The organism is Actinoplanes octamycinicus (assembly GCF_014205225.1).
In the GTDB taxonomy this organism is placed as follows: Bacteria; Actinomycetota; Actinomycetes; order Mycobacteriales; family Micromonosporaceae; genus Actinoplanes; species Actinoplanes octamycinicus.
The window spans coordinates 7,739,025-8,646,971 of the sequence record NZ_JACHNB010000001.1; the positions used below are offsets into that span (position 1 = coordinate 7,739,025).

834 protein-coding genes, 1 tRNA gene, 13 pseudogenes and 2 riboswitches (2 of these 850 running past the window's edge) are annotated in these 907,947 nt (G+C 71.5%); of the genes and pseudogenes, 359 read left to right on the plus strand and 489 right to left on the minus strand.

Annotated features, from left to right (window positions below):
- Window positions 1-318, plus strand: the 3' portion of a protein-coding gene (locus tag BJY16_RS34975; protein ID WP_239177921.1) for a BlaI/MecI/CopY family transcriptional regulator. The gene continues 48 nt to the left of window position 1, outside the view; the window shows 318 of its 366 coding nt (coding positions 49-366); its start codon lies off the left edge, out of view; its stop codon occupies window positions 316-318.
- On the opposite strand, the gene BJY16_RS34980 is transcribed toward BJY16_RS34975, so the two are convergent.
- Window positions 308-868, minus strand: a complete 561-nt coding sequence (locus BJY16_RS34980; RefSeq protein WP_239177920.1) for a DUF1707 SHOCT-like domain-containing protein — start codon at window positions 866-868, stop codon at window positions 308-310. The genes BJY16_RS34975 and BJY16_RS34980 overlap by 11 nt on opposite strands.
- A 64-nt stretch (window positions 869-932) precedes the next feature.
- Between BJY16_RS34980 and BJY16_RS34985 the strand changes: the two genes are divergently transcribed.
- Together BJY16_RS34985 and BJY16_RS34990 are read left to right on the plus strand one after the other, a co-directional pair.
- Entirely contained in the window at window positions 933-3,419 is a 2,487-nt protein-coding gene (locus tag BJY16_RS34985; protein WP_185043826.1) for a DEAD/DEAH box helicase, read from the plus strand.
- A gap of 79 nt (window positions 3,420-3,498) precedes the next feature.
- Window positions 3,499-4,743: a helix-turn-helix domain-containing protein gene (locus BJY16_RS34990; RefSeq protein WP_185043827.1), complete on the plus strand. Its 1,245-nt coding sequence runs from the start codon at window positions 3,499-3,501 to the stop codon at window positions 4,741-4,743.
- A gap of 376 nt (window positions 4,744-5,119) precedes the next feature.
- Here BJY16_RS34990 and BJY16_RS34995 read toward each other — a convergent pair whose 3' ends face one another.
- From BJY16_RS34995 to BJY16_RS35010, 4 genes are all read right to left on the minus strand, one after another.
- Window positions 5,120-6,076, minus strand: a complete 957-nt coding sequence (locus BJY16_RS34995; RefSeq protein WP_185043828.1) for an S-4TM family putative pore-forming effector — start codon at window positions 6,074-6,076, stop codon at window positions 5,120-5,122.
- Between the two features lie 121 nt (window positions 6,077-6,197).
- Window positions 6,198-7,808 carry a TM0106 family RecB-like putative nuclease gene (locus BJY16_RS35000; RefSeq protein WP_185043829.1) on the minus strand — a complete coding sequence of 537 codons (1,611 nt, stop codon included), beginning with the start codon at window positions 7,806-7,808 and terminating at the stop codon, window positions 6,198-6,200.
- A 13-nt stretch (window positions 7,809-7,821) separates the two neighbouring features.
- Window positions 7,822-8,385, minus strand: a complete 564-nt coding sequence (locus BJY16_RS35005; RefSeq protein WP_185043830.1) for a hypothetical protein — start codon at window positions 8,383-8,385, stop codon at window positions 7,822-7,824.
- Window positions 8,386-8,422: 37 nt separating this feature from the next.
- Entirely contained in the window at window positions 8,423-9,331 is a 909-nt protein-coding gene (locus BJY16_RS35010; protein ID WP_185043831.1) for an AEC family transporter, read from the minus strand.
- A gap of 73 nt (window positions 9,332-9,404) precedes the next feature.
- Here BJY16_RS35010 and BJY16_RS35015 point away from each other — a divergent pair, with 73 nt between their 5' ends.
- Window positions 9,405-11,126 (plus strand): DUF6461 domain-containing protein, encoded by a 1,722-nt coding sequence (locus tag BJY16_RS35015; RefSeq protein ID WP_185043832.1) that lies wholly within the window; start codon window positions 9,405-9,407, stop codon window positions 11,124-11,126.
- A gap of 160 nt (window positions 11,127-11,286) precedes the next feature.
- Window positions 11,287-12,096, plus strand: coding sequence for an SAM-dependent methyltransferase (locus BJY16_RS35020; protein WP_185043833.1), 810 nt, complete (start codon window positions 11,287-11,289; stop codon window positions 12,094-12,096).
- Between the two features lie 124 nt (window positions 12,097-12,220).
- Here the strand turns inward: BJY16_RS35020 and BJY16_RS35025 are convergent, their stop codons facing one another.
- Complete coding sequence (locus BJY16_RS35025; RefSeq protein ID WP_185043834.1) at window positions 12,221-13,045, minus strand: phosphotransferase family protein; 825 nt, start codon at window positions 13,043-13,045, stop codon at window positions 12,221-12,223.
- A 274-nt stretch (window positions 13,046-13,319) separates the two neighbouring features.
- Between BJY16_RS35025 and BJY16_RS35030 the strand changes: the two genes are divergently transcribed.
- Entirely contained in the window at window positions 13,320-14,084 is a 765-nt protein-coding gene (locus tag BJY16_RS35030; protein WP_185043835.1) for a methyltransferase domain-containing protein, read from the plus strand.
- 284 nt (window positions 14,085-14,368) lie between these two features.
- Here the strand turns inward: BJY16_RS35030 and BJY16_RS35035 are convergent, their stop codons facing one another.
- A complete protein-coding gene (locus BJY16_RS35035; RefSeq protein WP_185046819.1) occupies window positions 14,369-15,529 on the minus strand; it encodes an FAD-dependent oxidoreductase in 1,161 nt (386 codons plus the stop codon).
- Between the two features lie 82 nt (window positions 15,530-15,611).
- Here BJY16_RS35035 and BJY16_RS35040 point away from each other — a divergent pair, with 82 nt between their 5' ends.
- Window positions 15,612-16,253 (plus strand): TetR/AcrR family transcriptional regulator, encoded by a 642-nt coding sequence (locus BJY16_RS35040; protein ID WP_185043836.1) that lies wholly within the window; start codon window positions 15,612-15,614, stop codon window positions 16,251-16,253.
- Window positions 16,254-16,448: 195 nt separating this feature from the next.
- Window positions 16,449-18,725 (plus strand): bifunctional diguanylate cyclase/phosphodiesterase, encoded by a 2,277-nt coding sequence (locus BJY16_RS35045; protein ID WP_185043837.1) that lies wholly within the window; start codon window positions 16,449-16,451, stop codon window positions 18,723-18,725.
- A gap of 24 nt (window positions 18,726-18,749) precedes the next feature.
- On the opposite strand, the gene BJY16_RS35050 is transcribed toward BJY16_RS35045, so the two are convergent.
- Window positions 18,750-21,926, minus strand: coding sequence for a chemotaxis protein CheB (locus BJY16_RS35050; protein WP_185043838.1), 3,177 nt, complete (start codon window positions 21,924-21,926; stop codon window positions 18,750-18,752).
- A 226-nt stretch (window positions 21,927-22,152) separates the two neighbouring features.
- On the opposite strand from BJY16_RS35050, the gene rox reads away from it, so the two are divergent.
- Entirely contained in the window at window positions 22,153-23,565 is a 1,413-nt protein-coding gene (rox, locus tag BJY16_RS35055) for a rifampin monooxygenase (protein ID WP_185043839.1), read from the plus strand.
- Here the strand turns inward: rox and BJY16_RS35060 are convergent.
- From BJY16_RS35060 to BJY16_RS35075, 4 genes are all read right to left on the minus strand, one after another.
- Window positions 23,523-24,686, minus strand: a complete 1,164-nt coding sequence (locus BJY16_RS35060; RefSeq protein WP_185043840.1) for an FAD-dependent oxidoreductase — start codon at window positions 24,684-24,686, stop codon at window positions 23,523-23,525. The genes rox and BJY16_RS35060 overlap by 43 nt on opposite strands.
- A gap of 91 nt (window positions 24,687-24,777) precedes the next feature.
- On the minus strand, window positions 24,778-25,455 hold the full coding sequence (locus BJY16_RS35065; RefSeq protein ID WP_185043841.1) for a TetR/AcrR family transcriptional regulator: 678 nt from the start codon (window positions 25,453-25,455) through the stop codon (window positions 24,778-24,780).
- Between the two features lie 381 nt (window positions 25,456-25,836).
- On the minus strand, window positions 25,837-26,658 hold the full coding sequence (locus BJY16_RS35070; RefSeq protein WP_185043842.1) for an aldo/keto reductase: 822 nt from the start codon (window positions 26,656-26,658) through the stop codon (window positions 25,837-25,839).
- A 20-nt stretch (window positions 26,659-26,678) separates the two neighbouring features.
- Window positions 26,679-27,863, minus strand: coding sequence for an MFS transporter (locus BJY16_RS35075; RefSeq protein ID WP_185043843.1), 1,185 nt, complete (start codon window positions 27,861-27,863; stop codon window positions 26,679-26,681).
- Window positions 27,864-28,001: 138 nt separating this feature from the next.
- On the opposite strand from BJY16_RS35075, the gene BJY16_RS35080 reads away from it, so the two are divergent.
- Window positions 28,002-28,439: a MarR family winged helix-turn-helix transcriptional regulator gene (locus BJY16_RS35080; RefSeq protein WP_185043844.1), complete on the plus strand. Its 438-nt coding sequence runs from the start codon at window positions 28,002-28,004 to the stop codon at window positions 28,437-28,439.
- Here the strand turns inward: BJY16_RS35080 and BJY16_RS35085 are convergent.
- From BJY16_RS35085 to BJY16_RS35095, 3 genes and pseudogenes are all read right to left on the minus strand, one after another.
- Window positions 28,417-28,587: a hypothetical protein gene (locus BJY16_RS35085; RefSeq protein ID WP_185043845.1), complete on the minus strand. Its 171-nt coding sequence runs from the start codon at window positions 28,585-28,587 to the stop codon at window positions 28,417-28,419. The genes BJY16_RS35080 and BJY16_RS35085 overlap by 23 nt on opposite strands.
- Window positions 28,588-28,659: 72 nt before the next feature.
- A pseudogene (locus tag BJY16_RS35090) lies at window positions 28,660-29,235 on the minus strand (cyclase family protein); the annotation flags it as partial.
- A gap of 17 nt (window positions 29,236-29,252) precedes the next feature.
- On the minus strand, window positions 29,253-30,491 hold the full coding sequence (locus tag BJY16_RS35095; protein WP_260419078.1) for an RNA-guided endonuclease InsQ/TnpB family protein: 1,239 nt from the start codon (window positions 30,489-30,491) through the stop codon (window positions 29,253-29,255).
- A gap of 19 nt (window positions 30,492-30,510) precedes the next feature.
- Between BJY16_RS35095 and tnpA (BJY16_RS35100) the strand changes: the two genes are divergently transcribed.
- Complete coding sequence (gene tnpA / locus BJY16_RS35100) at window positions 30,511-30,927, plus strand: IS200/IS605 family transposase (protein WP_185043847.1); 417 nt, start codon at window positions 30,511-30,513, stop codon at window positions 30,925-30,927.
- On the opposite strand, the gene BJY16_RS35105 is transcribed toward tnpA (BJY16_RS35100), so the two are convergent.
- From BJY16_RS35105 to BJY16_RS35125, 5 genes are all read right to left on the minus strand, one after another.
- Complete coding sequence (locus tag BJY16_RS35105) at window positions 30,890-31,228, minus strand: hypothetical protein (RefSeq protein WP_185043848.1); 339 nt, start codon at window positions 31,226-31,228, stop codon at window positions 30,890-30,892. The genes tnpA (BJY16_RS35100) and BJY16_RS35105 overlap by 38 nt on opposite strands.
- Window positions 31,229-31,313: 85 nt before the next feature.
- Window positions 31,314-31,631 (minus strand): hypothetical protein, encoded by a 318-nt coding sequence (locus BJY16_RS35110; RefSeq protein ID WP_185043849.1) that lies wholly within the window; start codon window positions 31,629-31,631, stop codon window positions 31,314-31,316.
- Window positions 31,589-31,942, minus strand: a complete 354-nt coding sequence (locus BJY16_RS35115; protein WP_185043850.1) for a hypothetical protein — start codon at window positions 31,940-31,942, stop codon at window positions 31,589-31,591. Before BJY16_RS35115 ends, BJY16_RS35110 begins: the two co-directional genes overlap by 43 nt.
- Entirely contained in the window at window positions 31,939-32,304 is a 366-nt protein-coding gene (locus tag BJY16_RS35120; protein WP_185043851.1) for a hypothetical protein, read from the minus strand. Before BJY16_RS35120 ends, BJY16_RS35115 begins: the two co-directional genes overlap by 4 nt.
- 22 nt (window positions 32,305-32,326) lie before the next feature.
- Window positions 32,327-33,046: an SDR family NAD(P)-dependent oxidoreductase gene (locus tag BJY16_RS35125; RefSeq protein ID WP_239177761.1), complete on the minus strand. Its 720-nt coding sequence runs from the start codon at window positions 33,044-33,046 to the stop codon at window positions 32,327-32,329.
- A 159-nt stretch (window positions 33,047-33,205) separates the two neighbouring features.
- Here BJY16_RS35125 and BJY16_RS35130 point away from each other — a divergent pair, with 159 nt between their 5' ends.
- The 6 genes from BJY16_RS35130 (at window position 33,206) to BJY16_RS35155 (ending at window position 40,909) form a co-directional block, all read left to right on the plus strand.
- Entirely contained in the window at window positions 33,206-35,158 is a 1,953-nt protein-coding gene (locus BJY16_RS35130) for an ABC1 kinase family protein (RefSeq protein ID WP_239177763.1), read from the plus strand.
- A 20-nt stretch (window positions 35,159-35,178) separates the two neighbouring features.
- On the plus strand, window positions 35,179-35,928 hold the full coding sequence (locus BJY16_RS35135) for an SDR family oxidoreductase (protein WP_185043854.1): 750 nt from the start codon (window positions 35,179-35,181) through the stop codon (window positions 35,926-35,928).
- A 1-nt stretch (window position 35,929) separates the two neighbouring features.
- Window positions 35,930-36,640 carry a histidine phosphatase family protein gene (locus BJY16_RS35140; RefSeq protein ID WP_185043855.1) on the plus strand — a complete coding sequence of 237 codons (711 nt, stop codon included), beginning with the start codon at window positions 35,930-35,932 and terminating at the stop codon, window positions 36,638-36,640.
- A 218-nt stretch (window positions 36,641-36,858) separates the two neighbouring features.
- Window positions 36,859-38,031, plus strand: coding sequence for an LLM class flavin-dependent oxidoreductase (locus tag BJY16_RS35145; protein ID WP_260418347.1), 1,173 nt, complete (start codon window positions 36,859-36,861; stop codon window positions 38,029-38,031).
- Complete coding sequence (locus tag BJY16_RS35150; protein WP_185043857.1) at window positions 38,028-39,293, plus strand: cation:proton antiporter domain-containing protein; 1,266 nt, start codon at window positions 38,028-38,030, stop codon at window positions 39,291-39,293. The genes BJY16_RS35145 and BJY16_RS35150 overlap by 4 nt, the downstream gene beginning before the upstream one ends.
- On the plus strand, window positions 39,272-40,909 hold the full coding sequence (locus tag BJY16_RS35155; protein ID WP_185043858.1) for an NAD(P)/FAD-dependent oxidoreductase: 1,638 nt from the start codon (window positions 39,272-39,274) through the stop codon (window positions 40,907-40,909). The genes BJY16_RS35150 and BJY16_RS35155 overlap by 22 nt, the downstream gene beginning before the upstream one ends.
- Before the next feature lie 658 nt (window positions 40,910-41,567).
- Here the strand turns inward: BJY16_RS35155 and BJY16_RS35160 are convergent.
- On the minus strand, window positions 41,568-41,897 hold the full coding sequence (locus BJY16_RS35160; RefSeq protein WP_345492072.1) for a DUF6881 domain-containing protein: 330 nt from the start codon (window positions 41,895-41,897) through the stop codon (window positions 41,568-41,570).
- Between the two features lie 318 nt (window positions 41,898-42,215).
- Here BJY16_RS35160 and BJY16_RS35165 point away from each other — a divergent pair, with 318 nt between their 5' ends.
- Window positions 42,216-42,500 (plus strand): hypothetical protein, encoded by a 285-nt coding sequence (locus BJY16_RS35165; protein WP_239177765.1) that lies wholly within the window; start codon window positions 42,216-42,218, stop codon window positions 42,498-42,500.
- A gap of 722 nt (window positions 42,501-43,222) precedes the next feature.
- Here BJY16_RS35165 and BJY16_RS35170 read toward each other — a convergent pair.
- A complete protein-coding gene (locus BJY16_RS35170) occupies window positions 43,223-44,224 on the minus strand; it encodes a hypothetical protein (protein ID WP_185043860.1) in 1,002 nt (333 codons plus the stop codon).
- Between the two features lie 329 nt (window positions 44,225-44,553).
- Window positions 44,554-46,530: a hypothetical protein gene (locus BJY16_RS35175; protein WP_185043861.1), complete on the minus strand. Its 1,977-nt coding sequence runs from the start codon at window positions 46,528-46,530 to the stop codon at window positions 44,554-44,556.
- Window positions 46,531-47,555: 1,025 nt separating this feature from the next.
- Here BJY16_RS35175 and BJY16_RS35180 point away from each other — a divergent pair.
- On the plus strand, window positions 47,556-48,089 hold the full coding sequence (locus BJY16_RS35180; protein ID WP_185043862.1) for a hypothetical protein: 534 nt from the start codon (window positions 47,556-47,558) through the stop codon (window positions 48,087-48,089).
- Window positions 48,090-48,168: 79 nt separating this feature from the next.
- Here the strand turns inward: BJY16_RS35180 and BJY16_RS48725 are convergent, their stop codons facing one another.
- The 6 genes from BJY16_RS48725 to BJY16_RS35210 form a co-directional block, all read right to left on the minus strand.
- The gene (locus BJY16_RS48725; protein ID WP_185043863.1) at window positions 48,169-48,861 is read right to left on the minus strand and encodes a transposase; all 693 of its coding nucleotides are present in this window, start codon (window positions 48,859-48,861) and stop codon (window positions 48,169-48,171) included.
- 63 nt (window positions 48,862-48,924) lie between these two features.
- Window positions 48,925-49,209, minus strand: a complete 285-nt coding sequence (locus BJY16_RS35190; protein ID WP_185043864.1) for a transposase — start codon at window positions 49,207-49,209, stop codon at window positions 48,925-48,927.
- A 318-nt stretch (window positions 49,210-49,527) separates the two neighbouring features.
- Window positions 49,528-50,070 (minus strand): Imm1 family immunity protein, encoded by a 543-nt coding sequence (locus tag BJY16_RS35195; RefSeq protein WP_185043865.1) that lies wholly within the window; start codon window positions 50,068-50,070, stop codon window positions 49,528-49,530.
- Window positions 50,071-50,378: 308 nt separating this feature from the next.
- Window positions 50,379-51,104, minus strand: a complete 726-nt coding sequence (locus BJY16_RS35200) for a hypothetical protein (RefSeq protein WP_185043866.1) — start codon at window positions 51,102-51,104, stop codon at window positions 50,379-50,381.
- 197 nt (window positions 51,105-51,301) lie between these two features.
- Complete coding sequence (locus tag BJY16_RS35205; protein ID WP_260419082.1) at window positions 51,302-52,945, minus strand: LamG-like jellyroll fold domain-containing protein; 1,644 nt, start codon at window positions 52,943-52,945, stop codon at window positions 51,302-51,304.
- A gap of 53 nt (window positions 52,946-52,998) precedes the next feature.
- Window positions 52,999-53,475 carry a hypothetical protein gene (locus tag BJY16_RS35210; RefSeq protein ID WP_185043868.1) on the minus strand — a complete coding sequence of 159 codons (477 nt, stop codon included), beginning with the start codon at window positions 53,473-53,475 and terminating at the stop codon, window positions 52,999-53,001.
- 507 nt (window positions 53,476-53,982) lie between these two features.
- Here BJY16_RS35210 and BJY16_RS35215 point away from each other — a divergent pair.
- Entirely contained in the window at window positions 53,983-54,825 is an 843-nt protein-coding gene (locus tag BJY16_RS35215) for a hypothetical protein (RefSeq protein WP_185043869.1), read from the plus strand.
- 172 nt (window positions 54,826-54,997) lie between these two features.
- Here the strand turns inward: BJY16_RS35215 and BJY16_RS49035 are convergent, their stop codons facing one another.
- A complete protein-coding gene (locus tag BJY16_RS49035) occupies window positions 54,998-55,249 on the minus strand; it encodes a YrhB domain-containing protein (RefSeq protein WP_373873471.1) in 252 nt (83 codons plus the stop codon).
- Window positions 55,250-55,305: 56 nt separating this feature from the next.
- Entirely contained in the window at window positions 55,306-56,481 is a 1,176-nt protein-coding gene (locus tag BJY16_RS35225; RefSeq protein WP_185043871.1) for a hypothetical protein, read from the minus strand.
- Between the two features lie 173 nt (window positions 56,482-56,654).
- Between BJY16_RS35225 and BJY16_RS35230 the strand changes: the two genes are divergently transcribed.
- On the plus strand, window positions 56,655-56,798 hold the full coding sequence (locus tag BJY16_RS35230; RefSeq protein ID WP_185043872.1) for a hypothetical protein: 144 nt from the start codon (window positions 56,655-56,657) through the stop codon (window positions 56,796-56,798).
- 232 nt (window positions 56,799-57,030) lie between these two features.
- Here the strand turns inward: BJY16_RS35230 and BJY16_RS35235 are convergent, their stop codons facing one another.
- Window positions 57,031-57,327 (minus strand): hypothetical protein, encoded by a 297-nt coding sequence (locus BJY16_RS35235; RefSeq protein ID WP_185043873.1) that lies wholly within the window; start codon window positions 57,325-57,327, stop codon window positions 57,031-57,033.
- Window positions 57,328-57,520: 193 nt separating this feature from the next.
- On the opposite strand from BJY16_RS35235, the gene BJY16_RS47810 reads away from it, so the two are divergent.
- Window positions 57,521-57,649: a hypothetical protein gene (locus tag BJY16_RS47810; protein ID WP_260418349.1), complete on the plus strand. Its 129-nt coding sequence runs from the start codon at window positions 57,521-57,523 to the stop codon at window positions 57,647-57,649.
- A 136-nt stretch (window positions 57,650-57,785) separates the two neighbouring features.
- On the opposite strand, the gene BJY16_RS35240 is transcribed toward BJY16_RS47810, so the two are convergent.
- Window positions 57,786-58,595, minus strand: coding sequence for a hypothetical protein (locus BJY16_RS35240; RefSeq protein WP_185043874.1), 810 nt, complete (start codon window positions 58,593-58,595; stop codon window positions 57,786-57,788).
- A gap of 103 nt (window positions 58,596-58,698) precedes the next feature.
- Here BJY16_RS35240 and BJY16_RS35245 point away from each other — a divergent pair, with 103 nt between their 5' ends.
- Entirely contained in the window at window positions 58,699-59,049 is a 351-nt protein-coding gene (locus tag BJY16_RS35245; RefSeq protein ID WP_185043875.1) for a hypothetical protein, read from the plus strand.
- 260 nt (window positions 59,050-59,309) lie between these two features.
- On the opposite strand, the gene BJY16_RS35250 is transcribed toward BJY16_RS35245, so the two are convergent.
- Window positions 59,310-60,215 carry a LysR family transcriptional regulator gene (locus BJY16_RS35250; protein ID WP_185043876.1) on the minus strand — a complete coding sequence of 302 codons (906 nt, stop codon included), beginning with the start codon at window positions 60,213-60,215 and terminating at the stop codon, window positions 59,310-59,312.
- A gap of 79 nt (window positions 60,216-60,294) precedes the next feature.
- Here BJY16_RS35250 and BJY16_RS35255 point away from each other — a divergent pair, with 79 nt between their 5' ends.
- A complete protein-coding gene (locus BJY16_RS35255; protein ID WP_185043877.1) occupies window positions 60,295-61,107 on the plus strand; it encodes an NAD(P)-dependent oxidoreductase in 813 nt (270 codons plus the stop codon).
- A complete protein-coding gene (locus tag BJY16_RS35260) occupies window positions 61,107-61,508 on the plus strand; it encodes a RidA family protein (RefSeq protein WP_185043878.1) in 402 nt (133 codons plus the stop codon). The genes BJY16_RS35255 and BJY16_RS35260 overlap by 1 nt, the downstream gene beginning before the upstream one ends.
- Before the next feature lie 50 nt (window positions 61,509-61,558).
- Here the strand turns inward: BJY16_RS35260 and BJY16_RS35265 are convergent, their stop codons facing one another.
- The 3 genes from BJY16_RS35265 to BJY16_RS35275 form a co-directional block, all read right to left on the minus strand.
- Window positions 61,559-63,142, minus strand: coding sequence for a cellulase family glycosylhydrolase (locus BJY16_RS35265; RefSeq protein ID WP_185043879.1), 1,584 nt, complete (start codon window positions 63,140-63,142; stop codon window positions 61,559-61,561).
- Between the two features lie 213 nt (window positions 63,143-63,355).
- Window positions 63,356-64,114 (minus strand): arginase family protein, encoded by a 759-nt coding sequence (locus BJY16_RS35270; RefSeq protein WP_185043880.1) that lies wholly within the window; start codon window positions 64,112-64,114, stop codon window positions 63,356-63,358.
- A 236-nt stretch (window positions 64,115-64,350) separates the two neighbouring features.
- Window positions 64,351-65,688, minus strand: a complete 1,338-nt coding sequence (locus tag BJY16_RS35275; protein ID WP_185043881.1) for an AI-2E family transporter — start codon at window positions 65,686-65,688, stop codon at window positions 64,351-64,353.
- 80 nt (window positions 65,689-65,768) lie between these two features.
- Here BJY16_RS35275 and BJY16_RS35280 point away from each other — a divergent pair, with 80 nt between their 5' ends.
- Window positions 65,769-66,434: a hypothetical protein gene (locus BJY16_RS35280; RefSeq protein ID WP_185043882.1), complete on the plus strand. Its 666-nt coding sequence runs from the start codon at window positions 65,769-65,771 to the stop codon at window positions 66,432-66,434.
- A 3-nt stretch (window positions 66,435-66,437) separates the two neighbouring features.
- Here the strand turns inward: BJY16_RS35280 and BJY16_RS35285 are convergent, their stop codons facing one another.
- Window positions 66,438-67,109 (minus strand): alpha/beta fold hydrolase, encoded by a 672-nt coding sequence (locus BJY16_RS35285; protein ID WP_185043883.1) that lies wholly within the window; start codon window positions 67,107-67,109, stop codon window positions 66,438-66,440.
- Window positions 67,110-67,162: 53 nt separating this feature from the next.
- Here BJY16_RS35285 and BJY16_RS35290 point away from each other — a divergent pair, with 53 nt between their 5' ends.
- The 4 genes from BJY16_RS35290 to BJY16_RS35305 all read left to right on the plus strand — a co-directional run bounded on the left by BJY16_RS35290 (window position 67,163) and on the right by BJY16_RS35305 (window position 70,506).
- A complete protein-coding gene (locus tag BJY16_RS35290) occupies window positions 67,163-68,128 on the plus strand; it encodes a helix-turn-helix transcriptional regulator (protein WP_185043884.1) in 966 nt (321 codons plus the stop codon).
- A gap of 11 nt (window positions 68,129-68,139) precedes the next feature.
- Window positions 68,140-68,862, plus strand: coding sequence for a histidine phosphatase family protein (locus BJY16_RS35295; RefSeq protein ID WP_185043885.1), 723 nt, complete (start codon window positions 68,140-68,142; stop codon window positions 68,860-68,862).
- Window positions 68,846-69,688 (plus strand): NAD(P)H-hydrate dehydratase, encoded by an 843-nt coding sequence (locus BJY16_RS35300; RefSeq protein ID WP_185043886.1) that lies wholly within the window; start codon window positions 68,846-68,848, stop codon window positions 69,686-69,688. Before BJY16_RS35295 ends, BJY16_RS35300 begins: the two co-directional genes overlap by 17 nt.
- A 128-nt stretch (window positions 69,689-69,816) precedes the next feature.
- On the plus strand, window positions 69,817-70,506 hold the full coding sequence (locus BJY16_RS35305; RefSeq protein WP_185043887.1) for an L-type lectin-domain containing protein: 690 nt from the start codon (window positions 69,817-69,819) through the stop codon (window positions 70,504-70,506).
- A gap of 27 nt (window positions 70,507-70,533) precedes the next feature.
- Here the strand turns inward: BJY16_RS35305 and BJY16_RS35310 are convergent, their stop codons facing one another.
- From BJY16_RS35310 to BJY16_RS35320, 3 genes are read right to left on the minus strand one after another with little or no spacing between them, the layout of a single operon-like run.
- Window positions 70,534-70,827: a hypothetical protein gene (locus BJY16_RS35310; RefSeq protein WP_185043888.1), complete on the minus strand. Its 294-nt coding sequence runs from the start codon at window positions 70,825-70,827 to the stop codon at window positions 70,534-70,536.
- 38 nt (window positions 70,828-70,865) lie between these two features.
- Window positions 70,866-72,035, minus strand: a complete 1,170-nt coding sequence (locus tag BJY16_RS35315; RefSeq protein WP_185043889.1) for a zinc-dependent alcohol dehydrogenase — start codon at window positions 72,033-72,035, stop codon at window positions 70,866-70,868.
- Window positions 72,032-72,436, minus strand: coding sequence for a hypothetical protein (locus BJY16_RS35320; protein ID WP_239177767.1), 405 nt, complete (start codon window positions 72,434-72,436; stop codon window positions 72,032-72,034). The genes BJY16_RS35315 and BJY16_RS35320 overlap by 4 nt, the downstream gene beginning before the upstream one ends.
- Before the next feature lie 105 nt (window positions 72,437-72,541).
- Here BJY16_RS35320 and BJY16_RS35325 point away from each other — a divergent pair, with 105 nt between their 5' ends.
- The 3 genes from BJY16_RS35325 to BJY16_RS35335 all read left to right on the plus strand — a co-directional run bounded on the left by BJY16_RS35325 (window position 72,542) and on the right by BJY16_RS35335 (window position 75,033).
- Window positions 72,542-72,949: a hypothetical protein gene (locus tag BJY16_RS35325; protein ID WP_185043891.1), complete on the plus strand. Its 408-nt coding sequence runs from the start codon at window positions 72,542-72,544 to the stop codon at window positions 72,947-72,949.
- Between the two features lie 4 nt (window positions 72,950-72,953).
- Complete coding sequence (locus BJY16_RS35330) at window positions 72,954-73,979, plus strand: NAD-dependent epimerase/dehydratase family protein (RefSeq protein ID WP_185043892.1); 1,026 nt, start codon at window positions 72,954-72,956, stop codon at window positions 73,977-73,979.
- 214 nt (window positions 73,980-74,193) lie between these two features.
- On the plus strand, window positions 74,194-75,033 hold the full coding sequence (locus BJY16_RS35335) for a hypothetical protein (RefSeq protein ID WP_185043893.1): 840 nt from the start codon (window positions 74,194-74,196) through the stop codon (window positions 75,031-75,033).
- Here BJY16_RS35335 and BJY16_RS35340 read toward each other — a convergent pair.
- Genes BJY16_RS35340 through BJY16_RS35360 form a run of 5 tightly spaced genes read right to left on the minus strand, consistent with a single transcriptional unit; the run spans window position 75,002 to window position 78,153 of the window.
- Entirely contained in the window at window positions 75,002-76,213 is a 1,212-nt protein-coding gene (locus BJY16_RS35340; RefSeq protein ID WP_185043894.1) for a cupin domain-containing protein, read from the minus strand. The genes BJY16_RS35335 and BJY16_RS35340 overlap by 32 nt on opposite strands.
- Entirely contained in the window at window positions 76,213-76,473 is a 261-nt protein-coding gene (locus BJY16_RS35345) for a BatC protein (protein WP_185043895.1), read from the minus strand. The genes BJY16_RS35340 and BJY16_RS35345 overlap by 1 nt, the downstream gene beginning before the upstream one ends.
- 11 nt (window positions 76,474-76,484) lie before the next feature.
- Complete coding sequence (locus tag BJY16_RS35350; RefSeq protein ID WP_185043896.1) at window positions 76,485-76,853, minus strand: STAS domain-containing protein; 369 nt, start codon at window positions 76,851-76,853, stop codon at window positions 76,485-76,487.
- A 38-nt stretch (window positions 76,854-76,891) separates the two neighbouring features.
- Window positions 76,892-77,122 (minus strand): hypothetical protein, encoded by a 231-nt coding sequence (locus BJY16_RS35355; protein WP_185043897.1) that lies wholly within the window; start codon window positions 77,120-77,122, stop codon window positions 76,892-76,894.
- Between the two features lie 32 nt (window positions 77,123-77,154).
- Complete coding sequence (locus tag BJY16_RS35360; RefSeq protein WP_185043898.1) at window positions 77,155-78,153, minus strand: LacI family DNA-binding transcriptional regulator; 999 nt, start codon at window positions 78,151-78,153, stop codon at window positions 77,155-77,157.
- Between the two features lie 113 nt (window positions 78,154-78,266).
- Here BJY16_RS35360 and BJY16_RS35365 point away from each other — a divergent pair, with 113 nt between their 5' ends.
- From BJY16_RS35365 to surE, 3 genes are read left to right on the plus strand one after another with little or no spacing between them, the layout of a single operon-like run.
- Window positions 78,267-79,475: an MFS transporter gene (locus BJY16_RS35365; RefSeq protein WP_185043899.1), complete on the plus strand. Its 1,209-nt coding sequence runs from the start codon at window positions 78,267-78,269 to the stop codon at window positions 79,473-79,475.
- A gap of 10 nt (window positions 79,476-79,485) precedes the next feature.
- On the plus strand, window positions 79,486-80,169 hold the full coding sequence (locus BJY16_RS35370) for an alpha/beta fold hydrolase (protein ID WP_185043900.1): 684 nt from the start codon (window positions 79,486-79,488) through the stop codon (window positions 80,167-80,169).
- Window positions 80,169-81,116 carry a 5'/3'-nucleotidase SurE gene (gene surE, locus BJY16_RS35375; protein ID WP_185043901.1) on the plus strand — a complete coding sequence of 316 codons (948 nt, stop codon included), beginning with the start codon at window positions 80,169-80,171 and terminating at the stop codon, window positions 81,114-81,116. Before BJY16_RS35370 ends, surE begins: the two co-directional genes overlap by 1 nt.
- Window positions 81,117-81,251: 135 nt before the next feature.
- Here the strand turns inward: surE and BJY16_RS35380 are convergent, their stop codons facing one another.
- The gene (locus BJY16_RS35380; RefSeq protein WP_185043902.1) at window positions 81,252-81,560 is read right to left on the minus strand and encodes a DUF3817 domain-containing protein; all 309 of its coding nucleotides are present in this window, start codon (window positions 81,558-81,560) and stop codon (window positions 81,252-81,254) included.
- Window positions 81,561-81,562: 2 nt separating this feature from the next.
- Window positions 81,563-81,982 carry a hypothetical protein gene (locus BJY16_RS35385; protein WP_185043903.1) on the minus strand — a complete coding sequence of 140 codons (420 nt, stop codon included), beginning with the start codon at window positions 81,980-81,982 and terminating at the stop codon, window positions 81,563-81,565.
- A 94-nt stretch (window positions 81,983-82,076) separates the two neighbouring features.
- On the opposite strand from BJY16_RS35385, the gene BJY16_RS35390 reads away from it, so the two are divergent.
- Window positions 82,077-83,033 carry a GlxA family transcriptional regulator gene (locus BJY16_RS35390; protein WP_185043904.1) on the plus strand — a complete coding sequence of 319 codons (957 nt, stop codon included), beginning with the start codon at window positions 82,077-82,079 and terminating at the stop codon, window positions 83,031-83,033.
- 42 nt (window positions 83,034-83,075) lie between these two features.
- On the opposite strand, the gene BJY16_RS35395 is transcribed toward BJY16_RS35390, so the two are convergent.
- From BJY16_RS35395 to BJY16_RS35405, 3 genes are read right to left on the minus strand one after another with little or no spacing between them, the layout of a single operon-like run.
- Window positions 83,076-83,753, minus strand: coding sequence for an SDR family oxidoreductase (locus BJY16_RS35395; protein WP_203759143.1), 678 nt, complete (start codon window positions 83,751-83,753; stop codon window positions 83,076-83,078).
- A complete protein-coding gene (locus BJY16_RS35400) occupies window positions 83,743-84,705 on the minus strand; it encodes an RNA polymerase subunit sigma-70 (RefSeq protein WP_185043906.1) in 963 nt (320 codons plus the stop codon). The genes BJY16_RS35395 and BJY16_RS35400 overlap by 11 nt, the downstream gene beginning before the upstream one ends.
- A 45-nt stretch (window positions 84,706-84,750) precedes the next feature.
- The gene (locus tag BJY16_RS35405) at window positions 84,751-86,112 is read right to left on the minus strand and encodes a nitrilase-related carbon-nitrogen hydrolase (protein WP_185043907.1); all 1,362 of its coding nucleotides are present in this window, start codon (window positions 86,110-86,112) and stop codon (window positions 84,751-84,753) included.
- Window positions 86,113-86,222: 110 nt separating this feature from the next.
- Here BJY16_RS35405 and BJY16_RS35410 point away from each other — a divergent pair, with 110 nt between their 5' ends.
- Genes BJY16_RS35410 through BJY16_RS35425 form a run of 4 tightly spaced genes read left to right on the plus strand, consistent with a single transcriptional unit; the run spans window position 86,223 to window position 89,551 of the window.
- Complete coding sequence (locus BJY16_RS35410) at window positions 86,223-87,335, plus strand: sensor histidine kinase (RefSeq protein WP_239177769.1); 1,113 nt, start codon at window positions 86,223-86,225, stop codon at window positions 87,333-87,335.
- Complete coding sequence (locus BJY16_RS35415) at window positions 87,335-87,991, plus strand: response regulator (RefSeq protein WP_185043909.1); 657 nt, start codon at window positions 87,335-87,337, stop codon at window positions 87,989-87,991. Before BJY16_RS35410 ends, BJY16_RS35415 begins: the two co-directional genes overlap by 1 nt.
- Before the next feature lie 19 nt (window positions 87,992-88,010).
- Window positions 88,011-88,580, plus strand: a complete 570-nt coding sequence (locus BJY16_RS35420; RefSeq protein ID WP_185043910.1) for a DUF1349 domain-containing protein — start codon at window positions 88,011-88,013, stop codon at window positions 88,578-88,580.
- 41 nt (window positions 88,581-88,621) lie between these two features.
- On the plus strand, window positions 88,622-89,551 hold the full coding sequence (locus BJY16_RS35425; RefSeq protein WP_239177771.1) for a S1 family peptidase: 930 nt from the start codon (window positions 88,622-88,624) through the stop codon (window positions 89,549-89,551).
- Window positions 89,552-89,588: 37 nt separating this feature from the next.
- On the opposite strand, the gene BJY16_RS35430 is transcribed toward BJY16_RS35425, so the two are convergent.
- Both BJY16_RS35430 and BJY16_RS35435 read right to left on the minus strand, forming a co-directional pair.
- Window positions 89,589-90,188, minus strand: a complete 600-nt coding sequence (locus tag BJY16_RS35430; RefSeq protein WP_185043912.1) for a DivIVA domain-containing protein — start codon at window positions 90,186-90,188, stop codon at window positions 89,589-89,591.
- Window positions 90,185-90,487: a hypothetical protein gene (locus tag BJY16_RS35435; RefSeq protein WP_185043913.1), complete on the minus strand. Its 303-nt coding sequence runs from the start codon at window positions 90,485-90,487 to the stop codon at window positions 90,185-90,187. The genes BJY16_RS35430 and BJY16_RS35435 overlap by 4 nt, the downstream gene beginning before the upstream one ends.
- Window positions 90,488-90,648: 161 nt before the next feature.
- On the opposite strand from BJY16_RS35435, the gene BJY16_RS35440 reads away from it, so the two are divergent.
- The gene (locus BJY16_RS35440) at window positions 90,649-91,344 is read left to right on the plus strand and encodes a TetR/AcrR family transcriptional regulator C-terminal domain-containing protein (RefSeq protein ID WP_203759144.1); all 696 of its coding nucleotides are present in this window, start codon (window positions 90,649-90,651) and stop codon (window positions 91,342-91,344) included.
- A 776-nt stretch (window positions 91,345-92,120) separates the two neighbouring features.
- Window positions 92,121-92,669: an SMI1/KNR4 family protein gene (locus tag BJY16_RS35445; RefSeq protein ID WP_185043915.1), complete on the plus strand. Its 549-nt coding sequence runs from the start codon at window positions 92,121-92,123 to the stop codon at window positions 92,667-92,669.
- Here the strand turns inward: BJY16_RS35445 and BJY16_RS35450 are convergent.
- Window positions 92,666-93,343, minus strand: coding sequence for a hypothetical protein (locus BJY16_RS35450; RefSeq protein WP_185043916.1), 678 nt, complete (start codon window positions 93,341-93,343; stop codon window positions 92,666-92,668). The two genes, BJY16_RS35445 and BJY16_RS35450, sit on opposite strands and share 4 nt — an antisense overlap.
- 402 nt (window positions 93,344-93,745) lie before the next feature.
- Here BJY16_RS35450 and BJY16_RS48730 point away from each other — a divergent pair, with 402 nt between their 5' ends.
- The gene (locus BJY16_RS48730; protein ID WP_185043917.1) at window positions 93,746-102,379 is read left to right on the plus strand and encodes a putative Ig domain-containing protein; all 8,634 of its coding nucleotides are present in this window, start codon (window positions 93,746-93,748) and stop codon (window positions 102,377-102,379) included.
- A gap of 97 nt (window positions 102,380-102,476) precedes the next feature.
- On the opposite strand, the gene BJY16_RS35460 is transcribed toward BJY16_RS48730, so the two are convergent.
- Both BJY16_RS35460 and BJY16_RS47835 read right to left on the minus strand, forming a co-directional pair.
- A complete protein-coding gene (locus BJY16_RS35460) occupies window positions 102,477-102,707 on the minus strand; it encodes a hypothetical protein (RefSeq protein ID WP_185043918.1) in 231 nt (76 codons plus the stop codon).
- Window positions 102,684-103,018, minus strand: a pseudogene (locus BJY16_RS47835) (IS701 family transposase); the annotation flags it as partial. The gene BJY16_RS35460 and the pseudogene BJY16_RS47835, both read right to left, overlap by 24 nt.
- Before the next feature lie 69 nt (window positions 103,019-103,087).
- On the opposite strand from BJY16_RS47835, the gene BJY16_RS35465 reads away from it, so the two are divergent.
- On the plus strand, window positions 103,088-103,825 hold the full coding sequence (locus tag BJY16_RS35465) for a maleylpyruvate isomerase family mycothiol-dependent enzyme (RefSeq protein ID WP_185043919.1): 738 nt from the start codon (window positions 103,088-103,090) through the stop codon (window positions 103,823-103,825).
- 167 nt (window positions 103,826-103,992) lie between these two features.
- Here the strand turns inward: BJY16_RS35465 and BJY16_RS35470 are convergent, their stop codons facing one another.
- The gene (locus tag BJY16_RS35470; protein WP_185043920.1) at window positions 103,993-104,400 is read right to left on the minus strand and encodes a DUF6069 family protein; all 408 of its coding nucleotides are present in this window, start codon (window positions 104,398-104,400) and stop codon (window positions 103,993-103,995) included.
- 132 nt (window positions 104,401-104,532) lie between these two features.
- Between BJY16_RS35470 and BJY16_RS35475 the strand changes: the two genes are divergently transcribed.
- On the plus strand, window positions 104,533-105,690 hold the full coding sequence (locus BJY16_RS35475) for a sensor histidine kinase (protein ID WP_239177776.1): 1,158 nt from the start codon (window positions 104,533-104,535) through the stop codon (window positions 105,688-105,690).
- Between the two features lie 759 nt (window positions 105,691-106,449).
- Entirely contained in the window at window positions 106,450-107,112 is a 663-nt protein-coding gene (locus BJY16_RS35480) for a response regulator (RefSeq protein WP_185043921.1), read from the plus strand.
- 752 nt (window positions 107,113-107,864) lie between these two features.
- Here BJY16_RS35480 and BJY16_RS35485 read toward each other — a convergent pair.
- The 10 genes from BJY16_RS35485 to BJY16_RS35525 are packed head-to-tail and all read right to left on the minus strand — an operon-like array spanning window position 107,865 to window position 120,466.
- Complete coding sequence (locus tag BJY16_RS35485; RefSeq protein ID WP_185043922.1) at window positions 107,865-109,580, minus strand: CHAT domain-containing protein; 1,716 nt, start codon at window positions 109,578-109,580, stop codon at window positions 107,865-107,867.
- A 10-nt stretch (window positions 109,581-109,590) separates the two neighbouring features.
- Entirely contained in the window at window positions 109,591-110,790 is a 1,200-nt protein-coding gene (locus BJY16_RS35490) for a CHAT domain-containing protein (RefSeq protein WP_185043923.1), read from the minus strand.
- On the minus strand, window positions 110,774-111,034 hold the full coding sequence (locus tag BJY16_RS35495; RefSeq protein ID WP_185043924.1) for a hypothetical protein: 261 nt from the start codon (window positions 111,032-111,034) through the stop codon (window positions 110,774-110,776). The genes BJY16_RS35490 and BJY16_RS35495 overlap by 17 nt, the downstream gene beginning before the upstream one ends.
- Window positions 111,031-111,732 carry a PP2C family protein-serine/threonine phosphatase gene (locus BJY16_RS35500; RefSeq protein WP_185043925.1) on the minus strand — a complete coding sequence of 234 codons (702 nt, stop codon included), beginning with the start codon at window positions 111,730-111,732 and terminating at the stop codon, window positions 111,031-111,033. Before BJY16_RS35500 ends, BJY16_RS35495 begins: the two co-directional genes overlap by 4 nt.
- Window positions 111,729-112,247 (minus strand): FHA domain-containing protein, encoded by a 519-nt coding sequence (locus tag BJY16_RS35505; protein ID WP_185043926.1) that lies wholly within the window; start codon window positions 112,245-112,247, stop codon window positions 111,729-111,731. The genes BJY16_RS35500 and BJY16_RS35505 overlap by 4 nt, the downstream gene beginning before the upstream one ends.
- Window positions 112,235-112,870: a 4Fe-4S single cluster domain-containing protein gene (locus tag BJY16_RS35510; RefSeq protein WP_185043927.1), complete on the minus strand. Its 636-nt coding sequence runs from the start codon at window positions 112,868-112,870 to the stop codon at window positions 112,235-112,237. Before BJY16_RS35510 ends, BJY16_RS35505 begins: the two co-directional genes overlap by 13 nt.
- Before the next feature lie 43 nt (window positions 112,871-112,913).
- Window positions 112,914-114,749, minus strand: a complete 1,836-nt coding sequence (locus tag BJY16_RS48735; protein WP_203759147.1) for an AAA family ATPase — start codon at window positions 114,747-114,749, stop codon at window positions 112,914-112,916.
- Complete coding sequence (locus BJY16_RS46720; RefSeq protein ID WP_203759148.1) at window positions 114,746-115,978, minus strand: hypothetical protein; 1,233 nt, start codon at window positions 115,976-115,978, stop codon at window positions 114,746-114,748. Before BJY16_RS46720 ends, BJY16_RS48735 begins: the two co-directional genes overlap by 4 nt.
- 13 nt (window positions 115,979-115,991) lie before the next feature.
- Window positions 115,992-118,586, minus strand: coding sequence for a serine/threonine-protein kinase (locus tag BJY16_RS35520; RefSeq protein WP_185043929.1), 2,595 nt, complete (start codon window positions 118,584-118,586; stop codon window positions 115,992-115,994).
- A complete protein-coding gene (locus tag BJY16_RS35525) occupies window positions 118,583-120,466 on the minus strand; it encodes a hypothetical protein (protein WP_185043930.1) in 1,884 nt (627 codons plus the stop codon). The genes BJY16_RS35520 and BJY16_RS35525 overlap by 4 nt, the downstream gene beginning before the upstream one ends.
- A gap of 561 nt (window positions 120,467-121,027) precedes the next feature.
- Between BJY16_RS35525 and BJY16_RS35530 the strand changes: the two genes are divergently transcribed.
- From BJY16_RS35530 to BJY16_RS35550, 5 genes are read left to right on the plus strand one after another with little or no spacing between them, the layout of a single operon-like run.
- Window positions 121,028-123,043 carry a hypothetical protein gene (locus BJY16_RS35530; RefSeq protein WP_185043931.1) on the plus strand — a complete coding sequence of 672 codons (2,016 nt, stop codon included), beginning with the start codon at window positions 121,028-121,030 and terminating at the stop codon, window positions 123,041-123,043.
- Entirely contained in the window at window positions 123,040-125,952 is a 2,913-nt protein-coding gene (locus BJY16_RS35535) for a hypothetical protein (protein ID WP_185043932.1), read from the plus strand. Before BJY16_RS35530 ends, BJY16_RS35535 begins: the two co-directional genes overlap by 4 nt.
- A complete protein-coding gene (locus BJY16_RS35540; protein ID WP_185043933.1) occupies window positions 125,952-127,241 on the plus strand; it encodes a hypothetical protein in 1,290 nt (429 codons plus the stop codon). Before BJY16_RS35535 ends, BJY16_RS35540 begins: the two co-directional genes overlap by 1 nt.
- A complete protein-coding gene (locus BJY16_RS35545; RefSeq protein ID WP_185043934.1) occupies window positions 127,238-128,743 on the plus strand; it encodes a vWA domain-containing protein in 1,506 nt (501 codons plus the stop codon). Before BJY16_RS35540 ends, BJY16_RS35545 begins: the two co-directional genes overlap by 4 nt.
- Window positions 128,744-128,759: 16 nt before the next feature.
- On the plus strand, window positions 128,760-131,825 hold the full coding sequence (locus BJY16_RS35550; RefSeq protein ID WP_185043935.1) for a tubulin-like doman-containing protein: 3,066 nt from the start codon (window positions 128,760-128,762) through the stop codon (window positions 131,823-131,825).
- A gap of 18 nt (window positions 131,826-131,843) precedes the next feature.
- On the opposite strand, the gene BJY16_RS35555 is transcribed toward BJY16_RS35550, so the two are convergent.
- Genes BJY16_RS35555 through BJY16_RS35565 form a run of 3 tightly spaced genes read right to left on the minus strand, consistent with a single transcriptional unit; the run spans window position 131,844 to window position 133,917 of the window.
- The gene (locus BJY16_RS35555; RefSeq protein WP_185043936.1) at window positions 131,844-132,497 is read right to left on the minus strand and encodes a DUF2238 domain-containing protein; all 654 of its coding nucleotides are present in this window, start codon (window positions 132,495-132,497) and stop codon (window positions 131,844-131,846) included.
- 41 nt (window positions 132,498-132,538) lie between these two features.
- Window positions 132,539-133,330 carry a PaaX family transcriptional regulator gene (locus BJY16_RS35560; RefSeq protein ID WP_185043937.1) on the minus strand — a complete coding sequence of 264 codons (792 nt, stop codon included), beginning with the start codon at window positions 133,328-133,330 and terminating at the stop codon, window positions 132,539-132,541.
- Window positions 133,327-133,917 (minus strand): GNAT family N-acetyltransferase, encoded by a 591-nt coding sequence (locus BJY16_RS35565; protein ID WP_185043938.1) that lies wholly within the window; start codon window positions 133,915-133,917, stop codon window positions 133,327-133,329. The genes BJY16_RS35560 and BJY16_RS35565 overlap by 4 nt, the downstream gene beginning before the upstream one ends.
- A gap of 30 nt (window positions 133,918-133,947) precedes the next feature.
- On the opposite strand from BJY16_RS35565, the gene BJY16_RS35570 reads away from it, so the two are divergent.
- Window positions 133,948-134,958: an alpha/beta hydrolase family protein gene (locus BJY16_RS35570; RefSeq protein ID WP_185043939.1), complete on the plus strand. Its 1,011-nt coding sequence runs from the start codon at window positions 133,948-133,950 to the stop codon at window positions 134,956-134,958.
- Here the strand turns inward: BJY16_RS35570 and BJY16_RS35575 are convergent.
- Window positions 134,937-136,511, minus strand: coding sequence for an ankyrin repeat domain-containing protein (locus BJY16_RS35575; RefSeq protein WP_185043940.1), 1,575 nt, complete (start codon window positions 136,509-136,511; stop codon window positions 134,937-134,939). The two genes, BJY16_RS35570 and BJY16_RS35575, sit on opposite strands and share 22 nt — an antisense overlap.
- 33 nt (window positions 136,512-136,544) lie before the next feature.
- Window positions 136,545-136,616: transfer RNA gene (locus BJY16_RS35580), tRNA-OTHER, on the minus strand.
- 202 nt (window positions 136,617-136,818) lie between these two features.
- On the opposite strand from BJY16_RS35580, the gene BJY16_RS35585 reads away from it, so the two are divergent.
- Together BJY16_RS35585 and BJY16_RS35590 are read left to right on the plus strand one after the other, a co-directional pair.
- On the plus strand, window positions 136,819-137,481 hold the full coding sequence (locus BJY16_RS35585) for an HAD family hydrolase (protein ID WP_185043941.1): 663 nt from the start codon (window positions 136,819-136,821) through the stop codon (window positions 137,479-137,481).
- Between the two features lie 64 nt (window positions 137,482-137,545).
- A complete protein-coding gene (locus tag BJY16_RS35590; RefSeq protein ID WP_185043942.1) occupies window positions 137,546-138,562 on the plus strand; it encodes an enoyl-CoA hydratase/isomerase family protein in 1,017 nt (338 codons plus the stop codon).
- On the opposite strand, the gene BJY16_RS35595 is transcribed toward BJY16_RS35590, so the two are convergent.
- Entirely contained in the window at window positions 138,546-139,010 is a 465-nt protein-coding gene (locus BJY16_RS35595; protein ID WP_239177778.1) for a nitroreductase family deazaflavin-dependent oxidoreductase, read from the minus strand. The two genes, BJY16_RS35590 and BJY16_RS35595, sit on opposite strands and share 17 nt — an antisense overlap.
- Before the next feature lie 87 nt (window positions 139,011-139,097).
- Here BJY16_RS35595 and BJY16_RS35600 point away from each other — a divergent pair, with 87 nt between their 5' ends.
- From BJY16_RS35600 to BJY16_RS35610, 3 genes are all read left to right on the plus strand, one after another.
- On the plus strand, window positions 139,098-140,609 hold the full coding sequence (locus BJY16_RS35600) for an IPT/TIG domain-containing protein (RefSeq protein ID WP_185043944.1): 1,512 nt from the start codon (window positions 139,098-139,100) through the stop codon (window positions 140,607-140,609).
- Between the two features lie 296 nt (window positions 140,610-140,905).
- Window positions 140,906-142,033, plus strand: coding sequence for a glycoside hydrolase family 12 protein (locus BJY16_RS35605; protein ID WP_185043945.1), 1,128 nt, complete (start codon window positions 140,906-140,908; stop codon window positions 142,031-142,033).
- Between the two features lie 65 nt (window positions 142,034-142,098).
- The gene (locus BJY16_RS35610) at window positions 142,099-142,311 is read left to right on the plus strand and encodes a hypothetical protein (RefSeq protein ID WP_185043946.1); all 213 of its coding nucleotides are present in this window, start codon (window positions 142,099-142,101) and stop codon (window positions 142,309-142,311) included.
- Here BJY16_RS35610 and BJY16_RS35615 read toward each other — a convergent pair.
- The 4 genes from BJY16_RS35615 to BJY16_RS35630 form a co-directional block, all read right to left on the minus strand.
- Entirely contained in the window at window positions 142,298-143,587 is a 1,290-nt protein-coding gene (locus BJY16_RS35615) for an L-serine ammonia-lyase (RefSeq protein ID WP_185043947.1), read from the minus strand. The two genes, BJY16_RS35610 and BJY16_RS35615, sit on opposite strands and share 14 nt — an antisense overlap.
- Window positions 143,588-143,626: 39 nt before the next feature.
- Entirely contained in the window at window positions 143,627-143,986 is a 360-nt protein-coding gene (gene gcvH / locus BJY16_RS35620; RefSeq protein ID WP_185043948.1) for a glycine cleavage system protein GcvH, read from the minus strand.
- Window positions 143,987-143,998: 12 nt separating this feature from the next.
- Window positions 143,999-145,039, minus strand: a complete 1,041-nt coding sequence (gene gcvT, locus BJY16_RS35625) for a glycine cleavage system aminomethyltransferase GcvT (protein WP_185043949.1) — start codon at window positions 145,037-145,039, stop codon at window positions 143,999-144,001.
- Between the two features lie 32 nt (window positions 145,040-145,071).
- Window positions 145,072-145,151: riboswitch (glycine riboswitch) on the minus strand.
- 4 nt (window positions 145,152-145,155) lie between these two features.
- Window positions 145,156-145,260, minus strand: a riboswitch (glycine riboswitch).
- Window positions 145,261-145,293: 33 nt separating this feature from the next.
- A complete protein-coding gene (locus BJY16_RS35630; RefSeq protein ID WP_185043950.1) occupies window positions 145,294-145,761 on the minus strand; it encodes a MarR family winged helix-turn-helix transcriptional regulator in 468 nt (155 codons plus the stop codon).
- A 174-nt stretch (window positions 145,762-145,935) separates the two neighbouring features.
- Between BJY16_RS35630 and BJY16_RS35635 the strand changes: the two genes are divergently transcribed.
- The 3 genes from BJY16_RS35635 (at window position 145,936) to BJY16_RS35645 (ending at window position 150,633) form a co-directional block, all read left to right on the plus strand.
- Window positions 145,936-146,481: a MarR family winged helix-turn-helix transcriptional regulator gene (locus tag BJY16_RS35635; RefSeq protein ID WP_185043951.1), complete on the plus strand. Its 546-nt coding sequence runs from the start codon at window positions 145,936-145,938 to the stop codon at window positions 146,479-146,481.
- Window positions 146,478-148,196: an MDR family MFS transporter gene (locus tag BJY16_RS35640; RefSeq protein ID WP_185043952.1), complete on the plus strand. Its 1,719-nt coding sequence runs from the start codon at window positions 146,478-146,480 to the stop codon at window positions 148,194-148,196. The genes BJY16_RS35635 and BJY16_RS35640 overlap by 4 nt, the downstream gene beginning before the upstream one ends.
- A gap of 850 nt (window positions 148,197-149,046) precedes the next feature.
- On the plus strand, window positions 149,047-150,633 hold the full coding sequence (locus BJY16_RS35645) for a methyl-accepting chemotaxis protein (protein ID WP_239177780.1): 1,587 nt from the start codon (window positions 149,047-149,049) through the stop codon (window positions 150,631-150,633).
- 50 nt (window positions 150,634-150,683) lie between these two features.
- Here BJY16_RS35645 and BJY16_RS35650 read toward each other — a convergent pair whose 3' ends face one another.
- The 3 genes from BJY16_RS35650 to BJY16_RS35660 all read right to left on the minus strand — a co-directional run bounded on the left by BJY16_RS35650 (window position 150,684) and on the right by BJY16_RS35660 (window position 152,839).
- Window positions 150,684-151,208 carry an RICIN domain-containing protein gene (locus tag BJY16_RS35650; protein WP_185043954.1) on the minus strand — a complete coding sequence of 175 codons (525 nt, stop codon included), beginning with the start codon at window positions 151,206-151,208 and terminating at the stop codon, window positions 150,684-150,686.
- A gap of 321 nt (window positions 151,209-151,529) precedes the next feature.
- On the minus strand, window positions 151,530-152,345 hold the full coding sequence (locus BJY16_RS35655) for a hypothetical protein (protein ID WP_185043955.1): 816 nt from the start codon (window positions 152,343-152,345) through the stop codon (window positions 151,530-151,532).
- On the minus strand, window positions 152,342-152,839 hold the full coding sequence (locus BJY16_RS35660; protein WP_185043956.1) for a SigE family RNA polymerase sigma factor: 498 nt from the start codon (window positions 152,837-152,839) through the stop codon (window positions 152,342-152,344). Before BJY16_RS35660 ends, BJY16_RS35655 begins: the two co-directional genes overlap by 4 nt.
- 143 nt (window positions 152,840-152,982) lie before the next feature.
- Between BJY16_RS35660 and BJY16_RS35665 the strand changes: the two genes are divergently transcribed.
- On the plus strand, window positions 152,983-153,624 hold the full coding sequence (locus BJY16_RS35665) for a maleylpyruvate isomerase family mycothiol-dependent enzyme (protein ID WP_185043957.1): 642 nt from the start codon (window positions 152,983-152,985) through the stop codon (window positions 153,622-153,624).
- Between the two features lie 183 nt (window positions 153,625-153,807).
- On the opposite strand, the gene BJY16_RS35670 is transcribed toward BJY16_RS35665, so the two are convergent.
- Together BJY16_RS35670 and BJY16_RS35675 are read right to left on the minus strand one after the other, a co-directional pair.
- Window positions 153,808-154,476 (minus strand): nitroreductase, encoded by a 669-nt coding sequence (locus tag BJY16_RS35670; RefSeq protein WP_185043958.1) that lies wholly within the window; start codon window positions 154,474-154,476, stop codon window positions 153,808-153,810.
- A 1-nt stretch (window position 154,477) separates the two neighbouring features.
- Window positions 154,478-154,846 (minus strand): winged helix-turn-helix transcriptional regulator, encoded by a 369-nt coding sequence (locus BJY16_RS35675; RefSeq protein ID WP_185043959.1) that lies wholly within the window; start codon window positions 154,844-154,846, stop codon window positions 154,478-154,480.
- Window positions 154,847-154,907: 61 nt separating this feature from the next.
- Here BJY16_RS35675 and BJY16_RS35680 point away from each other — a divergent pair, with 61 nt between their 5' ends.
- On the plus strand, window positions 154,908-155,519 hold the full coding sequence (locus BJY16_RS35680) for an NAD(P)-dependent oxidoreductase (RefSeq protein WP_185043960.1): 612 nt from the start codon (window positions 154,908-154,910) through the stop codon (window positions 155,517-155,519).
- Here BJY16_RS35680 and BJY16_RS35685 read toward each other — a convergent pair.
- Both BJY16_RS35685 and BJY16_RS35690 read right to left on the minus strand, forming a co-directional pair.
- Window positions 155,506-156,000: a hypothetical protein gene (locus BJY16_RS35685; RefSeq protein ID WP_185043961.1), complete on the minus strand. Its 495-nt coding sequence runs from the start codon at window positions 155,998-156,000 to the stop codon at window positions 155,506-155,508. The two genes, BJY16_RS35680 and BJY16_RS35685, sit on opposite strands and share 14 nt — an antisense overlap.
- A 24-nt stretch (window positions 156,001-156,024) precedes the next feature.
- Window positions 156,025-157,026 (minus strand): zinc-binding dehydrogenase, encoded by a 1,002-nt coding sequence (locus BJY16_RS35690; RefSeq protein ID WP_185043962.1) that lies wholly within the window; start codon window positions 157,024-157,026, stop codon window positions 156,025-156,027.
- A 101-nt stretch (window positions 157,027-157,127) separates the two neighbouring features.
- On the opposite strand from BJY16_RS35690, the gene BJY16_RS35695 reads away from it, so the two are divergent.
- Window positions 157,128-158,216, plus strand: a complete 1,089-nt coding sequence (locus BJY16_RS35695; protein WP_185043963.1) for a HEAT repeat domain-containing protein — start codon at window positions 157,128-157,130, stop codon at window positions 158,214-158,216.
- 30 nt (window positions 158,217-158,246) lie between these two features.
- Here BJY16_RS35695 and BJY16_RS35700 read toward each other — a convergent pair whose 3' ends face one another.
- Window positions 158,247-158,930 carry a hypothetical protein gene (locus BJY16_RS35700; protein WP_185043964.1) on the minus strand — a complete coding sequence of 228 codons (684 nt, stop codon included), beginning with the start codon at window positions 158,928-158,930 and terminating at the stop codon, window positions 158,247-158,249.
- Between the two features lie 94 nt (window positions 158,931-159,024).
- Here BJY16_RS35700 and glsA point away from each other — a divergent pair, with 94 nt between their 5' ends.
- The 8 genes from glsA to BJY16_RS35740 all read left to right on the plus strand — a co-directional run bounded on the left by glsA (window position 159,025) and on the right by BJY16_RS35740 (window position 166,950).
- Window positions 159,025-160,020, plus strand: a complete 996-nt coding sequence (gene glsA, locus BJY16_RS35705; RefSeq protein ID WP_185043965.1) for a glutaminase A — start codon at window positions 159,025-159,027, stop codon at window positions 160,018-160,020.
- 113 nt (window positions 160,021-160,133) lie between these two features.
- A complete protein-coding gene (locus BJY16_RS35710) occupies window positions 160,134-161,735 on the plus strand; it encodes a methyl-accepting chemotaxis protein (RefSeq protein WP_185046822.1) in 1,602 nt (533 codons plus the stop codon).
- 72 nt (window positions 161,736-161,807) lie between these two features.
- Window positions 161,808-162,590, plus strand: a complete 783-nt coding sequence (locus BJY16_RS35715) for an alpha/beta fold hydrolase (RefSeq protein WP_185043966.1) — start codon at window positions 161,808-161,810, stop codon at window positions 162,588-162,590.
- A 25-nt stretch (window positions 162,591-162,615) separates the two neighbouring features.
- Window positions 162,616-163,701: an alpha/beta fold hydrolase gene (locus BJY16_RS35720; protein WP_185043967.1), complete on the plus strand. Its 1,086-nt coding sequence runs from the start codon at window positions 162,616-162,618 to the stop codon at window positions 163,699-163,701.
- 47 nt (window positions 163,702-163,748) lie between these two features.
- Window positions 163,749-164,471, plus strand: coding sequence for a hypothetical protein (locus BJY16_RS35725; RefSeq protein ID WP_185043968.1), 723 nt, complete (start codon window positions 163,749-163,751; stop codon window positions 164,469-164,471).
- A complete protein-coding gene (locus BJY16_RS35730; protein WP_239177782.1) occupies window positions 164,468-165,391 on the plus strand; it encodes an LLM class flavin-dependent oxidoreductase in 924 nt (307 codons plus the stop codon). Before BJY16_RS35725 ends, BJY16_RS35730 begins: the two co-directional genes overlap by 4 nt.
- A gap of 95 nt (window positions 165,392-165,486) precedes the next feature.
- Entirely contained in the window at window positions 165,487-166,062 is a 576-nt protein-coding gene (locus BJY16_RS35735; protein ID WP_185043969.1) for a Clp protease N-terminal domain-containing protein, read from the plus strand.
- Between the two features lie 156 nt (window positions 166,063-166,218).
- On the plus strand, window positions 166,219-166,950 hold the full coding sequence (locus BJY16_RS35740) for a DUF7873 family protein (RefSeq protein ID WP_185043970.1): 732 nt from the start codon (window positions 166,219-166,221) through the stop codon (window positions 166,948-166,950).
- A 394-nt stretch (window positions 166,951-167,344) separates the two neighbouring features.
- On the opposite strand, the gene BJY16_RS35745 is transcribed toward BJY16_RS35740, so the two are convergent.
- Window positions 167,345-167,704, minus strand: a complete 360-nt coding sequence (locus tag BJY16_RS35745; RefSeq protein ID WP_185043971.1) for a VOC family protein — start codon at window positions 167,702-167,704, stop codon at window positions 167,345-167,347.
- A gap of 53 nt (window positions 167,705-167,757) precedes the next feature.
- On the opposite strand from BJY16_RS35745, the gene BJY16_RS35750 reads away from it, so the two are divergent.
- Window positions 167,758-168,837, plus strand: a complete 1,080-nt coding sequence (locus BJY16_RS35750) for a WYL domain-containing protein (protein WP_185043972.1) — start codon at window positions 167,758-167,760, stop codon at window positions 168,835-168,837.
- 227 nt (window positions 168,838-169,064) lie between these two features.
- Here the strand turns inward: BJY16_RS35750 and BJY16_RS35755 are convergent, their stop codons facing one another.
- Complete coding sequence (locus tag BJY16_RS35755; protein ID WP_185043973.1) at window positions 169,065-170,138, minus strand: lysylphosphatidylglycerol synthase transmembrane domain-containing protein; 1,074 nt, start codon at window positions 170,136-170,138, stop codon at window positions 169,065-169,067.
- Between the two features lie 78 nt (window positions 170,139-170,216).
- Between BJY16_RS35755 and BJY16_RS35760 the strand changes: the two genes are divergently transcribed.
- A complete protein-coding gene (locus BJY16_RS35760) occupies window positions 170,217-170,795 on the plus strand; it encodes a TetR/AcrR family transcriptional regulator (RefSeq protein WP_185043974.1) in 579 nt (192 codons plus the stop codon).
- A gap of 59 nt (window positions 170,796-170,854) precedes the next feature.
- Window positions 170,855-171,901 (plus strand): ATP-grasp domain-containing protein, encoded by a 1,047-nt coding sequence (locus tag BJY16_RS35765; protein WP_185043975.1) that lies wholly within the window; start codon window positions 170,855-170,857, stop codon window positions 171,899-171,901.
- On the opposite strand, the gene BJY16_RS35770 is transcribed toward BJY16_RS35765, so the two are convergent.
- On the minus strand, window positions 171,885-172,481 hold the full coding sequence (locus BJY16_RS35770) for a YbhB/YbcL family Raf kinase inhibitor-like protein (RefSeq protein WP_185043976.1): 597 nt from the start codon (window positions 172,479-172,481) through the stop codon (window positions 171,885-171,887). The two genes, BJY16_RS35765 and BJY16_RS35770, sit on opposite strands and share 17 nt — an antisense overlap.
- A gap of 113 nt (window positions 172,482-172,594) precedes the next feature.
- Between BJY16_RS35770 and BJY16_RS35775 the strand changes: the two genes are divergently transcribed.
- The 6 genes from BJY16_RS35775 (at window position 172,595) to BJY16_RS35800 (ending at window position 179,252) form a co-directional block, all read left to right on the plus strand.
- The gene (locus BJY16_RS35775) at window positions 172,595-173,443 is read left to right on the plus strand and encodes a helix-turn-helix transcriptional regulator (RefSeq protein ID WP_185043977.1); all 849 of its coding nucleotides are present in this window, start codon (window positions 172,595-172,597) and stop codon (window positions 173,441-173,443) included.
- Window positions 173,444-173,570: 127 nt separating this feature from the next.
- On the plus strand, window positions 173,571-174,632 hold the full coding sequence (locus BJY16_RS35780) for a hypothetical protein (protein WP_185043978.1): 1,062 nt from the start codon (window positions 173,571-173,573) through the stop codon (window positions 174,630-174,632).
- Window positions 174,633-174,778: 146 nt separating this feature from the next.
- Window positions 174,779-175,261 (plus strand): hypothetical protein, encoded by a 483-nt coding sequence (locus BJY16_RS35785; RefSeq protein WP_185043979.1) that lies wholly within the window; start codon window positions 174,779-174,781, stop codon window positions 175,259-175,261.
- 101 nt (window positions 175,262-175,362) lie between these two features.
- Complete coding sequence (locus BJY16_RS35790; protein ID WP_185043980.1) at window positions 175,363-175,740, plus strand: hypothetical protein; 378 nt, start codon at window positions 175,363-175,365, stop codon at window positions 175,738-175,740.
- A gap of 8 nt (window positions 175,741-175,748) precedes the next feature.
- Entirely contained in the window at window positions 175,749-178,385 is a 2,637-nt protein-coding gene (locus BJY16_RS35795) for a DUF4132 domain-containing protein (protein WP_239177800.1), read from the plus strand.
- A 450-nt stretch (window positions 178,386-178,835) separates the two neighbouring features.
- Window positions 178,836-179,252, plus strand: a complete 417-nt coding sequence (locus tag BJY16_RS35800) for a hypothetical protein (RefSeq protein ID WP_185043982.1) — start codon at window positions 178,836-178,838, stop codon at window positions 179,250-179,252.
- Window positions 179,253-179,310: 58 nt separating this feature from the next.
- Here BJY16_RS35800 and BJY16_RS35805 read toward each other — a convergent pair whose 3' ends face one another.
- The 4 genes from BJY16_RS35805 to BJY16_RS35820 form a co-directional block, all read right to left on the minus strand.
- Entirely contained in the window at window positions 179,311-179,592 is a 282-nt protein-coding gene (locus BJY16_RS35805; RefSeq protein ID WP_203759150.1) for a sulfurtransferase TusA family protein, read from the minus strand.
- A 177-nt stretch (window positions 179,593-179,769) separates the two neighbouring features.
- Entirely contained in the window at window positions 179,770-180,210 is a 441-nt protein-coding gene (locus BJY16_RS47845; protein WP_239177784.1) for a hypothetical protein, read from the minus strand.
- A 55-nt stretch (window positions 180,211-180,265) separates the two neighbouring features.
- Window positions 180,266-181,609: an SMI1/KNR4 family protein gene (locus BJY16_RS35815; RefSeq protein WP_185043983.1), complete on the minus strand. Its 1,344-nt coding sequence runs from the start codon at window positions 181,607-181,609 to the stop codon at window positions 180,266-180,268.
- Window positions 181,610-181,638: 29 nt separating this feature from the next.
- Complete coding sequence (locus BJY16_RS35820; RefSeq protein ID WP_185043984.1) at window positions 181,639-182,121, minus strand: carboxymuconolactone decarboxylase family protein; 483 nt, start codon at window positions 182,119-182,121, stop codon at window positions 181,639-181,641.
- Between the two features lie 72 nt (window positions 182,122-182,193).
- On the opposite strand from BJY16_RS35820, the gene sigJ reads away from it, so the two are divergent.
- On the plus strand, window positions 182,194-183,069 hold the full coding sequence (sigJ, locus tag BJY16_RS35825) for an RNA polymerase sigma factor SigJ (RefSeq protein ID WP_185043985.1): 876 nt from the start codon (window positions 182,194-182,196) through the stop codon (window positions 183,067-183,069).
- 73 nt (window positions 183,070-183,142) lie between these two features.
- Here sigJ and BJY16_RS35830 read toward each other — a convergent pair whose 3' ends face one another.
- On the minus strand, window positions 183,143-185,935 hold the full coding sequence (locus BJY16_RS35830) for an ATP-binding protein (protein ID WP_185043986.1): 2,793 nt from the start codon (window positions 185,933-185,935) through the stop codon (window positions 183,143-183,145).
- 89 nt (window positions 185,936-186,024) lie between these two features.
- Here BJY16_RS35830 and BJY16_RS35835 point away from each other — a divergent pair, with 89 nt between their 5' ends.
- Window positions 186,025-186,819 carry a class I SAM-dependent methyltransferase gene (locus BJY16_RS35835; RefSeq protein WP_185043987.1) on the plus strand — a complete coding sequence of 265 codons (795 nt, stop codon included), beginning with the start codon at window positions 186,025-186,027 and terminating at the stop codon, window positions 186,817-186,819.
- A gap of 86 nt (window positions 186,820-186,905) precedes the next feature.
- Here the strand turns inward: BJY16_RS35835 and BJY16_RS35840 are convergent, their stop codons facing one another.
- Window positions 186,906-187,634: an MBL fold metallo-hydrolase gene (locus tag BJY16_RS35840; RefSeq protein WP_203759152.1), complete on the minus strand. Its 729-nt coding sequence runs from the start codon at window positions 187,632-187,634 to the stop codon at window positions 186,906-186,908.
- A 46-nt stretch (window positions 187,635-187,680) separates the two neighbouring features.
- On the opposite strand from BJY16_RS35840, the gene BJY16_RS35845 reads away from it, so the two are divergent.
- A complete protein-coding gene (locus BJY16_RS35845) occupies window positions 187,681-188,277 on the plus strand; it encodes a CGNR zinc finger domain-containing protein (protein ID WP_221502073.1) in 597 nt (198 codons plus the stop codon).
- A gap of 34 nt (window positions 188,278-188,311) precedes the next feature.
- Here the strand turns inward: BJY16_RS35845 and nadE are convergent, their stop codons facing one another.
- Both nadE and BJY16_RS35855 read right to left on the minus strand, forming a co-directional pair.
- Window positions 188,312-189,100: an NAD(+) synthase gene (nadE, locus tag BJY16_RS35850; RefSeq protein WP_185043990.1), complete on the minus strand. Its 789-nt coding sequence runs from the start codon at window positions 189,098-189,100 to the stop codon at window positions 188,312-188,314.
- Complete coding sequence (locus BJY16_RS35855) at window positions 189,100-189,993, minus strand: SMP-30/gluconolactonase/LRE family protein (protein ID WP_239177786.1); 894 nt, start codon at window positions 189,991-189,993, stop codon at window positions 189,100-189,102. Before BJY16_RS35855 ends, nadE begins: the two co-directional genes overlap by 1 nt.
- Window positions 189,994-190,064: 71 nt before the next feature.
- Here BJY16_RS35855 and BJY16_RS35860 point away from each other — a divergent pair, with 71 nt between their 5' ends.
- Complete coding sequence (locus tag BJY16_RS35860; RefSeq protein WP_185043991.1) at window positions 190,065-190,508, plus strand: Lrp/AsnC family transcriptional regulator; 444 nt, start codon at window positions 190,065-190,067, stop codon at window positions 190,506-190,508.
- Between the two features lie 294 nt (window positions 190,509-190,802).
- Here BJY16_RS35860 and BJY16_RS35865 read toward each other — a convergent pair whose 3' ends face one another.
- Genes BJY16_RS35865 through BJY16_RS35875 form a run of 3 tightly spaced genes read right to left on the minus strand, consistent with a single transcriptional unit; the run spans window position 190,803 to window position 192,342 of the window.
- The gene (locus tag BJY16_RS35865; RefSeq protein WP_185043992.1) at window positions 190,803-190,976 is read right to left on the minus strand and encodes a hypothetical protein; all 174 of its coding nucleotides are present in this window, start codon (window positions 190,974-190,976) and stop codon (window positions 190,803-190,805) included.
- Window positions 190,976-191,587 carry a class IV adenylate cyclase gene (locus BJY16_RS35870; protein ID WP_185043993.1) on the minus strand — a complete coding sequence of 204 codons (612 nt, stop codon included), beginning with the start codon at window positions 191,585-191,587 and terminating at the stop codon, window positions 190,976-190,978. Before BJY16_RS35870 ends, BJY16_RS35865 begins: the two co-directional genes overlap by 1 nt.
- Window positions 191,584-192,342, minus strand: a complete 759-nt coding sequence (locus BJY16_RS35875; RefSeq protein ID WP_203759153.1) for a hypothetical protein — start codon at window positions 192,340-192,342, stop codon at window positions 191,584-191,586. The genes BJY16_RS35870 and BJY16_RS35875 overlap by 4 nt, the downstream gene beginning before the upstream one ends.
- Before the next feature lie 539 nt (window positions 192,343-192,881).
- Between BJY16_RS35875 and BJY16_RS35880 the strand changes: the two genes are divergently transcribed.
- The gene (locus tag BJY16_RS35880) at window positions 192,882-196,712 is read left to right on the plus strand and encodes a PAS domain S-box protein (RefSeq protein ID WP_185043994.1); all 3,831 of its coding nucleotides are present in this window, start codon (window positions 192,882-192,884) and stop codon (window positions 196,710-196,712) included.
- On the opposite strand, the gene BJY16_RS35885 is transcribed toward BJY16_RS35880, so the two are convergent.
- Entirely contained in the window at window positions 196,672-198,612 is a 1,941-nt protein-coding gene (locus tag BJY16_RS35885) for a LysM peptidoglycan-binding domain-containing protein (RefSeq protein WP_185043995.1), read from the minus strand. The genes BJY16_RS35880 and BJY16_RS35885 overlap by 41 nt on opposite strands.
- 304 nt (window positions 198,613-198,916) lie before the next feature.
- Here BJY16_RS35885 and BJY16_RS35890 point away from each other — a divergent pair, with 304 nt between their 5' ends.
- Entirely contained in the window at window positions 198,917-200,710 is a 1,794-nt protein-coding gene (locus tag BJY16_RS35890) for a right-handed parallel beta-helix repeat-containing protein (RefSeq protein WP_185043996.1), read from the plus strand.
- Window positions 200,711-200,756: 46 nt separating this feature from the next.
- Here BJY16_RS35890 and BJY16_RS35895 read toward each other — a convergent pair whose 3' ends face one another.
- Window positions 200,757-201,491 carry a hypothetical protein gene (locus BJY16_RS35895; protein WP_185043997.1) on the minus strand — a complete coding sequence of 245 codons (735 nt, stop codon included), beginning with the start codon at window positions 201,489-201,491 and terminating at the stop codon, window positions 200,757-200,759.
- 86 nt (window positions 201,492-201,577) lie between these two features.
- Window positions 201,578-202,273: a hypothetical protein gene (locus tag BJY16_RS35900; protein WP_185043998.1), complete on the minus strand. Its 696-nt coding sequence runs from the start codon at window positions 202,271-202,273 to the stop codon at window positions 201,578-201,580.
- A 112-nt stretch (window positions 202,274-202,385) separates the two neighbouring features.
- On the opposite strand from BJY16_RS35900, the gene BJY16_RS35905 reads away from it, so the two are divergent.
- Window positions 202,386-203,183, plus strand: coding sequence for an SDR family oxidoreductase (locus tag BJY16_RS35905; RefSeq protein ID WP_185043999.1), 798 nt, complete (start codon window positions 202,386-202,388; stop codon window positions 203,181-203,183).
- A 9-nt stretch (window positions 203,184-203,192) separates the two neighbouring features.
- Entirely contained in the window at window positions 203,193-204,209 is a 1,017-nt protein-coding gene (locus BJY16_RS35910; protein WP_239177788.1) for a 5'-3' exonuclease, read from the plus strand.
- Between the two features lie 4 nt (window positions 204,210-204,213).
- Here the strand turns inward: BJY16_RS35910 and BJY16_RS35915 are convergent, their stop codons facing one another.
- Complete coding sequence (locus BJY16_RS35915) at window positions 204,214-204,594, minus strand: SRPBCC family protein (protein WP_185044000.1); 381 nt, start codon at window positions 204,592-204,594, stop codon at window positions 204,214-204,216.
- Between the two features lie 13 nt (window positions 204,595-204,607).
- Entirely contained in the window at window positions 204,608-205,711 is a 1,104-nt protein-coding gene (locus BJY16_RS35920; protein WP_239177790.1) for a carboxylate-amine ligase, read from the minus strand.
- A 102-nt stretch (window positions 205,712-205,813) separates the two neighbouring features.
- Between BJY16_RS35920 and BJY16_RS35925 the strand changes: the two genes are divergently transcribed.
- The 4 genes from BJY16_RS35925 to BJY16_RS47850 all read left to right on the plus strand — a co-directional run bounded on the left by BJY16_RS35925 (window position 205,814) and on the right by BJY16_RS47850 (window position 209,054).
- Window positions 205,814-206,017 carry a hypothetical protein gene (locus tag BJY16_RS35925; protein WP_185044002.1) on the plus strand — a complete coding sequence of 68 codons (204 nt, stop codon included), beginning with the start codon at window positions 205,814-205,816 and terminating at the stop codon, window positions 206,015-206,017.
- Window positions 206,018-206,084: 67 nt separating this feature from the next.
- Window positions 206,085-206,942: a DUF7710 domain-containing protein gene (locus tag BJY16_RS35930; protein WP_185044003.1), complete on the plus strand. Its 858-nt coding sequence runs from the start codon at window positions 206,085-206,087 to the stop codon at window positions 206,940-206,942.
- Between the two features lie 28 nt (window positions 206,943-206,970).
- On the plus strand, window positions 206,971-207,804 hold the full coding sequence (locus BJY16_RS35935) for an alpha/beta fold hydrolase (protein ID WP_185044004.1): 834 nt from the start codon (window positions 206,971-206,973) through the stop codon (window positions 207,802-207,804).
- A 233-nt stretch (window positions 207,805-208,037) separates the two neighbouring features.
- A complete protein-coding gene (locus BJY16_RS47850) occupies window positions 208,038-209,054 on the plus strand; it encodes a phosphotransferase (protein WP_307835917.1) in 1,017 nt (338 codons plus the stop codon).
- Window positions 209,055-209,253: 199 nt separating this feature from the next.
- Here the strand turns inward: BJY16_RS47850 and BJY16_RS35945 are convergent, their stop codons facing one another.
- Window positions 209,254-210,237 carry an ArsR/SmtB family transcription factor gene (locus tag BJY16_RS35945; protein WP_185044005.1) on the minus strand — a complete coding sequence of 328 codons (984 nt, stop codon included), beginning with the start codon at window positions 210,235-210,237 and terminating at the stop codon, window positions 209,254-209,256.
- A gap of 56 nt (window positions 210,238-210,293) precedes the next feature.
- Here BJY16_RS35945 and BJY16_RS35950 point away from each other — a divergent pair, with 56 nt between their 5' ends.
- Window positions 210,294-211,577: an MFS transporter gene (locus BJY16_RS35950; protein ID WP_185044006.1), complete on the plus strand. Its 1,284-nt coding sequence runs from the start codon at window positions 210,294-210,296 to the stop codon at window positions 211,575-211,577.
- Window positions 211,578-211,646: 69 nt separating this feature from the next.
- Here BJY16_RS35950 and BJY16_RS35955 read toward each other — a convergent pair whose 3' ends face one another.
- From BJY16_RS35955 to BJY16_RS35965, 3 genes are all read right to left on the minus strand, one after another.
- Entirely contained in the window at window positions 211,647-212,504 is an 858-nt protein-coding gene (locus BJY16_RS35955; protein WP_239177794.1) for an SIMPL domain-containing protein, read from the minus strand.
- 51 nt (window positions 212,505-212,555) lie between these two features.
- Window positions 212,556-212,921, minus strand: coding sequence for a DUF3253 domain-containing protein (locus BJY16_RS35960; protein ID WP_185044008.1), 366 nt, complete (start codon window positions 212,919-212,921; stop codon window positions 212,556-212,558).
- A gap of 68 nt (window positions 212,922-212,989) precedes the next feature.
- Window positions 212,990-214,228 carry an RNA-guided endonuclease InsQ/TnpB family protein gene (locus tag BJY16_RS35965; protein ID WP_260419099.1) on the minus strand — a complete coding sequence of 413 codons (1,239 nt, stop codon included), beginning with the start codon at window positions 214,226-214,228 and terminating at the stop codon, window positions 212,990-212,992.
- 19 nt (window positions 214,229-214,247) lie between these two features.
- On the opposite strand from BJY16_RS35965, the gene tnpA (BJY16_RS35970) reads away from it, so the two are divergent.
- Entirely contained in the window at window positions 214,248-214,682 is a 435-nt protein-coding gene (tnpA, locus tag BJY16_RS35970) for an IS200/IS605 family transposase (protein WP_185044009.1), read from the plus strand.
- A gap of 156 nt (window positions 214,683-214,838) precedes the next feature.
- On the opposite strand, the gene BJY16_RS35975 is transcribed toward tnpA (BJY16_RS35970), so the two are convergent.
- The 5 genes from BJY16_RS35975 to tsaA are packed head-to-tail and all read right to left on the minus strand — an operon-like array spanning window position 214,839 to window position 218,445.
- Window positions 214,839-215,369 carry an SMI1/KNR4 family protein gene (locus tag BJY16_RS35975; protein WP_185044010.1) on the minus strand — a complete coding sequence of 177 codons (531 nt, stop codon included), beginning with the start codon at window positions 215,367-215,369 and terminating at the stop codon, window positions 214,839-214,841.
- The gene (locus BJY16_RS35980; RefSeq protein WP_185044011.1) at window positions 215,366-216,265 is read right to left on the minus strand and encodes a MerR family transcriptional regulator; all 900 of its coding nucleotides are present in this window, start codon (window positions 216,263-216,265) and stop codon (window positions 215,366-215,368) included. Before BJY16_RS35980 ends, BJY16_RS35975 begins: the two co-directional genes overlap by 4 nt.
- A gap of 10 nt (window positions 216,266-216,275) precedes the next feature.
- Window positions 216,276-217,535 carry a phosphopyruvate hydratase gene (gene eno, locus BJY16_RS35985; protein WP_185044012.1) on the minus strand — a complete coding sequence of 420 codons (1,260 nt, stop codon included), beginning with the start codon at window positions 217,533-217,535 and terminating at the stop codon, window positions 216,276-216,278.
- Window positions 217,536-217,570: 35 nt separating this feature from the next.
- Window positions 217,571-218,002, minus strand: a complete 432-nt coding sequence (locus BJY16_RS35990) for a PPOX class F420-dependent oxidoreductase (protein WP_185044013.1) — start codon at window positions 218,000-218,002, stop codon at window positions 217,571-217,573.
- A 41-nt stretch (window positions 218,003-218,043) separates the two neighbouring features.
- Window positions 218,044-218,445: a tRNA (N6-threonylcarbamoyladenosine(37)-N6)-methyltransferase TrmO gene (gene tsaA, locus BJY16_RS35995; RefSeq protein WP_185044014.1), complete on the minus strand. Its 402-nt coding sequence runs from the start codon at window positions 218,443-218,445 to the stop codon at window positions 218,044-218,046.
- A 104-nt stretch (window positions 218,446-218,549) separates the two neighbouring features.
- Between tsaA and BJY16_RS36000 the strand changes: the two genes are divergently transcribed.
- The gene (locus BJY16_RS36000; RefSeq protein ID WP_185044015.1) at window positions 218,550-219,497 is read left to right on the plus strand and encodes a hypothetical protein; all 948 of its coding nucleotides are present in this window, start codon (window positions 218,550-218,552) and stop codon (window positions 219,495-219,497) included.
- 56 nt (window positions 219,498-219,553) lie between these two features.
- On the opposite strand, the gene BJY16_RS36005 is transcribed toward BJY16_RS36000, so the two are convergent.
- Entirely contained in the window at window positions 219,554-220,360 is an 807-nt protein-coding gene (locus BJY16_RS36005; RefSeq protein ID WP_185044016.1) for an SDR family NAD(P)-dependent oxidoreductase, read from the minus strand.
- 188 nt (window positions 220,361-220,548) lie between these two features.
- On the opposite strand from BJY16_RS36005, the gene BJY16_RS36010 reads away from it, so the two are divergent.
- Entirely contained in the window at window positions 220,549-220,884 is a 336-nt protein-coding gene (locus BJY16_RS36010; RefSeq protein ID WP_185044017.1) for a cyclic-phosphate processing receiver domain-containing protein, read from the plus strand.
- A gap of 170 nt (window positions 220,885-221,054) precedes the next feature.
- Here BJY16_RS36010 and BJY16_RS36015 read toward each other — a convergent pair whose 3' ends face one another.
- The gene (locus BJY16_RS36015) at window positions 221,055-222,995 is read right to left on the minus strand and encodes a glycogen debranching N-terminal domain-containing protein (protein WP_185044018.1); all 1,941 of its coding nucleotides are present in this window, start codon (window positions 222,993-222,995) and stop codon (window positions 221,055-221,057) included.
- 132 nt (window positions 222,996-223,127) lie between these two features.
- Between BJY16_RS36015 and BJY16_RS36020 the strand changes: the two genes are divergently transcribed.
- Genes BJY16_RS36020 through BJY16_RS36035 form a run of 4 tightly spaced genes read left to right on the plus strand, consistent with a single transcriptional unit; the run spans window position 223,128 to window position 227,404 of the window.
- A complete protein-coding gene (locus tag BJY16_RS36020) occupies window positions 223,128-224,132 on the plus strand; it encodes a LacI family DNA-binding transcriptional regulator (protein ID WP_185044019.1) in 1,005 nt (334 codons plus the stop codon).
- A 33-nt stretch (window positions 224,133-224,165) separates the two neighbouring features.
- Window positions 224,166-225,416: a sugar ABC transporter substrate-binding protein gene (locus BJY16_RS36025; protein WP_185044020.1), complete on the plus strand. Its 1,251-nt coding sequence runs from the start codon at window positions 224,166-224,168 to the stop codon at window positions 225,414-225,416.
- A 6-nt stretch (window positions 225,417-225,422) separates the two neighbouring features.
- Window positions 225,423-226,499, plus strand: a complete 1,077-nt coding sequence (locus BJY16_RS36030; RefSeq protein ID WP_185044021.1) for a carbohydrate ABC transporter permease — start codon at window positions 225,423-225,425, stop codon at window positions 226,497-226,499.
- A complete protein-coding gene (locus BJY16_RS36035; protein WP_185044022.1) occupies window positions 226,499-227,404 on the plus strand; it encodes a carbohydrate ABC transporter permease in 906 nt (301 codons plus the stop codon). Before BJY16_RS36030 ends, BJY16_RS36035 begins: the two co-directional genes overlap by 1 nt.
- A 291-nt stretch (window positions 227,405-227,695) precedes the next feature.
- Here BJY16_RS36035 and BJY16_RS47860 read toward each other — a convergent pair.
- Together BJY16_RS47860 and BJY16_RS47865 are read right to left on the minus strand one after the other, a co-directional pair.
- Window positions 227,696-227,872, minus strand: a pseudogene (locus tag BJY16_RS47860) (IS630 family transposase); the annotation flags it as partial.
- 82 nt (window positions 227,873-227,954) lie between these two features.
- Complete coding sequence (locus tag BJY16_RS47865; protein ID WP_260418352.1) at window positions 227,955-228,083, minus strand: hypothetical protein; 129 nt, start codon at window positions 228,081-228,083, stop codon at window positions 227,955-227,957.
- Window positions 228,084-228,479: 396 nt separating this feature from the next.
- On the opposite strand from BJY16_RS47865, the gene BJY16_RS36040 reads away from it, so the two are divergent.
- Complete coding sequence (locus BJY16_RS36040; protein WP_185044023.1) at window positions 228,480-229,403, plus strand: ADP-ribosylation family protein; 924 nt, start codon at window positions 228,480-228,482, stop codon at window positions 229,401-229,403.
- Between the two features lie 101 nt (window positions 229,404-229,504).
- Here BJY16_RS36040 and BJY16_RS36045 read toward each other — a convergent pair whose 3' ends face one another.
- The 3 genes from BJY16_RS36045 to BJY16_RS36055 form a co-directional block, all read right to left on the minus strand.
- On the minus strand, window positions 229,505-229,846 hold the full coding sequence (locus tag BJY16_RS36045) for a hypothetical protein (RefSeq protein ID WP_185044024.1): 342 nt from the start codon (window positions 229,844-229,846) through the stop codon (window positions 229,505-229,507).
- 135 nt (window positions 229,847-229,981) lie between these two features.
- Window positions 229,982-230,734: a DUF6928 family protein gene (locus tag BJY16_RS36050; RefSeq protein WP_185044025.1), complete on the minus strand. Its 753-nt coding sequence runs from the start codon at window positions 230,732-230,734 to the stop codon at window positions 229,982-229,984.
- A gap of 153 nt (window positions 230,735-230,887) precedes the next feature.
- Window positions 230,888-231,190, minus strand: a complete 303-nt coding sequence (locus BJY16_RS36055) for a hypothetical protein (RefSeq protein WP_185044026.1) — start codon at window positions 231,188-231,190, stop codon at window positions 230,888-230,890.
- Between the two features lie 226 nt (window positions 231,191-231,416).
- Between BJY16_RS36055 and BJY16_RS36060 the strand changes: the two genes are divergently transcribed.
- Together BJY16_RS36060 and BJY16_RS36065 are read left to right on the plus strand one after the other, a co-directional pair.
- Window positions 231,417-233,276, plus strand: a complete 1,860-nt coding sequence (locus tag BJY16_RS36060; protein ID WP_185044027.1) for a hypothetical protein — start codon at window positions 231,417-231,419, stop codon at window positions 233,274-233,276.
- A 100-nt stretch (window positions 233,277-233,376) separates the two neighbouring features.
- Complete coding sequence (locus BJY16_RS36065) at window positions 233,377-233,649, plus strand: hypothetical protein (protein WP_239177285.1); 273 nt, start codon at window positions 233,377-233,379, stop codon at window positions 233,647-233,649.
- Between the two features lie 62 nt (window positions 233,650-233,711).
- Here the strand turns inward: BJY16_RS36065 and BJY16_RS36070 are convergent, their stop codons facing one another.
- Complete coding sequence (locus BJY16_RS36070) at window positions 233,712-233,993, minus strand: hypothetical protein (RefSeq protein WP_185044029.1); 282 nt, start codon at window positions 233,991-233,993, stop codon at window positions 233,712-233,714.
- Between the two features lie 176 nt (window positions 233,994-234,169).
- Between BJY16_RS36070 and BJY16_RS36075 the strand changes: the two genes are divergently transcribed.
- Window positions 234,170-234,772 carry an SMI1/KNR4 family protein gene (locus BJY16_RS36075; protein ID WP_185044030.1) on the plus strand — a complete coding sequence of 201 codons (603 nt, stop codon included), beginning with the start codon at window positions 234,170-234,172 and terminating at the stop codon, window positions 234,770-234,772.
- Between the two features lie 156 nt (window positions 234,773-234,928).
- Here BJY16_RS36075 and BJY16_RS36080 read toward each other — a convergent pair whose 3' ends face one another.
- From BJY16_RS36080 to BJY16_RS36115, 8 genes are all read right to left on the minus strand, one after another.
- Window positions 234,929-235,735: a hypothetical protein gene (locus BJY16_RS36080; protein WP_185044031.1), complete on the minus strand. Its 807-nt coding sequence runs from the start codon at window positions 235,733-235,735 to the stop codon at window positions 234,929-234,931.
- 216 nt (window positions 235,736-235,951) lie between these two features.
- Window positions 235,952-236,203, minus strand: coding sequence for a hypothetical protein (locus tag BJY16_RS36085; protein ID WP_185044032.1), 252 nt, complete (start codon window positions 236,201-236,203; stop codon window positions 235,952-235,954).
- A 153-nt stretch (window positions 236,204-236,356) separates the two neighbouring features.
- Complete coding sequence (locus BJY16_RS36090) at window positions 236,357-236,548, minus strand: DNA-binding protein (RefSeq protein ID WP_185044033.1); 192 nt, start codon at window positions 236,546-236,548, stop codon at window positions 236,357-236,359.
- A 167-nt stretch (window positions 236,549-236,715) separates the two neighbouring features.
- Window positions 236,716-236,973, minus strand: a complete 258-nt coding sequence (locus BJY16_RS36095) for a hypothetical protein (RefSeq protein ID WP_185044034.1) — start codon at window positions 236,971-236,973, stop codon at window positions 236,716-236,718.
- Entirely contained in the window at window positions 236,970-237,146 is a 177-nt protein-coding gene (locus tag BJY16_RS36100; protein WP_239177287.1) for a hypothetical protein, read from the minus strand. The genes BJY16_RS36095 and BJY16_RS36100 overlap by 4 nt, the downstream gene beginning before the upstream one ends.
- Window positions 237,147-237,716: 570 nt before the next feature.
- Entirely contained in the window at window positions 237,717-238,592 is an 876-nt protein-coding gene (locus tag BJY16_RS36105; protein ID WP_185044036.1) for a phosphotransferase enzyme family protein, read from the minus strand.
- 38 nt (window positions 238,593-238,630) lie between these two features.
- Entirely contained in the window at window positions 238,631-239,917 is a 1,287-nt protein-coding gene (locus BJY16_RS36110) for an NsdA family TPR-like regulatory protein (RefSeq protein WP_221502075.1), read from the minus strand.
- 323 nt (window positions 239,918-240,240) lie between these two features.
- Window positions 240,241-240,549, minus strand: a complete 309-nt coding sequence (locus BJY16_RS36115; protein WP_185044038.1) for a MazG-like family protein — start codon at window positions 240,547-240,549, stop codon at window positions 240,241-240,243.
- Window positions 240,550-240,876: 327 nt separating this feature from the next.
- On the opposite strand from BJY16_RS36115, the gene BJY16_RS36120 reads away from it, so the two are divergent.
- Window positions 240,877-243,276, plus strand: coding sequence for a glycoside hydrolase family 3 N-terminal domain-containing protein (locus tag BJY16_RS36120; protein WP_239177289.1), 2,400 nt, complete (start codon window positions 240,877-240,879; stop codon window positions 243,274-243,276).
- A gap of 163 nt (window positions 243,277-243,439) precedes the next feature.
- Here BJY16_RS36120 and BJY16_RS36125 read toward each other — a convergent pair whose 3' ends face one another.
- The 3 genes from BJY16_RS36125 to BJY16_RS36135 all read right to left on the minus strand — a co-directional run bounded on the left by BJY16_RS36125 (window position 243,440) and on the right by BJY16_RS36135 (window position 247,389).
- Entirely contained in the window at window positions 243,440-244,033 is a 594-nt protein-coding gene (locus BJY16_RS36125) for a hypothetical protein (RefSeq protein WP_185044040.1), read from the minus strand.
- Window positions 244,034-244,859: 826 nt separating this feature from the next.
- The gene (locus BJY16_RS36130; protein ID WP_185044041.1) at window positions 244,860-245,324 is read right to left on the minus strand and encodes a DIP1984 family protein; all 465 of its coding nucleotides are present in this window, start codon (window positions 245,322-245,324) and stop codon (window positions 244,860-244,862) included.
- Window positions 245,325-246,681: 1,357 nt separating this feature from the next.
- Window positions 246,682-247,389, minus strand: coding sequence for a DUF2238 domain-containing protein (locus BJY16_RS36135; protein ID WP_239177291.1), 708 nt, complete (start codon window positions 247,387-247,389; stop codon window positions 246,682-246,684).
- A 135-nt stretch (window positions 247,390-247,524) separates the two neighbouring features.
- Here BJY16_RS36135 and BJY16_RS36140 point away from each other — a divergent pair, with 135 nt between their 5' ends.
- Both BJY16_RS36140 and BJY16_RS36145 read left to right on the plus strand, forming a co-directional pair.
- Window positions 247,525-247,776, plus strand: a complete 252-nt coding sequence (locus tag BJY16_RS36140) for a hypothetical protein (RefSeq protein WP_185044042.1) — start codon at window positions 247,525-247,527, stop codon at window positions 247,774-247,776.
- Window positions 247,773-248,393 carry a LysE family translocator gene (locus tag BJY16_RS36145; RefSeq protein ID WP_185044043.1) on the plus strand — a complete coding sequence of 207 codons (621 nt, stop codon included), beginning with the start codon at window positions 247,773-247,775 and terminating at the stop codon, window positions 248,391-248,393. The genes BJY16_RS36140 and BJY16_RS36145 overlap by 4 nt, the downstream gene beginning before the upstream one ends.
- A 391-nt stretch (window positions 248,394-248,784) precedes the next feature.
- Here BJY16_RS36145 and BJY16_RS36150 read toward each other — a convergent pair whose 3' ends face one another.
- Window positions 248,785-249,711: a hypothetical protein gene (locus BJY16_RS36150; protein WP_260418353.1), complete on the minus strand. Its 927-nt coding sequence runs from the start codon at window positions 249,709-249,711 to the stop codon at window positions 248,785-248,787.
- 376 nt (window positions 249,712-250,087) lie between these two features.
- Window positions 250,088-250,744 (minus strand): VOC family protein, encoded by a 657-nt coding sequence (locus BJY16_RS36155; protein WP_185044045.1) that lies wholly within the window; start codon window positions 250,742-250,744, stop codon window positions 250,088-250,090.
- 90 nt (window positions 250,745-250,834) lie between these two features.
- Here BJY16_RS36155 and BJY16_RS36160 point away from each other — a divergent pair, with 90 nt between their 5' ends.
- Window positions 250,835-251,539, plus strand: a complete 705-nt coding sequence (locus tag BJY16_RS36160) for a hypothetical protein (RefSeq protein WP_185044046.1) — start codon at window positions 250,835-250,837, stop codon at window positions 251,537-251,539.
- A gap of 83 nt (window positions 251,540-251,622) precedes the next feature.
- Window positions 251,623-253,116, plus strand: a complete 1,494-nt coding sequence (locus BJY16_RS48740) for a DUF6345 domain-containing protein (RefSeq protein WP_185044047.1) — start codon at window positions 251,623-251,625, stop codon at window positions 253,114-253,116.
- 56 nt (window positions 253,117-253,172) lie between these two features.
- Here the strand turns inward: BJY16_RS48740 and BJY16_RS36170 are convergent, their stop codons facing one another.
- The gene (locus BJY16_RS36170) at window positions 253,173-253,868 is read right to left on the minus strand and encodes a M23 family metallopeptidase (protein ID WP_185044048.1); all 696 of its coding nucleotides are present in this window, start codon (window positions 253,866-253,868) and stop codon (window positions 253,173-253,175) included.
- A gap of 221 nt (window positions 253,869-254,089) precedes the next feature.
- On the opposite strand from BJY16_RS36170, the gene BJY16_RS36175 reads away from it, so the two are divergent.
- Window positions 254,090-254,542: an SRPBCC family protein gene (locus BJY16_RS36175; RefSeq protein WP_185044049.1), complete on the plus strand. Its 453-nt coding sequence runs from the start codon at window positions 254,090-254,092 to the stop codon at window positions 254,540-254,542.
- On the opposite strand, the gene BJY16_RS36180 is transcribed toward BJY16_RS36175, so the two are convergent.
- From BJY16_RS36180 to BJY16_RS36195, 4 genes are all read right to left on the minus strand, one after another.
- The gene (locus tag BJY16_RS36180) at window positions 254,539-255,312 is read right to left on the minus strand and encodes a DUF6807 domain-containing protein (RefSeq protein ID WP_185044050.1); all 774 of its coding nucleotides are present in this window, start codon (window positions 255,310-255,312) and stop codon (window positions 254,539-254,541) included. The two genes, BJY16_RS36175 and BJY16_RS36180, sit on opposite strands and share 4 nt — an antisense overlap.
- A 161-nt stretch (window positions 255,313-255,473) precedes the next feature.
- A complete protein-coding gene (locus BJY16_RS36185; RefSeq protein ID WP_185044051.1) occupies window positions 255,474-255,773 on the minus strand; it encodes an STAS domain-containing protein in 300 nt (99 codons plus the stop codon).
- Window positions 255,773-259,798, minus strand: a complete 4,026-nt coding sequence (locus BJY16_RS36190; protein ID WP_185044052.1) for a SpoIIE family protein phosphatase — start codon at window positions 259,796-259,798, stop codon at window positions 255,773-255,775. The genes BJY16_RS36185 and BJY16_RS36190 overlap by 1 nt, the downstream gene beginning before the upstream one ends.
- Entirely contained in the window at window positions 259,795-260,790 is a 996-nt protein-coding gene (locus tag BJY16_RS36195; RefSeq protein ID WP_185044053.1) for a LacI family DNA-binding transcriptional regulator, read from the minus strand. Before BJY16_RS36195 ends, BJY16_RS36190 begins: the two co-directional genes overlap by 4 nt.
- Window positions 260,791-260,866: 76 nt before the next feature.
- Between BJY16_RS36195 and BJY16_RS36200 the strand changes: the two genes are divergently transcribed.
- Entirely contained in the window at window positions 260,867-262,090 is a 1,224-nt protein-coding gene (locus tag BJY16_RS36200) for an MFS transporter (protein WP_185044054.1), read from the plus strand.
- Between the two features lie 277 nt (window positions 262,091-262,367).
- Here the strand turns inward: BJY16_RS36200 and BJY16_RS36205 are convergent, their stop codons facing one another.
- Window positions 262,368-262,976, minus strand: a complete 609-nt coding sequence (locus BJY16_RS36205; protein WP_185044055.1) for a hypothetical protein — start codon at window positions 262,974-262,976, stop codon at window positions 262,368-262,370.
- A 259-nt stretch (window positions 262,977-263,235) separates the two neighbouring features.
- Entirely contained in the window at window positions 263,236-263,928 is a 693-nt protein-coding gene (locus tag BJY16_RS36210) for a hypothetical protein (protein WP_185044056.1), read from the minus strand.
- 189 nt (window positions 263,929-264,117) lie between these two features.
- Between BJY16_RS36210 and BJY16_RS36215 the strand changes: the two genes are divergently transcribed.
- Window positions 264,118-264,297 carry an antitoxin gene (locus BJY16_RS36215; RefSeq protein ID WP_185044057.1) on the plus strand — a complete coding sequence of 60 codons (180 nt, stop codon included), beginning with the start codon at window positions 264,118-264,120 and terminating at the stop codon, window positions 264,295-264,297.
- A 12-nt stretch (window positions 264,298-264,309) separates the two neighbouring features.
- On the opposite strand, the gene BJY16_RS36220 is transcribed toward BJY16_RS36215, so the two are convergent.
- Together BJY16_RS36220 and BJY16_RS36225 are read right to left on the minus strand one after the other, a co-directional pair.
- On the minus strand, window positions 264,310-264,843 hold the full coding sequence (locus tag BJY16_RS36220; protein WP_185044058.1) for a hypothetical protein: 534 nt from the start codon (window positions 264,841-264,843) through the stop codon (window positions 264,310-264,312).
- A 422-nt stretch (window positions 264,844-265,265) separates the two neighbouring features.
- Window positions 265,266-265,499 carry a hypothetical protein gene (locus BJY16_RS36225; protein ID WP_185044059.1) on the minus strand — a complete coding sequence of 78 codons (234 nt, stop codon included), beginning with the start codon at window positions 265,497-265,499 and terminating at the stop codon, window positions 265,266-265,268.
- Window positions 265,500-265,595: 96 nt separating this feature from the next.
- Between BJY16_RS36225 and BJY16_RS36230 the strand changes: the two genes are divergently transcribed.
- From BJY16_RS36230 to BJY16_RS36240, 3 genes are read left to right on the plus strand one after another with little or no spacing between them, the layout of a single operon-like run.
- The gene (locus tag BJY16_RS36230) at window positions 265,596-267,143 is read left to right on the plus strand and encodes a D-arabinonate dehydratase (protein ID WP_185044060.1); all 1,548 of its coding nucleotides are present in this window, start codon (window positions 265,596-265,598) and stop codon (window positions 267,141-267,143) included.
- Between the two features lie 56 nt (window positions 267,144-267,199).
- A complete protein-coding gene (locus tag BJY16_RS36235) occupies window positions 267,200-270,241 on the plus strand; it encodes an NACHT domain-containing protein (RefSeq protein ID WP_185044061.1) in 3,042 nt (1,013 codons plus the stop codon).
- A 36-nt stretch (window positions 270,242-270,277) separates the two neighbouring features.
- Window positions 270,278-271,720: a dolichyl-phosphate-mannose--protein mannosyltransferase gene (locus tag BJY16_RS36240; protein WP_185044062.1), complete on the plus strand. Its 1,443-nt coding sequence runs from the start codon at window positions 270,278-270,280 to the stop codon at window positions 271,718-271,720.
- Window positions 271,721-271,750: 30 nt separating this feature from the next.
- Here the strand turns inward: BJY16_RS36240 and BJY16_RS36245 are convergent, their stop codons facing one another.
- Window positions 271,751-273,010: an FAD-binding oxidoreductase gene (locus BJY16_RS36245; protein ID WP_185044063.1), complete on the minus strand. Its 1,260-nt coding sequence runs from the start codon at window positions 273,008-273,010 to the stop codon at window positions 271,751-271,753.
- Between the two features lie 165 nt (window positions 273,011-273,175).
- Between BJY16_RS36245 and BJY16_RS36250 the strand changes: the two genes are divergently transcribed.
- Window positions 273,176-274,621 (plus strand): MFS transporter, encoded by a 1,446-nt coding sequence (locus tag BJY16_RS36250; protein WP_185044064.1) that lies wholly within the window; start codon window positions 273,176-273,178, stop codon window positions 274,619-274,621.
- 763 nt (window positions 274,622-275,384) lie between these two features.
- On the opposite strand, the gene BJY16_RS36255 is transcribed toward BJY16_RS36250, so the two are convergent.
- Together BJY16_RS36255 and BJY16_RS36260 are read right to left on the minus strand one after the other, a co-directional pair.
- Complete coding sequence (locus BJY16_RS36255; protein WP_373873444.1) at window positions 275,385-276,590, minus strand: hypothetical protein; 1,206 nt, start codon at window positions 276,588-276,590, stop codon at window positions 275,385-275,387.
- Between the two features lie 32 nt (window positions 276,591-276,622).
- Window positions 276,623-277,582 carry a LacI family DNA-binding transcriptional regulator gene (locus BJY16_RS36260; protein ID WP_239177293.1) on the minus strand — a complete coding sequence of 320 codons (960 nt, stop codon included), beginning with the start codon at window positions 277,580-277,582 and terminating at the stop codon, window positions 276,623-276,625.
- A 68-nt stretch (window positions 277,583-277,650) separates the two neighbouring features.
- Here BJY16_RS36260 and BJY16_RS36265 point away from each other — a divergent pair, with 68 nt between their 5' ends.
- Window positions 277,651-278,079, plus strand: coding sequence for a response regulator (locus BJY16_RS36265; protein ID WP_185044066.1), 429 nt, complete (start codon window positions 277,651-277,653; stop codon window positions 278,077-278,079).
- Window positions 278,080-278,287: 208 nt separating this feature from the next.
- Window positions 278,288-279,634, plus strand: coding sequence for an FAD-dependent oxidoreductase (locus BJY16_RS36270; protein ID WP_185044067.1), 1,347 nt, complete (start codon window positions 278,288-278,290; stop codon window positions 279,632-279,634).
- 39 nt (window positions 279,635-279,673) lie between these two features.
- On the opposite strand, the gene BJY16_RS36275 is transcribed toward BJY16_RS36270, so the two are convergent.
- From BJY16_RS36275 to BJY16_RS36305, 7 genes are all read right to left on the minus strand, one after another.
- Window positions 279,674-280,402: a glycoside hydrolase family 25 protein gene (locus BJY16_RS36275; RefSeq protein WP_185044068.1), complete on the minus strand. Its 729-nt coding sequence runs from the start codon at window positions 280,400-280,402 to the stop codon at window positions 279,674-279,676.
- A gap of 43 nt (window positions 280,403-280,445) precedes the next feature.
- Window positions 280,446-281,387 carry a GNAT family N-acetyltransferase gene (locus BJY16_RS36280; RefSeq protein ID WP_185044069.1) on the minus strand — a complete coding sequence of 314 codons (942 nt, stop codon included), beginning with the start codon at window positions 281,385-281,387 and terminating at the stop codon, window positions 280,446-280,448.
- A 92-nt stretch (window positions 281,388-281,479) separates the two neighbouring features.
- Window positions 281,480-282,778 carry a serine/threonine-protein kinase gene (locus BJY16_RS36285; RefSeq protein WP_185044070.1) on the minus strand — a complete coding sequence of 433 codons (1,299 nt, stop codon included), beginning with the start codon at window positions 282,776-282,778 and terminating at the stop codon, window positions 281,480-281,482.
- 248 nt (window positions 282,779-283,026) lie between these two features.
- Window positions 283,027-283,230 (minus strand): cold-shock protein, encoded by a 204-nt coding sequence (locus BJY16_RS36290; protein WP_185044071.1) that lies wholly within the window; start codon window positions 283,228-283,230, stop codon window positions 283,027-283,029.
- 141 nt (window positions 283,231-283,371) lie between these two features.
- Window positions 283,372-284,046, minus strand: a complete 675-nt coding sequence (locus BJY16_RS36295) for a class I SAM-dependent methyltransferase (protein WP_185044072.1) — start codon at window positions 284,044-284,046, stop codon at window positions 283,372-283,374.
- A gap of 109 nt (window positions 284,047-284,155) precedes the next feature.
- A complete protein-coding gene (locus BJY16_RS36300) occupies window positions 284,156-285,319 on the minus strand; it encodes a class I SAM-dependent methyltransferase (RefSeq protein WP_185044073.1) in 1,164 nt (387 codons plus the stop codon).
- 48 nt (window positions 285,320-285,367) lie between these two features.
- Window positions 285,368-286,606, minus strand: coding sequence for a saccharopine dehydrogenase family protein (locus BJY16_RS36305; RefSeq protein WP_185044074.1), 1,239 nt, complete (start codon window positions 286,604-286,606; stop codon window positions 285,368-285,370).
- 116 nt (window positions 286,607-286,722) lie between these two features.
- Here BJY16_RS36305 and BJY16_RS36310 point away from each other — a divergent pair, with 116 nt between their 5' ends.
- On the plus strand, window positions 286,723-287,481 hold the full coding sequence (locus BJY16_RS36310) for a TetR/AcrR family transcriptional regulator (RefSeq protein WP_185044075.1): 759 nt from the start codon (window positions 286,723-286,725) through the stop codon (window positions 287,479-287,481).
- Here BJY16_RS36310 and BJY16_RS36315 read toward each other — a convergent pair.
- Both BJY16_RS36315 and BJY16_RS36320 read right to left on the minus strand, forming a co-directional pair.
- The gene (locus BJY16_RS36315) at window positions 287,423-288,364 is read right to left on the minus strand and encodes an NAD(P)/FAD-dependent oxidoreductase (RefSeq protein WP_203759022.1); all 942 of its coding nucleotides are present in this window, start codon (window positions 288,362-288,364) and stop codon (window positions 287,423-287,425) included. The two genes, BJY16_RS36310 and BJY16_RS36315, sit on opposite strands and share 59 nt — an antisense overlap.
- 11 nt (window positions 288,365-288,375) lie before the next feature.
- Window positions 288,376-289,317, minus strand: a complete 942-nt coding sequence (locus tag BJY16_RS36320) for an inositol-3-phosphate synthase (RefSeq protein WP_185044076.1) — start codon at window positions 289,315-289,317, stop codon at window positions 288,376-288,378.
- A gap of 54 nt (window positions 289,318-289,371) precedes the next feature.
- Between BJY16_RS36320 and BJY16_RS36325 the strand changes: the two genes are divergently transcribed.
- The 4 genes from BJY16_RS36325 (at window position 289,372) to BJY16_RS36340 (ending at window position 294,862) form a co-directional block, all read left to right on the plus strand.
- Entirely contained in the window at window positions 289,372-290,355 is a 984-nt protein-coding gene (locus BJY16_RS36325) for a hypothetical protein (protein ID WP_185044077.1), read from the plus strand.
- Between the two features lie 56 nt (window positions 290,356-290,411).
- On the plus strand, window positions 290,412-292,310 hold the full coding sequence (locus BJY16_RS36330; protein ID WP_185044078.1) for an acyl-CoA dehydrogenase family protein: 1,899 nt from the start codon (window positions 290,412-290,414) through the stop codon (window positions 292,308-292,310).
- A gap of 65 nt (window positions 292,311-292,375) precedes the next feature.
- Window positions 292,376-293,233, plus strand: a complete 858-nt coding sequence (locus tag BJY16_RS36335; protein WP_185044079.1) for a CYTH domain-containing protein — start codon at window positions 292,376-292,378, stop codon at window positions 293,231-293,233.
- Between the two features lie 96 nt (window positions 293,234-293,329).
- Window positions 293,330-294,862, plus strand: coding sequence for an alpha/beta-hydrolase family protein (locus tag BJY16_RS36340; protein ID WP_185044080.1), 1,533 nt, complete (start codon window positions 293,330-293,332; stop codon window positions 294,860-294,862).
- Between the two features lie 189 nt (window positions 294,863-295,051).
- Here BJY16_RS36340 and BJY16_RS36345 read toward each other — a convergent pair whose 3' ends face one another.
- A complete protein-coding gene (locus BJY16_RS36345) occupies window positions 295,052-295,441 on the minus strand; it encodes a peptidase inhibitor family I36 protein (RefSeq protein ID WP_185044081.1) in 390 nt (129 codons plus the stop codon).
- Between the two features lie 172 nt (window positions 295,442-295,613).
- On the opposite strand from BJY16_RS36345, the gene BJY16_RS36350 reads away from it, so the two are divergent.
- Window positions 295,614-296,738 carry a hypothetical protein gene (locus tag BJY16_RS36350; protein WP_185044082.1) on the plus strand — a complete coding sequence of 375 codons (1,125 nt, stop codon included), beginning with the start codon at window positions 295,614-295,616 and terminating at the stop codon, window positions 296,736-296,738.
- A 7-nt stretch (window positions 296,739-296,745) separates the two neighbouring features.
- Here BJY16_RS36350 and BJY16_RS36355 read toward each other — a convergent pair whose 3' ends face one another.
- Window positions 296,746-297,492, minus strand: a complete 747-nt coding sequence (locus tag BJY16_RS36355) for a hypothetical protein (RefSeq protein ID WP_185044083.1) — start codon at window positions 297,490-297,492, stop codon at window positions 296,746-296,748.
- Between the two features lie 65 nt (window positions 297,493-297,557).
- On the opposite strand from BJY16_RS36355, the gene BJY16_RS36360 reads away from it, so the two are divergent.
- The 5 genes from BJY16_RS36360 (at window position 297,558) to BJY16_RS47875 (ending at window position 302,645) form a co-directional block, all read left to right on the plus strand.
- Window positions 297,558-297,845: a YciI family protein gene (locus BJY16_RS36360; protein ID WP_185044084.1), complete on the plus strand. Its 288-nt coding sequence runs from the start codon at window positions 297,558-297,560 to the stop codon at window positions 297,843-297,845.
- An 85-nt stretch (window positions 297,846-297,930) separates the two neighbouring features.
- A complete protein-coding gene (locus BJY16_RS36365; protein WP_185044085.1) occupies window positions 297,931-300,642 on the plus strand; it encodes an ATP-binding protein in 2,712 nt (903 codons plus the stop codon).
- Window positions 300,643-300,763: 121 nt separating this feature from the next.
- Window positions 300,764-301,390 (plus strand): hemerythrin domain-containing protein, encoded by a 627-nt coding sequence (locus BJY16_RS36370; RefSeq protein ID WP_185044086.1) that lies wholly within the window; start codon window positions 300,764-300,766, stop codon window positions 301,388-301,390.
- A complete protein-coding gene (locus tag BJY16_RS36375; protein ID WP_185044087.1) occupies window positions 301,387-302,319 on the plus strand; it encodes a pyridoxamine 5'-phosphate oxidase family protein in 933 nt (310 codons plus the stop codon). The genes BJY16_RS36370 and BJY16_RS36375 overlap by 4 nt, the downstream gene beginning before the upstream one ends.
- Window positions 302,217-302,645, plus strand: coding sequence for an Lrp/AsnC ligand binding domain-containing protein (locus tag BJY16_RS47875; RefSeq protein ID WP_185044088.1), 429 nt, complete (start codon window positions 302,217-302,219; stop codon window positions 302,643-302,645). The genes BJY16_RS36375 and BJY16_RS47875 overlap by 103 nt, the downstream gene beginning before the upstream one ends.
- On the opposite strand, the gene BJY16_RS36385 is transcribed toward BJY16_RS47875, so the two are convergent.
- From BJY16_RS36385 to BJY16_RS36395, 3 genes are all read right to left on the minus strand, one after another.
- The gene (locus BJY16_RS36385) at window positions 302,626-303,987 is read right to left on the minus strand and encodes an MFS transporter (protein WP_185044089.1); all 1,362 of its coding nucleotides are present in this window, start codon (window positions 303,985-303,987) and stop codon (window positions 302,626-302,628) included. The genes BJY16_RS47875 and BJY16_RS36385 overlap by 20 nt on opposite strands.
- A gap of 95 nt (window positions 303,988-304,082) precedes the next feature.
- Window positions 304,083-306,008, minus strand: a complete 1,926-nt coding sequence (locus BJY16_RS36390) for a helix-turn-helix domain-containing protein (protein WP_185044090.1) — start codon at window positions 306,006-306,008, stop codon at window positions 304,083-304,085.
- Window positions 306,009-306,074: 66 nt separating this feature from the next.
- Window positions 306,075-306,923, minus strand: a complete 849-nt coding sequence (locus BJY16_RS36395) for an alpha/beta fold hydrolase (protein WP_373873441.1) — start codon at window positions 306,921-306,923, stop codon at window positions 306,075-306,077.
- A 112-nt stretch (window positions 306,924-307,035) separates the two neighbouring features.
- On the opposite strand from BJY16_RS36395, the gene BJY16_RS36400 reads away from it, so the two are divergent.
- The 7 genes from BJY16_RS36400 (at window position 307,036) to BJY16_RS36430 (ending at window position 314,420) form a co-directional block, all read left to right on the plus strand.
- Entirely contained in the window at window positions 307,036-309,312 is a 2,277-nt protein-coding gene (locus BJY16_RS36400) for a putative bifunctional diguanylate cyclase/phosphodiesterase (protein ID WP_185044092.1), read from the plus strand.
- Window positions 309,313-309,363: 51 nt separating this feature from the next.
- A complete protein-coding gene (locus BJY16_RS36405; RefSeq protein ID WP_185044093.1) occupies window positions 309,364-309,603 on the plus strand; it encodes a hypothetical protein in 240 nt (79 codons plus the stop codon).
- Window positions 309,600-310,022 (plus strand): retropepsin-like aspartic protease, encoded by a 423-nt coding sequence (locus BJY16_RS36410; protein ID WP_185044094.1) that lies wholly within the window; start codon window positions 309,600-309,602, stop codon window positions 310,020-310,022. Before BJY16_RS36405 ends, BJY16_RS36410 begins: the two co-directional genes overlap by 4 nt.
- Window positions 310,019-311,374, plus strand: a complete 1,356-nt coding sequence (locus tag BJY16_RS36415) for a hypothetical protein (RefSeq protein WP_185044095.1) — start codon at window positions 310,019-310,021, stop codon at window positions 311,372-311,374. Before BJY16_RS36410 ends, BJY16_RS36415 begins: the two co-directional genes overlap by 4 nt.
- A gap of 9 nt (window positions 311,375-311,383) precedes the next feature.
- Window positions 311,384-312,025: a ThuA domain-containing protein gene (locus BJY16_RS36420; RefSeq protein WP_185044096.1), complete on the plus strand. Its 642-nt coding sequence runs from the start codon at window positions 311,384-311,386 to the stop codon at window positions 312,023-312,025.
- Window positions 312,026-312,041: 16 nt separating this feature from the next.
- A complete protein-coding gene (locus BJY16_RS36425) occupies window positions 312,042-313,274 on the plus strand; it encodes a hypothetical protein (protein ID WP_185044097.1) in 1,233 nt (410 codons plus the stop codon).
- 348 nt (window positions 313,275-313,622) lie between these two features.
- Window positions 313,623-314,420, plus strand: coding sequence for a hypothetical protein (locus tag BJY16_RS36430; RefSeq protein WP_185044098.1), 798 nt, complete (start codon window positions 313,623-313,625; stop codon window positions 314,418-314,420).
- A gap of 346 nt (window positions 314,421-314,766) precedes the next feature.
- Here BJY16_RS36430 and BJY16_RS36435 read toward each other — a convergent pair whose 3' ends face one another.
- Window positions 314,767-315,468 carry a TetR/AcrR family transcriptional regulator gene (locus BJY16_RS36435; RefSeq protein WP_185044099.1) on the minus strand — a complete coding sequence of 234 codons (702 nt, stop codon included), beginning with the start codon at window positions 315,466-315,468 and terminating at the stop codon, window positions 314,767-314,769.
- An 80-nt stretch (window positions 315,469-315,548) separates the two neighbouring features.
- Between BJY16_RS36435 and BJY16_RS36440 the strand changes: the two genes are divergently transcribed.
- Window positions 315,549-316,964, plus strand: coding sequence for an NAD(P)/FAD-dependent oxidoreductase (locus BJY16_RS36440; RefSeq protein ID WP_185044100.1), 1,416 nt, complete (start codon window positions 315,549-315,551; stop codon window positions 316,962-316,964).
- 51 nt (window positions 316,965-317,015) lie between these two features.
- On the opposite strand, the gene BJY16_RS36445 is transcribed toward BJY16_RS36440, so the two are convergent.
- Window positions 317,016-317,978, minus strand: coding sequence for a glycoside hydrolase family 113 protein (locus BJY16_RS36445; protein ID WP_185044101.1), 963 nt, complete (start codon window positions 317,976-317,978; stop codon window positions 317,016-317,018).
- A gap of 99 nt (window positions 317,979-318,077) precedes the next feature.
- Here BJY16_RS36445 and BJY16_RS36450 point away from each other — a divergent pair, with 99 nt between their 5' ends.
- Window positions 318,078-318,659: a TetR/AcrR family transcriptional regulator gene (locus BJY16_RS36450; RefSeq protein ID WP_239177330.1), complete on the plus strand. Its 582-nt coding sequence runs from the start codon at window positions 318,078-318,080 to the stop codon at window positions 318,657-318,659.
- 229 nt (window positions 318,660-318,888) lie between these two features.
- On the opposite strand, the gene BJY16_RS36455 is transcribed toward BJY16_RS36450, so the two are convergent.
- The 4 genes from BJY16_RS36455 to BJY16_RS36470 all read right to left on the minus strand — a co-directional run bounded on the left by BJY16_RS36455 (window position 318,889) and on the right by BJY16_RS36470 (window position 321,654).
- Complete coding sequence (locus tag BJY16_RS36455) at window positions 318,889-319,566, minus strand: DUF998 domain-containing protein (protein WP_185044102.1); 678 nt, start codon at window positions 319,564-319,566, stop codon at window positions 318,889-318,891.
- A gap of 72 nt (window positions 319,567-319,638) precedes the next feature.
- The gene (locus BJY16_RS36460) at window positions 319,639-320,028 is read right to left on the minus strand and encodes a TIGR03668 family PPOX class F420-dependent oxidoreductase (RefSeq protein ID WP_185044103.1); all 390 of its coding nucleotides are present in this window, start codon (window positions 320,026-320,028) and stop codon (window positions 319,639-319,641) included.
- Window positions 320,025-320,855, minus strand: coding sequence for an LLM class F420-dependent oxidoreductase (locus BJY16_RS36465; protein WP_185044104.1), 831 nt, complete (start codon window positions 320,853-320,855; stop codon window positions 320,025-320,027). Before BJY16_RS36465 ends, BJY16_RS36460 begins: the two co-directional genes overlap by 4 nt.
- Window positions 320,856-320,880: 25 nt before the next feature.
- Window positions 320,881-321,654, minus strand: coding sequence for a class I SAM-dependent methyltransferase (locus BJY16_RS36470; RefSeq protein ID WP_185044105.1), 774 nt, complete (start codon window positions 321,652-321,654; stop codon window positions 320,881-320,883).
- A 114-nt stretch (window positions 321,655-321,768) separates the two neighbouring features.
- On the opposite strand from BJY16_RS36470, the gene BJY16_RS36475 reads away from it, so the two are divergent.
- Entirely contained in the window at window positions 321,769-322,158 is a 390-nt protein-coding gene (locus tag BJY16_RS36475; protein WP_185044106.1) for a hypothetical protein, read from the plus strand.
- Between the two features lie 145 nt (window positions 322,159-322,303).
- Window positions 322,304-324,163: a CheR family methyltransferase gene (locus BJY16_RS36480; protein ID WP_185044107.1), complete on the plus strand. Its 1,860-nt coding sequence runs from the start codon at window positions 322,304-322,306 to the stop codon at window positions 324,161-324,163.
- A gap of 27 nt (window positions 324,164-324,190) precedes the next feature.
- On the opposite strand, the gene BJY16_RS36485 is transcribed toward BJY16_RS36480, so the two are convergent.
- The 4 genes from BJY16_RS36485 to BJY16_RS36500 all read right to left on the minus strand — a co-directional run bounded on the left by BJY16_RS36485 (window position 324,191) and on the right by BJY16_RS36500 (window position 333,084).
- Window positions 324,191-326,056, minus strand: coding sequence for a CheR family methyltransferase (locus BJY16_RS36485; protein WP_185044108.1), 1,866 nt, complete (start codon window positions 326,054-326,056; stop codon window positions 324,191-324,193).
- 73 nt (window positions 326,057-326,129) lie between these two features.
- Window positions 326,130-327,119 (minus strand): chemotaxis protein CheB, encoded by a 990-nt coding sequence (locus BJY16_RS36490; RefSeq protein WP_185044109.1) that lies wholly within the window; start codon window positions 327,117-327,119, stop codon window positions 326,130-326,132.
- 236 nt (window positions 327,120-327,355) lie between these two features.
- Window positions 327,356-331,867, minus strand: coding sequence for a HAMP domain-containing hybrid sensor histidine kinase/response regulator (locus BJY16_RS36495; protein ID WP_185046834.1), 4,512 nt, complete (start codon window positions 331,865-331,867; stop codon window positions 327,356-327,358).
- 176 nt (window positions 331,868-332,043) lie between these two features.
- Entirely contained in the window at window positions 332,044-333,084 is a 1,041-nt protein-coding gene (locus tag BJY16_RS36500) for an aldose epimerase family protein (RefSeq protein WP_185044110.1), read from the minus strand.
- A 48-nt stretch (window positions 333,085-333,132) separates the two neighbouring features.
- Between BJY16_RS36500 and BJY16_RS36505 the strand changes: the two genes are divergently transcribed.
- A complete protein-coding gene (locus tag BJY16_RS36505) occupies window positions 333,133-334,128 on the plus strand; it encodes a zinc-dependent alcohol dehydrogenase (protein WP_185044111.1) in 996 nt (331 codons plus the stop codon).
- On the opposite strand, the gene BJY16_RS36510 is transcribed toward BJY16_RS36505, so the two are convergent.
- The 3 genes from BJY16_RS36510 to BJY16_RS36520 all read right to left on the minus strand — a co-directional run bounded on the left by BJY16_RS36510 (window position 334,116) and on the right by BJY16_RS36520 (window position 336,379).
- Window positions 334,116-334,673 (minus strand): hypothetical protein, encoded by a 558-nt coding sequence (locus tag BJY16_RS36510; RefSeq protein ID WP_185044112.1) that lies wholly within the window; start codon window positions 334,671-334,673, stop codon window positions 334,116-334,118. The two genes, BJY16_RS36505 and BJY16_RS36510, sit on opposite strands and share 13 nt — an antisense overlap.
- Window positions 334,674-334,851: 178 nt before the next feature.
- Window positions 334,852-335,940, minus strand: coding sequence for an MEDS domain-containing protein (locus BJY16_RS36515; protein ID WP_185044113.1), 1,089 nt, complete (start codon window positions 335,938-335,940; stop codon window positions 334,852-334,854).
- Window positions 335,941-336,028: 88 nt separating this feature from the next.
- On the minus strand, window positions 336,029-336,379 hold the full coding sequence (locus BJY16_RS36520; protein ID WP_185044114.1) for an STAS domain-containing protein: 351 nt from the start codon (window positions 336,377-336,379) through the stop codon (window positions 336,029-336,031).
- 450 nt (window positions 336,380-336,829) lie between these two features.
- Here BJY16_RS36520 and BJY16_RS36525 point away from each other — a divergent pair, with 450 nt between their 5' ends.
- Both BJY16_RS36525 and BJY16_RS36530 read left to right on the plus strand, forming a co-directional pair.
- Complete coding sequence (locus tag BJY16_RS36525; protein ID WP_185044115.1) at window positions 336,830-337,168, plus strand: ArsR/SmtB family transcription factor; 339 nt, start codon at window positions 336,830-336,832, stop codon at window positions 337,166-337,168.
- Window positions 337,169-337,806: 638 nt separating this feature from the next.
- Window positions 337,807-340,266, plus strand: a complete 2,460-nt coding sequence (locus BJY16_RS36530; protein ID WP_185044116.1) for an ATP-binding protein — start codon at window positions 337,807-337,809, stop codon at window positions 340,264-340,266.
- 97 nt (window positions 340,267-340,363) lie between these two features.
- Here BJY16_RS36530 and BJY16_RS36535 read toward each other — a convergent pair whose 3' ends face one another.
- Both BJY16_RS36535 and BJY16_RS36540 read right to left on the minus strand, forming a co-directional pair.
- Window positions 340,364-343,183 (minus strand): hybrid sensor histidine kinase/response regulator, encoded by a 2,820-nt coding sequence (locus BJY16_RS36535; protein WP_185044117.1) that lies wholly within the window; start codon window positions 343,181-343,183, stop codon window positions 340,364-340,366.
- Window positions 343,184-343,290: 107 nt separating this feature from the next.
- Window positions 343,291-344,547, minus strand: a complete 1,257-nt coding sequence (locus BJY16_RS36540; RefSeq protein WP_203759024.1) for an MFS transporter — start codon at window positions 344,545-344,547, stop codon at window positions 343,291-343,293.
- 88 nt (window positions 344,548-344,635) lie between these two features.
- Here BJY16_RS36540 and BJY16_RS36545 point away from each other — a divergent pair, with 88 nt between their 5' ends.
- Together BJY16_RS36545 and BJY16_RS36550 are read left to right on the plus strand one after the other, a co-directional pair.
- On the plus strand, window positions 344,636-345,052 hold the full coding sequence (locus BJY16_RS36545; RefSeq protein ID WP_185044119.1) for a MarR family winged helix-turn-helix transcriptional regulator: 417 nt from the start codon (window positions 344,636-344,638) through the stop codon (window positions 345,050-345,052).
- A 172-nt stretch (window positions 345,053-345,224) separates the two neighbouring features.
- Complete coding sequence (locus BJY16_RS36550) at window positions 345,225-345,869, plus strand: hypothetical protein (RefSeq protein ID WP_185044120.1); 645 nt, start codon at window positions 345,225-345,227, stop codon at window positions 345,867-345,869.
- 151 nt (window positions 345,870-346,020) lie between these two features.
- On the opposite strand, the gene BJY16_RS36555 is transcribed toward BJY16_RS36550, so the two are convergent.
- A complete protein-coding gene (locus BJY16_RS36555; protein WP_239177295.1) occupies window positions 346,021-346,632 on the minus strand; it encodes a DUF4360 domain-containing protein in 612 nt (203 codons plus the stop codon).
- 393 nt (window positions 346,633-347,025) lie between these two features.
- Between BJY16_RS36555 and BJY16_RS36560 the strand changes: the two genes are divergently transcribed.
- Window positions 347,026-347,637, plus strand: a complete 612-nt coding sequence (locus tag BJY16_RS36560) for a DUF4360 domain-containing protein (protein ID WP_221502078.1) — start codon at window positions 347,026-347,028, stop codon at window positions 347,635-347,637.
- A 54-nt stretch (window positions 347,638-347,691) separates the two neighbouring features.
- On the opposite strand, the gene BJY16_RS36565 is transcribed toward BJY16_RS36560, so the two are convergent.
- Window positions 347,692-349,818: a cellulase family glycosylhydrolase gene (locus BJY16_RS36565; protein WP_185044122.1), complete on the minus strand. Its 2,127-nt coding sequence runs from the start codon at window positions 349,816-349,818 to the stop codon at window positions 347,692-347,694.
- Window positions 349,819-350,025: 207 nt separating this feature from the next.
- Here BJY16_RS36565 and BJY16_RS48745 point away from each other — a divergent pair, with 207 nt between their 5' ends.
- A complete protein-coding gene (locus BJY16_RS48745) occupies window positions 350,026-351,441 on the plus strand; it encodes a GGDEF domain-containing protein (protein WP_185044123.1) in 1,416 nt (471 codons plus the stop codon).
- Window positions 351,442-351,654: 213 nt separating this feature from the next.
- Complete coding sequence (locus BJY16_RS36575) at window positions 351,655-353,985, plus strand: ATP-binding protein (protein WP_185044124.1); 2,331 nt, start codon at window positions 351,655-351,657, stop codon at window positions 353,983-353,985.
- 40 nt (window positions 353,986-354,025) lie between these two features.
- Here the strand turns inward: BJY16_RS36575 and BJY16_RS36580 are convergent, their stop codons facing one another.
- Genes BJY16_RS36580 through BJY16_RS36600 form a run of 5 tightly spaced genes read right to left on the minus strand, consistent with a single transcriptional unit; the run spans window position 354,026 to window position 361,118 of the window.
- The gene (locus BJY16_RS36580; protein WP_185044125.1) at window positions 354,026-356,056 is read right to left on the minus strand and encodes an alpha-galactosidase; all 2,031 of its coding nucleotides are present in this window, start codon (window positions 356,054-356,056) and stop codon (window positions 354,026-354,028) included.
- A 58-nt stretch (window positions 356,057-356,114) separates the two neighbouring features.
- The gene (locus BJY16_RS36585; RefSeq protein ID WP_260418354.1) at window positions 356,115-357,410 is read right to left on the minus strand and encodes an ABC transporter substrate-binding protein; all 1,296 of its coding nucleotides are present in this window, start codon (window positions 357,408-357,410) and stop codon (window positions 356,115-356,117) included.
- Between the two features lie 53 nt (window positions 357,411-357,463).
- The gene (locus BJY16_RS36590) at window positions 357,464-358,306 is read right to left on the minus strand and encodes a carbohydrate ABC transporter permease (protein ID WP_239177299.1); all 843 of its coding nucleotides are present in this window, start codon (window positions 358,304-358,306) and stop codon (window positions 357,464-357,466) included.
- Window positions 358,303-359,169 carry a carbohydrate ABC transporter permease gene (locus BJY16_RS36595; protein ID WP_185044127.1) on the minus strand — a complete coding sequence of 289 codons (867 nt, stop codon included), beginning with the start codon at window positions 359,167-359,169 and terminating at the stop codon, window positions 358,303-358,305. The genes BJY16_RS36590 and BJY16_RS36595 overlap by 4 nt, the downstream gene beginning before the upstream one ends.
- Complete coding sequence (locus tag BJY16_RS36600; RefSeq protein WP_185044128.1) at window positions 359,166-361,118, minus strand: beta-galactosidase; 1,953 nt, start codon at window positions 361,116-361,118, stop codon at window positions 359,166-359,168. Before BJY16_RS36600 ends, BJY16_RS36595 begins: the two co-directional genes overlap by 4 nt.
- A 128-nt stretch (window positions 361,119-361,246) precedes the next feature.
- Here BJY16_RS36600 and BJY16_RS36605 point away from each other — a divergent pair, with 128 nt between their 5' ends.
- A complete protein-coding gene (locus BJY16_RS36605; protein ID WP_185044129.1) occupies window positions 361,247-362,278 on the plus strand; it encodes a LacI family DNA-binding transcriptional regulator in 1,032 nt (343 codons plus the stop codon).
- A 21-nt stretch (window positions 362,279-362,299) separates the two neighbouring features.
- Here BJY16_RS36605 and BJY16_RS36610 read toward each other — a convergent pair.
- Window positions 362,300-363,632 (minus strand): annotated as a pseudogene (locus BJY16_RS36610) (transposase).
- Between the two features lie 517 nt (window positions 363,633-364,149).
- Here BJY16_RS36610 and BJY16_RS36615 point away from each other — a divergent pair.
- The gene (locus BJY16_RS36615) at window positions 364,150-364,806 is read left to right on the plus strand and encodes a hypothetical protein (RefSeq protein ID WP_185044130.1); all 657 of its coding nucleotides are present in this window, start codon (window positions 364,150-364,152) and stop codon (window positions 364,804-364,806) included.
- Window positions 364,807-365,590: 784 nt separating this feature from the next.
- Here BJY16_RS36615 and BJY16_RS36620 read toward each other — a convergent pair.
- Entirely contained in the window at window positions 365,591-367,285 is a 1,695-nt protein-coding gene (locus BJY16_RS36620; RefSeq protein WP_185044131.1) for a glycerol-3-phosphate dehydrogenase/oxidase, read from the minus strand.
- Window positions 367,286-367,300: 15 nt separating this feature from the next.
- Window positions 367,301-368,779, minus strand: coding sequence for a glycerol kinase GlpK (gene glpK, locus BJY16_RS36625; protein WP_185044132.1), 1,479 nt, complete (start codon window positions 368,777-368,779; stop codon window positions 367,301-367,303).
- 120 nt (window positions 368,780-368,899) lie between these two features.
- On the opposite strand from glpK (BJY16_RS36625), the gene BJY16_RS36630 reads away from it, so the two are divergent.
- Together BJY16_RS36630 and glpK (BJY16_RS36635) are read left to right on the plus strand one after the other, a co-directional pair.
- Window positions 368,900-369,667 carry an IclR family transcriptional regulator gene (locus BJY16_RS36630; protein WP_185044133.1) on the plus strand — a complete coding sequence of 256 codons (768 nt, stop codon included), beginning with the start codon at window positions 368,900-368,902 and terminating at the stop codon, window positions 369,665-369,667.
- On the plus strand, window positions 369,664-371,160 hold the full coding sequence (gene glpK / locus BJY16_RS36635) for a glycerol kinase GlpK (RefSeq protein WP_185044134.1): 1,497 nt from the start codon (window positions 369,664-369,666) through the stop codon (window positions 371,158-371,160). The genes BJY16_RS36630 and glpK (BJY16_RS36635) overlap by 4 nt, the downstream gene beginning before the upstream one ends.
- Window positions 371,161-371,320: 160 nt before the next feature.
- On the opposite strand, the pseudogene BJY16_RS36640 reads toward glpK (BJY16_RS36635), so the two are convergent.
- Together BJY16_RS36640 and BJY16_RS36645 are read right to left on the minus strand one after the other, a co-directional pair.
- Window positions 371,321-372,002: pseudogene (locus BJY16_RS36640) on the minus strand (response regulator).
- The gene (locus tag BJY16_RS36645; protein WP_185044135.1) at window positions 371,999-373,177 is read right to left on the minus strand and encodes a sensor histidine kinase; all 1,179 of its coding nucleotides are present in this window, start codon (window positions 373,175-373,177) and stop codon (window positions 371,999-372,001) included. Before BJY16_RS36645 ends, BJY16_RS36640 begins: the two are co-directional and overlap by 4 nt.
- Window positions 373,178-373,558: 381 nt before the next feature.
- Here BJY16_RS36645 and BJY16_RS36650 point away from each other — a divergent pair, with 381 nt between their 5' ends.
- From BJY16_RS36650 to BJY16_RS36660, 3 genes are read left to right on the plus strand one after another with little or no spacing between them, the layout of a single operon-like run.
- Window positions 373,559-374,344, plus strand: coding sequence for a polyphosphate polymerase domain-containing protein (locus BJY16_RS36650; RefSeq protein ID WP_239177301.1), 786 nt, complete (start codon window positions 373,559-373,561; stop codon window positions 374,342-374,344).
- A 5-nt stretch (window positions 374,345-374,349) separates the two neighbouring features.
- A complete protein-coding gene (locus BJY16_RS36655; RefSeq protein ID WP_185044137.1) occupies window positions 374,350-375,027 on the plus strand; it encodes a DUF4956 domain-containing protein in 678 nt (225 codons plus the stop codon).
- Window positions 375,027-376,598, plus strand: coding sequence for a CotH kinase family protein (locus BJY16_RS36660; protein ID WP_185044138.1), 1,572 nt, complete (start codon window positions 375,027-375,029; stop codon window positions 376,596-376,598). Before BJY16_RS36655 ends, BJY16_RS36660 begins: the two co-directional genes overlap by 1 nt.
- A gap of 554 nt (window positions 376,599-377,152) precedes the next feature.
- On the opposite strand, the gene BJY16_RS36665 is transcribed toward BJY16_RS36660, so the two are convergent.
- Entirely contained in the window at window positions 377,153-377,695 is a 543-nt protein-coding gene (locus tag BJY16_RS36665) for a hypothetical protein (protein ID WP_185044139.1), read from the minus strand.
- Between the two features lie 32 nt (window positions 377,696-377,727).
- Here BJY16_RS36665 and BJY16_RS36670 point away from each other — a divergent pair, with 32 nt between their 5' ends.
- Window positions 377,728-377,919: a hypothetical protein gene (locus tag BJY16_RS36670; protein WP_185044140.1), complete on the plus strand. Its 192-nt coding sequence runs from the start codon at window positions 377,728-377,730 to the stop codon at window positions 377,917-377,919.
- A gap of 118 nt (window positions 377,920-378,037) precedes the next feature.
- Here BJY16_RS36670 and BJY16_RS36675 read toward each other — a convergent pair whose 3' ends face one another.
- The 8 genes from BJY16_RS36675 to BJY16_RS36710 form a co-directional block, all read right to left on the minus strand.
- A complete protein-coding gene (locus BJY16_RS36675; protein ID WP_185044141.1) occupies window positions 378,038-379,198 on the minus strand; it encodes a hypothetical protein in 1,161 nt (386 codons plus the stop codon).
- A 679-nt stretch (window positions 379,199-379,877) separates the two neighbouring features.
- Complete coding sequence (locus BJY16_RS36680) at window positions 379,878-380,390, minus strand: GAF domain-containing protein (protein WP_185044142.1); 513 nt, start codon at window positions 380,388-380,390, stop codon at window positions 379,878-379,880.
- Window positions 380,391-380,453: 63 nt separating this feature from the next.
- Window positions 380,454-380,837: a hypothetical protein gene (locus BJY16_RS36685; RefSeq protein WP_239177303.1), complete on the minus strand. Its 384-nt coding sequence runs from the start codon at window positions 380,835-380,837 to the stop codon at window positions 380,454-380,456.
- A 79-nt stretch (window positions 380,838-380,916) separates the two neighbouring features.
- Window positions 380,917-381,348 carry a MarR family winged helix-turn-helix transcriptional regulator gene (locus BJY16_RS36690; RefSeq protein ID WP_185044143.1) on the minus strand — a complete coding sequence of 144 codons (432 nt, stop codon included), beginning with the start codon at window positions 381,346-381,348 and terminating at the stop codon, window positions 380,917-380,919.
- 319 nt (window positions 381,349-381,667) lie between these two features.
- Window positions 381,668-382,174: a GAF domain-containing protein gene (locus tag BJY16_RS36695; protein ID WP_185044144.1), complete on the minus strand. Its 507-nt coding sequence runs from the start codon at window positions 382,172-382,174 to the stop codon at window positions 381,668-381,670.
- Window positions 382,171-382,482: a hypothetical protein gene (locus BJY16_RS36700; protein WP_185044145.1), complete on the minus strand. Its 312-nt coding sequence runs from the start codon at window positions 382,480-382,482 to the stop codon at window positions 382,171-382,173. The genes BJY16_RS36695 and BJY16_RS36700 overlap by 4 nt, the downstream gene beginning before the upstream one ends.
- Window positions 382,483-382,524: 42 nt before the next feature.
- Window positions 382,525-384,081, minus strand: a complete 1,557-nt coding sequence (locus BJY16_RS36705) for a methyl-accepting chemotaxis protein (protein ID WP_185044146.1) — start codon at window positions 384,079-384,081, stop codon at window positions 382,525-382,527.
- Between the two features lie 308 nt (window positions 384,082-384,389).
- Complete coding sequence (locus BJY16_RS36710; protein ID WP_185044147.1) at window positions 384,390-384,956, minus strand: histidine kinase dimerization/phospho-acceptor domain-containing protein; 567 nt, start codon at window positions 384,954-384,956, stop codon at window positions 384,390-384,392.
- 93 nt (window positions 384,957-385,049) lie between these two features.
- Between BJY16_RS36710 and BJY16_RS36715 the strand changes: the two genes are divergently transcribed.
- Complete coding sequence (locus BJY16_RS36715) at window positions 385,050-387,320, plus strand: hybrid sensor histidine kinase/response regulator (protein ID WP_239177305.1); 2,271 nt, start codon at window positions 385,050-385,052, stop codon at window positions 387,318-387,320.
- 467 nt (window positions 387,321-387,787) lie between these two features.
- Here BJY16_RS36715 and BJY16_RS36720 read toward each other — a convergent pair whose 3' ends face one another.
- The 4 genes from BJY16_RS36720 to BJY16_RS36740 form a co-directional block, all read right to left on the minus strand.
- The gene (locus BJY16_RS36720) at window positions 387,788-388,354 is read right to left on the minus strand and encodes a hypothetical protein (protein WP_185044148.1); all 567 of its coding nucleotides are present in this window, start codon (window positions 388,352-388,354) and stop codon (window positions 387,788-387,790) included.
- Window positions 388,355-388,709: 355 nt separating this feature from the next.
- Window positions 388,710-389,675 (minus strand): RHS repeat-associated core domain-containing protein, encoded by a 966-nt coding sequence (locus BJY16_RS49140; protein WP_486303884.1) that lies wholly within the window; start codon window positions 389,673-389,675, stop codon window positions 388,710-388,712.
- An 18-nt stretch (window positions 389,676-389,693) separates the two neighbouring features.
- Window positions 389,694-390,380, minus strand: coding sequence for a response regulator (locus tag BJY16_RS36735; RefSeq protein ID WP_185044150.1), 687 nt, complete (start codon window positions 390,378-390,380; stop codon window positions 389,694-389,696).
- Window positions 390,377-391,942, minus strand: a complete 1,566-nt coding sequence (locus tag BJY16_RS36740; protein WP_185044151.1) for a sensor histidine kinase — start codon at window positions 391,940-391,942, stop codon at window positions 390,377-390,379. The genes BJY16_RS36735 and BJY16_RS36740 overlap by 4 nt, the downstream gene beginning before the upstream one ends.
- Before the next feature lie 93 nt (window positions 391,943-392,035).
- On the opposite strand from BJY16_RS36740, the gene BJY16_RS36745 reads away from it, so the two are divergent.
- The 4 genes from BJY16_RS36745 to BJY16_RS36760 are packed head-to-tail and all read left to right on the plus strand — an operon-like array spanning window position 392,036 to window position 397,272.
- Window positions 392,036-393,388 (plus strand): cation:dicarboxylate symporter family transporter, encoded by a 1,353-nt coding sequence (locus tag BJY16_RS36745; protein ID WP_185044152.1) that lies wholly within the window; start codon window positions 392,036-392,038, stop codon window positions 393,386-393,388.
- Entirely contained in the window at window positions 393,385-395,793 is a 2,409-nt protein-coding gene (locus BJY16_RS36750; RefSeq protein WP_185044153.1) for a carboxylesterase family protein, read from the plus strand. Before BJY16_RS36745 ends, BJY16_RS36750 begins: the two co-directional genes overlap by 4 nt.
- Complete coding sequence (locus BJY16_RS36755) at window positions 395,793-396,965, plus strand: hypothetical protein (RefSeq protein ID WP_185044154.1); 1,173 nt, start codon at window positions 395,793-395,795, stop codon at window positions 396,963-396,965. The genes BJY16_RS36750 and BJY16_RS36755 overlap by 1 nt, the downstream gene beginning before the upstream one ends.
- A 25-nt stretch (window positions 396,966-396,990) precedes the next feature.
- Window positions 396,991-397,272, plus strand: a complete 282-nt coding sequence (locus BJY16_RS36760; protein ID WP_185044155.1) for a hypothetical protein — start codon at window positions 396,991-396,993, stop codon at window positions 397,270-397,272.
- 116 nt (window positions 397,273-397,388) lie between these two features.
- Here BJY16_RS36760 and BJY16_RS36765 read toward each other — a convergent pair whose 3' ends face one another.
- The 21 genes from BJY16_RS36765 to BJY16_RS36865 form a co-directional block, all read right to left on the minus strand.
- Complete coding sequence (locus BJY16_RS36765) at window positions 397,389-398,057, minus strand: hypothetical protein (RefSeq protein ID WP_185044156.1); 669 nt, start codon at window positions 398,055-398,057, stop codon at window positions 397,389-397,391.
- Window positions 398,058-398,381: 324 nt separating this feature from the next.
- Window positions 398,382-398,972, minus strand: coding sequence for a helix-turn-helix domain-containing protein (locus BJY16_RS36770; RefSeq protein WP_185044157.1), 591 nt, complete (start codon window positions 398,970-398,972; stop codon window positions 398,382-398,384).
- 80 nt (window positions 398,973-399,052) lie between these two features.
- A complete protein-coding gene (locus tag BJY16_RS36775) occupies window positions 399,053-400,072 on the minus strand; it encodes a M23 family metallopeptidase (RefSeq protein WP_185044158.1) in 1,020 nt (339 codons plus the stop codon).
- 75 nt (window positions 400,073-400,147) lie between these two features.
- Entirely contained in the window at window positions 400,148-401,011 is an 864-nt protein-coding gene (locus tag BJY16_RS36780) for a DNA-processing protein DprA (protein ID WP_185044159.1), read from the minus strand.
- A gap of 70 nt (window positions 401,012-401,081) precedes the next feature.
- On the minus strand, window positions 401,082-401,585 hold the full coding sequence (locus BJY16_RS36785; RefSeq protein ID WP_185044160.1) for a hypothetical protein: 504 nt from the start codon (window positions 401,583-401,585) through the stop codon (window positions 401,082-401,084).
- A gap of 4 nt (window positions 401,586-401,589) precedes the next feature.
- Window positions 401,590-402,111 carry a hypothetical protein gene (locus tag BJY16_RS36790; RefSeq protein WP_185044161.1) on the minus strand — a complete coding sequence of 174 codons (522 nt, stop codon included), beginning with the start codon at window positions 402,109-402,111 and terminating at the stop codon, window positions 401,590-401,592.
- Between the two features lie 99 nt (window positions 402,112-402,210).
- Window positions 402,211-403,170 (minus strand): DUF4192 domain-containing protein, encoded by a 960-nt coding sequence (locus BJY16_RS36795; protein WP_185044162.1) that lies wholly within the window; start codon window positions 403,168-403,170, stop codon window positions 402,211-402,213.
- A gap of 96 nt (window positions 403,171-403,266) precedes the next feature.
- Window positions 403,267-403,974 (minus strand): class II glutamine amidotransferase domain-containing protein, encoded by a 708-nt coding sequence (locus BJY16_RS36800; RefSeq protein ID WP_185044163.1) that lies wholly within the window; start codon window positions 403,972-403,974, stop codon window positions 403,267-403,269.
- Complete coding sequence (locus BJY16_RS36805) at window positions 403,962-404,918, minus strand: hypothetical protein (protein WP_203759026.1); 957 nt, start codon at window positions 404,916-404,918, stop codon at window positions 403,962-403,964. Before BJY16_RS36805 ends, BJY16_RS36800 begins: the two co-directional genes overlap by 13 nt.
- A 116-nt stretch (window positions 404,919-405,034) precedes the next feature.
- Window positions 405,035-405,679, minus strand: coding sequence for a GGDEF domain-containing protein (locus tag BJY16_RS36810; protein ID WP_185044164.1), 645 nt, complete (start codon window positions 405,677-405,679; stop codon window positions 405,035-405,037).
- A complete protein-coding gene (locus tag BJY16_RS36815; RefSeq protein ID WP_185044165.1) occupies window positions 405,676-406,350 on the minus strand; it encodes a hypothetical protein in 675 nt (224 codons plus the stop codon). Before BJY16_RS36815 ends, BJY16_RS36810 begins: the two co-directional genes overlap by 4 nt.
- 456 nt (window positions 406,351-406,806) lie before the next feature.
- Window positions 406,807-406,950 (minus strand): hypothetical protein, encoded by a 144-nt coding sequence (locus BJY16_RS36820; RefSeq protein ID WP_185044166.1) that lies wholly within the window; start codon window positions 406,948-406,950, stop codon window positions 406,807-406,809.
- 27 nt (window positions 406,951-406,977) lie between these two features.
- Window positions 406,978-408,582 (minus strand): AfsR/SARP family transcriptional regulator, encoded by a 1,605-nt coding sequence (locus BJY16_RS36825; protein ID WP_185044167.1) that lies wholly within the window; start codon window positions 408,580-408,582, stop codon window positions 406,978-406,980.
- Window positions 408,579-410,324, minus strand: coding sequence for an Hsp70 family protein (locus BJY16_RS36830; RefSeq protein ID WP_185044168.1), 1,746 nt, complete (start codon window positions 410,322-410,324; stop codon window positions 408,579-408,581). Before BJY16_RS36830 ends, BJY16_RS36825 begins: the two co-directional genes overlap by 4 nt.
- A 1,078-nt stretch (window positions 410,325-411,402) precedes the next feature.
- Entirely contained in the window at window positions 411,403-412,005 is a 603-nt protein-coding gene (locus BJY16_RS36835) for a GNAT family N-acetyltransferase (protein WP_185044169.1), read from the minus strand.
- Window positions 412,005-413,525 (minus strand): APC family permease, encoded by a 1,521-nt coding sequence (locus BJY16_RS36840; RefSeq protein WP_373873442.1) that lies wholly within the window; start codon window positions 413,523-413,525, stop codon window positions 412,005-412,007. Before BJY16_RS36840 ends, BJY16_RS36835 begins: the two co-directional genes overlap by 1 nt.
- 64 nt (window positions 413,526-413,589) lie before the next feature.
- Complete coding sequence (locus BJY16_RS36845) at window positions 413,590-414,468, minus strand: GOLPH3/VPS74 family protein (protein WP_185044170.1); 879 nt, start codon at window positions 414,466-414,468, stop codon at window positions 413,590-413,592.
- 274 nt (window positions 414,469-414,742) lie between these two features.
- Complete coding sequence (locus BJY16_RS36850; protein WP_185044171.1) at window positions 414,743-415,075, minus strand: hypothetical protein; 333 nt, start codon at window positions 415,073-415,075, stop codon at window positions 414,743-414,745.
- On the minus strand, window positions 415,072-415,242 hold the full coding sequence (locus BJY16_RS36855) for a zinc finger domain-containing protein (RefSeq protein ID WP_185044172.1): 171 nt from the start codon (window positions 415,240-415,242) through the stop codon (window positions 415,072-415,074). Before BJY16_RS36855 ends, BJY16_RS36850 begins: the two co-directional genes overlap by 4 nt.
- Window positions 415,242-415,397 (minus strand): hypothetical protein, encoded by a 156-nt coding sequence (locus tag BJY16_RS36860; RefSeq protein WP_185044173.1) that lies wholly within the window; start codon window positions 415,395-415,397, stop codon window positions 415,242-415,244. Before BJY16_RS36860 ends, BJY16_RS36855 begins: the two co-directional genes overlap by 1 nt.
- Before the next feature lie 439 nt (window positions 415,398-415,836).
- Entirely contained in the window at window positions 415,837-417,057 is a 1,221-nt protein-coding gene (locus BJY16_RS36865; RefSeq protein WP_185044174.1) for a helix-turn-helix domain-containing protein, read from the minus strand.
- Between the two features lie 755 nt (window positions 417,058-417,812).
- Between BJY16_RS36865 and BJY16_RS36870 the strand changes: the two genes are divergently transcribed.
- Window positions 417,813-418,448: an HNH endonuclease family protein gene (locus BJY16_RS36870; RefSeq protein WP_185044175.1), complete on the plus strand. Its 636-nt coding sequence runs from the start codon at window positions 417,813-417,815 to the stop codon at window positions 418,446-418,448.
- A gap of 214 nt (window positions 418,449-418,662) precedes the next feature.
- Here BJY16_RS36870 and BJY16_RS36875 read toward each other — a convergent pair whose 3' ends face one another.
- Together BJY16_RS36875 and BJY16_RS36880 are read right to left on the minus strand one after the other, a co-directional pair.
- The gene (locus tag BJY16_RS36875; RefSeq protein WP_185044176.1) at window positions 418,663-419,028 is read right to left on the minus strand and encodes a hypothetical protein; all 366 of its coding nucleotides are present in this window, start codon (window positions 419,026-419,028) and stop codon (window positions 418,663-418,665) included.
- Between the two features lie 829 nt (window positions 419,029-419,857).
- Window positions 419,858-420,805 (minus strand): alpha/beta fold hydrolase, encoded by a 948-nt coding sequence (locus BJY16_RS36880; RefSeq protein WP_239177309.1) that lies wholly within the window; start codon window positions 420,803-420,805, stop codon window positions 419,858-419,860.
- A 50-nt stretch (window positions 420,806-420,855) separates the two neighbouring features.
- Between BJY16_RS36880 and BJY16_RS36885 the strand changes: the two genes are divergently transcribed.
- Window positions 420,856-421,539: a TetR/AcrR family transcriptional regulator gene (locus BJY16_RS36885; protein WP_203759028.1), complete on the plus strand. Its 684-nt coding sequence runs from the start codon at window positions 420,856-420,858 to the stop codon at window positions 421,537-421,539.
- Between the two features lie 298 nt (window positions 421,540-421,837).
- Here BJY16_RS36885 and BJY16_RS36890 read toward each other — a convergent pair whose 3' ends face one another.
- From BJY16_RS36890 to BJY16_RS36980, 19 genes are all read right to left on the minus strand, one after another.
- The gene (locus BJY16_RS36890) at window positions 421,838-422,317 is read right to left on the minus strand and encodes an alpha/beta hydrolase family protein (RefSeq protein ID WP_239177311.1); all 480 of its coding nucleotides are present in this window, start codon (window positions 422,315-422,317) and stop codon (window positions 421,838-421,840) included.
- A gap of 601 nt (window positions 422,318-422,918) precedes the next feature.
- Entirely contained in the window at window positions 422,919-424,109 is a 1,191-nt protein-coding gene (locus BJY16_RS36895; protein WP_185044179.1) for an MFS transporter, read from the minus strand.
- Window positions 424,110-424,115: 6 nt separating this feature from the next.
- A complete protein-coding gene (locus tag BJY16_RS36900) occupies window positions 424,116-424,616 on the minus strand; it encodes a GNAT family N-acetyltransferase (protein WP_185044180.1) in 501 nt (166 codons plus the stop codon).
- Window positions 424,613-425,797: a type III PLP-dependent enzyme gene (locus BJY16_RS36905; RefSeq protein WP_221502079.1), complete on the minus strand. Its 1,185-nt coding sequence runs from the start codon at window positions 425,795-425,797 to the stop codon at window positions 424,613-424,615. The genes BJY16_RS36900 and BJY16_RS36905 overlap by 4 nt, the downstream gene beginning before the upstream one ends.
- Before the next feature lie 11 nt (window positions 425,798-425,808).
- Window positions 425,809-427,122, minus strand: coding sequence for a DUF6271 family protein (locus BJY16_RS36910; RefSeq protein ID WP_185044182.1), 1,314 nt, complete (start codon window positions 427,120-427,122; stop codon window positions 425,809-425,811).
- A 5-nt stretch (window positions 427,123-427,127) separates the two neighbouring features.
- Complete coding sequence (locus BJY16_RS36915; RefSeq protein ID WP_185044183.1) at window positions 427,128-428,171, minus strand: phytanoyl-CoA dioxygenase family protein; 1,044 nt, start codon at window positions 428,169-428,171, stop codon at window positions 427,128-427,130.
- Window positions 428,158-429,417: an MFS transporter gene (locus BJY16_RS36920; protein WP_203759030.1), complete on the minus strand. Its 1,260-nt coding sequence runs from the start codon at window positions 429,415-429,417 to the stop codon at window positions 428,158-428,160. Before BJY16_RS36920 ends, BJY16_RS36915 begins: the two co-directional genes overlap by 14 nt.
- 21 nt (window positions 429,418-429,438) lie before the next feature.
- A complete protein-coding gene (locus BJY16_RS36925) occupies window positions 429,439-429,924 on the minus strand; it encodes an NUDIX hydrolase (RefSeq protein ID WP_185044184.1) in 486 nt (161 codons plus the stop codon).
- Between the two features lie 3 nt (window positions 429,925-429,927).
- Window positions 429,928-430,884: a GHMP family kinase ATP-binding protein gene (locus BJY16_RS36930; RefSeq protein WP_185044185.1), complete on the minus strand. Its 957-nt coding sequence runs from the start codon at window positions 430,882-430,884 to the stop codon at window positions 429,928-429,930.
- A gap of 39 nt (window positions 430,885-430,923) precedes the next feature.
- A complete protein-coding gene (locus BJY16_RS36935; RefSeq protein ID WP_185044186.1) occupies window positions 430,924-432,135 on the minus strand; it encodes a GNAT family N-acetyltransferase in 1,212 nt (403 codons plus the stop codon).
- Window positions 432,119-432,796 (minus strand): HAD-IA family hydrolase, encoded by a 678-nt coding sequence (locus BJY16_RS36940; RefSeq protein WP_185044187.1) that lies wholly within the window; start codon window positions 432,794-432,796, stop codon window positions 432,119-432,121. The genes BJY16_RS36935 and BJY16_RS36940 overlap by 17 nt, the downstream gene beginning before the upstream one ends.
- Window positions 432,793-433,449: a ribulose-phosphate 3-epimerase gene (locus BJY16_RS36945; protein ID WP_185044188.1), complete on the minus strand. Its 657-nt coding sequence runs from the start codon at window positions 433,447-433,449 to the stop codon at window positions 432,793-432,795. The genes BJY16_RS36940 and BJY16_RS36945 overlap by 4 nt, the downstream gene beginning before the upstream one ends.
- Window positions 433,446-434,555 carry a DegT/DnrJ/EryC1/StrS family aminotransferase gene (locus BJY16_RS36950; protein WP_185044189.1) on the minus strand — a complete coding sequence of 370 codons (1,110 nt, stop codon included), beginning with the start codon at window positions 434,553-434,555 and terminating at the stop codon, window positions 433,446-433,448. The genes BJY16_RS36945 and BJY16_RS36950 overlap by 4 nt, the downstream gene beginning before the upstream one ends.
- Window positions 434,552-435,610: an MDR/zinc-dependent alcohol dehydrogenase-like family protein gene (locus BJY16_RS36955; RefSeq protein ID WP_185044190.1), complete on the minus strand. Its 1,059-nt coding sequence runs from the start codon at window positions 435,608-435,610 to the stop codon at window positions 434,552-434,554. Before BJY16_RS36955 ends, BJY16_RS36950 begins: the two co-directional genes overlap by 4 nt.
- Window positions 435,607-436,668, minus strand: coding sequence for an MDR/zinc-dependent alcohol dehydrogenase-like family protein (locus BJY16_RS36960; protein ID WP_185044191.1), 1,062 nt, complete (start codon window positions 436,666-436,668; stop codon window positions 435,607-435,609). Before BJY16_RS36960 ends, BJY16_RS36955 begins: the two co-directional genes overlap by 4 nt.
- The gene (locus BJY16_RS36965) at window positions 436,668-437,795 is read right to left on the minus strand and encodes a sedoheptulose 7-phosphate cyclase (protein WP_185044192.1); all 1,128 of its coding nucleotides are present in this window, start codon (window positions 437,793-437,795) and stop codon (window positions 436,668-436,670) included. Before BJY16_RS36965 ends, BJY16_RS36960 begins: the two co-directional genes overlap by 1 nt.
- Window positions 437,796-437,804: 9 nt before the next feature.
- Window positions 437,805-438,857 (minus strand): ROK family protein, encoded by a 1,053-nt coding sequence (locus tag BJY16_RS36970; RefSeq protein WP_307835721.1) that lies wholly within the window; start codon window positions 438,855-438,857, stop codon window positions 437,805-437,807.
- Complete coding sequence (gene pgl, locus BJY16_RS36975; protein ID WP_203759031.1) at window positions 438,832-439,521, minus strand: 6-phosphogluconolactonase; 690 nt, start codon at window positions 439,519-439,521, stop codon at window positions 438,832-438,834. The genes BJY16_RS36970 and pgl overlap by 26 nt, the downstream gene beginning before the upstream one ends.
- Window positions 439,522-439,556: 35 nt before the next feature.
- Window positions 439,557-440,630 (minus strand): glycosyltransferase family 2 protein, encoded by a 1,074-nt coding sequence (locus tag BJY16_RS36980; protein WP_185044194.1) that lies wholly within the window; start codon window positions 440,628-440,630, stop codon window positions 439,557-439,559.
- 134 nt (window positions 440,631-440,764) lie between these two features.
- Between BJY16_RS36980 and BJY16_RS36985 the strand changes: the two genes are divergently transcribed.
- Entirely contained in the window at window positions 440,765-440,908 is a 144-nt protein-coding gene (locus BJY16_RS36985; RefSeq protein ID WP_185044195.1) for a hypothetical protein, read from the plus strand.
- Between the two features lie 63 nt (window positions 440,909-440,971).
- Here the strand turns inward: BJY16_RS36985 and BJY16_RS36990 are convergent, their stop codons facing one another.
- The 4 genes from BJY16_RS36990 to BJY16_RS37005 all read right to left on the minus strand — a co-directional run bounded on the left by BJY16_RS36990 (window position 440,972) and on the right by BJY16_RS37005 (window position 443,487).
- Window positions 440,972-441,916, minus strand: coding sequence for a ParB/RepB/Spo0J family partition protein (locus BJY16_RS36990; RefSeq protein ID WP_185044196.1), 945 nt, complete (start codon window positions 441,914-441,916; stop codon window positions 440,972-440,974).
- A 131-nt stretch (window positions 441,917-442,047) separates the two neighbouring features.
- A complete protein-coding gene (locus BJY16_RS36995) occupies window positions 442,048-442,668 on the minus strand; it encodes an HAD family hydrolase (RefSeq protein ID WP_239177313.1) in 621 nt (206 codons plus the stop codon).
- A gap of 55 nt (window positions 442,669-442,723) precedes the next feature.
- Window positions 442,724-443,017 carry a hypothetical protein gene (locus BJY16_RS37000; protein WP_185044198.1) on the minus strand — a complete coding sequence of 98 codons (294 nt, stop codon included), beginning with the start codon at window positions 443,015-443,017 and terminating at the stop codon, window positions 442,724-442,726.
- Window positions 443,018-443,115: 98 nt separating this feature from the next.
- Window positions 443,116-443,487, minus strand: a complete 372-nt coding sequence (locus BJY16_RS37005; RefSeq protein WP_185044199.1) for a winged helix-turn-helix transcriptional regulator — start codon at window positions 443,485-443,487, stop codon at window positions 443,116-443,118.
- A gap of 136 nt (window positions 443,488-443,623) precedes the next feature.
- On the opposite strand from BJY16_RS37005, the gene BJY16_RS37010 reads away from it, so the two are divergent.
- From BJY16_RS37010 to BJY16_RS37025, 4 genes are all read left to right on the plus strand, one after another.
- Window positions 443,624-444,481, plus strand: coding sequence for an NAD(P)-dependent oxidoreductase (locus tag BJY16_RS37010; protein ID WP_185044200.1), 858 nt, complete (start codon window positions 443,624-443,626; stop codon window positions 444,479-444,481).
- Window positions 444,478-445,350 (plus strand): NAD(P)-dependent oxidoreductase, encoded by an 873-nt coding sequence (locus BJY16_RS37015; protein ID WP_185044201.1) that lies wholly within the window; start codon window positions 444,478-444,480, stop codon window positions 445,348-445,350. Before BJY16_RS37010 ends, BJY16_RS37015 begins: the two co-directional genes overlap by 4 nt.
- An 85-nt stretch (window positions 445,351-445,435) precedes the next feature.
- Complete coding sequence (locus tag BJY16_RS49145; RefSeq protein WP_507762600.1) at window positions 445,436-445,708, plus strand: UCP032817 domain-containing protein; 273 nt, start codon at window positions 445,436-445,438, stop codon at window positions 445,706-445,708.
- A 15-nt stretch (window positions 445,709-445,723) separates the two neighbouring features.
- Complete coding sequence (locus tag BJY16_RS37025) at window positions 445,724-446,509, plus strand: phosphotransferase (RefSeq protein WP_185044203.1); 786 nt, start codon at window positions 445,724-445,726, stop codon at window positions 446,507-446,509.
- 61 nt (window positions 446,510-446,570) lie between these two features.
- Here BJY16_RS37025 and BJY16_RS37030 read toward each other — a convergent pair whose 3' ends face one another.
- The gene (locus tag BJY16_RS37030; protein ID WP_239177317.1) at window positions 446,571-447,707 is read right to left on the minus strand and encodes a calcium-binding protein; all 1,137 of its coding nucleotides are present in this window, start codon (window positions 447,705-447,707) and stop codon (window positions 446,571-446,573) included.
- Window positions 447,708-447,928: 221 nt separating this feature from the next.
- On the opposite strand from BJY16_RS37030, the gene BJY16_RS37035 reads away from it, so the two are divergent.
- The 3 genes from BJY16_RS37035 to BJY16_RS37040 all read left to right on the plus strand — a co-directional run bounded on the left by BJY16_RS37035 (window position 447,929) and on the right by BJY16_RS37040 (window position 449,892).
- Window positions 447,929-448,675 (plus strand): hypothetical protein, encoded by a 747-nt coding sequence (locus BJY16_RS37035; RefSeq protein ID WP_239177319.1) that lies wholly within the window; start codon window positions 447,929-447,931, stop codon window positions 448,673-448,675.
- Window positions 448,676-448,868: 193 nt separating this feature from the next.
- Window positions 448,869-448,994 carry a hypothetical protein gene (locus tag BJY16_RS47890; RefSeq protein ID WP_260418357.1) on the plus strand — a complete coding sequence of 42 codons (126 nt, stop codon included), beginning with the start codon at window positions 448,869-448,871 and terminating at the stop codon, window positions 448,992-448,994.
- 100 nt (window positions 448,995-449,094) lie between these two features.
- Window positions 449,095-449,892, plus strand: coding sequence for a hypothetical protein (locus tag BJY16_RS37040; RefSeq protein WP_185044204.1), 798 nt, complete (start codon window positions 449,095-449,097; stop codon window positions 449,890-449,892).
- Window positions 449,893-449,964: 72 nt separating this feature from the next.
- Here the strand turns inward: BJY16_RS37040 and BJY16_RS37045 are convergent, their stop codons facing one another.
- The 4 genes from BJY16_RS37045 to BJY16_RS37060 all read right to left on the minus strand — a co-directional run bounded on the left by BJY16_RS37045 (window position 449,965) and on the right by BJY16_RS37060 (window position 452,224).
- Window positions 449,965-450,477 carry a GAF domain-containing protein gene (locus tag BJY16_RS37045; protein ID WP_185044205.1) on the minus strand — a complete coding sequence of 171 codons (513 nt, stop codon included), beginning with the start codon at window positions 450,475-450,477 and terminating at the stop codon, window positions 449,965-449,967.
- A gap of 66 nt (window positions 450,478-450,543) precedes the next feature.
- Window positions 450,544-450,807: a hypothetical protein gene (locus BJY16_RS37050; protein WP_185044206.1), complete on the minus strand. Its 264-nt coding sequence runs from the start codon at window positions 450,805-450,807 to the stop codon at window positions 450,544-450,546.
- Between the two features lie 66 nt (window positions 450,808-450,873).
- The gene (locus BJY16_RS37055) at window positions 450,874-451,746 is read right to left on the minus strand and encodes a methyl-accepting chemotaxis protein (protein WP_185044207.1); all 873 of its coding nucleotides are present in this window, start codon (window positions 451,744-451,746) and stop codon (window positions 450,874-450,876) included.
- Between the two features lie 19 nt (window positions 451,747-451,765).
- Window positions 451,766-452,224: a MarR family winged helix-turn-helix transcriptional regulator gene (locus tag BJY16_RS37060; protein ID WP_185044208.1), complete on the minus strand. Its 459-nt coding sequence runs from the start codon at window positions 452,222-452,224 to the stop codon at window positions 451,766-451,768.
- 291 nt (window positions 452,225-452,515) lie between these two features.
- Here BJY16_RS37060 and BJY16_RS37065 point away from each other — a divergent pair, with 291 nt between their 5' ends.
- From BJY16_RS37065 to BJY16_RS37085, 5 genes are all read left to right on the plus strand, one after another.
- Window positions 452,516-454,135, plus strand: coding sequence for a methyl-accepting chemotaxis protein (locus tag BJY16_RS37065; protein ID WP_185044209.1), 1,620 nt, complete (start codon window positions 452,516-452,518; stop codon window positions 454,133-454,135).
- Window positions 454,136-454,187: 52 nt separating this feature from the next.
- Window positions 454,188-454,415, plus strand: coding sequence for a hypothetical protein (locus BJY16_RS37070; RefSeq protein WP_185044210.1), 228 nt, complete (start codon window positions 454,188-454,190; stop codon window positions 454,413-454,415).
- A 218-nt stretch (window positions 454,416-454,633) separates the two neighbouring features.
- Complete coding sequence (locus BJY16_RS37075; RefSeq protein WP_185044211.1) at window positions 454,634-455,032, plus strand: response regulator; 399 nt, start codon at window positions 454,634-454,636, stop codon at window positions 455,030-455,032.
- A gap of 73 nt (window positions 455,033-455,105) precedes the next feature.
- On the plus strand, window positions 455,106-455,486 hold the full coding sequence (locus BJY16_RS37080) for an STAS domain-containing protein (RefSeq protein WP_185044212.1): 381 nt from the start codon (window positions 455,106-455,108) through the stop codon (window positions 455,484-455,486).
- A gap of 49 nt (window positions 455,487-455,535) precedes the next feature.
- Window positions 455,536-455,715 (plus strand): Rv3202a family protein, encoded by a 180-nt coding sequence (locus BJY16_RS37085; protein WP_185044213.1) that lies wholly within the window; start codon window positions 455,536-455,538, stop codon window positions 455,713-455,715.
- Window positions 455,716-455,732: 17 nt separating this feature from the next.
- Here BJY16_RS37085 and BJY16_RS37090 read toward each other — a convergent pair whose 3' ends face one another.
- The 4 genes from BJY16_RS37090 to BJY16_RS49045 all read right to left on the minus strand — a co-directional run bounded on the left by BJY16_RS37090 (window position 455,733) and on the right by BJY16_RS49045 (window position 458,081).
- On the minus strand, window positions 455,733-456,113 hold the full coding sequence (locus BJY16_RS37090; RefSeq protein ID WP_275408064.1) for an STAS domain-containing protein: 381 nt from the start codon (window positions 456,111-456,113) through the stop codon (window positions 455,733-455,735).
- A 112-nt stretch (window positions 456,114-456,225) separates the two neighbouring features.
- On the minus strand, window positions 456,226-456,642 hold the full coding sequence (locus BJY16_RS37095; protein WP_185044215.1) for an ATP-binding protein: 417 nt from the start codon (window positions 456,640-456,642) through the stop codon (window positions 456,226-456,228).
- Window positions 456,643-456,686: 44 nt separating this feature from the next.
- Window positions 456,687-457,061: a response regulator gene (locus BJY16_RS37100; RefSeq protein ID WP_203759032.1), complete on the minus strand. Its 375-nt coding sequence runs from the start codon at window positions 457,059-457,061 to the stop codon at window positions 456,687-456,689.
- Window positions 457,062-457,082: 21 nt separating this feature from the next.
- Window positions 457,083-458,081 carry a recombinase family protein gene (locus BJY16_RS49045; protein ID WP_239177321.1) on the minus strand — a complete coding sequence of 333 codons (999 nt, stop codon included), beginning with the start codon at window positions 458,079-458,081 and terminating at the stop codon, window positions 457,083-457,085.
- A gap of 395 nt (window positions 458,082-458,476) precedes the next feature.
- On the opposite strand from BJY16_RS49045, the gene BJY16_RS37110 reads away from it, so the two are divergent.
- Window positions 458,477-459,133: a hypothetical protein gene (locus tag BJY16_RS37110; protein WP_185044216.1), complete on the plus strand. Its 657-nt coding sequence runs from the start codon at window positions 458,477-458,479 to the stop codon at window positions 459,131-459,133.
- Between the two features lie 7 nt (window positions 459,134-459,140).
- Here BJY16_RS37110 and BJY16_RS37115 read toward each other — a convergent pair whose 3' ends face one another.
- From BJY16_RS37115 to BJY16_RS37130, 4 genes are all read right to left on the minus strand, one after another.
- Entirely contained in the window at window positions 459,141-460,019 is an 879-nt protein-coding gene (locus tag BJY16_RS37115; protein WP_185044217.1) for a hypothetical protein, read from the minus strand.
- Between the two features lie 121 nt (window positions 460,020-460,140).
- Window positions 460,141-461,355, minus strand: a complete 1,215-nt coding sequence (locus BJY16_RS37120; protein WP_185044218.1) for a TniQ family protein — start codon at window positions 461,353-461,355, stop codon at window positions 460,141-460,143.
- Window positions 461,352-462,257, minus strand: coding sequence for a TniB family NTP-binding protein (locus tag BJY16_RS37125; RefSeq protein ID WP_185044219.1), 906 nt, complete (start codon window positions 462,255-462,257; stop codon window positions 461,352-461,354). Before BJY16_RS37125 ends, BJY16_RS37120 begins: the two co-directional genes overlap by 4 nt.
- 1 nt (window position 462,258) lies before the next feature.
- Complete coding sequence (locus BJY16_RS37130) at window positions 462,259-463,833, minus strand: TnsB C-terminal domain-containing protein (RefSeq protein WP_239177323.1); 1,575 nt, start codon at window positions 463,831-463,833, stop codon at window positions 462,259-462,261.
- Between the two features lie 578 nt (window positions 463,834-464,411).
- On the opposite strand from BJY16_RS37130, the gene BJY16_RS37135 reads away from it, so the two are divergent.
- The 11 genes and pseudogenes from BJY16_RS37135 to BJY16_RS37185 all read left to right on the plus strand — a co-directional run.
- Window positions 464,412-464,723 carry an STAS domain-containing protein gene (locus BJY16_RS37135; RefSeq protein ID WP_185044221.1) on the plus strand — a complete coding sequence of 104 codons (312 nt, stop codon included), beginning with the start codon at window positions 464,412-464,414 and terminating at the stop codon, window positions 464,721-464,723.
- 133 nt (window positions 464,724-464,856) lie between these two features.
- Window positions 464,857-466,446 (plus strand): Mu transposase C-terminal domain-containing protein, encoded by a 1,590-nt coding sequence (locus tag BJY16_RS37140; protein ID WP_185044222.1) that lies wholly within the window; start codon window positions 464,857-464,859, stop codon window positions 466,444-466,446.
- On the plus strand, window positions 466,446-467,210 hold the full coding sequence (locus tag BJY16_RS37145) for an AAA family ATPase (RefSeq protein WP_185044223.1): 765 nt from the start codon (window positions 466,446-466,448) through the stop codon (window positions 467,208-467,210). The genes BJY16_RS37140 and BJY16_RS37145 overlap by 1 nt, the downstream gene beginning before the upstream one ends.
- Window positions 467,210-468,610 (plus strand): hypothetical protein, encoded by a 1,401-nt coding sequence (locus BJY16_RS37150; RefSeq protein ID WP_185044224.1) that lies wholly within the window; start codon window positions 467,210-467,212, stop codon window positions 468,608-468,610. Before BJY16_RS37145 ends, BJY16_RS37150 begins: the two co-directional genes overlap by 1 nt.
- Window positions 468,600-469,382 (plus strand): hypothetical protein, encoded by a 783-nt coding sequence (locus BJY16_RS37155; protein WP_185044225.1) that lies wholly within the window; start codon window positions 468,600-468,602, stop codon window positions 469,380-469,382. The genes BJY16_RS37150 and BJY16_RS37155 overlap by 11 nt, the downstream gene beginning before the upstream one ends.
- Before the next feature lie 190 nt (window positions 469,383-469,572).
- The gene (locus BJY16_RS49050) at window positions 469,573-469,866 is read left to right on the plus strand and encodes a hypothetical protein (protein WP_185044226.1); all 294 of its coding nucleotides are present in this window, start codon (window positions 469,573-469,575) and stop codon (window positions 469,864-469,866) included.
- The gene (imuA', locus tag BJY16_RS37165; RefSeq protein WP_185044227.1) at window positions 469,859-470,302 is read left to right on the plus strand and encodes a DnaE2-dependent mutagenesis accessory factor ImuA'; all 444 of its coding nucleotides are present in this window, start codon (window positions 469,859-469,861) and stop codon (window positions 470,300-470,302) included. Before BJY16_RS49050 ends, imuA' begins: the two co-directional genes overlap by 8 nt.
- Before the next feature lie 540 nt (window positions 470,303-470,842).
- Entirely contained in the window at window positions 470,843-472,477 is a 1,635-nt protein-coding gene (locus BJY16_RS37170; RefSeq protein ID WP_185044228.1) for a methyl-accepting chemotaxis protein, read from the plus strand.
- 80 nt (window positions 472,478-472,557) lie between these two features.
- The gene (locus BJY16_RS37175; protein ID WP_185044229.1) at window positions 472,558-472,860 is read left to right on the plus strand and encodes a hypothetical protein; all 303 of its coding nucleotides are present in this window, start codon (window positions 472,558-472,560) and stop codon (window positions 472,858-472,860) included.
- Complete coding sequence (locus BJY16_RS37180; protein WP_185044230.1) at window positions 472,857-473,393, plus strand: GAF domain-containing protein; 537 nt, start codon at window positions 472,857-472,859, stop codon at window positions 473,391-473,393. The genes BJY16_RS37175 and BJY16_RS37180 overlap by 4 nt, the downstream gene beginning before the upstream one ends.
- A 122-nt stretch (window positions 473,394-473,515) precedes the next feature.
- Window positions 473,516-473,857: pseudogene (locus BJY16_RS37185) on the plus strand (transposase); the annotation flags it as partial.
- Window positions 473,858-474,207: 350 nt separating this feature from the next.
- Here BJY16_RS37185 and BJY16_RS37190 read toward each other — a convergent pair.
- Window positions 474,208-474,690: a hypothetical protein gene (locus BJY16_RS37190; protein ID WP_185044231.1), complete on the minus strand. Its 483-nt coding sequence runs from the start codon at window positions 474,688-474,690 to the stop codon at window positions 474,208-474,210.
- Window positions 474,691-475,308: 618 nt separating this feature from the next.
- Entirely contained in the window at window positions 475,309-475,665 is a 357-nt protein-coding gene (locus BJY16_RS37195) for an ArsR/SmtB family transcription factor (RefSeq protein ID WP_185044232.1), read from the minus strand.
- A gap of 61 nt (window positions 475,666-475,726) precedes the next feature.
- On the opposite strand from BJY16_RS37195, the gene BJY16_RS37200 reads away from it, so the two are divergent.
- Both BJY16_RS37200 and BJY16_RS37205 read left to right on the plus strand, forming a co-directional pair.
- Window positions 475,727-476,797 (plus strand): flavin-containing monooxygenase, encoded by a 1,071-nt coding sequence (locus BJY16_RS37200; protein WP_185044233.1) that lies wholly within the window; start codon window positions 475,727-475,729, stop codon window positions 476,795-476,797.
- Complete coding sequence (locus BJY16_RS37205) at window positions 476,794-477,624, plus strand: bile acid:sodium symporter family protein (RefSeq protein ID WP_185044234.1); 831 nt, start codon at window positions 476,794-476,796, stop codon at window positions 477,622-477,624. Before BJY16_RS37200 ends, BJY16_RS37205 begins: the two co-directional genes overlap by 4 nt.
- A gap of 9 nt (window positions 477,625-477,633) precedes the next feature.
- On the opposite strand, the gene BJY16_RS37210 is transcribed toward BJY16_RS37205, so the two are convergent.
- Complete coding sequence (locus BJY16_RS37210; protein WP_239177325.1) at window positions 477,634-478,758, minus strand: MFS transporter; 1,125 nt, start codon at window positions 478,756-478,758, stop codon at window positions 477,634-477,636.
- Between the two features lie 190 nt (window positions 478,759-478,948).
- Here BJY16_RS37210 and BJY16_RS48755 point away from each other — a divergent pair, with 190 nt between their 5' ends.
- Window positions 478,949-480,442 carry a GGDEF domain-containing protein gene (locus BJY16_RS48755; protein WP_185044236.1) on the plus strand — a complete coding sequence of 498 codons (1,494 nt, stop codon included), beginning with the start codon at window positions 478,949-478,951 and terminating at the stop codon, window positions 480,440-480,442.
- Between the two features lie 252 nt (window positions 480,443-480,694).
- Here the strand turns inward: BJY16_RS48755 and BJY16_RS37220 are convergent, their stop codons facing one another.
- The 10 genes from BJY16_RS37220 to sigK form a co-directional block, all read right to left on the minus strand.
- Window positions 480,695-481,006: an STAS domain-containing protein gene (locus BJY16_RS37220; protein ID WP_185044237.1), complete on the minus strand. Its 312-nt coding sequence runs from the start codon at window positions 481,004-481,006 to the stop codon at window positions 480,695-480,697.
- A complete protein-coding gene (locus BJY16_RS37225; protein ID WP_185044238.1) occupies window positions 481,003-481,422 on the minus strand; it encodes an ATP-binding protein in 420 nt (139 codons plus the stop codon). Before BJY16_RS37225 ends, BJY16_RS37220 begins: the two co-directional genes overlap by 4 nt.
- Before the next feature lie 116 nt (window positions 481,423-481,538).
- Window positions 481,539-481,781, minus strand: coding sequence for a recombinase family protein (locus BJY16_RS37230; protein ID WP_185046848.1), 243 nt, complete (start codon window positions 481,779-481,781; stop codon window positions 481,539-481,541).
- 176 nt (window positions 481,782-481,957) lie between these two features.
- Window positions 481,958-482,674 (minus strand): class F sortase, encoded by a 717-nt coding sequence (locus tag BJY16_RS37235; RefSeq protein WP_185044239.1) that lies wholly within the window; start codon window positions 482,672-482,674, stop codon window positions 481,958-481,960.
- A 2-nt stretch (window positions 482,675-482,676) separates the two neighbouring features.
- Window positions 482,677-483,456: a GVDTG sorting domain-containing protein gene (locus BJY16_RS37240; protein ID WP_185044240.1), complete on the minus strand. Its 780-nt coding sequence runs from the start codon at window positions 483,454-483,456 to the stop codon at window positions 482,677-482,679.
- A gap of 94 nt (window positions 483,457-483,550) precedes the next feature.
- Entirely contained in the window at window positions 483,551-485,191 is a 1,641-nt protein-coding gene (locus tag BJY16_RS37245; RefSeq protein ID WP_185044241.1) for a serine/threonine-protein kinase, read from the minus strand.
- A gap of 120 nt (window positions 485,192-485,311) precedes the next feature.
- Window positions 485,312-486,811, minus strand: coding sequence for a molybdopterin-dependent oxidoreductase (locus tag BJY16_RS37250; protein WP_185044242.1), 1,500 nt, complete (start codon window positions 486,809-486,811; stop codon window positions 485,312-485,314).
- Complete coding sequence (locus tag BJY16_RS37255) at window positions 486,811-487,458, minus strand: fasciclin domain-containing protein (protein ID WP_185044243.1); 648 nt, start codon at window positions 487,456-487,458, stop codon at window positions 486,811-486,813. The genes BJY16_RS37250 and BJY16_RS37255 overlap by 1 nt, the downstream gene beginning before the upstream one ends.
- A gap of 70 nt (window positions 487,459-487,528) precedes the next feature.
- On the minus strand, window positions 487,529-488,254 hold the full coding sequence (locus tag BJY16_RS37260) for an anti-sigma factor (RefSeq protein WP_185044244.1): 726 nt from the start codon (window positions 488,252-488,254) through the stop codon (window positions 487,529-487,531).
- Window positions 488,251-488,856: an ECF RNA polymerase sigma factor SigK gene (gene sigK / locus BJY16_RS37265; protein ID WP_239177328.1), complete on the minus strand. Its 606-nt coding sequence runs from the start codon at window positions 488,854-488,856 to the stop codon at window positions 488,251-488,253. The genes BJY16_RS37260 and sigK overlap by 4 nt, the downstream gene beginning before the upstream one ends.
- Before the next feature lie 316 nt (window positions 488,857-489,172).
- Between sigK and BJY16_RS37270 the strand changes: the two genes are divergently transcribed.
- Window positions 489,173-490,651 carry a methyl-accepting chemotaxis protein gene (locus BJY16_RS37270; protein WP_185044246.1) on the plus strand — a complete coding sequence of 493 codons (1,479 nt, stop codon included), beginning with the start codon at window positions 489,173-489,175 and terminating at the stop codon, window positions 490,649-490,651.
- Between the two features lie 130 nt (window positions 490,652-490,781).
- Here the strand turns inward: BJY16_RS37270 and BJY16_RS37275 are convergent, their stop codons facing one another.
- Together BJY16_RS37275 and BJY16_RS37280 are read right to left on the minus strand one after the other, a co-directional pair.
- A complete protein-coding gene (locus BJY16_RS37275; RefSeq protein WP_185044247.1) occupies window positions 490,782-491,081 on the minus strand; it encodes a hypothetical protein in 300 nt (99 codons plus the stop codon).
- A 74-nt stretch (window positions 491,082-491,155) separates the two neighbouring features.
- Window positions 491,156-491,767, minus strand: coding sequence for a hypothetical protein (locus tag BJY16_RS37280; protein WP_185044248.1), 612 nt, complete (start codon window positions 491,765-491,767; stop codon window positions 491,156-491,158).
- A 423-nt stretch (window positions 491,768-492,190) separates the two neighbouring features.
- On the opposite strand from BJY16_RS37280, the gene BJY16_RS49055 reads away from it, so the two are divergent.
- The 3 genes and pseudogenes from BJY16_RS49055 to BJY16_RS37295 all read left to right on the plus strand — a co-directional run.
- On the plus strand, window positions 492,191-492,529 hold the full coding sequence (locus BJY16_RS49055; protein ID WP_185044249.1) for a DUF2321 domain-containing protein: 339 nt from the start codon (window positions 492,191-492,193) through the stop codon (window positions 492,527-492,529).
- Window positions 492,451-493,206, plus strand: a pseudogene (locus BJY16_RS37290) (YihY/virulence factor BrkB family protein); the annotation flags it as partial. The gene BJY16_RS49055 and the pseudogene BJY16_RS37290, both read left to right, overlap by 79 nt.
- A 90-nt stretch (window positions 493,207-493,296) precedes the next feature.
- Window positions 493,297-494,094 (plus strand): annotated as a pseudogene (locus BJY16_RS37295) (aldo/keto reductase); the annotation flags it as partial.
- Window positions 494,095-495,083: 989 nt separating this feature from the next.
- Here BJY16_RS37295 and BJY16_RS37300 read toward each other — a convergent pair.
- Genes BJY16_RS37300 through BJY16_RS49125 form a run of 3 tightly spaced genes read right to left on the minus strand, consistent with a single transcriptional unit; the run spans window position 495,084 to window position 495,793 of the window.
- Window positions 495,084-495,278, minus strand: a complete 195-nt coding sequence (locus BJY16_RS37300) for a hypothetical protein (RefSeq protein ID WP_185044250.1) — start codon at window positions 495,276-495,278, stop codon at window positions 495,084-495,086.
- A gap of 15 nt (window positions 495,279-495,293) precedes the next feature.
- Window positions 495,294-495,626, minus strand: a complete 333-nt coding sequence (locus BJY16_RS37305) for a hypothetical protein (protein ID WP_185044251.1) — start codon at window positions 495,624-495,626, stop codon at window positions 495,294-495,296.
- Window positions 495,623-495,793 (minus strand): zinc finger domain-containing protein, encoded by a 171-nt coding sequence (locus BJY16_RS49125; protein WP_425551358.1) that lies wholly within the window; start codon window positions 495,791-495,793, stop codon window positions 495,623-495,625. Before BJY16_RS49125 ends, BJY16_RS37305 begins: the two co-directional genes overlap by 4 nt.
- A gap of 642 nt (window positions 495,794-496,435) precedes the next feature.
- On the opposite strand from BJY16_RS49125, the gene BJY16_RS37310 reads away from it, so the two are divergent.
- Window positions 496,436-497,179 (plus strand): helix-turn-helix domain-containing protein, encoded by a 744-nt coding sequence (locus BJY16_RS37310; RefSeq protein ID WP_185044252.1) that lies wholly within the window; start codon window positions 496,436-496,438, stop codon window positions 497,177-497,179.
- Window positions 497,180-497,418: 239 nt separating this feature from the next.
- Here the strand turns inward: BJY16_RS37310 and BJY16_RS37315 are convergent, their stop codons facing one another.
- The 4 genes from BJY16_RS37315 to BJY16_RS37330 form a co-directional block, all read right to left on the minus strand.
- A complete protein-coding gene (locus BJY16_RS37315) occupies window positions 497,419-498,537 on the minus strand; it encodes an IS630 family transposase (protein ID WP_239178069.1) in 1,119 nt (372 codons plus the stop codon).
- 77 nt (window positions 498,538-498,614) lie between these two features.
- Window positions 498,615-498,929: a transposase gene (locus tag BJY16_RS49060; protein WP_376698058.1), complete on the minus strand. Its 315-nt coding sequence runs from the start codon at window positions 498,927-498,929 to the stop codon at window positions 498,615-498,617.
- A gap of 73 nt (window positions 498,930-499,002) precedes the next feature.
- Window positions 499,003-499,368 carry a peptidase inhibitor family I36 protein gene (locus BJY16_RS37325; RefSeq protein WP_185044254.1) on the minus strand — a complete coding sequence of 122 codons (366 nt, stop codon included), beginning with the start codon at window positions 499,366-499,368 and terminating at the stop codon, window positions 499,003-499,005.
- 956 nt (window positions 499,369-500,324) lie between these two features.
- Window positions 500,325-500,759 (minus strand): hypothetical protein, encoded by a 435-nt coding sequence (locus BJY16_RS37330; RefSeq protein WP_185044255.1) that lies wholly within the window; start codon window positions 500,757-500,759, stop codon window positions 500,325-500,327.
- Between the two features lie 346 nt (window positions 500,760-501,105).
- Between BJY16_RS37330 and BJY16_RS37335 the strand changes: the two genes are divergently transcribed.
- Window positions 501,106-502,197, plus strand: coding sequence for a LacI family DNA-binding transcriptional regulator (locus BJY16_RS37335; RefSeq protein ID WP_239176997.1), 1,092 nt, complete (start codon window positions 501,106-501,108; stop codon window positions 502,195-502,197).
- A gap of 132 nt (window positions 502,198-502,329) precedes the next feature.
- Here the strand turns inward: BJY16_RS37335 and BJY16_RS48760 are convergent.
- Window positions 502,330-502,869, minus strand: a pseudogene (locus BJY16_RS48760) (aldo/keto reductase); the annotation flags it as partial.
- On the opposite strand from BJY16_RS48760, the gene BJY16_RS37345 reads away from it, so the two are divergent.
- The 3 genes from BJY16_RS37345 to BJY16_RS37355 all read left to right on the plus strand — a co-directional run bounded on the left by BJY16_RS37345 (window position 502,844) and on the right by BJY16_RS37355 (window position 505,436).
- Window positions 502,844-503,893 carry an alpha/beta fold hydrolase gene (locus BJY16_RS37345; RefSeq protein WP_221502081.1) on the plus strand — a complete coding sequence of 350 codons (1,050 nt, stop codon included), beginning with the start codon at window positions 502,844-502,846 and terminating at the stop codon, window positions 503,891-503,893. The pseudogene BJY16_RS48760 and the gene BJY16_RS37345 overlap by 26 nt on opposite strands.
- Before the next feature lie 367 nt (window positions 503,894-504,260).
- Complete coding sequence (locus BJY16_RS37350; RefSeq protein WP_185044257.1) at window positions 504,261-504,569, plus strand: recombinase family protein; 309 nt, start codon at window positions 504,261-504,263, stop codon at window positions 504,567-504,569.
- Between the two features lie 60 nt (window positions 504,570-504,629).
- Window positions 504,630-505,436: a GAF domain-containing protein gene (locus tag BJY16_RS37355; RefSeq protein WP_239176995.1), complete on the plus strand. Its 807-nt coding sequence runs from the start codon at window positions 504,630-504,632 to the stop codon at window positions 505,434-505,436.
- A gap of 223 nt (window positions 505,437-505,659) precedes the next feature.
- On the opposite strand, the gene BJY16_RS49065 is transcribed toward BJY16_RS37355, so the two are convergent.
- Window positions 505,660-505,923, minus strand: a complete 264-nt coding sequence (locus tag BJY16_RS49065) for a helix-turn-helix transcriptional regulator (RefSeq protein ID WP_185044259.1) — start codon at window positions 505,921-505,923, stop codon at window positions 505,660-505,662.
- Window positions 505,924-506,223: 300 nt separating this feature from the next.
- Between BJY16_RS49065 and BJY16_RS37365 the strand changes: the two genes are divergently transcribed.
- The 4 genes from BJY16_RS37365 to BJY16_RS37380 all read left to right on the plus strand — a co-directional run bounded on the left by BJY16_RS37365 (window position 506,224) and on the right by BJY16_RS37380 (window position 511,014).
- Entirely contained in the window at window positions 506,224-507,060 is an 837-nt protein-coding gene (locus BJY16_RS37365; protein WP_185044260.1) for an alpha/beta hydrolase, read from the plus strand.
- 280 nt (window positions 507,061-507,340) lie between these two features.
- Window positions 507,341-508,312, plus strand: coding sequence for a quinone oxidoreductase family protein (locus BJY16_RS37370; RefSeq protein WP_185044261.1), 972 nt, complete (start codon window positions 507,341-507,343; stop codon window positions 508,310-508,312).
- 610 nt (window positions 508,313-508,922) lie between these two features.
- Entirely contained in the window at window positions 508,923-509,750 is an 828-nt protein-coding gene (locus BJY16_RS37375; protein ID WP_185044262.1) for an alpha/beta hydrolase, read from the plus strand.
- A 61-nt stretch (window positions 509,751-509,811) separates the two neighbouring features.
- A complete protein-coding gene (locus BJY16_RS37380) occupies window positions 509,812-511,014 on the plus strand; it encodes an epoxide hydrolase family protein (RefSeq protein ID WP_185044263.1) in 1,203 nt (400 codons plus the stop codon).
- Window positions 511,015-511,260: 246 nt separating this feature from the next.
- On the opposite strand, the gene BJY16_RS37385 is transcribed toward BJY16_RS37380, so the two are convergent.
- Complete coding sequence (locus BJY16_RS37385; RefSeq protein WP_185044264.1) at window positions 511,261-511,713, minus strand: DUF417 family protein; 453 nt, start codon at window positions 511,711-511,713, stop codon at window positions 511,261-511,263.
- Between the two features lie 47 nt (window positions 511,714-511,760).
- Entirely contained in the window at window positions 511,761-512,978 is a 1,218-nt protein-coding gene (locus BJY16_RS37390; RefSeq protein WP_185044265.1) for an NAD(P)/FAD-dependent oxidoreductase, read from the minus strand.
- A 572-nt stretch (window positions 512,979-513,550) separates the two neighbouring features.
- Between BJY16_RS37390 and BJY16_RS37395 the strand changes: the two genes are divergently transcribed.
- Window positions 513,551-515,863: an AfsR/SARP family transcriptional regulator gene (locus tag BJY16_RS37395; protein ID WP_185044266.1), complete on the plus strand. Its 2,313-nt coding sequence runs from the start codon at window positions 513,551-513,553 to the stop codon at window positions 515,861-515,863.
- Between the two features lie 11 nt (window positions 515,864-515,874).
- A complete protein-coding gene (locus tag BJY16_RS37400; RefSeq protein ID WP_185044267.1) occupies window positions 515,875-516,693 on the plus strand; it encodes a nuclease-related domain-containing protein in 819 nt (272 codons plus the stop codon).
- Window positions 516,694-516,867: 174 nt separating this feature from the next.
- Here the strand turns inward: BJY16_RS37400 and BJY16_RS37405 are convergent.
- The 13 genes and pseudogenes from BJY16_RS37405 to BJY16_RS37460 form a co-directional block, all read right to left on the minus strand.
- Window positions 516,868-517,410, minus strand: a pseudogene (locus BJY16_RS37405) (transposase); the annotation flags it as partial.
- Between the two features lie 493 nt (window positions 517,411-517,903).
- The gene (locus BJY16_RS37410) at window positions 517,904-518,797 is read right to left on the minus strand and encodes an IS3 family transposase (protein WP_239176993.1); all 894 of its coding nucleotides are present in this window, start codon (window positions 518,795-518,797) and stop codon (window positions 517,904-517,906) included.
- Entirely contained in the window at window positions 518,794-519,105 is a 312-nt protein-coding gene (locus BJY16_RS47905; protein ID WP_373873426.1) for a transposase, read from the minus strand. Before BJY16_RS47905 ends, BJY16_RS37410 begins: the two co-directional genes overlap by 4 nt.
- Before the next feature lie 183 nt (window positions 519,106-519,288).
- Window positions 519,289-520,230: a helix-turn-helix domain-containing protein gene (locus tag BJY16_RS37415; RefSeq protein ID WP_185044268.1), complete on the minus strand. Its 942-nt coding sequence runs from the start codon at window positions 520,228-520,230 to the stop codon at window positions 519,289-519,291.
- Between the two features lie 1,243 nt (window positions 520,231-521,473).
- A complete protein-coding gene (locus BJY16_RS37420) occupies window positions 521,474-522,409 on the minus strand; it encodes a replication-relaxation family protein (RefSeq protein WP_185044269.1) in 936 nt (311 codons plus the stop codon).
- Window positions 522,410-522,499: 90 nt separating this feature from the next.
- Window positions 522,500-524,749 carry a helicase HerA domain-containing protein gene (locus BJY16_RS37425; RefSeq protein ID WP_185044270.1) on the minus strand — a complete coding sequence of 750 codons (2,250 nt, stop codon included), beginning with the start codon at window positions 524,747-524,749 and terminating at the stop codon, window positions 522,500-522,502.
- Between the two features lie 23 nt (window positions 524,750-524,772).
- A complete protein-coding gene (locus BJY16_RS37430) occupies window positions 524,773-526,524 on the minus strand; it encodes a VirB4 family type IV secretion system protein (RefSeq protein WP_185044271.1) in 1,752 nt (583 codons plus the stop codon).
- The gene (locus BJY16_RS37435; protein WP_185044272.1) at window positions 526,521-527,354 is read right to left on the minus strand and encodes a PrgI family protein; all 834 of its coding nucleotides are present in this window, start codon (window positions 527,352-527,354) and stop codon (window positions 526,521-526,523) included. Before BJY16_RS37435 ends, BJY16_RS37430 begins: the two co-directional genes overlap by 4 nt.
- Entirely contained in the window at window positions 527,351-528,430 is a 1,080-nt protein-coding gene (locus tag BJY16_RS37440; protein WP_185044273.1) for a conjugal transfer protein TrbL family protein, read from the minus strand. Before BJY16_RS37440 ends, BJY16_RS37435 begins: the two co-directional genes overlap by 4 nt.
- 4 nt (window positions 528,431-528,434) lie before the next feature.
- Complete coding sequence (locus tag BJY16_RS37445) at window positions 528,435-528,731, minus strand: pilin (protein ID WP_185044274.1); 297 nt, start codon at window positions 528,729-528,731, stop codon at window positions 528,435-528,437.
- Between the two features lie 135 nt (window positions 528,732-528,866).
- Window positions 528,867-529,556, minus strand: coding sequence for a hypothetical protein (locus BJY16_RS37450; protein WP_185044275.1), 690 nt, complete (start codon window positions 529,554-529,556; stop codon window positions 528,867-528,869).
- 374 nt (window positions 529,557-529,930) lie between these two features.
- A complete protein-coding gene (locus BJY16_RS37455; protein WP_185044276.1) occupies window positions 529,931-530,551 on the minus strand; it encodes an NAD(P)-dependent oxidoreductase in 621 nt (206 codons plus the stop codon).
- Between the two features lie 5 nt (window positions 530,552-530,556).
- On the minus strand, window positions 530,557-531,339 hold the full coding sequence (locus BJY16_RS37460; RefSeq protein WP_185044277.1) for an inositol monophosphatase family protein: 783 nt from the start codon (window positions 531,337-531,339) through the stop codon (window positions 530,557-530,559).
- A gap of 66 nt (window positions 531,340-531,405) precedes the next feature.
- Between BJY16_RS37460 and BJY16_RS37465 the strand changes: the two genes are divergently transcribed.
- Complete coding sequence (locus tag BJY16_RS37465; RefSeq protein ID WP_185044278.1) at window positions 531,406-532,305, plus strand: LysR family transcriptional regulator; 900 nt, start codon at window positions 531,406-531,408, stop codon at window positions 532,303-532,305.
- A gap of 88 nt (window positions 532,306-532,393) precedes the next feature.
- Window positions 532,394-532,552 (plus strand): hypothetical protein, encoded by a 159-nt coding sequence (locus BJY16_RS37470; RefSeq protein WP_185044279.1) that lies wholly within the window; start codon window positions 532,394-532,396, stop codon window positions 532,550-532,552.
- Window positions 532,553-532,651: 99 nt separating this feature from the next.
- Here the strand turns inward: BJY16_RS37470 and BJY16_RS37475 are convergent, their stop codons facing one another.
- The 26 genes from BJY16_RS37475 to BJY16_RS37600 all read right to left on the minus strand — a co-directional run bounded on the left by BJY16_RS37475 (window position 532,652) and on the right by BJY16_RS37600 (window position 558,677).
- The gene (locus tag BJY16_RS37475; protein ID WP_185044280.1) at window positions 532,652-533,695 is read right to left on the minus strand and encodes an OmpA family protein; all 1,044 of its coding nucleotides are present in this window, start codon (window positions 533,693-533,695) and stop codon (window positions 532,652-532,654) included.
- A 3-nt stretch (window positions 533,696-533,698) separates the two neighbouring features.
- Window positions 533,699-534,040, minus strand: coding sequence for a hypothetical protein (locus BJY16_RS37480; RefSeq protein ID WP_185044281.1), 342 nt, complete (start codon window positions 534,038-534,040; stop codon window positions 533,699-533,701).
- Between the two features lie 12 nt (window positions 534,041-534,052).
- Entirely contained in the window at window positions 534,053-535,750 is a 1,698-nt protein-coding gene (locus tag BJY16_RS37485) for an autotransporter outer membrane beta-barrel domain-containing protein (RefSeq protein WP_185044282.1), read from the minus strand.
- A gap of 17 nt (window positions 535,751-535,767) precedes the next feature.
- Window positions 535,768-536,448 (minus strand): phage tail protein, encoded by a 681-nt coding sequence (locus tag BJY16_RS37490; protein ID WP_185044283.1) that lies wholly within the window; start codon window positions 536,446-536,448, stop codon window positions 535,768-535,770.
- Entirely contained in the window at window positions 536,445-537,533 is a 1,089-nt protein-coding gene (locus BJY16_RS37495) for a baseplate J/gp47 family protein (RefSeq protein WP_185044284.1), read from the minus strand. Before BJY16_RS37495 ends, BJY16_RS37490 begins: the two co-directional genes overlap by 4 nt.
- Window positions 537,514-541,047, minus strand: a complete 3,534-nt coding sequence (locus BJY16_RS48765; RefSeq protein WP_185044285.1) for a putative baseplate assembly protein — start codon at window positions 541,045-541,047, stop codon at window positions 537,514-537,516. Before BJY16_RS48765 ends, BJY16_RS37495 begins: the two co-directional genes overlap by 20 nt.
- A complete protein-coding gene (locus BJY16_RS37505) occupies window positions 541,044-541,445 on the minus strand; it encodes a gp25 family contractile injection system sheath assembly initiator (RefSeq protein WP_185044286.1) in 402 nt (133 codons plus the stop codon). The genes BJY16_RS48765 and BJY16_RS37505 overlap by 4 nt, the downstream gene beginning before the upstream one ends.
- A 12-nt stretch (window positions 541,446-541,457) precedes the next feature.
- Complete coding sequence (locus BJY16_RS37510; protein ID WP_185044287.1) at window positions 541,458-541,856, minus strand: PAAR domain-containing protein; 399 nt, start codon at window positions 541,854-541,856, stop codon at window positions 541,458-541,460.
- Between the two features lie 9 nt (window positions 541,857-541,865).
- Window positions 541,866-542,522 carry a phage baseplate assembly protein V gene (locus tag BJY16_RS37515; protein WP_185044288.1) on the minus strand — a complete coding sequence of 219 codons (657 nt, stop codon included), beginning with the start codon at window positions 542,520-542,522 and terminating at the stop codon, window positions 541,866-541,868.
- Window positions 542,519-543,574 (minus strand): phage late control D family protein, encoded by a 1,056-nt coding sequence (locus BJY16_RS37520; RefSeq protein WP_185044289.1) that lies wholly within the window; start codon window positions 543,572-543,574, stop codon window positions 542,519-542,521. Before BJY16_RS37520 ends, BJY16_RS37515 begins: the two co-directional genes overlap by 4 nt.
- A complete protein-coding gene (locus BJY16_RS37525) occupies window positions 543,571-544,203 on the minus strand; it encodes a CIS tube protein (protein ID WP_185044290.1) in 633 nt (210 codons plus the stop codon). Before BJY16_RS37525 ends, BJY16_RS37520 begins: the two co-directional genes overlap by 4 nt.
- A gap of 4 nt (window positions 544,204-544,207) precedes the next feature.
- The gene (locus BJY16_RS37530) at window positions 544,208-544,597 is read right to left on the minus strand and encodes a hypothetical protein (RefSeq protein ID WP_185044291.1); all 390 of its coding nucleotides are present in this window, start codon (window positions 544,595-544,597) and stop codon (window positions 544,208-544,210) included.
- A gap of 779 nt (window positions 544,598-545,376) precedes the next feature.
- Window positions 545,377-545,835 (minus strand): phage tail protein, encoded by a 459-nt coding sequence (locus BJY16_RS37535; protein ID WP_185044292.1) that lies wholly within the window; start codon window positions 545,833-545,835, stop codon window positions 545,377-545,379.
- A gap of 27 nt (window positions 545,836-545,862) precedes the next feature.
- Entirely contained in the window at window positions 545,863-546,012 is a 150-nt protein-coding gene (locus BJY16_RS37540) for a DUF6760 family protein (RefSeq protein ID WP_185044293.1), read from the minus strand.
- A complete protein-coding gene (locus tag BJY16_RS37545) occupies window positions 546,009-546,374 on the minus strand; it encodes a phage tail assembly protein (protein ID WP_185044294.1) in 366 nt (121 codons plus the stop codon). Before BJY16_RS37545 ends, BJY16_RS37540 begins: the two co-directional genes overlap by 4 nt.
- Window positions 546,371-546,805, minus strand: a complete 435-nt coding sequence (locus tag BJY16_RS37550) for a phage tail protein (RefSeq protein WP_185044295.1) — start codon at window positions 546,803-546,805, stop codon at window positions 546,371-546,373. Before BJY16_RS37550 ends, BJY16_RS37545 begins: the two co-directional genes overlap by 4 nt.
- A 21-nt stretch (window positions 546,806-546,826) precedes the next feature.
- A complete protein-coding gene (locus BJY16_RS37555; protein ID WP_185044296.1) occupies window positions 546,827-547,981 on the minus strand; it encodes a phage tail sheath family protein in 1,155 nt (384 codons plus the stop codon).
- A 2-nt stretch (window positions 547,982-547,983) separates the two neighbouring features.
- Window positions 547,984-549,153: a phage tail sheath family protein gene (locus BJY16_RS37560; RefSeq protein ID WP_185044297.1), complete on the minus strand. Its 1,170-nt coding sequence runs from the start codon at window positions 549,151-549,153 to the stop codon at window positions 547,984-547,986.
- Between the two features lie 31 nt (window positions 549,154-549,184).
- Window positions 549,185-549,733 (minus strand): carboxypeptidase-like regulatory domain-containing protein, encoded by a 549-nt coding sequence (locus BJY16_RS48770; protein WP_185044298.1) that lies wholly within the window; start codon window positions 549,731-549,733, stop codon window positions 549,185-549,187.
- Complete coding sequence (locus BJY16_RS37570; RefSeq protein WP_185046851.1) at window positions 549,730-550,287, minus strand: Pvc16 family protein; 558 nt, start codon at window positions 550,285-550,287, stop codon at window positions 549,730-549,732. Before BJY16_RS37570 ends, BJY16_RS48770 begins: the two co-directional genes overlap by 4 nt.
- Entirely contained in the window at window positions 550,277-550,786 is a 510-nt protein-coding gene (locus BJY16_RS37575; RefSeq protein WP_185044299.1) for an eCIS core domain-containing protein, read from the minus strand. The genes BJY16_RS37570 and BJY16_RS37575 overlap by 11 nt, the downstream gene beginning before the upstream one ends.
- Window positions 550,783-552,900, minus strand: coding sequence for an ATP-binding protein (locus BJY16_RS37580; RefSeq protein ID WP_185044300.1), 2,118 nt, complete (start codon window positions 552,898-552,900; stop codon window positions 550,783-550,785). The genes BJY16_RS37575 and BJY16_RS37580 overlap by 4 nt, the downstream gene beginning before the upstream one ends.
- Before the next feature lie 179 nt (window positions 552,901-553,079).
- A complete protein-coding gene (locus tag BJY16_RS37585) occupies window positions 553,080-554,552 on the minus strand; it encodes a hypothetical protein (protein ID WP_185044301.1) in 1,473 nt (490 codons plus the stop codon).
- A gap of 141 nt (window positions 554,553-554,693) precedes the next feature.
- A complete protein-coding gene (locus BJY16_RS37590; protein WP_185044302.1) occupies window positions 554,694-554,927 on the minus strand; it encodes a hypothetical protein in 234 nt (77 codons plus the stop codon).
- A 47-nt stretch (window positions 554,928-554,974) separates the two neighbouring features.
- Window positions 554,975-557,209, minus strand: a complete 2,235-nt coding sequence (locus BJY16_RS37595; RefSeq protein ID WP_239176991.1) for a putative bifunctional diguanylate cyclase/phosphodiesterase — start codon at window positions 557,207-557,209, stop codon at window positions 554,975-554,977.
- Between the two features lies 1 nt (window position 557,210).
- Window positions 557,211-558,677, minus strand: coding sequence for a GGDEF domain-containing protein (locus BJY16_RS37600; RefSeq protein WP_185044304.1), 1,467 nt, complete (start codon window positions 558,675-558,677; stop codon window positions 557,211-557,213).
- Between the two features lie 252 nt (window positions 558,678-558,929).
- Here BJY16_RS37600 and BJY16_RS37605 point away from each other — a divergent pair, with 252 nt between their 5' ends.
- Window positions 558,930-560,054 (plus strand): baeRF2 domain-containing protein, encoded by a 1,125-nt coding sequence (locus BJY16_RS37605; protein WP_185044305.1) that lies wholly within the window; start codon window positions 558,930-558,932, stop codon window positions 560,052-560,054.
- An 88-nt stretch (window positions 560,055-560,142) separates the two neighbouring features.
- Here the strand turns inward: BJY16_RS37605 and BJY16_RS37610 are convergent, their stop codons facing one another.
- Window positions 560,143-561,309 (minus strand): ROK family transcriptional regulator, encoded by a 1,167-nt coding sequence (locus tag BJY16_RS37610; RefSeq protein WP_185044306.1) that lies wholly within the window; start codon window positions 561,307-561,309, stop codon window positions 560,143-560,145.
- 92 nt (window positions 561,310-561,401) lie between these two features.
- On the opposite strand from BJY16_RS37610, the gene BJY16_RS37615 reads away from it, so the two are divergent.
- Complete coding sequence (locus BJY16_RS37615) at window positions 561,402-562,670, plus strand: DUF1479 domain-containing protein (protein WP_185044307.1); 1,269 nt, start codon at window positions 561,402-561,404, stop codon at window positions 562,668-562,670.
- A 42-nt stretch (window positions 562,671-562,712) separates the two neighbouring features.
- On the opposite strand, the gene BJY16_RS37620 is transcribed toward BJY16_RS37615, so the two are convergent.
- Window positions 562,713-563,441 carry an anti-sigma factor gene (locus tag BJY16_RS37620; protein WP_185044308.1) on the minus strand — a complete coding sequence of 243 codons (729 nt, stop codon included), beginning with the start codon at window positions 563,439-563,441 and terminating at the stop codon, window positions 562,713-562,715.
- On the minus strand, window positions 563,395-563,973 hold the full coding sequence (locus BJY16_RS37625) for an RNA polymerase sigma factor (protein ID WP_185044309.1): 579 nt from the start codon (window positions 563,971-563,973) through the stop codon (window positions 563,395-563,397). Before BJY16_RS37625 ends, BJY16_RS37620 begins: the two co-directional genes overlap by 47 nt.
- Window positions 563,974-564,126: 153 nt before the next feature.
- Between BJY16_RS37625 and BJY16_RS37630 the strand changes: the two genes are divergently transcribed.
- Together BJY16_RS37630 and BJY16_RS37635 are read left to right on the plus strand one after the other, a co-directional pair.
- On the plus strand, window positions 564,127-564,951 hold the full coding sequence (locus BJY16_RS37630) for a DUF4397 domain-containing protein (RefSeq protein WP_185044310.1): 825 nt from the start codon (window positions 564,127-564,129) through the stop codon (window positions 564,949-564,951).
- Window positions 564,948-565,637, plus strand: a complete 690-nt coding sequence (locus BJY16_RS37635; protein WP_185044311.1) for a class F sortase — start codon at window positions 564,948-564,950, stop codon at window positions 565,635-565,637. The genes BJY16_RS37630 and BJY16_RS37635 overlap by 4 nt, the downstream gene beginning before the upstream one ends.
- Window positions 565,638-565,911: 274 nt before the next feature.
- On the opposite strand, the gene BJY16_RS37640 is transcribed toward BJY16_RS37635, so the two are convergent.
- Window positions 565,912-566,799 carry a LysR family transcriptional regulator gene (locus BJY16_RS37640; RefSeq protein WP_185044312.1) on the minus strand — a complete coding sequence of 296 codons (888 nt, stop codon included), beginning with the start codon at window positions 566,797-566,799 and terminating at the stop codon, window positions 565,912-565,914.
- A 115-nt stretch (window positions 566,800-566,914) separates the two neighbouring features.
- On the opposite strand from BJY16_RS37640, the gene BJY16_RS37645 reads away from it, so the two are divergent.
- Window positions 566,915-567,307: a VOC family protein gene (locus tag BJY16_RS37645; protein WP_185044313.1), complete on the plus strand. Its 393-nt coding sequence runs from the start codon at window positions 566,915-566,917 to the stop codon at window positions 567,305-567,307.
- Here the strand turns inward: BJY16_RS37645 and BJY16_RS37650 are convergent.
- The 3 genes from BJY16_RS37650 to BJY16_RS37660 form a co-directional block, all read right to left on the minus strand.
- Complete coding sequence (locus tag BJY16_RS37650; RefSeq protein WP_185044314.1) at window positions 567,304-567,885, minus strand: DUF305 domain-containing protein; 582 nt, start codon at window positions 567,883-567,885, stop codon at window positions 567,304-567,306. The genes BJY16_RS37645 and BJY16_RS37650 overlap by 4 nt on opposite strands.
- Before the next feature lie 62 nt (window positions 567,886-567,947).
- On the minus strand, window positions 567,948-569,234 hold the full coding sequence (locus tag BJY16_RS37655) for a copper amine oxidase (protein ID WP_185044315.1): 1,287 nt from the start codon (window positions 569,232-569,234) through the stop codon (window positions 567,948-567,950).
- Between the two features lie 28 nt (window positions 569,235-569,262).
- Entirely contained in the window at window positions 569,263-569,991 is a 729-nt protein-coding gene (locus tag BJY16_RS37660; protein ID WP_185044316.1) for a hypothetical protein, read from the minus strand.
- Window positions 569,992-570,153: 162 nt separating this feature from the next.
- On the opposite strand from BJY16_RS37660, the gene BJY16_RS37665 reads away from it, so the two are divergent.
- On the plus strand, window positions 570,154-571,581 hold the full coding sequence (locus tag BJY16_RS37665; RefSeq protein ID WP_239176989.1) for a GGDEF domain-containing protein: 1,428 nt from the start codon (window positions 570,154-570,156) through the stop codon (window positions 571,579-571,581).
- 181 nt (window positions 571,582-571,762) lie between these two features.
- Window positions 571,763-572,407 carry a hypothetical protein gene (locus BJY16_RS37670; protein WP_185044317.1) on the plus strand — a complete coding sequence of 215 codons (645 nt, stop codon included), beginning with the start codon at window positions 571,763-571,765 and terminating at the stop codon, window positions 572,405-572,407.
- A 3-nt stretch (window positions 572,408-572,410) separates the two neighbouring features.
- Here BJY16_RS37670 and BJY16_RS37675 read toward each other — a convergent pair whose 3' ends face one another.
- Window positions 572,411-573,424 carry a peptidoglycan-binding domain-containing protein gene (locus tag BJY16_RS37675; protein ID WP_185044318.1) on the minus strand — a complete coding sequence of 338 codons (1,014 nt, stop codon included), beginning with the start codon at window positions 573,422-573,424 and terminating at the stop codon, window positions 572,411-572,413.
- Between the two features lie 193 nt (window positions 573,425-573,617).
- On the opposite strand from BJY16_RS37675, the gene BJY16_RS37680 reads away from it, so the two are divergent.
- Window positions 573,618-573,779: a hypothetical protein gene (locus tag BJY16_RS37680; RefSeq protein WP_185044319.1), complete on the plus strand. Its 162-nt coding sequence runs from the start codon at window positions 573,618-573,620 to the stop codon at window positions 573,777-573,779.
- Window positions 573,780-573,804: 25 nt separating this feature from the next.
- Here BJY16_RS37680 and BJY16_RS37685 read toward each other — a convergent pair whose 3' ends face one another.
- Window positions 573,805-574,131, minus strand: coding sequence for a TraR/DksA family transcriptional regulator (locus BJY16_RS37685; protein ID WP_185044320.1), 327 nt, complete (start codon window positions 574,129-574,131; stop codon window positions 573,805-573,807).
- Between the two features lie 184 nt (window positions 574,132-574,315).
- Here BJY16_RS37685 and BJY16_RS37690 point away from each other — a divergent pair, with 184 nt between their 5' ends.
- The 4 genes from BJY16_RS37690 to BJY16_RS48775 all read left to right on the plus strand — a co-directional run bounded on the left by BJY16_RS37690 (window position 574,316) and on the right by BJY16_RS48775 (window position 579,940).
- A complete protein-coding gene (locus BJY16_RS37690) occupies window positions 574,316-575,803 on the plus strand; it encodes a sialidase family protein (RefSeq protein ID WP_203758903.1) in 1,488 nt (495 codons plus the stop codon).
- 267 nt (window positions 575,804-576,070) lie between these two features.
- Window positions 576,071-576,517 (plus strand): SRPBCC family protein, encoded by a 447-nt coding sequence (locus tag BJY16_RS37695; RefSeq protein WP_185044322.1) that lies wholly within the window; start codon window positions 576,071-576,073, stop codon window positions 576,515-576,517.
- A gap of 47 nt (window positions 576,518-576,564) precedes the next feature.
- Window positions 576,565-577,071 carry a nitroreductase/quinone reductase family protein gene (locus tag BJY16_RS37700; RefSeq protein ID WP_239176971.1) on the plus strand — a complete coding sequence of 169 codons (507 nt, stop codon included), beginning with the start codon at window positions 576,565-576,567 and terminating at the stop codon, window positions 577,069-577,071.
- Complete coding sequence (locus tag BJY16_RS48775) at window positions 577,058-579,940, plus strand: CHAT domain-containing protein (protein WP_185044323.1); 2,883 nt, start codon at window positions 577,058-577,060, stop codon at window positions 579,938-579,940. The genes BJY16_RS37700 and BJY16_RS48775 overlap by 14 nt, the downstream gene beginning before the upstream one ends.
- Here BJY16_RS48775 and BJY16_RS37710 read toward each other — a convergent pair.
- A complete protein-coding gene (locus BJY16_RS37710) occupies window positions 579,909-581,135 on the minus strand; it encodes a flavin monoamine oxidase family protein (protein WP_185044324.1) in 1,227 nt (408 codons plus the stop codon). The genes BJY16_RS48775 and BJY16_RS37710 overlap by 32 nt on opposite strands.
- A gap of 244 nt (window positions 581,136-581,379) precedes the next feature.
- Between BJY16_RS37710 and BJY16_RS37715 the strand changes: the two genes are divergently transcribed.
- From BJY16_RS37715 to BJY16_RS47935, 6 genes are all read left to right on the plus strand, one after another.
- Complete coding sequence (locus BJY16_RS37715) at window positions 581,380-581,853, plus strand: hypothetical protein (protein WP_185044325.1); 474 nt, start codon at window positions 581,380-581,382, stop codon at window positions 581,851-581,853.
- Between the two features lie 57 nt (window positions 581,854-581,910).
- Entirely contained in the window at window positions 581,911-582,294 is a 384-nt protein-coding gene (locus BJY16_RS37720; RefSeq protein WP_185044326.1) for an alpha/beta hydrolase, read from the plus strand.
- Window positions 582,295-582,374: 80 nt separating this feature from the next.
- The gene (locus BJY16_RS37725) at window positions 582,375-582,764 is read left to right on the plus strand and encodes a hypothetical protein (protein ID WP_239176970.1); all 390 of its coding nucleotides are present in this window, start codon (window positions 582,375-582,377) and stop codon (window positions 582,762-582,764) included.
- Between the two features lie 535 nt (window positions 582,765-583,299).
- Complete coding sequence (locus BJY16_RS37730; RefSeq protein ID WP_185044328.1) at window positions 583,300-583,962, plus strand: hypothetical protein; 663 nt, start codon at window positions 583,300-583,302, stop codon at window positions 583,960-583,962.
- A gap of 476 nt (window positions 583,963-584,438) precedes the next feature.
- Entirely contained in the window at window positions 584,439-584,981 is a 543-nt protein-coding gene (locus tag BJY16_RS37735; RefSeq protein WP_185044329.1) for a hypothetical protein, read from the plus strand.
- Between the two features lie 144 nt (window positions 584,982-585,125).
- Complete coding sequence (locus BJY16_RS47935; protein WP_239176969.1) at window positions 585,126-586,007, plus strand: hypothetical protein; 882 nt, start codon at window positions 585,126-585,128, stop codon at window positions 586,005-586,007.
- 112 nt (window positions 586,008-586,119) lie between these two features.
- On the opposite strand, the gene BJY16_RS37745 is transcribed toward BJY16_RS47935, so the two are convergent.
- A complete protein-coding gene (locus BJY16_RS37745) occupies window positions 586,120-586,551 on the minus strand; it encodes a hypothetical protein (RefSeq protein WP_185044330.1) in 432 nt (143 codons plus the stop codon).
- 99 nt (window positions 586,552-586,650) lie between these two features.
- Window positions 586,651-586,959: pseudogene (locus BJY16_RS37750) on the minus strand (transposase); the annotation flags it as partial.
- A gap of 501 nt (window positions 586,960-587,460) precedes the next feature.
- Between BJY16_RS37750 and BJY16_RS37755 the strand changes: the two are divergent.
- From BJY16_RS37755 to BJY16_RS37765, 3 genes are all read left to right on the plus strand, one after another.
- Window positions 587,461-589,260 (plus strand): serine/threonine protein kinase, encoded by a 1,800-nt coding sequence (locus BJY16_RS37755; RefSeq protein ID WP_260418359.1) that lies wholly within the window; start codon window positions 587,461-587,463, stop codon window positions 589,258-589,260.
- 121 nt (window positions 589,261-589,381) lie between these two features.
- Window positions 589,382-590,086 (plus strand): hypothetical protein, encoded by a 705-nt coding sequence (locus tag BJY16_RS37760; protein WP_185044332.1) that lies wholly within the window; start codon window positions 589,382-589,384, stop codon window positions 590,084-590,086.
- Window positions 590,067-590,261 carry a hypothetical protein gene (locus BJY16_RS37765; RefSeq protein WP_185044333.1) on the plus strand — a complete coding sequence of 65 codons (195 nt, stop codon included), beginning with the start codon at window positions 590,067-590,069 and terminating at the stop codon, window positions 590,259-590,261. The genes BJY16_RS37760 and BJY16_RS37765 overlap by 20 nt, the downstream gene beginning before the upstream one ends.
- A gap of 166 nt (window positions 590,262-590,427) precedes the next feature.
- Here BJY16_RS37765 and BJY16_RS37770 read toward each other — a convergent pair whose 3' ends face one another.
- A complete protein-coding gene (locus BJY16_RS37770) occupies window positions 590,428-593,670 on the minus strand; it encodes a TIM-barrel domain-containing protein (protein ID WP_239176967.1) in 3,243 nt (1,080 codons plus the stop codon).
- A 140-nt stretch (window positions 593,671-593,810) separates the two neighbouring features.
- On the opposite strand from BJY16_RS37770, the gene BJY16_RS37775 reads away from it, so the two are divergent.
- The gene (locus tag BJY16_RS37775; RefSeq protein WP_185044334.1) at window positions 593,811-594,254 is read left to right on the plus strand and encodes a hypothetical protein; all 444 of its coding nucleotides are present in this window, start codon (window positions 593,811-593,813) and stop codon (window positions 594,252-594,254) included.
- Entirely contained in the window at window positions 594,251-594,583 is a 333-nt protein-coding gene (locus BJY16_RS37780) for a transcriptional regulator (protein ID WP_185044335.1), read from the plus strand. Before BJY16_RS37775 ends, BJY16_RS37780 begins: the two co-directional genes overlap by 4 nt.
- On the opposite strand, the gene BJY16_RS37785 is transcribed toward BJY16_RS37780, so the two are convergent.
- Window positions 594,547-595,170, minus strand: coding sequence for a TetR/AcrR family transcriptional regulator (locus BJY16_RS37785; RefSeq protein ID WP_260418360.1), 624 nt, complete (start codon window positions 595,168-595,170; stop codon window positions 594,547-594,549). The genes BJY16_RS37780 and BJY16_RS37785 overlap by 37 nt on opposite strands.
- Window positions 595,171-595,244: 74 nt before the next feature.
- Here BJY16_RS37785 and BJY16_RS37790 point away from each other — a divergent pair, with 74 nt between their 5' ends.
- Both BJY16_RS37790 and BJY16_RS37795 read left to right on the plus strand, forming a co-directional pair.
- Window positions 595,245-596,777, plus strand: a complete 1,533-nt coding sequence (locus BJY16_RS37790; RefSeq protein WP_239176966.1) for an MDR family MFS transporter — start codon at window positions 595,245-595,247, stop codon at window positions 596,775-596,777.
- 127 nt (window positions 596,778-596,904) lie between these two features.
- Complete coding sequence (locus tag BJY16_RS37795) at window positions 596,905-598,059, plus strand: low temperature requirement protein A (protein ID WP_185044336.1); 1,155 nt, start codon at window positions 596,905-596,907, stop codon at window positions 598,057-598,059.
- Here BJY16_RS37795 and BJY16_RS37800 read toward each other — a convergent pair.
- The gene (locus BJY16_RS37800) at window positions 598,047-599,108 is read right to left on the minus strand and encodes a spore photoproduct lyase family protein (RefSeq protein WP_185044337.1); all 1,062 of its coding nucleotides are present in this window, start codon (window positions 599,106-599,108) and stop codon (window positions 598,047-598,049) included. The two genes, BJY16_RS37795 and BJY16_RS37800, sit on opposite strands and share 13 nt — an antisense overlap.
- Before the next feature lie 84 nt (window positions 599,109-599,192).
- On the opposite strand from BJY16_RS37800, the gene BJY16_RS37805 reads away from it, so the two are divergent.
- The 4 genes from BJY16_RS37805 (at window position 599,193) to BJY16_RS37820 (ending at window position 602,131) form a co-directional block, all read left to right on the plus strand.
- Window positions 599,193-599,672 carry a GNAT family N-acetyltransferase gene (locus BJY16_RS37805; RefSeq protein ID WP_185044338.1) on the plus strand — a complete coding sequence of 160 codons (480 nt, stop codon included), beginning with the start codon at window positions 599,193-599,195 and terminating at the stop codon, window positions 599,670-599,672.
- Between the two features lie 26 nt (window positions 599,673-599,698).
- Window positions 599,699-601,192: an ATP-binding protein gene (locus BJY16_RS37810; RefSeq protein ID WP_239176965.1), complete on the plus strand. Its 1,494-nt coding sequence runs from the start codon at window positions 599,699-599,701 to the stop codon at window positions 601,190-601,192.
- A 15-nt stretch (window positions 601,193-601,207) separates the two neighbouring features.
- Complete coding sequence (locus BJY16_RS37815; RefSeq protein ID WP_185044339.1) at window positions 601,208-601,723, plus strand: hypothetical protein; 516 nt, start codon at window positions 601,208-601,210, stop codon at window positions 601,721-601,723.
- A 78-nt stretch (window positions 601,724-601,801) separates the two neighbouring features.
- Entirely contained in the window at window positions 601,802-602,131 is a 330-nt protein-coding gene (locus tag BJY16_RS37820; protein ID WP_185044340.1) for a hypothetical protein, read from the plus strand.
- Between the two features lie 45 nt (window positions 602,132-602,176).
- Here BJY16_RS37820 and BJY16_RS37825 read toward each other — a convergent pair whose 3' ends face one another.
- Complete coding sequence (locus BJY16_RS37825; protein ID WP_185044341.1) at window positions 602,177-605,584, minus strand: discoidin domain-containing protein; 3,408 nt, start codon at window positions 605,582-605,584, stop codon at window positions 602,177-602,179.
- Between the two features lie 136 nt (window positions 605,585-605,720).
- Between BJY16_RS37825 and BJY16_RS37830 the strand changes: the two genes are divergently transcribed.
- A complete protein-coding gene (locus BJY16_RS37830) occupies window positions 605,721-606,275 on the plus strand; it encodes a DUF305 domain-containing protein (protein ID WP_185044342.1) in 555 nt (184 codons plus the stop codon).
- Window positions 606,276-606,624: 349 nt separating this feature from the next.
- On the opposite strand, the gene BJY16_RS37835 is transcribed toward BJY16_RS37830, so the two are convergent.
- Complete coding sequence (locus BJY16_RS37835) at window positions 606,625-608,013, minus strand: DUF1996 domain-containing protein (protein WP_185044343.1); 1,389 nt, start codon at window positions 608,011-608,013, stop codon at window positions 606,625-606,627.
- Window positions 608,014-608,179: 166 nt separating this feature from the next.
- Between BJY16_RS37835 and BJY16_RS37840 the strand changes: the two genes are divergently transcribed.
- From BJY16_RS37840 to BJY16_RS37850, 3 genes are all read left to right on the plus strand, one after another.
- A complete protein-coding gene (locus BJY16_RS37840) occupies window positions 608,180-609,211 on the plus strand; it encodes a LacI family DNA-binding transcriptional regulator (RefSeq protein WP_185044344.1) in 1,032 nt (343 codons plus the stop codon).
- Window positions 609,212-609,666: 455 nt separating this feature from the next.
- Window positions 609,667-610,197: a flavin reductase family protein gene (locus BJY16_RS37845; RefSeq protein ID WP_185044345.1), complete on the plus strand. Its 531-nt coding sequence runs from the start codon at window positions 609,667-609,669 to the stop codon at window positions 610,195-610,197.
- On the plus strand, window positions 610,194-611,390 hold the full coding sequence (locus BJY16_RS37850) for an MFS transporter (RefSeq protein ID WP_185044346.1): 1,197 nt from the start codon (window positions 610,194-610,196) through the stop codon (window positions 611,388-611,390). The genes BJY16_RS37845 and BJY16_RS37850 overlap by 4 nt, the downstream gene beginning before the upstream one ends.
- Window positions 611,391-611,527: 137 nt before the next feature.
- On the opposite strand, the gene BJY16_RS37855 is transcribed toward BJY16_RS37850, so the two are convergent.
- The 8 genes from BJY16_RS37855 to BJY16_RS37890 form a co-directional block, all read right to left on the minus strand.
- Complete coding sequence (locus tag BJY16_RS37855) at window positions 611,528-612,022, minus strand: DUF2267 domain-containing protein (RefSeq protein ID WP_185044347.1); 495 nt, start codon at window positions 612,020-612,022, stop codon at window positions 611,528-611,530.
- Window positions 612,023-612,172: 150 nt separating this feature from the next.
- Window positions 612,173-612,847 carry a DUF6766 family protein gene (locus BJY16_RS37860; protein WP_185044348.1) on the minus strand — a complete coding sequence of 225 codons (675 nt, stop codon included), beginning with the start codon at window positions 612,845-612,847 and terminating at the stop codon, window positions 612,173-612,175.
- Window positions 612,848-612,928: 81 nt separating this feature from the next.
- Window positions 612,929-613,327, minus strand: a complete 399-nt coding sequence (locus tag BJY16_RS37865; RefSeq protein ID WP_185044349.1) for a hypothetical protein — start codon at window positions 613,325-613,327, stop codon at window positions 612,929-612,931.
- A 94-nt stretch (window positions 613,328-613,421) separates the two neighbouring features.
- Window positions 613,422-613,889: a CBS domain-containing protein gene (locus BJY16_RS37870; protein ID WP_311775364.1), complete on the minus strand. Its 468-nt coding sequence runs from the start codon at window positions 613,887-613,889 to the stop codon at window positions 613,422-613,424.
- 26 nt (window positions 613,890-613,915) lie between these two features.
- Window positions 613,916-614,545 carry a DUF3618 domain-containing protein gene (locus BJY16_RS37875; protein WP_185044350.1) on the minus strand — a complete coding sequence of 210 codons (630 nt, stop codon included), beginning with the start codon at window positions 614,543-614,545 and terminating at the stop codon, window positions 613,916-613,918.
- On the minus strand, window positions 614,521-614,937 hold the full coding sequence (locus BJY16_RS37880; RefSeq protein ID WP_185044351.1) for a phage holin family protein: 417 nt from the start codon (window positions 614,935-614,937) through the stop codon (window positions 614,521-614,523). Before BJY16_RS37880 ends, BJY16_RS37875 begins: the two co-directional genes overlap by 25 nt.
- Window positions 614,934-615,713 (minus strand): hypothetical protein, encoded by a 780-nt coding sequence (locus tag BJY16_RS37885; protein ID WP_185044352.1) that lies wholly within the window; start codon window positions 615,711-615,713, stop codon window positions 614,934-614,936. The genes BJY16_RS37880 and BJY16_RS37885 overlap by 4 nt, the downstream gene beginning before the upstream one ends.
- A 136-nt stretch (window positions 615,714-615,849) precedes the next feature.
- Window positions 615,850-616,008: a hypothetical protein gene (locus BJY16_RS37890; protein WP_185044353.1), complete on the minus strand. Its 159-nt coding sequence runs from the start codon at window positions 616,006-616,008 to the stop codon at window positions 615,850-615,852.
- A gap of 138 nt (window positions 616,009-616,146) precedes the next feature.
- On the opposite strand from BJY16_RS37890, the gene BJY16_RS37895 reads away from it, so the two are divergent.
- The 5 genes from BJY16_RS37895 to BJY16_RS37915 are packed head-to-tail and all read left to right on the plus strand — an operon-like array spanning window position 616,147 to window position 620,192.
- Window positions 616,147-617,535, plus strand: coding sequence for an MFS transporter (locus BJY16_RS37895; protein ID WP_185046860.1), 1,389 nt, complete (start codon window positions 616,147-616,149; stop codon window positions 617,533-617,535).
- 38 nt (window positions 617,536-617,573) lie between these two features.
- Entirely contained in the window at window positions 617,574-618,374 is an 801-nt protein-coding gene (locus tag BJY16_RS37900; protein ID WP_185044354.1) for an NmrA family NAD(P)-binding protein, read from the plus strand.
- A complete protein-coding gene (locus tag BJY16_RS37905) occupies window positions 618,371-618,883 on the plus strand; it encodes an anthrone oxygenase family protein (protein WP_239176964.1) in 513 nt (170 codons plus the stop codon). The genes BJY16_RS37900 and BJY16_RS37905 overlap by 4 nt, the downstream gene beginning before the upstream one ends.
- Before the next feature lie 5 nt (window positions 618,884-618,888).
- Window positions 618,889-619,866: an AraC family transcriptional regulator gene (locus BJY16_RS37910; protein WP_185044355.1), complete on the plus strand. Its 978-nt coding sequence runs from the start codon at window positions 618,889-618,891 to the stop codon at window positions 619,864-619,866.
- 29 nt (window positions 619,867-619,895) lie between these two features.
- Complete coding sequence (locus tag BJY16_RS37915) at window positions 619,896-620,192, plus strand: chorismate mutase (RefSeq protein ID WP_185044356.1); 297 nt, start codon at window positions 619,896-619,898, stop codon at window positions 620,190-620,192.
- On the opposite strand, the gene BJY16_RS37920 is transcribed toward BJY16_RS37915, so the two are convergent.
- Window positions 620,146-620,481: a MazG-like family protein gene (locus BJY16_RS37920; RefSeq protein WP_185044357.1), complete on the minus strand. Its 336-nt coding sequence runs from the start codon at window positions 620,479-620,481 to the stop codon at window positions 620,146-620,148. The genes BJY16_RS37915 and BJY16_RS37920 overlap by 47 nt on opposite strands.
- A gap of 121 nt (window positions 620,482-620,602) precedes the next feature.
- Here BJY16_RS37920 and BJY16_RS37925 point away from each other — a divergent pair, with 121 nt between their 5' ends.
- The 3 genes from BJY16_RS37925 (at window position 620,603) to BJY16_RS37935 (ending at window position 624,397) form a co-directional block, all read left to right on the plus strand.
- Window positions 620,603-621,910, plus strand: coding sequence for a radical SAM protein (locus BJY16_RS37925; RefSeq protein ID WP_185044358.1), 1,308 nt, complete (start codon window positions 620,603-620,605; stop codon window positions 621,908-621,910).
- Between the two features lie 151 nt (window positions 621,911-622,061).
- Window positions 622,062-623,561, plus strand: a complete 1,500-nt coding sequence (locus BJY16_RS37930; RefSeq protein WP_185044359.1) for a glycoside hydrolase 5 family protein — start codon at window positions 622,062-622,064, stop codon at window positions 623,559-623,561.
- 203 nt (window positions 623,562-623,764) lie between these two features.
- The gene (locus BJY16_RS37935; RefSeq protein WP_185044360.1) at window positions 623,765-624,397 is read left to right on the plus strand and encodes a class I SAM-dependent DNA methyltransferase; all 633 of its coding nucleotides are present in this window, start codon (window positions 623,765-623,767) and stop codon (window positions 624,395-624,397) included.
- Window positions 624,398-624,401: 4 nt separating this feature from the next.
- Here the strand turns inward: BJY16_RS37935 and BJY16_RS37940 are convergent, their stop codons facing one another.
- Window positions 624,402-625,709, minus strand: a complete 1,308-nt coding sequence (locus BJY16_RS37940; protein ID WP_203758893.1) for a PQQ-dependent sugar dehydrogenase — start codon at window positions 625,707-625,709, stop codon at window positions 624,402-624,404.
- Window positions 625,710-625,887: 178 nt separating this feature from the next.
- Between BJY16_RS37940 and BJY16_RS37945 the strand changes: the two genes are divergently transcribed.
- Window positions 625,888-626,544: an AbfB domain-containing protein gene (locus BJY16_RS37945; RefSeq protein WP_185044361.1), complete on the plus strand. Its 657-nt coding sequence runs from the start codon at window positions 625,888-625,890 to the stop codon at window positions 626,542-626,544.
- Window positions 626,545-626,563: 19 nt separating this feature from the next.
- Here the strand turns inward: BJY16_RS37945 and BJY16_RS37950 are convergent, their stop codons facing one another.
- From BJY16_RS37950 to BJY16_RS37960, 3 genes are all read right to left on the minus strand, one after another.
- On the minus strand, window positions 626,564-626,974 hold the full coding sequence (locus BJY16_RS37950) for a nitroreductase/quinone reductase family protein (RefSeq protein ID WP_239176963.1): 411 nt from the start codon (window positions 626,972-626,974) through the stop codon (window positions 626,564-626,566).
- A 154-nt stretch (window positions 626,975-627,128) separates the two neighbouring features.
- A complete protein-coding gene (locus tag BJY16_RS37955) occupies window positions 627,129-628,553 on the minus strand; it encodes a WGR domain-containing protein (RefSeq protein WP_185044362.1) in 1,425 nt (474 codons plus the stop codon).
- A gap of 82 nt (window positions 628,554-628,635) precedes the next feature.
- On the minus strand, window positions 628,636-629,247 hold the full coding sequence (locus BJY16_RS37960; protein WP_185044363.1) for a hypothetical protein: 612 nt from the start codon (window positions 629,245-629,247) through the stop codon (window positions 628,636-628,638).
- Between the two features lie 117 nt (window positions 629,248-629,364).
- Between BJY16_RS37960 and BJY16_RS37965 the strand changes: the two genes are divergently transcribed.
- Window positions 629,365-630,936, plus strand: coding sequence for a sulfatase family protein (locus tag BJY16_RS37965; protein ID WP_185044364.1), 1,572 nt, complete (start codon window positions 629,365-629,367; stop codon window positions 630,934-630,936).
- Window positions 630,937-631,062: 126 nt separating this feature from the next.
- On the plus strand, window positions 631,063-632,043 hold the full coding sequence (locus tag BJY16_RS37970; RefSeq protein ID WP_185044365.1) for a phosphotransferase: 981 nt from the start codon (window positions 631,063-631,065) through the stop codon (window positions 632,041-632,043).
- Between the two features lie 38 nt (window positions 632,044-632,081).
- Here the strand turns inward: BJY16_RS37970 and BJY16_RS37975 are convergent, their stop codons facing one another.
- Both BJY16_RS37975 and BJY16_RS37980 read right to left on the minus strand, forming a co-directional pair.
- Complete coding sequence (locus BJY16_RS37975) at window positions 632,082-632,456, minus strand: hypothetical protein (RefSeq protein WP_185044366.1); 375 nt, start codon at window positions 632,454-632,456, stop codon at window positions 632,082-632,084.
- A complete protein-coding gene (locus BJY16_RS37980) occupies window positions 632,413-633,804 on the minus strand; it encodes a serine hydrolase domain-containing protein (RefSeq protein WP_185044367.1) in 1,392 nt (463 codons plus the stop codon). Before BJY16_RS37980 ends, BJY16_RS37975 begins: the two co-directional genes overlap by 44 nt.
- A 66-nt stretch (window positions 633,805-633,870) precedes the next feature.
- On the opposite strand from BJY16_RS37980, the gene BJY16_RS37985 reads away from it, so the two are divergent.
- Window positions 633,871-634,485 carry a TetR/AcrR family transcriptional regulator gene (locus BJY16_RS37985; RefSeq protein WP_185044368.1) on the plus strand — a complete coding sequence of 205 codons (615 nt, stop codon included), beginning with the start codon at window positions 633,871-633,873 and terminating at the stop codon, window positions 634,483-634,485.
- Here the strand turns inward: BJY16_RS37985 and BJY16_RS37990 are convergent.
- The gene (locus tag BJY16_RS37990) at window positions 634,475-635,350 is read right to left on the minus strand and encodes a nucleoside hydrolase (protein WP_185044369.1); all 876 of its coding nucleotides are present in this window, start codon (window positions 635,348-635,350) and stop codon (window positions 634,475-634,477) included. The two genes, BJY16_RS37985 and BJY16_RS37990, sit on opposite strands and share 11 nt — an antisense overlap.
- 147 nt (window positions 635,351-635,497) lie before the next feature.
- Between BJY16_RS37990 and BJY16_RS37995 the strand changes: the two genes are divergently transcribed.
- The 4 genes from BJY16_RS37995 to BJY16_RS38010 all read left to right on the plus strand — a co-directional run bounded on the left by BJY16_RS37995 (window position 635,498) and on the right by BJY16_RS38010 (window position 639,369).
- On the plus strand, window positions 635,498-636,457 hold the full coding sequence (locus BJY16_RS37995) for a pectate lyase family protein (RefSeq protein WP_185044370.1): 960 nt from the start codon (window positions 635,498-635,500) through the stop codon (window positions 636,455-636,457).
- A 104-nt stretch (window positions 636,458-636,561) separates the two neighbouring features.
- Window positions 636,562-637,581, plus strand: a complete 1,020-nt coding sequence (locus BJY16_RS38000; RefSeq protein WP_185044371.1) for a pectinesterase family protein — start codon at window positions 636,562-636,564, stop codon at window positions 637,579-637,581.
- A gap of 81 nt (window positions 637,582-637,662) precedes the next feature.
- Entirely contained in the window at window positions 637,663-638,277 is a 615-nt protein-coding gene (locus tag BJY16_RS38005; RefSeq protein ID WP_185044372.1) for a hypothetical protein, read from the plus strand.
- Between the two features lie 60 nt (window positions 638,278-638,337).
- Window positions 638,338-639,369, plus strand: a complete 1,032-nt coding sequence (locus tag BJY16_RS38010; RefSeq protein ID WP_185044373.1) for a PDDEXK family nuclease — start codon at window positions 638,338-638,340, stop codon at window positions 639,367-639,369.
- Between the two features lies 1 nt (window position 639,370).
- Here the strand turns inward: BJY16_RS38010 and BJY16_RS38015 are convergent, their stop codons facing one another.
- The 3 genes from BJY16_RS38015 to BJY16_RS38025 form a co-directional block, all read right to left on the minus strand.
- On the minus strand, window positions 639,371-640,753 hold the full coding sequence (locus BJY16_RS38015; protein WP_185044374.1) for a serine/threonine-protein kinase: 1,383 nt from the start codon (window positions 640,751-640,753) through the stop codon (window positions 639,371-639,373).
- Window positions 640,754-641,154: 401 nt separating this feature from the next.
- Complete coding sequence (gad, locus tag BJY16_RS38020) at window positions 641,155-642,543, minus strand: glutamate decarboxylase (RefSeq protein WP_185044375.1); 1,389 nt, start codon at window positions 642,541-642,543, stop codon at window positions 641,155-641,157.
- Between the two features lie 7 nt (window positions 642,544-642,550).
- Window positions 642,551-643,633: a S1C family serine protease gene (locus BJY16_RS38025; protein ID WP_185044376.1), complete on the minus strand. Its 1,083-nt coding sequence runs from the start codon at window positions 643,631-643,633 to the stop codon at window positions 642,551-642,553.
- A gap of 87 nt (window positions 643,634-643,720) precedes the next feature.
- Between BJY16_RS38025 and BJY16_RS38030 the strand changes: the two genes are divergently transcribed.
- Both BJY16_RS38030 and BJY16_RS38035 read left to right on the plus strand, forming a co-directional pair.
- The gene (locus BJY16_RS38030) at window positions 643,721-645,283 is read left to right on the plus strand and encodes an MFS transporter (RefSeq protein WP_185044377.1); all 1,563 of its coding nucleotides are present in this window, start codon (window positions 643,721-643,723) and stop codon (window positions 645,281-645,283) included.
- Window positions 645,283-646,860 (plus strand): GMC oxidoreductase, encoded by a 1,578-nt coding sequence (locus BJY16_RS38035; RefSeq protein ID WP_185044378.1) that lies wholly within the window; start codon window positions 645,283-645,285, stop codon window positions 646,858-646,860. The genes BJY16_RS38030 and BJY16_RS38035 overlap by 1 nt, the downstream gene beginning before the upstream one ends.
- On the opposite strand, the gene BJY16_RS38040 is transcribed toward BJY16_RS38035, so the two are convergent.
- Window positions 646,798-647,862, minus strand: a complete 1,065-nt coding sequence (locus tag BJY16_RS38040; RefSeq protein WP_185044379.1) for a cytochrome d ubiquinol oxidase subunit II — start codon at window positions 647,860-647,862, stop codon at window positions 646,798-646,800. The two genes, BJY16_RS38035 and BJY16_RS38040, sit on opposite strands and share 63 nt — an antisense overlap.
- The gene (locus BJY16_RS38045) at window positions 647,859-649,244 is read right to left on the minus strand and encodes a cytochrome ubiquinol oxidase subunit I (protein ID WP_239176961.1); all 1,386 of its coding nucleotides are present in this window, start codon (window positions 649,242-649,244) and stop codon (window positions 647,859-647,861) included. Before BJY16_RS38045 ends, BJY16_RS38040 begins: the two co-directional genes overlap by 4 nt.
- Before the next feature lie 154 nt (window positions 649,245-649,398).
- On the opposite strand from BJY16_RS38045, the gene BJY16_RS38050 reads away from it, so the two are divergent.
- Both BJY16_RS38050 and zwf (BJY16_RS38055) read left to right on the plus strand, forming a co-directional pair.
- Window positions 649,399-650,709 (plus strand): NAD(P)/FAD-dependent oxidoreductase, encoded by a 1,311-nt coding sequence (locus BJY16_RS38050; RefSeq protein ID WP_185044381.1) that lies wholly within the window; start codon window positions 649,399-649,401, stop codon window positions 650,707-650,709.
- Window positions 650,684-652,084 carry a glucose-6-phosphate dehydrogenase gene (gene zwf / locus BJY16_RS38055; protein WP_185044382.1) on the plus strand — a complete coding sequence of 467 codons (1,401 nt, stop codon included), beginning with the start codon at window positions 650,684-650,686 and terminating at the stop codon, window positions 652,082-652,084. Before BJY16_RS38050 ends, zwf (BJY16_RS38055) begins: the two co-directional genes overlap by 26 nt.
- Window positions 652,085-652,139: 55 nt before the next feature.
- Here the strand turns inward: zwf (BJY16_RS38055) and BJY16_RS38060 are convergent, their stop codons facing one another.
- Window positions 652,140-653,528, minus strand: a complete 1,389-nt coding sequence (locus BJY16_RS38060; RefSeq protein ID WP_185044383.1) for an aminotransferase-like domain-containing protein — start codon at window positions 653,526-653,528, stop codon at window positions 652,140-652,142.
- On the opposite strand from BJY16_RS38060, the gene BJY16_RS38065 reads away from it, so the two are divergent.
- On the plus strand, window positions 653,527-654,495 hold the full coding sequence (locus BJY16_RS38065; protein ID WP_185044384.1) for a DMT family transporter: 969 nt from the start codon (window positions 653,527-653,529) through the stop codon (window positions 654,493-654,495). The genes BJY16_RS38060 and BJY16_RS38065 overlap by 2 nt on opposite strands.
- Here the strand turns inward: BJY16_RS38065 and BJY16_RS47940 are convergent.
- Window positions 654,408-655,853: a D-alanyl-D-alanine carboxypeptidase family protein gene (locus BJY16_RS47940; protein ID WP_239176960.1), complete on the minus strand. Its 1,446-nt coding sequence runs from the start codon at window positions 655,851-655,853 to the stop codon at window positions 654,408-654,410. The two genes, BJY16_RS38065 and BJY16_RS47940, sit on opposite strands and share 88 nt — an antisense overlap.
- A gap of 980 nt (window positions 655,854-656,833) precedes the next feature.
- Between BJY16_RS47940 and BJY16_RS38075 the strand changes: the two genes are divergently transcribed.
- The gene (locus BJY16_RS38075) at window positions 656,834-657,301 is read left to right on the plus strand and encodes a hypothetical protein (protein ID WP_185044385.1); all 468 of its coding nucleotides are present in this window, start codon (window positions 656,834-656,836) and stop codon (window positions 657,299-657,301) included.
- A gap of 253 nt (window positions 657,302-657,554) precedes the next feature.
- Complete coding sequence (locus tag BJY16_RS38080; RefSeq protein WP_185044386.1) at window positions 657,555-658,907, plus strand: FAD/NAD(P)-binding protein; 1,353 nt, start codon at window positions 657,555-657,557, stop codon at window positions 658,905-658,907.
- Here BJY16_RS38080 and BJY16_RS48780 read toward each other — a convergent pair.
- Together BJY16_RS48780 and BJY16_RS38090 are read right to left on the minus strand one after the other, a co-directional pair.
- Window positions 658,898-659,662 (minus strand): SMI1/KNR4 family protein, encoded by a 765-nt coding sequence (locus BJY16_RS48780; protein WP_239176950.1) that lies wholly within the window; start codon window positions 659,660-659,662, stop codon window positions 658,898-658,900. The genes BJY16_RS38080 and BJY16_RS48780 overlap by 10 nt on opposite strands.
- Window positions 659,596-660,615, minus strand: coding sequence for a helix-turn-helix transcriptional regulator (locus BJY16_RS38090; RefSeq protein WP_185044387.1), 1,020 nt, complete (start codon window positions 660,613-660,615; stop codon window positions 659,596-659,598). Before BJY16_RS38090 ends, BJY16_RS48780 begins: the two co-directional genes overlap by 67 nt.
- A 91-nt stretch (window positions 660,616-660,706) precedes the next feature.
- Between BJY16_RS38090 and BJY16_RS38095 the strand changes: the two genes are divergently transcribed.
- The gene (locus tag BJY16_RS38095) at window positions 660,707-661,108 is read left to right on the plus strand and encodes a RidA family protein (protein WP_203758887.1); all 402 of its coding nucleotides are present in this window, start codon (window positions 660,707-660,709) and stop codon (window positions 661,106-661,108) included.
- Between the two features lie 93 nt (window positions 661,109-661,201).
- Entirely contained in the window at window positions 661,202-662,593 is a 1,392-nt protein-coding gene (locus BJY16_RS38100; RefSeq protein WP_185044388.1) for an RNA-guided endonuclease InsQ/TnpB family protein, read from the plus strand.
- On the opposite strand, the gene BJY16_RS38105 is transcribed toward BJY16_RS38100, so the two are convergent.
- From BJY16_RS38105 to BJY16_RS38125, 5 genes are all read right to left on the minus strand, one after another.
- Window positions 662,480-663,763, minus strand: a complete 1,284-nt coding sequence (locus BJY16_RS38105; RefSeq protein ID WP_185044389.1) for an ROK family transcriptional regulator — start codon at window positions 663,761-663,763, stop codon at window positions 662,480-662,482. The genes BJY16_RS38100 and BJY16_RS38105 overlap by 114 nt on opposite strands.
- A gap of 791 nt (window positions 663,764-664,554) precedes the next feature.
- Complete coding sequence (locus tag BJY16_RS38110) at window positions 664,555-665,052, minus strand: hypothetical protein (protein WP_185044390.1); 498 nt, start codon at window positions 665,050-665,052, stop codon at window positions 664,555-664,557.
- A gap of 285 nt (window positions 665,053-665,337) precedes the next feature.
- Entirely contained in the window at window positions 665,338-667,800 is a 2,463-nt protein-coding gene (locus tag BJY16_RS38115) for a phospholipase D-like domain-containing protein (protein WP_185044391.1), read from the minus strand.
- Window positions 667,797-669,320 carry a hypothetical protein gene (locus BJY16_RS38120; RefSeq protein WP_185044392.1) on the minus strand — a complete coding sequence of 508 codons (1,524 nt, stop codon included), beginning with the start codon at window positions 669,318-669,320 and terminating at the stop codon, window positions 667,797-667,799. Before BJY16_RS38120 ends, BJY16_RS38115 begins: the two co-directional genes overlap by 4 nt.
- A gap of 927 nt (window positions 669,321-670,247) precedes the next feature.
- On the minus strand, window positions 670,248-670,781 hold the full coding sequence (locus BJY16_RS38125; RefSeq protein ID WP_185044393.1) for a hypothetical protein: 534 nt from the start codon (window positions 670,779-670,781) through the stop codon (window positions 670,248-670,250).
- Window positions 670,782-671,304: 523 nt separating this feature from the next.
- On the opposite strand from BJY16_RS38125, the gene BJY16_RS38130 reads away from it, so the two are divergent.
- Together BJY16_RS38130 and BJY16_RS38135 are read left to right on the plus strand one after the other, a co-directional pair.
- The gene (locus BJY16_RS38130) at window positions 671,305-671,613 is read left to right on the plus strand and encodes a hypothetical protein (protein ID WP_185044394.1); all 309 of its coding nucleotides are present in this window, start codon (window positions 671,305-671,307) and stop codon (window positions 671,611-671,613) included.
- Window positions 671,614-672,081: 468 nt separating this feature from the next.
- Window positions 672,082-672,696: a hypothetical protein gene (locus BJY16_RS38135; protein ID WP_185044395.1), complete on the plus strand. Its 615-nt coding sequence runs from the start codon at window positions 672,082-672,084 to the stop codon at window positions 672,694-672,696.
- 852 nt (window positions 672,697-673,548) lie between these two features.
- On the opposite strand, the gene BJY16_RS38140 is transcribed toward BJY16_RS38135, so the two are convergent.
- From BJY16_RS38140 to BJY16_RS38155, 4 genes are read right to left on the minus strand one after another with little or no spacing between them, the layout of a single operon-like run.
- Window positions 673,549-674,394 carry an ABC transporter permease subunit gene (locus tag BJY16_RS38140; RefSeq protein ID WP_185044396.1) on the minus strand — a complete coding sequence of 282 codons (846 nt, stop codon included), beginning with the start codon at window positions 674,392-674,394 and terminating at the stop codon, window positions 673,549-673,551.
- Window positions 674,391-675,326 (minus strand): ABC transporter ATP-binding protein, encoded by a 936-nt coding sequence (locus BJY16_RS38145; RefSeq protein ID WP_239176948.1) that lies wholly within the window; start codon window positions 675,324-675,326, stop codon window positions 674,391-674,393. Before BJY16_RS38145 ends, BJY16_RS38140 begins: the two co-directional genes overlap by 4 nt.
- Window positions 675,323-676,396: a hypothetical protein gene (locus BJY16_RS38150; protein WP_185044398.1), complete on the minus strand. Its 1,074-nt coding sequence runs from the start codon at window positions 676,394-676,396 to the stop codon at window positions 675,323-675,325. Before BJY16_RS38150 ends, BJY16_RS38145 begins: the two co-directional genes overlap by 4 nt.
- The gene (locus BJY16_RS38155) at window positions 676,380-676,889 is read right to left on the minus strand and encodes a sigma-70 family RNA polymerase sigma factor (RefSeq protein WP_239176946.1); all 510 of its coding nucleotides are present in this window, start codon (window positions 676,887-676,889) and stop codon (window positions 676,380-676,382) included. Before BJY16_RS38155 ends, BJY16_RS38150 begins: the two co-directional genes overlap by 17 nt.
- A 103-nt stretch (window positions 676,890-676,992) precedes the next feature.
- Between BJY16_RS38155 and BJY16_RS38160 the strand changes: the two genes are divergently transcribed.
- Both BJY16_RS38160 and BJY16_RS38165 read left to right on the plus strand, forming a co-directional pair.
- Window positions 676,993-677,511 carry an isochorismatase family protein gene (locus BJY16_RS38160; RefSeq protein ID WP_203758885.1) on the plus strand — a complete coding sequence of 173 codons (519 nt, stop codon included), beginning with the start codon at window positions 676,993-676,995 and terminating at the stop codon, window positions 677,509-677,511.
- Window positions 677,512-677,525: 14 nt separating this feature from the next.
- Window positions 677,526-677,939: a VOC family protein gene (locus BJY16_RS38165; protein ID WP_185044400.1), complete on the plus strand. Its 414-nt coding sequence runs from the start codon at window positions 677,526-677,528 to the stop codon at window positions 677,937-677,939.
- Window positions 677,940-677,973: 34 nt separating this feature from the next.
- Here BJY16_RS38165 and BJY16_RS38170 read toward each other — a convergent pair whose 3' ends face one another.
- The 5 genes and pseudogenes from BJY16_RS38170 to BJY16_RS47945 form a co-directional block, all read right to left on the minus strand.
- On the minus strand, window positions 677,974-684,009 hold the full coding sequence (locus tag BJY16_RS38170; RefSeq protein WP_185044401.1) for a CLIPPER-2 domain-containing protein: 6,036 nt from the start codon (window positions 684,007-684,009) through the stop codon (window positions 677,974-677,976).
- Between the two features lie 51 nt (window positions 684,010-684,060).
- Window positions 684,061-685,314: a vWA domain-containing protein gene (locus BJY16_RS38175; protein ID WP_221502084.1), complete on the minus strand. Its 1,254-nt coding sequence runs from the start codon at window positions 685,312-685,314 to the stop codon at window positions 684,061-684,063.
- Window positions 685,311-686,480, minus strand: coding sequence for an AAA family ATPase (locus BJY16_RS38180; protein WP_185044402.1), 1,170 nt, complete (start codon window positions 686,478-686,480; stop codon window positions 685,311-685,313). Before BJY16_RS38180 ends, BJY16_RS38175 begins: the two co-directional genes overlap by 4 nt.
- Complete coding sequence (locus BJY16_RS46740; protein ID WP_203758883.1) at window positions 686,481-686,912, minus strand: hypothetical protein; 432 nt, start codon at window positions 686,910-686,912, stop codon at window positions 686,481-686,483.
- A gap of 715 nt (window positions 686,913-687,627) precedes the next feature.
- A pseudogene (locus BJY16_RS47945) lies at window positions 687,628-688,179 on the minus strand (hypothetical protein); the annotation flags it as partial.
- A gap of 119 nt (window positions 688,180-688,298) precedes the next feature.
- On the opposite strand from BJY16_RS47945, the gene BJY16_RS38190 reads away from it, so the two are divergent.
- The 3 genes from BJY16_RS38190 to BJY16_RS38205 all read left to right on the plus strand — a co-directional run bounded on the left by BJY16_RS38190 (window position 688,299) and on the right by BJY16_RS38205 (window position 691,735).
- Complete coding sequence (locus BJY16_RS38190) at window positions 688,299-690,782, plus strand: FtsK/SpoIIIE domain-containing protein (RefSeq protein ID WP_185044403.1); 2,484 nt, start codon at window positions 688,299-688,301, stop codon at window positions 690,780-690,782.
- An 83-nt stretch (window positions 690,783-690,865) separates the two neighbouring features.
- On the plus strand, window positions 690,866-691,450 hold the full coding sequence (locus tag BJY16_RS47950; RefSeq protein ID WP_239176937.1) for a DUF1203 domain-containing protein: 585 nt from the start codon (window positions 690,866-690,868) through the stop codon (window positions 691,448-691,450).
- A 60-nt stretch (window positions 691,451-691,510) separates the two neighbouring features.
- Window positions 691,511-691,735 (plus strand): DNA-binding protein, encoded by a 225-nt coding sequence (locus BJY16_RS38205; protein WP_307835711.1) that lies wholly within the window; start codon window positions 691,511-691,513, stop codon window positions 691,733-691,735.
- Here BJY16_RS38205 and BJY16_RS38210 read toward each other — a convergent pair.
- The gene (locus tag BJY16_RS38210; protein ID WP_185044404.1) at window positions 691,710-692,549 is read right to left on the minus strand and encodes an oxidoreductase; all 840 of its coding nucleotides are present in this window, start codon (window positions 692,547-692,549) and stop codon (window positions 691,710-691,712) included. The genes BJY16_RS38205 and BJY16_RS38210 overlap by 26 nt on opposite strands.
- 71 nt (window positions 692,550-692,620) lie before the next feature.
- On the opposite strand from BJY16_RS38210, the gene BJY16_RS38215 reads away from it, so the two are divergent.
- Window positions 692,621-693,511: a LysR family transcriptional regulator gene (locus tag BJY16_RS38215; RefSeq protein ID WP_203758881.1), complete on the plus strand. Its 891-nt coding sequence runs from the start codon at window positions 692,621-692,623 to the stop codon at window positions 693,509-693,511.
- Window positions 693,512-693,526: 15 nt separating this feature from the next.
- Window positions 693,527-693,898, plus strand: a complete 372-nt coding sequence (locus BJY16_RS38220) for a DUF2203 domain-containing protein (RefSeq protein ID WP_185044405.1) — start codon at window positions 693,527-693,529, stop codon at window positions 693,896-693,898.
- Window positions 693,899-693,946: 48 nt separating this feature from the next.
- On the opposite strand, the gene BJY16_RS38225 is transcribed toward BJY16_RS38220, so the two are convergent.
- The 6 genes from BJY16_RS38225 to BJY16_RS38250 form a co-directional block, all read right to left on the minus strand.
- Window positions 693,947-695,938 carry a sensor domain-containing diguanylate cyclase gene (locus BJY16_RS38225; protein WP_275408053.1) on the minus strand — a complete coding sequence of 664 codons (1,992 nt, stop codon included), beginning with the start codon at window positions 695,936-695,938 and terminating at the stop codon, window positions 693,947-693,949.
- A gap of 81 nt (window positions 695,939-696,019) precedes the next feature.
- On the minus strand, window positions 696,020-698,767 hold the full coding sequence (locus tag BJY16_RS38230; protein ID WP_185044406.1) for a DUF5682 family protein: 2,748 nt from the start codon (window positions 698,765-698,767) through the stop codon (window positions 696,020-696,022).
- Window positions 698,764-699,876, minus strand: coding sequence for an ATP-binding protein (locus BJY16_RS38235; protein WP_185044407.1), 1,113 nt, complete (start codon window positions 699,874-699,876; stop codon window positions 698,764-698,766). The genes BJY16_RS38230 and BJY16_RS38235 overlap by 4 nt, the downstream gene beginning before the upstream one ends.
- A 20-nt stretch (window positions 699,877-699,896) precedes the next feature.
- A complete protein-coding gene (locus tag BJY16_RS38240) occupies window positions 699,897-701,204 on the minus strand; it encodes a vWA domain-containing protein (RefSeq protein ID WP_185044408.1) in 1,308 nt (435 codons plus the stop codon).
- Window positions 701,201-702,556, minus strand: a complete 1,356-nt coding sequence (locus BJY16_RS38245; protein ID WP_185044409.1) for a hypothetical protein — start codon at window positions 702,554-702,556, stop codon at window positions 701,201-701,203. The genes BJY16_RS38240 and BJY16_RS38245 overlap by 4 nt, the downstream gene beginning before the upstream one ends.
- Window positions 702,556-703,056: a hypothetical protein gene (locus BJY16_RS38250; RefSeq protein ID WP_185044410.1), complete on the minus strand. Its 501-nt coding sequence runs from the start codon at window positions 703,054-703,056 to the stop codon at window positions 702,556-702,558. The genes BJY16_RS38245 and BJY16_RS38250 overlap by 1 nt, the downstream gene beginning before the upstream one ends.
- A gap of 79 nt (window positions 703,057-703,135) precedes the next feature.
- Here BJY16_RS38250 and BJY16_RS38255 point away from each other — a divergent pair, with 79 nt between their 5' ends.
- Window positions 703,136-703,576, plus strand: coding sequence for a hypothetical protein (locus BJY16_RS38255; protein ID WP_185044411.1), 441 nt, complete (start codon window positions 703,136-703,138; stop codon window positions 703,574-703,576).
- Window positions 703,577-703,603: 27 nt separating this feature from the next.
- Here the strand turns inward: BJY16_RS38255 and BJY16_RS38260 are convergent, their stop codons facing one another.
- The 5 genes from BJY16_RS38260 to BJY16_RS38280 are packed head-to-tail and all read right to left on the minus strand — an operon-like array spanning window position 703,604 to window position 707,236.
- Window positions 703,604-704,965: a bifunctional 3-(3-hydroxy-phenyl)propionate/3-hydroxycinnamic acid hydroxylase gene (locus BJY16_RS38260; protein ID WP_185044412.1), complete on the minus strand. Its 1,362-nt coding sequence runs from the start codon at window positions 704,963-704,965 to the stop codon at window positions 703,604-703,606.
- On the minus strand, window positions 704,965-705,690 hold the full coding sequence (locus tag BJY16_RS38265) for a hypothetical protein (protein ID WP_185044413.1): 726 nt from the start codon (window positions 705,688-705,690) through the stop codon (window positions 704,965-704,967). The genes BJY16_RS38260 and BJY16_RS38265 overlap by 1 nt, the downstream gene beginning before the upstream one ends.
- Before the next feature lie 31 nt (window positions 705,691-705,721).
- Complete coding sequence (locus BJY16_RS38270; RefSeq protein ID WP_185044414.1) at window positions 705,722-706,204, minus strand: VOC family protein; 483 nt, start codon at window positions 706,202-706,204, stop codon at window positions 705,722-705,724.
- A 25-nt stretch (window positions 706,205-706,229) separates the two neighbouring features.
- Window positions 706,230-706,562 (minus strand): winged helix-turn-helix domain-containing protein, encoded by a 333-nt coding sequence (locus BJY16_RS38275; protein WP_185044415.1) that lies wholly within the window; start codon window positions 706,560-706,562, stop codon window positions 706,230-706,232.
- Complete coding sequence (locus tag BJY16_RS38280; RefSeq protein ID WP_185044416.1) at window positions 706,559-707,236, minus strand: hypothetical protein; 678 nt, start codon at window positions 707,234-707,236, stop codon at window positions 706,559-706,561. The genes BJY16_RS38275 and BJY16_RS38280 overlap by 4 nt, the downstream gene beginning before the upstream one ends.
- Window positions 707,237-707,674: 438 nt before the next feature.
- Here BJY16_RS38280 and BJY16_RS38285 point away from each other — a divergent pair, with 438 nt between their 5' ends.
- Entirely contained in the window at window positions 707,675-708,073 is a 399-nt protein-coding gene (locus BJY16_RS38285) for a hypothetical protein (RefSeq protein ID WP_185044417.1), read from the plus strand.
- A 300-nt stretch (window positions 708,074-708,373) separates the two neighbouring features.
- On the opposite strand, the gene BJY16_RS38290 is transcribed toward BJY16_RS38285, so the two are convergent.
- A complete protein-coding gene (locus tag BJY16_RS38290; RefSeq protein WP_185044418.1) occupies window positions 708,374-710,410 on the minus strand; it encodes a cellulose binding domain-containing protein in 2,037 nt (678 codons plus the stop codon).
- Window positions 710,411-710,669: 259 nt separating this feature from the next.
- On the opposite strand from BJY16_RS38290, the gene BJY16_RS38295 reads away from it, so the two are divergent.
- Both BJY16_RS38295 and BJY16_RS38300 read left to right on the plus strand, forming a co-directional pair.
- Window positions 710,670-712,631, plus strand: a complete 1,962-nt coding sequence (locus BJY16_RS38295) for a fibronectin type III domain-containing protein (protein ID WP_185044419.1) — start codon at window positions 710,670-710,672, stop codon at window positions 712,629-712,631.
- Window positions 712,631-714,745 carry a calcium-binding protein gene (locus BJY16_RS38300; protein ID WP_185044420.1) on the plus strand — a complete coding sequence of 705 codons (2,115 nt, stop codon included), beginning with the start codon at window positions 712,631-712,633 and terminating at the stop codon, window positions 714,743-714,745. Before BJY16_RS38295 ends, BJY16_RS38300 begins: the two co-directional genes overlap by 1 nt.
- A gap of 17 nt (window positions 714,746-714,762) precedes the next feature.
- On the opposite strand, the gene BJY16_RS38305 is transcribed toward BJY16_RS38300, so the two are convergent.
- Window positions 714,763-715,497, minus strand: coding sequence for an arylamine N-acetyltransferase family protein (locus tag BJY16_RS38305; protein ID WP_185044421.1), 735 nt, complete (start codon window positions 715,495-715,497; stop codon window positions 714,763-714,765).
- 50 nt (window positions 715,498-715,547) lie between these two features.
- Between BJY16_RS38305 and BJY16_RS38310 the strand changes: the two genes are divergently transcribed.
- Complete coding sequence (locus BJY16_RS38310; protein WP_185044422.1) at window positions 715,548-716,459, plus strand: DUF6282 family protein; 912 nt, start codon at window positions 715,548-715,550, stop codon at window positions 716,457-716,459.
- Between the two features lie 5 nt (window positions 716,460-716,464).
- Here the strand turns inward: BJY16_RS38310 and BJY16_RS38315 are convergent, their stop codons facing one another.
- The 5 genes from BJY16_RS38315 to BJY16_RS38335 form a co-directional block, all read right to left on the minus strand.
- Window positions 716,465-717,217, minus strand: a complete 753-nt coding sequence (locus BJY16_RS38315; RefSeq protein WP_185044423.1) for an ABC transporter ATP-binding protein — start codon at window positions 717,215-717,217, stop codon at window positions 716,465-716,467.
- Entirely contained in the window at window positions 717,214-717,963 is a 750-nt protein-coding gene (locus BJY16_RS38320) for an ABC transporter permease (protein WP_185044424.1), read from the minus strand. Before BJY16_RS38320 ends, BJY16_RS38315 begins: the two co-directional genes overlap by 4 nt.
- Window positions 717,960-718,748, minus strand: coding sequence for a class I SAM-dependent methyltransferase (locus BJY16_RS38325; protein WP_185044425.1), 789 nt, complete (start codon window positions 718,746-718,748; stop codon window positions 717,960-717,962). The genes BJY16_RS38320 and BJY16_RS38325 overlap by 4 nt, the downstream gene beginning before the upstream one ends.
- Window positions 718,749-718,751: 3 nt before the next feature.
- Window positions 718,752-719,741 (minus strand): ABC transporter substrate-binding protein, encoded by a 990-nt coding sequence (locus tag BJY16_RS38330; RefSeq protein ID WP_185044426.1) that lies wholly within the window; start codon window positions 719,739-719,741, stop codon window positions 718,752-718,754.
- Between the two features lie 211 nt (window positions 719,742-719,952).
- A complete protein-coding gene (locus tag BJY16_RS38335) occupies window positions 719,953-720,150 on the minus strand; it encodes a hypothetical protein (protein ID WP_185046872.1) in 198 nt (65 codons plus the stop codon).
- 85 nt (window positions 720,151-720,235) lie between these two features.
- Here BJY16_RS38335 and BJY16_RS38340 point away from each other — a divergent pair, with 85 nt between their 5' ends.
- Entirely contained in the window at window positions 720,236-721,051 is an 816-nt protein-coding gene (locus tag BJY16_RS38340) for an aminotransferase class IV (protein ID WP_185044427.1), read from the plus strand.
- On the opposite strand, the gene BJY16_RS38345 is transcribed toward BJY16_RS38340, so the two are convergent.
- Window positions 721,030-722,031, minus strand: coding sequence for an NAD(P)H-dependent glycerol-3-phosphate dehydrogenase (locus BJY16_RS38345; RefSeq protein WP_185044428.1), 1,002 nt, complete (start codon window positions 722,029-722,031; stop codon window positions 721,030-721,032). The genes BJY16_RS38340 and BJY16_RS38345 overlap by 22 nt on opposite strands.
- 120 nt (window positions 722,032-722,151) lie before the next feature.
- Here BJY16_RS38345 and BJY16_RS38350 point away from each other — a divergent pair, with 120 nt between their 5' ends.
- Window positions 722,152-723,300: a hypothetical protein gene (locus tag BJY16_RS38350; RefSeq protein WP_185044429.1), complete on the plus strand. Its 1,149-nt coding sequence runs from the start codon at window positions 722,152-722,154 to the stop codon at window positions 723,298-723,300.
- 192 nt (window positions 723,301-723,492) lie between these two features.
- A complete protein-coding gene (locus tag BJY16_RS38355; protein WP_185044430.1) occupies window positions 723,493-723,894 on the plus strand; it encodes an SgcJ/EcaC family oxidoreductase in 402 nt (133 codons plus the stop codon).
- Window positions 723,895-724,163: 269 nt separating this feature from the next.
- On the opposite strand, the gene BJY16_RS38360 is transcribed toward BJY16_RS38355, so the two are convergent.
- Window positions 724,164-724,553 (minus strand): PPOX class F420-dependent oxidoreductase, encoded by a 390-nt coding sequence (locus BJY16_RS38360; RefSeq protein WP_185044431.1) that lies wholly within the window; start codon window positions 724,551-724,553, stop codon window positions 724,164-724,166.
- 48 nt (window positions 724,554-724,601) lie between these two features.
- On the opposite strand from BJY16_RS38360, the gene BJY16_RS38365 reads away from it, so the two are divergent.
- On the plus strand, window positions 724,602-725,054 hold the full coding sequence (locus BJY16_RS38365) for a MarR family winged helix-turn-helix transcriptional regulator (protein WP_185044432.1): 453 nt from the start codon (window positions 724,602-724,604) through the stop codon (window positions 725,052-725,054).
- 206 nt (window positions 725,055-725,260) lie between these two features.
- Here the strand turns inward: BJY16_RS38365 and ileS are convergent, their stop codons facing one another.
- On the minus strand, window positions 725,261-728,356 hold the full coding sequence (gene ileS / locus BJY16_RS38370) for an isoleucine--tRNA ligase (protein WP_185044433.1): 3,096 nt from the start codon (window positions 728,354-728,356) through the stop codon (window positions 725,261-725,263).
- A 78-nt stretch (window positions 728,357-728,434) separates the two neighbouring features.
- Window positions 728,435-728,791: a group I truncated hemoglobin gene (locus BJY16_RS38375; protein WP_239176935.1), complete on the minus strand. Its 357-nt coding sequence runs from the start codon at window positions 728,789-728,791 to the stop codon at window positions 728,435-728,437.
- A 104-nt stretch (window positions 728,792-728,895) separates the two neighbouring features.
- On the opposite strand from BJY16_RS38375, the gene BJY16_RS38380 reads away from it, so the two are divergent.
- The 3 genes from BJY16_RS38380 (at window position 728,896) to BJY16_RS38390 (ending at window position 733,085) form a co-directional block, all read left to right on the plus strand.
- A complete protein-coding gene (locus tag BJY16_RS38380; protein ID WP_185044435.1) occupies window positions 728,896-729,042 on the plus strand; it encodes a hypothetical protein in 147 nt (48 codons plus the stop codon).
- Window positions 729,039-731,840 carry a DUF6493 family protein gene (locus BJY16_RS38385; protein WP_185044436.1) on the plus strand — a complete coding sequence of 934 codons (2,802 nt, stop codon included), beginning with the start codon at window positions 729,039-729,041 and terminating at the stop codon, window positions 731,838-731,840. The genes BJY16_RS38380 and BJY16_RS38385 overlap by 4 nt, the downstream gene beginning before the upstream one ends.
- Window positions 731,841-732,299: 459 nt before the next feature.
- Window positions 732,300-733,085, plus strand: a complete 786-nt coding sequence (locus BJY16_RS38390) for a carbon-nitrogen hydrolase family protein (RefSeq protein WP_185044437.1) — start codon at window positions 732,300-732,302, stop codon at window positions 733,083-733,085.
- A 203-nt stretch (window positions 733,086-733,288) separates the two neighbouring features.
- On the opposite strand, the gene BJY16_RS38395 is transcribed toward BJY16_RS38390, so the two are convergent.
- From BJY16_RS38395 to BJY16_RS38410, 4 genes are all read right to left on the minus strand, one after another.
- Window positions 733,289-734,296 (minus strand): hypothetical protein, encoded by a 1,008-nt coding sequence (locus BJY16_RS38395; RefSeq protein WP_185044438.1) that lies wholly within the window; start codon window positions 734,294-734,296, stop codon window positions 733,289-733,291.
- 341 nt (window positions 734,297-734,637) lie between these two features.
- Entirely contained in the window at window positions 734,638-735,327 is a 690-nt protein-coding gene (locus BJY16_RS38400) for a uridine kinase family protein (RefSeq protein WP_185044439.1), read from the minus strand.
- Between the two features lie 190 nt (window positions 735,328-735,517).
- Window positions 735,518-736,030, minus strand: coding sequence for a GNAT family N-acetyltransferase (locus tag BJY16_RS38405; protein WP_185044440.1), 513 nt, complete (start codon window positions 736,028-736,030; stop codon window positions 735,518-735,520).
- Window positions 736,027-736,401, minus strand: coding sequence for a hypothetical protein (locus BJY16_RS38410; RefSeq protein ID WP_185044441.1), 375 nt, complete (start codon window positions 736,399-736,401; stop codon window positions 736,027-736,029). Before BJY16_RS38410 ends, BJY16_RS38405 begins: the two co-directional genes overlap by 4 nt.
- 66 nt (window positions 736,402-736,467) lie before the next feature.
- On the opposite strand from BJY16_RS38410, the gene BJY16_RS38415 reads away from it, so the two are divergent.
- From BJY16_RS38415 to BJY16_RS38425, 3 genes are read left to right on the plus strand one after another with little or no spacing between them, the layout of a single operon-like run.
- Window positions 736,468-737,244, plus strand: coding sequence for a hypothetical protein (locus BJY16_RS38415; RefSeq protein ID WP_185044442.1), 777 nt, complete (start codon window positions 736,468-736,470; stop codon window positions 737,242-737,244).
- 41 nt (window positions 737,245-737,285) lie between these two features.
- Window positions 737,286-737,990 (plus strand): response regulator transcription factor, encoded by a 705-nt coding sequence (locus tag BJY16_RS38420; RefSeq protein ID WP_203758889.1) that lies wholly within the window; start codon window positions 737,286-737,288, stop codon window positions 737,988-737,990.
- The gene (locus BJY16_RS38425; RefSeq protein ID WP_185044444.1) at window positions 737,987-739,726 is read left to right on the plus strand and encodes a sensor histidine kinase; all 1,740 of its coding nucleotides are present in this window, start codon (window positions 737,987-737,989) and stop codon (window positions 739,724-739,726) included. The genes BJY16_RS38420 and BJY16_RS38425 overlap by 4 nt, the downstream gene beginning before the upstream one ends.
- Here BJY16_RS38425 and BJY16_RS38430 read toward each other — a convergent pair.
- Window positions 739,695-740,594: an alpha/beta hydrolase gene (locus tag BJY16_RS38430; protein ID WP_185044445.1), complete on the minus strand. Its 900-nt coding sequence runs from the start codon at window positions 740,592-740,594 to the stop codon at window positions 739,695-739,697. The two genes, BJY16_RS38425 and BJY16_RS38430, sit on opposite strands and share 32 nt — an antisense overlap.
- 80 nt (window positions 740,595-740,674) lie before the next feature.
- Here BJY16_RS38430 and BJY16_RS38435 point away from each other — a divergent pair, with 80 nt between their 5' ends.
- The 5 genes from BJY16_RS38435 (at window position 740,675) to BJY16_RS38455 (ending at window position 749,063) form a co-directional block, all read left to right on the plus strand.
- Window positions 740,675-741,322 carry a GtrA family protein gene (locus tag BJY16_RS38435; RefSeq protein WP_185044446.1) on the plus strand — a complete coding sequence of 216 codons (648 nt, stop codon included), beginning with the start codon at window positions 740,675-740,677 and terminating at the stop codon, window positions 741,320-741,322.
- 796 nt (window positions 741,323-742,118) lie between these two features.
- Window positions 742,119-745,103 carry a tetratricopeptide repeat protein gene (locus tag BJY16_RS48785; protein WP_185044447.1) on the plus strand — a complete coding sequence of 995 codons (2,985 nt, stop codon included), beginning with the start codon at window positions 742,119-742,121 and terminating at the stop codon, window positions 745,101-745,103.
- A gap of 156 nt (window positions 745,104-745,259) precedes the next feature.
- Window positions 745,260-747,161, plus strand: a complete 1,902-nt coding sequence (gene asnB, locus BJY16_RS38445) for an asparagine synthase (glutamine-hydrolyzing) (RefSeq protein WP_185044448.1) — start codon at window positions 745,260-745,262, stop codon at window positions 747,159-747,161.
- Window positions 747,162-747,270: 109 nt separating this feature from the next.
- Entirely contained in the window at window positions 747,271-747,834 is a 564-nt protein-coding gene (locus BJY16_RS38450; RefSeq protein ID WP_185044449.1) for an ArsR/SmtB family transcription factor, read from the plus strand.
- The gene (locus tag BJY16_RS38455; protein WP_185044450.1) at window positions 747,831-749,063 is read left to right on the plus strand and encodes an MFS transporter; all 1,233 of its coding nucleotides are present in this window, start codon (window positions 747,831-747,833) and stop codon (window positions 749,061-749,063) included. The genes BJY16_RS38450 and BJY16_RS38455 overlap by 4 nt, the downstream gene beginning before the upstream one ends.
- Window positions 749,064-749,072: 9 nt before the next feature.
- Here the strand turns inward: BJY16_RS38455 and BJY16_RS38460 are convergent, their stop codons facing one another.
- From BJY16_RS38460 to BJY16_RS38505, 10 genes are all read right to left on the minus strand, one after another.
- Window positions 749,073-749,621, minus strand: a complete 549-nt coding sequence (locus BJY16_RS38460; RefSeq protein ID WP_185044451.1) for a MerR family transcriptional regulator — start codon at window positions 749,619-749,621, stop codon at window positions 749,073-749,075.
- Window positions 749,622-749,851: 230 nt separating this feature from the next.
- Window positions 749,852-750,316: a bifunctional nuclease family protein gene (locus BJY16_RS38465; RefSeq protein WP_014692029.1), complete on the minus strand. Its 465-nt coding sequence runs from the start codon at window positions 750,314-750,316 to the stop codon at window positions 749,852-749,854.
- Window positions 750,317-750,441: 125 nt separating this feature from the next.
- Window positions 750,442-751,110: a transcriptional regulator FtsR gene (gene ftsR / locus BJY16_RS38470; RefSeq protein ID WP_185044452.1), complete on the minus strand. Its 669-nt coding sequence runs from the start codon at window positions 751,108-751,110 to the stop codon at window positions 750,442-750,444.
- A gap of 68 nt (window positions 751,111-751,178) precedes the next feature.
- Window positions 751,179-751,631 carry an oxoglutarate dehydrogenase inhibitor Odhl gene (gene odhI, locus BJY16_RS38475; protein WP_014692031.1) on the minus strand — a complete coding sequence of 151 codons (453 nt, stop codon included), beginning with the start codon at window positions 751,629-751,631 and terminating at the stop codon, window positions 751,179-751,181.
- A 204-nt stretch (window positions 751,632-751,835) separates the two neighbouring features.
- A complete protein-coding gene (gene gcvH / locus BJY16_RS38480) occupies window positions 751,836-752,216 on the minus strand; it encodes a glycine cleavage system protein GcvH (RefSeq protein WP_185044453.1) in 381 nt (126 codons plus the stop codon).
- 14 nt (window positions 752,217-752,230) lie between these two features.
- Window positions 752,231-753,022, minus strand: a complete 792-nt coding sequence (locus BJY16_RS38485; RefSeq protein ID WP_185046873.1) for a DUF881 domain-containing protein — start codon at window positions 753,020-753,022, stop codon at window positions 752,231-752,233.
- A 323-nt stretch (window positions 753,023-753,345) separates the two neighbouring features.
- On the minus strand, window positions 753,346-753,678 hold the full coding sequence (locus BJY16_RS38490) for a small basic family protein (protein WP_185044454.1): 333 nt from the start codon (window positions 753,676-753,678) through the stop codon (window positions 753,346-753,348).
- Complete coding sequence (locus BJY16_RS38495) at window positions 753,675-754,628, minus strand: DUF881 domain-containing protein (RefSeq protein WP_185046874.1); 954 nt, start codon at window positions 754,626-754,628, stop codon at window positions 753,675-753,677. The genes BJY16_RS38490 and BJY16_RS38495 overlap by 4 nt, the downstream gene beginning before the upstream one ends.
- A 2-nt stretch (window positions 754,629-754,630) precedes the next feature.
- Window positions 754,631-755,251 carry a cardiolipin synthase ClsA gene (clsA, locus tag BJY16_RS38500; RefSeq protein WP_185044455.1) on the minus strand — a complete coding sequence of 207 codons (621 nt, stop codon included), beginning with the start codon at window positions 755,249-755,251 and terminating at the stop codon, window positions 754,631-754,633.
- A 218-nt stretch (window positions 755,252-755,469) separates the two neighbouring features.
- Window positions 755,470-756,435: an RNA polymerase subunit sigma-70 gene (locus BJY16_RS38505; RefSeq protein WP_185044456.1), complete on the minus strand. Its 966-nt coding sequence runs from the start codon at window positions 756,433-756,435 to the stop codon at window positions 755,470-755,472.
- A gap of 855 nt (window positions 756,436-757,290) precedes the next feature.
- On the opposite strand from BJY16_RS38505, the gene BJY16_RS38510 reads away from it, so the two are divergent.
- Both BJY16_RS38510 and BJY16_RS38515 read left to right on the plus strand, forming a co-directional pair.
- Window positions 757,291-757,911, plus strand: a complete 621-nt coding sequence (locus BJY16_RS38510; protein WP_185044457.1) for a maleylpyruvate isomerase family mycothiol-dependent enzyme — start codon at window positions 757,291-757,293, stop codon at window positions 757,909-757,911.
- 497 nt (window positions 757,912-758,408) lie between these two features.
- Entirely contained in the window at window positions 758,409-759,374 is a 966-nt protein-coding gene (locus BJY16_RS38515) for an AraC family transcriptional regulator (protein WP_239176931.1), read from the plus strand.
- Window positions 759,375-759,600: 226 nt separating this feature from the next.
- On the opposite strand, the gene BJY16_RS38520 is transcribed toward BJY16_RS38515, so the two are convergent.
- Both BJY16_RS38520 and BJY16_RS38525 read right to left on the minus strand, forming a co-directional pair.
- Window positions 759,601-761,553: a vWA domain-containing protein gene (locus BJY16_RS38520; protein WP_185044458.1), complete on the minus strand. Its 1,953-nt coding sequence runs from the start codon at window positions 761,551-761,553 to the stop codon at window positions 759,601-759,603.
- A gap of 2 nt (window positions 761,554-761,555) precedes the next feature.
- Window positions 761,556-762,980, minus strand: a complete 1,425-nt coding sequence (locus BJY16_RS38525) for a sigma 54-interacting transcriptional regulator (protein WP_185044459.1) — start codon at window positions 762,978-762,980, stop codon at window positions 761,556-761,558.
- Between the two features lie 112 nt (window positions 762,981-763,092).
- Between BJY16_RS38525 and BJY16_RS38530 the strand changes: the two genes are divergently transcribed.
- Window positions 763,093-763,902, plus strand: coding sequence for a PhzF family protein (locus BJY16_RS38530; protein WP_185044460.1), 810 nt, complete (start codon window positions 763,093-763,095; stop codon window positions 763,900-763,902).
- On the opposite strand, the gene BJY16_RS38535 is transcribed toward BJY16_RS38530, so the two are convergent.
- Window positions 763,899-765,455 carry a GGDEF domain-containing protein gene (locus BJY16_RS38535; RefSeq protein ID WP_239176930.1) on the minus strand — a complete coding sequence of 519 codons (1,557 nt, stop codon included), beginning with the start codon at window positions 765,453-765,455 and terminating at the stop codon, window positions 763,899-763,901. The genes BJY16_RS38530 and BJY16_RS38535 overlap by 4 nt on opposite strands.
- A gap of 72 nt (window positions 765,456-765,527) precedes the next feature.
- Here BJY16_RS38535 and BJY16_RS38540 point away from each other — a divergent pair, with 72 nt between their 5' ends.
- Together BJY16_RS38540 and BJY16_RS38545 are read left to right on the plus strand one after the other, a co-directional pair.
- Entirely contained in the window at window positions 765,528-767,159 is a 1,632-nt protein-coding gene (locus tag BJY16_RS38540) for an ABC-F family ATP-binding cassette domain-containing protein (protein ID WP_185044461.1), read from the plus strand.
- 5 nt (window positions 767,160-767,164) lie between these two features.
- Window positions 767,165-767,554, plus strand: coding sequence for a hypothetical protein (locus BJY16_RS38545; protein ID WP_185044462.1), 390 nt, complete (start codon window positions 767,165-767,167; stop codon window positions 767,552-767,554).
- 46 nt (window positions 767,555-767,600) lie between these two features.
- Here the strand turns inward: BJY16_RS38545 and BJY16_RS38550 are convergent, their stop codons facing one another.
- Genes BJY16_RS38550 through glgA form a run of 4 tightly spaced genes read right to left on the minus strand, consistent with a single transcriptional unit; the run spans window position 767,601 to window position 771,055 of the window.
- Window positions 767,601-767,939 carry a hypothetical protein gene (locus BJY16_RS38550; protein WP_185044463.1) on the minus strand — a complete coding sequence of 113 codons (339 nt, stop codon included), beginning with the start codon at window positions 767,937-767,939 and terminating at the stop codon, window positions 767,601-767,603.
- A complete protein-coding gene (locus tag BJY16_RS38555; protein ID WP_185044464.1) occupies window positions 767,936-768,211 on the minus strand; it encodes a hypothetical protein in 276 nt (91 codons plus the stop codon). Before BJY16_RS38555 ends, BJY16_RS38550 begins: the two co-directional genes overlap by 4 nt.
- Before the next feature lie 34 nt (window positions 768,212-768,245).
- The gene (locus tag BJY16_RS38560) at window positions 768,246-769,865 is read right to left on the minus strand and encodes a glycoside hydrolase family 10-like protein (RefSeq protein WP_185044465.1); all 1,620 of its coding nucleotides are present in this window, start codon (window positions 769,863-769,865) and stop codon (window positions 768,246-768,248) included.
- The gene (glgA, locus tag BJY16_RS38565; RefSeq protein ID WP_239176928.1) at window positions 769,862-771,055 is read right to left on the minus strand and encodes a glycogen synthase; all 1,194 of its coding nucleotides are present in this window, start codon (window positions 771,053-771,055) and stop codon (window positions 769,862-769,864) included. Before glgA ends, BJY16_RS38560 begins: the two co-directional genes overlap by 4 nt.
- 81 nt (window positions 771,056-771,136) lie before the next feature.
- Between glgA and BJY16_RS38570 the strand changes: the two genes are divergently transcribed.
- The 6 genes and pseudogenes from BJY16_RS38570 (at window position 771,137) to BJY16_RS47980 (ending at window position 778,860) form a co-directional block, all read left to right on the plus strand.
- Window positions 771,137-773,341 (plus strand): putative bifunctional diguanylate cyclase/phosphodiesterase, encoded by a 2,205-nt coding sequence (locus BJY16_RS38570; RefSeq protein WP_185044466.1) that lies wholly within the window; start codon window positions 771,137-771,139, stop codon window positions 773,339-773,341.
- A 58-nt stretch (window positions 773,342-773,399) separates the two neighbouring features.
- On the plus strand, window positions 773,400-774,632 hold the full coding sequence (gene glgC, locus BJY16_RS38575) for a glucose-1-phosphate adenylyltransferase (protein WP_185044467.1): 1,233 nt from the start codon (window positions 773,400-773,402) through the stop codon (window positions 774,630-774,632).
- Between the two features lie 29 nt (window positions 774,633-774,661).
- Entirely contained in the window at window positions 774,662-776,869 is a 2,208-nt protein-coding gene (locus BJY16_RS38580; protein WP_185044468.1) for a putative bifunctional diguanylate cyclase/phosphodiesterase, read from the plus strand.
- Between the two features lie 744 nt (window positions 776,870-777,613).
- Window positions 777,614-778,442, plus strand: a pseudogene (locus tag BJY16_RS48790) (IS5 family transposase).
- Window positions 778,443-778,452: 10 nt separating this feature from the next.
- Window positions 778,453-778,668, plus strand: coding sequence for a hypothetical protein (locus BJY16_RS47975; RefSeq protein WP_239176922.1), 216 nt, complete (start codon window positions 778,453-778,455; stop codon window positions 778,666-778,668).
- An 18-nt stretch (window positions 778,669-778,686) separates the two neighbouring features.
- Window positions 778,687-778,860, plus strand: coding sequence for a hypothetical protein (locus tag BJY16_RS47980; protein WP_239176920.1), 174 nt, complete (start codon window positions 778,687-778,689; stop codon window positions 778,858-778,860).
- Between the two features lie 165 nt (window positions 778,861-779,025).
- On the opposite strand, the gene BJY16_RS38595 is transcribed toward BJY16_RS47980, so the two are convergent.
- A complete protein-coding gene (locus BJY16_RS38595) occupies window positions 779,026-779,568 on the minus strand; it encodes an RICIN domain-containing protein (RefSeq protein ID WP_185044469.1) in 543 nt (180 codons plus the stop codon).
- A gap of 202 nt (window positions 779,569-779,770) precedes the next feature.
- On the opposite strand from BJY16_RS38595, the gene BJY16_RS38600 reads away from it, so the two are divergent.
- Window positions 779,771-780,163: a trypsin-like peptidase domain-containing protein gene (locus tag BJY16_RS38600; protein ID WP_185044470.1), complete on the plus strand. Its 393-nt coding sequence runs from the start codon at window positions 779,771-779,773 to the stop codon at window positions 780,161-780,163.
- On the opposite strand, the gene BJY16_RS38605 is transcribed toward BJY16_RS38600, so the two are convergent.
- The 3 genes from BJY16_RS38605 to BJY16_RS38615 form a co-directional block, all read right to left on the minus strand.
- On the minus strand, window positions 780,123-780,764 hold the full coding sequence (locus BJY16_RS38605; protein ID WP_185044471.1) for a hypothetical protein: 642 nt from the start codon (window positions 780,762-780,764) through the stop codon (window positions 780,123-780,125). The genes BJY16_RS38600 and BJY16_RS38605 overlap by 41 nt on opposite strands.
- A 65-nt stretch (window positions 780,765-780,829) precedes the next feature.
- Window positions 780,830-781,237 (minus strand): hypothetical protein, encoded by a 408-nt coding sequence (locus BJY16_RS38610; RefSeq protein WP_185044472.1) that lies wholly within the window; start codon window positions 781,235-781,237, stop codon window positions 780,830-780,832.
- 9 nt (window positions 781,238-781,246) lie between these two features.
- Entirely contained in the window at window positions 781,247-782,077 is an 831-nt protein-coding gene (locus BJY16_RS38615; protein WP_185044473.1) for an IS5 family transposase, read from the minus strand.
- Window positions 782,078-782,622: 545 nt separating this feature from the next.
- Between BJY16_RS38615 and BJY16_RS38620 the strand changes: the two genes are divergently transcribed.
- Window positions 782,623-783,039, plus strand: a complete 417-nt coding sequence (locus BJY16_RS38620; protein WP_239176918.1) for a YunG family protein — start codon at window positions 782,623-782,625, stop codon at window positions 783,037-783,039.
- Between the two features lie 309 nt (window positions 783,040-783,348).
- Here the strand turns inward: BJY16_RS38620 and BJY16_RS38625 are convergent, their stop codons facing one another.
- The 5 genes from BJY16_RS38625 to BJY16_RS38645 all read right to left on the minus strand — a co-directional run bounded on the left by BJY16_RS38625 (window position 783,349) and on the right by BJY16_RS38645 (window position 787,654).
- Window positions 783,349-784,332, minus strand: coding sequence for an AraC family transcriptional regulator (locus BJY16_RS38625; protein ID WP_185044474.1), 984 nt, complete (start codon window positions 784,330-784,332; stop codon window positions 783,349-783,351).
- A 9-nt stretch (window positions 784,333-784,341) separates the two neighbouring features.
- Window positions 784,342-784,719: a phospholipase gene (locus tag BJY16_RS38630; protein ID WP_185044475.1), complete on the minus strand. Its 378-nt coding sequence runs from the start codon at window positions 784,717-784,719 to the stop codon at window positions 784,342-784,344.
- 151 nt (window positions 784,720-784,870) lie between these two features.
- Window positions 784,871-786,262 carry a DUF4331 domain-containing protein gene (locus tag BJY16_RS38635; RefSeq protein WP_185044476.1) on the minus strand — a complete coding sequence of 464 codons (1,392 nt, stop codon included), beginning with the start codon at window positions 786,260-786,262 and terminating at the stop codon, window positions 784,871-784,873.
- Window positions 786,263-786,282: 20 nt separating this feature from the next.
- Complete coding sequence (locus BJY16_RS38640; protein WP_185044477.1) at window positions 786,283-786,561, minus strand: hypothetical protein; 279 nt, start codon at window positions 786,559-786,561, stop codon at window positions 786,283-786,285.
- A 187-nt stretch (window positions 786,562-786,748) separates the two neighbouring features.
- Window positions 786,749-787,654 carry a lytic polysaccharide monooxygenase gene (locus tag BJY16_RS38645; protein ID WP_185044478.1) on the minus strand — a complete coding sequence of 302 codons (906 nt, stop codon included), beginning with the start codon at window positions 787,652-787,654 and terminating at the stop codon, window positions 786,749-786,751.
- 136 nt (window positions 787,655-787,790) lie between these two features.
- On the opposite strand from BJY16_RS38645, the gene BJY16_RS38650 reads away from it, so the two are divergent.
- Window positions 787,791-788,159 (plus strand): FKBP-type peptidyl-prolyl cis-trans isomerase, encoded by a 369-nt coding sequence (locus BJY16_RS38650; RefSeq protein ID WP_185044479.1) that lies wholly within the window; start codon window positions 787,791-787,793, stop codon window positions 788,157-788,159.
- Here BJY16_RS38650 and BJY16_RS38655 read toward each other — a convergent pair.
- From BJY16_RS38655 to BJY16_RS38665, 3 genes are all read right to left on the minus strand, one after another.
- The gene (locus BJY16_RS38655; protein WP_185044480.1) at window positions 788,107-788,784 is read right to left on the minus strand and encodes a hypothetical protein; all 678 of its coding nucleotides are present in this window, start codon (window positions 788,782-788,784) and stop codon (window positions 788,107-788,109) included. The two genes, BJY16_RS38650 and BJY16_RS38655, sit on opposite strands and share 53 nt — an antisense overlap.
- Before the next feature lie 116 nt (window positions 788,785-788,900).
- Complete coding sequence (locus BJY16_RS38660; protein WP_185044481.1) at window positions 788,901-789,785, minus strand: hypothetical protein; 885 nt, start codon at window positions 789,783-789,785, stop codon at window positions 788,901-788,903.
- A gap of 76 nt (window positions 789,786-789,861) precedes the next feature.
- Window positions 789,862-790,071 carry an RNA-binding S4 domain-containing protein gene (locus BJY16_RS38665; RefSeq protein ID WP_185044482.1) on the minus strand — a complete coding sequence of 70 codons (210 nt, stop codon included), beginning with the start codon at window positions 790,069-790,071 and terminating at the stop codon, window positions 789,862-789,864.
- 154 nt (window positions 790,072-790,225) lie between these two features.
- Between BJY16_RS38665 and BJY16_RS38670 the strand changes: the two genes are divergently transcribed.
- The gene (locus BJY16_RS38670) at window positions 790,226-791,038 is read left to right on the plus strand and encodes a DUF1775 domain-containing protein (protein ID WP_185044483.1); all 813 of its coding nucleotides are present in this window, start codon (window positions 790,226-790,228) and stop codon (window positions 791,036-791,038) included.
- A 247-nt stretch (window positions 791,039-791,285) separates the two neighbouring features.
- Here BJY16_RS38670 and BJY16_RS38675 read toward each other — a convergent pair whose 3' ends face one another.
- Entirely contained in the window at window positions 791,286-792,224 is a 939-nt protein-coding gene (locus BJY16_RS38675; protein WP_185044484.1) for an exopolyphosphatase, read from the minus strand.
- Window positions 792,225-792,398: 174 nt separating this feature from the next.
- On the opposite strand from BJY16_RS38675, the gene zwf (BJY16_RS38680) reads away from it, so the two are divergent.
- Window positions 792,399-793,889, plus strand: coding sequence for a glucose-6-phosphate dehydrogenase (gene zwf, locus BJY16_RS38680; protein WP_185044485.1), 1,491 nt, complete (start codon window positions 792,399-792,401; stop codon window positions 793,887-793,889).
- Window positions 793,890-793,959: 70 nt separating this feature from the next.
- Complete coding sequence (locus tag BJY16_RS38685; RefSeq protein ID WP_185044486.1) at window positions 793,960-794,295, plus strand: STAS domain-containing protein; 336 nt, start codon at window positions 793,960-793,962, stop codon at window positions 794,293-794,295.
- Window positions 794,296-794,326: 31 nt separating this feature from the next.
- Here BJY16_RS38685 and BJY16_RS38690 read toward each other — a convergent pair whose 3' ends face one another.
- The gene (locus tag BJY16_RS38690) at window positions 794,327-795,376 is read right to left on the minus strand and encodes an ROK family protein (RefSeq protein WP_185044487.1); all 1,050 of its coding nucleotides are present in this window, start codon (window positions 795,374-795,376) and stop codon (window positions 794,327-794,329) included.
- 115 nt (window positions 795,377-795,491) lie between these two features.
- On the opposite strand from BJY16_RS38690, the gene BJY16_RS38695 reads away from it, so the two are divergent.
- Complete coding sequence (locus tag BJY16_RS38695) at window positions 795,492-796,991, plus strand: DUF1800 domain-containing protein (RefSeq protein ID WP_185044488.1); 1,500 nt, start codon at window positions 795,492-795,494, stop codon at window positions 796,989-796,991.
- Window positions 796,992-796,993: 2 nt separating this feature from the next.
- Entirely contained in the window at window positions 796,994-798,223 is a 1,230-nt protein-coding gene (locus tag BJY16_RS38700; protein WP_185044489.1) for a DUF1501 domain-containing protein, read from the plus strand.
- A gap of 46 nt (window positions 798,224-798,269) precedes the next feature.
- Here BJY16_RS38700 and mmsB read toward each other — a convergent pair whose 3' ends face one another.
- The 5 genes from mmsB to BJY16_RS38725 all read right to left on the minus strand — a co-directional run bounded on the left by mmsB (window position 798,270) and on the right by BJY16_RS38725 (window position 805,111).
- Window positions 798,270-799,517 carry a multiple monosaccharide ABC transporter permease gene (gene mmsB, locus BJY16_RS38705; RefSeq protein ID WP_185044490.1) on the minus strand — a complete coding sequence of 416 codons (1,248 nt, stop codon included), beginning with the start codon at window positions 799,515-799,517 and terminating at the stop codon, window positions 798,270-798,272.
- The gene (mmsA, locus tag BJY16_RS38710) at window positions 799,514-801,049 is read right to left on the minus strand and encodes a multiple monosaccharide ABC transporter ATP-binding protein (protein ID WP_185044491.1); all 1,536 of its coding nucleotides are present in this window, start codon (window positions 801,047-801,049) and stop codon (window positions 799,514-799,516) included. The genes mmsB and mmsA overlap by 4 nt, the downstream gene beginning before the upstream one ends.
- 72 nt (window positions 801,050-801,121) lie before the next feature.
- The gene (gene chvE / locus BJY16_RS38715) at window positions 801,122-802,249 is read right to left on the minus strand and encodes a multiple monosaccharide ABC transporter substrate-binding protein (RefSeq protein WP_185044492.1); all 1,128 of its coding nucleotides are present in this window, start codon (window positions 802,247-802,249) and stop codon (window positions 801,122-801,124) included.
- 26 nt (window positions 802,250-802,275) lie between these two features.
- Window positions 802,276-803,763 (minus strand): L-arabinose isomerase, encoded by a 1,488-nt coding sequence (gene araA / locus BJY16_RS38720; RefSeq protein WP_185044493.1) that lies wholly within the window; start codon window positions 803,761-803,763, stop codon window positions 802,276-802,278.
- 364 nt (window positions 803,764-804,127) lie between these two features.
- On the minus strand, window positions 804,128-805,111 hold the full coding sequence (locus BJY16_RS38725; RefSeq protein WP_185046879.1) for a LacI family DNA-binding transcriptional regulator: 984 nt from the start codon (window positions 805,109-805,111) through the stop codon (window positions 804,128-804,130).
- Window positions 805,112-805,280: 169 nt separating this feature from the next.
- Here BJY16_RS38725 and BJY16_RS38730 point away from each other — a divergent pair, with 169 nt between their 5' ends.
- Window positions 805,281-806,702, plus strand: coding sequence for a DUF2252 domain-containing protein (locus tag BJY16_RS38730; RefSeq protein ID WP_185044494.1), 1,422 nt, complete (start codon window positions 805,281-805,283; stop codon window positions 806,700-806,702).
- Window positions 806,699-807,103, plus strand: a complete 405-nt coding sequence (locus BJY16_RS38735) for a PPOX class F420-dependent oxidoreductase (protein WP_185044495.1) — start codon at window positions 806,699-806,701, stop codon at window positions 807,101-807,103. The genes BJY16_RS38730 and BJY16_RS38735 overlap by 4 nt, the downstream gene beginning before the upstream one ends.
- Here the strand turns inward: BJY16_RS38735 and mptB are convergent.
- A complete protein-coding gene (mptB, locus tag BJY16_RS38740) occupies window positions 807,016-808,542 on the minus strand; it encodes a polyprenol phosphomannose-dependent alpha 1,6 mannosyltransferase MptB (protein WP_239176916.1) in 1,527 nt (508 codons plus the stop codon). The two genes, BJY16_RS38735 and mptB, sit on opposite strands and share 88 nt — an antisense overlap.
- A gap of 264 nt (window positions 808,543-808,806) precedes the next feature.
- Between mptB and BJY16_RS38745 the strand changes: the two genes are divergently transcribed.
- The 3 genes from BJY16_RS38745 to BJY16_RS38755 all read left to right on the plus strand — a co-directional run bounded on the left by BJY16_RS38745 (window position 808,807) and on the right by BJY16_RS38755 (window position 817,973).
- Window positions 808,807-809,730: a pirin family protein gene (locus tag BJY16_RS38745; RefSeq protein WP_185044497.1), complete on the plus strand. Its 924-nt coding sequence runs from the start codon at window positions 808,807-808,809 to the stop codon at window positions 809,728-809,730.
- A 191-nt stretch (window positions 809,731-809,921) separates the two neighbouring features.
- Window positions 809,922-810,326, plus strand: a complete 405-nt coding sequence (locus BJY16_RS38750; RefSeq protein WP_239176914.1) for a hypothetical protein — start codon at window positions 809,922-809,924, stop codon at window positions 810,324-810,326.
- Between the two features lie 1,053 nt (window positions 810,327-811,379).
- Complete coding sequence (locus tag BJY16_RS38755; protein WP_185044498.1) at window positions 811,380-817,973, plus strand: hypothetical protein; 6,594 nt, start codon at window positions 811,380-811,382, stop codon at window positions 817,971-817,973.
- 130 nt (window positions 817,974-818,103) lie between these two features.
- Here BJY16_RS38755 and BJY16_RS38760 read toward each other — a convergent pair whose 3' ends face one another.
- The 7 genes from BJY16_RS38760 to BJY16_RS38790 form a co-directional block, all read right to left on the minus strand.
- Window positions 818,104-819,177 (minus strand): GGDEF domain-containing protein, encoded by a 1,074-nt coding sequence (locus tag BJY16_RS38760; protein WP_185044499.1) that lies wholly within the window; start codon window positions 819,175-819,177, stop codon window positions 818,104-818,106.
- A gap of 53 nt (window positions 819,178-819,230) precedes the next feature.
- A complete protein-coding gene (locus BJY16_RS38765; RefSeq protein WP_185044500.1) occupies window positions 819,231-820,100 on the minus strand; it encodes an EamA family transporter in 870 nt (289 codons plus the stop codon).
- Between the two features lie 3 nt (window positions 820,101-820,103).
- Window positions 820,104-821,288, minus strand: a complete 1,185-nt coding sequence (locus tag BJY16_RS38770) for an ABC transporter permease (protein WP_185044501.1) — start codon at window positions 821,286-821,288, stop codon at window positions 820,104-820,106.
- Window positions 821,285-821,974 (minus strand): ABC transporter ATP-binding protein, encoded by a 690-nt coding sequence (locus BJY16_RS38775; RefSeq protein ID WP_185044502.1) that lies wholly within the window; start codon window positions 821,972-821,974, stop codon window positions 821,285-821,287. Before BJY16_RS38775 ends, BJY16_RS38770 begins: the two co-directional genes overlap by 4 nt.
- Window positions 821,971-823,251 (minus strand): efflux RND transporter periplasmic adaptor subunit, encoded by a 1,281-nt coding sequence (locus BJY16_RS38780; RefSeq protein WP_185046881.1) that lies wholly within the window; start codon window positions 823,249-823,251, stop codon window positions 821,971-821,973. Before BJY16_RS38780 ends, BJY16_RS38775 begins: the two co-directional genes overlap by 4 nt.
- Window positions 823,252-823,338: 87 nt before the next feature.
- Window positions 823,339-824,061, minus strand: coding sequence for a L,D-transpeptidase family protein (locus BJY16_RS38785; RefSeq protein WP_185046882.1), 723 nt, complete (start codon window positions 824,059-824,061; stop codon window positions 823,339-823,341).
- A 176-nt stretch (window positions 824,062-824,237) separates the two neighbouring features.
- Window positions 824,238-825,071: a CAP domain-containing protein gene (locus BJY16_RS38790; protein ID WP_185044503.1), complete on the minus strand. Its 834-nt coding sequence runs from the start codon at window positions 825,069-825,071 to the stop codon at window positions 824,238-824,240.
- 301 nt (window positions 825,072-825,372) lie between these two features.
- Here BJY16_RS38790 and BJY16_RS38795 point away from each other — a divergent pair, with 301 nt between their 5' ends.
- The 8 genes from BJY16_RS38795 (at window position 825,373) to BJY16_RS38830 (ending at window position 835,865) form a co-directional block, all read left to right on the plus strand.
- A complete protein-coding gene (locus BJY16_RS38795; RefSeq protein WP_185044504.1) occupies window positions 825,373-826,716 on the plus strand; it encodes an acyltransferase family protein in 1,344 nt (447 codons plus the stop codon).
- Between the two features lie 138 nt (window positions 826,717-826,854).
- Entirely contained in the window at window positions 826,855-827,343 is a 489-nt protein-coding gene (locus BJY16_RS38800; protein WP_185044505.1) for a chemotaxis protein CheW, read from the plus strand.
- Window positions 827,340-828,728: a CheR family methyltransferase gene (locus BJY16_RS38805; protein ID WP_185044506.1), complete on the plus strand. Its 1,389-nt coding sequence runs from the start codon at window positions 827,340-827,342 to the stop codon at window positions 828,726-828,728. Before BJY16_RS38800 ends, BJY16_RS38805 begins: the two co-directional genes overlap by 4 nt.
- Entirely contained in the window at window positions 828,725-829,255 is a 531-nt protein-coding gene (locus tag BJY16_RS38810) for a chemotaxis protein CheW (protein ID WP_185044507.1), read from the plus strand. Before BJY16_RS38805 ends, BJY16_RS38810 begins: the two co-directional genes overlap by 4 nt.
- Complete coding sequence (locus BJY16_RS38815; protein WP_185044508.1) at window positions 829,252-830,718, plus strand: HAMP domain-containing methyl-accepting chemotaxis protein; 1,467 nt, start codon at window positions 829,252-829,254, stop codon at window positions 830,716-830,718. The genes BJY16_RS38810 and BJY16_RS38815 overlap by 4 nt, the downstream gene beginning before the upstream one ends.
- 1 nt (window position 830,719) lies before the next feature.
- The gene (locus tag BJY16_RS38820; RefSeq protein WP_185044509.1) at window positions 830,720-832,807 is read left to right on the plus strand and encodes a hybrid sensor histidine kinase/response regulator; all 2,088 of its coding nucleotides are present in this window, start codon (window positions 830,720-830,722) and stop codon (window positions 832,805-832,807) included.
- A complete protein-coding gene (gene cheB / locus BJY16_RS38825; protein ID WP_185044510.1) occupies window positions 832,804-833,871 on the plus strand; it encodes a chemotaxis-specific protein-glutamate methyltransferase CheB in 1,068 nt (355 codons plus the stop codon). Before BJY16_RS38820 ends, cheB begins: the two co-directional genes overlap by 4 nt.
- Window positions 833,868-835,865 carry a response regulator gene (locus tag BJY16_RS38830; RefSeq protein WP_185044511.1) on the plus strand — a complete coding sequence of 666 codons (1,998 nt, stop codon included), beginning with the start codon at window positions 833,868-833,870 and terminating at the stop codon, window positions 835,863-835,865. Before cheB ends, BJY16_RS38830 begins: the two co-directional genes overlap by 4 nt.
- A 4-nt stretch (window positions 835,866-835,869) precedes the next feature.
- Here the strand turns inward: BJY16_RS38830 and BJY16_RS38835 are convergent, their stop codons facing one another.
- The 9 genes from BJY16_RS38835 to BJY16_RS38875 all read right to left on the minus strand — a co-directional run bounded on the left by BJY16_RS38835 (window position 835,870) and on the right by BJY16_RS38875 (window position 848,553).
- Entirely contained in the window at window positions 835,870-837,303 is a 1,434-nt protein-coding gene (locus BJY16_RS38835) for a lipopolysaccharide biosynthesis protein (RefSeq protein WP_185044512.1), read from the minus strand.
- A complete protein-coding gene (locus BJY16_RS38840; protein ID WP_185044513.1) occupies window positions 837,300-839,135 on the minus strand; it encodes a hypothetical protein in 1,836 nt (611 codons plus the stop codon). The genes BJY16_RS38835 and BJY16_RS38840 overlap by 4 nt, the downstream gene beginning before the upstream one ends.
- Window positions 839,132-839,476 carry a hypothetical protein gene (locus BJY16_RS38845; RefSeq protein ID WP_185044514.1) on the minus strand — a complete coding sequence of 115 codons (345 nt, stop codon included), beginning with the start codon at window positions 839,474-839,476 and terminating at the stop codon, window positions 839,132-839,134. The genes BJY16_RS38840 and BJY16_RS38845 overlap by 4 nt, the downstream gene beginning before the upstream one ends.
- Window positions 839,473-840,654, minus strand: coding sequence for a glycosyltransferase family 2 protein (locus BJY16_RS38850; RefSeq protein WP_185044515.1), 1,182 nt, complete (start codon window positions 840,652-840,654; stop codon window positions 839,473-839,475). The genes BJY16_RS38845 and BJY16_RS38850 overlap by 4 nt, the downstream gene beginning before the upstream one ends.
- A gap of 68 nt (window positions 840,655-840,722) precedes the next feature.
- Window positions 840,723-841,706: a glycosyltransferase family 2 protein gene (locus BJY16_RS38855; protein ID WP_185044516.1), complete on the minus strand. Its 984-nt coding sequence runs from the start codon at window positions 841,704-841,706 to the stop codon at window positions 840,723-840,725.
- Between the two features lie 398 nt (window positions 841,707-842,104).
- Entirely contained in the window at window positions 842,105-842,902 is a 798-nt protein-coding gene (locus BJY16_RS38860) for a polysaccharide deacetylase family protein (RefSeq protein WP_185044517.1), read from the minus strand.
- Between the two features lie 73 nt (window positions 842,903-842,975).
- Window positions 842,976-845,213 carry an N-acetylmuramoyl-L-alanine amidase gene (locus BJY16_RS38865; protein ID WP_185044518.1) on the minus strand — a complete coding sequence of 746 codons (2,238 nt, stop codon included), beginning with the start codon at window positions 845,211-845,213 and terminating at the stop codon, window positions 842,976-842,978.
- A 68-nt stretch (window positions 845,214-845,281) separates the two neighbouring features.
- Window positions 845,282-847,789, minus strand: a complete 2,508-nt coding sequence (locus BJY16_RS38870) for an FtsX-like permease family protein (RefSeq protein WP_185044519.1) — start codon at window positions 847,787-847,789, stop codon at window positions 845,282-845,284.
- Window positions 847,786-848,553, minus strand: a complete 768-nt coding sequence (locus BJY16_RS38875; protein ID WP_185044520.1) for an ABC transporter ATP-binding protein — start codon at window positions 848,551-848,553, stop codon at window positions 847,786-847,788. Before BJY16_RS38875 ends, BJY16_RS38870 begins: the two co-directional genes overlap by 4 nt.
- Before the next feature lie 160 nt (window positions 848,554-848,713).
- Between BJY16_RS38875 and BJY16_RS38880 the strand changes: the two genes are divergently transcribed.
- A complete protein-coding gene (locus BJY16_RS38880; protein WP_185044521.1) occupies window positions 848,714-849,847 on the plus strand; it encodes a sensor histidine kinase in 1,134 nt (377 codons plus the stop codon).
- Window positions 849,848-849,860: 13 nt separating this feature from the next.
- Entirely contained in the window at window positions 849,861-850,499 is a 639-nt protein-coding gene (locus BJY16_RS38885) for a response regulator (RefSeq protein WP_185044522.1), read from the plus strand.
- A gap of 79 nt (window positions 850,500-850,578) precedes the next feature.
- Here the strand turns inward: BJY16_RS38885 and BJY16_RS38890 are convergent, their stop codons facing one another.
- On the minus strand, window positions 850,579-851,583 hold the full coding sequence (locus BJY16_RS38890; RefSeq protein WP_185044523.1) for a sulfotransferase family protein: 1,005 nt from the start codon (window positions 851,581-851,583) through the stop codon (window positions 850,579-850,581).
- 249 nt (window positions 851,584-851,832) lie between these two features.
- The gene (locus BJY16_RS38895; RefSeq protein ID WP_185044524.1) at window positions 851,833-852,720 is read right to left on the minus strand and encodes a DMT family transporter; all 888 of its coding nucleotides are present in this window, start codon (window positions 852,718-852,720) and stop codon (window positions 851,833-851,835) included.
- Window positions 852,721-852,790: 70 nt separating this feature from the next.
- On the opposite strand from BJY16_RS38895, the gene BJY16_RS38900 reads away from it, so the two are divergent.
- On the plus strand, window positions 852,791-853,726 hold the full coding sequence (locus BJY16_RS38900; protein ID WP_185044525.1) for a LysR family transcriptional regulator: 936 nt from the start codon (window positions 852,791-852,793) through the stop codon (window positions 853,724-853,726).
- Here the strand turns inward: BJY16_RS38900 and BJY16_RS38905 are convergent.
- Window positions 853,716-854,240 (minus strand): GNAT family N-acetyltransferase, encoded by a 525-nt coding sequence (locus BJY16_RS38905; RefSeq protein ID WP_185044526.1) that lies wholly within the window; start codon window positions 854,238-854,240, stop codon window positions 853,716-853,718. The genes BJY16_RS38900 and BJY16_RS38905 overlap by 11 nt on opposite strands.
- A gap of 347 nt (window positions 854,241-854,587) precedes the next feature.
- Between BJY16_RS38905 and BJY16_RS38910 the strand changes: the two genes are divergently transcribed.
- On the plus strand, window positions 854,588-856,207 hold the full coding sequence (locus tag BJY16_RS38910) for a hypothetical protein (RefSeq protein WP_185044527.1): 1,620 nt from the start codon (window positions 854,588-854,590) through the stop codon (window positions 856,205-856,207).
- A 181-nt stretch (window positions 856,208-856,388) separates the two neighbouring features.
- Here the strand turns inward: BJY16_RS38910 and BJY16_RS38915 are convergent, their stop codons facing one another.
- On the minus strand, window positions 856,389-857,132 hold the full coding sequence (locus BJY16_RS38915; RefSeq protein WP_185044528.1) for a DUF305 domain-containing protein: 744 nt from the start codon (window positions 857,130-857,132) through the stop codon (window positions 856,389-856,391).
- Window positions 857,133-857,147: 15 nt separating this feature from the next.
- Window positions 857,148-857,906 carry a lytic polysaccharide monooxygenase gene (locus BJY16_RS38920; RefSeq protein ID WP_185044529.1) on the minus strand — a complete coding sequence of 253 codons (759 nt, stop codon included), beginning with the start codon at window positions 857,904-857,906 and terminating at the stop codon, window positions 857,148-857,150.
- A 206-nt stretch (window positions 857,907-858,112) separates the two neighbouring features.
- Between BJY16_RS38920 and BJY16_RS38925 the strand changes: the two genes are divergently transcribed.
- Window positions 858,113-859,372, plus strand: a complete 1,260-nt coding sequence (locus BJY16_RS38925) for a vanadium-dependent haloperoxidase (protein ID WP_185044530.1) — start codon at window positions 858,113-858,115, stop codon at window positions 859,370-859,372.
- Between the two features lie 134 nt (window positions 859,373-859,506).
- On the opposite strand, the gene BJY16_RS38930 is transcribed toward BJY16_RS38925, so the two are convergent.
- The 4 genes from BJY16_RS38930 to BJY16_RS38945 are packed head-to-tail and all read right to left on the minus strand — an operon-like array spanning window position 859,507 to window position 861,252.
- Window positions 859,507-859,839 (minus strand): hypothetical protein, encoded by a 333-nt coding sequence (locus BJY16_RS38930; protein WP_185044531.1) that lies wholly within the window; start codon window positions 859,837-859,839, stop codon window positions 859,507-859,509.
- Between the two features lie 5 nt (window positions 859,840-859,844).
- Window positions 859,845-860,612, minus strand: coding sequence for a hypothetical protein (locus BJY16_RS38935; RefSeq protein WP_185044532.1), 768 nt, complete (start codon window positions 860,610-860,612; stop codon window positions 859,845-859,847).
- Between the two features lie 23 nt (window positions 860,613-860,635).
- Complete coding sequence (locus BJY16_RS38940) at window positions 860,636-860,968, minus strand: hypothetical protein (protein WP_185044533.1); 333 nt, start codon at window positions 860,966-860,968, stop codon at window positions 860,636-860,638.
- Window positions 860,965-861,252, minus strand: a complete 288-nt coding sequence (locus tag BJY16_RS38945) for a hypothetical protein (protein WP_185044534.1) — start codon at window positions 861,250-861,252, stop codon at window positions 860,965-860,967. Before BJY16_RS38945 ends, BJY16_RS38940 begins: the two co-directional genes overlap by 4 nt.
- Window positions 861,253-861,544: 292 nt before the next feature.
- Between BJY16_RS38945 and BJY16_RS38950 the strand changes: the two genes are divergently transcribed.
- Entirely contained in the window at window positions 861,545-862,222 is a 678-nt protein-coding gene (locus BJY16_RS38950) for a 4a-hydroxytetrahydrobiopterin dehydratase (RefSeq protein ID WP_185044535.1), read from the plus strand.
- 188 nt (window positions 862,223-862,410) lie between these two features.
- Here the strand turns inward: BJY16_RS38950 and aceB are convergent, their stop codons facing one another.
- Both aceB and aceA read right to left on the minus strand, forming a co-directional pair.
- Window positions 862,411-864,036 (minus strand): malate synthase A, encoded by a 1,626-nt coding sequence (gene aceB, locus BJY16_RS38955; protein ID WP_185044536.1) that lies wholly within the window; start codon window positions 864,034-864,036, stop codon window positions 862,411-862,413.
- Window positions 864,037-864,068: 32 nt separating this feature from the next.
- Window positions 864,069-865,355, minus strand: a complete 1,287-nt coding sequence (gene aceA / locus BJY16_RS38960) for an isocitrate lyase (protein WP_185044537.1) — start codon at window positions 865,353-865,355, stop codon at window positions 864,069-864,071.
- Window positions 865,356-865,516: 161 nt separating this feature from the next.
- On the opposite strand from aceA, the gene BJY16_RS38965 reads away from it, so the two are divergent.
- From BJY16_RS38965 to BJY16_RS38975, 3 genes are all read left to right on the plus strand, one after another.
- Complete coding sequence (locus tag BJY16_RS38965) at window positions 865,517-866,941, plus strand: helix-turn-helix domain-containing protein (RefSeq protein WP_311775341.1); 1,425 nt, start codon at window positions 865,517-865,519, stop codon at window positions 866,939-866,941.
- A gap of 150 nt (window positions 866,942-867,091) precedes the next feature.
- Window positions 867,092-868,207, plus strand: coding sequence for a hypothetical protein (locus BJY16_RS38970; protein WP_185044539.1), 1,116 nt, complete (start codon window positions 867,092-867,094; stop codon window positions 868,205-868,207).
- A 57-nt stretch (window positions 868,208-868,264) separates the two neighbouring features.
- Complete coding sequence (locus BJY16_RS38975) at window positions 868,265-869,662, plus strand: sulfatase-like hydrolase/transferase (RefSeq protein WP_185044540.1); 1,398 nt, start codon at window positions 868,265-868,267, stop codon at window positions 869,660-869,662.
- Between the two features lie 51 nt (window positions 869,663-869,713).
- On the opposite strand, the gene BJY16_RS38980 is transcribed toward BJY16_RS38975, so the two are convergent.
- From BJY16_RS38980 to BJY16_RS38995, 4 genes are read right to left on the minus strand one after another with little or no spacing between them, the layout of a single operon-like run.
- Entirely contained in the window at window positions 869,714-870,094 is a 381-nt protein-coding gene (locus BJY16_RS38980) for a RidA family protein (protein WP_185044541.1), read from the minus strand.
- The gene (locus tag BJY16_RS38985; RefSeq protein WP_185044542.1) at window positions 870,037-870,765 is read right to left on the minus strand and encodes a phosphatase PAP2 family protein; all 729 of its coding nucleotides are present in this window, start codon (window positions 870,763-870,765) and stop codon (window positions 870,037-870,039) included. Before BJY16_RS38985 ends, BJY16_RS38980 begins: the two co-directional genes overlap by 58 nt.
- Window positions 870,766-870,774: 9 nt before the next feature.
- Entirely contained in the window at window positions 870,775-871,461 is a 687-nt protein-coding gene (locus BJY16_RS38990) for a phosphatase PAP2 family protein (RefSeq protein ID WP_185044543.1), read from the minus strand.
- 51 nt (window positions 871,462-871,512) lie between these two features.
- A complete protein-coding gene (locus BJY16_RS38995; RefSeq protein ID WP_185044544.1) occupies window positions 871,513-872,145 on the minus strand; it encodes an NAD(P)H-dependent oxidoreductase in 633 nt (210 codons plus the stop codon).
- A gap of 142 nt (window positions 872,146-872,287) precedes the next feature.
- Between BJY16_RS38995 and BJY16_RS39000 the strand changes: the two genes are divergently transcribed.
- Window positions 872,288-872,800, plus strand: a complete 513-nt coding sequence (locus BJY16_RS39000; RefSeq protein ID WP_185044545.1) for a MarR family winged helix-turn-helix transcriptional regulator — start codon at window positions 872,288-872,290, stop codon at window positions 872,798-872,800.
- A 60-nt stretch (window positions 872,801-872,860) separates the two neighbouring features.
- On the opposite strand, the gene BJY16_RS39005 is transcribed toward BJY16_RS39000, so the two are convergent.
- On the minus strand, window positions 872,861-874,603 hold the full coding sequence (locus BJY16_RS39005) for a methyl-accepting chemotaxis protein (RefSeq protein WP_185044546.1): 1,743 nt from the start codon (window positions 874,601-874,603) through the stop codon (window positions 872,861-872,863).
- 62 nt (window positions 874,604-874,665) lie between these two features.
- Between BJY16_RS39005 and BJY16_RS39010 the strand changes: the two genes are divergently transcribed.
- Window positions 874,666-876,291, plus strand: coding sequence for an isovaleryl-CoA dehydrogenase (locus BJY16_RS39010; protein ID WP_185044547.1), 1,626 nt, complete (start codon window positions 874,666-874,668; stop codon window positions 876,289-876,291).
- Here the strand turns inward: BJY16_RS39010 and BJY16_RS39015 are convergent.
- Window positions 876,266-877,432 carry an MFS transporter gene (locus BJY16_RS39015; protein WP_239176907.1) on the minus strand — a complete coding sequence of 389 codons (1,167 nt, stop codon included), beginning with the start codon at window positions 877,430-877,432 and terminating at the stop codon, window positions 876,266-876,268. The two genes, BJY16_RS39010 and BJY16_RS39015, sit on opposite strands and share 26 nt — an antisense overlap.
- Window positions 877,433-877,523: 91 nt before the next feature.
- Between BJY16_RS39015 and BJY16_RS39020 the strand changes: the two genes are divergently transcribed.
- The gene (locus tag BJY16_RS39020) at window positions 877,524-878,468 is read left to right on the plus strand and encodes a LysR family transcriptional regulator (protein ID WP_185044548.1); all 945 of its coding nucleotides are present in this window, start codon (window positions 877,524-877,526) and stop codon (window positions 878,466-878,468) included.
- Between the two features lie 8 nt (window positions 878,469-878,476).
- On the opposite strand, the gene BJY16_RS39025 is transcribed toward BJY16_RS39020, so the two are convergent.
- Window positions 878,477-879,925 carry an AAA family ATPase gene (locus BJY16_RS39025; protein ID WP_185044549.1) on the minus strand — a complete coding sequence of 483 codons (1,449 nt, stop codon included), beginning with the start codon at window positions 879,923-879,925 and terminating at the stop codon, window positions 878,477-878,479.
- 185 nt (window positions 879,926-880,110) lie between these two features.
- On the opposite strand from BJY16_RS39025, the gene BJY16_RS39030 reads away from it, so the two are divergent.
- The 5 genes from BJY16_RS39030 to BJY16_RS39050 all read left to right on the plus strand — a co-directional run bounded on the left by BJY16_RS39030 (window position 880,111) and on the right by BJY16_RS39050 (window position 885,168).
- The gene (locus BJY16_RS39030; protein ID WP_203758873.1) at window positions 880,111-881,643 is read left to right on the plus strand and encodes a M28 family metallopeptidase; all 1,533 of its coding nucleotides are present in this window, start codon (window positions 880,111-880,113) and stop codon (window positions 881,641-881,643) included.
- A 73-nt stretch (window positions 881,644-881,716) separates the two neighbouring features.
- The gene (locus tag BJY16_RS39035; RefSeq protein WP_185044551.1) at window positions 881,717-882,166 is read left to right on the plus strand and encodes a hypothetical protein; all 450 of its coding nucleotides are present in this window, start codon (window positions 881,717-881,719) and stop codon (window positions 882,164-882,166) included.
- Between the two features lie 68 nt (window positions 882,167-882,234).
- Window positions 882,235-883,038, plus strand: a complete 804-nt coding sequence (locus BJY16_RS39040) for a class I SAM-dependent methyltransferase (protein WP_185044552.1) — start codon at window positions 882,235-882,237, stop codon at window positions 883,036-883,038.
- Between the two features lie 911 nt (window positions 883,039-883,949).
- Window positions 883,950-884,507, plus strand: coding sequence for a hypothetical protein (locus BJY16_RS39045; RefSeq protein ID WP_185044553.1), 558 nt, complete (start codon window positions 883,950-883,952; stop codon window positions 884,505-884,507).
- 259 nt (window positions 884,508-884,766) lie between these two features.
- Entirely contained in the window at window positions 884,767-885,168 is a 402-nt protein-coding gene (locus BJY16_RS39050; protein ID WP_185044554.1) for an SRPBCC family protein, read from the plus strand.
- Between the two features lie 42 nt (window positions 885,169-885,210).
- Here BJY16_RS39050 and BJY16_RS39055 read toward each other — a convergent pair whose 3' ends face one another.
- Window positions 885,211-885,747, minus strand: coding sequence for a GNAT family N-acetyltransferase (locus BJY16_RS39055; RefSeq protein WP_185044555.1), 537 nt, complete (start codon window positions 885,745-885,747; stop codon window positions 885,211-885,213).
- Between the two features lie 60 nt (window positions 885,748-885,807).
- Complete coding sequence (locus BJY16_RS39060) at window positions 885,808-886,734, minus strand: hypothetical protein (protein WP_185044556.1); 927 nt, start codon at window positions 886,732-886,734, stop codon at window positions 885,808-885,810.
- A 286-nt stretch (window positions 886,735-887,020) separates the two neighbouring features.
- On the opposite strand from BJY16_RS39060, the gene BJY16_RS39065 reads away from it, so the two are divergent.
- The 4 genes from BJY16_RS39065 (at window position 887,021) to BJY16_RS39080 (ending at window position 890,217) form a co-directional block, all read left to right on the plus strand.
- Window positions 887,021-887,467 carry a hypothetical protein gene (locus BJY16_RS39065; protein WP_185044557.1) on the plus strand — a complete coding sequence of 149 codons (447 nt, stop codon included), beginning with the start codon at window positions 887,021-887,023 and terminating at the stop codon, window positions 887,465-887,467.
- A gap of 100 nt (window positions 887,468-887,567) precedes the next feature.
- A complete protein-coding gene (locus BJY16_RS39070) occupies window positions 887,568-889,043 on the plus strand; it encodes a cellulase family glycosylhydrolase (RefSeq protein ID WP_185044558.1) in 1,476 nt (491 codons plus the stop codon).
- A 185-nt stretch (window positions 889,044-889,228) separates the two neighbouring features.
- A complete protein-coding gene (locus BJY16_RS39075) occupies window positions 889,229-889,588 on the plus strand; it encodes an ArsR/SmtB family transcription factor (protein WP_185044559.1) in 360 nt (119 codons plus the stop codon).
- Entirely contained in the window at window positions 889,585-890,217 is a 633-nt protein-coding gene (locus BJY16_RS39080) for an SRPBCC family protein (RefSeq protein ID WP_185044560.1), read from the plus strand. The genes BJY16_RS39075 and BJY16_RS39080 overlap by 4 nt, the downstream gene beginning before the upstream one ends.
- 178 nt (window positions 890,218-890,395) lie before the next feature.
- Here the strand turns inward: BJY16_RS39080 and BJY16_RS39085 are convergent, their stop codons facing one another.
- Window positions 890,396-891,262: an aminoglycoside phosphotransferase family protein gene (locus BJY16_RS39085; RefSeq protein ID WP_185044561.1), complete on the minus strand. Its 867-nt coding sequence runs from the start codon at window positions 891,260-891,262 to the stop codon at window positions 890,396-890,398.
- A 95-nt stretch (window positions 891,263-891,357) separates the two neighbouring features.
- Between BJY16_RS39085 and BJY16_RS39090 the strand changes: the two genes are divergently transcribed.
- Together BJY16_RS39090 and BJY16_RS39095 are read left to right on the plus strand one after the other, a co-directional pair.
- Window positions 891,358-891,708: an MmcQ/YjbR family DNA-binding protein gene (locus BJY16_RS39090; protein WP_185044562.1), complete on the plus strand. Its 351-nt coding sequence runs from the start codon at window positions 891,358-891,360 to the stop codon at window positions 891,706-891,708.
- Between the two features lie 270 nt (window positions 891,709-891,978).
- Window positions 891,979-893,196 (plus strand): IS110 family RNA-guided transposase, encoded by a 1,218-nt coding sequence (locus BJY16_RS39095; protein ID WP_311775284.1) that lies wholly within the window; start codon window positions 891,979-891,981, stop codon window positions 893,194-893,196.
- Window positions 893,197-893,264: 68 nt separating this feature from the next.
- Here the strand turns inward: BJY16_RS39095 and BJY16_RS39100 are convergent, their stop codons facing one another.
- Window positions 893,265-893,861 carry a TetR/AcrR family transcriptional regulator gene (locus tag BJY16_RS39100; protein ID WP_185044563.1) on the minus strand — a complete coding sequence of 199 codons (597 nt, stop codon included), beginning with the start codon at window positions 893,859-893,861 and terminating at the stop codon, window positions 893,265-893,267.
- 84 nt (window positions 893,862-893,945) lie between these two features.
- On the opposite strand from BJY16_RS39100, the gene BJY16_RS39105 reads away from it, so the two are divergent.
- Window positions 893,946-894,983, plus strand: coding sequence for an MBL fold metallo-hydrolase (locus BJY16_RS39105; RefSeq protein ID WP_185044564.1), 1,038 nt, complete (start codon window positions 893,946-893,948; stop codon window positions 894,981-894,983).
- A gap of 17 nt (window positions 894,984-895,000) precedes the next feature.
- On the opposite strand, the gene BJY16_RS39110 is transcribed toward BJY16_RS39105, so the two are convergent.
- Window positions 895,001-896,044 carry an ABC transporter substrate-binding protein gene (locus BJY16_RS39110; RefSeq protein WP_373873424.1) on the minus strand — a complete coding sequence of 348 codons (1,044 nt, stop codon included), beginning with the start codon at window positions 896,042-896,044 and terminating at the stop codon, window positions 895,001-895,003.
- A 62-nt stretch (window positions 896,045-896,106) separates the two neighbouring features.
- On the opposite strand from BJY16_RS39110, the gene BJY16_RS39115 reads away from it, so the two are divergent.
- From BJY16_RS39115 to BJY16_RS39125, 3 genes are read left to right on the plus strand one after another with little or no spacing between them, the layout of a single operon-like run.
- On the plus strand, window positions 896,107-897,153 hold the full coding sequence (locus BJY16_RS39115) for a FecCD family ABC transporter permease (RefSeq protein WP_185044566.1): 1,047 nt from the start codon (window positions 896,107-896,109) through the stop codon (window positions 897,151-897,153).
- A complete protein-coding gene (locus BJY16_RS39120) occupies window positions 897,150-898,142 on the plus strand; it encodes a FecCD family ABC transporter permease (RefSeq protein WP_185044567.1) in 993 nt (330 codons plus the stop codon). Before BJY16_RS39115 ends, BJY16_RS39120 begins: the two co-directional genes overlap by 4 nt.
- 28 nt (window positions 898,143-898,170) lie before the next feature.
- Entirely contained in the window at window positions 898,171-898,977 is an 807-nt protein-coding gene (locus BJY16_RS39125; protein WP_185044568.1) for an ABC transporter ATP-binding protein, read from the plus strand.
- Here the strand turns inward: BJY16_RS39125 and lhgD are convergent, their stop codons facing one another.
- Window positions 898,978-900,171 (minus strand): L-2-hydroxyglutarate dehydrogenase, encoded by a 1,194-nt coding sequence (lhgD, locus tag BJY16_RS39130; protein WP_185044569.1) that lies wholly within the window; start codon window positions 900,169-900,171, stop codon window positions 898,978-898,980.
- A gap of 395 nt (window positions 900,172-900,566) precedes the next feature.
- On the opposite strand from lhgD, the gene BJY16_RS39135 reads away from it, so the two are divergent.
- Window positions 900,567-901,256, plus strand: coding sequence for a GntR family transcriptional regulator (locus BJY16_RS39135; protein WP_185044570.1), 690 nt, complete (start codon window positions 900,567-900,569; stop codon window positions 901,254-901,256).
- A 39-nt stretch (window positions 901,257-901,295) separates the two neighbouring features.
- Here BJY16_RS39135 and BJY16_RS39140 read toward each other — a convergent pair whose 3' ends face one another.
- The 4 genes from BJY16_RS39140 to BJY16_RS39155 form a co-directional block, all read right to left on the minus strand.
- Window positions 901,296-902,747 (minus strand): HAMP domain-containing sensor histidine kinase, encoded by a 1,452-nt coding sequence (locus BJY16_RS39140; protein ID WP_239176905.1) that lies wholly within the window; start codon window positions 902,745-902,747, stop codon window positions 901,296-901,298.
- Window positions 902,744-903,454, minus strand: coding sequence for a response regulator transcription factor (locus BJY16_RS39145; RefSeq protein ID WP_185044571.1), 711 nt, complete (start codon window positions 903,452-903,454; stop codon window positions 902,744-902,746). The genes BJY16_RS39140 and BJY16_RS39145 overlap by 4 nt, the downstream gene beginning before the upstream one ends.
- A gap of 132 nt (window positions 903,455-903,586) precedes the next feature.
- Window positions 903,587-904,066 carry an FMN-binding protein gene (locus BJY16_RS39150; protein ID WP_185044572.1) on the minus strand — a complete coding sequence of 160 codons (480 nt, stop codon included), beginning with the start codon at window positions 904,064-904,066 and terminating at the stop codon, window positions 903,587-903,589.
- A gap of 8 nt (window positions 904,067-904,074) precedes the next feature.
- A complete protein-coding gene (locus BJY16_RS39155) occupies window positions 904,075-905,376 on the minus strand; it encodes a ferredoxin reductase family protein (RefSeq protein WP_185044573.1) in 1,302 nt (433 codons plus the stop codon).
- Window positions 905,377-905,539: 163 nt separating this feature from the next.
- Between BJY16_RS39155 and BJY16_RS39160 the strand changes: the two genes are divergently transcribed.
- The 3 genes in view from BJY16_RS39160 to BJY16_RS39170 are tightly spaced (each overlapping or abutting the next) and all read left to right on the plus strand, a layout consistent with a single transcriptional unit that may run on beyond the window.
- A complete protein-coding gene (locus tag BJY16_RS39160; RefSeq protein WP_185044574.1) occupies window positions 905,540-906,109 on the plus strand; it encodes a DUF4956 domain-containing protein in 570 nt (189 codons plus the stop codon).
- Window positions 906,106-906,867 (plus strand): VTC domain-containing protein, encoded by a 762-nt coding sequence (locus BJY16_RS39165; protein WP_185044575.1) that lies wholly within the window; start codon window positions 906,106-906,108, stop codon window positions 906,865-906,867. The genes BJY16_RS39160 and BJY16_RS39165 overlap by 4 nt, the downstream gene beginning before the upstream one ends.
- On the plus strand, window positions 906,854-907,947 hold the 5' portion of the coding sequence (locus BJY16_RS39170) for a carbohydrate-binding domain-containing protein (protein ID WP_185044576.1). It continues 730 nt past the right edge of the window; only the first 1,094 of its 1,824 coding nucleotides appear in the window; the start codon lies at window positions 906,854-906,856; its stop codon lies beyond the right edge, outside the window. The genes BJY16_RS39165 and BJY16_RS39170 overlap by 14 nt, the downstream gene beginning before the upstream one ends.

Below are 907,947 nucleotides of genomic sequence, written 5' to 3' on the forward strand. Positions count from 1 at the left end.
ATCATGACCGTGCTCGGCGCGGCGGAGCGTCCCCTCACTCCGGGCGAGGTGCGTGACCTGCTCGACCCGACCGGCGAGCTGTCCTACAGCACCGTGGTGACCACGCTGACCCGGCTCTACGAGAAGGGTTCGGCGTCCCGGCACCGCGACGGCCGCGCCTTCCGCTACGGCGCGCCGGACGGCCCGGCCGGCCTGGTCGCCGACCGGATGACCCGGCTGCTCGCCGTCGAAGCGGATCGGGCCTCGGTGCTGCGCCGCTTCGTCGGCAATCTGGACGCCCACGACGAGCAGCTGCTGCGGGACCTGCTCAGCGAGTGATCGACGGCGGCTTCGACCGCACCGTGATCGAGGAGAACCAGGCGTCGACCGCGACGCGCACCTCCGGTGTGCCGGGCAGCCGCGGCACCGGCGCCAGCCGCAGGTCGTGCGAGCTGAACGCGTTGGTGCCGGTCAGGTCCACCTCGACGCCCTCCGGCACGATCACGGTCAGCTCGCCGAACCAGCTCCGGCCGATGATCTCGATGACCGGCGCGTCGGTCAGCACCTCACGCAGATCCAGCTCGGTGGAGCCGAACACGGTGAGCAACCGGACCACCCGGTCACGCAGCCGCCAGCGGCCGCCCCGCTTCGCCGAGCTGAAGACGGTCACCACCTTGTCGACCGTGCGGGCCGACCCGACGATCGGCTGCGGCGCCAGGCCCTCGGACGCCTTGGCCAGCTCGGCGTCGGTCTCGGCGGCCCAGACCGCGCCGACCCGGACGCTGAACTCCTCCAGGGTGAGCCGGCCCTCCCCGCACGCCCGCTGCAGCATCTCGGCCACTCGTTCACGGTCGCCGTCGGAGGCCGGCGCCGGCACAGGAAGTCCCACGGCCGAGACCCTACCGGCTCCCCTTGACGCGAGGTTGCCCGCGAAATGACAGACTTGCAGGATCATGACGCTGACCGATCGCCTTCCCGGCACCGCTGAACCCGACGCCGTCTTCGAAGCCTTCCAGGCCTGGGTGGAGGAGCAGGGCCTGACCCTGTACCCGCACCAGGAGGAGTCGCTGATCGAGATCGCGACCGGCGCCAACGTCATCCTGAACACCCCGACCGGCTCCGGGAAGAGCCTGGTCGCCGCCGGCGCCCACTTCGCCGCCCTGGCCGACGGCCGCACCACCTTCTACACCGCGCCGATCAAGGCGCTGGTCAGCGAGAAGTTCTTCGCGCTCTGCGAGATCTTCGGCGCGCACAACGTCGGCATGCTGACCGGCGACGCCAGCGTGAACGCGGACGCCCCGATCATCTGCTGCACCGCCGAGATCCTGGCGAACCTGGCGCTGCGCGAGGGCGCCGACGCCGACGTCGGCCAGGTGGTGATGGACGAGTTCCACTTCTACGCCGAGCCGGATCGCGGCTGGGCCTGGCAGGTGCCGCTGATCGAGCTGCCGCAGGCCCAGTTCGTGCTGATGTCGGCGACGCTCGGCGACGTCACCCGGTTCGTCGACGACCTGACCCGGCGCACCGGCCGGAGCACCGCCGTGGTCAGCAACGCGGAGCGCCCGGTCCCGCTGATCTTCAGCTACGCGATGACGCCGCTGCACGAGACGATCGAGGAGCTGCTCGCCACCAAGCAGGCGCCGGTCTACATCGTGCACTTCACCCAGGTGGCCGCGCTGGAACGGGCCCAGTCGCTGATGAGCATCAACATGAGCACCCGCGAGGAGAAGGACAAGATCGCGGCGGCGATCGGCAGTTTCCGGTTCACCGCCGGTTTCGGGCGCACGCTGTCGCGCCTGGTCCGGCACGGGATCGGCGTGCACCACGCGGGCATGCTGCCGAAATACCGCCGGCTCGTGGAGACGCTCGCCCAGGCCGGCCTGCTCAAGGTGATCTGCGGGACGGACACCCTCGGCGTCGGCATCAACGTGCCGATCCGGACCGTGCTGTTCACCGGCCTGTCGAAGTACGACGGGGTGAAGACCCGGCTGCTCAAGGCCCGCGAGTTCCACCAGATCGCCGGCCGGGCCGGCCGCGCCGGCTTCGACACGCTGGGCACCGTGATCGTCCAGGCGCCGGATCACGTGATCGACAACGAGCGCGCCCTGGCGAAAGCCGGCGACGACCCGAAGAAGCGGCGCAAGGTGGTCCGGAAGAAGCCGCCGGAGGGTCAGGTCGGCTACGGCCGGCCGACCTTCGACCGGCTGATCGAGGCCGAGCCGGAGCCGCTCACCTCGTCGTTCCAGGTGTCGCACGCGATGCTGCTGAACGTGCTGGCCCGCGGCGGTGACCCGTTCGCGGCGATGAAGCACCTGCTCACCGACAACCACGAGGACCCGGCCCAGCAGCGCAAGCACATCCGCCGGGCGATCGCGATCGCCCGCGCGCTGATCGCCGGCGGGGTCATCGAGCGCACCGACGCCGGGGTCTACAAGCTGGTCGACGACCTACAGCTGGACTTCGCGCTGAACCAGGCGCTGTCCCCGTTCGCGCTGGCCTGCCTGGAGCTGCTGGACAAGGAGGCGCCGGAGTACCCGCTGGACGTCGTCTCGGTGATCGAGTCGACCCTGGAGGATCCGCGCCAGGTGGTCTCGGCGCAGCGGCAGAAGGCGCGCGGCGAGGCGGTCAACGCCATGAAGGCCGAGGGGATCGAGTACGAGCAGCGGATGGAGCTGCTCGAGGAGGTCACCTGGCCGCAGCCGCTGCGGGAGCTGCTGGAGGCGGCGTACGAGACGTACCGCCGCGGCCACCCGTGGGTCGGTGACTACGAGATCAAGCCGAAGTCCGTGGTCCGCGACATGTACGAGCGGGCGATGACGTTCACCGAGTACATCTCGTTCTACGGCCTGTCCCGCTCCGAGGGCCTGGTCCTGCGCTACCTCGCCGACGCGTACCGGGCGTTGCGCCAGACCGTCCCGGAGGACGCCCGCACCGAGGAGCTCGGCGACCTGATCGAGTGGCTCGGCGAGCTGGTCCGCCAGGTCGACTCCAGCCTGCTCGACGAGTGGGAGCGGCTGCGGAACCCGGGCGCGGTCGTCGAGGAGGTCCGGATCGACGACAAGCCGCCCGCGGTCACCCGCAACGTGCGCGCGTTCAAGGTGCTGGTCCGCAACGCGATGTTCCGCCGGGTCGAGCTGGCCGCGCTGGGCCGCTACGACGAGTTGGGCGAGCTGGACGGCGAGTCGGGCTGGACCGCGGAGCGCTGGCGCAAGGCCATCGACGAGTACTTCGACGAGTACGACGAGCTGGGCACCGGCCCGGCGGCGCGCGGCCCGGCGTTCCTGCACATCGACGCGGGTCCGGCGGTGTGGACGGTCCGCCAGGTCTTCGAGGACCCGGAGGGCGACCACGACTGGGGCATCGACGCGACGGTCGACCTGGCCGCCTCCGACGAGGCGGGCAGCGCGGCGATCACCATTCTCGCGGTCGGCCCGCACTAGAACCCCTTTTCAGTACGGCCGCAGCGCCGTGGTACCGGCATGTACCACCGGGAGTCCGTGCCGGTTCTACCGTCGGGGCATGACGCCACGACCGACGCCGGACCCGACCATCGGGGACCGCATCCGGGACCGCCGCCTGCGCCGCGGCTGGAGCATCCGGTACTCCGCCAGCCGCGCCGGCGTCTCGCACGCCACCTGGAGCCGGATCGAACGGGGGCTGCAGGCGGCGGACAACCGGTTCGTGCTGGCCGAGATGGCCGCGGCCCTGGAGTGCTCGCCCGCCGAGCTCGCCGGGACCGCGGTGCCGGCCGGTGACCGCGCCGCGGTGGCCGCGCACGCCGCCGTCCACGGCATCCGCCAGGCCCTCGTCGACCTGGACCTCTCCGCTCCGCCCCCGCCCTCGGCGGACCCATCGCCCGCGGGACCGCCTCTCGCGGATCTGGCGCGGACCGTGGCGCTGGTCGACGACCTGCGCCGGTCGTGCGACTACGCGGGAGCCGGCCGGCTGATCCCGGAGCTGCTGCGCGGCCTGCACCCGGCGACCGCCCGGCCGTCGCGGGCCGCCACCGGCGAGGACCGGGCCCGCGCGCTGCGGCTGCTCTGCGACGTCACCTTCATCGCCTCCTCGGTGCTGCGCAATCTGGGCCACCCGGCCGACGCCTGGCTGGGCGCGGAACGCTGCCGGGACGCCGCCGACGCGACCGAGGACCCGGTCATGCGGGGGTACGCCGCGTACGCCCGGGCCAGCGCGGCCGGCGCCTGCGGCTCCTACGACCGTGGCTACGCCCTGGCGGAACGGGCCGTCGACGCGCTGAGCCCGCACGCCGCCCGCCCGGGCGCCGCCGAGATGCTCGGTTCGCTGCAGCTGATCTGCGCCTACACCAGCCGGGGCCGGCGCCGGCCGGACGACAGCCGGGCCTGGTGCGCCGAGGCCGCCGAGCTGGCCCGGCAGACCGGGGAGACCACGACGCTGGGCCTGTACTTCGGCCCGACCAACATCGACTTCTGGCGGATCGGCATCGAGACCGACGGCGACGACCCGGGCCGGGCCGCCCGGATCGCCCAGGACACCGACCCGGCGGCGCTGCCGGTCGGTTTCCGCCAGGTGTTCTATTACGCCGACACCGCGCGGGCCCTGGCCCGGCTGCGCGGCCGTGACCGGGAGGCGATCCGCTTCCTGCTCACCGCCGAACGGGTGGCCCCCCAGCACGTCCACACGTCGTCGCTGGTCCAGGAAACCGCCCGGGCCCTCCTCGACCGCTCCCGCCGCCAGGCCGGCGGCACCGAGCTACGAGCCCTCTGCGAACGCCTCCACCTCACCTGACCTCCCCGCCCTCGCCAACCTCCCGAACCACCCCGAGCGCCACACCGCCACCCACCACGGTCCGCGGCGCGGGTCCCGGCTCACCGGCTGGGCCTCATGGGTGTCTCACGGTCCGTGAGACACCCATGAGGCCCAGCCGGGACCCGCGCCGCGGGGGGGCAGGGCGGGCGTCGCGGCTGTGGGGTTTCGGTGACCAGCCGCGGACCGTGAAGGGCGCGGCGATTGTTTTGGACGCGCCAGCGGCCAGATCGCCGCGCCCGGCCCGCGCGGCAGCATGCGATCCGCACCCCAGCGGACCTGCGTAAATGAAGATCTTGAAGTTGATCTTGGGCGCGGCCGCGAGCCGGAAGCGGGTCGACGAGGGGGCCGGGAGCGGTCACGGTCTGTCGGGGGGTCGGGGGCGGGCTCGGGTGTGGAGGCCGGCGGCCAGCAACGTGGACCTGGCTTCGGCGAGGCCGGCGGTGAAGTCGCTGCTGTCCTGGGTGTAGTAGCGCCGGAAGAACCACCTCGGCACCCGCGGGGCGCGGCGGCGCGAGAGGAAGAGCTGGTCCTGGACCTGGCGGGCCATCCGGCAGAGGTCGCGGTTGACTTCCGGGTCGAGGTTGGCGGGGGCGAGCATGGCGCAGCGGGCGCGGGAGTAGCCGCAGACGCGGCGGCGGTCGGTGGCGACCCGGCGCTGTTCGCGGAAGGTGTCCCAGCCGAGCATGAACATGCCCAGCGACGGTACGCACCACTGCACGAACAGGTCGGTGATCGTGGAGTTGCGCAGCATCGCGGTGATCAGCCCGAGCATCGCCCAGCCGGTCATCGCCAGCATCACCACCTGGGCGTAGCGGCGGCGGACCCGGCTGCCCCAGGAGAGGTTCTGCTGCTGGCGGGCGAGCACGTCGAACGGGCGGGGCAGGTTCGGCATCTCGTGGTGGTCGCGGGGCGGGTCGCCGCGGTAGCGGCTGCTCAGGTGCCGGACGTCCTCCGGGGAGATCTCGTCGCCGCACAGGATGCAGTTCCACGGCAGCTGGAAGAGGCGCACCTCGAAGGACTCCTGCAGCAGCGCGGCGCGGTGCAGTTCGCGGTCGGACCAGGAGGCCAGGCCGAGCGAGTAGGCGAGGGCCCAGAGCACCCCGATCACCGACAGGGTGACGCTGAACGGCTTCCCGGTGACGGCGCCGAAGAAGACGGCGATCAGTCCGGCGCCGGCGAGCGCGGCGGAGATCGCCAGGCGGAGTGCGGCGAGACGTCTGACCCGGGCGTGGGAGACGGCGGTCGCCCGCAGAAGATGACTCAGCGTGGGGTCGATCGGGCGTTGGCGGACGGCAGGTCGGCGATCGGTCATGGCTGTCACCGCCTCGGACAGTGACATCGGGCACGAAGCCACGAAGGGGCGATACCCAACATTATCGCGAAATCGACCGACGGCCATCTATTTCAGCAGCTCACGTGCGGTTGACGAATTATTAGCGTACGGTCGTCAACCAATTACGCACAGTAAGTGTCGCGCGCACGTCGTCCTCGTTGTACCGGAGCAACCGGACGGCCGCCGCGCGGTCCCCCTCGCGGGCCCGCCGATGCCATTCCTGGGACTGCCGGCCGCCCGGATCCTCGTCCCGCCAGCGGAACCCGGCGCCGTGCACGGCGACCGTCTTGAGCCCCAGCCCGGCCCGCGACTCGACCGCCGCGCGGACCACCGAGTGCAGGTCGATCCACCGGTCCGGGTGCGCCGCGCCGCGCGGCAGCGGCGGGAACCGGCGGGCCCGGGTGCGTTCCGGCGAGGTGTAGTGGAAGACCAGCAGGCTGCGGCCGGCCGCCTCGGCCTGCGCGGCCAGCGTGTCGAGCCGGTCCAGGCAGCGGCGCGCCGGGTGGGCCTCGTCCGGCAGCACCGGGTCGAAGAACGACTCGTAGCGGCTCACCCCGTCCGCCGTGATCAGCAGGCCCCACAGGTAGACCCGGTCGTCGACACCCCATTCGGCGTCGATGTCGATCTCCACGTCGGCGCGCGGCACCGCGGGCAGCGGCCCGTCCTTGATCCGCAGCACCAGGCCGTCCCGGGCGAGCCGCGCCGCGACGGTCGCCTTGTGCAGCCGATGGCGGTGCTGGCGCAGATGACCGACCTCGGCGCCATAGGCGCCGGCGAGGAGGGCGGCGGGTTCGCTGTCCGCCAGCTCCTGGACGGTACGGACACCCGCGCCCCGCAGCGCCAGGTACTCCCGGACGCTCAGGGTGCCGCGCAGTTCCCGGCTCAGGTCGGTGGCCGGCAGCGACTCCACGCACACCGGAGCCCACGGGCACGTCTCGCACTCGGCCTGCCCGACCGGCGCGACCAGCGGCTCCGGGTCGGTGGGCCGCCCCTCGCGCTGCCCGGCCACCTCGGCGACCCGGACCCGGAAGGCGTGCTCGTGGTCGTAGCGGTGCAGGGCGCTGCGTTCCGCCCGGCCCCGGCTGCGGGAGAAGGTGACGAAGCGGGGCAGGCTCAGGTCGTACCAGACGAGCTGCAACCCGTCGGTGCCGAGCACCGCGCCCCACGGCGAATCCGCCTGGTGCCCGCAGGCCTGCAGCATCCGCCAGTAGTGGGCGAGCTGGATCAGGTCGTTCTCGTGCGCCTTGGCCCGGGCGTCGGTGAGCCGGGACGCGTCCGCCAGCGCGGGTGCGTCGAGGGTGCTGACCAGGGCGTCAGTTCCGGTGCCGAGCACCTGGTGGGCCTTGATGTCGGCCGGGTGGTAACCGCCGCCGGGGGCGCGCAGCAGCAGGTCCGGCTTGCCGGTGCGGTGGCCCGCCTCGTCGTCCGGCAGCCGCCCGCCGACGATCACCGACGCCCCGGCGCGCATGGCGCCGATCGTGGCGCCGATGTGGATGCGCTTGTCGCCGTCCAGGTCCCGCAGGTCGGTGTAGCCGGGCAGGCCGAGCGCCGCCCACTTGCCGAGCACCTCGTCCTCGAAGGCGACGCCGGTGTCGAAGAGCTGCTGCAGCTCGGCGGCGACCGGCAGCTCCGGGCGCGGGACGGTCCGGTCGTACCGGTTGTGCACCGCGCGCGGGCAGGACTTCGCCGCATAGCCGCCCAGCAAGATCATGCGCGATGGTAGATCACTCGGGCTCGTCCGGCTCGTCCACCCCGGTGATCGATATCAGACTGACCGGTACGCCGGCCCGGGTCGCCCGGACGACCAGCTCCGCGCCGAGCGTGGTGTCCTGGCCGGGCGGGCAGCGCCACCAGCCGCTCACCTGGTCGTCGCCCGGGAAGAGCATGCCGCACGTGGTCCAGCCGCCGGCGAGCGGGAACGAGCGCAGCGCCCGGGCCAGCCGGTCGACCGCCCCGGAACTCATCGCGGCGACCCCCAGCGTGGCCAGGACCAGACGTTTCTCCGGCAGGTCGGCCTCGGTGTCGGTGAGGTCGAGGGCGTCGTGCTCGGTCAGCACGGCGGCCGCGATCCGGTGCATGCCGTCCAGGATCTCCCGCGCGCCCGGGTCGACCAGGATCGGCTCGGCGAACCCGCCGTGCAGCACCAGCTCGGCCCGCAGCAGCTCGACGACCTGGGCGCTGTCCGGGTCTGCCAGGATGCCGGGGATCGCCCGTTTCCAGGTCACGCCACCGAAGGCGGGCCGGAAGGCGGCCAGGACCTCGGTGAGCGGCATCCGGCGTACGGTCACTGGCGAAATGGTGCCACGCCCGGGTTGACCTGGCCATTCACCGAAGGGTGAACAACAGTGTCGCCAATAGGACGACCGGGACACAGGCGATCGTGGTGAGGAAAATGGTGTCCCGGGCCAGCACCAGGCCGACGCCGAACCGCTGGCCGTACAGGTAGACGTTCTGCGCCGTCGGGAGACAGGCGAGAACGGTCACGGCGTAGGTCTCGTCGGCGGACAACCGTAGGCCGGTCGCGAGCAGGACGGCGAGCAGCGGCATCGCCACGGTCTTCAGCAGGACCGCGACGACGGTCGCGGCCCGGTCCGGGCCGGGCGCCAGGACGCGGCGGCCGGAGAGCGACATGCCGAAGGCGATCAGGACCAGCGGTACGGCGGCGTGCCCGACCGTGATCAGCGGGTCGAGCACCATCGCGGGCAGCCGCACGCCGGTCAGCGAGACGGCCGCGCCGAGCAGCACCGCCACGATCATCGGGTTGCGCAGCGGGGTGGTCAGGGTGGCGCGGACCGAGGTGCGGCCGGTGGCGGCCAGTTCCAACAGGGTGAGCGCGATCGGCGTGACGACCAGCAGTTGCAGCATGATGATCGGGACGACCAGGGCGGCGTCACCGAGGATGTAGGTGGCGATCGGGATGCCGATGTAGTTCGCGTTGACGTAACCGCCGGACAGCGCGCCGATGATCCGGTTCTGCCGGTTTCTGACGATCACCGGATAGGCGGCGAAGCAGAGCAGCGCCGCGCCGGCCGAGGCCAGCAGCGGCTCGCTGAACAGCGCGGTCAGGTCGGCGCCGGCCACCCCGGTGAACAGCAGGCACGGGTTCAGCACCAGCCAGACCACCCGGGCCAGCACGGTCTCGGCGTTCGCCGGCAGGTCGGCCCAGCGGCGCAGCCCCCAGCCGGCCGCCACGATCACACCGATCAGCAGGAACCCGGAGAGCGCCGCCACCATGATCAGCGACGCTATCGGGCGACCGGGCGGCGAATCGACTCCGGGGCGCGGCGGCCGGCCGTACGGTGACCGGGTGGGGGACGAGGCGGCGGAGTACTACGACCGGATGCTGGTGGACGCGGAATGGGGCGAGGCGTTCTGCCTCACCTTCGTCCGGGGGCTCGACGACGCCGCGCTGATCAGCGCCTTCGGCGGCGACCCGGCCGCGATCATGTCGCAGGCCGCGCTGGCCCAGGTTCTGGACGGTTTTCCGTACGGGCAGGAGCCGGCCACCCTGGTCGTCGCCGCGCTGGGCGACTGGCGGATCGGCATCGAGATCAACGGCTGTCAGGGGAACCGCTCCGAGGTGCTGCGCCGGGCGGCGGCGGCCGGGGACGGGGTCGCGCTCAGCGTCTACCGCAACGTCAACGGGCGGTCCGAGTTCAGCTACGTGCGGGACGACCGCATCCAGGTGGTGATCGACCACCTGCGGCCGGAACGGCGGACCGGCGAGAACCCGGAACTGCTCGACGAGCACCTGGACGGGCTGCCGTTCGGCTACGAGGACGATGTGATCCCGGAGGCGGCCGGGCTCGCCCTGGCCGAACGGATCACCGGGGTCCGGCTGCCCTTCGACCTGATGGAACGGGACCTGCCCGGCGCGGTGCTGACCCTGGTCCCGGACGACCTGGTGCCGGAGGGCGGGCGGGGGCTGGCGGCGCTCGACCATCCGTTCGTGCAGCGGATGCTGGCCGCGCCGACCGCTGCGAACGTGCCGGCGATGGTCGCGTTCCGGGCCCGGCTGATCGCCGAGGACTCCGGGTTGATCGGTGAGCCGGTGATCCAGGAAGTTCTGGACGCCCTGGACGCCGGGCGGGCGATCGGGCCGGAGGTCCGGTCGCGGCTGCGGGAGCTGCACGAACGGGTCGCCGACGACCTGCCGGCGATGAACGCGGTGCAGGACCTCGCGGCCGCGGCGGTGCCGTCGGGGGATGCCCGCGAGCGTTTCGGTACGGCCTACGCCCTGCACGACAGCGACCGCAGCCTGCAGGCGGTGGTGGTCCGGCGCTGCGCCCTGCGCGCGTTGCAGGACACCCCGGCCACTCCCCCGGCCCCGACGGTCCTGGCCACCGCCGGCCCCACCCCATCCGCGTCCGCCTCTCCCTCCGCCCTGAGCGGCCTCGCCTCGTCCGGCCCTGCGTCGTCCGGCCCTGCCTCTTCCGGCCCCGGCTCGGGCAGCTCCGGCCGTGACGAGTCCGGCGCCGGCCTTCGCGCGGCCGACTTGGACGTGGCCAGCCTGGACGCGGCAGGCCTGGACGCGGCCGGTTCTGGTCGCGGCGCGCCGGCACTGGGCTCCACCGCGGCGTACGCGGTGATGGCCAAGGAGTTCGCCTCGTGGGACGCGACGAAGCAGCGGGCCGCGGCGCGGTGGCTGGCTCGGCGGGCTTTCGAGGTCGCCGGGCTGGACCGGTTGGCTTGGGCCCGGCCGGCCCTGGAGGCTCTGGACCGCGGGGAGCCGCTGCCGTTCCCGGATCGGAAGGCAGTGTTCCGGCTGATCTCCGCGGCCGCGCTGGTCACCGCCACCACCGGGCTCCCGCTGGATCAGCTCGGCGACCGGTTGACCGAGTCCCAGCGCGCCGAACTCCGCGAACGCATCGACCGCGCACCGATGGCCGTCATCACCATCTTCAACACCGCGAACCCCGATCCCGCCAAGGCCCTGATCGACACCTTCGCCACCGCCCTGGAAACCTTCGACGGCCGGGACGAAGACCTGACCACCGAACTACGCGCCCGCTTCAGCACCGCCATCTGATATCGCCCCGCCCGGGCGCCTGTCGGTCGGCTGGGTGTTTGGCCGTTGTGACCTATCTGTCCACTCCGGATGGAACATCGAGTACTACGATGCGCTCAGATCTTGGGCCGGGTGCGGTTCTCGATCGACAGGGGTTCGCGCGGCACGAAGGAGGGCGTCGGTGGCTGACCGGCGGCACGCACTGGATCGGATCGACACGACCGTGGCGCATCCGGCCCGGCGCTACAACTATCTGCTGGGCGGCAAGGACAACTTCGCCGCCGACCGCGCTTCGGCCGAGGCCATCGAGGCCGCGATGCCGACGATCCGCCTGGCCGCCCTGGAGAACCGGGCCTTCCTGCAGCGAGCCGTGCGCTTCCTGGCCGAACGCGGCATCCGCCAGTTCCTCGACATCGGCACCGGGATCCCGTCCGCGGACAATACCCACGAGGTGGCCCAGCGGATCGACCCGGCGTCCCGGATCGTCTACGTCGACAACGACCCGATCGTCCTCACCCACGCCCGGGCCCTGCTGACCAGCACCCCGGAGGGCACCACCGCCTACATCGACGCCGACCTGCGCGAGCCGCAGGGCATCCTCGACGACCACGAGGTCCGGTCCACCCTCGATTTCACCCAGCCGATCGCCCTGATGCTGGTGGCCGTCCTCCACTTCGTCCGCGACGACGAGGACCCCCAGGGCATCGTGGACACCCTGATCGACGCCCTCCCGCCCGGCAGTTACGTGGTCGCCTCCCACTCCACCTGGGAGTACCTCCCCTCCGAGGCGATCGAGAAGCTGGAAGCCGCCAACCCGGACGGCCGCTTCCGTGCCCGCACCGCGGAACAGCTGGAAAAACTCTTCACCCGCCTGGACCTGCTCCCACCCGGCGTCCAGTCCGTCTCCGAGTGGTGGCCGGAAGACGCCCCCAACCCCCGCCCCCGCATCGAGGACGTAGCCTTCAACGCCCTGATCGGCCAGGTCCGATAGCTCCCGGGCACTGCGCGACGTGCCGCTCCGGCGGCGCATCGCCCGGACAGCGGCGCATCACCCGGACAGCGGCGCATCGCTCGGGCAGCGACGCGGACCGAGGACGGTCTCGGGCGGGACTGCGTCACGCTGGGAAGAGCCACTCCAGCGCGGTGAGCGACTTCTCGGCATAGCGGGACCGGCCGGTCTCCAGGCCATAGGCGAGGTCTTCGACGACAGCGCACCTGGCGTAGAAGACGGCGCGATCGATCAAGGCCGGATCGGTGACGGCGAGTGCGGGCGGCCCGAGGTCGCGGTAGAGCCGGCCGTAGTCACAAGCCGGGTCCACCAAAGCAGCGTCGCTCCAGTCGATGACGCCGGTGACCGTGCCGGACTCGTCCACCAGGACGTGTTCGATGCCCAGGTCGTTGTGGGAGAAGACGAGTTCGTAGTCGGCGGCCGGCGGACCGGTACACAGGAACGACTCGATCCGGCCCCGGAAGAACGGCGGAACGTGGGCGGCGACGGTCGCGTACAAATCGGCGGTCTCCTGAATCGACCCCTCCCCTGACTCGTCGTCGATCTCGGCATCGGCGGGCCGGATGGTGTGCAGGGCCGTGAGCAGGTCGCCCAGCGCGGCGACGACCCGCTCGGCGTGCGCGTCGCGGAACCGCTGCGACCGGTCCAGCAGCGGGACACCGGCAAGCTTGTAGTAGGCAAGACAGCCACGCTCCGGGATCACGAAGGCCGGCGAGGGCACCGGAACCGGCGCGACCGCCGCGACCGCGTCCAGGAGGCGACCCTCGTGCGCGGTCCGCTCCGGATCAGGGTCTTTGCTGATGCGGACGATCAGGTCACGGTTGACCTCGTACGCGAAGTTGTCGAGACCGTCTCCGATGGGCGCCACCGACTCGATCTCGTAGCCCGGCAGGCCCACCGCCACGGCATCGCGAACCTCTGCCACGGTCATGAACCCATCGTCGCAGCATCGACCCCTCCGCCGCGCGCTCCGCCTCGCCCGAACCGATCGTCAGCCGAGCTTCCGACTCGGGCCGGGCGCATCTGGCTGCAGGACATCGCCGGCCAGAGTCCGGACGAGGCCGCCGAGACCGTGCGTCACACCGCCCTGGCACTGCTCGATGCCGCGCTGCGCGAAGGAGCCGGAGAGATGGAGGTTCGGCGTTGACCCGGCCCCGAGGTGCGGGTTTAGCGTCGGGACGGTCGGCTCAGCGAAGGGACGTCTGATGGGCAGCACACTCGCCGGGGATTTCGACTACGACCTGCACGGTTCGGGATATGCGGTCCAGCGGCGGGCGGATCCGCGGATCGCCGGCATGATCCAGGCCGCACTCGGGGACGCTCGCACGGTGGTCAATGTGGGTGCGGGCGCCGGGTCCTACGAGCCGGCCGACCGGTATGTGACCGCCGTCGAGCCGTCCGCCGGGATGCGGGCTCAGCGCCCGCGGACGGCGGTGCCCGCGGTCGACGCCTGGGCGGAGGCGCTGCCGTTCGACGATGACGCGTTCGACGCGGCGATGGCCACGATCACCGTGCATCAGTGGTCGGACCTCGGCAGAGGGCTGTCCGAGCTGCGCCGCGTCGCCCGCGGCCCGGTGGCGCTGCTGGTGTTCGACCCGGCGGCGGCCGGCCGGTTCTGGCTGGCCGAGTACTGTCCGGAGCTGATCGCCACCGAGCAGCGCCGCGATCCGGCGATCTCCGACCTGACCGGCGCGATCGGCGCGAGCTGCGACGTCGTCGAGGTGCCGATCCCGATCGATTGCGTGGACGGTTTCACCGAGGCGTTCTATGCCCGCCCGGAGCGCTTCCTCGACGCCCGGGTGCGCGCCGCCCAGTCGGCTTGGGGATTCGTCGACGAGGCCGCGACCGCCCGGTGCCTCCGCAGTCTCCGCGACGACCTGGACTCCGGCACTTGGGACGCCCGCTTCGGCCACTTGCGCACCCAGCCGGAATGGACCGGTTCCCTTCGGCTCCTGGTCGGCCACCCCTGACCGACCCAACTCCATGACCAGCCCAAAGAGCGGAGACAGCCACAGGAAGGCAGGAGACGTAACGGATCGCCGGCCTCGCGCGAGGCTCACTTCCGGTACGCAGTAAGCACCCGACTCGCCCAAGGAGGGAGGACCTCCGACGAGGCCGCGAAGCGCGCCAAGCGGGCGCGGGCGTTGCGATGTCTGAGCCGGACGGGCGCACGGATCTGGAGGCGCGGGCCGGGCGGGCGCAAGCGTCCGGAGGCGGGCCGGGCGGGCACGGGCGCGGGAGGTGCTCGACAGCACTAGCGGCTGGTCATTTGTTCGATCATTCGCACTGAGCGTTCCACCGTGTCGAAGCCGCGGGGCAGCATCTGGCGCTCGTAGGAGGCGACCGCGTCCAGCAGCGGAGCGCCGGAGAGCAGCTCGCCGGCGAGGGTGGCGGCGTCCTGCAGGGCGGTGTTCGCACCTACGCCGCCGGCCGGCGGCATCGTGTGGACGGCGTCGCCGAGCAGGGTCACCGGGCCGGTCGGCCAGGCGTCGACACGGTCGCTGGCTCGGATGGTGATCGGGAAGAACGAGGCGCTGTCGGCGTACGCGAGGATTTTCTGGATCTCCGGATGCCAATCGGCGGTCGCCTCCGTCACGGTCTGCCAGAGATCCGCAGGATCTCGCTGTGCCGGGTCGAACCGGTCGGCGGCCCCGACCAGCGCGATCATCAGGTATCCGGGCTGCCCGTCGCGGTAGTGGACCGGCGCGAAACCGGCGCCGAACCCGTTGTCGCCGGCGACCCAGCAGAAGCCGCGCTGAAAATCCGCTGGGATCCACGGCGCTCGGCTGGAATCGGAGGGCGGCATTGAGGCCAGGCCGGGGGCCGGCGTGGGGTGGGCGGCCGGAGGTGGCGTGGGGGATGCGGCGGGAAGGGGCAGGCGGCCGTAGACGCAGCGGAGGCCGAGGTCGCGGAGTGTGGCATGAGGGAGCAGCTGGCGGCGCACCGCGGAACCGACGCCGTCCGCGCCGACCAGCAGGTCGCCCTCGTCGAAGCCGATGCTGACCCGGCCGCTCCGGGTGATCTCGTAGCCGGTCACCGGGCGGCCGAACGTGACCACCTCCGCCAGGCCGCTCAGCAGACCGCGGCGGAATCTGTCCCGGTCGATGGTGGTGAGCTCGCTGTCCGGGATGCCGGGGAACTCCTGGGCATGCACCCGCCGCAGATCCTGGGTGAAAGACGCGACCAGGTCCCCGTTGACCCCGCTGGTGTCGCGGACCCGGTCGAGCACCGCGGGCGGCAGGCAGGCCCGCAGGGCGGCGTTCCCATCCGGGTCGAGGTGCAGGCGATAGCCCTGGTTGCGGCTCTGCGGGCTGGGTTCCCGCTCGTAGACGGCGACGTCGAGGCCGCCCCGGCGGAGGGCGTGGGCGAGCGCGAGACCACCGATCCCGGCGCCGCTGATGAGGATGCGTGTCATGCCCCGGACGGTATCAACCAGATGCATGCACTTGTCAATCAGATGATTACTTGACTGTGTCAAGCGGCGGTATGATCGGCCTGTGCCGTCAACGAGTCCGCGCAGGTCACCCACCCCGCAGGAGCGTCAGCGCGATCCGGAGCGCACCCGGCAGCGGATCCTGGACGCCGCGGCCACCGAGTTCGCCGAGCACGGGTTCGCCGGCGCGCGGACCCGGGCGATCGCCGCCCGTGCCGGGGTCAACCAGCAGCTGGTGTCCTACTACTTCGGCGGCAAGGAGGGCCTCTACCAGGCGATGTCCGAGCGCTGGCAGCAGCGGCAGAGCGAGCTGTCCGCGGCCGGGGACTCGCTGCCCGAGCAGCTGCGCGGCTTCGCCCTGGAGGCGGTGCGCAGCCCGGAGGGTGTCCGGATGTTCGCCTGGAGCGGCTTGCAGTATTCCGGGCCGGATCAGGACCCGGACCGGGAGTCGCGGACCCGGATGCTGCAGGGCGGCGTCGACCGGCTGCGCGCGATGCAGGCCGCCGGGCGGCTGCCGGCCGAGGTGGATCCGGCCTGCCTGCAGGTGATCCTGATGGCCGCGTGCATGGCGACCACCACCCTGCCGCACGTGATCGAGGGGCTGTGCGGGACCGATCCGCGCGCACCGGAGTTCGTCGAGCACTTCGCCGGCCAGGTCGCGATCATGGCCCGGCTGCTCGGCCTGGACGACACCCCGGAGCAGTGAGCGGCGACCGAAAGGCCGCGCCGGCAGCGCGCGCCCTAACGAATCTTCACCAAGGCGTCCAAACCCGGGCACTTCCGCCATAATTGAACACGAGAATGGTTTCCGGAGCGGTGCGGAGGTGGGCGAGTCCTCAGCACGGTCGGCGGCTGACCGATCACCCGGCATGGTGGCGCAGGTGTCGGAGCGAGGAGGACGATGATCAGCCGCTCGGCGATTGCTCGTCTGGCCCGCACGGCCGGCTTCCTGATCGGGCTGCTGGTGCTGGTGACCAGCGTGGTGACCAGCGTGCTCGCGGCCCGTGACAAGCAGTCCACCGCGCAGGACCACACCCTCGACCTGACCCTGGAGCAGCAGACCGCGGCGGTCCGCAACTATTTCGAGCAGTCCCGGGCGATCGCCCAGGTGCTCGCGAACAGCCCGGTCTTCATCGACTTCTATCAGGCCCCCGGCACCAACCAGGAGAAGATCGCGGCCGGCGGGCTGCTGCTGGAGCGGGTCAACGACACGCTCGCCTACCTGGAGCAGCTGTATCCGGGGCGGGTCGGCGAGGCGTGCTTCGTCGACCGGGACGGCACCCAGATCGCCCGGGTCGTCGGCGGCTACCCGACCGCGGCCAAGGACCTGCGCACCCACGAGAACCAGGCGTCGTACTTCGCGCCGACGCTGGCGATGGGGCCGGCCCGGGTCTACCAGACCAAGGCGTACCAGTCACCGGACACCGGGCACGCGGTGATCTCCAATTCGATACTGGTCACCGCGTACGGGCACACCGGCATCGTGCACTTCGAGAGCAACCTGGACAGCTTCCGGATGCCGGCCACCACCGGCGACCGGGCCGCGTCGATCCTGGACGCCACGACCGGGCGGGTGTTCGTCGACTCCCGGACGGCCACCACGATGACCGGGAACGCCGACCGGACCTTCGAGCCGCTCGCCCGGGCGGGCCGGCTCAAGGGCATCACCACGCTGGACGGGCGCCGGGTGGCGTACCAGCGGATGCCGGCCCAGCTGAACAACGCGAACGACTGGTACGTGGCGGTCTCCGCGCCGGCCTCGGCGGGCGGCTGGACCCACGGCTTCAGCGTGTGGTCGCTGTCGCTGCTGCTCGGCGCGCTGCTGACGATCCTGGTGTCCGGGCTGAGCTGGCGCAGCCACTCGCGGTCGGTGCGCCGGGCCGCCTCGCACGACGCGCTGACCGGCCTGGCCAACCGGGAGAAGTTCAACGAACGTACCCGGAACGCCCTGCGCGGCGGCCGGCCTGCCGCCGCCCTGGTCATCAACCTGCAGGACTTCCGGACGGTCAACGACGTGCTCGGCCACCGGCACGGCGACCTGCTGCTGGTCCAGGTGGCGCAGCGGCTGACCGAGGCCGCGCCGGCCGGGGCCACGGTCGCCCGGATCGGCGCCGACGACTTCGCCGTGCTGCTGCCCGGCGACGACCTGGTCGCCGCCCGGGTCACCGCGGAGCGGCTGCTGGCCGCGCTGCATCACACGTTCCTGATCGACGACTTCCACCTGGACGTGGAGGCGAACGCCGGGCTGGCCGCCGCCCCGGAGCACGGCACGGATGCGGAGACGCTGCTGCGGCACGCCGACGCGGCCCTGCACCTGGCCCGCGAGCAGGCGTCGACCGTGCAGCAGTACGACGCCGCGCACGACACCGGCGCGGAGAACCGCCTGGAGCTGCTCGGCGACCTGCGCCGGGCGATCGGCGCCGACGACCAGCTCTCGCTGCACTACCAGCCGAAGGTGTGCCTGGCCACCGGCCGGGTCACCGGGGTCGAGGCGCTGATCCGCTGGCAGCACCCGCGGCTGGGCCGGATGGCGCCGGACCGGTTCATCCCGATGGCCGAGTCGACCAGCCTGATCCGCCCGCTCACCGCGCACGTCCTGGACATCGCGGTCCGCCAGGCGAAACTCTGGGCGGAGCGGGGCACGCCGATCCCGATCGCGGTCAACCTGTCCACCCGCTGCCTGCTCGACCCGGGGTTCGCCGGCCAGGTGTTCGGCCTGCTCTACCGGACCGGGCTGCCCGCCGCGCTGCTCAAGCTGGAGATCACCGAGAGCGTGGCGATGGCTGATCCGGATCGGGCACTGACCGTGCTGCGCGCCCTGCACGACGCGGGCATCAGCCTGTCCCTGGACGACTTCGGCACCGGCCACTCGTCGATGGCCTATCTGCAGCGCCTGCCGGTCGACGAGCTGAAGATCGACAAGTCGTTCGTGCAGGCCATGGCGGACAGCCGGGCCGACGAGGTGCTGGTCCGGACCGCGATCACCCTCGGCCACAACCTCGGGCTGTCGGTGGTCGCCGAAGGTGTCGAGGACGAGGCCGCCGTGGGCGCGCTGCGGGCGCTCGGGTGCGACATCGCGCAGGGCTACCACTACGCCAGGCCGATGCCGCCCGAGGAGTTCGACCGCTGGCTCGCCGGTTACACCGAGTCGCTCACGGCACTGGCGACCCGCAACTGAAGCCAGCCGGAATAGGTCACCCGGCTAGGAGACGGCGGGCGGTTCGATCTCGGTGGCCGCGCCGACCCACTCGATGATCTCGCCGTCGTCGCCGAGCAGCGGGATGGCCCGCGACTCGGTCCAGCCCAGCGACCCGTCCGGCCGGCGCACCCGGTGCCGCAGGTGGAAGACCTTCTTGCCGGCGACCGCGGTGGCGATCGCGGCCAGCACCTCCGGCTGGTCCGCCGGGTCGATGTAGGTGTCCAGCCAGTGCGCCGACGGCTCGGCGGTGTCGGCGAGGAAGCCGCGGCCGTCCAGGGCGCGCATCCGCGACCAGTCCGGGTCCATCCGATAGACCACGTCGAAGCTCGCGTTGACCAGAGCCCGGAACCGCCCCTCGGTCTCTTCGCGGACCCGGGCCAGCTCCAGCTGCGCGCCGATCCGGGCGATCAGCTCCCGGGCGGCGAACGGTTTGACCAGGTAGTCGTTCGCCCCGGCGGCCAGCCCCTCGATCGCTGCCTGCTCGCCGGCCCGAGCGCTCAACATGATCATCGGCAAGCCGCGCAGCGTGCTCTCCGCGCGCAGCTGGCGCAGCAGCCGCAGACCGTCGACGTTCGGCATCATCACGTCGGTGAGGATGAGATCCGGCCGGGTGCGGCGGGCCGCGTCCATCGCCTGCTCGCCGGTGCCGACCGCTTCCACGTCCCAGGAGACCGACAGCAGGCGGGTCAGGTAGTCCCGCATGTCCTGGTTGTCGTCCACGACGAGGATCCGGGCGTTGTCGTACGGCCGGAGCGCCTCGGCCGGCGCCGCGTCCACCGGGGCGTTCCAGAAACTCGCCACCTCGGCCAGCGCCCCGGCCACCGGGTACCGGCGCTCGGCGGGCTCCGCGACCGGTTCCGCCCCGGCGCCCCGCGGCTGGCTTTTCGGCAGCCAGACGGTGAACCGGCTGCCCTCCCCCACCGTGCTCTGCGCCCGGACCCGCCCGTGGTGCCGCCGGGTCAGCTGGTTGACCAGCGCCAGCCCGATCCCGGCGCCGTCGTGGGTGCGGGCCTCGGTCTCGGCCACCCGGTGGAAGCGTTTGAAGATGTGCGGCAGCTCGACCGCCGGGATCCCGACGCCGGTGTCGCTGACCGTGAGCTGGGCGTGCTCCGGCAGCTCCCGCAACTCCACGGTGACCGCTCCGGAGAAGGTGAACTTCAGCGCGTTGACCAGCAGATTGGCGACGATCTTCTCCCACATGCCGGGGTCGACCTCGACCGGCGTGCTCATCGGCGGGCAGCTCACCCGCAGCTCGACGCCGGCCCGCTCGGCCGCGCTGCGGAACGCGGCCGCGATGTCCGCGGTCAGCGCCGCCAGGTCGGCCCGCTCCAGGCGGGTCCGCAGCCGGCCCGCCTCGAGCTGCGAGAAGTCGAGCAAGGCCTCCACCATCACCAGCAGCCGGCGGGCGTTGCGGGCGGCCACCTCCACCTCGGCGCGCAGCGGCGCGGGCAGCCCGGCGGCATCCGTGCCCAGCGTCTCCAGCGGCGCCAGCAGCAGGGTCAGCGGGGTGCGCAGTTCGTGGCTGATGTTGGAGAGGAACTCGGTCTTGGCCCGGTCCAGCTCGGCCAGCCGGTCGATCCGGTCGCTCTGCCGCTGCCGCCCGCTCGCCTCGGTGAGTGAGGCCGCCACCTGCACCGCGACCAGGGTGAGGAACTCCCGGTACGTGTCGTCGAGGCGCAGCCGCGCGTTGACGCCGAGGACCAGCACCCCGACCACCACGACGTCGCCGTCACGGTGCCCGCGCAGCGGGAAGACGATGGCGCTGTCGGGTTCCCGGCCACCGTTGAGCGTCACCCCGCGGAAGGTCTCAGCGAGCTGGTCGACCACCACCAGGTCGTCGGTGCGGACCACCCGCCCGACCGGCCACGCGGCGGCGTCGTCGAGCAGCGGGACGGTGTGCGGCGCCATCGGACCGCCGGGCGTCACCCCGGCCGCCCCGGCCAGGTCGGCGTGGGGCCGCCCGAGGTCCACCGTGTACGCCACCGCGAACTGCACGTCCGCGTCGCCGACGGTCAGCGCGGTGAGCGAGCGTTCCAGCGACGCCCGCCGCGTGGGAGCCCCGGCCGGGCCGGTCGCCAGCCGGTTCAGCAGCTGCAACCGGCGCCGGTTCAGCACCTCGGCGGTCTTCTCGATCACCGTGGCGAGGATGCCGGCGACCTCGCCGTCCCGGTCCCGGATCGGGCTGAAGGTCAGGTCGAACCAGGCGTCCTCGACCTCGCCCCGCCGGGCGACCGGGTAGGGCGAGTCGGTGAGGGACACCGACTCACCGGCCATCACCTGGGCGTACCGCGACTCGTTCAGGTGCCACACCTCCGGCCAGCACTCCCGGTTCGGCTGGCCCAGACCGGCCGGGTGCTTGTCGCCCATCATCCGGCGGTAGGCGTCGTTGTAGAGCTGCAGGTACTCCGGCCCCCACAGCACACTCATGCTCAGCGGACTGGCCAGCGCCACCTGCACCACGGTGACCAGCTCGTCCGGCCAGCCCTGCACCGGGCCCAGCCGGGTGCGCCGCCAGTCCAGCCGGCGGAACAGCGCCGCGACCTCGCCCGGGCCGGGGAACAGCGTCCCGGCCAGCGAGCGCTCCGCGCGGACGCGGGGCAGTTCGCCGCCGCGGATCAGATCGGCCAGCACCGGGCCGATGTCGCGCACGTCCAGGACCAGGTCGGCCGCGCCGGCCTCGACCACCGAGCGGGGCATCCCGGTGTGCTCGGCCGAGTCCTCGCTCTGCGCCACCACCGTGCCCCCGGAGACCCGCAGGGCCCGGGCGCCGAGCGTGCCGTCCCGGCCCATGCCGGAGAGCACGACCGCGACCGCGCGCGGCCCGAACGAGTCGGCGAGCGAGATGAGCAGCGTGTCCAGGGGGCCGCTGGCAGCCGAATTCGGCGCCGGCGACACCGACAGTGTGCTGTCCGGCAGCACCTCGACCGCTGTCTGCGGCGGGGCGACCGTCACCCGGCCACCCTTGAGCGTGGCGCCGTCCTGCGCCCAGGAGACCGGCAGCCCGATCCGGCGCTGCATGATGTCGACCAGGGCGCTGCCCTGCCCACCCAGATGCTGGGCGACCAGCACGGCCGCCGGGAAGCCGGGCGGGAGGCGCTTGAGCACCGCGGTGATGGCGCCGAGGCCGCCCGCGGACGCGATCAGGGCGACGACGTCAGGAACCGCCCGTTTCTCGTCCATCCTCACAGTCTGCTCCACCACCGAGGGGATGGACCCGATCGGCGCGGCGGGACCGGCTGCGCGCGACGGATCGGCGGGCACCGCGGCGTACCGTAAAGAATTGGTTTCCTTTTCCTCCGCCATCTCCACCATAGCGTGGGAATGGGGGCTTGCGGCAAGGCCCCCGGCATGCCGGAGAATCGCCCGCTGGACGGCAATTACGGTGAAACAAAGATGGGGGTTCTTCGTGATTGACGTGATCATCGCCGGTGGCGGCCCGACCGGCATGATGCTCGCCAGTGAGCTGCGGCTGCACGGCGTGCGGGTGGTCGTGGTGGAGCGGGAGACCGAGCGGCCGCCGCATGTGCGCTCGCTCGGCCTGCACATCCGCAGCATCGAGATAATGGATCAGCGCGGCCTGCTGGAACGATTTCTGGAAGCCGGCCGGAAATACCCGCTGGGCAGCGGATTCGGCGGCGTGCACAAACCGGCGCCGGAGCGGCTGGACACCGCGCACGGGTTCACCCTCGGCGTTGCGCAGCCGGTCACCGACCGGCTGCTGGCCGAGCACGCCGCCGAGTCCGGGGCGGAGATCCGGACCGGCGTCGCGGTGACCGGGCTGAGCCAGGACGACTACGGGGTGACCGCCGAGCTCTCCGACGGCACCGAGCTGCGCGGCGCCTTCCTGGTCGGCTGCGACGGCGGTCGCAGCACGGTGCGCAAGCTGCTCGGGGTGGACTTCCCGGGCGAGCCGTCGCAGAACGACGCGCTGCTCGGCGAGATGGAGCTGACCGCGCCGGCCGACGAGATCCTGGCGGTGATGACCGAGGTCCGCAAGACGCAGCTGCGGTTCGGCGCCGGGCCCAGCCAGGACGGGTTGTACCGGGTGGTGGTGCCGGCCGCTGAGGTCGGCACCGCGCAGCCGACCATGGAGGAGTTCCGGCAGCAGTTGCGGCTGCACGCCGGGACCGATTTCGGGGCGCACTCGCCGCGCTGGCTGTCCCGGTTCGGCGACGCGACCCGGCTGGCCGCGGCGTACCGGACCGGGCGGGTGCTGCTGGCCGGGGACGCCGCGCACGTGCACCCGCCGCTCGGCGGCCAGGGGCTGAACCTGGGCGTGCAGGACGCGGTCAACCTGGGCTGGAAACTGGCCGCCGAGGTGAACGGCTGGGCGCCGGCCGGGCTGCTGGACACCTACCACGCCGAGCGGCATCCGGTGGCGGCCCAGGTGCTGGACAACACCCGGGCCCAGTCCGAGATGCTGACCAGCGCGCCGGTGCGCCGGCTGATCGAGCGGCTGATGGACTTCGAGGACGTCCGGCGGTACCTGATCGGCCAGGTGACCGCGATCGACATCCGCTACGACTTCGGGTCCGGTCAGGACCTGGTCGGACGCCGGCTCAAGGACGTCCGGCTCGGGCGCGGGCGGCTGTTCGAACTGCAGCGGACCGGGCGCGGGCTGCTGCTGGACCAGACCGGCCGGCTGTCGGTGACCGGCTGGGCCGACCGGGTCGACCACGTCGTCGACCAGAGCGAGGAGCTGGACGTCCCGGCCGTCCTGCTGCGCCCGGACGGGCACGTCGCCTGGGCCGGCGCCGGCCCGGAGGGGCTGGCGGATCAGCTGGCCCGCTGGTTCGGGGCCGCCGACCCGGCCTCGTAGGCGGCGAACTGGTCGAGGAGGCTGTGCGGGGCCCGGTCGTCGAAGCACAGGACCAGGTTGCGGGCGGCCTCCCCGGCGGCTGCGGCGCTGCGGGTGAAGAGCGCTTCCTCGTACGCGAGAAGGGCCCGCTCCTGATCCTCCGGATGGGCCGCGAGCGCCTCGCCCAGCTCGGCGCCGTCCAGCATCGCGAGGTTGGCGCCCTCACCGGCGAACGGGGACATCACGTGCGCCGCGTCGCCGAGCAGCGTCACGCCCGGCACCCGCTCCCACCGGTGCTCGACCGGCAGCGCGTTGATGGTCCGCGGGATGAGCGCGCCGTCCGCCTCGGTGATCAGCGCGTGGAACTCCGGCGCCCAGTCGCGGAACTCCTCGACCAGCAGGGCCTTCGCCTGGTCCGTCGCGGACCAGTCGATGCCGGCCACCCAGCCGGCCGGTTTCCGCAGGGCGATGTAGATGTGCAGGCTGCCGTCGGTCTCCCGGTGGGCGAGGAAGCCGCGGCCGGAGCCGAGCGCGAAGAGCATGCCGCCGCCGACCGTGCGGGCCGGGCCGGGGTGACGCCGGTCGGCGTCCCGCAGGTCCACCTCGATGAATGACATGCCGGTGTAGGCCGGCTGGGCGTCGGAGAGCAGCGGCCGGATCCGGGACCAGGCGCCGTCCGCGCCGACCAGCAGCCCGGTGCGGACCGTGCGGCCGCCGGCGAAGGCCAGCTCGTGCCGCCCGCCGCCGAGCGTCCGGACCCCGGTGACCTTGCTGCCCCATGCGATGGTGCCGGCCGGCAGCGAGTCGAGCAGCATCCGGCGCAGGTCGCCGCGGTCCACCTCGGGCCGGGTGCCGTCGCCGGCGTCCTGCTCGTCGGTGTGCACGGTCCCGTGCTGGTCGAGGATCCGGGTCGCCTCGCCGCCCGGGTGGATGAGCTTCCGGAACTCGTCGGTCAGGCCGGCCGCGTGGATCGCCACCTGGCCGTTGTAGTCGTGGATGTCGAGCATGCCGCCCTGGGTCCGGGCCTCCGGGGAGGCGTCCAGCTCGTAGACGGTGGCCGGGATGCCGTGCACGTGGAGCACGCGGGCGAGGGTCAGGCCGCCGAGTCCGGCGCCCACGATCGTGACGGGTGTGGTGGTCATCTTGCTCTCCGATCATCAGTTTCGTTCACTGAACGCGTTCTTGACGAACATGTTCGGCATGGGCACGGCAAAGCTGCGAGCTTTCCCCGAACTATTTCGGTACGGCCTGAATGCCGGCTGTCAGCACCGTGAAAGCCCAGGCCAACCGCTCCTCGCCGGTGCCGGAGAAGAGCTCGTCACGAACCCGGGCGACGTGCGGGAACTCCGGCTCGGGCGCCTCGCGCAGCGCCATCACCAGCATCTCCTGCTCGCGGTCGGCATCCTTCGCCTCGCCGCGGGTGCCCTGCTCGGCGGCCGTGGCGGTGCCCAGCTGCAGCAGCAGGTCGAGACCCCAGGCGGCCTGGGTGGCCGGCACCCCGCCCGCCCGCAGCAGGCCGAGCACGGTGTCGATCAACCGGACGTAGTGCGGGCCGGACGGGCGCAGGGTCAGCACCGAGCGGGCCAGACTCGGCCACGCCATCAGCAGGCGGGTGTAGTCGCACATCAGCGCGACCAGCCGGTCCCGCCACCGGTCCGCGTCCACCGGCGGCAGCGTGAGCTCGGCCAGCAGCTCGTCGAGGATGGCGCCGTGCAGCTCGGCCATGTTTTGCACGTAGACGTAGAGGGAGGCAGGGCCGGTGTCCAGCTCGGCGGCGAGGCGGCGCATGGTGAGGCGCTCCAGGCCCTCCTCGCGCATGATCCGCAGCGCCACGGCGACCGCGCCGGCCCGGCTGAGGGCGGGTTTCGCCGGCCGGTCCCGCCGGCTGACGGGTTCACGTCGAGGACTCATAACGCGATCGTAGCGAACATGTTCGTCACCGTCGACCGCTTCCGCTCGTCCCCGCGCTCATAGCGTCCGCGCCGGCCCGGCGCCCGTCGAAGACCATCTTCGCTGCCGCGATGCCGCCCTCACCGCCACGGATCCCTTTCCGGTACGACCCGCAGCCCCGTGGCAACCGGCCCGCGATGCCCGCTCCCCTCACGACCGCCACGCGTGTCGTGCGGGCCCGCGCGCCGAACGCAAGGCCCGCCGTGCCCCGGCCGCGACGCGACTCACGGTTCACCGGCTGGCTCTCACGGGTGTCTCGAAGGCTTCGAGACACCCGTGAGAGCCAGCCGGACCGGCCGCGACGCGCGGGGCGGTTCGGGGCACGGGCGGGCGGTGCGGGCGTCAGCCGTTGAAGCGGGCCGGGTGCGGGCCGGTACGGCCGTCGCGGTCCAGGGCGTCGATGGCGGCGACCTCGGCGTCGGTCAGCGTGAAGCCGAAGACGTCGAAGTTGGCGGCGATCCGGGACGGGGTGACCGACTTCGGGATGACGACGTTGCCGTGCTGCAGGTGCCAGCGGAGCACGACCTGGGCCGGGGTGACGCCGTGCGCCTCGGCGGCGGTCGTCACGGCCGGCTCGTCGAGGACGGCGCCCTGGGCGAGCGGGCTCCACGCCTCGGTGGCGATGCCGTGCCGGGCGTTCGCCTCGGCGCTGGCGCGGTTGAGCAGGGCCGGGTGAAGTTCGATCTGGTTGACGGCGGGGACCGTGCCGCCGAGCGCGACCACCCGGTCCAGGTGCTCGGGCAGGAAGTTGGAGACGCCGATCGCCCGGGTGAGACCCTCGGACTGGAGTTCCTCGAGGGTCTGCCAGGCGTCCAGGTAGGCGTCGGTGGCCGGGGCCGGCCAGTGGATCAGGTAGAGGTCGACCTGGTCCAGGGCGAGCCGGTCGAGGCTGGCGCGGAGCGCGTCGCGAGCGCGGCCCAGGTCGCTGATCCAGAGCTTGGTGGTGATGAAGAGGTCGTCGCGCCGCAGGCCGGAGGCGGCGACCGCGCGGCCCACGCCGGTCTCGTTGCCGTAGACCGCGGCGGTGTCGATGCTGCGGTAGCCGGTCTCCAGCGCGGTGGTGACCGCGGCCTGGGTGTCGGCGTCCGGGATCTGGAAGACGCCGTAGCCGAGCTGCGGGATCTCGACGCCGTTGTTGAGCTTGACGGTGGGGATGGTGGTCATGGTCTTCCTTCGTTGCTGGTTCAGTGGGTTACCGGAACGAGTTCCCCGGCGGCGCGGTTGAATTCACCGTTGCGGAGACGAGTCGCCAGGGCGTAGACGAGCAGGGCGGCCAGAGTCACCGCGGCGCCGGCCCAGAGCGGCGCGCGGTAGCCGAGCCCGGCCGTGATGGTGAGGCCGCCGAGCCAGGCGCCGAAGGCGTTGCCGATGTTGAAGGCGGCGATGTTCGCGCCGGAGGCCAGGGTCGGCGCCTGGGTGGCCTGGCCGAGGATGCGCATCTGCAGACCGGGCACGGTGGCGAAGCCGAACCCGCCCATCAGCAGCAGCCCGGCCACCGCGGCGGCCTGGTGGCCGGCGGTCAGCGCGAACAGGGCCAGCACCACGGCCAGGCCGGCGAGCAGACTCAGCAGGGTGACCGGCAGGTTCCGGTCGGCGGCCCGGCCACCGAGGATGTTGCCGGCGAAGAGGCCCACACCAAAGACGATCAACAGCCACGGTACGGCGCCGGCACCGAACCCGCTGACGCCGGTGAGCGTGTAGGCCAGGTAGCTGAAGGCGCCGAACATGCCGCCGAACCCGAGCACGGTGACCAGGATGGACAGCCAGACCTGGACGCTGGCGAAGGCTCGGAACTCGCCGAGCAGGCCGCCGCCGCGCGGGGCCGGGGTGGCCGGGGTGAGGACGGCGATGCCGATCAGCGCGAGCACCCCGATCGCGGCGATCGCCCAGAAGGTGGCCCGCCAGCCGGCGGCCTGGCCGAGAAAGGTGCCGAGCGGCACGCCGAGCACGTTGGCGACGGTCAGGCCGGTGAACATGGTCGAGATGGCGGCGGCCTTGCGCTCGGCCGGGACCAGGTCGGCGGCGACCACCGCGCCGATGCCGAAGAACGCGCCGTGGCAGAGCGCGGCGAGGATCCGGCCGAGCAGCATCAGGCCGTAGGTCGGGGCGATCGCGGAGAGCAGGTTCCCGGCGATGAAGAGCACCATCAGCGCGAGCAGGGCCCGGCGGCGGTCGACCCGGCCGAGGGCGGCGGTGAGCAGGATCGCGCCGACCGCGACCGCGAGGGCGTACCCGGAGATGAGGCCGCCGGCGGCCGCCTCGGTCACCTGGAACTCGGCGGCCACCTCGGGGAGCAGGCCGGCGATGACGAACTCGGTCAGGCCGATGCCGAACCCGCCGATGGCGAGGGCATACAGGGCGATGGGCACGAGGAACTCCTCCATGCAACAACCGGCGCGTGCATTAGTTGCACGCGCAACGGCTAAATAGTTGCAGGCGCGGTATATCCGCGCAAGGCGGTGTAGGGTGAGGAGCGTCTCGGCGGCACAGCGGAGGGAACGGCGGCGATGGGAATCAGCAACGACGCGGTGGAGATCCGCGCGCAGGGCTGGCGCCGGCTCGCCGCCCTGCACGGCCTGATCGAGACCGCGCTGGAGCGGGAGCTGCAGGCCGGCCACCGGCTGTCGGTGGTGGAGTTCACCGTGCTCGACGCGCTCAGCCGGCAGGACGGCTGGCACATGCGGATGCAGCAGCTGGCCCGGGCCGCCGCGCTGTCCAGCAGCGCGACCACCCGGCTGGTCACCCGGCTGGAGGACCGCGGGCTGCTCACCCGGATCCTGTGCGCCGACGACCGGCGCGGCATCTACACCGAGCTGACCGCGGCCGGCCGGGAGCTGCTGGAGCAGGCACGGCCCACCCACGACCGGGCGCTCGAGGAGTCACTCGCCCAGGCGGAGCAGCTCCCCGAGCTGGAAACCCTGGTCACCGCCCTGCATCAGGCGTGACCGGCGGGGTCGCGGTGCTGGGCTGTTCCTCGTCCGGCCGGTGTCCCGGGGCCGGGACGGTGGCCGGCTTGGCATGGTCGGGCAGATCTTGCAGGTCGATCGGGCGTTCGATGTCCGGCCCACTCGCCGGCTCCGGAGCAGTGATCATGACGGCCTCCTGATCGTTACCGGCCGCATACCCCCTCCCCCGCTGCGCATGCCGGCTTCGGCGCCGGACTTCCTACCAGGTGGCGAGCACGCGGGCCTGACCGCCGGAGCCACCCTCGTAGGGGATCAGGCCGACGAAGATGGTCGCCCCGTGCCGCGGGATCTGCTGCAGGTTGGCCAGGTTCTCCAGGCCGTAACGGTCGGCGCCGGTCAGCGCCAGGTGGGCGTCGAAGGTGGTGGAGACGCCCGGGTCGATGCTCAGCGTGTCGACGCCGAGCGAGCGGATCCGGCGGTGCCGCAGCAGCCACTCGCAGGCGTCCACCCCGAACCCCGGGAAGTGCAGGGTGCCGGCCGCGTCGGTGCCGCGGTAGGCGTCCGGGTCACCGACCTTGGCGCCCCAGCCCGAGTACATCAGCACGGCGGCGCCGTCCGGGATGCGGCCGTGCCGGCGCTCGAAGGCGCGCAGGTCGTCGATGGTGATCGCGGTGTCCGGATCACGCTGGGCGCGGGCCGCGATGTCGATCACCACGGCCGGCAGGAGCAGCTCGGCCGGCCGCAGCTCGGTCGAGGTGCGCCCGCCGGCGGTGAAGTGCGCGGGCGCGTCGACGTGGGTGCCGATGTGCTCGATGATCCGCCACTCCTGCATGTATTGACATCCTCGCCGTACTAAAGGACGGCGATTCCAGCCACGCTGCGCGTGGCACGCGCGGCGTTCTGGCGGGTTACCGCTTCACTGCGCGGTGCCGGGACGAGTCCTGGTCTTACCTGCGCTCGACGGTCGTTGAAGTCCGCCTGCCCGGCGGCCTTGATGTTGATGGCGGCGTTGACGTCCCGGTCGTGGTGACTGCCGCAGGGGCAGTCCCACGCCCGGACATTCAGCGCCAACTTCTCGGTGATCCGTCCGCAGTCCGAGCACATCCGGGTGGACGGGAAGAACCGGTCCACCCGGGCGAACGTGCGCCCGTACCGGGCCGCCTTGTACTCCAGCATGGTGGTGAAGCTGGCCCAGCCCGCGTCGTGCACGCTCTTGGCGAGCCGGGTCCGGCCGAGACCGGTCACGCACAGGTCCTCGACGTACACCGCTTGGTTGTCGCGGATGATCGCCGTGGACAGTTTGTGCTGCCAGTCGCGCCGGGTGTCAGCCACCCGGGCGTGCGCCCTGGCGACCTTGATGACAGCCTTCTTGCGGCGGTTGCTGCCCTTGGTCTTGCGGGACAGAGCTTGCTGCAACCGTTTGAGTTTGCGGGCCGCACGCCGCAGGAACTTCGGCGCGGTCACCTTCGTGCCGTCGGACATGACCGCGAAGTGGGTCAGACCGAGGTCGATGCCGATCTCCGGCTCGACCGGCGGCAGCATCTCATCCTCGCCGACGGTCACGACGAAGGAGGCGAAGTACCGGTTTGCCGCGTCTTTGATGATCGTGACGCTGGACGCGTCCGACGGCAGGGTCCGCGACCAGCGGACCGGTAGGTCGCCGATCTTCGGCAGCCGCAGGCGGCCGTTGTCCAGGACCTTGAACCTGCTGTTCTTGGTGAACCGGATCGCCTGCCGGCTGTCCTTGCGCGACCGGAACCGGGGCGGGGCGACCTTGCGGCCCTTGCGCTTTCCGGTGACCGAGGCGAAGAAGTTGCGGTACGCGATGTTCAGGTCCGCGAGGGCTTGCTGCAACACCACGGCCGACACCTCGCCCAGCCACGCCCGGTCCTCGGTGGCCTTGGCCTGGGTGATGACCAGCTTCGACAGGTCTCCATCGGAGAGGTACTTCTCGCCTGCCTCGCGGGCCTGTTGACGCAGCCTGAGTCCGTCGTTGAAAACCACGCGGGCACACCCGAACGCCTGCGCCAGCGCGGTGCGCTGGGCGGCGTCCGGGGTGACCCGGAAGTTGTAACGGAGCTGCACGACCATCACTGTCCCATGCTGGCTTATGGCCGAGCCTCAAGGTATCCGCACTGGCAGGCACTGTGTCTTTGCGATGCACGTTCACTTGGTTTTCGTGACGAAGTTCCGGCACAAGGTGTTCACCGACCAGCACCTGGTCCGGAGGCAGGCGATCATGCGCGACATCTGCGCCGACTTCGAGGCAGAGCTGGTCGAGTTCAACGGCGAGAACAATCACGTGCACCTGCTGGTCAACTTCCCACCCAAGGTCGCTGTCGCTCGGCTGGTCAACTCGCTCAAGGGCGTCTCCTCCCGCCGCCTGCGCCAAGAGTTCCCCGACCTGGTACCCCACTACTACCAGGCCAACAAACTCTGCTCCGGCTCGTACTTCGCAGGCTCCGCCGGCGGCGCACCGCTGAACCTCGTCAAGCAGTACATCGAGCAGCAGAACCGGCCCGGTTAAGGCACTGCTCCGGCCTAGCGGCCCTCCCAGCGCGGGCCTTCACCCCGGCCTGAAGCCCGGAGCACTGGCCCGCATTCCGGTAGCCGTCGGCCGGGATCGTGGTGACGGTCCGCCGGACCGCCTCCTCCCCCGGGCTGAACGCCGGCGTGTCCGGCCCGAGCGGATAGGTCAGGTCGCGCAGGCCGCGGCCACCCGCGGCGGCCTGGGCGGGCGCGCCGACGGCGACCGCCGCCGCGACCCCCGCGCCGCCGAACAGCGCCGCGCGGCGGGTCAGTCCATGGGTGCCCGGCTCAGTGCACATGTGGTCAGCTCCTCGGTTCGGTGTCGGGTCCGCCACTCATCGTGCACATCGGACGGCCGCGGCGGCAGTCCGGCGCCGAAAGAGGTCACCAGAGAGCGATCGCGGTGACCGTGTGGATGACGGTGAGCGACGAGGCGCCGATGGTCATCCCGGCCTCTCGCCGCCAGACACCGATCGCCACATCGAACGCCTGGATCACGGCGGCGACCGCGAGCAGCCAGCCCACCCCGGTGCCCGGACCGGCCCCCGGCAGCACCGCCGCGACCAGGCCGACCGGGACGGCCCGAGCCGCGTACGCATAGGCGCCGAGCCGGACGTTGTTCCGGGCGCGCTGAGGTCGTACCGGAAAAGGGTCTTCGGTCAGCCGCCCGGGCAGGAGTGGCCGCCGCTGAACTGGACACATCGGGAGACCCTGGGGGACGGCTCCGGGTCCGGTTCGGGCTCGGCGCCGGTGCCGGCGATCACCGCCAAGACCATGAGGAACGCCACCACGCCGACCAGCGCGCCCTTGAACTGCCCCGACCAGAAGCGGTCATTCAGCAGGCGGGCCACGAGCAGACCGGTGATCGGTACGACCAGGTTCAGCAGCAGCGCAGCCGTCAGATATCCGCCCGCCGGAACGTCCGCGTCGCGCCGGATCAGCCCGACGATCAGCAGGAACGGCACGCCCCACAGCCACCCGCAGAACAGCGCGCCGAGCCCGAGCCGCTTCACCGGAGCACCAGCCAGGCGCCGCCCAGACAGGCCACCACCGCACCGGAGGCGGCCGCGGCGAGGGTGCCGGCCAGCGGCGGCGCGGGGACGTTCCGGCTGATCGGCCGCGCGATCAGCAGCATCACCACGACCATGACCAGCAGCACCGGGCTGGCCACCGAGAGCCAGAAGATCCCGGCGTGCGCGCTGGTCATGCACCAGGTCCCGAACTGCCCGTCGCAGGCGTGCGGATCGTCCACCTGGAACCGCCCGACGAGCCAGGCGCTGATCACCGTGGCATACCAGCCGAGGCCGACCGCGACGGTCCACCCGTACGAGGTCCCGATCCGCTCGTCGTCCGCCATCCGCTCCCCCGTGATCACCAGGCAGTGATCGTAATCAACCTCACGGGACCGCGTCGCTGATGGATTTGACGCCGCCGTGGGCGGTCATCCCGCCGTCGACCGGGATCTCCGCGCCGGTGATGAACGACGCCTCGTCGCTGAGCAGGAAGAGCACCAGCGGGGCCACCTCGTCGACGGTGCCGGTGCGGCCGAGCGGGGTCTCCGCGACGTTGGCGGCGCGGAACGCCGGCGCGGCCGAGGCGGTCATCGGGGTCTCGATGTAGCCGGGATGAATCGTGTTCACCCGGATGCCGCGCGGGCCCAGCTCCAGGCAGGCGGCCTTGGCCAGTCCGCGCAGCGCCCACTTCGAGGCGGTGTAGGCCACCGGGTAGTGGCCGGTCAGCGCGGCCACCGAGCCGACCAGCACGATCGAGGCGCCGGCCGGCATCAGCGGCAGTACCGCCTGGACGCCGAGCAGCGCCCCGGTCACGTTGACCTCGGACACCCGCCGCAGGTCGGCCGGGTCCAGCTCGGCGAGCCGGGCCCGCCAGGTCACTCCGGCGTTCGCCACCAGGCCGTCGACCCGCCCGTACCGGTCGCGCACTTCGGCGGTCAGCGTCGCCCACCCGGCCGGGTCGCTGACGTCCAGCTGCCGGTACTCGGCGCCGCCCAGGTCCTCGACCGGCGTCGCCCGCACGTCGCAGCCGAGCACGGTCGCGCCCTCCGCGGCGAGCAGCCGCGCCTCGGCCGCGCCCTGGCCCTGCCCGGCGCCGGTGACCACGACGACCCTTTCCGGCGGCCCGGCCGGATCGCTTTTCCCGCATCCGACCACGATCGGGCAGCCCGGCCCGGCTCGGGAAGACGAATCTCGCGATACCCGTCATCAGCGCCACTGATGACGGGACGGACATCGACGATCCCCTCCCCTAGGGTCGGGCGGGTGCAGGTGCTCTTGTTCATCCCGTTCCTGATCCTGACCGTCCTGCTGTTCGCCGCCGTGATCCGGCGCCTGCTCGGCGTGCCGGTCGGGCCGGGCCGGACCCTGCTGGCCGCGATCCTGGCCACGGTGGTGATCTCGCCGATCCTGGCGGCGCTGGCCCCGCCGGATCCCACCGACGTGTCCACCGGCCAGGCGATCCTGCTGATGCTGGCGGCCGTCTGTGTGTCCGCGCTGCTCGCGATGGCCGCGCTGGTGGTGCTCGAGGTGCTGCTGCCGACCGGCACGCTGCCCGGGCCGGCCGAGGCGTGGCGCGGCACCCGGCGGCGGATCGCGCGGACCCGGCGGTATTCGACGATCGTCCGGATCGCGCTGCGGCACGGGCTGGGCAGGTTTTTGCGCGGGCGGCCGCCGGCCGGGCCGGACTCGGCGGCGGCCCGGCGGCGGCTGGCCCGGTCGCTGCGCGCCGCGCTGGACGAGGGCGGGGTCACCTTCGTCAAGGTCGGGCAGCTGCTCTCCACCCGGCGGGACCTGCTGCCGGCCGAGTTCATCGAGGAGCTGACCGCGCTGCAGGACCGGGCCGCGCCGGTGCCCTGGCCGCAGATCGCCGCGGTGCTCGACGCCGAGCTCGGCGACCGGGTGTTCGCCGAGATCGACCCGGAGCCGCTGGCCGCGGCGTCGGTGGCGCAGGTGCACGCGGCCCGGCTGCCGGACGGCACCCCGGTGGTGGTGAAGGTGCGACGGCCGGGCATCGCCACCGTCGTCGAGCGGGACCTGGACATCCTGCTGCGGCTGGCCACGACGCTGGAGGCCCGCACGGCGTGGGGCCGGTCGTTCGGCGCGCGGCGGCTGGCGCTCGGCTTCGCCGAGGCGCTGCGCGAGGAGCTCGACTTCACCGTCGAGCGGGACAACCTGCAGACCATGGCCGCGGCGCTGGCCACCTCCCCGGAGCGCGGGGTCCGGGTCCCTTTCGCGTACGGCGAGTTGAGCTCGGAACGTGTCCTGGTGATGGGCCGGCTCCCCGGCACGCCGCTGGGCGCTGCCGAGCCGGTCCTGGCCGGGCTGGCCGACGACCGGCGGCACGCGGTCGCCGCGGCGCTGCTGGACAGCCTGCTCGACCAGGTGCTGGTGCACGGGGTCTTCCACGCCGACCTGCACCCCGGCAACCTGCTGGTCGACACGGACGGCTCGCTCGGCATGCTCGACCTCGGCTCGGTCGGCCGGCTCGACGGGGTCACCCGGGCCGCGGTCGGCCGGCTGCTGGCCGCCGTCGGCCGCGGCGACGCGGTCGGCGCCAGCGACGCGCTGCTCGACCTGGCCGACCACGGCGGCGACGTGGACGAGCGGGACCTGCAGCGGGAGCTCGGCGTGCTGCTGGTCCGCTACGCCGCGCCGGGCAGCTCGGCCGGGGTCGCGGCGGTGACCGCGCTGCTGCGTACGGTCGCCGCCTATGGTCTGGGCGTGCCCGCCGCGGTCGCCGCGGTGTTCCGGGCGTTCGCCACCCTGGAGGGGACGCTTGGGCTGCTCCGGCCGGGGTTCGACCTGCTCGGCGCGGCCCGGGAGGCCGGCGGCCGGCGGCTGGCCGAGACCTTCGGCCCCCGGCAGCTGCCCCGCACGCTGGAGCAGGAACTGGTCACGCTGCTGCCGATGCTGCGCAACCTGCCCCGGCGGATCGACCGGATCGGCGACGCGGTGGAGAATGGCCGGCTGCGGCTGAACATCCGGTTGTTCTCCGACGAGCAGGACCGGCGGGTGGTGACCGGGCTGGTCCACCAGGTGCTGCTCACCGTGATCGGCGCGACCGCCGGTGTGATGGGCATCCTGCTGCTCGGCACCGCCGACGGGCCGCGGGTCAGCGCCGGCGTCGGCCTGTTCCCGCTGCTCGGCTACGGCCTGCTGATCGTGTCGGTGGTGCTGGTCCTCCGGGTCCTGGTAGTGATCTTGAAAAGGGACTGAGGCGGACCTACCGTGTCCGCATGCCACAAGGAGTTGTGCTGATCACCGGTGCCAGCGCCGGCCTCGGCGAAGAGATGGCCCGGCAGTTCGCCGCGCTCGGCTACGACCTCGCGCTCTGCGCCCGCCGCACCGACCGCCTCGACCAGCTCCGCGACGAGATCACCGCGGCGCACCCCGATCGGCGGGTCAGCGTCCGGGCCCTGGACGTCACCGACGACGACGCGGTGTTCACCGTGTTCCAGCAGTTCGCCGACGAGTTCGGGGCGATCGACCGGGTGATCGTCAACGCCGGGCTGGGCAAGGGCGCGCCGCTGGGCACCGGCCGGTTCGACGCGAACCGGGCGACCGCGATGGTCAACTTCGTGGGGGCGCTCGCCCAGACCGAGGCGGCGCTGCAGATCTTCCGTACCCAGAAACGGGGTCATCTGGTGTTGATCTCGTCGATGTCGGCGCTGCGCGGCATGCGGAAGTCGATGACCACCTATGCCGCGACCAAGGCCGGGGTGGCCGCGATCGCCGAGGGTGTCCGGTCCGAGCGGGTGCCCGGGGTGGATGTGTCGGTGATCTACCCGGGCTACATCCGCTCGGAGATGAACGAGCACGTCACGCAGCGGGCCAGGTTCATGGTGGACACCGTCACGGGCGTCCGGGCGATGGTCGCGGCGATCGAGAAACGCAAAGTCAAGGCGTATGTGCCGGCCTGGCCCTGGGTGCCGATCGGGGTGGCGCTGCGGGTGCTGCCGCTGTCCGTCGTCCGGAAGCTGGTCTGAGATGGCCCGTCTGCTGCTGGTCCGGCACGGTCAGGCGTCGTTCGGCGCGGACGACTACGACGCGCTCTCCGAGCTCGGGCACGAGCAGGCGCGGACGCTGGGGCGGGCGCTCGCGGCCCGGGGCGCCAAGCCCGGCCTGGTGCTGCACGGCACGATGCGGCGGCACGCGGAGACCGCCGCCGGGCTGCTCGACGGGCTCGGCACGGCGGTGCCGATAAGCACCGACCCGGGGTGGAACGAGTTCGACTTCCAGCACGTCGTGGAGATCCACCGGCCGCTCTACCGGGACCGGGCCGCGATGATGGCCGAGCTGAACCTCGCCGACCGGCCGGACCGGGCGTTCCAGGAGGTGTTCGACGCGGCCACGGCCCGCTGGTCGTCGGGCCAGTTCGACATCGAGTACGCGGAGTCGTTCGCCGGCTTCCGGCGGCGGGTCGCGGCGGCGCTCACCTCGGCCGCCGAGCTGCTGCGGCAGCACCGGGAGATCGTGGTGGTCAGCTCGGGCGGGCCGATCGCGATGGTGTCGGCGCTGCTGACGGCGGGCGCGGAGGCGCCGGCCGGGACGCTGGCGACGGTGTGGGCGGCGCTCAACCGGGTGTCGGTGAACACCGGGCTGACCAAGGTGATCTCGGGGCGGAGCGGGTTGTCGCTGTCCACCTTCAACGAGCACACCCATGTGGAGAGCGAGCGGCGCCTGCTCACCTACCGCTGACGGTCGCTCTGCCAGCCGGATCGACGCCTGGTCCTGGCCACCGACGGGCTCGGCGTGCCGATGCGGGCTCGGGGATGGCCACGCACCCAGTCGGCCGCTGGGAGGTCTCGCTCAACTAGCAGTGACTCGGGTCACATCATCACCGATGAATTCCGGGTCTGCTCGATCGACGGGTTCGCGTCTACAGTGGGCGTACTCGCGGGCAGGGGGCCGGGGCCATGAAATTCGGGGCGTTGCTTTTTCCATTCCACCACCCGATGGAGGACCCCACCCTGCAGCTGGAGGGCGACCTGGAGCTCGCCGAGCACTGCGACCGGCTGGGGTTCGACGAGTTCTGGTTCGGTGAGCACCACTCCGGCGGCTGGCAGATCATCGCCTCGCCGGAGCTGATGGTGGCCGCGGCGGCGCAGCGGACCCGGCGGATCCGGCTCGGGACCGGCGTCGCGACGCTCTCCTACCATCAGCCGTTCCTGCTGCTCGACCGAATCGTGCAGCTGGATCACCTGACCCGGGGACGGCTGATCTTCGGGGTCGGCTCGGGCGCGCTGCCGCTGGACGCCAAGATGATCGGGCACGATCCGATGCAGGCGCGGCGGATGATGGCCGAGTCGCTCGAGGCGATCACCGCGCTGCTGCGCTACGACGGGCCGGTCACCCGCAAGACCGACTGGTTCGAGCTGGACCAGGCCACCCTGCACCTACGCCCCTATCAGTGGCCGCTGGACATCCGGGTCGCCGCGTTCAAGTCGCCGTCCGGTCCCCAGCTGGCCGGCCGGTTCGGCGCCGGCCTGGTGTCGTTCGGCGCGTCCGCCGCGATCGGCACCGGCTCGGAGAACCCGCTGCGCACCGCCGCCGAGATCGCCGACACCGAGGCGCAGCAGGCCGGGCTGCGGTTCGACCGGAGCCGCTGGTCGGTGATGAGCCTGCTGCACGTCGCCGAGACCGAGGCGCAGGCCCGCGCCGAGGTGCGCTACGGCCTGACCGAGTACATCAAGTACATCCGGCAGATCCTCCCGGTGAACGTGCCGGTCGACCTGGACGACCCGGACGCGGTCGCCGACGTGCTGATGACCACCGGCACCGCGGTGATCGGCACGCCGGAGCAGGCGATCCGGCACATCGAGAAGATGTGGGAGCTCAGCGGCGGCTTCGGCACCTTCCTGATCGAGCAGTCGGACATCGCCGACCCGCACGCCACCCGCCGCTCCTACGAGCTGTTCGCCCGCCGGGTGATCCCCTACTTCACCGCCTCGACCTGGCCGCGCCTGCAGGCGTACCAGTCCGAGCTGCAGTCCGGCGGGCTGACCCGGCGGACCATGGCCGCCGCCCAGGCCAAGGCCGGTGTGGAGTATTACCACGAGGTCGCCGACCGGCGGGAGAGCCCGGCATGACGAGCCAGGTCCTCTGCCAGGTGCTGCTCAGCCTGGCCTTCATCGTGGTGCTGGCCCGGCTCGGCGGGTTCCTCTTCGAGCGGGCCGGGCAGCCGCCGGTGGTCGGCGAGATCGTGGCCGGGATCCTGGCCGGGCCGTCGCTGCTCGGCACGGTCGCCCCGCGGGTCAGCGAGGTGCTGCTGCCGGCGCAGGCGACCCCGTACCTCACCATGATCGCCCAGCTGGGCCTGGTCATCTTCATGCTGGTGGTCGGCCTGGAGGTGGAGACGGTCACGCTGGGGCGGCGGGCCCGCACGATCGGGGCGGTGGCGGCCGGCTCCACGGTGCTGCCGCTGCTGCTCGGCGTCGGCTTCGCGCTGCTCATCTGGCCGTGGTACCAAGCCTCCGGCGGCCGGTTGCCGTTCCTGCTGCTGATCGGCGTGGCGATGGCGGTGACCGCCTTCCCGGTGCTGGCCCGGATCCTGCGCGACCGTGGCCTGGCCGGCACCCGGGTCGGCGGGATCGCGCTCGCCTGCGCCGCGGTCACCGACGTGGTGGCCTGGCTCCTGCTGGCCACCGTGGTGGCGCTGACCGGGCACGGCAAGCACCCGACGTGGGTGCTGCTGGCCGCGATCGCCGGCTTCCTGCTGCTGATGGTCCTGGTGGTCCGGCCGGCGCTGGCCGCCCTGGCCCGGCGCGGCGTGCTGGACCGGCTCGCACCCCGGACCCTGCTCGTCGGGGTGCTGGTCGCCGCGGTGCTGGCCGCCTGGTTCACCGAGACCATCGGCCTGCACACCATCTTCGGTCCGTTCCTCGTCGGCCTGAGCCTGCCGCGCGGGCACGGCGTCGCCGAGCTGGTGGCCACCCGGACCGCCGACCTGAGCAGCGGGCTGCTGCTGCCGGCGTTCTTCGTGATCGCCGGCATGCAGGTCGACGTGACCGCACTGACCGGCCGGGACGCCGGCGTCCTAATCGCGGCGGTGGCGCTGGCGATGCTCGGCAAGATCGTCGGCGGCGCCGGGGCGGCCCGGGTCGCCGGCCTGGAGCGCCGCGACGCGCTGACCCTCGGCGTGCTACTCAGCACCCGGGGGCTGAGCGAGCTGGTGGTGCTCGCCGTGGGCGCGGCCGCCGGCCTGCTCACCACCCCGCTCTTCACGATTCTGGTGATCATGGCGGTGATCACCACCCTGGCGACCGGCCCGCTGCTCTCGCTGATCGAGCGACGGGACCCCTCAGCAGTCAACCGGAAGGTGGATCAGGCATGGACAGGCGCGTCGACGTAACGGTCCTCGGCAGCGGCATCGGCGGCAGCACGGTGGCCGCCATCCTGGCCCGGCTCGGCGTCTCGGTGGCGATCGTGGACGCGGCCCGGCACCCGCGGTTCGCGCTCGGCGAGTCGACCATCGGCGAGACCTCCTTCCTGCTGCGGCTGCTCGCCGCCCGCTACGACGTGCCCGAGCTGGCGCACGTGTCGACCAGCGGCGGGATCGCCGACCACGCGAGCCGGCGCTGCGGGATCAAGACCAACTTCGGCTTCGTCTACCACCGTGAGGGGCGCCTGCAGGAGCCGTTCGAGGTGACCCAGTGCAGCGTGTCCGAGGGCCCGTTCGGGCCGGAGTCGCACCTGATGCGCGCGGACATCGACCAATACCTGTTCGAGGCGTCGAAGAAGTACGGCGCGCTGGCCTGGGAGGGTGTCCGGGTGCAGTCCGTCGACATCCGGCCGGACGAGGCCGTGGTGGCGCTGGACAACGGCGAGACGCTGCACAGCGACTACGTGATCGACGCGACCGGGCGGACGTCGGTGCTGGCCGACGCGTTCGGGCTGCGTGAGGAGCCGTGCCGGTTCCGGACCAACTCGCGGACCATCTTCACCCACCTGCGCGGCGTGCGGCCCTACGACGCGGTCACCGAGTCCAGCGGCCAGCCGAACCGGTGGCACGAGGGCACCCTGCACCACCTGTTCGACGGCGGCTGGATGTGGGTGATCCCCTTCGACAACCGCGAGGGCAGCGAGTCCGACCTGGTCAGCGTCGGGCTCAACCTGGACGTCGAGCGCTGGCCGCAGCGCGAGGGGGTGACCGCCGAGCAGGAGTGGGCAGAGTTCCTGGAGCGGTTCCCGTCGATCGGCCGCCAGTTCGCCGGCGCCACGTCGGCGTTCCGCTGGATCTCCACCGGGCGCACTCAGTTCTCCTCGTCCCGGACGGTCGGCGACCGCTGGGTGCTGATGAGCCACGCGGCCGGGGCGATCGACGCGCTGTTCAGCCGGGGCATGGGCAACACGATGGCGGTGATCGAGGCGTTCGTGCCGCGCTTCCTGGAAGCGCGCGCGGCCGGGGACTACTCGGCGACCCGGTTCGCCTATCTGGAGACGCTCAACCAGAGCATCCTGGACAACAACGACAAACTGATCGCCGGGTCGTACATCGCCTTCCGCGACTTCGACCTGTGGCGGGCCTGGTCCAAGATGTGGTACCTCGCGTGGAACCTCGGGGTGCTGCGGGTCGCCGGCACCTACTACCAGTTCCTGGAGACCGCCGACCCGGCCCTGCTGGAGCGGCTGCACCAGGGCCCGGTGCCCGGCTCGTTCTGCCCGGACCTGCCCAGCGCGCAGGAGCAGTTCGACGCCTGCTTCGACGTGATGCGCCGCGTCCAGGAGGGCACGCTCACCCCGGTCGACGCGGTCCCGGAGCTGGCCTTCATCCTCGGCGACGGCGAGGCGTCCCCGTCCCCGCTCAACCTGCACGACGTCCTGCGCCGCTGGCACGACGGCTCGATGGAGACCCAGCGCCTGATCTACCAGTGGGGCCGGACGGCGGCGCCGCTGGCCCTGCGCCCCTATTTCGACTATGACCGAGCCACCATCGCCAAGGCCGCCGACCTGGTTCGCACCATCTGACGCCAGGGTCCGCCGACCGGCTGCTGCCCCCAGCCCGCGACTTGCTTCCGGTCCGCGGCCTCTCGCTGTCAACAGCGGGACGCAGCCTCCAGTTCGCGGCCTCACGCGGTCCACAGCGGGACGCCGCCTCCGGTCGCGGGCCTGTTGCGGTCCGCACCGGGGGCACCGCCTCGGGTTTCCCGCCTCGCGCCCAGCGATGTGAGCCAGGCTCACCGCGAAACACCACCGCCGGCGGGGCCCCACACGGCCCAGTGCCTGCTCCACCGGTAAGGCTGTGGCTCAAAGCCAGCTGGATTGCGCAAGCAGCAGCGGCGGCCGGTAGCCCGCGCAGAGTTCACGCTGCCGCGGGCGGCTTCCCCGCTGGCCCCCTAGCCAGCTCGGCGCATCGCCGACCCGATCAGCCGAGTGCTCACCACCTCACGACGCAACCGCGGCCGACGCCGAAACCACTGCCGGGTCCCGGCGACGACGCGGCCCGACAACTCCGCTCCGCGGCAACCGCCACCCACCTCACCCTGCGCCGCGGACGGCAAACCGCCCCGCGCGAACATCGCTCACCGATGGCCCGCGATGTGATTTGAAGCGCCGAGTCTTCAACGACAGTGTCACCCCAGCCGCACATCTGCGAACGACTAACAGCAGGCAAAACTCGCTTGAATCAGAATGCGACATCGGAATCATCGTCAATGAAGCTCACAGCGCCAGTGCCTGCCTCCTCCCAAAGTTCTTCAAACCACTCCCCACTAATCTCCTCCAGGAAAACCTTCCCCGTCGAAAGCTCCCCGACGAACTCGATCACAGGCTCAGAGCTGAGCGAAAATTCGGCGTTTGGATGACCAACGCCGACTCTCTCACTGCGACCCCCGGCAAACAGTCCAACTTTTCTTATCTCGCGACGCCGCGAGTCGATCTCAGTGTACAACTGGTACGGCTCGCCATCCTCCCGAACGTGTCTGTATGTCGAAATAAATCGCCCACTCAAAGCCAACCACCCCTATTCAGAGCCATCTTCATTCAGAACCGTCCCAGTAATCTTTATTGATCATCGTCCGCCATGGTGAATGCGTTTCTTCCCTCCCAGGCAGAACCGCCTTGCCAACTCTCGTAGGACTCAAACCTCCCCTCGTCTTCAAAGGCCCGTAGCAGCTGTGACAAATCCGAGTGCTGGATGCTATACCGAGAAGAATATCCCCATCTCCCATGTTATCGAGTACAGCCTTCTCGCCATGCCGGAATCGACCCTTGCCAGGCTTCCAAATACCACTACCGAGCCGCCCGGCCAAGCTCGCCGGCACAGATCCACTCATTGAAGACGCTGACCCAGGTCTCATATCCCCGGTCCTTGTTCCATACGAGCGCCACAGCAACCGTTGATTGCTTATCGGGATATGCGTCGAAACTGGACGTCCTCGCCCTGGTCCGCGTCGACTGGAAGACCAAGGGCTACACGATCACCGACGACCGCACCCTCGACACCGACCGCGGTGTCTTGGCCGGCGAGACAACCGACGGCTACAAGCTAGACATCGAAACGGGAACCCCCGACGGATTCGCCGTAATCATCAACTCGCCCTGCTTCGAGCGCCCCTGACCGGAACGCTCGAGCGAGCTACAAGCGCATCAATGCAAAGCCCCGGAGCGAGCCCGGCTTCGCACCCATCCCGCCGGTCTGAGGCGGCAACACCGATCGCGACTCCCCACTCCTGCGGGCGGCGGCGAAGGATAATGGGCGACCAGGCCGCCCGGGCAGGCCACCCAACTCACCACTGCACTGCTGCGGGCGCCGCGCGGCACCGGTGCACGGCGGGACATCGCTGGCCACGATCACTGGGAGGGCCTTACTTCCGCTGGCGGTCCCGACCACAGCCAGGCAGGTGATCATCCCTGTAACGCGGCGCCCCCGCTCGGACGCTGGGCAGTATGGTGCACAGCGGGTCCGGGGCTTCCTAACACCACGCAATGGCGCCCCTGACCCTTTAGAGCTGTCCCACAATCGGGCAGGCCGAGTCGGCAGCGCCGGGTCGGGGGGCACCACCAAGTGTCGTTGCGCAAATTCGGCCGCCATGGAGCCGCGCATCCTGGTCCGCCTTTGCCTGTTGCCACCTGGAGGCGTCCTGCGTGGGGTAGTGCCCGCTTTCGCTCGATGGCACGGAAGGTAGGCAGGTAGTAAGCGCAGGTGTCGTTGCGGTACGCGTCGTGTGACGCGCAGTTCCCGGCTTGCCCGCGTGTGCCTCGGTACCTGAGCTGACTCGATAACTCACCTGTAGCCGAGTTGAGTGCGTTCGAGATGGCAGGCTCTGGCGCGAGTAAACGCTATTGCATCGCGGTGGCCGGGGGATGATCGAAAGATTCGGGGCAGCGGAAGGTATACAGTGAGTAGCCGCGCCCGATTTGCACGCCGACGGTGTCCGGAGACGAGTCTGAGTCGTCTTCCAGCGGGCGCCAGCTGCAATGCATACCGTTCCAATCGGCCGAGGCCGCTGTGAAGGTCAAAATCATCCCGGTGCCGCAAACGGCACAATCCATGGGGTGCGGGTCGGTCAGTGACCAGTTCGCGTACCCGCCGACCTTCCAGCCTGGTGCAAGCGACAGGTCGCTCTGATAGTCGGGACGGTCGTCCTGATCCTCGTCCTCGTCGTTCGGGTCCCACGCATCAAGCCGCTCACGGAGGTCGTCTGGGAGCAGATCGGCGTACTGGTACTCGCGTACCTGTTCGGGCTGCACCGTGCACGGAACTGGCAGGTACATGTCGCTGATCACCGGCGGCTCGGGCGGCATTGCGAGCATCGGGCCGATGGCGGAGCTGTCGCGCCAGTAGAGGAAGACGCGAGGGCTGTAGTGGCGGTCCGAGTGGTCCACCGGGCACCACAGCACCTGGAGCAGGTCGGTGCCGTCCGGGCCGGCGTAGTCCGGGATGTCGTGGCGGTACAGCTGCGCGATCGGGACCAGCGGGATCGGATCTTCGATCAGTTCGTCGAGATCCATGGCGTCGGCCGCGTCGAGTTCGGCCCGTTCCTCGGCGGTCAGGAATTCGCCGTCCGGCAGCGGCGCCCTGGCGTTCGCGGTCGCGAGGATCTCGCGTCGGCGGCGCTCGGCGGCCGGGGTGGTCAAGTTGTACGGCTCGTGTGCCCCGGCGTCGTCGCAGACCGGCCACACCTCGTCTGCCGGCCACAGCAGTGGGCCGCCGACCGAGCTGTCCGTGACGGTCGGCTTGCCGGGCCGCGGGTGCAGGCGGGTGGCAGTGGTCGAGTGTTCCCGCAGCTCAGGGAAGAGCTCGGCGATGTCGAGGGGACGCGGGGGTGTGGTGCTAGCCATAGCCGTGGATCTTAGAGTCCCAGGTTCAGAGGAAAGTTGTGCCGCAGCAGAGGCAGCGGAACGCGCGGCACGGCGTGACGACAGCGGGTGTGCGCACGAGTTGGCCGACCGTGTCGCAGCGGTTGCAGCCGCTGCCCGACGCGACCCAGCTCAGGTCGTCGCAGTGCTGAGTAAGCAAGCTGCCTGGCGTCGCACCAAACTTCAGCTGCCGGCTGGCGGATGACCGAAGAGAGCGTCCGACGTACTGATCCGCGATCCGGCGCTCGGCAGGCTGCTGCCGTCGCGGGCGGTGCGCCGGTCTGTCCGGCTACCTGGCCGGGCCTTCGGGGCTATCGGGTGAGTAGCGGTGTGATGAGGGCGGCGAGGCGGGTGCGGGGTGCGGTCGGGGGCAGGCGCACCATCGTGCCGGTGGTGGTGTGGATTCGGATGCCGGAGGATGGTTCGTTCGGCTGGTGTCCCCGGCCGTGACCGATCAGGACGTTGTCCGCGTCCTCCCAGATCGGGTCGAGCCAGTGCGGTGAGCCGGAGGCGTACTGTGCTGCCGGGAGTTTCCAGACCCGGGCCGGCCCATCTATCGGGAGCAGGCGGAACTCTGGTGGGCCGGGGTCGGGGCGCTGACACAGCCGTTCGCCGCCGGGCGCGAGCCAGACCCGCGACCACGGGTCGAGCAGGACAGGCACGGTGGTGCCGTCCGGGTAGTCGATGCGGGTGCCATCGGCGGTGGGTGCGCAGGTAGCGCCGGAGACCGGGTCTACATGCATAACCGGGCAGCCGTGGGGCTGCGGGTCGCTGCCGGGTGTCCAGCGCATGGCCATGCCGGGATCACCGGGGCGCGGGTGGTACTTGAAGTAGATGGTGTCGCGGTGCACGCCGAGCAGGTTGATCTCCTGGTCCTCCGGCCAGGGCATGGATTCGAGGGAGCCGTCGGCCAAGTCGAGGATCCTCAGTAGGTAGCGCGATTTACGGCGATGGTGGTGCGAGTCGAGCAGCGCCACCCGGCGACCATCCCCGAGAACCCTCAACCGGGTCACGGGCTCGTCGAACTCGGTCACGGCACCGTCGGGGGCGACCAGCCGGGCGGGTTGTCCCCAGCGCGCGACGAGCACACCGAGGGCGGTCTCCCAGCCTTGGACCTGCTCGACGCGCCCGATGTTCGCGAGTTCGGCGCGGGTGCCGTCGCGCCAGACGACGACGGTACCGTCGGTCTCGATGATGCCGGCCCGCGGCGGTGACCCGAACGGTGGTTCCGGCGGCGGCTCGGGAGGTTGGGGCCGGCTGCTGGTGAACAGGACGCCGAACTCGGCGCCGGTTGCGAGGTCGGCATCCGTTGGGTGTTCGTGGCCCACTGCGTCCTCGGCGGCTTTCAAAGCTGCCAGCATCTGCTCCGCCGTCGGTGGCGAGCCTTGGGCGAGGCCGGACGCCATTGCAGGGTGGCCCTCCGCGGCCAGCACCGCTTGCAGCGCGGCCATCAGCTCCGCCGGGGTCGGCCGGCGGCCCACCGCGGGACCGGCCGTCGCCGGCACGGCATCGGGTGTCCGTTTCTCGTTCGGTGACGAGCTCGACGATGGCGTAGAGGCCGGCGGCGATGACCGTGCGGACTGGTCGGAGCCGGGCCGGCGGCCTGGCGTCAGCCGCAGCGTTTCCCCGTTCTCATCGGCGTGGAACAACTCCGCCTTCTCGGCGGCGACGAGCACGTCCGACAGCGTCGCCTCGTCGATCAGCAGCCGCCCGGCCAGCTCCTTAGCAGTGATCTCCAACGGCGGGCCCGGCCTCCATCGCAGCACCGCCTCCACATCCTGGGCAAGGTCGTGGGTGCTGGGGCGGCTGTGGCGTGCCAGCCAGATCGGTGGTTCGAGCCCCGGCTCAGGCCAGAAGCGCAGCAGCCACCGGTCCAGCGGGAACTCCTCGGTGTCGTCGCGACGGCGAGCGATCCGCACCCGGAACCACTCCGGCTCGCCGAGATGGAAGACGGGCGCGCCGGCACCTCCGGTCAACGTGGTCAAGGTCAAACCACCAGAGCTGCTCCGGTACGGCGTCTCCAGCACGTCATCGAACAGCGCGCGATCGTCCGGCGGGCGAGCGTCGTGCAGCTCGAGCCGGACTTCGTGGTCAGCTTCTCCGCTGGCCTGACAGGTGATCCATCCGGCGCCCGACGCGGCGAACGAGCCGGCCGGCATGTCGCCGCGATCGCGGTAGCGCGGAACCACCGGATCCTCCTCCGGCCATCCGCCGTTCGGGTCGACGATCACCAGCAGGCTGTAGTCCGGCCGGTAATCATCGTCCTCGTAGACGCGCACCACTGCCACGAAGCTCAAAACTAGCGAAGCCACGCGCCGCCGGAACACTTCTCCATGATTTCGCTGCCCGGGAACACCTTGGTGTCCCTGACGCGCCCTGATCCTGGCGGCGGGCGCTGACCCGCTGCGTAAGGTCGGCGTGAAGGGGCAAAGCGCCTTGGAGATGGCCGAACAGGATAGGCATTGGCTCGCCGTCGATCGGTTGTGCGCGTGGCAACGCTGGACGTCATGAGTTCTCGGCGGGTCGTGTAGCGGCCACCCCGCTCAGCGGGATGCCGGCGCGCCGCCCGGTGTGGTCGCCGAGAACGGGGCATCGCGCCAGACCGGCGGCCCTGCGGTCGTGCCGGCCCTTGCATCGCCGGGCGGGACCAAGTCTCCGGGGCCGGCACCCATGTGCCAGTGCGTTCGTCGCCAACGGCTAGACCAGGCGTGCCGGGTCTCGGGTCTTACTACGGTCCAGCGCCGCAGTGGGACGCGCCATCGTCATGCCACCAGGGATTCGAACCCCTAGCCTAAGGATTAAAAGTCCCTAGATCGGCGCACTCTTGAGCCAATTCCGAAAATCGGACTAATTACTCGCAAAATCCGGCCCCGTCCGGCAGCCCTTTAAGGCCGTCCGGGTGACTGAAGATGAGCCCACAGCCATCGCCCAGGACAAAATCCAGTCCCGTCCGGGTACGTCCAGCTAGGTATAGGCCATCCGAGCAACCGCGGAGCGACCGCAACCCGACCCGGCAGCGCGGCCGCGAAGGAGCACCCCACGTACGTTGAGAGCACCCGGCCAAGGTGATTCAGGACACGAACTGGCCGAAGTACTCACTCCGCCGCTGCCGTGGGGCGCTGCCATCCCCACCTGGTTCTCCCTACGCACGTGGAGGGCTCTCCGGCCCGCTACTGCATGACCATCCCCGGGTGACGGACCTGCAGAATAGGCGCTTCGTCGCCAAGACATAGAGGGAATTAAGGCCACCGAGATCGCCGCGAATCTCGTGAAGTGCTAAATCACCGATAGGATCAGACCGATAATCAGAGGCATGCACATACTCCTCGACGACAATGTTCCTGTCTCGTTCCATATCTTCCGGATCCGAAGCTATTTCACTGACATCGACACCAGCCTTGAGGACACCTTGTCGAGCACGTGGGACGACTTCGGCCACGATGGCCAGTCAAATGGTCTCTGCGGTGCAGCGGTCGCCGGCATGCTCTCCTTCACCACCGCCAAACACACCGGCAGCGTTCCTGTTCGAGTGGAACTGCACGATGCTGAGCCAACGGTTGACTCTGCCTGGGACGAGGTGGTCGAAGTTTCATTCATCCCACGTGGCGCTGATGTACAAGTGCAGTGGGACGACAGCGACGGCATGCCACTCGCGGTTGAGTCTCGCCCGTACCGAGTTCGCTACTGCGCTTTAAATTTCGTTCACGACGATGAGGTCGAGGATGCGGGAGACCGCTACCTCATCCAGTTCTGGCCGGCCAGTCCTAAACCTGACCACATAGTGCGCCAAACTAGCGACGCCGCCGCCTACTGGCATCAAGTTGCCCGACGCCGCCCCTCCGAGTGACTCACCCCTGGAGTCTCATACTCGATGGGAGTGTCAAGAAAACGGCTCTGGCGCAGAAACGGTGGTCGAGGTGATCGGCCTATGCGAGCAGGATCTGTTGGCGTAGGAGGGCGGAGCCGGCGCGGCCGTACATCTGCCGTTTCAGGTACTTGACCTTGGTGTTGGCACCCTCGATCGGTCCGTTGCTGTAGGGCAGGGTCAGTCCGGCGACGACCGCGGGCAGGTCTCGGCGCAGGCCATGGACGAATCCGTGCAGGGCAGGCAGATCGTCGGCGTCGACGCAGGTCATCCAAGTATCGAGGTCCTCGCCGCGGCGGCCGGTGAGCAGGTCGGCGAACTGCTGCACGCGCTCGGCGAGGACGCTCAGATGCGCGCAAGACGCGAGGAGATCGGCCAGTTGATGCTGGTAGTGGGCAGGTAGGTCGGCGGGTTTGGTCATCAGCCACGAGACCAGCCGGCGTGGCGGGGGCGGTTTGCGCAGCGCGTCCGCGCGGCCCTGGTTGAGGTAGCGGACCAGCAGGTTCGCGCTGCCGGTGCAGCCGAGCTCGCGGATCTCGGCCAGCAGCCTGGTCACCGCCACGCCGGGTTCCTCAGCACGGCGGCGGCGCAGGTGGTCCCGGAACGGATCGACCAGCGTCTCGCGGTAGCGCGGCGGGCGTTTCAACTCCTCAGCTGATGCCGCGCGGGCATAACGCTTCACGGTATTCAGCGCCCAGCCCAACCGACGGGCGCATTCCAGCAAACCATGGCCTTGATCGAGGAGCGCGTGCACGGCTCGATGGCGGTCGCGGATGCGCTCGTCCAGGGGCTGGTCCGGCCCGACCGGGCCGTCACGCTAGCAGCCGGAATGGGCGATCGCGGTCTTCTCGACGGCCTTGGCCAGGTTCGCCCAAAGGTGCCAGCGGTCGGTGACCTGCACTGCCTGGGGTGCCCCTGTGCGGATCGCCTCGGCATAGGCTGCCGACCCGTCGCGGCATACGGCCTGCGCGCCAGGATGGTCGCCCAGCCACGCGGCCAGGGTGTCCGCTTTGCGGTCGGGCAGCACATCGACGCGGCGATGGGTGACCGCGTCGATCAGCAACGTCGCGTAGCGGCGGCCCCGGCGCTCGAAATGAGCCACTGACCGCCGGCGGCGTTGGCGCGACACCATAAGTGCCATTCCGGGCGCAGACGATCAGGCCCTGGGGATCCGGCCGAGGCGTCGATCTCCCGTGCGGGCGCCGCGGTCCGGCCGCCGGTACCGGCTCGGTCCGCGGGTGCCGTCGCGGCCGGCCAGCGATCCGGTCGACCGTGCCCACCGCGGCCCGCAGTGCCCTGACCGCAGGCCGGACAGGGAGCGGCTCGGACAGAAAGAGGCCTGAGCGCGCTTCCGCAGCTCAGGCCCCTCCTAGACGTCCGTACCCGGCACGGCCCCGGCACTCAGCCGGCGAGCCGGCGGTCATCCCGTCGGTGTCCGCCAGCCGGTGAACGTGTACGCCGGCACCCAGTTGACCGACCGGGGACGGTCCCCGGTGCCGGTCCGGCAGAACTCCTCGAGGGCCGCGCGCACCTGATCCAGCGGCAGCGTGCTGCGGGGGTCGTGCCACCGGCCCTCGGCGACGTCCGGGTCGGCCAGCACGCGGGTGTCGAACGCCGGCGGCTCCGGGTTGTCGCTGACCCAGATGTCGTCGTAGATGCCGCCCCTGCCGGGGAACAGGTCTGCGTCCACCGACCAGATGAGGGCGCCGTAACCGGTGGCCCGGTTCACGGCGACGCTCAGTTGGTTGCTTGCGAACTCGGTGCCGCCGCCTGCGTGACACCGGTCCGCCCAGGAGAGGTGGGCGACGGCGAAGGCCGGCCGTACGCTCTGCGCGCCGAGGACCATCGGACGGCCTGTCTCTTCCGACGTCAGACCCTCCAGCAGGTCGGACACCAGCGACAACACCGCTGACGGTGTTTCCCCACACCAGTGCTCATGGCCGATCACCACCTCGAGGACCATCGCCTAGTCTCCCCCTCCTGCAGGCCGGGATGCCCACCAGCGGACGGCACGTACCCGCCCGGAGCGGCGCCGACCGTCCGGTTCTGTGTCACCTGTCTCTCCAGGTGCTGCGCCTCGGCCGGCCTCGTTCCTCGACAGGCGCCTCTCCGCGCGTACGCCCGGGCCGAAACCGTCATCTCGACAGCTGCTCGATCGATCCGGCCGCCGCTCGTGCCGGTACGGAGGTCTGGCAACGCCGGCGCCCTTCCTTACCTTGGCTGCTTGGTTCGAAGGCTGCCTCAGCGTCTGGCTCCGGATGCCGACGACATCTACTTGGCGCTGCCCAGAACGGTTGATATGTCGACGACGTCCGTGGGTGCGGGCTCTTCGATCGTGTCGGCGGGTGCGCCGAAGTCGGTGAAGGTCGCAACGGCGCCCAGGCCGAAGTCCCACCGGACCGGATAGGGCTCGCCGGTCGTCGCCACCGAGATCTGGGTCCGGTCGTTGCGGCTGTCGAGGACCGTGATGGTGGGGACGCCGCCGACGTCCTTGCGCTCGCCGAGGGATGCCTGCTGCGGAACCGCGCTGTCCAGGGCGTTGCGTGCGGCGAAGGTGAAGGCGCCTTCGAGCCCACCTGTTTCCAGCAGGTCATCGTCGGCGCGGACTTTGATCCAGCGGCCGTGGGCGGCCACCGTGTACGCGTGCGCTTGCTTTGGCTTGTCGAGCATGGTGGACCAGAACGCCTCGTCGGGGCGGATATAGCGATTCGTTCCGACTTTGAGGACCTCGGAGGTCGCTCCGGCGCGGGTGACGCTGCCGCGCAGGTCGGTGCCGACGACGGCAAGCGTGGTCGAGGCCTGCCCGCTCGTGCTGTTGGTGTGGATCTCGACTTTGTAGGACGGCACGGCCTTCAACGCGGCCAGTGACTTCTCCAGCACCGTCGCGGCAGGCAGGCTCGCGATGTCGCCGTCGGTGTGCGCGCTGTCGTCGCTGGCGCATCCGACCAGCAGGAGTATCGAGGTCGTGATGGCGACCGCTGGCATCGGGGTCTTCATTCCATGTCCTGCCTGTGTCGTTCTGGCGGCTCTTATATGGGCCGCCGTCACTGTAGATGGCGCCCTAAGGGGATCGGCTCGTGGCTGCCCGATCCCCGCGGGGTCTCGGTCGAGGGCCCCGGCCGAGCACTGGGATACCGATGGTCGCCAGGTAGACCGGTGCCGCCCGGTTTCTGGGGCGGCACCGGTCTACCTCCCTACAGGCCCTTGAGTTCGACGACCTGGTCGGCCGTCAAGACTCCCTGGTAGGCGCGGATGGCGTCGATGTCCCCGGTGAGGTGACCCGTCTTCTGACCGTTCCAGAAGCCGCGGCCCACGGCGAACTGCCCGGTGGCGTTCCAGGAGTGTCGTGCCGGCTGGGTGTCGGCCGGTTCACCGTTGACGTACAGCGACAAGGTTCCCGCCGTGGCGTCATAGACGCCGACCAGATGAGTCCACTGGTGCGGGTCGCTTGCCCCTGCCTGCGCGTTGACCTCTGCCGTGGCGGGGTTGTCGGTGTCGGCGCCGGCGGTGAGGAATCGCCAGCTGTTGTTGTGGCTGTTCCACTGCAGCAGGAATCCTGCGACGTGGTTGCCGTCCTGGCTGACGACCGTGTAGTCCTCGTCCGTGTTCTCCAGCCGCGCCCATGCCGAGATGGAGAACGACTGGTCGGTGTTGAGGACTGCGTTCCGGGTGATCGCGCCGTCAACGCCGCCGAAATGCGTGGCACATTCGTCTTCCTCGGTGTGGCCGTTGCAGGAGTAGCTGGCGTCGCCGGTCAGCGTTCCTGGGTGGTCGTACGGCGAGTTGTCTTCTGCCTGGGCGGGGGGACCGGTCCAGTTCAGTTCCCAGTCGAGGACGTTGATCGGTGCGGCCCATAGCTCCATCTCGGCTTCGCCGAGTTTCCGAGCCCAGACCCGGACTGCGGCGATGTCGCCGGCGAAGTAGCTGTCCTTGGTGCGTCCGATCCAGGTGGCTCCGTTCGGGTCGTTGAACGGCCGGACCGAGGGCGGGTTCGTGTCCTGGTGGCCGTTGACGAACAGGCTCAGCTCCTGGTCTTCAGCGTCGTAGCTGACCGCCAGGTGGGTCCAGACACCGATCTGCGCCTCGTTGTCGGACAGCGCGGTGGTCGACCCGATCCCCTCCCCGGTCGCGGCCGTCTGTACCTGCGCCGCCCAGTGCTTGTCGCTGGCCTGGTAGGTCAGGGTGAGCGAGGGGGCACCGGCGACCGAGCCGCGGGCGAAGACCGGCCGATCGGTGGAGCCGTCGGTCAGTTTGACCCAGGCCGAGACGGTCAGGCTCGCGGTGGTGTTCGGCTTCAGGTCGGTCGTGCCATAGCTGCTGGTGCCGTTGAAGGTGCCGGCGCTGGCGCCGACTCGACGGCTCTTGCCCCACGCGACGTTGGTGAGGGTCGTGGGGTGTTTGGTCTTGGTGCTGCCGGTACCGTCGCCGGTGTCGCGTGCGGTGCTGCCGGTGTTGTCGTCGAAGTCCCAGACGGCGATGCTTCGTGAGCCGTCTTCGGTGCCGCCGCTCTGATCGTCGAGCTTCCAGTCTGTGTCCTCGGCATCGGTGACGTACTGCCAGGCGAGTGCCTCGTAGTAGGCCTCGTTGGGGCTCAGGGCGGTCCCGTCGGAGGTGAGGTAGTCGCTCATCACCGTGTCGTAGGCGGCACTCGAACCGTCTTCGATACCGGCCCCGACCGCGTCGGAGAAGTTGATGACGCCGTCGGCCTGACCGTCCATACGGCCCAGGATGAACTTGTTGACCAGTGTCCTGGCGTTCTCCTGCAGGGCTGTCGGAGCGACGGTGAACGGCGGGATGGTCGCGGCGTAGACCTTCATCCTCCCGCTCGGGTTCGGCATGGCCACCGAGCCGTTGGCGTTTGGCCTGCGTGCAGGAAAGCAAAAATTTCCGCTTACGCTCTCGTTCGACGTTCTATCAACTCAATCTCGATAGGTTCACCACTATTCAGATTTATGCCGAATCCAGCTTCTACGTCGCCCCAAAATTCTACTGGGCGAACAGCCAGAACCAGTTCAGGCCTCGGCAAGAACCCGAAGTCAGCCGGCGGGTCATACTCGATTATCTCTACGATTCGCACATCCGTCGGCGGAATTCCCACGAAACACGAATCGCCTTTCTCGAGCTCTTCTGGGTCCGGCTCGAGACGCCAGGGCGTGTTGCACCAATCATAGGATTGGGACTTCCTCGAGAACCCCATGGTGCCATCCCAGCTATTATTAGAGGCGCTGTCGACCTCCAACCAGGGCCATTCAACGGAAACCCGGCTCACACCCACGTGGACTAGCTGCACCTCGAACGTCTCCGAGGTGAGTCTGAGCAGATCTCCCACGAAGTAGCCACCCGCCTCCTGAAGCCTCACTTCGTTCATGGCTTATCGGCCTTCCTGCCAAAAGTAGGAGAAGGGGGTCTTGTCAGGGCACCGTCCGAAATACCCAGCACCACCAAATCTCATCCCGTCGCTATCAAAGGGCGGGTAACACCACGTCTTGCATATATTTCGGGAGGTTCCACCGTAGCCGACCACTTCGTCGCGGCCAACGCTCTGAAGAATCGTATGCTCGGCATGACCCCCTCCTCGGACGCACTCCCCCGATCATGTGCCTGGTCCAGGATCAAGCACATTTCCGGCGAGGATCAACGTCAACGGCTCAGCGCGCCATTCCCACCGCGGCCGCCAGCGCCTCGAACCCCGCGCGATCCATACGCGCGGATTCTACGCATCGTGTTGCCCACCACCGGCTTACTCAACCGCTCAGCGCTCGGTCCCTAGCCGGCCGTGGTTGCCGCCTTCGGCTGACCTTCCATCGCACCGATACGATCATGGTCGACTGGGGAGCGATGGAAGACGTTGGCACGTACGCTGCAATGCCGCCGGATGGCGAGACTTCCGGCGCTGAACGACTCGGAAGACCTCGTTGCACTGAATGCCACCGTCGACGGCCGACTGGTCGCTGTCTCGGCGTCAGGTAGCCGCCGGACCCCGCTATCCAGCCTACGGGTCCGGGCTCACCTGCACGACGGCGACGACTGGCGTCCCGTGGAACTCGACGGTCCGACGGTAGTGCCGAACAAGGTGGACCTGCTGCCTGACGGGAGTCTCCTGCTGGTCCAGTCCCGATGCGTCCGTCGGCCATTCGAGCCGGTGCCGGACAACGCACAGATTTTCAGCGCGTCCGGGAAGGCGTTGCGGTCATTTCGGATCGGTGATGGCGTCGAACACCTCGCCGTCGACGAGCCGGGCACCATCTGGGTCGGTTACTTTGACGAGGGCATCTACAGCGGGGATCCGCTCAGCGCAGGCGGTCTCACACGGTTTGACGAGTACGGTCGGCAGCTGTGGACCTACTGGCCTCAATCTGGATTCGACCACATCGCTACCTGCTACGCATTGAACGTGAGCGCTCGTACGACCTGGGCCTACTACTACACCGGCTTCCCACTAGTCCGGATCACTGATACGAAGGTCAGTCCCTTCTCGTCGAGCCCGGTCCGCGGGGCGCGGGGGGTATTGATCCACGACGACGTGGTGGTCTTCATCGGTAGGTACGGCGAGCCGCACCAGCTGACCGAGTGTCGGCTGCGTGACGGAAGCATTGTTGAACACGGACCGGTCGCCCTTGCCCCGTTGATGGAGTTTGGCCTTGTGAGCACCCGAGGAGGCCGTCTCTACGTGCAAACCGCCGATTCGGTCTTCGAAGCCGACCTAGCCCAGTTCTAATCGCTAAGCGTGCAACTTGGCAGCGGCGGACGCCCTCTCTTGCCTCCGAGCGTCCGTTGAACGCTCTTGGTGGCCAGCCGGCCGACCGGCGTGGTGCTCCAGTCAAGCGGCTCTGGCCCGCAACAGTAGGCGGAGCGCCCGAGCCTCAGCAAGGGGAATTCGCCGTAGCCTATTAGTATCTTACCGGGGCTTCGTTGAGTTGTTCCGCAATCGGAGTTGGGGAGCCACCAAAATACGGCGGCTCCCCCGACTTCGGCACGACCACCGGGCCGTTACCGACAAGCGATGCCATGAAATCGCCCTGAAGGAAACGGCGTGTCTGGTAGCCAAAAACCCACGAGCTCGGGAATTCTTGACATGAACATATCACCACATCACTAGTAAACTTCCTTATAGCCCCGTCCAACATTTTCTGAGCTTGCACATAAGCGTCTTCAAGAACGAGTATCTTGTCAGTTGGTTTCAACGTATGTCAGCTCCTCAGGCGCCGGCTGGCGTCGGCGTCGGTTTCCATGCGTCGCCAGACGATAGTCGAGCCGCTCCGTCGAACCTCATCCCGAGGAGGGTTCGACTCACTGATCTGCCGCCGTCCGCACGGTTACCGCCGTCAGCTCGCCACTCTTCGTGCTGACTGCTGGCTGCTGACTGTGAGGGGCAGCGTCCGAAGTACCCGATTGAGGGCGTCGGCCGATAGATTTGCTGTGAACCTTTTCTCACCTTTCGATTAGATTTCATATATGCCGGGCGGCAACGTAACAGGCCCGGCGCCTGGCACGGCAGCCAGCACAGGGCTGCCATGGATGAGCGAGTCATGAGGATGCTTCCACCCGACGTCGACGCTGACCGCAGCGGCGACATCATTGGCCTCGTAGAAATCCACATCGTGTCCGAGAATTCGTCGTCGTACACGAGGACCCCGTGCTCGTTGTATCTGCAATGGTCCTCCGGGCGGCCTGGAACACCATGTGCAGCCATCCAGTCCTGTTCGATCGGCAGCGGGTCACCGGTCGTATCCTGGAGGTCGAAAGTACTGTAGCGACGTACCGTGACGCCGTTCCTTGCGACCAGCCACGCGGTTCCGTTGTTGTGCGCACTGAACGAGAACGCGTGCACCTCGCCGCAATCCGCGCTCAACCGCTCGATGGTCGTTCGGACTTCATCAGCACGATCGCCGAACGCGTCGCACCACGGACCGACGACGGGCGTCCATCCGTTGATCTTCGGACCGACATAGACAAGGCCAGACTCGTCGTCCGAGTCGATTATCTCCATGGCGCTGTTGGCCAGCTTGTACGTCACCGGCCTGGGTGAGGTCAGTCCGAGCGAAGCCATAACCCTCGTCTGGTCGAAATCGCGAACACACCACCAAGTCGTCTCGATCGACATGACAGGCGTGAGGAGATCGGTGCGCTGGCGAATCCGGATGAGACGCTCGACAGCAGCCACGTCCGTCGAATCCAGGCCCGATTCCCCTTCGAGGTGCATGAGAGCATCGAGGGCGGCGGCGCGCAACCGGCCCGGGCCGTGTCGACGTATGTCCCGCAACAGCGTCGCAGCATTCGGTGCCTTCTCGATTTTGCAGCGGATCTCCCAACGCCGGTGGAAATCATGTTCCACCGACAAAAGCGCTAGCAGCCCGTGCACTTCCCATGCCATCCGCGCACCTTACGGCACGAGGGACCGCGCACCGTTCGAACGTCTCCTTCCGCCGCGATCAGGGCGCGCCGTCGCGCAGGCGCTCGGGGTCGCCGGCGACCGGTTAGCTCACTCGCCGAACGCGTCGATCCGAGTGGCCCCGGCCGCCGTGGTTGCTGGTGGACACTCAGGTCATGATGACTAGTGCTGACGAGGTTGGTGACCTGCTGACCGGGACGATGCTGGCGGACCGGCCGCTGGGGTACGGGCCTCGCGGCACGATCATGGTGCAGGAGATACCGCCGGAGCGGGTGCTGGAGGGTTGGCAGGCGGCGTAGGAGCTCGTTGCGGAAACTGGTCGATGGCCCGTCATGGTCACCGTCGCCGCCTCGCCGAAGCCCCGAACGGATACGAGCACAACTCCTTGGACGACGCGGTATACGCCTGCAACTCGTCGCCTGGAACGCCAGCCAAGGGGACCCCGAACTACAAGCCGAAATCGAACACCGACGCCGCTACGACATCGGAAATCCCAGCCATAACGACCGGGGGCACGGCAGTCCAGAACGGCTACTCCTCGGTCGATATGCCGAGGGCGTCGTTCAACTGGGCTCGCCAGTCGTCATCGGCAAGTTGTGCCGCAACCAGGACGTCACGCCAGTCCGCCACAGCCAGAGCCGCTGCCTGGAGAAATCGCTGACTGTTCCCGCCGGAGAGCAGGACCACCGCAGCTTGGACGCGCTCGATGCCGTCGGGCGTATCGCCCTCTTCTCCGGGCACTGCGTGAGTCAGCAGAGCCAGGACCGACTCTACTTCCGCAGGCCCGAAATGTTGACGGATCCAAGCCTGGAGGCGGTTGCTAACCATAGGCGTCAGTGTGTCGTCGCTACGCCAACGCGAGCTGTCGCTCCATCGACCCGTCAGCGGTATCAGCAGTACTCTGCTGCCGCGATCCGGGTCGCGGGCTTCACGGTGGGTAACGATAGCCAGCCGCACCGAACAGCTTAAGAGTCACGAGATCCGACCACCTCAGCAGTCGGTACCTTCTAGCTTGACAGGCATGGACGCCGCCGCGCTCTCGTTTCTCATGCTCGTCGCCGGTCTGGTCATCAGCTATTGGGTGATCCGCCTCGCGGTACGACACGCCATCCAGGATGCCGATCGCCGCAGATTTCGTAACCGTTCGTAAGTGCCTTCCGGCTGGGCGCAGGGAACAGATCACGCCGGTGCACCTTCGTGCGGTTCTCTCCCCGCGATGACCGCTGTACGGCACCTGAACTTCTCTTGAGGCGTCACGCTCGTGGCGGCAGTTGTGTGCGGCTGAGTCATGGCACTGGCAGGACGGGGCGCACCGGCGTTTCACCGACAAGATAGGGATAGATCGCTTCAACCAGGACCGGGTCGCGGTAGGCGGTGGCCAGGGTGATCCAGGACAGGAAGCCGCCATAGCCGCCGCACAGTGCGCCGCCGCCGTCACCGCCGCACAGCACTGCCGGGTCGGTGGTGAATTCCGCCCGGTACGGGTCGTCGCCGATGACGAGGCCGAAGAAGTTGGGATTCTGGATCAGCGGGACATCGCCGTAGGGCTCACCCTCAGGGTATTCGTCGCCCCAGCGGAACAACGTGGTCGCTCCGGCACCGCAGTCGTATTCCCACTCGTCCGGCGTGGGCGGCCGCAGACCTCGCCACTCCAGCCGGGCCATGACAGATTCGTGGTCGTCGGTGCCGTCATGCTCGGCTGTCAGCAGCGAGTCGGCGTCAACCGAACGCACAGCGACCAGCCGAGCCGGCAGGGCCACCCGGCGCGCGGGAGACAGTTGCCCGGCCAGGAAGTGGTGGATCGGCTCGGGCACCGAATACTCGGCTACCGCCTCGGCGAAGTCTTGCCGTTGGCGAGAGGTGGGGACGAACCGTGCAGGATCGAAACCGAGCTCTACCGTGCCGCCGGGCACCAGCGCGTACCGAATACCGTCACGCTCGAACAGCGCCACCCGTCCGCTACGGCCGGCGTAGGCGTGGGTGTTGACCGACAGCAGCGCAGCCCCTACGTCGTGAGCGATCGCGGCAGCGACGCCGAGGGCACCAGCATCAGAGAGGGTCAGCCACTCATCCACAGTAAGATCGGCATGCGACATGCAGGCATTATGCAGATGCAGTCCTCGCTGATCTCGCGCGGTTGATAGCAGCGCGGCAATTTTTCAGTGCTGCGGCCGAACGCAGGCCGGATAGGTTTCGGGTATGTCGACAGCGTCGGGCGGCACGCCTGGTCCGCGTCTGGATGACCAGCTTGTCGCGGTGGACAACAACGTGTACGGCTTCATGCACAACGTCTCGGACTTGGAGTCGCTTGCTCGTGCGTTCGCACGGTCGAGATGGAGGGTCCGCAGATCGGCGCTGGACGAGTACGAGGTTGAGTGTTCGTGGTGTCAGGTGAACCTCTTCGATTCTGGCGGGATGCCGAAGTTCGCCGGCGTGGTGGAGCCGGCCAGCGCCGACAAGCTGGCGGACACCTTCCGCTCACTCGACGTCGACTATGAAATTGAGCTGTATGACGTCGACGGGGAGCTGGTCCGAACAATTCTGCCTTGAGCCCGGCGAACCCCATCACCGAAGAAGTGGCACGCACTCTCAACGGCATGACAGCGCACCAGCCGCTACAGCCGGCCTTGGGGCGTAACAGCGGCGGCTGGGCCGAGCTGAGACCAGCTCGGCAGCCAGCCTTCGGCGTTACCTGCCAGGAGGCGCAAGGGGGGTGAAAGCGAGAAAGGGGTGGGTCACTGGCGATGAGTCGCGAGGGGTGGCCGCGGCGAGGAAGTGGCCACCGGGGGTGATTGGTCAGGGAGGGGTGGTCACTGGGGCTGGGTGGCGAGGGTGGTGGCGGCGTCCAGGTGGGTCAGGAAGTTGGTTACGGCGGGCAGGCGGGTTCGGCCGGCGAGGGTGGCGGCGTAGATGCGGCGAGCGGACGCGTCCTGGGGATGCAGGCGGAGCAGGACCAGGTCGGCGGGGGCCATCCGGGCGGCCAGGGCGGGCACCAGGGTGACGCCGAGGCCGGCCGCCACGCAGCCGAACTTGCCGGTCCACTCGCCCACCACGATGTCGATGCGGGGCTGGAAGCCGGCCGCGGCGCTGCCGCCGAGCAGCGTCTCGGCGGCCCGGGGCGAGCTGGCCACGAAGGACTCGTCGGCCAGCTCGGCGAGCCGGACCGTGCGGCGGCCGGCCAGCCGGTGCTCCCGGGAGACGGCGACCAGCATCGGCTCGTCGAGCAGGTGGTGCAGGTCGAAACGGCCCGGGTCGGGGAGCCCGGCCGGGGCGGTGCTGACGACCGCCACGTCCGCGTCGCCGGCGGCGAGCCGCTCCAGCAGGGCCGGCGAGAAGCCTTCCACCAGGGACACCTCGACCGCCGGGAAGGCGGCCCGGAACGACGTGACGGCTCGCGGCACCAGCGCGGCGACCGCGGTGGCGAACGCGCCGACCCGCACCCGCCCGGCGGCCAGGCGGTCCAGGTCACCGACGGCCTGGCGGGCGGCGGCGAGCCGGTCGAGGACCGCCTCGGCGTGCGGCAGCAGCGCCCGGCCCGGCTCGGTGAGCGCGATGCCGCGCGGTAAACGGTCCAGCAGCCGGGCGCCGACCTCGGCCTCCAGCGCCGCGATCTGCCGGGACACCGCCGACTGGGTGAATCGCAGCCGCCGGGCGGCCGCGGTGATCGAGCCGAGGTGGGCGACGGTCCGGAACACCTCGAGCAACTGCGTCTCCACCGATCCATGCTAGCCGGGCATGGCAGCCATGCGAGACAGTCGTTTGTCGCATGGCTTGGCTGCTTCTAGCGTCGTGGTCATGACGAACATCGCGGTGCTGGGCACCGGGAGGATGGGCAGTGCGGTCGTGCGCCGGCTCAGCGCGGCGGGTTATCCGGTGACCGCGTGGAACCGGGATCCGGCGCGCGCCGCCGCGACCGGGGCGAAGGTGGCCGACACGGTGGCCGACGCAGTTGCCGGGGCCGATCTGGTGATCACCATGCTGACCGACGGGGCGGCGGTCGAGGCGGTGCTGTTCGGCTCCGGGGTGGCCTGGCGGCCCGGGACCGTGCTGGTGCAGATGTCCACGATCGGGCGGGACGCCACGGGGACGATCGTGGATCGGCTGCCGGCGGGCGTGTCGTTCGTGGACGCGCCGGTGATGGGCAGCGTCGACGCGGTGGCGGCCGGGACGCTGACCATCCTGGCCGGCGGCGCGGTCGAGGCGGCCGAGCCGGTGCTGCGGCACCTCGGCACGGTTCAGCGGTGCGGCGCGGCGGGTGCGGCCAGCGCCGTCAAGGTGCTGCAGATGACCGCGGCGCTGACCGCGATCGGCGCGCTGCGCGACACCCTCGCGGTGGGCGGCGCGCTCGGGTTCGACCGGGCGGCGGCGGTCGAGCTGCTGGCCGCCGGGCCGCTGGGAGCCGCGTTGCGCCGGGCGACCAGCACCACCGCCGACTTCCCGGTCGCGCTGGCCGCCAAAGATCTTCGTTTTGGGTACGCGGAGGTGCGGGGCGACGCAAACGCGTACCGGAAAGCGTCCTTGCCTGTCGTGGAAGCCACGCTCGGCCTGCTCGCGGCGGTGCCGGAACAGCAGGCCGACATCTCCGCACTGATCACCCCGGAGGCCTGATGAAGCTCACTCTGGACAACCCGGCGAGCGTCGCCGCGCCGTACGCGAACAGGTTCTCCCATGTCGCCCGCCTGGACCTGCCCGGCGGCGCCCTGCTGACGCTCTCCGGGCAGGTGGCGGTCGACGACGCCGGCGCGGTCCTCGCGCCGGGCGAGGCCGGGCCGCAAGCCGAGCGCGTCTTCGAGATCATCGGCGGTCTGCTGGCCGCGCACGGCGCCGGCTTCGGCGACGTGCTGCACATCCGGACCTACCTGCTGGATCTGGCCGACCTGCCGGCCTACGCGGCGGTCCGCCGGGAGGTGTTCCCCGGCCCCCCGCCGGCCAGCACGACGGTGCAGGTCAGCGGGCTGTTCCTGCCCGGCCTGGTGCTGGAGGTCGAGGTGACCGCGGCGGTCCACTGAGACGCGAGCCGTGGGCCGGGGCTGCTGACGCGGCCCCGGCCCGTGGTGGGTCAGTTGCAGGTGGCGCCGTTGAGCCGGAACCCGGTCGGGGCGGCCGCGTTGCCGGTGTGGGTGGCCTGGTAGCCGATGGTGGTCGAGGCGCCGGCCGCGAGGGTGCCGTTGTAGCCGGCGTTGGTCGCGGTGACGGTGCCGGTGGACGGGCTGTAGGTGGCGCTCCAGCCCGCGGTGATGGTCTGCCCGCCGGCCAGGGTGAAGGCGAGCTTCCAGCCGTTGACCGCGGTGGTGCCGGTGTTGGTGATGGTGATGCTGTTGGTCAGGCCGTTGTTCCAGGCGTTGACCGCGCTGGTGACCCGGCACGCGCCGGCCGGGCTGCTCGACGGCGGGGTCGAGGGCGGCGTCGCCGACGGGCTGCTGGGCTGCGGGCTGGTGGTGCCGCCGCCGGCGGCGCCGATGATGGCGTCGATGATGCCCTGCTGGGTGACCGTGGCCGAGCTGCGGTTGAACAGCCCGAACCCGTACGCCCCGTTGTAGCCGTTGTCCCAGTACGCGGTGGCCGCGCCGTACTTCTTGGCGGCGGCGACCAGGGTGCGCGCGTAGTCGGCGCGGTACCGGTTGTTCGCCGGGTCGGCGGCGGTCTTGTCGATCGAGCCGTATTCGCCGACGAGGACCGGGTAGCCGCGCGCGACGAACGTGTCGTGCACCTTCTTCAGCTGCCCGTCCAGGTAGTCGGCCTGGCCCCAGGTCGAGGTCTTCGCCGGGTTGGTGGCGTTCGGACCCCACTGGGTGACGTTGCCGTCCTCCTGGCCGGTGAAGTCCCAGGGGTCGTAGTAGTGCACGGAGATCATCAGTCGCTGTTCGGCGCTGGGGACGGACGCCGACCGGTACTGGTCGGTGGGCAGGGTGAACCCGTAGTTGCCGACGGTGTAGTCGATGTTGGTGTTCCAGCCGGGGACGAGCAGCCAGCGGGAGGCGTTGGTGCCGCCGGTTTTGCGCACGGTGTCGACGAAGATCTGGTTGTAGGCGTTGATGTTCGAGTAGCACGGCTGGGTGGGATTGCCGTACTGGCCGTCGAACTCCTCGTTCATCGACTCCAGGATCAGGTGGTCGTTGTAGTTCGCGAACTTCGTCGCGACCTGCTGCCACACCTTCTGGTACTTGGCCTTGACCGTTGTCTGGTCGGCCGCGTCGCAGATCAGCCAGGAGCCGGCGACCGACTTGTAGCCGTCGCCGTGCATGTTGACGACCACGTACAGGCCCTGGTTGTAGGCGTAGTTGACCACCTCCTGGATCCGGGTCAGCCAGGCGGCGTCGACCGTGTAGTCCGGGCCGGCCCCGATTTTGCCCAGATAGGAGACCGGGATGCGGATCGTCTTGAAGCCCGCCGCCTTCACCCGGTTGATCAGGGTCTGGGTGATGACCGGGTTGCCCCACGCCGTCTCGCTGGGGATGCCGTTGTTGCTCGCCTCCAACTGGTTGCCGAGGTTCCATCCGGCGCCCATGTCGGCGACCAGCTGAGGAGCGGTCAGCTGTGCGGTGACGTCGGCCGATGCCGAGGTCACGCCGTACACGGCGCCAGCCAGGGCCAGACCGGCGGCGGCGCACGCCAGCCCGGCCCTCCTTGCCATCGAACTCATAACGGGGTTCCTCTCGTGCGGTCCGCGGCGCGGGACCGGCGGTGAACTCCGGTTCGCGCCCGCCGAGAAGTGTCGGATGGGAACGCTCCCACGTCAATCGAATCGCTTCGATAATTCTGGGGCCGCGCATTGGGGAGCGGTCGGCGCCTCGCGGAGGCGGGCTGGTGCTTCGCGCAGGCGGGCCGGTGCTTTGAGGGCGGCCGGCGCGGTTGGTCAGAGGCCGGCGGCGAACCGGGACACCAGCCGGTCGCGGATCTCCCGCTCGGCCCTGTCACCGGTCGGCAGCCACGGGCAGGCCACGTGGATCGCCACGACCCGCCCGGTCGCCACCAGCCGGGCGCACGCGTCCAGGACGGCCTCCGTGGACGGCCCGCCCGGGACCGGGTAGCGCAGGCCGGGCAGCTCCCCCGCGTCGATCACGTCGGCGTCGACATGGATGACCAGGTCACCCGCCGGGACCGTGTCCGTGTCCACTTCGGCCACCGGGATCCGGCGGGTGGCGCTGCCGGCCAGATACTCCGCCTCGGCCGGGTCCAGGTCGCGGGCGTCGGCCAGGACGGCCCGCTCCGGAGCGACCGGCCGCAGCCCGAACGCGTCGGCGTAGCGCTCCGGGTGGGCGCCGGTCAGCACCCGCAGCGACATCCCGCCCAGGTAGCCGGAGGTGCTGGTCTCCAGGGTGTGGACGTCGCCGTGCGCGTCGAACCAGACGACGCCCGGGTCCCGGCCGGCCCGCTGCGCGCCGGCGACGGTTCCGCCCGCGAGCAGGCAGTCCCCGGAGAACACCACCGGAACCCGGCCGCCGCGGACCGCCGCCGCCACCGGCTCGGCGATCGCGGCGCAGGTGACGGCAGCCTGCTGCCAGAGGTCCGCGCCGGCGGGGAACTCCGCGGTGACGGTGACGTCGGCGTGCACCGGGATCTCGGCGTCGGCCAGCCGCTCGCCTTGGTGGTAGGGCGCGAGGATCGTCGTCATGCGACCCAGCTAAGCAGAGGACGCCACGGCCGGCTGCCCCGTCGGCGCCGGCAACCGGCCTTTGTGTACGACGGCCTCGCGGCCGCGGCCGCGGTCCCGGATTCCCCGGCTGGGCGTCAGGGGTGTCTCGACGTCGTCGAGACACCCCTGACGCCCAGCCGATCACCGTGGGTCGCGGCTGGACCTCGGCCCCAGCGGCGCTCGCGCCGGCGCCGCTGGGGGCTTCGGCGATCCGGTCAGCCTCGGGCGGGGGCGACGGACGTGTCGGCCGGGGGCGGGGTGGCCGGGTCCCGGCTGCGGTCGAGGGCCTCGGCGGCGTCCTCGGCCTCGGCCGCGTCGTCGTCGGTGGGTTCGGTGCCGGGCGGCTCGCGGTCCGGGGTGGGTTCGCCGGAGGGGTGGCTGACCAGGTAGCGGATCGCCGTGTTCAGGACCGCGAGCAGCGGCACCGCGATCAGGCCGCCGACGATGCCGGCCACCACCACGCCGGCCGCGATCGCCAGGATCACCGCGAGCGGGTGCAGGGCCACCGCCCGGCCCATGATCAGCGGCTGCAGCACGTGGCCCTCCAGCTGCTGCACCGCGATCACCACGGCGAGGATGCTGATCGCGGTGACCGGGCCGTTCGCGACCAGCGCGACCAGCACGGCGATCGCGCCGGTGACGGTCGCGCCGACCACCGGGATGAACGCGCCCAGGAAGATCAGCGCGGCCAGCGGCAGGGCCAGCGGCACCCGGAAGACGAGCAGGCCGATGCCGATCCCGACGGCGTCGATGAAGGCGACCAGCACGGTGCCGCGGGCGTACGAGATCAGGGTGTGCCAGGCGTAGTGCCCGGCCCGGGCGGTCGGGACCCGGGCGTCGCGGGGCAGCAGCCGGCACAGGAACGACCAGATCTGGCCGCCGTCGCGCAGGAAGAAGAAGAGCGTGAACAGCACCAGGAAGAACCCGGTGAGCACCTCCCCGACGGTGGTCGCGGTGCTCAGCGCCCCGGTGGTGAAGGAGCCCTGGTTCGCGCTGATCTGATCGCGCGCCTTGTCCAGGTATTGGTCCAGCTGGGCGTCGGTGAGGTGCAGCGGGCCGCGCTGCAGCCAGCTCTGCACCTCGGCGAGGCCGGCCTCGACCCGGGTGGTGAGGTCGTCGAGCTGGGTGATGAAGGTCCGCACGATCAGGCCCAGACCGCCGAAGACCAGGACCAGCGCGGCGACCAGCACCAGCCCGGCGGCCAGGGACTTCTTCATGCCGTTGCGGACCAGGGTGGCGCTCAGCGGCTGGAACAGCGCGGCCAGCAGCACGGCGACGACGACCGGGATGAGCATCACGTGCAGCAGCGCGATGACGCGCAGGAACAGGTAGGCGGCGACCACGAAGAGGATGAATCGCCAGGACCAGGCGCCGGCCGTACGCACCCCGCGGGGCAGGACGTCGGCGCTGCTCGACTGTTGGTTGACCACCACCACGGGCGGGGTGGTGTCCTGCAGGTCGGGGCCGACCGTGAACGGTGGTGGAACGTTGCGGTTGGCCGCCGCGGCCAGCGTCGCCCGGGCGCGTTCCCGGACTGTGTGTGTCCAACTCATCGACTTTCCCCCTCGGTTGCAGCTCGGATGCCCGGGGAAGCCTCGTTTCATGCTTGATCAACCGGTTTAGGGTTCAGCTCATGTGGCGTTTCGGACGGATGGTGCTGGTGGCGTTGTGGCTGTTCGCGGCGGTCACCGCGTGGTGGAGCGCGCCCCGGCACGCGGACAGCGAGCACGCCCGCGTCGATCTCACCAGCGGCTATGTCACCGCCTACGAGTGGGGCCAGCGGTGGACCGACGTGGCGCCGGACCGCTGGTTCGCGTCACCGGACGTGGCCCCGCCGACCACCGAGCCGGCCCCGATCTTCGCCTGGCGCACCCCGGACGGCCGGGTGCACTGGACCGAGAACGACGGCACGTTCGGCGTCGGCGGTCTGGAGTACAAGCAGGCCGACGTGATGGTGCTGAGCACCCTGATCAACGGCATCGGCCTGCTCTTCACCGTGGTCTTCCTGGTCGTGCTGCTGACCGCCCGGCCACCGCTGACCGGCACCCGGTGGTACTGGTTCTGGCTGTTCGCCCTGGTCCCCTTCGGACTCGGGGTTCTCTACTGGACGTTCCGCGAGGTCCCGTGGACCCAGCCGCGCACCCTGCCCGAGCCGCACCCGGAGGGTGCTGAGCACCGGCGCCGCGGCCTGCGCGGCCTGATCACCGGCATCGTCGTCTCGGTCGTCGCGTCCGCGCTCCTGCTCGCCCTCACCCACCTGCTCGGCGAGCGCTGGGTCCCGGACCTGCTGAACCCCTGACCGTCAGAGCGTGGCGAGCAGGGTGGCCAGCTCGGCGGGGCGGGTGAGCATGGGCCAGTGGCCGGAGTCCAGGTCGAGCATGTCGAGGTGCTTGACCTTCGGCAGCTCCGGCAAGTCGCCGGCGTCGAGCCACTCGCGGGCCTGGGCCGGGGTGTACTCCGGGCAGATCAGGGTGACCGGGACGTCGAAGCGGCGGTCGCTGGTGTAGCGGACCGCGCCGCGGGCGACCGCCTCCGGGACCGGGACGGAGGCGGCGACGAACGCCTGGCGCCGGGGTTCGTCCAGGTCGGCGGCGTCGGCACCCTCGAACGGGGTCCAGCCGGGGAACGGCATGACGCCGTCGGCGATCGGGAACCAGTCGGCGTAGCCGGCGCCGTCCGGGCGGGGCCAGCCGCCGATCAGGGCGACCCGGGCGACGCGGTCGGGGCGGGCGTCGGCGGCCAGCCAGGCCAGGGCGCAGGCGGCGGAATGGCCGGCCACCACCACCCGGCCCGGGGCGTCGTCGATCGCGGCCAGGACCGCGGCCAGCTGGTCGGCCAGGGTGGTGTCGCGGTCGGCGGGCAGGTGCACCGGCACCGCGTCGCGGCCGCGCTCGGCCAGCTGGACGACCACCTCGGTCCAGACCGAGGAGTCCAGCCACAGGCCACCGACGAGAACGATTCGTTCAGCACTCATGGGAAGCAACCTAGAGCGTATTCCGGACGATCGGCTTCCGGTATCTTGGGCGGGTGCCGACCGGTTCCAGTCCCACCGCGCGGGCGCTGCGCACCCTGGAGATCCTGCAGGCGCGGCCCGGGACGACGGCCGAGCAGCTGGCCGCCGCCCTCGACGTGACCGAGCGGGCCGCCCGGCGCTATGTGGAGATCCTGCGCGAGGCCGGGATCCCGGTCGAGTCGGTGCGCGGGCCGTACGGCGGGTATCGGCTGGGCCGCGGCACCCGGCTGCCGCCGGTCGTGTTCACCGAGGAGCAGGCGCTCGGCCTGGTGATGGCGGTGCTCGACGCCAGCACCGCCGACGAGCTGGTCGGCGAGGCGCTCGGGAAGGTGATCCGGGCGCTGCCGGAGGGGGTGGGACGGCAGGCGGCGGCACTTCGGGCGTACGCCGCCATCGCTCCGGACCCCCGGGCGGCCCGGACCGATCCGGCGACCGCGAGTGCTCTGGTCGCGGCCGTCGCCGAACGGCGGCGGGTGATCGTCGCCTATCGCCGGGCGAGCGGCGAGGAACTCGACGCCGAGGTCGACCCGTGGGCGGTCGTGGTCCGCTACGGCCGGTGGTACCTGCTGTGTCACTCGCACCGGGCGGACGCGATCCGCACCTACCGCATCGACCGGATCCGCGCGGTCCACCGGACGCCGCACCGGTTCGTCCCGCCGGACGGCCTGGACCCGGTCGCCGCCCTGGAGCAGAACCTGGGGAAGGGCTGGCGGTTCACCACCCGGGTCCGGTTCCACGCGCCGATCGAGCAGGTGGCGCCGTGGATCCGGCCGCCGATGGGCACGCTGGCCGCGGACCGGGACCGGTGTGTGCTGACCGGCAGCACCCGCAACCCGGCGATGTACGCCCAGGAGTGGCTGGCCGCCGTCCCGATCGACTTCACCGTCGAGGAGGGCCCGGAGCTGCGCGCCGCCGTCGCCGTCGTGGCCGAGCGGTTCCGCCGCGCGATCGGCGAGGTTGCCGGGCCCGCGGGTGGGTAAAGGCGGGTGCCATGGGGCAGTTCGCGTGGCTGGGCATCGTGCGGCATGGGCAGAGCATCGGCAACATCGCGGCGGCGAAGGCGGAACGCGCCGCCGCCGAGGTGATCGATCTGGCCGAGCGGGACGCGGACGTGCCGCTCTCGCCGACCGGGCGGCACCAGGCGCAGGCGGTCGCCGCGTTCCTGGCCAAGCAGGACGCGCCACCGGACCTGGCGCTGGTGTCGCCCTATCTGCGCGCCCGGCAGACCGCCGAGCTGGCGCTGGCCGGCACCCGGATCCCGATGCTCGTCGACGAACGGCTGCGGGACCGTGAGCTGGGTATCCTCGACCTGCTGACCAACGCCGGCGTGCAGGCCCGGTTCCCGGACGAGGCGGTGCGCCGGGCGCACCTGGGCAAGTACTACTACCGGCCGCCCGGCGGGGAGAACTGGGCCGACGTGCAGCTGCGCCTGCGGTCCCTGCTGCGGGAGCTGCGCGAGGACCACCCGGGCGAGCGCATCCTGCTCTTCGCGCACGAGGCCACCGTCTGGCTGATCCGGGCGCTCGCCGAGGACCTGGCCGAGCCGGAGCTGATGGCGCTGACCCGCAGCGAGGCGATCGCCAACTGCTCGGTCAGCTCCTGGTGCGGCGACGGGGTCGCGCTGGCGCCGGAACGCTTCAACGACGTCGCGCACCTGGAGGAGCACGGCGCGCCGCCGACCGAACAGGAGGAAGTCCGTGCCGAACCGGCCTGAGATCATCACCCCACGGTTGCTGCGCGAGTGGCCGCTGCCCGATCCGCAGGGCGGCAAGGAGGCCCGCGGCACGGTGCTGGTGGTCGGCGGGTCCCGGTTCAACCCGGGCGCGGTGCTGCTGGCCGGTGAGGCGGCGCTGCGGGCCGGGGCCGGGCGGCTGCAGCTCGCGGTCGCCGACGAGACCGCGATCCCGCTGAGCATCGCGGTCCCGGAGGCCAAGGTGGTCGGTTTCCCGTCCGGTGGCGAGCCGCTGCCGGAGCAGGTGACCGAGCTGGCCGCGAAGGCCGACGTGATCCTGATCGGGCCCGGCCTGGACGACATCGAGCAGACCGACGCGCTGCTGCGGCAGGTGCTCGGCGCGGCCGGCCCGGAGACCGGGGTGGCCCTGGACGCCTACGCGCTGGGCGCGCTGAGCAAGGATCCGTCGCTGCTGCGTCAGCAGCGTGCGGTGCTCACCCCGAACCTGACCGAGGCCGAGCACCTGCTGGGCCGGGCGCCGGGCGACGACCTGGGCGCGGCCAGCCTGGCGCTGGCCGAGAAGTATCGGGCGGTGGTCTCGCTCTTCGGCCACATCGCCGACCCGGCCGGCGGCCTGTGGCGGGAGGAGAGCGCCGACGTCGGGCTGGGCACCTCGGGCAGCGGCGACGTCCGCGCCGGGATCGTCGCCGGGCTGCTGGGCCGCGGCGCCGAGCCGGCCCAGGCGGCATGCTGGGCGGCCTTCGCCCACGCGGTCAGCGGGCAGCGCCTCGCGCCGCGCCACGGCCGCACCGGCTTCCTGGCCCGGGAGCTGGTCGGCGAGGTCGCTTTCACCCTTGCCACCGTCTGAGAAAAACAAACACCCGCATTTTTTCGTACGTTTTCCGCGTCGCGATTATCCGCGGTGTTCTACTCGACCCCATGCGACGACGATGGAAGGCTTGTGGCGGCGGAGCGTTGTCCGCCGTTTTCCTGTTGATGACCGCGAGTCCGGCGGTGGCCGATGTCGAATACCCGGACTTCGGCGCCGCCGGGACGCTGAGCCTGAACGGTTCGGCGGCGGTGGTCCGCACCGGTCCCGGCCGGGTGCCGGTGCTGCGCCTGACCGGTGGCGGCTACCAGCAGATGGGCTCGGCCTGGGCGGCCGAGCGGGTGGACCTCACCAAGTCCTTCGACACGACGTTCGAGGTGTTGCTGGACGGCCGGGCGCGGGGTGCCGACGGCATCGCGTTCGTGCTGCAGGCGTCCGGGCCGCGGGCGCTCGGCGGCTGGGGCGGCGGGCTCGGATATCGCGGCCTGAAACGGAGTGTCGCGGTCGAATTCGACGATTACCGGAATGCGCCGGATCCGAATGACAATCACATCGGGCTGGTGGTGAACAACAATCCTGATCATCACCTGGTCACCGCCGAGTCGCCGGTTCCGCTGTTCGGCGCGCCGTTCCGGGCCCGGGTCGTCTACGACGGGGTGAGCCACCGTCTGCGGGCCTATCTGGGCGGGCCCGGCGGCGAGGCGGAACCGCACCTGGTCCTGGACCGGACCGTCGACCTGAGCCGCCAGATCGGCGCGGCGGCGGCCTGGGCCGGCTTCACCGGCTCGACCGGGTACGTCCGCTCGACCCAGGACATCCTGTCGTGGTCACTGACCACGTCCGGGAACGGCCGATAGGCCGGCCGCACGTGCCCCGGCCGCTGGTCACGGCCGGGGCGACGTGCGGGTCCAGGAGCGTTCCCCGCGCCGGCTGGTCGCCGCCACGCAGCGCGGGCAGACGTAGCCGACCTGGTCCTCCGCGGTGATCACGTCGGTGGCCCGGAAGTCGAACTTGACGTGCGGGAACCGCCGCAGGTGCGTCCGGCTCAGCGCCAGCCCGCACAGCGTCTGGTTCATCCCCGGCGTCCAGGCGTGCACCTCGCCGCCGGGCTGCCGGATGCCGTCCTCGCCGACCCATTCACTGGAGGCCGCCACCGAGGCGGCGCGTGCTCTGGCCATGGTCGCCGATTTCCCGGTCCGGCCCCGGCTACACGCCGCTACGGCAGGAAGACGGCGCGGACGCAGTCGTCCTCCTTCTCCTTGAACAGGCGGTAGCCCTCCGGCGCCCGGTCCAGCGGCAGCACGTGCGTGGCCAGGTGCTCGGTCACCAGCTCGCCCTTGGCCATCCGGTCCAGCAGCATCGGGATGTAGCGCTGCCCGTGCATCTGCGCGCCGCGTACCGTCAAGCCCTTGTTCATCAGGGCGCCGAGCGGGAACTTGTCGACGAAGCCGGCGTAGACGCCGAGGACGAACACCGAGCCGCCCTTGCGGCAGGCGTGGATCGCCTCGCGGACCGCGATCGGCCGGTCGGTCTGCAGCCGCAGCTGCATCTTGATCTGGTCGTAGGCGAACTGTGGGCCGGGCGCGTGCGCCTCCATGCCGACCGCCTCGATGCAGACGTCCGGTCCCCGCCCGCCGCTGCGTTCCCGCAGCTCGCCGGCCACGTCGGTCTTCTCGTAGTTCAGTGTCTCCGCGCCGACGTGCTGCTCCACCTGCCGCAGCCGGTTGTCCAGCCGGTCGATGACGATCACCCGCTCGGCGCCGAGCAGCACCGCGGCCCGGGCGGCCATCTGCCCGACCGCGCCGGCGCCCCAGACCGCGACCACGTCACCGGGCTTGACCCCGGACAGGTCGGCGCCCATCCAGCCGGTCGACGCCGAGTCGGAGGCGAACAGCGCCCGCTCGTCGCTGACCCCGTCCGGCACGGTGAACGCGCCGACGTCGGCGAACGGCACCCGGATGTACTCGGCGTGGCTGCCGGCGTTGCCGCCCATCGCGTGCGAGTATCCGAAGCAGCCGCTGGGCGCGTGCCCCCACAGCGTCTCGGTGATCGCCGGGTTGGTGTTGCCGTTGTCGCACAGCGAGTAGAGCTTCTGGTCGCAGTACCAGCAGTTGCCGCAGGAGATGAACGAGGAGACCACCACCCGGTCGCCGACCCGGTGGTTGCGCACGTCCGGCCCGACCTCGATCACCTCGCCGAGGAACTCGTGCCCGATCACGTCGCCCTTCTCCATGAACGGGATGTAGCCGCCGAGCAGGTGCAGGTCGGAACCGCAGGTCACGGTCCGGGCCACCTTGACGATGATGTCGCCCGGGTTGCGCAGCTGCGGGTCCGGGACCGTGCCGACGGCGAGCTTGTTGACGCCCTGCCACTGCAACGCCTTCACAGCAGTCCCCCCTCACGGCCGTGCTGGGTGGCCGCCTGCAGCGGCCGGTTCAGCAGCGTCGGCTCGGTGGTGGCCGGTCCGGACAGCAGCAGCACGTCGCCGGCCTCGATCAGCGAGCGGGTCTCGCGCAGCGCGCGGCGCACCTCGCCGTCGCTGACCGGCGAGCCGTCCGGCACCCGCACCGAGATCTCGGTGCCCCGGCCCCCGGGCGCGGCGGCCAGGCCGATCTCCACCCGGTCCGCGATCTCCCGCAGCGAGCCGGGCAGCTGCGTCGCCTCCAACTCGGCCAGTGGCTTGTAGACGGTCACCACGTGCCGGCGGCGCGGCACGGGCGTGGACGCGCCTCGCCGGCGGGCCACGGCCACCGCCGCGGCGCCGGCCGCGAGCGGCCCAACGATCAAAAGAGTTTTCTGTGTACGACCCATGGGTCCCCGCATACCTCAGGAGGCCCGGGCTAAACGGAGGAGCGGTTTGCGCTTGCCGAGGCGTGGTAAACGGGAAGAACCATGCCGAACTCGTCATACGTCGCCACCGCGGCCCGCGCCGGATGGGGCTGCGTCCTGCTGCTCGCCCCGGAGTTCGTGCTGCGGATCGGTGGGCGGCCGGCGCCCGGTCCGCTGCTGACCGGGCTCGCGCGGGCGCTCGGCGCCCGGCACCTCGTCCAGGCGGCCGTCCTCACCGCCTGGCCGAGCCGGGCCGTCGCCGGGGGCGGCGCGGCCGTGGACGTCCTGCACGCGACGACCGACCTCTGGTACGCCGCGACGTCCCCGCGCCATCGGCCCGCCGCCCTGCTCGACGCGGCGATCGGCGCCGCTCTGGCCACCGCCGGTGCGGCCGAGGCCCGGCGGCGGCTCCCGGACCGCGTCGCTCCCCGTCCGCCGCACGTCGGCGCGCGAACCGCGCCCGGTAGGTGACGGCATGCGGATCGTGGTGACCGGGGCGAGCGGCAACATCGGCACCGCCCTGCTGGACCGGCTCGCCGCCCACGACGAGGTCAGCGAGATCGCCGGGATCGCCCGCCGGGTGCCGCCGGTCGACGCCGGGCCGCCCTACGACCGGGTCGCCTGGCACCGGCTGGACGTGGCCGGTTCGGGCGCCGCCGCTCAGCTGGCCGCGATCTTCCGGGGCGCCGCCGCCGTGGTGCACCTGGCCTGGCACATCGTCGGCGGCCACGACCGGCGGGCGCAGGCGCGCACCAACCGGGTGGGCTCCACGGCCGTGCTGGCCGCCGCGATCCAGGCCGGGGTGCCGCAACTGGTCCACCTCTCCTCGGCGGCGGTCTACTCGCCGCGGACCGGGGACGTCGTGGTCCCGGAGAGCTGGCCGCGGCGGGGCTGCGAACGGTCCGCCTACAGCCGGGACAAGGTGGCCGTGGAGGACCTGCTGGACCGGGTCGAGGCGGAGCGGCCGGGCCTGCGGATCGCCCGGATCCGGCCGCCCGCGGTGCTGCAGCCGGCGGCCGCCGGTGACCTGGCCCGGCTGGCGCTGGGCCGGGTGGCGCCGCTGGCCCGGCCGGTCGGCGCGCGGGCGCTGGTGCTGCCGCTGCCGGCCGGGGCGACCATGCAGGTCGCGGCGGCCCCGGACGTCGCCGACCTGGTGACGCGGGCGGTGCTGGCCCGGGCGGCGGGTCCGTTCAACGTGGCGGACCCGCCGGTGCTGACCGCCCGGGTGCTGGCCCGGCTGCTCGGTGGGCGGCACCTGCCGGCGCCGCGCCCGGTGGTGCGTGGGCTGCTCGGCGCCGCGTGGGCGCTGGGGCTGCAACCGCTCGACGCGTCCTGGGCCGACCTGCTGCTGGACACTCCCCTGCTGGACTGTTCCCGGGCCGAGGCCGTGCTGGGCTGGCGGCCACGGCACGACGCGCGGCTCACGGTGCTGGCGACCCGGCGGGCGATCGCCGGGGGCGTGGGCACGGCGAGCCCGCGGCTGCGCCCGGCCGGCCGCTGAGCCGGGGTACCGGAGCGGCACACCCGTGACCGGGCCAACGGCGGTGTCGCGAAGCGGCCAGGCGAGGACGGCGTCGCACAGCACGTGTCAGAAGCGGCACGCCCCGACCGCGCGAGAAGCCTGCGCACCGACGCCGGCGTGTACCACCGGGTTGAACAGCCCGCTTCCGGCGTACCGAAATCGGATCTTGATCGTGGTGGTCGCAGAATGAGGCATGGACAGCGCCGAGTGGGACGACTTCGGGCCGTGGATCCGGGAGGTGCGCGGGCCGGATGAGGTGCCGCGGCTGTTCCGCGGCGCGGGGATCGAGCCGGCGGGCTGCCGGCTGGTGCTGAAGGTGCCGCGGAGCATCGACCGGCGCAACGCCCGGCCGGAGATGGATCTCTACGACCATCTGATCGCGGTCGAGGAGGAGACCCTCGCGGTGCTCGGCCGGCGGGACGGCGGTTACGACGCGGTGCGGCTGCCGTTCGATCACATCGTGGCGATCGAGGACAGCGTCTGCCTGCTCGACGGCCGGCTCGGCCTGCACACCGCGGACGGCGCCGCGGTCGTCATCCCGTACAACGGAGCGTCACGGGCGCCGATCCAGCGGCTGGCCGGTCTGCTGCGCGGCAGCTATCTGCCGTTCGCCCCGGAGCCGCTGCCACCGGCCGGCCAGCCGGTGCCCTACCTGGGCGGGGTGGAGACCGGGCTGGTCACCGCCTACCACCGGGTGCTGGCCCGGGAGCCGGAGATGCGGCTGGTCAGCGCGACCGCGCGGCGTCCCGGGCTCCGATCGTCGATCACGCTGAGCGACGGCCGGGAGATCCTGATCCTGCATCGGCGGGACTGGTTCGGGCGGGGCGGCGACGACTACTCGGTGGTGGTGACGGTGCTGCCCCGGCCGCGGATCAGCGGGGCCGAGGTGCGCCCGTTCCCGCGCCGCCGGGGCATCTGCCTGGTGACCGTGCAGGTGGCGGCGGCGCGGCTGCGGTTCCCGGTGCCGGACGGGCCGGAGCTGGACGCGTTCCTGGCCGCCCTCAGTCACCTGGGACGGCCACCCCTTCCTTGAGCAGGCGGCGGGCCAGCACCAGGCGGTCCGCGTCGTCCGGCAGCGGCAGCTCGCCGACCCGGTGCACCCGCCCGTCGAGGGCCAGGCGCAGCGCCGCCTCGCAGGAGTCCGGAAGCCGCAGACTCCGCCCGTTGAGCCGCAGGACCACCTGGTCGCCGGAGCGTTCCAGGGTCCAGCGCAGCCCGGGCCGCAGCCTGATCTCGTGGTGCGGGGTGAGGGCCGCGGCGAAGTCGAGCTGGGCGAGCGGGCTGAGCGGCGCCGGGCGCGCCTGTGGCCAGGTCCGTTCGCGGAGACGTCCGGCGATCGCCGCCGGGTCCGCGGTGGTCAGCCAGGAGCGGAGCGCGTCGATGGTCGCGGTGAGCTCGGCGGCGACGGTCTCCGGGTCGGTGAGATCTTTTCCGTACGGCAGGCTCGCCCGCAGCCGGGCGTCGCCGGCCGCCGCCGTGAGCAGCTCCTCGACCAGGGCGTACCGGGTCAGCCCGCGGATCCCGACGGTCAGGTGCAGCGAGCGGGAGCCCTGCGCGCGGGCCGAGTGCAGCCACCCGCGTGGCAGGTAGAGCGCGTCGCCGGGGCGCAGCACCACGTCCAGGGCCGGTTCGCCCTCGGCGGTGGCGGCCACCTCGTCGGCGCGCCCGCCCCACGGCTGCTCCTCCAGCGGATCGGGGAGCACCGGCGGGTGCACGCACCAGCGCTTCTCCCCCTCGGCCTGCAGCACGAAGACGTCGTGGGTGTCGTAGTGGGTGGCGAAGCCCTGGCTGTCCGGGGGTGTCAGATACGCGTTGACCTGCAGCGGGCGGCACAGTTCGGCGCCCAGCCGGTCGGCCAGGCCGACGATCGGCGGCCAGAGCCGGTGCAACCCTTGCAGGACCAGGGTGGCGCCGTCCGCGAAGAGGCGCATCACCTGCTCGTCGTGGACCTGGTCGGCGATCTCGGCGCCGGCCCCGCCACCTCCGGTGTAGCGCTGGTGGGGCAGCACCTTGCCCTGCTTGGCGACCCGCAGGAACGGGGTGCGCAGCCCGCGCCGGCTCAGCAGCTCGTCGACCGCGGCCGAGGAGAGCAGACCGGTGAAGCCGGCCGGGCCGCCGAGGTCGGCGGCCCGGGACAGCAGGGGCGCCCGCCCCCAGTAGGTGGCCGCGAACTCATCCCGGCCGACCGCGACCACCTGGGCGAGCGCGGTCATCAGGCCGCCGGGCCGTCGGCGCCGCCGTCGTGGCCGCCCGGGTTCGCCCCGCCGTCGGCCGGTCCCTCACCGGAGGCGCCACCGTCGGCGCCGCCGTCCACCGCGTTCGGGTTCGCGCCGCCGTCGGCCGGACCCTCGTTACCCGCGCCGCCGTCCGCGCCGCCGTCGTGGCCGGTCGGGTTGGCGCCGCCGTCAGCCGGACCTTCGCCGTTCAGGCCGTCCGGGTCGGAGCTGATGATTTCCTGATCACTGAGTCCCATGCCCGGAGGAATTACCCAAGAAGATCATCACTAATCCGCGGATCGCCGAAGGTCTCCAGCAGCCGGGTGATCCATAGCAGATCGTGCACGATCCGGCTGGCGTGGCTGATCGTCAGCGGGCAGCCGGCCCGGGCGGCCCGCTCGTGACAGGTGAGCAGCGTCCGGATCCCGGCCGCGTCGAGGAACCGCAGGCCGCGCGCGTCGATCGCGATCGGCCGGCCCGGGTGCTCGGCCAGGATGGTGGCGATCGCGTCGTGGAACCGGCCGGTCTCCTCCCGGTCGAGCTCGCCGGTCACGGCCAGCCGCACCGGCCCGGCCGTCTCGGCGGCCACCCGCCAGGCCAGGTCGTGCGCCGGCGCGGTGGCATCGGATCGGTTCACCGTCGCTCCTGATCTTCCGTGTCGTGTGCCCGAATTATTCACCTCGCCAGGCATTTCGGCAGGTCACCCGCCGGATCGGCGTCCGGATCACTCGTGGTGTGCGGCAGACCCACCAGGCCGAGCACGTGCTGGGCGACGCTGCCGGGTGGCGCGTCGAGCCGCAGCGGGTGGCGCCGGCCGCCGCGCGGCTCGTCGCTGGGGTTGGCCTCCAGCGGGCCGTGCACCGCGATCCGGCGCGGCCGGCCGCGCCGGGCTGGCCCAGGAACCATGGTCAGCCCGAGCCGGTGACCCCGCTGGACCGTCAGGTGGAGTCGCGGACGATCAGCTGCATCCGGACGGTGTCCACCACGCCGGCCTCGGCCGGCTCCTCGATCAGCCGGTGCACCAGCGCGGCCAGCTCGCCGGCGCCGCTCAGATCGATCCGCACCGAGGTGAGGGCGGGCCGCGCGATCCGGCCCGGCAGCAGGTCGTCGGCGCCGGCCACGGCCACCGCGCCGGGCACCTCGAGGCCGACCTCCTGCAGGGCCCGGACCAGCAGCAGCGCGTAGTCGTCGTTGTAGCCGAAGACGCCGTCGAAGCCGGGCCAGGAGCGGGCCAGGGCGAGCGCGTCGTCCCAGTCGTAGCGCAGCGGCACCGGGGTGACCTCGACGCCCTGCCCCTCGGCGGCGAGCCGCACCCCGGCCAGCCGCTCGGCGGCGAACGCGTCCAGGCCGCGCTCGCCGGGCATCAGGACGGCCAGCCGGCGCCGGCCGCGCTCGATCAGGTGCGCGGCGGCCAGCCGGCCCAGCTCCTCCTGCCGGAAGATCAGCGTGTGCGCGCCGGGGACCGGCTCGCCGCCGGTCGCGATCACCGCCCGCACCCCGGCCGTGTGCAGCAGCTCGACGGCGGCCGGGGTGAGGCCGGGGACCGGCGCCAGCACCGCGGCCGGCCGCATCTCCGCCCAGGCCCGGGCCACCTCGACCGGGCCGGCGCCCCGGCCGCCGTGCAGGACCAGCGTGTAGCCGTACTCGTGCAGGGCTTGCTGCAGGTCGTCGAGCCAGTCGCTGACCAGCCGGCCGATCGCCGCCTGGGTGGCCGGCATCAGCACCAGGTTGCTGCGGCCGGCGCGCAGGGCGCGGGCCGCGGCGTTGCTGACATAGCCCAGCTGCTCGGCGGCGGCGCGGACCCGGGCCCGGGTGGCGTCGCTGACCCGGCCGGGCTCGGTGTCGTTGAGGACGAACGACACGGTGGCGCGCGAGACCCCGGCCAGGCGCGCGACGTCGGCGCTGGTGGCGCGGGCGGGATCGGGGCGTCCGGACATCGTCCGACATCGTGTCACGCCGAATCACCTCTGGCGCTCGCGGGTGCCGTCATGCGACCATCGCCGTTACACGAGTAACGTTACACGTGTAACCACGATGGGTGGTCTTTTCCATGAATCTCACCGCAACCGTCACCGGGCGCGGCCTGCTTCCGCTGCTGCTGCTCGGCAACGTCGCCATGTACACCGTCTACCTGGGCATCGGCGGCGTGCTGGTGCCCGCTCAGGTGGCGGCCATCGACCCGGCGCACAAGGTGACCAGCCTCGGCCTGGTCGCCGGGGTCAGCGCCGTCTTCGCCACACTCGTCAACCCGATCGCCGGGGCGCTCTCCGACCGCACCGGCCGGCGCAACCCCTGGATCCTCGGCGGCGGCCTGGCCGCGCTGGGCGTCTTCGCCCTGCTCGGGCACGCCGGCACCGTGCTGCTGGTCGCCGTCGGCTGGTGCCTGGGCCAGGCCGCGATGAACGTCTACCAGGCCGCGCTCACCGCGGTGGTCCCGGACCGGGTGCCGGCCAGCCGCCGCGGCGCCGCCTCCGCCGTGGTCGGGCTCGGCGTGCCGATCGGCGGCACGCTCGGGGTCGCCGTCGCCTCGGCCACGGTCGGCACGCCGAGCACCGGATACTTGATCCTCGGTGTGATCGTCGCGGGCGCGGCACTGGTCTTCACCCGGCTGGCCCCGGAGCGGCCCGCCCCGGTCGAGGGCCGTCACCCCGGCCTCGGCGAGCAGGTCCGGGTCTTCCTGTCCTGCCTGGCCCACCACGACTTCCGGTGGGCGTTCATCGGGCGGGCGCTGCTGGTGCTCGGCTACTTCACGGTGAGCGCGTACCAGCTCTACCTGCTCACCGACCACATCCGGCTGCCGGCCGGCCTCAGCCCGGCCGCCGCGGTCGCGGTGCTCACCCCGATCTCGATGGGCGCCATGGCACTCGCCACGGTGGCCGGCGGGGTGCTCTCCGACCGGCTCGGCCGTCGCAAGATCTTCATCGGGATCTCCGCCGGGCTGGCCGGCCTGGTCATGCTGATCCCGCTGGTCAGCCCCACCTGGACCGGCATGCTGCTGTTCGGCGGGCTGAACGGGCTCGCCTTCGGCTGCTTCATGGCGGTCGACACGGCGCTGGTCACCCTGGTCCTGCCCCGCGCCGAGGACGCCGCCCGCGACCTCGGCGTGCTGAACGTCGCCAACGCCGGCCCGCAGATCATCGCGCCCTTCGTCGCCTCGGTGATCGTCACGACGGCCGGTTACGGCTCGCTCTTCCTGATCGGCGGTGCACTCTCGGTGCTGGGCGCGCTCGCCGTCATCCCCGTCCGCAGCGTCCGATAGGAGAACCTTCATGCAGCTCAACACACGTACCTGGGGGGACGGCGGGAAGACCGCGCTCCTGGTGCACGGCATCATGTCCGACTCGCGCACCTGGCACCGGGCCGGGCCGCGGCTCGCCCGGCTCGGCTACACGGTGACCGCGGTCGACCTGCGCGGGCACGGGAGCAGCGGGCGCGGGTCGTACAGCCCGCGGGAGTGGGCCGACGACCTGGTCACGACCGTCCCCGGTCACCTCGACCTGGCCGTCGGGCACTCGCTGGGTGCGGTGGCGCTCAGCCTCGCGGCCGACCGGCTGGACTGCGACCGGATCGTCTACAGCGATCCGGCGTGGCTGGCCGGGGCGGAGGTCGACGCCGCGATGTTCAAGCAGTTCAAGACGGCGACCCGGGACCAGGTCGCGGCGCTGAACCCGAAGTGGGACGAGGCCGACATCGACGTCGAGCTGGCCACCCTGGCCGACTGGGACGAGACGACGGTGGACGCGGTCGGGGCGGTCACCGCGCTGCGGGCGCCGGTGTCGCCGCGGGTGCCGTCGCTGGTGCAGGTGGCCGAGCTGAGCTTCGGCAACGTGCCGGAGAAGATCGAGGAGATGCGGCGGGACGGGCTGGTCGTGCGGGTGGTGCCGGGGGCCGGGCACACCATCCACCGGGACGATCTGGACGGGTTCTTCGACTCGATGCGGGGGTGGCTGTGATGCGGACCCTCGCGCTCGCCATAGCCGTCGCGCTGACCGCGGTCGGTGGCACGCCCGCTCGGGCCGCCGGGCCGGCTCCGGCCCCGCTTCCGCCGGCCGGATCGGTGGCTCAGCTTTCTCCGGCCTCGCCTCCTTCCGCCCGGCCCGCCCCGCTACGGATCTTGGTCACCGACGACGACGGGTACACCGCCCCGGGCATCCGGGCGGTGGCCGCCGCCCTCACCGAAGCCGGACATGACGTCACCATCGTCGCCCCGGCGGTGAACAACAGCGGCGTCGGCACCAAGCAGGGCTACGGCCCGGAGGTCCGCGCCCGGCAGGCCGAACCGAAGGTCTGGGCCGTCGACGGCACCCCGGGCGAGGCGGTCCTCTTCGGCCTGCACCAGGTCTTCGCCGCCAGCCCGCCGGACCTGGTCGTCTCCGGCGCCAACTTCGGCCCGAACGTCGCCGCCGTGGCCAACCACTCCGGCACCGTCGGCGCCGCGATCACCGCGCTCGACTACGGCATCCCGGCCATCGCCGTCTCCACCGACCTGGACCTGACCGGCGACCCGCAGCCGACCCTGCGCGCCATGCCGCTGGCCGCCGCCTTCACCGTCCGGCTCGTCACCCAGCTGCGCGCCCGGGCCGGCCGCGGCCCGCTGCTCCCCACCGGCCTCGGCCTCAACGTCAACTATCCGCTGGTCGGCGACGGCTCCCGCCCGGCCCGAGGCGTCGAACTGACCCGCCAGAGCCACCAGCCGATCTTCCGCCCGGCCTACACCCCGGACGGCGCCGGCCAGTGGAAGGTGACGGTCGGCATCGACGCCGCCTCCGCCCCACCGGGCACCGACCTGCACGCCCTGCTCGCCGACCGGGTCTCCATCACCCCGATCACCGCGGACTGGAACGCGGTGTCCTTGGGGTCCGCTCTCCGTCCGGGTTCGCTCGCCGGCCTGACACCCTGACGCACGGCCGGCCCTCCGGCCTCCCGGAGGGCCGGCCCTCTCACTCACGGTCCGTCCCAGCGCCGGGCCGCCGCTTTCCGGTACGCACACAACCGCCCGCCCACTCAGTCCGCGCCCGCCCGGTCCCCCGCATGCTCAATTTCCGCCTGCCCGGTCCGCGCCCGCCCGGCCCCTGTCCACGCTGTCGTGCCGGAGGGCCAGCAGGCCGCCGATGCCCGGCACCAGAGCCAGGAGTCGGGCGGTCCGAGCAGCGGTGTTGGTGGCGGTCAGGATCACCACGAACAGGTAGGCGCAGCCGTGGATCGGGCCGCCCAGTGAGGTGATCGGCTTCAGATGCGCGGTGACCAGGTTGAGCAGCAGGACCGCCAGGGAGGCCAGCTCGATCAGGGCCGCGATCTCCAGCGGCCGCCGGGACGGGCGGACGGCGGGGTCCGGTAGGGGCATGGTCAGGCGCCCGTCGTGGAGCCGGGGCGGACGATCATCAGGACCACCACCGCTGCCCAGAGCAGGTTGAAGACGCCGGTGAGCATGCCGAGCCGGGCCGGGTTCGGGGAGTCACCGGCGAGGAAGCGCCGCTGTCCGGGAAGGATCAGCAGGGCGAGCAGCGCGGCGGCGAGCGCGGTCAGGGCGATCGAGGTGAGCAGCCACGGGTCGCCGAGGACGCCGAGGCTGCTGGCGGTGGCCAGGCCGAAGACCGGGACGGTCACCCCGAGCAGGGCGTAGACGCGGCAGATCCGGTGCAGCAGCGGGAGGGCGGCGTGGTCGGGGCGCCGGGCGGCGGCGGGGAACATGCTGGCGGCCACGGCGACCGGGCCGATGGCCAGAATCGCGGCCACGACGTGCAGGCTGAGCAGGAGCTTTGTCACGACCATGGACGGTAGTGAGCGTGGCGCACGCGGGGAACTGGCTGGATTGCCACCCTCCGACAGGTTCTGGCCAGCCGGGACGTAGGGTGGCGGCATGCACATCGTTGCGGTGCTCGCGCTCGACGGGGTGATTCCGTTCGACCTGGCCACGCCGCTGGAGGTGTTCGGCCGGGTGCGGCTGGCGGACGGCAGCACGCCGTACGAGGTACGGGTCTACTCGGCGGCCGGGACGGTGCGGGCCGGCGCGTTCACCCTCGACGCGCCCTGGGGTCTGGAGACCCTGCTCGACGCGGACACCATCATGCTGCCGGGGTGTGCGGACGGGGCGGTGGTCGTACCGGAAGGGGTGTTGACCCTCCTCCGCAAGGCGGCGGCGGACGGGACTCGGCTCGCGTCGATCTGCGTCGGCGCGTTCATCCTGGCCGAGACGGGTCTGCTCGACGGGCTGCGCGCTACGACCCACTGGTTGGCGGCATCGGCGCTGGCGGCGAGGTATCCGCGGGTCGAGGTGGATCCCGGAGTGCTCTACGTGGACAACGGGCAGTTCCTGACGTCGGCGGGCGCCGCGGCCGGGCTGGATCTGTGTCTGCATCTGATCAGGCGGGACCATGGTTCGGCGGTGGCGGCGGACGCGGCCCGGCTGTCGGTGATGCCGCTCGAGCGGGAGGGCGGCCAGGCGCAGTTCATCGTGCCGGAGCAGCCGCCCACGCCGCGCGGGTCGACGCTGGAACCCCTGCTCCGGTGGATGCAGGAGAACACCGACGTCGACCTCACGCTCGGTGACATCGCGGCCCGGGGCGGGATGAGCATCCGGACGCTGAACCGGCGGTTCCGCGAGCAGACCGGCACCACGCCGCTGCAGTGGCTGCTCCGGGCCCGGATCCGCCGTGCCCAGCACCTCCTCGAAGCGTCCGACGAGCCGGTCGAGCAGATCGCCGGTCGTGTCGGTTTCGGATCACCCACCGCCTTCCGCGACCGCTTCAAACGCGTCGTCGGCGCCAGCCCGCAGACCTACCGCGCCGCCTTCCGCCGCAGCGCCTCCCCACGATGAAGGCCCGCCGCAGCACGACCCCCAGCCCACCTTGAGACCAGCTCATCCCGAGAGAGGCCGCAACCCGTCGGCCCCGATCAGATAGGCGTCCGCCAACCCGCTGGCCGGCAACCCGAGCACCGCCGCGCCCACCGAATCCGCGGTCGCGGTCAGCCGCCCGGCGAACTCGTCCCGGGAGACACCCGACGCCTCCGCATAGGCCCTGATCGCCGTCTCCCCCACCCCGGTCCCCGGCGTCAGCCCCGGCAGCACCGCGGTCATCCCGATACCGAGGTCCCGCCCCTCCGCCGCCGCATAGCCGGTGATCATCCGCACGGTCGCCTTGGCCCCGGCATATCCCCCGCTCAGCGGCGACCCCCGCAGTTCCGCCGCGCTGCCGAACACCACCACCCGCGCCCCCGCCGGCAGCGGCAACCGCAACGCCGCCCGCAACCAACCGAACGCGATCCGCACGTCCTGGTGCCAGCCGACCGAGAACGACTCCCACGTGTGCCCGCTCAGCGGCCGCATCTCCGGAACCGCCCCGGCCGTCACCACCAGAAGCTCCGGCCGGGTCCCGGCGAGCACCTGGTCGGCGAACGCCTCGTCGGTCGCGTCCCCGGCCAGCCCGCTGGTCCGGGCGACCGTGGTGACCCGCGCCCCGGCCGCGCGGGCCGCCCGCACGACGCCGAGCCCGAAACCGCGACTGCCACCGACCACCACCACCGACTTACCTGTCATCGCTGTCATACCCGGGTAGATCCCGGGCGGCCGCCGCGTTCACCGGCTGTCCGAAGATCGGGAACAATTCCGGTTGCAGGAAGATGTGGACGTGCCGGATCCCGCTCGGGTCCACGTCGAGCACGTGCAGCGCGTGCGCCTCCGCGCCGGCGTACATGGCGATCGTCGGCTGGCCGTTCGCCGGCGGGGACACCGGCAGCATGGTGAACCGGCCGGGCTCGCGCAGCACCCGGGTCCCGAGGAAACCGACGACCGGCTCGCGGCCGGCGAACCACGTGCGGTGCGGCGGCATCTCCAGGGTGACGTCCTCGCGGAGCACCGCGGCGAGCGCGCCGACGTCGGCACGGGCGAACGCGTCGACGTACCGGAGCAGTTGTTGGCGCAGTTGCGGGCTGTCCGGCTCGCTCATCGACTCGGGGTCGGGGGCGTGCCGCCGCATCCGGTCGCGGGCGCGCAGCAGGGCGCTGTTGACCGCGGTGGGGCTGGTGCCGAGGGCGGCGGCGACCTCGTCGGCGGACAGCTCGGCGACATCGCGCAGGATCAGGACGGCCCGCTGCCGGGCCGGCAGGTGCTGGAGCGCGGCGACGAACGCCAGCCGGATCCGCTGCCGGGCGCCGGCTTCCTCGGCCGGGTCCACCGGCAGCGGTCCCAGCCAGCGCGTTCCCGGGGGCGCCGGCCGGGCGGGCGCCTGCCAGTCGGTCTCCGGACCGCCGAGGCCGGCCGGCAGCGCGCGACGGCCGCGCTGGTCGAGCAGGCGCAGGCAGACGTTCGTGGCGATCTGGTGGAGCCAGGTGCGCGGCGACGACCGTCCCTCGAACCGGTCGAAGCCGCGCCAGGCCCGCAGGAACGCGTCCTGCACGGCGTCCTCGGCGTCGGCCGCCGACCCCAGCATCCGGTAGCAGTGCGCGAGGATCTCCGGCCGCAACGGCGCGGCCACCTCAGCGAATCCCATCGGCACATCACCTCCCGGGATACAGACCCACGGGCCGCCCGGAACTCACCGGTCCGCGGTGGCCGCGATCGCCGGTTTCCGGTACGCCGCCCGCACCACCGCCGTCACGAGCAGCAGCACGGACAGGAGCACGAACCAGTTCCCGGTACGGCCATAGACCGTCCCCCGAGCCGACGGCGTCACCGTGACCAGCAGGTCCGCGTCGCCGGCCGTGGCCTCGCCGAGCACCCGGCCGGTCGGGTCGCTGACCGTCAGCCGCCCGAAGCCCGCGGCCCGCACCACGGTCGTCCCGCTCTCCACGCCGCGCACCACCGCCATCCGGCTGTGCAGCCACCCGTCCCCGGTGAAGTCGAGCGCCGGCACCAGCATCATCGTGGCGCCCCGCGCGCGGTAGCCCCGGACCAGCTCGGGGAAGTCGAGGTCCTTGCAGATCGCCACCCCGTACCGCCCGTCGACGATCAGGTCCCGGTCACCCGGCGTGATCCAGTCCTCCAGGCCCTTGATCACATGCTGTTTGGTGTACGTCCGGACCGTCCCGCCCAGCACGAACGCCACGTTCCGCTGCCCCTGCACCGCCCCGGCCACCACCTGGACGCCCCGCGCGGTGACCGGCCGGAACGCCTCGGCCAGCGCCGCCGGCGAGTCCACCCCGAACACCTTCTCCGGCAGCACGACGATCCTGGCGCCGCGCTCGGCCAGCGACTCCACCCGCGCGACGTAGCGGGCCAGCAGCTCCCGCCCGGCCGCCTCGCCGAGCGGCATCCCGTCCTCCGGCTGTTCCAGCGCGACCAGCCCGACCCGCAGCTCCGCGGCCGCGTCCGGCACCCGGGTCAGCGACCAGGTGGCCCAGCCGCCGGCCGTGACGGCCAGCGCCAGCAGGCAGGCGAGCGCCGGCTTCGGCCGGGTGCGCAGGGCGGCCAGCCCGATCGGGACGGCGACCAGCAGGTAACTGACGCCCCACACGCCGGTGAGCGCGGTCAGCTGGACGACCGGGCGGACGTCGGCCTGGGTGTAGGCGAGACTCCACCACGCCCCGTTCGGCAGCGCCAGCGTCACGAGGTATTCGCCGAGGACCCACAGGGCCGGGGCGGCGAGGACGGCGGTCCCGGTCCGGCCGCGCCGCAGCAGCGTGACGGCGAGGACGACGGTCCCGGCGGCCAGCGCGGTGCCGTAGAGCACGAACGCGATCACCACCGGCAGCGGGATCTGGAGTGTGCGGATGAAGTATCCGGCCAGCCCCAGCTGCCCGATCGGCCAGGCGACCAGGGTCGCGGTCAGAGCCTTTCTCGGTACGGCGAGCAGCAGGAGTGGCAGCGGGGCGAGCCAGGTCAGCGCGGGGACCGGGTGCAGGCCGGACCCGGCGAGCCAGAGCAGGCCGCTGAGTGCGGCGGCAACGATCGTCGACATGGGACCGAGCCTGCGGGGCGGGGCGGGACGGCGGATCGCCGTACCGAAGGAATCCGATCTGGTCCCGTGGAGGGAGGCGGCGGACCCGGACCACGGTCGATACTGCCCGCGTGAAGCGGTCCGTCAATCTCGCCGTCACCCTGGCCGCGGTCGTCGCGACCGTGCTGCCCGCCCTGGCCGGCGGGCCGGACGCGGGGTGGGTGCTGCCGCTCGCGCTGGCCTCGTCGGTGCCGGTGCTCTGGCGGGAGCGGGCCCTGGTCCCGGTCAGCCTGACCGTCGGAGTGGCGACCACGCTCTCGGCCTCGCTCGGCGCGCCGCCGCTGCTGCCGGTCGGGCCGCTGGTCTGCCTCTACACCTTCGCGGCGCGCGCCTCGCTGCGGCTGCGCCTGCTCGGCATCGCGGTCACCGCGGCCGGGCTGCTGGTGTCGGTGCTCTTCCCCAAGCCCGACGTCGAGGTGCTGCGCTATCTCGCGGTCGCTTTCATCTTCGCGTACGCACTGGGCACCAGCGTCCGGGCCCGCCGGGACCGGGAGTCGGCGCTGGCCGAACGGGAGCTGCGGCTGGCCGGGGAACGGGCGGCGGCCGTGCTGCGCGAACGGACCCGGATCGCGCGGGACCTGCACGACATCGTGACGCACGCGCTGGGGGTGATCGTGGTGCAGGCCGAGGCGGGGCCGTTGGTCGTCCGCACGGACCCGGATCGGGCCGACGCGGCCTTCGCGGCGATCGCGGCCACCGGCCGCGACGCGGTCGGGCAGCTCCGGCGGGCGGTCGCCGGCCTGCGCGAACCCGCCGACCGGCCGCTCGACCAGCCCGGCCTGGCGCAGCTGCCGGCCCTGCTGGACCGGGTGCGCGCCACCGGCCTGGCGGCCGAGCTGACCGTGGCCGGCACGCCGTTCACGCCGCCCGCCGACGTCGGGGTGGCCGCCTACCGGATCGTCCAGGAGGCGCTGACCAACGTGCTGCGGCACGCCCGGGCCGGCACCGTCCGGGTCGCGCTGGACTATCTCGCCTCGTCGCTGACCGTGTCGATCACCGACGACGGGTGCGGGCCGGCTGCGGTCGGCCCGCCCGGCTACGGGATCGTCGGGATGCGGGAGCGCGCCCAGGCGTGCGGCGGCTCGCTGCGCGCCGGGGCGGTCGACGGCGGCTTCGCGGTGTCGGCGACCCTGCCGGCCGGGCCTCTCCCGGTCGCCGCGACCCTCCCGGCGGCGGGGGCGTGATGCTGCGCGTGGTGCTCGCCGACGACCAGGACCTGTTCCGGGCCGGGTTCGCCACCATCCTGGGCGCCGAGCCGGACATCGAGGTGGTGGCCGAGGCCGCGGACGGGGCGGCGGCGGTCCGGGCCGCGGTCGAGCACGCGCCGGACGTGGTGCTGATGGACATGCGGATGCCGATCCTGGACGGCGTCGCGGCGACCCGCCAGGTGTGCGAGCGGACCGTCAGCCGGGTGCTGGCGCTGACCATGTTCGACACCGACGAGTACCTGTACGCGGTGCTGCGCGCCGGGGCCAGCGGCTTCCTGCTCAAGGACGTGCCGCGGGCCGAGCTGGTCCGGGCCGTCCGGGTGGTGGCCGGCGGCGAGGCGCTGCTCGCTCCGGCGGTGACCGCCCGGGTGCTCGGCGAGCTGCACCGGCGGGGCCGCCCCGATCCGGCCCTGGCCGCGGCGGTGACCGGGCTGACCGCGCGGGAGACCGACGTGCTGCGGCTGATCGCCGGCGGACTGTCCAACGCGGAGATCGCCGCGCACCACCACCTGAGCGAGCACACGGTGAAGACCCATGTCGGCAATCTCTTCGCCAAGCTGGGCCTGCGTGACCGCGCCCAGGCGGTGATGGTCGCCTATGAGTCAGGGCTGGTGACCCCCGGCTCGCCATGATCACGCATAGAGTGGCGTCATGCCGACGGGGATGTCCTGGCTCAACGAGCCGCCGCAGTGGTCCGATCAGGACGGCGAGGTCCGGGTGGTGACCGGGCTCGAAACGGACTTCTGGCGGAAGACGTTCTACGGCTATGTGACCGACAACGGTCACTTCTACCACCGGCCGGTCAGCGGCGACTTCACCGCCGAGGTGACCGTGGCGGCCGGCCACTCGGCGCGCTTCGACCAGGCCGGGCTGATGCTCCGCGCCGACGCGCGGACCTGGCTCAAGACCGGGCTCGAGGTGACCTCCGGGGCGGTGCAGCTGAGCACCGTGCTGACCCGTGACGAGTCCGACCTGTCGGTGCTGCCGCTGCCCGGCCACGACGGGACCATGACACTGCGGCTCACCCGGTTCGGCGACGCGGTCTGCGTGCACCGCGGCGACGGCGCCGGCGGCTGGGAGCTGGTCCGGCTCGGGCGCCTGGACCTGCCGGAGACCGTCCAGGTCGGGCTGATGTGCTGCTCGCCGGAGCGGGCCGGGCTGGAGGTGGCGTTCCGCGGCTTCCGGGTCGGCGAGCCGATCCCCCGCGACGGGCTCGAATAGGGCGCGCCGGCATGCGGGGGTGTCTCGGCGTTCTCCTCTCGGTGGTCACGTGGCTGCTGCTGAGCTGCTCGGCGCCGCCGGCACAGGCGATCGCGAACGGCGCGACGGTGCCCGACGGCCGGTACGGCTTCGCGGTGAAGCTGACCGATTACGACATCCCGGTGAAGGGCGGCGGGACCCGGGACAGCTCGTGCTCCGGCGGCCTGGTCGCGCCACGCTGGGTGCTGACCGCCGCGCACTGCTTCCGGGACGTCGACGGCAGGCGGGTCGCCCGGCCGGTGGCCCGCAAGACGGTGGCGACCGTGGCCGGGAGCAAGCGGACCGCCCGGGTGATCGCGGTGCGGCAGAGCGGGACCGCGGACGTGGCGCTGGCCAAGCTCGACGTGCCGATCACCGACGTGACGCCGCTGCGGCTAAGCCGGGACGCGCCGCAGGTCGGGACGAGCGTGCGGCTGGTCGGGTACGGGTTGCTCCGGGCCGGGACCACCGAGACGCCGGACCGCCCGCGCACCGGGGTGTTCCAGGTGACCTCGGTCAGCAAGCTGGAGATCGGGATGTCCGGGGTGCAGCCGCAACGGACCACCAGCCCGTGCGAGCACGACTCCGGAGGGCCGTACTTCACCGTCGCCGACGACGGCACGGCCACCGTGGTCGGCGTGGTCAGCCACGGGCCGGACTGCCCGCACACCGGGGCCGACCAGGCCGGGCGGGTGGACGCGGTGGCCGGCTGGGTCCGCTCGGTGATCGGCAAGGAGGCCTCCCCCGCCGCCAAGCCGAAGCCGAAACCCAAGCCGGGCGCACGGTCGGCGACGCCGGTGGCCACCCCGCCCGGGCCGACCGGCATCCCGGCGTCCTGGAAATACGTCGGGGCGGGCGCGGTGACGCTGCTGATCGCGGCCGGCTTCGGGCGGCTGGCGGCCTCCGGCGGCGGCAGTCATCGCCGTGGCGGGACCCGGCGCCGCCGCCGGTAGCGCCGGGCGCCGCGCCGCGCTCCGACCTCGTCACTCCCTACGGTTCGAGCAGTTCGGTCAGCCGGGCGGTCATCAGCTGAGAGAGGCGGTCGCGGTAGGCGCGGGCATACTCGTCGAGTTCGTTGATCTCGCGGATCGCGGCGGCACGCTGCCCGGTCAGGCTGTTGATCTCCCGGGCGTGACGGTGGCGCGCATCGCTGTCGATCGTGGAGGCTCGCAGGCTCGCCTCGCTGAGCAGCCGCTCGGCGCGTTCCACGGTATTGGTCAGCAGTTTCTCCGCCTCTTCCCGGGCGTCGCGGACGTACTCGTCGCCGGTGCGCCGGGCCATCGCGACGAACCGGTCGTTGATGAGCGCCGGTTCCTGTGCGGTCTCGCCGCGCAGCCGGTCGAGTTCGGCGCGGATCCCGGCGGCGCGTTGTTCGGCGGTTGCCTGCTCGGCGCTGAGCCGGTCGATTTCGGCGGTGAGGTCATCCCGGTAGAGCCGTTGCCGCATCTCCCGGTTCTCCTCGATCAGCCGGACGAACTCCTCGTGCGCCCGCAGCAGGAAGGCGTTCACCTCGTCCTCGGCGTAGCCGCGTTTGCCCAGCGGGGGCCGGCGGAATTCGATCTCGCGCATCTCGGACGGGTCGAAGGTCACGGGGCGTCCATTCCACGGGCGGAGCGAGCGGGGGCGGGTGTCCGCTCGGCGTCGGTGCGGAGCACGAGCAGGACGGCGGCGGCGTAGGCCAGCAGGACGAGCACGCAGGCCGAGGCGTACGCCAGCAGCCCGACGTGCGGCAGGCGGTGGCGCTCTGCGGCGCGTTCCCGGCCGCGGCGAGCCAGGCGGGTCTCGGACGGCTCGGGGGTGGGCAGTGCGGCGCGTGCGGGCTCGCGCGGAACGTACGGCGGGATCCACCCGCCGATGCGCAATGTCGGTGGGTCCTCGATGTCGGACATGACCTTCTCAGCTCCGGAACTATTTCGAACCGGCGTTGTCACCAGTGGTTCGTAATGGCGGGGAAATAGTAACGGCCACGCCCGTATCTGAGAAGTACTCATGTTCACGCCGCTGACGAGGGGAAACCTGGGAGCGCTTCCGCTTCCGTAAGATGTCCGACATGACGGAACCCGCGGCGGAAGCCCCTGCCAAGGCCCGGCGCGGCCGCCCGCCGTCCACGTCGCTCAACCAGGCGCTGATCCTCGACACCGCGCTCGCCATCGTCGAGGAACACGGGCCGGACGCTCTCACCCTGCGTCGCCTCGGCACCGAACTCGGTGCCAACCACACCGCGGTGCTCCGTCACTTCTCCAGCAAGGACGAGATCCTGCTCGGCCTCGCCGAACGGCTGATCGAACGCGCCATGGACGGTTTCGTCCCGGACGCGCACTGGCGGCCCACCCTGGAGGCCCTGGCTCGCCGGATCCGATCCGTCTGCCTCGCCCATCCGGCGCTCGCCGCGCTCACCGCCACCCGCGTCTCCCGGCGGGCCGCCGCCTTCCAGGGCGCGGACACCGTCATCCGGGCCCTGCGCGTCGCCGGCTTCGACGACCGGGACGCGGCCCGCTACTACCGGGCCCTGGTCGACGCGGCACTCGCCGTCTCCTCCTACGAGGCGGCCACCGCCGCGCTGGAGAACACCTCCCGCGAAGGTGACCGACTGGCCTGGGGCCGGGAATACCTGGCCGCCTCCCCCACTCGCTATCCGGACCTGGCCGCCGTGGCCCCGTACCTGGCCCAGGCCGACGACGACGACCAGTTCGAGACCATCCTGGGCTTGATCCTCGACGCCGTCGAAGCCCGCGCGAAAGCCTGACCTGCCGCAGGGAGGCCCCGGACCGGGGGCAATCGGCCCCTGCGCGGCGGCCAGACCGTCAATCCGGCACCGCGAAGCGGACCTGCGTGACGCTCGCGTGAAGGACGCCGGCCTAGATCAGATGGTCTCGTCCGGTGTTGCTCTGGAGCCATCAAATTCACGGTGTGCCGATTGGTCGGTGCTCACCGAAGAGACCGGCGAGGTCGCCACCATTGACGTCAGCGACCAAAGCGCTCACGATCGGGGACGAAGGTGCTCACCAATGGATCGCTGCTGTGCGAGCGCCTGCCGCGGCACCGGCGACGCCTGCCCTTGCGGAACACAGGCGCCGCCGTCGCGACTCAGATCTTGGTCTGGTTGATCTGCCAGTTGCCTCCGAGCCTCCACGGGTCGACGATCCATACCGGCCCGATGTACGCAAAGGTGGCGTACCCGGGAGGGTCGCTGTGGCCCGATACTCGGGGGCGATGTATGCGCCCGCCGCCTCGGCCCGGAGTTGACCTGGCAGCCGCTGATCCGGGCGTTTGGCCTGGTCGCCGTGCCGCTGCCGGTCAAGCTGCCGGCTCCGCCGATCGTCTGCTGTTGGCACCAGCGCTACGACACCGACCCGGCACACATCTGGTTGCGCGACCGCGTCCGGGCCGCGTTCACCACGGTCCTCACCCGGGGACCGGCGGGAACGACATGTGAGGGGAGAGTGAGGGCCTTATTCTCACGTGCGTAGGGACCGTTTCGCCATGATCTGGGTCCTCGCGGACGGTTTGAGGAGGTAGGTCATGTCGGTGGTGGCGGTGCTTTCGGACCTCGAGGGCTGGCTGGCGCGCCATGCTCCGCGTACGCATGCGATGGTGAATCCGCCGGCCACGCCGGACCAGCTCGGTGCGCTCGAAGCAGCCCTCGGATTTCCGCTGGTGCCCGAGGTCGGCGCCGCCCTGCGCTGGCACAACGGCACGGAGGAGGACTCCGGAGGCTTCGAGCTGGTGCCGACGTTCTGGATGCTCAGTGCCGAGTCCATCGCGGCTGATGCCCGGCGGCTCAACGCGAGCGCCGCGGCATACGCTCGCGACGAGTGGAGCGACCGGTGGGTTCCCGTCGCCGCCGACCGTGGTGGCGCCTACGTGCTGGTCGACCATGGCGACAGCCCGGACCGGGGACGGGTCTTCACCTGGGACCCGGAGAGCGGCGAGGGCGATTCCTGGTCGAGCCTGGCGGACTTGTACTCCGAGCTGCGTGCCGCGCTGGCGGACCGTACGCCGTTGCTGGGGTGCACCTACGAGCTGGTCGACGGTGGCGTGGAGTGGGAAGACGCCGACCTGGCGGATTAGGGCCGGTGTGGCTTTTCCCGGCCGGCCGAGCGGCGCCGCAGCACCCAGCGGACGACCAGGACACCGGTCAGCACGGTCAGTACGGCCGCCACGGCGAAGGCCACCCTGCCGACGACACCGGCAACCCTGAGATCGGTGTTCAGCGCGGCGTTACGAGCCTCGAGCGAGACCAGTAGCCGATCAGACAGCTCGCGAACCTGTTCACCGTGGTCCCGGCGAATGCTTTGCCAAGGGTTACGCGCCGTCAGGCCGCCGGTACCGGTGTTCTGGCGGTCGAACTCGGCCGCCTTGCTGCTGGCGGCGTAGTAGTCGTCGACGGCCAGTCGCAGCGGTTTCCGGAGCGCGCGTTCCTCGAAGGTCAATTCGGCGGCGTCCAGCGCCTCGAAGGCCTGATAGACCGATGCCCTGTTCTCGAATTCCGCAAGGCGCTGGTCGGCAGCTGCTCGGGCGGCGGGATCCAGCCCCCGCATGTCGGGGAGGAGGAAGAGGTCGTGGGGGACGGTCATGATGTTCTGGACGGCGGGGATGGTCTCGGCCAGACCGGTAACCTCGCGGCGGATCTGCTCTCGGGTGCTTGTCATCCACCAGCCGACACCGGCAGCGCCGGCCAGCAGAACTACGAGCAGACCAAGCGACATGCCACGGCGGATCGCGTCCCGTCTGCGGCTCGGCATGAGCAGCGCCCCTTTCCCACATCTCCCCGCCGGCTGACCGTCCCCTATCGGACGCCGGCAAGGCCGGCTTCAGGTTTGTCGAGCCGCTTTCCATCTTGCAGAACGCCGGTCTTCCAGACCCGGCACCGCTACGACCGTACGGTTGAGCCTTTCGCTCTGCGGTATTGCCCACTGGTTGCCGGTGGGCAATAACGGGAGGGACCGGTGAGTCTCGACGAGGATCCTGTGGCGCACGAGGCGATTCCTTCAGATCCTGACCCCCCGAACGGCGGACAGACATCGGTCGCCTTTGCCGGCGCGCGTGGACCAGTTCGAGGGCAGCGACCGTCCGTTTCCCGGTAGCTGGGCGAATCTGGCATAGCGGACTCTTTGCGGGTTCATAACCTGCAGGAGGACCATTTCATGGCGGCTCACGTCGGGCATCGGGCCCGCGGTTCGGCACAGCCGATGGCGTCCACCATCGGTCGTCGTTCGACGACATGGGTGGCGTGGTGTGTCGCCACGCTACTGACGACGTTCGTGGCGGTGCCCGCGGCGCACGCGGCAACCGCCCCGGTGATCACCAGCCCTGGTGCCCAGTCCAGCCCGTCAAAGGTGGCGCTGTCGCTGGCGATGAAGTTGACCGGAGGCACCACGCCGTTCGCGTGGTCGGCAACGGGCCTGCCCGTCGGCCTGACCATCAACGCCACCACCGGTGTCATCTCCGGTACCCCGACGAGCGCGGGCACGGTCACCTCCACGGTGAAGGTGACCGACGGGGCGAAACTCAGCCACAGCGTGTCGTTCCCCTGGGCGACCGGCGTACTCGTGACCAATCCCGGAATGCAGGGCGTCGCCACCGGGACGGCCGCCAGTCTGCCGATGAAAGCTGCCGGCGGCACCACGCCGTACACGTGGAGCGCGACCGGCCTGCCCGCCGGCCTGACCATCAACGCCACCACCGGTGTCATCGCCGGCACTGCCACGACCGCGGGCAGTTACACCGTGACGGTCAATGCCACCGATACCGCGAAAGTCGCCGGCAGCGCCCCCTTCACCCTCAACGTGGGGCCGGCCCCGGTGGTGACCAGTCCGGGTAACCAGAGCAGCCCCACCCTGATCGCGACGACCGTGCCCGTCACCGCGACCGGCGGCACCGCCCCCTACAAGTGGAGCGCGACCGGTCTGCCCGCGGGACTGAGCATCGACATCGGCACAGGGACCATCAGCGGGACTCCCGCCACTGCCGGAACGACCACGGCGACGGTGACCGCGACCGACGCGAAGGCGATTCCGCAGAGCGTCTCATTCACCTGGGCCACCGGTGTGTTCGTCGACAGCGTCCCCAGCCGGGGCAGTGCCACCGGCACCGCCGTCTCCCTGGCGCACGCCGCCCGGGGCGGTACCGCTCCCTACAAGTGGAGCGCGACCGGCCTGCCCGCCGGCCTGACCATCAACGCCACCACCGGAGCGATCACCGGTACTCCCACCGCCACCGCGACGTACACCACCAAGATCACCGCGACGGATGCCGCCGCCGTGGCCGGTAGTGTCACCTTCACCTGGAACACCGGACCCGGTGCGACGGTCACCACGCCGGGCGCACAGGCCGGCACGACCGGAACCGCGGTCTCCAAGACAATCTCCGCAACGGCCGGCACCACTCCGTATCAGTGGACGGCGACCGGTCTGCCGGCCGGTCTGATGATCAACGCGCAGACCGGTGTCGTCACCGGCACGCCGACCGCCGCGGGTAGCAGCAATGTCACCGTGACCGTCACGGACGCCAAACTGATCGCCAAGAGCGTCGCCTTCACCTGGGCGGTCACCGCTCCGTTGCAGGCCACGAACCCGGGCGCGCAGTACTCCACCACGGGTGCAGCGGTGTCCAAGACGCTGACCGCTGCCGGCGGCACGGGTTCATACAGCTGGACCGCGACCGGTCTGCCGGCCGGTCTGATGATCAACGCGCAGACCGGTGCCGTCACCGGCACCCCGACCACCGCCGGCTCCACCAGCGCCTCGGTCACCGTCACCGACACGGCCGGGCGCACCCACAACGTCGCCTTCGCCTGGACGGTCAGCGCGCCCCTCGCCGTCGACAACCCAGGCGCCCAGACCGGGACCACCGGTACCGCTGTCGCCAAGACGGTCACCGCCAAGGGTGGTGCCGGCCCGTACACCTGGGCGGCAACCGGCCTGCCGGCCGGTCTGATGATCAACGTGCAGACCGGTGTGGTCAGCGGCACCCCGACCACCGCGGGCTCCACCAGCGCCTCGGTCACCGTCACCGACGCCGCCGGCCGGACCAGCAGCACCACCTTCACCTGGGCTGTGGTGGCCCGGTTGCAGGCCACCAACCCCGGTACGCAGAACGCCACCACCGGTGAGGCGGTGTCCAAGACGCTGGCCGCCACCGGCGGTACCGGCTCCTACACCTGGGCGGCGACCGGTCTGCCGGCCGGTCTGATGATCAACGCGCAGACCGGTGCCGTCACCGGTACGCCGACCACCGCCGGCAGCAACAGCGTCACCGTGACCGTTGCCGACACCGGCAGCCGTACCGACAGCGTCACCTTCACCTGGGCCGTCGGCGCCCCGCTCATCCTCGACAACCCCGGCGCCCAGGACAGCAGCACCGGCACCGCGGTCTCGAAGACGATCGTCGCCAGGGGTGGTACCAGCCCGTACGCTTGGACCGCGACCGGCCTGCCGACCGGTCTGATGATCAACGCGCAGACCGGTGTCGTCACCGGCACGCCGACCACCGCGGACGCTCCTCGTACGGTGGTCGTCAAGAGCACCGACGCCGTCGGCCGGATGAGCGCCGTCACCTTCGCCTGGACCGTCAGCGGGCCGGTCATCGTGACCGATCCGGGCCCTCAGCAGGCCGTGACAGGCGGAACCGTCTCCCTGACCGTCGGCGCCACCGGCGGCGCCAGCCCGTACACGTGGTCGGCTTCCGGTCTGCCCGCCGGATTGGCCATCGACGCGCAGACTGGCGTTGTGACCGGCACCCCGATGGCCGCGGGATCCACCAGTGCCACGGTCACCGCCACCGACACCGTCGGCCGCACCAACAGCGTCACCTTCACCTACCAGGTCGTCCTCGGCGTGCCGGCGCAGATGTCGGCCCGGGCGGAGGGTGCGCAGACGGTGCACTTGGCGTGGGTGGCGGTGCCCGGTGCGACCGGTTACCAGCTCTACCGCAACGACGAGCTGGTGGCCGTCACCGGCTGGTACCCGGGTTTCATCGACCGGCAGCTCGAGGGTGCCACCACCTATCGTTACCAGGTCAAGGCGGTTGACGCCGACGGACGCGACTCCGGGCTGAGCATGCCGGCGAGCGTCACCACCGACGCGCTGCCGTTAGCACCAGTCAACTTCGCCCGCTGCGAGGCGGCGGAGGGTGCGCCCGGCTGTCCTTACGCGGCCAGTGTCGCCGCGAGCGCGACCTACCCGGACACCGGTCACGTCTCGCTGACCGATGGCGTGCACGGCACCGCGCTCTACGGTCCGGCCTGGCAAGGTCGCGACAACGTCAGCGTTTACTCCTTCACCGTCGATCTCGGCACGGCCCGGCCAATTACCGAGATCAACAGCAGCTGGTTCCAGGTGACCAGCGACTTCACCATGCTGCCGCCGAGCGTCACCTACCTGACCTCCGCCGATGGCGTTACCTTTGCCAAGGCCGCTTACCTCGACCGGCCCAACGTCAGCAGCGCCACCCAGATCGTCACCTACCGGGCCGTCGGCCTGGACCTCACCGCCCGTTACGTCAAGGTGGAACTCGACGGGGGTAGCGCGTGGACCATGACCGACGAGGTCGAGATCCGCGGAGCGGACGCACAGTTGCCGCCGGTCGGGGATGAATCCACCCTGGACTTCCAGCCCGGCCCGGCGCGCAATGAGGGGGAAAGCCTTGAAGACTACCTCCAGCGCATCGCGGTACCGGTCGAGTCCCTTGCTGAGGTGATTTCCCAGGTTAAGAGCAACGCGAAATTGCCGGGGGCGGTGAAGCCCGCCGGGGCACCGGAATCCGAGGTGGCCGCCGAGGGGCGGGTTGGGATCGCCGCTACGCCCAGCGCCGGTGACAGAAGGTTCCAAAGGTGCCAGGACCGGCACGAAGAAGCGAAGAAGAACAACTCAGACGGGCCCAACTGGTACTACGACGGTCGCTTTTACGCCTGCCAGGTGAATGATGATGCCGTATACGAACAGAAGGAGTGCGACCTCCGGACCGGCCGCTGCAAGCGGATCGGCATTACCGAGTACCGATTGACTGTGGTCGGGGAGGCCGCGACCTCAGGCCGTTACATCGACTGGTACACGCGCATCGACAAAATGAAACAAATCGAAGGAGCGGAAGCGCTGCAGGCCATCTCGCCCCTCAACGTGCAGATGGTCTGCGAGGCTCAAACGTCGGACGGCGGCTCGTGTGCCGGGAGCCCCGGTCGCACTGTGCCGCTGTCCATCTGGAAGATCGACAGCGATTACCATCAGCGCACCGAAGGCTTGACGACCGGATCCACGGGCTGGTCGGACAACAAGTTCTCCAAGCTGAGGAAGAAGACACTGAGCACGGACCCCAAGGTGTCGACCTTCAGCGCGTACGTCCAGGTTACCAATCCGCTGCCCTCGCTCGAGGACGCGATTCCTCTTCTCGGCAAGGGCCAGCCCACCATCTTCCGCTGTGACACCGCCCAGTACATCGCCCAGAACAACACTGGCGGCTGTGTCTTCAGCGCGGTTCCCGGCTACATGGAGTACGACTACGCCGGCCCGACGCAGCAGGAGTCGGTGCACTTCTTCTACCTGGCCTACTACTACCTGGACAAGGTGAAGAAGAACCCGGTGCCGGGTGTCTACATTCCCGGCAGCGCTCAGCACCGGCCGATCGAGCCGATGACGCGAAACGTCTACGAGCAGCGCTCGCGGAGCAAGGTCCGGGCGGAATGCCGGCGGCAGAACGGCAACAAGCCGTACTCGACCGGCCCGAACGGCACCGAGTACGACTGCGACGAGATCCCGTTCAACTCCACCTATCAGGCCGCGCCCTTCGTCGACGACAAGAAGGTGAACACCCCGGTTCCCGGAACGGGCCCCGGCACCATCGACGACATCACGTACGCGACCTGGGCCGCACGGCCGGTCAAGCGGGACCACAACAGCGCCACCGGCAACGCGCTCGGCGTCTTCTATCAGAAGAACCGCATCCTCAGCCAGGACGAGTTCTACGTCAGCATCAAGAACGCGCCCGAGACCTGTGCCCCGTGCGCCGACATGCCACCGATGGCGGGCCCCGACCTCGACCCCCTCGCGCCCCTGCCGATCGTCGACCCGGACACCGACGAGTCGTTCACCGACGGCGAGACCCTTCCCGAGATTCCTCTGCCCCCGATCAACATCTACGGCGACCCGCACCTCACCACGCTCGACGGCCTGCACTACGACCTGCAGTCGGTCGGTGAGTTCGACTTCGCGTCCTCCGCGAAGTACGGCCTGCGGATCCAGACCCGGTTCACGCCGATGGGCGAGACCTGGTCCGGCCTGGAATCGATGGCCACGATGGTCAACGGTCACCGAGTCGAGTTCACCGCTGCCGGCGGCATGCGCCTGGACGGCAAGGACTTCACGCTGCCCGGCGAGCACCTGGTCGACCTGGGCGGGGACGCCACCGTGCGGCGTACCGGCGGTCGCTATGTAATCGCCTGGGGCTCCACCGGCGACGGCCCGGTCCTGGCCTGGTCGCCGGGGATGACGGCCGGCATCGGCTTGTCCGTTCCCGCCGATGCGGACCTGCGAGGTCTGTTGGGCAACGGGGACAAGGATCCGCAGAACGATCTCAAGCTCCGCGACGGCACCCAGCTGCGGGCCGACACGCCGGCCTCCGTTCTGCACGGCACCTACGCCGACTCGTGGCGGATCGCCGCCGAGTCGTCCCTGTTCACCTACAAGGCTGGGCAGAGCACCGCGACCTTCACCGACAAGACGTACCCCAAGAATGTCGTCACGATCAATTCGCTGACGGCGTCCGAGGTGGCGGCCGGCACCGAGACCTGCACGGCTCACGGTGTCACGCCGGGCCCGCAGTTCGAGGCCTGTGTGGTGGATGTTGTGCTCACCGGCAACGCCGAGTTCGCCGCCATGGCCGCCCAGCGTAAGGAGGTCGCCATCGATCCGCGGGCCGCGAACGTAAACGCGGCGGGTGACCTCGGCTTCGACTTCGAGGCCGCCACCCTGCCCTCGAACCTGGCGCCGACGACCCTGACCACCGATGCGGCCACGACGTCCTTCGCCGGTCCGTTCAGCGGCCGCAACGCGTCGTACCGCTTCTTTGCCCAACAGCTCCCGGCTCACCTGCAGGGCAGCCTCTCGTTCGACGTGATCACCATCGGTGACTGGTACCACGACGCGGACACCGAGAAGGTCGCCCTCCAGATCGACCGCAAGGAGGTGTGGACCAAGGCGTTCGACGCCACCGTCGCGCCGCAACGCACCGGCACCCTCGGCAACGGTCAACCGTTCGCGGTGCACCGCGTCACGGTGCCGCTGAGCCACATGCTCAGCCAGCTTGAGGCGGTCTTCACGGCCACCGGCGTCGATGGACTGGCGAACCAGGGCTTCGGCATCGACAACGTCGCTCTGCACGTCACCGCCATCCCGCCGCAGGTCTTCGAGACACGCCTCCCGCTCACGGCTCCCGGAAGCGTCGGCGTCTCGGGTGCCGGCTACCTGGAGGCATCGGGCGTGCGTGACGAGTATCGGTTCACCGTCCAGCAGGGCGAGGAGCTCTACATCGACCCGCTCTACTGTGTGGACCAGACGTACCTGGAATGGCAGCTCCTCGCCGAGGCGACCGGGACGGCCGTCGCGCACGGTGGGTGCGGAGACGCGCGGACGCAGCCGCTCGCCGCGGGCACCTACCGCTTGATCGTCGGTGCGCCCGGCGACCACAGCGGCCCCTACGTGATCTCCGCCTTCGTCGCCCCGGCGGCGCAACAGTTCGACGTGACCCTGCCGCTGCTGGTGAAAGCCGGCCAGCAGACCGGCAACGGCGCCGGCAACCTCGAGACCAAGGCGTCGGTGGATCAATACCGTTTCACGCTGCAGGAAACGAGCGCGCTCGTGGTCACCATGCAGTGCGCCGACTCCTACTGCCCCAAGCGGGAGATCGTCAACACGACCACCGGTGAGGTCACCGCCCTCGCAAGCTCCGCGACGGATCGCACGAAGCGACTCCCCGCCGGCACCTACCGCCTGGTGGTGAGCTCGGTACTCGACACCAACCGGACCGGCCCGTACGGCGTGGAGATCTACGTGGTGCCGCCCGCCCAACTCTTCGACGTGTCGTTGCCGATCTCGGTGGCCGACGGCGCTCCCGCTGCCGGAGCCGGCAACCTCGAGGCGCGATCGTCGTCCGACGAGTACCGGTTCACCCTCAGTGAGGCACAGGAGGTGTACATCGACGTGACGACCGCCAACCGCGGGTGCCTCGACCAGGTGGTCTGGACGCTCGTCGACGACGCCACCGGTGCCATGGTGGAGACGCCGAGCACCTGCAGCAAGCTGACCAAGGCGCTGTTCGCGGGCCGCTACCGGCTGGTCGTTGACTCTCCCACCAACAAGGTCACGACCTATCAGGTACGAATCAAGCAGAGCCCGCCGCAGGTGTTCCACGTGACACTGCCGCTGGGTGTCACCGGACCGGAGCCGGGGTGGGCCGCTCCGCCGCGGAGTGTGGGTGCCGGCTCGGGTGTGATCGAGGACGCGGTCTCGCGCGACCAGTACCGGTTCACGCTCGCCGAGGAGCAGACCCTGCGATTCGTCAGCCAGGGATGTGCCGCCTGGGGACCGGACGTCCGCCTGACCAACACCGCCACCGGTGCTGTGCTCGGTGGGGGCCGGTGCTATGAGGACCAGACCTTCACCCGGGTCCAGCCAGGCTCCTACCAACTGCAGTTCACCGCGAACAACCAGGCGGACATCTACGCGTTCGACCTGTTCGTGATTCCGCCGAAGCAGACGTTCGAGGTGGCGTTCCCCGTGCACATCTCCGACGATGTGCCCGCCCTCGGTGCCGGCAACATGGAGACGCTGGCCTCGGTCGACGAGTACCAGTTCGTGCTCCCGGCCGCGCAGGCGCTCTACTTCGACGTGGACTGTCCCACCACCATTCCCCAGTTCTTCCTGCTGGACGAGGCGGGCGACGAGGCCGCGCCGCCGATGGGCTGCCGCGACGAGCGCACCCCCGTGTTGCCGGCCGGCAAGTACCGCCTGCGGGCGGAGTCCTGGTCCGGAACCGGCGCCTACACGGCGGCCCTCGTGCCGATTCCCGCCGCGCAGAAGTTCGACATCTCGCTGCCCACGGAGATCAGCAGCGGTGTGCCCGGTGCGGGCGCCGGCGTCCTCGAGGACAAGAGGGCCGTCGACGAGTACCACTTCACGCTGGACAGTCCGCAGTACCTGTACGTCGACGCCGGACAATGCACCGACGACCCCGCCTTCGAGTACCGGGTCGCTGACGCGGTCGGCGGCAGCCTGCTGGGCTCGTGCGGCCACGGACAGTCGCTCAACATCGACGGCATGTGGATGGAAGCCGGCGAGTACACGATCACTGTCAGATCGTACGAGGAGCGGGCGGGCACCTACCGGCTGAAGATCAAGACGCTGCCGGAGCAGAAGTTCGCGGTGTCACTGCCGGTGGCCATCAGCGCCGGTGTGCCCCGGGCGGGTGCCGGCACCATCGAGCCGGGAACCGGGAACGACCTGTACGAGTTCGACGTGGCCGCGGGGCAGCGTCTGTACGTGACGGTGCCGGAGTGCCCGGCGGCCTCCGACCCGGCCTGGGCAGACCACGGGCTCACCTGGAACCTCGGACGATTCGCGACGCACAGCGTGTGGGGTTACGAGTACTTCGACGAGGTGGCCTCCGGTAAGTGCTCCGACGGGCAGACGGAGCCGCTTCCCGCCGGTCGGTACGCGTTGTATATCAGCACTTACGACAGTCCGATGAACTATCGGCTGAAGGTCGGCGTCCTGCCGCCACCGGCCTGACCTCGCACCACCTGAAATGAGGTGCCCCGGGGCCACCGACATCGGTGACCCCGGGGCACGCTCGCGTCCGGGGACGGGCTTAGTACTGCAACGGCACCTATTTTGATCTTCTTCGCCAGTGGCATTGCTGGGCCTGCCATTGCCGGCGGCGGAAGCGTGACCAGGCGATGGTGTGGTCGTTGTCCGGTTGGTGGTCATGTAGCAGCGCGGCTATCAACCGGCGGGCTTCAGGCACGCTGATCGGAATGAGCTGCTCGCGGTCGCCGCAGGTTCCCCTTTTTTGCTGCTCAGCGGCGCGGACGACGGCCAGCCATGCCAGGGCGAGCATCGACAGGGTGATGTGGGCATACCAGCCGCGCCAGGTGCGGACCTGTAGTCGTCCAGACCGGTCTCTTGCTTGGCCTGTTTGAAGCATTCCTCGACCGGCCAGCGCCGCCCGGCGACCCAGACCAGCACGTTCAGGCTGGTCTGCCGGTGGGCGTAACAGATGTAGTAGGCAATCTCGCTGGGGTCGCTGATGCTGCGCCGCGAGAGCAGCCAGTGACCGGGCCCGGTGGCCCATTCCGCACCGTTCGGCACCCGGCCCCAGTCGTAGAGCCGCGGCCCATGAGCGCCGTCACCGCAGGACAACCGCCGCCAGGCCAAGTCCGCCCTCGCCCCGATGCGCAGACCGGGGCACCCGCCCGCACTCCGGTAGCGTGAGCTGTCATGGCGGATGTCATTGACGACCTCGAGGCGGAGCAGGAGGCGTTGGCCGCGGTGCTGACCGGCCTGGCGGCCGCGGACTGGGACCGGGCGTCGGCGGCTTCCGGCTGGACCGTGGCCGACGTGGTGCTGCATCTCGCGCAGACCGAGGAGGCGGTGGCGGCCACCGCCGGCGGTGACTCGCGGGCGGTCGACTGGCGGCGGTTCGGGACGACCGTGGACGCGGCGATGGGCGCGATGGTCCGGGCCCAGGCCGATTCCGGGCCGGAGGTCCTGGCGCGCTGGCAGGCCGCGCGGCGCGAGTCGGTGCGGGCGCTGCGGGCGGCGGATCCGCGACGGCCGCTGCGGTGGGTGTCCGCGTCGCTGAAACCGCGGACACTGGCCACCACCCGGCTGGCCGAGCACTGGGCGCACGCGCTGGACGTCACCGGGCCGCTGCGGATCGACTATCCGGACACCGGCCGGTTGCGGCACGTCGCCTGGCTCGGGTTCAGCACTTTGCCGTACGCGTTCCACCTCGCCGGACGCCCCGCGGTGCCGGTCTACTGCGACCTGCGCGGTCCGGACGGGACCCGGTGGACCTTCGGGGATCCGTCCGCGGAATCGGCGATCGCCGGGCCGGCGGGCGCGTTCTGCCGGGTCGGGGCGCAACGGCTGGCGCCGGCCGGCTCCGGGCTGCAGACCCGGGGACCGCACGGCGCCGAGGCGCTCCGGCTGCTGCGCAACTACGCGGTGGTGTGAGCCGCCTCCCCCCGGGCGGCTACCCGGCCTTGCGCATCGTTTCTGCGCGGCGGCCTCGGTCGACTCCTCGTTTCTGCGCGGCGGCCTCGGTCGACTCCTCGTTTCTGCGCGGCGGCCTCGCTCGACTCCTCGTTTCTGCGCGGCGGCCTCGCTCGTCTTGGCGCCGATCAGCAGGACCGGCGGCCCGGCAGGCCGATGATCAGCGCCAGGCCGACGGTGAGGTGCATGCCGAGCAGGGTCAGCCGGGTGCCGGCGCCGACGCCGGCCAGCGGGCCGGCCAGCGACAGGACCAGCAGGATCGAGGTGATGATCCGGTAGGTCCGGACGGGGTGCCGGACCGTGCGCTCCAGGACGGCCAGCAGGGCCCAGGCGGCCAGGCCGGCGACCAGCGCGGTGCCGGCCACCGCCGCCGGGCCGACCGGCTGCAGCGTGCCGCCCTGCCGGACGGTCAGGTCGAGGCCGCCCCAGAGGTCGCTGACCGTCCAGAGCAGCAGGGCGCCGGCGATGGCCGCGGCGATCGTGATCAGCCGGCCGGTGCGGCGGCGGGAGCGGGTGTGCTGCGAATTCGTCGTCATGGCACCGAGACTGGCGGACCGGGGCGGGTGGCCACATCGGACCGCGGATGGCCCGGCGACCTCCCTTGGAGAGGGCCGGCCACCAACTTTCGATGGTGTCGACGGGCCTCCCGGGACCGATAGCCTCGCCCGGTGACCAGCCTTCCCGATGCCGAGCGCCCGCCCCGGATCGCGGCCGCCGCCACCCTCTTCGCCGCGTCCGGGGTGCTCATCGCGATGTCGCTGCTGGCCTGGTGGGGCGGGCGGCCGCTGGGGCCGCTGTTCGCGCTGGACCTGACCGCCGGCGTGCTGAGCTGGCTGCTCACGCCGCTGGTGCTGTGGCGGCCGGTCGGCGCCACCGCGGTGCTCACCGCGCTGGCCACGGTGTCCCCGATGGCGACGCCGCCGGCCACCATCGGCATGCTGCAGGTGGCCCGGCGGCGGCGATTCCCGGTGGCGGTGGCGATGGCGGCGGCCGGGGTCGCGGCGCACGCGATCCAGGGGCTGTGGCGGTCCAACGGCGGGATGGCTTACGGCTGGTGGCTGGCACTGATCACCTTCGCGTACGGGGCGCTGCTCGGCTGGGGTGCCTGGGCGCAGGCCCGGGCCGCGCTGATCGCCTCGCTGCGGGAGCGGGCCGACCGGGCCGAGGCGGAACAGGGCCGCCGGGTCGCCGAGGCCCGGATGCTGGAACGCCGCAAGATCGCCCGGGAGATGCACGACGTGCTCGCGCACCGGTTGTCGCTGCTGGCCACGTTCGCCGGGGCGATGGAGTACCGGCCGGACTCGTCGCCGGAGCAGATGTCCCGGGCCGCCGGGGTGGTGCGGGACGGGGTGCACCAGGCCCTGGAGGAGCTACGCGAGGTGATCTCGCTGCTCCGGGACGACGCACCGGCGAACGACGACGGGACCCGACCGCAGCCGGTCCTCACCGACGTGCCCCGGCTGGTCGCCGAGTCCCGGGAGGCGGGCACCGAGGTGCTGCTGGAGGAGACGGTGACCTCGCCCGCGGCGGCGCCGGCGGCGGTGGCCCGGACGGCGTACCGGGTGATCCAGGAAGGCCTGACCAACGCCCGGAAGCACGCTGCCGGGCAGCCGGTCCACGTGCACCTGCGGGGTGGGCCGGGCACAGGTCTGCAGGTCGAGATCCGCAACGCCCTGACACCGGACAACCCGGCGCCTCCGGGCTGGTCGGGCGGAGCCGGGTTGGTCGGGCTCACCGAGCGGGTGCAGCTGGCCGGCGGGCGGCTGGACCACCGGTCAGGTGACGGCGAGTTTCACCTGCACGCCACCCTCCCCTGGCCGTCCTGACCCATCCCAGCCACCCCGCCTCCCGCCTCCCGCCGGGACCCCTCGCCGCTTCGCCCCGTTCCATCTCGCCCCACCTGACCTCGCCCCACCTCACCTCGCCCCGCCCCGCCCCATCTCGCCCCGCCCCATCTCGCCCCGCCTGACCTCGCCTTGCTTCGCCCTGCCCCACCTCGCTTTGCCCGCCCCGCCTCGCCTTGCCTTGCCCCGCCTCGCCTCGCCCGCCTCGCCCCGCCTCGCCTCGCCTCGCTGATGCTGTGTGGTTGGCTCCGCGACGTGGTCCGGCAGCCCGTCGCCGTTTCTCGACACCCGCGGATCCGGTGGTCCGGCAGCCCGTCGCCGCTTCCTCGCCACCCGCAGATCCGGTGGTCCGGCAGCCCGTCGCCGCTTCCTCGCCACCCGCAGATCCGGTGGTCCGGCAGCCCGTCGCCGCTTCCTCGCCACCCGCAGATCCGGTGGTCCGGCAGCCCGTCGCCGCTTCCTCGCCACCCGCAGATCCGGTGGTCCGGCAGCCCGTCGCCGCTTCCTCGCCACCCGCAGATCCGGTGGTCCGGCAGCCCGTCGCCGCTTCCTCGCCACCCGCAGATCCGGTGGTCCGGCAGCCCGTCGCCGCTTCCTCGCCACCCGCAGATCCGGTGGGGTGGCGGGCATTCGTCGCCTCCTCAAGACCCGCGGATCCGGTGGGGCGGCCGATGGGCGGTCGTTGCGCCTCCGGGTACTCCGGTTCGGGCGGGGCGGTCGGCGGGTGGTGGGGTGGATAGCATGACGGGCGTGGATCGGCCGGTTCGGGTGTTGGTGGTGGACGACGACGCGCTGGTGCGGGCCGGACTGACCATGATGCTCGACGGGGCGCCGGGGATCTCGGTGGTCGGCGAGGCGGACGACGGCGACCGGGTGCAGGCGGCGGCTGACGCGCACGCGCCCGACGTGGTGCTGATGGACCTGCGGATGCCGCGCGTGGACGGGATCACCGCGACCCGGCGGTTGCGGGCCCGGCAGCGGCCGCCGGAAGTCATCGTGCTGACCACCTTCGACACCGACGAGAACATTTTGCACGCGCTCCGGGCCGGGGCCAGCGGCTTCCTGCTCAAGGACACCCCACCGGCCCGGATCGCGGAGGCGGTCCGTCAGGTGGCGGCCGGCGAACCGATCCTCTCCCCGCGGATCACCCTGCGCCTGATGGACCGGGTCGCGGTGCAGGCCGGCGCCTACGCCCGGGCGCGAGCCACGCTGGCGGCGCTCAGCCCCCGGGAGCACGACGTGGTGGTGGCCGTCGGGCAGGGGTACAACAACGCGGAGATCGCCACCGAACTCGACATGACCCTGGCCACGGTGAAGACCCACGTCTCGCACATCCTCACCAAGCTGAACCTGGACAATCGAACCCAGCTCGCCCTGCTGGTCCACGACGCCGGCCTCGCCTGACCCGGACGCCAGGCTGACCTGACCCGGGTGCCGGGCTGACCTGTCCAGGACGGCGGTGTCGCCTTCCCGCGACGCCGGCCTCACCTGTCCAGACTGCGGTCTCGCCTTCCCGGGACGCCGGTTCCGCCTTCCCACGAGATCGAGCCAAATCTTCAGCTCGGCCGGGCTTTCACCCGTCCAGCAGCGAATCGCGTGCGCCTGAGGTTGCACGCCGACGGATATATCCTGATTTGGGGGCGAGCCGAGTCCGGACGCGTCCGCTGAGGCCGGCGGGTGGAGGCCGTTCGCCGGGAGGCTCGTGAGACTGGGGCGGAAGTTGCGTGGCGCGTATTGGTTGATCACGTTGGCGGGGCTGCACGCCGTCATTTATCGGGAACGGTCGGTCTGGGTGACGGTTCTCCTGGTGGTCATGATCGCGTCGGGGACGCTGTCCTGCTTTTTCGCGGACCGGCGGAATTCCGCCAAGCGCCGGACCAGACCATCGGGTAGCTGACGCCGGGACGCAACCGGCCGATGATGCAAACGGCCGGCAATGCGAACGGCCGATGATGCGAACGGCCGATGATGCGAACGGCCGATGATGCGACCGGGCGGCGATGCCCTCGTCGGCCGTGACGACTGGAATCTTCGGCAGGGGCAGGAACCGGGAGCGGACCGTTTCGGGAAGCGATCGTGGGCCGCGTGGCGGGCCTGGGGTTCGCGGTGTCGCGGCCACGGCGGCACAGAGCCGCAAGTCGTACCGAAAAATGGTTTCAGGGTCGGGAAGCGACCGCTACCGGATCGCCATAGATGGCGTAGGCGAGTCTGGTCGGATCGGCGTTGTTGCTGCTCAGGGCGCCTCGGGCGGTCATTGACGCCGTGCCGAGCGGGACGCCGGCGGCGAATTCGCGGTAGAAGGCGAGGGCGAAGCGTCTGGCGGCCGGCGATTTGACCGCCCAGGAGGAGCCGATGAAGGCACCGGCCCCGGCTCGGAGGAATTGTTCGGCCCAGCCGCCCATCAACGTGTCGTAGGAACCGCCGTCCACGCTGCCACAGGCATTGAAGAAGACCAATGGACAACGGCGGGCCAGGGAACCGGTCGCCGCCGCGCGGGCCAGGGAGACCGGTTCGAAGCGGCCATCGGTCATCAGCACTCCGCCGGGCTGGCCGCCCTCCGGATTCGCCTGATGGCAGGCGAGATGCAGCAGATTGAAATCGCCGGCGTCGATCCGGGAGATGAGGCTTCGCTGATCGGCGATCCCTTCCGGAACGCCGACGGGCGCGGCAAGGGTGGCGGCGGAATCGGTGGTGGGGAGTGCGGAGGGCGAGTCGAAGAGGAGTTCATGGAGCCGGCTGATCTCGCGGTCGGCGCCGATCGGTGGGTTGCTGCCCAGCACGAACACCGGGTCGATCAGGGCGAGCGAGCGGCTCAGCGGCCTGGTCCCGGTCTGCCGGACCAGCGGCACCCGGTCGACCAGGAAGCCGTCGCCGGCCGGGTCGGTGAGCAGCTCCCAGGGCAGCGTGCTGACGTCCGTGCACAGCGTCAGCGCGCTGACCGTGGTGGCTTTGAGGCGGGCCGTGACCTCCGAGCGGACCGGGGGCGGCAGCAGTCCCCACAGCGTGGTCCCCCAGTCCGCCAGCCTGCGGCGCGCGTTCGGCGGCGTGAAGGCGGACTCCCCGGACGCCATCTGGTGCGCGTCCCGCAGGATGTCGCGGATCAGGGCCCGCGGGATCGGCTCGGCGAGCGCGGCCGGCCCGTCCGTGCCGATCAGGCGGCAGACCAGGCCGCTCACGGTGCGGTCGATCTGCACGGTCACCATGTCCGGGCCGGCGGCGAGGTGGTCCAGGCGGGCGGTGACGGTGCGCGGCCGGTCGGTGGTTCCGGCCGGATCGATCTCCACGGTACGCACGACCGCGCTCAGCTCGCCGCCGCCACCGGCGAGGAAGGCCCGGACCCGGACCTCGTGCCGGCCGGGCGTCGGCGCGCTCAGCTCGAACAGCACGGTGTCCGAGTCCGCGTCGGGCAGGACGCGCACCCGCTGCACCGCGTCCGACTCGATCTCCAGGGTTTCCGAGGCGACCGAGAGCAGCACGTCCACCCCGGGCGGCGGGATCGGGAACGGCCGGGTCGGCACGCTGCCCGGCCCGCCGTCCAGGGTGATCGCGGCGTGCAGGGCGAGCCGCCGGCCGCCGCGGGCCCGGGCCGGCAGCGAGGTGGTCAGGTAGCGGGCCGGTGGCGCGGCGCCCGGTTCGGCGCGCAGCCGGCTCTCGGCGGTGCGGATCGCCGAGCGGGCCCAGCGTTCCAGGCCGGGGTCGGCGCGCAGCGCCCGCTGCAGGGCGAGCTGGGCGAGCGGCCCGGACGGGCGGGCCAGCGCGGCGTCCAGGGCGGCCGCGACCCGGTCGGCCGCGCCGGGCTGGTCGAGCAGCTCGGCCAGCCGCTCCCGGGCCTGGCCGGCGATCCGGCGGAGGGCTTCCTCATCCACGTTCATCGGTGGCAGCCTAGGCGCCGGTGAAGGTGAACGCGGCCCAGCTGGCCGGCTCGGACCAGGGCCGGCTGCCCGACTCGCCGGCCGCGAAGACGCCCGGGAGCAACGCCGCCGCCACCTCCTCCGGCAGCCACGACTCCCCCGCCTCCAGCGCCGCCGCCCAGTGGTCCTCGACCTCGGCCGGGGTGGCGTCGCGCAGCCACCGCTGGGCGCCGATCAGCGCGGCGGCCGGATCCCCGGCCGGCTCCCAGCGACGGTAGAACTCGGTCATCAGCAGCGCGGTGGCGTGGTCGTCGACCGCCCACATCGAGGCCACCACGCCGGCCACCCCGGCCTGCAGCAGCCCGGTGGGCAGGTTGATCACCTCGTCCGGCAGGGTCCGGCCGGGCACGAACGTGTCGCAGGCGGACAGCACGGCGAGCCGCAGACGCAACCGCATCGGCAGGATGTCGGCGAGCCGCAACGAGGTGGTGGCGGTCAGCCGGATGGCGTTCTGCAGCGGTTCGGTGGCGACCGCGCCGTGGCAGCCGAAGTGCGCCACGTCGGCGGCCGGCAGCAGCGCGCTGTCGAAGTCACTGCCGTCCCGGACCTCGCTCTCCGGGAACGCAGCGGCCGCGGCCAGCCCCTCCCACCGGGCGTGCGGCAGCCGCGCGTCGGTGACCACCAGCAGCCGCCGCGCGTCGACCCGGGCGGCCAGGTCGCGGGCGGCCGCGAGGGCCCGGGCGTTCGGGGTGTAGCCGGGCACCAGGTCGTCGATCAGGTAGCGGTAGCCGGTCGGCCGGGACGCGTCCGGGCAGCGGGCCGCGTGCAGCGGCAGCAGCCCGGTCAGCCCGGCCGGGACCAGCGTGATCCGGGTGGTGCCGGGCAGCGCGTCGAGCAGCGGCCCGGCGACCGCGTCCCAGAGCCAGCCGGTCAGCCCGGGCAGGTGCTGCCGCCAGCCGTCCCGGGCGGCGTGCCGTTCCGCCCAGTCGTGCACCTCGCGGTCGGTGAGGCCGGGCAGCCGTACGTCGGTGACCATCTCCCCGTGCACGATCAGGGCCAGCCCGGCCTGCTCGGACGGCACCAGGTAGACCAGCGGGTGCCCGGCGGTCGCGGCGACGTCGGCGAACCGGGCCGGCGCGAGGAAACCCTCGAACCCGGGCACCTGCTGGATCGCGGTGATCGCCGCGGCCAGCTCGGCGTGCGCCACTTGCAGCTCATCGGGCGGACTCATCGGCCTTCTTTCGTCTCGTCCGGTCCCGGCCGGAGCAGCAGCGTGTGCGGCACAGCGGCGCCGGCAGCGCGGCGTCCGGCGCCCGCAGCGAGTTCCGCGGGGCGACGACGGCGCCGCCGTTGCCGGACCGGCGAATCGCCGGACAGCCGGCGTGCCGCAGTTCCGGCGGCAGGTCCCGGCCCGGCGTGCCGGGGACGGACCGGCGGGCGGGCAGCGAGAACTGGGCGAAGCGCGCCGATCTCATGGCCGGATGTCGACCACGAGGATGCTCAGGTTGTCCGGGGCGCCCTCGGCGTACGCCTCGTCGCGTAGTGCCTCGACCAGCTTGGCGGCGTCGTCGAGGCGGCAGGAGCGGCGCAGCACCCGGTCGTCGAGCACGCCGTGCACCCCGTCGGTGCAGAGCAGGTAGCGACCCTCCGCCGGGGTGTCCCGGACGTACGGGTCGAGCCCGCCGGGCGTGTCGCCGAGCGCCTGGGTGAGCGTGGACCGGCCGGACGCGTGGTCGACGCTGACCTGCTCCAAATACCCGTCGGTGATCCGGTAGACCCGGCTGTCCCCGACGTTGAAGATCCGGGCGCCGCCGGCGTGCAGCAGCAGCCCGGCCACCGTGGTGCGCATCCCGGCGGTGGCCGGCGCCCGGGCCGCGGTGTGGTGCAGCTTCTCGCTGACCGCGATCAGCCCGGCGTGCACCGCCTCCGCGGTGTCCCAGCCCGGGTGGCGGGCCACCAGGTCGCCGACCGCGAGCCGGCTGGCCAGGTCGCCGGCGTTGTGCCCGCCGAGCCCGTCGGCGACCGCGAACAGCAGCGGCGGCCCGTCGGTGGTCAGTTCGACGATCCGCGGCTCGGCGGCCTGGCTGGTCCAGCCGGCGACCAGCACGGCGTCCTGGTTGCCGGCGCGCACGCTGCCGCGGGCGGTCAGCGCGGTGACCCGGGCCCCGGTCATGCCCCGGCCCGCCGGACCCGGACCCGGACCGTGCTGGAGAACCGCAGCTCGTCGCCGTCGTGCAACTGGCGCCGGTCGCCGTGCTCCACCTTGCGGTCGTTGACGAAGGTGCCGTTGGTCGAGCCGAGATCGCGGACGTAGAGGTCGCCGCTCTCCACCCAGACGATCGCGTGCTGGCGGGACACCTTGTCGTAGTCCTTCAGCGCGTCGGCGATCCGGCCCAGTTCCTCGGCCCGGCCGATGCGCAGCTCGTCGCCGCCGACCGCCACCGGGCCGAACGGGAACTCGAGCTGGAAGAGGATGCTCTCCCGGGTGGTCGCCGGCGCGTAGACGTCGGCCTCGGCCGCCATCGTCAGGCTGTGCAGCGGGCAGGTGCCGTCCGGGTTGAGCGGGTTCCCGCAGCCGGGCTCCGGGCAGGTCGGCTCCGGCTGCAGGAACTCCATGCAGCCGGGTTGCGAGCAGAGCGAGCCGCCGCCGCTCTGCGGGCCGTGGATCGGGCAGATCAGGGTCGCCATGACACGCCTTCCAGTTCGATGCCCTGGTCACGCAGGACGCGCTGCAGCCGGGCCAGGTCACCGCGGCCGGGGATGCCGATCAGCCAGACCCGCTCGTCGTCGACCTGCAGCTGCAGCTCGGGGTGCTCGCGGACGGCGCCGGCCCAGCGGGCGTAGCGCTGTTCGCCGCGCGGGGTGCACGGGATCAGCCGCTGGTTGGCCGAGCCGCGCCAGAGCAGGTCGGTCGGCTCGGTGATCCGGAACGGTCCGGTGATCAGGGCGTCGATCTCCGCGACGGCGTCCGGGCAGCGCCGCCGGAACTCGTCCAGCTCGACCCCGGTGTAGCAGAGCAGGTCCCAGTCCGGGTCGATCCGGCGCAGCCCGCGCAGCAGCTCGGCGAGCGCCTCCGGCTGCTCGGACGGCTCGCCGCCGCTGATCGTCACCCCGTCGGTCCCGGCGGCCCGTTCGGCGCACCAGGCGAGCACGTCGGCCACCTCGATGTCGTGCTCCGGCCCGGCGGTCCAGGTGTCCCGGGCGACGCAGCCGGGGCAGCCGATCCCGCAGCCCTGCACCCAGATCCCGATCCGCCGGCCCGGACCGAGGGCGGTCACCGGGTGATGCATCCGAGCCAGCCGCAGCCTCATCCGGCCACCTCAGTGACGCTCCGGCGGCCGTACCGGCGGGGCCTCACTCCATCACCAGCACATAGTTCTGCCCCTGCGGCTCGATCGCCGCCACCCGCAGCGCCTGGCCGGGCACCGGCGGCCGGGCGAACAGCTCCCGGGCCAGCGGGTTGAGCAGGATGCTCTCGATGGTCGCGACGATCCCGCGCCCGCCGTTGCGCAGGTTGTAGGTGGCCTGCTGGAGCAGTTCCTCCCGGGCGCTGTCGCTGAACTCCAGGGTGGCGCCGAAGTTGCGCCGGACCGCGTCGGCGACCCGCCCGATGGTCCGGTCGGCGATCTCCAGCGCGGCCTCCGGGCGCAGGAAGTCGAAGACCACGATGCTCTGCTCGACCCGGTTGTAGAGCTCGGGCCGGCCGATCAGGTGCCGGAAGAAGACCTCGATGTACTGCCGGACCCGTTCCTCGATCTCCGGCAGCTCCATCTCGTCGGTGACGTTCTCCACCGGCTTGTTGTCCTCGCCGGGCACCACGATGCCGAGGTTGGTGGTGAAGACGATGAGCGCCTCGGTGAAGTAGACGGTGCCGCCGCGCCCGTCGGTGAGCCGCCCGTCGTCGAGGATTTGCAGGAACTTGTCCAGCAGGCGCTGGTGGGCCTTCTCGATCTCGTCGAAGAGCACCACCCGGAACGGTTGCTGGCGGATCCCGTTGGTCAGCTCGCCGCCGGCGTCGTGGCCGATGAAGCCGGGCGGCGCGCCGATCAGCCGGGCCTCGGAGTGCTCGGCGGAGAACTCCGACATGTCGAAGCGCAGGTACGCGTTCTCGTCGCCGAAGAGCAGCTCCGCGAGGGCCTTGGCCAGCTCGGTCTTGCCGACGCCGGTGGGTCCGGCGAAGAACAGCACGCCGCGGGGCTTGCTGGTGTTGCCGGTGTGCGCGCCGGACAGGCCGGTGGCCGAGCGGGCCAGGATGTCCAGCACCCGGCGGACCGCGTCGGGCTGGCCGAGCACCCGGGTGCCGAGTTCCTTCTCCGCGGTGCGCAGCCGGTCGCGCAGCCCGGCGCTCTGCCACGGGTTGTCCGGCACGCCGACCCGGAAGGCGCGGACCGCGTCGTCGATCCGGGCGCCCGGGATGCCGGCCGCCGCGGCCAGCCGCACCACGTCCTGCATGCTGCGCAGCCGCATCCCGTGGCTGGCCTCGGCGAACCGGCGGGCGACGGCCTGCCGTTCGCTCTCCTCCTCGGGCATCTCGGGCAGCTTGACCGCCATGTCCCGGGCGGTGGCCAGCCGGGCGCTCAGGTCGGGTTCCGGGATGCCGGTGATCCGCAGGGTGTGGTTGCCGGTGGCGAACCAGGCCGGCAGGTCGTGCTCCCGGTCGAGCACCCAGAACACGGTGTTGTAGCCGTTGCCGACCGGCAGCGCCCGGTAGGCGAGCCGGTCGGCGGTGGCCAGGAAGAGCCGTTCCTCCGGGGAGAGCAGCTCGCCGGTGAACAGCCGGGCCGCGTCGCTGAGCACCAGGGCGACCGGCGGCCCGGCGGCGCGCCGGCGGTCCAGGTCGGTCACCGCGGTGATCAGGTCGCGGACCTGGGCCATGTGCAGCGGGCGGCGCTGCTCCACGTCGGCCTCGCGGAGCACCTGCTCGGCCGCGGTCCGGCCCTCCGGGGTGGCGCTGATCAGCTCGACGCCGACGCCGGTCGAGTAGGCGAGCAGGGCGCCGTAGCCGCGCGGCTGGGCGACGCTCCACAGCGCCTCGACCAGCCCCATGAACCGGACCCGGCCGGCGAATCCGGGGTCGGGCAGCCGGTAGAGGTCGCGGACGTTGCCGGTGAGCAGGATCTGCGGGTGGGCGCAGAGCGCCAGGTCGATCTCCCGCAGCCAGGCCGGGTTGGTGGGGTGCTCCGGGTTCACAGTGTCCGCTCCCTCTGCTGCTGCGTGCTGCGCTGCGCGGTGCCGGCCGGGATGACCTCGTCGGCGACCGCCTGCACCGGGCGGGTGCCGGGCGCCTGCCGGGCCACCTCGGCGACCTGCACGCCCTCCTTGCGCATGGCGCGCAGCAGGACGTCGTAGTCGTCGCAGAACTTGCGCTCGGCGCCGGCGTCGTCGGCGGCCCCGGCGTGGTTGCTCCGGGCCCGGACCACCTGGGTGCGGACCACCGGGTTGTCCCGGTCGAGCAGCACCTTGACGCCGTAGCCGCGGCCGTCGCTCATCCCCGCGTAGGCCACGCCGTCGCCGGCCAGCCGGGTCTCGAAGCCCTCGGCCACCTGGTAGCCGAGGTCGGCGAGTTTGGTGCGCAGCGCGTTCGCGACGGCTTTGCGGCGGCGGGCCCGGTCGGCCCGGTCGACCACCTCGTCCGCCTCGGCGCGCATGCCGTCCGGCACCTCGCGGACCCGCTCGGCGATCAGCCGGCCGATCCGCGCGCGCAGCCGCTCCGCCTCCTCCCCCGGGACGGTCTCCAGCGGGGCGGCGATGGCCAGCAGCTCGCGGCGGGCCCGGTCGACCTCCTCCTCGGCGCGCTGCGTGTCGCGGACCCGTTTCTCCAGGTCGGTCAGGAGCAGCCGGGTCCGGATCGGGGAGGCGCCGCCGGCGATCTCGGCGGCGGCCGCGGCGCAGGCCGCGCGGGTCTCGGCGGGCGCGCCGGCCGGCAGCCGGGAGACCAGGTCCGCGGCCCGCTCGGCGTCCGCTTCCCGGCGGGCCGCCAGTTTTTCGGTACGCCGTTCCGCGCTCCCGTCGCTGGTCCGCACCGGTTCCGGTGTCCTCTCGACGACCGAGTCGTCCCAGGTGCGCGTGGTGCCGGCCGCCTCGGCCGCGGGTCCGGCGGCGAGCAGTCCGCTGACGTCGCTGCGGGAGGCGGCGCTGACCGCGGCGCGCAGCGCGTCCCGTTCCTTGCGGGCGAGTTCGCGCAGCTCGCCGGTGGTCGCGGCGATCTTGGCCGGGGAGTGCTTGGGGCGGGCCTGGCGGCCGGCCGGCACCTTGGCGATCCGGTCGCCGTAGACCGAACGGTAGGCGTCCGCCTCGGCCCGGATCGCCTCCAGTTCGCCGCGCGCCTGCACGTACCGTTCCCATTCGGCGCGTTGCTCGCGGGCCAGCCGCTCGGCGGCGGTCTCCACCACGTAACGCGCGCCGGTCATCGAGCTCATGCGTCGTCTCCTCTCACCACTGCCACCACACCTCGGTCGGGGACGGCAGGAACGGCACCGCGACCTGCTGCCACACCCAGAGCGGCTGGACCAGGTAGAGCGCCACGACCGCGAGGATCAGCACGGTCCGGATCCGGCGGGCCACGGCGCCGCCGTCGCCGGCCTCGGTCTGCCAGCCGCGGTTCACCATCCGCCGGCCGATCCAGAGCGCGAGGATCCCGGCGCCGAGCATGGCGTACGGGAAGATCGCCGCGAAGTTGCCGTTCACCGCCTGCAGCGGGTCGTGGAAGGCGCTGCGCAGCACGATCGGGAACCGGACCAGGATCCGGTACTCGCCGTCCGCGACGGTCAGCACGATGGCCAGCGCGATCGCGAACAGCCAGCAGAACCAGCGGGCCCGGCGCAGCGCGGCCGGCGGGTCGGCCGGCCGGATCAGCAGGCAGCCGAGCACGACCAGCACCGGCAGCGCCACCATGGTCTGCACGTCGGTGATGTTGAGCAGGTAGAGCGGGGCCTTGCCGGGGACCAGGTCGTACGCCTCCAGCTTGCTGACCGCGGCGCCGAGGAAGGTGGTCAGGTAGGCGAGCAGCACGGCGAGCAGCAGGTTGACCACGTCCCGCCAGCCGTTGCGCAGCGCGGTCCCGCCGCCGCCCGGCGCCATCCCGGCGCGGGCCGCCCGCTCGTTGCGTTCCTCCTGCTTGGCCTGGGCGCGCTGGGCCTTGGCGGCGGCCGACTCGGCGGTGGCCACCGGGATCAGCGCGGTCGCCACCGCGCCGGCGGCCAGCTGCCGGTGGTCCGGGCCGCGGGCCTCGTCGCGCAGCTCGGCCCACCAGCCGACCTTGCCGGGCGTCTTCTGCCGGCGCAGCTCGGCGGGCAGGCGCTCGCGGTGGTCCGGGTCGACCAGCAGGCGGAACGCGATCGCGGTGGCGGCCGGCAGCGCCTGGTCCACCTCGGGCCGGCGGGCCGGGCCGTACCCGCCGGTGGACGGGTCGGTGAGCGCGAGCCGGACCGCCAGGTCGTTGATCCGTTCCTGGACCGCGGCGGTGACCTGGTCGAGCCGGTCGGCGGCCGCGGTGAGCACCGCGCAGCCGGGCTGGTCGCCGGCGCACTGCGGGTGGGTGCGGCAGCGGTGCCGGGCCAGCGCCCGCAGCAGGCCGACGTTCAGCGCCTGGAGCAGGCCGGTCGCGGTCGGGTCGCCGGCCGCCGCGGACTGGGCCAGCAGGGCCAGGCCGGGCGCGTCGGCGCGGCGCTGCTCGTAGACCGGCGGCATCTCCGGGGCGACCCAGGAGATCAGCCGGGTGAGCCGGGCGGCCGCGTCGGTGCGGTGGGTGACCTTGGTGCGCATCAGGTTCTCCGGCAGGTTGGTCGCCGGGAAGTTCTCCCGCATCCAGTCGGAGAGGTCGAGCTGCTGGGCCCGGTTCTGGAAGAGGGCGAGGCCGGCCGCCCAGTTCTCGGAGAGCGCGGCGCCGACCTCCTCCGGGGTGCGGCAGAGCCGGCCGGCCACCTCGAACGGCGCGACCGGCGGGGCGGCCACCGGCGCCGGCTCGGTGATCGGCGCGTCGTGCACCGCCGGGCGTTCGCCGGCCAGCCAGGCGCGCACCTCGGTGGCACCCCAGCGTTCCTCCGGCGCCCGGGTGAGCAGGCCCTGGCAGAGCAGCCGCCAGTCCGGGTCGGTGATCCCGTCCAGGTCGACGCCGTAGGTGGCGATGTGCTCGAAGACCGCCCGCTCGTTGACCGCGTGCCCGCCGACGCCGCTGTTCGGGTTGCGCCCGGTGAGCAGCTCGACGATCACCACGCCGAGCGACCACCAGTCCTGTTCCGGCTTCTGGCTCTTCTGCCACCAGGTCTCCGGGGCCTGGTAGGCCGGGGTGCCGGCCCGGCCGGTGGTGCGCCGGGTGGCGCGCAGCTCGGCGACCAGGCCGAAGTCGCAGAGCACCAGGTCGACCGGGTGACGGCTGCGGAGCAGGATGTTCTCCGGCTTGATGTCGCGGTGCGCGATCCCGGCGGCGGCGCCGTGCCGCAGCTCGCCGTGCAGGTAGGCGAGCGCGTCGGTGACCTGGCGGAGCACCTCCCGGACCTGGTCCGGCGGGAGCGCGCCGCCGTGGTCGCGGGCCAGCGCGGCGAGCGAGCCGGCCGGGGCGTACTCGAGCACCTCCCAGCTCATCTCGCGGCCGAAGGCGCCGGTCTCCTCGCCCCAGTCGATCACCCGGACCACGTGCCGGGCGTCGGCGGTGCGCAGCGCGTCGAGCAGGGCGGTGTCCGGCCGGACCGCGGTCGGGTAGACCTTGGCGACCCGCTGCTCGCCGGTCTCCCGGTCGCGGACCAGCATCACCAGGTGCGCCTCCCCGCCGGTGGCCAGGTCGGCCTCCGGGCGGTAGCGGGCGAAGATCGCGGCGGGCAGCCCACCGGAGTCCTCGGTCGGCGGGCGGCCCTCCGGACTCTCCCGGGTCGTCGGCGCGGGCCCCGCCGCCCCCTCCCGGGTGGTCTGTGCCGCGCCCTCCCGGGTGGTCCGCGCGGCCCCCTCCCGGGTGGTCCGCGCCGCGCCCTCCCGCGTGGTGGCGGCCGGTCCCGGCGTGGTGTCCTCACGCCGGGTGGTGTAGTCGCTCATGCCCCCTCCGTGCCCAGCTGGTCCTGGATGGCGCGGTCCTGCAGCTCGCGCAGTCGCTCGACGGCCCGCAGATATCGCTGACGGACAGGCTCGTGCTCCGGCGCGGTGAGGCCGACCAGGTCGCGTTCGAGCGCGGCGGAGAGCAGCACCGCGCGGCCGCCCTCCAGGGCCTCGACCGCCTCGGTGAGCCGGCCGCGGCGGGTCAGCGCGCAGGCCGCCCGGGCCGGCATGCCGCGCGCGCCCCGGCCCAGCACCAGCTCGCTCATCGACCGGGTGAGCTGGGCGCGGACCAACTGGTTGAGCAGGTCCACGGCGATCAGGTAGGCGTCGCCGGCGTCGGCCATCCGCTCGTGCCGCCAGGACCAGTCGGCCCACCGGACGGCGGTGTCGTACGCCCAGAGCAGGCTCTTGCCGGTCAGCTCGGCGACGGCGCGCCGGGACTCGTCGGCGGCGGCCAGCCGGTCCTCGGTGAATCCGGTGGCCTCGGCGCGCAGGTGCAGCCCGGCGGCGAGCCGGGAGCAGGCGACCGCGTGCGGCAGGCTGCCCTTGACGTAGCCGTCGCGCAGCCGCCGGAACAGCGCGACACCCTCGTCGACGGTTTCCAGGTCGCCGTCCCGGAAGCCCTTGGCGATCAGCGCCTCGGCCAGCGAGCTGCGGACGGCCCGGCGCAGCCGCGGGGCCATCTCCTGCCCGGAGGTGGCCCGGCGCAGCAGGGTGACCGCCTCGTCCAGGGCGTTCTGGTCCGGGCCTGCCCAGCGGTAGCCGTCGAGTTTGCAGTTGGCCAGCACCACCCGGGCCTCGTCCTGGCTGTCCCGGCCCAGGCCGAGCACCTCCCCGGCCAGCTGCTCGGCCTGCCGGCGGTCGGCGCCCGCGGTCGGGTCGCCGGACAGGCCCTTGGTCCGCGAGCGGAGGTGGTAGAGGTTGGCCAGGGTGGCCAGCTGGGACGGGCGGTCGGCCTCGTACCGGGTGGGGTCGTCCAGCTCGGCCTCCATGTCCCGGATGCCGTCGTCGAGAGCGCGCAGGTCGCTGCCGGTGCCGTACCGGCCGGAGATCTGGATGCCGCGGCCGGCGCTGCCCGTCCCGGCGCCCGGCCCGAGATACCGGTCGCCGTCACCGAACTCGAACCCGGACAGCATCTCGGCGGCCTCGGCGGCCGGGCGCTGGTCGAAGGATTGCAGCTCGTGCGTGCGGGTCAGGGTGTCACCGACCGCGCCGACCACCGGGGAGAGCCGGGTCGCCTGCTCGAGCAGCCGCCGGATCCGCTGCTCGTCGGCGGGGTCGGCGTCCGGATCGCCGGAGCGGGCGACCAGCAGGGTGGCCAGGGTTGCCCGGGCGGTGGCCGCGGCGTTCGTGAAGACCTCCGCGGTGCTCGCGTTGAACCGGGTCACCGTGGTGGCCCGGTCCAGCACCGGCAGGGCGCGCTCCACCCGGTCGAGCGCCTCGGCCAGGTCCTCCGGGCGGCGGTAGCGCAGGTACTGCGGGGCCAGCACGGTGGCGTACATGGTGTCCAGGGCGGCGTGCTCGGGGTTGCCCGGGCGGAGCCCGGCCTGTTCACGGCGCAGCGTGTCGAGGGCGAAGGTGACGTCCTCCGGCTCGTTGCGCACGGCGAGCACACTGGCCAGCCGCACGGTCACGCCGCGCCGCTCGGGCCGGCCGCGGGGCACCAGCCGCTCGGCCTCGCGGGCAGCCTCGATCGAAGCGTTCAGGTCGGCTGCGGCGCGCCGGCACACGAACCGGCTCAGCAGCGCGTGTGAGACGTTGAGCAGGGCCAGCACGCGCTGTGCCGGCGCGCGCCGGCCGGCCGCCGCCAGCTGCTGCTGCGCGGCCTCGACCGCCGCGTCGACTCGGTCGCACGGAATGGTTCCGACTATTAGCGTCATGCTGTCATCCGAACGGCGGACTTGTCGCAGTCCACAGTGGCAATGGGGTCATAATGTGATCCACGGGCCCCGACAGCCTTGCAGTCCGGCATTGCCCCCGTCAATGCGAAACGCCGGGAAATCCGGCGCGCCGAAGTTGATGTTGGAACGGCGTCGGCCGATACGCCGACTGACACCGGCGCGCCGGCATGCCATTGTCAGGTGGCGGGAAAGAGCCGCCGGCCCGGACCCAGCCTATTGATCGAAGTGAGCGCCGGACACGGCGGACCGCTGGGAACGCCGGGCGGGACGACCGGATCCGGCTCGTTCCGCATGCCGTCCCGCATCGGCTTTGCCGCTGGTCCCGGGCACTTTCCAGGACCACATGAATACGAACAGGTAAAAGCGATCAACCGAAGGGACGACCCCGTTCGTTGACGTCACGATTGCCCGATCGGATTAGTCTTCCGCTCGGCCCGTCGACGTTTTCTTTTCGCAATGGCCCGGCTACAGTTCCACCCCTATCCCGGCCAAATCGCGCCAACTGTTGCGGATGGCGCACACCCAAAAACGGAGGGACGCGTGTCCTTGCAGAGCGCAGATCCGGCACGGCGTACCCGTGCCCGGGTCGACCGGTTGCTTCCCGGCATCACCGCGCTCCTCACCGACGGCGCGCAGCGGCAGCAGATCGACGAGGCCGCCGGCCGGGTGCTGCGCGCCGCCGGGGAACGGCCCGCGGTGGCGCTGCTCGCCGAGGCCGGCCTGGACCATCAGGTGGTCAGCCACCGGATGTGGGCGCCGCTGCTCGGCGACGGCATGGCGGCGCTCACCCCGGCCCGGACCACCATCGGGTACGTCACCGCGGTCCGGCTGCGCCCGGTCGCCGGCGAGCGGGCCACCGTCCGCAAGGCCACCGCCGCGTTCCTCACCCGGCCGGAGATCCTGCGCTGCCGGGCCCGGCTGCTCGCCCAGATCGGCGACCTGCCGGCCGGCGCCGCCGACGCGGACTGGACCACCGTGCTGCAGCTGGCCCGGCACGTCTGGGACGGCGCGGACAGCGCCCGGCAGGCCGCCATCGACGAGCTGGCCAGCCTGTACCGGGCGCAGATCTTCGCCGAGCGGTTCCTCGGCCGGGACGCGGTCCCGGTCCGGCTCGAGGCGGTGCACCAGGCCACCATGCCGGTGCGCTGGAACGAGGCGGCCGCCGGGCGGCGCCCGTTCCCGGAGGTCGGCGCGGCCGGCCCGTACGACGCCGACCAGGACCTCAGCCAGAACGTGCTGCACCGGGTCTTCCCGGCGATCCGCCGGATCGTGCTGGACGTGGACGTGCCGGACGAGCGCTGGCCGATCGGCGAGGACGGCCTCGACCTGGTCGACCTGCCCACCCTGGACGGCCGGTTGCGCACCGGGCGGGCCGAGTGGCTGATCGAGAGCGAGCTGGCCGCGGCCGGCGCCGTGGTCACCGTGGACGGCCCGCAGCGCGAGGCGGAGCGGCTGCTCGACCGGTTGCCCGGCACGCTCCCGGTGGTGCTCCGCGGCCCGGACAACTACCTGGTGCTGCGGGACGGCGGCGCGCTCGCCGACCTGCGCGGCGAGATCTGCAAGCAGGGCCAGGCCGCCTGCCTGACCGCCCGGGCACAGCGCACCGAGGCCGCCTACGAGCGGTTCCGGCAGACCGTCCGCCGGGTGGTCGCGGCGCTCGACGAGACCCCGCTGGCCGCCCCGCCGATGGCCTCGCCGCGCGAGATGGCGGTGCGCGACCTGCTCGGCCGGATCGGCGCGGAGCTGTCCGCGATGACCGACGACGTGGAGCGCGGCATCGCCGGCCCGCAGGCCACCCTCGCCGACGGGATCACCCCGTACGCGGCGCTGCGCCAGTGGATCACCGCACAGGTGTACGCCTGGCCGCAGTGGCCGGCGCTGCTGTCCGCCCTGCGCAACCACGTGCTGGCCCCCGGCGCCCGGTACGCCGACGAGCTGCCGAGCACCCCGAAGCCGTTCGAGAGCCGGTTCCGGGCGGTCGTGCACGAGCTGCCGGAGGCCTGCGCCCGGGTGGTCGACGCCGCCGTGGAGAGCTGGCTGCGCCGCTGGTCGGTCCGCGCCGGCCCGCTCAAGACCGAGTTCTTCGAGGTGATCGCCCCGCTCCGGGACGGCCCCGACGAGACGGTCAGCCAGCTGCGCCGCGGCGTGCAGTTCGGCTGGCTGGCCGAGGTCCGCCCGGAGTTGCCGGCCGCGCCGGACCGGGCCGCGATCCTGGCCGCCTTCCCGCTCGACCCGGACCGCGACCTGCCCTGGCACGAGGGCGCCGACGACACCGGCGGGCACGGCCGGCACCTGATGACGATCATGCGGATCCGCCGGGAGTTGGTGGTGGCCGCGCAGCGGCTCGGCGAGGAGCAGCTCGCCGGCGCGCTGACCGGCCGGGTCGAGGCGGTCCGCCGCAAGCTGCGCCTGCAGCAGCAGACCCAGCAGCACGCCGACGCGCACGTCCGGGCGCTGCTCGGCGGCGGACCGGCCACCCCGGGCGTGGCGCCGCAGGCCGCCGCCCGCCGGATCGAGGACCTGCTGGACCGGGCCGACGCGGAGGACGAGCGATGACCGAGACCTACACCGTCCCCGACCCGCACCGGCGGATCCAGCCGCCCCGCCGCCGGGTCCGGGACCGCCGGCACAACGGGCTGGCCGCGGTCGACTTCGGCACCTCCAACTCGACGGTCACCCTGTACGACCCGAACCTGCCCCCGCCGGTGCTGCCGCTCCCCGCCGACCAGCGGGCGGTGCTGAGCCGGGCGGTGGTCCGGCTGCTGCGCTCCGAGCCGCAGACCGACGAGATCAGCGACCTGAGCGCCGGCCAGTGCCGGGCCGAGTGGGACACGCTGCGCGCCCGGCTGGGCCGCGAGCTGGCCGGCGGGTCGCCGGAGGGCCTGGCCGACGCGCTGGAGGCCGAGGAGGGCACCCACCAGGCGCTGCTCTACGACGTGCTGCTGGCCCTGGAGGCGGCGCAGGCCGGCGGCACCGCGCCGTTCGCCGCCTGGCTGGCCGACCGGCTGCACCGCTGCTACGACGAGGCGTTCGGCACCCCGGCGCTGGAGCACTACTCGCTGTTCCCGGTCCGGCTGGACAACGCCACCCTGCGCGACGAGGTGCCGAGCCGGCTGGACATCACCGCGGTCGACCCGGACCTGGTGGTCCGGCTGGGCCGGCCGCTCGGCGGCGGAGCCGCCCTGGCCAGCCCGCTGCGCGGCCTCAAGCACCAGCTGGACAAGCCGGAGTTCCGGCACCCGCTGCACGGCGGCGCCCGCTCGGTGGAGCTGGAGCCGCTGCTCGGCGGCGCGTTCGCGTTCCTGCTGGACCGCACCGACGAGTTCACCGGCGCGCACCCGGACCGGCTGGACGACGCCCCGATCGACCACGTGGTGGCCACCTACCCGACGATGGCGCCGCCCGCGGTCCGCCGCCGCCTGGAGTCGGTGATCGGCGGGCTGCTCGGGGTCGGCGAGGTGGACCTGCGCTACGACGAGGCGATCGCGGCCGCGCTCTTCTTCCTGATGCGCGACCTGGGCGCCAACCACACCATCGGGGTGGAGGCGCTGCGCGCCCGGTTCCGGGCGGTGCCCGGCGCCGAGCGGCACTGGATCGAGAACACCCTGGTCGTCGACGTGGGTGGCGGCACCACCGACATCGCGCTGATCACCACCCACCTGCACGACGAGACCCCGCCGATGCCGGACGCCCCGGCCGGCAGCACCGGCCGGCACTACCGGGTGGTGCCCCGGCTGCGTGGCACCAGCGGCCGCAGCCGGCGCGGCGGCGACTTCCTCACCCTGCAGGTGTTCCACCTGATCAAGGCGATGATCGCGGACCACCTGCTGACCCTGCCGCACCCGGGCGGGGACAGCTTCCCGGACGAGCCGGAGACCTGGGCCGACTGGCAGCGCGACACCACCGCCGCGCTGGACCCGATCCACCAGACCGAGGACGGCCGCTACCGGCCGGGCAGCCTGGTCGCCCAGGCCCAGCTGGCCCTGCAGCGCGACACCTCGGTGGCCGAGCCGCCGACCGGGCAGCGCTCCCGGGACAACGTCGAGCTGGTGCTCGGCACCCGGACCGCCGGGCGGCCGGACGACCCGGAGACCGCCGCCCGCGAGCGGGCCTTCTCCGACCTCTGGGACCTGGCCGACGACGCCAAGATCGGGGTGGCCCCGGACCGGGCGTACGGGCTGCCGGCCGACATCGTCGAGGACATCGTCCGCAAGGTGATCCCGGTGCCCGGCAGCCTGCCGCCCGGCCTGGGCACCGAGCTGGACCCGCTGACCTACGAGGACTTCGAGGCGGTCTGCCGGCCGATGCTTGTGGAGATCAGCCGGCTGGCCGCGGCGCTGGCCCGGACCCGGCTCACCGGCGGCGAGCGGCTGGACCGGGTGATCCTGACCGGCAAGGCCAGCCGGCTCGGGCTGGCCGCCCAGGTGGTGGCCCGCGAGGTGCAGGCCGGGCAGGGCCCGCAGGGCCGCCCGGTGCAGGTGGTGGTGGAGCGCAAGTACGCCAAGAACGCCGCCTCGATGGGCGCCGCCTGGGCCGCGTCGATGAGCTCGTTCGACACCGCCGAGCCGGACGAGGAGCTGCTCCGGCAGGGCGCCACCTCGGTCTCCATCGAGGTGGACAACCTGCTGCTGGACCTGCCGTGCACGCTGAGCATGCGCACCCCGAGCAACCAGAACCGGGCCCTGCTCAAGGTCGGCACCCCCTTCCAGGAGCTGCCCGGCGGCCGGCTGCGCGCCTTCGCCACCATCGGCCTGCTGCCGAAACTGCTGGTCATCCTCCGCGAGGTGGACGGCGGGCAGCCGCTGCCGTGGGGCACGTTCCGCTGGTCCGACCTGAGCCTGCGGCACACCGAGGAGACCGGCGTCCGGCTGGACCCGCAGGTCTGGCCCCGGCAGATCCGCTGCGGGATCGAGGCCGACGGCGGGCTCGACGTGCACCTGCTGCTCTGGCGCGGGGACCGGCCGGTCCACCGGGTGGACCGCACCTCGGCGGCGCTGCGGACGCCCACCCCGGAGGGCGGCTTCCTGGACCTGGACCGGCTGGCCGACCGGATCCTGGTGGCCGGGTCCCCGTCCGCGCCGGCCCGGCCGGCGCTGCGCGGTGAGCCGGCCCCGACCCGGGAGCGGTTCGCCGGCGAGGACGGCATGCTGCGCTCGGCGCTGCTCGGCCGGATCCCGCTGCCGCCACCGGACGAGGACGGCCGCTGGGCCTTCCTGCTGCACGACGAGCAGGGCCACCAGCAGCTGCTCGGCCGGCTGGAGGCGGCGCCCGGGCCGCTGGTCCCGCACCTGGCCAGCGTCGACGAGGACGGCGTGATCCGGGTGCACGCCGGCGACCCGCCGCTGTGGACCGCGGAGTCGCCGATCGACGTCGAGCACCACCCCGGGATGGTCTACCGCCATCCGCTCGGCACCCCGAAGTCCGAGACCGACGACCACGACAACCCCTTCGACGGGACGCACTGATGACCCTCTCCGACTCCCCCGCCTCGCTCGAGGACCTGCTGCGGGACGCGGTGCTCAGCGACGGTCCGCTGGCCGAGGTGCTGACCGCGCAGCTGACCCGGCTCCTCGGAGCGATCGAGGAGATCACCTACGGCACCAGCATCGATGTGGCCCGCGCGCGCGGCGACGTCCGGCCCGACCAGGAGGCGACGATGGCCCGCGGCAACGCGCTGTCCCAGCGGTTGAAGGGAATCTTCCACGGCCGGCGCGGCGCCGGGAAGCCGGCCGGGGCGGACCCGGCGACGCAGCCGGTCCCTCAGGTGCACTCGGCGCAGCCGCCGGAGGAGAAGCCGCGGCCGTCGCCGGAGGAGAAGCCGCGGCCGTCGCCGGTCGCCCGCACCGGCGCGCTGGACCGGCGGCAGATGGACGTCCGGGTCGAGCGGATGCTGCAGTCCTTCGCCGACAGCTCGCCGGTGCACGCCGCGCTCGGCGCCGAGCCGCTGCACGGCCGGACCATCGCCCAGCAGTGGACGTCGTTCCACCTGGGCCTGCTGCGCCTGCCCCGGGCGCAGGCCGACGACTGGCGCGAGCAGGTCCGCGACTGCATCCCGGAGGAGTACCTGAAACCCACCGCGGGCTGGTGGGAGCTGTGCGCCGACATCCCGGCGCCGACCGTCCTGGTGCCCGCCTACCACGACCAGCCGGGCGTGGTGGCCTGGCAGGAGGCGCTGCCCGACAAGATCGTGGAGAGCGCGCTCGGCGACCGGGTGCACACCTACCACCGGCTCGCCGCGATCGCCTCGCAGGTGCTCTGGGTCGCCGCGCAGGACAAGTCGGCGCTCTACGCGACCAAGGCGGGCCTGGTCCCGGCGCAGGCCGCGCTCACCGACTTCCAGCAGACCCTGCGCGAGCGGCTGACGACCTACCGCAGCGCGGAGAGCGGGCCGGCCGGCAAGACCGTGGTGGTCCGGGCCGCGCAGCTGGCCGAGGTGCTGCGCTCGGTGGTGCATCAGCCGTCGCCCGCGCCGGAGAGCTGGTGGGCCGGGGTGCGCACGGAGATGATGACCTTCGTCCGGCAGACCGCCATCCGGCACGCCCCGAACCTGCGGGTGAAGGAGATCAGCGTCCGGGAGGTCTACGCCGACCTGGCCAACAACAAGGAGGTCGACCCGGACGACGACATCGCGCTGCACGCCACCGACCGGGCCGACGTCGGCCGGATCTTCGACTGTCTGAAGCCGAGCCTGCTCGAGGACCACAACCGCGTCTACCGGCCCGGCCGGGTGATCTACGGCGGGGAGGGGCGATGACCGTGCTGGCCGCCACGCGACGGCTGATCGCGTACGCCGGAATCCTGATCCTGATCCTGATGACGCCCGCGCCGGCCGCCGCCGAACCGGCGCCCACGCCGCTCCCCGAGGTGCTGCGCGCGCTGCGCACCGACAACCTGCCGGCCGACTACGTGGTGCTGCTGGACGTCTCCTCGTCCATGCAGCCGACCGGCGGCCCGGATCTCTACACCCGCGCCCAGCGGGCACTCCGCCCGCTGCTCGACGCCCTGGACCCGGTCGACCGGCTACACCTGTTCGCCTTCGCCGACCGGCCGGACCCGAAGTTCACCGCCGCGATCGGCGACGCCGGCGCCGGTGTGCTGGGCCGGCTGCCGGCCCGGGCCGAGGGCGGGCGGACCGACATCGGCGCGGCGATCGAGGCGGCCCTGGACACCATCGACCTGCCGGACGCGACCGACCCGGCGACCGTCGTGCTGCTGACCGACGGCAAGCAGGACGCGCCGGCCACCTCGAAGTACGCCGGCGACCTGGACGCCGCGATCACCCGGCTGCGCGCTCAGGCCGCCGGGGTGGAGCGGCGCCGCCCGGTCCGCGCGCTGGGCATCCCGCTGACCGGGCAGACCGACGTGGCGCTGCTGGACCGGGTCTTCGACGACACCGTGCTGATGGATCTGCCGCCCGAGCAGGTCGGCGACTACCTGGGCAAGGTCGGCGCCCGGGTGGCGGTGGCCAAGGCCGCCGCGCTGGTCGCCCGGGACAAACCGGCGATCACCCTGACCCCGGATCAAACCCGCCTTTCGGTACGCGACGAGCCCGTCACGGTCACCGTCCAGGTCCGCAACCAGGCCGCCAAGGTCCCGCTGACGGTGACCCTGCGGGCGGCCGCCGACGGCGTGTCCCTGCCGGTCGAGGTGCTCACCGGGGAGACCACCATCGCGCCCGGCGCCGAACAGGCCATGCGGGTGCGCGTCGGCCCGGCGAGCGAGACCGGCTTCTGGATCGGCGGCGAGCGCTCCACCTCGGGCACCCTGGGCATCGAGGCCACGGTCGGCTCACCCTGGCGCGACGTGATCGTGCAGGACCTGGGCGGGAGGTTCGCCCCGCCGCCGGCCCGGGCGGCGCTCCCGGTCCAGGCCGTCGCGACCGGCTTCTCGCCGTGGTACCTCGTCTTCCTGGTCCTCGCCGTGGCGGTGGTGGCCGGGCTGGCCTGGCGGGCCCGCCGCAACCACTGGCGGCCGATGGGCGGGGGCTACCTGACCGTCACCGAGCAGGGTTCCGGCTCCTACCGGCAGTTGCTCTCCGGCCGCAAGGTCGCCATCCCGTCGTCGCACGGCTCCGGGACGGCGCCGAAGGGCACCGGCACGGTCCGCGCCTTCCGGCAGAAGAAGCAGGTCGGCGCCGGCACCGAGCTGGTCTTGCGGATCGACTGGAAGCGGGCCGGCCGGCGCCACAAGGTCATCTGCCGGCCGCGGCAGACCAAGCCGCTCACCGACGGCACCACCTTCACCTACCAACCCTGACCTCGGAGGTTCCCTCGTGCTTCCCGCACTGGTGATCGGGCTCGGCGGCACCGGGAGCGCCGCCGCGGCCCACTTGAAGGCCCGGCTCGCGACCGAGCAGCGCTGGCAGGACCTGGACCGGGACGCGTCCGCCCCGGCCCGCGGCGACAGCCGTCCCTACGACTGGCCGATCCTGCTGCGCGCGCTGGACGTGGACCGGCGCAACCGGCCCCGGGTGGACGGCCTGAGCCTCGACGCGGACGTGGAGGACCTCTATCTGAACGGCTCGATCGGCGGCATGATCGACAAGATCCGGCAGGGCCGGGAGACCGCCGAGGCGTTCTACCCGACCGTGGTGCCGTGGTTCGGCCCGGAGGACGCCCGCCGGATCCGCGACGACGAGGCGCTCGACTTCCTCAGCGAGGGGGCCGGGCAGATCCGCTCGTTCGGCCGGCTGTCGTTCTTCGCCGACGTGCTCGGCTCGGCCCCGGTCACCAAGCGCCTGGAGGACGCGCTCGACCAGCTCACCCGGGTGCACGCGGACGTCACGCCGAACATCTACATCATCACCTCGACGGCCGGCGGCACCGGCGCCGGCATCCTGCTCGACGTGCTGGCCACCCTGCAGCGGATGCGCCAGGCGCACGGCGCGGACTTCTCGGTCACCCTGTTCTGCGTGCTCTCCGGCGCGTTCCGCAAGCGGCTGGACGGGCCGCAGCGGCAGCGCAGCGAGGCCAACGGCTACGCCCTGCTGCGCGAGCTGGACCGGCTGATGCACGTGGGCCGGGAGCATCCGGCCGACTTCCGCTGGGCGCCGCGCGACGCGCACCAGATGACCGCCGCGCCGGTGCAGTACACCTACTTCATCGACGGCCGGCGGTCCCGCTCGGCGGCCCGGCGGCTGGAGGGCTTCGGCCCGGAGACGGTCTCCCCGGTCGCCGTCGCCGACGCCGTCTACGCCCACCTGCTGCCCACCGTCGGCGCCGCGTTCAGCAGCTACCGGGTCAACGCCCGGCAGTACCGGCAGGGCGCCACCGACCTGTACTCGACGTTCGGCGTCTACATGATCGAGTACGCCTGGGAGCCGGTGATCCGCGGCCTGGTCAGCCGGGCCGCGCTGGAGGTGCTGCAGCAGCTGCCGGCCAAGGCGGCCCGCTCGCTCGGCGACGACGTCAGCCAGTTCCTGCTCGGCTCGATGGACATCCCGGACGCCGACGGGGCGCTGCCGCCGCCGGTGCTGCAGGAGCTGGACAGCGAGCCGGCCCGGGAGGGGCTGCTCGGGCCGACGGTCAGCTGGCTGCAGTCGCGCGACGGCGGCGTGCCGTACCCGGAGGCGCCGAACCTGCTGCTGCCGTTCGAGGACATCACCTCGTTCCGCACCGACCACCGCGGGCAGGTGGTGATCGACCGGACCCAGGAGACGGTGCGGGCGTTCTGGGGCGACCGGGACGTGCCGCTGGCCCTGAAGACCCGGCAGCAGTGGCACCCGGTCGCCGGGCACCACGAGAAGCTGATCGACCAGGACTGGGCGGTGGCGCTGCGCGGCGCGGTGGCCCGGGTGATGTCCCGGCGCGACGGCGGCCCGCGGACCGGCCTGGCCTTCCTCGACCTGATCCGGGACCGGCTGGAGATGTACCGGGCCCGGGTGGAGAACGCGCCCCGGCAGGACCCGGCGCACCTCAAGGCGGCCCGCGACTACGCCGAGGAGAAGGCCCGCGAGGACCGCGGCTTCCGGCGCGGCCGGCACCAGCTCGACTACCTGGGCGCCGAGTACGCCCTGCTGCTCGCCCACATCCAGGCCGACTGCCACGAGCGCACGCTGCGGATGCTGGACCGGATGGCGCAGGAGGTGAACGCGGTCCGGGGCGAGACCGACCGGTGGCGGGCGACCGTGGACGACGCGGCGCAGGCCCTGGCCCAGCAGATCGAGGACGTCCGCAAGGAGCGCCGGGACGCCGAGAAGTTCCCGCTGCGCCATGTGGTCCCGCAGGTCGACGACCGGGACACCGAGCAGTGGCTCTACGAGCGGTCGGTCAGCTCGCTGGACACCGTCGCCGAGGCGATGGCCTGGCGGGTGACGACCGGCCCCGGCGGCCGGCCCGGCCTGGTCCTGGCCGGCGCGCGGCCGGCGCCGCCGGTCGACCAGGTGATCGACGCGCTGGCCGCGCGGGCCCGGCCGATCTTCGCGCCGCTGCGCCGGCTGTCCGTCTTCGAGCTGCTGGAACGCGGCGGGCGGACCGCCGACGACATCGGCAAGGAACTCAAGGACGGCGCCGACTGGCTGGTCGACTACGACACCGACGAGCACCTGCGGCTGGTCAACCAGTCGCCGGACGACGACGACCCGCACCAGAAGATGCACTACGCGTTCGCCGCGCTGCCCGCGGCCGCGATGCCCGGCGCGCGACTGAGCCGGGAACTCTGGGAGTACCTGGGCCAGCAGCAGGTCGACCTGAACAACATCGTGCCGTCCGCGGAGTCCGCGGACCGGCCGGTCACCGACAAGATCATGCTGTTCGCGTCCTGGCACTCGCTGCGGCTGGCCGCCTTCGACGGCTTCAACGACCTGCGCCGCTCCTACGAGGACCGGCGCGCGGTCCCGCCGTCGCCGCACGTGATCGCCGAGGAGAAGAACGCCGCCCTGCTCGAAGCCAAGTCCGAGGACCTGGTCGGGGTCGGCGTGCTGGCCCGGCCGCTGCCCCGACTGACCGGCGACAACCTGCTGCTGTGCCGCGACTTCGACCTGCTCACCGCGGCCGCGGTGGCGCTGGCCAACGAACGGCTCGCCCCGATGTTCCCGCCCGGCGACTCGGAACAGGTGCTCGGCTGGCAGACCCGCTCGCACCGCGGCGAGCCGGGCCAGGAACTGGGCGACGAGGCCCGGCTCGGCCGGCTGCTGAAGCACCTGATGACCGCCGGCACCAAGCTCGCCGAGATCCGCCGGGCCGCGGTCCTCGCCGCCGCCGAGGAGGCGGTCCGCGACCTGGACTGGGAGTACGGGACGCAGCGCTTCTACGGCCTGCCGCCGGCGTACCGGATCGATCCGGCGCTGTGGCAGCTGCTGACCGTGGCCGCCTACGTGTTCATCGACAAGCAGAAGTGACCGGGGCGATCCGGGCGGTCAGACCGGCGCCGCCCGGGTCGCCGCGGGACGCAGCTCGCGCAGCTGCCGGTCGTGCACCCGGCTGAGCAGCAGCAGGCTGACGCTCGCGCCGACGCCGGCCATGAACATGTCCCACTGGGTGTCCCAGACGTCGCCCTGGGTGCCCAGGAAGTCGTCCGCCGAGGAGCCACCGACCACCGCGGCCAGCCACTCGAACAGCTCCCAGGTGGCGCTGACCGCCATCACCACGCAGATCACCAGCGCGCTGAGCCAGCGGCCGGGCCGCAACGGCGTCCGGCGCAGCAGGATCTCCCGGGCCACGACGGCCGGCACGAAGCCCTGCATGAAGTGGCCGAACCGGTCGTACGGGTTGCGGGCCAGGCCGAGCACGTCGCGCACCCAGTCACCGGCCGGCACCTCGGCGTAGGTCCAGTGGCCGCCGATCATCAGGACCAGCGCGTGGGCCAGGATCAACCGATAGGCCAGCGGGGTGAGCGGAAACCTGCGGTAGGTGAGCACCAGGACCACCGCCCCGACCAGCGCCGCGAACACCTCCAGGAACCAGGTGCCCAGCGACGTGGCGCCGATCGCCGAGACCACCAGGGCGACCAGGCCCACGGCCAGCAGGACGGCGGGCTCACGGCGTCGCGGCGCCGCGGAGGGTGTGATCACCGCGCCATTCTGCCGGACCACCGCCACCGGGGGAACGCCGGTCAGGCCAGCCAGCCGCGGTAGAGCAGCTCCTCCGGGAGCCGGGCGGCGAGCGCCGCCCAGGTCTCCCGCCAGGCTCGGCGGATCAGGCTCGGTGGCCAGTCGGCGCGCAGCTCCGGCGGCACGAGCGGGTCCGGGCGCATCGCCCGTTCCAGGGCGTCGGCCAGCCGCAGCTGGTGCGCCAGCACGGCGGGCACCCCCGAGTCGGTGGCGGTGCGCGCCCGCGCCACCGCCCGCTCCACCACGGTGTAACCGGCGATGATCGGCGCGGCCGGCCAGAGCAGCTCGGCGATCGCGGTGGGCTCGGTGACGCCCCGGACGTCGAGCGTGCTCGCGGCGGCCCGGACCAGGTGCCCGGCGTGCGCGGCGCCGAGCAGCGGACCCAGGTCGTGCGGGCTGAGGTAGAGGCCGGTGGAGACCGGTGCGGCGCCGGCCTCGGTGAGCTCGCGCCGCAGCGCGTCCCGCACCGTACGGTCGGACTCCGGCACGCTGACCGCGAGCAGGTGCCACCGGCCGTCCCACCGGGTCTGCCCGTGGTCCTGGCCGAGCGCGAGGCGCAGCGCCAGCCGGTCGCGGCCGAGACGGGCCCGGCCGGCGTCGGTGAGGGCGATGGCGCCGCGCCGGCCCCGCCCGGTCTGGACGATCTCGCCGGTGGCGGTCATCCGCCGGATGGTCAGCCGGACCGGCTGGTCGTCCAGGCCGGCGGCGTTCGCGGTGTCGTAGAGCAGGTCCAGCGGGGCCGCGCCGTCGGTGGGCAGGAACGCCTCGACGACCGTCCGGGGCGTGGGGGTCACTCGGCGGCCCGCTTGCGCATCGTGGTGAAGCGCTGGAAGCCGTAAACGTGCCCGAGGGCGCCGAGCGAGCCCTCGCTGACGGTGCGGAACCCGAGCCGCCGGTACAACGCCTCGGCGCGCGGGTTGGTGTCGACCACGGAGAGCTGCACCCACTCATCATGGTGCCGGCGGGCCCAGCCACCGGCGGCGGACAGCAGCGCGGAGCCGACCCCGCGCCCGCGCTGGGCAGCGGCCACGCAGATCCCGTCGAGGACCAGCACCCCGGGCCGCTCCGGCCGGTCCAGCGGGGCGAGGACCAGCAGCGCGCGCAGCGCGGCCGGGGCGCCGAGCCGCTGCCGCAGGCGCGACCAGGAGAGGTCGGCCGCGCCCCGGCCGTCGTGGTGGTAGCCGCACACGCCGACCACCTCGCCGCCGCTGCGGGCCACCAGCATCCGGTCGGCGCGCAGCGCGGCGGTCACCTGCGCGGCCCCGGCGGCGCTGTCGCCGAAGGCGGGGCGCAGCTTGCGGCCGAACGCCTCCCAGTAGAGCGCGCCGGCCCGCTCGCGCTCCGCCTCGGTGAATCCCTGCCCGATCGCCAGTGTTGTCATGCGCTTGATTCTATCGCATACGCTACGACCGTGCGAAAGACGATAGTTATTCGAGTGTTGTGCGCGGTGGTCCTGCTGCTCGGCGCGGCCGTCGCCGTGACCCTGGCCGGCAACGATTTCCGGATGCGCGAGCGGCGGCTGAGCGTGCCGGTGGCCGGCGGCCGCCTGGACGCCGTGCTGACGCTGCCGCCGCACGACCCGGCCCGCGGGCTGGTCGTGATGATCCACGGGGACGGGCCGGTCGAGGCGACCCACGACGGGCTGTACCGGCCGTGGTTCGAGGCGGCCGCCGACGCCGGCTTCGCCACGCTGTCCTGGAGCAAGCCGGGGGTCGGCGGCTCCACCGGTGACTGGCTGGCGCAGAGCATGGCCGACCGGGCTGCCGAGGCCGGCGCCGTCCTCGACCAGGTGCGCGGGCAGCCGGACGTCCCGCGCGGCCCGGTGGTGCTCTGGGGCGCCAGCCAGGCCGGCTGGGTGCTCCCCAAGATCGCCGCGGAGCGGGCCGACGTCACCGCCGTGGTGGCGGCCGGGCCCGCGATCAACTGGCTGCGCCAGGGCCGCTACCACCTGCTCGCCGAGCTGGACCACGACGGCGCGGACGCCGCCGAGCGGGAGCGGGCCATCGCGGTCAGCGACCGCACCCGGCAGTTGCTGAGCGAGCACGCCGGCTACGACGCCTACCGGATCGGCAGCGGCGACCCGGAGCCGATGAGCGCGGCCCGGTGGGGCTTCGTGAGCCGCAACTACACCGCGGACGCCACGGCCGACCTGCGCGCCATGGCCGGCCGGCGGCTGCCGGTGCTGCTCCTGCTGGGCCGGCACGACCGCAACGTGGACACCGAGGAGACCGCGACCACGTACCGGCGGATTCTCGGCGACCGGGTGACCGTCACCCGCGTCGACGGCATGCACTCGCTGGCCCGGCCGGTGATGGAGGACTCCGACGCGGTCGGCCTGGCCACCGCGGTCGTGTGGCCGCGAGCCCTGCTCGCGCCCGAGGTGCTCGGCACCTACCGCGACTACCTGCGAGCGTTGCGGTGAGCCTCGGCCGCGGCATGGCCGGACAGCACATCGCTCGCGGTCAGCCCGTCCGGATCGCGTGCCTCCGGATCGGCGCCCGCGGCGATCAGCGCCGCCATCGCGCCCTCGGCCCCGGCCAGCGCCGCCACGTGCAGCGGCGTGCGCCCCTCCGCGTCCCGCTCGTCCAGCGACAACCCGGCCGTCAGCAGCGCCGGCAGCACCCGCTCATGATCGAGATAGCCGACCAGGTGCAGCAGCGACCGCCCGCGACCGTCCCGCAGCGCCGGGTCCAGACCGGCGGCCAGATCGGTCAGCACCGCGTCGGTGTCGCCATGGAAGGCACGGGCGAAGATCCGCTGCCGCAGCTTGCGGATCTCCTTCGGCACCGGCTTCTTCCCGGTACGGAACGCCGCCCGCGCCGCCGCACACCCGATCGCCGTCCCGTCCGCCGCCTCGCCGTGCCGCGGGGTCGACAGGCGGGCACCGGCCACCTCGACCAGATGCCACTCCCCGCCGCACCGGACCCGGAGGATCGTGAACGGGTCGTGCAGGACCGGCCGCCAGTCCTGCGCACGCCCCGGAAACAGCGCCTCGTGCGCCAGCGGATGCAATTCGTCCGGGCCGAGCAGCCCCCAGCGCAGCAGCGCCGCGTCGAGCGGCGCGGCCACCCCGAACGCCACCGGCCCGCCCCGCGTCGCCGGCGTGCTCCACACCCCGCCGGCGACGGCCACCGAACCGTCCGCCCGCACCACCAGTCCCGGGCTGTACCACCCGGCCGCCGGCAGGGCCACCTCCCCGGTGGCCCGGTCCCGCACCAGCTCGCCGTACCGGTACTCGAGCCGCCGGGCCTCGGCGACCAGCAGCGGCAGTCGATCGTGCATCCGGAGCAGCGCATGCGGGATCCAGTCCTGCCGATCCCGCTGCTCGACCACCACTCCCGCCGACCGGTACCGATCGGCGACGCCCGCCAGGTCAGTCGCGGCAAGCAACTGCTCGAACTCGGACGCTCGATCCGGGTCCGGCGAAGGCCGCGTGGGGTCCGCCGGATGCCACGGCAGCCGGGACGCCGACGCCCCGTAGGCCCACCGCCGCTCCGCGACCGCTCCGGCATGCCACGCCCAGTCCGGCAGGTCCAGCCATCGTTCCGGCAGCGACCCGCTCCCGATCACCCGCAGGTGCAGCCGCTGCCGCCGGTCCGGGCCGGCCGGCAGGCTCACCGCCAGAATCGGGGTCCCGGCCCGCCGCCCGGGGTCCCGCAGCGGCAGCGGCCACCGGGACAGCACCGCCAGCACCCCCGGCTCGAAGGCCAGTCCCTCCAGCCGCGGCAGATGCCGCCGCAGATAGTCCGGCGCCAGCCCGGCCAGGTCGGCCTCGATCATCGCGGCCGCGTCCACCCCGAAGGTGCCGGCGACCTCCCGCAGGTCGAGGTGCACGTCCACCCCGGCGGCCGCGCACGCCGCACGCCAGTCGCCGGCCAGCCGCGCCGCGGTCGCGTCCCGGATCATGCCGGCCGGGGTCGCACGATCGAGCAGCCGCGCGTACCGGTCCCGGTCCCGCTCCCGTTCCGGATCCATCCGCACCTGCCGTCCACGCCGTGACCCGGGGTGGCGGGCCGACCGGATTCGAACCGGCGTCTTCCCCTCTGACAAAAGGCGCGACGACCTCTGCGCTACGGCCCGCCGCCGCGCAGTATAGGTGTTCGCGGCCCGCTGCCGGCCATGGCACGGTACGGCGTCAGCACCGCCCGGCCGCTGGCCAGGCCTGGGTCCGTGCGACGCGGGCCGAGCTTCCGAGGGAGTGCTTCCGGCTGCGCCGCCGGACCGGCACACGCCGCTCTGCCGGGGCGGAAATCTGTCGTACCCGGCTGGCAGGCTTCGGGGCATGCACGACATCGACCACATCGTCTGGGACTGGAACGGGACGCTGCTCGGCGACAGTCGCGCGCTGATCGCGGCGACCGTCGACGCGTTCGCCGAGTGCGGCCTGCCGCCCGTCACGCTCGCCGACTACCAGCGACATCACGTCCAGCCGATCCCGTTGTTCTACGAGCGGCTGGCCGGCCGCTCGCTGACCGGCGACGAGCAGGCCCGGCTGGCCGAGTGTTTCCTGGTGGCCTATGCCCGGCATCGCCGGGCGGTGACGCTGACCGCCGACGCCACCGTGGCGCTGCGGCGGTGGGCCGCCGCCGGGCGCGGCCAGTCGCTGCTGTCGATGTACCCGCATGCCGACCTGGTCCCGCTGGTCACCACGCTCGGCGTCGCGCCGTTCTTCGCGCGGATCGACGGCAGCGTCGGCGCGGACGTGGCGCACAAGGCGCCGCATCTGGCCCGCCACCTGGAGCTGCTCGACCTGAAACCGGACCGGGTGCTGCTGGTCGGCGACAGCGTCGACGACGCCCGGGCAGCGGCCGCCTGCGGGGTCCGCTGCCTGCTCTACCACGCCGGTGACGACGCGCTGCACGCCCGCGACCACTTCGCCGGGCTGGGCGTGCCGGTGATCGGGTCGCTGCGCGAGGCCGTGGAGGTGGCCTTGGCCTCCGAGTGATCGGTCGCTGCCGGGCGGCGACGCAGGTGGCGCCGGCCGATTGCCGATTTGCGATGATCACCGGATGAGCGCTGCACCGGTGATCGCCGAGGTCCACGGCCACCTGGGTCACCTGATCCTGAACCGGCCCCGGGCGATCAACGCCCTCACCCCCGAGATGGTCGCGATCCTGCGGCGGTCGCTGGCCGGGTGGGCCGCCGACGACCGGGTGCGGACCGTGCTGATCAGCGGCGCCGGCGAGCGCGGGCTGTGCGCCGGCGGCGACATCCGGGCGATCCACGCCGACGCGGTCTCCGGCGGCACCGGCTCGCTGGAGTTCTGGGCCGAGGAGTACCGGCTGAACGCGACCGTCGCGGCGTACCCGAAACCGCTGGTTGCCTGGATGGACGGCCTGGTCATGGGCGGCGGCGTCGGGGTGTCCGCGCACGCCTCGATCCGGCTGGTCACCGAGCGGTCCCGGCTGGCGATGCCGGAGGTCGGGATCGGCATGCACCCGGACGTCGGCGGCTCGTGGCTGCTCTCGCACGCCCCCGGCGAGCTGGGCACGCACCTGGCGCTGACCGGCTCCCCGGTCGGGGCGGCGGACGGGATCGCGGCCGGTCTCGCCGACCATTTCGTGCCGGCCGAGCGCTTCGCCGAGCTGGCCGAGGCGCTCGCCGGGCAGCCCGCCGCGGAGGTGGTCGCGGCGTTCGCCACCGCTCCCCCGCCGGGCGAGTTCGCCACGTCCCGGGCCTGGATCGACGCCTGCTACGCCGGGGACTCGGTGCCGGCGATCGTCGAGCGGCTGGCCCGGCACCCGGAGCCGGGCGCGCAGGCGGCGGCCAAGGAGATCGCCACCCGCTCGCCGACCGCGCTGACCATCACGCTGCGGTCGCTGCGCAACGCGGCCGGCCTGCCGGATCTGCGGGCCGCGCTGGATCAGGAGCTGCGGCTGTCGGCGGCGATGCTGCGGCTGCCCGACCTGGCCGAGGGGATCCGGGCGCAGATCATCGACAAGGACCGCCGCCCGCGCTGGCAGCCGGCCACCCTGGCCGAGGTGTCGCCGGAGCTGATCGACGCGATCTTCAGCGGGAGGGGATGAGGCGGAAGATCCGGATCGTCCGGTGTGCCGCGGTCTCCCGGTACCGCCGGTAGCCCGGCCACTGGTCGACGAAGGCCTGCCAGAGCCGCTCCCGGTCGTCGCCGGTCGCCTCGCGCGCCTCGACCGGGATGTCCCGCCCGCCCACGGTCACCGTCGCGTGCGGCTGCGCGCTCAGGTTGTGCACCCAGGCCGGCGCCTTCTCGCCGCCCCAGTTGGAGCCGACCACGACGTAGGCCTCGCCGTCGGCGACGAACTGCAACGGGCTCTGCCGCGGCTGCCCGCTGCGCCGACCGACCGTGGTGAGCAGCAGCCCGGGCGCCATCCCGAGGGCCACCACCCGGCCCTTGGTCACCCGGCTCAGCCACCGGTCGAGGGCCACCACCCGGCGCGCGACCGGCGTGAACACCGGCGCGTCGCCGACCGCCCGCCAGAACTTTCTCCAGATCACGCCGCTGAGCTTAGGGCAGGCCGGAGGCAACCGGACCACACCCGGGCACCACCGGGGCCCGCATCCGGCGGGCCGCATCGTCGTCGCATGCCCACCCCGAAGCAGGCTCTCGGCGCCGCCGCCGCCATCACCGTGGCCAGCACCGCGGCCGCCACCGTCGCCCTGACCGGTCCGCCGGTGAACGCGGCGCAGCGCACGCCGCTCGCCGCCAGCCCGTCGGCGTCCGCCTCGGTCGCGCCGAAGGTGCCCACCACGACCGCGGTCACCCCGGCCTCCGGGCCGCTCAAGGGCGGCGCCGTCATGGTCACCGGCACCGGGTTCAGCACGGTGAACCCGGCCAACCCGGCCGCGGTGAAGTTCGGCACGGTCAACGCCACCTCGTTCATCGTGGTGTCCGACACGGTGCTGACCGCGATCGCGCCGGCCGGCGCCAACGGCCCGGTCCGGATCACCGTGACGAACGCCGCCGGGGCCAGCCTCGGCACGGTCTCCTTCACCTACCGGGCCCCGCTGCGCGCCACCTTCGAGACGGTCACCGGGGCGAGGATGACCGGTGGCACGGTGGTCCCGGTGTCGGTGACCGGTGGAACCGTCGGCGCCTCGGCCAAGGAGTTCGCCGCCGAGAAGATCACCGCGAAGGTCGGTTCGGCGGCCGCCGCGGTCGCCTGGGTCGACGCCACCCATCTCACGGTGACCACCCCGGCCAGCACCAAGGCGAGCGGGCTGCCGATCACCCTGCTGCACGACGGGGTGGCCGGCGAGCCGTCGGTGGCCACGGTCGGCTACGCGCCCGGGGTCACCACGGTGGCTCCGGCGAGCATCTCCACCGCCGGCGGCACCACGGTGACCATCTCCGGCACCGGGTTCACCGAGGTGACCGCGACCGACCCGACGGCGGTCCGGTTCGGCGACGTGAACGCGACCAGCTTCAAGGTCGTCTCGGCCACCCAGATCGTCGCGGTCGCCCCGGCCGGCAAGAACGGGCCGGCCACGGTCACCGTGAAGACCGCCGGGGGCGCCGGCCGGACGGCGGTCACCTACCGGGTGCCGCTCGGCCTGGAGGTCCCGGCCGGCACGGTCGCCAAGGCCACCGGCGGCACGGTCACCCTCAAGGTCACCGGCGGCACGGCCGGGGCCACCCTGAAGGACTTCACCGCGGAGCGGATCACCGTCCGGGCCGGGACCGCCAAGCTCGCCACGACCTGGGTGGACGCCAGCCACGTGCGGGTGACGATGCCGCCGTCGAACGCCGCGACCGGCAGCGTGACCCTGCTGCACGACGAGGTGCCCGGCGCCGCGGCGGCGGTCGGCTACGTGCCGGTGGTGCAGAGCCTCTCGGCGAGCAGCGACCGGCTGGCCGGCGGCGCGAAGGTCATCGTGAAGGTGGCCGGCGGCGACGTCGCGGCGGCGAAGAACTTCAAGTTCGGCGACAAGGCGGCCACCTGCACGGCGCAGGGCAAGGGCACCGCGACCTCGTACGAATGCGTGGTCCCGGCCGCGGCCCAGGCCGGCGCGACCTGGGTGTCGTTCACCTCGAGTGCCGGCGTGGCCAGCCGGTTCACGGTTGCCGCCGGGTTCTTCTACACCGACCTGGACTGAACGGCACGCGGCGCGTCGCCGGGCCCGCCCCCGTGCCATCACCACCGGCGGGGCGCGCGGTCCCGCGCGCCCTGGCGGCTGCCCGACGTGGACGTGGAGGGCGAAAGTCTCGCCGCGCACCTGGCCGCCGCCGCACCCGCCGAGCCGCAGCTCACCACCATGAGGACCGGATCCGACCCGGTCCGCGGCGCCCGGAGCGCCGCGGACCGGAAACCTCAACTTTCGAAGTCTGTCAATGTGTTGTAACGTCCGCCGGGAGCGCTCCCACCTTCGCTCGCTCACGAAGGAGTTCCCCCATGTCCCGTTCCCTGCGCGGCCTGATCGCGGCCGCCCTGCTGGCCACCGCCGCGACCGTCGGAGTCATCGCCGCCGGTCCGGCCCAGGCCGACACCCAGATCTGCGAGCAGTACGGCTCGACCACCATCGGCGGCCGCTACGTGGTGATGAACAACCGCTGGGGCACCAGCGCCCAGCAGTGCATCAACGTCACCAGCACCGGCTTCGCCATCACCAGCCAGCAGGGCGTCGGCAGCACCAGCGGCGCCCCGGTGTCCTACCCTGCGGTCTACTACGGCTGCCACTACACCAACTGCTCGCCGGGCACCAACCTGCCGATCCAGGTCAGCCAGATCAGCAGCGCGACCAGCAGCATCAGCTACAACTACGTCTCCGGCGCCACCTACGACGCGGCCTACGACATCTGGCTCGACCCGTCGCCGAAGAAGGACGGGGTGAACGCCCAGGAGATCATGATCTGGTTCAACCGGCAGGGCTCGATCCAGCCGATCGGCTCGCGGACCGCCACCGCCACCATCGGCGGCCGCACCTGGGAAGTGTGGACCGGCAGCAACGGCTCCAACGCCGTCGTCTCGTACGTCGCGCCGTCCCCGATCACCAGCTGGAGCTTCAGCGTCCTGGACTTCATCAACGACACCAAGACGCGCAGCTCGGTCACCAACTCGTGGTACCTGACCAGCATCCAGGCCGGGTTCGAGCCGTGGATCGGCGGCACCGGCCTGGCCGTCACCAGCTTCTCCGCGTCGGTCAACGGCGGCGGCACCCCGTCCAACCCGTCCAACCCGTCGTCCCCGACGCCCGGCACCGGCACCGCGTGCCGGGTCACCTACGCCACCAACGTCTGGAACACCGGCTTCACCGCCGACGTCAAGGTGGCCAACACCGGCGGCAGCGCGATCAACGGCTGGACCCTGGGCTTCACGCTGCCCGGCGGCCAGTCGATCACCGGCTCCTGGAACGCCACGCTGAGCGGCACCTCCGGCGCGATCACCGCCCGCAACGTCAGCCACAACGGCAGCCTCCCGGCCGGCGGCAGCACGTCGTTCGGCTTCCAGGGCACCTACAGCGGCTCGTTCGCCGCCCCGTCCGCGTTCACCCTCAACGGCACCGCCTGCACCCGGGCCTGACCGCACCATGCCCCGGTCCGGCACGCTGCCGGACCGGGGTCGGCCGGGTCGCCTACAGTGGACGCATGCGCCAGGAGCTGAAGAACCTGACCTTCTCCGAGCACTCCGAGTGGTTCGGCCTGGGCCCGCTGGCGCTCGCCGTCCTGGCCGGCGTCCGCGCCTTCGCCGCCGACGAGTCGTTCGCCCGGTGGGCGTGGGGCATCATCGCCGCCGGCCTGCTGGTCGCCTGCGCCGTCTTCGTGGTCTGGGCGAGGAGGCAGCGCGTCAGCACTCGATGACGTTGACCGCGAGGCCCCCGCGCGACGTCTCCTTGTACTTGATCTTCATGTCGGCGCCGGTCTCCTTCATCGTCTTGATCACCTTGTCCAGCGAGACGTGGTGCTTCCCGTCGCCGCGCAGCGCCATCCGGGCCGCGGTGACCGCCTTGACCGCCGCCATCCCGTTCCGCTCGATGCACGGGATCTGCACCAGCCCGCCGACCGGATCGCAGGTCAGCCCGAGGTTGTGCTCCATGCCGATCTCGGCGGCGTTCTCCACCTGCTCCGGCGTCCCGCCGAGCACCTCGGCCAGGCCGGCCGCCGCCATCGCGCACGCCGAGCCGACCTCGCCCTGACAACCGACCTCGGCACCGGAGATCGACCCGTTCTCCTTGAACAGCAGCCCGATCGCGCCGGCCGTGAGCAGGAACCGGACCACGCCCTCCGGCGAGGCGCCGGGCACGAAGGCCAGGTAGTAGCTGAGCACCGCCGGGATGATCCCCGCGGCGCCGTTGGTGGGCGCGGTCACCACGCGCCCGCCGGCCGCGTTCTCCTCGTTGACCGCCATCGCGTACGCGGTGAGCCACTCCATCGCGTGCACCTCGGGGTTCCCGGCGGCGCGCAGCTGGCGCGCGGTCGCCGCGGCCCGGCGCCGCACCTTGAGGCCGCCGGGCAGCACCCCCTCGGCGTCCAGGCCCGCGGTGACGCACTCGTGCATCACCTTCCAGATGCCGAGCAGCCCGTCGTGCACCTCGTCGGGGGAGCGCCAGGCGCCCTCGTTGGCCAGCATGATCCGCGAGATCGAGAGTCCGGTGGTGCGGGTCAGGTCGAGCAGCTCCGCTCCGGAGGCGAACGGATACCGCACCTCGGTCTTGACCGGGTTCATCATCGAGGACACGACGAATCCGCCGCCGACCGAAAAGTACTTCTTGCTGAACAGCTCGGTGCCGCCGGCGTCGAGCGCCGTGAAGATCATCCCGTTGGGGTGCTCCGGCAGCGCCCGCCGCCGGTGCAGCACCAGGTCGACCTCGAGCGACCCGATCCGGCCGTCCGACGGCGGCTCCAGAGCGGTGTCCACCGTCTCCGGGTCATGCCCCATCAGCCCGAGCAGCACCGCCCGCGGCGTCCCGTGCCCGTGCCCGGTGGCGCCCAGCGACCCGAACAGCTCGGCCCGCACCCCCGCCACCCGGGCGTCGAGGTGCTCGGTGAACATCCGGGCGGCCCGCATCGGGCCGACCGTGTGCGAGCTGGACGGCCCGATCCCGATCGAGAACAGGTCAAAGACGGAGACGGCCATGACCCCGCCCATCGGCGCGCAACCCGGCGAACTGAGGCATCACGACGCCTCCCCGGCCACCAGCGCCTCGTACTCGGCGTCGGAGAGCGTCACCGGCGTCCCGCTGACCCGCAGGCGATAGAGCCACCCCTTGCCGTACGGATCGGAGTTGATCAGCGCCGGGTCGTCCACGACCGCCTGGTTGACCTCGACGATCTCGCCGTCGGCGGGCGCGTACACCTCGCTCACCGACTTGGTCGACTCGATCTCGCCGGCCGGGTCGCCGGCGCTGACCACCGTGCCGACCTCGGGCAGCTCGACGAAGACGACGTCGCCGAGCGCGTCCGCGGCGAACGAGGTGATCCCGACCGTGGCGACCTCGTCCTCGGTCAGCCATTCGTGGTCCTTGGTGAAACGCATGGTCCGGCCTCGCTATCGCTTGTAGAAGGGCAGCTTGACGACCTCGGCCGGCTCGTGCGTGCCGCGCACGTCGACGACCAGGGCGGCCCGGTCGGCGTCCTTCGCGACGTAGGCCAGCGCGATCGGGTGGCCGAGCGTCGGCGACGGCACGCCGCTGGTCACCTCGCCCACCTGGGCCCCGGTGGTCGCGTCCAGCACGGCGTGCCCGGCCCGCGGCGAGCGGCGGCCCTTGGTGACCAGCCCGACCAGCTCGGTTTCGGGTGCGACCGTGCGCAACGCCGCGGCACCCACGAAGTCCGACTTGTCCAGCGCGACCACCCGGCCCAGCCCGGCGTGGAAGGGCGTGGTGCGTACCGTCAGCTCGTGCCCGTAAAGCGGCATGCCGGCCTCCAGCCGCAGCGTGTCCCGGCAGGCCAGCCCGGCGGGCTGGGCCCCGGCGGCCGCGGCCCACTCCCAGATCGCCTCGGCGTCCGCGTTGTCGCAGTAGATCTCGAAGCCGTCCTCGCCGGTGTACCCGGTCCGGGCCAGCAGCACGTCCCGGCCGGCCAGTCGCTCCGGCTTGATCCCGTAGTACTTCAGGTCCGGGTGCTCGCCGACGATCGTGACCGCCGCAGGCCCCTGCACCGCGATCAGCGCCCGGTCGGTCTCGGTGATGGTCACCGCGAAGCCGCCGGAGTACTCGCCGAGCATGGCGAGCACGATCGGCGCGTTGGCGGCGTTCGCCACCACCAGGAAGCGCCGCTCGGCCAGCCGGTAGACGACCAGGTCGTCGAGCACGCCGCCGTTGGTGTGGCAGAGCATCGTGTACTTGGCCCGCCCCACCGCGACCGCGGACAGCCGCCCGACCAGCGCGTAATCCAGGAAGGCAGCCGCTTCCGGCCCGCTCACCTCGAGCTGTCCCATGTGGCCCAGATCGAAGAGACCAGCCGATTTCCGTACGCTGTGGTGCTCGGCGACGTCACTGCCGTACCGGAGTGGCATCTCCCATCCGGCGAACCCGGTGAACGAGGCGCCGAGGCGCTGATGAACGTGGTGAAGCGCGGTGCGTCGCAACAGGGAGGCTCCTCGGCAGTCGGCCTCCCTCGCTCTGTCATGGGGCCTGAGAGGTTCACCGCCGGGGCGGCTTGCACCTTGGGCGCAGCTCACGGGAGCTGACTTTCCAGAGTCGCCTGACCGTTGCGGTACGTGGGCCTGAGAGATTCTTGAGGGAGATTTGCTCCTTCGGCGACCCGCCCGCCGGTGACGGCAGGTGGGTGCTCTCCCGCAGCGGTGTCGCGGCGAAGTCTTCTTTTGTGCTTCGGAAGCTATCAGGCCCCGCCGGCACCATCAAGATCCACTGTCGTGTCGCCCTTCTCCCCCGCCGCGGCCAACCGGCCCAGGGCCGGCAGCGCCCGCAGGATCGTCTCGCTGTCGCCCGGGTCCAGCCGGTCGAAGAGCCGGTCCAGGGTCGCCGCGTAGTTCGCGTAGGTCCGGGCCAGCAGCTCCCGCCCCGCCGAGGTCACCTCGACCAGCACGCCGCGCCCGTCGTTCGGGTCCGGCACCCGCTGGACCAGCCCGGACTTCTCCATCCGGCCGACCAGCTGGGTCATCCCCGGCTGCGAGGCCCGGGTCAGCCGGGCCAGGTCGGTGACCCGCCCCGGCCCGGCGTCGGCGAGCCGGCGCAGCACCGAGAGCGCGATCGAGCTGGGGTTGTCCGGCCCCTCCAGCTGACGCAGGAACCGGACCAGCTGGGCCAGCACCGGCAACAGCTGTGACCCAGGACTCTCGTCGTCCATTACGTGACCTCATCATGCCGCCGGAGTGGAACCTTTCCGATCCTTTCCTACGCGCCTCCCGGATCCGCGCCCGCCTCCGCTTTAAAGATTCCCTCTGCGCAAACTTGCCGAATGGGCAAGCTTTGTCGATACTTGGCTGTAGCAAGCACTGAACCGCCCCGAGAGGTCTCTGCCATGTACGGCGCCCCGCCCGAGATCGGCCTGCGCCTGCACGATCTGCTGAAGGTCATCCGCCTGATCAAGCAGCACCGGTCAGCGGCCCAGCCGGCCATACCCATCGGCCTGCTCGGACTGCTCGCCGAGATCGACCGGCTGCCCACCGGCTGCCGGTCGCGCGACCTGGCAGCCCAGGCCGGCCTCGACCCGTCCACCGTCAGCCGGGCGGTCGCCGCCCTGGTCACCCAGGGCCTGCTGGCCCGGGAGGCCGACCCGCACGACGGGCGCGCGACGTTCCTGGTGGTCACGGCGGCCGGGCGGGCCGCGCTCGACGAGGCGTTTCAGTGGTACGGCCAGTTGCTGGCCCAGGCGATGGACGGCTGGAGCCCCGACGAGATCAGCACCCTCGACCAGGGGCTCGGCCGGTTCATCGCCGCTCTCGCCACCACCCTCGGAACCCACGAAACCACGGAGGTCGCGCCAGTGAGCGAACTCGCGAGCGCATCGGTCAGCTCAGTACAGAACTCATGGCGACGCCGGAGCGAAGCGGAGGGGGCGGCATGAGCGCACCGAGCACACCGGCGGCTGCCGCGGACAGCGAGGCGAAGTCCCATCGGCAGACCCTGGAGGCACTCTCCGGCCTGCTGCTGGTGCTCTTCGTCGCGATGCTCAGCAGCACGGTGGTCTCCACCGCCCTGCCGAAGATCATCGGCGCGCTGGACGGGTCGCAGACCCAGTACACCTGGGTGGTCACCGCCACCCTGCTGACCGCGACGGCCACCACCCCGATCTGGGGCAAGCTCGCCGACCTGTTCAACAAGAAGCTGCTGATCCAGATCTCCATCGTGATCTTCGTGATCGGCTCGATGGTGGCCGGCGCCGCGCAGAACGCCGGTGAGCTGATCGCCGCCCGGGCCTTCCAGGGCATCGGCGTCGGCGGCCTGCAGGCGCTGGTCCAGGTGGCCATCGCGGCGATGATCCCGCCCCGCGAGCGTGGCCGCTACAACGGCTACCTCGGCGGCGTGATGGCCCTGGCCACCGTCGGCGGCCCGCTGCTCGGCGGCCTGATCGTGGACACCTCGTGGCTCGGCTGGCGCTGGTGCTTCTTCGTCGGCGTCCCGGTCGCCGTGATCGCCCTAGTCCTGCTGCAGGTCACGCTCAAGCTGCCGACCGCCCGCCGGGCCAACGTGAAGATCGACTACCTGGGTGCGACGCTGATCGCGGCCGGGGTCAGCCTGCTGCTGATCTGGATCTCGTTCGTCGACGACACGTTCGCCTGGCTCTCCTGGCAGACGTACGCCATGGTCGGCGGCACGATCCTGCTGCTCGGCCTCGCCGTGCTGGTCGAGGCGAAGGCGGCCGAGCCGATCGTCCCGCTGCCGATCGTCCGGGAGCGCAACACCGCCCTCGCCATCCTGGCCAGCCTCGCGGTCGGCATGGCGATGTTCGGCGGCGCGGTCTTCCTCGGGCAGTACTTCCAGATCGGCCGCGGCTACAGCCCGACCGAGGCCGGCCTGCTCACCATCCCGATGATGGCCGGCGTGCTGCTCACCTCGGTGATCAGCGGCCGCATGATCACCAGGACCGGCCGGATCAAGCCGTACATCATCGCCGGCGCGGTCGTGCTGGTCGCCGGGTTCGCGCTGCTCAGCACCATCGACCACGCGACCGCCCTGTGGTTCGTCGGCGTCGGCATGTTCCTGGTCGGCGCGGGCGTCGGCATGTCGATGCAGAACCTGGTCCTGGCCGTGCAGAACACCGTGGCACTCAAGGACATCGGCGCGGCCAGCTCCACGGTCGCGTTCTTCCGCTCGCTCGGCGGCACCATCGGCGTCTCGGTCCTCGGCGCCGTCCTGGCCCGGCGGGTCACCGACCAGATCACCCACGACCTGGCCGCGGCCGGCGTCCCCGCCTCCGGCAGCAGCGGCGGCAGCACGCTCAACCTGAGCGCCCTGCCCGAGCCGATCGTGCACATCATCCGAGCCGCCTACGGCGACGCCACCGGCCACATCTTCCTGCTCTCCGCCATCATCGGCGTGGCCGGCATCCTGGCCGCGATCGCCATGCGCCCGGTCATGCTCCGCGACAGCCTCGACCTCCCCGCCGAGGTGAAAGCCGCCGCGGTAGCCGCCGACGCCATCGACGGCGCCCCGCCGATCGACCAGGTGGCGCTCCCGCGCGAGCCCCGCCAGCCCGGAGAGGGTCACCAGGTCCGGCCCGGGGAGGGTCACCAGGTCACCAGCCCGCGCGAGGAAGACGGCACCACCACCCGCCGGTGACCCGCCCAGGTCATGGGCTGCCGCCCACCCCGCCCAGCCCCAGCACGCTGACCTCCCACCCCGCCCAGCCCCGGCCAGCCGCCCACCTCAGCACGCTGGCCTCCCGTCCCGCCCAGCCCGAGGTCAGCCGCAAACCCAGCCCGCTGACCTCCCTCGACGCTCAGCCCGAGGCCAGCCGCCAACCCCGGCCCGCTGACCTCCCCCGACGCTCAGCCCGAGGCCAGCCGCCAACCCCGGCCCGCTGACCTCCCTCGACGCCCGTTCCGGCGCGCCACACACCCGGCCGACACAGCCGGCGCGCTGGAACGGGCCTCCCTGTCATTTCCGACCAGCCTTCGCGTTCCCGGTCTATTCGCCCAGCCATTACGTTTCCGGTCCATTCCGCCCATCCACCACGTTTCCGGTTCATTCCGCTCAGCCCGCGCTTCGCCCGGCAGCGCGCACGCCGACCGACGACCCCGCCCGCTCCTGCAAGCCGGCTTACCGCGCGACCGCGCTCGCAGCGGGAGGTCCGCAGCCCAGGAGCGCGTCATCCACATCAGCGCGTTGTCCACAGCCCAACCCCGCGAGATGCCACTTCCGCGCCACACTGTCTTCGGGGAGGCCCCCTGGGAGGGCGGGGACTGGACGGGGACCCGACGGTGGGTGGGCCGGACTGCACACAACCAGGCCAGATCGACGAAAGCTCGCCGCTACCACGGCCGGTCGCCACCCGAAATATCCATCTTTACGCAGATGGAGCGGTGAGGATCAGGGTCGCCGCGAAGCTGCCGATAGGGGCAGTGGATCCCGGATGCGGGCGGTTACGACGGTGTTGCCGCCGCCGGCCGGGAGCGTGGGGGTGAGCCTGGTGGGCTGGTTGAACGACCTGTCGGTGCGGGTAAAGCTGTATACCGCGGTGGCGGCCGCCGCCCTGGCCGCGGTGGCGGTCGGCGTGCTCGGCCTGGTCCGGTTGAACGCGACCGCGGACGCCGCCGAATACCTGTACAGCCAGAACCTGGTCCCGATCGCGCAGCTCAGCGCGACCGGCCAGGGCGTGCAGCGGTCCTGGGCCGCCCTGATCAATATCCTGGTCAGCCAGGACCCGTCCGCGGTGGCCAAGGACAAGCAGACGATCGCGAACGCGGACGCGGAGGCCGACCGGGCCTTCGGGGACTACACGGCCACCGACATGACCGGGCGGGAGGCGGCCGTCGAGCGGTTCCGCACCGCGCTCGCCGACCTGCGCAAGACCCGCGACGAGCAGCTGGTGCCGCTGGCCGCGGCCGGCAACCTGCGCGGGTTCGAGAAGGTCCGGGACGCGACCGCGGGACCGGCGCTGACAGCCGCCGAGACCGCGCTCAACGAGCTGGTCACGATCGAGACCCGGGTGGCCGAGGAGAAACGGGCGGAGACGGCCGCCGCGTACCGCGACGCCCGTACCCAAATGATCGTGGTCTTGGTGGTCGGGGTGGCGGTCGCGCTGGCTCTCGCGACGCTGGTGATCCGCGGGATCATGGGCACGCTGAGCGCGGTGGGACGGGTCAGCCGAGCCCTCGCGGCCGGGGACCTGACCGTCGCCGCGGCGGTCACCGGCCGGGACGAGCTGGGCCGGATGGCCACCGAGCTGGACACCGGGATCGCGTCGGTCCGGCAGAGCGTGGACCGGATGGGGCAGGTCGCGGTCACCCTGTCGTCGGCGTCCGACGAGCTGTCCACGATCAGCCTGCAGTTGCAGTCCGGCGCGGCCGAGGCCGCCGAGCGCGCGAACACCGCGATGGCCGCCTCCGAGGAGATCAACACTGGGGTGCAGACGATCGCGGCCGGGGCCGAGGAGATGAGCGCGTCGATCGCCGAGATCGCGTCCAGCGCGGCGCAGGCCGCCGAGGTGTCGCAGCAGGGCACCTCGGTCGCCCAGCGGACCACCGCCCAGGTGGCCGAGCTGGGCCTGGCCAGCGCCGAGATCGGTGACGTGGTCCGGCTGATCACCACGATCGCGGAGCAGACCAACCTGCTGGCGCTGAACGCGACCATCGAGGCGGCCCGGGCCGGTGAGCTGGGCAAGGGCTTCGCGGTGGTGGCCGGCGAGGTGAAGGACCTGGCCCAGCAGACCGCCAAGGCGACCGACGAGATCACCGCCCGGATCGCCGCGATCCAGGCTTCCAGCAGCACCGCGGGCCAGGCGATCGGCGAGATCAGCGAGGTGATCGGGCGGGTCGGCGACTACACCACCACGATCGCCTCGGCGGTGGAGGAGCAGACCGCCACCACCGCCGAGATGAGCCGTTCGGTCGCCGAGGCCGCGACCAGCAGCGCCGACGTCGCCCGGACGGTGTCCGGCGTCGCCGAGGTGGCCTCGTCCACCGCGGAGGCGGCCAAGTCCACCCAGGAGGCCGCCACCGGCCTGACCGCGATGGCCACCGACCTCACCGGCCTGGTCGGCGCCTTCCGCTACTGAGACCGACCGCAGCGAAGAGCACCGAAGCGACCGCTACCGGAAGGTGACGGTCAGCCGGCGCCGACCGTCCATCGCTGCGCCGGCGTCCCGTTGCAGGTGTAGAGCTGCACCGCCGTGCCGGGCGCCCCGGACCCGCCGGGCACGTCGAGGCAGAAGGCCGTGGTGGTCCGCCCCACCCAGCTCCGCAGCGCGACGCTGCCGGGCAGGCTGCCGGACGGCACCCACTGGGCGTTGCTGGGTGTGCGCCCGCTGCCGTCGCTGAGCGAGCAGTTGCCGGCGACCACGATCCCGTGGTTGATCGGGATGTCGCCCACCGAGACGCACCGGCCTCCGGCGGCGTTGACGAACCAGTACCGGCCGGTGCCGCTGCCGAGCGTCGTCCACGCCTGGTTCGGCTTGCCGGTGCAGGTCATCTGGAGGATCCGGGGGTCGGCGTCGGGCCCGTCCTCCGGTTGCAGGCACAGTCCGTTGCCGACATTCTTGATCGGGTGCAGTTCGCCGGTGAGCGTGGCCGGCCCGGTGCCGGGCTGCGCGCGGACGCCGCCGGCGGCCACGAGCAGCCCGAAGGATGCCAACAGCAGCACCATCACCAGGCGAAATGCGTTCCGTCCAGGTACCACCACAGATCTCACAACCTCTCCGAGAGTCTTGAACGCCCTCGACCGTAGGTGCGGACCGGCGGTGTCCGGATCGGTAGAGTCACCGACTTAGCGAGCGGCCGTCACCTATCTTCCGGTCCGGCTGCCCGGGCGGGACAGCACGCCGGTGACGCCGGGTGGCAGGGTCGCCGCCACCACGCCCCGGTCCGCGGTTCGAGCCGGTTCCCGACGAGCACCCGGCCACCCACCAAGATCAAGACCGGTTCACGGTACGCCCGGAGCCCCGCCCCGCGATGCCTACCCGGTGAACTCCCCGGCGACGTCGACGGCGATCGCGTCGAGCTGGTCGCGGCTGAGCACCGGCATCGTGGCGCTCGGCGGGCTCCCGTCGCCGCCGAAGTAGTTGACCGCGGTCATCCGCAACGCGTGGTCACCGCCCGGCAGCAGCACGTCGACCCCGTAGAAGAGCCAGCCGTTCCCCGGCTCGTCGACGTAGTGGACCAGGGTCAGCCCGCCGCTGGTCGTCGTCTTCTCGCAGGCCGGCACGGTCCCGTCGCACTCGTACAGCGGCGAGCAGGACTGCCCGCCCGCACACCCGGCCGGGCGCAGCGACACGTAGAACCCGCCCTTGCGCCCGCCGCCGGTGATCCCGGAGCGCCCCTCGAAGGACCACGGATCCTTGGTCGTCCACATCCGCAGATGCCCGTCCGGGGTCCGCTTCTCCCCCCGCGCGTCGGGCATGTAGATCCACGCCGTCCCGGGGGCGTGCGCCGCGGTCGCCCGCTCCACCGCGGTGCGCAGCCGGTCGAGGGTGCGCTGCCGGCCGCCCGCCGTGTCGTTCTCGACGTTGTCGGCCGGGACGCCGGCCGAGGGGGTGGACGCGGGGCTGGAGGCGGCGGGCGGCACCGGCTGCTGGGCGACCGGGACCGGCTCCCGCCGCCCGGCGAGGCCCACCCCGACCAGCGTCGCGACGAGCACCGCCACGGCGACCGATCCGCTCGCCGCCGCCCGGAGCACCCGCTGCCGGCGGCGGGTCCGGGTGATCACCGCCTCGACGTCGACGGTGGACGGCGGGGCGGCGCCGATCAGCCGGTCGAGCAGTTCCTGACTCATCGTGGGGCCTCCACCTCGTACGAGAGCGCGCGCAGCATCTCCAGCGCCCGCGCCGACTGACTCTTGACCGTGCCGGTGGAGATGCCGAGCAGCTCCGCCGTCTCCTCGACCGACCGGTCGAAGTAGAACCGCAGCACCACCACGGCACGCTGCCGCCGGCCGAGCTGCGCGAGCAGCCGCACCAGCTGCTCCTGATCGCCCACCCGGTCCGGCGGTGTCCAGCCGCGCTCGGGCAGCGCCTCGGCCGGGTGCTCGCGCCGCCACGGCCGGCGACGCTCGTCGATCCAGGCCGTGGTGAGCACGCGCTGGGCGTACGCATCCGGGTTGTCCGCCGCGGCGACCCGCCGCCAGTGCCGGTACAGCCTGCCCACCACCGTCGACACCAGGTCGTCGGCCAGGTGCCAGTCGTGGCACATCAGGTAGGCCGCCCGGCGCCAGCGCTCCATCCGCGCCACCACGAACGCCCGGAACTCGTCCTCCTCGGACCTGTCCACACCATCTCCCCTCCTGACCCTCTCCCCGCACGACGGAGACTCCCCTGTCCGAGGTTGCTACAACACTTGTAGTTGATTTCACTACGGACGTAGTCTGAGGCGACTGCTCGACAGCACCACCGGCATCCCCGGGGAGGCACAGCATGGACGAGCAAGCCGTCTGGCAGGTGATCGACGAGCAGCGCCGGTCGCTCGCCCTGCTGCTGGACAAGCTCACCGACGAGCAGTGGCGGCACCCGTCGCTCTGCGCCGGCTGGACGGTCCGCGACGTCGCCGCCCATCTCACCCTGCAGCAGCTCGGCCTCGCCGACCTGCTGTCCACGATGGCCCACTGGCGCGGCAGCATGGACCGCACGATCGCGCACATGGCCCGCCGCCGCGCCGCGGCCCGCAGCACCGGCCAGCTGATCGCCGAGATCCGCGACCTGGCCGGATCGCACCGCCCCACCCTCGGGGTGACCCACGTGGAGACGCTCAGCGACATCCTGATCCACGCCCAGGACATCGCCGTCCCGCTCGGCCTGCCGCACGACCTGCCCGCCGAGGCGGCCGCCGTCTCCGCCACCCGCCTGTTCACGATGCGCTGGCCACCCCCGCTGCCGTCGAAGCGCCGGGTGACCGGCTTCCACCTGTCCGCCACCGACATCGCCTGGTCGCACGGCACCGGCCCGCAGGTCCACGGCCCGATGCGCGCCCTGCTGCTGACCTGCGCGGGCCGCCCGGTCGCCCTCGGCGAGCTGTCCGGCCCCGGCGTGCCCGCCCTCACGGCGGCCCTGCGCCGCTGACCGGCCGGTCGGCGGCCCTGCGCCGCTGACCGGCCGGTGAGCGGCAGCCCTGCACCGCTGACCGGCCGGTGAGCGGCAGCCCTGCGCCGCTGACCGGCCGGTGACCGCGTCATCCGAGGCCGGCTGTCGCCGGCGTACCCGAAGCAGCACCGGGCGGGCCGCGACCGGCCGCCTCCCGTGGGTCTAGGCCGGACCGATGAAGTGCACCGTTTCGGTCATCGGCGCCCGGGCGGTGTGCACCTGCGGGGCGCCCTCCGCCTCGAAGCCCACCGAGACGCCGCACACCAGAGACAGACTGTCACCCGCACCCGTCACCTCGCGGACCGTCTCGCGGTACATCGTCCACATCACCTGCGGGCAGCTGTGCAACCCTTCGGCGCGGAGCAGCAGCATCACCGTCTGCAGGTACATGCCCGCGTCGGCCCACTGGCCGGGACCCATCGAGCGGTCGACGTAGCAGAACAGGACGACGGGCGCCCCGAAGGCGGCCGTGTTCAGGGCGGCTATCCGCGCCGGGCGGTCCGGATCGTCGCGGTCGATGCCCAGCGCCGCGTACCGCTGGACGGCGGCGGCGGTGAACCGGTCCCGGTAGGGCGGAACCAGCTCGTCCGGGTACATCGGATAGTCCCGCTCGTCGCCCGGGTCGCCGGCCACGGCCCGGGCCGTCGCCCGCCGTTTCAGCCCGGCCAGCGGGTCGCCGGACACCACGAAGACGTGCCACGGCTGGAGGTTGCCGCTCGACGGCGCCCGGGCCGCCGCGGTCAGCACCCGGTCCAGCACCGCCCGGGGCACCGGCTCGTCGCGGAACGCCCGCACCGCGCGCCGGGTCCGCACCGCCTCGTAGACGTCCACGTCACGGGCGGGCGGCGAACGCGGCGCGGGCCTCGAGCAACTCGTCGAGATGCTCGCTGCACCAGGTGCGGGCGGCCGCGACCAGGGTGAGCAGGCTGCGGCCGAGCGGGGTCAGGGAGTACTCGACGCGGGGCGGGTTCTCGTCGTACGCGAACCGGACGATCAATCCGTCCCGCTCCATCGACCGCAACGTCTCGGCGAGCACCTTCGGGGTGACCCGGCGGAGCGGGACGCGCAGCTCGGTGAAGCGGCGCGGACCGCCCTCCAGGCAGAGCACCACCATCGCGGTCCACTTGTCACCGATCTGGAACGGCATCACGGTCGTCGGGCAGGCGGCATCGAACATGTCCGGGCTGAGGCTGGCCGTCATCGTGCGAGCGTAACGCCGGTTTCGTTGCGGTAACCGGCGGTGTCGCCCCTACGCTGCCGCCATGACCAGCATCGTTGTCTTCGGCGCGGGTGGCCGGGCCGGCCGCGCCATCGTCGCGGAGGCGCAGAGCCGCGGCCTCACCGTCGTCCCCGTCGTCCGGGATCCCGCCCGCCACCCCGACCTGCCCGGCGCGGTGCCCGGCGACGTGACCGACCCGGCCGCGGTCGCCGCGATCGTTTCCGGCCACCACGCCGCGGTGAACGCCGTCAGCCCGTTCTCCGGCCCGGACCAGCTCGCCCGCGGCGGGCTCGACCCGGACCACTTCGTCAAGGCGGCCGACGCGCTCACCGGCTCGGGCGTGCCGCGGGTGGTCGCGATCGGACTCTTCAGCAACTTGGACGGCGCCGGCCCGTTGCCCGAGCAGTTCCGCGCCTTCGGCGACGCGCACACCGCCGGGCTGCACCGGCTCCGCGCGTCCGGCGCGGACTGGGTCATGCTCACCCCGCCGGCCTCACTGTCCCTGGACAACCCCAGCACCGGCCGCTATCGGCTGGGCGGCGAGGCCGCCGAGGAGGGCAGTCTCTCGTACGCCGACCTGGCGCTCGCCGTGATCGACGAGATCGAGAAGCCGACGCTGCACCGCACGCGGGCGGCCATCGTCAGCGAGGGCTGATCGTCGTCCGTCCGCCCGGCGCCCCGTACAGCCACAGGGTGCCGGGCGGCGGCTCCGGCAGCCGGCCCCGGAGCAGCGTGGCGAGCGCCTGGCCCAGCTCGGCGACCGGCCCGACGTCGTACGCGTGATCGCCCCGGAAGACCAGGTGCCAGTCGTCAGCCTGGCCCGGGGTGCGCGGCGCCCGCTCCAGCAGCCGGGCGGCGGTGTCGTCGAGCAGCTCGGCGAACTCCTCCCGCTGCGCCTGCTCCAGCCCGAGCGCGACGTCGAAGAAGAGATCGCTGACCATCGCCTGGGTGCGCACCTCCTCCACGTGGGCGTCCCACCAGCCGGGGCGATGCTCGGGCGGGATGCCCTCGACGTCGCGCAGGAGCTGACCGAGCAGGATCGCGAGGGCGCCGTCGTACGCCCAGATCTCCCGCCCCGGATCGGGTTGATCCGGCGGCGGCGCACCGTAGCAGCCGATCGACCTGGTTTTGCTCACCGATTCATGGTCGCTTATTCCCGGTCACGGCACGAGGATCAACCGGATCGGATTCCCCTGCTTCTCGTCCAGTTGGCGCACCGCGTCGGCGGCCTGGGCCAGCGGCACGGTCCCGCTCACCGACCGGGAGAACTCCACCCGGTTCAGCGCGACCAGCGACAGCAGCTCCAGCACGTGCTCCGGCCCGGAGCCGTAGTGGCCGCGGATCTCCTGCTCCAGATAGCTGAACCGGGTGCCGTCCGGAATGGTCAGCGGCTGGTCGGTGAGCCCGACCAGGGTGAGCCGGCCGCCCTTGGACAGGGTCCGGGCGGCCTGCGAGCGGACCGCGCCGACCCCGGCGAAGTCGAACGCGTGAGCCAGCCCCACCCCGCCGGTGGCCTCGGCGACCAGCGAGCCGAACTCCGGGTCGCCCGGGTCCAGGGCCAGGTCGGCGCCGAACTGCAGGGCCCGCTCCCGGGCGCCGGGCAGCGGGTCGACCGCGATGATCGGCGCCGCCCCGATCACCCGGAGCAGCTGCACGGCGTGCGCGCCGAGCCCGCCGACACCCCACACCCCGACCGCCCGGGCCGGTTGCACCGCGGCGGTGGTGGTGATCGCCGCCCACGGGGTGGAGACCGCGTCCGGGATGAAGCAGGCCTGCTCGAACGAGAGGGTGTCCGGGATCGGCACCACGGTCCCGGCGGTGGCGACCGCGAACTGCGCCCAGCCGCCGTCGTAGTCGACTCCCCGGGTCAGCACGGTCGGGCCGGCCAGCTCCCCGGCCTGCAGCAGCACCCGCTCCCCCACGGTCAGCCCGGTCACGCCCGGGCCGACCTCGTCGATCACCCCGGCGGTCTCGTGCCCGAGGGTGACGCTGTCCCCGTCGAGGTGCAGCGGCTTCAGCATGCCCTGGATCAGGTGCACGTCGGAGAGGCACACCCCGGCCGCCCGCACCGCGATCCGGACCTGCCCGGGCCCGGCGTGCGGCTCGTCCACCTCCTCGACGGCGAACTTCCCGGTCGACACGTTCAGACGGCCAGCGAGCATTTCCGTTTCCTCCACCTTTCGGCACCCGGTCCCCACAGGCCTACCACGAGAAGCGTGGATCGCGCGTTGTATCGACCGCGCGCGCCGTGGATCATCCGGGGATGCGGTCGCCACGGGAGATCATCGAAGAGACCGACTGGGACGCTCGGGAGCACGCGTACGCCGCCGCCTCGGACACGCCGGGCCGGCTGCTGCACCTGCTCAGCGAGGACCCGGAGCGGTGTGGCGACGCGCTGGCGTACCTCCACTCGGCGGTGCTGCATCAGGGTTCGGTCTACTCGGCGACGGCGCCGGCCGCCGAGTTCGTGGCGGCCATCCTGGCCGATCCGCGGACCTCGGTGCGCTGCGCGAGTGCCCTGCCGTGGGACTCGCGGTCGCGCCCGGTGCGGGCCGCGTTGCTGGAGTGGCTCGGCGCGGTGGCCGACTCGGCGGCCTGGGACGGCGAGCTGGACGACGATGAGCTGGCGGCCTTCGCGGCATGCCGCGCCATCCGGACGGACGTCTTCGCCGCGGTCGAGCCGTTCCTCGACGACACCGATGCCTCGGTACGCCAGGCCGCGGTCGGTGCGGTCACCCCGCTGCTCGCGGCACCGGAGCTGGCGGACCGTCGCGGCCCGACGGCCGGCCGCTTGATGCGGTCGGTGGGGCTGCTGGACCCGGCCGGCCGCGCGGCCGTGGCGCTGAACCTCGGCAGCTGGGGGATCCCGCCGATGGCGCTGCTCGCCGACGAGCACCCCGCGGTCCGGGGCTGCGCCGCGATGACCCCGGCGCTCGACGACTCGCCGGCCGCACTCGCCGAGATCCAGGCGGCGCTGCGCGACCCGCGCGCCGCCGACGCGTGGTTCGGCTCCGGCGAGAACCGGCCGGCGCAGCTCGACGGGCAGGTCCGGTTCTTCCTGCTCCAAGCGTTGCTGCGGCGTACCACGACCTTCGACGAGGTGGCCGACGCCGCGGTCGCGGTCGCCCGGATGACCAACGCCTACACGGTCGACTCGGACTGGGGGCCGCTGCTGGCCCGAGCGTTCGCCGGCGCCCGGGGCGGCCCGTTCTCGCCGGCCCAGCGACGTTTCCTCGCCGCGCTCGTGGACAACGACGAGTGCTGGGGCGCCATCGCCAACCCGATCATCTGGCTGGACGCCGCGGGACTGCCCGCCGAACGCGAGCAGTTGCGCGCCCTGGTCGCGGTGTAGGCGGAGCGGGCGCAGCAGCAGACGCCACCGTCAGCGCCGGCGGCGGTTCGCGGCGGTGGCCGCAGCGGTCAGCGCCGCGGTCCAGAGCAGCAGGATCGCCGGCATCGCCAGGGCGGCCCGGCCGTCGGAGGCGATCAGCGACACCGCCAGCGGGTGGCTGGACGGCGGGGCGGCCAGCCCCACCGTGAGCAGGACCGTGGCCGGCTGGCAGAGGACGGTGGCGACGACCACCAGCAGCGGGCGCCGGCGGGTCAGGCCGGCGATCGCCGCGCCGAGCAGCGCCCACAGCGGGAAGCACACCAGGCTCGCCACCAGGCACCCGAGCACCGCAGGCTCGGTGAGCATGGTCGGATCCGGGGCCACGCTCGGGTACCCGTGCTCGAGCATCCGGCCCGCCCCGGCGGCCACCGCGACCGTGCCGGTGACCAGCGCGAGCAGCCCGCCGGTCAGGGCCGCGTGGAGCACCACGGCCCGGTGGTACCCGCCCGCGCGGACCACCAGCCAGGCCCCGGCGAGCGCCGCGACCAGCTGCCCGGCCCAGTGCCCGGCGGTGTAGACGTGCGCCGCCAGGTCGCGGTGGTACTGCAGCCGTTCCGGGTCGGACTGCGGGTCGTAGTAGGCGAAGTACTCCCCGATCGCGATACTCAGCGGCGTCACCAGCACGGTCCACGCCACCACGCCACCGACGGCAGCCGGTAGAAACCATCGACGCATGTCGACCATGCTGCCCCGGCGGCACAACCGGCCCCGGCCGATCATCCGCGGCGGACGAGGCCCGCGGGACCGGCGGCGTCCTAGCCTGGCCGCGATGACCCTCCAGGAGTACGTCTCGACAGGCTCGCTGCCCTCCCCGGCGCAGGTCCGGCTCGCGCTCGACGAAGCGTTCCGGCTGTTCCGGGACGAGGCCGGCGGGGAACCCTCGCACGTGTACCCGGCACTGGCCCGGGTGCCACCGGACCTGTTCGGGCTCTGCGCGGCCGGCACCCGGGGCGGGGTGCACCCGGTCGGCGACGCCGATCACGGGTTCACCATCATGAGCGTGGCGAAACCGTTCGTGTTCGCGCTGGTCTGCCAGACGCTCGGGCCGCAGGCGCTGCGCCGCCGGCTCGGGGTGAACGCCACCGGGCTGCCGTTCAACTCGCTCGCCGCGGTGGAGCGCGGACCGGACGGCCGGACCAACCCGATGGTCAATCCGGGCGCGATCGCCACCGCCAGCCTGGCGCCCGGCGCGACGGCCGCGGCGAAGTGGGCGTTCCTGCACGCGGGCCTGTCCCGGTTCGCCGGGCACGACCTGGCGGTCGACGACGACGTCTTCGCCTCCGCCTCGGCCACCAACCACCGCAACCGGGCCCTCGCCGACCTGCTGCAGACCTACCACATCCTGGGCTGCGACCCGGTCGACGCGGTCGACCTCTACACCCGGCAGAGCTGTCTGCGGGTCACCGCGACCGAGCTGGCCACGATGGGCGCCACGCTGGCCAACGGCGGCGTCCACCCGGCCACCGGCGAGCAGGTGGTGGACCGGGAGATCTGCCACTTCACCCTCGCCGTGATGGCCACCGCCGGGCTGTACGAGACGTCCGGCGACTGGCTCTACGACGTCGGGGTGCCCGGCAAGAGCGGGATCGGCGGCGGGATCGTGGTGGTCTCGCCGGGCAAGGGCGCGCTGGCCGCCTTCGCCCCGCGGCTCGACGGGTTCGGCAACAGCGTCCGCGGGCAGCTGGCCGCCCGGTTCCTGTCCCGGCGGCTCGGCCTGACCCTGTTCGCCTCGGAACCGGACAAAGGTCGCGCGCCCGCCGCCTGACCGTCCTGAGCAGCTCGAATTCTCCTCCGGCCGGCCTGCCGGGTGCGATACTCGACCCCCGACCGTCGGCCGCTCGGAGGATCGCGATGACCACGCTTCCGGTTTCCGCTGCCATGCCGTCCCGGAGCCGTCGCGGCTTCGCCGACCTCAGTGTCAAGATCAAAGTGCTCGTCGCCGTGAGCATCGGGATCCTCGCCGCGGTCGCGGTCGGCATCGCCGGGTTGCGCGCCCTGGGCAGCGCCAACGATTCCGCGCAGCTGATCTACCGCAGCAACGTGGCCAGCCTGAACGCCGTCGCGCAGCTGGACGCGGCGGTCCGGCAGGCCCGGATCGACGTCGCCAACCAGGCGATCTCGCAGGACCCGCAGAACATCGCCAAGTTCGGCGACGCCTTCACCGCCGACCTGAAGGCTTTCAGCACCGCGATGACCGCCTACCGCGCCAGCAACCCGGCCACCGATCCGGAGACGATCGATGCCCTGCAGACCAGCTGGGACGGCTATGTGCAGGTCGCTCAGGACAAGCTGCTGGTGCTCGGCAAGGCCAACGACATCGCTGGATGGCAGCGGGTGCGGGACACCGAGGCGACCCCCTTGGTCACCGCGATCAGGAAACAGGTCGACACCATGACCGCCACCGAGACGGCGGACGCCGCCAAGAACGCGGCCTCGGCGACCTCGGTCTACCACACCGGCCGGACCACGGCCCTGCTCGCGATGGCGGTCGGCGGGCTGCTCGCCTTCCTGGTCGGCTACTGGGTGGCGCAGCGGATCGTCCAGTCGCTGATCAAGGTCAAGGAGGTCTGCTCCGGCCTGGCGAAAGGCGACCTGACCCGGACCACCGGACTGCGCACCCGCGACGAGCCCGGCGAGATGGGCCAGTCGCTGGACGAGGCGATGAGCCGCCTCCGGCAGACGGTCGCCACCATCGACGACTCGGCGAGCTCGCTGGCCGCCGCGTCCGAGCAGCTGTCCGGCACCGCCCAGCAGATCGCCGAGTCGGCCGAGCGGACCTCAGCGCAGGCGCAGACGGTGGCCGGCGCCACCGAGGAGATCTCCCGCAGCGTCGACAGCGTCTCGGCCGGCAGTGAGGAGATGGGGGCGGCGATCCGCGAGATCTCGATCAACGCGAGTGAGGCGGCCCAGGTCGCCGGACAGGCGGTCACCATCACGGCCGCGACCGCCGAGACGATGGCGAAGCTCGGCCAGTCCTCCGCCGAGATCGGCAACGTGGTCAAGACGATCACCGCGATCGCCGAGCAGACCAACCTGCTCGCCCTGAACGCCACCATCGAGGCGGCCCGCGCGGGCGAGCTCGGCAAGGGCTTCGCGGTGGTCGCTTCCGAGGTCAAGGATCTGGCCCAGGAGACCGCCCGGGCCACCGAGGACATCTCCCGCCGGGTGGAGTCCATCCAGACCGACACCACCGGCGCGGTCGCCGCGATCGAGGAGATCACCCACGTGATCGCCCGGATCAGCGACTTCCAGACCACCATCGCCTCGGCGGTCGAGGAGCAGACCGCGACCACCGGGGAGATGAGCCGCAGCGTCACCGACGCCGCCGCCGGCACCGGGGAGATCGCCCGGAACATCACCGGGGTGGCCGAAGCCGCCCGGCTCACCAGCGAGGGCGTGACGCAGGCCCAGCAGGCCACCGGCGACCTGGCCCGGATGTCCAATGAGCTCAGCGCCCTGGTGACCAGCTTCCGGTACTGACCGTCCGCCGGCGCGCCCCGGATGCCAGCGGCGCGCCAGCCGCGTGACAGGGCGCCGGGGCAGGCTGCGGGCATGGACTCAGCAGTCGACGTGCTCCGCTTCGGCGACGGACCCGGCCTGGTGGTGGTGCCGGGCAACAACCGGCGGGCACACCACTACACGAAACTCGCCGAGCTGCTGCAGGACGACTACCGGGTGACCGTGATCGACCGGCGCGGCCGCGGCGCGAGCGCCCCGCAGGGCGCGGACTACAGCATCGACCGGGAGGCCGACGACGTCCTGGCGGTGCTGGCGGCGACCGGCTCCCGGTGGCTGTTCGGGCACAGTTACGGCGGGCTGATCGCGCTGCACGCGGCGCTGCGGCAGCCGCCGGCCGGGCTGGTCGTCTTCGACCCGGGCGTCAGCATCGGCGGCTCGTTCCCGGCCGGCTGGCTGCCCGCCTTCACCCGGCTGGTGGAGCAGGGCCGGCACACCGCCGCGATGACCGTGTTTCTCAAGGAGACCGGGCTGACCCCGCTCGGCAACGCGCCGGCGTTCGTCTTCCGCGCGCTCGCCTACATGCTGCTGCACGGCTCGGACAGCGCCGACACCAGGGCGATGATGGCGACCACGCCCCGCGAGGTCGGCGAGGTGGTCCGGCTCGACTCGGACGGCAGCCGCTACGCCGCCATCGCCTGCCCGACCCTGCTGCTCGGCGCCGGCCAGTCCCCGGCCTACCTGACCGGCGTGCTGCCCCGCCTGGCCGGGCTGATCCCGGGGGCCCGCTACGAGATCATCCCGGAACTCGACCACAACGCCCCGGACCTGAACGCCCCGGACACGGTCGCCGCCCACCTCGCCGCCTTCCTCCGCTGACCGTTCCTTGTGCCATGCTGGGCGGGTGAGGCAGGTGGTCCGGTTCGCCGCCACGCCCGCCGGCCGGGTCGCCTACGCGGTGACCGGCAGCGGGCCGCCCCTGCTGTGCCTACCCGGCTGGGTCTCGCACCTGGGCCTGATGGGCGAGTCCGCCGAGCACTGCCGGTTCGTCGAGGCGCTCGCCCGGCACCGTACGGTGATCCGCTTCGACCGGATCGGCTGCGGGCTGTCCGACCGGGAGCGCACCGACTTCAGCCTGGAGTTCGAGCTGGCCACGCTGAAGGCGCTGACCGCGCACCTCGGGCTGGACCGGTTCGCGCTCTTCGGCACGTGCGAGAGCGGGCAGGTCGCGGCGGCCTTCGCGGCCACCCATCCGGGCACGCTGACCTCGCTGATCCTTTACGGCACCTGCGCCCGCGGCAGTGACCTGGCCCCGGAGGACGTCCGGCGGTCGGTCCTCGGCATGGTCCGGGCGCACTGGGGGCTCGGTTCCCGGGTGCTCGCCGACATCTGGCTGCCGGACGCGTCCGCCGAGCTCAGCGCGATGTTCGCCCGGATGCAGCGGGCCGCCGCGACGGCGGAGACGGCGGCGGCGCTGCTGGAGATGTTCTACCGGTTCGACGTGACCGAGGTGCTGCCCGAGGTGCGGGTGCCGACGCTGGTCGCGCACCGCCGGGGCAGCCGGGCGGTGCGCTTCGAGCTGGGCCGCGAGCTGGCCGCGCTGATCCCGGGCGCCGAGCTGGCCGCCCTGGACGGGCGGATGCAGCCGATCTACGCGGAGCATCCGGAGGCCGGCGCCGCGGCGATCGCCGAGTTCCTGGGCGTGCCCGCCACGCCGATCCCGCCGCCGAGTCCATCGCCGCCGGTCCCGCCGCCGGTCGCGGAGAGGCCGGTCTCGCCGCCGGTCGGGCAGCGGCCGGCCCGGGTGCCGCTGACCGCGCGCGAGTTCCAGGTGGCCGATCTGATCGCGGACGGGCTCACCAACGCGGAGATCGGCCGCCGGCTGGGCGTCTCGGCGCGGACCGTGGACGCGCACGTCGAGCACGTCCGCACCAAGCTCGGCGTCCGCGCCCGCGCGCAGATCGCCGTCTGGGCCCGGGAAAACGCCTAGGTAAGACAGCCGATTCGGCCTCCGCCGGGCGCGCCTAGCGTCGGCGCATGCCTGATTACGACATCGTCATCGACCCCGCTTTCGAGGGGCCGCCCGGGTCCGCGCACGGCGGTTACGCCTGCGGCATCCTCGCCGCCCACCTGCCGTCCGACGTGGAGATCACGCTGCGCCGCCCGGTTCCGCTGGGCACCCGGTTGCGGCTGACCCCGCAGGATCAGACCCTTTCCCTGTACGACGGCAGCGAGCTGCTCGCGGAGGGCGTCACGACCCGGATCGATTTCGGTACGCCGGAGCCGCCCACGTACGCCGAGGCGCTCGGCGCGGGCGTGGCGTTCCCGGGGTTCCGGGCTCACCCGTACCCCGGCTGTGTCGGGTGTGGGACGGCCCGCACCGATGCCGCGGCCTTGCGGATCTTCCCCGGTCCGGTCCCGGGGCGTGACCTGGTCGCCGCGGTCTGGCATCCGGAGCAGGTCCGGCCGCCGCTGCTGTGGGCCGCGCTGGACTGTCCGGGCGGCTGGGCGGCGGCGCACTTCGGGCGGGTCACCGGGCCGGCGGTGCTCGGCCGGATGGCCGCCCGGCTGGCCGCCCCGCTGGTCCCGCAGTCCGCCTACATCGTGGTCGGCTGGCTGGAGGCGGCCGAGGGACGCAAGCTGATCGCCGGCTCCGCCCTGTTCTCCCGGGACGGCGTGCTGCGGGGCGCCGCCCGGCAGACCTGGATCCGGCTCTCCGGCGCGGCCGTCCCGGCCGAGGCCGCCGGGGTGGCGGCGTGAGGCGGGGGATCGGGTTCACCCCGATGGAGATCCGGCGCGACGTGATCGTGCGGGCCGCGGCACTCGCCGACGAGCTGGGTTTCGAGCTGTTCTCGGTGGCCGAGGGCTGGGGGCTGGACGCGTCGGTGCTGCTGGCCGAGCTGGCCACCCGGACTCGGCGGATCACCCTGGTCGCCGGCGTGCTGTCGGTGTGGAGCCGCACCCCGGCCTCGCTCGCGATGACCGCCGCGACCCTGCACCAGCTGTCCGGCGGCCGGTTCGTGCTCGGGCTGGGCGCGAGCAGCCCGCAACTGGTCGAGGGCTGGCACGACGTGCGCTACGCGGGGCCGGCCGCCCGGCTGCGCGAGGTCACCACCCGGGTCCGCGCCCTGCTGAACGGCGAGCGCGCCGCCCTTTCCGCCTCGGCCGGGGCGCGCCCGTTGCGGCTCGGCCAGCCGCCGGCGCCGGAGCTGCCGATCTGGCTCGCCGCCAGCGGGCCGCGGACGATCCGGATCGCCGAGGAGCTGGCCGACGGATGGTTCCCGCTCTACCTGCGGCGCGACCGGATCCGCTCGTTCGCGCCGGACCGGCCGGTGACCGTGGCGGCCGGGCCGTTCGCGGTGGCCGACCCGGATGTCGCCACGGCCCGCGCGGCGGTCGCGGCGTGCACCGCGACCTACCTGTCGGCGATGGGTGACATCTATCCGCGGCTGGTCGCCTCGCAGGGTCTGGCCGGCGAGGTGGACACCGTGCGGGCGACGCGGCAAGTACCGGCGGCGCTGCTCGACGAGTTCACCGCGTACGGCCCGGAGAAGGAGGTGCGGGAGCGGCTCGCCGACTGGGACGCCTTGGCCGACGTCACCGTGGTCGTGGTGCCACCGGGCCTGCCCTGGCCGCGGATCGAGGCCACCATCCGGGCCGCGGCGCCGGGCGCGCGCTGACGGTGCCTGGGCGGCGGGGCGCCGGAACGTGCCGAACCGTCCGCACCGGGCTCGCCGCCGTGCCTGCCGGCCGGTCTTGTGCTAGACCGGGTGCTATGCCGCATCCAGAGTGGACTGGCCTAGCCCGCCGAGTCGCGGACCGCGCCGGGCAGGAGGCGGCCTCACGCGGCCATCCGGAGGCGCGGTCCGAGCACTACCTGTTCGCGCTGCTCGACGTCGACCGCACCGCCGGGATCATGCCGGTGCTGATCCTGGAGGCGCTCGACGTGCCGGTCGACCGGGTGCGCCGCCGGCTCGACGAGGTGCTGCGCGGCCGGCTGCCGGCCGGGTCGGACCTGTCCGGGGTGCTGCTCGCCGCCACCGCCGAGGCCGATCTGCTGGACAGCGACTACCTGGGCGCTGAGCATCTGCTGCTGGGCGTGGCGGTGGTCGGCAACACCGTGCTCGCCGAGTTCGGCGGCACGCCGGAGCGGATCCGGGACGCGCTCGACCGGGTGCTGCGGTCCTACGGCGGCGGGCCGCGGATGGTGGTCACCCCACCTCCGGAGATCCGGGATCTGGCCGAGCTGCGGCCGCGCCGGACCGAGACCGCGGCCGCCGAGCTGGAACGGTTGCGGGGCGAGGTGCGGCGGCTGACCGCGCTGCTCCGGGCGCACGGGATCGATCCGTGAGGGCGGCGCTCCGGGCGTACCGGAAAGGGGGCCGGCCTCTGGCGCGGCGATCTCGCGCCGGCCGGAGGGTTGTCGGCGGAGCGCGGAAAGGCGACGGAAAACGGGTCGGGAGATTGACGTCCGGCTGTTAGGGTTCCCGGCGGAAAGGGGAACACCGTGCCCAAACTCAATCAGATCATCGCCGTGGAGAAGGGCGTCAAGAGCAAGGCGTTCGCCGATCTGAGCGACGCACACCACGCGGTGCAGAAAACCGCCCCGCTCGCCGGCATCTCGCGGACCTATCAGCCGAAGGACGAGGAGGGCGAGCAGCTGCCCGCCGAGTCGACCCGGGTGCAGATCAAGGCCGAGGAGATCCTGCGGGACGTGGCGGCCACGCTGACCCGGCTCTTCGACGTGACCGCGACGAAGGACTGGACGAACTGCGTGGCCCGCGCCGACGTGATCGTCGACGGGCGGACCATCGCCGCTCAGGTGCCGGTGACCTATCTGCTGTTCCTCGAGAAGCAGCTCGTCGACCTGCACACCTTCGTGAAGAAGCTGCCGGTGCTGGACGCCGCCGAGAGCTGGGTGCGCGACGATTCCACGGACAGCTGGCGGACCGAGCCGGTGCGCACCAACCGCACCAAGAAGGTGCCGCGCAACCACGTGAAGGCCGAGGCCACCGAGAAGCACCCGGCGCAGGTCGAGGTGTACTACGAGGACGTGACGGTCGGTTACTGGACGACCGTGAAGTTCTCCGGGGCGCTGCCGGCCAAACGGGTCAACGAGATCCTGGACCGGGTGATCGCGCTGCAGACCGCGGTCAAGTTCGCGCGTGAGGAGGCGAACAACACCGAGGCGACCGACCAGCGGGTGGGTGCGGCCGTCTTCGGTTATCTCTTCGGATGACACGGACTCCCCCGTGGGAGCGCGGGGGTGCGCCACAGAAAAGGCGCGAAAGCTGACAGCTGAAGCTGAAGCTGATGACGCCGGTGACAGTGCGGGTTCGAATCCCGCCCTCCGCACTCCGCGCGGAGGTAGCCCAATCGGCAGAGGCAGCCGGCCTGAAACTCAGATTCTCGCTCCAATGTCAGCATTCTCCACTGATCACCAGATCGACCGGGCGGGGACGACGACACCGGATGCCGGTTCAACTCCGGCCCGCCACGCTCCGAGTGGCGGTAGTTTAAAGGCAAAACCCGGTGTCCTGACGAATGATCCACGCCCTTAAACGTGCTGGTGTGCGCAATTCAGTGGTACCTGGAGTCCCGGCGGATGGCCATTCCGCCGGGACTCGCCACGTCTACCGGAACCGCGCCCGGGCGGCCTCGGTGACCGGGGTGAAGACGTTGATCAGGGTGCCGTCCGGGTCGCGCAGCAGCATCGACCGGTTGCCCCACGGCATGGTGGTGGGCGGCATCAGCATGCCGTCCCGCTGCTCGACGGCGTCGACGTCGGCCACCAGGAACTCCAGGATCTTCTCGTCCGGCGCGACGAAGGGCGGGACGGTGCCGGCGCCGGCGATCGCGAGCCGGGCCGCGCCGGTGCCGATCTCGGCGAACTCCGGGGTGTACCGGGTCGCGGACAGGCCGGTGAGGCCCTCGTAGAAGCCGATCAGCCGGGCGACGTCGGTGGTGATGACTCGGGTGGAGATGAGGTTCATGCGGGCAGGCTAGGCGGGATACCGGACAGGATCCGCCCGGTATTTTGAGCGGTGTGACCCGGCCGACCGCTCGCGTGCTGACCCTGCTGGAACTGCTGCAGTCCGGCGGCATCCGGACCGTGGCCGAGCTGGCGTCCCGGCTCGGCGTCGACGAGCGGACCGTCCGGCGCTATGCGGCGCACCTGATCGACCTGGACATCCCGGTGGAGTCGGTGCGCGGGCGGCACGGCGGCTACCGGCTGGCGCGCGGTCATCGGCTGCCGCCGCTGATGTTCACCGACGACGAGGCCCTCGCCGTCCTGCTCGGGCTGACCAGCCAGGCAGGCGCGGTGGCGAGCGAGACCGCGGCGGCCAAGCTGCGGCGGGTGCTGCCGGCGCGGCTGGCGCAGCGCCTCGACGCCGTGTTCTCGTCCCTGACCACCACCGAGCCGGACGCACCGCGCGGAGCCGAGCCGGACGCACCGCGCGGAGCCGAGCCGGACGCACCGCGCGGAGCCGAGCCGGACGCACCGCGCGGAGCCGAGCCGGTCGCACCCCACGGAGCCGAGCCGGACGCACCGCGCGGAACGGGGGCGCGGGCGGCCGCGCCGGACGGGTCGGTCCTGCTGCCGTTGGCCGCCGCGGTCCGTGATCACCAGCCGGTCCGCCTCGCCTACGCGGGTCGCGGCGAGCGGATCCTGCACCCTTACGGCCTGGTCGTCCACTCCGGCCGGTGGTATGTGATCGGCCTCGACACGGCCGCCGGCGAGGAACGTACGCTGCGCCTGGACCGGATCTCCGAGGCGCGCGGCCTGCCCGGCACCTTCGTGCCGCCGGCCGATTTCGATCCCGCCGCTCGGCTGCTGACGGGTTTCGCCACCGCCGCCTACCGCCACACGGTCCGGATCCGCGCCCAGGCCACCGCCGACCAGGTCCGCGCGGTCTTCCCGGCCAGCGTCGCGGTCCTCCACGAGGACGGCACCGGCTGGCTCCGAATCGAGATCCGAGCCGAGCGCCTCGACTGGATCCCCGCCCGGCTGGCCGCCCTCGGCCACCCTTTCGTCATCGAGCACCCGCCGGAACTGCGCGACCTGGTCGCCGCCCTCGCCGACCGCCTCGCGACCGGTGCCCGCCGCCCCGACCCACCGGTGTGAACCGCGTGCCGCCACCTGGCCGGGCGCCGATGGACAGGTTCCCGGACGCCGGCCGCCCGCCCACTCCCCCTCGACGGCTTCGGCGTGGCTCCCACCGACCAGGGCCCGGCGCACCCGCACGACCACGACCTCCCGGACCGCGCGCACGCCACCGAGGTCGCGGCCCTGCTCTCGATCGATCCGGCCGCCCTCGCCGGGTGCTCTGAAGATCTGATCCCGCTGCTCGCTCAGCCGGCGACGATCGCGCCCGGCCGGGCGACCCCGTCGCTCGGCGACGCCGCACGCCGGTGCGCCTCGGGCGGGTCCGCCGGGGTGTGGCGCAGGCCCAGGTAGGTGAGCAGCCCGACCGGGAGGATCAGCCAGCAGGAGAAGAGGCGGTAGGTGAGCACGGTGGCGGCCGCCACGGCCGGGGCGGCGCCCAGGCTCAGCGCGGTGACCAGGCTGGCCTCGACGAAACCCAGGCCGCCGGGGCTGAGCGGGATCTGCCCGACCACCTGGGCGATCAGGTAGGCGCCGCCGACTGTGCGCCAGCCGACCGGCAGCCCGCAGGCCTGGGCGGCGGCGATCAGGCAGAACGCGTCGGCGGCCCAGTTCAGCGCGGACCAGAGCAGGGCCGCGAGGCCGTCGCCGGGCCGGATCGAGCGGACCGCGACCACGGCCGCCGCCGCTTCCCGCCGGAGACGGGTGAGGAGAGGCCGGCCGGGGACCGGCCGCGAGTGGTCCGGGTTGGCTGACTTCGGCGTACGCGGCCGCGCACGCACCGCCGTGACCAGGGCGGACAGCACCACCACGGCGGCGGCCACGGCCTCGTAGGACGCCGCGTGCCACCAGCCGGCGACGGCGGCCGGGCCGAACGCGCAGGCGCAGACCACGAGCAGCCCGGCGATCGAGGCGAGCAGCGACAGTGCGGTGACGGTGGCCGCGGTGGTGCCGGTGGCGCCGCGGCGGCGGTACTGCTGGACGGCGTAGGCGGCGGACATCGCGGAGCCGGCCGGCAGCACCAGGCTGATCGCCGAGCGGCTGCAGGTGATCGCCAGGGCGGCGCCCGGGCCGACGGTGACGCCGGCCGAGCGGAGCAGGCGGCGCTGCTGCATCGCGAAGGCCGCCTGGGAGACCGTCTGGGCGGTCAGCGCGGCGGCGATCCAGCGCCAGTCCGCCGTACCGAAAATGGCTCCGATGGCGTCCGGCGCCGGGAGGTGCCCGCGGACCGTGAGCACGACGGCGGCCGCGGCGGCCAGCACCACAGCGGACCGTGACAGCCACCGCCATCGCCGGCCCACGCCCTCCCCGGTCTTCCGCACCTCATCAGGGTGCCGCGAAATTGCACATCGGGCAAGTTTGCACTTTGAGAATTGGATCACGCGGATTAGGGTTGCGGTGTGGAGGAGAACCTCGGGCTGCGTGAACGCAAGAAGATGGCCACCCGGATGGCGCTGCACGAGGCGGCGGTCCGGCTGGCCGCCGAGCGCGGCGCGGACAACGTCACGATCGACGCCATCGCCGAGGCGGCCGGGGTCTCCCGGCGCACGTTCACGAACTACTTCGCGAACAAGGAAGAGGTCTTCTACTACCGCGACGCCTACCGGATGAAGCGGCTCTGCGAGTCGATCCGCAAACAGCCGGCCGGCGATCCGTGGACGGTGCTCACCGGCGCGGCCCTGGAGCTGCTGAGCGAGGCATCCGCGGAGACCGACATGTCCTGGGTGTCCGAGCGGCGCCGGCTCTACCAGGACCCGAACCATCTGGCGCACCAGATCGCGGCCTACACGGCGATCGAGCGGGAGCTGGCCGCGGAGATCGCCGAGCGGGTCGGCGGGGCGGACGCGGAGCTGCGCGGGCGGGTCTTCGCGGCGAGCTTCATGACGGCGCTGCGGACCAGCGTGCAGTACTGGACCGAGCACCCGGAGACCTCGCTGCCGGAGACCTTCGGCAAGGTCGCCGCCCTGGTCCGGGCCTGATCGGGCGGACCTCCGCCGAAGCGGCCCGGGACCGATTCCGAGCGCGGTAGAACCGGCTGGTGCGGGTCGCCGTAGTGGGCATGCCGGACTCGGCGGAGCGCGACAAACTGGTCCTGCTGCTGCACGGCATCCGCCGCGCCGGGCACACGCCGCTGCTGGTCGACGCCGACCTGTTCGCCTCCGGGGCGGTCCGCCTGGACGGGCCGGCGATCCGGGACGCCGCACCGGTGCGCCTGCCCCCGCTGACCGGCCGGCACCGGACCGTCGCCGGGCTGGTCGAGCGACTCAGCGTCGACGGGATCACCGGCGCGGCGCGGTCCCCGGGCGAGGCGATCGGGGTGGACGCGGTCTGGCCGGAGGCGCTGGACATCGGACGGCGGCTGGCGTTCGAGGGACTCTACCGGCAGATCGCCGCGGCACCGGTGCGGTCGCCGGCCGGCTCGTGGGAGTCGGTGCTGGCCACGATGTTCAAGCACCGGATGCGGCGGCTGGTCGGACCGGGCGTCCGGCACGCGGTCGTCACCGCCCGCGACGACGCGGAGGCGGCGCGGCAGGCGGTGAGCCGCGGGGACGTGTGGGTGAAGGCGCCGGACGACACCCACGGGCACGGCGTCCACCACCTGTCCCCGGGCGAACCCGCCGTGCCCGCGGTCCGCAAGGCGCTGCGGCGCACCCCGGACGGCGAACTGTGCCTGATCGAGGAGGACATCCGCGGGCTGCTCGCCGACCCGGGCGGGCGCCCGCACCGGGCCGACCTGGCGGTGACCGTGCTGGACGGACGGATCCTGCAGGCCACCCTGCGGGTGCAGCCGGACCTGGCCGCGCCGACCAACAGCCGGCACGGCGGCGACTCCCTCCCGGTCGCGGTCGGATCGCTGCCGGTCGCGGTCCGCGAGATGGCGATCGGCGCGCTGGCCGCGACCCATTGCCGGTACGGCAGCGCGGACATCCTGGGCAGCGTCCCCGGTGACTCCGGGTTCACCGTCGTCGACCCGGTCCCGCCCGCCGTCGGCGAGGTGAACAAGATGCCCGGCGGGCGGAGCCCGGGTTTCCTCGACCAGGTGGTGATGCCCCTGGTCGAGGCGGTGGTCAGCGCTTCGCGGTGACGGTCATCCGGCCGTACGCCAGGATGTGCTCCCGCATCGTGAACATGGTCGCCGCCGGCGGGGTGGCGGCCGGCAGACCCAAGGTCGGCACGTCCAGGGCGTACACGGTGATCTCATAGTGGTGGGCGACGTCGCCGACGGGTGGGCACGGGCCCACGTACCCGAGCTGACCGGCGTCGTTGGTCCCCGCCACCGCACCCGCCGGGACCGCGCGGTCCAGGCTCCGGCTGGTGGCCGGCAGGTCCCACGCCAGCCAGTGCCAGAAGCCGCTGCCGGTGGGGGCGTCCGGGTCGTACATGGTGACCGCGAGGCTCCGCGTGCCGGCCGGCGCGCCGGACCAGGTCAGCCGGGGCTGCTCGTTGCTGCCGGTACAACCGAAGCCATTGGCGAGGTCGTCCGCCGGGAACCGGGTGCGCACGTCGGGACTGCTGACCCGGAAGTGTCCCGCGCTCTGCGGGATGCCGTCCCGGACCTGGTGGTAGCCGAAGCCGCCATCATTTCCCCGGGGGGTGTGGTGGTAGCCGAAGGTGCCGGCGGCCAGGGCCGCGGCGCTGACGATTGCTGCTGCCGTTCGCATCATGGCGACGACGATCGTCGCGCCGGCCGGGCGCGGGGAGGCCGTCCCGATCCTGGTGTTCCGAGTACCAGGATCAGCCGTCGACATCAGCGGCCCACCGGCCGAGGATGGACGCCATGACGGTGGGTGAACGACGGGTCGAGCTGGCCGGGTTCCTGCGAGCCCGGCGCGAGCAGCTGACCCCGGCGGACGTCGGGCTGCCGGCCGGACCACGGCGGCGGACCCCGGGACTGCGCCGGCAGGAGGTCGCCCAGCTCGCCGCGGTCAGTGTCGAGTGGTACACCCGGCTGGAGCAGGGCCGGGTCGGGGTGGCCGGGGCGACCGTGCTGGACTCGCTGGCGGCGGCGCTGCGACTGTCCGAGGCGCAGCGCCGGCACCTGCACCTGATCGCCCGGGGCGAGGCGCCGGCCATGCGGCACGAGCCGGCGCCGGTCCGGGCGTCGCTGCGGGCGGTGCTGGACGGGATGCCGCTGCTGCCGGCGTACGTGGTGGACTTCCGGTTCGACGTGCTGGCCGCGAACCCGGCCGCGGCCGCCCTGTTCGGGCCGGGGTTCGGCACCGGGCTCACGGCGAACACCGCCCGCGCGCTGTTCCTCGACGACCGGATGCGCGACAGCCAGCTGGACTGGCCGCGGATCGCCCGGGAGATGGTCGGCAACCTGCGCGCCAACCTGGCCCGGCACCCCGGCGACGGCCGCCTGCGGGAGGTGATCGACGAGCTGCGCCGGTCCAGCGCCGACTTCGCCGACTGGTGGCGCGACCAGACGGTCGCCGAGCGCACCCACGGCCGCAAGCGGATCCAGCACCCGGAGGCCGGGCCGCTGACCGTCTGCTACGACGTGCTGGGCAGCCGGGACGGCGCCGACCAGTACCTGTTCACGATCACCCCGGCCGGTCCGGCCGACGAGCGGAAACTGCGCGAGCTGATCACCCGGCACAGCCGTTTCCGGCTGGCCGCGATCTGAATTCCGGAAAGCGCCCGGGTTAACGGCAGGAACCGTCTCGGAAAAAAGGATCATGAATGCGGTACGGCCGTTTGCGCCGGACCATTCCTGTGCCACCCTGATGGGCCGGATCGGGGGCAGGAGAACCATGAGCAGACGCGTCTTCGTTCACGTCGGGGCGCCGAAGACCGGCAGCACCTTCGTGCAGAACGTGCTGTGGCGCAACCGGGAGAGGCTCCGGCGCGCCGGCATCCTGCTGCCGGCCACCCGCGCCGATCAGGACCAGGCGATGACCGACCTGCGCCAGGTGCCCTGGCGGGACCCGGACGCCACCTGGACCTGGGACATGCTGGTCGAGCAGGCCGCCAAGTGGCCCGGTGACGTGATCATCACGAACGAGGGGCTGGGCGGGGCGACCGCCGCGCAGGCCGCCCGGGCGGTGCACAGCCTGGCGCCGGCCGAGGTGCACGTGATCGTGGTCGGCCGGGACCTGTGGCGGACGCTGCCGTCGATGTGGCAGGAGAACGTCAAGTCGCGCAGCGTCGGCAGTTTCGAGACCTTCCTCAGCGCCATCGAGCGGGGCAAGAACGACGCCTTCTGGAACCACACCGCGAACCGGATGCTGCGGCACTGGGGCGATCAGGTGCCGGCCGAGCGCCGCCATCTGATCACGGTGCCGCCGCCCGGCGCGCCGCACCTGCTGCTGTGGGAACGGTTCGCCGGGGTGACCGGCATTCCGGAGGGGCTCTGCGAGATCGTCGAGGAGCCGGCCAACCGGTCGCTCGGGGCGGTCGAGATCGAGCTGCTGCGGCGGCTCAACCGGCAACTCGGGGACCGTTTTCCGTACCGCACGCCGTACCGGAGGAATGTCTTGCAGCATCTCGTCGGTCCGGTGCTCAAGCAGGGGAGCAACGAGCTGCGATTCGGCATCGGGATGGAGCGGGCCGGCTGGATCCTGGATCTGACCGAGCAGCGCATCAAGGAACTCGAGGAATATCCCTGCCACGTGGTCGGGGATCTCGACGAATTGCGCCCGGCGGGGATGACGGAAACGGTTTCCCCGGATGTGGTGACCGACTCGCAGATGCTCGAGGCGGCGATCGAGGCGCTGATCGGGATGATCGGGTACGCCGACGGGTTGCACGAGCGCGCCCACCGGAACCTGGTCACCCGGATCAAAGGCCGGTTGACCCGCCGTTTCGTAGGGTAGTCGCATTGCAACCACGGAGTGTGATCGCGATCGGCGCATAACTATGCGGTGCGCCGTTTCAGCCAGGGCAGATCGGACGTACGGTGCATCACACTGCGCTACCCCACACCGGAAACCGCAACCGTCGGCCGGTAGCCTCCCGCACCATGCGTGGATCCACCATCGCAGCTGTCGCCACGTGCACCCTCCTGGCGATCACCGGCTGCGCTAAGACCGATGACAACGCTCCTGTCGCCACCGCGGGCGGAGCGGCCAACGTGGCCGGCCTCGACAAGGGCACCGCCGCCGCCTGCACCCTCGCGGAGCAGGCCACCAAGGGCGAGGACGGCCGCGACCTGGACCTGGCCACCGCCAAGGACATCGTCGCCGTGGGCAGCACCTCGAAGAGCACCATCATCACGGCCGCCACCGACGTGCTCGCCGCCAGCCTGGCCAAGGCGCAGGCCGCGGCCGGCAACCCGGACGAGGCGGTGCTGGTCGCCGAGGTCAGCTCGTCGATCCTGAAGGTGCGGACGGCCTGCCAGGACACCGACGCGGTCAAGGCGAGCATCACCAAGGCCAGCAAGGACACCGGCGAGACCGGCGCGACCAGCGACAGCACCTCGGCCACCGACGGCAAGGTCAACTGAGCGGGTCCGCAGTCCGAGCATTCCCCTGACGGGCCGGGGGCCGTCCTCAGCGATCCCCGGCCTGCCTGATTTCTGTCGTACCGCTCCCCTAGTGTCGCCGCATGGTCGACATCGAGGTGCGTGCCCGGATCACCGGTCGGTCCGGCGAGCTGCCCGCCGTGCTGGTCCGGCTGGCCGCGGAGCGGACGACGGCGGGTGAGCTGATCCGGCGCGCGGTCGAGGAGCAGGTCCGTCTCCTGCGCGCCGACGCGGCACACTGCCTGCGGGTGCTCGACCAGCACTATCCCTGCGACGTCGCCGATCCGGCGCGCGCCTTGGACGTCGAGGCCGAGGTGCTGCGGGCGCAGCGGGCCTTCGAGCACGGCCAGTTCACCCTCTTCGCGGGCGGCCGCCAGATCACCGGGCTCGACGCGGAGGTCGTCGTGCGGATCGGTGAGCCGGTCACGTTCCTGCGGCTGGTCGCCCTGGCCGGTGGCTGACCGTGGAGATGCGACCGCTGATCGGGCCCGAGCACCACGGGGTCGTCGAGGAGGCCCGCGAGGACCTGCGCCGCCTGGCCGATCGGGCGCGAGCCGCCGGCCGGGCCGGTGACCCGAGCGCGCTGTGGGCCGTCGCCGACGAGATCCGGATCCGTGTCGAGCAGGTCGACCGCCTGTGGATCGGCGACCTCGAGTGGAGCATCGGCACCGTCCTCGCCGAGCTGGACACGATCTACGACGCCGCGTTCCCGATCGGCGACCCGGGCGACGTCGCCGGGCTGCTCACCGCGCCGTGGCCGTCGGCCCGGCGCAAGGAGCTGCTCGCCGCGGTGCTGGGCCGCGACCACTACGGCCGGGTGGACCTGGACCAGGTGGCCGAGCAGGCGCTCGCGGTCGTCGACCTGCGCCTGCTGCGCGCGCTGGTGCTCGACCGGTTCGGCGCCCCGCGTTCGCGCGACCTGCTGGTCCGGATCCTGGCGACCCTGCACGACCACGGGCGGTTGGACAGCCGCCTGGTCGACCGCGCGCACGTCATCGACGAGTATTTCGGGTACGGGCTGGTCACCGACCCGCCGACACCGTTCACCGCGGCGATCCGCGACCACCTCGACGAGCTGACCTGGCGGCTGGTCACCGGCCCGATCCCGGTCGATCGGTACAAGGTGCCGGACCGGCCGGGCCCGCGCGGGCTGCGCTTCGTCGAGCTGGCGATGACCTGGTCCGGCGATCCGGCGATCGCCCGCGTCCTCGGCGCCGCCGAGCTCACCGAGGCCGAGCGAGCCCGCCTGCTCGACCTGCTCCGTGACCGGCCGCTCGCGGACCGGCAGCGGGTCTACCAGTGGCGGCTGGCCGCCGGGGACGCCGACGCGCTGGCTCCGCTGACCGGGCTGGACCGGTCCGCGCGGCTGGTCCGGCTGATCCGGGCGATGCCGGAGGGCCACGAGGCGGTCCGCCACGACCGTGCCGCGATCCTGGCCGCGGTCGACCAGTCCGGCCCGGACGCCACCCGCCGGTTCCTGGAGCTGGAGCCGAACGAGGTGGTCTCCGCCGCCCTCGGCGACAATCGGGCCGCCGTGCTGAAACGCGTCAAGAACAACGCGTTGCGGGGCATCGCCGCCTTCGGCATGCTCCCGCTGGCCGAGGGCGAGACGGTGCTCGACCGCTACCTGGCGTTGCGCGAGTCGGCGAAAAAGGGGGCCAAGCTCGGGCCGAACCGGAAGCATTCGCACGCCGCCGCGATCGACGTCGCGCTGGATCACCTGGCCCAGGTGGCCGGCTTCCCGGACCCGAGCCGCCTGGAGTGGGACTGCGAGGCCCGCCTGGTCAGCGAGACGCCGACGGCGGCGCGGGCCGGGGATTACCGGCTGGAGCTGCGGTTCGACGGCGCCGACCCGGTGCTGGCGGTCAGCCGGTCCGGCAAGGAGCTGAGGTCGGTGCCCGCGGCGGTCCGCGCCGAGCCGTCCTATCAGGAGTTGCGCGCGCATCAGGAGCGGCTGCGGGACCAGGCCCGGCGGATGCGGACCGGCCTGCTGGAGCGCCTGGTCGCCACCGGCGGCACGCTGCAGCCGGAGGAGCTGGGCCGTCTCCGCTCACTCCCGGCAGGCGCGGCGATGCTGCCGGGCCTGCTCTGGCGCGACCGGTCCGGCACGATCGGCCTGCTCGATCAGCTCGACCCGACGGGCCCGATCACCGCGGTCCACCCGGTCGAGCTGCTCGCCCCGACCGCCGGCGCCGCGCCTCCTCCGCCCGGCCGCCAGCTTCCGAACACCCCGCAATCCCACACCGGCTGGGCACCGACCGCCTCACCACCCGCACCCACTCTCCGGCCCCACGACGACCGCAGATCGGGCGACGTCGACCGTGGGCTTGCCTGGTGGCAGGCGGAGGTTGTCCGGCGGCGGCTGCGGCAGCCGGTGAAGCAGCTTTTTCGCGAGGTCTATGTGCTGACCCCGGCGGAGCGGGAGTCGGTCGACTTGTCGTACCGGTTCGCCGGGCACGTGGTGGCCGGGAAGGTCGCCGGGCAGCTTCTCTCCGCGCGCGGGTGGACGCTGAACGGCGAGTATGACGACTACGGCGCGGTCCGCCCGGCCGGCGACGGGTTGACCGCGGCGCTGCGATGCGACATGCACGGGTATTTCGGGTTGGCCGAGGTCGAGTTCGGGGCGCTCTGCTTCCTGCGGGACAACTGGCCGATGGCGCTGGAAGATGTTCCACCGGTGGTGTTCTCCGAGGTGATGCGCGATCTCGATCTGGCGGTCTCGGTCGCCGGGACCGGCGTGCGAGCCCACGAATCGCCCGCGCAGGCAGCGTCCCGGGCGCAGCTGCTCGCCGCGCTGATCTCCGACCTGGGCCTGACCCGGGTGACGATCGACGGCGGCTCAGCGGTGGTCCGGGGCAGCCGCGCCACCTACCGAGTGCATCTGACCAGCGGCAGCATCCACGTGGAGCCGGCCGGTTACCTGTGTGTGGTGCCGGCCGGGTTCGGGGCGAGTGCGCACCGCCGGCTGTTCCTGCCGTTCGCCGACGAGGACCGGATGACCAGCGTCATCCTCAGCAAGATCCTGCTGCTGAACGAGGACGAGAAGATCACCGACAAGTCGATCCTGACCCAGCTGCAGCACCTCGCCCCTGCCAGCCCCAGCTGAAGCGTCTCGCCTCGGAGGCGCCGTCTCGCCGCGAACGAGCCTGATTGAAGCGCCCCGCTCGGACATCCCGCCTCGCTCCGGGCAGCCCTGGCTGGAGTGCCTGGCCCGGACACAGCATCCGGAATGATTAGTCCGGCCCGGCATCGACGCTCGCCGATCGTGGCGGAAGTCGGCACGGTTCGATGCGACGTCCCGCCCCGAGGGCGATCTCCGGCGGCGCGGCGCGGCCTATGGTCGGCCCAGCGGATCGTGGCGGCTCCGCACTCGCGCCGGAGAGGCCGCGACGACCGAAGCAGGTCGTGGCGGCTCGGCACCCGCGCCGCAGGCGCCATCACGGTCGCAGCGAATCGTGGCGGCTCGGCACCGCGCCGGAGGCGCCACCACAGTCGGAACGGATCGTGGCGGCTCGGCACCGCGCCTGGGCCGCCGCGACGGGCGAAAGGGTGGAGCATGCCTCTCTTCGTTAAGCGCAAGTCAGCGCAGGTGCCGCAACAGCAGCAAGTGGTCGACCAGCGGGCTCTTGAGGAGGCGCAGAACGACTTCTCCAGCCGATTCAAGGCATGGCTGGAATCGCTCGGCGAGGCCCAGGCGCATAGCGGGGCGGACGCGCCGACCGACGCCGTCGTGGAACGGGTGGGCGGTGTCCCCCAGCCGCAGGCGACCGAGACACTCAACCGCACGCAGATCATCTTCCTGCGGTCGTACGCCCGCAGCTACGGCGTCCGCCTGGTGGAGAACCGCAAGATGCAGGCCGTGGTCGCCACAGCCCGCCCGGACAGCAGCAACCCGGAGCGCAGCCGGCAACTCCAGGCCGCGGCCGACTTCTGGCAGGCCGTCGAGCTGTGGGTGGACCAAAGCCTCAGGTGACGGATCAACGCTGGTCCCCGAGACCGCTTCACCACTGCGGGGCGCCAGACGTGGCGGGTCAGGGCGTGGGGCGCCAGGGGTGCTTGGCGTCCGTGGGGGTGGCGTCCGGGGTGACCTCGACGGCGTAGGTGGGGCGGTCGCCGGGGACCGGACCGAGGTAGCTGTGGCCGGTGAGGTGGCACCAGGCGGGCAGGTCCAGGGGCGCGGCCGGGTCGGTGGCGATCAGGTGGACCAGGGCGCCGGGCGGCAGGGTGGCGATCAGCTTCCGCAGCTCGATCAGCAACACCACGCAACGCCGGTCGCCGCCGTCCAGCACGACCGGGCTCACCTGGGCATCCACCTGACCACTCCCTCCGATTCCGTTAGATCATCCCGAACGCGCAACCGACCCATGCCGGCTCCCCCGCCCGTACGCACCCGAGCCGGGCCGGCGGCGCTGAAAGGAAATAGCGGTGGAAGCGTCGGCGCAGAAGATGCGGCGCGAGCGGATCGGCGGCGTGGGCGGGTGGAGCGGGCGTCACGACGCGCGGAGGCGGCGGGCGGCGGTGCGGACGCGGCGGGAGGCGCCGGGCATCTCGATCAGGGCGCGGATCTCGGCGTCGGTCAGCTCCGGGCGGGCGGCCAGTTCCAGGACCGCGGCGTACGGGCGGCTGTCGAGGTCTTCGAGCAGGGCCCTGGTCCGCCCCAGCACGGTCAGCAGGAGCGGGCGGTCGGCGTTCGGGTGCCGGGCCAGGTCGCGCAGCACGCTGTTGCGCGTCCACCGGTCCAGGTCGTCGACGGGCACCGCGGCCAGCGTCGCCGCGTCGGCCCGCGGGCAGGTGACCACCGCGGACCGCACGAACGGGTACGGGCTGCGAGCCAACTCCCGCAACCCTTCCCGGTCGAGCCGCGGATCCGCGACCACGTCCCGATAGTGGACCGGCGTCCGCTCCCGGGGCAGCAGCTCGTCGAGGTTCACCGCGGCACCGGACCTGGCCCGGCGGAGGTGCGCCGCCCCGGCAGCCGAGGGGCGGTCATTCCAGCGTCACCCGGGTGATCAGCGGGCGGTCCCGGAGGGCGAGCAGCTCGTTCGCCAGGTCCATCGTGGTGAACGGATGGCGCTCGCCGTGCACCACGATCTCGGCCGCGGCCAGGCCACCCGGAACGGCCCCGGCGTCCAGCAGCGTGCGCCACTCCGCGGGCCCGAGTTCGAGATACTCCAGGTCGGTCAGCGACCCGATCTCGCGCGGGTCGGCGAGCGTCCCCGGGTAGGCGCTCAGCGTCCGCAGCCGCGGCAGCCCCAGCACCGGCGCCAGGCTGACCGGCGCCTCCTCCCAGACACCGATGCTCAGCACTTCCAGGTCGGGGTGGGCCGCCGCCTCGACGCTGCGCACGCTCCGCGCGTTGACGTAGGCCACCAGCGGCGCCTCGTCCGCCCGGCCGAACGCGTCCGGGCGCTTCCGGCCGTGCACGATCAGGTCGGTGAGGCTGTCGGCGACCAGGCCGGCCCCGGCGTACTGCTCGTGGTCCAGCATGATCACCTGGCCGAGGTGGCCGCCCGGCCCGGGTGTCAGGTCGATGGTGAACTCGTCGCCGCCGCCGTTGCCGGCGAAGGCGATCCAGCCGGGCGACCCGGCCAGCCCCTGCACCGCGGCGCCGGGCGGCGTGCGCACCGCGGTCATCGCGGCCGCGCTCCACGGCGCCGGCCGGGCCGCCGCGGACATCACCCGCAGCCCGTCGAGCGGGTACAGCTCGACGCCGAGCGCCTCGCCGGCGGCTGCCATCGCCTCGTAGTCGCCGTCGAAGTCCGCCCAGCGCCCCCGGATCACCCGGTAGATCGCCTTGAGTTCGGCCGGCAGCGCGACGCCGAGACGGGCCTCGGCCTCGGCGATCTCCTCCTCGGTGGCGCCGACCGCCTCCGGCAGCCGCTCCCGCAGGGTGTGCTCCAGCAGTGCCGGGTCCGCGGACGGCGCCGCCGTCACCCCGGGGACCGGCTCCGGCAGCCGCCGCCACGGTGCCGGAACGGCGTCCTCGTCCAGGATCAGCGCGCCCGGGTGCGCGCCCAGGCCGTGCTCGACGGCCGGACCGAAGGTGATCAGGTGCAGCGCCGTCCGCTCCACGACGAAGGCGATCCGGTCCAGGCCCTCGGCGGCGAGCACGTCGCGGACCCGCTGCACCGCGTCCCACTCGTCCTGCATGTCCTCGACCTGCATGGCCTGTCCGGGTGGCGGCGTCCGCCGCGGCACCGGCACACTCCACGAGCCCTGCCCGATGGCGCCGGCCAGGTAGCCGCCCGGCGCGGCGAGGGCCTCCACGTTGGCCGCCCGCACCACCCGCAGCAACGGTTCCCACGTCGTCAAGTCAGCGATCGAAGACACCGACGCAGTATCCCCGACGTGGTCCCGGCCTACTCGGTCCGGTAGTTCTTGCCGAGCGGCGCTCCCGGGATCGGCTTGGCGATCAGCGCCACCGGCACGAAGAACATCATCTGGGCGATGACCAGGGTCAGCGTCCACAGTGCCTGGTCGTCGTAGTGCCGGGTGGCCCGCAGGTACAGCTCGTCCGGCACCCGTTCCCCGGACGGATTCGGCGTGAGCACCGCCTCGGCCAGCTCCAACGCGATCCGCTCGGCGTCGGTGAAGTACGGCGCGTCCCGCCACGACGCCACCGCGGTGATCCGGTCCGGGCTCTCCCCGGCCTTGCGCAGCATCCCGGTCTGACGCACGGTGTGATACGTGTTGCCGACGAGCTGCCCCACCCGCAGGTGCACGAGCCCGATGGTGGCCGGCGGGATCGTCCCGTTGAGCGTGGCCTTGGTCAGACTGGCCGCCCACCCGCCCAGCTCCGGGAAGAAGGCGGCGGGGTCGGGCAGGCGCGATGTGGTCTCCATGCTGTCCCCGACGACGCAGCACGCGAGAATGTCAGGCCCTCACGTTCCGCCCCGCTGCCTCGTCGGGTTGTCATGAACCCGGAGAACGAACGCGGCCAGCTGATCAACGTCGCCTACCGCCTGCTCGGTTCCCTGGCCGACGCCGAGGACGTGGTGCAGGAGACGTACGCGCGCTGGTTTGCCATGTCCGCAGCGGATCAGGCGGCGATCGACGTGCCCGGCGCCTGGCTGACCAAGGTGGCCAGCCGGATCTGCCTGGACCAGCTGCGCTCGGCCCGGGTCCGCCGGGAGCGCTATGTCGGCGAGTGGATCCCGGAGCCGGTGCCGGAGCCGGACGGCGCCGACCCGGCCGACCGGATCACCCTGGACGAGTCGGTCAGCATGGCGTTCCTGGTGGTGCTGGACGCGATGACCCCGGCCGAGCGGGTGGCGTTCGTCCTGCACGACGTGTTCCGCTTCGCGTTCGCCGAGGTGGCCGAGGTGACCGGCCGCAGTGCGGCGGCCTGCCGCCAGCTGGCGTCGTCGGCCCGCCGCCGGGTCGCCGCCGCCCGTCCGGCCGCCGCACCGGCCGCTGGGATCGCCGCCGGGAAGGCCGCCGAGCAGGCCCGGGTGGTCCGCGACTTCAAGCTGGCCTGGGAGGCCAAGAACATCGAGGCGCTGGTCGGCCTGCTCGACCCGGACGCCACGGTGGTCGCGGACGGCGGCGGCCTGGTCACCGCGGCGCTGCACCCGATCGAGGGCCGCGAGCAGGTGGCCCGCTTCGCGGTGGCGCTAGCCGAGCGCGTGCCGGGCCTGCGCCTGGTGGAGGGCGCCGTCAACGGCGAGCCCGGCCTGATCACCCAGCACGACGGCGTCACCACCGGCGTGATCGCCTTCGAGGTCGACGGCCCGCGCATCACCCGCATCTGGGCGGTCCGCAACCCGGAGAAGCTGCGCCCCTGGATCTGATCGGCACCAGGTTGGCCGGCACCACGCCGGACAGGTGGCCGGCGAAGCGGCACACCTTGGCGCCGACCGCGGCTCAGCCGATCGGTTCGGGCAGGGGCAGCGACGTGGCCAGCTGGGCGCGGTTGCTCACCGACAGCTTCTGGAAGATGTGGGTCAGGTGGGTCTCCACCGTGCGGCGGGTTACATAGAGCTGGTCGGCGATCTCCCGGTTGCTGTGCCCGAGCGCGGCCAGCACCGCCACCCGGTGTTCGGCCGGGGTGAGCGCACCCGGACCGGTCGACACGCTGCGCCGCGGCCGCCCGCCGGCCGCCAGCAGCTCCTGCCGGGCGCGGGACGCGATCAGCCGCATGCCGCCGCGGTCGGCCAGGTCCAGCGCCCGGACCAGCGGGTCGCGGGCGGCCGCGCGCTGGTTGGCGCGGCGCAGCGCGGCGCCGAGTTCGACCAGGACCCGGGCGTGTTCCAGCCGGGCCGGGGAGCCGGCCAGCAGGTGCGCGGCCTGGGTGAGCAGCGGGACCGCGTCGGCCGGGGACACCGTGTGGGCCAGCGCGCGCAGGCCGGCGCCCCGCGCGCCGGGCAGGCCGACCCGGGCGGCCAGGTCCAGGTGTTCCTCGGCGAGGCGGCGGGCCGCGGTCAGGTCGCCCAGCGCGGCCAGGGCCGTGCTGTCATCGACCCGCCAGCAGGCGAAGGCCGGGTTGTGGACGTCCAGCGCCCGCCACGTCTCGGCCGCCGCGAGCAGATCCCGGTGCGCGTCGGCCGCCCGGTGCCGGGCCAGCCACAGCCGGGCCCGGCGCTCCAGCAGCATGGCGGTGCGCAGCTTGCCGGGCACCGCCTCGCCCGCCCCGAACCGGCCGGCCGACGCCAGCGCCGCCTCGGCCGCGTCCAGCTCGTCCGCCTCGACCAGCGCCTCCAGCAGCGGGAACAGCGTCCACACCAGGCCCGGCGCGGGCGGGTTCGCCAGTTTGAACTCGAAGGCGAACCGGGCGTCGGTGACCGCCTCCCGGACCCGGCCGAGCTGCACCAGCGCGTGCGCCCGGATGAAACTGCCGTGCGCGAGAGCGGTCATCCAGCCGCGCGGCCGGGCCACGTCGATCAGCGCGTCGCAGAGCGCCCGGACGGTGTCCAGTTCCTCCACCACCACCAGGTCGAACTTGAGGAACGTGGCGAGCAGCGAGTCGGTGTCCGCGTCCAGCACGGCGCGCAGGGCCGCGGTCGCCTCGGCGGCCGGGCGGCCGTCGCAGATCGCCCGGTGGGCGCGGTGCACCTGCCACAGCGGCAACCGGCCGGCCCGCTCGGTCCGGTCCCGGGCGTCGGCCACCTCGTCGGCGTCCAGCCAGGCGTTGCAGACCAGCTCGCCCTCCAGCCGTTCGAGCAGCTCCGGGTCGGCGCCGGCGCCGCGGTCCAGCACCGCGCGGGACAGCTTCAACGCCTCCTCGGGATATCCGGCCATGCCGAGAGCGCGGGTGCCGGCCAGCCCGAGCCGGGCCCGCTGATCCGGGTCGGTGGCCAGCCCGACCGCGTCGGCGAGCAGGTCGTACGCGTGCGGTTTCTCCTGCTCGGCGGTGACCAGGCCGAGCCGGCCGAGCAGCTCCGCCTCGTCGTGGGTGGCGATCGGCGGCTCGGCCAGCGCCCGCCGCAGGAAGGTGGCGGCGCTCTGCGGGGCGCCGCGCCGCCAGGCCCGGTCGGCGGCGGTGCGCAGCGCGGTGATCGTCGCCGGCTCGCCGGCCGGTTCGGTCCGCAGCAGGTGCAGCGCCACCGTCTCCGGGTCGGCCCGTTCCCGCTCCAGCATCCGCGCCGCCCGGGCGTGCCACAGCGCCCGCTCGCCGGCCGGCAGCCCGGTGTAGAGGGCCGCCTCGACCAGCGGGTGCACCAACGCGTAGCCGTCCGCGCCGCCCTGGATCAGCCCGGCGTCGCGCAGCCGGTCGGCCAGCCGGCAGGCCCGCGGGTGGTCCAGGTCGGCCAGGTCGCGGGCGTGCCGCAGCGGTGTCCCGCGGCCGAGCACGGCGAACGCCCGGGCCAGCTCGGCGGTCCCGGCCGGCAGCCGGGCCAGCTGCCGGTCGACCGCCCGGGCCACCTGCTCCGGGCCGAAGCCGCTGAGCCCGGCCGCGACGTCGTCGGTCGGCGTCACCCGTTCCGCGACCAGGTGGTCGAGCAGCGCGCCGAGCAGGAACGGGTTGCCGGCGGTGGCGGCGTGGCAGGCTCCGGCGAACGCCGGGCCGGCGGCCGGCAGCCGGTCCTGGACGATGGCCCGCACGGTGTCCGGTTCCAGCGGGCTGGGCCGCACCGGCGCCCCGGCCGCGGCGAGTAGCTCGGCGAGCAGGTCGGGTTCGGCGGGCGGCTCGCCGGAGCGGACCGCGCACAGGATGCCGAGCGGCAGCCCGGCCAGCCGCCGGGTGAGCTGGCCGAGCCAGCGCAGCGACGGCGCGTCCGCCCAGTGCACGTCGTCGACCAGCAGCAGGGTGGCGGCCCGGGCGGCGAGTCCGCAGGTCAGCCAGGTGAGCCCGTGCGCGGCGGCGTGCATGGCGTCGCCGGTCGGCGCGTGGGTGGCGGCGTCGCCGTCGAGCGCCCGGCGGGCCGGGGCGGCCGCGCCGACCGCGAGGGTGTCCCACTCCGGGCTCTGCCGCAGCGGGGCGAACAGCTGCCGGGCGATCCCCCAGCCGGCGTCGCGGTCCAGCGGGCCGCCCCACGCGGACAGCACCCGCAGGCCGGCGGCGGACGCGTCGGTGCCGGCCGCGGCCAGCAGGCTGGACTTGCCGATCCCGGCCGGGCCTTCCACGACGATCACGGCGCCGGTGCCGGAGCGCACCTGGGCGAGCCGGTGGTCGAGCATCGCCAGCTCCGCATCGCGTTGCAGTAACACGCGCGGCATCCGCCGACCGTACGTCGTGGTGCCGACACAGGAAACCTCGTGGTCGGATCCACGATTCAACGCATCGTGGAAATCCGCAGGATCAGGACATGGAAACCACCGAGTACGCCTTGGGCCGCACGCCCGAGGAATATGAACGGGTCCGGGCGCAGGCCCGGCTCTGGGAGCCGGACACCGCCCGGCTGCTCGACCGCCTCGGCGTCGGCGCCGGGGCCCGCTGCCTGGACGCCGGGTGCGGGCCGGGCGAGACGATGCGCGGGCTCAAGGATCGGGTCGGCCCGCACGGCACGGTGACCGGGCTCGACCTGGACACCGGGATGGCGGCGGCTGCCGAGTCGTACACCGGCTGCCGGGTGCTGATCCACGACGTCACCAAGGACGAGCCGATCCCGGGCGGTCCCTACGACCTGGTCTACGCCCGGTTGCTGCTGTTCCACACGCCGGATCAGGTGGCCGCGCTGCGCCGGCTGTGGCAGGCGGTCGCGCCCGGCGGGCACCTGCTGGTGCAGGACTACGACCTGCGTACGGTCGGGGTGATGCCGCCGCTGGAGATCGGCGAGCGGATGACCGCCGTGGTGCTCCAGGCGTTCGGCGCGGCCGGATGTGACGTGCGGGCCGGCACCCGGCTGCCGCATATCATGGCGCGGGCCGGGATCGGCGCGCCGGACGGCACCGACGTGGCCGGCCGGCTGATCCCGGTGGCGGCCGGGACCCCGATCCTGGAGAGCGTCTACCGCAGCCTGCTGCCGGTCGCCTACGCCAACGACCTGGTCACCCCGGCGGAGGCGGAGCGGTCGATCGAGATCCTGCACGCCGAGACCGCCGCGCACCCGGACCGGTCGGTGCTGCTGCCGCTGCTCAACGGCGCCTGGAAGAAGAAATGAGCGTGGCACGGGTCCGCGCACTTCGACTTCGCGCGGACCGGGCGGGTGGTCACCAACAACGCGGCCAGCACCCAGCCGCCGCGGGGTCAGTCGAGCTGGACGCGGTCCGCCAGCCCGGCCGCGGTGAACGCCTCGACTAGCGCGTCGTGCCCCTCGGTGAAGTGCGCCCAGCTGTTGAAGTGCACCAGCACGATCTGCTGGGCGCCGAGGATCCGGGCCGCCTCGGCGGCCTGCGCGCTGTCCAGGGTGAGCAGCGCGCCGTCGAACAGGCCGGTGCGCACCGCGCCCGCGAAGATCAGCGCGGTGCCGACCGGGCCGAACTTGGCGGCGATCTCCTCGACCCGCTCCAGCGACGCGTTGTCGCCGCTGACGTAGACCGGCGGCTGGTCGTCGCTGGTGAGAACAAAACCGGTCACCTCGCCGGTGATCGGCTCGCAGCCCTCCGGGCCGTGCCGGGCCGGGACGGCGGTCACCGTCACCGCGCCCAGCGTGATCGACTCCCACGGGGCCAGGCCGCGGGCGGTGCCGCCGAGCCGCTGCGCGCCGTCCGGGGTGGTCAGGGTCAGCGGCACCTCGGCGAGCAGGGCACGGCCGGAGTCGTCCAGGTTGTCGGCGTGCTGGTCGTGGGAGAGCAGGACCGCGTCGATCGGGCCCAGTTCGTCCGGCTTCCCCGCTGACGGGGCGAGCTTGGTCAGTGTGGTGCCGCTCGGGGAGACGTAGTCGCCCGGCTCGTCGAACGTGGGGTCGGTGAGAAAGCGCAGGCCACCGTACTCGAAGAGGGCGGTCGGTCCACCGAACGTCTGCACAGAGATCATCGTCAACCTCACGGATAGATGTGCTGTCATCCGTGAGGCTAGACGTTTGTCACGGATAAAAGCAAGCAGTACCGTGAGGATCGTGATCGACGCGGCACCCGGAGCGGACCTGCATCCCGGCCTCGACCTGGCCAACAGCCGGCTCGCCGTGCCCGGGCAGCCGCCACTCGACTTGCTGGACAGTCCGGCGGCGGCCGGCCGGTGGCTGATCGATCGCGGACTCGCGCCGGCCGACGCGGTGCTGCACGAGGTCTGCGCGGGGCGGCTGCGCGCACTGCGGTCGCAGATCCGGGAGCTGTTCACGGCGTACGTCGGTGAGGTCGCGCCGCCGCCGGAGGCGCTCGCGGCGGTCAACGCGGCGATGACCCGGGTGCCGACCGCCGCCGAGCTGCGCTGGGACGCCTCGCGCGGCCTGCACCGGGCGACGCCGCACCCCACCGACCAGGTCGTCGACCGGGCGCTCGGGGTGCTCGCCGCCGACGTCGCCGACCTGCTGACCAGCGCGGACGCCTCGCGGCTCGCAGCCTGCGACTCGCATCCGTGCGTGCGCTTCCTGCTGCGCAGCGGCCGCCGCCAGTGGTGCTCGATCCGCTGCGGCGACCGCGCCCGAGCCGCCCGCGCCTACGCCCGGAGAACCCAATAAATCAAATTTGTACGACTAAAGGCTCCGTGCCTGGTCAGTGCGGGCCGCGCGGAAGGTGGCGCTTGTGGGCGGTCTGCTGGAAGCGCTGCTCGATGGCCGCGGCGACCTCCGGCGGGACGCCCTTGCCCTCCAGGTAGTCGTCGATCTGGTCGTAGGAGAAGCCGAGGACCTCCTCATCCGCGATCCCCGGCCGCAACGTCTCCAGGTCCGCCGTCGGCATCTTCTTCACCAGCGAATCCGGCGCACCCAGAGCCGCCGCCACCGCCCGGACCCGCCGCTTCGTCAGGCCCTCCAGCGGGACCAGGTCCGCCGCCCCGTCGCCGTGCTTGGTGAAGAAACCGGTCAGCGCCTCCGCCGCGTGATCCGTGCCGATCACCAGGCCGCGGACGGCGGAGGCGACCGCGTACTGCGCGATCATCCGCTCGCGAGCCTTGATGTTGCCCAGGATGAAGTCCTGCTCGGCCTCGTCCCGGGTGGTCAGCCCGCCGGCGAGCAGCGACTGCAGCGCGGCGTCGGCGGCCGGCTTGACGTCCACGGTCAGCACTCGGTCCGGCTGGATGAAGGCGAGCGCCGCCTGCGCGTCGTGCTCGTCGTGCTGCACCCCATAAGGGAGACGCATCGCGATGAACTCGGCACCCGGCACGCGGCCGACAGCCAGTTGGCAGAGCCGGCCGGCGGTGGACGAGTCGACGCCGCCGCTGATCCCGAGAACCAGCGCCCGGGTGCCGGTGCTGGTCAGCGCGTCGGCGAGGAACGCGACCCGGCGTTCGATCTCGCGCTCGGCGTCGAAGTCGGCGGCGACGTGCAATTCCTGAGCGATCATCAGCGGGCTCCGTTGAAGGTCACCCGCAGGGCGTATATCGAGGTCCCCGCGGTGATGTACAGGTGGTTCAGAGCCGGGCCGCCGAACGTGAGGTTGGCGACCGACTCCGGTAACAGCAGCTTCCCGATCAGCGTGCCATCGGTGGCGAAGCAGTGCACGCCGTCCCACGCCGCCGCCCAGATCCGGCCCTCCGAGTCGGCGCGCAGCCCGTCGAACCGGCCGTGGTCACAGGTCGCGAAGATCTCCCCGCCGGCCAGCGTGCCGTCCCCGAGGACGTCGAAGACGCGCAGGTGGCTGGGCTCCTGCCGGGTGTCGGCGATGTAGAGACGCTGCTCGTCGGGAGAGAAGGCCAGCCCGTTCGGCCGGCTGAAGTCGTCGGCGACGATCCGCAGGTCGCCGGTGGCCGGGTCGAGCCGGAAGACGTGGCAGGCCCCGCCGAACTCGTTGACGCCGCGATGCCCCTCGTAGTCGCTGTCGATCCCGTAGGACGGGTCGGTGAACCAGACGGTGCCGTCCGAGCGGACCACCACGTCGTTCGGACTGTTCAGTCGTTTGCCCTGGTAGGAGTCGGCGAGCACGGTGATCGTCCCGTGGTGCTCGGTGCGGGTGACCCGGCGGTTGCCCTGCTCGCAGGTGATCAGGCGGCCCTGCCGGTCGACGGTGTTGCCGTTGGCGTGACCGGAGTCGGCGCGGAAGACCCCGACCGCGCCGGTGGTCTCGTCCCAGCGCATCAGCCGGTTGTTGGGGATGTCGCTCCAGACCAGGTAGCGCCCGGCTGGGAACCATGCGGGACCCTCGGTCTTGCGGTCGCCGGTGTGCAGCCGCTCGACGAAGAAGTCGCCGTCGAGGTAGCGGAAGCGGTCGTCGAGCATCCGGAAATCCGTAGGGATCATGGCATCACCCTAGTACTGCCTAACTTGGTAAGGTCAAGCGCAAGAAACGCCGAATTTCATCAGGAGCGCGGATGGACGACATCGATCGGCAGCTGCTCGGGCAGTTGCAGGAGGACGCCACCCGGTCGTATGCGGAGCTCGGCCGCGCCGTCGGCCTGTCCGCGGCGTCGGCGCACGACCGGGTGCGCAAGCTGCGGGACCGCGGCGTGATCCGCCGGACCACGGTGGAGATCGATCCGGCCGCCGTCGACCGGGGCGTCTCGGCCTACGTGATGATCGACGCGAACGCCTGGATGGGCGACGCGCCGACCCGGGAGGCACTGCTCGCCATCCCGGCGATCCAGGAGGCACACGTGGTCGCCGGCACGTCGTCACTGCTCGTCAAGATCCGCACCGCCACGACGGAGCAGCTCCAGGCCGCGCTCCGCGAGATCTACGCCGTCGACGGCGTCACCGGCACCCAGACCGTGGTCGTCCTGGAGACCTTCTTCGAGCGCCCGATCAACATCATTTAAACCATTTTCCTGTACGACTTGCCTCCCCGTGCGTGGTCAGTGCGCCAGGCCGCCCCGCCACCGGACCGTGGCGCGGCCCACGGCGCGCTGACCCTTGCGGCCGTCTCGAACGCCCCGAGACACCCGTCAAGACCAGCTGGCGGCCCGATCCGCCACTTTCCTCCCCGCATTCCCGGGGCCAGCGGCACTTTCCTCGCGGCATTGCCGAGGCCAGCACCACTCCCCTCGCGGCGAGGAACCGACGTTCGTTGCGGGCTCGCAAGATCCCGCACACGATCCCGGAACGCGATGACGTCATCGCGGGCCTGGCGGCGACTTGGCCTCGACGAGATACCGGGCGCCGGCCAGGGTGAAGGCCACATCGAGCTCGCCCTTGCCGCACACGTTCGACGTCGCGGTGAGGAAGGCATGCGAGATGTGCAGGTATCCGGAGGCGTCGTATGAACGTTGCGCCGGTATGGGACGCATTACCGAAATTTCAGCACCCGGGTACGGTCTGGTGCTGCGCACGCGGCACGTTCATGCTCAAGCACCAGATCACGGTAGGGCAGATCAACCATCGTGTGGTCGATGAGTCCCAGGTGTCGTTCTACTTGACTGAGCAGCGTCGCGGCGGCGTCCTTGTCGATGGCCATGACCTCGGTCTCCGCGAATGCTCCCACGCCGGCGAGGCGATCGATGGAAACCGTCACACTGTCACGGCCGGGATGGCGGAACGTCGTGCGGGTCTTCTCCACCCTGCACAGCCGGACCATGCCGAGAGCAGCCATCAGTTCTTCGGCCGCGATGGCCTGTTCCTGCCCCGCGAGGACGACGTTGGTTTCGCGTTTGGCGATCACGCCCGACGTTGAGCGCGTGCTGCTGGTGGAGGCGGGCTTGTAGGTGATCTCAGCGAATCCGTCTCGTTGCCGGACTCGCAGGCATTCGACGGTGACCATGAAGTCGATGTCGGGCCGGCTGTAGTAGGTGTCGACCTCGACGCTGGTACCCGTCTGCTGGTAGCCCTGCGCTGTCATACGCTTCGTCAGGGCAGCGACATCGGTCAGTGCTCGTTTGCGTTCGACCTCGATCAGGCTCATAGCGCAGCGTTGTCTCCCTTGGTGATGGCCGTGTACGTGCGGGCCAGGTTCGGTTTGCTGCACCGCTCGGCCAGCACACCGAGGCCGTTGCGCAGGGTGTCCGTGTCGCTGCGCGGCACGTTACAGAACAACACCAGCTGTTTCGCGTCTCGCAGCGGATTGGCGAGTTGCTTGGCCAAGAACCGGTTGTAGTAGTGCCGGTCGACCCGGCCGACGTCGCCGGCCATGACGGGCATCAAAACGGTATCGCAGTCGGCTCCCGCTGAATGCACGACGAACGCCGTGAGCAACTGGTCGGCAGTCATGTACGCGTAGGTCTCACGGCCTTCCCGGAGCAGCCACGCCTCCCACGCCGTCCGGCAGGCGGCATCCCCGACGGTGACGGCGTTCAAAAATGCCAGCAGCGCCACTTCGGTGGTGGAGTCGAAGATGTCGCTGTCGATGGTGCGGTGGTCGCGATAGGGCTCGCTCATCGCGGCCAGCATCATCGTCTGCGGTTGGGGAAGCCAGTCCACCTCGCCGCCGATCTGAAAGTGCACCCGTTTGTGGCCGGCGTGCAGGTCGACCCAGTCGTCTGCCTGGTCGCCGTCGAGCACGGGGGTGAAGCCGAGCAAGCCGGAACGCCACACGTGGTCGCGGAAGGTGAGGTAGTGGCGTTGGACTTCGCGGAACAGTCCGATGGGTGCGCTGATCACCGCGCAGATCCGCGGGTCAAGGTCGGTCAGCGGCACGATCCGCGAGTTCTGGCGAGCCACCACCTCGTCGGTGCAGCCTGAAACTGCCGGGTGGATGAATATCCCTGACGGGTGGCTGAGGTTACAACATCTAATTCACGAATTTCTTGCAGCTTGCGACGTGGAAATCAGGAAGGCCGGGTCGACTTAGTTAAATGCGTTCTTGTGCCCGCAGCCGCTCAGGAGCGCACGATCAGGAGGTGGCCTGGAGTCGGGACACAACCGCGACCGACCGACGCGGCCCCTGGACCAAGGCGGGTCCGTGGAAGGGAGACGCAACCAGAGACGCCTCCTGGAGCGGAGACGCGAACTAGAGGCGACCGCAACGTGGCCGGACCGGGATCGGAACTCGACCGGACCGGGCGCGCGGCGAAACGCGACCGGACAGCGGCGCGCGGCGGGACGTGGGCTGATCGGGGCGCGCGGCGAAACGTGGGCGGACCGCACGGTGCGGCGGGACCTGGGTGGCTCGGGCGCGGGCGGGGCCTGGGCGGCTCCGGCGCGGGGCGGGAAATGTGGGAGGCGCTCACGGTTTCCGGGGAGGTGCCGATGGGTTCGATATGAGTGTCGGGTTCCGGGAGCGGCTGGATGGGCAGTCGCTGGAGCTGCTCGCGCACGCGTTTGGGCGTAGTCCGGTGCCCAAGCTTGTGCTCAGCCTGGAACCGGAGGAGTACGGGCGGTTCATCACCGTCAACGACGCTTTCTGTGAGTTGGTGGGGTATGCAGCGGAGGAGTTGATCGGGGAGTCCTGCCTGGTTCTGCTGGACGAGGACGGGCTTGGGCCGGTGATGGCGGCCTTCGAGGCGATGGTTCGTGGGGAGCGGACCGTGGTCGCGATGGAGCGCGTGCTGGTCCGGCGGGACGGGTCACGGGTCTGGGTGGTCAGCCAGAACGTGATGGTGCGGGATCAGGCCGGGCGGCCGTTCCTGGTGGCTGAGGTGGTGGAGAGCAGCAGCCAACTGGCGCTCGCGGAGAGTGAGGCGCGGTTCCGGACGCTGGTGGACTCCTCCCCGATCGGGATGGCGGTGCTGAACACCGACGGGGCCTGGCTGCGGGTGAATCCGGCGGTTGCGGCGTTGCTCGGGTACACCGGGGCGGAGTTGACCGGGCTCAGCCTCAGCGCGGTCACCCATCCGGATGACCGGGCCGCCTGCGTGGCGATGCTGCGGGACCTGGCGAGCGGGGCGGCCGCCGGGTTCGACGGGCATGTGCGGTACCTGTGCAAGGACGGGCAGGTCATCTGGTGCCGGTTGACCGTCACCCCGCTCAGGTCGGAGGTCGGCGCGCCGCTGCAGCTGCTCGCCCAGCTTGCCGACGTGACCGCGGAGCGCCGCAGTCAGGAGATGATCGCGGCCGCCCAGCAGCGTCTGGAACGCAGTGAGCGGCAGTTCGCCGAGGTGGCGGACAACAGCCCGATCGCTCGGATCGTGCTCGGGCTGCGGGATGAGAAGCGCGGGCGGATCGTGCTGGCCAATCCGGCGTTCTGCCGGCTGTTCGGCTTCACCGACGCGGAGGTGCTCGGCATGCACTTCGCCGAACTGCAGCGCGGACTCGCGGCACAAAAGCATGGATCAGCCGAGGGACAAGCACACGGGCACGCGGCGACACGAGAGAGCGGACAGGCTGCGGGACAGGAGAGCGGGCACGCGGCCGAACAAGACAGCGGACATGCGGCCGAACAAGACAGCGGGCACGCGACGGAACAAGACACCGGGCACGCGGCGGAACAGGACAGCGGGCACGCGGCGGCCCAGAGGCGGGAGTGGGAGCAGGCCGCGGAGCTGGAGCGGGGGCTGGGCCTCATGGCTTCCGGGGAACGGACCCGGGGGCAGCGGGAGCTGACGCTGCGGCGGAAGGACGGGACGGCGATCACCGTGGTCGCGCACACGTCGGTGATCACTGATGAGCAGGGGCCGGCGACCGCGGTGGTGCAACTGCTCGACGTCACCGCCGAGCGGGCCGCGGGGCGGGCTGCCGAGGAGGCCGCCGACCGGGAGGTGCGCCGGCTGCGCGGGACGCTCGCCGTGCAGCGGGCGGTCACCGCCGCCGCCACCGACCGCGAGTCGGCGGTGCGGGCGGTCGCGGACCGGGCCGTCGAGCTCTTCCCGGCCGCCGACGGGGCCGCCGTCGAGCTGGTCGAGGGCGACCAGCTGGCCTATGTGGCGACCGCCGGGACACTGTCCGCCTTCACCGGCACCCGGATCCCGCGGACCGGGTCACTGAGCGGGATCGCGCTGGCCACCGACGCCCCGGCGCACTGCCCGGACACCGGCCACGACCCTCGGGTCAACCAGAGCATGTGCGAGCGGCTGGGGATCGGCGCCATGCTGATCGCGCCGCTGCACGCGGAGAACGACGTGATCGGCGTGCTGAAGGTGTCGGCCGGCGCCGCGAACGTCTTCGACGACACCGATGAGCAGCAGCTCGCCCTGCTCGCCGACAGTCTGAGCGCGGCCCTGCAGCACGCCGACGACGCCACCCGCAACGCCGAGCTGCTCGCGGAGCGGACCCGGGCACTGGCCGAGCTGTCGATCAGCGAGCAGCGGTTCCGGCTGACCTTCGACAACTCGCCGCTCGGGCTCACCCTGTGCAGTCTGCGACCGGCGGACTTCGGGCGTTATCTGCAGGCCAGCCCGGCGATGACCACGATCACCGGGTACACCCCGCAGGAGCTGGCCGGGATGACCTTCGCCGACCTGACGTACCCGGACGACTTGGCGAGCACCCACGATTACGCCCGCCGGTTCGTCGCCGGTGAGCTGGACGCGGTCAGCCTGGAGCGGCGCTACCTGCACAAGGACGGCCACCTGATCTGGGTCACGCTGCGCGTCGCGGTGGTCCGCGACGAGCACGGCCGGGCACAGTACGCGGTGGTCCAGGTCGAGGATGTCACCGCGGCCCGCGAGGCGGACGCCCAGCTGCGCCGTTCGGCCCGGCTCTTCGAGCTGATCCCGGCCGCCGTGATCGTCCGGGATCTGGACGGCACGATCCGCTGGTGGAACGACGGCGCCACGCGCCTGTACGGCTGGCCGCTGGCAGCCGCCGCCGGCAAGTCCGCGCACCGGTTGCTGCACACCACTTTCCCGTACGAGGGAGGCGCCGCCGAGCAGGAGGAGTCGCTGCGCCGCGACGGCTACTGGAACGGTCACCTGGATCACATCACCGCGGACGGCCGTACCGTCAATGTCCTGAGCCGTCAGGTGCTGCACCACCCGGATCCGGACAACGCGCAGGTCCTCGAGGTGAACTCGGACGTGACCGCGGCCCGGGCCGCGGAGCAGGCCCTGGCGGAGAGCGAGGAGCGGTTGCGCGCCCAGTTCGCCAACACCGGCGTCGGCCAGGTGATCTCGACGCTGGACGGCATGGTGATCAGCGTGAACCGGGCCTACGCCGCGATGATCGGCCGGTCGCCCGAGGAGCTGCCCGGGCTGCACGACCACGACCTGGTGCACCCGGATGATCTGGTGGCGCACCGGCGGCTGCTGGCCGGCCTGTTCGCCGGGGAGAGCGAGTCGTACACCACGGAGGCGCGGATCGCGCACGCCGACGGCCACTGGGTGCCGGTCGAGTCGACGATCTCGCTGGTCCGCGACCCGGCCGGGCACCCGAAGCTGCTGATCGGGGTGCTCACCGACATCACCGCGCGGCGCGGCGCCGAGCAGGCCCGGGATGCCGCCGCGGCCGCGCTGGCCGAGCGCAACGTCCAGCTGGAGGCCGCCAACCAGCTCAAGCTCGACATCATCGGGATGCTCGGGCACGAGATCGGCAACCCGCTGACCTCGATCCGCGGCAACGCGGAGATCCTCACCGACGACTGGCCGGCGCTCTCCGACGAGCGCCGGGGGCGGGCCATCGACGCGATCGCCCGGCAGGCCGGCACGCTGGACGAGATCGTCCAGGAGGTGCTGGCCATGGTCACCATCGAGACCGGCACGATCCGCGCGGATCGGCGGCTGCTGCACGCGCGCGAGGAGATCGGCCGGGCGCTGTGGGCGGTCGACGGCGCCGAGTCGATCCCGGTCGAGGGCCCGGACGCCGCGCTGCTCTGCCACCCCGGGCACCTGCAGCAGATCCTGGTGAACCTGCTGTCCAACGCCCGCAAGTACGGTGGCGGCGCGACCGCGGTCCGGGTGTCTGCGGCGGCCGGGCTCGTGGAGATCACCGTGGAGGACGACGGTCCCGGTGTCCCGGAGGAGTTCCGGGACCGTCTCTTCGAGCGGCTGGCCCGCGCCGACCGGGACGCCGCCGCGGTCAAGGGCACCGGCCTGGGCCTTTACATCGTGCGCGGCCTAGCCCAGGCCAACCACGGCGACATCCGGCACGAGCCGAACCCGGCCGGCGGCTCCCGGTTCATCCTTTCGCTGGAAGCACCAGGATCTGGCCCGGGATGATCCGGTCCGGGTCGGCGATCACGTCCCGGTTCAGCTTGAAGATCTCCGGCCACCGGTTCGCGTTGCCGAGCTGGGCCTTCGCGATGCTGGTCAGGCTGTCGCCCTTCTTGACCGTGTAGAGCTTCGGGATCGTCCCGACCGGCGTCTTCGGCGGCAGGTGCAGCACCTGGCCGGGGAAGATCTGGTTCGGGTTGCGGATTGTCGCCCGGTTCAGCAGGTAGATCTGCGGCCACCGGTCGGCGTTGCCGAGCTGCGACTTGGCGATCCCGGCGAGCGTGTCGCCCTTCTTCACCTTGTAGGTCCGCGGCGGTGTCACCGTGCCGCCCAGCACCCCGGCGAAGCGCAGCAGGTCGGCCAGTTCGAAGGTGCCGGCCTTGGCGGACGGCAGATGCGGTTTCCACCCGGCCTGCCGCAGGATCGAGTCCTGGCTGCGCCGGACCAGGCCGATCAGCACCTCGGCGACCAGGGTGCTGCCGACCGGGCCGAGCCGCTGCCCGTTGTGGAAGTGCGCGGCTTCGGCCAGCACGTAGTACCAGAGCGGGGTGCGCGACTCGAAGCCGCCGGCGGTCACCGCGGCGGCCTGGGCGGGTCCGACCGCGGCGATGATCTCGTCCTTGCTGAGCACCGGCAGGTCGAGCAGTTGGGCCACGGCCTGGCCGGTGGGCAGCCGCATCAGGTAGCCGCGCAGCAGGTTGCGCACCGGCAGCCGGGCCGCGTCCGGCGGGGTCTCGGTGTCCCCGGTCAGCGTGCGCAGCCCGAACAGCGCCTCGTCGTCCTTGGTGGCGATGTTGGTGTCCAGCCGGCGGGCGTTCGACACGTTCGGCCCGGTGCCGATCACGTTCTCCCACTCGATGATCCAGTTCTCCGGGACCGACTTGTTGCCCGGTCCGCCCACCTCGCCGCTGAGCGCGGTGAAGGTGAACAGCAGCCCCAGCGTGGCCGGCACGCCGCCGTGCAGGTTGAAGTTGAGGTTGAAGTTGTAGGCGGCGCGGACCATCGTGTGCCCGATCCGGTAGCCGGCGAAGGAGAACTCCAGCGGCATCCGGAACGGCTCGGCCGCCGGGTTGAACCACCGGTTGCCGTGGCTGACGATGTCGTCGACGACGGCCGGTTCGGCGATCCGTTTGAGGAAGTCGTGCACCACGATGTGCTGGTAGTGCTGGCGCAGGGTCCGGCTCGCGTCGTTGAACGACAGACCCTGGCTGACCAGGGCGTTGTGTGCCTTGAGGAAGGCGACGTGCAGCTGGGCGACGATCAGGTTCTCGTCGTTGCGCGGGTCGCCGATCAGCGCCGCCCGGTCGTGCTCGATGTTGCCGGGGGCGGGCGCCTCGCGCGGCAGGTCGTTGTCGTCGCCCTTGCCCGGCGGCCGCTTGAACGGCGGCTGCGTGTTGTTGGCCAGCGTGGTGACGGTGCCCAGCTTCATCTTCGCCGGGTTCTTCGGGTCGCGCGGCGCCGGCGAGCCGTAGACGCTGTCCAGGTCGAGGTTGCCGGTCCGGATGTTGCGGACCGCGCCGCGGATGTCGGCGAGCGACAGCGGGGTCAGCGTGTCGGCGAGCAGCTGGGCGATCGTCGCGGAGCCGGACTCCAGCGTGATGTCGTGGTCGATGAACTGGCCGAGATAGGTGTATGCCGCCGGGATCGGGCTGTCCTGCCCGGCCACGTCGGCGTCGACCATGCTGGCCCCAAGCTTCTTCAGCAGCTCGGGCATGGTCGCGGTCTGCGGCAACAGGTTCGCGTCGTCGTCCTGCAGCGTCGGGAACAGGAAGTCGAAGCTGTGTTTGTCGGTCTGCTTGGTGAGTGCGAATCGGGCTGGTGACTGTGCGGCGAACTCGGCGAGATCCCCGGTGGCCTGGTTCAGTTCCTCTTCGGTGACCATCCGTCCGTGCAGGAGACGTGGCATGGCCGTTCCCCTTCCCCGTTGATGTCATCGCATTGATCTGCGGCGATCCTGGCCACGATAGGCCGGTCGTCCGAACGGGTGAGTCAGAAACCAGACAAAAACCATGATCAGGAGATTCGCGACGATCCGCCTGCCCGGCGATTCTGCAACAAACCTGCAAATGAGAATCGTTGACGCGCCTCTCACAGCGGTGAGAGATTCGAATGCGTCCCCGAAACCGCCGGCACGCCATCCCCATTTGTCGCCGCGAACAATGCGGCCCGCGAATTGCCGGCGGGATCTCTTTCTGCAAGGAGAGAATCGCATGGCACCATCCGTACGCGCGCGCCGCCTGGCCGGGGCGGGCGCGCTGGTCACGCTGGTCACCGCGGGTCTCGCCGTGGCCGTGGGCACCGCCGAGGCGGCCACCCTGTTCAGCGCCGATTTCGAGTCCGGATCGACCGGTGGCTGGTCGAAATCGGGTGGCACCTGGTCGGTCGTCACCGACGGCAGCAAGGTGCTGCAACAATCCGACACCGCAACTGAGCGGGCCCGCGAATTCGGCGGCAGCACCGCCTGGACGAACTACTCGGTGCAGGCCCGGGTCAAGGCGACCGCTTTCGGCTCCAGCACCGGGGTGGTGGCGCTGACCGCCCGGGCCGCCGGGGCCACCAAGATGTACCGGCTGTCGCTGACCGGCGCCGGCCGGGTGCAGCTGGAGATGATGAACGGCAGCAGCGTGACGGTCCTGGCCGGCCGCGGCCAGACCGTCTCCACCAGCACGTTCTACACGCTCCGGCTGACCGTGAGCGGCAGCACGATCAGCGGCTCGGTCGACGGGACCAGCGTCGGCTCGGCCACCGACGCGACGATCGGCTCCGGGCGGATCGGGCTGCTCACCGAGCGCGCCGCCGGCCGCTTCGACGACATCGTGGTGGACGACGGCGGCGGCACGACGCCGACCAGCTCGCCGACCGCCGGCCCGAGCTCGACCAGCCCGTCCCCGTCCGCCTCGACCAGCACGCCGCCGGTCACCGGGGCGCTCTACGTGGCGCCGGGCGGCACCGACGGCGCGGCCGGCACCCCGTCGGCGCCGACCACGCTCCCCTCGGCGATCACCCGGATCGGTGCGGGCGGCACCATCTACCTGCGGGGCGGGACCTACGCGTACGCGCAGACGGTCACCATCGCGGCGGGCAACAACGGTGCCGCGGGTGCGGCGAAGACCATCACGGCGTACCCCGGAGAAGTCCCGGTCTTGAACTTCTCGGCGCAGAGCGAGGACCCGGCGGCCCGCGGGCTGGCGGTGAACGGCAACTACTGGCGCCTGTCCGGGCTGGTGGTGGAACGCGCCGGCGACAACGGCATCTTCGTCGGTGGCAGCAACAACGTCATCGAGCGCACGGTGACCCGGTTCAACCGGGACAGCGGCCTGCAGATCTCCCGGATCGCCTCGGACACGCCGAAGGCGCAGTGGCCGTCGAACAACCTGATCCTCAGCTCGGAGTCGCACGACAACGCGGACTCCGACGGGGAGAACGCCGACGGTTTCGCGGCGAAACTGACCGTGGGCACCGGCAACGTGTTCCGCTACACGGTCTCGCACCACAACATCGACGACGGCTGGGACCTCTACACCAAGACCGACACCGGGGCGATCGGGCCGGTGACGATCGAGGACTCGCTCGCCTACGACAACGGCACGCTGACCGACGGCTCGCAGGCCGGCGCCGGCGACCGCAACGGGTACAAGCTCGGCGGCGAGGACATCGCGGTCAACCACATCGTGCGGCGCAGCATCGCCTACCGCAACGGCAAGCACGGGTTCACCTACAACAGCAACCCGGGCTCGCTGACCGTGTCGAACAACCTGAGCATCGACAACGGCCAGCGCAACGTCAACTTCGACGCGGGCACGTCGGTGTTCCGCGGCAACACGTCCTGCCGGTTCAGCAGCGGCACCAATGACCGGATCATCGGCGACGCGGACAGCTCCAACCAGTTCTGGTCGGGCACGAACGGCTCCCGCTGCGCGACCTACAGCGGCGCGCTGGCCTGGTCGTTCTCCGCCACCGGCACGCTGGTGGTGACGATCGGCGGCAGGACCGTGTCGCTCTGACACCGCGACGGGCCGGTGCGGAGCTCCGCGCCGGCCCGTCCGCCGGTCAGGCCTTCCTGGTCTTCTCCGGAACGGCGACCACGTCCGCGGGCGCCGGTTCCTTGATCTCCGGGAAGGCCTCGCCGAACTTGGCGAACGTGATCGAGCTGCCGCTCGCGTCACCGATCTTCAGCGGATAGGGCTCCCCGGTCGTCGCCACGTAGACCGAGGCGCCCTCGAACCGGTTGGTCACCAGCAGCGCCTCGCCGTCCCCGAACTTGATGACGGTGCCGTTCTCCGCGCCGAGTCCCTGGCTCAGCACCCGGTCGATGTCGCGGTCGATGGCGTCGAACCATTTGGACAGCTGCGGATTGTCCTTGGTGGCCTTGGTCCAGCGGCCGCGCATCACGGCGGCCATCTGCTTGGCGCCCTTCGGCCCGAGGAATGCGGCCCAGAACGCCTGGTCGGCCCGGACGTACTGGTTGCCGCCGGCGGCGAGCAGCTCGATGGTGCCGTCGCCGACCCGGATGGTGCCGGTCCGGTTCGCGTCGACCACGGTCATGTCGAACCGGATGGTCATGCCGTCCTCGGACATGCTCCCGGCCATGGAGTACGACGCGGCGGCGTGCAACGCGCCGGAGCTCCGCTTGAGCACCTCCCGCGCGGGGAGCCGGGTGATCCCGTTGCCGGGCGGCGCCCAGGCACGGACCTGCGCCACCGGCGCCGGCCGGTCGGGCGCGCATCCGCCGAGCAGCAGCGTGCCGGCGGCCGCCGCGACGGCGACCGATTTCTTCATCTTCACGTGTGCTTCTTCCCCCGCGAGCAGCGATCCAGCGACGGCACTCTATCGACCTGTTGATCTTGTCGCATCCGGGATACGCGGGCGGTTCAGCCCTTCTTCGCCGGCAGGTCGACGACCTCGGTGGCCGGCGGCGCCTGAATCTCCGGGAAGCTCGCGCCGAACTGGGTGAACAGCACGGTGTCGATGCCCTTGCCGCCCACCTTCAGCGGCAACGGCTGACCGGTCGTCGCGATGAAGAGGGCGCCGTCGGACTTCGAGTCGATCAGCTGGATCACCGGGCGGCCGTTGGAGACTGAGGTGGCACCCTTGGTCAGCTTGCCGGTCGGGGTGAGGAAACCCGCGCCGTTCATGCCCTCGAACAGATCAGCGGTGGACTTGTCGCCAGGCGCGGACTTGAGCCACTTCGACGCGGTCAGTTTCGCACCGAGCTTCTCCACCGCCGAGTCACCGAGGACCAGGCCCATCAGGCTCTCGTCCATCCGCAGGTACTTCGCGCCGTCGACGGCGAGCAGCTCCATCGTGCCGCCGGCCACGCTCATGCTGCCCAGCAGGTTGTCGCCGGAGATCTTGAAGTCGATCTTGGTGGCCTCGTCGTCCGCCACGAACGCCCCGGCCATCCGGTACGACTTCACGTCGACCAGCGCCTGCTTGGCCCGGGCGAGGATCTCCTCGGCGGAGAGCGCGGCGACCCCGTTGTCGGCCGGGGCGGACGAGGCGGCCGGCTCCGGCATTCGCGGCGCCTCCTCGGCGCATCCGGCGAGCAGCAGGACAGAAGCGGTCATCGCGACAGCGATGGCTTTCATATGGGTTGTTCCCCCGGATATCGAGATCGAAGGGTGCCACTGTATCGCCTGTTGATCTTGACGGGCGACCGGGACCGGATATCTTGCTCGGATGGAGCGCACCGCCCTCGTCACCGGAGCATCGTCGGGCATCGGCCTGGCCACCGCCCGGGCCCTGGCCGCCCGGGGCTACCGGGTCCTCGGCACCAGCCGGCACCCGGCGTCCGTCGCGCAGCCGCTGCCGGGCGTCGAGTACCTCGCCCTGGACCTCACCGACGACCAGTCGATCGAGGCCCTGGCCCCGGTGCTGCAGACCGTCGACGTGCTGGTCAACAACGCCGGGGAGAGCCAGTCCGGGCCGTTCGAGGAGCTGCCGATGGACGCGCTGCGCCGGCTCTTCCAGGTGAACGTGCTCGGCCCGGTGCGGCTCGCCCAGCTGGCGCTGCCCGGGATGCGCGAGCGCCGGTACGGCCGGGTGGTGATGGTCGGCTCGATGCTGGCGTCGTTCCCGCTCGCCTACCGCTCGTCCTACGTCGCCACCAAGGCCGCGATCAAGGGCTTCGCGAACGGCGCCCGGCACGAGTACTCGCCGTACGGCGTGTGGCTGACCACCGTCGAACCCGGCTCGATCAACACCGGGATCAGCGAGCGCCGCACCACGTACGTCGCCGACGACTCGCCGCACCGGGCCGAGTTCGACCGGATGCTGACCGCGCTCAACCGCAACGAGAAGGCGGGCGTCTCCGCCGACCGGGTCGCGGCCACCGTCGTCACCGCGATCGAGGCGGACCGGCCCCGGCAGCGGTACGCGGTGGGCAGCAACGCCCCGTTCGTCTTCGCGCTGCGCCGGGTGGTGCCGGCCGGACTGGTGGAGAAGATCACTCACCGTAAGCACGACCTGAACCGCTAAGCTTCTCGGGTGCTGCGTACGGGTGGGTTGTTGCTGGTCCTCGACGGGAACAGCCTGCTGCACCGGGCGTACCACGCCAGCGACGGCTCGCTCGAGCCGTCGCCCGCGCTGCGCGGCCTCTTCGGTTACCTGGCCCGCGCCGCCGCCCACCTGCGACCGGACGCCGTGCTGGTCGGCTTCGACTGCCCGCGGGACTCGGCCCGGCGCACCGACCACCCGGACTACAAGGCCCACCGCCCGGCGAAACCGGCCGAGCTGACCCGCCAGCTGGCGCTCGCCCCGGACCTGCTGCGCGCCGCCGGGATCGGCACCGTCGTCCCGCCCGCCTACGAGGCGGACGACGTGCTGGCCAGCAGCGCCGCGCTGGCCCGCCGCTCGGGCTGGCGGTCGGTGCTGATGACCAGCGACCGGGACGCGTTCGCGCTGATCGACGACTGCACCTCGGTGCTGCGGGTGCGCAACGGCGGCTTCGACCGGTCGATGCTGATCGACCACGAGTCGCTGCCGTCGCTCTACGGGGTGCGCCCCGAGCAGTACACCGACTTCGCCGCGCTGCGCGGGGACCCGTCGGACAACCTGCCCGGGGTGCGGCGCTTCGGGGCACGGACGGCGGCGCGCTTGCTGGCGGCGTTCGGGACGGTGGACGCGGCGTTCGAGGCGGGTGCGGAGGCCGTACGCGACGTGGTGGGTGATCTTGCCGCGGCGGCCCTGGCCGAGCCCGCGGCCCGCACCACCGTCGAGCGCAACCGCAGCCTGATGCGGATGCGGCGGGACCTGCCGGTGCCCAGCCCGGACTCGGCCCGGCTGCCGCTGGACTACCTGGTGATCCGCCGCGCCCTGCGCGAGCACGGGATCAACCTGGGCCCGTCGCTGTGGGCGCTGACCGGCGGCGACGCGCCGATCATCCCGGCCCAGGCGGAACCGGAGCCGGAACCGGCCTGGGCCGCCGTCCTGCAGCCGCGCGTGCTGCGCGGCGGGATGTCCGGGCGCCGCGACCCCACGCCCGGCCAGACCGCCCTCTTCTGAGCCCTCAGCCGGCGTTGAAGTTGTCGCTGACGTCGCTGCGCAGGTTCCGCACAGTCTCGTCGAGCAGCTCCCGGGCCGCCTGCTCGCCGACCGGCGCGGTCACCTCGGCGTGCAGGACGCTGCCGCCGGCCGGCGCGTCCTCGACCCGGGCCTGGCCGTGCGTGCCGCCCTCGCCCCAGCTGACCCGCAGCCGGTCCGGCTCGATGGTCACCGGATAGTCCCGGCCGCCCGCCACGGTGACCCGCGACGTGCTGACCGACTCGGTCCCCAGCGCGGCCGGCAGCCAGCGCGCCGCCCGATCGGGATCGGTCAGCACGCCGAACACCACCTCGGCCGGTCCGGTGAACTCGTAGGTGCCGCTGACCCGGCTCGTCTGATCGGTCACTCCGTGGTCCTTCCTAGTCGGTGGCCTCGGCTGCCAGCCGGGCCAGTGTTCCGGGCAGGCCGGTGGCGGCCAGCAGGCGGCGCTGCCGGGCGGCGCCGGTGCCCTCCCGGCGGACCCGGTCCAGCCCGGCGGTGACCAGGTCGAGGTCACCGTGCCGGCGCAGCGCCGGGCCGATCCGGTCGACCAGTTCGGCGACCGCGTCCCAGGCGGGCCGGGCCCGGCCGGTGACCGGGTCCAGCAGGGTGCCGTCCAGTCCGGTCCGGGCGGCGTTCCAGTGCGCCGCGCCGACCAGCGCGTCGGGCAGCTCCGGCGCGGACCGGCCGTCGGCCGCCGCCCGCGCCGCCGTGTCGACCAGGCCCCGGATCAGCGCCGCGACCAGCACGGTGTCGGCCGCCCGCGGGCAGACGTCGGCGATCCGCACCTCCACGGTCGGGAACGACGCCGACGGGCGGGCCCACCAGAGCACCATGGTGTCGTCCATCATCGCGCCGGAGGCGATCAGAGCGTCGACGGTACGGCGGTAGTCGCTCGCCGACTCCAGGTGCGGCCACGCGCCCAGGCTCGGCCAGCGGTCCAGCTGGACGCACCGCCAGCTGGCACAGCCGGTGTCGGCGCCCTCGAAGACCGGCGAGTTCGCGGCGAGCGCCTGGATGACCGGCAGGTCGCCGCGCAGCCGGGTGCAGACCCGCACGGCGAGTTCCTCGTCCGGCACGCCGACGTGCACGTGGCAGCCGCACACCGAGGGGTCGCCGGCGATCGGTCCGTAGTGCCCGGTGATCGCCCGGAACCGCGGGTCGTCGGCCGGCTCCGGGAACCGCTCGGCGACCGGGGTGGCGCCGGCCGGGGTCAGCGCCGCGCCGGCCGCGGACGCCGTCTCGGCCCCGGCGCGCCGGTTCGCCAGCAGCTGCCCGGTGAGTTCGCCGGCCTCGGTGCAGACGTCGGTGACCAGCTCGACCATGCTCGGCCGGAACTCGCGCCGGCTGCGCCGACGGATCGGCTCGGGCAGCCCGGCGAGTACCTTCTCGGCGACCGGGATGTTCTCCCCGGTGCCTGGATCGAGCAGCAGGAACTCCTCCTCGACGCCGACGGTCAGCCGGTCGGGCAGGGCCGCGGTCACCGGGTGCGGATGGCGGTCGGCTCGGTCATGGGACCCCGGGTTCCCCGCCCGGCCCGGAATATTCCGACGTTTGCCCGGCCGCCCACCGGGAAGCCGCCACCCATGAGCGATGCTCGAGAGCCGGTCGACCGGCATCCCACCGACGAACCTGACGGCACCCCGGCGTACGCCGCCTCGCTGCGCCGCCCCGGCGAGTCGGTGACCGGCGCGCCGGCCGACGAGGACGAGGCCGGGGAGGCGCCGATGGGCGCCGGCTACGACGAGAACGCGGTCTCCGGCGACACGGACGCCTATCGACCGGACTGAGCCGCGACGCCGGCCACGACTGAATACGGTCGATTCTCGAAACCGGCGGCTGGCAGGATCAGCCCCGATGACAACCGTGGACGAGGTGCGCGCGCACCACCGGAAGTACCTCAATCTGCTGTTCCGGCGCCCGGGCATGTACGGCCGGGCCGAGACGGCCGAACACATCGTGCTGGAGTTGATGGCCGCCGCCGACGGGCGCCTCGACCAGTGGCGTGCCGAGCTCGAGCGGCTGCGCAACTCCAGCGCCTTCAACTCGATGGGAGTCAGCGGCGTCTACCGCACCGTCTTCCCCGATCACCTGCTGCGCGACGCGGTCGCCTCGCAGTACGCCACGATCGCCCACCGGCTCGGCTGGCTCGACCTCGATCGCGCTCTGCCGCCGGCCGAGTTCCAGCGGCTGTGTGCCGGGATCACCGCGGACGACCGCACCCAGGACGAGATCCTGGCGGCCTGGGGCGAGCCGTCGATCCGGATCGGCGGCCGAGGGTCCGGGACGCTCGGCTACGCGACCGGTGATCCGGCCGACGACCCGGTCTGGTTCCACCTCGACGGCGACGACCCGGCCCGGCTGCTGGTCGTCCGGTATCGGCCCGGAGACTTCGGGCGCTACGCCGACTACACCCCGACCGGCCTGCGCCGCCGGCCCATCCGCGAGGAGCGGGACACCGTCTGGCTGTTCCACGGCGACGGGGCGCGGTTCGCCTCCGGCGTGTTCGCGAACGCCGAGGACGGCCGGGACTGGGCGCGGCGGCACCGGGTGAGTGGCACTTTGGCCGAATACGCGATGGGTGGCGCTTACGACGTCGCGGTCGCCGAGGGCCGGTTCACCCGGACCCGCGACCATCACGGCACGCCAGGGCACGTCGCCGGGTTCAGCGCCGGCCTCGATCACCTGCACATCGTGGACGGTGCGATCGACTAACTTGGTCGATGACGAACGGGGGTTCCGGATGCGCCATGTCACGCTCTCCGCCGGCACCGTCGACTTTGACGACACCGGCGGCGACGGGCCGACCCTGGTCTTCCTCACCGGCATCTTCGTCGGGGTGACCCTGTGGCGGCACGTGATCGCCGACCTGCGCGCCGATCATCGCTGTGTCGCGCTGGAGCTGCCGCTCGGCGCGCACCGCCGCCCGATGAACCCGGACGCCGACCTCAGCTCCCCCGGCCTGACCCGGCTGGTCGCCGAGTTCCTCGACCGGCTCGACCTGCGCGACGTGACACTGATCGGCTGCGACTGGGGTGGCGCGCAGCTGGTCGCCGCGCACGGCCTCGGCCACCGGCTGGCCCGGCTGGTGCTGCTGCCGCAGGAGTCGTTCGAGAACTTCCCGCCCGGCCTGCCCGGCCGCGCGCTGTACCTGTCGTCCAAGGTGCCCGGCGCGACCTTCCTGGCGCTGCAGCCGCTGCGGATTCGCGGCTTGCGCCGCGCTCCGCTCAATTTCGGGCTGATGGCGAAGCGCCCGGTGCCGGACGACATCATGGACGCCTGGTTGCGGCCGTCCCTCACCTCCGGCGCGATCCGGCGGGACCTGAAGAAATATTTGCGTACGACCAGACGCGCCGAATACACGGAGGCTGCCGCCCGCCTGTCCGGCTTCGACCGCCCGGCCCTGGTCCTGTGGGCTCCGGAAGCCACGATGATGGTCCCGGCCAACGGCGCCCGGCTGGCGCAGGCGCTGCCGCGAGGGCGGCTGGTCGAGGTGCCGGACAGCTACACGCTGATCCCGGAGGACCAGCCGGGGGCGTGCGCGACCCACCTGCGGGAGTTCGTCGCGAGCAGCTGAGCAAGTGCTTCGGCGACGCCACCGGTGCGCCAGGATCGCTCGTCGAGGCCAGCACGTGTCCACTGCCCGGCGCTGGACTCCGGCGAGGTCCGCCTCGACCCGCCCGCTATTCAGGATGACCACGGCGGCGAGGCTGCGGCAGAATGCTCGCCGTGCGGGAGAAACCGGCCGGACTGGCCGAAAGCGACCTGGTCACGGCGCTGCGCTCCGGGTGGGGCATCGAGACGGTCACCATCGACTACCTGCCGGTCGGGGCGGGCAGCTACCACTGGTCGGTGACCGAGCCCAGCGGCCGGTCCTGGTTCGTGAAGGTCGACCGGGACGATCCGGATCTGCGCCGGTCACTCGCGACCGCGCTGGCGTTGCATCGGGCCGGCCTCGACTTCGTCGTCGCCCCGGTGCCGGCCCTCGACGGCGAGGTGTCGCACACCCTGCCGCACGACTCCACTTCTGCGGCGCCGCAGTCCTTGCCGCGCGACTCGACCGACGCGGCGTCGCAGTCCCTCCCGCACGACTCGACCGGCACGGCGTCGCGGTCCCTGCCGCACGACTCCACCGGCGCGGCGACGCAGTCCTTGCCGCGCGACTCGACAGGCGCGCCCTCCCACTCACTGCGCCACGACTACACCGTCGCGGTCTTTCCGTTGCTCGACGGCGCTGCGGGCCACTTCGGACCACACCCACTCGCTGACATTTCGGAAATGTCGGAGATGCTTGGGGCGCTGCACCGAACCACCCCGGCTGTCGCGACCCTCGCCCCCCGCACCGACCTGCGCCTCATCGGCCGCACCGACCTGGAGACCGCCCTGGGCGACCTCGACCACCCATGGACCAGTGGCCCGCACGCCGAACCCGCCCGCGCCCTCCTCCGCCACCACGCCACCCGCGTCCACGACTGGTTGACCGAATTCGACCACCTCGCCGGCGTCGTCCGCGACACCGCCGCCGACTGGGTCGTCACGCACGGCGAGCCCCACCCGGGCAACGTCCTGCGCACCCCGTCCGGCCTGCGCCTGATCGACTGGACCACGGTTCAGATCGCCCCGCCCGAGCGCGACTTCTGGATGCTCACCGACATGTTCGGCACCACCCCGACCGGTGCCGGCCGGTCGCCCGCCACCGCTTTCTACCGCCTCGGGTGGATCCTCGCCGACGTGGCCGCGTACACCACCGACCTGCGCACCCCGCACCAGGACGACGCCGACAGCGCCGCAGCCCTGACCTACCTGGCCGCCAACCTCGACTCCTGAATCGCGGCGTCCGGAGGCACGGTCTCCTGGAGGCCGGCCGCGTGACGCCGTGAAGCGAGACCACCCATGAATCGCGGGCCCGGAGGCGCGATCTCATCCAGGCCGACCGCGTAGCGCCGTGAACATGAATCGCGGCGTCCGGAGGAGCGATCTCATCGAGCCCGGCCGCGTGGCGCCGTGAAGCGGAACCACGGTGGCGTCACCGCGACGCCGGGGTGTCCGGCGCGCTGGACCGGTCCAGCAGTTGGTCGGCCAGGTCCGAGCGCCGGTAGAGCACCGACCGCCCGTGCCGCGCGCTGACCAGCAGCCCGGCCGCCCGGAGCGCCCGCAGGTGCTGGTTGACCGCGGTGGTGGTGACGCCGAGCCGGGCGGCCAGCTCGGTCGACGACGCCGGGGTGGCCAGCTGCACGAGCAGGCCGGCCCGGTGGGCGCCGAGCAGCCCGGCGAGCGCGCCCGGGGCGGGCAGTGGCTGCGGCTCCCAGAGCGTGCCCAGCCCGCGCGCCCGGTAGATGATCATCGGCGGTTCGTCGGGCAGGATCGGCGCGGAGGCGCTGCTCGTCCACATCGACGGGACCAGGGTGAGTCCGCCGGTCGCCGGTCGCGTGTAGTGGACCTGCGACCGTACGGAAACCTCCACCGTGTCCCCCGCCATCCGCACCCGGCCGGCGAGCCCGGCGAACATCGCGGCCAGCCCGTGCTGCGCGATCTCCCGCCCGCGATGGGTGACGTCGCCCTCCAGCAGCGCCCGCATCCGGGGCCAGTGCGGCGCGAAGCAGACCTCCCAGTATCCGGTCAACGCGTCCAGGATGCGGTCGAGCACGTCCGGGCCGCGCAGCGGTGTCGGCACTCGCCCGGGTCCGTGCAGCAGCCGCAGGTCACGATCGACAACAGCACTTCCGGTACGCCGCACCGCCGCCATCTCGTCCTCCAGCCGGGTCAGCGGGGACCACGGCCGTGGCGTGAGGAAGTCCGGCGTCCACAGATCGTCGTTGACCAGCGCGTCCAGCACCCCGGCCGCGAGCCGCCCCTGGGCCTGCCGCATCTGCTGGATCCACGGCAGGTGCAGCGGATAGCGCCCCGGATCCCGCCACGCGTGCAGCGACAGCACCAGCTCGTTGAGCGGCGAGATGGCGAACCGCACCCCGCCCAGGTCCTGTCCGACGAGCTGATACCGCACGACCATGAAGCAGGACGCTACATCGTTCGCCCGGCTCCGGGGCCGGCTGGCAGAACCGACGCGTGACCCTCACTGATCGACGGCTCACCGGCCGCAGCCCGGTCGAGCGTGCCCTGACCCTGTCCATCGCCGCGGCCTCACTGGCCAAGGGGGTGTTGTTCGGGGTCAGCGCGCTCTTCTTCACCACCGTGATCGGCCTGTCCCCGGCCACCGTCGGCGCTGGGCTGACCGTGGCCGGCGCGGCCGGGATGGCCGCCGCCTTCGGGTGCGGCTACCTGTCCGACCGGATCGGCGCGCAACGGGTGCTGGCCGGCGCGACGCTCACCCAGGCGGCGGCGCTGGCCGCGTACTGCGCGGCCGGTTCGGCGCTCACCTTCACGCTGATCGCCTGCGCCGCGGTCGGCGCGCAGGGCGGCCAGCGGACGGCCCAGGCGACCTTGCTGGCCCTGCACTTCACCGGTCCGGACCGGGTCACCGTGCGGGCCCGCCTCCGGGTGGTCACCAACGTGTTCGTGGGGCTCGGCTCGGCGCTCGCCACCGCGGCCCTGGCCACCGGCACTCCGGCCGCCTACGTGATCGCGATGCTGGCCGCGTCCGCCCTGGTCCTGGCCTCGGCCCTGCCGCTGCGCGCCCTCCCGACGGCCGCTTCCCCCGCGCGGCCCGGCGCTCCCGCACGGTCCGCTGCGGCCTCCCCGGCCGCTTCCCCCGCGCGGCCCGGCCCTCCCGCACGGTCCGCTGCCGCGCCGGTGGGCCGCTCTCCGTTGCGCGATTTCCGGTACGTCGGGATCGCCGCCCTCTACGGCCTGCTCACCATCCAGTTCGGTCTGCTCACCGTCGGGATGCCACTCTGGGTCACGCTGCACACCCGGGCGCCGGCGACCACCGTCGCGCTGCTGCTCGTGCTGAACACGGTGCTGGTCGCGGTCTTCCAACTGCCCGCGGCGCGACTGGTCACCGACGTGCGCGCGGCCGGCCGTACGGTAGCCGTGTCCTCGGTCTTCCTGGTGTTGACCTGCCTTCTCTATGCGGCCGCGGCACCCCTGCCGGCGCTCGCCGCGATCGGCGTCCTGCTGCTCGCGGTGGTGGCGGCGAGCGCGGCCGAGGTGCTCTCCGAAGCCGGCGCCTGGTCGCTCGCCTTCGAACTGGCCGACCCCGGCAACCCTGGCGCCTACCAGGGCGTCAGCCAGACCGGTTTCGCGGCCGGCACGATGCTCGCCCCGGTGGTGGTCACCTCCACCGCGGTCGCCCACGGCACGCCCGGCTGGCTGCTGCTCGGCGCGATGTTCCTGGCCGCCGGAGTCACGACTCAGCGGCTGTCCCGATCACCTCGTGGAAGCGCCCGATGAGTGCGGCGCCCGGACGCCGGACGAGCACCATGCGGTTCACGAGGTCCGCCTCACCACGACCTGCGGTCATTACGCTTCGTGGCCGGGAGAGTCTGCGCGACCCGCGGACGGCTCCAGGGCCCATTCCACCGTCACGGTCACCGTGAGCTGCTGCAGACCGGGTTCGATCGGCGCGGCCGCGCCGGACATGGCCACGCTGTCCGACGAGTAGGAGTCCCGGTAGTAGCTCGGCGTCTCCTCGGTGATCTTGAGGACGCGGCCGAGCGGGCGGCCGGCCTCGCGGGCGTACAGCGCGGCCTTCGCGCGGGCGTCGGCGAAGGCTCGCTTGCGGGCCTCGGCCAGCAGGGCGGCGTCGTCCTCGATGGCGAACGAGACGCCGTTGAGCCGGGCCGCGTCACCGCCGGCCGCGATCGCCGCGGTCAGGGTCGCGCCGGCCTTCGGAAGGTTCCGGAGCTTCGCGGTGAGGCCCTGGTTCACGGTGTAGCCGGTGATCTTGTTGGCGTTGTTCCGCTGGGCGTTGACGCTGACGTCCGCGGTCTGCAGGTCGGCCTTGACCACCCCGGCGCGGAGCAGGGCGTCCCGCACCCGGGTCGCGGCCGCGCTCGCCCGGTCCAGGGCTTCGCTGACCGTGGCGCCGGTGACCTCCACCGCGAAGGAAGCGGTCAGGACGTCCGGCTCGCCGGACGCCTTGCCGGTGCCGGTGACCAGGACGCTCTCCCGGTTCTGGTCGTCGGAGGAGGCGGTCGCGGCGGCCCCGGATGCGGTCGTCCGCGCAGGTGCCGCCGCGCCGGTTCCGCCTGCCGCACCGGTTGCGGACGCCGGACTGGGGGTGGCCGCCGCCGGGCCGGCGAGCAGCAGCGAGGACGAGGGCACAGCCAGGGTCATCAGGGCGACGAGGGCCGGCACGGTGACGCGTGGTTTGCTCATTCCTCCCATTAGAGACACTTTTCCTGGGATTTTTGCTATCTTCCCGGAATCTCACCAGGCCGGGCCGCGAGCCAGACGCACCGGGCCGGTAGCGGTGGTCACGTCGACCTCGGCGCCCTTCTGCCGCACGACGACGGTGCCCTCCCCCGAGAGCTCGGCGGCCACCTCCCGGACCACGTCCATCAGGTCCCGCCACGACTCCCCGCCGGCCACCCGGGCCGCTTCACTCGGGCAGATGCTGCTGTCCGCCGCCCGGTGCCGCAGCAGCACCCGGATCGCCGCGGCCACCCGCTCGCGCCGCCCCGCGGCCGTCGGCTCCCACCACGGGTCGCCCCGCTCCCCCAGCGCCACCTTGGCGTCCTGCACCCGCGGCCGGGCCGTGCCCGGGTCAGTGCGCACCAGCCGGCGGGCCGCCATCAGCTCGTCGACGAGCTCCTGCCGCAGCCCCCGTCCGGGATGTTCGGATCGTTGACATCCTCGCCGTCCTAAAGGACGGCGATTCCAGCCACGCTGCGCGTGGCACGCGCGGCGTTCTGGCGGGTTACCGCTTCACTGCGCGGTGCCGGGACAAGTCCCGGTCTTACCTGCGCTCGACGGTCGTTGAAGTCCGCCTGCCCGGCGGCCTTGATGTTGATGGCGGCGTTGACGTCCCGGTCATAGTGACTGCCGCACGCGCAGTCCCACGCCCGAACGTTCAGCGTCATCTTGTCGTTGATCCGGCCACAGTCGCAGCACATCCGGGTGGATGGGAAGAACCGGTCCACCCGGGCGAATGTGCGCCCGTATCGGGCCGCTTTGTACTCCAGCATGGTGGTGAAGCTGGCCCAGCCCGCGTCGTGCACGCTCTTGGCGAGCCGGGTCCGGCCGAGACCGGTCACGCACAGGTCCTCGACGTACACCGCTTGGTTGTCGCGGATGATCGCCGTGGACAGTTTGTGCTGCCAGTCGCGCCGGGTGTCAGCCACCCGGGCGTGCGCCCTGGCGACCTTGATGACAGCCTTCTTGCGGCGGTTGCTGCCCTTGCGCTTACGCGAGAGGGCTTGCTGCAACCGTTTGAGTTTGCGGGCCGCACGCCGCAGGAACTTCGGCGCGGTCACCTTCGTGCCGTCGGACATGACCGCGAAGTGGGTCAGCCCGAGGTCGATGCCGATCTCCGGCTCGACCGGCGGCAGCATCTCGTCCTCGCCGACGGTCACGACGAAGGAGGCGAAGTACCGGTTTGCCGCGTCTTTGATGATCGTGACGCTGGACGGGTCCGATGGCAGGGTCCGCGACCAGCGGACCGGTAGGTCGCCGATCTTCGGCAGCCGCAGGCGGCCGTTGTCCAGGACCTTGAACCTGCTGTTCTTGGTGAACCGGATCGCCTGCCGGTTGTCCTTGCGCGACCGGAACCGGGGCGGGGCGACCTTGCGGCCCTTGCGCTTTCCGGTGACCGAGGCGAAGAAGTTGCGGTACGCGGTGTTCAGGTCCGCGAGGGCTTGCTGCAACACCACCGCCGATACCTCGCCCAGCCACGCCCGGTCCTCGGTGGCCTTGGCCTGGGTGATGACCAGCTTCGACAGGTCGCCGTCGGAGAGGTACTTCTCGCCTGCCTCGCGGGCCTGTTGACGCAGCCTGAGTCCGTCGTTGAAAACCACGCGGGCACACCCGAACGCCTGCGCCAGCGCGGTGCGCTGGGCGGCGTCCGGGGTGACCCGGAAGTTGTAACGGAGCTGCACGACCATCACTGTCCCATGCTGGCTTATGGCCGAGCCTCAAGGTATCCGCACTGGCAGGCACTGTGTCTTTGCGATGCACGTTCACTTGGTTTTCGTGACGAAGTTCCGGCACAAGGTGTTCACCGACCAGCACCTGGTCCGGAGGCAGGCGATCATGCGCGACATCTGCGCCGACTTCGAGGCAGAGCTGGTCGAGTTCAACGGCGAGAACAATCACGTGCACCTGCTGGTCAACTTCCCACCCAAGGTCGCTGTCGCTCGGCTGGTCAACTCGCTCAAGGGCGTCTCCTCCCGTCGCCTGCGCCAAGAGTTCCCCGACCTGGTACCCCACTACTACCAGGCCAACAAACTCTGCTCCGGCTCGTACTTCGCAGGCTCCGCCGGCGGCGCACCGCTGAACGTCATCAAGCAGTACATCGAGCAGCAGAACCGCCCCGGTCAAGGTACTGCTCGGGCCTAGCGGCCCTCCCAGCGCGGGCCTTCACCCCCGGGCTGAAGCCCGGAGCACTGGCCCGCATTCCGGTAGCCCGCCACCGCCGGCCGGAAACGATCAGGTACCGCCCGTCCGCCGTCAGCGTGGCGTCATCCCGTGAGCCCATGGGCCTATGGTCCCCGTTCATCCGCTCCAGGGAAACAACTCCTCGTCGCGCAGGAGCAGCACCTCCGGGTCCTCGGCGCTGACATGCCCGGCCCGGAACGGCCACCGCCGCTCGCCGAGCTCGCCCTCCAGCAGAAACCTGAGGAAGCGCAGGAAGCTGCTCGCCACGAGGTAGGTCAACCCTTCGCCGGCCATCGTGTCGACGAAGTAAACGGCGTCCCGGTCGATGTGCTCGCGCGACAGGTCCAGCACGTAGTAGTTGCCACACCCGTCACCCGCGACCGGGAGCCAGCCCCGGCCGGCCCAGTCGGGGTGGAAGCCGAGGACGTCGAGCGCGTCGCGCACGCCGAAGATCCCGCCCGGCCCGGCATACGAGCCGTCGCAGACGCGCAACCAGCGGACGTACTCCTCGGGAAGCTGCCGGTCGTATCTCGCCGCGATCGCCGCCACCCGGGAGTCGTCAGCGCCGGTGAGGTCGCGGAGTTCCGGAGGGAGCGGGATCTGCCGCACCAGCCGCAGCAGGCCGGCGACGTCCGGCCCGGAGGTCACCGCAGGCTTCCGGTCTTGGTCCTGGTCAGCCAGGACATCACGTCCATGGCGTGCGAGGCCGGGTCCGGGATCGGGTGGAAGACGTGCTCCACCACGTCGTCGCAGACGATCAGGGTGAGGCGCTGGTAGAGGGCCAGGTCGCCGGAGGCCAGGGTGGGCAGGCCGGTGGCGGCGGCCAGGGTCAGCTTCGGGTCCGGGATCAACGGGTACGGCAGCCGGAGCCGATGTGCCAGCTCCCGCTGGTACCCGGTCGACTGGGCGGACAGCCCGTAGACCCGGGACGCCCCCGCGGCGAGCAGCTCGGCGTGGTGGTCGCGCACCCAGATCGCCTGGTCGGTGCTGCCCCGCGCGCCGTGCACCTCGAGCAGCCCGCGCGGCAGGTCGACGCCGGGCCGCCCGGTCAGTGGGTAGACGAAGATCACCGTCCGGCCCGGCCCGAGGGCGGCCAGGTCGACCGGCCGCCCGTCGCTGGCGTAGAACTGCAGCGCCGGCAGCCGGGTGCCGACCAGCTCGGCCGGGCTGCTGTCACCGGCCGGAACGCCGGTGACCACCGACCGGGCCGCCTCGTCGATCCGGGCGTTGAGCGCGTCCCGCTGGGCGGTCAGCTCCCCGATCCGCCGCTGCAGCCCGGTCACCGTGCTGCGGAAGGTGGCCAGCGCCGCGGCGCACACGTCCTCGGTGCCGTCCGCGATCGACTCGACGAACGGGCGGGTCTCCTCGACCGCCAGCCCGAGCGTCATCAGCTCGCGGATCTGGGCGACCTGGCGCTCGGCGATCGGGTCGTACTCCCGGTAGCCGTTGCTCAGCCGCCGGGGCACGACCAGGCCGACCGACTCGTAGTACCGCAGCGCCCGGATCGTCGTCCCGGTCCGGCGCGCCAGCTCACCCACCCGCATGCGACAGACCCTAAACCCGGACCCTGAGGTACGGGTCAAGCGTCGCCCGCGAGCCCAGTTCCTCCTCGATCCGGATCAGCTGGTTGTACTTGGCGGTCCGGTCGCTGCGGGACAGCGAGCCGGTCTTGATCTGCCCGCACCCGGTGGCCACCGCCAGGTCGGCGATCGTGGTGTCCTCGGTCTCCCCGGAGCGGTGCGACATCACCACCCGGTACCCGGCGTCCCGCGCGGTCCGGACCGTGGCGAGCGTCTCGGTCAGCGTGCCGATCTGGTTGACCTTGACCAGGATGGCGTTCCCGATCCCGTCCGCGATGCCCTGCCGCAGCAGCGCCTCGTTCGTACAGAAGACGTCGTCCCCGACCAGCTGGCACCGCTCGCCGAGGGCCTCGGTGAGCGCCACCCACCCGGCGTGGTCGTCCTGCGCGACGCCGTCCTCGATCGAGACGATCGGGAACGCGTCGACCAGCCCGGCCAGGTAGGCGACGTGCTCGGCCGGGTCCCGGTGCAGGTAGCGGCCGTCCTTGAAGAACTCCGACGCGGCCGGGTCGAGGGCGATCGCCACGTCGGCGCCGGGCCGGTACCCGGTCGCCTCGATCGCCTCGGTCACGAAGGTCAGCGCCTCCTCGGCGGTCCGCAGGTCCGGCGCGAACCCGCCCTCGTCGCCGACGTTGGTGTTCTGCCCGGCCCGCCGCAGCGCGCCGCGCAGCGTGTGGAAGACCTCCGACCCCATCCGGACGGCCTCGGCGAACGTCTCGGCGCCGACCGGGGCGATCATGAACTCCTGGAAGTCCAGCGGATTGTCGGCGTGCGCCCCGCCGTTCACGATGTTCATCAGCGGCAGCGGCAGTAGCGCCGCGTCCGGCCCGCCGAGGTAGCGGTAGAGCGGCTGCCGCGCGCTGTCCGCCGCCGCCCGGACCAGCGCGAGCGAGACGCCGAGCGTGGCGTTCGCGCCGAGGCGCGACTTGTCCGGGGTGCCGTCCAGCTCGATCAGGACCCGGTCGGCCCCGGCCTGGTCGGCGGCGTCCCGCCCGTGCAGCGCGGCGGCGATCTCGGTGTTCACCGCCGTGACCGCCCGCCGCACCCCCTTGCCGTGGTAGCGCCGCGGATCTCCGTCGCGCAGCTCGACCGCCTCCCGGGTGCCGGTCGACGCCCCGGACGGCACGGCCGCCCGCCCCCGAGCTCCGTCGGCCAGTACCACGTCGACCTCGACCGTCGGGTTCCCGCGGCTGTCGATGATTTCCCGGGCATGCACACTGGTGATCGCGTTCATGCCCGGAACGCTAAACCCGCACCTCGGGGTACAGGTCAATCGAAAGAGAGCGACTGCCCGTAGACGTGCGTCACCTTGAGGGCCAGCAGCACCCGGCGGTCGGCGACCATCACGGCGCGGTACTCGTCCCAGTCCGGGTGTTCGCCGGAGGCGCGGCGGTAGTAGTCGACCAGCGCCTCCACCTCCGGGCCGTGCGGGTCGGTGCCCGGGCCGGTCAGCACGGCGTCGCCGTCGGCGGTCGCCCAGGCGCGGCCGTCGGCGCTGGTCACCTCGATCGCGGCGCGCGGGTCGCGGCGCAGGTTCGCGGTCTTGGCCCGGCCCTCGGTCATCGAGACGTAGATCGTGCCGGCGGCGCGGTCGTAGAACGGCAGGATTGGGGAGAGCTGCGGGCGCCCGTCCTTGCGGATCGTGGCGAGAATTCCGAGCCGGCTCTCCGCGATCAGGGCGTGCGGATCGAAGTCAGTCATATCTGTCGCCAAGTCCCTTCCCTCGACCGGTATTCCAGAGTTCACCGCTCGCCGCGCGGTTCCAGCACCGGCTTGACGTCCAGGACCGGCGTCCCGTCGAGCGCCTCCAGGTCGGCGACCCGGACGCGGAGCCCGTCGACGGCGAGCACCCGGACCCGGTGCAGCCCGATCGGGTTCGGCCGGTCCGGCGACCGGGTGCTGAACACCCCGGTGAGCGGACGGCTCGCGTCACCCCGCGGCCGCACCCGCAGCACGCTCCGGTCGGCCCGGTCCAGCCAGGTGAGGACCAGCAGCTCAACACCGGCCTCCAGGTCCCCGAGCGCGTCCGCGTAAGCGCCGTCGAAGACCAGCCAGGCCGGCGGCGCCCCCTCGTCACCCTGCTTGGGCGCGGCCGCCGCGTCGGTCAGCGGCGACTCGACCCATCCGACCGGCACCAGCTCCATGCCGACCGACCCTACGGCATGAAGGCAGTGACGACGGGGAATGTGCCGTGGCCGAACCGCGATTCCGGCGGCGCGGCGGACCGGGCGCCGATAGCCTCGGGCGGGTGTACTTCGTCTATCGGTCGCACTACGCGGGTCCGCTGAGCAAGCTGGTGCGGCGGCTGCCCGACGCGACTGTGCTCGACTGGTTCCGCCGGCACTGGACCCGCCCCGATCCGCACGCCTGGATCGAGGCCGAGCTGGGCGCCGACGTCTACGGGTTGCACACGATCTTCGACGCGGCCCGCGAGCACCGGCTGCCGGCGCCGGAGACCACTGATCAGCTGCGGACCCTGCTGCACCGGCACCTGTATGTCGAGGGCGACGCCGACTTCATCCGGCTGGACGAGCACAGCCTGCGGGTGCGGACCGACGACGACGAGGTAGAGCTGGCCTACTTCTTCCTCGACGACCGGGCGGTGGCCGCGGCCCCGGACCGGCTCGCCTACCTGCTGCACGAGTCGTGGCCGCTGCCGGACGACGCGGAGCGGGAGCCGCCCGGCCCGCCCACCACCTACGCGACCTTCCTGACCTACTACGACGGCGCCAGCCTGGAGTGCCCCGACCAGGTGGTCTTCCCCGGCATCGAGCTGGCCGAGCTGGCCGCCCACCTGCCCGGCGCGGACCGCACCGGCTGGCCGCCGGAGCTGAAGGTGCTCGCCGGGCTGCTCGCGCCGGGCGAGAGATCCCTGGTCCCGGCGCTGCGCCGGGCCAACCTGTGGCCGGGCTTCGGCCTGGACGCCGACGAGCCGTGGCCGGACGCCTTGGACGCCCTCGACAACCCGTACCACGCGGCGATGTCGCTGATCGACGAGCACGTGTTCGACAACGGCCGCCGCCCGGACACCTCGCTGATCGAGGTCAGCGGCCACCTGGCCCAGATGGCGATGCACTGCAGCGGCGCCTTCGGCTTCCAGCAGTGGTACCTGTTCGACAGCCTCTGGGTCGCCTCCCACCCCGACCTCGCCGCCTCCCTCACCCACTACGCCACCGACTGGGATCCGCTTTCCTAGACCTTTTCCGGTACGCGACGCGAGACCGCTTCCGGCCGGGGCGCGCCGGCGCGGGTTCAGTAGTGGATGGGGCCGACCAGTCCGCCGCCGACCGTGACCGCGTCGCCGGTGATGGCCACGCTGCGCGGCGACGCGAGGAAGGCCACCACGTCGGCGACCTCCTCGGCGGTCACCTCGCGGCCGATCGCGGTCCGCTCGGCCCGGCGCCGCTCGGCCTCCTCCAGGGTGACACCCCACTGTTCGGCGGCGGCCGCGATCAGCGCGGGGGTGCGCTCGGTGACCGTGGCGCCCGGGTGCACGACGGTGACGTTGACGCCGTGCCGGCCGAGCTCGTCGGCGAGGTTCTTGGTGAGCGCGACCACGCCGATGTTGCGGGCGGTCGCCACGAAGTCGCCGCTGAGCCGGGCGGCCAGGCCGGAGATGTTGATGATCCGGCCCCAGCCCTGGGCGATCAGGTCGGGCGCCACCGCCCGGGAGGTGCGCAGGTAGCCCAGCACCTTGACGTTGACCGCGTCGACGAACTGCTGGTCGGTGGTCTGCGAGGGCGTGATCGGGCCGCCCTGGCCACCGCCCGGCACCGCCGCGTTGTTCACCAGGATGTCGATACCGCCGAGCTGCTCGCGGACCCGCTGCACGCCGGCCCGCACCGACGCGTCGTCGCCGGTGTCGAGCTGCGCGCTGACGATCCGCCCCGGATGGCCTGCCGCCGCCAGCTCGGCGGCGGCCTTGGCCAGCCGTTCACCGTCCCGCGCGGCGATCGCCACGTGGGCGCCCTCGGCGAGCAGCGACCGCGCGATGCGCAGTCCGATCCCGCGGCTGCCCCCGGTCACCAGGGCCCTCTTACCGACGAGTTGCAGATCCATCGACACCCTCCTCAGGTCGGCTGAACCATATCGCCCATAGGTAAAGTGGGTTTACGAGGGCGTCAACGATCAGTGCTCGCCCACCGCCGTCGCCGCGGCGCGCGGATGACGCGGGCGACTGAGTCCCCGGTGCTTCGGCCCAGCCCCGGAGGCACGGGCGGAGGCCGTACCGAAAGAATCGTGGGGTGATGGTGTTGATCGATGATCTGCGGTCGTTCGTGGACGGGCGGGCGGCGGAGGTGGCGCGGACCAGCGCGGCCGGGGTGGCGCTGCTCGACCGGCTCCGGGAGCGGCGGATCGACGAGCTGTGGCTGGACCACGACCTCGGGGACGACGACACGATCTGGCCGGTGGTGGAGGTGCTGGAGCGGGCCGCCTTCGAGGAGCGGCCGTTCGACGTCGGCCTGATCCTGATCCACTCGGCGAACCCGAGCGGGGCGGCGAAGATGAGCCAGGCGCTGCGCCGGTGGGGCTACCCGGTCCGGGCGGCGACCGGCTCGGCGGCGGTCGGCTATCTGGGCTGAGCGCATGCGGATCGCAGCGTGCGGCCCCGGCTGGTTGGCGGGGTCGCGGGGTTGGGCACGTCCACGACCCGGCGGTCACCGTGCGGACTGGGGCGGCTGGCGGGTCGCGGAGAGCTTGCCAACCTGCATGGCCCAGCGGGCGCCGGGTGGAAGGCCCGGCGCCCGCGTTGTCAGCTAATGGTCAGGCCGTCGGGCAGGCCGTGCAGTGTCGTCCCGTCGAAGTCGACGGGGTGTCCGGCGATCCGCAGCCCGGTGACCGCGGGGGCGTCCGGCATGGGGCGCAGCAGCACCCGCCCGCCTGGCACGTCCGGCTCCAGGCCCATCCACGCCTGCAGGATCAGCACGGCTGCGGCCGCCGACCACGCCTGCGGGTGGCACGACGCGGGGTAGGGCACCGGCCGGCTCATCTCGGTGCGGGCGTCGCCGCCGTACAGCTCGGGGATCCGGAAGCCGAACGCCTCGCCGGCGGTGAGCAGGCCGTCGATGAGCTTCGCCGCCTCGGCGGCGAAGCCGGCGCGGGCGAGACCCGCGGCGACGATCGCGGTGTCGTGTGCCCAGATCGAGCCGCAGTGGTACGACAGGGGCGCGAAGCCCCGGTCGCCGGCGGACATCGTGCGCAGCCCGTAGCCGCCGGACATCGCCTCGGACGCCAGCGCGGCGGCGACCCGGCGTTCCTCGTCGGCGTTCAGCAGACCGGTGCCGAGCAGGTGGCCGATGTTGCTGGTCAGCGCGTCGACCGGCCGCTTGTCGCGGTCCAGGGCAAGCGCCGGGTACGCGCCGTCGCGCACCCAGAAGGAGGCTCGGAAGCGGTCGGCGAGCCGGGCCGCGTACGTCCGCCAGCGGTCGCCGCCCGGGCGCCCGAACGCGTCGAGCAGGGCGGCGCCGTCCAGGGCCGCACGGTACGCGTACCCCTGCACCTCGGCCAGCGCGATCGGCGCCTGCGCGATGCGCCCGTCGTGGAAGCGCACGGCGTCACCGGAGTCCTTCCAGCCCTGGTTGGCCAGCCCGCGCCCGGTGGTGTCCAGGTATTCCAGGAAGCCGTCGCCGTCGGGGTCGGCGTGCTCGGCCAGCCAGTCGAGAGCCGCCTCCAGGTGCGGCAGCAGCGCCACGATGTCGGCCGGGGCGTGGCCCCAGCGCCACGCGTCGTGCAGCAGGCTGATCCAGAGCGGGGTGGCGTCGATCGTGCCGTAGTAGACGGCCGGCAGCCGCAGTCCCTGCTCGGGGAGCGCGAAGTCGGCTCGGCGCAGTTCGTGCATGATCTTGCCAGGGGCCTCGCCGGTCTCCGGGTCGGCCTTGGCGCCCTGCCGGCGGGCGAGCGCCCGCAGCGTGCCGATCGCCAGCTCGGTGCCGAGCGGCAGCAGCATGCGCGCCGCCCACAGGCTGTCGCGGCCGAACAGCGTGAGGTACCACGGCACACCGGCGCCGAGGAACGTGTCGCCCTCGTCGGTCGTGGTGGTCAGCTTCAGCGCCGTCAGGTCGTCGAGCGACTGGGTGACCAGCCGCTGGAGCCGGTGGTCGCGCGCCCGCACCACGGGCCTGGAGAACGCGCCGCCGGTGCCGGGCCGCATCACCGCCGCGGGGTCGTCCACCGTCAGCCGCCAGCGCAGCACTGTGCTCTCGCCGGGTGCGATCGTGATCGTGCGGCGCAGGTCGCCATCGATGCGCACCGCGATGCCTTCGCGCTCCCACGTCGCGCCCCCGGCCCGGCCCGACTTGACCACCTCGATCGGCGCCAGGTCACTCGCCGTCTCCACGGTGACCTCGGTGGTGACCGGCTCGCTCGCGGTCGAGCTGATGATGATCTCCTCGTCCAGGCCGCCGGGCCGGACCCGGCGGATGCGGTCGACCCGCACGGTGGGGTCGGGGGTGCGGTCGCCGAGCCAGCGGGCCAGTCCGACGAATCGGGTCGCGCCCGGGCCGGCGGGGGCGTGCCCGATCGGCTCGGGTTCGCGGCCGTCGAGCCGCAGCACACCGGTCGAGAGCACCCGCGCGTCGGCGTGGAACAGGCCCTGCACGCCGCTCGCCCGGATCTGGCCGTCGGTGCCGGACAGGGCCGCGGTCGGCGCCGCCAGCGTCGGGACCAGGTCGTGCAACAGCGGTTGCAGAGTCATGGGGACACCTCTCGTATTGCCGTCTTGACAGCTTGTCGCCGGGCGGGCAAAGTGCGAAACACTCCCGCAACTTGAACGATCCAATCCTGCCGCATCGGAATTTGATCGTTCAAGACCTAGGAAGGCAATCCGGTGGAAAAGGTTACGATCGACACGGTCGCCCGGCGAGCCGGCGTGTCCCGCCAAACAGTGTCCAATGTGATCAATACGCCCGACATCGTGCGCGCCGAGACCCGTGCGCGGGTGCGCGAGGCGATCACCGCCCTCGGCTACCGGGTCAACCGGGCGGCCCGGCAGATGCGTACCGGCCGTTCCCGGCTGATCGCAGTCCGCATCGAGCCGGCCCGCGACGGCATCAACGGCTCCGTGCTCGACCGCTTCCTGCACGGCCTCACCGATGCCGCGGCACCCGCCGGTTACCGGGTCATGCTTTACACCGCGGCGGACGACGCCGAGGAGATCGCCACCTACGACGACCTCCTCACGGCGCACGACCTGGACGGATTCGTGCTGACCAGCACCCACCACGGCGACCCGCGCACGTCCTGGCTCGCGGCGCGTGACGTGCCGTTCGTGACGTTCGGCCGCCCCTGGGGCGCCCCCGAGACGCACGCCTGGGTCGACGTGGACAACGCGGCCGGCACCGAAGCCGCCACCAGCCGGCTGCTCGCCACCGGGCACCGGCGCATCGGTTTCGTGGGCTGGCCCGCCGGCTCCGGCGTCGGCGACGCCCGCCGCGAGGGCTGGGCCCGCACCCTGGCGTCGTCCGGGCCGGACGCGCCGGCTTGCCTCGACGACCTCGCGGTCGCCACCGTGGACGGCATCGACACCGGCGCGGCAGCCGCTCGTGACCTGCTCACCCGTCCCGTCCCGCCGACGGCCCTGGTCTGCGCCAGCGACTCGCTCGCCCTCGGCGCCCTCGCCGCCGCGCGCGAGCTCGGCCGCTACTGCGCGGTGGTTGGCTTCGACGACACCGCCGTTGCGCAGGCCGTCGGCCTGACCAGCGTCAGTCAGCCGCTCGCCGCCGCCGCCGCCCGCTGTATGGATCTGCTGGCCGAGATCCTCGACGGCGGCGGCCCGGCAACACCGGCACGCGCCCTACTCCAGCCGTCTTTGGTGCTTCGTCAGACGGCCTGAACCGCTCCCTTCACCGCTTCCCAGGAGACAACCATGACCAGAGACAGACTGCGCGCCGTCGCCTTGGCCGCGTTCACGGCCGGTTCGCTCGTCGCCGCGTCGGCGTGCGGCAGCGGCTTCGACGACCAGAGCGCTGACACCACCCAGCAGAAGAGCGGGCCCGCCGATCTCCAGATCATGATCGGCTCGTCCGGCGACGCGGAGACCAAGGCAGTGCGGGACGCCGCCGCGAAGTGGGCCACCGCCAGCGGCAACAAGGCCACCGTGACCCCGGCGCAGGACATCGTCCAGCAGCTCGGCCAGGCGCTCGCCGGCAGCACCCCGCCGGACGTCTTCTACGTGGACGCCGCCCGGTTCGCCGACTACGCCAGCGTCGGCGCGCTCGAGCCGTACGCGCAGGACATGGCCGGCGCCGACGCCTTCCTGCCCAACCTGCGTCAGTCGTTCACCCGCGACGGCAAGCTGTACTGCCTGCCCAAGGACACCTCGACCCTGGCGCTGCAGATCAACACCGACCTGTGGAACAAGGCCGGCCTGACCGACGCCGACATCCCCACCACCTGGGCCCAGCTCACCGCCGCGGCGCAGAAGCTGAAGGCGTCCGGCGTCACCCCGCTGGCCATCGGTGACACCCGCGACCGGATCGGCGCGTTCCTGGTGCAGAGCGGCGGCTGGTGGGTCAGCGCGGACGGCAAGCAGCCCACCGCCGACACGCCGCAGAACGAGCAGGCGCTGGCGTACGTGCAGAAGCTGCTCAAGGACGGCCTCGCCGCGTACCCCAAGGCGCTTGACGCCGGCTGGGCCGGCGAGGCCTTCGGCAAGGGCAAGGCGGCCATGACCATCGAGGGCAACTGGATCAAAGGCGCACTGAAGAGCGACTTCCCGAACATCAAGTACACGGTCCGGGAGCTGCCGGCCGGCCCGAAAGGCCAGGGCACCCTGTCGTTCACCCAGTGCTGGGGCATCGCGGCGAAGAGCAAGTTCAAGGACCAGGCGGTCAAGTTCGTCGAGGCGATGACCACCACCGATCAGCAGATGGCTTTCGCCACCGCCTTCGGCGTGATGCCGTCGCGGCAGGACGCCCAGACCACCTACCAGCAGCAGTACGCAGAGGATGCCGCCTACATCGCCGGCGCGAAATACGCGCAGGGCCCGGTCAACGCGCCGAAGATGGACAGTGTATTGGCCGATCTCGACGCGGGTCTGCAGGGCCTTGCCGCCGGCGACCCGAAGGCGGTCCTGCAGCGCTTCGACAAGAACGCCAAGACCGCCCTCGGCGGCTGAGCACTCGTGACGACCACCGCGAACCGCGGGGCGCGGGGTGACGAACGCCGGGCAGGCTGGTTCTTCGTCACCCCGATCGTCCTCATCCTCGGCCTCTTCATGCTGCTGCCCATCCTCATGGCGCTGTGGACGAGCCTGACCGACTGGAACGGCCAGGGCAGCCCGTTCGCCGGCGACGTGCCGTTCGTCGGCCTGGACAACTACACGCAGCTGTTCGCCACCGACGACCTGGCCCGGCTCGACTTCATGACCAGTCTGCGCAACAACGCCTACTACGTGCTGTTCGTGGTGCCGATCCAGACCGCGCTGGCTCTCGGCCTGGCCCTGGTCGTCAACAACCGGCTGCTGCGCGGCAAGGGCTTCTTCCGTACGGCCTTCTACTTCCCCTCGGTGACCAGCTCGGTCGCGATCAGCGTGGTGTTCCTGTTCATGTTCGCCAACGGCGGCGCGATCAACGCGGTGCTCTCCGCCTTCGGCGTCAGCGGCCCGCAGTGGTTCTCCGACTCGCGCGGCGTGCTGCACCTGCTCCTCGGCCGGATCGGCGTGGTCGATCCGACGGCGCCGCCATCGGTTCTGACCGAGCACGGCATCCTCGGCCTGAGCTGGTGGGACTGGGCCTCCGGCCCGAGCGTGGCGATGTGCGCGATCATCGCGCTCGTCGTCTGGACCACCTCGGGAACCTTCATGCTGATGTTCCTCGCGGCGCTGCAGAACGTCCCGGTTCAGCTCGACGAGGCCGGGATGATCGACGGAGCCAGCCGCTGGCAGCGCTTCATCTACATCACCCTGCCGCAGTTGCGGCCGACCACCTTCCTGGTGATGACGCTCGGCCTGATCGGAACGTGGCAGGTCTTCGACCAGATCTACGTGATGAGCCAGGGCAACCCGGCGAAGACCACGCTCACGCCCGCGTTCCTGTCCTACCGGACCGCGTTCCGCGATTTCGACTACGGCTCCGGCGCGGCGATCTCATTCGTCCTGTTCCTCATCATCGTGCTGCTGACCCTGCTGCAGCGCCGGGTGATGCGCGAGCGCAACGAACCGGGCGGCCGCGGGGCCGGCCCGGCCCGAAGGAGGGTTTGATGGCAGTCTCCACCGCCACCCGCACGGCGCCGGCCCCGCCGGCGGGCCCGACCCGGCGGGCCGGCGAGGGCTCCGGGCGCGTGCTGGCCTCGCGGTTCGCGGGGTACACGATCCTCGTCTTCTTCTCGCTGGTCTTCCTCTACCCGTTCGTCATCCAGATCGCGAACTCGTTCAAGACCGAGGCCGACGCGGCCGCGCACCCGCTATCGCCGGTGCCGGAGCCGTTCACCGCCGAGTCGATGACCCGGATCTTCGAGGGCACCGCGTTCCCCACCTGGCTGGGCAACTCGGTGCTGGTCACCGTGGTCGTCACGCTGTCGCGGGTGCTGCTCGACTCGATGGCCGGCTACGCGCTGTCGCGGCTGCGGTTCCGCGGCCGCGGTCCGCTCTTCGCCGCCGTCATCGCGCTCATGGCCGTGCCGCCGGTCGTGCTGCTCATCCCGAAGTTCCTGGTCCTCAACCAGCTCGGCATCTACAACAGCTACGCCGCGCTGATCGTGCCGCTCATGGCGGACGCGGCCGGTGTGTTCATCATGAAGCAGTTCTTCGACTCGGTGCCGGCCGGCGTGGAGGAGGCGGCCCGCATCGACGGCGCGGGCCCGTTCCGGACCTACTGGTCAGTGGTGCTGCCGATGGCCAGACCGGCCCTCATCACGCTGACCATCCTGTCCTTCCAAGGCTCGTGGAACGAGTTCCCGCACACCCTCGTGGCCGTGCAGAACCCCGGGCTGTTCACCCTGCCGCGCGGACTCGCCGACCTGGTCAGCGGCTCGCTCGGGGCCGGCACCCAGTACCCGCTCAAACTCGGCGCGGCACTGCTGGCCACGATCCCCGTCGCGATCATCTTCGTGGCCTTCCAGCGGTACTTCGTCCGGGACGCCAACGAGGGAGCCGACAAGGGTTGAGGCATGGCCCGGCGGTCGTCGTCGCCGCCGTCTCCATCGGGATTCGTCAGGTCTGTAGGTGGCGGAGCCCCGGACGATCCGACCTTTCGGAGCCGTCTCGGCCGCGCCTGTTCCGCACACTTTCCACCATCGACCGCCACCTTGGATCAGAAGCAAAGGCTCGAAGGCGTCAATCAGACGGCAGGGATTGTCACCTCGATCCATGCCGTGCGCTGCGGGTATGCCCGGTTGCCCGGGGAAGCGGCGACTCAGCTAGTGCGTTGGCCACGAACGTTCACCGGGTCTGATCCGTCAGGCGGCCTTCGTTCGGGGCCGGCCCCAGCGTTGTTGTCGTTCGCTGCGGACCCGGGCTCGTTCGCGGCGTTGCGCGGCGAGGACGTCGGGGTGTCGGGCGTTGGCGTTGCGCCATCGCAGGTATTTCTGCAGTGCGCGGGCCAGGACGGTGTGGTTCGGGTGGTTGGTCCTCGCCCTGCCCAGACGAACCAATGCCGGGGCAGATTGCGTTGTTCTGACCCAGTCCGATCGGATCGCGGCATGAGAGTGAAGCTGCCTATTGGACCTGACCGGCCACGGCCAGCGGCGATAGCCGGTACAGCGCCTTGCCGGCCGCGACATCCTCGGCCGTGAGGTCCAGCAAACCCGGCTGCCCGTCGACGTAGTCGACGGCGGTCGCTGTCACACCGTCAGAGACAGCGGCGAAGTAGTCGGTCAGTACAGACCTCGGAGCACTGCACGCGAGCGAACATCGCCTCGTCGGCACGACCGCCCACTAACCGCCATCCCCAGACGTCACGGACGCGTAGCGAGCACCGGCCGGCAAGAGGATGCCTCTGAGATGGGCTCGCCTCTCCAATGACCGTGCGCTAACGTCCTTCCGCGCGCCGGGCAAAGGCACATGGGAAGGGTGCGTCATATTCAATTATGTTGCCCAAGATGCAGGCTGTCGCCTGCGGAGGCATGAGCCGGTTCGAGTCCGGTAGCCCGGCGCGCCTGCTCAGCGGCAAAACAATGCGTTGCCGGAATCTGCGCGGAGGCACCACGGCAGCTCGTCGTGGCGGGGTCATACGATTTCGCCATGACATCGCGCGATGATGCCCTGGGCATCATGACAGAGCGGTTCCCGCTGGTCGCGGAGAGGATTCAGCGGCTCTGGGGACTGCGACTGCCACGTCATGTCGCGGTATTCGCGGCTCTCGCGGCCAGCGACGGCGGTGCCCTTAACGAGATGGGCATCTCGCCCTGGGGAGTCACCGACTATTTCCGTGACGACGGCCTCGACCGGCGCGGCCGTGACGGGCTCGACCCGCGGTTGCACGCCCGCTTTCGCTGCGACCCGGCCGAATTCGTGACGGTAATGAGCGGTGGCTCCGACGGGCTGCACTATGGGCTCTGGTTCGACGACCCAGCCGAGTTACCCACGGTTATCGCCCGCAACTACGCCCGCGACTCGGCCGAGACCTGGGCGTCTACCGCGCCGACGCTGCTCCGCGTAGTGCGCGAGGAGGTGGACAGGTTCCTGAGCGACTACGGCGATGAGCGGGAGGAAGCCGAGCGCGTCACTCCGCTGATCGATGCCCTCGGGTGGTATGCGGCTGCCGACGAAGCGGCACTACGGCAAGACGGACCGCCCCGCTTGGTGTCGGCGCCACGGTCCTACCTCGCCGTATCTCTGATGCCCCTGTTACCGCAGGGCAGCGGGGACCCGCAGGTAGCCGCATCTGGTTCCCGCCTCGACGCCTTTCAGAAAGATCCGGCCCAGGCCGCTGAGTGGATCGCCCAGGCCCGCCGCCAGCTCGCCGCGGGGCAGCCCGCGCTTGCGCTCGCTGTCGGCAGTGAACTGCACTGGCTTGACCTCGACGTGCACCGGCAGGCCGGCCTGGACCTGCTCCTCGGCGCCTACCATGCGCTCGGCCGTGACGCCTTAGCCGAGATCGCCACGGTCCACGCCGCTCACCGCGACCTCCGCTCGGTCGAGGTGCTGATCACCGATGGATTCTGAGAAAGCCGCACGAGACTGGACAGACACAGCCTCTCACCCGCCGCGCACTATCAGCGGCAGTTGAGTGCACGTGATCAGGTCAGTCCGGCCGTCTCAAAGGCTCAGTCGCCAACCAGCCGCAGCGCCAGGTTCTGGTCATTGCTGCACCGTTCCGCAAGGTTACGTACTGCCTCGATCACCTTGCGTTCCCCTTGGTCCACGGCCGCAGTAAGCATCTGGTCGAGCTCACTCAGGAACTGCGGCATCTCACCCGACGACAGCTCCATGGCTCCGTAAGGGTCGATACGGTCAAGCATCGGCGTCGACCTGCGGCGCTGCGCACGTTCGACAGCCTGGGCGAATCGGAAGCCCGTGTCGCCGACGGTCGCCAGCTCGACGGACCGGCGTCGCTGAAAGCTCGTGCCCTCCTGCTCGAACATGAAAAGCTCAACATCAAGGCCCACGCGGGCGAGAGTACCGCTGCGCGCCATCGCCGCCTTGTCCCCATCGGCATGAGTTCGAGACCGTACTTACCGGTCCAAGCCGTCGTGCTGTCAGCGGCAGATCCGTAAGTTGGCCCCGGGCATGTCGAGGCGGGGTCACGCCTCAGCGTTGCGGATCTCCTCGAACGTGCCGTCGGACTTCATGCGGTAACGGCGTGGCGGTCCCATCTGTCGCAGTAGCTGCTTCACCTTGGCCTCGCGCTCCGCCTGTTCCTGGCCTGTCGGGTCAGCGACGCGGAATCCCCGCAACGGAACTTCGTACGGATCGACATCGCTCGGGTCGGGACGACCTTCCAAGATGAAGCCGAACAACGCGCGCAAGGCCCCCTCACCCAGCTCCAACGGATGAAACGGCAGCGGGTACGGATCTCCTGACAACGTCGCCCCGACCGGCCGCTCGCCCGCCCAATACGGCTGCTCGAAGTCATACGGCTCGCCGATGTTCTCCACGATGCCGCCATCGGGAGAAAGGCTCAGCGAGCGGACCAGCGAACCGTTCTCCCACACCGCGAAGCACAGCCAATCAGAGACCGAGTGCATCCCGTGCATGATGATCCGACGGCCATTTCCAGCCTGAAGCAGGCGGGCCGGCAGCTGCGACGGGCGGTCGCAGATGAGGCGGCGATCGCAGAACAACTCCGCCCCGGCCAGCACCGTCGCGTAGCTGGTGTCATCCGGCGGATAGGTGTCGTCCCCCAGCACGCCGTCGGCGATCGGTGTCACGTCGTAGCCGGGGTGTATTTCGTGCACCAGCGCAAGGACTTCGACGAGGTCGGCTTCAACGGCCTCCCGCAGAGCGGAGCGTAGATCGCCCTTGGTGAAAGCAAGCAGTGCGGTCTTCGCGCCCATCGAACCCTTCGCCTCCCACCGAGATGATCAAGCAGACTACGGCCAGCCTGCTTTCTCAGGCATGGGGGCTGAACGCACTCTCCTCGACATGACAAGACCCAGAACGGTGACATGTCGCTGACAGCAAATCTGTGTCGGTCCCGGGGCAAGAACTCAGTCCTCGTCGTCGCCTTGGACTCGTCCACCCAGTGATGCGGCAAGTTGGTTGGCGACTCGTTCAGCGCGATCAGAGAAGTAACCCTCGATCATCACCTCTCCTCGACGCCAGGAGAAGTTGGCCGACTCGCCCGGTACCGCATATACGCGCTGCGAGCCAATGTCGGTCCACTCCACGTGCCCCGCGAGCACTAGATCCGACGTGCTGTCGGCGAGTTGTTCCCACTCTTCTTTGCCAATGGGCACCTCCTCGCTCTCCCAGAAGTTCGGCGCTCTCGTTATATGGAAGTTGTAGCCCATCTCATCTTCTTTGTCCGACCATCAGCAGATACGCGAGTATCGCAAGACCCGGTCCGCCGCGAGACGCCCTCTCATCAGCAAAGTCGCGCGTCGGCTCCTGACTCGGCGACCCTCGTGGTGGTGAAGATCCGACCGTGTGCCGGTCAAGGTTCCGGCGGGCGTTCTGGTCGATGGGCTACCCGTTCCGTCAGACGGCCCTTTCGGGTCAGGAGGATAGGGTGCGTCGGTGATCGACGACATCGACTGGGCGGCGTTGGAGCACGCCGAAGGCCGCGCCGACGACCTGCCGGGCCTGCTGCGGGACGCCGAATTCGACGCGATCGCCGATCTGATTTTTCCGCAGGGCACGCTCTACTCCGCTACGGTCGCGGCCGTTCCGTTCCTTGCCGGCCTGGCTCACCACGCACCTGCCCGGCGCGACGAATTCACATGGCTTCTCGGCATGCTCGCCGACCGCAGCCACGCCTACGGGGAGCTGTCCGACGAGGTCCGAGCCGCGGTCGCCGCCCAATCGCTGCCGCCGCTCGACGACCCTGATCCTCGAGTTCGAGCCGCAGCGGCGTACGTCGTGGCCCGAGCCGACGGCCCGGTCACGCTGTTGCACGAGCGCTTCGCGATCGAGACCGACCCGACGGTACGGAGTTCGCTGCTGCTCGCACTCGGCGAACTGGACCCGGCCGGTGCTGCCGCCCGGTTCCCGTCCAACGGGACCGCTGACGAACGCTACGCCGCCGGTCTCGCCGCAGTCCGTGCCGGGGTGCCGCTACCCGCCGGCGTCCCAGCCGCGGTCACCGCCGCGCTGGACGACGGTGTCGATCTGCATTACGCCTGGATACGACGCGAGCCGGTGGAGGAACTCCTGCTGTCCGCCACCGACGAGGGCGCCGCCGAACTGATCGATACGCTCATCCTCAGCGCCGAGCCGGCCACCCGACGGGCTGCTGTCTTCGCCGTGGCGGAACGCTCGAGGTACCACCGGTCAGCGCCCGCGGACCTGGTCCCGAAGATCGCCCGGCTGCTGGCGGACCCGGACGCAGGCGTTCGCGACGAAGTGATCAGCACGTTGCGCAGCACCGGTTCGATCGCCGGACGCTATCGCGATCAACTCGCTGCAATAGCCATCGACCACGCCGCCACCCCGAGACGTCCGGGGATCACACCAGCGCGACCGGCATGGGAAACCCTCCAGCGGCTCGGCGACCCGCGCTGGGTCGAGTCGGCTCCGACGCTGCGCATCCGGGAACCGCGCTGGGTGCCGTACACCTGCGAGGTCCTCGACGTAGTCCGCCGCCACTTGCCGAACTGCCACCACCTCGTTGACCTGCTCGGTCTCTGGGGACCACAGGCGGCGGCCGCGGTACCCGACCTGATCGCCCTGCTCCCGCAGACCGGAGCCCTCGCCGCCAGAGCGCTCGCCCGCATCGGCTACACCAGTCCCGAGGCCCTACCTCACCTCGGGCCGCTCGCCGCCGACGGCGACCTGGACGCAGCCGCCGCGATCCGTCGACTCACCGGCGATCCCCAGCCCCTACTCACGGCCCTGACCGCATGGTTCGACCCGCCGCCCCCACCCGCCGTCGGCTTCGGGCTGACCGCACTGCTGCAAGCCCGTCACGCACCGCGCCACGACCCTTGGATGAGCACCCGGTTGCCGCTGCTCCACCCCGGCTCCGACCTGATGCCTGTGGTCCCGGCCGCCCGCACCTATCTCACCGGTGTATGCCATCCCACCTATGCCGAGCGGGTCCGGCAGATGGTCGCGGCGCTCGTGGTCGTGGCCGCCACCGGTGAAACCGCCGAAGTCCTGCCTACCTTGCGGTCGCTGATCGTCCGCGACTTCTACGGCGTCGCAGACACCGCGGAACTGCTCGCGGACCTCGCCGGCCCCGACGACGAACTCCTGCACCGCATCGACCTGTTACTCACCGGCGAGCGCATCATCCGCACCGGCCCGGCCGTTGACATCATCTGGATCGACGAGGCAATCAGCGCCCGCCTGCAAGCGGTACATGACCGACTCCGGCCCGCGGTTCCCGCGGCAGCTCAGTGCGTCAACCGATCAGGAACTCACATGCGACGAGGCTGACGCTGTCGCTATCTTCCGTCGACGCGCGGGATAACTGGTTCCGGCGACTACCGGGCCCTGAGGAGCTGAAGTGGAAGCCTCATTAGTGCGAGAGAACCGCGTGGTTCTCGATCTCGTCCAAGCCGCTCTCGGCCTTATCTCGCCTGAAATGTGGGCCATCTCGGTTCACGCGGAGCCTGACCGGATCCTCCTGTACGTCGCCGTGCATGAGCACACCGCGCAGGTAGCAGAAGACGTTGACGATCTGGTATTCGAGCTGGAAGCACTACAAGACAGGGCGATTGCGATCGAGGCAGCCGTTCATGTGGGTGATCCCGGTGCGGCCTGGCCGGGAGACCTCGGACGCCGTGTCTACCTGGCGAAGCCGACATGATCTGCCGCCGAGACTTCGCCGTCACGGATCGCGGCTAGATGAGGACGTTCTGAAGTCAGCCGCTACTGGATCCGGCTGGCCGTTACTCCGACCGGATCCTGCTCGGGGCGCAGCACTATCCAGCCGAGGTCATGGTCTACGAGGACGGCAGCGAGTCGCCGGAGAACCGTCTGAAGTTCCTCGACTCCGGTCGACACTTCGACATCCAGATGCCAACGCCCAGATCCGGAGCCCGCGCCCGTAACCTCGCCGTCTTTGCCCAATGCGACTACGAGGAGGTCCTCGACGTCGTCCCGATCGACGTCGTCCGGCAACGGCCGTGGGCCCATGACCTCTACAAACACGAGCGTGATCGTAACGGCTACCGAGGATGGCCATCTTACACTCTCGACCGCCCACTGACAGAGAGCGCACGATACGCGGCAAATGAGTAAGCACGCTGGCGGGCTGGCAGCGTGCTTACCGATGTAATACCGCGATCTTCGAGATCAACTCCTCCGGCTTCGGAGATGCTAGCCACATGGGGCAATTACCGGATGTGGAACGCTCATGGAGCAAGATCGTCAAATGGCTCGCAGACAACTGCCCAGATGATCTTGTGAGCCTTCAGGGTCCCGCTTCCGCTGAGCAGCTCGACGTTATCGAGCATGTCTTGGGAAGGCCGCTGCCGGCTGATCAGCGGGCGTGGTGGCAGCTCGCAGATGGAACTGACGAAGGCGGCACCGCTGTCTGGCTCATACCCGTCGTTTGGACACCGCTCTCCACGAGAGACGCCCTGGCCCGCTACCAAGTTATGTTGAAGTTCGTCGCCGACGAGCCCGAACTCGCTCAACGGCGCGCCGAGCCAGCCGGTTCTCCGCTCTCCTGGACTTGGCTGCCGGAGTGGTTTCCGATAGCCCACAATCTCGGAGGGGACTACCTCTTCCTCGATCTACGTCCCGGACCAAAATCCGGATGCGTGGGAAGGCACCGTAAAGATGAATGGAACTATAGCGGACCGGTCTGGCTGAACGTGAAAGCAATGTTGTCGGACGTTGCTGATGCAATGATAGATGGCACCGAAATTGAGAGAAGGCGCCCCATCGTCGAAGACGGTCGGCTCAACTGGTCGCTGACTGGTTGAGGTCCCACCTCGACGCCGCCGAGGCAGCATTTTACCTGATGTTCTTTCACCGGAATCGAACAAGCGCGCACTCACATCGGCAGTTGATAGTGCCGAGGATAGGAACGGTGGGCAGGGAACAGGCGGCGCCGTCTGCCGATGCGCCGGCGAGGCGATTCAGTAGGAAGGGTCCTCCGCCTGCGAGCGGACTGAGGCGTCAGGGTCCTGTCTGAGGATGTCGCGGATGTGTCGTGGGGTAATGAGCGCGGTGGCCATCCACCACCGGACCTCTACTGATCGATCTCGGGCGAGCCGCTGGAGGTCTTCCTCCTCCAGGGTGACGGCGCGAACGAGTGCGGACCGGACCAGCGCTGAGCGATCCCTGGCGAGGACGCGGCGTTGCTCGGCCGTCGTGCGGGTGTTTATTGCCGCGCCGGCTCGGACTTTGGCGACGGAGTCGGCGCTCAAGGTGGCCAAGGCGACCGAATCAGCCGTTTCGAAGGCAAGTTCACTGCGGAGGTTGACGGAGCTGTCGGCAACGAGCGCCGCTACTACGTCGGGGGCGAGGTCTTTGCGGTAGACGAGCTTGAAGCGAAGATCCTCGTCGGGTGACGCACAGATGGCGCGCTGCACGTGTTCGTCGCACCCGGGATTGTCTGCTACCTTCCAGCGGACGTGGGGGTGCGGATCGCCGACGAGCCGGATCAGGTCTTCTCGGGATGTTGCCGGGTGGGCTGCCACCGCTTCCCGCACGTTCCTGTCATCGTCCGATGCGAGCGTGTTGAGCACCGTTCGTGTCAGATCCGAGCGAACGGCAACGGCCCGGCGAATTCTCGTCGATGGGTCGACGGCCAGACGAGCGATGATCTCGGGTGGCGTCTTCCGATCCTCCGCCAGGGCAAGCCGCGTCGCGACACGCTTACTCGTGGCATCCCTGAGCAGGTTTTCTTGGTGCACAACCGCTTCGTTATCCGTGTTCCTCACCCCGTCACGTCTACCATTTGGGTCCACCTGGCCGCGGGTGGGTCAGCGGTTCTCTTGAAGCGGCCAACGCGAAACAGGTAGTGGCCCACTCGGCGGTCAGACGCACTCAACTCGGCATGTGAGCTCGGCGTCGAGAGGGTGCGTCGACCCGACCTCAGATGAACCAGGTCGGCGTGGCTTCACCGCTGGTCCCTGCGGCTTCACGCACGAGTGGCTTCACTTTCCAAAGCAGGCCGGTGTCACGGGCAGCATGCGTGTGATGAGCAGCCTCCTGAGCGCGGCGACCTCGATCTGGCCGAAGGCTTCCGCGAGCCGTCGGTAGGTGACGAAGTCGATGCCTCGGCGCCGGGCCGCCTGTTCCCATTTCGGCAGGGCTACGAGGGTGTCGGTGGAGGGAGGCTGATGCCGTCGGGATTTGGCTGCCTTGGTGCGTTCGGCTTTGAGTTCGGTGGCTCCCATGGTTTGCATCGCGAGTTCCTCCCCCCTCAGCCATGGATGTGGTGCCGGCCAGAGCGGGAAGGAGCGGGTTGATATCTGCGATGGCAGCCAGGTCGACGTCAAGGGCGGTACGGCCGGTCGACGGACACGATCGTGCAGCTCCCACCGGCAAGCCCCGTCGCCTCACGGTTTCGGCACCGAACACCTGGCTCGTGGTCTCCAATGGTGCAGGATCCACAGCTCCACCTCTGGGGCCAGCCAGATCCGGCCGAGGCTCAACTGCGCGTACGGCTGCGGGAAGTCTTCGCGGCATGCCAGCTGCTGCACCCGCTGCCGGCTGACTCCGAGCCGCTTGGTGATCTCCGCTGCGGCCATCAGCCGGGGCCCCTCACCCTGAGCCCAGCAACGCGCACAACCCGACTCGCCGTCGGTGGCTTCTCGGCTGGTCATCGCGCCGCCTCCGCTGGAGCTTTGTGGTCGTCATAGTCCCGGCTCTCGTGGCCGGTACGCCTGGGCAGCAGTGATAGGGCTGCGAAGCCGAATCAGGTCCGAGGTGGCGGATCTTCTGCCGGTTGAGCGACCCGGACCTTCGCGGCGGTGATCGTGTCGAGGACGAGATCCTCGACAGCGACCTCCAACTCTGCGGAGTCCAGTTCCAGGACCGCGTGAGTTTCGTTCACGCTGATCCGGCTGATCCTGACCAACGTGGTACCGACCCTGACCACGACCGGCATGCCGAAGACGTCTAGGAGCAGGTTGAGCAAGCCGCTCCCCTGCTCCAGCGGGCCGTGCGGCGTCATGCCGCGAGCCCCGGCTCCTCGCACCAACCGAGAAACCGCTCGTAGAGGTCAGGCGGTGACCCGCCAGAACCGGCAGCCCAGTCGTCGATCGCTTCGATCAGGTAGGAGCCGAGCAGGACCGCCAGGCCGTGCGGGAAGCGTTGGTATTGCTCGGCGAGCTCGACCTTGGCCACGGCGCAGGGCCACGGTTCCCCGCAAGCCTTGCAGTCCCAGCTGGGGCGCTCGCCCTGGTGGTTCGTCCGAGGGATCAGCATCGCCGGTCTCCATTAGCCCGCCGAGTCTGCGCCGAGGTCAACGAACCGGCTCGGCCGATCTGACGGAATGCTCGTGTTGGCTCGGTTGACCATCGCGGCGTGTTCGGCGGTGTCCCGGTCGCGTGTTGACGGATCTGCTGAAGGTGCAATTCCATACAGGGCCAGGCCAGACCGCATACGCACTTGCGGCGCCGCAGAAAGAACACACGGTGCCACCAATCGCGCTGTTCCTTCCGATGTTCCATGACGCCTCCCGTCGCTGCCGGTAACCAATCCCTCGTTGGCTTGGCACAGACGATCCCGTGCCGGAGGCGTCAATTGATAGATCACGGTGGGGGTGCAGCCCGAACCCCCATCACGGGTGTTTTCAACGGTCGATAGATACGGGGGGATCAGGCACGTCGAGTTCCGTGCTGACCAAACGGGTCTTTCGTGCCGCAAGAAGGGCCGTGCCGGGCCGCGCCGCTGTAACGTGTGCGGATCCGGCAGTCAGAGGATGTTCCATGTCATCACGGCGTGCGGGTCCGCGCGCAGACCGGCGATGCGGCGGGCGACCTCGGCGGCAGCTGGGCTGCCGGGTGCCGACTTGCGGGCGTTAGTGGCGATCATCTGGAGCTCACGGAGCCGACAGAGGTCCTCGAAGCGGTCCCAGCCGCGGGGATCGCGTCCGTAGGCGGTGACGAAGTCGTCGAAGTCGTGGCTGCCGAACCGGCGGCAGTGCACCGCAACGGTCGCGACGTCCCACATACGGGGGCCGTCGGAGGCGCTGTCCCAGTCGGCCAGCACCGGGATGCCGTCGTCGCGGCGCAGGGCGTTGCGGACCTGCGGGTCGGACTGGATGAGGCCGCTGTCCCACGGCATAGCGGCCGCCCAGACCGGGGCCAGTTCGCCGAGGCGGTGGGCCAGCAATTCTTGGTCGGCCGGGGCGAGGATTGCCGAGGCATCGACGGAGCGCCGGATTCCGTTGATCGGGTCGAGGACGGTGGGCACGCCCGCCGGCGGCAGTGGCAGGGCGTGTAACTGCCGTAGCAGCTGCCCGAGCTCGCCGGTGGTGATCGGCTGGGCAACGGACGCGTCGAGGCGTCGCCACAAGGTGACGGCATGACCGTCGACCTCGATCGGCTGCGAGATGCCAGGGTGAAGGGCCACGGTCAGGAAGTCGCGCGCCTGCAGCCAGGCGACGAGGTCGACGACCCGCCGCACCCGTTCGAGCGGGACCGACAACGGGCTGATCTTGACCACCACGTCACCCACCGCGTAGACCGCGTTCGTGTGGTGACGCAGCAGGACGGCCTCTGCCGGGGAACGATCCAGGATGAGGCAGACCTCGTCGAGTATCGGCCGGGTCCGCTCCTCGACGAACATGAACGCTCCCTGCGGTCGAGTGCGGTGTCCTTCCCGATTCAGGGTAAGGGCGCGTGCCGTCCGCACTCGCGAAGATATTCGTCCAGTTCGAGAACGGGTCCGTGTCGCTGGCCGGTGGGGACGGCGGCGACGATGTCGCGTGCCCGCGACAGGACGATCTCGGTGCGTTGTGGCTCCGGCAGGCAGCCGACGGCCTCGCGTGCCACGGCGGCGGCCTCACCAGCGCGGTGCTCCTGGGTCAGGCACATCGATCGGTCCATCAGGATGAGTGCGGGGTCGATCGACGGCGTGGTGTTGGCCCGGTACAGCTCGAGCGCCTCCTCCTGCAACTGGTAAGCCGTCGTGCGGTCGCCGGCCCAGGCGGCAGTCCCGGACAGATAGAACAGCAGGCGTCGTGCCGGGAACTCGAAGGCGGCGTTGTTGTCAGCGCCCTCGACCTGGTCGAAGAGCTGCCGGGCCTGTCGCATAGCGATCCGCGCCTGCTCGGCGGCGCCGGTGCGGGCCAGCGCACGAGCACGGGCTGCCGCGGCCAGCGCAGTCAGCGGGCACGGCGTCGTGGACATCGCCAGCGCATGTTCGGCCAGCGTGATCGTCTGCTGAGGGTCACCGAAGTAGTAGGGAAGCATCGCCGCGTGTGCCCGCACCAGCACCCGCAACCGGCTCTGTCCGCTGTCGTCGGAGGCGGCGGCCGCCGTCCGGTACCACAGCCGGGCATTGGTGGCGTCTCCGAGTCGCATCAGTGCGTCCGCGGACAGGGTCGCGAGCAGAGCTGCGGCACCCGACAGCCGTGCCTGGACCGCGGCCGGCTGCCGCCGCCGGGACAGCGCGAGCACCTCGGCACATTCGGCAGTGACCTGCTTCAACACCACCGACGGCGCGGTAGACAGATAACCACGAACGTGATCATGAGTCGCTTCCTCGATCATCTCCAGCTGGTAAGCCGTGACCGAGGACGCGGCCAACGCCTCGTCCAGTTGCACGCGCAGCGCGGCCAGCCCACCGGAGAAGGACTCCGGTTCGACCGGAGCGGCCGGGACAACCGCACCGGTCTCGTAGCCTAGGCCCATCACCGCGCGAGGGATACCTAGACCCTCAGCGACACGGTCAAGCACCTCGTAGGCCGTGACCTGCCGGATGTTCTTGGCGATCTCGGCGGCCCGGTTCGGCGAGATGCCGACGAGCCCGCCGATGCTGGCGTACGAGACACCCCGGGCGTGCAGGAACCGGAAGATTGCCGTGACGTCGCGTCGTTCCAAGAATTCCCGGATCGGACGGCCTTCCCAAGTGCCTGATGCCCACCAGCTCGGGTCGATCTCGACGCGCATCGGCACCCCTCTCGCACCCGTCGCGACTGTCGACTTCGGCGTACGCCCGATATGGCCGTATCGGGTCAGCGTGGCATCGAACGGCAGTGATCTCAACAGCGTCGCTGCCGATCACCCACCGTGGGGACCCACCGTGGGGACCCGGGGAGGTATTGAGTAGCCTGGTACGTAGCTGTGCAGCATGGTGCCGGCGTGTTGCTGCGAGCGGAATTCCGCACCACCCACTGTGTGTACCCATCGGCGGTGACGGTGGGAGCGTGTCTCCAGACCGATGAACGGCGCTCGCGCTGACGCGGCCGCCGCAGGTCGTTGTGGCCCAGTGCTTATGCCGGCTCGACTTTGACCAACGTTCCGGAGGCATCGTCCTTGACGTAGGTGCGTTTGGCGTTCTTGGTGAGCTTCTGCTCGACGGCTGACTGCAGGTCGACGCCGGTCATTTCGGCCAGTGACATGACGTAGATGGCGATGTCGGCGAGTTCTTCGCCGAGGTTGTCACGGGTGCGGCGCCAGGCGTCGAAGGCTTCGGCGACCTCGCCTTGCAGTAGACAGAACTCCAGGGGAACTTCGCTGGTGTTGAAGCCTTTGGCCAGCTTGTTTTCCCAGGTCAGCTTCTGGGCGGACCTGATCTCCAAGGTGTGCCTCCGGACGTCAGCAGGCTACAAACCGGGGCAGCTTATCGAGCCCGGCGTGCTGCGGGAAACCCACCGTTAGCGTGTCACGTGTGCTCGTCTGGGTGGTCCGTAGGGATCAGGAGGGCCTATGTCGATCGATCAATTTTGGTCTCGCCAAGCGCCGCTCTCGAAGTACGCACCACCGCCTGTTTGTAATGGGAGCGCTCCCATGTAACGATGACGGCACATGTTTTGCGGCGTGAGGACAGGGCTATGCGCTCATCGGGTAGGGCACGGGGCCGCGTAGCGGTCGCCGTCGCCGCAGCGGCCGGACTGCTCGCCGGCGTCATGACCGTTCCCGCCGCGCCCGCCGCGGCCGCCGGGCTGCCCTATCAGGATCCGACGTTGCCGGTGGCGACCCGGGTCGCTGATCTGCTCGGCCGGATGAGCCTCGACGACAAGGTCGGCCAGATGACGCAGTCGGAGCGCGGCACCACCACCGCCGCGGACGTCACGACATTCCGGGTCGGCTCGGTGCTGTCCGGCGGCGGCTCGGCGCCGTCGCCGAACACCCCGACCGGGTGGGCCGACATGTACGACAACTATCAGAGGGGCGCCCTCGCCACGCCGCTGCAGATCCCGATCCTCTATGGCATCGACGCCGTGCACGGGAACAACAACGTGCCGGGATCGACCATCTTCCCGCACAACATCGGGCTCGGAGCCACCCGCGACCCGGCGCTGGTCCAGCAGATCGGCCGGGCGACGGCCGAGGAGGTCACCGGCGCGGGGCTGGACTGGACGTTCGCGCCCTGCCTGTGCGTGGCCCGCAACGATCGGTGGGGCCGCACGTACGAATCGTTCGGCGAGAAACCGGAGATCGCCACGGCGATGACGACGATCGTCGACGGCCTGCAGGGCTCCCGCCTCGACGGGCCCGCCTCGGTGTTGGCCACCGCGAAGCACTACATCGGCGACGGCGGCACCACCGGCGGCACGGACCAGGGCAACACTCAGCTGACCGAGGCCGAGTTGCGCGCCATCCACCTGCCGCCGTTCGCCGCCGCTGTCGAACACGGCGTGGGCTCGGTGATGATCTCCTACAGCAGCTTCAACGGCGCCAAGCTGCACGGCCACGAATACCTCATCACCGACGTGCTCAAAGGTGAGCTGGGCTTCACCGGCTTTGTCGTCTCGGACTGGGCCGCCATCGACCAGCTCGACGGGCAGCGCGGCTTCACACAGGCCGAGGTGGTCACCGCGGTCAACGCCGGACTCGACATGATCATGGTGCCGACCGACTGGAAGACGTTCGTCGGCTACCTGCGCGCTGCTGTGCAGGCGGGGCAGATCCCGATGACCCGAATCGACGACGCCAACCGGCGCATCCTCACCAAGAAGTTCGAACTGGGCCTCTTCGAGAAGCCGTACGCCGACCGGAGTTACGCCACGACGATCGGCAGCGCCGCGCACCGGACGCTGGCCCGACAGGCCGTACGTCAATCTCAGGTCTTGTTGAAGAACGCCGAAGGGATCCTGCCGCTCGCCAAGAGCGGCGGAAAAATCTTCGTGGCCGGCAAGAGCGCGGACGACATCGGCAATCAGAGCGGTGGATGGACGCTGAGCTGGCAGGGCGCCAGCGGCAACACGGTGCCCGGCACGTCCGTGCTGGCCGGCATCCGCGCCATCGCGGGCAGCGGCACCACCGTCACTTATGACCGCGACGGCGCCGGGATTGACAACACCTACCGTGCGGCGATCGCCGTGGTCGGCGAGACGCCGTACGCCGAAGGCCAGGGTGACCGCCCCGGCTCGATGAGCTTGGACGCGACGGACCTCGCCACGCTGTCCCGGCTGCGCGCCTCGGGCGTACCGGTGATCGTGGTGCTGGTCTCCGGCCGCCCGCTGGACATCGCCGCCGAGATCGGGAACTGGACGGCCCTGATCGCCGCCTGGCTGCCCGGCAGCGAGGGCGCCGGCGTCGCCGACGTGCTGTTCGGCGACTACGCGCCGACCGGCAAACTGCCCGTGACGTGGATGCAGTCGGCCGCCCAGCAGCCGATCAACGACGGGGACGGCAAGACACCCCTTTTCCCGTACGGCTTCGGACTTACCTATTCGACCACCACGCCCGGCGACACCACCGCGCCGTCCACTCCCGGCTTCCCCACGGCGACCGCGGTGACGGCCACCGGCCTGACACTGACCTGGCCGGCGTCGACCGACACCGGCGGCAGCGGACTCGCCGGATACGACGTCTACCGCGACGGCCTCCTGGTGGCCTCCCCGGACACCGCCTCGTACACCGTCACCGGCCTGACCGCCGGTACGTCCTACGCGTTCAGCGTGGCGGCGCGCGACGCGGCCGGCAATCGCTCCGCCCGGTCCCCGGTCCTGGCGGTGACGACCCCGACCGGCGGCACACCAGCCGCGTCGTGCCGGGTCCGCTACACCACCAACGACTGGAGCACCGGCTTCACCGGCACGGTCGCGCTGACCAACACTGGTTCGGCGGCCCTCAACCCGTGGACGCTGACCTGGGCTTTCAGCGCAGGCCAGACCGTCACTCAGGCCTGGTCCGCGCGGGTCGCGCAGAGCGGCTCGACGGTCACCGCAACCGGTGAGGCCTGGAGCACCAGTCTGGCCCCGGGCGCGACGATCAGTTTCGGCTTCAACGCCTCCCTCCAGGGCACCAACCCGCGGCCCGCAGCCTTCACCCTGAACGGAACAGCCTGCACCGCGGACTGACGCTGTCGCCGTACCGATACCCCGCCCGGATCGCGGCATGAGAGTGAATATCGTGGCGGGAGGCAGTTGGGGCTTCTGCTGATTGAGCAGGTTGCCGAGAGCCTTCGATAATCGACCTCGACGAGATCTGGAGGTCATCGGGCGAGTTCCGCACCCATGCTGTTCAGAACAGAGTTTGGATACCCGAGGTTGCGGAGTCGTGGGCCTGCTTGGATGCCGGACGGGACGGGACAGTGGACCGGGCGCTGGGCGGGCTCTGCAACACGGCGTCAAGCTCGAGGGCTGATATGGGAGCCAGCCGGTAGATACCTTGCACGCTGATCGCCTTCGTCAACAATCCGTCCTCGTTGACATGCTTGATGGGCCGCGGCCCTCGGCGCGGCAGGTAGGTCAGGGTCTTGAGCGCTTCGCCCGCAACGGCCTGGTTGCCGTGCACCAGGGTGCCGCCTTCGCCGAGCACAACCTCGGTGGTGCATGTCGGCGCCAGGAACCGCCAGCTGGCAAATCGTTCGAAGTATCCATCCAGGGAGTCAACGTCAACTTCTACGATCTCCCGGACTCGCATGCGCCCCAATACGAGCAGGACCTGCCGATACACGCCGACGGCGTAGAGCAGGTCACCGACACTGACCTTGGCATGTCGGAAACTCGGCTCGGACACGTGCGGGCCCCCAAACATGACCTCCAGCGGTCGGTGCACACGCAACGCCGAACGCCAACGATCTTGCGGCCAGTAGACCGTGTAGGCGTCACTCATGCGCGCACTGTAACGGCTACCACCGACACAATTTGGAGACCCTCTCTATGGAGCTTCGGGTGCACTCATCTCGGTACGAGCGTGCGCCGGCTCGGCCAGCGCGACAGAGTGTGACGGCTCGCGGCCAGTGAGCCGCGCGCTCGGCGGCAGAGAAGAGGCCGTCGTTGGAAGGGCGCTTTCGCTGTGCCGATAGGGACAGGTTACGCGCGATACTACACGGCATGAATCCTCGAACCCCGTGTCCAGAGTGCGGCCAGGATTGGGTCCGTTCCTACCGGTTCAAGGACGGCGGTTCACGGTTCTACGTCTGCAAGGAGTGCGACTCGCTGTGGTGGTCCAAGCAATCTGTGGGGATTGCACGCCCAGACTTCGTCGATGAGGTTGTGGCCGGGCGCTTGGGCGTCAGCGGTAACCCCTGGGGAGAGGGAGCCTGGGGAGACGTGATGGAGCCTGCGCCGGAAAGCGACTGAGCCGCGAACGACGCCGTTTCCCGATTCTAGGTTCGAAACTCTGGCCCTCGGATCGGCCCACCCCTCGTCCAAAGCCGTCGGCGCGATCAGCGGCAGACGAGTACAACGCTGCGTTGCTGGTAGTTCGCTTCTACGGGCTGCGGAGTTCCCCGTTTCCCGCCCTCGCCGTCGTGGATCTGCACTTGGTTGTGTGCCGTGCCCGGTGCGCCATCACTTGTGCTCCGTGCTGGGCGTGCGGTGTATGCCAGGGAGTCGAACCCCTGCGCCTGCCCTTGGCGCGCCAAGAAAGGAGCCGATTTACCCGCCGGCTCTCGGGTTCGTGCACGCCTCCACGTCGGCTACCTGCTCCGCGCCTGTCAATCGAGCAGGTCGGCCTCCCAGTTGGTCCGCTGGATCAGCGTGTCTACCTCGCGGAGCTGCCGGGCGAGGTCGTCCGCCTGGCGCCGCAAGTCGGCCACTGGTAGCGCTGGGACCATTTTCAGTTCGGAGCGCAACTGCCGGAACCCACGCTGGCCTTCGCCGGCCGCCGCGTCAGCCGCCGAGGTGAGGATGCCGTGCCGCAGGCGCAGGATGTCACGGCGGGCGAGCGCGTCGGTGAGGGTGCCGCCCTCGACCGTGGTGGCAGCGTTGGTTCGATTGATTCGCCGGATCAGCGACTCGAATTCATCGAGCACCGTGCCGGCCTCGGTCAGCAGCGCCGCGGCGTCCTCCGCCGGTGTCTCACCCTCCTGGTAGCGCGCGCTGCCGGCGATCCGGGAACGAAGCTGTTCAGCGCGTCGTGATGCAGCTGCCCGCAGCGCGAGAGCCTCGGCAAGTTTCATGGACACCAGTATGGCGGGCCAAGATCAAAACGGCGCGGCGATATCCTGCCTGATCCAGGAGCGGGCGTGGCGGCCACCCTGCAACGGACGTCCTTACCCGGATCCGCGGGAAGCGCGGCCACCGCACTGAGCAATCCCGCACGACCGGCGTATGAGAGTTCATATCGCGATCATGCTGGGCCGTGCCGCCATGGGAAGATCGTCGGCTTCACCTTGGAGTCCGCCGTCGCACGGCAGCGGCGGTTGAGTGCGGTCAAAGCTCCCCACAGTAGGGCGAAGGCGATTCCATTGCGGGTCGAAACAGACCAATCCCCGCTATGCTGCCTTCTGAGCTGCCGCTGCAGAGACCTCCTCCGCCCTGCTGTAACGCATGGCGAAGTAGATGATGGGCCCACTCGCATTAGTCATCAAAGGTCCGTCAGACCAAGGGCTGATGTCTTCCTCATCCTCGGCCATGTCGATCCATCGGGCCAGCAGCGCTATGACGCATTCGCGGATTGCCGGCGTGGGCGGAACATCATCCGAGCTGCCGAGGTACTTGTCGTAGAGACGCTCGAAGGCGCCACCTGCATCGGCTTCAGCCGGGCTCTTGCCCTCCCAAACCGCAAGTCATACGTCATGCATCTTCCCATCCAGCCCGCTAGAGGGACTTCTTGAGCGAAAGCGTAGCGATGCGAGGCCGAGGGCGGCAGGAGTGACTGGTCGGGCTCGTGGACTACTCGGTGAAGGACCAGTTGGTGAGCCTGCAGCGGTAACTGCGAGCGCTCTATGCGGCTAGATGAGGACGCAGCCGGCCGCGTACAGGAGTACTGCGATCCAGGTCCCCGCCGGGACGGACTCGTCTATGTTCGCCGAATGAGCATGAGTCTCTGCCTGGTGAAACTCTCTCCGGCGATCGCCCACCGCATCCAGACGGCACCTGATCTGCTAGACCAGCTGGCCATGTTCCACCGCCGACGCCCTGAGCGACAGGCAGATGCGTCTGGACAGCTGGCGAAAAATGGGCATGACCACCGCCGCCGATGGCCTCGGCGAGCGACTTCGCGGCCAGATCCGCGTCGATAATTACCCATGAATAGCTGTTCTGGGTTCTTGTATATGGTCGGCGGCTCGCCCCTGCCGTCGAATTTGGTTAGGGTCGCTAGGTCAATCCAACCCGCAGCGCGCAGGATTTTGTTTTGCCTAGCGCAGCGAGGCTTATGGCTGCACACTCAAGCACGACCGCGAAGGCACCCCCAACCGGTCATGTAGACGACAAAGCGTCCCGGGCGGCTGGGTGGAAAGAGTCGGGCGCCTGCCCGGCTACTGGCGAGCAGTGATCATCTGCACCGGAGGCCTGGACTGTCGGGGCGACACGTCACGGGCGCTCACCGGCTCGCTCAGCGCGAGCTGATCGCCGCCAGGCCACGACGACGGCGATGGCCACCCCGACGATGGCGCCCAGCGTGGCGAACGTCATGTCCTTGTGCGCGTCCCACATGTCGCCCTGCTGGCCGTTGTACGCCTCGGCCGCTCCGGGTGCGAGCGTCATCGCGATGGCCCACTCGAACAGCTCGTACAGCGCGCTGGTGGAGAGGACCACGTCGACCGCGAGCAGGGCGGCCCAGCGCGCCCGCAGGCCGCGCCACTCCCGCAGGGCCCGGAAGACGACCGGGCCGAAACACAGGCCGTAGGCGGCATGCACCAGGCGGTCGAAGTGGTTACGGTGCCAGCCGAACACGTCGGCGGTTCGGAAGCCGAACAGGTGCTCGGTCCAGTCGTCGTAGGGCACGAACGAGTAGATCCACCGCGCTGCGATCGTGTGCAGGGTCAGGAAGATCAGGATCAGCAGGAACGAGACGTACGGCAGCGGGCGGCGCCGGTGCACCAGCAGCAGCGAGAGCAGGCCGAGCGCGGTCAGCGAGTGGTGCAGGGCCTGCTCGGCCGGGTAGATGGGGCGCCACCAGGTGGCCACGAGCACCATCAGGAACGCGGCCAGCGTCCACCGGTGTGCCTTCGACGAGGCCGGCGTCGCCCGGCTCGCCGGCTCCAGCAGCAGCGCGACCCGACCCCCGTGATCATCCACGACGATCAGTCAACGGGGCGCTGATCTCGAAGCTGTCACGGGTCGGCGGCAACCTCCGGTCAACCGCCGTGCCAAGGAGCCGGGTCTTCCGGGCGGCGCGGAGAAGCCGGGCGAACGGCGCCCGCGGAGCCGCTCGTGCGCGCAGTACTTGCCGGTCGAGTTCGTCTTGGTCCGGGCCTCGCCTCGGTTGCGGGTGGCGGGCAGGAGTTCGTCGAGGACCGCCTGGCCGATCACACCGATCAGGCGGTCACCGGCCTCGATGATGATCCCGACAGCGGCGGTGCATCGTCGGCGGCGGATCAGTGCGGTCCCAGGACCCGCCCACCGAACGCCATGTCCGATTCTCGCCAGCCTTTTTTGATGAGTGCTAATAGCGTCGTTCCGTGAACTGGACTGCCTATGCGACTTATCTCGTGTTTGCCCTCACTGTGGTGCTGATACCCGGTCCTGACTTCGCGGTGGTGGTGGGGAACACCATGTCGGGCGGGCGTTCGCGAGGGATGTGGTCGGCCGCGGGCGTTGCCTCGTCGAACGCCGTTCAAGGCGTCGTCGCCATGGCCGGGCTCGGTGCCCTGGTCATGCGAGCGCAGCCCGTCTTCGCAGTCGTGAAGTGGGTGGGAGCGGCCTACCTGATGTATCTGGGCCTGCGGTTGCTGCAGGCGGCGCGGAGAGGGAGGTACGCGCTGCCGGGCTCGGCCGCCGTCGAGCACGCCGCACGGCGAGGTTGGCGTCAAGGCTTCCTGTCGAACATCACCAACCCGAAGGTCCTTGTCTTCTACGTGGCAGTTCTACCGCAATTCCTGACGCCGGGTGCGGGCCCGCTGTCGCTGATGCTGTTCGCGCTGAGCCATGCGCTACTGTCCCTGACCTATTTGCTGACCCTGACGGCTGTGATGCATCGCGTCCGCCGGATCCTCGCGCGCAGGAAGGTCCGTCGTTGTCTCGACGCGACAACCGGCATTGCCATGATCGGATTCGGAACCCGGCTGGCATTCGAACGGTGACAGGAAGGCACTCTTCTCAGCAGATTCGCGCACCGGCGCCTCCGGTCGCGGGAGCGCCGATCCCGATGGGGCGCTCGCCGGAGCTCCCGGCCAGCGCCTCCCAGAACCGTGGCCGCAGCCGCCGAGCAACTCGCCGGTGCGGTGCGCGAGGGGCTCGCGATACACCTCAGCGCCGGGGTCGGTCAGCGTGCCGAAGTAGCCGATGATCACCGCGCGTATGGCCCACACACGGACGCGCCGGAGACCCCCGTGGTGCGAGGGCCTCCGGCGAGGCGGTTCCTTGCGGTGGATCAGGATCCGTGAAGGATCAGGTTGCCCGTGTCCGCGTCGCCGCGTTACGAGCCGCTTATTTCGCTGGCGCGACGTTTGCGGCGTCGCATTCCCTACGGCTTTATCCCGCTGGCGTTTCGTTCAGACCCAGATTACGCAGGATGTTATCGCGGTTCGGGTTTCCGCGCAGCGCGGTCAAGGACTTCAAGCGGCCCAGCAAGGTCGTGGACGATGCGGGGCATTTCAAGTCTTGAATCGCCGACAAGGTCTTCTCGAAACGTTGGATGCGGCTTTCCAGGTCCGTTCCACTCGGAAGGTTCGCATTCTTGAGCGCTACCTGCGCGTTCACCTGCGCTTGAGTGGGCGGGCAGCGACCGGGAACATTCACCCCGGTGGGGCCCACGCGGTCGGCCGTCGCGTTCGGATCGCCCGGGCTGAAACCCAGCGCCGGCACCAAAGCGTTGATGTTGCCGGAACCGGCTCCGGCGTTCCCCGTCGCTCCACCCGCGGCCGCGTCACCGGATCCTGCACCGGCGGCTTTGTCCGCCGGCGTTTCGTTCAGACCCAAACCACGCAGGACGTCATCGCGGTTCGCGTCTCCGCGCAGCGCGGTCAAGGACTTCAAACGGCCCAGCAAAGTCGTGGACGATGCGGGGCATTTCAAGTCCTGAATCGCCGACAAGGTCTTCTCGAAACGTTGGATGCGGCTTTCCAGGTCCGTTCCACTCGGAAGGTTCGCATTCTTGAGCGCTACCTGCGCGTTCACCTGTGCCTGAGTGGGCGGGCAGCGACCGGGAACATTCACCCCGGTAGGGCCCACGCGGTCGGCCGTCGCGTTCGGATCGCCCGGGCTGAAACCCAGCGCCGGCACCAAAGCGTTGATGTTGCCGGAGCTGGCTCCGGCGTTGCCCTGTTCGGCGGCCTGACCCATCCCCGTGCCGACCGCGAGCGCCGAACCGAGCAGCGCTGCGGCGGCACCTCCAATCACCAGCTTGCGCGTCCGGCTGCTGACTCCGCGTCGATAGCTGCTGACTCCGCGTCGATACATGCACGGCTCCTCTTCGTTTCGGTACTGCTTTGGCCGAGATACACGAGGTTTCGGTCTTGCTTGTGCCAAGAAATACGAGCAATGCGTTGGCAGCAGTTCATGACGCTGAGCAAGCGATCCTTAAAGTTTCTTTAACGGACTCCCGGGGCGTGCAGTCGCAAGCATCGTCGCGCCCACGTCCGCGGCGTCGCTCTTGGCGAACGCGTCGGCCCTGGTGGCACCGAACTGCTGGAGGACGGCCGCGCAGTCCTGGGATGACGCGTTGCCGGATGCGTGGCCCGCGGCCGCGTCACCGGATCCTGTGGCGGCGAACGCCGCACCAGCCATCATCGCGCCGACACCGGCGACAATCCGGCCATCCGGCCGCGCCTGAGACTCAGTGGACGAGGCAGAACGGGTGGCCCGCCGGATCGGCGAAGACCGTGAAGTGCTCGGCGATGTGCAGGGAGCGGGCCCCCAGGCCCACCGCCCGGGACTCGGCCGCAGCCAGGTCGGTGACGAGCAGGTCGAGGTGGGCCTGCTGGGGGCGGGCCGGGTCCGGCCACCGCGGCTCGCGGTACTCCTTGACCTGCTGGAACCGCAGAAGGGCGGGCATCCCGCCGAGCAGCCCGGCGTAGAAGCGGGCCAGCGCCCCGGCGTCCGGCGCGTCGATCGTCACGGTGAACGGCAGCGAGTCGTCGCCCGCGCACAGGTCGAACGGGTGGCCGGCCGGGTCGGCCAGGGTGATCCCGCGCGGGCCGTCGGAGAGCAGCCGGGCACCGAGCCGGATCGCCCGCCCCGCCTCCACCCGCGGCTCGCCGACCCGCAGGTCCAGGTGGAACTGCTGCGGCCAGTCCTGCCCGGGCCAGCGCGGCTGCACGTGGTCCGGCGCGCGCTGGAACTCGATCTCCTGCCCGCTCGGGTCGCGGATCCCGAACCGGTCGGCGTCTTGCCGCACCACATCCCACCCGGTCAGCCCGGCGTAGAAGGCCCCGACCGCGTCGATGTCCACCGCGTCGAAGATGACCAGGTCGAGCCGGGCTACCGCATCCATCCGCCCATCCTCCTCTCCTCCTGGGCTGCCGGTCCCGGCGCGGTGGTGTGGGCCTCGGCGTTCCGCCGGTCCCGCCGCGTCCGGCTTGGCATGCTGGACGAGGTGCGGGCCTGTCTTCTTCTCGCGGTCGCGGCGCTGGCCGGGTGCGGCACGGCGCCGCCGTCGCCGGAATCGGCGAAGCCGTCCCCGCCGCCGCGGGTGAGCGCCACGTCATCGGTGCCGGTCCGCACCGCCGCGCCGGCCAGTTCCGCCGCCGACGCCAGTTCGGGCTGGGAGATCACGGTCTACTACACGGCCGTCGAGCGGTTCCACACCGGCGCGCCGACCACGGTCACCGGATGTCCGCGACTGGACTGCGCGCACGGCACCGCCGACCTGGGCACCTTTCCGGCCGACTTCGTGCAGGCGGTGCAGGACGAGGGCACCGGGCGGACCACCGCCGGGCAGTACCTGAACTGGTCCTACGACGTCGGCTTCTGGCTGGACTCGGCGCCCCGGGACACCGATGGGGACCGGCTCACCCCGTTCGTCTCGGCCGCCGCCGACCCGAACGTGCTGCCGGACGGTACCCGGTTCCGGATCAGCGCCTGCGGCAGCCAGGACGACGGCTCGTCGCCGCCGGCCGCGATCTGCGCCGCGCTGCGCGACGCGGCCTGGCAGATCACCGACGAGTTCACCCCGGGCCTGGGCGGCTCGCGCCACCTCGACGCCTACATCGGCCCGGAGACCGGACCCGGTTTCACCGACTCCGACTGGTACCTCACGCTCACCGGCGCGGCCATCACGATCGGCTGAATTGTCAATTCGTGGACGGCTCGGTATCTCCCGGGCCGGACGGCGCTCCGTACCTGGTGACCCACCAGCACAGAGGAGCACTCATGACCGAGCTCGTTGACGCCCGCCTGGTGTCCGGCGCGAACCCGAACGCCGGGAGCGATGACGCCGCCAAGGGCACCCAGCAGGACATCTACTTCTTCACCTCGATCGAGGACTTCCCGCCCGGAGTCGGCGATCTGAGCCTCACCCACGACGACGCGCAGGGCTTCTACGACTACGTCAAGCAGTTCAACACCCCGAACGGCTGGTACCGGGACGGCAACGTCGGGCAGTGGATCTACGAGGAGACCTACGACAACTGGCAGGACGACTACGGGTTCGACGCCGCGAAGGTGGTCTACCACTCCGGGCACGGCGGGATGGCCAGCAACGGCGTGTTCTCCATCCCGGTCGGCAACGACTGGGGCGGCGACCACTGGACCAGCTCCAACGACATGCGGCTGGGCAACGAGTACGCCCGGTACGTGTTCTGGTCCACCTGCGAGTCGGTCCGGGTCAAGGGCGGCCACAGCCCGATCCGCACCTGGTCGACCGCGAACCTCGGGCTGCGGATGATCCTCGGCTACGAGACGGTCAGCGTCGACAACGGCAACTACGGCCGGTACTTCTTCGAGGAGTGGAACAAGGGCAAGTCGTTCAGCACCGCCTTCCTGGACGCCTCCTGGCGGATCAGCCACGGCCAGGAGCCGGCCGTGACCGCGTGCGGGGCGACCCAGGCCGAGGCCACCGACCGGCTGTTCAACGAGCGGCTGTTCGACGCCGGGCGGGCGAACACCGCCTGGTGGTGGTGGCGCTGGTACGACCGGGCGTCGCTGCGCGCCCGCACCCTGGCCGTGCCGCGCGGCACCCGGTCGGCGAAGTTCAGCCCGGCCGGCGTCCACGACCTGGCCGCGGCCTGGACCGACCGGTTCGACGGCTCGGCCAGGGTGGTGCTCGGCGCGAGCGGCACCCGGGAGATCACGCTGGCCCCGCCGGCCGAGACGTACCAGGAGCTGACCGACGACGAGGCAGTCGCCGTGGCCCGCCGGGCGGTCGAGCAGTACCGGCTCGCCGAGCACGCCGAGCTGGCCGTCGACCACATCCGCTACGACCGGCACGCCGGCGCCTCCGCGGACGAGCGGGTGGAGCCGCGGATCCGGGAGCGCACGGTCGGTTTCGTCCAGCTGATCGACGGCACGCCGGTGGTCAGCCCGGACCGGGGCCGGCTGCAGGTGCGGGTGGACAACGAGCGCAACGTGACCGCCATCGCCGACTCCACCCGGCCGGTCGCCGACCTGCGCGACGCCCCGGCCGCCCCGCCCGGCAACGCCGAGCGGGACGTCGAGGAGCTGTTCAGCGCGGCGCTGCAGCGCCGGTTGCGCCGGGCCGCGTCGAGCGGGCGGGTGCCGAGCGCGGTCCGCGAGGTGCCGGAGTCGTCCGAGGTCGGTTACGCCGTCCGCGGCAACAACGCGGTGCTGGTGGCACGCCGTGAGGTCGAGGTCGACTTCGGCCAGGGGCTGGCCAAGCGCTACGTCCTGGAGGAGCCGATCTCCTGACCGGCGCCGAGGCCGGGCGCCGGCGCTTGCCCGGTGCCCGGCCTCGCTTCTTTCCTTCACAGGCTTTCCGGTACGCGGTGAGCCCCGTGCCCACCGACCGGTTCGACGACGTCCCCGGTGTCCGGCACCCCGAACCCGACGGTCTCCGCGGCGCCGTCCCGGCCGTGGATCCGGAAGTCCCGGAAGAGGATCGGCACCCCGGCCGCGGTGAACGGGTCGGCCCGGTCCATCACCTGCACGTGGACGTGCGGCTGGGTGGAGTTGCCGGAGTTCCCGCAGCGCCCCAGCACCTGCCCGGCCGCCACGCTCTCCCCCGGCCGCACCGCCACCGTGCCCTGCCGCAGGTGGGCCACCACCAGGAACCCGCCCTCGGCCAGCTCGATGATCACGTGGTTGCCGGCCAGTCCCCGCGCGCCGGCCCGGGCCCGGGCCGCCTGGGTCAGCGCGTACCCGGCCCGGGAGACCAGCGAGCGCCGCGCCACCAGATCGGGCACCCCGTCCTCCGCGGCGCGCACCCGGCCGCCCGCCGGGGCGAGGATCTCCTGGTCGAAGCCGTAGAACCGGTCGACCGGCTCGACACCCAGCACGCTGCGCCAGTCCCGCACCGGCGCGGTCCGCCGGTCCCGCACCGCGACGAAGTCGATCGCGTGGCTGGCCCCGAACGCCGCGGTCCCGTGGCTGGGCACCCGGCGCGCCGGGCTGTTCTCGACGAGCCAGGTCCCCCGGAACGGCAGTCGCAACACGATCGGCATCCGCTCAGCGTGCCCACCCCTCGCAACGCGTGGCACGGCGGAGCGGCGGGCGTACCGAAAGATGGGGAAAGAAGCCCGGCGCGGGCCCGCGGTCCGGTGCGCGCCCGGGGCCGGCCAGGGACCGGCCCGGGGGTGACCAGGGGCCGGCACGGGCTCGAAGCGGGGCGGGTGACGGGCAGTCTTCCAGCTGTCAGAGAGAGCCCGATCCGAGGGAGCCGGCCATGTCCACCATCCACTTCACCGAGACCAGCACCGCGACGCCCGAGCAGCTGCTGGCCGGGATCACCGATTTCGGCCCGGGGCGGCAGGAGCTCTTCGCGAACAGCTCGGACGCCGGCCTGCGGGTGCACGGCTCCGGCCCGGACTGGGCCGACGTCACCGAGGGCGCGGGCGGCGTCTGGGAGCGGCTGCGCTACGACTGGTCGGATCCGCGCCGCATCGTGATGACCACCACCGACTCCAACCTGTGGGGCGGGAACTCCGGGCACACCTACACGCTGACGCCGCTGCCGGACGGCACCACCCGGCTGGACGCGGTCGTGGTGCGCGACGGCAAGAACCTCAAGGGCAAGGTGACCGGGCTGCTGCTCGGCTCGGTGGCGAAGGGCGCGCTGGGCAAGGCCCTGCACAACACGGTCAAGGCGATCGAGGCGCGCCACGCGGTCGCGCGCTAGCCGCGGTCCCGGGGCGGGCCGGCGTGGTCGGCGGGGCAGAAGCGGGGGGCGCGGCGGTGCCCGGCCGGGACGCCGGCGCTGACTGGAGCGGCGGCCGGGCGGCGCGGTGGGCGCTCGCCCGGGCAGATGTCGGCGCGGGCCGGCAGCGGGCCGGACAGGGCGGCGCGGCCCAGGTCGGCCAGGGGCGCGGCGGCGTGGCCGGCCGGGGCGATCACCACGGCGTACCGGAAGGCGATGGTGCGGCCCGGACGCAGCGCGAACCCGGCGGCGTCGAACGGCGCCGGGCTGAGACCGGCCGGCCAGCGCGGCGGGTGTGCCAGGTTGGCGGCGTCGTCGACCACCACGACGGTGGCGTCCGGGGTGTGCCCGGCCTGCCACTCGGCGCGGGCCGCGGGCCGGGCGGCGATCCCCGGCAGACGCAGCGCCGGGCCGGTCAGCGGCAGCGGGCGGCCGGTCACGTTGGTGATGGTGTTCTCCAGGAGCAGCAGCCAGCCCCGGCCGGCCGGGGCGGCGGTCAGCGACCGCCACTCGTCGATGGCCGGCCAGCTCAGGTGGTGCGCGACGGTGGCGCCGGCCGGGGTGGCGGAGAGCTCGGTGAGCGTCAGGTGGGTGGCGGTCCCCGGGTCGGCCAGCGGCGGCTGCCAGCTGACCGGGACGGGCAGGCGGCCGCCGGTCAGGCCGGGGCGGGGAGCGCCGTAGGTGTAGACGACGAGGGGGTCGTCAGCTGCGGAGATGGTGACCGAGCGGTGGACGGTGAGGGCCGCGCGCATCCGGCCTCCTCGAAGCTCGAACATATTCTGACGTGTTCGCTCACGAACAAGCAGAGTCAACCTTCCCCGTGGGAGTCCCGTCAAGGCGGTTGCCGCTAACGGCTAGATAACGGGCAGCTCGGACAGTATCCGAACAAAAACCAACAGCAACCGCCGGCGAGTCAGCGACTGCGGACCGTGGTCAGATCGGCGAGACCGGAAATGGTCAGCAACGGGGAGAGCAGCGGCCCGGCGATCACCTCGATCCGCTCGGCGTGCTCGAACAGCGCGGCCAGACCCGCGCTGTCCAGATACTCCACCGCGGTCAGGTCGACCAGCAGCGGCTGACCGTCGACCGGGCGGGCCTCGCCGAGCGCCGCGGCGAAGGACTCCGCGTTGCTCATGTCGATCTCGCCGACCGCGGTGAGCACGACGGCGCCGGCGGCGTCCTGGCCCGTGGTCAGCGTGAGCGCGGTGGTCATCAGGCGATCCTCGTCTGCATGTCGATGATGGTCCCGGTGGTCCCGGTGGTGATCGTGACGTCACCCATGAAGGCCCGCATCAGCATGATGCCGCGACCGCGGTGCGGGTTGTCACCCGGCCGCGGCACCTTCCACCGGCCGGTGTCCGAGACGATCAGCCGCAGCATGTCCGCGGTGGCCGCGGCGCGCAGCTTGATCAGCCCGCCGGTCAGGTCGCGGTGTCCGTGCTCGATCGCGTTGGCGCACGCCTCGCCGGCCGCGACCAGAACGTTCTGCGCGGTCACCTGGTCCACCCCGCAGCTCTCCAGCCAGCCGCGCAGCGCGGTCCGGATCGGGGCCAGCCGGGACGACTCGGCCGGGAACTCGATCTCCAGCGGGCCGGGCTGGCGGTAGAGCAGCAGCGCCACGTCGTCGTCGAACCCGCCGGCCGGCGCGAGCCGCTCCATCACCTCGGTGGCCAGGTCCTCGATCGGGGTGCGGCGGCCCAACTGGACCGCCTCGGCGGCCCGGTCGATGCCGGTGGTCAGCGGCTGCCGGCGTCGCTCGATCAGGCCATCGGTGTAGAGCAGCAGGGTGGTGCGCGGCGCCAGGTCGAACTCCGCCTCCCGCCGGGCCTGGTCCGGGCGGATCGCCAGCGGCCGGGACCGGCCCTGGTCGAGCAGGTGGGTGGTGCCGTCGGCGAGCGCCGCGATCGGCGGCGGGTGCCCGGCCGCCGAGTAGCGCAGGTGGCCGGTGGCCGGGTCGAGCACGCCGCAGAACACGGTGGCGCAGCTCGCCCCGGGCAGCAGGGCGGCGAACCGGTCGAGCGCGGTCAGCGTCTGCGCCGGGCTGGTGTTCTGCAGCAGCAGGGCCCGGCAGGCGGAGCGCAGCTGGCCCATCACGGTGGCGGCGCGCAGCCCGTGCCCGACGCAGTCGCCGACCACCAGGCCGATCCGGCCGTCCGGGAGCGGGATGGTGTCGTACCAGTCGCCGCCCACCTTGAGCGGCCGGGTGGCCGGCTCGTAGCGGACCGCGAACCCGATCGGCAGCTGCGCCGGGCCCAGGATGGCGCGCTGCAGGGCCAGCGCGGTCTCCCGCTGCTGGTCGATCTGGTGCACCCGGCGCAGGCCCTGGGCCAGGTGCCCGGCGAGCAGCGCGAGCAGCGTCTGGTCCTGCTCGGTGAACGGGCGGCGGTGGCTCAGCTCGACCCAGAGGACCATGGTGCCCTGCGGGTGCTCCAGGCTGATCCCGGCGCCCGAGTTGTGCTCGGTGACCGGGGTGAGCAGCGGCTTGTCGCGGAGCGTGAGCAGCCGGTCCTGCGGCAGGCCGGCCCAGGTCAAGGCGGGGTCGGTACTGATCACGGCGGGTTCGCCGGCGCTGTCGAAGACGGCGGCCAGCACGTACGACGCCTGCCACAGCCCGTGCAGCTCGTCGAGCGCCCCGGCCACCGCGTCGGCCAGGTGGTCCGCTTCGGACAGCCGCACGCTCAGCGCCGCCAGGGCGGTCTCCCGCTGGATCGCGTAGTGCTCGTCAGTCACGTCACGGAACGTCCCGACGATCACGCCCCGGCCGCTCTCCGGGTCGCGCACGTGGTTGAACGCGGCGGCCACCCAGAGCGTGTGCCCGTCCCGGTGCCGGACCGGGATCGTGTAGTCGCCGTGCCGCTGCTGCATGAGCAGGTCGAAAGCCGCCCGCACCTGGGCGTGGGCGTCCGGCTCGCGCTCCGCGTCCGGCCACCACGGGTGGACCGGGGCGTACGGGAGCCCCTCCGGGCCGAAGCCGAGCTTGTCGGTGAAAGCGGCGTTGATCTCGATGACCGCGCCGTCCTCGTCGCAGACGAAGAACGCCTCCTGCAGCGAGTCGACCAGCGCGGTACGCCACCGGGCGTGGTGATTGCGCAGCCGGGCCAGCTCCACGTTGGCCCGCACCCGGGCCAGCAGCTCGGCCGCCGAGAACGGCTTGAACAGGTAGTCGTCGGCGCCCGCCTCCAGGCCCTCGATCGACGCCTCCTCGCCGGCCCGGGCGGAGAGCAGCAGCACCGGCACGCCGGCCGTGCGGCTGTCCGCGCGCAGCGCGGCGACCAGCTCGAGCCCGTTCATCCGGGGCATCATCACGTCACTGACCACCAGGTCGGGCGCGTCGGCGCGGATCGCCTCCAGGGCGAGCCGGCCGTCGCCGACCGCGGTGACCCGGTGCCCGGCCGAGCGCAGCAGCCGGGTCAGGTAGTCGCGCATGTCGGCGTTGTCGTCGGCGACCACGACGTCGGCCGCGTCGCCGGCCGGCCCGCTCGCCACCGGCGTCTCCAACAGCGCGTCGCCGGGCAGCCAGCGGTTCGCCTCCTGCAGGAACGGCTCGACGGTGGCCGAGACCGCGGTCGCGGCGCCGTCGGCCACTACCGGGCCGGAGCCGAACGGGAGCCGGATCGTGAACACCGTGCCCTTCCCCGGCTCGCTGTCCGCGGTGATCGTGCCGTCGTGCAGCCCGACCAGCTCCTTCACCAGCGCCAGCCCGATGCCGCTGCCCTCGTGCGAGCGGGACCGGGCGTTGTCGATCCGGTGGAACCGCTCGAACAGCCGGGGCATCTCGGCCGGCGCCACCCCGATCCCGGTGTCGGCGACGGTGACCACCGCCCGGTGGTCGGCCGAGGCGCGCACCGACACCCGGATCGAGCCGTCGAAGGTGAACTTCAGCGCGTTGCTGAGCAGGTTGAGGACGACCTTCTCCCACATGCCCCGGTCGATCAGCACCGGCTCGGGCAGCGGCGGGCAGTCCACCTCGAAGGCGAGCCCGGCCCGCTCGATCGCCGACCGGAAGACGCTGGCCAGCTCGGCGGTGGTGGCGGACAGGTCGACCGCCTCGAAGTGCGCCTGCATCCGGCCGGCTTCCAGCCGGGAGAAGTCGAGCAGCGCGTTGACCAGCTTGCCGAGCCGCAGCCCGTTGCGGTGCATCACGTCCAGCTCGTCGAGGATCTCCTGGTCGGCGCCCGCCAGCCGGGCCCGTAGCTCGTCCAGCGGCCCCATGATCAGGGTGAGCGGGGTGCGGAACTCGTGGCTGATGTTGGAGAAGAACGTGGTCTTCGCCCGGTCCAGCTCGGCCAGCTCCTCGGCCCGCCGCTGCTGCGCCTGGTAACTGCGGGCGCTGGCGATCCCGGCGGCCAGGTGACCGGCGGTCAGCTCGACGAACCCGCGGTAGGCGTCGTCGACCGGGCGGTAGCGGTTGAGCGCGGCGACGAAGAACCCGTACGGCTCGTCGCCCTGCCGCAGCAGCGGCACGACCAGCGCCTCCCGGGGCGGGTCCGGCCAGGCCCCGGCCGGCAGGTCCGGCTGGGCCAGGGTGAGCAACCCGGGCTCCGGCGGCGCGGCCAGCATGCTCAGCGCGGCCGGGTGGTCCGCGGCGATCCCGGACGACGAGCGCAGCCGGGCCTGCCCGGTCTCGTCGAACAGGTAGGTGAGCGTGAACGGCAGATCCCGCAGGTTCCGCTCCAGCTGCTGGTTGGCGAAGGTGAGGATCTCCTGCTCGGTGCGGATCACGCTGGGGTCCGAGCCGAGGTCGCGCAGCGTCGCCATCCGCCGCTCGGCGATCACCCGGTCGGTGTCCTCGCTGACCACGCAGAGGAATCCGGCCAGCACGCCGTCGTCGTCGTGCAGCGGGCTGTAGGAGAAGGTGTGGTAACTCTCCTCCGGGTAGCCGGACCGCTCCAGGAACAGCAGCAGGCTGGCATCCCAGGTGGCCTGGCCGGTGTCCAGCACGTTCTGGATGCGCGGGCCGATGTCGCCCCAGATCTCCGCCCACACCTCGCTGGCCGGGCGGCCCAGCGCCCACGGATACTTGCGGCCCAGGGTGTCCCGGCGGTAGGCGGCGTTGCAGAAGAAGGTCAGCTGCGGCCCCCACGCCATCCACATCGGGAACCGGGACGAGAGCAGGATGCTGACCGCGGTCCGCAGGCTCTGCGGCCAACCCTCCGGCGGCCCGACCGGGGTCGCCGCCCAGTCGACCGCGGCGAGATCCCGGCCGACCTCGGCGTCGGCGGCGAAGACGTCGCTCACCTGTGCTGACTCCCCTTACCCGTCGTGCCGCGGACGACCAGTCGCGGGGGCACCACGATATCCCGCGTGGCGACCGCCCTCGCCTCGATCCGGTCCACCGCACGGGTGACCGCGTCCGTCGTCATCCGGCCGATGTCCTGTGCGACCGTGGTCAGATCGATGTGCCCGAGCCGGCTGAAACTGCTGTCGTCGTACCCGACCACGCTCAGCTCCTCCGGCACCCGCACCCCGCGCCGGCGGACCACGTCGAGCAGACCGGTGGCGCTCAGGTCGTTGAACACGGTCACCGCCGTCGGCAGCTCGTCGAGCAGGACCGCTGCGGCGCGGGCGCCGTCGTCCTCACCGGATCCACCGGGGATGATTTTCCGGTACGACGTCAGCCCGTGCCCTTGCATGGCCTCCTCATACCCCCGCCGTCGCTCGGCCGAACCGTGCCGCGCACCACCGTCGATGTGGGCGATCCGGGTGTGTCCCAGCCCGACCAGATGGTCGACGGCCAGCCGCGAGCCGAGCGCGTCGTCGGTGCGCACCACGTCCACGTCCCGCCGCCGCACGGTGCGCATCATCGCCACCACCGGCCGGCTCGCGGCCAGCGCGGCCAGCTCGGCGGCCGGCAGCTCCGGGCTGAACAGCACCAGCGCCTCGCACCGGTCGTCGAGCAGCTCGGCGACCGCGGTCCGCTCGTCGCGCCGGGGCGTCACCGCGCTCAGCGTCAGCTGGTAACCGGCCCGGCCGGCCGCGTCGTAGAGCCCGGTCAGCACGTCGACGTGGAACGGGTGCCGGACGTCGAACATCACCCCGAGCAGCTGGCTGCGGCCGCTGCGCAGCAGGCGGGCCCGGGTGTCCGGCCGGTAGTCGAGCCGGCGGGCCACCTCCAGCACCCGCTCCCGGGTGGCGGCACCGGCGCCGGGCGCGCCGCGCATCACGATCGACACCAGGGCGACCGAGACGCCGGCCTCGGCGGCCACATCGGCGAGGGTGGGCCTGCGCATCCGCCGATCTTAGGCGCTGTGACGCCGGGAACGTTCGCTCGCGCACGTCTACTAGAACGTTCTAGAGTCCGGTGCCGTGGAGACCCTCACCGCCGGCCGCCGCTGGGCGGCCCTGCTCGCCCTCGCCCTGGGCGGCTTCGGCCTCGGCCTGACCGAGTTCGTCGCCATGGGCCTGCTCCCGGAGATCGCCCGGGACCTGCTGCCCGGGCGGTACGCGGCCTCCGCCCCGGACGCGGTCGCCCAGGCCGGCTGGATGATCACGATCTACGCCCTCGGCGTGGTCGCCGGGGCGCCCACCATCGCCGCGCTCACCGCCCGCGTGCCGCGCCGCCGCCTGGTCCTCGGCCTGCTCGCGCTGATGGCCGGCGGCACCGCGCTGTCCGCGCTCGCCCCGACCTTCGAGCTGGTGCTGGCCGGCCGGTTCCTCGGCGCGCTCGCCCACGGCGCCTACTTCGGCGCGGCCGGCATCCTGGCCGCGACCATCCTCGGCCCCGGCAACCAGGGCAAGGGAGTGGCCCTGGTGATCGGCGGCCTGACCGCGGCGAACATCGTCGGCGTCCCGCTGATCACCGGCCTCGGCCAGGCGCACGGCTGGCGGGTGGCCTACCTCGCGGTCGCCGCCGTCTTCGCCCTCACCCTGCTCGCCGCCGCCCTGGTCGTCCCGCCGGTCGCCGCCGCGCCGGGCGGCTCGCCGCGCGCCGAGCTGTCCGCCTTCCGCTCCCCCACGGTCTGGCTCGCCGCCGCGGTCGTCGCCGTCGGCCCGGCCGGCTTCTTCGCGGTGAACAGCTACGTCGCCCCGGTCACCACGCACGTCACCGGCCTGCCCGCCGACCGGGTCCCGTGGATCCTGGCGGTGATGGGCCTCGGCATGACCGCCGGCATCGCGGCCGGTGGCATCGCCGCCGACCGCGACCTGCGCCGCGCCGTCCTCGGCGGCCTGGCCGGCCTGCTCGCCTCGGTCGCCCTGTTCGGCCTGCTCGCCAACCACCCGGTGGGCTTGTTCGCCAGCGCGTTCCTGGTCGGCGCGGCCAGCCTGTTCATCGTCCCGGCCCTGCAGGGCCAGCTCATGGTCGCGGCCCCGGGCACCCAGCTGATGGGCGCCGCCATCAACCAGTCCGCGATCAACCTGTCCAACAGCCTGGGCGCCGCGATCGGCGGCGCGGCGATCGCGGCCGGCTGGGGCTACCTGTCCTCGGCCTGGCTCGGCGTCGCCCTCGCCGCCGGCGGCCTGCTGCTGGCCGTCGCCCACTTCCGCCACGCCCCGGCCCCGGCCCGGGAGCAGCAGCCGGCACTGGTCTAACCGGGACGCGCCGCCTGGCCACGCGGCAGCCCGCCTGATCGGCGGCGCCGTCCCTCGGCCGCCGGGTCCGGGCCGCGCGGCGCGGCGCGGCCGGTGGCGAGCGGTGCTCGCGGCGTACCGCAAACGGGGTGACCGCAGCCCGGCGAACCGTGCCGTGCGGCGCACCTCAGGGGTGCGGGTCGTCGGCCTGACATCGCGAAACGGCCGCCGGCTGACGCCGGCGGCCGATCGCTTCAGATTCCTTGTCGCGCAGACCGCGCCCTACGACTGAGCCGGGTCAGGACTCCACCAGCATCGGGGCCGGGGCGACCCGGGCCCACTCCATGGTGGCGCGGTGCGCGAACCGGTAGATGTCCGACTCGGTGACCGACCTGCCGAAGGCGTGCTCGTGCGCGTGCGCCTCGGCGGTCATCACCAGGCGGATCAGGTCGGCGACCGAGCCGGGGTGCTCGCGGCACAGCTTCGCCGCGATCGACAGCTGCCGGTCGGAGACCTTGTTCAGGTACTCCGGCATGCCGGCCCGCCAGGCCCCCGGGTAGACCAGGTAGCCGGCCGGCAGGTTGCCCGGGCCGCCGAGCACGTCGAGGATCCGGATCGGGTCGACCTTCGGCGCCGGCGCGTTCATCCCGGCGTAGGCCAGCCCGCCGACCGCGAGCAGCACCACGACGAGCACCGCCATGGCCGGGTTGCCGCTGCCGACCGCGATGATGACCCCGAGCACGAGCAGCACCAGCCCGCCGCCGAAGAACGCGGTCATGCTGCCGGTCTCCGAGTTGCGCCGGTAGGCCTGCTCGATGGATTTGTGGATCAGGCCGTTGAGCACCGCGTCCTGGGGCCGCCAGCCGTCGGCGCGCGCCGGCACGCCTCGTGGTGCGTCCTGCGCCATGTCGTCTCCTTCCGTGGACTGCCCGCGCATATCGGCGCCCACCAGTCCCGGTTGAGCCTTTTCGCCCTTCCGACTCCCCTGGCCGCGAAGCCTCGGCGAGCAGGCCAGTCGCGGTCCCCGGCTGGCTTTCAAGGGTGTCTCGAGAGGCTCGAGACACCCTTGAAAGCCAGCCGGGGGCTTACGGCGCGGCCGCGACCGAAGTGGCAGCGGCCTCGCGCGGGCGGCGCGAGGCGAGCGCGGCGGACGTACCGGGGAAGGGTCAGGCCAGGAGGCACTCGCGCATCTGTTTGCCCGGGTTCCACTGGCCGACGATGCGGCTGACCGCCGGGTCGAGGACGTTGACGCTCTTGTTGCTGCGCATCTGGGTGCGGGCCGGGGCGGGCAGCGGCGGCGGGTCGGACATCTCGTTGCGGATCGCGGTGGCGGCGGTGATCAGGTTGACCGCGAGGGTGGCGCCGTCGACGTCGACCAGGATCCGGCCGTACTCCCAGCCGGCCAGGGTCAGGTCGAGGACCTCGAACATGTGGGTGAGCAGCGGGACCGTGGCGGTGGCCCGGACCGTGTCGGCGGGCTGGGCGCCGACCGCCTGGACCGCGGCGGCGACATGCACGTACGGATGCAGGCCGTGCGGCGCGGCGAACAGCGGCGACCGGAGCCGCTTGCCGGCGGCCTCCCAGAGCGGCCGGTAGTTGCGCCGGTCGGCCGGCATGCCGAGGGCGGCGCTCTGCGCGGCGACGTTCGCATAGGCGCTGTCGGCGAACTCGTGCAACACGGTCGCCGCGACGATCACCCCATCGACCCCGGCGAGCAGGGCGGCGGCCTGGCCGGCCTGGTCGGCGAGCTTGCCCGGGGCGTGGGGGCCGAACCGCTGCCGAAGCTCTCCCAGCAGCTGCTGCTGCCGCATCGGATCCTGCTCGATCCGCTTCTTACCGAGCCCTCGCAGCCAGCGCATGTCGCCTCGTTTCCACACCGCGTGCCGAACCGACGCAAACTCTAGAGGGCGGCGCGGCACGTCTTTCTGTCACCCTTGGTATTGCGTACGCCATGTGCGGCGCGTCCGGACGCCGCCACGCGGCGTGGCGGTTTGGGTGTGCCCGGACGGGGCATACCTGCCGGTCAGAGCGTCGAGGGGGTTGCGATCATGAGTTTTCTGGACAAGGCGAAGGACTTCATCGACAAGCACGACGAGCAGGTCGACCAGGCCCTGGAGAAGGTCGGCGACCAGATCGACAACCGTACCGGCGGGAAGTACCGCCAGCACATCGACAAGGCGGTCGACGAGGCGCAGCGCCGCACCGGAGCCGGCGACACCCGGCCGTGACGGCTCCCCGGGTCACCTCCCGACCGGGATGGTGGCCTGGAGGAAGATCGGCTCGGTGGTGGCCCAGGCGCAGTCGGTGGCCGGGACGCCGGCCGGCTGGTACATGACGCGCAGCTGGTAGGCGTCGCCCTCGGCGCGCAGCAGGAACCACCACGGGCAGCCGCCGGTCTCCTTGGTCGCCGAGTAGAGGTAGTTGCTGTACTCGAACGGTTTCCAGCCGGTGCGCCCGGCCAGGCCGGCGTAGAACTCCGCCACGTCGGTGCCGGTCGGCGGGGCGGTCAGGCGGCGGCTGACCGAGCCGAACGAGCTCGGCGTGCCGCAGGTCAGGCCCTCGACCGGGTCGTCCAGCCGGGCCAGGCGCGGGGTCTGGGTGAGGATCGGCTCGGCCCGGATGGCGCGGATCGCGGCCGGGTCGGCGCGGCAGCCGCTCGCCTTCGCCGCGTCCTCGCCGGACCGCAGCTGGACCCCGCCCACCACGGCGCCGATCAGCAGGACGCTGACCACGGCCGGGCCGGCATACGACCGGATCCATCTCGGAACGCTCACTCGGCTCTGTCTCCCGCTGCTGCGATCACCACCAGCGCAGATGATAGGACGCGGCTCCACTGAGGAATAGCAGCCGACCGGTCCGACTCCGCCAGGACAAGACCTTCGGCTTTCGTACGTCGTGAGCACGCGGCCGCCCGCCGTCGGTCCGAGATTGCCGGAGGCGATCCGCCCACCCCGCCAGTCCCCGCCGGCACAGCCAGTCCCCGCCCACCCAGGGGGCAGTCCCTGACGCCAGTCTGGCCCGAAAAGGTGCTCACACGCGGCGGGGCTGTGGACAACGCGCTGATGTGGATTGCGCGCCGACAGCATGTCAGCGGCGTGGGGTGCGGCTCTCGCGGGCGAGGAAGGCGCCGACGACTACCAAGCGCATGGACTGGCACGGGACTCAACGCTGAGGCCGTACCGGAACAGGGTCTTGATCAGGGCCAGCGGGACATGTGCTCGGCGATCAGCGCGCGCACGCGGCGGTGGAGGTCGCTGTGGTGGACTGCCGGCTGCGGCATGCCCTCGGCCTCGAAGACCGCCTCGGCGAAGGCATCGGCGTCGGCCGGCGGGGACTGGATCAGGCGCCGCGCGGCGGCCGGCGGCAGGCAGAAGCCGAGGCGCACGCACAGGTCGTTCAGCAACCACTCCACCTCGGACAGCCGGGCCATCGGCACAGTGTGCCATCTCGACGCGGCGCGGGCTGACGTGCCAGGATGTCGATGCAAACGTTTCCACTAACTGTCACGGACCGCAGGAAGGCACCCATGCCCGACCATGCCGAGCCCGCCGACCTGCGGGAAGCCGCCCTTCTGCTGCGCGACGGGGACGACGTCGCGGTGGCCACCCGGGACCTGGCCGAGGGCCGGGTGCTGCGGTACGACGGCCGCGAGCTGACCGTCCTGACGCCGGTGCCGCGCGGCCACAAGATCGCCCTGCGGGATCTGGCCACGGGGGCGCAGATCCGCAAGTACGGGCAGGTCATCGGCCGGGCGACGGCGGCGATCCGGGCCGGTGAGCAGGTGCACGCGCACAACCTGGGCATGGACGCCGTCGAACACGACTACGAGTTCGGCACCGGGCTCGTGACGATCACCCCGGCGGCCGCGGCGCGCACCTTCGAGGGCTTCCCGCGGGCCGACGGCACGGTCGGCACGCGCAACTACGTCGGCATCGTGACCTCGGTGAACTGCTCCGCCTCGACGGCCCGGATGATCGCCGACCAGTTCCGCGGCCCGGTCATGGACGCCTGGCCGAACGTGGACGGCGTCGTCGCGCTCGCCCACGACTCCGGCTGCGGCATGGTCCCGGCCAGCGAGGGCGGCCAGATCCTGCGGCGCACGCTGCGCGGCTACGCCGGTCACCCGAACATCGGCGGCCTGATCGTTCTTGGACTCGGCTGCGAGATGCTCGGCGTGCAGACGCTGCTCGCCGACCTGGACGCGCCGGCCGACACGCTGATCGAGCGGATGACCATCCAGGAGACCGGCGGCATCCGGGCCACCGTCCGGGCCGGCGCCGAGACCGTTCGCGGGATGCTGGACCGGCTCGACAAGCGCCGCCGGCAGACCGTGCCCGCGTCGAAGCTGGTGCTCGGGCTGAACTGCGGCGGCTCCGACGGATACTCCGGGATCACCGCGAACCCGGCCCTCGGCCACGCCTCCGACCTGCTCGTCGCCCAGGGCGCGACCACCGTGCTGGCCGAGACTCCCGAGGTCTTCGGCGCCGAGCACCTGCTCACCCGGCGGGCGGTCAGCCGGGAGGTCGGGCAGCGGCTGCTCGACCGGATCGCCTGGTGGCACAAGTACGTCGAGGCCGGCGGCGGCACGCTGGACAACAACCCGTCGCCCGGCAACAAGGCCGGCGGGCTCACCACGATCCTGGAGAAATCCCTGGGCGCGGTCGCCAAGGGTGGTTCCGCGCCGCTGACCGCGGTCTACGAGTACGCCGAGCGCGTCACCGAGCCCGGCTTCACCTTCATGGACACCCCGGGGTACGACCCGGTCTCGGTCACCGGCCTGGTCGCCGGCGGCGCCACCGTGGTCTGCTTCACCACCGGCCGCGGCTCGGTGCTCGGCGGCAAGCCCGCCCCGGTCATCAAGATCGCCACGAACTCGGAGATCTTCGAGCGGATGCGCGACGACATGGACCTGGACACCGGCGGCATCGTCACCGGCGCCACCACCATCGAGGCGGCCGGCGCCGACATCTTCGAAACCATCCTGGCCGTCGCCTCCGGCAAGCTCACCGCAAGCGAGGACCTGGACCTGGGCCGCGACGAGTTCGTCCCGTGGCAACTGGGCGCGGTGACCTGACGGTCCGGCCGGATCCGAAGCGGCCAGATCGCCGGTGCGACCAGTAGAATTTCCGAGTGTCGCTTGCGGACGCCACGTGGCTGAGCGTGGCCGACAAAGCCGGCTCGATCGTCGGGGCATCGGCCGGCATCGCGTCGCTGATCCTCTCCGTCCTGGCGGCCCGGCAGCAGCGGCAGGCGCCGCCAGCCACGCGGACCCGCTCCGATCTCTGGTCGCTGTCCGTTTCGGTGCTGTTACCCGCATCGTTGGCGGTGGCCGTGTCCTGGGCAGGCCCCAGGGCAGCCGCTCGCCTGGGCCTGCCGAGGCTGTACCCGCCCATGATCGGTTTCGTCCTCGGCTTGGTCGCGTTTGCGGCGCTGATCCGATGGCTGGTCCGTTGGTCTCGCGCACCGGCCGCCTCGACCGACATCAACGCTCTGCTCACCGCTCAACTGTCGGCCGCTCGCGATCAGATGTACGACCTGACCGGCACCGCGGCCGATCCACTCCACGTCTACGTACGTCAGCTCGTCCGGGGCGCCGCGGACGCCGGCGAACCGCGGATCCGCGCGGAAACCATGATCAGCCGGCATCGGCACGTCGTCCTCACTGCCGGCCCCGGCGGCGGCAAGTCCACTCTTGCCGCCCGGCTGGTCGTGGATACGAGTTCCTGGTGGCTCAACGCCCCACGCTGGCGCACCCGGATCGGACCACCGTATGACGGCGTAGTCGCCCTGCGCGCGCCAGCAACTTCGCTCGTCACCGCCTCGCTGGAGGAGTCCCTGGGACTGCCGGACCCGGTGGCCTCGCCTCACGGACTGCTCACCCGGCCGCCTTTCCCCGGCGCCGCCTGGCTGGTCTGTGTCGACGGCATCGACGAGATCGTTGACCCGCGGGAACGGGCCCGGGTGCTGCGGTTGCTCAGCCACGAGGTGTCGTCCCGTCCCCGATGGGTGCGTTTCCTGATCACTTCCCGATCGCTGCCGCCGGGCGAGCTGCCGCCCCTGGTCGAGTCAGGAGCCCGGCAGTTCCACCTTGAGGAGTTCGATCCAGAAGGGCTGGGACTGTTCGCCAAGGCGTGGTTCGCCCATCAGGCGCCGTCCGACGCCTCGAAGGCGGAGACCGCGGGGGAAGCTTCGCGATTTCTGAGCCGGATCGAAGCCGCAGGACTCGGCGGGTTGGCCCGAAACCCGCTGATGGCCACCATGGCGGCGACGATCTATCAAAACGATCGGGGGGCGGATCTGCCCACCGACCGTACCGACCTGTACCGCGCCTTCATCCGGGTACTGCGCCGCGCCCGGTCCATCCCGCTGGACCGGATGCCGGCTGGTCCTCGGCCGGTCTCGGCCACCTCGGAACTGACCGCCTTCGCCGCACGGGTGGACGGCCGCATCGACGAGTTGCTGGTCGTGTCCGCTTCCGCCACCGTCTCGTCCGGTCGTCTCAATCCGCTCGCGCAGGCCGTCGTGCGAGCCGAGTCCGCCTGCACCCCCAAAATCCTTTCCGGTACGACGCGGTTCGATCGCCTCAACACGCTCCGTCAGCGACTGATCGCCACCTCGCTGACCGTCCCACAGAGTGTCGGGATCGCCTTCATCCATCGCAGCATCGCCGAGTACCTCGCCGCGGATCCGGCGGGCGGCGCCTTCGACGAGGTGCGCTGGCGGTTGGATTTCGCCGATCCGGCCCGCCGCAGTTACGCGCTGTTCTGCCTGGCTCGCCGTGCCAACGACATCTCAGGGGTGGTCGCCAGGCTGCTGACCGGTGCCGCTGCGGACCCGGTCGGCGCAGGGCGAATTCTCGCCGACGGCATGGCGGTCCAGCCAGAGGTGGAGAAGGCTGTCGCCGACGCACTTCTCACCCGGACCAGGCATGACCATGAAACCACCGCCGACTGCCTGGCCGTCCTGCTCGGCATCGCGACCGCACGACCTTGGCTCCGTCGCCGGCTCGAAGAGCTGCTCGACGACCGTACCGAGCCACTCGCCTTCCGCTGCAAGCTGGCGGCAGTGCTCTTCGATCAGGAGCCCGTACGACACCGCAGGACGATCCGGGAGCTCAGTGTGGAGGCACTCCAGTCGGTGGACGCACGCGCCTACCTGATCGGTCGGGTGGAGAAGCTCGACCCTGAGTTCGCCGTCTTCATGCTCCGCAGGCTTCCCCGGCCGCGAACGGCCACGGTCAGCATGCCGGCGCCGGCCAATGTTCGACAACTCATGGCGCACTGCGCCCTGCACGGCACCGAATTGCACGCTCGCTTCGAGGCCGCTCTGGTCTCGCTCGGCGAGCCGGGGGTCCGGGAGGCCCTCGACGAGATGCTGCAGACCGGCGCGCTGACCCCGACAGAGCGCATGCAGGCCGCCGCGGCGCTGGACATCGGCGACTCCCGGCTCACCATGGCGGTTCACCGGGACACGCTGCACGACGTACGGGCCTCCACCAGCGAACGGCGCATCGCCGCCCAGGCGCTGTCTGTCTACGGCGACGAGGACGCCATCCAGGTACTGCACCAGATCGCCCTGGCCGGGAACTGCCGCCCGATCGACAGGTTCGATGCGATCGATGCCCTCGAACGCCTTCAGGACCCGCTCGCTTTCCTCGCCCTCGAACGCATGACCACCGACCCAGGGCTCAAGAAACTCGATCGGCGCGAGGCGGAACGCCGCCTCGTCGCTCGTCGGGCCGAGGTGACACCCGCGCCGACCCAGGTGGCGGCCCGCACTCCCGCCAGCAGCCCGGCCGAGGAGATTTTCCGGCGGCTCGAGAAGGCCTGGGTGCTGGCGCGCAGCAAGTCTGACGAAGGCGCCGAGACGATCCGCACCATAGCCGCCGACCGGGATCTGCCCACGGCTTGCCGGACGACGGCAGCGGACATGTTGATCCGCCTCGGCGACACCACAGCGGGCCCGGTGCTCCGCGACATCGTCCTCACCGATTACTACAGCGACGAAGTCCGCATCGAAGCCGCTGCCGCCCTCCTGTTCCTCGACGACAAGCTGGGCCGGCAGACACTGCGAGCGGCGAACGACCCACGGCCGCCTCGCCCCCGGCGCCGGGAACGGCTACAGCCCCGCCGCCGGAACGGCCGGCGGCGGCCGATGCTCGACGGGCTCTGACAACCCGCTCAGGCGCCGACCCCCTAAAATCGCCGGATGATCACGGCGGTACCCGACCTTGTCCGGCGGCGGCTGTCGAGGCTGGACGGCCGACTCGATCCGTACTCGTGGCTGGTCACCGGGGTGATCGTGACGGTTGCGGCGATCCTGCGGCTGAGCGGCATCACGTACCCCAAGAAGTTGATCTTTGATGAGATCTACTATCCGACCGACGCGTGGGACATGCTGCAGCACGGCGTCGAGTGGGACGAGAAGACCAACGGGCCGGGCTACGTCGTGCACCCGCCGCTGGGCAAGTGGCTGATCGCGCTCGGCGAGAAGGCGTTCGGGAACACCGAGCTGGGCTGGCGGTTCCCGGCCGCGGTCGCCGGCACGCTGATGATCCTGATCCTGATCCGGGTCGCCTACCGGCTGTTCCACTCGATCGTGCTGGCCGGGCTGGCCGGGCTGCTGATGACCCTGGACGGCTTCCAGCTGGTGCTGTCCCGGACCTCGCTGCTCGACATCTTCCTCGGCCTGTTCATCCTGGCCACCTTCGCGGCGATGGTGCTCGACCGGGACCATTACCGGCGGAGCCTGCTGCGCGCCCTGGAGACCGGGATCGAACGCCGCATCGTGCCCTGGTGGCTGCTCGCCGCCGGGATCCTCTACGGCCTGGCCTGCGGCGTGAAGTGGAGCGCGCTGTTCTTCCTGCCGGTCTTCGCGGGGCTGATCGTGGTGTGGCGGGTGCGGGCCCGCAGCTCGGCCGGCCGCCCGTTCACCTTCCTCGCCGACCTGGGCTGGGGGCTGACCAGTTTCGCCCTGGCCGCCGTCTTCTACCTGGCCACCTGGACCGGCTGGCTGGTCACCGACACCGGCTTCTACCGGCACTGGCGGGCCGACAACGGGATGAGCGAGCCGCCGATCCTGGGCGCGCTGCTCAACCTGTGGCACTACCACTCGGAGGCGTACACCTTCCACAGCGACCTGACCAAGCCGCACCGCTACCAGTCCTGGCCGTGGCAGTGGCTGCTGCTCGGCCGCCCGGTCCCGTTCGACTTCGCCACCCCGGGCGGCTGCGGCGCCGCGAAGTGCGCCCAGGAGATCGTGCTGCTCGGCACCCCGATCCTCTGGTGGTCGTTCCTGCCGGCGCTGCTCGCGTTGATCTGGCTGGGCATCGCCCGCCGCGACTGGCGTGCCTACGCGATCGTCGTGAGCGCGCTGGCCGGCCTGCTCCCGTGGTTCTACTACGCGGTCGCGGACAGCCGGACGATGTTCTCGTTCTACGTCCTGCCCGCCCTGCCGTTCCTGATCCTCGCCGTCGTCTACGTCCTCGGCGTCCTCATCGCCGAGTTCAAGTCCACCGGCATCACGATCGCCGCGGTGTATGTGGTGGCGGTCGCACTGTGCTTCGCGTATTTCTGGCCGATCTTCGTGGACCAGGTGATCCCCTACGACAGCTGGTGGGCCCGCATGTGGCTGGGCACCCGCTGGGTCTGACCCCGGATCAAGACCACGGCGCGAGCACGCTCAGACGGCTTGCGGGAAGTCGAAGAAGCGGTGCGGGTCGTAGGTCTGCTTGACCGCCGTCAGGCGCTGGTAGTTGCCGGCGTGGTAGGCCGCCGGCCAGTCGTCCAGGGCCGGGTCGGGAAAGTTCGGGTAGACCCGTCCGGAGCCGTCCGGGTGGGTGATCGCCCAGGAGCGGTCGATCCACCGGTCGGCCGGGGCACCGAGGTGTTCGAGCAGGAAGCGTTCGCCGCGGTGGGCGAAGGCGGTGGCGTCCTCGGGGACGTGGTTGTAGGCGCCGCCCATCGCGGTGAAGGTGAGCTGCCGCCGGGTCGGCGCACTGCCGACCTCATCCAGCAGGGCCGCGAGCGTGTCGTCGGACAGTGCGCGGGCGAAGAACTCCGACCGGATCCGGTGGGCGGGGGCGGGCTCCGGATCCAGGAAGGTCTGCTTCAGCCGGTGGAAGGGCAGCCCGCCGCGCAGGTCGGCCTGCCGGTCGGTGAAGTCCCGCAGCAGCTGCCGGGTCACGTCCTCGGCAAGAGTGGCGGCGCCGAACAGGGTGGCGACCACCGGCGCGCCGGGTTCGGCGACCAGGGTGAGGTTGACGGTGAGGTCGCCGGGCGCGTCCGGCGCCCACGCCTGCCAGGCGGAGACCAGCTCCGCGACGTCGGCATCCGGCCAGCACGCGGAGATCCGGGTGGTCAGAGGTTCCGGCACGGTGGCGAAGCGCAGCTCCGTGACCACTCCGAACTGCCCGCCGCCCGCGCCGCGCAGCGCCCAGAACAGGTCCGGGTGCCGGTCCTGGTCGCACTCCACCACCGAGCCGTCGGCGAGCACGACTTGCGCGCCGATCAGCCGATCGCAGGTCAGGCCGTACCGCCGGCCGAGCAGCCCGATCCCGCCGCCGAGGGTGAGCCCGGCGATCCCGACGGTCGGGCCGCACCCGGCCGGCAGCGTCACGCCGTGGCCGTGCAGCGCCGCGTAGACCTGCGCGAGCCGGGCGCCCGCGCCGATCGTGGCGATCCCGCCGTCGACCGTGATGCCGTCGAGGCGGGACAGGTCGAGCAGGATCCCGTCCGTCGACGACCGGCCCGCGAAGCAGTGCCCGCCGCCGCGCGGGACCAGCCGCAGCCCGGTGGCGGTCGCGTGGGCCAGCGCGCCGACCACGTCCGCCACCGACTCGCAGCGCACCACCAGCCGGGGCCGGACGTCTTGGAAGGCCGGGTTGACCGGGCGGCGGACCTGGTCGTAGCCGGGCGACTCGGGGGTGAGGATCTCGGGCATGCGTCCGACGCTAGAGGCAGGCCGGCGCCGACATCAAAATCCGATTTCCGGTACGCCGCGAGCACGCCGGCCCCAAGCTGAGGCCGCGCCCCGGGCCGCGGTCGCTCACCGGCTGCGGCTCGCCCGCCGCCGGGCCGGCGCCGACCCGGGATTAGGGTGGCGGTGATGGCGGACGACAGAATTGGCCTGCGCGGCGACCGGGGTGCGGTGCTCGGCGCGATGATGCTCGCCACCGCGCTGATCGCGATCGACTCGACGATCATCGCGACCGCGGTGCCGTCGGTGGTGCGCGACATCGGCGGTTTCCACCAGTTCCCCTGGCTCTTCTCGATCTACCTGCTCGCGCAGGCGGTGTCGGTGCCGGTCTACGGCAAGCTCAACGACATGTTCGGGCGCAAGCCGGTCATCCTGTTCGGCATCGCGCTGTTCCTGCTCGGCTCGATCTTCTGCGGCGCCGCGTGGAACATCTGGCTGCTCATCGCCTTCCGGGTGGTGCAGGGTCTGGGCGCCGGGGCGATCCAGCCGACCGCCATCACGATCGTCGGCGACCTGTACTCGGTGGCCGAGCGCGCCAAGGTGCAGGGCTACGTGGCCAGCGTCTGGGGTGTCTCCTCGGTCGTCGGCCCGACGCTGGGCGGCGTGTTCAGCGAGTACGTCAGCTGGCGCTGGATCTTCTTCGTCAACGTCCCGCTCTGCCTGCTGGCCGCATGGATGATCATGCGCAGGTTCCACGAGGACCGGGGGCGCGCGCGAGCGGTCGTCGACTATCGGGGCGCGACCCTGCTCACCGTCGGGCTGACCCTGCTCATCCTGGGTGTCCTGGAGGGCGGCCAGGCCTGGGGCTGGGCGTCACCGGCGAGCGTCGCGATCCTCGGGCTCGGGGTGCTGCTGCTGATCGCGTTCGGGTTCGTGGAGCGCACGGCGGCCCAGCCGGTCCTGCCACTCTGGATCTTCCGCCGGCGCCTGCTGGTCACCAGCGGGCAGCTGTCCGTCTGCGTCGGCGCCATCCTGATGGCCCTGAGCTCGTACGTGCCGACGTACGCGCAGGAGGTGCTCGGGGCGGGACCGCTGGTGGCCGGTCTGGCGCTGGCCGCGCTCACCCTGGGCTGGCCGATCGCGGCGAGCCAGTCCGGCCGGGTGTACCTGCGGTTCGGTTTCCGGGTGTGCGCGCTGACCGGCACCACGCTGGTGTTCGCCGGGTCGGGGCTGCTGCTCCTGCTCGGCCGGCACTCCAGCCTGTTCGAGGTGGCCGGCTACTGCACGATCATCGGCTTGGGCATGGGGCTCACCTCATCACCCACGCTGATCGCCGCGCAGTCCAGCGTCGGCTGGGCGGAACGAGGCGTGGTCACCGCGAACAACATCTTCCTGCGTTCGGTCGGCAGCGCCCTGGGCGTAGCGGTCTTCGGCGCGGTCGCCAACGCGGTGCTGGGCTCCGGAGCGGTCACCCCGGCGGGACTGACGACGGCGGTGCACCGGATCTTCATCGGCATCGTGATCGTGGCGGGGCTGATGGTGGTGCTGGCCGCGCTGCTACCCGGCGATGCTCCGCGGCAGAAGTCGCCCGACCGGCAGGCGGCACCGGGCCAGGACGCCGCGGCGCCCGCCTGACCCGGTCTCGACGGGCTCGTGGGGCCGCTTCACTGGTCTTCAGACGCCATGACCTGCTGGTCGATTCCGGTCTGACCCTGCCACTTCCCAGTCCCCGCCCGCCCAGGGGGAGCCGCCCGAAGACAGTGTGACGCGGAAGCGAGATCACCCGCGGTTGGGCTGTGGACAACGCGCTGATGTGGATGACGCGCGGCTGAGCCGACTTCGCTCGCGGCTCCGGCGAGAACCTGGGCGGTGGTGTGTTCGCGGAGCCGCACGCGCGCCCAACAGACCGCGGCGGCGACCGGTAGCGCCGCCGCCAGGATGCCAGGTGACAGGACCTCGGTCAGATCCGGGCGAGGTGCGTCGCGGGGGTCGCTCGGGCCAAATGTCCGGTCGGGCACCGGGCCGGTGGTGGGGCGCCCGGCCCTCTGGACTCGGCGCTGCGCGGGGACCGACGCGGTCTTGCCCGGCGTTTCGGGAGGCAGTGGTTCGCTTTCATCGGTCAGCGGCACGGCGAGCTGCCGGTCAGGGGCATGGCGAGCCGTCGGCCAGTAGCACGGCGAGCCGTCGGCCAGTAGCACGGCGAGCCGTCGGGCGGAGGGTGCGCTCGGTCCGGACCGCCCCGCGCCGCGGGTTCTGAGGCCGAGGCGGGTGGTCCGGTTCGAGGTGCGGCTTGCCGCGGTCTGGACCACGGGCGGACCCGGAGCCGCGGTGCGGCCCCGGGCCGGGACCGCCTCGCGCGGGCGGGGCTCGGCGGGACGGAGGCGTACGAAAATGGGGTTCAGGAGAGCTTTGAGTTTGTGATCTTCGGGTTGCCGCTGCCCAGGTAGAAGATGCCGGGGAGGCCGTCGGTCTCGAAGCCGGCGCTCGGGTTGCGGCGCAGCTTGGAGTTGCGGATGACCAGGGTGCCGGTGCGGTCGTTGCTGACGAAGAAGATCGCGCCGCCGCCCTCGACGGCCTTGTTGTTCTCGATCAGGGTGCCGTCCAGGGTGAGGGTGAACTTGTTGCCGTCGAGGTAGATGGCACCGCCGCTGCCGCCGCCCGGGGTGCCGGAGCGGGCCGGGTTGGCGCCCTTGCCGACCGCGTTGTTGCCGGAGAAGTAGCTGTTCAGCACGGTCCAGGAGACGCCGATGCTGGACAGCGCCGAACCGTTCGAGCAGCTGCCGCCGGTGAACGTGCTGCCGACGACGTAGACCGGGGTGTCGCCGCCCTGCTCGAGCACCCGGATCGCGGCGCCGCCCAGGTCGGGGCCGGTGCGGTCGCAGCGGTTGCCGGTGAACCGCGAGTTGATCACCTTGAGGTGGCCGCCGCGGACGAAGATCGCCCCGCCGCCGCCCTGCGTGCCGTCGGACTTGTCGCCGGTGCTGTTGCCCTGGGTGAAGGCCAGGTTCTGCACGGTCAGGCGGGGCGTCTCCTGGTCGTAGCAGTGCGAGGTGGTCCAGCCCTGCGCCTCGTCGCACGTGTTCATGTAGAGGATCCGGCGCTTGCCGCCGCCGCTCAGGGTGACCTTGTTGCCGCCGTCAAGGACGATCTTGGTCTTGGCGTTGACCACCTTCGCGGTGCTGGTCATCGTGATGGTGACCGGGGCCGGCCCGCAGTCGAAGGTGATGATGCCGCCGGCCGCGACCGCCTTGACCACGGCGGCCGAGGTGCAGCTGGCCGGGGTGCCCTTGCCGACCGTGCGGTCCGGCTTGCTGGTGTCGACCGGTTTGGCCTCGGCCGGGATGCTCGCCCTGCCGGCCGGGTTGCCGGGCTTGGGCAGGGTGGACTCCTTGACCGGCTGCTTGGTCGGCGTCTTGCTCGGCGACGCGGCAGGCGACGGGGCCACCGAGACCGGGGTGCCGGTGGAGGCGGCCGGCACCACGGGGGCGGAGGTGGCCACGGTGGAGCCGGCGGCGGCATCGGCCGGCGCGTCGTCGCCGCCACACGCGCCCAGTGTCGCGGCGACGAACAGGCTCAGCACCCCGGCAAGCAGTCCACGTCGAATTCGCACCGGGCGATGCTAGCCGTTCCCGCTGATCAAGAGGGGGGCGCGTCCGAGGAACCGCGAACGACGAGGTGGGTCGGCAGGATCATCTGGTCGCCGGGCGCGCCGGTGTGGCCGAGCAGCAGGTCGAGGCCGACCGATCCGGATCGGTCCTTGGGGACGGTCACCGTGGTCAGCGGCGGGTGGCTCATCGCGGCCAGGCTCACGTCGTCGAAACCGACCACGCTGATCCGGCCGGGCACCGGCACCCCGCGGGCCGCCAGCCGGTGCAGCAGGCCGAGCGCGACCAGGTCGTTGTAGGCGAGCACCGCGGTGGCCGGACCGGCCAGCACCGGGTCGGCGGCGCCCAGGCCGCCCTCGAAGGTGGGCGCGACCGGGTCGAGCACCATCACCTCGGGGACCTCGGACAGCACGGCGAGGCGCTGCCGGGCAGCCCAGGAGTCCTCCGGCCCGCCGACGTACGCGATCCGTCGATGACCTGAGGCGATCAGATGCCGGACCGCCTGCCCGATCCCGTCGGCGATGTCCGCCACCACCGAGGAGAGCCCGGGCACCCGGCGGTGCAGCAGCACGGTGGTCGCCGGGTCGGCCGCTTTCCGCAGGTCCGCGTCGGGTGATCGGGGCGAGCAGAGCAACACGCCGTCGGTGTTGCGGCCGAGCGAGGCGAGCGCCTCCAGCTCGGCGACCGGGTCCTCGTCGGTGTCGGTGATGAACACCCCGTAGTCGACCGCGCGGGCCCGGGCGGTCACCCCCTTGGCCACGTCCGCGAAGAACGGATTGCGCAGGTCCGGGACGATCAACCCCAGATTTCCGGTACGCCCGGTGATCAGTCCCCGGGCGGCCCGGTTGGGCTGGTAGCCGAGCCGCGCGGCGATCGCCTGCACCGCCTCGCGGGTGCTCGCGCTGACCGTGCCGCCGGTCAGCGCGCGGGAGACGGTCGACACCGAGACGCCGGCTTCGCGGGCCACGTCCTGTACGGTCGTGCGCGCCACGTCGCCCCCTTGTGATGTCATCCGGCGGCGTCAGCATAACGAGAACCGCATCCCCTACTATTTGCCGCATGGCAAACAAAGCGCTGGATGTGTTGATCGTCGACGACGATGACGCCGACACGCTGATGATCGAGGAGGCGCTGCTCACCGCCGAGCCGCAGCCCTTGGTTCATCGCGTTTCGGACGGCAGCGAGGCGATGGACTACCTGCTCCGGCGCGGGGAGTACGCCGACGCCACCCGGCCCGACCTGATTCTGCTGGACCTGAACATGCCCCGGATGAACGGGCACGAGGTGCTGGCCCAGGTGAAGAGCGACGAGACGCTGAAGAGCATCCCGGTCGTGGTGCTGACCACCTCGACCGCGTTGCCGGACATCACCGCGAGCTACACCCAGCACGCGAACGCGTTCGTCACCAAGCCGATGGATCTCGACGGCTTCGAGGAGGCGGTCCGCAAGATCAAGCGGTTCTACGGCGAGGTGGCCATTCTTCCGTAGTGAAACATGTCACGGACCGTAGCGGTTAGGCCGCCCTTACAAGCTCACTAGCTGCACAAACGCCGTTCGCGCAGGCGCGCTGCGCGAACGGCCGGTGAGACGAAACTTGATCTGAACCTAGGTTGAAGTTTTAGAGTTCCCTTTCGCCCGGCGGCCGATCTTGGCTGGGCGGCTGTTGCACGCGACGACTGAGTGAGGGAACGCGACCATGGACCGCCCCCTGAGGGTTGCCGTCATCGGAGCCGGCCCGGCCGGCATCTACGCCGCCGACCACCTCATCAAAGCCAACCCGGACGTCACCGTCGACATCCTCGACAAGCTGCCCACGCCGTACGGCCTGATCCGCTACGGCGTGGCCCCGGACCACCCGCGGATCAAGGAGATCATCACCGCGCTGTTCCGGGTGCTGGACAACCCGCGGATCCGGTTCATCGGCAACGTCGCGTACGGCGTCGACGTCAAGCCGGAGGAGCTCAGCCGCTTCTACGACGCGACGATCATCGCGACCGGCGCCGAGAAGGACCGGGCGCTCGACATCCCGGGCATCGAGCTGCAGGGCAGCTTCGGCGCCGCGGACTTCGCGTCCTGGTACAACGGGCACCCGGACGTACCGCGCGACTGGCCGCTGGAGGCCAAGGAGGTCGCCGTCATCGGCGCCGGCAACGTCGCCATCGACGTCGCCCGGATCCTCGCCAAGACCGCCGACGAGCTGCTGGTCACCGAGATCCCGGACAACGTCTACCAGGCGCTCAAGCAGAGCCCGGTGACCGACGTGCACCTGTTCTCCCGGCGCGGCCCGGCCCAGGTCAAGTTCACCCCGCAGGAGCTGCGCGAGCTCGACCACTCGCCGAACGTCGAGGTGATCATCCACCCGGAGGGCATCGAGTTCGACGAGGGCAGCCTCGAGGCGATGCGCCAGACCCGGCACGTCAAGATGTGCGTGGACATCCTGCAGAACTGGGCGGTCCGCGACCCGCGGGACCGGCCGCGCCGCCTGCACCTGTACTTCCTGCAGGCCCCGGTCGAGGTGCTCGGCGAGGACGGCAAGGTGGTCGGCCTGCGCACCGAGACCCAGGAGCTGACCGGCGACGGCTGGGTGCGCGGCACCGGCGAGTTCACCGACTGGCCGGTCCAGGCCGTCTACCGGGCCGTCGGCTACCTGAGCAGCGCGCTGCCCGACCTGCCATTCGACACCAAGACCGGCACCATCCCGCACGCCGCCGGCCGGGTCCTCGACCTGGACGGCGAGCACATCCCCGGGATGTACGTGGCCGGCTGGATCAAGCGCGGCCCGGTCGGCCTGATCGGCCACACCAAGGGCTGCTCCGGCGAGACCGTGGCCAGCCTGCTGGAGGACATGGACCGGCTGGACCAGGCGCCGCAGCACGACCCGGCCGAGGTGATCACCTACCTGGAGCAGCGCGGTCTGCCCTACACCACGTGGACCGGCTGGCAGAAGCTGGACGCGCACGAGATCGCGCTCGGCGAGCAGCAGGGCCGCAAGCGGGTCAAGGTCGTGCCGCGCGACGAGATGACCGAGATCGCGAACGGCTGACGGTTTCGCCGAAGGGGGGCCCGGACGGGCCCCCCTTCGTCATTCGATCTCGATGACTTGGCCGCAGACCTTGTTCCGGAAGTCGGCCAGGGTGTCGAACAGCACCACGCTGATGTCGACCGCGCCGAACCCGTCGAACCGGGTCGGATAGCCGGCGAGAAAACCGGTGCCGTCCCCGCAGTACTGCCACATCGCGACCGAGCCGAGATCCCAGCCGGCCCGCTCGTAGATGTTCCTGGGCAGCTGGGCGGTGTAGCGCGGCACCCAGAGCCAGTCGCAGCCCATCCGGTCGGTGATTCCCTTGTCCCGCATCGCCCCGTTGCCGTAGAGCATGGTCTGCTGATTCGCCTGCTCCCGGATCCGCTCGGCGAACGCGGTGGTGCACTCGACGATCTGCGCGGCGGTCGCGGTCCGGTTGCTGTTGTTCTCCCCGCCCAGCTCGACGTCGACGATGGGAATGATGTCGCCGACGTCGAAACCGCCGGCCTTCTCGACGGTCCGCAGGTAGAAGTCCGCCTGCGCCGCCCCGTCCTGATCGAACTTGAGGAAGTGGTAGGCGCCGCGCAGCCAGGTGTCGCCGTACCGGTCCGGGACCAGGTCGTGCACCGCCGGCCAGTTGTCGTCGAACCAGGACGTGTGGAACGTGGTGCCCTCGGTCGCCTTCAGGATCGCGCCCACCACGTTCGGCGCGTCGACCAGCGCTTCCCAGTTGGGTTTGCCGCCGAGGTCACCGGAGTAGACGTCGACGAGCAGATTGCGTTCCGACATGGCTCGCAGCGTAGGCTTGCGGACCGCCGGCGAACTGTCGCGTTCACGCCTCGGTGCGCCCCTTGCGAGGACCGTCGCCGCCGACGAAACCGCGCGCGGTGCGGGTCAGCTCGGTGAAGCCGCAGGCGGTGAGGAAGCCGGCGTAGTCGTCCTCGTCCTCGTCGGCGTAGTCCAGCAGCCGGGTCACCCCGCCGAGCTCCAGCCAGCCGGCCGCCACGCCGAGCAGCCAGCGCCCGACACCCCGGCGCCGCCAGGCCGGCTCCACCCACAGGTTGCCGACGTCCGCCCAGGTGCCGACCCGCGAGACCCGGGGCCCGGCGTCCAGATTGGTGTCCACCTCGACGTAGCCGACGTCGGCGCCGTCCAGCACCGCGGTGAACCGCGTCCCGTTGATGCCCATCGTCCGGCGAGCGGTCAGTCCGGCCACCGGATCCGCCGGCCGCTCCAGGCCGCTGACCAGGACCACGAACACGATTTCGGTACGTCCGGAGTGCCGGAATCCGATCCGCTCGTAGATCGCCCTGATGTGCGGCCACTGCTCCGGCACGCCGTAGACGCCCGGGGCCGGCAGCGCCCCGTCGGCCAGCCTGCGGGTGACGCCCCAGCGCTGGAACTGGGCGTGGCAGGCCACCGCGAGCGTGTCACCGGCCTCGATCGCGTCCGGCCAGCCCGGCGCGTCCAGCCAGCAGACCAGCCAGCGGATCTCCCCGGCGCCCCGCAGGCACTCGCCGGTCTGCTCGCCGGCCGAGTAGCGCAGCAGGTGGGCGACGGCCACCACCCGGCCGCGCTGCTCGGCGACCAGGGTGACCCGGTCCCGTACCCACCGGTCCACCAGGTACTCCCCCGGCTCGGCCTCGAGCTGGCTGAGCACCGTCTGCACGGACACCGACACCCCCGGCATCACGGCGGCGATGTGCGCGTTGACCAGGGAGGTGACTTGCTCCCGGTCGGCCCGGGCAAACAGGCGGATCACGATGTCGGACATGGGCGGACCTTCCACGCGGGCGCTGAGAGAGCGCAGACAATGGACGACCCGCTACCGAGCGGTACCCGCCCACCGTACAACCCGCCGGCACCTCACCGCCGGGTGCACAGCTTCTCGGCGGTGTCCGCGGTGTCCTTCGAAGCGACCGTGAAGCAGTAGTTCTGGTCCTCCTGAAGGCCGTACACGGCGTAGTCGGTCGCGCCCGCCGGCAGCTCCTGGAACCGCTCCGGCGCCTTCCCGGCCCGGGCGCCGGCGATCACCACGGTGGCCTTGCTGCCCTTGGCGAACTTCCAGCTGAGCTCGACGGAGTCGCCCTTGTCGACCAGCCGGACGTCTGAGACCGGCCCGGCCTTCCGCGACGGTGCGACACTCGTCGGCCGGGAGGCCGACGGCGCCGCCGACCCGGTCGCGCCCGGCGCGCGGTCGGGGCGCCACGGCGCGGACAGCAGCAGTCCGGCGGCTGCGGCCGCCGTCACGAGTGCCCCGGCCGCGACGGCGGTCCGGCGGCGCCCGGTGTCCCGCCCGGCGGCCCGGTCGGGGTGGGTCCGCGGCACCGGCCGGGCGCCGTTGGTGCCGGGCCGGGTGACCAGCAGGTCGAGCAGGTCGGACGCGGTCGGCCGGTCGGCGGGGTCCTTGGCCAGGGCCCGCCGCACCACCGCGCGCAGCGGATCGGCGAGGCCGCCGAGATCGGGTTCGGCGGTCAGGATCCGCGCGGCCGTCCCCACCGACGACTCGGCGGCGAACGGGTTGCGGCCGGTGCCGGCGTAGGCGACGACCGCACCCCAGGCGAACACGTCGACGGCGGGAGTGACCGGCCGGTCCGGGCCGTCCAGCCGCTCCGGCGCCATGTAGGCGATCGTGCCGACCATCTGACCGGTGCGGGTGTGCTCGCTGGTCGACTCCAGCGCCCGGGCGATCCCGAAGTCGATCACCTTCGGCGAGCCGAGGGCGAACAGCACGTTGGTCGGCTTCAGGTCCCGGTGGACGACGCCCGCGCCGTGGATCGCGGCCAGCGCGGTGGCGACCCCGACCGCCACGCTGTGCAGCGCTCCCCCGCGCAACGGGCCCTGCTCGGCGACCACCTCGGCCAGACTCGGCCCGTCCACGTACTCCACGACCAGGTACGGCGGGTGATGGTCGGGGTCGGCGTCGAGCACCGCGGCGGTGCTGAACGGCGGCACCTCGCGCGCCCGGTTCACCTCGCTGCGGAACCGGGCCCGGAACTCGTCGACCGCCGCGAACTCGGGGCGGATCACCTTCACCGCCACGATCCGCCCGTCCGGGTCGCGGGCCTGGTAGACCGCGCCCATGCCGCCCTCACCGAGCAGCCCGAGCAATTCGTACCGGCCCAGCCGGCGGGGATCGTCGCGACGTAGCGCCCTGATCGGCATCCCGGGTAGACCCTCCGAACGCGGTCCGAAGCGGGCGGCACAGCCCACCACAGAGTAGGCCGTCGGCGGCCACCCTCGGCCCCGCCGCACCCCGGCCGGGCGACGGGCCGGCCGGGTGTCTCGCGCGGAAAAAGAGAGCGGCCGGCCGCCCCGGGAGCTCACGCGGAGAACCGCGGATCTCAACCGGTGGCAGCCGGCCGCCCATCTGTCCCGGGGACCCGAACCGGGTCGCCGGGCAGCATGCGACGTCAGAGCGGGCGGATGTTCTCCGCCTGCGGGCCCTTGGCGCCCTGGGTGACCTCGAACTCGACGCGCTGGTTCTCGTCGAGGCTCCGGAAGCCGGAGGCCGCGATGTTGGAGAAGTGGGCGAACACGTCCGGGCCGCCGTCATCCTGGGTGATGAAGCCGAAGCCCTTGTCGCTGTTGAACCACTTCACGGTACCGGTGCTCATCTGGGTTTACTCCCCCTGCTGACTGGTCAGAACCCGATCGATCTGACCAAAACAAAAACGCCTGGCGGGCCGAGATGCCCATCAGGCGTTGGAACGTCGCAGAATCGGGCTGCAACGGGGCAACCCTAACATGGCGCGGGGTCAGTGGGCGGTCCCGAGTACCGCGACCTCGGTGATTCCGGCGTCCTGGGCGGCGCCGAGGCCGGCGATCCGGTAACTGGTCAGCACCGGCAGCCACCAGTCCGGCAGGTGTCCGCGGCCCGGGTCGCCGACCAGGATCCGGGCGCCGCGGGCGGTCACCCGCAGCAGGAAGGCGAGCATCCGGGCGGCCAGCTCACGGTCGTAGAGGCCGTCGCCGACCAGCACCACCTCGGCGTCGCCGGCGTCGGAGTCGAGCAGGTCGCCCTCGACCAGGCGTAGGGTGACCGCGTTCGCGTCGGCGTTCATCGCGGCGGCGGCCAGCGCGTACGGATCGATGTCGTTCGCGGTGACGTGGGCGGCGCCGGCCTTGGCCGCGGCGATCGCCGCCACCGCGCCGCCGCAGGCCACGTCGAGCACCCGCCGGCCGGCCACCGCGTCCGGGTGGTCCAGCAGGTAGCGGGCCAGGGCCTGGCCGCCGGCCCAGGCGCTGGTCCAGAACGGGGTGTGCCCGGAGCCCATCTGCGACTCCAGCCGGGCCTGCAGGACGATGGCGTCGTCGGCCAGGTGCAGCCGCAGCTCGGGCAGGAAGGGTGGGCGGACCAGCCGGAGGCCGTCATAGCCGACGGCGCTGGAGGCGACGAACGGGGTCAGCGGGTTGGCGTCGAGCGTCGGCACGGCAGGCTCCGATCAGGCAGGGCCGCCTGATCACGGCTGGCTCGCCCGACCCTACCCGGATGTGTGGACTTCCGGCGCATAACGCACCGAAAGTCACACACCACGGCGGTCAGGCGGAGATCGGGTTGTACTGCAGCGTCCAGCGGTAGGCCTGCACGAGCCGGGTGTCGAAACCGGACGCCGACCCCCACAGGAAGATCCGGAAGCGGCGGTAGAGTTCCTCGCCCCAGCGCGCCACGATCTCCTCCCGGCGGGCGTCCAGGCGCTGCGCCCAGGCCCGGCAGGTGAGGTAGTAGTTGTGCCGGTCGTCCTCGACGTTGAGCAGGTCGAACGGCGAGTGCGCGACCTGCCGCAGGTACTGGTGCAGCAGCAGCGGCGCGGACCGGCCGGGGTAGACGTACTGCTTGAAGAAGGTCGACGCGGTGTGCTTGCGGCGCATCGCGAGCGCGTCCAGGTAGACCCGGCCGCCGGGCTTGAGCAGCCGGGCGTAGGTCTGCAGGGTGGCCCGGTAGTCCGGCAGGTGCTCGGTGACGCCCATGTTGACGATCGCGTCGTACGGCTCGGGCGAGTCGTACTTCAGGATGTGCTGCCGGACCACGGTGACCGGCAGGTGCTCCCGGGCGAACAGGTCGGTGAGGAATCTCTCCGACTCGGCGGCCAGGGTGACCGTGGTCACGTCGATGCCGCGCCGGGCGGCGTGCTCGGAGAAGGCGCCCCAGCCGCCGCCGACCTCGAGGACCCGGTCGCCCGGTTTCACCCCGATGTCGTCCAGGGCGATGTCGAGTTTCCGGGTGATCGCGTCCTCCAGGACCTCGTCGTCGCCGGCGAAGACGCCCTGGGTGTAGCAGCGGTGCCGGGTGTCGAGGAAGGTCAGGAAGAAATCCGAGTCCTCGTCGTAGTGCTGGGAGATGGCCCGCCGGTCGTGGTCGGTGCGGCCGTGCCACAGCGACGGCGCCCAGCGGCCGAGGAACGCGATCGGGTGGATGTCGGAGAAGAACCTGCGCATGTTCAGCAACGCGCCCAGGTCACCCTCGCAGTCGAGGTGGCCGCCCAGGTAGGCCACCGCGACCCGCAGCTGGTCGAGGGTGGCCAGCGCATCGTGGCCCGGGTCGTCGCGGACCACGATGCGGAACCGGGCCGGGGCGGACTCGGTGACGCCGAACGGGAGGATGGCGCCGTCCCGGGTCTGGATCTCGAAGGGAATCGGTGAGCGGTCACGGAAGTATTCGTCGTAACGCCGGCTGAAGACGTCGGCCAGATTTCGCCGCCTCATGCCGTGATCCTCCCACCGATATCCACGTCTATCCAGGTGCGGGATTCCTCAGGAGACGGTCGCGGCGAGGGCGGACTGCTCCCGGATGGCCCACGGCGATCCGTACGCGGTGAGCAGGTCCAGGAACGGCCGCGGCGGGAACGCCTCCGGGCCGAGCACGCCGGCGCCCCGCCACACGCCACTGGCGACCAGCTCCAGCGCCACCACCGGGTTGATCGCGGTCTGCCAGACCACGGCCTGCGACCCGTACTCGGCCATCGACCACTCGTTGTCGACCACGTGGTAGAGGTAGACCTCGCGCGGCGCACCGTCCTTGACCCCGCGCACCCAGGTGCCGGCGCAGGTCTTGCCGCGCATCCGTTCGCCGAGCGTGGCCGGGTCGGGCAGACTGGCCGCCACCACGTCGCGCGGGGACACGGTGACCGGGCCGTTCGGTCCGGGCACGATCACCCCGTCGGTTTTGTCCAGGCCGATCTGGTGCAGGGTGCGCAGCGTACGGATGAAGTCCTCGCCGAGCCCGTACTTGAAGGTGACCCGCTTCGCCGCCACCCAGCGCGGGATCAGCAGCACCTCCTCGTGCTCCACGTTGACGCACTGCACCGGACCGATGCCCTCGGGGAAGTCGAACACCTCGGGCTCGCTGAACGGCGCCGTGGTGAACCAGCCACGACCCTTCTCCCAGACCACCGGCGGGTTCAGGCACTCCTCGATGGTGGTCCAGATGTTGAACGAAGGGGCGAACTCGTAGCCGTCGACGGTCAGGTTCGCGCCGTCCCGCACACCGATCTCGTCGATCTCGTCGAACAGCTCGTCGGCGGCGTACCGGGCGAACACGTCGGACAGCCCGGGCTCCACGCCCATCCCGACCAGCGCCAGCCGGCCGGCGGCGGCCCACTCCTCGTGCCGGGCGAACTGGGCGTCGCCCAGCATCACGCCGGGTTTCTCGTAGGGCTGCGACGGATGCGGCTGGGACAGCGACATCGCCATGTCCAGATAGGTCACCCCGGCCTCGCCGGCCGCCTGGAACAGCGACACCACGAACCGCGGGTCGGTGGCGTTGAGCAGCACGTCACAGCCGGTCCGGCGGAGCAGCGCGACGACCGCGGCCGGGTCGGAGGCGTCCACCTCCGCGGCCCGGAACCGGGGGTCCCCTACCGAGGTCACCGCGGCCTGCGCCCGGTCCCGGTCGTAGTCGGCGACCACCATCTCGTCGAAGAACGGCCGCCGCGCCGCGATCCGGGTGATCGCCGTGCCGACGCCGCCCGCTCCTACCAGCAGGACACGCATGACCTGCTCCTTTCCTTGCCTTTCGGATCAAAAGGTTGTGGGGCCCCGCCACAGATCAAACTTTCCGGGTACGTGTAAGGTCAACTGTGTTGGCATAAGAAGGTCGAGGTTCCGCCATGCCGAAGGCCGTGGTCAGCGAGGGCGACCGGCGCCGCCGCCGGCCCACCCGCTCGGGCACCGTGCTGTCCGAGACACTGATCATCGACACCGCGTTACGCCTGCTCAGGGAGCACGGCAGCGCCGGTCTGAGCGCCCGCCGACTGGGTCTCGCGCTGGACTGCGACCCGAGCGCGCTGTACCGCTACTTCCGCGGCATGGACGACCTCACGCTGGCGATCGGCGACACCCTGATCGGGCAGGCGCTGGCCGGCTGGTCACCCACCGGGGTGTGGCGCGACGACCTGCGCGCGCTCGGCCTGCGCTTCCACCGGGCCTACCTGGCCCACCCGCAGGCCGCGGTGCTGACCACCAGCCGGGTCACCGGCCGGGCCAACGAGCTGGCCGCCGACGAGGCGGTGCTCGGGGTGCTGCGCCGGGCCGGCCTGCCGGTGCCCGAGGCGGTCCGGATCTACCACGCGTTCATCGACCAGACGCTGGCCTTCGCGGCGCTGGACGCCGCGTCGCTGGCCCTGCCCCGGGCGGCGCTGCGGGCCGAGGACGAGGTGTGGCGCTCGACGTACGGGCGGCTGCCGGCCACCACCCACCCGCACGTCGCCGAGGCCGCCCCGCTGCTCGCCAGCGAGATGGTGGAGAGCGCCTACCCGGCCGCCCTCGACCTGCTGCTGGACGCGCTCGCCGGCCGGCTCGCGGCCGGCGTCACGGGGCCGGCACGGGCCGGCAGCGGCGCAGCTCGGGGGCGGGCTCGCCGGTCCTGAGCTCGGCCGCGAGCAGCCGGCCCACGGTCGGCGCGAAGGTGATCCCGGCGTGCAGGACCGCGACGTAACGGCCCGGTCCGACCGCCCCGACCAGCGGTCCGCTGGCCGGCGCGGCCCGCAGCACCGTCCCGGCGGAGAGCGGCCGCAGTTCGCCGTCCACCCGGAAGATTTCCCGGACGCGGTCCAGGCAGGCGTCCGGATCCCCGCGGGTGATCAGCAGGTAGCGGCCGGGGCGTGCCTCCCGCACCACCAGGCCGGGCGCCGAGACGATGTGCCGGACCAGCCCGGGCGGGCCGGCGAACCGCATCCCGAAGGCGGGCGACGCCCCGATCGGCAGGTCCACCCCGGCCAGTTCCGGAGTCGCCACCCCGGCCGCGAAGATCACCGTGGCGCCGGGAGGGACGACCTCCTCCCGGTACGGCGTATGCGGCCGGTACTTCGCGCCGAGCCGCTGCGCCGCCCGCAGGATCGCCGGGACCGCGGTGAGCGGGTCCAGCCCGGCGTCGGTCGGGATGTGCACCGCCGCGTCCGGCGGTTCCCACAGGTGCGGCTCCATCGCCGCGACGGTGGCCCGGCCGACCAGCCGCATGCCGGGCGCGATCACCGGCGGTGGTGGCCAGTCCAGCGAGCCGGTCCAGCGGTAGGCCGCGCCGGGCACCTCGGCGGCGAGCCGGCGGTGATCGTCGAGGACCAGGTGCAGCAGGTCCTCGGAGCCGGGCGGCCAGGTCCCGCCGGAGACCGCGCCGAACCAGGCGAGCGAGCGGGCGGTGGCCGGCGGCACCCCGGCCGCGCTGTCCAGGATCTCCACCGGCAGGCCGGCCCGGGCCAGCTCGTAGGCGACGCAGACGCCGACGAAGCCGGCGCCGACCACGAGGTGACTCACATCGGCTCCGTTCAGATCGCGGTACCGGGCGGGGACTTGAGCATCGTGGCCGCCTCCGCAAGATAGCCGCCGCGGCCGGCGCGTGCCGCCCCGGCGGCCAGCCGGACCAGGTCGATGTTGACGCCGGCGGCGCCGCTCGGGTCGTGCACCTTCAGCCGGACGTCCAGGCTCACCTCGGTCCCGGCCCAGCCCCGCGCCTCCAGGTTCAGGTGCGCGATCTTCTGCGAGCCGAGGTGCGGCATGAACCCCAGCGGCGCGATCTGCACCTGGTCCGAGCCGAGTGCGTTCACCTTGGACCGGTGCTTGGTGTCCGGGTTCTCGACCAGGTTCCGGAAGTCCTCGGTGCCGCCCAGGTTGACCTGGTACGAGCTGGTCAGCGTGAGCCCGCGCTCGGCGAGCAGCCGCAGCAGCGTGTGGTGCACGACCGAGGTGCCGAACTGGCTGGTCAGGTCGTCGCCGATCAGCGGCAGCCCGGCCGCTTCGAAGCGCCGCAGCAGCTCCGGGTCGCGGGCCACCGGGTCCGACGTGGTGTTCACGAAGGCGGCGCCGGCCGCGAGGGCCACCTCGGCGTACGACCGGGCGATCGCCGGCCGGCCGCTCGGCGCCGAGTAGAGCAGCACCTCGGCGTCCCGCACCGCGGCGGCCACCCGGTCGATCTCGTCGTCGCCGGTCAGCCCGCGCTGCACGGTGACCCCGGACGGGTCCAGGGCGGCCTCGATCCGCGGGAAGTTGTTCGGCGCCGCGAAGATCGCCTCGTGCAGGTCCCGGCCGACCTTGCCCGCGGAGAGCGCGAAGGCCGCCACCACTTCGACGTCGCCGACCCCGATCCCGGCCACCTCCGGCCGGCTGATGCCCACCCGGCTCCCGGTGCGCCGATAGTACGAGATGCCCTGGACCAGCGCGGATGTGTTGTTGCCGACCCCGACCACCGCGACACGTGCTCTATCGATCATGGACTTACGGTAGGCGGCCGCCGCCAGCCCAATCCGGGCTGGCACCATGGCGCGGTGACAGTCGCCCTCCGCCGGTGGATCGACGATCTGCATCCCCGGCTGCGTCCGGTGCTGGCCGCGATGCTGGCGGCCGGCGTCGTGCTGGTCGTCCTGGGTCTGGTGGGCGACCTGGCCGGGTTCTGGTCGGACCTGCCGTTCCTGACCAACCTGGTGTCGGCGCTGACCGGCGCCCTGTTCGGCGTCCCGGTCGCGATCGTGGTGGTGCAGCGGCTGCTGCAGGCGCAGGCCGACGCGTCCGATCTGGCCGCCGCGTGGCGGCTGGCCACCCGGTCGGCGCACGAGATGCGGATCGCCGCGCACACCCTGTCCCGCGCCGACGGCAGCGCCGCCGACCTGGCCCGGCACCTGGCCCGCTGCGACGTCGCGATCGGCGAGGCCCGGGAGTGGGCGGACCGGGCGCTGACCGCGAAGCCCCGGCCGCGGCGGCTGCGGGCCAGCATGTACCAGCGCACCTACCTGCGGCAGGTGCTGGCGCTGCACGAGGCGGCGGGGCAGGCGCTGGCGGTGTTCGCGTCGACCGGCCTGGCCGGGCCGGCCGCCGCGACGGCGCTGCAGCGGATCCGGTCCGAGGCGGCGTTCCTGCACGACCAGGTCCGGCCGGCGGTGCTCCGGCTGGACGGGCGGTGGCTGCCGCCGGCGCAGGCCGAGGCGGTGGAACACGTCGACGACAGCTTCCCGGCCGGGCTGCCCCGGATCGGCGCCGCGCGGGTCCGTGCCGTCGAGACGTTGCTCGCCGCGGTGCCGGCGGCGCAGCTCGCGGCGCTGCTGCCGGAGGCGGACGAGGCCCGCAGCGACCTGCCGGACCGGGATCAGCCGCTGCCGCTGCCGGCCGTGCAGACCCTGATGGAGCTGCGCGCCGGCCTCGGTTCGCTGGCCACCCAGCTGGACCGGGCCCGGCAGATCGCCGACCTGGTGGACGGCATCCAGCAGGCGGTCGACGACGGTTGTCGATCAACGCGGAGGGCTACCACTGGGTAACCGCGCGGCGTAGCGTGGCGGCCAGGCACCGTCCGACGTCGGAGGGAAAGACACCGATGACCACGACGAACGGGAAACCGGCAGACGTCTCGGAGAAGCAGGCCCGGCAGGTCGCCGAGGCCGCCCGGGAGACCGAGTGGCGCAAACCCAGCTTCGGCAAGGAGCTGTTCCTCGGCAAGTTCCAGCTGGACCTGATCGACCCCTGGCCCACTCCCCCGGACAGTCCGGAGGCGGACGACTTCCTCCGCAAACTCGACGCCTACGTGCGCACCGAGCTCGACGGCGACCGGATCGAGCGGGAGGCGCGGATCCCCGACGAGGCGTTCCAGGAGCTGGCCCGGCTCGGCGCGTTCGGCATGAAGATCGACAAGGAGTACGGCGGGCTCGGCCTGTCCAACCTGCACTACTGCAAGGCGCTCACGCTGATCGGCTCGGTCAGCGCCTCGACGGCGGCACTGCTCTCCGCGCACCAGTCGATCGGGGTGCCGCAGCCGCTGAAACTGTTCGGTTCGGCCGTACAGAAACAGGCTTTCCTGCCCCGCCTGGCCGGCGGCGAGGTGTCGGCGTTCCTGCTCACCGAGCCGGACGTCGGTTCCGACCCGGCCCGGCTCGGGACGGTCGCCGAGCCGGTCGAGGGTGGTTACCGGCTCAACGGGATGAAGCTGTGGGCCACCAACGGCACGGTCGCCACGCTGCTGGTGGTGATGGCTCGGGTCCCGGGCAAGGGGATCACCGCGTTCGTGGTCGAGGGCGACTCGCCGGGGATCACCGTCGAGCGGCGCAACGCGTTCCTCGGCCTGCGCGGCCTGGAGAACAGCGTCACCCGCTTCCACGACGTCTTCGTGCCCGAGGAGAACGTGATCGGCGGCCTCGGCAAGGGCCTGCGGATCGCGCTGACCACGCTGAACACCGGTCGGCTGTCGCTGCCCGCGATGTGCGTCGGGGCCGGCAAACGGGCGCTGACCATCGCCCGCGAGTGGTCCGCGGAGCGGGTGCAGTGGGGCCGCGCGGTCGGCACCCACGAGGCGGTGGCCCAGAAGATCGCCTTCATCGCGGCGACCACCTACGCGATGGAGTCGATGCTCGACCTGTGCTGCCTGATCGCCGACGACGCGCGCAACGACATCCGGATCGAGGCCGCGCTGGTCAAGCTGTTCGCCAGCGAGATGGGCTGGCGGATCGCCGACGAGCTGATCCAGATCCGCGGCGGGCGCGGCTACGAGACCGCCGAGTCGCTGCGGGCCCGCGGCGAGCGCCCGGCCGAGGCCGAGCAGATCCTGCGGGACATGCGGATCAACCGGATCTTCGAGGGCTCCACCGAGATCATGCACCTGCTGATCGCCCGAGAGGCGGTCGACGCGCACCTCGCGGTGGCCGGCGACATCATCGACCCGGAGGCGGCGTTGGCCGCCAAGGCCCGCGCCGGGGCGCGAGCCGGCGGCTTCTACGCGCGGTGGCTGCCCACCCTCGCGGTCGGCAAGGGTCAGAATCCTTTGCAGTACGGCCAGTTCGGTCCGCTCGCGGCCCATCTGCGGTACGTCGAACGCGCCTCCCGCAAGCTGGCCCGGTCGACGTTCTACGCGATGTCCCGCTGGCAGGGCAAGCTGGAGCGCAAGCAGGGCTTCCTGGGCCGGATCGTGGACATCGGCGCGGAGCTGTTCGCCATGTCGGCGGCCTGCGTGCGGGCCAACGCCTCGCGGCAGCAGGCCCAGCTGGAGCTGGCCGACCTGTTCTGCAGGCAGGCCCGGCTGCGCACCGAGGCGCTCTTCGCCGCCCTCTGGGACAACACCGACACGCTCGATGTGAAAGCGGCGAAACGGGTGCTGGACGGGCGATACGCGTTCCTGGAGGACGGCGTGGTGCATCCGGCGTCGGACGCCGCGTGGGTGGCGCCGTGGCAGGCCGGCGCGGCCACCGTCGAGGACGTTCGCAGGCGCATTCCTCCTGCTCAGTGACTTGTAACCGGCGTCGGGTACGGTTCGGGAGGCATAGCGGCGAGGAAAACGGGGAGCCAGCCGGGGTGGGAAAGACTGAACAGTCCGCCGTGGCGCACGCCCGGCGGATCCGCCGCTCGGACCCCGACAGCAGCGAGACGCTCCGCCCGCCCGGCCGGTACCCCGGCCGGACCGGCGGCAAGTGGGGTTTCTGGTCGCCGCCGGTGGACCGCTCCGGGCGTACCGTGAAGCTTGCCTCTGAGGCCGATCGGGTGGAGCTCAAGGTGGTCTCCTCGGAACGGCAGTGCCGCGCGCTCGACCTGGAGCGGCACGCGGTGCAGACCCGCCGGGTCTACTTCCTGGACACCCCGGACCTGGCGCTGGACCGGCACGGCCTGATCGTCCGGGTCCGTGACATGGGCGGGCGCCCGGACGACGCGGTGGTCAAGCTGCGCCCGATGACCTCGCACACGGTGCCGAAATGGCTGCGCCGGAAGAACTCGCTGGAGGTCGAGATCGACGCGATGCCGGGCCGCCGGGTCTGCTCCGGCTCGCTCAAGGCCCGGCTGGGCCGTGGCGTGGTGGCCCGCACGGTCGCGGCCGGGCGCCCGCTCACCAAGCTGCTGCCGCAGCCGCAGCGGCGGCTGCTGTCCGCCTGCGGCCCGGCCGGCCTGTCGCTGGGCGACCTGGTGGTGTTCGGGCCGGTCGAGGTGCACAAGTACAAGTTCCAGCCGGTCGGCTTCGACCGGCAGCTGGCCGCCGAGCGGTGGACCTACCCGGACGGGTCCACGCTGCTGGAACTCTCCACCCGGTGCGCGGTCGGCAAGGCGCCCGAGGTGGCCGCCCAGCTGACCGAGGTGCTCGCCGCGCACGGCGTCACGCCGTCCGAGCGCCAGCTCACCAAGACCGATCTGACCCTGCGCTACTTCGCCACCGCCTCCTAGCCCCGCGGTACGACCCGGGAACTAGCTCCACGGGGTGATGTCCACTCCGTACTCCTCTGGTGACACTCCTCCGGACCGACCTCCGGAGGAGCAGCGATGGCCGTCATCCCGCACCCGAAGCCCCTCGATCTGACCGGTTCCGTGGCCGCGACCGCACTCGTCTGCCTGTCGCTCACCCCGTCGCTGCTGCCCCGCACCTGGCTGGTGCAGGGGCTGGTCAGCGGCCTGTGCGCGGTGACCGGTTACGCCGTCGGCTGGGTGCCCGGCCGGCTGATCCGGTCACGCCGGCCGGGCTGGGCGTGGCCCGCCTTCGCCGCCGTCGCGGTTCCGGTGCTGTCGGTCGCGGTCTACCAGGGCTGGCGCTGGCAGCAGGAGATCGGCCTCCTGATCGGGGTGCCCGGGCCGGCCGCGGTGAGCTGGCCGCTGCTGCTGCCGGTCGCCGGCCTGGTGTTCGCCCTGCTGGTCGGCGCCGTCCGCCTGGTGCGGCACGCGGCGGCGGCGCTCCGGCGGCGGGAACGCCGGCAGCGGACCGCGGCCGCCATGATGGCGCTGTGCACGCTGGGACCGGCCGGGGTGGCGGCGCCCTCGGGCACCCTCGACTCGCTCTCCACCACGCTGGACCGCCGGGTCACCGGTGTCGTGGCGCCGGTCGAGGCGACCCGGTCGGGCAGCCCCGTCTCGCTCGTGCCGTGGGCCACGCTGGGCCGGGAGGGCCGGTCGTTCGTCACCAGCGGATCGTCCACTCCGCACGGCACGCCGGTGATCCGGGTCTACGCCGGGCTGCGCAGCGCGCCCACCACCCGGGACCGGGCCCGGCTCGCCGTCGCCGAGCTGGAACGCACCGGCGCCTTCGACCGCGCGGTGCTCTGCCTGGTCATCCCGACCGGCACCGGCTGGATCGACGAACCGACCGTGCAGGCCCTGGAGGACGAGTACGACGGCGACACCGCGGTCGCCGTCATCCAGTACGGCGCCCTGCCCAGCTGGCTGTCCCTGCTCGCCGAGCCGCAGCGGTCCGCGGACGCCGCGCACGACCTGCTCGACGAGGTGCACTGGGCCTGGTCGCGGCGGCCCGCCGGCAGCCGGCCCCGGCTGCTGCTCTACGGGCACAGCCAGGGCGCGCTGGCCGCCCAGTCCCCGTTCGGCACGGCCGGCGACCTGCTCGGCGAGGTGGACGGGGCGCTGATCAGCGGGCCGCCCAACGCCAGCCCGCTCTGGGCCGGACTGGTCGCCGGCCGCAGCCGGACCTCCACCGAGATGGCCCCGGAGCTGCCCGGCCAGCCCGGCGTCCGGTTCGCCGACGAGGCGGCCGACCTGAACCCCGCGGCCGACCCGGCGGTCCGGCCGCGCCTGGTCTTCCTCCAGCACGCCACCGACCCGGTCGTCTGGTGGTCGACGGACCTGATCCTGCGGCGGCCGGACTGGCTGCACGAGTCCCGCCCGGACGCGGTGCTGCCGTCGGTGCGCTGGATTCCGTTCGTCACCTTCTGGCAGGTCTCCGGCGACCTGGTGAAGGCCCTCGACGTCCCGGCCGGCTACGGCCACGGTTACGGCGACGAGGCCCGCGCCGCCTGGCGCCTGATCACCGGCGCGCCGGCGGCGGAGTCAGAGGTGCTCCGGGCACGCTGAGGCCCCCGCGCTCTTTTGCCGCGGGCGACCTCGGTGGCCGTCGCGGCGAGACGCGGCGGACGCGCCGCCGGCCACCGCGAGGCGCGCGACGGTCCGGACCGCTGCGCGCCCCGTGCCGGTGGGCTGGCTCCCATGGGTCTTTCCAGGGTGCTGAGGGACCCGTGGAAGCCAGCCGCTACCGGGTGGCGGTCACGGGCAGAAGTCCAGGAAGCTGACCCGGTCGTTCCAGAACGATCCGAACGTGTTGCCGAGACTGCGCACCTCCCGCCCGGCCGCGACGGTGACGTACCGGCCGGTGCCGCGCGCCGAGTCGTAGAGCCGGACCGCGCAGGTGGTCCGGTTGCGGAACGAGCTCATCTTGTTGTCCCATCGGCTGGGCAAGACCCGGTCGGCCCGGAAGTCGTCCTGGAAGCCGTGGAAGTCGTTGTGCTCGTAGAGGCAGGCGTATCCGGACGCGTGGCAGCTCTCGGCAGCCTGCGCCGGCGTGCCGGCCAGCACGCCGGCCAGGCTCGCGGTCAGCGTCAGCACCGTCGCCAGTGCCGCCCGGCGCACCGTTCGTGGCCTCAGAGTTCGGTTCATCAAGCCCTCCTTGGTCGGTTGGATGAGCCGATGATGGACATCGCCGGAAGGCCGGAACAACGCCTAGCTGTCCCCGGGGATCGGCTATCTGTCCTGCTCAGACACTTCGGCGCCGGACCGGGTTGCCCGCGGCGATTACGGTTTCCAACGACACCGATCGATGTGAGAGAGCATGGCTACCCAACCGGCACCCTGGTGGAAGCAAGTCGACGACGCGGCGCGGCTGATCGCCTCGGCGGTCAACGCGGCTGCCGCGAAAGCCGGCCGGGACGGGGTCTACTCCCCTCCCCCGGGCCAGCCACCACCGCGTCGCCGGCGCCGGGCCGCCTCGCTGCGGCACCTCGCCGAGGTGATCCGGACCCACCGGTTGGCGCCGGGCGTGACAGTCGACAAGGACGTGGTCGGCGCGGTGCTGGCCGGCGACCGGCGGCAGCTGAGCAACCCGGTGGTGGTCGTCGCGGTCGCCGCCGCCTCGCACCGGATCGCCGGCGTGCCGTTCGTCCGGGTCGACGCCCGCCGCCTGGTCGTCGCCGTCGCCCGCCTGAACAGCCTGGTCCAGGCCGCGGAGGAGGCCGACCGGCGAGCACCGGAGCTGCTGCCGGTCCGGCAGCCGGAGACCGCGCTCGCCGGGACGGTGCGGCCGATGCCGCTACCGATCACCCGGGCCGGCGTGCCCAGCCGGACGGCGCGGCGGGTCCGGCTGCTGATCGTGCTGGTGGTCTTCGCCGCCGGGGTGCTGGTCGGCGTGACCGGCTCCCGGCTGGCCACCTCGTCGGCGTCGGTGGCGGACCCGCCCGCCTCGCCCACCGCCGCCCCGGCCTGCCGCCCGGCCGGCGAGTCCGGCCCGCCCGGCGCGGTGGTGATGGGGCTGCCCGGGACACCGGCAACCGGGTCGGCCCCCGCGGACTGGTGGGCGAACGACCTCGCGGTCGGCCTGACCCCGGCGGCGCGTGGGTTCGTGGCGGTGGTGCCGGCCGGCTCGACCCTGCCGCAGCAGCTCATCGTGATCCGCAGCGGCATCACGCTGACCGCCGGGCACCACTACCGGTTCGACTTCACCGCCACCGGCGACCGTCCGGTGGACGTCCTGCTCCGGATCCAGGACCGGACCCCGCCGCTGTACCGGCCGTCGCTGGTGCAGAGCGTCCCGATCAGCCGCGTGCCGTGCCGGCGCAGTTACGCCTTCACCGCCGGGATGACCAGCCGGACCACCGGCGAGGTCACCTTCCAGCTGGGCGGCCAGGGCGCCTACACGGTCACCGTCGCCGACGCCGTACTCGTGGAGACCTCACCGTGAGCGGCGCTCAGCCGAACTCCTGGGAGATGATGTGCACGCGGTTCGCCGCGTGGTCGGCGCGGACCGTGTCCAGCCCCTTGCGATCGAGCTCGGCCGCGAAGCCGGCCTGGGCCGGTCCCAGCGCCATCATCGCCAGGTCCGGATCATCGGAGGTCAGCGACAGGTCCTCGGCGATCACCGTTCTCATCAGAGCGTCCGCCAGCGGCTGTGCGTCCTCGTCGACCGCGATCAGGACCAGGAGCTGCTGGACGCCGGTCTCGGCCCACCGGGCGTGGGCGATCCACACGCACCGCACCTGCGGATGCCGCAGGATCCGGTCCGCGAACGAGTTCCGCAGCGCCACCGCGACCGGATGGGTCGACCAGGTCAGCATCACATCCTTGCCGCCCATGTCGCCCCGCATGCGCTCCCGGAGGACCACAGAGATCAGCGCCAGCGGAAACTTGACCCACTGGGTGGGGGCGAACAGCGCCAGTTTCTGCACGCCGGTCTTCTCGGCGATGTCGATCAGCCGCGGCCCGTCGCAGAACGCCGACCCGGCGGCATCCGGCAACCACTGCTCGCGGCAGGCCTCGCTTGTGTAGGCCGGCAGTACCGGGCCGGTGTCGTCGACACTGATGAACATCACCGAGTGGCGCTCGTTGATCGGCACGTAGACGCCGCCGTCAACCAGTGCGACGAGCATGGCTTCGGCCTCGTCGTTGGATCGGCCGCGCTCGAGGATGGCGGCGAGAGCATCGTTGGCACCGGACATCGACGGATCGTAACGCGCCGATCACCACCCCACTGCCCCTTGATCGAACTGATCAGGTGAGACCGATGTTCATCGTTCTGCTGCGGTTCGCCGAGAACCGGGGCGCCGCGGCCCAGCACATGGCCGGGCACCAGGCGTGGATCCGACAGGGTCTGGAGGACGGCGTGTTCCTGCTGACCGGCAGCATCCAGCCGGGGCTGGGCGGGGTGGTGCCGGCGCACGGCATGGACCGGGCCGGGGCGGAGCGGCGGGTCGCCGCCGACCCGTTCGTGGCCGAGCGGGTGGTCGAGGCGGAGATCATCGAGGTCGCGCCCGGGATGGCCGACAAGCGACTGGACTTCCTGCTGAGCTGACGAACGCGCGGACCGGAGCAAGCGTGGTTCACGGCCGGAGAGGCGTTCGGACGGTCCGGTACGGGCGGCCGCCTAGGATCGGCCGGTGCTGACGTGCAGGATCCTCGGGCCGGTCGAGATCGAGGTGGACGGAGTTCCCGTCGCCGTTCCGGGACTGCTTCCCCGGCGGCTGGTCGCCGCGCTGGTTGCCGGCCGGGGCCGGTCGGTCAGCGAGGACGCCCTGCTCGCCGTGCTGTGGGGCGGTGCGCCGCCGGCCAGCGCGCGGGACTCCCTGTTCGCCTACGTCTCGCGGCTGCGCCGTGCGCTCGGCGGGTCACGGGACTCGCTGGTCCGCACCGGTGACGGCTATCTGCTGCGCACCGACAGCACCGACGCGGACCGGTTCGCGGAATCCGTCGAGCGCGGCCGCGAGCTGCTCGCCGACGGCCGCGCGGCCGAGGCGGTCCCGGTCCTGGCCGCCGCGCTCGCGATGTGGCGGGGCGAACCCTACGCCGAACTGGCCGACGACGCTGTCGCGGCGGCGGCCCGGGCTCGTCTGGCCGGCCTGCGGGCAATGGCGGTGGAGGAACATCTGGCCGCCCGGCTGGGGGCCGGCGACGCCGCCGGCACGATCGACGATCTCGAGGAGGCGGTGCGCGCTGAGCCGTACCGGGAACGGCGCTGGGAACTGCTGATCCTCGCCCGATACCGCAGCGGACGGCAGGCTGACGCGCTGTCCTCGCTGCGGCGCGTCCGGACGCTGCTCGCCGAGGACCTGGGCGTGGACCCCGGCCCGGCGTTGCAGGACCTGGAACGCCGGCTGCTGCTGCAAGACCCCCAATTGCTCCTGGTAGCCGGGCCGCCCGCGACCCCGCGCCCGTTGTCAGCCTTTCTCGGCCGCGAGGCCGAGCTGGCCGCCCTCGACGCGCTCGTCTCGGCTCATCGGCTGGTCACACTGGTCGGACCCGGAGGCGTCGGGAAGACCCGGCTGGCGCTGGAGTACGCCGCCGACCGGGCCTGGTTCGTCCGCCTCGCCGACACCGCGGACCCGGTTCAGGCCGTCGCCGCCACGCTGCGCCTGCACACCGCGAACCGCACCGCGATCACCGCGGCTCTGGCGGACCGGCCGGGGCTGCTGCTGCTCGACAACTGCGAACACCTCGTCGCTGCGGTCGCCGAGCTCGTCCTGCACCTGCTCACCCGGTGCCCGCGGCTGCGGATCCTCACCACCGGCCGGGAACCGCTGAACGTGAGCGGGGAACGCCTGCTCCCGGTGCAGCCACTGCCTGCCGCGCAGGCGGTGGCGCTGCTCACCGACCGGATCACGGCCCAGCGCGGCGGCTGGCATCCGGACGACGCGGACAGCGCCCACCTGGCCGGCATCGCCGCCGCCCTCGACGGCATCCCGCTCGCCCTGGAACTGGCCGCCGCCCGCGCCCGGGTGGTCAGTCTCGGCGACCTCTCCGACCTGCTCCGAGACCGGTTCCCCGCGCTGGGCACGGTGCCCCGGGGCGCGATCACTCCGCATCAGACCCTGGAGGCGGCAGTCGCCTGGAGCGTGGACCTGCTGCCACCCGCCGAGCGGTCGCTGCTGCTGCGGCTGTGGCCGTACGAGGGCGGCTTCCCCCTGGCCGCGGCAGACGCCGACCTCGACCGGCTCTCCGCGCTGGTCACTCGATCGATGGTGGCCGCCGACACCGGGGTGTCCCCGACCCGGTACCGGCTGCTGGAGATCATCCGGGCCTACTGCCGCACCCGCGACCCCGACCCCGCCGCCAGCCGGGCGGCGCACGCCGCCTGGGCACGGGACCTGGTCGCCCGCTGGGTACCGGAACTGGCCGGCGAACACTCACCGCACGCCATGCGCTTGCTGCACCGCGACCTCGCCAACGTGCACAGCGGGATCGAGCACGACCTGGTCGCCGCGCCCGAGGCCGCCCTGCGCACCGCGTCGCTGCTACCGTGGTTCTGGTTCCGCAGCGGTCAGGTGAGCGACGGTCTGCGGCTGCTCGAGGCCGCCCTGGCCGCGGCTCCGCACGCCCCGCGCGTCGACCGCGTCCGGGCGCTGTCCGGCGGTGCCACCGTGCGCTTCATCGGCGGCGACATCCCGGGGGCGATGCGGTGGCTGCGCGAGGCACACGACCTGCTGCCCGAACCCGAGGATCATGCGGAACGCGTGGTGCGGGCGCAGATGCTCTACTACGACTCGGTGGTCCATCACGCGACGCAGGACTTCGCCACGGCTGAACAACGGGCACGCGAATCCGTCGCCGTGGCCCGCACCTGCGACGACCGCTGGCTCGTCCCGGCCGCCGAGGTGTGCCTGGGATTCGCCCTGACCGGTCTCGGCCGGCTGGACGAGGCACACACCGTGTTGGTCCGAGCCGTCACCGAGGCGCTGGCGTCGCGGCAGGGCTGGTCGGCGGCGCTCGGTGAGATGGGTCTGGGCTGGCTCGGATTGACCGGCAACACGCCGCTCGGCCGGCCGTCACCGATCGGTCTCGCCGACACGCTGGACGCCATTCGCCGCTCGTTACGCCTGTTCCGCGCCGAGGACGACCTCGGCAACCTGCTCACCTGCCTGCACCTGGGCGCGCAGGCCCTGGCGCTGGCCGGGCGGACGCACACCGCCGCCGTGCTGCTGACCGCCGTCCGCGGGTACGCGGTACGGCGCGGCGTCGACCCCGACCTGGTCAGTCCCGCGCTGACCGCCGCGATCGAGGCGACGATGCACGACGCGGACTGGGCCGGCGCTGCTGACGCCGCCCGCGACCTCGGCGAACCGCAGATGATCGAGCTGCTGGACCCGGCCCGCTGAGCGGCTTGCACGGCGATGCAAGTGACGGTCAAGGGCGGACGGTGAGACTGGCGCGGACCATCGACCGACCGCGCCGAGGAGCACCATCGTGTCCGCCATCCGTACGCCGTACACACAGGAAATGATCATGATCCACCGGGTGTTCCGGCGGGAAGCGGCCCAGCTGCAGCACTACGTCGGCGCGACCGCGACCGGAGACGTCGCCCGGGCCCGGCAACTGGCCGAGGTCATCCGCGAGTACATCGGCGGACTGCATCACCATCACAGCGGTGAGGACCAGCTGATCTGGCCCCTGCTGCACGAGCGGGCCCGCCTCCACGACGACCTGGTGTCGCTGATGGAACGACAGCACCGGGACCTCGACGACACCCTCACGACGGTCGAGGAACTGCTGCCGCGCTGGGCGGGCACCGCGGCCGACCCGGACCGCGCCGCCCTGATCACCGCCCTCACCGAACACCAGCGCGTCCTGCACCAGCACCTCACCGACGAGGAGACGAAGGTGATGCCGCTGGTCGAGCAGCATCTGGCCCTCGCCGAATGGGAACGGGTCGGCAGGAACGGTCTGGAGAACATGCCCAAGAACAAGGTGTTCCTGGCCCTGGGCGCGATCCTGGAGGACGCGACCCCGGAGGAACGCGCCGAGTTCATGAAGAAGGTTCCGCTCGCCGGCCGGATCGCCTGGAAGCTGATCGGGCAGCGGCAGTACCGCACCTGGCGCGCCTCGGTGAGCGGACAGCAAGCATGAGCCGCGAACCCCGCCACGGCGCGGTGCGCGCCCTGCCGGCCGTGCTCGACGCCTACCGCACCTGCGAGCTGGCGACCCTGACCAGCAGCGGCTCACCGGTCGCCTGGCCCACCTCCGGGCTGCGACGCGACGACGGGACGTTCCTGCTGACCACGTCGCTCGGCTACCCGCAGAAGGCGTTCAACATCCGCCGGGACGGCCGGGTGGCCCTGCTCTTCTCCGATCCCACCGCGAGCGGACTGGACACCCCCGAGCAGATCCTCGTCCAGGGCGTCGCGGCCTGCCCGGACGAGATCCACGTCGATCCGGTCGGTGACCTGAGCCGGCTCTGGGCCCGGTTGATGCAGCGACAGCCGTCGAGTCAGAAGTACCTGAACTGGCCGGCGACCGTGATGGCCGACTTCTACTTCATGCGGCTGCTCATCACCGTGCACCCCACAGCCGTAACCACCCGGGCGCTGCCGGCCACCACCAACGCCGTGCCGGCCGGCACCCGGCTGACCGGAGCCGAGGTGGTGTCGCGCTACCGATCGGTGGTGCTGACCGCCACCGACGCGCTCGGCGCTCCGGTGCTGGTACGCACCTCGGTCACCGCCGAACCGGACGGCTATCGGGTCGCGGTGCCCGACGATGTACCGGTCCGCGAGGGGCCGGCCGGTCTGCTGGTCCACCGCCACGACGACAAGCTGTGGAATCTGCACAACGCAAACATCCGAGGACATCTGGTGGCCGACGGGAAGGGCTGGCTGCTGGCGCCGGCTCGGCTGGTCGAACCGGGCCAGCGGCACCGGCGGAGCGTGTTCGAGCCGATCAGGATCGGACGCGAATGCCAGGCGACCACTCGCCGGTACCTTGCGCGCCGCAACCTGGCCCGACCGGCCATCCCGTGGGGCGCCTACCGCGCGATCCGGGCGGGGATCCAGTCCTGACAGCGGCAACGTCCACCGCCCGCTCCCGGCCACCGGATCGCCCGAGTTCGGCCTCGGCCAGGACCAGCGAGCCGGCCACCTCCAGGGAGTGCCGGGACCGCCGGGAGTGGGCCTGGCCCGTAACACGGTGCACGCCCGGCTGCGCCGGCGACGGTGATCTGCTGGCGCGGGTGGTGGCCCGGGACACCGACGACCTCTACCGGATCACGGAGTCGATCGTCGCCATCCCGGGCGTGGTCCGCGGCAGCACCTCGCTGGTTCTCAAGGAGGTGGCCCCGCGCAGCGTCACCGCGCTGGTGCAGCGGCTCAGCGCACCTTCTCCGTGACGACCGCCGGCTCGGCGTCGTTGTCGAGGACCCGGTCGTGGCGGAGCGAGGAACGGGCGGTCTCCTTGGCGAACAGGACCGAGACGACGGTGAGGACGCTGGCGACGGTCATGTAGATCGCGACCGCCGTGGTGTTCGGCGCCTCGACGTCGCCGAGCAGCTTCAGCGCGATGATCGGGGCGAGCGCGCCGGCCAGGATCGAGGCGAGCTGGTAGCCGACCGAGGCGCCGGTGTAGCGCACCGAGGTGCCGAACAGCTCGGAGAAGAAGGCGGCCTGCGGGGCGTACATGAGCGCGTGCAGGAGCAGGCCGACCAGGATGGCCAGGATGATCTGCGGCTCGGACTTGGTGTCCAGCAGGCCGAAGAAGACGTACATCCAGAGGGCCAGGCCGATCGCGCCGGTCAGGTAGAGCGGGCGGCGGCCGACCCGGTCGGAGAGCGCGCCGAAGAGCGGGACCACCACGAACTGCACGGCGGAGCCGATCAGCAGCGCGGTCAGGATCTTGCTCTTGTCCGAGGCGGTCCCGGCGAACGTGGTCAGGTAGGTGATCGAGATGACGGTGACCAGGTAGTACCCGATGTTCTCGGCGAGCCGCATACCCATCGCGATGAGCACCTCGCGCGGGTAGCGCCGGACCACCTCGAGCAGCGGCTGGTGCTCCTTGACCGTCTGAGCCCGCGAGGCCAGCGCCTCCTGGAAGACCGGCGACTCCTCGATGCTCAGCCGCACCCAGAGGCCGACCAGCACGAGGACCGCGCTGAGCAGGAACGGGATCCGCCAGCCCCAGGAGTTGAACGCCTCGTCCGACTGGACCAGGGCGAGCAGCCAGAGCACGCCGGTGGCGAGCAGGTTGCCGAGCGCGACGCCGGCCTGCGGCCACGAGGACCAGAAGCCGCGCCGGGCGTCGTCGCCGTGCTCGGCCGCCATCAGCACCGCGCCGCCCCACTCGCCGCCGACCGCGAAGCCCTGGGCCAGCCGGCAGGCCAGCAGCAGGATCGGGGCGGCCAGGCCGATGCTGGCGTAGGTCGGCAGCAGGCCGATCGCGATGGTCGCGACGCCCATCATCAGCAGCGAGACGACCAGCATCTTCTTGCGGCCGACCCGGTCGCCGAAGTGCCCGAAGATCACGCCGCCGAGGGGCCGGGCGGCGAAGCCGAGGGCGTAGGTGCCGAAGGCCAGCAGGGTGCCGGTGACCGGGTCGGACTTCGGGAAGAACAGGGTGCCGAAGACCAGGGCGGCGGCCGAGCCGTAGAGGAAGAAGTCGTACCACTCGACGGCGGTGCCGACCAGGGAGGCGAAGACGACCTTGACTATCGGGGCACGTGTCGCGGTGGCTGACATGTGGATCCTCTCGAACAGGTGTGACGTAGGTAACGGGACGCTACGTCCCCGCGGGCCGGGAAGCCCATGGATGGCATCCACACATCGCCATGCCTCTAGGTGTGGTCGGGCTCCAGGGGCGCCCGGAGCCGGTGCAGGCGCAGGGCCAGCTGGACGTCGAGCACCCGGCGCGGGTGCTGCCAGTCGCCGCCGAGCAGCTGGGCGACCCGGTCCAGGCGCTGGGTGACCGTGTTGACGTGCACGTGCAGCGCCTCGGCCGCCTTGGCCAGCCCGCCGCCCTGGTCGAAGTAGACCTCCAGGGTGGCGATCAGCGCGGTGCCCCGGCGGTGGTCGTAGTCGATCACCGGGCCCAGCACGCCGCGCACGAACCCCGGGACGTCGCGGCGCTCGCCGAGCAGCAGGCCGACGTACCCCAGGTCCTTGGTGCCGGCCCCGGACCCGGCACGACCGAGAGTGATCAGCGCGCTCAGGCACTGGTCGGCCTCGCGGAACGCGGGCGCGACCGCGGCCGCGCCGCGGGCCGGACCCGCGCCGCCCGCGGTGACCGGCCGCCCCAGCGCGCGGCCGAGCTCCCGGGCCACCTGTTTCGCGGTGCCGGCCGGGTCCTCGCCGGGCAGCAGCAGGGTGACCCGGCCGTCCCGGGTCATCGCCAGGCCGCGCCGGTTGGCGACGAAGGTGCGCGCCCAGGAGACCGCGCGCTGGCGCAGCCCCTCCCCCGGGTCGTCGCCGGCCGCCACGATCACGTACGGCGCGTCCAGGTCCAGCCCCAGCCGCGCGGCCCGGTCGCGGACCGCCTCCGGGTCCCGCACCGGGCGGCTGATCAGGTCGTCCAGCAGGTCGCCGCGGACCTGCGCCTCGGCCTCCGCCACGGTCCGCCGGAACAGCAGCAGCAGCGCGGTGACCTGCGCGGCGCGCTCCAGGATCCGCTGGTCGGCGGCCTCCAGCGGCTCGGCCGGGCGGAACACCAGGGCGCCCAGGTTGTCCGCGCCGGCCACGATCGCGGCGATCACCACGTCGTTGCGGCGGACGCTGCGGCCCTCGCCGCGGGACGCCGCGACCGCCTCGCCCACCGTGGTCTCGTCCGGCTCCGGCATCAGCACGTCCCGGCCGGCGCTGCGGGCGGTGGCCAACGTCCGGCCCTGCGCGTCGATCACCAGCAGCGCGCCCTGCAGCACGTCGACCAGGTCGGCCGCCACGTCGTCGACGCCGCCGCCGCGCAGCACCACCGAGGTCATCCGGTCGTGTGCGGCGGCCGCCCGCTCCACCGACTGGCTGTGCGCCTGGATCGTCGCGTTGGCCGCGGACAGCTCGCCGAGCGCGGTCTGCGTCTCGCTGAGCAGCCGGGCGGTGTCCAGCGCGACCGCCGCGTGCGCCGCGAGTGAGAGCAGCAGCGCGACCTCCTCGCGGGCGAACGGCCGCTCCGCCCGGTTCGCCGCGAAGAGCACGCCGATCACCGTGGAGCCGAGCCGCATCGGCACGCCCAGGATGGCGATCAGGCCCTCGTCGCCGACGCCCATGTCGATGTCGGTGGTGTGCGCGAACCGGGCGTCGCGGGGGTAGTTCGCGGTCGCGTACGGCGTGCCGGTCAGCGCGACCAGCCCGCCCAGGCCGGCCCCGGGCGGCAGCCGCAGCTTCTGGAAGCTGGCCGCCACCGACCCGTCAGTGATTCGCATGTAGGTGTCGCCGCGCTCGGCGTCGTTCAGCGTCATGTAGGAGACGTCGACGTTGAGCAGCGTCCTGGCCCGGTGCACGATGGCCCGCAGCACCGCGTCCACGTCGCGCAGCCCGGCCAGGTCACCGGCGGTGTCGTAGAGCGCGGACAGCTCCTCCTCGCGGCGCCGGCGGCGCTCGAGCAGGGCCCGGACCCGCAGCGCGAGCAGTTTCGCCTGCTCCAGCTCCTCCAGCTCGGCGGTGCCGGCGCCGGCCGACCGGGCGGCGATCAGCGGCCGCTCGAACTCCACCAGGGCCGCCTCCCGGGCGAGCAGATCCAAGTATTCAAGTCCACTCACCGGCGCGTTCATGGCGACACCCTACGAGGCCGGGTGCCGGACGTCACATGTGGGTTTCGCCCACCCGGGCGCGACCGATCATGGTTGCGGAGCACATGTCAGGAAGTCGAGCAGCGCCTCGGCCACCTGACTGGGCGCCTCCTCCGCCTGGTGGTGGCCGGAGTCGACGACCCGGTGCCGCAGCGGGCGGTCCAGCCAGGGCGCCCAGATCGCCGCCGGGTCGCCGTGGACGTCCAGGTCGTCGCGGGCGGATTCGAGCAGCAGCGCCGGGCAGCGAACCCGGCGGCCGGCCGCCCGGTCGGCGGCATCGTGCTCGCGGTCGACGCCCAGGCCGGCCCGGTAGTCCTCGCACATGCCGTGCACCACGGCCGGGTCGATCAGCGCGGCCCACAGGTCGGAGTGGTTGCCGGCGCCGAGCACCTCCGGGCCGGGAAGGCGGTACCAGGCCTGCGGGTCGGCGTTGATCATCGGCTCGGCCGGTTTCTCGGTCTGACCCAGGAACCACCAGTGCCACCAGGTCTTCGCGAACGTCTCGTCGGTGCGTTCCAGGTGCTCCAGTACCGGCAGGCCGTCCAGCACGGCCAGGTGCGTCACCCGGTCCGGGTGGTCCATCGCGGTCCGGAAGGCGACGAGCGCGCCGCGGTCGTGCCCGGCCACCGCGAACCGGTCGTGACCGAGCGCGGACATCAGGGCGACCACGTCGCGGGCCATCGCGCGCTTCGACGACTGGGCGTGGTCCAGCTCGTCCGGCGGCAGCGTGGAGCCGCCGTAGCCGCGCAGGTCCGGGGTCACCACGGTGTGCCGGGCGGCGAGCAGCGGGGCGACCGCGTGCCAGGTGGTGTGGGTGCGCGGATGCCCGTGCAGCAGGACCACGGGCGGGCCGTCGCCGCCGTACCGGACCCGGAGGGTCACCTCGCCGACATCCACGCGATCGAGTCGAAATCCGTCGAACATCCACCGGGTCTTACCCCGGATGGAGTGACCGATGCCGCATCCGGTAACTCTTCCGTGCCGGGGCGCGGCTGCCGATAGGCGGGTCATGCGTCTCCCGTCCCGGCCCGCCCGCACGGCCAGCCTGCTCGCCGGCGCTGCCGGTGGCTGGCTGGCGGCCACCGTGCTGATCGGCGTGCTGGGCACGCTCGTCCCGGTCCCGTCCTGGTCGCTCTGGCCGCTGACCTTCGCCGCCGCCGCGACCACGGTCGGCGCCTGCTGGCTGGCGGCCGGCACCGGGACCGGCGCGGCCCGGGCCTTCTGGTGGCGGCTCGGCGGCGCGGTGGCTCTGCTGGGCATCGGCACGGGCGGGCAGGCTCACGAGCTGCTGAGCCATCCCGGCGCGTTCCTGACCATGACCCCGCTGAGCGGGGGGTTCTACCTGGCCGCGGTGACCCTCGCGGTACTCGCGCTGCTGCTGCTGCCGTCCCGGCGGCGGCGTACCCGGCGGGCCACCGTGGCGCTGTGGCTGGACACCACCGTCGTCGCGGTCGCCTCCGGCTTGATCATGCTGCGCGGCGTGGCGCTGCTGCCGGTCCCGGTGAACAACGGCGCGGTCGCCACCGCGCTGCGGATCCTGGTGCTGGCCGCCGCCTGCGCGGCGGTCACCGCGGTGGTCAAGGTGGGGATGAGCGGCACCGGCCCGGTCCACGGACCGGCCCTGTGGATGCTCAGCCCGGTCGGCCTGCTCGGCCCCGCGTCGATGCTGATGGCCCCGGTCTTCCAGCGCTGGCCACACCTGAACGCCATCGTCGTCGTGATCCCACCGCTCGCCGTACTGCTGACGCTGGCCGCGCGGGCACAGATCCGGGCCAACCTGGCCGGCCGGCCGGACACCCCGGTCGTCCAGGACGACGCCGACACGCCCGGGATCAGCCGGATCCCGTACGTCGCGGTCGGCGTCACCGTGGTCATGCTGCTCGCCGTGACCCTGCTGACCGGCTCCCTGCCGGGCGGGCTCGCGGCCGGCGCCGTGGTGCTGATCGTGCTGGTCCTCGTCCGGCAGCACGCCGCGCTCAAGGACAACAGCCTGCTCGCCGGCCAGCTCGCCGACCAGGCCCGGCACGACGACCTGACCGGCCTGCCGAATCGCCGCGCGTTCACCGGCACGCTGCGGCAGCACCACGAGGGCGCCACCGTGGCGGTCTGCGACCTGGACTCGTTCGCGGCGCTCAACGACCGGCTCGGCGACGCCACCGGCGACGAGATCCTGCGCCAGGCGGCGAACCGGATCGCGCTGACCGTCGGCGGCTCGGCGCACGTCGCCCGGCTGCTCGGCGACGAGTTCGGGGTGCTGCTGCCGGCCGGTCACCCGCTCGCCGACGGCGACCGGCTCGCGGTGGCCCTGGTCCAGGCGTTCCAGGCGCCGCTGCCGGTGGGCGAGCACGACCTGCTGGTCACCGTCACGGTCGGCTCGGCCGCCGGGTCCGGCGAGACGGTGCCCGATCTGCTGCGCCGCGCCGAGCTGGCGTTGCAGGCCGCGCAGCGGGTCGGCACGAACCGTCAGCAGCGGTACACCGGCGAGCTGGACGCCTCCGCCCAGCACCACGCGGACCTGGCCGCGGCCCTGCGCCGGGGTCTGGAGAACGGCGAGTTCCGGCTGTTCTACCAGCCGATCGTGGAGCTGCCGCTGGGCCGGATCAGCGCCGTCGAGGCCCTGATCCGCTGGTTCCCGGACAGCGGCGGCGCCCCGGTGTCGCCGGCCGAGTTCATCCCGGTCGCCGAACAGACCGGCATGATCGTCGACCTGGGCGCCTGGATCCTGGACACCGCCTGCGCCGACGCGGCCGCCTGGCGGCACCGCTTCGGCGACGCCGCCCCGCGGATCAGCGTCAACGTCTCGGCCCGCCAGCTGCTCGACCCGGAGCTGCCGGCCCTGGTCGCCGAGGTGCTGCGCCGCCACGACCTGCCAGCGCAGCAGGTCACCCTGGAGATCACCGAGACCGCGGTGTTCGCCGGCGGCCCGGCGCTGCAGACCGTGCACGCGCTGCGCGGGCTCGGCGTCGGCATCGCGCTGGACGACTTCGGCACCGGCCACTCGTCGCTCACGCTGCTGCGCACCTGCCCGGTGACCACGCTGAAGGTGGACAAGTCGTTCATCGACGAGCTCAACGGCAGCCCGCAGCAGGAGGCGATCGCGGCGTCGCTCAGCGGCATCGCGTCCACGCTCGGCCTGCGCGCCGTCGCGGAGGGCGTGGAGACCCAGGACCAGGCCGACCGGCTGCACGTGCTCGGCTACCGGTTCGCCCAGGGCTACCACTTCGCCCGCCCGCAGCCGGCCACCGCGATCCACGAGTCGTTGCTCGCCACGGCTCGCGCCGCCTGATCGAGGACTGAAGAATTCCCGGCCGCCGGGCACCGGTGTTCACTGGTGGTCATGCCGGAACATGAGACCTCGGTCGAGGAGCAGTGGCTCTGGGACAATTACGCCAGCCTGCACGAGTACCGCGCCACGCTGGGTGCGCCGCCGGTCGATCTCACCGGCCAGTGGATCGCCGTCTACGGACGGTCGGTGGTCGCTTGGAACCCCAGCGTCGAACAGTTGGCCGCCAACCTCGGGACCGAGGCGTTCACGCCGCTGTACGTCTATGTCATGGGCCGGCCGGAGCTGCCATGACGACTGTCGTGTACGCCTGTGACCGGCATCCGTACCTGAGTGGTCCGGGCGGCCGGCCGGCGGCCGCCGTGGCCCGGCCCTGGGCCGAGGTCGCGGTCTGGTGGAACGGCACGCGGTCGCATCGGGTCCTCTGCCTGGTCGACACCGGCGCCGACTTCACCGTTCTGGACACCGGCACCGCGGCGGATCTCGGGATCATCCCGGTCCAGCTGCCCCCGCGCCGCTTCCAGCTCGCCGACGGCGCCTGGGCGATCTACGGCGAACAGAGCGGCGTCCAGCTGTCCTTCGCCGGCACCACGGTGACCGGCGCGGTCCTGTTCGGCGGGAACGGCCCGGCCATCCTCGGTCGTGACGTCCTGCTCAGCGCGCCGAGGAGCCTCGACCTGGGGTTCGACTCCCGTGGCTGGAAACACACATGACCGGTCGCCGGCTGGCCGCGTTCGCCGGCACCGTGGGCCTTCTTGTCGCCGTGCTGGCCGGCGGCGCCGCGTCGGCGCCCCGCAAGGGCAGCCTGACCTACTCCACCACTCTGATCGCACCGGCGGACCGCAGCTTCGTGCTGCTGGCCGACGGCCCGCCGCCCGCCGGAGCGGGCCACCTGGTGAACGCCGAGGGCTTGAAGCAGGTCGCGGTCGCGGCACGGGCGGACCCGAACCGGACCTGCGGCGCCCGCGGCGACCGGACGCTCGGCTTCGGCAGCGACCGGTGGTGCGTGCGGCTGACCGGGCTCACCGCGGGTGACAAGTACACGGGCACGCTGCTCGGGGACCGCACCGAGGTCTCGCTGACCGCACAGGCCCGACATCCGTGGTGGCTCCCCGCCCTCGTCGCCACCGGTGTCTTCGCCCTCGCCGTCGGTGTGGCGTGGCTCGTCGGGACCTGGGCACCCGCCTGGATGACCGTCGGCGCGCTGTGGCGGGAACTGAGGAGGGCCGGCGGAATCGGTGGACTACCGGCCTGGGCGGACGCCGCGGCCGGGCGCTACGGGAAAGCCTTCGCCCTGAACCGGATCCAATGGGCGCGACGAGAAGGTGTGCCGGAGGTCCGCGCCATTCGTACCAGGCTCGGCCAGGCGATCGCCGACCTGCCCGGCTGTCCCTTGAAGACGGAGGCACAGCATGAGGTCGCTCGCGGTCAGGAGGTCCTCGCCGCGGATCTGCTGACCGACGACGGCAACCGGGCGGTGTGTCCGGCGGAGCTGCTGCTCACCGCGGTCGACCGAGCGGTCGCCGGTCTCACGGAGTTCCACCGGCTCATCACCGCGCTCAAGAAACAGATCAGCGATCCCGACCTGATCCGGAAGACCGACAACATCGTCGCCCTCGCCGACAAGCTGACCAAGGACCTGAAAGTCACCGGCATCGACGCTTACCTCAGGCAGCTGGAGCAGTGGGTGGGAACTGTCCGGAGCTACACCGCCCCGGACAATGCTCCGATGGTGGCGGCCATCCTCGCCGGGAGCGCGTTGCCGGTGACCATCGCCGACCAGGCCCGCCGCGCCGCCTCGGCGGCGGTGACCGGCGTCCGGTACGCGAGCTACGCCCTCCCGGTCGTGCTCGGCGGGCTGGTGCTGATGGCCGCCGCCGTGCTCACCGTGCTGGCCTCGCTCTATCTGCCCAACCCGGTGTTCGGTGACGTCAAGGACTACCTCGCCCTCGCCGCGACGAGTTTCGGCTCGGCCCAGGTCGCCGCGCTGCTCACGCTGCTGCTGTACCTGCGCGGCCCGGACGCCTGGCGGCCGGTGACCGGCGCGGTTCCGTCCGGCCAGTAGGTTCGAGGGGTGAGAGCGCTGATCGTACGCGGGGGCTGGGCCGGGCACGAGCCGGTCGCCGCCACCGACCTGTTCCGGGGCTTCCTGTCGGACAACGGGTTCGCGATCCGGGTGGCGGACACCCTGGACGCCTATGCCGAGCCCGGTGACTACCAGCTGATCGTGCAGTGCTGGACCGGCGCACGGTTCACCCCGGAGCAGGAGAAAGGCCTGGTCGAGCGGGTTCGCGCGGGCGCCGGGTTTGCCGGGTGGCACGGCGGGATCGTGGCGACCGGCTACGAGGCGCCGGACTACCAGTTCATGGTGGGCGGGCGGTTCGTCTGCCATCCCGGGGACTTCGTCGACTACACCGTCGAGATCGCCGGGGAGCATCCGATCACCGCCGGGCTGAGCGACTACGCGGTGCACACCGAGCAGTACTTCATGCACGTCGACCCCACCCTGACCGTGCTGGCGACCACCACCTTCACCGGGGCGCACGGCGCGCCGGAGACCGCCGGGGCGGTGCTGCCGGTGGCCTGGACGCGGCGGTTCGGGGCCGGGCGGGTCTTCGTGCACACGCTCGGGCACAGCCCGGCCGACCTGCTGGTGCCGCCGACCCGCACGATGATCGAACGCGGACTGCTGTGGGCCGCCGCGGGTGGCGCCTGACCGCCAGACTGTGCGTGTGGCGCGACGCATCGACAGATTCCCGATCATCTATCGCTTCTTCGAGGCGCTGACCCGGGTCACCGGCCGGATGATCACCACCATCCCGCTGGTCTCGGCGTTCCTGCTGGGCCTGGTGGTCAACGAGGTCTCCGACCCGGGCAAGCGCGACTTCGGCGACGTCTTCACCGGCCTGTACGGCCTGGACCGCGGCCCGATCGTGTGGATCAACATCGTGGCGACCGCCCTGCTGATCCTGGTCCCGCTGCTCTACGTCACGCTGCGCGCGGTCACCGGCAACACCTCGCAGGCGGTCCGGCTGTCCCGCCGGCTGCCGGCCTACATCGACCCGGCGGCCCGCCGGTTCAGCGCCGGCCGGATCGCCTGGGGCAGCCAGCTCGTCCTGCAGAGCTGCCCGAAGATCACCGAGGGCTGGCGGTCGTCAGAGGTGCGGATCACCCTGGACCCGACGGTGTTCGCCTTCGCCCGGGAGGACGACGCGGCGGCCTTCGAGCGGTGGCTGGCCGCGACCGACGACGACCGGATCGCTCGCGGCGAGAAGTTCCGGCTGATGGAGAACCCGGACTCGTTCGTCGACGATCCGGGGCTGCGGCTGCGGGTGCAGGAGACGGCGTACGCCCAGGCGGTCTACGTGAACCGTGCCGTGACGGCCGACAACGATCAGCGGGAGCGGCTGGTCGGCGAGACCCTGCAGGGACGGCTCCGCTACCCGCACATCTTCGCGCTGCACGCCACCGTGGTCACCGCGGACGGCTGGATCCTGCTCACCCACCGCAGCCACAAGGTCGCCTACGAGCCCGGCGCCTGGTCCTGCTCGCTGGAGGAACAGCTGGCCAAGGACGACCTGAACGCCGCCGACGCCGAGGTGCTGGACCGCTGGGTGTGCCGGGCACTGGTCGAGGAGCTCGGGCTGTCCGCGCACGAGGCCCGGCAGGCGCAGTCCCGCGCGCTCGCCGTCTTCCTGGAGAGCGAACGCCTCAACATCGGCCTGATCGCCCTGGTCCACCTGCCGCTCGACCGGGAGGAACTGGAATCGATCATCGCGCACCGCCCCCGTCAGGACTACGAGTTCCAGGCGTGGGATTTCCTGCGCTGGTCCCAGCTCGCCGCGGAACTGGTCGAGCCGTCCCGCGCCTACCATTCCAGCGCGGGCCTGCGGATGTTCTTCGCCGGCCTGGTGAAGTTCGGCGTCTTCGGCTTCCACGAGCGCATCGACCGCGCCCTCCGCTGACCGAGTCCGTTCCCTCCGGCTTCACACCGATTTCCGGTACGCGACCGCGCTGCGCCGCCGCCCTCTGGCTGGCGCCTCAGCCGCGGGTAGGGGTCACCGTTGCGCAGATGGACTGCGCCCCCAAATACTGCGTATTTCCGGCGCTGGCCGGAGCGGCGATAATCACAGGGCGTCATTTGCGATTTTCGACGCGCCGCCAGTAGGAGTGCCTACCATCACGTCCAGCGGCGGAAGCTACCCGAGAAAGTGGCGCCGATACCGAGAATGGTGGCCAGTGGGGTGAATTTTTTCCCGCTCGATACATTCGCTGCGCGTGATTGACATGTGGTCGATCCAGGATTGTCCGTCATGAGGCCCTTTCGTAGGACTGCTGACAGCCCGGACTCGCACGTGTCGTGGGCGGCCGACGTGATCGAGCTGGGTGCCGTGTTCGTCGCTGCCGGCCTGGCACACCTGTTCGTCGGCATGGTCGGTCATCACGCCGACGGGGCGGCCATCCTGGTCGTCAGCGGTGCCGCCCTGATCGCCGTGATGCTGCTGCACCGCTGGTGGAGTGCCCGGCACCGCACCAAGACCGCCGCCACGCGGGCGCGGGTGGCGGTGATGCAAGACCTGTTGTCCGTCCCGGCGGGCGACCGCAACCTGTTGCGGCTGCGCACGACGTTGCCGGACCGACCGGGCAGCCTCGCCGCGCTCAGCGGACAACTCGCACGCCTGGACGTCAACATCCTCGCCATCCAGGTGCACCCGAACGCCCACAGCGCGGTCGACGACCTGCTGATCGCAGCTCCCCGCGCGGTGACTTCCCAGCAGGTCATCGCGGCGGTCGAGGCCGGCGGCGGCACCCGGACCCGGGCGGGTCACGCCGACGCCCACGACCTGGTCGACCCCGCCACCCGCGCCCTGAGCCTGACCGCACGCGTGCTGCGCGAGCCCACCATGCTGCATCCCGCCCTGCTCAGCCTGCTGTCGGCCGACGCCATGGCGGTCGAGCCCGGCAGCTTCGACCCGGCCACCACGGCGAAACTGCACGGCCCGGACGGGCAGCCACTGTACGTCTCGCGCCCCGCCCTCGCGTTCACTCCCACGGAACTGTCGCGCGCCCAGGCCCTGATCAACGTGTGCGCCCAAGCGCGCGTGAAATAGCCCGGCTTCATCACCGCTGCCGGCGCTCACCCGATTCAGGGCAGCACGAACTGTTCATTTCCGTCAGGCAGCCGTCCGGGCTGCTCAGCGGCAGAAACTGTTCTTGGCCGACCGCGCCGGATCCGTCACCCACGACGGGCTTCTCCGGGTGGGTGGCAGGGCGGCTTTGCGGATGGGCCAGGCCTGGCCCGCGCCGCGCCGATGGTTGCCCTTGGCCTCCAGAAGCTGGCCCTATCACGGCCACACCGTCGATCCGGCGGCGGTCGAGCAGGCGCTCACCGCCAAGAATGTTTTCGTCGAGGAGACCCGCGCGAACCTTTGTCGAGGCCCCGGGAATCGCCGGCTCCTAACCGGCCCCCGCACCATTCGGAGCCAGGTGGGACAGGGCGAAAATCAGCTTGTCCAGAACGCCGGGGAAAGGGGACTCGGTGACCGACGGCAAATGGTCGCGGACCGCGACCAGGTGGGGGTATTCACCTGGCGGCAGGGACGAATAGGCGCGCCGCAAACCCTCCTCCTCGGCCTGCTGCTGGGCCGGGGTCAGCTCGACCGCGTCGATCGCGGCCAGGGCGAGGACCGCGTCGATGAAGTCGGCGTAGTGCCGGACCGCCTCGGCCGGCGGGAAACCGGCACTGAGCAGCAAACCGACGCCGATGTTGTCGCCGCGCAACTCGTTCGGCCCGGTGGTGAAGCGGCTGGCCCGCAGGGTGGCCAGGCGCGGGTGCCGGACGATCGAGTGGTGCACCCGCTCGCCCAGCTCACGCAGTGACGCCGCCCAGTCCGGCCCCGGATCGAAACCGGACAGGCTCTCGCTGATCAGCCGGTCGGAAATGGCGATCAGCAGGGCGTCCAGGTCGCGGAAGTAGCGGTAGATCGCGGACGGGTCGGCGCCCAGCTCGACGCCGAGGCGACGCACGGTGAGCGCGTTGCCGCCGGGCGCCTCGATCAGACGCAGCGCGGCATCGATGATCATGTCCGGTTCGAGGACCACTCCGCTGCGGGTGGGCCGCCGCCGGACCCTCAGGGAACTGCCCCGGGTCGTCGCCATCGCTGGAACTCCTTATGTCAACGCATTGACCTAAGCATAGCCGGTTCGCTTTCCTAGAGCTCTGACCAGGGAGGATCAGCATGCGGGCGGACACACCGGCCTACGACCTCGATATTCGCACCGACGAGAAGCGCATCCGTGCGGCTCTCGCCGACGCTGCCCAGACGCCGTTCTGGCTCGAGGATCCCGGTCGGCCCACCCCGCAGTCGTCCCTGATCGGCACCCTCGACACCGACCTGCTGATCGTCGGCGGTGGTTACTGCGGGTTGTGGACCGCGCTGCAGGCCAAGGAGGCCGACCCGGGCCGCGACGTGGTGCTGGTCGAGGGCTCGGAGATCGGCTGGGCGGCGAGCGGCCGCAACGGCGGGTTCGTCGACGACAGCCTCACCCACGGCCGGCAGAACGGGCAGCGGTACTTCGCCGAGGACCTCGACGTCCTGGAGACCCTCGCCCAGGAGAACTTCGCCGGCTTCCGCGACTCGCTGACCAGGCACGACATCGACGCGGAGTGGGAGGAGGAGGGCTCGCTGGAGGTCGCCACCGAGCGGCACCAGCTGGCCGAGCTGCGTGAGATGCCGGGCCGCTTCTACGACCGGGAGGAGCTGGCCGGGCTGGTCCGCTCGCCGCTCTACCGGGCCGGCGTCCTGAAGGAGTCCGGTGCCGCGCTGGTCCACCCGGCGAAACTGGCCTGGGGCCTGAAAGCGGCCTGCCTACGGCTCGGCGTGCGGATCTTCGAGCACACCCCGGTGACCAAGCTCACCGACCGTGGCCGGACGGTCCGGGCCACCACCGGCATGGGCACGATCCGCGCCCGGCAGGTGGTGCTGGCCACCAACGGTTTCCCGTCGCTGCTGCGCCGCAACCGGTTCCTGACCATCCCGATCTACGACTACGTGCTGATGACCGAGCCGCTTACGCCGGCTCAGCTCGACGCGATCGGCTGGCACGGCCGGTTCGGCATCGGCGACGCCTCGCGGCAGTTCCACTACTACCGGAAAACCGCCGACAACCGCATTCTCTGGGGTGGCTACGACGCGGTCTACCACCGCGGCGGCGGCATCCGGCCGGAGTTCGACCAGCGGCCGGAGACCTTCGCCCGGCTCGCCGACCACTTCCTGCGCACCTTCCCGCAGCTGGGCGACATCAAGTTCAGCCACGCCTGGGGCGGCATGATCGACATGTCTACCCAGCTGGCCGCGTTCCAGGGCCTGGCGATGGGTGACAAGGTCGCCTATGCCGGCGGCTTCACCGGCCTCGGCGTGGCCGCCACCCGATTCGCCGGCACAGTGATGCTGGAACTGCTGGCCGGCGCCGACACCCCGCGCACCCGGCTCCGGATGGCCACCAAACGCCCGTTACCGATCCCGCCGGAGCCGATCGCCTACCCCGCCGTCCAGGTGATCCGCCGCGCCATCGCCCGCGCCGACCGCAACGGCGGCCGGGACGGCCTGATCCTCAAGACCGCCAATCTGCTCGGCTTCTCCTTCGATTCCTGAGGTCCGCTTCTCCAGTGACGGCCCGCTGTCCCGCGGGCCGTCACCTCGGCCTTACGCGTACGCCTCGGCGACCGCGGCGAACGCCTCCTTCGGCTCCCACCGCTCGTCGCGTCCGTCGCCGGCGACCCGGACGATCCCGTAACTGGCGAGATCCAGCTCACCGGCGAAGTCGAAGAGCGCGAAGCTGAACACGAACGTGCTGTCCACCCCACCGGCATCGAACTCGGCGAGCACCTCCCGCAGGTAGCGCGCCTGCTCCGCCTCGTCGCGGTCATGGTTCCCGGTCAGCCGCAGCGGCGCCCGGGTGACCGGGTCGTACTCGACGATGTCCAGCGCCTCCGCGCCCCGATCCGCGGCGCCCCGATAGGTGGCGCAGCCGAACTCGGTGATCGCCACCGGCTTGCCCTGCGCGACGAGCGTCCGGATACCCTCGGCGAACCGGTCCGCGATCGCCGCCGACCGGTACAGGTCGAGCGACACGATGTCGAAGATCGCCCAGTCCACCTGCTCGAACGGCACCGCCGCGTAGGTCACCCGGCCGCCGAACCGCTCCCGCACCAGAGCCACCGCCCGGGCCAGGAATTCGTTGACCCGGGCGCGCACCGTGCCGAGGTTCGCCCGCATCCCGGCGACCCGCTGCGCCACGTCGTCGCCGGGCAGGAAGTCCCGGTTCATCAGGCTGAGCTCGGCGCCGGTCACGAACACCACCTCGGCGCCGCGCCGCCGCAGCGCCTCGGCCCGGCCGGCGCACTCGGCGAACAGCGCCAGCATCTCGTCCTCGGTCAGCTCCAGCGGGTAGGGCGAGAACCACACCTCCAAGCCCAGGTCGGCGGCGATCGACGCGGCCAGGGTGAGCCGGTCCGGATCGCCGCCCATCACCCGGACCGCGGTGCAGTGCAGCTCGTCCCGGATCACCCGCAGGTCGCGCTCGACCGCCGCGCGCGTGAAGCCTGGCCGCCCGAGCTCCTTGCCGATCACCCATCCGGTGTCGTAACTGATCCCGTTCGCACGCAAGACAACCTCCTTAGGGTACGACCAGTACCTTAAGCGCACGTCGGCAGCGTGGACAAGTCGCGTGGCAGGGTACGATCCGTACCGTCAAGGGGGTTGATCGTGGTGGAACGGGTCCGGCGGCGGGGAGCGGCGCTGGAGGAGGCGATCCTGCAGGCGGCGGCCGAACAGCTGATCGAGTCGGGCTATGCCGGGCTGACCATGGACGCGGTGGCCAAGCGGGCCGGCACCAACAAGAACGCGCTCTACCGCCGCTGGCCGGACCGGCTGGCGCTGGGCATCGCCGCCTACCGGCAGATTGCCCGCACGGTGCCGCCGCCGGACACCGGCGACCTGCGGGAGGACGCGCTGGAGATGCTGCGCCGCGCCAACCGGCACTGGAGCTCGCCGCTCGGCGCGATCCTGCGCGAGCTGCTGGCCGCCGCCGGCGGGGCCACCGCGCGGCTCACCGACCAGTCCGCCGACGCGATGGCCGCCCCGTGGCTGATCATCCTGGGCCGGGCGATCGCCCGCGGCCAGGCCTCACCGGAGGCGCTGCACCCCAGGGTCGCCACGGTCGCGATGGTCCTGCTGCGCAACGAGTTCATCACCCGCGGCACCCCCACCGCCCCGGACGACGCCCTGGTCGAGATCGTCGACGAGGTCTTCCTGCCACTGATCCGCAACCGCTCCCCCGCTCGCTGAACCCCGCACCGTCTGGAGCCACTCCCCCGGCAGAGGCCGCCCCGGCCCTCACCGCTCCCCGGCCAGGCTTTCGATCCGGGCCGTCTCAGCTGCCATTCGCCGGCCGGTCGGGCGCTCACCGGCCGTTGCATCGCGGGCTGTCCGAGCGGGGGTGCTTGCGGGCGTACGCGAGCAAATGGTTGAACGGCGACGGACCGCTTCCGTGAGCGGAAAGCGGTCCAGGTCGCTGTCAGACGAGCGCGGCGGCGGGTTTCGGGGCGGCTGCGCGGCGGGCGGTCAGGTGCAGGTGGAGGCCGGCGACGCAGGCCCACACCGGGAGGGCGAAGACGGAGAGGCGCTCCATGCCGCCGATGCCCAAGAGCGGGCCCTGCTGGGCGATGAACAGGACGCTGCCGATCACGCCCAGTCCGGCGAGCGTGATGGTGACCGGCCGCAGCGGGGCGAGGAGGGTGCCGCGGGGCACGCACGCGGCGGCGACCAGACCGGCGTTTCCGGCCAGGAAGACGAGCAGGGCGGCGAGCAGGTGCAGGTTCTCGTTGACGTCCGCGGGGAACGCGCCGGCCAGGCCCAGACCGGTCGCGCCGGCCAGCACGAGCCGCCGGCTCCAGCGGACCGACCGGCCGGCGCCCCAGGACCGCCAGGTCAGCACCAGACCGGCCACGAGCAGGGCGGCGGTCAGCACGAAGGCGACGTTCATCGCGTCGTGCCAGGGCGAGCAGACGTACCGGGGGCGGGTGGTGTCCCAGACCCCACACGTCACGTTGCCCAGGTCGCTGACGTTGTTGGTCATCCAGCTGAAGGCCGGATCGGTCCAGGCGAGCCCGACGACGAGGTTCGCGATCAGGAAGAGCGGCGCGGCGGCGGCCCAGCAGAGGGCTCCGAGGGTGGTCCGGGAGGTGGTCGGCATGCCATTGAGTAGATCAACGGTGCGGGGGTCCGGGCACTACCGCTGGATGCCGACTCCGGGGTGTGGCTAGCTCTACCCCCCGGACCCCGCCCAGGCGGTCCAGCGGGTGACCTCGATGCGCAGGAACGGGCCCGGCGGCGGCTGAACCGTGTACTGCGGGTAGCGAGCGAGCAGGGCCGGCTCGGGCACGTCGGTGACCGTGGCCAGGCCGTCGGCGCGCACCCACCACAGCTGGTCCCAGTCGTCGGAGTAGTGGTCGGCGAGCACACTGACCCGTGGCTCGTGCTCCACGTTGGCCAGCCGCCGCAGCCGCCGGTGCCGTTTCGGCTTGCCGTCGACCGCGGTGTGCAGCACGTCGCCGACCAGCGCGAAGACGATCGGCACCAGGTGCGGCGCGCCGTCCGGGGTGACCGTGGCCAGCCGGGCCACCCGGACGCTCGCGAACCGCTCGGCCGGCGTCATCGGCGGGTGAACTCGCCGATCGCGCGCTCCCACTTCTCCAGGGTGGCCTCGACGACGCTCCACGGCCCGGACGGCAGCCAGGCGGTGGCCCGGTGCACGCCGGCCGCCTCCAGCTGCTCGAGCACCTTCGCGTCCGGCGGGACGCCGATGACCTGCACCGGGACCGGCCGGTCGGCGCGGGCACGCAGCTCGGCGATCCGGGGCAGCAGGTCCCGGTCGTTGTAGTTCGGGAACCAGCCGTCGCCCCAGGCCAGCACGCGGTCGAAGACGGTCGGGCCGTCGCCGCCGACCAGCACCGGCGGCCACGGTTTCTGGGCCGGTTTGGGCCACGACCAGATCCGGTCGAAGGTGACGAACTCGCCGCTGAACGACGCCTCGTCCTCGGTCCAGATCGCCTGCATGGCCCGGATCCGCTCGGCCAGCAAGCGCATCCGGGTACGCGGGTCCGTCCCGTGGTTGGCCATCTCCTCCCGGTTCCAGCCGGCTCCGACGCCGAATTCCAGCCGCCCGCCGGACAGGTGGTCGACCGAGGCGACCTCCTTGGCGGTGGTGATCGGATCACGCTCGACCACCAGGCAGACCCCGCTGCCGATGCGCAGCCGCCGGGTCGCCGCGGCGGCGTCGGTCAGGGCCACGAACAGGTCGTACGTGTGCCAGTACTTCCGGGGCAGCTGCGGTCCGCCGCCCCACGGGCTCTCCCGGCTCGCCGGGATGTGCGTGTGCTCGGCGAAGAACAGCGCGTCCTGGCCGCGCTCCTCGACGCGCCGGGCCAGCTCGCCGGGGCGGACCGCGTCGTGGGTGGGGAAGTAACCGACACCGAATTCCATGCCGTCCACCCTATGGCCGGACCGATCACGCCGCGGGCTTGCGGCCGAAGGCGTAGATCACCCGGGCGGTGCGCAGGGTGTCCGGGTCGGTGGCGCGCAGGTCGGTGAGCGCGCCGGTGTAGGACTGCTGGAACTCGGCGAGCTGGGCCGGGGTGAGCAGGGCGAGCGCGGCCTGGTGCGGGCCGTGGGCATGCGCCTCCCAGGCGTGCTCCAGGTCGGCGGCGCTGAACTCGACGGTCTCCACGACCTGCTCGGCCGGCTCCAGACCGGCGTTGCGCAGCGCCTGCTCGCAGCGGTCCGGGGTGCCCAGCGGCGCGGCCGGGTCGGCCAGGTCGAGCCCGAAACCGGCGGCCAGTTTCCGGAAGACCCGGGCGGCGACCGGGAAGCCGTCGTGCATGGTGGAGAACCCGACCCGGCCGCCCGGGACGAGCAGACGGCGCCACTCCCGCAGCGCGGTGTGCACCGGCAGGTAGAGCAGCCCGGCCGAGCAGAGCACCAGGTCGAACGAGCCGTCCGGGAACTGCCGGAGCCGGCTCGCGTCGGCCTTGACCAGCTCGACGTTCGGCGCGCTGACCGCCTGCCGGGCCTGGTCGAGCATCGCGGCGGAGATGTCCACCCCGGTCACCCGGCCCTGCGGCCCGACCGCCCGGGCGGCCGCGATCGCCGCGAGGCCGGTGCCGGTGGCGGCGTCCAGGACCCGGCTGCCGGGCACCGGGGCGGCCAGCTCGACCAGACGCTCGGCGTAACGGACGTGCCAGGTGTGCCGGGCATAACCGGCGGCACGCTGGTCGAAGGTCATGCGGTTCCTCCCGTGGCCGGACAGCTCCGATCTCGCCCATCACATCACGGCGGAGGTCGCCGGCGACGAAAGCGCCGGGAGCCGGAGAGCCTCTCGGATGCCACCATGGTGGGCATGGCTGAGGAGGACGAGGACAGACATGCTCGGCTGGCCCAGGAGGCGGCGGTCCGCGGAGAACGTGCCGCGCGCCGGGCTGCGGAGGCGGGGCGTCGAGCCGCTGAGCTCCACGAGTACATGAAAATGATCGGCGAGGGCGTCGCGGAGGTTCCGCCGGTGACCGGCGAGAATCGGTTGGTCCGCGCCCGGGAGCACGCGAGGCGGAGTGCCGAGCGGGCCGCTCAAGCACATCGCGATGCGGCGGCGAGTCACGATCATGCAGCCGAGCTGCATGAACAGGCGGCGCAGCAGTTCCCGGAGGAGGCGGAGGCACATCGGCGCGAGGCGCGACGGCATCGTGACGAGGCAGCGACGGCGCGCCGCTGGGCCGACCAGGAGCCACACTGAGGATCGCTTCGTGCGGTGAGCAGCGCATCGAGTCCGCCATGTCCGCACGGGGAGACACTGAGCGACGCGCGGCCGGCGGGGCCGACGGAGCCGCCCCTGCCGGTACGGTGACGACGAAGGCAGGACAGTGACCTCGGAGGTTCAGGTGACGTCGGAGGACCCCCAGTTCGAGGCGCTGTTGGCGTACCTCAAGGAGAGCCGCGGTTTCGACTTCACCGATTACAAACGCGCCAGTCTGATGCGCCGGGTCGCGCGGCGCATGGCCCAGGTCGACGCGCACGGCTACGGCGACTACCTCGACCACCTGCAGGTTCACCCGGACGAGTTCACCGCCCTGTTCAACACCATTCTGATCAACGTGACGAGCTTCTTTCGTGACCCGGAGGCGTGGGCCTACCTGAGTGAGCACGTCGTCCCGGCGCTGCTGGCCGAGAAGGACCCGGATGCGCCGATCCGGGTCTGGAGCGCCGGATGCGCGTCGGGCGAGGAGGCGTACACGATCGCGATCCTGCTCGCCGAACTGATCGGCGTGGATCAGTTCCGGCGGCGGGTCAAGATCTATGCCACCGATGTGGACGAGGAGGCGCTGGCCGAGGCGCGGCTGGCGACCTATACGGACCGTCAGATCGCGGGACTCCCGGCGCACCTGGTGCAGCGGCACTTCGAGTCGACCGGCGGGCGGCACGTGTTCCGCAAGGACCTGCGCCGGTCATTGATCTTCGGGCGGAACGACTTGATCCAGGACGCGCCGATCTCCCGGGTCGACATCTTGACCTGCCGCAACGCGTTGATGTATTTCAACGCCGAGGCTCAGTCGCGGATCCTGTCCCGGCTGCACTTCGCGCTCGCCGACGGCGGAGTGCTCTTCCTCGGCAAGGCGGAGATGCTGCTCAGCCGGGGCGACATGTTCACGTCGGTCGATTTGAAGCGACGCATCTTCCGCAAGGCGCCGGTATCGGCACCACGCGCCGCACCGGCGGCGGCGCGGCCGGCGGCGGCCGGGACACTGTGGGCCGACGGCACCGAGCTGCTCGGCCTGGACCGGCTGCGGGACGAGGCGTTCGCGACGTGCCCGGTAGCACAGGTGGTGGTGACCGTCGACGGTGTGGTGGCCTTGACGAACCGGCGGGCCGAGACGCTGCTCGGTGTGTCCACCCGCGACGTCGGCCGGCCGTTCCGCGACCTGGAACTGTCCTACCGGCCGGTGGAGCTGCGCGGTTACATCGACCAGGCGCAGGTGGAGCGGCGCACGGTACGCGTCCCCGACGTGGAGTTCGTTCGCCCGGGGCTGGAAGCGGAGACGACCGTGCTGCGGGTGGACGTGAACCCGCTGAGCGGCGCCGACGCCGGTCTCCTCGGCGTCGCCCTGGTCTTCCAGGACCGCACCGAGGCGGGGCGGCTCAGAAGCAAGCTGGACCTGACCACCCGGCAGGCCGAGACGGCGTACGAGGAGTTGCAGTCGACCAACGAGGAGCTGGAGACCACCAACGAAGAACTGCAATCCAGCGTCGAGGAGTTGGAGACCACCAACGAGGAGTTGCAGTCGACCAACGAGGAGCTGGAGACCACCAACGAGGAACTGCAGTCGACCAACGACGAACTGCAGACGCTCAACAGCGCCCTGCGGGATCGTACCGCCGAACTGCACCGCAGCAGGACGTTCCAGCACGTTCTGCTGGCCAGCCTGCCGGCCGGGGTGGCCGTCGTCGACTCGGACCTTCAGATACAGGCGTGGAACCGCAACGCCGAGGACCTGTGGGGCCTGCGTGAGGAGGAGGCCCTCGGTGAGCATCTGCTCAACCTGGACATGGGTCTGCCCACCGATGGCCTGCGACCCCTGCTCCGCTCGGTCCTGTCGGGTGAATCCACCCGTGAGCAGATGACGGTGGAGGCCATCAACCGGCGCGGTCATACGGTCAAGTTGCAGGTGGTCTGCGTGCCCCTGGCCGACCACACCCCGACACCCGACGGAGCCATCATGGTCATGACCACTGACGCCGTTTGACCGGGTGGAGCGCCGCGGCGGCTGCGTTCAGACCGGCGCGGTACCGGCTGCGGGCATCGCCTCCATCACGATGATGCACCCGGTGGGCACACCGGCGGCGTCCCGCAGCGGGCTGCATCCGACCCGCGCCGTGATCGAGCGGCCGCGCCGGTTGACCGCTTGCAGCTGGATCTCCTCGACATCGGTCTCGCCGCCGAGCGAGCGACGGATCAGCGGCCGGACGTGGTCGACCGGCAACCCGATGTCCAGGTTGAGCAGGTGCTGGTCGACGGTTTCCGCGGCTCGGAGGCCCCACAACTCTTCGGCCTGCCGGTTCCAGACCCGCACCCGCAGGTCCGGGTCGACCACCGCGATGCCGGCGCGCAGCCCGGACAGGATCGCGTCCAGGAAGGCGTTCGCCCCGTCCAGCTCGGCGCTGCTGTGGTGCAGTTGTTCGTTGATGCTCTGCAGCTCGTCGTTGGTCGACTGGAGCTCCTCGTTCATCGTCTCCAGTTCCTCGTTGGTCGACTGGAGCTCCTCATTGGTGGTCTCCAGCTCCTCGACGGTGGACTGCAGCTCCTCGTTGGTGGTCTCCAGTTCCTCGTTGGTGGACTGCAGCTCCTCGTACGCCGACTCCAGCTCCCGGTTCGCGCGCTCCAGGTCGGCCCGCAACTGTTTGGCCGCGCTGATGTCGTGGAAGACCAGCGAGACGCCGAGCAGCCCGGCATCCCCGTCGACCAGCGGGCTGACCTGAATGTCGAGATACCGCGTCTCGCTCGCCGGGCGGCGCCACTCGACCTCCGGAACGTCCACCGCCCGCCGCTCCACCTGGGCCTGTTCGATGTAGCGGCGCAGTTCCACCGGCTGGTAGGAGACGTCCAGGTCGCGGAACGGCCGTCCGACATCCCGGGGTGACACCCCGAACAGCGCCTCGGCCTGCTGGTTGCTGAGCGCGACGAGCCCGTCCGCGGTCACCACGATCTGCGCCGCGGGACCGGCGATCAGGGCGGCGTTACGCAACCGGTCCAGCCCGACCAGCGCCTCGGCCGTGGGCGCGGACGGCTGATCGGCATAGCGCGGGCCGGAGGTCACCATCGGCCGGGCCGTGACCTTGCGGAAGATCCGCCGCTTCAGGTCGGTCGGCAGGAACAGGTTGCCATGGCTGAGCAGCATCTCGGCCTTGCCGAGAAAGAGCGCACCTCCGTCGGCCAGCGCGAAGTGGAACCTGCCGAGGATGCGCGCCTGCGTCTCGGCGTTGAAGTACATCAGGGTGTTGCGGCAGGTCAGCAGATCGACCCGAGAGATCGGAGCGTCCTGCACGAGGTCGTTGCGGCCGAAGATGATCGAACGGCGCATGTCCTTGCGGAACACGTACCGGTCGCCGACCTGTTCGAAGTAGCGCTCCAGCAATCCGGCCGGAACACTCTCCACCTCGCGAGCGCCGTAGGTCGCGTGCCGGGCCTCGCCGAGCTGCTCCTCGTCCACGTCGGTGGCATAGATCTTGACCCGCTCACGGAACTGCTCGGGCCCGAGCATCTCACCCAGCATCATGGCCAGGGTGTAGGCCTCCTGGCCGGAGGCGCACCCGGCGCTCCAGACCCGGATCGGGCTGCCGTCGGGCTTGGCCGCGATCAGCGGGAGCAGCACGTCGCTGCGCAGGAATTCCCACGCCTCAGGATCCCGGAAGAACGAGGTCACATTGATCAGGATGGTGTTGAACAGCGTGGTGAACTCTTCCGGATGCACCTGGAGATGATCGAGATAGTCGCCGTACCCGGCGACGGAGATCTGTGCCATCCGCCGGTCGACCCGGCGGCTCAGGCTCGACCGTTTGTACCCGGTGAAGTCGAAACCCCGAGCCTCCTTCAGGTACGTCAGGAGCGCCTCGAACTCATGATCCACCACCTGGTCCATCTCCCGCTCGTCCTTCCCGATCGCCGCCGATCACGCTATCGCAGCGCCGGACGGCGACCGTCGCGCCACCGCGTCATTCCTGCTGGATCGCGTTGGATCGGGCGAGTTGGTCGAGCAGCGCGCGGATCAGCACCCGGGCCTTCTCCGCGTCGTCGGTCATCTGCTCGAACCGGCCGGAGACTCGCCCCCCGGCACTTCCGGCCATCCGCCGGCCGAGCTCGGCCCGCTCCTCCAACGCGCGCAGCGCCAGCCACAATGCGCTCTCGGTGGCCACCGCCTGCTCATCGAGCAGACTCTCCGGCGACCAGGCATGGCCGATCCGGCACCGGAACCGCGGGACCGGCGTCTCCCCCAGCGTGAAGAGGGCGCCGCCACAACTCGGACACCCGAACCCGGACGGGGACACCGGTAGCTGATCGGTGCTCACCTCGTCGAACGCCTCGATCGCCACCTCGCCGACGAGCAACGGATCAACCGGCGCGGCGAGACCGGCAACCTCCTCCTTGGTGAGTTGCGCCAGCAGCTCACCAAGCCCCGCCGCGGCCTTGACCAGCGCGGACGGCACCCGGGTCAACGCGGCCCGCGGCATCGAGGGGTGCAGCGCCTCAGCCGGGTCCTGGACGACCACCAGACCGCCCGCCGCGGCCACCACCTCGGCGCCGGCCGCTCCGTCGTCACCGCTGCCGGACAGCACCACCGCGACCACCCGGTCGCCCAGCGCCCGCACGGCGGACCGGAACAGCGGGTCGACCGCCGGGCGGTGGCCGTTCTCGGCCGGCCCGTGACTCAGCCTGACCCGGCCGTCGATGACCATCAGATGCAGATCGGCGGGCGCCACATAGATCCGTCCCGCGGTCAGCACCTCACCGTCGACCGCGGCCGCCGCCGGCAACCGTCCCGACCGGGCCAGAATCTGCGGCAGTGCGCTGGGAGCACCCCGGGGCACGTGCAACACCACCAGGACGGCCGCCGGAAGGCCCGCGGGCAGGCCGGCGACCAGAGCCCGGAGTGCCTCGACCCCGCCGGCCGAGGCTCCCACCACGATCAGATCCCGGTTGGTCATCGCCGGCTGCCAGCAGTCGTTACCGAACGTGCGTGAGCCGCTTCCTTCCGCCCCACCTCGTGCGCCCCTTCGGTGCATCGGTCGAACCCCGGATCCGGGCCGCCTCCAGGCGGTGTGGTGTCAACGCGCCGGTAGTGAGAGGTCCTGCGGCTCAGGCCCCCATCACCGTATCCCGGCCGGCCCGAAGGCCGGAACACCGGCCGGCGGGCAGCCACGATCGATGCGCTCCGCGATGCTCACCGAGCCGCCTGGTCCGGCGAGGTGCTTTGGCTGAGCCAGCGCTCGATGCAGGCGAGCAGGTCCTCCGCGTCGACCGGTTTGGTGACGTAGTCGCTGGCGCCCGACGAGATGCTCTTCTCCCGGTCGCCGTGCATCGCCTTGGCGGTGACCGCGATGATCGGCAGGTTCGCGTACTTCGGCATGGCTCGGATCGCCGCGGTGGCCGCGTAGCCGTCCATCTCCGGCATCATCACGTCCATCAGGATCAGGTCGATGTCGTCGTGCTGGGCGAGCACGTCGATGCCCTTGCGGCCGTTCTCCGCGTAGACCACCTCCATCCCGTGCAGCTCCAGGATGTTGGTCAGGGCGAACACGTTGCGGGCGTCGTCGTCGACCACCAGCACCTTGCGGCCGGCCAGGTCCTGCGCCAGGCCGGAGACGCCGGCCATCGTGTCGATCGGCATCGGCGGCGGCATCACCGGGTGCCCGGCCTCGGTCGACAGGTGCAGGGTGATCCGCTCGCGCAGCTCGTCCAGGCTGGCCAGCGGCTCCAGCGGCCGGGTCTGCGCCAGCGCCTGCAGCAGCGTGTCGTTGCCCAGCGGCGCGTGCTGGCTGCGGTACACCAGCACCGGCAGGTCGCGCAGGTCCGCCTCGTCGTGCAGCGCCTTGAGGAAGTTCGCGCCGTTGTCGCCCGGCATGGCCAGGTCGAGCACCACCGCGTGGAAGGGCTGGGCGCGCAGCTCACCGATCGCGGCGTCCGGGGTGATCGCGGTCGCCACGTCGATCGCCCCGTGCGTCTCGGACACCGAGGCCGCGGCGCCCCGCGCGATCAGCGTGAGCAGGCCCTCCGCCTGGCTCTCCACGACCAGCAGCCGGCGCGGCGCGGCCGGTCCGGCCGGCGGCAGCGGCACCACGAGTTCCGGCCGCACCGGCGGCGTCGCCACCACGCCCGGCCCGGTGGCCTGCTGGACCGGCATGTAGAGGGTGAAGGTGCTGCCCTGCCCGAGCGCACTCTGCGCGTTGATCTCGCCGCCGAGCAGCCAGGCGATCTCCCGGCTGATCGACAGGCCCAGCCCGGTGCCGCCGTAGCGGCGGCTGGTGGTGCCGTCGGCCTGCTGGAACGCGTCGAAGATCGCGGTGAGCTGCTGCTCGGCGATGCCGATGCCGGTGTCGGTCACCCGGAACGCGATCACCGTCTCGTGCCCGGCCAGCGCTGGCGAGAGCTCCTCGGGCCGGGCCAGGTCGATGCGCAGCCGGACCCCGCCCTCCTCGGTGAACTTGACCGCGTTGGAGAGCAGGTTGCGCAGCACCTGGCGCAGCCGCTGCTCGTCGGTGAACAGCCCGGCCGGCACGTCGGCCGCGGTGGACACCTCGAAGTCCAGGCCGCGCGACGTGGTCAGCGGGCGGAACGTCGCCTCGACGTAGCCGAGCAGGTGGCGCAGCTCGAACTCCTCCGGGGTGATGTCCATCTTGCCGGCCTCGACCTTGGACAGGTCCAGGATGTCGTTGATCAGCTGGAGCAGGTCGGTGCCGGCCGAGTGGATCACGGTGGCGTACTCGACCTGCTTGGGGGTCAGGTTCCGGTTCGGGTTCTGCGCCAGCAGCTGAGCGAGGATCAACAGCGAGTTCAGCGGGGTACGCAGCTCGTGGCTCATGTTGGCGAGGAACTCGGACTTGTACTTCGAGGCCAGCGCGAGCTGCTGGGCGCGGGCCTCGAGCTCCTGGCGGGCCTGCTCGATCTCCGAGTTCTTCGTCTCGATGTCGCGGTTCTGCCGGGCCAGCAGCGACGCCTTGTCCTCCAGCTCGGCGTTCGAGCGCTGCAACTCCTCCGACCGGGCCTGCAGCTCCTCGGAGCGGGCCTGCAGCTCGGCGGCGAGCCGCTGCGACTCGGTGAGCAGCACATCGGTACGGGCGTTGGCCACCATCGTGTTCACGTTGACGCCGATGGTCTCCATCAGCTGGTCCAGGAAGTCGTGGTGCACCTGGGTGAACGGCGTCATGCCGGCCAGCTCGATGACGCCCAGCGCCTGGTCCTCGACCAGGATCGGCACCACGACCACCTGCATCGGGGCGAGCGAGCCGAGGCTGGACGAGACGGTGAAGTACCCGGGCGGCATCTCGTCGACCACGATCCGGCGTTTCGCCACGGCGGCCTGGCCGACCAGGGACTCGCCGAGGGCGTACCGCTGGCCGGAGCCGTTGTGCCCGTAGGTGCCGACCACCCGCAGGTCGGCGCCCGCGCCGGTGTCCTCCACCAGCAGGAAGGTGCCCAGCTGCGCGCCGACCAGCGGGACCAGCTCGTTCATCACCAGCGAGGCGACCACCTCGAGGTCACGGTGGCCCTGCATCAGCGACGAGATCCGGGCCAGGTTGGTCTTCAGCCAGTCCTGTTCCTGGTTGGCCCGGGTGGTCTCGCGCAGCGACTCCACCATGAAGTTGATGTTGTCCTTGAGCTCGGCGACCTCACCGGAGGCGTCCACGGTGATCGAGCGGGTCAGGTCACCGGTGGCGACCGCACTGGTGACCTCGGCGATCGCCCGGACCTGCCGGGTGAGGTTCCCGGCCAGCTCGTTGACGTTCTCGGTGAGCCGCTTCCACGTACCGGAAACGCCCTCGACCTCGGCCTGGCCGCCGAGGCGGCCCTCGCTGCCGACCTCCCGGGCCACCCGGGTGACCTCGGCGGCGAAGCTGGACAGCTGGTCGACCATGGTGTTGATGGTGGTCTTGAGCTCCAGGATCTCGCCGCGCGCGTCGACGTCGATCTTCTTGGTCAGGTCACCCTGCGCCACCGCGGTGGTCACCTGGGCGATGTTGCGCACCTGGCCGGTGAGGTTGTTCGCCATCGAGTTGACGTTGTCGGTCAGGTCCTTCCAGGTGCCGGCGACGTTCGGCACCCGGGCCTGACCGCCGAGCCGGCCCTCGGTGCCCACCTCGCGGGCCACCCGGGTCACCTCGTCGGCGAACGCGCTGAGCGTGTCCACCATCGTGTTGATCGTCTGCGCCAGGACGGCGACCTCGCCCTTGGCCTCGACGGTGATCTTGCGGCTCAGGTCGCCCTGCGCCACCGCGGTGGCCACCAGCGCGATCGAGCGCACCTGGTTGGTCAGGTTGGAGGCCATCACGTTGACGTTGTCGGTCAGGTCCTTCCAGGTGCCGCCGACGTTGAGGACCCGGGCCTGACCGCCGAGCCGGCCCTCGGTGCCCACCTCGCGGGCCACCCGGGTCACCTCGTCGGCGAACGCGGACAGCTGGTCGACCATCGTGTTGATGGTCTCCTTCAGCTCGGCGATCTCGCCGCGCGCGTCCACCCGGATCTTCTGGGTCAGGTCACCGCGGGCGACCGCGGTGGTCACCTCGGCGATGCTGCGCACCTGGGCGGTCAGGTTGTCACCCATGACGTTCACCGACTCGGTGAGGTCCTTCCAGGTGCCGGAGACGCCCTTGACGTCCGCCTGCCCGCCGAGCCGGCCCTCGGTGCCCACCTCGCGGGCCACCCGGGTCACCTCGTCGGCGAAGCTGGACAGCTGGTCCACCATCGTGTTGATGGTGTTCTTCAGCTCCAGGATCTCGCCCCGGGCGGTCACCGTGATCTTCTGCGACAGGTCGCCCCGGGCCACCGCGGTGGCCACCTGCGCGATGCTGCGCACCTGGTCGGTCAGGTTGCCGGCCATCGAGTTCACCGAGTCGGTCAGGTCCCGCCAGGTGCCGGCGACCCCGCTTACCTGGGCCTGCCCGCCCAGCCGGCCGTCGGTGCCGACCTCCCGGGCCACCCGGGTCACCTCGTCGGCGAAGCTGGACAGCTGATCGACCATCGTGTTGATGGTGCTCTTCAGCTCCAGGATCTCGCCGCGGGCGTCGACGGTGATCTTCTGCGACAGGTCGCCGCGGGCCACCGCCGTGGTCACCTGGGCGATGTTGCGCACCTGGTTGGTCAGGTTGCCGGCCATGAAGTTCACCGAGTCGGTCAGGTCCCGCCAGGTGCCGGCCACCCCGGGCACCTCGGCCTGCCCGCCCAGCCGGCCCTCGCTGCCCACCTCGCGGGCCACCCGGGTCACCTCGTCGGCGAACGACGACAGCTCGTCGACCATGGTGTTGATGGTGTTCTTCAGCTCCAGGATCTCGCCGCGCACATCCACGGTGATCTTCTGCGACAGGTCGCCGCGGGCCACCGCGGTGGCCACCTGCGCGATGTCGCGGACCTGGTCGGTGAGGTTGCCGGCCATCGCGTTCACCGAGTCGGTCAGGTCCTTCCAGGTGCCGGAGACACCCGGCACCTCGGCCTGCCCGCCGAGCTGGCCCTCGGTGCCCACCTCGCGGGCCACCCGGGTCACCTCGGAGGTGAACAGCGACAGCTGATCGACCATGCCGTTGAAGACGGTCGCGATCTCGCCGAGCAATCCCTCACCGTCGTCCGGCAGCCGGGTACCGAAGTCGCCGTCGCGCACCGCGGTCAGACCGGCCAGCAGTTGCCGCAGGTCACGGTCGGCCACCGCCGCACCGGCCACCGCACCGGCCGCCGGTTCGTGCATGGTCACGTCGTCGTCCACAGGAAGATCTCCACCGCTCGCCGATTCCCCACCGCGCCCAGGCCAAGCACGATGATCGGCGGTAAGTATGCACTGATCCCCGTCGGTGGCCGTACCGACGTTCGCGCCTGCGGGGGACGGACCGCTCCCGTACCGGAAACGGTCCGCCGGGGTTGCCGTCAGGCGAAGGTGGAGAACGTGTGGGTGGTGGTGGAGGTGTAGACGTCGCCGGGGCGCAGGACGGTGGACGGGAAGGCGGGCTGGTTGGGGCTGTCCGGGAAGTGCTGGGTCTCCAGGGCGAAGGCGTCGCCCTGCCGGTACTGGCGGCCGGAGACGCCGCGGAGCCGGCCGTCCAGGAAGTTGCCGGAGTAGAACTGCAGGCCCGGCTCGGTGGTCTCGACGGTGAGCCGGCGCCCGGAGCGCAGGTCGTCGGCCACTGCGGCGTCCGGGCCGGACAGCACGTAGTTGTGGTCGTAGCCGAGACCGAAGGCGAGCTGCGGGTCCGGGTCGCGCAGGCGGGCGCCGATCGGCTGCGGGTCGCGGAAGTCGAACGGGGTGCCGGCGACCGGCGCGACGGTGCCGGTCGGGATCAGCGTGGCGTCGACCGGCAGGTAGTGCGCGGCGTTGATCCGCAGCAGGTGGTCGTTGATCGTGCCGGTGCCCTCGCCGGACAGATTCCAGTAGGCGTGGTTGGTCAGGTTGACCACGGTGGCCCGGTCGGTGGTCGCCCGGTAGTCGATCCGCAGCCGGTGCTGGTCGTCGAAGGTGAAGGTCACCGTGGTCTCGACGGCGCCCGGGAAACCCTCCTCGCCGTCCGGCGACGTGTAGCTCATCCGGACCCCGCCGTCGTGTTCGGCGGCCGACCAGACCCGCTTGTCGAAGCCCCGCGCGCCGCCGTGCAGCGCGGTCTCCCCCTCGTTCGCCGTGATCTTGAACGTCTCCCCGTCCAGGGTGAACGTCCCGCCGGCGATCCGGTTGCCGTAGCGGCCGATGGTCGAGCCGAAATACGGGTTCGCCGGGTCCAGGTAGCCGGCCAGGTCGGCGAAGCCGAGCGTCACGTTGCCGAGAACGCCGTCGCGGTCCGGGACCAGCACCGACTGGATGGTCGCGCCCCAGGTGAGGATCGACACCGCCGCTCCGTCCGCGGCGGTCAGCGTCCACTTCTCGATCCCGGTGCCGTCGGGCAGTGCGCCGAACGGAGTGCTGTCGATACTCGTCATGATCCAGTTCTACGCTGGGCCCGGAACGCTGACAACGGAGGTCCCCGCATGCGAGCGCTGGTTTTCACCGGGCCCGGCCGAGCCGAGGTGCGGGACGTGCCGGAGCCGCAGGCCGGACCGGGGCACGTGGTCGTCGAGGTGGAGCGGGTCGGGGTGTGCGGCACCGACGTGGAGCTATTCACCGGGGAGATGAGCTACCTGCACACCGGGGTGGCGTCCTATCCGCTGCGGCCCGGGCACGAGTGGGCCGGGACGGTCGTCGCGGCCGGGCCCGGGGTGGACCCCGGCTGGGTCGGGCGGCGGGTCACCGGCGACACCATGATCGGTTGCGGGGAGTGCGCCCGCTGCCGGGCCGGGCGGCACCACGTCTGCCCGGCCCGGCACGAGCTGGGCTGCCGGGACGGGCTGCCGGGGGCGCTCGCCGAGCGGCTCGCCTTCCCGGCCGCCTATCTGCACGAGCTGCCCGGCTCGGTGGACGCCACGCTCGGGGCGCTGGTCGAGCCGGGCGGGAACGCGCTGCGGGCGGTCCGGGCGGCGGCCGTCGCGCCCGGCGAACGGCTGCTGATCATCGGGACCGGGACGATCGGGCTGCTGGCCGCGATGTTCGGCCGGGCGCACGGCGCCGAGGTGCACCTGCTGGGCGAGCAGCCCGCCGAGTCGGTGTGGACCCGGGCGACGCTGCCGGACCTCCCCTGGGACGGAGTGATCGACGCGACCAACGGGGCCGGGATCCCGAAGCTCGCGGTCGACCTGGTCGAGCCGGGGCGGACGGTGGTCTACATCGGGCTGGCCGGGACGCCGAGCCTGGTGGACACCCGGGAGATCGTGCTGAAGGACGTGACGACGGTCGGGCTGCTCGGCGCGTCGGCGGGGCTGGGCGGGGCGATCACGGCGTACGCGGAAGGAAAGGCCGACCCGCGGCCGCTGGTCGCGGCCACGGTCAGCCTGGAGGAGATCGTCGGCGTGCTGGCCGGGAAGCGGCCGCCGGGCGCCGGTCCCGGCCCGAAGTTCCACGTCGACCCGCGGCTCGGTCAGGGCAGGTAGATCTGCTCCAACCGGACGACCTGGCCGTCCTTGATCCAGAACTGGATGGTGCTGTCCTCCGGAACGTCCTTGAGGAAGGTCGCGAGGCTCACCTTGGTCAGCCCGCTGCCCTTGAACTCGGCGATCAGCGAGTCGGCGGCGACCGGGACGGTGCGCAGCTTCTTGTTGTTGTTCCGCAGGTAGTAGCCGGTGCAGTAGTCGTTGTCCTGCTCGGTCTCGCCGTCCTCGGCGCAGGCCTTGACGGCTTGCTTGCCCTCGTACCACTCGACGAGGTCGTAGGTGATCTGCCGGGTGCCGGCGTCGCCGGAGCGCAGCAGCGCGTACTGGTGGCCGGTCGCCGGATCGGTGGAGCCGGACTGCTGCGCCTTGGTGGATTTCGAGCTGGGCTTGGCCGACGTGCTGACCGGCGCGGCGGAGGTGACCGGCGCCGCTTCGGTCGCGGTGGGCGCGGTGGCAGGGGCGCCTGTGGTCGCGCTGCCCTTGCTGTCGCAGGCGGCGACAAACAGCAGGAACAGTATCGGTACGAGAGCAAGCCTGCGGCTCATGTCTTCTCCGGGAGGGCGGGGCGTTGTGCCCTCGAAAGATAGGCCCCAGGCGCTACATCGCGCTGGTCGGTCATGGCAGTCCTGGCGTCCTCGATCAGCAGGACCACGATCAGGCGGCGCACACGGGCCACCGACCGAGCAGGTGATGGTTGCTGGGCGCCTGGTACGCCAGCAGCCGTCACGCCGTTGGCGGTAGCCCCATCAATTGCAGCGGGAAGTACAGCCGGACGCTGGTGGCATCGGTCGTGGTCCGGGTGAGCACGGAGTCCGCCGCTTGCCGGGCCACCCAGAGACCCATCGGGTCTTGCACGCTGACCGGGGACCGGTATCCGGCGTCGCCGGGGATCGGCCGGCATCCCGCGTCGTCGACCTGCACGATCAGGCTGTGGTCGCGGGCCCACGCGCGGACCCGGACCGGTGGGGCGCCGTGTCGGAACCCGTTGCTGATCACTTCCGAGCAGGCCAGCACCAGCTGGGCGTGGGCTGGGGCGTCGAATCCGTAGCTGTGCGCCCAGGCTCGCAGGTCCGCACGGCTGAGACGGAGCTGGTTCTTCGAGGTCAGCCGGGTGTCGAGGTCTACCTGTGCGGGCAACGGCGTCAGCGGCTGCTGGCCGCGCCGGATCAGGTAGTCGGCCGGATCGACGAAACGGGGGTTCGGCACCTCGCCCAGCGGCGTCAGCTCGTGGTCATGCGTTTCGTAGATGGCGTCGATGATCTCGGCGGGATACCGGCGGGCGTCCCACACACAGGTCCGCGAGCAGGTGGCTTCGGTGACGGTGTCGTTGGCGGCAGCCTCGTACCCGATCAGGGCGGTGAGACGGTCGGGCACCGGCGTGCCGTCGAGGGTCGGGTCCGGCTCACTGACCAGGTAGAGCGGCTGCCTCCTGGCATGCCGGTCCTGCATCACGCTGGCCAGATGCGAGATGGCGACGCCGAGGCGGGTACTGCGGGTCAGCGACGGGACCCACTGCACCATGTCGGCCGCGGCGCCCATCCGGTCGCGCACCCGGCGTTCGGTACCGGAACTGACGGCCACCAGCACCGCCCGCCCCGCATCGATCTGCCGGTACAGGTGCGGTACCAGCGAGTCGTCGATGGTCGTGTCGGACTCGACCACCAGCGCGGTGTGCCGGGGACCGTCACGGCGGGTCCCGTCCAACGTCGCGGTCAACGATCCTCCCCTCGTCACCGCCTGCGGGAATGCCGGGAATTCAACTCTTGTCCCTGGTATATCCGGCGTATTGCACAGGTGCAACGTCAGCGCCACCTGCGTGGAGCACAGCACCCGAACGGTCCTGTTCGCGCCCTTGGCCAGGGCCCCGAGCTGGACCAGTGCTGCAGGGTTCAGGGGCCGGCTATGTGAGAAGGCTTTCGACGCCGAGCATGCGCAGCACCTGTTTGACGCTGCGGTGAGGGTTGCGCAGCGTGCAGCTGAGGCCGCTGCGGGCCGCGGCCTGTTCTACTGCCAGCAGCTCGCGAACGCCGGCAGCGTCACAGAAGGTCACTCGCTCTGCGTCGATGACGAGCGTCGCAGCGGTGGTCCCTCCAAGGAGGGTCGTCAGCCAGCGTGCCAGGTTTCGGGCGTTGGCCATGTCGATCTCGCCGTCGAGGGTGACGACCAGCTGCTGGCTGTCCGTTCGTGTGACCGCGCCTGCCAGGGTTCCTCTGCTGTCGGCGCGCCAGTGGTGGGAGGCATCCTTACGCACGGCGATCCTGGCCGCCTCTCCTGCCGACGCCGCGCGCGGGCCGCCGTGGAATGGCCATGCAGGAACAGCTGGTCCCGGCGACCGGGGCTGCATCGGTCGGTGCGGCATCGGTGAGCGCTGCGGTCAGTTCTGCCATCTCCTACCCCCCAGGAGTAGTCGGCGTGAGGGCGTGCAGCGGGCTCAATGCGACGGACCGAGCATCAGATGCTGCAAGACGCATCTATTGAAGCCGGATGCTTGAGCGTCCGCGCACTTGAAAACTTTTGCAGCTGAGAAACAATACCATCGTTCGAAACATCATTGTCATGTTGAGCGTCGTCGGTCGCCCGGGCTATCGATCTGATCTTCCGGATTTCGCCGTGTATGTTGGACGCACGCTGCGATACTGCGCTGCTCAGCGGCTGTAGGAGCCGACAATGTCGTGACTCAAGCCATGGTGAGGGACTTCTTGTGACGGTGCCGCTGTACCAAGCGAAAGCCGAGATGTTCCGGACCCTCGGACATCCGGTGCGTATCCGCGTGCTGGAACTGCTCCAGTCCGGCCCCCGGCCGGTCCGCCACCTCATCGACGAGATCGACATCGAGCCGTCCAGTCTGTCGCAGCAGCTCGCGGTACTGCGCCGAGCCGGCATCGTCGTCTCGTTCCGCGACGGTGGCCAGGTCATGTACGCGTTGAGCACGCCCGCCGTCGCGGATCTGCTCGCCGCCGGCCGCAACATCCTGGCCGAGGTTCTCACCGACCGCGGCGGTCTGCTTGCCCAATTGCAGGCCCATCAGGACTCCAGCTAGCCGCGCCAGAGACCCAGCGCCCCGGGCTGGCCCACGTAGATCGACAATGCCTGCAGCAGGCGCTTCTCATCGAACCGTTCCTCCGTCATACGCCCTCATCGTTTCCATTCAGCGTGGCGTTGTCGCCACCGCACCGGAGACTGCGGCTCGGGTGGAGCGCGTGCAGCACTCGGCGGCCTTGGATGTTGGGGTTGAAACCGGCTCACTGTCGATTTGAAGAATTCTGTAACTTCAGATTAATGCGATCCGCAAATGGTAGAACGTGATCGGGTGTGCCGGAGTGTGGGTCACCCTTCCGGGTCGTGCGATGAGGGGCGGGTGTGGTTGGTGCCGATGGGTGCGGGCTCCTGCGTCGCGGCTTTCGTGTGCCTCCTCGGGCAGCAGCACCCCACCGACAGTGCCGGCCGTTGCGGGTCCAGTGGTGCGTGCAGGTGGGCGACGATCCCGGCTGTCAGCGGGGCGCAACCGGCAGGAATAGTTTCTCCGGGGGGAATAGATCCGACACAGACGGTAATGCCCGGCGAAGGAAAGTCGCCATCAAGATCATGACGTGGTGCGCCACGCAGTCGTCGCTTCCTCAGCTTCCCGATGATCACCGCTAGATGGGACCGCTCGTGGTTCGGTTGAACGAGGCAGTGTTGCGCGATCCGGTGCGGCTGGCGGCGGTGGGCGCCGTCCGCCGCCGATGGCCGGCCGCGCCGCCGCCGATGGATGCGATCGCCCGGCTGGCGGCGCGGCTGCTGAACGCGCCGATGGCGGCGATCACGCTGGTCGACGACGTACAGGAGCATTTCGCGGGTGTCCACAAGCTGCCCCCGGAGCTGACCGGCGACGGGCGGGCGTCGCTGACCTACTCGGTGTGCAAGTACATCGTCAGCCTCGACCAGCCGGTCTGGTCCGCCGACCTGCTCGCCGAGCAGGACGCGGAACTGCGCGAACATCCGCTGGCGCGACAGTTCGGGGTGCGCGCGTTCGCCGGGGTGCCACTGCGCGACGCGGGCGGCCTGCCGGTCGGGTCGCTGACCGTCCTGGACATCGTGGCCCGGCCGTGGCCGGTGGAGCACCTGAGCACCCTGGCCGAGGTCGCCGCGCTACTGCACGATGCGGATCAGCCGGCCGGGCCGGAAGCGGTGGACGGGCTGAATACCGGGGCCTTGCTCGACAGCGTGCAGGAAGCCTTCCTCGCCGTCGATCCGGACGGCGTCGTCGTCGGTTTCAACCAGGCCGCCCAGCGGTTGTTCGGCTACACCGCCGAGCAGGTGTGCGGCCGGCACCTGGACGCCAGCCTGATGCCCGGCTACGACGGGCAGCCGATCGACCTGGCCCTGGGCCGGCTGTTCGAGGCGGCGCCGCGCCGGCCGGTGCTGCGCAGCCTGACCATGCGACACCGCGACGGGCACCGGCTGCCGGTACGGGCCTCGCTGTCCGTGATCCGCAGCGCCGCCGGCGCCCTGGCCTGCGTCTTCCTCACCGACCTGACCGAGCAGAACGCCGCCGAGCAGCTCGTCGACCGGCACAGCAGCTTCCTGACCGCGCTGCTGGACAGCCTCTCGGTCGGGGTGGTCGCCTGTGACGAGACCGGCCGAGTCGTACTGCTCAACCACGCGTTGCGCGAGGTCCGGGGGTGGCCGAAGGACGCGCCGTTGCCGGCCGACTATCCCGCGACGCTGGGAAGTCTGCTGCGCTACCCCGACCTGCGGCCGATGCCGTGGCAGCAGACACCGCTGATGCGGGCCTTGCACGGCGAGCATGTCGTCGACGCCGATGTGATCGCCATCGTTCCAGGTCACCGGACGCGCCGGTTCTCCGCTACTGCCCAGCCGATCGTCGGCGCCGACGGCCGCCGGCTCGGCGCGGTCGCGGTGGCCCACGAAGTCACCGCGCTGCGCCGCGTGGAACGCTTCCGCATCTGTCATCAGGAGGTCGAACAGCAATTTCGCGTCGCGAAGTCGGCCGCCGACGCGGCGCCGGACATTCTGCGGGCGGTGACCTCCGCGCTGGGCTGGCCGTGCGCGGAGTTGTTCCTTCTCGATGAGGTCACCGGGTTGTTGCGCTCGGCCGGGCACTACGACGCCACCGGCCACCACGATGACGGGTTCTTCGGGCACACCCCGGTCCGCGGCCAGGGCATCACCGGCCGGGTCTGGGACAGCGGCCAGCCGATCTGGGTGCCCGACATCGCCGGTCTGGAGCAGCCCACACCATACGAGCTGGACCGCATCCGGATCTGTCTCGGCCGGGGCATCCGCACCGTGCTGGCGGTGCCAGTGCGTGACGGCGGCACCCTGCTCGGCGTGCTCACCTGCTACGCGAACACTCCGGAGTTCCACGAGGATCTGCTGACCGTGCTGCTCGACGGGGTCGCCGCGCAGATCGGTGTCTACGTGGCGCTGCGCCGCTCGGAACAGTTCGCCCGGCAGCTGACCCGCGCCCAGGACGACTTCATCGACCTGGTCGGCCACGAACTGCGCACCCCGCTCACCTCGATCGCGGCCAACGTCGGCCTGCTCGCCGACGAAGCGACCGCGTTCGACCCCGACCATCGGCACATGATCGAGGTGATCGGCCGCAACACCAGCACCCTGCAGCGGATCGTGGACACCCTGCTCGACCTCGCCGGCCTCGACTCCGGGCAGATACCGCTCAACGTTCAAGACGTCGACCTCTCCCGGGTCGTGTCCGACGCGATCACCGCCGCCAGCCGGCCCGGCATCGACACCGACCTGCCCGACCAGCTGCACGTCGGCGGTGACCCGGCCCGGCTCCGCCAGGTCGTCGACGACCTGCTCGCCAACGCCATCACCTACAGCCCACCCGACAGCCGGATCACGGTCACCCTGCAAGATCACGGCGGGCTCGCCGAGTTGACCATCGCCGACCACGGGATCGGCATCCCGGACGCGGAACACGAACGGGCACTGGACCGCTTCTACCGCGGCAGCAACGTGCGCCACCACGGCATCTCCGGCAGCGGCCTGGGCCTCAGCCTCGCCCAGACCATCGTGCGCCACCACCGCGGCACCATCACCCTCGACGACAACCAGCCCACCGGCACCATCGTCCGAGTCCGCCTGCCGCAGCACCGGTCCCGGCTGTAACGCCGGCAACATAGGTGTTCCGGAACTGCCGCCGTGCCACCTGGCCGGCGGAGGCGGTGCCCCCACCGTGACCAGCCGGCACACCAGATGGCTGTGGTCAGGCCGGGACGTGCTCGTCGGCCAGTTCTGCAGCGATCGTCCGCAGGACGGGAAGCAGTTGTCGCAGCTCGTCACGGAGGGCGGCGACGGTGGTGTCAGGTTCGGGGAGCTTTCCGGCGCGGGCGGTGTGTTCCAGATCGGCGAGCAGGGCGGCGAGAGTGGTGGCGCCGAGGTTCGCCGCGGAGCCCTTCATCGCGTGAGCGTGATCGCGGACCGCTCCGGCGTCCCCGGTGGTGAGCAGTTGCTGCAGTTCGGTGACGCTGTCCGGGGTTTTGCTGATGAACGAGGTGAGGATCCGGTTCAGCAGCCGGCGCTCCGCCGGTCCGGGGTCTCCGTCGGTGATCTCGTCGAGCCGGGTCCGGATGGCGTGCTCACGGGCTTGCGGGACGGCTGGCTCGGTGACCGGCTTGCCGGCGGGGTCGCCGTCGCGCGGCGTGCGGTCGGCGGCGGAGTCGAGTGCGGCGGCCAGGTCGCTGGGACGTACCGGTTTGGCGAGGAAGTCGTCCATGCCGGCGGCCGCGCATGCTGCCCGGTCTTCCTGCAGGGCGTTGGCGGTCATGGCGATGATCCGCGGTTGGCGGGCGCCCGGGATCTCGGCGCGGATGCGGCGGGTGGCGTCGAGGCCGTCGAGGACGGGCATTTGCATGTCCATCAGGACGACGTCGTAGTCGGCGCGCAGCATGGCGTGCACGGCTTCCAGGCCGTTGGCGACCGCGTCGACGCGGTGACCGAGCTTGGCGAGCATGGTCTGGGCGACCTTCTGGTTGATCTGGTTGTCCTCGGCCAGCAGGATCCGCAGGACGCGGGCCGGCCGGGCCACCGGTGGTGCGGTAGCGGGCTGCGCCACGCCGGCCGCCAGCTCGGGAGTGAGGATCTGCGTCAGCGTGGTGCGCAGGGTTGCCGGGCGTACGGGTTTGGCCATGACGGCGGCGAACACGTCGCGCTGGCCTGGCTCGGGACGCCAGGTGACGCTGCTGAGCAGTACCAGCGGCATCAGCGTGACGCCGGTAGCCGCGGCACGCGCGTGAAGCATGTGGGCCAGCTGCAGGCCGTCGGTGTCGGGCATGTGCATGTCCAGTACCGCCACGTCGAAGGCGCCGCCGTTGTCGATCGCGGCGAGTGCCTCGGCTGCGCCGCCGACGGCGACGCAGGTGATGCCCCAGCTGGTCAGCTGGGTTTGCAGCACGGCGCGGTTGGTGGCGTTGTCGTCGACGATCAGGACCCGCCGGCCTGCCGGGGTCGCCGGCACGGTGTCGGCCGGTTGTGGGCAGGCGTGCAGCATGACGGTCGTGGTGAAGGTCGAGCCGACGCCTGGCGTGCTGGTGACGGTGATGTCGCCGTCCATGGCCTGGGCGAGGCGGCGGCTGATCGCCAGTCCGAGCCCGGTTCCGCCGTAGAGGCGGGTGGTGGAGTTGTCGATCTGGCTGAAGGAGCGGAACAGCCGGTCGGTGCGGTCGGCGGGGATACCGATCCCGGTGTCACGCACGGCGAGGTGCAGTCGTACCGCTTCGTCGCCGTGGTGCTCGGCGGTGGCCGTGACGACGACTTCGCCGGTGGCGGTGAACTTGACCGCGTTCGACAGCAGGTTGACCAGGATCTGCCGCAGCCGGGTGACGTCTCCGCGCAGCAGAGCGGGACACGACGCGTCCACCTGGGCGATGAGTTCCAGGCCTTTGTCGGCGGCGTGCACGGCGACCAGGGCCAGCGAGCTGTCGATGCAGTCGCGTAGCTCGAACGTGGCGTCTTCCAGGTCCAGCTGCCCCGACTCGATCTTGGAGAAGTCCAGGATGTCGTTGATGATCACCAGCAGTGCTTCGCCGCTGTCGCGGACGGTGGTCACGTACTCCCGCTGCTCCGCGGTCAGCTCGGTGTCGAGCAGCAGTCCGGTCATACCGATGACGGCGTTCATCGGGGTGCGGATCTCGTGGCTCATCGTGGCCAGGAACGCTGATTTCGCCTGGGCCGCGTTCACCGCTTCGTCGCGGGCGGCGAGCACGGTTTCGGTGGCGGTGTTCACCGCCTGCGCCATCTCGGTGATTTCTGCCGTGCCCTGGACACGGTGCTGCGGCGCCTGCTGGCCGGCGATGACCGCCCGCGCGGCGGCGGTCACGCCGGAGATGCTCTTGCTGACCTTGCGGGTGGCCCAGCCGGCGCCGGCGCCGACGAGCAACGCCGCGGCCAGCGAGCCCCACAGGATCACCCGGCGGGTCTGTGCCCCGGCGGCAGCGCTGGCCTGCAGGTGCCGGTCCAGCACCTGCTGCTCATGCCGGCGCATCGCCTCGATCGTGTCTTCGACGCGGGTCATGTAGGCGGCGCCACGGTCGGTGTTCACGACCGTTTGCGCCGCGGCGAAGCCGCGGGTGCGGCGCAGCGTGACAGTTTCGGCGAGCTCGTCGAGTTTGGCGTGCAACGGTGCGCGCAGCTGGGTCAGCAGGCGCCGTTGCGTGGGGTCACCGGCGGTGAGCTGCTCGATGACCGTGACCGTGCCGGGTATCGCGGTGATCGCCTCCTGGTACGGCTGCAGGTACTGCTCGTCACCGGTGATCACGAAGCCGCGCTGGCCGCGTTCGGCGTCGTCGACCTGGCTCACCAGCCGGGACAGCTCGGCCAGCACCCGGTGTGCCTGCTCGACCGGCACCCGGTCGTCCACCAGCGATCCGATGCGCACGAAGGCGCTGCCACCGACGATCACCAGCGCTGCGACCGCACACACGTATCCGGCGGTCAGCATCCGTGCGATGGTCCATCGGCGCAGCCGGCCCACCAGCCGGGACGCGAACGCCGGCCGGCGGGTCGGCAGACTCCTTGTCGCGATCACACAGCAGTCATCGTCGGCCGGCTGACCATTTCAAGCGGGCTACCCGAACCGCAACTCCACCCGCCGATGACCTCACCTCGGCACCTGGTCCGAGTGCCGCCGGGACCCTACGACGGGTGATCTCCCGTCGCTGACCACTCCCGGGCCGGCTCCTCGACGCGGGCCTGCGCCCGCCCCAGCATCCGGATCGGGCGGACCGCCAGCAACGCCAGGCCGGTGAGCAGCCCGGCCACCGCGCCGACCAGCAGCACCCGGTCGGTGCCGAAGGCGGCGACCGCCGGGCCGGCCAGCGCGCTGCCGATCGGGTACATGCCGACCGAGCCGGCCACCTCGTAGGCGTGCACCCGGTTCAGCACCTCCCCCGGCACCTGGGTCTGCACGCTGGTCGCCCACATCACGCCCCACACCCCGATCCCGGCGCCGACCACGACCTGGGCCACGGCGAGCAACGCGACCGGCCAGCCGAGCACGATGCCGAGCGGATAGATCGGGTAGCCCAGGATCGCCACCGCGCCGGCGGCCAGCGGCCGGGCCGGCTTGTACCGGATCGCCAGCAGGCCGCCGGCCACGGTGCCCGCCCCGAGAGCGCAGTTGAGCAGGCCGAACGCGGTCGCGCCGTGCGCCGGGACGAGGACCCCGGCGGCGACCGAGAGCTGCGGGCCCCAGGAGAGCACGGCGAAGCCCATCCAGATCACGATCACGCCCCAGAGCCAGGTGCGGGACCGGAACTCGTGCCAGCCGACGACCAGGTTGCGCCACAGTCCGGCGCCGGCCGGCGGGGCGGGCACCGCGCCGAGGCGGAGCGCCAGCAGGCAGGCCGCGCTGGTCCCGTAGGCCACCGCGGAGATCAGCATGACGCCGCCGGTGGCGCCCAGGCCGACCAGGGCGCCGGCCAGCGCCGGGCCGGCCAGCCCGGTGAGCGCCTCCGAGGTGCGCAGCACGCCGTTGGCGCCCTGCACGTCCCGGGACACCAGCGGGACGGTCGACGCGGCGCCCGGCTGGAACATCGCGTTGGCGGTGCCGGCCACCACCAGCAGCGCGTAGAGCTGCCAGAGGTGGTCGATGCCACGTAGGAAGAGCCCGGCGAGCAGCACGTGGGCGGCGAGGTTCGCCAGGTCGGCGGCGATCATCATGCGGCGGGCGGTGAACCGGTCGGCGAGCACGCCGCCGAAGAGCACCAGCACGGCGAACGGGCCGACCAGGAAGGCCATCGCGTAGCCGGCGACGTCCAGGGCGTAGCCGGCGCTGAGCAGGCCGGCGGCGACCGCGACCGGCAGCATCGCCCAGCTGAGCAGGCCCGCGCTGCGGGCGGTGAAGTAGTACCGGAAGTTGCGGGACCAGATGTCCGGCTCGATGCGGCTCATATCGAGGGACGTTACGTGCACATGCATCTAATGCACAAGAACTAAATGAGCACGCATCTAGTGCAGGTGCATGTGATAGGGTCGGCACATGGAGGATCTCGTCGGCCAGTGGCGGCAGCTGGCCGCCCGCCAGGTGCGCATCGGCAACGCGCTGGAGCAGGTCCTCACCCAGCGGCACGGGCTCAGCTGCCACGAGTTCGAGGTCCTCGATCAGCTCGCCGAGGTCGCCGAGGGCGGCAAGCCGCGGGTGCAGGACATCGCCGACGTCGTCCCGATCACGCAGAGCGCGCTGTCCCGGCTGATCGGCCGGCTGGAGCGGCAGGGCCTGATCGAGCGGCGGCTCTGCGAGGCCGACCGCCGCGGCATCAACGTCTTCCTCACCGAGGCCGGCCGGGCGCGGCACGCCGAGGCCCACCCGACCTACTGCGAGGTGCTGGCCCGCGAGCTGCCCGCCGAGCCACCCGCCCGCCCGCTGGGCCTCGGCAAGATCGTCACTCCAGACTGAAAACCGATTTCCGGTACGAGATACCGCGCCGCCCACCCGGAAGGCGGACCGACCGAGATCGTCGCCGGTGGGCCGCGCGGCTCGAACCGGCCGGCCCCTCCTCACCCGGGCCGCCTGCTGCCTGGACGTCCTGCGCACCGGCGGTGATCCGGTCCTGCGGTAGGTTGGCCGCGTGAAGGTGATCGAGGGCCGGCTGATCGAGACGCCACTCGAGGCGGGTGTGGAGCGGCGCGCCTTCGGCGAGTTCGTCGGGCCGCACGGCGAGCTCGCGTCGTACGCATTCGGCTGGGCGACGGCGCACGAGCAGGACGTCGCCCGGCTGACCGTGGGGATCGGCGCCGGCAACCCGGGAGGCGGCAGCTTCCACGCGATCATCTTCAGCAAGGACGGCAGCTACGCCTGCTCGCTGGTCGACGAGCCGTTCGAGCGCGTGCCCGAGGGCGGTCCCGACCTGACCGCTGCCGAGGCCCGCGCGCACGAGGACCTGCCGTTCATCTGGTGGGTGGTGGACCGGGTGATGGAGCGCGACCGCCGCGCGCGGTGGATGAAGCATTGGCTGCTCGGCACCACCAGCATCCAGACGGCCGAGGTCTTCGCGCGGACCGAGCCGATCCTGTACGTCAGCCACGACGCTGATGACGGCCTGTGGCAGCTCATCGGCGCCAGCGACGCCGATCCGGCGACGGGCCGGATCAGCCATCTGCACCACGCCGTGGAGCACGACCCGACGCTGCTCGACGTGCTCGACCTGGAGCCGGGCGAGAGCGCGTACCGGAGCGGCCCGCACACTCCCTGGACCAGCGAACCGTCCGCTTAGCCTCGACCCGCCCGGGCGGCACTGCGGACCGCGTCCACCACCGGCTCGAAGACCCCCACCGAGCCTGGGCGGCACCATGACGACCGGACGCCGAGCCGCGCGGGTCACCGTGGACCGGAGCGGCTCGACGTCTCGCCGTGCCCGATGCTGATCAGCGGCAGCGCAGCCAGGTGAAGTGGTAGATCGTCTGGATGCTGCCGTCGGTGGAGTCCATCGTCAGGTAGCTCACGTCGGTGGAGCTGCCCTTGGTGACCCGCAGCTCGGTGTTGATGTTGAGGTTGCGCTGCTCGCCGCAGGGCCGGAAGACCTGCGCCGCGATCGGCACCTCGTCGGTGGCGATCCAGTTGTCGTCCAGGGGCGCGGCGATCGCGTGGTTGGCGTAGCTGCCCACGGTCATCCCCTGGAAGTAGTAGTTGGCCCGCTGCTGGGCGGTCGCGCCGCGCTGCAAGAACCCGTATCCCCGGTAATCGACCTTGGCGATCGCGAAGGTGTACCCGGAGGGCGCGTTGACCAGCACGTTGAGCTGGCAGTTCTTCCGGTTCTCGGTGACCGGGACGCCCGGGCCGGCCTGCGCCAGGTAGGCGCTGTAGATCGCGGTGAAGGCGGAGTGGTCCGGCGAGACCGCCACATCGGCGGTGCCCGGCGCGCAGCCCGAGCCGGCCATCGCCACCAGTTCGATGGAGAGGTCGCCGGTGGGCGGCGGATCGGTGATGACGAGTCCCGCGGACGCCGGCGACGCCAGGAGCAGCGACGATGCGAGCACGGCGAGAGCAACACATCCGCGCGTTAACAACCTTTTCATTTCTTTCCCTTCGGGCTCGGGGACGGGCCAGCACAAGCTATTGACTGTCTTCAATGCGAGTCAACAGCGATCGAACGAATCAATTGATTTCTTCGTGCCTGCCGGGAAAGAGGTCGACCGAGGCCAAACCAGCGCAAAAGAGTCTTATCCCTCTACCTTACGCGGCTTAAGCGGGGTTTCACCCGGCAGCCGGAGCGATCGGTGATCATTTATAGATTGATGCTTGTGCATGCCTTATGGTCGCCACTACGGTGTTCGCGGATGCAGCAGCAGCCATTCTGGAATCGTTCAAAACCGCGCCCGGCCCATCCCCCCTGCTCCGGAAGGAATTCCATGAAGAACAGCAAACGTGTGATGACGGCCGTGCTGATCACGGCCCTCGCGTTGCCGCTCGGCACGCCCGCGCACGCCGCCCCGGCAGCCGACGCGGCCGCGGCCGCGATCACCGTCGAGGTGATCGCCAGCAGCGGGTCCGGGTGCGCCGCGGGCACCGCCTCGGTGGTCGGCAACGGCGACAACACCGGGTTCCGGGTCCGGTACCGGGACTTCGTGGCCGAGGCCGGCGGCGACGCCGGCGTCGCCGACCGCCGCAAGAACTGCCAGCTCGGCGTCCTGGTCAGCATCCCGGACGGCTGGACCATCGCGATTGCCTCGGCCAACTACCGGGGCCGGGCCGCGCTCAAGGCCGGCGCGAGCGCCCTGCAGCGCACCAGCTACTACTGGCAGGGGTCGTCGGCGACCGAGCGCAAGGACGTGACGTTCAGCGGCCCGCTCAACGGGCTCTGGACCACCTGGGACGTGGCGCCCGTGCTGACCTATGCCGCGTGCGGCTCGCAGAGCGTCCTCAACATCAACACCGAGCTGCGGGTCAGTCCCGGCTCCTCCACCGGCACCAGCACGATGTCGATGAACAGCACCGAGGGCGACGTCGACACCCTGTTCAACTACAGCGTCTCCGCCTGCTGACCGCGCCGGCCGGCCGAGGTGTGGGGCGCCGAGCCGTTCGGCGCCCCCTCCCGGTCACCGGGTGATACGGACGTCGTCCACGTAACCCCGATAACCGCCGGTCGCGGCCGGCTGGTCGTACCCGATGTCCAGCTGCACGATCTTCTTGCCGGCGGCCACCCCGCCGATCGGGACGCTGACCAGGTTCCAGGTGTCGAGGGTCAGCTTGCCGCACTGGTACGCCGGATGGGCCCGGTTGCCGCGCTGGTCCTTGGTGCCGGAGTCACGCAGGCTCTTCCGGGCGCCGGTGGCCGGGTCCACCCAGATCAGGTCGACCGCGACGCACGAGCTGTTGCTCCCGGTGGCCATCCCCCAGCTGGTCGCGCCGCTCTGTGGGTAGATCCAGTAGGACAACCGGCTGGCCGGTGTCACGGTCAGCTCACCGAAACCGAAAACCCTGGTGTACGCGTACGACGAGCTGGCATTGGTGTCCTTGCCGGAGTACATCAGCACCCGTCCACCGGAGTGCGCGCCGGTCGGGCTGGTCCCGTTGAACAGCTCCGGCCCGGTCAGCGTGCCGGTGATGCCGCCGACGTTGCGCAGGCCGCCGCCGGGCGCGGTGGCCGAGACCGAGTTGGTCCAGGTGTTGCCGGCCTGGAACTCCTCCACCCCGCTGGCGAACAGGTCGCTGGAGTTCCAGCTCGCCTCCGCCTGGCCCGCGGGCTGGAGCACCAGCGCGCCGTCGTCGCCGAGCCGCAGCGTCGAGACGCCCCGGCCCTGGCTGCCGGAGGCCCAGAGCGGCCGGTCGGCGTAGTCGTACAGGACCAGGTTGCCGTCCTGCTGGTTGGTGAGCCGGTACGCCTTCTGGCCGCCCTGCGCCCACACCGCCTTCGGCGTGCCGCCGCGCAGGTCGTAGAGGACCAGGTTGCCGTCCGCCTGCATCCAGAAGGTGTACTGCCCGTTCGCCGCCTTGAGCGCCGCGCCGCGGAACAGCGAGCGGCCCGGCGCCAGCGTGGGCAGCCAGTCGTCGCCGTTCAGCACGCCGCGCAGGTCGCTGTACATCGGCTCCTTCGGCCGGCCGGCGTTGTCGCGCAGCCCGAAGTGGCACTCCCCGTCGCGCGGGTTCCGCACGCACAGCTCGTGGTCGGCCGCGGTGTCCTGGAAGGAGTAGAGGAACAACGGTCCGGTGTACGGCCGGGACCGCCACATCCGGACACCCTCCTCCAGCGCGTCCCGCACCCGCTCCACGGTCTGCGGCTGCCGCGAGCCCTCGCTCGGGAAGCCGAACTCGGTGCCCCAGATCTTCTTGTCCGCGTCGCCGTTGCGGACCATCACGTCGCGCAGCGCGGCCAGGCCACCGCAGAGCGGGTCGTCCGGCCCGAAGCCGGACCAGTAGCGGTACCAGTTGACCGTGCCGTGGCAGGGATCCTGCGCGTACGACGGGATGTGCCCGCCGGTCCAGTCCGGGTACGGGTGGTAGGCGACCGCGTCCATGAACCTGGCCTTGCCGCTGCGGTAGCCGTACTCCAGCCAGTCACTGGCCTCGTTGTCGTTCTGGATGACGCCGTCCTTCTCGTAGACGTCGCCGCCGCCCGAGCCGCCGGCCAGCACCACGCAGGCCGGGCACCCCGCGTCGATCTCCAGGTAGGCGTGCTCCACCAGCTCCCAGTAGCGCTGCATCCGGGTGGTGGTGCTGTTGTCCCCGAAGCTGGCGAACCGGGCGAAGTTCGGCTCGTTCCAGATCTCGTACGCCTGCACCTTCGGCCCGAAGTGCGCGACGGTCTGCCGGACGATGCTCTTCCAGGCCTCCGTGTCGGTCGGCAGCCAGTGCGGCTCCCGGCCGCCGTTCGCCCAGGTCGGCGCGTAGTCGAGGATCAGCAGGACGCGGACGCCGCGCGCGTGGGCGGCGTCGATGTTCTGGTCGAGTTTCTGCCAGTTCAGCTCGCCGTCGCGGGTCGGCTGGACCCGATCCCACTGCAGGTCGAGGCGGACGATCGGCTTCTTGTCGCCGAGGTAGTCGTCCATCGCCGCGATCCGCTCCGGCCGCCCCTCGGTGTCGCTGCCGTCGCTGAACCCGACGTCCGCCGCCGTGAACACGTACGGCTCGGCGACCGCCGCCGGCGCCGCCGAGCCCGGTGCCGCGATGCCGAGAAGAGCCCCCACCACGACCGGAATGACGCTCCACGCCGTGATCCGTCTCATCGATCCTCCCCCGATGCCGCCCGGCCCCCGCCGGCGCGGCATCGAACGGTATCAAGGTGCTCGACGGGGCGATGGTGCCCGGCCCCGCGCCACTGCGGGCGACGCCAACACGCCGAACACGGCGGCCGCGTCGGACTCCTCCTGCGGGCGGTGTGGCGTGCGCTACATCGCCTCAAGGGCGGGTGTGCCGCGACGACATGGCGCGGCGTGAAGAACAAGGTGATCTGGGTGCTGCTGGGCGCGACGGTGCTGGCGGCGGTCGCGATGTGGTGGCGCCGCGAGACGCTGACCTCCGACATCATCTACTTCGCGTGGGCGGTACCGCTGGCCGTCGCCGTCTGCATCACCGCGGCGCGCCAGCCGGCGAAGCGTAACCGGGTGCCGTGGTGCCTGATCGCCTTCGCCCTGGTTCTGTGGCTCAGCGGCGACACCGTGCAGACCGTGCAGTACTACTCCGGCTACGTGCCGCCGGTCGGGCTCTCGGACGTGCTGTGGCTTTCCGGCTACCCCGCCATGGCAGCCGCCCTTCTGATGATGGCCCGCTACCGGGCGGCCGGCCGCGTCCGCGGTGTCGTGCTCGACGCGCTGACGCTGACGTTCGCCGCCGGGATCGCCGCCTACGTCTACTTCTGCCTGCCGATCATCGCCGAGGGCTTCACCACCCTGGAGAGCGTGACCCCGGCCCTGTACCCCCTCGGCGACGTCATGTTGCTCGCCGGTGTGCTCATGCTGTTCCTGTCCCCCGGGCGGCGCGGCGGACCCACCTACTTGATGCTCGCCGCCGCCACGCTGTATCTGCTCACCGATTCGGCCAACAACGTGCTCTTCTACGTGGTGCACAGCGACACCTCGTGGAGCTTGGACGGCGCCGTCCTGCTCGGCAACTGCCTGCTCGCCTGCGCTGGACTGCACCACCGCAGCGACGAGCTCACCGAGCCGGGCCGAGCCGTCGAGGTGCTGCACCCCGCCCGGGTGCTCTTCCTCGGGGCGGCCCTGGCAACCGCGCCCACCGTCGTGCTCACGCACACCGGGCTGGGTCCCGGCGGCCGCACCATCCTGATGGCGGCCACCCTCGCCTGCATCGCCTGCGTGCTGACCCGCTTCCTGCAAGCCGTCCGCGAACTCGAACGCACTCAGGCCCAATTGGCCTACCAGGCCCGGCACGACCCGCTGACCGGCCTGGCGAACCGCGCCGCCTTCACCGAGCACCTCGAGCAGGACACCGCCGGGGTGCTGCTCTACCTCGACCTCGACGGGTTCAAAGGGATCAACGACCGCGACGGGCACGAGGCCGGAGACGCCGTGCTGCAGGCGGTCGGTCAGCGGCTCAGCGCGGCCGTTCGCAGCAGCGACCTGGTGGTCCGGCTCGGCGGCGACGAGTTCGTCATCGCTTGCCCCGCGGCGGACACCGCATACGGGGAACTGCTGGCGCAGCGGATCGTCGCGGAGGTGTCGCGCCCGGTCGAGTTCGGCGGGCGGCACCTCGTCGTCGGCGTCAGTGTCGGCATCGCCGCGCACACCCATATCTCAACCGGCTCTCGCCACGCCGCGCTGCGCGCCGCCGACGAGGCCATGTACGCGGCGAAGAGCCGCGGCAAAGGCAACTGGGTCGTCGCGGCGTAGCCAACTTCCTTACCGGGCGACGGCCGAGACCCAGCATTGCGTCGAACAGGCTCGGCGGTTGCGCGACGCGGGGTCGCGGACCGCCCGTGCGATCAGCCAAACGCCGCCAACCAGGGCCGGTGGAGCCGCAACAGTGGCAGGATCTGGAGGTACGCGGACCCTACGGTCGCCGATCCAAGACCGTATGCCGCACCGGGCACTAAGGGGCTCCAGATGGTTGACACGGTCAGCCAGGTCGGCTCAGCCGGGCCGAAGGGACTGTTACGCAACAAGAAGATGCGCCGGCATCTGCTGATCAGCGCCAGTGTGCTCGTGGCCGCAATGGCGACGTTCCTGCCCCTGTGGTCGCTGACCAGCAGCAACTTCGACAAGGTCGAGCACCGCGACGCCGTCCGGCAGGCCACCGGGTTGCAGGCGGCGTTGAACGCCCAGGCGCAACGGCTGATCGACTTCGGGATCACCAACTCGGTCTGGAACGGCGCCGTCGACGTCATCCGCACTGGCGACCCCGACCTGGCGCTGAAGAACTTCCCGCCCCACCTGATCGGTGGCGCCTACCATTTCGCCGGGCTGATCGCGGTGAACCGAGCCGGGCAGATCCGCGGTGGCGGCCTGGTGGTCAACGACGTCTACCAGCATCGGCCCGGCCAGTTCCCCGATGCGCCGATCCTGCAACGCATGTGGCAAGCCGACGCCGCCGCCGGGACACCGGCGTGCGGATTCGTCGCCATCGCCGGGGCACCGCACCTGTACTGCGGATTCCCCGTCTACCACACGCACGGCAAAGGCAGCAGCAACGGCGGCTTGATCATGCTGAAACCGGTCGACGCCGCCCTGCTCGCCACCCTGTCCGAGGCAACCGACACCCAGGTGTATCTGAACTCGGACCCCGGCCCGGACCAGGTAGGCCACGGAGAACTCCCCACCTTGCTCGGGCCGATGACGGTCAACACCGATCTCTCCCGCCATGCCATGACCGCCCACGCGACCGTCACGGGCGTCGACGGGCAGGTCGTCAGCCTGCACGCCGCCCGGGACCGGCCCATGCGCGCGATGGCCTCCACCACCCTGCACATGGTGCTGCTGGCCGCTGCCGGGTTCGCCGGCGTCATCGTCGCGCTGATGATCCTGCTGGTCCGCAGCAGCGTCGAGGTACAGGTCGGCCCGCTCCGGCACACCACCGAAAAGATCATGGAGTCCGGTGACCTGAGCTTGCGAGTGCCCGCCGGCGGCGGGGGCCACATCGCTGCGCTCGGCAGCACTATCAACGCCATGCTGGCCGCCCTGCAACAACAGGAACAGCAGATCGTCCAAGCCCATAAACGGGAGGAACAACAGCTGAAGAACCGCCGGCTGGAAAGCCTCGGTCAGCTCGCCGGCGGCGTCGCCCACGACTTCAACAACATCCTCGCGGTGATCAGCAACTACGCCGAGATGATCTCGGAAACGCTGACCGCGCCGGTACCGGACCCGCAGGACCTTGCCGAGGCGCGTAAGGACGTCAGGCAGATCTGCCGAGCCGCCGAACGCGCCACCCGGCTGACCAAACAGCTACTCGCGTTCGGCCGCCGCGACATCATCCAGGCCGAGGTCCTCGACCTCAACCAGATCGTCGGAGACGTCGAGCCGATGCTGCGCCGCACCATAGGCGAACACATCCACCTGGCCACCACCCTGGACCGGCAGCTGTGGCCGGTCCACGCCGACGTCGGCCAACTCGAACAGATCCTGCTCAACCTGGTGGTCAACGCCCGCGACGCGATGCCCGGCGGCGGCACCGTGTGCATCGACACCAGCAACGCCGACCTCGGCGGAGACGACCTCAGCGGCGCCTCTCAGCTGCCGGCCGGCCGCTACGTGCGCCTCCGTGTCAGCGACACCGGCAGCGGCATGCCACCCGAGGTGATCGAACGTGCCTTTGAACCCTTCTACACCACCAAACCACAAGGCTCTGGGACCGGCCTCGGGCTCGCTACCGTGCACGGCATTGTCGCCGCAGCCGGCGGCGACGTGGACATCTACTCCGAGAACGGCATCGGTACCACCGTCACCGTCACGCTGCCCGCCGTCGACACCCCTGCGGACACCCTCGCATCCGACACCCACGACCCCGTCGAACCGGTCGCCGACAGGCCGCCGCACGAGACCATTCTGATGGTCGAGGACGAGGACGACCTGCGGGTCATCACCGGCCGCATCCTCACCCGCGCCGGCTATCACGTGCTGACCGCAAGCGGCGGTGAACAGGCCCTGCATCTCGCCGACACCCACCCCGGCCCCATCGACCTGCTGCTCACCGACGTGATCATGCCGGAGATGACCGGGAACCAGGTAGCCGCCCGCATCGAAGCCACCCGCCCCGGCATCCCGGTGCTCTACATGTCCGGCTACGCCGAACCCGTTCTGGCCGAGAACGGCACTCTTCCCGAGGGCGTCACCATCATCGAGAAGCCCTTCACGAGCGCGCAACTCCTGGACCACATCCGCATCCGTCTCCAGCAAGCCGGGAGCCGGCCGCCAGACGGCTTCTTTGTCAGCCGGTGAGAGCGACATCGACCGACAAGGTACGGCTAATGGCGGCCGGTCAGCGGGCCGGTTCGAGCTGCACGACCGCGCTCACCGGGCCGGAGCCCTCGGGCAGCTCGACGGTGAGTCCGTCCGTCATGAGAGCCGCCCCGGACACTCCCCGGTATGTCGTCTCCGGCTCCAGTCCTCGCGGCCGGACGAGGACCCTGCGGTCGGTGCCGGCGAGGCGCCAGACGAAGAGGACGCTCCGGCCGCCCAGCACGTACTGTGACGCGGCGAGCGAACCCGTCGGTGGCAGCAGCCGGTACAGCGTTCCGTGCTGGACGATCGGCCGGATCGCCCGGTACCGGGCGATCATCTCGGCCGCGTAGGCAAGCTCCTCGTCGGTCCACCGGGTCAGGTCGCCGCCGAGGCCGAGCACCCCGGCCATCGCCACGTCGAAGCGGAACGGCAGTGGCACCTCCCGGCCGGTGATCGGGTTCGGGCTGTCGGTCACCCAGGCCACCATCGTGCCGGGCGAATAGACCTGGGTGTAACCGTGCTGGATGCCGAGCCGGTCGACGGCGTCGGTGTTGTCGCTGGTCCAGGCCTGATCGGTGCGGGCCAGGATGCCCAGGTCGACGCGGCCGCCACCGCCGGCGCAGGCTTCCACGCGTACGCCGGGGTGGGTCTTGCGCAGTTGATCGATGACGGCATAGACCCCGTGCGCGTGCCCGATCGCCGCCTGCGGCCGGGCCTGGGTGACGGCCCGGTTGAAGTCCCACTTCAGGAAGGTCAGCCCGGTCTCCCGGATGATCCGGTCGAGCTGCCTGAAGGCCCAGTCACGCACGTCGGCGCGGGTGAAGTCGAGGACCAGCTGGTGGCGCAGCTCGGTGACACGTGTCCCGGGTTCGTGCAGGGTCCAGTCCGGATGCGCGCGGAACAGCTCGCTGTCCGGATTCACCATCTCGGGCTCGACCCACAGCCCGAAGGCCATGCCGAGCGACCGGATGTGATCGGCGAGCGGCCGCAGGCCGTCCGGGAAGCGGTCCGGGTTGGCGAACCAGTCACCGAGACCGGCGCGGTCGCTGGTGCGCGCGCCGAACCAGCCGTCGTCGACGACGAACAGCTCGACGCCGAGCCGGGCGGCACGCTCGGCGAGCGCGCGCTGTCCCGCTTCGGTGACGTCGAACGAGGTGGCCTCCCACGAGTTGTACAGCACCGGCCGCAGCTCGCCGGCGTGCGGCAGCACATGCGCACGCTGGTAGTGGTGCCAGGCGCGGCTGGCCGCGCCGAACCCGCCATCGGCGTACAGCGCGGCGCAGACCGGCGAAACCGCCTGCTCCCCCGGCAGCAGCCGGGTCACCGTGCGGTCGTGGCCGGCGGCGGCAAGCACCGAGCAACGGCCGGCCGGGGTGCGGGACACGGTGATCCGCCAGGATCCGCTGAACGCGAGCGCCGCCGACCACACCTCGCCGGTCTCCTCGGTGGCGGTGCCGTCGTCGAGCATCACCCACGGGTTGGTGGCGTGCCCGGTCACGCCACGCCGGCTGATCAGCGTGGTCTCGGCGACCGGGAGCACGACGCGGTGCAGCGCGCCCTCGCGGGCCCAGCCGCCGGTGACGTGGCTGAGCCGGTAGTTGTCGCGCACCGGCAGGCACCAGACCGCGGCGGCGTGCGCGTCGAGCACGATCGCGTCCGCGGTGGCGCCGGTGTGCCGGACCACCGACCAGCGTTCGATGACGTCGGTGCTCGGCCGCACCCGGTAGTGCAGCTCCACCTCCACCGCGCCGGTGAGCCGGACGACCAGTTCGTCGCCGCGGATCTCGTGGCCGGCCACCGTGAGGCCGGCCTCGCTGCCGAAGGACAGCGCCGCCGGGGTGAACATCGCGCCGCCGGCGATCGGGAAGTCCTCGGCGCTGTCGAGCGGGCCCTCGAACGTGTCGTCGAAGGGCGAGCGCCACGCCGGGATGGCCGCCGCCTCCTCGGCGCTGATCCGCGGCCCCCAGTGGATCGGGCGGACGGTGTGGTCGAGCCGCAGCGCGTACGTGGTGTGCTCGGTGTGCAGGGCTATGGTGGCGCCGTCCGGCGACGGTTCGATCAGGGGCAACGTGGCGCTCCGGGTGACGGGGGCCGGCCCACGCGGACGGTGGACCGGCCCGGGTGGGCTATTCCTTGACCGGAATCGACTGCGACTTCAGCGTGTTGATGGTGCTGGCCTGCGCGTCCTCGAGCGCCTTCGTCAGCGTTCCCTGGCCGGTGACGGCCTTCTTGAAACCGTCGGAGGCGTCGGCGTAGGTCTGGGTCATCGTCGGTCCCCAGGTGAAGTCCGGCTTCACCTGCGTGGACGCCTCGGCGAAGACGTCATAGATCGGCTGGTTGCCGTAGAACGCGACGCCCTCCTTGAGCGCGGGCAGCGACGCGCCCTCCTTGGTGGCCGGGTACAGCTGGGCCTCCTTGTTGAGCAGGGTGAGCGCCTCGGTGGAAGTGTTCAGCCACAGCGCGAACTTGGCCGCCTCGTACGGGTGCTTGGAGCTCTTGAAGACCGCGGTCGACGAGCCGCCCCAGTTGCCGGCGACCTTCTCGCCCGCGTTCCACTGCGGCATCGGCGCCACCGCCCACTTGCCGGAGGTCTTCGGCGCGCCGCTGAGGATCGAGTTGGCGCCCCACACCGCGGAGACCCAGGTCCACGCGCTGCTCGAGTTGTAGGCGTTGTCCCACTCCGGGGTCCACGGCGGCACCGAGGAGACCAGCTTCTTGTCGAGCAGGCCCTGCCAGTAGTCGGCGACCTTCTTGGTGGCGTCGTCGGTCATCGTGACGCTCCAGTTGGTGCCGTCGTTGGCGAACCAGTGGGCGCCCGCCTGCCAGGCCAGCCCGGCGAACTGGTTGATGTCGCTCTGCGAGAAGTTGGTGATGTAGCCGCCCGCCGCCTTCACCTTCTCGGCCGCCGCGGCGTACTCGTCCCAGGTGGCCGGGACCGGGATGTTGTTCTTCTCGAACAGGTCCTTGCGGTAGAACAGTGCCATCGGGCCGGCGTCCTGCGGGATGCCGAAGACGTGGCCCTGCTCGCCGAAGGTCACCTGGTTCCAGGTCCAGTCGACGAACTTGCTCTGCGACTGGGTGACGATGTCACAGCCGCCGAGGTCGGCCAGGCCGTCCTGCACCCGGAAGCTGGGCAGCGCGTCGTACTCGATGTGGCCGAGGTCGGGCGCGTTGCCGGCCTTGAGCTGGTTGAAGAAGTTCTGGTAGGTGCCGGCGTTGCCGCTGGGACCGGTCTGCACCTTGACCTGAATGTCCGGGTTCGCCTTGTTCCACACGGCGACGACCTTGTCCATGTTCGGGACCCAGGTCGTGTAGGTCAGGTTGACCGGACCGCTGGACGGCTGGCAGGACGACGCCGCACCGGTGGTGCCGGCCGAGGTGTCGTCGCCGGACGAACACGCCGCTATTGACATTGTCGACATCAGCAAAATGGCGATGGAACGAGCGCGCAAGCGCATTTTTCCTCCTGGGGAGATTACTTGATCGAGCCGGTACCGAGGCCGCTGCGCCAGAAGCGCTGCAGGGAGAGAAATGCGATGATCATCGGAGCGATCGAGATGAACGCTCCGATCAGTACCAGGGCCCGCAGCTCGGGATGCCCGTTGATCTGGGACTGCCACGAGTAGAGGCCGAGCGTCACCGGGAACAACCGCTCGTTGCCGAGCATGATGAGCGGCAACATGAAGTTGTTCCAGACCGCGACGAAATGGAACAGGAAAATGGTCACGAAGGCCGGCGCCATGAGGCGTGCGGACACCGTGAAGAAAGAGCGCACCTCGCCGGACCCGTCGATGCGCGCCGCTTCGAGGAGCTCGTCCGGAACACTGGCGGCGGCATAGACGCGGCCGAGGTAGACGCCGAACGGGTTGACCAGGCTGGGCAGGAAGACCGACCAGAAGGTGTTCGCCAGCTCCACCTTGCTGAAGATCAGGAACAGCGGCAGCGCGAGCGCGGTCGCCGGTACCAGCACGCCACCCAGCACGATGTTGAAGATCGTTTCCCGGCCGGGGAACACGTACTTGGCGAGTGCGTAACCGCACATGCCGGCCAGCAGGGTGCCGATCAGCGCCGCCCCGACCGTGTAGGCGATCGAGTTCGCCATCCAGCGCAGGAAGATGCCGTCGTTGTAACGGATCAGGTTGGCGACGTTCTCACCGAGGGCGAAGTGGTCGGGCCACAGGCCGCGCCCTTCGGTGACCTGCCCGTCCTTCTTGCCGGCGGCGACGAACAGCCACCACAGCGGGGTCAGGAAGTACAGGGTGAAGACAGCCATGACGAGCATGGCGGCGTACCGCGGCACCCGGAAGGCAGCCATCATCGCACCCCCTTGCGCTGGGTGAACTTGAGGAAGGAGAACGACAGCACGAACGTCGCGAGCGCCAGCACCACGGAGAACGCGGCGGCCAGGCTGAAGTTCGGGACGCTCGAGGTGCTGAGCACGGTGAGGTTCGGCGTGTAGGTGCTGGACACCGCGGAGCTGAAGCTGCGGAACACCTGCGGCTCGGCCAGCAGCTGAAGCGTGCCGATGATGGAGAACACCGTGGTGAGCACGATCGCCGGCAACACCAGTGGGATCTTGATGGACCACGCGGTGCGGAAGGCTCCGGCGCCGTCGATCTTCGCGGCCTCGTAGATCTCGGTCGGCACGGCGAGCAGCGCCGAGTAGATGATCAGCATGTTGTAGCCGACGTAGACCCAGGTCACGACGTTCGCCATGGCCCACAGCACCAGACCCGGCGAGAGCAGGTCGGCGTTCGAGGTCACCGCGGTGAACGGCGACAGGTTCGGCGAGTACAGGTAGCCCCACATGATCGCGGCGACCACGCCAGGCACCGCGTACGGCAGGAAGTACACCAGGCGGAAGAACCGCCGGCCCTTGACCAGGCCGGAGTCGAGCAGCAGCGCCAGGAACAGCGCCACGCCGAGCATGATCGGCACCTGCACGGCGCCGAACAGCAGCACCCGCTCGACCGACTGCCAGAACGGCCCGTTGCTGAAGACCTGCCGGTACTGCACCAGACCGCCGAAGACCTCCTTGGCGGGCCCGAACGTGCCGGTGCGCTGCACGGTGTGGAACGACTGCCACACCGCGTAGCCGATCGGGATCAGATAGAAGAGCGCGAACAGCACACCGAACGGCGTGACGAAGAAGAGAATCGCGCTGACATGCCGTTTCCTCACGGCCGGGCCTCCTCACGCACGACGCGTACGCCACCGGGCGGCACCCGCAGGCGGCCACGAACCATCTCGCCGCTGATCAGGTCGCACCCGGTGACCGCGTACTCGATCTCGCGCGTCCCGTGGTTGATGACGAAGACGTACGTCCGGTCCTCGCTCGCGCGCCGCACCACCTCGACGGACCCGTCGTTCTCGAAGCCCTGGTCCGGTCCGATGGCGGCCCGCAGGACGCTGCGCATTGCCTCCGGGTCGAGGGCGGTCGCGACGTACCAGGCGTTGCCGTTGCGGGTGATCGCCGGAGTTCCGGGCAGCGGGCCATCGACATACCGGGCGATGACCTCCGCGGTGGTGGTGCGCAGCCGCTCGGTCCACAGGCCGGCCTTGCCGCCGTTGTCCAGCGTCACGGTCGTGCCGGGGACGAGCGGCGCGAATTCCTCGGCGGTGACGCCGAGCAGTTCGCGGAACGCGCCGGGGTACCCGCCCAGCCGGATCCGGTCGTCGCGGTCGGCGATGCCACTGAAGAAGGTGACCAGGACGCGGCCGCCGCCGGCGACGAACTCGGTGATCGCCTTGGCCTGCTCGTCGGTCACCAGGTACAGGCAGGGCACCACCACGAAGCGGTACCGCGACAGATCGCTGTCCGGGCTGATCACGTCGGCGGTCACGCCCAGCTCGCGCAGCCCGAAGTGGGCGGCGTGCACCTGGTCGAGGTAGTTCACCGCGGTCGACGGCCGGCCCTCCTGCTCGGCCGCCCACCACGACTCCCAGCTGAACAGCACCGCCGTGTCGGCCTGCACGGTCGAGCCGGCCACCTCGGCCAGCCTGGTCAGCACGGAGGAGAGTTCGAGGACCTCGCGCCACTGCTCGGTGTCGGTGCCGGCGTGCGGCACCAGCGCCGAGTGGAACTTCTCGCTGCCCTGCGCCGAGGCGCGCCATTGGAAGAAGCAGATCGCGTCGGCGCCGCGGGCCACGTGGGTCAGCGTGTTGCGCAGCAGCTGGCCGGGCTCCTTGGCCAGGTTCACCGGCTGCCAGTTCACCGCGCCCACCGACTGCTCCATGAGCATCCACGGCCGGCCGCCGGCCAGGCCGCGGGTCAGGTCGGCGGCGAAGCTCAGCTCGGCGGCCGGCTGCCCGAGCCGGTGGTCCAGGTAGTGGTCGTTGGCGATCACGTCCATCCGCGGCGCCCAGCGCCAGTAGTCCTGGTTGCGGATGTGCGCGGTGACCATGAAGTTCGTGGTCACCGGGACGCTCGAGTGCCGGCGCAGCACCGCCGCCTCGGCCTCGTAGTAGCCGAGCAGTTCGTCGGAGGAGAACCGGTGGAAGTCGAGCATCTGCGCCGGGTTGCGCAGCGACAGCGCGGTCCGCGGCGGCAACACTTCGGACCACTCGCCGTACCGCTGGCTCCAGAACGACGTGCCCCACGCGGCGTTGAGCGCGTCGAGGGTCTCGTACCGCTCGGTCAGCCAGGCCCGGAACCGCTCCGCGCTGGCATCGCAGTAGCAGAGCGCGTTGTGGCAGCCGAGCTCGTTCGAGACGTGCCACAGGGCCAGCCCCGGGTGCTGGCCGTAGCGCTCGGCGACCCGCTCGACCAGCGCCAGCGCGTGCTCGCGGAACACCGGCGAGCTCGGGCACCAGGCCTGCCGGCCGCCCGGGTACCGGCGGGTGCCGTCGGCGGCCATCGGCAGGATCTCCGGGTGGCGGGCCGCCAGCCACGGCGGCGGGGACGCCGTCGCGGTGCCGAGGTTGATCCGGATGCCGTTGCGGTGCAGCAGGTCGACGATGTGGTCGAGCCGGTCGAAGTCGTACTCGCCGGCCCGCGGCTCGAGGTCGGACCAGCCGAAGATGTTCACCGCCGCCAGCCCGATGCCCGCGGACTTCATCAACGCGACGTCCTCGGCCCACACCTCGGCCGGCCACTGCTCCGGGTTGTAATCGCAGCCCAGCGTGATCACGGGCGCCTCTCCTCACTGTGCACGTGCACACATTTCCGTTGGGAAAACTCCGCAGGTCGGATGTGTGAACGAGCACACATTAGGTTCACCGTTGATCAACGTCAAGGTGGGGAAGCTAAAGTTTGCTGGTGAGCGCGCCAGGACCACCGGCAAGGACCGGCAAGAGGGCCACCGTGCACGACATCGCGGCCGCGGCCGGGGTGTCGCGGGGCACGGTGAGCCGCGTGCTGAACGGCGGCTATGTCTCGGTGACCGCGCGCGCCGCCATCGAGCGGGCCATCCGCGAGGTCGGCTACGTGCCGAACACGGCCGCACGCAACCTGGTGATGCAGCGCTCGCAGGCGGTCGGATTCATCGTCCTCGAACCGCACACGCTGTTCCTCGAGGATCCCAACATCGGCGGCATCATGCTGGGGGCCAACGCGGCGCTGTCCGCCGCCGACTACCAGATGGTCAATCTGGTGGTCGACTCCGAACGCGACACCGCCCGCATCACCCGCTATCTGAGCGGCGGTTTCGTGGACGGCGCGATCATCGTCTCGGCGCGCAGCCACGACCCGATCATCCAGGTGGTCGGCGGCCTGGCGCTGCCGTCGGTCTTCGTCGGTCACCCGCGCGACCTGCACCCCGAGATCCCGTACGTGGGCATCGACAACCTCGCCTCGGCCGAGGAGATCACCCGCCGCCTGCTCGCCACCGGCCGCCGCAGGATCGGCATGATCGCCGCGGCCGTCGACCGCGACTCGGGCGCCGACCGCCTGGCCGGCTTCCAGCGGGCGCTGGGGCCGCTGTTCGACGAGAGCCTGGTGGCCGAGGTGCCGGTCTACGACTTCGCCTGCGGCGCCAAGGGCATGCGTACGCTGCTGGAGCGCGAGCCCGAACTGGACGGTGTCTTCGCCGCGGCCGACTCGGTGGCCGCCGGCGCGATGGAGGCCCTCCGCGAGTCCGGCCACCGCGTGCCGCAGGACATCGGGGTGGTGGGCTTCGACAACAGCTCCTGGGCCACCCGGACCCGCCCGCACCTGTCCACCGTGCACCAGCCGGCCGACGACATCGGCTCGCACGCGGCCGACATGGTCCTGCGCCAGCTGCGCGGCGACCCGATCGCCGAGCGTGGCCTGCTCCTGCCCTCTCCCGTCGTCTGGCGCGACTCCGCCTGAGCCGGCTGCTCAGCTTGACTTTTAACCAGTTCGGCGGGGCTTGGTGCCCTTCTTGTGATGGGTCGGTCGCTGATGAGCCTGGCCGGTGACCAGGATGAGTCCCACGTCGTGACGGGCAGCGGGCTGCTGGTTGCGGGAGCCGGGCGGCCGTCCAGGGCCGGGCCGACTGGGTTTAGGCGCATGCGCTGGTGAGCCGCTGGTCGCGCGGAGTTTCCGAAACCCCCGCCGCACCCGGGCCGGCGTGAGCCGCTCCGGCGCCATCGGGCGTTCCCACGGTCGGCGCAAGTCCTGGGCGAGGGGCCGAGCGAGACGCAGCTGAGTATGCGCAGCTATGACCAGCCACGTCCAGCGGTTCGCGGCGGCGGGCTCGCGGAGTTGCGGGGCGGTCCAGCCGAGGGTCTGTTTGAGTAGGCGGAAGGTGTGCTCGACGTCGAAGCGGCGTAGGAACGCCTGCCAGCACCGGTCGACATCAGCATTGGTGGCGTCGACCTTGGACCACCACAGCCAGAGCGGCTTCGGCTCACCCCGGCTGGGCAGGTGGTCGACGGTGAGCCGGATGACCGTGCCCTCGATGATCGGCAACGGCTCGTCGTGACCCACCCAGGCGGCGCGGCGGGTCAACCGGGGGTGTAGCCGGTCCCAGGCTTGTGCCAGGACCTGGCCGTAGAGCCGGGTGTCGGTGTGCGTGACCGCCCGCTCGACGTCCCAGGTGGCGGGGTCACCGAAGATGAACTCACCGCCGTGCTTGGCCGGCCGGCCACCCTCAGGGTTGTAGATGCGTGGTGGGGTCGGGCGGCGCAGCACCCGGTCCGAGCGCATCCGGCCGAGGATCTCCACCGGTAGGTCCCGCAGCAGCCAGGCGATACGCGGGGTCTCGTAGCCGGCATCCAGCACGATCAGGAGGTCCGGCCGGTCTCCAAGGCGGCGATGATCGAGTATGGCCAGCCCGGGATCATCCGGTGTTCGTCCTTGCCGCGCCCGTAGGTGTGGCAGAACGAGCGCTGCGGACTGCAGTCGCCGTCCGGGCGCAGCCACGGCGAGACATCCACTGCGAGCACCAGGCGGCCGTCCGCCGCCCGCGGCAGCAGCAAGCCGGCCAGCTGCCGGCGCAGCGCTTCCACGTCGATACGCCCCGCGTTGAGCGCGTCATACAGGGCGCCGTGGCCCCCCGGTGCTCCGGAGCCAGCGACAGCCCGACCAGCGTCTTCACCGGCCCATCGGTGCACAACGGGGCGTCCGTCAGCTCGAACAATGCGTCGGCCCGCCTGGTCATGCATCGGTAGAGCTGCTCCCGGAACCTCGCCAATACATCGATCGCTTCCGCCTTCTCCGTCACGACCGCCACAACGAGCATCGATAGGTGTCGGATGCGCGCATCCTCACGGGATTACGCTCGGTCACCGTCGGCCAGACCGGAAGTGGGGCCCTTACGAACGCGCTCAACTGCCGAGTTGAGGGCATTCGGCATGTATCGCCGGGTGGCGGATCCGCAACACCGCTCGGCGCGCAAGAAGCACGGGGTGGCAGTCTCAGACTCTGAAATCGCGCCCTTCGACGTCCGGGTCTCCAGCGTTACGAGTACCGTTCCGGCCTACACCTTCAGGTCGCGGTACCAATTCATGCGAGCCGGTCGCCGGCTCGGCAGTGGCAGGTCACGCAGCCCGCTCCTGCAACCAAAATGTACCGAGTTGGCCGCCACTCGACACCCGGCATCGGCGAAGGCACCTGTTCGTTGCTCAGGAATCAGGTTGCCGCCTCGGAGCGTCGAGTGCTCAAGTCAACGGATTCCTGTCTTCAGTTGACGGATTGCCGATATGCGGACGACGGATCCGTTCGCCTACCGGGAGCCTGCCAAGATGCGCCGTAGAGCAATGTCGATGCTTGTGGCCGCCGCAACCTTCATCGCCGAGGGTGCTTTTGCTGCACCCGCAACGGCGAGCTCGAGTTTCACGTTCGATGCGTCGCCGGAGCCGGTGAAGAAGGGCGCTTACGTCACCCTTTCGGGACGCGGCGTCGCGGACGCGGAGATCGACTTCTACTTCAAGGCTGACGGTAAGTCGACGTGGGTGTACCAGAACTACACCCGAACGGCATCCGATGGCCGCTACTCGAGGAGGCAGGCGCAGAACAACTCGGGTACGTGGAAGGCTGTTGAGTGGTACGGCGAAGACGCTCAAGGACCCAGTCGAACCGATCATGTCCAGGTGCGCGGTGTGCAGTTGCCAGGCGTAGTTACTCACTACGGTGGCTACTACGCCACAGTGAAGCCGTCTTCGTTCGACCCCAGTACGACGACGCCTTGGTGGTTCACGGGTGTCCGCTGGACGAGGCTGACGGCCACTGCCGGCGCCGCCGTCGGCACGATGCATGTCAACGACTGTGAGCCTGACTGCGCCGACGGCAAATACCGCACCGAGCGGGTCACGTTGACGTTCCGCCGAGTGCGGAGTCACCACGGCGCTCCGGTGTTCACCGAGTTCCGGGTCGACAACGATCCGTACTGGACTCCCTTGACACCCAACAATTAGCCGCACGAATGCGCCGCCACAAGCCGTCTGCCGGTGATCCTCCGAGTAGCCCTTCGGTTGCTGCCCTGGACCTCATGTTCAGTCCTCGTACGCGCCGATTCGGTCGTCCAGCGCCTCGATGCGTCGTCGCAGAGCTCGTGCGTCCTGGGGCGGTAGCACGCGTAGCACCCGCTCCAACACCTTGCGACTATCTCGTGGATCAGGGCAGCATCCGGCATGGCCGTAATAGAGCATCTCCGCTCGGTCTTCGTGTGAGGCGCGAGCGAAGGCCTGCCAGGCTTTCAGCGCTGCAGCAGCGGCCCCGGGACGGAGATCAGTTCGCTCGAGATGAGCGATCCGGCTCAGGCCCCTGGCGGAAACCCCATCGATAACGGTGATCCGAACACCAGGTTCGCGTCGGTCAGGTAGGGCAGCGCGGACCTGCCCGGGCGACTTACGCCTCATTGCTCCTGAAGATTCCTGCGCACCTGAGACATACTCACATACCGCAGACAACGCTCGGTCGCGGCTTGCCGCCACCCGCCCGGCTCGATCACCGGTACTCGCCGTAGTCGCCCTGGGTGACGCAGCGGACTGGACCGCGGGGGCCGTCAGGTTGGAGCCGGAGGTTAAACGGCAAGCTCAGCCTCGTGGTGCGGGGCGGCGATGAGACCGCCCGCACGTCAGCTGCGGCATGAGACCGGGCGGGCGCCCGGATCAGTGATCCGGGCGCCACCGGGTGCGGTCGATCCCAGCGAGGATCCGGGCCTGCCGCTGTTCGACCGTCATGGCCGCGGCCCCGCGCTCACACCGCGGCGAGCCGGGTCGCGTCGGCGCTCAGGTCGTCCGGCTGCTGCTGCGCCGCCAGCTCGGCGGCGACCCGCGCCTCGTACCGCCCGACCTCGGCCTCAGCCTCGGCCGGCGACCAGCCGAGCGGCCCGGCGATCAGGCCGGCCGCGGCACGCGCCGCGGTCACCCCGCGGTCCGGGGTCTCGATGGAGATCCGGGTACGCCGGGTCAGCACGTCGTCCAGGTGCCGCGCGCCCTCGTGGGTGACCGCGTAGACGACCTCGGCGCCCAGGTGGTCGGGGGCGCCGGCCAGCGGCTCCCCCAGCGCCGGGTCGGCCTCGATCAGCGCGAGCACCTCGTCGACGAGCGTGCCGTAGCGCTGGAGCAGGTGCTCGATGCGGGACACGCTCAGGCCGGCGCGGCGGGCCAGCTGCGCGCGCCGGTTCCAGGCGGCCCGGTAGCCCGCCGCCCCGAGCAGCGGAACCTGATCGGTGCAGGACGCCGGCACCCGGGCGTCGAGGTCCTGCACCGCGGCGTCCACCGCGTCCTTGGCCATCACCCGGTACGTCGTGTACTTGCCGCCGGCCACCAGCACCAGGCCGGGCGCGAGCCGGTCGACGGCGTGCTCGCGGGACAGCTTCGCGGTGGTTGCCGCGTCGGCGGACAGCAGCGGCCGCAACCCGGCGTAGACGCCCTGCACGTCGTCCGGGGTCAGCGGGGTGGCCAGCGCCTTGTTGACCTCGTCGAGCAGGTAGCCGACGTCGCGGGCGGACACCGACGGGTGCGCCTTGTCGAGGTTCCACGGCGTGTCGGTGGTGCCGATGATCCAGTGCCGGTCCCACGGGATCACGAACAGCACGCTGGTGGCGGTGCGCAGGATCATGCCGGTCTGCCCGGCGATCCGGTCGCGGGGCACGACCAGGTGCACGCCCTTCGAGGCGGTGATCGTGAACCCGCCGCGCTCGCCCTTCATCAGCGAGTGGATGTCGCTCGTCCACACCCCGGTCGCGTTGATCACGGTGCGGGCGCGGATCTCGAGCTCGGCGCCGCTCTCCGTGTCGCGGCACCGCACACCGACCACCCGGCGGCCCTCGCGCAGGAAGCCGATCACCTCGGTGCGGGCCGCGACCTGGGCCCCGTACGCCATCGCCGTACGGACCAGGAACATGGTGTGCCGGGCGTCGTCGACCTGGGCGTCGAAGTAGCGGATCGCGCCGACAAGCGAGTCGGGGCGCAGTGCCGGGAACGCCTTGAGCGCCTCGGTCCGGCTCAGGTGCCGGTGCCGGGGCAGACCGGCGCCCCACCCGGACAGTGCGAGCGTGTCGTAGAGCGCGACGCCGGCACCGGCGTACAGCCGCTCCCAGGCGCGGTGCCGCAGCGGGTAGAGGAACGGCACCGGGCGGACCAGGTGCGGCGCGAGCCGCTGGATCAGCAGGCCTCGCTCCCGCAGCGCCTCGCGGACCAGCCCGAAGTCGAGCATCTCCAGGTAGCGCAGTCCCCCGTGGATCAGCTTGCTGGACCGGCTCGACGTGCCGCTGGCGAAGTCGCGGGCCTCGAGCAGCCCGACGGACAGGCCGCGGGTGGCGGCGTCGAGCGCCGCGCCCGCGCCGACCACGCCGCCGCCGACGACCAGCACGTCGAGGTCGTCGCCGGCCGACATCGCGGTCAGCGCCCGGGTGCGCGCTTCGGGTGAGATGACTCCGGTGTTCATGTGGCTCTCCGTTCGTCAGCCGACGCTGACCCAGTCGAGGGTGCGGTCGATGGCCGCTCGCCAGCGGGTGGTTCCTTCGGCGCGCCGCCGCGGCGACCAGGACGGCAGCCAGCGCCGGTCCTGGCGCCAGTTGGCGCGCAGTTGTTCGGGGGATGTCCAGAAGCCGACGGCCAGCCCGGCCGCGTAGGCGGCGCCGAGCGCGGTGGTCTCGGCGACGGCCGGCCGGCTCACCGGCACGCCGAGGATGTCGGCCTGCAGTTGCATGCACAGTGCGTTCGCGGTGACGCCGCCGTCGACCTTGAGGCAGTCGAGCTCGGTGCCGGAGTCGCGGGCCATGGCCGTCACGACGTCGCGGGTCTGGTAGCAGATCGCCTCGAGCGCGGCCCGGGTGATGTGCGCGGCGGTGTGGTAGCGCGACAGCCCGACGATCGCGGCGCGCGCGTCCGGCCGCCAGTACGGCGCGAACAGCCCGGAGAACGCCGGGACGAAGCAGACGCCTTCGCTGTCGTCGACCTGGGCGGCCAGTTGTTCGCTGTCGCTCGCCGAGTCGATGACGCCGAGCTGGTCGCGCAGCCACTGCACGGCCGACCCGGTGGCCGCGATCGAGCCCTCCAGGGCGTAGACCGGGGTGTCGCCGCCGAACCGGTAGGCCACCGTGGTGAGCAGGCCGTGCGTCGAGCGCACCGGGGTCGTGCCGGTGTTGAGCAGCACGAAGTTGCCGGTGCCGTACGTGCACTTGGCCTCGCCCGGCGCGAAGCAGGTCTGCCCGATCAGCGCGGCCTGCTGGTCGCCGATGGCGGCCGCGATCGGCACCCCGGGCAGCGCCACGCGAGCGTGCCCGTACACCTCGGCCGAGGACCGGATCTCCGGCAGCATGGCCCGTGGGATGCCGAACAGCCGCAGCAGCTCGTCGTCCCAGTCGAGCGTGTGCAGGTTCATCAGCTGGGTGCGGCTGGCGTTGGTGACGTCGGTGAGGTGCCGGCCGCCGGTGAGGTTCCAGATCAGCCAGCTGTCCATCGTCCCGAAGACGACGTCGCCCGCCTCCGCGCGGGCCCGCAGTCCCGGGATGTTGTCGAGCAGCCACCGCACCTTGGTGGCCGAGAAGTAGGTGGCCGGCGGCAGCCCGGTGCGCTCGCGGAGCAGGTCCGCGTCCAGGGCCGGGATCACGCCGGCGGTCCGGGTGTCCTGCCAGACGATCACGTGGTGACACGGCCGGCCGGTGTGGCGGTCCCAGACCAGCACGCTCTCGCGCTGGTTCGTGATGCCGACGACGGCCAGGTCGGCCGCCGTGAGCCCGGCGTCGAGCAGCGCTCCGTCGATCGTCTTGAGGGTGTTCTCCCAGATCTCGTCCGCGTCGTGTTCCACCATGCCGGGCCCGGGCAGGATCTGCCGGTGCTCGCGCTGGTGCCGGCCGATCTCGTGGCCCGCCCGGTCGAAGATCATGAAGCGCGTGCTGGTGGTGCCCTGATCGATCGCGCCGACGAAGTCCGCCACGTCGCCTCCCTGCCGTCTGCCTGCGCGGCGACGCTATGAAGCCAACAGCCGGGAATCAACGCCGGCCGTGCGACAATGTCGCACGTTGCCGGGGCGGCGGCCTGGCGGTAGGGTCGCGCCGTGCCCGGGATGATCCAGTCCATCGAACGGTCGTCCGCCGTGTTGCGGCTGCTCGCGGCCGGTCCCGGCCGGCTGCGCGTCAAGGAGGTCGCGGACGCGCTGGGGCTGCCCAAGTCCACCGCGCACAGCATCCTGCGCACCCTGGAACACGTCGGCTTCGCCGAGCAGGATCCGCGCACCGCCCGCTACCGGCTCGGCCGCGCGCTGCTCGACCTCGGCAACGGCGGCCTCGACGTCAACGAGCTGCGCTCGCGGGCCCTCGACTGGGCCGACACGCTCGCCACCCGCAGTGTCGAGGCGGTGCGCATCGGCGTGCTCGAGGGCACCGGCGTGCGGGTCGTGCACCACGTCTTCCGGCCCGACGGCACCACCCAGGCGATGGACACCGGCCTGATCATTCCGGCGCACGCGACGTCGTTGGGCAAGACCCTGTTGGCGTACGACGCGACGGCCGCCGACACCGTGATCCGGGCCGGGCTTGCGGCGTACACCCGGCGGACCGTGACCGACCGGCGAGAGCTCGCCGCGGCCCTCGCCGAGACCCGCCGCCAGGGCTGGGCCGACGCGGTCGACGAGTGGCAACCGGGGCGGGCCGGCGTCGCGGCGCCGATCCGGAGCTTCGGCGGGCTGGTGGTCGGGGCGATCGGCGTCTACGGGCCGGCCGACCGGGTCTGTGACGGCCGGCTGCGGCCGCGGGCGGCGCTGGTCGAGCAGGTGTGCGCCGCCGCCAACGCGATCTCGCGGGACCTGACCGAGCCACGGTCATGACCGAGCGCTACGTCCTCGCCATCGACCAGGGCACCACCTCGACGCGCTGCATCCTGTTCGACCGGCGGGCGACCGTCGTCGCGGTGGCCCGCGCCGAGCTGCCGCAGAGCTATCCGCGGCCCGGCTGGGTGGAGCACGACGCGGCCCGCATCTGGCGCGACACCCAGAAGGTGATCAAACGAGCGCTGGCGTCGGCCGGGATCGGGCCGGACCGGGTCGCGGCGATCGGCATCGCCAACCAGCGGGAGACCGTGGTGGTGTGGGACCGCCGAACCGGCACGCCGGTGGCGCCGGCCATCGTCTGGCAGGACACCCGCACCTCCTTACTGGTCGCCGCGCTGGACGTCGCGACGTTCCGGGACAAGACCGGGCTGCCACCGGCGACCTACTTCTCCGCCCCCAAGGTCCGGTGGCTGCTCGACAACATCCCGGGACTGCGCGCCCGAGCGGCGGACGGCGACGTGCTGTTCGGCACGATGGACAGCTGGCTGATCTGGAACCTCACCGGCGGCCGGCACCACCTCACCGACGTCACGAACGCCAGCCGGACGATGCTGATGGACCTCACCACGCTGCGCTGGGACCCTTCGCTCGTCGACCTGTGCACGATTCCACCGGCGATGCTGCCCGAGATTTGCTCGTCGGCCGAGGTCTACGGTGCCGCCGACTCCGTGCTGCCCGGCGTGCCGATCGCCGCGGCCATGGGCGACCAGCAGGCCGCGCTGTTCGGGCAGACCTGCTTCGAGCCGGGCGACACGAAATGCACCTACGGCACCGGCGGATTCCTGCTGATGAACACCGGCTCGACGCCGGTGCGGTCCGCCCACGGCCTGCTGACCACGGTGGGTTACCGGATCGGGAACGAGCCGGTCGCGTACGCCCTGGAGGGGTCCATCGCGTTCGCCGGCTCACTCGTGCAATGGGTACGCGACGGGCTCGGGCTGATCGGCACCGCCTCGGAGATCGAGACGCTCGCCGGCACCGTCGCTGACAACGGCGGCTGCTACATCGTGCCCGCGTTCGCCGGACTGTTCGCGCCGCACTGGCACAGCGAGGCACGCGGCGTGATCGTCGGGCTCACCTCGTACATCGGCAAGGGCCACCTGGCCCGCGCGGTGCTCGAGGCGACCGGATGGCAGACCCGGGAGGTGGTCGACGCGATGAACGCCGACGCCGGGCTCGCGCTGAGCACGCTCAACGTGGACGGCGGGATGACCGCCGACAATTTGCTCATGCAGATCGTCGCGGACGTGCTCGACGTGCCGGTGGTGCGCCCGATGGTGGCCGAGACCGTGTCGCTCGGCGCCGCCTACGCGGCCGGCCTGGCCACCGGTTACTGGTCGGACCTGCAAGATTTGCGCAACAACCGGCACCGGGCCGGTCGCTGGCTGCCGGCCATGGACACCGGGCGGCGCGCCGCCGAATACCGCAGATGGCAGCGCGCCGTCGACTGCGCGGTGTTGTTCAGTTCAGCCGATGACGGCCAGAGGTAAATGGCAATCCAGGTGCCCACCAGCGGAACCGGGCAGTTCGGCGGGTCACTGTTCCAACAGAGCGCCCTTTGCTGCTGGACGCGGTCATCCTCGATCTCACCGGTCTGGACACCGAGACGTACGCGTTGATGCACGCCGGGCACGTGCACCTGCGGTGACCTCAGGCCAGGATGTCCCCGGGCCGGACGATGCCGCGCTGGTAGGCGAGCACGACGAGCTGGGCGCGGTCGCGGACACCGAGTTTGGACATGGCCCGGTTGACGTGGGTCTTGGCGGTGAACGGGGACAGGTAGAGGCGTTCGGCGATCTCGTCGTTGGACAGGCCGTGGGCGACGAGGACCAGGACTTCGCGTTCCCGGTCGGTGAGCCCGGACAACGGTGCGGGTTCGGAGTCGGGCAGTGGTTCGAGCTCGGGTTGGCTCAGGAATCGGGTGATCAGCGTCCGGGTGGCCTCCGGGGACAGCAGCGCCTCCCCCGCGGCGACGGTCCGGATGGCGCGGACCAGGTCGTACGGTTCGACGCTCTTGCCGAGGAATCCGCTGGCGCCGGTGCGCAGCGCCCGCACGACGTTGTCCTCGTTCTCGAAGGTGGTCAGCACGAGGATGCGGACGCCGGCGAGGGCGTCGTCCGCGACGATGTGACGGGTGGCCTCCAGGCCGTCCATCAGGCATCCGGAGATCCATGAGTACGACGTCGGGGCGCCGGTCCCGGGTCAGGTCGACAGCCTCCACGCCGTCGCTGGCCTCACCGACGACCTCGATGCCCGGTTCGCTGTCCAGGATGAGCTTGAAGCCGGCGCGGATGAGTGCCTGGTCGTCGGCGAGGAGGACTCGAATGGTCACGACTGCTCTTTCGGGGTGGGGGCGGGAAGTACGGCACGGACCCGGAACCGGCCGTCGGGACAGCGTTCGGCGGTCAGCGTTCCGCCCGCCGCTGAGGCGCGTTCACGCATGCCGACGAGGCCGTAACCGCTGGTGGGGCCGGGTGCGCCGATCCGGTTGGTGACTTCGAGCAGGACGTGGCCGGGCGTGTACTCGATGGTGAGGCAGGCGGTGCCGGTGCCGTGCTTGTGCGCGTTGGTGAGCGCTTCCTGCAGGATCCGGTACGCGGCGAGATCCACCACGGCCGGCAACTGCCGGGCCTCGCCGTTCTGGTGGTGCTCGACCTTCAGTCCCGCGGCCCCGGCGGCGTCGAGCAGTTTGACGATCCGGGCGAGACCACGAGTGGGTTCGTCGGGATCGTCGGGCTCGTCGGGTTGGCGCAGGACGCCGACGATCGAGCCGAGCTCGCGCAACACGGTGTCCGAGGCACGGCGGATGTGTTCCAGCGCGGAGTCGGCCGCCTGGGGCTGGTGCCGCAGGACGTGCCGGGCGGCGCCGGCCTGCACGTTGATCACCGCGATGTGATGGCTGACCACATCGTGCAGCTCCCGGGCGATGCGGATGCGCTCCTCGACAACGCGGCGGCGGGCCTCCTGGTCACGGTTCTGCTCGGCGCGGCGGGCGCGTTCCTCGACCTCGGCGACGTACGCCAGGCGGGTGCGGGTGGCGTCGCCGACCGCGGCGGCCATCCCGATCCAGGCCAGCGAGCCGATGTTCTGCGGCGCCCACCAGTCGCTGGCTGACGTGAGCACGGTGGCCAGGTAGAGCGGCAACGCGACGGCGACGGCCATCGCCCACGTCCGGCGCCGGTCGAGGCGGGACGCCACGGTGTAGACGACGACCACCAGGGCGATCATCAGAGCCGGTTGCTGCGATCCCGAACGCAGGGTCAGGGCGACGGTCGCGAGGTCGGTGATCAGCAGGACCGGTATCGGCCACAGGCGCCGGCAGGCGACAGCCGCCCAGGCGAACAGCGCGGCGCCGACACTGCCGGTGCTCACCGGACCGGTGGGCGGGTGCGGAGTCATCGCCACGAGCACTGCCGGCGCTGCCAGGATGCCACCGAGCAGCGTGTCGATCAGCACCGGATGCCGGCCATCGCCGCGGCGGATGAACCGCATTGCCCTGGTGAACATGGCATCAACGCTAAGCGGCGGTGCGGACGCGGTCGTCGTTCGGTCGCGGTAGTCGATCACTCCGCACCTACTGCGGCCGCAGTAGCGCGAGATCTTGAGCTCAGTCGCAATCGCCCTCTTCCCGGGGATATACGGCTGATCTACCACGTACGCAGTAGAGGCCGTTCGGCCAGATGACTGCGATCAGACGACGCGGCGGCGACACCCGCTCGGTCATCGTTGTCCGAGCCGGGCGTACACCTTCCGTTCACATCTCATTCGCCCGCCATTCGCCCTGTTCCTCGACAGATTGGCTGCCCCATGCGTTCGTTGTTCCGCCGAGGCGGTGCACCGCCGGACTCCACTTCCGAAGCCCCGGCGGAAGACCTGAACGACGACCACGTGGGTCACGCTCTGCGGGCGCCGAGCAAGCTGCACTCGTTCAACCGGTACGAGATCAAGTACCTGGTGCCAAGCGACCAGATGGGGCAGCTGCGCGACGAGATCACCGCCCGGCTCGACTACGACAGCCACGGCGCCGACGGCGGGTACGGGGTGTGGAGCACCTACTACGACACCCGGGACCTGCGGTTCTACTGGGAGAAGATCGAGGGTCTGAGGTTCCGCCGCAAGCTGCGGGTGCGCCACTACGGCGACCGGTTCAACGTCGGCGAGAAGACCACGGTGCACATCGAGATCAAGCAGCGGGTCAACCGGGTCACCCAGAAACGGCGGATCGCGCTGCCGTACCACCTGGCCCGCGATCTCTGCGACCGCCGGCAGATGATCGAGCACGACCCCGCACAGAAGGCCTTCGTCGAGGAGGTCCTGGAACTCGTCTCGCTGCTGGATCTGCGTCCCACGGTGATGACCGGCTACCAGCGGGAGGCGTTCGTCGGCCGCGAGGCCGACACCGGCCTGCGGGTCACCCTCGACCATCGGATCCGCGGCCGGGACCGCGACTTCGACTTCGCCGCCGACGCGGAGAATCGGCTGATCGTGCCGGCGAAGTTGTCGGTGGTCGAGTTCAAGGCCAACGAGCGGGTCCCCTACTGGCTCACCGACCTGGCCGCCCGGATGAACATGTCGATCGTCCGGGTCTCCAAGTACTGCCAGGGCGTCGAGGCGTTCGACCGCGCCCCGCGTTCCGTCTTCCACATCCCCGATTCCGAGACAGTTGAGGTCTGAGTTTCATGCCGTTCGAAGTGCAGGACCTTTCCGGTACGTTCAGCGTCGGTGACATCGCCATCGCCCTGTCGCTGTCGTTCCTGCTCAGCGCGATGATCGCCTGGGTCTACCGGTTCACCCACCGCAACGTGTCCTACAGCCAGTCGTACGTGCAGACGCTGGTCATCCTCGGCATGCTGATCTCGCTCATCATGCTCGTCGTCGGCTCCAACATCGCCCGAGCGTTCGCCCTGGTCGGCGCCCTGTCCGTGGTCCGGTTCCGCAACGCCATCAAGGAGACCCGCGACGTCGGGTTCATCTTCCTGGTGATGGGCGTGGGGATGGCCGCCGGCACCCGCTTCTACACCCTGGCCATCGTGGCCGCGGTCGTGATCAGCCTGATCATCGTGGTGATGTACCGGTTCAACTGGTTCGCGTCCAGCGTCCAGCGTCAGGTGGTGAAGGTCCAGGTGCCGCCGGACGGCAACTACACCCAGCACATCCAAGACGTGCTGATCTCGCTCACCAGTGAGTTCGAGCTGGTCAGCATCGAGTCGATCCGCGGCGGCGCGCTCACCGAACTGATGTACACGGTCCGGCTGAAGAAGGGCACCGAACCCGGGCAGCTGATCTCGGCCCTGGGTGAGCGCACCGGCGGCCAGCGCGTCACCGTCCTGACCGGGTACGACCAGACGGACCTGTAATGAAGCGCCGGCTGGTCCACCGGATCCCGGTACGGGTCCGGCACTACTGGAAACTGCTCGCCGCCTGCGCCGCCACGCTGCTCGCGCTCGCCGTGGTGTTCAGCACCGTGCGGGTGGCACCGCTGGTGACCAGCGCGAGCAGCGAGTCTGCCGACACCGTCACGCAGAACGTCGAGGGCAGCACCGACCTGTTCGACGCCACCCGGACGCACAGCATCAAGCTGGCCTTCCGCGACGCCGACTATCAGGAACTGCTCGACTCCTTCTGGGACGAGGGCGAGAAGGAGTGGCTCGAGGCCGACCTCACCATCGACGGGATCACGATCCCAAGTGTGGGGATCCGGTTGAAGGGCAACTCCACCCTGTCCGGGCTGACTCGCAACGGTGAATCCCGCCCGAACGGATTCGGCGGCGGTCGCCCGGGTGGCGACGGAGCAGGGCCGCAGATGCCGGAGGGCATGGAATTGCCGGAGGGCATGGCGATGCCGGAAGGTCGAGGCGGTCCCGGAGGCGGCGGGTTCGGGGGCTTCAGCTCGCTCAAGGCCGAGGAGCCCGAGACGCTGCCATGGCTGATCCGCTTCGACGAGTTCGTCGAGGGCCGCCGCTACCAGGGCCACCGCGAGATCGCGGTCCGGGTGGCGGGCATGGGCGGCGGCAAGACCGTCCTCAACGAGGCGGTCTCGCTCAACGTTCTGAACACTGCCGGCCAGCCGGCTCAGCGGTACGCCTACACCAGCTTCACCATCAACGACCGGCCCACCACCGCCCGGCTCGTCGTCGAGCACCCGGACGAGAACTTCGCCGACACCATCGGCGGCAACGGGGTTCTGTACAAGAGCCTGGCCACCGGTCAGTTCACCGACCAGGGCGACGACCAGACCGAGTACGCCGACGACTTCAAACAGATCTCCAAGAAGGGCAGCCAGGACCTGCAGCCGGTGATCGACCTGATCCGCTGGGTCAACACGGCCAGCGACGCCGAATTCGACGAGCATCTCGGCGACCACATCGACGTGGCATCGTTCGCCCGCTACACCGCCACCCAGAACCTGCTGCTCAACTTCGACGACATGGCCGGCCCCGGCCGCAACTACTACCTCTGGTACGACCTGGACACCAAGAAGTTCTCGGTCGTCGGCTGGGACTACAACCTCACCCTGAACGGCAACGCCGAGCAGGACCCGAACGAGGCGGTCAGCATGTTCGGCGGTGGCGGCTCCCGCGGCGGGCGGGGCTTCCAGCCGCCGGAGGGAATGGAGCTGCCCGAAGGCATGCAACCGCCCGGTGGCGGCGAGGGCGGGCCGCGGGCGATGGGTGGGCACAAGCTCAAGGAACGGTTCCTCGCCAGTGCCGCCTTCAAGTCGGTCTACCAGGACGCCTTCCGCGAGCTGTACCAGAAGATCTACGGCAGCGGCGCCGCGGCCTCCGCCCTCGACGCGACGCTGAAGGTGTTGTCCAGCGTCGACGGCTACGACGAGCAGGCCGCAACCAGCGAGGCAGGGAAGCTTCGCACGCTGATTCAGCAGCGTACGGCGTACCTCGCCGGCAACGCGATCATCAAGGGCTCCTGAGCCCGGCCTCCCCGTGTGGCGGTGCCGGTCCCCGACCGGCGCCGCCACACGTAAGAAAAGGGACGTGTAATGACAGGCGTCCCCAAGGTCTGCTGGTCGACGGCGACCAGGCAGGAACCCAACTCCTGCTGTCGGCGCTCACCACCTATGACTGGGAGGCCCGCACAGCCGGCACCTGCGAGGCAGCCGCCTGCACAGCGACCAGGGCCCGGGTTTCGACGTGCAGAGCGGGCTCGGCCATTACCACTCCTTGGATCGCGTGGACACCGGCTCGGGCGGTGTGAACGGTTTGACGAACAGCGGCGAGCCGAATATTTGACTCGCACCTCGATGAATTGGCGACGATGGTCGGCCACGGCCGCCAGAAGCGCTGACCGGATCTCGCTGGCAATCTCGTCGTCGGCCAGCTGGCGTACCGTGCCGCGGCGAATCCACACGTCGATCTCACCGTTCGCCTCGCGGGTAACCGTGACGATCCCGGCATCCGACCGCCCAGTGGCCCGGATGTTTCGGACAGCCTCGTAGGAGCGTTCCAGGTTGGCCATCGAGATTCCCTACTCCGGTTCCGACATGGTCAGTGCCTTCTCCATGGCCAACCGGCTCAGATCATTCGCGTACGCCACGGCGCCCTGCTCGTCGTCACGCAAATTGATCTGCACGGCCGACGATCCCCACCGCTCATTCGCCGCCGCCCACGTGGTGACGCGGGTCCACAGGCTGGTGGTCTGGACGCACACTCGGAACGCCGCATAGTCCGGCGGAACCGGCACGTGCTGGTCGGTGGCTCCGCACTGCGCCTGAGCCACGTCATCGCGGCCGGCGTCCTGGTCGAGCGCGACGACCGTGAACAGATCCAGCGTGCCGGTGTATTTCTGGTCCGCGGTGATGAACGAGATCGTGCACAGTGAGGAGGACTGGTACTTGCCCTTCTCACGTCCCTTGTCGGGATCGGTCACCGTCCAGACGCCGCCCAACTCGGCCCGCAGGCTGGGGGCGATATCGGTGCAGGTGGGCACCCACGGCCGAGCACGGAATGAGCCGAACCACCACACCAGGCCGCCGGCGATCACCAGCACCACCGCGAGCCCGGCCACCATCGAGCGGCGAGACAAGCTCACCACCGACCTCCATGGCGTCGCTCGTTTGCACCGTCGCGTGGCGCGTCGCCATCCGCTTCGGCCTGGAGCGCCGCCCAGGCAACCCTCGCGGCAGCACGAACCTGACCGACAAGAGACTCATCCGTGTGTCGATGCATACCTTGCAGGTCTACCTGCACCTGACCGACCTGGTCGACACGCAAATGGACAGACCGATCGGGTGAGTAGACGTCTGCATCGGGCTGCCAGTCCTCGAGTGTCACGGCTTACTCCCTGCCAACTGCATCAATTCCTGCACGCGATATCCCGGTCACCACCTCACGTCAGCGACTCTCCAGGTGCTCAAGCGGTCGGCGCGAGTGCGGTGGAGACCTCCGTCAGGTCGTCGGCGGAGAGCGCGGCCGGACCGGCCGGGTTGCGGGTGCTGTACCGGCCGTCGCTGACCGAGATGCCGCTGTCCGCCCGCCAGTGCGGCCACCAGGCCGGCTTGCGCAACAGGTGCGCGGCGAGCTCCTCGGCGCCCGGCCCGGCACCACGCCTCACCAGCGCGGCGGTGACCACCTCGGTCGCCTCGGGCGGCAGGTCCTGATCACCGAACGCCGGCAGCAACAACAGCAGCCGGCCCTCCGGGTCGGTCACGCCGTACGGCGCGCCGGTGAACTGCGCGGCCGTGACGAGTTCGGGCCAGCTCAGGCCCGGACGGAATTCGTGCCCGCCGAGAATCGTCAGCCGCACCGGATGTTCGCCACCTGGCCGGCAGATCAGGAAGTCGCAGGAATGCTCGCCGGGAATGTTGCAGAAAACCACATTGATCTCGTGACGGTCGCGCAGGCCCAGCCGAAACACCGGCCAGGCGTCCGAATCGGTCAGCCGGGCGGAATAGTATTGGTAGCATTGCTCACTGTCCACACCGAACGCCCGGGTCGTCAGGGAATCATCTTCCGGTGTCATCTGCGACGACAGATAAGTGGGCCAGAACAACTGATCGCCAAGCAGTGTCATCCCATCTGTCAGGGGATCCTGCTCATATCCGAATCCAGCAATTTTCACGCCCATACTATGCCATGTGGCGGCTCGGCCGGAAAGGCCAAGCGGGGTGAGCCGGAATGCCTGGTGTGTGGTTTCGACTTTCCGGATCACCTCTTCCCAACCGGCCGGAAGACTGTAGGCCTCCTCACCTGCATCGGGCTGCGCGACGGCCAACTTGATCTTGTATTTGTTGGTTGCCGAGCTCCACACCTTGCCCACCGAGGTGCTGCTCTTGTCAGCCAGATACGGCCGCCGCATGCCAGTCAGCTTGCCTGCCAGATCCGCTGCGTCCTGAGCGCCCTGCTCGCTGCCGGCGACACCGGCCTCGTCGGCTTGCTCGGCGGCGCTCTCCTCCTGGTTGATCTCGTGGTCAGCCCGGACCGGCGTATGTCCGTCGTTCTCCACCAGGCCGATCGGGTTGCCGCCAGCGAAGGCGTACCGGTTGCCGGTCCAGGGGTTGATGCCGAGGTTCATGTCGACGAGGGCCCCGTTGTAGCTGTCTCGGGTGGGAACCGGTTCAGTCCCGGGGTGTAGGCGAGGAAGCCCATGTCGTACGAACCGGACTCGTGGTCCCACCGCTTTGCGTTGAGCCGATACGCGTTGTACGGCTCCTTGGCCGGTTCCGCACTGTGCGGCTTGTCGACGCCGGTGAACTGGGCGCCGTCGTCGCTGCCGTAGGCCGTGTAGCCATAAGTGGTCTTGGTGTCGCCGGATCCGTCAGTCAGGGTCTAGACATCGGTGTGCGCGTTGTAGCCGTAATAGGCATCCTCGGTGCTGCCTCGTCCTTGTGGGGTTACCTGCGACAGCCGCTGTCCCCACGGCGAGTACTGGTACGACGCAGCCGTGGAGGTGTGCAGCTGTGCCGGGCGATCCGGGTTGACTTGGCCACCGCCGCCCTATCAGTGGTATTCGTCAGCGAGAGCCTGGTGCTGGTCGGCTCCCGGTCCCTCGACGCGCAAGCCATCACCATCCTGCGCCAATCATTCGATCGCAGCAAGAACGGCGGATGTGGAGAGTCTTGACCGGCGAACAGAGCGAACTCCATCCGGTTGCATCGATTTTGAATGCCACATCGGGCGGGTTGAGCCGGCGCCGAACCGAGGAACCGGTGCACGGGTCTGTCGAGATCGGCCGTGCAGGGGGCGGCGACCGGTTAGGAGAGGTCGCTGAACTCGTGCAGCAGTGCGGCAATCTCTTGGGCTGCGGTGGTGAGTTCGGAGAGTTGTCCGGGGGTGAACGGGTGGGCTGCGGTGCCGAGGATGCAGTGGGCGCCGACGATCTGGCCTCGGACGGTGACGGGTACTCCGGCGTAGCTGGCGATGCCGTCGATGGTGACGAGGGGATTGGTGGCCTGTTCAGAGCGGTGGGCGTCGGGGATGACGTAGGGCCGACCAGTGGTGATCATGTTGGCGCAGAAGGACCATTCCACCGGGGTGCCGTCCGCGGCTGCGATCCAGGTGTCGTCGAGACCGGTGGAGCCGACGGTCATCTGGGCGGTGTTGAACACCAGGGTGGCCAGGCTGATCGGCAGGCCGGTGCGCGCTGCGGTGCGACTGGTGATGTGGTCGAGTGCGGTGCGCAGAGCGGGGTTGTCGAAGTCGATGCTGGCCAGTACGCGCATGCGTTCGGGGTCGGCCAGGATGGTGGGCTGTTGGTGCTGGGTCATGAGGTTCTCCGGGGCGGCTGGCGCGGGGTTCGCTGAGGCGGGATGGTTTCGCTCGTCGGCGGCTCAGACGCTCAGGTTTAGCGCTCGGTAGGTCACAGCGCGGATCTTCTCGGAGCGGGCGGTGACGCGCAGCAGGTCGCCGATGTTCATGAGGTCTTCGGTCAGGCTGACCAGGTCGTCGATGGTGTAGGGCCGTGACAGGCGCAGCTTCTTGATCGAGAGGTCGACCAGGGCGCGGGCGGCCTCCGGGCCCAGTTGGGCGCTGAGGGCGGCGGTCAGTGACGCGGGGGTGGGCTGTTCGAGGTTGTGGCTGGGGATGGTGGGCATCGGTGGTTGCTCTCCTCTTCTGGTAGCGGGGCGTTCCATGGCGGTCAGCAGCGTGCGCACGCGGCGGAAGCAGCGCCGCAGGGTCCAGACCGCCTCGGTGAACAACACGAGCGGCAGCACCGCACCCCGACCCCGGCCAGCAGGACGGTGGGGATGCAGTGCCGCCATCCCCACCGCTGCCCGCCGAGGGTGTGCACGGTCATGGCTGCGCCGCAGGCGTCAACAGGTCATGGTCGGACAAGCGCTGCAGCAGGTCCTGCAGTTGCTGCCATTCCGCGCCGGTGAGCCGGGAGTGGTACTCGGCAAACTTGGTCTCGCACCGGGCCAGTGCTTCGTCGAGTACGTCGGCACCGGCGTCGGTGATGACCACGACGACCCTGCGCCGATCATCTGCGGCACGTTCCCGGTCGATCCAGCCACGCGCGGCGAGCTGATCGGTGACGGTGGTGACTGTTGACGGGCTCAACGACGTCCGTTGCGCTACCTCGATCAGTGACAGCCCATGCGTGGCGTGCGCGAGTTCGTACAGCACCCACCAGGCGCCTTCGCTGATACCGACGCTGTCGACAGCGGCCAGCGCGTGCATCGTCATCCGGCGACCTACATCGGCGATGACCAGCTCGACCGGCAACCGCCGTCTGACCTTCGGTGCGTTCACACTTGTTCTGATCGGCGCGATCGTGCGGTTCCGAAGGATTCGAGCCGCAACGAAATTTCTCGTGCGGGTCCGGCTGGCCCAACGTACCGATCATCGAGCAAGTCAGCCGTTGTCATGTCCGGATGCCGAACATTTGCGGGCCGGGTCGTCTTTTGAGCGCCACCAGACACGGACTGATCCCGAAAGCGTGCAAAGAATGTCCAGGAATCGCAGTGTTCGAGGGCTGCACAACCTCCAGGCGGCGCGCCTGCGGGCTGATTCCTGATCCGATGCCGGGGATCGGGCAGCGGGGTCACTCGTTGTTGCGGTGCTGCCGCAGCAGCGCGAGGATCTCTTGCGCCGCGGTGTGCAAGGTGCTCACGTCGGTCTCGTTGAAGGCGCGGGTGTCGGTGCCGACGGCGCAGTGCGCGCCGAGGATCTGGCCGTTGGGGGCGAGCAGGGGCACCCCGGCGTAGCTGCGTGCGCCGTAGACGGTGACAGCGGGGTTGGTCATCCAGGCCGGATCGGTGGTGGCGTCGGTAACCAGGTAGGGCCGGCCGGTGGCCACGACCTGGGTGCAGAACGACCATTCGGCCGGCAGGCCGCCGACCTCGGTGATGGAGTCGGGCAGCCCGGTGGCGCCGGCGATGTATTCGGCGCTGTCCAGCATGATCGACACGAGGCTGACCGGTACCTGCAGCTGGTCTGCGGTGCGTGCCGTGATCTCGTCGAGGCGAGCGCGCAGTCGCGGGTCGTCCCAGTGGTATTGGGCCACCTCGGTGAGGCGGCCGATGTCGGCCAGTGCGGCAGGCAGTGTCATTCGGCGCTCCTGATCACGGCGTGGGCGGCGGACAGCTTGTCGTACGTTTCGGCGCGGATCCGCAGCGCCTGAGCGCACAAGCCCAGCACGGGATCGGTATCGGCCATGACGGCGATCAGCCTGTCGAGGCTGTCTCGGTCGGCTTCCGTACCCGTAAGGTTTGCCCGCTGCAGCAGCTGCGACCACAACCGGCTGGTGTCGCCGCGGAGGCGTCGCACAGCTTCTTCGGCGTCGGCGAGCCCAGGACGGGTGATGCCGTACACGCTGGCCGGGGGCCCGCCGCCCGACTCGGTGGTCCTGGTGGTCATCCGTTGTTCGGCCTTCCTCGGGTGTGAGCTCCAGGGGTGTGGTCAGTAGCGGAAGACCTGGACCAGGCTGTTGAGTTTGACGGCGAGCTTGGACAGGTCGTCGGAAGCTTCCTGGCTGGCCCGTGCGCTGTCGGCGGTGGCCGTGGTGACCTCGGCCACCCCGCCGAAACTGGCGGAGACCTCGGTGCTGCCCTGTGCGGCCTGCGTGATGGCCCGGCTCATCTCGGCGGTGGTCGCCGACTGCTGCTCGACGGCCGAGGCGATGGTGGTGTTGTAGTCATTGATCTGGGTGATGATCTGGTGGATCTGCTGCACCGCGTGGGCGGCGTCGGTGGTGCTGGCCTGGATGGCCGACACGCGGTTCGAGATGTCCTCGGTGGCCCGGGCGGTTTCCTGCGCGAGGTCCTTGACCTCCGAGGCGACCACGGCGAAGCCCTTGCCCGCTTCCCCGGCGCGGGCCGCCTCGATGGTGGCGTTGAGCGCCAGCAGGTTCGTCTGCTCGGCGATACTGGTGATCAGCTTGACTACCGCGCCGATCTCCGTGCTGGCTTGCGCGAGAACGTTGATCTGCTGGGTGGTGGCGGCCGCCGCCTCCAATGACTGCTGCGCGATCTGCGCGGCCTGCCCGGCGTTGCTGGCAATCTCGCTGATCGACGCCGACATCTGCTCGGCGCCGGCCATGACGCTCTGCACACTGGCGCTGACGTTCTCCGAGGCGGCAGCCGCGCTGCCGGCCTTGCCGGAGGCCTGTTCGGCGCCCTTGTTGAGCTCTCCGGAAACCGCCGACAGCTCCACGGCCGCCGACGACAACGCGGTCGCGGTCTCGGCGAGTTCGCCGACGGTGTCACGTACCGCCGCTATGGCGGTGTCCAGGTCGCGGCTCATCACGGCCAGCTCGTCGCTGCCGGTGACTCCGGCGCTGCCGGTCAGGTCACGGCGGGCCAGGGTGGCGACCACCGCGCCGACCCGGCGCAGGTTGCCGACGATGGCTCGCACCACGATCAGCCCGAGCGCCGACGCGACGGTGATCCCAGCGACCAGCATGACCAGGATCGTGGTCCTCGACGTGCGGTAGGTGGTGGTGGCCTGCTGCAGGCGGTTCCTGGCGTCAGCCGTCTCCCGTTCGACGATCTGCGCGACGCTGGCCTCTGCCTGCTTCGCCGCCGGGGCCAGCAGGCTGTCACGTAGTTTCTCCACGGTCGCGGCGTCGTGGCGGCGGCTCGCTGGCAGCACCTGCTCATCCCGGATGCGCTGATAGTCCGACCATTGCTGCCGTACCTGTCGGGCCAGTTCCGGGACAACGCTATTGGACGCGTACGCGTCCAGATCCGCGGCGAAAGCCTCATCGTCGGCGGCCAACGCCTTCTCGTACTCGCTCTTCTTGGTGCTGGAGGTCGACAACGCATGGTTGAGCACGTTCTTACGGGTGCTTTCCATGTCGACCCGCACCATGTAGATCCGTTGCACCGGTAGGAGCCCGTCGGTGTACAAGCTCTCGGCGGCAGCGTTCATCGAACCCATCCGCAGCACGGCCAGAGCGCCGACCACCGCGGCCACCACACTCAGCAGGCCGATCGCGGCCAGCACCTTGGCACGCACCCCGAGACCGCCGAGCAACCGCGGCGCCCTACCACCGGCACGCTCATCATGATCCACAGCTACGCCACCCGCCACCGCTCGGCTGTCTCACTACCGGTCCCTAAGAAGGATCGACGCGAGCAACGAAACCCTTAGCGCGCCGCCCCGCCGTACCCGATGGCGCCCAGCCCCGACGGGCATTGGCGGAATATCCCGTTCCGCTTCCTTTCGGACCGTGCCCGAGGCCCCAGGGCCGGCAAACGGTCGTCATCTTGAGTCGCCCGGTGGGCGTCCTTCATGTTGGGCAAGGGCAGGCGAGGGGCGGGCGATCACAGAGGTGAAGCCACGTGGTCGAGGATTTGCTGCAAGTCCCGGGCGGATCGGTAGATGACCTGCAGCTGACGCACTTGCTGCGGGTCTAGGGTGTCGTCGTCGCGCAGGATTTCCGCCCAGCCGAGGATCTTGGCTATCGGGTGGCGGATGTGGTGTGACAGCTCATGCCGGTGCTGTTCGGTGCCCAGACCGTGCCACAGAGCGCTGAGGTGCGGCAGGGCCTCCGCTGGCGCCGGCAGGTTCCGGGGGCGGGGAAACCCGTACATCGCGGCCAGCGACTGCCGGCACAGGCCGCACAGCGGCAGGTGGCCCTGCCCGTCGACGGGCTCGGCCGGGCGCAGACATGCGATACGGGTACTCGGGTCGACCATGACGCAGCAGTCGACGTGGGCCGCCGCGAAGTCGTCGAAAGTGACCCCGTGGCCGGTCAGCAGATCGGCGAGTTGCGCAGCCGGGCAGTCGTGTACCCAGATACGGTCCCGGCACAGCCGGTAACAGCCGTCCCCGCCGTCGACCGATGGGATCGGCGACAGCCGCCAGCCGTTGACATGGACCAGCTGCATCGTTGTGTCCTCTGCTCGATGTTCCCGGCGAACCCTGTGTCCGCCAACATCGGCGCCGATGGCCTCCCGCGGTAGAAACGCCAGCCCCGCGCAGTGGTGCAGTCACGGAGCAGGTTCCTACGCCGACCCCAACAAACGCAGGCGTGCCACCGCTACGGCCGTACTCGACGCGACCCTGTCGTTGCTGTTCGCAGGTCGGCCAAGCCTCTAGCCATCGTCGCCTCCGCCTCAAGGGCGGACACCGACACAGCGCAGGCGAAAATGAGGCTCCGTGCACCCGTCTCCAGAAGACGACTGGGGCCAGGCGCCGGACGATCCGGAACACGGCCGCACCGCCGCGTGCGTCCCGTCATGCTGCTCCCGTTCTGCACCGCTCAGGAACCGTGGTTCACAGCCGAAATAGGGGTCATGCCGGATCAGACATTCCTGCTGGCGAATATGGTCATCGCGGTCGCGTACGCGTCGATCACGGTGGCGATCCTGGTGCCGGTAGCCCGGGCTGGGCAGCTGCGCACCAACAAGCTGGCCGTGGCCACGGCGATGATCTTCTTCAGCTGCGCGGTCGGGCACGCCCTGCACGCGATCATGGCCTATCAGACGATCATCCAGGGTCCGGCGATGCACCACATGAGTGGCGCCGCGGTCGGCTGGTCGTGGACCTCCGCGCTGTGGGACGCCACCACCGCCGCGATCGGTGTCTACTACTGGACCCTGCGCCGCGGGTATGGGGTCTTGCTCGGCCCGGGCGGCATCTACGTCGATCCCTGGGGCCAGCACCGCCTCGATGAGGCAGCCGCCCGAGAACGCGCCGCCCATGATCTGGCCGAAGCTCAGCGGGCGACCCTGGCCACCGTGGTCCAGCACAGTGACGACGCGATCGTCGGACTCACCCCCGAAGGGCTGATCACGGCCTGGAACCAAGGCGCCGAGAAGATCTTCGGCTACACCGCCGCGGAGATGCTCGGTCGGCCCACCACCATGCTGGCCGACTCAGAAGGCGCCGAACATCAGCATGACGTGCTGGCGAGCATCCGCCGCGGTGACGGCGGCCGCTCGTACGAGGCCCGGCGGCTGCGAAAGGACGGCACCCCGGTCGATCTGGCGCTGACCCTCACCGCGATCCATGACCAAGCCGGCACGGTGATCGGGGTATCCGCGATCGCCCGGGACATCACCGCGGCCAAAGAGGCCGCCGAACGCCAGCGGGCCGCCGAGGAACGCAGTCACAAGGCGCAGCGGATGGAGAGCCTGGGCAAACTGGCCGGCGGCGTCGCCCACGACTTCAACAACATCCTGGCCATCATCGGCAACTACACCGACTTCGCCATCGAGGAAACCAGCGACAAACCCCAAGTCCAAGCCGACCTGAAACAGGCCCGCACCGCGGTCGACCGCGCCACCAACCTGACCCGGCAGCTGCTCACCTTCACCCGCGGCGACGCCATCCAACCGCAGGACATCGACCTGAACGCCTCGATCGCCGAGGTGCACGCCATGCTGGAACGCACCATCGGCGAGCACATCACCTTGATCGCCCTGCCCGCCGATCAGCCGCCGATCGTGCACGCCGACCCGGGCCAGATCCAGCAGATCCTGCTGAACCTGGCGATCAACGCCCGTGACGCGATGCCGGAAGGCGGCACGATAGTGCTGGAAGCCAACACCGCCGTCCTCGACGGCGACGAAGTCAACATGCAGCCGCCGCTTGCCGCAGGCACCTACGCCCGGCTACTGGTCAGCGACACCGGCCACGGCATGTCCGCCGCCACCGCCGCGCGGATCTTCGAACCGTTCTACACCACCAAACCCCAGGGCAAAGGCACCGGGCTGGGCCTGGCCACCGTTTACGGCATCGTCACCGAAGCCGGCGGCAGCATCAACGTCTACTCCGAGGTCGACATCGGCACCACCTTCCGGATCTACCTTCCCCTGGTAACCGCTCCTGCCACGACTGACCCGGTCACCAGCCAGCAGGCGCCGCCACCCGGTGACGGACGCACCGTACTGGTCGTCGAAGATGAGCCGGCGCTGGCCCGGGTCGTGGCCCGCATCGTCGGCAACGGCGGCTACCACGTGCTCGTCGCCGGAAGCGGCCCCGAGGCCCTGCACCTGTACGAGCAGCGCGGCTGCGACATCCTGCTCACCGACGTGATCATGCCGGAGATGTCCGGCCCCCGACTCGCCGACATCCTGCATGCCCAGGATCCGGACCTACCCGTGGTGTACATGTCCGGTTACAGCAACGGCCTGCTCGGCAAAACCCACGTCCTGGACGACGACATCACCTTCCTGGAAAAGCCGTTCACCGCCAGCGACCTGTTACACAAACTCGCTTCCACCCGCCGGACAGAGATCCGGCACTGACCATCTGCATTCCTCTCTGGCCGCCTCAGGCATGTTCGTGGTCTGCAACAGGAACCAGGTCTCACATCAAGGACCGAATGCCCAAGGTCGCGATCGATGGCCACGCGGGCGAACGCACCGATGGGCCGACGACGGACATGCTGGAGGAAAATCGCGGCTGTTGAAGGAGAACGCGGAGCTGCGCCGGGCGAACGAGACCCTGAAAGCCGCCTCGGCGTATTTCGCTGCGAAGCTCGACCCGACCCGGCGACGGTCCTGACGTTCATCGACACCGCGCACAGCAGCCGCCCGGTCAGCGCATACCGGTGACTGCGCCCATCCGCCAGTGCCAGCACCGCGGTGGCCTGCTGCGCCCGCAGGAAGTCGGCACCGGACACCAGCGCCGGATGGGTCCGCACCGCCGAAGTTTCTCACTCCCCCGCGGGTTCCACACCCGCACCGGTTCGGTACTCGTGGGCATCATTACCTCAGGCAGTACGGAAATCGCGGGAGGCAATAGCGCGCTCCCGAAAACTGGACACCATCTCAGCATTTGAGGCATCGATCACCGCAACCTCACCGGCCAGATTTTCGATTGATTTCAGCACGGAAGACACTACTGGCGTCTCCAATATCTCTGATTCGGATAGACCAGGCTGCCGATGAATGATCACATAATCAGCAATCTCGTAGTAGTAATTAGCCACCAGTACGCCACACTCACTGGTTCGCAACTCGGCACATCGAAGTCCGTAACACACGGCCGTCAATACATGCGTTCCCGCCGAAAGGAGACCGTCTTCGTCGTCGTAGAGGATTGCTTCAGCCTGGCTATGTAGATCTTCATTCTGGCGCAGGTCCGCGAGGGGATGCGGGACGCTATGCCAGCACAAGTCAACGGACCGTGCCACGATGTCCCGAGGAATCCGGTCGGCCCCGGGCGCCGTCGACCCGAACTGATCGACCAGGGCTTCCAGACAGGCGGCCGCGAACGCCACCCTTTGCCCGGGGGTCACCATCTCCAAGGTGGAATGCAACTCGTCGACGTTCAGCATGTTCGTCAGTCTACAAATATCTGGGATCGATGATCGACCCCCCGAACCCATTGGGCCATGTCGCCGTATGAGGACTGTGCACGATACCGCCCGATTCCCGAACAAACAATTCGCACAAATTGCAAAACTCGCGCTGACTTCCCACCGCCCGCACGTCCTGGCCATCCTTTAGCGCGCCCCCGACAGCCGTAGGTTCGCCATGCTGAACGTCCTCAAGGGCCGACCGTTCCTGTCCGGATCGGACAGGGGCACGTTGCCCCCGGGTCAGGTCAACCTGGCCTACATAGTTAGGCCCATCGGTTTTGATCACGGCAACTGTCCGCATGTCGAACGCAACATAGTCGGGTTTAGCTTTTCACAGATGCCAGTTGTGGATTTGATGGGCGCGGACAAGAGCCTCGTCCGCGCCACTCTCCAGATCCGAGGATTGTTGCGGTTTGGTGCCCATCGGGTCGACCAGGCCGGTGGGCTGGTTGAGCACATAGGTGTAGAGGTTGGTGTCGCCGGAGGCGAGGCCGAGCGGGTCGCGGCTGAGGAATCGACCGGTGCCGGGGGCGTAGAAGCGGGAGCGGTAGTTGTAGAGGCCGTTGCCTTCGTCTTCGCGGCCGGTGAAGCGGATGGTGTTACCGCTGTCGTTGCCGTTGACGGTGGTGGTGCCGAACGGGTCGTAGCTGTATTCGGCGTTGACCGCGGTGGTGTCGGCCAGGCCGATGGTGGAGCCGAGGCTGTCGGTGAGCAGCGATTGGGTTCTGGTCGGCGTGATGCGGGCGAAGATTTCGTCGATGCCGCCGGGCACCATGTGGGCGGTGGCGGTGCCGCCGACGTTTTCTTGGACGGCGTTCTGCCCGGCGAAGAGGTAGTTGGTGGTGGTGCCGCCGGTGGTGCGGGTGTCGCGGCGGCCCATGCCGTCGTAGCCGCAGTTGACCGTCAGACCAGGCTTGCTGTAGGCGGTGAGCTGGTTGCGGGCGTTCCAGGTGTACGTGGTGATGCCGTCGGATTTGACGTTGCCGTCGGCGTCGTAGCTGTAGCCGCCGCCGGTGCGCTGGTCGGCGTCGTCGTAGCTGACCGGCCCGAAGGCTGCCGGCAGTTCGACGCGGGCGTAGCTGCCGTCGAGGTGGATCGGCTGGCCGACGGCGTCGCGGGTGTAGGTGATCGCGCCGAGGGTGCTGGTGCCGCGGGTGTAGGGGATGCCGGTCAGGCGGCTCGCATTGTCGTACCCGTAGGTTTGGGTGATTCCGGCCGGGAGCGTGACCGTTTTGCGGCGGCCGGCGGCGTCGTATCGGCTGTTGGTGACATCGGTGCCGCAGGTAACGGTGAACAGCTGACTGGCCGCGAAAGCTTAGGCCGGACGGTATTCGACCTCCGGCCGTCCCGGGCCGCCGTATCGTGGCCAGCGGGTCACCCGCCCGGAGTCCGCCAGGTGTTCGAGATAGCGGCGAGCCGTTACCCGTGAGGTGCCGGCGCGAGCCGCGACCTCGGCGGCCGACAGGCCCCCCGGGGCGGCCACCTCCCGCAGAGCGGCCAGCACCAGGTCGAGCGTGCCGGCGTCGAGCCCTTTGGGCAGGGTGTCCTGGTCGGTGCCGCGCAACGTCGCGAACACCCGGTCGATCTCGTGCTGGGCGGTCACCCGTCCGGCTTCGCGCAGCTGGCTGCGGTAGCGGGCATAGCGGTCGAGCTTGTCGCGGAAGGCCGCGAAGGTGAACGGCTTCAGCAGGTAATGGGTGACGCCGAGCGCCACCGCCTGCCGGACCATGGCGATGTCCCTGGCCGACGTCACCGCCAGCACGTCGGTGCCGCTGCCCGAGCTGCGCAGCGCCCGGGCCACCTCGAGACCGTGCAGGTCGGGCAAGTTCAGGTCGAGCAGGACCAGATCGATCGGCTGGGCCCGCAGCGCCGTTAGGGCGGCGCGCGCGGTGTGGGTCACGGCGACGACCACGAACCCGTCGACCTTTTCGGTGTACGCGCGGTGCGCGTCGGCGATCAGCGGCTCGTCGTCGACGACCAGCACCCGGATGGCGGCCGTCATGTCGGCACCGGCAACCGGACCGTCAAAACCGCGCCACCGTGGGGAGCGGCCGTGACCGCATAGCTTCCCCCGTACCGTTCGGTGACCTGCCGGACCAGCGACAGGCCGACGCCGCGCCCCGGCCCCGGCTTGGTTGACCAGCCACGACGGAATGCCGCGGCGGCCTGCTCCGCGCTGAGACCGGGACCGGTGTCCCCCACCTCGACCAGCACCTGGTCGTCCTGGTGGCGCACCAGGACGCGGACGCGGCGGGGCGGTGCGGCCCCGGCCACCGCCTCGAGCGCGTTGTCGACCAGGTTGCCGACGACGGTCAGCAGGTCGCGGCTGGGCAGTGGCTCGCCGGTCAGCCGGGAATCCTCGTCCACGCACAGCTCCACACCTCGTTCGCCGGCCTGAGCTGACTTGCCGAGCAGCAGCGCGGCCAGCGCCGGCTCGTCGACCGCGCCCACCACCCGGTCGGTGAGCTGCTGGGCCAGAGCCAGCTCCGCGGTGGCCAGGTGGATGGCTTCCTCGGCGCGGCCCAGCTCGACCAGCGTGAGCACGGTGTGCAGCCGGTTGGCGGCCTCGTGCGCCTGGGCCTGCAAGGCCTGGGTGAGGCCGCGGACCGAGTCGAGCTCGCCGGCGAGCGTGCGCAGCTCGGTGTGATCGCGCAGCGTCAGCACGGTGCCCAGGCTACGACCTCCGAAGCGGGTCTCTCGGCGGCTCGCCACCAGCATCCGGTCGCCCGCGAGCACTGGCTCGTCCACCGTGGGCTGCCGGGAGGCGATCAGTGCGGCCGCCTCCGGCGGCAGAACGAGATCGGCAGCTGGTACCCCCGCGGGCACGCCCAGCAGCCGGCGCGCCTCGTCGTTGATCAGGGTCACCCTCCCTTGGCGGTCGACGACCACCAGGCCCTCGCGGACGGCGTGCAGGACCGCGTCGTAGTACTCGTACATCCGGGTCATCTCCGCCGGGCCGAGGCCGTGCGTCTGCCTGCGCAGCCGTTGGCTGAGCAGCCAGGAGCCGGTCCCGGCGAGCAGCAGCGCCAGCCCGGTCGTGATCGCCATCGCCGGTACCTGCGCCAGCAGACCACGATTGATGGAGGCGGTGGTGATGCCGACCGAGACCAGCCCGACGATGACGCCGCTGCCGGGATCACGGATCGGGACGACGGTACGTATCGATGGGCCCAGGCTCCCGCGATACTCTTCGATCACGGTGCCGCCACGCAGCGCCCTATCGATCGAGCCATCGAACGGTCGCCCGATCCTGTTCCATTTCGGATGTGTGAAACGGGTCCGGTCCGGAGCCATCACCACCACGAAATCGGTCTCGGTGGCCAGCCGGGTCGCTTCCGCGAACGGCTGCAACACGGCGGTGGGGTTCGTCGCGCGCAGCCCGGCGGCCACCGCCGGCGAATGCGCGATGGTCTCGGCCACGCCGACCACCTTGGCGATCGCGGCGCTGCGCGCGTCGCGGCGGGCCAGCAGAGCCGCGCTCGTACCGCCGGCCGCGACCAAAAGTGTCACGACCAGCACTTGCAGGGCGAAAAGCTGCCCCGCGATGCTCCAGCGCCGGGTCATCGTCGTCGGCCTCAAATCCTTGAAGGAAAGCGAAGTGGTGAACAGAATGAACGCAAGGATGCTCCTTGGTGAGACCCAGACCACAGTCTGGGCATGGCAACTTCCGCGTCAACACCGGTCCGCCGCGACCGGATCCACTACCTCTATCCGGCGGTCGTCGTCGCTGTCGTGCTCGGTGTCGCCGTCGGCTTCCTCGCCCCGGACGTCGCCGTCGAGCTGCGGCCGATCGGCACCGGCTTCGTCAACCTGATCAAAATGATGATCACCCCGGTCATCTTCTGCACCATCGTGCTGGGAGTCGGCTCGGTGCGGCAGGCCGCCAAGGTCGGCCGGATCGGCGGCCTGGCCCTGGGCTACTTCCTCGCCATGTCCACGGTGGCTCTGCTCATCGGGCTGGTGGTCGGCAACCTCGTGCATCCCGGCTCGGCGCTGCACCTCAGCGAGTCGGTGGCGCAGGCCGGACAGAAGGCGGCCGGCGACACCGCGGCCGAGGGCACCGCCGACTTCCTGCTCGGCATCATCCCGACCACGCTGCTGTCCCCGCTGACCGAGGGCAACGTGCTGCAAGCCCTGCTGGTGGCGTTGCTGACCGGCTTCGCGGTGCAGGCGATGGGCGCACGCGGCGAGCCGGTGCTGCGGACCGTCGGGGTGATCCAGCGGCTGGTCTTCAAGATCCTCGCGATGATCATGTGGCTGGCGCCGATCGGTGCATTCGGCGCCATGGCTGCCGTGGTCGGCGCGACCGGCGTCGACGCGCTCATCAGCCTCGCCCAGATCATGCTGGGCTTCTACGCCACCTGCGCGATCTTCGTGGCCGGAGTGCTCGGCACGCTGCTCTGGGCGGTCGCCCGGATCAACATCTTCACCCTGTTCCGCTACCTGGGCCGCGAGTTCCTGCTGATCCTGTCCACCTCGTCGTCCGAGTCGGCACTGCCCCGCCTGATCGCCAAGATGCAGCACGCCGGGGTCAGCAGGTCGGTCGTCGGCATCACGGTGCCAACCGGGTACTCGTTCAACCTCGACGGCACCGCCATCTACCTGACGATGGCCTCACTGTTCGTGGCCCAGGCGATGGGCGACCCGCTGTCGGTGGGCGAACAGGTCTCCCTGCTCCTTTTCATGATCATCGCGTCGAAGGGCGCGGCCGGGGTGACCGGCGCCGGCCTGGCAACCCTCGCCGGCGGACTGCAGAGCCACCGCCCCGACCTGGTCGACGGGATCGGGCTGATCGTGGGCATCGACCGATTCATGTCCGAGGCCCGGGCGCTGACCAACTTCGCCGGCAACGCGGTGGCCACCGTGCTCATCGGGGTGTGGACGCGCGAGTTCGACCGGGACCGGGCACGCTCGGTGCTGCGTGGTGACGATCCGTTCGACGAGACCACCATGGTCGACGACGAACACAACGCACCCGAGCCGGTCGCCGGCGAGCAGGTGGCCCGATGAGGGTCACCGCGCTCGGCGCCGCCACGCTCGCCGCCGCGGCGCTGCTGGCCGCACCGGCCGGCGCGAGCGCGCACCACCCGGCCCGTTGCGGGCAGTCCTCGACCGGCAGCCCCGGTAGCACGACCACCCACACCCTGACCAGCGGCGGCGTGCAGCGCAGCTACCGGCTGCACCTGCCGGACGGCTACCGGCAGGACCGGCCCACCGCGCTGATCCTGTCCTTCCACGGGCGCACCCGCACCGCCGAATATCAGGAACAGCTCACCGGAATGTCGGGGCTGCCCGCCATCCTGGTCTACCCGCAGGGCACCGTCGGCAACGACGGGCAACCTTCCTGGCAGGGCGCGCCGTACTCATCCGGCGCCGACGACGTCCAATTCACCAGCGACCTGATCACTCAATTGCAGCGTGACCTGTGCGTCGACCCGGCCCGGGTCTACGCCACCGGAAAGTCCAACGGCGGCGGCTTCGCGGCCCTGCTGGCCTGCCGTCTGGCCGGTCGGATCGCCGCCGCCGCACCGGTCTCCGGCGCGTTCTATCCGCAGGGCGGCGCCTGCAACCCGGTACGGCCGGTGCCGATCATCGACTTCCACGGTGGCGCGGACACGACCATCCCGTACGCCGGGGACGCCACCAAAGGGCTGCCCGCGCTGCCGGACTGGCTGGCCGGATGGGCCGGCCGCAGCCGCTGCCGCGCCGGCGCCAGGAGCAGCACCCCGGTCGCCGGGGTTACCCGGCTCGCCTGGCCGGGCTGCGCGGCCGACGTGGTGCACTACCGGGTCGACGCGCTCGGGCACACCTGGCCCAGCACCACGCCGAACAACGACTCGGCCACCCCGACCGTGCTGGACGCCACCCCCCTGATCTGGAAGTTCTTCCGCGAACATCCGCTCGCCGGCGCGCCGGTGGTGAACACCGCAGGCGGACTTCTGCGCGGCTACGCGAGCGCCGGCGTGGAGGCGTTCCTCGGCGTCCCGTACGCCGCAGCCCCGCTCGGTGACCGCCGGTTCCGCGCACCACAACCCGCACCCGGCTGGTCCGGCATCCGGCCGGCGAGCGCCTTCGGCGCGAACTGCCCGCAGGGTGACCACGGCAGTGAGGACTGCCTGTTCCTCAATGTCTACCGGCCGGCCGGCACCCGCTCCGGCGACCGGCGTCCAGTGTTCTTCTGGATCCACGGCGGCGGCTTCACCGGCGGCTCCGGCGACCAGGACGGCAGCGCCCTGGCCCGCACCAACCGGATGATCGTGGTGACCGTCAACTACCGGCTCGGCGCGCTCGGCTTCCTGGCCGACCCCGCGCTGGCGGCTGCCGACGGCTCCGCCGGCAACTACGGCCTGATGGACCAACAGGCGGCGCTGCGCTGGGTACGGCGCAACGCCCAGGCGCTCGGCGCGAACCCGGGCAAGGTGACCATCGGCGGCGAGTCCGCCGGCGGCGGCTCGGTCTGCGCGCAACTCACATCCCCCGCGGCGACTGAGCTGTTCCGGGCCGCGGTGATCGAGTCCGACGATTGCCTGCACGACGTCGACTCGCTGGCACACGCCCAGCAGCGGGGTGCCGCGATCGTGGCCGGCGTCGGGTGCGCCGACGCCACCGACGTGGCCGCGTGCCTGCGCGCGGCGCCGGTCGCCGCCCTGATCAGGAATACCGGGTACATCGCCCCCAACACCAGCGGCCGGACGTTGCCGGCGGTGCCGGTCACCGCGATCGCGACCGGCAGGTGGAACAAGGTGCCCGTCCTGCTGGGCAGCAACCGCGAGGAGGGCCGGTCGTTCGCGACCTTCGCCACCGGCTACAACGAAGCACATTACCGGCAGTGGCTCGCCGCCGGGCCGGCGTGGCCGCCCGCGCCCGGCACCGTCAGCTTCGGAGCGGACGCAGCCGAGCGGATCGCCGAACGCTATCCGCTCGCGAACTACCCGGCTCCCTACCCGGCTGCGTACGCGATCGGTGCGGTCATCACCGACAGCGGCACGCGGGGACTCGGCGGTTGCACCCAGCTCTCCCTCGCTCAGCAACTGAGCCGGCAGACGCCCACCTACTACTACCAGTTCGAGGACCCGAGCCCACCCCGGCTGTCGAGCACACCGGCCGACTTCGACTATGCGGCGGCACACGCGTACGAACTGCCCTACCTGTGGCCGGGGATGAAGGACGGGTCCGGGCAGCCCTTCCAGGACCGGATGTCGCGGGGACAGCGGCAACTGTCGGACCGGATGATCCGGGCCTGGGGGTCGTTCGTGAACCGGGGCAGCCCGGAGACGAACTGGCCGGCTCTGCGTGGCGGTGACGGGCGGCTGGTCTCGCTGCAGCCCGGCCCGGCTCATCAGGTAATCCGGGCAGGCGATGTGTCCCGGGCCCACCACTGCGATCTCTGGGATCAGCTCATGAAGGAGAAATGATGCGACACCGTAAGGCGCGGCTTCTCGCTCTCATTACCGGCGTCCTCGCCCTGCTCCCCGGGTACGTGGCCGCGACCCCCCTGCGGTCCGACGCGGCCACCTTGTCGCCGATCGCCAGCCTTTCCCTGGTCAACAACCTCTCCAGGAAGCCGATCCTGGGAGTCAGTCCGGTCCTCGACGACACGGTCGTCGACCTGACGAAACTGGCCAACCGCAATCTCAGCCTGCAGGCAAACCTCACGTACGGTGCCTCCGCCGGAAGCGTCAAGTTCACGCTGTCCGGGGCGACCGGATCCGCGTACACGCGCACGGAGAACGTCGCCCCGTACTTCCTGTGCAACGACTACGTCGACTGCCCACTGCTGGCCACCTCGGACAGCTACACCCTCACCGTGCAGGCGTTCTCCGGAGCCGACGCCTCCGGCGGCACGCTCGGGAGCGCGTCCGTTGTGCGCTTCCGGGTCTCGGCGACCGCCGTCGCGGTCCCGGCGGTCGACGTCCTGTTCGTCGGAAACAGCCTGATCGGCACTCCCACCGTCTCCACCGGCCAGGACACGCCTCAGGTGCTGCAGAGCCTGGCGTCGGCGGCCGGCCGGACGGTGAACGTCACCAAGGTGATCCACTTCGGGAACACCCTGCAGCAGACCTGGGATGCGGGTGAGGTCGCGCCGGCGGTGAACGGCTCCAAGAAGTACGACTACGTGGTGCTCCAGGAGTACAGCTCGCTCGTTCCCACCAACCTCACCGCGGCAACGAATACCCTGCTGAACACATACGCTGCGGCCATCGCGAAGGTCCTGAAACCCGGCGGCAAGGTGGTGTTGTTCAAGGACTGGGCGATGGTGGACCCGGCGCCATTCGCCAACCGCGCCGCGTACGTCGCCGCACTGGACGCCAATTACGCCACCCTCTCCGGCAAGCTCACCCTGCCCACCATCGTCGCCCCGATCAGCGACACGTTCGAGACCCTGATCGCGACGAAGGGCACCTCCTACCTGATCATCGCCGACGGCAAACACCCACACGGCAGGGCGATCTACCTGAATGCCGCGACGCTCTACGGCATCCTGTTCCGCTCGTCGCCGCGGAACCTGTCCAACCTCTACGTCGACAGCGACAGCACGACGGCACCCCAGCTACGCGCCGTGTCGGCCACGGCGGTCGGCTACTGACGCGGAACTCAACAACTTCACCGCCATGAACATCGCCGAAGGCCTCAACTTCACGGCGCCAAATGCGAATAACCGACTCAAACGCCTAGTCGCAGCGCGCATTCTCATCCGCCAACAGCGGGTAGCCGAATATGAGGTATCGATCGGCGAACATTGGAGCGCATTTCATCAACTTGTGCCGACATCAAGTTTCCCAACTCGCCTCCTCCCGAACCAAGGTCCGAAAACGGCCGCACCTCGGGAAGAGCACACCGGCTATCAGTACAATTCCTATCAAGCAGGATTGCCGCACATGGCGGCTGGCTAGCTCCTAATATCCAACCGGCCACTCCCTGAATCAAAGCAGAGAATTCACGTGAAGGAAGCCTGCTCGATCGCATCGTATCGGGCAGGCTTCCTTCAGGCTGGACGAAGGGGAATCTTTCAGATCGTTCGGATCTTAGAGACCTTGTGGAAGGCTATTTGCTGATCGACGATCTCGGCCAGCCTCGCAGTATCTCGTGATCGCCGCTCCAAGTCTTCGAGCCAGGCTTCACTGCCCTTCCAGGTCGGAGGCAGTCGCGAAGTGGGCCAAGCGGTCGCCAGCTCACGTGCTAACCGCAAGCTATCGGCGACAGAGTCTTCGATCCCTGCGACCGCAGGGATAAGAACACTATCCTCCACTTCAATAACTGCAGGCGCCAAACCTTTCTCAAGTCTATTTAAAGCAAACTGGCGATATACGTCAACAATCTGCGGGATAGTCGGCCAATCTTGCAACGGTAACGCGCTCTGGCGCTCCAGGAGTCGCGCAGCATCAGCCAACGCTGTGTCGTGATCAGCGAAAGCAATCTGCATACCGTATCCGTTCGGCCCGGCTAGTTGCTGGCGAAGTGTCAGCGTCAGTACTGGAGGAAATTCGCGTGTCAACGCATGGACGTGACAGACCGGTTCGTACCGGTCTCCCGAGCTAGTGCGGTCCAGCGTGATGCCTTGCAATACCGGCCCGACGCGCCGCAGGAGAACCAACGACCTGAAAACATCGAAGTTTGGGAACTCTTTTGCCCAGTCGGCGGTCGCTCGCTTGACCGTTGCTGCAGCCGGTTTACTCACGGGTTCACCTCCACTGACTTCGTATAACCGGGAACGTTGAGCGCGTTCTTGATTGCCTGGGCCTTCGAGAACCCCTTGCCGGGGTTTATCACGAATTTGTAGTCATAGACTACACCCGTCGCGTCCGTTCCCGGGTGCCTACTGCAGTGGAATAGTTGCAGATAGGACCAGCATGGCATTGGTTCATGTCAATATAGCGACACCAACCATTGTCATATGTCTCGCCGCCCAGACTCGGTATACCAAGGGTTGAGCACTCGGTCGAGGCCGGAGGCGCCGCCTTTCCAGCAGTTTGAGGATGGCCAGCGGGACGGGACATCCCGTTCAGCCTGGCGTCTGCAGCGGCCCGCGGGCGGCAGCGAGGAATTCTGAGCGGCATGGGGCGCAGGTCTTTCGGTGCTGGCCGAGGTGTTGAGGGCAACGGTCGGCGGTGGGTGGCGGCGGCAGGGCCGCACCTCGGAGCTGCTGCGGTCGGCGCGACCACCAGAGGTGCTTGGAGACTTCCTGTGGAGCCACTTCGTCTGACGTGCTTCGGGTGTCGGGGGTAGTCGTGTGCTTGCGGCCATTTTGTCGGGGGTCGGTTCGCTTGGTGACGGCCCGGATCACCTGGTTGATGGCGTTCGCGGCGAGGCGGTAGATGGTGGTGGCGCCCTTTCGAGTGCGGGCGATCAGGCGGCCCAGGGCGACCAGCTTGGCGAGGATGCGGGTGACGGTCCGGTCGCTGACGCCCACGTAGCCGGCGATGGTGGCGACGGACGGGTAGGCGTCGCCGGCGCCGTTCATGTGGGCGGCTACGGCAATCATGACCATGCGTTCGTTTTTGGTGAGGTCTTTGGAGGCGAGCAGGGCAGCTTTGACCAATTGACCGCTGGCGAAGGGTGCATTTCCGACTGCCGGCTCGGTCGGAGGCTTCATTTCGACATTCCTTTCAGGAATTCACGATGAAACGATTCATTTTGCGGACAGAACTATGGCCATGGCGAATGGCCGGGACATCATTCGGCGTTGAGATCTACGCCGCGGGCATGTAAAAAGGCCGTCGGTTCGACCGCGTTCGCCTCGGTGGCGGGGCCTTCGGTGTGGGTTTCCAGGTGTAGGTGCGGGCCGGAGGAATGGCCGCTGCTGCCGACTTCGCCGATGAGTTGGCCGGTGGTGACTCGCTGTCCCACGGTCACGGTCGGGTGGTGGCTCATGTGGCAGTAGCGGGTGACGGTGTGGTCGGCGTGTTCGATTTCGGCGTACCAGCCGCAGCCGAGCACGGTGACCGGGTCGCCGTCGACGTCGCAGGAATACGGGGTGCCGTTGGGGCGGTGAGCGTTGCATCGGACGGTGATGACAACGCCGCTGGCGGCGGCCCGGATCGGACTCCCCCGGGCGGCGATCAGGTCGACGCCGTCGTGACCGGGACGTTCGGTAGTGCGGAAGCCGGAGCCGACTTCGCCGTTGACCGGTTTGGTCCAAGCGGTGGTGCAGGCGGGGCCGGCTGACGCCGACCCGATGGCGGAGGCGGCGACGAGGGCGGTCGCTGCGGTTTCCCATTTCGCGTACGCGGTGGGGTAGGCGCTGCGCTGGACGGCCTGAGCCACCTCGGTGAGTGGCCGGGTCTGCCAGTCGGGGACGGTGAGCAGGCGCTGGTAGAAGGCGGTCGCGGCGTAGGCAGGGTCGCGGACCTGGGCGGGTGTCCCCCAGCCCTGGCTGGGGCGTTGCTGGAACAGGCCAAGGGAGTCGTGGTCGTTGCGGGCGCCGAGGTCACCGAGGTTGCGCAGGCCCGATTCCTGCAGTGCGGTGGCGACGGCGATGATCTGGCCGCGCGGCGGGATGTGCAGGGACGCGCCGACGCGGGCGATCAGGGCGGCGTTCGCGCGCTGCTGCGGGCCGAAGTCGGCGGCGGCTGCAGTCGAGGCAGGGCAGCTGGCGCTGGTGGCGGTGGTGGTGAGCAGGGTGACGCCGCCCAGGCACAGGACCAGGGCGGCGGTGGTGCCGGTGGCGAGGGCGGGCAGCAGGCGGGCGCTCATGGCCGTACGCAAATCATGGTTTTGTCTCCACGAAAAAAGAGGTGGGCGGCCACTGGTGTGGCCGCCCGGATCGGGTCAGGTGTGCAGGTCGGTGAGGATGTCGGTGGCGCTGCTGACCGGGCGGGTGCGCTGGTCGCGGCGCAGCAGGTCGTGGCCGCCGGCGGAGTGGGCTGAGGTGATCGGGCCGGGGACGATCAGGGCGGCGCGGCCGAGGTGGGCGGCGTGGCGGATGGCTTCGAGGATGGGGCTGCGTAGGGCGGCTTCGATCAGGACGGTGCCGGCGGTGAGGGCGGCGAGCAGCCGTTGGGTGTAGAGGATGCGGCTGCGGGTCGCCTGGGCGCCGGGCGGGAACGGCGAGAGCAGCAGGCCGGTGTCGGCGATGGTGCTGAACAGGTCGTGGTTGACGGCCGGGTGCGGGCGGTCGAGGCCGGTGGGCAGGATCGCGATCGGCGGGCAGCTGGTCAGCAGGGCGCTGCGTAGCGCGGCGGTGGCGATCCCGAACCCGCCGTCGGCGACGATCGTGTGCTGCTGGCTGGCGAGCTGCTGGGCGAGGTCGGTGGCGGCGTGCCGGCCGTAGTCGGTGGCGGCGCGGGAGCCGACGATCGCGACCGAGGTGGCCGGGTCGGGGATGGCGGGGCCGCGGGTCCACAGGCACAGCGGCGCGTCGGCGGCGGGCAGGCCGGTCGGCCAGCCGGGGTCTTCCGGGATGAGGACTTGGCTGGTGCGGGCGGCGGCGCGCTGCGCGGCGACCCAGAGGCGGTCGGGGGTGCAGGAGCGCAGTTCGGGGCGCAGGGCGGTGCGGGGCAGCGGTTGTTCGGCCAGCAGGGTGACCGTTTGCTGCGGGCCGAGGACGGTGACCAGGTCGGTCAGGTCGGGATTGGCGGGTTCGAACAGCCAGGCGAGCTGGATGCGGGCGGCGCGAACGTCTTCAAGGGCCATCGGATGGCCCTCCTTCCCGGGAGAGTACGGGTGGGGCCGCGGCCTTCCGCGGCCCCACGATGGGGTGGGGTCAGCGGGTGGGAACCGGCCGGATGGCCAGCGGTGTGTGCTGCTGCCAAGAGGCGGCCAGCACGGCGGAGCGGGCCGGATGGGGCACGACGTCGTAGTCGTCGAGCCAGACGGCGTGCCAGGTGTCGGCGGGGCGGCCGCGCCGCAGAGCGGTGTCGTCGCTGGTCGGCAGGCCGGCTTCGGCGGCGCGGGGCTGCGCCCGGTAGTGCGGCATCCGGCCGGACAGCATCGGGCAGGCCCGGGTGCTGTAGGCGGCGCACGGCGGGCACAGGGCCGGCTCGGAGGTGCAGGACAGCAGCAGGTCCGCGGGCCGGGCGAACAGGATCAGCCGGTCACCGAGCCGGTGGCCGCAGACCTGGCAGCGGCGGCCGAGCAGCAAGGCCCGGTGCCGGCCGTCTTCGAGCAGCCCGAACAGGTACTGACCGTCGGCGGTGCGGGGTGTGGCGATCGGTACGACCAGGCCGCTGCTGGTCGGGCGGTGGTGCAGGTGAGCGGGGATGTCCATCGGTTCACTCCCGCCAGGTGCCCGGGTCGAGGCTGGTCAGCGGATCCGTGTTCGGGATGGGTCCGAACAGCTCGGTGAGCAGGGCTCGGGGGCTGGGGGCGCGGCGGCGGCTGCCGGGGAGTTTGCGGCCGTATCTCCACTGCCGGTTCCAGCTGCCGTCGCTGCTGAGCAGCAGGGCGTAGGGGGCGAGCAGGTGGCAGCGCAGCAGGGTCGCGGTGACGGCCAGGTCGTACGGCTGGCGGTTGGTCTTGCAGAAGTTCGCGACCCACATCGGCCGGTCGTCGTCGGGTTCGGGCAGCGGGAGGACGAAGGTGTCGGCGGACCGGCCGGGTTCGGCGTCGCCGTTGAAGCTGATCTCGCTGTCCGGGTGCAGGCTGGGGCGGCCGTAGCCGTAGGGGCCGGTGATCGTGATCCCGGCGCGGCGGACGGCGTCGATGATGCGGACGGTGTCGCCGATCAGTTGCGGCCAGCAGGTGCGGTAGCCGGGGTCGTTGACCAGCAGGCTCCAGTAGTGGGTGTAGCCCATCGCTCGGGTTCCTTTCGAAGGTGAGGGGAGTCCCGGGCGGCGGCGCGCCCGGGACGGTGGTGAGGTGGCCGGGCGTCGGCCGGTGCTGGTGCTGCTGGGTCAGTCGTCGTGCAGGGTCCGGCGCAGTGCTTCCGGGCTGATGCCGGCGTGGATGGCGCGCCGGAACAGGTCGGCGAACTCGTCGTCCGGGTCGGCTTCGCAGGCGCGGTGGGCGGCGAGCGCGGCGGTGACGCCGTCGCCGCGTTGCAGGGCGGCCAGGGCCAGGTAGAGGGCGGGGGTGGCGGCGAGCTGGCCGGATCCGGCGCGGCGGGTCAGGTCGGTCCACACCTGCACCTGCTCGGTGGTGCCGTGCACGCGGGTGATGGCGGCCTCGCGTAGCTGGGTGGAGGTGAGCAGCAACAGCAGCAGGGCGGCCCGGTCGTCGGACAGCCGGGTGCGGGTGGTGGCGGCGGTGACCGCTTCGTCGAGCAGCGTCGCGACCAGCTCGGCGGCGGTGTCGGCGTGCATCGGGAGCCGGCCGGATCGGAGGGCGGCCCGGACCGCGGTACGCATCCGCTGGCGTTCGTCACCGGTGACCGGAGCCAGCCGGGCGGCGAGGGCGTCGCGGTCGGGGGCGATGCTCACCCCGGCGTAGGTGGCGGTGGCGGCGACGATCGAGGTGCTCGGGTCGTACGGAAGCCCTTTGATCTTGCAGTCGGGTTCGTCGCAGCCGACGTGCCACACCTGGTCCTCGCCGACGCGCATCGCCTGCAGGACGGTCACGCCGGCCTGTTCGAAGACGTCGATGGCCTGCTCGATGGCCTGCTGCATCGGCTCGCGCGGGCCGTAGCCGATCAGCATGACCTCGGTCATGTCGTTGGCCAGCAGGACGTGGGCCAGGTCGTGGGCGGTGTGCCGGTAGTCGGGGCCGTCCGGCAGTTCCTGGGCGCCGGCGCATCCGACCGTGCCGTTGTCGATGGCCAGGAAGGTGAGGCTGTTGTGCGGCTGGTAGCCGAGCAGGTACGGCACGACGGTGGCGGCCTCGGTGGGGTTGCTGAGCCGGATGAACGGTCGTTGCATGACGGGTTCTCCTCGCGAGAGAGGGGAACCTGCGCACGATCCGGCTGCTCGCCGGGACGGTTGCGCAGGTTCCCCGGCGACAGGGATAGAGGGGTGTCAGGGGCGGAGCGTCGGGTAGTGGCAGAGGCAGTAGCCGAGCGGCATGCCGCAGTCGCAGCAGGCCCCGCACCAGGCGCATTGTTCGTCGCGGTCGGCGAGCGGGCCGCCGCAGGCGCGGCAGACCGGCCATCGGCCGATCAGCGGGTCGGGCGAGGGCAGATAGTCGCGGTTGGAGTACCAGATCCCGTTGGCCCACTCCCCCGCGTGCTCGTTGAGCAGGTAGGAGGTGTGCCGGAAGCGGCGGTCCACGCTCAGGATGACGATCTTGTTGGCGGGTCCCATCCACTGCTGCAGCCGCCTCCTGGTGCGGCGGTGGCGCAGCGAGCCGAGGCTCGGGATCAGCTCCTCGGCGGCTAGCTTGGTGTCCGAGCGTGGATCCCGGCGACGTACCCGGATCGGCAGGATTCCGTTGTGGGCCAGGACGGTGCGCTGGTCACCGCCGACCGCGTACGGGTGGCAGTTGGCCACGTCGATCCGGCCGGCGGTAGCCAGCCGGGAGTGGAACAGGGCGTCCCCGTCCGGATGCCGCGTCCGGGCGGCGGCGAACTCGTCGATCAGCCGATCGGCGTTCATCCCGCGCCGGACCAGCAGGCCGGTGGTGGTGACGATGGCGAAGCCGTGCCCGTCGTCGTTGAGGACCGCGCCGTTGGCCAGGGCCTGCAGGTCGGGCCGGACGCTGGCGGGCAGGAAGGTCAGCAGGCACATGCCAGTGCCTCCAGCTGGCCGGCCAGCGGCGTGTACCGCGGTTGATCATCGAGCCAGTCGGTGAACGCCGGCCAGGTCCAGCCGCCGGCGGCGACGGCGGCGAAGTCGAGGGTGCGGGTGTATTCGACGGAGGCGGCGGAGAACGCGAACGCCGCCTTGATCACTTGCGGGTCCAGGGAGCCGGCGAAGATCCGCAGCTCGAAGGTGTGCAGGTTGTTGGTGTTGATCGCCCGGTACTTGTCGCCGTAGTAGTTGTCCTTGACGTACCGCTTGACCGCGCGGCGGTCCTCGTCGCGGAACGCCGCCCAGCCCGGGGCGTGCCGCCGGGCGACCCGCAGAACCTGCGGTTCGTTGCGGTAGATGAACTTCATCCACCGGTATTTGTGCGCGTCTGACGAGAATCCGGCCTTCGACAGGTGCACGTGGATGCCGGTGGCCTCCGAGGTGATACAGCCGCTGGCGCGCAGCCGGCCGAGCAGATCCCACGGGAAGTGTTCGAGGGCCCAGTCGTAGGACATCGGATGGGTGACCATCTCGAATCCGCAGGTCAGCGAGTCATCGTGTTTCAGATAGCCGAGTTTGCCGAGGCCATTGCTGGCGATCTCGGCGCACCGGTACGGGTCGCCGTCGCCGATCTCGACCTCGATCTCCGGGCCGAGGAACAGCGGTCCGGTTCCGTGGAAGACCGGCCGCGGCCGGTAGTCGTACGGGCGGACCAGACCGTCGAACGAGGTGCCGGCGTCGTCGCAGTAGCCGCAGTCCCCGCATTCGCACGGGCAGCCGTTCGCGCAGCGGTCCTCTTCGTGGTGCCAGCCGGAACACGTCCCGCACTGCAGGTAGCAGTAGTCGCGGCAGGCGAGACAGATCCGCTGGCCGTCGGTGGTCTGGACCAGATTGTCCGCGCTTTGATCGCAGCGCTCACACACCGTGGTCTGCAACGGCATGGTGGTACACCTCCAGGAGGGGTTCCCGGCACGCAGGCGCACCGGGGTCTCCACTCCCGGTGAACGCGCCTGGCGCTGATCGGGATGGATGGATGGCAGCCGATGGCTGCCGGGTCCTAGCGGGACGCCAGGACGATGCCGCCGCCTTGGCGTTTGGCGGCGTACATCAGGCGGTCCGCGCGGGCGAACGCCCGCCGGTGGTCACCGCCGGTGAGCCGGCAGACGCCGGCACTGAACCGGACCGCGAACGGCCGGCCGAACAACGCCATCGGCGCCGCCAGCACGGCCGCCAGAGCGTCCTGAACCTGTTCGGGTGGGCGGCGGCTGATCAGGACGAACTCGTCGCCGCCGAGCCGGGCCACCAGCTCCCCCGGTCCGGCAACCGAGCAGAGCCGCTCGGCGAGGGTGGCCAGCAGGGCATCGCCGCCGGCGTGCCCGAATCGCTGGTTGACGCCGTGCAGGTCGTCCCCGTCGACCAGCGCCACCGTCAGCTCCCCCGAGGCCTGGTCGAGGAACTGCTCGGCGACCCGGCGCACGAACACCCCGGTCACCGGATCGCGGCGGGCCTGCGCCGCCTCGGCGCGGGAGCGGGCGACGAGCGCACTGACGAAAGCCGCGTGCGCCGGGACCAACGCGGCCAACACCGGGCCGACAGCACCCAACACCCGATCCGCGACCACCGCCCCGGCGACCAACAGCACCTCCGCCACCAGAACCACCAGCACCCCGCAGGACACGGAACGTTCGATCCGGCCGGTCATCGGCGGGCCTTCGGCTCCGTCACCGCGGCGACCAGCACATCGCGGCCCTGCCGGACGGCCAGGCAACGGTTGGCTGTTTCCAGATAGGTCAGCCGGGTGTCGAGCCGATCGCCGGTCTCGGCCAGCAGGGTCTTGCCGTCCGGGTAGAGCAGCCGCTTGCCCGGCACGGCGGACAACCAGCCCAGGTGCGCGTAGGCGTCCAGACCCAGTTGCAGCGCCTCCAGGTGCCCGGTCGGCAGGTCGACCGGGCGGTGCGGCAACGCGTTGAACACTCGCATCGCCGCGATCCGCGGCTGCGCCAGGTAGTCCGCCTGCGCCCGGGCCAGCTCGTATTTGGCCGGGGCGTCGCGGTGCCGGTCCAGGAACATCCAGTACGGACGGGCGGCCGGGGTGCCGGCGACCGCCGCGCGCCAGATCTGCCACCGGTGCCAGTGCATCCGGTGCCCGCAGGCCCGCATCGCGTTCAGCTCCAGGCGACGGATCGGTCCGCCGGCGACCGTGCCGCGGCGCGGCAGCAGCAGCGTGCCGCGACGCCACCAGGTGGTGGCCGGGAAGTGCCGGACCAGCGCGGTCACGGACAGGTTGACGGCCGACAGCCGGGTGCCGACGGCTTCGGCGAACTGGGTGGACGGGGTGTCTGCCGGCAGGCAGACGAGGGTCAGACAGGACATGGTGATCCTCCAGGGATCAGAAAGAAGGGGAAACAGAGGTGCGCCGACAGGCGCGCGGGACGGCACACGGCCGTGCAGAGTTGCGGTTCGCCAATTGCCGACGTACGGAGCGAGCCGACCTGCCGGGCACCAAGGCGCGAGAGGTGGGCGGTGGCTACCGCGATCGTGGGCGGCGAAGCCCGCGAGGTGGAACTAAGGGGTCACAAACGTGATGGCGTGACCGTAGCCGCCGTACCCAACAGCCCGCATCTGTTGGCCGTCAGCGGCGTACCGTTGACGACGGGCCACCGGGCTTGCGCAGGTCATTGCACTGATCGCAAGCAGAGAAACTGGATGACCTCGGTGTTGGACGACGCGTTGCGTCGGCTGCGTACCACCAACAGTCTGTCCAATCGACAGCTCGCCGGCTTTTCCTTGCGAGCCACGGGCAGATCAACAAGCCGGAAACGGGCGTCGCTAGCCAACCCGGAGATCACCATTGCCATCGAGGCAGCCCTGCACGCCGGCGACCGGCTCATCGCCACGTTGTGCAGTGCGGTGCCAGCCGGGGTCGAAGGCGAGCTGGCGGTGCTCGAAGTCGCCCAACAGGGCCGCGGTCACGGACGCTCCGGATATGGCGAGCAGATCTCAGGCGCGGTCAGCGGCCAGTTCAGCCACACGGGCGCGGACCTGCTGGTTGTGCGGGTCGACGGTGATGGCGGCGCGCAGCAGCTCCAGCGCCTCGGCTGGTTCCGCGGCGGCGGCCAGGTCCAGGTAGGCGGTGAGTGCCTGGCGGCGGAACCGTTCGCGTGGGGCGGTCACCCAGGGCCAGTCGCAGCCTGCGGCGAGTTCGCCGGTGTAGGCGTCGACGATGGCCCGCTGGGCTTTGTGCCGCTCTGCCGCGGTGACGGCCTTGTCGAGGGCTGCCACGGCGGCGCGCCATGGGCGTACGTCGAGATCTGTTGCGGCGGTGAGCCGGTAGCGGCCGTTGGTGTGCTGCAACAGTTCGACGGGCGTGCCTGCTCGCAGGTCTTTGCGCAGGTCGCTGATCGTGACGTGCAGGCGGCCGGTGATGGTGGCGGGGCGCAGGCCGGGCCAGATCGCGGCGATGATCTCGTGGCCGGTGGCGCCGTCGGGGTGCAGGGCCAGGTAGGTGAGGACCTGACGGCCGGCGCTGCGGCGCACCGGGACCGGGCGGCCGTCGACGGTCAGTTCCCAGCCGCCGAGCAGGCGTAGTCGCGCCACCCCCGAGATCCGTTCCGGGTCCGGCGCGGGTGGTGCCGGGTGGGCCATGGTGAGCAGGGTGAACAGGTCCGCGGCGGCGCGCGGGTTGAGCACACACAGGCGGCGGTCGCGGCTGACGGTGCCGTCGGCGGCGACCTCCCAGCTGGTCGCAGCGTCGCCGGGTCCGGTGCACACCCAGGTGCCCGCGGTGGTCGGCGCCTGCAGGGTCAACGCGACCTCGCCGGTGGCGAGGTCGTCGAGGTCGTCGACGGCGCGCAGCCCGGCCGGCAGTGGCCCGCTGCGGTACGGGTCGTCGAACAGCTCGCCGAGGTCGGCCCAGGTCATCACCACCGGGCGGTGAGCGAGCAGCAGGGTGATCAGCAGACCGCGCAGGGCGTCGCGGGCGCCCGGGCCGGTCAGCTGGATACCGCCGGGTGGCAGGCTGCCCGGGTCGAGCAAGGCAGCCGGACCGGTGCCGCCGTCGGTGGCGGCGGTGATCGCGGTGACGGTGACCGGCAGCGGCTGCAGGTCCTGCTCACCGGGCGCGGCGGGACGGTAGTCGCGGCGGCGGCGCAGCCAGAGCGCGGCGGCGGTCGTCGCGACGGCCTGGCCGACCGCGGCCGGCACCCAGCCGGCGCCGTCGGGCAGGTCGACGCCTTGCGCGGCGGCATCGGTGGCCGGTGGGGCCGTGACCGCTGGGGCGGCGACCACCACGGCGGAGCCGCCGACCACGACCGCGCTGGCCACCGATCCCGCGGTCAGCCGTCCCGGCCGGGGCAGGCTCAGATGGGCCCGGGCGTGCCGGTAGCCGCGGCGCAGCAGGTGAATGCTGAGCAGCAGCCACAACCCGCCCAGTGGGATGGCGGCCAACGCGATCGCCTTCGCCGGGGTGACCGGGTCGCTTTCGAGCAGCTGGCTCCAGGACGGCAACGACCAGTGGGTGAGGCCGACCACGATCAGCACCGGTGGGCCGGCGACCAGGATGCTCGCGACGAGGAGGGCGCCGACGGCCCGGATCGTGCGGATCACCGCAGCAGCGTCCACAGGCGTTGCATCCACCAGCCCAGCACCGCCACGGCGACTGCGACACCGATCGGGTTCTGCAGCCGCCAATCGGTGATGAAGAACCCGAACACGCCCAGGGTGGTCGCCGCGATGGCGCGCAGCAGCACGACCCGGACCAGCAGCATGCCGATCCCGACACCGATCAAGGCCACGCCGATGCGCTTGGCGGCCACGTACACCACGTGCGGCGCCCACACCCACCAGGAGCTGATCACGTAGGCGAACACCAGGTCCCCCACCGCGATGATCAACAGCGGCGTCATCGGGAAGGCCAGGAACGCCTCCCAACCGCCGGCCGGCGGGTATGGACGACGGCGAATGATCACAGCGAACGTGATGGCGACCGCCGCGATCGGCAGGATCGGCAGCAGCGCCCACCGCAGCGGGATCCGATACGGATAGATGAAGTAGAGAGCCGCGCAGACCGCGAACAGGGTGGCGACGATCAGCGCGATGACGGTGCCGGCGACCAGCCCGGCCGACAGCTGCTCGCGGCCGTCCCACCGGCCGCGCAGCCGTTCGTCCTGCGCCAGCACCGCACCCAGCCACGGGCCGGCGGCCAGGCACACGGCCAGCACCAGCAGGCAGGAGATGACCAGCTCACCGTAGTTGGCCATGACCCACCACGGCCGGGTGTGCAGGACCCGCGAACCGCTCATGTTCGCGGAGAACACCATGTGCAGGAACATGCCCAACGCCAGCAGACCGGGCAGCAGCAGACCGAGGATCCGGCGCAGCGGCGGGGCGGGCGGCGCCGCAACCGCGTCGGCCACGCCTGCCGGTGCGGTCGCGTCCGCGGCGCCGAGGACTACGGCTTGGCCGGGTGCCGGGGGCACCTGCACTTCGACGCCGAGGCGCTGCTCCAGGGCGGGGCGCAGGGCGGGCATCGCGGCGGCGGCGCCGACCGCGTAGACCGCGGACAGGTTCGCCGGGGTCAGCTCGGCCGCCTCGACCGCGGCCGCGGCCAGGTCCGCGGCCCGCTGCAAGACCGGGGCGGCGGCCTGCTCGACCAGGGCAGCGTTGAGCACGACCGCAGGATCAGGCGGGGGCAGCGGGACGGTCACGGCGGGCTGGTGCGAGACCGCTTCTTTTCCGGTACGCATGCTCGCCAGCAGCGGCCACGACGGTGTCCCGCCTTCGACGCCGGCGGCGGGCACCAGGACGCCGGCGAGTTGCTGGTCGATCGCGTGGCCGCCGGCGTTCGCGTCCTCGAGGGTGGACAGCACCTCGAAACCCGCCGGGCCGCGGCGCAGGACAGTGGCCTCGGTGGTTGCGCCGACGTCGCAGATCAGCACGAACGCGCCGACCGGGAGCTGTACGCCGGAGCGCAGCTGCTGGTCGGCGGCGGCGATCGGGGCGTCGACCAGCTGCGGCAGGCCGAGACCGGCCTGGTTGGCGGCGCTGCGCAGCCAGGTGCGCCGGCGCGGACCCCAGCCGGCCGGGACGGTGAGCCGGACGTCGTCCGGGACGCTGCCGAGGATCCGGTTGGCCTCGGCGGCGAACAGGCGCAGCGTGGCGGCGACGAGGTCGGCGAGGGCGACGCTGCGGCCGTGCCGGGTGATGGTGGGCGATCGCTCGGCTCGCGGGGCACCGACGAAACCGTCCGGGTCGGTGGCGGCCAGCCGCCACGCGGCGTTGCCGACGGTGATCTGGCCGGCCTGATCGACATGGGCGGCGCTGGTCGGTTCCGTGCTGCCGTCGATCATCAACGGCTGCGCCGGTTGACCGGGAATGACCAGAACTCCGCGAGTGCAGGCGGTCCCGTAATCGATCACCAAACGCGGCATGCCGGGCTGCATGACGGACAGTCAAACAGATGATCGCCGATGCGTCAGCCCCTTAATGGCGGGCATCGGAGCTATTTCTCGCCATAAATCGTCCGTGACGGCAGCGCGGTCACAACGAACTGTCGCTGCAGATACATCCCGCAGTCACCGAACACGCGCCCTGAGCGCTGACGCCGTCACCACCGATGACGCCATTAACAAATTTTAAATTTGTCAATTTTCGTTTCCGTCACGCTTTCGCCACCGACCTCGCGGTTCGCGGCCTCCAACACTGCAGGATCCACAGCTCTATCTCTGACTCCAGCCAGATCCGGCCGAGGCTCAGCTCTGTGTACGGCGCTGGGAAATCCTCGCGGCAGGTGAGCTGCTGCACGCGCTGCCGGCTGACCCCAAGCCGCTTGGTGATCTCACCGGAGGCCATCAACCGAGGTCCTTGGCCCCGACGCCAGCAGCGCACACGATCCAGGTCGCCGTCCGTCGTCCCTTCCCCGCTCATCGCGCCACCCGACGTTCGCCCGTGCGCCGGTGGTCCGACCCATTGGCACGTTCCGTTGGCGAGGTCGCTGCGGTGTTCTGCTGCGACATCAGCGCCCATTTGGTGGCGTTCTTCGTAGCGAAATCGTCGACGACCGAGGGGTTGATCGTGCCCCCGGTCGAGCGCCGTGCCGGCCATGCCTCGGTCACGTGTGAGCGGCGGTCCCGTGCCATCGAAGTCCCTTTCCGGTGAAGAAGCCGAGCGGTGCGGCGGCCGCACGTGCCCGGGGGCGATCGGGTGCCGGGTGCGCATTCGGAGACGTGGGATGCGCGCCCGGCGGCCGGGCCCGACGCGTAGGGCGCCGGGCCCGGGGCCGGTCACCGCGCGGGCGGGCGGGGCCCGCGCGGTGGCGGGGTCAGCGGTGACCCGGTGACAGGGTGCCGCTGACCGTGAGGGCGAGAATCTGGGCAACACCCCGGGCGTGGCCGCTCGGTTCCGGTGTGCCGCCGGTCCTCGCCGGACTCAGGTCGGGGGCCGCCACATCGGGTACAGGTTCGGGCCACCCGGAACGATCGGGTACGGGGTGAGCCGCTCATAGCCGTACCGCTGGTAGAGAGCGCTGTTGCGCTGTCCGGTTGCTTCCAGGTAGGCGGGCCGGTGCTGCTGGTCAAGCTGGCTGTGCTGGTGCTGCAGCAGCGTGCTGCCGAGCCGGTGGCCTTGCTCGCCGGGTCGCACGGCGATTAGGGCCAGGTAGGTGTGTGGTCTGCCGTGGGGATGGTGTCGCCGCATCGCTTCGTCGAGGGCTTGGAAGCGGGGCAGGGCGGTGCCGGTGATCGCGGCGAGCCGCTGGTCGTAGTCGGTGATCGGGGCGATGGGCTGGTCGGTGATGTCGTACCAGACCGCGGCGGCGCCCTGGTCGATGAGGTGGACGTGTCCGTGTGCGGTGGCGTGTTCGGCGAGCATGGTGAAGTAGTCGGGGTAGATGCGGCGGCGTACCGTGCGGTCGGGTTCGAGCCAGTCGGCGAGGTCGCCGTCGAGGAACGCGGCCGCGAGGATCCGAGCGATCTTGGTGGTGTCCTGGCTGGTGGCGCGGCGGATGCGGGTGGCGATGTCAGTGGGTGCCATCAGGCGTCCCACCGGCCGCTCGGGGTGGCCGGCTGGCTGGTGGCGTCCATCAGCGGCCTGGTGGCGCCGGCGCCGATGACGGCGTAGACGCGGGGCCGGGCGCCGCGTAGGCAGAGCGCCCACAGCATGCCGAGCAGCGCGGCGATCGCGAATCCGCCGGGGAAGATCCACCGCCAGGGTGAGGTCGGGGCGACGCCGAGCAGCACGTTGAACTGCTGCACGGTCAGGTAGAGGATCCAGCCCAGTGCCCCGGCGGCCACGACCGGCGCGAGCAGGCCGCGGCCGGCGCCGACCCCGATGCGGTTGTCGGGGTGCAGGAAGTAGGCGGCGACCGCGATCGAGGTGACGAACATGAGGATCAGGACGCCGAGCCCACCGGTCACGGTGATCCAGAAGAACAGGTTGATCATCGGGTCCCAGCCGGCGTAGGCGTAGGCGCAGAGCACTGCGATCGCGATGACGCTTTGGGTGAGCGATGCGACCTTGGGCGAGCGGGAGCGGACGCTGGTGCGGGCGAGCGCTCGGGGTAGGACGCCTTCGCGGCCGAGGGCGAAGAAGTAGCGGGCGCAGGTGTTGTGGAACGACAGGAGGGCGGCGAACAAGCTGGTGATGAACAGCAGATGCCCGACGATGAGCAGGAGCGACGGCAGATACGGGGCGGCCAGGTCGAAGATCAGTTCGGTGCCGTGCTCGGTCGCGGCGGCCACAATCGCGTCCGGACCGACCGCGACGGTCATGGCCAGCGCGCACAGGCTGTAGAGCACGCCGATGATCGCCAAGGCGAGGTAGGTGGCTCGGCGGACGGTGCGCTGCGGATCCCTGGACTCCTCAGAGAACACGGCCGTGCCTTCGAAGCCCACGAAGCCGGTGATCGCCGTGACCAAAACCGCGCCGATCCCAGGGGTGAGCAGCTGCGCCGGGGTGATGGCCGTGAGGTCGACGTGGCCTGCGGCCGGATGAGTGACGTGCACGCCGGCGAGCACAACCGCGACGGCGATCTCCGCGATCAGCAGGACGGCCAGGACCCGGCCGTTCAAATCAATCCGCCGGACCCCGAGCACGGCGACCAGGACCCAGCCGGTCAGCGCCCACAGCCACCACGGCGTACCCCAGCCGGTGTGCGCGTCGACGAACGCGGCGGTGACCACGCCCAAGCCGCCGTAGAGACCGATCTGCATCGCGTTGTAGGCCACGACCGCGATCGCTGAGGCTCCGACGCCGGGGATTCGGCCGAGGCCGTGGGTGACGTAGGTGTAGAAGGCGCCGGAGTTGACGACCTGGCGGGACATCGCCACGTAGCCGACCGAGAAGACACCCAGGACCAGGGCAACGAGCAGATAGCCGACCGGGATGCCGATCACGCCAGTGACGGCCCAGCCGGTGGTGGCACCGCCGGCGATGACGGTCAGCGGCGCGGCGGCGGCCATCACCATGAAAACGACTGGCCATACACCGAGCCGGCCCGCGGCCAGGGTCTGCTCGACGGTGTTCACCGGCCGGGTTCGAGAGGGATAGGACACGGAAGAAGCTCCTGTCAGACGACGAATCCGAGAAGCGGGGAACCAGGGGTGGGAGGGCGGCTGGTCAGACGCCGACCGTGATGGTGTTGCTGACCAGCCGGTCGAGGTGACGCAGCAGGTCGGGGACCGGGTGCCGGGTGCGTCGGCTGTCCTGGCAGAGCCGGTCGATCACATGAGCCGGGCTGCTGAACACCCGCTGGTACACGCCGGTGGACAGGCACAACCCGACCAGCACCCGATCGAACTCGTCGAGCTCGCGTCCGTGCTCGGCGGCGGTGTTCAACCGCGCGCAGGCCCAGTACGCCCGGTTGTTGCTGGTCGGCTCGTAGACGACCCGCGGCGGCCCGAACAGCAGCCGCCGGCGGGGCACCTCAAGGAGGTCACCGGACCGCACGAGCCGCTGCGCCACCTGGTGGTAGATGTCAGCCCGGCCCGTGGTGGGCGCGGTGGGGCGGGCGGACAGGTAGCGCAGCCAATCCAGCACCGGCAACGGCTGCGGCTGGCTCGCGATCTCGGTCAGGACGGTGTGCGCGAGCGCCTCCTGCGGCGGCCGCTGATCGGTGACGACCAGAAGGTCGTTGTCGACCGTGACATGCCCGGTGACCGCCAGCTCGGCGATCACCGCACAGGCCAGCCCGGCACCGGCGAGGTCCCGGTCGACGCGCAGCCGGGCACCGTCATGGGCCAGACGGAACAGGTCGTCGGCCAGCAACGGCCACGACGTCTTCCGCGCCGGTGCCGGGCTGTAGCGCTGGGAGGAGGCGGCCGGATGGCCGGGTACCGCGGCATAGGGCGCCTCCACGGTCGGCAGCTGCTGCGTCTGTCTCGACGCGGCCTGGTCGAAGACCGGCTGCGGCGGGTAGCCGGACGGGGTGGGGCCGGCGGCGTGCCGACCCGGTGACACCGACGGGCGCGGATCGGAGTGTTCCCACGGATCAGGCAAAGGCATAAGACCCCCGAACGAATACGGACACACGGATAGGAGGAGACGGTGTGAGCAGCGGGTACGGCATGCGGTGCACGAGCGGCAGGCGCCGCTCCCTGCCCCGCCCTGGAGGCACGCGGCCCGGCCAGGAACATCCCGGCTGGAACGGCACGGGAGCTGTCTGGCGAGTACCGGAACGCCTCGGCGTGCACCGGCGTTGACGGCGTGCAGGGCAGGCCGGACAGTTCCTGCAGCGTGAGCCGCTCACCCCGGCATCTGTTCGGTCCGGCGCTCACTGTGCCCCGATGACTGTCGATCCGGCTGGCCGTAGTGACCGCCACTCGGCGAGCTGCTCGGCGGCCAGGCGGTCCTGCGCGGCCATCGCCGCGACCAGCTCCGCCTCGGTGCAGCCGGCTGCGTGGGTGAAGTGGCGCCAGCGCACGCGGTGTTGGGCCCGAAAGCCGGCCGCTTCGCCGTTGCGGCTGTCCCACCAGGTCACCGACCAGCCCGGGTGTTCACGATCCAGGCGCTCGCAATCGTCCAGCCGCTCGTCGGGCCAGCCGAGCCGCTCGGCGATCACCCGCCGGTTGCGCCAGGACAGGCTGGTCTCGTCCGGCCCGGTCACCGTGTCACCACCAGAGCAATGGCCGGCCGCCGCCGGCTCTCGTGAACCTGGCCGGTTCTCAGGAACGGGCGCCGGGCGATCCGGTTGGTGCATTGCTGGCCGATGCCGGCGCCGCACGCCGGACAGCTCACCGCGAACGGGTGGATCTGCTGATCGCCGGCGCGCATCAGGACACCTCGCAGAACCGGTCGATCGACCACACCAGCTCGTCGGGGTAGACGCACTCCACCGACTCCTCGCCCCCGGGCCAGGGCCTGCTCGCCTGATACACCCACCGCTGCGGCGAACAACCGGGCAGGCACAGCGCCGGGGCGTAGCTCACGACCCAACCCGGCAACTCACTGGCAAGCAGGGAGACCGCCATCTGCGGGTCGAGGGGCCAGACTCGGGACCGCCGGACCGGCCGCTTCACGGCAGCCTCCGGATCAGCGCGGCGAGCGCGGCCTGCTGCCGCCGAGCCGGGCACGGATACGCGTCCACCCCGCACCTGCACCCCACCGTCCACGGCCGGCAACGCCTCCACCGCCGGCACCGACCGTGCCCGATCACCGTGCTGCGCATACCCGCCTCCGCCCTCCCGCTCCAGTCTCGAAGCGATGGCGGCCGCGCAATCCCAGGTACTCGACGAGACCGGCCGCCACCGCGCTTATGGGCGACAACGGGCAAGCCTCGCGATCGGGGTGAACTCCTGGTCACCTGCCCGCCGCCGCACCAGGAAAGGTAGGGCGACGGTGAGCTGATGAAAGGGAGAGTTTCTCCCCCTAGCCGACGTATCCCCCGTCGCCACCCAACCCGATCACCAACGCGAGTTCGCGGGCATCCTCACCGACCACGCCGGGCCGGTCGACCAGTTCGGCCACTGCCGCCCGGGCCACCGGGTGGTGCTTGGTGGTGTCGTGGGACTCTCGCAGTGCCTTGGCCAGGTGGTAGAGCACGCCGACGTCGTCCTTCTGCGACCGGCGCTGACGGGCTTGCTCGATCAAGAAGAATGCTCTGCGAGTGTGGGACGGCAGCGTTCGCAGGGCGACCTTCTTGGCGGCCTGCTCGGCCTCCCCGAACCGGGCCAAGTCCGTTTCGATCGTCACCCGGTAGATGTCCACTGCGGTGACGCCGTACATCAGCCAGGGATGGTGGTAGGTGCTGCCGAGGCTGCGAGCCACGTCGGCCGCCGTATCCCAGTGCCGCCAGGCGGCGCCGGCCCGGCCCGCCTTCGCGTGTGCGAGCGCCAGGCCGAGGTGCACCTGCCCCCATACCGCGCGGGTGTCCGGTAGCTCGCCGGGTTCGAGCTGACCAAGCGCGTCGGTGAGGACGTCGACCGCAAGGTCGGTCTGGCCGCTGGAGCGGTAGAGGTGCGCGTAGTACCAGGCGGCGATCGCCACTGCGACCGGATCGTCAGCCTCCTGCGCCGCGCTGAACGCCCGGTCCGCGCTGAGCCAGGACAGTTGCTCGGCCGGCTGGTACGCGTTGAGCAGCTGCACCAAGTGGTACACCCGGGCCAGCTCGACACGGGCCCGACGCTGATCAAGGCCGTTAGCCGCCAGCACGGTGGCCCGGGCGACGGCGACCAGGTCGGGCAACACGCCAGCGATCGCGGTTCGCTCGGTCGAAGTTCGGTGCCAGGTTTGCCACGCCATGTCCACGCGGCCGACCAGCTCAGCGACGGGGATCGCATGGTACGCGGACGTGATCGGCTTAAGCAGCGCCGCGGTGACCACATCTGTTCCGGTCACCGCAGCCTTGGTGGTACTGCTCAGCGGAATTCCTGGAGTGCCGGTCAGGTCGGACAGGTCGTCGACGTCGAGGGCCTCGGCGAGATGGATCAGCATCGGAAGTCGGGGCTGCATGATCCGTCCGGTCTCCAGGTGCTTGACCCAGTCCGGTGACCGGCCGACCAACCCAGCCAAGACCGCCCGGGACTTGCCGGAGCGTTCGCGCAGGGCGCGCAGCCGCATACCGAAGAGGTTCTCGTCCGGACTGGTCATGGGGTGCCCCTCCCACGGTCGATGCCTCGACGGTACCGCCCTGCGGCGCGCGCGAGGGGAGTGAATCCGTTCCGACGGAGACCAATGCCTATCATCCATGCTCGACCTTGCAACCCCTTGCGCTGCGATATCAACCGGTCACGAAGGATTGCACCCAGGTGCATCGCCGCAGTACAGAACTCGCACGGCCAGCAAGCAGAACCCCCGGTTTCCCACCCCCACGAAACCAACGGTTTGGCCTACGTCGTGTATAGGCCGGTCAAGGCCAGCACCTACCAGCCACGCGACGAGCCCACCGTAAAGGCGCCCGGACCGGTCGAAATCCTGCAGAGGCTGCCGGCCGTTCACCCGCACTACTCGTCTTCCCGGGCATCGCCTGCCTCGATCGCCTCAAGGCGGACTGCACCGCCGACCATGCCAGCGCCGGCTGAAGGTGCTCCGGAGGAATCAGCGTGGCCGTCACCGATGCCGACAACGACCTAACCGCAGACAGCAGACCGACGGCCCGTCCATCTGCTCGTCGTCACTACCCGAACGCTGCCGCCTGGTACCCGCATGATGCGCAGCGTCAGAATCCGCAGCCGAGTCAGCCGACTCCGCAGCGGGCCAGACTAGGTATTGCGAAGCCATTTCCCATCCCGGCAGCCATATGACGCATCCAGGACTTCCGGCGGCAACCTGTACCACCACAAACTTACTCCTATCTATTTCCGGGGTTGTTCGCAAGAGCGAACTCGGAGTACCGATGGGAGCCCATGCGCCGTACCTGGCACCTTGTCGCCGCGATCATCACCGGAACCCTCGGCGCCGCGGTTATCACCGGCCCGGCCGCCACCACCCCGCCCGCAATCCCCAGCAAAGCGACCGCGCAGAGCCAGCTCAACGCACTGACCGTCGCCGCCGAAGCCAACGCCGGCACCTATGACCGGAACCTGTTCCCGCACTGGATCACCATCTCCGGCAGCTGCGACACCCGCGAAACAGTCCTCAAACGCGACGGCACCAACGTCACCACCACCTCCACCCGCTCGGCCACCGCCGGCAGCTGGTACTCCCCGTACGACGGCGCGACCTGGACCGCCGCCTCCGACGTCGACATCGACCACATCGTTCCGCTGGCCGAAGCATGGCGCTCCGGCGCCAGCACCTGGACCACCAGCCGCCGGCAATCCTTCACCAACGACCTCACCCGGCCCCAGCTGATCGCCGTCACAGACAACGTCAACCAAGCCAAAGGCGACCAGGACCCGTCCACCTGGCAGCCCCCACGAACCGCCTACCGCTGCACCTACGCCAAGATGTGGATCACGGTGAAGCACTACTGGGCTCTAAAGCTGCAGTCGTCGGAGAAGACCGCCCTGCAGACCATGCTCAACACCTGCACCACCTGAGACCAGCACCCAGAGACGCATGTTGGCTCCGGGCGCCTGGGCTTCGGCACGACGCAGCTCACCGGCCCCGGCCACCGGGAACTGCCCGGAAGCCGCTGGCAGAGTGGTGTCGGTCCTTAAGCGGCTGGGGAACGATCGGTTCTCCGACGGCCCCGCCGTAGCACTCTCAACCCCGGCAGCCAACGATGCCCGGCCCTGCGGCACCTGGCCGGAATCAGGCTCCGGCCGCCCCCGAGCGGTGAAGGTCCTGGACCGCGTTGCCGGGCATCATCGGCCGATACCCGGACGCGGCAGGCGTTCGCCACGCAGGCGGATCCTCGACCGCCGCCTGCAGCCGCTCGGCTACCTCGGCCACCACCTCACCGACCGCCTCGGGCTGCACCCGCTCGTACGCGCTCTGCTCGTCGCTCAGGTCGTCAGCCAGATCGGTGGTCGAGCCCGGTACGGCCTCTTCGAGGGCGCGGGCGATCCGCAGTGCGCCATGCGCGCCCACCTCGTACTCGCGGCAGGCGGTAGCGGTCGCGTCGAGCACCGCCGCGGCAGCGGCGACATCATCCCGGTCGGCCTGAACGGAACTCACCTTGGCAGGGTACGGCCGCCGACCCTGGGCCATCCGGAGATCCGGCAGATCCGGCTGGCGTCCGACCGCTCTCTGGTGAGCCGTAGCCGGGCGCCGACGAGACCCCCCGGCGCGGACCGCCTCGCGCAGCGACCGCGCCGCCATCTGCCCGGCGACCGGGTCGGGTCAGCCCGGTGCCGCAGTACAGCGCCAGCCAGCCGAGCTGAGCGACACGACGCGTTAAGCCGTCGGGCGACCAACCAATATGCCCCAGTAGAGGAGCGACCCCGGGGATAGCTCGCTCAGCAGCCAGCCGTCGTCCGGCCGCCCGGTCAGGGTGACCGTCCAGTCCAGCAGCCCCTCCGGCGTTGGTCCGCCATCATGACTAGCGACAGGCCGACCTGCGGCTTCATCAACACAGCGCTATTAGCTTCATCAGCGGCGGTCGGCAGGATCGACGAGGCATGCGCCCATGGCCGGCAAGCCGTCGATCTCGCTACACGTACCGCCTCGGTGCGAGCGGTCCAATGCGTAGCTCAACTCCGGGCTGACCTCATCCCTTACGAGGGAGAAAAGATCGTCACTGAGCTGGTCGACTACATACACGAGGTGCTACCGGCCGCTGGTTTTGTTCGCGAGTTCGGGTGCCAGATGTCGCTGAGTTTCGGCACCACCGAGATCTCACCTATTTCGATGTTCGCGAGTTTGGCTCCACCCCGACCGAGACCCTTCAGGCGTCGCCGGTCGGCCCTATCGTTCACGCAGGGTGACGGGTGGCTGAGATAGTGCGCGCCTTGTCTGCGGCGGATCCGTGTACGTGATCATGGGAAGGGCAGCGGATCGGCACCGTTCAGCCGGTGGGTCGTGTCGGTAGGCGGCCGGCGAGGGCGTGCACCTCGTCGGCGTAGACGCTCCAGAGATCGCGGGAAAGGAAGTGGCCGGCGTCGGGCACGATGCGCAGCCGGGCGGAGGGCACGGCGGCGGCGATGTCCCGGGCGGCGCCCGGGCGGACCAGCGGATCCTGCGCGCCGTGCAGGACCAGGGCGGGTGCCGTGATCCTGCGCAGTGGGCCACCGGACCATGCGGCGCCGATCTGGCGGCTTTGCGCCTTGGCGTCGCGGAAGCTGGTGACCTGGTGTGCGGCCTCCTTGGCGACGAGATCGCGTACGTCGTCTTCGGTGATGCGCTGGCCGGAGGCGGCGAGGATCCGGGCGAGGGCTACGGCGAGGCCAAGGTCGCCTTCCGGGGTGGCGGGGTAGTGCAGGCGTGCGAACTTGACCAACGGCGCGACGTGCAGATAGCGCAGGACGCGCAAGCCGCGGGCGTCGCTGGGAACGGCCGCGGAGCTGGTCAGACTGAGTACCCGGCCGGGGTGGCGGATCGCAATGCGCTGGGCGACGAGACCGCCCATCGAATGGCCAAAAAGGTGCGCGCGTTGCCAGCCGAAGGCATCGAGAACGGCGATCGCGTCATCGGTGAGGTCCTCGGCAGTGTAGGCCGACGGTGAGCGGCGCAGCAGGGCCGCAACCGGTGGGCCAGTGTGCCGGGCGGCGGGCAGGTGGGTGGACTGCCCGGCGTCGCGCTGGTCGTAGGCGGCGACGTGAAAGCCGCGGCGGACCAGCTCGGCGGCCAAGCCGTCGGGCCACCAGAAGCGGGACGTGCCCAAGCCCATGACCAGCAACAGCGGATGGCCTCCGGCCCCGCCGAGGTCTTCGACGGCGATCCGGATCTCGCCGTTACGTGCGTACTGCGTCATCGTCTGCGGCCCTTCAAATTCGCGAACAGCGTACGCGAACACCGTATGCGAAGATGGGACGCGACGAAAGAGACGCGGGAAAGGAGCGGCACGTGACCGGGCACCAGGAACCGGTGATCTGGCTACGCCGGGAACGCGCCGCGGGCGGCAGACCGGCCGAACGCAGCCGCGCCGAGATCACCGCGGCCGCGGTACGGCTGGCGGACCAAGAGGGCCTGGAAGCCGTTTCGATGCGGCGCGTCGCCGGTCTACTCGGCACCGGGGCGGCGTCGCTGTACCGGTACGTCGCCACCCGCGACGACCTGCTCGACCTGATGATCGACAGCACGGCCACCGAGTACCAGTTGGTCGCGCCCAGCGGCGACTGGCAGACCGACCTGCTCGCCCTCGCCCGGCAGGCCCGCGACATCATGCGCCGGCACCGATGGCTGCCCGCCCTAGTCATCGGCCGACCGGCGCTGGGACCACACGGGACCGATTTGCTCGAGCACGTTCTCGAAATCCTCGACGACCATCCCGCCGAGCCGGCCCGCAAACTCGAAGCGTTCGCCCTCCTCAGCGGCGTGACCGCGCTGTTCGTCCAGAGCGAGACGGCCGCCACCAGCGCCGCACGCCATAGCGCATACCTCCGCCACGCCGCCGCATCGGGGCACCACCCGCACATCGCCGCCCTGGTCGCCGCCACCCCGAGCAAGCCACAGCCGTCGGAGCCTTTCGCCACCGTGCTCGCCGGCGCCCTGGCCGGCGTGCTCGGCTCTCCAACGGATCACGTTTGACATAGGACACAGCAGCTCACCGAGGCACGCACCGCAGACCTGTCCAACCCGTTACCGGATATCCGCACATCGGACCCGCGCACCCGCGCGCCGCGTGGCTTCATGATCGCTTGCACGCAGCGTGAGCCGGCTCCTAAGGAACCGTCGGTGCCGCCCGCCGGGCAAGACCCGCAAGTGGTGCCGGTTCTCACGAATATTGCCGCGATCGGTGCCGGCAGAGTGGTGCCAAAAGTCGTGAACATCTGGCGCCCAAACTCGCGGACGAAGCCGGGCCGCTATCTGACTCGCGTACGGCAGATCAGCCCGCAAGGTGTTCAAGGTAGAACTCGAGCTCGGCCTCCAGCACCTCCGCTGCGGCCTGCTGAGCTGACAGCGAGTGGCGAGCGCTGACGACAAGTAGTCGGTGCGCAGCACCACGAGCCTCCAAAGCGTCAGCGAGTTGGCTCACCTCGCTCAGCGGAGCGACGTGGTCGTCACTCCCGTGGATCAGCAACACCGGCCGCTCGATCCAGTCGGCTCGCACGGCGCCCGCTGGACCGGTCAGTTCAGCGGCATGCGGTCGTTGCCAGCGCGGCGCGGCCCGTTGCCACCGGTGCGGATCGATGATTGCCGAGCGCGCCACAGCGCCTGAGAAGACCGATCGCCGCGACACAGCCTGCAGAGCGGTGTACCCGCCGGCGCTGGCACCGGTGATGAACACTTGCCCGGCCCCAGTACGCCCTGATGCGATTAGATACTCGGCTACAGCGGCGCAGTCCTCCACGTCCGCCGTCCCCATCGCCCGTAGAGGCCACGGCGGAACTCGCGTCCGTAGCCCGAACTGCCGCTGATTGGCTCGTAGGCAAAGTCAACCCGTCTCTCTCGGTAGATTCGATGGGTCCGGACCCCGTGTCGCCGGCCACCTCACAGGATCGGCGTCGATCTAATCCCCCGACCGCCCCCAGATGGCAACGAGCGCGGGAGCCGCTCCAGGCTGGCCCATATCCAGCGAGGCCCTTGCGGGGATCTCTGTAGGCCGCCTCGAACTGCTCCCGCGTCGGAGCCTTCATGCCCAGTAACGCCGACACCTCTTGGGGCCTCAACAGCCGCAGCGTGCCGAAGCTATCGGAATCCTCCGAGGCGACTACGCGCAGTATGTCAAGGATGGAATGCGTCCCTGTATCGCCAGCACCAGAGCTGGCGCGGAGGTATTCGAGGTTTACAGGCCTGGCCGGTTCCCAGCTGTCGCTCTCCTCATACGCCGGCGATCCCGGCTTCCGCGCCGCGACGTTCGCGGTGATCGATTCGAGGCGGCAACGCCTACCGGGTTGCCGGCCGAGCCGGTCGCAGTCGGCGTCGTGCTGCTGTGCCCCACCGAGCCGGGACCCAGCGGGACGGCGTCACCGGGCCGGCTCGGGTTCGGCCTCGGCGCGTTCCTCTGCCGGCCAGCGGATCGGCGCCAGCACGGCGGCCAGCATCAGCGTGGCCAGCACGACCACTCCCATCCCCCAGACCAGCCCGGCCCGGTGCGCGACGAAACCGATCACCGGCGGCCCGGCCAGCAGACCGGCGGTTCCCGCCGACGCCACCAGGCTGAGCGTTCGCGAGCCGGCCCGGGCCGCGGCGACGTAGAGGCACGGTGTCACGGCCGCCATGCCGAGCCCGACGCAGGCGAACCCGGCCAGCGCGGTGATCAGGCCACCGAGCACCAACGCGGCGCCGAGTCCACCGGCGGCCACCACGGCACCGGCCAGCACCACCCGCTTGTCGCCCCACCGCCGCCGCCACCGGTCGGCGAACACCCTGGCGACCAGCATCACCGCGGACACCACGGCGACCCCGAGCGGCGCCAGCTGCGGGGCGGTGTGCACCACGTCGCGCAGGTAGAGCGCCGACCAGTCGTTCATGGCACCCTCGGTCAGCTCGCCGAGCACCATCGCCGCGCTCAGCGTCAGGGTCAGCAGGGAGGGGACGAGCCAGCGCCGGCGTTCCCGGTCGCCGGTGGCGGGCCGTACCGCCTGAGCCTCCGCGGGGAGCAGGCCGGTCCGCGCGGCGGCCAGCAACAGCAGCAGGATCAGACCGGCGAGCAGAAAGTGCACCGGCAGGGCCCGGCTCAGCGTGGTCACCGCCGCAGCGACCAGCGCGGCGGCGAGCACTCCCCCGCTGAAGACCGCGTGCAGCCCGGCCATCGCCGTTCTGTCATAGCGGGTCTCCAGCGCGGCCGCCTGGGCGTTCATGGCCACGTTCAGGCAGGCGACGGCGACCCCGTCGGCGAGCAGGATCGCCACGGCGACCGGGAACGTCCCGGCCGCGGGCAACGCGGCCAGCACGGCGAGCAGGGCCACCGCCGCAAGGCGGGCCAGGCGATCGGAGCCCAGCCGCCGGATCAGCCAGGCGACGGCGGCGAACGAGACGGCCGCACCGGCTCCGGGCGCCAGCAGCAGCAAGCCGACCCGCTGCTCGTCCAGGCTCAGGCGGTCGCGCAGCTCGGGGACTCGCGACACCCAGGTGCCGTACTGAAAACCGAGAAAGCAGAAAAGCGCGCCGATCGCGATCCGCGATCGGTGGAACGGATCACTGACGAAAGACATCCCGGTTCAGCCCTCCCTGTCCAGGTGGCGGGTCATGTAGGTGGCCGGCGCGCGGTAACCGGGTGCGAGCGGCACGCCCGGCCGGGCGACGAAGCCCCGGTTCTGCCAGAACCGGCGGCTCTGCCCCACCGCCACCAGGGAGATCTCCGTGCACGCGCGGTCCCGGCCACGCCGCACCAGGCGATCGAGCAGCAGCCCGCCCAGCCCCCGGCCGCGCCACCGGGTATCGGTCACCAGGTCGTGCAGGTGCAGGTTGGCCGACTCGTGCGCGGCCGTCTCGGGGTGGATGAGATCCGGGCAGCCGCCCGGCGGGTAGGGCAGCGCGATCAGATATCCGGCCAGCTCACCGCCGATCTCGGCGACCATCGAGGTGGCCGGCGAGGTCGCGGCCCGCGATCGCAGCACTGCCGGATTCTCCGATAGCCCCAGTTTTCGGTACGCCTGCCGCTCCAGCTCCACGATGCCCGCCCAGTCGGCCTCGGCGATCTGCCTGACGATGGGTGTCATGCCGTCGGCATCCTCTCCCGCCCGGCCGGCGCGAGGTCATCGCCGAGCGCCCGGTGCGGCAGCGCGTCGAAGCCGTTGAAGCCCCGGGTCGCGTAGCTGAGCGAGTAGGCGCCGGTGGAGAAGATCCAGACCGGATCGCCGGATCGCAGCCCACTGGGCACCGGGTGATCTACCGCGAGGACATCGTCGCTGTCGCAGGTCGGTCCGGCGATCACCGCGGGGGTCAGCCGCTCGCCGCCGTGGTCCGGGAACTCCAGCCGGTAGCGCAGCTGGTCCGTCTCGTACAGGCCATTGAATCGGCCGCAGCTCAGGAAAAGCCATTGCCGCCGGCTGCCGTCGCGGTGCCGCCGGCTGGTCAGCCGGACCACGTGCGCCCGGATCGCGCCATGGTCGGCGACCAGGTGCCGGCCGGGTTCCATGACCAGCTCCAGCGGGGCGGGCGCAATCTCGCGCAGCCGCCGCATCCCGGCCGTGATCGCCGCCAGCATGGCGCCGGTGTGCGCCACCCGGGGCCGCCCGCGCCGGTCCAGATAACCCTCGGCCGGCAGGCCACCGCCGAGGTTGACGTGGTCGAGGTGGATGCCGCGGCGGTCAAGCGCGCGGATCGTCGTGGTGAGGGTGGCGAACGCCGCTCGCCAGGCGCGGGTGCCGGTCTGCTGGGAGCCGACGTGCAGCGACAGCCCGGCCGGGACCAGCCCATGGTCGGCGGCCGCGCACAGGGCGGTGACCGCCTCGCCGGTCGTGCACCCGAATTTGTCGCTCAGCCCCCACAGCGCGCCCGCGCCGCTGGTGGCCAGCCGGCAGAACACCCGTGACCCGGGCGCGTGCGCCGCGATGGCGCGCACGTCGGCCACTGTGTCGGTGGCGAAGTCGCGGATGCCGAGCCGGTACGCGGCGGCGATGTCGTGATCCGACTTGATGGTGTTGCCGTAGTGGATCCGGTCCGGACCCACCCCGGTGCGCAGTGCCTGGCCGATCTCGCCGGGGCTCGCCGCATCGAACCCGGCGCCGTTCGCGGCCAGCACGGCGAGCACCTCGTCGGCCGGGCAGGCCTTGACCGCGAAGCGGACCCGCAGCCCGGGCAGCTCGCGCGTCAACGCGTGATAGCGGTTCTCGATCCCGGCCAGGTCGAGCAGCAGCTGGTCCTCGGTCGCCCCGGCGAGTGCGGTGCGCAACGTCATGGAGTCCCTCATCAGCATCCCCCGAGCAGGTCGGGCGCGGCCTCCCGGCTGGCCTGGACGAGGGCCGGCCATGCCTCGATCAGCAGCGCGAAGTCCTCGAAGTCCTGGGCCACCTCGGCGAGCAGCGTGGCCCGGCGGGCGGCGAGCGCGGCGGCGGCGGCGGTGTACCGGCCGCCGAGGCCGCGGTAGGCGGTGTCGAGCCGGTCCAGCCGGCGCACGTTCGGGGTGTGGTCGAGCCATACCGCGGCGCGGACCAGGTCGACGACCGGCGCGGCCCGCAGCTGGTGCCGCTCGTCGAGCAGCGTGTCGCCGGCCCGCTCCAGCTCCCGGTAGATCACGTGCAGGTAGCGCATCGAAAGGAAGAACTTGGCCAGCCGCATGTGATAGGCGAGGAAGGCGGGCATCGCCTTGCGGTCGGGCGTGTGGAAGTTGACGATGTCCCGGTTGTGCAGCACACCCGGTAACTGGGCGTGCCGGACGAGGTGGAACAGGAAGTAGTCGCTGCCGATCGCCTCGGTCATCGGTGGCAGGGGCATCTGCTCGTGGATCCGATGGAAGCTGATGTTGCACATGTCCACCCGCATCGGGTCCACCAGGTCGAGCCGGGTCCGGTCCCGGTCGAACGAACGGGTTCCGGCGCCGGTGAACGACTCCGCGACCAGCCGCCGCAATCGCGGCTCCGGGGTGTTCTCGGGCGCCCACAGGCTGACGATGTCGTAGTAGGCCCGCGGGTCCCGGCGCCTGATGTCGTCGATGTCGACCGAGAGGTCGCCGATGAAGGAGCCGCCGGCCAGCACCACTGGCTTGTCGTGGTGTGCCGGGTCCAGCGGGGCTTCGGTCACCGCGCCGGCCACCTCGCGCGCCGGCCGGCCCAGGCACCGTAGTTCCTGATCGATCGGATGGACCGGCTCGCCAGCGGACCGCTGGTAGGCGAAGTCGGAGTCGCGCCGGTGCACCGACTCGCAGCCGAGGGCGGCCGCGATCAGAAACGCCCGGTTGGTGCAGGCGCCGTAGGAGACCGCGCCGGGCAGCATCAGCGTGTCGATCAGGTCGGGTTTCGGTACGCCCGCCGTCCGACTCGTCGCCGCCAGGAACCGATGCTGCCGCGGCTCGTCCAGGTGCAGGATCTCGACCGAGGGGTGCGCCGGCCGGGTGGCGATCACCGCGGCGTGCGCGGCACGGGTTGCCGCGTCCGACGAGTCGAGGACGAGCATCGTGACGTGCACACCGAACGTGCGGGCGGCATGGACGGCCTCGGCCGCGACGGCTTGGATGGCGGGACCGCAGGCGCGATGGGTGGGCAGGGCCAGGCAAATCTTGCGCACGCCGGTCACCGCCCTCGTCCCGCGGACCGGGCCGGGGTCGGCCACGGGGTGAGTCCGAGCAGTCGTTCACCGAGTTCGGTGAGCTCGGCCCGGCCGTACCGCAGCGACTCGTGCCGGATCGGGTCGCCGATCAGGGTGGGGTTCCATTCCGGGGTGCTCAGGTCATGCCACGAGCGGATCCGGGAGCGGACCAGCTCCTGGTGGGTGGGCAGGGCCGGCATCATCGACAGGTACTGCACCGCGCGTACCCGGTCCGCGGATCGGTTGGGCAGCACGCCGTGTGCCACCTGACCGTTCCAGATGAGCAGGTCACCTGCCTTGAGGTCGGGCTGGATCACCGGGTGGTCCGCCCGGTCCAGGTCCGGCCGGACCGGGTCGCGGTCCAGCGGCTGACCGGCGCGCCACTGCTCGAACCGGCGGAACAGTTCCGGCGAGCACTGGAAACCGCCCAGCTCGGGCCGGGTGTCGTGCAGGGCGATCAGGCCCTGCACCCGCTGCGGCATGACTGGCTTGGTCGTGTCGACGTCCCAGTGCAGGTCGATGTCGAACCCGCGGCCGGTCGCCGGGATCAGCGCCCGGTCCCGGTTGCCGACGTTCGGCGGGTTCAGGTTGAGCCGGTCGAGCGTCACCCACAGCTCCTCGCAGTCCCACACGTCGACGAAGGCGTCGTAGACCCGCGGGGCCTGGCGGCTGTCCCAGATCAGCTGGTGCTGGTAGGCCTCGACGAAACCGTAGATGTACAGGTCGCGCTCGAGTTCCGAGGAGAACTCCCGGTCCGGGTACCAGGTCTGCGGGCGGTCCGGGTCGAGGCCCTGGAATCGCCAGGCGAAATCGAGCAGCCGGCGCGCGTGTGCCGCGGGGACAGCCTCGGGCACGACGACGTAGCCGTAGGTCTGCCAGAACGCGTAGTCCGCCTCGGACAGCACCCGCAACTTCTGCTTCTTCGGTACGTCGCGCAGTGGAGTCTCGGCCAGGTAGGTCTCCCCGTCCCGGCTGAAGTAGGGCCGGTCCGAGGCGGCTCGGTGCAGGTATCCGTCAGTCAGCGACACAATGGCTCCCGGAGAGGTGGTGGGATTCGTTCCGCGTCCGGCGCCGGCCGCCGTAGCGATGGGTGAGCCCGCTGCCCAGCACCGCGATGCCGATGCCGGTCCAGAGCAGCAGGGGGTGGTCCAGGCCGGCGCCGATGATCGCCGGGCCCACCGCGTACGACACCGTCCAGGTGAGCTGGAAGACGGCCATGTACGGTCCCTCATCGCCGGACGGCGCCAGCTGGACGGCGGCGGCCGCGGCGCTGGGCTTGGAGGTCAGCTCGGCGACGGCGAGCAGCGCGGCGACCAGCACCGCCGTGCCACCGGCCCAAGCGGCCGGCAGGATCGAGATCGCCGCGGTCAGCGCCACCGCGCACCCGGCCAGGGCGATGGCGGCGGCCATGATCCGCGACCGGGTCAGCCGCACGGTCAGCCGGCTCAGCGGCATCTGGAGCACCGAGATGCCCGCGTAGCGGGCGGCCACCACGAGCGTGGGCCAGTAGGCCGGCAGGCCGAGCACGGTGACCAGGTAGATCGGGAAGGCGACGGTCGGAATCAGCCAGGCGAAGGAGAGCAGGGTCTGGGACAGCACCAGCGCCCGGAACGGGTGATCGCGGATCGCCGACCGGACCGAGGCCCGGGGCCGGTCCGAGGTCCGCTCGTCCATCACCGGGGCCGGGATCTCGGCGCTGATCAGCACCAGGGCCGCCACCACCGAGCTGACCGCGTTGGCGGCGAGCGCCACCGACAGACCGGACCGGCCGGCCAGCGCCAGCAGACCGGTGGCGGCCACCGCGCCCAGGCCCAGACAGGTGGTCTTGAGGAAGTTGACGAAGGAGAACCACCGGGTCAGGTCCGCGCCGTCGGTGGCCCGGGCCAGCGCGGTGGGCCAGGCGGCCCCGTACAGCCGGTCCGCGCTCATCACCAGCAGCGCGGCGCCGAGCACGGCCCCGAACCCGTCGGCGACGAAGTACAGGCCGTAGCCGGCGGCGGTCAGCAGGTTGCTGGCGACCAGACAGTTACGCGGACCGTACCGCTGGATGAGCCGGGCCCCGGCCGGGATCATCAGGAATGACGCCAGCGAGCCCAGGGTGATCGCCGTCCCGGCCACCGCCGGCGGGATCGACCGGGCCTCAACGAGGAAGAGCAGGCTCAGCGGGAGGAACAGGCCCGCCCCCGCGGTGTCGATGAGCACCGACACCATCAGCCGCCGGAAACCGCGACTGGGCATGACGGGCAGGACCGTCGCGCGGGACCACGCCATCATGTGTGTCACCTCCGTACCGGGTCACGTGTCATCGGCCAGATCGGTCAGGAACCACGGCTTCTCGCGCGGCTGCAATGCGGTGTCGAGCAGGAACGCATCGGTCTCGGTGATCGGCGGCAGCTTGTCGAGCGGGAACCAGGCGACGGCGAGCGACTCGTCGTCGTTCACCCGGGCCTGCCCGCCGACCATCCGGCAGACGAAGCTCAGGTCGAGGAACTGGACCTGGTCACCGTTGGCGCAGACGGTGGGTGGCAGCGAGAGGACGCTGGCGAGCCGTTCGACGGCGACCGTCACGCCGGTCTCCTCGAGCACCTCCCGGACGACGGCCACACCCGGTTGCTCACCGGGCTCGAGGATGCCGTGCAGCAACGCCCACCGGCCGGTGTCGGAGCGGCGGTTCAGCAGGACGTGTCCCTCGTGCAGCACCACCGCGGTGACGCCGGACAGCCACAGCGGCGCCGTACCGATGCTCTTGCGCAGTTCGAGAATGAAGTCGGGAGTGGGCATCGCTCATCCCGCCGCGGCCGGTTCGGGGGCGGCTTCCGCGGACGCCAGCGGCATGCCCGGCGCCGCCCGGGCGATCAGGACGCCGGCCCGCGGGTATCGGGCGGCGAGGGCGGCCCGGATCCGGGTCGCGGCGGCTGTCGCCTGGCTGGCGTGGCACACCCCGACCATGGCGCCGCCGCCACCGGCGCCGGTGATCTTCAGGCTGAGCCCGGCCTCCCGGCGCGCGAGATCGCGCAGGCTCTCCAGGACCGGGTGCGACATCCCCACGTCCCGCATCGCCTCGTGTGCCCGGTCCACCTCGGACACCAGCGCCGGGAGGTCCTCGGCCAGGATGGCCGACCAGGCCGCCGCGGCGGCGTGGTCCGCGCGGTCGACGTACCGCGCGAGACCGCTGTCGCCCGCGGCGTGCCGGCGGCGTGCCTCGGCGAGGTGACCCACCGTGGACTTCGGCAGGGCCGAGTCGACCACGATCAGCCGCCACTCGGCCGGGAAGGGCGCGTGCCCGAGCAGCAGCGGCGGCGTGCCGTCCCGGCCACCGGTCAGCACGGCGTCGCCGCGGATGATGGCGGTCTGGTCCATGCCGCCGCCGTGACAGATCGCGTACTCGAAGTCGAACGACCAGGACAGCAGGGTCTCGTCGCTGATCGGCAGACCGAGGTGCGCGGTGAACGCCCGGATCAGCCCGATGATCAGCGAGGAGGACGAGGAGAGCCCGCTCGCCAGCGGCGCCTCGGCGTCCACCGTGACGCTCGGCCGACGGACCGGCACCCGATCGCCGCGCTGCCGCAGGAACCGCCACACGGCGTTCGCCGTCCGTGAGACGCCGCGGTCCTCGGCGACGTCGTCGTGGCACAGGCGGATCCGGGTCGGCAGGTCGACTGCCACGCATACCGAACGGTGGCCCAGCCAGTCGAGATCCTCGCCGGCCAGGCAGGCACGGGTGTTCGTGGAGACGGTCAAGGGTCGGATTCCTTTCACGAGGGAAGCGGGTCGGCGGCGTCAGAAGCCTGTGGAACAGTGCGGCGGCACCTGAGCGGCCAGGGCCCGGGCGACCGCCGACAACGCGTCGCGGTCGCCGGCGAGGCGGCCGGCTCCGGCCAGCTCGGCGGCGGAGACCGCGCCGAGCAGGCAGGCGGTCAGGTCGGCCACGTCGATCGTCAGGTCCGGCCGATGGCCGGTGGGCTCGCACCGGACCCGATCGCCGTCCGGTGCGAGGGTGTAACACCCGTCAGTGGTCTTGCCCGGGTCGTGCACGGCGATGGTGACCGGCCGGTCGAGCCGGCCCATGCAGGCCCGCACGACGCGTGGCACGTCGAGCACCCGGGCCCACAGCTTGTCGACCCGGTCGACCATCCGCATGCGCCGGATGTCGGCGAAGTGCCGGCGCAGCGGATCGAGCACCGGCCGGTTCCGGAGGACGACCTCCCGGCACAGGTCGAGCGAGCCGAAGAAGGCCAGCAGGTTCCGCGCCGCGCCGGGGTCCGCTGCCACGAACTCGTCCACCTCGACCGGGGCCGGGCCGCCGTACGCCGTCCACGCCCCGCCCCGCGACCAGGTGGCGTACCCGGTCGGGCGGCCATCGGCGTCGCGGTGCAGGGCCACGAAACCGTCCGGCGGCGCGCCCACCGCCGCCGGGTCCCGCCAGCGCGTCGTCCACCAGCGCGGGCCGCGGCCGAGTTCGCCGGGCGTCCGCCGCTGATAGGCGGCGAACGCCTCCGGTACGGCGGTGCCGTCCCCCGGGTCGTCGAGCACCTCCACCGTGCCGTCCGCCGCCTGGCCGGTCAGCTGGAGCCCGCCGGTGCTCGTGGACCAGCTCACCGCCTCGGTCACCGGGGCGTACCCGTACCTGCCATAGATGGCCGCCTCGCTTGCCGTCAGCACGCTGAGCGCGTCGCCGTGCGCGCTCGCGGAGTCCAGGTGCTCGCGCATCAGCGCGCCCAGCGAGCCGCGCCGCCGGTGGTTCGGGGACACCGCGATGTCACCGATCCCGCTGACCGGCAGGGTCACACCGGGAGCCACCGTCATTTCGAACGGGAAGACCGCCGCCGCCGCGACCAGGTGCGGTTCCTCGATGGTCAGGAAGCCGTCCGGCCGGGCGAGCTCCGCCTTCGCCGCCATGGTGGCCGGGCTCATCGTGATCCCGTAGTGCAGGCGCATCGCGGCGGTCGCGAACCGCAGGTAGCTCTCGGAGACCTCACCGCTGCGCGGCATCGAGCACCTCCAGGCCGATGGTGAGCCGGGCCGGGTCGCCGGTGCCGGTGGCGGCGCGCACCCCAGTCAGGTCCGCGACGCGCCAGTCCGCGTCGCTGAGCCGATCCGGCTCATGGGTGGTGCAGACCGCGACGACGCGCATGCCGGCCGCGGCGGCGGCCTCGATGCCCGACGGCGCGTCCTCGACGACCACGAGGTCCACCGGGTCGATGCCGAGCAGCTCGGCGCCGCGCAGGTAGCCGTCCGGGTGTGGCTTGCCACGGCGTACGTCACCGGCGTGCACCAGGATGCCCGGCACCGGGATGCCGGCCCGGTCGAGCCGGGTCCGGGCCGCCGCCGCCGAGCAGGACGTCACGATCCCCCAGGGCGTCCCATCGAGCGCGGCCAGCAGCGCACCGGCCCCGGGTTGCCCCTTGACGGCGGAGGCGTGGCTCTCCTCCAGCTCGTCGATGCGGCGTTCCTCCTCGGGGCACGCCAGGTGCGGCGCCACCGCCCGGATGTGGTCGATCGTCTGGCGGCCGTGGCCGGCGGCGAACGTGGCGGCGGGATCGAGTCCCTTGCCGCCGGCCCACTCCCACCACGCTTCCCGGATCGCCGCGGAGCTGTCGACCAGGACACCGTCGAGGTCGAACAGCACGCCGCGGGCCAGCACGTCGATCATGCGAGCGCCGCCTTCCGCAGGCGTGCCACGCCGTCGGCGGATCCGCCGGGCGCCTGGAAGACGGCGGAGCCGGCGATCAGCCGGTCCGCGCCGGCCTCGTACAGCGCCTTGGCGCGCGCCTCGGTGACTCCGCCGTCGGCGGCGATGTGCACGCCGGTGAGCTCGTGCCGGGTCAGCAGCGCCCGCAGCCGGCGGATCTTGTCGAGGGTCCAGCCGAGGAAGTCGCTGGTGCCGGGGTTGCTGGTCATCACGGTCACCTGGGTGATCTGACCGAGCAGTTCCTCGACGGCGGCCAGCGGGGTGCCCGGGTTGATCGCCAGGCCCGCATCGACGCCCTCCTGCTGCAGTCGGCGCACCACCCGGGCGATGTGGGCGGTGGCCTCCACGTGCACGGTGACCAGGTCCACCCCGGCCTTGACCAGCGCGTCCAGCTGATCCTCCGGGTGGGCGACCTGCAGGTGCACGTCGAGCGGCAGGTCGGTGCGCCGGCGCAGGGCGGCCACCGTCCGTACGCCGAAACTGATGTCGGTGACGAACCGGCCGTCCATCACGTCGAGGTGCAGGTAGCGCACGGGCGCGCCGGTGAGGCTGTCGGTCGCGTCGCCGAGCGCCAGCGGGTCGGCGCCGAGCAGTGCGGGCAGGATCTCGATCATCGGGAGGCCCCCGTCCGCCCGGTGACCGCCGCGATCACCTGGTCGGTGATGTAGTCGGTCTCCGCGATGGTCAGGTCCGGCCGGACCGGCAGGCAGAGCGTGCCGGTCGCCTGCCGGTCGGCGTGCGGGAAGTCGCCGGCCAGCCCCAGCTCCGCGAACGCGGGTTGCCGGTGGATCGGCACCGGGTAGCGCACCACGGCGTCGATGCCGGCGCCGACCAGGTCGGCGAGCACCTCGTCCCGCCGGTCGACACCGATCTGGTAAAGGTGGAAGACGTGTTCCGGCCCGGCGGACGCGGGCACCTGAGCGACGCCGGTCAGCGCCTGGCGGTACCGGTCGGCCACCGCGCGCCGGCCGGCGTTCCAGCCCTCCAGCTCCGGCAGCTTGTGGCTGAGCACGAGGGCCTGGATCGCGTCGAGTTTGGAGTTGCAGCCGAGCACGACGTGGTCGTTCTGACCGGCCTGCCCGAGGCCGCGCAGCGTCCGGATGGCGGCGCTCAGGTCGGCTCGGTCGGTGGTGACCGCGCCGCCGTCGCCCGCCGCCGCCAGGTTCTTCGACGGGTGGAAGCTGAAGCAGCCGATGTCGCCCCAGGAGCCGACCTGCCTGCCCTGCCAGCGTGCACCGACGGCCTGGGCGCAGTCCTCCACCACGGCCAGCCCGTGGCGCTCGGCGACGGCGGTCAGCGCGGTCATGTCGAGCGCCTTGCCGAACAGGTGGACCGCGATGATCGCCCTGGTCCGGCTGGTGACCGCGGTCGCCACCTGGTCCAGGTCCATCAGGTAGTCGTCGGCGGTGCAGTCGACGAGCACCGGCCGGGCGCCGACCGTGGTGATCGCCAGCGCGGTGGCGTGGAAGGTGTTGGCGACGGTGATCACCTCGTCGCCGGGTCCGATGCCGAGCGCGCGCAGGGCCAGTACCAGGGCGTCGGTGCCGGAGTTGAGGCCGACTGCCTGCTCGACACCGACGTACTCGGCAAAGGCGTGCTCGAACTCCTCCACGTGCTGGCCGAGCACGTAGTCGCCGCGGACCAGGAGGTCACCGATCATTTGGACGACCTGCGGCAGCCGGGGGAACTGGGCGGCGTAGTGGTATTTGGAGATCTTCATGGGGTTGCTCCGTTCGTGTCGGTGGGTCCGGGCGTCAGCACCGCCTTGCCGGCGTAGGGGCGCCCGGCCATGTCGCGCAGCAGCGCCGGGCCGTCCTGCAGGGCGGCTCGGACGTCGATCAGCCGGTGCAGCGCGGACCGCAGCGCCGGGCCGGTGCCCGCGTCGCGGAGCAGTCCGGTGGCCGTCGCGAAGTCCGCGGTCGTGGCGCCGTGCGAACCGGCGATCCGGATCCGCCGCCGGCCGGCGCCCGCCGTCCGCAGCTGCTCGCGGCGGCGCAGGTCGTCGAGGTCGAGGCCGCGGAACCGGTCGCCCGGCTCGGTGCCCGCATAGATCAGCAGTAGTCCGTCCGGGGTGAGCAGGTCGGCGGCGAGCTCCAGGGCGGGCTCGGCCGCGGCCGCGGTGGCCAGCACGACCCTGCCGAATCGCGCCGGTCCCGGGCGGCCGGTCGGGTGCAGCCCGACGCCGGGAAGGACGTCGCGCTCGCGCAGGAACCGCAGTCGTGGCGCGCCGCGGTTGAACAGGTGGACGTCCACCCCTCGGGCGCGCAGGATCCCGGCCATCAGGGTGCCGGCGATTCCGGCGCCGACGATCGCCACCGGCGACCCGGCGGCGCCGGCGGTGACCGCGTCCAGCCGGGCGACGCAATGCGCGGCGCAGGCCAGCGGCTCGGTGAACAGGGCGATCATCGGATCCTGTCCGGCCGGGACCGGCCGCAGCGCCGCCGTCACGTTCGCGGCCGTCCCCTCGATCTCGACGAGATCGGCGAACCCGGAGGTCCGGTGGACGACCGGGTGCGGGTCGAGGACGACCCGCTGCCCCGCGTCGAGCACGCCGGGCAGTGTCGAGTGCCGAACCTCGGCGACGATCTCGTGGCCGAAGTCGCGGCGCAGGTGCCGCGTGCCGGTCAGCTCCCGCAGGTCGGACCGGCAGACGCCGACGGCCAGCGGGGCGATCACGACGCGGGCCGGCTGGTCGGTGAGCCGGCCGGTGCGCGCCTCGGTCAGGTACGGATCTCCGTCCCGGTGGTCGATACGCCGGTAGGCGACGCCGTTCATCGCACCCCTCCCGTCGCCGGGAGATCACCGAGGGCCGTGCCGAGATCCGGTTTCCTGGCGGATACCGCTCCCACGGTCATGTCGATCACCACCTTGATGTATTCGCGCGGGCTGTCCGGCGTGCCGACTCCGGACGCCATCGCGGACAGGTAGGTCGGCGCGTGTTCCAGCGAGACGACGTGGGTGATCAGGCGCCCGAACCGGTCCGGATGCCGCAGCAACAGCTCCGCGGCCCGGGTCAGGTGCCGCTCCGCGGTGCCGCGGTGCCCGGTCACCGACAGGGTCTTGCCGCTCGGGGTGCGGACCTGCGTCGCGGCCGGCTCCACCGGGTCGCCGCAGACGTTGCCCCGCCGGACCAGGCCGAGGTCCAGGTCGCCGGTCGCCGGATGGCTGTCGCCCGGCCCGAATCCGCCGAACAGGTCGATCCGGCCGCCGGGCCGCACCTGGACGACAGCTTCAGCGAGCCCGGCCGCTGCACCTTCCCGGGGCAGGCAGAGGAAGGCGGCGTCGCACCGGTCCGCCGGCGGCGCGGCGTCCGGGAGCCGGTACCGGGCGCTGCCCAGCACACCGAGTTCCTCGATGAACCCCAGGCGTTCGGTACGCCTGTGGATCAGCTCCACCGCGCACCCGTGCAGCTCGGCCACCATCGCGACCAGCAGCGCCGAGGTGCCGCCGCCCCAGATCGCCACCCGGTGCGGCCGGGTGGCCGCCGCGACGAGCTCCCATCCGTAGAGCGCCGTCCCCAGCGGCTCGACCAGCGGCGCGAGATCCGCCGGGAGCCGTGGGTCGACAGGCACGGTCCGTGGCGTACGCCCGGCGCCGGGCTCGAATCGGCGCTGGAAGATGCCGTCGTAGCTGTGCCCGAGGATGCTGTCCTGATCGTCCGGGTCGACTGGGTTGAAGACCAGGAACCGGCGCCCGTGATCACCGGGCCCGGCCTGCTCCGCCACGCCCTCGTGGCCCAGGATCCGGGCCCGGTCGGCCCGGACCCGGCGGTGGATCTGCAGGTCGGTGCCGCAGATGCCGGCTCGCAGGATGCGCAGGTCGCCGCCGCTCATCACCGGCTCGCCGCCACCGGCTGGAGCCGCCGGACCGTGGCCAGCGCGGCGCTGATCTCGGCGGAGGTCACGTCCTCGACGAAGGTGGCGCTGCCGATCCCGGTCGGCAGGGGAAGGTGCTGGTGGCCGTCGCGGTGCCGGACGGTGTCCGCAAGCGCCCCGGCAAGCATCGCGCTGGTGCAGGCCCGGTGCTCGGTGGGCAGTCCGATCCGCTGCAGCAGGGTGAGGATGCGGCGCAGCGACTCGTCGTCGAGCAGCCCGCGGGCGTGGGCGACGGCGCAGCAGAGCGCCATGTCGACCGCGACCGCCTCGCCGTGCAGCAAGTCGGCGCCGGCACACATCTCCAGGTGCGGGCTGAAGGTGTGCCCGAAGTCGGCCACCCGCTTGAGCTCATGTTCCCACAGGTTGGTCTCGAGCTCGCCGAGCATCGCGGTCACGCTGCGCTCGATGATCTCCTGGCCGTGCGTGGTCGCGACCCGGGCGTCGACCAGATCGGCGCAGTCCGCCTCCACCAGCGCGAACAGGCCGGCGTCCTTCATCACCGCGATCTTCACGATCTCGGCGATCCCGTTGCGGACGTGCCGGGCCGGCAGGGTGCGCAGGAACACCGGATCCAGCAACGTGTGGCTGGCCGGGAAGTAGGTGCCCAGCCGATTCTTGTGGCCGTTGTGGTTGATCGCCGTCTTCGCCCCGATCGCCGCGTCGACCAGCCCGATCAGTGTCGTCGGCACCCGCACGAACGGGGTGCCGCGTCGGTACAGGCTAGCCACCAGACCGGCGAGATCGGTCACCACGCCACCGCCGATCGCGATGATCGGTTCCGAGCGTCGTTTGATCCCGGCCTGGTCGGCGGCGCGGGCGATGTCGAGCAGCGAGTCGGCGGTCTTCACCCGCTCACCGGGGTCCAGGGTGTACTTCACGCTGCGCGCCCCACGCCCAGCGAAATAGCTGTCGATCCGCTTGCCGTACAGGGCGTCCACCGTGCGGTCGAGGACCAGCAGCGAGGTCGTCCCGGCGCGTATGCCGGCCGCCTCGGCGAGGGCGTCGTTTCCCGGGGCGAAAACGTCCGCGGATCCGCTGATGCGGTAGGTGACGTCCTGCTGGCAGCGTACGGTCCAGCCTGTCATTGCTTCTCCTCAATGGTTGTCGTCGAGACTGTTCCGCAGGTACGCGTCAATGCCTCGCAATGCCGCCAGGCCGTCGTCGTCGCCGAGGAATATCCGGTTCCGGAAATGATTCTTATCGCGATCGGTGATGCCATAGAGTCCTAGTTCTTCCAGGTTGCGGATGAGGCTTTCGCGATAGTGGTGGCCGAGCCCTTCCACGACGCCGCCGAAAAGGAATGTCGCCTCCACCTCGGGATCGAGCGTGGCGTGGCACAGCAGCACTTTGGCGAGCGGGAGGGTGAACAGGTCGAGCAGTTCCGCCGCGTGCCGGTCGCCCTGGCGAACCCGCTCGGTGAACGCCCGCACGGCCGGTCCCGGCGAACCGGGCCGCTCCCGGAACGCCGTGGCCTCGGGCAGGGTGGCCAGCAACGATTCGAAGCCGCGGCCGGAGGAGAACGCGCTCAGATGGTTGAGTGCCCCACAGTCGCAGCGGTTCTCCCGGACCTTGCCGCGCCACCGGACGTCGACCGGCAGGTGCCCGATCTCGCCCTGCAGCCCGTGCACCGGGTCCAGCGGGATCCGGCCCGTTCCCAGCTCGATGGTGCGGCAGGCGATGCCGCTGCTGACGGTCACCGCCGCGGCCCGCGACGAGACGCCGGGCGCCGGATGCGCCGCCCGGACCGCGTGGGCCAGCGCGGTGACGTCGTTGAGCAGGTGGAAGCGGATGTCCGGCAACCGCTGCCGCAGCCTGGCGGTCAGGTCGAACGGGTACCGGCCGGGGCCCCACAGCGGGGCGCTGCCGAGCACTTCGCCGGTCCGGCCGTTGAGCGCCGCACCAAGGGATATCCCGACGCCGGCGCCGTCCGGCAGGTCCGCCTCTCGCGTGGTGGTGACGATGTAGTCGACCAGGCGTCGCTGCAGCGTCGCCACCGGTTCATGGTGATTGCGGACGGAGATGGCCGGCGACCTGTGCAGCAGCCGCAGCCGGCCGGTTCGGTCGGCGGTCCCGGCGCGGAACCAGGTACCGCCGAGGTCCAGGCAGAGCGTCGGGCTCATCTCACGCTGCCCGGCCGGTCGCCACATCGGTGAGCAGGATCCCGCCGTCGCCCAGGACCGCGGACGCCGCAGCGGTCCGCGGCGAGGCCCCGCCGAGCAGCTCGGCCACCGCGCCGGCCTTGGCCGCCCCGCAGGCAAGCACCAGTCGCAGATCCGCGTGGGCGAGCACGCGCTGGGTGAGCGTCATCCGCCGGACACCGCGGTACGGGGCGGTCGTCACCACCATGCGGTCCACCGCCAGGGCGCTCAGGTCGCCGTCGAAGATCGAGGCGGTGTGCCCGTCCTCGCCGAGGCCGAGGATGACGACGTCCGGGCCGCCGCCCTGGAGCAGCCGGCGGATCCGCGCGTCGTAGCCGCGCACCGCCGCGGCGAGATCCGGTCCGCCGCGCACCGGCATCGGATGCCGGTTGGCGCTCGGTGGATCGCACCGGTCGAGCAGGTTGCGCTGAATGACGTCCCAGGACGGGCCGGTGTCGCTGTCCGGGACCAGGTGGTCATCGGTCTGCAGCACGTGGATCCGATGCCACGGCAGACCGGCCTCGCTCAGCGAGCGGTAGGCGGCGGCCGGGGTGCTGCCCCCGGTCAGCGCGACGGTACAGGATCGCTTGCGGGTGAGCACCTGGTCGAGGTGCTCGACCACCCGGTCCCTGACCTGGTCGGCCAGGCTGGCGGTGGTCGTGACGGGCTGCACCAGGCAGCCATTTCGTTCCGCGAGTTCGGGCACTTCTAGTCGACCTCCTGAGTCACCGCCACCCGGTCTTCGGTGGCGAATCGAGCCGCCTTGGCCATCGACGGCCGCTCATGGTTGAGATGGGTCATGGTGGTTTCCAACCTGGTCACCGGGACGAGCGTCGACAGGCGGGTGACGAAGTCCCGGTCCTCGCCGCCCCACCCGGAGAACGAGGTGTCGAAGCCGTCCACCGCCCGGAACAGCTCGCCCGCCACAACCACACAGCCACCCGGCGGGCGGCGCAGTAGGTAGCCGGCGACCGACCGCGGTGGCGCCGTGGGCCTGGCCACGACCTGCGCAGACGTCAGCGGATCGAGACAGTGGACGTCCTCGTAGGGCAGGAAGGCGGGCGAGACCGCGGCCTGCGCGCGCACCCTGGCGACGAAACCCGGGTCGACGATCATGTCGGCGTCCAGCTGACAGATCACGTCGCGGCCCGAGGCCGCCCGCGCCGCCCCGAAGTTGACCGACGACGACTTGTTGAACGGCCCGGTCTGGCACTGAAACGCGTAGTCGTCCACCCAGGTCCGCGCCCACGAGTGCCGGGGCTGGTCGTCGCTCTCCACCAGGGTCACGTGGACACCTGCGGACGGCGTCGCCTGCGCCTTGAGCGCGCCCAGGCACGCCCGCAGATTGCGCTCCCGCAAACTCCCCCGCGGGGCGCGGAAGGGAATGACGACATGCAGCGCCGGCAGCCCGTCAGCCGTCCCGGCGGCGCCGCCCGGCGCGGGCAGGGATGCCGGGATGCCCTCGAAATACAGCATCCGTACGGACGCTTCGATCGAGGTGACCAGGTCTTCGCAGCCGCGACTCCACCTGTGCGTCCGCTCGTACCGGGTGAGCGCCGCGACCAGGTGCCGATAGCCGGCGGCGGGTTGCTGTCCCCGGGTCACCGACGCGAGGGGCCGAGCGAGGAAGTCACGGCCGGTCGCCAGCTCGGTGGTCAAGTCCAGCGCCTGCCGGAACAACGGCCCGCTGGATCGCCAGTAGGGCGGGCAGTAGTCCTCCGCTGCCCGGTCCGCGCCCGCGACGACGCAGCCGGCGAGTGTGCGGGCGATTCCCAATAGCACGATGCACTCCTTTCGTTAACTCGAATTGGGGCATCGAATGCAACCGGATAAATGTGGCTCGGCCCTGAATCAGGACGCGTTGTTTCTACTGTGTACACCCGGTTGCCATAACCGAAAGCTAGCACGACATCCGGATGACGACACGGGTCATAAAGGATGAACTGCGGCGGGGGCGTGCACGATCCGGCCGCGAAAAATTTTTACCCACCGCATTCACACCGGTCATCATTGCGGCATCGCACGGCGTGCATCGCCGGATCGGCGGCGAGAAAATCTGATTTTCACGGCGCAACGGAATGTGTGCACTGCGGAGATTCCGCGGTTGCACGGCAGCGGAGCGCCTATCCAGCGGTGTTCGCGCGCCCCTCGGCGATCCGGGCGAACTGCTCCCACTGCAGCGCGACACTGCGGGCCGCCTGGGACAGCAACGGCAGGCAGTGCGGTGGCAGCGACTCCACCACCTGCCCGTCGAGCGAGGTGGCGAGTTGCTGGTGCAGGAGCCGCAACAGGGTGCGGCCGACCTCGGTGTACCGCAGCGACGGGTCGCGACTGAGGTTGGTCAGCAGCACGTCGTCGGCGACGTCCGCCCGCTCCCTGGCCTCCTGGGCGTGCGCCGGCCGCTTACCGGCGCCGTCCGTACCGGTCATCCGCAGGCGCACCTTGCGCACCGTGTTGGGCGCCACCCCGGCCCGGCGGGCGATCTCGCGCAACGACGCGTCCGGATGCCGGCTGATCAGCTCCTCGACGAGTCCGCGGTCGGCAGGGACGGCGGCCGGGCGGACCCGCCCGTCCTGGCCCAGCCGCTCGGCCGGCGCGGGCAGGCCCCGCCGCTCGCGCAGAGCGGCGACGGTCTTGCCGGACACCCCGGCGGCCCTGCCGATCGACCGGTCGGAGCAGTGCGGGAACCAGGCGAGGAGGCGTTCGGCGGCGGCGCGCCGCTCGCTGAGCGTCAGCGGCAGGCCGTGCACGACGTTGCTGGCGACACTGCGCAGGTACGCCGCACGGTCGTCGTCTTCGAGCAGGAAGGCGCGGATCCGGTCCGCACCCTTGAGCCGAGCCGCGTGCACGCGATGCACGCCGTCGATCACCCGCATGGTGGACCGCTGCACGAGAATCGGCGGCAGCGGCGTCTCCGACTGCGCCAGCAGGCGGGCGTGATCCTCGTCCAGGGCGGTCTCCCGCGGCGTCCACGCCGACGACAGCGCGGCGACCGGGACGAGCACCGGCTCCCCGGCGGGAGGTGCCGCACTCAGCTCGGCGAAGTGAGTCGGTGAGATCTCGTCCACGGCACCCCGTCCCCCGTCGACCCCCGCGCGCCGCGTGGTCACCACGCGGCACACCGGCGGCCGATACCGGCCACCGGTGTGCCCTATCCCCTTTTAGTTAACCTACCTAACGAGTTTTTGCCACCCGTGGTTCACGTCACAGTCACGAGCGTCCGCAGATCAGCGGGCCGGTGCGCGGTCCGGTCGGCCGGCTGCTCAGCGTCGTAGAGGTGACCCCATGCCGCGGCGACCGCCACCGCACCGCTGCGCCGCGCGGCCTGCAGGTCCAGCGGGGAGTCGCCGACGTAGGCGACCGAGCCGGGCGCGACGCCCAGCTGCTCGCAGGCACGCAGGATGCCGTCGGGTGCGGGTTTCGGGTTCGCCACCTGGTCGCCGCCGACGATGATCGAGAAGTGTTTCAGCAGGCCTGCCGCACCGAGCAGGATCTGTGCAGCCTGCTGGCTGGCGCCGGTGAAGACCCCTAGGGAGCACCGCCGTGTCAGATCCGCGAGCGTCTCGCCGATCCCGTCGTAGGCGCTGACCCGGCCGGTGCCGAGATGCGCGTAGTACCGGTCGAGATCATCAGGCGTCGCCGGGCGGCCGAGCAGATGATCCAGAATCCGTTGCGGTGGGCCGAGCGGATACGCGGCCACGATCTCCGCGTCGGAGTACCACGGACCACCGCCGGCCGCCACGGCGGCCCGGAACGCCGCGTTCACAGCGGTCGTGGACTCGATCAGAGTGCCGTCCATGTCGAAGACGACAGCGTCCACAGAGGCGCCTCGAGAGCCAGAAGATCGCATGACGGGACACTACCCACGCCGCCGGTCATTTGTCGCGAAGCCACCAGCCGCTGCGGTCGGTGTCTCCCGCCCAGTCACGCGCCTGACGGGGAGCGGGTGGCTCGTCCCAGTCCGTCATGACGGCGTCGAACTCGGCCTTGGCCTGCATGTCGGTCGCCGCGTAGGCCCGCGCCGCTGCCTTGATCTGCTCGCCCGCGAGGTAAAGGCGTCCGCATGCGGTCGTCAGATACTCGCCGTATTCCACGACCATGGCCTTTTGTCCAGCGCCCGCGGCCTCACCGGCGCCCGGGCGTGGTGCCTGCCGCGCCTGCACGGCCACGCACCCTTCTCGGCTTACTTATCCGCGCACCGACTGCCCGAGTGGCGGCCGGACCGTCCGACCGGTACGCGGTGGCTGCCGGCAGCCTCGAAGTGCGCTTAGGCCGGAGGGGCAACCTCGATAAGGCTGCCCTCGGCGGCGAGGCGCTTGACCCGTTGCTGACCCCAGGAGCCGAGTGCGCGAAGGGCCTCGTTGAGGGAGATGCCGTGCGGTGTCAGCGAGTACTCCACCCGGGGCGGCACCTCGGGGTAGACCTTCCGGTCGAGCAGCCCATCCTCCTCCATCTCGCGCAGGTGCTGCACGAGCATCTTCTCGCTCACCCCCGGCAGGCCCCGCCGCAGCTCACCGAAACGCCGGGTGCCGTAGTTGTGTAGCTCCCAGAGGATCAGCGACTTCCACTTGCCGGTCACCACGTCCATCCCGGCGTCGATGCCGCAGATGTACGGCCCCCGCCTCGCACCGGCTGCCATCCGGCCCCTCCATACTTACGAAAAGGTGAGTACCGCACCAAATAGTGGCTACTTGCTGACCCGACTGTACTGGGGAAACCATGGTGACCGGCGCGCCGCTCATCTGTTTCTTCCAGTCTGTTGAGGTCCACATTTCATGACCACATTCTTGGGTCTGGGCGCGATGGGTACAGCCCTGGCCGCGACACTGCTGGACGCCGGCCTTCCCGTGGTCGGGTGGAACCGTGACCCGCGGCGGGCGCAGCCTTTGGCCGGTCGGGGCGCAGTCGTCGCCGACACCGTCGACAAGGCCGTCGTCGGCGACGGGCCGGTCATCGTCTGCCTGTTCGACCACCGCTCGGTCCACGATGTCCTGGACCCGGTCGCCGCCGCCCTGTCCGGCCGTACCGTGATCAACTTGACCACGACGACGCCCGCCGAGTCCCGGGAGCTGGCCGCCTGGGCCGCCGGCCACCGCATCGCCTACCTCGACGGCGCCATCCTGGCCGTCCCCGACATGATCGGCGGTCCCGGTTCAATGATCTTCTACAGCGGCACGGAGGCCGCTTTCGCCGAACACCGCGAGTTGCTCGACCGGTGGGGTGAGAGCACCTTCTTCGGCGCCGACGCCGGGCTCTCCTCGGTTTATGACACGGCGATGCTCACCGGCATGTACACGATGGTCGCCGGTTTCCTGCACGGCGCGGCGATGCTGGCCGCCGAGGGTGTCCCGGCGGCCGAGTTCGCCCGCTGGCAGGCGCCGTTCCTGACCGCCATGACCGGCGGCTTCGCCCGCTACGCGGCGACGATCGACGCCGGGGATTACGCCGGCGGGGGCCAGAGCCTGCGTTTCACCGAGGTGGCCTTGGACACCCTGCTGCGCGCAACCACCGGCCAGGGCGTCTCGACCGAGTTGCTGCAGCCCGTGCACGACCTCGTCCGTCGGCAGATCGCCGCCGGTCATGGCGACCTTGACACCGCCCGGATGTTCGAAGAGCTGAGGACCACCCGATGAGCCACGAACCTGTCACCGTAATTGGCCTTGGTCCGATGGGCCGGGCCATGGCCGGCACCCTCCTGCTCGGCGGCCACCCGGTCACGGTATGGAACCGTACGCCCGGACGCGCCGACGGCCTGGTCGAAGCCGGTGCCACCCTGGCGGCCACCCCAGCAGAGGCGGTCACCGCGAGCCCGCTGACCATTATCAGCCTCACCGACTATGCGGCGATCTACCAGATCCTGGGCGAACACCCGGACTTCCTGACCGGCCGTGATCTGGTCAACCTCAGCTCAGATACACCCGACGCGTCCCGCGAGGCCAGTGCCTGGGCGGCCGACCGAGGCGCGCGCTTCCTCACCGGCGGCATCATGGTGCCGGCCCCGGCGGTCGGCGGCCCCGGTGCGTACGTCTACTACAGCGGCCCGAGCGAGGTCTTCGCCGCCCACGAACCGGCACTACGGTTGATCGGTGATCCGCGCTACCTCGGCGACGATCCAGGACTGGCCCAGCTGTTCTACCAGGCATATCTGAACGTCTTCCTCACCGCGCTGTCCGGCCTGCTGCACTCCACCGCAATGGTGACCGCGGCCGGCACCCCGGCGGCCGACTTCCTACCCGACGCGATGGCGATGCTCACCGACGTCCCGGCGATGGTCGGCAACGGCGCCCAGATCGCCGCCGAGATCGCCGCCGGGAAACACCCGGGCGACCTCAGCACCGTCCTGATGATGGGGGCCACCGCCGGGCACATCCTGCGGACCAGTGACCAGGCCGGCGTGGACCGCGCGCTGCCGGCGGCCGTCAAGTCACACTACGACCGAGCCATCGCCGCCGGTCACGGTACCCGCGGCTGGACCGCCCTCTACGACGTGATCAAAGCCTGAGCACGCGGCGGGCGGCTCGCGTTGCCGGTTCTCCCCCGGTCGTGCGAGTCGCCCGTGGGTTCAGCAATTCGCCTTCGGCCGGCTCCTGCCCGACGGCCGGTCCTACCGCGTCGTCCCCACCGAACCGGTCGACGCGGCCTGGCACGCCTCTCTGCAGTACACCGAGCCGTACCAGGCCGCCTGCGACCAGGTCGTGGGACAGTTCATGCACCACGTGCCGATCCTGACCGAGGGCATGGCCGACGGCTCCTCGATCGAATACACCCGCCGGGCGCTGAAGGCGACCGGCTACTACATCGACCCCGAGTTCTGGGACGGCGAGGCGAAGTCCTGCTGCCCGCCGAACCCCGGAATCTGAAAGGCCACCTGACCAATGCGCATTGACTGGACCGCGCTGCCCGAGGCCGTCACGAACGAGGTCGCCGACCGCGTCGGCGGTTCTCACGCCGTTCCGGCCGGCACCGGTGACCACGCGGAGATAGCCGCCACCGTAACCGGGACCAACGGCACAGCGTTTGTGAAGGCCGCCCACAGCGACTTCGGAATCCGGTCACTGCGCTTCGAGCTGCGGGTGAGTGAGGCCGTCAGCGTGCCGCACTCACCCGCCGTCCAATGGCACTTCGAGACGGCCGGCTGGCTGGTCGTAGCGTTCGAGCACTGCGCCGGTCCGCACGCCGACCTGTCGCCGAGCAGCCCCGACCTAGACCTTCTTGGGGAAGCCCTGGAGGTGCTGGGCAAGGCGCAGGCGCCGGACGTAGGGCTGTTCAGTCCCAAGGGGCGGCTCGGATTCGAGCACCCGGCGATGGACGGCGACACGCTGGTGCACACCGACCTCGGCCCGGCCAACCTCATCGTCACCTCGCGTGGCCTGCGGATCGTCGACTGGGCGATGGCGACCAAGGCCGCGCCGTGGGTCGAGTTGGCCATGCTCGTCCCGTGGCTGATCGGCAGCGGCCACACCCCACAACAAGCCGAGACATGGCTCGCCCAGCACCCGGCCTGGAGCACGGTGGAACCCTTGGTCCTCGACGACTTCGCGACCAAGAACGCCGAGAAGTGGGCGTCTAAGTCGAGCCAGGCCAACGCCGGGTGGATGCGTGACCTGGCGGACTGGACCGGCCGGTGGTCGACGTACCGGCGCATGTCCGGAAACCACTAGTGACGGCCGAATACGACTTTCGTCGTCTTTCGGCGTCTCCGACCGCGCGTATCCGGCTGGGTCAGCGCTCGCAGTTCACCACCGTGTCGTACTTGCCGGGATCGCAGTCGTCGCCGGCCGGGCTGTTGGCGCCGCCGTCGAGCAGGTCCGCCACCTGCGGGACGTCGCTGCCGCCGAGCAGGTCGTCGCCGTCGCCGCCGTATACCCGGTCGCGGCCGTCGTTACCGTCCAGCCAGTCGTTACCGGCGCCGCCGACGATGGTGTCGTTCCCGGCGTAGCCCATGATCGTGTTGTTGGCGGCGTTGCCGGTGAGACGGTCGTTGCCGTACCCGCCCCACAGGCCCTCGACGTCACTACCGACGGTGTCGTGCTCGCCGGACTGACCGTCGTCACCGCGGGAGCCGTCGAGGTCGACCGTGATCGCCTTGGTGTAGTCGCCGTAGTTGACCTGGTCGAAGCCGGCACCGCCGAGCAGAACGTCGGCGGCGATCCCGTCGCTGTAGACGTCGCCGGACAGCCAGTCGTCGCCGGATCCGCCGTCGAGACGGTCCCGCCCCTGGTAACCGTCCAAATCGTCGTTGCCGGCCTCACCGTAGATCTTGTCGTTCCCCTCCTCGCCGAAGAGGTCGTCGTCACCGGCACCGGCCCACAGGGTGTCGTCGCCCAGCCAGCCGTGGATCGTGTCGTTGCCGGCCCCGCCGTAGATCACGTCGTTGCCGCTCCGGCCGTCCAGGTAGTCCTTGCCACCGCCGCCGTAGAGCCGGTCCGCTCCGCTGCCGCCGAGGAAGCGGTCGCCGCGCGGGCCGCCGACCAGGGTGTCGTTGCCGGTGCCGCCGTCCGCGGTCATCGGCAGGTCGGTCTTGTTGGTCACCGAGTCGTAGCGGTCGTAGGTGTAGACCCGCACCCGGGTCGGCGCCTTCGGCAGCGTGCAGCGCACCTTGGTCTTGTCACCCGCGACCCGTTTGCAGCCCTTGCCGGCCTGGATCGCGACCTTGTCGTCGACGACGATCGTGTTCCCGGAGCGGGTGACCACGACCCGGTTCTGCTTGCCCGAGGCCGCCTTGTACTGCACCTTCGTCTTCTCCACGACGGAGACGACACCGGTCGAGGCCGCGGCGGCGGGTGCGGCGAGCACCCCGGCCGAGGCGGTGGTCACCAGAACGACGCCGAGACGAATCGGCCATGCGGAACGCGGCACGTGGATCCTCCCCAGGAATCCGGCGGCGTGATTGGCCGCACGGCGCCTAGATCGTAGAACGGCACCGTAACGACGTCGAGCAGCAAAATCACCGATGCCAGATCCGGCTCCGGCTCCGGCGGGATGTGCCGCTCCCGGGGCGGCTTGACCGCCAAGATCCCCGTCACATTGAGCAAGGCCGACGGCAACAAAGTCAGCCGTCCCCGTCTTAATCTGTCCCCATGGGTCCCGGGTCACAGGTTCAACCCATTACCGCGCCTGTCTTCTACGCGCGGCCGGAGGCGGTGGGCAACGCACTCGAAGTCGAGCCGGCGCTTGCCAGTTGGGACAAGGCAGGCTCGCCCGGTCAGGCTCGTTCGGCCGCGTTCATCGCCGGGATGCGCACCGTCATTACCGGGCATTTGAGCGCGACATCCGATCCTCTCGCGTTACGACTCGACATCGGCCTACCGCGTCACGTCCCTCTGCTCAGCTACCACGACCTGGACAATTACCTGTTCCCCCTGGTCCCGAAGCTCGCGGCGAGCAGCGGGCGGCAGTTCGCCTCAGTGTGGGCGACCAAGCGGCACGCGCCGACATCCGTGGTGGCTCTAAGCCAGGCCTACGCGACTAGAGACCCGGGTGGGACGTACTCGTTCGAGGTGACCACGACAGCCGCAGCCGAGAGCACCGCTTTCAAGGAGCAGATTCGCGACCAGATCGCCGTCGGGCGCCCGCTGCCGGACGGCGGCGTCGCCCTCCAGCTCGCCTTCGTAGTCGGGCCTCGCCGCGCATGGCCGAACCTGTGGAAGGCCACGATCGACTCCCTCGGTCCCATACTCGGCCGCGACGCCGGGGCCGGGCAGTGGAACGTGCACGACGGTCGCGTGACAGACCTCGGGCTGCACTGCATCGTCGATCCGAACGCCGGCAACCGCGTTGCCATCGCCATCCGGGCCCGCACAGCCACCCCGCCGACGACGGAATAGGAAACCCCGGCAGCGCATGGGTTACGGCCCGACAATCACTCCGGCGAGAACGCCCGGCTGCTACGCACGGAACCCCGCTGGCTGTCTCGAATCTCTCACCCACGCCGGATCGGCTGCGCACCAGCCGCGACCAGGGCGATGGTGAAGATGCAGGGCGTCCCCGGAGCCGGGCAGGAACCAATGAGCCGGCTGGATGACCATGCTCACCCAGCCCGGCCCGGACGCCCTGGCGCATGTTAAGCGACAGGTTTATGGCAGCGATCCGCGACAGGTTGATGGCAGTGGAGTCTTCGTCCTGTCGCCGGAGGTCGCGGCGTAGCCGGTCTGCGCGGCGCGCAGCACGAATATTTATTCGTTAGTGCGGGGTTGCGGTCCGTACGCTGCCTGCCGTGCGTGCACCTAGGCCAACCGGCGTACCGATGGACCTTGGCAACCTGCCTGAGTTCTGGGCGTTGCTCGCCCGCGAGTTTCAGACGCTGGAGTCTCTGCCATCACTGGCTGAGGCGCGGCTGCTGTCGGCTCGGGCCTTCGATGAGTCCCAGCCCGCCGGCCACCGTACCTACATGGAGGTTGAGCGATATCTGGGTGTCGCCAGGGACAACCACGAGGCGCTGCTCGCCCTGCTTGAACACCGTGGTGCGACTCTGTGGGCCCCGTGGAGCCTGCTGCGGCCCATCTTCGAGTCGGCGTTCTTCGCCTCGTGGATCCTGGATCCCGCCTCGGGGCGAGATCGTCGCCTACGTGGGTTGCGCTGTGAAGTCCTCGACTGTTACCAGCAGCGCGCGCATCGAGCCGCGTTCAAGAAGCTGCCGGAAGCACGTCAGCTGATCGAGGAGGCCGAGCGGCAGCAGGAGCAGGGCTCGCTGGCGGTGTACCGGGCGGAAGCCGCGGCGCTCGGTGAGCCCTTCGACCGGGTTCATCAGAGGGTTAACCTCGTTGTGGAGCTGCCGAAGCTGGGCTTTGTGCGAGGGCAGAACGACTTCGCCGTCTTCCTGGAGGGCACGTGGCGCCTGTTGTCCGGCTTCGAGCATGGCTTGGGCTGGGCCCTTCTGCGGGGCACCGATCGCGGCGCGGAGACGCAGGTTCCGGGTGGTGCGGGCCTGTTTTTGTCGATCAATGACGAGCAGTTCGTTCTCGCCGCCAAGACGACGTACGCTCTGCTAGCTAACGCATGCCGTCTGTTCAAGGCGCGGCATCTGGAGCCTTCACCAAGGTGAGGTAGTCCTGCCTAGCGGTCGACGGTGAACCGGTTTGATGGCGTTGGGGGCGTGGAGGCGGCAGCCCCGGTTTCAGCCCAGGTCGCTGAATTCCTGCAGCAGCGCGGTGATCTCCTGCGCTGCGGAGGCCAGTTCTGCCAGGTGACCGGAGGTGAACTGGTGGGCCTCGGTGCCCAGGATGCAGTGAGCGCCGACGATCTGGCCGCTGACCGTCAGGGGTACACCGGCGTAGCTGGCGATCCCGTCGACGGTGACCAGGGGGTTGGTGGCCTGCTCTGAGTCCCGGGCGTCGGGGATGACGTACGGCTGGCCGGTGGTGACCATGGTGGCGCAGAAGGACCATTCCACCGGGGTGCCGTCCGAGGCGGCGATCCACGTGTCGTCGAGGCCGGTGGCGCCGACGGCCATCTGGGAGGTGTTGAACACCAGGGTGGCCAGGCTGATCGGCAGGCCGGTGCGCTGCGCGGTGCGCGCGGTGATGCGGTTGAGCGCCGCGCGTAGCTGGGGGTTGTCGAAGTCGATGCTGGCCAGCACGCGCATGCGTGCGGGGGTGGCCAGTGCGGCGGGGTACTGGTTGTTGATCATCAGGGTCTCCGGGGCGGGTTGGCACCGGGCGTGTACCGGCGGGGGTTGGGCGGGCATGCCGGTGGCTCAGATGCTCTGGTGCAGGGCGCGGTAGGTCACGGCGCGGATCTTCTCCGAGCGGGCGGTGACGCGCAGCAGATCGCCGATGGCCATGAGTTCTTCGGTCAGGCGGATCAGGTCATCGGTGGTGCCGGATCGTGACAGGTGCAGCTTCTTGGTGGTGAGGTCGACCAGCGCGCGGGCGGTCTCGGGCCCGAGCTGGGCGCTGAGGGCGGCGGTCAGTGAGGCCTGGGTGGGCTGATCGAGGTTGTAGGCCGGGACGGTGGGCATGGCGGCGTGGCTCCTGTGCTGGTGCTGGAAGGTCTATCGGCAGCCGGCTGCTGGTTTGCGGCGAGCTCAGAACAGTTCGATCGGGGCCTGCTCGGCCGGGGCGGCTCGGGCGACGGTCACCGCCGCCCGGGCGGGTACCGGTCGTGACGCGGTGGTGCTGTAGCGGTCGGTGAGCTGGTCGAGGCCGGCGGCGATGCAGGCCAGGGTGGCGATCTCGTCGGCGACCTCGCGGGTGCCTTCGGTGGACCGGCTGGCGGTGTGTGCCAGGTCGGTGATCGTGGCGGTCAGCGCGAGTGCGGTGTCGGCGGTGTCGTTGACGCGCTGGGTCATCGCGGTGGTGCTGGCGCGTTGCGCGTCGACGGCGGCACCGATGTGCTCCTGCTCGGTGTTGATCTGCGCGATGGCGCCGGCGATGCCCTGCAGCGCCGCGACGGTCGCGGCGGCGTCCTCGCGGATCGCGTCGACCTGGGCGTCGATGCTGCCGGTGGCTTGCTCGGTCTGCTGCGCGAGTCCTTTGACCTCGCCGGCCACTACGGCGAAGCCCTTGCCGGCCTCGCCGGCGCGGGCGGCTTCGATGGTGGCGTTGAGCGCCAGCAGGTTGGTCTGCGCGGCCACCGTGTTGATGAACGCGACCACGCCGCTGATCTGCGTGCTGGAGCTCTCCAAACGGGTCACGCTGTCGCGGGTGGTCGCCGCGGCCGCCACCCCGTCGGTGGCGGCCTGCCCGGCCGTGGTCGCCCGGGCGGCGATCGCGTCGATGCTGGCCCGCACCTCGCCGGCGCCGTCCTGCAGCTGGTGCAGGGTGGTGTTGACCTCGCCGATCGACTGCGACAGCAGCATCGCCTGCTGCGCGGTCTCGGCGGTGTGCCGGGTCACGGCCCCCGCGTGCCGGGACAAGCCCTCGCTGGCGGCATGCAACTCCCGGGCATGATCAGCCACGCCGCGTCTGGCTGCCCGGTCACGGGGCCGCCTGCGGCACGGCGGCGCCAGCGACGGCGTGCAGCCGGCCCAGCAGGGTCGTGAGCTGCTGCCACTCCTCACTGCTGAGCGCGTCGTGGTGTGCGGCGAACGCCTGCTCGCACTGGGCACGCGCCTGACCGAGCACGACCCGGCCGGCCGGCGTGATGGCCACCAGGACCCGGCGCCGGTCATCGACAGCACGCCGGCGCTCAATCCACCCCCGCTCGGCGAGTTGCTCGGTGACCGTCGTGACCGTCGACGAACTCAGCGCCGTCCGATGGGCCACATCGACCAACGACAACCCGTCCTCGACCGACGCCAGCGCGCCGAGTACCCACCAGCCGCCCTCGCTGAGACCCGCCTCGTCCAAAGCCGCCAGCGCGAGCGCCGTCATCCGGCGCCCCACGTCACTGATCATCAACTCGACCGGCAATGCCCGGACCTCGACTGCGTTCACACCGAGCCCATCGGCTCGACGCGGCACGGACATGAGTCCTCCGGCACCGAAACATCCGGCACCGGAAGAGTCAGAGCAATCGCGCCACGGCGGCAGGCCCTCGCGCAATCGGCCTTGGTGAGCGCGCACCAATCTGCCGGTCGAGATTCTGCTGGCGGGTGCGGACGCGGCCGTAGCCGGCCAGCAACCCCGCTTCCCCGGCCAGGGCGGGAACCGGTTTTCCGGAGACGCCGACGGCGGACTTGCTCGATGATCGGAACCGGTGGACCAGTCGGCTATGGGAGACACGTCATGGGCACGGGTGAGCAAACCGGCACGACGGCGCGACGGTTCGGCGGCGTCCGGATCGGCACCAAGATCCAAGTAGTGGTCCTGGTCGTAGCGGTCCTGGGCAGCCTCGTCGGCCTGTTCGCCTTGCAGCAGATGGCGCGGCTGGCCGACGGCGGCGAGAAGGGGTACGGCCAGACGCTGCAAACCGAGGCGGTCGCCGAGATCCGCTCAGCGATGAACCGGGCCCGGCTCGCCTCGCAGGACTACGTCTTCTTCGCCATCGCGACCAAAGACCAGCAGAAGGCCAGCACGGCGTTCGACACCGCCGTCGGCGAGGTCAACACCGGCGTGACCAACTATCAGGCCATGCCGATCACTGATGCGGCCCGCGCCGAGCTGGCCCGGTTCACCGACGCATGGACCAGCTACCAGCAAGTCGTGACCAACAAGATCTTCCCGGCCGCGGACCGGGGCCAGATCCGGGTCCTGGTCAGCGTCCGCGCCAACGAGCTCGACCCGCAGGTCGCCACGATCCGCGACGCGCTGACGAACATGGCCAAGACCACCGTCGCCGCCGCTGCCACCCAGCACCAGGACAGCCGAGCCACCTACCGCAGAGTCCGGGTCATCGTGCTGAGTGCCGTCGTCGTCGTGCTGCTGCTGAGCGTGGCGATCGGGGTGGGGTTCGCCCGCAGTATCACCGGACCGCTCGGCCAATGCGTGCAGGTGCTGCGCCGCATCGGCGCCGGGGACCTGACCGCCCGGGCCCCGCAAGGTGGCACCGACGAGGTCGGCGTGCTCGCCTCGACGCTGAACCACACCGCGCAGACGGTGGCCGAAACCGTACGGCAAGTACGGGACGACTCCGACGGCTTGGCCACCACCTCGCAGCAGCTGGCGCAGATCGCCGAGCAACTGACCCGATCAGCGCAGAGCGCTGCCGAGCAGGCCGGCTCGGTCTCCACCGCCGCCGAGGTGATCTCCGGCAACGTGCAGACCGTGGCCGCCGGCACCGAACAGATGAGCGCCTCGATCCGGGAGATCGCCTCCAGCGCCGGCGACGCCGCCCAGGTCGCCGGTTCCGCCACCACCGCAGCGCAACGCACCAGCGACACCATGGCCCGGCTCGGGCAGGCCAGCGCCGAGATCAGCGAGGTGGTCCGGACCATCACCAGCATCGCCGAGCAGACCAACCTGCTCGCCCTCAACGCCACGATCGAAGCCGCCCGCGCCGGCGAAGCGGGCAAGGGCTTCGCGGTGGTCGCCTCCGAGGTCAAGGACCTGGCCCAGGAGACCGCCCGGGCCACCGAGGACATCAGCCGGCGCATCACCGGCATCCAGGGCGACACCGAAGCCGCCGTGGCCGCGATCGCCGACATCGCCGCGGTGATCGTGCGGATCAACGACTACGCCACCACCATCGCCGCCGCCGTCGAACAGCAAACCGCCACCACCGGCGAGATGGGCCGCAACGTCAGCGAAGCCGCCCACGGCTCAGGCCAGATCGCTTCCGACATCACTCGCGTCGCGCAAACCGCCCAGCACACCACCAGCAACGCTGACGAAGCCCGCACCGCCGCCGCGGAACTGACCGGCATGGCCCAACGCCTGCGTGCCGCCGTCAGCACCTACCAGGTGTAAAGCCTTCGCCACGCTGTGTCGGCCGTCCGGGAAAGAGGGCACCATGCATGCAATGCCCAGCACGGTCACGGACCCTGATCGCCAGGACTTGATCAACTGTTTGCTCGCGGCCGCGCTGAACGCCCGCGCAACCCAGCAGCAGACGCAGCACACCGCCGCGCTGATGCCACCCGAGGAGCACGCGGCCGCAGCCGACCTCGCCGAGGCCGTCCACGCGCTGGGCCGCATCCGCGACGCACTGCTGCAAGCTGCCGACGTCCTGAACTGCGACCGACGCTGAACACTGAAGCGGCGACGTCCCCGGCTGAGCGTTCCGGCGGGGGCACCGGCATCCGCAGGTGGCCGGTCCGCCCCCTGTGGATGCGGCCGCAAGCTGATGCCGCCGGTTCGCTCGTTCGGTCTACCTGCACGCAGGCGAGCGCGAGCCAGCCGGGTCGGCCGAGCGGTGGCGTTTATGGTTCGGCGCGATACTTCACCGGCGAAGGTAGGAATCGGGCGATGGCGCTGATCGTAGTGGCCGAGGACGACAGTGATGTTCGGGCGGTGACGAGCAGGGTGCTGCAACGGGCCGGCCATACCGTCGTGGCGGCCGCTGACGGCGCCGCAGCGCTGCAAGCGGTCCGGCAGCATCGTCCGCAACTGGTGGTCAGCGACATCGACATGCCGCGCATGTCGGGTGTGCAGTTGTGCCAGGCGATCCGCGCCGACCCGGCGACCGCCGCCGTACCGGTGCTGTTCGTCAGCGGCAGCCTGGTGCCGGGCGACTCCCGGCCCGTCGACGCGCAGGCCACCGCCATGCTGCGGAAACCGTTCGACCGCAACGAGCTGCTGACCTGGGTCGATAAGCTGCTGCAAACCGGCCACCACGACGGTCAGGCCCCGATGACGTGTCCCTGACGGCAGGCTCATCCTGCACCCCAGGCCCCGTGGTTGCGGGCATAGTTTTCCCATCGTTGGTTACCAAATGTGGATGGATGTTCCCTGGGCCGCGTCGCGGCGGTACGACGCGAAATCGGTCACGGTGCTGGAGCTGCATGGTGATCTGGTCGCGGGCACGGTGTTGAAGCTTCAGCGTGACGTGGCCGCTGCGCTCGCCGATAGCGATCATGCGCTGGTGCTGGACCTGCAGCATGTGCGGACCGTGGACACGACCGGTGCCACGATGCTTGCCGCCGCTGCCCAGGCGGCCCGCCCGCAGGCCAGCGTCCGGTTGGCGCACCCGCCGCCGAGGATCCGGGCTGTCCTGCGCACCGTCGGGGTGCTGGATGCTGTGGCGGTCTTCAACACCGTGGCCGGCGCGGTTCGGGGCGACGCAGCCGACGTGCTGGCCGACCAGCCACCGAGCTGGTAGCGACGCTGGCATCCGCCGGGGAGCGACTACAGAGAAGGGAGCAGCACGGATGAGCACGAACCCCGCCCGTGAGGGCCTGCCGGAGGCCGATGCCGTGGAGCAGAGTCTCCCGGTGATCGACGACAACGACGAACCGGCGCCCGCGCCGCAGCCGCTGGAAAGCGACCCTGCCGACGTACACGAGCAGCATCAGATCGTCGTGACCGACGACGAGGAGTACCCGAGATAGCCACGCGGGTTGCGGGGTCAGGGGCTCGGTGGCTGTCCCTGCAACGTCGCGAGGACGCCGGCGACCTGCAGCACCTTCTGCACCTGCCCGTTCATGCCGGTCACGGTGTAGCCGATGGCGGCGGTATGGGCGGCGTGGTAGCCCTGCAGCAGAGCACCAATCACGGTGGAGTCGATGAACGTCACCGCGGCCAGGTCGACACACATCTGGGTCGTGTCGTCGTGACCGGCCGCCTCGGTCAGGGTCGCGGTCAGGTCACCGGCCTGCAGCAGGTCGAGTTCCCCGGACAAGGTCACCGTGTAGGTGCCGGTGTCGTGAGCGACGTAGCACCACTGGCTGATCTCGATGACGGTTCGCCTCTCTGGACGGTGTGACTGCTTGCTGGCGCGCCCTTTCACTGTCGGCCGCCTGGGACGCGCCCGGCAATACCGGTTCAGGTGATCGGCGTGTCGTCGGGCGTGGTTCGTGCGGCCCGTATCGGGTACTGCCGTCCGCCGTTCGTGCAGATGGTCATCGGGTGGGTGGAAGAGCGATGGTGACGGTGGCGGTCAGGCCGGCGCCGCGTTGGTCGATCAGCAGCGCGCCCGTCAGCTGGCGGGCCAGGAACAGGCCACGGCCGCCGGGCTGGTCACCCGGCGGCGGGCACACGGGCAGGGTGCCCGAGCCGGTGCCATAGTCGCTGACGGTGCAGATCAGCTGCCCGCAGTCGATGCTCAGCTCGAGCTGGCCGTGGCCGCCGCCGTGTCGCACCGCGTTGGTGACCAGCTCGTGCACGGCCGTGACGAAGTCGAAAGCGGTGTCCTCGTCCACTCCTGTCGCGGTGACGTGAGTGCGGAGGGCGTGCCGCACGCCGGTGACAGTCGCCGCGGTGAACGAGCACGTCAGCAACAGCCGGGGGCGCGTGCTCGTCCCGACGTCAGTGCTCACGCGACGCCCTTTACCCCACCTGCACCGCCTTCACACCCCCTCGGTCAGCGCCGCTGGCCTTCGAGAGTGTGTGCTGGGGCCGGCACGACAGAGGTCTGCCCGAAGAAGCAGCAGATGGCCTGCACGACCCGGTCCAGGCCGGCCGGGTCGGCTGGCTTGGTGACGTAGGCGTTGGCGTGCGCGGCGTAGCTGGCGGTGACGTCGCTGGCCGCGGCGGAGGCGGTGAACACGATAATCGGGATCGCGCTGGTCTGCGGATCGGTCTTGGCCTCGGCGAGCACGGCACGGCCGTCGAGGCGCGGCAGGTCGAGATCCAGCAGGATCAGGTCGGGGCGGGGCGCGTTCTCGTGCGGGGGCATCCGGTGCAGAAACGCCAGGGCGTCGAGGCCGTCGATGTCGGTTTCCGAGGTCGTCTGCACGGTTGACCGAGGTCGACTGCACTACGCACGGACCGGCTCGGGGACCGAGGCGTCCAGGAGCGCCTCCCAGTAGGGTTCGCCAGCGCCGTCCTCGTCCTCTTCCCAGTCCTGGACGCGGTGTCCGGTGAGGTCTTCGATTGCCGCCGCGGCGGCGGTCTGCGCCGCGGCGATGGTGCGCCGCAGCCGGACGTTGCCGGTGGGGTAGTTCTCGACCAGGATCGGGTGGCCGGGGTTGGCTGGGTGGAGGCGGTGGGTGAGTTGCCAGCCGTGGGTGCTGCTGTGGCTCAGGGTGAACTCGGCGAGCTGCCACCATGGTTCGGGTTCGCGGGTGAGGGCCGGCCGCTGGGCGGGGACCTCGGCGGGAGCCTGTTTGGCGGTCGCGGCCCGGATGGCGGCGAGCTGGGGGACGTAGGCGTACAGGGTTGAGCGGGAGACGCCGAGCAGCTTGGCGATGGCCTTCGCGCTGGCTTTGGGTTGGGACAGCAGCGCGATGGCGTGGCTGACCTGTTCGTCGGTCATCGCCTTCGGGCGACCGAGCTGCTGGCCTCGGGCTTTGGCGGCGGCGACGCCGTCGCGGGTGTTCTCGATGATCAGCTCGCGGATGAACTCGGCCAGGGCAGCGAAGACGTGGAAGACGAGCCGGCCACCGGGGGTGGTGGTGTCCAGGTTCTCGTGCAGGCTCTTGAACCCGATGCCGCGCTTGCGCAGGTCCACGGTGATGGTGATCAGGTCTTGCAGCGATCGCGCGAGCCGGTCCAGGCTGGGCACGACGAGGGTGTCGCCCTCGCGCAGGTACTTGAGGCACTCGATCAGCTCGGGCCGGTCGGTGTTCTTGCCCGACAGCTTGTCAGTGAAGATCTTCGCGCAGCCGCACTTGGTGAGCGCCCGGATCTGGCGGTCCAGGTTCTGGCCGCGGGTCGACACCCGGCCGTAGCCGATGAGCAGACCGCCGGCCGCGACGGGGAACGGCTCCAAGGCGTCGTCGGGGGTGAGCGTCAGTGTGTCAGGGGTGTCCGTCACCGCCCAAGTGTACGAGAAACCCTGCCCTCAATCATTCTCGGACACATTCGTTTATGGACAGTTTTTCGGACACTTCCCGGTGACACTCGCCAGTCCGGATGCCAGTTGTTGATCATGTCCGGAAATCATTCGATTCCTGAACAAGATCAAATCAAGTTCGGGAACCTGACGCCGGAGCCGACGGCCAGGTGTGCGTGAGCGGGCCAAGCGGATCTGCACGGATCGGCGCGTAGCCGCAACATCAGGTCGCTGTCGCCGACCATCGCCTGCGCCAGCCGGGCCGGCACCGCCGGGTCGTCTTCGTCGGCGAGGCCGGCCGAGTCTTGCAACCGCGACCAGATCGCCGGGATCCGGTTACTCAGGGTCGCGACATCGATTCATTTAGTGTTATGAATGTGTCCTGCGTCCGGCGCAGCCGCGCTGAGGCGTCCGAGAGTTCTCCGGCGCAGCCCGACCCCCGGGCTGCGAAGGAAGGGCCTCACATGATCAGGAAGTTCTTGGCAGGGTTGACCGCAACGGCGGTCGCCACCTTCGCCGCGCTGACGCTGACCTCCACGGCAGCGCACGCCGATCCGGACTACTACGGCTCGCTCACTCCGCCGGCCGGGTGGAGCGGCTCCGGCTTCTGGAGCGTCGACACCGTGACCGATCAGCTGTACCTCTCGGTCAACGCCGGGGCTCTGAACTCAGGCCAGTGCATGACCGTCTACCTGGACATCGCCCGCCAGGCCAACGTGCCGGCCGGTTCCGGCACTCACTACGACGCCCGGGCCGTGCGCACCTGCCAGTCGAACTCGCAGCGCGCTTCCGGCTACCAGCTGGAAGGCTCGACGTACGGCATCAACATCACCGGCGTGCAAAAGGTCGCCATCTGCGTCGGCGCGCTGAACACCACCGGCACCTGCCGGGTCACCAGGGGAACCTTGGCGCAGATTCAAGCCATCGACCCGGAATCGTCCAGCGCGAACACGTGCGTGCGGTGGTGGTCGCGCAACTCATCCGGCACCAACTTGTACTTCAGCGGTGGCACCCCCACCAGCTGCAGCTCCTGACCACCCGTTAGTCCTCCGGCCCCGCCGCGTGCTCTGCGTTACGCGCGTCGACCTCGATCCACGCCCAGCCGGCGGCCACCCGGTCAAGCTCAGCAGCGTGCTCGCGGGTGAACTCGGCCAGCTGCGGCGCCGCTGCTGCGCGGACGGCCTTGACGGCGGTCTCTCGGCAGCGCGCGTCGGCGGCAGCGGCCCGGTGCTCGAATGCCACAGCGGCGGCCCACCCTGGCAACTTCGTCGGGTCGTACTCGACGGTTGCCAGGGTCGCCGGAAACGCCCGCTCCACCCGAGTCCGCAAAGCAACCAAGTCGGCGACGGGAATACCCCCAGCCGCCATGCACGTGCGGTAGTCGGCCGCCAAGGTCGGAGCTGCCGCATCCTGCACCCGGCGCAGTCGGTCGACCAACGCGCCGGCCAGAGCCTGCTGGCCGTCGGGCACGCGCGGGCCGGTGGCCGCAGCCGCCTCGGTCTCGCAACGGCGCACGACCGAGGCCCGGTCGGAACCGCCAGCACCGTTGGCCGCGGAATCAAGAACGAGGCGCGCGTCGGCGGCCCGGATCAGCTGGGCCGCGACGTCAAAGTCCTCACGGGCTGGAGCAAACGCCAGCAGATTCCCGGGAGCGATGTCCTCGCGGTCGCTGGGCGCGTTGTACCCGACGATCCCGTAAGGCTGCCCTGCACGGCCCATACACTCGACCGCAGCAACGCGAGACGTCCACCACGCACGGGCATCAGCGGCCCGACGCTGGGCCGGCGTGCCATAGACCTGGACAATGATCTTGTCGTATCCGGGCGCAGATGACGCCGCCGGCGCGGCGCCGCCGCAGGCGGCCAGCGCGGCAGTAGCGGCAACGGCGAAACAGAGAAGCAGGCCACGTCCGGGAGTCATGGCCGCGACGGTAACGGCGCGCACGGCCGACCTAGGTGTAGCACGGCCGCGAGGTCACACGAACGGTGTCGCAACTGGCGGCTCATCCTGTCGTGCAGGTCACCGCACAGTGGCTCGCTGGTCAAGCGTCTGGAAGAACCATGACGTTCATGCCGGGCCAGTGCGGGAGATGCTCTGCCCGCAGGCCGCTGTTGATCAGGCCCTGGCGCGTGAGTTCGTACCCCTCGGGGGTGCGGTTCGTGGCGCTGAGCTGGATGAGTAACTGGCGAGAGGCGTCGCGGTCGTCAACGATGGTGAGGAGCCAGGCGTTGAAGTCCCGGACCGCGTTCGTCCACGCGACGGTGGGATCGGGATCGCTGCGGACGGGCCGGTCCGGCTCCCGCGAGAGCAGCGATCCGAGCGTCCCCCTGGCCCAGATGATGCCCTGGCTGCTGAGGTGCATCGCCATGGCGGCGGCTTCGAGCATCGCCGCCTGACGGTCCCAGTCCAGTGCCTCGTACGGCGCCCAGCGGATCTGCCCGGCGCGTACGGGCCGCTCGACGCGGGCCCAGATCGTCTCCAACGTTGCCTTGTCCGCTTTGTGGCGCAGGAACGACGTGGGGGTGTTGACCTCGTCGAGCACGATCCGCAGCAGCCGGAACCACACACCGACATGAACGGTCCGGCGTGGCAGCGTGACCTGGCCGGTGGTGATCCCTTCGTGAGTGCGCCGGTCCATGGCCTGGACCATTTCGGTGACGGCGGTGACCTCGGGGTCGGGCGCGCCCGGGTAGTGCCGCACGGCAAGCCCGGCGGGTTGCAGGAGGCATCCGTGCTCCGGGCAACCCAGCATGATCGGGAGTTGGGCCATCAACAGCAGGCCGTGCTCGGGCCGCTCGGCGCAGAGCGGGCAGGCCCGCTGTCGCCGCTCGGCGCCGTCGGCGCTCTGTAACCAGGGCCGCCACCGGACGGGGTCGGAGCCGTGGGCGATCATCGTGTGGTCGAACAGCACCGAGTCCTGGCGTACGAAGCAGTTGAAGGTGCCGGCCTGCTCAACGTCGAGGGTGTCGAGTAGCCATGGCGTCCAGCCGGCGATGGTCATGTGCCGCAACTGCCCTACCGGCACGCCGCTGCGCTCGTGCAGCACCTCCAGCAGCAGGGCCGGCGGGTCGGTGTCGAGCTGATCGTGATGCTGGGCCCGTTTGACCTTGCTGACCTGTCGGCCTGCCGTCCCGAGGTTGTGCTCCAGCAGCGTGGTGAGCGGGAGATCGTAGGCGCTGGCGGTTCGTTCCAGCCACGACGACAGCGCCTCGCCGGGCAGCGGCGGCGGGTGCAGCGGCCACCGGGGTGGGATCACGCCAGCTCCCGTTCGAACAGGCGCCGGCGCTCGGTCGGCCCTGCGTACTGGGCCATGACCAGCGTCCGCTGGTTGATCGTCTCCTCCCCGGACTCGATCGCGACGATCGCCGCATCGGTGAGCAGCATGGCCAGCTCACCGATCGTGCCCTCGCTGCGGGTGATCAGGTAGGAGGCCATCTCAGCGGACGCGATCGGCGACGGCCGGCGCAGCGGGAACGACGTGGCGAAGCTGGCCAGCAGCGAGCACGCCCCGGCATCCGGCGTCCACAGCGGCAGCGTGAACGGCTCGAACCGGTTCTCCAGCTGGTCATCGGACCGGATCGCCAGGTACGCCTCCCGGGTGCCGACCCCGACCAGAGGGATGCGCAGCTCGTTGCCCAGGAACCGGATCAGGTTCAGGAACTCCCGCCGGGTGTCGCCGCGCCCGGCCAGCACGTTGTGCAGCTCGTCGATGACCAGCACCCGCACGCCGACCGCGCGCATCAGCGACAGCGCCACCTGCTCCAGCTCCGCCAGGCGCTGCCGGGGCCGCAGGGGTGCTCCCATGGCGGCCAGCAGCGCCACGTAGAACCGGATCGCCGAGGGTTCCGAGGGCATCTGCATCACCAGGACCGGGATCTCCTCACGGTCGGGGTGCGACACCGGCGGGTGGGTCCGCCGGAACTTCTCCACGATCATCGACTTGCCGTTGTTGGTCGGCCCGAGGATCAGCAGGTTCGGCATCCGCTGCTTGTCCGGCCAGGTCAGCAGGCTCTCGAGCCGCTCCAGGGCGTCCACAGCGCGCGGGTAGCCGATCCACCGGTCGGCGCGGATACGGTGCACCCGCTCGGCGTCGGGCAGCACCGCGACCAGCCGCGCGGCCGGGTGCAGGTGGGCCAGGTCCAACAGGTCGGCGTCCACGTCACCACTCCTCGACCACGGCGAACGGGGCGGCGTCGGTCGCCGCCACGATGATGGGCGGCAACGGGGCTGGTCTGCTGGGTGCCGGCGGCGGGACGGTCGTCGCGCGGCGCTCGGCGTCGCGGCGGGCCCGGCGGGTGGTCCGTGACGCCTCGTCGGTGATCGCGCGCTGCTGGCGGACCATACGGAACAGATCCTCCTCGTCGACCTCGCCGCGGCCCTTCTCCCGCAGCGCGGCCACTGCGGCGCGGTGCTCCCACAACCCGACCGGCGGGTTGGACAAGGTCCGGTAGGGCACCTGCAGATACACGCCGCCGTCGGGATCCAGCGCCCAGATCCGGCTCAGATCGCGCGGGTCCCGGCGCAGCACGAACTTGCCGAGCTGCGCACGGCGGGCGATCCACGGCTTGAGCGCGTCGCAGTAGTACCAGACGTGATCGATGACGAATCCGGTCGTGTGCAGCGAGCGGCGCACCACCGGCAGGAAATCGACCAGGAACGCCGTCTCGTTCGTCACCGTCACCGGCGCCCGACCGTTCGCGACTGCGTCAGCCCACCGGCCGGCCGGGGTCTGCCCGAGCGTGGAGTGGACCGTGCCGTGGTAGCCGGCCACCGCCAGCGCCAGCCACCGCTCCAGTTCGCCGACCGTCAGCACGGCCAGGCGCTCGGAGTCGTAGCCGCCGCGCTCCTTCGTGCTCGAGAACGTGGTCCCCGGCAGCTCGTGAACCATCGTCATCATCGTGCCGATGACCCGCTCCACGATCCCGCCGTAGTGCGGCTGGCCCAGAGGACGCCACCGCAGCGTGATCCCGTGCTGCTCACACCCCCGGCGCAGGGCCTCGCTCTTGAACTCGGCCGCGTTGTCCAGATACAGCTCAGCCGGCTTGCCGCTCATCGGCCAGGCCACCTCGACGCCGATGCGCTCCAGCCACGCCCGCTTGCCGCTCACCATGTGCGCCAGGCACAACCCGACCGACAACGCCGACGGCGCCTCCAACGTCACCACCAGGCCGACAATCGCGCGGCTGAGAACATCGATCGCCACAGTGATGTACGGACGTCCGATCGGCAGCCGATGCCGCTCGTCGACCACGATCACATCAATCACGGTGTGGTCGATCTGGACCTGTTCCAGCAGCTCACTGACCTGCGGCGGCACCCCACCCGCCGACCGCAGCGGCCGGGCCGCGTCCACGCCCTCCCTCGCCAGCGTCGTGGCCACCGGATCCAGCTTCTCCGCCCGACGCACCAGCGCACCCCGCGACGGCGCCGGCAGCCCCCGGCCCCGGCACAGCCGTGTGACCTCACGGTGCACCGCCGACATGGAGCGCCGCTGCTTGGTCAGGTACCGGGTACGCAGCACCTCGCGGATGATCGCCTCGACCGCCTCGGGTAGGTGCTCGCGGCCCCGGCCGCCGCTGGACCGGCCGGGCAGCATGTCCGAGGCGACCCCCTCGCCCTGGCGCCAGCGGCGAAGTAGCACGTACACCTGGCGCCGGGACAAGCCGAGCTCGGCGGCGGCCGCGTCCGCGCAACGGTGGCCGACCTCGTCCCGCTCGGCGAGACGGCCGATCACCTCAGCACGGCGAACCGCGAGATCCCATGCCGCCGAAGACGCCGTCAACACGCCCCGCTCGGGCACCAGGTGCGCCTCGTCCAACGTCGATCCTCCCGTGCCGTGCACAGGAGCACGAACCAAGATCGACGTTAGTGCATACGAACCAGATCAGGCCAGAGGCCCGTACCCGACTGCACCGGCCCAGCGAGGACTACTTCCGACCGTGCAGCCGACCTCGGAAACCGACATCAGCGCCGTGGGCGGCGGCGGTGTCCGTTGAAGGTTCGGCTAACGGACAAGATCATCGCCACCGCTACCCGTTTGTACACCCACCTGGCGCCCACGAGCACAGGGACCGTAAGGGCTCAAGTCCCTCGATATAGGGGTTTCACGGACTAATCGGCTCCTGCGGTGGCCGGCCGCGGCTGCTCGTCGCAGGCTGGGTCCATGGTGATCTCCGGACAGGCGCACGCCGCGGCGTTCGCAGCTGTGATCCGAGGTCCCCCGGGTGGCGTAGCTGACCGGCGCGGTGCACGTGCTCGCACGGCCGCTGACCGGCGCGGATAAGACGCTCCGTTTCCAGGGAGGTGGCATCCTTGAGCGCGGCCCCGATGATCTGTTCGACCGCAGACCGCATCGAGATCTACGGCCAGCTGGATTTCGCGCACGCCGACCGCATCCGCGAGAGCCTGCTCGCCGTGGTCAACGCTCGCCGCGGCACCGGTCGACTGCTGGTCGACTGCAGCAACCTCACGTTCATCGACGGCGCCGGGCTCCGCGCGCTGACCGCCGCCAGCCGGGCAGCCGGCGCGGCGGGCCTGCACTTCGCCGTCATCAATCCCAGTCCGGCCCTGCGTTTCCTGCTTGACCTGCTCGGCCTGTCCGACTCGCTCACCAGCAGCTGCTGACCAGCCGACCCTGCTCGCACCCGCGACTGGCCGTGGCGGACAGGTGTCCCGCGACCACCCGAAGGAGTGAGTGCGTTGCCCACCGCCGCCCCCGGCCGGGAACATCGTCACCAGCCGATGCGAAGGGGTCGGGGTGGCGGGCGCGCGAGTCGATCCGGAGCAGCGGGCCGCCGTAGTGGCCCGGCTGACGGCGCTGCGGCAGGCCGGCTCGCTGACCACGGCGCACGTGCGTACGGCGGCATCGGGACTGCGAGTCGGCGAGCGCACCGTCTGGCGGTGGCTGGGCACGACCGGGCCCGGCCGGACCGGACCGGCCCGCTACGAGCTGACGCCTACCGACCGGGAGGCGTTCGCGTACTTCCGCGGCAACATCGCCGCGCTCGCCCGGGCCCGCGCCGCGGTGAGGTCCGGGCTCGGCCAGGTGGCCGGGACGCCGGTCCCGGACTTCCTCGCAACCGGCTGGGCGAACGCGCCGGCGGTCACGCTGCGCACCTTGCAGCGGGCGTTCGAGCGCCAGCTGACCCCGGCCGAGCTCGCCGCGTGGCGCACCGGTGAACAGGGCCGGCGGGCGGCGAGCGTCTACTTGACCCGGCCGGTGACCGGCCGCAACGTGGTCTGGGAACTCGACCACAAGCAGCTGCCGATCCTGGTCCTGCCACCCCGCGGCCCGGCGGTGTGCCCGTGGCTGACCAGCGTCATCGACGACGGCACGCGGGCACTGGTCGGGTGGGCGATCGCGCTGACCCCGCACACCGGCACTGTGCTCACCGCGCTGCGCACGGCGCTGCTCGTCGACGAGCAGCGCGGCCCGTTCGGCGCGGTCCCGGCGATGGTACGCGTCGACCGCGGGCTCGAGTTCGCCGCGGCCGCGGTCAAGGACGCCCTCGCCGCGCTGTGCGTGCACGTCCACCAGCTGCCGGCCTACCACGCCCACCGCAAAGGCAAGATCGAGCGGATCCACCAAAGCATGGAGCAGACCCTGCTGACCGGGCTGCCCGGCTACACCAAAGGCCCACGCGATGCCAGCGGCCGGCTGCACGGGCCGCTGTCGGACGCCGCCCGCGACCGGGCAGCCGCCGAGACCACCGGACTCGCGCCGATGCGCATCGAGCGGTTCGTCACCCACCGGTTCGCGCCGTGGGTGACCTGGTACAACACGCAACGGCCGCACAGCGCGCTGGCCGGGCGCACCCCGGCGCAGGCCTGGACCGACGACGCGACCGCAGTGCAGCGCCTCGACGCCGCCCAGCTGCGGCACCTGCTGCTGGCCGGGGTGGAGCGGACGATCAACAAGGACGGCATCCGGTTCAACGGCCTCGCCTACGTCGCGCCCGAACTGCACGGCCGGCGCGGGCAGAGCGTGCACGTGCGGTTCATGCCGCACGACGACCGGTTCATCGAGGTCTACCTCGACGGGCAGCACCTGTGCACTGCCCACCCGCAGGGCCAGCTGTCGCCTGAGCAGGTCGAGGCATTCCGGTCGCACGCCCGCGACGAGTCGCGACGGCTGGGTGCCGCCCGCCGGCGCGCGTCAGCGCGGACCCGGGCCGAGCTGGCACCGATGACCGACGACGAGCCGGACGCCGCAGAGTCCCGGCTGGTCCCAGCGGCCGGCGCCCGAGACCTGCTCGGCCGCGCCAACGACGACATGCTGCGCCGACGGGCCAAGACCAACCTGCTCGGCCTGATCGACCCCACCGCCTCGCAGAAGAGCACCCGCTGATGCCGACACACTTTCTCGGCCTGACCGACGCCGCGGTGCTGCCTACCACGACATACCAGCTCACCGCCCGCATCATCGACGACCTGGTCGCCAACCTCGCCACCGGCGTCATCCACGGCCCAGCCGGCACCGGCAAGACGTTCGCCGTCACCGACAACCTGGAGCGGCTGCGCGCCGCAGGCGGCGGCCATCAGGTGGTGACCTGCTCACTGGCGTTCCCGTCGAAACCAACGATGCTGCGCGTCGCCGCCGAACTGGTCCACGCGCTCACCGGCAGCGAACCGGCCGCCTCCCGCAGCAGGTTCCGACTGATCAACCACCTGATCGGGCTGCTCGCCAGCACTCCCCGACTGATCGTCATCGACGAGGCGCAACGCCTCAACGGCGAATGCATCGAACTGTTACGCCACCTGCACGACCACCAGGACACCCGGTTCGCGCTGCTCTACGTCGGCGGCGACGGCTGCTGGGAGGTGCTGTCGCGTGAACCGATGCTGCGCTCGCGGGTGTTCCGCCGGCTGCCGTTCAAACGCCTCGACCGAGCCCAGGTCCCGGCCCTGATCCGCAGCTACCACCCGATCTACGCTGCCGCAGACGACGCGCTGCTGGCCGACATCGACGCCGTCTACGGCAAAGGCACCCTGCGCGACTGGGCCGTGTTCACCCACACCGCCGCAGGCCTGTGCCGCGAAGCCCGGACGGCCACCATCGACGCCGACGTGGCAGGCAACGCCTACGCGCTGCTCGGCGGTCTCGGGTCCTGATGCTGCCGTGCCCGATCGGTTGGATCGACAACCACGACGACCCCCGCCGCACCGTGCACTACCTGCACGACCTCGCCACGACATGGCGGCTGCACGGAGGCAGTCGGCTGGTCGTGCGCCCCACCCCCGGCTCGACCAACCGCGCCGAGCTGGCACTGGACATCCTGACCGCGGTCGGCAAAAACCCGCAGGTGCTGCAGAATGAGCGGCTGAACCAGCGGGAATGGGAGCTGGCCCGGGCCTGGCTCGCCGGCACCACCATCACCGACCTGCTCGTCGACCGAGCCCACGCCCTGCCCCACGAGCGACTCCTCGACCTGGCTCACCTCGCCGGTGACGTACGGGCCGGACTGTGGCTGATGTGGAGCAGCCCCGACACCGACGCAGGCGACAAGGCGATCAGCGCTCTGCAGGCGGCCGGGCACACCGTCCGCCGGCTCTGGCCGAACGAATTGATCTGGGCCGCCCCGCCGCGCCGCCGCTCCCCCGAGCCAGCCCCGGCCCGCCCGCTATGGCCACGCCTGCCGACGGCGGACTTCACCACCTTCCGGGCCGCCGCCCGGCGCCACCTCACCCCACGCGCGTTCGCCGCCGCGGACAACATCTACCGCGACGCCGCCGCGAACACCCACAGGTGGATCAACGCGCAGTACGGACAAGATCCGGCCGACCGAGTCCTGGCCGACCTCAGCGGGTACGCCGACATCCTCACCGGATGGCTCCGCGATGAGCAGCTCGGCCCGGCCACCGACGCGAGCGCCGCACTGATCCGGCTCCGGGGTACCCAAGCCGCCCTGTTCCTGCACGGCGTCCTGCTGCGCTGGACCCCCGACGCCCTCGGCGCCGACCCCGCCGCCCGCCTGCTCGGCAACCTCACCCCGAGCGCAACCCTGGCGATCACCACGATGGCACGCACCGACCATGCCGCGGCCGCCGTCCTGACATTGCACCTCAACCATGCCCCGGCATCATTCGCCGACCTACGCTGCAGCGACGTCACCACCGACGGGTACATCAACTTCACCGGCCGGCGCAGCCTGCCCGGCATCGGAACAGGACCGATCGCCGTACCCAGCTACGCCCGCAACGTCCTGGCCTCACACCTGGCGTACCGACACCGCCAGCGCGCCACCATCCGCGACCGGTTCTTCCTGCACACTCGCATCCCGGAACGCGACCCCGGCGCCGAGCTGCGCGAAGCCACCATCAGAACGTGCGAGCGCATCAACCGGCCCGCACCGTGGCTACACCGCAACCCGTGTCGACACGGCACCGACCAAGGAATGCACCCCCGAACCGAAGGCTGGCTGACTGAACGCGGCCTCACGCTGCATCAACTCGACCGCGACGTTGTCGCCCGCGTCTCGACCCGATGGCGGGACCAACATCATGAATCGTGAGCTGCTCTACGCCCGCGCCGCAGCGTGCGGCCTATCGCTGTGGGAACTCGGTGACCTGCTCGGCATCCATCCCCACCACCTGCACCGCAACGACAACACCGACGATCTCAGCAGCCTGCCCGTCAAGGTCATCATCGAGCTGGCCCGACGGCTCGACCTGCATCCCGGCGACCTCATCCCCGACCTCGAACCCGCACCAGCCGCCCCCGTCACCGGGCGCGACCAGCACGACCACGACGCCCTCACCACCCTCACCGCGCTGGCCACCACCAGCGTCCCGCTCACCACCGACGCCCTCGCAACCGCCCTGAGCTGGACACTTGACCGAACCACCGACGCCTTGCAACGCGCCGTCGCGTACCCCCACCTCGGCGGGCCCGTCGCCCTCCGCCGTGTCCAACCGTCGACCTGGACCGTCAGCGCACGCCGCGACGTCCTTACCACCCAGCAACACGACGACCTAGCCAACGTCGCGCACTTCCACCACGACCTCACCACCGGCGAAGCCACCGCGCTGCTCGCCGCCCATGCGTTCGGCAACCACCCGGACTACGCAACCTGGCGCGAGGACCACCTCGACGACGAACAATCACTCAAGACCAGCGGCCTGCTCCACGTCGGCAACGACCCCGACCGCGCACACCCCACCGAGGACGTCGAGTTCAGCCTCTACCTCTACCCCTACCCCGTACGCCCGAGGCCTCGACTCAACACGAGGAGCGCTGACATCAACCTGTCGTCAGCACTGACATCAACCTGTCGTTTCCGCTGACATCAACCCGTCGCTCAACAGCGCATACCTGGGCCAGCCGCTCCAATCGCGGTGCTGCACACCGATTGAGCAGCCGCTACTCTGCCTTTTAGAACATGTGTTCCACCGGGTTTGGTCGCGAAGCCGGGTCGGGTGAGGACGGTAGTCACCGCCGAGCTTCCCCTTGCGGCGCACGACGCCGGGAAGAGCTATGGCCACGGGCACCAGGTGGGCTGGATCCGGGCGGATCGCCGGCACCAGCGACGCGCTCGCCGCGCTCACCTGGATCAACGCGGCCGCAGCGAACCTCGCCACGATCGGCGCGCTCGCCCACGCGATTCAGCCGGCAACCCACACCGACCTCGACGCCCCGGACCTCGCCAAGCAGCTGCCGACCTACGACACGATCCGGCCGCTGCTGCCCTGGACGGGCCTGCGCCGCGGCACCACCATCGCGGCGGCCAGCTCCACTGCTGCAGCTGCAGCTCGTCGCCGCGATGCGTGAGGGCGCCTGGGCCTGCGTCAGCGGGATGCCACAGTTCGGCGCGCTCGCGGCCGCCGAGGCCGGCATCCCGCTGGAGCTGGCGTTGGTGCCCGAGCCCGGCCCGGACTGGCCCACCATCGTCGCCACCCTGATCGACGGCGTCGACCTGGTCGCGATCCGGCCACCCGGCCCGATCAGCCCCACGGTGGCCAGCCGGCTCGCCGCCCGGGCCCGCCAGCGCGGCACGGTCCTGCTCCCGATCGGCGAGTGGCCGGATGCCGACGTCACGCTGCGCCGCGTCAGCGCCCGTTGGGAAGGGCTGGGCAACGGCCAGGGCCGGCTACGCCGCCCGATCACCGAAGTTCAGGCCGACGGCCGCGGCCAAGCGGGTAACCGAACAATGCCTCGGCCTGCTGGTTCCAAGCCACCACGACTCCGTCGGCGTCAATGCTGGTGAACGCCTCCGCCGCGCTGGCCAGCACCGGTTCCAGGACGCTGACCGGCAGGCTCTCGTCGCACACAATGCGCGGTTGCTGTTGCTTCTGACCCATGATGTGCCCTCCGATCGCCCCTGCGTGGGCTCGCTGCTGATCCCGTCGTACGCAGGGGCAACCCTGCCACTACTGAGCGTAGTCATCTGTGGGATGGTTGCCAGTTGCCACGCGATAACCGTCATGGGGGCCATAGGGATTGGTCCCGGAATGCTAGTCCGTTGGCGTTTCGGTAATCCTGCGGCAGGGTCGGAGTGGTTCGCAGTGCCATGTGAACGGCGTCGGTGAGGCCCGAAGGAACCGGGATGGCTGCGTCTTCCTTGCCGATCAACGACCGGAGGCGACCGGATGTCGCGCGCCCGCACGACGACCTCGCCGGGGAGGGGACGGCTCAGCGAGTGCCGATAGTTGCCGATCGGTTAGTAGTGCGGCTGGCGCGCTGACCGTAGGAAGTGACCGGCCGGGGAACGGCTGTGTTTGAGTCAACCTGCCGAGGAGATACCCATATGAGTTCCTATGCTGGTGCCGTTCCGATGACAACGGCGACGCGGGGCCGGCGATCGTTTGCGGACCTGAGCGTCAACATCAAGATTCTAACGGCAGTGGGGATCGCTGCACTGGTGGCGTTGCTGGTCGGGGTGCTGGGACTGTCGGCGCTCAGTGATGCCAGCGAGTCCGCGCAGAGGATTTACCGCAGCAACGTGGCCAGCGTCAAGGATATTGGGCTGGTGGACGGCGCGATGACCCAGGTGCGGTCGGACGCCGCGAATCAAGCACTGTCGGTGGACGCCGCCAGCACGGCCCGCTTCACCAAAGAGGCCACCGCCGGCCTGCAGGAAGTCAAGGCGGGACTGGCCGCCTACCGGCAGAGTTTCCCGGCGGGTGACCCCGCTGTCATCGAGGATCTGGAGACGAGGTGGCAGGCTTATGCCGAGCTGCTCGAAGGCAAACTCATACCGGCCGGCAACACGAGCGACCTGATCTCGTGGGCGAAGATCCGCGACACCGAGGCTGAGCCGGTCATCGAACAGGTTGACAAGGACCTCGCAGCCTTGACTGCGGCCGAGGACGCCGACGCCGCCCGCAATGCGGCGGCAGCGCAGTCGGGCTACCAATCCGGCCGGGTCCAGTCGATCCTGTTGCTAGTGGTGGGTCTAGTGCTGGCGGTGGGGCTGGGCGTGTTCGTGGCCCGGTCCATCGTGCGGTCGCTGCGCAGGGTTAAGACTGTGTGTGACGCACTCTCCAGCAACGACCTGACCCGCAGCACCGGACTGACCTCTCGGGACGAGCCCGGGCAGATGGGCCGCGCCCTGGACGCCGCTGTTGGGGCACTGCGCCAGGCAGTGACCACTATCGGGGGATCGGCGGTGACGCTGGCCAGCGCGTCGGAGGAACTGTCCGCGGTCAGCACCCAGCTGCAGGCCGGTGCCGCGGATGCCGCGCAGCGGGCCAGCACGGCAACCTCAGCGAGCGAAGAGGTCAACGCCGGGGTTCAGTCGATCGCCGCCGGCGCGGAACAGATGAGCGCTTCCATCACCGAGATCGCGTCGAATGCCAGTAGGGCGGCCGAGGTGTCCCAGGCCGGGATGGCGGTCGCGGAGCGCACCACCAATCAGGTCGCCGCGCTCGGCGCGGCCAGCGCGGAGATCGGCGACGTGGTCCGGCTGATCACCAGCATTGCGGAGCAGACCAACCTGCTGGCCTTGAACGCGACCATCGAGGCCGCCCGCGCGGGCGAGCTGGGCAAGGGCTTCGCCGTGGTGGCAGGCGAGGTCAAGGAGCTGGCGCAGCAGACCGCGAAGGCCACCGAGGAGATCACCGGCCGGATCGCCAACATCCAGGCTTCCAGCGCCACCGCCGCCACCGCGATCGGGGAGATTTCCGAAGTGATCGGGCAGATCGGCGACTACACCACTACCATCGCCTCCGCGGTGGAGGAGCAAACCGCCACCACTGGCGAGATGAGTCGAACAGTGGCCGAGGCGGCGTCCAGCAGCGGTGATGTGGCCCGCACCGTGTCCGGCGTGGCCGAGGTTGCCAGCGCTACCGCTGACGGAGCCAGGGCCACCCAGCAGGCGGCCGGCGACCTGACCCGCCTGGCCAGCGACCTTACCAACCTGGTCGGCAGCTTCCGCTACTGACCGCCGTCCCTTTGCAGCACCCGGCACAAAGGTTCCTCCGCGAACGCCGGGCGGCCTGCTCGGCACCCCGGAGGCGTCCCATGCCGACCCCACCCGACAACAGCGCCACCAGCCCGTACGGGCTGCGTCGCCCCACCATGGCAGACGCCCGTGAGGCGATGCACCGGGTGCACGGCCACACCGGCCGCTCCGCCTGGGCACGGCTCCTGCAGACCGCCGGGCTCTCCGGCACCGAAACCAGCGATGACGACCTGCACCGGCTGCTCACCGCGATGACCGGGCTTGACCCGGTCAGCCGACTCTGCGCCCAGGCCCTGCGGATCCGCCTTTCCTCGCATACTCACCTATCCGCCGCGCACACCATGACCAGGAGCACCGCATGACCACCATCACCCCCAGTGAACTGTTCGACCGGCTCGGCGAACCCGCCCGCATCCAGCAGATCGCCCGATACGACGTCTTCGATCCCACCCTGCAAGCCCGGCTGGACGCCGTCGCGGCCCACACCGCCGACCTGCTGCACGCACCGGTGTCCATGAGCTCGGTGGTGCTCGACAGCTCGCAGTTCATCATCGGTCAGCACGGCGTACCGGCCTGGATCGGTGAAGTTCAGGGCACCCCGGCCGAATGGGCGCTGTGCACCCACACCGTGCTCGCCGGCAAGCCGTACTGCATCACCGACGGCACCACCGACCCCCTGCACGCGGTGAACCCGATCTTCGCCATCGCACCGATCCGCAGTTACGCAGGCGTACCCCTGAGCGACGACAGCGGCCACGTTCTCGGCGCCCACTGCGTCATCGACGTCATCCCTCGCACCTTCAGCGAACACGACATCGCCGTCCTGACCGCCGGCGCCGCCGAAACCATGCGCCTGCTCGCCGAACACCGCACCGCACCCACCGCCGCCACCTGACCGTGCCGCAACCGCTGATCAGGACTTACAGGCAGTCGCCAGATCCGGCACCCTGGCAGAAGGCGGCCGGTACCCCGGCTCACCCCCGTCGAGACGGTGTACCGGCCACGCCTCGAAACAGGGTGCTGGCCAAGGTGCGCGTTGTCCGAGCCGGTGGCGGCCGGCCCCGGACCCGGCCTGACATGAAGCTGGCCGACAAGGCTTACACGTCCAAGGCCAACCGGGCCTACCTGTGCCGGCGCGGGGTCCGAGCGTGCATCCCGAGCAAGGCCGATCAGGACGCGCACCGCAAGGCCAAAGGGTCCAAGGGCGGACGCCCGCCTGCCTTCGACCCCGACACCTACCGCCTGCGTCATGCCGTCGAGTGCGGCATCAACCAGCTCAAACAGCACCGCTCGATGGCCACCCGGTACGACAAGCTCGCCGTCCGCGACGCCACCCTCACCATCGCCGCCATCACCTAAGGGCCACGGGGCCACCCTGGTAGCGGTGCAGGTACTCGCGGCCAGCTGGGCCGACGACCCCGACACCCTGCCCTTACTACGCGAGCGCGCCACCACCGACACCGCTGTATGGCAAGAGGCCATGCAGGGCTGATCTGCCGGGTACCTGTTTGGGGTACGCCCATGCCGGATCTTCGTGCTCCGGAGTAGGCATGGCGGGCGGTTCTCACCGCTGCGGGTCAGGCCTCACCCTCGGCTCGCCGGGCCTTCTCGCGACGCTCATGCCGGGCGCGCTTGAGCGCTGTGCGCCAGCGCCAGGGATGTGAAACGGCACCCGGTTGCCGCCGGGTGCCTCTACGACGATCGCCTGATCAGAAGTCGGCCACTCCGCTCGCGCCGGTCGCCCAGCCGGAGGTGTTGTACAGGGTCCCGAGCCGCATCCGGAAGTAGGTGCCGTCCCTGACGTCGGTGGCCGCGTTCGCCCAGGCGCCGGCCGCGATGGTGGTTTGGTAGTTGCAGGTCGTACCGGTCCTGCCGAACATGACACAGACGCGGATCTTGCCCCTGGTCGTGTTCTTGACGTTGATGTCATTGCACTGCGTGGTGGTCTTCAGCACCGGCGTGACCGTGAAATTCCACTGGCCGGCGGGGTCCTCCGGAAAGGCAATAGCGCCGTAGCCGTCGAATTGGAACGAGTACGGCGCGGCCCTGCAGCCGGACGCGGCCAGTGTCGACAGCTTGCCCGAGCCGGGGGTCGGATCGCGGTAGGTGGCGGCCTGCGCAGGCACAGCGCTCGCAGCGAGCAAGGCCGCGGTACCAAGTGCAGCGGAGAGCAAACTACGCTTCATGATCATTAAGTAGCCCTTGGGTCGTGGATGGCCGCTCATCGAGCGACCGGAGAGTCATCGACACATCCCATAGAGATGGCCGGCGAAATATCCGCTCGCATGGGACTCTCATTGAAGAGCCTTGCGGGTAACTTGACCAATTCGCCACGTACCTTGTGAATCTTTTGAAAGCGCTGGTAAAGCGGCAGATAGCCGCGATGGCCGACACCTTGGGTCAACTGTTTCCGCGATGGGCCGGGCCGACGCCCGGCCGGACGGCACGATGGCCATAGCCAGCAGGGGTCAACGCGACAGCGCAGGGCGACCGGCACACTCGGGTAGCTCGTCCGCTTGGGTACACCCCGAAACCACACCCACACCGGGGGGAACCCAAGGGCGTCAGGATAGGGCTCCCCGCCAGGCTTTCCTCCACGGCGGATTCACACGTCGGCGACACGCGATCACCACATTCCCATTAGGGGGACTTCGGGGACGGCCTTGAACTTTGGTGCGCGCGAAGGGACTCGAACCCCTAACCTTCTGATCCGTAGTCAGAATCGGCCGGCGGACGGCGTAGAAGCCGGTGACCAGGCAGTCCTTGGCGGCGGCGAGTTGCGGCAGCGCAGGAGTCAGTTTGAGTTTCAATCAAGAGTCGGCGCTGGAATCGGCTTTTTGACTCGAGGCTTCACATCCGGCATCCGACGGAGGGCAGCAGCACGCGAGGTAGGCCTGCAAGTCGGCAAGGCGGGCGCCGATTGCTGTGGGGTCGGCGCGGTAGCGGACGAGTTTGCCGTCGCGCGTCGCGGTCAGCAGGCCCCCGCGGCGCAAAACCGCGAGTTGCTCGCTCGTGGTCGATTGACCGAGGCCACACGCGGCGGCGACCTCGCCGACGGTCAGCTGCCGGCCGCCGGCGAACAACAACATGATCTGCTGGCGGGTCTCGCTGGCGAGGGCTTTGAGGAAGTCCTGCGCGGATCCGTCGAGCGGTACAGGCGTCGTCATCTCCACCAGTGTCCCCGAACCTTCATTTCGTCATTTCCCGATGTGACGATACATTGCCGGTATGACTTCCGCTGACCTCGTCGTCATCGGTGGTGGCCAGTCCGGCCTGGCCACCGCACACGTTGCCCTGCGCCGCAGTCTGCGACCGCTGGTCCTGGACGCATCGCCGGGGCCGGGTGGGTCATGGCCGTCGTACTACGACAGCCTCACGCTCTTCTCTCCGGCTAGTTTCTCCGCGTTGCCGGGCCGGGCCTTCCCGGGTGACCCGGACCGGTATCCCGTGCGTGACGAGGTCGTCGACTACCTGGCCGCCTACGCCGCAGGCCTCGACGCCGAAGTGCGCTTCGGCGCCCGAGTCGAGCGGGTCACCGCCGACGGCGGCGCCTTCACCGTTGCGGTGGCGGACGGTTCGGAGGTGCGGGCGCCGGCGGTGGTGGCGGCCACCGGCGGATTCGGCACCCCGTACCTTCCGACGCTGCCCGGTCTTGAGTCGTTCACCGGCCGGGTTCTGCACGCCGCGCAGTACCGCAACCCGGACGGGTTCGCCGGTGCGCGGGTGGTGGTGGTCGGTGGCGGGAACTCGGCGGTGCAGATCGCCGTGGAACTCGCCGGGGTCGCGAACGTCAGCCTGGCGACGCGTAGGCCGCTGCGGTTCCAGCGGCAGCGGATCCTGGGCCGGGACTTCCACTGGTGGTTGACGCGGACCGGTCTGGATACCTCGTCGTGGGGTCCGCGGCTGGTGGCCGGGGCGGTGCCGGTGATCGATGACGGCCGGTACCGGGCGGCGATCCGGGCGGGGCGGCCTGATCACCGGCCGTTGTTCGCGCAGGTGGACGGCGATCGGGTGTGGTGGGCCGACGGCACGGTGGAACGGGTGGAGGTGATCGTGCTGGCCACCGGGTATCGGCCGGATCTGCCGTATCTGGCGGGAACCGGGGCGCTCGACGGGCAGGGCCTGCCTCGGCATGCCGGTGGGGTGTCGGCCGCGGTTGCGGGGCTGGGCTTTGTGGGTGTGGAGCGGCAGCGCAGTTTCGCCTCGGCCACGCTGCGCGGGGTGGGCCGCGACGCCGGGTTCGTGCTCGACGGGTTGCTGGCGCGTGCGGGTCGGCACGCCGCGGGAAGTGGGCGGTGAGCACTGTCGCGGTCGTGTTGTTGCTGGTGGCGTCGATGCTCGCGGTCGGAACCTCCACCGGTGTGCCGGAGTTCCGGGCGTTGTTGAGGCGGCGCGGCCTCGTCGCGGCTGCTGTCGTGGTCAACGTGCTGGTGCTGCCCGGTGTGGCGGTCGCGCTGGTGACCGCCGCCGGTCTTCGTCCGGAGGTGGCGCTCGGGGTGGTGCTGGCGGCGGCTGCTCCGGGTGGTGGGACGGGCGCCTTGTTGACGTTGCATGCCCGCGGTGATGTCACGGTCAGCGCGGGTTTACAGGTTCTGCTCGGCCCGTTGGGGTTGGTGGCGGTGCCGTTGTGGGCGGCGGTGGCCGGTCACAGTGTGGTCGCGCCGGGCGCGGGTGGGCTGCTCGTGGTGGGTGGTGGCCTGGCCGGTCAGGTGGTGCCGCTGGCGGTGGGGATGTGGCTGCGCCGGACCCGGCCGCCAACCGCGGACAGAGTGCATCGGGTGGCGCGGCGGGCCGCGGACGTGCTGCTGGCCGGGGTGGTCGTGTATTTCCTGGTCACGGGGATCGGGCGGTTGCCGCAGGTCGGCTGGGCCGGTGTCGGGGTGATCGTTGTGTTGGTGGTCGCGAGCCTGCTGCCGGTCTTCGTCGGGTGGGGGTCGCCGGCGCAGCGGCGGGCGGTGGCGATGACCAGCGGGGTGCGGAACCTGACGCTCGGGTTGTTCTTTGCCACGGCGGCGTCGCCGACGGTGGTGCTGGCGTTGCTGGCGTACGGGCTGGTCATGTACGGCCTGTGTGTGCCTGCGGCCTGGGCGCTCGCCCGGTCGCCGGCCGTGCCGACACGGTCGTAGGCCGTCCGGTCAGCTGGTGTGGTCTGCGGTTCGCACTGTGGTGGTCGACGCGGCGGGTGGCGGTGGGGTGTCGGCGCGGGCGAGGATGCCGACCGAAGCGACCAGGCTGGCGCCGCCGGTGATGAGCAGGACGATCTGGTAGTCGCCGGAGGCGGTGAGCAGGAAGGCGGCGGCCAGCGGTGCGCCGGCTTTGGCGAGCGGGATGAGTGCGGCGAGGGTGCCGGCGATGCTGGCGTACGCGTCGGTGCCGTACCGGTCGGCGAGAAGTTGAGGGGTGGCGAGGCTGGCGAGGCCGAATCCGAGACCGAAGGCAGTGACGGCGACGATCGCCCCGGGCTTCGTTCCGGCGAGCAGCGGCAGGCTGAACGAAGCGGTGGCTTGCAGGGCGAAGACGGCGGCGACGATGCGGTGCAGCAGGACCCGGCGGGCGGTGGCGGTCAATAGCAGCCGGCCGGTGACCGACAGGATCCCGAGCAGCCCGGCCACGGTCGCGGCGAAGATCGCTGGGTGTCCGCGGCTGATGAGGTAGCCGACCAGGTGGACGGTCATGGTCGTCATGGCGGCGGCGTGGGCGAGGAACGCGGCGGCCAGCCACCAGAACCGGCGGTCGCGCATCGCAGCCCGGATCAGGATGCGGCGGTGCGCGGCTACGCGCCTGGCCGGATGAGCGGCGGCCGTGGGCGGACGGCGGACGACCAGCCAGTGCAGCGGAACGGCGACGGCCGCGTACAGCCCGGCGAGCAGGAGCACAGTGGTGCGCCAACCGTGCCGGTCGCTGAGCCAGCCGGTGAGGGGCATGAAGATGGTGCTGGCGAACCCGGCCACGACGATCATGCCGAGGATCGCCTTCGGCCGTCGTGCGGCGTCGAACCAGGACACCAGGACCGGGGTGGCGGCCTCGTAGAGGGCCATCGCCATCGCGACGCCGAGCCCGGCGAAGATCAGGTACAGCTGCCAGACGGTGCGGGCGTGCGCACAGGCGATCAGCATGGTGGTGCCGAGCAGGGTGCCGGTGGTCATCAGGGCGCGGCCGCCGTGCCGGTCGAGCCAGCGCCCGACGGGCACTGCGGCGGTGGCCTGGGCGAGGATCGCGGTGGTGAACGCATCCCGTTGCTTGTATCCGATCTCCGGCAAACCACCATGAAACATGGGTGTTCCCCTACTCGTGAGCCAGAGGCCGACGCCTTCATCCCGCCCTCGCCGTGGCGATGCCTGCGCCTCTGACCGGTTCCGCGGCAGAGGCGGGCACCTCGACCGTGTCGAGGACCAACCCGAACCTTCCTTTTGCACCCTTTCTGCACCCGGGGTGTCCCACTCTGGATACGTGAAGCGGATAGCAGTCGCCGCGGGCGACCGGCGCGTCCAGCCGTGGCACTTGCTGATCGCGGCAGCGCCGGTGGTGATCGGCGTCTACTACTGGGTGCTGAGCCTGGGTGACGCCTGGGCGGGCGTGCAGATGGCGCTGTTCGTGAGCGCGAACGCCACGCTGGCCGTGGCGTGCCTGATCGCGGCCCGCCGCCACCGCGGCATGCGGTGGATGCTGCTCCTGCTGGGTGCCGCCGCTCTGGCCGCCGCGGCCGGCGACGTGATCTACTACATTCTCGCCATCATCTATCCGCAAGCGCCGGTTCCCAACGTCTCCGACATCGCTTACCTGCTGCAATATCCGCTGATGGCGGCCGGCTTGCTGCTGATCGTACGGCGGCGCACCCCGGGCTGGGACGGCGCCAGCGCGATCGACGCGGCCATCGTGGCCGTCAGTGCCGGCTACCTCGCGTACGAGTTCATCATCGCGCCCTCGATGGACGGGTCGGCGGGCCTCCTGGCCAACGTGGTGGCGGCGGCCTACCCTGTCGGCGACCTCATGCTCATCACGGTGGGCGCCCGGCTCATGCTCGGCGCCGGGCAGCGGCCCGTGCCGCTGCGAATGCTCGGCGGCTACCTCGCGCTCATCCTGTACGCCGACATGACGTACGCGATCCAGCAGCTCAACGGCACCTACCAGGACGGGAATCACCTCGACGCGGTGTGGATGGCCGCCAGCTTCCTGCTCGCCGCTGGCATGCTGCACCCGGCCGTGCCGGTGATGGCGGCCGAGTCCTCCACCGCGACGCCCGATGCCACCGTGGGCCGGCTGGCCATGCTCGCCATGGCCGCCAGCACGGCCTCGACCAGCCTGATCGTGCAGGTCCTGCGGCACCGGTCCCCGCACGTGCTCATCGCCGGGATCGCCTGCAACGTGCTCTTCATGCTCGTGCTGGCCCGCATGGTCGGACTGGTGCAGGCACAACGCCTCGCGGCGATCACCGACGGCCTCACCGGGCTGCGCAGCCGCCGTTACTTCGAGCAGTCCCTGCGCACGGAGGCGATCCGGGCCGCCCGCACGCGGCACCCGCTGAGCATGCTGCTGCTCGACATCGACCACTTCAAGAAGGTCAACGACACCTTCGGCCACGACGGCGGCGACCGGGTGCTCATCGAGGTGGCGCACCGGCTCGGCAAGACCGTCCGCCCCGGCGACCTGGTGGCGCGCTACGGCGGCGAGGAGTTCGCGGTGCTGCTGCCCTCGGCCGATCACGACACGGCCACGGCGATCGCCGAACAGGTCCGGTGCGGGGTCGGCGCGGTACCCATCGCGGTGGGCGACGGACGCCTGCACCGGGTGACAGTCTCGGTGGGCGTCGCCTTCCTGCCGGTCGAGACCGACGACGCGAGCTCCCTCGTGCTCTACGCCGACCGGGCCCTTTACGCCGCCAAGAACGCCGGCCGGGACCGGATTGCCGTAGCCGAGGAAATCATCGTTCCCACGGCGGCGTAAGGACCGGCTGCCCCACGCTGAGGAGGTGGCGCCGGGGCGCGGGACGGCGACAGCCCGCCGACCGACGGCGCGTCCGGGCGCCTACTGACCTGCGGACGAAGCATGACCGGGCGCAGGGCGCCGGCCGATCCGTGCCCGACGGCGTCGAAAGGGCCAGGTGCGCGGTGTCGGCGTTGACCGCATAGTCGAACGCGTCGCAACAAACGGCGGGCACTGCTGCCCGGTATGGATCAACGACTCCTGTCGGTCCGGTCAGTGCCCTGGCGGCGTGGTCAGGAACTCCAGGACACCGGTGATCTGCATGGTCTTCGCGGTGATGCCGTGCGCGTTGACAACCTGCAGGTGGCTGCCGGCGGCTGCGGCAGCGGTGCGTGCTGCCACGAGAGCGCTGATGCCGGTGGAGTCACAGAAGGTGACGCCGTCGAGGTCGACCAGCACCAGTCGAGGCCGGCTGATGAGGGTGTGATCGAGGTGAGCGCGCAGCTGCTCGGTCGTGGCCATGTCGAGTTCGCCGGTGAGCGCGATCCGCACCTGGTCGTCGCCGTGGTGGCTGGTGATGTTCACGCGGCCCTTCCGTTGCTGGTGGTGAGCTGTTGATCAGATGGGCATGGCGGCAGCTCGGCCCAGACGCGTTTGCCGCCGGGGTCGTGCAGCACGCCCCACCGGCTGCTGAGGGCTTCGATGAGCATCAGCCCGCGGCCACCGGTCAGGTCCGGGTCACGGCGGTGAGGTAGGGCCGGGGAACCGTCGGCGACGGTCAGCGTGAGGCCTCGTTCGTCCAGGCGCAGGATGAGCGTGATCGGGCCACCGCCGTGCAGCACGGCGTTGGTGACCAGCTCGCTGACCACGACGCTCACGTTCCCCAGCCACGCCTGCTCGTGCAGACCCCAGCCGCGCAGCGCGTCGATGACCGCACCGCGGGCCGCGGCGGGCGCTTGCGGACCGCGAGGCACGTCGACCTGCGTGGCGAGCTCACTCATGGCGGCTGCGCTCCTGTCTGTTCACGACCGACGGATTCTCCGGTGGGACGCCGGAGGCGATGGCACACGTCGCATACCCCGGTGGCAGAGCCTCGAACGAGCGATGCGAGCCCCGGTCATGACGCGCCGGCCGACACGGCCGCGACGGTGTCGGCGCGGTCGAGCACCCGGTACACCGTGTTGCCCTTGGCCTTGGCGATGGCCATGCCTTCGCGGGTACGCATCCGCAGCAGGTCGGCCTCGAACTCGGCGAAGGTGGCCAGGATGGTGAAGAACATCTTGCCCATGGGGTCAGTCGGGTCGTAGATCATCGAACCGAGCTGCAACCGGACACGCCCGGCGGTGAGAGAATCACCGATCTGCTGGGCGTCGGGCGTCGCCGATCAAGGTCGCGGTCACGAAGGCAAGAGTAGTGGATGGCCCCCGCTCACCGTAGAAACCATCGGACACCCTATGTGAGACACCTGTCGGCTCTGGTCAACAACTAGGCTGAGCCGGACCGGACGGTGTCCGGTCCGGCTGTGTCCAACCGGCGTTACTCCGTCGGTGTGCGGGCGGGGTGGGCCGTGGTGAGGTCGGCGTAGACGACGATGTTGTCCTCGTAGTGCCCGGCGGTGGTGTCGAAGTCGCCGCCGCAGGTGATCAGGCGCAGACCGGCCCGGTTGATCGCGCCGTAGACGGCGTCGGTCGGGAAGTTCGCCTTGGCGTAGCGTTCGACCTTGACCACGGTGAACATGGCCATGCTGCCGTCCTCGCGGTCGACGTTCACCGAGTCGCCGGGCTTCAGGTCGCTGAGCTTGTTGAAGGTGCCGGGCTGTTTCTGGTAGTCGACATGGCCGGCGAGTACGGCCGGTCCGAGCGCGCCGGGGGTGGGCGCTTTGGTGTACCAGCCGACAGTCTTGGCGTCGGTGGGCACCTGCATGGTGCCGTCGGGCTGCTGGCCGAGGCCGGTCAGCGGCACGTCGACGTCGAGGGCGGGGATGACGACGCGAGTCGGTTTCGACGTGCTCATCAATGGGCCGCTGGTCAACTCGCCGCCGGACGAAGCCTCCGCCGAAGAAGCACCGCCGGCCGCAGGCGCGGCCTCGGGTGCTGACGCGGCGGCAGCCAGTGGGATCTGGCGCGGCTGTTCTTCCTGGCCGCCTTTGACCAGGGCGGTGATGCCGACGAGGCTGAGGACCAGGACGGCCGCCGAGAGCGCGTAGCGCCCCCAGCGGTTCCCGGCCGGCTTCACGGTGCCGGTGTCCGTCATGGTCAGCTCAGCCGGCGGCGGGCGGCGAAGGCGCCGGCCGCGCCGAGCAGGGCGAGGCCGCCGAGGGCGTAGAGCGGGGTGGAGTCGTGCCGGGTGCTGCCGTCACCGGTGGCGACCCCGCCGACCGGTACTGAGCCGGCTGCCGCGCCGGAGACCATGCCGCACACGGCCGGGTCGGTCGCCTCTTCCGGGATGCCGCTCAGGCCGGCCGACTTGGCGAGGGTTGACTCGCCGAGCCCGTCGAGGTCGTACTTGCCGTTCTTGTTCGCGTCGATGCCGTGCTCGACGACGTGCAGGTCCTTGAGGTGCGTGATCGTGCCCGCGGGCAGGTCGGCGGCCGGGATCGTACGCTCATAGGTCAGGTTGCCCTTGGCGTCGGCGACCGGCATCCGGTCGACGGCCAGGCCGCTCTTGGGGCTGGTGTCGCCCTTGGTGGTCAGCGAGATGAAGATGTTGCCGTAGTCGGGCATGCCCTCCTCGGTGCTGACGTAGCCGTTGCCGTCTTTGTCGGCGGACATGTCGGGGCAGTGGAAGTCCATGCCGTCGGTGGAGCCGTGCAGGTGCTGCGCGTGCGGCGAATTCGGGACCAGGCCGGTCGACCGGATGCTGATCTTCAGGTCGCCGTCGGCCATGGCGGTCAGCGTGGCGGTGCCGGAGGCGCCGGAGTGGTTCAGCGGGTCGAGTTTGACGTGCACGCTCTCGTCGGCGAACGCGGCGCTCGGGACGGCGAGCAGGATCACTGCCGCGGCGGGGACGGCGAGCAGGGTACGGGAGAGTTTCACGGGGGGCTCCTTGCCGAGGGGTGACCTTTTTCGGTCGCCAGGGATTCGGAGCCGACCGCCGCCCGGATTGGTTCCGGTGAAAGATCTCGTTCTTTCAGCCTCGCGGGCCGGGGATGGTCCAGGTCACCGCAGGTCTCGACGAGTCACGGAAACCGTTGACGAAGGTGCGCTGGATCGGCAGGTCAAGACTCCAATCAGCGTCCCGGGTGGTCCAGGTCAGCGCGTACGAGCGGTCCTCGCCGGCGGCCAGCAGCATCCGGTAGGTGTGCAGCCGGACCCCGGTCGCCGGCTGCCAGGAGTACTCCCAGTCGGCACCGCCACCGGTGATCAGAAGCAGTCCCATGCTGATCTTCTGGTAGCCAGGTAGGGCTTGCTGCTCGGCGTCCTCCCAGCGGCGCAGTGGTTGGCCGTTGATCGGACCACCGCGCTGCACGGTGAACGACCGGAGGCCCCCGGGATCACCGAAGCAGATGCCGCTGTCCGTGGTGCCGCGGTGCCAGCCCCGGGGCACCGCGAGAGCGAACCCGGCCGGGTCCGCATGCCACAGCCAGCCGTCCGGCAGCGAGATCGGCGCGTCGTCGTCACGGGAGGAGCCGGTCAGCGCCGTGGCGTCGGTCGCGGGGCATGCGCCGATCGGGCTGGCGACGGCGGTCGGGGTGGGCGGTGCGATCCGGTCATCGCCGTACGCGCGGACCGCGGCGGTGGTGCCGACGGCCAGCACGGCCGTGGCGACGCCGGCCAGAAGCAGGCCCCGCCAGCGGGTCGGTGTCGATCCGGAGGCGGGCTCCACGGGCGGGGCAGTCGCGGCGGGCACCGGCGCGGCTGCTGAGCGGTATCGGACCGCGTTGTCGGCCGGGCGGCGTGGCGCCGGAACAGCGTGGACGCCGACGGCCCGGCGGGTCAGATCCCGCAACGCCGATCGCGCGTCGGCTGCGGTCAGCCGCTGTTCTGGGTCGGCGGTGAGCAGGCCGGCGATGACAGGGTGCAGCGGTCCCGGATGTTGCGGCAGATCAGGGGCGTGGGTCAGCAGGGCCGCCAGGGACTCGGCGGTGGTCGCGCGGCAGAACGGTGGCCGGCCTTCCACGGCCGCGTACAGGGTGGCGCCCAGCGACCACAGGTCGGCCTGCCGGCTGGAGACCCCGTCGCGTAGCCGTTCCGGGGCGATGTAGTGCGGTGAGCCGAGGAGCGGCTCGTCGTGGCCGGGCGGGACGGCCACGATGGTCGCCAAGCCGAAGTCGGTGAGCACGACCCGGCCGTCCTCGGCGATCAGCACGTTGTGCGGTTTGACGTCTAGGTGCAGCACCCCGGCCCGGTGGGCGGCGTCGAGTGCGTCCAGCAGCGTCGCGGCGATCCGGGCCGCGTGCCGGTGGGTCAGCGGGCCGTCGCGAGTCACGATGTCGTGCAGCGAGCGGGACGGCACGTACTCCATGACGATCCAGGACCGGCCGGCCGCGCGGACCACGTCGAAGATCCGGATGACGTTGGGGTGATCGAGCCGGGCCGCCGCCCGCGCTTCCCGGACCGTGTTGCGCAGGATCTCGGTGCGGTCGAGGTAGGGCAGAGCGGCCGGCGCGAGAACCTCTTTGACCGCGACTTCCCGGTCCAGCAGGTCGTCATGGGCGCGCCACACCCGGCCCATGCCCCCGGACCCGGCCAGCGCGAGCAGCCGATACCGGTCGGCCACCACCAGCTCCTGAGGCCGCTCGCCGGCGCTGTTGTCGTTGTCCGGTTCCACGCCGTCTCCGTCTTCCGCGGGTATCGACCACCCGACACGCAGGGATTCGACGCGGGCCGGCCGCCGGATTGGTCACCCGGACGCTCCTTTGGGGGCGACGTCCCGGCGCACCACCCTCGTTCAACCCACGGTGACGCTGATCGTGTGCCAGCCGGTCGCGCCGTCCGGGAACGGGGTAGCCCGCGCTTCTGGCTGGACCGCGCCGGACTTGTCGGTGGCGCGCACGGCGAGCGAGTGCGGCCCGGCGGTCGCCTTCCAGCTGAACCGCCACTGCGTCCAGGTGTCGATCGAGGCGGTGGGCAGCAGTTCCGCCTTCGCCCAGGGCCCGCCGTCGACGCTGATCTCGACGGCCGCGATCCCGCGCCGCTGGGCCCACGCGACACCGGCCACGGTCACCGTGCCCGCTTCGACGCGGGCGAACGGCTTCGGCTTGTCGATCCGCGACGCGGTCTTCACCGTCCCCTGCTGCCCCCAGCCGCGCTCGACCCAGTACGCGTCGAACCGATCAAAAGTGGTCAGCTCCAGCTCGGTCACCCATTTGCAGGCGCCCGCGTACCCGTACAGGCCAGGGGTCAGCATCCGCACCGGGAAGCCGTGGTCGAGCGGCAACGGTTCGCCGTTCATCCCGACCGCGAGCATCGTGTCGCGGCCGTCGAGCGCGGTCGCCACCGGCGTGCCGATCGTCATCCCCTCGACCGAGCGGGCCACGATCTGGTCGGCGCCGCTCTGCACACCGGCCTCCCCCAGCAGCGCCGCGAGGGGCACGCCCAGCCACCGCGCGGTGCCGATGTAGGGGCCGCCGACCTCGTTGGACACGCAGTTGAGGGTGATGTCGCGCTCGATCAGCCGCCGGCGCAGCAGGTCGGCCAGGGACAGTTCGATCTCCCGGTCGACCATCCCGTGGATCTTCAGCCGCCACGTCGACGGATCGACGCGGGGCACGGTCAGGGCGGTGTCCACGCGGTAGAAGTTCGCGTTCGGTGTGGTGAAGTCCGCTGCGATCCCGTTCGGCAGCGGTGTCGCCGGATCGGCCGCCGCGGGAAGCCGGATCGCCTCCCGGGACTTGCCTGCCGCGTTCTCGCGCTGACCGGAGACGGTCAGACCCGCGGCCTCCGCTACGCCGGCGCCGGCCGCCAGCAACGACAGGCGAAGAACCAACCGACGATCAACCCCATTTTCCCGTACGACGTCAGCGGCGCCGCGCCGTTCGCGCAGCAGCCACCACAACGCCAGCCCGGCCAGTGCCGCCCCGAACACGGCCGGGACCGCGTCCAGCACGGTCCCGGCCGGTCGAGACAGTGCGGCGGCCGCCCCCGCCGCACCGAGTACCCCGGTACCCACCGGGATCGCGGCCCGCCACCTCGTCGCCGCGATCCCGGTCGTCGCGGCCAGCAGGATCAGCACGACACCGATCACGCTGAGCAGCACCGGTTTGTCGTGGGTGCCCAGCTCCCGTACCGCGAATTCTTTGACCGGGGTAGGGGTGGCATCGATCACCGCGCCACCCACCGCGACCAGCGGACCCGCACCGGGACGGACAGCGGCCGCGAGAAGTTCCGCGGCCGCGATCCCGGTGCCCGCCGCGACGATCCCGCAGATCGCCCCGCGCAGCCGGCTCATCAGCTCTTCGGCATCAGAACGGAGTCGATGATGTAGACGTTGGCGTTCGCGGTCTGGACGTTGCCGCAGACCACCGACGCGCTGTCCGTGCCGACCTTGAAGGCCTCGCCACTGCCGGTCACGGTCAGGTCCTGGCCCTGCAGCGTCTTGTGGGTGCCGGCCAGGTCGGCCGGGGTGAGCTTGCCGGGCACCACGTGGTAGGTGAGGATGCTGGTCAGCGTCTTCTTGTCGGCCAGCACCTTGTCCAGGGTCGCCTTCGGGATCTTGGCGAACGCGTCGTTGGTCGGCGCGAACACGGTGATCCCGTCGGCCGAGTTCAGCGAGTCCACCAGACCGGCCTTCTTCACGGCCGTGACCAGGGTGGACAGCAGCGGGTTGCCGGACGCGGCGGTGGCCACCGGCACCTTGCCCATCGCCTCGAAGCTGCCGGCGTTCGCCGGATCGGTCGGCACCGCCGCACACCCCGGGCCGAAGTTCACCATGTCGGTGCTCATGCTCGGGGCCATGCTGGGCGCCGCCGAGGTCATCGTCGGCGCCGCAGCCGTCGTCCCGCCACTGTTGCTGTCGTCGGAATCACTGCCGCAGGCGGACAGGGAGATCGCGAACAGGGTGGCGGCGGCCAGGGCGGTGAACTTGGTTGCACGCATCGATTTGCTCCTCTTTTTCGGGACTTACACCGATGATTCGGAGCCGACCGCCCGCCGGATTGGTCAAATCTCAGATTGTTTTCACGCCGGCCACCGGCCTCGTCGGCTCCGGCGATCCGCCGGGCGGTTCCACCGAGACGCCGACCGAGGACGCCGTCGACATGCCGTGGACCACCGTGACGGCCGAGGTCTGGCCGGCGGCGAGCACCTTCTCCGACACCGGCTTACCGGCTCGGACCGTCCACAGCTGGAACACCTGACCGCCGGCCGGTGCGGCGTCCGCGGCCATCAGGATCACCCCGGAGTCCCGCAGCCGCGAGTACGCCACGGTCACCTTGCCGCCGCCGACCAGTGGCTGCTCGCGCAGTTTCACGTCCGGCGCGGCCAGGATGCCCCGCACCTCGGCCTCCCGGGCGCGCGCGGCTTCGACGGCGGTGCGCTCGTCACGTACCCGAAGCTCCTGAATCGTGAAGACGGCCGTGCCCGCGCCGGCCGCCGCGACCACCGCGGCGGCCGCGGCAACCCACCTGGTCCGGTACGCCCGCCGGGACCGGCGCGGAGTCTCCACCGGCACCTGCCGGGTCGTCGCGACCGTGGCCAGGACGTTGTCACGCAGCCGCGGCGGTGGCACCGACCAGGCGCCGTCGGCCAGCCGCGCAGCGGCCTGAGCCAACTCGGCTGCCTCTATCCGGCACGGGTCGCACTCGCGCAGGTGCCGGTCGACGGCGACCCGTTCGAGATCGTCGACCGCGTCCAGCACATATGCGCCGACCAGTGAATGAATGTCCGCGGTCATGCCGTCACCCCCACGCCCAAGCAGTCACGCAGCCGGATCAGCCCATCGCGCATCCGCGTCTTCACCGTGCCCAGCGGCGTCTCCAACAACTCCGCGACCTGCGGATACGAGTGCCCCTGGTAGTACGCCATGGTGACCACCTGCCGTTGCAGGCCGGTCAGCTCGTCCAGGCAGTTACGCACCTGCTGCCGCTCCAGCCGCCCGGACACCTCATCGGCCACCTCGTCATACGGCGTATCGAGCGACGCCGCCCCGACCCGGACGGTCCGATCGGCCGCCGCCTGCTCGGCACGGACCCGGTCGACCGCCCGCCGATGCGCGATCGTGAACACCCACGCCGTCGCGGACCCGCCACCGGGGTCGAACCGGGCCGCGGTTCGCCACACCTCCACCAGGGCCTCCTGCGCCACCTCCTCGGCCTGCGCCGGATCGCGCAGCACCCGCCGGATCAGCCCGTACACCCGGGGCGCCACCAGGTCGTAGAGCCGCGCGAAGGCCTGCTCGTCACCGCGGCCGACCGCCCGTAACAGGTCGCTCGCATCCGGGCGTCCCGCCGGGTCCGGGTCGGACACCGGGCTCAGATGCTGCGCCCGGCGACTCATGCCGTGCTCCGCCATCACCAAAACCATCCCTAGGTCACGCTCGCTCGATACCTACCCGGTGATTCGGAGCCGAATGATCACCGGATGGGTCTGACCACCGAAAACTGAGGCTTCCAGCGGTGGCGGCCGGCCCGGACGGCACGTCCCCGGCGTTGACCTCGCCCTGGCCATCGCGCCAGTAGACCGCCCCAGCGATATCTGACCGATAACATCTGATATGCGACTTTCGGTCACATGCCTCTGTGCTGATCGTCGTATGGGCCACCGGGAGCAGCCGCGCCCTCCCAGTCGATCCGCACGCTCAGGAGACCAGACGATGAGTCGGCTCACCTTCGGCAGAAAACTGGTCGGCGGCTTCGCGCTGACCCTCGGCCTCACTTCGATCATGGCCGTCACCTCGGCCGCCGCGCTGACCCTGGTCGTCCGCGGCAACAACACGGCGATCACCGCGGCGACTGACGACCTGCTCCGGGCACAACGGCTGAGCACCGCGATGGAAGGCCGAGTGTCCAGCGTCCGGGGGTTCTTGATCACCGGCAAACCGGCCGACCTGCAACGCACCCGGCAGGACCGCGACGCCTTCCTCGACCAAACGGCACGGCTACGCGACAGCCTCGGCGACGACTCGGCCAAGCAGCTGCTCGACGACGTCACCGCGGCCGAAACCCGATACACCACGGTGCTGGCGCCCCTGCTGGAGAAGCGGCAGTCGACGCGTGACCTCACACAGGTGAGTCAGCTGCTCACCGCTGAGCTGGTCGCCGCCCGCCAGGCCGTCCAGGACGCCAACGCCGCGCTCGTCGACCGGATACGCGCCGACGTCGAACTCGACCGCGCTCACGCCGCCACGCAAGCCGACCAGGCGATCATCGCCGTCACCCTCCTCGGCGTGCTCGCGCTCGCCAGCGGGGTGTTCATCGCCCGGCGCCTCAACCGGGCCCTACGCCGTCAGGTCGGCGCCGCTGTCGGCCACATCCAGAGTTCGTCTGCGCAACTGGAGGTGGCAGCCGCCCAGCAGGCCAACGGCGGCCGTGACCAAGCCGCCGCCCTGGCCGAAATCACGACGACGATCAGCGAACTCCTGATCACCTCACGTCAGATCGCCGAGGGCGCCCAACGCGTCTCCAAGACCGCCGAGGACACCGAGACCGCCGCCCGCCACGGCGACGCCACCATCAACCAGACCCGCGCCTCCATCACCGCCATCCGCACCCAGGTCGACCAGATCGTGCAGCACATGCTGGCCCTGGGCGAGAAGTCGCAGCAGATCGGATCGGTGGTGCAACTGGTCGCCGAGCTCGCCGAACAAACCAACATCCTGGCCATCAACGCCACCATCGAAGCCACCGGCGCCGGCGAACAAGGCCGTCGCTTCGCCATCGTCGCCGAAGAGATCCGCAAACTCGCCGACCGCACCGCCATCTCCGCCAAAGAGATCCGGGCCCTCATCGACGAGATCCGCGCAGCGGTCAACACCACCGTCGTGTCCACCGAAGCCGGCGCACAGGCAGTCGACGCCGGCACCCGCAACTTCGACGAAGCGACCACCGCCTTCCGCACGATCGCTCAACTCGTCAGCACCACCAACGACGCCACCCGCGAGATCGAACTCTCGACCAAACAACAGACCACCGCCGTCGAACAGGTCAACGTCGCCGCAGCCGACACCGCTCGCGTATCCCGCGAAGGCGAAACCGGCGCCACCCAGACCAAACAGACCGCGGCTCACCTCGCCGCCCTCTCCAGCGACCTGCTGGCACTGGTCGGGACGGGCCGCACCGACAAGAACGGCTGAACTGCGCAACCGTTCCCCGGGCACGGTGATGCATGCTCGTACGCCCATGACCTCCCTACGCCAAGTGAACCCCGAGTCGCCGTCGCGCTCGAAGCCGCACGCGCCACCAACCGCGAGCTGATCACGATCGTCAACCGAGTCCACGTGTCGGCGTAGGTCTGTCAGCGCAGCAGGGTGGCACCGTCACCGTCGCCGCGTACGCCGACGCGTCCAGGCAAGGCCCCTGCCGCTGCTGGTACTGCCATTCGTCCAGCAGCCCGGCGAGGATGCTTGTGCACGCCGGCGTGTCCCGACGCGGACCGATCAACAACGTCACCGAGATCTCGTCGGCGTTGCCGATCAGCTGCCGGCCCCGCTCGATGATCAGTGTCAGCGCACGATCCAGCGCGTCCTCGTCGAAGACCGGTTCCGCGGCGTCACCGACGGCCATGGTCGGCCGGATTCCTGTGGCACCTTTGCTCGCCGATGACCGGGGAGCAAAGGTGCCACAGCCGAGAATGCGGGTCAGTGCCGCCAGGTGGCTACGAAGCCGAGAGGGATCACCGCGGTCCTGGCCCTAACCTTGGGCGTCGCCAGCACGTTCCCCCAGGGGACGCCGCGTCTACCGCTGGTTCCGCAGATGCCGATGGCCTGCCAAGTGGCTTGTCCCCGAGCGTTGAAGCCTAGTCCCTGGACGCACCCCGTTGAACGCACGTTCTGCGCCCTGGCCCAGCTGTACCCCACCACCCAGCCAGGCCTTCCCAATATCGAGCAGCCGCTCTTGGAGACCCCGCTCCAGCGTCCCGTTCCCACTGCGACAACCGTCCCTCCGCGGCGTCCGCATGCCGCCGCAGCTGCCATCGCGGCCCGCGACTGCCCGGGGACCGGCGTCCCGTCCGGGCGGACGATCGGTGTTCCGATCTCGTAGCTGGAATCCACCACGAGTGTCGGGTCGTTCCGGAGCTCGGCCGGAAGCGAGTTGATGACATCCAGCGAAATGCCGGGGTTCTTCTTCGCCGCGGCGGGTCTCTCCGCCATCGTCTCACCGGTTGTACCTGCTCGTGCCCCAGCGGGAGCCACGGCCACCAGCGCGGTGGTCGCGATTGCTGCGCACACGGACACCAGAATCCTCTTCATCCTCACCCTCGTCTCTCGGTACGTGCGCGGACATCGCGCACCTCACCTGCTTCGGATATCCCTTCCGGCGGTGCTTGTCGCCGACACGATGCTCGGCGCGGCCCACCTGGACTGCTCAGAAGCACATCGGACGGGCGGGTGTCCGGCCATCGATCGGAACACATTCGTACTGTCCGGAACGGCCTCGGACAGGACGGACGGCGCGTCGCCACAGCGTGGGGCCCTGGCGGGGGTCTATCAGCGCCCGGCGGCCCGCTGTTTGTCCGGGGCGCTGGTCGGGCCGCCGGCGCACGAGAGGCCGCCGGACGATCGTTCCACTTCCTTGGAAGTGGGACGACGCGGCGGGACGTGAACGACGACGCGGCGGGGACGCGGCTGAGGTGGGAGGGGTGAAGGCCGGCATGGCCACTATCGGTTCGCCGCATGACGAACACCATCGTGACCAGGACAACCCCGCCAGCGTTCTGGGGCCGTGACGGCCAGGGTGATGGGTTCCGCGCGGCTACCGTGTGCCGCCGCCGTCATGAGCACGAACTCTCACTGGAGACCTACCCAGGGCCAGACCTCGGTTTCTGCCCGCTGTGCGGCGCACAGGTGCTGCCCGACTGCACTCACTGCGGCAAGCACCTTCGGGGCACAAGCCGCAGCGTGACGCCTGTGCCGGGAAAGGCGCCGGCCTACGGGGTCCACCAACGGTCCAGGACGCGGTGCAGCAACTGGCGCCGAACCAGCAGCTGCAGCAGTTGGTCAACACCGTCCTGACGCAGGTACAGGACGCGGGTAAGGCCGGCATCGCCGCGGTCATCGGGGTTCTGGTGGCGTTCTGGTCGGCGTCCGGCTACACGGCGGCGTTCATGCGCGCCTCGAACGCCGTCTACGACGTCCCGGAAGGCCGGCCGGTCTGGAAGACGCTGCCGATCAGGGTGGGTGTCACCGCCGTGGTCGGGCTCGTGCTCGTGACTTCCGCGGCGATCGTCATCTTAACCGGCGACCTCGCCCGAATCGTCGGCGACAAGATCGGACTCGGCTCCGCCGCGGTGACGACCTGGAACATCGCCAAGTGGCCGGTCCTGCTGGTGCTGATCAGCCTGATGTTCGCGATCCTGTACTGGGCGTCGCCGAACGCCAAGACCGGCGGATTCCGGTGGGTGAGCCCCGGCGGCCTGTTCGCCGTGCTGCTGTGGCTGGTCGCCTCCGCCGCGTTCGCCCTCTACCTGGCGAACTTCGCGAACTACAACAAGACCTACGGCACCCTCGGCGGCGTCATCGCGTTCCTGGTCTGGATGTGGATCAGCAACATCGCGATCCTGCTGGGCGCGGAACTCGACGCCGAGCTGCAACGCGGCCGGGCCATCGCCGCCGGCCACGACCCCGCCGACGAACCGTTCCTGCAACTGCGCGACGACCGGAAGATCAAACCCGGCAGTGAGCAGGGCCTGCAAAGCCGCTCTCCTATGACGACGACCATCACGCTCAACAACGGCGTCACCATGCCGGCGCTCGGGCTCGGTGTCTTCCAGACCCCACCCGAGCAGACCGTCGCGGCCGTGCAGACCGCCCTGGAAGTCGGCTACCGGCACATCGACACCGCCGCCGCATACGGCAACGAACGCGAAGTCGGCGAAGCCATCCGCCGCTCCGGCATCGACCGCGACGACATCTTCATCGAAACCAAAGTCTGGGTCACCGACTACGGCTACGACCAGACGCTGCACGCCTTCGACAAGAGCGCACGCAAGCTCGGCGTCGACCGCATCGACCTGCTCATCCTGCACCAGGCCCTGCCCGCACACTTCGACCGCACCGTCGCCGCCTACCAGGCCCTGGAGAAACTGCTCGCCGACGGCAAAGTACGCGCGATCGGCGTCAGCAACTTCCTGCCGATCCGCCTCGACGAACTGACGGCCCGCACCGACATCGTGCCGGCGGTCAACCAGATCGAACTCCATCCGTACAACATCCGGCCGCAGTCGCAAGCCGCGAACGCCAAGCACGGCATCCTCACCCAGGCGTGGGCACCCATCGGCGGCATCCGCCACTACAGCGGCAGCCCACAGACCCCGCTGACCGACCCCGTCATCACGGCCATCGGCGACCAGTACGGCAAGACCACCGCGCAGGTCATGCTGCGCTGGCACCTCCAGCAAAGCCGCTCGGCCATCCCCAAATCGGTACGCGCCGAACGCATCACCGAGAACTTCGACGTCTTCGACTTCCACCTCACCGACGACGAACTCGCCCGCATCGACGCCCTACACATCGGCGACACCATGAACCCCGACGAGATGGACTTCCTCAGCTTCGACATCACCGTCCCCGAAGCCTGACGCCGAAGTCATGTGTGTCAGTAGAGGTCGGCTCGGAAAGCTTGGAAGATCCGGGCCGAGAGGTGGTTAAGAACGCTGCCAGTCGCGCTCGAGCAGGCCCGCGCCGCCAGTAAGTTCACCACCGCGAACGTCTGCAAGGTGGGACCCAAGCTCACGCACCTTGATCATGGGTGAACGTTCGATCCGGACTCGGATGAGCCGCCCATTCGATCGAAGCCAGGCGTGATTGCCGCTCGCAGGCGACGATGCGATCGGCTCGTAGCGACACCGGCCAGCCTCGTCGCGTCACGCCTTCGTCATTGTCGCGTCAATCGTGGCCTCCAGTGCTGCCGAACCCATAGCTCCACGTCTGAGGCCAGCCAGATCCGGCCGAGGCTCAACGCTGCATATGGCGCCGGGAAGTCGTCGCGTTGGGTGAGTTGCTGCACCCGTTGTCTGCTGACGCCGAGGCGTTGGGTGATCTCACCTGAGGCCATCAACTTGGGCCGCTCACCATGAGCCCAGCAGCGCGCGCAACCCGGTTCGTCGTCGGCGGTCTCCTGGCTGGTCATCGCGCCACCCGGTGTCTGGCCGTGGTGGTCCGGGGCCTTCGCGGGTCAGGGCCGTGCCAGCCGGCTCGCAAGACGGCAGGCCACCCCGTGCTGCGGCAACGACGGCCGCCTGGCGGGTGCCGGACACCGATCGCAGGTCCCCTGCGGCATCTTCCGGCGCGTGACTGACGGTCCGGTGCCATGCGGATTCCTTCCTCCGGTAGGAACACCGCGTGGTGCGGTGTAGGGATTTGCAGCGGTTGGGTGCCGGGTGCGCACCCGGCGGCCGGCGCCGGTCACCGCGCGGGCAGGCGGTCCCGCGCGGTGGCGGGGGTCAGCTGTGACCCGGCGACAGGGTGCCGCTGACCGGGAGGCGAGAACCTGCGCGGGTGCCCCCGGGCGCGGCCGCTCGGTTCGGGTATGCCGCCGGTCCTCGCCGGATTCAGGCAGCGGGCCGCCTCATCGGGTACAGGTCCGGGCCACCCGGAACGATCGGGTCCGGGTCACCTCGGGGCTCTGCGCTTTCGCCAGCGCCTGGGCACCAGGTTGAGCAGACGGCGGGCGAACCGGTCCGCAGCACTGCCGGTGCCGCACTTCGGAGAGGTAGACCGGCGGGCCGGGCAGTTCCTGCACCGTGAGCCGCTCGTCGTGCATCGTTCGGTCCTTCGCTCACTGTGACCCGATGACGATTGATCCGGCCGGCCGCAGTGACCGCCACTCGGCGAGCTGCATGGCGGCCAGACGGTCCTGCTCGGCCATCGCCGCGACCAGCTCCGCCTCGGTGCCACCGGCCGCGTAGGTGAAGTAGCGCCACCGCACCCGGTGCTGAGCCCGAAAACCGGCCGCTTCGCCGTTACGGCTGTCCCACCAGGTCACCGACCAGCCCAGGTGCTCACGATCCAGGCGCTCACAGTCGCCCAGCCGCTCGTCGGGCCAGCCGAGTCGCTCGGCGATCACCCGCCGGTTGCGCCAGGACAGGCCGGTCTCATCCGGCCCGGTCACCGTGTCACCACCAGAGCAACGACCGGCCGCCGCCGACTCTCATGGACCTGGCCGGTTCTCAGGAACGGTCGCCGAGCGATCCGGTTGATGCATCGCTGACCAATGCCGGCGCCGCACGCCGGACAACTCACCCCGAACGGGTGGATCTGCTGATCGCCGGCGCGCATCAGCACACCTCGCAGAACCGGTCGATCGACCACACCAGCTCATCGGGATAAACGCACTCCACCCACTCCTCGCCGCCCGGCCAAGGCCTGCTCGCCTGATACACCCACCGCCGCGGCGAACAACCGGGCAGACACAGCGCCGGCGCGTACCTGACCTCCCAGCCCGGCAACTCACCGGCAAGCAGAACGACCACAAGTTGGGGATCGGGGGGCCAGACCCGGAACCGCCGGGCCGGCCGCTTCACGGCAACCTCCGCATCAACGCCGCCAGCGCCGCCCGCTGCCGCCGAGCCGGGCACGGATACGCGTCCACCCCGCACCTGCACCCCACCGTCCACGGCCGGCAACGCCTCCACCGCCGGCACCAACCGTGCCCGATCACCGTGCTGCGCATACCCGCCTCCGCCCTACCGCTCCAGTCCGGAAGCGATGGCGGCCATGCACTTCTACCTACCTCGACGAGACCGGCCGCCACCGCACTTATGGGCGACGACGGCAGGCCTCCTGATCGGTCCAAACCCCGCCGCCATCGCTGATCGACAGAATGTCGTCATGACGTCGCCTTGCGCGACGACGACGAAGGCGGCATTCCGGCGACATCAGAGGCGACATTCCGGCGACGTGGGGCGTACGGTGTTGACCATGAATACGCAGCCCCGGCCGAACACCGCGTTTCGCGCCGCTCGGCTCGCCCTGCGGCTCTCCCAGGACGAGTTCGCCGAGCGGATCCGCGAGGCGGGCGCGCCCATGACTAAGCGAACGGTTCAGCGCTACGAGTCCGGCGAGATTCCCAACCCGCGGCCAGCGACCGCGCGGGCGCTGGAGATCGTTACTAGGCTCCCTATTTCCTCGCTCGGCTTCCCCGCCGACGTCGACGCCGTGGTGGTCGACGACGGGCGTGGCGGCCACGATCTCGAAGTCCGCCACACTCCGGTCCCAGTGACCGGCCCGGCCCGGACCGCCGGCGGTTACTCGGGCGTTTGGCTCAGCCGCTACGAGTTCTTCAGCAGCAGCCGGGAGAGCACGTACGCCGGGCTGCACTACGTCGTGCTGCTCCAGCACGACGACCAGCTGACCGTGCGCTCGGTGCCCGGCTCGGCGGCGTCCTCGCTAACTATGGACCTCACCGTGGACGGCAACGTGCTGACCGGCACGTGGACCGAGCAGACCGACCCACAGGGGCACTACAAGGGTGCTCGCTACCACGGCGCGATCCAGCTGCTCGCCGAGCCGACCGGGCGCCGGCTGGCTGGCAAGTGGATCGGATTCGGCAAGGACATGGACGTCAACACCGGCCCGTGGGAGCTGACCTTCCAGGACGCCAGCACCAGCAAGGCGGCGCTGGCAAAGTTCGACCGGAGGCCTGAGGCCGAGCATCGGCCCTAGGGAACTGGTGTTAAACGCGGGTTGATCAGAGTCTTGATCGGCCCGCGTTGTTGTTGAGCGGTGGTTGTGGGTCGGGGTTTGTCCTGTTGGCGGGTTGGAGGGTTGCTGGTGAACGGTGGGTTCCGACTGTCAGGTGAGGGCCCAGCCTTGGAGTTGGTGGGTGAGGCCGAGGGCGGCGAGGCGGGCGAGGTTGGTGGCGGCTGCTAGTGCCCTGACCAAGAACGTTTGGGGTGTTGGGGTCAGGCCGCTCGGGTGGCGGGTTGGCCCCAGCGTCGTTGTCGTTCGCTGCGGACGCGGGCTCGTTCGCGGCGTTGAGCGTCCAGGACGTCGGGGTGACGGGCGTGGGCGTTGCGCCAGCGTAGGTAGGCGTGCAGTTTCCTGGCCAGGACGGTGTGGTTCGGATGGTTCGAGCCGGCGATCACGAACGTGCGTAGCGGCCCGAACTGCGCCTCGATCGGGTTGGCCCAGGACGCATACGTCGGTGTGAAGCAGAGTTCGACCTTGTTGCGGGCCGCCCAGGCACGGATTCGTTTGCCCTTATGCGCGGACAGATTGTCCAAGATGATGTAGATCGGTGCCCCGTCCGGCCGGGCCCGGCGAATGGATTTCAGCGCGGCGAGGGTTTGCGCGGCGCCTTTGCGGCGCCGGACGACGCCCCAGAGCTGGTCGTCGCCGACGCTGTAGCAGCCGTGGAACTGCCGCACCCCATGCAGCTTGTGATAGTTCGCCGGGAGCCGGTCGGGATGCCCGGCAGGTGCCCAGCCGGCACCGCCATGGGGGCGGACTGCGAGGGGCCCGAACTCGTCGAACGCGAACACCCGCTGCGGCATGTGGCTGCTCACGTACTCGATGCGGGCGAGTTTGGCGTCGCGGTCGGGGTCGGTGGATTCCTTCCAGGTCTTGGTCCGCTGGAAGGTGATGCCGTTGTGGTGCAGGATCTGCCGCAGCCGTTCCCGCCCGATCTCGATGGACCGGGCGGGCTGCAAGGTCAGATAGTCGGCGAGTTTGCGGATGCTCCACCGGGTGAACGGCCGCCCCAGACTCTCGGGGCGCGCCTTGGCCGTCGTGACGATGAACTGCTCGTCGTCAGGACTGATCTGGCGGGGACGGCCACCCGCCCACCGAGGGTCCAGGCTGGCCATCCCTGTCTCGTTGAACCGGTGGATGACCTGCCGGATCGTGTCCTCGTCGGCCTGCACGAGCCGGGCGATGGCCGGCACTGTGTTCCCGCCCGCGGATGCGAGCACGACCATGGCCCGGCGTAATCGGATCGGTGAGCCGGTGCCCCGGCGAGTGATGCGCAGCAGCGTTTGACCTTCCTGGTCACTGAGCCGCCGCACGCGTACTGGATCTGCCACCAGCACAGCCTGAACGCCATTATGCCGCCCGCCCGTGAACCCGACGGCGTGTCATCCAACACCGTGAACGTTCTTGGTCAGGGCACTAGGAGGGTGAAGTCGGCGGCGACGCGGTGCAGTCCGCGCATGCGGGCGTGGCGTCCGCCGTGGCGGCGGCGCATCAGGTGGGCGATCTTGCGTTCGACTTTGGGTCGGGTGGCTTGGTAGTCGGCTTTCCAGGCGGGGTCGGTCTGTCGGGTGCGGGCGGTGCTCAGGTGGGTTTCCCAGCGGCTGATGGTGATGTGCCGGCCGGTTTTCGCTGTGGTGCATTGCGGGCGTAGCGGGCAGTCGGTGCAGGCGGCGCCGAAGTCGGCTTGGCCGGCGTGCCGGTCGTGGCCGGTGATCGGGCGGATCGTGGTGGTGACCTGGTTCGGGCAGGTGCCTCAATCATCGATACGTATCGCATGACGAGTGGCGTTGCAGTATTTAGCCGCAGGAGCTGCCGAGCTTTGCGGAGGACCCCCAGCGACCGACGGAGAAGAAAGTCAGGTCAGCGATCGACTGGTGCGGCTGAATGCAGGTATGGGAACCCCCGTAGTTACTGCCGCGGTAGATCCGCAGGCCGCGCGACGTGTTGTTGATAGCAGAGAACGTGTCGTCGTTCCAGGGCTCAGGCAACTGGCTTGTGCTCGCGGTGTAGTGCACCGGCGTTCCGCCGAAGTTCAGCTGCGGGTAGATGCAGTACTGCCCCGACGGGCAGCTGACGGCGTACGCAGGGCTCACCGCGAGAAACGTCGTTCCCAGAGTAGCGATCGCGGCTCCGGCGACCATGACCTTTATGCGCTGACTCATCTCTGTACCTTTCCATTCGTTTCGATCTGGCAACGCTTCGCTGGCACCTATGAAGCAGTACCGCTCGCGTCTCCGTCCGTGGACAAAAGCTGGACGTCTGGATAGGCGCCGGAACGGCGCAGCACCCTGGCGGACCGACGGGAATTCGTCTCCGTGGTCACACGCCGGGATGGCGAGGCCTCTGTCTGATTAGTGGCACGAAGGTTGTTCGGCCGCTGCCCGGGGCGGCGTGACCGCGGACTCGGGCAACGCGGCGGTCGCGGCCGTCGCGAGCGCGGTCAGGGCCGGCGTCGCAACGACGCCGAGCGTGACACGGATTGCCGTGTGATTCGTGATCACTTTCCCCGCGTTGTCGATCCCAACGCCTAGCGAGGCCGCAGCAAAACGCTAATGGCAGCATCCTGGCAGATTATTCTCATCATTTCCCCGTTCGACGCAAACCTGAGAAGAACTTTCCGAGGCGCAGCCGCAGGATCGCACGCTACCTGCCCGACAAGATCGATGAACGTGCATGACATGCCATTTGCGCGGTGCGTGAAATCGGACTTCACTCCACCCGGCGTCGCCTCCTTCTTCCGGGCTAGATCAAATTTATCCCCCATCAAGCATGGGCTCCCCCGCGATCTTCTCACCGTGAGGCTGTTCGCGATCGCCTGCAGCGCTCGCACTGCATGTGCACCTTGGCATGGAAGCGGGCCACATTCCCGAAAGCCACGAAGGCGGAAATCCGTGGAACTGATGCCTGTCAGTTAAATCTGGCTGGACATAAATTAGGTCATTATCCGCAATGAGGCGGAGTCCGGATACGCCCCACCGATCTACTTGCCAGTCCCACCACCGGTCGTTCAGCGTCCCCAAGTCGCGCACTCAGCAATCATGCCGGATGAGTAGCTCACCAGACGACGCACTGTCATGCCGCGATCCGCGTGCTGGTCGCTTGCGCACCGCCTCTCGGGTCAGTCACTTGCGTCGAGCCCGAAGGCGTCCGAACGTGCGCGGCGGGAGCCTTCGTCATCGAGCCACTCGACGGTCAGGAGCAGGCCGCGGTAGGGGAACCGGCCGCGATCCCAGTACTCCAGTTCTTCGGCCACGGTATCCGCGTCTTCCACGAAGTCGTCGAATCCGCCGTCATTCAGGGCGAGGTAGCCGGTCACGTGCTCGCGTGGCTCTGACCAGCGACGCCACCAGAGGTGACCACCGAGCTGCCGCCAGGATGTGTCAAAGCGCAGGTAGAGAACGCCGAACGGCTCGCCCTGGTCCGCGAGCACGCCGGCACGCTCGCGGTAGGGGTCGAATCGGGGATCGGGGTCGGCGTGGCCGGGCGGCGGACGGAACGGCATATGCCCATGATCGCGTGCACTGATCTGCCGCAGACCTTCCACAGCGGTCATCGCGGGGAGAGAACCGCACGAAGGTGCACCGGCGCCCGGCACTTGGACAGGTTGAGCCCGTTCCCATCGCCTGTTCCGACTCCGTGATCGGCGTAGGTGCCCCGATGTCCGGCGTCTACGCCGTGCTACCAGGCGAGAGGGAGGGACGCCCGCGGATTGCGGCACAGGCGGATGCCAGCCCGGCACGCTGGTGAATCATCGGCGAATGCGTTGCGGACGGAATTGTTCGTCGAGGACATGGACGTCAGCGTCGAGGTGGAGCGAGGTGCCGAGGCGTCACCGCGGCACACCGGAAGGTTGATCGTGGCGAATGTATGATCGGGTAATGTCACCGAAGAGGCCGACGTTGGCTGACGTCGCCGCTGCGGCGAACGTGTCCACCGCAGCGGTTTCCCGGGTCCTCAACAATGCCCCCGGGGTGGCACCGCAGACCCGCGAGCACGTCCAGCGGGTGATCGCCCAGCTCGGATACCGGCCCGATCCCGTCGCACGGGCACTGGCCTTCGGCCACGGCAGCGTGGTGGAGCTGGTAGTCGTCGATGACGCCGCGGTCTTCGGCGACAGCCCGTACTACGGTCGAGTGACCGCCGGGATCCTGCAGGAACTCGCCGGCGGGGAGGCGCAGTTGCGGGTCCACGTGGTCGACGAGTCCGGCGCGGCCGCCCTGCTGGCGAAGATCGCCGACACGGTGAGCGTGGGTGTCATCTTGATCAATGTGGCACCGGATCTGGCGGCAACTTTTCATGCGCGGTGTGAACGGGTGGTCTCGATGGGCCCGTCCGCCCCAGGGGTCCCGTTCGTCGACATGGAGAATGCCGACGGCGCGTACGCGGCGGTCGTGCACCTGCACGAGACCGGGCGCCGCCGCATCGTCGCGCTACACGGTCAGGAAGGCAATCCGTGCGCCGAGGCCAGGCGCGAAGGATTCCGGCGCGCGGTGCGTGACCTCGGGCTGGCCGACATCTCCGCGGTCGGCAAGTTCCGCCGGGAGGCGGGCTACGAGCTGACGCTGCGCCTGCTGGCCGAGGAGGCGGACGTGGACGCGTTCTTCGTCGGCTGTGACCTGATGGCGACCGGAGTGATGCAGGCTCTGGCCGACACGGGCCGGCGGGTCCCCGAGGATGTGGCGGTCGTGGGATTCGACGACAGTGTGATCGCCGTCTGCACCACCCCGCCGTTGTCCTCCGTGCGTCAGCCGGTCGAGACGATGGCCGCGGCGGCCACCCGTGCGCTGGTGAATCGGCAAACCGCGCCGTACTGGCGGCGGGTGTTCCCCGCTGTCCTGCAAGTGCGCCAGAGCTCCGCCGAGGCTGACCGCCCCGGTGTCGTGGCCGGGCGCCGCGAGGGTGTGGATCGGCGGCCTACGGGCGCCGGCGTGGCGATGTCGCCAGGTAGCCGTGTGGGTACGGCAGCGGCCGACGATCCCCGGCGACGGTGAGGCTTTCCATGTGCTTGTCGGTGAGCGACCAGCCGGACGCGCCCAGGTTGTCCGCGAGCTGATCGACCGCGCTCGCACCAGCCCGTCGAGAGTCGACAGGGTTTCCTCCAGCGGGGTGGATTCGTCGAACGCGTGCACCTGGTACAGGTCGATGTAGTCGGTGCCCAGCCGTCGCAGGCTTGCGTGCACGGCCGCGATGATGTGCTTACGCCCTGCGCCATGGTCGTTCGGGCCGCCACCGGTCGGCCAGAAGCACTTCGTGGCGATGACCAACTCGTCACGGGTCCGAGCGGCCAGCCAGCGGCCGATGATCTCCTCGGACGCACCGCCGCCGTACACATCGGCGGTGTCGATGAAATTGCCGCCGGCATCGACGTACCGGTCGAGCAGTAGCCGGGACGCCGCCTCGTCGGCCTCGCCCCCGAATGTCATCGAGCCCAGACACAACTCACTGACCAGCAGTCCACTCGCACCCACATATCTGTGCTCCATGCTGCCATTCTGGTTCGTCGTGAGCCCGCCGCTGCCCAGTAAGCGCTTACGACTTTCGCACCATGCCGATGTTCGGTAAGCCCACACGGCGGACCACAGCGCCAAGTCCGCCCGCCCGCGTCGAACTCGCCCCATGAGCCGGGCTGATGTCACCATGATCGAATGCACTGGCATCGGCATGTCCGGACCTCAGCAAGGTGACCTGACGGTACTCCCGGTCACCGAAGCGCAGCGCGCACCAATGGTGCCGGGCCGTAGCTCCCGAGAGCATGCGCCCTCCGTACGGGCAATCATGAAGCGAACCGGGTGTCGGCGCACCGACCTGCCGCAGCGGACGTCGACCAAAGAACATGATCGCGATCACAGCCCCGCCGGTCGCACCCACCATAGAGTTGCTCGGGTGGAGCCTCGCCATATCGCCCGTGACGGTGCCGGGCTGCACGCCCTGTGGCGCCCCGGCATTGGCATGCCGCTGGTCTTCGTTCCGGGTGTGATGACCGACGCCAAGGGATGGCGGCGTGTCGTGGCCTCCGTCGAGGGTCCGGAGCCGACCCTCATCCTCAACCGACGCGGCCGGGTGCCCAGCGGACCGCTCGGAAACGACTACGGTATCGAGACCGAGGTACTCGACCTGCTGGCATGGCTTGACTGGCTGGACGAGCCGGCGCGGTTGTTCGGCTGGAGTTACGGCGGACTTGTCGCCATCGAAACGGCGACGCGGTCCGCGGCGGTGCGGCACGTGATCGCGTATGAACCGGTGCTGCGTCCGTTCGGAGCCGCCGCCGTACCGGCGTTGCACGCGGCGGTCGCTGTCGATGACCTGGACCGGGCTGTCGAGGTGGTCAACCTCGAGGTTTCGAAGTACTCGCCGGAACACGTCGCAGCACTGCGGGCCAGCCCCGCCTGGGAATCATTGCGATTGTGGGCGGCGCCTGTGGCGCAGGAGCTGGCCGCGCTCAACGCCTTCACCCCTGATACTGGAAGATGGGCCGCGCTGGAGGTGCCGGTCGACCTTGTCGTCGGCGAGCACAGCCGGGACGCCGATCCCTACGGCACCGCCTTCACCGCTGTCGAGCGGCTGCTGCCGGGCGCGGCCGTGCATGTCTTACCTGGGCAGGGTCACCTCGCTCACATCGATGCGCCGGAAGTGCTGGGGAACCTCGTCAGCAACATCGTTGCCGGCCGCGCGACAGCCCTGGACTGAGCGACGGCCGCATGCCGGACGCACAAGGTTCCATGCGAAGGTTGCTGCCGACGTCAGGCACGTTCCGCCTCCTCACCGGTCACCGCGTGTTGAGCAGTGCGCTGGCCGACGACAGATGTCTGGTCCCACGAGGGGTGGCGCCCAAACTCGCGAACATCCAAATCGGTAAGATCCCGCCGGTGCCGAAACTCAGCGACATCTGGCATCGGAACTCGGAACTCACGAACAAAAGCGACCGATCAGCTGCCGGCCCCGCTCATGTCGGAGGCGAACTGCCGCTGGTGGTCGCGTAACTGCGTCCACAGCGCGGCGTGTCCTGTGATCTGTCCGGTGAGCGGGGCCATCCGTTACCGATAGGCTCACCGGCATGACCGCCGTGCGGATCGGCTACGCCCGCTGCTCCACCGACGAACAGGACCTCGAAGCGAACCGGCAGATCCTGCTCGACCTCGGCGTGTCCGCTGATCAGATCTACCTCGGCCGGGCGTACTCGGGCAGCACCCGCGTCCGGCTCGTCCCTGATCAGGCCCTCACGGGCGTCCGCACCGGTGACACCCTCGTGGTGCCGAAACTCGACCGGCTCACCCGTTCGTTGCCCGACGCCCGGCAGATCGGCGACTCCCCTCGTCGAGCGCCGCGTTCGCCTGCAGCTCGGCACGATGCGGATGCGGCATGACCGCCGCAACCACGAACTCCGCCCGGCCTGAACACCCCCATGGGAAGCGAGCACCACACCGTGTCGACCACCGCTGACAGGCCCGCCCTCACCGACCCCGCCCGGTTAGCGGCGGTACGCCGTTACGAGATCCTCGATGCCCCCACCGACGGCCAGTTCGACACCATCGCGGCGACCGCGGCAGCGGTGTGCGGCACCCCGATCGCCACGGTCAGCATCGTCGACGCCGACCGGGTCTGGTTCGCCGCGGCCAAGGGACTCGATGGCGTCGCGCAGGTCGGCACCGAACCGGGACTGTGCGCGTCGGCGTTCTGCGCCGAGGGCCCGTACGTGGTCAACGACGCGGTCACGGATCCGCGCACCCTCGAGCATCCGCTGGTGCGTGGCGAGCTGGGGCTGCGGTTCTACGCCGCCGCCCCGATCGTCACCGCCGACGGGCACCACCTCGGCACCGTAACCGCGATCGACGCGATGCCTCGGGAGCTGACCGAGGCGCAGACGACCGTGCTCGGCCATCTCGCCGACCTGGTCGCGCAGCACCTGGAGCTGCGCCTGGCCACCATCGAGGCGGTACGCGCCGAACGCCAGTTGCGTGACGATGCCGAGCAACGCGCGGCCGCCGCCGCCGAGCTCGCCGCCCGGATGCGAGCTGCGGCTGCGGTACAGGCGACCACGCCGCACCCTGAACGCTGTCAGCTCGGCGGCACCGCCGGCTGCACCGCCCCGGCCGAGCTGAAGATCGCCGACTCGTGGGGCGACTCGGCCTGGGGCTGCACCATCCACGTCGAAGAGGCCATCCTCAACGTCCGGTCGGTGTTCATCGCCAACGAGGAGCTCGGCGGCCTCGCCGGCTACCTCAACCGCTGACCGTCACCACGAACCAACTGTCCGGCCGCCCGTACGGCCCCGCAGCCGGGTGACCGCCCACCATGGGTGTGCACCGCCGCTACCTGCGATGCGACAACCGGTGGAGAGACCGCCGTTGATCGCCGACGCGCTGGCGTTCCCGCGCCGTGACGCCTCGTACCTCGATGCCCCCGAGCCCGGACCTGTTGTAGGCAATCTGCCGCAGTCGGTGCGGATCGGCTAATTAGTCGCGGGGGCGTTTTCTGGCTGCGCGCCAGTCTCGTGGGGTTATGCCGTATGTCTGGCGGAAGACGCGGCTGAAGTGGGTGGCGTCGGCGAAGCCCCATTGGTGAGCGATGGATGCGATGGTGCGGTCGAGGTTGTGCGGTTTGGCGAGTTCACGGCGGCAGGCTTCGAGGCGTTGGGTACGCAGCCAGTCGCCGAGGCTGACGCCGGCGCGGCTGCCGTCTCGAGCAGCACGGCCGTCGCCGCACGGCACACTCCACATTCCGTACGAGGGCCATCAAATCAGCCGGTCGGCGCTGTTCTCGCAGGTAGAACGGGCACGAGACGAGAACGTTCCATGCCGCTGCGTGGACGGCAATGTTGTCTGCACGCTCGTCCATACCCGATCAACGGCGCGCTACCTAGCGTCGGTTCGACGTAGCACGTGACTCGACACCGACCGAGGAGCAAGAACCATGCCGGGACCTGTCCTGGATACCGCCGCGCAACCGTTCGCCGCTGCGACGGCTGACCGGCCGTACCTATTCGACCTGACCGCAGCCTTCCAGAACGGAGCCCACGCATGACCGTCACCCGTGACCTGCAGCAGATCGAGGACGCCAACGCCAGCGGCCGGCCGCCGGTCGTGTTCGTCCATGGCCTGTGGCTGCTACCCAGCAGCTGGGACCGGTGGGCGGACCTGTTCACGGAGGCCGGCTACGCCCCGGTCGTGCCGGGCTGGCCCGACGACCCCGCCACCGTCGAGGAGGCCAACGCCCACCCCGAGGTCTTCGCCCGCAAGAGCGTCGGCCAGGTCGCCGACCACTTCTGCAACCTCGTCGGCAAGCTCGACCGCAAGCCCGCCGTGATCGGCCACTCCTTCGGCGGTCTGATCACCCAGATCACCGCAGGGCGCGGGCTGTCCGCCGTCTCGGTCGCCATCGACCCGGCCCCGTTCCGCGGCGTCCTGCCGCTGCCCATCTCGGCGCTGCGGGTGGCCAGCGTCGTGCTCGGCAACCCGGCCAACTACCACCGCGCCGTGCCGCTCACCTACGAGCAGTTCCGCTACGGCTTCGCCAACGCCGTCACCGAGGGCGAGGCCCGCGAGCTCTACGCCACCTACGCCGTGCCCGCCTCCGGCGAACCGCTGTTCCAGGCCGCGGTGGCCCACCTCAACCCCTGGACCGAGGTGAAGGTCGACACCGGCAACCCCGCCCGTGGCCCGCTGCTGATCATCTCGGGCGAGCAGGACCACACCGTCCCCTGGGCCATCGCCAACGCCTCCTACAAACAGCAGCAGGACAACCCGGGCGTCACCGAGATCGTCGAAATCCCCGGCCGAGGCCACTCCCTCACCATCGACAGCGGATGGCGCCAGGTCGCCGAAACAGCGCTCGCCTTCGTCCGCCGCTACCACTGACTTGACCGGCACCCACTCGCACACCCTGCCCGGCGCGCGTACCGCGGCTGGAGCATGGCGGTCAGCGCGACTCTGTACTGCCTGACCGGTTCGGCTACTCCCATGCCCAAGGATCAGCACCAACGAAACGCGGCACCGCAACGTAACAACAAGGGGTCTTGGGGCTTCGGCTTCAAGCCCTTCTGCCGCTGAATGTGACGGCCACGACACCCCGGTCGCGGCGGGAATCGGATCTCCGTGACTGGAGTTTCGTGCGGGAAGAGCCGTTTCAGGAGGGGTCATGCGAGCGATTCAGGTTTCCGAAGTGGGCGGCCCCGAGGTGCTGCGGCTGGTCGATGCTGATCAACCGGTGCCGGGTCCAGGTCAGGCGGTCGTGGAGGTTGCCGCGTCCGGCGTCAACTACCTCGACGTCTACCACCGCCAGGGCCGGTACACCCTCCCGATGCCCTTCACCCCGGGCACCGAGGGCGCGGGCACGGTCGTCGAAATTGGACCGGGTGTCGCGGACGTCGCTGTGGGAGACCGGGTCGGCTGGGTGGAGATTCCCGGCACCTATGCTGAGCAAGCTGTCGTGGACGCCTCCCGGCTCGTGCCACTGCCCGACGGCGTCGACTTCGAGGCCGCCGCCGCGGTGCTGCTGCAGGGCATGACGGCGCACTATCTCGTCAAGGACGCCTACCCGGTTCAGCCAGGCGACACGGTGCTCGTGCACGCTGCTGCCGGTGGCATGGGGCTTTTGCTGACTCAGCTCATCACCCATCTCGGCGGCAGGGTGATCGGCACGACCTCGACGCCGGAGAAAGCCGAGCTGGCGCGGCGCGCCGGGGCGGCCGAGGTGATCCTTTACTCGGCAGTGGATGACCTCGCGGCCGAGGTGAAGCGGCTCAATGGCGGCCAAGGACTGCCTGTCGTCTTCGACGGCGTCGGCAGGGACACCTTTGATGCGAGCCTGGCCAGCCTACGAACCCGCGGGCACCTGGTACTCTTCGGCGCCGCGAGTGGTGCCGTGCCACCGTTCGACCCCATCCGGCTCGCCCAGGGTGGTTCGTTGACCCTGATCCGGCCAAGCCTCGGGCACTTTGTCGCCGATCGGTCCGAGTTGCTCTCGCGTGCCGCCGACGTGCTCGAATGGGTGCGCACCAAGGCGCTTGAGGTCACCGTGACGGCCCGTTACCCGCTTGCCGAGGTCGCCCAGGCTCACCGTGATCTGGAGGCTCGGCGTACCACCGGCAAGCTACTCGTCATCCCATAGGTACGAAGTACGGAAAGCGGTTGGCGGCGGATTCCAAACGGGCTGCCTGCCGCACCAACAGCGGCTCCGAGCCGGACGGGCCAAACACCAGAATATGATCCACTCCGCGTGAAACGCCAACCAATGCTCGGACGAACGCAGCAGCTCACGACAGTTTCGCCGGTGGCCCAACGACTGAGCTGCTGGCGCCGGCGGCGGGCTGCCCGTCCCGGCCAGGGTCGCAATGGCCCGAGTACTTGCGCTGCTGAGCGGACGAGGCCTCTGCAACGGCATGTTGGCATTAGTGCGAGGTCCCCATTTAGAGGATCAGATGCCCTCTTAGCTGCGAAGGTGTTCCACCGCTGTGCGGGCGGTTGCGCCGATGACGGCGTCGACGCGGGAGGTTGAGGGCGGTGGAGGCACTGCGGGTGAACACGGCCACGGCGTACCAAACGCCGTCGGGTTATTCGATGACGCCCGGCTCGTTGCGGACGGTGCGCCAGATCGCGGTCAGCAACAGGGATGTAGTCCAACGCGTGCGTCAATGGGTGCGGTGCTTCATCCCGCGGGGATGAGGCACCGCTGCCTGAGGTTTCCCACGATGGGGTGTTGCCCTATCGGAAGGAGCGTCATGAGCGATCCGGCCACCAGCCCGCTGCCGATTGTGTTGATCCACGGGTTGTGGATGACTCCGCGCAGTTGGGACCGCTGGGTGCAGCATTACCAGGCGAAGGGTCATGAGGTGATCGCGCCGGCGTATCCGGGATTCGAGATCGAAGTCGAGGCCTTGCGGGAGAAACCTGAGGTGATCACCGAGGCATCCGTTCCCGCGACACTCGATCATCTGACGGAGGTGGTGGAGAGCCTGAACCGGCCGCCGATCATCATGGGCCATTCCTTCGGCGGAACCTTCACCCAGCTCCTGGTCAACCGCGGTTTGGGCGCCGCCGCGGTGACGATCGACTCGGCACCGCCCGAGGGCGTACGGGTGAATCCTCCGTCGCAGATCAAATCCCTGTTCCCGGTCCTGAGGAACCCGGCCAACCGGCACCGGGCGGTGGGTTTCACCAAGGAACAGTTCCACTACGCCTTCGCCAACACGGTCAGCCGCGAAGAGTCCGACGCCGCGTACGACCGGCTGCACGTCCCGGCGCCGGGCAACTGGGTGTGGGCGTACGGCCTGATCGCCAACTTCAAACCCGGCCACCAGGAAACCTGGGTCGACTACGACCTCGACGAGCGGGCCCCACTGCTGTTCATCGCCGGCGGCAAGGACCACCTGATGCCGACCGCCGTCGTCCGTTCCAACTTCAAGAAGTACCGCAACTCCGAAGCCGTCACGGACTTCCACGAGTTCCCGGAGCGCTCGCACTTCACCGGCGTCGAACCCGGCTGGGAGCAGGTGGCCGACTATGCCCTCGAGTGGGCGATCACCCACGCACGAACCACACCGTCCTGACCAGTCCCTGACAGCTGCGACTTCTCCGCACGGGGTTGCGAACGAGAGGAAGTGCTGGCGCATGACTACGACCGAGCACCAGGCTGGAAGTTCGATCCGGCCCTTCACCGTGCAGATCCCCAAAGACACCCTCGACGATCTCCAGCGCCGCCTGGCGGCGACGCGGTGGCCGACCAGAGAGCTGGTCGGTGACCGCACACAGGGAGTGCAACTGGCCCCGCTGCAGGCGCTGCGCCAATACTGGGCGACCGAGTACGACGGGCGCCGGGTCGAATCCCGGCTGAACGCGTTACCGCAGTTCATCACCGAGATCGACGGCGTCGACATCCACTTCGTACACGTCCGGTCGCAGCATCAGCACGCGCTGCCGCTGATCATGACGCACGGCTGGCCGGGCTCGGTCATCGAGATGCTCGACTCCGTCGGCCCGCTCACCGACCCCACCGCGCACGGCGGCACCGCCGCGGACGCGTTTCACCTGGTGTTGCCGTCACTGCCCGGCTACGGCTTCTCCGGCGAGCCCGCCGAAGTCGGCTGGGACCTCGCCCGGACCGCGCGGGCCTGGGCGGAGCTGATGCGCCGGCTCGGCTACGGCCGGTACGTGGCCCAGGGCGGTGACGTCGGCGCCGGCGTCACCGACGCGATGGGCCGACTCGGCCCGGACGGGCTGGCCGGCATCCACACGAACCTGCTGGTCCCTGCGCTCAACGACCCCGCATCGCTGCCGCAGAACACCGAGGCGGAACGCGCGGCACTGGCCGCCATCAAGACCTTCCAGACCAGCGGAAACGGCTACTTCGTGGAGATGGCCACCCGGCCGCAGACCATCGGGTACGCGTTGCTGGACTCGCCGGTCGCCCTGGCCGCCTGGATGATCGACCACGACACCGACGCCTACTACAAGATCGCCCGCGCGTTCGTCGACGGGCAACCCTCCGGCAACCTCACCCGCGACCACATCCTCGACAACATCACCGCCTACTGGCTGACCGGCACGGGCGCGTCCGCAGCCCGCTCGTACTGGGAGGCGTACGGACCGGACGCGCCCGCCGCGGGTAGCCGGCCGCTCCCGCCGCCGCGGATCCCGGTCGGCTTCAGCACCTTCCCCGGCGAGATCTGGCGCACGCCGCGCAGCTGGGCCGAGCAGGCCTATCCCACACTCAGCTACTTCGACGAGGCCGAACACGGCGGCCACTTCGCCGCCTGGGAGGAACCGCAGCTGTTCGCGGCACACCTGCGAGCCGCCTTCCGCCCACTGCGATGACCGCACCTCCCCACGACCGGAGGCGCCCCGGAGCGCCAGTCACGGCGCTCTCCCGGAGTTCGGCGACGACGCGCCGATGATGACCATGCTGTGCGGGACCGACGGGAGGCGGGTGAGCGATGGAAGTTGGGCCGGGCTCGGCTGAGGTTTTACCGGCGCCTTCCCGGCAGGGCCGAAGCGGTGCTCCGGCAGCGTCTCCTTCTTCGACCACGAAGAGCCGGTCGCCGGCTGCGACCCGCCGCGTCGTCAGTTGCCGGCCGTAACGGCGTGCAGCGCGTCGGCCGCTGTCACCAGCGCGGCTCCGAGCAGCACGGTGTCTTTCAACAGAGCCTCACCGAGCATGGACAGCTGCGGCACTCCCCGACCTTGCTGCCACGCCTCCGGCGTCGTGACCAGGAAACTAAGCGTGCCCAGCATCATCGCCGCGGCGCCGAAGCTGCCGAGCGCTGCGGCTCGGGGCGCCACTGCCTTGGCCGCGATCAGCGAGCCCAGCGTGATCTGAGTGATCCCGATGATGCGGGCGAGGCCGCGGGCACCCAGTTTCGCGCGCAACCGCGACGTCAGCGGGCTCGCCGTGACAAGAACCTCAGCGTTCTCGACCTCATAGTCCTTGAACTTCAGTGTCCCCACCCACACGAAGACGGTGGCCAGCCCGCAACGTGTGACCGAGAGCCCGAGGGAGGCCAAGCCGCCGTCCAAGGGGCCTCGTGTGCCCATGCTCGCTCTCCAATCGGGATCGTGGGCGGTCACCGGATCAGCGGGTCCCAGCCCCGCAGATGCCGGACGGACTGGCGGTACTCCCACTCGATGGCATCCTTGAGCAGGTGAGCCAGCCGCCCTCCGCTGGTGAGACCGGCGACCTCGGCGACCCCGCGGGTGGCGCCGACCGAGACAACGAAGCCCTTGTCGTGGAAGGTGAACGCCGCCTGAGGTGTGCCGTCCAACTCTGCGTGCAGATTGTGGGCCACGGTCTCGCCCTCCTCCAGCGCGACCTGCGCCAGCGGAGGCAGCACGTGGCCGCTGACCGGATCGGTCACCGACGCCAGATCACCGGCAACGTAAATGTCCGGGTGGTCCAGGACCCGAAGATATTGGTCGACTTTGATGCGCCCGTTGTGGCCGGTCGGTAACTCCGAATTGGCCACCAGATCAGGCGCTTTGACCCCGCCGGCCCAGACGAAAACGCCACCTGCCACAACCTGGTCGTCCTTGAGCCGGAATCCCTCCTCGGTCGCGGCCCCGATCACCGCACCGGTGCGAACCTGCACGCCCAAACCCGCGAGAATGCTGGTGGCCTCATCGACCAACTTGGGTGAGGAACCAGCCAGGATGGTAGGGCCCGCCTCGACAAGCAGCACGGCGGGCCGGTCCGGCGCCAAGCCGTGCCGGCCGGCCAGCTCGGGCAGCGCCTCTGCCAGCTCACCGGCCAGTTCGACCCCCGTGGCGCCGCCGCCGCCGATCACGACGGTCGCCCGGCGGCGTTGCTCCTGCGGATCAGCGGTGAGCCTGCCCGCGCCGAGCGCCCTGCCGACCGCCGCCCACACCTGTTCAGCGTCACCGACCGAGTACACCGGCAAGGTCCGCTCAGCCAGGCCGGGGATGGCGAAGTCGTTGGGCCGGCTGCCCAACGCCATGACCAGCCGCCGCCAGCCGATCGGCCCCGCCGTGGTGAGCAGCCGCCGGGCCGCCAGGTCGAAGCCGGTGATCTCGGCCCGTATGAACTGGACGCGGTCGGCCAGCACATCCTGCAGCGGCAGGCGCACGGCTCCGGCAGCGCGGGTGCCGGCGGCGACCCGGGGCAGCTCAGTGAGTACCTGATGGTAATCGTTGCGGTCGATCAGGATCAGCTTCACCTCGGGGCGCTTGGCCAGCATGGTTCCCAGGCGCAAGGCGATGTGCAGGCCGGCGTAGCCAGCACCGGCGACCACAACAGCGTCGCTCCCGCCTCCGGCGAGTTCATCCATGAGAAGCCGTGTCCGGGGTGCCGATCGTGCTCACGGATTGGCTCCTTCTGTCGCCTGGCGTCGGTCCGTGCCGCGCGGTGCAACCGGGTACCGCTAGGGCTGGTGTAACACCAAATAGTCGGCGAGCACTCATCCGTGCAGGGTGAAACGCCAGGAGGATCTTCCAGGCTGGGACAGGCTCGTCGCCGGTCAACCGCGGCAAACCCGGCTCAAAGCACCACCTGACCTGCGACGGCAACGGCGCCCCGACCTACGTGCTGACCGGCGCGCGAACGTGCCCGACATCAAACGGGCTCTGGACCTGCTCGACCGCTACCCACCGATCACCGGACAGACCCAGCGGGAACACGCGGCAGGCGTCAGAACCGATCCAACGGTTCAGCATTCGGCAAAGAACCCCATCCGCGTCCATGCGGACCGCGCTGCGCTGATCGTCAGCCTTCCCATCCGGCTCGGCCCAGCTGGGCGGGACCTCGGAGCGGTGGTTTGTAAGGGCGTTGTAAGTGCCGCGGACCAGCAGATTCACCAGGTACGGGCCTAGCGTCGGGAACCTCACGACCTTGGGGGTGCTCGTGCGTGCCGGACTGATGCTGTTCCCGATTCTCGCCGGATTTCCGGCCGGACTTGTCGCGCTGGCCGGGTCGCCGCTGCCGAGCCGGCTCCCCACCGCCGCCGAACTCGACTGCTGGATGGGCAATCCGATGCAGGCCCAGTTCCTGCCCGGACTGCTCGCTGCGATCGCCTGGCTGTTCTGGGCGCTCGCGGCGATCGGCTGGGTGCGGCTGGCGGTGCGGTCGAGCCGGCGTTTCGCCCGCCACCTTCCCGGTCCGGCACAGAGCCTGGCCGCCACCGTGGTCGGAGCGGCGGCCGTCACGGCCGGCTACACGCCCGCCTCGGCCGCTCCCCCGGCCGCCACGACCGCGACCGCCACCAACCCGGCCCCGCCGATCAAGCAGGCATCCGCCGACGATCCGACCTGCACGGTGCGGCACGGCGACAGCCTGTCGAAGATCGCCAAGCAGCGGCTCGGCGACGCCGACCGCTGGCCGGTCATCTACAAGCTCAACCGCGGGACCTCGTTCCCGCAGGTCGGCGGGCGGCTCACCGACCCCGACGTGATCTATCCGGGCTGGCAGCTGCAGCTGCCGGACACCGCCACCGCCACGGCGTCCGGGAACTGCACCGGCAAGACCGCTCCGAAGCCACACCGGCCGGCGGAGCACGACGACGGGATCGCCACGCCGCCGCCCACGATCACACCGTCGCACCCGGGCACGGTCGCCTCGCCGCCAGCGGCATCGGGATCCGACGACGATTCAGGTTCCGCTGTCACCGCCGGGATCGCCGGGCTGGCGATGGCGGCAGGTTTCGCGTACGCCGGAGGGCTGCTCTGGCGCCGCAGGCGCTCCGCCGCGACCAGCAGCAAACCCGCAACCGCACCGCCCGCCGCACGCCCGCACCCCGTCGCGGCCCTCACCCTGCTCCGCCGCGGCAGCCGCCCCGAACCGGCATCGCGACCGCGACCGGCTCTCGCCTCCCCGGCCACCGCTCCCCCGCCCGCGCCGACTCCAGTCCTCGCGTCCAACCCGGCGACCGCGCTGAGCGGGCCGGGAGCACTCGGGGCGGCCCGCGCCGCGCTCGTCGCACTGCTCACCGAGGCCACCTCGGGGCGGGCGGTCGTCCCCGGCATGACCCTCGACCGCCTGGTGCCTGCCCGCCCGGCCAGCGACAAGATCGCCGTCGCGGCGGACTTCCCGGCGGCCCTGGCCGTCATCGACGAGGAGATCATCCGACGGAGCCGGCTGCTCGACGAGAACGAGGACGAACCGGCGCCGGCCGAGCCGCCGCTGCTGCTGCTCGCCGACGTGCCGGAGCCCACCTGGCACGCCCGGCTGGCGACCGCCGCCCGGCTCGGCGCGCCGCTGGGCATCGACGTCACCCTGATCGGCACCTGGCCATCCGGAACAACTCTGGAGGTCGCCGCGGACGGCGCCACCGACGCCGGCGACCTGGCCGTACTGGACAGCGCCGCGGCCACCGAGCTGCTGCACCCCGCCGCACCGCCCGCCACCGCGCCCGCGCCGGTGACCAGCACACCAGCACCGCAGCCCGCGCCGGCACGGGTGGTCGCCCGGGTGCTCGGCCGGCCCGCCATCCTCGGCCCGGACGGCAACCCGGTCCGCGGCCTGCGTACCAAAGCCCTGGAACTGTTCGTCTACCTGGTCCTCAACCGCGACGGCGCCGCCCTGAGCGACATCATGGAAGCGCTCTGGCCCGACATCACCCTCGCCCGCGCCACCGACCGGCTCTCCACCTGCGTCGCCAACCTGCGCAACACCCTGCGCGCCAACGCCCCCGGCGGCGACGCGAAGGCAAAGGTCGAGCCGGTCATCAACACCGGCGGCCGCTACCACCTCAACCCGGACCTGCTCGACGTCGACTGGTGGACCATCCTCGACGCCCACACCGCCACCACCACCGCCGAGGACGACCAGGCCCGGCTACGGCACCTGCGCACCGCGATCGACACCGCCGCCGGACGATCCCTCGCGGACGGCGCCGGCTACGACTGGATCGGCACCGACCACGAACGCGCCCGCCGCACCCTGATCCGCATCCACCTGCAGGCCGCCACCCTGCTCGCCGACACCGACCCGGACGGCGCGCACCAGCTCCTCGAAACCGCCTGCGGCTACGACCCGATGTCCGAGGAACTCGCCCGCAAAGCCATGCAGGCCGCCGCCGGCCGCAACGACCCCGACGGCATCCGGCACCGCCGCGAACAGCTGCACCAGGCGCTCGCCGAAGCAGGCATCGACGCCGACACCGCCACCGACCGTTTCGCCGCCGACCTGCTCGCCCAGGTCGGCGCCGCCCACCGTTGAGGAGACCCGTCATGCAGGTAGTCATGCTGTCCGACCACGGCGGCGACCAGCTCGACCAGAGCATCCGCCGGCTGCACGCCGTCGAAACCGACGTGGCCGACTGGAACCAGGCCTACCAGGACGCCTGGCAGGAACTGCAGGGCAGCCGCCGGGCGAAGCCGTGGTGGCGGCGAGCACTCGGCATCAGCACCGTCGCCGAGCAGGAGGCGACCGTCCGGGTCCAGTTCGCCCGCTACGGCATCGCCGAGGCCGACCACGAACGTCAGCAGGCCGAGGCCCGGGCCCACCAGCAGGCCGCCGGCGTCGACGGCGAACAGGCCCTGGTTCACGGCCTGGCCGGCCTCGACGACTCGTGGGTGATGCTGCGCGGCTACCGCAACCGGCGCGGCGAAACCGACCACGTCCTGGTCGGCCCGGCCGGCGTCTGGGCGGTCGAGGTCAAACGCCGCCGGATCCGGCTGCACGTCTCCGGGTACCAGTGGTGGTACGAGAAACTCAGCGCCCGCGGCCAGGTCGTCGAAACCGGCTGGGCCGTCGACGGCAGCGGCCGCACCTGGGGCGAACAGGTCACCCAGGTCGCCACCGACCTCGGCGCCTGGCTGGCCCGCAACCACCACCCCGTCCCGATCCGCACCGCCGTCATGATCATGCACGAGCAGGCGGCGATCGGCTGCTGCGAACATCCCGCCGTCAACACGATCGGCACCCGGCCCGAGCACCTGCTGTGGGCCATCGAACGCTCCGGCACCCTGCTCACCCCGGCCACCTGCCAGCAGATCGTCGACCTGATCCGCCGCGACCACCGCTTCCACAACCAGCGCCGGGTCTGACCTACCCGCCCCGGAGACGCCGTGGATCCTGGAGGCAAGTGGTCTGCAGGTCTGCTGTAGCCCGTCGGCACCGTCGCGTAAGCGCAGCAGGCGAGGCCTGACGTAGCCCCCGTCTCATCGACGCAGCACCGGCGGAGTTTGGGTGTATGAGCTGGCCGCATCTGCGACTCAAAGCACCCCGCCCAACCGGCGCAGGGTCGCGTCCAGGCAAGCCACGATCGTCGGCAGGGTCTTGTCCAAAACGGGGATCACGACCCGGAACCGCGACCAGGGCAGCCAAGCGCACCACAACGTGGTCCGCCGGCCGCCGATCCGCGGACCTTCGCCCCAGTCGAACTGCATCCACAGCCCCGGCTCCGGAATCCACGGCCGAAACACCCGCCGCTGACCGGCCTGCCAAGACTTCTTCACCGCCGCGACCGCCCGGCGGGTGGTGCGTTCCCCGCCGGCGAAGCCCATCGCGGTGATCCGCCGGTGCACCACGTCGGCACGGATCCGGCCGCCCGAGCGGGCCACCAGCTCTTCGATCTTGTCCATGAAGTCGTCGATCGGCCGGGACCGCTGCGCACGCTCCTCGGGGCTACGGCCCTCCGCCCGCAGCTTCACATACCGGGCAACGGTGTGGTGGTCGCACCCCGCCAGCTCGGCCGCCGCACGGTAACTACCCGTGAGGTCGTAGGCCTCCAAGATTTCCACGATCTCCCTGCCGCTCTTCACGCCGCCGACCCTCGCCGACCGGCATCCGGTGTTGATCAGCGGGGAAGTATCTGGCCGTCCGCGGGGAGGACCTTGGCCATCAGCGGGGCGGTAAATGGCCGCCTATGGGGATCATTCACTGGCCGCGGACAGCAAGATGCGGCAGTAGCCGACTGATGACCTCATCACACCATCACCAAACGACCGATCATGAACTGCATCGATCACTCTTCGCGGGACAGAACCGAGTTTGGGCGCCAGGTGTTCGCGACTTCCGGTGCCACGCTGCCACCGCCGCGTGGCGAAATGTTCGCGAAAACCGGCACCACTTGTGGATCTCCACAGCGGTAGCGCTGGCGGTGCCCCCGGAGCCTGTTCACTATCCGTACAGACGCTCATCATGAAGCGACCGAGCCGCGCATGGTCGGCTAAGTAGCCGAGGATGGTGCATCCGGTGGTTCGCTACGCCGGTGGGCTTGACCCGTTTCGACGGACAAGGGCGATGTGTTGATCTTTAAGCTACCTTGAGATCGATCAGGGGTCTGGTGCTGATGCCGGTCTCGTAGGCGGCGGGGCTGCAGTAGCCGAGGCTGGAGTGCCGGCGGCGGGTGTTGTACCAGCCCTCGATGTACTCGAATATTGCCTGGTGGGCGGCTTTGTGGGTGGGCCAGGGCCGGCGGTGCAGCAGTTCGGTTTTGATCGTGGCGAAGAACGATTCGGCGACCGCGTTGTCCCAGCACTGGCCGCGCCGGCCGACTGAGAGCCGGACACCGTGCGCGGTGGCCAGCCGGGCGTGCTGCGCGCTGGTGTGCTGACAGCCGCGATCAGAATGAAAGACCAGGCCATCAGCGGGACGACGCCGGGTGAGGGCGTCGGCCAGTGCCGCATCGACCAGGTCGGTTTTGAGATGGTCGGCGACCGCCCAGCCGACCACCCGGCGCGAGGCCAGATCGATGACGGTGGCCAGATACAGCCAGCCCTGCCATGTGTTGATGTAGGTGATGTCGCCGCACCAGCGGGTGTTGACTGCCGCCGCGTCCACGGTGAAGTCCCGGCCGACCAGATCCGGACGGTCGGCTGCGGCCGCATCCGGGATCGTCGTGGTGCGCCACCGGCGCGGGCATTTGCCGGCCAGCCCACCGGCACGCATCAGCCGAGCGACGCGTTTACGGCCGTGCCGCAGCCCTGCCTCGGCCAGCTCAGCGTGCACGCGTGGCGCCCCGTAGGTGCCCATCGACGCCGCGTGCACCGCCGCGATGCGCTGGCTCAGCTGCTCGTCGGCACGCTGTCGCAGCGACCGCTGGTCGCGGGCGTAGAACGCGGATCGGGAGACCTTGAGCAGTTCGCAGGCACGCTTGACGTTGTGCTCGCCGGCCTGCTCCGCGGCGATGAACGGATACACGTTCACCGGGTCTCCCTCGCGAAGAAAGCCGTCGCCCGCTTCAAGATCTCGACGTCCTCCTGAAGCCGGCGGTTCTCCCGACGCAGCCGGGCCAACTCATCACGCTCATCCGAAGTGAGCCCGTCCGACCGGGTCCCGGCGTCAAGCTCGGCCTGCTTGACCCACTCCCGCACCGCGGTCTCCGTCAGGTCGAAATCCCGCACGACCTGCAGCAACGACCGATCCCCGCGCTGACACAACTCCACGATCTCGGCCTTGAACTCCGGCGTGAAAGACCGCCGCGGCCGATATCGCTTCTTACCCACGTTCTCCATGATGCTGGACATCCTCCCGGAGACACGAAGCCTCCTGATCTCAGATGTCCGTCAAAACGGGGCAGGCCCACGGTACTTGTCGGCTGTGTGAGGGCAGCCGGTCCCGCCGCGCGCACCCGTTGCGGCATGGCCGCCTCTTACACAAATCATCTGGACAGATGCGTGGTGATCGCTCGGCTTCGATCAGTGACGGCTCGGGTGGCGCTGGAGCGCCTCGATGAACCAACTGAAGATCGGCGCGAGTGGCGTCATGGTGGGCGAGCCGTTGATCGTGGCGATCAGGTGCCAGTACCGCTCCACCCGCGGATCGTTGGCAATGGTCAGCCGGGTCACCATCTGGGCCCGGTACTCGGGGCTGTCGACGGCTCCGAAGGTGTCCGCGTAGCGGGCGACCAGCTCAGAAACCACCAGCCCGGCCTGTGCTGACGCAGGTTGGATCCCAGCGGCGACCGCCGCCGCGACCTGGTCACGGACATGGTTGGTCAGGTCGTGATGGAGCCCTGTCCGGTCACCGGCGGCACGCTCGGCCGCCTGGTGTTCAGCCATCCGCCGGACACTGGCTCTGAAGTCGCTGTCCTGCACCAGTTCCGCCAACTCGATCCAGCACTCGACCTGCTCGGCGGTCGGCTCGTCCGGCAGGTCCGGTACCGCCGAACGAAGCAGCGCCATCAACTCCGGGTTGGCGTCGACGCCGCCGAACGTGCTGTCGACGAAGTCGTTGATGAGTCGGTGACGTTCGGCCTCGGACAGTTGCGCGATGCGGTGCATGAGTTTCATCTCCTCAGGGCTGACGTCCCGTTTCGCCACCACACGAAGGACCGCCCGCCGCAGTCGAAGCACTCGGATCTGCACGTCGAGCGCCTCGGCGTGGGCGATCGCGGCCTCCGACACGGTGATCTCCTCTGCGAGCACCCGATGAATGCTGGCCAGATCAACACCCAGCTCGCGCAACGTGCGGATGAGTTCAAGACGAGCGACCGCGGTCAGGTCATATCGGCGATGGTTGGCGGAACTGCGATATGTGGGCGGCAGAACGCCGGCATCGGAGTAGAACCTGATCGTGCGTACCGGCAGACCGGTCCGCCGAGCCAGATCCCCGATCGAGTACAACGTCCTGTGATCCACGTCGACCAGCCTCCAACCTCCACCAGGTGGAGATGCAACCCACAGATCATCCTGCATGAACCCGTCGAGAAACCGGTCCCGTTGGCGACGACCGCAACAAGCCCCGGTGCCACGGCCGCGTTTGCAGGTCAACCGATGTGTCCTTGTGTCGGATACCAGGCGCGTCCCGCGTCGAACCCCATCACCGAGCGTAAATGGGCCGTCGGCTGGTGACTGGTGCCCCTGGTTCCATGGAGAGGTGGAGCCAGAACTCACGAACATCGAGATCGGTAAGACCCAGCCGGTCCCGAAACTCAGCGACATCTGGTGCCCGAACTGACGAGCAGAGCCAAGCAACAAAGGCCCGGCTGGGGGCCGGGCCCGTCGCCTCTTATAAGCAGCTTTTATGGCTAGAACCGAGCATTACACCGTGCGCATCTTGGCATCGCCATGTCACGCGTGCGCACCTTCAGCGACACTCAACGGCCGTATCGGCGCTGAACAGGTCAGCGGAGGCGACAGTAGCTCGTGGTCCTTCATCTCGGCCACCACAATGGTGGTGGCTGCGGTGATGCAAGCTGAGATCACTGCGGCGAGTACGGGACCCGCCAGGTCAGCGCGGCGGCGCTTCGGGAGTCGCTGTTGCTCCCCTGTCGATCGATTTCCGGAAAACGTTGACGGTGGTTGGTCGAGCCAGTCAGTAGGCTCTGGCATGGCGGGAATTCCTTTCGCGGTGACTCCCGCCTCCGGGGTGGCCAGCCTTCATTGGAGTGGGTGCTGGTCACCCCTCATCCTTGCGGAAACGGAGGCGTCGAAAGCTCGAACGGAAGCCCAGATTAGAGCCGTGAAGGGCACAGCGGATGCCGACACGCCGCCCCTTTGCCTGCTTTTGCCAGATGTGACCAGGTTTGACAGTAAGTCAGTCACCGCTAAGCTCCCCGCACGCCACGCCGCCCCTTTCGGGTTACTTGCCCCAGCTGTACCTTCTGCGCCCTGATGCCCTATTAACTTCTCTAGGCGAACACCCCGCCCGGGATTCGGCATGCTTCGCCACCTGCGTGGCCGCCAAGCTCGGCCCCTCGCCGGGCGAGCAGAGGTCCCTCCATGTTGCCTACTGTGCCGTGAGCGATCGAGGCCGCGGTCGCTTGGCCGCCATTACAGCGGATCAGCCTCGAGGCCGCTATTGCCGCCGTGCCGGCATCGGTAGCCGGCAAGTTCGCTCGACCAGTTGCCCTTCCACCCCCGCACCCCTCAGCCCTCCCGTTCAGGGAAGTAGGGGGACGCCGGTGAGCAGGGCCAGTGGGTGGTGGTCAGGGCGGGCCGGGCCCGGGCTCAGGGGGCCTTCCGGGCCGTGACCGGCGGGGAGGTCTGCCAGGCGAAGCCGCCGCCGATCCGCGCCAGCCAGCCACCACACCGGGCCGGCTGCGCTCACCCCGGGCGTGGTCACGCAGGTCGCGACGGTGACGCCCAGAGACGGGCCGGCGGCGAGCCGGGTGTGCAGATGCTCCTCGCGGGCCGGGCTGGGCAGGGTGAACAGGACCGGATAGTCGGGGCCGCCGTCGGCGCGCAGCCGCCGGTAGGCGCCGAGTTTGTCGGTGAGCCGGGTCAGCGACTCGGTCCCGCGGTCGTGTTCGAGGTAGAAGCCGGTTTCGGCGTCACCGTCGCGCCAGATGCCGTGGCCGTCAGGGTGGATGCGGCGGCCGAAGGTGGCGGCAGTGGTGCGCTCCGACCACCAGCGGACCAGGTCGGCTTCGGGGCGGTGGCGGGCGTCGACGAGCAGGTCGATGAAGAACTGGTTGACCTCCAGCAGGTGATCCAGATAAGGGCTGGCATACGCCCGGTCCTGCCGGTCCCGCAGCGCCCGCGGGCTCGGCGGCGCCTCACCACGGGCGAGGGCGACATAGCGCGCCGACAGCGGGCCGGGCACCCAGCAGGCCGGGTTCGGTTCGCCGGGGCGGTTGCGGACGAAGCGGTCGACGAACCCGAGCCGGCGCAGCGTGTAGAGCCGGTGCCGGCAGGTGGTGCGGTGGTCGAACAGCACCCGGGCGAGCTGGTCGGTGGTGAGAGTGCCGTGCTCGTCGAGCAGGTTCGCGATCGCGTAGTCGCGGACGCGGAGCCGGTGGGAGATGGTGAGAAGGCTGCTCCCCCGTTCGGGAGTTTCCCCTTCAGGAAACTGTCGGGGTGGCACGGCCGCGTTCACGAGGGCCTCCGAGCTGCGGTGTTGGGCGGGTGGGGGTCGGCCACGCCCCGGCCGTACGAGGCTGGGGTGTGGCCGGGGCGGGGGCCGGGGTCAGGCCAGGGCCAGGCGTAGCCGCTCGGCGGTGCCCAGAGCGGCTCGGGGCGCCGGGGTCCGTACCGTGAACGCGGGTGTTTCCCGGCCGCTGACTACCAGGCGGCAGGCGGCGGTGTAGGCGTCGAGGTTGGTCAGGTCGTGCTCGTCGAGTTCGGGCGTGGTGTGCCGGGCCAGCTGGGTGGCGTCCTCGGGCGCGCACGAGAAGAAAATCTTGTTGCGGGCGTTCGCCGAGACGGCGAGCTGGGTTTCGCGGGGCATCTGGGCCAGGTTCTGATGTGCCAGGGTCAGGCCGAGGCCGTAGCCGCGGGCTTCGGCGAGCATGTCGGCGATCGAGCCGGGCAAGTTCAGGAAGTTGTGAGCTTCGTCGAGGTAGACGCAGGCGTCGCGGCGTTTGTCCTGCGGGATCCGGGCCCGGGCGGTGGCGGCCTGCCAGGCGCTGGCCAGGACGAACGAGCCCATCACCCGCGCGGTCTCCTCGCCGATCTGCCCTTTCGGCAGGCGGGCGAGCAGGATGCCGCCGTCGAGGATGCGGCGCATGTCGAAGCTGGAGCGCGGCGAGCCGAAGGTGTGCCGCACGAAGTCGCGCAGCAGTAGCGACCGCAGCCGGGCCAGGACCGGCGCGATGACGGTGGAGCGCAGCTGCAGCGGGCTGGTCTCGTACCAGCTCCAGTAGCCGCCGAGCCCGGCCGGATCGTCCAGGCCTTGGGTGTAGCGGCGCCGGAACTCGCGTTCGTTGAGCAGTTCCGGGACGCTGGTCAGGGTGGCGCCAGGCTGGCGCAGCAGGGTGAGGCAGGCGACGCGCAGCGTGTCGTCGATGCGCGGCCCCCAGTGTTTGGCGAAGATCCGCCCGAAGATGCTGACCACGTTGTCGACCAGCAGGTCGTGATCGTCGCCCTCCAAGGGGTTCAGCGTCGGCCCGTGGGGCTGGTCGGGGTCGAGCAGGACCAGCCGGCGGGCGTAGCCGACCGGGATCCGGTCGAGCAGGTCGGTGACCAGGTCGCCTTTCGGGTCGATGACTATGGTGCCGCGGCCGGCGTGGATGTCGTCGAGGATCAGGTTGGTCAGCAGGGTGCTCTTGCCCGAGCCGGTCGCGCCGAGCACGTGCAGGTGGTGCCGGGCGTCGGCGGCGCGCAACGCGATCGAATGCCCGCCGACCTCGGCGCGGCCGAGGACTTTGGTGTCCCGCCCGCCGGCCGGGATCCCGACCGGGGCCGGGACGGCTTTCGCCCGCGCCCGCTCCAGGCCGGGCACAGCCGGGTCCTGCGGCAGGGCGGCGAGCATCGCCAGCTCCACCGGCGTGAGCAGGAACCCGCGCCGCAGCCGGCGGCTGCCGACCAGGTCGACCGGATGCCGCAGGCGGTGGGCGCGCAGCCGGTTGCGGCCGGTGAACGGCCCGAAGGCGCTGGTCAGCCCACGCGCGAGAATGACGAGCCGCCCCAGATTGTCGCGCGTGGAGGTGACCGCGCAGCGCACCGCGACCTCCCAGTGCGGTCCGGCGAGCTGGTCCATCGCGGCCCGGCCGTCGCGTTCGCGTTGCGGGTCGCTGCTGGCGGCGCCGCGGCCGGCGGGCCGGGAGGTGGGGCCGCCGACGAGCAGGTCGAGCACGCTGAGCAGCCATCCGGCCGGGTCGACCAGGCTGCGTGCGGCCGGGCCGCCGCGCAGCCGGTGCACGCCGCGGATCAAGTGGCGGCGGGCGCGGGCCGAGGCAGGCCGGGCCAGGATCTGGACGCAGGCGTGCTCGCCGGGTCTGAGGTGGGTGGCGGCGCTGATCAGGGTGCGCAGCGGGTCGTTGCGGTGCTCCGTCCGCAGCGGAAACCAGGCAGGCAGCACGGTGGTCAGGGCGCTGCCGGCGGCCGCGGCCGCATCCGGCGGCACAGGTGCGGCGGCGGGCGCGACGGTGCAGGCCGCGCCGGGCCAGGCGCCGCGGATCGCGGCAAGGACAGGATCCACGGCGACGGTACGCGGCAGCCAGACGGCGATCCGCAGTCGTCGCCCGTCCCACCGGTACTCGTAGGCGGCGTACGCCCGGCCGTGACGCAGCCGGTTCCGCCAGCCGGTGCGCAGCACCTCGCCGAGGGTGGCCCAGAAGACCGCGGCGCCGGCCGGGTCGACCGCCGGCGGCGCGCTGATCAGCACCTCCCGGCCGCCCACGGCCAGGCGTTGCCCGCGACGCTCGACCACCACCAGCCAACACCCGGCCAACAGGACGGTGAACAGGCACAACAACACAACACAGAGCACGATCATGGTTGGCCTCCAGGATGAGAGAGTCATTCGTCGAGGTCGAGGTCGCCGGTGCAGAGCCGGTGTTCGGCCGGTGAGGCGACCACCTGGAACCCGGCGCGGTGCGTACCGGACAGCAGCAGCGCCTCCCCGCGACGGGCGGTGAGCAGCGCGCGGGCCTCACCGTCGCTGAGCGCGAACGACTCGGCGACCAGGTCGATCGCCTGCGGCGCCTGCCGCATCAACACCTGCGTCGCCGCGTTCGCGATCACGATCTGCCCCAGGTCGCTGCCGAGCACGTCGAGCACGTCCTGCGAGGCGACCAGCAGCCCGGCCCGCCGTTTGCGAGCCTGTTTCGCCAGCCGCGCCAGGAACCGTGCACCCTCGCCGTCGCGCATCAACGTCCACGCCTCGTCGACCACGACCAGCCGCCGCGGCGGATCGGTGACCGGACTGTCGACGTCGCGCCAGATCGCATCCAGGGCGAGCAGCATTCCCGCCGGGCGCAGCTCGTCGGCCAGCGCCCGCGTCGACCAGCACACCAGCTGACCGGTGGGAACAGTCGTGGTGGGACCGTCGAACAGCTCCCGGAACGAGCCATGCGTCCACGGCGACAACCGCGCCGCCAGGTTCTCCCCCGCCGTGCTGTCCAGCCCGGTCAACGCGGCCGCGACATCCCGCAGCAGCGGCGCCGGCCGCCGCCACGTGCCCGGATCCGTGGTGATCCCGGCCGCCTCGTAGGCGTCGACCACCGCCCGGTCCAGCGCCGCCCGCTCCGCCGGTGGCGGCTGCTCCCCCAACAGCACCGCGACCAGCGTGTGCAGGAACAAGGCCCGCCGAGTGCGCGCTTGATCCCGTCGGTCCCCGGCCGCGATATCGAGCGGATTGAGACGTACGCCGCCGGCACCGAGCACGATGGTGGCGCCATCGACCGCCTCGGCCAGCCGCAGATACTCGTTCTCCGGGTCGATCACCGCCACGTGCACCCCGTCGGCGAGCGAGCGGAGCACGTCCAGTTTGACGAAGTACGACTTGCCGCTGCCGCTGCGAGCCAGCACCACCCCGTTGGCGTTGTCCTGCGACCAGCGGTCCCACCACACCACCCCGTGCGACGCCCGGTTCAGCCCGTAGAGCACCCCACCGGAGGGTCCCGGCCGCCCCGGCAACGGCGCCGGCAGATCCGCACCCGCCAGCGGGAACGCGGCGGCCAGCGCCTCGGTGTCCATCACCCGCCGCATCCGCAGGCCGTCCCCGGCCACCGGCAGGCTCGACTGCCAGCCCTGCACCTGCCGGAACGTCGCCGGCTGGGTGTCGAGCAGCACCGACGCGGCGGTCGCCCGCACATGGGTGACCGCCTCCCGCAACTCCTCGACGCTCGGCGCGGTCACACACAGATACAGCCCGACTCGGAACAGCTTCGACTCACCGCGGGCCACCCGCTCGGCCAGCTCCGCGGCATCCTCGGCCGCAGCATCCGTCAACGGATCACTGACCCGGCCACGACCGGCGTCACCGAGCCGGTTCGACTCCAGCCGCGCCCGCTGCCGCCGCAACCGGGCCGCCGCGACCGGGGCCGGCACCGGGTCGGCGAACAGCACCACATCCAGGCGGCCCGGCCAGGAAAGCAGCGGTTCCAGCCAGGCCGGGCCGACCTCGGCCGGATAGCCGGTCACGATCAACGTCGCGGTGAACCCGTCAGCGACCTGCACGTAGTCCGGGTGCACGTCGACCCCGGCCGGGCTGGGCGGGACAGCTGCGGCCGTACCGTCAATCGCCGGCCCGGTGCGCCGCGGCTTCATGCCGCACCGCCTGCCGTGACCACCTGATCCGCAAGCGCCCGCGGCCAGCCGGTGTCGGCCGGGGTGTAAGCGTCGACCGCGCAGGTCAGCACGGCCAGAGCGGCGCCGCCGTCGAGAACAGCGGTGCTGGCCCCCAACCCGGCCAGCACCCCGGCGGTGTGCTCGGCCTGCCGCAGCGCCTGCGCCGGCTGGGCGGCGGTGTGCGCGACGGTGACCGTGCGCCACAGCGGATCCCGCTGCTCGGCCACCTGGTCCAGAAACGCCGCATAATCACGGGCAACCGCCGCCAGGCCGACAGAGGTGATCGTGGCGGCGTGGTCACTGACCCGCTGCGCCTGCCGGGACAGATCAACCCGGCGGGTCGACACGACGATCTGCACCGGCGTCGACAGTCCGTTGAGCCAGCGACCGTAGCCGCCGATCAGCGCGGCCTGCTCATCAGCGGTGCGCAACCCGATGTTGACGGTCGTGCACGCGACCAGCGCCACCGACTGCGCACCAGTGTCGATCACGCCGTCAGCGTTGATCCCGGCCGCCGACGGCAGCTCGGGGGCGGCGATCCGGCGGGGGCGGCGCCGGTAGCGCAGACCCGCCCACAGCCACGCGTCGAGCCCGACACCGTCACGGCGGCCGAGCGCCACAGCCATCGCCGCACCGGCCGGCGGCACCAGCACACCGACCGCGACCGGAGTCGGCACCAGCCCGGCAAGGCTGCTGTAGAGCCCGTAGAGCAGGACCGCAGCGACAGCCAGAATCGCCAGCTGGCGGGCGGTCAGCCCGTAGGCGACCCGGTCCGGCGTGTCGATGTCGGCCGGGATCCGCGCCCTCATCGCCAGCCCCTGCGCCGCATCGCCCGCGTGTAGAGGTCCACACCGCCGCGTAGTTCCTCCAGTGTGTAGGGCGCGGGTCGTCGCCGAGGCCGCAGCCGGCCAGTACCGCCGCCCCTGGCCGGACCGCCCGCGGCATGGGCGGCGATCCGGCCGGCCGCGCCGGCGCCGGGCAGCAGCCGGGCGCGCAGCAGGGCGGTGGCCTGCTGCACCATCAGCAGCCGCAGCAGCCCGGACACCCGGCCCGGCCGGGTCTGCATGACGAACCGGCTCATCAGCGCCGGGATCCGGATGACACCCCACAACAGGCCGGTCACGACCAGCAGGTTCATCGCGGCGCCCGGCGAACCGGACAGGCCCAGCGCCGGCAGCGACGCGTGCGGGCGCAGCAGGATCTGCAGGGTGGTGTGCAGCGCCACCGCTTGCAGCACCACGGTGGCCGGCGCGCCCAGCATGATCCGCCACCACAGCTTCGCCAGCGGTTCGGTCTGCGGGGTGCCGTGCATGGCCAGCGCGATCGGAGCGATCCCGACCGCGACGATCAACAGCCCGGCTCGGGTGATCCATTGGAACACCAGCGTCACCGCGAGACTGGCGACGATCCCGGCGATGATCAGCAGCAGGAAGTCCTCCGGGCTGCTGCCGGTCATGCCGTTGGTCGCCTGCGCCACCGCCGCCTGCAACTGCGGCACCGGCGACCCACCGCGTTCACCGGTCAGCGCGGTCGTCAGCGCGTTGGCGGTCTCCACGACCGAGGTGCAGATCGGGCGGGCGCAGTTCGCCGCGATCAGCCCGACGACCAGCCGCGGGATCAGCTCGCCGAGACCGTCGCGCGACTGCAGCCACTCCCGGTTCATGATCATGATTCCGGTCCAGACGAACGCCAGCACATAGCACGTGTCGACGATCCCCAGCGAGGTCGCCATCAGCCCGGTCACCTGCGGCAGGGCGGTGACGTCCGGGACGACCAGCACGGTCAGCGACAGCAGCCGCCACGCCAGGTTCAGCGCCGCGATGATCAGGGTGGAGATCGCGCCGAGCATCGGCCCCAGCACACCGTTGAGAATCCACTCGGTCATCGCCCTACGCCCCGATCAGACCCTTGAGGACGGTCATGAAGACCGGGGCGAGCAGGGCGATCGCATACCCGAGCAGCGCGCACCGGAACGCGGTCTTGGCCCGCTCCACCTCGCTGGTGTCGCCGTTGGCCAGCATGTACCGGATCCCGGCGATGCTCAGGAACAGGGTGGCGACCGCAGCCGCGATCCCGATCACCCAGTTACGAATGTTCGTCACGATCTGCGGCAGGGTGTAGACCGCGAGGACGGTGTCGGCGGCCAGCGTCCGGGCGAACCGGCCGAGTGCGGGTCGGGGCAACATCACAAACCTCCAACAGCAGGTGGGGTACGGCGTCCGCTCGACGCCGCACCCCACGAAGGCCTGCTGTTGTGCACCGGACAGCACCCGACACCCGCCGGACACCACCCAACTCGTCGCCGATGTCGGCCTGGTGGATCAGGCGACGCGCCGGCGTGGCCGCAGCGCCACGAACGCCAGATCGCCCGCACGGATCGCCTCCCGCAGCCGGCCCTCCGCCTGTGTCCGCCACGCCGACGCGAGCCGTACCGACAAGCCGAGCCGCTCCCCCGCCTGCGCCAGCGTCGCGCCCTCCAACCGGGTCGCGGCGATCAGGTGCGCCTCGTCCGCGTCCACCACCCCGACCGCGACCGCCCGGGCCAGCACGAAATCCGGGTGATCCGCCGGCCGGGCCGGCGCCGACGGCCCCGGCGTGCCGCTGCCGCCGACCGGACGGTCCGCCTGAGCGTCCCGGACCCGGCGCGCCGCCCGGACACCGGCGTCGATCAACCGGCCACAGACCCGCGGCGCGTCCACGTCGATCGTGCGCAACGCGGCCACGAAACCAGCGAGCAGCTCCGCGTCCAGGTCTTCGCTGTCGCCGCGATACCCGGCCGCCAGGCGGCCCGCGGCGCGGCGCAGTCCGGGCATCGCCATGCCGACCGCGCCGACCACCCAGCCGGGTCCGTCTCGACGGGCTCGCAGCACCACCTGCCGCCAGACGGCGTCCCGCTTGTCCGCGGCCATGCCGGGTGCCAGCAGCATGGTGCGCAGCCGGTCCAGCGGCACCCCCGCCAATGACGGCTCGACGACGCCGTCGGTGTCGAACAGCAGCCGCGTCGGCGGCACCACCAAAAGTGAGAAGGCACGTTGAGCGACGGTCAGCGGAGAGGTTGTCCGCGGCTTACCAGACATTGCAGGCCTCGCAAGGATGTGGCTCCAGTACTGCACCGGAGTGAGACCCCATCCGCGCACGCCGGTCCAACAGGTCGCCTGTTCACGCCGACAGTTGGTGAACAACTGCGCGCTGTTGGCAGTGTTGGACGAGCAGGCCGACTCGCGGCCGATGCTCCAGCCCGGCCCGGGCGGTCAGGCTGAACGTAGGGAAGCGACCGCCTGCAGACCGTTGTGGGCTGTTGGCCGCCTTCCTGCCGATCAGCGTGTCCGCTGTCACCGCCGCGATCGCGATGCGGCACTGTCCAGTCCGGGTGCTGCGTGCCGGCTCAGCGGCTCAGCGGCACCGCGATGCCGAAGCGGTGTGCCGGGCTCTCGGCCTCGTCGAGCATGGCGGCGGCCACGGTGGCGCGGCTGATCCGCGCCGGGAACAGTCGTCGGGCGACGCCGTCCACGCCGGTCGTACGGTAATCCGCGCTCAGCGGCCCGTCGGACAGCGGGCCCGCGTGGAAGATCGTGCCGCCCGCCCGATGGATGATCTCCTCCGCGGTGACCTTGTCGTCCAGGTCGCCGAGCAGCCGCAGCAGCGTGCGAGTGAGCAGCCCGGCCGCCCGGGCGGAGCGCCCGGTGCCGAACGCGCCCAGCCAGACGATCCGCTCCGGCGCCGCCGCGGCCACGGCACGTGCGCCCGCGGTCAGCGCGCCCGGCTTGTCACCCTTGGCGACGCCGAGGGCGGAGACCACGGTGGCACGCCCGCGCAGGGCGGCGGCCATGCCGTCCGCGTCGCGCACGTCAGCGGCGACCCGGATCAGGCGCGGCGAGTCGGGCACGGCGATGCGCTGGGGGTTGCGGGCGAGCGCGACGACGGTGTGCCCCCGGGCCAGGGCTTGGCGGGTCAGTTCGAGGCCGGTCGCGCCGGACGCGCCCAGCACGGTGATCTCGGCGGGCATCCCGGTCACCGCAGCGGACGCAGGATGTCGAGGGCGGCGGCGTGCACGCCGGGCGCCGCGGCCAGGTAACCGTCGCTGGCGATCCGCCATGGCTCGCCGTCGAAGTCCGTGACGATGCCGCCCGCCTCCTGCACGATCAGGATCGGGGCGATGTGCGAGCGCAGGTTGTCGTACTGGAAATGCAGGTCCATCCGGCCGGCGGCGACCTGCGCGAGCTGGTGGCCGACCGGGACCGACGCCCGGACGTACAACGCGTTCTTCATCATCGCGGCGACAGCCGCGCCGGCTCGGTCGGCGGCCGCGGCGTCCCGGCCCGGTTTCGCCTGGCCGGTGCCGGCCAGCGCCAGCGCGAGGTCGGTCTTCGCGGAAACCCGCAGCGGCACGCCGTTGACCTGCGCGCCGGCGCCGGCGAGCGCGGTGAACGTCTCGCCCGCCACCGGAGCGTGCAGGACGGCGAGCACCGGCCGGCCGGCACGGACCAACGCCACGCCGATGTTCCAGTCGGGCATGCCCTGCACCGCGTTCATGTTGCCGCCGACCGGATCGACCACCCACCAGTCGCCGTCCGGCATCGGTCCGGAGCCGTGCTCGTCGGAGGTCCACCGGGAACCGGGCAGGGCGTCGAGCAACGCCGGCCGCAGGACGTCGCTGACGGCGTCGTCGTTGGCGCGCAGCGCGGCGGACAGCTCCGCGAACGTCGTCGGGGTGTGGTCCGGCCGCGCGACACGAGCGGCGGCCAGGTGTACGGCGGCCGTCGCGGCGGCCAGCAGATCTTGTTCCGAGGTCATGGATCAAGCGTGCGGCCGAGACTTCGTGAAGTCCAATGCAACCTTGCTACGTTACGATTTACTGCCATGCAATTGGACTTGAACCTGCTGACTGTCCTGGACGCTCTGCTGGAGGAGGGCAGCGTCACCGGCGCAGCACAGCGGCTGCGGCTGTCCGCACCGGCGATCAGCCGCAGCCTCGGCCGATTGCGCCGACTCACCGGCGACGACATCCTGGTCCGCACCGGGCGGACGATGACCCCGACGCCGTACGCGATCGCCGTTCGCGAGCAGCTCGGTGACCTCCTGCGGCAGAGCCGGGAGATCCTCACGCCCCGCGGTGAGCTGGACCTGGCCGCGCTCGACCGGGTCTTCACCCTCCAATGCCACGACACGCTGGCCACCGCGCTCGCTCCGGCGCTGCTGGCCGACGTCGCGACCCGGGCACCGGGCGTGCGGGTGCGGTTCCTCGCCGAGGCCGCGGTCGACACCGACGAGCTCCGGCACGGCCGGGTGGATCTGGAGATCGGCGCCACGATCCCGGCAGCCGCCGAGATCCGGCACGAGACCGTGGGCCACGACCGGTTCGTGGTCATCCTGCGCCGCGATCATCCGTACGCCGATCGGCTCGATCTGCCCGCGTACGCTGCCCGGCAGCACGTGCTCATCTCCCGCCGCGGCCGGCTCACCGACCCGGTCGACGCGATCCTGGAGTCGCACGGTCTGCACCGGCAGGTTCTGGCCTCGGTCGGCACCGCCGCCGCGGCGGCACACCTGCTCGCGCACAGCGACGTCGTGCTGACCGCGCCGGAACTCACCTGGCGGCCCCTGGTCCGCACCTTCGCCTTGACCGCCGTCCCCCTGCCGATCCCCTTGCCGCCGCTCCCGGTCGTGACGTGCTGGCACCAGCGCTACGACAGCGACCCGGCCCACCTCTGGTTACGCGACCGGGTTCGCGCCGCCGTCGCCACCGTCCTCACCGACTGAAGATCACCTGCTGCGCATACAACGACCGGCCGACGGGTACGCACGGCTGGCGTTCCGGCGGTGTGCCGGTGCGGAAGGAGACCCCGCCATGCGTACGCTGCTTGTCACCCTGGGTGTTGTCGCTGTTGTGCTGATCGTGCTGGGCCTGCTCTTGAAGGCCCTGAAGTGGCTGCTGATCCTCGGCGTCGTGGCGCTGCTCGCCTCGATCGTCCTGGGCGTGGTGAAGGGCCGGCGCGCATTGCGCTGACCCGGCCTCCGGCGAGGCGGCCACGGCCGATGTCATCGGCCGTCCCCTCCCAGAACGATGATCCCCGGCCGTAGGCATCCCACGAGGTCGGCTCGACGATCACGGGCCGGAGGCGTTGTCCAGCACCGAGACGTCGACCCGGCGCTGCTCGCGGCTCTCCACAGCATCCTCCGTGCCGGCCGTGTACTCGCCTTCGGCCCGGGTGTGGAACTGCACCCGATTACCGGCGAATACCTCCAGGATCCGCCGGACCGCGGCCATCCGCTCGGCGGAGAGCCGCAGGTTCAGCGCCGTGTCGCCGGTGGTGCTGGCCCGGCCGATGAGGACGACAGGGGTGCGGCCGTCGCGGACCCGGGCCTGGGTCGGCTCGGGCAGCGACTGGAACCACGCAATCAGCCGGTCCTGCTCGGCGAGGCTCACCGCGTCCTGCCGGGGCCTCTCGAAGTAGGTGCGGTGTCCTCGCTCGCGCACCGCGGGGTGGGCGGGCGTCCGCACCGCCAGCCGGAACTGCCTGATCCAGGACCGTCCGCCGATGCCCTCGTTGATCACGTAACCCACACCACCGCTGCGCCCGTGACTGGTCGTGGTGGTGATCCGGACGTTCAACTGCACCCAGTCGGCGCCCGTCAGCGGCTCTACTGACTCGACGTACAGCTGCGTCGTCAGGTCCAGGCCTTCGTCACGGACGAGTCCGGCGTCGATCTGGAGCGTCCCGTCCGGAGCCACAGTGATCGGGAAGTCGGCGAAGAAGTCCTTCGCGTAGCTCAAGTCGTCGAACGGCGGACTGTTGTCAATGTCCACGACGGCATGCACCCGGACCTGAAGCACGCCACTGGTCCCGGACGCCACGGTGATGGCGGCCGTCTGGGCTGTTGCTCCGAACACCGTGGTCGCCGCAGCCCGGCCGCCGACCCAGTAGGTGGCGCTGAGTGACAGGTCGACCTGGGAGTCGTCGTCGGCAAGGGCAACCCGGGCGCCCATCCCGGTGTCCGGCGTCCGGACCACGAGCCGCTGGACCGCGGTGTTGCCGAGCCGCTTCTGGAGTGTCAGGAGGCGGTGAGCAGGGGCGTGCGCCCGGATGGGCAAGGCGGTGCGGCGGGCCGGGACGACAGACTGCTCCGGGGTGCGGTCGAAGGCGGGCATCGGTCACTCCAGGACCGGGACGTCGATGAGGTAGAAGCCGGATCGTACGGTCTGGAAGGTCGTGATGGTCCGGTCCTCGGTGTAGAGCTGCTTGCGGCACGGGGCGGGATAGTCGGCGCGGGCGGCGGTCAGCTGTTTCGCGGTCAGCCGGGTCATCCCGGGGGCGTTCGCCAGGCGCTTCAGGACGTCGGCCGGCTGGTCGACGCGGATCAGCGCCTCCTCGCCGCCGTCGCGGACCAGCACGAACCGGAAGTCGACGCCGTCCAGGGCGTCCGGGACGGTGAGCGTGGCGTCCCCGCCGGCCGGCTGCACCGCGGTCCGGATGCGGAAGTGTGCGACGGCCATGGTGACCACCTCCTACTGGATGTTGACGAAGACCGCGATGTAGCCGGTGCCCTCGGCGAGCGGTTCCAGCGCCTTGCCGATGATCGTGCCGAGCTTCGGCTCGGTCGCCTTCTTGGCGTGCCCCGGGTTCGCCGACGAGGTGAGCAGGTCACCAACCCGGATGGGCGCTTCGGTGGCGTCCGCCCGGCAGTGCGCGTAACAGCCGAGGGTGACGACGTGCAGCCGCCCGCCCGGCGCCACGAACGTCGGATCGTCCGGCTCGGTGCGCTGGTCCGGCTCGCCGGGCGCCGGCAGCACTTCGCCGTCCATGATGCCGATGACCAGCGGATCGTCGGCGGTATCGGCTGGCAGCACCTCGTTCACCGGGATCCGATTGAGTGTTCCGCTGAACGAGGTGCTGCCGGTGCCGGCCAGTTTGACCACGTCACCGGTTCGCAGGCGGCCCGGGCTCGCGTTGACGAAGAGATCCGTCACGTAGCCGGGCTTGCCACCGTTGAAGGAGATGGCGCCGTTGACGATCAGGGCGAAGGCGCCGTTCGGCGCCCCGAAGTACCCGCCGTGCGCCCGGGTCGAGTTGGACAGGCCCATGACCGCGCTGCGTTCGGCAGGCATCGCGATGCCACCGGTCCCGGCGACGATTCCCTGGATCGCGTTCTGAGCCGGCTGCCCGGCATTCAGGTTCATCTGGACCTGCAGGCCCGCAAGTCCCCTCGCGGTCGAGACCGTGACGTCCATCGTGTCGCCGTCGACGGAGAGCGCACCCAGCACCCGCACCGGGCCCGACACCTGACCGCCGGTGATCGGCAGGGCGCCGACCTGATCGGCGGTCGTCGCGTGCGGGTTGTTCCCGTCGGTGGAGTGGGTTTCACCGACGATGATCGCGTTGTTGCCGTCGTCAGTGACCACGGAGATCGTGTTCGCCCCGGCGAGGCTGATGTCGCCGCCCGGGTTGCTCACTCCGCCGACCGAGGTCAGCGCGCCCAGCTGGGCGGCGGTCGTGCCGTGCGGGTTGGCGGTGTTCGCCACGTGCTGGTCGAGGCGGGTGCCGTCGGCGGACACGTCGCGGCCGTCGACAGTGCCGCTCACCTGCAGATTTCCCTGCAGGTCGGCCCGCCCGGCCGCGCCCAGCCGCAGCCGCACCCACTGGCTCGGCGCCACCTGCGGGTCGGTCAGCGCCAGGTCGTGCACCTCCAGGTCGCCGCCGACCACCCCGGCCGCCCGGCGGCGGTTCGGCCCGTCGCCGTCGTCGACGCCGCTGATCGTCCCGTCGTTCGCCACCGTGGCGCGGCCCAGGATCAGCGTGAGACTGGGGTCGTCGGGCGGGTCGGGGCTGACGTCGACGACCGGCAGCTCGGTCCATCGGGTGTTCCCGGTGACTCCGGTCTCGCTCGTGGAATCGGTCTGCTGCTCGTCGTACGCCAACGTGACGAACAGGGTCTGACCGCCGGACCCGGACAGGTCCGCGGTCTGGGCGTTGTGCGGCAGCACCAGCTCGCGGCCGTTGCCGTCGACGGCGGCGCCGGCGGTGACGGTGACCCGGGAGCCGCCGGCGACGGTGGTCAGCGTGAGCCCTTCGGCGATCCCCCAGGTGTGCTGCAGCCGCTGGTGGCGCCGCCGCTGTTCGAGGTGATACTCCTGCTCGGCGGTGAAATCAGTTTCGCGCAGGAACTGGTGGTCGAAGTAATGGACGCGTTTGATCTCGTCCGCCACGGGCTTCCTCCGATCGGTCAGTGCGGGCCCAGCAGGGTGTCGACGCCGACCGTGGAGTGCACCCCGATCCGCAGTGCCGGCGTCTGCACCGCGAGGGCGTACTGCGTGTGTGCGGGTTTCTCTTGGTCGAGCAGGTAGGTGACGACCTGCCGGTGCCGGGCGAGCTCGGCCGGGTCGGTGCCGGGCAGCCGGATCAGCACCCGGAAGAAGTGCGGGGCCCCGCCGCCGAGCAGCGTGTCCACCCCGACCCTGGAGTGCACGCCGAGCTGGAACGGGGTGTCCAGCTCGTCGACGGTCACTCCGAGCCGGGTGTACACCCGCAGGTACTCCTCCAGCCCGGCCTTGGTGCCGCGCCGGTGGTAGAGCGACACGGCCCGCGCGACGAAGTCGCGTTGCCGCAGCTCGTCCAGGTCGCCGCGGAGGCTTATCGCGACCCAGCCGGCCAGCCAGTCGAGGAACTCGGCGGGTGCCCGTTCGGCGTCCGGCAGCTCCGGGCCGGGATCGAAGTAGCGGTGCACGCCGGCCAGCCGGACCTGCCCGGTGACCGGGTCGGCGATGCCGTCCAGGATCTCCTCGATCCCCGGCGCGTCCGGGTCGCCGAGCCCTGTCAGCATCTGCTCGAAGGCGAGCAGGAACCGGCCCAGCAACGGCGATCCGTCCTGGAAGGTGGCCGGCAGGTAGTCGAGGTAGCCGCTCATGCGTCGATCACCACCTCGGCGAGCTCGCCGGGCTGCAGCCGCACGCCGGTCCCGATCTGGTGGGCCGGATCGGTGGTCACCTCCGCGGTGACCTGCGGCGCGCCCGGCCCGAGCGCCTCCCGGACCGCCGCCCGGATCGTCGCCGCGGTGACCGTCCGGGCCGCGTCGTGCAGCGGATGGAAGATCTCCCGGGTGCGCAGCCGGGCCACCCGCCGCCCCGCCTCGTCGAGCGCGGGCTGCGCCCGCAGCACCACGCTGACCTCGACGAACGTCGTCCCGATCACGATCCGCGCCGGGTCCGCGGCGGGTTGCGGCAGCTGGTGCGGCCCGAGGACGAGCCGGTCCGGGCCACCGATCAGGAACACTTCGGGTACGTGGTCGACCCCGGCCGTGCGCTCGAGCACCTGGTACAGCTCCGAGACGTGCACGTCCCGCCCGAACGGCCAGTTCAGCGGGTCGAGGAAGCCGGTCAGCCGCTCGACGACCCGGGTCCGCAGCGGCTCCACCGGCGCGTCCGGCCGCCGCGCCACCAGGATCTCCGCGCCGACCGGCACGAGGAACGGCCCGGTCACGTGCACCCGGGTGGTCAGCAGCCGCCGCCCGTCCAGGTCCGCGCGGACCGCCGCCAGCTGGTCCGGCGCGCCGGGCACGACCACCACGCTGACGTGCCCGGGCCGGTCCGCGGCCGGGTCGCCGCTCAGGTCGCGCCGCGGCACGCACCGGGTCCGGGCGATGCCCGGGGCGGCCGCCGCGGCGAGCCGCTCATAGTCACCGGCGGTGACCGCCCGGTCCTGGGCGCGCAACCCGAGCACCGTCGCCCGGACGTCCGCGTCCAGATCCGTCCCGGGCGTCCATCCGGGCCCGTTCAACAGCTTCAGGAACGTGCGTACGTGCTGGTCCGGCACCCGTCCGGTGCGGTACACCAGCATCTCGGTCAGCCACGCGAACAGCTCGATCAGCGTGATGCCGGGATCTGACACGTTGTGGTTCGTCCACTCCGGGTCCTCGGTGCGGATCCGGGCGCGGGCCTCGTCGAGCAGCGCCGCGAACGTGCGATCGTCCAGCTCAGGGCTCGGGATCGGCATCGTCGTCCCCCTCCCGCAGCACGATCCGGTGGGCTCCGCCGTAGGTGAGCAGCCGGTCGGCGCGCACCGGCCCGTCCGCCTCGTTCGTCACGCTCAGTGCTGACACGTGGTCCACGCCGGGCACCTCCTCGATCACCGCGTACAGCTCGGAGCGGTGCGGCCGCCGCCCGAAGTCCCAGCCCGCGCCGTCCGGGCCGCCGGTCACCGGGTGCAGGAACGCCGCCAGCCGCGCCAGCACGCCGGCGACCAGGTCCGCACCCGCCTCGGCGGACGGCACCACCTCGGCGTCGACCCGGGTGCGCAGCCAGTCCGGGCCGGCCACGGTCAGCGTGGCGGTCGGCGTCATCCGCGCCCGCAGATGCTCGTCGACCCGCCCGAGCAATTCAAGATCGGGAACCGGTTGGGGTACGGGGTCCCGCGGCACCACGATCACCGTCACCGAACCGGGCCCCGCCGCGATCGCGGCCACCCGGGCAACGTCGCTGGACGCCTGCCGGGCCAGGTCCTCGAAGTCGCTGACCGCCACCGCCCGGTCCCGGTGCCGCAGTGTGCGCGGTCCCCGCTCGCGGGCCGCGGCCGCAGTCTCGGCCGGCGCTCCTCCGCGGGCCGGCTCCACGTTGGTCACCGAGTCCACGTACGGCACCGCCGTTTTGAGCTGCACGATCGTCCCGGCTGCCCGGTTCCCTCGGGCCCCGCCGCCGACCTGATAGCGGACGGCTCGTACGTTGCCCCGCCCCGGCGGGGGGATCAGGCCACGGCGCCCGTCCCCGAAGGTGACCGTCCCGCTCGCCCGATCCAGCACGTAGTGCCGATCGCTCGGCCCGGACTCGTAGAAGTCGCCCACCCCGACCCAGTTCTCGACCGTGTCCCCCGACGGGTTCCCGGCGGACCGGATCTGGATCTGCTCGCCGGGCAGGACCGGAGTGCCGGACAGGCGGAACACCTGGCCGGGCTCGCCGTTGCTCGACCCGAGGATCTCGTCGCGGACGGTGCGGGACTGGGTGGCCCAGGTCGTGCCGGTGAGCACGTGCCGGAGCCGGGGAGGCTCCGGATAGCCGCCGCTCAGCCAGCGGACCCGCAGCCAGCAGGCGCTCCGGCCGAACTCGGTGGACTCGCGCTGGTCGGCCGGCCCGAGGAAGGTGACCAGGCCGGACCGCGTCAGCGCCCGGGTCCGGTCGCGGACACCGAGCGGCGCCCAGCCGCTGCCATTCCAGTATTCCCAGGCCAGCGTCGGGTCGGCGGCGGGCGGTGACGCCGGGGTGGCGGTGTATCGGGTTTCGGCGACGCCGAGGAACAGGGTGACCGGGCGGTTGCCGAAGGCGGGCGGGGCGAAGCCGAGATACAGGGTCGGGCGGTCGTCGGCCGACGGCACGAAGGGCTGCACCTCTTGGCCGGCGGCCAGCGCGGCGGCGTGGTCGCGGGGAGTCTGATCGTTGTCGCTGCGTACCGCGGTGATCGGGGCGAACGGTGATACGGCGGTGTACCCGATGGTGCACGGCCCGGCAGCCGGCGGCTGATGTGTCTCGGGTACCAGGCGGTACACCGGCCGGGTGGAACCGTCGGGTATGTATCGGGCGTCCTCGCCGTAGCCGCCGGAGGCGACCCGGGCCCGTACCCAGGCCCCGGCGACCCCGTTCACCTCGCGCGGCGCCGCATCGGCCGGCATCTGGAAAGTGACCTGCCCGGGCCGGGTGAAAGCCCAGGTCGCGTCGGCGAAGCCGGCCGGCTGCAGGACCACCGGCAGCACCTCGCCGGCCACCGCCCGGCCGGCGTTGTCCAGGACCAGCACCGCCAGGTCGTTGCGGCCGCCGGCGAGGGTGACCGGCACCTCGAACCGGCCGCCGGCCAGCGGGACGTCGGTGCGTGTTCCGGTGGCCGCGTTGTACAGCACCGCGGTTCCGGCGGCGAGTCCGCAGCTCCCGGCCACCACCAGAGGCGATTCCGCAACGATGCCCGGGGCGGGGTCCAGGGTCAGCGGGACCGGGTCGACGCCGGCCCCGGCGCGGAATACCGGCGCGAGCACCGGCGGCCGGTTCGGGACGCCGATCCGGAACAGGCTCATGCCCGGCTGCAGGCCGGTGAGCGTCCGCTGCCAACTGGTGTCGCCGGCCGGAACGGTGTCCGCAGCGGCGGGCGGGTGGATCCGCTCGATGGTGACCACGGCGCCGGGCGGCCGCTGTCCGCCGATGGTGACGTCGGTCGTCTCGACCGATGTCACATAGGGCTCCAGGACTCGGTCGCCGGGCAGCGGCGTGCCCCGGCCCAGCTCAGCCCAGCGTTGTCCGGTCCAGTACTCCCAGGCCACGGCCAGCCCGGGGGACGGCCGGACCGGTGGCCGCGGCCAGCCGCTCTGGGGCCGGCGTGGGTTGCCGACCGGGATGTCCACGGTGACCACGGCGCCGGGAGTGCCGAACGCCGCGGAATGCGCGAGGTACACCGCGTCGTCGACGTGCGGCCGCTCGCCGAACGGCAGGAACCGGTCACCCGGGTCGGCCGGCCCGTCAGCGGTCACGGCCTGCGCCGGTAGCAGCCCGGAGCGCCGCACCACCACGCGCCGCTGGATCTGGGTGATCCGCGGCAGCTGCCGGTCGGCGCCGTCACGCGGCAGCGGGGCCGCGAGCCGCGCCCGCAGCCAGCGCCCACCGGTCGGCGGCGGCACCGCCGGAAGGTGGACTTCCCAAGCCCCGCCCACCGGGGCCGGCCCGGTCGTCGCGGGCACGTCAGCCCAGTCGCCGCCGTCCCACGCCGCCCAGGTCACCCCGGCCGGCCACGGCTGGTTCCCCTCGGCCGGCCGGAACCGCAGCGTGACCGCCTCGGGCTCGCCGGCCGGGCCGGGCGGGGTGAGGCGATCCAGGAACAGGTCGTGGGTCATCGGGCGGTCGCCGGTGAAAGCCGGGAACGGCTGCCGGCCGGTGCTGTCCCGGTAGCGGTCGGCGGCCGGGTCGCGGGTCAGTACCGCGACCAGGCGGGTCCGCGGCACCACCAGATCGTTCTCGGTCTCGAAGACGACCGGGTCGCTCTCTCCGTCCAGCGGCGCGGCGCTCACCCGGGTGCCGGCCGGCACCAGCGGGTCGACCTGGGCGGCGGTGGCCGGCCGGAAGGTGAGCGGCACCCGGGCGGCCCGGGCCGGCAGCAGGTCGACGCCGATCAGGTCGAGGAAGGCGGCCAGGTTGCGGTCCGGTACCTGGTTGACCCGTTCGACGAGCTGTTCCAGCATCCGCGCGAAGATCCGGACCAGGCCGTACGCCGGGTCCGGCTCGGGAACCACGGCGATCCGGCCGAGCCCGGGCACCGCGGCGAGCACCTGGAGCAGGGCGTCGTCGGCAACGGTCCCGGCGCTCGCGACGAGCTGCCCGGTGCCCGGGTCGGTGACGTCCTCGTTCAACGTCCGGCCGAGCAGCAGTTCCGGGACCACCGGCACCCGCTGCCAGCCGGCATGGCGCTGCAGCAGCCGCTCGGTCTGCGCGACCAGGTCGGCCGGCGTGCGCCTGTCGACCGGCGGTGGCCCGCTCACGGCGCCACCCCCGGGTCCAGGTAGAACGGGTAGACCAGGTTGAACACCGTGTTGGTGGCCCGGAGGCGGTAATCGATCTGGATCAGCAGCGTGGCCGGCGAGTCCGGTGCCGAGCCGGCCCGGACGTCGAGCAGGTCGATCCGTGGCTCCCAGCGCACCAGCGCGTCCCGCACCCGGGCTTCGACCAGCCCGGCGGTGGCCGCGTTGCTGATGCCGAAGACCAGGTCGTGCACGCCGCAGCCGAAGCCGGGCCGCATCGCCCGCTCGCCCGGCGCGGTGCTCAGGATCAGCCAGATCGCCTCCCGGACGCTGTCCTCGCCGGACACCCGGACGACCCGGCCGCGTTCGTCGAGCTGGATCGGGAACTTCCAGCCCACCCCGGTGAAGTCGGCGGTCATCGTCCTCCCGCCTCAGCCGATCGTCACGGTGCCGCCGGCGACGACCCGGCCGACGGCGAGGTCGGCCGGATCGTTGCAGGTGGTGGCGGGGTCGCCGGACCGGGCGGCGGCCCGCCCGTTGATCGTCACGGTGGTGCTGCCGGCCTGCACGGTGGCCCGGTTCGCCGGTGGCGTGGCGAAGCCGGTGCCGGGCGGCGACGGCAGGTGCGCCGGGACGTTGCCGGCGGTGCTGCCGACCGTCGCGGCGGGCCGGCCCTCGATGGTGACGTCGCTGCTCAGGCCACCGGTCAGCACGCCGCTGAACGGGTGCGGCAGCGGCTGCGGCACCAGCGTCCCGCCGGACGGGACCAGCACGATGTGCGTGTCAGTGGCGACGATCCGGTCGCCCTGCTTGGCGGCGGGCAGGCCCATGTTTCCCCCTCAGTTGATGCCGACGGTGCTGCCGGCCACCGCGCAGTGCCCGCTCGCCCGCAGCGTGGCGCCGGCGGCGGAGGTGACGGTGACGTCGCCGCCGGACGAGCTCAGCTCGATGCTCTGGCCGGTCACCACGACCTTGCCGGTGGCGGACTCCAGGACCAGGTCGCCGTCGGCGTGCACGGTGACGGTGCCGGCCGCGGTGTCGATCACGATGCGGTTGGCGCCGCCCGCGCCGACGATCTCGACGCGGCCGGCGCCGTCGGTGTCGTCGAGCCGGATCAGGTGCCCGGCGCGGGAGACGATGGCGCGCCTGGCGACCTGACCGGACTCGTCGAGCGGCGTGGACTCCGGCGGGGCGTCCACGCCGTTCCAGAGCGCGCCGAGCACGTACGGAAAACGGATGTCACCGTGCGCGAAAGCGACCAGGACCTCGTCGTCGACCTCGGGCAGGAGCTGCAGGCCCCGCCCGGGGCCGGCCATCGGCGCGGCGATCCGCGCCCACCAGCTCTCGTCATTTCCGGACAGCCAGGGGAAGCGGACCCGGACCCGGCCGAGCCCGTCCGGGTCGTTGTTGTTGGTGACGATCCCCGGGACGACGCCGAAGACGCGGTCGTGGCCGCCCGGCGGCGGTCCCAGCAGATCCAGCAGGTCGTTGCTCATGAGACGGCGTTCCTCCGGACCGAGAAGGACGTCCGGTATCCGGACGCGTCGATGGTGTGGGTGGTCTGCGCGACGTAGTACGGGCCGCTGAACGCGGGCCCGAGCCCGGCCAGCTCGAGCACCTCGCCGGCGCGCAGCCCGGGCTCGCCGGCCGCCGACCCGGTGCCGGTGACGAAATCCAGCGCCCGGTCCTGGTAGATCGCCCGGGCCAGCACGTCGGCCTCCTCCTGCGAGGCGATCGGGGTGTCCACCCGGATCTCCTCGACCCGCCGGTGGAACGCCGTCTCGGCGACCGCCGCACCGGTGCGCCGGCCGCCCATCCCGGCAGCAGCGGTGTCCGCGCCGGCCTCGCCGCGGACCTCCTTCTTGGTCCGCGCGTCATAGCCGCACACGATCACCTTGCTGACCTGCCGCAGCGTGTTCATCGTCGGGTGGAACGAGCGCAGCGAGCGGCCCCATTCGAGGCGGAAGCCACCGCGGTCGGCGGACCGCTGCTCGCGGAAGACCAGGGTGCGGCCGTCGACCGTCACCTCGAAGCCGATCGCGCGGGCTCGCTGGACCAGGAAGGCCAGGTCGGTCTGGTTGTACTGGATCAGGTACGGGTGCCGGGCCCCGGTCCGTTCCGCGGCGGCCTTGAGCCCGAGGCCGGCCGCGATCCGCTCGGCCACGTCCTGATCGGTGACGTCCTGGAAGGTGCGGCTGCGGGCGGCGCCGCGCAGCCAGTGCAGCCGCGTGTATCCCTCGACCCGGACGGTCGGCGTGCCGGACTCCGGGAAGGCCGGGCTCAGGCTGGTGATCTCGCCGTCGAACAGGGTGCGCAGCTCGCCGGCGTACCCCATGCCGATGGTGACCGCGTTGCCCTCGCGGAACCAGTCGGCCTGCTCGGTGTGCGTCCACGGCATGCTCGGGTACGGGTTGGCGACGGTCAGGCTGAAGTGGTCGAGCAGGTCCGGCTCGTGCACCACGGACAGCTCGGTCACGTGGGCGGCGACCTCAGCGGTGATGCTGGTCCCGTCGACGAGCACCGAGAAGGCGGGCGCGAACCGGCTCATGACCCGGCCTCCGGCGGCAGCGGCGGGACGGCCAGCACCCGGCCCGGTTCCAGCCTGCGCGGGTTGTCGATGCCGTTGGCCTCGGCGATCGGCCGCCAGCGGGCCGGGTCGCCGTACTCGGCGGCGGCGATGGTGGCCAGGGTGTCGCCGCGGGCCACCACCCGGGTCTTGGCGTGGTCGGCGGACTCGGTGGGGCGGCGGCGGACCTCGACGGCCAGGTCGACGTACTCCTTGAAGGTGACGCCGAGGATCGCGCGGACCGGGGTGCCGTCGGCCAGGAACAGGGTGAACCGGCCGCTGACCCGGTCCAGCACCGCGGTGAACAGGAAGGTGCCCCATCCGACCCGGCAGATCGGCGGCGCGTGCGTGCCGGGGTCGATGCGCAGCAGGTCATACACGCGGTCGGTGTGCTCGCGCACGTCCGTCTGCTTCTCGTACGTGTCGAAGAACAACTCCATCGTCAGCACCGCGGTGGTGCCCCTGACGAACTGCAGGATCGGCGCGGCCTGGCCGGGGATCGGGATCTCGGCGATCTGATTGCCCCGGTCCAGCGTGTACTGGGTCGGGTTGAACAGGGCGGTGATCGCGGCGCCACCGGCCGGCGTGATGTGGATCTTCTCGAGTGGCATCGGGTCACCAGCCCCGGCGTTCGCGGTCGCTGCGCAGGCGGCGGACGAGCAGGCCGTAGACGTGGTCGGCGAGGGCGGGCAGGTCGGGCGGGGTGGGCTGCGGCGGGCCGAACGGGACGGTGCCGGGTGCGGTGGCGGTCGCCTCCGGGAGGTCCGGTGCGGCCTGCGGCGCGGAACTCGCCGGGGCGGCCGCCCGTTGCGGGGCGCGCGGCGCGCCGGCCCTCGGCCCTTCCGGAAGCAGCGGCTCCGGAAACTTCGACAGCGCGCTTCCCGGGACCGACGGGACGGCACTGCCGGCGCCGAAGCCGGCCGGGTGCTGCCCAGCCGGCGCGGCGGCGCCGCCGGTGCGGGTGACGGGAACTGCCGAGGATGACGCGATGGGCGCGATCGCCACCGGACGGTCGGCACCGGCGGATCCCGGCAACGACGTTGGGCCGCGCCGCACTGTGATCACTTCCGGACGACCGGTGGCGCCACGGCGAACCGGCACGGGGCGCGACGGCGGCCGCGCGACAGGCGATGCCGCCGGCGACTCCGCGCCGGCGATCGGCGACACGGACACCCGGTCACCAGGCGAAGGAACACCCGTGAGAGCGACACCCGGAGGCGGAAGACCCATGGGAGAGACAACCGTGGGCGGAAGACCCGTGGGAACGACACCCGTGGGCGCAAGGCCCGTGGGCGGGACGCCCGGAGTGGCCGATGCCGCGCCGGTGCCCGGCCACCGGATCGTTACTGATCTCGCCGAGCCGGTCCCGGTGGCACCGCCCGGCATAGTCGCCGACAGCTGAGCAACCTGGAGTTCCGGCTGCTCAAGCCCCTTGTGGATACCGGTCCCCGACGCGGATCGCGCGAGCCGGGAGGTCGTTGCGACCACCGGTGTGCCCCTGTCCGGCCTGGCGGGCGTCAAGGCCACCGCCGGCACGGGCACCAGCGGAACCACCCCCGCCGACCGGCCACCGCCGACCGGGACCGCCGCCGGCCCACCGTTCCCCCACGACGGCCACCGCCCGAACGCCTCCCGCACAGCCCACCGCCGCAGCACCGAGTCAAGCAGAGGCAACCTCCGATCGCTCCCGGACAGCTCCTGCGCCCGCCGTCGCGCGTCCCCAAGCCGGATCACCCCGGGCCGCTCCACGAACCGCCCGGCCAGATCGTCCCCCCACGCCTCGGTCACCCCGCACCCCCGGCCCGCGCCTTGCGCAACCCCTGATGCACCAGCTCGACTGCCTCCACCGCGACGGTCCCGGACGCGGCCCGCAGCTCCGGCCCGGTCCACCGCACCGGCAACGCCTGCAGGAAGTGCCACCACATGACGTCCTCCCCCGCACCGTCCAGCAGGTAGACGGTCCCGTCCCGGCGTTCGAACACCCCGCCGAGCACGTCCTGGTGCCACTGCCAGAGCGCTTCCACGTCGCTGATCCCGTTGCGCAGCACCAGGTTGGCCGGGTAGCGGGCCGGCCCGGGCAGCTTGTGCTCGTACTCGTTCACCCCGCCCTCCCGGTACGTCTCCACCACCGTCTCCACCTGCAGCCCGGTCACCTCGGTGAACCCGCCGACGACGAGCCCGCCGACCTCGACCCGGAACCCGTAGCCCAGGTACGGGTCGACGCGCTCCCCGGTCGTCGCCACAGCCGTCCCTCCTCCGCCGGCGAAAGCTCACTCGCGGGACAGCAGCGCGGCCACCTCGGCCACCCAGCGCTGCCGCTCCCGGTGCGCCATCGACATGATCTGGTCGTACGGCCAGTGCAGGTGGAAGCCGAGATACGCCACCTCCTCGTGCAGCCGCTGCGAGGGGTAGCGCGTCATCCCCCCAGGCCGCTCAGCTCCACCGCGAACTCGGTCTCGCAGCGCGGGCAGACCACGGTTCCGTGCGCCGCCCCGTCCTCGTTGACCCGGCGGTAGAACTCCTGCAGGAACGCCAGGTCCCCGGCCGGCAACCCCTCCATGACCTTCGGGTTGACCCGGGGCAGGTCGCCGAGCCGCAGCACCACCCGGGAGAGCAGGATGAGCACCAGGTAGCCCGGGTTGGCCTGCACCCGCGGGTCCTGCATCGGCGCGATCTCGTCGTACGCGGTGGCCAGCCGCATCACCCCGGCGCGGTGCACCGCGCCGTCCGCGTCGGTGTAGCCGCGGGGCAGCGTGAACGGGAACTCGGTCGGCGGGTTCATGCCCGGACCAGCCCCTCGTGGGTGATCTCGACGGACTCGATGGCCACCTCGTTCGCCGTCGCGTTCAGCGCCGGTCCGGTCCACTTGCTCGGCCAGCCGCCGACGAAGTTCCACCGCACCTGCTCCTGCCCGAGCTCATCGAGCAGCACTATCGAGCCGTTGCGCCGCTCGATCCGGCCGGTCATCGCCCGTTCCCGCCACTGCCAGAACGCGGCGCTCGTGGTGATCCCCCAGCGCAGCACGATCGCCGGGTAGGTGACCAGGCCGGCCAGCTGGCGCATGGTCGGCGGGTCGTTGCCCTCCCGGTACGGCACCGGGGCGGTCGTCGTCTCCAGCCCGGACACCTGCTGGAATCCAGCCTGCGCGACCTGGTCGATCTCGACCAGGAAGCTGTGCGCGAAGAACGGGTCGACGCGTACTCCTAGCGGCATTGCCGGTACCTCCCGATCCGGTCAGCCGTCGCCGGCCGACGCGGTGAACGCGATGGTCGCGCCATCGCTGACGATGCGAACGACGACGAACTCGTGCAGGCCGCACGGCGCGAAACCGACCTCGGCCACCGCCATACCCCGCGCGCGTACGTCAAAGGTGTTGGTCTCGGCGTCGCATTTGACGTAGAAACCCTGCTCGGCGGTCCGGCCGGCGAGCGCGCCCTGCCGGAACAGCTCGTGGAAGACGGCGGTCAGCTCGCGCACGATGCGCGCCCACAGCGGTGGCGCGTTCGGTTCGAAGGCGAGCCCGCGCATGGTGTGGTCGAGTCGCCGGGCGACGCTCAGCCAGAGCCGCCGGACGCTCACGTAACGCCAGAGCGGATCGGTGGACAGGGTGCGCGCGCCCCACACCCGGATGCCGCGTCCCGGGAACGCGCGCAGGCAGTTCACCCCTGCCGGATTGAGCACCGCCTGCTCGGCGTCGGTGACCTGAGCGGCCAGATCGGTGACGCCGGCGAGCACCACGTTGGCCGGCGCGTGATGCACACCGGACTGTGCGTCGGTGGCCGCATACACCCCGGCCAGATGTCCGCACGGCGGCACCAGCGCGCCGCCGGCGACGCGCACCCACGGGTGGTACAGGGCCCCGCCGGCCTCTGCACGTCCGCTCAGTCCGGCCGCTTGCGCGAGCAGCGCGTCGCGGCCGACGCCGGGCAGCGGGTCCAGGATCGCGAACCGGTCACCGGTCTGCACGCAGTGGTCGAGCACCGCCCGCTGCATTGTCCGCACCTGCTCGGGCGCCGGCGGCAGGCCGCCTTCGCGGTCGCGCACCACGTCCGGTACACAGATCAGATCCGCGTTCTCGTACGCCGTGAGCACCGCCAAACCGTCCGAGAGAGCGTCCTCCGGGGCGCGATCCGGCGCCAGCGCGAGCACGTGACAGCGGGTGCCGCCGGCGCCGAAGAAGCCGCGGACCGCCGCCCCCAGGAAGCCCGGCCGGCCCGCGCCGTACACCGAGACGAACTGATCCCAGAGGTCCACCGGCTGCGGCGTGCCGATCGGGCCCTGCACCGCGTACCCCAGAAAAACCGGCACGCCGGTGACCGGACCGGCGACCGCGGCCACCGTGCGGTCCTCCCGGTGCACGCCGGGAGTGGACGGGCTCGGGCCGGTCACGGTCAGCCCGCCGAGCCGGCCGTCTGGCTGACGTGGAAGATCACGAACTCGGCCGGCTTGACCACCGCCACCCCGATCTCGGTCACCACCTGTCCCAGGTCACGCACGTCCGGTGGGTTGGTCTGCGCATCGCAGCGGACGAAGAACGCCTCCTCCGGGGTCGCCCCGAACAGCGCGCCGCTGCGCCACACGGTGGTCAGGAACGCGGTGACGTTACGGGTGATCTGCGCCCAGAGCGCTGTCCCGTTCGGCTCGAAGACCGCCCACTGGGTGCCCTCGTCGATCGACTCGCGCAGGAAGATGAAGAGCCGGCGCACGTTGATGTAACGCCATTCGCCCTTCTCCGCACCGGCCAGGGTGTGCGCGCCCCAGATGGTCATGTTCGCGTCGAACGGCCGGATCACGTTGATGTCGTCCGGGTTCAGGCCGGCCTGACCGACCCGGCTGACCCGGGTCTCGACGTTCAGCGCGCCGCGGATCACCTCGTTGGCCGGCGCCTTGTGCACGCCGCGGGTATTGTCCACCCGCGAGTAGACACCGGCGATGTGCCCGGACGGCGGCACCATGATCGGTGCCGCGGTGGCCGGGTCGAACACCTGGATCCACGGGTAGTAGAGGGCGCCGTAGCTGCTGTCCCGGACCTGTCCCTGGATGGCGGCCTTGGTCAGCGTGGTGGTCCGCCGGCCGTCCAGGATGGCGAACCGGTCCTGCATCAGCTCGTTCTCGCAGTGGTCGAGCAGCGCGCCCTGCACGGTGTCGGAGACCGCCCCGGGGATCGCCACCAGGGCGATCTCGTCGATCGGCCGGAGCAGGTCGAGCCCGTCGGTGAGGGCCTTCTCGGTGGCGCCGGCGTTCGCGCCCTCCACCACCCGGACCACCCAGCAGCGAGTGCCGCCGTTGTTGAAGAAGCCGAAGACGGCGTGCGCGAGGATCGAGTTGCCCGTCTGGAAGTCGCCGAAACTCGTCCGGAACTCCTCCCACGAGGTGATCAGGGTGGGGGTGCCGGCCGGGACGACGGTGTAGGAGTCGGTGCGCCCGGGACGCACCGGCATGGTCACGGTGTCCGGGGCCAGGCCGACGAAACCGGCGGTGCTGGTGCCGACGCCGGCGATCGGTTTGGCGCCGGAGTCCTGCTCGACGACGTAGACGCCCGGGGCCTGATACTGCACCACTCGCCTCTCACCTGTCCTCTCTGTCCGCCGCTCAGGCGGTCTGCAGGGCGAAGTCCACGGTTTGCTCCTGGCCGGCGAGCAGGGTGACCGCTCGGCTCGCGGCGCCGAACTTCGGTGCGCCGACCTCGACGACCACCGGGCCGGCGGGCAGGCCGGCCACGCGATAGCCACCGTCCGGGCCGGTCCGCCACCGCTCGGTGGTGCCGCGCAGCCGGACCGTCGCGCCCGGCACCGGGGTGTCGTCGGCCGCGGCGCTCACCCGGCCGGCGAGCCGGGTCGGTGGCAGCCGGATGTCGAGCGGGTCGATCTTCCCCGGGGTCACCCAGACCCGCACCGGGCCGGTCTGCACGCTGCCGTACCGGGTGCCCAGCCCCGGCGCGGTGGCCTCCAGGCGGTACAGCCCGGCGGGGAGGTCCAGGAAGTAGAAGCTGCCGTCGGCCCGGCTGACCGCCGGACCGGCCCCGAGCCGCGGACCGCTCAGCACCACCACCCGGGCCAGCGGCACCGGTAGCCCGGTGGTGTCGTCGGCCACCCGCCCGCCGATCGCCACCACGTGCCGGGTGGTCTCCCAGCCGCTCACGGCACCTCCTCCACCCCTAGCCGCATCCGGTCGATCTTCTGCAGCACCACCGGGGCGTCCACCCGCTCGAAGACGTCCAGCCCGATGGTGACCGTGTAGTTGAACGCGGCCTTCGGCTTGCCGCCCATCGCCTGCCAGAACTCGCCGGCGCTCTGCAACAGGCTGGGCTGCAGCGTGCCGGCCGGCAGCCGCGGGTCGGCGCGCAGGCTGCCCTGGCGCACCTCCGGAGGCAGCACCGGGTACCGGGCCAGCACCCGGATCACCCGGCTCAGCACCAGGTGCTCGTTGCGGATGTCACCGGCCCACGCGGTGACCAGGTAGGAGCAGGCCACCCGCAGCGGCGGGCGGGCGGTGACCACCCCGGGCGGCGCCGAGCGGTCCAGCAGCCAGTCGTTGTCCCGCAGCTCCCGGTTCTCCCGCAGGTCGTAGAGGAACAGGTCGACGGCCGGCTGGGCCGGAGCGAACTTGTCGTCCGGCGGGTCGAAGCTGACGTTGACGTCGGGCAGGTCCCGCTTGAGCAGCTCGCCGAGGGTGGCGTCCAGGTCATTGATCATCGGCACGGCTCACGATCCGATCGGCGACCTGGTCGGCCTCCCGCTCGAACTCGTCGTCCGGATCGCTCACGCTAAGCTCGCCGGCCGCAACGGCCGCGGACTGCTGGACGACGTGGGTGAGTTCGTGAGCCAGCAACCGGCGGCCGGCAGTGGTGTCCGGCTCGTAGCCGCCGGCCCGGAAGAAGATGTCCCGGCCGGTGGTGAACGCGTGCGCGCCGAGCGCGCGGCTGAGCCGGTCGGCGGCACCGCCGGTGTGCACCCGGACCGCGCCGAAGTCAGCGCCGAACGCCGCCTCCATCGGTGCCCGGACCGCGTCGTCGAGCGCCGCGCCGGTGCCCCGCGCCCGGTCCAGCTCGTCCGGGTCCAGCAGCCGCTGCACGGACTGGTTGCCGATCTGGCGCTGCAGCCGCAGCAGCGGGTGGACGGCCGGGCGCACCCGGGACGGCACCGGCAGCGCGCCGGCCGGGGTGGTCGCCGGTCGGCGGATCCGGCCGGTCACGACGGCACCTCGGCCGGGGTGACCCGGCCCAGCTTCCGGTACTCCGCGCCGACGGCGTCCAGCAGGTGCTCCATGGTGATCGGGGTGCCCGCCTCGGCAGCACGGAAGGCAGCGGCCACCGCCACGTCCCGGATGCTGCCGCCGGACAGGTCGAACCGGCCGGCCAGCATGTCCAGGTCCACGTCGGCGGCAACCGGTGCGGTGGCCGGCCAGACCCGCTGCCAGATCCGCCGGCGGTCCGCCTCGCCGGGCATCGGGAAGTCGACGGCGAACCGCATCCGGCGGACGAACGCGGCATCCATGTTCTTGCGCAGGTTGGTGGCGAGCACCACCACGCCCTGGTGCTCCTCGAGGCGCTGCAGCAGGAAGCTGACCTCGATGTTCGCGTACCTGTCGTGCGCGTCGTGCACCTCGCTGCGCTGCCCGAAGAGCGCGTCCGCCTCGTCGCAGAACAGGATCGCGTCGCCGCTCTCCGCCTCGGCGAACACCTGCGCCAGGTGCTTCTCGGTCTCCCCGATGTACTTGCTGACCACGGCCGACAGGTCGAGCCGGTACAGATCGAGCCCGAGCCCGGCGGCGAGCACCTCGGCAGCCATCGTCTTGCCGGTCCCGCTCGGCCCGGCGAACAGCACCGTCACCCCGGACCCGAGCGCCAGCCGCTCCCCGAACCCCCACTCGTCGTGCACCAGGCCGCGATGCCTGATCACCGCCCCGATCTCGGCCAGCTGCCGTCTCTGATCAGACGGCAGGATCAGATCATTTTCCGTACGGGTGGGCACGATCCTGCGCGCCAGCGTCGAGAGGGTGGGCCGGGCGTGCCACCGGCACCCGGCGAGCAGGTCCGCGGTGGTCGGGTGCGCCGTACCGCCCCGGGCGGCCCGGGCCAGGTTGCGGGCGGTGGCGGCGGCGTCCGCGATCTGCGCGCCGCTGAGCCGGAACGTGCCGGCCAGCCGCTCGACGTCGACCGTGCCGGCGCTGCCGTTCAACGTCCGGGTCCAGACCGCGGCCCGGTCCGCGTGGCCCGGCCGGCGCACCTCGATCCGGCTGAACGGCAAGTCCCGGAACTCGCCGGACGGCTCCCAGGGATGCTCGCCGGCCAGGATCACCCGGGCGTGGCCGGCCGCGATCCGCTCCAGCAGCAGCCCGGGCGGCCCATCGGCACCGGTCCAGTACAGGGTGGCCCGCTGCAGGACGGCCTCCCGCAGCGCCCGCCGGACCAGGTCGTCGAGGTCCGCCCGGGGCACCCGCTCGCCGTCGACCACCAGCAGGCGGCCGGCGAGCGCGGCGGCGGCGGTCCGCTTGCCGGCGCCGGCCGGCCCGTGGAGGTAATACAGCCTCCGCTCCTCGCCGGCCACGGCGGTCAGCCGGTGGGCCAGCTCGGCCGGGACCAGCTCGGCCGGTGCCATCGCCGGATCCGCCAGCCGGGCGTACGGTGCCAGCGCCTGGTCGAGGTCGTCGTCGCCGAGCAGGTGCGCCACGATCCGCTCGTCGAGCCTCAGATACTTGCCGAGCAGCGGCGGGTCCGGCTGGGCCGGGTCGTCGACCAGGTCGAGCAGGCGGTGCGCGCGCAGCGGCGCGGCCGGGGTGAAGCAGCGCCGGGCGGCCCACTTCTCCTCGGCGGTGTGGCACAGCAGGTTCAGCGCCAGGTCGACGCCGGGGCGGCGGCGGGTGACGTCGTCCTGCAAGTAGGCGAAGAGCCGTTCATACCGCAGGTCCAGCTCGGCCGCGAGCGCAACGAGCAGGATGTCCACCTCCAGCCCGGACAGCCCGAGCGCGGCGGCCAGCCGGGGCAGCCGCAGCGGCACACCGCGCCGGTCACTCCCGGCCACCGCCCGCGCGATGTCCGCCGCCGGCGCCATGTCCGCCGGCGGTGCGCCACCCGTGCTTCGCACCGCCGGACGATCCGCCGGACGCTGGAATCCGGGGCCGAGCGGGTGCCGGCCGGCGAGCATCGCGTCCACCTCGGCGTCGGTGATGTAGAGGCCGGGAAATTCCGGCACCGGCTCGGACCGTTCTGCCCGGAACCGCCGGACGGCCTGCCTGAGCAGAAGATCGACGCGCGCCAGCTCCGCACGCAGATGCGCGCGGGTGTCCGGATAATAGCGGCTTTCCACGCGACCTCCGTCCGGAATCCGACAGTTGTCCGTGACCTCGAAAACAATTACGGCAGACCAATTCGCATGCCCCCGAGCTGGCGGCATGCCAAATCGTTATCGGAAGACAATTGATCTTTCAGCGGAAATACTGACAGCTTACGACTGCTCAACCGCGTACGTCCACTGCGGAATGGCGATCATTTACCGATAGTGAAGTCCGCTCGGTAAGGATTAGGCCGTTCGTCGCGGCGCCGGCGAACGACAGGCTCGTCGAAGTAGATCGCATAATGCCAATAGTCGGCAAAACAAGATCCGTCCCGCACGGTCAACTCGATCCAGCAGACGACTCGCGCCCGGCCGGCCCGGATCGCCGCCCACCCGTCCTCGCCGAGCACTTCGTCGAGCTGGTCCCGGCACGCATCGATGAACGTGTCCACCTCACGGACGCGCAGCAGATAGCCCGCACCGATCAGCACACCACCGAACCGCAGCATCCGCCGGGCCGCCGCGGCGATCCGCGAGCCGGCGAACTCGTTGATCTCCCAGGGCACCCGCCGCCGGACGACCGGGCCGCTCGGATCCGCGAAGCGGGCCGGGGTGGCGGCGTACTCGGCCACCTGGGTGTCGATCGCCCGTCGTTCCCCGGCCAGCTCGCCGAAGAACCGCTCCAGGTGCTCGTCGCCGTTCAGGCCCATCTCGCGCCAGTGCGCCCGGGTCTGATAGGCGAAGATCTCCGGCTGGTTGTCGAAGTCGCCGGAGCCGAACGTCGCGAACCCGGCCCGATCCCGGGCCCGTTCCCACTCGGCCTGGTCGGTGTCCGGCCTCGCCTGCTCCTCGGTGCTCGCGTGCTCCAGCACCCAGTCATGGATCATGCGGGTGGCGAGCGCGTGATCGTCCGCCGAGGGGCGCGGCGGCATCAGGTCCTGCTGGTGCAGCAGCCACCACTGGATCCGGTCGACCTCGTCCTGGGTGGTTGCCGACGCCAGACGCTCACGCAGGTCAGCGGCTGTCCGTCGAACGGCGGCCCGGGCCTCGTCGGCGGCCCGGCCGAGCGCGCCGAGGCGCTCCTGTGTCTGCTCGCTCAGCAGCTGCCGCGCGGCCAGCCGCGCCTCCGCCACGTCGGTCTTGCGGGTCACCGCCTCGAAGATGGCGCTGATGGCGCTCTCGATGAACAACCCGATCAAGAAGGCCACCGCCGCGCCCTCCGGCCCGAGCGCGGCCCCGGCCGCCCCGGAGACCAAGGCGAGCGACACCTTCTCGATCGACTTCCCGCCGACGCCGGTGGCGAGGTTGCCGAGAAAGTTGTTGAGCACGGCGGCGGCCTGCGAATCGGACCAGCTCAACCGCGGATCGTTGCTGGTGAAGTTGAGGTACTCGACAGCGTTGGAGGTCAGCCAGGCCTGGTTGGCGATGATCAGGTCCTCGGTCACCTCCTGCCAGGCCGCCAGCGCGTCCGCGGCGCGACGTCGATCGACGCCGCGTGGTCCGGCCGCCTCCGTGGGCTCCCGCCGGGCGCCCTCGGTGGCCAGGCGCAGCGCCGCGGTGTTGCCCACGCTGCGCTGCAGCCGCAGCACCGCCGCCCGCGGCCCGGACGCCGCCGGCCCCGCGGCTGGCCGGGCCCGCGGCGTGACCGGCAGCCGATCAGCACTCGCCCCTCGCCGTGACCGCACCGTCCACCTCCGAACGACTCGCCCGGATGCTAGGAGCTACCCGCCCGCCGGTGGAACGCCCTTGCTGCCAGCCGCGAAAACCGCCACCCCGTCGTGCTGCTGACGCCGCCGGCGCGCGGCATCTCATTCGCCTGTTCGCTGTCAGAAGCCGAGTCCGTTGAGGATGCGCTGAACGGCTTCGGTCACGCCGGAGCCGGCCTTCTCCGATCCGGCGCCGGCGGCGATGCTCTCGCCGGCGATCAGACCCATCAGTTCGTCGACCTTGGCGACGACATCCCGCCGATCGGCGTCTGCCGCGACGTCTCGCAGTTGCAGGGCGAGCCTGAGCAGGGCGGCGGTCTGCCGGGCTGCCTCACCTGATCGCTGATGGTCCATGTCGCCACGGTACTGACCCGGCTGCTCCCAGCACCCCCGCGGCCGGGTCAGGCCGCCGCCGCGGGCCGGTGCGCGGCGGGCTCCGCGGCCGGCTTGCCGAAGTGGTAGCCCTGCGCCAGCCGGTAACCCAGGCGGTGCAGTTCCGCGGCCTGCTCGGCGGTCTCGACGCCTTCGGCCACGGCGCTGAGCCCGAGGCCGTCGCTGACCCGGATGAGCGCCTCGGCGATCACCGCGTGCCGGCCCGCCATGGTCACGTTGTCGACGAACGATTTGTCGACCTTGAGGATGTCCACCGGGACGGTCTGCAGCAGGCCCAGCGACGAATGCCCGGTGCCGAAGTCGTCGAGGGCGATCCCGACGCCCAGCGCGTGCAGGTCCTCGATGGCCCGGACCGCGACGCCGCCGCTGAACACGGCGGTCTCGGTGACCTCGACGACCAGGCACCCGGCGGGCATCCCCGTGCCGGCCAGCACGGCTGCCACCATCGCGGCGAACCCGGGCTCGGCGAGCTGCCGGGCGGAGACGTTCACGCTGATCCGCTCCGGGGCGGTGGCCGGGTGCTCGGCGTGCCACCGGGTGAAGTCGGCGCAGGCGGTCCGCATGATCCATTCACCCAGTTCGACGATCAGGCCGTTCTCCTCGGTGACCGGGACGAATGCGGCGGGACTGACGAAGCCGCGGTGCGGGTGCTGCCAGCGGATCAGCGCCTCCACGTAGCGCAGCTCGCCGGAGGGCAGCGACACGATCGGCTGGTAGACCAGGCGGAACTGGCCGAGATCCAGGGCGGCGCGCAGTTCGGCGCCGAGGCGGGCCTTCTCGTCGGCGTGTTCGTCGAGTAAGGCCGCGTACCGCCGCCACCGGCCGCCGCTGGACTTCGCCGCGTACATCGCGACATCGGCCCGGCGCAGAATCTCCATCGCGTCGCCGGCCCCGGCACCGTCGGCGACCCCGACGCTCGCGTCCACCAGCAGCTTCTGGCCGGCCACCTCGAACGGCTCGCGCAGCGCGGCGCAGATCCGGGCGGCGCCGGCGTCGGCCTGCGCGTCCGTCGCGTCGGCGAGCAGCACAGCGAACTCGTCACCGCCCATCCGCGCCACCAGGTCGACGCCGCCCAGCCCGTGGCGCAGGCGGTCGGCGACGGCGGCCAGCAACGCGTCACCGACCGCGTGCCCGAGCCGGTCGTTGATCTCCTTGAAGCGGTTGAGGTCCAGCAGGCAGACCTGCGGCGAGCCGGCCGTCAGGGCCTCGCCGAGGCGGCGGCCGAACCGGCGGCGGTTGGCCAGCCCGGTGAGGTCGTCGTGCATGGCCATCCGCTCGAGCTGCGCCGACTGGGTCTGGATCTGCCGGACGAAGCCACCCATCCGGGCGGTCACGAGCAGCAGGACCAGGACGGCGCCGAGCCCGATGGCCGCCCATTTGATCTCGTGGTGCCGCACACCCTGGATCATCAGCACGGCGGGCACCAGCAGGGCGCAGCCGATCAGCAGCGTGGAACGGCCCCAGCCGAACCGGACGGTGGTGGCCGGGCCCGCCGAGATGCCGGCATCACCCATGGAGGGATGCAGCGCGGCACCGGCCCAGCAGACGTAGCTGCCCAGGAACGCGGCGGTGATGGCCGAGGCCGGATAGCCGCTCAGCGCCGGCGCGAGACTCCAGGCGAGGTCACCGGCGAAGTTCAGCGCCGAGCCGGCGGCGAGCAGGGCCACACTGGTGGTGCGGGCCCCGGTGCGGGTGAGCAGCCGGGTCGCCACCGCACACATGATCACGTCGCAGCCGGGGTAGACGACGGTGAGGATCCGCTCGGACAGCGGCGTGCCGTGTCCGCCCAGCGCCGGGTCGATCAGGAACACCCAGTAGACCAGCGCGACGCCGGTGGCCATCACCGCGGCGTCGATCATGCCGGGCAGGTCCCGCCGGGCCGGCACGCCGGCGGCGAGCAGAAGGCCGGACCAGAGCAAGGGGTACGCGACGAGGTAGAGCGCGTCGTTCCAGTACGGGAACGGGTGCTCGCCGAGCAGCAGGCCACCGACCTCGAAGGCCACGTCACCGGCCACGAAGGCGATGACGCCGGCGGCGAACACGTACCAGGCGTACGGGCGGGCCGGCCGGTACCGGCGCACCGCGGCGAGGATCGCCACGAACGCGGCCAGCCCGATCAGGTTGTACAGCACGGGCGCGAGCACGCCCCCGGCCGGAAGCAGCGGGTAGCCGAGGCAGATCAACGTTCCCGCCGTCATCCACGTCCAGGTCAGACGGGTCCGGCGGTCGGTGGACGTCCGCATGTCAGGCAGCGGCCCGGACATCGTCGCTCACCACCCGGTCACGGCCGGCGTCCTTGGCCCGGTACAGCGCCTGGTCGGCACGGCCGAGCAGGTCGTCGCCGCTCTCCACGCCGTCCCAGGTCGCGACGCCGGCCGAGAAGGTGCAGCCCATCGGCGTGAGCGGGCGCAGCCGGTCGAGCAGGACGAGGGCCTCGGCCGCGGTGGTGCCGGGCAGCAGCGCCACGAATTCCTCGCCGCCGTAGCGGGCCAGCACGTCCGCCGGGCGCAGGCTCGCCAACCAGGCCGCCGACGCCTCGGTGAGCAGCCGGTCGCCGGTCTGGTGGCCGTACGTGTCGTTGAAGACCTTGAAGTGGTCGAGGTCGAGCACGGCCAGGGTGAGCGGGGCGCGGTGGCGGGCGGCGTGCTGCAGCGCCGAGGGCAGCGCGGCGTTCCAGGCCCGGCGGTTGGGCAGGTTGGTCAGCGGGTCCAGCCGGGCCGCCTCGCGCAGCAGGTCGGCGTGGTCGGCCAGCACGGCGGCCTGCGCCTGGACCTGCCGGACCAGCATCGTCATCCGCGCGATGACCAGCAGGAACATGACCACCGAACCGGCCACGATCGCGTACGCGTCGAGAACCCGCCCGGCACCGCTGTACGCCTGCCAGGCGAGCAGCGCCGGCGCGATCAGCGTGGCCGCGGTGAGCAGCACCAGGCGGTGCAGGGTCATCGGCCGGACCCGCTGCGGGCCGGCCGGCCGGCCGATCTCCACCATGCCCGGGTGCAACGCTCCGGCGCCGAAGGCGATGTAGCCGGTCAGGTACGTGCAGTCGATCAGCCGGCCGCCGAGCGTGCCCGGATCGTAGGAGGTCTGGCTGGCGAACGCCCAGAAGTAGTCGCCGACGAGGAAGACCACCATGTTCGCCGCGACCAGGAAGAACGCGACGTTGCGGGACCCGTCCGCGGTCAGCAGCCAGGCGACCATGGCGACCAGCAGCAGATCGAGAGCCGGGTACGAGATCGCCATCAGCTGGCCGCCGAGGCCGAGCGACGCCTCCTCGGCCACCGGCTTCATCAGGAACACCCAGCTCAGCAACGCGAACGCACTCGTGATGATCATCGAGTCGACGAGCGTGGACCAGTCCCGCCCGGCGCCTCGGCGGCGCAGCAGGATCAGCACCCCGGCCACCTGGAGCACGTAGCCGAGCAGGTACGGGACGTCGTACGGGTGAAAGAACTGGTCGCCGTCCGGGGCGAAGAAGTAGGTGATGTCGCCCACGACGTTGGCCAGCTGCCCGGCCATGAGCAGCCACCAGGCGGCCGCTCCCTCGGGACGGTTGCGCCGGATGCCGACCACGATGGCCACGGCACCGGCCACCGCCACGCCGTCCCACGCCAGCACCCCGTACACGTTGTCCGGAAGCCACAGGTACAGCGCGACGAAGAGCATGCCGCCGATCAGGAAACCCACCCAGGCGGGAGGACGCTTCAGCATCGTGCCGCTTCCTCCCATTCGAGTGTCTGACGCTTTCCCGTGTCAGTCGGCGCGGCGGAGACGGACCTGAGCCAATCGCCGCCCAGCGCCGCCCCCGTGTGGGCACCGTCTCCCACGCGCCGGACGGTCGTTCGGGCGCGAATCGCGGGCCGGCGGCGGTCAACCTCGCGCGGTTCCTCCGGTGAGATCCGCCGGATCGCGGGTATGCGGCGCCTGACCTGCGGGAACGGCGACCATCTGGAGGGCACTGCCATGAATCTCGACTTCGTCCGGCCGCTCGTCGAGCACCCCGGCTCGTGGGTGTCCGCCTACCTCGACGCCACCCGCGCCGGGGAGAACGCCGACCACGAGGTCGGCCTGCGCTGGCGCGCGCTCCGCGAACAACTCCGCGAGGACGGCGCGGACAGCGCCACCCTGGAGGCCGTGGAGGCCGCCGTCCAGGACCACCCCTACCAGCCGGGACAGTACGGCCTCGCGGTGTTCGCCCGGGACGGCGAGGTGGCCATGGTCCAGACGCTGCCCGCCGCGCCGCCCGCGGACCAGGCGTACACCGGCCCGCTGCCGCACCTCATGCCGTGGATCGCCCAGCGCGGCGAGGAGATCCCGTACGTCCGGGTGCTGACCGACCGCACCGGCGCCGACCTGGACGCGCTCTCCGTCGGCGGCGTCGCGCGGCACCACGAGGTGACCGGCAGCGCCACCTTCCCGCTGCGCAAGGTGCAGGTCGGCGGCTGGTCGCACCGGCACTACCAGCAGGCGGTCGAGGAGTCCTGGAAACGCAACGCCGGGGATGTCGCCACCGCGGCCGCCGACCTGGCCGAGAGCGTCGGCGCCGAGGTGATCGTCGTCGGCGGCGACGTCCGGGCCGTGCAGACGTTCGCCGGCCGGTTGCCGAAGCGCTGGCAGGACCGGGTGGTGCGGACCGACGCCGGCTCCCGGGCGGCCGGCGCCGACGAGACGCCACTCGACGACGTGACCGTCCAGGCCATCGCCGAGGTGGCCGACCGGCGCGTCCACGAGGCCGTCGAGCGGTACCGCGAGCAGCGGGGCAACGGCAGCGCCGGCACCGGGCTGGCCGACGTGGTGACCCGCCTGCAACGCGGCCAGGTGGAGACCGTGCTGCTGGTCGACGACCCGTCGTCCACCGACATGCTGTGGATCGCGCCGGACGAGCCGTCCCTGGTCGCGGTCGACGACCACGCGCTGCGCGAGGCCGGCGTACCGGATCCGCAGCAGGTCCGGGCCGACGCCGCCCTGCTGCGCGCCATCGCCGGCACCGGCGCCGACCTGGTCCTGGTCGGACCGGACGAGGCGCCGCTGGAGCACGGCATCGGCGCGGTGCTGCGCTACGCGGACGGCGACACCGCGGCCCGCTGAGGATCCGCCGCCACCGGCGCGCGCCGGTGGCGGCGATCGGCCCGGGCGCGGCGAGCAGCCCGTCGAGCGCCCGGTCACACCGCCGGGATCAGGCCGGCGTGCGGGCGACCGTCTCGCGGAGGTGGTCGATCGCGGCGGTGCGGACGCCGGCCAAGACCGGGTCGGCGGCCGGGCCGGGAGCGCGGACCGTGACCTCGCGGGGTGCCCAGGTGGCCGCGGCCACGATCTCGGGCAGCAGGGCGGGGCCCCAGGAGCCGCCGACCACCACCTCCTGCGGGTCGGCGAGCGCGATCAGGGCGGCGATCACCCCGCCGGCCGCGACGCCGAGGGCCCGGTGGGTCTGCGTGCGGCGCAGCAAGCGGTCGACGTCGATCGCGGTGGAGTCCGGGTGGCGCAGCCCCAGCTCGGCGAAAAGCTCGATGAAGCGGACCGCCCGGCCGTCCGGGCCGGGGGTGAAGACGTGCGCGACCTCGCCGGTCAGACCGGTCCGGCCGCGCCGGATCTCGCCGTCGTTGACGATCGCGCAGCCCAGACCCTCGCCGAGGTAGAGGTAGGCGAAGTCGCGCAGGTCCGGGGCGCTGTCGCGCTCGGCGAGGGCGGCCCAGTTGACGTCGTTGTCGACGACCACCGGGCCGGTCACGAACGGCGCCAGGACGGCCACCGGGTCGAGGTCGCCGACCAGGAACGGTGAGTCGGGCAGGTGGACGAGGCGGCCGGTGGCCCGGTCCACCGGGTCGGCGGCGCTGACCACCGCCACCCGGACCGGCTGCCCGTCGGAGCCGGCGCGGTCAGCCTGCGCGCCTCCCCCGGCGGCGCCCGGATCCGCGCCCTCCGAGCCGGCGCCGGCAAGCTCGGTGGCGACCTCGTGCAGCGCGGCGGCGACCCGGTCCGGGCGGGCCGGGCGGTCGATCCGGCGGGTGGCGCGGGCGACCGTGTCGCCGTAGACGTCGAGGCGCTCGGCGACCACACCCTCCGGCGTGATCGTGACGGCCAGCGCCGCGCCCACCGCCGGGGCCAGCGCGTAGTAGAACCCCACCCGGCCCCGGCCCCGCCCGCCCGGGGTCCGCTCGCCGGTGTCGGCGACCAGCCCGCGCTCGGCGAGCCGGCGCACGCTCTCCCCCGCGGTCGGCTTGGAGATGCCGATCTCGCCGGCCAGCTCGGCCCGGGTGAGCCGGCGGTGCCGGATCAGCGCGCGCAGCACCCGCTCGTCGGTGACCGAGCGGACGAGCTCCAGCGACGGCTTGGCGGAGTCCACGTGCCGATTCTAGTCAGGAGCCTTGCCTGGAAAGCGACCGGCGTCCTACAGTCGATTCAAGTAAGGAGACTTGACTTGAAGGGACCGCGACCGTGACCACCGCCCTGCCGCACTGGGAAGAGACGCCCGCCGACCTGCCCGCCGCCATCCGCGAGATCAAGGCCGCGCTGCGCGAGCGGATCGCCGCCTCCGGGCGCACCGTCGAGGAGGTCTTCGCCGTCGTCGAGGCGCGGGTCCAGGCCGCCGTCGACGACATCGCCGCGGCCCGCCACCGCGGCGAGAGCGTCTGGCCGGTGATCGAGTTCGCCGACATCGCCGCCGGCACGGTCACCGACGCCCAGCGCGACCTGCTGCGCCGCCGCGGCTGCCTGGTGGTGCGCGGGCACTTCGACCGGGACCAGGCGCTGCGCTGGGACGGCGAGATCGTCGACTACGTGACCGGCAACCGCTTCTTCGAGAGCTACCGCGGCCCCGGCGACGACTTCTTCGGCAGCGTCGGCTCCAAGCCGGAGATCTACCCGATCTACTGGTCGCCGCCGCAGATGCAGGCCCGGCAGAGCGAGCGGATGGCCACCGTGCAGGCCTTTCTGAACGGTCTGTGGAAGCACGAGTCGGACGGCGTGCGCTGGTTCGACCCGCAGCGCGACTCGCTCTACCCGGACCGGATCCGCCGTCGCCCGGAGGGCGCCGACTCGGCCGGGCTCGGCACCCACCTCGACCCGGGCACCCTGGACCTGTGGATGACCCGGGCCTACCAGCAGGCGTTCCGGCACCTGTTCGACGGCAGCGTCGAGCGGTACGACCCGTGGGACGCCGCGCACCGCACCGCCGGCCCGCAGTACCCGGGCTCGACCATGTGCTCGGCCTTCCGCACCTTCCAGGGCTGGACCGCGCTGTCCGACATGGATCACGACCAGGGCGTGCTGCACACGGTGCCGGTCCCGGAGGCGATGGCCTACCTGATGCTGCGCCCGCTGCTGCCCGACGTGCCCGACGACGACATGTGCGGGGTCACCGTCAACCAGGTCTTCCCGGCCGGCCACAAGTGGCACGCGCCGCTGCTGGCCGCGCTGACCGGCATCCCGGACGTCCGGGCCGGCGACTCGGTCTGGTGGCACTGCGACATGATCCACAGTGTCGCGCCGGTCGAGGACCAGCAGGGCTGGGGCAACGTCATGTACATCCCGGCCGCCCCGTGGTGCCCGCGCAACGAGCGGTACGCCGAGTCCGTACGCCAAGCCTTCCTGACCGGCGAGAGCCCCAGCGACTTCCCGGCCGAGCACTACGAGCGCGACTGGCCGGACCGCTTCCAGGCGGCCGACCTGAACGCGATCGGCCGCCGCGGCCTCGGCCTGGACTGACCCGGACCCGGGTGGTGGCTGCCACGGCCACCACCCGGGCCGTCACCTGGTCAGAGTCCCGCGGAGCAGGCTCTTGCCGGAGTGCGTGGCGTCGCCGTCGTGCGGCTCGTCGCTGACGTCGACCACGCGGTACCGGTTGAGGTCGGTGCCGGGTGGCACCTCCAGGACCGCCTCGGCCGTGGCGGGCAGATTCCCGACCGCCACCATCTTGCCCGGAGTGTCCGGGTCGAGCAGCCACACCTCGTGAAAACCGGACGTCAACGGCAGATTGCGTACGTCGATCCGCAGCTCCCCATCGGCGAGCACCCGCACGTCACCACCGGCGCCGGGCGGCACGGCCGGCAGCGGGGTGAGCGTCGCCTGGGCGGTGACCCGCTCGGCCGGCGCCCGGTCGAGGAACCGGTCGAGGCCGATCGTGCCCGCCACCGCCAGCACGGCCGCTGCCGCCGCGGCGATCAGCGGAGCCACCCATCGCCGCCGGGACCGGCGCGGAGCGTCCCGGTGCTCGGCCAGGGTGATCACCGGCACGGGCGCCGCAGCCGGCTCGCGAGGGCCGGCGATGCCCGCCTCGATGGCCTGCCACAGGTGCTCCGGCGGGGCGGGCAGCTCCCGCACCTCGCGCACCTGCGAGCCGATCTCGGCGACCTCGCGCAAAGACTGCATCTCCTGCCGGCAGGCGGCGCAGTGCTCCAGGTGATCGAGCTCGGTCAGCTCCTCGAGTTCCTCAGAGAGCGCGAGAAGGACCAGCCGATCGGGATCCAAGTGTTGCACCGTCCACCTCCCAACGGCGTCGCAGGCTTGCCATCCCCCGCCGGAGATGGCTCTTGACCGTACCGAGCGGCAGTCCGGTGACCGCCGCGATCTGGGCGTGCGTCAGGTCGTCGAAGAACGCCAGCTCCAGTGTGCGTCGCTGGTCCTCGGGCAGCCGCCGCAGCTCATCGGCGACCACCAGGCGGTCGACGACCCGCTCCGGCGACTCCGCGGCCGGCGCCGCCGGCGGCTGGGCCTGCGCGGCGCCGGTGGCCCGCTGCTCGCGCGCCGCCGCCCGCACCCGGTCCACCGCCTTGCGCCGGGCGATGCCGAGCAGCCAGGCCAGCAGCGTCCCGCGCTGCGGATCGAAGCCGTCCCGGCCGGCCCAGGCCGCCACGAACGTCACCTGGGTGACGTCCTCGGCGTCGGCCGCGTTGCCCAGCACCCGCTGCGCCAGATAGAGCACGGCCGCGCCGTGCCGGTCGTACGCCTCCCGCAAGGCTGTCGCGTCGCCGGCGCGTAACCGCTCGGCGAGCTCGTTGTCGGCGCTCATCGACCTCCTTCCCGATTTCCTGACTCACTGACACTTCGCCTCCCGGGTCCCCGACGGTTGCAGCCAGTTTCCGATCCGGCTGCATCCATGCGCCGCCGTCGCGGCGAAGGACCGGTCGTACGCCATTCAACGCCGATCACCCCAGGAGTTCCGATGCGCATTCTGCCTCTCGGCCGCGCCGCCGCCGTCGGCGCCGTGACCCTGCTCGCCCTCGGCGGCTTCGCCGGCTTCTCCGCCTCGCCGGCGAACGCCGCGGCGAACTCGAAGGTCTCGGTCGTCCACGGCATCCCCGGGCAGCCGGTGGACGTCTACGTGAACGGCAAGAAGACCATCCCGGACTTCCAGCCGGGCAAGGTCGCCGGCCCGCTCGACCTGCCCGCCGGCAAGTACGACATCGCGCTCACCAAGCCCGGCGACGCCCTCGGCAGCGCGCTGCTCAAGGTCGACGACGCCGAGGTCCCCGGCGACGCCAACATCAGCCTGGTCGCCCACCTGGACGAGGGCGGCAAACCCACGCTGACCCCGTTCGTCAACGACACCGGCAAGCTCGGCGCCGGCCAGGCCCGGCTGATCGTGCGGCACACGGCGGCCGCGCCGGCGGTCGACATCCGGGCCGGCGGCAAGCCGGTGTTCCAGGACGTGACCAACGGCAAGGAGGGCAAGGCCGACCTGCCCGCCGGGTCGGTCTCCGCCGACGTGGTGCTGGCCGGCACCAGCACCCGGGTCCTCGGCCCGGCCGACCTCGACCTCGCCGAGGGCACCGCGACCATCGTCTACGCGGTCGGCTCGGCCGAGGACAAGACGCTCGACCTCGTCTCGCAGGAGATCACCGGGCTGCACTCGGCGCCGGGCGGGGTGCCCAGCGGTGACGGCGGCCGCGCCGACGGCAACGGCTCGCTGCCCTGGTACGGCATCGGCGGCGTCGGCATCCTGCTCGCCGCCCTGGGCCTGACCCGGCTGGTCACCGCCCGCCGATGAGCATCTCCCGCCGCGACGGCACGCCCCGGCACTCGCCGGGGCGTGCCCTGCTCCTGCTCGTGCCCGGCGTCGTGCTGGTCACCGCGGCCGGGATCGCCAGTTGCCGGTCGCAGCCGGCGGACGACTTCGGCGCCCCGGCCGTCACCGCCCTGGCCTCGGCCCCGGCGTCGCCGCCCACCGCGGCGGCGGCCCCGGTGCCGATCGCCGACGGCACCCTGCCGGTCCGCGCCCGCGCCGACGCGCCGGCCCGGCTGCGGATCCCGGCCCTGGACCTCGACGCCACCGTCGACGCGGTCGGCATCGACCCGGCGACCGGCGACTTCGCCGTCCCGCCCAGCGTCGACCGGGTCGGCTGGTACAAGTTCGGACCGGGCTTCGCGGCCGGCGCCGGCTCGATCGTCGTCGCCGGTCACGTGGACAGCGCCGCCGAGGGCGAGGGCGCGTTCTTCCGGCTCGGCTCGCTCGACGCCGGCGACACGATCACCCTCACCGGGCCCGGCGGCCGGACCCGCGACTTCGAGGTGGTGGCCCGGGAACGCTTCCGCAAGACCGCCATCCCGCTGTCCGAGTACTTCGCCCGCGACGGCGCCGTCCGGCTCACCCTGATCACCTGCGGCGGCCCGTTCGACCCGCAGACCCGGCACTACCGCGACAACGTGGTGGTGACCGCGACCCCGCGAGGGTGAACCCGGATCGATCCGCGCCGGGCGGCGTAAGTGGCGTGGCGCGGTCTCCGACAGGGACGCGGCGATCTCCGCGGCCGGCTCGGCGAACTGCGCGTTGAGCCGGGCGCTGCTACCCACCACCGGGTGACCGAGCGCGGCGGCGTACCGGCAATCCGCGCGCCTGAGCAAGAACAGGCCGCGACCGGGAGAGCGGACCGTGACCCGAGATCGCGGCCGCGACCGGCCGCGACCCGCAGCGGGCGGCCGCGACAGCAACGAGCCGGCGCCTGACGGATCAGGGAAGCGGATTCGCCTCCGCCGCGGCCTCGACGAAAGCCTGCACCCGCGCCGTGGTGTTCGACTCCAGCCAGACCGGGCCGCGCTGGATCGGCGGAGCGTCGCTGATCGGGACGTAGGCGATGTCCGGCCGCGGGTGGTAGCGCTGCGTCAGCTCGCCGACCGGCAGCACCCCACGGCCCAGCGCCACGTGCGAGAGCATCTCGGAGAACGTCTTGCCGGCCGGCCCCTTCGGGACCGGACGGCCGGACGGCGTCTGCTCCGGGGTGCGGTCCCGCTTGAACTCCGCCGAGGTCATCTCCGGGTACTGAATCACCGGGAAGTCGGCGAGCGCCTCCAGCGACACCGACTCACGCCCGGCCAGCGGATGGTTCGCCGCGACGGCCAGCAGCCGGCGTTCCAGCATCAGCGCCGGCCCGTTCGCCATCGCGTCGAACGGGAACGCCGCGACCAGGATGTCGATCGAGCCGTCGACCAGGCTGGCCCGGGAGTTGTACAGCTGCACCTCGTGCACCTCGACGTCGCAGTCCGGGTACCGCTCGGCGAACCGGGCGACCGCCTTGTGCAGCACCGGCGCCACGTATTCGCCGAGGAACGCCACCCGCAGCCGCCCGGTCACCCCGCGCCCGGCGTCGACGGCCCGGCGCACCGCGGCCTCCATCCGCTCGACCAGCGGGCCCAGCTCGCCGGCCAGCTGCCGGCCGATCGGGGTGATCTCGACGCGGCGGCTGGTGCGGTCGAACAGCGGGGCGCCGATCTGCCGTTCCAGCTTGCGGATGACGTGGCTGACCCGGCCGGTGGAGACCCGCAGGCGCTCCGCCGTCCGGCCGAAGTGCAGCTCCTCGGCGAGCGTCAGGAACGTCTCGACCTCGTACCGCTCCAGCATGCGCCGCCGCTCCTTCGTTGACTCCAGGTCAACGATCGTATGCGGATCCGATCTTGGTCGCCGCCCCCGGGAACGGCATCGTGAACGACGAACCGATCGAACAGGGGGAACACCGATGAGCGCCGTGCGGGTTCGCGGATTCGACCACCTCGTGCTGCACGTCGAGGACGTGGAGCGGTCGCTGGACTTCTACTGCGGGGTGCTGGGCCTGCGGGCCGAGCGGGTGGACCGGTGGCGGGCCGGGACGTCCGGCTTCCCGTCCGTGCGGGTCAGCCCGGACACCATCATCGACCTGGTCCACCGGCCCGGGGGCGGGTCGGCCATCGATCACTTCTGCCTGGTGGTCGACCCGCTGGACTGGGACGAGGTGCTCGCGTCCGGCGTCTTCACCGTGCTGACCGGCCCGGTCACCCGCTCCGGCGCCCGCGGCGACGCCGTCTCGATCTACGTCCGCGACCCGGACGGCCACACCGTCGAGCTGCGCTGGTACCCGGCCGACGCGGATTAGAGCAGGGCGGTCATCGCGGTGTTCTCCGCGGTCTGCTCGTTGATCACGTGCTTGGCCAGGCTGTGCAGGTAGGGGTTGCCGGCCGGGCCGTCGAGCAGCGACCGGGACATGGTGATCGCGCCGCGATGGTGCTCGATCATCAGGCGCAGGAAGACCCCGGGCGCGGTGCGCGCGTCGGCCCGGTCCAGCTCGCCCAGCTGGGCGGCGGTCAGCATGCCGTGCCCGGCGTCGCCGGAACCGGCGGGTCCGGTGGCCGGACCGGCGACCGGCTCGCCCCAGGCGGTCAGCCACTCGGTGGTCTGGTCGATCTCGCGCTGCTGGTCCTGGACGATGAACTCGGCGATCAGCCGGATCCGCTCCGGGACGGCGCCCTTGGCGATCAGCGTGCGGCTCATCGCCACCGCCTGCTCGTGATGCACGATCATCATCTGCGCGAAGTGCACGTCGACGCCGGACGGCCGGCCCGCCGGCTCCGCGGCCACCGCCCGCTGGGCCGGCTCGTCGCCGTTGCGCAGCAGGACCGCGGCCACCACCGCGACCAGCAGCACCAGGGCCGCCGCGAGGCGTCGGAGATTCACGATCAAAGCCCTTTCCGGTACGGGCGCCGGCCCGGTGACGTGGTCACCGGGCCGGCCCGGGTTCACTCCTGCGACTGGTTGCCGTTCCGGCCGGCCAGACCGGCCGGGGTCAGCGGGTTCATCTCGGTGAAGTCGCGCGGCACCAGCTCGAAGCCCTGCCAGTGCATCGGCATCGGGCTCTGGTCCTCGTCGCGCGGCACGTGGTGGAAGCCGACCCGCACCCAGGCCACCGGGTCGGTCAGCTTCTGCTTGTCCTTGACGAAGTCCACGACCGTCTGGATGTCCAGCGGGCACTCCGGGTCGGAGGCGTTGTCGCTGGCCCACTTCTCGCACGGGTCCTTCTGCGAGAAGGTGATGTCCGGCTTGGTCTCCGGGTGACCCTCGTACCGGTCGCCACCGTTGGTGACCACCTCGTAGGAGCGCTGGTGCCCGTCGACGTTCTTGCTGGTCGGGCTGACCACCCGCCACCACCGCTGGTTCACCTTGCTGAAGGTGCCCTCCTTGGCGATCGCGGTCTTCGTGGTCTTCAGCTTCGCCGCCACCGTGCCGCGGCCGTCGGTGGTGGTGTCGTACTGCTCGACCTTCTCGCCGCCCTTGCCGTCGATGTTGAAGTCGACCCGCCAGAACGCGTTGTGGTAGTGCATGGTCGCGTAGTCCCGGGCCGCCTTGCCGATCGGCCAGCCGGTGCTGCTGGTCGAGTACTCGCTCGGGGCGAGGTCGCCGGTGGCGCCCAGGCGCGCGGTGATCTGGCCGTCGTCGTGCAGGCGGTACTCGGTGACGTACTCGTACCAGCCGAGCTTGCTGATCGTGCGGAGCACCAGGTCGTGGCCCTGCTGGGAGTAGACCTTCTCGGTCTCCGACTGGTCGTCCCAGTCGTGCAGCCGGTAGGCCAGGCCGCGCGGCTCGGCGCTGACGCAGAGCACCTTGCGCTGCTCCGGCTCGCCGCCGCCGTCCGAGCCGAGCCGGATCGAGCCGCCCTTGCAGTCGTCGCCGGTGAGCGTCTCCATGCCGTACCCGCCCATGCCGATGGCGGTCAGGTCGTTGTACTCGGTGTCACCGGTGTCGTAGGGGACGTTCAGCTGCGCCAGCCGGATCGAGTCGAGCACCTGCACCGGCTGCGGGTACTTCTTGGTGGCGACCGAGACGTGGTCCAGCACCAGGCCGGCCTTGTCGTTGATCCGCCAGCACATCTGCCAGGTGGTGCCGTTCGGCAGGGTCTCCTTGACCATCGCCGAGGCGCCGCACGGGGTCGCCGCCGCGGGCGCCGCCTGGGCCGCGGACGGTGCGGCCACGGCCAGCACGGCCGAGGTCAGCAGAGCCGCCGCGGCGGCGGTCTTTCGGTACGTCATGGTGCTGCGATCTCCGCTCATCCGTGGCTCACTTGAGGCGGGCGACGGCACGCCCGGACAGGTCGACGACGAGGTCGGTGACGTTGATGAAGTGGCCGTCCGCGCTCTTCACGATCAGCTGCACGCACCGGCTCTTGCCGCACTGGCCGGCGCCCTGATCGGCCGGCTTGGCGGTGTAGATGTGCGCGATCGGCTCGATTCCGGCCGTACCGTCGAAGGCCTTTCCGGTGGCCTTGCGGTAGGCCTCCTTGAAGTCCGCGCTGAGCGGGGAGGCGACCAGGAGATCCAATGCGGTCTTGGCCTCCTGCGGCGACGCCGGCGGCTGCATTCCGGTCGAGGAATACGATTTCACGAGCTTGCCGGTCGTCAGGTCGACGACCTGTTTGTAGAGCTTCTCGGTCTTGTAGTCGTAGTAGTAGAGCTCGGCCCGGCGGCCGCCGTCCTCGTCCAGCTCGGTCGCCAGGTATTCCGGGCCCGCCTTGCCGGTGACGTCCTCGGCGCTGGCGGCCAGCCCGGGGGTGACCGCGGCGGCCCGCGCCTTGTCGACCTCGGTGCTGGTCAGCGGGTCCTTGCCGGTGCCGGCGGCGGCCTCGGGCAGCGGGCTCGGGTCGGTGACCCGGGCCGGCTCGGCGGTCGCGGCCGTGTTCGGCGGTGTGCTCGGCGCGGCGTGCGCCTGCCAGGAGGCGAGGCCGAAGGCGCTCACCGCGGAGACCGTGGCGAGGCCGAGACCCCAGCCCCATTTTCGGTACCGATCCACTGTTGGCATTCCTCCCCGTCGCTTCGGTGATGCGCGGAGACCCTCCCAAGTGGAGAGTAAAATTCACGTAAGGTAATGGCATCGGCATTTTTGTTAACAATGGCAACCCGACTGCACCCGAATGCGACCCGGCCGGAAACCGGGGCCGGATGTCATCGGAGTGTGAGTAGCCGGTTGATGCGGTGTTATCTGGTCGTGGCGGCGGTCGGGCTGGCCGGGTTCCTGGTCGTGCCCGACGGCAGCACGCTGCAACTGATCTGGCAGGTCGGTTGCGGCTGGTTCGCCGCCGCGATGATCATCGTCGGGGTGCGCCGGAGCCGCCCCGCGATGGCCGCGTCCTGGTGGCTGTTCGCGCTCGGGCTGGCCGGCAACTCCGGCGGCATCCTGGTCGAGTGGGTACTCACCCAGACCCAGATCAGCCCCGGCTTCCCGTCCTGGGCCGACGCGGCCTACCTGTCGCTGTACCCCGCGGTGGCGGCCGGCATGTTCCTGCTGATCCGCCGGCGCACCGCGCACCGCGACTGGTCCAGCCTGGTCGACGCGACCACCCTGACCACCGGCATCGGCCTGCTGGCCTGGGTGTTCATGGTGAAACCGGCGGCCGCCGACCCGACCATCGGGTTCCTCGGGCACATCGTCAGCGTCGCCTACCCGCTCGGCGACGTGGTGCTGCTCGCCATGACCGTGCGGCTGATGCTCACCGGCAGCGGCCACAACGCGTCGTTCCGGCTGGTGTCCGCCGCGCTGATCTGCTTCCTGGCCGGCGACGGCACCTGGGCGGTGATCAACCAGATGGCCTGGGAGCCCGGCCCGGTCGCGCACCGGCTGCTCGCCGACATCTTCCTGGCCGGCTACCTGCTGTTCGGCGCGGCCGCCGTGCACCCGGACGCCCGGTCGCTGGCCCGCACCGTGGCGCCGCGCCCGGCCCGGATCAGCCGGCCACTGCTGTTCGCCCTCACCTTCGCCTCGCTGATCGGTCCCGGCCTGCTGATCGTGCAGGCGACCCAGCACCGGGTGACCGACGTGCTGTCCATCGCGGTCGGCTGCGCCGCGCTCTTCCTACTCGTCGTCACCCGCATGTCGCAGCTGCTCACTCAGCTCGACCTGCAGACCGAGAAGGCCCGCGAGCTGGCCGTCACCGACGAGCTGACCGGCCTGCCGAACCGCCGCGCCTGGAACACCGAGCTGCCGCGCGGCATCGAACGGGCCCGGCGCGGCGGCTCCCCGCTGACCGTCGCGGTGATCGACATCGACCACTTCAAGAAGTTCAACGACGCGTACGGGCACCCGGCCGGCGACCGCCTGCTCAAGGAGGCCGCGGCGGCCTGGCTGGCGCACTCCCGCGAGGTCGACCACCTGGCCCGGTACGGCGGCGAGGAGTTCGTCCTGATGCTCCCGGACGCCACCGCCGAGCAGGCCCGCGAGATCGTCGACCGGATGCGCCTGGCGACGCCGCTCGGCCAGTCGTTCTCGGCCGGCGTCGCCCAGTGGGACGGCACCGAGACCTCCGACGAGCTGACCGCCCGCGCCGACGCGGCGCTCTACCGCGCCAAGGCGGACGGCCGCAACCGGGTGGCGTTGCCGGTCTAGCGTCGGCGACTCGGAATGGCGCCCCTGTTCGCGCAGTCCTGATGACCATCCGGTTGGTTTTCCGACCTGATCAAGCGACCGGCCCTGATCGCAATGGACACAATCGGCCACTGTGGGCGGAACGTGCCTATCGCAGCGATCCCCGGCCTGGCAGTCTCGCCACCGGAAGGGAGCGAGACGCGTGTACAACAGGCAGGTCGAACAGAACCAAGAGGAGCAGGCCACGGCCGGCTGGCAGGCGATGCTGCATTTGATCGCCCACGTGCGGAACGGCGGCTCCCCGGCCGTGGTCGCCCCCACGATCATGTGCCGCCGCGACGAGGTGCAGTACGGCGCGCTCACCGTCGACGCGCAGATCTTCTGCAGCGCCGACGTCGAGTACTCCAGCAGCATGTTCGCCGCCGGCGGGCTGCTGTTCACCGCCGCGACCCTGGCCGCGTCCGCCGCGGTGAACGCCAACAACCGGCGCAAGGCGGAAGCCGCGGCCCGGCCCCAGTGGCGTCCGTGGGGGCGGTTCCCGGCGATCATCACCAATCAGCGGCTCCTGGTGATGACCGAGCAGTGGAGTTCGTACGACTACGGCGCCCTGCTGATGATCGAGCCGCACCCGGACAACTACTCCGCCGCGCTGCACTTCGAAGGCGCCAACCCGATCATGGTCCGCGGCCCCTGGGTGCCGTGGGCGACCGTGGTCATCTGCGCCGCCCTGTTCCGGCAGCCCTGGCCGCCCGGCTACCAGCCGCCGCCCTCGGTGGCGGGACCCGTGCATACGCCGTCCGACCTGGGCCGACCCGAGCTGCCCGCGCCGCCTCGGAGCGCCGGCTAGCGGCTAGCCGCTCGGCGAGGCGGACGGCGTCGCCTTGTGCCGCTGCGCCTGCTCGACGGCGGCGATCGTGGCGGCGTCCACCGTTCCGGTGGGCTCGACGCCCAGCTCGCTCTGGAAGGACTTGAGCGCGGTGGTCAGTTCGTCGGTCCAGGCGCCGTCGACCGGGCCGGTCCAGAAGCCGGCCAGCTTGAGGGTCTGCTGGACGGCGGCGGTGGCGGCGATCGCGTCGTCGGCCGCCGCGCCGCCCCTGGCCCGCAGGTCGGCCTGCAGCGCGGCGTCGGTGGCCTTGTCGACGGTTCCGGTCACCGGCAGGTCGTGAGCCTTCTGCAGGGTTTCGACGGCGGCGACGGTGGCCGGGCCGTAGACCCCGTCGATCTCCTTGGCGTAGTACCCGGCCTGGGCCAGGGACTTCTGCACGGCCAGGGTGTAGTCGCGGGCCTGGGCGTACTGGTCCTCGTTCCGGCAGCCGGCCTCGCCGAGCAGGCTCAGCCAGGACATCTCCAGGGCCACCGCGGCGGCGTTGAAGCGCTCGGCGGCCTCGCGCAGCGGCGTCTGGTCGGTGACGCCGGCCTGGGCGGCGGTGAAGTCGGCGTCGGCCTGCTTGACCCGGTTGACCGTGGTGGCGGCGACCGGCGGTGCGGCGGATGGCGACCCGGACGGCGGCGCCGAAAGCTGCTGGGCGAGGTCCTGCTCCGCCTTCGCGACCGCCGCGCGGGCCTCGGTGAGCTGCTCCACGGCGGTGACCACGTCGGCCCGCGGCTCGGCCAGGTCGGCGCCGGCCGCCTTCACGTCACCGACCGTCGGCGCGGTTTCGTTGATCAGGTCGCCGTAGCGGTCCAGCGCGGTGACGTACCCGGCGCTGGACCGGCAGAACGCCTCCACCTTGGCGGCCAGGTCCGCCTTCGCCTCGGCGAGCGCCTCCTGCTTGCGCGCCAGCTGCCGCTGCTGCGCGTCGTCGCCGCAACCGCCCGCCACGAGCAGCACCGCGACCAGCAGGACCCGGAGGCGGGCGGGCATGTCAGCGCTGGCCGTTCCGCTTGCGCAGAATGACGATGATCCCCGCGACCACCAGCAGCAACGGCAGGATCAGACCCCACATCAGCCATCCATTCATGCCGGTCAGCGTCCCAGCCCCGGTCCGCCACGCGGATCACCCCTACCGGGTGACCTGGGCGGATGCGGCCCGCGCCGTCGGCGTACAGTGCCGCCTGTGTTCGACTTCGAGGAGGAACCGGCCTCCCCCAGCCAGCCGCCCCAGGGCCGCCTCGCCGCACTGTCCCGGACGTTCCTGATGATGGTCGGGCTCGCCGCCGCCGCGATGGTGGCAGTCGGCGGCCTGCTGTTCTGGGCTCTCCAGACATTCCAGAACTGATTTCGCGTACGGTCTCCGCACCCGTTCACGCGCAGTCGATACACCAGCGCGCGAACGGCCGCGCGCCGAGCCGCCCCTCCCCGATCGGCTGCCCGCAGCGCTCACAGATCCCGTAGGTCCCCGCGTCGAACCGCCGCAGCGCGTCGTCCACCTCGACGATCCGCTCCCGCGCCGCGGCCAGCAGCGCGGTGAGTTGAGCCCGCTCGAACCCGACCGTGGCCCCTTCCGGATCGTGCTCGTCGTCCCCGTTCGAGTCCCGAGCCGCCGCGAACAGCCCCTCCAGATCGCGCGCCAGGGTCGCCGCCTCGTCCACGGCACTCGCCCGAAGCCGCACCAACTCATCCCGAGCCATCCTCGCAGCCTACGACTCGGCGGTTGACCCGTGTCCCGCTCGGCTCGGTTGATCGGAGGAGCCGGATCCGGGCGGACCGATGATGGGCCGGTGCACCGTCCCGGAGTAGCTGTTAATCGAGGCTTATGAATTGGGGGGTGTCATGCGCAACTGGGAAAGGTTCGCTACGGTTTCGTCCGTTGTGGTGCTGGGCCTCACGTCCGGCACCGTGGCCTGGGCCGGGACCCCGGATCCGGTACGGGTGTCACACGAGAGCCCGTTCGCTGACTGCACGGTGGGCGCCGCGCCGGGCTCGGTGCTCTATCCCGGCGCGGAGGTCGAGCCGTCGGTGACCGCCCACCGGTCACGGCCGACCGAGGTGATCGGCGTCTGGCAGCAGGACCGGTGGAGTGACGGCGGGGCGCACGGTCTCGTCGCCGCCTACTCCCGCAACGGCGGGAAGACGTTCACCGAGGTGCCGTGGCCGGTCTCGCGGTGCGCGCCGGGTGGCCTGAACTACGAGCGCGCCTCCGACCCGTGGGTGAGCGCCGGGCCGGGCGGTGTGGTCTACGGCAGCGCGCTGGCCTTCGACGCCAACTCGCCGCGCAACAGCGTCGTCGCGCTCACCTCCTACGACGGGGGCCGGACGTGGCGCAACGTGACCGAGGTGATCGTCGACACCGAGCTGAGCGCGTTCAATGACAAGAACTCGGTGACGGCCGACCCGGTCCGGCCCGGCTCGGCATATCAGGTGTGGGACCGGCTGGAGCTGTCCGCCGACGGCACGCAGCTGTTCAGCGGGCCGTCGCTGCTGTCGGTCACCCGGGACTTCGGGCGCACCTGGAGCCGGCCGCGGGTGATCGTGCCCACCGGGCAGTTCCAGCAGACCATCGGCAACGTGATCGTGGCGGATCCGCGCACCGGTGCGCTGTACAACTTCTACGACAGCATTCAGTTCACCGACGCCACCGGGACCACGACCGAATCCATCCGGTACGAGATGGTGCGCTCGACCGACGGCGGGCGCACCTGGGGCCGGCCGGTCGTGGTCGCCGACGACACCGGCGTGCAGGACGTCGACCCGAACACCGGCGCGGCGCTGCGGACCGGCGTCGGCATCCCGTTCCCGGCCATCGACCCGCGCACCGGTGAGCTGTACCTCGCGTACGAGGGATCCGATTTCACCGGTGGCGCGTACAACCAGATCCAGCTGGTCCGCAGCACCGACCGCGGCCGGACGTGGAGCGCGCCGACCCGGGTGAACGGCGACCCGGCGGTGCAGGCGTTCACCCCGAGCATCGCGGTGGCCGACAACGGCGACGTGGGCGTCACCTACTACGACCTGCGCACCGTGCAGCCCGGCGATGTCACGACGCTGCCGACCAGCACCTGGTTCACCCGCTCCCCGCGCGGCGGGCGCCACTTCGACCGGGAACGGCAGATCGCGCCGGTCTTCGACATGCTGCAGGCGCCGCAGGCCAACGGGTACTTCATCGGCGACTACCAGGGGCTCGCCACGGTCGGCAGCCAGTTCCGCGCGCTGTTCGTCACCACGAACAGCGGCCGGCCGGGCAACCGTACCGACGTCTTCTACACCGAGTCCGGGTCGCTCAGCCCCCGCAAGCCGGCCGCCGCCGCGACCGAGCGGGCGTTCACCGCGCCGGCCCGCCGGCCCAGTCCGGCACGGAGGTGACCGGTTCCGCGGCGCTCGGCGGCCGCACGACTCATCGGGACCGGTCTTGATTCTTGAACGGTGACCACCCGCGGGCAGTGAAGGGGCCGGCGATCGTTATGGACGCGCCAGCGGCCAGATCGCCGGCCCCGGCCCGCGCGGGAGCATGCGATCCGCACCCCAGCGGACCTGCGAAGATGAGGCTCTTGAAGTGGATTTTTCCGCAGCCTTCTCCGCTTCCGGGTCACCTTCGTGGACGCCTTGCGGGCGGTGTGCTCGGATGACGGAATGAGGTTTGACATCGTCACCAAGGCCTCCCCTGAGCAGGCCTATCAGGCGTTCACCGACTTCAGCGACCGGCGGGTGCGGATCTGGCACCGCACCCTCGACGCGAAGAAGTACGAGCTGCGCGATCAGGGCGACACGTGGGCCGTGGCCCGCGAGGGCAGCGCCAGATCACCGTTCTGGGTGGTGGTCCGCTACGACCTGTCGGCGCCCCCGATGATCCGCTGGACGGTCCTGGAGAGCAGCTACGGCGGCGGCGGTGACGGGTTCGTCCGGATCGCGCCGGCCGACGGCGGCGGCAGCCGGATCCACGCCGAGTGGACCACCGCGAACGCCCGCCTCGCCCAGCGGCCCCTGCTGTTCCTGATCCATCACGGCCCGCTCCCCCGCATGGTCGCCCGGATGTGGACCGCCACCCTGGACCAGTACGCCGGGAACGCCCCGGGATGACCCCGCTCTCTCAGCCGGTCCACAGTCGACCGGCGTGAGGATGAGGCATGTCTGCTCAGGCCAAGGCACCTTGGGTGCCGCCCCGCTGGTTCGTGCTGGTCGCCTGGAAGATCCACCGCGCGTTCTACCGGATCACCGGTGGGCGACGCGGCCTGTGGCGGCCCAAGCCGGGGCGCTGGGGCACGTTCCGCCTGACCACGATCGGCCGGCGCAGCGGCGAGCCGCGCAGCGTCATCCTGGCCTACCTCGAGGACGGGCCGAACCTGGTCACCATCGCGATGAACGGCTGGCAGCGGGGCCAGCCCGCCTGGTGGCTCAACCTGCAGGCGAACCCGGACGCGACGGTCCACCTCAAGGACGGATCGCGCTCGGTCCGCGGCCGCGCGGCGAACGACGCGGAGCTGCCGCGACTCTGGGACCGGTGGCGGGAGACGAACGCCGACCTCGACGGGTACGTCCGGAACCTCCACCGAAACGGTCATCGTGGTCCTGGAGCCGCGGGCCTAGCGTGGTCCCCGGGGGACTCGAAGGGGGCGCGGCGTGTCGCACGATGATCAGGTCCAGGTGTGCCGGGAGCGGCTGGCGGCCCGCCCGTCCCATGCCGCCGCGCTGCTCCAGCTGGCGATGGCCCTGCACGACCGGTACGAGGACCACGGCGACCCGGCCGACCTGCACGAGGCGATCGGCACCGCCGAGCAAGCGCTGACGCTGATCCCACCCGGGCATCCGGACCGCGGCGGCTACCTCACCGTGCTGGGGCACGCGCTGCGCACCGGCGTCGCGATCGCCCCGGACGAGGACCGGCGGGACCGGGCGATCACCCTGCTCACCGAGGCGCACCGGGTCCTGCCCGGCCGCCACGAGATGCAGGTGCTGATCGGTGACGACCTGGCGATGCTGCTGAGTGGGCGGTTCCGGTCGGCGGGCGACCCGGCCGACCTGGACCGGGCGATCGCGATGATGACCGTGGTCGTCGGCGTGGCCGACCCGGACGACCCGGACCGGCCGGCCTACGCGGCTAACCTGGGCGGGTGGCTGCACCAGCGCTTCGACCTGCGCGGGCAGGCCGCGGACGCCCGGCAGGCGGTGGCCTGGCTGGAGGCCGCGGTGACGGAGACCGGCGCCGACGACCCGTACTACCTCGACCGGCGGGACAAGCTCGCCGACGCGCTGTGCGCCCGCGGCCGGGCCGACCGCGCGGTCGCCGACGTGGACCAGGCGATCAAGCTGATCGGCGCCGAGCCGAACGCCTGGGCGCTGTCCCGCCTCGACGCCTTCCAGCTGGCCCGCTTCGAGCTGACCGGCGACCTCGCGGACCTCGCCGAGGCGGTCCGGTACGCCGCGGCCGCCGCCGACGCCGAGGACGACGCCTTCAGCCGGGTGATGTACCGGATGAACCACGCCAACCGGCTGCTCGACCGGTTCGCCGCCACCGGCCGGGCCGACGACCTGGACGCCGCGGTCGGCATTCTCGCCGGCGCGCTCGACCTCGCGCCGGACGAGCCGGCCCTGGTGAACAACTACGGCCTCGCGCTCAGCGAACGCTACCGGTGCACCGGCGAGCTGTCCGACCTGGAGACCGCGACCCGGGCCTACCGGCGGGCCGCCGACCTGGCCCGCCGGTCCCCGATCAGCCGGGCGATGTACCTCAACAACCTCGGCACGGCCCTGACCGCCCTGGCCGACCGGACCGGCGTTACGACGCACGAGGCCATCGCGGTCCACGACGAGGCGGCTCGGCTGTTCCCGCCGGAACACCCGCTGCGCAGGGAGACGCTCGGCAACCTGGCGCTGGCCCTGCGCGAGGTGGATCTGGACCGGGCCGTCACGACGATCGAGGAGGCGGTGACCGGCCTGCCCGCGGACCATCCGGCCGCGACCGGCCTGCGCACCACCGAGACCGGCATCCACCAGGCCCGTTTCGAGCGCACCGGCGACCGCGCCGACCTCGGCCGGGCACTGGCCGCCGCCCAGGCGGCGCTGGACGCCACCCCGGCCGGGCACCCGAGCCGCGCCACCTGCCTGGTCAACCTGGCCCGGGCCTACGAGCTGGCCGGCGATCCGGACCGGGCGACCGAGCTGACCAGGCCGGTGGAGACCGACCCGGTCGCGCCGTTCCCGGTCCGGATCGAGGCGGCCTTCCGCAACGGCCGCCGGGCCGCCGCGGCCGGGCGGTGGGGAGCCGCCGCCGACAGCTTCGCCACGATGGTCCGGCTGCTGGCGACGGTGACCCGGCACGCACAGACCCGCGGTGGTCAGGAGCAGCTGCTGGCCGACTGGACCGGCGTCCCGTTCACCGCCGCCGCGTGCGCGCTGAACGCCGGCCGCCCGGCCGACGCGGTCACGGTCCTGGAGCAGGGCCGCGGGGTGCTGTGGGCGGCGCAGCTCGCCCGGCCGGCCGGCGAGCCGGAGTCGCCGCCGGCCGCGACCGCCGGGCCGGTGGTGCTGCTCACCGTCAGTCCGTACCGGTGTGACGCGCTGATCGTCACCGGCCCGGACGTCCGGGTCGTCCCGCTGCGCACGCTGACCCAGCCGGCCGTGCTGGCCCGGATGAAGGACTACTACCACGCGCTCGGCGACGACCCCGACGAGCCGGTGCTCACCGGCGTCCTGGAGTGGCTGTGGGACCACGTCGCCGAGCCGGTGCTGGCCGCCCTCGGGCCGAGGGTCCGGCACGTCACCTGGTGCCCGACCGGCCCGTTCGCGTTGCTGCCGGTCCACGCGGCCGGCTACCACCGCCCGGAGCACGCCGGGGCCGGGCGCAGCGTGCTGGACCGGGTCGTGTCGTCGTACACCGCGACGCTGCGGGCGGCGGCCCGCCCGGGCGCGCCCTGCGAAACCGACGACCTGCTGTTCGTCGGGATGCCGGAACTGCCGGGCGCGGCGAAGGACAGCGCGGTCGTCCGCGGGCACCTCGGAGCGCGGTGCGAGGTCCTGGAAGGTCCGGCGGCGACCCGGGCGGCCGTGCGGGCCGCGCTGGACCGGCACTCCGCGGTGCATTTCAGCTGCCACGGGCGGCAGGACCTGGACGACCCGTCGGCCGGTGGGGTGATCCTGCGCGACGGCGTGCTCAGCGTCGCCGACCTGGCCGGGGCCCGGCGCGGCGGCGAGTTCGCGTTCCTGTCCGCCTGCGAGACCGCGATCGGCCTGAACGACGTGGTCGACGAGGCGGTGACGCTGGCCGCCGCCCTGCAGTACGCGGGCTGGCGGCACGTGATCGCGACCCTGTGGTCGGTGCGGGACCGGGATGCCGCGTTCCTGGCCGAGGCGATCTACGCCCGGATGGTCACCGACGGCCGACTGTCACCGGACCGGGCCGCGGACGCCCTGCACCACGCGGTCTGCGCGGTGCGGGAGAGACGCCGGAACCACCCCAGCCGGTGGGTGCCGTTCATCCACGTCGGGCCGCCGCCGCCCGGATGATGCCGGTGGCCCGGTCGGCGATCTCGGCGTCGGTCCCGGTCCACAGCGTGCCGAGCCAGTGCCCGGCGAAGAGCCCGACCAGGGTCGGCGTGCCGTCGGCGGCGGTCGCGTCCAGCCATTCGCTGATCGAGGTCCGCTCCGGCCCATGCACCCGGTAATAGCCGTGCTCCGGCCAGAACCGCTGGTCGAAGCGGAGGATCACCTTCTCCACCCGGCCCGCGCCGAGCCGGCCGAGCGCGTCGCGGTGGGCCGGCGGCAGCGGCGGGTCGAAGGTGATGCCACCGCCCGCGAGCACCGGCAGCGGCGCGGTCACGATCACCGCGTCGGCGCTGACATCGCCGTTCAGCACCACCCGGCCGGCCTCCACCCGGATGTCGCGGACCGGATGGCCGAGCCGGATGTCCAGCCCGTCGGCAAGATGGCCGGTCAGCCGCCGGTAACCGCCCACGATCCACCGGTCCCCCTCGCCCACCCCGGGCTCGAAGCCGTGCCGCGCGCTCAGCCAGGACAGCGGCGCGCCCGCGTCCATCACGATCTCGGCGTCGACGAACCGGTGGATCTCCGCGGCGGTCCACGGCGCCGGATCGCGCAGCCAGTCGTCGAGCACGTCCGCGATGCCCGACTCCGGCGCCGCCCGGGACAGCCGGTCGCGCAGGTCGTCCTCGATGCCGTCCGGGAACGGCTCGCCGGTCAGCACCAGCGGGTCGCCGAAATCGGTCGGCACCATGGTCAGCCCCAGCCGCTCGGCGAGCCGGGCGAGAACGTTCTCGTCGTACTGCTGCAGCCAGTTCGCGCCCAGGTCGAACGCGCCACCGGCGACGTCCGCGCCGGCGGTCCGCCCGCCGATCCGGTCCCGCGCCTCGAAGATCCGCACCTGGACGCCGCGCTCGGCGAGCGTCCGGGCCGCGCCGAGCCCGGCCATCCCGGCGCCCACCACGGCGACCCGGGAATGCCCCAGGTCCGCTGCCCATCCGGCCGCTTCGACACCCTTTTCGTACGCCCCGTGCGTCATGCCGGCCCGGGTCGGGTGCGTGGCCTCCCCGGCGATCCGCAGCCGCTCGCCGACCGGCGTGCCGAGCGCCACCCGGTCCTGCGGCGTCCCGTGCCGGCCGATCAGGCTCCAGGAGCCGCGCGCCCAGGGATCCTCACCCCAGCGCGACACCGCGGAACCAAGCAGACGAGCCGTGATCGACATGCGCGGCAGGCTACCAGCGCCGACACGACCCTCTCGCGCCAACTTTCCGCCCTGTGGATCAGCGTTCTCGTACACCGTTCTAGGGACTCGCACTTTGTTCCAGCCGCTCGTACTTTGTTCCAGCGTGATCGCATCTGACCCCGATGGCTCTGATCAGCGGCTGAGCAGGACCCGCTTGCGGAGCAGATCGAACCCGGCTCGAAGTGTCGGGCATCCCCGAAGGGCAGCTTCCGAAGGACTGGCAATGAAGCGTCGCGGCACCATCCGACTGGCCGCCCTATGGCTGGCCGGCTCAGCACTGATACTTTCCGCCTGCTCAGGAGACACCGTGGAACCCAAGTCCGAAGCCGACGTGAACGCCCTGGTCCAGCAACACGCGGAACACATGGCCGCGCTCGTCGGGATGCCACTGCTCGACGCGAAGCTCAGCTCCAGCAACTGCACCGGCAGACTCGGCGAAACCAGCGACAAGGTGTTCACCGTGCAAGGCACCTACAACCTCGACCCGCCGCAGAAGGATCAGCACCTGGCCCCCCTCGACAAGGTCAAAGCCGACTGGACGGCCAAGGGCTACACCATCACCGACGACCGCAAGGTCGGCCCCGATGACGGAGTCGTCGCCGCCAAAACGCCGGACGGCTTCAACCTCGACATCGAACGCGCCATCCCGGACGGATTCGCGATCCTCATCCACTCACCCTGCTACGAGCGCCCCTGACCCGAGAACGGAGAAGCCCACCGCCACCAAAGACGCTGGCCGCCACCTGCCCGACCGATGGCCGGCCGGGACCCGTACCTGAACCACCTGCAGAGCCTGCGCGTCACCCACGACAGCGCAGCCGGTCATCTGGTCGCCATGGGCCACTCGTACGGGACCACCATCGTCGGTGAGGCCGCGAAAACCGGTCACCTTCCGGTCGATGACATCGCGGCAGCGGGCAGCCCCGGCATGTACGTCGGGTCGGTGAACGACCTGATGGGACCGAGGCATGTATGGGCCGGCGCATCCGACAGCGACCCGGTCGCCTCGGCGGCGGCGGCCCAGCCGTGGGACTACGTCTTGCTGTTCCCGGCGGCCGGTCCCGCCGCGGTGCCGTTTCGTCGAAACCTACGCCGACCATCTACACGGCATGGCCCCACCCCGGAGAACTGGCGATGATCCGCAGAAGAAGCACACTCACCCTGGCGGCAGCAGCTGTCGCCACCGGGTTGGCCCTGTCGGCCTGTTCAGGAGACGGCGTGGAAACCAAGTCCGAAGCCGACGTCAACGCCCTGGTCCAGCAGCACGCGGAGCAGATGGCCACGACCGTCGGCATGCCGCTGTTCAACGCGAAGCTCAACGCCAGCCCCTGCACCGGCAGACTCGGCGAAGACAGCGACACGATCTTCACCGTCCAGGGCGCCTACAACGTCGTGCCACCACAGAAAGACCAGCACCTGGCCTCCCTCGACAAGGTGAAAGCCGACTGGACGGCCAAGGGCTACACCATTACCGACGACCGCACGGTCGGCCCGGACGACGGCGTCGTCGCCGCAAAAACACCGGACGGCTTCAACCTCGACATCGAACGCGCCAACCCGAGCGGCTTCGTCATCCTCATCCACTCCCCCTGCTACGAGAGGCCCTGACCCCAGGAACGGAGAAACCCACCGCCGCCTGCAGCGTTCACGCTGACCGCCACCTGGCCCGTACCGTCGAGGGCGTTCCGCTGCATTGCGGGCCAGGTCGGCACCCTTGGTGCGCATCGTCGCCAGCCTTCATCACATCGGCCGCTGGTGCACCACCACGCCGAACAGCGGAATTGCCGCTCGCACGCGGCCGATGAGACCGGCTCGTAGCGCCACCGGCCCGGCTCGTCTCGTCCACACCTTCGTGGCTTCGCTCGCGAGTTGTGGGGTACCAGATGTTCGCGACTTCCGGCGCCGCGCTGCCATCGCCGGTAGCGCAGGCGGCAGCTACAGACCCTGTTCACTCCGTGCAGACGCTCGTGAAACGGCCGAGGTGCGCGTGCGCGGATCTGCCGATGAGCGCGTACCGGATCTTTACAGGATATTACGATCTTGCACATGGCGGGCTGACCCTATCGACGGATAAGCTCTCCCAATACGGTTTCAGTCACGGGGACAACTTCACCGTCTCGAACTTTGGAATGAGCAGCAAGCTATGTCCGCATTGCTAGGTTCATTGCTTCAGTCTGAGCTGACGCAGCGACTATCGGCAGAGGGCTGGAGGCTGGATCCTGTTGCCCGCGAGCCGCGATATTCGCACGGCGTGGGTGACGTATTTTGGCAATTCGGTTTGAATGCATCAGGAGACGGGCCAGTTTCGTTTCTGCCCGCTGTAGGTGCTCGTCATCCAGAGACGAGCCAGCTTTATGTGAAGTTTCGGGGTCTGCCGCCGGAGCCTGAAGTATCCTTTGGCGTCTGTTCGATCGGCCAGGGACTTGCCGACCTCGTTCGCTGGGAAGGGCAGGGAGTCGCTCTTCCGCACCGCTGGAGACTTCACGAGGAATCCGACGTTGCACGCGTCGCAGAGGTCATGGTCTCAGACCTGCTCGGTGCCGGGTTGCGCTTCCTGTCGACCTTGAGCAGCGCCGCCGACATTTTTTTGCGTTTAGAGAACGATCAGTCTAGGTATCAGGCCCTTAATGGACATTTAGCCATCGTCGCAGCCCTTCTTGGCCACCAAGATTCGGCCCTTTCGGCCTTGCGTTCTTATGCTGCGGAGGCTAATCGCCAGCATGACCCTGCTCGATCGTGCACTTGGAACTTCGTCTCTTCGTATGTAGGTCATTTCGGAATTGGTGACGATCTGATTTCCAGATGACCATCTTCCGGGGAATTGCAAAGTCGACGCTTATTGGTCAGTTAGAAGTGCTCCAAAAAAGTTAGGGCGCGCAGCGGCGCCACACTGTGTGAGCCAGAACCGCCAGGTGGGGCCAAGTCTCACCCGAAGCTGGGGCCAGGACACGCTCCAGAGGCCAAGCCTTCACCTGCTTGGAAGCAACGCCCTCTTCTGCCGCTGAGCAGACGCGCCGGGCTACCAGACTCGAACCGGCTCATGCCTTCGCAGGCGACAGCCTGCATCTTGAGCAACATAATTGATCATGACGAACCCTTCCCATGTGCCTTTGCCCGGCGCGCAGAAGGACGTTAACGTGCGGTCGCTGGAGAGGCGAGCCCATCTCAGCGGCGTCCTCTTGCCGGCCGGGGCTCGCTACGTGTCCGTGACGCCAGGGAATGGTGGTTAGTGGGCGGTCGCGCCGACGAGGCGGATGTTCGCTCGCGTGCAATGATGCCCCGATGTCTGTACTGACCGACTACTTCGCCGCTGGCTCTGACGGTGTGGCGGCGACCGCCGTCGACTACGTCGACGGGCAGCCGGGTTTGCTGGACCTCACGGCCGAGGACGTCGCCGCCGGCAAGGCGCTGTACCGGCTATCGCCGGACGAGGCGGCGCGGCCACGGGTGCAGACAGCGCAATCGGGGACACCCGTCGTGCTGAGCAAGAGCGTCGACCCGACTAGCCTGGGACGGCTGGAAGCGATTCTCACGGGCCGGTCATATGACGAGGTGAATGCCGATCCTCGACGGGCTGGGCTGATTGCGCCGGCCCGGCATGAAGACATCGAAGGATGCATCGTGCTGTCGGTCACGGACACGCTACGCGACGCCTTGGCGTCGCTGGAACCGTCGACGCAGCCTGAGGTAGCGCGACAGTGGGCGAGCGCGGAGTTCGACGCAACCGCGGAGAATAGCCTGATGATGTTCCTGGCGGCTCTCACGGACCTGGCGCGGCGGGCGGTTGTCGACAACGACCGACTCTACTGCTTGGTGACCTTCTGACCTATAACCTCACACACCCGCAGTGGCGCACGCTCATGCCGCCGGCCGTACGCAGTGGCCGGCGTAGCCGTCACGATCTGTACGGCTCGGTTCAGATTGCCGACCGAGCGTGGACTGCCCAAATCAGGCTGCCATCATGACGGAGTGACGTCAGTGCCGGAAAGCATGCCGTTCCGGTGGGATCTGATCACGCCGGATCAACTGGGATCGCTGCTCGACGCCACCGCCAAGCCCGACCTGTGGTTCCTCAACGATCTCGTGGCGTGTACCGGGAAGGTACTGGCCCGCAGCCGCAATGGGGATCTGTTCTTCGTGGGCAGGTCCTTGGACTCGATGTTCGACCTGCTCGGCGGCGTGTTCACCGGCCGAGCCGGCGTGCAACGGCTCTACCGGCTGCCGTTGTCATTTCAACGTCCGGGGATCGGATCCGGCCGCCGCTGGCAACGTCGTCCGTTGACACCCGCTGAGGTCGCGCAGGGCCGTCGGTTCCTGGAGACGGTCGGATTGACGCCATACGCGCTGGCACGCCGGGACCGCCCGGCGGTACTGGTCGACGTCGTCTACGAGGGCGAGACGTTCACCGAGTTGTTCACGCTGATCCGGGACTGGATCAAGCAGGAACGCGAGCCGTGGCCGGTCATCCGGCGCAAGCTGGCCTTCGTCGGAGTCACGATCCGCCGCAAGACCAGTCCGAACACCGAGCGGTGGCAGCAGCGCGCCGCCTGGACCCGGACGCTGCCCGCCTCCGCGGTGGCCAACGTGTCACTCGACCCGGGAGTCTGGTCGTATTTCGGGGATCACCAGGTGAAGCTGACCCGTTCGTTACGCCCTGACCGATGGACCGCCGAGGCTGAAGGCCCCGGCCGGGACGAGCGCACTCGGCAGGCCCTCGTCGAGGCAGCGGCACTGGTCGCCTACGGTCGCAGCCCGGCCGGTAGGCAAGCCGTCGCCCGCGCCATCGGCCGCGACCCCGCACTCAGCCAGCCGTGGCTACGCACCCTGGTCACGAGCCTGACCATAGGTTGAGTTCCGGCTACCCGCGCTGCGCCGGCGGCATTGACGGATGCGCGGATTTGCCACTGATCGCTCATACGGGCGCCGCCACTGCCGCTCAACGTCCTCAGCTGCCGAGTGCTCGTCACGCCGATTGGTTGTCAGTCGCTGGCAGACTGCGCCACCACCGCTCCTCGATAGTCAGCTCGTGGGTCTCGAACAATGCTCGCTCGAATGCGAACGGATCGACGGGCCGAGCAGCGCCTCGGCGAGCGACTTCCAAGACCTCTGCCGGGAGGCGGACGTTGTGCGACTCGACGTAGTGGCCCAAGCCCTCCGGCCAGACGAAATGTTCGCCGTCGGTCAGCTCCGTACTGCCGTTGAGGACGCCGCACAGGCGGCAGATCGAAAATCCGGCAGAGGCTACAAACACCGTCCCCGAGCGCAGGTAAGCCGCCACAGCATCGCGCTCCTCCGATGGCAAGTTATCGGCAAGGAAGGCGTGGACGTCTGGCCAACCATCAGGCGCTGACGGATCGTCCCAGTAGCCAACGAGCCGCAGCGTTTTCTGGTTCATTGCAGTCGCCCATCCACAGGCACAGGATAAGTCGCAGATCTCGATCGCAGGCACTCCCCGTAGTCGCCCTGGATGATGCAGCGGACTAGGTTCTGTCTCTTAAATCAAACCGTTGGGTATGGCGCGGAGCCAGTCGAGCATTTCGACGAGGTCGAGGGTGGCTTGGAAGTGAGCGCCCAGCTTGTCGTATCGGGTGGCATATCCGCGCCAGTGCTTACGCCGGTTGAAGCCGCGTTCGACCTGGTTGCGCCGCTTGTAGGCGTCCGGGTTGAACGCGGGTGGCCGGCCGCCGTGGCGGCCTTTACGCAGCCGGTTGGCGATCTGGTCTCGGAGCTGCGGGATCGTCGTGGTGATGTGTTTGTCCCGCAACCCCTGCCGGTTGGCCCGTGACGAATACGCCCGGTCACCGGTTAACCGAGTTCGGACGTATCCGCGGCCGGCCGGGTCCGGGTGTCGCCACCCGGACCTGGTTGAGCAGCGGGATCAGCCGCCGCGGGAGCGTCCGAGGCCCTCGCGTGCCTGCGCCTCGGCAATGCCGAGCCCTCTTTTGCCGCCCCGGCCGCATGCTGGTGGGCCCGCACGACCTGGGGCTGCCCATCGCCAGACTGATCGCCGAACGGCACCGCGGCACCATCACGATCGGCCCGCCGGGCCGCCGCGGCACGACCGTGCACGTCGAACTACCTCGCGACCACCCCGAGCCTCCGAAGACGACCGCTACCCGCGGCGACGGAGCAGGCGCCGCAGTGCCCCGCCCGCTGCCGTCCTGAGCCCGAGGCGCTGCAAGCCCTGCGCGGTCACGGAGGCGAGAGCGCGGTCCGAGGCCTCCGGACCGCGTCGCGCAGGCCGGTAGTCTCCAGTAGCGGGCGGGCACAGTATCCTGATGTTGATCTTTCCGGCCTGAGCACGTTGTCAGCGACCGATCGGGCGGGACATCTGACGTTGGTGTCGACAACAGGCGGAGGTGCCGTGCCCAGCGGGCGAGTTGAGCCGATCGGGCCGGGCGACCCGGCCCGCGTGGGCGCCTACCGCATCATCAGCCGTCTGGGATCCGGCGGTATGGGCACCGTCTATCTCGCCGAGAACGGGCAGGGACGCCTGGTGGCGGTGAAGGTGGTGCGGCCCGCCCTGGCATCCGATGAGGCGTTCCGCCGCCGTTTCCGCACCGAGGTGCAACGAGCGCGGCAGGTGCCGCCCTTCTGCACCGCCGAGGTGCTCGACGCCGACCCGGACCACGAGCCGCCGTACCTGGTGATCGAGTACGTGGACGGGCCGAGCCTCGCCGATGTGGTCCGGCAGCGCGGGCCGTTGACGTCGGCGAACCTGCACGGGGTCGCGATCGGGGTGGCTACCGCGCTGACCGCGATCCATGCCGCCGGGGTGATCCACCGGGATCTGAAACCAGCCAACGTGCTGTTGCCGCCCGGCACGCCGAAGGTCATCGACTTCGGCATCGCCCAGGCGATGCACGACAGCACCCGGCACACGCTGGCCGACCAGATGGTCGGCACCGTGGCCTACATGGCGCCGGAGCGATTCGACAACACAGCCGGCGAGTCGCTGACGGTGGCGGCGGACATCTTCGCGTGGGGTGCGGTGGTGGCCTACGCCGGCACCGGGCACAGCCCCTTCGACGGAGGGACACCACTCGCGACGGCGACCCGCATCATGACCGAGCCGCCCGATCTGAACGGCCTGGATGGGCCGTTGCGTGAGCTGGTGGAGGCCGCGCTGCAGATGCAGCCGGGCGACCGCCCTACCGCTCGGCAGCTGCTGGACCACCTGCTGGACACCGGCATGGCCGCCGAGTCCGCCATGGCGGCACAACCGGCGCTACGCAACGCGGCGCAGGAGGCCCAGACGACGTTCTCCGGCGTTCCGCGTCCCGTCATCAACAGCCGGCGGTCGATCGCCGAACCCGGCCGGACACCGGCGGCCCGCCGGGGCCGGCTCGGGCTGATCGTCGCCATGGTGACCGCCGTGGTCAGCATGGCGGCGATCGGAGTGGTGTTGCGCGCACGCGTCGACGACCGGACGGTGACGGCCGCACCCTCGCCGGGAGGGACCAGCGTTTCCCCCGGGTCACAGCGACCATCCCAGCCGGTCGGCGGCAGTCCTGAGGTTTCGGAAGCGGCGCCGTCCGCCGCGCGCCCGTTCCGCTTCGCGGCCGACGCCGAGGTGGCGGATCCGCTGACCCGCCCGGATGTGATCCGCGCGAACACCGACGGCCACAGTTCCTGCCAGTACTCCGGTGCGCTGATGGTCACGGTGGACCGGACCGGCACCTACGAATGCGGAGAAACCGTACAGTCCTTCGCCGGTGCTCACCGGATCTCGGTCGAAGTCGACCTGCGCACGGCTGGTGGCTGCGCCGTCGTGCAATTCCTCAGCACCAGGGCCGGTGCCTACGGGGTGAACGTGTGCGCCCACGGATACATCTTCAACTGGTACGAGGGCGACAGCGTCGAAGAACTGGGCTTCTACTTGCTGCCCGATCGCACACGGCTGCGCGAACCGCATCGCATCACCATCGACATCCACGGAAAGGAGGCCTCGCTCTACCAGGACGCTCGCAAAATCGCCCCGGTCCTGTTGGAGAAGGGCGTACCAGCGGGCGGCGGAAACGTGGTGATCGGCGGTTACGGCGACCCGGCCGGCGGCGAGGCACCCTACCGCATCGCCCTGCGGAACCTGGAGATCATCGGATGACCGCCCGGCGGCGAGCACCGGCGGTCACCAGCGAGCGCTAGTCCGCGGGGGACGTCAAGGGCTAGCCGGAGGTTGAACCGGCAAGCTCAGGTGGCTCAGCAGGGGGCCGGATAATGATCAGATGCACGAACCTGCCGGGGATCCGAGCCGGGCCGCCGTCGACGCCTTGGTCCGTGCGATCGCCGAGCGGACTGCCGCTCGCGACGCCGCCGGTGCGGCGCGGCTGCGCCTGGAGGTGGCGGTGCGTCTGCGCGACGCCGGGCGCTGGGGTGATGCCATGGTGTCCGCGGAACAGGCACGACGCGACCTGACCCGGGTCGGTCTCGCCGACGACGCGATGACCGCCCGCTATCTGTTGACTGAGCTCTACTCCCATGTCGCCGAACACCGGCAGGAAATGCGGGACCTGCTGGACGAGCTGCTGTCCGCGCCCTCGCTTCCGCCAGCCCTGCCGTCCCGGGCCGCTCTGCTGGAAAAGGCGGCCGACATCAACAGCCAGGAGCGCGGCGTCGCCATGCTGCTGGAGGCCGCCGACCTGTACCGGGAGGTGGGCGACCAGGGCGCGGAGGCGCGTGTGCTGCTCGGCGTGCTGAGCCGGGGCCTGCCACCCCGGTCATGGCCGCTGGTCTCCCGGCTGGACGAACTTATCGAAGCCGGCCTGGTGCCGGAAAATTCGCTGCCCGCCGTGCAGGCCGAGCTGTGCCGACTCGAAGCCGGCAGCGGCCAGCCGCAGGCGGCACTGGATCGGGCCGGGCGGTATCCGGGCGACTATGCCGCTCTGCCTGCGGGAAGCGTGGGTCCTGCTGATGCTGGGCCGCCACGCTGACGCTGAGGAGCTGGCCCAGCCCTGGGCTGCCGACCCGGATGGCCTCGATTTCTGGGAGGCCTGCCTGATCGTGGTCCGGAGCCTGCAAGCGCGTGACCGGCACACCGACGCCGAGGCGTTCCTGGCCGGGCACGACCTGAGTCTCCGTGACATGGACGATGTCTACTTCGACTGACCCGTGCTCGGCGGCTCATCATCCATGGTTGAGTCCACCAAGAGTGAGCCAGAGCCCGATCAACCTGTCACTCGACAAGTGCAGTGCTGGGGCTTGCGGGGCGCGGACGAGGGTCTGCTCCCGGGCGGGGCTTCGGTCGTACCGGGAGCAGACCTTGACCTGGGTTTTAGGGGACGGTGAAAGTGCTGGTGTAGGGCTTGCGGATCGGGACGCCTCCGGGGCCGGTGCTGCTGACCTGGTCGACGGTGAGGGTGTAACTGCCGGGCGGCAGTGGGGTGGCGGGTGTCCAGATCAGGGCGCCGGGCGTGGGCTCGGTGGTGGCGCCGGCGGTCGGGCCGGTGGGGCCGGTGACGGTTATCGACGCGCTGTAGTCGGCGCCGGTGGGCTGGATGTCGCGTTGGAAGGTCACCGTGACCGCGGTCGGGGTGGTGGCGGTGTTCACCACGAGCGGGTCGCGCCAGTACTGGATGGCGAGGTGGGTGTCCGGGACGCCGGGGACGCCCCACTGGGTTGACGTGTCGTCGACCAGCATGGTTCGCGTGATGCCGCCGTCGACGGTGACGCTGCGGTTGTTGGTGCCGGTGATCGAGCCCCAGTCCTCCACGGTCTCCCAGGTGCCGCGGGTGTACTTGTACTGGATGTCGGTGCCGTCGAGGACGGTGACGGTGGCCTCGTGGATGCCGTTGCCACGGTTGGTCATCGCCACCTTGCCGGGGTCCCACGGGCCGAGTTCGGTGATGTTGCCGGGGACGTGGAGGGTGGCGTCCGGTGGTGTGCCGGGCGGTGCGAGCACCCGGAAGGTGACCGCGACCGGGCGGACCGGGACGGTGAGCGACGCGGGCAGGCTCGCCGCGCTGCCGTCCGGGTTGCGGTAGGCGAGGTGGCCGGTGACCGCGGCGGTGCGCGGCGACGGGCCGGTCGGGGTGACGTCGTAGGTGACGGTGAAGTCGGCGCCGGGTGCGAGCGAGGCGGCCGTGGTCGCGGTGCGCGGGGTGACCACCCAGCCGTCCGGCGCGGTGATCGACCCGGTCAGCGCGGTGATCGTTCCCGGGCCGGCGTTGTGCGCGGCCAGCACCAGCCGGCTGGTGGCGCCGGACTGCAGGCCGTCCGGCGCGGTGAGGGTGAGCTCGACGGCCGGCTGCTGCGCCACAGTCAGCGGCACCCCGTCGTGCCGCACGGTGATCGCCTTGGCGCCGGTGACCTCGACGCTGATCAGGTGTTTCGCGGCGTCGTAGGTGAACGGGACGCGACGGCCGGCGACGGTGACCAGGTGCGGGCGGGACACCCCGGCGAACTGGACCGTGTAGTGCCGGGAGCGGGTGGCCGGGCCGACCGTCAGCTCGGCGCCGCGCCGGCCCTCGTCGTAGCGGACCGGGGTGCGGGTGTACTGGCCGGTGCGGTAGCCGAGCCCGTCACCGGCGTCGTCGTAGACCACCGTGCTGCCGGACGCGTGCGGGTAGGCGGTCAGGGTGAGCCGGTCGGCGGGCTGGGCCGCGACGTTCGGGGCCGGCGCGGCGGTCGGCAGGATGCCGCCGGCCCGGACGTAGACCGGCATGTGGTCGGGGGTGGCGGCGACGGTCCGGGTGGCCGGCCCGCGGAAGGTCTCCCCGGTGAAGAAGTCGGTCCAGGTGCCGGGCGGGAACCACACCGGGACGGTGGTGCTCAGCCCGGGCGTGGTGACCGGCGCGACCAGCAGCGAGTCCCCCAGCAGGTACTGGGTGTCGTGCTGGTACGCCTCGTCCAGCTCGGGCCACTGCAGGTAGAGCGCCCGGGCCATCGGCATCCCGGTGTCGTAGGTCTGCCGGGCCGCGGTGTAGAGGTAGGGCACCAGCGCCTCGCGCAGCCGCAGGAAGTCGGCGGCCGGCTTGCCGACCGTGCCGGCGTACTCCCAGGGCAGCCGGTCGCCGTGGTCGGAGTGCAGCCGCAGGATCGGCTGGAACGCGCCCAGCTGCACCCAGCGCAGGTAGAGGTCGTCGGGCAGGTGCTTGCCGGCGAAGCTGCCGATGTCGTGGCTGACGTAGGACATCCCGATGCTGGCCTCGGCCGGGGTCATCGCCGCGGCGAAGGCCAGGGTGGCCCAGTCCGGGCGGGTGTCGCCGGTGAAGTGGACGGTGCTGCGGTGCTCGGCCCACGGTCCGGACGGGCCCGGGGTGGTGTAGTCGGGGAACGACGCGCCGATCCGGGACAGTGCGAAGCCACGCCGGTCGGCGGCCTCGCCGTCGCGGCGGTACAGCTCGTTGACCCAGCTGTCGGCGGTCAGCCCGGGGACGGTGACCCGGCTGTCGTCGCAGCAGTAGTCCAGCCACCACTGCCGGACGCCCTGGTCCTCGAAGGGCCGGTGCAGCGCGGTCCAGGCCGCGGCCTGGTCCGGGTCGCTCCAGTCGAAACGGTACGGGTTCGGCGCGAAGCTGCTGGTCGCCGGCGTCAGCTTGCCCTTCGCCGTGGCCTGCGCCCCGGCGAACCGGGGATCGTCGCCGGAGATCGCGGCGTGCACGTTCAGGGTGGTGGTGATGCCCTTCCGGCTCAGCTCGTCGACGAACTCCTCAGGTTTGGGGAACAGGGTGGAGTTCCAGTTCCAGCCGGCCCACTGGTTCGGCGCCTTCCAGTCGGTGTCGATCACCAGCGAGTCGAGCGGCACGTTGTTCTCGGCGAAGGCGGGCAGCAGCTGGGTGCGGTAGTCCTCGGCGCTGTACGCCTGGTACTTGGAGAACCAGGTGCCGAAGGCCCACTTCGGCGGGAGCGCCGACGGGCCGGTCAGGGCACGCAGGTCGGCCAGGCCGCGGCGGTAGTCGTGGCCGTACCCGAAGAGGTATCCGTCCTGATAGGCGCCGGTGCGCGCGGGCCGGGCCGCGACCCAGCCGGCGTCCGTGCGCAGCGCGGTGGCGGTGTCGTCGAGCAGGTACCAGCCGCCCCGGTTGAGCATGCCCGGGTGCAGCTTCAGCTGCTCGACCGGACCGGCCTGGCCGGCGTAGTAGTCCAGCCCGCGGTACCAGCCGCCGAGCGCGTCGGCGCGGGCCGGGTTGCCGAACTCCGGATGCGCGGTGACCGGGCGGCCGCCGACACGCAGCTCCAGGCTGGTGTTCGCGGCGGTGACCGGCCCGCTGTCCAGCCGGTGGCGCAGGGTGACCGCGCTGGTGGTGACCCGCAGCTCGCCGCCGCGGGTGGACGCGGTGAACCGGGTCCGCGGCGGGTCCCGGTCGACGGCGTTGAAGGTGGGCCGGTCCTCGAAGGTGTCGTCAGCGGAGTACTCCAGGCGCAGCAGCGTGGGGCTGAGCACCTGGACCCGCAGGTGGCCGGCCTGCACGGTCTGGCCGTGGAGCTGCGGGGCGCGCGGCGCGGCGAGCGCGCCACCGGGCGTGAGGACGAGCAGCATCAGGAAGGCGACCCAGGCCGCCAGGCGGGTGACCACGACGCGAGCCTGCCGCCCGCGCCGGGACCGCGTCAATGGACGAACGTCTATTCCGGTTGCGGAACTCTTGCCGCCGAGGAAAGAGTCGGGCTATAGTTTCCGCACAGGAAACATTTGCCGCCAAGGAAGGAGTGGCTCCGATGGACGCCACCGAGGCATCGAAGGCACTCGCCGAGATCCACCAGCGCCAGCAGCAGACCGTGCGCCGCGCCAACCCCCGCCGGCTCCCGGCCTGGTTCACCTACGGCTCGGCGGCGGGCCTGGCGCTGATCTCGGCGAGCAACGACCTCGCCGGGTGGCCGCACAGCCTGATGCTGCTGGCCGGCGGCACCGCGCTGCTCGGGACGGCGGCGGCGCTGGAGCGCTCGACCGGCGTCCGGCTGCGCCTGCGCGCCCTCCGCTGGACTCCCCTGGCGCTGTTCGCCGCCGCGGTGCTCGTCGCGATCATCGGCGTCGGCAGCCTCGCGCGCCTGCTCGACGTGCCCGCCGACGGCACCATCGCCGGCCTGGCCGGGGCTCTGGTCTGGATCGCCGCCATGGGGCCGGCACAGGACGCCGCCGGCAAGCCACGGGACCCGGCATGAGCACCGCCCAGCCAGCCGGCTTCAACGAGCTGCTGCACTTCCCGGTCCGGCTCTCGCTGGTGTCGCTGCTCACCCCGGCGGCCCACGCCGAGTTCAGCTATCTCCGCGAGGCGACCGGGCTCAGCGACTCGGCGCTCAGCAAGCAGCTGGCCACGCTGCAGGAGGCGGGATATGTCGAGGTGCGGCGGACCGGGCGGCGGGCGACCGCCCGGCTGACCGAGGACGGGCGGCGGGCCCTCGCCGAGCACGCGCAGGCGCTGCGGGCGCTGCTCGGCGAGGCGCTCGACGCCAGTCAGGAGGCGGTTTCCCGTACCGAAAGATCGGGTTGAATCGGGAGGATGTCGCGCGCGATGGCCCGGGCGGCACCGGCCAGCTCCGCGTCGGTGACCGTGAGGCCGCGCGAGGCCATCAGCACGATGTTGACGCTGAGCAGGGCGGACCGGACCCGCAGCGTCTCCTCCAGGGACGCGTCCGGGCCGGTGAGGATGTCGAACAGCTCGGTCATCTTGCCGAACGCGTTCTCCCGGCCGGACTGGTGATGCAGGTCGCGGACCACGTGCTGGTTGGCCATCGCGAACTTCATCGCGGCCATCCCGCTGCCCACCCCGAGCGCGACCATCCGGTCGACGACCTGACTGAGCAGCTCCGGGCCGGGCGGCTGCTCGCGGGCCCAGGTGACCAGCTCGTCCAGGGCGTCCAGGTGGGCCTGGAAGATCGACAGGACGATGCTCTCCTTGCTGCTGTAGTGGTAGTAGAGCGCCGCCTTGGTGATGCCGAGCCGCTCGGCGATCTCGCGCAGCGAGGTGCCCTCGTAGCCCCGCTCGGTGAACAGCTCGATGGCCACCTTGCGGATCTCCGACTTCGTGTCCGCGCCCCGTCGCTGTCCTGCCGCACCCATCGCTGCTGGTCTCCTCATCTATTTGCCAACTTACCGTGCGGCAAGTAGGCTACTAACCGGCCGGTAAGTAGACTACCGAAGGATGCCCTGCCGTGACCACACCAACCCGCTTCACCCACCGCGAGATCATGGTGACGATGAGCGGCCTCGTCATCGCGATGCTGCTCGCCATGCTGGACAACATGATCGTGGCGCCCGCGCTCCCCACGATCGTCGGCGAACTCGACGGCCTGAACCATCTGGCCTGGGTCACCACCGGCTACATCCTCGCCTCGACGGTCGCCACCCCGATCTGGGGCAAGCTCGGCGACCTGCTCGGCCGGCGGATCACCTTCCTCAGCTCGATCGCGATCTTCCTGGTCGGCTCGGCGCTCTGCGGCATGTCGCAGAACATGGGCGAGCTGATCGCCTTCCGCGCGGTCCAGGGACTGGGCGCCGGCGGCCTGATGGTCGGCGTGATGGCGGTGCTCGCCGACATCGTCCCGCCCCGCGAGCGCGGCAAGTACCAGGGCGTGATGATGGCGGTCATGCCGGTCGCGATGATCGGCGGCCCGCTGGTCGGCGGCTTCATCACCGACAACCTGAACTGGCGCTGGGCGTTCTACGTCAACCTGCCGCTCGGCGTCGTCGCCCTGGCGGTCTGCTGGTTCGTGCTGGCCAAACTGCCCCGTGGCAAGGGTCAGGTGCGCATCGACTGGCTGGGCGCCGGCCTGCTCAGCGCCTGGATCACCACGCTGGTCCTGATCACCACCTGGGGCGGCAGCGAGTACGCCTGGGCCTCCCCGCAGATCCTCGGCCTGGCCGCCGTCACCGTGCTGGCCTTCGCCGCCTTCGTCCTGGTCGAGCGCCGCGCCGCCGAGCCGATCATGCCGTTGTCGGTGTTCGCCAACCGCAACTTCACCCTGGCCGGCGTGCTCAGCCTGATCGTCGGGTTCGCGATGTTCGGCGGCATCACCCTGCTCCCCCAGTTCCAGCAGTACGTGCAGGGGTCCTCGGCCACCAACAGCGGCCTGCTGCTGATGCCGATGATGCTCTCCGCCATGGCGGTCTCCCTGATCGGCGGCCAGGTGATCACCCGCACCGGCCGCTACCGGGCGCTGCCGATCGCCGGCACCGTCCTGATGACCGCGGGCCTGGCCCTGTTCGCCACCATGGACACCGGCACCTCGCGGTTCACCACCGGCGTGTTCATGGCGATCCTCGGCGCCGGGATGGGCTGCCTGATGCAGACCACCATGCTGATCGCGCAGAACAGCTCGCCGGTGCACGCGATCGGCGCGGCCACCGGCGCCGCCACCTTCCTGCGCAACATGGGCGGCTCACTCGGGGTCTCGCTGCTCACCACGCTCTACACCAACCACCTGATCGACTCGCTGGGCGGCAGCGGCCAGACCGCGTCGGCGGCCGGCAGCATGACCCCGGCCATGTTGCGCAGCCTCCCGGAGAACGTCCGGCACGCCTTTTCGGTCGCCGTCAGCGACGGGGTCAGCGCCGCCTTCACCTGGGGCGCCGCCGCGGCCGCGGCCGGCATCGTCGTCGCCCTGTTCATCCGGCACGTGCCGCTGCGCGGGTTCGCCGACGCGCCGAAGCCCGAGCCGGCCGCCGGGGAACTCCAGAACGCCTGAGCCACGGCGCCCGCCCGGGCGCTGATCCGGGCGGCCGCGGGGTGGCGGCCGCCCGGATCGCGGTGCTGGAATAGGCCTCGCCCCATCGCAACGGCGCGGGGCCACCGACATCACCGGGGAGATGCCGATGACCGAGCCGGTTTCCGCGCCGCGCCGATTCGGGGTGGCCGACAGTTCCGGCGAACGGCACGCCGACTGGCTCGAGCTCTTCTTCGATCTGGTCTTCGTGGTCGCCGTGGCCGAACTCGCCGCCACCCTCGAGCACCATCCCACCGGGTCCGGCTTCGTGCAGTACACGCTGCTGTTCGTGCCGGTGTGGTGGGCGTGGGTCGGCTACACCTTCTACGCCGACCGGCTGCAGACCGGACCGGACGTCCCGTACCGGATCTTGATGATCGTGGCGATGCTCGCCGTGGCCGCGCTCGCGGTCGCGGTCCCGGACGCCTTCCACGGCAACGGCTCGGTGCGGTTCGCCCTCTGCTACGTCGCGGTCCGCGCGGTGTTGATCATTTTGTACGCCCGGGCGTTCCGCCTGGACCGCTCCGCCCGTCCGCTGACCGGCCGCTACCTGATCGCCTTCACCGCCGGCGCCGGCCTCTGGCTGACCTCCGCCGTGGTGCCTGCCCCCGGCCGGTACGCGCTGTGGGCCGCCGGCCTGCTGATCGAACTCGCCGTCCCGCTGCTGTCCGCACGGGCCATCGCCCGGGTGCCGTTCCACGTCTCCCACATCCCGGAGCGTTTCGGGCTGTTCGTCATCATCGTGCTGGGCGAGGCGGTGGCGCTGGGCGCGATGAGCCTCAGCGAGGGCGGCCAGGACCCGCTGAGCCTCGCGGTCGGCGCGGTCGGCTTCCTGATCGTCGGGGCCCTGTGGTGGCTCTACTTCGACGGCGTCGACGGCTCGTCGATGCGCCACTGGTGGATCAGCGGCCAGGTGTACGTGTACGGGCACTTCGTCGTCTACACCGCCCTCACCGCGTTCGGCGTCGGCGTGCTGCTGGCCACCCACGCCGTGCACGACCACGCCGTCGACGGCAGCGCGCGATGGGCGCTGTGCGGGGGCATCGGCGCGTTCCTGCTCGCCATCGGCGTCATCCAGCTGTGCCGGCCGGGCGGCCCGCGGGACCGGCGCACCTGGGTCCGGCTCGCCGCGGGCGCGCTGTTCCTGCTGCTCCGGCCGCTGGGCGCCGGGCTGCCGCTGCTGGCGCTGGAGTTGCTGGCGCTGGCCCTGCTCACCGCGCAGATCGTCGCCGAGCACCGGCTGGCGGCCGGTCAGAAGGCGTAACGGACCCGCAGGTACGGCGTGCGCTCGGTGATCAGGTCGGTCAGCGCGGCGACGTACCGCCCCTTCTCGCCGGTGCGGTAACGCACGTTCCACGAGCCGTTCTGCGAGCGTTTCGGCTGCTGCAGCTCGGGGCGCCAGAGCAGCTCCTCGGCCTTCGGATGCCAGCCCAGGTTCACCTCGTGCAGGTCGCGGTTGTGGGTCAGGAAGATGACCTCGGCCGCGAGCTGCCGCTTCGCCGCCGGGCCGATGCCGTCGTCGAGCTGCTCCAGCAGGGCCGCCCAGTCGTCCAGCCAGCCGTCGCGGACCACGACCGGGCTGAAGTTGACGTGCACCTCGTAACCGGCCGCGACGAAGTCGTCGATCGCGGCGATCCGCTCCGCGATCGGGGAGGTCCGGATGTCCAGGATCTTGGCATCTCGCGGCGGCATCAAGGAGAACCTGATCCGGGTACGCCCACCCGGCGCCCAGTCGAGCATCTCCCGGTTCACATGCTTGGTGGCGAACGACGCCTTCGCGGTGGGCAGCCAGCGGAACAGCTCGACCAGGTCGCGGACGTTGTCGCTGATCCGGGCGTCGACACTGCAGTCCGAGTTCTCCCCGATGTCGTAGACCCAGGCGTACGGATCGCACTCGTTCGGGGTGGTCTTGGTCCCCTGCCGCCCGGCGTGCCGCTGCAGATAGCCGGCGATCTTGTCGATGTTGGCGAAGACCGTGATCGGGTTGCTGTACCCCTTGTGCCGCGGCACGTAGCAGTAGGCGCAGGCCATCGCGCACCCGTTCGCCGTCGACGGCGCGATGAAGTCGGCGGACCGTCCGTTCGGCCGGGCGGTCAGTGTCTTCTTCACGCCGAGCACGAGCGCTTCCCGCTTGATCCGCACCCACCGGTTGACGTTGGTCTCGTCCCCGTAGAGCTCCGGGATCCGGTTGTGGCTCTCCACCTCGACGAGCTGCGCGCCGGGGAAGCGGGCCAGGATCTCCTTGCCCCGCGGCAGCTCGGCGGCGGCCGGCTCAACATAGATCCGGCGGATGTCCAGCAGGTCCCCAGTCATAGCCGGTCAAGGCTACCCCCTTCGCCCGGATATCCGGGGAATTGCGGGCGGCACCGTGACGTCCTTCTATGACATGATCCGCACATGCCCGACGTGCTGATCCGACAGATGACGCAGGCCGAGTTCGACGATTGGCGCGCCGCGGCGATCAGATCGCACGCCGACGAGCAGATGGCGGCTGGCAACTGGTCACCGGACGAGGCGGAACAACTGGCGACCGAGGGCCACGACGCGCTGCTGCCCGGCGGGTTCGCCACGCCCGGCATGCTCTTCCTGGCCGCCGATGATCCGGAGGGCGACCGCGTCGGCATCCTCTGGCTCAGCGAGACGCATCCGCGGGGCATCCCGGACTGCGGTTTCCTCTACGACATCGAGGTCGCCGAGCCCTACCGCGGGTCGGGTTACGGCCGGGCCCTGCTGACCGCCGCGGAAGACGAGCTGCGGTCCCGCGGCGTGCAGTCGCTGGGCCTCAACGTCTTCGGCGACAACACCGCGGCGGTGCGCCTCTACGAGACGTCGGGCTACCGAGTGGTGACCCAGCAGATGCTCAAATCCCTCACCTGACGGGGGCGGGTGCCCGCCAAGGTAGATTGGTTCTACGTAGATTCCGTCTACCTAGACATCCTCTACTGCTGGAGGCGGCCGTGTTCATCGGGCGGCGGACCGAACTGTCTCTGCTGACAAAACGGATCGACCACATCACCCGGGCCGGGACGGGGCTTGCGGTCGCCATCCGTGGCCGCCGCCAGGTCGGCAAGTCGCGCCTGGTGCAGGAACTCTGTGACCGCTCAGGGCTGCCCTACCTGTACTTCACCGCGGTCAAAGGCGCTTCGGCCACCGAGTCGACCACTCAGTTCCTCGCGGCTCTGACCGAGTCGGATCTGCCGAACGACCACGGCTTGCTCCCCGGCACGCCACCGGCCGGCGGCTGGGGCGACATGCTGCGCCTCCTCGCGGGGACGCTGCCGGACCGGCCGAGCATCGTCGTGCTCGACGAGGTGCCGTGGCTCACCGAGCAGGACGACACCTTCGACGGACAGCTACAGGTCGTCTGGGACCGCCTGCTGTCCCGCCGCCCGGTCCTGCTGCTGCTCCTCGGCAGCGACCTGCACATGATGCAACGCCTCACCGCCTACGACCGGCCGTTCTACGGCCGCGCCGACAACCTCGTGTTGGGTCCGCTGCACCTGGCCGAAACCGCCGCCGCCACCGGGCTGGCCGGCTCCGACGCCATCGACGCCCACCTGATCACCGGTGGCCTGCCCGGCATCCTGATGCGCTGGCCATCCGGAACTCCGGCCGACGACTACCTCCGGGACGAATGCGCTGACCCGGCGTCGCCGCTGTTCGCCGTACCCGAACAGTCCCTCGCTTCGGAATTTCCGAACCCCGACGTGGCCCGGCGCGTCCTGGAGGCCGTCGGCGGTGACGCACGCACCTTCGCCAACATCGCCGGCGCTGCCGGCAGCCGCGACGGGGCCGTCAGCTCCGGCACCCTGTCCCCACTGCTGCGGCAACTCACCGATGACAAGCAGATCCTGACCGCGGACCAGCCACTCTCGACCAGCAGCGGCAAACCCGCCCTCTACCGGGTCGCCGACAGCAACCTGCGCCTCTACCTCGCCATCCTGCGTGACGTCCACAACCTCACGCGACGCGGGCGGCCCGAAGCCGGCAACACCCTGCTCCGCAACCGCTGGACCAGCTGGCGCGGCAAAGCCGTCGAACCACTGGTCCGCGCCTCGCTGGAGCAGGCCGCTGCCAGCGGCGCCCTGCCCTGGCCGGAGGCCCATGCTGTCGGTGGGTGGTGGAACCGGCAGTTCAACCCCGAGATCGACCTCGTCGGCGCCGACCGGGGGCCGGTCGCCTCACAGATCCACTTCTGCGGATCGCTGAAATGGCTCGGGACCCCGTTCGACGCCCGCGACCTGTACGAACTCCAAGAAGGTGCCCGGCGCGTCCCCGGCTACGACCCGGCGCACACCGGGCTGATCGTCGTCACCCGTTCCGGCGCCACCCTGCCCACCGGCGTCGTCCAGACCATCTGGGGCCCCGATGATGTCGTAGCGGCCTGGCAGGCCTGAGGGAGCGGCGGAAAAATGGACGGCGAGATGGCAGTGCGACAGTTGCGGCTGATCGCCATCGACAGGCTCGTCGGTTGCGAGGTCGGCTCCGACAAGTTGATCCGAGCCGGCGTGGACGCGCTCCTGGCCGGGGTCGCATCGCCTTCGCTGCCGATGCTGGCGGGTTTGACGCGGCGCGAGGAGCCGGAGGCGCGAAGCGTCTTCGACCGCGTCGCCGACGAACTCGGCCTGGTTCCCGAGGAGCTTCCGGCGGAGCCCACGGCCCGAACGTGGGCGCTGGTGCGATGGTGGGCGGAGTTGATCGTCAACGGCGAGCTGACCGCCGAGGAAGGGGGCCGGCTGATCTGGCGGCACGGCCGGCCTTTTCTGGGCAGCTCCGAAGAACTGCGGCCGCTGATGGAGAGCATCGTGCTGCATGACGACGAGATGAGTTCATGGTCGATCTGGGATGCCGAGTACGTGTCGCGTAATCGGGCGACCGCGGCCGCCGTCATCGCACAGGCGCAGGCGTTCCTGTCCGCCACCCGATGACGGCTGCCGGACGGACGGGATGGTCGGGTGCCACGGCGTCGTGCTTCGCGGATTCTGATCGTGGGCGCGGACAGGTTCGTGTGGTCCGTCGGGCACCTTCACGACCGGGTCGACGCCCCGGGCCGGCCGCCGGTCTACCTGGACTGCCGGGACATCCTGAAGATCCGTCGGCACCGAGCCCGGGGGCTGCTCGAAGTCGTCTTCCGGGAGAAGGCGGACGGCCCCCTGTCGAGTGGCGCGGTGCTCAGCGGTGCCGGTCGGGCGTTGAACCTGCACGAGCCCGGCACCGCGCGGGCGTTCCTGGACGAGGCGTTGCGGGGCGGCTGGCAGCCCGACCATCCGGCGCCGGTCGAGGTCGACGGATGGGTGCTGTTCGACGCCGTCCTCGGCCGTCGCCGGATGCCATGAGCAGGCGCGCCCGGCCGGTGGGCCGGGCGCGCCCGAGATGGTGCGTTACTGGCGGTGGACGCCGAACTCGTAGAGCGAGTAGCCGTACGCCGTGGCGCGGGCCGTGTTGTTCACCCGGACATAACGGGCGGAGGCGTTGATGGCCAGGTTGTCGAAGCCGCCGTTGCCGGCCGTCGTCGAGTACACCGTGGTCCAATTCGCGCCGTCGTTCGACGTCTGGACCTGGTACGACGTGGCGTACGCCGCCTCCCACGCCAGCGACACGTGGTCGAACGACTGGACCGAGCCGAGGTCGACCTGCAGCCACGCCGTGTCCACCCACTCGCTCGCCCAGCGGGTGCCGTAGTCGCCGTCGACCGCGTAGGACGGCAGCTGCGGCCCGTTGGTGCCGGTCGGCTGGTAGGTCGACGCGGTCACCGTCTTGCCGCGGGCCAGGTTGGTGCCGGGCAGGGTCGGCGGCACGACCTTGAAGGAGCGCTGCTCGATGCCGACGTTGCCCTGGCCGTCGTAGGCGTACACGTAGACCTTCCAGACGCCCAGGGTCTCCGGCGCCCGTACCGTGAACTTGCCGTCCGCGGTCTGGGTGTAGGTCAGATACCGCAGCCCCTTGTTGTTGTTGATGTGCTTGTCGCTGGCCATCAGGTTGTAGCGGATCGCGTCGCCCTGCGGGTCGGACGCGCTGACCTCGACCGTGAAGGTGCCGCCGGCCGGCACCGCCGACGGAGTGCCCACGGTCATCGCGGAGATCTCCGGCGCGGTGTTCGGCACCGGCTGCCCGGTGTACGCCTCGCGCAGCGCCGCGTACCCGAGCCGCCGCCAGCCGCCGGTGGTGGTGTTCAGCCACACCCCGCCGAAGTCGTTCTCCAGGCCGTAGTGGAACTCGGTGGCCCCGAGCGCGACCCCCGCGTGCCCCTTGATCGCGTTCCAGCTGTACGTGTAGCCGGCCTTTTTCTGCAGGTCGCTCGGCTCGGTCGGCACCCCGTTCGCGTCGTTGGGCACCTCCCATTCGCCGGCCGGGCCACCCTCGGTGAGGATGTACGGCTTGGTGTAGCCGCCCGCGATCCAGTCCCGCTTGACCGTGTCGATCGCCCCGTACGAGTTGACCGCGAGCAGGTCGAGCGCCGGCGAGTACTGCTTGTAGTACGTCCACGCGTGGGTGTACGCGTCCGTCGAGGTCACCGGGTGGTTCGAGTCAGCCGCGTGGATCGCCTCGGCCACCTCGTTGACGAACTTGGCGTAGCCGACCCGGCGCGCCTCCACCTCGGCGGCGGACAGCCCGTAGTTCTGCATCTCCAGGATCACCTCGTTGCCGACGTCCCAGAGCAGCACGCCCGGCCGGCCCTTGAGCTCGTTCACCTTGGCGACGATCTCCGACTTGACCGCGTTCTTGTACGCGGTGTCGTTCACGTAGTCCGCGCCGTGGTTGAGCCAGAGCCCGACGATCACCTTGATCCCGAACCGGGCGGCGGTGTCCAGCAGCACCGGGGTGTTGGCGTCCGGTCCCCAGATCCGGATCGTGTTCACGCCCATGTTCTTCAGGTCGCGCATGTACCCGTCCGCGGCGCCCTGCGGCGGACCGTACGTGATCCCCTTGACCGGCCAGGGAGTGCCGTTCACGGTCAGCGTCCAGTTGCCCTGGGTGCCGGTGACCTTGACGACGCTCGGCCCGGCCGGCACGGCCGGGTCGGTCATCGCGGCGGGCGTGCTGCCGGTCTGCTTGGACACGGTCACCGAGTCGACGCTGAGCACGCCGCCCGAGGTGGTGTCCGCGGTCGGCGTGGTGAAGCCGGCCACCGCGTTCGGCAGCGAGCCGCCGATCGCCAGGTCGAGCCGCAGGTAGAAGCCGTGGTGCACGGCGGCGTTCCACGCGGTCACGCCGACCTGGGACTCGCGGACCACCCAGGTCTGCTTGCCGTCGAGGTAGAACCGGATCTCCTCGTCGGTCTTGGTCCGGTCGATGACCTGGGAGTACTCGTGGTAGCCGGTCTGGCAGCCGACGCAGGACGCGAACCCGGAGGACCGCCCGGTGTACTCGGCGCACGGGCCGTCCGGGGCGGTGCCGCAGTGCAGCGTCTGGGCGAGCTGGTCCCGGCCGTTGACGTCGGTCATGATGTCGGTCTCGCCGACCGACGGCCAGTTGGTGTAGTTGCCGCGGTAGGCGGCGCCGGTGGCCCGGAAGCCCGGCCAGTACCCGGCGCCGTTGGTCACGCCCGGCTGCTTGAGCACGGCGCTGAACTTGAGCATCTCGCCCGGTTGCGGGGTGAAGTCGGTGCGCTGGGTCTCCAGCCGGCCTGAGGTCCACTTGCCGCTGCCGTCGCGGATCGCCTTGATGCTCAGCTTGCCGCTGCCGTCGAGCGCGACGTTCGCGGTGGAGTCGCTGGCGGTCTCGACCGAGCCGGTGCCCCAGTTGGCGGCGCCGCCCGGGTACTGGGTGCCGGTGCGCAGCAACCAGTTCGCGGCGCTCGGTGAGGTGCCGGCCGTACCGTCGAAGGTGTCCTGCCAGACGGTGGTGAAGTTGGGGTCCTGGGTCGGCGGGGTGGTCGGCGTGGTCGTGGTGCCGCCGCTGGTGAGGACCTTGAACTCGTAGAGCGAGTAGCCGTAGCCGCTGCCCCGGACGGTCCCGTAGAGCCGGACATACCGCCCGCTGCCGGAAACACTCAGGTTTTCCGTGCCGCCGGCTCCGGTGGTGGTGGAGTAGGCGTCGGTCCAGGTGGTCCCATCCGGACTTGTCTGGATTTTATAAGATTTCCCGTACGCGCCCTCCCACTGCAGGACGACGCCACAGATCATCTTCGTCGCGCCCAGGTCGACGCGGATCCACTGCGGGTCGGCGAAGACGCTGGACCAGCGGGTGCCCGCGTTGCCGTCGAAGGCCTTGTCGGCGGAGACGTCGGCGCCCTCCTGCGAGGAGGCGGTGGCCGGCTGACCCTGCGCGGCGTTGGTGGCGCACTCGCCGGTCGGGGTGCCGCCGAGCGAGCCGTAGACCTTGAACTCGTAGAGCGAGTAGCCGTAGCCGCTGCTCCGGGCAGTGCCGTAGAGCCGGACGTAGCGCCCGGTGCCGCTGACCGTCAGGTCCTCGGTGCCGCCGGCGCCGGTGGTCGTCGAGTAGACGTCCGTCCAGGCAGTCCCATCCGGACTTGTCTGGATCTTGAAGGCTTTACCGTACGCGCCCTCCCACTGCAGCGTGACCTTGCTGATCGTGGCCGTGGCGCCCAGGTCCACCCGGATCCACTGCGGGTCGGCGAACTGGCTGGACCACCGGGTCCCGGCGTCGCCGTCGAAGGCCTTGTCGGCGGAGACGTCGGCGCCCTCGACCGACGAGGCGAGGGCGGGCTTGCCCTGGGACAGGAGCGTGTCAGCGGCGCTCGCCACGGTCGTCACGGCAACCGTGGCCAGACCCAGCAGCACGGCGAGGACGCCTGCCAGCAGGGCCGGTCTTGGTCTCTGTTTCATGATCACACCCCACGGGGGACGGCATTTCGGGATACAGGGAAAGCGCTCTCCAAGCGAACGCGATTGTTTCGCTCATGTTGCCGGAGGTCAATACTTCCCATTGACATCACCGGTTCCGGAACTGCAAGCTCCGCCCGTGAAACCGAATCCCCGGCTCCTTGTCGCAGCCCTGCTGCTCGGCGTGGCCGCCTGCGGCTCCCCCACCACGCCGGCCGCACCCACCCCGCCCTCGGCGCCCGCACCGGCCGCTTCGCCAGCCTTCGGCGGCACCGACCTCGCCTGGATCGAGATCAACATCGCGATGGACGAGGAGCTGCTCCCGCTGCTCGCCCTGACCCCCGGGAGCAGCCCGCTCAAAGAGCTTTCCGCGCAGGTCAAAGCGTTCACCGACGAGGAGCTGGCGACGCTGCGGCAGCTGCACGCCGAAGCCGGGCTGCCCGCCGAGAACCAGCACAAGGGCATGCCGATGCCCGGCATGGTGACGCCGTCGCTGCTCGCGTCGGCCACCGCGGCGCGCGGCGCCGGCTTCGACGCGCTGCTCGCCAAGGCCCTCCGGGAGCACCTGGAGCAGGGCAAGCAGCTGGCCACCAGCGAGCGGTCGGCCGGCGCGGAATCCCGCACGAAGGCGCTCGCGGAGCGCATTCTGAAAACTCGCGAGAGCGCCCTGGCGAAGCTACAAAAAGATTTCTGAAATAGTCGCCGAGAAAGTTGTTATCGCATCTCGGCGACCGCGTCGCGCGGCTCGGCGGGCCGTCGAAGGATGGCCATCGCCTCGGCGACGCGGTTATCCACATTGACGCGCTGTCCACAGGGCTGGCCCGCGCGGCCGCATCTTCGCGCGACGCTGTCTCTGGGCAGGCCCCCCTGGGCGGGCGGGGATCGAGAAGTGGCCGGATCGCTGCACGGCGGGCCAGGAACGCGCCGGAACGGGCACGGACACGACGGAGCCGGCCGGCGCGGCGCTCCCGCCGTACCGAAAAAGGGTGTGCTGCCTGCCCGGAGGAGTCCCCACAACCTCCGGGCAGGCAGCGGTCAGAGGGTTACGGCAGCTCGTAACGCTCGTTGAGCGCCGCCCCGCGCTCCGGCTTGTACTGGTCGAAGCCACGCGGGTTGCACTGCAGCCCGCCGTTGATGCAGTGCCTGGTCAGGGCGGCGAGCACGGCCGGGTCCCACGCGTTGTAGACGTCGTAGTGGAAGGAATAGCCGCGGCCGCTGGCGAAGCGGACGTTGGCCAGGTTGCCGCTGACCGGCCAGGCCATCTTGAACTCGATCATCGGGACGGCAACCGGGTGGTCGGCCGGGCAGACGCCGACGATCGGGTACGCCATGTGGCTCTTGTGGTCCGGGGTGTCCAGGTGGATGCCGTCCCAGCAGCTCGGGGCCTGGAAGCGGACGTTGAGCTGGGAGCCGGCCACGCAGTTCGCCGGGATGTCCCACTGCCGGGTGAGGTCGCCGCACTCGAAGCCCTCGACCGCGCCCGGGTGGTTGCGGAACTCGTCGAGGGTGGAGTTCGGGCTGCCGACCACGTAGCGCAGCCCCGGCGGGAACGGCCGCACGCTGGTGTAGTCGATCACGCCGCTCTTGTAGTAGATGACCTGCGGGCCGTCCGGCTGCACGGCGGTGGTGCCGTTGAACAGCGTCGGCATCCAGTAACCGGTCTTGTCACCCGGGGTGATGCAGGACGTGCCGCCGGCCTGCAGCGAGGCGAGCGTGGTCATCGCGTTGGTGGTGCGGTTGCCCATGAAGGTGTGCGAGTGCGAGGCGCCGGGCAGGTTCGGGAAGACGATCGGGTCGTCGCCGAGGTTGGTCCGGCTGACCGAGCAGTTCGCCTGGAACTCGCGGTGGGTGACCGGCGGGTTCTGCGCGGGCGGGGTCGCGGTGGACGGGACCACCCCGGTGACCGGCGGGTTCGCGTAGACGTAGCCGGGGCCGTCGGTGGGCGGCGGGGTGGACGACGACGTTCCGTAGACCTGGAACTCGTACAGCGAGTAGCCGTAGCCGGTGCCGCGCTGGGTGCCGTACATCCGGACGTAGCGGCCGGAGCCGTTGACCGCCAGGGTCTGCTTGCCACCGGTGGCGGTGGTGGTGCTGTAGATCGTGGTCCAGGCGTTGCCGTCCGGCGAGGTCTGGATCTGGAAGGCCTTCGCGTACGCCGCCTCCCACTCGAGCTTGACCTGCGTGATCGTGGCGGTGACGCCGAGGTCCACGCGCAGCCACTGCGGGTCGGACCACTGGCTGCCCCAGCGGGTCTCGGAGCGGCCGTCGACCGCGGCGATGGCCGGGGATTCGCCGTTCTCGGTGGACGAGGCGAGCGCCGGCCGGCCCTGGGACAGCAGGGTATCGGCCGCGTAGGCGGACTGGGTGACGGCCAGCACGGTGCTGACCAGAGCGAGCGCCGCTAACGGCGCCAGCAGCTTCTTCTTGTGCACGGGGGATCTCCCAAGGTTCGAGGACGGTGCGTACGCTTGGAGAGCGCTTTCCAGTCTTCGAGCCCGCCCGCGCTCCCGTCAATGGTTTGGGGTTCCGGAACGTGGCGAACCGCCCCTGGAGCGGCGAGGGCGGAAAGCGCTCTCCATCCCGTGCTATAAACACCGCATGCAGACGCACCGGCTACCCACGCTCGAGGACGTAGCCCGAGTGGCCGGCGTCTCACGGGCCACCGTCTCGCGCGTCGTCAACGGCATCCGCAACGTCGACCCGCAGCTGCACGAGCTGGTCTGGAGCGCCGTCGAGCAGACCGGTTACGTGCCCAACCGGATGGCCCGCTCACTGGTCACCCGGCGCACCGGCACGGTGGCCCTGGTGGTCTCCGACTTCGAGACGCACGACGACGACCCGTTCATGAGCCGGTTCTTCGCCGACCCCTACTTCGGCCGGATCGTCGGCGGCCTGATGAGCGTGCTGCGCCCGGCCAGCACCCAGCTGGCCCTCCAGATGGTCGGCGCCGACGGGCACAAACGCCTGGTCGGCGACCTGCGCAACGGGCAGGCCGACGGCGCCGTGGTGCTCTCCCTGCCGGCCCGCGACCCGCTGCCCGGCCTGCTCGCCGAGGCCGGCATCCCGGCCGTGCTGATCGGCCGGCCGCCCGAGCCGGTCCCGATCAGCTACGTCGACCTGGCCAACGAGACCGGCGCCGCGATCGCCGCCGACCGCCTGGCCGGGCGCGGTTGCCAGCGGATCGGCATGATCTCCGGCCCGGCCGACGTGCCGGCCAGCCAGGACCGGATCACCGGTTTCCGGCGCGCGATGGCCCGGCACGGGCACGCCTGGGTGCCGACCGTCAGCGGCAACTTCACCCAGCGCAGCGGCGAGGAGGCGATGCGCGAGCTGCTCGCCGCACACCCGCAGCTGGACGGCGTCTTCGTGGCCAACGACCTGATGGCCCTCGGCGCCCTGCTCGTCCTGCGGGACGCCGGCAAGCGCGTCCCGGACGACGTCGCGGTGGTCGGTTTCGACGACAGCAGCGCCGCGCTGGCCGCCCGACCGGCCCTCACCACGGTCCGGCACCCGCTCGAGGACATGGCCGCCGAGGCGGCGAAGGTGCTGCTCACCCGCATCGAGGACCCGACCTCCCGGGTCAGCTCGGTGATCTACGAGCCGTCCCTGGTGGTCCGCCAGTCCGCCTGACCGCCGATCACTCCCGGTCCGCTCCGGTCCGGCTCACCCGGCCGCCGACGAACGGTCCGCTGCGGTCCGGCTCACCCCGCCGCCCACGAGCGGCCCGCTCCGGCTTGCTGCCGCCGCTTTCCGGTACGCCCCGAGCGCCCCGCGCCCGGCAAGCGGTCCGTCGTCGCGCCGGCCTCGGCGGGACGGCTGCGCGCGTACCCCTGATCGGCGGTCGCAGGACGAAGCGGACCGCGCGCGTCCGTGTGGCCCGCGTGCGAGTGGGTAGGCAGAGGCGAGACCTTCCCGGCCTGCGGACTGTGACGTCGCAGATACTTTCTAAAACCTATAGGGTCGATATAGATTGAGGCCGGTCGTCGGAGAAGGCGGGGAGGCCAGCGCTTGTCCTGCCCGTCTTCGTGGCCGCTGACCTGACTGTTTAGCCTCACAAGCGCACGCCCGACGGTAAGGAACCGCGCATGACCATCTCGCAGACCCCCGCGACGTTCGCCACCAACCAGGACCTGGACCCGATCCGGCTGCGGCAGGCGTTCGGCGTGTTCCCCAGCGGGGTGGTCGCCGTCGCGGCCGCGGTCGACGGGCGGCTCGTCGGGCTCGCGGCCAGCTCCTTCACGTCGGTGAGCATCGATCCCCCGCTGGTCTCCTTCTCCATCGCGAACACCTCGAAGACCTGGCCCGACCTGCGCCGCGCCGACCACCTCGGGGTGACCGTGCTGGCCGCGCACCACGACACGATCTGCCGGCAGCTGGCCGGGGCGGTGGAGCACCGGTTCGACGGGGTGGCCGCCTCGGTCAGCGACGACGGCGCGGTCACCATCGACGACGGGCTGGCCCGGTTCGACACCACGATCTACCGCGAGGTGGAGGCCGGCGACCACACCATCGTGCTGCTCCGGCTGCACGCCGTCGACCACCCGGTGGACCGGGAGGGGCTGCTGTCGCCGCTGGTGTTCCACCGGTCCGCGTTCGGCCGCGTCGCCGCGGAGTGACCCGACTCGACCAGGGCGGGCTGACCCTGCGTCAGCTGGGGCCGACTGTCTACCTGCCGTCGGCGGTCTACTCCACCGGGTTCGGCGCGATCGCCCCGGTGGTGGTGCTGTCGGCGACCGGGCTGGGCGCCTCCCCCGCCGCCGCTGCCCTGGTCGCCGGGCTGCTCGGGGCCGGGCAGATCGCCGGCGGGCTGCCCGCCGGGGTGCTGGTCGACCGGTTCGGCGAGCAGCGGACCATGCTCGGCGCGGCCGCTCTCGGGCTGCCCGCGCTGGTCGCCTGCATGCTGGCCCGGGACGTCCGGCTGCTGGCCGTTGCGGTCTTCCTGCTCGGCATCACCGGGGCGGCCTGGGGGCTGGCCCGGCACGCGTACCTCACCGAGGCGGTCCGTCCGGAGCTGCGGGCCCGGGCGATGTCGACGCTCGGCGGGGTGGGCCGGGTCGGCACCTTCGCCGGACCGTTCCTCGGCGCGCCGGTGGTCCACGTGCTCGGCGTCTCCGGGGCCTACCTGGTGGCCGCGGTGGCGGTCACCGTGGCCGCGGCGCTGGTCGTGGTGCTGCCACCGGTGCCGCACGACCGGCCGCACGCCGGCCCGCTCGACCGGCCCCGCCTGACGACGGTGCTGCGCGACAACGCGCCCGTCCTGCGCACGCTCGGCTCGGCGATCCTGCTGGTCGGCGCGCTGCGGGCGGCCCGGCAGACGATCCTGCCGCTGTGGGGCGCCGGGCTCGGACTGTCCCCGGCGACCATCGGCGTCATCTACGGGATCTCCGGCGGCGTGGACATGCTGCTGTTCTATCCGGCCGGGCGACTGATGGACCGGCGCGGGCGGCGCTGGGCGGCGGTCCCGGCGATGGCGCTGCTCGGGCTGGCCCACGCGCTGCTGCCGCTGGCCGGCGGCGCGGCCGGACTCACCGTGATCGGCCTGCTGATGGGCGTCGGGAACGGGCTGAGCGCCGGCCTGGTGATGACCATCGGCGCGGACGTGTCGCCGGTGGCCGGGCGGGCGCGGTTCCTGGGCGCCTGGCGGATGTGCTCCGACCTGGGCAACGGCGGCGGGCCGCTGCTGATCGGCGCGGTCACCGCGGCGGTCTCGCTGCCCGCGGCCGCACTCGTGGTGGCCGGGGCCGGGGCGCTGGCCGCGATGCTGCTCGGCCGCTGGGTCCCGCCCGACCGACCGAGCCGAGCGCCCTGAAAGCCGGACCCGCACGGTCCCGACCGGGCTGGACCCGCTGAACGCCGGACCCGCACGGTCCCGGCTGGGCGTCAGGGGTGTCTCGACGTCGTCGAGACACCCCTGACAGCCAGCTCGAAGCGGGACCGGACCGCGGTCTACACCGAAGCGGACCGGGGGCTGAGCTGCGCGGCCGCGGACGGCGACGGCGCGGTGGTGCGCTGGGGCCGCGGCGCGGCGGAGTGGTCGGCGAAGGACCACGGGAGGGCGGGCACCGAGCGGAACAGCGGGCGCAGGTCGGCCGGGACCAGGTGGGCGAGCTGCTCCGGGCGGATCCCGCGGTCGGCGGTGTTCAGCTCGGCCAGCACCACCCGGGCCAGGAAGGCGGCGTCCGCGCTGTCCGCGTAGAGCCGATCGGCGACCCGGGTGAGGAACCGGCGGACGTCGAGGATCTCGACGATCCGGCCGGGCTCCGGGATCGGCAGTCGTTGTCGCAGCTCCTCCGGCAACCCCGCGGTCAACCGGCGGTAGGCCGGGGCCGGGAGCAGCTCACTCAGCACGCCGAGCACGGTCGTGACGACCCGGCGACTCTCGTTGCGCCCGTGCAGGCGCCCGTTCTGCTGGATCCGGGTGAGGAGATCGTCGTGGTTCATCAGGCGCCTCCCTGTGTCCCGCACGGCGTTCCCGTGCCGGGGGCGCCTGTCTACCCGGCCTAAAAAGATCCAAACCGGACTGTCAGCTACTTAACTCAAGGTCCGGTGCCCGGTACGGCCGGAGCGCTCCGGCCGTACCGTAGAGCGGTTTTATCCCTCCACGCCGGTGGCGGTGTGCGCGGCGCCGACCGGCTTGGACTGCGAGGAGCCGCGCTGGCGCAGGTAGATCGCGAGGATCGCCATCGAGGCGACCGCGAGCAGCTCGGACTGCCAGTTCTGCAGCGTGCGGTTCCAGAAGTCCGGCTCGGTGACGTAGGTCGCCCAGGTGACCGGGTCCTGCAGGTCGCCGAGCTGCTCTTCGTTGTACGCCGCCCAGCCGGTGATCGACTGGCCGAGCCAGGAGAGCAGGAAGATCAGCCCCATCACCAGGCCGAGCGAGTTGGAGAAGAGCCAGAGGCGGAAACCACTGGCGCGGGCCCACTTCGGTGAGCGGGCGTCGGCGAAGTGGCCGACCTTCTGGTCCCGATCCGACTCCCGGCCCGGCTTGTCCAGCTCTTTGGACTCCGGCGAGCCCTTCTGCAGCAGCCACACGGTGAACCAGATGTAGAGGAAGAACTGCAGGTACTCGGACTGCCAGTTCTCCAGCACGTCGACGCCGAAGCTGGCCGAGGTCAGGTAGCGGCCCAGGCCGATCTCCGGGAGGCCCTCGCTGAGCTGCTGCTGGTTGAAGTCGGCGTGTCCGGCGAAGGCCTGACCGACCAGCACGATCAGGAAGAGCAGGCCGAAGACCAGGCCCAGCGAGTTCTCCCGCAGGAAGCGTCTCATCGCTGCAGCACCCCCAGCGCGGTGAAGTAGATCAGGCCGGCCGCGACGACCAGCAGGAGCAGGATGAAGAGCGCGCGCATGTCAGCTCCCCTGCAGGGTGCAGTCGTAGGGACGCTCGCCGCGCGAGGTGCAGCCGGCCGCGACCACCCGCCAGCCGTCGTCGAAGACTGCCAGGAAGAGCGTGTCGTCGGCGAGCCGCACCTGCGCCCACTGGCCGTAGACCGAGGTGCCGACCACCCGGCCGGGCTCGGGCAGTTCCTCGTCGAGGATCGCATCCGGACACGGCTTGCCGGCCGATTCCTCCAGCTCCGCGGTGGTATCCGGGGCGAGGGTGGCGCAGGCCTGCGGGCCGTTCTGACTGGCGGCCGCGGCGAGCAGGCGGGTCGCGACGGCGGCCGCCGCCTCCTCACGGCCCCCGACTGAACCACAGCCCGCCAGCGGAAGGAGCGCCGCGGCGGCGATGATCAAGGTCCGTTTCATGCCGCGCTGCATGCCCGGGAACGAGCTTTCTCAATCACACGAGGGCGCCGGACCACCCTGCGGTGATCCGGCGCCCTCGTGCCGTCCGGCCTGGTCAGCCCTTCGAGATGGCGTCCATCAGGTCGCCGACCGGGCGGTCGGGCAGTGCCCGGGCCACGTCGGCCAGAGCGACCATGCCGACCAGGTCGTGCCCGTCGATGACCGGAAGCCGGCGCACCTGGTGCTGACCCATGGTGCGCAGGATCTCGGTGGCGTCGTCGTCCGCGCCGATCGTGACCGGCTTGCCCTCGGCCAGCTCGCCGGCCGGGACCTCGGCCGGATTACGACCCTTGGCGATCGCTTTCACCACGATGTCGCGGTCGGTGATCATGCCCTTGAGGCGATTGTCATCGCCACAGATGGGCAGCGAACCGACATCGAGATCGGCCATTTTCTGAGCGGCGTCGGCCAGCGTTTCCCGTTCACTCACACAAACCGCACCGGGAGTCATGATCTCGCGTGCGCTTGGCATTTCTCCTCCTGACGATTTCATCGTGCGGACAGGAACTCGGATACCCGGCATCGGCGCGTTCAACCGACCGTTCCGGATCAGTTCCGGGCGGCCTGCCGGGTCTGCTCGGTGGCGTGCTGGGCGGAGTCCTGAGCCTGCGCCTTGGTGGTCTGGGCCGCGTCCTGGGCGGTCTCCTTGACCTGGGCGGCGGCGTGCTGGACGGTGCCGGTCAGCTCGTCCTTCACCTCGGCGGCCAGGTCCTTGACCTGGTCGGTGAGCTCACCGCTGTTCTCCTTGAGCTGCCGCCCGGCGCGACGCTCGGCCTCGGTGACCGGGATCAGCCCGGCGGCCAGCAGGCCGACGCCGAAGGCGATCACCCCAGCGGCAAGCGGGTTGCCCTGGGTCTGGGAGGCCACCGCCTGCGGGGCGCCGCGTACCGCGTCCGCGGCCTCGTGCGCCTTCTCGCTCGCGGTGTCGCCCAGCCGGGACGCCTTGTCGCCGACCGAGTCACCCAGCCGGGACGCCTTGTCCTGCACCGTGCCCACCGCCGAGGACGTGGTGTCACCCACGTGGGAAGCGCTGCCCATCACCTTCTCCTTCACCGTGTTCCACCGCCGCTTGGCGACCCTGCTCGGGCTGGTCTTCTCGGCGAGCAGGTCGACGTCGCGGGTCAGCGACGCGCGGGTCTGCTCGATGTTCTGCCTCAGCCGGTCGGGTTCTTCAGCCATTGCGCGTCCTCCTTGAGGGTGTCGACGGTGCGCCGTGGCATCGGGTCCACGGTCTTGAGACGGTTCTTGCCGGTCACGTAGAGGACGGCCGCGACGATGCCCCAGATCGCGGCGACGATCAGGGCGGCCCAGCCGGCCGGCATGACGGCGTCCAGGCCGAACACGGCGGCGAGGCTGAGCAGCAGCACGGCCAGGTAGCCGGCGAACCCGGCGCCGCCGAGCATGCCGGCGGCCTTGCCGGCCTTGGTGGCTTCCTGCTTGATCTCCGCCTTGGCCAGTTCGACCTCTTGGCGGAACAGCTGCGACAGGTCGTCGCTGATGTTGCCGATCAGCTCACCGATCGACGTCTGCGCGACCCGGTCCGACTGGTCCGGGGGAAGCGAGCTGGTCACGGCCGCGGCTCCCGGGTCCCGAGCGGGTACTCCTCGGCCACCGGGTACTCCTCCGGCAGCACCACGGGGGTGCCGGTGCCGGTCGAGGCGTACTCGGTGCCGGTGGTGGCGGTGGCGGGGGTCGGCGTGTAGCCGGTGCCCGCGTAGTCGGCGCCCGCGTAATCGGCGCCCGCGCCGGTCGTGGTGGCGTAGTCACCGGCCGGCGGCACCGACGTGCTCACCGTGCTGTAGCTGTCCGAGACCGGCTTGCGGTCGGTCCCGGTCGTGGCGCCGGAGTCGGCCTTAGCCACGCTCTTGCCGAGCCGGCCGACCACGAAGCCGGCCGCGAGGGCGGTCGCCAGGAACGCGCCGGGGCGGCGCCGGGCGAAGTCCTGCACCTCGGCGAGCACCCCTTCGGGGCCGTTGCGGTCCAGGTAGTCGGCCAGCTGCCGGCCACCGTCGGCGACCCGGGACACCACGGCCGCGGCCGGGCCGTCGGTGCGGTCGCCGCGCATCTCGTCGAGGTGGTCGGCGGTCTGCCGGATCGAGCCGACCAGCCGGTCGCTCTGCACCTTGGCCTGCTCACCGAGCTTGTCGCGCACCTCGCCGGCCACGTTGCGGGCCTGCGCCCCGGCCTCCTGGCTGACGCGTCGCACCTGCTCGGTCGCGGTGTCCTTCACCTCGGACACGGCCTGGCCCGCCGCCTGCTTGCCTTCCACGGCGACGTGCTTGGCCTTCGCGGAAGTGTCACCGGAAGAATCACCCGGCGCATACGCGCCGGTCGGTAGCTCACTCACGTTGCCTCCCTGTCAGCGGGTCATTCGCCACATCGAATGCCCAGCGGCCGGAAAACAAATCCAGCAATTTTCCGCGGATGATCTGGAAAGCGCCGGGTATTCCATTCCTTCTGCTACCGGGAAACGCGCGCCGCGATCACACCTCGCCGACCCGGGCCAGTGTGTCCCGCCGGGTCCGGGTCGCCTCGGCGGTCAGCCTCATCGCATTGTCGTTCATCCCGACGACCCATTCCCCCGAAGCGGCGAAGCTGCCCGACGGGACCTCGTCGCGCACCGCCACCGGATCGGAGAGCATCCGGCGTACGAGCTGCCCCTGCGGCGGTCCCTGGCGAGACCGGTCAGGCAGGTCGGCGGCACATGTCTAACCCGGCACGATCGCGGGAACAGCCGCACGGTGACAACCGAGACCACGCCGAGGACCCGCTGGCACGCGATGAGCGTCGCGCTGGTGGCCGGCTTCATGACCCTGCTCGACATCAGCATCGTCAACGTGGCGCTGCCGTCGATCCGCGCCTACCTGAACCTGGGCTCCGGCGAGCTGCAGTGGGTCCTGTCCGGCTACGCGCTCACCTTCGGCCTGCTGCTGGTGCCGGCCGGCCGGTACGGCGACGCCCGCGGCCGGCGTAACGTCTTCATCTTCGGCGTAGCCCTGTTCACCCTGGCCAGCGCGGCCGCCGGGCTGGCCACCAGCGCGCTGTGGCTGGTCGTCGCCCGGCTGGTCCAGGGCGCCGCCGGCGGCATCGTGAACCCGCAGGTGTCCGGCCTGATCCAGGAGCTGTTCGAGCCGGCCGAGCGGGGCCGGCCGTTCGGGCTGCTGGGCGCGACGATCGGGGTGTCCACGGCGGTCGGGCCGCTGCTCGGCGGCCTGCTCATCCAGGTCTTCGGGACGGCCGAGGGCTGGCGCTGGATCTTCTACATCAACGTGCCGATCGGCCTGGTCGCGATCGCGCTCGCCGCCCGCTGGATCCCGGCCCGGGCGCGGAAGGAACGGGAGACGCTCGACCCGGTCGGTGTCACGCTGCTCGGGGTCGGCGTCTTCCTGCTGCTGTTGCCGCTGGTGCAGGAGCGGGAATGGTCCGGGCCGGCCAAGTGGCTGCTGCTGGTGCCGGCCGCCGCGGTGCTGGCCGGGTTCTGGGCGTGGGAGCGGCGGTTCAGCCGGCACGCCCCCTCGGTGATCGACCTGGAGCTGTTCCGGGTCCGGTCGTACTCGCTGGGCACCCTGGTCGGGGTGCTCTACTTCGGCGGGTTCACCTCGATCTTCTTCACCTACACGCTGTTCCTGCAGAACGGGCTGCACTACTCCGCGCTGCAGGCCGGGCTGGCGATCACACCGTTCGCGCTGGGCTCGGCGGTGACCTCGGCGCTGGGCGGCCGCAAGGTGAGCGAGACCGGCCGCACGCTGGTGGTCGCCGGCCTGGTCACGGTCGCCGCCGGGCTGGCCGGCACGATCCTGGCGCTCACCCTGGTGAGCGGCTCGGCGGCCGGCTGGGCGACGGTCCTCCCGCTGCTCGTCGCCGGGCTGGGCAGCGGCCTGGTGATCAGTCCGAACCAGACGATCACGCTGTCCGAGGTGCCGGTACGGCGGGCCGGGAGCGCGGCCGCGGTGCTGCAGACCGGGCAGCGGATCGGCACCGCGGTCGGGATCGCCGGGGTGGGCGCGGTCTTCTTCAACCGGCTCGACCACCACCAGGGCGACTGGGGGCTGGCGTTCCGGACATCGCTCGCCGTGACGATCGCCTTCGTCGGGGCGGCGCTGATCGCCGCGGTCGCCGACGTGCGGGCCGGCCGCGTGGACGATCGCGTATGCGCGGAGGACTCCTGACCATGGCTCGTCCACGCCGGCTCGGGTGAACTCAGGGCATGACAATTCTGGTTCTGGGCGGGACAGGCAAGACCGGGCGGCGAGTGGCGCGACTCCTCGCGGGGCGGGACGTACCGGTACGGATCGGGTCGCGAGCGGCACAGCCGCGGTTCGACTGGGAAGACCCGGGGACCTGGACGGGGGCGCTCGACGGGATCGACGCGGTCTACCTGTCCTATCAGCCGGACCTGGCGTTCCCCGGCGCCACCGAGACGGTGCGCGGCTTCGTGGAGCAGGCGGTGAAGCAGGGCGTGACCCGGATCGTGCTGCTCGCCGGGCGCGGGGAGCCCGCCGCCGAGGACGCCGAGGACGTGGTCAAGGAGTCCGGGGTGCAGTGGACCGTGCTGCGGTCCAGCTTCTTCGCGCAGAACTTCAGCGAGGACTTCTTCCAGCCGGCCGTGCTGGCCGGCGAGATCGCGCTGCCGGTCGGCGAGGCCGCCGAGCCGTTCGTGGACGCCGACGACATCGCCGAGGTGGCGGCCGCGGCGCTAACCGACGAGCGGCACCACGGGCGTACCTATGACCTGACCGGACCGCGCCTGCTCACCTTCGCCGAGGTGGCCGCGGAGCTGTCCGCGGCCACCGGCCGGGAGATCCGGTTCCTGCCGGTGAGCAAGGCCGACTATGTCGCGGCGCTGCGCGCCGAGGGGCTTCCGGAGGAGTTGGCCGAGCTGTTCGCGCTGGTCACCGACGGCCGCAACGCCCATCTGGGGTACGGCGTGCAGCAGGCCCTGGGCCGTCCGGCACGCGACTTCGCCGGCTACGCCCGCAACGCCGCCGCGACCGGGGTCTGGTCGTGACCGTGACCGCCACCCGGTCCCGGGCCGGTGTCCTCACCGGCGTGCTGACCGCCGCGCTGGTCTGCACCGGGCTGATGGCCGGGATCTTCTTCGCCTTCACCGTCTCGGTCATGCCCGGGCTGCACGAGACCGACGACCGCACCTTCGTGACCGCCATGCGAGGGATCAACGCGGCCATCGAGAACGGCCTGTTCGGTCTGGTCTTCGTCGGGGCGCTGGGCTTCACCGGGCTGGCCGCGGTGCTGCTCGCGCGATCCGGCCGGCGGGCCGCGGCCTGGTGGGCGGGCGCCGCGGCGGTGCTCTACCTGCTGGTGCTGATCCTGACGATGGGCGTCGAGGTGCCGCTCAACGATCAGCTCGCCCGGGCCGGCGACGACTTCGCCCGCGCCCGCCACGACTTCGAGGGCGTCTGGGTGCCGGTCAACGACCTGCGCACCGTGCTGACCGCGCTGGCGCTGGCCTGTCTCGGCCCGGCGCTGGCCAAGCGGACGGCCGGCGTGTCACGGTGATCCCCGTGGACACGCTGACCGGCCTGCTCGACGGGACCCGGGCGCGCGGCGCCTTCCTGCTGCGCACCGTGGTGGAGCCGCCGTTCGCCCTGCGGATCCAGGATCAGGCGTCGCTGACCCTGGTCACCGTGGTGCAGGGGACGGCGCAGATCATCCGGGACGCGCCGGTCGCGCTGCAGCCCGGGGACGTGGCGGTGATCCGGGGCCCGGAGCCGTACACGGTCGCCGACGACCCGGCGACGCCCTGGCAGACGATCATCCAGCCCGGCCAGGTGTGCACCACGGTGGACGGTGTGCCCCGCGAGCACCTCGGGGTGCGCAGCTGGGGTGACCGGGTGGCCGGCGGGACCGAGCTGCTCACCGGCACCTACCAGCTGCGCAGCGAGGTGAGCCGGCGGATGCTCGAGGCGCTCCCGGCGATGCTGGTGCAGCCGGCCGCCGCCACCGACCGGACGCTGGTCGGGCTGCTGCTCACCGAGATGGCCGGCACCGCCCCGGGCCAGGAGCTGGTCCTCGACCGGCTGCTCGACCTGCTGCTGGTGTCGGTGCTGCGGGCCTGGCTGGCCAGCCCGTCGGCCGGGACCCGGCAGCAGGCGCAGCACGACCCGATCGTCGGCCCGGCGCTGCGGCTGCTGCACACCGCGCCGGAGGAGCCGTGGACGGTGGCCGCGCTGGCGGCGAAGGCCGGGGTGTCCCGGTCGGCGCTGGCCCGCCGGTTCACCGACCTGGTCGGCGAGCCGCCGATGGCCTACCTGACCGGCTGGCGGCTGGCCCTGGCCGCGGACCTGCTGCGCGAGCCGGACGCGACGATCGGCGCGGTCGCCCGCCGGGTCGGTTACGGCAGCGCTTTCGCGCTGAGCGCCGCCTTCAAGCGGGAGCGCGGGCAGAGCCCGCAGGACTACCGGCGCGAGACCGCCGAGGGCCAGGGCAAACACTTCACGACGTACGACCCGGGCGTGGTCGTGCTGGACAGCGCGTCCTGAGGCTGGCGGCGGGTTCGTAGGGTGACCGGATGAGTGCTGGGGAGTCTCCGCTGGCCGGGGTGCGGCGGGAGATCGACGCGATCGACGGTGAGATGGTGCGGCTGCTGGCGGCGCGGGAGGCGCTGGTGCGGCGGGCCGGCGCGTTGAAGGCCGACGAGCAGGCGGTGCGGGCGCCGGCGCGGGTCGACGAGGTGATCGGGAAGGTGCGGGCGCTGGCCGGGGAGGCCGGGGCCTCCCCGGAGGTGGTGGAGCGGGTCTACCGGGCGATGATCGGCGCGTTCATCGATCTGGAGCTGGCGCAGCATCGAGATAACCGGCGGCCTTGACCACGCAGTCGGTGACCGCCTGCCGGGGGTCGCCGCCCAGGCTGGCGATCGCGACCAGGCTGGTGAAGACCACGTCGGCCAGCTCGGCGACCACGTCGTCGACGGTGTGCGTGACGCCCTTGCGCGGGTTCTGGCCCTGGGCGCCGATCCAGGCCTGGGCGACCTCGCCGGCCTCCTCGGTGAGCTTGAGCAGGCGCAGGGTCAGCTCGGCCGGGCCGGCGCCGTTCCGCGCATCCAGGTGGGCGCGCCAGCGGTGGGCCTCGGACCAGATGAAGTCGTCGTCGGGCATGCCGAGATCATGCCGGTGGCCGCGGCCCGCGGGGCTGCCGGCCGCTCGTTTCGTCACACCCGATGGGCATCGTGTTCCCGGCGGGCATAGCCTGGCGGGGTACCGATCAGCAGGAGGAAAGATGCAGCGCAGGACCGACCTCATCGAGGACTTGATGAGCCGCTTCCCGCACGTTCCGCGGGAAGCGGTGATCAAGGAGGATCTGCTGCGTGGCGGCCTGGCGTTCGACGACGCGGCGCTGACCGACAACGAGAACGGGGACGTCAAGCCGAAGTCCTACTTCATCTTCTCGTTCGACCACCGGACGCTGCCGGAGCTGGGCGAGGCGGCGCTGCGCCGGCCGCCGGAGGAGATCGTGCTCACCGGCGGGCCCTATGACCTGCGCCGCACCGTGGTGTCGGTGCGCACCAACCCCGAGTCGCCGTACCGGGTGAAGCCGGACGCCGACGGCCGGCTGATGCTCTTCCTGGACGACCGGCCGATCGCCGAGGTCGGGCTGCCGCCGATGCCGGACTACTACCGGCACACGCTGGCCAACGGCAAGCAGGTCATGGAGGTGGCGCCGACCATCCAGTGGGGCTATCTCGTCTACCTGACCGTCTTCCGGGTCTGTCAGTACTTCGGCGCCAAGGAGGAGTGCCAGTACTGCGACATCAACCACAACTGGCGGCAGCACAAGGCGGCCGGGCGGCCCTACACCGGGGTGAAGCCGATCGAGGAGGTCCTCGAGGCCCTGGCGATCATCGACAAGCACGACACCCTGAAGACCTCGACGGCGTACACGCTGACCGGTGGCAGCGTCACGTCGCAGGTCGGCGGCAAGACCGAGGCCGACTTCTACGGGCAGTACGCGCAGGCGATCGAGGAGCGCTTCCCCGGCCGGTGGATCGGCAAGGTGGTCGCCCAGGCGCTGCCGCGGGCCGACGTGCAGCGCTTCAAGGACTACGGGATCCAGATCTACCACCCGAACTACGAGGTGTGGGACAAGCGGCTGTTCGAGCTCTACTGCCCCGGTAAGGAGCGGTATGTCGGCCGCGAGGAGTGGCACCGCCGCATCCTGGAGTCGGCCGAGGTGTTCGGCCCGCGCAACGTCATCCCGAACTTCGTGGCCGGCATCGAGATGGCCGAGCCGTTCGGCTTCACCAGCGTGAACGAGGCGATCGACTCGACCACCGAGGGCCTGGAGTACTTCATGTCCCGGGGCATCACGCCGCGGTTCACCACCTGGTGCCCGGAGCCGACCACCCCGCTCGGCAAGACCAACCCGAACGGCGCGCCGCTGGAGTACCACATCCGGCTGCTCGAGGCGTACCGCGCGACCATGGAGGCCAACGGCCTGACCAGCCCGCCCGGCTACGGCCCGGCCGGCGCGGGACGCGCGGTCTTCTCGGTCAGCTCGTTCATGGACAGCCTCCCCGCGGAGGACTGAGTCCGTTCTCGTCAGCGTGGGCCGCCGGATCTCCGGCGGCCCACGCTCCCGTTCTGCAACCTCTTTGCCCTCAGCCAAGCCCTGCAACCCGGGTGAAACCCGCCGATCGAAGCGGGCACCCCCGAAAAGCAACTTGGCGAGAGGTCATCTGATGAGCATCCGGAACCGCGCGACCGCCCTGGCGTCCACGATTCTCGCTTCCTCTCTCCTGTTCGGCTCGGTGCTGGCGGCCTCCCCGGCGCAGGCCGCCGAGGGCACCGACACCACCGCGGTCGCGGCCGTCGCGCCGACCCTGGCCGGCCGGCTGGCCGCGGTGAAGGTCGCCAAGACGATCAACTACTACCCGTCGAACGCCGGCTGGTCGGCGATGTGGACCGGCTTCGACCCGGTCGCGATCGACGCGGACCTGGCCAAGGCCGCCGAGCTGGGCGCCACCAACGTGCGGGTGATCGTCTTCCCGGACGCCTTCGGCTACCCGGCCCCGAAGGTCGAGTACACCGAGAAGCTGCGCAAGTTCGTCAGCATCGCCGACGCCTACGGGATGACCGTGAAGTTCACCCTCTTCGACTGGTGGGAGGGTTACAGCGACGCGGCCCGCAGCATCGCCTGGGCCAAGGCGATCCTCGACCCCTACAAGGACGACCCGCGGGTGATCGCGGTCGAGCTGAAGAACGAGTTCCAGCCGGCCAACGCGGACGCGGTCGCCTGGGTCCGCCAGCTCATCCCGGCGGTTCGGGCCGCCGCCCCGGCCATGCCGCTGACCCTCTCGGTCGACGGCGGCACCGGCGCCGCCGGCATGGCGAGCATCAAGGCGTCGCTGGTCAACACGCCGCTCGACTACTACGACTTCCACTTCTACGGCAACTCGGAGCGCTCGCTCGCCGAGATCCGCAAGGCGCAGGCCGCGGTCTCCCCGTCGCCGATCGTGATCGGCGAGACCGGCGTCAGCAGCAGCGCCACCAGCGAGGGCGAGCAGGCGCTCTACCTGGCCCGGGTGTTCCGCGCGGCGACCGAGGCCGGCGTCGGCTCGGTGGCCCCGTGGACGCTCAACGACTTCTCGGCCGGCGCGATCCCGTCGAACTCGACCGTCTCGACGATCCCGGCGCAGTACACCTTCGGGCTGTTCCACGCGGACGGCTCGGCCAAGCTCGCCGCCTCCGTGGTCCGCACCGCGTGGACGACCGGCACCATGCCGAACAGCTTCCTCAACCTGAGCTTCGAGGCGGCCGACGTCGACTCGCCGTGGAAGCGGAACCTGCCGGACGCCGGCACCGGCGTCGTCACCGGCGACATGCCGCGCGTCGGGGCCCGCTCGCTGAAGTTCACCGGCACCACCCGGACCAGCGCCGGCCTGCCCTCGATGCGGGTCGCGCCGATCACGCCGGTGCAGCCCGGCTACAAGTGGCGGGCCGAGGCGTTCGCCCGTGGCTTCAACGCGACCGGCATCACCGAGATCTCGCTGAGCTGGTTCGACGCCAACGGCAAGTGGATCAGCGAGAGCACCTCGAACCGCCTGCCGGTCGGCAACACCACCTGGACCAAGCTGGTCGTCGACACCGTCGCGCCGGCCGGTGCCGCCGCGGTCCAGCTGCACCTGAAGAACGCCGACAACACCGGCACCGTCTACTTCGACGACGTCGCCATCTCCTGACCCGCTCCTCGTCCTCGCTCTCGTCACCAAGACCCGGATCCAGAACTTCAAGATCAAGAGAATGATGACTCGGATCCGCGCTGATCACCGATCGTCGCTCCCGCCAGGGACCCTTCCGGGCCGGGCTGGCCGCTACGCGTCCAGAACGCCCGGCCCTCCAGGGCGACGTCCGCGGGTGGTCGCGGCGCTCTAGTGTTCGGTCCGTGGATGCCAAGACCCAGGAACTGCGAGACGCGCACGACGTGCTGGCCGACTTCTACGTGAAACACCTCGACGGGCAGTTGGCGGGCGATCCGATCGAACGTTCGATGCTCGACCTGTTCAGCGAGATGGTCCTGACCGTCGGGAACGACGTTGCCGACATCGGCTGCGGGACCGGCCGGCTTCTCCCCTACCTGCGGGATCGTGGCCTCAACCCACGAGGGGTGGACCTCTCCCCCGGCATGATCGAGACCGCCCGCCGTGACCACCCCGAATTCCGCTACGAGGTCGCCGACCTCCGGGCGCTGCCCTTCCCGGACGCCTCGCTCGACGGTGCCGTCTGCTGGTACTCGCTGATCTTCCTGGCCCCGGAGTCCCGGGAGGCCGCCTTCAACCAACTGGCCCGGGTGGTCAAACCCGGCGGCTTTCTGATCACGGCGTTCAAGGACGGCGACGGCCAGCAGCGTCGCGGCGGCCGTTCCACCGGCACCGGTGTCGAGTTCGACACCTACTGGCTGTCCGCGCGGGAGATGGAGGACCGGTTCGCCGCGGCCGGCTTCACCAAGATCTTCCTCGGGAGCCGCCCGTTCGAGACCTATCCGGCCGGATACATGCTGGTCCAGCGAAACGTGTGACCGATCACCTGGCCGGCCAGGAGACGCGGTAGATGGCGCCGGCCAGGTCGTCGCTGACGTAGATGGCCTGGTCCGGCCCCTGCACCGCCATCACCGGGCGGCCCCAGCGCTTCCCGTTCTCGTCCTGGAAGCCGGTCAGCAGCGTCTGCTGCGGACCGAGGTTCCCACCCTGCCAGGCGAAGAATGACACCTCCGGCGCGCGGGGCGGCGTCCTGTTCCACGAGCCGTGCACGCCGACCAGGGCGCCCTTGCCGTAGGGCGCGGGCAGCCCGGGCGCGGTCGCGAAGCTCAGCCCGAGCGGGGCCGAGTGCGCGCCCATCCCCTGCTCGACCGGCGGCAGCACGGCACAGTCCAGCTTCGTGCCGTCCGGGTTGAGCTGCACGTCCCGGTCGAACGCCTTGTCGGTGTCCGGGTTGCAGTACGGCCAGCCCAGATCCCGGCCGGGCGTCAGTTTCGCCAGCGGCTCCAGCGGGTGATCGTTCACGTAGTCGGTCTTGACCTTGCCGTCGGCCGGGTCGGCGATGTTGTCCCGGTTGTTGACCGCGGTCCAGACCGCGCCGTCCGGGGCGACCGCCAGGCCGGTGCCGTTGCGCACGCCGCGGGCGAAGGTGGCCGGGGTGCCGCCGCCGGCCGGGGCCCGCAGGATGGTGGCCCGCTCCGGGCTGGCCTCCCGATCCTCCACCGACACGTTGCCGGTCGAGCCGACCGAGATGTAGATCGCGCCGTCCGGCCCGACCGCGACGCTCTTCAACGCGTGCGCGTAGGCGCCCCGCAGGTCGCGACTTTTCGCGTCGGGGAGGCCGTCGACGACCACCTTGCGCCGGGACACCTTGCCATCCACGTACTGAAAAGTGTTGATCTGATTGCTTTCGGCCACGTAGAGGGTGTTGCCGGCGAAGGCCAGGCCGTGCGGCTGGTTCAGCCCGCTGGCCAGGGTCTGCTGCACCGGGGCGCCGTCGGCCTGGGCCGGGGTCAGCTCCAGCACGTCACCGAACTTGGGCCGGGACACCAGCAGCCGCCGATCCGGGGTCCAGGCCAGCAGCCGCGCCCCGGGGACCCGGGCGAACAGCGAGACCGACCAGCCGGCCGGCGCCTTGATCCGGTGGCCGTCGAACCGGACGGTGGTGGGGACCAGGCCACCGGCCTCGGCCGGTGGCTCCGCCGTCGCCGGCCCCGCCGTCGCCGGCCCCGCCGTCGCCGTCCCCGTCGTGGCGGCCGGTGCCGGCGCGGCGGCCGGCTCCTCCGCGGCGGAACACGCGACCAGGGCAAACCCCAGGCCGCCGGCCATCAGCGCACGCACCGCTCTCGTCACCCTGCGACCGTACCCGGTGAGCCCGCGCCGCGGCTGTCCACTCTTCAGCGTGGCGGCCGTCCCGCGGTGGCGTGCCCTGGCGCGAACCACTCCGGGAGCGGTCGCAGCGGCGGCCATCCGGCCGGAACCGCGGATCGCGTAACGTTGACGGTCGCGCCCGCACCAGGAGGAACAGTCGATGACCATCTACGGCCGCGGCGGTGTCGACGTCCAGGACCGCCGTCGTCTGCATCCCGGCGTGCTGGCGCTGGTCGCCGTCGCGGGTGTCATCGTGGTCGCGGCCCTCGGCTACCTGATGTTCCGCTCGCCGCCGCGCGCGCCGCAGAGCCCGGCTGCGGCCTCGCTGCCCGCCGCACCGGTCGCCTCCCCGCCGGCGCCGTCCGAGTCGCCCAGCCCGGCCGCGCCCACCGGCGTCACCGCCGGCTCGTGGCTGGTCACCCCGGCCGGCGACAAGGACGACTTCCTGGTCGCCGACGGTGAGTACGCCGCGATGTCGGACGAGCCCGCGCCGCTGACCGTCGTCGCCGGCCTGGCCGACGACGCGTGCGTCTCCTTCCGCAACGAGAGCGGCGAGTACCTGCGGCACTTCGATTACCGCCTGCGCTTCGACCGGGCGGACGACGCGGACGACGCCGACCTCTTCCGCAAGGACGCCACCTTCTGTCCCGAGGACGACCAGCCGGCCGGCACCTTCCGCCTGCGCTCCAAGAACTACCCGGACTACTTCCTGCACCGCCGGGACGACGACTCGCTCCACATCGACAAGCCGGACGACGACGCCGACGACTTCGTCGAGGAGACCTCCTTCAGCCTGCGCTCCCCGGCGGACTCCTGACCGCCCGGGCCGCGGGCGGTCAGGACGGGTACTCGATCAGGCGGATCACCGGGATCTCGCGGTCGGTCTTTTTCTGATAGCTCGCGAAGCGCGGCGAGAGCGCCACGATCCGCTGCCAGGCCCGCTCCCGCTCGGCGCCGTGCAGCTGCTCGGCGCGGACCTCGAGCGTCCGGCCGCCGATCTGGATGTGCACCCGGTCCGGGTGGGCGCCGATGTTGTAATACCAGGCCGGGTTGCCGCGGGCGCCGCCGGCGGAGGCCACGATCAGGCGGCCGCCGCCCTCGGCGCGGAACCAGGCGACCGGGTTCTGCCGCTCCAGGCTGGACCTGCGGCCGATGGTGATCAGGATCAGCGAGCCCGACTCCCCGCTGTCGTCGCCGGACGAGCGGCGGATCCGGCGCATCGCCAGGCCGTTGAAGAATTTCAGCAACTAGCCTCTCGGCTGCCGCGCCCCGCGCGTGCCGTTCCGCGTGTCGAACGCCATCTGCTCTCCTCGCTGGTCGTCGAGCGGTCCTGAGCCGCCGCGCACACCGCACATCAACCTAGTTCGCGCCATCGAGAACCGCTGTCCCGCAGGACCCGGATCAGACCAGGCGGCGGATCTCGCCGTAGGCACGGTAGAAACCGCCGCGGGCGGCCTCGCGCACCCCGGTGACCACGAAACGGCCGCCCGGCTCGCGGATGCCCTTGGGGAACTGGACCTGCCAGTCGGTGTGGTAGCCGGAAGACAGCACGCGGACCCGCACCCGGCCGCCGACCTCGACGCACTCGACCAGCACCCCGTCGGTGGCGTCGTGGACGATCTCGACCGTGGTGGACGGGGCGACCTCGGGCATCCGCGGCGGCGCCTTGACGTCGACCGCCTGCGGCACGGTGCCGGCGACCGCCGAGCGGATCGCCGCCTCGCTCGCGTCGATGCAGGCCAGCGAGCCGTCCGTGGTGACGATGTAGAGCCGCTCGTCGTGGTACTGCATCGAGTAGGCCGAGCCGCAGCCGGTCGCCAGCTTCCACAAGCGGGTGCCGTTGGTGTCGAAGCAGTAGATCGACGACGCGCTGTCACCGGCGAAGACGTAGCGCCCGTCCTCGGCGGTGGCGCACGAGTACACCGCGGCGTCGCACCGGTACGTCTGCCGCCGCGACCCGTCCTTGCCCAGCTCGGCCACCTCGCGGGTGGAGGTGCCGGCGTACAGCGTGTCGCGCTCCTGCCAGCCGAACAGCACCGGCCCGGTCTTGGTGTGCCACAGCTCCCGCCCGGTCCGCCAGTCGTAGCTGGTCACGCCGGCCGAGTGCCCGTGGTGCACGGCCGTCGCGTCGCACCGCACCATCCAGGCCGAGCTGCCCCGACCGGGCCGCTGCCAGAGGAACTCGTCCTCGTGGTCGATCGCGGAGATCCCGCCGCCCGCGTCGGAGACGCCGAGCACGCCGTCGTGGATGTCCAGCCAGTAGATGTCGATCTCCGGAGCGATCCGGTAGGCCAGCCGGGGCACCTTGCCGGAGAGGTCGTAGACGTTGCCGTCGTCGCAGCCGGCATAGATCCAGCCGTCGTCGGCGACGATGCACTTCACCCCGTCGGGCAGCCGGAACTGCTGCCGCACCGTGGCGTCGTGGCCGAGCGTAGTGATCAGCCCGCGCTCGTTGCCCACCATGCAGACGTCGTCGTCGACGAAGATGCCGAAGGCCGGGCTGCCCGACGCGTAACGCCACAGGATCGGGGCGCGGGTGGTGGCGGTGGAGCGGGTGCTGGCGATCTGGCGGCGGGACACCGAGCGTTTCTGCCGGCCGCCGGGGACCGCCGGGGCGTACCCCTTGCGGACCTTCTCCCCGATCTTCTTCGACGCCTCGGCCCGCGCCTTCTCCGGCGTGGTGAACGACGACTGCTTGACCTGGCCGCGGTCGCCGATCCGGCCGTAGCGGACGGTCAGATCGGTGCCGTCGACAGTCACCTCGTAGAACTTGTGCGCGCTCCCGCTGTCTTCGGAGAGTTCGAGGTACGTCGTGTCGGCAGGCATCACAGCCACCCTTCGCCAAGTGCTCCGTCAGAGGATGCGAGGAACCTAGCGACCGGGTACGACAAAACCGCGAAAGCTCCGCTCAGGACGGGTACGTCAGGGTGCGCGACCGGTCCTCGGCGAGGCTGGCCAGCCGGATCAGCTCGGGTGCCCCGATCGCCGGATCCACACTGGACAGCCAGATCACCGAGCGCGCGGTCAGGTAGACGATCTCGCTGATCCCGTCCCGGGCGCGCTGCAGGGTGACCGGCCGTCCGTTCAGCACGGTGAGGGTGGTGAAACCGCAGCTGTCGGCGGCCTGCTGGTAGGTGGCGGCGAAGGAGCTGTCCGGCGCGTAGAGCACCACCTGCTCGCGCACCCCGCCCAGGGTGACCGAGAGCCAGGCGCGGCCACCGAGCGCGTAGAGGTCGTTCTCCCCGGTCCACGGGAAGGTGTCGCACCGGTCCGGCTGGACCGCGACCCCGTCGCACCGCTCGGCGGGCAGCACCACGAACCGGCTGACGGTGACGTTGTCGTCCGGCCCGACGTCCGCGCCGCGCAGGGTGGTGCCGGCCGGCGGCGCGGTGGCGAGCCCGCACCCGGCGGCCGGCGAGGTGCCGCCGGTGGCCGGCTGGTCGGGCCGGGCGCTCTGGTCGGCGCACCCGGCCAGCAGCAGGGCACTGATCATCGCCACTGCCGCGCGGTTGCCTGACATCCGATTTCCTCGACCCTGCTCCGGTGAACGAGCAGAGCGTACCGGCTCGCCTCGGATGCGCCCCGCCGGACGACGGCACCTTCCGTTCACCCGGGGCGGTTAGCCTCCCGACCCACCATGCCTCCACGCCCGCACCGCATCCTCGGCCGTCTCGCCGCCGTCCTGGTCCTGCTCGCCCCGGCGGGCTGCACGACGGTGGCGACCCCGGCCGCCCGTCCCAGCCCGAGCCCCAGCCGGGCCGCAGTCGGAGCCGCTCCGAGCCCGCCGGGCACCGCGTCCGCGGTGCGGAGGAAGCCGAACATCGTCTTCGTGCTCACCGACGACCTGTCGACCGATCTGGTGTCCTACATGCCGAGCGTGCTCGCCCTGCAGCGGGACGGCGTCACGTTCACCGACTACACGGTCACCGATTCGCTCTGCTGCCCGTCCCGGGCGTCCATCCTCAGCGGCAAGTACCCGCACAACACCGGCATCGTGAAGAACAACGGCACCGACGGCGGGTTCAAGCTCTTCCACCGGCGCGGCGAGGAGAACGCCACCCTGGCCACCGACCTGAAGTCGGCCGGGTACCGGACGGCGTTCTACGGCAAGTACCTCAACGAGTACTGGCCACGGGCGACGTTCAACGGCGGGAAGTCGTTCTACGTGCCGCCGGGCTGGGACGACTGGGCCGTCGGCGGGAGCGCCTACCAGGGGTTCGACTACGAGTTGAACGAGAACGGGAAGGTCCGCCGGTACGGCACCGCGCCGCGGGACTACCTCACCGACGTGCTCTCCGCGAAGGCGCAGCGCTTCATCACCGCGTCGGCCGCCGCCGGGAAGCCGTTCCTGGTCGAGGTGTCCACCTTCACGCCGCACCTGCCCTACACCCCGGCGCCGCGCGACGAGCAGTCGTTCCCCGGCCTGACCGCGCCGAGGAGCCCGGCCTGGGACACCGTGCCGGTCGACGCGCCACGGTGGCTGATCGACCACTCCCCGATGCCCGCGTGGGAGAAGCGGATGATCGACACCAGTTTCCGCAAACGGGTCCAGTCGGTCCAGGCGATCGACCGGATGCTGGCCGGCCTGCGAGCGACGCTCACCGCGGCCGGGGTGGCCGGCGACACCCTGGTGGTGTTCAGTTCGGACAACGGCTACCACATGGGCGAGCACCGGCTGAACCCCGGGAAGATGACCGCCTTCGAGACCGACATCCGGGTGCCGCTGATCGCCGCCGGCCCCGGGGTGAAGCCCGGCCACGTCGTCGAGGCGCCGGCCGAGAACGTGGACCTGCGCCCCACCTTCGCCGAGCTGGCCGGCCTGCCGGCGAACCCGCAGATCGACGGGCGCAGCCTGGTGCCGCTGCTCGCCGGGACGCTGCCGCACCAGTGGCGGACCACCGCGCTGATCGAGCACAGCGACCCGGCCACCGATCCGAAGGACCCGGACTACAACCGCTACTCGGAGAACATCCCGCCGTCCTACGACGCGCTGCGCACCACGGCGTTCACCTACGTCGAATACGTGGACGGCAGCCGCGAGTACTACGACCTGCGCTCCGATCCACACCAGACGGTCAACCTGGCGAGCGGCCTCGACCCGGAACGGCGCACCGAGCTGCACGAAGCCCTGCACGCGCTGAACACCTGCGCCGGCGCCCGCTCCTGCTGGGCCGCCGACCGGCTGCTCGGCGAGCGGCCTTCGCGCTGACCGCCACGGCGGGCGCGGTGTGCGAGGATCGGGCGAGAGCCGCCTTCCGGCTTCGGCCGGGCGGGCCGGCGGGAGGAGGACGACACGGCGTATCCGACGAAGCCGCTGCCCACCGGGGTGCTGCGGATGATCGCGGAGCACTTCCGGCTGGGGCGGGTGGTGGCGTGCCGGCCGGTGGCGACCGGGGTGATGAACCTCAACTGGCGGGTGACCACCGACCGCGGGGACTTCGCGGTCAAACGGGTCACGGATCGGCCGCCGGAGGCGTTCCGGGCGGCTCAGCGGATCCTGCCGGGGCTGGCCGAGCGGGGCTTCCCGGTTCCGGCGCCGCGGTGGACCGGGGAGGGCTCCGCCCTCCTGCAGATCAATGGCTTCCGGTACGCGGTCAGCGAGTGGCTGCCGGGGGCACACCCGTCCGGGAGCGGGCTTGACCCCGCGGCGTGCGGGCTGCTCGGGGACCTGGCCGGACGGCTGCACCTGGCGCTGGCCGAGCTCTGCCCGGCGGCCCCGGCGGTCCTGCCCGACCGGCCGGCGGACGCCGACCGGACCCGTGCTGAGCTGCGCCGGTACGCCGGGCTCGCGGCTCGGCGGGACGACCGGTTCGACCGGCTCGCCGGCGCCGAGATCGAGCGGCGGCTGGTGTTGCTGGACACCGCCGCCGGGCAGCGTCCGCCGGACGCGGACGTGACGCCGTGCGGCTGGACCCACGGCGACCTGCAACCGCTGAACCTGTTGATGGACCGGGGCCGGGTCACCGGGGTGCTCGACTGGGACCGGCTCGGCGTGCGGCCCTTCGGGCTGGAGGTGCTCCGGACCGTGACGATCATGTTCAGCGCCGGCGGGCGGACCGCGCTGGACCTGGAACGATCGGCCGCGTTCGTCCGGGCATACCGGGCGCGGGTGCCGATCACCGCCGACCAGCTCGTCGACGCCGCCGACCGGCGCTGGTGGGCCCTGGCCACCGAGACCTGGCCGCTCAAACGGCACTACGACGACGGCGACGACCGGTGCGACCAGCTGTTCACCACGCGCAGCACGTTCCTGCACTGGTGGTCACGGCACCGCGCCGGCGTACGGACAATGCTGGTCGAGGCAAGCGGCCGGTGACGTGCCGCCGGCCCGTCGCCGGACGGACCCGGTCGTGGTCACCGGGAGACCGTCGCGGTGACCGGGTCGAAGTCGTCGCGGGCCTCCGGGTAGTGCGCCTCGAAGGCGGCCGGGATCATCAGGCCGTCCGGGTCGAGGTCACGGTATTCGTCGTCGAGGCGCTGTTCGTCGAGCCGGGAGATGGCGGCGGCCGGGATGTCCCGCAGCAGGCGGGCCAGGCTGTAGAGGCCGAAGTATTCGGCGGAGGAGGCGGCGGCGAGCAGCTCGGCGGGCGAGAAGCGGCCCGCCGTGACTGCCGCGCCGCTGTGCAGCAGCACCCCGTGCACCTGCAGCAGCCTGCTCAGATGCTGGTCGCCGAGGCCGGTGCCGTCATGGGCGCAGGCTCGGTTCCACACCCGGTCGACGTCGCGCATCCCCCGATGATCGCGCGTCCCGGACGCCACGGAGGCGGATTCGCGCCAGGCCGCCGAGGTGCACCAGGGCGACCAGGCCGCCGAGGGTGATCACCGCGCTGATCGGCCAGCCCAGATCGGGGGTCCAGAGCAGGGCCTGACCGAGGTCACCGCCCAGCACCGGTGGCAGGGCAGCGGCGGCCCCGGCCAGCGCCAGCCCGGTGAGAGCCCAGCACACGGTCGTCGCCGTCCGCCGCTTCCGGCGGGAGCGGAGCAGGAGCACGCCGAGCAGGACCACGACGACGGCCAGCGCGTAGGGCGTGGCGTCGAGCAGCGCGGCGCCGCCGACCGGCTGCGGTGCGCCGCCCCGGATCAGGCGGAGCACGTCGAAGGCCGCGGCCGCCAGCGCCGGGTCGCGGAGCGGGCTGTACACATCGGCCAGCAGGACCACCCCGATCCCGGCCTCCGGGGCGAGGACCACGTGCGCGAAGAACCCCGGGGTGGCGCCGGCGTGCCAGACCGCCCGGACGCCGTCGACCCGGCTCTCCCGCCAGCCGAAGCCGTATCGCGAGCCGCCGCCGATGTCGGCCCAGCCGGTGCAGCCCGGGCAGTCGGTGAGCATGGCGCTCGCGAAGCGGGTCATCGACTCCAGGTCGGCGCCGAGGTAGCCGTACGGGAGGCCGGAGGTGTCATAGCCCGCGTCGAAGGGGCGCGGGTGGCCGAACCAGTAGCGGTGTCCCGGCGGCAGCGCCGACGCCTCCGCCGGGGTGGTGACGACCCGGCGCATGCCGAGCGGGTCCAGCACCGCCCGGTGCAGGTAGGTGCTGAACGGCTGGCCGGTGACCTGCTCGACCATCGCCCCCAGGACCATGTAGTTGGCGTCGCTGTACTCGTGGGCGGCGCCGGGCGGGTGCTCCGGTCGTACCGAGGAGAGGTCCCGGACCGAGCGGGCCAGGCCGTCGCGGGAGTTGTCGAAGCGGTCGGTGCGGCTGGCCCACTGCGCCAGACCGCTGGTGTGGGTGAGCAGCTGGCGGACGGTGATCCGGGCCGCGGCGGCCTCGTCGGCGAGCCGGAACCAGGGCAGGTGCGCGCGCACCGGGTCGTCGAGGTGGATCCGGCCGGTCTCGGCCAGGCGCAGGACCGCGGTCGCGGTGAACGGCTTGGACACCGAGCCGATCAGGAACGGCGTCTGCGTGGTGGTGCCCCACGCGCCCTGCCGGAGCACGCCGTCGCGGCTCACCACCGCCCAGGCGAGCCCGGGGATGCGGTTGGCCGCCTGATATCCGCGCAGGTAGGAGTCGATGTCGGCGGTGACCAGCGGGGCCGGGACCGGGAGCAGGAAGGCGAGCAGGAGTGCCAGGAGCCGCATACGTGATCCCCCATAACCGTATGACGATACGATTATGAGGAAACCATACGGGTATATGGTTATGCAATGCCTCGCACCGCGGACCACGACGCCCGCCGCCGCCAAGTCGCCGATGCCGTCGAGCGGCTGGTCGCCGACGAGGGGTTCGGCGCGGTCACGGTGGCCCGGACCGCGGCGCTGGCCGGGATCTCGGTCGGCCTGGTGCAGCACTACTTCCCGAGCAAGGACGAGATGCTGCGGCACGCCTTCACCCGGCTGCGCGACCGGCTCGACGAGCGGGTGCGGGCGCAGGTCAAGCGGGACGACCGGGCCGGCGCCCGGATCGAGGAGATCCTGCTGCGGGCGCTGACCGGGCTGCTGCCGCTGGACGAGCCGCGCCGCAGGGAGTACCGGGTGGAGCTCGCCTTCACCGGCCGGATCGCCGACAACCCGCAGCTCGCCGAGGTGCTGGCGCGGAGCAACGCGCAGGTGCGCGCGGCGCTGGCCCAGGCGGTGCACAACGGCAAGGAGTGCGGCGAGGTGCCGGCGGAGACCGACGCGGCGGCCGCCGCCGGACGCCTGCTCGCCCTGCTCGACGGGCTCAAGCTGCACGTTTACGGCGATCCGGCGGCGGTCGCGGCGAGTGACGCGCTGGCCGCCGAGCTGAGCCGGATCTTCCCCGGCCGGTGCGTCAGAGGGTGAGGATCCGGGCCAGCATCACCGGGCCGGCCGGAGCGGTCAGCGAGAGCACCGTGCGGACGTCTCCAGGACCTTCCTCGACGGTACGACCGTCCGCCTCGACCCCGATCGACAGCAGCGGCGCCTCGTCCGGGGTCACCTCGCCGACCGTGATCGCGGCGGCGAGCGGATCGTGCAGCGGGATCTCCCGGACGCCGAGCACCTGCTCGTACCCGCTGAAGTAGACCGGGACCATCTCGGCCAGCGCGCGGTGCAGCGGCGTCCCGGCGGCGCGTAGGGCCTCCCCGTCGGCGACGGTCCAGCGGTGCTGCATGGTGACGTCGAGCGGGACCAGGGTGACCGGCCACGGCGCGGACAGCACGGTGGCGGCCGCGGCCGGGTCGTGGATGATGTTCGCCTCGGCGTGCGGGGTGCGGTTGCCCGGCACCCGGACCGCGCCGCCCATCACGGTGACCCCGGCGACCAGCTCCGGCAGGCGCGGCTCGGCGCGCAGGGCGGCGGCCAGGTTGCCGCACGGCCCGGTGGCGATCACGTGCAGCTCACCGGGGTGCCGGCGGGCGAGGTCGAGGAGCAGCGCCTCCGCCGTACGCGGATCGGGGTCCTTCCCGACCGGCAGCGCGACCTCGCCGATGCCGTTGCCGCCGTGCACCGAGACCGCGTAGGGGTGCTCGCCGGAGCCGACCGCGACCGGGATGTCGTCGCGACCGGCCAGCGCGAGCAGCCCCAGGGTGTTCGCGGCGGCCTGCGGCGCGGTGGTGTTGCCGTTGACGGTGCCGATCCCGGCCAGCGTGACGTCCGGATGGGCGAGCAGGTAGGCGATGGCGAGCGCGTCGTCGATGCCGGTGTCGCAGTCCAGATAGATGAGCATGTACCAGTTCTACAGATGTTGCACCCCGCCGCGCGATCCGGTGCAAACCATTGACAGCTATGGATGGCGAGCCTAGGTTCGGCGGTCAGGAAAGCGCTTACCTGCTGCACGAGACATCCTCATCCATCCCCCGTTGGAGGAATCCCCATGTCTCCCTCGCGTCGCACCGTCCTCGCGGCGGCGACCGCAAGCGTCCTGGCCGCCGGCGGCACCCTGGCCGCCACCCCGCTCGCCGCGGTCGCCGCCGAGTCCAGCCCGGTCGGGTTCGCCGGCCTGAACGGCGGCACCAGCGGCGGCTCGCCGGGCACCGTGGTCACGGTGACCACGGCGGCCGCGCTCAAGTCGGCGCTCAGCTCCGGCACCTCGCAGACCGTCCGGGTGTCCGGCCTGATCGCCATCTCCGGCATGTACAGCGTCGCCTCGAACAAGACCGTCCTCGGCGTCGGCTCCGGCTCCGGCATCACCGGTGGCGGCCTCACCCTCTCCGGCGTCCGGAACGTGATCATCCGCAACCTGGTGTTCCGCAACGCCGGCGACGACTCGATCAACGTGCAGGAGGGCACCACCAACGTCTGGATCGACCACAACGACCTGTCCAACGGGTACGACGGGCTGATCGACATCAAGCGTGGCTCGGACTTCATCACGGTGTCCTGGAACCACCTGCACCACCACGACAAGTCGATGCTGCTCGGGCACAGCGACGACAACGGCTCCCAGGACCTCGGGCACCTGCGGGTCACCTACGTGCACAACTGGTTCGACGGGACCAACCAGCGGCATCCGCGGGTCCGGTTCGCCAACCCGGTGCACGTGCTGAACAACTACTACAGCAACATCGGCTCGTACGGCGTCGCGTCGACCGAGAACGCCGGCGTCTTCGTCGAACGCAACTACTTCGAGAACGTGGCGAAACCGACCGTCACCCAGACCGGCGACTCGGGCTCCGGCAACCTCAAGGTGCTGAACAACTACCGGGTCAACTCGGGCGCCGAGCAGGTGCGCAACGGGGCGAGCGTGGCGGCGATCCCGTACTCGTACACGCCCGAGGCGAACAGCTCGGTGAAGGCGACCGTCACGGCGGGCGCCGGCACCGGCAGGATCTGACGTCCCCCGACCGGCGGCGCCCATTCCCCGGGGCGCCGCCGGGCAACCTTTCCGGCCCGCCGACACACCTGGGGACAGACCCCGTCCCCGGAAGGATTTCCCCGATGCCGCTGTCCCTCACCCGCCGCGGGCGCACCGTCGCCGGCGCCGCCTCGGTCGCCGCCGCTGCCGCCCTGGCCGGCACCATGCTGACCGGAACCGGTCAAGCCGCCACCGCCCTGACCGTCGCCGCCGACGGCACCGGCGACTACACCACCATCCAGGCCGCGGTCGCCGCCGCCTCGACCGGCACGGTGATCACCATCAAGGCCGGCACGTACCAGGGCCAGGTGAAGATCCCGGCCGGCAAATCCGGCATCACCCTGCAGGGCGCCACCGGCAACTCCGCGGACGTGATCATCACCGGGAACACGCCGGCCTCGACCGCCGGGACGGCCGGCAGCGCCACCGTCCACAACCTCGCCCCGAACAGCACGATCAAAGGCCTGACGATGCAGAACACGTACGGCAAGGGCAGCCAGGCACTGGCCTTGTACGCGGCCGGCGACCGGCAGGTCTACCGCAACGTGCAGATGAAGGGATACCAGGACACCTTCCTGTCCTGGGGCGGCACCGGCAGCGCCCAGGTCCGCCAGTACGTCTACAAGTCCTACATCTCCGGCGCGGTGGACTTCATCTACGGCAACGGCGCGGTGGTCGTCGACAGCACCACGATCGAGTCGGTGAACATCGGCTCCACGTCGAACAACGGCTACATCACGGCGGCCGCCACGGACGACAGCAACGCCTACGGCATCCTGATCACCCGGTCCACGCTGAAAAGCTCGGCCGCCGCCCAGACGGTGGCACTCGGCCGCTGCTGGCACGCCGGCAACGCGGCGGACGCCATCGGCCAGGTGGTGATCCGGGACTCGACGCTCGGCGGCCACGTCCGGCAGGCCGGCGCCTGGCAGGACATGAGCGGCTTCTCCTGGAAGACGTGCCGCTTCAAGGAGTACAACAACACCGGCGCGGGCGTCACCAACGGCACGCCGGACCGGCCGCAGCTGACCGCCGCCGCGGCGGCGAACTACACGGCGCAGAAATACCTGGCCGGCGCCGACGGCTGGAACCCGATTCCGTAGGCGCGGCGATCCGCGGCGTCCGGCACGGCGCGGGAGCGGGTCGGGTATCGTCCTCGCTCACTGTCGAGGAACGGGGTGCCGGTGAACGGAATACGGTGGACGTGCGTCGCGGGACTGCTCGTCCTGGCGACCGCCGGGTGTTCCGCGGATTCGCACGCCGCCGCCGCGCCGCCCTCGCCCGCTCCGGCGCACACCTGGCAGCGGATCACCCCCAGCTGCCCGGCGATGCAGTCCCCGCCGTACGGCATCGACAGCACCGGCAAGCGCGCCGAGGACGCGGTGGCCCTCGGCGAGCAGCAGGTCATCGACCAGGTCGCGCCCGGCGCGACGTTCGAGCACGCTGTCTGCCGGTACTCGGATCCCGGCTTCAACTCGCCCGGCATCAACACCGACGTGAAGATCTTCACCGGCGACGCGGGCATCGCGCAGGCGACCGCGCTCTTCGACCGGGAGGAGACGGCGGCGAAGCGACTCGGCGTCGACTACGCCGACGTGCCGGCCCTCGGCGACGACGCCTTCGCCTGGTACTTCGAGCCGGAGCTGTACCTCGCGGCCCGATCAGGCAACGCGTACGTGGTGGTCCGCACGACGCCGGGCCCGGAGGCCACCGCCACCTTCGACAAGCTGCAGCCCCTCCGCCAGCAGATCCCCGCCCTCACCCCGGTCATGACCGACGCCCTCAACGCCCTCCGCTGACCTCCGCCCCGGGCACGTCAACCCCCGTTCCCCGCGCTGCGGATCCGCTACGGTGCAGGTGTGCCGACGATCTATCAGGTCCGCGGATACGTCCTGGAGGAAGCGCTCGCCTGGTTGCTCCGCAACAGCGGCTATCAGCTGATCGTCACGGCGTCACCGAACAGCGGCCTGGCCTCCAACGGCGCCGGCCTGACCGTCCGGGGACGCGGCGCCGACCATCAGGCCGACGTGCTGGGCGATTTCGCGTTCACCCCGCCGTTCTCCCTTCCGATCCGGATGTTCGTCGAGGCCAAGTACTACGGCCGGGCTCGTCCGGTCGGCCTCAACCTGGTTCGCAACGCCTGGGCGACGGTCGCCGACATCAACGAGTTCCCCGTGGCCGGCGGCCCGCACGGCCGATACCGGTACGTCTACGCCTTGTTCTCGCGGTCCGGTTTCACCGACGACGCCCAGCAGTTCGCGCTGGCACACCAGATCAGCCTGGTCGATCTGTCGCTGCCGATGTTCGCCGCCCTCCGGCGTGCCGTCCGGGAGGCCGCGGACAGCGTGCTTCCGCATGTCGGCGGGGCGGGCGGGACAGCCACGATGCGAGCGGCCTTCCGGTCCGTTCTCGGGACCGCGTCCCCACCGCCGGACCTCGCCGGCTCGCCCACCGTGCCGGCTCTGCACGACGCCGCGACCGCCATGAAGGCGCGGCTGGAAGCCTACAACGGGGGCGAGTTCCTGCTCGCGTTCCCGCCCGCGCCGTTCATCCTCACGCTGACCGGCACCACGCCGGCCAGTGTCGAGCAGTTCACCGGGTACGCGGAACGGCATCCCGAACACGATGTCCACCTGCGACGCGACGGCGCGCCCTCCTCAGGGTCGGGGCAGGCCAGCCGGTGGCTGCTCTCGCCCGCCGCGGCGCCGGCCGCCTACACGCTCACCTTCAGCCTGCCCGAGCACGTGGAGGGGTGGATCACCGACGAGACGGACGGTCGCGCGAACACCCGGTGGCTCAAGCGCACCCTGCTGTCGGCGATCATCATCTACCGCTGGGTCGGCGAGGTGCCGAAGGTGTACCAGCTCCGGTACACGCCCCAGCGACGCTGACTCAGCCTTGGCGGACAGAGCCCGTCGACGTGCCGGTCCTCGGCTGGGCGAGGCAGTGCAGCAGCCAGACGCCGTCGGTTTCGATGGGCCACACCTCGATGCGCCACGTCTTCATCGCCTTCGGTTTGCGGCTGTGCTGGGCGATCGTCGTCGCGGAGCAGGCCTTGGCGACGTCGGGCCGTTTGAGCAGCGGGGCAGCGTCGCTGAGTTTCGGCGGTCCGTCGGGCAGCGGCGTCGCCAGGAACGTCTCCCAATAGTGGGTGCCCGGGCAGAACGCCGACACCGGCGGGACCGCTTCGGCGCCGTTGCGGGTCAGGCCGTTCCAGCACATCGGGGTGGCCGGGCAGAGCACGGCGCCGCACTGCTTGAAGCCGGATGGGACGCCGCTCGGGGTGCTCGCGCTGACCTTCGGGGCGGCGGCGGCCGGGGCCTTCGCGCCGTCCGGGCGGAACGCGATCCCGGCGGCGACACCGGCCACCACCAGCACGGCCAGGGCAGCGGCCAGCAGCTTCGTCCGGTTCGCGGCGGCGGGCCGGGGCGCCGGGGTGGCCTCGGCGCCGAGCGGGATCCGGCGGGCCGCGTCGGCCAGGGCCAGCGCTGACGGCCAGCGTTTCTCCGGGTCGGCCGCGAGGGCCCGCCCGACCAGGGCGAGCACCGGGGCGGGCACGTTCACGCCGATCGTTTTCGGACTCTGCTGGATGCGCTGCAGGGCGACCGCGTAGGGGTTGTCACCGACGAACGGCCGCTCCCCCGCCAGGCACTCGTAGGCGACCAGCCCGAGCGCGTAGACGTCGCTGCGCCGGTCGACCGGCTGCCCGAGCACCTGCTCCGGCGACAGGTAGCTGGGTGTGCCGAGGATCGCCCCGGACGCGGTGACCCGGCTGGCGTCCTCGTGCCGGGCGATGCCGAAGTCGGTGATCACCACGCTGCCGTCCCGGCGCAGCAGCATGTTCGCCGGTTTGATGTCGCGGTGCAGGATGCCCTGGTCGTGCACGGCCTGCAGCCCCTCGGCGGCCTGCGCGACGATCCGCATGGTCTCGGCCGGGTCGAGCCGCCCGTCGCGCTGCAGCCGCTGCGCCAGCGACTCGCCGTCGACGAACTCCATCACCAGGTAGGTGAGCCCGTCGGCGCGGGTGAAGTCGTGGATCGACGCGACCGCGGGGTGGTTGACCCGGGCCATCGCGGTCGCCTCGGCGGCGAACCGGCGCACGAAGTCCGGGTCGCCGGCCGCCGACGGCAGCATCGTCTTGACCGCGACGGTGCGCCCCAGGGACTCGTCGACGGCCCGCCAGACCTCGCCCATCCCGCCGGCGCCGAGCCGGTCCTCCAGGCGGTACCGGCCGCCCAGCCGCATCCCGGCCCGCAGGCCCATGTCTGAGTGCACGCGCGCAGCTTAGAGGGCGAACGATCGATACCTGAAGAGCGACCGCCGAAAACCCGGATTCAAGATCAACTTCCGGATATCCGCAGGTCCGCCCAGGTGCGGATCGCATGCTCCCACGCGGGCCGAGGACGGCGATCCGGCGCCGGTGACGAGGCGTTTTGCCGCGGAGCGAAGCGGAGCCAGTCAGCTCAGCGTCCAGAACGATCGCCGCCCTCCGCACTGTCCGCGGGTGGTCACCGACACCCCGGCCCGCCGCCGGCCCGCCGCACGGTCACGGTGCCGGCTGGGTCTCATGGGTGTCTCAAGGTCCTTGAGACACCCATGAGACCCAGCCGGCGAGCCGCAACGCGCGTCACGAGCCGTTGCGGGTTGCGGTGTCGCGCGCTGTCCGGCGCGGTTGCTCAGTGGTGGAAGCTGGCGGCGGTGGCGCCGTCGTGCTGCGGGGCGTGCTGTTTCTCCAAGCGGGGCAGCTGACGTTTCAGGTCGTCGATGAGCATGTCGGCGAGGTCGTGGGTGAAGCCGCGCCGGACCACCACGCGCAGCGCGGACAGGTCTTCCCGGTTCTTCGGGAAGCGGTAGGCCGGCACCTGCCAGCCGCGCTCGCGCAGCGCCCCGGAGACGTCGAAGACGGTGAAGTTGTCGATCCGCGGGTCGAGTTGCAGCGCCAGCACCGGCAACTGGTCACCGCGGGTGAGCAGCTGGAACGGACCCAGCTCGGCGATCCGGTCGGCGAGCCGGGTGGCCACCTCGCGGGAGTACGACTGGACCCGGCGGTACCCGGCGTGCCCGAGGCGCAGGAAGTTGTAGTACTGCGCGACCACCTGCGCGCCGGGCCGGGAGAAGTTCAGCGCGAACGTCGGCATGTCGTCGCCGAGATAGTTCACCCAGAAGATCAGCTCCTCGGGCAGCGCCGCCGGGTCGCGCCACACCACCCAGCCGACGCCCGGGTAGACCAGGCCGTACTTGTGCCCGGACGCGTTGATCGAGGCGACCCGTGGCAGCCGGAAGTCCCAGACCAGCTCCGGGTCGACGAACGGCGCCACGAACGCCCCGGACGCCCCGTCCACGTGCACCGGCACGTCGATCCCGGTCCGCTGCTGGTAGTCGTCGAGCGCCCGGCAGATCTCCTCGACCGGCTCGTACGATCCGTCGAAGGTGGAGCCGAGAACCGCCACCACCCCGATGGTGTTCTCGTCGCAGTACCGGACCGCCTCCTCGGCGGACAGGTGCAGCCGGTCCCCCTCCATCGGCACCAGCCGCATCTCCACGTCCCAGTACGCCGCGAACTTCTCCCAGCACACCTGGACGTTGATCCCCATCACGAGGTTCGGCCGGTCGGCCGGCGCCCCGGCGGCCCGGCGCCGTTTCTGCCAGCGGCGTTTGAGCGCCAGGCCGGCCAGCATCGCGGCCTCGCTGGAGCCGGTCGTCGAGCACCCGGTGGCCTGGGTCGCGTCCGGCGCGTTCCACAGCTTGCTCAGGATGCTGACGCAGCGCATCTCCAGTTCCGCGGTCTGCGGGTACTCGTCCTTGTCGATCATGTTCTTGTCGGCGCACTCGGCCATCAGCCGGTCCGCCTGCGGCTCCATCCAGGTGGTGACGAAGGTCGCCACATTGAGCCGGGCGTTCCCGTCCAGCATCAGCTCGTCGTGGATGATCTGGTACGCCGCCTCCGGCGGGAGCTCGTCGTCCGGGATCGCGTGCCGAGGGATGACCAGTCCCTCGATGCCGAACCGGGGGTCCAGCGACATCTCGTCGCGCCCGGACCGCTGGTTGCTCGGATGCTTCAGCATGTCAGCCTCACTTCTCCGCGCCGAGGGTCAGCTTGGTGCTCGCCTTCTGGCCGTTGCGGGTGTAGTCGACCGTGATGGTGTCGCCCGGGTTCTTGGTCAGCGTCACCGCGGCCAGGTCGGTGGTGCTGGTGACCGGGTTGCCGTCGATCGAGGTGATGATGTCGCCGGCTTGCAGGCCGGCCTTGGCGGCCGGTCCGCCGGGCACCACCGAGCGCAGGTAGACGCCGCCGCTCGGCACGGTCACCACGCTGACCCCGAAGTAGGCGTGGGTCACCGTCCCGGTCTCGATGATCTCGTCAGAGATGGACTTCGCCAGGTCGACCGGGATGGCGAACCCGAGCCCGATGTCGCCCGAACTGCCCCCGCCCGACTCGGACGCCGGGATGGTGGCGCCGGCCGACGGCACCCCGATCAGCTCGGCCGCGCAGTTGACCAGCGCGCCGCCGCTGTTGCCCGGGTTGATCGCCGCGTCGGTCTGCACGGCGGAGACGAGCAGCGCCATCTCGCCGTTGTCGCCGGGCACCTGGATGGTGCGGTCCAGCGCGCTGACGATGCCCGAGGTGACCGTGCCGGACAGGCCCAGCGGCGCGCCGAGCGCGACGACCGGCTGGCCCACCTCGACGTCCGCCGACTTGCCGAACGGGATGACCGGCAGGTCGTTCTGCCCGTCCACCTTGATCACCGCGAGGTCCGCCTTGGGGTCCCGGCCGGTGATCGTGGCCGGCACCGTGCGGCCGTCGTTGAACAGCACGGTGACCTTGCCGCCGTTGGCGGCCAGCGAGATCACGTGGTTGTTCGTGAGGATGTAGCCGTCCTTGCGGATCACCTCGCCGGATCCGGTGCCGCCGGCGTCGCCGTTGCTGGCGCTGATCGTGACCACCGAGGGCAGGGCCTTCTCGGACACCTGGGTGGCGTCGCAGACGCCGGCCCCCACCTGCTGCTGGACGGCGGCCGGGGTCTTCTCGTCCCGGTCGGTGGTGCCGGCGATGGCCGCGCCGATCACTCCGCCCAGCACGGCTGCCGCTGCCATGCTGACCCAGAGCTGCCAGCCCCCGCCCCGTCTGGTGTGCTCGCTCGTGCTGTCCGTCATCCGTCCAGCAAAGGACACGGCCGGTGCCGGAGACATCACCCTCAACGAAGGATGTGCGGCCGCCTCCGGCCCGCGAAGTTGGACCTCATGGCAGTAGAGGCAGTGAAGACCGAGGCACCCGCCCGTTCCGGCCTGGTGCTCACCGCACTGATCGTGGTGGCCGCGGTCGCCAACCTGAACCTGTCGGTGGCGAACGTCGCCCTGCCGTCGATCGGCCGGGCGTTCGACTCGTCGCAGACCACCTTGGACCTGATCGCGGTCGGCTACTCGCTCGGCCTGGCCGCCTCGGTGCTCTACCTGGGCGCGCTGGGCGACCGGTACGGGCGCAAGCTGATGCTGCTGCTCGGCATGGGGCTGTCGATCCCGGCGTGCCTGCTGGCCGCCTACGCGCCGTCGGACGGCGTGCTGTTCGGCGCCCGGGTGCTCGGCGGGATCTCGGCCGGCCTCGCCTATCCGACCACGCTGGCGCTGATCACCGCGCTGTGGTCGGGTGCCGGGCGTACCAGAAGCATCGCCTTGTGGTCGGCGATCGGCGGCGGCGTCGCCGCGCTCGGTCCGCTCGTCGCCGGCGCGCTGCTGCAGAACTTCTGGTGGGGCTCGGTCTTCCTGATCACGCTGCCACTCGCCGTGCTCGCCCTGCTGCTGGCGTTCTTCCTGGTGCCCGGCGGGGTGAACGAGACCACCGAGCCGGTCGACAACCTCGGCGGCCTGCTCTCCATCGTGCTGGTCGGCTCGCTCATCCTGTCGATCAACTTCGCGCCGGTGCCGAACAAGGGCACGCTCACCCTGGTCCTGGCCGGGATCGCCGTGGTCGCCCTGGTCGTCTTCGTCCTGCGCCAGCGGGTCGCCCGGAACCCGCTCTACGACCTGCGCGTGGCCGGTCGGCGGATCTTCTGGGTGGCGGCCTGCGCCGGGGTGATCGTCTTCGGTTCGCTGATGGGCTCGGCCTTCGTCAGCCAGCAGTACCTGCAGAACGTGCTCGGCTACTCGACCTTCGAGGCGGGCGCCGCGTTCCTGCCCGCGGTGATCCTGATGGTCCTGGTCGCGCCGCAGTCGGCCAAACTGGTGGAGACCCGCGGCGCGCGATTCACCCTGCTCGTCGGATACGCCTTCCTGCTGCTCGCCTTCGGCTGGATGCTGCTGTTCTGGACCGACGGCAGCGCGTACTGGCAGATCGGTCTGGCCTACGCCTTCATCGGGGTCGGTGTGGGCTTCGCCGGGACGCCGGCCTCGCACTCGCTCACCAGCTCGGTGCCGGTGCGCCGGGCCGGGATGGCCTCCGGCACCGCCGACCTGCAGCGCGACCTGGGCGGCGCGATCCTCCAGTCGGTCTTCGGCGCGCTCCTGACGGCCGGTTACGCCTCGGCGGTGACGGCGGCGGTCAACACGCAGGACCCGGGCGCCTCGGACAGCGTCCGGAACATGCTGACCAAGTCGTTCTCCAGCGCCACCGACGCCGCCCAGCAGTACCCGCAGTACGCCGGCCAGATCACCGCCGCCGCCAAGCAGTCCTTCCTGGACGGGGCGGACTGGGCGTACACGGCCGGCATCATCGCCATCGCGTCCGGCGTCGTCCTCGTCTTCTTCCTGTTCCCGCGCCGAGACCGGGAACAGCAGCTCCTCAACGGCTACCACACGGAGGACTCCTGATGGCCGACCAGCAGCATGCCGACGTGATCGTGATCGGAACCGGCGCCGGGGGCGGCACCCTGGCACACAAGCTCGCCGGGACCGGTAAACAGGTCCTGATCCTGGAACGCGGCGACTACCTGCCCCGGGAACGGGACAACTGGGAATCGACCGCCGTCTTCGTCAAGGGGAAGTACCGCGCGCCGGAGTTCTGGCTCGACGCGCACGGCGACGAGTTCCCGCCCGAAGTGAACTACTACGTCGGCGGGAACACCAAGTTCTACGGCGCGGCGCTGTTCCGGCTCCGGCCGGAGGACTTCGGCGAGCTGCGGCACCACGGCGGGATCTCGCCGGCCTGGCCGATCACCTACGCCGACCTGGAGCCGTACTACAGCGAGGCCGAGCACCTGTACGGCGTGCACGGCCGGCACGGCGAGGACCCGACCGAGGGCGCCGCGAGCCGGCAGTACCCGTACCCGCCGGTCCAGCACGAGCCACGCATCCAGGAGCTCAGCGACAACCTGGAGAAGCTCGGCCGGCACCCGTTCCACCTGCCGATCGGGGTGAACCTGACGCAGGACGCGATCGGCCGGGCCACCCACGACAGCGTCTGCATCCGCTGCGACCGGGTGGACGGCTTCCCGTGCCTGGTCGGGGCGAAGTCCGACTCGCACGTGCGATGCGTGGAGCCGGCGCTGCGGCACGACAACGTCCGGATGGTGACGAACGCGTACGTGCAACGGCTGAAGACCGACCCGGGCGGCCGCACCGTCACCGCGGTGATCGCGAAGATCGGCGAGGAGACGGTACGGTTCACCGCCGGCATCGTGGTGGTCGCCTGCGGCGCGGTGAACTCGGCCGCGCTGCTGCTGCGCTCGGCGAACGACAAGCACCCGCGCGGGCTGGCCAACGGCTCCGACGTGGTCGGCCGGCACTACATGCGGCACAACAACCTGGCGCTGATGGCGGTCTCCCGCGAGCCCAACCCGACCCGCTTCCAGAAGACCCTGGCGGTGCACGACTGGTACCTCGCGTCGGACGACTGGGAGTTCCCGATGGGCGGCATCCAGATGCTCGGCAAGTCGGACGCCGAGCAGATCCGGGCGAACGCGCCGCGGATGGCCGGCAAGCTCTCCCCGGAGATGCCGTTCGAGGTGCTCGCGCACCACGCGGTCGACTTCTGGCTGTGCGGCGAGGACCTGCCGCTGCCGGACAACCGGGTGACCCTGGAGGCGGACGGGCAGATCCGGCTGACCCTCGACGAGAAGAACAACACCGAGGGCGTCACCCGGCTGCGGCACCAGCTGCAGAGCATGCTCGGCGACCTCGGGATGCACCCGCACCGGCTCCTCGACCACAGCATCTACCTGCACAAGGGGATGCCGATCGGGGCGACCGCGCACCAGGCCGGGACGGTGCGGTTCGGCACCGACCCGGCGTCCTCGGCGCTGGACGAGAACTGCCGGGCGCACGAGGTGGACAACCTCTACGTCGCGGACACCAGCTTCTTCCCGAGCATCGGCGCGGTGAACCCGTCACTGACCGCGATGGCCAACGCCCTGCGGGTCGGGGACCACATCGCCGAGCGACTCGGCTGACTCCTCCCCCAGTTCCCCGCGCTGGTCCAGCCGGAAGAGCAGGATCAGCGCGGGGATCACCAGCACCAGCGCCGCCACGAACCAGATCAGCAGCCACCGCAGGGTGACCGCCGAGGCGGCGCCCTCGCTGACGGTCAGCGTGAACGGCAGCAGATACGGATACTGCGCCACCGCCCAGGCCCACACCAGCGCGGCGATCCCGGCCGCGGCGACCAGCCGCATCAGCCACACCCGGATGCCGGTGGCCAGCAGGAACGACCCGGCCAGCGCGAGCACGCTGAGGACCAGCAGGGGCCAGCCGCGGCTGAGCAGCCGATCGGCCATCTGCGGGTTGTCGACCCGCAGCGCGATCAGGGCGGCGACGCCGGCCAGGACGCCGGCGCCACCGGCGACCAGCGCCCGGGGGCGGAAGTAGCCCAGCAGGTCCGGCATCGCCTGACGGCGCGCCTCGGCCAGCAGGTAGACCGCCGACACGTACGCCCCGACGGCGACCGTCAGCAGCCCGATCAGCAGGGCCGCCGGGTTGAGCCAGCTGGTCACCTCGTTGCCGGCCGCGTTCCCGGCCGGCACCCGGCCGGTCACCACCGCGCCCAGCGCGGTGCCCAGCCAGAACGGCGTGAGGAACGACCCGACCCCGAACACCCAGCCGGCGACGTGCCGGACCCGGGCCCGGGTCGCATCCTTGCTCATCGCGAAGCCGGCCGCGCGCAGCACGATCCCGAGCAGCCCGAGGGCGAGCGGCACGAAGAGCGTGGACATGATCGCCGCGAACGCGTCGCCGAACGCCGTCCAGCACAACACCAGCAGGTAGATCAGCCAGACGTGGTTGGCCTCCCAGACCGGGGTGATCGCGTTGTCGATCAGCGACCGGGGCCGCCGCCCGCGCTCGCTCCCGCCGGCCGTGAGGTCCCAGATCCCGGCGCCGTGATCGGCCAGCCCGGTACACGCGTAGAGCGTGACGGCCAGCACCATGACCGCCGCGACCGCCGTGGCCGCGCTCATTTCAGCACCTCCGGGCGCGGGCCGTAGACGGCGTCCTCGTCGTCGGTGCGGTCGCTGGCCCGCCATCGCCGCGACATCGCCCGCAACACCGCGACCGTGCCGACCGCGAGGACCAGATAGAGCAGCAGCACCACGGTGAAGCTCACCCACAGGCCGGTCGCGTTCGCGTCGGTGACGGCGTCCTCGGTCCGCAGGATGTTGTAGACGACCCAGGGCTGCCGGCCGACCTCGGTGACGATCCAGCCGCACTCGACGGCGATGTAGGTGAGCACCCCGGAACTCGCCGCGAACCACAGGAACAACCGGTTGCCCGGCACGTCCCGCTTGCGCCAGTAGGCGATCCCGAACCAGAGCGCCAGCAGGATCAGCACGGTGCCGATGCCCGCCATCGTGTCGAACGCCCAGTGCACGATGGTGACGTTCGACGGCTTGGCGTCCGGGAACTGGTCGAGCCCCGGCACGTAGGTGTCCACGCTGTTCCCGGCGAGCAGGGAGTCCAGCCCCGGGATCGAGATACCGCCCTTGACCGTGTTGGTGGCGCTGTCGTAGATGCCGTAGAGGACTTCCGGCTGGTGGGTGCCGGAGTTCGTGACCACCTCCATGGCGGCGAACTTCGCCGGCTGGTCCTGGAAGATCGCCACCGCGATCAGGTCGCCGACCACGAACTGGATCGGGGTGAGCACGGCCCCGATGGTGAGCGGGATCAGGATGCCGAGCCGGTGGTACCGGTCCCGCCGGCCACGCAGCCACCCGACCACGTAGATCGAGGCGAGCGTGAACGCCGCCGCCATGTACGCGGCGAGCACGAAGTGCAGCAGCTCGTACCAGAGCGCGTCGTTGAAGATCGCCGCGATCGGGTCGACGTCGGTGATCTCGCCGGTCGGGCTGATCGTGAAACCGGCCGGCTGGTTCATCCACGCGTTCGCCGAGATGATCGAGAAGGCGCCGACCAGCGCGACGAACGGGATCGGCACGCCCAGCCAGAAGTGCGTCCAGGGACGCAGCCGCCGCCACCCGAAGATGTAGATGGCGACCAGGATGGCCTCCAGGAAGAACCCCAGGCCCTCGATCGCGAACGGCAGCCCGAACACCTCGCCGAACCGCCCGGTGAGCCCCGGCCAGAGCAGGCCCATCTCGAACGAGAGCACGGTGCCGGAGGCCGCGCCCACGGCGAACAACAGGCCGGCCGCGTGCGACCAGCGACGGGCCAGCCGGAGCGCCACCGAGTCGTTGCGCCGCAGACCCTTGTAGTTGGCGATCAGCATCATGGCCGGGAGCGCGACCCCGAATGGCACGAAGATGATGTGGAACATCAACGTGAACGCCATCTGCTCGCGCGCGGGAAGCAACTGGGCGGGCACTGCCAGCACGGTCGGATTCACCCTTTCCACACTGGCCAGCGGTCCCCGGCCGGGCCATCCTCCACAACGGATGAAATGGCGGAGGCGAGCGGCTGACTTCATCCGATCCGGAGGAAGCCGCCGCCGGCGATGTCACCGACGATGAGCCGTGGAATCCCTGCGGAAGGAGCCACGGATGGCACGGGTTCTCATCGTCGGCGCCGGGTTCGCCGGTGTGGCCTGCGCGCGACGTCTGGCGGACGAGCCACGCGCCGAGGTCACGATCATCGACCGCAACGGCTACCACCAGTTCCAGCCGCTGCTCTACCAGATCGCCACCGCCGAGCTGGCGCCGCAGGACATCCGGTTCGACCTGGACGAGATGTTCGCCCGGCACGCCAACGTCGAGACCCGCACCGGCGACGTGGTGGCGATCGACCCGGAACGGTCCACGGTGACCCTGGCCGACGACACCACGGTCGAGGCCGACGTGATCGTGCTCGGGGCCGGCGCGCAGCCGAACTTCTTCCACACCCCCGGCGCCGAGCAGTTCACCCTGCCGCTCTACAGCCTGGCCGACGCCGAACGGGTCCGCGGCCGGCTGCTGGAGCTGTTCCGCGACGTCGCCGCGAAACCCGAGCTGGCCGAGGAGGGCGCGCTCACCTTCGTGGTGGTCGGCGGCGGGCCGACCGGCGTGGAGACGGCCGGGGCGCTCGCCGAGATCGTCCACGACGTGATGCCGCACGTCTACCCGCACCTGGCCATCGCCGGCGCCCGGGTGATCCTGGTCGACCTCGGGCACACCGTGCTCACCGCGTTCTCCGACGAGGCGCACGGCTACGCGGTGCAGCAGCTGCGACGGCGCGGGGTGGAACTGCGGCTCGGCGTCTCGGTCAAGGCGGTGACCGCGGACCGGGTCACGCTCAGCGACGGCACCGTACTGAAAACCCAGCTCGTGGTCTGGGGTGGCGGCCAGATGGCGGCACCGCTGGCGTCCCGGTCCGGGCTGCCGCAGGGGCGCGGCGGGCGGATCGACGTGGAGCCGGATCTGAGCGTGGCCGGCTTCCCGCAGGTCTACGCGCTCGGCGACGTGGCCAACATCCCGAACGGTGACGGCACCGCGCTGCCGCAGCTGGGCAGCGTCGCCCAGCAGGCCGGCGACTGGGCGGCCGGCAACATCATCGCGGACATCGAAGGCACCGGCCGGCAGCCGTTCCACTACCGGGACAAAGGGATCATGGCGATGATCGGCCGCAAGGCCGCGGTCGCCGAGATCGGGCCGCACCGCCACGAGCTCAAGGGCCGGTTCGCGTTCGCCGCCTGGCTCGGCGTGCACGCCCAGCTGCTGGCCAACGCGGGCGCCGAGATGCGCGCCTTCGCCTCCTGGCTCGACGACTTCTATCTGCGGCCGGCACACCGCTCGGCCGAGCTGCTCGACCCCGCCACGATCGACGAACCGCGCATCAGCAGGAGGGGACACCATGGCACCGACAACCGGGCCCGCTGACGTTCTGGTCATCTTCGGCATCACCGGCGACCTCGCCAAGGTGATGACCTTCCGCTCGCTGTACCGGCTGGAACTGCGCCGGCTGCTCGACTGCCCGATCATCGGTGTCGCGGTCGACACCTGGACCCAGGACGACCTGGTGGCGCACGCCCGGGCCGCGATCGAGGGCACCGGCGAGAAGATCGAGGAGGAGGCGTTCGAGCGGCTGACCGGCCGGATGAGCTACGTGCACGGCGACTTCGGTGACGCGGCCGTCTACCAGCGGGTCGCCACCGCCATCGGCAGCGCCCGGACACCGGTCTTCTACCTGGAGATCCCGCCGTTCCTGTTCGGCCGGGTCACCCGCGGCCTGGCCGAGGCGGATCTGGTACGCGGCGGGCGGATCGTGGTGGAGAAGCCGTTCGGGCACGACACCGAGTCCGCGGTCGCGCTGGCCGCCGAGATCCACCAGCACGTCGACGAGTCGCAGCTGTACCGGATCGACCACTTCCTCGGCAAGATGGGCCTGGAGGAGCTGATCTACTTCCGGTTCGCCAACTCGCTGCTCGAACCGGTGTGGAACCGCAACTACGTGGAGTCCGTCGAGATCACCATGGCGGAGAGCTTCGGCGTCGAGGACCGCGGGCACTTCTACGACCCGGTCGGCGCGGTCCGCGACGTGGTGGTCAACCACCTGATGCAGGTGGTCGCGGCGGGCGCGATGGAGTCCCCGGCCGGACAGAACCCGGACAGCCTGAAGAACAGCCAGCTGGCGCTCTGGCGGGCGGTGGCCGCGGCAGATCCGGCGCACTACGTCCGCGGGCAGTACCAGGGCTATCGCGAGATCCCCGGGGTGGCGGCGGACTCGGCGACCGAGACGTACGCGGCGATCCGGCTGGAGATCGACAACTGGCGCTGGTCGGGGGTGCCGTTCTTCATCCGGACCGGCAAGCGGATGCCGGTCACCCAGACCGAGTTCCGGCTGGTCTTCAAGCGGCCGCCCAAGCTCGGCCTGCGGACCCCGAGCGGCTTCCACCGGCCGGAACCGGACGAGCTGGTGGTCAAACTGGACCCGTCCACCGGGCTGCGGCTGCGGTTGCAGGCACACCGCTCGGACGCGCCCGGGCCGGAGCCGGTCACCCTGGACATGGAGTTCGCCCAGGAGGGCGGCGAGGGGCCGACGCCGTACGAGGTGCTGCTGCACGCGGCCCTGCTCGGCAACAGCACCCGCTTCCAGCGTCAGGACGGCGTCGAGGAGACCTGGCGGATCATGCAGCCGCTGATCGACAACCCGCCGCCGGTGGAGACCTACGCCCCCGGCACCTGGGGGCCGCCCGGCGCCGACCGGCTGGTCGCCGAGCACGGCGGCTGGCACGGCCCGTGGATCGCCGGCTGATCAGCGCACCGCCGGGGGCCGCCGGCCGATCAGCGCATCACCCCGCCCCTGCTGATCAGCGCACGACCCGGGCCAGCCGGCGCACCGCCTCGTCCATCAGGTCGGGCGGGGCGGCGGCATAGGTCAGCCGCAGGTGCGCGGCCGGCGGCTCGGCGGCGAACCAGGGCCGGCCCGGGAAGACGATGACGCCCTCGGCGGCGGCCGCGGCGGCCAGGACGGTGTCGTCGGCGCCGTCCGGCAGCCGGACCCAGAGGTGCAGGCCGCCGCGCGGGATCACCGGCGGCACCAGCCCGGGCAGGTGCCGGTGCAGGGCGGTGAGCAGCGCATCCCGGCGGTGCCGCAGGTCGCGGCGCAGGCCACGCAGGTGCCGGCCCCAGGCCGGGCCGGTGACGAACTCCAGCGCGGCCTGCTGCAGCGGACCGGCCACGAAGAAGTCGTCGAGCAGCCGGGCGGCCCGCAGCCGGGCGCCGGCCGGGCCGCGCGCGCCGATCGCGGCGATCCGCAGGCCGGGCGCCGCCGACTTGGTCAGCGACCGCAGGTAGACGACGTGGCCGGCCGGGTCGTCGGCGGCCAGCGGCGGCGGGGCCTCACCGTCGATCACCAGGTCGCGGGCGTAGTCGTCCTCGATCAGGAAGGCGCCGTTGGCCTGGACCGTGGCCAGCACCGCGGCCCGCCGGTGCCCGGCCAGCGTGGCACCGGTCGGGTTGGCGTGCAGCGGCTGGCAGTAGAACATCCGGGCCCCGGTCCGGGCGAACGCCGCGGCCAGCTGGTCGGGCAGCACCCCGTCCCGGTCGGCCGGCACCGGCACCACGTGCAGCCCGCTGGCCCGGGCGGCGGCGAGCGCGCCCAGGTAGGTCGGCGACTCGACGAGCAGGGTGTCGCCGGGCGCGGCGAGCGCGCGCAGCGCGGACGACAGGGCGGCCTGCCCGCCCGGGCAGATCACCAGGTCACCGGCCCGCAACCGGCCACCGGCCTGCCGGGCGAACCACTCCCGCAGGTCCGTCCGGCCCTCCGCCGGGCCGCGCTGCCAGGCGGCCGGCTGCCGGGCCACCCGGGCCAGCGCGGCGCCGAGCGCGGCGGCCGGCTGCAGCTCGGCGTCCAGGTAGCCACCGGAGAGCGGGATGGCGCCGTCCGGCGGCAACGCCAGCAACGCCTGCATCTCGCTCTCGCCGAACCGGCGCGGGCCGAGCGCGACCGTCTGCCAGGACAGGTCCGGCGCCCGCGCCGGCTCCGGCCGGGCGGCCACGAACGTGCCCCGGCCGGGCCGCGCCTCGACCAGCCCCTGCGCCACCAGGAAGCGGATCGCCTCGCTGACGGTGACCGGGGAGGCCTGGTGCGCCACGGTCAGCTCGCGGATCGAGGGCAGCCGGGTGCCGGGCACCGACCCGGACGCGCGAGCACGGAGATCTTGGATAACGCGCTGGGCTGCGTTACCGTCATTCATGAGAGAACAGAGTAGCGCTACTGCCCGCAGCACGGTAACGGCGGGCCTCGCCCTCGGGGCGCTGGGCGTGCTGGCGTTCAGCCTGACCCTGCCGATGACCCGGGTGGCGGTGCGCGATCTCGACCCGTGGTTCGTGGCGTCCGGCCGGGCGGTCGGCGCGGCCGCCCTCGCCCTGATCTACCTGGCCGTGACCCGCGCGCCACGTCCCTCCCGGACTCAGTGGGTTCGGCTCGCGGTGGTCGCGCTCGGCGTGGTCGTCGGCTTCCCGCTGTTCACCTCACTGGCGCTGACCAGCCAGACGTCCTCACACGGCGCGGTCGTGGTCACCGTGCTGCCGGCGATGACCGCGGTCCTCGCGGCGCTCCGCGCACACGAGCGGCCGCCGCTGCCGTTCTGGCTGGCCAGCGGCGGTGGCCTGGTCGCCGTGCTGGGCTTCCTGGTGACCACCGGGACGGTGCGCGGCGGGCTGGGCCTGGCCGACCTCTACCTGCTGGCCGCGGTGGTGCTGTGCGCGCTGGGCTACGCCGAGGGTGGGGTGCTGGCCCGGGACCTCGGCGGGGCCCGGACGATCTGCTGGGCGCTGGTGCTCGCGCTGCCGGTCACCCTGCCGGTCGCGATGCTGGCCGGCCCGTCGGCGGCCACCGGGACCAGCTGGGCGGCGTTCGGCTACCTGACCGGGGTGTCCATGTTCCTCGGCTTCTTCGCCTGGTACACCGGGCTGGCCAAGGGCGGGATCGCCCGGGTCGGGCAGATCCAGCTCGCCCAGCCGGTGCTGACCCTGCTCTGGTCGGCGCTGCTGCTGGACGAGCCGGTGACCGCCGCGTCACTCGGCGCGGCGGTCGTGGTGCTGGGCTGCGTGGTGCTGACCCAGCGGACCCGTCACGACCGGCGGGTGAGCTTCCACCACAGCGAGGGCTCGCTGGTGGCGGCGTCGGCACGGAGCGGGACGCGTACCCCGGCCGCCTGAACCTCGCCCACCTGCTGCCCGGCGGTGACCAGCGAACCCGGTGTCGCGGTGGTGGTCTTGACCGGGACCGCGAGGCCGGGCCAGCCGACCACCTTGAGCGGCGACGCCGGGGTCACCGTGACCGACGAGCCCCAGGCGGTCCGCACCGAACCGACCGGCTTCGCGGCCACCAGCGGGTACTCCTTGACCGTCCGGCCGACCGCGGTGAGCAGCTTGCGGACCACCTTGTTGACCGCGGCGAGCTGCTCCGGCGTGTTCGCTCCGGGCTGGTTGAAGACCGCGCCGACGATCACCAGGTCGCGGGAGCCGACCTTGAGCCGGGCGGCGAAGAGCAGGTTGCCGCCGGCCTGGTCGGTGGAGCCGGTCTTGATCCCGAAGACGCCGTTCTCGCCGAGCAGGTCGTTGTAGTTCTTGACGGTGCCCTCGACCGGGATCTCCGCGCTCGGCAGCTCGACGATCTCGGCGAACGCCTCGATCTTCAGCGCCGCCCGGGCCAGCTTCACCTGGTCCGCGGCGGTGCTGATCGTGGTGGGCAGGAAGCCGCTCGGGTCGGTGTATTCCGTTTCGGTCATACCCAGCTCGTCGGCGGCGTCGTTCATCTTCTCCAGGAAGCCGTCGACGGTGTCCGCGTCCCACTCGGCGAGCATGTGCGCGACGTTGTTGGCCGACGGCAGCATCAGTGCCTCGAGGGCGTCGCGCTCGGTCAGCTTCTCCCCCACCTCGATCCTGACCTGCGACTGCCCGGTCAGGGTGCGCTGGTTGTAGTCGGCGACGTCGGCCGCGTCGACGGTCATGCTCGGACCCTCGGCGTCCCCCTCCAGCGGATGGTTCTTGAGGATGACATAAGCGGTCATCACCTTGGCGACGCTGCCGATCGGCTCGGCGCCCTTGCCGCCCGAGCCACCGATCCGGCCCATCCCCTCGATCATCAGCTCGGCGGAGCCGGTACCCGGCCACGGAATCTTCGGGGCGCTGCCGGGGATCTTGATGGTGCTCGCGATCTCCGTGGTCAGCGTGGCGGTCGGCAGATCCCGGGTTAGCTGCACCGCGGCGCCCGCGCCGACCAGCGCGACCAGGAACAACACCACGACCAGGAGGAGCGCGACGCGGCGTTTGCCGGAGGCTTGCGGTTCGCCGCTCTTCTTCGGTACGTCCGGGGTGCTCTGATACGTCGACCCGGTCGGTGGCGCCGGACGGGCGGCGACCGGCGGCCCGGGCGGCGGGCCGACCGGCGTCGCGGCGACCGGCGGCGGCGCGACCCGTGGCGGCGCGACCGGTGGCGGGGCGGGCACCGAGGCGCGGCCCGGCTGCGGTGGGACGGGCGGCTGCTGGCTGGGGCGCGGTGGCTGCTCGGGCACGGGGAAGGGCACGGTTTGCGGGTGGCGTGCCGCTGCATCGTATGGCGGCGCCGGCTGCTGCGGTGCCGGAATCGACGCCCGGCCCGGCGCGGCCGGGGTCTGCGGTGCTGGCGCGGAGCCCCAGCCCGGCGCGGCCGGGGCCTGCGGTGCTGGCGCGGACCCCCAGCCCGGCGCGGCCGGGGCCTGCGGTGCTTCCGCGGACGCCCAGCCCGGCGCAGCCGGGGGTTGAGGTGCCGGGACCGACGCCCGGCCCGGAGTGGCCGGCGCTGCCGGAACCGACGCCCTCCCCGGTGCCTGCGGTGCCGCCACTGACGCCCGGCCCGGAGCCGCCGGCGGCGCTGGAACGGAAGCCCGCCCCGGTGTCGGCGGCTGCTGCGGCATGGCCGTCTCGGTCCGCGCCTCCGCCGGACTCACCTGCGGCGCGGCCGGCGGGGTGGGCTGCGGTGCAGCCTGCGACGCGGGCTGCGGTGCGGCTTGCGGCGCGGCCTGTGGGACCGGCTGCGGCGCCGAGGTGAACTGGACTGTGATGCCGGCCGGACGCGGGGATGGCACCCGCGCCGAGCCGGCTGCCGGGCGGTCGCCGCCCTCCGGCGGCACCGGCGTCTCCTGCCCGGCACCGTCGTCGTTCGGCTCTGCCGCCTGCGTCATCAGCCCGCTCCCCCTCCGGCCCCGGTCCGCCCGAGTGCCGGACCAAGTATTCCCGGCGCACTCAAATCGCCCAGCACCCCCACCCTGACCAGCCCATACCGCACGATTCTGGGTGGCACGGCCAGTTCCAGCATCTCGGAACCGGCGATCGAGGCAATCCCCCGGTCGCGTAGGTGACTCACCGGGTGAACGCAGCGGTGCTCAGCGCGACCCGGTCGGGCGTTCCGTAACTGGTGGCTGCCGTCGGATGGGCGACGTATCGCCTGGGTGCGGAGCCCCGTCTTGCCTCCGAGCGGCCGGACAGACCGACCGCCGAAGAGACGGGAGTGACCATGGATTGGCGCGAGTTCATCGACTTGGTCAGGCAGTGGGCCATCGCCAATGAGAAAAGGATTTCCACCAAGTGGCCGCAGAAGGGCGGCTGGGAAGAGTGGGCCAAGGGCGAGATCTTCAGCTACATCACTGACCAGCGACCCAGCACCGACATCCTGAGGGAGCAGCGGTGCTGGGCCACCAAGGACGCCGACTTCGTGCTCAACCGCTCGGCGGCCGACCCGAGCCACAAGGTCGTCGTCGAGTTCAAAGCCCAGTCGTACGAGAACTACACGAACTTCCTTCCGGGGCTCGTGAAGGACGTCCAGAAACTGACGAAGGGCCTGGTTCCCGCGTACGGCCAGGCGACGCTGGTGGTGGCGGGTCTGTACTTCACCGAGCACCGCACCGCCATCCCGGGCTACTTCACGACCGAGGCGCTGGGAAACGGCGAGATCGGCATCTGCTACGCCGTCGACGTCCAGTGATGCAACGCGGGCGCTGACAGAGCCGGGTGAGTGTCCGCTCGGCCGCCGGGCCTCCGCTGGAGGTTCGGTGGCCGAACACCGCCTGGACAGGTAAGAGCGACAGGCGGTTACCCGCGGACCGCACACGGGTGGGGATCCATTGATCAACGGTGCTGAACCTGGCGTCGGACACCCGGGCACCGGTCACCTTAACCTACAAAGCCGGTGGGGTTTGTGGTTTGATTGGCGGGCTGTCGAACTGCGGGAGAGCCACATGTCGAGCGTCGTCGAAGTCCTGAAGCCCGCCAGTCGGGACGCTGCCGCCGATCGCACGGTCGCGGTCATCGGCGGGGGCGCCAGCGGGGCGTTGCTCACCCGGGCGCTGATCCGTCGTACCGAAAAGAATGTGATCCTGATCGCGCCGGATCGCGAACCCGGTCGCGGGGTGGCCTATGGCGCGGCGCAGCCGTGGCACATCCTGAACGCGCGGGCCGGAGCGATGAGCATCTGCCCGGACGACCCGATGCACCTGGTCCGCTGGTGCCGCGAGCGGGGGGACGCGGTGGAGGGCACCGACTTCCTGCCACGGGCCCTCTACGGCGACTACCTGGCCGCGCAGTTCACCGACACCGTCGCGGTGTCCGCCGGGCGGCTGCGGCACCACGTGGCGACCGCGACCGGGCTCTACGCCGGCGACGACGGCTACGTGGTGCGCACCGACGCCGGATCGGTGCGGGCCGGCCAGGTCGTCCTCGCCGTGGGCAACCCGCGCGCGGCCCGGCTGCCCGGGATCAGCGACGCCGCCTACGCCAGCCCGCACCTGGTCACCGACCCGTGGGCGGGCTACCCGCCGCCGGCCGCCGACGAGCCGGTGCTGCTGCTCGGGACCGGGCTGACCGCGGTCGACGTCGCGCTCAGCCTGACCGAGGCCGGGCATCGCGGGCCGATCGAGGCGCTCTCCCGGCGCGGCCTGCCGCCCCTGGCGCACCCGGAGCTGCCGCCGTCCAGCGCCCACCCGGACCTGATCCTGAACAGCGACCTCACCCTGGGCCAGCTGCTGCGCCGGGTGCGGGCCGCGATCGCCGGCGGCGCCGACTGGGTGGCCGTGGTCGACACCCTGCGGCACCAGGCCGACCGGCTCTGGGCCGGCTTCTCGGACGGTGACCGGGAGCGCTTCCTGCGGCACGTGGTCCGGTTCTGGGACGTGCACCGGCACCGGATGGCGCCGCCGGTCGCGGCCCGGATCGCCGAGCTGCGGGACCGGGGCACGCTGCGGTTCTCGGCCGGGCGGCTGCGCTCGGTGGAGCCGGACCCGCGCGGCGGCCTGCTGGTCAGCGTCGACGGCCGCCCGGTCCGGCGCTACGCCGCGGTGATCTGCTGTACCGGGCCGGGCTCGCTGCCCGGCTCCGCCGACCCGTTCCTGAGCAGCCTGTTCCGCGACGGGCTGGTCCGCCCCGGCCCCTACGGCCTGGGCGTCGACACCGACCCGGACGGCCTGATCCGGCCAGGATTGTGGCTGGCCGGCCCGCTGCGCCGCGGCCATCTGTGGGAGGCGACCGCGGTCCCGGAGATCCGCGCCCAGGTGGACCGCCTGGTCTCCGCCCTGGCCCGGCAGTATCAGCGGTAGCTGTGCGGGCCGCCCAGCCAGCCGCTCAGGTGCCAGGACTGCAGGTCACCGGTGAGCAGCCCGGCCACGGTGGCGGTGAAGCCGGCCGGGAACGTCTGCCAGATCGGTCCCTCCTCGGTGAACACCACCGGCCAGGACTCCGGCGGCGTGCCCGGCTTCGCGAGCCAGGCCAACACGTCGCCGTTGGGCGTGCTGCCCCAGGCGATCAGCCGGTCGCCCGGCTCGAACCCGTCCGGCCGGTCGTCGTCATCGGCGGGGCGCAGGTACTCCTGCTCCGCCACCAGCTTGCCGGGCGGGCAGATCACCAGGTGGTCGTCGATCATGGCAGCGCCGTAGGTGCCGACGAACTCCTTGTAGTCGGCCGGCAGCGGGGTACCCAGCGCCTGCTCCACCGCATGCCAGTCCACGTCGTCCGGCACCGGCGCCGGATCGCCGAGAAGCGCGGCCAAGCAGGCGGCCCCGGGCTCCGGCAACGGCATCTCCGGGATCTCCCGCTCCCCGGTCAGGACCAGGTAGCGGTCCGGATTGAGCAGCTCAGCGCCGGTCCCGGTGACCACGGCGTGCTCGGCCGAGCGCGCCACGACGACCAGGTCGACGTCGTGCAGGATGCGGTCGCCGTCATTGCGGATCCGGTCGAACCGGTCCCCGGGCCGCGGCCAGTGCCGCGGATGATGTTCCGGCTCGCCGGTCAGCCGCCAGCCGTCGCCCTCGGGCTGGACGGAGTCGACCGCGAAACCGAGTCGTTGGATAGGCACGGCTCACTGTAAGGAATCCGGTAGCGCGCGGCGAGTTCGGCGGCGCGGTTGCCCAGGGCGGTGCGCAGCGACGGCGGGTCCAGGGCCTCCGCGCCCAGGCCCAGCTGCCACAGCGCCCACTCGGCGTGCCAGGAGTCCTGGAAGGTCACCTCCAGCCGCAGCCAGCCATCCGGCTCCGGCTCCTCGGCGCGGACCGCCACCGCGTGGGTCAGCAGCTCCTCGCGGCGGCCCGGATGCACCCGGACGTGCACGGTGAGATGGTCCTCGGACAGGAACCGGGCGCGCCGCTCCTGCCAGATCCGGTCCAGGTCGACCCGGTCCGGGCGCTGGGCCGGCTCGGGCAGCTCCTCGGCGGCCAGCACCCGGGACAGCCGGTACGTCCGGTCCGCGCCCGCCCGGCTGGCCAGCAGGTAACCCCGGTCCCGCACGGTGACCAGCCCGATCGGGTCGACCGTGCGCCACCGCGCGGTGTCCCCGGTGGCCGCGTAGTGGATCCGCAGCCGCCGCCCGGCCAGCACCGCGCCGCGCACCACGGCCATCGTCGCGGCCGGCACCTCCTCGGCGACCAGCCGGCGGGAGAGCAGGTCGGTCTCCGGCTCGACCAGCAGCCGGGCGGTGGCCCGGTGGCTGTCCGGCAGCGCGTCGGCCACCTTGCGCCGGGCCGAGGCGAGCGCCGGCCCGAGCCCGAGGCCGCGTCCCGATCCGGCGGTCAGCAGCGCCAGGGCCTCGTCGTGATTCAGCCCGGTCAGCTCGGTCCGGAAGCCGGGCAGCAGCGCGAACCCGCCGTGCCGGCCGCGCTCGGCGTAGACCGGGACGCCGGCCGCGGAGAGCGCCTCGATGTCGCGCAGCACCGTGCGGGTGGACACCTCCAACTCGCGGGCCAGGGTGTCCGCGGTCAACCGGCCGCGCTGGCGGAGCAGCAGGACCAGCGAGACCAGTCGATCGGCGCGCATCCGCCGAACCTACCGGAATACACGACACAGGATGTCGTGATTTCCCGGCAGGCTCCCCGGCAGGAATTCCGAGAAGGAAGTGGAGCGACACATGGCAGTGGAACGTACGGCGGTCAACCCGTGGACGTGGTCGGCGGAGCTGGGCTTCAACCAGGGTGAGCTGGTCTCCGGGCAGACCCGGACGCTGTACTGCTCCGGGCAGACCGCGATGGACGCCGACGGCAAGCCGCAGCACGACGGCGACCCGGCCGCCCAGCTGGCGCTGAGCCTGGACAACCTGGAGGCGGTGCTCGCCGCGGCCGGCATGACGCTGGCCAACCTGGTCCGGCTGAACGTCTACACCACCGACGTGGACGGGCTGTTCCCGCACTACGGGGTGCTGGCGGCCCGGCTGGGCGCGGCCGGGGTGGCGCCGCCGACCACCATGCTCGGGGTGACCCGGCTGGCGATCCCCGGCCAGCTGGTCGAGCTAGAGGGGACCGCGGTCGGCTAGTGCGGTGTCCACTAACGTTCGCCGGGATTCTTGTCGTACCCCTGTGCTGCAATCACCGGCATGCCGCGACGCCGGGATCCCGCAAGCCGACCCGTGGTGCTGCGCACTGCCCGGGTCGGGCTGCGCTTGACTCGGGGTCAGCGCAACCGCTGCTTCGGACTGCTGCGCGCGGCCGGCGACGTGTGGGCCTGCATCCTGGAGATCAACAGCTGGCGCCGTCGGCGCGGTGAACCGCCCGTCGCCGGCTATCAGCAGTTGTGCCGGCTGCTCACCGAGTCAGGGCCAGGCACCTTCGCAGAACTCGACACCGCCGGGGCCCGGTCCGTGCTCCGCCGGTACTCCGACGCCTGGTTTTGCGCCGCCGCCCGCCGCAAGGCCGGGCACACCGACGTGCGGTTCCCGCGCCGCCGCCGGGCGCTGATGCCGATCCGCTGGTATCACGGCACCTTCGCTCTCGACGGCCGCCGGCTACGCCTGCCCACCGCCGCCGGATGCCCGCCCTTGTGGGTGCGCTTGGATCGGCTGGCTCCCTACCCGTGCGAGACGATCCGGTCGGTCACCTTGCTGTTCGACGCCGGCCGGCTCTGGATCGACATCACCGCCGAACTGCCCGTGGCCACCTACCCCGCCGGGCAGCAACCCGACCCCGACCGGATCGCCGGCGTCGACCTGGGCATCATCCACCCCTACGCCGTCAGCACCCTCGACGGCGCCGGGCTGCTGGTGTCCGGCCGGGCGATCCGGGCCGAGCACCGGATGCACCTGGCCGACACCAAAAATCGGCGTAAAGCCGTCGCCGGCCGCGCCCCGAAACCCGGCCAGCGGGGGTCCCGTCGCTGGCGCAAGACCCGCCGCCGGGCCCGTCTCGTCGAGGCCCGGCATCGTCGCCGGATCCGGCAGGCCCAGCACGAAGCCGCCACCAGCGTGATCGACTGGGCGGTCAAGCAGCGGGTCGGGACGCTGAGCGTCGGCGACCCGCGCGGGGTCCTCGGCCTGCCGGCAGGACGGCGGCACAACCTACGACTACGGCAATGGCAGATCGGCCGCAGCCTGGCCATCCTGCACGACAAAGCCGCGCTCGCCGGGATACGGGTGCATCTGGTCGACGAGCGCGGCACCTCGTCGACGTGTCCGAACTGCCGCACCCGCATCACCAAACCGGCGGGACGCACCATGCGCTGCCGCACCTGTCTGTTCGCCGGGCATCGGGACCTCGCCGCGGCGTTCACCATCGCCACCCGCACCCCGGGCGGCGTCATCACCACCCCGGCCGGCATGCCGGCCGGGGTGGTCACGCACCGTCGAGCCGGACGGCACCTGCCCGGTGCCGGCCGGTCCCGGCGTGATCCACGCCGCCCAGCGGCACCAGGATCAGTTGGCCGGCTCAGGCCCGCCCCACCACCTTCGGTGGGGAGTCGCTCGTCCATACCACCCGGCATGGACGAGGATCCACAACACACCACCGGGAAACCCGGCGAACGTTAGTGGACACAGCACTAGCGGGTCGGCCAGCAGCGGGGCGAAGCCCAGCTCGGCGGCGCCGATCAGCGTGGTGTCGCCGGCGAAGGCGGACAGCCGCAGGCCGGCCCGCTCCCGGGAGACCGGCATGGCGTGCGTCGCAATCCGGGCCGCGACCTGCGGGGCCGCGGCCCGGTAGACGTCCCGCAGCATGCCGCCGAAGATCACCGCGCCGGGGTTGAACAGGTTGATCAGGTTGGCCACTCCGATGCCCAGCCAGTCGCCGACCCCGGCCACCGCCCGGGCCGCCGCGGAATCGCCGGCCAGCGCGTCGTCGACGACCGCGCGGACCGCGGCGGCGCCGGTCGGGCCGTCGCCCCGGCCGGCCGCGTCGAGCAGCGCCGACTCGCCGGTCTCCGCCTCCAGGCAGCCACGCGAGCCGCACAGGCACGGACGACCGTCGAACGGGTTCACCAGCATGTGCCCGACCTCGCAGCCGTAGCCGCTCTCGCCGCCGAGCAGCTTGCCGCCGACCAGGATGCCGCCGCCCACACCGACGTCGCCGTGCAGGTAGATCAGGTCGGCGACGCCGGCGCCGGCGCCGCGCTGGTGCTCGGCCAGCGCGCCCAGGTGGGCCTCGTTGCCGACCGCCACCGGGTGGCCGAGGTCCAGCGCCTTGCCCAGCTCGGCGCCGAAGGCCTGGTCGACCCAGCCGAGCTCGGGACCGTAGCGGACCATACCGTCGCCGGGGCGGATCATGCCGCAGTACGAGGCGCCGACGCCGACGCAGGTGGTGCCCGGCGGCGCGGTGTCGACCAGCTCCCGGCCGAGCCGGGCCAGCCGGTCGACGACCAGGTCGAGGTCGACGCCGGCGCGCGAGCGGCCGGTCTCGGCGCGGGCCAGGATCGGGCCGCCGAGGCCGACCCGGGCGGCGGTCAGCCGGTCCACCGCCACGTCGAAGGCCAGCACCCAGAACCGCTCCGACTCCGGGCGGACCACCAGCGACGGCCGACCGGCGCCGGTAGTGCCGGCCGGGTGCTCCTCGCGGACCAGACCGGCCGCGGCCAGCTCGGCGGTCAGGCCGAGGATGGTGCTGCGGTTCACGCCCATCCGCTCGGCCAGCGCGGCCCGGGACAGCGGCCCGCTGACGTGGACATGGTGCAGCAACGTGCCCAGGCTGGTGCGTTTCGTCCTCATCGCGCCCCCAGCGTCGCCGATCAACGGCCGCCGGCACAAACTTTCCTCTGGATTGCGACGCGGCCCCCGCGGTTGGTCAAGGTAGCGGCCGCGGCCCGCGTCCCCGGCTGGCTCACATGGGTGTCTCAGCACGCTTGAGACACCCATGTGAGCCAGCCGGGACCGTTCGCGTGCCCGCGGCCGTGACCAAAGGACTTTTAAGCTCCATAGCTTCCGTTTTTTCCAACGTTTGACCTCGCTTCTACCTGCACAATCAGCTGTTCCTGCTGTCGACAATGGATGACGGTCGCTCGTGTGCGGATCGTCTGTCGGTGCCGTGCCGAAGCACTGGATGGGCGTGATTTTGTGACTGGCGACGGCCGCTCGGTCGCTGACCGCTGAGCGGGGGCTACCGGGCCCGGTCTCCCGTGCGAACGCCCGGTGAAGGTCCGTGCCACCGCGACCCGCCTCGCCTGTCCGGCCGCGACTGATGCCGATTCGTTTGCCGGGTGCCCGGAGCTGACAGTGCTCGGTGCGGGCCCCCGGTGTCCGGCCTTATTCCGGCGTGCCGATGTCTGTTGTGGCTTCGTTGTCGGTGCGCTGGGCGGCCGAAAGTAATTGACTGAGCCTCTTCAGTTACCGTTCGAGGCGGTCCAAGCGCTGGTGCTGACCGCCCGGCGACGGCTCGTTCGTGCCGGTCGGTTCGGCCACCAGGGCTTCCAGGTCGCGGAGGCGGCAGTCGGTCCGGAAAGCGTGCGCTTCCAGGTTGCGTACGCGTACCTCAATGGTCTGGCCGTTAATTTTCTTGCTCCTTACGGTCGGGTGGTGTGCTGCTTCAGCCACTCGGCGTGCGCGGTGAGCACGTCGGCGGTGAGCTCGGCGGGCGGGTCGGGGTAGTGGTCCATCCACTGGTCGAGGTCGGCTTCCCAGCCGACACAGAGGCCGAGCTCCTGCGCGGCAGCGGTTAACCGGTGGTAGTAGGCATGCCGGCCGAGGGTGGACCGATTGAGCTCACGCAGGGCGGCGTTCAGGATGAAGGCGTTGGCGTCGGGCAGCGAGTCAAGATATGCCTCGAAGGCGTCGTCGACCTCGATCTCGATGTCGACCATCGCGCGGCCGTTCGCGTCAACCCAGTGCCGCGGCCCGGGGGTGGACGGGTCGGGCGGCTGGGCGCGGACCGTGCTGGTGGTGGCCGTGGCCAGGTCTGCCAGCAGCCGATGAACGTTCGCCCGGCTGACCTCCGCCTCGGTCAGCTTGTTGCCGGCGGCGTCGGCCGCGGCGGTCAGGTGTCTCAGAATCTCCGATGTCATGCGCCGGACCGTACGGACGGGGTCCGACAAGAACCGGCGGCGGATTGGGACGCCCGGCGCGCAAGACCGCGTATGCGGCGCACACTCCACCCGTTCGCCCGGTCTGCCGCCGCCGTTGGGTCAACCGGGAGTCAGGTGATCGAGGGAAGCGGCACTCGTTGCCGGCCTTCATGCCTGTCGCTGGTTGACGTCTGCACAGCGGTGCGCCATGCGCGGTGATTGACCGTCGCGCTGAGCGCCTCGGCCAGGAACAGCTCACCGGCCTGCCTATCGGCTTATTCGGTCTTACATGAGCCCGGCTTCATGGAGGTCGGTTGTTAGCTCCGTTGGAAGAGGGCCTTGCCAATGCCCGGTCCGCGCGGTCGGTGGGGCCTCGATGTGCGCGCCGGGTCCTATTGCGAGCCGATGACTACTGCCGAAGAGCGGTGTGCCGTCAACCGAGAACCGTTGAAGAACGAGTTGCTTCGGCTGCCAGGCCACGTAGACGCCGCCTTTCGGACCACAGGCATGGACGGCGGCCGGTGCGAGATGGGCGATCCGGGTCAATAGCCGCATCGCCGTGGGGTATGGATTACCCCCAGCCGAGATGCGAAGCATGCGAGCGGCGCCTTGCATGATGCCCGGGTATTCACTGCTCAACGACTCGGCGGCGCGTTCGACGACGGAGGCTGACAGCAGGAACTCGGCGGCATCGAGTACCGAGTCGAGGGTGAGAGCAGGGCCGAAACCGATGTCGAGGTCCGCCGCGAAGTGAGCGGTCCGATCCTCGTCGATCTTCTCGGGGTCGGCGCTGCTTAACACCCGGCATCGTTCGAAGATCTCGGTCAGCCACAGCTCGTTCTGATCCCAGCGTTCAACCTGAGACGCCATCGCTGCGAGAGAAACCAGGGTCGCGGCTTGTCGGGCGGCTTCGACGTCTTCGTCGGCTTCGGGCGCTAGCAGCGCGCGTTCCAGCACGACGCCGACCCACTCGGCGCCATCCGCCCGGTCAACGAAGCCATCGCCTGCCACCACCAACAGGGTGACGCGCAGCAAGGCCAGCAGCGCACCTGCTGGCCAATCACTAGTATCCGGCACCAAGGCGGCGATCCGTCTAGCAAGCCGTTCCGCCGACACTCGGTCAGCCAGCAGGCTGGCTACGGGGTCGTCCGGCAAGTCGAACGGGTCTTCGGCATCATTCTCAAAAAGCTCGACGTCGCCGTCGTCGGTTTCCGGCCCGGGAAGCACCTCGCCGGGCTGCGCCGCAGCACGACGACGACCGAGCGCCAACTGAACGAGAGCCAGCCCCACTGCCCGTTCGGCGGCCTGCCGCCACGACACCCGACCGCTAAGTCCATCGGGTCGCACCGTTGCCAAATTTGACAATGCCTCCCACAGCCGTTCGCTTAGGCGCCAATCGGAGAACACATCGTGCAGCCCACGACCCTCGAGCGGGCTGGCCGTTCCCGGCTGGGAAACAACAGCAGTCGCGTCGGTCAGCCGTACCGGACCGAGCCGCGTACCATCCGCTCGGCTGACGTAACACACCGCACCGCCCTCCGCGGCGACCTGCGCTCGGAACTCGTGCACCCGCTCCCGGCTGCCGAGCAGTTTCAGCGGATGCTCTGCCGCCTGCAGGACCAGCGCCGAAATGGTGACTGGGTCATCGGCGACCAGAGTCACCAGCACGCCGTCGTCGTCCAGCAACGCGCGTAGCAGCCGTGCCGCAGTAGCGTCATGCGGTGCCGGGGGAGAGATATCTGCGAGCACCGTACGGATGTCGTCGATGCTTTCGAGTGCGTAGTGCAGTGGCGGGGCGAGGTCACCGTTGCCGAGGTCGCAGAGCAAGGCGAGTTCGCAGTTGCCATATCGGCTGCTTGTTGTCCGCAACATCGCAGCGGCGGTGATGTTGGCGCTACCGACGAGGGCGTGAGTGCCGCCGTCGTCGGTCCATTGGACGAGTTTGCCGTGGTGGTAACGGCCACTGCCGATCAAATACAGTCCCGCCGGCGTTGCGTGTGCCCATGCCATCAGGCGGTCAGGGTCGGCGTATGCCCTGTACGTCACGGCAAACGTCACCTCATCGGCGTTGAAGTGCTGTCCGATCATGGACAGCGCTTTCACGTCGTGGTCCAGGAAGGGGCTTGCCAGCATCAGGTCGGTCACCCTACCGGCGGGTTTCGGCAACTGGGTGGCGATGTCCGTACATAGGTTATGGATCAGTGGCGGTCCAGCGGTCCGTACCGGCTGCCGGGCGAGCAGGGCCGCGGTCGCGTTGATACGGCGGGCTCCGAAATCGTCGATGTAGAGGTACCGCTGCATTTCTATCAGCCATGTGGCGAGATGGTGGAAGGTATCGGGCCAATCGTCGGCGTCGGCGGCGATCGTCGTCCACAGTTCACCTTGGTGGTGCCATCCGCCTTCGGTGACGTTGCCAGACCCGACCGCGACCAGTGCGTGCTCATTGCCGACGACGACGAGCAGCTTCGGGTGGAATTCGCCGTCACTGCGGCAGCGCACCGGTACGTCGGTGTAGTGCACGCCCGCGTGATGAACCTCATCGGCTGGCACTAGGTTCGCGTTGATGTCATGCACCACGGTGACTCGCGCTCCGGCCGCATGCGCCTCCGGCAGGCAGATGGTCTCGAAGAACCGCAGGTCGGCGGTGTAGCTCAGGACGAGTACTTCCTCGGCGTCGACCGCCTTGGCGTGCAGCAGGGACGGTGGGGCGCTGCCGGGCGCGAAGACGTCACTCCAGTGCGGGCTCATGGGAGCCACCGTGAGACGGCGAGTGTCTCCCCGCTCACGGTGAGATAACCGAGTTCGGCCAGGATTTGCCGGAGCCGGTCCAGCCGCAAGCCGGGGGCTACCGAACCTTCCTGGCCGGCCAGGTCCAGGACGTCGCCGAGTTCGCGTAAGCGTGTCGGGATCCGTAGCCGTCCCGCCTCCCACCGGATCCGTCGTCGACTGATCTCCTTGGCCTGCCGTAGCAGGCGGTCGGCAAGGTCGCGGCCGAGTTCGGATACCGACATGTGGGTCGCGCTGGCCAGCCACTCACGGACGTAGCTCGGACCCAACTCGCCCGATTCGATGAACGCGTGCCAAGCCCGGCCATCGAGTTCCGTCAGCCGGTTGACGCCGAGCATGATCACTTGAAGGAGGCGCCATGGGTCGTTGGTTGCGGTGCCGTCCGGATAGAGCAAGCGGTCCTCGACGTCGAGGATCCGCGCGCCGTCCCGATGTGGTGGAAGCTCGGCGGAGAGCAGTTCAACCGCGTTTCCGTCGCGCCCGGCGCCCTTGACGAGAGCATCCGCGAGAGCTGTGCCGATCTCTTCACGGCTTCGTGGTCGCGCGGCGATCTCCTCGGTGAGCCACCACCAGAGCCATCGCCAGGCGGTCACGCTTGCGTTACGCAATAATGTGCCCCGCCAGGACAACGCCCAGTTGGTGAGATGAGCGACGCCCAAGTCCGCCAGCCGGGTCGGATCATCGAAGCAGATTCCGGACATCGCTGCTCGGGGCGTTATCGCCGGGTCTGCCCCCTCGAGCGCGTGCAGCAGTAGCTGAGCAGTGGCGGCGGTACGCATTCGGGCACGCTGCACCGGCTTTGGTGCCACTGGAAGTTCCACGTCGCCGCAGCCGAACAGGATCTCGCTCAGCAGCTCGGCCTCGGCACCCGTGCCGGCACGACATATGCATGCGTCCGGCAGTAGCTGGTCCACGTGGGTATCGGTCAGGCACTCCTCTTCGGCGGCGGCCAGCACCACCCGGAGCGCAGCTAGCGCCGACTCCGGAAGACTTACTGGTCCGGCTCGGAACGTCCCGTCAGCCGGGTCGAGTAACCCCGCCGAGATCTCGACGCCCCGGTAGACGGAGAGGAATCCGCCGTTCTGCTGGGAGTAGCTCTCCGCCACCTCGGCGATGTCAAAAACACCTTGTGCGAGTTCGGCCGCGACGACCCGCGCGCCATGTGGATTCCGGTAAAGCGACGGCATACCGTGCGCGCTTGCATGCCGAAGGCTCGCCGCAGCTAAGATTACCTCCGCACGACGGACCCGTTCGAAGGCGACATCGAGTGGGATAACCTCGCCCGGACCAGCGGGAGAATCGGCCGCTAGTACAGCATGCAAAAGGTAGTAGCGCGCATGGGCGGTGCCCATGTTAACCAATGGCACAAGCCGGCGTACATTGCTCAGCGTCGCCGACTCGACGCCCAGGGGAAAACGACCCTTATCGACGAATGGAACCGCCTCGGTACTCCAGGCGGGGCCGACCACGACAGCAGGCATCCCTTTCCCTCCTCCAGGCTCACTCTACGGCGGGACGTGGCTTCAGTCAGGCGGACTCGTGCACCAGCCCCGCACTACGACGAGCCTGCATTGCCCCAGGGGATACAAGTTGACAGGACAGGATTCGGCGGCCGATATAGCCCGCATTCATCCTTAAAAGCTACGCCTGACTAGTAACCTCACGTGACGAGTGATGGTCGCTTACTGATAACATTGGTGTAGATAAATCACCATATTCAACAGTGGGTGACAAGGGGTCCGCTAATTCGGCATGATCGCGTGTTCGATCAGGCCGCAGGTTCCGGTTGTGATGGCGGCGGCGAGGCTGCAGTTCCGGTGTCGGCCGAGATTCCTGCGGGCGCGATAGTGGCGGATGATGGCGCGTGAGTCAGCGTGATGACTCGCCCTCGCACGGCGGTGAGCGGTCAAGTTGCAGGGCCGCCGTCGGCGAGCGCCCATGTGTGGTCTGCGTGGGAGGTGTGCCCACCACGCGGCGCTGGGTGTACCGGAAGGCCTGGTGGTCGGCTTAGGCGGGCCCGGTGGCGACCTCCTTGGTAGCCGCGAGCTGCTGCGGGCGCTCCCGAGGGCGCGGGGTCGGGCGCGATCCAGGAGTTCCTCGGGCACACCCGACCGGCGCACCGCCCGCCCCTACGGCCACGCATGCCCCTGGCTGTCGGCTCCGCTGAGCCGGGCCACCCGCCATCGACCAGCGGTCGTCACTCCGCGCGACGCGCACCTTCGTGCTCGTCCAGGCGATCAGCCCGGGCGCCGGAGTGCGGAAGCCGACCGGCCAGGGCACGGCCACCACCGACGCCGGATCGGTCGGCCTGGCAACGGCACCTTCAGCTAACGCAGCTGTCCGCTTCACGCTGGTCTGCGTCTGGGACTTCAGATGGCACCGGATCGGTCACGCCAGGGTGGCCTGCCTCAACGATGGGCGACAAGCCGTCGATTCAGCTCGGCGAGCAGCGCCGACGGTCCGGGTCTCATCAGGCCGACGTCGACGATGAAGGCGGCGGCACCCGAGCGTCGACGTACCCGTGGGGACCAGGCCGATACGGCGGCGACGGTAGCGGCGTTCAGGTTGGTGGGAGTTACCAGCAGCTCGGTCAACGGGCCGGTGAAGCGCAGGGCGACCGACTGAACTGCCGACCATGGCAAGAACACTGGTTCGCGGCGGGTGGCTGCGAACTCCAAGCCGACGGCCGAGGCGCGTATCCAGCCGAGATTGCGGCCGGCACCGAGGACGGTCCCGGTTGCTCCCCCGATCGCCGTCAGCAGCACCCAGATCACCGTTCCAGGGAAGTCCCACGCATCCAGCGAGAGGCCGATCGTGGTCAAGCGGACCAGCAGAAACATGGGTACGAAGATCAGCACCATCCTCAGCCACAGCCGCGACCGGCGCAGACGGAATGTCACCGCGTCACCGGCTGGTACCCGGATGAGATCAACGATGGCCACCGGTGAAGTATCCGCAGCCCAGCTTGTCAGGGGATCAGCCGAACGATCACAGCCGGAGCTGCGGTCCCGGCTGCGTCACGTTCAACGAGACATCACACGGCCGGAACGTCTCAGCGGCGTTCGGATCGGCATCACCGTGACGCCAATCCGAACGCCGCCGGCTGCCGCGTCCGGGTATTGGCCGATGATGCCCGGCAAAGCGGTCCAGCAGCCTCAACGCTCAGGGGCGGCTGGATCCTGATTCCGGTCGGGTGTCGCCGAGCCGGGCACCGCTGGCAGTCGGGTTCGAACGTGCCGCGGCGGGGCCGTGAGAGAACCGATGGTGCGGCAGCCACTGAAGGACCGCACCCAAGCCGTGACGGCGCGCTGATCGAAAGAATGAGAAGGTGGCGCGTGGAGAGCCTGTCGACACCCTTCACCGCGACGATCGAAGGCTGCACGGCAGTGGGCTCCGCAGCCGAATCATCGCTATCCACTTGTCCGTAACCGGCCGGCCCGGATGGAGAGCACTGCAGTGACCGCAATGACAAGTGCGGAGCGTATCGCTCACGCGCGCAAGGCCGCCGACGAGCTCAACGCCATCTTGCTGGCCGAAGGGCGCTCGAACCTTCTGGCCCGACCGTGGCAGCAGGCGGTCCGGCGACTCGCACACAACCTCTGGGTCGACGCCAGCGACGATGACATCCTCGCGGTGGCCAGGGAGGACGCCGGCAGTCTCTGCCCACCCCGTGACTTCTTCATCTACCGCGACGATCCGGACGCGCGAAAGGCACTCAACGAACAACTCGATGCTCTGGTGAACCGGCTGCGCAGCCTCATCCGCGAAGGCTGACCGAAGCGGCGACGCCATGAGCCGCACAGGTCGTCCTGCAAGTCATCCTTTACCGGAGTGCGAAGAGGGGGCTCCGCCGTTCACGGCCAGGATGAATCACCGCCCGGCCTGCACAGGGCTCCCTGCTCCGTGCCCTCTTGATCACGGGATCAGGGTGCCGCGGACTTGGCGGCGGCCGGCCCAGGACCCGTCCGGATCAGGTCGACCTCGATACCGGCTCCAGCGGCTTCCGGGCAGTTCCCGGTGGCCAGCGCCGTTCGGTGCGAGCGCCAGCTCGTTATTCAACTCGTTGTCCAGCCAGACAACTGACGGCTGTCCGGATGGCCCGCGTATTCGGTAGTCGAGGGCGAGCCAGTTGTGTCCTTCGCCGCTGAGCAGAACCACTGGTGACGGAAGCCCCCACTCTTGAACCAGGTACGGCGTGTCCAGCAGCGTGATCGTCTCGGCTTGCCCCGCGGGTCCGATCCCGTGGAGGTGATCGAAAGGAACGTACTCGTCCGCGTAGAAGTTCGCGTCGGCCGGGCATGCGTCCCAGGCGTCGGCGATGACGCCGCCGTTCTGGATCCGAAGCAGGCCAATGAGGGGGCCGGCAAGGTGACACCGAGTTGCTCCTCTGCGTCGACGACCAGTTCGTCCGTCAACGGCGGCAGGCGCAGATGCTCAATTTCCGGGTGCCAGAAACTGGCCGCGACCTCGTCGAACGATGCCATGCTTGCCAGAGTGAGTCGCGCTCAGATCGACCGAGATGATGTGGCCGCCGCTGCGGCGGTGCTCGACGCGACCGCGGCCGCCTGCCGCGAATACGAGGTCGGCGCGCACGGTGCGCTGCGGATCGTCCGTGCCCTCGAAGACGTCGAACCCGGTCTGACCACTGACCTGGTCGACGACCTGGACGATGAGCAGGCAGCCTACGACCAAGTGCAGCCCGAGGCGGTCGGCGAAGTTGTCGCCGAGGTCGCCGAGCGGCTGCACGCCGCGATCGAGGAACCGCCGCGGTGGCCACAGCCGGCGCCGTCTGGCTACCGTCCGATGCTAGGCAACGCGATGCAGAGTCCGCATCGCGCCGGCGCGTCCGGAGCCTGAGACAGCCGGCGTTGGTCTGCCGACCGGATGAGGTGGCCTACCGCAAGCTGCCCGACGCCGAGCCAGCGGTGTTCCGGAGCGGCACGACAGGTTGCTCCGCGGTCGCTCGTCCAAGCGCCGCCAGCGCCAGTCAACACGCGACACGTGTCGAAGATGCCCCCTGAGCTGCGGAAACGAACCCCCTTCGGGTATCCCGACAGGCGGTACTTCTGATCACCGTACGGCTGTTTGTGCGGGCTGCCAGCTCAATGGCAGAGCTGAGGACTCTCTCGCTGCCGCGATGCCGCTCCGACTCTTGCGGATCATTTTCTGGTACGACTGGGGGCTCTGTGCGAGCCGGCCCGCGAGGCTGCGGCCCGGGCACGGGTCGTGGCGCGTGTCGTGCGGGTCCGCCCGGGGCAACCCCGAGGCTTGCGGCCCGCGCACGGTTGCGCCGGGACACACCGTTGCGCCGCGACGCACCGCTGCGCAGGGACACACCGTTGCGCCGCGACGCGCGGTTGCGGGCTGCGATCCCGTGGCTCGCGTCGCGGTCGTGGCCACGTGGGCCTCGCGAGGTGCCCACGGACCCGCACGACACGCGCAGCGGTCGTGAGCGGGCCGCAGCCTCGCGAGCCGACTGCCATGGGACCGCCAGTCGTACCAGAAAAACCTCCGTAGGAGTCCGAGCGGCAGCGCGGCAGCGAGAGAGTCCTTTGGTCACGGCCGCGGGCACGCGAACGGTCTCGGCTGGCTCACATGGGTGTCTCAAGCGTGCTGAGACACCCATGTGAGCCAGCCGGGGACGCGGGCCGCGGCCGCTACCTTGACCAACGACGGGTGCCGCGACTCACTCCAAAGAACGCACCCGGCTCACAGGTCGCGCCGCTGGAAGACGACGGCCGCCAGCCCCAGCACCACGGCCACCCAGAGCGCCGCCCAGCCGACGTAGAGCGTGGTCAGGCCGGTCTGGCTGAGGAACGGCGGCGCGTCGAACCGCGGGCCGAGCTGGGCCGGGATGGTGGCGTCCTGCAGCGCGTACATGGCGCCGTGCCACAGACCGTCGGTGGGCAGCAGCACCCGGGAGACGGTGCCGACCCGGGCCACGCTCTCGTTGCCGAGCGAGTGCCCGACCATGCCGACCACCCCGGCGATCCAGGTGGCGCCGAACAGGCCGACCGCGGTGATCCCGGACGCCATCGGGGAGACCGCGGTGGACAACAGCAGGCCCAGGGTGAGCAGGGTGACCGCCTGCGCGGCGAGGAACAGCAGGCCGGTGACCGGGTCCGGCGGCCAGTAGCCGACCGTGGCGTGCACGATCAGCAGCTGCGCCAGTCCGGCCACCGCGACGAAGCCGCTGCCGAAGACGGCCAGCCCCAGCCACTTGCCGAGCAGCACCGCGAACCGGTGCACCGGCCGGGCCAGCATGGCCAGCGCGATCCCCGACTCGGCCTCGCCGGCCAGCGTCGGCCCAGCCAGGAACGCGGTGCCGAGCGCGGCGATCAGGCTCAGCCCGAACATCACCAGGTTCAGGATGACCGAGGCGACCACCTTCGACTCGCCGCTGGTCAGGTCGCCGAACTCGGCCTCGATCCGGGAGAAGCCCCAGGCGCTGAGCGCCAGCAGCACCACGGTCAGCAGTGCGAGCGACCGCAGGACACGCCGCCTCGCGGCTTCCTGCAGGGTCAGGGCCGCCATCGCGATCACGGTGCGGGTCATCGGTGGTCACCGTCCTCTTTCCCGGTACGCAGGATGCTCAGCAACCGTTCCTCCAAGGTGATCCGCCCGGGCTCCACGGCGTGCACCCGCACCCCCAGCTCGACCAGGTCCCGGACCAGGTCGGGGACGGTCTCCGGCTTGGGCTCGGCGGGCAGCACCACGGCGTACCGGTCGCCCTCGTGGCTCACCTGCCCGGCGGCCGCCAGGCGGTCGTGGGCGAGCGGGCCCACGTCCTCCAGTCGCAGCCGCAGCTCGCTCTGCCCGAGCAGCTCGCCGAGCGTGCCGGCGGCCGCCACCCGGCCCCGGTCGAGGATCACCACCCGGTCGCAGACCCGCTCCACCTCGCCGATCAGGTGCGAGTTGAGCAGCACCGCGACGCCCCGCTCCTTGAGGGTGAGCACCAGGTCGCGGACGTCGGCCCGGCCGAGCGGGTCGAGGGCGCTGGTCGGCTCGTCGAGGATCACCAGGTCGGGGCAGGCGACCAGGGCGACGGCCAGGCCGAGGCGCTGCTGCATGCCCTTGGAGAAGCCGCCGACCCGGTCACCGGCCCGGTCCGCCAGCCCGACCAGGGCCAGGCAGTCGTGCCGGTCGGCGGCCGGGACCGGGAGGCCGGCCAGCCGCACGTGCAGGGCCAGCACCTCGGCGGCGGTCAGCCACGGCTGGTAGCGGAACAGCTCGGGCAGGTAGCCGACCCGGGCCCGGGCGCGGGGGTCGCGGCCCGGCCGGCCGAGCAGCATCACCTCGCCGGCGTCCGGGCGGACCAGACCGAGCAGCATCTTGATCACCGTGGTCTTGCCGGCGCCGTTCGGGCCGAGCAGCGCCAGCACCTCGCCGCGCGCCACGGTGAGCGACACGTCCGCCACCGCGACCTGCCGCCGGTAGCGTTTGCGCAGCCCGGACGCCCAGACCGCGGCGGACTGCCCGCCGGTCACCGGCCCCACCTCAGGTTCCGGGCGACGTCCAGCACCTCGTCGGCGCTCAGCGAGCCGGCGACCGCGTTGACCATGCCGTCGCGGACCCAGAAGACGCCGGTGAACGCGCCGTCGCGGGAGCTGAGCACCAGCGCCGAGACGCCGTTCACGTCGGCGGTCGTGCTGGTCTGGTCGGCGGACCGGACGATCAGCGGCAGCGTGGCGCCGTCGGCGGAGAAGCGGCGCAGCTGGTCGGCGACCGCCTGCGGGATGCCGGGCAGGGTGAGCAGGTAGTCCCGGGCGGTGGCGAACGGGATGCCGGACGAGAACGCCCGCGGCGCGGTGGCCCGGCCGACGACCATCGCCGGCGCGCCGCGGGACTCGCGCCACACCTCGGCGACGCCGGGACCGGCGGTGAGCCGGAACTTCGCGCCGTCCAGCCCGGCCGGCGGCGCGGGCAGCGGTTCGCCGGCCGCCTCGGCGGTCTGCCGGGCCTTGGCGGCGGAGAAGGTGAAGACCGCGGCGGCCTGGTCACCGGCGAAGTAGGCGGGCGTGCCGGTGACGCCGTGCGGCAGGCTCGCCACCACCGGCGTCGGCAGGCCGGTGACCTGCTCGGCCGCCGCCGCGTCGGTGACCTGGCGGACGTGCGGCGCGCGGTCGATCACCAGCGTGCCGTAGGCGGACAGGTCGGGCAGCTGGACCAGCTCGGCCGGGTTGACCGTGATCGGGGCGACCTTGTCGGCGCGGAACACCGGGAACCAGTCGGTGGCGGCGGCCGCGGTGGCGCCGGCCAGCAGGGCGACGGCGGCCGCGGTGGCGATCAGGGGGCGGCTGACGGTCGTACGGAAAGCTGGTCTGACCGGTTGTGCCGGGGTGGCCGTGACCGAGGCGGACAGGGCGCGCCACGCGGTCTCGATGTCGGGATCGACGTCGCAGGCGAGCGCCGCGGCCGCGAGATCCGCGTCCCGCCCGGCGGCGGCCAGCCCGGACTGGCAGATGTCGCAGGCCGCGACGTGGTCGCGGTCGATGTCCGGGACGCCGGCGGGCTCGTCCAGGAGCCGGCGCAGCGTGCCGTCACTCGGATGACGCATGGCGGTGCAACTCCTTCCGGAGGGCGGATTCGGCGCGGCGCACGGTGGTGCCGACGCTGGCCGGGGAGAGGTCGAGGGCGGCCGCGACCTCGGCGTAGCTGAGGCCGCTGTGCCGCAGGACCAGGGCGATCGCCTGCTTGCGGGGCAGCCGGGCGAGGGCGGCGCGGACCCGGCGGCGTTCGTCGTTGACCACCACCGCGTCCGCGACGTCCGGGCTGACCGGATCCGGCCGGACCGCCTCCTCGCGGGAGGCGCGCCGGCGGCCGGAGCGCAGATGGTTCAGCGCGGTGTGCGCGGCGGCGACCGACAGCCAGCCGATCGCCTCGCCGGCCGGCACCGCCGAGCGACCGAAGGTCAGGAAGACCTCCTGGGCCACGTCCTCGGCCTCGTCCCGGCTGCCCAGGACACGGGCGGCGACCGCGACCACGCGGGGGTAGGCGGTGCGGAACACCTCTTCGAGGTCGGCCCGCACCGCGGGCTGTCTCTTCGCCACGGCGACCTTCCGTCCGACCGGCAGAATCGCGGCCGGCGCTCTTCCGCTCAGGTTCACATCTCTGAAGCACCACCGGCGGGCCGAATGTGACACCGTCGTCGCCATGATGTTCACCGCCGGCCGCAGCGCGCTCATTGTCATCGACCTGATGCCCCGCATCGTGGCGCAGGATCTCGGCCCGCACCGCGGCGCCGACGTGGTGGCCCGGTCGGTCGCCCTCGCCGACGCCTTCCGCGCCGCCGGTGGCCTGGTGGTGCCGGTCCGGGTGGACCGGCCGAACGTGACCGAGCAGCCGCCGGGCAGCGGTTTCGTGCCGGAGTTCGAGCCGCGGCCGGGCGACGTCCCGATCGTCAAGCGGACGATCGGCGCGTTCTCCGGCACCGGCCTGGAGGGGGCGCTGCGCGAGCGCGGCGTGGACACCGTGGTGCTGGCCGGCATCGCGACGACGATGGGCGTGGAGTCGACCGCGCGGGCGGCCGCCGACCTGGGCTTCGAGGTGGTGTTCGCGTCGGACGCGATGAGCGGGATGACGGCGGCGGAGCACACGCACGCGCTGTCGGTGGTCCTGCCCCGCTTCGGCGAGGTGCTGAGCACCGCGGAGATCCTGGACCGGCTGCGATGACGGAGGTTGGTGCGATGGCGTTACGGGTGGATCTGACGTTCGACTGTGTGCGGGCGGCGGAGCTGGCGGAGTTCTGGAAGGTCGCGCTGGGATATGTGGACGAGCCGCCGCCGGCGCCGTTCACGACCCGGGCGGAGTGGGCGGCCTCGTTCGGCGAGCCGGCCGAGGACGAGGGCGACGGCGCCTGGCTGCACGATCCGGACGGCGTCGGGCCGCGGCTGGTGTTCCTCGAGGTGCCGGAGCCGAAGGTGGCGAAAAATCGGCTGCACATCGACGTCCGAGTGGGAAAGGACGGCGAGCCGTGGCCGCGCATCCAGGCGAAGGTCGAGCAGTTGCGGGCGATCGGCGGGCGGGTGCGGGCCGTCTTCGACGGGCATCACGTGGTGATGACCGACCCGGAGGGCAACGAGTTCTGCGTGGCCGCCTGATCACCGGTGGCGCTCCGTCCCGGTCGCGGTGCCCCTACTTGCGGTGCGCCGGGCGATAGGCCGCGTGCGCCGGTCGCCGGCCGAGATACCGCAGTCCCCCACCGGCCAGCAGCAGAACCGTCCCGGCCAGCACGACCAGGGCGATCGCCGGCCCGGTCACCGGGAACTTGCCGGGCTTCGCATCCCCGGGCTCGTCCGGCTCCTCGGGCGCCAGCGGCTCGGCCGGCGCCGGCAGCGGCTTCTTGGCCGGCACCGCCACCGTCGACGGCGCCTCCGCGGTCACGTCGTCCGCGTCCGGGTCGACCAGGTCCCCGGCGATCTTCGCCTGGAAGGTCTGCCGGCCGGCCGCGATCTGCTTCGCGGTCAGGTGGTAGACCCCTGACCGGCAGGTTGTCGACGCCCCGGGCGCGAGCCGGGTGGCCTCGCAGGTGACCGCGGCCGGCAGCCCGGTCACCCGCACGTTGACCAGCGTGACGGTGCCGGTGTTGGTGACCACGATCGTCGAGATCACGTCGTCGCCCGGCCCGAGCAGCCCGTCGCCGTCGGTGTCGGTCCAGACCGCGGTCTGCGCGCCGCCCAGCTTCGGCGCCGGTTCGGCCAGCGGCACCGTCGTGCTGGCCGGCCGGGACGACACCTTGCGCAGCGAGCCGGGCACCACCCCGCGGGCCACCGCGGTGTCCCGGATCGGGTGCGCCGCGTCCACGTCCGCCTGGCTGACCCGGTAGTCGGTGACCGCCTGGCAGTCCGTCCCGTCGCCGGGCGCGAGCCGGGTGCTGGCACAGCTCACCGTCCCGCCCCGGGCGTGGTCCACGGCCAGTTCGCCGACCGTCACGTTGCCCCGGTTGTAGACCGCGTACGTGTACCGCAGCAGGTCCCCGGCGGTCACCCCGTGCTCCACCGCCGCCGCCGACGGCGAGGCCCCGGAGGACGCCGTCGCCGACACCCTCCCCGAGGCGTCGGCGGCCGACGCCACCCGGGTGGTCAGCGTGATCTCCAGCAGCGGTTGCCCGGCGGTCAGCGCGACCGTCCCGTGGAACGGCCCGAAGCTGTGCGCCCCGTCCGGCGCCCGGCCGGCCGCCGACACCACCGTGGTGATCGGCTTCCCGGCGTCCACCTCGGCCTGGGTGACCGTGTGCCGTTCGGCGGTCGTGCAGGTCACCGCCTCCCGCACGGCCAGCCCGGTCTGCGGGCAGACGATCGTCCCCGGCCCGGTGACCGCCACGTCGGCCATCGTCTGGTTGCCGTTGTTGACCACCTGGTAGGTCCAGGTGACGGTGTCCCCGGCGACCGGAGCGCCCTGGTGGCCGTCCGGCGTCACCCGGCCGATCGGCTGCACGTCCAGCGACGGCGCGCCGACCACCACCGGCACCCAGGTGGCGGCCGGGCCGAAGCTCTGCACCGGCCCACCGCCGACCTGCCCGGTGACCGTCGCGGTGCTGGTCAGCGGGTACCCGTCGTCGATGTCCGCCTGGGTCACCCGGTAGCCGGCCGAGACGCAGGTCATCGAGCCGTTCGGGCCGAGCGTGTCGGCCGGGCAGGCGGCCCGGCCGCTGCGGGTGTCGGTGACGGTCACCGTACGCATGCTGAGCGTGCCGATGTTAGTGACCAGGAAGTCGAACGTGACGGTGTCCCCCGCCTCGACCGCGTTGACGTGCTCGGCCGGTGTCACGTGGGTGGCGCCGGTGGTGACGGTCAGCGTCGCGACGCCGACGCCGACCGGCACACTGGTGGTCGTCGTGGCGTAGGGGCCGGCGGTGGCCTCGCCGGGCGCCCGGCCGGTCACCCGGGTGGTGGCGGAGAGCGCCACCCCGGCGTCGTAGTCGCTCTGGGTCACCCGGTACGCCGCGTTCCCGGTGCAGGCGGCCGTGCCGCCGACCAGCAGCGAGGCGGCGTCGCAGGTGGCGCCTCCGCTGAGCGAGTCGCTGACGCTGTCCAGCCGCATGGTCACGTTGCCGGTGTTGCGGACCTGATGGGTGAACGCCACCGTGTCGCCGGGCTGCACCGCGCCGGCGTGCCCGGTCGGCGACACGTGCGGCACGGTGGTCACGGTCAGCGCCGGTCCGGCCGTCACCACCGGGACCGGCAGCGAGCCTTCCGCGTTGGCCGGCAGATGGCCGGGCGCGACGCTGCGGGCGTCCACGATCGCGTCGTTGCGGATGTCCACGCCGGCGTCGATGTCGGCCTGCACGACCGTGTACGGGGTGGTCGAGGTGCAGGTCAGGGTGCCGCCGAAGGGGATCACGCTGGCCGGGCAGTTGATCGTGGCGATGCTCAGATCGGTCACGCTGACCGTGTCCAGACCGACGTTTCCCGTGTTGGTGATCTTGTAGGTGTAGTTGATCGCGTCGTTGACCCGGACCGGAGTCACCAGCCCGGGCGGCAGCTTCACCTCGATGTCCAGGGCCGGCGCCGCCGGTGCGACCGGCACCGAGCTGACCGGGGAGCTGAAGCTGGCGACCGGGGTGGTCGACGACACCGTGGCGGTGTTGGTGACCGGGCCACCGCCGTCGATGTCCGACTGCTGCACCCGGTAGCCCTGCCCGGGCGTGTGATCGCAGGTCATCGAGGCGCCGATGGCCAGGTCGGGCTGCTGGCAGTTGATCGTGTTGCCCTTGGTGTCGGTGACCGTGACGCCGTCCATCTGCACGTTGCCGTTGTTGGTCACCGCGTAGGTGTAGGAGATCCAGTCGCCGCTGGCCGCCGCGTTCTGCCGGCTCGCCGTGCTCACGGTCGGGGTGAGCACCACGGCCAGCGAGGCGTGCGCGACGGCGACCGGCACGCTGGAGCTGAGCTGGGCATAGGTGGCCGGCAGCACGGTGCTGGTGTTGACCGCCTGCGCCGTCACCGTGTCGGTGATCGGCCGGTTCGCCAGCACCTCCGCGTTCGACACGGTGTGCCTGCTGCCGGTGCAGGTGGTGGTGGCGCCGACCGCCACGCTGTCCGGCGCGCAGGTGGAGGTGCCGCTCAGGTTCCCGGTCAGGGTCAGCGACGTCATCGGCAGGTTGCCGGTGTTGCTCACCTCGTAGACGTAGTCGATGGTGGCGCCGACCCCGGCCGGGGTGGCCGACACGACGCTGACCGAGCGGATGCTCAGCGCCGGCGCGGCCGCCGCGGCGGTCACCCCGTCGGTGTCGCTGTTGTTGCCGGCGACCGGGTCGGTCCCGTCGGCCGCGACGATCTCGCTCTTGTTGTTCAGCGTGCCGCTGCCCAGCGCGGTGCCGTGCAGCGTCAGCACCGCGCCGGGGGTGTTGCCGGGGATCATCCGCTGGATGGTCCAGCGCTGCGCGGCCGTGTCGAAGGTGCCGTTGGTGGCCGTCCCGGAGGTGAGGGTGAGCCCGGCGTCCGGGCTCTCCCGCACCACCACGCTGGTGGCGTCGGACGGGCCGTGGTTGATCACCTGGACCTCGAAGTCCACCTCCTCGGACTGCACGATCGAGGTGCTGCCGGTGACCACCTTGATCACTTCGAGGTCGGCGCGCTGCTCGACGGTGGCCGTGGTGGTGACGGTGTCGTTGCCGCCGACCGGGTCCGGCGTACTGGCCGACACGGTCGCGGTCCGGCCGTAGGCCGTGCTGCCGTACCCGGTGGGTAGCAGCACCGCGGCGAAGGTGATCTGCCAGTCCGCCGACGCGGCCAGGGTCGCCAGGTTGCAGACGTAGCTCCCGCCGTCCGGGGTGACGCCGCCGGTCACGGTGCCCTGGAAGGTGCAGCTGCCGGCGCTGGCCGAGGCGGCCGGCACCGGGCGGCCGGCCGGGATGGCCTGGCGCAGCACCACGCCCTCGGCCCGGGTCTGCCCGTTGTTGACCACCCGGACCGCGCCGGTGACGGTCTGCCCGGCGACCAGCGCGCTGGGATCGCTCGGATTGCCGAGCGTCTGGGTGACCGCCAGGTCGGCCCGGAGCAGCACGGTGAAGTTGATCGTGTCGGTGTCGTTGGCCGCGTTGTTGTCGGTGGTCGGCGAGATGACGGTGGTGCTGGCGAACCCCGGTCCGGCCGCCGCGGAAGCCCCGAGGGTGGCGGTGCCGCCCAGCTGGATGCTGGCCCCGGCCGGAAGGGTGCCGACCGTGCAGGCGTTGGCGGTGCAGTAGGGACTGTTCCGGACGATGGTCACACCGGGCGGGGTGACCGTGTTGAAGGTGACGTTGGTGGCGTCCGACGGACCGTTGTTGGTGACCGTCAGCGTGTAGGTGACGCTGTCGCCCGCGTAGGCGCTGAGCTGGCTCAGCCCGAGCCTGACCCCGACGTCGGCGACCGCGGTCCCGGCCGACTGGACCGAGAAGTTGTTGTTCGCGGCCGACGGGTCCGGGGTGCTGGAGGTGACCGAGACGGCGTTGTTCACCGCGCCGCCACCGGACGCCTTCAAGGTCATGTTGATGGTCACCGTGGTGCTGGTCGACGGCATCATGTCGGCCAGCTGGCACTCCAGGGTGCCGATCGGGGTGACCGCGCAGGTGCCGCCGCTGGCGCTGGTGTAGGTCGCGGTCGCCAGCGGGATCACGTCGGCGAGTACCAGGCCGCGGGCCATCGACGGTCCCGCGTTGGTGACCGTCGCGGTGTAGGTGATCGGCGAGCCGGCCACCCCCGCCGTGTTCGTCATGGTCACGCCGACGTCGGCCAGGGTGGCGACCGCCGCGCTCACCGAGGCCGCATTGTCCGCCTGGTTCACCTCGAACGTCGAGCTGGTCACCGCCGAGGTCAGCGTCGCCTGCACCCCGGGCGTGGCCTGGGCGATGACGTCGCCGCTGACCGTCATCACCCCGGTGCCGCCGGACGGCATGCCGGCCAGGTCGCAGCGCGCGTTCTGCCCGGTGACCGTGCACGTCGCCCCGGGCATGGTCGCCCCGACGTTCACGATCCCGAACGGCACCACCGCGCTGACCTGCACGGCGCTCGCGGTGCTCGGCCCGGCGTTGGTCACCGTCAGGTTGGTGGTGGCGGCCCGGCCGGCCACCACCCCGCCGGCCCCGACCACCGCGCTGATCCGCAGGTCGGCGGCGGCCGCGACGCTGGTCGCGGTGGTGCTGCCGGTCGAGGTGAGCCGCGATCCGGAGATCGGTTCGGTGTACGCCGCCTCGCCGGTGCTGGCCAGCGTGCTCTCCGCCGCCGCGGTGTTCACCTTCACCTGGTACGAGAACGACCGCGACTCCCCCACCGGGATGGTCCCGCCGGCGCTCGGCGTCGCCCCGGTCCCGGCCCGCACCCGGACCGTCCGGGTGGCCGGGTCGTACTCGCCGGTGTCGCCGTCGGCGGCGTCGGTGACCGTGGTGCTGCTGGCCCCGGTGACCGACCGGATCGAGCCGGGGACGAACGTGGTGTTCGGCGGCAGCGGGTCGCTGAGCACCGCGAGCTGGGCCGGGTTGCCGCCCCGGTTCTCGGTGGTCACCGTGTAGGTGAGCACGTCCCCGGCGTTCGCCGTCGCCGCGCTGACCGCGGTGCTGGTCAGCAGGCAGGCCGCGGTGCCGAACGAGATGCCGTCCAGGAAGTTGCCGTAGGTCGGCTTGTTCTGCGCCGCCGAGATCGACTCGAACGCGAACCGGGTCAGCGTCTGTCCCGGCGGCACCGTGTAGTTGGCCGACGAGGGTCCCCACGCGGTGCTCGGATCGGCGATGTTCGCGCCCTGCTGGACCAGCGTGCCGCCGGCCGGCCCGATCTTGACGGCCATCACGTCGGTGCCGAGCCGGCCCCGGTGCTTGATCTCCCAGCGCATGGTCTGCCCGGGCGTGGTCGCCACGTCCTGGTAGAGCGTGGAGACGAAGTTCGCGTTCAGCTCGACGAACTGCACCCCGGAGCCGGCGTTGAAGCCCTGCCGCACCTCGTGCCACAGCTCGAAGACGTGGTCCGGCGCGGTCGTCTTCCAGCCCGGCATGTCCGGGCCCTCGTTGATCAGCGACATCGAGTTGGCCGCGATCGCCGGGGCCTCGAAGTCACCGTTGATCAGGTTCACCGCGGCGCCGCAGGTGCTCTGCGCCGCCCTCGCCGGTTCCCGCCGGGTCGGCGCGAACACCAGCAGACAGCACACCACCAGCAGGAACAGGACCAGCAGGTGGTGGGCACAGCGACGGAGGGCCACGAGCACACAACTTAACGTGCGAATCCGAGCCGATCTCGCATTCCGCCGAGATCATCCGATCCGCACCGAACGCGCCCAATCCGGCGGCCACGCCATCGTATGATCCGAGCCTTCCCCGCCCCGCCGCCGGAACAGTCCGACCACGGTCCGGCACGGCGGCGGCGAACTGGGCCACGGCGTCCACCCGTCGGTCAGCACCACGATCACGTCCGGCCGGGTGCGCAACGCGCTGGCGAAACCGGCCCGCAGGTCGGTCCCGCCGCCGCCGATCAGCGGGATCCCCTCACCCCGGCAGATCGGGTGCGCCACCCGGGCCGCCACGTCGCAGGACACCACGCCGAGCAGTTGCCGGCGCCCGCCGACCGCCCGCCCGATCGCCGCCACCTCCAGCAGCGCCATCCCCAGCTCCTCGTCGCTGACCGACGCCGAGGTGTCGATCACGACGCAGACGCGAGGCGGGTTGCGGCGCAGGGCGGGCAGCACGACGCGCGGCAGTGCCGCGGCCCTCCGGGCGGGTCTTCCGTACGTGTAGTCGTCGCCCGCCCCGGCCGAAGCCGCCGCCGCCCGCACCGCCGCGCCGAGCAGCTCCCGCCACGGCTGCGGCGGGTGGAACGCCTCCTCGGCCCACCGCCGCCAGCCCTTCGACACCCGCCCGGGCGCCCCGTTGATCCCCTGCGCCACCCGGAACCGGACCGCGTCCCGTTCCTGCTCGGTCAGCCCGTGCGCGCCGTCCGGCCCGAGATCCCACGGCCGCTCCCCACCGTCCGCGCCGCTGCCACAGTCCAGCCAGGCGTACCCGTCGGTGAACGGCCCCAGCCGGAACCGCGGCAGGTAGTCCTCCATCAGCTCGCCCGGCGGCAGCCGCAGCACCGCCGGGTGCACCGCGCCGGCCGGGGACGGCAGCCCGTCGCCGTAGATGTCGTCGTTGATCTCGCAGTCCGCCGCGATGTTGAGCCGCAGCCGCACCCCGGGCCCGGTCAGCTCGTGCTCGCGGACGTAGCGGTCGCCCCGCCCATGGTGGTCGCGCAGCAGGTGCGACACCTCGTGCACCCAGACCCCGGCCAGCTCGGTCATCGGCATCCGAGCCACGAAGTCCGGCGACACGTAGCAGCGCCAGTACCGGTCCACCGCCATCGTCGGGGTCGCCGGGCACTCCACCACGTGCAGCGCGAACAGCGCGGACGCCAGGTAAGGCCGGACCCGGACGGCGTGCAGCCGGGCGGCATACAGCTTCTCGGTGTCCATCGTCTTCGCGTCGTCCATCGTCTTCGCGGTGTCCGCCGTCTTGGCGGTGTCCGTCGTCATGCTGAGGCCGCCCGCCTCGCCACGTTCAACGCGCCGGCCAGCCGCTCGATCCCGGACGGCAGCGGCCAGTCGTCGCGGCGCAGCCCGGCCAGCTCCGAGGCGGGCACCACGACCAGGTCCGGCGCGCCGTCGTCGAGCGCCCGGACCAGCAGCCTCCAGGCCGCTTCCCACCGCTCGCGGTCCGCGTTGCCCCGGACCGCTTCGACCACCCCTTCCAGTACGACCTGACGCAGGTCACCACGCTCGGGCAGCACCGCGGCGGCCGGGTCGGCGAGCAGCACCTCCGGGTCGGGCAGGTCCATCCGGTCCAGCACGGCCAGCAGCTCCAGCCCGGGACCGTCCCCGACCACGCCCCGGACCAGCATCGACAGCACCTCGCGCGAGGTGCCGGCCGCGGTCCCGAACGCGATCAGCCGGACCGCCATGTCCCAGGTGCGCGGCGACGGCCAGGCCCCGCCCCGCTTGGTCTCCGACTGTGGCAGCTGGTGCACCAGCTTCGGCCGCGCGGTCAGCAGCTCGCACACCGCCCGCCGGGCGAAGGCCACCGCGCCCGGCAGCCCGTCCGGATCCAGCCGGGGCAGGGTGGCCCGCGGCCAGGTCCCGCCCAGCCCCCGCACCACCACCTCGTGCTGGTAGATCCACTGCAGATGGACGAACCGGTTGGCCAGCGGCGCGCTCAACTCCCAGCCGTCGGCCGCCGAACCGCGCGGGTTCGCCGCCGCGACGATCCGCACCCCGGGCGGCAGGGTCAGCGCGCCGACCCGGCGCTCCAGCACCAGCCGCAGCAGGGCGGCCTGCACGGCCGGCGGGGCGGTCGACAGCTCGTCGAGGAAGAGCAGCCCGCGGCCGGCGGTGGCGAGCCGCACCGCCCAGTCCGGCGGGGCCATCGGGACGCCGTGCACCGCCGGGTCGGCGCCGATCACCGGCAGTCCGGAGAAGTCGGTCGGCTCGTGCACGCTGGCGATCACCGTGGTCAGCGGCAGGTCGAGGGAGTCGGCGAGCTGGTTCAGGGCGGCGGTCTTGCCGATCCCCGGCTCGCCCCAGAGCAGCACCGGCAGGTCCGCGGCGACGGCCAGGGTGAGCGCTTCCAGCTGCGGGTCGGGACGCGGCTCGGTGGTCGTGTCGGCGAGCAGCTTCAGCAGGTCAGCAGCGGTGTCGAGAGTCATTCAGTAGATCACCTTGGGGGTAGTCGTGGTCCGGAGCCGGCGGGGCAGAACCTTGCCCCGGGGCGGTGGTTGCGGGTTCGGGTCGGTGCGATAGCGGTCGAAGACGGCGTGCCGCTGCTCGGTGCGGGCCAGTTCGTCGCGCAGCGGGCCGTCACGCAGGGCGGCGCCCGGGCCGAGCAGCGCCTCCACGGCGGCCAGGGCGCCGGCCAGGTCGCCGTGGTCGAGGCGGGCGCGGATGTCGGCGAGGCTGTCCGGGCGGCGCAGCGCCCGGTCGATCACCTGCAGGCAGGGCAGCGGCGTCCCGCCGAAGCCGACCAGGATCTCCTCCCGCAGCAGCTCGTCCGGCCCGTGGTCGAGCGCCGCCAGCACCCCGCCGACCAGCCCGATCCGGTGCCGTTCCCCCCCGGCACTCCACCAGCCGCACCCCGCCACCCGCTCGGTCGTGCCCGCCCCGCTCCAGCCCGCCGGTGCTCCCGCCCGCCCTCGCCACACCCAGCGACCCCGGATCCCCGGGCCCGTCCGAAGCCCCCTGGGCGCCGCCAGCCTCGCGCGCGGCCGGAGCACCCTGCGAGCTCGAAGCCCTTCGCGCGCCGCCGACCCCGCGCGCGGCCGGAGCGCCCTCCGTGTCCGGGGTCTCGTTCGAGGGCGAGTGGTGGGCGGGCACGAGCGACGCGGCGACGAGCGGATGCAGCTGTCCGGGTTCGATCAGTCCGGCGTGGAGCAGCTCCAGATCCGGCAGCAGCCAGGTGGCCGCGTCCGGCAGGATCAGCGCGGTCCGTGCCACGGAACGCCGTGACACGCCTTCACCAGCGGCTCCCCGGTCGTCCCGGGTGAGCCCGGCAGGCAGTTCACGGTGATCACGAGCGCTCAGGCGTACCAGAACCGGGTCGCCCTCCCGGCCCTCGGCGGACCGCAAGATCTCCGCCTCCGCCGCCCACCGATGCACGGCGCAGCCGTCCATCTCGTCGAACGACACCCCCACGCCCTCGGACAACCACCCCGCTCCATCGTCGCCCGGCCGCACCACACCCTCGCTCGGCCGCGCCGCAGTACCGCCTCTGCCCTTCTCGGCGCCGCCCAGCGGCCAAGTCGCCGCACCGTCCAGCGACCGGCACCCCGCGCCATCCGGCAGCCACGACTTGGCGTTGTCCAGCGGCCCGGACTTGGCGTTGTCCGGTGGCCAGGAGTGCGCGCCGGCGCGGACGGCAAGTTCGGTGGTGTGGCGGGCGTCCCAGAGGTGGCGGTGCAGGTCGAGGCGGAAGCGGCGGTGCGGGCGCGGATGCGGGTGCCGGCCGTCGGAGGTGCCGTCCCACAGGGCCAGGGAGATCCGCTGGCCGGCGTCGGCCCAGGCCGGAGCGGTCCGGGCGACCAGGTGCAGCCGGGGCGCGTAGCGGACCAGCGACACGGTCAGGCCGGGCCGCAGCAGCCCGGACTCCACCCGCGGGAAGTGCCAGCGGAGCAGGTCCGGAACGAGGTGCCGCAGGTCAGCGCGGATCTCCGCGGCCAGCTCGCGGCCGTGCCGGCGGCCGATCGCGCGGGGGTCCAGTTCCGGATCGACCCGGGACACGGCACACGCGCCGGCCCAGTCGCCGGCCGATCGCCGGGTGGCAGCGGACTCGATCATGGTGGGCGGCACGGCGAACTCGCGCACGCGCTGCCAGGCGAGGAGACGGGGATGACCGTCCAGGAGGGAGCGCATCAGCACTCACTTCTGGTGGGCATGTCCCCCTTCCCGGATTCCGAGGTATTCATCGCCGCGCAGCCTAACCGCTCACCGCCACCCCGTCACCCCCGATTTTCTGTACTACCGTGCCCGATGTGCTCCCCGACGACCGTGCTCCGGCTCGCCTGCCCAGTCCGCCCCGCGATCTCCCGGACGACCGGCTGCGGATCGACATCGGTCGGGCCGCCGACGGCACACCGGTCCAGCTGGACCTCAAGGAGGCCGTGGACGGCGGGATCGGCCCACACGGCCTGATCGCCGGGGACGGCACGCCGCACCTGCTGCGGAGCATCGTCCTCGGCCTGGCCGCCAAGCACGTCCCGGACGAGGTCACCTTCGTGCTGCTCGACGCCACGACCGGAACCTTCGACGGCCTGGACCGCCTGCCGCACACCGCGGTCCTCCTCGACGCCGCCTCGCTCGCCCCCACCGGCTCCGCCTCACCCCCGCCCACCTTCCCGAGCCACACGCCGACCCCGGCCGCATCCGCGGACCGCCCCTCGACCCCGCCCGGATCCACCGGCCCTGTCCCCTCCCCGGCCGGATCCGGCGCGCCGGGTGGGGACCTGGTGCCGCGGCTGATCGACGTCCTCGAGGGCGAGTCGGCCCGCCGCAAGCGCCTGCTGGTCGCCGCCGGTTGCGCCAGCCACAGCGCCTACCTCCGGAAGACCGCGAACCACCCGCCGATGCCCGCCCTGGTCCTGATCTGCCACGGCTTCCCGGCCCTGCTCGACAACCACCCGCCACTGCGCGAAGTGGTCCGCCGGCTCGGCTGGCTCGGCCGCGCCCGCGGCATCCACCTGCTGTTGGCCGCCCCCACCACTGCGGACATGTCCGACTTGGCGGGCTATCTCGCCTACCGGATCGCCCTGCCCGCGGCCCCCGATTTCGTCCTCGACTCCCCCGCCGCCCGCTCCCTCTCCCCGGGCCAGGCCCTGCTCCGCACCGGCACCGACCAGCCCGCCCGGTTCACCCTGATCAACACCCCGGCACCCACCGAGACATCCATCCCCGGCGATACCCCAGCGCCCACCGGGACCTCCGATCACCACGCCTCCGCGCAACCCGGCAGCGACCGCGACCACCGACCCGCCGTCGATCCCGCAGGCCGGCTCGACCACCTCTCCGCCGGACCGCAGCCGACCCACCGGATCTGGCTGCCCCCGCTCGACGCCGCCCCCGCCCTCGACGAACTCGCCGGCCCCGTCGTGTCCGATCCTGATCAGAGGCTGGTCTTCGCCGACCGCACCCTGCACGGCGCGTTGCAGGTCCCGATCGCGATCCTCGACAAGCCCCGCGAGCACCGCCGCGACACCATCTGGCTTCCGATCGCCGGCAACGTCGCGGTGGTCGGTGGCCCAGGAAGCGGCAAAACCACCATCTTGCGTACGCTGACCGTCGCGCTCTCCCTGTCGCACACCGCTCCCGCCCTGCGCGTGGTGGCGCCCACCTCGCTCACCCACGCCGCAGCCGCCGCTGACATCGGCGCGCCCGCTTCGCTCACCGAGACCGCACCCGCCGTAGCCACCGAAGCGCCTGCCGCCTCGACAGACGGGGACAGCGCCCTGACCGCGACGCCCCGCGCGAACGCGACCGACAGCCCCGCCGAGCCCACCGACTACCAGCGGCTCCCGCTCGTGCACGGCATGCTCGGGGACCGCAGTGCAGCCGACGACGTGAAGCGCGATCTCTACGCCCGCCTCGACGACCCGCGCGGCGACACGATCGTCGTGATCGACGACTGGGCCGCGTTCTGGGACGCCCATCCGCACTGGCACGAGCTGCTCCTGGAGATCGCCCAGCGCGGCACCGCCCGGGGCGTGCACCTGGTCGCCACCGCCACCCAGTGGTCCGATTTCGATCCGCGATTGGCGGACCATTTCGGGTCGCGCCTGGAGCTGCGGCTCACCGACCCCGGGAAGTCCGGGATCAGCCCGACGGCCGCCGCCGCGGTCCCATCCGCCCGCCCCGGCCGGGGCATCGTCGCCGCCCCGGGCCATCCCGGTGGGGCCCTGCACTTCCTGGCCACCCGTCCCGAACTGACCACGACCCGGCACGCCGACCTGCTCAGCGCCCTGGCCACCGAGCACTGCGCGGAGTGCGGCTTCACCTACGACACGGTCACCGCCGACGAGCTGCCGGCCCGGTTGCGTGCCGCCGGTTCGCTGTTCGCCGCGGCTCTGCTCGCCGTGGCCGACCTGCGTCGACGCCCGGCGCCGGAGACCTGGTCCGCCCTGGAGTACACCTGCCACGTCCGCGACGTCCTCCAGGTCCAGCGGGAACGCCTGACCCTGGCCCGGTCCACCGACAACCCGGAGTTCCCCCCGATGGGGCGCGACGAGCGGGTCATCACCGACGCGTACAACTCCCAGGACCCTCACACCGTCCTGACCGGGTTGGATCAGGCAGGCGAGGCCCTGGCCGCCGCCTTCGCCACGCTCCCCCCGGCCGGCTTCGCCCGCACCGGCATCTACAACTGGCCGACCGCCACCACCCGAACCATGCTCTGGCTGGGCCGCCACACCGTCCACGAGGTGGTCCACCACCTCCTCGACATAGCCCGCCAGCCCCGGAACTGACCGCTCACCGCCGCAACGGGCGGCGCAGGGACAGGTCTGATTTCCGCCAGACCGGGTCGGCGGGGCGGGCGCACGATGGCGGCATGAGTTACGAGATCCATGCCCTTCCGCCGGAGATTCTGGAGCAGGCCCGGTCGAGCGCCGACGGGCCCGCGCACGCACGCTCGGTGGCGACCGGCGGGGAGCCGCTGCGGTGCTGCCTGCGGGACGCTCGCGCCGGTGAGGAGCTGCTGCTCTTCACCTATGAGCCGCCGCTGCCGCCCAGTCCGTACCGGGAAGTGGGCGCCGTCTTCGCGCATGCCGTGCCGTGCGCCGGGCCGCAACGAGCCGCGGACGCCGAGCCGGACCGGACCGCGAACGCCGGGCCGGAACAAGCCGCGGACGCCGAGTCGGACCGTACCGCGGACAGCGGGCCGGACCGCACCGCGGACAGCGAGCCGGACCGCACCGCGGGCGGCGGCTATCCGGACGCGTGGCGCGGGCGGCCGCAAGTGTTGCGGGCCTATGACGCGCGCGGCTGGATCCATCCGAGCACCCGGGTGCACGACGGGTCGGATCCGGACGGGGCGCTCGCCGCGGTCTTCGCCGACCCGGACGTCGTGCAGGTGCACAGCCGGAATGTCGCCTACGGATGCTTCATGTTCGTGGCGACGCGCAGCTCACGGTGAGGTATCGATCGGACGACCACTGCCTATACGACTAGATGACGCACGACTATAGTCGGGGGCGTGTCGCAATATCTCATGGGAGCCGGCGAGATCGCCAAACGGCTCGGGCTCAGCCGCCAGCGCGTCCAGCAACTCAGTGAGCGCGACGACTGGCCCGTTCCCTATGACGAGCTCGCCATGGGACGCGTCTGGTTGAAATCCGACATCGAGTTGTGGATCACCTATCAGCGTGCCGCGGACGCGCTGCCGAACGCCGACTTCATCCACGATCCGTCGACCGGCTGAGTTTCTCCCAGCCGGTCAGCTCGGCCCGCAACCATTCCTGGTGGGCGGCGATGGCGTCGACCGCGTCGCTGCCCAGGGCCAGGCGCAACGGCGGCTCCGGGTGATCCAGAGCGGTCAGGATCGCTCGGGCCGCCTTGGCCGGATCGCCCGGCTGGGTGCCGTCCATCGCGTCGACCGCGGCCCGCGTCGGACCCACCGACGCCGCGTAGGCGTCGATCGCCGCCGACCGGTGCATCCGGCTCCCGCCGAACTCGGTGCGGAAGGCTCCCGGCTCCACGATCACCACCCGTACGCCGAACGGCCGCACCTCGGCCGCCAGCGCCTCGGACAACCCTTCCAGGGCGAACTTCGCCGCACAGTAGGCACCGAACCCGGGCATGCTGAGCTGCCCGCCCATCGAGCTGATCTGCACGATCGCGCCACTGCCCCGGCGGCGCAGGTGCGGCAGGGCGGCCTTGGTCACCTCGACCGCGCCGAAGAACATCACGTCGAGCACCGCGCGCAGCTCGGCCATGGTCAGTTCCTCGACCGCGCCGACGCTGCCGTGCCCGGCGTTGTTCACCACCACGTCGATCCGGCCGAACTCGGCGACGGTCCGTTGCACGGCGGCCGCCACCTGATCGCTGTCGGTCACGTCGAGAGCCGCGGTACGCACCCGGTCCCCGCCGGCCGCGGCCAGCCCGGTCAGCCGGCGCGGATCCCGTGCGGTGGCCATCACCCGGTCACCGACGTCCAGCGCGGCCAGGGCCAGTTCCCGCCCGAAACCGGCCGAGCACCCGGTGATCAGCCACACCCGTTCCGTCTGATTGGTCATGCCCCGAGTCTTTCCAGGGCCGGGGCACGCCGGCCAACACCGGTTTCCGATGGCGGTTACAGTCCCTGACTGTGACGGAACTGCGGCAGCTGCGGTACTTCGTGGCGGTGGCCGATCAGCTCAGCTTCACCCGGGCCGCCGCGCAGCTGCACGTCGCGCAGCAGTCGCTGTCCCAGCAGATCGGGGTGCTGGAGCGGCAGATCGGGGTGCGGTTGTTCGACCGGGACACCCGGGGGACGCGGCTCACCCCGGCCGGGGAGGCGCTGCTGCCCGGTGCCCGGGACGTGCTCACGCGTACCGAAGAAGCCGTCGCGGCGGCGCAGCGGGCCGCGACCGACCAGATCTCGCTGGGGTTTCTCTCCTCGACGGCGAACTACATGCTGCCCGCCGTGGTCCGGGCGGTCCGCGACCGGCTGCCCCGGGTCGCGCTGTCCACCCACGACCTGCCGATCGACGCCCTGGTCGCCGGGCTGCGCGAGGGCCGGATCGACCTGGCGTTCACCCGCCCGCCGCTGGTCGCCGACCTGGCCACCTGGACGATCACCACCGAGCCGGTGTGCGCGGTGCTGCCGTCCGGCCATCGGCTCGCCGGCGCCGCCGCGCTCTCGCTCGGCGAGCTGGCCGGGGAGGACTGGGTGCTCACGCCGCGGGAGTCCTGGCCGCCGTGGCACGACAAGTACGACCGGGACTTCACCGCGGCCGGCTTCGAGCCCCGGGTGGTGCAGCGCGCGTCCGGGGTGCCGAGCCTGCTCGGGCTGGTCGCGGCCGGCGTCGGGGTGACCCGGCTGGCCCGGTCCGCGGCGAGCATCCGGCGGTCCGGGGTGGTCTTCGTGCCGCTCACCGGGGAGGTCGCGGAGACCGTGCTGGCCTGGAACCCGGCGCGCGACCACCCGATGCGCGGGCAGCTGCAGGCGATCGTCGGGCACCTGGCCAGCACCACCGATCTGACCAGCGGCGGATAGTGGTTAACTGTCGCCATGGGGCTGTTCACGCTGGCGGAGGCACGGTCGGAGCTGGCGCGGCTGCGGCCGGCCCTGGACGAGATCGTCGAGCTCCGGGCGGACATGGTGGAGCTGTCCGCGGCGCTGGTCCCGGGCGGTGAGCCGACGTCGCTGGGCGGGCTGCCGGAGCGCAAGGCCGCCGAGGCCCGGCTGAACGAGTTGATGACCGAGATCCAGGAGTCCGGGGCGGAGCTGAAGAGCGTGGCGCCGCTGCTGATCGACTTCCCGGCCGACCTGGATGGCCTGCCGGTGCTGCTCTGCTGGCTGGAGGGCGAGGCCGAGCTGGGCTGGTACCACCGGCCTGACCTGGGCGTGGCCGGCCGGCGGCGGATCCCGCCCACGGCCTGACCATGGGCGTGGCCGGCCGGCGGCGGATCCCGCGCGGCCTGATCGCGCTCAGGAGCCGGCGGTCACCGGCGTGGCGCCCAGGACGGTGTCCCGGCCCGCCGCCTTCGCCGCGTAGAGGGCGTGGTCGGCACGCTCCAGCAGGCGCTCGGACGACTCGGCGCCGGACCAGACCGCGAACCCGATGCTGCACGTCTCCGGCGCCGGCGTCGCGGACCGCAACCGGTTCAGGATCTCGGCCGCCGCCGCGTCGTCGCAGCCGGGCAGCGCGATCACGAACTCCTCGCCGCCCCACCGGGCGATCAGGTCGCCGTCGCGCAGCTGGGCCCGGAACGCGGCCGCGGTGGCGATCAGCAGGTCGTCGCCGGCCGGGTGGCCGTACGTGTCGTTGTACCGCTTGAAGTGGTCCAGGTCGGCGATCGCCACGGCCAGCGGCTGCCCGCCGGCCCGGGCCGCCACCAGCAACTCGGCGAAGCCGGCCTGCCAGGCCCGCCGGTTCGACAAGCCGGTCAGCGTGTCGGTGTAGGCCATCTGCTCCAGCCGGGACAGCAGCCGTTCGTGGTCCAGCGCGAGCGCGGTCTCGTCGGCGAGCAGCGCCACCGCCCGGGCGCGCAGGTCGCTGACCGAGGTGATCCGGGTCCGCCAGCTGACCACCAGCATCGCGACCACCCGGCCGTCGGCGATCACCGGCTGCCACATCATCGAGCGGGCGTCGACCAGGCGCAGCAGGGCGGCCGACACCCGCGGGTCGCTCCCCGGGTCGGCGAGGAAGACCGGCTGCCCGTCCCGGTACACGGTCGCGATCATCGAGGTGCCGTCCATCGGCACCCGGGTGCCGGCCACCTGGACACCGACGTCGCCGGTGACCACCAGGTCGGCGCCGTCCGGTTCGAGCAGGCTGACCGCGTCGGCCTCGGCCAGCTCACGGACCGCTTCGATGATCGTGTCGCGGGCGTCCTCGCCGGTGCGGATCCGGCGGGCGGCGGCGGAGACCGCGGCGAGCAGCCGGTCCGACTCGCGGACGGCCCGCTCGGCGAGGTGCCGGTCGGTGACGTCGTGCAGGTGGATCAGCGTCCAGTGCCGGGTGTCGGTGCGGTCCAGCACGCCGGTGCGTCCGACGGTCAGCCACACCCAGCGGACCGACCCGTCCGGGCGGACGTAACGCATCTGCCGCCCGGCCGGGTCGATCGCCACGCCCGGCTCGACGTAGGCGTGGCTGCTCGCCCCGACCAGCTCGTCGGCCGGCATCCCGGCCAGATCGCAGAAGGCCGGGTTGACCGCGACGAACACACCGTGCTCGTCGGTGATCCCGACGCCCGCCGGGGACGCCTGGAACAGGTTCTCGAAGCGTTCCAGCACCACGGCCAGCTCGTCCCGGGCCGCCCGCAGGTCCCGCTGGCGACGCCGGAGCGCCTCGTGCAGGATCACCCCGAGCATCGCGGCCATGGCCAGCTGGGTGGCGTAATAGCCCAGCTCCGGGGTGCGCAGCCGGTCGTCGGTGACCACCGCGGCGACCCAGCCGACGCAGCCGAGCAGGCCGGCCAGCGCCGCGGTCCGCCGGGCCGGGACCGCTGCGCCGACGCCGACCAGGGTCAGCAGCAGCGTGGTCGTGTAGTGCAGCTGCCCGGTGATCGCGACCTGCGCGACCGCGACCACCACCGGGAGGTAGGCCAGGTTCTCCCAGCCGCGCCCGGTCCCGCGCCGCCCGGCCCCGGGCCGCCCGGCCTCGCCTTGCCCGGCCCCGCTCCGCCCGGCCCCGCTCCGCCCGGCCCCGCTCCGCCCGGCCCCGCTCCGCCCGGCCCCGCGGGCCGCCGCCACCAGCAGCAGGAGCGCGGTCGCCCCGGCCAGCAGGGCGAGCACGACTCGGGCTGCCCCGGTGAGCATGAGGCAGTTGGCCAGCATCAACGCAACGTAGTACGAGGCCAGCGCGGCACGCCGCCACCGCGCCGAGGGCTCGCTGTCGGGGCGGCCCTCGGCCCGCCGCCCGCCCTGGGCGGGCAGACGGCGCGGGTCACTCGGGTCCCGGTACGGGGCAGCGCTCACGGTTCCTCCCTCGCCGACCAGGCCAGTCGGCCGGGATCACCTCCAGTTGAGAGAACGGACCACGGGGAGAATGCCCCGGCCTCAGGCGCCGAGCAGTGCGGCCACCGCCTCGGCCGGCTCCGGGAAGGCCGTCAACAGCACCGCGGGGCCGGCACCTCCCGGGGCGACCGCGCTCCACTCCCCCGAGCAGCCCAGCAGCTCGGCCACCGCGTCCGTGGTCGCCGGCCGGGCGGCCAGGAACGCGCCGGCCGGTCCGGCCGCCGGAGCCCGGACCGCCGGCGTGGCCGGGGACGGCCGGCGGGCCAGCCACGGCGGCGTCCACGAGTCGATCGCCGCGAGCGTGCCCGGGAAGGTCCGGCCCGCCTCCCGGGTGAGGACCGGGACCAGCTCCGCCGCCTGCTGTTTCAGCGTGGTGATCAGGTTGGGCAGCCAGGGCAGCAGCACCGGGTCGGGCAGCCGGCCGAACGCCTTGGACAGCGTCTCCACCACGAACGGCGCCAGCCGCGGCACCGGGTCGAGGGCCTGCACGAAGCCGCTCACGTACTGCGGGAAGGCCGGCACCACGAGCGGATTGCCGAGCAGCCCGTCGACCCGCTCGCGCAGCTCGGCCAGCGGCAGGTCGCCGAGCTGGTTGCGGGCCGCCCAGAGCAGCGCGATCTTCGCCGGGACCTCCGGGTGCGACTGCCGGACGGCGATCTCCAGCTGGGTCCGGTCGCAGCCCAGCGAGAGGGCCAGGCTCTCCATGCTGAACAGGAAGCCGAGCATCGCGCCGACCTGCCGGACACCGGTCTCCTCGTCGACGAAGGCGGTCGGCAGCAGGGTGCAGTAGTGCGCGTACCCCTCCCGGACGAACCGCTCGCACCAGGACGGCAGCACCGGCCGGGTGGCCCGGTAGTGCCCGAGCAGCCGCCGGATCCGCCGCAGCACGTCCGGCGCGTCGTCGACGGTCCGCTCGGCGGCGAGCAGCTCGACCGCCCGCACGCCCAGCTCGTCGGTGAGCCGCGGGCTCTGCAGGAACAGCATCGAGTTCTCCACCGCCTTGAGCGCGGTGGCCGCGGTCGCCTTCGGATCCCAGGCGTCGCGGCGCAGCCGCTGCTCCAGCACCTGCTCGACGGTGACGCCCTCGTAGCCGAGCTCGATGATGGTCCGCTGGTGGCGGCCCAGGTCGAGGTCCCAGCTCTCCTGGATGTGCCGCTCGCCGAGCTTGCGGCTGCCCATGATCGGCCGGACCGCCTGGTCGGGCAGCAGGTACCGGAGCATCCAGAGCAGCTGCGAGCAGGCGGCCAGCTCGGGCCGGGCGGCCAGGTCGAGCAGCGCGCGCTGGATGCTGCGCTGCTGCAGGTTCAGCTCCAGCGGGGCGAGCCGGTCGTAGACGTCGCGGGCCAGCGGCGGCAGCGCGTCGTAGCCGACCTGGCCGATCCGGTCGCCGCCGAGCAGGATCTCGCACAGCCGCCGCACGTCCCGGCGGCCCGGCACGCTGTCCTTCTCGATGCAGGTGACCGCGGCGTCCTGGAAGTCGTACGGCGTCGGCCGCACCCGCCCGCGCATCCCGGCCAGCAGGATCGACGTCTCGAAGACCGCGATCGCGTCGGCGGTGCTGGCCAGGTAGCCGTTGCGGCGGGCCAGCCGGACGATGTCGACGCACCAGCCGCGCAGCTCCTCCTCGTCCAGCCCGTCGAGCGCGGGCGGGCCGGCCAGGTAGCCGGTGAGGTGGTCGGTGACCGGCCCGGTGCCGGGCAGCGGCGCCGGGAGCCGGCCGCCCTGCTGCCCGTCCAGCCGGAACGGCTTGAGCCGGGACCTGGTCAGCTGTTTCTGCCAGGTGGCCGCCGCGATCGACACCGAGCCGGGCGCCAGCCCGAACTGCGCCTCGATCGCCGAGTGGCTGGACGGGATCAACCCGTAGAGCCAGGTCGTCGCGGTCCGCGGGGTGATCGCGAAGTCCGGCGTGCCGGGCGCCGAGCCGACCTCTGGCAGCCGGCTGGCGGCGTGGAAGGCGCCACAGACGTACAGGCAGTCGGCCGGGTCGGTGCCGGTGGCGGCGAGGTGCTCGCGGATCCGGGTCCACATGTAACGTTCCCGGTCCTCGTCGCTGGCGTACCGCCTGGTGTCGTGCGGGGCCAGCCGCCGGAACAGGCTGCCGACCATGGTCATCACCTGCCGGTACGTGTCGTGGTCGGCCCCGGCCAGCGGCTGCTCCACATACTGGTCCCACCACTCCGACCAGTGCCGGACCCGGCCGTGGTGCAGCAGGTGCTCCTCCAGCTCGGCGAACCGCGGCCGCAGGTCGCCGATCTCCACCCCGACCGCGTCGCCGTGCAGGTCGTCCTCCGGCTCGGTGGCCTCGCCGTGCCCCTCGAGGTCGGGCTGCCACTGGAAGACGTGGTCGGTGGACCGGTCCACCAGGACCAGCTCGACGCCCGGGGTGTCCAGGGCGTAGGCGATCGCCTGGTACTCCGCGGACGCCTCGGTGATCGGCGCGATCACCGAGAGCGGGGCCGACTCCTTCGGGAAGCCGTCCAGCTCGGAGGCGAAGGCCTGCAGCGCCACCGGCAGCCGGCAGTTGCGCAGCTCGGTCAGCAGCGGTTGCAGGTCCTCGCACAGCTCCAGGTAGATCACCGCGGGCTGCTTCTCCCGCAGCCGGCGCAGCATGGCCAGCGCCGAGGCCGGCGAATGGTGGCAGACCGGGAAGATCTCCAGCGGTTCCCGCACCGCATGGTCGACATCGTCGACGATTCCGGCGAGGATCTCGGGCAGCGCCGCCGGGCCGTCCGCCAGCGACTCGGCGGCGCCTAACAGCTGAGCGCGCAGCGCGTCGAAGGGGTTGCTCACGACAGGGTCGCGATCGCCTTGCGGCCGCCGTCCAGGAAGCCGTCCCACTCGCCGCTCTGCTCCTTGGCCCGCGGCTCGATCACGCCGTGCCAGTACTTGTTGAGGATGGCCAGGTCCTCCGGGCTGCGCCGGGCGAGCGAGCCGACCAGCGACCCGGCCAGCGTCGCCGCGGTCAGCGCGGTGGCGCCGAAGAAGTTGCTGTGCAGGATCGCGTCCTCCAGCACGCCGATCTGCTCGGCGGTGGAGAGCGCCGACTCCAGCCGCTCGTCGTCGCTGGTCGCCGACGCGGACGCGGCGCGCAGGTCGGCGAAGCTCTGCAGCAGCACGTCGAGCAGGGTGGGCGGCACCTCCAGCTCGATGTTGTGCCGGCGCAGCAGCTCCTCGGTGCGGAACCGGACGATCTCCGCCTCGCTCTTCTTGTTCGTCACGACCGGGATGCGGACGAAGTTGAACCGCCGTTTCAGCGCCGAGGACAGGTCGTTGACCCCCCGGTCGCGGCTGTTCGCGGTGGCGATGATGCTGAAGCCGGGCTTGGCGAAGACGATGTTGTCGTCGTCCAGCTCCGGGATCGACACGTATTTCTCCGACAGGATCGAGATCAGCGCGTCCTGCACGTCGCTGGTCGACCGGGTCAGCTCCTCGAAGCGGCCGATCACCCCGTTCTCCATCGCGGTCATGATCGGCGACGGGATCATCGAGGCGCGGGACTGGCCCTTGGCGATCACCATCGACACGTTCCACGAGTACTTGATGTGGTCCTCGGTGGTGCCCGCGGTGCCCTGCACGACCAGGGTGGAGTTGCGGCTGATCGCGGCGGCCAGCAGCTCGGCCAGCCAGCTCTTGCCGGTGCCCGGGTCGCCGATCAGCAGCAGGCCGCGGTCCGAGGCGAGGGTGACGATCGAGCGCTCGACGAAGCTGCGGTCGCCGTACCACTTCTGCTCGATCTCGCGGTCGAGGCCGTCGGCGCGCTCCGAGCCGAGGATGAACAGCCGCACCATTTTCGGGCTGAGCCGCCAGGAGAACGGCTTGGGGCCGTCGTCGACCGACTCCAGCCAGTCCAGCTCCTCGGCGTACTTGATCTCGGCGGGGGCGCGCAGCATGTCAGACATCGGGAAATCTCCTAGCGGGTTCAGACGAGGAAGTTCTTGAGCTCGGTGACGAGCTTCTTGATGTGGCCGGAGAGGACCGGGGTGCCCTGGTCCTTGAAGCGCTGCCGGAACCACGGGTTGACGCTCTGGTGGCCGCCGCTGCTGACCGAGCCGACCGGGATGAACTTCACCCCGGCCCGGTGGATGGCCTGCATGCCGGTGAAGACCGCCTGCTCCTGCCACTCGTAGAAGTCGGAGATCCAGACCACCACGGTGTTGCGCGGGTCGGTGATCTTCGGCCGGGCCAGGTCGAGCGCGACCGTGCCGTCGGTGCCGCCACCGAGATGGGTGTGCAACAGCACCTCGAACGGGTCGTGCACCCACGGGGTCAGGTCGAGCGCCCGGGTGTCGTAGGCGATCAGGTGGACGTCGACCTTGGGCAGGCCGGCGAAGATCGAGGCGAGGATGGTGCAGTTGACCATCGCGTCGACCATCGACCCGGACTGGTCGACCACCACGATCAGCCGGGCCGGCTCGATCCGTTTCGCGGTCTGCTTGTAGTAGAGCCGGTCCACGTAGAGCCGCTCGTCGTCCGGGCTCCAGTTCGGCAGGTTCTTCCAGATGGTGCGGTCCAGGTCGAGGTTCCGGAAGATCCGTTTCGGCGGGACGGACCGGTCGACGGTGCCGGTGCTGGCCTGAGCGACCTGGGTGCGCAGCACCTCGGCCACCTCGTCGACGAACCTGCGGATCAGCGCCTTGGCGTTGGCCAGCGCGACGCCGTCCAGGTTGTCCTTGTCGCGCAGCAGCTGCTCGATCAGCGACATGCTCGGGGTCAGCTGTTTGGCCAGCCGGTTGTCGGCCAGCACCTCGCGCAGCCGCATCCGGCTGACCAGGTCGCCCTCGATGCCGGCCAGCACACCGCCGACGCCGTGCGAGTCGGCGCCGGCGCCGCGGCCGCGCAGCTGGCCGGGCTGGCAGCCCATCGCCCGCTCGAACCAGCCGGCGTCAGCCTGCCAGCGCTGCAGCTGCTCGGCGGTCACGCTGCCGGAGCCGGTGCCGAACACGTTGAGCAGCAGTTTCGACACCAGGGCGGCGCGCCGGACCTCGCCCTCGCGGTCATCGGCCGGGGAGCCGGGCGCCAGCAGGCCGTCGAACTCGGCCTCCAGGTCCGGGAACCGCTGCACCACGGTGTCCACCGAGACGGCCGGGTCGAGCAGCGCGGCGGGCAGCCCGAGGTCGCCGACCACCGCCATGCTGCCGGACTCCAGGCTCGCCTGCTCCTCCGGGTCGAAGAGGCGGGCGATCAGCCGCCAGTAGAGGACCTGTCTGCGGGTCTCGTCGGCGCTCACTTGCGCAGCAGCCTTCCCGCGCGCTCGCGCAGCACGTCGACCGCGGTGCCGGCGGCCGCCTCGGCCTTGGCCGCTTTCGCCTCGGTCGGCCCGAGCGCCCAGTCGCCGGTGTGCGCGGCGACCGGCTTCTTCTTCACCACGGCCTGCACCGCCAGCGGCTGCAGCAGCCACCGCCCGTCCCACCGGAGCAGCCCGAGGCAGGCCGTCGAGGCCGCCACCAGGGCCGGCGTGAGCGGCCCGGCGGCCGGGAGGCGGTCCAGGTCGAGCGGGAGAAGCAGACCGCCGAGGTCGAACGCGTCCTCGGCATGCCCGTAGCCCTCCAGCAGCACCGGCTCGGCCAGCACGCCGGGATGCCTGTCGAGCGGGGCGGCCGGCGGCGCGACGGCCGTCCCGAGGCGCACCCGGGCCGCCGCGAACGGATCGGCCGGCTCGCCCGCCGCCGCCCTCGTCTCGTCCCAGATCAGGTCGCCGGCGGCGGTCAGCGTCATCCCGGACACCTCGACCGTGCGGTGCTCGGCGAGCACGCCCCGGAAGATCGGGAAGGCGGTCAGCATCCGCCAGGCGGACGGCCCGCTGATCGTGTCCACCTTGGCCGCCGCCACGCTGGTGCGGACCAGCCGGACCGCGCCGTCGGCGGTCTCCAGCAGGCCGTGCGCCTGCGCCCGGAAGACCGTCGGGTGCTCGTGCAGGTCGACGCCGAGAATGACCAGCCGCCCGTCGACCGGGGCGGCGGCCGGGGCCGGGTAGCCCTCCTGGGAGAGCAGCAGCGCGCGGCTCCACAGGTCGGCCCACCGGCGCACCGGGACCCGCGGCAGGGTGGCGACCGGCGCGGCCGCCCGCAGCTCCGCCGCGAGACCGTCGAGCAGCACCGCGAGCCGCCGCCCGCCGGGCGCGGCGAGCAGCGACTGCACCGCCGGGGCGGCGCCGCCGGCCAGCTCGTGGTCGACGCCGCGCCACCCGGCGATGGCCAGCTCGCGCAGCCAGGAACGACTGCCGGCCAGCAACTGACCGGAAGCGGACTCGGCGGCCCTGTCGAAGCCGGAACGCGGGCGCCCGAGCGCGGTGTCCAGGGTGCTCTGCAGCGCGTCGTGCGCGGCACCCAGCAGGGCGACCCGGGCGCCGGCCAGGGCGGCCAGGTGCTCGTCGGTCACCGTCCCGGCGACGATCTTGCCGACCGCGTCGGCGACCCGCTCGCCCAGCGGGGACCCGCCGAAGGCGGCGGCCACCGCGGCGAGTGCGGCGGCGCGCTCCTCGTCGATCCGGGCCAGGCCCGGCACCAGGGCGTCGTCCAGGCCGTCGACCAGGGTGAGCGCGTCGGTGAGGCCGTCGGGGACCTCCCGCAGACCGAGCATCAGCGCACCGCCCCGGCCGCCGGGAACCAGTGCAGCTCGACGAGCGGGTCGGTGGCCGGCTCGACCTCCAGATAGGCCAGATGGCGCAGGAAGCCGGCGAACACCTCGGCGGCCCGGCTCGGCGCGGTGGTGGTGTGCAGGGCGGACCACAGGTTGTCGCTGCCGTCGGCGAGCTCCGCCTTCAGATAGCGGGCGACGCGGGCCAGCCCGTACTGCGCGACGGCGGCGTCGGCGAGCGCGCGGAGGTGATTGCACGCGTGGGCGCCGCCGGACAGGCCGCCGCACGGCCGGTTGTTGTTGGTGTTGCAGCTCAGGCCGTGGTCACCGGCGGTGATCGAGGAGACGTAGACCCGCTCGATGTCGGAGCCGCTGGAGACCACCCCCTGCAGCCGCCCGTCGGCCAGCTCCACGAACGGCACCTTGGCCAACTTGCGCGCACCCACCGGTGCGATCACGGACGCTGAGCTGCGCCGCTCGTAGGCGACGACGGCACTTGTCACAACCAGTCCCTCCCTCGGAATCGGGTGCGCAAGTTGTATCGGAGCGGTACGACAAAAACTCACGCGATAGGTTGCTCGGGTGAGTTCTCTCGAGGAAGTGGCCAAGCGTGACGGCTGGCGATGCTGGGTGTGCGACGAGCCGGTCGACGCCGGCATGTCGGTGAACGACCCGCGTGGCCCGAGTGTCGACAGCCGCACCGCCGACCGGAAAGCCAAGGTCGCCGAGCGGCTCGCGCACCGTGCCTGCAACACCCGCAAGGGCGCGGTCAAAGTGGTCATCGCCTGGCCCGACCGGCTGAACGTGGTGGAGCCCGCGCCGCTGATCACCGTTGCCGAGCGCCTCGAGCGCAAGGGCGGCCGCGAGCTGGTCGCCCGCTGTCCGAGCAGGAAGGACGCCGAGGCGGCGGCGGAGTGGCTGGTCGACCGGTTCGCCCGCCTGGTGCCCACCCTGCCGGTGACCGCGAGCGTCGATGCCGGCGGCGGTCAATTCCTTGTGACGCTGGCCACCGGCCGCCGCTGACCGGCCGCGGATTGTCGGACCCCGGGGCTAACTTCCGTGCCCATGGCGACCCGACTCGAAGCCGTTGACCGGAGCGATGCCCGCCGCGGCGAGCATCCGCGGGGTGGCGCTCCGCCCTTTCGCCGCCACGATCCGGTCCGGGCGGACGAGCAGCGCCCCGGGCGTGCCCGGATCGAGCAGCGCGAACCCGTCACCGAGCCGCGGATCGAGCGTCGCCGGGCACAGCCGGCCGCCGCCGCGACCGACCAGCGGACCACGGCCGAAGGCGGGCCAGACCACTGTCGTCGCCCGGCGTTCCACGCCGGGCAGCCTGGTCACGGTGCGCACCAGGAGCCGGCCGAGGGTGCCGCCGGTCATCACCCGGCCGATCAGGATCGCCATCCGGATCAGTTTCCTCGCGTACGGTTTCCGCTCGCGCTCGTACGTGGCGAGGAGCCGCTCGTCTGCCCGCCCGTCCAGCACCATGGCGAGTTTCCAGGTCAGGTTGGCCGCGTCCCGGATCCCGGCGCACATCCCCTGCCCGATGAAGGGCGGGGTCAGATGTGCCGCGTCACCGAGCAGGAAGACCCGCCGGTCCTGCCAGGTCTCGGCGACCGCCCCGCGGAAGGTGTACTCGGTCTGCCGCAGCACGGTCAGCGCCCCCGGGTCCACCGCGCCCAGCCACGGCCGGATCCGGGACGGCACGTCGACCGGCTCGCCGGCCAGGAACTCCCAGCGGTAACGCCCGGGCGTGACCTGCATGAAGGTGGCCGCCCGCACCGGATCGCAGACCTGCTGCACCCCGTCGTAGGTGTCGAGGGGCACCGGCGACACCGCGTCCACCACCACCCAGGTCTGCTGGAAACCGAGATCCTCCCAGCCGGTCCGCAGACACTCCCGGACGACGCTGTTGGCGCCGTCGCAGCCCAGCACGGCATCGGCCAGGACCGTGTGCCCGGTGCCGTCGGCCGATCGGTAGCGGACGTGAGCAGGGCCGGACGGCGGTTGCTCGACGTCGTGCACCACATTGCCGCCGCGGATCGCCGCCCGCGGCTGCTGCCGCAACCGGTCGCGGAGCAGACGCTCCAGATCCGGCTGGTCGAACATGTTGGCCTGCGGGAAACCGTGTGGCCCGACCGGATCCCGGGTGAACTCGGCGAGCACCCGCATCCGCGGGTCGACCAGCTGCATCCCGGGCGCCGGGCGGGAGATCCGCCGCAGGTCGTCGGCCAGGCCGAGGCCGGCGAAAATCCGGAACACCTCGTCGTCGAAGTGCACCGCGCGGGGCAGCGGATAGGGCTCGGCGAAACGGTCGAGGACCAGGCACTCCACCCCGCGCCGGGCCAGCATCAGGGCGGCGGTCAGCCCGGTCGGCCCGGCCCCGACGATCACCACCGGCACGTGTTCCATCAGGACAGGGTGCGCAGAACCACCACCGATGCGCCAGCCAGGAGCAGCCCGGTCAGGCCGAAACCGGCGATCAGGCGGCGGGACAGGGCGAGATCGTCGAGCCGGGCGGCCAGCGCCTCGGCCCGGGTGCGGGTGGTGAAATACGCCGGGACCAGGCCGTCGGCGGTGGTCCGGCCGAGTGCGAAGACGTCGACGCCGCGCGGCAGCCGGACCTCGGTCAGCTCCAGGCGCTCGCTCTGGCGGAGACCGTCCACGATGTCCGGCGGGACGACGGCGGGCAGCCGCACCGGCGCCGACCGGCGGTAGGAGACCCGGGTGGTCTCGATCGGGGCCGGGTCGCTGCGCAGCGGCTCGCCCAGCGCGCGCGGGTCGACCGGGATCCGGCCGCTGGCGTCGGCGATCGCCGGCCAGCCGGGCGCGGTGATGTCGAGCAGGACGTCGTGGCTGTCGTCCGAGGAGCGGCGGCTCGGCTCGCGCACCAGCAGGACGTGGTACCACGTGCAGTCGGCGCCGCTGACCGGGCCGACCTGGCGCCCGGCGTGCCCGTACTCGGTGCGGGCCTCGGCCGCCACCCGGCCACCGTCCCAGGACCCGATCGGTGCCGGGTGGACCTCGCGCAGCGTGCGCGCCTCACGCCGGTCGCCCAGATGGAGCAGGAAGAAGATGCCCGCCCCGCCGACCAGCAGCGCGCCGACAGAGAAGCCGATCGTTGCGACCGTGACCACCCGGTCAACATAGAGCGACCGGGCAACCACGTCATCGGCCGCGCATCTCCTCATCGAACGACCTTTGGGCGTCCCGCATCACGGCCACCTCGGCCGGGTCGGCGAACCGCTCCAGCATGGTGGCCTCGTCGACGTCCTCCAGGTGCGTCTGGATCCACCAGATGTTCCCGGCCGGGTCTTTGATCCGGCCACCCCGGTCGCCGATGATCCGGGAGGTGAAGACCGGCGTGACCAGGGTGGCACCGGCTTCGAGGGCCCGTGCCACCACGGCGTCGGCGTCGTCGACATAGACGCTGAGGAAGGCGGGCGTCGCCGGCCACTCCGGGCGCGAGTCGAACGCCATGATGACCGAGTCACCGACCCGGATCTCGGCGTGCCCGATCGTGCCGTCCGGGTTGCGGACCCGGACGGCCTTGTCGGCGCCGAACGCCTCCTCGACGAAATCGAGGAAACGGTCAGCGCCTTCGGCCGCCACGTAGGGCGTTACTGTCGATTTGCCGTTCGGGATCTTCATGCACTCAGCATCGCGACCATTGCGGTCAGTTCCTGTCCAGGTGCACGCGGGCGATCAGCTCCTTCAGCCGGGCGATCTCGTCGGCGAGGGCGCTCCCGCCGGCCGGGGTCAGGGTGATCCACGTCCGGCCGCGCTTGCCCTCGTAGCCCTTCTCCACGCCGATCAGCCCGGCGGCCTCCAGCACGCTCAGGTGCTTGGAGAGATTCCCGGCGGTCAGGTCGAGCTGGGTGCGCAGGTAACCGAACTCGGCCCGGCGCGCCTCATGCACGATCGCCAGGATGCCCAGCCGGACCCGCTGGTGCACCACCTCGTCCAGCCCGGTGACCGGGTGGGCGACGTCCGGCTCCGGGGCGGTCATCGCCGCCGCCGCGCGGCCAGGCCGAAACCGATCGCGCCGAGCAGCAGCACGACACCGTCGATGATCTGCGGCGGCAGGAACATCGTCCGCGTCCCGCCCCACTGCCAGCCGAAGTCGATCGGCACCATGACCACCGCGAGGTAACCGGCGGTGAACAGCAGCAGGCCGACGTTGCGCTCCACGCGGGCCAGCACGAGCAGCGCCAGGCCGATCACCCCCCACGGCGCGATCAGCCGGTCCGCGACCATCACCCAGGACGGGAACGGCTGCTCGGCGGGGTGCTGCGCCAGGTAGACCCGCCAGGCGATCCAGACCGCGAGGAACGCGCCGGTCAGGGCGACACCGGTGTAGACGTAGGGCAGCACCCGGGCGCCCAGCCCCCGGGCCCGGGTGACCCGCGTGTATCCGTAGGCGATCACCGCGTAGGCCAGCAGCAACGCCACCGGCCAGTAATACAGCACGCCCTGCCGGTCGAACTTGCACGGCCCGTCGGGCACACAGTCGAGGTCGAGGAAGACGTAGTCGAACGGGATCCCCAGGAAGGTCACCGCGGCCAGCACCGACAGCGCGAGCCAGGTGACCCGCTGGTCGGCCCGCACCCGCTGGGTGAGCCCGCGCACCTCCGTCAACAGCCGCCGGGCATCCCCACCGGCCGGCACCGATTCAGTGGTCATGCCAATAGGTTTCCACAGCAAACCGATTTCCACCAGTAGGACCACCATCAAAACCGGATTGGGGTACGCCTCGAGCGCCCCGTCCGGCGGTACCGCACGAGGCGTCGGCGCGTGCCATGGTCCCGGCATGAGCGCATGGCCGCGCCTCCCCGCCCGCCGACCTGGACCGGGCCACCTACGACAGGCTCCCCACCGACCAGAAGCACGCCCGCTACCAGGCCGAGGTCGAGCACCTGATGGACGACGTGGTCTTCCCGGTCCTGCGCCGGCATGGCATCCGGGCCAGCTGGAACCGGGGTGTGGCCACCCGCATGCTGCTCACCGGCGCGCACTGGTACGCGCCGATTGCCTGACGCAGTTCGCACGCCCTACGGCGCAGCCGCCTCGGCGGCGCGAGGCGTCAGGTCCCCTCACGGCATGCTGTTATACCGTCGAAGCGTGCAGCAGCCGATCGCGTCGTCCCGATATGAGCCGATGACTCTGGAACGTCTGGCAGTTCTTCTGACCGACATTGACGACCCGATGCGATGGCGCCTGATCGCCGAGTTCCTGGAGGAGTACCACTGGGAGCCGGCCGAGGTCCGAGGTGCGCTGCTGGCGACGGAGCCCGCAGGCACCGGCGACGAGCACTGGGATGTGCTCCTGGCGGCGCTGGCGGAGCACCTGGCAGCGCAGGACGGGCACGCCGCGCCCGATTGGGCCGACCAGCGAGAGTTGCGCCAGTTCTGGTTCCCGTTCAACACCAGGTCAGCCCGAGCCGACGCGGTCGTGCACGCTCCAGCAGCCTTCCGGCGGCGTGGCGTTTTTGTTGCCGCCCAAGAGTTGAAGGTGGCATGAACGGCGACGATCCACTTCTCGATCGCAACGCCATCGCGGACGCCTTCCGCAGACTCGGTGACCGGCTGCACCGCCGCGGCGTGGTAGCTGACAGCTGCGCGGCGTCGCGACGCCGACGACATTCGATTCCTGGTCGACCGCCTCGGACTCGGCAACACCGAGGAAGTGGTGGCGCTGTGCGCGCAGATCTTTCCCGAAGAACCCGTACCGGATCGGGCACGCATGATCCTGGAGGACCTCTTCGAGGAGCTTTGATGCCCCGGTCCGGCCCCGGGCGGGATCCGGACCGGAGCGAGCCGGCTACGCGGTGGTGCAGACCGTGCCGTTGAGGGTGAAGGACTCCGGGAGGACGTTCGGGCCGCTGTAGTTGCCGACGAAGCCGACGTTCGTCGACGCGCCGGGGGCCAGGGTGGCGTCGCTGGTGACCCGGACGGTGCGGCTGTCCGGCGTCCAGGTGGCGCTCCAGCCGCTGCTCAGGCTCTGCCAGGCGGTCGGCCAGGCGAAGGTGAGCGTCCAGCCGTTGAGCGCGGCCGGCCCGTTGTTGGTGATGTCGATCGAGCCGACGTAGCCGTTGCCCCAGTCGTTGGTGTCCCGGAACTTCACCGTGCAGGCCGAGGTGGCCGGGCTGCCGGTGGTGAAGGTCAGCGGCGGCGAGGCGGCGGACAGCCGGCCGGCGCCGTCCCGGGCCAGCACATTCACCGTGTAGCGGCGGCCCGGCACCAGGTTGTGCACGGTCAGCGACGTGCCGGTGGTCTCGCCGAGCAGCTCACTGACGCCGCCGTTCTGCCGATACACCTCGTACTTCAGCCCGGAGCCGGAAGCAGTCCAGGAGATGGTCGCGGTCCGGTCGGTCACGGTCGCTTCCGGCCGGGCCGGCGCCTTCGGCGCGTTCTCGGTACGACTCGGGTGCAGCGTGACCAGCGTCAGCGAGTACGGCGCGAGCGTCCGCGTCCCGGCGGTCCCGGCCGAGCCGCTGGTCAGCCCGTCCGCGCCGTTGGTGAACGTCTCGACCGCCGGCGCCGCCGCGGACGGCGTGAAACCGTGGTAGTTCAGCGCGACGGTGTGCGCCGCGTCGGGATCCTTGTTGACCAGCAGCACCGCCAGGTCGCCCGTGGCCCGCCGCACGGCATGCGCGCTGACCAGCGCGTCGTCGGTCCCGGTCCCGACGAACTGGTCGCCCGGGCGGGCGAAGTCACCCATCAGGTCCAGCGCGTGGTACGGCGCGAACGGCGTGTTCAGCGGCGGCTCGCAGGCCGCGTTGTCCGGCGTGCAGGTGCCGCTGGAGAGCAGGCCGTAGTCGTTGAAGTCGGTCTGCCCGGCGATCGTGGTGGCCTTGTCCGGGCCGTTGTGCACGTTCCACCACTGCACCGTGAAGACGCCCTGGGCGAGCAGCCCGCTGTAGACGTCGGCCAGGAACAGCGCGCCCGGCTGGGTGTTGCGCCCGACGTCCACGTTGGTCTCGGTCATGCTGATCCCGATCCGGCTCGCGCCCGCGCCGGCGTACTGGTTGATCTGCTTGCGCAGCAGGTAGATCGCGTCCTGGATCTGCGCGGACTTGCCGAGCGTCTCGGCCGGCGTGCTCCCGCCCGGGTACCAGTGCACGTCGACGAAGTCGATCGCGGCGCCGGCCCGGGTCAGCACCTCCTGGTTCCAGGTGCCGCTGTCGCCGGCCGCCACGATGCCGTCCGGCCAGTTGCCCGGCATGGTGAGCACCGCGCCGATCTTGATCGTCGGGTCGACCGCCTTCATCGCCTCGGCGTAGGCGACGACGTTCGCGGCGTACTCCTTGGGGCTCTTGTCGGCGTGGTCGTCGGCCTCCCAGTTCGCGCCGTAGTGCCCGTTGCCGTAGTTCTCGTTGCCGATCGTCCAGTACTTGGCGCCGTAGCCCTTGGTGACGTTGGCGTACCGCACCCACCCGGCCGCCTCGGCCGCGGTCCCGGTCCCGTAGTTCGCGATGATCATCGGCTGGGCGCCCGTCCGCCGCGCCCCGGCCATGAACGTGTCGAAGTCGGTGTCCGGGGCGACGTAGCCGCCGGGCGCGGTGTGCGTCTCCCAGTGATAGATGTCGGCGTAGGACCCGCCGGGGTAGCGGACCATCTGCACGCCGGCGTCCTTGAGCCGGTCGGCGACGGCCGGTGCGCCCAGCTGCGCGTCCCAGATGGCGTGGTTGACGCCGAGCGCGGCGTCACCGACGGTGGCCAGCCCGGCCCGGGCGTCCACGTCGACCCGGACGTCGGTGGCGGCGGCGCGGGCAGCCGATGGCCCGCCCACGACGGCGCTGACCAGCGCGAGCACCACAGCGCCCGCACCGGCACGCCGCCGGAGTGAAACATGCATGACGATCTCCATGGGGACAGGGGACGGTGGGAGCGCTCCCATATTCCGGCCACGCAAAGACCCATGTCAATGGCCACAGCCGCCGACCCGGGGATCGGCGAAGCGGGAGCACCCCGGCGAACCGCGATCGGCCGGCGGGTGATCCTTCCGGCGGACATCATGCGGCGCCGGATCACGAGACCGCTCTCCGGCTCAGCATCGCGACGGTGCTGCCGATCATGTCTCTGATCCGTCAGTGCAGACGTGAACGGAGTGCCGGATGCCGAGCCGACGCGCCGCGGTGCTCACCGCGGCCGGAACCCTGGCCGCCACCGTGCCGATGGGCGCCGTCCTGGCGAACACGCCGGACGACCTGCCCGCCGCCGGCTGGGCGAGCAGCTGCACGGCGCCGGAATCGGTCTACTGCGTGGAATCAGCGACGCTCACCCCGGACAACGGCTCGGCGACCCCGCTGGCCGGGCTGGGGCTGACCGCCGCCGCGGCGACGGTCACCGACGAGTACGGCAAGTGGCTGCGCTGGACGGTCGGCGGCTGGGCCGGGCAGCCGGCCACGGTCACCGGTGGCACGGTCCGGCTGGTGATCCGGACCGGACCGTTCGTCCCCCGGTTCAGCAACGTCACGGCGGCGGGCTTCTCGATGTCCCGCACCGTGTCGAACGGGAAGTACACGCTCACCCTCACCGGGCGGCCCACCCCGGTGGCGTGGACCGGTGACGCGGACTGCACGGCCGGGCTGTCCTGCGGCGACACCGACACGACGGCGGACCCGACGACGTACCGGTTCGAGGGCCGGACCCAGGATCTGGACGGCTTCGCCGGGGCGTACGCCACCGCACTGGACGGCGCCCACCTGGCCACCAACGCGCAGGCCCGGTCCGGATTGCCGATCTACGACCAGGCCGCGCAGCCACCCCTGACCCTCGGAGTTCTCGGCAACCCGCAGCTGGACGCGACCGGCTCCGCGGTCCGCAACTTCATCGACCTGTTCCTGCCCGGCGGGTATTTCACCGCGGCCGGCACCACCCCGGCGGCCGCCGTCAGCACCGGGCTGGACCTGGTCACCGGCGGCGCGGTGCATCAGCGCGTGACGGTTTCCTTGGTGGACGGCGGGGTCCGGGTGCAGGCTCCCGACCTCGGCCCGGGGGCCGAACTGGCCGGAGCCGCCTACTACCACCGGCCGTCGACGCCGACCGGGAGATCCGCGCCCGGGGCGCCGCGCACGGTGACCGGGACCGGTGGGGACGGCACCGTCATGACGCGGTGGCAGGCACCGGCGGACGACGGCGGCTCGCCGGTCACCGGCTACCGGGTACGGGTCTACCAGTCGGCTGCCGGCGACGCCGCGCTGGCCTCCTGCGAAACCGCGATGACCAGCTGCACGATCGACGATCTGGTCGCCGGTGGGGTCTACCACGTCGCGGTGAGCGCGGTGAACGCGCTGGGCGAGGGCGCGCCCGGAGGCCGGGTCGAGGTGCGGGCCGTCGCGTCGCCCACACCCAGCCCGACGGTTCCGGCTCCCGATACCGCACCGTCCGCGACACCGGACCCCACCCCCTCTGCCCCGTCCACCCCGATTCCGGGCATCCCGGCGCAACCGTCGGTGAGCCCCACCGGGGCGGAGCCCTCACCGGACGAGCCGTCGGGAGATCCGCCGGCCGCGCCGCGCGCCATCCGGCTCACCCCCGGGGTCCGCAAGATCACCGTGACGTGGGCCGGCCCGGCATCCGACGGAGGCTCTCCGGTCACCGGCTACACCGCCCGCGCCTACCGGACCGCCGCCGGGACCACCCAGGTCGCCGGCTGCACGGCGACCGGCGGGCGGAACTCCTGCGTGCTCACCGGCCTCACCGCCGGGGTCCGGTTGTACGTCGCCGTGACCGCCGAGAACGCGGCCGGCATCAGCCCCGAGGCGGTACGGGCGGCGGCGACGGTGTGGGCGGTGCCCGGCGCACCCCGCTCGGTCGACGCAACCTCGTCGCACAAGCGGATCACCGTGCGCTGGACGCCCCCCGCCGACACCGGCGGCACCGCGATCACCGGCTACCGCGCCGAGCTGAAGTCCGGATCCCTGACGGTCCGCTGCACCGCGCCGGCGACCGGCCGCAGCTGCACCGTGAAAGGCCTCAAGGCGGGACGGACCTACACCGTCCGGGTGCGAGCCGTGAATGCCGCCGGCGTCTCCGCCCCGTCCACCGCGGACAAGGTCAAGGTGAAGAGCTGATGCACGTCACGCGTAGTGCGCTCGCCGTCGTCACCGCCGTCCTCCTGACGGTCCCGGCCGGGCCCGCGTCGGCCGGTGGCAAGCCGCTCTCGTCGACCGGCAAGGCGTGCACCGTCGTCGGGACGGTCGGCAACGACCACCTGTTCGGCACCCACGGCTACGACGTGATCTGCGGGCTCGGGGGCAACGACGTGATCAAGGGTGGTGGCGGCAAGGACGTCCTGGACGGCGGGGACGGCGACGACGACCTCGACGGCGAGGACGGCGCCGACACCGTGGTCGGTGGCCCCGGCAACGACAAGGTGGCCGGTGGTGCCGGCAACGATCAGGTGCGCGGCGACGACGGCGGGGACACCGTGGACGGGGGCGGCGGCGCCGATCTGGTCGACGGCGGCGCCGGTGACGACACGGTCAGCGGTGGCAGCCCGGCCGACGAGCCGGACCCGGTCACCGCGGGCGACCGGGTGATCGGCGGGGACGGCGCCGACACGGCCGACGGCGGGCCGGGCCCGGACACGGTCCAGGGCGGGGCCGGCAACGACACGGTGACCGGCGGCGCCGGCGGGGACGTGATCGCCGGGAACGGCGGCGACGACCGGATCGACGGCGGCGAGGGCGGTGACCGGGTCGACGGCGGGGACGGCGGCGACACCGTGGACGGCGGCAGCGGCGGGGACGGCGTCAACGGTGGCGGCGGCAACGACGTCCTGACCGGGGGCGCCGGCGACGACGCGGTCCGGGGCGGTGCCGGCGACGACACGGCGGCCGGCGGCGACGGCGACGACGACCTGGACGGCGGGCTGGGCGACGACCGGATGGACGGTGGTGCCGGTGACGACGTGGTCGAGGGCGGTCCCGGGCTGAACAACTGCGTGGCCGACAACAACGACACGTCCGGCGACCGGTGCACCGACCTGCGGGCGCCCCGGCTGGACCTGACGTCGCTGCGCTGGGTCACCGAACCGGCGGCCGACAACGCCGCGGACACCGTGCTGCGGCTGCGGGCGAAGGTCACCGACGATCGCAGCGGCATGACGTACGTCCAGGTCACGTTCCGCGGCCCGGACTCCGGCGCGCCGGCGCTGACGGTCGGTTTCCACGCCGCCGAACTCGTCTCGGGCGAGCTGCACAATGGCGAGTTCGAGATGCACGGCACGCTGCCGGCGTTGTCGGCCACCGGCGACTGGACGCTGTCCGAGGTGTACCTGCAGGACCGGGTCCACCGGTACAGCCGCTACACCGTGCAGGCCGGCGGGGCGTTCACCCTGTACACCACGGTCGACGGGTACAACGTGCAGACCGGGACGCTGGCGCTGCCCCCGCTGAAGGTCACCGGGGCCGCGGACGCCCAGGCGCCGGTCGCGGATCCGGCCCGCGCCGTGTGGGCCACGGCCACCGAGATCGACAACAGCGCGGATCGTACGGTGCGGCTGCGCGTCCCGGTCACCGACGACCTGAGCGGCGCCGCCAAGGTGACCGCCACCCTCGACGGCGCCGGGCTGGACGCGCCGGCCGTGCCGCTCAACGGCACCCAGCTGGTCGCCGGTACGGCCACCGCCGGCACCTGGGAGATCAGCGGAACCGTTCCCGCGTACCTCCCGGCCGGCACCTGGCGGGTCAGCGCTCTCACCCTGCTCGACCGCAGCGGCCGGCAGCGCAGCGTCCCGGCGCAGGATCTGACCGGTATCGCCGCGCTGACCGTCAGCGGCGTCTCCGACCGCAACCGCCCGACCGTCGACATGAGCTGGGGCGAGTACGTCGGCGCCACCTCGGCCGACAACAGCGCCGAGCGCACCGTGCGGCTGCGGATCCGGGCCGGTGACGACCTGAGCGGCATCAGGAGCATCTTCGTCGACTACCGGACCGACGGCGCGCAGAGCCGGCTCGACCCGGTCGCACCGGCCGGTGAGGACGGCGTATGGGAGATGGTCGGCCGGCTGCCCAAATCCACCACGCCGGGCCAATGGCGGGTGGTCGGCATCTACATGTACGACAGGATCGGCCGGGAACGCGTCTACTACGTGCAGGCCGACGGCTCCTACACCACCAAGGACGGACAGCTCAGCGGTCAGTCGAACTTCCCGCGGTTCACTCTGCTCCCGGCCGGCGCCTGATCTCGGGAACAGCGGATCTAGAGCGACGGGATCCGGTCCAGCTCGATGCCGAAGTGGGTCTTGTACGCGCTGAGCAGCGCCTCGTCCGACTCCAGGACGGTCTCGGCGCGCTCGCCGGCGACGGTGCGGATCAGCGTGCGGCCGCTGAGCGTGAGCCGGTCCGCGCCGTCCAGGCGGGTGCACACCGGGTTCTTGCGGAAGTGGGACTCCGGCCAGGTCTGCTGCCACCAGCAGGTGGGCTCGAAATCGGTCAGCGGGCGGGGGCGGCGCTCCAGCTGGTACTGCGGCGAGCCGTCGCGGTGCACCACCACGTCGCCCTGGTCCGTGTCGGTCAGGCGGAAGACGCCGCCCGGGTCGGTCTGGTCGCCGCGGTCGTTCAGGCGCAGCGGATACGAGCTGTGCCGGCCGAAGCCGACGTCGACCAGCCACTCGCCGTCGACGATCAGGGCCAGGTGGTCGAAGAGCGGGCCGAACCGGCCGTCGCCGCGGTGCACCCGGCAGGCGACCCGGTCGACGGTGTGCCCGAGCTCCTCCAGCAGCAGCGCGAACAGGCCGTTGAGCTCGTAGCAGAAGCCGCCGCGGCGGCGGCGCACGATCTTGTCGAACAGGTCGTCCGGGTCGAGCGAGATGGTCTCGCCGAGGTGGATGCTCAGGTTCTCGAAGGGCACCGCGGTCTGGTGCGCCACGGTGAGCTCGGGCAGCGTGGCGTCGCGCGGGACGCCGATCCGGTCCAGGTATGCGATCACGTCCACGGCGGGAAGCCTACGTTGACAACGATGCCGGTCACTGCGAAGGTCGGGCCGTGCACCCGATCCCCACCGACCGGGCCCGCGAGCTGGTGGCCGGCGGCTACGACACGCACGTGCACGTCGCGCCGGACGTGATGGAGCGCCGCATCGACGACGTGACGCTGGCCCGCCGGTTCGCCGAGGTGGGGCTGGCCGGGTTCGTGCTGAAGTCGCACTACGTGCCGACCGCCGAGCGTGCCCAGGTGGTCCGCGGCGTGGTGCCCGGCGTCGAGGCGCTCGGCGCGCTCACCCTGAACGGCTCGGTCGGCGGGCTCAACCCGGTGGCCGTGGAGATCGCCGGACGGCAGGGCGCCCGGATCGTCTGGCTGCCCACCGTCGACAGCGCCAACGAGCGGGCCAGCCGGGCCGCGACCCAGCCCGGCGCCACCCCGCCGATGTGGGCGGCGCTCCAGGACGAGCTGGCCGAGCAGGGCATCGTCGCGCCGCCGATCGAGGTGCTCGACGAGGGCGGGAAGATCGTGCCGGCCCTGCACGACGTGTTCGCGGTGCTGGCCAAGCACGACATGGTGCTCGCGACCGGGCACCTGAGCGGGCCGGAGATCGTCGTGGCGGTGGACGCGGCCGCGGCAGCCGGGGTGCGGCGGATCATCGTGACCCACCCCGAGTTCACCTCGCAGCAGCTGGACGTGGATACCCAGCGGCAGTTGGCGGGGCGTGGGGCGCTGCTGGAACGGTGCTTCACCACGGCGTACACCAAGAAGGTCTCTTGGGATCTGCTCTTCGCACACATCCGGGAGGTCGGGCCGGAGCATTCGCTGCTCTCCAGCGACCTGGGGCAGCCGTTCAACCCGCCGGTCGAGGACGGGCTGGCGCTGCTCGCCGACCGGCTGCTCGACGCCGGGTTCACCGAGGCCGAGGTGCGCACCATGGCGGTCGTCAACACCCGGCGGGTCCTCGGCCGCTGACCCGGTCAGTTGCGCAGCAGCAGGTCGTGCAGCTCGGCGACGCAGGCCGCGGCGTCCGCCACGTGCGCGGTGTGCCCGAACGACCGGGGCCGTGGGATGGCCACGTCGAGCACCCGGCGGACCTGGCCGGGCCGGGCGCTGAGCACCACCACCCGGTCGGCGAGCAGCACCGCCTCGGCGATCGAATGGGTCACGAAGACCGTGGTGGCCGGCGCGGCCAGGTGCATCGCCTGCAGTTGCCCGGCCAGCTCCTCGCGGGTCAGCGCGTCCAGCGCGGAGAACGGCTCGTCCATCAGCAGCACCCGGGGCCGCTGGATCAGCGCCCGGCAGAGCGCGACCCGCTGCTGCATGCCGCCGGACAGCTCGTAGGGGTGCCGGCGGTGGAAGCCGGCCAGCCCGACCGCGTCGAGCAGCTCGGCGGCCCGCGCCTGGTGCTCGGCGCGTGGCAGGCGGCGGATCTCCACCGGCAGCATCACGTTGCCGAGCACGGTGCGCCACGGCAGCAGGGCCGGCAGCTGATGCATCAGCACCACGTCCGGGCGGGGCCGCAGCACCGGCGCGCCGGCGATGGTCACGCTGCCGCCGGTCGGCGCGAGCAGCCCGGCGATCAGGCGCAGCAGCGTGGACTTGCCGCAGCCGGAGCGCCCGATCACCGCGACGAACTGGTTCTCGCCGATCGTCAGGTCGATGTCGCGCAGCGCCGCCACCTCGCCGCCGCGGGCGCTGAACGTCCGGGACACCCGGTCCAGCACGATCATCCGGAGATCGCCCGGGCCCACGGCACCAGCCACCGCTCCAGCGCCACCACCAGGTAGAACAGCACCGTGCTGAGCAGCGCGAGCAGGATGATCGCGGCGAAGGCGAGCGGCGTGTCCAGCGACATCCCGGACAGCACGATCACCGCGCCGAGACCACCGCTCGGGTTGTTGATCTCGGCGACCACCGCGCCGATCACCGCCAGGGTGACCGCGACCTTCAGACCGGTGAAGACCTGCGGGAGCGCCCACGGCAGGCGGATCTTGACGTACGTCTGCCAGGGCGACGCGGACAGCGACCGGCTCAGCTCGCCCAGTTCGGCCGGCGTCGAGGTGAGCCCGGCCATGGTCGCCACCACCACCGGGAACAGGCAGATCAGCACCACCAGCACGATCTTCGGCCGGGTGCCGAAGCCGAGCCAGACCACGAGCAGCGGGGCGAGCGCCACCTTCGGCACCGAGTTGAGCGCGACCAGCACCGGCAGGGTGGCCCGCTGCACCGCGCGCCAGGCGGTCAGCAGCACCGCCAGCAGCAGGCCGGCGACCACGGCGAGCCCGAACCCGGCCAGCGTCTCGGTCGCCGTGGCGCCGGTCTCGCGCAGCAGGTAGCCGGGCTGGGCGCGGAACGCCGCGACGATGTCCGGCGGGGCGGGCAGGATGATCCGCCGGATCCCGAACACCACGGTGGCCGCCCACCAGAGGACGATCGTGCCGGCCACCCCGGCGACCGGCAGGGCGGCCGCTTTCACGGACGGCGTCCCAGGGTGGAGTAGGTCAGGATGCCGCGGACCACCAGCCGCGGGTCCTCGGCCAGCTCGCCGAGCCGGTCGAGATCAGTTTCGGTGAGCCCGCCGGCGAGCAGCCCGGCGCGCTGCTGCTCGACGTTGACCGCGATCAGCCGCGCCCCGGCCGTCCCACCCGGCCAGGACCGGGCCCGCACCTCGGTGCTCACGTCGGTGAGCCCGGCCGCCAGCATCGCGGCGTGCACCCGGCAGCCCCAGGCCGGATCGTTGCCGTTGCCCGGCAGCACCCGCCCGACCAGGATGTCGTAGTAGCGCTCGACCAGCTCCGCGGCCGCCGCGTCCGGCGCGGCCAGCACCACCCCGCGGATCGCCGAGGCCCATTCCTCGATCAGGAGCAACCCTTCCGGTACGAGGGACGCCGCCAGTCTGCGCAGCACGCCGGCCCGGTCGGGCAGGTGGGACAGCACCAGCCGGGCGTGGATCAGGTCCCACGGCGGTTCCGGGACCGGCTCGGTGACCAGGTCGTGGCGCAGCACCCGGTAGCCCGCGCCGAGCTCCAGGTGCTGTGGCTTCAGGTCGGTGGCCAGCACCGAACCGCCCCGCCCGGCCAGCCATCCGGCGATGCTGCCGCCGCCCGCGCCGGCCTCCAGGCAGCGCCGGCCGGTGAGGTCGCCGAGCGCGGCGAGCCGTTCCACGGTGAACGGGTCGAGGATCTCGGCGAGCAGCCGGTGCCGCAACGCCGCGATCGGGTCGTCGTTGTCGAACGAGTAGGTCCCCCGCCGCGTCGTCATCGGTCAGCTCGACGGCGCCAGCGCGAAGTCGACGGCCGCGTCCGGGGTGAGGCTGCCCGGCGGGATCAGCCCGTTCTTCTCCAGGGTGGCGATGGCGCCGGCGACCCGGTCCTTCTCGATCAGCCCGGACGTCTTCACATACGGCGTCATCAGGGTGATCTCGCCGACCGCCGCGGTCACGTCCGCAGCCGGCTGCGCCTTCTTCATGATCTCGGCGGCCTCCTGCGGGTGCTCGATCGTGTACGCCAGCCCCTTGAGCGCCGCGTCCCGGAACCGTCCGGCCAGGTCCGGATCGCCCTGGGTGATGCTGACCGGGGCGATCAGCCCGTTGCCGTAGAGCTCCGGCAGGTAGGTGCTGTAGGGCATGACCACGGTCTTCTTGCCGCCGGCCGCCTTCTCCAGGCCCTTGGCGCCGATCAGGAAGGTGCTCAGCGCGTCCACCTGCCCGCCGGCCAGCAGCGCGGGCAGCTGCGGCGGTGGCGCGTTGACCCATTGCACCTTGGACTCGTCGACGCCGGCCAGTTTCGCGTAGCCCGGGAAGAGCAGCTGGTTCACCGAGCCGGTCGCGGCGCCCAGCTTGTGCCCCTCGAGATCCTTCGGCTTGGCGACCGCGGAGCCCTCCAGCGAGATGATCGAGACCAGGGTCTGCTGGTGGATCGCGGCGATCGCCCGGACGTCCCGGTACTGCCCCTTGCCGGCCAGGATCCAGGTGCCGGTCAGGTCGAGGTTGGCGAACTGCGCCTTGCCGGCCGCGAGAACCTTCAGGTTCTCTCCGGTCGCGGCGCCCAATTGAATGGTGACGTCGATCCCGGCGTCCCGGAAATACCCCTTCTCCTGGGCCACCCAGGCGAAGGCGTCCCGGCCCACCGCCCCGAAGGCGGTGAGGTAGGTGACCTGGTCAGCGGCGGGTTTGTCGCTGTCCGGCGGTTCGTCGTCGCCGCATCCTGAGATCAATAAAGCGACAACCACGACGGTGGCGAGAATGCGCTTCATGACACTGTCCCCCGCATCGGTGACACATTGATCAACAACGATACGTATCCGTGTGGCAGCCTAGCCGATCCGTCCGGGCCCGCGGTCGGTTGCGGTTGACCCGTTTTCGGTACGGGGTAGGCGCTCACGGTGCCGTACCGGGCTGCACCGGGCGGGAGAGACGAGGCAGCCTCCCCGGTTCACGAGGAGGCTGCGGTGGAGCAGTGGCGCATCAGCGGCCGAAGGAGAAGCGGCGCTTCTTCTGCGGGCGGAAGCCCTGCAGCAGGTCGGCGCCCTGGCGCAGCGCACGGCTGGCCCGGTTCGAGCCGCGCCGGGCCTCGAGGCGGTCGCTCAGCTTGCGCGCGCCGGCGGCCGCCAGCGGCACCGCGATCGCCATGATCACAAAACGTCGAATCACACCGAAAATCATCGAGAGCACTCCATCACCAGACCGGACAATGCTCAATAAATACCCACCTCGGCCGCAAGCCAATCCCGGCTGACACCATGACGCGATGGGACACGTGGAGATCAATGGCGCTCCGGCCTGCGTCGAGGCGCTGCACCGGGCCGCCACCTGGAACTACGGACACTTCACGTCGATGCAGGCACGGAGGCGTACGGTAGCCGGTCTTGATCTCCATCTCCGCCGCCTCCGGGAGGCGTCGGCGGACCTCTTCCCCGAGCGGACCCCGCCCGCCGACCGCACGATCGTCGAGCTGATCGAGCATGCGCTCGGCGCCGCGCGGGACGCCTCGGTCCGGGTCACCGTCCTCCCGGCCGCGGCGGACCCGACCGCCACCGACGTGATGGTGTCCGTCTCCGATCCGGTCCCCGACACGCCGGGCGAGCCGCTGCGGGTCCGCACCATCGTCTACGAACGCGAGCTACCCCACCTCAAACACGTCGCGACCATGGGCCTGACCTATCACTACCGTGCGGCTCGGAGGGCGGGCTTCGACGACGTCCTCTTCACCACCCGGAACGGGCAGGTCAGCGAGGGATCAGTCTGGAACGTCGCGTTCTGGGACGGCGAACGGGTGATCTGGCCGGACGCCCCGCAACTGGCCGGCATCACCATGCAGGTGCTCCGGCTCGGCCTGAAGAAGCTCGGCGTCCCCTACGAGCAGCGGCGGCTCAGCACCGCCGCGCTGGCCGGCATGCGCGCCGCCGCCGCGGTCAACTCCCATTGCCCGAACCAGCCGATCGCCGCCGTCGACGACGTCGCCCTGCCCGATCACCGCACGCTGACCGGCCTGCTCCGCGAGGCGTGGCAGCAGGTCCCGTGGGACACCGTCGCGGCCGGCCGTCAGCCCGGCTCGGACTCGTGACCGGCCGGGTGGGTGCGGAGCAGCCCGTCGTAGGCTCGCTCGGCGGTGATGTCGCCGGTGATCACGCGGTGGATGGTGCGGGTGATCGGCATCGCCAGGCCGTGCCGGTCGGCCAGCTGGACAGCGGCGTGAACGGTCTTGACGCCCTCCGCGACCTGGCCCATCTCGGCGAGGATGTCGTCCAGGCCGCGGCCGCGGCCGAGCTGCTCGCCGACGTGCCGGTTGCGGCTGTGCGGGCTGATGCAGGTCGCCACCAGGTCGCCCATCCCGGCCAGCCCGGCGAGGGTGCTCGGCTCGCCGCCCATCGCGACCGCCAGCGTGGTCAGCTCGGCCAGCCCGCGGGAGATCACCCCGGCCCGGGTGTTGTCGCCGACGCCCAGACCCTGGGCGATGCCGGTGGCGATCGCGACGACGTTCTTCAGCGCGCCGCCGACCTCGCAGCCGATCACGTCGTGGTTGGTGTAGACGCGCAGCAGCCCGCGCCGGAAGACGCGCTGGATCTCGGTGGCGACGGTGAGGTCCTCGGTCGCGATCACGGTGGCCGCCGCCATCCCGGCCATGATCTCCTTGGCCAGGTTCGGGCCGGTGAGCGCGGCGGCCGGGTGACCCGGCAGCACCTCCTTGATCACCTCGGTCATCCGGAGCAGCGAGTCCCGCTCCAGCCCCTTGCTCAGGCTGACCACCGGGATCCACGGATGCAGGTCCGGCTTGACCAGCTCCAGGGTGGCGCGGAAAGCGCCGGTCGGCACGCCGACGACGAGCAACTCCGCGTGGCCGGCCGCCTCCGCCAGGTCCGAGGTGGCGCGCAGCCGGGCCGGGAGCGGGAAGCCCTGCAGGTAGCGCTCGTTGGTGTGCTTGGCGTTGATCTCGTCGGCGGTGTCCGGGCTGCGCGCCCAGATCAACGACTCGTGGTCCCGGCGGGTGAGGACGGACGCGACCGTGGTCCCCCACGAGCCGGCGCCCAGCACGGTGATCCGCATGATTGCCCCTTCCGGCGCACCGGCCTTGAGAATACGGTCACCGGGGCCGTTGCGAGGTACCGTCCACGCGCTGCCGACGTGCCCCATGCGATGATCAGCGCATGACGATCCGAAAGGCTCATGGCCGCTGACCGCCGGCTCGCGCTGCACGCGACGCTTCCCGACCGGTACGCCCACGTCGAGGTCCTGGCCTCGACCATCGATCATCTAGGCCGGATCGTGGCGCTGCTCGCCGATCCCGCCGGTGCGGAGCACTCTCCTCCCTCCGCGCCTTCCTCCCTCTCCGCCGCACCTTCCTCCCTCTCTGCGGCACCTTCCTCCGTTCCTTCCGCACCCTCCTCCCTCTCCGCCGCAGGCTCTCCCCTCTCCGCCGCAGGCTCTCCCTTCTCCGCCGCACCCTCCTCCCTCTCCGCCGCAGGCTCCTCCCTCTCCGCAGCGAGCTACGACGCGACGGCGATCATCTGTGACGGCGCTGAGGTCCACGAGATTCCGCTGCGGGGCCTCGACCTCCGCTTCAACGACATCGATGTCCTCGACGACGGCGTCGTCCTGTCCGCCGCGCGGTGTGCCCCGACGAGGGTGCCGTTCGAGCGCCGCGGTGAGCCGGTGCCGGAGGACGAGTTGCATCTCACCGAGAACGTCCGGGTGTTCGACAGCCGCGGTCAGGTCCGGACGTCCTTCTACGCCGGTGACGGCATCGAGCAGCTCGTCACCGATCCGCACGGCACCATCTGGATCAGCTACTTCGACGAGTCGAACTACTGGTATCCCCGCGCGGACGGCACCCGTTCGTACGGATTCATGAATGGTCTTGCCCGCTGGGACCGGACCGGCGGCGATCCGTGGATGGTGCCCTTCGACACCCCGGAGGTGTCCTGGTGCGACTGCTATGCGATGAATGTCGGCCGGGACCGGGTCCACGCCTGCCCCTATCCCGATTTCGTCATGGTCGAGCTCGGCCCCGCCGAAGTCCGGTCCATCACCCCGAATCCGATCACCCGGTGCAGCGGGCTGGCCGTCGCCGGTGCGGAGTTCGCCCTCTTCGACCAGGACCGGGTCGACGACGGCTACCGGTGGAGCATCCGCCGAGGTCGCCGCGACGGCGACGAGATCGTCGAGGTCGGCCGCGAGCAGCTGCTGCTACCCGACGGACGACACCCATCCGGCTGGGGCCGCGGCAAGATCGGCCGAGACGAGAAGCTGTACCTGCACGAGAACGGCAACCCCCGGCGCTGGTACCGCTACGACCTCGACCCGGCGACAAGCTGATGCCGCATGCGGCTGCCTCCGGCTCCTTCCCCGCCGCGCCGACTTCGCCTAGTCGCCGTCGCTCGCCGCCCCCTCCACCCTGCTCGCCATCACCACATCGCTGCCTCGGCGTGGTCAGCCTCCCATCGGCCGGAGAGCTGAGCGTCACAGCGGGATTGACCTGGAGTGCGGTTCAAGTTCGACGATCTCGGCATGACTGAGATCGCTGACATCGAGCAGGTCGTCGCCAAGGTCGCGCACGCGCAGCGCCATGAGCTGGTGGACGAGTTCGTCGCCCTGTTCCGGGAGGATGCGGTGTGGACCACCGGTGCCGGGAAGCTCCTCATCGGCCGGGACGAGATCGCCGCCTTCACCCGCGAGGTGCTGACCGGCGCGATGAAAGGCCTGATTCCTTCGTACGAGGTGGTGCACGTGCTGTTCATCCGCCCGGACGTGGCGGCGGTCAAGGTGCGGCAGCGGTACTTCACGCCGGACGGAGAACTGGTGGCCGAGATGGGTGAGGGCAGCCCGCTCTACGTGATGGCCAGGGAGGATGGCCGCTGGTTGCTGACCGCGAACCAGAACACGCTGGTGGCAGCAGCCGTCCCTTCGTGACTCAAGGGTGCTGGGTGACTGGTCCCGCGTGATGGCTCCGTTCAGCTTCCACGGCGGAACCGGTCCGGCCTCGGCTCAGCACCGATGGCAAGGCTGGGCCAGTTCCGCCCGACTCGCCACCGATAGCGAGGCTGGATCGGCCCCGCCCCGACCCAGCACCGATGGCGGGGCTGAACCGGCCCGGCCTCGGCTCACCGGTGATGGCGAGGTGGGACCGGCCCGCCCTGACTCACGAGCCGAGGGCGGAACCGACCGCGCTCTGGCTGCGCCTACTGGAAGCTGACGGCGGTGGGGCGGACCACCAGGACAACGCGGTGCTCGGCGTCGCCGGGCGGGCCGTCGAACTGCATGCCGTACCGGTCGGCCAGCGTGGCGAAGAACTCAGCGCCCGGGTCCGGGTCGGTGCGCTCCAGGACGCCGCGAACCTCCAGGTAGCGGTAGGGCTGGTCGGGGTCGTTCACCGAGAGGCTGATCCGGGGCTCGGCCTGCACGTTGTGGAACTTGCGGCGGATCGTGGTGTTGGTGAAGTACAGATACGTGCCGTCGTAGCTGAACCACATCGGATTGACCTGCGGCTGGCCGTCGGGGCGGGTGGTGCCGAGGTGGCCGAAGAGCGGGCGCTCGAGAAGGTCAACGTGGCTGTCCGGAATGACACTCATGGGTCGACCATATATCAGTGCTCTGATACTCCGCAGTACACTGTCGCCATGGAACTCGGTGATCGTCTCGGGCTTGTGATCAAGCGGGCGGAGCAGGCGCTGATCGCGCGCAAGACGGCGGCGCTCCGGGAGTTCGAGCTGACCGTGCCGCAATACGCGGCGTTGCTGCTGCTGGCGTCGGCCGAGGGGATGTCCGCGGCCCAGCTCGCCCGCGAGTCGATGGTCACCCCGCAGACCATGTCCACCGTGCTGGCGAACCTGGAGGCGAAAGGCCTGATCGCCCGCACGCCGTCCCCGATGCACCAGAAACTGGTGGTCAACCGCGTGACCCCGGCCGGCCACGCCGTGCTGACCGAAGCCGACGCGGCGGCCAGCCGGATCGAGAGCCGGCTGGCCGCCGCGTTCAGCGACGACGAGCGCGATCAGTTCCGCGCGCTGCTGGAGCGTGCGATCAACGAGCTCACGCGCGAGCCCGCGCCGACCAGCGAGCCCACGCCGTAGGGCTCACCCGCAAGCCCGCGCCGACCAGCAAACCCTCGCCATAGGGCGCACGCGCAAGCTTGCTCCAGGCTCACCCGCAAGCCCGCTCCGGGCTTACGCGCAGGCCGCCCGCGGCTTACGCGCAGGCCCGCTCCAGGCTCATCCGCAAGTCCGCTCGAGCCTTACGCGCAGGCCGCCCCCGGCTTACGCGCAAGCCCGCCCCAGGCTCACGCCCGAGTGATCCAGAAGGTCAACCCGATCGACTCGTCGGTGAACACCTGCGGGTCGGCCCAGTCCGGCTCCCCGGCGGCGAAGTCGACGGCCAGCACCTCGTCAGCGACCAGCTCGCCGTGCTCGGTGAAAGCCAGTGCGGTCTCCGGCTCGGCCCGGTGACGCAGCCGGATCCGGTCGGAGACCTCCAGCCCGCTGGACTTGCGGGCCTCCTGGATCTGCCGGATCGCATCACGAGCCAGGCCGGCCCGGCGCAGCTCCGGCGTCAGGTGCAGGTCCAGCGCCAGGGTGGCGCCGGCATCGGAGGCGACCGCCCAGCCCTCGCGCGGCGTCTCGGTGATCACGACCTCGTCCGGCGCGAGGACGATCTGCTCGTCGCCGACCGTCACGGTGGCGGCTCCGGTCGTACGCAAACTGGTCTTGAGGTCTGCGGCGTCAGCCGCCTGGATCGCGGCCGCCACCTGCTGGACGGCCTTGCCGAACCGCTTGCCCAGCGCACGGAAGTTCGCCTTGGCGGTGGTGTCGACAAACGAACCGGCGAGCGGCTCGACCGCGTTGACATTGAGCTCCGCGGCGATCTCCTGGAGCAGTTCCGGGGTGAGGTCGGCCGCGCCGGAGACCAGCGCGCGGGACAGCGGCTGGCGGATCTTGAGACCGGACTCGGCGCGGGCGGTGCGGCCCAGCTCGACCAGCCGCCGGGTGGTGGCCATCTGCGCCGACAGTCGCTCGTCGACCAGCGCGGCGTCCGCCTCCGGGAAGGGGGCCAGGTGCACCGACTGCGGCGCCTGCGGGTCGACCGGAACGATCAGGTCCTGCCAGACCTGCTCGGTGACGAACGGGGTGATCGGCGCCATCAGCAGGGTCACGGTGCGGAGCGCCTCGTGGAGGGTGGCGAGGGCGGCCGGGTCACCGCGCCAGAACCGGCGGCGGCTGCGCCGCACGTACCAGTTGGAGAGGTCGTCGATGAAGGCGGCGATCAGCTTGCCGGTCTCGTGCGGGTCGAAGGCGGCCAGGGCCGCGTCCACCTTCGTGATCAGCTGCTGCAACTCGGAGAGCACCCAGCGGTCCAGCGCGGACCGCTCGGCGGGCGCCGGGTCCGCCTCGCTCGGCGTCCACTGCGCTGTCCGCCCGTAGAGCACCTGGAAGGCGACGGTGTTCCAGTACGTCAGCAGGACCTTGCGGACCACCTCCTGCAACGCCGCGTGACCGACCCGCCGGGCTGACCACGGGGAGCCGACGGCGGCCATGTACCACCGGACCGCGTCGGCGCCGTGCTGGTCCATCAGCGAGATCGGCTCGAGGATGTTGCCGAAGTGCTTGGACATCTTGCGGCCGTCCTCGGCGAGGATGTGACCCAGGCAGACGACGTTCTCATACGACGAGCGGTCGAAGACCAGCGTGCTGACCGCCATCAGGGTGTAGAACCAGCCGCGGGTCTGGTCGATCGCCTCGGAGATGAACTGGGCGGGGAAGCGGGTCTCGAACAGCTCGCGGTTCTGGTACGGATACCCGAACTGGGCGAACGGCATGGAGCCGGAGTCATACCAGGCGTCGATGACCTCCGGGACCCGCCGGGCCTCCGCGGAGCACTCCGGGCACGCGAAGCTGACCTCGTCGATGAACGGCCGGTGCGGATCCAGGCCGGACAGGTCACGACCCGCCAGCCGGGACAGCTCCTCCCGCGACCCGACGCAGGTCAGGTGGTCGGCCTCGCAGCGCCAGATCGGCAGCGGCGTGCCCCAGTACCGGTTCCGCGACAGCGCCCAGTCGACGTTGTTGTTCAGCCAGTCGCCGTACCGGCCGTGCTTCAGGTTGCCGGGCTGCCAGTTCGTCCGCTCGTTCTCCCGGAGCAGCGCGTCCCGGACAGCGGTGGTCCGCACATACCACGACGGCTGGGCGTAGTAGATCAGTGCGGTGTGGCAGCGCCAGCAGTGCGGATACTTGTGCTCGTAGGGCTCGTGCCGGAAGAGCAGGCCGCTCTCCCGCAGCTCCTCGACGAGCGGCCCGTTCGCCTCGCGGAAGAACATGCCGCCGACCAGCTCGATCTCCGGCTCGAACGTGCCGTCGCGGCGCACCGGGTTGACCATCGGCAGCCCGTAGGCGCGGCAACTGGCCAGGTCGTCGGCGCCGAACGCCGGCGCCTGGTGGACCAGCCCGGTGCCGCTGTCGGTGGTCACGTAGTTCGCCAGGATCACGATGTGCGCGTCGGGCACCTCGACCAGCTGGAACGGTGGCTGATAGGTCCAGCGCTCCAGCTCCTTGCCGGCGAAGGTCTCGCCGGTCGCGGTCCAGCCCTCCGGGATCAGCGGCTCGGCGACCACCAGCCGCTCCTTGCCGTCGGTGACCACGGCATAGGTCACCGACGGGTGCACCGCCACCGCGGTGTTGGACACCAGGGTCCACGGCGTCGTCGTCCAGACCAGCAGCGACGCCCGGCCCGCCAGCGGTCCCGAGGTGAGCGGGAACCGCACGTAGACCGATGGATCGACGTCGACCTCATAGCCCTGGTCCAGCTCGTGGTCGGAGAGCGTGGTCTGGTCCCGCGGGCACCACGGCGCCACCCGGAAGTCCTCGACCAGCAGCCCCTTGTCGAAGATCTGCTTGAGCGACCACCAGACCGAGTCGATGTATTCGGGGTCCATGGTGCGGTAGGCGTCGTCCATGTCGACCCAGTAGCCCATCCGCTGGGTGAGCTCGGTGAACGCGTCGGTGTGCCGGGTCACCGACGCACGGCACCTGTCATTGAACTCGGCGATGCCATAGGCCTCGATGTCCTGCTTGCCGGTGAAACCCAGCTCCTTCTCCACCGCCAGCTCGACCGGCAGGCCGTGGCAGTCCCACCCGGCCTTGCGGGCCACGTGGTAGCCCTTCATCGTCCGGTAGCGCGGGAACACGTCCTTGAAGACGCGCGCCTCGATGTGATGCGCGCCGGGCATCCCGTTCGCCGTCGGCGGACCCTCGTAGAAGACCCACTCCGGGCGGCCCGCGGACTGGCGCAGGCTCTGCCCGAAGACGTCGTGCTCCTGCCAGAACCGCAGGATCGCGTGGTCGAGAGCTGGAAGATCAACCTGGGCGGGGACCGGACGATACATGCGGACGACCATACTCAGCACGGCGCGGCGGCGTGGCAGCGACTTTACCTCGGTCCCTCTTCAGGAAGGCGACGTGCGTCACTCCACCACATCGGCCGCCGACTCGCGCAGCACGCCCCGCACCGCGGCCAGCACCTCGTCGTCCGCGCCCAGCCCGGCCAGCACGCCGATCAGGTAGGCGCCGACCACGTCGTAGTGCTCCGGCGCGATGCCGAGTCCGAGGTGCGCGCCGCGCAGATCCCGGCCGGTGTACTCGGCCGGGCCGCCGAGCACCTGGCTGAGCAGCGCGACCATGTGTCCCTTGAGCCGCCCGAGATCCAGCCCCTGGAAGTAGTCGGACAGCCGCTCATCAGCGAGAACGACCCGGTACAGAGCGTCGACCGCGGTCGTCACCGCGGCCTGCCCGCCAAGGCGGACATAGAAAGAGGCATCCACAGGCCAGAACATAGAGGTCCGGCAATCCGTTTGTCCGCCCGCAATCCTTACGGTACGACCAGCCGGCCGGATTTTTGTCGGAGGCGCCCACTACCTTGCCGTCCATGACCGCCGATCTGCCGTTCGAGCGCCGCACCGCCATGATCCGCGCCGGTGACGTGGAGTCGATCGCCGCCGCCCCACCCGCGGTGGACGAGCCGGTCCACCGGGCTCGGGAAATGTCAGAGGGTCCGGTTAGGTTGCCGGCATGAGCGTCGATCTCACCTTCGAGCGGCTCGTCCCCCTGCTGCAGGGGAACGAATTCGAGCAGGTCGCCACCACCTTGGTCGAGGCGGGCGAGCCGGCCCGCCGGGCGCTCGCCGGCCCGCTCCAGGAGTATCTGCGTGGCGAGGAGCCGGTGCCCTACCCGCAGCCGGTCTACCCGATGCACGATCCACGCTGGACGCCGCCCGGGATGCCGGTCCGGATCGACCGCATCGAGCTGCTCCGGCGCCACAACCAGGCGGCCACGGTGGCCGGCGCGGCCTGCCTGACCGGGACGGCGAAGCTGGTCACCTGGCTGCGATCCGGCTGGTTCGGCCACCGTGATCCGGCCTTCGCCGACGCGATCCTCCGGGTGCTGTTGGCGCCCGGGCGGCCACCGCTCTCCGCCGTGGCCCGGTCGCTGGCGACGAAACTCCGGCCCCGCCAGGCGGAGCAGCTGTGGTGGATGATCAGCCGCCTGCTGGTCGCCGCCGGCGAGCCGGCCCCGGTCACCGAGGCCACCCTGACCGGCTGGGTGTGGGAGACCGGCTGCACGGCCGCCGCGCTGCGCGCCGACCCGCACACCGCGGTGCTGCTCCCCCACCTGTTCACCACCCCGCGGATCACCGCGCTGCTGGAGCCGGAGGCGGCGGCCGGCCTCGCCGAGCTGGCCGCCGACAGTGCCGAGACCCGGGCGGTGGTGCTGGCCGGCTGCGTGTTCCGGCTGGCCGACGGCGATCGCCCCGGCGCGCTGCGCCCGGTGGTCGACCTGCACCGGCGGCTCGCCCCCAGCGCCGCCGAGTGCGCCGAGCATCACCAGGCCTATCTCCGCATGCTGAGCGGTCCGCACAGCACCGTCGTCGAGCAGGCGATCCAGGCGCTGCGCACGGCGTTCGACGCCGGGCTGCTGGACGCCGAGGTGGTCGCCGACGCGGCCTGGACGGTCCTTCCCCGCCGGGAGAAAAAGCTGGTCCGTGCCCAGCTGGACTGGCTGGCCGACGCCCTCGGCCGCAAACCCGACCAGTTGCTGTTCGAGGCGCTGCTCACCGGGCTGCACAGCGATGCCGTCGATCTCGCCGAGCGCACGTTGCGGCTGGCCGCCACCCATCTGCCCGCCCTCGGCCCGCCCGCCCGGCAGCAGCTGGCCGCCGTCGCCGACGGTCTTACCGGCGACCTCGAGCGGCAGGTCGCCGCCCTGCTGTCATCCGCCGAGCCGGCCGTGGACAGCGGGCCCGGGCAGGCCCGTGTCCCCGACGGTCGCGGGAGCGGCGCGGCGACCTCCGCCGGCGAGCGGCCGGGTGCCGCGCCGATGCCCGAGCGGATCGCGTCGATTCCCGAGCTGATCTCCGCCACCGTCGCGCTGTTCGGGAAGGAGCTGCTCGAGCCGGTGCAGTTGGAGCTGGTCCTGGACGGGCTGGTGCGGTTCGTCCGGATCGACCGGGCGGCGGTCGCCGCCGGCCTGGAGCCGCAGGTCCCGCAGTGGTACGAGTCGCCGCTGGCCGTGCTCTGCCGGGTGATCTGGACCGGCAGCTGGCCCGGGTGGCAGCCGGGTCAGCTGTGGGACCGGGTCACCGCGCCGCCGCCGTGGATGGTGGCGGAGCGCCTGCTCGAGCTGGCCGCGCAGATGGCCGGCGAGCCGCCACCGGCGTTGCTGGCCACACCGGCCACCGTGGACGGGCACGTCGACCCACGGCGCGTGCTGGCGCTGCTCACCATGGCCGAGGACGAGCAGTGGCAGCCCGGCCGATTCGACCTGTCCCAGGCCCTGCTGCGACTGCCCCGCGAGCCGGACCCGGCAGTGGTGGCCGATGCCGAGCGCCTGACCAGTCCGGCCGGGCGGACCTTCGCGGCGTGGCTGCGCGGCGGTGGGCTGCCCGATCCCGAGGTCGTCACCCTCGACACGCTCTGGCACAGCTGCGCCGACCCCGGCGACTGCACGTGCCGGATGCCGTACCAGCCGCGGCGGACCACCGCCTTCGAGCCGCTCCACCTGCCGGTGCCGGTGACCGTCACCAGCCATCCGGGCACCGATCGGCCGCGAGCCCGCACCGCCCACCGGGAGCCGCACGCGCCGCCCGAGGAGCCCACCGCCGCGCCGAGCGGGCCGCCCGCCTCGGCTGAGCTGATGGCGTTCACCGTGCCGCGCGGACTGCTGGCGATGGCCGCCGACGAGGCCCCCTACCGCTCGATCGACTACCACCGCCGCGCCGAGATGGCGTCCTGGCCGATGATGCTGCCCGGCCACCCGGAGATCGTGGCCGCGCAGGCGTTGCCCGAGCTGGCCACCGCGGCCGACAACGACCTGCACCATCAGCTCGCCCTGTTGCCGGTGCTCGCCGCCTCGACCGGTCCGTTCGGCCGGGCGATGGCACTCTGTTTGGCGTGCGGTCTCAGTGCCGGACGCGGCACCGGCCGCGTCGCCGCCACGGACGCGTTCCTGGAGCTGGCCGCCCGCGGCAAACTGGACGGCGCCATGGTCGGCCAGGAGTTAGCCGCCGTGCACGGGACCGGCCGGCTGACCGTCAAACGGGTGGCCGGTTGCCTCACCGAGGCAGTGCGCGCCGGGGCCACCACGGAGGTGTGGGCCGCCGTCCGTGAGCTGCTGCCGGTCGTGCTCGCCGACCCGGGCCCGGGCGCTCCCGATCTGCTCGTCGTCGCCGAAGCGGCAGCCGCCGCCACCGGCGCCTGCGACACGTTCGCCGGGCTCGACGAGATCGCTGCCCGCCGCGGCCGCACCCGCCTGGTCACCGAGGCCGCCCGCCTGTCCCGCACCCTGTCCGCCAACCGATCACCGGCCGGCCGCTGATGGACGGCCAGGCCGCTCAGCGAGGCCATCCAGAGGCCGGCCAGTCCTGCACCATGTCCAGGCCGGGTGTGGGGCACGACATCCGGGATCGGGTCATCGGGCAGCGCTTCGACCTTGGTGTCGGCGTGGACCTCGACGATCCGCTGGATTGGGGTTGCGCTCGTCGCCGGCCCGTCTTGTCGCTCGGCCGCGACCCGCTCAATGGCCGATCTACTCAATCGCCCACCAACTTGGCTGCCGCTTCGCCGGCCGCCGGTCCGCCGCTTCGCCGGTCCGCCGCTTCGCCGCTCCGCCGGTCCGCCGCTTCGCCGATCCGCCGATCCGCCGATCCGCCGATCCGCTCAACCCTGACCCGGTTGAGCGCCGTTGGGCTCCAGCGTCGACTCGTTCGGCTCGCCGGCTGCGGGATCGGGGCGTGTGGGTGTGGTGGGGGTGGCGTCGGGACGACAGGATGGGCGGATGCGAGTGTCGATCTTGGTGGGTCAGGTGCCGGCGGTGTGGGACGTCGGGACGAATCTGGCCACGGTTCGGGAAGTGGTCGGGGAGGCTCAGACCGGCGATGTGGTGGTGCTGCCGGAGGGGCTGTTGTCCGGGTACGGCGAGGATCTCGGGCCGGTCCGGGACCTCGACCCGGCTGAGCTGAAGGAGGCGATCGGGCAGGTCGAGCAGCTGGCGCGGCGGCATGGGGTGCAGGTGTTCTGCGGATCGTTGCTGCCCGAGGACGGTGGTTGGGCGAACGCTGGGCTGTTCTTCCCGGCGGAGGGAGGGCACCAGGTCTATCGGAAGATCAACCTGGCGATGAACGAGCGCGGGCCCCTACGGGCCGGGGAGAGTCTGCCGACCTTCGCCGTTGGTGGGCCGGACGGCTCCGGGTTTGTCGCCGGGGTGCAGCTGTGCCGGGAGATCCGGTTCCCGGAGCAGTGGCAGTACCTCGCGGCGGCCGGGGCTCAGCTGCTGGTGTATCTGACCAACGCGGCCAACCCGAACGAGCCCGCCGGGGTGTGGCGGAGCCATCTGATCAGCCGGGCGGCGGAGAACCAGCGGTTCCTGGCTTCGGCGAACATCGTCAGCCCGGATCAGCACTGCCCGAGCATGGTGGTCTCGCCGCGCGGTGAGGTGCTCGCGGAGGTGCCGGCCGGGCAGCGCGGGGTGGTGCGGCACACCGTCGACCTGAGCGAGAACAGCGGCTGGTATCTCGGCCAGCGCCGCCAGGACGTCGTCTCCCTGACCTACCACCGAGACTGACACCGCCCGGGGACGGAGCGAGGTCACGGCCGGACACGGAACAGGGTCACGGCCGGGAGGGCGGAGCAAGGTCACGGCCGGGCGCGGAACAAGCTCACGGCCGGGATGGCGGAACAAGTGCACGGCACGGCGCGGAACAAAGGTCACGGCCAGGAGGGCGGAGCAAGGTCACGGCCCGGCGCGGGGCAAGGTCACGGCCGGGATTAGCGGAATGCTGGGAACGGGCCGATGCCGCAGGCGGTCAGGCCATGGCGGAGCAGGATCTGGTGGCTGCGGGCTACGGCCTGGTGGCTGCCTACGGCGATCGGGTAGCTGCCGGTCCGGCCGGCGTAGAGGGTCAGCATGACGGCGTGGGGCAGGGTGACGCCGGGGAGAGCGGACCAGACGGCGGTCACCGCGGAGTCGAGCGACTGGGAACGGTCGGCGCCGAGGTAGATCGCGGCTTCCCGGGAGCGGTCGAGGTGGTGCGGGGCTGGAGCCGGTGGGTCCTCGGACTGCAGCGCCGGCCATAGCGAGTCGACCAGCGCGGGCAGGTCGTGGTCCTGGCGGAAGTCGCGGCCGCGTGGCCGGGGCGCGGTCAGGACGGGCGCGGTCGAGGCGGGCGCGGTCGAGGCGGGCGCGGTCGGGACAGGCGCGGTCGGGACAGGCGCGGTCGGGACAGGCGCGGTCGGGACAGGCGCGGTCGGGACAGGCGCGGTCGGGACAGGCGCGGTCGGGACAGGCGCGGTCGGGACAGGCGCGGTCGGGACAGGCGCGGTCGGGACAGGCGCGGTCAGGGCCGGATCAGACGGGGTGGGCGCGGTCAGGGCCGGATCAGACGGGACTGGATCCGACAAGAGTGAATCTGACGAAGCCGGATCCGACAGGGCGAAAGGGGCTGCGCATTGCGGGCAGCGGCCGAGGAGATGGTTTGCCTGGCGGCCCAGTTCGGCGGGATGTTCGGCGGTGTGGAGCAGGTTGGCGAACGGGCCGTTGGCGTAGCGGGAGCGGATGGTGCGTTTGACTCGGCGGGCGGCTTCGAAGGCGTCCGGGCCTTCCAACAGCAGGACCTCGGAAGGGCCGGAGCACAGGTAGCGGTCGAGGAAGGCGTGCATCAGCACGTGGCCGTCCTCGGTGTATTCCGACCAGAGGAAACGCACGTCGGCGGGGGTCAACGTGACCGGATGCCGGCAGACGACGGTCAACCCCTCGGCGGCCACCGCGGCCTCCACCGCGACACGACGGTCCGCGACCGCCGAAGAGTCGCCAGCCGAGGAGGGCTGGCCCGGGAGCGGCCCCGAGGAGGAGCGGAACGCAGGCGGATCCGAGGAACGGGCCGAGCGCGGGCCCACGAAGGAGCAGACCGCAGGCGCATCCAAGGAACCGCCCGGAAGCGCCCCCGAGCAGCAGCAGACCGCAGGCGCATCCGCGGAACGGCCCGGAAGCGGCCCCGAGCAGGAGCAGACCGCAGGCGGATCCGCGGAACGGCCCGAGCGCGGGCCCGAGGTGGACTGGGCCGGCGGCAGGCAGTCCGGTTTGAGGAGGATGAACGCGCGGGACAAGTTCAGCGGCCTCATTCCGACGGTGCCGGGGCTGCCATCCTACGTTCGGCAGCGGCGGTCACCCGGGCGCTGCCACACCGCTCCGCGACGACCAGCTCGCTCGCCCGGTCGTAGGTGAGCTCCGGGGTCCCGGCGACGATCACGTCAGCCCGCTCCCAGGGCCGCTGGCCGGAGAGGAACGGGATCTCCTCGGCCATCCACTCGTGCCAGAAGTCGATGGTGGCCTGGTCACCGCCGTCCCGCTCGATGCCCCGGCGCTCCGCCTCGGCGAAGTCCGACTGCACCCACACCAGCGCGTCCAGGTAGCCGGCCAGCTCGCGGCGGCCGGCGCCGACACCCTCCACGACGACCAGGTCGAGCCCGGCCGGGATCTCGATCGCACCGGGCCGCCCCTTCGCGATCCAGCCCGGCGGCCGGTAGCGAACCGGCTCGCCGCGCCGCAGCGGCGCCAGGATGCCGTCGATCAGCAAGTCGGCCCAGTCGAAGAACGAGTGGTGCCACGCGACGTCGTCGGTGTGCACCACGGCGGAGCGTTCGACGGCCGCGGTCAGCACCCCGGCCACCGTGGTCTTGCCGCCGGCGCCGCGCCCGTCCACCGCCACGATCCGCGGCAGCGGCCCGAGCCGGCGCAGCACCTCGGTCACCGCGACCACCTGCCACGGTCCGGCCGCCGGCTCCCCCGGCCCCAGCTTCATCGGCATCCCGCCATTATCCGATCCACGGCGCGATCCGCTCACCGGCGCGGTGGCCGGACCGCCACTCGTGCCGGTTCCCGCCGGCGTGCGGGGCGCCGATCGGGCCCGGCTCCAGCTCGGGGCGGGACGGTCACGACGCGAACTCGTGGCTAAGCAGGGCGCCGAACCGGGCCAGCTCCAGCTCGGGGCGCGACCGTCACGACGCGAACTCGTGGCTGAGCAGGGCGTACAGATCGGAGTCGCGCCAGCCGTCGCGGATCAGGATGGTCTCCCGCATCCGGCCCTCGAACCGCATGCCGAGCCGGGAAAGGACCCGAGCCGACGCCTCGTTGCGCGGATCGCAGGTGGCGAAGACCCGGTGCCGCCGATGCTCACCGAACGCCATGGCCAGCATGCCCCGCCCCGCCGCGGTCGCCAGGCCCCGCCCCCAGAACCGCGGATGCAGCAAATAACCGATCTCGGCCTGGTGCGGTCCGCGCAGCTTCAGCTCGGCGGTCCCGGCCAGCTCGCCGCCGGCCACGACGGCGAAGACGAACCGGCTCTGCGGCGACCGCCCCCAGGTGCCGGCCGCCTCCCGGACGAACACCTCGGTCTGCGCCGCGGTGTTCGGACCCCACGCCTGATAGCGGCACACCTCGGGCAGCCGGGCGAACTCGTGCACGGCGGGCCAGTCCGCGACGGTGATCGGGCGCAGCTCGACGGCGGTCATCGCTCCGGCCGCCCGGGCTGCCGGGTGAGCGGGGCGCGACGGCGGCGGACCATCAGCGGCACGCCGATCAGGCCGACCACCACCGCCAGCACCGCGGCGCCCCACCAGGGCAGCACCGGAATCAGCAGCAGGGCGACGAAGACCGCCGGCACGATGACCGCCGAGTCCAGCACCGGATGCCGGACCGACCAGCGACGCACGCTGTCCGGACGCAACACGCCGATCGCGAAGACCGTCCCGAAGAACACGAAGGCGAACAGACCCAGCGCCAGGCCACGCCGGTCGGCCATCGTCCGGGCCATCATCGCGGCCAGCAGCACCATCCCACCGGCGGCGAGGAACCTGACGGGACGTCCGCTCAGCATCGGCATGGCAACGATCATCGCTGATGCCGGCAACCGCCGCGGCCGGTGGCGCGTCCCATCCGGGTGACGACGATGTGGAGCAGCCGGGAGCGGCTGCTGTTCCTGCTGGCGGCGCTGGCCGCGACGGCTCCCGCGTGGCCCGGCCTGCAGCCGCGCAGCCCGATCCGGGACGAGATGCTGGCGCCCGGCGAGGTGGCCGTCCTGGTGCCGGTCGTGCTGCTCTTCCCGATCAGCTGGGCGCTGCTGGCCCGGGAGAAGAGGATCGGGCGGGGCGTCGGGTCGCTGCTGGTCTGTCTGGTGGCGGGTTGGTCGCTGGGGACGGTCCACTTGGCGACGTACGAGACTCCGCCCACCGTCGACGATCACCTCCACGGATACCTGATCGTGGCGGGACTCGCCGTGCTGATCGCGGCGGTGGTGACGCGCTCCGTCGTACCCAAAGCGGGTCTCGGGGTGTGGCTCCTGGGCTGCGCCGCAGCCGTCGCGGTGCCGGTCGTGAGCGGCCCGCCCACCTCGCCCGAAGCGGACCTGCCGCCCGGGATCACCGCGGCCGAGAGCCGCCTCGACTGCCATCGATCGTGCACCCGGGTGCAGACCGTGCCGGCCGCCGGCACCGCCCGGGCCCGCGCCCTGACCCGGCAGATCGGCGAGCACCTGGAGCGGGACGGCTGGCGGATGCGCTGGTACGACTTCACCGCCGAGCCGGATGTCGAGTGCCGCCGCCCGCACCGGCTGACCGATCCCTACTATCTGTGCCTGCAGTTGCGGGCGATCGGCGATCCGGACGCGAAGGTCGAGGTCCGGCTGTATTACGGCAACCGCCACGACCCGGTCTACAAGGCTTCATAGGAATCGCACATTTCTTGAGGCAGTGGCACCGCTGCGCCAGAATTCCAGCCGTGACCGCCCGCATCCTCGTTGCCGACGACGACCCCAAGCACGCTCAGCTGATCCGGCTCTACCTGGAGCGGGAGGGCCACCAGGTGCTCACCGTCAGTGATGGCCGGGCGGCCCTGGAGCAGACCCGGGCGAGGCGCCCCGACCTGCTCGTGCTGGACGTGATGATGCCGCTGGTCGACGGCCTGGACGTGTGCCGGATCCTGCGGGCCGAGGCCGACCCGGCCCTGTCCGGGGTGGCGATCCTGCTGGTCACCGCCCGGTCCGCGGAGAGTGACATGCTGCTCGGGCTGGACATCGGCGCCGACGACTACCTGAGCAAACCGGTCAGCCCGCGGGAGCTGACCGCCCGGATCCGGGCGTTGCTGCGCCGGGTTCGCGGCGGGGAGAGCCGCGAGGTGCTGCGGGTCGGTGAGCTGGAGGTGGACGCGCCCCGGTTCGAGGTGCGGGTGGACGGCAGCCCGGTGCGGCTGACCGCGAAGGAGTTCGCCATCCTGGAGCTGCTCGCCCGGGAGCCGGGCCGGGTGTTCACCCGCGGTCAGATCATCGACAAGACTTTCGGCTTCGAGAACGACGTCTCCGAGCGCACCGTCGACGCGCACGTGGTCAACCTGCGCCGCAAGATCGAGGCGGACCCGGCCGACCCGCGGTACGTGCAGACCGTCTACGGCCGCGGTTACCGGATGGGCGAGCGGTGAGCTTCCGGCTGCGGATCTTCCTGCTGGTGCTGATCGTGGCGGGCACCGCGATCGGCGCCACCGCCTGGCTCACCCTCAGCCTCACCTCGCGCGAGGTGACCCGGCTCAGCGCCGCCCGGGACCGGCACCAGGCGGAGATCGCCGGCGCGGTCCGCCGGTTCGGGCTCACCACCGGGCAGTGGACCGGCATCGACCGGGTGGTGGCCGAGCTGTCCGAGCGCACCGGACTGCACATCCGGGTGGAGACCGAGAGCGCCACGCTGACCGATTCCGACGTGCTGCGCGACCAGGTGGTCGGGCCGGTGCAGCGGCTGTCCACGCCGGTCGACCCGTACCCGGCGCTGGACCCGGATGTGCTGCTGGAGGCGGGCACGATCGCGGCGAGCGCGCACCTCGGCGACCGGGTGCCGACGGCCCGGCTGGTCCCGGCGCGGCCGGAGCTGCCGGCCGACCTGTTCGCCACCACGCCGGGCCGCAGCGGGCTGCGCACCCCGGAGGAGAAGGCATACCTGCAGCTGGTGCAGTACCGCGCCGCGCTCGCGGCGGCGCGCTGCGTGGCGGGCAACCCCACGCTCGGCTCCGACACCGCGCCCTATCTGACGCTGGAGCAACGGGCCGCCTCGCCGGAGTGCGTGCGAGCCACCCGGCAGAAGGTGCTGCGCGAGACCGGGTGGCTCGACGAGTGGTGGCAGCAGTTCACCCAGTGCCGCTACGACCCGCTCAGCTCCTTCGCCCGCTGCCTGGAGCCGACCTTCGCCGAGGCGGTGTCGTCGGTCGGGCCGGTGCCGGTGCGGATCTACTTCGGCGCCGGCCGCGACCAGGACCTGGCCGGGCTGGGCCGGCCGGCGCTGTTCGGCGCGGCCGGGCTGCTGGTCGTCGCGGCGCTCGGCACCGCCTGGATCGCCCGCCGGGTCAGCCGGCCGGTGCGCGCCATCACCGGGGCGTCCCTGCAGCTCGCCGCCGGGCGGCTGGACGTGCGGGTGCCGGCCGGCGGCAAGGACGAGCTGGCCTTCCTGTCCGCGTCGTTCAACGCGATGGCGGAGGCGGTGCAGCGCAGCGAGGAACGGCAGCGGCGGCTGGTCGCCGACGTCGCCCACGAGCTGCGCACCCCGCTGTCCAACCTGCGCGGCTACCTGGAGGGGCTGGCCGACGGGGTGATCGAGCCGACTCCGGAGCTGTTCGCGTCGCTGCACGAGGAGACCCTGCTGCAGCGGCGGATCCTCGACGACCTGCAGGTGCTGGCGCTGGCCGAGAACGGGGACCTGGCGTACAACCGGCAGCCGCTCGACCTGACCGAGCTGGCCGAGTCGGCGGTCACCGCGCACCGGGCGGTGGCCGGCAACGCCGGACTGCGGCTGCTGATCGACGCGCCCGCCCCGGTCGAGGTGATCGGCGACCCGGACCGGCTGCGCCAGGTGCTGAGCAACCTGCTGAGCAACGCGATCCGCTACACCGACGCCGGCGGGCAGATCGAGGTCCGGGTCACCCGGGACGAGCTGACCGCGATCGTGAGCGTGCGCGACACCGGGGTCGGGATGACCCCGGAAGAGGTGTCCCGGGTCTTCGACCGGTTCTGGCGGGCCGACCCGGCCCGGCACCGGGCGACCGGCGGCTCCGGGCTGGGGCTGACCATCTCGCGGCGGATCGCCGAGGACCACGGCGGGACGATCACGGCGAGCAGCGAGCCGGGGCTGGGGACGACCTTCACCGTCCGGTTGCCGGCCGAGATGCGCTAGCCGCCGCCGCGGCCAGCTCGTCGGCCATCATCACCCGCACCGCGGTCGGCGCGGACGCCCCGAAGGCGTCGAAGCGCGGCGGGTCACCCCGCCTGCCGCCGGCCTGCCAGTCGAGCCACGCCCGCTCCAGCTCGCGGTCCGCGGCGCTCGGCGGGGTCCACGCCGCGGCCACGAACCCGAACGCGGCCCGCAGCGACGCGACCGCCTCCGGGCCGACATGATCGGCACCGCGCACCAGGTGGTAGTCGTGGGCGATGCCGAGCTCCCACAGCGCGCGGTGCAGCTGCTCGGTCCCGTCGTGCAGGTGGAACACGTCCCGGTCGCCGCACCGCAGCATGATCGCCAGGTCGCTGGCCCGGACCGCGTCGGCGTTGGCCCGCAGCCGCTGCGGGACGCTCTCGTCGGTCTCCGCGGCGAGCTGGGCCAGCACGCTGAGGGTGTGCTGCGGCCCGCGCGCGTCGCCCTCCGGGAGCAGCGCCGGGGAGATCGCCGCGACCGCGCTGAACCGCTCCGGGTCGGCGAAGGCGATCCGGAGCGCCCCGAACCCGCCCATCGAGCTGCCGACCAGCGCGATCCGGGTGACGTTGAACTCAGCCGGGAACTCCTCGGCGACCAGCCGCTCCCAGCGGCCCAGGTAGAAGCCGCCGACGGTCGGCGTGGAGACACAGGCGATCAGGGCCCGCGGCAGCGGCACACTCTCGATGATCGGCTGCATCATGGCCAGCACCTCGGCCGACGAATTCGCCCCGTGCAGCACCAGGACCAGCGGCAACGCCTCGTCCGGCGACCAGTCCTCCGGGCTGAGCACGGTGTAGGGCACCTCGGCCCCGATGATCTCGCTGGTCAGGGCGGCACGGGTCAGGAGCATGCGCGGAGCCTGCCAGCCGCGCCGTGACGGTCGCCACCGCTTTACGCAACAGCACAGAAAACGTCTCTAGACTCGCGCGAATGTGGCTGAACCGGTTGTGGCGCAAACATCATGAGGCGGCGAAGTTCCTGATCGTCGGCGGCATCTGTTTCGTCGCCACCACCGCGCTGAACTACCTGCTCAAGCTCACCGTGCTGCACGAGAAACCGGTCACCGCGCTGGCCTTCGCCACCGTGGTCGCCACGATCCTGTCCTACGTGCTGAACCGGGAGTGGTCGTTCCGCACCCGCGGCGGCCGTGAGCAGCATCACGAGGCCGCCCTGTTCTTCGCGGTCAGCGCGATCGGAATCGGTCTCAACGTCCTGCCGCTCGCCGTCTCCCGCTACGTCCTCGACCTGCGCGTGCCGGACGTCAGCCGCCCGGTGCAGGAGATCGCCGACTTCGCCAGCGGCATCATCCTGGGCACGCTGATCGCCATGGTGTTCCGCCTGTGGGCGTTCAAACGCTTCGTCTTCCCGCACGCCGAGGCCCGCGCCCACCGGTCCGCCCCGGGCCCGCGCAGCAAACTCCTGCGCCACGAGCCCCGCCCGGCGTCCCCGTCCGCCTCCACCCCGTCGTCCCCAGCGCCGTCGTCAACCGCCGCGCCGTCGTCAACCTCGGCCTCGCCTTCCGCCCCGGCCGCGCCGTCCGCTTCTGCTTCCGCCGACGAGCCCCAGCCCCGCCGCTAGGCGCAAGGTCCGCGTCACTTCCGGTCAGATCCGCTTCCGGTACGCCCTCCGCACCGCCCCGCGCCCGCCCCCGCGAGGCCGTCCCCGCTCCCGGTCCAGCCGCGCCACCGGACCCGGCTGGGTGTCACGGGTGCCTCCGGGACCTTGAGACACCCATGAGGACCAGCCCGAGCCTGACGGCACGGCCGGGCCGCGACCGGGCCCGGCTGGGTGTCACGGGTGCCTCCGGGACGTTGAGACACCCATGAGGACCAGCCCGAGCCTGACGACGCCGCCGGACCAGGACCGGGCCCGGCTGGGTGTCACGGGTGCCTCCGGGACCTTGAGACACCCATGAGAACCAGCCCGAGCCTGACGACGCCGCCGGACCAGGACCGGGCCCGGCTGGGTGTCACGGGTGCCTCCGGGACCTTGAGACACCCATGAGAACCAGCCCGAGCCTGACGACGCCGCCGGACCGCGACCGGGCCCGGCTGGGTGTCACGGGTGCCTCCGGGACCTTGAGACACCCATGAGGACCAGCCCGGGCCTGACGGTGCGGCCGGACCGGGACCGGCTGGGTGTCACGGGTGCCTCCGGGACCTTGAGACACCCGTGAGGACCAGCCGGGGGCTGGCGGCGCGGCCGGGCCGGGATTGGGCCGGAGTGTCGCGGGAGGGGTGCGGGCGGGAGGCTCTGGGCGTACCGGGAACGGGGTGACAAACGGGCGGGACTGCCTCGGGTGAGCCAATGATCTTGAGCCGGACCGTCCGATAGGTGGGTATGGGTGGGCGGCCGGGCATGGAAAAGTGGCCGGGTGCAGATCGATCTGGGTGATGCCGGCTCAGCCGTTGGGACAGCGCGGACCAGCGCCGACGGTGGCCGGGTGGTGAGCGTCGAGGTCGCCGGGCGGCGCGCGGCCGGCTGTCTGATCGCCGGGCGGCTGGTGCTCACCTCGGCCGGAGCGACGCCGGAGGCCGGCTCGGAGGTGATCGTCTGCCTGGCCGCCTCCGGGCGGATCTTCACCGGGGTGGTGGCCTGGCGCGGTACGCCGGGCGGACCGGACGACGCGGCGCTGGTCCGGATCGGCGATCCGGCCTGGGCCGACCTGCCCGGGCCCGACCCGGTCCTCGGGCGGCTGGTGACGAACCGGCCGGAGCTGCCCGCCCTGGCCTTCGGGATCCAGAAGTCGGAGTGGGCCGTCCGGGTGACGCCGTGGCCGGTGGCCGGCTTGGTCCGCGAGGACCGGTTCATCGCGGCCGAGCCGATGGCTGGGGCGCGCGCGGACCGGCTGGTGACCGGCGACGCCGAGCCGGCGCGCGCGGAACGGCTCGTGACCGGCGACGCCGAGCCGGCGCGCGCGGAACGGCTCGTGACCGGCGACGCCGAGCCGGCGCGCGCGGAACGGCTCGTGACCAGCGACGCGGAGTCGGTGCGCGCGGAACGGCTGGTGACCGGCGACGAGGAGTCGGTGCGCGGGGAACGGCTGGTGGGCGGTGCGGCTGGGGACGTGGCGGAGCTGGCCGGCGCGCCGGTGTTCTGCGGTGGGCTGCTGGTCGGGGTGACCGGCGACGGGCTGGCGGTGACCTCGGTCAGCGCCCTGTGCCGGGACCGAGGTTTTCAGGAGGCCGCCGGGCCCGCGGTGCCCCGGCTGTCGCCGGTCGAGCTGGCCGCGGCGCAGCTGACCGAGCCGGACGATCCGCGGTCGCCGGCGTCGCTGCTGCGGGCCGGGGCCCGGGTGGTCGGCTTCCGCGGCCGGCACCGGCTGATGGACGAGCTGGGCGCCTGGTGTTCCGGGGCCGGGTTCGCGGCGCTGCTGCTGCACGGGCCGGTCGGGCAGGGCAAGTCCCGGGTCGCCCACGAGCTGGCCGGGCGGCTGACCGCGGGCGGCTGGGCGACGCTGTGGCTGGACGAGGCGGCCCCGGACGAGGCGGTCGCCGCGGTCGCCGACGTGGTGGTGCCGCTGCTGATCGTGGTGGACGGCGCGGAGAGCCGTCCCGAGCAGCTGCGGGCGCTGCTGGCGGCCTGCGCCCGGCACGACGGGGCGCGGCCGCTGCGGGTGCTGCTGCTGGCCCGGACGGCCGGGGACTGGTGGCAGCTGGCGCGTTCCGACCGGCTGCTCGAGGGCACGGCGGTGGTGGCGTTGCCGGTGCTGCACGACGAGCCGGACGGGCGGGCCGAGGCGTACCGGCAGGCGGTCCACGACCTGGCCGCGGTGCTGCCGCGGGTGCCCGGGCACGCCGCGCACCACTGGCCGGCGCTGGCCGAGAAGCTGTCCGCGGCGCCGTACGACGCCGGCGGGCGGGCGCTGACCGTGCAGATGCGGGCGCTCGCCGACCTGCTCGACGCGGCCGGGTTCGGCGCCGCGCTGACCCGGCACAAACCGGTCGAGGACCGGCTGCTCACCCACGAGCAGCGCTACTGGTCGTTCACCGCCGCCTGGCACGGGCTGGACCTGCCGGAGCCGGTGGCGCAGGACGTGCTGGCCGTCGCGGCGCTGGTCCGGCCGGACAGCGTGGAGCAGGCCGACCGCCTGCTGGCCGGCGTCGCCGGGCTGCCCGCGGACCGGCGGGCCCCGGTCCGGGCCTGGCTGGCCGACCTCTTCCCGGCCGGCGCCGGGCGGCCGTGGGGCGGGCTGCGGCCGGACCGGCTCGCCGAGCGGTTCGCCGGGCAGCGCCTGGCCGCCTCCCCCGGCCTGGTCACCCCGCTGCTGCCGGTGCTCACCGACAGCCAGCGGCGGCGGGTGCTGACCGGGTGGGCGCGGGCGGCCCGGCACACCGACCTGACCGACCGGCTCACCGTGCCGCTGACCAGCCTCTGCCTGCGGCACGCCGACCTGCTCGCGGCGGCCACCGCCGAGGCGGCGACCAGCGTCGCGGCGCCCGGGCCGCTGGTCACCGCGCTGCGCCGGATCGCCGCCGATCCGGCCTCCGACGTGGACCGGCTGGTGGCGATCGCGGACCGGCTGCCCCGGCTCGGCGACCTCGCCCCGCTGGCCGTCGAGATCACCCAGCGGCTCACCGACCTGCACCGGCGGGCCGGGCGGACCGCGGAGCTGGCCGCCGCGCTGCACAACCTGTCGGTCCGGCTCGGTGACCTGGACCGGCACCCGGCGGCGCTGGCCGCGATCGAGGAGGCGGTGGTGCTGCACCGGCGGCTCGCCGCGGAGCAGCCGGAGACCTACGAGGCGGCGCTGGCCCGGTCGCTGAGCAGCCTGGCGGTCCGGCTCGGCGTGCTGGAGCAGCCGGAGCCGGCGCTGGTCGCGGTGGCCGAGGCGACCGAGCTCTACGGGCGGCTCACCGAGCGGGACGCCGGGGCGTACCGGGCGGATCTGGCCGGGGCGTTGCTGAACCTGTCGCTCGCGTTCGGGGCGGTCGAGCAGTATCCGCAGGCCCTGGCGGCGGCGGAGCAGGCGGTGGCGCTGCACCGGCAGCTCGTCGAGGAGCGGCCGGAGGCCTATCTGGCGGATCTGGCGGCGGCGTTGAGCGTGCTCGGGATCAGTTTGGGGATCCTGGACCGCAACGAGCCGAGCCGGGCGGTGGCCGAGGAGGCGGTGGCCCTCCGGCGGCGGCTGGCCGAGCAGCGGCCGGAGGCGTTCCTGCCGGGTCTGGCGTCGGCGCTGACCGATCTGGCGGTGCGGCGCATCGTGCTCGGCGAGAAGGACGACGCGCTGGAGGCGGTGGAGGAGGCGCTCACGATCCGCTACCAGCTCGCCGAGGAACGGCCGGAGAGCGTCGACGCCGAGGGGCTGGAGTGGTCGTTGCACGTGCACCGGGTGATCTCCGGCCAGGAGGGCGAGTAGGCACAGCGCCTGGGCGTACCGAAGGTGAATTGTGGGTTTGTTGTGAAGAACTCCCACGGGATCCGGTGAGCGAAGGGAAGCCCGCAGGAACCGCACAGGATTTTCACAAGTCGGCCCTACGGTCGCCTCCTCACGAACGACGAGGGGGAGGCCGAGATGTGCGGTCTGAGCGCATACTTCAGCAGCCGGTCCGATGCCGGGCCGCTGGATGAGGCGGGCGCGGCTGCCTTCGCCGCCGCACTGGAGACGATGCGGCACCGGGGGCCGGACGACACCCGGGTCGTGCACGGCAACGGTTACGCGCTCGGGTTCAACCGGCTGGCGATCATCGACCGGGAGCAGTCGGTGCAGCCGCTGCACTACGCGGACCGGTGGTCGGTGGTCTTCAACGGGGAGATCTACAACTACCAGGAGCTGCGGGCCGAGCTGATCCGGGAGCACGGCGCCACCTTCGCCACGCAGGGCGACAGCGAGGTGCTCGCGGCCGCCTTCCACTACTGGGGTGAGGCGGCGCTGCCCCGGCTGCGCGGCATGTTCGCCTTCGTGGCCTACGACCACCGGACCGGGACGGTGCACGCGGCCCGGGACGCGTTCGGGATCAAGCCGCTCTACCTGCTGGAGACCGCCGACGGCCTGTGGCTGGCCAGCGAGCGCAAGGCCCTCGACCCGTTCGCGGCGCCGGCCGGCGCGGCCCTGCACACCGACGCGATCGGGCACTACCTGACCTTCCAGTACGTGCCGGACCCGATCACCCTGCACCGGCACATCCGGCGGCTGCCGCCCGGGCACCGGCTGGTCTGGACGCCCGGCGGCGGGGTCCGCGAGCACCGCTGGTTCCGGCCGTCGCTGCGGCCGTTGCGCCTGCAGCCCGAGGTCGCCCACCAGGCGATCCAGGACGCGCTGCGGGCCAGCGTCCGCAAGCACCTGCGGGCCGACGTGCCGGTCGGCACGTTCCTGTCCTCCGGCGTCGACTCGTCCGCGGTGGCCGCGCTGGCCGCCGAGGCGCAGCCGGGCATCCACGCCTTCACCGCCGGGTTCGCCGCCGACGGCTACTCGGAGATCGACGTCGCCCAGGACACCGCCCGCCAGTTGGGCATCCCGCTGACCCCGACGGTGGTCACCGACGAGCAGGTCCTCGCCGAGCTGCCGCGGATCGTGCAGCTGCTCGACGACCCGGTGGCCGACCCGTCGCTGATCCCGCTCTACTTCCTGGCCCGCACCGCCTCGCGGTACGTCACCGTGGTGCTCTCCGGCGAGGGCGCCGACGAGCTGTTCGGCGGCTACACGATCTACCGCGAGCCGCTTTCCCTGTCCACCGTCGACAAGCTGCCGCCGAGCGTCAAACGCGGCCTCCACCACCTGGCCCACGTCCTGCCCGAGGGGGTGCGCGGCCGGTCCTTCCTGGAGCGCGGCACCACCCCGATCGAGCAGCGTTACTACGGCAACGCCCGGATCTTCGACCCGGACGAGAAGGCCCGGCTCATGCGCTTCACCGCCGAGCCGCACACGGCGATCACCGCGCAGCTGTACGCCGAGACCGCCGACGTCGACGAGGTGGCCTCCATGCAGTACGTGGACCTGCACACCTGGCTGCCCGGCGACATCCTGGTCAAGGCCGACCGGATGAGCATGGCGCACAGCCTGGAGCTGCGCGTCCCGTTCCTGGACCAGCAGGTCTACGCGGCCGCCGCCGGCCTGGCCACCGAGCTCAAGCTGCCGCACGGCTCGCGCAGCACCAAGGCGGCCCTGCGCGAGGCGATGCGCGGCATCGTCCCGGAGTCCGTGCGGGACCGCACCAAGCTGGGCTTCCCCACCCCCACCCGGCTGTGGCTGCGCGGCCAGATCGGCGACTGGGTGGACCACCTGCTGGCCACCTCGCAGACCGGTCACCTGCTCGACCTGGACTATGCCCGGGGCCTGCTGGCCGAGCACCGGGCCGGGACCGCCGACCGCTCCCGCAAGGTCTGGACGGTGGCGATGTTCTGCCTGTGGCACGCGATCAATGTGGAGCGCACCATCACGGTCGCGCAGCCGGCCCAGGTCCCCGTCGCCTTCTGAGGCCCACCGTCACCTGGCGCCGTCCACCAACTCCCCCGGGCGGCGCCAGGGCCCAGCCCGCAGCGCCCATTGGTTGAGAAGAAGTCTTTGCATAGGTATCTTCTCAACTATGACGGACGAGAGAGAACCCCGGGTCCTCGACGTGGACGCGCTCAAGGCGCTCGCGCATACCCTGCGCCAGCAGATGCTGACCCGGCTGCAGCAGCGCGGACCGGCCACCTCCGCCGAGCTGGCCGCCGAGTTCGGGGCGGACCGCGGCGCGACCAGCTACCACCTGCGGCAGCTGGCCCGGTTCGGGTTCATCGAGGAGGACACCGAGCGGTCCGCGGGGCGCCGCCGCTACTGGCGCTCGGTGCCGGCCGACCTGCGGCTGCCCCAGCAGTCCGACGACCCGGAGACCGCGGCCGCCGCCGCCGAGGTGGGCCGGCAGTGGTTCGAGCGGGGCATCCGGGAGCAGCGCGACTTCCTCGACAACCGGGACCGGCTCGGCGAGTTCGGCGCCGCCGCGCTGCACTCGTACGGCGGGTTGCGGCTCACCGCCGACGAGCTGCTCCAGTTCGGCGAGGCGTATGTCGCGTTCCTGAAGAGCTGGCAGCGCCCGCCCGGCCAGGAGAGCCCGGGCAGCCGGCACGTCACCGTGCTCTTCCACGCCTTCCCGGGGGCGGCGTCATGAGCGGGCTGTGGCGCAACCGGGACTTCACCGCGCTGTGGACCGGCCAGGTGGTGGCCACCCTCGGCGCCACGATCACCGCCACCGCCATGCCGCTGCTGGTGCTGGCCACCACCGGCTCGGCCCGGGACGCGGGCCTGGTCGGCGCCGCCGGCACGCTGCCTTACCTGCTGGTCAACCTGCCGGCCGGGGCGCTGGTGGACCGGCTGCGGCGGCACCGGATCCTGCTGATCGGCCAGCTGGTCGCCGCCCTGACCATGGTCACGGTGCCGGTCGCGATCCGGTTCGGGTGGCTGAGCGTGGCCCAGTTGTGCGCGGTCATGTTCGTCCAGGGCGTCTGTTTCGTCTTCGTCAGCCTGGCCGAGCGTGCCGCGCTGCCCCGGGTGGTGCCGCCCGGGCAGCTGGCCACCGCGATCGCCCACAACGAGGCCCGGCAGCGCGGCGCGGGCCTGGCCGGGCGGCCGCTGGGCGGGGTGCTGTTCGCCGCCGGGCACGCCCTGCCGTTCCTGCTCGACGCGGTGTCCTACCTGGTCGCCGCGGTCGCGCTGCTGTTCGTGCGCCGCGACCTGGACAGCGGGACTCCGCCCGCCGAGCGGTCGCTGTGGCGCTCGGCCGCCGAGGGGCTGCGCTGGGTGTGGCGCCATCCGCTGGTCCGCGCCGCGATCCTGCTGGTCGCCGCGAGCAACCTGGTCTTCCAGGCGCTCGTCCTGGTGCTCGTGGTGCTCGCCCAGCGGCACGGCGCGAGCGCCTCCGAGATCGGCGTGATGCTCGGTGTCTACAGCGGTGGCGGGCTGCTCGGCGCGGTCGCCGCGGGCCGGCTGCACCGGCACTTCTCGCCCCGGATGGTGATCGTCGGGGTGAACTGGGTGTGGGTGGCGCTGCTGCCGCTCTTCCTGGTCGCCGGGCAGCCGTGGCTGCTGGGCCTGATCGGGGCGGCCACCTCGTTCGTCGGTCCGCTGTGGAACGTGGTGCTCGGCACCTACATGACCACGCTCGTGCCGAACGAGCTGCTCGGCCGGGTCGGCAGCGCCGGCATGACCCTGTCCTGGGGCGTGCTGCCGCTCGGGTCGCTGCTGGCCGGGTTCCTGCTCGACGGGATCGGGCCGGCCGGGGTGGTCGGGGTGCTGGCCGGCATCATGCTGGTCACCGCGGTCGCGGCGACGGTCAGCCCGGCGGTGCGGGCGGCGCCGCCGCTGGCCGGCTCCCCGGCGCCGGACCGCGTCCGGGGATGAGCGGCGGGCTCAGCCGGCCCGCCGACGAGCCCGGCGGGCCGCCAGCTCGTCCCCGGCGGCCGGCTCCGCCGGCGCCTCGTCGACCGGCTGCGGCGCGGCCGGCTCGGCCGGCAGGTGCGACAGCGAGCCCTGGATCTCCTTGAAGGCGCCGCCGATCGCGATGCCGAACACGCCCTGGCCGCCCTGCAGCAGGTCGACGACCTCCTCCGGGGACCGGCACTCGTAGACCGTGGTGCCGTCCGAGATCAGCGTGATCCCGGCCAGGTCCTCGACGCCGTGCGAGCGCAGCGTGTCGATCGCGCGGCGGATGTTCTGCAGCGACACCCCGGCGTCCAGCAGGCGCTTGACCACCTTGAGGACCACCAGGTCCCGGAACGAGTAGAGGCGGGAGGTGCCGGAGCCGGAGGCATCCCGCACGCTCGGCACGACCAGCGTGGTCCGTGCCCAGTAGTCGAGCTGGCGGTAGCTGATGCCGACCGCCTGACAAGCCGTCACTCCGCGATAGCCGACCGAGCCGTCCTCGCCGACGAGTGGGCCCTCCAGAGGCTGCTCGTGCACGCGACTACCTCCCCGCTGCCCATGATCGATAGATCTGGGCGGTGCCGGTTCACCTGGACTTCACGAGCGTATATCTCAGTCACGGGCGAAACATGGAGGTAACCGCACGACACGCCGCGTTCGGACGAGCGACACGCCGACCCGCCGTTACTCTCCGGCGCGTCTCGCGTTTTCCGCCCACGCCGCGCCGGCAGACCCGCGCGTCGCTGGCTAACCCTGCGCGTCGCTGGCTAACCCGCGAAGTCCTCCGGACGCACCTGGTCGAGGAACTCGCGGAATTTCTCCACCTCGTCCTCCTGCTCGTCCGGGATCACGATGCCGGCCTCGGTCAGCACCTGATCGGCGCACCGGATCGGCGCACCCACCCGCAGCGCCAGCGCGATCGAGTCGCTCGGCCGGGCGGACACCCGCAGATTCTCCCCGATCAGCAGATCGGCGTAGAACACGTTGTCCTTCAGCTCGGTGATCTCCACGGCCTTCAACGGCTGCTGCAACGCCGCCAGGATGTCGCGCAGCAGGTCGTGGGTGAGCGGCCGGGCCGGTTTCACACCCTGCTGCTCGTAGGCGATCGCGGTCGCCTCCACCGCACCGATCCAGATCGGCAGGTACCGGTCACCGTCGACTTCCCGCAGCAACACGATCGGCTGGTTGCTGGGCAGCTCCACCCGGACCCCGACCACGCTCAGCTCGCGCACCGCCCGCCTCCGTGTTCGTTGTTGTCGCCGCCCCCAGACGGCCGCCCCTTACCCTGCACGGTACACGCACGCCGAGCCGATCCGCCCCGCGCGGGACACCCCGCACAGGGTAGGCCCCACGCGGCTCAACGACCCAGTTCGCCGCGCAGCCCGGTGCGCACCAGCGCCGCGTGCAGGCGCTGCGACAGTGCCTGCAGCTCACGGGCGGTGTCCGCGGCCCGGGCCCGGGCCGCCGGGTCCTGCTGGCGCACCAGCGGCGCCAGCAACTGCGCGAACAGGCCCACCTCGCGGTCGGCCGAATTCTTGAACGCCCGCAGGTGACGCACCTCCAGGCCGAACCTGGTGAGGCCGACCACGGCCTCCACGATGATCACCGCGTCGGCGTCGTACCAGCCCGGCGGGCGGGCCACGACCAGGCCGATCTTCTCCAGCTCGGCGAGCAGCTCGGCGTCCACCCCGGTCCGCTCGACCAGGTCGTCGGTCGGGATCCGGGCGTCGGCCGGGTCGGCGGCCCGCTGCGAGCCGACCGCCACCAGCGTCGGCCGCTGCGGGACCACCGGCTCCTGCTCCATCCGGTCCAGCTGCTCGCGGATCACCCGCAAGGGGAGGTACTGATCCCGCTGGGCGGTCAGCACGAAACGCAGCCGGGCCACGTCGTTCCACGAGTACTTGCGGTACCCGGAGGCGGTGCGTTGCGGGTCGACCAGACCCTCCGCCTCCAGGAACCGCAACTTCGAGATCGTGGTGTCGGGGAACTCGGTGCGCAGGTGGGCCAGCACCTCCCCGATGCTCATCAGCGCACCCTCACGCCCGGCCTGGGGGCCGGAAGCCCCCGGGTCGCGTGCGGCAGCCCCCGACGGGTTCACGCCCGGCCGCCCTCGCCCTCCGGCCGCGGGCCGGCGATGAACACCAGACGGAACTTGCCGATCTGGACCTCGTCGCCGTTGCTCAGCGTCGCCGCCTCGACCCGCTCACGGTTGACATAGGTCCCGTTCAGCGAGCCGACGTCGCGGACGGTGAAGACGCCCCCGTCGCGGTGGAACTCGGCGTGGCGACGGGAAACCGTCACGTCGTCGAGGAAGATGTCACTGTCCGGGTGCCGCCCGCTGGTCGTCACGTCGTGATCGAGCAGGAACCGGGCGCCCGCGTTCGGGCCGCGGCGGACCACGAGCAGGGCCATGCCGGGAGGCAGGGAGCCGGACATGCGGCTGGGCACCACGTCGGTCTCGGGACCCTCGAGCACCTCGTCAAGGGCGCCAAGGTTCAGCGTGGACGTGACGTCGAGCGGGGGGAACTCGTCGTCTGGGCGCGTCATCGGACCACCTCACGGATCAGTTGGTCGTCGCCTCGACCGGCAAGGTCATGATGTTGCGACCTCGCCGAGGCCAAAAGGCCCGACGCACGACTATGTTGGTTTGGGTAGGACGGTTTCAAAGGAATAACAGTTCTACAGGTGCCCCGCGAGCCTAGTCAGCGCCAATATCGCGGGGCAACCGGACTCGCGGGTCGATGCTTCGGTCTAGCTCTCGGTCAGCGCCTGGTACGCCGCGGCGTCCAGCAGGCCCGCCACCGCCGCCGGATCGGCCGGGGCGATCTCCACCAGCCACCCGGCCGCGTAGGGCTCGGCGTTGATCAACTCGGGCTCGTCGCCCAGCGTGTCGTTGCGGGCCACCACCGTGCCGGCGATCGGCGCGTAGATCTCCGACACGCTCTTGGTCGACTCCACCTCGCCCATCGAGTCGCCGGCCGCCAGCTCCGTGCCCTCCTCGGGCAGCTGCACATAGACGATGTCACCGAGCGCGTCCTGCGCGAAGTGGGTGATCCCCACCCGCACGGGGCCACTGCCGTCACCGGCGACCCACTCGTGCTCCGCGGTGTACCGCAGATCCTCAGGAATCAACACTTCCTCCGTAGTCACGAAACCGGACGTGCGTACTGCAGGGCAGTCGCCTTACGCACCGCGGTCACCTCGACCATGCTGCGCGAGTCCATGGTCACGCTACCGCCGCCGCTCTTCACCGACGCCACCACCCCGCCCGGGATCTGCAGCGCCGTGCTCATCGTCCCGGGCGGACCGATCACGAGGAGCCGGAACGGGCCGGTCAGATGCTCACCGTCCGCGATGATGCCACCACCGGACGCGTCGATGAAATAGGTGGAGGCGACGATCCGTACCGAAGCTCCGGTCCCGCTGTTGATCTGCATCACCTCGCCGCCCGCCCCGCGCAGCTCCTGCACGGTGTTCAGCACGTCGGAGGCCTCCACCTTGGTGAGCGTGATCTCCAGGCCCGGCCCCCGCCCGGCGATCGTGCCGGCCAGCAGGCCCAGCTCCTGGCTGCGCTTGCCAGCCTCCTCCAGCGCCGTCTCCCGCCCGGCGACACCCGAGGTGAGCTGCTGTTTGCTGCGTTCCAGCGCCTCGATGTCGGTGTTCAGCCGGCTGTCCCGGGCCTCCAGGTCGCTCAGGATCCGGACCAGGTCCTCCTGCCGAGCGGTGGACAGGCCACTGTCCGCGTCGTTGCTGCGCAGCTGCACCACCAGGGTGAAGCCGAGCAGCGCGAGCAGCACCCAGATCAGCGTGCCGGCCGGCGCCGGACGCTTGAGACCCGGTTTCGCCTTCGCCGCCGCCGGTCCGCGATCAAGATCACTTTCCTCGTTAGCAGGCTCGGGCGTGTCGCGCGTCGACACATCGGGTGACGTGTCGGACATCTCCGGCTCACCCTGACGGGGGGCCGCCGCCACTTCCGGTTCGCTCTCCGCCTCAGCACTTTCCGGTACGCCGTCCGCCGCCCCCACGCGCCCGCGCTCGGGCTCGGGCTCGAGCAGCTCGGTCGGCTCCCCGTCGTACCCCGCAGTCCCGGCCACCTCAGCCGCACCGGACCGCAAGTCGAACGTCGGCTCCTCCGCCGCGGCCGGCAGGCCGTAGGCGTCGTCAGCACTCGGCTTACGCCCCGCCGTAGGCATGCCGAACTCCGGCGCCGCCTGCTCGCGCCCGCTCTCCTCGCGCTCGGTCATCGCGTCCCCACGTAGTCCTAGGCCCGGAACAGGTGCCGGCGGATCGCCGCGACGTTACCGAAGATCCGCACGCCGAGCACCACCACGACGCCGGTGGACAGCTGCCCGCCCACCCCGAGCTGGTCACCGACATACACGATCAGGCCGGAGACCAGCACGTTCGAGATGAACGAGACGACGAACTGCTTGTCGTCGAAGATGCCGTCCAGCTTGGCGCGCACCCCGCCGAACACCGCGTCTAGCGCCGCCACCACCGCGATCGGCAGGTACGGCACCAGCTCCGGCGGCACCGACGGGTGGAACACGATGCCCAGCAGAACACCGGCGAGCAGGGCGAGTACGGCGATCATCGGCCGCCTTCCGAGGGTGAACCGGCCGTCCCCGGCACGCCCGAGGGCACACCGGAACCGGCCACGGACGGGGCGCCCGACGGAGCGGGCGGAGGGGTGCTCGGCGACGCCGACCGCAGCTTCAGCTCCGGCGCCGCGTTCAGCGTCACGTTCTTGACCTTGGACGCCTCGAACGACAGGCCGAACCGGGCCGCCAGCGTCTGGAAGAACTTCCCGGCATAGCCGTCCCGGAAGTCCTTGGCCAGGTCGCCCGGGCCGATCGCGATCACCTCGTACGGCGTGGTCACCGGCCGGGTGTCGACCAGGATCGCCTCACCGGCCTGCCGGATCGTCGACGTCGCGGTCAGCCGCTGCCCGTTGATCGCGATCGCCTCGGCGCCGGCCGACCACAACGCGTTCGCCGCGAGCTGCAGGTCGATGTCCTTGACCAGGCCCTCGATGCGCCGCTCGCCGGTCACCGCGTCGACCGAGGCCGGACCGTCACCCAGAACGATCTTCGCGCCGGAGCCGCGCACCGGGGCCAGCCCGGTGGCCGCCTCCAGGTTGCCGATCCCGGCCACCGCGGCCCCGCCCAGCTCCCGCTCGCGCAGCTCGGCCACCTGATCGGCGAGCTGGTCGGCCCGCGCCTGCAGCGTCTCGGTCTGCGCCCGGCGTTTCTCCACCTGGGCGACCAGAGCGTCGCGGGCCTTGGCCCGGCCCGGCTCGTCGGCCACCGTCTGCTGATAGCCGACCACCAGCAGGAACCCGATCACCCCGGTGATCACCAGGGCGAAGCCGCTGGTCAGATGCTTGCGGGCGCCGGTGCGCCGGTAGCCCTCGGCGCGCCGGGCGGCAGCGTCGGCATAGCCTGGATCCAACGGGTTCTGGAACAGCGCGGTGAGGAAATCCGGGCCGTAGGTCCGCCGCCCGGACGACTCGCCGTCCGGATCCGGCGTCGAGCCGGCCGGCATGGTCACGGCGCGACCGCCGGCGCGGCGCCCGGCCGGTCCCGGTCGGCGCGCAGCAGCTGCGCGGCCTGCATCAGATAGAGAACGCCGGCCGCCCAGTAAAGCCCGAGCGCCCACCAGGCCAGCCCCCAGCCGACCGGGGTGGCCCAGCCGTCGATCGACGGCACCGCGGCCGCCAGCAGGATCACCGGGAACGCGGCGAGCAGCACGAACGTGCCGGTCTTGCCGACATAGTGCACCGGGGGCGGGCCGTAGCCGTGCCGGCGCAGGATCAGCAGCGCGATCCCGACCACCACCTCACGCAGCAGCAGCGCGCCGGTGAACCACCACGGGACGACCTCGCGGACGGTGAAGCCGATCAGCGTGGCCAGGATGTAGAGCCGGTCGGCGAACGGGTCGAGCAGCTCGCCCAGCCGGGACACCGAGTTCATCCGGCGGGCCACGTAGCCGTCCACCCAGTCGGTGGTGCCGCCGACCGCGAGCACGATCACCGCTGCCACGTCGTGCTGCGGGCCGAGCAGCAGATAGAGGAAGAGCGGGACGCCCAGCAGCCGGATGAAGCTGATCACGTTGGGAATCGTGAAGATCCGGTTGGAGGTCTCGATGGACGGCGCGGGCTGCGACATCGCCACGACTTCCTCTCCCCCTGGGCTGCGACTCTCCGGGCCCGGGCACCGAGACACCGGGGTCGCCGAGCCACTATAACCACCTGCCTACCGAGTGCCGTCGCGCAGTCACGCCCGCCACACCCGCTAATGCGTCCTAGGAGGCTAGGCACCTGCCTAGCCGGTGCCGCCGGGCCGTGCCCGGCGTCCTGCTCGCCCTCGTCCCGAACCGGCGAAGGTCAGCGGCGCTCGAACAGCGACCACAACGAGGGCGCCACCGGCACCGGCAGGTGCCACCCCGTCGTCTCCAGCCAGGTCGTGGTGTTGATCACCCGGCCGCCGTCGACATCCAGCATCACCAGCGCGAACGGGACAAAGCCGGCCCCCTCCGGCCGCATCTGCCAGAACGCCGGCTGGCCGGAAGCCGCCACCGGCACCAGGCGTTGCCCCACGCACGCCGCCTCCGGCGCCGCCATCGCGATCCCGATCTGGTCGCGCCCGCGCAACCCCCAGGCGAACGGCGGCATCGACGTCGTCGCGTCCTCGTGCAGCAGCGCCACCAGCCCGGCCACGTCATGCGCCTCGAACGCCGCGCAGTACCGGCTCAGCAGCTCCCGCTGCTCCGGATCGCCCGGCCGCAGCACCTCCCCCGGCCGCGGCGCCACCGACCGCAGCGTCTCCCGCGCCCGCTGCAACGCGCTGGTCACCGACCCCGCCGAGGTCTCCAGCAGCTGCGCCACCTCGGCCGCCGGCCAGCACAGCACGTCCCGCAGGATCAGCACCGCCCGCTGCCGAGCCGGCAGATGCTGCAGCGCCGCCACGAACGCCAGCCGCACCGTCTCCCGCCGCACCACCAGCGTCGCCGGATCCTGCCCCAGGTCCAGCACCATCCCGTCCGGAACCGGCCGGACCTCCGCCCCGGCCGCCAGCAACGCCCCGAACGGCTCCCCGGCCCGCGCCACCGGACTCAGATCCACCGGCAGCGCCCGCCGCGCCGCCCCGCGCAACAGATCCACACAGACGTTCGTCGCGATCCGGTAGACCCAGGTCCGCACCGAGGCCCGCTCCGCGTCATACCGGTCCGCGGCCCGCCAGACCCGCTCGAACGTCTCCTGCACCGCGTCCTCGGCCTCATGCCCCGACCCGAGCATCCGGTAGCAGTAGCCGGTCAGCTCGGTCCGCAGCCCCGCCAGCGCCTCCTCCACCCCCCGACCCTAAATCCCCCGCCCTCCACCGTCCCGGCCCACTGTCCGCCGCCCTGATTCGCTCCCCGCCTTCCTGCCCCGCACCCCGGACCCCTGGCCCGCATCCGCCTTCCTGCCCCGCACCGCGCCTTCCTGGCCACACCCGCACCGCGCCTTCCTGCTCCGCATCCCGCACCTGGCCCGCATCCCGCACCTGGCCCGCATCCCACTCTCCTGGTCCGCCCGCATCCCGCTCTCCGGGTCCGCACCGCGCCTTCCTGGCCACACCCGCACCGCGCCTTCCTGCTCCGTATCCCGCACCTGGCCCGCATCCCGCTCTCCTCGCCCGCATCCCGGACCCTTGGCCGCATCCCCTCTCCCGGCCCGCTGTCCGCAAGATCAAGATCAACTGCGCTTTCCGGTACGACTCGGTGTCCCGTGTCCTCGGCCCGCGAGACCGCGGCCACTGACGGACCGCAGCGCGTGTCGTGCGGGCAGGCTGGCCCTCAGGGGTGCCTCGCCCGCCCCGAGAAACCGCTGACGGCCAGCCGGGGCCGTGATTCGCGCAGCAGTCGTCCCAAAGAGCCCCGGACGGCCAGCGGAACCGTCGGTCACGCGGCGCCGAGGGACCCATGACCGCCAGCCGGAACCGCCAGTCCCGCAGCGTCGCCCGAGGCCCCCAACGGCCAGCCAGAACCGGCAGTCTCGCGGCGGATGCCCGAGGCCCCGGCGGCCAGCTGGGACAGTCGGTCGCGCAGCGGTCGCCCGGCGAGCGGATGCCGTACCGAAAAAAACCGGAAGCGGACCGATTAATCCCGCGCGGCGGATCCGTATGCCCTCTGATGCTCGCCGCAGGCGGGCCTGGAAGGAGTTGACATGCGGACCGAGGTGACCGGGGCGATCGCCGCCCAGCGGACGGAGCTGGCCGAGCTGCTCGCCGGGTTGAGCGAGGAACAGTGGGACGCCGCGACGCTGTGTGCCGGGTGGCGGGTGCGGGAGGTGGTCGCGCACATCACGCAGCCGTTCCGGATGTCGACGGCCGGGTTCCTGCGGGAGATGGTGCGGTCCGGTGGGCGGTTCGGCCGGATGGCGGACCGGACGGCGCGGCGGGACGCGGCGGCGATGAGTTCGGCGGAGTTGCTGGCCGCGGTACGCGACAACGTGCAGCATCCGTGGTCGCCGCCGGGCGGCGGGATGGTCGGCGCGCTGTCGCACGACGTGATCCACGGGCTGGACATCACGCTCGCGCTGGATCCGGACCGGGTCGTGCCGGCCGAGCGGCTGTCGCTGGTCCTGGACGGCATGACCCCGAAGAGCGTCGGCTACTTCGGCGCCGACCTCTCCGGCGTCCGGCTGGTCGCCACCGATCGGGAGTGGAGCCTCGGCGCCGGCGAGCCCTTGCACGGCCGCGCCCAGGACCTGCTCATGGTGGTCTGCGGCCGCCACCTCCCACCGGGTCTCCTCACCGGCGCCCCGGCTCCCCGCTTCACCGCCTGACCCGAGCCGCGACCGCCGCCCGCTCCCCCACCGGCCCACGTCGCCGGCGGCGCCGGGCAGCAGCGCCTCGACGCCGCCCGCTCTCCAAGCGGCCCACCACCCGCTCCCGAACCGGCCCACCGCCCACTCCCGAACCGGCCCGCCGCCCGCCTCACCGGAGCGGCGGGCCACGGACCGTCCGCCCGGAGAGGGTCGCCCGCTTCACCACACCGGCAGCACCGCCGACCGCCGCCAGCCCCTCACCACCCGGTGCGCGGCGCGGCGTTGTTCCTCTCGGTAACTGGGACGGTGGCCGCCGGACGGGTCGGGCGCGTCGTAGAAACGGGCATTTTCCGGCGGCCCGTCCGGAGGAACGACAGCGGAACGGACCTGGCACGGCCCGCCGGTGACGTGCGGCGAGTCAAGAGATCGGGTGGGGCGAACCGCCCGAACGGGCACAGGGAGGCGTAAATAACACTGGTTGGCGCAGTGTGTGTTTACCGGTCAAGCTGGCTTCCGTGCAAGCGACAAGTCACCACATCACCGACATAGACGAGGCCCGCGCGATCCTCCGGAAGAACTTCTACCCGCTCGACGTGGAGGTTCTCAACCCGGTGCCCAGCTGGACCGCGCATTTCGAGGTGGGTGGTGACGACCGGGTCACCCTGGGCGTGCTGGATTTCGGGGTGGACGTCCGGATCAGCGCCGGCGAGACCGGCGCCTACCACGTCAACCTGCCGCTGACCGGCGCGGTGACCTGGCACCAAGGGCGCGGCGAGCTGCGCCGCGCCGAGGCCGGGCGGACCGCGGCGGTGAACCTCCCGGTCGGCGACGCCTACCTGGACTCCTGGGACGGGGACTGCCGGCTGCTCGCCGTCAAGATCGGCCGCGGCGAGCTGGAGAGCCAGCTGGAGCGGATGCTGGACCAGCCGGTGCGCGGCCCGATCGACTTCGCCCCGGTGCTCGACGTCGACACCGGCGCCGGCGCCAGCTGGGCCCGGCTGGTCCGGATGGTGGCCACCGACACCGGCACTCCGGAGGGCCTGACCGGGCACCCGGTGATCGGCACCCGGATGCGGGAGGCCCTGGTCACCGGGCTGCTGCTGGCCGCCGACCACCGCTACCGCGGACCGTTGGAGCAGCGCACCCCGGCCCTGGCCGCGCCGGGCGCGATCCGCCGCGTGGTGGAGGCGATGCGCGCCCAGCCCGGCCGGCCGTTCACGGTGGCCGACCTGGGCGAGATCGCCGGCGTCGGCGCGCGGTCGTTGCAGCAGAGCTTCGCCCGATACGTCGGGATGCCGCCGATGACCTACCTCCGCCAGCTGCGGCTCGGGCTGGTCCACGAGTGCCTGCGCGCCGCCGACCCGGCCACCACGACGGTGGCCCAGGTGGCGTACCGCTACGGGTTCACCCACCTGGGCCGCTTCGCGGTCGCCTACCGGGAGCGCTACAACGTCTCCCCCTCGGAGACCCTCCGCGGATGAACGCCGCCGACGAGGCCGGCCGCGGTCAGGACGCCGGGCGGCGCCCTCAGCACGGCCGGCCGCAGTCAGAACGCCAGGAGCCCCCAGCACGGCCGGCCGCAGTCAGAACGCCAGGCGCCCCCAGCACGGCCGGCCGCAGTCAGAACGCCAGGCGCCCCCAGCACGGTCGGCCGCAGTCAGAACGCCAGGCGGCGCCCCCAAGTAAGACCGGCCGAGGTGAGGACCGTCAGCGGCGCCCCCGGCGAGCCCGCACATAGTCGTCGATCACGTAACGGCCCAGCTCGGCGGCGTCCGGGCTGAACACCCGCCCGCCGTTGCGCCGGGCCACCGCGCCCATGAACCGCTGCAGGCCCGGGTCATCGCCGAGCATGAACACGTTCAGCGTGGCGCCGTAGCGGGTCAGCAGATCCACCTCCCGCACGGTCGCCTGGACCGTCTCCGGCGTCGGCGGCCACCAGAACATCGCCTCCCCGTCGTCCTCCAGGTGCGCGGTCGGCTCACCGTCGGTGACCACCAGGACCACCGGCTCCGAGCCCGGATGCCGCCGCAGGTGCCGCCCGGCGAGTTTGAGCGCGTGCTGCAGGTTGGTGCCTTTCTCCATGGTCGGCTCGATCGCGGCGAGCTCGCCCTGGGAGAGCGACATCGCATACTTCCCGAAGCCGATGATCTGCAGCGCGTCCTGCGGGTATTTCGTGGCGACCAGGTGCGACAGGGCGAGCGCGGTCTGTTTCATCGGGCCCCAGCGCCCGTCGGCGAACATCGAGTACGACAGGTCCACACACAGCGCGACCACCGCGGACGCCCGGCGCTCCGTCTCGGCCACCTCGAAGTCGTCCGGCTCCAGGCGTACCGGAAGGGTGGCGACGCCGCGCGAAGCGGCCCGGCGGCGGACCGCGTTCCCGATCGTGCGGACCACGTCGAGCGGCTGGTCGTCGCCGAACTCCCAGCGCCGCGACGAGCCGATCAGGTCACCGGCGGCACCCGCGTCCCGCATGTCGTGCTCGCCGCGCTTGCCCGCGATGTCGTGGAAGATCTTCGACAGCGCGCTCTGGCCGAGCCGGCGCAACGCTTTCGGCGACAACGTGAAGCCCTCGCCGTCGCGCTCCACCCAGCCCTGCCGGCGCAGCTCCCGCTCCAGCTCGCGCAGCCGGCGCAGGTCGTCGGCCGCGGACCGGCCGAGCTGGCGCTCCACCGCGTCAACGTCGACGTCGTCCAGGGTGGCGCCGGGATGCTCCTGGCCCAGCTGGTCGATCAGCTCGTCCAGGTCGCCGATCTCGCCCAGGGCGGCGGCCGCGTCGCCGTACCCCAGATCGCCCTGGCCGCGCATCCGCTCGCCGCGGCCCCAGTTCATCCCGGGCCGCAGCGCCCGCAGGTTGTCGGTCAGCTCGGCGAGCTGACCGCGCAGCGGGCCGTCGCCGAGCGCCTGGTCCATCAGATTTTGCAGCTCCTCGCGCTGCTGCGGGCTGAGCGAGCGCATCAGCCGCTCGGCCGCGGCGGCCTGCCGGGCCAGCGAGTCGATCAGCTCGTCGATGGTCTCCGGGCTGTCCGGGAAGAACCGGCCGTGCTTGGCCATGAAGTCACGGAACGCATCGTCGGTGTCCTCGCCCCGGGCATGCTTCTCCAGCAGCCGGTTGAGGTCGCCCACCATCTCCGAGACATCCGAGAAATCGCCGTTCTGCAGGGCGTTGCGCATCCCGGCGAAGCGCTGCTCCACCACCTCCTGACGCAGCCCGTCCAGGATCTGCCGGTAGATGTCCCGGGCCTCCGGCGAGGCCCAGTCGTACTCGGACAACTCCGCGATGGCCTGCGAGGTGGACCGGGGCAGGTTGTCCAGGACGGCCTCGTTGAACCGGGCGTCCACGTCGTCGCGGGCGCTGAGCGTGTCCCGCTCGGCGGCCAGCGCCTGGTCCAGCATCTGCCGGGCCCGGGTGACCGCGCCGTCCAGGTTGCCCCGGCGCAGCGCCTCGCGCCGCAGCCGCCGGGCCCGCTCGCGCAGCGCGTCCAGCCCGCCGGCGTCCCGCGGGCCGCGCCGGATCAGGTCGCGGAGCGCGTCACGCAGGCTGTCACCGCGCATGACCCGCTCGCCCATCTCGTCGACGGCGGCCCGCACGTCGTAGGGCGGCGCCAGCGGATCCGGCCCGTCCCGCCAGGCGCCGTACCGAAAGACGTTCCCCGACATGATCAGCTCCCGTAGAGGGTGCGGCCGTCGTCGGTGAGCTCCTTGGCCAGCCGTCGGGTCAGGTGCAGCCCCTCCAGGACGAACTCCACCCCGGAGGCCGCCTCGCCGGGGGTCGGCGCGTCGCCCAGGCCGAGCCGGTCCAGCACCTTCGACAGGCCGGGCACCGTGCCGATCTGGGTCAGCAGCTCCTCGGCGCTGACCAGGTCGCCGGTCTCGATGATCGCGCCGTCGGCGACCAGGTCGGTGAACCCGGACAGGTCCAGCCCGGCCAGCCGGGCCCGGAACGTCTCGGCGGTCGCCACCCGCAGCAGGTGGGCGAGGATCTCGGTCTCCCGGCCCTCCTCGCCGCTCTCGAACTCCACCTTGCCGCGCAGCGTCGAGGTCACCGACACGGTGTCGCAGATCCGGGCCACCGCCTCGCGCTCGCCGCGCAACCCGGACCGGCGCAGCGCGGACGCCGCCACGGTCTCCGCCGCCGCGATCGAGAACCGGGCCGAGACGCCGGAGCGGGCGTCCACCGACGACGACTCGCGGACCGCCCGGGTGTAGCGGGCGAGCACGTCGATCAGGTGCTCCGGGACCGCCGCGACCAGCGCCGCCTCCTGCCGTACCAGGGCCGTCTCCAGCTCCAGGTCGACCGGGTAGTGGGTGCGGATCTCGGCGCCGAACCGGTCCTTGAGCGGGGTGATGATCCGGCCCCGGTTGGTGTAGTCCTCCGGGTTGGCCGAGGCGACCAGCAGCAGGTCGAGCGGCAGCCGCAGCTGGTAGCCGCGGACCTGGATGTCCCGCTCCTCCAGCACGTTGAGCAGCGACACCTGGATCCGCTCGGCCAGGTCGGGCAGCTCGTTGACCGCGAAGATGCCCCGGTTGGTCCGCGGGACCAGGCCGAAGTGGATGGTCTCCGGGTCGCCCAGGGCACGGCCCTCGGCCACCTTGATCGGGTCGACGTCGCCGATCAGGTCGCCGACGCTGGTGTCCGGGGTGGCGAGCTTCTCCCCGTACCGCTCCGAGCGGTGCAGCCAGGAGATCGGCAGCAGGTCGCCGGTCTCGGCGGCCAGCCGGCGGCTGGCCGGGGTGAGCGGGTGGTAGGGATGCTCGTGCAGCTCGGAGCCGGTGATGTAGGGCGTCCACTCGTCGAGCAGGCCGGTCAAGGCCCGGATCAGCCGGGTCTTGCCCTGGCCGCGCTCGCCGAGCAGGACCATGTCGTGGCCGGCGAGCAGGGCCCGCTCGACCTCGGGCAGGACGGTGTCGTCATAGCCGACGATGCCGGGGAAGCGCGGCTCGCCGGTGCGCAGCTTGTCGAGCAGGTTGTCGCGCAGCTCCTCCTTGACGGTGCGGAACTCGTGCCCGGTGGCACGCAGCTCGCCCAGGGTGCGCGGCAGGTCGGCGGGAGGTTCGAAGATGATCGCGGTAGGACCCTCTGTCACCGCAGGAACGCTACTCCCGGGAGGTGACAAACGGCGACTGTGATCGGAAACGCGGCCAGGGCCGCGGGATTGGCTTTTGCCCGCGGAGGCGGCCGCGCGGCAGGCTCGTCCCATGATTGAGAGGTACGCCGCCTTCACCACCGATCCGGCCGGTGGCAACCCTGCCGGAGTGGTCCTGGACGCCGCCGATCTGGCGGACGAGAGGATGCTGGAGATCGCCGCTGAGCTGGGCTTCTCCGAGACCGCCTTCGTCACCGGGCGGGCCGGTGACCGGTTGCGCCTGCGGTTCTTCAGCCCGCTCGCCGAGGTGGCGTTCTGCGGGCACGCGACGGTGGCCACGGCGGTCGCGCTGGGCCCCGGCGAGCACGTCTTCGTGACCAACGCGGGCGAGGTCCCGGTGACGGTCGACACCACCGGATTCGCCACGCTCACCAGCGTCCCGACCCGGGTGGAGCCGCTTCCCGACGCGGATCTCACCGCGCTGCTCACGACCTTGCGCTGGTCCGCCGACGACCTCGACGCCGCCCTCCCGCCGCGCGTGGCGTACTCCGGCAATTTCCATCCGATCCTGGCCGCCGGCAGCCGGGAGCGGCTCGCGGACCTGGACTATGACGTGCCGGCGCTGAAAGCGCTGATGACCGAGCGCGACTGGACCACCATCCAGCTGGTGTTCCGCGCCGGCCAGCACAGCTTCGACGTGCGCGACCCGTTCCCGGTCGGCGGCGTCTACGAGGACCCGGCCACCGGCTCGGCGGCCGCGGCCCTCGGCGGCTACCTGCGCGAGCTCGGCCTGGTCGCCGACGACGCGACGCTGGAGCTGCGACAGGGCGACGACCTGGGCCGCCCCAGCCGCCTCACGGTCCGCCTCGTCCCGGGCGAGCCCGGCGTCCGGGTGAGCGGCCAGGCCGTCCCGATGGGCTAGTTGCTCAGCGCCATGCCGTCCTCGTAGCGCATCCAGGTGCCCTTGCCGCGGTGCTTCGAGGCGTACATCGCCATGTCGGCGTCGTGGAGCAGCGACCGCACGTCGTCGCGCTCCGCGGCGCAGGCGATCCCGATGCTGGCGTTGGCGCAGACCGCCATCTCGTCGCCGACCTGGATCGGCTCGGTCATCGCGCGGAGGATCCGCTGCGCGGTCAGCTCCGCGTCGCGGACCGTGCAGTCGCGCAGCAGCAGCGCGAACTCGTCGCCGCCGAGCCGGGCCACCAGGTCGCCTGCGCGCACCGACTGGCGCAGCTTCTCGGCCACCCCGGCCAGCAGCAGGTCGCCGGCGGCGTGCCCGTGCGTGTCGTTCACCGCCTTGAACCCGTCCAGGTCGACCAGCAGCAGCGCGACCGTGTCCGGCCGGGCCTGGCGCAGCGTGCTGGTGGTCTCCTCGCGGAAGTGGGCGCGGTTGGCCAGCCCGGTCAGCTCGTCGTAGAGCGCCTGGTGGCGCAGCCGCTGCTCGTGCTCGCGCAGCTCGGTGAGGGTGGTGTCGAGCTGGTCGATCAGCCGGGTGTTGTCGTGGAAGGCGGCCAGCTGCCGGGCCACCACCAGGGCCACGATCACGCCGAGACCGCTGACCGCCACCATCAGCGGGCCGTTCTGCCCGTCCGGCAGCACCACCAGCATGGTCGCGAAGACCACCACGATCGATCCGTACGGCAGCAGGCTGTACGGTTTGCGCCGGCGCGAGCCGAACGCGGTCTGGTCGACGCCGGCGATGATCTCCTGGATCCGCGGGCCGACCGCGACCAGGAGCGACGGGAAGAACCGGATGGCGTAGACGTAGGCCGGGTGCCCGTCTGCGGCGCCGGGCGGCGCGGCGAACACGCCGATCCCGTTCACCAGCGCCGAGGCGATCATCGGGATGGCGGCCGCCTTGTGCATCGGCGCGTTGCCGCTCAGGAAGATCTTCACGGCGGCGAAGCCGGAGGTGAGCATGACCGCGGCGGCGAGCAGCGCGCCGATCAGGCTGGAGTTCTCGTCCTGGTTTTCCGGGGCGATCGCGAAGCACCAGGCGACCACCGCGCCACCGACCATCACGGTCGCCGTGTCCAGCCAGAACGCCAGCGCCTCGCGGCGCGAGCGGCCCGGGTGCGGGTGGATCAGCATGGCCACGATGATCAGGAGCTCGCCGGCCGCGAAGCAGGTGGACTGCACCGTGCTGCCGGCCGTCGACCACTGGTCGTGCCGGGTCAGCGAGAGCGCCGCCTGGACCGAGTCGCCCACGGTGAACAGCGAGGCGCTGATCGTCAGCATCCGCCAGAACCGGCGGACCGCGCCGGTGGCGATCCGGCTCACCCGCCACGCCGAGTAGGCCAGCAGCAGGTCGAGCGGCGGCTGGAACAGCCAGAACACCCGGACCTGGGAGTTGTGGTGGCCGGCCAGGGTGAAGAGCAGCACCAGCCCGAGCGCGGTCCAGGCGAACGCGGCCAGCAGGACCGGGTCACGCCGAATCGCCCGACCCGCCTTGTGCCTGCGCTGCACCCTCGTCACGGGGAGTCAATCGGCCGGTGACGGCGACTCATGAGCGTTCCCGGTCACCGGGAGTTCTAGGATGGCTTCTCGATGAGTGCCACATTGATCGCCCGCGACCTCGCCGCCGGGCACGGCGACCGCAGTCTCTTCACCGGCCTGGACCTGGTGGTCGCACCTGGGGACGTGATCGGCCTGGTGGGGGCCAACGGGGCCGGCAAGACCACCCTGTTGCGGACGCTGGCCGGTCTTCTTCCGGCGGAGAGCGGCAGTGTGGCGCTCAGCCCGCCCACCGCGAACGTGGGTTATCTGCCGCAGGAGCGGGAGCGGCGGGCCGGCGAGACGATCCGGGACTTCCTGGCCCGGCGCACCGGGGTGGCCGCCGCGCAGACCGCGATGGATGCCGCCGCCGAGGAGCTGGCGACCGGCGCGGCCGGCGCCGACGACCGGTACGCGGTGGCCCTGGAGCGCTGGCTCGACCTGGGCGGCGCCGACCTGGACGAGCGGGCCGAGGCGCTCGCCGAGGCGGACCTCCGGCTCGACCTGGACCTGCCGATGACCGCCCTCTCCGGCGGTCAGGCGGCCCGCGCCGGGATGGCGTCGCTGCTGCTCAGCCGCTACGACATCTACCTGCTCGACGAGCCGACCAACGATCTGGACCTGGCCGGCCTGGCCCACCTGGAGGGCTTCGTCCAGGGCCTGCGCGGCGGTCTGGTGGTGGTCAGCCACGACCGCGAGTTCCTCACCCGCACCGTCACCAAGGTGCTCGAGCTGGACCTGCACCAGCAGCAGATCCACCTGTACGGCGGTGGCTACGCCAGCTACCTGGAGGAGCGCGAGCGGGCCCGGTCGCACGCCCGCGAGCAGTTCGAGGAGTACTCCGACAAGAAGGAGGATCTGCTCGAACGGGCCCGGATGCAGCGCGCCTGGATGGACAAGGGGGTCCGCAACGCCCGCCGCAAGTCCAGCGACAACGACAAGATCGGCAGGAACCTGCGCGGCGAGACCAGCGAGAAACAGGCCGCCAAGGCCCGCCAGACGGAGAAGATGATCGAGCGGCTGGAGGTGGTCGAGGAGCCGCGCAAGGAGTGGGAGCTGCGGATGGAGATCGCCACCGCGCCCCGGGCCGGCGCGGTGGTGGCGACCCTGCGGGAGGCGTTCGTGGAGCGCGGCTCGTTCGCCCTCGGGCCGGTCACCGTGCAGATCGACTGGGCCGACCGGGTGGCGATCACCGGTGCCAACGGCGCCGGCAAGTCCACGCTGCTCGCCGCGATGCTCGGCCGGCTGCCGCTCACCTCGGGCACCGCCGCGCTCGGGCCGGGCGTGGTGGTCGGCGAGGTGGACCAGGCCCGCGGGTTGTTCCTCGGCTCGCAGACGCTGGCCCGGGCGTTCGGCGACGCGGTCCCGGACTGGAGCGACGCCGACGTGCGGACCCTGCTGGCCAAGTTCGGGCTGCGGGCCGGGCACGTGCTGCGCCCGGCGGACTCGCTCTCCCCCGGCGAGCGCACCCGGGCCGCGCTCGCCCTGCTCCAGGCGCGCGGGGTGAACCTGCTGGTCCTCGATGAGCCGACCAACCATCTGGACCTGGTGGCCATCGAGCAGCTGGAGTCGGCCCTGGCGTCCTACACCGGCACCCTGCTCCTGGTCACCCACGACCGCCGTATGCTGGCGGCGGTCCAGACCAACCGCCACCTCGAGGTGGCCGACGGCAAGGTGACCGGCTGACGCCCATGAGCACGATCATCACGTTCTACACCGCCGCGAACGACGACGCCGCCGAGGAGCCGGGCCCCGGCCGCGACGCGGTGGAGTACGGCAACTTCGACGTCTTCGCGTCCTTGGAGGAGTGGGAGAGCCTGCTGCTCAACCGGTCGCTCGACGACGTCGACGGCCCGGAACAGATCAACGACGACGAGCCGCTGATCTTCAGCTTCCTGCCGGCCCTGACCAAGGCGCTGGCCGCGGCCGACCGGCGCACCCTGGACACGGTCACCCGCAAGTGGATCGCCGCGCGCGCCGAGGAGGGCGAGGAGATCGACCCGGAGCTGGCCCGCGCGATCCTCACCGACCTGGCCGGCCTGGCCCGCTCCCGGCGCCGCCTTTACTGCCAGGTCGCCTGAGACGGCGCCGCCCGCTTCCGGCGCCGCTTCTCTGCCAGGTCGCCGGTCAGGCCACGTGGCGGGCCGGCCGGAGCAGGGTCAGGGCGCGCAGCGCCTCGGCCCGGGAGATCGGCTGGTCGTCGTCGGCCTGCACGGCCAGGGCCATCTCGATGGCCTGCCGGATCCAGGTGGTCTTGGGCAGGTCGGCGGCCTTGGCCGCGGCGGCGACCGACTGGTCCAGGTCGACCGGCAGGCGCAGCGACCGGACCACCATGACCGGTGTGCCGGCGGCGGGCAGCGAGTCCAGCAGGGCCTGCTCGTCGCCCGGCCCGGGCGGCGGCTCGAAGGAGAGCCCGGTCATGAACTCGGCGAGCTCGTCAGGGGTCTGAGGTACGTCGTGACTCATTGCGTCTCCTCCCACCGGCTGAACTCGATCAGCTCCTTGTCCGCCATCTCCCGCGCCCCGATGATCTTCCAGGTGAGGCCTGCGGTGTGATAGACCGCCACGATCAACGGTCGACCGGCCGCCGTGCGGCTCCACACGGTGAGCACCGGGACGCCGGTGGCGCTGACCGCCCGCCGCGGCCATCGGCGGCGAGCCTCCAGCGCCTGGCGCACTTCGAACTGCTCGATGCCGAGCAGGGCGGCCAGCGCCCAGTCGTCCCACTCGTACGGCACCCTGCCAGCGTACTACGGCCGTAATACGCGCCGTCTAGACCGCGGGTGGGGTGACTCCTGGGCTGAGCGGGCTCTCGTTGCCGCCGCGGTCCAGGGCGCTCAGGCAGTAGGTCGCCTTGGCCGGGGCCTGCGGGTCGGCGATCTCGGCGCCGGCCCTTCCGGTGGCGACCAGCGTGGCCGGCCCGCCGGTGGTCCGGTAGAGCGCCCAGTTCGCCGTCGAGACGCCGGACGCGGTCAGCACCAACCGGCCGTTCTCCGCCCGCGCGGTGCCGGTGAGCTGCGGTGTCGGCGGCGGCGCCGCGCTCAGCCGGGCCAGCCGGGGCAGCAGCGCCGGAGACGCGTAGTGCGCCTTCCGGTACCGGCTGACCGCGCCCAGCTTGTCCCCCCGCACCTGTGCGGCGCTGAAGTGGATCTCGCCCTGCACGCCGTACTGCCGGTTCAGCCGCATCTGCCGGTCCAGCATGTCCGGCCTGCTCCAGTCACCCTTCTCGCCCACCCGGTAGTCCGCCATGCCGATGTAGAGCTGCACCTTGCTGCCCTTCATCAGGGTGGTCCACCACTTCACCATCGTGGTGTAGTTGGCCTTGTCGAAGCCGATCGTCCAGTACAGCTGCGGGACGATGTAGTCGACCCATCCGGAGAGCACCCATTTCCGGGTGTCCGCGTAGATCGCGTCGTAGCTCTCCAGGCCGCTGGAGGCGGAGCCGAGCGGGTCGGTCGCCTTGTTCCGCCAGATCCCGAACGGGCTGATCCCGAACTTCACCCACGGCTTGAGCTGCTGCAGCCGCTCGTGCATCTCCCGGACCAGCACGTTCACGTTGTCCCGGCGCCAGTCCGCCTTCGATTTCCCGGACCCGTACTTCTTGTACGACGCCCCGTCCGGGAAGTCCTGCCCCTCCTCCGGGTACGGATAGAAGAAGTCGTCGAAGTGCACGCCGTCGACGTCGTACTTCTGCACCGCCTCGAGCATCGAGTCCTCGACGAACTTGCGCGCCTCGGGGATGCCCGGGTCGAAGTAGAAGCGCCCGTTCTTGCCGGTCGGATAGGCGATCCGCCACTCCGGGTGCAGCCGCAGCGGATGGTTCGGCGCGAGCTTGGCCGCGTCGGTCCCGGACCCGCCACCGGGCGCCGGCTGGGTACCCCGGTACGGGTTGAACCAGGCGTGGAACTCCAGCCCGCGGGCGTGCGCCTCGGCCACCATGAACGCCATCGGGTCCCAGCCCGGCGACTTCCCGTCGAACCGGCCGGTCAGCCAGTTCGACCAGGGCGCGTAGTCGGACGGCCAGAACGCGTCACCGCTGGGCCGCACGTGCACGAAGATCGCGTTGTGCCGCTGGGCGACCGCCACCTCCAGCCACTTCAGGTACTCCGCCTTGACCTGCGCCTGGCTCAGCCCCGGCTTGCTGGGGAAGTCCAGGTTGTAGACGGTGGTCAGCCACATGCCGCGCAGCTCCCGCGCGGCCTGGGCCGGCTGCCCGGCGCACCGCCCCTCGACGCCGACCACGGCCGGCGTCTCCCGGGTGGCGGCCGGCAACGACCCGGCCGCGGGCTCCTCGTAGAGCGCGGCGCGGACCAGCCCGGCGCCGATCGCCAGCGCGGCGATCAGCACCACCGACAGCAGCAGTCCGAGCCGCAGGCGTTGGGCCGCGGTCACAGCACCGACCGGTAGACGGTCAGGGTGTCCTCGGCGATCCGGGCCCAGCTGAAGTGCTCCACGGCGCGGCGCCGGCCGGCCTTGCCCATCCGCTCGGCGAGCTGCGGGTCGGTGAGCACCCGGGTGAGCGTGGCGGCCAGGTCGGCGACGAACTTCTCCGGGTGCACCGGGGTGCCGGTGCCGTCCTCCACCTGCTCGATCGGGACCAGCAGGCCGGTCTCGCCGTCCGCCACCACCTCGGGGATGCCGCCGGTCGCGGTGGCGACCACCGCGGTCTCGCAGGCCATCGCCTCCAGGTTGACGATGCCCATCGGCTCGTAGACGGACGGGCAGACGAAGACGGTGGCGTGCGTGAGGACCTGGATGACCTCCTGCTTGGGCAGCATCTCCTGCACCCAGATGACGCCTTCCGGGTCGCGGGCGGCGCGCAGGTCGTCAGCGAGCGCGGTGACCTCGGCGGCGATCTCGGGTGTGTCCGGCGCGCCGGCCAGCAGGATGATCTGCGCGTCGGCGGGCAGCGAGAGGCAGGCCCGCATCAGGTAGGGCAGGCCCTTCTGCCGGGTGATCCGGCCGACGAAGACCACGCTCGGCCGGTTCCGGTCGATGCCCAGCCGGTCCACCACGTCGGTGCCGTGGTCGGGCGAGTACAGCTCGGTGTCGATCCCGTTGTAGACCACGTGGATCTTGTCGGGGTCGACCGACGGGTACGCCTTGAGCACGTCGCGCCGCATCCCGCCGGAGACCGCGACGACCGCGTCGGCCGCCTCGATCGCGGTGCGCTCGCAGAACGAGGACAGCGCGTAGCCACCGCCGAGCTGCTCCGCCTTCCACGGGCGCAGCGGCTCCAGGCTGTGCGTGGTCACCACGTGCGGGATGCCGTGCAGCAGTTTCGCGGTGTACCCGGCGAAGTTCGCATACCAGGTGTGGCTGTGCACCACGTCGGCGCCGGCGCAGCCGGAAGCCATGGCGAGATTCACCCCCATGGTGCGCAGCGCGGCGTTCGCCCCGGCCAGCTCGGCCGGTTCCGGGTACGCCGTGACGCCCTCCTCGGAACGGGGGGCGCCGAAGCAGTGCACCCGCACGTCGGCGAGCCGCCGCAGGTCCCTGGTCAGGTATTCCAGGTGCACACCGGCGCCGCCGTACACCTCCGGCGGGTATTCACGGGTCAGGAGGTCCACACGCAGAGCCACGCACCGCACAATAGCTCACCGCAACCGGGTGGGACCCGGTCGCGCACCCGGCCGGCAACCGTCCCGGGCTCCAATGACCAGGTGCGGAACCGGAGCAGCAGCGTGGCGTGGTGGTACGCCCTGGCGATCGGTGTGCTGGCGGTCACCGCCACGCAGCTGTTCGCCGCCGGCGGCCCGATCTTCTTCGTGATCCAGCTGGCCGGCGTCGCGCTGGTGCTGCGCCGGCGGTCGCATCCGGGCTGGCGGCTGCTGGCCGCCGGGCACGCCGCCGGGGTGCTGGCGATCGCCTTCTGGACGCTCGGCCCGGTCACCCCGAGCAACACCCCGCAGGGCCTGACCCTGGTCCCGCTCTACGCGCTGGCCGCGGCCGGCATGGTGCTGCTCACCCGCCGCCGGCGGCGGATCGCCAGCCCGGCCGAGCTCGGCGTCGAGGCCGGCGCGGTGGTCCTCGGGCTGGCCATGCTGGCCTGGTCGTTCGTGGTCCTGCCCTATCTCGGCGCGCCCGGCTACCAGCAGGTCAGCACCGCGTTGGCGGCGCTCTACGCGCTGGTCGACCTGGCTGTGCTGGGCGGCGCGCTGCGCGCCCTGACCGGCCCGTGGCGCACCCCGGCCCGGTTGCTCGGCGGGTCCGGGGCGGCGCTGCTCGCCGCCCACCTGCTGTACGCCGCGACCGACGGGGCGGGCACCGAGCCGTTCCTGCCCGGCGGCAGCTCGTTCCTGCTCATCCAGTACGCCGGGGTGCTGCTCACCGCCGCCGCCCTGCACCCGGCCGCGGACCGGCTGGGCGTCACCGAGCAGCACAGCGGCCGGAACAACCTGGCCGCGATCGTGGCGACCGCGATCGTCGGCCCGCTGCTCCCGGTGGTGAGCCGGCCCGGCGACCCGGTCCGGTACGTGCCGGCGGTGCTCACCGCGGCCCTGTGCGGGCTGCTGGTGCTGCGGATCTGGCTGCTGGCCCGGGTCGCCCAGCGGCACGCCCGGGACGCCGACGAGCGGGCGGCCGCGCTGCGCACCGCGGTCGACGAGCAGGCCGCGTTGCAGCGGCGGCTGGCGTACCGGGCCGGGCACGACGCGCTGACCGGGCTGGCCAACCGGGAGCTGCTGCTGGAGCAGATGGCGCTGCCCAGCGTGCGGGACCGGCCGCACGCCCTGCTGCTCTGCTCGCTGGACGGGTTCAAGGAGGTCAACGACACCTACGGGCACCAGGTCGGCGACGAGGTGCTGCGTCAGCTGGCCGGGCGGCTGTTGCTGTTCGCGCCGGAGGCGCTGCTGGTGGCCCGGCTCGGCGGCGACGAGTTCGGGCTGCTGCTGACCGATCCGGATCAGGCGGTGGCGCTGGCCGGGCGGGTGCTGGAGACGGTCGCCGCGGTTCCGGTGCTGGTGGGCGAGCGGCGGATCCACCTGACGGCCAGCGCGGGACTCGCTGACGGCGTACCGAAAAATCTCCTCGGCGACGCGGACCTCGCGCTGCGCGCGGCCAAACAGGCGGGCGGCGCCCGCCTGGCCCGGTTCGACGACTCGCTGCGCGCCCAGCAGAGCGAACGCGCCCGGATCGCCGCCGGGCTGCGCCAGGGTCTGGCGGACGGCTCGCTGTTCCTGGACTACCAGCCGGTGGTGGACCCGGCGACCGGCCGGATGACCGGGGTGGAGGCGCTGATGCGCTGGCGGCGCGGCGACGAGCTGGTGCCGCCCGTGGTGTTCATCCCGGTCGCCGAGCAGACCGGGCTGATCGGCCAGGTCGGCCTGGTGGCGCTGCGGCTGGCCTGTGCCCGGGGCGCGGACTGGTACCGGCGGCACGGGGTCTACGTGACCGTGAACGTCTCCACCCACCAGCTGCGCGACCCGGACTTCGCGGACACCGTGCTGGGCGTGCTGGCCGAGACCGGGATGCCGGGCGCCGGCCTGGTCCTGGAGATCACCGAGTCGGTGCTGATCGACGCGGCCGACACCCCGGTGCTCGGGACGCTGCGTGAGCACGGCATCCGGATCGCCATCGACGACTTCGGCACCGGGTACTCGTCGCTCGCCTACCTGCGCCGGCTGCCGGTGGACATCCTGAAGATCGACCGCTCGTTCATCGACGACGTCAGCTTCACCCGGGCGATCCTGGAGCTGGCCCGCAGCCAGGACCTGGTCACGGTGGCCGAGGGGGTGGAGACGGCGAGTCAGGCGGCGCAGCTGCGGGACCTGCGGTGCGATCTCGTCCAGGGCTATCATTTCGGACGTCCGGGCCGTCCGGAGACGATCGAGTCACTGATGCGAGAGAGCAGCGCCACGGCGGCTTAACCAAACTTCGCCACACTTTGGGTGGCGAAGCGCAGGCGGGGATATTAGCGTCCTTGCCATGGCTGTCAAGGTGCTTGCGATCGTTCTGGCCGGTGGAGAAGGCAAGCGCCTGATGCCCCTGACGGCGGACCGGGCCAAACCCGGTGTGCCCTTCGGCGGCATCTACCGGATGATCGATTTCGTCCTCTCGAACCTCGCCAACGCCGGCTATCTCAAGATCGTCGTGCTCACTCAGTACAAATCGCACTCGCTCGACCGGCACATCTCCAAGACCTGGCGGATGTCCACGCTGCTCGGCAACTACGTCACCCCGGTGCCGGCCCAGCAGCGGCTCGGCCCGCGCTGGTTCGCCGGCTCGGCCGACGCGATCTACCAGAGCCTCAACCTGATCAACGACGAGTCCCCGGACTACGTGATCGTCTTCGGCGCCGACCACATCTACCGGATGGATCCGAAGCAGATGGTCAACGACCACATCGCCTCGGGCGCCGCGGTCACCGTCGCCGGGATCCGCCAGCCGCTCTCGCTCGCCGACCAGTTCGGCGTGATCGAGGTCGGCCCGGACGGGCGCAAGATCTCCGCCTTCCGGGAGAAGCCACGGGACGCGGTCGGCCTGGCCGACTCCCCCGACGAGGTCTACGCGTCGATGGGCAACTACGTCTTCACCGCCCGCGCTCTGTGCGAGGCGGTCACCGCCGACGCGGAGAACCCGGACAGCAAGCACGACATGGGCGGCAACATCATCCCGATGCTGGTCGAGCGCGGCGAGGCGAACGTCTACGACTTCCGCGACAACGACGTGCCCGGCGCCACCGACCGCGACCGGGGTTACTGGCGGGACGTGGGGACGCTCGACTCGTTCTACGAGGCGCACATGGACCTGATCGCCACCCTGCCGATCTTCAACCTCTACAACCACGAGTGGCCGATCTTCACGAACTACGGCTCGTGGCCGCCCGCCAAGTTCGTGCACGGCTACGACGACCGGCAGGGCCGGGCCATCGAGTCGATGATCTCCCCCGGTGTGGTGGTCTCCGGCGCCCTGGTCGAGCGCTCGATCATCTCGCCGAACGTGCGGGTCAACTCGTGGGCGCACGTCGAGGGCTCGGTGCTGATGGAGGGCGTCTCGGTGGGCCGCCGCTCGGTCATCCGCAACGCCATCATCGACAAGAACGTGAACATTCCGGAGGGCGCGCAGATCGGCGTCGACCTGGACCGGGACCGCAAGCTCTACACGGTCAGCGACAACGGCATCGTGGTGATCGGCAAGAACCAGCGGATCGAGCTTTAACCGGCGTCCCCGGTGCCGATATCGACTATGTGAGCGACGACGTCGCCCGGGCGGCGTGGCTGCTCGTCGCGGGCAGCGTGCCCGCCGCCGCCCTGGTGGTGGCCGGCGGTCACGGCGCCGGCTCGGTGGCGTACCTGATCGGGGTCCTGATCTGCGTCGTCGCCGGCGGCATCGGGATTCACCGCAACCTGTCCGCCGGGCACCGGCGGCCGTGGCTGTTCCTGCTGGCCGCGCAGGCGGTGTCGCTGGTCGGCGAGACGAGCCGGATGCTGCTGCACGTCGTGCTGCTGCCGAACCTGGCGGTGTTGGCCAGCTACCTGCTGCTCGCCGCCGGCGTCCTCGACCTGCTGCGGCGCAGCCGGGCCGCGGACGACGAACCCGCCCGGGTCGACGCCGTCCTGCTCGGCGTCGGGTCGGTGCTGGTGGCCTGGTCGCTGTGGATCGAGCCGTGGGTGGCCGGTGACGACACCCACTGGCAGAACCTGATCGCCGCGGCGCTGCCGCTGGTGGCTGCGGTCCTGCTGATGACCGTGCTGCCGATGCTGCTGCTGGGCCGGGCCGGCACGCCCGCGCTGTGGTTGTTCACCGGCAGCGGGCTGGCGCTGCTGACCGCCGACATCGTGCTGGCCGTCCGCGGCTGGTTCGCCACCGGGCCGGACGCCGTCCCGCTGACCGTGATCGGGGCGATCTCGCTGGTCGCCTACGCCGCGAACTCCGCCTGCATGCTGCACCCGACCGTGGCGGTGCTGACCCGGCGGGTCGAGGGCCGGACCCGGCGGCTGCGGGCGTCCCGGACCGCGGCGATCGCCGCCGCGCTCTGCGCGCCCACCGTGCTGGCCGTCGTCGCGCCCCCGGCCGGCCCCCGGTTCGCCCTGATCCGGGCGGTCCTGTCGATCGCCCTGATCGCCACCGCGGTGTCCCGCATCGTCCGCTCCAACAACTCCCGGGACCGCGCCGAGCGGCAGGCCCGCTGGCAGGCCCAGCACGACGCGCTGACCGGCCTGCCGAACCGCGACCTGCTGGTCGCCACGATCGCCGGCTGGCCCGCGGCCGGCGTGCTCTACCTGGACCTGGACCGGTTCCGGCTGATCAACGACCACTGGGGGCACGAGGTCGGCGACGAGCTGCTCCGGGCGGTCGCCGCCCGGATCGCCGGTGAGGTGCGCGCCGAGGACCTGGTCTGCCGGGTCGGCGGCGACGAGTTCATCGTCGCGGTGGCCGGCCCGCCGGGCGCGTCGACGCGGGCCGACGCCGAGGCGCTGGCCGCACGGCTGCTCACCGTGCTGGCCGAGCCGGTGCCGCTGTCCGTCGGCGCGGTCGACGTCACCGCCTCGATCGGCATCGCGCACTCCGCGCGGCGGCCGGACCCGGTGGAGCTGCTGCGCGACGCGGACACCGCGGCGTACCGGGCCAAGGATGCCGGCCGCAACCGGGCCGAGGTCTTCGACCCGGCGCTGCGCGAGCAGGTGCGCACCCGGATGGTGCTGGAACGGGCGCTGCGCGGCGCCCTCAGCAACGACGAACTGTCCGTGCACTACCAGCCGATCGTCGACCTGCGGACCGGGCGGGTGGACGGCCACGAGGCGCTGATGCGCTGGACACACCCCGAGCTGGGCGCGGTGTCGCCGGTCGACTTCATCCCGGTCGCCGAGGACACCGGGCTGATCGTCGCGGCCGGCGGGTGGCTGCTGGAAGAAGCCGCCACCCGCCTGCAGCAGTGGCGGGCCGCCGACCCCGCGCTGCACGTCTCGGTCAACCTGGCCGTCCGCCAACTCCTCGAACCGGGCCTGGCCGACCGGGTCCGCGACACCCTGACCCGCACCGGCCTGCCCCCGTCCGGCCTCTGGCTGGAGGTCACCGAATCCGGCCTGATGACCGATCTGGACACCTGCCTGGACGTGCTGCACCAGCTGCGCGCCCTCGGCGTCACGCTGTGCATCGACGACTTCGGCACCGGCTACTCCTCGCTGAACTACCTGCAGCGCCTGCCGGTCGCGATCGTCAAGGTGGATCGCGCGTTCATCGCGGGGGTCGGCGAGGGCGGCGCCAACGAACCGATCGTCCGGGCGGTGCTGGCCATGTCGCAGGCGCTGGGGCACCGGGTGGTCGCGGAGGGGGTGGAGACCGCGGTGCAGCGGGACTGGCTGCGGGCCAACGGGTGCGACTTCGGTCAGGGCTGGCTCTACGGCCGTCCGGTCCCCGCCCCCGAGGTCCGCCAGTCGGTCACCGTCCGCTGATCTTCCGTCAAGATCCGCTTTCGGTACGACCGGAGCGCCCGTCCGCAAATGATCGCCCGCCCGCACCCTCCGCCAGGCCCGCCGTCGCTCACGGCCGCAGCGCGCCCCCGCCCTCCGGCTGGGCGTCACGGGTCCTTCAACCCTGGCGAGACACCCGCCAGGCCCAGCCCGCAAACCTCCGCGAGACCCGCCGCTACCCGCGATCGCAGCGCGCCCCCGCTCTCCGGCTGGGCGTCACGGGTCCCTCAACCGTGACGAGACACCCGCCAGGCCCAGCCCGCGAACCTCCGCGAGAGCCGCCGTTGCCCACGACCGCAGCGCGCCCCCGCCCTCCGGCTGGGCCTGGCGGGTGTCTCAACCGAGGCGAGACACCCGCCAGGCCCAGCCCGCGAACCTCCGCGAGACCCGCCGTTGCTCGCGACCGCAGCGCGCCCCCCGCCCTCCGGCTGGGCGTCACGGGTCCCTCAACCATGACGAGACACCCGCCAGGCCCAGCCCGCAAACCTCCGCGAGAGCCGCCGTTGCCCACGACCGCAGCGCGCCCCCGCCCTCCGGCTGGGCGTCACGGGTCCCTCAATGGGGCTGAGACACCCCTCAGAGGGCGGTTCGAGATTTTCGGGTTGATCTATGCGTTGAGTCCGTTTGGAGATCGTTCTGCGGGTTCGCTGTAGATAGTGATCACTCGATGACGTGAAAGGGGAATGACCATTGCGACCGGCCACGTCGCTGCGGCGTTGGCCGGTCATGGGTGATCGAAAGCCGTACCCGAGCGACGTGACGGACGAGCAGTGGGCACTGATCTGGCCATTCCTGGACGCGTGGCGGTCCGGCCGTGTCTCGTTCGCCGGCCGGCAGGGTGAACAGGATCTGCCGGAGGTCGTGAACGCGATCCTGTATCAGAACCGGACCGGCTGTCAGTGGGCGTACCTGCCGCGCGACCTGCCGCAGAAACCGGTGACTACTACTACTTCGCGTTGTGGCGTGAGGATGGCACGGAACAGGCGATTCATGACCTGCTGCGTGGTCAGGCGCGCGAGAAGGCCGGCCGCGCCGAGGATCCGAGCGCGGTCGCGGTGGACACCCAGTCGATCCGGGCGGCGAACCACGTCCCGGCCGCCACGACGGGAAAAGACGCAGGCAAGAGGGTGCCCGCCGCAAGCGTGGCCTGGCCGTGGACGCCCTGGGTCTGATCATCGCCGTGGTGGTCACCGCTGCGAGCGTCACCGACAACGCGATCGGCATCAAGCTGCTCGACAAGGTCGCCGAGCACACCCCGACGGTGACAGCGGCCTGGGTGGACGCCGGGTTCAAGCAGGACGTCGGTGTGCACGGCGCAGTCCTGGGCATCGACGTGCAGGTCGTCAAACGCTCCGACGCCCAGCCCGGATTCGTGCCGGTCAAGAAGCGGTGGATAGTCGAGCAGGTTTACGGCACCCTGATGCTGCACCGGCGGCTGGCCCGCGAGTACGAGAGCCGGCCCGAATCGAGCGTGTCGCGTACGTTGTGGGCGTCGATGGCGAACATGGTGCGCCGGTTGACCGGCACCAGCACCCCCACCTGGCGACACGGATAGCGGCCCGCGTATGCACCTCGACACGATCCTCGGCCTGATCACCGAACGCGAGAACACCGCCACCGCGACCGCCGAGCGGCTGCGTGAGCAGATCAGCCTGCTCACTACCGAACTCGCCCGCATCGACCAAGACCTGGCCGACCTCGCCACCACCCGTAGCACCCTGCAGAACCTTGCCGCGGCTGAGTTCACCGCCGATGACCCGACCGTGATCAGCTCCGCCTAACAACAGATCCTCGCCGTCTTGAAGACCACGACCGCCAGCATGCGCGCCAAGGACATCTGCCTCGCCCTCGACATCGAACCGCTCCCGAAGCACGTCGAAGGAGCCCGCGCGAAGCTAAAACGCCTGGTCAACCGTGAACTCGTAATCGAGACCCAGCCCGGCATATTCACACTCATCCCGAAACGGACCTAATCTTCCTTACCGCCCGCTCACATGCCGCCGATCGTGCGCGGGCCGAACAGGGCGCCGTGCGCCCCGGTTGTACCGGACCAATACCGAGGACAACCGGAACGCCCGTGCTCGTCGTCGTCACCTACCGCCGCGCCGGCAGTTGAACGGGACCGCTGTCCGCCGCTGTCAGGGCATGCGGACCAGTACCCAGTGCTGGTTGGTGGCCGCGTCCCGGTTGGACGAGCACGTCCAGGCCAGGATCGCCGTTCCCGGAGTTCCGCCGGTGTAGCTCTGGTCGAGACACTTGTTGGTCTTCCCGTTCCCCAGCATGATCGTGTTTTGCGAGGTCACCCAGCTCGCGTACCAGAGGTCGTTCATACCGGACCCACACCGGTAAGCGATGACATTGGAATGTTCGACGTTGTTGGAGAAATCCTGGTTGAGACACTGACCGCTGCGGACATTCTCCAGGTAGAACCAGAGGCTGCTGCCGGCCGAAGACGCTCGCAGCTGCCACTTCTGGTTGGTGCCGTAGTTGCAGGTCCAGGCGTAGACCTGCGGGCGCGCGACCCCACCGGTGTAGTTCTGGTCGAGGCAGTTCCCGGACAAGGCGTTGACGATGAAGTAGTAACCTTCCGGCGGCGCGGCGGCGGCCGGCGACGCGGCAACCACGACCGAGCCGGTCACGGCCACCACGAGCATGGACAGAAAGCTGAGCAGTCGCTTCACGATTCAATCCCCGTTCAGTACGTCAGGCGAATATATGATCACTTCCCGCCACCGCGCTGCCCCGCTTCCGGCTCATGGCACCGGTACGTCCCCGAGGCAGGCCGTCGGGTGACCGAGGTTCTGCCGGCAGCCACGCGCTGCTGACGTTTGACCGTTCCTCAGCGGCCACTGTTCGTGAGAGTGTCACGGCTGGGAGGTCACCATGCCGCAGCCGCCCTGGAACCATCTCGTCGACCTGGCACGTGGCTGTGCCGTCCGGATCGAGGACGACGGCGGCCGGTTTCTGGGCTCCGGATTCTTCGCGGCTGCCGGCAGGGTGCCGACCTGCGCCCATGTGGTCGACGGTGAATCGGCCGACCGGCTACGGGTACGCTGGTCCGACACCGTGCTGCGGGTCGCCGACGCGCGGTCCGTTCCCGAACTGCGGGGGCACGGCAGGACGTACGCGGCGCCGGACGTCGCCCTGCTCACCGTGGACGCCGCGCCGGAGCACCCCGTGGCCTGGCTGTCGCGTTCGGTGCCGCGGGCCTGGACCCGCGCCGTCGCGATCGGATTCAGCGAATACACACCGGCTGACCATCCGGCGAGCCCGTAACACCTCCTGCTCCGACTGATTCCCCAACAGCAGGAACAACGCCCGGTGCGTCGGATCGTCCAAATCCACCGGACCACCGAACTCCGGGCAACCACACCGCCACTCCCTGCGCATGCAGATACGGGATGACCTGCAACGCCTGCCGACCCGCGAACGCCCGCTCGTACTCGCCAATCACCACCGCGTCGAAACGGCGATCCGGACGCAACGCCTCAGCGAGCAACTCCGCGGCGGCGGGCCGGTCGTGCCAAGACAGGCTGCGCGAGCAGCCGACGTCGAAGAACTCGACCCCGATACGACCATGACCATGAGTCATGAACTCCGCGATCTCGGACTGCCACCGCCGCGACGACACCGGATCCTGATAGCCCTCCGTCGAAATCCGGCCGTAGAACGCGAACCTCACCTCACTCGCCGCCTGGCTGGCCGCTCGGCCACGCAGCCGCGACGGACCAGCCGGTCCATCTACCCAGACTGCAAACAGATCATCGGGAGCAATATCAGTGGCAGCCATCAGCGAGGGGACCATCGGAATCACCAAGGACGCATAGAGAAGGATGCCCTCATGTCGATGCCTCGTAATCGAGACCCAGCTCGGCATATTCACACTGATCCCGAAACGGACCTAATTTTCCTTACCGCCCTCTGAAAGGGCATTCCGGGAGGTTAGGTCCGTTTCTGGATCAGGCTGAAGATTCCCGGCTGGTCTTCCGTGATGATCTCGCGGTTGACCAGGCGTTTCAGCTTCGCTCGGGTGCCTTCGACGTGTTTCGGTAGCGGTTCGATGTCGAGGGCGAGGCAGACGTCCTTGGCCCGCATACCGGCGGTCGCGGTGCCCAGGATCGCGAGGATCTGCTGGTAGGCGGCGCTGACGATGGTGGGGTCGTCGGCGGTGAACTCGGTCGTGGCGAGGTGCTGCAGCATGCTGCGGGTGGTCGCCAGATCGGCCAGCTCCCGGTCGATGCGGGTGAGCTCGCCGGTGAGCAGGCTGATCTGCTCGCGCAGGCGCCCGGCGGTAGCGATCGCGGTGGTCTCACGTTCGCCGATCAGGGTGAGGATTGTGTCGAGGTGCACCGGACGGCCTTACGCGTTTCGCCAGGTCGGGGTGCTGGCGCCGGTCAACCGGCGGACCATGCCAGCCATCGACGCCCACAAGGTCCGCGACACCGATGATTCCGGACGGCTCTCGTATTCGCGGGCCAGGCGGCGGTGCAGCATCAGGGTGCCGTAGACCTGCTCGACGATCCACCGCTTCTTGACCGGCACGAACCCCGGCTGGGTGTCGGCGCGTTTGACGACTTCGACGTCGATGCCCAGCACGGCGCCGTGCACGCCGACGTCCTGCTTAAACCCGGCGTCGACCCAGGCCACCGTCACCGTCGGGGTGTGTTCGGCGACCTTGTCCAGCAGCCGGATGCCGATCGCGTTGTCGGTGACCGACGCCGCCGTGACCACCACCGCGATGATCAGCCCGAGAGCGTCCACGGCCAACCCGCGCTTACGGCCCGGGACCTTCTTGCCGGCGTCCTTGCCGGTGGTGGCCGCGGGAACATGGTTCGCGGCCCGGATCGACTGGGTGTCGACCGCGACCGCGGTCGGGTCCTCGCGGCGGCCGGCCTTCTCCCGGGTCTGGCAGCGCAGCAGGTCGTGGATGACTTGGTCGGTGCCGTCGTCCCGCCACAGGGCGAAGTAGTAGTAGGTGGCGGACTTCTGCGGCAGGTCGTGCGGCAGATACGCCCATTGGCAACCGGTGCGGGTTTGGTAGAGGATCGCGTTCACGATCTCCCGCAGATCATGGTCGCCGGTGCGGCCGGCTACCGAAATACGCTTGGCCCGCCAGGCTTGCAGGAACGGGCCGAGCAACGCCCACTGCGCGTCGGTCACGTCGCTGGGGTACGGCTTTCGATCACCCATGACCAGGCCAACGTCCCAGCTAACGGACCGGTCGTGATCAGGCTTCATCTTTCACGCCATCGAGTGATCACTATCTACAGTGAACCCGCAGAACGGTCTCCAAACGGACCCAACGCATAGATCAACCTGAAGGATCCCGAACCGCCCTCTCAGAGCCAGCTGCGCGCTCCACCGCCCATGCCCGCGGCCCTCCGCCGCCCGGCGGGCTGCCACGCGTGGCCAACTCTGAGAGGTGCCTCCGCCTGAGGGTGACGCCCCTTCCGGCCGGCTCGTAATCCTTCGCGAGCCCCCGCTACCGCACGGCAGCGGCGCGCTTCCGCCCTCGGCTGGGGGTGAGAGGTGCCTCAACGTCGCTGCGGCACACCGCGGGGGATTGTGCCAGGAGCGGTGTTTCCGGCCGGCCGAGGCTTCCGACCGTGGTGCGGCGATGGGAGCGGCGGCCCTGCGGTGACGCGGGTGGGATGGGGTCGGGTGCGGCGGGGGCTTGGGGCGTACCGAAATCGGGTCTTGACTCTCTTGTTGGTTGAGGGGGGAGGGTGGGTTGTGTGACGGAGACGCGAGCGGTGGATGTCGAAGTGCTGGAGCGGGTGCTGCGCGGGGCGTGGGGGCGGGACACGTGCGATCCGCATGACCTGCCGGATTGGACCCCGGCTAATCCGGCGCGCGGGCAGTGCGGGGTGACCGCGTTGATCGTGCGGGAGCTGCTGGGTGGGGAGTTGGTGCTCGGCGAGGTTCTCGTGGGTGGGGAGAAGGTGGGGCACCACTATTGGAACAGGCTGCCTGGCGAGCGCGATGTCGACTTCACGGCTGACCAGTTCCGGCCGGATGAGGTGGTGACCGGCGGGACCGTTCAGGCGGCGCCGCCCGGCAGTCCACGGCGTTGCCGGGAGCAGTATGAGTTGTTGCGCGCCCGGGTGCACGCCGAGCTGAATCGGGTCGGATTGTCCGCGGAGGGTCGCTGACCTCAGTGATCATCGCCGACAGCGGAGGTGACACAAAGGGAGGGAGGCCTAGGACTGCTCGCGGACGAGCGCTGGGCGAGAGCGGCTCAGGACTGGACGCCGGGGCTGGCGCGGCGTGGCTTTGGGCTGGTCTCGAGGCTGGCTTAGGGCTGGGCTCCGAGGCTGACTTAGGGCTGGGCTCCGAGGATGGCTTAGAGCTGGGCTCCGAGGCTGGCTTAGAGCTGGGCTTGGGGGGCGGCTTGGGGCTGGGCTCCGAGGATGGCTTAGAGCTGGGCTTGGGGGCGGCTTGGGGCTGGGCTCGGGGGTGGCTTAGGGCTGGTCTCGGAGGGTGGCTGACGGGGGGACTCCGAAGCGCTCTCGGTAGGCGCCGGCGAAGCGGCCCAGGTGGGTGAAGCCCCAGCGGTAGGCGATGTCGCTGACGCTGGTGAGGCCCGGGTCGGCTCGGGAGAGTTCGGCGTGGACGTTGTCCAGGCGCAGGCGGCGTAGGTAGGTCATCGGTGACATGCCGACGTGCTGGCGGAAGGCGTCCTGCAGGACGCGGACGCCTACGCCGGCGACGGCGGCCAGCTCGCGGGTCGTGTAGGGGCGCCATGGCTCGGCGTGCATCACGTCCAGGGCGCGCTTCACGGTGCGCGGCCGGTAGGGGCCCTGCAGGCCGGCCGGCTCCTCGCCATAAGGGTGCTCGACGGTCAGGGCCAGGCCGCTGACCACCATGTCGCGCCAGCGGGCGGCCATGCGGGGTTGGGTGGCCAGGCCCTCGGGCGCGCGCAGCTCGGCGAGCAGCAGCCGGACCAGGGCCACCCAGGTTCGGCCGGGTCCGTCGACCAGGTCGAAGCTGGCGCCCAGCGGCATCGGGGAGACCAGACGCTGGTCGAGCGCGGCGTCCAGTTCCCGTTCCAGGGCGCCGCGCTCCACCTTGACGCTGAGCATCCGGCAGGTGCCCGGCCAGTCCAGCTCGATGTCGCCGGTCGGGCGGTAGACGGCGGCCCGGGTCGGGTCGGCGAGCACCACCATGCCGCGGTGCCGGGACCGGAGCACGCCGGTCAGCGGCACCAGCACGTGGTAGGCCGTCTCCAGGGCGCCGATCGCGACCCGGATGTCGGTGCCGTAAGCCACCTCGCCGACCGTGATCGGGCCGAGCTCGACCACGTCGGCGCTGAAGTCGAACCGGTCGGGGTCACCGACCGGGTCGATCCGCAGCGGCTCGTAGTAGACCTTGCGACAGAAGGCGCGGGCCTCCTCCATGTCGGTGGTACGCAACGCGACACGGACCGGGACATCGCCGCCCGTCATGGCTACACACTAGACCGTGAGCAGCGTCCTCCCGGGAATCGCGTACTCCGGCCAGGTGTATTCGGCGACCGCGCCGCCGCGCACGGCGACCTCCGCGAGCGGGTCCGGGCCGTCCGCCCAGATCGCGTAGCGGCCCTCCGGCAGGCTGTCGATGACCACGCAATAGGTGACGCCGCCGCGGACGTAGCGGGCCCGGACCGCGGCGTGCTGCCGCTGGTCCGGCTGCCCGGCCGGGCTGACCTCGATCTCGTGGCCGTGCTCCCGGGCCGAGGTGTGGATGATCAGCGCGCCGATTCCACCGCCGATGTTCAGCATCACGGTGCCCTGACCGGACGGCGCGAGCGTGTGGTGGTGGTGATGGTGCCCGTGGTCGTGATCGTGGCTCATGCCGTGCCCTCCCTGCCCTCGCCTGCGAGGTCGTCGTTGCGGTGGGGATGGTGTCGCCCGGTGCCGCCCGTCATGCCGGCACCGAGTCGCGGTGAGGATGGTGCCGGCCCGTCATGCCGGCACTGAGTCGCGGTGAGGATGGTGCCGCCGGTCATGACGGCACGGAGAAGCCGTCGAACGGGGTGCCCAGGTAGGGGAAGTGCTTGAGCAGGCCGGCGCTCGCGTCCTTGATGCTGAGGCCCTGCTCGACCAGCGCGGCCGCGGCGTCCGGCTCGAACTCCTTGTCGACCAGCGGCACGGTCACCCCGGCGATCGCCCGCAGCGAGATGGACACCACGTCGTCGGCGATCCGGCGGCCGTTCGGGAAGCCGGCCACGTCCCCGCCCACCACGCCGAACTTGTTCGGCTTCGCGGCCGGCGGGATCGCGGTGTTCAGCCGCAGCATGTCGGCCTGCAGCTGGCCGGTGTTGTTCTGGAAGCCGTCGATCAGCCCGGACGGGATGCCGGTGAGCAGGATGGCCAGCAGGTCAGCCCGGTCCTTGCCGGCCTTGTTCAGGTCGGCGAGCTTGTCGAACAGGCCCGGGTAGAGCACCGGCAGCAGCGACGCCAGCTCCGGCTTGGCGACGAACTCGGCGAACTTCTTGTCCTCGCTCGGCGGCAGGCTGTTCCACTTGTCCTTCTGCGCCATCGGCACGATGACCTCGTTGAACAGCGGGTTGCCCAGACGCGACACCTGCACCTGCGGGCCGACGTAGACCTCGCCGTTCTTGCTGTCACCGCGCACCTGCACCTGGCGCCGGCTGGCCGAGGTCCACACCCCGATCACCGCGCCCGCGTCGGCGGCCTTGACCCGCTTCTTGCCGTCCCGCCGGACCATGTGCAGCGGGATCTGCACCGCGATGCTGTGCACGTTGGTCTGGTCGGTGGCGTTGACCGCCTTGCCGGCGTAGTTGAACAGCTTCTGGCCGACCAGGTGCTTGTCCTGGAACGGGCGCAGCGTGCCCAGGTCGAAGATGGCGCCCAGGTCGACGAAGAACGCGTCGGCGCGCTGCCCGGCGAAGACCTTCTCGCCGGTCTTCAGCTTGTGCACGGCGTCCTTGGCGAGACCCTCGTAGTCGGCGATCGACACCTTGCCGACGTTGCACGGCGGGCAGGGCAGCTTCTTGGCCAGCACGGTGCTCTTGCCGTGGCTGTCGACCTTGGTCACCGAGAAGAACTGCCGCCGGTTCCAGTTCTCGCTGTCCAGCGATTCGATCGGCCCGGTGTTGTACAGGAAGGTCTTGTCGTTGCGCAGTTCGGTGACGAACCGGAACTGGTAGGTGATGTCCGGGCGGGCATCGCCGTTCGCGTCGATGTGGATTTCGTAGAGCACGTCGTCGCCGAACTCGAAGAAGTTCGGGCCGCTCGCCGGAATCTGCAACGGCACGTAGTTCGCGATGATGGTGACCGTATCCGGATCGTCCGGGCTGACGAACGCGTACAGGTCGGAACTGTCGGCGACCGGGTCCTTGCTGATTTCCGGCGCTTCGCGGTGAGAAGACATTCTGTCGTGATCCTCTTCGGTTAGCGGCCGGCGTGCTTGAGCAGCTGGGCGGCGAGTTTCTTGTCGGTGACGGTCTTCTTGGAATCGCCGGAGAAGAGGTCGATGGTGCCCTTCTTGGCGTCCCGCACCGAGACGATCAGCGGGGAGCTGTCCTTCGACGATGTCGTCTCGTTCTCACCGGCGAGGCTGAGCCCGGCAACCGAGGCGGCCGAGACCCCGACGCCGGCGGCGGTGAGCGCCAGCATCCGCCGGCGATTGAACCGCGGGAACGCCTGGGCACGGTAGCGACTACGACTCATGCTGGGCCTTTCGTCTGTTGGGGGACCTGACGGGCGTTGCGAATGAGGGTCGTTCAGGGCGGTGGGGATCATGGCGCTCACTCCGGCATTCCGCCGGCCAAGGGAGGCCCTGAACAACCCTCATTGCCGACGCCGATGATTACGAGACTGGAGATCCAGGAGTTCAAACCTTTTTTCCAGGAATCTCTCAGGACCTACGGCGACGCCTTCCGACCAGGGCGATCATTCCGGCGATCGCGGCGGCACCGAGGGCGCCGCCGATCAGCCAGTGGCCCACAGCGGTGTCGTCCTGGCTCGAGGTGGCGGCCAGCACCGGCTCGGCGGTCGGCTCGACGGACGGCTCGCTGGTGGCCTCGACGACCGGCGCGGCGCTCTGCCTCGTCGAGACGGGAGCGACCGAGGCCGTGGCGGCCGCGGAGGTGGCCGAGGCGGCGGGCTTCGCCGGCGGCTTGGTCGTCTTCTTCACCACCGGCGCCGCCGCCGGGAAGACCAGGTCCGAGCAGGAGTAGTAGGTGTCCGGCGTGCTGGACGTCTCCCACACCACGTAGAGGATGTGCCGCCCGGTCCGCTCCGGCAGCTTGACGCTCATCCGGTACGCCCCGCCGGTCAGCGGCGGGTCGGTGAACGTCCCGACCGGCTTGCTCCCGAGGTCGTCCCAGGTCAGCCGCTTCGCCGGGTCATAGCCAGATTTAGTGAGAAAAATCCGGAACTGTCCTTGGTGCAGGATGGTCCCCCGGTACGCCACCTTCAGCGTCTGCCCGGATTTCACCGAAGTCGACGGGAAGTCGTCCCGCGGCAGATCGAGCCCTCGATAGGCGTCCAGTCCCCCGCTGCACAGCTTCCCGTCCGGCACGACCTTGCGATCGTTCCCGTTCACGTTCGCGATCCGCAGGTTGTCGAACGCCCCGATGAACCCGCCGGTGGCCGCCTTGGCCGCCTTGCACGCCGCCGCGCCCGTCGAGGTCCCGTTCCCGGCGCAGGCCGCGGACCGGCTGATCGGTGTGGTCGGGGCGCCGTGCGCGGACACCGGCCCGGCCGGCACGACAGCGGCCACCACGGCCACCGCGGCCGTCGCAACGAGGAAGGAACGCACGGCTGACTCCCAGGCGGATCACACGACCGGGACGTTCCCGGTCACCCGGGAGATACGGAGATCCGGCACCGCTCGTTCAGCCACCGCCCGGCTGTGATTGCATGACCGAGTCCGGAAACACCAAACGGGAGGATTCATGAACAAGCCCGACGTCGGTCCCATCCCCGACGAAGCGCCCGCCGATCTCGTGATCGAGGACATCGTCGAGGGCACCGGCCCGGAGGCCAAGCCCGGCGAGTACGTCAGCGTCCACTACGTGGGCGTGGCCCAGTCGACGGGCAAGGAGTTCGACGCCTCCTACAACCGTGGCCAGGCTCTCGGCTTCCGGGTCGGCGGCCAGCAGGTCATCGCCGGCTGGGACCAGGGCGTGGCCGGGATGAAGGTGGGCGGCCGGCGCAAGCTGACCATCCCGCCGCACCTCGGTTACGGCGCGGCCGGTGCCGGTGGCGTGATCAAGCCGAACGAGACCCTGATCTTCGTGGTGGATCTGGTCGAGGTTCACTGAGCTCGGCGGCGGGCCTGTCCGGCTCCTGGAGGAGACCGGACAGGCCCGCGGCCGCCTCGGCCTCGATCCGGGCGGCGAGGGCCTCGTCCTCGGCGAGCTTGGCCTCCTCGGTCAGCACCTCGGCGGCCACCTCGGCGACGTGCGCCGCCCGGCGCACCTCGACCACTTCCTCCAGGGCGTGCTCATATCGCCGTTTCGCCTCGGCGACCTCCTCGTCGACCCGTTCCAGGGCCGACTCGTCGGGCCGGGTGTGCGACCAGATCCGGTTCAGCTGGTCGACCGTGAGGTCGCCGCGCCGGTACGCCTCCAGCGCGGCCCGCTCCACCAGTTTCCGGCTCTCGTCGGCCGGGCCGGTCCAGGCATCCCATTTGGCCTGCTGATAGCGCTGCTCGGCCTCGTCACGCTGACCGGCCGCCTCGGTGGCGCGCTCCCGCGCCTCGTCTGCGGCCAGCACCGCTCGCTGTGCCGCGGCCCACACCTCGTCCGCGCCGCTCTCCAGCTCCTCGGCCTCAGTCGCCTCCGGCGGCGGCGGGACCGGCCTGCGCCGCCCGGCCACCACGGCCATCCCACCCAGCGCCAGCACGGCGAACAGGATCAGCCCGAGCAGGATCTGGGCCGCATCCATCCCCGTTCCCCTCACGCCCTTCGACGTTAGTGGGGATGGCGTGCAGCCGCACACCGGGTTCCCAAGGATCGTCCAGCGGAATCATGTGGCGTCCCCCACCGCGACGCGGGAGGCGGTCACTTGGCGTCCTTCAGGGCCGCGCAGCCACCGGTCTCGTCGGGCAGCAGCGGCCGGAAGGTGACCTGCCACTGCTTGCCGCCGGACACCCACGGCGTCCGCATGTTCGCCTTGCCGGCCGCGGCCCACAGCTTGTCCTTCTCGGCTCCGGAGACCGAGACGCAGTACAGGCCGGTGCCGGGCGACAGCTCGGCGCCGGGCAGCGCCGGGCCGGGCCAGTCCTGCGGCTGCTGCTTGAGCCCGTCGTCGGTGGCGACGTAGTCCTGGGCCAGCGCGGCCAGGCTGTCCGGCACGTAGGCGTCCGGGGCCGGCGAGCCGGTCTCGGTGGTCAGGGCGGTCAGCTCGTCGACGTAGCCGGCCAGCTTCTTGCGGGCGGCCTGCTGGCTCGCGCTCAGGTTCGGGTCGGTCGGCTGCGCCTGGTGCAGCGCGGTCACCCGGACCGTCTGGGTCGTGCCGCCGGAGGTGGCGGTGATCACCGTGTCCGGGATGTCGGCGACGCCGGGCGCGCCGAGGTCGGCGCCGGTCTTCACCCCGGCGGCGATCGCGTCGGCGGCCCACTGGGCGGCCCTCTCCGGCGTGATCCGGAGAACCTGCAGGTTCGGCAGGGCCGGGCCGGGCGCGATGGCGGGCACCGGCCCGTTGCTGATCACCCGCCCGTCGGCGTAGACGGTGACGTCCGGCAGCCGGCCGTAGCGGTAGGAGGTCGGCACGAAGCCGCCCTCCTGGGCGATGCGCACCAGCACGGTGGGGTCCGTGGCGGAGGCGCTCTCGGTGATCGGGTCGGCGGCGTTGCCGGCCGACCCGGCCGAGTCCGGCCGGGCACAGCCGGCCATCAGGATCAGGGGGATGGCGGCGGCGGTCAGAAGGCCGCGGGTTCGGGTCATACCGGTACGACGAGACGTCCGCTCTCCCGGTTCCGCACCACCCGAAGATTCCCGCCGAAAGAGTGGATCTTTCTGGTTACGGCACCACGCGCGCCGAGCGGCCCTGCACCTCGACCACGTCGCCCGGGTGCAACTGGCGGCCGCGGCGGGTGTCCACCTCGCCGTTCACGGTGACGTCGCCGGACGCGATCAGGATCTTGCCCTCGCCCCCGGTGTCGATGAGATCGGCCAGTTTGAGGAACTGGCCCAGCCGGATCATGTCACCGTCGATCGGCACGTCGCGCATCGGCACATCATGCCACCAGCCTTTTCCGCCCTCGCCGGCCGTCACCGGGGCGGTGCTGGCGGGTGCGGAGGGCGTACCGGAAAAGGGTGGGAAAAGAATCTGGATGGGGTTGAACCATCGGGGCCTGTGATCCGAACTAACTCCCGTGAGGTATTTGGGAGCAGCACTGACCCTGGTGGCGACCGCGGGCGCACTCGGCATGGCCGGCCCGGCCTTCGCCGACGTGACGATCAGCCCGTCCAGCGCGCCGCAGGGCAGCGGCCAGAACCTGACCTACCACGTGGTCAACGACGCGAGTCAGCCGATCACCCGGGTGACGCTGCAGATCCCCAAGGACACGCCGATCGCCGAGGTGTATCCGCTCTCGGTGGACGACTGGGCGCCGCAGATCCAGTGGCAGGAGCTCGCCACCCCACTGAAGACCATCCACAACGGAACCCCGGTCACCCAGGTGCCGAAAGCGATCACCTGGATCGCGGTCGGCGGCGCGTCGATCCCGCCGGGTGGCGCGGCCGACCTGAGCGTCGCGGTGGGCCCCCTGCCGACGCTGAGCACCGTGCGGTTCAGCCTGGTCGGGACGTATGCCGACGGGAAGACCGGGCCGGCCATGACGGCCGGGATGACGCTCACCCCGGACCCGGACGGCGCGGCCGCGGCGGCCGGTCACCACGGCGCGGCGGCGACCACCGCGCCGGCCGATGAGGAGCAGCTCTTCGCCGACGCGGTGGCCGAGGCCCGGGAGGACGACCGGGGCGGTTCGGCGCTGGCGCTGGGCGGCTGGGTGGTCGCCGGGCTGGCGCTGCTCGGGGCCGGCTGGATCGTGCTGCGCAACCGGCACCGGGCCGCGGAACCGGACGAGCCGGGAGAGCCGGAGGAAAATCCGGCGCCCGAGGCAACATCCGAGGCCTCGGCGCCGTCAGAAGAGAAGGAAGCCGTGTCGGCCAGCCGGTGGAGCTATCACGGCTGACGCAGACTCCCCCGCAGGCAGGGTCCTGCAGCGGGAAACCTCACGCGGGTGGGCGTGAGGCGAGTCGCGGCTCGCGCGTGGGGCGCGGGTCACGACAGGCGGGTGGGGCCGCGGGCAAGGCCCATGATCCGCGCATCGGGCGGGCGGGAAGGCGACTTCCCGCCCGCGTGATGCAAACCTCTCGGTCCGCGACCACCCGCGTGAGGCAAACCTCTCGGACCGCGACCACCCGCGTGAGGCGAACCCCTCAGACCGGGACGACCCGTTCGGTCCGCAACGCGTCGATGATCTCCCGCTCCACCCGCTCCGACTCGTCGTGCGGGACCTGGCAGGTGCCGGCCGCGATGTGCCCGCCCCCGCCGTACCGGAGCATCACCTCGCCGATGTCGACCGGCGACGAGCGGTCCAGGATCGATTTGCCGCAGGCGAAGACGGTGTTGAGCTTCTGCCGGCCCCAGATGATGTGCACCGAGACGCGGGACTCCGGGAAGAGCGCGTAGACCATGAACCGGTTCCCCGCCTCGATCACCTCCTCGTCCCGCAGGTCGACGACGATCACGTCGCCGTCCAGGTGGCTGACCCGGTGCAGCTGCTCGACGAACCGGGCCGAGCAGTCGTGGAAGAGGGTGGCCCGCTCGGCGACGTCCGGCAGGGCGAGGATCTCGTGCACGTCCTGGTGCTCGATGCAGGCGTCGATCAGCTGCATCATCAGCTGGTAGTTGGAGATCCGGAAGTTGCGGAACCGGCCCAGCCCGGTGCGGCTGTCCATCAGGAAGTTCAGCAGCGTCCAGCCGCTCGGGCTGAGGATGTCGGTCAGCGAGTAGTCCGCCGAGTCGGCCTGGTCGACCGCGCGCATCAGGTCGTCGGAGACCTTGGGGAAGCGCTCCTTGCCACCGAAGTGGTCGTAGATGACCCGGGCCGCGGAGGGCGCGTCGGCGTCGATGATGTGGTTGCTCCGGTCGCCCTCGTTGCGGATCGTCTCCGAGTGGTGGTGGTCGTAGACCTGGTAGGCGCGGGGGTCGTAGGGCAGGTTGGTCAGGATGTCCCGGTCGGTGATGTCGACGGCGCCGTCCTGCACGTCCTTGGGGTGCACGAACATGATGTCGTCGATCATGTCGAGGTGGCGCAGCAGCACGGCGCACACGAGGCCGTCGAAGTCGCTGCGGGTCACGAGCCGGTACTTCACGGGGTCCCCCTCGGTAGCCAGACCTTTGCGACCATTTTGCCACTTTTATCGCTTAGGTCTTTCCCGATCGAAGAAGCATGTGCTCGGCGGCACAGGTCGGGGTGAACCACGGAAGGGGGCTGCTGCGTAAGGTTCAAACGGACGGTAACAACCCGGTCGGAGGACACGGAGACGATGGACCAACCTCAGCTCATCCAGGAGCGCAGCGCGCCGCCCGCCACTCTGGTGATCTTCGGCGCCTCCGGTGACCTCACCCGCCGCAAGCTGCTGCCGGCGGTCGAGAGCCTGGCCCGCCACGGCCGCCTGCCTGACCAGTTCGCCCTGGTCGGCGTCGCCCGGACGCCGATGTCCGACGAGCAGTTCGCGGAGAGCGCCCTCGGCGGCCGCAGCCTGAGCGAGAAGCGACAGCTCGCCGGCGGCATCCGCTACGTCTCGGGCGGCTACGACGACCCGGAGACCTACAAGCGTCTGGCCGAGACGCTCGACGAGCTGGACGCCCAGCGCGGCACCTCGGGCAACCGGCTGTTCTACCTGTCCACCCCGGCCAACGCGTTCGAGCCGGTGATCTGCGGCCTGGCCGGCGCCGGGCTGAACCAGGCGAACGAGGGCTCCTTCGCCCGCCTGGTGATCGAGAAGCCGTACGGCCGGGACCTGGCCACCGCCCGCGAGCTGGACGGCGTGGTGCACGCCGCCTTCGACGAGGCCAGCGTCTTCCGGATCGACCACTACCTGGGCAAGGACACCGTGCAGAACGTCCTGGCCCTGCGCTTCGCCAACTCGATCTTCCAGCCGATCTGGGACCGCTCCTGGGTCGACCACGTGCAGATCACCGTGGCCGAGACGCTCGGCGTCGGCACCCGCGGCGGGTTCTACGAGTCGGCCGGCGCGATGCGCGACATCGTGCAGAACCACGTGCTCCAGGTCCTCGCGCTGGCCCTGATGGAGCCGCCGGCGTCGTTCGGCGGCGAGGGCCTGCGCAGCGAGAAGGTGAAGCTGCTGCAGGCGATCCGGCTGCCCACCGACCGGGACATCGCCGACGCCGCGGTCCGCGGGCAGTACACGCGGGGCGGCACCCGCGAGGAGCTGATGGCCGGTTACCGCGAGGAGGTCGGTGTCGACCCGCTGTCGCGCACCGAGACCTACGCCGCGCTGCGCCTCAACGTGGACAACTGGCGCTGGGCCGGCGTGCCGTTCTACGTGCGCACCGGCAAGCGCCTGCCGGCCCGGGTCACCGAGGTGGCGCTGCAGTTCCAGCGTCCGCCGCACCTGCCGATCCCGACCAGTCAGCTCACCGAGCTGGACGCGGACGCCCTGGTGCTGCGCATCCAGCCGAACGAGGGCATCTCGCTGCGCTTCGGGGCGAAGGTGCCGGGCCACTCGTTCCGGGTGCGCACCGCCAGCATGGACTTCTCGTACGACCAGACCTTCGTGGAAGAGTCGCCGGAGGCGTACGAGCGTCTGCTGCTGGACGCGCTGGTGGGCGATGCCTCGCTGTTCATCCGCAGCGACGAGGTGGAGCAGTCGTGGCGGGTGGTCGACCCGATCATCGAGCACTGGGCGAACGACCGGTCGCCGATCCCGACCTACGAGGCGGCCTCCTGGGGCCCGGCCGACGCCGACCGCCTGATCGGGCGAAATGGCCGGAAATGGCGCAACTCCATCTGAGAACTGCGGCGGTGGGCGGGCTCGCATAGGGTTAGCGTCAGCCCGCCCCCGATCCGAAAGATCTCAGCGAATGCAGGTATCGGTCGCGCACCACCCTCCGAACACGGCCGTCCTCGTCCTGCGCGGTTCCCTCGACATCGACACCGCGCCCGCTCTCAAGGCCAACCTCGGCCGTCTGGTCGAGCGTCCCTCCCCGCGCGTCGTCGTCGACGTGTCCGGCCTCGACTTCTGCGACTCGATGGGTGTCGGCGTGCTGGTCACCGCGCACGGCCGGGCCATGGAGCGCGGCGGCTGGGTCCGGTTGGCCGCCCCGTCCGGGTTCCTCCGCCGCCTCTTCGACACCCTCGGCCTCAGCGACTATCTCCCGATGTTCCCGGACGTCGAGAAAGCCATCAAAACCGACTGACCCCATTTCCGGTACGCCCGGAGCGCACCGGTCAGCGGGAGCCGTTGGTGACGGCGTCCAGGGCGGCGACCGCGGCGCCCCGGGCGCCGGCCATGTCCAGGTCGGCGACCAGCGCGAAGGTCGCCGCCTTGGCCTGCTCGTCGCGCAGCTGGGTGTGCTCCCGGACGGTGTTCAGGAACCACTGCCGGAAGTGCGGCGCCGCCTCGACCACGCCGCCACCGAGGAAGTAGGCCGACGGGTCGGTGAAGTTGGCCGCGATGGTGAACAGCTTGCCGATCGCCCGGGCCTGCTGCCCGAAGACGGCCATCGCCAGCGGGTCCTCCTTCTCCCCGTAGCCGCGCAGCATCTTGGCCGCCTTGCCGATCGGCTCGGCGGCGAGCGGGTGCTCCGGGAAGCGGGTCAGCCAGTACGGCAACAGGTTGTTCTTGATCCCGGTCAGCGACGCGATCGCCTCGACGTCGCCCTCGAAGCCGCAGTTGCAGACCGGCACCGGCTGGCCGTCCTCGAGGACGCCGTGCAGCGGGATCTGCACGTGACCGAGCTCGCCGGCCATCCCGGCCGCGCCGCGGATCACCTTCCCGTTCTCCACCACGCCGCCGCCCAGCCCGGTGCCGACGATCGCGGCGACCGACGAGGTCTCCAGCGCGGCGGCGCCGAAGTGCCGGTGGTGGGCGTAGAGCGCGGCCGCGTTCGCGTCGTTGTTGTAGATCACCGGCAGGCCGAGCCGGGCCTCCAGGGCGCCCCGGATGTCGAAGCCGTGCCAGGACACCTGGTTGAAGTTGGTCGCGCCCTTGGACGAGATCACCCCGTGCGCGCTGGCCGGGCCGGGCGTGTCCAGGCCGACCGCGCGGACCAGCGACAGCGGGGTCCGGGTCAGCTCCAGGATGCCGGTGAACGCCTCGGCGAGCGACTCGACCGCCGACTCCGGCCCGTCCAGGACCCGGGACGGGTTCTCCACCAGGTTGTTGACCAGGAACTGGCCGGTGGCGTCGAGCACGGTGGCGTTGTTGCAGGTCCCGCCGTTGTCGAGACCGACGACGACCCAGGAGGACGGGGTAAGTACCGATTCAGCCTGATCCACGGGTGAGAGCCTACGTCCGTCACTGGTGTCCGGTCACGGGTGCGCGCGGATTGCGGGCTCGTTAGTCACGGTTGCGGTCGCGCGGCGGCCCGCGGAGCCCGCCGAAGCGAAGGCCATGACGACGACCCGCCGCACCCTGCTCGCCGGATCCGCCGCCATCGTCGCCGGGTCGATCATCGAGGCGCCGGCCGTCGCGGCGGCGAAGGCGGTGCCGACGACCGGGGACCCGATCGACCCGATCGCGCACCTGCTGCGCCGCGCCACCTTCGGCGCCACCCCGCAGTCGCTCGCCGAGGCCCGCAAGCTCGGCGCCGCGAAGTGGCTCGACCGCCAGCTGCAGCCCGCGACGATCGACGACGCGGCCTGCGACCGGCTGCTGCGGCGTCTCCCCCAGGCGCACGCCGCCCCGGCCGCGGTCCGCGCCGCGCTGCCGAAGCACTCCTACGACGGCTTCCGCCAGCTCGGCCAGGCGATCATCGCCCGGGCCGCGTGGAGCGAGCGGCAGCTGTTCGAGACGGTGGCCGGGTTCTGGGCCAACCACCTGCACATCGCCGCGCCGAGCAGCGGCGTCTGGGACACCCGCGGCGACTTCGACGCGCAGGTGATCCGCAAGCACACCTTCGGCCGGTTCGCCGACATGCTCAAGGACGCCGCCCGGCACCCGGCCATGCTCACCTACCTGGACCAGCGCTCGTCGACCAAGGCGCACCCGAACGAGAACTACGCCCGGGAGCTGATGGAGCTGCACACCGTCGGCCTGGTCTACGACGAGTCCGACGTGCAGGACGCCGCCCGCCTGCTGACCGGGATGACGGTGAGCAAGGCCGGCAATTACGTGTACGACGCGTCGAAGCACGCCACCGGCCCGGTCGACATCCTGGGTTTCCGGCACGCCAACCCGGCCGCCGACGGCGAGACCGCGGCGCTGGCCTTCCTCGACCACCTGGCCCGGCACCCGAGGACCGCCGAGCTGCTGGCCCGCAAGCTGTGCGTCCGGTTCGTCGCCGACGTGCCGCCGGCCGCGCTGGTCACCCGCCTGGCCAAGATCTACCTGGACAACGGCACCGCCATCGTCCCGGTGCTGCGCGCCCTGTTCACCTCGCCGGAGTTCGCCGCCTCGGCCGGGCAGAAGGTCCGCACCCCGTTCGAGGACCTGGTCGCCGCGGTCCGCGTCCTGGGTCTGCAGCCGGACAAGGACGCGACCCTGGGGCTCAGCGCGCTCCACGACATCCTGGTCGCCGCCGGGAACGCGCCGCTGCGCTGGGCGCCGCCGAACGGCTTCCCGGACGTCGCGGCGGCCTGGGCCTCGCCGTCCGCCTTCCTGATGCGCTGCAACCTGCACCTGAACCTGGCCGCCGGCTGGTACCCGAAGCAGCTGACCCGCCCGGCCGACCTGCTGACGTCGCTGGTCCCGGCGATGCCGGCGACCTACGGCGGGCTGGTCGACGCGCTCGCCACCCGGCTGGTCGGGACGAGGCTGCCGGCCGCGCACACCGCCGCCGTGCTCAGCGTCGCCGGAAAGCTGCCGACCAGTGCTGTCGACAAGAACGTCGCGGGCCACGCCCCCTACCTGATCGCGCTCGTGCTCGACTCGCCGTCCTTCCAGCTGAGGTGATCATGAAGACCGAACCCTGCTGCCCCGAGCTGTCCCGCCGCACGGTGCTCGGCGCCGCGCTGACCGGCCTGGCCGGCGCCGCGCTGAGCACCCGGATGGCGTTCGCCGCCGAGGGACCGGCCTACACCGGCGACACCCTGGTGGTGATCTCGCTGCGCGGTGGCTTCGACGGACTGTCGGCGATCGCCCCGATCGGCGATGCCGCCTACTACCAGGCACGGCCGGCTATCGGCGTACCGAAGAATCTGGTGATCGGCGGTGACGGGACCTTCGGTCTGCACCCGGCGCTCGCCCCGGTCCTGCCGCTCTGGACGAGCGGGAAGCTGGCGGCGGTGCACGCGGTCGGGCAGCCGAACCCGACCCGGTCGCACTTCGCCGCGATGGAGGCGATGGAGAACGCCGCGCCGGGCACCTCGCTGCGCAGCGGCTGGCTGGACCGGATGCTCGGGCTGACCGGCGCGACCGCGCCGCTGGCCGGGGTGTCGCTGGGTCACGCGATGCCGGCCCGGCTGATGCTCGGTGGCGCCGACGACGTGGCGATGACCGGCATCGACGACTTCACCCTGGCCGGTGACGGGAAGCGGCCGATCGCGGCGGCGCTGCGCGCGATGTATGCCGACGCGCCCGCCACGCTGTCCGCTCCGGCCCGGTCCGCCGACCGCGCGCTGACCGCGACCAACAAGATCAAGGCTTCCGGGTACGCCGCCGCGGCCGAGTATCCGGGCACCGAGCTGGGCGCCGCCCTGCGTGACGTGGCCCGGCTGATCAAGTCGAAGGCCGGCCTGGTCACCGCGGCCGTCGACTGCGGCGACTGGGACATGCACGAGGGTCTCGGCACGGCCGTCAAGGGCCAGCGGATGTTCGACAACCTGACCGATCTCGCCCAGGCGCTGGCCGCCTTCGCCACCGACCTGGGCGACGGGCTGGCCACCGTCACCGTGCTGACCATCAGCGAGTTCGGCCGGCGGGTGCAGGAGAACGCGTCGCGCGGCGCCGACCACGGGCACGGCAACGCGATGCTGCTGCTCGGCGGCGGGATCCGGGGCGGAAAGGTGTACGCGAACTGGCCCGGCCTGTCCCCCGGCGCGCTGGTCGCCGGCGACCTGGCGGCGACCACCGACTACCGCTCGGTGATCGGCGAGATCCTGCAGAAGCGCTGCGGGTTCGGCGCCCTCGACGGGGTGTTCCCGGGCGTGCGTCCGAGCACCTTCGGGCTGGCCGCGGCGAGATAGCGGAAAGGGGGCCGGTGACCCGGCCCCCTTCCTCGCGACGAGCTGCCTACCTGGCGCCCGCGGTGCGGCGCTTCGACCAGACGTCGAAGGCGACCGCGGCGAGCAGGACCGCGCCCTTGACGAACATGACCGTCTCCGGCTGCCAGCCGAGCAGGCCGGCGCCGTTGTTGATGACACCCATGATCAGACCACCGGTGATCGCGCCGACCACCTTGCCGACGCCGCCCTGCACCGCGGCGCCGCCGATGAAGGCGGCCGCGATGGCGTCCAGCTCGAAGCTGTTGCCGGCGGTCGGGCCGGCCAGGTTGAGGCGGCCGGAGAGGATGATGCCGGCGATCGCCGACAGCACGCCCATGTTGACGAACAGCCAGAAGACGACCGACTTGACCTTGACGCCGGAGAGCGTGGCGGCCTGCAGGTTGCCACCGACGGCGTAGATCTGGCGGCCGAAGACGGCCCGGTTGGTGACCGCGGTGTAGCCGACGATCAGCACGGCGAGCAGCACCAGGACCCACGGCAGGTTGCGGAACCGGGCGAGCTGCACGACCAGGAACATCACCAGGATGGCCGGGACGGCGACCTTGGTGATGAACAGCCACATCGGGTCGACGCTCTGGTGGTAGCGGATCCGCGCGGAGCGGGAGCGCCACTGCACGACCACCATGCCGACCACGACCAGCAGGCCGACGATGATGCTGAACGCGTCGGCGCCGCCCAGCGGGCCGAGCGCGATGTTCTTCAGGAAGCCGGGGGTGAAGCCGTTGGCCAGGGTGCGGATCTCGTCCGGGAACGGGCCGATGCCCTGGTTGCCGAGGATCTTGTAGGTGACGGCACGGAACAGCAGCATGCCGGCCAGGGTCACGATGAAGGCGGGAATGCCGAAGTACGCCACCCAGTAGCCCTGCCAGGCGCCGACCAGCGCGCCGAAGATCAGCGTCGCGATGATCGCGACCGGCCAGGGCAGGTCCCAGTTCACCATCATCACCGCGGCGAACGCGCCGGACGCGGCCACCACCGACCCCACCGACAGGTCGATGTGCCCGGCGATGATGATCAGCACCATGCCGATCGCCAGCACCAGGATGTACGAGTACTGGACGATGATGTTGCTGAGGTTCTGCGGGGCGAGCAGGTCACCGCCGGTCAGCGCCGTGAAGATCACGATGGTGGCCGCGAGGGCGATGTAGATGCCGCTCTGCTTCAGGTCAAAGTTGATCTTCCGCGGCGCCTGGTCCTGGGCACCGGCCGGTCCCTTGTCAATGGACAGATCGGCGTTGGTGGGTGCGACGGTCACGGCGCCACCTCCTGTTCTTCCTTCGTCATCAGAGTCATCAGACTCTCCTGGGTGGCCTCGGCGCGCGGCACCTCGCCGGTGATCCGGCCGGCCGAGAGGGTGTAGATACGGTCACAGATCCCGAGCAGCTCGGGCAGCTCGGACGAGATGACCAGGATGGCCTTCCCCTCGTCGGCGAGCCGGTTGATGATCGTATAGATCTCGTACTTCGCGCCGACGTCGATGCCGCGGGTGGGCTCGTCCAGGATCAGCACGTCCGGATCCGTGAAGATCCACTTGGACAGCACGACCTTCTGCTGGTTGCCGCCGGAGAGCTTGCCGACGACCGCCTCGACGCTCGGCGCCTTGATGTTCATGCTGCCGCGGAACTCGTCGGCGACCTTGCGCTCCTCGTTGCCGTCGACCCAGCCGCCCTTGGCGAGCTTGGTCAGGCCGGCCGCGGAGACGTTGCGCTTGATGTCCTCGATCAGGTTGAGGCCGTACCGCTTGCGGTCCTCGGTGGCGTACGCGATGCCGTGGTCGATCGCCTCGCGCACGGTCCGGGCCTGGATCTCCCGGCCGTCCTTGATCAGCTTGCCGGAGATGTTCACGCCGTACGAGCGGCCGAAGACGCTCATCGCCAGCTCGGTGCGGCCGGCGCCCATCAGGCCGGCCAGCCCGACGATCTCGCCCCGGCGCAGCGTCAGGTTCGCGTTGCGGACCAGCGCGCGGTCGGCCTGGGTCGGGCTGTAGACGGTCCAGTCCTCGATCCGCAGGACCTCTTCGCCGATCTTCGGCTCGTGGTCCGGGTACCGGTTCTCCAGGCTCCGGCCGACCATCCCCGCGATGATCTTCTCCTCGGTGAGGTTCTCGATCTCGTCGGTCCAGATGGTCTTGCCGTCACGCAGAATGGTGACCCGATCCGAGATCTTCATCACCTCGTTGAGTTTGTGCGAGATGATGACGCAGGTGATGCCTTCGTCACGGAGACCACGGAGCAGACCGAGCAGGTGCTCCGAGTCGGCGTCGTTGAGCGCGGCGGTGGGCTCGTCCAGGATCAGCAGCTTGACGTCCTTGGAGAGCGCCTTGGCGATCTCCACCAGCTGCTGCTTGCCGACGCCGAGTTCGATCACCGGGGTGACCGCGCTCTCGTTCAGGCCGACCCGGCGCAGCAACTCGTCTGCCGCCGCGTTGGTCGCGTGCCAGTTGATCCAGCCACGCTTGGCGCGCTCGTTGCCGAGGAAGATGTTCTCCGCGATCGAGAGGTTCGAGGCGAGCGCCAGCTCCTGGTGGATGATGACGATGCCCCGGTGCTCGCTGTCGCGGATGCCGGAGAAGTGGCAGGGCTCGCCCTCGAACTCGATCTCGCCCTCGTAGGTGCCGTGCGGGTAGACCCCGGAGAGCACCTTCATCAGGGTCGACTTGCCGGCCCCGTTCTCCCCGCAGATGGCGAGGATCTCGCCCCTGCGTACCTCCAGGCTGACGTCCTGCAGCGCCTTGACGCCCGGGAACGTCTTGGTGATGCCGTTCATCCGCAGGATCGTGTCGGTCATGCAGACCCTCCTATGGGCCGACGAAGCCCGCGCCCCGCCCGCGGGGGGGGCGGGCGGGGCGCGGTACTCGAATCACTTCAGCTGGTCGGCCTTGTAGTAGCCGCTGTCGACGAGCTCCTTCTGGTAGTTGCTCTTGTCGACGATCACCGACTGCAGCAGCTGGGCCGGGACGACCTTCTTGCCGTTGTCGTAGTCGGTGGTGTTGTTCGTGGTCGGGGTCTGGCCCTTGAGGATGGCGTCGGCCATCTCACCGGTCACCTTGGCCAGCTGGCGGGTGTCCTTGTAGATGGTCGAGTACTGCTCGCCCTTGATGATCGACTTGGTGGAGGCCAGCTCGGCGTCCTGACCGGTGACGATCGGGTACTTGCCGTCGGTGCCGTAACCACCCGACTTCAGCGCCGACAGGATGCCGATCGAGATGCCGTCGTAGGGCGAGAGGATGCCGTTGACCTTGACACCACCCTTGTAGGTGGAGGTCAGCAGGTTCTCCATGCGCTTCTGCGCGGTCTCCGGGTCCCAGCGCAGGGTGGAGACCGTCTTGAAGTCCTTCTGACCCGACTTGACGACCAGCGTGCCGTCCTTGATGTACGGGTCGAGGATGCTCATCGCGCCGTTGAAGAAGAACGTCGCGTTGTTGTCGTCCGGCGAGCCGGCGAACAGCTCGATGTTGAACGGGCCCTTCGCGTCACCCTTGCTGCCGTCCGCCTTGAGCACGCCCAGACCGGTCAGCAGCGAGGTGGCCTGCTGCACACCGACCTTGAAGTTGTCGAAGGTGGCGTAGTAGTCGACGGTCGCGCTGTCCCGGATCAGCCGGTCGTAGGCGATCACCGGGATCTTCGCGGCCTCGGCGTTGTCCAGCTGCGAGGAGAGCGTGGTGCCGTCGATCGACGCGATGATCAGCAGCTTGGCGCCCTTGGTGATCTGGCTGTCCAGCTGCTGCGTCTGGGTCGGGATGTCGTTCTCGGCGTACTGCAGGTCGACCTTGTAGCCCAGGCCCTCGAGCTGCGACTTGAGGTTGTCGCCGTCGTGGATCCAGCGCTCCGACGACTTGGTCGGCATGGTGATGCCGATCAGGGCGCCGGCGGCGCTGCCGCCGCCGGCCGCCTCCTTGTCGGTGGTCTTCTCGGCGTCACCGCAGGCAGCCATGGTGGTCACCAGGGTGGCAGCGGCGAACGCTGCCGCAAGCCGGGTGTATTTCACGGTGATTCTCCTCTTTGAGAGCGGTGTTACAGGGGGCGGGCCAGACGGTGGTACGCCTGGTTCCACCGCACTCGATCGGCGAAGTCGTCGGTCGTCGTGCGGTCTTCGATGAGCAGCAGCTCGGTCTGGGCCATCGTCGCGAAGTCCCGCAGGACCTCGGCGCCGACGGCCTGGGTGAGGACGGTGTGGTGCGGACCGCCCGCGGTGAGCCAGCACTCGGCCGAAGTCGACAGCGACGGCGCAGGCTTCCACACCGCCCGGGCGACTGGCAAATTGGGCAACGGCTCGTCCGGCGTGACCACCTCGATGACGTTCGCCACCAGGCGGAACCGGTCACCGAGGTCGGCGAGACCGATCACCACGCCCGGGCCGGGCGCGGCGTCGAACACCATCCGGACCGGGTCCTCCCGGCCGCCGATGCCCAGGGGGTGAATCTCGACACGAGGCCGCCCGGACGCGATGGTCGGGCAGACCTCGAGCATGTGCGCACCGAGGATCTTCGGCTCGCCGGGCCCGAAGTGGTACGTGTAGTCCTCCATGAACGAGGTGCCCCGGTCGGAGCCCGCGCCCATCGCCTTCACGGCGGCCAGCAGCGCGGAGGTCTTCCAGTCGCCCTCGCCGCCGAAGCCGTACCCGTCGGCCATCAGCCGCTGCACGGCCAGGCCGGGCAGCTGGCGGAGACCGCCGAGGTCCTCGAAGTTGGTGGTGAAGGCGCCGAAGCCGCCCTCGGTCAGGAACTGTCGCAGGCCGGCCTCGATCCGGGCGCCGTAGCGCAGCGAGTCGTGGCGCGCGCCACCTTTCGCCAGCTCCGGGTCCAGCTCGTAGAGGTCGGCGTACTCGGTCACCAGGTCGTCGACGGTCTTCTCGTCCACCGCGTCGACCACCGCGACCAGATCGTTCACGCCGTAGGTGTTGACCGACACACCGAAGCGCAGCTCGGCCTCGACCTTGTCGCCCTCGGTGACCGCCACGTCGCGCATGTTGTCGCCGAAGCGGGCCAGCCGCAGGGTGCGCAGCCGCTGCAGACCGGCCGCCGCCTTGGCCCAGCCGTCGATCCGGGCGGCCACCGCCGGGTCGGACACGTGCCCGGCCACCGTCTTGCGCGGCACGCCCAGCCGCGCCTGGATGAACCCGAACTCGCGGTCGCCGTGCGCGGCCTGGTTGAGGTTCATGAAGTCCATGTCGATGGACTCCCAGGGCAGCGAGATGTTGTGCTGCGTGTGCAGGTGCAGCAGCGGCTTGCGCAGCGCGTCCAGGCCGGAGATCCACATCTTGGCCGGCGAGAACGTGTGCATCCAGGCGATCACGCCGATCACCCGCGGATCCGCGTTCGCGTCCAGCATCACCTGCTTGATCGCGCCCGAGTCGGTGAGCACCGGCCGGCTGACCAGCTCGGCGCCCAGGCCGGCCGCCAGGGTGCGCTGGATCTCAGCGGACTGGTCGGCCACCTGCTGGAGCGTCTCCGGCCCGTACAGGTGCTGGCTGCCGGTGAGAAACCAGATCTGCGGTTTCATCGTGTGTCCTTAGGTGTTGATGGTGGTGCTGTTACCGGCTGTGGTCACGCGGCGCCGGCCGGCGATCTTTCACCCGAACCAATTTTGCGGCACCGGGCACCCGGTATAGAGCTCGTTGAGGATCTTGGCCGCTTCCGGGGCACCCCGATCGCCACCGAGCGACCGCTCAGGCCGGCCCGGAGGACGCCGATCTGAGGCGTCGCGCCCGGCACGAACGGCATGGGATCACCTCCACGGGGGGAGCCGGTCGGTGGCCACGGCCACACCCGGCGGGAGAATCCCAGTGTTATCGCTAACAAAACCTGTGTCAACGGCTCTCGGCAACAAGCCGGTAACGGCCGCTTAACGGCGGCCGTTACCGCGATCAGGCCGGCGGAGCAACGCTCTCACGGACCACCAATTGTGCCGGAACGATCACCGTGTCGGCGGCGCCCGCGTCTTCTTTCATCTGACCGAGCAGCAGGGTCAGCGCGGCCCGGGCCACGTCGCCGAAGGACTGGCGCACCGTGGTCAGCGGCGGGATGAAGAACGCCGCCTCGGGCACGTCGTCGAACCCGATCACGCTGACGTCGTGCGGCACCCGGCGGCCGCGCTCGTGCAGCGCCCGCAGCACGCCCAGGGCCAGGTGGTCGTTGGCCGCGAAGACCGCGGTGACCTCCGGCATCCGGGCCAGCATCTGCCCGGCCCGGTAGCCCTCGGCGGCCGACCAGTCGGCGCTGAGCAGCGGCGGGACCTCCCGGCCGGCCTCCTGAAGCGTCTGCCGCCAGCCCTGGATCCGGCCGGCCGAGTCGAACCAGTCGGTCGGCCCGGAGACGTGCCAGACCGTCTCGTGCCCGGCCTCCAGCAGGTGCTGGACCGCGGCCCGGGCGCCGGCCACCTGGTCGACGGTGACCAGCGAGCGCCCGGCCGCCGGGTCGCCGTCGATGAACACCACCGGCACCTCGGCCGGGATCTCGGCCAGCGCCTCGGTGGCCGACGCCACCTGGGCGATCACCACCAGGCCGGCCACCCGCTGGTCCAGGTGCCGCTCGACCACCGCGGAGATCGAGTCCCGGTCCAGCTCCCGGACGCTGCCCACGCTGACCGCGAAACCGGCGTCCGCCGCGGCCTGCTCGAACTCGGTGAGCATCGAGGCCGGGCCGTACAGCATGCTGTTGCGGGCCACCACGCCGATCAGCTGGGACCGGCCGGTGACCAGGGCACGAGCCGCCCGGTTCGGCCGGTAGCCGAGCTCGGCGATGGCCGCCCGGACCCGGATCCGGGTCTGCTCCTTGACGTTCGGATGATCGTTGAGCACACGTGAGACGGTCTGGTGGGAAACCCCGGCCAGTCGTGCCACGTCCGTCATCGCCGGGGAACGGGATCCCTTGGTCTCCACTTGCGCACCTCGCCAGGTCCAGATCTGATGGAGCTTAGCGGCAGGCCGCGCATCTCCCGTGTGGGAATGTTATCGATAACAATGCCTGCCCCGCGAGCCCCGCGCGGCCGGTACCGCCGGAGCCGTACTCTCAGCAGCGATGGACGCGACACCCACGATCAGCAGCCACGTCGTGCTCAGCTCAGCGGGCGACGAAGGATTCACCTCCCTGCGCCGGCCCGCACGGCCGCGCGCCGAACGATACGAGATCGGCCGGTCACTGCGCGAGCGGTCCCCCCGCTCGGACATGGCGCACTGGCAGCCGCCCGCCGACCGGCCCGATCCGGTGCGCCAGGTGGTGGCCTCGCACGAGGGCCGGCTGCCCTGGCTCGTCCCGGTCCGGATCGGCCGCATGATCGCCAATCCGTACGCGTTCCTGAGGGGAACCGCCGGCCTGATGGCCGACGACTTCGCCGGCCTGCCGCACACCGGCATCACTCCGGTCATCTGCGGCGACGCCCACCTGGGCAACTTCGGCTTCTACGCCAGCCCGGAGCGCGAGCTGGTCTTCGACCTCAACGACTTCGACGAGGCGCACCCCGGCCCGTGGGAGTGGGACCTGCGCCGCCTGGTGGTCAGCGTGCACGTGGCCGGCCGGGTCAACGGCTTCCGGGAGAGCGCCTGCGCCGAGGCGGTGCAGCACTGTGTCGAGGAGTACCGGGAGCAGATCGCCCAGCTGTCCGAGCGGCCGCTGCTGGCCCGCTCGTTCGACCAGCTCGACGTCGACGCGATGCGCTCGCAGGCGAGCCGGGGCAGCTTCCGCGACGAGATCGAGCGGGCCGCCCGGCGGGCCCGCCGGCGCACCAGTGACCGGGCGCTGCCCCGGTTCACCGAGCAGCGCGACGGCACCCGCCGGCTGGTCGAGCAGCCGCCGGTGATCACCCGGCCCTCGGACGACGACCGGGAGCTGCTCGAGCAGGCGCTGGACGGCTACCTGACCACGCTCAAGCCGCACTGGGCGCGGATCCTCGGCGGCTACCGGATCGTGGACGTGGCACACAAGGTGGTCGGCGTCGGCTCGGTCGGGCTGCGCGCCTACGTGGCGCTGTGCGAGGGCAGCGATCCGGACGACGTGGTGTTCCTGCAGCTCAAGCAGGCCCGCCGCTCGGTGATCGCCAAGCACCAGCACGGTGACCTGGCCTGGCACCGGCACCAGGGCCAGCGGGTGGTGGAGTACCAGCAGGCCCTGCAGACGGTCAGCGACCCGCTGCTGGGCTGGACCACGGTCGGCGACCACCAGTACTACGTGCGCCAGTTCCGGGACATGAAGGGCGCGATCGTGGTCGAGGACATCAACGCCGGCGCGCTCGCCGACTACGCCGGGGTCTGCGGCTTCCTGCTGGCCAAGTCGCACGCCCGGACCAGCGGCGCGTCGATGATCGCCGGGTACGTGGGCAGCGGCGACAAGCTGGACGAGTCGCTGGCCCGGTTCGCCCGGCTCTACGCCGACCAGGTGGAGAAGGACCACGCGGCGCTGGTCGCCGCGGTGCGGACCGGCGAATTGGAGGCGGAGACGGCATGAGCGGCGTGATCAGCTTGGACTCGGCGGCGTTGCGCGAGTTCTGGACCGAGCGGCACCTGTGCACGCTGACCACGCTGCGGGCCGACGGCTCGCCGCACGTGGTCGCGGTCGGCGCCACCCTCGACCCGGTCGCCGGCGTCGCCCGGGTGATCACCTCCGGCGGCTCGGCCAAGGTCCGGCACGTGCGGCGCGGCCAGCAGCGGGTGGCGATCTGCCAGGTCGACGGGCGGCGCTGGAGCACCGTGGAGGGCTTCGCGGTGATCCGCGACGACCCGGACGCGGTCGCCGAGGCGGAGCGCCGGTACGCCGAGCGTTACCGCACGCCCCGGCCCAACCCGGCGCGGGTGGTCATCGAGGTCAAGGTGACCCGGGTGCTCGGCTCCGCCTCGCTGACCGGCTGACCGCGACGCCGGCGGACCAGCCGGCGCAGCTGCCGGACCCCCAGATAGGCCAGGTAGCAGGTGACCAGCGGCGCGCCCGGGAACTTCAGGTGCCGGACCAGCCCGGAGCCGTCCGGCAGCACGGTGAAGGCCGCCACGATCGCGATCAGCATCACCGCCCGGACCCGGACCGCGGTGGCCGCCAGCAGGGTCAGCGGCCACAGCGTGTACCAGGGCAGGAAGACCGGGGCCAGGGCGACCGTGGCGACCATCGCCGCGGCCGCCCCGGTCAGCGCGGCCCGGACCGGGTCGGTCCGGTTCCGCAGCGCCCGCACCCAGATCACCACCAGCACCACGGCCAGCAGCACGAAGGCGACCGACCGGACCGCCGGCACCGCGTCGAACCCCTTGTCGACGAGCTGCCCGGCATAGGTGACGGTCATCCCGACCGCGGTCGGCATCGAGCTGAACTGGACCAGCGCCTCGCTGTCCTTCAGCCCGGCCACCCAGCCCAGGTCGAGGCCGGCCAGCAGGGTGATCCCGGCCAGCGTGGCCGCCCCCGCGGCAGCCACCCCCACCGTGCCGGCCACCAGGTCACGCAGGCCGATCCGCCGGTGCACGGCCTGGGTCCCGGCCACGATCAGCACCGCGAACGGAACCGCGATCAGCGCGCTCGCCTTCACCGCGACCGCGGCGCCGAGCAGCACGCCGCCGGCCACCGTCGCCACCGGCCGCCGCGGGAACCGGACCAGCACCGCCAGGCCGGCCACCATCAGGCCGAGCATCATCGCGTCGTTGTGCGGGCCGCCCAGCAGGTGCGCGCCGATCAGCGGGCCGGCCAGCGCCAGCCACAGCGCCCGGGCCGGCGCCACCCCGCAGCGCCGGGCCAGCACCGGCAGCCCGGCCGCGACGGCCAGCACCCCGGCCAGCGCGGCCAGCCGGAACAGCACCAGCGGCAGCAGCAGCGAGCCGAGCTGCGGGGGCAGCGCGTCGACGATCGCCGGCAGCGGCGGCAGCGCCTGACCGGCCACCACGATCAGCGCGGCGAGCAGGACGAACAGCGGACCGTACGGGGTCACGGTGTCCTGCCAGATCGGCGGCACCGCGCCCAGCCAGGTGCAGGGCAGCGTCTCCGCGGTCGCCGTGTACGGGCTCAGGCCCCGCGCGTAGAGCTCGCCCTGGCAGTTGTACGAGTAGAAGTCCCGGCTGCCGAGCGGCGGCAGGACGAGGAACGGCGCGGTCCACAGGGCGATGGTGCCGAGCGTCCAGCGCACGCTGTGCTCCCGGTCCCGGCCGGCCCACCAGGCGTAACCCATCAGCGCGGTGCCGGCCAGCCACAGCAGGATCACCAGCGCGTCGTGGTTCCCCGAGGCGGGCAGCGCGCCGCCGCGCATCCCGGCGCCGACCAGCAGCACGGCACCGGAGAAACCGGCCCAGCGCAGGGCCCGGGAGGTTAGCACGGCCCGATGGTCCCGTCGCCGGATGAGCGGCAGACCAGGCCGGGGCGAACGGGAGACGGCCATCCGGTTCGGTGCGAGTTCACCCGGCTCCGATCTGATCGACGGTGACAAATGACTGGCCCCGCTGTCGCCGGGACCGCCCGGCACCCTAGCCGGGGTGGTCAACATCGCGCTGTCCGGTGCGCCGGGCGGGCGGCTGCGGGCGTACCGGAAATCGGGTTTGCGGGGTCTTTCCTGTCGGGGGGTGGTCATAGAGTCGGGGGCATGACGACGCCTGCCGCCGAGAGCGTGCTGCTGCCCGGGCACGACGTGCCGCTGGGGCGCTACACGACGGTTCGCCGCCTGCTGCCGCACCGGGAGCGGCGGATGGTCGGGGCGTGGTGCTTCGTCGACCACTTCGGGCCGGACGACGTGCGCGGCCGCCCCGGCATGCAGGTGCCGCCGCACCCGCACACCGGGCTGCAGACGGTGACCTGGCTGGTCGACGGCGTGATCGAGCACCGGGACAGCCTCGGCAGCCACCAGGTGATCGCACCCGGCCAGCTGAACCTGATGACGTCCGGGCACGGCATCGCGCACTCCGAGTTCACCCCGCCCGACCACCCGGACGCGATGCACGGGCTGCAGCTGTGGGTCGCCCTGCCGGAGCCGGCGCGGCACCGGCCGCCCGCCTTCGAGCACTTCGCCGAGTTGCCGTCGGTCACCGAGGGGCCGGCGACGGTGACCGTGGTGGCCGGCTCGCTCGGGGCGCTGCGCTCGCCGGCGACCGTGCACTCGCCGCTGGTCGGCGCCGAGATCGTTTACACCGGCGCGGCCCGGCAGACCCTGGAGCTGGACCCCACCTTCGAGTACGCGGTGCTGGTCATGTCCGGCGCCGCGGTGGTCGACGGGTCCCCGGTGACCGCGGGGTCGCTGCTCTACCTGGACACCGGGCGGAGTGAGCTGGACATCTCGGTGCTCGCCGCGGCGCGGCTGTTCCTGATCGGCGGGGAGCCGTTCGAGGAGCCGCTGGTGATGTGGTGGAACTTCGTGGGCCGCTCGCACGAGGAGGTGGTGGCGGCCCGGGAGGACTGGATGGCGGGCCGGCGGTTCGGGGCGGTCCGGGGGTGCGACGCCGCTCCGCTGCCGGCGCCGGAGCTGCCGACGGTCCGGCTGAAGGCGCGGGACCGCGGCGGCCGGACCTCCTGAGCCGGGCCGCTGACCCGGCGCCTGCGCGGCGAGCGCTCCCGTCACCGCCGGATCGCCGGCCATCCATGCGCACCGGTCGCACAAAGTGGCGTTGACGGGGTGCCGATCCGGGCGGAAGGTCGAGGAGACGACCACCCGCAGGGCATCCGGAGGGTGCCGTGAACCTATTGGACGCCAGTCGCATCGCCCTCATGATCGCTACGCCGCCGCTGATCATCGCCACGGTCCGGCAGGCGCCGCGATGCTGGCACGCGCTCACCGAGCGGATCCGCGACCGGCAACCGGCCGCACCGCAACCCTCCGGCCTGCCGATCGAGAAACTCGCCGCCGACCTGCGCCGCCTGCTGCACCTGCACGGCGCGCTCACCGCCTCCGCGCGGCCGGCGCTCAGCGCCCACCGGGTCTGGGCGATCGAGGCGGCGATCGGCGCCCGGGCGATCGAGGCGGCCACCGCGCTCGGCGTCCCGCACCCCTGGCCGGACGAGACCGGGCTGCTCACCCGCGCCCAGCTGTCCGCCCTGCTCACCGACCTGGCCGCGGCCGGCCTCGTGCTTCCCGCCCGCACCTGCCCGTTCACCACCGACGGCCGCATCTGACCCTTCCGGTACGCCGCCCCGCTCCCCTGCCCGCCCCACCCCGCCGGGCAGTCCCGGCTTCAGGCGGTCCCGCGGCTGACGGTCCCGGCTGGCTCTCACGGGTGCCTCCGCCTGGCGGAGGCACCCGTGAGAGCCAGCCAGGGGTGGGACGCGCGCAACGGTCCGGGGGGCACGGCGGTCTGGCGGCGTACCGAAAAGGGAAGAGGCGCACGGAAAAAGGAAGAGGCGTGTCGAAAACGGAAGAGGTGGGTCGGATCGGGAAGACAAGAACGGCGGCGGGAAGGATCCCGCCGCCGTCTCTCGTCCCGGCCTGGTGTGCCCTGATCCGCCATGCGCCCAGGATCTCGGGGGGCGGTCCCCTGGGCGGGTCGTTCGAGGGCACGGTAAGCGGCCGCCAAGACTGGGGGGCGACGGCCGCTCGGCCGGGGAGCTGGTGGCGCCGCGCACCCGTCGGTCCGCAGCAGGACGGCCGGTCCTCCGGTGAACCCGCCCCGTCGGGGCGTGTCCTTCGTGGACCCGGCCGCACAACAACCGTGCCAGGGTCACCCCCCTTGATCCGCAGAATGCAAGCGTGCGCTTCGCCACACTTCCGTCACACGATCAGGGTCGCCCGCAAGTTCGTAGGTTTCCTGAGAGGGAGCTTAAGAAATGCTTAATTCGATCATCCGGCCGTTTCCGGGAACCAATGATCCTCGTTGATCCGGGCAGATCCACCCGCCGGCCACCGGGAACCCGGCATATTCACTGCTCACCACATTGAACCCGGAGCGACCGGCGGACGTATCCAGTGGTGACCGAGTACACCCGGCGGGCTGCGGCGCCGGGTCGGTCACCGGCCGCGGCGTCCTCGCGAGTCCGGGATGGGGGACCCGCAGGGCGGTGGCGCACCACGCAAATCCGTGATTAACCTTCCACATCCACCACGTGGCAGGCGGTTGATCCGGCGCGCGAGGGGCGAGCACCGGGGGCGCGGAGGTGGTCCAGGGTGAGGACGGTGGCACATATGCGGCGACGGGGCGGTGGGACATTCCCCAGCCGTAACGGAGCCGCGTCATGAGCTTCGAGGACGACGAGTACTGGGACGAGGAGTACAACGAATACTCCTTCATGCCGAAGCATGCCGTGGTCCAGCAGCGCCATTACGAGAAACGGACGGCGCCGGACCCGGTCATCCCCACTCGCCGCTCGCATGCCGAGGGTGACGACATGGCCCCGCGCCGTGGCCGACGGGCACCCGAGAAAGCGGACGCCCCGTTCGACGACCAGCGCCCCAGCTGGCTCTCCGACCCGGATTTCGTGCCGATCGACACCTCGGTCGACAACCTTTCCGGGAACTATTTCGACGATATCGACTTCAACCGCCCGGAATTGGGCGTGGACTTCGACAAGCCGGACTTCCCGATCGTGGACCCGGCCGCGATGCAGAACCCGGAGCGCCGGCGCCGTCCGCAGGGCGACGACTCCGGGCGGGCGGCGCGGCCCGCGGATCGGTACGGGGTCCGCCGGGACGGCCCGGACCGCAGGGACGGCCGAGATGGCCGGGATGGCCGGGGGCGGCCCCGGGACGCGGAGGAGCGCCGGGACGGTGGCCGGCGGCGGCCCGCCGAGGAACGCTGGGCCGAGGACCGGCGCCGGGAGGACGGCGGGCCTCGGCGGCGGCCGGCACCCGAGCCGTCGGTGCGCTGGGACGACGAGCGGCGCGGGCCGGTGGGCCGGCGTGGGGTGGCCGAGGAGCGCGGGTTCGTCGACGAGCGCGGGCGCGGGGTGGTCTCCCAGCCCTGGGAGGACGAGGACTTCGGGCCGATCCGGCCGGTCGGCGGGCGCCGGCCGCGGCGGGACGACGAGGACGTACGGCGCGGCCCGGCGCGAGGCGGCGAGCGGTCCGGGGTCGCCGGGCGGGCGCAGGTTCCAGGTGCGGACGATCGGTACGACGCGGACGATCGGTACGACGGGCGGGCGCGGGGTCCCGCCGCGGACGACCGGTACGACGGACGGGCGCAGGTCCCGGCCGCGGACGACCGGTACGACGGACGAGCCCAGGTTCCCGCCGCGGACGACCGGTACGACGGACGGGCGCGGCCGCCGGCCGTCGAGGCGGGCCAGGGCCGGGACCAGGACCTGATCCGGAACAACGGGCGTGGCGGCGCTGCGCGTGGCGGCCGGGTTCGGGACGACTCCCGCGGGGACGACCTGGCCCGGAGCAACGGGCGGGGGCGCGGCGACGACCTGCGCTCGTGGGATGACGAGCCGATCGACCCGCGTGCCCGGGACTGGGACGACCTTCCGGCGAACGACGACGACTGGGCGGTGTCCGGCGAGCGTTCCGTCGGCCGTTCCGTTGTCCGGGACGAGCGTTCCGCGGGGCGGGACGACTGGGACGACGACGAGCCGGCGGACATCGACCGGCATGAGCCGGTCGTGCTCGACGGGGAGTACTACGAGACGCCCCCGGATCCGGCCGGCCCGCGCGACGACGACGGCACGCCGCGGGTGCTGCAGCGGGCCGAGCCGCCCGCTCCCCCGAAGGTGATCAGCCGCGCCACTCCCCCGCCCGCGCCGCGGGTCATCAAGAGCGAGCCGCCGGTCGCGCCGCGGGTGGTGGGTTCGGCCCAGCTGACCGGCCCGGCCCGGGTGATCGGTCCGGCCGGCCCGCAGGTCCCGGCCACGCCGCCGGCGGCGGCCGCTTCGGCTTCGCCCGCGGCAGACGCGCGCCCGCAAGGCCCGGCCGTGCCCGAGGTCACCGACCTTTCCGGTACGTCCATCGCCCCTCGCAACGCCCCAGCCTCGAACGAGGTCCCGGCCGACGCGGGACGGCCGGCCTCGGGCCCCGTCCCGGCCGGTTCGGAGACCACGGTCCCGCCCCGGCAACCCGACCCGCAGCGCACCGGATCCGCGCAGCCCAGCGTGCCGCAGCAGGCCGGCGCCCCCGGCCGACCCGGCGGACCGCAGCAGGGCGGCGCTCCAGGGCAATATGGCGGCTCGCAGCACATCGGTGCCCCCGGGCAACTGGGGAGCATCGAGCACGTCGGGGCTCCGGGCCACGCCAGTGGGCCGCAGCAATCGGGTGTTCCGGGACAATTCGGCGGCCCGCAGCAGTCCGGCACCGTCGGCAGCTCACTTCCGAATGGTCAGGTCCCGCCGGCCGGCGACCCCCGCCAGGCCGGTATGGCGGGCGGTGCGTGGGACGGCGGTCCCGGGCGTTCCGGCGTGGGGACCGATCCGAACGGTCAAGTTCCGCCGACCGGCGACCTGCACCAGGCCGGGATGCCGGGTGGTGCCTGGGACGGTGCTCCCGGGCGTTCGGCTGCGACCGCCGATCCGCGGCACGGCGGTATGCCGGGGCAGCCTCCCGCCGGCGAGGCCGGCCGGATCGCGGGCGTGCCACAGCAGCGCTCCGGGCGTAGTCCGCGCACCGCGCACGTCTTCCTCGCCGACGGGGACGGCCCTTGGGCGATCGTGCCCGACGAGGCGCCGCCGATGCCGACGCCGACACACCCCAGCGGGCGGCCGACCACCCCGATGCTGGCCAGCCGGCCGACGGTGCCCATGCCCGGTTCCGGCCTCCCGCCGACCGGCCCCGCTCAGCCAGTCACGCCGCAGCACGGCCTGGTCGCACCCCAGTCCGCGCCGCCCTCCGGGACACCGGTCGCGGCACCGCCCGGCTTTACCGCGCCGCCTTCGGGGCCGCCGGTCACGCCGCAGCACGGCCTGGTCGCGCCTCAGTCCGCGCCGCCCTCCGGGGCACCAGTCGCGGCACCGCCCGGGTTCGGCGCGCCGCCGTCCGGGACACCGGTCGCGGCACCGCCCGGATTTGCCTCGCCGCAGGCCGGAGCACCGGTCACGCCGCAGGGCGGAGCGCCGGTCTCGCCGCCTCCTGGCTTCACCGCGGCCCAGCCCACGGCGGCCTCCGGGACGCCAGTCACTCCGCCGCCCGGCTCGAACGCGCCGCGGTCTGCATCGCAGCCCCGCACGCCGGTCGCGCCGCCGCCCGGCTTCGTCGCGCCGCAATCGGGGCCGCCGGTCGCGCCGCGGCCCGGGTCGATCGCGCCGCAGTCCGCGCCGCCCTCCGCGACGCCGGTCGGGCCGCCGCGCGGGTTCGTCGCTCCGGAGATTGAGACGACCGCCGGAACACCGGTCACGCCGCCGGGCGGGTTCATCGCACCGCAATCCGGGACTTCGGCCGGGCCGGCGCCTGGTTTCATCGCGACGCCGGCCACGCCACCGCACGGCTTCACCGCGTCGCAGCCGGCGACGCCCGCCACGCCGCCGCCCGGATTCAGCGCACCCGGATCTGGGACGCCGGTGACGCCGCCGCCCGGATTCGCCGCGCCCGAGTCGGGAGCGCCGGTCGGACGGCACTCCGGGCAGGGGGCTGGCAGTCCGGCTGTACCGCACCAGGTGCGGCCGGTATCCAGTCCGGCTGGGGCGCCGCATCCCGCTCAGCCGATACCGGCTCCCGGTGGGGCGCCGCACCCCGCTCACCCGATACCGGCTCCGGGTGGGGCGGCAGCGCCTTACCAGGTCGAGCCGGTCTCGACGACCGGCGCGGCGCGGCAGGATCCGCCGGCACCGGTACCTGGGTCGGGCGGGGTGCCGCATGGCGCTCAGCCGATCCCGGGAGCCGGCCACCAGGAACCCGGCGCGAATGGGGCGTCGCACCAGATGCCGCCGGTCCCCGAGTTCGGCACGGGCGGGCCGTCGCAGCCGGGCCAAGCTCCCGGTGGGATGGCGCCTGGGCGGCACCAGCCGTTCGGGCCGCGTCCAGTGCCCAGAGGCGGGCAGCCGAGCGTGCCTTCCAACGGGTCGCCGAGCCCGCAGGTGGGCGCGGCCGGGCAGCCGGGCTCCGCGCCGCAGGCGGACGCCTCTCGGTGGGCGCCGGGTCAGCCGATCACGCAGGCCGCCCAGTGGTCCGCTGCTGGTGACTTCGGCCAGAACGGGCCGGGCCACCCCCAGGCAGCCGCCGACTCGCGGCCCACCTCGCCGGCCGGCCAGTGGTCGCCCACCGCCGGCACCGGGCAGAACATGCCCGGCCAGCCGCAAACGCCCGACCACGCACGGCCCGTCTCACCCGCTGCGCAGTGGTCGCCCACCGCCAGCACCGGCCAGAACATGCCCGGCCAGCCACAGACGCCCGACCACGCACGGCCCGTCTCACCCGCTGCGCAGTGGTCACCCACCGCCGCCACCGGCCAGAACATGCCCGGCCAGCCGCAAACGCCCGACCACGCACGGCCCGTCTCACCCGCTGCGCAGTGGTCGCCCACCGCCGGCACCGGGCAGAGCGTGGCGGGACAGCCGCCGGCGCCCGGGCACGCACGGCCCGTGTCGCCTGCTGGTGAGTGGTCTTCCGCCGCGGCCGGGCCGGGGCAGCCGCCCGGGTTCGAGGGTGGGCAGCCGGTCTCGCCCTCCGGTCAGTTCGGTGGGGCGGACGCCGGGGCGGACGCCGGGGTCCGGCCGGTGTCGCCGGGCTCGCCGGGTGGTCCGGTGCGGGCTCAGGCAGCATTTGAGCAGGATGGGCTTGCCGGGACTGACGACGGGTGGGGGCCGCGGGCTGGGCAGCATGGTGCCGGGTCGGGGCGTCCGGTGTCGCCGGCTGGTGGGCTGGAGCAGTTGGCAGACGGGTCCGGGCGAGCCGCTGGTGGGCCGGGGCAGTCGGCAGCTGGCTGGGAACACTCGACCGCGGGCTGGAACCAAGGGACCGGGAGTGTGGGCGCGCAGGGTGGTTACCCGCGCGGCGACGTGCCTACCGGGGAGCTTCCGCAGGCTGCGAACCGGGGCGGGGACGTACCTACCGGGGAGCTTCCGCAGACTGCGAACCGGGGAGGCGAGGCGCCTACCGGGGAGTTGCCGCAGGTGGCTTCGGCGGACGACGGATGGGGGCCGCGGGCTGGGCATCGGGGTGGGTCGGGGCAGACTCTGCTGCCGACTCCCCGGCCGGGCGGTGTTCCGGGTTCGGAGGCAAGTGCTCCTGCGGCCGGTGGCGGCCGGTCGCAGGACGACATCCGGTCACAAGACGGCAACCGGTCGCAGGACGGCAACTGGTCGCAGCGGAGTTCGGCTGACGGCGGCGCGGCGGCCTCGGTTGCCGGGGCCGGGTCGGCTCCGGATAACGGGAGCGGGTCGGCTCCGGATAACGGGAGCGGGTCGGCTCCGGCCAGCGGGAGCGGAGCGGCTCCGGCTGATGGTGGGGAGCCTGCGCCCTACATGGACGCGGACGGGACCTGGCACAACCTGAAGCCGATCGGGAAGCTGGCGGTTTCCGGGCCGGACCAGGAGCCTCGGCGGTACACCGATACCGCATTCGGCAGCGGATGGTTCGTGGCGAAGACGGCGGCCACCTCCGCGGGCAACGGCGGGGAAGGGTCGCCGGGCGAGGGCTCGAACGAGGATCGGGCGTCGGTTGCGGCCGGTGTTTCGGGAGCAGACGGCATCGCGGTGGGCGACGGGTCGGCGGCGAGCGGTTCCGGGACGGGCAACGCTAAATCCGGGCTGGTGTCGGGCGACGGGTCAGCGGCCGGAACCACCGGCGAGTCGGCGGCGGGAGGCACTGCAGCGGACGGCGGCATGCCCGCGGACGGCGGCATGCCCGCCAACGGCGATATGCCCGCGAACGGCGATATGCCCGCGAACGGCGGCACCTCGGTCACCCCTGGTGACTCTGCGGCTGACGGAGGCTCGGCGACCGGCGATGCTTCCGGGGATGGCTCCGGCGGCGTGTCCGCCGCTGGTGGCGCCTCGGCCGGCGGGGCTGACGGCGGTTCGGCGGCCGCTGATTCCGGCGGGACCGGGCGGGCCGCTGCGGACCGCGGGCCGGCGGCGGCTTCAAACGGGCGGAGTGACGGCGGGCCGGGCGGACGGCGTACCGGAAACGGGGTTGGTCCGGGTGGGGCGCCTCCGCGAGAGGCGAACGATCTGGGGAAGCACCTTCCGCTGTCGGCGGCGGACCTGGACGCCATCCGGTGGCGGCTCGACGGTGGCACGCTGCGCGAGGTGGTCGACGACCGGGACGCGTTGCGGGACCTCGGGGAACGGCTGGACGGGCCGCTCGCCGACGAGGCGGACAACGTGGTCAAGGCGGGGCTGCTCAGTGTTCGGGCGGAGGTGTACCGGCTGCTCGGGGAGCTGGGGATGGCGGCGGCCGCGAGCCGGCTGGCGCTGGCGCACGCCGAATCGGCTCAGGACGAGCAGTCGATGGTGATCGCGCAGGCGGAGCTGGCGCACGTGTTGCGGCTGCGCGGGGACTGGATGGAGGCGGACCGGCTGTTCCAGCGGGCGGTGGACTCCGAGGTTCCGGCGGCGGTGCGCAGCGTGGTGCACGAGAACGCCGGGCGGAGCGCGTTCGATCAGGGGCGGCACATGGAGGCCCTGGATCACTTCGCGCGGGCCATCCGGCTCGGGGCGGCGGACGACTCGGATCTGGTGGAACGGATCGGGGTCTGCCTGGAGGCGGTCTACATCCACGTGCTGCGGGACGGGTGGGGGCCGTATCCGCGCCGGTCCGAGGAGATTCTGGTGCCGCTGAGCGGGCGTAACGCCGACGACGACGGGGCCGGGGAGGACGAGGCCGCGGAGGCGGTGGCGTCCCCGGAGCCGGACGCGTTCGACGAGGCCACCGCGGAGCGGCCGGTGGTGCCGAAGCGGGACTGACCCGTCGGCCGCGACCTGGGCGGACGGCGAGCCGTGGGCCGCGGTGCGGTCGGGAGAGCGGCGGTCTCGCGCGACCGCTGGGCGAGGCTGCCAGTCGTACCGAAAAATGGTTGAACCCGGCATGAAGCGGTCAGTGGCGGGCGGCGGAGGGGGCCGAGGCTTCGCGGGGGACGTGGTCGACGTTGTGGCGGGGCGGGTTCGGGGCGATCGCGGTGCGGCCCCGGCCGCCGGCCTTGGCCTGGTAGAGGGCGGCGTCGGTGACGCGCTGCAGGGCTTCCGGGTCGGCGGCGTGGTAGGGCGCGACGCCGATGCCGATGCTGAGCCGGGGTGGGCCGCCGGGCAGGCCCTCGGTGGCGGCCAGGTGGGCGCGGGCGCGTTCGGTGTAGCGGGAGGCGCCGCGCGGGCCGGCCCGGAGCAGGACCGCGAACTCGTCGCCGCCGAGACGGGCGACCAGGTGTCCGGTGTCCTGGGCGGCGGCTCGCAGGGCGTCGGCCACGGCGCTCAGGGCCCGGTCGCCGGCCGCGTGGCCCCAGGTGTCGTTGATCTGTTTGAAGTGGTCCACGTCGATCAGGATCAGGGCGGCGGAGCCCTCGCCGCGGCCGGCCCGGTCGACCGCCTGGTGCAGGGCCTCGTCGAAGGCGCGGCGGTTGGCGGCGCCGGTCAGCGCGTCCGTGGTGGCCTGGGTCTGCAGGACGGCGCGGAGCCGGTCGTTGCGGGCGTTCAGGGTGATCACCACCCAGGCGGTCATCGCCATCGCCACGGTCATCGCGATCCAGTCGCTGACCGCCCGGGTGGTGTCCAGGAAGCTGAAGACGACCGCGGCTTGGCCGGCGGAGATGCCGGCCACGGTGGCGTAGGCGATCCGGCGGCTGAGGAACGACGCGGCGTAGAGCAGCGGCCACAGGTAGAACAGCTGCGTGCCGGTGGTGGCGTCCCGGGTGGCGAAGTTCAGCCCGGTGATCACCGCGGTGGCCAGGAAGGGGATCGCCGGCCAGAAGAGCGGGGGCAGCATCTCCGGGCGGCGCCAGCAGAGCACTCCGACGGCGAGCAGCGCGGATCCGGTCACGCCGACGCCGACCAGCTGGTGCAGCGGGTCGCCGAGCTTCATCAGGACGCCGGTGACGAGGTTGTACGGCCCGGCCACCAGCATGAGGTAGGCGACGGCACGCTGGGCGCCGTGCTGGTCACGCAGCTGATCGGGCAAAGCGGTCTCCCCTTCCGCCTGATCCTTCGGCTCGGCCGGGCGAGACCTGAGTGTCAGACCGGCACGGTGGTCTCCTCGGGCCGCACGGCGGCCGGGCGGCGGGCCAGCGTCACCCCCAGGCTGGCGAGCGTGACCAGCACCAGCGCGACGATCTCGACCGGGCCGAGCCGCTGCCCGAGGACGAGCAGGCCGGCCAGCGCGGCGGCGGCCGGCTCCAGGCTCATCAGGATGCCGAAGACCCGGGTCGGGATCCGGCGCAGCGCGTTCAGCTCCAGGCCGTACGGGATGACCGAGGAGAGCAGGGCGACCGCGGCCCCGGCGAGCAGCAGGTGCGGGTGGTCGACGACGGCGGCGGCGCCGGACAGGCCGAACGGCGCGACCAGCAGGGCCCCGATGGCGAGCGCCACGGTCAGCCCGCCGGTGCCCGGGATGAGCGCGCCGACCCGGGCGCTGAACACGATGTAGCCGGCCCAGCACAGACCGGCCAGCAGCGCCAGGGCCAGCCCGCTGAGCGGGGCGGCGCCGCCCGAGTGCAGGCCGAGCAGGACCACCCCGGCGCCGGCCAGCAGCGCCCAGAGCAGGTCGAGCAGGCGGCGGGTCTGCACCAGGGCGAGCAGCAGCGGGCCGAGGAACTCGACGGTGACCGCGATGCCCAGCGGGACGGTCCGGATGGCCAGGTAGAAGATCAGGTTCATGGCGCCCATGCAGAGGCCGAGCAGAGCGGCGGCGCGCCAGGCCGCGGCCGTCCAGGTGGTCAGGCGGGGCCGGGTGACCACGGCCAGGACCAGGGCCGCGACGGCCAGGCGCAGGAGCGTGACGCCGGTCGCGCCGAGGTCGTCGAAGAGGCCACGGGCGGTCGCGCTGCCGAACTGGACCGAGGCGATCGCGGCCAGGACGAGCAACGGCGCAGGGACCCGGTTCATGTGTTACTCCGTTCGCAGGGCGACAACCGGATCCAGCCGGCCGGCCCGCTGTGCTGGGACTACGCCGAAGATGATGCCGACCGCGGCGGACACCCCGAACGCCAGGGTCATCGACCACCAGGTCAGCGCGGCCGGCACCGGGCTGAGCCCGTCGACCAGCAGCGCCGCGGCGGCGCCCAGCGCCATCCCGAGCACTCCCCCGGTGGTGGTCAGCAGCACCGCTTCGAGCAGGAACTGGATGCCGATGTCGCGGGGCCGGGCGCCGACCGCCTTGCGCAGGCCGATCTCCCGGGTCCGTTCGCGGACCGAGACCAGCATGATGTTGGAGACGCCGACGCCGCCGACGAGCAGGCTGATCCCGGCGATCGCGGCGAGCACCCCGGTCAGCACGCCGAGGATGTCGCCGAGCACGCCGAGGATCTGCTCCTGGGTGACCGCGCTGAAGTCGGTGTCCGGGTGCCGGTCGGCCAGCGCGGCGACGACGTCCCGGCCGAGCTGGTCGATCCGGTCCCGGTCCGGGGCGCGGATCGCCAGGCCGTCGATGCGGTCGGTGCCGAGCAGCCGCTGGGCGGCGGTGACCGGCACGTGCACCTCGTTGTCCCGGTCGACGCCGAGGCTCTGGCCGAGCTGTTCGAAGACCCCGACGACCCGGAACCGTACGCCGCCGATGGTCATCTGCCGGCCGATCGGGTCCCGGTCGGCGAACAGGGTGCGGGCCACCCCGGCGCCGAGCACCGCGACCCGCCGGCCGGTGCTGACGTCGGTCCGGGTCAGGTAGGCGCCGCGGGACAGCTTGCGGACGAAGACCGTGGGCGTGGTCTCCAGCACGCCCTGCATGCTGGCGAACCCGGAGCGGGAGCCGGCCCGGACGGTCTCGCCGGAGGCGATCGTGACGGCGACCCGGGAGCGGTCACCGACCACCCGGCTGACCGCGTCGGCGTCGTCCAGGGTGAGCGGGGAACTGGTCGGGGCGGCGCCGGCTTCGAGGCGGCCGGGGACGACGATCAGCAGGTTCGAGCCGAGGCCTTCGACCTGGCGTTCGATCTGCTGTTTCGTGCCGGTGCCGATGGCGACCAGGGCGACCACGGCGGCCACCCCGATCACCACGCCGAGCATGGTGAGCAGGCTCCTCAGGCGGTTCGCCCGCAAGGCGGTCAGCGCGACCCGCCAGGCCTCCGCCAGCCTCATGCCCGGCCCGATATTTCCGAGATAAGGCCGTCTTTCATGCGGATCTGCTTCTTCGCCCGCATGGCCACGTCGCGGTCGTGCGTGACCAGCACGACCGCCACCCCCTCGGCGTTGAGCGACTCCAGCAGGGCGAGGATGGATTCTCCGGTGGCCGAGTCGAGGTTGCCGGTGGGCTCGTCGGCGAGCAGCAGCGACGGCCCGGTGACCAGCGCCCGGGCGATCGCCACCCGCTGCTGCTCGCCGCCGGAGAGCTGGTTGGGCCGGTGGCCGATCCGGTGCCCGAGCCCGACCCGGTCCAGCATCGCGGCGGCCCGCTCCCGGCGCTCCCGGCGGCCGGCCCCGCGATAGACCAGCGGGAGCCCGACGTTGTCCTGCGCGGTGGTCCGGGCCAGCAGGTGGAACGACTGGAAGACGAAGCCGATCGTGGTGTTGCGCAGCTCGGCCAGCTCGTTCGGGGACAGCGTGCCGACGTCCCGGCCGCCGATCAGCAGGGTGCCGCTGGTCGGCCGGTCCAGGCCGCCGAGCAGGTGCATCAGGGTGGACTTGCCGGAGCCGGAGGTGCCGACCACGGCCAGGTAGTCGCCGGGCTCGACGGTGAGCGAGACGCCGCGCAGCGCCTGGACCGAGATGCCGTCGAGTTGATAGGTGCGGGTGATGTCGGTGGCGACCACGGCCGGGGTGCTCATCGCGCCTTGTCGCCCCGCTCCACCTGGTCGGCGCCGGCGACCACGATCTGCTGGCCGGCGTCCACCCCGGAGATCACCTGGACGGTCTCCTCGCCCTGCACGCCGAGCCGGACCGGCACCGGCTCATAGCGCCCGTCCCGCACGGCCCAGACGGTGTCCTGGCCGTCGGCGCTGACCACCGCGGAGGCGGGGACGGTGACCGCGTCGTCGACCTGGCGGACCTTGAGCCGGATGACCGCGCTCATCCCGGGTCGCGGGGCGGGCGCCGGGCCGTCCGGATACACGCCCTTGCCCAGGTCGAGCCGCACCCGGTAGGAGACCCCGCCGCGTGCCGAGGTGGTCGGCAGCAGGTCGACCGAGCGAACGGTGGCCTGGTAGGTCGCGCCGGTGGCGGCGTCGAGTTCGACGTCGGCTTTCACGCCCGGCTTGACCAGCAGGACGTCGGTTTCGTCGACTTCGGCGGCCAGGCCGAGGCGGCTCAGGTCGATCACGGTGAGCAGTGGGGTGCCGGCGGCTACGTAGGAGCCCTCGGTGATCGCGGAGTCGACACCCTCGCTGGGAGTGCTCGTCCCACCGTTTCCCAGCAGGGTGGATATATCGCCGGAAGGCGTCTGGGCCGGGCCGCCGAACTGGACCACGCCCGACACCGGAGCGCGCAGGGTGAGCGCGTCCACGGCGGCATCAGCGAGTTCGTACGCCTGCTGCGCCTGCATCTTTTGAGCGGCGGAGAGCGAGCTGACCGCCTCCCCGAGCGAGGCGACCCCCCGCTGCACCGCCCGGAGCGTGGCGGCGGCCGCGTCCGAGGCGGCCGCGTACTGCTCCCGCGCGGTGTCCACCTGCTGGAGAAGGGCCTTCTGCAGGGCCGGATCCGTGACCTCGGTAGCCGCCGTCCGGGCCTGCTGGAACGCTTTCTCGGCCCGCTCGTCGGTGCGCTCGCGGACCTCGGTGAAGTCGCCCGCCGGAATGCCGCCACCGGACGGCGCCTGGTCGAGCGCCTCCTCCGCGGCATCCCGCCGCCGCTCCAGCTCGGGCGACTTGAGGACGGCCAGGATCGCGCCCTTCTTCACCTGATCCCCCGGCTCGACGAGCACGTCGGAGACGGTGCCGGCGGCCGGGGCGGAGAGCGTGGCGGCGGTCCGGGCGGTGACCGAGCCGGGCGCCTCGACGATCTCGTCGACGGTGCCCACCGAGGCGGTGCCGAGTTGCACGCCATCGTCTTCCTCCGAGCAGGAGGCGGCGGTGAGCAGCAGGAGCACCAGGGAGCCGGCGGCGAACATCGCGGTGCGGGACACAGAGGCCACTCTATGTCGGGAAGCGGAAGCGGGCCGCCCCCGAAGGGACGGCCCGCGACCGGCAGGCCGGGATCAGGTGCCCGGGCGACGCCCGAAGACCTTCACCGTCGAGCCGTACTTGCCGATGCTGTAGTACTTCTTGGCATCCTGCTCGAGCAGGTTGACGCAACCGTGCGAACCACGCCACTTGTCGTGGATGTACGTGGTGGTCTGGTGGAACCCGCGCCCGCCGATGAAGCGCTGCCAGTACGGCAGCCACACCTCGTACGGGTCGGACCATTCCTTCTTCGTCCGCTTGTTGATCGAGAAGGTGCCGGCCGGCGTCCGGTAGCCCTTCATGCCGGTACGGGTGACGGTCGGCTTGACGTAGACCTTCCCGTTCTTCATCACCCAGGTCGTCTGGTGGGTCAGATCGACGCAGAAGGTGATGCCCTTCTTCTTGGGCTTGCAGGCCGCCGTCTTCGTCGCCGCCAGTCGCTTGGCGACGTCGTAGGTGGTCGGGCCGGCCAGGCCCTTGGCCGGCTGGATGCCGAACCGCTTCTGGAACTTGATGATCGCGGCACAGTCCGCGGCGGACTGCTTGCCGTCGACCGTCACCGTGCCGTAGCCACCCAGCTGCTTGAGGTAGCCCTCGACCTGCTTCTGATATTTGCCGGTCGCGCACGATGCGGCCGCCGCCTTGGTGACCACCGTGGTGGCCGCCGTGGCGGTGACCGGCGCGGTCCGCACGGCGGCGCCGGCGCCGGCCGGGGCCAATGCGAACGCACCGAGTCCGCCGCCCACCACGGTGGCCATCGCCGCCGTGACGAGACGTGCGGTAACACGTTTCACTGCCAAATCACATCCTCCCCAGGAGTGTCGTCCGCACATCGAAGCACAGCCGCCCCACCGAGACGATCAGGGGAAGGGACGGTGACACAAAACCGGGATGCCGATCGGCATCCCGGTCCTGGAGAGCAGTGATCGGCCGGTTACTTAGGGGTGGCGAAATCCTGCACCCAGTACGGCGTGTGGTCGCGATCCAGCGCCAGGCCCACGCCCATCTGGTCGAGCTTGCAGTCGAGGATGTTCTCCCGGTGCTCCGGGCTGTTCATCCAGCCGTCCATCGCCTCCCACGGGCTGTCCTGGCCGCGGGCGATGTTCTCGCCGTACCAGCGCCAGGAGTAGCCGGCCTCGCTGACCCGGTCGCCGGCCCGGTCGCCGTCCGGGGAGGCGTGCTCGAAGTAGTCACGGCGGGCCATGTCGGCGGCGTGCCGGTTGGCCGCGTCGATCAGCCGCCGGTCGATCGTGACCGGCCGGCAGCCGGCGCGTTCCCGGTAGCGGTTGACCAGGGCGAGGATCTGCTGCTGGACCGGCGCGGCCGGGCTGGACGAGATGCTGTTCGCGGTGACCGCGGTGCGCGAGGCGGCGATCGGGTCGGCCACCGCGGCGGCCGCGGCCGGGGCGAGGTCGACGTTCTTGCGCTGGACCGCGGCCTTGAGCCGGGCGGGCGCCGCCTTCGGCTCCCCCTTCGGCTCCTCCGGCTTGCGGACCGGCTCGCGGTCGGCCGCCTTCGACGCCGTTCGCACCGGATCGGGCCGGTCGGTGCCCGGCGTCACATCCGGGGGCTCGACGACCGGATCGGGCTCCTCCTCGACATAGTCCAGATCGTCTTCGGCACCCTCGTCGAACAACGGATCCCCGAAGACATTGAAGCCGACGAATTCGTCATCCGGCGGCTCCTGCGCCAACGCGCGTGTCGTGACCACTCCACCGGCGACCAGAGCCGCGGCGGCCACGCCGAGCACAACCAGAGGCTTACGCATAACAGAAATCGATCCCATTCCTCAGCGCACCCCACCTTTCCCGGGGCGCTCCCGGAGTTGACCAACGTCACAGACGCGAGGCGGTCACTTCGCCGCCGAGTCCGCTCCCGGTCGCGGTTGTTTCGACAACCATTTATCCGTACGGCGTGAGCTGCGCAAAGGTCCACATAGGCGGAGCACACGCGTCGCACAATCGCACTGGATTCCGGCACACTTCCCGCTATCGGGGTAATCCGCTAAGGCGTTCTTGCCGTCCACCCGGCTGTCCCGGAATCGCATTGACCGTGGCTACGGTTCCTCGGTGCGTAACCGATACCTGGACCTGCTCCGTGCCGCGGCCATCGTCCGGGTGATCGCCTACCACCTCTTCGGATGGTCCTGGCTGTCCATCGTGATGCCCGCCATGGGCGTCATGTTCGCGCTGGCCGGATCGCTGACCGCGGCGTCGCTGGAGAGGCGCCCGGCGAACCGGGTCGTCACGTCCCGGCTGCGCCGGCTGCTCCCGCCGCTGTGGCTGCTCGGCCTCATCGCCGTCCCGGTGATGATCGCCCTGGGCTGGGCGCAGGAGGAGGACGGCGAACACCCCTTCACCCCGTGGAAGCTCGCCTTCTGGATCCTGCCGCTCGGTGACCCGCCGGGCAGCGAGCTGGGCATCGACTCGTGGGAGCCGCTCTGGTACATCCGGGCGTACGTCTGGTTCATCCTGCTCTCCCCGATCCTCTGGTTCGTCTGGAAGCGGCTCGGCCCGGCCTGCTGGCTGCTGGTGCTCACCCCGATCGCCGCGATCGTGCTGCTCGACAAGACCGGCTTCGGGCTGCCGGAGACCGCCGACGTGGTGATGTGGGACTTCGTCACCTACGCGGCCTGCTGGATCATGGGTTTCGCGCACCGGGACGGGCGGCTGGCCAAGCTCCGCCCGGCCACCGTGCTGACACTGGCCGTGGCGATGGGCGGCGCGGCGCTCTACTACCAGAGCGGCCACCAGGGCGAGGACGCCTGGGACCTGAACGACGTCTCCGAGTCGCAGTCGCTCTACTCGCTGGCCTTCGTGCTGCTCGCGCTGCGCTGGCAGCCGGGCATGGCGTGGCTGTCCCGGATCCGCCCGCTGGACCGGGCGGTGACCCTGCTCAACGCCCGGGCGGTCACCGTCTACCTGTGGCACAACCTGGCCATCGCGGCGATCTGGCCGGTGCTCACCTTCCTCACCCTCGACGAGCTGGGCCATCTGGAGAAGCCGGTCACCTTCGGGATGACGCTGCTGCTGACCGGGCTCGCGGTGGTGCTCTTCGGGTGGGTCGAGGACCTGGCCGCGCAGCGCCGGCCGCGGCTCTGGCCGGACACCACGCCGCCGCCGGCCCGGGCCGAGGCGGCGCCCGCTCCGGCCGCGCCCGCATCCGCCGAACCGGTCGGGCCGGTGCCGGCCGGCTGGCCGCAGGTCGGCCGGGACGGCATGCCGCGGGCCGGGTGGAGTGACGCGGGGCGGGACGGGCAGCCGTTCGCCGGGCGGCCACCGGCCGGGGTGAACCGGCACAGCGCCGAGGCGCCGGCCGAGAAGGGCGGGCGGCGGGTGCGGCAGCGGGCCCGCCGGGAGAAGAAGCGCGACGAGAACAACCTGATCCCCACCTGGTGGGCGCCCGAGGAGTGACCCCGAGACGCCGGCTCCGGTGCGCGCGGTGGGCGGCTGCCCACCGGGGCCGGCCCCACCGGTCGTACGGAAGCAGATCCTCTGGTCAAAGCGAGCGAAGCTCGCGAAAGCGGATCTTCTCCTCGGTAGCCTGAGGCCGTGGGGCAGCAAAGACAAGCGCTGGCTCCGGCGGTCGACGCCGGGGTGGTCGCGCTGGTCTTCCGCGCCGGGCCGCTCTACTGCGCGCTGCCGCTCGGCGAGGTCATCGAGACCATGCGGCCGCTGCCGACCCGGCCGCTGGCCGGCACCCCGCCGTACGTGCGCGGCCTGACCATCCTGCGCGGCGAGCCGGCCCCGGTGATCGACGTGACCCGGCTGCTGACCGGCACCACGTCCGAGATCGATCGGTACGTGGCGGTCCGGGCCGGGCGCGGGCCGGTGGCCTGCGCGACCGGGCCGGTGCTCGGCGTGCGAGTCGTCGAGGCGACCCCGCCGGAGGGCCCGAACACTCTGTTCACCGGCGCGTCCCGGTCGCTGGTGGCGGCCGTCGGGACGGTCGGCACCGAGCCGCTGCTGGTGCTGCACAGCATCCGGACCGTGCCGGACGAGGTGTGGGAGCTGGCGGCCCGGGACGGAGGGGCGCCGTGAGGGACGATCCGCCGCTGGTCCGGTTCCGCGGCATTCTCGAGCAACGGCTGGGCTGGGTCACCGCGGACACCGAGGCGGTGCCGGTGCTGCCGGTGCTGGCCGAGCGCGCCAAGGCCCGGCGGATGTCCGAGAACGAGTACCTGAACCGGCTGTCCGTGCGGGACTGGCCGGAGGAGACCACGGTGCTGGCCGAGCGGCTCAGCATCACCGAGACCTACTTCTTCCGGCACGGCGACCAGTTCCGCGCGCTGGCCGAGCGGGTGCTCCCGGAGCGGGTCGCCGCCCGGGCCGGGCAGCGCGCGCTGCGTCTGCTGTCGGTCGGCTGCTCGTCCGGCGAGGAGGCGTACTCGCTGGCGATCGCGGCGCACCGGGCCCGGCCGGCGCCGGACTGGATCGTCTCGGTGCTGGGCATCGACGCGAACCCGGAGATGCTGCGCCGGGCCGGGCAGGCGGTGTACTCCGACTGGTCGCTCCGGGAGACGCCGGCGGACATGCGACGGCGCTGGTTCCGGCCGGTCGACGACGGTTTCCGGGTGCTGCCCGAGGTGGCCGCGACGGTACGGTTCGCCGAGCACAACGTGGCCGACCCGGACGATCCGCGGATCTGGCAGCCCGGCCGGTACGACGTGATCTTCTGCCGCAACCTGCTGATGTACCTGACCCCGGCCACCGTGGCCCGGCTGCTCCGCCGGATCACCGCGGCGCTGGCCCCGGGCGGCGCGCTCTTCCTCGGGCACACCGACTCGCTGGGCAGCGACCCGGACGGCTTCACCGTGGAGACCTTCGGCGACACGGTCTACTACCGCCGGGTCGTCCCGGCCCCGGCGCCGGAGCGGGAGAGCCGGCCGCGACCCCGGGCGGTCCCGCCCCGGCCGCCGGCCGACGTCCACCCGCGGGCCCTGGAACTGCTGCGCGACGAGAAGTTCACCGAGGCGCTCGACCTGATCGCCACCGTGCTGCCCCAGCGCCGGCCGCGCGACCTGCTGGTGCACGGCGTGCTGCTGGCCCAGCGGGGCCGGCTGGCCGAGGCCGAGGCGACCGCCCGGGCGCTGATCGACGCCGGGGTGCCGGACGCCGACGCGCACCACCTGCTCGGCGTCTGCCAGGAGGTGGACGAGCCGGACCGGGCGGCCGGGCAGTACCGGCTGGCCGCGTACCTGGATCCCGGTTTCGCCATGCCCCGGCTGCGGCTGGGGCTGCTGGCCCGGCGGCGCGGCGACGGCCGGGACGCCACCGCCGAGCTGGGCGCGGCGCTGGAGCTGCTGCCCCGGGAGAGCGAGGAGCGGATCACGCTGTTCGGCGGCGGATTCGGGCGGCTGACGCTCAGCACGCTGTGCCGCACCGAGCTGGACGCGGCGACGGCACGCAGCGGGACCTCGCGATGACCGATCGGATGCTGTCCCGGGTCGAGCGGCTGCGCGCCGACTTCGACCACTCGTTCTCGGTGCCGGCCCGGACCATGGACGACGACGGGGTGGAGCTGCTGGCGATCGGGGCGGGTGGGCGGGCGTACGTGCTGCGCCTGTCCCAGACCTCCGGGCTCTACCCGGACCGCCCGGTCGTCCCGCTGCCCACCACCGTCCCGGCACTGCGCGGGCTGGCCGGTTTCGCCGGGGTCGTGGTCCCGGTCTACGACCTGGCCGCGCTGCTCGGGCACGCCATCGCCGAGGAGCCGCGCTGGCTGGTGCTGGCCGCCGGCACGCCACCGCTAGCGCTGGCGTTCCACCAGCTCGACCACCACGTCCGGGTGCCGGCCGCCGACGTCGTGGACGGTTCCGGGACGTCGTCCCGGGGCTGCCTGCGCGGCATGGTCCGGCTGCCGGACGGCGACCGGCCGCTCGTCGACGTGCCGGCCACCCGAGCCCTGGCCCATCGGATGGCCGGGCATGACCACCCGGAGGTGACCTCGTGACGGCTGGACCCACCATCGGCCGGAAACTCGGCATCGGCGTCGGCATCACCAGCGCCCTGACCCTGCTCTCGGTGGTGGTCGCCGCCCTGTGCCTGCTGTTCGTGGTGCACGCCAAGGACCGGGTGGTGACCGCGGCCACCAACGAGCTGGCCGGGGCGCAGAACCTCAACCGGCTGATGGAGAAGCGGCTCGGCGACTACCGGGGCTACCTGCTCTACGCCACGCCGGAGTTCGCCGAGAACACCGCGAAGGACCGCGCCGAGTTCCGGACCCAGCTGAACGACCTGCAGAACGGCGCGGACGGCTCGATCAAGGCGACGCTGACCCGCATCGCGGAGTCCGAGGAGAAGCACGCCGCGGCGATCGACATCGTGATGGCGCAGCGGGCGAAGACGAACGACCCGGTGGCCGCCGCCAAGCAGAATAGCGACCAGGTGGTGCCGCTGCGCGACGAGGTGCAGGCGGCGATGGCCGACCTGATCGTCCGGGTCCGGGCCGCGGTGGACAACGACCGCAAGCACTCGTCGCGGCAGGCCTCGATCGCGATCGCGATGATCGTGGTGCTCGGCATCCTCACCACCGGCAGCGCGGTGCTGGTGGCCTGGCGGCTGAGCCGGGACCTGCGCCGCGAGGTGGGCGCCGCGGTCGGGCACATCCAGAGCTCGTCGGCCCAGCTGGAGGCGGCGGCCGCGCAGCAGGTGAACGGCGGCCGCGACCAGGCCAGCGCGATGAGCGAGATCACCACCACGATCAACGAGCTGCTGATCACCTCGCGGCAGATCGCGGACAGCGCCCAGCGGGTCTCCAAGATCGCCGAGGAGACCGAGTCGGCGGCCCGCAACGGCGACGCCACCATCGGCCAGACCCGGGCGTCGATCGCCGCGATCCGCACCCAGGTCGACCAGATCGTCCAGCACATGCTGGCGCTGGGCGAGAAGTCGCAGCAGATCGGCGGGGTGGTGGACCTGGTCTCGGAGCTGGCCGAGCAGACCAACATCCTGGCCATCAACGCCACCATCGAGGCGAGCGGGGCCGGCGAGTGGGGCCGCCGGTTCGCCGTGGTGGCCGAGGAGATCCGCAAGCTGGCCGACCGGACCGCGGCGTCGGCCAAGGAGATCCGGGCGCTGATCGACGACGTCCGGGGCGCGGTGAACACCACGGTGATGGCCACCGAGATCGGCGCGAAGGCGGTGGACGCCGGATCCCGGCAGTTCGACGACGCGACCAGCGCGTTCCGGGAGATCGCCCAGCTGGTGGCCACCACGAACGACGCCACCCGGGAGATCGAGCTCTCCACCAAGCAGCAGACCACCGCGGTCGAGCAGGTCAACGTGGCCGCCTCGGACACCGCCCGGGTGTCCCGGGAAACCGAGGCCAGCGCGGTGCAGACCAAGCAGACCGCGGCGCACCTGAGCACGCTCTCCAGCGACCTGCTGGAAATGGTCGGGACCCGGGGCCACTGAGATGCCGGAGAACCGGGACCCGCTGCGCTACTTCCGGATCGAGGCGCAGGAGCTGGTCGAGCAGATCAGCTCCGGCGTACTCGACCTGGACCAGCGGCCCGGCCCGGAGCCGGTGGCGCGGCTGCTGCGGGTGGCGCACACGCTCAAGGGCGCGGCCCGGGTGGTGAAGCAGAAGGAGATCGCCGACCGGACCCACGAGTTCGAGGAGATCCTGGTCCCGTACCGGGACGACCCCGCCGGCCTGGCCGGCGAGCAGATGCGCGAGCTGCTGCGGCTGAACGACGAGATCAGCGCGCAGGTGGCGGCGCTGACCCAGCCCGCGCCGGCCCCGGCTCCGCTGCCCGCCCCGGTCCTGGAGGCGCTGCCCGAGACGCCGCCGGAGGCGCTGCCCGAGACGCCGCCGGAGCCGATCGGGGTCGAGCCGCCGGCGCCCCGGTCGGCCACCGCCGACCTGGACGAGCTGCTGGACGCGATCACCGAGACGACCGCCCGGATGGCGCCGCTGCGGGCCGGCAGCCACATGGTCGAGCGGCTGCACCACACCGCCGAGACGCTCGCCGACCAGCTGCGCGGCGGCCGGACCGCGGCCGCGGTCACGCACGCCTCGGCCCGCCGGCTCGCCGGTGAGCTGGGCACCACCGGACGCCGGCTGAGCGACGCGCTGGACCAGATCGAACGGGAGCTGGACGACGTCCGGGCCAAGGCGGAGAGCCTGCGGCTGGTGCCGGCCGGCAGCATCTTCACCGCGCTGCGCCGGGCGGTCCGGGACGCCGCGGACAGCGAGGGCAAGCAGGTCCGGTTCGTGGCGCACGGCGCCGACGTCCGGATGGGCTCGCACCTGCTCGGCCCGGCCAGCGCGGCGTTCCTGCACGTGGTCCGCAACGCGGTGGTGCACGGCGTGGAACCGGCCGCCGAGCGGCTGGCGGCCGGCAAACCGGCCGAGGGGACGGTCACCTTCGAGGTGGAGCGCAAGGGCCGGTACGCCACCTTCTGCTGCGTCGACGACGGGCGCGGCTTCGACATGGTCGCGCTGCGGCAGAAGGCGCACGCCCGGGGGTTGCCGGCGAGCGGCGAGGCGGAGGTCCTCGACCTGGTGCTGCACGGCGGGCTGAGCACCTCGGCCGCGGTCACCGAGGTGTCCGGCCGGGCGATCGGGATGGACGTGCTGCGCGACGTCGCCACCCAGCTGCGCGGCGAGGTGAAGATCCGCAGCACCCCGGGCACCGGCTCGGTGGTCGAGCTGATCGTGCCGCTGGCCCTGCTCAGCATGACCGGGCTGCTGGTCGAGACCGGCGGCACGGTGGCCTCGCTGCCGCTGGACGCGGTCCGCGCGTGCGTGCGGCTCAGCGCCACCGAGGCGGCCACCGCGGCGGCCACCGGCAAGCTGGTCTACCAGGACACCGCCGCGCCGTTCCGGCCGCTGGCCGAGTCGCTCTACACCGGCCAGCCGGTGCCGGACACCGCCGGGCCGGGCGCCGCGGTGCTGGTGGACACCGGCGACGGCCTGGTCGCGGTCGGCGTGGACCGGCTCTGCGGCACGCACGCGCTGGTCGCCCGGCCACTGCCGGAGCTGGCCCCGTCCACCCCGGTGATCGGCAGCGTCTCGGTCGACGGCGACGGCAATCCGCGGCTGGTCCTCGACCCGTCCGGACTGGCCCGGGAGATCCTGCGCGCGGAGAGCGCCGGTGGCCGCCCGGCGGTCGCCACCGCCGCTCCCCCGCTGCCCATCCTGGTCGTCGACGACTCGCTGACCACCCGGATGCTGGAGCGCAGCATCCTGGAGTCGGCGGGGTACGAGGTCGACCTGGCCGCCTCCGCCGAGGAGGCCCTCGACCAGGCCAGGACCCGGCGGTACGGCCTGTTCCTCACCGACATCGACATGCCCGGCATCGACGGCTTCACCTTCGTCGAGCGCACCCGCGCCGACCCGGACCTGGCCGGCGTCCCGGCGATCCTGGTCAGCTCCCGGGCCAGCGCCGCCGACCGGGAGCGCGGGATGCGGGCCGGCGCCAGCGCGTACGTGGTGAAGGGCGAGTTCGACCAGGAGGAGTTGCTGGCCCACATCCGCCGGCTGGTGGTGCGCGCATGATCCGGGTGCTGGTGGTCGAGGACTCCATCACGATGCGTCACCACCTGCGCGAGGCCCTCGCCGAGGACCCGGAGCTGCAGGTGGTGGGCGAGGCGGTGACCGGCGAGCAGGCGGTCGAGATGACCGCCCGGCTGCGCCCCGACGTGATCACCATGGACATGATGCTGCCCGGGATCAGCGGGCTGCAGGCGACCGAGCACATCATGGCCGAGCATCCGACACCGATCCTGGTGGTCTCGTCGGCCGACCGGCAGGAGTTGTTCAGCACGTACAACGCGCTGGCGGCCGGCGCGGTGGACGTGATGGAGAAGCCGCGCGGCGACGACTCCGACGTGGACTGGTCACCGCGCTTACGTCGTACCGTGAGAATGGTCTCCCGGATCCGGGTGATCACCCACCCGCGGGCCCGGCTGCACGGGCGGGTCCGGTCCGCGCCGCCGCCTCCCGCGGCCCCGGCCGCGTCGCTGCCCGCCACGAACCCGATGGCGCTGGTCGCGGTCGGCGCGTCGACCGGCGGGCCGGGCGCGCTCACCGAGCTGCTCCGTGACCTGCCGCCGACCTTCCGCACCCCGGTGCTGGTGGTCCAGCACATCGCGGCCAGCGAGCAGTTCGCGGTGGCGTTCTCCGACTGGCTGGCCGGGCAGACCGGGCGCAACGTGCGCTACGCGACCGACGGCCTCAAGGTGAGCGGCCTGGCCGGTCAGGTGCTGCTCGCGCCGCCGGACCGGCACCTCTACCTGCGCGACCACACGCTGCGGCTGTCCAGCGGGCCGCCCCGGCACTCCTGCCGGCCCTCGGTCGACGTGCTGTTCGAGTCGGTGGCCACCGAGTTCGGCAACCTGGCGGCCGGCTGCCTGCTCACCGGCATGGGCCGGGACGGCGCGGCCGGGCTGCTGCAGATGCGGCAGCGCGGCGCGGTCACCTTCGCCCAGGACGAGCAGACCTGCACGGTCTACGGCATGCCGCGGGAGGCGGCGCTGCTCGGCGCGGCCACCTTCATCCTGTCCCCGTCCCGGATCTCGGCGCGGCTGGCCGAGCTGCACCCGGCGGTGATCCGCCGATGAGCCCGACCGTGCTGATCGTCGACGACAGCCTGACCGTGCGGATGGACCTGCACGACGCGTTCTCCGACGACGGGTTCCGCACCATCCTGTGCGCGACCGGCGCGGAGGCCCGGGACGCGTTCGCCAGCGCCGAGTTCGACGCCGCGATCCTGGACGTGCTGCTGCCCGACGCGGACGGCCTGGAGCTGCTCACCGAGTTGCGCGGCTCGGCGGCGCACGCCGACGTGGTGACCATGCTGCTCTCGGTGGAGAGCGAGGTCACCGACCGGCTGGCCGGGTTGCGGATCGGCGCCGACGAGTACGTCGGCAAGCCCTACGACGCCGGTTACGTGGTGGCCCGCACCCGGCAGCTGCTCGGCGACACCCCGGACAGCGCCGGCGGCGGACCCACCATCCTGGTCATCGACGACAGCACCACGTTCCGCGAGCGGCTGCGGGACCTGCTCGAACCGGAGGGGTACGCGGTGCTCACCGCGGCCAGCGGCGAGGAGGGGCTGCGGATGGCCGCCGACCGCCGGCCGAACGCGGTGATCGTCGACGGCGTGATGCCGGGCATCGACGGCGCCACGGTGATCCGCCGGATCCGGCTCGACCCGGCGCTGCGCGACACGCCCTGCCTGCTGATGACCGCCGCCGACGACTACGCCACCGAGATGCAGATGCTGGAGGCCGGCGCCGACGCGTTCGTCCGCAAGCAGCAGGACCTGGCGGTGGTGCTGGCGAAACTGGCCGCGGTGCTGCGGCAGGCCGCCGAGCAGCTGCCGATCGAGGCGATCGGCAGCCTGCACGGTCCGGGCAAGGTGCTCACCGTCAGCCCGGACCGGGCCGAGCTGGAGGTGTGGGCCGAGACGCTGCGCGCCGACGGCTACGACATCGTCCAATGCTGCACCGTCGACGACGCGCTGGCCCTGCTCGGCGAGCAGCATGCCGACTGCATCGTGCTCGGTCTCGACGGTGACCTGCCGCGGGCCCGCGAGGCGTGCCAGCGGATCCGGGAGGTGCCGCAGGTCGGCGAGCTGCCGCTGATCATGGCCGGCCGGGAGGAGGCGATGCTGGACTGCCTGGCCGCCGGGGCCGACGACTACGTGCGGCTGGCCGACGGCGCGGAGGGGCTGCGGGTGCACGTGCGCGCCCAGATCCGCCGCAAGCAGTCGCACGACGAGTCCCGCCGGATCCGCGAGGAGCTGATGCGCCGCGAGCTGGACGCCGCCGAGGAGCGCGCGGCCCGCCAGCTGGCCGAGACCCGGGCCGCGATGGTCGAGGAACTGGAGTGGCGCAACCGGGAGCTGGAGGCGTTCTCCGGCTCGGTCTCGCACGACCTGCGCGGCCCGCTCCAGGTGATCTCCAGTTTCGCCGAGCACATGCTGGAGGAGGCCGACGACGAGGAGCTCGGCGAGCAGACCCGGCACCGGCTGACCCGGATCCACGCGGCCGCGCTGCGGATGGCCGACCTGGTCGAGTCGCTGCTGATCCTGGCCCGGGCCAGCCGCGGCGAGCTGCGCCGGACCACCTTCGACCTGACCGCGACGGCCCGGCAGGTGTGCGCCGAGGTGGCCGCCCGCGACCCGGAGCACAAGGTCGACTTCGAGGTGCAGGAGGGGATGACCGCGGACGCCGACGAGGGCCTGGTCCGGGTGATCCTGGAGAACCTGGTCAACAACGCGGTCAAGTTCACCCGCAAGATCGAGGACCCGGTGATCACGGTGGGCTGTCAGGACGGGCGTTTCTTCGTACGGGACAACGGCGCGGGCTTCCCGGCCGGCAAGGCGGGCGAGCTGTTCCGCCCGTTCGCCCGGTTGCACGACGCCCGGGACTTCCCGGGCACCGGGATCGGGCTGACCACTGTGCACCGGGCGGTGGAGCGGCACGGCGGGGAGATCCGGGCGGAGGGCGAGGAGGGGCAGGGCGCCACCTTCTGGTTCACCCTGCCCCCGGCCGACGACGGCAGCTACAGCGGCCCGGACCGGCGCGGCCAGCCGCGACGCGCCGGCTGACCGGTCAGGCGACCGCGCGGGTATCCCGGCGCAGGCCGCGCAGCACCAGCAGGAACCAGACCAGCGCGGTCGCCCCGCCGGCCCACCGGATCGCCAGGGTCAGCGGGGTCTCGGCGAGGCCGGCGACGCCCAGCGCGAGCAGCACGCCGAGGGCGAGCTGCAGGCGGATCCGGACCGGTGTGGGCGGGATCGCCGACCCGCGGCCGAAGGCGAGCAGGACCAGGAACAGCAATCCGTACGCGACCAGCGTCGCCCCGGCCGCGCCGGCCAGCCCCCACACCGGCACGAAGAGCAGGTTGAGCAGCACGTTCACCACCGCGGCGAGGATCGTGGCGGTGGCGGTCAGCACGGTCCGGCCCTGGGCGGTCAGCGCCTGGACCACGGCCAGCTGCGCGGTGAACGGGATGGCCGCGAGCAGCACCAGCGCCATCACGAAGCCGAGCTGCTCGGTGTGGTACGACGCCGGCGCCCAGAGATGCGCGACCAGCGGCGCCCCGAACGCGAAGCCGGCCAGCACCGGCACCATCAGCCGGTACAGCGCGTCCCGGCCGGCCGCCACCGCGGTCCGCCGCTCGGTCTCGTCGGCGATCCCGAAGAACCGGGGCATCCACGCGCTGTTCAGGATCGACAGCAGCAGCATCGGCATCGACGCGACGTTGTAGGCGACCTGGTAGCGGGCCACCTCCTCGGCGCTCAGCTGGGCGCCGATGATCAGCCGGTCCGAGGTGTTCAGCAGGAAGGTGCTCATCTCGGCCGGCACCAGCGGCAGCGCGAACCGCAGCGCCCGGTCCAACAGGTCGCGCTGCCACCAGCCGGTCCAGGCCGGGCGGGCCAGCAGGATCCCGGTCAGCGCGGCCGCGCCCTGGGCGCCCACCGCGCAGGCCAGGAAGACCTCCGCCGAGGGCCGGTAGAAGTGGATCGCCGCGAGGCTCGCCACGTTGAGCACCACCGACTGGAAGAAGGTCACCGAGACGAACGCGGCCAGCCGGTCCTGGCTGCGCAGCAACGCCAGGGTCACCGCGGTCGCGGCGGCCGCGCCGGCCCAGAGCACGCCGAGCCGGACCGGCCGGAGATCACCGGACAGGCCCAGCGGGGCGCTCCACCAGGCCGCCGTGACCCAGCCCAGCACCGTGACGGCCACGGCGACCAGCAGGGCCGCGGCGGTGAGCCGGCGGGCGCCGAGCGGGTTGCGGCGGGCGGCGTACTCCCGCTGCACCGCGGACTGCAGGCTCAGCCCGGCGAACACGAAGATCACCTGGTGGATGGCGATCGCCGCGGTGACCGTGCCGTACTGCCCGACGCCGAGGACCCGGGTGATCAGCGGCGTGCAGAGCGCCGCGAAGATCAGCTGGGTGGCGTACAGGATCATGTACAGCGATTCCCGACCCAGCAGCTTCGCGAGGTGACCGCGAGTCTGCGCCGTGTCGGTCACCGTCACGAGGTCACCAGTTCGTAGATGGTGACGCCGCCGTCCGCGTAGATCCGCTTGAACTGCGGGGACGCCGCGACCGCCCGTTCCAGGTCGGCCAGCGCGCCGTCCGGGGTGAGCTGGAAGACGTGGGCGTACCGGGTGAGGATCGGCGCGAAGATGACGTACCCGTTCGCCGAGTAGTTGTTGATGATGTATTTGATCTGGTCCACGTCCTCCGGCGAGCCCAGCGCGCGGTACCGCATCACCTCGGTGCGCAGCAGGTTCGGGTCGTCGTCGGACTTGGGCCCGCGGAACTCGTAGTAGTTCGGCGCGCCACGCAACGGTGTGCCCGGCGCGGCGGCGACCAGCACGCTGCCCGGGGCGGCGTTGCGGTAGAACCAGGCCATCGCCTGCGCCTCGGACCGGCTCACCAGCGACAACTCCGCCGAACCCAGCCAGGCCGGGACGAACAGCGCGGCGGACAGCAGCAGCACCAGGCCGGCGGCGACGCCGGCCGGCGCCCGCCGGCGGGTCGGCACGGGTTCGCGGGCGACCAGCAGGGCGACCGCGATCGAGGCCCACGGCAGCCAGAACAGGATCACCCGCAGGATGCCCTCGCCGCCGTAACCCTGCCCGAACAGCAGGGCGAACGGCGAGAAGGCCGCGACCGCCAGGCCGACCGCCAGGCGCAGGTCCATCCGCCGGGCAACCCAGACCAGCCCGGCGCAGCCGAGCAGCAGGAACGCGGTCAGCGCCCGGCCCGCCCAGCCGTTGATCCGCTTGCCGAGGACCGGGCTGACGTCGTACGTCGCCAGGTGTGCCGCGTTCTTGAACGGGTTGAGCCCGCTGAAGATCCCGTAGCGCTCCTGGATGTAACCGAAGTGGAAGACCAGGTAGGCGGCCGCGACCGCGCCCAGCGCCAGCGGCAGCCACCAGGGCCGGATCCGGCCGAGCAGGACCAGCGCGGTCACCGTCAGGATGATCATGAACGGGGACAGCTGGTGGCTCACCACGACCACCGCGAACAGCACGAGCAGCACGGTGATGGCCCAGGCCCGCGGCCACCGCCCGCCGTCGATCCGGGACGCCGCGGTGACCGGCCGGCGGACCAGCCGGCCGGCCCAGCGCTCGGCCAGCCGGCCGATCGGGGTGGGCCGGCTGTCGCCGAGGTGCCGGACCGCGATCCAGAAGATCGCCAGCGCCAGCGTGTAGGTGAAGGTCTGCGGGGAGTAGTACTCCTGGCCGACCCAGTTGGCCGTGACGAAGATGGTGGCGGCGGCCCAGCCGATCCGCCGCCGCCCGGTGAGCGCGGTGCCGATCCCGGCCACCAGCACGCCGTGCACCAGCGGGAAGACCACCTCGAACCAGCCGACGTAGCTCTCCGGCGTGGCGGTCCCGGTGATCCAGGACAGGAACGCGCCGAACGCGAAGAACCCGGGCCACCGGTGGTAGATGTCGATCGACCAGTCCACCGAGCCGTGCGCGGTGATGTACTCGGTGACCCCCATGTGCTTGTAGACGTAGGGGAAGTCGGGGGCCTGGGCGAGGAACGGCATGGTGCCGTAGAGCAGCAGCACGATGGCGGCGACGTAGGCCACCGCCAGCGGCGCCCGGAACACCGGGGCGACCATCGAGCGGGCCGCGCCGATCAGGACCAGGGCGAGTCCGGCGTACCAGAGCCAGGGCAGGGCCGGCAGCAGCCCGTAGTCGCCCAGATCGCTCACGTCCAGGCCGCGGATCGCGGCGAAGGCGACCGGCAGGCCGAGCAGCGGCAGCCAGGCGAGCAGTTTCCCGGCCGGGCGGGCCGGCCGGGGCGCGGTCAGCACCACGGTACGTTCGGCGTCGGCGAGCGTGGTCACGCGACCACCGCCGTCAACCGGCGGCGCAGGTCGAGCCCGAGCAGCACGGCCGAGACCACGCCGAGCACCGCGCCGAGCACCGCGGGCTGCCAGCCCAGCCAGAGCATCGGGAAGGCGCCCAGCGCCACCACGCCCAGGCTCAGGCTGATCGCGATGCCGAACCACTGGCCGGCGTCGCCGATCGGGAGCAGGGTGAGGATCGCCCCGCCGGGCACCAGGCAGACCGCGACCAGCGCGACCGCGGTGCGCAGGCCGGAGCTGCCGGCCTGGGTCAGCACCGCGGTGGCGGCGAGCAGCAGGAGCAGCAGCACGTCCGCCGCGGTGTGGAAGCGCCGGTTCACGCGGCGGCCTTCCGGGTCCCGCGGGCCCGGCTCTGCCAGTAGGCGAACGGGCCGCGAGCGACGCCGGCCAGTTCGAGCAGGGTCAGCGACACCGGGTACGACCGGGTCCGGCCGGCGTTCTTCGGGCTCCCCGGGGCGAGCAGGTGGCGCAGCCCGGCGGCCAGCCGGCCGGTCAGCTCGCGGCGCTCCTCCGGGCTGGTCGCCCAGCGCTTGGCGACCATGGCCGCCATGCCGACGCCGTAGCTGTGGATCTGCCGGCGCAGCGACCGCTCGTCCGGGTGGTGGCGGTGCCAGACCAGGGCGGCCGGTTCGTAGCGCAGCATCCGGCCGGACCGGACCACGCTGAGGTGGATGTCCAGGTCCTCGCCGCCCAGCGCCGGGGTGCCCATGCCGAGTGTCTCGTCGAAGCCGCCGAGCGCCCGCAGGTCCGCGGCGCGGAACGAGCTGTTCGCCCCGGTCCCGAAGACCCCGGCCGCGTACGGGTAGAGCGCCCCCGGCCCCCGGTGCTCCCCGAGGTCGAAGTCGCGCACCTGGAAGCCCTTGGCGAACCCGCCGAACTCCTCGAAGATCAGCTGCGCCGGGGTGGCCAGCTCCAGCGGCAGGATCAGCCCGGTGACGCAGGCGATCCGCTCGTCCGCGGCGAACGCCGAGGTCAGCGACTCCACCCAGCGGCTGTCCAGCACCACGTCGTCGTCGGTGTAGGCGACGATCTCCCCGGTGGCCGCGGCCAGACCCGCGTTGCGCGCCCGGGACAGGCCCGGCTGCGGCTCGCGCACCAGCACCACCTCGGTGAACCCTTCGGCGGCGAGGAACTCGGCGACGCCGGAGGTGGCCGGCCGGTTGTCCACCACCACGGTCTGCACCGGCGCCACGGTCTGCGCCCGCACCCCCCGCAGGGTCCGGGCCAGCGACTCGCTGGCCACGCAGGTGGTGACCACCACGGTGGCGGTCGGCACCCGGCCGGTCGAGCCGGCCGGGCCGGCCAGGGCCGCGGCGTCGGGCGGCGCCGCCCGCCGGACCAGCGCCGTCACCTCGTCCGGGGTCAGCCCGCCGGCCGGGACGGTGATCGGCAGGAAGGCCACCGGCCGGCCGGCGTCGCGGACCAGGAGGCGGACCGGCCCGCTCTCCCGCAGCGCCGGTGCGGGTTCGGTGAGCTCCAGCTGAGCGATCCGTACCATCGAGGCTCCTTGTGGTTGGTGCTGCACGGGGATGTTCGGCGGGACCCGCCGCGAGGTGAGCGGAATGATCAGCGGGTCAGGCTGCCGCGCAGGTAGCCGGCGCCGGTGGCGGCCAGGCCGCAGAGCACCGCCACGCCCGGACCGGCGGCGGCGAGCCGGCCGCGGGCCACGCCGAGCAGGCTGCGGCCGACGGCGCGGGGCAGGATCCGGGTGACGTACCGGCGCTCGGTGGACAGCGCGTCGCCGGAGCCGACCAGCCGGGACACCATCGCCTTGGAGACGCCCTCGCTGTAGCACCGGCTCAGGAAGTACCGCCAGGTCGTCCGGTCCGGGGTGACCCGGTGCCGCACCCGGGCGTCGGGCAGGTGGTAGATGACCGCGCCGGGCAGCTGCTGCCGGACCCGGATGCACAGCTCGGTCTCCTCGCAGCCCAGCGGCAGGGTGCCGACCCGGCCGACCTCGGTGGAGAACGGGCCGACCCGGTCCAGCACCCCGCGCCGGAACGCCATCACGGCGCCGATCACGTTGCGGACCTCGGCGCGCCGGGTGGGCAGGCCGACGTAGGCGCAGCCGACCACCCAGTCGAACTCCGGCGGGAACCACCACGGCCGGACCGCGGCCGGCCAGGCCGGCAGCGGGGTGCCGCCGACCGCCACCACCCGCTCCTCCTCCATCGCCAGGACCATCGCGGCCACCATGCCCGGCTCGGCGGTGGCGTCGTCGTCCAGGAAGATCACGATGTCGTGCCGGGCCGCGGCGACGCCGGTGTTCCGGGCGCCGGACAGGCCCTGCTTGCCGGTGTTCGACAGGATCCGCAGCCACGGCGTGCCGGCGAACCGGGCCTCCAGCCCGGCCCGCAGCTCCGCGTTGTGGTCGACCACCAGGATCACCTCGTCGCGGCCGCCGAGCTGCGGCCGGACCGAGTCGACCGCGGCCAGCACGTCGTCCCACCGGCGCATCGTGTAGGCGCAGATGAGCACCGAGACCGGCTCGCGCAGCGGCGTGCCGTAGGTCCGCGCGACCGGGGTGTACACGTGGTGATCCGTGGTCATCAGGCCGCCGTTCCTAGGAATGGATGAACAACCGAGGACGAGAAGACATACCTGCGGCACGCAACATGCTGCACCGATCCGGTGGGAAATGGTTTTCGCCGAACGTGCGGGGGTCGCGCACCGCCCGGCACCGAACACTCATCGCAATGGCCGCGGGACGTCATCCGGCCGCTGCCCGACCGTCCGGCTCCCTCCGCCGTTCGGAGGTATTTGGCCAGCTCAGAGCCGTTGCGGGGAATGACGCAGAACGGCCGGCAAACGGCGGGCGGGCGACAATCACCCACCACGCGGCAATGCGGACAGCACGGCGGCGACAAACGCAGTGATGCGCGAAAAGGACGGGCGGCGATGAATTCGCCAATCGCCGCGATCGGGAGTGGAACTCCCGGTCGGCTACGTCACACCGCGAACGGGTGCGGCACCGGACGGCCGCGGTGCCGGGCGAAGCGGACCGCCCGGTACGCCGTGGTGATCAGGCGTTCACCGCCCCACGCGGCCGGCCCGTCGCCGGCCAGCACCGCGGCGACCTGCCCGCGGGTGGACGCGGCGTGCACCGTGTAGCGGGCGATCGCGAACGGGTCGTCGGCCCGGTGGGACAGCGCGTTCTTCACCGCGAACGCGGCGGCGAACCCGGCCGCCCGCACCGCGGCCACGGTCTGCCGCCGGTGACTGCCGTGCGGGAAGGCGAACGCGGTGACCGGCCGGCCGAGCAGGTCCTCCAGCGCGCCCCGGCTGGCGCCGGCCTCGTCCCGCGCCGCCCGGCGGCCGAGCAGGTCGAGGTGCGGGTGGGTGACCGAGTGCGCGCCGATCTCGACCGGCCCGGCGGCCGCGAGGTCGCCGATCGCCGCCGCGGAGAGCATGCCGGTGGTGCCGATCCATCCGGTGGTGACGAAGAGCGTCGCGGGCAGGCCGAGCCCGGTCAGGATCGGCAGCGCCTCGTCGGCGAAGTCGGCGAACCCGTCGTCGAAGGTGATCAGCACCGGCCGGGCCGGCAGTTCCGCCTCACCGCGCAGCGCGGCGGCGTACCGGGTGGCGGTCAGCGGGGTGCGCCCGGAGGCCACCACGGCGGTCATGTCGGCCCGGAAGTCGTCCGCCGAGACCTGCCACGGATCGTCCCGCCGGGTGGCCGACACCGAGTGGTACAGGAGCACCGGGACCAGGCCCGATGTCCCTGAACCGGTGTCGGACGGCGGCATCGGGCACTCCTGAGGTCAGGTCAGCGGGGACGGTTCGCCGTAGGAGATCGGCCGAAGTCGCCGGCACCTAAGATCATTTGACGTACGCCAGGCCGTCGCTCACCACCGCCGGGCGGCCGGAGGTCCCGGCGACCACGATCATGACGGTGTGCTTCTTGCTGGTCAACGCCTTGACCCAGAGGGCCTGACGGTACTTCGTCGAGCCGGCCTTGGTGTCCACCGTGGCGACCTTCTTGCCGTCCAGGTACACGTACGCCTTGCCGGTGCGCGGCCCGCGGGAGAAGAGCAGCGCCGCCGACCGGCCGGTGAAGGTGTATGTCAGCTTGGCGTTCTTCTTGCTCGCGGTGAGCGCCTTGCCGCTCAGGTACGAGCCGGACGTCCGCTTGGTCCAGGCGCCGGTCTTCTTCGCCTTGGTCTCCGCGACGTAGAGCACCGACTGGGTCGCCGAGGCGGCCCGGGCGTTGCCGGCCACGTCCCGGGCGGTGACCGTGTAGCCCAGCTTGGCGCCCGGTTTGACGGTGGTGGCCCAGCTGCTCGCGGTCCCGGCCAGGGTCGCCGCGCGCGGCCGGCTCACCACGACCGAGCCCATCCGCAGGTTGTCCCGCGCGGTGAAGCCGACGGTGACCGGCGCCGCCGCGCTGGTGTACGTGCCGGTGCGCAGGCTGACCGCGGGGACGGTGATGGTGGGCAGCGTGACGTCGCCGTAGACGGTGGCGTTGATCCGGGCGGAGCTGCCCGAGGTGTGCACCGCGATCACGGTCACGTAGTGCCCGCCCGGCGGGATCGCCAGCTTGACGCTGCGGGCCGCGCCGTCCAGCTGGCTGACCTTGGCGCCGTCCAGGTAGACGTTGATCCGGGCGACGTCCGCCGCGGTGGTCGCCATGGTCCAGGTCAGGGTGGCGGAGTTGCGGACGTACCAGGCCCCGCCGGCGTAGCCGCCGCCGGTCAGCGAGGTGAGCCCCATGCCGGTGACCATCAGCTGCGACTTGGCCCGGATGGCGGGCAACCGGGCGTACAGGTTGGCGCCCGGGCAGGCGGTGGCGTCCAGGTCGCGGTGCCCGGACAGCCGGGGCAGGGTGACCTTGGCGCCGGCCTTGAGCTTGTCGTTGGTGGAGCCGGCGGTGAAGGTGGCGCTGCTGGTCGGGTTGTAGCCGTACTTGCCGAGCCGGGCCGCGGCGACCTGCGCGACAACCGTCTCGACCGGCTCGGTGGACGGCGCGGTCTCGTAGTTGCCGATCACCGAGATCGCCGCGTAGTTGGTGTTGAAGCCCTGGGTGTGCGCGCCCACCACCGGGTTCTCCACGCCGCCGCGGCGGCCCTCGAAGAGGGTGCCGCACTTGTCCAGCAGGTAGTTGTAGCCGATGTCCGACCAGCCGTTGCTCTTCACGTGGTAGCTCTGGATGCCGCGCACGATCGCGGCCGACTCGGCGCAGCTGTAGTCGTTGGTGGTCGCCGTGTGGTGCAGCCAGAGCGCGCGGACCTCGGTACCCACGTCGATCGACTTGACGATGGTCTCGTCGGCGCTCCACGCCTTGCGCGAGACGTAACTGGGGAACTGCGCCTTGACCGGCACCGTGGAGGTGGGCGCCGCGGTCTGCGCCGGCGTGGTGGTCGCGGTCGTCGTGGTGGTCGCGGCGCTGGACGGCGCGCTCGCGCTCGCCGGGCCGCTGGACGGGGCGTCCGACGCCGCGGTCGGCAAGTCCGCGGGCGGGTCCGACGGCTCCACGCCGGCCGGCGCGGAGGGCGACGGCGACGCCGACTCGTCCTCGGTCAGCACCATGCCGCCGCCCTTGCCGCCGGTCTCCCGGCCCGGGTCGATCAGGTCGAGCCGCAGCCCGGCCAGCAGGCCCTTGCCCTGCCCCTGGATCCGGGTGGCCACCCCGTCCGAGTCGCCCACCCAGAGCGGGTCGGTGCCGCCCCGGCGCCCGGACCCGGCGGCCTCGGCGCCGTCCGGCCCGATGTCGCTGACCGACAGCGGCTCCCACCCGGACCACTTGCCGGTGGCCACGCTGCGGGTCCGCACCTGGATCGTGCCGTCCGGCCGGTCCGCCGGGTCGGCCCAGGTCACCCCGAGCAGGCTGAACCGCTCGGTGTCCCGCTGCGGCACGCCGCTCGGGGTGGCCACGTCGACGGTGTGCAGCGCGGTCTTGATCCGCGGCGGCTCCGGCCGCGGGTCCGGCGGCAGCACGGTGACCCCCGCGGCCACCGTGCTGTCCCCGGGCCCGGACGGCCAGGTGAGCGCCGCGACGCCACCCCCGGCGGCGAGCACCGCGACGGCGGCGCCCCAGCCGATGGCCAGCTTCCGATTCATTGACAACCCCCGTGATCGTTTCCGGCCGATGGAGGCTACCGGATCGGTCCGGCCGGGGGCGGCCCCGGCTACTCGGTGCCGAGCGCGGTCACCGGGCTCACCTTGGCCGCGCGGCGGGCCGGCAGCACCCCGGCCAGCGCGGTCAGCGCCACCAGCACCAGGAACGCGCCGGCCAGCTGCCACACCGGGATGGCCAGCGGGGCGTTCACGCCGATCGCCTGGATGGCCAGCCAGGCGTACGGGACGCCGAGCAGCAGCCCGAGCACCGCGCCGATCACGCCGTACAGGCCGGACTCGGCGGTGAGCATGGCGCGCAGGCCGGCCCGGGACATCCCGATCGCCCGGAGCAGCCCGGACTCGCGGACCCGCTCGACCACCGACAGCGCGGTGGTGGCGCCCACCCCGACCACGGCGATCAGCACGGTCAGCCCGATCAGGCCCAGTGCGATGGCGAGCAGCGCGGTCAGCGACGCGTTCAGCTCGTCCCGCTGGTCGGCCAGGACGTTCACGGCGAAGTCCGGGTTGCCGGCGCTGACCGCGCGCATCGCCCGCAGCCCTTCGGTACGCCCGCTGTCCCCGTCGTGCGCCGCGTCGGCGAGCACCCCGCTGGCTGCCGGCCCGACGCCGAGCGCGGTCAGGTCGGCCGGCGCCACCAGCAGCCCGGTGTGCAGCGGGGCGTCGTCGCCGAGCACCGCGGCCACGGTCAGCTCGGCCTTCTTGCCCTTGCTGGTGACCGCGACCCGGTCCCCCACGCCCAGCCCGGCCAGGTCGGCGACGTAGCCGGCCAGCACCGCCTTGCCGGGACCCAGATCGTCCACCGAGCCGTGCTTGACGTCCAGGTCACGCAGCCGGGGCAGCGCCGCCATGTCCAGGTCGGTGACCGCCAGGTCCTCGAGCTGGCCGACCTTCGCGGTCGCGATCCGCCGGTACGAGACCACCCGGGTCAGCTCCCCGCTGGCCTTGGCCTTCTCCACGAACCCGGCCGGCAGGGTGACCCCGGCGCCGCCGGTCAGCTCGAAGTCGGCCGGGGCGGACGCGGCCAGCTCCCGGTCGCCGAGCACCCGGATCGACGCGCCGCCGACCAGCACCCCGGCGGTCAGCGTGACACCGAGCGCGACCACCACCGACACCGCGGCGGCCCGGCGGGCGCTGCCGCCCACCCCGCCGATCGCCAGCCGGCCGACCGGGCCGAACCGGCGCAGCGGCCAGCCGGCCACCGCGAGCACCGGCCGGACCAGGACCGGGCCGAGCGCGATCAGCGCGATGAAGGCGAGGGCGCCGGAGGCCACCACGGCCAGCAGCATGCTCTCCGCGTCGTAGTTCTCGGCGTCCGGGCCGGGCAGGTTGGCGAAGACGTACCCGGCCAGGGCGACCGCCCCGGCCAGCGGCAGCAGCCCGGCCGCCCAGCGCAGCGCGCCGATGCCGGTGCGGGCGCCGGTGCCGGCGGCGGCGCGCAGCGCCTCCAGCGGCGCGACCCGGGACGCGGAGATCGCCGGGGCGAGCACCGCGACCACCGAGATCACCATGGCCAGCAGGACGGTGCCGATCGCGGGCAGCACCGGCAGGCCGGGCCCGAGCACCTTCCAGCCGAAGCCGCGCAGCACGGCCGGTACGGCGTGCCCGGCGGCGAGCGCGGCCAGCACCCCGACCGTGCCGGTGAGCAGTCCGGTCAGCGCGCCCTCGGCAGCCAGCGCGCGGAACATCGCGCCACGGCCGGCGCCGACCGCGCGGAGCAATGCGAGCTGGCGCATCCGCTGGGCGAAGACGATCCGGAAGGTGCTGGCGGCGATCAGCCCGGCGGCCGCGACGGCGATCGCCACGAACATCCCGACCACGGCGAACACCTGGTCGATCTGGGCGGCCCGGGAGCGGGCCTCGGCGAGCCGGACGTCGGCCCCCGTGGCCACGTCCGGTCGCTCGTCCTGCTTGACCCCGGCGAAGATCGCCGACACCGCGGCCGACACCCGGTCCAGGTCCGCTCCCCCGTCCAGGTCGATGTCGACCTGCTGGAGGTACGGATCCGGCACCAGCCCGGTGACCGTGCCGGCCGGCGCGTACGCGTCGTACCCGAAGTCCTGCGGCGGCTCGACCACGCCGACCACCGTGAGCGGCACCTTCTTGCCGGTGCCCGGGTCGACCGTGGCGGTCGAGCCGACGGTCAGCCCGAGCAGCTGCACGGTCCGCGGCGTCACCGCGATCTCGCCGGCCGCGCTCGGGTACCGCCCCTCGGTCGGCGTGACCAGGGCGAGCGGCCCGCTGCCCGGGTCGGCGGTGAGGTTCAGGTACTGCCCGCCGAACTGGGCGCCGATCGCGGTCCGGGCGGCGGTCCGGGACACCCCGGGCAGCGCGGTGATCGCGGCGAGCTGCTTGTCGGTGATCGCCCCGTCGCGGACCACCAGGTCGACCGCCTCCGGGGTGCCGCTGAGCCCGTCCAGCACGCTGCGCTCGGTGATCTGCTGGGCCAGCACGGTGGCGAACACGACGAACGAGGCGACCAGCACCGCCAGCCCGGTGAGCAGCATCCGGGACGGGCGACGGGCGACGCCGCTCAGCTGCGTACGCAGAATGGTGTTCATCGCCCGGCCGCCAGCTGGTGCAGCGCGGCGGTGACCGACGCGATGTCCGGATTGTGGATCTCCCCGGCCAGCTGCCCGTCGGCGAGCAGCACCACCCGGTCGGCGTGCGCGGCCGCGCCCGGGTCGTGGGTGACCATCACGATGGTCTGGCCCAGGTCCCGGGTCGAGGCCCGGAGCAGGCCGAGCACCTCGGCGCCGGACTTGGAGTCCAGGTTGCCGGTCGGCTCGTCGGCGAAGAGCACCTCGGGCCGGGAGACCAGGGCCCGGGCCAGCGCCACCCGCTGCTGCTGGCCGCCGGAGAGCTCGCTGGGCAGGTGGCCGAGCCGGCCGCCCAGCCCGAGCGTGGTGACCAGCCGGTCCAGCAGCTCGGCGTCCGGCTTGCGGCCGCCCAGGTCCAGCGGCAGCGTGATGTTGCGCTCCGCGGTGAGCTGCGGGAGCAGGTTGAACGACTGGAAGACGAAGCCGATCCGCTCCCGGCGCACCTTGGTCAGCACCTTGTCGCTCTGCTTGGTCAGGTCGCTGCCGCCGAGCAGCACCTGGCCCGAGGTGGCGGTGTCCAGCCCGGCCAGGCAGTGCATCAGGGTGGACTTGCCGGAACCGGACGGACCCATGATCGCGGTGAACCGGGCCCGCTCGAAGCCGACCGTGACTCCGTCCAGGGCGCGGACCGCGGTGTCGCCGGCGCCGTACACCTTCACCAGGTCGACGGCCGCGACCGCCGCGAGGGCGTCGCGGCCGAGCGGGGGTGAGGACTGCGTCTGCATGAAAGCTCCAACCAAGCGGGGAGAATCCTGTGAATTCGACGGGACGAATCCTGTTCGATCTCCGCGGCCCGCACATCGGTCCCCGGGCAGGCTCGGCGGTGGGCCGGGTCTAACTTTCGGCCGATGGAGCCGGGGAGCCGGCCGCCTACGCTGGGTCACGATGAATCGCGTTCTTATCGGTGTCCTGCAGGTCGCCGGCCTCGGTGCGATGGCCGTGATCGGCCTCTTCGACGTCTCCGCCGGGCTGACCGAGAGCCCGCTCTTCGCCATCCAGGTGCTGCTCGCGATGGCCGTGGCCGCGGTCTGGCTGCCGCACTACAAGCCCGGCTCGACGTTCCTGCCGCTGGCCGCGATCGCGGTCTCCGGGATCTCCCTGCTGGTGACCGCCGCCCTGGCGGTCTATCAGCCATACAGCGGACTGTGGGGTCTGGCCGAGTCGGCGGCGCTGCTGGTGGTGCTGACCCTGGTGGCCCGCAATGCCCGGCCGGACCTGGCGGTGCTGGCCCTGGTCGCCGTTGGGGCCGCGGTCAGCGTGATGCCGCTGCGCGCCGGCCACTCCACCATCTACGGCACGTTCTGCCTGGTCCAGGCGCTGGGTGCGGCCGGCGCGATCGGCCTGGGCGTGGCGCTGCGGATGATCGCGACCAACCGGCAGCGGGCGCTCGACACGGTCCGGGCCGAGCAGCGCGCCGAGTTCGCCCGGGACCTGCACGACTTCATCGCGCACCACGTCACCGGGATCGTGGTGCAGGCGCAGGGCGCGCGGTTCATCGCCGAGCAGGACCCGCAGCGGGTGCTGCTCGCCCTGGAGCAGATCGAGCAGGCCGGCACCGAGACGATGGCGTCGATGCGCCGGATGGTCGGCGTGCTGCGCGACCCGGAGCAGTCGCCGGACGCCCCGCTCGCCCCGGTCTCCGGGGTGCCCGAGCTGGTGCCGCTCGCCGAGCAGTTCACCGCGGCCGGTGGCCCGCCGGCCCGGCTGCACCTGGAGGGCGATCCGTACGGGTTGCCGGTGGAGGTGTCGACCTCGGCCTACCGTGTGGTGATGGAGGCGCTGACCAACGCCCGGCAGCACGCCCCGCAGGCCACCGCGGTCGACATCTGGGTGCGCCGGGCCCGGGACCAGCTGCTGATCCGGGTGGCCAACGACGGACCGCCGCCGCGCCCGTCACTGGACCGCCCGGGGTACGGTCTGGTCGGCCTGACCGAACGGGTCCGTGCCGCCGGCGGGCGGATCGTGTCCGGGCCGGGCGTCGACGGCGGCTGGGTCGTCGACGCGGTGTTCCCCCTGTAACTGGAGTGGATCTTTGATACGTGTGTTGGTCGCCGACGACCAGGCGATGGTCCGGACCGGCTTCGGCATGATCATCGGCGCGCAGCCGGACATGGAGGTGGTCGGCGAGGCGGCCGACGGCGTCGAGGCGGTGGAGCTGGCCCGCCGGCTCCGGCCGGACGTGGCGCTCTTCGACATCCGGATGCCGAAGATGGACGGCCTGCAGGCGCTGCGGCTGCTCGCCGGCCCGGGCGTCGCTGACCCGATCAAGGTGGTCGTGGTGACCACCTTCGACCTGGACGAGTATGTGCACCAGGCGCTGCGCAACGGCGCGGCCGGCTTCCTGCTCAAGGACTCCGGGCCGGCGCTGCTGGTCGAGGCGGTCCGCGCGGCGGTCTCCGGGGACGCGCTGATCAGCCCGTCGATCACGGTCCGCCTGCTGGAGCACCTGTCGCACCCGGCGCCGGCCGGTGACGACGGCGGCCTCTCCCCGCGCGAGCTGGACGTGGTCCGCCTGATCGCCCGCGGCCGGACCAACACCGAGATCGCCACCGAGCTGTTCATCTCGGTCGGCACCGTGAAGACCCACCTGGGCAGCGTCCAGTCCAAGCTCAGCCTGCGCAACCGCGTCGAGGTCGCCGCCTGGGCCTGGGAGCACCGTCTCGTGAGCTGACCTTTTTCAGGACCACATTTCGCGTACGAAGAGCAGCGGCGCCCGCCCGGTCATCGGGAAGGCGCCGCGGCTCTCGTCGTTACTGTGCCGTCTGCCGGCTGGTCAGCCGGGCCGCCACCGGCGGCTCCACCGGCTTGTTCTCGGCCGGCCGGATCTGCGAGACGATCTGCCGGGCCGCCGCCCGCGCCGGGTGCAGCCGGTGCCGGATCAGCCGGGCGCCGATCCGCATCCGGGCGCTGCGCGGGATCGGCGTGACCGGCTCGTACCCGAAGTAGGTCAGCCGGTCGCCGAACGCGGCCTCGCACTGCTGGACCTCGTCCGCGGTGAGCCGGGACCGCCAGCTCTGCACCCGCTCGGTGGTGACCTCGCGGTGGGTCAGCTTGTGCCAGGTCTTGTACTCCGGCACGGCCACCGAGGCGAGCTTCTGCGGGTTGGTCATCTCCGGGGCGAAGTCCTCCTCGAGGAACTCGCAGATGCCGCGCAGATGCGGCTCCGGGTCGGCCACCAGGTCCTCGTAGCGCACCTGATGGTAGACGTCCTTCGGGTAGCGCCGGGCGGCGAGCAGCGAGGCGTCCGCGGACTGCGTCCAGTACGAGATCAGCTTGTCGAACTCGTTGCCGCTCCACGGGGTTTCCTTGAGCGAGGCCACGCAGTCCCGGCCGTCGCGCATGATGTTGATGATCTGCGCGTCCGGGAAGAGCCGCAGGATGGTCGGCAGGTGCCGCAGGTACAACGGGCGCTTGTCGCCCCAGCGCGGCTTGCCGAACCGGTCCGCGTACAGCTTGAAGACGGTGCCGAGCGCCGAGCCGAGCGTGGGCGGCGCGGCGACGATGGCGTCCACCGCCCGCTCGCGGTCCAGTCCGAGGTCGTCGAACTGGTGCGTCTCGACGATGTACTCGCCGAGCGCCCGCCGGTTCGCGGCGTCGTTCAGGTCGCCGAACTTCTTGCGGTCGGTGTATGCCGCGAGCAGGAACCGGGTCTCCGGCGGCAGCGCGATCCGCGGGTGCGCGTGCAGCATGAGCTGCAACATCGTGGTGCCGGAGCGTGGGCACCCGACGACGAAGATCGGCCGGTCGTTAGGCATGGCGACCACCGTAGGTGAGGCCCACTGGGTTTGTCCGCCCCAGCGCAGTCATGTCGCTCCTCTCTTGGTCCCCCCACGATCTTGAGGACTTCGCCAACATTTCGCAAAGTTCCTGTGGCGGCAAGAGGTGCCAGCTGTCGGCGGCCTGTGAGTTGACTGGCAACTTTCCTGAACTTTCACTATGAGTGATGCCCCGATCACGGCGGACGCAGGGCAACCGGATCATCACTCGGTCGGGGGGCGGCCATCCTAACCCGCGTTCACCGGAATTTCCGCACGCCTCCGGGCAGGCCGGGTGGACAACCAGCAACCGGCCACGATCAACAGAAATCCGGTCATCGTGCCCGGTCCGACCGGCTCGTGCAGCAGGGCCACCCCGAGCACGGTGGCCACCACCGGGTTCACATAGGTGACCAGGCCGGCCCGGTTCGACCCGGCCAGACCGATCAGCCGGTAGAACGCCAGCATGGCCAGCGCGGTGCAGAGCAGGCCCAGCCCGGCCAGCGCCAGCCACGAGTCGGCACCCACCCGCCCGGCGTCGGCCGGCAGGCTGACAAGGGCGAACGGGATCAGCGCCAGGGTGCTCACCGAGGTGGTGGCGGCGGTCAGCGCGTCCGGCGGGACCTCCGAGAGACGCTGCTGGACCAGCTTGGTGGCGAAGGCGTAACTGAGCGCCGCGAGCAGCACCATCCCGGCGCCGAGCAGGCCCCACCGGTCCCCGGAGACGTCCAGCCCGACCAGCACCACCACCCCGGCGAACCCGGCGACCAGGCCGGCCGTCCGGATCCCGGTGATCGGCTCGGTGCTCGCCATCAGCAGCGCGATCACCACCGGCTCGATCGCGATCAGGATCCCGGTCAGCGACGAGCTGATGTGCTGCTCGCCGTAGGTGATCAGCAGGAACGGGCCGACGATGTGCACCGCGGCGAGCACCGTGACCACCCGCATCCGGCCGCGCAGCGCGCTCAGCGAGCCGCGCAGCAGGGCGACCGGGAGCAGCGCCAGCGCGCCGATCGCGCATCGGCCGGCGACGACCAGCATCGGCGACAGGTCGTCGATGGCGATCTTGATCAGGAAGTACGGGATGCCCCAGAGGACCGAGACGAGGACGAACAGGAGCCAGGCACGACGATTCACAGGGCCAGCCTGCCGCCGTACCGTAGTAAGCGGTAGTGCTGACTTGCTGATGCCGTGTTAAGGATTACTGATGATCGACTCCCGTCGGCTGCAGGTGCTCTCCGAGGTGGCCCGGCACGGCAGCTTCAACCGGGCCGCCGCCGAGCTGCGGCTCACCCCGTCCGCGGTCTCCCAGCAGATCAGCGCCCTGGAGCGGAGCCTCGGCACGCCGGTGGTCCGGCGCAGCACCCGCGGCGTCGAGCTGACCGAGGCCGGGCTGGTGCTGATCGACGCCGCCGAGGCGATCAGCGCCGAGCTGCTCACCGCGCAGCGCGAGATCGACCGCTTGGCCACCGCGCGCACCGAGCGGCTCACCGTGGCCACCTTCACCAGCGGCGGCCAGCGGCTGCTGCCGGCCGCGCTGACCCGGTTCACCGCGGCCCATCCGGGCGTCGAGCTCACCGTGATCGAGAGCGAGCCGGAGGACAGCCTCCCGCTGGTCCGCTCCGGCGCCGCCGACCTGGCCCTGGCCTACCACTTCGACGGCCCGCCGCCGGTCACCGACGGCGACCGGTCCGGGTTGGTCTGGACGCCGGTGCTGCGCGACCCGATGTGGATCGTGCTGCCCGCCGCCCACCCGCTGGCCGGCGCCACCGCCCTGGCCCTCGCCGACCTGGCCGGGGAGCGCTGGGTGCACGGCTGCCTGGGCCAGAGCGACCTGCTGGAGCACTACGCGGCGCTGGCCGGCTTCGCGGTGCGCACCGCCTGCCGGGGCACCGACTACCAGTTCGCCCAGTCGCTGGTCCGGGCCGGGGTGGGGATCAGCATGATCCCCGAGGTGGCACTGAGCAACGAGACGGCCGGCCTGGCCGCGGTGCCGATGCGGCCGCCCGGCCCGTGCCGCTTCGTCGGCGTCGCGCTGCCCCGGCGGCGGCCCGCCCCGCTGGCCGGGGCGCTGCTGCGGACCCTTCAGGAGGCGGTCGGCTCGCTCCCGCCGAACCCGCTCACCCGGCCGCTCACAGACTGATCCAGTAACGCTTGAGCGGGCCCAGCTCGGTCTCCCGGACGTCCTCGAGCACGCCGCCGCGGCCCTCGATGGTCCGCGCCGACGCCTCGTTGGCCACGTTGCAGGTGATCAGGACCCGGTCCAGACCCAGCTTGCCGGCCTCGACCAGCATCTCGCCCAGCGCCCAGGAGGCGAGGCCGCGCCGGCGCGCCGAGGGGCGCACGCCGTAACCGATGTGGCCGCCGGCCCGCAGCAGGAAGTCGTTCAGCTCGTGCCGCAGCGCGATCGCCCCGAGATAGCGGTCGTCCTCGACGATCCAGCGGAAGGTGCAGTGCACCCAGCCCTCCGGCGCCGGCACGTCCCGGTCCGCGGCGGCGACCAGACCGTCCACCCAGGCCGCGAACTGCTCCGGAGTGTCCACCTCGGTCCCCGGCCGCAGCCCGGCGCCGTCCTGGTGCACGCCCCGCCCCCACTCGTCCCGGGACTCGAGCCAGCTGTCCCGGAGCCGGGCGGTCGGGATGATCAGTTCAGGCATTCCGCGACCCTATCGGAGGCGCCGGCCACGCATCGCGAGCCGCCCATCGGAATCTGTCGGTGGGCTCCGCTAACCTCGTCCCGGCCGCGAGGAGAGGGGGACGGATGGATCCGACCGGGAAGCCGGGCCGGCCGCAGGCGCAGCCGGGCTGGGGTCCACCCGCGACACCGCCGCCGGGCCAGGGACCGTCCACACCGCCGGGCTGGGGGTCACCCGTGCCGCCATCGCCCGCGCCGCCGGGGTGGGGCCCGCCCGCGCCGCCGGCCTCCGGGTGGGGGCCGCCCGCGCCGCCGCAGCCCGCGGCCTCCGGGTGGGGGCCGCCCGCGATGCCGCCGGGTGCTCCCCCGGTGCCCGCTCCGGCGAGGGTCAACCGGTTCGTCATCCCCGTCGCGGTCGCGCTCGTCCTGGTCTGCGCGGCCGCCGCGGTCTTCTTCTTCGTCACCCGGGACAAGACCGGCGCGGCCGCCGTGGGCGCGGCGTCGGACCGGCTCTACGACCAGTCCGCCGTCGCGGTCGACGTCTCCTACGCCAACCCCGACGGCGAGTCGGTCAGCGGCAGCTTCACGCTCGACGACGACCTGAACGCCACCGGCACCATCACCGATCCGCTCGCCGGCAGCGCCGAGCTGGTCGAGCACACGGCCTACGCGGCCGTCCGCGCCGACGTCGACTGGTGGGCACGCCGCGACCTGGACCAGGCTCGCACCCTGCAGAAAAGGTGGATCGAGCCGGCCGTCGACGCGTTCCCGGTGGAGATCACCGGGAGCTTCGGCCCGACCGCCCTCGCCTACTTCCTCACCCAGGTCGCGGACCACGGCACCGAGATCCCGGTCGCGGAGCCGTTCCGCGGCCGGCGGGTCACCGGCATGACCTGGGACGGCTGGACGGTCCTGGTCACCGTCGAGTCCCCGCAGCGACTCGTCTGGTTCGGCGGCCCGGTCACCGAGGACGGCCCGGTCGAACCGGTCTTCGATCCCAGCCCCGCGGCGCAGCCGGCCCACCTCAGCGTCACCGTCGACGACGCCCCGGACGACGCGGCGCAGGCGGTGCGGCACGCCGTCGCCCAGGTGATCCCGGAGGCCGCCAAGTCCGGCGGCGGCCCGCTGCCCGAGAAGCCACCCGCGCAGGGGTCCACCGTCGCGCCGCCCGGCCAGGGCGGCGTCTCCCGGGCGACGATCGACCGGCTCCGCGCCCGCGGCATCGACGCGTCCCAGGACCTGGTCCTGGACAGCGGCGACGAGCTGCGCAAAGCCATCGGTTTCCGGGCGCTCGACCTGATGTCCAGCCGCCCCGGCTACGACGCCGGCCGGGTGCTCGCCGCGGTCGACAACGCGGTCCGCCGCGGCGCCGTGCCGGAGCTGCAGACGCTCACCCAGTCCGGCCGGCTGGACAATCCGCAGGACCTCACCGAGACGCTCACCCACCTCGGTTTCGAGCGCGACGCGGCCACGTCGGGGAAGGACGAGGGCCAGGTCGGCTTCCGGAACGAGGTCCAGCTGGCGGTCACCACGCTGCGCGCCGACCCGCAGGCCCGGGTCCTGCTCAACGGCGTCAAGCCGGCCGCCGGCCGGGAGTACCGGGTCGACCTGCTGGTCTCCCGGACCGCGGGGACCGAGGCGATCCAGGTCAAGACGGTCAGCGACGACCAGCTGATCGGCAACCTGGTCCGCGCGTTGCGCCAGCTCAACGGCCGTGACCAGGCCGTGCCGGCCGCACAGGCGCCGCCCGGCAGCAAGCGGATCGCCCAGCTCCATCTGGAGCCGGCCGCGGGCCCGTTGCACGCCGCCGACCGCGCCGGCCTGGAACGCGCCCTGTCCGGCGCCGCCCGGCCCACCGTGCTGGCCGACTGGTGCGCGAACGGCCGAGCCCAAGCCGACGAGCTCCGCATCGTCAACCAGCTCGGCACCCACCAGTGGACCAAGGCCCAGCTCAGCACCCTCCTGGCCGCCGCCCCACCGTGCGCTTGACCCCGCCGGTCCCGGGCGCCGCCCTGCCCGCGCTGCCCCGGACCGCCACGCGACCCACGACACCGGCTGGCTCCCACGGGTCCCTCACCGGCCCCGAAACACCCATCGGGACCAGCCGGGACCGGGACCGGGCCACCGGCCGCGGTCCGGAGCGCCGCGCTCCTCGCCGGAGCGGGGTGGGTCAGGCGGCAAGTTTGAGGAGTTGCTGGATGTGGGACTGGCGGCGGGTGGTCATCTCGGCGGCCAGGTCGCGGGCTGGTGGGTAGGCGCCGGACGACGCTTCCAGACGCAGGGTCTCCATGCCGTTGTGGAGGTTGCCGAGGAGCAGGCTCACGGCCATCCGGTCGAAGTCGGCGCCCTGGGCGGCGGTCAGCTCGGCGAGATCTGCGGGGCGGAGGGCGTGCAGCTCACCGTGACCGGCGTGGGCGCCGGCTGACGGGTCGGCGGTGACCGGTTTTGACCAGCCGAGCAGCCAACGTTCCATGGTGCCGCTCTCGGTCTTCCACTGCGCTCGTAACTCGGCGGCGAGCGCTCGGATCGCTGCGTTGCCGGCGCGCTGTTCGGCGAGGGCGGCGACCTTCTCCCCTTCGGCGAGTTGGGCCAGCCCCATCTGCAGGAACATCACGTCGACGTCGTTGACCGCTTCGGAGGCGGTGGGCGGGGCGGTTGTCGCGGCGGGCGGCGAACCGGCGGGCGAATCGGCGCAACCGACCGGGAGGAGAGCGACCGCGGACAACAGAACCGCTGCCAGGGCGCGCTCCGGCCGTACCGGAAGAAGCACGCCGGCCAGGAAGCGGGCCCGGACCGAGAGGCGGGCCCGGACCGCAGCATGGGCCCGGACCGAGGAGGCGGCACGGATCACCGGGCGGGGCGGGGACGCGGCGGGGGCCGAGGCGGCCCGGGTGACCGGGCCGCTCGGTTCCATCAGCGAGAACATGGTTTACAGCGCGGTCCACAGGGCCGGGACGTTGGGCGGCTCCCAGCCGTTGAGGGCGGTGTGCGGCTGCCGGCACTGGTAGGACTTGCCGGCGTAGGTCACCTTGTCGCCCACCTTGTAGGCCGTCCCCGCCGCCCAGGTCGTGGTGCCCGAGGTCGGCGTCGGGGTCGGGGTGGTCGCCGTCGGCGTCGGCGTCGGTGTGGGCGAGCTGGTCGCGGTCGGCGTCGGGGTGGGTGTCGACCCGCCGCCACCGCCGATGTTCAGGTCCACGCAGGAGTAGAACGCGTTGACCGTGTCCGAGATGTTCCACCGGGCCAGCACGGTCTGCCGGCCGGTGAAGCCCTTCATGTTCACCGTGTGCGACTTGGTCGCGCCCGGCTGCGCGCCGCCGTCGTTGAACGACGCCAGCAACGTGTTGCCGATGAAGTATTCCCAGGTGGCGGTCGAGTGCCGCGCGGTGAGAACCCAGTTGAAGGTGACGTTCTGACCGACCGTGGCGGCCGGCCAGCTCTTGCTGTTGTCGTTGAGCACCGTGAAACGGCTGCCGCCTCCGTTGCACTGTGTCGACCCCTTCGGGGCCTCCACGCTCTGCGGTTCGTAAACGATGTCGCCGCAGCCGGAGACCGCGCCGCTGGCGCAGTTGGCCTGACGGCTGGGCGGGGACGAGATGTAGCCGTGCGCGGACGCCGGGGAAACGGCCACGAACAACGACCCGGTGACCGCCGCAACGGTCAGCGCGGGCAGGGTGAATCGACGTCTCATCAGGGGCTCCTTGGTGAGAGATGAGGGACGACGTGTTCACCAAAGTAAATGAAGTGTTCTTAACAGTAAACACTGTTAAGGAATCTTTAGGGCAGGGGATCTTCCGGATGTTTTAGCCCTGCCGGACAGGTCTTGTGTGGACGGTGGCGGGCCGCCAAGGTGGTGGTCATCAATATCGACACCTTGCGACCTCTCGGGGGAACCTGATGGCGTACCGTCGCCTGCCCGCTCTGACCGCAACCGTGACCCTGGCCCTGACCACCGCTTTCGTGCCGGCGGCGGCGCAGGCCACGCCGCGCGGGCCGAACGCCGTGGTGGTCTGGAACCTCAACGCGCAGAACGAGATCTACGAGGTGGCGAAGCAGTCGCCGGCCACTGCGGCCCGCAGCTTCGCGATGGTGCAGGGCGCGGTCTACGACGCCGTGAACGCGATCGCCGGCACCCCCTACCAGCCCTACCTGACCGCGCCGAAGGCCCGGCACGGCTACTCGGCCGACGCCGCGGTGGCCGCCGCCGCGTCCGACGTGCTGCTCTCCCTCTTCCCGGAGCAGGCCGCCACCGTGCGGGCGCAGTACGACACCGCCCTCGCCGCGATCCCGGACGGCTGGGCCGAGCGCGGCGGCGTCGAGGTGGGCCACCGGGCCGCCGCCGCGATGATCGCGGCCCGGGCCGGCGACGGCGCCTTCGACCCCGACACCTGGAACGTCAGCACCGCGCCCGGCCAGTGGCGGCCCACCCCGCCGAGCAACGTGCAGGACGGCGCCTGGTTCGCCGACCTGCGCCCGTTCGTCATCCCGGACGCCGCGATGTTCCGCACCGCCGGCCCGCCCGCGCTGACCAGCGCGGACTATGCGAAGGACCTGAACGAGGTGCAGGCGATCGGCGGGGCCACCAGCACGGTCCGCACCGCCGACCAGACCCAGTCGGCGATCTGGTGGCACGACCGCCGGCTCACCGAGTGGGCGATGAAACGCCAGCTCGCCGAGACGCAGCACCTGAGCACGCTGCAGACCGCCCGGATGTTCGCGATGATCGACATCACCAACGTGGACGCGCTGATCGCCTGCTACAACGAGAAGAAGTACTGGAACTTCTGGCGCCCGGTCACCGCCGTCCAGCAGGCCGACAACGACGGCAACCCGGCCACCACCGGCGACCCGGCCTGGATGCCGCTGCTGGTCACGCCGCCGTTCCCGGACTACACCTCCGGGCACACCTGCTCGTTCTCCGCGCTCACCGTCACCTGGCAGCGCTTCTTCGGCCGCGACGACATCCCGATGAGCGCCTACAGCGCCGACTCGGGCACCACCCGCGCGTTCCCGAGCTTCTCGGCCGCCCTGGCCGAGGTCGTCGAGGCCCGCATCTGGGGCGGCGTCCACTTCCGAGCCGCCGACGTGGAAGGCGTCAAGATCGGCAAGGCCACCGCCCGGTACGTCCTCGCCCACGAGTTCCGCCCGCGCCGCTAGTCCCCGCTCCCGCCAACGCCGACCGGCGCCGGACCCACCACGGCCCGGCGCCGGCTCAGCTGCCGTCCCCCCGGCGATCCGGCGACCGAGCGAGATCGAGTTGTTCCATCTTCCCGCAGCTGAGGAAGCCGTGCTCAGTGGTTCCCTCGGAGATGCTCCAGGCCATCGACCGCCGAGGGACCATACATCTCCCGGATCTCCCCTTCGAGCCGCGCTCGTTCCGCAGCGGACAGATTCGCTTGCCACTCCCTGTACCGCCGCAGCTGGTCCATCAGCACGACGGAATAGGCCCGGGTCCGGGTCAGGTCGCCCAGCGTGATCCGGCCGTCCAGCAGATCGCGTGCGATCTCCTGCAACTCGGGGCCGCCGCTGCCGTCGCTGAGTCGCTCCAGACCGTCCTTGACTGCCCGGGCCACCTTCGGCGAACCAGCCGTCACCTCTATGTCGCGCTCCAGCCCCGCATCCATGATGCTCAGACCGCCGGTGACACGTAGGGGGCGTGGGGCAGTGGCCGGCTCGACAGGTCGCCGCCCTGGTAGGCGAGCGACATGCCCTCCCCGATGAGCCCGAGGATCACCGTGCCGGCGGTGTTGATGATCGTGGAGGCCTTGTTGATGAGCGAGAGCATCTGCAGCGTGATCAGGGCGGCCGCACCCACACCCGCGGTACCGACCACGGCGCCCACTCCCGTTCCGTAGAGAGCGCCGCTCGCCCCGACGGTGAGACACCACAGAACAGCGCTGTCCGCGAGCGCCTGCAAGATGTTCCCGAGCTGGTTGGAAACCTGCCAGGCCCCAGTCGCCGCCTTGTGGTAGGCATCGCCACCGGGAGCGATGGCGGTCTGCTGACCACTCGTCCTGGCGGCAAGGTCGGAGAAGTACGCGTACGCGGCATCGCCGGCGTTGCCGTTCCACGACTGATCGAGCTGGTTCATCCCCGCCTGGATGTCGATTCCCACCTGTTGCACGCATCGAGCGAGGTTGGCCATGGCGTCGCCGAACTTCCAGATGCCCTCCCAGTCACCGGCGAGCCACTCGGTGAACCACCCGAAGACGTCGACCCCGGTGATGCCCTCGATCGCCTCGTTCAGCCAGGCGGACGGACTGACGGCGTTGAAGAGGTCGAGGGGATTGACGAAGCCGTTGCTGATGGATTCGTCCGGGTCGCCGGGTACGGCAAGGTGGTCAGTGGGGTCTTCCCATCCGGGTACGGTCAACGCCTGATCGTTGTCGTCGTCCACGGGCTCTTTCCGTTCAGTGACTGCTAATCGCGGGAAGGACTGGATCGGGGGACCTGCGGAAGCAGCGCGTCAACCTGAGCTGCCGAGACCATGTCGGTGTTCTCGTAGGCCGAGGCTGACTGCTCCAGTGCGCCGCCGGATGATCCGAGAAGGGTGGAAAGCTTGTCGAGCATCGCGTTCAGGTCAGCCACGTAGGTGTCGTGGTATCCGGCGAACTTCCCGATCAGACCCTGCTCGTGGACGCTCAGCGAACCGTACTGATGGACGTAGGCCCTGGCCTTCTGCGTAGCCTGCTGGAGTCCCCTCAGGTGGGTCGCGTAGATCCTCATCAGCCGAGGGTCGACATCGAGTTTCATGACCCGTTGACCTCGATGACCGAGTAGGCCATGGCCACCAGAAGAACAAACGCGATCACGCTGTAGATCGCACAGCGCCGCCAGAGCGCGCTCAGTCTTTCCGGATCGGACGTCCGGTGGAGTTTGACTCCCTCCGCCGCGGCCAGGACGAACGCGGCTGCCGGCACCAGCAAGAGGCCCCAGGTGATGGGGTTCGTCCCGATGCCGCGCGCCAACCTCGCCGCGCCGCTGATCAAGAGCATCAGGTAGACGAAAGCGAGCAGGAAAGCCACTTTGCCGACCAACCGCTGCATCCTGATCGTTGACTCTTCTGAAGTTTCCACACTTCCTCCGGCGGATTCGAGCGGCCGCCGATGTCCTGGCATCCGGCAACCTCCCCGGCCGGCGATGCCATTGGCGCCCGTCGTTGAGTAGTACCCGCGTCAGGCGGCTGGGGTTCAACCCGGGAATCCCGACCTCGGGCTCTGTCGGCAACAGGACATCATGCCCTGACCAGGCGAAGATCGTAGGACGTGATGGGGCGATCGGAAGCGCGCCGGGCCCCTTGCAGGGCGGTGCGCGGGACAGGATGTGGGGATGACGAAGCTGACTGGGCGGGAGATTGCCGAGCGCGCGCCGCAGGGGTGGGTGCTGCTGCTCGGCGGGTTGCAGACCCGGCTGCGGACCGGGGGGTTCGCCAAGGGGCTGGAGCTGGTGAACGCGATCGGGGCGGTGGCGGAGCGGATGGACCATCATCCGGACCTCGATCTTCGGTACGGGTATGTGGACGTGCGGACCAGCAGCCATGACGTGGGGGCGGTGACCGGGCGGGATCTGCGGCTGGCGCAGGAGATCTCGGAGCTTGCCGAGAAGGCCGGGGTGACGCCGGAACGGGACGGGCTGGTTCGGCTGGAGCTGGCGCTGGACACGCCGGACGCCGGGCGGGTGCGGCCGTTCTGGGCGGCGGTGCTCGCGTGGGGTTCCGGTGGCCGGGCCGCCGCGGCGGCCGGCGGGGATGACACGGACGGGGAGGACGTCCGGGACCCGGACGGGCAGTTGCCGTTGGTGTGGTTCCAGCGGTCCGGGAGTGAGGAGCCGCGGCAGCGGTGGCACCCGGATCTCTGGGTGGATCCGAGTGAGGTGCAGCCGCGGATCGACGCGGCGGTCGCGGCCGGCGGGACGCTGGTCAGCGATGCGGCGGCGCCGAGCTTCTGGGTGCTCGCCGACCCCGAGGGCAACAAGGTGTGCCTCTGCACCTGGCAGGACCGCGGATAGCGGTGGACGGCAAGCGAGCCGGCACCTCGGGGAGGTGCCGGCTCGGCGGGAGTGAAAAGGGTTCCCGCGGGATTGCCGGCGTAGCGGGGCAGGTCGGAGGGCTGTCCCGCTACGCCTGGTTCGTGGCGCTGGAAGGGTTTGCGGCGAAGCGGGGCAGGTCGGAGGGCTGCCCCGCTTCGCCTCGTCGATCAGGCCGCGACAGGAGCCTGAGCGACGACCGGAGATGCGGACCCGGCCGACAGGTGCCGTAGGTATGCCGGCAGGGTCAAGAACTCCGGGCACGTCCGCTCGGTCAGCAGGACCGTCAGGAGCGTCCGGGCCTGGCCGAAGAGCCGGGCCGCTTCCTCGTCCAGTGCACCGGTCTCGCTGAGCACGTCGAGTTCCTCGCGCAACATCCGGGTGACCAGGGCGGCCGTGACCGGCACGCCGTAGTCGGTGGGCGTGCCCGACGAGATCCACTGCCACAGCTGAGCGCGGCAGATCTCGGCGGTGGCGGCGTCCTCCATGAGGCCGCCGAGCGCGACGGCGCCGCGCCCACCCAGCCAGGAGGCGATGTAGCGGAGCGAGACGCTGACGTTGTTGCGCAGCGCCACCTCGCTCACCGACACCCCGCTGGCCTTGACGTCGAGCAGCTCGGCGGCGCCGACCCGCACGTCGTCCCGCTTGCGCACGATCTGGTGCGGCTCGTCGCCGAGCCACTGGTCGAACACCTCGCGGCAGGTCTCGACCAGGCCCGGGTGGGCCACCCAGGAACCGTCGAAGCCGTCGCCGACCTCGCGCCGCTTGTCCTGGCGCACCTGGTTGAGCGCGCGCTTCGCGGCGACCGGGTCGCGGCTGGGCACGACCGCGGCCATCCCGCCGATCGCGTGCGCGCCGCGGCGGTGACAGGTCTTGACCAGCAGCTCGGTGTAGGCCCGCATGAACGGCGCGGTCATGGTGACCTGGGACCGCTCGGGCAGGACCACGTCCGGCCGGTTCTTGATCATGCTGAACAGGTAGTCCCAGCGGCCGGCGTTCAGGCCGGCCGAGTGCTCACGCAGCTCGTAGAGGATCTCGTCCATCTCGAACGCCGCGTTGATCGTCTCGATCAGGACCGTGGCCCGGATCGTGCCGCGCGGGATGCCGAGCCACTCCTGGGCGAAGACGAAGACGTCGTTCCAGAGGCGGGCCTCCAGGTGCGACTCCAGCTTCGGCAGGTAGAAGTACGGCCCGGAGCCCCGGTCGATCTGCTTCTGCCCGCAGTGGAACAGGTACAGGCCGAAGTCGAACAGCGAGGCGGAGACCGCCCGGCCGCCGATCCGCAGGTGGCACTCGGGCAGGTGCCAGCCGCGGGGGCGGACCATGATGGTGGGCATCTGGTCGCCGACCTCGTACCGGCGGCCGTCGGCGGCCGTCCAGTCGAGGGTGCCGTCCAGCGCGTCCTTCAGGTTGATCTGGCCGAGGACGACGTTCTCCCAGGTGGGGGACGTCGCGTCCTCGAAGTCGGCCATCCAGACCTTGGCGCCGGAGTTGAGCGCGTTGATGGTCATCTTGCGCTCGGGCGGGCCGGTGATCTCGACGCGCCGGTCGAGCAGGTCGGCGGCCGGGGCCGCGACCTGCCACGACGCGTCGTCCCGCACGTGCTGGGTGGAGGGCAGGAAGTCCAGGTCGGTGGTGCGGGTGGCCCGGCGGCGCCGGCGGCGCTCCAGCAGCTGCACCCGGCGTGCGCCGAATTCCCGGTCCAGCGCCACCACGAACTCGATGGCTTCGGGGGTCAGAATCTCGGAGTATCGGTCTGCGGTGGTTCCGGTGATGGTGATCTCTTCGGCACCCATGATCAGATCTCCCTGCCCATCTTTCTACTGACTCAGAACTGCTCGGCCTCGGTGGAACCGGACAGGGCGGTGGTGGACGACTCGGGGTTGAGGGCGGTGGAGACGGCGTCGAAGTAACCGGTGCCGACCTCGGCCTGGTGCTTGGTGGCGGTGTAGCCGTCGGCCTCGGCCGCGAACTCCGCCTCCTGCAGCTTCACGTACGCGCTCATGCCGGTCTCGGCGTAGCCCTTGGCGAGCTCGAACATCGAGTGGTTGAGGGCGTGGAAGCCGGCCAGGGTGACGAACTGGAACTTGTAGCCCATCGCGCCGAGCTCCTTCTGGAAGCGGGCGATGGTGCTGTCGTCCAGGTTCTTCTTCCAGTTGAACGACGGCGAGCAGTTGTAGGAGAGCAGCTTGCCCGGGTGCTTGGCGTGCACCGCCTCGGCGAACTTGCGGGCGAACTCGAGGTCCGGCTTGCCGGTCTCGACCCACAGCATGTCGGCGTAGTCGGCGTAGGCGATGCCGCGGGCGATGGCCGCGTCGTCGCCCGGGGTGACCCGGTAGAAGCCCTCGGCGGTGCGCTCGCCGGTCACGAACGGCTTGTCGCGGTCGTCCACGTCGGAGGTCAGCAGGTCCGCCGCGAGGGCGTCGGTCCGGGCGATCACCAGGGTCGGGACGCCGGCCACGTCGGCCGCCAGGCGGGCCGCGTTCAGGGTGCGGCAGTGCTGCTGGGTCGGGATCAGCACCTTGCCGCCCAGGTGGCCGCACTTCTTCTCGGAGGCCAGCTGGTCCTCCCAGTGCACGCCCGCCGCGCCGGCCGCGATCATGCCCTTCATCAGCTCGAACGCGTTGAGCGGGCCACCGAAGCCGGCCTCCGCGTCGGCGACGATCGGGGCGAACCAGTCGCGCTCGTACTTGCCGTTCGAGGTGTCGATCTGGTCGGCGCGCAGCAGCGCGTTGTTGATCCGCCGGACCACCGCGGGAACCGAGTTCGCCGGGTAGAGCGACTGGTCCGGGTAGGTGTGGCCGGAGAGGTTCGCGTCCGCCGCGACCTGCCAGCCGGAGAGGTAGATCGCCTTGAGGCCGGCGCGCACCATCTGGGTCGCCTGGCCGCCGGTCAGCGCGCCGAGCGCGTTGATGTAGTCCTCGGTGTGCAGCAGTTCCCAGAGCTTCGCGGCGCCCCGCTCGGCCAGGGTGTGACGCTCCTGCAGGGTGCCCCGCAGACGCACGACGTCCTGCGCGGTGTAGTCGCGCTTGACGCCGGCCCATCGCGGGTCGCTGGCCCAGGCCTGAGTGAGGTCCTCTGCGGTACCGCCCCGGTTTTCGGCAAGCTCAGTCATCGAAAATTCCCTTTCGTACCCTGTCGCGTTCTTCCTCGTGGAAGAACTTCACTCTCAGGGATCCCACCAGCCCCTTAAAAGGCCTTCCGTAAGAGAAGAAGTGAAAAATTTCTGATAAGTTGAAACACGTGACCGCTTCATCTTCAGACTCTGTCGATCTCGTGACGCTCGGACAGCGCTTGCGGCATTTGCGCCGCTCGAAAGGCATGACGCTGGACCAGCTCAGCGCGGCGGTCGGCCGGGCCCCCTCGCAGCTGTCGCTGATCGAGAACGGGAAACGGGAGCCCAAGCTCTCCGTGCTGCAGGGCATCGCGGCGGCGCTCGGCGTGCCCATGCAGGACCTGCTGCGGGCCGAGGCGCCCAGCCGGCGCGCCGGGCTGGAGATCGAGCTCGCGCACTTTCAGAAGAACCCGGCATATTCTGCTCTGGGCCTGCCCGTGGTGAAAGGTGGCCGCAGGCTCCCGCCGGACGCCCTGGAGTCGCTGATCGGGCTACACCGCGAACTCAACCGGCTGCTCACCGAGCAGAGCGCCACCCCGGAGGTGGCCCGTCGCGCCAACGCGCAGCTGCGCGCTGACATGCGCAAACGCAACAACTACTTCGCCGAGATCGAGGCCGCGGCCAACAAGATCCTGCTTTCGGTACGGCACACCACCGGCCCGCTCTCGCAGCGCGGCATCCTGGACGTGGCGGCGCAGGTCGGGTTCACCCTGCACTACGTGAACGACCTGCCCAGCTCGACGCGGTCGGTGACCGACCTGAAGAATCGCCGAATTTATCTCCCGCAGGTGGCCAGCGGGAAGGGCCACGACCCGCGGGGCGTGGTGCTGCAGACGCTCGGGCACTTCGTCCTCGGGCACAACGACCCGGCCGACTACGGCGACTTCCTGCGCCAGCGGGTCGAGGTCAACTACTTCGCGGCGGCGCTGCTGATGCCGGAGAAGTTCGCGGTCGACTTCCTGTCCGAGGCGAAAGCCGACCGGGCCCTGGCGATCGACGACTTCCGGGACGCGTTCGGGGTGTCCTACGAGACCGCGGCGCACCGGTTCACCAACCTGGCGACCCATCACTTCGGGATCCCGGTGCACTTCGCCCGGGTGCACGAGAGCGGGATCGTCTACAAGGCGTACGAGAACGACAACGTGCGCTTCCCGTCCGACGTGACCGGGGCGATCGAGGGGCAGCCGGTCTGCCGCAAGTGGGCGTCCCGGACGGTGTTCGAGGCGGAGGACCCGTACTCGTCGTTCTACCAGTTCACCGACACCACGGCCGGGACGTACTGGTGCACGGTGCACGTGGAGTCGACCCGGTCCGGGGAGTTCTCGGTGACCGTCGGGACCCCGTACGAGCACGCGCGCTGGTTCCGGGGCGGGGACGTGTCCGGGCGTACCGTCTCGACCTGCCCCGATCCGGACTGCTGCCGCCGCCCGCCGGCGCAGCTGGTGGAGAACTGGGCCGGCAACGCGTGGCCGAGCGCCCGGGTGCACTCGCACCTGCTGGCAGCGCTGCCGCCGGGCACCTTCCCGGGCGTCGACAACCGGGACGTCTACGACTTCCTGGAGCGCCGCGACCACGGGGCCTCGTAAAGTTCGCCGAGTGCCGGGCGCGACTACGTGACCGAGCCGTTCCCACCCGTCCCCGCGCCGGAACGCCCGGCGTGACTCACCGGTCCGGCCAGTGGATTCCACCGGATCGCGGGTGCAGGTGATAGGCCCGAATTGGGCAGAATGCCGGGGATGCAGACGACCATGTGGGCCCGCGGAACCGTGATCCTCGCCGGGTCGCTGATCCTCGGGCTGGCGGCGTGGGGGCGGCCGCCGTTCCCCTACTGCGGGACGCTCACCATGGCGGCGCTCACGGCGTACGCCATCCGGCATGCGACCTGGACCGGGCCGCGTCGCTGGACCATCGCGGGGTTGTTCCTGCTCACCCTGTCCGCGGCGCTGACCGACGCGGACCCCGGCGGCGCCGGATGGCCGACCGCCACCCTCGCCGGCGACGGCTTGATCGCCCTGCTCAACCAGTGGGCACTGGCGGCCGGCGGCCTCTTCCTGGCCGGCGGCTTGCTGCTGGGTGCGGCGCAGCACCCCGGCCCGGCATCCGAGCGACACGACCCGCAGCCCCGACCACCATCCGAGCAGCCCCAGCCACACGTCCGGCTCCGGCGGCGCAAGCGGCTCCTGATCCCAGCGATCGCCTTCGCAGCGGCCGTGCTGACGACGACCTGGTGGCTGGCGGGCCTGGGCCGGCCTCCCGGCACCGCGACGCTGACCACCCTCCGGCTGTGGGCCCTGATGCCGATCGCACTCGCCCTCATCCTCACCGCGCTGGCGGCGTTGACCGGCACCCGGGCAACCAGGCCTGCCACTCTGGGCCTGCTGCCACTGGCCGGCTTGCTGGTCGGCGCGCTGGGCGCCACCGCCGGCAACCCGGCGCTCAACGAACGTGTCCATCCTGTCGCGATCCGCGAAATCTACGAGCCGTCCAGCACGACTCTCTACCTCGGGACGGCGACGACAGCCCTCCCCGACTACTCGCCCTGTTCCATCCATGTCGCTTGCGGCTACGCCGTGGGCGGAGCGACAGGCGCCGCCGAGTTCGGCGCGTGGAGCGACCCCGAGTCCGGCGCGTGGAGTGACGCCGAGATCGGCGCATGGAGCGACGCCGAGGTCGGCACTTCGAGTGACGTCGAGGTCGCAGCGTCGAGGAACGCCCCGGCGACACCCTGGGACCCATGGAACGCCGAGATCGACCCGCACCGTGCCGCCCTCGCCGCCTGGGCCGCGCTGCTCCTCCTCGGCCTCATCGCGATGATCACCACAGTGCCCCCAGCACGTGAGACAACCCTGTGAACCCATCTTTCCTATAGGTAATGTCGGCGCGGCACCGACGGATCCATAGGAGATGATGTGACGAACCGTGGCACCACCCGGCGCGGCGTCTTCGGCGCCCTGGCCGGCGCCGCCGCCGCGACCACGCTGCCGGCCGAGGCGGAGGCCGCCGAGCGCCCGTTCCAGGCCGCGCCGGCCGGGCACGGGAAGCCGGCGAAGCGCCCGAACATCCTGTTCATCCTGGCCGACGACCTCGGCTGGGCCGACCTGAGCAGTTACGGCGCGGTCGACATCAAGACTCCGCACCTGGACCGTCTGGCCCGCGCCGGGGTCCGGTTCACCCAGGCCTACTCGGCCGGCGCGGTCTGCTCGCCGACCCGGGTCTCGCTCTACACCGGCCGGTACCCGGGCCGGATCCCGGGCGGCCTGCCGGAGCCGATCGGCGCGGCCAACGCCACCGACGGCATCCCGGCCGGCCATCCGACGCTCGCCTCGCTGCTGAAGAAGTCCGGTTACGCGACCGCCCTGATCGGCAAGTGGCACGGCGGCTTCCTGCCGCACTTCGGCCCGTTGAAGTCGGGCTGGGACGAGTTCTACGGCAACTATTCGGGCGGCCTCGACTACTACTCGAAGTACAGCCACACCGGGCAGTACGACCTGTACGAGGGCGAGACCCCGGTCCAGGACGACCGCTACTACACCGACATCCTGGCCGAGCGGGCCGAGGCGTTCGTCCGGCGTGAGCACACCGCGCCGTGGCTGCTGAACCTGAACTTCACCAGCCCGCACTGGCCGTGGGAGGCGCCCGGCGACCGCGCGGTCAGCGCCGAGATCACCGCGAAGATCAAGGCCGGCAACCTGCAGGCGATCTTCCACAATGACGGCGGGTCGCTGGACACCTACCGGAAGATGGTGGAGAACCTGGACACCCGGATCGGCCAGGTGCTCACCGCGCTGCGCCAGACCGGCCAGGAGGAGAACACCCTGGTGGTCTTCGCCAGCGACAACGGCGGCGAGCGGTTCTCGTACCAGTGGCCGCTCACCGGCAACAAGGCCGGCCTGAACGAGGGCGGCATCCGGGTGCCGACGATCGTCCGCTGGCCGGCCCGGATCCGCGGGCACCAGGTCAGCCACCAGCCGGTGATCACGCCGGACTGGACCGCGACGCTGCTGGAGATCGCCGGCGTCGCGCCGGACCCGGCGTACCCGCTGGACGGCACCAGCCTCGCCGGTTACCTGCTGCGCGGCGCGGACGCCCCGGAGCACGACCTGTTCTGGCGGACCCGGGCGTCCCGCGCGCTGCGCCGCGGCAAGTGGAAGTACCTGCGGTCCACCGCGACCGGTGCGGACCTGCTCTACGACCTGGAGGCCGACCCGCGCGAGCAGGCCAACCTGGCCGCCAGGCAGCCCGCGCTGGTCGCCGAGCTGCGAGCCGCGTGGGAGCAGCTCAACGCGACCCAGCTGCCCTACGGCTAGGGTCTGTCCTGCCGATCAAGCGAGGGCGAGGCGTGACCGGCAGGACAGACCCTAGATCGCGGCGACCGCTTCGACCTCGATGAGGAACTCCGGGCGGAACAGACCGGCCACCCGGATCAGGGTGCTGGTCGGCGGGGCGGCGACGTTCACGAACTCGTCCCGCACCGCCCGGACCACCGGCAGCTCGTCGGTGTCCACCACGTAGAAGGTCAGTTTCACCACGTCCGCCCAGGCCGCGCCGGCCTGGGCGAGCGCGGCCCCCAGGTTGCGGAACACCTGGCGGGTCTGCGCCTCCCAGCCGTCCGGCACGGCGCCGTCCGGCCCGGCGGCCACCTGACCGGAGGTCCAGATCAGGCGGCTGCCCTCGTGGATGGTCACGACGTTGCTGTACCCGTTCGGCGTCGGCTCGCCGGGGAAGTCGAAGGGGACCATGAACCCACTTTAGTGATCTTCCACGGCACGTGGGGGTCCAGAACGCCGCGGGCCATCACGAACAGGCACAGCGAGGCGTTCACAAAGGACGACAGCACGTCGCTCGGGTGGTGCATGCCCCGGTACATCCGGGCGGTGGCCACCGCGAGCGGCACCAGCACGAGCCCCCAGCAGAGCGCTTTGAGCCAGGCCGGCCGGGCCAGCACGGCGAAGACGATCGCCAGTCCGACGTAGAGCGCGAACGCCGCCGAGGTGTGCCCTGACGGGAAGCTGGACGTCGGCGGCGACGGGTCGAGCCGGTGCACGTCCGGCCGCGGCCGGTCGATCGCCAGGGTGGTGAAGAAGAAGACCACGGCCTGCGCGGTCACCGCGAGGCACAGGAAGATCGCCTCGCGCCAGCGGTGCAGGGTGAGCCGCAGGATCAGGGCGAGGACCGCGGTCACCGCGATGATCGACGAGGTGTTCCCCACCGCGCTGAAGAATCCGGAGACCTCGGTACGGTCCGGGGTGCGCGCGTCCTCGAACGCCCGGTTCACCCCGTCCTCCACAGTGAACGGCCAGGTGTGCTCGAGCACGTGGGTGAGCAGCAGCCCCATCCCGATCAGCAGCAGCAGGATCGCCGCGACCGGCAGTATCACTCGTTTGAACGCCTGAACAACGAATGTGGACACGGCGCCCTTCTACCCGATCGCGCGCTCCCGCACACGCCGGCCCTGGAACACCGCGACGGTGACCGCCGGGACCGCCACCCCGAGCAGCAGCCCGGCCACCACGTCACTGGTCCAGTGCACCCCGAGCGCCACCCGGCTGTAGGCGGTCATCACCGGGAGCAGCACGCCGGCCGCGCACAGCGCCAGCCGCCCGCCGCGCCCGCGCACGCGCGGCAGCAGGACCAGCAGGAAGACGGCCGCGCCGAGGGCCGCGTTGAGCGCATGCCCGGAGGGGAAGGAGAAGCCGGTGGCACGGGCCACCGGATCGAGCAGGTCCGGCCGATGACGGCCGAAGAGCAGTTTGAGTACGCCACCGAGCGCACCCCCGGCGGCCATCGTCGCCGCCACCCACCAGGCGAGCACCACCTCGTTCCGCCGGGCCAGCCAGATCGCCAGCACCAGCGCGGCCAGCCGCCAGGTGTTCGGGTGGAAGACGAGACTCCACCAGTCCATCGCCTCCACCCAGCCGGGATGCCCGACCGCGTAGACGTGCAGCGCGTCGGTCACGTCGTTGTCGAGCTCCCGCAGCTCGCCGGACTTCCCGAGGACCAGTGCCGCGATCACCCCGAACGGCACCAGCAGCCCGATCGCCGCCCCGGCCGCCTCGGTGGTCCGCACCCCGAGGGAGATCTCCCGCCCCTTCCACATGCGCCGCATATACCCAGCGTCCCCGCCGCGAAGCGCGACGGGGACGAACTGGCGGCGGGATCAGCGAGCGGCGAGGGCCCGGCCGGCCTCGGCGGCCGCGGTGTGCGCGGCCTCCTGCATCGCGGCCGCGGTCTCCTTGAACGGGTCGAGCGCCGGGTTCACCCCGACCAGGGTGAACTCCCGCTCGATCAGGGTCAGGTCGGCGCCCCAGATGTCGGCGACGACGCGACGCAGGTAGGCGGTGTTGTGGTCCCAGCCGTCGCGCGGGGTGCCCGGGCCGTAGGCGCCACCGCGGGTGGTGACCAGGATGACCGGCTTGCCGTCGAGCAGCTTCTCCCCCTGGCTGCCGCCGGCCATGGCCAGGTCGAACCAGATCTTGACGTGCTGCGAGACGCCGTAGTTGTAGAACGGCAGGGCGAGGATCGCGCCGTCCGAGTCACGCAGCTCGGCGGCCAGCTCGTTGGCCAGCGCGAGGGCCCGGCTCTGCGCGTCCGTGCGGTCGGCCTCGGGGAGCCAGCTGGCCTGGACCGCGTGCTGCCAGGCGTCCGAGGGCAGCGGCTGGTTGCCGATGTGCCGGCGGACGAACTTGGTGTCCGGCGCGGTCTCGAGCCAGGCAGCCTCGGCGATGTCGGCGAGCGCGCTGCTCGCGGAGTGCGGGCCCTGGATGCTGGCGTCGATACGAAGAATGCTCATCGGTGCTGCTCCTGTTGCTTCGCGACTTGAACCGTCAACTCAAGGTAGGCCGAGATGAGTTGAACCGTCAAGTCGTGTCGGTTGATGATTCAAGTCGTGAGGATCACCGGCGGGGTTGAGGATTCAAGCTAAGGTTGTCGCCATGACGACCGAGCAGCGAGAGGCTGAGGAGCCGCGCTGGCTCGACAAAGAGGAGACCGCCACCTGGCTGGCCATGATCAAGATGATCACCCGGCTGCCGGCCGCCCTCGACGCCGACCTCCAGCACAACTCCGGCCTGTCCTTCTTCGAGTACCAAGTGCTCGCCGGCCTCTCCATGCAGCCGGACCGCCGCCGCCGGATGAGCGACCTGGCCGAGTTCAGCGCCTGCTCGCTGTCCCGGCTCTCGCACACCGCCCGCCGGCTGGAGTCCAAGGGCTGGCTCTACCGGGAGCCCGACCCGACCGACGGGCGCTACACCCTGGCCGTGCTCACCGACGCCGGCTGGGACAAGGTGGTGGCCACCGCCCCCGGGCACGTCGCCGGGGTGCGCCGGCTGCTGATCGACGCGCTCACCCCGACGCAGTACAAGCAGCTGCGCCAGATCAGCGAGCGGGTCAACGACGCGATCGGCAACGAGCCGTGCGCCGGCCACGCCAAGCCGACGGTCTGCTGACCACGGGCGCTCCGGCCGTACCGTAAAGGGACTGAGCGCGAGCCGAAGCGGACCGGACGCCTAGAAGAGCTCCGCCGCGGTCTCCTTGCGGTCGCCCAGGTTCTCGATCTGGCCGATCGCGTTCTGCACCTGGTTCACCAGGCCGCTGATGCTGTGCTGCTGGCCGTCGGCGACCGCGCGGACCTGCTCGATCGCCGACCGCACGCTGCCGATGGTGTCGGTCATGGTGGCCACCGCCCGGGACACGTCGGTGGCCGACGCGGTCAGCGCGCCGAGCGTGGCGGTGATCCGCTCGGTGCTCTCCGCGGTGTTGTCGGCGAGTTTGCGCACCTCGTCGGCGACCACCGCGAAGCCGAGCCCGGCCTCGCCGGCCCGGGCCGCCTCGATCGTCGCGTTCAGCGCCAGCATCCGGGTCTCCCCCGCGATCGACGCGATCATCTTCACCATCTCGCTGGTGGCCGGCAGGCTGACGCTGAGCGCCTCGGCGGCCCGGTCGGCCTGGGTGGCGTGCTCGGCCATCTGCTCGGTCGCCTCGTGCGCGGTGGCCGCGCCGGCGTTGATGTCGTGCACCGAGGCGCGCACCGCGTCCACCTCCCGGACCGCGTCGCTGAGCTGGTAGGCCACGCTGCCGATGATCTGGTTCGACTCGGCCTGCACCCGCTGCAGCGCCTCCTCCCGGTCGTGCTCCTGGGCCGCCAGCTGCTCGGTCCGCTCCCGCTCCTGCCGCTCGTGGGTCTCGGCCAGGTCGCGCTCGTCGCGCTCCAGCGCGCCCAGCATGTCGTTGATCGAGTCGCCGAGCCGGTCGAGGTCGGACAGCCCGGCCCGGGGCACCCGCAGGTGCAGGTCACCGGATTTCATGATGCGTTCGACGGCCTTCTGCAGCGGCCGCACGTGGGCGCCCACCCCGCCCCGGATGAGCCGGCCGGCCGCCACCTTGAGGATCACCATGGCGGCCAGCAGGATCAGGCCGATCAGCAGCAGGGTCTGCTCGGCCAGCGCCCGGATCGGCCGGTCGACCAGCACCTCGAGGGTGAACGCCACGCCGTCCACGCCGGTGATCGTGCAGTCCACCGCCACCTGGTCGCCGACCACCGCGGTGGTCACCGTCATGGTGCCGAACGAGCCGGTCAGGTCGGCGTGCCGTTTGCCGTCCCGGGCCGCCGCCCGGATCGTCAGGTTGTCGTGGGTCTGCCCGGTGATCTCGGCGATCGCGGCCGCGTCGAGGGCCCGGAAGACCAGCAGGCCGCCGGACGGGCGGCCGGGACTGCCGGCGTCCGGGTAGGCGGGGAAGCCGCAGAACTCGGTGGGGGTGCCGGCCACGCTGAGCACCCCGCAGGTGCCGGCGCCGGCCACGCCGTCCGGGGCGAACAGGCCGCGCAGCGTCGCCGGGTCACGCAGGGCGTCGGGCAGCGGCGCGTACGCCGACCCGTCGATCGCCCCGCCCACCCGCACGTTGCCGGCCAGGTCGGTGCCGATCGCCGCGGTCATGCCGTACCGCGGGCCGAGCACCGAGGCCGGCAGGTCGGTCGCGAAGCTCCGCTGGTCGCCGAGCCGGATGTCGTCGTACGACGAGCTCCAGATCGAGTTGGTCAGCCCGAAGTCGCTGAGCCGTTGCAGCTGCGCGTCGACCGCGACCCGGAGCTCCTCAGCCTCGCTGCTGTTCTCCCGCTGCTCCAGGTTGTCGAAGGCGCGGATGGTGATCAGCCAGAGCGGCACGAACGTGACGAGCAGGATCACCGCGATCAGGCTCAGCAGGGGCAGTCGCCCGGGCACGCGCAACCATCCGAGGAACGCCTGGATCACCAGACCACGGTAGGCACTCCGGGCCCCTCCTGTTCGCGGTTACCGTGCAGTAGGGTGCGGGCGTGACGCACGAGGTGTTCAACCAGCCGCCGCCCCTGACCGGCTACGACGTCGCCGCCGACGCCGCGCTCACCGAGGCGGTGCGGCGTGAGGGCGCCGGCTGGGCCGACGCCGACCTGCACAAGCTCGGCCTGCGCGCGGGCAGCGAGGAGACCCAGCGCTGGGCCGACGAGGCGAACCGGTACGAGCCCCGCCTGCTCCCGGTCGACCGCTACGGTCACCGCCTCGACGAGGTCGACTTCCACCCCTCGTGGCATCGGCTGATGGACGTCGCGGTCGGCGAGGGGCTGGCCGGGGCCGCCTGGACTGATCCGCGGCCGGGGGCGCATGTGGCTCGGGCGGCGGGGTTCTTCGTCTGGGCGCAGCCGGAGGCGGGGCACGGGTGTCCGATTTCGATGACCTACGCGGTGGTGCCGGCACTCCGCAACAATCCCGCTCTCTCGGCGTCGTTCGAGCCTCTGCTGGCCAGCCGCTCCTATGACCCCGGCCTGCGCCCGCCGACGGAGAAGCGCGGGCTGCTCGCCGGCATGGGGATGACCGAGAAGCAGGGTGGTTCCGATGTCCGCGCCAACACGACGAAGGCCGTGTTCTCGCCGGAAACAGGGACCTATCGCCTGACCGGCCACAAGTGGTTCACCAGCGCTCCGATGTGCGACCTGTTCCTGGTCCTCGCCCAGGCCCCGGGCGGCCTGTCCTGCTTCCTCGTCCCCAGGGTCCTGCCGGACGGCACCCGCAACACGTTCCGGATCCAGCGGCTCAAGGACAAGCTCGGCAACCGCAGCAACGCCTCCAGCGAGCCGGAGTTCGACAACACCGTCGCCTGGCTGGTCGGCGCCGAGGGTCAGGGCGTCCGGACCATCATCGAGATGGTGTCGATGACCCGGCTGGACTGCGTGACCGGCTCGGCCTCCGGGATGCGCGCCGCCCTGGTCCAGGCGATCCACCACGTGAAGCACCGCTCCGCGTTCGGCGGCCCGCTGATCGGCAAGCCGGCCATGCGCAACGTGCTCGCCGACCTGGCGATCGAGTCCGAGGCGGCGACCGCCCTGGCGATGCGGCTGGCCGGCTCGGTCGACCGGGCGGTCCGCGGCGACCAGGCCGAGCAGGCGTTCCGCCGGCTGGCCATCCCGGTCGGCAAGTTCTGGGTGTGCAAGCGGCAGCCGGCCGTGGTGGGCGAGGCCCTGGAGTGCCTGGGCGGCAACGGTTACGTGGAGGACTCCGGGCTGCCCCGGCTCTACCGGGACGCGCCGCTCAACTCGATCTGGGAGGGCTCCGGCAACGTGCAGGCCCTCGACGTGCTGCGGGCGCTGCACCGGTCGCCGGACAGCCTGGAGGTATTCCTCGCCGAGGCCGCCGCCGCGAGCGGCGCCGACCGGCGCCTCGACGAGGCGGTGCGGGAGCTGCGCGGTCAGCTCGCGGATCAGAGCGAGCTCGAGGTACGCGCGCGCCGCGTCGTCGAGCGGATGGCGCTCGTGCTGCAGGGCTCGCTGCTGGTCCGGCACGCGCCGGCCGCCGTCGCCGACGCGTTCTGCGCCAGCCGGCTGGGCGGGGACTGGGGGCACACGTTCGGCACCCTGCCGGCCGGGGTGGACACCGCGGCGATCATCGAGCGGGCTGCGCCCTTCTAGGCAGCAGCAACGGGGTGGCCAGGAGGAGCACGCCGGCCGCCCCGATCGCGAGGCGGGGGCCGATCACGGCGGCCAGCAGGCCCCACAGCACGGTCAGCGCGGCGACGGTGGCGTTGCCGGCCGCCGACCAGGCGGACAGGGTCCGGGCCACCCGGTCCGCCGGGGTCCGGGTGAGCCGGTGGGTGACGAACACCGGATTGAACACGCCCATGCAGGTGACCAGGCCGAACTGGACGGCGATGACCAGCGCCAGGCCGGCCGGGCCGGGACCGACGAAGGCCAGCCCGACCGACCAGCAGGCGCGCAGCGCCCCGGCGACGCGCAGCACCCTCTCCTCGCCGAACCGGGTCACCAGCGGGCGGGCCAGCCGGGAGCCGAGCAGGCCGCCGAGGCACGGCAGGCCGAAGGCCAGGCCGTACTGCCAGGGGGCGAAGCCGAGCGGGCCGAGCATCAGCACGGCGAGCAGCGGCGCGGTGGCCAGGATCAGGCCGTTGACCAGGATGGTGTTGACGAAGAACGGGCGGGAGAGCAGATAGCCCCATCCGACGTGCGGCCGGGCGCCGCCGACGGTGGCGGGCGCCGGCTCACCGCCGCCGATCGCGCGCAGGCCCGCCGCCGACACCAGATAGCTGACCGCGTCGGCCAGCACCGTGGTGACCGGGCCGAACAGGCCGATCGCCGCGTTGCCGAGCGGCGGCCCGAGAACCGTGGCGGTCCAGGCGGTGGCCTCGAAGCGCCCGTTGACGGCGAGCAGGCCGGCCGGCGGGACCAGGACCTTCAGGTAGGCGCCGCTGGCCGCCCGGAACGCGATGCCGGCTGCGGACATCACGACCGAGACAACCAGCAGTTGTGTGAGCGTGAGGCCGCCGAGGGCGTAGGCGGCGGGCACGCTGGCCAGCGCGGCGAAGCGAAGCAGGTCCGACCCGACCATCACCGGCCGCTTGCGGCGCGCCTCGACCCACGGACCGAGCGGCGCGGCGACCACCGCCCCGACGGCCAGCCCGGCCGCCGACAGCAGTGACACCTCGGCCGGCCCGGCGTCCAGCGCCAGGATCGCGATCAACGGGAACGCGTCGAACCCGAGCCAGGTGCCGAAGGTGCTCACCGCGAACGACATCCACAACAACCGCTGTGCTCTCACGGCCGGAATCCAAGCAACCTCCCCGGCCGCCGATCAAACAACCGACACGCCGACCACGCACAACCGTCGGTTGTACGAATACGATGCGGCCATGGATCTCCAGGCCGTCCGCACGTTCGTCGCCGCCGCCGGGGCCGGCCAGTTCCAGGAGGCCGCGGCCGATCTGTCGATCACCCAGCAGGCGGTCTCCAAGCGGATCGCCGGCCTGGAGCGCCACCTCGGGGTGCGGCTGTTCACCCGGACTCCGCGCGGCGCCGAGCTGACCATCGACGGGCAGGCGTTCCTGCCGCACGCGCGGGAGCTGCTCCGGGTCGCCGAGCGGGCCGCCGAGTCGGTGCGCCCCGGCCGGCGGCCGCTGCGGGTCGACGTGCTGGCCTCCCGGCTGGCCTCGTCCGGCCTGCTGCGTGACTTCCACCGGGCCCATCCCGACATCGAGCTCGACGTGATGAAGCTGTTCGACGCCGGGACGGCCGTCGCGGCGCTGCGCTCCGGCGCGATCGACGCGACGTTCCGGGCGGTCGCCACCGAGCTGCCGGACGGGATCGACGCGGTCCGGGTGCTGGACGAGCCGCTCCAGCTCCTGGCCGGGCCCGGGCACCGGCTGGCCGCGGCCGGCTCGGTGCCGGTGGCCCGGCTCGCCGGGCACCGGATCTGGATGCCCGGCCTGGCACCCGGCACCGAGTGGACCGCCTACTACGCCGAGCTGGCCGCCGAGTTCGGCCTGACCATCGAGGCGACCGGCCCCAACCTCGGCGCCGACGCGCTGCTCGACACCGTCGCCGACACCCCGGCGCTGGCCACCTTCATCGGCGCGCGGACCCGGCTGATCTGGCCGGAGAGCCACGGCCTGCGCCGGATCCCGGTGGTCGATCCGACGCCGGTCTACCCGCACTCGCTGCTCTGGCGCCGGGACGATCCGCACCCGGCGCTGGCCGCCCTGCGCGCCCACCTGGCCGCCGTCCCGGCCGCTCGGACCACGGCCGGCACGTGGACGCCGCGCTGGGCACGCGACGGTGAGTCGTCAGTCAGCGGCTGACCCGGTCGTCAGACGTTGCCGCGCAGGGCGCGGACCTCGGCGAGCAGCTCCTGCTGGGAGATCGGCTCGACCAGGCCGCCGGTCCGGGCGTCCTGCATCGCCTTGGTCATCTGCACCCGGCGCAGCACCTCCTTGATGTCCGCGCCGGTCATCCCGGTGCTCGCCACCCCGAGCGCGGCCACGTCCAGATCGTCGGCGAACATCCGGAAGCCGGGCGTCTCGTGCGCCGCCGCCAGGCCGTGGATCATCTTCCGGAAGATCTCCGCGCGGCTCACCTCGTCCGGTTTCGGCACGCTCACCTTGACGTCGAAACGTCCGGAACGGATCAGCGACTCGTCGACCCGGTGCGGGAAGTTCGTGGTGGCCACCACGATCACGTTCGGGTTCTCCTCGATCAGGTCGTTCATCTCCTGCTTGAAGATCCCGGCGACCGCGTTGAGCGCCTGGCTGGCCGCGTCGCCGCCGGCCCCGGCGTAGCTGACGATCGAGTCGAACTCGTCGAACAGCATCAGCGTCGGCACCCGGTACCGCCGGGCGTCCCGGAAGATCTGCTTGATGTTGCGCTCCGAGCCGCCCAGCCACTTGTCCAGGATCTCCGGGGTGCGGATCTCCCGGAAGTCGGCGCCGATCTCGTTCGCCAGGGCCCGGGACAGCATCGTCTTGCCGGTGCCGGGCGGTCCGTACATCAGGATGCCCTGCGGACGGCGCGCGCCCCAGCGGGCCATCGCCTCCGGATGCCGGAAGGACACCGCGATCTGCCGCAGCTCGGCGACGATCTCGGCCAGCCCGCCGACCATGTCCAGGGTGACCTCCTGGGTGGTGACCGGCGCCGGCGGCGGGGCGGCCTCCCGGCTGAACACGTAGCGCCGGCCGCGCAGCGACTCCGGCCCGGCCAGCTCGGCCACCGCCTGCAGGGTCAGCGTCACGAAGGCGCGCAGATGGTTCGCGGTCACCTCGTCGCGCGGCACCTCGGACCGCAGCCGCACGACGTCCCCGTCGCCCTCCCGGCTCACGTCGGCCTGCAGGCCGACACCCGCGTCCGCGAGGACTCCCGGGCCGCGGTCCGCCGCCGGGCCCGTGGTCTTGTCAAAACCCAGTTTCCGGTACGCCGCGGCCGCCGCCGTGCCCACTCCGTCGACGAACCGGGTGGCCACCGGGTCCCCCTCGGCGATCCGCTTGGACAGCAGCACGCCGAGCGGATCGCGCCCGAGCACCAGCTTGCGCATCCGATCGGGGGTCATCTCCTCGGCGCCGGCGTGGATCCGGGCGATGAACACATGCGCCGGTCCGGTGCCGGTCTCCACGCTCGAGACGGTCACTTCGACGCGCCGTACCGGGAGTGGCCATTGCGCCGAATGCACCAGGTCGACCGGGTTCACCCGGGCCGCGGCCAGGACGGTGGAGGCGTCGACCAGCTCGACGGTGGATCCGGCGTACTCGAAAATCTCGCCGCGCATAACGTTTTCCTCCGCTTTCGGATTTTCCCCTTACCGGCTTTTCCCAGAGTGACACGGCGAGGCTTCCAACCCGGCATTCAAGTCAGTTAATCTGCGAAAGCTGATCACCCTCGATGCCGTGGGCGCAGCCGGCGACCCCGGCGGCAGCTCACGGCCGTCGCGATCGTCGAATGTGGAGGAACTACGTGCGTAAACGCATGATCGCCGTTCCGCTCGCCGCCGCTCTGGTCATCACACAGGTGCCGCAGCCGGCATCAGCGGTGGACGAGATCAACACGAAGAAACTGCGCGACGCGGTCACCGTCTCCGGGATCCTCGGGCACGAACGTGTGCTCCAGCGGATCGCCACCCAGAACGGCGGGACCCGGGCCTCCGGCACGCCAGGCTTCGCGGCCAGCGCCGCCTACGTCACCAGCGTGCTGAAGAAGGCCGGATACAAGGTCACCGAACAGAAGTTCACCTTCCCGTTCTACCGGGAACTCGCTCCGGCGCAGCTCGCCCAGGTCTCCCCGACCCCGACCACGTACGAGACGGTCACCTACGACTACTCGGCCAGCGGGGACGTCACCGGCCGGGTGGTGCCCGCCCTGAACAACGTGCTGCCGCCCACCCCGACGCCCAGCTCCACCGCCGGGTGCACGCCGGCCGACTTCGCCCCGGCCTCGGCCACCGCGCCGGAGGTCGCGCTGATCCAGCGCGGTGGCTGCGACTTCGCGGTGAAGGCCGCGAACGCGGCGGCCGCCGGGTACGACGCGGCGATCATCTTCAACGAGGGCCAGCCGGGCCGGACCGACCTGTTCACCGGCACCCTCGGCGGGCCGGGCACGATCCCGGTGGTCGGGCTCAGCTTCGCCGACGGCAGCGCGCTGGCCGCGCAGGCCGCGGCCGGCACCGTGACGGTCCGGGTGCAGACCAGCACCGAGGTCAACGCCGCCGCGCAGACCAGCAACATCATCGCGGACAGCCGCGAGGGTGACCCGGACAAGGTGCTGGTGGTCGGCGCCCACCTGGACTCGGTGGTCGAGGGCCCGGGCATCAACGACAACGGCAGCGGCACGGCGCAGAACCTGGAGATCGCCGTCCAGATGGCCAAGCTGAAGATCAAGCCGCGGCAGAAGGTGCGGTTCGCCTTCTGGGGCGCCGAGGAGGCCGGCCTGCTCGGGTCCGAGCACTACGTGGCCAACCTCAGCGACGCCGAGCTGACCACCATCTTCGCGAACCTGAACTTCGACATGGTCGGCTCGCCGAACTACGTCCGGTTCGTCTACGACGGTGACGGCTCCGACACCGGCACGTCCGGACCGTACGGCTCGGACCAGATCGAGGGCCTGTTCAACAAGTACTTCGCCGACCAGGGCCTGGCCACCGACCCGACCGCGTTCGACGGGCGCAGCGACTACGGCCCGTTCATCCTGGCCGGGATCCCGGCGGGTGGCCTGTTCAGCGGCGCCGAGGGCGTGAAGACGCCGGAGCAGGCCGCGGTCTACGGCGGCACGGCCGGCGCGCCGTACGACGCCTGCTACCACGAGGCCTGCGACGACATCAACAACCTCAACCCGAAGGCCCTGGCCGAGCTGGGCGACGCCGCCGCGCACGCGGTGCTGACCCTGGCCCGGACCAAGACCGGCTTCTACCCGGACGGCAGCCTGCGCGCCGCCGCCCGCAAGGCCGCCGCGACCAAGCAGCTGCCGTACAAGGGCGGCCACCTGGTCCGCTGATCCCTGATCCCTCGACCCCGGCCCCCGCTGCGGCGGGGGCCGGGCCGTGGACCGGATACGGCAGAATGCGCGCATGCGGGTCTATCGGCACTACTCGTGGATCTTCGTGGCGGTCACCGTGATCATGACGGCGTCCGTCGTGGCCGGCCTGGTCCAGCTGCTCGCCGAGCCGAGCATCGACACGATCAGCAAGTCGGCGTTCCTGCTGATGATCTACGCGGCGGTGCTGGCGTTCCCGTTCGTGGCCCTGCGCTGGAAGACCGTGGTCGACGACGAGGCGGTCACCCAGCACTGGTTCCTGAACACCTACCGGATCCCGCTCGCCGAGATCACCGGGATCGAACGGGACGCCGACTTCGCCCGCTGGTTCCTGCGGCTGCGCACCGGCGAGCGGAGCTTCGAGGTGATCCCGTGCTACGTCTTCCGCAACCCGGGCGGCGCCTTCAACCTCACCCCGCCGCGCGTCCTGGCCGCCGTCCAGGCCGACATCGAGTCACGCCTCGCCGCCCAGCACGTCGGCTGACCGGCGGGCGGCGCCGCCGGACCGGTAATGGGGTGGCCGGGTGGCGACGCCGCCGCGAGAATTCCGCAATGGACCACGCGACGCACGAGATCGTCACCTTCTACGAGGACCGCTACGAGGAGGCCACCCGGCTGCAGCGGCGTCCGCAGTCCCGGCTGGAGCGGATCCGCACCCTCGAACTGCTCCGCGAGCTGCTCCCGCCCGCCCCCGCCACGGTCCTCGACGTCGGCGGCGGCCCGGGCGCCTACGCGCGGGAGCTGCTCGCCGACGGCTACCGGGTCCGGCTGGTCGACCTGGTCCCCGGTCACGTGGACCAGGCCCGGGCGGGCACCCCGCCGATCGACGCGGTCGTCGGCGACGCCCGCGACCTGCCCGAGCCGGACGCCTCCCAGGACGCCACGCTGCTCCTCGGCCCGCTCTACCACCTGCACGAACCGGCCGACCGGGTGCGCGCGCTGCGCGAGGCGATCCGGGTGACCCGCCCCGGCGGCCGGATCCTGGCGGCCGCGATCAGCCGCTTCGCCGGCCCGATCGACATGCTCGCCACCGCCCGCTTCGGCGACCACGTGCTGAGCGACGCGGAACGCCTGCTCACCAACGGCGTCAACGACGCCTCGATCGGCTTCACCCACGCCTACTTCCACCGCGTCGCCGAACTCACCGCCGAATGCGAGGCGGCCGGCCTCACCGACGTCGTGATCCACGGCGTCGAGGGCCCCGGCTGGCCCGCCGCCGAGGCCGCCCTGCCCGGCCCCCACGCCGACGCCACCTTCGACGGCGCCCTGCGCCTGGCCCGCCTGCTCAGCACCGAACCCGAGGTGGTCCCGGCAAGCGCCCACCTCCTGGTAGCCGCCACCGCCCCACCCCGCTGACCCCCCGCCCGTCCCCTGCCAGTCCCCTGCAAGTCCTCCCCCTCCCAGTCGCCCCTTTTCAGTCCGCCCTTTTCGGTACGCCGCAAGGCAGTCCGTGCACACGGCGGCCCCGCGACTCACGACCCCGGCTGGGCCCTACGGGTGCCTCAACCACCCCGAAACACCCGTACGGCACAGCCGACAACCGCGACCGCGCGGCAATCCGTCCACACGGAAACCCCGCCACTCACGACCCCGGCTGGCCACCACGGGTGCCTCAACCACCCCGAAACACCCGTACGGCCCAGCCGACAACCGCGACCGCGCGGCAATCCGTCCACACGGAAACCCCGCCACTCACGACCCCGGCTGGCCACCACGGGTGCCTCAACCGCCCCGAAACACCCGTACGGCACAGCCGACGACCGTGACCGCGCGGCAATCCGTCCACACGGAAACCCCGCGACTCACGACCCCGGCTGGGACCTACGGGTGCCTCAACCACCCGGACACACCCGTACGGCACAGCCGACGACCGCGAGCGCGCGGCAGTCCGTGCACACGGCGGCCCCGCGACTCACGACCCCGGCTGGGACCTACGGGTGCCTCAACCACCCCGAAACACCCGTACGGCACAGCCGACGACCGCGAGCGCGCGGCAATCCGTGCACACGGCGGCCCCGCGGCTCACGACCCCGGCTGGGACCTACGGGTGCCTCAACCGCCCCGAAACACCCGTACGGCACAGCCGACGACCGCGGGGCGGGCCGGCACGCGGCGCCTGCGGAGGGCTTAGGGGTGGCGGGACGGCGGTGGGCGTACCGGGAATGGGGTTAATGTCGGGAAAGCGCGCCGGGAGAGGGCAGCGGATCAGGGGAAGTCATCAGCATCGGAGGATTCCCGGTGGGTGGTGTCGGTGCGAGTATGTGGGCATGCACGTCGTGTTCGTTCGCGGGCCCACCGGATCGATCGTTGCCACCGTGCACCGCGCCGACGGGGTCTCGCTGCAATTGCCGGGATATGACCGGAAGCACAAGGTTCCGCACGATCTTGCGCACTACGCGACCGAGCGGGCGCTGGAGATGTCCGGCGGGGTGTTCGGGGCGATCGCCGGTGGCGGGGTGTTCAGCAACATGCGGGTGGTCGGCGGCAAACCGCGGTATGACGCGGCGGCCCGCAGCAAGCGGCTCCTCGACGCGCACCGGCAGACGTTGACCATGGCGGAGCTGCTGGCCGGGGTGGTGCACCGGGCGGTCGAGGACGGCAGCCCCGATCAGACGCCGGCGATGGTCCGGGAGGCTTGGCAGAGCCTGGGTTCCGGGCCGTTCCCGTGGACCGACCAGCACGTCGAGGACGCCGTCCGGATCCTGGCGGAACTGACCGTCGAGTGGGAGGCGCAGGGCGCCGTGCGGGTGACCTGGCCGGACCATCTGGCCGCGGAACTCCCGGCGTCACGCGGGGTCAAACGCGGCCGCCGCGGCCGCACCTGACCTGACCGGGTCACCGCACTCGCCCGCTGACCACGACCGACCGCACCGCCCGACCCGCCGGCCGACCAGACCGACCGCGCCCGGGTGCGCTATCGGGCCCGGCCGCTGACCGCGGCCGACTGCCCCACCGGGCCCGTCTGTTGAGCGCGTGGCCACCGCCCTCAGTTGGTTCCCGAGCGGAACGGGGTCGCACTCGTGGACAGGGCGCGGGGGCGTCGATCCGGATCAGCGTCGCGGTGCGGCGTGCGATGATGCGGCGATGGCCACTGAGTCCCGCCACGTGACCGAGCACATCGACCGGCCCGCCCGGGTGGTCTACGAGTACGCCTCCGACCCGGCCAACCTGGCCCACTGGGCTCCCGGCCTGGGCAGCTCGGTGCGGCTGGAGGACGGCCGCTGGCTGGTCGACGTGCCGGGCGGCGGCGGGCAGGCCGAGGTGGTCTTCGTGCCGCGCAACGACTTCGGCGTGCTCGACCACGAGGTGCTGCTGCCCGGCGGCGAGATCGTCTACGTGCCGTTCCGGGTGCTGGCCGACGGGGACCGGGCCGAGGTGGTGTTCACCGTGCGGCGCGCCGCCGGGATGACCGACGACGAGTTCGACCGGGACGCCGCCGCGGTCGCCGCCGACCTGGCCACGCTCAAGCGGATCCTGGAGAGCTGAGCTGAGCTGCGCTCCCGCTGATCTCCGGGTTGAGCTACGGGTTCAGCCGAGCTGCTGCTCCAGGACCTGGCCCGGCCATGGCGGGCGGCCCGGCTGCGGGACGGTGAACTGCTGGGTCGCGGTGAAGCCCTGCCGCTCGTAGTAGCGGACCAGCGCCCGGTCGTCCCCGGCGTAACAGTCGACCCGGAGCAGGCCGGCGCCGGAGGCCACCGCGAGCCGCCGGGCGTAGGCCAGCAGCCGGCGGCCGATCCCCTGACCGGCGTACTCCCGGTCGGTGACCAGCAGCACCACGTAGAGCTCCGGCTCCGGGGCCGGCGCGACGTAGGTCGGCGGCTGGCCGATGCCGAGCGCGCCGACCACCTCGTCGCCGCGGACCGCCAGGTGCAGGCCACCGTCGGCGGCGATCCCGGAGATGAGCGTGGTCAGCCGGCGGCTCTCGGAGAGCGGCTCGGTGCCCCACTGGCCGGGCCGGCCGCGGGCGGTCAGCCACCGCACCGCGCCGTCGAGCAGCGCCATCACGGCCGGTACGTCATCGGAGTCCCCCGGCCGGATGTCCGTCCACTCTGTACTGTCACTCATCTGAAACATTCTGCCGCACAACTCGGGCCAAGCGGAGAAAGGGTCCACCCGGAATTCCGGTCAGTCGCAGTCGTCGCCGATGTCCAGCGAGTGCTCCGGCTTCGCCAGCTCGTCCGGGTCCTCGGTGTCCGGGAGCCCGTTGCCGGCGACACCCTTGGGCGTCGGCGCCAGCAGCCCCTTCTTCGTGGCGGCGCAGTCGACCCACGCGCCGTAGGCCTTCGCCGCCCCGACCCACATCCCGCGGTCGGCCTGCCGCACCTTCTTGTCCAGCACGAAGTCCCAGTCGACCTGGTCGTGTTCGACGGCGAGCGGCCGGTAGGCGAACTCCCCCTCGAAGGCGTAGACCCAGACGAAGTTGGTGGTCACCCGAAGCGTGCGGATGCCCTGGTCCAGCACCGACTTGTAGGTGACCCGGCCGCTGACCCGGGGCTCGTTCCGCGGGTCCAGCTTGACCGCCGGGTCGATCCGGGTCACCACGTTGCTGGCGGTGTTGTCCTTGATCCACTTTTCGACGGTGGTGCGCGAGTTCGGGGCGAGCAACCGCAGGAAGCCGGCGGTCCGATGCTCGACGATCATGTCGTGGTCGAGCCGGGCGACGATGAGCGCGGTCCGCACGTCGGTGAGCGCCTCGGTGACCTGGGCCGCGCTGAACCCGGTGACCGCTTTGGCCGGCGGCAGCGTGATCCCGGCCTCGCCGATCGGATAGTTCGCCGCGGCGGTCCCCTCGAAGGGGCTGGTCGGCGCGGCGCTCCGGGTGGTGGTCGCGGTGACGCCGTCCGGCGCGCCCGGCTGCGCGGCCGGCGCGTCCCCGCCGGCGAAGGCCCACCGCAGCGTCGGGACGGCCGCGCCGACCAGCAGCGCCACGACCGTCAGCGGGATGAGATAGCGCAGCAGCCGGGCCCGGCGCCCCCATCGGACCTTGCGCTCGGTCTTGCGCGCCCAGTCCTGCAGATGGGCGATCGGATCGCTCTCGTCATGCTGATTCATCTGTCAGTTCCCCGTGTCACGCGTTCATCCGAGCGCCATCAGTATGACCGAGTCATAGATCTTGCGAAATGCATGATCAACGCCGCCGGGTGGCCGATTCCGCCAGGACAAGCGTGGGGTGAGCACGGCCGCCCGTACCGGTCACGGTCACCGTTGGTGATCAGCGGATCCGCCCCGAGTGTCCGGAAGCGAGCGGCCCGGCCGCCCGCCGCCGACCCGGCGGGCGTTCTGGCCGAAAAATCTACATAGGTCTTGACCCGCCGGTATCCACGTCTACCGTTTGGTTATGAGCGACGAGGAGTTCATCCACACGGCCCTCGTCGTGGCGTTCACGGCGGCGCCGGGGCACCCCCGCAGCCTCCAGCACGCCATTGACGAGATCTACCGGCTGTTACATGAGGCCCCGGCGGGCCATCCCGATCTCGTCATCGGGTGGGGGGTTCTCTTCGATCTGCTCCAGGAGCGGGCCGAGCACTCCGGCACCCTCGGCGACTGGGACGCGCTGGTGGACGCGGCCGGCTGCATGGTCCTGGTCGCCGAGCCGGGCACCGAGCTGGCCGTGCGCGCGTGGCGGCGGCAGTGGCAGGCGCTGCTGCTGCGCCACCAGGTGAGCCGGGACCCGGCCGATCTCAGGGACGCCAAGGTGGCCGCCGTGGCGCTGGCCGGCGCGGCCGCCGCCGTGCCCCGCTCGGTGCATCAGCCGCGGCCGCGCCGGCCGTGGCGATGTGATTGATCCACCACCCGTGTTTACACGTACCTGAGGGCGGGTTACAGTCGTCACCCCGATATGGGAGCGCTCCCAAAAGCCCCTTCCCCCCAAAGGTGACGCAGCGTTGAAGCGTAGTGTAAAGACCATCCTGGCTGCCGCGTTCGCCGCGGCCGCCGTCTCCACGGTGGCGTTCTTCGCGCTGCCGGCCAGCGCCGAGGCCGCCTCGTTCACGGTGACGAACTCGTGGGGCTCCGGCTACCAGGGCGAGATCACGGTCAGCAACGGATCCTCGTCGAAGATCGACACCTGGAAGGTCGAGCTCACCCTCCCGGCCGGGTCGACGATCGCCCAGTCCTGGAACGCCACGCTGGCCACCGCCGGGCAGACGTTCACCTTCACCCCGGCCGGCTGGAACGCCTCGATCGCCGGTGGCGCCGCGACCAGCTTCGGCTTCATCGTCAACGGCAGCGGCCGGCCGACCGCGTGCACGGTCAACGGGCAGGCCTGCACCGGCCTGACCGGCACCCCGGCCACCAGCTCGCCGGCCGCCACGCCGACCGGCGCGAAGCCCAGCGCGACCACCGCGTCGCCGACCAGCTCGGCGAAACCGACCAGCGCGTCGCCGACCGCGACCACCGCCTCGCCGACGCCGACCAGGACCGCGACCGGCAGCACCCCGCTCGCCATCAACGGCCAGCTCAAGGTGTGCGGGGTGAACCTGTGCAACGCGGCCGGCAAGAAGATCCAGCTGCGCGGCGTGAGCAGCCACGGCATCCACTGGTTCCCCAGCTGCTACCCCGGCGCGGCGCTGGACGCGCTGGCCACCGACTGGAACGCGGACCTGTTCCGGATCGCGATGTACGTCCAGGAGGGCGGCTACGAGACCGACCCGAGCGGGCTGACCAGCAAGGTGAACAGCCTGGTCGACCAGGCCGAGGCGCGCGGCATGTACGCCCTGATCGACTTCCACATCCTCAACCCCGGCGACCCGAGCTACAACCTCACCCGGGCCAAGGAGTTCTTCGCCAAGGTGGCCGCCCGCAACGCGGACAAGAAGAACGTGATCTACGAGATCGCCAACGAGCCGAACGGCGTCAGCTGGACCACCATCAAGAACTACGCCGAGCAGGTCATCCCGGTGATCCGGGCGAACGACCCAGACGGCATCGTGGTGGTCGGCACCCGCGCCTGGTCCTCGCTGGGCGTCTCCGAGGGCTCGTCGTCCGCGGAGATCATCAGCAACCCGGTGAACGCGGCGAACGTGATGTACGCCTTCCACTTCTACGCCGCCTCACACAAAGACAACTACCGGGCCGAGGTGACCAGGGCCGCCGCGTCGCTGCCGCTGTTCGTCACCGAGTTCGGCACGGTCAGCGCCAGCGGCGACGGCGCGGTCGACACGGCCAGCACCAACGCCTGGATCGACCTACTGGACAAGCTGAAGATCAGCTATGCCAACTGGAACTTCGGCGACAAGAGCGAGGGAAGCTCGATCCTCAAGCCCGGCGCCTGCGCCTCCGGCACCTTCTCGGGCACCACCCCGCTCACCGAGTCCGGCCAGCTGATCCGCTCCCGGATCCGCACCGCCGACGACTTCTGACCCACCACGCGTCCCGACCACATCACCGACTGACGACTGCCACCGCACCACCGAACTCTGGTCCGCCCTCCCCTGCGTGCGGACCACTCGAACCGGGCCGGGCCCTACACCCGGCCCGGTTTTCGGGTTCTCGGTCCATGCCTAAAGCTTCCCCTTATATAAGCTCCGAGTGATAGGATCCTCCCGTGCATGCGTTCGATGTCCTTGGGGATCCGGTGCGGCGTCGCATCCTGGAGCTGCTCGCCGACGGTGAGCAGACCTCCGGCGCGGTGACCGCGGTGATCCGTGCCGAGTTCGGCATCTCCCAGCCGGCCGTGTCGCAGCATCTGCGGGTGCTGCGCGACAACGGCTTCGCCACCGTCCGCCCGGACGGCGCCCGCCGGCTCTACGCGGTCGACGACACCGCGCTGCGCCAGGCGGACGAGTGGCTGAGCCGGTTCCGCCGCTTCTGGACGCCGCACCTCGCCGCGATGGCCACCGAGGTCGCCCGCGGCAAAAGACTGCGGCGACTGGCCGCATCCGACGACGTGAGGAGCAGCGAATGATCGACGTGACCGAGCAGATCAACAACGTCCGGCGCACCCTCGGCGACAAGACGCTGGAGGCCGGCGAGGTCCGGGTGCTGACGATCAGCCAGGTCTACGACACCGACCTCGACGACATGTGGGACGTGGTGTCGAACCCGGAGCGGATCGCCCGCTGGTTCCTGCCGGTCTCCGGCGACCTGCACGAGGGCGGGAAGTACCAGTTCGAGGGGCAGGCCGGCGGCACCATCACCCGCTGCGACAAGCCCCGGTCGGTGGCCGCCACCTGGGAGTTCGGCGGGCAGGTCAGCTGGGTCGAGGTCCGGCTGATCCCGGAGGGCGACGGGCGCACCCGGTTCGAGCTGGAGCACACCGCGCCGATCGACGAGCACTGGGACCAGTTCGGGCCGGGCGCGGTCGGGATCGGCTGGGACATGGCGGTCTGGGGCCTGGCCAACCACCTGGCCGCGCCGGAGTCGCCGCTGGACAAGGAGGCCGCGATGGCCTGGATGCTGTCCGACGACGGCAAGCGGTTCATGAAGCTCAGCAGCGACGCGTGGGCCGCCGCTGACCTGGCGCTCGGCACCGATCCGGCCGACGCGGAGAGGCGCGCCGCCGCGACCTACGCCGCTTACACCGCAACCGAATAGACAATCCGCTTTCCGGTACGCCCGCAGCTCCCGCCCCCGGCTGGCTCGCACGGGTGTCTCGACCCGCTTGAGGCACCCGTGCGAGCCAGCCGGGGAGCGCTTGCCGCGGCCGGGACGGGGACCCGCGACGGGCGCCGCGGGGTTGCTCCCGGAGAGCGGCGAACCACCGGGCGGCGGGTCAGTCGTCGGCCAGCAGCGCGTCCAGCACAGGACGGTCGTTCGTGACGGCGGCCTTCCACAGTGCCCAGCCCCGCCCTCGCTGCCACGTGGCGGGGTCCACGGCCAGCCGCTCCCGGAAGAGCCGGCGGCCGGCCGGGGGCAGGAAGGTCCAGGCGATCACCAGGTCGCACGCCGGATCGCCGACCCCGCACGTCCCGAAATCGATCACCGCGCTCAGCCGGCCGTCGCGGACCAGCAGGTTGCCGGGCGCGACGTCGCCGTGGAACCACACCGGCTTCCCGGTCCACCTCGCGGCCAGCGCCGCCTCCCAGTGGTCCAGCAGCGCGGCGCCGTCGGGCAGGTCCGCGGCGGCCGACCGCATCATGGCGTCGTAGGTGCGCAGCGGCCCGCCGCGGTACCAGTTGTGCAGGCCGGGCGGCGGGCCGTCGGCGGCGTCGACCCGCTGCAGGGCGAGCAGGAAGTCGGCGACCGCGACCGCGAAGGCGCCGGTGTCCTCGACCTTCGCGGTGGCGGCCGGCTCGCCGTCCAGCCAGCGGTAGACCGACCACGGATGCGGGTAGTCCGCGGTGGGCAGACCCTCGCCGAGTGGCGCCGGGATCGGCAGCGGCACCTGGCGGGCCAGGACCGGGAGCCAGCGCTGCTCCTTGGCGACCGCGCCGGCGTACTCCCCGGCGCTGGGCAGCCGCACCAGCATGTCGTCGCCCAGGTGGAAGGTCCGGTTGTCCCAGCCGGGTGTGTCGACCGGGCGGACCGGCAGCGCGGCCCACTCCGGGAACTGGGCGGCGATCAGGCGCTCCACCAGCTCGGTGGCGATCGGCGGGCGGTGCGGGACGGGGCCCAGGTCGAACTCCGGTTCGTCAGTCACCGGAACACCCCACCGTCGCCCGGTCCGGCCCGGCAAGCGATTTACCGGCCGTGTCGCGGATTGCCTCGGCGGCCGGGATGGCGTATCCACAGCTCATGGACGGGGATGAACTGTTGCAGCACTGTCTGGCCAAGCCCGGCGCCTGGCAGGACGAGCCCTGGGAGGGCGACGTCGTGGTCAAGGTCGGGCCGAAGATCTTCGCGTTCCTCGGCAGCACCGGCAGCACCGTCGGGGTGAAGTGCGGCAAGGGCCGGGACCTGGCCGACGAGTGGCTGACCCGCTATCCGGAGGACGCCAGCGCCAGCGCCTACATCGGCCGGCACGGCTGGAACACGCTGCGCTTGCGGGGCGCGATCCCGGCCGACGAGATCCGGGAGGCGGTCGACGCCTCCTACGACGCGGTCGTCGCGACCCTGCCCAAAAAGGACCGCCCCGCCGCCGAGTGAACCGGCCTCGGGGGTTTGATGCTGACTGGCTTCGCTTCGCTCCGCGGCGGCCAGATCAGGCCGCTCGGCCCGCGCTACTTAAAGAGAATTTGGTGTACGACCGCGGCCCGGCCAGGCTTGGTCGAGGTGATCGGTAGGGTGCTCAGGCCCGCGCTGCCCACTCATATGGCGGGGTGTGGCTCTCTCCCGGCTTGGACCCTGCCGGTCACCGTGGCGCGGAGTGGCTGAAGAGGGGTTTGCCCAGCTGTAAGTAGCGTTGCCCTCCCGCTGGTGTGGTTCTGCCGCGACGACGGGAAGGTCAACGGGTACATGGGTCAGCTGATCATTGGAGTCGATCCGCACAAGCGGTCCGCGACGATCGAGATCATCAACGAGCGTGAACAGGTGCTGGCCCGTGGCAGGTACGGCACCGACACCGGTGGCTACCAGCAGATGCTCGCCGCCGGCCGCCGTCACGCCGGCCGGGTGTGGGCGGTCGAGGGCTGTAACGGCATCGGCCGGCACCTGGCCCAGCGGCTGGTCGCCGACGGCGAAACCGTGCTGGACGTCCCGGCGAAACTCGCCGCGAAAGCCCGCAACTTTGACACCGGGCACGGCCGTAAAACCGACGGTCACGACGCGCACCACATCGCGGTGACCGCCCTGCGCACCCCGGGCCTGCGCCGCGTTCACGCCGACGGCGCCACCGTCGCGCTGCGGCTGCTGGCCGACCGCCGCGACCAGCTCGGCGCCACCCGCACCGAGACCATCAACCGGCTGCACCAGCTACTGCTCGAACTGATCCCCGGCGGCGCGAAGAAGAACCTGACCACCGACCAGGCCCGCACCCTGCTCGAACGCGTCAGCGTCCCGGCCGGCGACATCGTCACCGCCACCCGCTATCAGCTGGCCGGCGACCTGGCCGACGAGCTCACCACCCTGGACACCAAGATCAAAGCAGCCAACCGGCAGCTGAAGACCGTGCTGGCCGCCACCGGCACCCAGCTGACCAGCCTCAACGGCATCGGCCCCTCCGGCGCCGCCCGCCTGCTCGGCGACATCGGCGACATCAGCCGCTTCCCGACCCGCGGGCACTTCGCCACCTGGAACGGCACCGCCCCCATCGACGTGTCCTCCGGCGACAACCATCATCACCGGCTCAACCGGGCCGGGAACCGGCGCATCAACCGGGTCCTGCACATCATGGCCATCACCCAGCTCCGCTTCGACACCCCCGGCCGCGCCTACTACCAGCGCAAACGCGCCGAAGGCAAAACCGCGATGGAAGCCATGCGAGCGTTGAAACGACGCCTGTCCGACACCGTCTACCGCCAAATGATCAAAGACGACCACACGGCACAACAGACAGCGACGGGTCCGGGAGGACACACGGGGGCGACTCTGAACTCCAGCGCGGCCGACCCAAACCCCAAGATCGACACTTCGGAAAAGTCACAACCCGGACCCGCCAACCACCACCCTAAAACACCCCTCACACCAACCCCTTGACAGAGGGGTGCCGGGAGCATGCGATCCGCACCCCGGCGGACGCGCATCCATTAAGATCTTGATCTTTCTCAGCACGCCCCGAGGACGAACTCCACCAGGGCGGCGGCGTAGTCGTCGGCGCCGGCCGCCACCTGGTCGCGCAGGTGCGGCGGGGTGGCCAGGACGTGGTTCATCACGCCGCCGCAGACGCAGTCGAGCAGCAGGGTGACGCTGGTGTCCGGGTGCAGCTCGCCGCGGGCGATGGCCCGGCGGACGATCGCCCGGGCGGCCAGGACCTGGGACTCCTGGAGCCGGTGCAGGTGGTCGCGGACCTCCGGGACGCGCTGCGCGTCGACCCGGAGCTGCAGCGCGGCGCGGCCGGACTCGCCCAGGTAGGAGCGCTGGATCTGACGGGCCAGGCTGATCAGGTCGGCGCGCACCGAGCCGGTGTCGATGTCCTCGATCCCGTTGAGCCGGGCGGCGAGGGCGGCGGCGAGCAGCGCCTCCTTGTTCGGCCAGCGGAGGTAGATGGAGGCCTTCCCGACGCCGGCCCGCCGGGCGACCGTGTCGATGGTGAAGCGGTGCCAGCCGTTCTCCCCGAAGACCTCGGCGGCGGCCCGGGTGATGCGCTCGTCGACCTCCGGGTCGCGGGGGCGCCCGACCGGGCCTTGTGGGGTTGCTGACATCGGGCTGGCTCCCGTTGCTGGGCGGATCTTGATCAGTATAGGGTCGGCTTTCTAGACCAAAGTCGTCTAGGAAGTGGGGTTCGAATGGCATCGATCACCCGTGCGGCCGGCGACGAGATCGTCGTGACCGGTGTGGCGCAGCGCGAGGCGTGGCGGGCGCGCGTGCTGCCGCCGGTGGAGCGGCTGGCCGGGGGGATCTGGTCGGTGCCGGTGCCGATCCCGCACAACCCGCTGCGCTACACGCTGTCCTATCTGATCCCCGGCGACGACGGCCTGGTCGTGGTCGATCCGGGCTGGGCGAGCGACGAGGGCTGGGCGGCGCTGCAGGCGGGGCTGGTCGCGGCCGGCGCCTCCCCGGCGGACGTGCTCGGCGTGGTGGTCACCCACGTGCACGCCGACCACCACGGTCTGTCGAAAAGGCTGCAGGACGCGGGCGCCTGGGTCGCCATGCACCCGGACGAGCGCGACGCGCTGAACCCGAGCGGCTCCCCCGCCGACTGGCTGCGGGCGCACCACGTGCCCGAGGCGGAGATCGCGGCGCTGGCCGGCACCATCGGCAAGCACCGGATGGCCGCCGCCGCCCAGCCGGACGTGCTGCTCCACGACGGTGATCTGGTCCCGCTGGCCGGGCGTCAGGTGCGGACGGTCTGGACGCCCGGGCACACCCCGGGGCACATCTGCCTGCTGGAGCCTTCCGCCGGTGTGCTGCTGACCGGCGACCACCTGCTGCCCCGGATCAGTCCGAACATCGGCTTGCAGCGACCCGGGTCGTCGCCGCTGGAGTCGTTCCTGGAGTCGCTGGACCGGGTCGCCGCGCACGACGAGCTGGAGGCGTTCCCGGCGCATGAGTACCGGTTCCGCGGCATCGCCGCCCGCGCCCGGCAGCTCCGGGTCCACCACGAGGAGCGCTGCGACGAGATCGTCGCCGCGGTCGAGCGGCTGGAGCAGCCCACCATCTGGCAGCTCGCCGCGAGCCTGACCTGGTCACGGCCGTGGGACGAGATCGGGCCGATGCGGGTCGGCGCGGTCGCCGAGACCATGGCGCACGTGCGCTACCTCGCCGACCGGGGTGCGCTGCACTGGTCCGGCGAGCACGTGACGCGGCCCGCCACCCGGGGGTGACGGGCCGGTGACGAGCGTCAGGCGAGCTTCTTGGACTTCGTGATCGCGGCGGTGATCGCCTCGATCAGCGGCGCCGCGTGGTTCCAGGAGTAGATCGGCACGGCCTGCCACGGGAAGACCTGGTTGGCCTTGACCGCGGGCAGCGCGGCCCAGGACGGCTTGGACGCCAGGTCCTTCGGCTGCAGGGTGCCGGTGCGCGCGTCCAGGAAGATGATGTCCGCCTTGTACTTGTCGGCGTTCTCCCAGCTCAACGACTCGTAGTAGTCGGCACCCTTGACCTCGGGCATGATCAGGTCGACGCCGAGCTCCTTGAAGTACATCAGGTCGGAGCTGACCGCCGCGCTGGAGACGTAGAAGACGTCCGCCGCGCCGGAGCCGAACAGCACCTTGATCCCGCCGGACGCCTTCGCCGCGGCGGTCAGGTCAGCGGCCGCCTTCTCGAAGCGGGCCTTGGCCTCGGTGACCTTCGGCGCGTTCAGGTCGGCGCCGAGCGACTTGGCCAGCTCGGCGTACCGCTCGATCGGCTTGTTCAGCGGCACCCGGCCGACGGTGATCAGCGCGTTCGACGGGGCGACGGCGAGGATCTTGTCCTTCGACTCGTCCGGCACGTACCACCACGCGCCCTGGTCGAACTGGTGGGTGACCAGCAGGTCCGGGGTGAGCGCGGCGTACTTCTCGACGGAGAACTCGCCCCACGCGTTGCCGACGATCTGGACCTTGTTGATGTCCAGGTCACCGGCCTGTTCCTCGGCGGTGCCGTCGGCCTTCTTGGTCTCGCCGAAGACGCCGACGATCTTGTCCTGCAGGCCCAGGTCGGCCAGGGCGGCCGCGGTGCCGGTGAAGGCGACGATCTTCGACGGGGTCTTGTCGCCCTTCAACTCCTTGGGCTGGTCGTCGGTGAAGGTCCACGGACCGGCGGCGGCGGAGGCGGCGGTGCCCGGCGCGGCCGTGTCGTCGTCCTTGCTGCCACACGCGCTCAGGACGGCGCCCAGAGCAGCGGCACCTCCCGCGGCGAGCAGGCCACGGCGGGACAGGGGAAGGGAGGAATAAGACATGCTCACATCTTTCGCAAGGCAACACACCGGTCGCTCGACCGCTGGGATGGTTAGGCTAACCTAACGAGGTGTACGCGCGTCAACAGGATCCGCCGGAAGCGGACGGGAGTGCCACACTGTCCACCATCGACACCCGCCCTTCGGTGGCCGCGAGACCGGTCGGGCTCCTGGTCGCGGTCGTGGTGCTCGCCGTGGTGCTGGTCCTCGGGATCGGCTTCGGGGCTCGGTTCCTCACCCCCGGCGAGGTCTGGGCCGGGCTGGTCGACCCCGGTTCGCCGTTCTACCGGATCGTGCACGAGATGCGGCTGCCCCGTACGCTGCTCGGCCTGGTCGTCGGCCTGGCCCTGGGCCTGGCCGGCGCGATCATGCAAGCCCTGACCCGCAACCCGCTGGCCGATCCCGGCCTGCTCGGCATCAACGCCGGTGCCTCGGCGGCGGTGGCCAGCGCGGCCGCCTTCCTGGGCATCGGCACCTTCGCCGGCTGGGTGTGGTTCGCCCTGGCCGGCGCCGCGGTGGTCACCGCCCTGGTCTACGCGGTCGGCGGCGGCCGGTCGGCCACCCCGGCCCGGCTGGCCCTGGCCGGCGCCGCGCTGAACGCCGCGCTCTACTCCTACGTCAGCGCGGTGATGCTGGCCAACACCGCGTCGATCGAGAAGATGCGCTTCTGGACGGTCGGCTCGCTGGCCAGCGCCGACTTCGGCACGCTGCGGCAGGTCACCCCGTTCATCCTGGCCGGGGTGCTGATCGCACTGGCCGTCGCCCGCCCGCTGAACGCGCTGTCGCTCGGCGACGACGCGGCCCGCGCGCTCGGCGCCAGGCCCGGCGTGATCCGCGCCCTGGTGATCGTCGCGGTCACCCTGCTCTGCGGGGCGGCCACCGCGGCGTGTGGCCCGATCGTCTTCGTCGGCCTGCTCATCCCGCACCTGGTCCGCCCGATCACCGGGCCGGACCTGCGGTGGCTGCTGCCGTACACGATGGTCCTCGCCCCGGTGCTGCTGGTCGGCGCCGACGTCCTCGGCCGGGTCCTGGGCAGCCCCGGCGAGCTGCAGGTCGGCGTGGTCACCGCGGTCCTCGGCGGCCCCCTCTTCCTCTACCTGGTGCGAGTCGCGAAATGATCACCACCCGTCCCCGCACCGTGCTGATCGGCGGCGGCGCGCTGCTCGCCATGGCCGCCGTGGCGGTGCTCACTCTCGGCACCGGCGACTTCCCGATCGCCCCCGGCGACGTGGTGAAAACCCTGTTCGGCCAGGGCGACGCCGCCCAGGCGTTCATCGTCAACGAGCTGCGCCTGCCCCGGGTGATCACCGCGATCCTGGTCGGCATGGCGCTGGCCGCGGCCGGCGCGGTCTTCCAGTCGGTCACCCGCAACCCGCTGGGCAGCCCGGACATCCTCGGCATCACCAGCGGCGCCGGCGCCGCCGCGCTGACCGTGGTGATCCTCGGCGGCACCAGCACCCAGCTCTCCCTGGCCGCGGTGGCCGGCGGCATCGGCACCGCCCTGGTGATCCAGCTGATCGGCGGCCGGCGCGGCCTGCACGGCTACCGGTTCATCCTGATCGGCATCGGGATGACCGCGATCCTCAACGGCATCGTCGGTTATTTGCTGACCAAGGGCGTGCAGATGGAGAGCGCCCGGGCGATGCTCTGGCTCACCGGCAGCTTCGACGGCCGCGGCTGGGAGGAGGCGCTCCCGCTGCTGGTCGTGCTGGCCGTCGCGATCCCGGTGCTGGTCCTGCTCTGCGGGCCGGGCCTGCGGATGCTGGAGATGGGCGACGACATCGCGGCCGCCCTGGGCGTCCCGGTCAAGCTGCTGCGCAACGGCTCGCTGCTGCTGGCCGCCGCGGTGGTGGCGTTCGCCGCGGCCGCCGCCGGCCCGGTCAACTTCGTCGCGCTGATCGCCCCGAACATCGCCAAGCGGCTCACCCGCGCCCCCGGACCGAATCTGCTGCCGTCACTCGCGATCGGCGCGCTGCTCACCGTCGGCGCGGACTGGCTGGCCATGCACTCCGGCTACCCGATCCCGGTGGGTGTGGTGACCGGCGCGCTGGGCGGCGTCTACCTGGTCTGGCTGCTCACCACCGAACGCAAGGCCGGCCGCATCTGATGACCGAGATCACCACTGGAGCGATGACATGAGCCGACTGAGCGGCACCGGGATGACCCTCGCCTACGACAAGCGGGTCATCGCCGAGGAGCTGAGCGTCGAGATCCCGGACGGCTCGTTCACCGTGATCATCGGCCCGAACGCGTGCGGCAAGTCGACCCTGCTGCGCGCGCTGTCCCGGCTGCTCAAGCCGACCGCCGGCACGGTCCTGCTGGACGGCGCCGACGTGCACTCGCTGCCCACCCGCACGGTCGCGAAGACGCTCGGCCTGCTCCCCCAGTCGTCGGTCGCCCCGGACGGGATCAGCGTCGCCGAGCTGGTCGCCCGCGGCCGTTACCCGCACCAGGGCATCCTGCGCCGCTGGTCGACCGAGGACGAGCGGGTGGTCACCGAGTCGATGGCCGCCACCGGCGTCGCCGACCTGGCCGATCGCAGCGTCGACGAGCTCTCCGGCGGCCAGCGCCAGCGGGTCTGGATCGCGATGGCGCTGGCCCAGCAGACCCCGCTGCTGCTGCTCGACGAGCCGACCACCTTCCTCGACATCGCCCACCAGATCGAGGTCCTCGACCTCTGCGCCGAACTGCACGAACGGCAGGGCCGCACCCTGGTCGCGGTGCTGCACGACCTCAACCACGCAGCCCGCTACGCCACCCACCTGATCGCCATGCGCGGCGGGAAGATCGCGAAGGCCGGCAAGCCGGGCGAGGTGCTCACCGCGGACCTGGTCGAGGAGGTCTTCGGCCTGCCCTGCCGGGTGATCGACGACCCGGAGACGGGCACGCCGCTGGTGATCCCCCGCAAGCGCGCCGCGGCCCCGGTGACCGCGGAGGCATGATCAGTCGAAGATCGCGCCGAGCACGTGCTCGGCGATCGCCATCGAGGAGGTCGCCGCCGGTGAGGGCGCGTTGCGGACCGCCGTGACGGCGCCCATCCGGTGGATCCGGAAGTCGTCGACCAGGCTGCCGTCCCGGTCCAGCGCCTGGGCCCGCACCCCGGCGCCGGCCCGGACCACGTCGGCCGCGCCGATCTCCGGCACGTACCGCATGGCCTCGGCCATGTAGCGACGCTTGGAGAGCGAGCCGCGGACCTCCTTGATCCCGGTCCGCCAGTGCTGCTTCGCCATCCGCCACGCCCCCGGCCAGGCGGCCAGCGCGGCCAGGTCCGGGACGGAGAAGGTGGAGCGCTTGTAGCCCTCGCGAGCCGTGGCCAGCACCGCGTTCGGCCCGACCTCGACCACCCCGGTGACCCGGCGGGTGAAGTGCACGCCGAGGAACGGGTAGCGCGGGTCCGGGACCGGATAGATCATGCCGCGGACCATGTCCGCCTTCTCCGGCTTGACCCGCATGTACTCGCCGCGGAACGGGATGATGATCGGCTCCTGCCGGTCACCGGCGAGCCGGGCCACCTTGTCGCTCTGGATCCCGGCGCAGACGATCAGCCGGTCGACCGTCAGGCGACGCTCGCCGGACACCACCTCGATCCTGGGGGACGCCGGAACGATGGAGGTGACCGGCCAGCTCAGCCGGACCTCTCCCCCGGCGGCGACGATCTCGTCGGCGAAGGCCCGGGCGACACCCGGGAAATCCGTGATCGCCGTCTCCGGCGAGTGCAACGCGGCGAGACCCGCGGCGTGCGGTTCGATCTCGCGGATCCCGGCCGCGTCGACCCGGCGCATTCCCGGTACGGCGTTCTCCCGCGCCCGCTTCTCCAGGTTGTCCAGGCGCCCCAGCTCGTCGGCCCGGACCGCGACCACCAGCTTGCCGCACTCGTCGTAGGCGATCCGCCGCTCCTGGCAGTACTCCTTGAGCAGCGACCGCCCGCGGGTGCACAGCTGCGCCTTGAGGCTGCCCGGCGGGTAGTAGATGCCGGCGTGCACCACCCCGGAGTTGTGCCCGGTCTGGTGCCGGGCGACCGCGTCCTCCTTCTCCAGCACCACCACCCGGGTGCCCGGCCGCCGGAGGGTGATCTCCCGGCCGATCGCCAGGCCGACGATGCCGGCTCCCACGATCCCGATGGTCTCGTCAGCCATCACTGTTTGCCTCTCCGTCAGGTCGACGCGCTCAGCCCGAACGTCTTGACCTTGGCATAGAAGCGCATCGTCCCGGCGCCCGGCTCCTGGCCGGTCCCACGACCACCCACCGCTCCGCCCATTGTCAACAAAGCCGCTGACACGACCGGCTGCGGCCGCGCGACAAGGTGCGGTCCGCTCCACCCCGCAGATCAACAGCGTTTCGGTACGCCCGGGTACACCTCTGAATCCGCAGAGGTAGGCACCGAGGTGTCGCCTGCGGGTTTTTGCTGACAATCGTGTGAGCGATGGGCAGACTCCGCCGGTATCGATCAACCCGGAGCCGCGGGGTCTGGCGCCGCTCAGGCATGATGAGTGGTCCGGCACCGGCATCGACAGGAAGACGACGACTACAGATGGCGTCTGAGCACCACACCGATCGGCGGGCGGCGCGGGTGTCCGCTCGCAGCACGGCGGCCCAGGCCCGCGACATGTTGCGCGACGCCATCCTGCGCGGTGCGTACCTGCCCGGTGAGCGCCTGGTCGAGGCGCAGGTGTGCGAGCGGTTGCGGGCCAGCCGGTTCACCGTGCGCGCGGCCCTGCAGGACCTGGCCGCCGAGGGCCTGGTCGAGGTGCAGCGGAACCGGGGCGCCCAGGTGCGCAAGGTGTCGATGGCCGAGGCCGTCGAGATCACCGAGGTGCGGATGGTGGTGGAGGGACTGATCGCCGCGCGGGCCGCCGAGCGGGTCACGCCGGAGCAGGCCACCGAGCTCGACGAGATCGCCGTGCTGATGCGCCGGGCTGTCGACGCGGGTGAGTACCGGCGTTACAGCGACCTCAACGTCCGCCTGCACGCCCTGATCCGGCAGATCGCCGCGCACCGGACCGCGGACCGCATCGTCGAGACCCTGCGCGGCCAACTGGTCCGCCACCAGTACATGGTGTCGCTTCTCCCGGGCCGCCCGCAGACCTCGCTCCCGCAGCACGAGCGGATCATCTCCGCCATCCGCGACCACGACCCGAAGGCCGCCGAGACCGCCATGCGCGACCACATAGCCAGCGTCATCGAGGCCCTCCGCTCGATGGACTACCTCGGCGGCGTCTGACCCCACCAGCCGCCCGCCGACGATCCTCGGAGCGCGTGGTCAGGTGGGGAGTCGGAGGGTGACGACCGTTCCTCCCTCCTCGCCGGGTGCGGCGGTGACCGTGCCGCCGTGCTGGGTGGCGGTCTGGGCGACGATGGCCAGGCCCAGGCCGGAGCCGGGCATCGAGCGGGCCGCCGTGGCGCGGTAGAAGCGGTCGAAGACGTGCGGCAGGTCCTCCTCCGCGATGCCCGGGCCGCTGTCGGCGACCGTAAGCAGCGCCCAGCCCGGCTCGGCGGCGGTCAGCCGGATGTCGATCGCGGCGCCCGGGGGGCTCCATTTCGCGGCGTTGTCCAGCACGTTCACCACCATCCGCTCCAGCTCGCCGGGGCGGCCGACGACGGTGGCCGGCTCCAGGACGGTGTCATAGGTGAGGCCGGGGGCGCGGATCCGCACCCGGGCGACCGCGGCGGCGACCACGTCGGCCAGGTCGACCGGCTCGGCGGTCTCCCGGGTCGCCTCCTCGCGGGACAGCTCGACCAGCTCGGTGGTGAGCGTGGCCAGCTCGCGCACCTGGGCGTCCAGGTCGGCGAGCAGCTTGGCCCGCTCCTCGGGTGGGAGCCGGTGCGCCAGCTCGGGGCGGCGCTCCAGCTCCAGGAGCAGCTCCACGTTGGTCCGGATGCTGGTCAGCGGGGTGCGCAGCTCGTGCCCGGCGTCCTCGACCAGGGTGCGCTGGGCGCGGCGGGACGCCTCGATCGCGGCGAGCATCGCGTTGACCGAGCGGCCCAGGCGGGCGATCTCGTCGACGCCGTGCACGTCGATCGGATGGTCCAGGTCCTGGGTGACGGCGACGTCCTCGACGGCGGAGGTGAGCCGCTCGACCGGGGCCAGGCCGGCCCGGGCGACGGTCCGCCCGAGGAACGCGGCGCCGGCGATCCCGGCGGCGCAGCCGAGGGCGAGCAGCAGGGCGAACGCGGCGAGCACCCGCTCGCTGGGGTCCGAGTCCATGCCGACCTGGACCGCGCCGCCGCCGGACAGCGGCACGGTCAGCATCAGGTAGTCGTCCGGCCCGAGGGTGATCGTCTCCTGTGCCGGCTGCCGGGACGACCCGGCGGCGATCTGCTTGGCGGTGTCGGTCACCGGCAGCGTGGTGCGGCTGCCGCCGGACGGGGTGCCGGTGGCGTCGAGGATCTGCCAGCACGGCCCGATCTCGCCATGCGGCCGGCCACCCCGGCCCGGGCCGCGCCCACCGTCCCCGTCGCCGTGCTCACCGCCGCCCCACAGCTCCCGGCTGCGCGACGACTCGGTCGCCAGCCACTGCTGCGGGTTTGCCGCGATCGCCGCCGCGTCGCTGGTCAGCTCCTGGGCGACCTGATGCCGCTGGATCTCCCGGACCGCCACCCACGCGCCACCGGCGACGGCCACCATGGCCGCCCCGACCGCGACCGCGACCAGCAGCGACAGCCGCGCGTGCAGGGTGCGCGCCCGCCACCATCGCACCGGACCCCAGCTCACAGCGGCTCCTCCCGCAGCACGAAGCCGACCCCGCGCACCGTGTGCAGCAGCCGCGGCTCACCCTCCGCCTCCAGCTTGCGCCGCAGGTAACCCAGGTAGACGTGCAGGCTGTTGGACTGCTCGCCGAAGTCGTAACCCCAGACCTGCTCGAACAGCGCGGCCCGGCTGAGCACCTGACGCGGGTGCCGGAGGAACGCCTCGAGGATGTCGAACTCGGTGCGGGTGAGCCGGAGCGCCCGCCCGGCGCGCTGGACCTCCCGGGTGCGCGGGTTGAGCCGGACGTCGGAGAAGACCAGCCACTCCCCCGCCTCGGCCTCCTCCGGCGCCGAGCCGGACGGCGTGGCCAGCGCGGACCGGCGCAGCAGCGCCCGGATCCGGGCCAGCAGCTCCTGCAGGGCGAATGGTTTGACCAGGTAGTCGTCGGCACCGGCGTCCAGCCCGGCGACCCGGTCGCCGACGCTGTCCCGGGCGGTGAGCATCAGCACCGGCAGGAAGACGCCGTCGGCGCGCAGCTGCCGGCAGGCCTCCAGCCCGTCCATCCGCGGCATGCTGACGTCGAGGATCAGCGCGTCCGGCTCGCCGGCCCGGACCGCGTCGAGGGCCTGCAGCCCGTCGCCGGCGATCTCCACCTGATATCCCTCGAAGCGCAGCGTGCGCGCGAGCGAGTCGCGCACCGCCGCGTCGTCCTCCACCACCAGGATCCGCATGCCCTCCACCCTGCCAGCACCCTCCGACAGAAACCCCGCGAGGCCCGTCCGGCAGGAACTCCGCCGGGCCCCTCCGACAGAAACCCCGCCAGGCCCGTCCGACAGAAACCCCGCCAGGCCCGTCCGACCAGATCAGCTCAGGTCCGCGGCATCGAGCGCGGCCTGCAGCGACTGGAGGTACCCGTCGCTGGTCACGGTGGCCCCGGAGACGGTGTCGATGTCCGCGCTCTGCGCGTCCAGCGTCTCCTGGACCAGCGTCGGGATGGCCCGGGCGTTGATCTCCTGGTCCTTGTGGTTCCCGGTCGGGTAGACCGGCACCGAGACCGCCGTGATCCTGCCGTCGGCCACGGTGATCTGGACCTGGACGTCGCCCCACCGGGTGGACACGGTCGACCCGGCGTAGGTCTTCCCGGCCGCGGAGCCGGACGAAGAACCGGACGAAGAACCCGACGAAGAACCGGACGAGGAGCCGGAGGAAGAACCGGAGGACGAGCCGGAGACCGGCGCGACGGCAGCCGCCGCCGGCGCGACGCTGTTGGTGCTGGTCCGGTAGCTGAACAGCAGCACCAGCACGGCGACGGTGGACAGCATCCACAGGGTGATACGACGCATCGGAGTCCTTACCAGGAGAAGAGTTCGGTGTGCAGCCGGTCGGCGGCGACCCCGGCCTCGAGCGCGGCGCCCCGCACCGACTCGGCCCACGCCTCCGGCCCGCAGACGTACAGATGGGAAGCGGCCACCTGGGGCACGATCTGCCGCAACGTAGCGGCGCCGCCGTGCCCGGCCAGATCCGCCGGCAGCCAGCTGGGGTGGTCGGCGCGCGGCCCGAGCAGGGTCACCACCCGCACCCCGCGGTGCCGGGCGAACCATTCCAGCTCGGACCGGAAGGCCAGCTCCGCCTCGGTCCGCACCCGGTAGATCAGGGTCGCCTCGCCGGGCTGGTAGGGCAACTCGCCGAGCAGTGACAGCAGTGGCGTCACGCCGATCCCGCAGGCCACCAGCACCACCGGCCCGCCGGTGTAGTGCTCCCCGGTCAGCTTCCCGTACGGCCCCTCGACCAGCACCCGGGTCCCGGGGCGCAGTCCGGCCACCCGGGAGCTGCCGTCTCCCAGGTTCTTCACGGTGATCCGCAGCTGGTCGCCGTGCGGGGTGGCGGAGAGCGAGTACGGGTTGGCCCGGCTCCACCCGGGCCCGTCCAGGAACCGCCACTGGAAGAACTGCCCGGCCCGTGCCGGCAGCTCCCCGAGCCGTTCCCCGGTCAGGTACACCGAGGTCAGCCCGGGTCCTTCGGGCACCACCCGGGTCACCACCAGCCGGTGCCGCCAGTTGCGCCAGGCCGGCAGCCCGACCCGGTACACCAGCACCGCCCCGGCGGACAGCCCGTAGAGGGTCCACCAGTACACCGTGGCGGCGGTCGAGCCGACGAAGTCGGAACCGGTCCACAACTGGTGCGGCAGGGCCAGCCCGACCCCCAGGTACGCGTACAGGTGCAGCAGGTGCCACGACTCGTACCGAAGCCTCCGCCGTGCCGCCCGGATCGACGTCACCACCACCATGACCAGCGCCAATGTGCCGGCGACGGCGAGCAGCATCCCGGGGTAGTTCACGATCATGTCCCACAGCTCGGTGAGGAACCCGGTGATCGTCACGATGTGCACGACCATCAGCCAGAACGAGCCGAACCCGGTCCACCGGTGCCAGCGCGCCAGCCGGTCCTGCCCGAACGCCCGCTCGACCAGCGGGATCCGGGCCATCAGCAGCACCTGCAGCAGCATCAGGTCGGAGGCGAGCAGCCCGGTCAGCCGTCCCAGCGACGAGAGGGAGAGGTCGCCGCCGTTGCCCGCCCAGAGGGCGACGACGACCAGGAGGCTGAGCGCCGCGACCGAGCTGAGGAGCCGGGCGCGCACGGCTGAAGCTGTCATGCCCCCAAGATTCGGTACTCCGCCTAAGACCCGGACCGGCGGAAACGTAAGGAATCGCTAAGAAGGACAGCTCTCAGAAGCGGAACAGACGACGCACAGCTTCCCCCCAGGCGCCGAACCCCCAATGGGAAACACCAAATGAACTCCGCCTGAAGGAAACCTTGTGAACGCTCTTGTTGCCGCAGCCGCGGATCTCCTGGCGATCGGCGTCCTCACGTTCGGCGTCTACTTCCCCCGGCACCACCGGCGCGACCTGGTCGCCGCCTTCCTGGGCGTGAACATCGGCGTGCTCGCGGTGTCCACCGTGCTCGGCGCGGAGAACGTCGGCGCGGGCCTCGGCCTGGGCCTGTTCGGCGTGCTCTCGATCATCCGGTTGCGCTCCGACGAGATCTCCCAGCACGAGGTCGCCTACTACTTCGCGGCGCTGGCGCTGGGCCTGCTCACCGGCCTCGGCGGCCTGGACGTGATCACCGGCTCGCTGATGGCGCTGATCGTCGCGGCGCTCTGGTTCGGCGACCACCCGGGCCTGTTCAAGCGGTACCGGCACCAGACGCTCCGGCTGGACAGCGCGCACACCGACGAGACCGCCCTGCGCGCCCACCTGGAGCGGGTCCTCGGCGGCAGCGTGGTGAACCTGTCGATCAAGCAGGTGGACCTGGTCAACGACAGCACCCTGGTCGAGGTCCGCTACCTGGCGCCGGCCGGCCGCGCGGCACGGGTGCCGGTCGCATGATCGCCACCTTCGCGCCGATCTCGCTGGACCGGCTGGTCGCCGCGGCCGAGCTGCTCACCCGGGTGGACCGCAAGTACCTGCTGCCCGCCGCGCTGCTCCCGGAGCTGCTGGCCCAGCTGCCGGCGGAGGCCCGGATGCTGGAGATCGACGGCCGCCGCGACTTCGGCTACCACTCGACCTACTTCGACACCGAGCGGCTGGACAGCTACCTGGGCGCGGCACATCGGCGCCGCCGCCGGTTCAAGGTCCGGATCCGCACCTACCTGGAGACCGGCGCCCGCTTCGTCGAGGTGAAAACCCGCGGTTCCCGCGGGACCACGATCAAGGACCGGCTGGCGTACGACGGGACCGGTCACGACCTGGGCCCCTCCGGCCGGGCCCACCTGGAGCACGTCCTGGCCGGCGCCGGCATCGTCCCGACCGGTCACACGTTCCGCCCGGTGCTCACCACCGGTTACCGGCGGCACACGCTCTACCTGCCCGGATGCGGCAGCCGGGTGACCATCGACACCGAGCTGACCTGGTCGCTCCCGGACGGTGCCCCGCTGCGGATGCCGGGTCACGCGATCGTCGAGACCAAGTCGGCCGGCGGCCTGTGCGAGGTGGACCGCCTGCTGTGGCGGCTCCGGCACCGCCCGTCCTCGATCTCCAAGTACGCCGCCGGGCTGGCCGCGCTGCGCCCGGAACTCCCGGCCAACCGCTGGCACCCCGTCCTGCACCGCCACTTCTCCGTGAGGAACCGCCATGAGACTGCGTAAGAAGTTCGTCGCCGCCGTCAGCTCGGCCGCGCTGGCGGCCGTCCTGCTCGCCGGCTGCTCCGGCGGCTCCGGCTCGACCGCCGCCGAGGCGGCCACCGCCACCGCCGCCGCGGTCAGCACCGTGGACGGCACTCAGAAGGCCGCCGCGGTGCTCGCCGCCAACACAAGCGCCGCCACCGTGGGTGACGTCGCCACCGATGACGCCGCGGTCGTCACACTCGCCGGCAGCTCCGCGACCAGCAGCGCGGACGGCGTGCAGGTGAACGGCGGGACGATCACCATCACCCAGGCCGGCACCTACCGGCTCACCGGGACGCTCAGTGACGGGCAGATCGTGGTGGACGCCGCCGGCGCCACCGTCACGCTGATCCTGGACAACGCCGCGATCAGCAGCTCGACCACCGCCGCGATCGCCGCCACCGCGGTCGACTCGCTGGTCGTCGTGCTCGCCGACGGCAGCACGAACACCCTGTCCGACGCCTCGTCCTACGCCGACGACGCGGACGTGAACGCGGCCCTGTTCAGCGCCGGCGACCTGAGCCTCACCGGCGCCGGGTCACTGGAGGTGACCGGGACCGGCAACGACGGCATCACCTCGAAGGACGGCCTGGTGATCGACTCGGGCACGGTCACGGTGACCGCGAAGGACGACGGCGTCCGCGGCAAGGACTACGTGATGGTGAACGACGGCACGATCACGGTCACCGCCGGTGGCGACGGGATCAAGGCGGACAACACCGAGGACGCCGACTCCGGCTACGTCGCGGTCGCCGGCGGGACGGTGACGCTGACCGCGACCGGCGACGGCGTGGACGCGTCCACCGACATCGTGCTGACCGGCGGCGACCTGACGGTCAAGGCGGGCGGCGGGAACACCGGCAAGGTCGCCGGCGACGCCTCGGCCAAGGGCCTCAAGTCCGGGGTGATCACCGTGCTGGAGGGTGGCACCACGACGGTCGACGCCGCCGACGACGCGATCCACAGCGACGGCGCGGTCCACCTGACCGGCGCGAAGGTCACCGTGGCCAGCGGCGACGACGGCGTGCACGCGGAGGGCCAGCAGATCGTCGACGGCGGCTC

What these genes read in the sequence shown, in the direction of transcription:
- BJY16_RS34985 (WP_185043826.1), top strand. Translation starts at nt 933, where the DNA reads ATGACGCTGACCGATCGCCTTCCCGGCACCGCTGAACCCGACGCCGTC.
- BJY16_RS34990 (WP_185043827.1), top strand. Translation starts at nt 3,499, where the DNA reads ATGACGCCACGACCGACGCCGGACCCGACCATCGGGGACCGCATCCGG.
- BJY16_RS34995 (WP_185043828.1), bottom strand. Translation starts at nt 6,076, where the DNA reads ATGACCGATCGCCGACCTGCCGTCCGCCAACGCCCGATCGACCCCACG.
- BJY16_RS35000 (WP_185043829.1), bottom strand. Translation starts at nt 7,808, where the DNA reads ATGATCTTGCTGGGCGGCTATGCGGCGAAGTCCTGCCCGCGCGCGGTG.
- BJY16_RS35010 (WP_185043831.1), bottom strand. Translation starts at nt 9,331, where the DNA reads ATGGTGGCGGCGCTCTCCGGGTTCCTGCTGATCGGTGTGATCGTGGCG.
- BJY16_RS35025 (WP_185043834.1), bottom strand. Translation starts at nt 13,045, where the DNA reads ATGACCGTGGCAGAGGTTCGCGATGCCGTGGCGGTGGGCCTGCCGGGC.
- BJY16_RS35030 (WP_185043835.1), top strand. Translation starts at nt 13,320, where the DNA reads ATGGGCAGCACACTCGCCGGGGATTTCGACTACGACCTGCACGGTTCG.
- BJY16_RS35035 (WP_185046819.1), bottom strand. Translation starts at nt 15,529, where the DNA reads ATGACACGCATCCTCATCAGCGGCGCCGGGATCGGTGGTCTCGCGCTC.
- BJY16_RS35045 (WP_185043837.1), top strand. Translation starts at nt 16,449, where the DNA reads ATGATCAGCCGCTCGGCGATTGCTCGTCTGGCCCGCACGGCCGGCTTC.
- BJY16_RS35050 (WP_185043838.1), bottom strand. Translation starts at nt 21,926, where the DNA reads ATGGACGAGAAACGGGCGGTTCCTGACGTCGTCGCCCTGATCGCGTCC.
- BJY16_RS35060 (WP_185043840.1), bottom strand. Translation starts at nt 24,686, where the DNA reads ATGACCACCACACCCGTCACGATCGTGGGCGCCGGACTCGGCGGCCTG.
- BJY16_RS35065 (WP_185043841.1), bottom strand. Translation starts at nt 25,455, where the DNA reads ATGAGTCCTCGACGTGAACCCGTCAGCCGGCGGGACCGGCCGGCGAAA.
- BJY16_RS35070 (WP_185043842.1), bottom strand. Translation starts at nt 26,658, where the DNA reads ATGACCACCATCCCCACCGTCAAGCTCAACAACGGCGTCGAGATCCCG.
- BJY16_RS35080 (WP_185043844.1), top strand. Translation starts at nt 28,002, where the DNA reads ATGGGAATCAGCAACGACGCGGTGGAGATCCGCGCGCAGGGCTGGCGC.
- BJY16_RS35085 (WP_185043845.1), bottom strand. Translation starts at nt 28,587, where the DNA reads ATGATCACTGCTCCGGAGCCGGCGAGTGGGCCGGACATCGAACGCCCG.
- BJY16_RS35095 (WP_260419078.1), bottom strand. Translation starts at nt 30,491, where the DNA reads ATGGTCGTGCAGCTCCGTTACAACTTCCGGGTCACCCCGGACGCCGCC.
- tnpA (WP_185043847.1), top strand. Translation starts at nt 30,511, where the DNA reads ATGGCCGAGCCTCAAGGTATCCGCACTGGCAGGCACTGTGTCTTTGCG.
- BJY16_RS35105 (WP_185043848.1), bottom strand. Translation starts at nt 31,228, where the DNA reads ATGTGCACTGAGCCGGGCACCCATGGACTGACCCGCCGCGCGGCGCTG.
- BJY16_RS35110 (WP_185043849.1), bottom strand. Translation starts at nt 31,631, where the DNA reads ATGTGTCCAGTTCAGCGGCGGCCACTCCTGCCCGGGCGGCTGACCGAA.
- BJY16_RS35135 (WP_185043854.1), top strand. Translation starts at nt 35,179, where the DNA reads ATGCCACAAGGAGTTGTGCTGATCACCGGTGCCAGCGCCGGCCTCGGC.
- BJY16_RS35140 (WP_185043855.1), top strand. Translation starts at nt 35,930, where the DNA reads ATGGCCCGTCTGCTGCTGGTCCGGCACGGTCAGGCGTCGTTCGGCGCG.
- BJY16_RS35145 (WP_260418347.1), top strand. Translation starts at nt 36,859, where the DNA reads ATGAAATTCGGGGCGTTGCTTTTTCCATTCCACCACCCGATGGAGGAC.
- BJY16_RS35150 (WP_185043857.1), top strand. Translation starts at nt 38,028, where the DNA reads ATGACGAGCCAGGTCCTCTGCCAGGTGCTGCTCAGCCTGGCCTTCATC.
- BJY16_RS35155 (WP_185043858.1), top strand. Translation starts at nt 39,272, where the DNA reads ATGGACAGGCGCGTCGACGTAACGGTCCTCGGCAGCGGCATCGGCGGC.
- BJY16_RS35170 (WP_185043860.1), bottom strand. Translation starts at nt 44,224, where the DNA reads ATGGCTAGCACCACACCCCCGCGTCCCCTCGACATCGCCGAGCTCTTC.
- BJY16_RS35180 (WP_185043862.1), top strand. Translation starts at nt 47,556, where the DNA reads ATGCACATACTCCTCGACGACAATGTTCCTGTCTCGTTCCATATCTTC.
- BJY16_RS35195 (WP_185043865.1), bottom strand. Translation starts at nt 50,070, where the DNA reads ATGGTCCTCGAGGTGGTGATCGGCCATGAGCACTGGTGTGGGGAAACA.
- BJY16_RS35200 (WP_185043866.1), bottom strand. Translation starts at nt 51,104, where the DNA reads ATGAAGACCCCGATGCCAGCGGTCGCCATCACGACCTCGATACTCCTG.
- BJY16_RS35205 (WP_260419082.1), bottom strand. Translation starts at nt 52,945, where the DNA reads ATGCCGAACCCGAGCGGGAGGATGAAGGTCTACGCCGCGACCATCCCG.
- BJY16_RS35210 (WP_185043868.1), bottom strand. Translation starts at nt 53,475, where the DNA reads ATGAACGAAGTGAGGCTTCAGGAGGCGGGTGGCTACTTCGTGGGAGAT.
- BJY16_RS35215 (WP_185043869.1), top strand. Translation starts at nt 53,983, where the DNA reads ATGGCGAGACTTCCGGCGCTGAACGACTCGGAAGACCTCGTTGCACTG.
- BJY16_RS35225 (WP_185043871.1), bottom strand. Translation starts at nt 56,481, where the DNA reads ATGGCATGGGAAGTGCACGGGCTGCTAGCGCTTTTGTCGGTGGAACAT.
- BJY16_RS35230 (WP_185043872.1), top strand. Translation starts at nt 56,655, where the DNA reads ATGATGACTAGTGCTGACGAGGTTGGTGACCTGCTGACCGGGACGATG.
- BJY16_RS35235 (WP_185043873.1), bottom strand. Translation starts at nt 57,327, where the DNA reads ATGGTTAGCAACCGCCTCCAGGCTTGGATCCGTCAACATTTCGGGCCT.
- BJY16_RS47810 (WP_260418349.1), top strand. Translation starts at nt 57,521, where the DNA reads ATGGACGCCGCCGCGCTCTCGTTTCTCATGCTCGTCGCCGGTCTGGTC.
- BJY16_RS35240 (WP_185043874.1), bottom strand. Translation starts at nt 58,595, where the DNA reads ATGTCGCATGCCGATCTTACTGTGGATGAGTGGCTGACCCTCTCTGAT.
- BJY16_RS35245 (WP_185043875.1), top strand. Translation starts at nt 58,699, where the DNA reads ATGTCGACAGCGTCGGGCGGCACGCCTGGTCCGCGTCTGGATGACCAG.
- BJY16_RS35255 (WP_185043877.1), top strand. Translation starts at nt 60,295, where the DNA reads ATGACGAACATCGCGGTGCTGGGCACCGGGAGGATGGGCAGTGCGGTC.
- BJY16_RS35260 (WP_185043878.1), top strand. Translation starts at nt 61,107, where the DNA reads ATGAAGCTCACTCTGGACAACCCGGCGAGCGTCGCCGCGCCGTACGCG.
- BJY16_RS35265 (WP_185043879.1), bottom strand. Translation starts at nt 63,142, where the DNA reads ATGAGTTCGATGGCAAGGAGGGCCGGGCTGGCGTGCGCCGCCGCCGGT.
- BJY16_RS35270 (WP_185043880.1), bottom strand. Translation starts at nt 64,114, where the DNA reads ATGACGACGATCCTCGCGCCCTACCACCAAGGCGAGCGGCTGGCCGAC.
- BJY16_RS35275 (WP_185043881.1), bottom strand. Translation starts at nt 65,688, where the DNA reads ATGAGTTGGACACACACAGTCCGGGAACGCGCCCGGGCGACGCTGGCC.
- BJY16_RS35280 (WP_185043882.1), top strand. Translation starts at nt 65,769, where the DNA reads ATGTGGCGTTTCGGACGGATGGTGCTGGTGGCGTTGTGGCTGTTCGCG.
- BJY16_RS35285 (WP_185043883.1), bottom strand. Translation starts at nt 67,109, where the DNA reads ATGAGTGCTGAACGAATCGTTCTCGTCGGTGGCCTGTGGCTGGACTCC.
- BJY16_RS35295 (WP_185043885.1), top strand. Translation starts at nt 68,140, where the DNA reads ATGGGGCAGTTCGCGTGGCTGGGCATCGTGCGGCATGGGCAGAGCATC.
- BJY16_RS35305 (WP_185043887.1), top strand. Translation starts at nt 69,817, where the DNA reads ATGACCGCGAGTCCGGCGGTGGCCGATGTCGAATACCCGGACTTCGGC.
- BJY16_RS35310 (WP_185043888.1), bottom strand. Translation starts at nt 70,827, where the DNA reads ATGGCCAGAGCACGCGCCGCCTCGGTGGCGGCCTCCAGTGAATGGGTC.
- BJY16_RS35325 (WP_185043891.1), top strand. Translation starts at nt 72,542, where the DNA reads ATGCCGAACTCGTCATACGTCGCCACCGCGGCCCGCGCCGGATGGGGC.
- BJY16_RS35330 (WP_185043892.1), top strand. Translation starts at nt 72,954, where the DNA reads ATGCGGATCGTGGTGACCGGGGCGAGCGGCAACATCGGCACCGCCCTG.
- BJY16_RS35335 (WP_185043893.1), top strand. Translation starts at nt 74,194, where the DNA reads ATGGACAGCGCCGAGTGGGACGACTTCGGGCCGTGGATCCGGGAGGTG.
- BJY16_RS35340 (WP_185043894.1), bottom strand. Translation starts at nt 76,213, where the DNA reads ATGACCGCGCTCGCCCAGGTGGTCGCGGTCGGCCGGGATGAGTTCGCG.
- BJY16_RS35345 (WP_185043895.1), bottom strand. Translation starts at nt 76,473, where the DNA reads ATGGGACTCAGTGATCAGGAAATCATCAGCTCCGACCCGGACGGCCTG.
- BJY16_RS35355 (WP_185043897.1), bottom strand. Translation starts at nt 77,122, where the DNA reads ATGGTTCCTGGGCCAGCCCGGCGCGGCCGGCCGCGCCGGATCGCGGTG.
- BJY16_RS35360 (WP_185043898.1), bottom strand. Translation starts at nt 78,153, where the DNA reads ATGTCCGGACGCCCCGATCCCGCCCGCGCCACCAGCGCCGACGTCGCG.
- BJY16_RS35365 (WP_185043899.1), top strand. Translation starts at nt 78,267, where the DNA reads ATGAATCTCACCGCAACCGTCACCGGGCGCGGCCTGCTTCCGCTGCTG.
- BJY16_RS35370 (WP_185043900.1), top strand. Translation starts at nt 79,486, where the DNA reads ATGCAGCTCAACACACGTACCTGGGGGGACGGCGGGAAGACCGCGCTC.
- surE (WP_185043901.1), top strand. Translation starts at nt 80,169, where the DNA reads ATGCGGACCCTCGCGCTCGCCATAGCCGTCGCGCTGACCGCGGTCGGT.
- BJY16_RS35380 (WP_185043902.1), bottom strand. Translation starts at nt 81,560, where the DNA reads ATGCCCCTACCGGACCCCGCCGTCCGCCCGTCCCGGCGGCCGCTGGAG.
- BJY16_RS35390 (WP_185043904.1), top strand. Translation starts at nt 82,077, where the DNA reads ATGCACATCGTTGCGGTGCTCGCGCTCGACGGGGTGATTCCGTTCGAC.
- BJY16_RS35395 (WP_203759143.1), bottom strand. Translation starts at nt 83,753, where the DNA reads ATGACAGGTAAGTCGGTGGTGGTGGTCGGTGGCAGTCGCGGTTTCGGG.
- BJY16_RS35400 (WP_185043906.1), bottom strand. Translation starts at nt 84,705, where the DNA reads ATGGGATTCGCTGAGGTGGCCGCGCCGTTGCGGCCGGAGATCCTCGCG.
- BJY16_RS35405 (WP_185043907.1), bottom strand. Translation starts at nt 86,112, where the DNA reads ATGTCGACGATCGTTGCCGCCGCACTCAGCGGCCTGCTCTGGCTCGCC.
- BJY16_RS35415 (WP_185043909.1), top strand. Translation starts at nt 87,335, where the DNA reads ATGCTGCGCGTGGTGCTCGCCGACGACCAGGACCTGTTCCGGGCCGGG.
- BJY16_RS35420 (WP_185043910.1), top strand. Translation starts at nt 88,011, where the DNA reads ATGCCGACGGGGATGTCCTGGCTCAACGAGCCGCCGCAGTGGTCCGAT.
- BJY16_RS35435 (WP_185043913.1), bottom strand. Translation starts at nt 90,487, where the DNA reads ATGTCCGACATCGAGGACCCACCGACATTGCGCATCGGCGGGTGGATC.
- BJY16_RS35440 (WP_203759144.1), top strand. Translation starts at nt 90,649, where the DNA reads ATGACGGAACCCGCGGCGGAAGCCCCTGCCAAGGCCCGGCGCGGCCGC.
- BJY16_RS35445 (WP_185043915.1), top strand. Translation starts at nt 92,121, where the DNA reads ATGTCGGTGGTGGCGGTGCTTTCGGACCTCGAGGGCTGGCTGGCGCGC.
- BJY16_RS35450 (WP_185043916.1), bottom strand. Translation starts at nt 93,343, where the DNA reads ATGCCGAGCCGCAGACGGGACGCGATCCGCCGTGGCATGTCGCTTGGT.
- BJY16_RS48730 (WP_185043917.1), top strand. Translation starts at nt 93,746, where the DNA reads ATGGCGGCTCACGTCGGGCATCGGGCCCGCGGTTCGGCACAGCCGATG.
- BJY16_RS35460 (WP_185043918.1), bottom strand. Translation starts at nt 102,707, where the DNA reads ATGCTCGCCCTGGCATGGCTGGCCGTCGTCCGCGCCGCTGAGCAGCAA.
- BJY16_RS35465 (WP_185043919.1), top strand. Translation starts at nt 103,088, where the DNA reads ATGGCGGATGTCATTGACGACCTCGAGGCGGAGCAGGAGGCGTTGGCC.
- BJY16_RS35470 (WP_185043920.1), bottom strand. Translation starts at nt 104,400, where the DNA reads ATGACGACGAATTCGCAGCACACCCGCTCCCGCCGCCGCACCGGCCGG.
- BJY16_RS35480 (WP_185043921.1), top strand. Translation starts at nt 106,450, where the DNA reads ATGACGGGCGTGGATCGGCCGGTTCGGGTGTTGGTGGTGGACGACGAC.
- BJY16_RS35485 (WP_185043922.1), bottom strand. Translation starts at nt 109,580, where the DNA reads ATGAACGTGGATGAGGAAGCCCTCCGCCGGATCGCCGGCCAGGCCCGG.
- BJY16_RS35490 (WP_185043923.1), bottom strand. Translation starts at nt 110,790, where the DNA reads ATGAGTCCGCCCGATGAGCTGCAAGTGGCGCACGCCGAGCTGGCCGCG.
- BJY16_RS35495 (WP_185043924.1), bottom strand. Translation starts at nt 111,034, where the DNA reads ATGAGATCGGCGCGCTTCGCCCAGTTCTCGCTGCCCGCCCGCCGGTCC.
- BJY16_RS35500 (WP_185043925.1), bottom strand. Translation starts at nt 111,732, where the DNA reads ATGACCGGGGCCCGGGTCACCGCGCTGACCGCCCGCGGCAGCGTGCGC.
- BJY16_RS35505 (WP_185043926.1), bottom strand. Translation starts at nt 112,247, where the DNA reads ATGGCGACCCTGATCTGCCCGATCCACGGCCCGCAGAGCGGCGGCGGC.
- BJY16_RS35510 (WP_185043927.1), bottom strand. Translation starts at nt 112,870, where the DNA reads ATGAGGCTGCGGCTGGCTCGGATGCATCACCCGGTGACCGCCCTCGGT.
- BJY16_RS46720 (WP_203759148.1), bottom strand. Translation starts at nt 115,978, where the DNA reads ATGAGCTCGATGACCGGCGCGCGTTACGTGGTGGAGACCGCCGCCGAG.
- BJY16_RS35520 (WP_185043929.1), bottom strand. Translation starts at nt 118,586, where the DNA reads ATGAGCGACTACACCACCCGGCGTGAGGACACCACGCCGGGACCGGCC.
- BJY16_RS35525 (WP_185043930.1), bottom strand. Translation starts at nt 120,466, where the DNA reads ATGACGCTAATAGTCGGAACCATTCCGTGCGACCGAGTCGACGCGGCG.
- BJY16_RS35535 (WP_185043932.1), top strand. Translation starts at nt 123,040, where the DNA reads ATGACCGAGACCTACACCGTCCCCGACCCGCACCGGCGGATCCAGCCG.
- BJY16_RS35540 (WP_185043933.1), top strand. Translation starts at nt 125,952, where the DNA reads ATGACCCTCTCCGACTCCCCCGCCTCGCTCGAGGACCTGCTGCGGGAC.
- BJY16_RS35545 (WP_185043934.1), top strand. Translation starts at nt 127,238, where the DNA reads ATGACCGTGCTGGCCGCCACGCGACGGCTGATCGCGTACGCCGGAATC.
- BJY16_RS35565 (WP_185043938.1), bottom strand. Translation starts at nt 133,917, where the DNA reads ATGACAACACTGGCGATCGGGCAGGGATTCACCGAGGCGGAGCGCGAG.
- BJY16_RS35575 (WP_185043940.1), bottom strand. Translation starts at nt 136,511, where the DNA reads ATGGATCCGGAACGGGAGCGGGACCGGGACCGGTACGCGCGGCTGCTC.
- BJY16_RS35585 (WP_185043941.1), top strand. Translation starts at nt 136,819, where the DNA reads ATGCACGACATCGACCACATCGTCTGGGACTGGAACGGGACGCTGCTC.
- BJY16_RS35590 (WP_185043942.1), top strand. Translation starts at nt 137,546, where the DNA reads ATGAGCGCTGCACCGGTGATCGCCGAGGTCCACGGCCACCTGGGTCAC.
- BJY16_RS35600 (WP_185043944.1), top strand. Translation starts at nt 139,098, where the DNA reads ATGCCCACCCCGAAGCAGGCTCTCGGCGCCGCCGCCGCCATCACCGTG.
- BJY16_RS35605 (WP_185043945.1), top strand. Translation starts at nt 140,906, where the DNA reads ATGTCCCGTTCCCTGCGCGGCCTGATCGCGGCCGCCCTGCTGGCCACC.
- BJY16_RS35610 (WP_185043946.1), top strand. Translation starts at nt 142,099, where the DNA reads ATGCGCCAGGAGCTGAAGAACCTGACCTTCTCCGAGCACTCCGAGTGG.
- BJY16_RS35615 (WP_185043947.1), bottom strand. Translation starts at nt 143,587, where the DNA reads ATGGCCGTCTCCGTCTTTGACCTGTTCTCGATCGGGATCGGGCCGTCC.
- gcvH (WP_185043948.1), bottom strand. Translation starts at nt 143,986, where the DNA reads ATGCGTTTCACCAAGGACCACGAATGGCTGACCGAGGACGAGGTCGCC.
- BJY16_RS35630 (WP_185043950.1), bottom strand. Translation starts at nt 145,761, where the DNA reads ATGGACGACGAGAGTCCTGGGTCACAGCTGTTGCCGGTGCTGGCCCAG.
- BJY16_RS35635 (WP_185043951.1), top strand. Translation starts at nt 145,936, where the DNA reads ATGTACGGCGCCCCGCCCGAGATCGGCCTGCGCCTGCACGATCTGCTG.
- BJY16_RS35640 (WP_185043952.1), top strand. Translation starts at nt 146,478, where the DNA reads ATGAGCGCACCGAGCACACCGGCGGCTGCCGCGGACAGCGAGGCGAAG.
- BJY16_RS35655 (WP_185043955.1), bottom strand. Translation starts at nt 152,345, where the DNA reads ATGAGTCAGGAACTGCTCGACCGGCTGATCGGCGCCGCCCCGCCGTCC.
- BJY16_RS35665 (WP_185043957.1), top strand. Translation starts at nt 152,983, where the DNA reads ATGGACGAGCAAGCCGTCTGGCAGGTGATCGACGAGCAGCGCCGGTCG.
- BJY16_RS35675 (WP_185043959.1), bottom strand. Translation starts at nt 154,846, where the DNA reads ATGACGGCCAGCCTCAGCCCGGACATGTTCGATGCCGCCTGCCCGACG.
- BJY16_RS35680 (WP_185043960.1), top strand. Translation starts at nt 154,908, where the DNA reads ATGACCAGCATCGTTGTCTTCGGCGCGGGTGGCCGGGCCGGCCGCGCC.
- BJY16_RS35690 (WP_185043962.1), bottom strand. Translation starts at nt 157,026, where the DNA reads ATGCTCGCTGGCCGTCTGAACGTGTCGACCGGGAAGTTCGCCGTCGAG.
- BJY16_RS35695 (WP_185043963.1), top strand. Translation starts at nt 157,128, where the DNA reads ATGCGGTCGCCACGGGAGATCATCGAAGAGACCGACTGGGACGCTCGG.
- BJY16_RS35700 (WP_185043964.1), bottom strand. Translation starts at nt 158,930, where the DNA reads ATGCGTCGATGGTTTCTACCGGCTGCCGTCGGTGGCGTGGTGGCGTGG.
- glsA (WP_185043965.1), top strand. Translation starts at nt 159,025, where the DNA reads ATGACCCTCCAGGAGTACGTCTCGACAGGCTCGCTGCCCTCCCCGGCG.
- BJY16_RS35710 (WP_185046822.1), top strand. Translation starts at nt 160,134, where the DNA reads ATGCCGTCCCGGAGCCGTCGCGGCTTCGCCGACCTCAGTGTCAAGATC.
- BJY16_RS35715 (WP_185043966.1), top strand. Translation starts at nt 161,808, where the DNA reads ATGGACTCAGCAGTCGACGTGCTCCGCTTCGGCGACGGACCCGGCCTG.
- BJY16_RS35725 (WP_185043968.1), top strand. Translation starts at nt 163,749, where the DNA reads ATGCCTGATTACGACATCGTCATCGACCCCGCTTTCGAGGGGCCGCCC.
- BJY16_RS35735 (WP_185043969.1), top strand. Translation starts at nt 165,487, where the DNA reads ATGCCGCATCCAGAGTGGACTGGCCTAGCCCGCCGAGTCGCGGACCGC.
- BJY16_RS35745 (WP_185043971.1), bottom strand. Translation starts at nt 167,704, where the DNA reads ATGAACCTCATCTCCACCCGAGTCATCACCACCGACGTCGCCCGGCTG.
- BJY16_RS35770 (WP_185043976.1), bottom strand. Translation starts at nt 172,481, where the DNA reads ATGATGCGAACGGCAGCAGCAATCGTCAGCGCCGCGGCCCTGGCCGCC.
- BJY16_RS35775 (WP_185043977.1), top strand. Translation starts at nt 172,595, where the DNA reads ATGACGGTGGGTGAACGACGGGTCGAGCTGGCCGGGTTCCTGCGAGCC.
- BJY16_RS35780 (WP_185043978.1), top strand. Translation starts at nt 173,571, where the DNA reads ATGAGCAGACGCGTCTTCGTTCACGTCGGGGCGCCGAAGACCGGCAGC.
- BJY16_RS35785 (WP_185043979.1), top strand. Translation starts at nt 174,779, where the DNA reads ATGCGTGGATCCACCATCGCAGCTGTCGCCACGTGCACCCTCCTGGCG.
- BJY16_RS35790 (WP_185043980.1), top strand. Translation starts at nt 175,363, where the DNA reads ATGGTCGACATCGAGGTGCGTGCCCGGATCACCGGTCGGTCCGGCGAG.
- BJY16_RS35795 (WP_239177800.1), top strand. Translation starts at nt 175,749, where the DNA reads ATGCGACCGCTGATCGGGCCCGAGCACCACGGGGTCGTCGAGGAGGCC.
- BJY16_RS35800 (WP_185043982.1), top strand. Translation starts at nt 178,836, where the DNA reads ATGCCTCTCTTCGTTAAGCGCAAGTCAGCGCAGGTGCCGCAACAGCAG.
- BJY16_RS35820 (WP_185043984.1), bottom strand. Translation starts at nt 182,121, where the DNA reads ATGGAGACCACATCGCGCCTGCCCGACCCCGCCGCCTTCTTCCCGGAG.
- sigJ (WP_185043985.1), top strand. Translation starts at nt 182,194, where the DNA reads ATGAACCCGGAGAACGAACGCGGCCAGCTGATCAACGTCGCCTACCGC.
- BJY16_RS35830 (WP_185043986.1), bottom strand. Translation starts at nt 185,935, where the DNA reads ATGCCGCGCGTGTTACTGCAACGCGATGCGGAGCTGGCGATGCTCGAC.
- BJY16_RS35835 (WP_185043987.1), top strand. Translation starts at nt 186,025, where the DNA reads ATGGAAACCACCGAGTACGCCTTGGGCCGCACGCCCGAGGAATATGAA.
- BJY16_RS35840 (WP_203759152.1), bottom strand. Translation starts at nt 187,634, where the DNA reads ATGATCTCTGTGCAGACGTTCGGTGGACCGACCGCCCTCTTCGAGTAC.
- nadE (WP_185043990.1), bottom strand. Translation starts at nt 189,100, where the DNA reads ATGATCGCTCAGGAATTGCACGTCGCCGCCGACTTCGACGCCGAGCGC.
- BJY16_RS35855 (WP_239177786.1), bottom strand. Translation starts at nt 189,993, where the DNA reads ATGATCCCTACGGATTTCCGGATGCTCGACGACCGCTTCCGCTACCTC.
- BJY16_RS35860 (WP_185043991.1), top strand. Translation starts at nt 190,065, where the DNA reads ATGGACGACATCGATCGGCAGCTGCTCGGGCAGTTGCAGGAGGACGCC.
- BJY16_RS35865 (WP_185043992.1), bottom strand. Translation starts at nt 190,976, where the DNA reads ATGCGTCCCATACCGGCGCAACGTTCATACGACGCCTCCGGATACCTG.
- BJY16_RS35870 (WP_185043993.1), bottom strand. Translation starts at nt 191,587, where the DNA reads ATGAGCCTGATCGAGGTCGAACGCAAACGAGCACTGACCGATGTCGCT.
- BJY16_RS35880 (WP_185043994.1), top strand. Translation starts at nt 192,882, where the DNA reads ATGAGTGTCGGGTTCCGGGAGCGGCTGGATGGGCAGTCGCTGGAGCTG.
- BJY16_RS35885 (WP_185043995.1), bottom strand. Translation starts at nt 198,612, where the DNA reads ATGCCACGTCTCCTGCACGGACGGATGGTCACCGAAGAGGAACTGAAC.
- BJY16_RS35890 (WP_185043996.1), top strand. Translation starts at nt 198,917, where the DNA reads ATGGCACCATCCGTACGCGCGCGCCGCCTGGCCGGGGCGGGCGCGCTG.
- BJY16_RS35900 (WP_185043998.1), bottom strand. Translation starts at nt 202,273, where the DNA reads ATGACCGCTTCTGTCCTGCTGCTCGCCGGATGCGCCGAGGAGGCGCCG.
- BJY16_RS35905 (WP_185043999.1), top strand. Translation starts at nt 202,386, where the DNA reads ATGGAGCGCACCGCCCTCGTCACCGGAGCATCGTCGGGCATCGGCCTG.
- BJY16_RS35925 (WP_185044002.1), top strand. Translation starts at nt 205,814, where the DNA reads ATGAGCGATGCTCGAGAGCCGGTCGACCGGCATCCCACCGACGAACCT.
- BJY16_RS35930 (WP_185044003.1), top strand. Translation starts at nt 206,085, where the DNA reads ATGACAACCGTGGACGAGGTGCGCGCGCACCACCGGAAGTACCTCAAT.
- BJY16_RS35935 (WP_185044004.1), top strand. Translation starts at nt 206,971, where the DNA reads ATGCGCCATGTCACGCTCTCCGCCGGCACCGTCGACTTTGACGACACC.
- BJY16_RS35945 (WP_185044005.1), bottom strand. Translation starts at nt 210,237, where the DNA reads ATGGTCGTGCGGTATCAGCTCGTCGGACAGGACCTGGGCGGGGTGCGG.
- BJY16_RS35955 (WP_239177794.1), bottom strand. Translation starts at nt 212,504, where the DNA reads ATGAGCAAACCACGCGTCACCGTGCCGGCCCTCGTCGCCCTGATGACC.
- BJY16_RS35960 (WP_185044008.1), bottom strand. Translation starts at nt 212,921, where the DNA reads ATGGCGGCCCGCCGGCTGGTGCGCACTGACCCGGGCACGGCCCGGCCG.
- BJY16_RS35965 (WP_260419099.1), bottom strand. Translation starts at nt 214,228, where the DNA reads ATGGTCGTGCAGCTCCGTTACAACTTCCGGGTCACCCCGGACGCCGCC.
- tnpA (WP_185044009.1), top strand. Translation starts at nt 214,248, where the DNA reads ATGGCCGAGCCTCAAGGTATCCGCACTGGCAGGCACTGTGTCTTTGCG.
- BJY16_RS35980 (WP_185044011.1), bottom strand. Translation starts at nt 216,265, where the DNA reads ATGCGGGTGGGTGAGCTGGCGCGCCGGACCGGGACGACGATCCGGGCG.
- eno (WP_185044012.1), bottom strand. Translation starts at nt 217,535, where the DNA reads ATGAACGCGATCACCAGTGTGCATGCCCGGGAAATCATCGACAGCCGC.
- BJY16_RS35990 (WP_185044013.1), bottom strand. Translation starts at nt 218,002, where the DNA reads ATGACTGACTTCGATCCGCACGCCCTGATCGCGGAGAGCCGGCTCGGA.
- tsaA (WP_185044014.1), bottom strand. Translation starts at nt 218,445, where the DNA reads ATGGAGCTGGTGCCGGTCGGATGGGTCGAGTCGCCGCTGACCGACGCG.
- BJY16_RS36005 (WP_185044016.1), bottom strand. Translation starts at nt 220,360, where the DNA reads ATGGATCTGCAACTCGTCGGTAAGAGGGCCCTGGTGACCGGGGGCAGC.
- BJY16_RS36010 (WP_185044017.1), top strand. Translation starts at nt 220,549, where the DNA reads ATGGTGTTGATCGATGATCTGCGGTCGTTCGTGGACGGGCGGGCGGCG.
- BJY16_RS36015 (WP_185044018.1), bottom strand. Translation starts at nt 222,995, where the DNA reads ATGACTCTGCAACCGCTGTTGCACGACCTGGTCCCGACGCTGGCGGCG.
- BJY16_RS36025 (WP_185044020.1), top strand. Translation starts at nt 224,166, where the DNA reads ATGACCAGAGACAGACTGCGCGCCGTCGCCTTGGCCGCGTTCACGGCC.
- BJY16_RS36035 (WP_185044022.1), top strand. Translation starts at nt 226,499, where the DNA reads ATGGCAGTCTCCACCGCCACCCGCACGGCGCCGGCCCCGCCGGCGGGC.
- BJY16_RS36040 (WP_185044023.1), top strand. Translation starts at nt 228,480, where the DNA reads ATGACATCGCGCGATGATGCCCTGGGCATCATGACAGAGCGGTTCCCG.
- BJY16_RS36050 (WP_185044025.1), bottom strand. Translation starts at nt 230,734, where the DNA reads ATGGGCGCGAAGACCGCACTGCTTGCTTTCACCAAGGGCGATCTACGC.
- BJY16_RS36055 (WP_185044026.1), bottom strand. Translation starts at nt 231,190, where the DNA reads ATGGGCTACAACTTCCATATAACGAGAGCGCCGAACTTCTGGGAGAGC.
- BJY16_RS36075 (WP_185044030.1), top strand. Translation starts at nt 234,170, where the DNA reads ATGGGGCAATTACCGGATGTGGAACGCTCATGGAGCAAGATCGTCAAA.
- BJY16_RS36085 (WP_185044032.1), bottom strand. Translation starts at nt 236,203, where the DNA reads ATGCAAACCATGGGAGCCACCGAACTCAAAGCCGAACGCACCAAGGCA.
- BJY16_RS36090 (WP_185044033.1), bottom strand. Translation starts at nt 236,548, where the DNA reads ATGGCCGCAGCGGAGATCACCAAGCGGCTCGGAGTCAGCCGGCAGCGG.
- BJY16_RS36095 (WP_185044034.1), bottom strand. Translation starts at nt 236,973, where the DNA reads ATGACGCCGCACGGCCCGCTGGAGCAGGGGAGCGGCTTGCTCAACCTG.
- BJY16_RS36105 (WP_185044036.1), bottom strand. Translation starts at nt 238,592, where the DNA reads ATGTTCGTCGAGGAGCGGACCCGGCCGATACTCGACGAGGTCTGCCTC.
- BJY16_RS36110 (WP_221502075.1), bottom strand. Translation starts at nt 239,917, where the DNA reads ATGCGCGTCGAGATCGACCCGAGCTGGTGGGCATCAGGCACTTGGGAA.
- BJY16_RS36120 (WP_239177289.1), top strand. Translation starts at nt 240,877, where the DNA reads ATGACCGTTCCCGCCGCGCCCGCCGCGGCCGCCGGGCTGCCCTATCAG.
- BJY16_RS36125 (WP_185044040.1), bottom strand. Translation starts at nt 244,033, where the DNA reads ATGAGTGACGCCTACACGGTCTACTGGCCGCAAGATCGTTGGCGTTCG.
- BJY16_RS36130 (WP_185044041.1), bottom strand. Translation starts at nt 245,324, where the DNA reads ATGAAACTTGCCGAGGCTCTCGCGCTGCGGGCAGCTGCATCACGACGC.
- BJY16_RS36150 (WP_260418353.1), bottom strand. Translation starts at nt 249,711, where the DNA reads ATGTATCGACGCGGAGTCAGCAGCTATCGACGCGGAGTCAGCAGCCGG.
- BJY16_RS36155 (WP_185044045.1), bottom strand. Translation starts at nt 250,744, where the DNA reads ATGGATGCGGTAGCCCGGCTCGACCTGGTCATCTTCGACGCGGTGGAC.
- BJY16_RS36160 (WP_185044046.1), top strand. Translation starts at nt 250,835, where the DNA reads ATGCTGGACGAGGTGCGGGCCTGTCTTCTTCTCGCGGTCGCGGCGCTG.
- BJY16_RS48740 (WP_185044047.1), top strand. Translation starts at nt 251,623, where the DNA reads ATGACCGAGCTCGTTGACGCCCGCCTGGTGTCCGGCGCGAACCCGAAC.
- BJY16_RS36170 (WP_185044048.1), bottom strand. Translation starts at nt 253,868, where the DNA reads ATGCCGATCGTGTTGCGACTGCCGTTCCGGGGGACCTGGCTCGTCGAG.
- BJY16_RS36175 (WP_185044049.1), top strand. Translation starts at nt 254,090, where the DNA reads ATGTCCACCATCCACTTCACCGAGACCAGCACCGCGACGCCCGAGCAG.
- BJY16_RS36180 (WP_185044050.1), bottom strand. Translation starts at nt 255,312, where the DNA reads ATGCGCGCGGCCCTCACCGTCCACCGCTCGGTCACCATCTCCGCAGCT.
- BJY16_RS36185 (WP_185044051.1), bottom strand. Translation starts at nt 255,773, where the DNA reads ATGACCACCGCGCTCACGCTGACCACGGGCCAGGACGCCGCCGGCGCC.
- BJY16_RS36195 (WP_185044053.1), bottom strand. Translation starts at nt 260,790, where the DNA reads ATGCGCAGGCCCACCCTCGCCGATGTGGCCGCCGAGGCCGGCGTCTCG.
- BJY16_RS36205 (WP_185044055.1), bottom strand. Translation starts at nt 262,976, where the DNA reads ATGGCGCAGGACGCACCACGAGGCGTGCCGGCGCGCGCCGACGGCTGG.
- BJY16_RS36210 (WP_185044056.1), bottom strand. Translation starts at nt 263,928, where the DNA reads ATGCGCTGGCTGCGAGGGCTCGGTAAGAAGCGGATCGAGCAGGATCCG.
- BJY16_RS36215 (WP_185044057.1), top strand. Translation starts at nt 264,118, where the DNA reads ATGAGTTTTCTGGACAAGGCGAAGGACTTCATCGACAAGCACGACGAG.
- BJY16_RS36225 (WP_185044059.1), bottom strand. Translation starts at nt 265,499, where the DNA reads ATGGCCCGGCTGTCCGAGGTGGAGTGGTTGCTGAACGACCTGTGCGTG.
- BJY16_RS36230 (WP_185044060.1), top strand. Translation starts at nt 265,596, where the DNA reads ATGCCCGACCATGCCGAGCCCGCCGACCTGCGGGAAGCCGCCCTTCTG.
- BJY16_RS36240 (WP_185044062.1), top strand. Translation starts at nt 270,278, where the DNA reads ATGATCACGGCGGTACCCGACCTTGTCCGGCGGCGGCTGTCGAGGCTG.
- BJY16_RS36245 (WP_185044063.1), bottom strand. Translation starts at nt 273,010, where the DNA reads ATGCCCGAGATCCTCACCCCCGAGTCGCCCGGCTACGACCAGGTCCGC.
- BJY16_RS36250 (WP_185044064.1), top strand. Translation starts at nt 273,176, where the DNA reads ATGGCGGACGACAGAATTGGCCTGCGCGGCGACCGGGGTGCGGTGCTC.
- BJY16_RS36265 (WP_185044066.1), top strand. Translation starts at nt 277,651, where the DNA reads ATGGCAAACAAAGCGCTGGATGTGTTGATCGTCGACGACGATGACGCC.
- BJY16_RS36270 (WP_185044067.1), top strand. Translation starts at nt 278,288, where the DNA reads ATGGACCGCCCCCTGAGGGTTGCCGTCATCGGAGCCGGCCCGGCCGGC.
- BJY16_RS36275 (WP_185044068.1), bottom strand. Translation starts at nt 280,402, where the DNA reads ATGTCGGAACGCAATCTGCTCGTCGACGTCTACTCCGGTGACCTCGGC.
- BJY16_RS36280 (WP_185044069.1), bottom strand. Translation starts at nt 281,387, where the DNA reads ATGTCCGACATCGTGATCCGCCTGTTTGCCCGGGCCGACCGGGAGCAA.
- BJY16_RS36285 (WP_185044070.1), bottom strand. Translation starts at nt 282,778, where the DNA reads ATGCCGATCAGGGCGCTACGTCGCGACGATCCCCGCCGGCTGGGCCGG.
- BJY16_RS36290 (WP_185044071.1), bottom strand. Translation starts at nt 283,230, where the DNA reads ATGAGCACCGGTACCGTGAAGTGGTTCAACAGCGACAAGGGCTTCGGC.
- BJY16_RS36300 (WP_185044073.1), bottom strand. Translation starts at nt 285,319, where the DNA reads ATGAGGCGGCGAAATCTGGCCGACGTCTTCAGCCGGCGTTACGACGAA.
- BJY16_RS36305 (WP_185044074.1), bottom strand. Translation starts at nt 286,606, where the DNA reads ATGCGTGTCCTGCTGGTAGGAGCGGGCGGCGTCGGCACGGCGATCACC.
- BJY16_RS36310 (WP_185044075.1), top strand. Translation starts at nt 286,723, where the DNA reads ATGCCGAAGGCCGTGGTCAGCGAGGGCGACCGGCGCCGCCGCCGGCCC.
- BJY16_RS36320 (WP_185044076.1), bottom strand. Translation starts at nt 289,317, where the DNA reads ATGATCGATAGAGCACGTGTCGCGGTGGTCGGGGTCGGCAACAACACA.
- BJY16_RS36330 (WP_185044078.1), top strand. Translation starts at nt 290,412, where the DNA reads ATGACCACGACGAACGGGAAACCGGCAGACGTCTCGGAGAAGCAGGCC.
- BJY16_RS36340 (WP_185044080.1), top strand. Translation starts at nt 293,330, where the DNA reads ATGGCCGTCATCCCGCACCCGAAGCCCCTCGATCTGACCGGTTCCGTG.
- BJY16_RS36345 (WP_185044081.1), bottom strand. Translation starts at nt 295,441, where the DNA reads ATGAACCGAACTCTGAGGCCACGAACGGTGCGCCGGGCGGCACTGGCG.
- BJY16_RS36350 (WP_185044082.1), top strand. Translation starts at nt 295,614, where the DNA reads ATGGCTACCCAACCGGCACCCTGGTGGAAGCAAGTCGACGACGCGGCG.
- BJY16_RS36355 (WP_185044083.1), bottom strand. Translation starts at nt 297,492, where the DNA reads ATGTCCGGTGCCAACGATGCTCTCGCCGCCATCCTCGAGCGCGGCCGA.
- BJY16_RS36360 (WP_185044084.1), top strand. Translation starts at nt 297,558, where the DNA reads ATGTTCATCGTTCTGCTGCGGTTCGCCGAGAACCGGGGCGCCGCGGCC.
- BJY16_RS36370 (WP_185044086.1), top strand. Translation starts at nt 300,764, where the DNA reads ATGATCATGATCCACCGGGTGTTCCGGCGGGAAGCGGCCCAGCTGCAG.
- BJY16_RS36375 (WP_185044087.1), top strand. Translation starts at nt 301,387, where the DNA reads ATGAGCCGCGAACCCCGCCACGGCGCGGTGCGCGCCCTGCCGGCCGTG.
- BJY16_RS47875 (WP_185044088.1), top strand. Translation starts at nt 302,217, where the DNA reads ATGCCAGGCGACCACTCGCCGGTACCTTGCGCGCCGCAACCTGGCCCG.
- BJY16_RS36385 (WP_185044089.1), bottom strand. Translation starts at nt 303,987, where the DNA reads ATGTCAGCCACCGCGACACGTGCCCCGATAGTCAAGGTCGTCTTCGCC.
- BJY16_RS36390 (WP_185044090.1), bottom strand. Translation starts at nt 306,008, where the DNA reads ATGAACGCGCCGGTGAGTGGACTTGAATACTTGGATCTGCTCGCCCGG.
- BJY16_RS36400 (WP_185044092.1), top strand. Translation starts at nt 307,036, where the DNA reads ATGCGTCTCCCGTCCCGGCCCGCCCGCACGGCCAGCCTGCTCGCCGGC.
- BJY16_RS36405 (WP_185044093.1), top strand. Translation starts at nt 309,364, where the DNA reads ATGCCGGAACATGAGACCTCGGTCGAGGAGCAGTGGCTCTGGGACAAT.
- BJY16_RS36410 (WP_185044094.1), top strand. Translation starts at nt 309,600, where the DNA reads ATGACGACTGTCGTGTACGCCTGTGACCGGCATCCGTACCTGAGTGGT.
- BJY16_RS36415 (WP_185044095.1), top strand. Translation starts at nt 310,019, where the DNA reads ATGACCGGTCGCCGGCTGGCCGCGTTCGCCGGCACCGTGGGCCTTCTT.
- BJY16_RS36430 (WP_185044098.1), top strand. Translation starts at nt 313,623, where the DNA reads ATGAGGCCCTTTCGTAGGACTGCTGACAGCCCGGACTCGCACGTGTCG.
- BJY16_RS36435 (WP_185044099.1), bottom strand. Translation starts at nt 315,468, where the DNA reads ATGGCGACGACCCGGGGCAGTTCCCTGAGGGTCCGGCGGCGGCCCACC.
- BJY16_RS36440 (WP_185044100.1), top strand. Translation starts at nt 315,549, where the DNA reads ATGCGGGCGGACACACCGGCCTACGACCTCGATATTCGCACCGACGAG.
- BJY16_RS36455 (WP_185044102.1), bottom strand. Translation starts at nt 319,566, where the DNA reads ATGCCGACCACCTCCCGGACCACCCTCGGAGCCCTCTGCTGGGCCGCC.
- BJY16_RS36460 (WP_185044103.1), bottom strand. Translation starts at nt 320,028, where the DNA reads ATGACGCCGGCCGAGCGGTTCGCGAGCGTCCGGGTGGCCCGGCTGGCC.
- BJY16_RS36465 (WP_185044104.1), bottom strand. Translation starts at nt 320,855, where the DNA reads ATGGAATTCGGTGTCGGTTACTTCCCCACCCACGACGCGGTCCGCCCC.
- BJY16_RS36470 (WP_185044105.1), bottom strand. Translation starts at nt 321,654, where the DNA reads ATGACCTTCGACCAGCGTGCCGCCGGTTATGCCCGGCACACCTGGCAC.
- BJY16_RS36475 (WP_185044106.1), top strand. Translation starts at nt 321,769, where the DNA reads ATGGCTGAGGAGGACGAGGACAGACATGCTCGGCTGGCCCAGGAGGCG.
- BJY16_RS36485 (WP_185044108.1), bottom strand. Translation starts at nt 326,056, where the DNA reads ATGGACCAGGTGGTGGATCATGAGTTCGAGGCGCTCCTGACGTACCTG.
- BJY16_RS36490 (WP_185044109.1), bottom strand. Translation starts at nt 327,119, where the DNA reads ATGACCAACCGGGATCTGATCGTGGTGGGAGCCTCGGCCGGCGGGGTC.
- BJY16_RS36495 (WP_185046834.1), bottom strand. Translation starts at nt 331,867, where the DNA reads ATGCACGAACCGGCGGCCGGTGCGGTGGCCGGTGCGGCGGTGGCCGAC.
- BJY16_RS36500 (WP_185044110.1), bottom strand. Translation starts at nt 333,084, where the DNA reads ATGACGAGTATCGACAGCACTCCGTTCGGCGCACTGCCCGACGGCACC.
- BJY16_RS36505 (WP_185044111.1), top strand. Translation starts at nt 333,133, where the DNA reads ATGCGAGCGCTGGTTTTCACCGGGCCCGGCCGAGCCGAGGTGCGGGAC.
- BJY16_RS36510 (WP_185044112.1), bottom strand. Translation starts at nt 334,673, where the DNA reads ATGAGCCGCAGGCTTGCTCTCGTACCGATACTGTTCCTGCTGTTTGTC.
- BJY16_RS36540 (WP_203759024.1), bottom strand. Translation starts at nt 344,547, where the DNA reads ATGAGCCGCATCGAGCCGGACATCTGGTCCCGCAACTTCCGGTACTAC.
- BJY16_RS36545 (WP_185044119.1), top strand. Translation starts at nt 344,636, where the DNA reads ATGGAGGATCTCGTCGGCCAGTGGCGGCAGCTGGCCGCCCGCCAGGTG.
- BJY16_RS36560 (WP_221502078.1), top strand. Translation starts at nt 347,026, where the DNA reads ATGACGGCCGTGCTGATCACGGCCCTCGCGTTGCCGCTCGGCACGCCC.
- BJY16_RS36565 (WP_185044122.1), bottom strand. Translation starts at nt 349,818, where the DNA reads ATGAGACGGATCACGGCGTGGAGCGTCATTCCGGTCGTGGTGGGGGCT.
- BJY16_RS36575 (WP_185044124.1), top strand. Translation starts at nt 351,655, where the DNA reads ATGGTTGACACGGTCAGCCAGGTCGGCTCAGCCGGGCCGAAGGGACTG.
- BJY16_RS36585 (WP_260418354.1), bottom strand. Translation starts at nt 357,410, where the DNA reads ATGTCGACAATGTCAATAGCGGCGTGTTCGTCCGGCGACGACACCTCG.
- BJY16_RS36590 (WP_239177299.1), bottom strand. Translation starts at nt 358,306, where the DNA reads ATGATGGCTGCCTTCCGGGTGCCGCGGTACGCCGCCATGCTCGTCATG.
- BJY16_RS36615 (WP_185044130.1), top strand. Translation starts at nt 364,150, where the DNA reads ATGTCGATGCTTGTGGCCGCCGCAACCTTCATCGCCGAGGGTGCTTTT.
- BJY16_RS36620 (WP_185044131.1), bottom strand. Translation starts at nt 367,285, where the DNA reads ATGAACACCGGAGTCATCTCACCCGAAGCGCGCACCCGGGCGCTGACC.
- glpK (WP_185044134.1), top strand. Translation starts at nt 369,664, where the DNA reads ATGACCGAGCGCTACGTCCTCGCCATCGACCAGGGCACCACCTCGACG.
- BJY16_RS36645 (WP_185044135.1), bottom strand. Translation starts at nt 373,177, where the DNA reads ATGTTCACCAGGGCAATGCGGTTCATCCGCCGCGGCGATGGCCGGCAT.
- BJY16_RS36655 (WP_185044137.1), top strand. Translation starts at nt 374,350, where the DNA reads ATGCCGTTCGAAGTGCAGGACCTTTCCGGTACGTTCAGCGTCGGTGAC.
- BJY16_RS36660 (WP_185044138.1), top strand. Translation starts at nt 375,027, where the DNA reads ATGAAGCGCCGGCTGGTCCACCGGATCCCGGTACGGGTCCGGCACTAC.
- BJY16_RS36665 (WP_185044139.1), bottom strand. Translation starts at nt 377,695, where the DNA reads ATGGTGGCCGGGCTCGCGGTGGTGCTGGTGATCGCCGGCGGCCTGGTG.
- BJY16_RS36670 (WP_185044140.1), top strand. Translation starts at nt 377,728, where the DNA reads ATGGCGTCGCTCGTTTGCACCGTCGCGTGGCGCGTCGCCATCCGCTTC.
- BJY16_RS36675 (WP_185044141.1), bottom strand. Translation starts at nt 379,198, where the DNA reads ATGAACCTCGGCATCAACCCCTGGACCGGCAACCGGTACGCCTTCGCT.
- BJY16_RS36680 (WP_185044142.1), bottom strand. Translation starts at nt 380,390, where the DNA reads ATGACCCAGCACCAACAGCCCACCATCCTGGCCGACCCCGAACGCATG.
- BJY16_RS36695 (WP_185044144.1), bottom strand. Translation starts at nt 382,174, where the DNA reads ATGACACTGCCTGCCGCACTGGCCGACATCGGCCGCCTCACCGAGGTG.
- BJY16_RS36700 (WP_185044145.1), bottom strand. Translation starts at nt 382,482, where the DNA reads ATGACCACCAGGACCACCGAGTCGGGCGGCGGGCCCCCGGCCAGCGTG.
- BJY16_RS36710 (WP_185044147.1), bottom strand. Translation starts at nt 384,956, where the DNA reads ATGCAGCTGGTCCATGTCAACGGCTGGCGGCTGTCGCCGATCCCATCG.
- BJY16_RS36720 (WP_185044148.1), bottom strand. Translation starts at nt 388,354, where the DNA reads ATGCTGAACGTCGACGAGTTGCATTCCACCTTGGAGATGGTGACCCCC.
- BJY16_RS36735 (WP_185044150.1), bottom strand. Translation starts at nt 390,380, where the DNA reads ATGACGGCCGCCATCCGGGTGCTGGTCGTCGACGACGAGCCGCTGATC.
- BJY16_RS36740 (WP_185044151.1), bottom strand. Translation starts at nt 391,942, where the DNA reads ATGACCCGGCGCTGGAGCATCGCGGGGCAGCTTTTCGCCCTGCAAGTG.
- BJY16_RS36745 (WP_185044152.1), top strand. Translation starts at nt 392,036, where the DNA reads ATGGCAACTTCCGCGTCAACACCGGTCCGCCGCGACCGGATCCACTAC.
- BJY16_RS36750 (WP_185044153.1), top strand. Translation starts at nt 393,385, where the DNA reads ATGAGGGTCACCGCGCTCGGCGCCGCCACGCTCGCCGCCGCGGCGCTG.
- BJY16_RS36755 (WP_185044154.1), top strand. Translation starts at nt 395,793, where the DNA reads ATGCGACACCGTAAGGCGCGGCTTCTCGCTCTCATTACCGGCGTCCTC.
- BJY16_RS36760 (WP_185044155.1), top strand. Translation starts at nt 396,991, where the DNA reads ATGAACATCGCCGAAGGCCTCAACTTCACGGCGCCAAATGCGAATAAC.
- BJY16_RS36770 (WP_185044157.1), bottom strand. Translation starts at nt 398,972, where the DNA reads ATGAAGCCTCCGACCGAGCCGGCAGTCGGAAATGCACCCTTCGCCAGC.
- BJY16_RS36775 (WP_185044158.1), bottom strand. Translation starts at nt 400,072, where the DNA reads ATGAGCGCCCGCCTGCTGCCCGCCCTCGCCACCGGCACCACCGCCGCC.
- BJY16_RS36780 (WP_185044159.1), bottom strand. Translation starts at nt 401,011, where the DNA reads ATGGCCCTTGAAGACGTTCGCGCCGCCCGCATCCAGCTCGCCTGGCTG.
- BJY16_RS36785 (WP_185044160.1), bottom strand. Translation starts at nt 401,585, where the DNA reads ATGGACATCCCCGCTCACCTGCACCACCGCCCGACCAGCAGCGGCCTG.
- BJY16_RS36790 (WP_185044161.1), bottom strand. Translation starts at nt 402,111, where the DNA reads ATGGGCTACACCCACTACTGGAGCCTGCTGGTCAACGACCCCGGCTAC.
- BJY16_RS36795 (WP_185044162.1), bottom strand. Translation starts at nt 403,170, where the DNA reads ATGCAACGACCGTTCATCCGGCTCAGCAACCCCACCGAGGCCGCCACC.
- BJY16_RS36800 (WP_185044163.1), bottom strand. Translation starts at nt 403,974, where the DNA reads ATGTGCCTGCTGACCTTCCTGCCCGCCAGCGTCCGGCCCGACCTGCAG.
- BJY16_RS36805 (WP_203759026.1), bottom strand. Translation starts at nt 404,918, where the DNA reads ATGCCGTTGCAGACCACGGTGTGTGAGCGCTGCGATCAAAGCGCGGAC.
- BJY16_RS36810 (WP_185044164.1), bottom strand. Translation starts at nt 405,679, where the DNA reads ATGACCGGCCGGATCGAACGTTCCGTGTCCTGCGGGGTGCTGGTGGTT.
- BJY16_RS36815 (WP_185044165.1), bottom strand. Translation starts at nt 406,350, where the DNA reads ATGTCCTGTCTGACCCTCGTCTGCCTGCCGGCAGACACCCCGTCCACC.
- BJY16_RS36830 (WP_185044168.1), bottom strand. Translation starts at nt 410,324, where the DNA reads ATGATCGACGGCAGCACGGAACCGACCAGCGCCGCCCATGTCGATCAG.
- BJY16_RS36835 (WP_185044169.1), bottom strand. Translation starts at nt 412,005, where the DNA reads ATGGCACCCACTGACATCGCCACCCGCATCCGCCGCGCCACCAGCCAG.
- BJY16_RS36855 (WP_185044172.1), bottom strand. Translation starts at nt 415,242, where the DNA reads ATGCGCGCCGGCGATCAGCAGATCCACCCGTTCGCGGTGAGCTGTCCG.
- BJY16_RS36865 (WP_185044174.1), bottom strand. Translation starts at nt 417,057, where the DNA reads ATGACCAGTCCGGACGAGAACCTCTTCGGTATGCGGCTGCGCGCCCTG.
- BJY16_RS36870 (WP_185044175.1), top strand. Translation starts at nt 417,813, where the DNA reads ATGCGCCGTACCTGGCACCTTGTCGCCGCGATCATCACCGGAACCCTC.
- BJY16_RS36890 (WP_239177311.1), bottom strand. Translation starts at nt 422,317, where the DNA reads ATGGGGACGGCGGACGTGGAGGACTGCGCCGCTGTAGCCGAGTATCTA.
- BJY16_RS36895 (WP_185044179.1), bottom strand. Translation starts at nt 424,109, where the DNA reads ATGTCTTTCGTCAGTGATCCGTTCCACCGATCGCGGATCGCGATCGGC.
- BJY16_RS36900 (WP_185044180.1), bottom strand. Translation starts at nt 424,616, where the DNA reads ATGACACCCATCGTCAGGCAGATCGCCGAGGCCGACTGGGCGGGCATC.
- BJY16_RS36905 (WP_221502079.1), bottom strand. Translation starts at nt 425,797, where the DNA reads ATGACGTTGCGCACCGCACTCGCCGGGGCGACCGAGGACCAGCTGCTG.
- BJY16_RS36920 (WP_203759030.1), bottom strand. Translation starts at nt 429,417, where the DNA reads ATGATGGCGTGGTCCCGCGCGACGGTCCTGCCCGTCATGCCCAGTCGC.
- BJY16_RS36925 (WP_185044184.1), bottom strand. Translation starts at nt 429,924, where the DNA reads ATGCCCACTCCCGACTTCATTCTCGAACTGCGCAAGAGCATCGGTACG.
- BJY16_RS36935 (WP_185044186.1), bottom strand. Translation starts at nt 432,135, where the DNA reads ATGCCGCGCAGCGGTGAGGTCTCCGAGAGCTACCTGCGGTTCGCGACC.
- BJY16_RS36940 (WP_185044187.1), bottom strand. Translation starts at nt 432,796, where the DNA reads ATGATCGACGTGCTGGCCCGCGGCGTGCTGTTCGACCTCGACGGTGTC.
- BJY16_RS36945 (WP_185044188.1), bottom strand. Translation starts at nt 433,449, where the DNA reads ATGATCGAGATCCTGCCCGCACTGCTCGGCGCCGACCCGCTGGCGCTC.
- BJY16_RS36950 (WP_185044189.1), bottom strand. Translation starts at nt 434,555, where the DNA reads ATGAAGATCTCCAAATACCACTACGCCGCCCAGTTCCCCCGGCTGCCG.
- BJY16_RS36955 (WP_185044190.1), bottom strand. Translation starts at nt 435,610, where the DNA reads ATGAACGGCGTCGCCTACCGGCGTATCGACCACCGGGACGGAGATCCG.
- BJY16_RS36960 (WP_185044191.1), bottom strand. Translation starts at nt 436,668, where the DNA reads ATGAGCGGCGGCGACCTGCGCATCCTGCGAGCCGGCATCTGCGGCACC.
- BJY16_RS36965 (WP_185044192.1), bottom strand. Translation starts at nt 437,795, where the DNA reads ATGACAGGCTGGACCGTACGCTGCCAGCAGGACGTCACCTACCGCATC.
- BJY16_RS36970 (WP_307835721.1), bottom strand. Translation starts at nt 438,857, where the DNA reads ATGTGGCGACCGGCCGGGCAGCGTGAGATGAGCCCGACGCTCTGCCTG.
- BJY16_RS36985 (WP_185044195.1), top strand. Translation starts at nt 440,765, where the DNA reads ATGACGACACGGGTCATAAAGGATGAACTGCGGCGGGGGCGTGCACGA.
- BJY16_RS37005 (WP_185044199.1), bottom strand. Translation starts at nt 443,487, where the DNA reads ATGGCAGCCGGTGCGAGGCGGGGGCCGTACATCTGCGGCATCGACGCC.
- BJY16_RS37010 (WP_185044200.1), top strand. Translation starts at nt 443,624, where the DNA reads ATGACCACATTCTTGGGTCTGGGCGCGATGGGTACAGCCCTGGCCGCG.
- BJY16_RS37015 (WP_185044201.1), top strand. Translation starts at nt 444,478, where the DNA reads ATGAGCCACGAACCTGTCACCGTAATTGGCCTTGGTCCGATGGGCCGG.
- BJY16_RS37025 (WP_185044203.1), top strand. Translation starts at nt 445,724, where the DNA reads ATGCGCATTGACTGGACCGCGCTGCCCGAGGCCGTCACGAACGAGGTC.
- BJY16_RS37035 (WP_239177319.1), top strand. Translation starts at nt 447,929, where the DNA reads ATGGGTCCCGGGTCACAGGTTCAACCCATTACCGCGCCTGTCTTCTAC.
- BJY16_RS47890 (WP_260418357.1), top strand. Translation starts at nt 448,869, where the DNA reads ATGACCATGCTCACCCAGCCCGGCCCGGACGCCCTGGCGCATGTTAAG.
- BJY16_RS37040 (WP_185044204.1), top strand. Translation starts at nt 449,095, where the DNA reads ATGGACCTTGGCAACCTGCCTGAGTTCTGGGCGTTGCTCGCCCGCGAG.
- BJY16_RS37045 (WP_185044205.1), bottom strand. Translation starts at nt 450,477, where the DNA reads ATGATCAACAACCAGTACCCCGCCGCACTGGCCACCCCCGCACGCATG.
- BJY16_RS37050 (WP_185044206.1), bottom strand. Translation starts at nt 450,807, where the DNA reads ATGCCCACCGTCCCGGCCTACAACCTCGATCAGCCCACCCAGGCCTCA.
- BJY16_RS37065 (WP_185044209.1), top strand. Translation starts at nt 452,516, where the DNA reads ATGGGCACGGGTGAGCAAACCGGCACGACGGCGCGACGGTTCGGCGGC.
- BJY16_RS37070 (WP_185044210.1), top strand. Translation starts at nt 454,188, where the DNA reads ATGCCCAGCACGGTCACGGACCCTGATCGCCAGGACTTGATCAACTGT.
- BJY16_RS37075 (WP_185044211.1), top strand. Translation starts at nt 454,634, where the DNA reads ATGGCGCTGATCGTAGTGGCCGAGGACGACAGTGATGTTCGGGCGGTG.
- BJY16_RS37080 (WP_185044212.1), top strand. Translation starts at nt 455,106, where the DNA reads ATGGATGTTCCCTGGGCCGCGTCGCGGCGGTACGACGCGAAATCGGTC.
- BJY16_RS37085 (WP_185044213.1), top strand. Translation starts at nt 455,536, where the DNA reads ATGAGCACGAACCCCGCCCGTGAGGGCCTGCCGGAGGCCGATGCCGTG.
- BJY16_RS37115 (WP_185044217.1), bottom strand. Translation starts at nt 460,019, where the DNA reads ATGACTCCCGGACGTGGCCTGCTTCTCTGTTTCGCCGTTGCCGCTACT.
- BJY16_RS37145 (WP_185044223.1), top strand. Translation starts at nt 466,446, where the DNA reads ATGCCGACACACTTTCTCGGCCTGACCGACGCCGCGGTGCTGCCTACC.
- BJY16_RS37150 (WP_185044224.1), top strand. Translation starts at nt 467,210, where the DNA reads ATGCTGCCGTGCCCGATCGGTTGGATCGACAACCACGACGACCCCCGC.
- BJY16_RS37155 (WP_185044225.1), top strand. Translation starts at nt 468,600, where the DNA reads ATGAATCGTGAGCTGCTCTACGCCCGCGCCGCAGCGTGCGGCCTATCG.
- BJY16_RS49050 (WP_185044226.1), top strand. Translation starts at nt 469,573, where the DNA reads ATGGCCACGGGCACCAGGTGGGCTGGATCCGGGCGGATCGCCGGCACC.
- imuA' (WP_185044227.1), top strand. Translation starts at nt 469,859, where the DNA reads ATGCGTGAGGGCGCCTGGGCCTGCGTCAGCGGGATGCCACAGTTCGGC.
- BJY16_RS37170 (WP_185044228.1), top strand. Translation starts at nt 470,843, where the DNA reads ATGAGTTCCTATGCTGGTGCCGTTCCGATGACAACGGCGACGCGGGGC.
- BJY16_RS37175 (WP_185044229.1), top strand. Translation starts at nt 472,558, where the DNA reads ATGCCGACCCCACCCGACAACAGCGCCACCAGCCCGTACGGGCTGCGT.
- BJY16_RS37180 (WP_185044230.1), top strand. Translation starts at nt 472,857, where the DNA reads ATGACCACCATCACCCCCAGTGAACTGTTCGACCGGCTCGGCGAACCC.
- BJY16_RS37190 (WP_185044231.1), bottom strand. Translation starts at nt 474,690, where the DNA reads ATGATCATGAAGCGTAGTTTGCTCTCCGCTGCACTTGGTACCGCGGCC.
- BJY16_RS37195 (WP_185044232.1), bottom strand. Translation starts at nt 475,665, where the DNA reads ATGACGACGCCTGTACCGCTCGACGGATCCGCGCAGGACTTCCTCAAA.
- BJY16_RS37200 (WP_185044233.1), top strand. Translation starts at nt 475,727, where the DNA reads ATGACTTCCGCTGACCTCGTCGTCATCGGTGGTGGCCAGTCCGGCCTG.
- BJY16_RS37225 (WP_185044238.1), bottom strand. Translation starts at nt 481,422, where the DNA reads ATGAGTGAGCTCGCCACGCAGGTCGACGTGCCTCGCGGTCCGCAAGCG.
- BJY16_RS37235 (WP_185044239.1), bottom strand. Translation starts at nt 482,674, where the DNA reads ATGACGGACACCGGCACCGTGAAGCCGGCCGGGAACCGCTGGGGGCGC.
- BJY16_RS37250 (WP_185044242.1), bottom strand. Translation starts at nt 486,811, where the DNA reads ATGAGCCGGCTGCGCGGGGCGATCTGCGGGATCGTCGCGGCGGGCACC.
- BJY16_RS37255 (WP_185044243.1), bottom strand. Translation starts at nt 487,458, where the DNA reads ATGCGTGCAACCAAGTTCACCGCCCTGGCCGCCGCCACCCTGTTCGCG.
- BJY16_RS37260 (WP_185044244.1), bottom strand. Translation starts at nt 488,254, where the DNA reads ATGACCGCGGACATTCATTCACTGGTCGGCGCATATGTGCTGGACGCG.
- sigK (WP_239177328.1), bottom strand. Translation starts at nt 488,856, where the DNA reads ATGAGTCGCCGGGCGCAGCATCTGAGCCCGGTGTCCGACCCGGACCCG.
- BJY16_RS37270 (WP_185044246.1), top strand. Translation starts at nt 489,173, where the DNA reads ATGAGTCGGCTCACCTTCGGCAGAAAACTGGTCGGCGGCTTCGCGCTG.
- BJY16_RS37275 (WP_185044247.1), bottom strand. Translation starts at nt 491,081, where the DNA reads ATGGCCGTCGGTGACGCCGCGGAACCGGTCTTCGACGAGGACGCGCTG.
- BJY16_RS37280 (WP_185044248.1), bottom strand. Translation starts at nt 491,767, where the DNA reads ATGAAGAGGATTCTGGTGTCCGTGTGCGCAGCAATCGCGACCACCGCG.
- BJY16_RS49055 (WP_185044249.1), top strand. Translation starts at nt 492,191, where the DNA reads ATGACGAACACCATCGTGACCAGGACAACCCCGCCAGCGTTCTGGGGC.
- BJY16_RS37300 (WP_185044250.1), bottom strand. Translation starts at nt 495,278, where the DNA reads ATGCACGACGAGCGGCTCACGGTGCAGGAACTGCCCGGCCCGCCGGTC.
- BJY16_RS49125 (WP_425551358.1), bottom strand. Translation starts at nt 495,793, where the DNA reads ATGCGCGCCGGCGATCAGCAGATCCACCCGTTCGGGGTGAGTTGTCCG.
- BJY16_RS37310 (WP_185044252.1), top strand. Translation starts at nt 496,436, where the DNA reads ATGAATACGCAGCCCCGGCCGAACACCGCGTTTCGCGCCGCTCGGCTC.
- BJY16_RS37325 (WP_185044254.1), bottom strand. Translation starts at nt 499,368, where the DNA reads ATGAGTCAGCGCATAAAGGTCATGGTCGCCGGAGCCGCGATCGCTACT.
- BJY16_RS37330 (WP_185044255.1), bottom strand. Translation starts at nt 500,759, where the DNA reads ATGACCGCTGTGGAAGGTCTGCGGCAGATCAGTGCACGCGATCATGGG.
- BJY16_RS37345 (WP_221502081.1), top strand. Translation starts at nt 502,844, where the DNA reads ATGATCGAATGCACTGGCATCGGCATGTCCGGACCTCAGCAAGGTGAC.
- BJY16_RS37350 (WP_185044257.1), top strand. Translation starts at nt 504,261, where the DNA reads ATGACCGCCGTGCGGATCGGCTACGCCCGCTGCTCCACCGACGAACAG.
- BJY16_RS49065 (WP_185044259.1), bottom strand. Translation starts at nt 505,923, where the DNA reads ATGTGGAGTGTGCCGTGCGGCGACGGCCGTGCTGCTCGAGACGGCAGC.
- BJY16_RS37365 (WP_185044260.1), top strand. Translation starts at nt 506,224, where the DNA reads ATGACCGTCACCCGTGACCTGCAGCAGATCGAGGACGCCAACGCCAGC.
- BJY16_RS37370 (WP_185044261.1), top strand. Translation starts at nt 507,341, where the DNA reads ATGCGAGCGATTCAGGTTTCCGAAGTGGGCGGCCCCGAGGTGCTGCGG.
- BJY16_RS37375 (WP_185044262.1), top strand. Translation starts at nt 508,923, where the DNA reads ATGAGCGATCCGGCCACCAGCCCGCTGCCGATTGTGTTGATCCACGGG.
- BJY16_RS37380 (WP_185044263.1), top strand. Translation starts at nt 509,812, where the DNA reads ATGACTACGACCGAGCACCAGGCTGGAAGTTCGATCCGGCCCTTCACC.
- BJY16_RS37390 (WP_185044265.1), bottom strand. Translation starts at nt 512,978, where the DNA reads ATGGATGAACTCGCCGGAGGCGGGAGCGACGCTGTTGTGGTCGCCGGT.
- BJY16_RS37400 (WP_185044267.1), top strand. Translation starts at nt 515,875, where the DNA reads ATGCAGGTAGTCATGCTGTCCGACCACGGCGGCGACCAGCTCGACCAG.
- BJY16_RS47905 (WP_373873426.1), bottom strand. Translation starts at nt 519,105, where the DNA reads ATGGAGAACGTGGGTAAGAAGCGATATCGGCCGCGGCGGTCTTTCACG.
- BJY16_RS37425 (WP_185044270.1), bottom strand. Translation starts at nt 524,749, where the DNA reads ATGATCGTGCTCTGTGTTGTGTTGTTGTGCCTGTTCACCGTCCTGTTG.
- BJY16_RS37430 (WP_185044271.1), bottom strand. Translation starts at nt 526,524, where the DNA reads ATGAAGCCGCGGCGCACCGGGCCGGCGATTGACGGTACGGCCGCAGCT.
- BJY16_RS37435 (WP_185044272.1), bottom strand. Translation starts at nt 527,354, where the DNA reads ATGAGGGCGCGGATCCCGGCCGACATCGACACGCCGGACCGGGTCGCC.
- BJY16_RS37440 (WP_185044273.1), bottom strand. Translation starts at nt 528,430, where the DNA reads ATGACCGAGTGGATTCTCAACGGTGTGCTGGGGCCGATGCTCGGCGCG.
- BJY16_RS37445 (WP_185044274.1), bottom strand. Translation starts at nt 528,731, where the DNA reads ATGTTGCCCCGACCCGCACTCGGCCGGTTCGCCCGGACGCTGGCCGCC.
- BJY16_RS37455 (WP_185044276.1), bottom strand. Translation starts at nt 530,551, where the DNA reads ATGCCCGCCGAGATCACCGTGCTGGGCGCGTCCGGCGCGACCGGCCTC.
- BJY16_RS37460 (WP_185044277.1), bottom strand. Translation starts at nt 531,339, where the DNA reads ATGACCTCGGAACAAGATCTGCTGGCCGCCGCGACGGCCGCCGTACAC.
- BJY16_RS37465 (WP_185044278.1), top strand. Translation starts at nt 531,406, where the DNA reads ATGCAATTGGACTTGAACCTGCTGACTGTCCTGGACGCTCTGCTGGAG.
- BJY16_RS37470 (WP_185044279.1), top strand. Translation starts at nt 532,394, where the DNA reads ATGCGTACGCTGCTTGTCACCCTGGGTGTTGTCGCTGTTGTGCTGATC.
- BJY16_RS37475 (WP_185044280.1), bottom strand. Translation starts at nt 533,695, where the DNA reads ATGCCCGCCTTCGACCGCACCCCGGAGCAGTCTGTCGTCCCGGCCCGC.
- BJY16_RS37480 (WP_185044281.1), bottom strand. Translation starts at nt 534,040, where the DNA reads ATGGCCGTCGCACACTTCCGCATCCGGACCGCGGTGCAGCCGGCCGGC.
- BJY16_RS37490 (WP_185044283.1), bottom strand. Translation starts at nt 536,448, where the DNA reads ATGAGCGGCTACCTCGACTACCTGCCGGCCACCTTCCAGGACGGATCG.
- BJY16_RS37495 (WP_185044284.1), bottom strand. Translation starts at nt 537,533, where the DNA reads ATGCCGATCCCGAGCCCTGAGCTGGACGATCGCACGTTCGCGGCGCTG.
- BJY16_RS37505 (WP_185044286.1), bottom strand. Translation starts at nt 541,445, where the DNA reads ATGACCGCCGACTTCACCGGGGTGGGCTGGAAGTTCCCGATCCAGCTC.
- BJY16_RS37510 (WP_185044287.1), bottom strand. Translation starts at nt 541,856, where the DNA reads ATGGGCCTGCCCGCCGCCAAGCAGGGCGACCGGATCGTCGCCACTGAC.
- BJY16_RS37515 (WP_185044288.1), bottom strand. Translation starts at nt 542,522, where the DNA reads ATGAGCAACGACCTGCTGGATCTGCTGGGACCGCCGCCGGGCGGCCAC.
- BJY16_RS37520 (WP_185044289.1), bottom strand. Translation starts at nt 543,574, where the DNA reads ATGAGCCGGTTCGCGCCCGCCTTCTCGGTGCTCGTCGACGGGACCAGC.
- BJY16_RS37525 (WP_185044290.1), bottom strand. Translation starts at nt 544,203, where the DNA reads ATGCCACTCGAGAAGATCCACATCACGCCGGCCGGTGGCGCCGCGATC.
- BJY16_RS37540 (WP_185044293.1), bottom strand. Translation starts at nt 546,012, where the DNA reads ATGACGCGCTACCCCTCGCAGCGGCTGCACGAGGAGGTGGCGTATCTC.
- BJY16_RS37545 (WP_185044294.1), bottom strand. Translation starts at nt 546,374, where the DNA reads ATGAACCCGCCGACCGAGTTCCCGTTCACGCTGCCCCGCGGCTACACC.
- BJY16_RS37550 (WP_185044295.1), bottom strand. Translation starts at nt 546,805, where the DNA reads ATGCCGCTAGGAGTACGCGTCGACCCGTTCTTCGCGCACAGCTTCCTG.
- BJY16_RS37570 (WP_185046851.1), bottom strand. Translation starts at nt 550,287, where the DNA reads ATGATCAATGACCTGGACGCCACCCTCGGCGAGCTGCTCAAGCGGGAC.
- BJY16_RS37590 (WP_185044302.1), bottom strand. Translation starts at nt 554,927, where the DNA reads ATGGACCATCAGCGATCAGGTGAGGCAGCCCGGCAGACCGCCGCCCTG.
- BJY16_RS37595 (WP_239176991.1), bottom strand. Translation starts at nt 557,209, where the DNA reads ATGCGGACGTCCACCGACCGCCGGACCCGTCTGACCTGGACGTGGATG.
- BJY16_RS37600 (WP_185044304.1), bottom strand. Translation starts at nt 558,677, where the DNA reads ATGCTGAAGCGTCCTCCCGCCTGGGTGGGTTTCCTGATCGGCGGCATG.
- BJY16_RS37605 (WP_185044305.1), top strand. Translation starts at nt 558,930, where the DNA reads ATGAATCTCGACTTCGTCCGGCCGCTCGTCGAGCACCCCGGCTCGTGG.
- BJY16_RS37625 (WP_185044309.1), bottom strand. Translation starts at nt 563,973, where the DNA reads ATGAGCGCCGACAACGAGCTCGCCGAGCGGTTACGCGCCGGCGACGCG.
- BJY16_RS37630 (WP_185044310.1), top strand. Translation starts at nt 564,127, where the DNA reads ATGCGCATTCTGCCTCTCGGCCGCGCCGCCGCCGTCGGCGCCGTGACC.
- BJY16_RS37635 (WP_185044311.1), top strand. Translation starts at nt 564,948, where the DNA reads ATGAGCATCTCCCGCCGCGACGGCACGCCCCGGCACTCGCCGGGGCGT.
- BJY16_RS37640 (WP_185044312.1), bottom strand. Translation starts at nt 566,799, where the DNA reads ATGCTGGAGCGGTACGAGGTCGAGACGTTCCTGACGCTCGCCGAGGAG.
- BJY16_RS37645 (WP_185044313.1), top strand. Translation starts at nt 566,915, where the DNA reads ATGAGCGCCGTGCGGGTTCGCGGATTCGACCACCTCGTGCTGCACGTC.
- BJY16_RS37655 (WP_185044315.1), bottom strand. Translation starts at nt 569,234, where the DNA reads ATGACGTACCGAAAGACCGCCGCCGCGGCGGCTCTGCTGACCTCGGCC.
- BJY16_RS37675 (WP_185044318.1), bottom strand. Translation starts at nt 573,424, where the DNA reads ATGCCCGCCCGCCTCCGGGTCCTGCTGGTCGCGGTGCTGCTCGTGGCG.
- BJY16_RS37685 (WP_185044320.1), bottom strand. Translation starts at nt 574,131, where the DNA reads ATGGCTCGGGATGAGTTGGTGCGGCTTCGGGCGAGTGCCGTGGACGAG.
- BJY16_RS37695 (WP_185044322.1), top strand. Translation starts at nt 576,071, where the DNA reads ATGAGGTTTGACATCGTCACCAAGGCCTCCCCTGAGCAGGCCTATCAG.
- BJY16_RS37700 (WP_239176971.1), top strand. Translation starts at nt 576,565, where the DNA reads ATGTCTGCTCAGGCCAAGGCACCTTGGGTGCCGCCCCGCTGGTTCGTG.
- BJY16_RS37710 (WP_185044324.1), bottom strand. Translation starts at nt 581,135, where the DNA reads ATGTCGATCACGGCTCGTCTGCTTGGTTCCGCGGTGTCGCGCTGGGGT.
- BJY16_RS37715 (WP_185044325.1), top strand. Translation starts at nt 581,380, where the DNA reads ATGAAGCGTCGCGGCACCATCCGACTGGCCGCCCTATGGCTGGCCGGC.
- BJY16_RS37720 (WP_185044326.1), top strand. Translation starts at nt 581,911, where the DNA reads ATGGCCGGCCGGGACCCGTACCTGAACCACCTGCAGAGCCTGCGCGTC.
- BJY16_RS37730 (WP_185044328.1), top strand. Translation starts at nt 583,300, where the DNA reads ATGTCCGCATTGCTAGGTTCATTGCTTCAGTCTGAGCTGACGCAGCGA.
- BJY16_RS37735 (WP_185044329.1), top strand. Translation starts at nt 584,439, where the DNA reads ATGTCTGTACTGACCGACTACTTCGCCGCTGGCTCTGACGGTGTGGCG.
- BJY16_RS37745 (WP_185044330.1), bottom strand. Translation starts at nt 586,551, where the DNA reads ATGAACCAGAAAACGCTGCGGCTCGTTGGCTACTGGGACGATCCGTCA.
- BJY16_RS37760 (WP_185044332.1), top strand. Translation starts at nt 589,382, where the DNA reads ATGCACGAACCTGCCGGGGATCCGAGCCGGGCCGCCGTCGACGCCTTG.
- BJY16_RS37765 (WP_185044333.1), top strand. Translation starts at nt 590,067, where the DNA reads ATGCTGGGCCGCCACGCTGACGCTGAGGAGCTGGCCCAGCCCTGGGCT.
- BJY16_RS37775 (WP_185044334.1), top strand. Translation starts at nt 593,811, where the DNA reads ATGGACGCCACCGAGGCATCGAAGGCACTCGCCGAGATCCACCAGCGC.
- BJY16_RS37780 (WP_185044335.1), top strand. Translation starts at nt 594,251, where the DNA reads ATGAGCACCGCCCAGCCAGCCGGCTTCAACGAGCTGCTGCACTTCCCG.
- BJY16_RS37785 (WP_260418360.1), bottom strand. Translation starts at nt 595,170, where the DNA reads ATGAGGAGACCAGCAGCGATGGGTGCGGCAGGACAGCGACGGGGCGCG.
- BJY16_RS37795 (WP_185044336.1), top strand. Translation starts at nt 596,905, where the DNA reads ATGACCGAGCCGGTTTCCGCGCCGCGCCGATTCGGGGTGGCCGACAGT.
- BJY16_RS37800 (WP_185044337.1), bottom strand. Translation starts at nt 599,108, where the DNA reads ATGACTGGGGACCTGCTGGACATCCGCCGGATCTATGTTGAGCCGGCC.
- BJY16_RS37805 (WP_185044338.1), top strand. Translation starts at nt 599,193, where the DNA reads ATGCCCGACGTGCTGATCCGACAGATGACGCAGGCCGAGTTCGACGAT.
- BJY16_RS37815 (WP_185044339.1), top strand. Translation starts at nt 601,208, where the DNA reads ATGGACGGCGAGATGGCAGTGCGACAGTTGCGGCTGATCGCCATCGAC.
- BJY16_RS37825 (WP_185044341.1), bottom strand. Translation starts at nt 605,584, where the DNA reads ATGAAACAGAGACCAAGACCGGCCCTGCTGGCAGGCGTCCTCGCCGTG.
- BJY16_RS37840 (WP_185044344.1), top strand. Translation starts at nt 608,180, where the DNA reads ATGCAGACGCACCGGCTACCCACGCTCGAGGACGTAGCCCGAGTGGCC.
- BJY16_RS37845 (WP_185044345.1), top strand. Translation starts at nt 609,667, where the DNA reads ATGACCATCTCGCAGACCCCCGCGACGTTCGCCACCAACCAGGACCTG.
- BJY16_RS37855 (WP_185044347.1), bottom strand. Translation starts at nt 612,022, where the DNA reads ATGAACCACGACGATCTCCTCACCCGGATCCAGCAGAACGGGCGCCTG.
- BJY16_RS37860 (WP_185044348.1), bottom strand. Translation starts at nt 612,847, where the DNA reads ATGAGACGCTTCCTGCGGGAGAACTCGCTGGGCCTGGTCTTCGGCCTG.
- BJY16_RS37865 (WP_185044349.1), bottom strand. Translation starts at nt 613,327, where the DNA reads ATGAAACGGACCTTGATCATCGCCGCCGCGGCGCTCCTTCCGCTGGCG.
- BJY16_RS37870 (WP_311775364.1), bottom strand. Translation starts at nt 613,889, where the DNA reads ATGCCGGGTATCCGAGTTCCTGTCCGCACGATGAAATCGTCAGGAGGA.
- BJY16_RS37875 (WP_185044350.1), bottom strand. Translation starts at nt 614,545, where the DNA reads ATGGCTGAAGAACCCGACCGGCTGAGGCAGAACATCGAGCAGACCCGC.
- BJY16_RS37890 (WP_185044353.1), bottom strand. Translation starts at nt 616,008, where the DNA reads ATGCTCTCCGATCCGGTGGCGGTGCGCGACGAGGTCCCGTCGGGCAGC.
- BJY16_RS37895 (WP_185046860.1), top strand. Translation starts at nt 616,147, where the DNA reads ATGAGCGTCGCGCTGGTGGCCGGCTTCATGACCCTGCTCGACATCAGC.
- BJY16_RS37900 (WP_185044354.1), top strand. Translation starts at nt 617,574, where the DNA reads ATGACAATTCTGGTTCTGGGCGGGACAGGCAAGACCGGGCGGCGAGTG.
- BJY16_RS37915 (WP_185044356.1), top strand. Translation starts at nt 619,896, where the DNA reads ATGAGTGCTGGGGAGTCTCCGCTGGCCGGGGTGCGGCGGGAGATCGAC.
- BJY16_RS37920 (WP_185044357.1), bottom strand. Translation starts at nt 620,481, where the DNA reads ATGCCCGACGACGACTTCATCTGGTCCGAGGCCCACCGCTGGCGCGCC.
- BJY16_RS37925 (WP_185044358.1), top strand. Translation starts at nt 620,603, where the DNA reads ATGCAGCGCAGGACCGACCTCATCGAGGACTTGATGAGCCGCTTCCCG.
- BJY16_RS37930 (WP_185044359.1), top strand. Translation starts at nt 622,062, where the DNA reads ATGAGCATCCGGAACCGCGCGACCGCCCTGGCGTCCACGATTCTCGCT.
- BJY16_RS37945 (WP_185044361.1), top strand. Translation starts at nt 625,888, where the DNA reads ATGACCATCTACGGCCGCGGCGGTGTCGACGTCCAGGACCGCCGTCGT.
- BJY16_RS37955 (WP_185044362.1), bottom strand. Translation starts at nt 628,553, where the DNA reads ATGCCTGCCGACACGACGTACCTCGAACTCTCCGAAGACAGCGGGAGC.
- BJY16_RS37960 (WP_185044363.1), bottom strand. Translation starts at nt 629,247, where the DNA reads ATGTCAGGCAACCGCGCGGCAGTGGCGATGATCAGTGCCCTGCTGCTG.
- BJY16_RS37965 (WP_185044364.1), top strand. Translation starts at nt 629,365, where the DNA reads ATGCCTCCACGCCCGCACCGCATCCTCGGCCGTCTCGCCGCCGTCCTG.
- BJY16_RS37970 (WP_185044365.1), top strand. Translation starts at nt 631,063, where the DNA reads ATGATCGCGGAGCACTTCCGGCTGGGGCGGGTGGTGGCGTGCCGGCCG.
- BJY16_RS37975 (WP_185044366.1), bottom strand. Translation starts at nt 632,456, where the DNA reads ATGCGCGACGTCGACCGGGTGTGGAACCGAGCCTGCGCCCATGACGGC.
- BJY16_RS37980 (WP_185044367.1), bottom strand. Translation starts at nt 633,804, where the DNA reads ATGCGGCTCCTGGCACTCCTGCTCGCCTTCCTGCTCCCGGTCCCGGCC.
- BJY16_RS37985 (WP_185044368.1), top strand. Translation starts at nt 633,871, where the DNA reads ATGCCTCGCACCGCGGACCACGACGCCCGCCGCCGCCAAGTCGCCGAT.
- BJY16_RS37990 (WP_185044369.1), bottom strand. Translation starts at nt 635,350, where the DNA reads ATGCTCATCTATCTGGACTGCGACACCGGCATCGACGACGCGCTCGCC.
- BJY16_RS37995 (WP_185044370.1), top strand. Translation starts at nt 635,498, where the DNA reads ATGTCTCCCTCGCGTCGCACCGTCCTCGCGGCGGCGACCGCAAGCGTC.
- BJY16_RS38000 (WP_185044371.1), top strand. Translation starts at nt 636,562, where the DNA reads ATGCCGCTGTCCCTCACCCGCCGCGGGCGCACCGTCGCCGGCGCCGCC.
- gad (WP_185044375.1), bottom strand. Translation starts at nt 642,543, where the DNA reads ATGCTGAAGCATCCGAGCAACCAGCGGTCCGGGCGCGACGAGATGTCG.
- BJY16_RS38025 (WP_185044376.1), bottom strand. Translation starts at nt 643,633, where the DNA reads ATGACGGACAGCACGAGCGAGCACACCAGACGGGGCGGGGGCTGGCAG.
- BJY16_RS38030 (WP_185044377.1), top strand. Translation starts at nt 643,721, where the DNA reads ATGGCAGTAGAGGCAGTGAAGACCGAGGCACCCGCCCGTTCCGGCCTG.
- BJY16_RS38035 (WP_185044378.1), top strand. Translation starts at nt 645,283, where the DNA reads ATGGCCGACCAGCAGCATGCCGACGTGATCGTGATCGGAACCGGCGCC.
- BJY16_RS38040 (WP_185044379.1), bottom strand. Translation starts at nt 647,862, where the DNA reads ATGAGCGCGGCCACGGCGGTCGCGGCGGTCATGGTGCTGGCCGTCACG.
- BJY16_RS38050 (WP_185044381.1), top strand. Translation starts at nt 649,399, where the DNA reads ATGGCACGGGTTCTCATCGTCGGCGCCGGGTTCGCCGGTGTGGCCTGC.
- zwf (WP_185044382.1), top strand. Translation starts at nt 650,684, where the DNA reads ATGGCACCGACAACCGGGCCCGCTGACGTTCTGGTCATCTTCGGCATC.
- BJY16_RS38065 (WP_185044384.1), top strand. Translation starts at nt 653,527, where the DNA reads ATGAGAGAACAGAGTAGCGCTACTGCCCGCAGCACGGTAACGGCGGGC.
- BJY16_RS38060 (WP_185044383.1), bottom strand. Translation starts at nt 653,528, where the DNA reads ATGAATGACGGTAACGCAGCCCAGCGCGTTATCCAAGATCTCCGTGCT.
- BJY16_RS38075 (WP_185044385.1), top strand. Translation starts at nt 656,834, where the DNA reads ATGGATTGGCGCGAGTTCATCGACTTGGTCAGGCAGTGGGCCATCGCC.
- BJY16_RS38080 (WP_185044386.1), top strand. Translation starts at nt 657,555, where the DNA reads ATGTCGAGCGTCGTCGAAGTCCTGAAGCCCGCCAGTCGGGACGCTGCC.
- BJY16_RS38090 (WP_185044387.1), bottom strand. Translation starts at nt 660,615, where the DNA reads ATGCGCGCCGATCGACTGGTCTCGCTGGTCCTGCTGCTCCGCCAGCGC.
- BJY16_RS38095 (WP_203758887.1), top strand. Translation starts at nt 660,707, where the DNA reads ATGGCAGTGGAACGTACGGCGGTCAACCCGTGGACGTGGTCGGCGGAG.
- BJY16_RS38105 (WP_185044389.1), bottom strand. Translation starts at nt 663,763, where the DNA reads ATGAGGACGAAACGCACCAGCCTGGGCACGTTGCTGCACCATGTCCAC.
- BJY16_RS38110 (WP_185044390.1), bottom strand. Translation starts at nt 665,052, where the DNA reads ATGACATCGGAGATTCTGAGACACCTGACCGCCGCGGCCGACGCCGCC.
- BJY16_RS38115 (WP_185044391.1), bottom strand. Translation starts at nt 667,800, where the DNA reads ATGAGCCCGCACTGGAGTGACGTCTTCGCGCCCGGCAGCGCCCCACCG.
- BJY16_RS38120 (WP_185044392.1), bottom strand. Translation starts at nt 669,320, where the DNA reads ATGCCTGCTGTCGTGGTCGGCCCCGCCTGGAGTACCGAGGCGGTTCCA.
- BJY16_RS38130 (WP_185044394.1), top strand. Translation starts at nt 671,305, where the DNA reads ATGACAAGTGCGGAGCGTATCGCTCACGCGCGCAAGGCCGCCGACGAG.
- BJY16_RS38140 (WP_185044396.1), bottom strand. Translation starts at nt 674,394, where the DNA reads ATGACCCGCACCGTGATCGCGATGGCGGCCCTGACCCTGCAGGAAGCC.
- BJY16_RS38150 (WP_185044398.1), bottom strand. Translation starts at nt 676,396, where the DNA reads ATGCGTCATCCGAGTGACGGCACGCTGCGCCGGCTCCTGGACGAGCCC.
- BJY16_RS38160 (WP_203758885.1), top strand. Translation starts at nt 676,993, where the DNA reads ATGATGTTCACCGCCGGCCGCAGCGCGCTCATTGTCATCGACCTGATG.
- BJY16_RS38165 (WP_185044400.1), top strand. Translation starts at nt 677,526, where the DNA reads ATGGCGTTACGGGTGGATCTGACGTTCGACTGTGTGCGGGCGGCGGAG.
- BJY16_RS38175 (WP_221502084.1), bottom strand. Translation starts at nt 685,314, where the DNA reads ATGACGACGGACACCGCCAAGACGGCGGACACCGCGAAGACGATGGAC.
- BJY16_RS38180 (WP_185044402.1), bottom strand. Translation starts at nt 686,480, where the DNA reads ATGACTCTCGACACCGCTGCTGACCTGCTGAAGCTGCTCGCCGACACG.
- BJY16_RS47950 (WP_239176937.1), top strand. Translation starts at nt 690,866, where the DNA reads ATGAGTTACGAGATCCATGCCCTTCCGCCGGAGATTCTGGAGCAGGCC.
- BJY16_RS38210 (WP_185044404.1), bottom strand. Translation starts at nt 692,549, where the DNA reads ATGACCAATCAGACGGAACGGGTGTGGCTGATCACCGGGTGCTCGGCC.
- BJY16_RS38220 (WP_185044405.1), top strand. Translation starts at nt 693,527, where the DNA reads ATGGGGCTGTTCACGCTGGCGGAGGCACGGTCGGAGCTGGCGCGGCTG.
- BJY16_RS38235 (WP_185044407.1), bottom strand. Translation starts at nt 699,876, where the DNA reads ATGTCTGACATGCTGCGCGCCCCCGCCGAGATCAAGTACGCCGAGGAG.
- BJY16_RS38245 (WP_185044409.1), bottom strand. Translation starts at nt 702,556, where the DNA reads ATGCTCGGTCTGCGGGAGGTCCCCGACGGCCTCACCGACGCGCTCACC.
- BJY16_RS38260 (WP_185044412.1), bottom strand. Translation starts at nt 704,965, where the DNA reads ATGGAACACGTGCCGGTGGTGATCGTCGGGGCCGGGCCGACCGGGCTG.
- BJY16_RS38270 (WP_185044414.1), bottom strand. Translation starts at nt 706,204, where the DNA reads ATGAAGATCCCGAACGGCAAATCGACAGTAACGCCCTACGTGGCGGCC.
- BJY16_RS38275 (WP_185044415.1), bottom strand. Translation starts at nt 706,562, where the DNA reads ATGACCGCCCCGGAGCCGGACGTCGCCCACCCGGTCACCGGGCTGGAC.
- BJY16_RS38280 (WP_185044416.1), bottom strand. Translation starts at nt 707,236, where the DNA reads ATGACCACTGAATCGGTGCCGGCCGGTGGGGATGCCCGGCGGCTGTTG.
- BJY16_RS38290 (WP_185044418.1), bottom strand. Translation starts at nt 710,410, where the DNA reads ATGCATGTTTCACTCCGGCGGCGTGCCGGTGCGGGCGCTGTGGTGCTC.
- BJY16_RS38295 (WP_185044419.1), top strand. Translation starts at nt 710,670, where the DNA reads ATGCCGAGCCGACGCGCCGCGGTGCTCACCGCGGCCGGAACCCTGGCC.
- BJY16_RS38300 (WP_185044420.1), top strand. Translation starts at nt 712,631, where the DNA reads ATGCACGTCACGCGTAGTGCGCTCGCCGTCGTCACCGCCGTCCTCCTG.
- BJY16_RS38315 (WP_185044423.1), bottom strand. Translation starts at nt 717,217, where the DNA reads ATGATCGTGCTGGACCGGGTGTCCCGGACGTTCAGCGCCCGCGGCGGC.
- BJY16_RS38325 (WP_185044425.1), bottom strand. Translation starts at nt 718,748, where the DNA reads ATGACGACGCGGCGGGGGACCTACTCGTTCGACAACGACGACCCGATC.
- BJY16_RS38330 (WP_185044426.1), bottom strand. Translation starts at nt 719,741, where the DNA reads ATGAAGCGCATTCTCGCCACCGTCGTGGTTGTCGCTTTATTGATCTCA.
- BJY16_RS38335 (WP_185046872.1), bottom strand. Translation starts at nt 720,150, where the DNA reads ATGATTTTCGGTGTGATTCGACGTTTTGTGATCATGGCGATCGCGGTG.
- BJY16_RS38340 (WP_185044427.1), top strand. Translation starts at nt 720,236, where the DNA reads ATGGGACACGTGGAGATCAATGGCGCTCCGGCCTGCGTCGAGGCGCTG.
- BJY16_RS38345 (WP_185044428.1), bottom strand. Translation starts at nt 722,031, where the DNA reads ATGCGGATCACCGTGCTGGGCGCCGGCTCGTGGGGGACCACGGTCGCG.
- BJY16_RS38350 (WP_185044429.1), top strand. Translation starts at nt 722,152, where the DNA reads ATGGCCGCTGACCGCCGGCTCGCGCTGCACGCGACGCTTCCCGACCGG.
- BJY16_RS38355 (WP_185044430.1), top strand. Translation starts at nt 723,493, where the DNA reads ATGACTGAGATCGCTGACATCGAGCAGGTCGTCGCCAAGGTCGCGCAC.
- BJY16_RS38360 (WP_185044431.1), bottom strand. Translation starts at nt 724,553, where the DNA reads ATGAGTGTCATTCCGGACAGCCACGTTGACCTTCTCGAGCGCCCGCTC.
- BJY16_RS38365 (WP_185044432.1), top strand. Translation starts at nt 724,602, where the DNA reads ATGGAACTCGGTGATCGTCTCGGGCTTGTGATCAAGCGGGCGGAGCAG.
- ileS (WP_185044433.1), bottom strand. Translation starts at nt 728,356, where the DNA reads ATGTATCGTCCGGTCCCCGCCCAGGTTGATCTTCCAGCTCTCGACCAC.
- BJY16_RS38380 (WP_185044435.1), top strand. Translation starts at nt 728,896, where the DNA reads ATGACCGCCGATCTGCCGTTCGAGCGCCGCACCGCCATGATCCGCGCC.
- BJY16_RS38385 (WP_185044436.1), top strand. Translation starts at nt 729,039, where the DNA reads ATGAGCGTCGATCTCACCTTCGAGCGGCTCGTCCCCCTGCTGCAGGGG.
- BJY16_RS38390 (WP_185044437.1), top strand. Translation starts at nt 732,300, where the DNA reads ATGCGAGTGTCGATCTTGGTGGGTCAGGTGCCGGCGGTGTGGGACGTC.
- BJY16_RS38400 (WP_185044439.1), bottom strand. Translation starts at nt 735,327, where the DNA reads ATGCCGATGAAGCTGGGGCCGGGGGAGCCGGCGGCCGGACCGTGGCAG.
- BJY16_RS38405 (WP_185044440.1), bottom strand. Translation starts at nt 736,030, where the DNA reads ATGACCGCCGTCGAGCTGCGCCCGATCACCGTCGCGGACTGGCCCGCC.
- BJY16_RS38410 (WP_185044441.1), bottom strand. Translation starts at nt 736,401, where the DNA reads ATGCCGATGCTGAGCGGACGTCCCGTCAGGTTCCTCGCCGCCGGTGGG.
- BJY16_RS38415 (WP_185044442.1), top strand. Translation starts at nt 736,468, where the DNA reads ATGTGGAGCAGCCGGGAGCGGCTGCTGTTCCTGCTGGCGGCGCTGGCC.
- BJY16_RS38430 (WP_185044445.1), bottom strand. Translation starts at nt 740,594, where the DNA reads ATGCTCCTGACCCGTGCCGCCCTGACCAGCGAGATCATCGGGGCCGAG.
- BJY16_RS38435 (WP_185044446.1), top strand. Translation starts at nt 740,675, where the DNA reads ATGTGGCTGAACCGGTTGTGGCGCAAACATCATGAGGCGGCGAAGTTC.
- asnB (WP_185044448.1), top strand. Translation starts at nt 745,260, where the DNA reads ATGTGCGGTCTGAGCGCATACTTCAGCAGCCGGTCCGATGCCGGGCCG.
- BJY16_RS38450 (WP_185044449.1), top strand. Translation starts at nt 747,271, where the DNA reads ATGACGGACGAGAGAGAACCCCGGGTCCTCGACGTGGACGCGCTCAAG.
- BJY16_RS38455 (WP_185044450.1), top strand. Translation starts at nt 747,831, where the DNA reads ATGAGCGGGCTGTGGCGCAACCGGGACTTCACCGCGCTGTGGACCGGC.
- ftsR (WP_185044452.1), bottom strand. Translation starts at nt 751,110, where the DNA reads ATGAGCATCGGGGAGGTGCTGGCCCACCTGCGCACCGAGTTCCCCGAC.
- odhI (WP_014692031.1), bottom strand. Translation starts at nt 751,631, where the DNA reads ATGACGCGCCCAGACGACGAGTTCCCCCCGCTCGACGTCACGTCCACG.
- BJY16_RS38485 (WP_185046873.1), bottom strand. Translation starts at nt 753,022, where the DNA reads ATGTCCGACACGTCACCCGATGTGTCGACGCGCGACACGCCCGAGCCT.
- BJY16_RS38490 (WP_185044454.1), bottom strand. Translation starts at nt 753,678, where the DNA reads ATGATCGCCGTACTCGCCCTGCTCGCCGGTGTTCTGCTGGGCATCGTG.
- BJY16_RS38495 (WP_185046874.1), bottom strand. Translation starts at nt 754,628, where the DNA reads ATGCCGGCCGGCTCGACGCCGGATCCGGACGGCGAGTCGTCCGGGCGG.
- clsA (WP_185044455.1), bottom strand. Translation starts at nt 755,251, where the DNA reads ATGTCGCAGCCCGCGCCGTCCATCGAGACCTCCAACCGGATCTTCACG.
- BJY16_RS38510 (WP_185044457.1), top strand. Translation starts at nt 757,291, where the DNA reads ATGCGGACCGAGGTGACCGGGGCGATCGCCGCCCAGCGGACGGAGCTG.
- BJY16_RS38520 (WP_185044458.1), bottom strand. Translation starts at nt 761,553, where the DNA reads ATGTCGGGGAACGTCTTTCGGTACGGCGCCTGGCGGGACGGGCCGGAT.
- BJY16_RS38530 (WP_185044460.1), top strand. Translation starts at nt 763,093, where the DNA reads ATGATTGAGAGGTACGCCGCCTTCACCACCGATCCGGCCGGTGGCAAC.
- BJY16_RS38540 (WP_185044461.1), top strand. Translation starts at nt 765,528, where the DNA reads ATGAGTGCCACATTGATCGCCCGCGACCTCGCCGCCGGGCACGGCGAC.
- BJY16_RS38545 (WP_185044462.1), top strand. Translation starts at nt 767,165, where the DNA reads ATGAGCACGATCATCACGTTCTACACCGCCGCGAACGACGACGCCGCC.
- BJY16_RS38550 (WP_185044463.1), bottom strand. Translation starts at nt 767,939, where the DNA reads ATGAGTCACGACGTACCTCAGACCCCTGACGAGCTCGCCGAGTTCATG.
- glgC (WP_185044467.1), top strand. Translation starts at nt 773,400, where the DNA reads ATGGCTGTCAAGGTGCTTGCGATCGTTCTGGCCGGTGGAGAAGGCAAG.
- BJY16_RS47975 (WP_239176922.1), top strand. Translation starts at nt 778,453, where the DNA reads ATGCACCTCGACACGATCCTCGGCCTGATCACCGAACGCGAGAACACC.
- BJY16_RS38600 (WP_185044470.1), top strand. Translation starts at nt 779,771, where the DNA reads ATGCCGCAGCCGCCCTGGAACCATCTCGTCGACCTGGCACGTGGCTGT.
- BJY16_RS38605 (WP_185044471.1), bottom strand. Translation starts at nt 780,764, where the DNA reads ATGCCGAGCTGGGTCTCGATTACGAGGCATCGACATGAGGGCATCCTT.
- BJY16_RS38615 (WP_185044473.1), bottom strand. Translation starts at nt 782,077, where the DNA reads ATGGGTGATCGAAAGCCGTACCCCAGCGACGTGACCGACGCGCAGTGG.
- BJY16_RS38625 (WP_185044474.1), bottom strand. Translation starts at nt 784,332, where the DNA reads ATGACGGGCGGCGATGTCCCGGTCCGTGTCGCGTTGCGTACCACCGAC.
- BJY16_RS38630 (WP_185044475.1), bottom strand. Translation starts at nt 784,719, where the DNA reads ATGAGCCACGATCACGACCACGGGCACCATCACCACCACCACACGCTC.
- BJY16_RS38635 (WP_185044476.1), bottom strand. Translation starts at nt 786,262, where the DNA reads ATGTCTTCTCACCGCGAAGCGCCGGAAATCAGCAAGGACCCGGTCGCC.
- BJY16_RS38640 (WP_185044477.1), bottom strand. Translation starts at nt 786,561, where the DNA reads ATGAGTCGTAGTCGCTACCGTGCCCAGGCGTTCCCGCGGTTCAATCGC.
- BJY16_RS38650 (WP_185044479.1), top strand. Translation starts at nt 787,791, where the DNA reads ATGAACAAGCCCGACGTCGGTCCCATCCCCGACGAAGCGCCCGCCGAT.
- BJY16_RS38655 (WP_185044480.1), bottom strand. Translation starts at nt 788,784, where the DNA reads ATGGATGCGGCCCAGATCCTGCTCGGGCTGATCCTGTTCGCCGTGCTG.
- BJY16_RS38660 (WP_185044481.1), bottom strand. Translation starts at nt 789,785, where the DNA reads ATGACCCGAACCCGCGGCCTTCTGACCGCCGCCGCCATCCCCCTGATC.
- BJY16_RS38665 (WP_185044482.1), bottom strand. Translation starts at nt 790,071, where the DNA reads ATGCGCGACGTGCCGATCGACGGTGACATGATCCGGCTGGGCCAGTTC.
- zwf (WP_185044485.1), top strand. Translation starts at nt 792,399, where the DNA reads ATGGACCAACCTCAGCTCATCCAGGAGCGCAGCGCGCCGCCCGCCACT.
- BJY16_RS38685 (WP_185044486.1), top strand. Translation starts at nt 793,960, where the DNA reads ATGCAGGTATCGGTCGCGCACCACCCTCCGAACACGGCCGTCCTCGTC.
- BJY16_RS38695 (WP_185044488.1), top strand. Translation starts at nt 795,492, where the DNA reads ATGACGACGACCCGCCGCACCCTGCTCGCCGGATCCGCCGCCATCGTC.
- BJY16_RS38700 (WP_185044489.1), top strand. Translation starts at nt 796,994, where the DNA reads ATGAAGACCGAACCCTGCTGCCCCGAGCTGTCCCGCCGCACGGTGCTC.
- mmsA (WP_185044491.1), bottom strand. Translation starts at nt 801,049, where the DNA reads ATGACCGACACGATCCTGCGGATGAACGGCATCACCAAGACGTTCCCG.
- araA (WP_185044493.1), bottom strand. Translation starts at nt 803,763, where the DNA reads ATGAAACCGCAGATCTGGTTTCTCACCGGCAGCCAGCACCTGTACGGG.
- BJY16_RS38725 (WP_185046879.1), bottom strand. Translation starts at nt 805,111, where the DNA reads ATGACGGACGTGGCACGACTGGCCGGGGTTTCCCACCAGACCGTCTCA.
- BJY16_RS38730 (WP_185044494.1), top strand. Translation starts at nt 805,281, where the DNA reads ATGGACGCGACACCCACGATCAGCAGCCACGTCGTGCTCAGCTCAGCG.
- BJY16_RS38735 (WP_185044495.1), top strand. Translation starts at nt 806,699, where the DNA reads ATGAGCGGCGTGATCAGCTTGGACTCGGCGGCGTTGCGCGAGTTCTGG.
- BJY16_RS38745 (WP_185044497.1), top strand. Translation starts at nt 808,807, where the DNA reads ATGACGACGCCTGCCGCCGAGAGCGTGCTGCTGCCCGGGCACGACGTG.
- BJY16_RS38750 (WP_239176914.1), top strand. Translation starts at nt 809,922, where the DNA reads ATGATCGCTACGCCGCCGCTGATCATCGCCACGGTCCGGCAGGCGCCG.
- BJY16_RS38755 (WP_185044498.1), top strand. Translation starts at nt 811,380, where the DNA reads ATGAGCTTCGAGGACGACGAGTACTGGGACGAGGAGTACAACGAATAC.
- BJY16_RS38765 (WP_185044500.1), bottom strand. Translation starts at nt 820,100, where the DNA reads ATGAACCGGGTCCCTGCGCCGTTGCTCGTCCTGGCCGCGATCGCCTCG.
- BJY16_RS38770 (WP_185044501.1), bottom strand. Translation starts at nt 821,288, where the DNA reads ATGAGGCTGGCGGAGGCCTGGCGGGTCGCGCTGACCGCCTTGCGGGCG.
- BJY16_RS38775 (WP_185044502.1), bottom strand. Translation starts at nt 821,974, where the DNA reads ATGAGCACCCCGGCCGTGGTCGCCACCGACATCACCCGCACCTATCAA.
- BJY16_RS38780 (WP_185046881.1), bottom strand. Translation starts at nt 823,251, where the DNA reads ATGTTCGCCGCCGGCTCCCTGGTGCTCCTGCTGCTCACCGCCGCCTCC.
- BJY16_RS38785 (WP_185046882.1), bottom strand. Translation starts at nt 824,061, where the DNA reads ATGGCCACCGTGGTGGGCGGCGGACTCGGTGCGTTCGCATTGGCCCCG.
- BJY16_RS38790 (WP_185044503.1), bottom strand. Translation starts at nt 825,071, where the DNA reads ATGCGTAAGCCTCTGGTTGTGCTCGGCGTGGCCGCCGCGGCTCTGGTC.
- BJY16_RS38810 (WP_185044507.1), top strand. Translation starts at nt 828,725, where the DNA reads ATGACCGATCGGATGCTGTCCCGGGTCGAGCGGCTGCGCGCCGACTTC.
- BJY16_RS38820 (WP_185044509.1), top strand. Translation starts at nt 830,720, where the DNA reads ATGCCGGAGAACCGGGACCCGCTGCGCTACTTCCGGATCGAGGCGCAG.
- cheB (WP_185044510.1), top strand. Translation starts at nt 832,804, where the DNA reads ATGATCCGGGTGCTGGTGGTCGAGGACTCCATCACGATGCGTCACCAC.
- BJY16_RS38830 (WP_185044511.1), top strand. Translation starts at nt 833,868, where the DNA reads ATGAGCCCGACCGTGCTGATCGTCGACGACAGCCTGACCGTGCGGATG.
- BJY16_RS38850 (WP_185044515.1), bottom strand. Translation starts at nt 840,654, where the DNA reads ATGGTACGGATCGCTCAGCTGGAGCTCACCGAACCCGCACCGGCGCTG.
- BJY16_RS38855 (WP_185044516.1), bottom strand. Translation starts at nt 841,706, where the DNA reads ATGACCACGGATCACCACGTGTACACCCCGGTCGCGCGGACCTACGGC.
- BJY16_RS38860 (WP_185044517.1), bottom strand. Translation starts at nt 842,902, where the DNA reads ATGCCGCCGTCCGACACCGGTTCAGGGACATCGGGCCTGGTCCCGGTG.
- BJY16_RS38865 (WP_185044518.1), bottom strand. Translation starts at nt 845,213, where the DNA reads ATGAATCGGAAGCTGGCCATCGGCTGGGGCGCCGCCGTCGCGGTGCTC.
- BJY16_RS38870 (WP_185044519.1), bottom strand. Translation starts at nt 847,789, where the DNA reads ATGAACACCATTCTGCGTACGCAGCTGAGCGGCGTCGCCCGTCGCCCG.
- BJY16_RS38875 (WP_185044520.1), bottom strand. Translation starts at nt 848,553, where the DNA reads ATGCAGACGCAGTCCTCACCCCCGCTCGGCCGCGACGCCCTCGCGGCG.
- BJY16_RS38880 (WP_185044521.1), top strand. Translation starts at nt 848,714, where the DNA reads ATGAATCGCGTTCTTATCGGTGTCCTGCAGGTCGCCGGCCTCGGTGCG.
- BJY16_RS38890 (WP_185044523.1), bottom strand. Translation starts at nt 851,583, where the DNA reads ATGCCTAACGACCGGCCGATCTTCGTCGTCGGGTGCCCACGCTCCGGC.
- BJY16_RS38900 (WP_185044525.1), top strand. Translation starts at nt 852,791, where the DNA reads ATGATCGACTCCCGTCGGCTGCAGGTGCTCTCCGAGGTGGCCCGGCAC.
- BJY16_RS38905 (WP_185044526.1), bottom strand. Translation starts at nt 854,240, where the DNA reads ATGCCTGAACTGATCATCCCGACCGCCCGGCTCCGGGACAGCTGGCTC.
- BJY16_RS38915 (WP_185044528.1), bottom strand. Translation starts at nt 857,132, where the DNA reads ATGGAACCGAGCGGCCCGGTCACCCGGGCCGCCTCGGCCCCCGCCGCG.
- BJY16_RS38920 (WP_185044529.1), bottom strand. Translation starts at nt 857,906, where the DNA reads ATGAGACGTCGATTCACCCTGCCCGCGCTGACCGTTGCGGCGGTCACC.
- BJY16_RS38925 (WP_185044530.1), top strand. Translation starts at nt 858,113, where the DNA reads ATGGCGTACCGTCGCCTGCCCGCTCTGACCGCAACCGTGACCCTGGCC.
- BJY16_RS38930 (WP_185044531.1), bottom strand. Translation starts at nt 859,839, where the DNA reads ATGGATGCGGGGCTGGAGCGCGACATAGAGGTGACGGCTGGTTCGCCG.
- BJY16_RS38940 (WP_185044533.1), bottom strand. Translation starts at nt 860,968, where the DNA reads ATGAAACTCGATGTCGACCCTCGGCTGATGAGGATCTACGCGACCCAC.
- BJY16_RS38950 (WP_185044535.1), top strand. Translation starts at nt 861,545, where the DNA reads ATGACGAAGCTGACTGGGCGGGAGATTGCCGAGCGCGCGCCGCAGGGG.
- aceB (WP_185044536.1), bottom strand. Translation starts at nt 864,036, where the DNA reads ATGGGTGCCGAAGAGATCACCATCACCGGAACCACCGCAGACCGATAC.
- aceA (WP_185044537.1), bottom strand. Translation starts at nt 865,355, where the DNA reads ATGACTGAGCTTGCCGAAAACCGGGGCGGTACCGCAGAGGACCTCACT.
- BJY16_RS38970 (WP_185044539.1), top strand. Translation starts at nt 867,092, where the DNA reads ATGCAGACGACCATGTGGGCCCGCGGAACCGTGATCCTCGCCGGGTCG.
- BJY16_RS38980 (WP_185044541.1), bottom strand. Translation starts at nt 870,094, where the DNA reads ATGGTCCCCTTCGACTTCCCCGGCGAGCCGACGCCGAACGGGTACAGC.
- BJY16_RS38990 (WP_185044543.1), bottom strand. Translation starts at nt 871,461, where the DNA reads ATGCGGCGCATGTGGAAGGGGCGGGAGATCTCCCTCGGGGTGCGGACC.
- BJY16_RS38995 (WP_185044544.1), bottom strand. Translation starts at nt 872,145, where the DNA reads ATGAGCATTCTTCGTATCGACGCCAGCATCCAGGGCCCGCACTCCGCG.
- BJY16_RS39000 (WP_185044545.1), top strand. Translation starts at nt 872,288, where the DNA reads ATGACGACCGAGCAGCGAGAGGCTGAGGAGCCGCGCTGGCTCGACAAA.
- BJY16_RS39020 (WP_185044548.1), top strand. Translation starts at nt 877,524, where the DNA reads ATGGATCTCCAGGCCGTCCGCACGTTCGTCGCCGCCGCCGGGGCCGGC.
- BJY16_RS39025 (WP_185044549.1), bottom strand. Translation starts at nt 879,925, where the DNA reads ATGCGCGGCGAGATTTTCGAGTACGCCGGATCCACCGTCGAGCTGGTC.
- BJY16_RS39035 (WP_185044551.1), top strand. Translation starts at nt 881,717, where the DNA reads ATGCGGGTCTATCGGCACTACTCGTGGATCTTCGTGGCGGTCACCGTG.
- BJY16_RS39040 (WP_185044552.1), top strand. Translation starts at nt 882,235, where the DNA reads ATGGACCACGCGACGCACGAGATCGTCACCTTCTACGAGGACCGCTAC.
- BJY16_RS39045 (WP_185044553.1), top strand. Translation starts at nt 883,950, where the DNA reads ATGCACGTCGTGTTCGTTCGCGGGCCCACCGGATCGATCGTTGCCACC.
- BJY16_RS39050 (WP_185044554.1), top strand. Translation starts at nt 884,767, where the DNA reads ATGGCCACTGAGTCCCGCCACGTGACCGAGCACATCGACCGGCCCGCC.
- BJY16_RS39055 (WP_185044555.1), bottom strand. Translation starts at nt 885,747, where the DNA reads ATGAGTGACAGTACAGAGTGGACGGACATCCGGCCGGGGGACTCCGAT.
- BJY16_RS39060 (WP_185044556.1), bottom strand. Translation starts at nt 886,734, where the DNA reads ATGAATCAGCATGACGAGAGCGATCCGATCGCCCATCTGCAGGACTGG.
- BJY16_RS39065 (WP_185044557.1), top strand. Translation starts at nt 887,021, where the DNA reads ATGAGCGACGAGGAGTTCATCCACACGGCCCTCGTCGTGGCGTTCACG.
- BJY16_RS39080 (WP_185044560.1), top strand. Translation starts at nt 889,585, where the DNA reads ATGATCGACGTGACCGAGCAGATCAACAACGTCCGGCGCACCCTCGGC.
- BJY16_RS39090 (WP_185044562.1), top strand. Translation starts at nt 891,358, where the DNA reads ATGGACGGGGATGAACTGTTGCAGCACTGTCTGGCCAAGCCCGGCGCC.
- BJY16_RS39100 (WP_185044563.1), bottom strand. Translation starts at nt 893,861, where the DNA reads ATGTCAGCAACCCCACAAGGCCCGGTCGGGCGCCCCCGCGACCCGGAG.
- BJY16_RS39105 (WP_185044564.1), top strand. Translation starts at nt 893,946, where the DNA reads ATGGCATCGATCACCCGTGCGGCCGGCGACGAGATCGTCGTGACCGGT.
- BJY16_RS39120 (WP_185044567.1), top strand. Translation starts at nt 897,150, where the DNA reads ATGATCACCACCCGTCCCCGCACCGTGCTGATCGGCGGCGGCGCGCTG.
- BJY16_RS39125 (WP_185044568.1), top strand. Translation starts at nt 898,171, where the DNA reads ATGAGCCGACTGAGCGGCACCGGGATGACCCTCGCCTACGACAAGCGG.
- lhgD (WP_185044569.1), bottom strand. Translation starts at nt 900,171, where the DNA reads ATGGCTGACGAGACCATCGGGATCGTGGGAGCCGGCATCGTCGGCCTG.
- BJY16_RS39135 (WP_185044570.1), top strand. Translation starts at nt 900,567, where the DNA reads ATGGCGTCTGAGCACCACACCGATCGGCGGGCGGCGCGGGTGTCCGCT.
- BJY16_RS39145 (WP_185044571.1), bottom strand. Translation starts at nt 903,454, where the DNA reads ATGCGGATCCTGGTGGTGGAGGACGACGCGGCGGTGCGCGACTCGCTC.
- BJY16_RS39150 (WP_185044572.1), bottom strand. Translation starts at nt 904,066, where the DNA reads ATGCGTCGTATCACCCTGTGGATGCTGTCCACCGTCGCCGTGCTGGTG.
- BJY16_RS39155 (WP_185044573.1), bottom strand. Translation starts at nt 905,376, where the DNA reads ATGACAGCTTCAGCCGTGCGCGCCCGGCTCCTCAGCTCGGTCGCGGCG.
- BJY16_RS39165 (WP_185044575.1), top strand. Translation starts at nt 906,106, where the DNA reads ATGATCGCCACCTTCGCGCCGATCTCGCTGGACCGGCTGGTCGCCGCG.